Source organism: Pleomorphochaeta caudata (assembly GCF_055395745.1).
In genome coordinates, this window is record NZ_AP042458.1 from 1,211,103 (window position 1) to 2,133,848 (window position 922,746).

Genomic DNA, 922,746 nt, shown 5'->3' on the forward strand with positions numbered 1-922,746 from the left:
CAAAAATAAGTGAAACTGCTGCATTTGGTGGTGCATTACAAAGTTTAGCAACTCTAATGAAAAAGAGTGTTAAAGAAATTACAGATGAACATTCTCAATTTAATGAAGAAAGAATATTTACACCTAATTTAGATAACTATGATTTATATGAAAAAGGTTATGAGAAATATTTAAAATATGATTCTTCATTAAGTAAATTATTTAGATAGGAGATAAAAATGGACTATTTTGTCGGAAATAAAGAGTATTTTAAGAACATTGGTAAAATTAAATTTGAAGGTAAAAACAGTGATAATCCTTTAGCATTTAAATTTTATGATCCAGAAAAGAAAATCAATGGAAAAACAATGAAGGAACATCTAAGATTTGCAACAGCTTATTGGCATAGTTTTTGTGCTGATGGTTCAGATCCATTTGGTAAAGCTACAATTGATTTTCCTTTCTCAGATAATGATGAAATGCAAAATGCAAAAAATAAAGCTGATGCTGCTTTTGAATTTTTTACAAAATTAGGTACTCCTTATTATTGTTTCCATGATGCAGATATAGCACCAGAGGGAAATAATGCAAGTGAATATGTTAAAAATTACAATGAGATTGCTGATTTATTATTAGAAAGACAAAAAGCAACAGGAATAAAATTATTGTGGAATACTGCTAATGTATTTTCTAATCCTCGTTATATGAATGGTGCAATTACTAATCCAGATTTTGATATATTAACTAGAGCTGCATTACAAATTAAGACTTGTGTTGATGTTAATGTAAAACTTGGTGGTGAAAACTATGTATTCTGGGGCGGTAGAGAAGGTTATATGTATCTCTTAAATACTGATATGAAGAGAGAGAGAGAACATTTAGGTAAATTCTATAATATTGTTAGAGATTATGCTAGAAAAGCTGGATTTAATGGTACTTTTTTAATTGAACCAAAACCAATGGAACCTACTAAACATCAATATGATTATGATGCACAATCTGCAATTGCTTTTATAAATGAATTTGGTTTACAAGATGATTTTAAATGTAATATTGAAGCAAACCATGCAACCTTAGCAGGACATACTTTTGCTCATGATTTACAAGTATGCGTTGATAATAATATGTTAGGAAGTGTTGATGCTAACCAAGGTGATTATCAAAATGGATGGGATACTGATGAATTCCCAACTGATGTATATGAAACAACAAAAGCAATGATGGTTATTCTTAAAAATGGTGGACTTCATTCTGGTGGATTAAACTTTGATGCTAAAAGAAGACGTAATAGTACTGATTTAGAAGACTTATTTATTGCACATATTGGTGGAATGGATAGTTTTGCTTTAGGTCTAGAATTAGCAGATAAAATTATCAAAGATGGTAAAATTGATGAATTTGTAAAACAAAGATATTCATCCTTTGATTTAGGTAAAGGCCAAGATTTCGAAAAAGGATTATTGGATCTTAATCAACTTGCAAAACTAGGAGAAACTGCAGTATGTAAGAAAACTTCAGGTAAGCAAGAATACTTAAAGAATTTGTTTAATTCATATTTGTTCTAAAATAAATTAATACATTATATTTTAAAAGAATTGTTATAAATTATAGCAATTCTTTTTTTTATGTTTGATTAATGGTGTATAATATGTGAAAGGAGTTTTTTTATGAATAATGAATTAAAATATGTTGGAAATCTTAAACAACTCTTTAATGTAAGAGAAGTTGAATTAAAAGAAGGAAAGGCTAACAATGTTAGAATTTTAGAAGTTAACAATGGATCTGGTTTATATTTTGAAATTAATGTTGATAGAGGATTTGATATTCCAATTTTAAGATATAATGGAATTAATTTTGGTTATATGGCTCCTTGTGGTAATTCTTCACCTCAATATTTTGATGATAAAGGATTAGGTTTTCTAAAAAATTTCAATGTTGGATTTTTAACTACTTGTGGATTAAAATCTGTAGGAACTCCTAGTACTTTTGAAGGTAAAGAATATGGTCTCCATGGTAATTATTCAAATACTCCAGCAGATCATTATTATTATAAATTTGATAAAGATGAGAATGGAGCATTTGTTGAGTTAAATGCCACAGTTTATGATGCAGTAATTTTTGAAGATAAATTAAAATTAGATAGAAAAATAAAATGCTATTACAAATCTAATAAATTGGTTATAGATGATGTTGTAACTAATGAAAGTTTTAATAAAGCAATTCATAATATTTTGTATCATATGAATTTAGGTTATCCTCTATTATCTGCTGATAGTAAAATGTATTTAAATTCTGAAGAGGTTATACCTAGAACAAAAAGAGCAAAAGATATTATAGATTTATATAATATTATTGAAGAACCTCAAGAGGAATATGAAGAAGCTTGCTATTATCATAAATTAAAAAGGAATAGCAACGGTGAAGCAGTTTTTGGAGTATTTAATCCAAAATTAAATACAGGAGTTGCAATCACTATTAATTGTGAAACCTTAAATAATTTAGTTGAATGGAAATTAATGAAAACCAGAGATTATGTTTTAGGTTTAGAACCAACTAATAATTTGATTGATGGGTTAGAGGATTTAGCTTCTAAGAATTTATTAAAATATTTAGAACCTGATGAGAAAATTAAATATCATATTGAAGTACAAGCAATAAGTGAGTATACACAGTATGATGAAATCTTTAATAAATAAAATTTATATTAACCATCCAAATTGGATGGTTAAATTTTAATATCTAACAAGGTATATTATGATATAGAGGACCTCTACCATGTCCAATGTTTAAATTATATTCTATTGCTTTTGTTAAATATTCTTTTGATTTTTTAACCGCTTCATTGATTGTTAGTCCCTTTGCTAAGTTAGAAGCGATAGAGGATGATAAAGTACACCCTGTCCCGTGGGTATTTAAATTATTAATTAATGGGGCTTCAAACCATCCTTGATAATTTTCACTAATTAGAAAATCTGAGGCCATAGTATCTAAATGTCCACCTTTAATTAGAAAAGGTACTTTATATTTTTCAAATAAAATAATACCTGCCTTTTCCATATCTTCTTTTGAGTTTATTATTAATCCAGATAGAATTTTTGTTTCAAATAGATTTGGAGTTATTAGAGTTGCTATAGGGAAAAGATATTCACTCAATGTCTCAATAGCAGATTCATCAATTAGTTTTCCATTGCTAGTTGCAATCATAACTGGATCTAATACAATATTTTTTGCTTTATAGAAATCTAATTTTTCTCTAATAATTTTTATAATTTCACTATTTGATACCATTCCAATCTTTATTGCATCAGGAAATATATCGGTAAAAATAGCATCTAATTGGGCTGCTACTATATTTTTCTCTATTGATTGAATTGCATTAACCCCTAACGTATTTTGTGCTGTAATTGCAGTTATAACACTCATAGCATAAACTCCATGAGCAAACATAGTTTTAATATCTGCTTGTATACCAGCGCCTCCACTAGAGTCACTTCCAGCAATTGTTAATACTTTCTTCATTTAACTCTCCAATTGAATTAATACAAAGATCACAAATTTTCTCATAATCTTTTGATTCGTTATTATTTAAAATTCCAATAGTTTTTAAATTTAATTTTTTAGCACTTTTTAAAGAATGAATTGCATCATCAATTACTAAAGTATTTATGTATTCTAGATTATAGTTTTTTATAATTTTTTCAAAAAATAGAGTGTTTGCTTTTGAAGTATTATATTCACTTTCAGTGATTATAGAATCAAAATATGAATCTATATCATTTTTTATAAAACATTCTTTTAGTAATTCTTTTCTACTTGCACTTGCAACTAAAAGTGAATAGTTTTTTTCTTTTAACTCTTTTAATAATTCTTTTGTTCCATTAAATAATTCAACTTCGTTAATATAGTTGTATTTTAATTTATCTTGCAGAATTGAATTAATTTCATCAAAAGATTCTTTAAGTTTATATTTCTCTTTTATGTAGTAAATTCCTTCATCAAAACTCATAGTCCAAAGCATATCATGTAGGTTTTTTTCTACATTTATTTTTTTATTTAATAAGAAATTTAATACTAAATTATCCCAAACCCATAAAGAGTTAAGAATAGTTCCATCTGCATCAAAAATTATGGTTTTCTTCATAAAAGCTGGTTCTCCTTATTATTTTTTTCAAATTTTCCGCTGCTGTTTTTATATCATCTTTAGCAAAAATAGCACTTATTATAGATACTCCATTGATGTTTGTATTAGATAGGAGAGGAATATTATTTTCATTTATTCCTCCAATAGCTACAACAGGAATATCAACATTTCTTGTTATTTCTTTAAGGATTGAAATATTTAAATTTTGTGCATCATTTTTTGAAGAAGTTGGAAAAATTGCTCCAACACCTAAATAATGAGCTCTCATGTTTTTTGCTTCAATAGCTTGTTCAATGTTTTGTGCTGATATTCCCAAAATCATTGACTTTGGTATGCTTGATTCAATTAAATATTTTCTAAGATCTTGCTGTCCTAAATGAATCCCATCAGCATTACTTTCTATAGCTATAGATAAATCATCATTTACAATTAGAGGGATATTATTTCTGTAACATAGAGGCTTAATGTTACAGACTTCTTTTATGAAATCTCTTTTAGATAAATTCTTTTCCCTAACTTGGATCATAGTTGCTCCACCAGCTATAGCTTGTTCAACTATATCATAAATACTTTGGTCTTTTTTTAACCAGCTTCTATCTGTAATTGCATATAGTTCTAATTGGTTTTTATCGAATTTCATATTTTATATTCTCTTTTATTTTTTGTGTATCTATTTTATTGATGGAATCTATCAATAAAGTTCTATATGATGCATTTCCTTGATATGGTTGCATTAATTTATATGCAATCTCTCCTGCAATATTCATTTGAGATATAGCACTAAGGGTTGCACTAAAATAATTTGTATTTGATGCAACATGAGCTGCTATTAAACTAGTTAGCATACACCCAGCTCCAGTTATATTAGCCATCATTTGATTGCCATTATATAAAAGGGCACATTTTTCACTATCACAAATAACATCAATTTTACCGCTTATAGCAATTATTGCTTTTGTTTCTTTACTTAGTTTTTTTGCCATATCTATAATTGCTTCTTGGTTTTCTAATGAGATACTATCTGTTTCTTGAGCATCAACACCTCTAGTAGAGTTTTGATTTAGAGCTATGCTTTTTATTTCACTAATATTTCCCCTTATAACAGCAATTTGAGCTGTTTTAAGGAGTTTATCGATGCATTCATTTCTAAAAGATGAAGCCCCAACACCTACTGGATCTAATATAATAGGAATATTATTTTTATTTGCAGTTTTTGCTGAGATAAGCATGCTTTCAAAAGTTCTTTCGTTTGCTGTACCAATATTTAAATAAAGAGCGTTAGAAATTTTAGTTATTTGTTCGGCTTCTTTAATACTGTCCGCCATGATAGGGGATGCATTAGCAGCTAATAAGATATTTGCAACATCATTTACTGTTACGTAATTGGTTATACAATGTACTAGAGGTTTTACTTTATCTATATTATTAATTATCATTTTTTAATCCTTTTTTAAGTAGAGTGTTATAAATAATCACTAATAAAGAAGTAATTATTATTGTTGGTATTGAAATTCCTAAGAAGAAATCAGAAGTGAGAAATAATCTATATAATATAAAGCCAATTATAAAAATTATTATATTGGAGTAGTTGATTTGTTCTTTTTGAACATCTTTTTTGAATAAGAAATAATCAGTAATTTGTATTGCTGCCATTGGTACAAAAACAGAACTGATAAGATACAAGAAGGATTCTAAAGAATTTTGATTCCAAAATAATGAAATAATTAGGCCAATCAAAACACAAATTATAGAAACTTTTTTTTCATTAAAATTAAATACTGAAAAACTAACACCGCATGAAAAGGCATCTAAAAATGTAGTTGTTATTGTAGATAAAACAATTATTAATATTCCAATTATTCCCATATTAGAATTAAGCAGAATTAGTGCAAAATTACTTTCTTTGGCAAAAATAGCACAGCCTAAACCTATTATATACATCCAAGAACTTGCAAAAAAATAAGTTACTGAGCTTAAAAGAGGAATCTTTTTATTACTAGTTTTACTATTAGTATAATCACCAATTAAAGGTAGCCAAGAAAGTGGCATAGCTATAGCTAATTCTAAAGCACTAAAAAAGCTTAAGGTTGAATCGTCAGCAGATGAGCTTTGTCCTTTAAAAATGGTTTTACTTATTATTATAGATAATATAAATAATAAAGAGATAATTATAATTGGAAAAATTTTTAATTCTTTGAATTTTACTATCAACCAAAGAATGATTAATAGTGCTATAATAATAGACCAAATTCTTATTGAAATATTTGGTAGCAAGATATTTGCGGCTTGAGAGCCAGAGAATATCATAACGGCAGTCCATCCAATTAATTGGATTCCATTAAGTGAGGCAAAAAAGGCTCCTCCTGCTTTGCCAAAAGACCTAGCAGTGCTTTTCATAGTAGAAAGTTTAGTATTTGTACTTATAATTCCAACTAGATACATAAGAAGGCATCCAATAATATGCCCTAAGATAATTACAATTATTCCTGTCTTTAATCCTAAAGGAGCGAATAATGTACCTGTGAGAATTTCAGCAATTGAAATTGCTGCTCCAAACCAAATTAAAATTGCGTTTAGATAATTCATAAAGAAAACATCCTTCGAACCAATATCCTGATATTTTAGAAAGATGTCATATATGAAACTCCCTCCGCTGGTATTATCCAGATCAGGTTAAGGGTCGAAGTTGATTACTTCCTCTCAGCTTGCTTACAAGCTCCCCTGGTTCTAATTAATTATATAAAAATACTAGCATTAATTTTAAATGCTGTAAATTGCTATAGAGCTATTAAATATTATTTAATAACTCTAAAAATAAATCCACAAAGGTAATTACTTTCTGGGAAAGAAATTCTAACTGGATGATCACTTGCTGCACTAAGTGTCTCTAGGATTTGAATTTCATAATTATTATCAATAGCAGCCCAAGATAGAATAGTTCTAAAGGTTTCTAAATCAATTGCACTTGAACAAGAAAAAGAAGCAATAATACCATTGTTCTTAATTTTTTTCATTGCCATTCTATTTAAATCTTTATAAGCTCTTGAAGCATTATCCACTTGGCTTCTTTTCTTTGCAAGTTTTGGAGGATCTAGAACCATTAAATCATAATAATCTTCTTTAATTTCTCTCATTTCTTCAAAAATATTACAGACTTTAGTTTCTACTTTTTCTCTTGTGCCTTCTGCAAATTTATTGTTGTTAATATTAATATGTATATTTTTTAACAAAGATTTTAGTGCAAAATTAGAAGAATCTAATGCATCAACATGTTTAGCGCCAGCTTTTAGAGCATGTAAGGTAAATCCACCAGTATAAGAGCAACCATCTAAAATAATTTTATTATCACAATACTTTTCGATTTTTACTCTGTTATCTCTTTGGTCACAAAAGAATCCACTTTTCTGACCTGTTCCAGGAATAATTTCATAATCAATGCCTTCTTCAGTAAATTGGATTGGTTCAAATTTTGTCTTAGGAGTAAAATATCCATCTTCATTATAGAAAAAAGTTTCTTCTTTGAGTTTCTCAAGACCACAGAAATTTTTATCAGTATTTAAAATGATGAGACTAGGTTTTAACTGTTCAAAAAGTGTTTTTGCAACAATATCTTTTATGGCATAAGCAGATCTAGAGCTAATAATTACTCTGATAAATCCATTATAATAGTCTGCAACAATTCCTGGGATAAAATCGGCTTCAGAAAAGATTAGCCTATAAGCATTTGTATCTGCTTTTTTAATTAAATCTGCTCTTCTATTGATTGCTTCGATTATTTTATTTTCCCACCAAATATCATCTATTATTTCATCGATTTTCCAACTTAAAAGATGAATTGGAGTATTAGATAATTTATCATAATATCCATAACCGATAAAGCTGTTATTATAATCTACAACTTTACAAATACAAGGAGATGTTGCATCTACTTTATAAATTGCACCTGAAAAAACCCAAGGGTGATGGTTTTTAATTTGTTTTTCTTTACCCTTTTTTATACTGATCGTATTCATGTTTCAAAGAATAGAGTTTTTTTATATAATTGTCAAAACAATAGTTGATTAAATAAATGTAGTTGTTAATAATTACAATATGAAAAAACAACCAATAAGAGCAGTATTATTTGATTTGGATGGAACTTTATTATATACACTTGGCGATATTAAAGCTTCTGTGAATGTTCCATTAGTTAATAGAGGTTTAGAACCAATAACTATTGAAGAATGTAGAGAAATAGTTGGACACGGTTTAAGAAATGCAATTGAAACTAGTTTTATAAGAAGAGGCTATGAAGCTGATGAAAAAGAACTTGATCAAGCTTTAATAGAATTACAAACCTATTATAAGGCAAATCCTACAAAATATTGTAAACCTTATGATAAAATTAACGATACTTTAAAGAAAATTAATATTCCTTTTGGGATTTTCTCAAATAAAGATGATAAAATAGTAAAACAAATAGTCCCTGTTGTTTTTCCAGGAATAAAATTTGATTTTGTTTGTGGTGCAAAAGACGGCATTTTAAAACCTAATGGTTCTAGAGTTATTGAATTTAGTAACCAAGTTGGTATTGATGTAAGTCAAATGTTATATGTTGGGGACAGTGAAGTTGATTATAAGACAGCTGTAGATGCAAAATCTCAAGTTCTATTAGTAACTTGGGGTTATCGAGATAAAGAAGAATTAGTTAAATTTGAAGTTCCAACAGTAGATAGTGTTGAAGATTTATGGAGGTTTATCAATGCAAATTAATAAAGAAGAAATAATTAAAAAAGCTAAAGATTATATTAGTGCTGAAAGAAATGATGTTTTTAGAAAAGAAGTTGAAATAGCTTTAGAAAATGAAAATTTTGATGATTTGTATGACAGATTTTATACCACTTTAGCCTTTGGTACTGCTGGTATGAGAGGTGTTATCGGTGGTGGAACAAATAGAATTAATACCTTTATGGTAAAAAAAGTTTCACAAGGCCTAGCTTCTTATTTGGTTTCAGAAATAAATAAACCTTCAATAGTAATAGCTTTTGATTCAAGAAATTATAGTAGTGAATTTGCAAAAGCAGCAGCATTAGTTTTAGCAGCTAATAAAGTAAAAGTATTTCTTTATGATAGTTTAAGACCTGTTCCAATGTTATCTTTTGCACTTAGACATTTAAAAGCAAGTGCAGGAATTGTAATCACTGCTTCTCATAATCCAAGTAAATATAATGGTTATAAAGTATATTGGTCTGATGGAGGACAAGTAACACCTCCACATGATATTAAAATAGCTGAATTAGCTAATAGTGTATTACCAAATAATATTAAAGAAACTTCAGAAAAAGAAGCAAGAGATAATTCTTATTTAGTAAGTGTCGAAAAAAGTGTTGATGAAGCTTATTATGATATGGTTATTTCATCTATTAGAAGAAAAGAATTATTTAAAGAAACAAATATAACAGTAGCATATACTCCTTTACATGGTTCAGGAAATATCCCAGTAAGACATATGCTAAGTAAATTAGGTATTAATACGGTTGTTGTAAAAGAACAAGAAGAACCTGATGGAAATTTCCCAACAGTTAAACTTCCTAATCCTGAAAGTGCTCAAGCTATGGAAAAAGTAATTGAATTAGCTAAAAAAGAAAAAGCAGATATAGTTTTAGGTACTGACCCTGATGCAGATAGACTAGGTATTGCTATCCCTAAAAATAAAGAAAAGGATGAATATCAATTATTAAGTGGAAACCAAATTGCTACATTATTATGTGATTATTTATTAGAAACAAGTAAAGAACAAAATAGAAGTGGAATTCCTTTTGTTGCAAAGAGTCTAGTAACAACTGATTTAGTTAAAAAGATTACAGAAGCTAATGGTGGTATTTCAAAAGATGTATTAACTGGATTTAAATATATTGCAGAACAAATCAAAAACTTAGAAGAAGATAAAGAAAAATATTTCTTATTTGGTTGTGAAGAAAGTTATGGCTATTTAAGTGTTCCTCAAGTTAGAGATAAAGATGCAGTATCAACTAGTGTTTTAGCTGTTGAGATGATGTGCTATTTAGCAAGTAAGAATATTACTTTACAAGAAAGACTTGATTCTATATATGAAAAATATGGTTATAGTACTGAAGTAGTTTTCTCAAGAGACTATGAGGGTGCAAGTGGAAAAATTGAAATGGATAATATCATGAAATCTTTCCATCATTTAGAAGTCGGAGATATTCTAGTTGATAGAAAAATTTCTGAAATTCAAGACTTAATGAAAGACGGTAATGATTTTCCTAAATCAAATGTAGTAATTATAAAGTTTGAGTCTGGAGAGAAATTAGTTGTAAGACCTAGTGGTACAGAGCCAAAAATTAAGTATTATGTATTCTTAACTGGAGAAAGAAAAAGTTTAACTGAAAAACTTCCAAAAATCATTGAAGAGTTTAAAGCGTTTTAAATATGTAGATTTTATGATTTAACTTTAATTATTGCATCTATTACGTTATTATATAGTTGTTGGAGGTACACTGTGGTTTACTTATATTATATAAAAAGTTTGAAATCTATCCTTTTGAATCCTTTTTATAAGAATAAAAATATTGGGGATTTAAATAGTGAAGAACCTATAACAATCTTAAGTGCCAATACAATCACAAAAGATGATAACGAATATATTACTCAAGTTTGCTTTGAAGAAATAGATCAAAGTGTTAATTTATGGATTCAAGAAAAGAGATATTATTTAAGATTATTAGCTTCAACCTTTGCTTTTTTTATAATGTATTTTTTCTTATCTTTAGTTATTAGAGATCCTATTCCATTATTAGATGAATTTGTAGGTAGTGGAGCTTTTGCTATTTTTGCTTGGAATTTCTTTTCCAAAAGAGATAAAAAAAGTGCAATAGCTAGAAAAAAGAAGTTAGAGATTAAAAGACAAGTTAATAGTGCTAATAATAAAGAATTAGAAGTGCTTAGAAAAATTGAAGATTATATTTTTAATTTAAGTTCAAGAGATAATCTAGATATAGCGGATGCAATAACTTTAGTTGAAGGTGAAATAGTAAGTTTTCAAGTTGAAGAAGATGAAAAACAATACTTAGATGATATTTTAAGACTTTTAAAACTTAAACTTTTTGAAAACAATAAAATAGAAACTTATTATAAGAAATTACTTAAAGTTAATGAAACGAATATTAAAGATGAAGCATTAAGTTCTAGGTTGATTGAATTTGGAAAAACCAATAAATTTGATTTGTTGCTATTATATTTAATAATAGCGATAGAAAAAGATAGGGCAAAATAAAAGATAATGTAATTAGTTTTATTTATGGATATAGATAGATCTAATTACATTTTTTTTGCTCAAGAGGTTTGTAGATATTATATTTTAGTTTCGATAATTATTTTATTTTATCTCAGTTATAATAATAAAGAGCTTTTATATAAACCAATATTTTTTTTATTTATTCCATTTTTATTACTATCTATATTTAACGTTTTAGATATCTCATTTAATTATAAAATAATTATAATTTTAGTTTTTATGTTTTATTTACTAGTTGTATGTGTTAATTCAAACCATATCTTTAAAGCATCTTATGATATGAATTGTATTAATAGAATTGAAGGGTATGTAATAAAAGATCAAAGTAAAACTAAAAAAGATTTTTATTATTTTAAGATAAGGGCAGATAAAGCTTATTTAAAAGATAAGAGCTGTATTAGTGTAAAAGGGGATATCCCAATATTATTTAATAAAGACTACTCTTTGTTATTTCTAACTCCCGTTATTATAGATGTTGAATATTGCAAAGATATTGACCTCTTTAAAGCAAAACAAGTTCAAGTTTTAGAAAAAAATAATAACTTATTATATTTAGTTGATAAAATTATTTTTAGTATTAGAGATAATAGAGTTTATATATTAAAAAAAATTAAATCATATATTCATTGTCCTTTAGCTAGAATGTTATTACTTGGGCGTTGTGATCAACAAGGGTTCATTTATAAAGATTATGCATTAAAATTAGGCTGTGCTCATTTATTAGCACTATCAGGAATGCATTTATCCATAATAATATTATTTTTTTCTAAAATACTTACAAAATTTTTTCCAAAGAAAGTAGCAAAATATATTTCAATAATTTTTGTTGTTTATTTTATATATATTACAGGGCCAATTCCCAGTTTAATTAGAAGTTTTATAATGTTTATTCTTGGCTTTTTCTCAATAAAAGGAAATCTAAGAAGTGAATTAATCTTATTGCTTTCAGCCATTCTTCAAGCAATATTTTTCCCCTTTACTTTTATTAGTGCCGGCTCTTTATTTAGCTATGGGGCATTGAGCGCAATTTTTATTTATTCATCAATTTATAAAGTGAAAAACAAAATAATCTCTGCTATGATGACTACAGTTTTTGCGATTTTAGTTACATATCCACTATCAATTTCTTTAGGTGGTTCGTGGTGTATTCTATCAATTATTTTAGCTCCATTATTAACAATTTTTATAACCTTTGAGATGTTTTTAGCTATTGTTATTTTGATAAATTCTGTAATAGTTGATTTCTTTTATTATTATATTTTTAGAAATCCCCCTTCAGTTTTTAGAGCAATTTTAGAATTGGGTGAGAATTTAATTAAAGAGATAAATTATTATTTGCATGTAATATTAAACTACAATGAAAGAATTATAAGAGAAGCTTTTGTTATAGGAGAAAAAGTAGCTTTAAAACTACCGAGTTTTTTAATTAATGAAAAAGGTTATATTTTCTTTGTTGTGATAGTATTGACCACTACAGGAGTGTATTTGTATTCTAGAGTCAGTTTTAAATTTAGGAGCAAACAAAAACATGAGTTGGGATTTCCAATACGAAAGTAAAAGCGCAATAGTAGAACTGTTAGAAAGAAATGAATTAGCAATGAGTAAAAAATTTGGTCAGAATTTTTTATTATCAAAAGATGTTAGAGAAAGAATTGTTGGTTATATGAATCTATCAAAAGATATGAAAGTATGGGAAGTTGGACCAGGTATTGGGGCTATTACATCTTTAATATTAAAAAAAGATGTAGATTTAACAGCATTCGAAATAGATCATGGTTTTTGTAGATTATTGGTAAATGAAGCTTTTCAAGATGAGGGTAGATTCACACTTGTTGAAGGCGATGCTCTAAAAACTACTATAAAAAAATTTAAAGAAGATAAATCTACTCCAGATGTTGTATGTGGGAATTTACCATATAATGTAGGTAGTGTTTGTATTGCAAAATTACTTGAGAATAAATGTCATCCTAAAAAAATGGTTTATACTTTGCAAAAAGAAGTTGCTCAAAGGCTTTGTGCAGAAAGTGGCACTAAGTTATATTCTTCATTTTCCGTTTTAGCTCAAATTGATTATAATGTTAATATTGTTATGGATATAAATAGTCAAGCTTTTTATCCCGTTCCAAATGTAGTGAGCAGTGTTATTGTAATGGATAAAAGAAAAACTTCTTTAGTTTCTGATGAGTTAAGAGATATTTTTATTATGGTTGTAAGAGATCTTTTCTCAAAGAGAAGAAAAACTATTAAAAATAATATTGTTAGTGGACAATGTGGAAAATTGTTTGAAAAAACACAATTAATAACTGCATTAGAGAATTCTGGTATATCTCTACAGAGTAGAGCCGAAAAATTAAATATTAAGGATTTTATTAAAATTTCTGAAGAAATAAAAAAAATAAAAGAATAAAATATTAGCTTATGTCAAAAGCTTGCTATGAGTAAAATGAACTTAATTACTTGTAGATAAAAGAAATAACTTTGATTTAGTTTTTAAAAATATAATGAATAAAAAAATGTTATAAAACTATTGTCAGAATTTGTTTTATTTACTATACTATATATGCTTATTTGTTAAAGATAAAAGTAATTAGGAGAGTTAATATGCTTAAAGTTATGACTTTATTAGCATCTTTATTAATTGTAACTCCAGCCTTGCTTTTAGCAGCAGTATAATTTTTACTATAGGTATGGACTAATTAATAAAGGTAAAGGTTATGAATGCATTTCATAACGAACTTACTTAATTAAAAGGGAAAATTAATTAAAAATATTATTGGGGACGAAAACGTCCCCAATTTTTTATATCATTTTGTAAGTGATTTTTTTAGTTTAAAGTAGCAGCTTGAGCTAAAGTAATAGCACTAGTTACAACGATATCTTCAACACTACATCCTCTAGATAAGTCAGATACAGGTCTAGCAAAACCTTGTAGGATTGGACCATAAGCTTCAGCACCAGCTAAACGTTGTACAAGTTTGTAGCCAATATTACCAGCTTGTAAGTCAGGGAAAATTAATGTGTTAGCATGTCCTGCAACATTTGAACCTTTAGCTTTAAATTCACCAACTTCTTTGATTATTGCAGCATCTAATTGTAATTCACCATCAACAGCTAATTCTGGACATTTTTCTTTAACCATTTGTGTAGCTTGTTGTACTTTTTCAACTAATTCGCCTTTTGCAGAACCTTTAGTAGAATATGATAATAGAGCAACTTTTGGTTCAGCTTCTAAGAAAATTTTACATGATTCAGCAGAAGCTTCAGCAATTGATGCTAATTGTTCAGCTGTTGGATTAGGAATAGTTGCACAATCTCCAAAAATAAAAGATCCATTTGCACCTAAGTCAGTTTTATCAGTAGCCATTACAAAACAACTAGAAGCACTCTTAATACCAGGTTTACATTTAATAATTGTAAAACAAGCTTTTAATACATTACCTGTAGTATTTAATGCACCTGCTACCATAGCATCAGCATCTTTTAATCTTGTCATCATAGCACCCCATTTTAGTGGGTCAATTATTTGTTCAAAAGCTTCTTCTTTAGTCATGCCTTTATGTTTTCTAAGTTCGTAATATTCATTAGCATAAGCATCTCTTTTATCTGAAGCTTCAGGATCTAATAAAATTAAAGAAGAAAGGTCTACACCTAATTCTTTTGCTTTTGCTTCGATTTCTTCAACTTTACCTAATAGAGTAACAGAATTAGCTAATTTTTCTTCCATTACTTTTTGAGCAGCTTTTAGAGTTCTTTCTTCACATCCTTCTGGAAGTACCAAATTCTTTTGAGCATCTTTTGCTTGTGTTTTCATTTTTTGTGCAAATGTCATTATATATCTCCTAAGATTTAACAATTCATTATTTTCATACTATCATAATGAAAATCATTGATAAATTACTTTGATAAACCTTTATTGGATATTTTTCTAAAAAGTTTAGCAAATTGAAAAGTAATAGGATAAATATAAAAAATAATAATACAATTTTGTTATAAGTTTTGTTTATTGTGTAATAAATTTCCAAGCTGGAATAATATCAATTGTTATATTATTAATATTAAGAGTTTTTTCTTCATCATAAGTTATTATATTTAATTTATTACATTTTTTGAATTTATTAAATTTTAGTAAAGCGTTAATTTCTCTTTCTAAAGTTTCTTGTGCACTTATAGAATAAGCAACTTGAATTGCTTGTTTTGTTTCAGGAATATAAAAATCTATTTCAATGGTATCTTTGTAAAAAAATACGGAATTTTTATTTTTTGCGTTATTTATTAGATAAATAGCTATCAAATTTTCTAATATAGCTGGATTTTGATTTATTAAAAAAAGATTTAAAATTCCAGTGTCATAAAAATAATATTTTGGATTGGTTATTTTACTTTCAAATGAAGAATTTATATTTTTAATATCAAAAATAAGATAAGATTGTTTCATATATTCTAGATATTGAAGTATGGTTTGTTTACCTACTTTTAATCCAATACTTTTAATTAAATTTGTTAATCTTGTAATTGAAATAGGTTGTCTAACGGATTCAGCCAGCTTTTTTGTTAAAAATAATAAAGCTTCACTGTTTTTTATATTATTTCTTAAAGCAATGTCTCCTAAATAAATAGTTTGAAAGATGCTATTTAAATATTCTCTTTTTAGAGTCAGGTTGCATATTTCAGGTAATCCACCATAATAAAAATAATCATTATATAATGATAAAAATGTGCTTTTCCCATTAGTAGAATATAATTTTTCATTAGTAAATGAAAAATTGTTAGCTTTTAAATATTCTTTTAATGAATAAGGAAATATTTCTTTTATAAAAAATCTTCCTCCAAGGATTGAAGCAATTTCTTTACTAAATATTTTAGCATTTGATCCTGTAATATATATTAAATGTTTAGAATCAGCCATTCTTCTTGCAAATTTTTCCCAGCCATTAATATTTTGTATTTCGTCAAGAAATAAAATTGGTTCTATATTATTATTAAGTTCATAATGGGCTTCAAGTAATAGGTTAAAATCTGAGGAATCAAAACCAATTAATCGTTCATCTTCAAAATTAATAAAAAGTATTGATTCCCAAGAAATACCTTGCTCAATTAGTTCATATATACGCTGATATAGTAAATATGATTTACCAACTCTTCTTAAACCAACTAGTACATAAGGCATACTATTCTCAAAAAATATATTTCTTTTATTGAGTTTTACTTTTTTTATTTGTGTTTTTGTGTCAATTATTATATTTTTTAATAATTCTTTATTAATCATAATCTATATCTCCTGATTTCTTTTTTGTTAAGACAAAGAATTGTAGAATATTGAATTTAATAAAATATGTCTTATCCATAAGACAATAATAGCATAATATTGTCTTATAAACAAGCCAATATTTAAGTATAAATGTTCTGTTAATAAGACAATGTTTAGGTATAATGATTTTAAAGACATAAGTAATATTATTTTATATATAAGAAGAAACTTAAATATTATGAGTTTTTATAATTATTAACTATAAATTTAGATAATAAAAAAATATAATTGTTATTTCTTTTTTGAATTTGGCTTGAATGAAATGTTTGCCTTGATGTATCTTTGCTTTATATAAGGATGAAATTAAATTATGAAGATTGGTGTATATGGTTTAGGCCGCTTTGGTAAGTTTTGGGCTCAAGAATTTGCAAGACATAATAATGAAGTTTTAGGATATAGTAGAAATATAAAAGAAGATATTGAAGGTGTAAAACAGGTAGATGAAGATACCTTTTTAGCTTCCTGTGATGTTATTTATTTCTGCGTTGCAATCAGTGCCTTTGAGAAGGTCATCAAAAATGTAAAAGATAGATTGAAACCTGGAACTATAGTTGTAGATACTTGTTCTGTAAAAGTTTATCCATCAAAAATTATGAGAGAAAACTTGCCAAAAGATGTTTATTCAATAGCATCTCACCCAATGTTTGGTCCAGATTCAGGAAAAAACGGGGTAAAGGGTTTACCTCTTGTCATTTTTCCTATATCTTGCCCTAAAGATGTTTATAATGAAATCTTAAATGGTTTCAAATCTTGGCAGCTTGAAGTACTAGAGATGTCTCCCGATTCACATGATAGAGAAGCTGCTTGGTCGCAAGGTATTACACACTTCGTAGGAAGAGTGCTAGATGAACTTGCTCTTCAACCAACTGAACTTGCTACAACAGGGTATAGGAGGTTGATGTCTATTGTTGAACAAACCTGTAATGACCCTATTCAATTATTCCATGATTTACAGAAATATAATCCTTATGCGAAACAAATGAGAATGGGACTAAAGGGCGCTTTAGATTATGTTATGCAGGACTTAGTATCCCAGGAGGACTAGGTGAATGTTTGTGTTTACACATTGGGCTGTAGACTTAACCAATGTGAGAGTGAAGGAATAGCAGATGCTTTTGCAAAAGAAGGTTTTTCTATTGTAAAAGATAAAGACGTAGCTGAAATATATATAGTAAATACTTGTACAGTAACAAGTAAAGCTGAGCAAAAAGCCAGAAGAATGATACGTAAATTTGCTAATATAGGTATTTGTGTAGTAACAGGATGTTATGCACAATTAAATGCGAAGGAAATAAGAGAATTAGCAGAAAATATAATTGTAGTTCCATTATCAAAAAAAGCTCAATTATTAAAACTGCCTACACATATTAATGCAGCATTACAAAGTGGTATGAACTTAGAGAGTGCAATTACTACCTTTGTTGATGAAGATGCTAGTGTATTTGATTATGCAGCTGCATCATTTTCTTATCACAATAGAGCTTATTTAAAAGTTCAAGATGGTTGTGATAATAATTGTTATTTCTGTAGAGTTCATATTGCTAGAGGAAAAGCTGTTAGTCTTGATAGCGATATAGTAGTTGAAAGAGCTCTAGATTTAGAAAAACAAGGTTATAGTGAGATTATGCTTACTGGCGTTAATCTAACTATGTATGACCATAAAAATGATGGTTTAGGTGGATTATTAGAAAAACTACTTAAATCTTTAGGGCCAAATATCAGATTAAGATTATCTTCTTTAGAAGCTGATCATATTGATGAGAGACTTTTAGAGACTTTAAAAGATCCTAGATTACAACCTCATTTCCATATTCCTGTACAAAGTGCTAGTGATGTTGTTTTGAAAAGAGTTAATAGGAAATATGATAAAGCTCATTTAACTTATGTCGTTAATAGATTAAAAGAAATCAAAGATGATCCATTTATTGCCGCAGATATTATTTCTGGACTTCCAGGAGAAGGGGATGAAGAATTTAAGGAAACCTATGAATTCTTAAAAGAATATGGTTTTACTCAATTGCATGTTTTCCCATTCTCACCAAGACCAAATACTGCTCTTTATAAAGCTAAAGATAAAGTTCCTGAATATGTTAGAGATGAAAGAGCTAAAGAACTTAGAGATCTATCTAATGAATTATATAATAATTACTTAGAAAGACAATTGAATAAAGAGTGTGAAGTAGTTCTTCAAAAAAGAAAGAATGGAAAGTTCACAGGAGTTACTGGAAATTATATCGATGTAACTGTTGATGAAGCTCCAGCTTTTGCAGCTCCAGGAATGCTATTTAAAGCAAAGTTTGTTGATATTTCTAAGAAAAACCCTATAGTAAATATTATAATTTAAAAATTTATATTTTAAAAATGAATTTTAATAAAGATAAGGATATTTGATTTTATATTAAATATCCTTATTAATTTTTTATTGCTATAAATAATTATTTTTACTACATCATCAATATGAAAATTTATTTAATATATAATCCATTCTATCTTGAGAGGATTTGCAAGTATCAATTAGATATCCTTTTTGACTTGGATATTCTTTTAAACCTCTGTAATAAAAAAACTTGATTTCATCTTCAATTATAAAAGGTTTTATATTGTTTTTTAAACATTCTCTAAACATTATTAATCGACCAACTCGTCCATTCCCATCTTGAAATGGATGTATTTTTTCAAATTGATAATGGAAGTCAACTATATCCTCTAAGATTTTATTATCGATAGTAGAATATTCATCTATTAATTTTCTAATTTCAGTAGAAACTTTTTTAGGGGCTGTTGTATCTATTCCTCCAACGGTATTTTTTCTTTTTTTGTAATCGCCTACATTAAACCATTCTAAACGACTATCAGAGGTACTATTTTTAAGTATAAAGTGGAATTGTTTAATAATAGTTTCAGATAAAGGCTCAAAAATACTATCAAGTAAATAATCAAATGCTTTGAAATGATTTACAATTTCAATGATGTCATTTGTATTTTTTACTCCTTCAATTGTATTTGTTTCATAAATATATCTTGTGTCCTCTTCATTTAATTTACTTCCTTCAATTCTATTTGAATTATAAGCAAATAGAATTTGAAGTTCATGATATAGGCCATTGGGTAATTTAATTTTTTTTTCTTCTAATAGGTTTGAAAGAAAGGTTGAAACCTCTTTTTCTATTTCAACAATATCTTCAATTTTGCATCCAAGTTCATTGCAAATTAATGCAATAGTATTTAAAGAAACACTTTCATTTTTATTAAATTTAGCCATAGTTCTTGAAGAAATATTTAATTTCTTTTGTAAATATTGTTTTGTAAGATTTTTTTCTTTTAATCTTTCATTTAAATGATATATTAATTTCATATTTTACCTTTACTTATATAAATATTTTATATTAAATATTTATTTTTGTAAAGATTATGAGTTATGAAGAAAGAATTAGCTTATTTAAATAATATTATAAGTAGATCTATTATGCTAATTGTGTAAATTTAGATGATAACCATTAATAAAGTTAGAAGGGCACGTCAATAATAGTTTGTTAATTTGTTATTAGTAATTTAGTTAATAAAAACGGTGTATTAGATTCTAACTTTTTTTATTGCTTAATTTTATTCTATAAATTGTATTTTTTGTTTTTCAATGTTGATTTTTTTGATTTCTGTATTTTCTTGGACTCATTTTACAGTATTTATTAAATGCTGCTGAAAAGGTAGCCGGATTATCATAACCGACAGCAATTGCTATTTCAGAAATAGTAGTAAAGGTATTTCGAAGTAGAAATTTAGCTCTGTCCATTTTTAATTCTCTAACCTTTTCTCCAGGAGCACAATTAAATACAGTTTTACAAATACGATGTAAATGAGCTTTGGATGTATTGCTTTCACTACATAAGTCTTCAATCGACCAAGGCTCATCAATTCTAGTTGTAACAGTTTCCCATAATTTAGCTAATTTTATTCTTTTCCATTTATTGTCGATATCTTCAATCCAGTTTAAAGATCTCTCTAGCGTAATTAAAAATAATTGTTCATATAACCCAATTGCTTCAAAACTTTTTGCATCTTGATAGGCGTCTTCTTTAAAAAGTTCTAAAATGTATTGTTTTAATAAATCCCCTTTTTCAAAGGGTGAAACACTGTAATCTGAAAAGGATAGCTGTATTCTTGTGCTAGTTTCAAGTACTGTGAACCAAATCATTTCCAAAGGTGTATCGCCGTAGGCTTCTTCTTTATGACCTTGTCCTGTTGCAGTTGAAATAAATACTTCATTTTGATTTAAGAAGAATTCACTACCATCTTCCATTGTTAATTTTGCTTTGCCGGATAAGCAAAAAACAAATACATGATAACCTCTATTTGCAATCCTTTTCACATAGAAATCATTGTCTAATATACCATATCCACCTTGTGTTATTTCACAGGTTTTAAAGGGCTCTTTTTCAAGCATTAGAGTAGAAAAGTGTCTTTTATCAAATAGTTTTGGTTCATGAACAAACTCTCTTAATATTTTCATATATAGAGAATAACATGGAATTTTATATTAATAAAGGATGAGATAAATTCAAAAGTTTTTGAGCATATTTAGTATTTTATTTTTTATAAACTCTTGTATACTGCTTGCATTAATAAAATACTATGGAGTAAGAAAATGGAAGTTTATAATTACGATCATTGGCAAAAATATAAGACAATTTCTGGCATAGATGCAGATTTAGTAATATCAGCAATTCAGAAAGAAATTAGAAGAAATCACGTAGAAAATGCAACAACTTTAGCATATGAAATGTTGAAAACAAGTCGTGAATTAGAAGAATATCTATGGCAACGTTTAAGAGTTATCAGTGTAGAAGATGTTGGTTTAGCAAATCCAACAGCAGCTATGATGATTCATAGTTTAGATGCAATGAGAAACACAATTCCACAAGATGGAGATAGAGGTTTATTTGCAATTCATGCAGTTAGATATTTATGTGAATCAATGAAAGATAGAAGTAGTGATGAGCTTTATAACTGGGTTATGAAATGCTATGCAAATGGTACTATCAAACCAGAAATTCCTGAGTATGCAATTGATAAACATACAAGATTAGGTCAAGAAAGAAAAATGACTGAAAAGGAATTTTATCTAGAAGGTTCTAAAGTTAGTCCAGAATGGAAAGAAAGAAATACAACTTATAGAGAACGTATTTTAGAAATTATTGGAGAACAAGAATAAAAACTTAGTTTTAAGTTATTGTTAATATAAAAACGTATTAATGATTTTTATTGTTAATATTTTCAGGAGAGAGAAAATGAAGAAGAAGTTATTTATTTTAAGTTTAGTTTTACTAATTAGTTTACCTTTATTTGCTAATGGTAAAGCTGAAAGCAAAGATGAAGAAAATGTTGTTACTACAGTTTGTAGAGCTTCATATGCAACAGCTGATTGGTATAATCAAATGAACCTTGATTTTGAAAAAGAAACAGGAATTCATGTTGATGTATCTCCAACACCTGGTAATGATGATGACCATGTAATGAAAGTTAATTTAGATTTATTAGCTGGTGGCGATATTGATGTTATTCAATCATTAGGTCCTAAAACTTATCAAAACAGAGTTAGAGCTGGCTATTTTGTTCCTTTAAATGAATTAGTTAAAGATGCTGGAGTAGATGCAGAACAAATTTGGGGTACAAATATTCCTTATGAAACTGATGGTAATTATTATTCAGTACCATTAAAGAAAGAAGTATTCTGTGTATTATATAACAAAGATTTATTTGATGGTGCTAATGTACCTTATCCAAGTGGATCTTGGACTTGGGATGATTATCTAGCAATTGCACAAAAGATTACTGATGCAGATAAGGGTATTTATGGTTCCTTTATTTTAGCAGATAATCCTTTCCAATTCTTCCAAGCAAAACAACAAGGTGCTGCTTTATATACTGAAGATGGTATGTGTAACTTCAATAACCCACAAGTAAGAGAAGCTGTACAATTCTATTATGATTTAGGAAATAAATATAAAGTTCAACCAAGCGTATCAGAAATGCAAGCAGAAAATGTTTCTTGGAACTATTACGCTATGGAAGGCGATCATCTTGCAATGTTCCCACAAGGAAACTGGTTCACTCGTTTATTAAACAGTCAATCTGACTATCCAAGAGATTGGAAATATGGTGTTGCTCCATTACCAAGTGCTGGTGAAAATGGAAACAACAACTTAATTTCTATGGCTTATTCTAGTATTAATAAAAATGCAAAACATAAAGATGCTGCTTTAAAATATGTATTATGGGTTGGTCAAAATCAATGGAAATATGAAGGTGGTATTCCAGCTTTAGCTAGTTTAAGTGAAGAAGATAAAGCTGAGGTATTTGGTCCAGTTGCTGAAGCTTCAAATGGTCAAGTAACAATTGATGATTTATATAATAGCTTTATTGCTAATGGTATGGGAAATCAAAACTCAGATATCTTAGGTGATGTATCTAGCGAATATAATGCAATTGTAAATGAAGAATTACACAAATACTTTATGGATTTAGAAACTTTAGATAATACTTTAGAAAATATTGAAACAAGAGTTAATGAAGTAATAGAAAATGTTAAATAATTAAATTAATATAACTGTCCAAGATAATTGGACAGTTATCTTTAATTAAGTTTTGGAGACTTTATGAGGAATAAAAAAAATAATATTCGATATAAAGATAATAAAATTGCATATATGTTTATTGCTCCATTTATTATTATGTTTGTATTTTTTAAATTTTATCCGATAATATATGGATTTCTAGTTAGTTTTTTAAATAGAAATTCTGTTCAGAGATTAAATGATACAACTTTTGTAGGTTTATCTAATTATATAAAAATTTTATCTAGTAAAACTTTTTGGATTTCATTTGCTAATACTATGATTTTCTCTTTAGTATATACAGCGGCTTTAATGATATTCTCAATGTTTTTAGCAATTTTGTTTAATAAAGAATTTAAAGGCAGAGTTATTGTAAGAACGTTTTTTTACATGCCTTATGTAACAAATATAATTGCTGTAGGTATTGTTTGGAAATATTTACTAAATCCTACTAAAGGTCCTGTTAATGCCATTTTTAGGCTTTTAAATATGCCTGTAGTGCCTCAATGGTTAAACAGTCCAAATTTAGCATTGATTGTTACTGCTCTAATCGGTGTCTGGGTTGCTCTTGCTTTTAATATAATTACTTTTTTAGCTGCGTTGCAAGAAATTCCACCATACCATATTGAAGTTGCTGATTTAGAGGGAGCTACTTTTTTTCAAAAGGTAAAAGAAATAATTATTCCTCATTTAATGCCAACTTTCTTTTTATTATTGGTAATTACTATAATCAATTCATTTAGAAACTATTCAATTATTATAAGTTTAACTAATGGTGGACCTGGAGTTGCAACAAAAGTGCTTGCTTTACAGATTTATGATGATGCATTTACTTATATGAAATTTTCTCTTGCTGCTGCAGAAGGGGTAATTTTCACTGCATTTATTATTTTTATAAATGGCGTTGTTCAAAGGATAAGAAATAGATGGATAAACCAATAAAAAAAAGTGATCTAGTATTTACAGTAATTATGTGGGTTTTAGGTATATTAATGTTATATCCATTTATAATGATGATTGCCATTTCTTTTAGACCTGCGGGTTTAGCTTATAAGCCTTTGTTTTATAGCTTTACTCCAATATTAGATAATTATAAGACAGTATTTTTTCATAAGAATTTCTTTGATTGGTATGGTAATACAATTCAAACTGTTTTAATAACTATAGTTTTGAGACTAATTGTTACATTACCTGCTGCATATGCATTTAGCAGATTGAAATTTAGATTTAGTGGCTTAATAATGGCTGTTTTATTAGCAACCTTAATGATTCCTGGGGAAACAACAATGGTTCCTAGATATTTGTTCTTTAAAAATTTACATTTATTAAATTCATTATGGGTTATAATTTTACCAGAGGTTAGTGAAGTTTTCTATCTATTATTATTAACAGAGTTTTTCCAATCTGTACCAAATGATTTCTGCGAGGCTGCATATATAGATGGAGCCACTCATAAAACAATATTATTAAAATTATTTATTCCTCTATCTGGTCCTGCTATAGCTACTACAATATTATTTAGTTTTATTAATATTTGGAACAATTTCTTAGATCCTTATTTGTTTATTAATTCAATAGATACTCAATTAATAACACCTGCTTTAAAGTTATTCCAAGAACGTGGTGGTGCAGATATTCCAGTGCAATTAGCTGGAGCTTCTTTGGCTGTTATACCAATAATAATTTTATTCATTATAACGCAAAAGTATTTTGTTGAAGGAGTTTCTTCTTCAGGAATTAAAGGATAAAAAAAATAAAATTTTTATGGAGGTGTTATGAGCGATTTTATGTCGTATGACCCATGGGCACAAATTAAAACAAGAAATGGTCTCTCTGGAGATGAAGTAATTTCATTGCTACAAAAATCTATAAGAAGAGGCTTAGAATTTAATGCTTTATGTGCTGCATATGAGATGTATATTACTTCTCCCCAATTTGAGGATAAAATGTGGAGACGTTTATTAAGTATTAGTGTTGAAGATATTGGCTTTGGTGATGTACATGCTCCAGAATTGATTTATACATTAAACAATATTAGAAAAGAGTTTTTGTATAATGATGGAGATAGACCAATGTTTTTTGTTCATGCAATAAGATATTTATGTAGACAAAAAAAAGAAAGATCTAGTGATAATGTAAAGAATACAATTATAAAAGAATTTGCTCATGGAAGAGGGGTTCAAATGCAAGATTATGCTTATGATGTTCATACCCAAAAAGGTAGAGACTTAGGTAGAGATGAATTACATTTCTTAACAGAAGCAAGTGTTGTAATACCTCAACTTGAAGGTGCAGATATTAAAAAGATATATAATGATTATATTGAGTATTGTAAGAAAGAAAAGGATGATAAAACAGAGAGTGATGTTCAACCTTTTGAATATAATTCTTGGCAATATTAGGTATTATAAATTTAGTGATTATGCTGGTATTTAATTGAATTAAATGCCAGTAGTTATAATTATGTAGTCCATTCTTTATTTTGTAATACTATTCTATACCCATCAATATCTTCAAAGGTTTTTCCAACAACATCCCAATAAACATTATAGGATTTTACTTCTTTAAAGCCAGCTTCTATCATTTGTTTGCATGTATCTTCCCAAATACTTGTATTAGAGAAATAAAAAACTAATAAATTTTCTTTTGTAGGGGCACTTCCAACTATATCCCCATCTTTATGAGTAAATTCTAAATGATAATTATGTTTTTTGTGGCCTATAATAGATCCATTAAAGCCTTTATGTCCTTCAAAATGGCCCAATAATTCAAAACCTAATCCACTTATGTACATTTTAGTTATTTCTTCAAGATTGTCTGTTGCTCTTGCAACTCTAAGTTTTGTTTCTTTAGGAATCATTATATCTCCTTAATTATTTTATACCAAAGTGTAATACATCTTTTTTACATGCATCGATGCATTCTCCACATAATATACAATCAGATGTATTAATTGAATTATTTTTTACTTTTTTTGCAACATCAATACTCATGGGACATTTTTTATTGCAAAGACCACATTGAATACAATTATCAGCATTTGCTTTAATTCTTAGTTTTGGAATTTTTAAGAATTTGCCTACATGAAAACCTGCAACTAAAAATGGAGACATCCAACAAATAGTATGGCAAGCACCTCTTTTTCCAATGATTATTGTTAAGAAAAAGAAGGTAAACAAAACAAAATAGTAAATTATATATTTTACTGGAGCATCTACTGAAATAATATTTTCAGTCATATATAAAGGTTTTATTGCTTTAATTCCACCTGAGAGAATAAACATAATAATGATTATACTTAGCCAAATGAAGAATATAGAATAACGAATTATTTTTAATTTTTTGGCATTTACATTTTTATTGTTTATTTTTAATGAAACATCACTTAATGCAGCCATAGGGCAAATCCAACCACACCAAGCTCTACCAAAAAATATAGAAAAAATAAACATAAACATAAAAAGTAGAATGCTTCCAGAAATAATTCCATTCATAGCTCCATTAATAGAAATATATGGAGAGAAGAAATTTAATGTTATTGGAAATAGTAAAAAAAATATAAAGGTTATAGTTGTTCTGATTTTTTGTGTTTTACTCATTTTTTTTAATCCTTTTTTGTTTTGTTAATATACAGCTTATAATATTTATTGATTTAGAAAAAGTTATTTTTCAATTAAATGTTTAATAATAATTATTTAATTAGATTACTTAGGAATTGATTTTTTTATATGAATAGATTTTAATATATAATTTTAATTATAATAATTTTATGATATTATCTAAGTAAACTAGTATTTTTTATATTAAAAGTACTATAGGAGTAATAATAGATGTCTTTAAATCAAATTTTTGAAAGTATGAATCGTGTGATACCTAATAACCATATTGTATTGTTATATGAGGAATCAGATAATGATTTGAATACAGATGTTATTGTTGCATATATCGTATCAAGAATCCAAAAAAATGAAAAATGTATTTATATTAATGGCGATTTGGATACAGACTTAATAAAAAAGAAAATATCAAAATTCATTGATCTAAATCAGTTTATAGAAAGTAATCAGTTAAGTTTTTTAGAAAAAGAAGAAGCTTATTCCAAAGATGGAGAGTTTGAACCAAGGAAAATGCTAAATTTATTAAAAGAATTAGCAAATTCTGCTTTATCTCAAGGGTATACTGCTTTGGCGGTTACTGGAGAGTTAAGTTGGGTTTTAAATTATGATGATGAGTTTAAAAGAATAATGGATTATGAGTATTTATTGAATGAAGAATTATTTAACTCTTATCCAGTCTCTGCAATATGTAGATATAATATAAACAAGTTTTCAAATAAATTCATAAAAACAATAATAGAATTACATCCTTTAATAATTTGGAAAGGTCAATTATATGAAAATCCTTTTTATTTTAATTTAACAAATTTAAAAGATGATGATGTTGATGACTTTATTGTTAATGAGATGATAAGAAATCTCATTCGATTATCTAAGAAAAAGAATCGCTGTAGAGATGAGATTAGAATTAATGAAAAGAAATATAAAGAACTTCAGTTAAGTGTTTTAGAAAATATGGTTATAACTTTAACAAGTTTTTTAGAAATCCATGATCAATATACAAAAGATCATAGTCAAAATGTAGCTAATTATTCTAAAAAAATAGCTCAGCACTTAGGACTTGAAGATAGTAAAATATCAGAAATTTATTATGCGGGGTTAATTCACGATATTGGTAAAACAATAATTCCAAAAGAAGTGTTAAATAAAAATGTTAAGCTAACTGAGGATGAATATGATATTGTTAAAAAGCATCCTAATTATGCATATCAAATATTAGTTAAAAATAAAGATTTGAATCATATTGCAAATATAGTTTTAGAACATCATGAAAGATGGGATGGAAATGGATATCCCAATGGGAAAAAAGGAGAAGACATTTCTTTGGAAGCTAGAATTATATCTATAGCTGATGCTTATGATGCTATGGTTTCTGATAGACCATATAGAAAAGCTTTTACAAAAGAAATTGCAATAAAAGAGATATTAGATAAAGCAGGCAAGCAATTTGATCCAAAAGTTGCAGTTCTTGCTGTTGAGAAGGTGTTTAGTCGTATGTAGTGTTTATTTATGGAGTAATATATGAGAAAAACCACAGAAGTATTTTTAAGGGCAAAAAGAGAAAGAAGAGAAGTTGCTATTACTGATTCAAGTATGCCTCTTATTAGCAAAGAATTGATTGATAAATGGCAGAGAATTATTAATATAATGGCAAAAATTATTAATGTTCCAGCTGGATTAATTATGCAAATTACTGAAAAAGAAATGGTGGTTTTTTTAAAAAGCCAAAATGCTGATAATCCATATGAAGAAGGTGATAAAGGGCTTCTAGGTTCTGGGTTATATTGTGAAACAGTAATTGGGGAAGATAATGAGCTCTTAATAGATAATGCATTAGATTCAGAAATTTGGAAGGACAATTCAGATGTTAAACTAAATATGGTTTCATATTATGGGGTTCCTATTCATTGGCCTAATAAAGAATTTTTTGGAACTATATGCGTATTAGATAATAAAAAAAATACTTTTACCTTAGAATATAAGACTTTATTAAAAGAATTTAGATCCGCAATTGAAGTTGACTTAAAGAATTTAGTTAATGAAAGAAAACTTAGATATTTAGCTGAAATGGATGTTTTAACTTCTTCTTACAATAGAAACAAAACACAAGAATTTTTAATTAAAAACTTTAATAGTGCAAAAGCAACTGGCACTAAGTTTTCTATTGCTATAATGGATATCAATAGATTAAAAGAAATTAATGATAATTATGGTCATGTTTTTGGTGATAAAATAATTGAAACTTTTGCACAAGGGTTTAATTTGCATAAAAGAGAAGAAGATATTTTTGGTAGATGGGGTGGTGATGAATTTGTGCTTATTTGCCCAAATTATGATTTAAAAGAAATAAATTTAATGATTGAAAATCTATATAATAAAATAACAGGCAAGATGGAATCCATAGTTCCTAATTCAAGTTTTTGTTATGGGTGCGCAGAATTTTCAGCAACAGAAAATAATTATCAGAAATTATTAACTAGAGCTGATGATAATCTATATAATTGTAAAGAAAAAAATAAAATTTATAGATTCCCTAGAAATTAATGGTTTCAATCCAGTTTATTAACTGCACTTTTTCTTCTTTAAATTTTGCATCAAGGCTTATGCACTGGCAAGAAGATAGAATTTTATTATCCTTTTCTATTAAAGTTTTTATCTTATCTAAAGGTGTGTTATCACTTCCTTTGCAAGTATAAAAAATATAGATGTTTTTATTTTTTATAATATTTTCTAAAAAAAGAGAATAAATTTCAGGGGTCAGTTGTCCAGCCCAAATAGGAGATCCAATAATAATTGTATCGTAATCATCTAAATCAGATTTCAATGGTTTTAATTTTGGGTATCTCTTAAATATAACTTGAAACCCTCCAAAAACATATTTTAAAAAGCCTTTATATTTGATTTCTTTGTAAGGTTGAATTTTTTCAAAATCTAATTGATATTGTTCTGCAATATTTTTTGCTAATCCTTCAGTTGTGCCTTCAAGTGAATAATATAAAACTAAAGTCTTTGGCATATATGACTCCTTTTTAAAGTAGCTTTAATTCAAGTATATGGGTTTATTCATAATAAGTAAAACAGATTTAAAAAAAACTAGCCTAATTAGTTTTAATCAGACTAGTTTTAATGTGTAAACATTGAGTATTTATTTAATCAGATTAGGTAAAGCTAGACTGATTTGAGGGACATAAGTTACCAAAAGTAATGTAAAAATATTTGCTAATACAAATGGAGTAGCGGCTTTAAAAATTTTTATAATACTTAAATTAGTAATAGAGGAAGCTACATTTAAACACATTCCAACAGGAGGTGTTACTAATCCTATTGCTAATCCAGTAATTAAGATAGCTCCAAATTGAATTGGATCAACACCAATGCTTGTCATAGCAGGTAAGAATACTGGAGTTATTAGCATAAGTGCTGGACTTACATCTAAGAACATACCAATAAACAAAATAATTAAATCAACAAATAATAAAATTACCCATTTTGATAAGTGTAAACTTTCAATAAATAGAAGCATATTTTCAGGAACATGTTCTACTGCAAGAATCCAAATAAACATTTTTGAAAATGCGATAACAATCATACAACTAGCACTCATTTTTATTGTTTGCTTCAAAATAGGTATAAAAGATTCTTTCTTTAGTGTTTTTGTAACAAAAAATCCTATAATAAATGCATATAAAGCACCTAATGCTGCAGCTTCAGTTGTAGTTGTAATACCAAATACAATTGCCCCAATAATTAGTAAAGGCATTAAAAGTGCTAAGATACCTTCTTCAAAAAGTTTTCTGGTTTCTTTTGAATTTATTTTTATGTTTGTTTTTGGTACATTTCTTTTTTTTGCTAAAATAATTGTAATTACAATCATAAATAATCCAATTAAAATTCCTGGAATCATTGTTCCAACAAATAATTTACCAACCGATTCCATCGAAATTGATGCATAAATGAGCATTGGTATACTCGGCGGGATTATCATTCCCATAGTTGAAGATGCAACAGTAACTCCTGATGCAAACTCTTTGCTATACCCATTTTTTTCCATTTCAGGAATAAGAATTGCTCCAACAGATGCTGTATCTGATACAGAAGATCCAGAAATTCCGCCAAAAACCATACTTACCATAACATTTACAACAGCAAGGCCACCTCTAATTCTACCAACCAAAACCATCATTAAATTTACCATTCTAGCAGTTAGATTACCTTCATTCATTATTAATCCCATTAAAATAAATAAGGGTAGAGATAGTAAAAGAAATGAGTCCATTCCGGAAAAAACTCTTTCTGGTAGTAGGCTGATTAGACTTGGATTACAAAACATAAAATAGCAAGTTCCTGATAATCCTAATGCATATCCTATTGGCATTCCTAATATTATAAAACAAATTAATGTTATTACTAAAAGTGTCATAACTATTTTTCTCCCTTAATTAATTTAATGAAATCACAAATAATCTTAAAAATTAAAAATATAATTGAAAGAATAAATCCTATAGGAATTGAAATTTGTGCCCACATTTGTTTGATATGTAATACAGGAGTTGGGAATTGTCCTACATTACCAATCCATTCAAAGGAAAGCTTTAAAATAATTGAACATAAAAATAACATTAAAAAATTTATAATTATATTTTGAATAGTTTTCAAAGTCTTATTTTTAAATGAAAAAAAATCAACTTTGATATGTTCATCATAAAATATTAAGGCTGCTGCCCCTAAAGAAGTAATGTAAATAAATAGATATTCAAGAATTTCGTTTCCACCGTAAATGCTTGAATTAAAAAAGTATCTTAATATTACAAGAATACACATAAAAATAAAAATGAACGCTAGTAAAAAGCTTAAGATAAGTTCAATGATATTTGCTAATTTTTTAAAAAATATATTTAATTTTTGCAAGATATACCTCCTAGTAGATAAATAACCTATAGAGTTTATCTATAGGCTATTTATTATTTCTTAATGATTAGCTCTATATTCTTCTAAGCGTGAATTCAAATCATCTAAGTCAGCTTGAGTGAAATCACCTTTGTTAATAAAGTAATCATAAACAGGACCCATTTTGTCTCTGAATAATTGAAGGTTTTCATCAGAAATTACATTTGTAATTAAATTTTGTTCTAATTCTTTTGCAATTGGTTCTTCGGATGCTAACCAGTTTTCAGTGCTCCAATCCATTGCTTCTTTAGATACTTCATTAAAGATAGTTTTTAGATCATCAGGAAGTGCTTGATACCAGGTATTACTTACAAATAGACAGTCTGGACAAATGATATAGTTACCTATTGATAGGTATTTTTGTACTTCATCAAAGTTCATATCATAAGTATTTGAGAATGGGTTTTCTTGACCATCAACAACACCAGTTTTTAAAGCCATATATGTTTCTTTATATGGAACTTGTTGTGGGTTTGCAGAAAGAGCATCCATAGCTTTTAGTACAGGTTCTAGAGGTGGAACTCTCATTTTTAAACCTTTAATATCATCAGGGGTATTAATTGGACGTACATTATTAGTGAATTGTCTAAAACCACCAGCAATACCAGTTGCAGGAATATAATAACCATTCTTTTGAGCATCTTTAGCTATAGCTTCTTCAAAATCTGAGTGTAGAATATAGTTGAATTCATCAGATGAGTTGAATACGAATGGTATATTATAAATCATATATTTAGGATTAGCTTTCTCAAATTGAGATCCTCTTGCTCCTTGAACATTGTTTGTTTTTACCATATCGATTACTTCAGATTCTGAACCTAGAACACCATTAGCATAAATTTCTACTTTAATTCTTCCATTGGTTTTTTCTTCAAGTTCTTTTTTGAAAAGTTCCATAGACTGATGTCTAACACTTTGTTCTGACATTGAATGTGCAAACTTAAAAACATAGGTTTGCTCTTCAGCTGCGCCTTCTTCTTGACCTTGTGCAAAGCCAAATGCACAAATTGTTGTAAATAACAACAACATAATAATACTTTTTTTCATTTGTTACTCCTTTTGTATATAATTTTTTATATTAGTTAAATGAAAATACTATTTTTATACCTTGTTTCGCTTCAAGTTTTTTAAAGCTTTCTTCCCATTTTGAAAGTGGTACAACATCACTAATTAACGGTTTTAAATCAAGCTTTTTACTTGCTACTAAATTAATTGATCTATCCCAGGATGTATAAGCTGTTGACATATTGAATACAAGGGTTAGAACTTTTTTCATAGCTGGTAGGTAAGGAAAATTAATTGTATCTCTAATTGGAAGTCCAATTCCAACAATTGTTGCATATTTTCTTGCTACAGCTATTGCAGATGCAATTCCTCCTTGAGAACCACTAGCTTCTATTACAAAATCTGCACCTAAATCATTAGTATGTTTTTTGATTATTTCTTGAGCATCTTCTTTCATAGAGTTGATAAATAAGTCTATATAACCAGCTTTTTTAGCAAGTGGAGCTCTAATTGCTTCATCTTCATCTGTTCCTAAAAGAAATACTTTTCCAGCTCCAACGGCTTTTGCAACCATACATGCCATAAGACCAATTGGCCCAGGTCCAATTACTACAACATTATCTCCAGCGTGAATATTTCCTCTTTCTATTACATCAGTAACAACATTGGCTAAAGGTTCAATTAAAGATCCTTCTTCGAATGAAACTGAATCAGGTAATTTATGTAATAGTTTAGGTTCAGGATATCTCATATATTTTGCAAAACATCCATCTATTCCCCAACCAGGAGATCTCTTAGAATTACAATTTTGTATATTACCTGTTCTGCAGTAATAACAGGTTCCACAAGCTAAGGTATGAGGTTCTCCAACAACTCTATCTCCAATTTCCCAATTTGAGACATTTTTACCTTTTTCAACTATAACTCCTGAAAATTCGTGTCCAAGAGTTACAGGAGGCCAATATGGGAACTGATCATGATAAATATGTAGATCAGTTCCGCATATTGCTGCAGCTTTTATTTCTATCAATACTTCATTGTCTCCGATTTGAGGTTTTTCAACATCTTGTAGTTCTAAAAAACCATCACCTTTTTTGTATTTAACTAAAGCTTCCATTTTTTATTCCTATATTAATATTTATAGATATGCACTATCGTTATTTGCTAAATCGTAGCGTCTACTAGTATGTGAATGAGCTGCTAAAATCCAGAAATAAGCATTTTTGTTACTTGGTGCAGCAACTGTTGGATGATAACCATATGGTGCTAAAATCATATCACCATCTCTTACAATATGAGCATTAGTTACTTCTCCAGATTTTTCATAGCTTAGATGAATTCCAAATTTTGGAGCTGGCATATCAAAATACCAATAACCTTCTTCTAGATCTTTTTCGTGTTCATGTGGTGGCCAGCTTGACCATTTACCTTCTTCACTCCAGGTTAAACCTGTTATTAATCTTGAAGCTTCTACTTTAGGACCTAAAGTCATATAAACATCTCTTTGATAAGGTTCTTGTCCATGAACTTGTTTTGTATCTCCAATAGGTTGAGTATTATCAAATTTATGGAAGAAGAATTTTCCAAATCCATCATCAATAGCACCACCAATGTAGAAAGTACATTCACTATCAGTGCTAATTACTACTGAAGTTTTAGATGGGATATAAAATGAATCAAATTTATTCATTGAATATTCTTTATCATCAATTTTTAATTTTGCTTCACCTTCTACTAGTACAAAAGATAATTCTAGTTTGTCGTTTACTATATTCTGAGACATAGATTTCTTTAAATCTAATCTATAAGCATATAAAGCTTTTGTAAGTGTAGACTTTTCAGGACTAATTATTTCTTGTAAGCCATACATTTTCTTTGTTGAGATTTTCCAATCGCTAATTGAATTTGTCATAATTTTTACTCCTTTCTTAGCTCGATAGTGAAATATTAGCACTCAAATTTCCATATGTAAAGATATTTTTAAATAAATTTGTAAATACATTTTAACATAATTATGTAAATTGTTATTGACAAATATAAATTAATGCCAAATAATTGAGCTTGTTAATCGAAAAAAATTATGAAAAGGAGAATAAAAGATGGCAAAATTTAAAGTAATTGTTACAGATGATCGTTTCTCATCTTATGCCCCAGAAAGAGAAGCATTAGCAAAGGTTGATGCTGAATTAGTAGTTTGTGATGCAAAATCACAAGAAGAAGTACAACAAATTGTTGAAGATGCAGATGGTGTTTTATTAAATCTACACCAATTAGGAGCACCTGAAATTGCAAAAATGAAAAAATGTAAAGTTATTTCTAGATATGGTGTTGGTTATAACAATGTTGATGTTGATGCAGCAACACAAAAGGGTATCTGGGTTTCAAGAGTTCCTGATTATGGTGCAGATGAAGCTGTTTCTGACCAAGCAATGGCTTTGACTTTGGATTGTATTAGAAGAACAACATTCAAATATAATAGAATTCTTAATGGTGAATGGAACTTGATGTCTGCTTATAAAATCCATCAAGTAAAAGATTCAGTTGTTGGTATTATTGGTTTTGGTCATATTGGATCAAAATATGCAAAGAAAATTAGTGGTTTTTCTCCAAAAGAAATTTTAATTTATGATCCATATAAAGACGAAGAAGAAATTAAAGCTGCTGGTTATAAAAAAGTTTCTTTAGACTATTTAGCTGAAAATTCAGATATTATTTCTATTCATTGTCCTGAAAAAGCTGAAACAGCAAATATGATTGATAAACATTTCTTGTCTTTAGTTAAAGAAAATTTAATTCTAGTTAATACAGCTAGAGGTGGAATGGTTGACGATGATGCATTAATTGAAGCTTTAAAAGCTAAGAAATTATCTGGTGCTGGTTTAGATGTATTTAAGATGGATCCAGTTCCAAAAGATCATCCATATAGACATTTAGATAACGTTGTAATTTCAGATCATACAGGTTTTTACACTGAAGAAAGTTTAAATACTTTGAAATATAAAGCTGCAGAAAATATTGCCCAAGTATTATTAGGTAATAAGCCTGTTTATCCATTAAATGATATTAAATAAGGAGATTTTGACATGACTGTTGAACAATTAAATAAAATTGGTGTTGAATTTGAACAAATTCTTAAATTAAAGAATAAACCTGTAGGTATTACTTTATATGAAAACGTTGAAGATGTTCCTAAAGAATATCAATGGATTGAAAGAAAAAAAGTAATTTGTAATGTTATTGGTTTTTCAAGATATTATGAAATCCCTGTAGCAATTACTAAAGAAAATACTAATAAATTATGTCCAGTAGCTGATTTAGCTATGGGTATTGGTGAAGTTCCTGAAGGTTTTGCTAAAAATGTAGTAGGCGCTTTTGCTAAAGATTTAGAACAAACTTCAGTAGTATTTAATGGTATGAAGTGTTTTGAAAAAGGAAAATATAAAGCTGTTAGTGTATGTCCTTTAGATATTATTCCTAATATCCCAACTGTTATTCAAATTTGGGGTAATCCAACACAAATGTTAGAACTAGAATACGCTAATACTTGGAATCATGGTGATGGAAAAGTTGAATTAAAGACAAATGGTCATGGTGCTAGTTGTTATGAGACTTTATCAATGCCTATCGTAGAAAATAAACTTTGTTTTGCAATTGCAGATTTAGGTGATAAAAGACATGGATATGCTTCTGATTCAGATATGATCATGGGAGTCCCTCCAAAAATGATTGAAGAATTATTAGAAGGCTTAAAAGCAACTATGCATACTTTAAATCGCTTACCTGTTTTATATAATTTTGATGACATTGATTTCCCAGTTCCTGCATATTCAATTGCACACTCTCCATATGTAAAGAAAAAATAAGGACAATAACATGGAAATAAAAGATTTACTAGAAAGAGTAGGTGTTGTTCCTGTAGTAAAAGCATACTCAGTAGATAAAGCTTTAGAGTTAGCTAAACTATTACTCAAGAAGAATATTAATGTAATAGAAGTTACTTATAGAACTGATTCTGCTGGTCAAATTATTAAGGAAATTTCAGAAAAATATCCTAATATGAATATTGGTGCTGGTACAGTATTAACTTTAGATTCAGCTAAATCTGCAATTGATAATGGTGCAACATTTATTGTTGCACCAGGATTTAACCCAGAAATTGTAAAGTATTGTTTAAAAAATAATATTTTATGTATTCCTGGAGTTAGTAATCCATCTCAAATAGAACAAGCTGTTTCTCTAGGGCTATCAATTCTTAAATTTTTCCCAGCAGAATTATCTGGTGGAGTTAATATGTTAAAAGCTTTTTCTTCCGTCTATCCAGATGTTAGTTTTATGCCTACAGGCGGGGTAAAAGAAAATAATGTTAATGATTATTTAGCTCTTAATAATGTAGTTGCTTGTGGAGGAACTTGGATTGTTCCAACAAACAGTATTGAAAGTGGAGATTTTGATAAAATTGAAGAATTGCTTGATGCTTGTATAAAAAGAGTGATGGATTTATCAATTGCACATAGTGGATTATACATCGGCAATAAAGAAGTAACTGATGCATTTGGAAGAGAGTTTTCAAATATTTTTCAAATAGAAAGCAAACCAGGGAATTCTTCAATGTTTATTGCTAGTGATTTAGAATTTGTTTATAAACCAATGAAAGCTCAGAGTTTTCATATAGGTCTTCATACAGCATCAATTGCTAGAGCATTAAATTATTTAGAGCCTTATGGAGTGAAAGCTCTTGAGGATACTAAAAAATATGCTAATGGAAAATTGAAAGCAGTATATTTAGAAATTCCAAATCTTAATTATTTGATTCATTTGGTTGAATAGGAGAATTTATGAAAATTGTAACTTTTGGTGAAATAATGTTGAGATTAAAATCAATCCAAAATGAAAGATTATTTCAATCTCCATTATTAGAAGCAACCTTTGGTGGTGGCGAAGCTAATGTAGCTGTAGCTTTATCTCATTTAGGTCTTGATACAGAATTTGTCACATTATTGCCTAAAAATACTATAGGTGATTGTTGTAAAAATACATTACGATATCATAATGTTGGCACTAACTTTATTAAACAAACCTCTGATAGATTAGGCATCTATTTTATCGAAGCAGGAGCTAATCAACGCCCTTCTAAGGTAGTTTATGATAGAGCTGATTCAGCAATTAGCAAAATTGATGATGATCAATTAGATTGGGATAATATATTTAGTGATGCTGCTTGGTTTCATGTTTCAGGAATAACTCCGGCTATCTCTGAAGGAGCTGCTTTACAAGCAATTTTAGCAATGAAAAAAGCTAAAAAAAATAATGTTACCATTTCTTGTGATTTAAATTTTAGAAAAAAATTATGGAAATATGGTAAAAGTGCTCAAGATATTATGCCAATATTAGCTAGATATGCTGATGTATTAATTGGCAATGAGGAAGATTTTCAAAAATCATTAGGTTATGAAAATGATTCAAACGTTGAAGGCGGAGAATTAGATAAATCATCATATTTAAAAATGTGTGAAAAAATCTTTAATGATTATCCTAATGTTAAGAAAATAGGTATTACACTCAGAGAAAGTTTTTCTGCAAATCATAACGATTGGAGTGCATTATTAGCTACAAGAGATTCAGCTTATTTTTCAAAAAAATATAGCATTAAAGACATTGTAGATAGAGTAGGTGCAGGAGATAGTTTTTCAGCAGGTTTAATATTTGGTCTTTCTCAAAATTATTTGGTTCAGGAATCTTTGGATTATGCAGTAGCTCTTTCTTGTTTAAAACATTCGATTGTAGGCGATTTTTCATTGACAACAAAAGACGAGTTAATACAACTAGTAAACGGAAATGGTACTGGTAGAGTACAAAGGTAACTTTTGGTATTTCTGTTGCTAAATATTTATAGTTTTTCATATTGTACTCTTAGATATTTAGCAACAGTTTTCTTTAAATTATACAATTTTGTTATTTTTATAATGTTAAATAAATTAGTTGAATTAAAAAAAATAATATGTTATTTTGTTATTACAAATTAACAAAATATTATTCATGAGGTTAATAAGTGATAGATAACTTTTTTTTAAAACACAGCTTAAAAAAGAAAGTTCCAGTACCTCTCTATTATCAATTAGAAGAGATTCTCTTGGAATTTTGTAAAAAAGCTGAACCTGGAACTTTTCTTCCAACTGAAGATGAGTTAAGTAAAATTTATTCAATTAGTAGACCAACTGTTAGACAAGCATTAAAAGAATTAGAAAATAATGGAATTGTTTTAAGAGAAAAAGGTAAAGGTACTTTTGTAAAAGAGAAAAAGATTGAACAGGATATTGTCGCATCTTTCGAAGATTTTGAAGAAAAAATGGAAAGATTAAAATTCTCAGTAAAAAGAAAAGTTTTAGAATTTACTAAAGTTATTGCTGATGAGAGTTTAGTCGCAATATTTAAATGTGCAGATAATCAAGAATTCTATAAATTTAGAACCTTGAGATATGTTGATGATGAACCAATAGTAATTTCTTTAATATATATTCCTGTAAGATTTTTACCAGAGTTAGATGAAACAACTCTAGCAGAAAAATCTATTAGAGATTTATTAATTAAAGATTATGAATATGAAGTAACAAAATATGAAAAAGTTTTTGAAGTAAAAAAGATCAGTTCTTTCGAGGCTCCATTGTTAAATGTTCCTGAGAAATCCCCTGTTCAATATGTTCAAACAGTTAGTTATATTCATGATTCAATACCAATTGCTTTATCAATGGAAAGATACAGAAGTGATAAATGTTCATTCTCCTTTTCAATTGAAGCACATAAATAATTAATAAATTTAAAATCTCAAAGCTAACTATTTTGGCTTTGAGATTTTTTTATCTTTTAGTTGAATAAGAATCAACTAAAAGGATTGTTTTATATAGCCATATATTTTAAATTGCTAATGGCTTGATTTATATTAATAGCTGAATCGTATAATTCTAATACCCTGTTACAAAAACTTGAGGAAGAAAATTTAACTTTTGCAAGATTTTGAGCATTTATACTCATTTTTTTTCTATTCTCTTCATCTTCAAAATATTTACTAAATAAAGCATTCGCTTGAGCTTGGTCTTCAAAATCCCAACCATTTACAGAATTAATTAAAACATCATCTAAGCAAGAATCTTTTTTACAAAGGATTGGAACCCCGCTAGCTAAAGCTTCAATATATGTTAAGCCTTGAGTTTCACTAGAAGAACAGCTCATGAATAAATCAAAACATTTATAGTAATGATGAATTAAGGAAGGATTAATCATAGATGTAAAAATAATTTGTTTATCAATTGATTTACTTTTTTCCATTAATTCTTCTTTATATGGGCCATTACCTACAATCATTAAAGTAATATTTTCTTCAGGAATATTTTTGAAAATTTCTAATAATTCATCCAAATTCTTTTCTTTAGCTATTCTTCCTACAAAACCAATAATAAAATTACCTTCTTTTATTTTTAGAGAATTTTTTATTTGATTTATTGTATTTTCATCTTTAGGTTCAAGAAAAGCTGATAAATTTATTCCACTAGGTATAACCGATATTTCTGGAAGAACATCATAACTTTTTAATAAATTTTCAACTTTAGTTGTTGGTGCAATTACCTCATCACATTGATTTAATATATGAGCTGAAAATTTGGAGGCCATATAGTGCCCAATTTTTGCATTCGGTGAAAAGTAGTGGGTATAATCTTCATATATTGTATGATATGTATGAATTAATGGTATATTTAATTTTTTTGCAATTTTCTTTGCAATATGGAATGTTGAAAACTCACATTGAGAGTGAACTATATCAGGTTTCCAATCATATACGGCTTTAAGTTCTTTACTCATAAAAGATATATTAAGTTTAGCCCCTGGATAGATTTTGTTAAAATCTATGGATCCTAGGTATATGATATTGTCAATTGTATATGAGTGATGAGAATTAGCTAAGGTTATAATTTTAACACTATGTCCTTTTTTAGTTAATTGAGAGACAAGTGAATCAACAGAGGTTACAACTCCGTTTATAAAAGGTTTATATAGATCAGTAGTAATTAATATTTTCATATTTTTGCTCCTTGTAATTTAAACAATTATTAATATAAATCAACTAGTTAAAGTGAAATTAAACAAATAAAATAAATTGTTTAAATATAAGAATGCATAAATCATACCAACTAAGAATTAGTAGGTTATTATTATTATATTAGGAATTAAAAACATCATTTTGGTGATTTTTGCCATTAAGTTATGAAAAAATCCCAATTTTATATTATAAATCCAATAAAGATTCAATTTGCACTTCCTTAAAATTTTTTATATGAAAGGCAGTTTGCTTAAGATTATTAATTGTTTCTGTATCAGCACCTAAACTGTTTACAGCAACTATTTTATTGACATTTGCTCTGGATGCGCTAATTATACCACTTTTTGTATCTTCAAAAACTATACAATTAGAGGCATCAATATTTAATTTTTCAATTGCTTTTAAATAAATAGCAGGATTTGGTTTACTAGGGAGAGAGCCGTCACTAGATACAATTAATTCTTTTTTAAAGAAACGAGATAAAGAGAAGAATTTTTCATATTCTTCCATTAACTCTGGTGGGGCACTAGTAGCAATAGCAATTTTTAGATCTTTTTCAATTAATTTTACAAGTAACTCTTCAAGACCTGGAGCAAGAGATAGAGAATCTTTTTCTTCTTCCATTATTTTTAAATATTCAATATCTTTTTCTTTTGATAATTTATTTATGGTTTCTTGATCTAGCTTTTTACCAAAAACTTTTTCCAAAGTTTCATAGGTGGTTCTACCATTTAAACTAAAGTATTGTTCTCTAGTATATTCTTTGTTTAACCATCTCTTGATACAGTTTGACCAGGATTCATAGTTTATCTCAGTATCCCAAAATAAAGTGCCATTAAAATCAAAAATTACTGCTTTGTTGCACATCGTGATGTCCTTGTAAAAAATTTTCTTAATAATATATGATAATTTAAAATAAATCTATTTTAAAAAGCATATTGTTTATATTAATGTTTTTTATTTCTAAATTCTTTTAAAGAAATATTATATTTTTCAAAAGATTTTCTAAAGTAGAAATCAAGATTAACATCACCAATGATTATTATAGGGAAAAGGAAAACAATAAATAAATCAAAGTTTAATAGTTTATATAATTCAAATGGTGAAACAAGAAAACGTCCAATTACCAATAATGATAATCCAATAAATATATTTATTAAAATTTTAATAAAAGAGGGTATATTTGTTCTTAAATAAAACCATCTAATTATAAAATCATTTAAAAATATAATTATTGAATAATAAATAATGCCTTCTATAATCAATTTAGAATAAGAAAGGCTATTATAGGCATAATAAACAGTAATCAATGAAAGTAAAAAACTTAGAGTTAAATAAATAATAAATCTTTTATTACAGTTTTTCATTAATAAATCTCCTCTCTAAAGCCCAATTCTTTTTTTGAAGTTTTCATAATAAGTTCTTGTTACAGATAATTTATCACCGTTATCCATTTCAAGAACTAATTTTGATCCAATCCAAGGAATAATTTTATTTATTTTTAATATATTTATAATATGAGATTTATTAATTCTAAAAAAGTTCTTTAATAATAATTGCTTTTCTAACTCATATAATTTTTCTTTTACTTCTAGTTTTTTTTCTTCAGTGACGACAAAAGTTCTTTTATCGTCACTTTCAAAATATATTATATTTTCAAATTTTAGCATAGAAATATTATATTCATTATCTTTAGCAAAGATATATTTTTTTTCTGCATAGTTTTTTTCATAAAAAACGAATGCAGCTTTATCATTAATAGTAAATCCTTTTTTAGTTAATTTTTTTTCTAAGCTTTCACGGATTGATTCATTGCAAATAAGTTGAATATCCATTAACTCTCCTAATTAATAAAAACAATATCTTAATAGCTTTATTCACTGAGGAATAGTGCTGCTTTATTATCAAAAATTAAGGAGACTTCATCACCTTCATGATAAATTTTACTATTAATTTTAAAATCAATAGAAGCTTGAATTATTTGTCCTGGTTCTAACTGCAATTCATATTCTGTATGACTTCCAACAAAAATTGAAGTTATAACGGTAGCTTGAACTAATCCATCTGTTTTATCTTTAATCACTATATTCTCTGGTCTAACAACTAGTGAAGCTGTAGAACCATTGGTGAATATCTTATCAGTAATTTCAACTTTAGGCGATTCAATTTTGACATTACCAGGCAAAATTGCTTCAATTGTTTTTCCATTATCTTTTTCAACAATAGTTTTAATTATATTTGCTTGCCCGATAAAATCAGCAACAAAAGCCGTTTTAGGTCTACTATAGATTTCTAGAGGAGTTCCAATTTGTTCAATTTTACCTCTACTCATTACAACTATTCTATCTGCTACAGTTAGTGCTTCAGCTTGATCGTGAGTTACATAAAGACAAGTAATTCCTAATTTTTTTTGAAGCTTTCTTATTTCTGTTCGCATATGAATTCTTAATTTAACATCTAAATTTGATAAAGGTTCATCCATCAATAATAGGTGAGGTTCCATTACAATAACTCTAGCTAAAGCAACTCTTTGTTGTTCGCCTCCAGATAGTTCGTTGGGATATCTTCTTTCTGCATTTTTTAGTCCAACTAAATCTAGAGCATCTAGAACTTTTTTGTTAATAAGTTTTTCATCCATTTTTGTAGTTCTAAGACCATAAGCTATGTTGTTGTAAATTGTCATATGAGGGAAAAGCGCATAGTTTTGGAATACAAAGCCAATTCCTCTTTTGTTAACGGGAGTGTTAGTCATATCTTGACCTTGAATTGTAATGGTCCCTTCTGTAGGTAATTCAAAGCCTGCAACCATTCTTAAGGTTGTGGTTTTCCCACATCCTGATGGACCTAAGAAAGTTACCATTTCTCCTTGATTAACTATTATATTTGCATTATCAACTGCACGTACTGTTTCTGTGCCTTTACTAAAGACCTTAGATACATTTTCTATTTTTAAAGCAATATCGTTCATACTACTGGTTCTCCTTTGAGTTTTTCTTAAAGTGATTAGAATAAGTTTTTAACATAAAGTTCATTAGAGCATCTGCAAGAAATACAATTACAATTAATACAACTGAGAATGCACAAGCTTGTGAAAATTGTAATTCTGTCATGCTTTCTAAGATCCTAGTTGTTAATAATGTCCATCTAACAGAAACTAAAAATATTGTTGCACTAATAGCTGTCATACAGTGGATAAAGAGATATCTCATTCCAGTTAATACAGCAGGTATAATTAATGGAACAGTAATATGTGTAAAAGTCCTAGCAGAGGAAGCCCCTAAACTCATAGATGCTTCTTCTAAAGCGGGGTCAATTTGTTGTAGAGACGTCATTACTGATCTTATTCCTGTTGCATAGTATCTAAAAATATATGCTGCTACTAATATAGTCATAGTACCTGTTAAAACTATTGGTTTACTATTAAAAGCAACTATGTAGGCAATACCAACAACAGTACCAGGAAGAGCGTAGTTTAACATACTTGCTAAATCTAAGGCTCTTTTTGAAACGAAATTCTTTCTCTCAACTATATATCCAATAATTACTCCTAAAAGAGTACCTAAAATTGTGGATGTTATACCAATTTTTAAAGTATCAAAAATAGCTTTTTTACCAAAAGTGAAAACATATTTATAATTTTTCAATGTAATAGAATTATCAATGCCCCAAGTTTTAATTAGTGAGCCCCAAAGAATAATAAAGTAAAGATATAAGATGAAGGCAATTACTATAGAGCAGATTGTCCACATAACAACACTTACACTTTTAGGTAGCTTTACGAAATTAGATTGAGCTCCATTTTTTCCTGTTACTGTAACAAAGCTTTTATTTCCAACTACCATTCTTTGAAGCCAGAAAACGATAAGCGCTGGAACTAGTAATAAAAATGAAATTGAAGCTCCACCGTGTATATCGAACAACCCAGTTATTTGTAAATAAGCTTGAGTTGGAAGAACAGGGAAGGATTGTCCCCCTAGTATTAATGGTGTTGCAAAGTCAGCTAAGGAAGAACTAAATAGCAATAAAATTGAGTTTCCTATAGCTGGAATTGATAAAGGTATAGTAACGGTTTTTAATACTCTAGCTTTTGAAGCACCAAGAGACATCGCGGCATCATCTAATGATGCATTCATTGTATTTAAAACAGCAGAAATTACCATAAATGCAACAGGGAAGTAAGTAAGCGATTCACTTAACCAAGTTCCTAAAAAGCCATAGATATTTAAATTTTCAATTCCAAAGAATCTTAGTAGCATTCCATTAGGACCTAAAGCAAGTGTTAAGGAAATACTACTTGTAAATGGAGGAGAAATTAATGGCAATAAGGTAATTGCACTAATTAAAATTTTTAATACTTTTGGCACTGATGTTCTAGTGACAATTAATGCAAAAAGATATCCTAAGAAAGTTCCTGTAACACTTACTGATATAGCAAGAATTAAGGAATTGAATAAAGCTTTTATAGTATATTTATCACCAATATTTTCTTTTATTCCTGAAAAGGATAATTGACCATCAACTATAAAAGCTGATGCAAATAATTTAATAAAAGGGAATAGAATAAATATAGCTATGAATCCCCAGATTGCGACAAGGAAAAAGAATAAATAGGGATCTTTTTTAAGCATTGATGCTTTGGTTTTCTTTTCCAATATATGTTGATTTCCCAAGAAAATGCCTCCAAATAGTTTTTAAAGCCCATAGTTACCCATGGGCTTTTAAGGTAGTTTAAAAATTATTGTTGAATAACTTCGTCAACAAATCTGTTAACAAAATTTTCTCTGTTTTGACCTTTCCAAGAACTATCTGCTTGTAATAAATTTACTTTAGACATATCTAATGCAGGATCATCAACTTGTACATCTGGTCTAGTTGGGATATATGAAATTGAATTTGCAACCATGATTTCACCTAATTTCTTGGTAGATGCCCAATCAAGAAGTTTTTTTGCAGCTTCTGGGTGTTTACAATTTGCTAACATACCTGAAGCTTCAACACCATATGTAACACCTTCAATAGGATAAGAAATTTCTAAAGGATATCCTTGATGTAAAATATCTAATGCATCAACAATATAGAAGATACCAGCAGCAGCTTGTCCGTTAGCTACAGGAAGTGCTCCACCAGCTCCACTCTTTGTATAAAGTTGAATATTAGCATTTAATTTCTTTTGATATTCAAATGCTGCATCTTCACCAAATGCTTGAACTAGAGAATAAATTCTTTCTGTTGCTGTACCAGATGTTCTAGCATCAGCCATTTGAAGACCATTTTTATAGACTGGATTTAATAAATCATTCCAACTTGTTGGAGCTTTTAGATTGTTTTTTGCTAAGAAATCAGTATTTGATAAGAAGCATAAAGGAATAATTCCAATTCCTGTCCAATATCCATCTTGTGATTTAAAGTTTTCAGGGATTTTTGCAGCTTCTGATGGTACATATTTTGCAAATACTCCTTCTCTTACTCCAGCATCATATGTATCAGATGGGCCACCCCATACACAGTCAACCTGTGGGTTGTCTTTTTCAGCTATTACTCTAGAAAGAGCTTCACCTGAAGATAAACGTACAAAGTTTACTTTAATTCCTGTATCAGCTGTGAACTGTTCAAATATAATTGAAGCATATTTTTCAGGCATAATTGAGTATACATATACCTCATCATTTTCTTCATTAGCTCCTTGTGCAAAAACAGGAAGAGCTACAAACATACATGCAATAAGCATTGCGATTGTAATAATTTTTTTCATTAACATTTACTCCTTTTGTATATTGTTAAACTAAAGAGAATATAGCAGATATAAATTTGTAATATTTTATAAAAAGAGTAAGATGCATAAAAAAGATAGTAAGTTACTTTTGAAAAATATTTTGCTAAATTATTTTTAAATATAACTTATTTTTTGTTAAGTATTTATTATATGTTTAAATGATTGTTTCACTAACTATTGTAATTACTCTATGAAACGTTTCATAAAATTATTATTTATACATTCAGAATGCTACTGTGTAAAAGATACTTTAATTTTTGTCAAAACCTTCAATATTTTTGATAAGTATATATAAAAAATATAAGGATTATTTATATTATTCATATTATAAGTTGCATTTGTTAAATATTAATCATTAAAAATTAATAAATTATCAGTTTTGAGTTATTAGTTGTATCAAAATTATAGCATTTTATAGACAAAGGTGACTTGAAATATTAACTGCAACCTTTTGAGCATTTGCAAGACTTAATGCAATTGAAATAGTGAAAAGTTTAATGAAAAATCTTTTTTTCGTTTGACTTTTTGCTTTTTCTGCCTAAAAATTAAGGTACGATGTTTATTTGTCATTACCAAAGGGCGCAAAAAACCCAGATTGGCAAATAATCTGTTTTTTTGCAGTACTAAATGCAATCACTGTCATTTTGTTTACTATTTCTTGTTGGTAAACAGTGCGTGTTTGGTTATTTTTACTGTTATTTAACTAAACTTGGTCTAAGCATTACTTCATCTGGTGGGATGTAAGTAATGCTTAAATTTTTTAAAATATTTGGGCCATACATTCTTTCAAAGATTTCGTATGGAGTATTATTTCCTAACTTTCCTCTTTTGTAAGAATTGATATGACTCATCATAAGATTTGTCTTCTTTTGATCTAAGTGATTTATTGATTGATATTTTGGGATTACTCTTCTAAGTAATTCATGATTTACTTCACATGATGCTTTTTGGTAACTTGCCATAGGCTCACAAAAGAAAACTTTTGTTCTACTAATTCCATCTATGGTTTCTTCAATCTGTTTTGGTCCCGAGAATTCAGCACCCAAATCAGTCAGAATAATAGGAAATAATCTTTTAAAATATTCATGACCTAGTTTTTCATACAAATCATTAAAGATATCAATAACAGATTGTGCTGTGTTTCTCTCTCTAATAAAGGCTAACATAAAAGAACAATTAACAAAGTGAATAGTAAGTAATACTTTACCTCCTTTAGTGCTTTCAACACTATCCATTTGTACAATAGGAATATCGGGATAATTATCTACATACTCTAAGTAATCATCATAAGACCTTCCAATACGACATTTCTTTTCAATTAACCTTTTAGATTTGTTTGTGTTAACTCTCTTTTTAAATCTAACAAGACGTGGATGTTTAAAATTATCAACTTCAAATAATCCTGAATGTTGATATGAATAAAGAGTTCTTTCACAAATAGGTATTTCATATTTATGTGTTTCATAAATATGATGAAAAGATTGTCCTTTCTTCACTAGAGGTGTAATCAAATCATTAGTAAATTGGAATTCATATTCATTAATAGCAATACCAGATCTTTTATCAACTAATACTTCTTTATACTGTTTTTGTGCATAAATACTATCATAAAATCTTTTTTCTAAATCACATCTGAATTCATTTTTACATCCATTACAAACATAAGGTGGTTTATCTAATAAAGGACATTCCTCTTTTATATAATCCTTACAAATATAAATGCACTTCCCACAAGTAGAACAACTTTTACCTGGACAATTAAGATTGTCACACATGTAGACTTTATTACAAGTTTTTCTAAATTTACAGTCATTGAAATAATGGCTCCATTTAGAACCTTTTCTTTTAAGCTGCATATGAGCTCTAATTTCTCTAGAAACGGTAGAAGGTGATCTATCAATTCCTTTAGCTATTTGTTTAAATGATTTCTTATCATTTAAACCACTATAAATAAAATGTCTTTCTTTAGAACTTAAATGTTTAAAGTTGTTATTCATAATTATCCTCCTTGATTTGAATAACGAACCAAACACAAAAACCAACAAGAATAAAATATTGTAAATCCTCATAAAAATAGAAAACAAGTGTGAAACAACCGAATAATAAGAAAACCTTATTTGTATTAGTAATAGCAACTATATCTTTTGCAATATTTATTGCAACCAATTTGCCTTAGAAAAAATTAGAGGGGGTTGCATTAGATAATTCAATTAACATTTTATAGACAAATTTATATGAAAAGCAATATTAATTTACAAATGTGAATAAACATGGTACTTTTCTTATTGGGGAAGACAAAAATTTTTGTTAAATGATTATAAAATAACTTGCATGGTTCTATTTATTATTCATTTAATAAATAGGTATAATTTTAATTCAGTTAACAAATAATTTACTTCCTAATTTATAATTTTGATTAGGAGAACAATATGAATTTGAAATTTATTAGGGGAAATATAATTTCAAAATCAGCATTCAAAATTTTACTGTTAATGCTTACTTGTTTTGTTATTAATTATATAGTTTTTGCTGTAAATGATGAATTTGGTTCGTTGCAATTATTAAGTCTAATACCAATGTTAATAGGGGCATTCTTTCTTAATATTTTTGGTAGTGTTCTTATAGCAATTATTTTAAGTATGCTTTATAGTCCTTTTCTATATTTTTCTAATCTTTATACCACAAATTTTGAAATTGCTGGATGGGTAATAAGAGTTATTGGTTATTTAGTTATTGGATTTCTTTTAGGACTAAGTTTAAAAGAATTAAAAAAATATCATAAAAAATTATTAGATGATAAATTAAGATCTCAATTTTCAAATTTTTATAATTTATTAAAATTAATTCCAGACTTAGATGCCCTAAATGAAAAAAAAGAAAAATATATTTTAGTATTTTTTAATTTGGTAAATAATGATGAATTGAGAAAATATATTGAATTTGATAATCTAAGGAATTTTATTATTGATGAATTTACAAAAATTCAAAATATTTTTAATGATGCTCAAGCTTACTCTTATTCTTTTAATCAATATGTGTTTTTAATAAAAGATAAAGGTATGGATGAAAAAAAATGCTACAATTTATTATTACCTATAATAAAGGCATCATCTAAATCTTGTATAATTGGTAATTATTCAATTAATTTTTTATTAAAGGCAGGAATAGTTTCAAGTTCTATTAATTTTACTACATCAAAAGACTTAATTCAAAAAGCAAGGATTATATCTGAACAAGGAAATCCTCAAGAAGTTGGAATTTATTTATATAAACAAGATTATATTGAAGAGAGAAAATTATACTATGAGATTGCAACTTCTTTAATTGATGCTTTAATTAATAATGATTTATATATTATGTATCAACCAATTGTTGATTTAAAAAGTAGAAAAATAGACAGCGCTGAGGCTTTGTTAAGATGGGATAGAAAGGATAAATCTCCAATTGCTCCTGGATTATTTATTACTATTGCTGAAGAAACAGGATTAATACTTGAAATTACAAAGTGGTTAATAACAAATGTTATTGATAATTATTTTAATTTCAGAGCTCACTCAATTGATATAGTTCAAACTATTAATATCTCAGCTGTAGAATTAGTTGATTTTAAATTTAGTAAATGGGTCAAAAATATAATTGAAGAAAAACAGGTAAGTCCTAGTAATTTTAATATTGAAATAACAGAGAGAGTAATTTCATCAAATAGTTCTGTCTTAAAACATACTTTAGATTTACTTAAGAAAACAGGTTGTAAAATAGAGATAGATGATTTTGGTACAGGCTATAATTCTTTTAAAACTCTAGGTGAGCTTCCCACTGATATTATTAAACTTGATAAGTATTTTATTCATAGGATAAATGAGAAACAAATTCATACAATGATAAAATGTTTGATAGAATTAATTCATAAAATCGGGGGTATTGTAATAGCAGAAGGAGTAGAAACTAAGGAACAATTTAAAATCTTAGAAAATATGGGTTGTGATAAAATTCAAGGATTCTATTTTAGCAAACCTTTAGAGATTAAAGATTTTTATTCATATTATAATAATTTTGATTTTTCTAAATATGAATAAAGGCTTTTTACATATTTGTTATAACTTTTAACAGTAAAAGAAATTAATTAAAAAACTTTACAGCTTATATAATCATTGCTATAGTAAACTATTGTTAGGAGGCCTTACATGAAAAAACGCTCTTCACTTAAATATATTCGTATGGCAGTGCAAATAGTCTTCTTTTTGCTCGTTCTACTAATTGTAGTTGCTCATTCTTTTGAAGAAGCAGGGATTACAGTTCCTTTAGTAAATGGAGCATCATTACATGCCGTTTGTCCTTTTGGAGGAGTAGTTACTATTTATCAATATGTAACTAGTGGTACTTTTGTTCAAAAAATCCATGAAGCCTCATTTTATTTAATGATTATTGTATTTGCTACTGCTATAATTGCAGGTCCTGTTTTTTGTGGCTGGGTTTGTCCTTTTGGTACTTTCCAAGAATGGATAGGTAAATTAGGTAAAAAGATATTTCATAAAAAATTTAATCATATAATACCTAAAAAAATTGATTCTGTTTTACGTTATTTACGTTATTTAGTATTGATTTGGGTAGTTGTAATGACTGCTGTATCTGCAACTTTAGTATTTGCAGCATATGATCCTTATTATGCATTATTTAATTTTTGGACAGGAGAGGTGGCAATTACAGGGTTTATTACCTTAGGAGTCATAATTATTCTCTCCTTGTTTATTGAAAGACCATTCTGTAAATATGCTTGCCCTTATGGTGCTTTGTTAGGATTAACCAATTTTTTCAGAATTTTTGGTATTAGAAGAAATGATAAAACCTGTATATCTTGTAGTGCTTGTGATAAAGTTTGTCCGATGAATATTAAGATTTCAGATAAATCAAAAGTCAAAAATCATCAATGTATTTCTTGTTTAGCTTGTACTTCAGAAGTTGCTTGTCCTGTTAAAAAAACATTAGAGATGAGTACTACAAAGTTAGAAAAAAACAAGGGTTTCACTCTTAATTATAAAAAGACATCCTTATTTGTTTTGATTGTAATTTTAGGTAGCATAATTGTTTTAACCAGTTTAGGTCTTTGGAAAACTGAAAGTTCAAAAGTTCCAATTAAGATAGAAACTGGAGAATTTGCGGGAATGGCTGATCCTTCAGATATTAGAGGTTCATATACTTTTGGGGATATTGAAAATAGTTTTGATGTACCTGCAGAAATTCTTGCACAAGCATTTGCATTAGATACAAGTGAAAAAGCAGCAGGAGAATATAAAGCTAAGGATTTAGAAACTGTATATGAAGGTTTATCTGTTGATGGAGAGGTCGGCACCGATAGTGTTCGTTTATTTGTTTCATTATATTTAGGTATGCCTTATGAAACGGAAGAAACCACTTTATTGCCAAATCCTGCTTTAAGTATTCTTAGAGATAAAGGTGTATTAAGTGATGAAGAATTCCAAGTTCTTAAAGAGAGAAGTATTTCTCCAACTACTTTAGAATTAAGTGCACCAGTTGTTGATACAACAAGTTCTTCAGATAATGTTGATATGGCTATCAAAGGAAGTACAACTTTTAAAAATCTTCTAGACTGGGGAATGAGTAAAACTCAAATTGAAGAAATCTTAGGAAAATCATTTAGTAATGACAATCAAAGTGTACGAGATTTTGCAATAGAAAATGGATTAGAATTCTCTGAATATAAAACAGCAATCCAAAATGTTTTAGATACATTATAGTAATAATATTATTATCAAACTTTAGCTCTATAAAAATTTTTATAGAGCTATATTTTTTATATAGTGTTATAATTGTTATAATATATATTTAGGAGATGCATATGGCTTTTGATTATAAAAAAGAATTCAAAGAATTTTATTTACCTAAAAATAAACCTCAAATAGTAACAATTCCAAAAATGAATTATATTGCTGTTAGAGGGAAGGGTAATCCTAATGATGAAGATGGAGAATATAAAAAGGCCTTAAATGTATTATATTCTTTGGCTTACACTTTAAAGATGAGTTACAAAACTGATTATAAAATTGATGGTTTTTTTCAATATGTAGTTCCTCCTTTAGAAGGTTTTTGGTGGCAAGAAGGTATTAAAGGTGTTGATTTAAGTAATAAGGCAACTTTTAATTGGATCTCAGTAATTAGATTACCCGATTTTATTACAAAGAAAGATTTTGATTGGGCTATTGATCTTGCAACTAAAAAGAAGAAAATTGATTTTTCCAAAGCTGAGTTTTTAACTCTTGATGAAGGCTTATGTGTTCAAATTATGCATATTGGACCTTATGATATGGAACCAGAAACCATAAAAATTATGAATGATTTCATAGCAGAAAAAGGCTATCAAACAGATATAAACGATGAAAGACTTCACCATGAAATCTATCTATCTGATGTAAGAAAAGTAGATCCTTCGAAGTGGAAAACCGTAATTAGACATCCAATTAAAAAATAAATTTAAGTTTTTTATTTTTGTAGGGCATCATAAAGTTGTGAAGCTATAGCTTTAGCCATTAGTGGGGGGACAGCCTCGCCAACTTGTTGGAACTGGGAATCTTTATTTCCATAAAAGCGATAACTATCTGGAAAGGTCTGTAGCCTTGCTGCTTCTCTGACACTAATTCCTCTATCTAAGGTTGGATGAATCCACATTGATTTTCTAACATTTACAACTGTAGTTGATGGTTCATTATATTTTAGTCTTTGATAACTTGTATTTTGAGTTTTTGAATAATCTATATAAGTATTATTTTTGTACTCTTCAGAAAGAGAATGAAAGTTTTTGCCTGGTTTAATTTGTTTAAATCTTTCTAAAGCGACATCACTAGTTTTTGCAATAATATGATTATAGATTTTATTATTATCATGTAATTGGTTAAATAGTTTTTTACTTCTTGGTTTGTAATTACTATTATCTACTTCTATTCCAACATCTTTTTTAAAATTGTAGATTGGAGTAATTTTTTCTAAATCAATTATTGCATCTTTAACTGTAGTTTTTTTAGTTTCATTTTTAGGGAGTGATATTTTTTTATTAATTTCTTTTTTTATGCCCATCATAATAAATCTTAATCTTTTTTGAGGAACACCAAAATCTAGGGCTGATAGAATTCCATCATCAATTGCATATGTATCTGCAATATTGTAGTTAATATAATCAATTATTGAAAAGGCTTTTAATTTTGCACAAATATTTCCTGAATTTAAATAAAATTCATCTATACATAGTTGGTGCTTATGTAAATCTTTTGCAATATGAAGCATTTGTTGAGTCGAGATTGCAGAGATTAATGTTTCTATAAAACAATCAGAAATCTCATCGCCATTAATTAAATTCTCTAAATGTTTAATAATTTCATTTGTTTGCTTGTAAATATGAGAATCTGTACAACTAAATAGATTTAAACTGCTGATTAAATCAATAATTTTATCAGTGTTATTTTTGATAAAAACCTCTAATTTATTTTTATTATTTCTATGTCTAAATAGAGCAAGTAATGTATTATAATCTTTTATTTCCCAAGAGTTGTAACTAATGTTATTTATATTATTAATAATTGAGAAAGCAGTGTAAAAGAAATATTTTTTATCTAAAAGTAATATTGAATCTTCCGATAAAGGAATATTAATAATTTTTTTATTTTTTAAATCATGTTTGTCTAAGTAAAATTTATGAACATCAGATTTTAGCATAGTGACATTTTCCATAACAAAAGCTTCTGGTTTTACTTCACTAATTGCTCTTATGTATTCAATAATTAATTTTTTGTTTCTATTAATAAATCTATCATTTTGAAAATTTTCATTAAAAAATCCTTGATAAGGAGGATCACCAATTATTATATCAATTGGGCCATATTTTTTAATTATTTTATTATAATTAGCATTATTTACATTGCTATATACAACTGTGTCTTTGTGATTTTTCTTATATGTTGTTTGGGCTGAAATATTTTTTTCAAATGCAACTTTGATTTCAAATTTGTTTGTTTGTTCAAATCCTAAACTAAGTCCACCAGCTCCACAAAATAAATCCATTACAGAATATTTCATTTTCCCTCTTTAGTTTTAAAGCTATATAATTAAAAATATTGATATATTTTTTATAAGATAAAATTGTTTCCCTCAAATTTATCTAAAATCATTAAGCTTTAATATCCCTGTGCTTATAGTCTTTGTGTAGAAAAAATGGTCAATATTAATTAAGTGAAATTCATAAAAACCGTATTTTTAATAATTTATACTAAATCTTTTTTTGATCCTTTTTGCTTCTTTTTTTGCAATATTATTATTTTTCAATGATATTAGTAAACCCTTTTTTTATTTTAAAAAATAATAACAGGTGATTTATTTTATTATTTATTTTTACAGATTTAATCTTATGAGTATAAAAATAATTAAATTTTTTTATTTTGGATTATAAAAATAAATATTAAAATATATTTTAATATTTAAAATTTTTTCTTAGTTAATATTCTTTTTATTTAATAATTGCTTTGAATTTTTTAGTTGACGGGGAGGAAAAACCATGTTATAAAAAATTGTCAGACAATCTGACAATAGTTAAAACAAAAAGTTAAAAGGAGAAGAAGATGAAAAAAACAAGATTATTAATTGCATTAATTATTTTTTCAGTTGTAACACCTTTATTCGCACAAGGAAGTTCTGAAAAATCTGGTGCAATTGAATTTAAGGTAGTAGGGAATAACTCTTCAGCATTAGCAACAGAAGCTGTAAAAAAAATGGCTGCTGAAATAGAAGAGAAATCTAATGGAGAACTAAAACCTGTTCTCTATTTGGAAGGCCAATTGGGTGATAATGATGAAGATCTTTGTACAGGATTATCAGAAGGCAACTATGAAATGCTTTTAAATGCTGAAATGCTATTTAACTGGGCAGTTCCAGAATGGATGGAATTGTTTAATATGGCATTTATTTTTGATAGCCAACAACATTTACAAAACTTCTGGAATAGTGATGTTGGTGCAGATTTAGCTCAACAATTAGCAGATAAGTATAATGTTAAAGCTTATTTAAATACTATTGCATTACGTGGTCCACGTTACTTAACTGCAAATGTTCCTGTATATAGTGTTAGTGATATGGAAGGAATTAAATTAAGAACTCCAAATAATGCAGGTGTTATTGCTTCTTGGAGAGCAACAGGTGCTAATGTTACTCCAGTTGCTTGGGGTGAATTATATGGTGCTTTACAAAATGGTATTGTTAATGCTCAAGAAAACCCATTAGCAAACATTGACCAAGCTGGTATGTATCAAGTTCAAAAATATTTAATGCAAACTGAACATCAATATACAAACTATTTTATTTATATGGCTAATGATTGGTGGAACACTTTAAGTGATGAAAATAAACAAATTATTTCTACAGCTATTGATAATGCATTTAAATGGCATAATGAACAAGTAAACGCTGAAGATGAAGAATTCTTAAAGAAATTTGATGAAAAAGGTATGATTTTAGTTCCTAAATCAGAAATTGATATTGATTCATTCAAAAATACTATTACTCCAGTATTATTAGAAAATAATAAGGATAAATATCCTGCTGGTGCTTATGATTTAATTCAGAGTTTAAAATAATTTATTAAAGGAGATTGGGAGTTATGTTTGACAAAATTGCATTAAAATTTGCAAAAGTATCTGACTTTTTTGAAAAAATAGTAAAAAATGTATCAATAGTTGTATTGGTGGTATTAATTTGTACTGTTTTCTTTCAAGTTTCAAGTCGAATACTTACTGGAAAATCCTTTCCAGAAATTGAAGAGTTTTCAATTATTATGGCTGCTTGGCTAGGTTTCTTTACTCTTTCCTATGCAGCAAAAAAGAAAGTTCATGTTAGAATTGATGTTTTTGTTGGCAAACTTCCATCTTCAGTACAGCATGTAATTAGTATCATTATTTCATTTGTTACATTATATGCTTCAATCTATCTTGTTTGGTATGGTTGGTTATTAGCTGAGAAAAAGATACAAGTACCACTTGCTATATTACCAACTAATGCAGGTTGGTGGTATATAGCATTTCCTATTGGTTTTTTCTTCACTAGTTATTTTTTACTAGACCATATTATTCAAGAGATAAAAGAAATGAGAGACGAAAATAAAAAAAGTAAAGGAGATGTTGTATAATGTGGGTTATAATAGGCTTTTTAGTAATGATAACCATTGGTGTACCTGTAGGGTATTCAATGATTCTAGCAGCTTTCTTTTTTGTAAAATTTACCGGTGTTGTTAATTTTACTTTAATCCCATCAGCAATGGTTAGTGGTGTATCCTCATATACAATGCTTGCTGTTCCATTTTTTATGGTTGTTGGTGAATTGATGAATAGCAGTGGAATAACAAAGAGAATTTTCACTTTTGCAGATAGTTGTGTTGGTCATATTACTGGTGGATTAGGTCATGTTAATATTTTATCAAGTATGATTTTCTCAGGTATGAGTGGGGCAGCAGTAGCAGATGTTGCAGGTCTTGGAGCAATAGAAATTAAGGCTATGAAAGATCAAGGCTTTGATGCAGATTTTGCAGTTGGTGTTACATCTGCTTCGGCAATCATTGGTCCTATTATCCCCCCAAGCAGTCCTATGGTTTTATTTGGTATTGCTGCAGGTGTATCAATTGGTGGTCTATTTATGGGTGGTATCACAGTTGGTATTATCATGGGATTAGCTATGATGTGTACAGTTTATGTAATAGCTAAAAAACGTAAATACCCAAAACATGATAAATATCCTTTTTCTGTAAAAATGAAAGCTTTTGGTTCTGCACTGCCAGCATTATTAGCTCCCGTAATTTTAATTGGTGGAATTTTTTCTGGATTTTTTACACCTACAGAAGCTGCAGCTGTTGCTGTATTTTATTCCTTAGTAGTTGGTCTTTTTGTTTATAAAGATTTTAAAATTCGAAATTTAAGAAAAGTTTTGATTACTTGTGTTGAGAATTTAGGTATGGTCATGCTTTTAATGGCCTCTGGAAAATTGTTTGCATGGGTTCTAGGAATGGAAAAAATTGCAGAAACTTTCTCTTATTTAATTTTTAATTTAACAAATAACAAATTTCTTGTTATTTTATTAATGAATATAATTTTACTTTTTATGGGAACCTTTATGGAAACGAATGCTAGTATTTTTATACTAACTCCGATTTTATTGCCTATAGCTAATACAATTGGTATGCATCCTATTCAATTTGGAGTAATATTCATTTTTGCTTTGATGATTGGGTTATTAACCCCGCCTATGGCAATATGTTTATTTTTAACTTCAAAGATTGGTGGTGTAACTTTTAAACAAGCATTCCATGCTGTTAAACCGTATTATATTGGGTTGTTGGTTGTTTTGTTTTTGATAAATATGTTCCCACAAATAACTTTGTTTGTGCCTAAATTATTATTAGGGCAAGCATTTTAGTTGAGGGGTAGTAGATGAAAGTAATAAAAAAACAATCAATTGTAGATATGGCAGCAGAACAAATAAAAGAATATTTGGCAAGTGATGAGATTCAAATTGGTGATAAACTCCCAACTGAATTTGAGATGTGTAACTCTTTAAACGTAAGTAGAGCTACTTTAAGAGAAGTATATAGAAAATTACAGTCTCAAGGATATTTGGATTTAAAACCAGGAAGAGGGGCTTTTGTTAAAAATAAAGAAGCCGATCTTGTACAACAAGCAGTTAATTGGTTTAGAGATCATGATGCTCAAATGCAAAGCTATCTTGAAGTAAGATTATATTTAGATCCTTTAGCATCAAAGCTTGCAGCAAAACATAGAACTGAAAAAGATATTCTAATATTAAAACAAATCCAAGTTGAATTTGAAAAGAGTTATTTTGATAAAGATAATAAGAGAATGGCACAATTAGATGCAGATTTTCATAAAGCTATTGTTGATATTTCAAATAATGAATTGTTAATGGCCTTAATCAATATTGTTAACTATTACTTTGAACAATTAAGAATGACAAGTTTTAAACTTCAAGAACATGCATCTCATGCTTTAGAGCCTCATAGAAAAATAATTGAAGCAATTGAAGCTGGTGATGTAAAAAAAGCAGAAGAAGAAAGTGTAGAGCACATGAAAATAGCTCTACGTGACTTATGCGGAGAAAATAATACTGCTTTATTATAAGGAATAAATAAATGGAATATCTTAAACAAAAGTGTAAGGCACTGAGAATCGATGTGCTTAGGATGCTTAATGCGTCAGCAAGTGGTCATACTGGTGGATCTCTTTCTGCAATTGAAATAATGGCTGGTTTGTATTATGCAAAAATGAATATAAGTGCTGAAAATTCTAAAGATCCATTAAGAGATAGATTTGTATTAAGCAAAGGGCATGCGGCCCCAGTTTTATATGCAATTTTAGCAGATAAAGGCTTCTTTCCAAAAGAAGAATTATTAACTTTAAGAAAACTTCATAGCAGATTACAAGGCCATCCAGATTCAAAGAAATTACCAGGTATTGAAGCTGCAACAGGATCCTTAGGTCAAGGTTGTTCTATTGCTGTTGGTATGGCTATAGCTGCTAAAGCTCAAAAAAAAGATCTAAATGTTTATACCTTATTAGGTGATGGAGAAATCCAAGAAGGTATAGTCTGGGAAGCTTGTATGGCAGCAGCCTCATACAAATTAGATAATTTTACTTTAATTGTTGATAATAATGGACTTCAACTTGATGGTCCTTGTGAGAAAATTTTAAATATGGGAAATCTATGTGATAAATTTGAAGCCTTTGGATTTGAAGTTATCGAACTTGAAGACGGAAATGATATTGAAGTTGTAGTTAATGCCCTAAACACTAAACCAAAAAAAGATAAGCCAACATGTATTATTGCACATACAATAAAAGGAAAGGGTGTATCTTTTGCTGAGAATCAAGTTGGTTGGCATGGAAAAGCTCCTAATGATGAGGAGTTAGAAATTGCATTGAAAGAATTGCAGGGAGATGAAGATAATGACTAAAAAAATGATTCGTACTGGTTATGGTGAGGCCTTAGTAGAATTAGGGGCGAAAAATGATAAAGTTGTTGTTCTTGATGCTGATTTATCTCATGCAACAATGACTCATATGTTTGCAAGTAAATATCCAGAAAGATTTTTTAATATGGGTATTGCTGAAGCAAATATGGTAGATGTTTCTGCAGGCATGTCTACTATGGGAGTTATTCCTTTTTGTAGTACTTTTGCTTTATTTGGAACAGGTCGTGCTTATGAACAAATAAGAAATAGTATTGCTTATCCAAAGTTCAATGTAAAAATATGTTGTACTCATTCAGGTATAACAGTAGGTGAGGATGGCGGGAGTCATCAAGCTATTGAAGATATTGCTCTTATGAGAGTTATTCCAAATATGAATGTTGTTGTACCTTGTGATGCTAATGAAGCAAAAAGAGCAGTAATGGCAATTTCAGAAATTGATGGGCCTGTATATCTAAGATTAGCTCGTTCTCCAAGTGAAGTATTTGATTTTGATATGCCTTTTACCTTTGGTAAAGCTAATGTTTTGAAAGAAGGAAAAGATTTAGTAATTTTTGCTTGCGGTATTATGGTTAGTACTGCTTTAGAGTGTGCTAAAAAAATGGCAGATGAAGAAAATGTTTCAATTGCTGTTGTTAATATTCATACTATAAAACCTATTGATGAGGAATGTATTTTAAAATATGCAAAAAAATGCCACCGTGTAGTTACTTTAGAAGAACATAGTGTTATTGGAGGATTAGGGGATGCTGTTGCATCAACTTTAATTGGTAATGGTGATTTTGTATTTGAGAAAATAGGAGTACAAGATCAATTTGGTCAATCTGGTAGCCCTGATGAATTATTAGAAGAATATGGATTAAGTCTTTCAAGAGTGATGGAAAAGGTTAAACATATTATTAATAAATAATAAGAAGTATTTATTAAGATATAGACAAGTTATTGCATTAAAGTTTGTAATAGCTTGTTTTTTAATCTAAATAAATTATGCAATTTCTTCCTGAATCTTTGGCTTTATATAATCTTTTGTCTGATAGGTTTATTATATTTTCAATAGTAATATCGTTTTTATTGAAGAATAGTACATCTGAAATCCCTACACTGAATGTAAATTTTATTTCTTGATTTTCATAAACAAAAGTTTTTTCTCTTATAATGTTTAAAAGTTTTGTAATTAAATGAACTGTATCATTTCTAGTTTTATCATAAGAAAGAATAATAAATTCTTCTCCTCCATACCTTCCTAATAAATCATTACTACTTATATTTTCTGAAAGAATTTTAGTAAATTCTCTTAAAATAAAATCTCCAGCTACATGTCCATAATTATCATTTATGGATTTGAAAAAATCTATATCTAATATTGAAATTGAAAAAATTGAATTACTTGTTTTATATTCTTTTATAGCATCATCGATTTTTTCAAAAACATATCTTCTATTATATGTATTTGTTAATGCATCTCTAATTGATAATTCTTTAATTTGTTTTTCAATATTTCTTTTTTCAGTGACATCAATCATTACTGTTAATAGATATTGTTTATTTTGATTTGTAATATTTACACTAGAAAAAAGACCATAAAGAATATTGCCATTTTTGCACTTTACTTGTAATTCAAAATTAGTTATTTCACCAGTTTCTAATAATTGGGTCAAAGCTTGTTTGTATTTTTCTCTTTCTGGAAAAATCCCTAATTCATCTGTTGTTTTGCCAATAACTTCATCATATTCAAAGCCTAATTTAGTTATGAAAGCTTTATTAACATTGGTTAAGATTTTATCTGGTAATCTTGTTAATGCCATAAGGGATGGATTATGGTTAAAAATACTTGTGAATTTTTGAAGTGCTTCTTGTTCTGCTGAGATATCTTTTGATATTTTAAAGATACAATCTTGGTTATTCCATTTCCCAAATAATAAGTGAGTTTCTACTGGAATGATTTGGCCTGTTTTACTACACAATTCAAAGGGACAGGAATTTTTATTACCATCATACATTTGTTTTAGTAAATGTTTGGCTGCTTCTTGTTTATCTTTTGGATGAAGGCTTATGATATTTAAAGTCTTTAGTTCGTTTAATGAATATTCAAGTTTTTTTATTGCTGCATTATTAGCATGTAGAATATTACCCTTTTTATCTGCAATAAATACATAATCAGTAATGGTGTTGAAAAAGCTCTCAAAAGAAGTTTTATCTTCTTGTATTTTTATTAAGTAATAATGGTTGCTATATAAGTTTGAAATTATACCAGATATGGTTGCTAAAAGATTTAAATCTTCTTCTTCCCATTCTCTTTGTACCTTGCATTCATCAAACCCAATAAAGCCTTTAATCTTATTATCAATTATTATAGGGTAAACAATGAAAGATAAAATGCCTTGGGGCTCAAGTATATCAATTAAATCTTTTGGTAGTGTTTTTATATTTTGGGAGAAAATTCTTCCATCACTTATTAATAATTTTTTCCAAGAAGGAATCATTGAATAGGGAATGTTTTGTAAATCATCTTTTTGAGGAGTGATATCAGTATTACACCATTCATATTCATTACTTGTTTCACTATTATCAGCATTATCGATAAATATATATGTTCTTGAAACTTGAGTATACTCACCAATAATCTTAAGTATATTATTCATTTGTTGCTCAAAATTACTTGTTTTTACTTCTATTAATGCAATTTTTGATAGTAATTCTAAGTTTTTCATATAATATCCTTATTTCTTATCTAGTAATGTTTTTACAAAACAAAATTCTTTTTCTATTAAGTATTTTACTATGCAATTGCTTATCCCTCAAGGATATTAGAATATAAGATTTTTGATTTTATTAATGAATAGATATAAAAAAACATAACAAGAGACTTTCTTGTTATGTTTTGGTTAAATTATATTTTATAATTTTAGTTTGTCATTTTTTTTATTTCTCTATGGTTTGTTTTAGGTTCTTGAAGTAATACCATAGTAGATTCAGGAACATCTTCTTTTATCCAAACGGAAGATCCAATAATACAATCTTTTCCAATTGTTACATCTCCAAGAATTGTAGCATTAGAATAAATTGTAACATTATCTTCTAATGTTGGGTGACGTTTTGCTCCTTTAATAATATTACCAGATGAATCTTTTGGGAAACTTAAAGCTCCTAAAGTAACACCTTGATAAATCTTTGCATTATTCCCTATAACAGTTGTTTCTCCAATTACAACACCAGTACCGTGGTCAATAAAGAAATAGTCACCAATTTCTGCACCAGGGTGAATATCGATTCCTGTTTCTTTATGAGCCCATTCAGTTAACATTCTTGGAAGAATTGGAACTCCTGTTTTATGTAGATTATGAGCAACTCTATAAACAGTTAAAGCTTTTATATAAGGATAAGATAGAATAACCTCATGCAAATTGGTTGCTGCGGGGTCATTTTCTAATCCAGCTTCAGCATCTTGTTTTATTTTCTTTCTAATTGAAGGTAATTCTTCAAATAAATCTTTTAAAGCTGCATCTGTTTTAATTCTACTAGTTTTAGCATTTTCACATAAATCATCGCATTCATGATTATAAGATAAATATATTAAGTTAGACAAAGTCCATTTTACTGTATCAAGTTGATGAATAATTATATCTTGAAAGGATTGACCTGCTGCTCCTTCACATCTGCCAGGAAACATCAATTCTAGTAGATCATTTGCGCATTGTTCAACACAAACACTACTTGGGAGAGGTTTTAAGCCAATGAAGTTAGCACTTTGATTGGTTATACGATCAAAACTTTCTAAATAATTTTTGTAATTTGTATTCATTTATTATCTCCTAGTGCAAATATACAAAAAAAAATCTAAATAAACAATAAAACCGATGCATTGCATCGGTTAATAGTTAAATAATATTTTTAAATCTTATTCGGTTTCTTCTTCTTTGTTTATAAGTTGATGAATTCTGTCATAGAATTTTGTTGCTAAGAAAATAGAAACTAATAATTTTATTACATCGCCAACAATAAATGGAGTTAATCCTAGTGCAAATGCTTTTGACCAGTTAATACTAGTTGCGTATTTTAACCAAGGAATACCAACTAAATAAATTACTACTGTGGCTAATAATGCTGCAACAATGAAATAGGGAAGTTTTTTTTCTTTGTTTTTTCCTAAATCAGAAATAAAGCCTGCAACAATTGTGGCTAGTAACATTCCAAAAATATAACCACCTGTAGGTCCAATTAGTGCTCCAATTCCACCACCACTTGTAAAAATAGGTAATCCAATAGTTCCTAATACTAAATAAATAATAAAGGAATAAAATCCAATGCTAAGACCACCAAGTAAAGCCGCTAAAATTACAAACATTGTTTGTAATGTAATTGGTACTGGGGGTAATGGAATTCTTATAAAAGTTCCAACAATTATTAGCCCTGTAAATAAGGCTGTTATTAATGTTTTTCGAGTGTTCATGGTTTGAATATATCAAATAAAAATTCGATTGTAAACATATTTTTTAAAAAATAGTTAACAATTTTATTTAGAGTATAAATTGTTGATAAAATACAAAAATAAATATATTCTAAAAACAATTATGAGTTTAAAAAGTAAAGTATTAAATTATTTAGATATGAGTGATGATGAATTTGTTTCTGGACAACAATTAGCAGACGAATTCAATGTTAGTAGAACTGCAATTTGGAAAGCTATTTCAGAATTGAGAAAAGAAGGAGCCTTAATTGAGGCTGTAACTAACAAAGGTTATTCACTGTTAAGAGAATCAACAAAATTATCTCTTGAGAGTTTAAAAAAAGAACTCCCAAATTATGATATTCATTATCTAGAAGAGGTAGATTCAACTAATACCTATTTGAAAAGTATTGCTAAAGAAGATAGTGATAAAAAAACAGTTATTGTTGCTTCAAAGCAATTAAAAGGAAGAGGTAGAAGAGGTAGAGAATTTGTATCTCCAGATGGAGGGATTTATCTTAGTCTATTAATAAATTCAAAAGATAATAATGATAATAATTTACTAATTACTAGTATTGCTTCAGTTGCAATTTCTAGAGCTATCAAAAAAGTATGTAATGTTGATTCTCAAATAAAGTGGGTAAATGATATTTATATTGAGGATAGAAAAGTTTGTGGAATTTTAACAGAAGGTATTATTGATATGGAAGCTGGAAGAATTAGATCTATGGTTGTTGGCATTGGAATAAATTTTTCAACACCAATGGAACAATTCCCATCAGAAATAAGAGATATCGTAACAAGTATTTATAAAGATGAAGCCGCAATACCTAAAAAAGTTAATAGAAATATTTTAGTTAAAGAAGTAGTAAATGAAATTTATAAAATTTGGGAGGCTTTACCGGATAAAGACTTCTTAGATGAATATAGAGAAAAATCTAATGTTTTAGGACATAAAGTTTCAATCTATAATAAAGATAATTCTGTACAAACAGCCTATGCAAAAGCCATAAATGATAGAGCTCATTTGATTGTTGAATTAGAAAATGGGGATGAATTAGAATTAGGTACTGGAGAAGTTACATTAAGAGTAACAAAATAGATATTTTAATCTTGAATAGATATTATGATATTTGTATCATAAAGCGATTGAAAATTTTACAATAAGGAAAAATAGAATGTTACAAGAGATAAAAGAACAGTGGAAATCACTAATAGAAGAACAATTGGTAGCTTATTATAAAGAAATAAATAATGAAGAAATTACTTTAGCTCCATTAGCTATACAAGTTCCACCAAAACCAGAATTGGGAGATGTAGCTTTTCCTTTATTTGCATATGCAAAACAATTTAAAATGGCACCTGCAAAAATAGCTCAAACAATAAAAGAAAGAATTGAAAATTTATCTGATAGACCTTCTGGTGAAATGATTTTAGCTGGTCCATATTTGAATGTAAGATTAGATTTTTCTGCAATTATAAAAGGTTTAAAAGACAAAGTTGATTCAGAGAAAGAAAACTATGGTAATAGTAATCTCTTTAATAATAAAAAGGTTATGATTGAATTTAGTTGTCCAAATACTAATAAGCCACTTCATTTAGGTCATATGAGAAATGATAGTTTAGGTGAAAGTGTTTCAGCTATTTTAAAAGCAAATGGTGCTGATGTAAAAAAAGTAAACTTAATTAATAACCGTGGTGTTCATATTTGTAAGAGTATGCTTGCTTATAAAAAGTTTGGTAATGGCGAAACTCCAGAAAGTTCAAATATAAAAGGGGATCATTTAGTTGGTAAATATTATGTAAGATTTGCTCAATGGGAAAAAGAAGATCCAACTGCCGTTGATCAAGCAAAAGAAATGCTTGTTAAATGGGAAGAAGGGGATGCAGAAACTATTGCTCTTTGGGAAAAAATGAATGGTTGGACTCTTGATGGACTAGCTGAATCTTATGAAAAAACAGGAGTTAGCTTTGATAAGTACTATTATGAAAGTAACACTTATAAACTTGGTAAAGATAAAGTCTTAAAAGGTCTTGAAGATGGTGTTTTCTACAAAGCAGAAGATGGTTCAGTTTGGATAGACTTAGATGATATTAAACTTGATAAAAAAGTACTATTGAGAAAAGATGGAACTTCTCTTTACATGACTCAAGATATTGGTACTGCTATTGCAAGACATGAAGATTGGCCATTTGATTCTTTAATTTATGTTGTAGCAAGTGAGCAACAATATCACTTTAAAGTATTATTCCATATTTTAGATAAATTAGGTTATAGCTGGGCTAAAGATTTACATCACTTATCTTATGGTATGGTTAATCTACCAAACGGTAAAATGAAAAGTAGAGAAGGAACAGTTGTTGATGCTGATGATTTATTTGATAACCTAGCTGAATTAGCTAAGAAAGAAATTCAAGAAAAAGAAAGAGAAAATCTTGTAGATGGTCTTGATAAAACAGCTAACGCAATTGCTTTAGGCGCATTAAATTATTATTTATTACAAGTTGATCCAACAAAAGATATGACTTTTGATCCAGAAAAGAGTATTTCATTTAATGGTAATACTGGACCTTATTTACAATATATGGGAGCTAGAATTTCTTCTATGCTAAGAAAGTTCGATGAAGTAAAAGATGATTATAAAGATATTGAATTTGATGCTTCATTATTAAATTTAGAAGAAGAAAGAGAACTTGTTAAAATGATTGCTAACTTCCCAGAAGTTGTAAAAAAAGCAGGTGAAAACTTTAATCCTTCATTAATCTGTTCTCATTTATATGATATTTCTAAGATGTTTAGTAAATGGTATCATGATAATAAGATATTAATGGCTGATGATAAGAGTATAGTTGTTGCTAGAATTACTCTTTCAGAGATGGTATTACAAGTTATAAAGAATTCCTTTAATCTTGTTGGTATCAGTTATTTAGAATCTATGTAATTTTTAAAATATATTATTTAAACATTAAGGAAATGACTTTTAATTATTTAAGAGTCATTTCTTAGTTATAAGGGAAAAATATGAAAGTTGTTGTAAAAAGTGAAGATGTTAAACTAGATGATTTAGGCAAAGGTGTTAGCAGAAAAGTTCTCTCTCATAATTCTAATTTAATGATGGTTGAAGTTCATTTTGAAGAAGGGGCAGTAGGAGAATTACATTCTCATTATCACGAGCAATGTACTTATGTTGCTGAAGGTGAGTTTGAATTTACTATTGGAGATAAAAAAGAAATAGTAAAAAAAGGAGATTCAATTTATTTTGAATCTAATATCAAACATGGAAACATTTGCTTAAAAAAAGGTTATTTGGTTGATGTTTTTACACCAATGCGTGAAGATTTTTTAAAGAAATAGAATTAGTTTTCTTTTTTATATTCTTTAACAAATCTAGTTATAAATCTTTCCTCTTCCCAAATTAATTCACCATTATCTAAAAAAAGTTCATTTTTTAAATATTTTATAAAGGTAGAGGAAAAGCTTTCAATTGCTAAATCTAATTCATCTATATTTAATTTATTAGTTTCATTTAATACTTCTAGTACAATCTGTGTTTGAGAGATTATCATTGCATCAATAGATAAAGATATAGCTCTTGCTCTATTGTCAATAAACTTTTGCATTTCTACAATTCTATAAAAATTAAATAAAGTTCTGTTTGAGTAAATACTATGCCAATGATCAACAACATTCAGAAGAACATCTTCGGCTTCTCCTTCTAAAGAAAAATTAACTTTATTTTTTGCAGAAAGTTTTTTCCCATACAAATACATTTCATTAATTAATTCATCTTTGTTTTTAAAATGAGAAAATATAGTACTTTTGGTAATATTAATTTTCTTTGCTAAAAGGGATAAAGAGATATTATCTAATCCAATTTTAGAACCTTCATTAATAAAAGTTTTAATTAAATTTAAAGCCGTAGTATTTGTTTTCATAATTATATATTACCGACCAATCGGTAGTTAATCAACATGTAAATTCTTAATTATTAATATTTTATTTTAAAAAATACCTTGTTTTGATTTTTAATAATTGTTATAAACTAGATAGAAATTATAAAAAACAAGGATGTAGAAACATGTACGCACTCGTTGAAATTCTCGGAAAGCAGTACAAAGTTGTAGAAGGTGATACAGTTCAAGTTGATTTAGTTAACCAAGAAGCTGGATCTAAGCTAGAATACAACTCCGTTTTAGCCCTAGTTGGTGAAGACGGTGCTAAGTTTGGTACTCCTTATGTTGATGGTGCAAAAGTTGTTGCAACAGTTGTAGAAGACATTAAGGGTGATAAGATTAAAGTTTATAAGTTCCATCGTAGAAAAGGGTATCGCAGGACTCAAGGTCATCGTGAAAAATACTCATTGATTAAGATTGAACAAATCGCAAAATAAGGAGAAGAGAAATGGCACATAAGAAAGGTGGCGGCTCCTCTAAGAATGGTCGCGATTCTAATGCACAACGTTTAGGTGTTAAACGTTTTGGTGGTCAGCTTGTAACAGCTGGTGAAGTTTTAGTTCGTCAACATGGAACTAAGTTCCACCCTGGTGAAAACGTAGGTTGTGGTTCTGATTATACTCTATTTGCAAAAATTGATGGAAGAGTTAAATTTACTGAAAGAAAAAACAGAAAGTATATTACTATTGAAGCTGTAGATGGCGAAGTAGTTGTTAACGATTTCACAAACCGCAAATGTATTGCTAAGTAAATAAGAGTACAAAAACGGTAAAGGGTTTTTATGTTTGGATTTTCCGATGAAACCTATTTAGACGTTGCCTCTGGAAACGGGGGCAGCGGCTGTGTGTCTTTTAGACGTGAAAAATATGTTCAAAAAGGCGGTCCTGATGGCGGCGATGGCGGCCGTGGGGGCGATGTAGTATTTGTAGTAAAAAATAATATTAGAACATTAGCTCATTTAAAATTAAAAAGAGTTTATAAAGCTGAAAACGGAAGAAATGGTTCTTCTCAAAGATGTTTTGGTGCTGATGGTAAGGATGTTGAAATTCCTGTACCTCCTGGAACTGTAGTTAAAGATGCTCAAACTGGTGAAATTATTAAAGATTTAACTGGTGTAGATAGATGGGTATATTTAAAAGGTGGAAAGGGTGGTTTAGGTAACTGGCATTTTAGAACAGCTACAAGACAAGCTCCAAAATTTGCTCAACCAGGGGAACCTGGCGAATCACAAAGAATCGGTATTGAATTATTAGTTATTGCTGATATTGGATTTGTAGGTTATCCAAATGCTGGTAAATCATCACTATTAAATGCACTTACTAATGCTAGAAGTAAAGTTGCTGGTTATCCATTTACAACCAAAATACCACAACTAGGTATGATGCGTTATGGTGATAATGATTTAGTTCTTGCAGATATTCCAGGTATTATTGAAGGGGCCAGTGAAGGTCTCGGTATGGGATATAAGTTCTTAAGGCATATTAGTAGGACTACTGGTTTAGCTTATTTAATTGATTTATCTGATGATAGATATTTAACTGCATATGAAACTTTATACGATGAATTGAAATCTTATAGTGAAGAGTTAGTTGAAAAACCTAGTGTAATTATTGCAACTCATGTTGATGAAGCTGACGATGTAAGATTAAAAGAATTGAAAGAAAAATATAGCGATAAACAGGTAATTGGTTTATGCGTTTATTATGATATTGGTGTAGAAGAAGTAAAACAAGCTTTTATTAAAATGGTTAATGATAGCGAAAATGGTACAATCGAAGAAAGAAGTGAAGGCTCCAATGGAGGTTTTTCTACAACAGTCGATACTGAAGCTTATTATCCAGACTCTCTTGATGAGGAAGTCTAATGAAATATTCCGCTATGTTTGGAGGCAGCTTTGATCCTATTCATTTAGGACATTTGCACTTAATTCATAATGTATATCAAAAAACAAGGTACAAGAAATTAATTCTTGTGCCTTTATTTGCTAATAAATTTAAAGAAGGTTATAACACTATTGATTCTCTCGATAGAATTAATATGATAAATTTAGCTTTAGAAGATTATAAAAAAATATATCCTGAGGATAAAGATATTGAGATTATTTTAGATACCTGTGAAATTGATAGAGGTGGATATTCTTATACTTATGATACTGTAAGATATATATATGAAAATTATAATCTAACAAATAAATTAGGATTGTTAATGGGAGATGATTTAGTTCCTACATTAACAAAATGGTATAATTTTGATAAACTAAAAGAACTAGTGAAATTTATTATTTGTAATAGGAATAATGAAGAGCTAGAAATAGATAATTTAGATTATGAAATAGTGAATAATGTGATTTTTGAAGATGCCTCTTCAACAATTAGAACTTTTGTTAAAGAAAATAAAGATATTTCATCTTTAGTTTCTCCAGGAGTATATAAATATGTCAAATCTCATGAGCTGTACAGACGTTGATAAATATGTAAAAAGTAAAGTTAAACCAAAAAGATATTTGCATTGTGTTTCAGTTGCAGAAACTGCAATATATTTAAATTCAAGGTTTAATTGTGAATTAGATAATGATGATTGTTATAAATGTGGATTACTTCATGATGTAGCAAGAAACTGGGAAGCGGGAGATCTTTTACTATATACAAAAGAACATTCAATCGCTCTTGAGAAAGAAGAAGTCCATCATCCTGTTTTATTACATGCTCCAGTTGGAGCCTCTATCGTAGAAACTTTAGGTTTTGATGATTATGTAAAAGCAATAAGATGGCATACATTAGGTAGTAAAGATATGGGTCGTCTTGGTTTAATATTGTATTTAGCTGATTATCTAGAACCCAGAAGATCTTTTTTAACTGATGCTCAAAGAGTTGCATATAATAAAATGGAATCTTTAGAGATTATTTGTTTAAATGTTTTAAAACAAATGAAGCATCACTTTAAAGATAATGCATTATCATTTGCAACATCTACTAAAGGGCTTTATGATTACTTAAAGGAAGGTGGAACTTTTTGAAAAAATATCTAATTCTTTTAGTATTAATATTTGCTTTTATCTCATGTAGAGAAAATGACAATACTGATTATGTTTTATTAGCAGATGGATATATAGAGAATTATTTAATTGTATTGAATAATGATTCTTTGATATGTATTAAATACGACAATAGAGAAATAGATAGGCAAAAATTATCACAAATTTTAAATATAACTGCAAATATTGAATTTGAACTAGATGATAGTGTTAAAGAGCAGTTAATTGAAGATATAAAAAAATATGAAGAGGATGAGGCCTCATTAATTGAGGTTTTTGTTAATAATAAGAATCAAATAATAAATGATGTACAAAGTTTGTTAAATAATAATATAGATGCTGATTTATCAACTTTTTTTGATAAAATAGACAAACAAAATGTATATTATTTTGATGATATAGATACTATAAAAGATAGTGCAAGCTATTTAGCGATTTGGCTAGAACAGGTAAAAGATTTAGCCACAAGGAAGGATTTATGAAAGCTGAATTAAAAGATAAAACTGATGAAATTGTAAAATATTTAGATGATCAAAAATGTAGAGATATTAATATTATTGATGTTGAGGGCAGATGTTCTTGGGCAGATGTATTTGTAATTGCTACTGTTACTAGTGTTGGACATTTAAGAGGTGTCGCACATAATCTATGGAGTGTATTAAATGATTTAGGTCTTGAAGTAAACGATAGACATAAAACTCCAGCAGGAGATGGATGGGAACTTATTGATTGTAATTCCATAGTTATACATTTGATGAGTGAAGAGTTAAGAGATTTCTATTCTTTAGAAAAACTTTGGAAAGAATCTGAAAAATAATATTACAGCCTTTAGATTTAGTCTAAAGGTTTTTTTATATAGTTTTAATATATTGCGTAATAACTATATTTTTTGAATAAAAATATTTAAGATTTTGCAATATTATGTTTATTCGTGTATACTGAAAAAAAATTTTAGGAGAGTTTATATGAAAAAAACTTTTATTACTGTTCTAATGCTTGTTGCTTTATTAGGATTAGTAAGTTGTGCAACTTCTAAAGATGTTATTATTCAAGAATCTGTCGAGCCTACAAATACTATGTTAGACTCTTTACCTGATTGGATCTTAAATAATCCAAAATCAGCAGATATGTATTATGCCGTTGGTACAGCTAAGGCTGCAAATTTACAAACTTCAATTAAGAGAGCAGAAGCAGAAGGCAGAACTGCCATCTCCGAATGGATACAAACTAGTGTTAAAGAAGTTATTAAGACTTATGTAAATGATGCTGGTTCTGGAGATAATAGACAAAATATTGATGCTTTTGAGGCAATTTCAGTTCAAGTTTCTGAAAGTTGTTTACATGGGGTTACAAGAGAAAAATTATTCCAAGATGAAGATGGAACTGTTTATGTATTAATGGGGATTCCTCTAAGTAATGTTGAAAAAGCTTTTGAGCCTGCATCACAAGCCGTAGCAAATGTATATGAAGAAAACGAAGCTGCTGCAGCTGCAAATGATAAAATGGCAGAGGCTTTTGCTAAGCTATTAAATGGCGAAATTTAATTTATAAAAAATATTTATGAAAAGGTTATTAATAATTTTTTGCATAATAATCTTAACAACTAGTTGCGTTTCAACAGCGAATGAAGAAGTGCAACTAGTTAATAATAATTCAATTCAACATGATTTATCTTTGTTAAATTTGAGTAAATATAAAGATAATGTTTATGTTGGCGTTTCAAGTGTTTATAGTTCAAAAGAAAGAATGCTTGAAGTGGCTATAATGAATGTAGCAAAAAATATTTTAATAGATGAATATCTTGTTTTAAATAAAATAATAATAAGTGAGAATACCTCTGATTTAGGTTATACAAATTTTAAAAGTAATGAGTTATTTGCTTATCAAGATCAATATTTGCCTCAAATAATTAATTCTATAAAAATTCTAAAAATTTATTTTTCAAGTGAAGCTGGTTGTATTGTAATTGCAAAAGATACAAGAGTTAGTGGTAAGAAACGAATTTATGAAGTTGAATATGATGCTGATGGTATTCCAACGTGGGTTTATAATAGACCTGAAATTAAAGGGTATTTTGTAGGGGTCGGTTCAACTTTAGCTTATAGGTTGCTTGTTGATTCATTATATGCTGCTGATCATGAAGCAGTTTATGATATTTCTTCTCAATATGGGAATATAAAATCATATTTAAATAATTACTATGCATTAAAACAAACTGACTCTACTACTTTATCTATAGATGGAAAAGTTCATAAAGAACTTGCTATATTGGGCAATTTGAAGCATGTTGATTATTGGTATGATGAAAAGAATAATATGTTTTATAGTTTAATCATAATGAAAGATAGAGGGAGTGATTAATGAAAAAAATATTAATTATAGTATTATCGTTTTTAATGCTTATTAGTTGTGTAACAAAGTCTCCATATATAACAGAACATCCTGAGTTTACAGAAGATGGTGCCCCTTATTGGACAGTTTTAACTCCTTTAGATACTTGGAGATATTATGGTGTTGGAATGGGAAATCTATCTAATGCTATTAATAGTAAAATGAGAGCAGAAGCTCAAGCTAGAGATGAAATAGCAAGACAAGTATCAGTTTTAATTAATACAGCAGTTAAAAATTATACAAATGATGCGGGTTTTAGTAATAATACACAAGAATTATTAGCTTTTGAAAATATTTCACTTCAAGTTGTTAATACGACACTTAGAAATGTAATTATTGAAAATACATATCAAGATCCAGAAACAAAAGCTATTTGGGTATTAGCGTCTTTTGAGAAAAAATATTTAAAAGAGGCCTATAAAGCTGAAGCTGAAAATTTAAAAAGAAGTTTAGAAAAAAGGAAAATTGCTGCAATTGAAGATTTGGCTAAGAGCAAAGATATAAATGCTCAAGCAATAGAACAAATTAATTTATTAAATAATGATAATAAAACTCAACAATTAGAAGCTTTAGCTAAAGCCTATAAATTAATTCTAGATACAAAAAATAAAGAAATAGAAGATTTAGAAATACAAAGTTCAGCTGTGGATGTAAATAAAATGGTTGAAAATTTGACTAAAATATTAAAATAGATGGAGATTTATATATGAAAAGATTTAAATCAGTTTTATTAATAACTCTTGTGCTTGTTGTTTTAACATCTTGTGCTTCTTCAATGGGAGTAACAAGACTTGATGAAAGCTATAATGAAGATTTATCAGGCTATTGGAATGATACAGATATTAGATTAGTTAGTGAAACTTTAGTTAATCAATGTTTGTCATCCCCATGGATTTTAGATTATTTGATGGATAATTCAAATGTTAAGCCAACTGTTATTGTGGGAAATATTCAAAATAGATCTAGTGAACATATGGATACAACTATAATTAGTAAAAAATTTGAAATGGCATTAGTTAATTCAGGAAAAGTAAATACAGTTGCTGATTTTGAATTTAAGGATGATCTTAGAGCTGAAAAACTAGATCAACAGTATAATGCAAGTGTAGAAACAGCTGCTGAATTAGGTGAAGAAATAGGTGCTGATTTTATATTGCAAGGCAGTGTAAAATTTAATTTAGACCAAGTTTCAAATACTGCAATTAGAACATATTATGTGGATATGGAATTGATAAATATTGAAACTGCTCAAAAGGTTTGGTTAGGTCAAGAAACAGTAAAGAAGAAAGTTCAAAAGAATTATTATAGATTTTAATAATTCATATAGGGAGTAGTTGTGAAAAAAGTTGCTATATTATTGTTATTGAGTGCTATAATTATTTCGTGTTCTTCAACAAATAACAATTCAATCCCCAATTGGTTTGTCAATCAATATGATTCAACATATTCAGAAACAAATTTTATTGTGGCCGTTGGTTCTGGGACAAGTAAAGAAGAAGCTGAAGAAAATGCTAAAATCTCATTATCACAAATTTTTAATACTAGCATAAAAAATGCTTTAGTTACTTTTGATAATGATAATACATCGTCATTAAGTACTAGAGGTTATATTGATACAAGCGTTGATGATTTATTGGGTGTAAAATTAGTTAATACACAGTTAAATAATGATGGCATCTTTTTTGTAAGAATAGTTTTAGACAAAGCTTTAGCAAGTAACAAAATACGAGAGATAATAACTCCTAAAAGTAATGAGATTAATAATTTATTAGGTAACTCAAATAATAATAGCTATGTGTATTTGAAAAATTTAATTAGAGCAGAGAAAATAGCTTCTGAAAATCAAAAGTATTATGACCAATTATCTGTTTTACAAGATGCCACGGTATCTTCTCCTTTGATTGATGTTCAAAATAAGATTTATGAAGTAAAGAAAACCTTATCAATGGAATTAATTATAGATTCAGAAGATTTGAATACAAAAAGAGAATTACAAAAAGTTATTGAAACTATGCTTTTAAATAGTGGTATTTCAATAAAACCTTCAAAAGCAAAATTAAATGTTGAATATAAATATAGTTTTTCTGATGTTAAAGATAGTTTATATCAATGCAACTTTGATTTATATGTCCAATTAATTGATGATTCTAATTTAATTTTTTCAATAGATAAAGCTTCAAGAGGGATTGGGATAAGTGAAGAAACCGCTAAACAAAAGGCAATGATAAAAGCAACACAAATAATAGAAGGAGAGTTGTTTTAATGAAAAAGTTATTGCCAATAATGCTTGTTTCTTTATTATTTATTAGTTGTTCTACTTTTGTTGATATAACAGAAGCTCAAACTTCTTATTATCAAGGTGATTATGATAGAGCTTATAATTATTTAGCTTTGAATGCTAATCAAATAATGCAAAATCAAGGACAAATTGTTGGCAATTTAGATCAAGGGGTAGTCTCTCATGCTGCAAAAAATTATTTAGTTTCAAATATAAATTTATCAACTGCAGAAAAAGCTATTGAAGCTAATTTTACAAAAAGCGTTACAGCTAATATAGGCTCATATTTAATAAGTGAAAGCGTTAGGGATTACTCGAGTTCTTTTTATGAAGATATTTATACTAATATTTTCCAATCTTTAAATTATTATCATTTAAATAATATTGAGGATGCAATGGTTGAGGTTAGAAGAAGTTTAGAAAAATTGCAATTAAGAGAACAAAATTTACCTAAATTAAGGGCTGCTTTAGAATCTCAATTAGCAGACAATAACGCAAAAGATATAGATAATAAATTAAAAGCTTTTGATTCTTCATTTTATTCTTCAGCATTAAGTTATTATTTATCAAGTTTATTCTCTTTTGAATATGGAGATTATGATACTTTTAGAATATCTAGAGATAAAGGGGAGGCTACCTACAAATTATTAAATAAATATTATGAAGATGATTATTATCAAGCATTTAATACATTAAAAGATGCGGATAAAAATTCAACATTGATTAATTTTTTAGCTTTTACTGGCCTTTCCCCGATAAAGAAAACACATATAGATCGTAATGTTTTAGTTATTGATCAGTATGTTGATGATAATGGTATTTATCATCAACCTTATTACACAAATATTGTTTATTCTATCCCTGTAGTTAGAGGTACGACTGTTTCATCAATTGAAGTTATAATCAATGGAAGAAAATATAATTTGCAACCTTTTGAAAATTTGGGCCTTATCGCGTATGAAGCGTTAGAACAAACTTGTAGTTCAGAATATGTCAGAGCATATATAAGAGCAGTATCTAGAGAGATTGCAAAAGCAACAGCTGATGCTTACACTCGTAAAGAAGGGGATACTATTGTAAAAAGTTCTATGTTTAGTGATATTTTTACCATATTTTCTTATATAGCTGAAGGTAGTGGAGATTTAAGAGTATCTCATTTTTTCCCATCAATGTCTTGGATAGGTTCTTTTGAAATAGCCCCAGGTATATATGATATAGAAGTTAATTATTTAAATTCAAATGGGTATGCTATTTATAAAGAAAAATTTAAGGATTATAAAATAAGTAAAGGTAAAGCTAATTTATTAGAAGTAATAAGTGCTAAATAAAGAAAGGTGACTACCTAAAAGATAGTCACCAAAAATAATATAATGATATATATTATTAAACGTTCAATAATTCTTCGTCTGCACTAAATTCTTTGTTTTTGATGTTTCTAAAGATTTCAACAAGTTTATCTACGGTGAGTTTTTTCTTTTCATCGCCTTTTACATCGAGAATGATTTCACCTTCGTCCATCATAATTAATCTAGTACCAAATTCAATTGCAAATTTCATATTGTGAGTAATCATCATTGCAGTTAAATTCTTTTCTACAATATATCTTTGAGTTAAATCCATTACGATATCAGCATTTCTTGGATCAAGAGCAGCTGTATGTTCGTCTAATAAAATTAGTTTTGGATTACTCATAACAGTCATTAGTAAAGTTAGAGCTTGTCTTTGTCCCCCAGATAATAAGCCAACATTATCTTTGAGTCTATTTTCTAACCCAATTGGTTCTAATAATTTACTGAATACTTTGCGTTTTTCATTATTTAAGCTTATTTTCAATCCTTTCATACCTTTGGTGGAAGCTGTAATCATATTGTCTTCAATACTCATATTTGCAGCTGTTCCCATGGTTGGATCTTGGAAAATTCTTCCTATATATTTAGCTCTTCTGTATTCTGGGGTCTTTGTAATATTTTTTTCATTAAATCTAATCTCACCATTAGTTAATGGATAAGTACCACTAATTAAATTGAAAAGAGTAGATTTGCCTGAACCATTAGATCCAATAATACAAACTATTTCGCCTTCTTCTATATTTAAATCAACGCCATTAATTGCAACTTTTTCATTTACAGTTCCTGGGTAAAAAACTTTTGTTAAATTTTCTAGCTTAATCATTAGTCTTTTCTCCTTTTTTTGCAGTGCGTTGAATAGCACTCTTTTTTGCTGCTCTATTGCTAGCATTAGTTCTGCTCTTGGCAACCCATAGAGAAACAATTACTAATACACCAGTTAAGAGTTTAAAATCGTTTGGAGTAATATGAATTAAATAACCATATTTTCTTCCGAAGAACATTAGTGTTTTATAAATAATAGCACCTAAAACTGCTCTTAATGTTATTAAAGAAATTCTATTACTGCTGAATAAGAATTCACCAATCATAATAGCTGCAAGGCCTTGAACAACCATACCTTGTCCTAAGTTTGCATCTGCGAATCCTTGGTATTGAGCTAAAAGCCCACCTGATAATGCGATTAAACCATTTGATACGCCAATACCTAATAGTTTTAAATAATCTGGATTCATTCCTTGAGAAATGACCATTTGTTCATTTCCCCCTAAAGCACCAACTGCTAATCCTAAATCTGTTCTAAAAAATACATCAACTAATACTTTTACAATTAATACAACAAACAACGTGCCAATTAATACAGCAATGGATGGGTTAATTGAACCAAATCTCTCTGGGAGTAAAGTGTAGAAAGTATCAATTCTCAATAATGGTACATTAGCTTTATTTCCTAAAATTCTTAAGTTTATAGAATATAGCATGGTCATAGTTAAAATACCTGCTAATAATCCTGGAATTTTAAATTTATTATGAATTGTAGCTGTAACCATCCCAGCAAGGGTACCTGCGAGGAAGGCTAGAATTAATGCAAAAAAAATGCTACCACCATTAATGATATGCATAGTTGCAACTGCAGCCCCTGTAGCAACAGAACCATCACAAGTTAAATCTGCAAAATCTAAAACTCTAAAGGAAATAAGAATCCCAATAACCATAATGGAAAATATCAATCCATCGACAAAAATCCCTTCTATCATAAAACACCTCTATCTAAGAACAATGACAGGATGCCACACCATGGCGGGCATCCTAAGAAAAATAATAAAAGATAAATAAAAAATATTTATTCTTTGCTAGTTTTAACACCATCTTGGATGATAACTGCAGCAGAATCTAGTAATTCGTCACTGATTGTAACGCCTAGTTTCTTAGCAACATCAAGATTGAACCAAAGTTCAAAATCAGATGGATTTGTGAGGTATACTGAACCAATTTCAGATGGAGCAGTTCCATTTAAACAAGATTCAATTACCTTACCAGTTTGTATTCCTAGATTATAATAGTTAAATCCCCAAGAAACAAGACAATTTAATTCTCCTGTACTTGTTGGGTCAGCACTTAAATAAGGTTTATTTGCTTTTGTACAAACATCATCAATACTTGCAACAGCAGAAATAACAGTGTTATCAGTTGCTACATAGATAGCATCAACTCTATCAATGATTGATTGAGCAGCCATTTTAACTTCACTTGTATTTGATACAGCAGCACTAACAAATTCAATACCTAAATCTTCACATGCTTCTTTAGCCATTTCCATAAGTACAACGCCGTTTGCTTCACCACTTGCATAAACATTACCAATTGTTTTTGCACCAGTTAAATCAACTAATAATTTAATCTGAGCTGAAACAGGGTTTAAGTCAGAAACACCACAAATGTTTCCACCTTCTAATGAAGCGCTTACTGGGTCAGTTACTGCAGCGAATACAACAGGAATATCTGTAAATACGTTTGCAAGAGATTGAGCAGAAGGAGTAGCAATACCTAATACTACATCACAATTTTCACTTTTTAATTGCTGTGCTATTGAAGCAGCAGTAGAGATATCTCCGTTCGCATTTTGGAAATTATATTCAACTTCTAAGTCAGTTGTTGCTAGATAGTCTTGAACACCTTGTTCAACAGCATCTAATGCTGGGTGTGGTAATAATTTTGAAACGCCAATTTTCTTAACATTTGAATTAGTTACCTGTTCTTGACTTCCTTGAGCAAAAATACTCGAAGAAACTAAGCCTAAAATTAATAATAATGATATTATTTTGCGATTTTTCATACCTTTCTCTCCTACGATTATGAGTGCTAATATACAACATTAATCGTACTTTGTAAATTGAAATATGCAAAAAATGTAAAAATATTCAAACAATATGCAATATAACTTGAATTGCTTTTATGTAAGAGTGTTAATGAATTGTGAAGGGGAAAATAAAAAAGGCCCTAAGGCCTTTTTTTGTTTACAATTCCCAATCTTCATCTTTAGAAAAGAAATCATCTTCGAAGTTGTTGCCATCAAAATCGTCGTCGTCAACATCAACTTCTATTTCGTCTAACTCATCTTCGTAATTCTCATCATCGCCGAATAAGAAATTATCATTGATTAAGTCTTCATCGTCAGTTATATCATCTAATAATTCATCATCATCAAAGTCCCCAACTGGCGGAGCGTCTAAATCTTCGATGAATTCTTCATCATCAAAATCTAAATCATTGAAGTATCTATCCTCTTCAAGATCTAATTCATCATCGAATTCGTCGCGTTCCATACTTTTATCTCCATTATTTTATTAGTCTCTAAAATTATGATAAATTAGTAGTATAAACTCGTCAATAAATAAATGATAAATTTATTGAATGATTTTGTTGTTTTATGCATGAAATGATTGAATTTTAAAAATATTACATAAAAGTGAAAAAAAAGTTTTTTTTGTAATCTTTTTAGTATAGAATTGTATTATAAATATAGTATGTTTTTTATATAGGAGAATTTATGAAAAATTTAAAGAAAATTACTGTTACACTATTTGTTTTAATATCTACCTTAATTATGTTTAGTGCCTGTTCTACTACAGTTACTGTATCATATTTAAAACCAGCAAAATATGATTTGACTCAATATAAAAATCTAGCAATTGCATCAATGGGTGTTGAAACAGTTCCTCCTTTTTCAGGTAAAATGGTAACAGTTCGTTATGATGATTTTGAAGATGTTTTATTCTCTGGATATAGTAGAAGAATTGCAAGTAATGTTGCTGAAGATTTTACAGATAATCTTTATATTGATTTATATAAAACATCCTATTTTAATATAATTAAACCTGCTATTACTGATGTATATATTGATAGTTTAAAATTTGGAGTTAATTCTTTAGATAAACTTAGAAATTTAGGCATTCAAGCTTTATTAGTAAGTCAAATAGATGCTTTTAATTATCAAGAATATCCTATAGTTGGTGATTATAAATTAATAGTTAACCCAGCATATGCAACAGATCCAACTCAACCACAATATATAGAATCTACTGAAAGAGAAGTTACAATTATGCAACAAGCTATTGTAAGTTATAGTTATAGAGTAGTTGATATAAATACTGGTGAAATCTTAGCATCAAATTCATTTAGCCAAACAATAGATAATGAAGTAGATTATAAAGATAATTTAGTAAATCTTCCTTCAATGGAAAACTTATATAAGAGAGCTTTATTAATTGGTGAAAAACAAATCGTAAAAGATTTGTCCCCTCAATTTATTTCAACTCATATTACTTTAAAGAAAAATAAGAGTGGTAACCCATATTTTGATGCTGGTATGAATGCTGTTAATCAAGGTGCATTAAAGGTTGCATATGATAACTTTAATAAGGCTTGGGACTCTGCAGATATGTTTGAAGCTGGTTATAACTCAGCTTTATTACTCGAAGCTTTAGGAAATAGAGATGCAGCTATTGCAAGAATGAAAGAAGTATATAATTATTATAGCAATGTTGATGCCTACAACCAAATCACTAGAATGGAAAAATATAGATATAGTGATGATGTAGCTCAAAATCAAATTAATAATTAGGAATATTATGCAGAAGAATGAAATTTATGTTATAGAAAATGCTGATGCAAAAAGTGTTTTTGAAAATTTTAAAGGAGATGGAAAAATAGGAATTATTGATTTTTCAAATTCTTTAGTTGTTTTTCCAACTCCTACAATTGTTATTAAGAAATATAAATCAACAAAAGTTGATAATGCATTTTCTCAGATAAAAAGATGGGTCAGTAGTGAAGCTTTTGATCAAGTCTTTGTTATTGATGGATTGAACTACTTAGAAAAGGATTTAGTTTTTAATTGGCTTTTTGATCATAAAAGTGTTAAAGGCTTTCCCTCTTTAATAGTATCTGGAAGTGAAATAAAGCCCTTTTGGAACGAAATTGGGGCACAATTTCTTAGTTAGATAATCTTTGTTTAGTTTTCTTATTAAAAACACAATTTTAGGGCTATTAATTTTATTAATAGCCTATTTTTATACTTCTTTACTTTTATTCTTCACTTTATTGACAAATTAGGATATACTTTGTTTATGGGTTTTATAGATTTTCATACACATATACTTCCTAATATTGATGATGGAGTTTTAGATTTTGAACAAGTTGAAAAGATGCTTGAAGTTTATTCTCAAGCAGGCTTCTCAAAAATTGTGTGTACTCCTCATATCTATAATCCTTATGTAAGAACTAATATAGCTGATATTAAAGATACCTTTAATAAGGTAAATGATATAGCTTCTAACTTTAATATAGAATGTATTATTGGTTCTGAGTATTACTATTTTAATCAATCAAGAATTGTTGGGATTCCAATTGCTTCAAAATATCAATTGGTAGAATTACCAACAACTTTACCACCTAATGGTTATATTGATAAATTTAGTGCTTTGATAAAAACTGGGCTTAGAATAATATTAGCCCATGTGGAAAGATACCCATATTTAAAAGCAGGATCTGCTGATTTAGATAAACTTAGAGATATGGGTGTATATATTCAAGTTAATGCTTCTTCTTTAGCTAACAATAAAGCTATTGAATATGTTGAAGGAGAAATAGCAGATATTATTGCTACTGATAATCATGGTAATTTTAAATTGCCATTAATTTATTTAGAGCAAATTGGAAGATATCCATATCTTGTTGAAAGAATGGAAAAAATAATAATTTAATAGTTTGAGCCGAAGGGGGATTTAACATGTTATTAAACATGTCCATTGCAAATTTTAAATCTGTAAAAGATACCCAGACGATTTCGTTTGAAGCCTTAAGAGACAAAAGATTTTCTGATTCGAAAATCTTTCAAGTTAATGATACGCTTAGTTTAATAAAAAGTGCTGCTATAATTGGACCTAATGGAGCAGGAAAAAGTTCATTTGTACGTGCTTTAGAATCGTTAAAGAGTATTATTTGTGCCAGTGATGAAGTGGAGAATCCATTACAAGTACTCTCCGGTACTAGTTTTGCTTATACAAGAGAGAAGAATACACCTTGTACAATTACCATTAGGTTTTTATTGGAAAAAGGGAATTTAGATAATATTGATGAAGAACCTTCTATTATTGGTATTTATTCTTTTTCTGCTAATAATAAAAAGATTACTCATGAATCATTATATTTTGTTTTCAACAGAAGTAAAAAATTAATGTTTGAAAGAAGTGAAGTTGTTGATCCATTAGCTGATGAAGACTCACCAATTTCTTATAAATATCGCTTCGGTAAAATGTATCGAGGAGAGAAAAAGAGATTAATTAAAAAGATTGATGAGAAACATTCTTTTTTAAGTTCCGCTGCAATCAAAGGTAGTGAAACTACAACACCAGTAAAAGAATGGTTTGAAAATAATTTAAATATTTTACCTATGGGTGTTTCTGCTATTAGTGAGAAATACATTATGGATCAAATTACTGCTCATCCAGATTGGGTTCAACAATTAATAAATTTCTTATGGGCTTTAGATATTACAGATATTAAAAATATTCAAATAATGAATAATAGATTGGTTTTCTCTCATACTAATGTAATGCAGTCTTATGCTACATATTATTCTTTAGAGAGCTTATCACTAAGAAGACTTTGTTTAATTGGTATTGCTTTCTTTGAAAGCTTTATTCAACCAAAGACTATTATTATTGATGACTTTGGTATGTTATTACACCCATATGTTTTAAAACATATAATAGAAATTTTTGAAGATTGTAATAAAACAACATATTCACAATTATTAGCTGTTGATTGTAATCCCGCATTATTAATTCCAGGCTTATTAAGAAGAGACGGTGTTTATTTTGCACAAAAGAATGAAAAAAGTGAAACAGTATATTATTCCTTAGCAGATTTCAGATTCTCAAGAAGTAGAGACTTAACAAGTGAACAATATATGCATGGAGCTTTTGGTGCTCTTCCTTTATTAAGTGATTTCTATTTTATAAATAAAGAAGAAGAGGAGGAAAAATAAGCTATGAATAAGAGAAAAAGAAAAAACAATTCACCAAGAAAAACTATGTTGATAGTATGTGCAAGCGAAAAAGAAGCTTTATTTTTCTCCCAAGTAAGAAAAGATGCTAGATATTCAAATCTTAGTGTTGAATGGGCAAAAGATGTAACTGATTTAGAAAAGTTAATTTCATATACTTCTAGAAGAAAAATGCATGGTAAATTTAGTGAAGTGTGGTTAGTATTCTCATTTGAAGACTTAGATATTGATGTTAAGAGGGTAAAAGAATTTATTCCAATTGCAAAGAAAAAGAAAGTAAATCTTTGTTGGAGTAATCCTGGAATTAGTCTTTGGTATTTATTCCATTTCAGATCAGCTAATGGTTTAATTAATGATAGTTCAAGTATTGTTAATGCAATTAAAAAAGAAATCCCTGAATTTGAAGATACAGCAAAATATCTTAGAACTACTGGTTTAGACTTTTATAAAAAGATTTGTGTAAAAGATAATGATGCAAATAGAAATGCTAGATCTTACAATGAAGCGGTTGAATCTGTTTTAGGATTACCGGCTATAAATTATATTAATTTACATTTGGCTATAATTGAGAATTGTGGTAAAGCTAACTTTACGCAGAACCAAAGAACTATTGGAATGTAATTTAATTTTTAACTTATAAAACTATTTTAGAAAAACTAAGATAGTTTTATTTTTTTAAGGAACATATATGAATGAAATCTTAAAACAATGCGATGGATATAAGAGATTAAAAAGCTCAGAACCTTTATATGATTTATTAGAACCTTATTATCATATGGAAAAAAGCATGCCTGTTTTGTGTGCAACACCTTGGAAAATGGTACATGAAGTAAAAAATGATGTTGCTGTTTTGCTTTTGCATGGATATACAGGATATCCTGGGGAGATGATATTCCCTGGTCAAAAACTATATGAGGCAGGGTTTGATGTTTATTGTCCTAGATATCCTGGTCATGGTGTTGGAAAAAAAGATTTTTTAAATACTAATGGTGAAGATTGGTTAGCTACAGCAAGATCATCAATTGGATATTTAAAGAAAGAATATTCTGATGTTTATGTAGTTGGACACTCAATGGGTGGTTTAATAGCAACAATAGTAGCTAAAGAATTTGATGTTACAAAATTAGCTTTAATCGCTCCTGCTTTTGCATTAAAAGGCTTTAATAAAACAAAAGTATTACTTTTAAGATTATTTAAAGATGAAGTAGTACAACCTTGGAAAATGGATAAAGATTTTTGGGGAATTTGTGAAAGAGATGAAAAGGATGATGCATTTTTAGGAGAAAATTATTGGTCATATATAAATTTGAATATGATTTTGGAGTTAAATAAGTTAAGAGAGACAGCTCTAAATAGTTTAAATAAGATTAACTCAAAAACTATTTGTATTTTAGGAGAGTATGATTCTTCAGTAGATAATAAAAAAATTAATAAATTTTTGAAATCTAAGGTTAAAAGTCCTTTAGAAATCTTAGAGATTGAAGGGGTAACTCACCTTTGCCAATATTACAAAGTTAAAGAAAAAAGAGATTTATGTAACGATACTATTGTTAAATATTTTCTTGATTAAGTAATACAAATGGAGTATTAGTAAGTGGATTATTTATAAATTGACTATTAAGGTTAAAATATTTTTTAATATTCTCTTTATTTATTACTTCATTTGTTAAACCTTGAGTAATTATATTATTTTTTATTAATACAATTTCATCACAATATTGCAGAGATAAATTTATATCATGCAAGGTTGTGATAATTGTTAAATCTTTTGTATTTACTAAATCTTTTAATAAATTCATAATTTCAATTTGATGCAAAGGGTCTAAATTAGCTGTAGGTTCATCTAATAGTATTATTTTAGTTTCTTGAGCTAGAGCTCTAGCTATTACAACTTTTTGTAATTCTCCACCACTTAATTGAGTTAAATTCTTGTTTTTTAAATTATTAATTTTTAATAATTCAATTACATTATTTATAATTGGATTATTTTGTTTATTAAAATCAGAATATAAATATCTAGCTAAATTAATATATTCAATTACACTAATGTTTGGAATTTGTTTTGAACTTTGTTCTACATATGCAATTTCTTTTGCTAAATTATCTCTACTAAGGGTGTTTATATCTTCATTATTTATAAATATAGAATCATTTTTTACTTTAAGAAGTTTTAAAATTGTTTTTAACAAAGTTGTTTTTCCACATCCATTTGGGCCTAAAATTCCATGAAGTTTTTTTTCATTAAAACTTAGGCTAATATTTGAAAAAATTTGATTGTTTGGATATTTAAAATCTAATTTACTAATATCTATACTCATAGTGTATTTGCCTTTGTTTTTCTTAATATATATAAGAAGAATGGAGCTCCAAATAGAGAGGTAATAATCCCTATAGGAATTTCAGTATTAGCGATTGCAGTTCTCGCAATTACATCACATAAAAGGGTAAAAATTGCTCCTAGATAAAGAGATAAGGGAAGGACTGTTTTGTGTTTTATTGAAAACACTAGTTTTACTATATGTGGAATTACAAGTCCTATAAAACCAATAACTCCAGCGATACCTACACAAATGCTTGTTAATATTGTTGTTAATAATAGTATTATTACTCTTTGTTTTTTTACATCTAAGCCTATAGATAATGCTGTATCATCACTAAGTAGTAAAACATCTAGTTCTTTAGTTTTTGATAAAAGTATTACTATTAAAAGAAGCATTATTGGTAAGGTATAAAGAATTTTTTCATAAGAACTTAAGCTAAAACTTCCCATTTGCCAAAAGATAATATTTTGTAATTTATCTCTATTGAAATAAAGAAGTAATGAGTTTAAGGCAGAGAAAAAGAAATTGATTGCTAATCCAGATAAAAGAAGTATTAAAAGGGAAGATCTATTTTTCCCTGCAAGAGTAAAAATTATAAAAGCACTTAGTAGAGCAAAAATTGAAGCAAAGAAGAAAGTGCCCCAAATTCCATTAAAATATTTTAACAAATTAAAAACACTAGCAATTGTTACACCTAATGCAGCTCCTGAGGAAATTCCTAATAGATATGGTTCTGTAAGAGGGTTTTTAAATAGTGTTTGAAATATTGCCCCAGAAATTGCTAAACTCATGCCTACAATTAAAGCACTTATTGTTCTAGGTATTCTTAAATTTAATACAATAAATTTATGTGTATCTGAAACCTTATCACTTTTTGTGAGGATAGATATAATTTCATTTAATGGAATTTTTACACTACCTTTAGAAATTGATAAAAAGATTATTATAATTCCTAATACAATTAATAAAGATAGTATTATTATATTTTTATTCTTCTTTAAATTCATTTGGATATATTATTTTTGCAAGTTCTAATAAACCTTGAGCATTTCTAACGCCTTGTCGATCTAGAAGATTGTTATCTATCTCGTAAACATTATTTTCTTTAACTGCGGTTAGAGAAGAATAAGGTTTAGTGTTTATAAATTGATTTTTAGAATCATAGTATTTTGAAACTATTACAATGTCAGGGTTAGCATCAATTAATTGTTCTAAACTATAATTCCAACCTTTAACATCGTTTGCAATATTATTAGCCCCAATTAAATTAAACATTTCTCCAATAAAAGTATCTCCTCCTGCAGTAAAATCACCCCATTCTCCAAATCCTAAAGCATAATATACACTTTTGGTTTCTAAGTTTTCAGTTCTTTTTATAATTGAGTCGATAAGGGTTCTGTTTTCATTTATAATCTGTTGAGCTTGATCTTCTTTGTTAATTAATTCTCCAATTGTTCTTATTATATTAAATGAACCTTCAAAAGAGTTATCATTATAGATGGCAATTGATGGAATTCCTAAATTAGTTAGAGTTTCTAATAGTTCATTAGGGCAATGAGCTGATCCAATTACTAAATCAGGTTTTAATTCTATAATTTTTTCAATATTTGGATTTGTTATGTTTCCCACACTATCAATAGTGGAAACTTTTTCAGGATAATCACAATAATCAGTTCTGCCAACTAATTTATCAAAATCTAATGCACTAATTATTTCAGTAATATTTGGGCCTAAGGAAATAATTCTAGAGGGATTAATTGGGATTTCAACATGTCTATTATAAGAATCAATAAATTCTATACTTGTTGAAGGATTAAAATCTTCTTTAGTGCCTGCACTAAAAACAGAAGAAATTGATAGCAAAATAATTAAAAAGAGTAAAATTCTTTTTTTCATAAAAATATCTCCTCATAGGAGACTTTGGCCATAGCCTAAAGTCCAGTAGGTTATGCAAAAAATAATGGTCTGACTTTAACAGTAGCTGGTCTGTAAGGATTTTCACCTATTTCATATTTGCGTTTTTATTATAGATTAATAATCATAAGTTAATAAAGTGATAAGAGAATAATATTTATTAAATTCATATTAAAATAAAAGATATGGGATTCTATTAATAATTTATATTAACCTTTATCGATAATGTTGTTTCGATTGTTGCCATTATTATTAAATTCTAGTAATCTTACGTTAAACGTTTTTGATTAAAGGAGCTCTTAATTATATGAGTGTTAGAGTACGTTATGCACCATCTCCAACTGGTTTACAGCACATAGGTGGAGTTAGAACTGCATTATTTAATTATTTTTTTGCTAAAGCTCAAGGTGGAAAATTTCTACTTAGAGTTGAGGATACTGATAGAGAAAGATATAGTGATGAATCTTTAGATGATTTATATCAAACTTTGAAATGGTTAAACATTGAATGGGATGAAGGTCCTGTTGTTGGTGGAGAATATGGTCCATATATTCAAAGTGAACGTTTTGATCTTTATCAAAAGTATGCCAAGATGTTAGTAGAAAAAGATATGGCATATTATTGCTATTGTACTCCAGAAAGATTAGAAAAAGTTAGAGAAGAACAAAAAGCTAAAAAGAGTTCTACCCAAGGTTATGATCGTCATTGTAGCCATTTAACTAAAGAAGAAATTGCTGAATACGAAAAACAAGGAATTAAACCTGTTATTAGATTGAGAGTTCCAACTGAAGGAAAGACTACTTTTCATGATGTATTAATGGGTGATATTACTAGGAAAAATAAAGATATTTCTCCTGATCCAATTTTATTAAAGAGTGATGGTTTTCCAACATATCATTTAGCTAATGTTGTAGATGATCATTTAATGGGAATTACTCATATCATGAGAGCACAAGAATGGATTCCATCAGGCCCATTACATGTTATTTTATATAAAGCTTTTGGTTGGGAACCTCCAATTTATTGTCATTTACCAATGGTAATGGGTAAAGATGGTCAAAAACTTTCAAAAAGACATGGATCAACAAGTGTAAGGGATTTTAGAGAAAAAGGTTATTTACCTGAAGCTTTAATGAACTATGTAACTTTAGTTGGTTGGTCTTATGATGATAAGAGTGAATTCTTTACAAAGGAAGAATTAGAAAAAGTATTTGATATTAATAAAATTCATAAAGCTCCTGGTGTATTTGATTATAAAAAACTAGATTGGTTTAATGGCCAATATATTAGAAAATTAAGTGATCAAGAACTTAAAGAAAAAGTATTACCTTATTTAGTTAAAGAAAGTTTTGTTGATAAAGAAATTACTGAAGAACAAGATAAAATTCTTAATGATTTAATACCTTGTGTTAAACCTAGATTAAAAGTTTTATCAGATATTGTTGATTTATCACGCTTTTTATTTGTTGAACCTGAAATTGCTCCAAAAGAAATGTTTGTAGCAAAGAAAATGGATTTAGAATCTTCTACTGAAGCTTTAATTAAAGCATATGCAGTTTTGAAAGAAGGTTTAGATAATAATATAGATTTTGAGGAAATTGAAAATAGCATTAGTGATATAGCAAATGCAATGGAAGTAAAAGTTAATGGTGTATTTACTCCATTAAGAGTAGCATTAACCTCAAGTACTGTAAGTTTACCTATGCAAGATACTGTGAACTTATTAGGAAAAGAAGAATGTTATAAGAGAATTGAAAGAGCTATAGAAATGCTAAAGGGAGAGTTATAAGATGGCAGCAGTAACAATGGATAAAATCGTATCATTATGTAAGAGACGTGGTTTTATTTTCCAATCAAGTGAAATATATGGTGGATTAAATGGAGCTTATGATTACGGTCCATTAGGTGTTGAATTAAAAAATAACATCAGAGATTTCTGGTGGAAAGAAATGACTCAAATGCATGATAATATCGTTGGTATTGATGCTTCTATCCTTATGGCTTCAAAAGTTTGGGAAGCTAGTGGTCACGTATCAAACTTTAGTGATCCTATGGTTGACTGTAAGCAATGTAAGAGCCGTTTTAGAGCAGACCAAATAGATTTAAATGCTCCTTGTCCAGTTTGTGGCAATAAAGATAGTTTTACAGAACCAAGAAATTTCAACTTGATGTTTGAAACTCATATTGGTGCAAATAGAGATGCTTCTTCAGTAGTTTATTTAAGACCAGAAACAGCTCAAGGTATTTACGTAAACTTTAAAAATGTTGTTGCATCTTCTAGAGTTAAAGTTCCTTTTGGTATTGCTCAAATTGGTAAATCTTTTAGAAATGAAATTACTACTAAAAACTTTATTTTCCGTTCATGTGAATTTGAACAAATGGAAATGCAATTCTTTGTAAAACCAGGTGAAGATGAAAAATGGTTCCCTTATTGGAGAGAACAAAGAATGGCTTTCTACGATAAAATGGGTATTAAAAAAGATCATTTAAAATGGCATCAACATGGTAGTGATGAATTAGCTTTCTATGCTAAAGATGCATATGATATTCAATTCTTATTCCCAATGGGATGGCAAGAATTAGAAGGTGTACATAGTAGAACTGATTATGACTTAACTCAACACACAAAATTCTGTGGTAAGAAGCAAGATTATTTGGATCCAGTAACTAATGAAAGATATATTCCTTATGTAGTAGAAACTAGTGCAGGTTTAACACGTAACGTATTAATGGCATTATGTGATGCTTATGAAGAAGAAGAAATTGATGGAGATACAAGAACAGTATTACATTTCCATCCTGCAATTGCTCCTGTAGAAGTTGCTATATTACCTTTAGTTAAAAAAGATGGTATTGCAGAGATGGCTCAAGATCTTGAAAAAGAATTAAGAGCTGATTTTAAAACTTTCTATGATCAAAGTGGCGCTATTGGTAGAAGATACAGAAGAATGGATGAAATTGGAACTCCATATTGTATTACTTTAGATTATGACACTAAAGAGAATGATACAGTTACTTTAAGATTTAGAGACTCAATGGAACAAGTAAGAGTTGCAAAAAAAGATTTAGTAAAAACTATTAAAGAAGCAACAAAGAATTATAAGAGGAAATAAGATGAATAGTGCTTTACAAACATTACAAGATAGAGGGTTTATTAAAGCATGTACAGATATAGATGCTTTAAGTGATTTGATGGACAAAGAACAGGTTAAGTTCTATGTAGGTGTAGACCCAACAGGTAAAAGTGTTCATGTTGGACATATGGTACCTTTCTTTGCTATGCATCATTTACAAAATGCTGGACACCTACCAATTGCTTTAGTTGGTGGGGGTACAGGAATGATTGGAGACCCTTCTGGAAAAACTGAAATGAGAAAGATGTTAACTCCTGAACAAATCCAATCAAACTGTGAAAGCATAAAAAAACAATTAGGTACTGTTGTTGACTTTGGTGATCAAAGTAATAGTGATAAAGGCCAAGCAGTAATGTTAAATAATGCTGATTGGTTAACTAATTTGAATTATATTGATTTCTTAAGAGAAATTGGTAGACATTTTTCAGTTAATAGAATGTTAACTTTTGAATCATATAAACAAAGATTAGAAAGAGGTTTATCTTTTATTGAGTTTAACTACCAATTATTACAATCTTATGACTTTTTAACCTTATATCAAAAAGAAGGTTGTCGTCTTCAAATTGGTGGAGATGATCAATGGGGTAATATTGTAAGTGGTATTGATTTAATTAGAAAAATAGAAGGTGCAGAATGCTATGGCTTAACTTTTAACCTAATTACTAGAGCAGATGGTAAGAAAATGGGAAAAAGTGAAAAGGGTGCGGTATTCTTGGATCCTGAGCTATATTCTCCTTATGATTTCTATCAATATTGGAGAAATGTAAATGATGATGATGTAATCAAATTTATGAAATTATTTACTTTCTTAAGTCTTGATGAAATTGCAGAATATGAAAAACCTAATGTTAATATTAATGAAGCAAAAGCTAAACTTGCATATGAACAAACAAAAATTGTTCATGGACAAGAAGAGGCCGAAAAAGCAAAAACTGCTGCAAAAGCTATGTTCAGTTCAAATGCTCCAGCTTCATTATCTCAAAGAGAAGGTATGCCTAGCTTAGAAATTGAAATGGATAAATTAAAGGAAGGTATTCCTGTATTAACTCTTTTCTCATCAACATCTTTAGCTTCTTCAAATAGTGAAGCAAGACGTTTAGTAACTGGTGGTGGGGCTGTGATTAATAATGAAAAAATTACTGATCTAAAGTTCATTGTAACTGATAAGTTATTAGATGATGAAGGAGAATTAATTTTAAAAGCAGGTAAAAAACGTTTCTTTAGAATTATTGTAAAGTAAATTAAAATTAAGATTTTAATCTTAATTAGATAAAGGAAGGTAAAAATGGCAAAAAAACTTTTTACATTTTGTTTAGTTTTAGTTTTAGTTAGCTCAACAATTTTTGCTCAAGCAGAATTTGAAAAAGCTGACCAGGCAAATAAATTAAATGTTGAACTTGCTGTAATGGCAGGTCCAACTGGATTCTCTAGTGCTAAGATCACAAAAGATAACGGTAAAATTAATTCTGATGTAATAGTTAATACTAGCGTATATGCATCTCCAAATGAAGTTGTTGCAAAATTGACTAATGGAGATGTTGATGTGGCAGCATTACCTACAACATTAGCTGTAGTTTTATATAATAAAGGTGTAGATATCAAGTTAGCTGCAGTAATAGGAGAGGGGATGTTAAGTGTAGTATCTTCTTCTTCAAATTGGAGCAATACAAAGATTCAAATACCTGGAGGCCCAGCTTCTTCACCAAATCAAATTGCAAGTATGTTGATTAGTGAAAATGGACTAAAAACAGAAGATTTCGATATTGATTATAGTATCACATCTTCTGCTCAATTAGCTCAATTATTAATTGCAAATAAAGCTGAGACTGCATTATTACCTGAACCTTTTACTACAATGGTTTTATCAAAGAATCCTAACTTAAAAGTTGTTCTAGATGTACAAGATGTTTATAAAACTACAACAGGGGTTGATAATTATCCAATGACAGTTTTAGTTGTACAAAATAAATTTGCACAAGAACATCCTCAAGCATTAAAAGCAATTTTAAGAGCTTATAAAGATAGTGTTGCTTATGTTTTAGCTAATCCTAGCGAAGCTGCTAAGACTATTGAAGCTACAAATATTATGCCATCTGCAATGGCTGAACCAGCAATTCCAAATTGTAATTTGGTTTACAGCGATATGGAGAAAGCAAAAGAACAAGTATCTTCATATTTTGATTTATTATATAACTTTAATCCTAGTTCAGTAGGTGGACAAATACCTGATGAAGGATTCTATTTATAGAAAATGAATAAAAGTAAAAAAGCCTTAATTAAAACATTTGTGATAATATTTGCTATTTTATTATTTTTTGTAATTTGGCAAATAGCGTCAATGGCATTAAATTCTCAAATATTATTGCCATCAGTTCACGCTGTTTTATTGAGGCTTTTTACATTGTTTGGAGAAAAGAATTTCTTATATGATGTTTTAGCTACAGTTTATAGAGCTTGGTTAAGTTTCTTTATAATTGTGTTCTTTGCAACAATTTTTGGAACTTTGGCAGGGCGATATAAAGCTTTAGGATGGTTCTTGACTCCAATATTAACTGTTTTAAAAACGACTCCAGTAATGAGTGTTATCTTATTAGCTTTTATTTGGTTTAAAACTGGTACTGTTCCTGTTTTTTCATCTTTTCTAATGGGTTTTCCTGTGATGTTTATGGTAATGGAAGGTGCTGTAGAACATTTAGAGAAAGAAATGGATCAAATGTGTTATCTCTATGGTTTTACTAAAGCTCAAAAATTAAGATATTACATAATTCCAACTTTATCTAAATCTTTTTCATTAGGCGCAAAACAAACTCTATCAATGGTTTGGAAGGTTACAGTTGCAGCCGAAGTATTAACAATTCCAAAATTTGGTGTTGGTGCTAAAATGCAATTTGCTCAAATTCAATTAGAGACAGCTGATGTTCTAGCTTGGACATTAATTGCTATTCTTTTATCTGCCATTGGAGATTTTATCTTTCATCTAGTTGAAGATATAATTGTGTTAACATCTAGGAGAATAAAGGAGAAAAAGGCAAAATGAAAATTGTTGATTTATCCTTTTCATATTCTTCTTCATTAATATTTGATTATTTCAATTTAAATGTCGAAAGTAAATCTATTTGTTCCATTGTTGGCTCTTCTGGATGCGGAAAAACTACTTTATTAAAGTTAGTATCAGGACTAGAAACTCCTTTAAATGGTCAAATAATAAAAAGTGAAAGTGAAATTGGCTCTGTAAGTTATTTATTTCAAGAACCAAGATTATTAAAAAGCCAAACAGCTTTTAGTAATATTGATATTATTTTAAAAAATTCAATTCCTAACACTGCTGAAAGAAAGGATAGGGTATTATATTATCTTGAGAGAGTAGGTTTAATTGACGATAGAGCAAAATATCCGCATCAATTATCAGGAGGGATGAAACAGAGAGTTGCAATTGCTAGAGCCTTTGCTTATCCTTCTCATTTAATACTTATGGATGAACCAATGCAAGGTTTAGATATTAGCTCAAAATATGATGTTTTAAATTTATTTAAAGAATTATGGGATAGTGATCCAAGAACTACCTTATTTGTTACTCATGATTTAAGAGATGCTTTGATAATGGGAGATAGAGTTGTTTGTTTAGGGGATCCAAAAGGACCTAAATTATCAATTGATGTTAAAGATAAAAAGTTATTAACAGATGAAAAGATTGGTTATTATGAAAATCAAATTCTTAAAGCAATATTAGAATAAAAAAGCTCGGTTATGAAATAATCAAAACCAAGCTTTTTTTACTTTAAATTTATTCTCTTGTTATTAACGAGGGGATTTAAAATTTAATTATTATACTCTTGTTTCCCATAAACCATGTAAGTTACAGTAAGCAAAAGCAGCTACTAATTTATCTCCATCAGCTAATGCAAATGTTGCCTTAGGTGCATCAGAAGGAGTTAAATTTTTTCTTTGTCCGCCATGTTCAGTTTGGATATAAATCCAAGTGATATAATGCTCTTCTGTCATTGGATGAGCTACAGAACCAACTTCAATAGTTACATTGTTTCCATCTATTTTTACTACAGGAACGTGTTTTTCGTTGGCTGCATCAACAGTATTTGGTTCAAGTTTTGTCATTTTTTCTCCACAGCATACTACTGGGACACCTGAGTCATGTACTTTAGCAATAATGTTGCCACAATGTTTACAAATGTAAAATTCTTGTTCTTTCATTTTTTTTCTCCTTGTTTATTAATAATAACATAAATTCTAACAAAATCAATATCTATTTACTAATGATATTAATTATTAATTAACACTAAATACTAATTAAATCAAGTAGTTTTTTAAAAAAAATCTACTTTTGTGTAAAAAAGTTTGATATTTTATCTTTTTAAGGGATATTATACATATCCTTGGGCTAACATAGCTTCAGCAACTTTTAAGAATCCTGCAATATTTGCTCCATCAGTAAAATTATTATGAGTGCTATATTTATCTGCTGCATAGCTGATTTGTTTATAAATATTTTTCATAATATCTTGTAATTTTGTATCAACTTCTTCTTTGCTCCAAGGAATGTGTTCACTATTTTGACTCATTTCAAGTCCAGAAACTGCAACCCCGCCGGCATTTGCAGCTTTTCCTGGAATAAACAATATTGGGCTTTTTAGTATAAGTCTATGGGCTTCAAGTGAGGTTGGCATGTTAGCGCCTTCTGCAATTAACTTTATTCCATTTTTTATTAAGTTTTGCGCATCTAAAAGATTTATTTCATTTTGCACTGCACAAGGGAAGGCTAAATCAGCTTTAATATTCCATAATTCATTGAATTTTTCCTTGCCTGTTCTTTCAATATAAATTGAGTTTGGATATTTTTCTTTGTATTTGATTATTCTTTCTCTTTTTACATTTTTTAGAATTTTAATCCATTCAAGTTTTTCTTTAGTGATTCCTTCTTTATCAATAATTATTCCATTAGAATCACTTATTGAAATTACTTTTCCTCCTAATTGGTTTATTTTTTCAATTGTGAATTGTGCAACATTGCCGGCTCCTGATACTAAGCAGGTTTTATTATTTATAGAGTCTTTTTCTGCTTCTAATACAGCTTGAGTTAAGTAAATTAATCCATATCCTGTTGCTTCTGGTCTAATTAAGGAGCCACCAAAAGAAAGTCCTTTTCCAGTTAATACTCCAGTAACTTCAGTTTTCATTCTCTTATATTGACCAAACATATAACCGATTTCTCTACTTCCAACACCCATATCTCCTGCAGGTATGTCTGTATTCTCTCCAATATGTTTAGAAAGCTCTGTCATAAAACTTTGACAGAATCTCATTACTTCATTATCACTTTTTCTTTTTGGATTAAAATCTGACCCTCCTTTACCACCTCCTAATGGAAGTCCGGTTAAGGAGTTTTTAAAAACTTGTTCAAATGCTAAAAACTTTAAGATTGATAGATTTACTGAAGAGTGGAACCTAAGGCCTCCTTTATATGGTCCTAAGGCACTGTTTTGTTGAACTCTGTAGCCTCTATTAATTTGTAATCTTCCATTATCATCAACCCAGGGAACACGGAATATTATAATTCTTTCTGGTTCTACTAATCTTTCAAGAATTTTATGGTATGTGTATTGAGGTTCATACTCAATTACAGGATCTATGGATGTTAAAAATGCTGTTACAGCTTGATGAAATTCTTTTTGCTCAGGATCTTTTTGAAGTACATAATTTAGAATTCTTTGAGTTTCTTTGTTCATTACAAATTTCTCCTATCTTTCTATCAAATAACTAACTACCTCACATATACATTATAAAATCATTTAAATAAGGGGTAAAGGAATTTTTATAATGAGTAATTTTTAACTCTTTTAACTTATAGGAATAAAAAAAATTCTTTAACACAAATGTGAAAAAGAATTTTTTAATAAGATTAAAATTATAATTAAAATTGTTTAATATATTTTTCTTTTAATTTTAAAATATTTTCTTTGAAAGGAGGGTAGATAACCCCTTTTTCAGTAATAATAGCTGTAACATTTTGGTGAGGTGTAACATCAAATGCTGGATTATATACATCCATTTCTAATGGTGCAATTTGAGTATCTCCTACAAAAATTATTTCTTTTTTATCTCTTTCTTCGATTGGAATTTCTGCACCAGTTTCAATTGTAAAATCAATTGTTGATAAGGGAGCGGCACTATAGAACGGAACTCCATAAGCTTTACAAATAACTGATAAGCCAAAACTACCTATTTTATTACAAACATCACCATTTGTTGCAATTCTATCAGCTCCAAGGACAACTAAATCAATTTTACCATCTCTTATTAGTGTTGCAGCAGTACTGTCTGTAATAAGTTTGCTTGGGATTTTTGCTTGAGTTAATTCCCAAGCTGTTAATCTTGCTCCTTGAAGGCGAGGGCGTGTTTCATCTGCATATACAAAAATATTTTTATTAGCATAGAATGCTGATTTTATTACACCTACTGCAGTACCCCATCCAGCAGTTGCCAAAGCTCCTGCATTGCAATGAGTTAAAATATTTGCATTTTGAGGTATTACACTTAAACCGTTTTCTCCAATTGCTTTATTGGTGGTTATATCTTCTTCTTGAATTAGTATAGCTTCATCTTTAATAATATTTAGTAAGTTTTTAGTTTCTTTATTGTCTTGATAAACTTTGAGCATTCTATCAATTGCCCATTTTAAATTAATTGCAGTAGGTCTTGCATTTTCAATGAATTTACAAGCGGTAAGAAATTTTTCTTCATCAGAAATAAATTCTTTTAAAGCAAAATATACTCCATATGCTGCACTAGCACCAATTGCAGGAGCTCCTCTAACAACCATATCTCTAATTGCAAATTCAATATCTTTATAATCTTTTGCAACAAAGATTTCAAACTTTACTGGTAGTAATCTTTGATCTATTAATAAGAGTTCATCATTTTTAAATTCTAAAGTATTAAAAGCTTCTTGCATTATTTGTCCTCTTTGTTTTTAGATAATAATCTATTCCATCTAAGTTTTGTTTTTTCCATTGCTAAATCTATGTCTAATGTTAATAGTTTTCTATTTTGCATTAGCATTTCACCTTTACAGAAAACTGTATCTACATCGCTTCCTTGAGCACTATATACAACAGCAGAGAATGGATCATTAATTGGAGTTAAATGAGGCTTATTTGTATCAATTAAAATAATATCAGCATCTTTTCCAACTTCTATTGTTCCTACTTTATCATCGATTGATAAAGCTTTAGCTCCACCTAGTGTTGCCATTTTAATAATATCATAAGGAGTTGTTGCAATAGGGTTTAAAGTACTTACACAGCTAATCATTGCTGCTAAGTGCATTTCTTCCATCATGTTAAGATTATTATTTGAAGAAGCGCCATCAGTTCCTATAGCTACATTAACATTAGCATTTTTAAATTTAGCAATAGGAGCTATACCACTAGCTAATTTACAGTTGCTACTTGGGTTGTGAACAATGCTAATACCTTTATCACTACATAGTTTTATTTCATCATCACTTAGATAAACTCCATGAGCTAGTACAGATTTTATTCCTTTTAATGCATTGTTTTTCTCTAGATACATTAATGGAGTTTCCCCAAATTCTTTTAAGCAGTTATCTACTTCAGTTTTGGTTTCGCTCATATGAGTATGTAAATCTCCACCTCTTTCAAGAATCCAGTCTCTTGCAAATAGATAAGTTTCTAAAGGGGTAGTGTATATAGCATGAGGGGCTACGTTAAATTTTATTAATCCGTTTGCTTTGCTTAAATATTTATCAGCTATTTTATTGCTTGGATTAAATCTTTCTTTGTTATCTTTTAAAGAACCAAAGAGAGTCATTCCAATATTTGCTCTCATTTTTGCTTGATAAGTTGCTTCGCAAGTTTGTTCCATTATGAAATACATATCATTAAATGCTGTACAACCTGTGCTAATCATTTCTGCTAGAGCAATTTGAGAAGCCCAGTAAATATCTTCTTCTTCTAATTGTGCTTCAATTGGGAAAATTTCATTAAGCCAAGACATTAAATCAGGAGCGGTATCCTTATAGTTTCTCATGAGCCCCATAGAAGTGTGGGTATGAGCATTAATTAGAGAAGGCATACAAATCATATTTGTAGCATCAATTTCTCTATCAGCATGGAACAAAGGATTGTCGCTGATTTTTCCGTTTTCAATTTTTATATCTCCTCGATATGACTTATTTCTTTCTGTCATATCGAGAATTAATGCATTTTTAATTAATGTGTTCATAACATTAAGAATAACCGTTTAATGTTATAAAGTCGATGATTTTATTAATTTATTAACAAAAATATTATTTTTTAATCAAATTTCTTTTAATTTTTTTAGTACTAGTCATTACCATTGGTTTATCAAGAATTGTAACTTTTCCAATTTTTTTGTAGCCACTTAATTCTTTGTTAACTGTTTTAATAACTTCATCTATTTCAACATCAATTTTTTCAACTTTGTTTTTGAAATATTCTTCATTAGGATAAATAACAGCTTCAATACATTCAGCAGGTACATTTTTCTTTTCTTGATAACCTCTAACTAAAATTTGATCAATTTGTGGATGAAGTTGGAATAAATCTTCAATTTCTTCAGGATAAACATTTTTTCCACCTTCAGTTACGATAATATTTTTAGCTCTACCTTTAAGATATAAGTAATTATCTTTATCTAGATAACCTAAGTCTCCAGTTTTTAAATAACCATCTTCAGTAAATAGTTTTTTTGTATTTTCTTCATCTTTATAATAGCCTTGGCAGATATTTGGTCCTTTTACTACAATTTCACCAACACCTGTTGTATCAGCATCAATTATTTTGGCATCAACTAATCTAAAGATTTTTCCAACTGATTCAATTTTGAATTTAGAAATTGGATTTAAAGCTAAAATAGGGCTTGTTTCTGTTAAACCATAACCTTGAATAAAATCTAAACCAAGTTGTTGATATTGTTTAAATACTTTAGGAGAAAGAGGACCTGCACCACAAATTAAAATCCTATTATGAGCAAAACCAACTTTCGATAAAAGTTTTTTGTTAAAGAACCCTCTAAGAGGATTTGCTTTAAAGTACTTTTTAAAGAACCCATTTATAAACATTAAAGTATGAACAAGAGCATTAGTGAAGAAACCTTTTTTCTTAACTTCTTTCATCATACCTGCTAATATTTTATTGTATAGAAGAGGAATTCCCATAAAGACTGTAACTTTACCTCTAGTTAGGTCATTTATCATTCTTGAAACAATAATGCCATGACCAAATACACATTCACATCCAAAAGTAATTGAAACTAAAAGAACAGCAGTACAGCAGTAGCTATGATGTAAAGGTAGTAATGCATATAAAATATCAGTTTCATCTAGTTGTAAGAATTGTTCATCTTTTGCTTGGAAAACATCACTTACAATATTTTTTTGTGAGAGAACAGCACCTTTTTCATTTCCTGTTGTTCCGCTTGTAAATAATATAGCAGCAATATCATCTTCATTGCCATTTTCTGCTGGTAATATTTTTTTAGCTTTACAATTCATCATAGCTTCATAATTTTCACTTTTTCCTGTGAGAGTCATACAAAGTGCAAATGATTTTAGATATGTTTCATCATACTTATCTAAAGATTCTAAAACGTTTTTATCAGCTAAAAAGAATTTACAATCACTATAAGAAGATAATTGTTGAACTTTTTTTGTAGTGAGTTGGTTATCTAAAGGAACAACAACCCCACCTGCAAAATTGACACTTAAATAAGCAATTGCCCATTCGATACTATTTTTACCGTTTATAGCAACTTTATCACCTTTTTTAAGCCCTTTTTCTCTTAGATAAGAGCTAATGTTTAATAGATATTCATTAACTTCTTTATAAGTTAGTGAGAAACGGTTAGGTGTAAATTTTGTAAAACAAATTCTGTCTGGGAATTTATCTAATGTGATATTGAAGATTTGTGCTAAAGTTGGCCAATCTCCATTAAAAGTTTTTCCTCTATAAGGATCTAAATACTTGTCCCATGAATATTTCATATTTTTCCCTCAGTTTTAAATACTAATAATATATTGACAATTAATGTTTGTTTTGTCAATAAAAAAACTACATCTAATTGTTTGTCTACAAACAAATAATTAGATAAAATTTTATTTTTTATTTATTATAGGATCATCTAATAAATAGAATATATCAGGGTAAATAACATCAGCATATTTTTCTAAGCCCGCTAAATCATTAGCGCCCCATAACACTCCAACTTTATAACCTGCATTACTATTTCTAGCATATTTCATGTCAGTTATTGTGTCTCCAACCATAGCAACTTGAGAAGGATCTAAATCAAACATATTGCAGAAATGTATAAAAGAGTCTGGTTTAGGTTTTTGTGCTATATCATCATCTTTTGTTACAGTGTAATCAACGAATTCTTGTATTCCCATATATTTAAGAAAAATATTTGCAGATATTCTATTATCAACTGTTACAACAGCAATTTTATATCCTAATTTTTTTAATTTTTGAAAAAGAGCTCTTTGTTTAGAAAAGTCCATTGTTTTAATTTTTTCTTCAATAAAAATATTATTATATTTCATTATTTCTTTGGTACATTTTACTAATGTAGAAGGAAACATTAGGTTTGTTATGCAATATCTGATGCCTTTTTTGGTAATATTATATTTATTATGTGAAAAAATAACACCTGATGCTATTGTGTTTCCATCAGCATCAATGCCTAATAATTTAACTAGATTACGTTTTCTTTTTTCACGTCTTTTTTCATTTGTGTTTTTAAAAGCTTCATCAATTGAATCTTCAATAACTTGATGCCAAACAGAGGCATAATTAAAGAGAGTCCCATCTTTGTCAAAGATGATAGCTTTTAAATCAATATTATTATCCATACCCCCCATAATATAGTATGGTAGCAAAATAAGCTAGTATATATTAAAAATATGTAATTAGTCTTTTGTTATGTCTAAATATAGAATATATTTGATTATATGAAAAATGTATCAAATCAATTAATAAAGCTAACAGATGAATTTACAAATCAAATTGAAAAAGTAAAAGAGAATATTAATGAGGATATTTATATATATAATCCTTTAGTTTATGCCAAAGAAATGATGAATGAATATATAAGAGAATATGCTGTATCTCCTGTAGAAAATCTATTTTTGGGTATGAATCCAGGACCTTTTGGAATGGCTCAAACAGGAATCCCTTTTGGGGAGGTTAATATAGTAAAAGATTATTTAAAAATTAATAAACCTATATATTCTCCTAAAAGAGAGCATCCTAATAGAAAAGTTGAAGGCTTAGAAATTAAGAGAAGTGAAATAAGTGGACTCAGACTTTGGGGTTTAATAAAATCTCATTATAGTGAAGCTAAAGATATGAAAGGACACCTTTATATAGCTAATTACTGCCCTCTATTATTTCTATCGCCTATTAAGACTGCAAGAAATATTACTCCTGATAAATTACCAAAAGAAATAAGAGTCAGGATAGATAGTGTTTGTGATAAATATCTTTTCGATACTATTGATCTCTTACAATGTAAACGCCTTATTGGAATAGGAAAATATGCTGAAAAAAAATTAAAAAATGATAAAATACCATATTACTCAATTTTACATCCATCTCCAGCCTCTCCTCTAGCTAATAAAGGTTGGATAGAGAAAGCTGAACAACAATTGATAGAAATAGGAGCATTTAATGAAACTAAGTGAAAAATCATATGCCAAGATTAATCTACACCTAGCTATTGGTCCAAAAAGGAAAGATAATTTTCATGATATTCAATCTATTTTTGCAAAAATTGATTTATATGATATTATAGAGATAGAAGTTTTTGAAAGCGATTTGTTAGATATTGAGATTAAAGGATTAGAAGCTTGTGAAATAAAAGGGGAGGATTCTATTTCTAAAGCTATTAGACTTTGGTGTGAAAAAACTAAAATTAATTTAAAAATTAAAGTCTTTATTGATAAACAAATTCCAATACAAGCTGGTCTTGGTGGTGGGTCCAGTAATGCAGCTACAGTTCTAAAAATGCTTAATGATTGTTTTAAAGATAGAGCTTTAAAAGATAATGAATTGTTAGAAATTTCTTTAAAAGTCGGTTCTGATGTACCATTTTTCCTTTATGATACTACTTTTGCTTATGTTGAAGGACAAGGTGAGATAATTACTCCCCTTGATGCAGATTTTGATTATGGAATTTATTTGGTAAAACCAAGTGTTGGTGTTAGTACAAAAGGAGCCTTTGATAAATTAGATTCAATTGATAGAAAAAAGTTAACTACAAAAGATGAAATAATTAAGATTTTTTATGAAGGTCTTAGCTCTTGGAAAGAAAATTTTTATAATGATTTTGAATTAGTTGTTAATAGTGAAATTTTATTAGCCATGAAAAGTGAAGAGTCTTGTTTTTCACTTTTAAGTGGTTCAGGTTCGACTTGCTTTTGTGTATATAACAAATTGGATAACTGTTATCAAAAGTTTACTTTTTATAGGAAATTTAAGCATAAAAACTATACTAAGAGTTGTTTTTTCTCAAATATCTAATATAATATTGTTAATACGAAACAAAAAAAGGAGATTGATATGGAAATAACGGAGGTTAGAATTCGTACTGTTAATGGTGATAGTAAGTTAAAAGCTTACGCTACTGTAACCTTTGATAATGAGTTTGTTGTTCATAATATTAAGGTTATCGAAAGTAAGAATGGACTATTTATTGCAATGCCAGCTCGATTAACTGCAAACAATGAATACAAAGATATTGTTCATCCAATCAATAGTAAATTTAGAAATAAATTACAAGATGAAATTTTAGAAGCCTATGAAAAAGAGGCTGAAGAGGAAAAATAAAATAAAAAAATATATTTTTTTTAAAAAAGTGCTAGACAAATTCTTAAAAATGATGTAGCTTTCCTCGTGTTGTTGGGAAGTCGCCAAGTGGTTAAGGCTCTGGTTTTTGGTGCCGGCACCGGGGGTTCGAGTCCCTCCTTCCCAGCCTAATGCCTGCTATAGTTAGCAGGTTTTTTTTATTTTTAAAGGTTCTTTACTTGACCTATAACTGCTATACATATAGTATAGCGACTGACACTAAGTGTGTTTATCCCATGGTAATTGGATCAAGTCCAATGAGAGTATTAGGAGAAAAAAATGTCAAAACATGTTTTTGAAGCAACTCTTCGTACTTCCGATTTTGGAAGTGCCGGTTCTAGACGTTTATTACGCGCTGGAAAAATCCCTGCTGTTGTTTACGGAAGTAAAACAAAACCAATGCACATCGTAATTGATGCACATAAATTTACTTTAGCTTTAAACTCAATTTCAGAATCAACTCTTATCACATTAAAAGTTGATGGAAATGAACATGAAGTTCTAGTTAAATCTTTCCAAGAAAATATCATGACAGATACTGTACATCATGTAGACTTCTATGAAGTAGTTCGTGGTGAAAAGTTACGTGCATTTGTACCTCTAACAATCGAAGGTAATCCTATTGGTTGTAGAAAGAGTGGTATTTTGGATGTTGTTTTACATGAAGTTGAAGTTGAATGTCTTCCAAAAGACTTACCTTCAGATATCAAAGTTGATGTTTCTTCAATTGATTTAAATGGACACTTATCAGTAAAAGACATTGTTGTTTCTGATAAAGTTGAAATTTTAACTGATGGAAATGATACTGTTGCTACAGTTAAAGCTCTTAAGAGTGAAAAAGCTGATGACGCAGAAGAATCTGAAGAAGTAGTAGCTGAAACTACAGAGGAATAATTCTATGAAATTAGTACTTGGCCTAGGTAATCTTGGTGCTGAGTATAAAGAAACTAGACATAATTGTGGATTCAAAGTTGTAGAATTATGTGCAGCGTTTTTTCATTTAAAGATGGAAAAGCGCTGTTTTCGTTTATATGAAAGTGCTAAGTTAACTACCTTAAATGATACCTATTTATTTATCAAACCTTTAACTTATATGAACAATAGTGGAGAAATTTTACGTTATTTTAAAAAGGTAAAATCTTCTGATATTATTGTAATCTGTGATCAAATGGATTTGCCTTTATCTTTTATTAGAATTAAAAAAGGTGGAGGGGATGCTGGTCATAATGGATTAAAAAGTATAATTAAAAACTTAAAAGGCGAAAAAGACTTTACTAGAATCTATGTTGGAATTGGTAGACCAGAAAAAGGTAAAAGTGTAGTTGAGCATGTATTAGGGGTTGAAGAAAACAAAGATCAATTTTATCAAGGCATAGAAAAAGCAAATGAAGCATTGAAGGCTTTGATAAATGGAGAGTCTATTGATAAGCTAATGCAGCAATATAATGTGAAGATTAAGTAGAGAGTTATGTAATAAAGTTACATTTGTTAATATTTATGATTGACGAATGAGGTTTTTCTAGTCATATTTTTATTATTAGTATAATTTTTAGGTGGCTATATGGATCAATTCAATGAATATTTTATCAAATATCCTAATTTAATTAATAAAAAAATTGCTGTTGCATTTTCAGGTGGAAGCGATTCGTTAGCTCTATTATATCTGTTATCACAAAAAATTGATAAGAAAAATTTAATTGCCTTATATGTTAATCATGGATTAAGAGGAAGTGAAGAATTATCAATTGAAAGTGAAACTAATAAAAATAATTGTGCTTCTTTAGGTGTTAATTATAAAGAGATAATACTTGAAGAAGGTGTTATTGAAGCGGAAGAGGAAATAAGAAATAACGGTATTGAAGACGCCGCAAGGTATTTAAGATATCAAAAATTGATTGATTATTGCAAAGAAAATGGTTTTGAAGCTTTAGCTACTGCACATACTATTGATGACCAACTTGAAACAATGATTATGAGATCTTTTAATGGAGCATCTTTATTATCTTTATCATGTATTAGAGAAATTAGAGAACAAGATTCAATTATGATAATTAGGCCTTTATTAGCCTATACAAAAGATAATTTAAGATTGTTATTGAAAGTTGCAGGTTTAACTTGGAGTGAAGACTCAACTAATGCTAAAACTGATTATTTAAGGAATAGGATTAGAAAGGAGATTTCTCCTAAAATTGAATCAATATTTCCTGATGCAAAAAAAATTGTTTATAGAAATGCATTAATGTTTTCAGGTCTAGTATCTTTAGCTCAAGAGCAAATTAGTTCATTAATTGAAGATAATAAAGTTAATAGAAAAGAATATTTGCTTCAAAAAGAAATTATAAGGTATAATGTACTATCTACAATTATTAAAAAATACGAGATTCCCTCCTTTAAAAAAGTTGTTCATATTGATAATGTAATAAGGAACAAAAAAGAAGGTAGTGAAATATTTGGTAATGTTGAATTATTGATAAAAGATAATTCTTTTGTTATTAATGAGTTTGTGCAATTGCCTAAATTTAGTTATATTATTGATAACGCACAGGATCAAGAAATAAAAGTTTTTGATAAAAAGCTAATGATTTCTTCCCAAAAAAATGATAATACTAAATTATTAAGAATTGCTGATGAAGATATAAGTTACCCTTTAATTTTAAGAAACATTAGAAGTGATGATTCTTTAGTAACTGAAAGTGGGACTGTAGAAATATCAAAATTTTTATCTGGTTGGAAAATTAAAGAATCAGATAGAGATAAGGTATTAGTTTTAGAAGATAGAAATGGTATTGTTGCCCTCTTTGCAAAACATATTGATGGAAGAGATAGATTGGCAAAGAGAGTGAAAACTCCCCTTGAGGGAAAAACCGTTAGAATATATAGTATTGGTTAAAAGGATTATGTAGTGAATACAATTAATAAAATGGAACGAGCAAAAGTTGGAATTTATTTTGAAGATAATAATAACAACAATAAAGATAATAAGCCAAAAAACAGTAATGATTTTTGGAATGGTTTAAAGGGCGGAGGCTCTCCGAATAATAATGATGGCAAAGGACCATTTAAAACACCTAAGAATAAAATATCCTTTGGTATTTTTATTTTTGTATTATTAACTTTTGGAATTTTAATGTTTGATAGTATGGCAAATGCTGGTGTACAAACAGTTCCTTATACTACTTTCAAACAATATGTTGCTTCAGGACAAGTCACTACTGTTGATATTGAAGCAAATCAAAAAATAACATTTGTAACTCAATCAAATGTTAGAATGAAAACTTTGATTCCTTATGCAGATCAAAATTTGTTAGATGAGTTAGAAGGAAGTGGAATTATTGTTTCAGGTTCTGAACAACAAGTTTCATATCTTTCCTTGTTCTTAAGTCTTATTCCTTGGGTAATATTTGTTGGCTTTATGGTTATTTTATATCGTCAAGCTAATGGAATGAATTCAAAAATGATGGGTGGCTTAGGTAAAAATCTAGCAAAAGAATATAAACCAGATGAAAATAAAACAACATTTAAAGATGTTGCTGGACAATTAGAAGCTAAAAATGAATTGCTAGAAGTTGTTGATTTCTTAAAGAATCCTTCTAGATTCCATAAAATTGGTGCAAAGATTCCAAAAGGGGCTTTATTGGTTGGTCCTCCAGGAACTGGTAAAACTTTATTAGCTAAAGCTGTTGCAGGTGAAGCTGGAGTATCTTTCTTACATACTAGTGGTTCAGACTTTGTTGAAATGTTTGTTGGTATGGGTGCTTCTCGTGTTCGTGATTTATTTGAACAAGCAAGAAAAGCTGCACCATGTATTATTTTCATTGATGAATTAGATGCTGTTGGTAGAGCTCGTGGAGCTGGTCTTGGCGGTGGTCATGATGAAAGAGAACAAACTTTGAACCAAATTCTTGTTGAAATGGATGGTTTTGATTCTGTTTCCAATGTTATTGTAATGGCTGCTACAAACCGTCCTGATGTTTTAGACCAAGCATTACTTAGACCAGGTAGATTTGATAGACAAGTTGTTGTTGATTTACCAGATATTAAAGAAAGAGAAGCTATATTAGAAATACATTGTAAGAAAGTTAGACTAGAAAGTGATGTTGATTTAAATAGAATTGCTAGAGCAACTCCTGGAAGTAGTGGTGCAGATTTAGCTAATATGATAAATGAAGCTGCTTTATTTGCTGCAAGAGAAAATAAAGAAACTGTTTCAATGAACAACATTGAAGAAGCTAGAGATAAAGTTTTATTAGGTGTTGCAAAGAAGAGTAAAGTAATGAGTGCAGATGATAAGAGAGCTACTGCATATCATGAAGCAGGGCATACTTTATTACACTATTATTTAAACAATGTTGATCCATTACATAAAGTAACAATTATTCCTCATGGTAGAGCTTTAGGTTTAACAATTAGTTTACCACTAAAAGATGCATATACTTTAACAAAGAGTAAATTATTAGATAGAATTAAAATTACTATGGGTGGTTATGTAGCTGAAGAAATTGTTTATGGAGAAACCACAACTGGTACTTCAAATGATATACAACAAGCTACAAATATTGCTAAGAGAATGGTTACTGAGTTTGGTATGAGTAGTATTGGATTTATTAATCTAGGTGATGAAGATGAACCTTTATTCTTAGGTCGTGAAATTGCTCAGCACAAAAACTACAGCGAAGCAACTGCAAAAATCATTGATAGTGAAATGCTTAAAATATTGGATGATTGTTTAGATGAAACTCGTGATATCTTAACAACTCATAGAGATCAATTAGATTTATTAACTGATCGATTAGTTGAAAAAGAAACTCTAGATGATGCAGAAATAAGAGAACTTTTAGGTTTTGATCCAATAGAAAATAATTTAAGTTTAAAATAAAAAAGGATAAATATGGGACATGATTATTCTTTGACCAGAAACTTTTGTATAATTGCGCATATCGACCATGGTAAATCTACCTTGGCCGATCGCTTTATTGAGAAAGCTCAATTAAATAAATCAAGAGGACCTGCTCAAGATCAAGTTTTAGATAATATGGATATCGAAAGAGAAAGAGGCATTACTATAAAAAGCCAAGCTGTTACGATTCCTTATAAAGCAAAAAATGGTAAAACTTATAAATTAAATTTAGTTGATACCCCCGGTCACGTTGACTTTAGTTACGAAGTCTCAAGAGCTATTAGTTCTTGTGAAGGTGCTTTATTACTAGTTGATGCCTCTCAAGGTGTAGAAGCTCAGACTTTAGCTAATTTATATTTAGCTATGGAACATAATTTGGAAGTAATTCCAGTAATTAACAAAGTTGATTTACCATCTGCAGATATTCCAATGTGTCTTGAAATGATTGATAACGATTTAGGCTTAGACCCTGATTTAACAGTTCAAGTAAGCGCAAAAACTGGTTTTGGAGTAGATGAATTATTTGAAAAAATAGTTGAAATTATTCCACCACCACAAGGTGATGATGATGATCCTTTAAAAGCTGTAATTTTTGACTCTCATTATGATCCTTATAGAGGTATAATAGTTCACTGTAGAGTTTTTGATGGTTGTTTGAAAAAAGGCGATCATATTAAATTTATGCACGGCGGGGTTGATTATGATGTTGAAGAAGTTGGAGTCTTCCAATTAAACTTTATCAAAACTGGTATTTTGCATGCCGGTGATGTTGGTTATTTCATTGCTGGTGTTAAAAAAATTGGTGATATAAGAGTTGGGGATACTGTAACAAAATTTGATAATATGGCAGATGAGCCTCTAGAAGGATTTAGAGAAGTTCAACCTGTTGTATTCTCTTCAATTTATCCTGTTGATTCAAATGACTATGAAGAATTAAATGATGCAATTGAAAAACTAAAACTTAATGATGCTTCTTTAGTTTATGAAAAAGACTCTTCAGCTGCTTTGGGCTTTGGTTTTAGATGTGGGTTCTTAGGTCTCTTACATTTAGAAGTAATTCAAGAGAGAATAGAAAGAGAATTTGATTTGTCAATAGTTTTTACATCTCCTTCTGTAGAATATAAAGTACATTTGAAAAAAGAAGATGAAGTTATAGAAATTGATAATCCATTAGAATATCCTGATCAAGTATTAGTTGAATATAGTGAAGAGCCATACATTAGAGCTAATGTTATAACTCCTGCTGAATATATTGGACCTATTATGAATTTAGCTATTGAGAAACGTGGAGTTCAAACTAATATGAATTATCTCGATTCAAAAAGAGTTGAATTGCAATATGAAATGCCTTTAGCTGAAGTATTATTTGAATTCTATGATAGATTAAAATCTATTTCTCGTGGTTATGCATCTTTTGATTATGAAGTAATTGGTTATAAAAGAACTGACTTGGTTAGATTAGATATATTAGTTAATGGAGAACAAGTTGATGCTTTATCTCAATTAGTATTTAGAGGTAATGCCCAACAAAGAGGTAAGATAGTTTGCCAAAGATTAAAAGGTGAAATTCATAGACAACAATATAAAATAGCTATTCAAGCTGCTATTGGTGGACAAATTGTATCAAGAGAAACAATTTCTGCTTATAGAAAGGATGTTACTGCTAAATGTTATGGTGGAGATATTTCTAGAAAGAGAAAATTGCTTGAAAAACAAAAAGAAGGTAAAAAACGAATGAAGATGGTTGGAAGTGTTGAAATTCCACAACAAGCATTTTTGGCAGTTTTAAAAAGTGACGATACTAGTAATTAATAAAATTTTTAAAGAGTTTGTGTGTTTACATGAGCTCTTTTTTTGAGGTAAAAATGAAAGAGTTATTTGGAAAAACAAAAGGTGGAGAAGAAGTATTTAAATATACTATTGAAAATGGTAAGTATTCTTTAGAGGTATTAACCTTTGGGGCTTTAATTTATTCTTTAAAAGTTCCTTCTAAGGATAAGAAAATAGTTGATGTTGTATTAGGCTATAATAAGTTTGAAAATTATCTAGATACCAATACTTTTTATGGAATGAGTGTTGGTAGAGTTGCAAACCGTATAAAAGATGCAAAATTTACTTTAAATGGTATTGAATATAACATAGAAAAAAATGAAGGTGAAAATTCACTTCATAGTGGACCTTCTTCCTTAGCTTTTAAGAACTGGTCTTGTGAAGAAACTGTAATAAATAATAATCCTGCTTTAATTTTAAGTGTTACATCTTTTGATGGAGAGGGTGGTTTTCCTGCTAATGTAACAGTTAAGTGTTTTTATATCTTAACTAGTGATGGACAATTGATTGTTAGATATGAAGGCTTTAGTGATAAGGATACTATTTTGAATATGACTAATCATAGTTACTTTAATTTAAGTGGAGATCCTAAAACTACAATTTTAGATCATCAATTATTATTAAATTGTGATAAATATGTTGATATAGATGATAAATTAATACCAACTGGTGAATTACTATCTGTTGAAAACACTCCTTTTGATTTTAGATTGCCTCATACAATCGGAGAAAGAATAGAAAAAACTGGAAATGGCTATGATCATGCTTTGTGTTTTGCAGATTATACCGGCCAACTAACTTTAGTTGGAACATTTAAATGTGATAGAACAAATATAATGATGGATATCTTTACTACCTTGCCATCACTTCAACTATACAGTGGTAATTTTATAGGTGAAAATGAGATTAATAAAGATGGATCAAAGGGTTTGAAAAATAGTGGAATTTGTTTTGAAACTCAATTTTATCCAGATTCTCCTAATAATGAGAATTTTCCATCAATAGTGTTGAGAAAATGTGAAAAATATGATCATACGACAATTTACCAATTTGGGACCTATTAATAAATAAAAAATAAATGTGTGAGAATTTAGTTAATTTTCACACATTTTTTATAGTTTTATATCTATTTATTTCTTCTTCGTCTTTTAAAGATTGTATTGTTCTTTTTAATTACTTCTAATGAAAATTCTTCAGGGACAGGATCAATACCACCAATATAAAATCTGCTACAGCGTAATATTCTTACAACTCCCAAAATAGTGCCTTTTATAATCCCATGCTTTGATACAGCCTGTAAAAAATAGGTTGAACAAGTAGGAGAATATATACAGGAGCCACCTATATAAGGTGAAAGAATGCCTTTGTATAGATAAACTGGTATTAAATATATCTGCCTTAGAAGCTTTTTTATTTTTTTCATATCATCAATATAGACAATGAATTATTAAAAAACAAGTTACTTTGTCACATAACGGGTGAAAAAAAATATTGATAAACAAAAACTTTTTATATAATATGGTTTAAGTATTTGACTTTTATATAAGTTAATGCTAAGTTAACAACATATTTTAGAATTCTAATGGAGGAATAATCATATGGCAGGTAATGTATCAAAGAACGCACGTCGTGCAGGTGCACAAGTTCTAACAAGTCGTTGGGGTGGCGCTATCAAAATGAAGAGTGTTTTTGAAAATGGTAGACTACGTCACGTTGCTTATTGTGAAAAAACTGGTAACACAGCTAGAAAAGCAAAAGACTTAATGTAAATAAAATATTAAATTTTAGTTAAACCGAAGTTAAAACTTCGGTTTATTTTTTTATTGAATAATTTGTGTAAAAATAAATATTGATATAAAACATAAAGAAAGGTATAGTGTATATTAAGTGGTAATGTAAATTATCAAATTTTGAGGGCAATGGAGAATTTGAGGTCTAAATTGGCAAGTTTGAATTGTTTAAGTAATAAATAATCAAATTATTTCATTTTTTTTGTACCTAAAATTGAACTCATATGATATACTTCTATAGAAGAAGTATTTATTATACAAAAACCATTGAGATTTATATTAGGAGGAAAACCGTGAAACGTTTTTCAAGTAAATTAATGTCAGCATTGTTAGTAACATTGCTCATCGTTTCCGTAATAGGATGTAAGTCAGCACCAGAGCCTGTTGAACAAGTTCCAGCTGCAGCAGTTGTAAAACCTGTCGCTCCAGCTAAAGAAGAAGCTCCTGTTGTTGAAAAGGCTGAAGCTCCTGCTGAAGTTGCTGAAGTTGTTGAAGCTCCTGTAAAAGAAGAAGCTCCTAAAGCGGAAGTTAAAGAAGAACCTAAAGAAGTTACAGTTGTTGAAGAACCAAAAATGCCTGAAGTTGTTTATCCTTACGGTGTAAAGGAAATTGTAAAAGCTACAGGTCATGATGTATTCGACTTATTTATTGTACATACAAACGATGTACATGGTAGATTAGAAGCAACAGATAGCAATATCGGTTATTCAAGATTAGCTACTATGATGCAAGTTGCAAGAAGTATTACTGATAATATCTTGTTATTAGATGCTGGTGATGCAATCTCAGGTAGTAATCTTGTTAATTTATATAAAGGTGAAACTGCTGCTGTATTACTTGACATGTTAGGATATGATGCAATTGCTTTAGGTAACCATGAATTTGATTATGGTTTGGACAGAATTCTAGAAGCTTCTAAGATTGCTAAAGAATATTCAAATGTAAAAGTATTATCAGCTAACACATTAGATAAGAACGGTTATTTATTATTCCAACCTTATCAAGTATATAACTTTAATGGATTTAAAGTTGGTGTAGTTGGTTTAACAACTCCTGATACTGCAGTTACTACTAATCCAAAAAATATTCAAGGTGTAACATTTGATGATCCAATGATCATTAAAAACGCTCAAGCTGCTATCGACTTAGCTCATCAATATGTTGACTATGTAATAGTACTAGGTCACTTCGGACTTGATGAAAACGGTCCAAGTGGATATACATCAAAATTAGTTCTTGAAAATCTTGACGGAATTGATTTATGGATAGATGGTCATAGCCATGACTTACTTCCTAATGGTGAATATGTAAACGGTGCTTTATTAGTTCAAGCTGGTGAATACATGGAAAATGTTGGTGTAGTTGATGTTCTAGTTAAGAATAAGAAAGTTGTTTCTCAAAACGCATTTGTAATTAAAGCATCTGACGTTGTAGATCCAGCTAACAGCCCATTAGCAAGTGCTTATGGAATTACTTCAGTTCCTGAAGATCCACAAGTAAAAGCATATATTGATGCTAAGAAAGCTGAATTAGATGCAGTTTATAGCAACGTTGTTGCAAGTGTTCCTTCAGTATTACAAGGCGAAAGAGCTGACGTAAGAACAAGAAAGACAAACTTATCACAAATGATTTGTACAGCAATGACTGAATCATCTGACGCTGATTTCACAATCACAAACGGTGGTGGAATTAGAGCAAGTATTGATGCTGGTGATGTAACAATGGGTGAAGTAATCACAGTATTACCATTCAATAATGTTGTAACAGTATGTGAATTAACTGGTGCTCAAGTTTATGAAGCTCTAGAACACGGATATAGTGCATTACCTAATGCTGCTGGTTCTTATGCTCAAACTGACTTAAAGGTTATTTACAACAAGTATGCAGAACCTGGCAAACGTATTATCAGAGTTTATGCTAATGGCCAAGCTATTAAGAAAGACTCAACAGTTTATCATGTAGCAACTAATGATTTCATGGCTGCTGGTGGTGACGGATATACAATGTTTGACAAAGTTATATCTATGAGAGATCTTATGAGTGATGTATTAGCTAATTACTTAGCTGAAAATTACCCAGCAAAATAATTACTAATTACTTAGTAAATAATTGGCCCACTTAATGTGGGCCTTTTTATTTGTAAAAATAGTTAAATTTAATGAAATTAATTATGTGCTAAATAAAAATAATACTGGAATTTTTCTTATTTATCTCTTATAGTAATATTAATCGAATTTATTTTTTTAAAAAATTTTTTTTGATTAACAAATTATAAGTATCGTAGAATCGTTACTTACAAAAACAGTTATTAGAAACTTTGAAAAAAAGATTTTTTTTTATTTAAATTGTATTGACAGAAATGGCTCAATAAGGTAATGTACCAATCGTTCGATGAACTTAAGCGCCTGTAGCTCAGTCGGTAGAGCAGGTGGCTGTTAACCACCCTGTCGGGGGTTCAAATCCCTCCGGGCGCGCTTAATTTTGCTCCCAATTATTAGGGAGCTTTTTATTTGCTCTAGGTATGAGAGCTGAATCATACCCTAATAGAACTTATTAGAAATGCTGTTCTGAAAAATAGTTTTGTTAGAAGAAAATACTTTCTTAAAGGAATTGACTATGGCAACAAGAAGAGGCCCACGTTTTAAAGAATGTCGTAGATTAGGTGTGAATGCTTGTGGTCACCCTAAGGCTATGGATCGTGCTAACGCTCCTGCTTTTCGAAAGAAACACAAAGTATCTGATTATGGTATGCAATTAGCTGAGAAACAAAAAGTTAAAGCATATTACGGTATCTTTGAAAAGCAATTACGTAATTACTATGCAGATGCAAGTAAATCTGAACAAAGAACTGGTGACGCTTTAATTACAACACTAGAATGTCGTTTAGATAACCTTGTATATCGTATCGGATTTGGAAACTCAATCAGACTATCACGTCAATTAGTTTCTCATGGTCACATTTTAGTTAACAACAAGAAGGTTGATATTCCTTCTTACCAATGTAAAGTTGGCGATGTGATTTCATTAAAAGAAAAATCTCGTAAGAACGAACTTTTCAAGAAGAACTTCTTAGGTGCAGTAAAATTCAAATTAGCTTATTTAGATAAGAATGAAGAAGGATTTGCTGGTACATTATTAAGAGTTCCAGAAAGAGCAGAAGTTCCTGTTGAAATCAATGACCAATTGGTTGTTGAGTTCTACTCAAAATAGACTTAATTATAAAGTCGCAAAAAAAACTACTAGTCAGCATACTAGTAGTTTTTTTATTTATATAAACTTTTAAACATTCTTTTTAAAATCTTCTAAGTTTAAGAATTCAAAGAAATGGCATTTGCCACTTTTTAATAAAACAGCTGTTACGCTTTTTTTGAATATCTTATCAAATAGATTTAATTCTGGGAGATCTTTAGGCTCTCTAGTTTTATTAATTACTTCTAAAGCGTGGGATTGAGAGACCTTAAATACTTTTTCTACTTCACTTGCAGCAAAGTCTCTTTGTAATTTAACATATTTTTCTTTTTGCTTTTTTTTGGTTTTTAATTCCATTCCGAATATTGCATATTTTTTTTCAAAATCTTCAAAATAGAAGGTGTCATTAATTTTGAAAATAAAAACGCCATATTCTCTAAGTGTAGAATCAGAACAGCCATACCAAGTTGCAAATGTTTTCCAAGTAATTTCTCCACCGTATTGATTCTCTAAATTATCTAGAAATTCTTTTGTTTCTTCATCCATATTAGTGCTTAGCTTATTTCGCTATCCTCCAAATTTATTTTATAATTAATAAAACGATATGTTAATCCTTGAATAATTATGTTGATTATTGTAGCATGCAACACAGATTATTGAAAGTGAATAGTATTGAGATAAGTGTAAAAGATAGGGTAGTTGGCGATGGATTATTTGATAAAAGATTTTGGTAAGATTCTGAAAAAGAATGCTTTAATGATGAGAAGGTTATTATTACAAGAAGATACTGATTGTATGAGAGTATATGACAGGAATCTTGAGGAACTACCTTTAAGCGTTGATTTGTATGGTAAATATGCTAGAATAACAGATTATAGTGAAGATGGACTTACTTCTGAGCTAGAAGAAACTGTAATTGATACAGTTAGAAGAATGTGTTATGTCCAACAGGAGTATGTTTGTTTCCATAGACGCGAAAAAAGACACAATAAAGAGCAACATGAGCTTCAAAGCAGTAATAGTTTAGTAATCGAGGTAAAAGAGTTCTCACATCGATTTAAAGTCGATTTAATCAAAAGAATTGATACCGGTTTATTCTTGGACCATTATAAAACAAGAAAATTAGTAGAAAGTATTAGTAAAAATTTGAGTGTTTTAAATTTGTTTGCTTATACAGGTTCTTTTAGTGTATATGCAGCAAGTGGTGGGGCTACGTTAGTTGAATCTATAGATTTAAGTAAAACTTATACAGATTGGGCTAAATACAATTTAAGTATTAATGGATTTGAAGGAGATAAATATCCTTGTATTAATACAGATGCATTAGAGTATATTATCGAAGCAGTAAGAAATAAAAAACAATATGATTTAATAATATTAGATCCTCCTAGTTTTTCAAATAGCAGAAAAATGAATCAGGATTTTGATATACAAAGAGATTATGTTCGATATTTAAGATTGATAAATAATTTATTAAGTAAAGATGGAAAGGTTATTTTTTCAACAAATTTAAGTTCTTTCCATATGGATCCAGGTCGTCTAAAAGGCTATAAAGTAGAAAATATTACAAAAGATATATTAGCAGATGGTTTTTCAAAGAAAAAAGGAACTTCTAGGACTTGGTTATTAGCGAAAGAGAGCAAAGTAAAATTAACTAAAGAAGATTATGAAGGAAAAAAATACTTTGCTAAATCTAAGTCTTCAGAACAGAAGAAAAGGATAAATAAAATGGATAAAGATCCACAAAATGATTTAGAGCAAATTATTTCAAATTTAGAAAATGAATTTGAAGGCAACAATGACAATGTAAATGATGATTTAACTTTACGTTGGGATGCAACCTATGAAAATAATGCTAAAAAAAGTAATTATGATAGGAAATTTAAAGAAAAGCGCAGTTATTCTAGAAATGAAGGGGACAGAAGATACTCTAGAGAAGATAGAGATAGAAGATATTCTAGAGAAGATACAGAGAGAAAATTCAATAGAGAAGATGGAGATAGAAAATACTCCAGAGATAATAGAGAAAGAAGATACTCCAGAGATGATGGAGACAGAAAGTACTCTAGAGATGGTGGAGAAAGAAGATATTCCAGAGACGATAGAGACAGAAAGTACTCTAGAGATGGTGGAGAAAGAAGATATTCCAGAGACGATAGAGATAGAAAGTACTCTAGAGATGGTGGAGAAAGAAGATATTCCAGAGACGATAGAGACAGAAAGTACTCTAGAGATGGTGGAGAAAGAAGATATTCTAGAGAAGATGTAGATAGAAGATTCTCCAGAGATGATAGAGATAGAAAGTATTCTAGAGAAGGTGGAGATAGAAGATTCTCCAGAGACGATAGAGACAAAAAATATTCTAGAGATGGTGGAGAAAGAAGATTCTCTAGAGACGATAGAGACAAAAAGTATTCTAGAGAAGGTGGAGATAGAAAATTCTCCAGAGACGATAGAGATAGAAAGTATTCTAGAGAAGATGGAGATAGAAAATACTCCAGAGATAATAGAGAGAGAAGTTATTCTAGAGATAATAGGGATTCAAATTCTGATGCAGGTTTTACTCGTGAAAAACGCGTTAAAAGAAGTAAACCAGTTCCTTATGGCTTCGAAAAAAATAATAAAAATGAGTAAAATAAGTATATAAAATTTGCAATATTATATAACTAATATAAATTCATAAAAAATACATAATTGAACTAATACCCTTAGAAAACTAGTATAGGGGTATTTTTTTTAATATATATATAAAGTTTTTGATTAAAAATAAAATATATTATAATTTTGGTATCTAGTAATCAACTTAATATTATACTAATATTGATATAACACTTGATGATAATAGAGTGTATAAGGAGTTAATATTATGGATAAGAGTGCATCGTGCGAATTGCGACGATTGACAAATCATGTCAGAAGAAAGTTGATGACTTTCAAGGGTGATAAGAATAATAAGAGACAGACATCCTCTCATTATTACATTATTAATTACATTGCTTCAAAAGGCAATGAAGACGTTTTTCAACGTGATATTGATCAAAGATTTTCTTTAAGACGTCCTACTACTACAGAGATTTTAAAATTGATGGAACGTAATGGCTTAGTAACAAAGAAATCAGTAGAAAATGATTTAAGATTAAAGAAAGTTGTTCTAACAAAGAAAGCAAAGAATATTGGTCAGGAATTTGAAGTTTTTCTAGAGGATATGGAAGACCAAATGACAAAAGGTATTACTGATGAACAAATGGATGTTTTCTTTGAAGTCGTTGAAAAAATGAGATTAAATTTAGAAAACGAGGATTAATGAAAATTAAACCAATTATAAGGAGCTTAAAAGGGTATTATAAAGAAACTTTTTTAGCTCCTTTATTAGTTATTGCAGAAACATTGTTATTTTCTCAAATCCCTTTCACGATTGCAAAATTAATCGATGAAGGTATTAATTCAGCTAATCAACAAAATATAGTTGATTATGGCTTTAAGTTACTAATCATTACATTAATAATGGCAATATTTGGTGTTGCTGCAGGACTTTTTGCTGCTAGAGGAGCAGCAGGGTTTAGTAAAAATTTACGACGAAATTTATTTTTTTCAGTTCAGAAATATTCTTTTTCAAATTTAGATAAATTTTCTTCAAGTTCATTAATAGTACGCTTAACAACTGATGTTCAAAGGTTGCAAGGTGTATATCAAATGACAGTTCGAGGTTCTTTTAGAGCTCTAAGTAGTATTATTTTTTCAATTTACATGTCATATCTGATAAGTCCAAGATTATCAGTAACTTTTTTGTTTGCTATACCTGTTTTGGTGATTTTGCTAATTGTAATTATTAAATTAGCTTTCCCAAGATTTGATAAAGTTTTTAAAGAGATAGATGTGTTAAATAGGGTTGTAAAAGAAAATTTAGATGGTATTCGAGTTGTTAAATCTTATGTTAAGAGTGATTATGAAGTAGAAAAATTTAAAACTGAGAGTTCTAAATTAGAAAAATTATATGTAAATGCTTATAAACTTATGGTCTCTGTAATGCCAATAATGCTTTTATGTGTATTTGCAATTACTGTTGTAATAGTAGCTCTAGGTTCAGAAATGGTAATCACTTCACAATTAACAACAGGAGAACTAGTTAGCTTGGTTAGCTATGTTAGTATGTCCTTGTTTGGTCTTATCATGTTATCAGCCGCTTTTATAATGGCTATTGTTTCGGCTCCAAGTGTTAATAGAATTGTTGAAGTTTTAGAAGAAGATGTTGATATAAAAGATAAAGCTGGTAGCATTACAATTTTAGATAATGCAGATATTGAATTCAAAAATGTAAATTTTAGTTATTTAAAAAGAGATGATAAGCTTTGTTTAAAAGATGTTAATTTAAAAATTAAACAAGGGGAGAGAATTGGAATAATAGGATCCACTGGATCTTCAAAAACTTCATTAGTAAATCTGCTTCCAAGATTATATGATGTTCAATCTGGTCAAATTTTAATTGGTAATATTGATGTAAGAGATTATTCAATTGAAACATTGAGAAATGCAATTTCTTATGCTTTGCAAAAATCTGTTTTATTTTCAGGAACTATAAAAGAGAATATTTTATGGGGAAAAGATGATGCAAGTGATGAAGATATCATAAAAGCTTGTAAAATCGCTCAAATTCACGATTTTATTATGGGTTTAGATAATACTTATGATTATAAGATTGAAAGAGGTGGTGTAAACGTATCTGGCGGTCAAAGACAGCGTTTAGCCATTGCTAGAGCATTGATTAAATCTCCAAAAATTTTAATTTTAGATGATTCCACTAGTGCTGTTGATATGGCTACTGAAGCAAAAATTAATAAAGGGCTAGCAGATCATTTACCAAATACTACAAAAATTATTATTGCTCAAAGAATTAGTAGTGTTGAAGGCTGTGACAAAATAATTGTTATGGATGAAGGTAATATTGTTGGAATTGGTAAGCATGATGATTTATTAAAGAGTAATAATATATATCAAGAAGTATATTATTCACAAAAGAAGGAGGTAGAAGATGCCTCCATTTAAGGGTTCTAATAATTCTCGTGGGAAAGTTGAAAAACCGAAATATTTAAAGAAAACTATCTTTAGATTATTAAGTTATTTAAGTCCATATAAAATAAAATTAATATTTGTATTTCTATGTATAATATTAGCTTCAACTACAACTATTGCTTCCTCAATTTTTTTACGTTTTATAATTGACTATGGTATTACCCCATTAATTGGTGTAAAAAACCCTGATTATTCATATTTTTATAAAACAATCCCAATTTTCTCTGTTGTTTTACTCTTAGGTGTTTTTGCAATGTATTATTACACTAGAGCTATGGTTAAACTTTCACAAAAGATTTTAAAAACTTTGAGGGATGAGATGTTTGTTCACATGCAGAGCTTACCTTTAACCTTTTTTGATACGAATGGTCATGGAAATATTATGAGCCGTTATACTAATGATATTGATGCTATGGTTAATTTGTTATCTCAAAGTTTACCTCAATTACTTCTTGGCCTTTTACAATTTTTAGGAATTGTTTTAGCAATGCTTTTTACAAGCTGGAGACTATCTATTATTGCATTTGCTTTATTAATAGGAATGTTATTTGTTGTAAAAGTTGTGGGAAAAGCTTCTGGTAAGTTTTTTTCTAAGCAACAAGCTTCTTTAGGTGAAGAAAATGCATTTATTGAAGAAATGATTGCCGGACAAAAAGAAATTAAAGTTTATAATCATCAAGAAAGTGTTAATAAAAGATTTGAAGAATATAATAATGAATTATTTGAAAATACGGCAAAAGCTAATGGCCTTGCTAATATATTTATGCCATTGATGACTGGTATTAGTTATATTCAATATGTAGTTTTGGCTATTGTTGGAGGAGTCTTAGCCATCAGTGGGAACTATTCTATTACTTTAGGGGTTATAGTAAGTTTTTTACAACTTTCTAGAAGTTTATCTCATCCTGTTTCTTCACTAGGACAACAAATCAATTCCTTAATGTTAGCATTAGCTGGTGCGGAGAGAATATTTGATTTAATAGATGAGAAGAGTGAAAAAGATGATGGATATATTGAATTATTAAATGTAAAAAAAGACGAAAATGATAATTTGGTTGAATGTAAGGAAAATACTTGCCATTGGGCTTTTAAAGATGGTGATAACTTAACTTTATTAAAAGGAAAAGTAGAGTTAAAAAATGTTAATTTCTCTTATGTTCCAGAAAAACAAATCTTAAAGAATATAAATGTTGTTGCTCAAGCTGGTGAGAATATTGCCTTTGTTGGTTCAACCGGTGCTGGAAAGACAACAATTACAAATTTAATAAATAGGTTTTATGATATTGATAATGGGGAAATCTATTATGATGGTATTAATATAAAAAATATTAAGAAAACAGATCTCCGTAGGGCCTTAGGCTTTGTTTTACAAGATACCAATTTATTTAGTGGTACAATAAAAGAAAATATCCGATATGGGAAACTTGATGCTAGTGATGAAGAAATAGTAGCTGCTGCAAAATTAGCAAATGCTGATCATTTTATTTCTTTGCTCGAAGATGGTTATGATACTTATTTAGATGGTGAGGATAATTTGCTTTCAATTGGACAAAGACAGTTGTTGGCAATAGCAAGATGTGCAATAGCAAATCCTCCAGTTATGATTTTAGATGAAGCTACTAGTAGTATCGATACTAGAACAGAGCAAATAGTTCAGGAAGGTATGAACAAATTAATGGCTAATAGAACTGTTTTTGTTATTGCTCATAGACTCTCTACTATTAGAAATAGTGATGTAATTGTTGTTTTAGAGGGTGGCGAAATAATAGAAATGGGGAATCATAAACAGCTTATGAGTCAAAAGGGTGCCTACTATAATCTTTATACAGGTATAACAAAATTAGATTCTTAAATTAAAGAATAAATTTAATGTAAAAAGAATTATATTATTCATAATTAAATAGTTTACAAAACAATAATTGTTTATTGATACTTATGATACTTGTTTTTAGCATTTTTAGTCATTAAAATAGAGCTTTAGCCTATAATTTTCATCGTTTATTAAGTTTTTTATAAAAAAAATATTTTTTTTCAAAAGTTTTTTATGTTTGCAATTTACTTCTCTTGACATAAGTTTAATGGCGCATTAGTCTTATATATTGAAAAAAGTAAACAAAAGGACGTTAAAAAAATGAATAAAAAACTTTTATCGACATTATTTGTGTTGTCGTTTGTTGTAATGAGCTTATTTGCATATTCTGCCCCAAATGTAATTCTTAAATCGACTTTAGAGGAAACTGATTATAGCTTTAAATTACAGAAACTTAATTCAGAAATGACTGGATTTGAAGATTTCGATGATAATTATACTGAAAATATTGTTCTTAATTCTGAAGTGGGTGTAACTAATGCCTTTACAGTATCAACAGTAGCAAATGGTAATATGAAAAATGATATTACTTTTATAGCTAGTGTAACAACAGGTGAATTTAAAGATTTAACAGATTCAAATTTTGATACAGGTGTTTATCCAAGAATTGTTGAATTGTCTGAATCTGCAACAACTGAAAATTTTAAACGTGGTGATGAAGAAGTCTCTTATGAGCTTAAAACTGCTGGGGATTTTACAGCTTCTTCTAGTGGTATATTTACAACAACTTTTTCAAGAGGAATTCATTTATATGGAACTGAAATTGCTCGTTTTAAATTAGAATATAAGGATGTTAATAATAATATCGCTGCAGGAACATATACTAGTGTAACTAAAATTGATATTAGCACCAATTAAATTAATTGATTTTTAATATTTATATTAAGTAAAAAGGCTATTACAAATTTTTGTAATAGTTTTTTTATTTCTTTAATATTTAATATAAGATATTTAATTTTTAAATGGAGATGAAAAATTTATTAAAATCAATTTAAAATGTTGCGAACTTCTAATAAGAAAGTTAGAATAATTACAGTTGTGTTTGATTTTTTTCTATTTAATAATATTAAAAAATTATATTGACATTTTTTATCTAATGAAGCATAATCCTTATAGATAATCAATTTCAATAAGGAATTAATATGGTAGAAAGAAGGCAAACAATACAAAGAGGACTCGTTCTAGATGCTGTGGTGCAATTATTTAATCATCCAACTGCTCAAGAAGTATATGAATTTATACACAAGAGTCATCCTAGTGTAGGTAAAGCGACTGTTTATCGTAATTTGAATTTACTTGTTGATGAAGGCAAATTAAGAAGAATTTTTGCCATAGATGGGCCCGATCATTATGATTCTACAACTGAAGAACATCAACATATTGAATGTCGAATTTGCAAAAAAGTAGTTGATGTGGTTTTACCGTTAGATAGTAATAGTATTATTAATGTTGAGAAAGAAACAGGGTTCTCAGATATTGATAAGAGTATAATCATTACAGGCATTTGTCCTGAATGTTTAAAAAAAACTAATCATTAATTAGTGAAGGAGTGAAATTAATGGAATTTAAAGGTTCAAAAACTGAAAAAAATTTAATGGATGCATTTGCAGGTGAATCACAGGCACGCAATAAGTATACTTATTTTGCATCAAAGGCAAAAAAAGATGGTTATGTACAAATAGCTAATATCTTTGAAGAAACTGCAAATAACGAAAAAGAACATGCAAAAATTTGGTTTAAATTACTCCAAGAAAACGGAGAAATCCAAGATACAATGTCTAACTTAAAAGCTGCTGCAAGTGGTGAAAATTATGAATGGACAGATATGTATGTAAGAATGGCTGAAGAAGCTAAAGAAGAAGGTTTTGCAAAAATTTCAAAACTATTTAGCATGGTTGCAGCAATCGAAAAACATCATGAAGAAAGATATTTAAATTTATTAAAGAATATTGAAGATGGAATTGTATTCTCACGTGAAGGAGATATGATTTGGAAGTGTTCAAACTGTGGACATATTCATATTGGACCAAAGGCTCCTGGTATTTGTCCTGTATGTGCTCATCCTCAAGCATATTTCGAATTGGTAAGTAAAAATTATTAGTATTTAATTTACTATAAAAGAAGATCTCAGTCACAAAAACTGAGATCTTTTTATTTACTAACACAATAAGCACAATTGTATATTAGTTTATTGAGAATGTTACTTGAATATTGCTGATATAATTACCAGGTTGAGTTATATCTCTTCCAGTCCAAGTTAATTTAAAATCTGCTACTATATCACTTGAATAGTAAATGTTATTGCTCAATGGGATAGAGTAATAATATGAATTGGAACCTAAGGGGTTGTTATTAAATATAGTCCCAGGGATATCACTTAAATTTTCTATTCTCATTGCTTGAGAATCAATAATATAGCTATCAGCTCCTTGGGCTATGTTTCCATTTGTATCTAACAATTGAAACAGTCCTACTTCAAGGTTTATGTTTAATCCATAGTTTTGTAATTGAGAACCTGTAATTCTTATAGAAAAAGGAGTAAGTTCCCAACTCTCGCTTAATAATAAGTTATTATTGTTATTATCTTGTGAAATAACAGCTTCAGCTGCTAATGGGCTATTATTATAAAAAATTTGAGCTGTTAAATCTTCTTCTGGAGCATCAGCAACAACAGTTGTATTTTGTTCATCTGAAAGATTAAATGGTTCATTATTTTCAGGTGCCTCTGATACTACTACTTGTGCAGCAAACAGGCTAAGATTTATAAATAATAAAAAAAATAATAAATATGTTTTTCTGCTCAATTTATATTCCTCATTTAGTTTTCAACTATACTTATAGTAATATCTGCATAATATCTCCCAGCTGCAATTGTACTATATTCAGGGCTTTGTATCTGAAATGTAAATGTTGGTAGATTAAGATTTGTACTATCATAATATTCCCCAGTTAAAAAAGTTAAAATACCATTTGAAGGTGTTTTGTTTATAATAGTGGGGGATTGGGTTACAAATACTTTCTCTGTATCGTTTAATAGATAATAGTTGGTAATGGTTGCATCAATTTGATGAGAAAGTGATGTTAGAGTTGATCCAAAAAATGTTACAATAAAGTTTTGAGTAGTGAATCCTGCATTTATATTAAAAGGATTAGTAACTTCACTCACAGAAGAATGTACGCCATCTGCATCAATAAAAAACTCACCAGTTGAAATGTCTGTAGCCTCTGATATTTCTTGATAATATCTTTTAAGTGTTAATACTCCATCTACATCGGTGTTTATCATTACTTGTGGACTAGCATATAGAGGTAGGCAAAGAATTAAGCTTGCAATTATAAGTAAAAGTTTTCTAATCATGCTTCCTCCAAAAAAGATATATTCCTAATATTACTATGTGCTCACACTATATTATAGCTTACTTCTTATGTCAATAGTTGTAACTTACGAGCAAAGTACTTAAAATTTAAAAAATATTAATAAAACTAAATAGGTAACAAAAATAAAGTATTTGAGTTGAAATATTAATATAAATGCATAAATTAAAGAAAACTTGAGCAACATTCATCAAGATAGAAAAGATGAATGTTGTGACAAATATGATATCTTTTTATAAATTTTATAATTCTATATCAAGGAAAGTTTTTGGATTTTCTGAAACAAATAAATCAATTTCTTCATCAGAGAAAGGACTTTTCTCAAATATTGAATAATATTCAGAATATGATTTAACCTTGAATAAATTAACAGAAAAATCTGTTCCAAAAAGAGACCTTTTAAGAATATGATCTTTAATTTCTTTATTTTCTTCTATGTTCATGAAATTTATTAATTCTACATAGAATTGTGGGTTACAACCACTGAAAGAAAAATCTAAATATACATTCTCATATTTTTTCATCAAATCTATTATGTTGTAGAACCAAGGACTTGTAGGAATTCTTTCAGATTTAGGTTTGATCAAATTTTGAGCAAGTATTGATGCTGGAGGTAAGTTTTTGATTGAACTATATTGTTTTCCACTATGTGCGAAATCAATTTTTAAAGTTGGGTATTCTTTTAAAACTGGATCCCAAGATTGAGGGTTAGTATATTGCCAAGCTTCTTTTGATGGAATAGTCCTAAAACCCTGATCATCACAGTGTGTAATAATTGGTAAATTATTTTCAGCACAAAATTCATAAATATATAATAGCTTTTTTAATTCTTTCTTATCTTTTGGCCAAGGATTTAGTCCTAAAGGTGGATAAAATTTAATGCCATAAAATTTTTTCTTTGAATATTTGCTGTTGTTTATTTTATGTGTCTTATTTATATATGTTTGAATTAAATCTTTTATAAATTCTAGAGAATGGGCAGGTGTATTAATTCCTAATAAAGGGAAAAATTCTAATATTCCATCTGGATTGTCTAAACTATAATTTTTAAAAGAATCTAAACTATCTTCTACATATTTTAATATTTTTACTTCTTTGCTTAGTGGGTAATAAATATTATCAAGAGTTTTATGATTATTAGAAAAGTCCATTAGTAAAGGAACTAAAGCTAATTTGTCATATTCAATACCTCGAAATACTAATTTATTATTAACTATATAAGGTTTAAAATTTTTTCTATCTTCTTCTGAAAGTTTATCTTTATAATCACCTCTAAGATCATTCTCCATCATAGAGAAAGTTTCGTTTATTGGTTTATCAAAAGCTAATAATAAATTAATCAGTTTATTATTTAATACTGAATAATGTACGCCACTTCCTTCTAAAATATATGAAGTAGAGAAGAATCCACTAGTTAATAAATCAGTGATACCTGAATTTAATGAGTAAATTGCGCTAACTAAGTCTGGATGATTTAAATTCATCGCATGCATATGATCGTCAAAAAAATATTTCATATTGTGAGTATATATTAAAAAAATATAAATAAGCAAATGAAAAAATTTAAACTTAATTATTTTAAAATGTAAATGTCATAAGTATGTAATAAGTTAATATATTTGTTAGGGTTGTGAGAAAATCTAAAATAATTCTTTATACTATATAAATTTAATAATGTTATAACTAGTGAATAAGTATTACTAAAAGGTAACTAAGTCGTGTCGAAGATAAAATAATTATTATTAAAAACAAAAAGTATTGACATAAGATGTAATGTAATGTATATTTTAACTGTAATTAGTAATAGGAAAAATTAGACTGATTATTTAGGAGAAACAAACACATGAAGAAAAGATTAATATTAATAACTACTATTTTAGCTATTGTTTCAGGGGCCTTATTTGCAGCTGATCAAGAAGTAGCCAATACTGCAACAGCTTATGCACCAACAGCTTTTTCAGTTGATAACACAGGAGATTCTGCAACAGTTGTTGCTGACGCTGATAATGTAGAATTTGTATTTGCTCTTGAAGCTCAAAATGGAGCCAATTGGGTTTCAGCAGAAAGCCAAGAAGTATATGATGCAGATTGGAATGTTAGAAATGCTCAAGCTGTTTCTGTAGATTTTAGAGTTCGTGCTACTGCTGGTACTGCAGATACTGCAAATAGTGTACAAGTAACAGTAGGTGCTGGTAAATTAACTAGAGTTGGTACAGCTGGTTATGTTGTTGATAAAGCTGTTGTAATTGCAGCTCCTTCTGTAGCTGGTACAACTTATTTTACTGATTTAGTTGGAAGTGCTGTTACAGCTGCTACTGGTACAGCTACAGCTACATCCCCAATTACTTTCAATACTGTTGCTAACCATTTCTATGGATTAGCTGCTAATGCTGCAGGAGATTCTGTAAACTTTAATATTACTTATACTGGAGATGCTAATGCTCCTGCAGGTAGATATAAAAGTGCAGTAACAGTTGCTTATGCAGCAAACTAAATTCAAACACACGATTATTAAAACTCCTTCTCTAATGAAGGAGTTTATTTATGCCTAAAAAAAACTCCTAGAATTATGAGATTTGTCATTCTAGGAGTTTTGTATTGATAATAGTTTTTTTATTTTTCTATACCCATTTTCTTTTTCATTTTAGCCCATGAGTCTTTTAGAGTTACAGTTCTATTAAATATCATATGTTCTTCTGTGCTATTTTTGTTATCAACACAGAAATAACCATTTCTAATAAATTGCAAATAATCTCCAACTTTAGCTTCTTTAGCATAAGGCTCAATTTTAGCATTTTCAATTATTACTAATGATTCAGGGTTTAAATCATCTAAATAGTTTCCTGTATCTTTTCCAGGATATTCTGTTGCAAATAATTTATCATATAATCTTACTTCAGCATTTATTGCTTGATTTACTGAAACCCAATGGCTAGTACCTCTAACTTTTCTCTTGTCTGGAGTTGTTCCACCACGGCTTTCAGGATCATATGTACAATGAACTGTAGTAATTTTTCCATTTTCATCTTTTTCAAAACTTGTTGCAGTTACATAGTAAGTATACTTTAACCTAATTTCATTGCCAGGGTAGAGTCTATGGTATTTTCTTGGAGGAACTTCCATAAAGTCTTCTCTTTCAATATATACTTCTCTGCTGAAAGGAATCATATGAGTTTTTGAATTAGGATCTTCTGGATTATCAATTGCTTCAAAATATTCAACTTTATCTTCTGGATAATTATCAATTACTAATTTAATTGGATCTAAAATAGCCATAAGACGAGTTGCTCTTTTATTTAAATCTTCTCTAACACAGAATTCCATTAATGAATAATCAACTACACCTTCGGTTTTTGCAACACCAACTCTATCGATGAAATCTCTCATAGATTCAGGTGAATAACCACGGCGTCTTACACCGCTAATAGTTGGCATTCTTGGATCATCCCAACCTTCAACAATTTTTAGATTAACAAGATTTAATAATCTTCTTTTGCTCATAAGCATATAGTTGATATTTAATCTTGCAAACTCATATTGATGAGGTGTGTGTTCAATACCATCAATTTCTGTTGCCCAATCATAAGCTGGACGGTGGTCTTCAAATTCTAAAGTACAAATTGAGTGAGTAATGTTTTCAATTGCATCACTAATTGGATGAGTAAAATCATACATTGGATAAATGCACCATTTATCACCAGTTCTAGGGTGAGTTGCAAATTTAATTCTATATAGGGCAGGGTCTCTTAAGTTAATATTAGGAGATGCCATATCAATTTTTGCTCTTAGAGTATACTTTCCTTCTGGATGTTTTCCATCTCTCATTTCAAGAAATAGTTTTAAGTTTTCTTCAATACTTCTATCTCTATCAGGTGAATTTTTACCAGGTTCTGTTAAAGTACCTCTATATTCTCTCATCTCTTCTGGTGTTAAAGAATCAACATATGCTTTGCCATCTTTAATTAATTGAACTGCTATTTCAAATAACTGACCATAATAATCAGATGCATAGTATTCATACTGTCCCCAATCAAAACCTAACCATTTGATATCTTCTTTAATTGAATCAATGTATTCGATATCTTCTTTAGCAGGGTTTGTGTCATCTAATCTTAAATGACATCTTCCACCATATTTCTGAGCTAAACCAAAATTGAGACAAATTGATTTGATATGGCCAATATGTAAATAACCATTTGGCTCTGGTGGGAAACGTGTAACTATTTCATTGTTTGGTACACGATTGTTTTCTAAATCATCTTCAATGATTTTTTCTAAAAAATTTAGGGGTTTTTCTTTCTTTTCTTCCAACTCCATTTTTTTCCGTCCTTTGCCCTTTCAAAGGGGCCTTTAACTTAAGGCAATAATAGCATGATGAGGTATTTAAAGAAAAGTATCTTATAAGAAATCGTACTAAATATATTATTTTTTTATATATAGAAAGTCATTTATTTCTATAAATTCTTTATTATTGAATAAATAATCGAAAGAAATTGCATCCATAGCTGCAGGTAATGTTGCTGAGGATAAAAATTTTTCATCTATGAATAAATTAAAGCAATTAGAATTTCTTTCAATTTTTATATTAAATTTATCAGGATTTTTAATAAAATCTTTATCTATAAAAGTTTCAGTTTTATAACCATTAATAGAAGTAACAATGGAAATATTTTCATTAAAGTTTAGGCTATAAAATGTTTTATCACTTATAGAAATTATAAAAGAATAATTTTTAGCTTTTGGATTACTTGAAAATGATAGAGTAAAATTTTCATCACTAACGCAATAGAAAAAACTATTTTTCCCTTTTGCTTCAAATTTATTATAGGATAATTTTTTTATATATCCTTTATTAATCCATTTTAATTCACGTGTTGTAACTTTTTTCATACGATTTTGATTATAAGAAACAATAAATAATAGTGCAATAATAAATGCATTGTAATATAATTATATTTAATCTAAAATTAGATTAAAATTTTTTTGAGGTAATATATGGTAATAGTTATTGGTGAATATGTTATAGATTTAGTTGATAATAATGAAGGTAAATATGATATTCATATTGGAGGTTGTGGCTTAAATAGTGCTGTAGCCTGTGCTAATCAAGGTGTTTCTACAATGTTTTTATCACCTATTTCTCAAGATGCTAATGGACATAAAGTAATAGACTTCTTAATTGATAAAGAGATTTTCTTTGATCCAGATTTTTGTAACTCAAGGGCTCCTTCAACTTTAGCATTAGCTACTATAAGCGAAGATTCTAGTGCAAAGTATGATTTTTATTTAAAAAATACAGCATCAATGGTTTTATCTAGTGAACAATTATTAAATTCAATATCAAATCATTCAGATGTAAAAGCTATTCATGTGGGTTCTCTTTCAATGTTAATTAATCCAACAAGTTCTGCAATTTTTGATGTTTTATCTTTTCTTGCCCCAAAACCTGTAATTTTTGTTGATCCAAATATTAGAGCACAAGAAGTTGAAAAAATACCAAATTGGCAAAAGAAACTTTTTGATTTCTTTACATTAGCTACAATCATTAAATTAAGTGATGAAGATTTGGCTTTTATTTTTCCAAATAATGATGAGAAAGCTGCAATTTTAGAAATAAAGAAAATTAATCCAGAGGCACATATACTGTTAACAAGAGGTAAACTTGGTGCTATTTGGTATACTCCAGATAATAAAGAATTCACCCAAGACAATTACGAAGTAAAAGTTGTTGATACTATTGGATCTGGGGACACTTTCTCAGGTAGTATATTAGCTTATTTATCTATGAAGGGTGTTTTTGGTGATGATGTTGATAGCCCGAAATTTAGAATAAATGATAATGTTATAAAAGAAGCTTTAAAGTTTGCTTGTTATAGTGCTTCCTTAAATTGTGCTAAAGCGGGGTGTAATCCTCCAACCTTAGAAGAAGTAAATAGTATTTTATAATATATAGTGAGCAAAGCTAATAAACTCTATTAGATTTGCTTGCTTAATGTAATCCATTTATATAGAATTATTGACATGAAAAGCACGTCAAAGAAAAAGATTTTAAGATTTATTGTTTTTGTATTAATTTTAATTTTTATAATAGTTTTTACTGTTTTTTTATATTCCTGGTCTAAGAAATTAACTCAAGATTATAAGAGAAACGAATTAAAGAAAAATGTACAAGAAATATTAAAAGTTGAAGGCGAAAAAGGTCTATTATCTTTAGCTGATGTTAATGTAGATGAAATCTTTTATTCTGAAGATAGTGTTTCTTTAGTTTTAGATGATACTTCAAGCTGGTTATATACTAGTGAAGAAATGCAGAACATTAAAGTTTATGAGAGATGTAAAGATAGTGTTGTTCATATCTCAGGTAGTCTAAAAACAAATGATATAATTACTTATGAAAAAGCCAATAAAACAGGTAGTGGTGTTATTCTTTCTTCAAAAGGTGATATCTTAACGAACTATCATGTTATTGAAGACTTAAATAATATTGTAGTTACTTTAGCGGATGGATCTTATTATACTGCTAGCATAATTGGTAGTGATGAAGTAGATGATATTGCTTTAATTAGAATAAATGTCGATAAGAAAAAATTAGTCCCTGTTGAACTTGGAAATAGTTTTAATTTAAAAGTTGGTCAAAAAGCCTATGCTATTGGTAATCCTTTTGGTTATGATAGAACATTAACTACAGGTATTATTAGTGGATTAGATAGAGCTGTTGAAACAAGCGCAGGCTCAGTTATCATGGGTATGATACAAACTGATGCTAGTATTAACCCTGGAAACAGTGGTGGTCCTTTATTGAATTCTCATTTTCAAATGATTGGTATGAATACCTCAGTTTATACAAATAATGGTAGTTCTGGAATGAATTTTGCAATTCCAATTGATACTATTTTATCAATCATTCCTGATTTAATTAATTATGGTAGAGTAATGAGAGGCTGGATTGATATAGTGCCTGTTCAATTAACAAAACAATTAGCTGATTATGCAAAACTAAACATCTCTGAAGGTGTATTAGTAAGCCAAGTTGTTCCTAATGGAAAAGCCGCTGAGGCGGGTCTTCAAGGTGGAAATGTTAAGATTTCATATGGGGCATCTACTCTTTATCTAGGTGGAGATGTTATTACAAAAATAGAAGATCAACCAGTAGCCACTTATAATGATTTTTATAATGCTTTATTAAGAACAAGAATGGGCGACAAGGTAAAAATTACAATTATAAGAGATGGTAAAGAATTAGTTAAAACAGTTGAATTAGTGAATAGAAGTGAGAATATAGATAAGGTTATTTAATAATGAGTGAAGAAATAAAAGTCGATTTAAAATGGGGTGGGGAACTTGTAGAAAATTATCATGAACAAGCTAAAGGTGGAAAAACGCTAGCTTTACATGTAATTGCTCCTTATGAGCCCTCTGGTGATCAAGCTCAAGCTATAGACAATTTAAGTGAAGGTCTAAAAAAGGGAGAAAGAACTCAAGTATTAAAAGGTGTTACAGGTAGTGGTAAAACCTATACAATGGCAAAAATTATTGAAAAAATAAATAAACCTACTTTAGTTTTATCTCATAACAAAACTTTAGCTGCTCAATTATATAGAGAGTTTAAAACTTTCTTTCCAAATAATGCTGTTGAATACTTTGTTTCCACATATGATTATTATCAACCAGAAGCATATGTTCCAGGTAAAGATTTATATATTGAAAAAACTGCAGATATTAATGATGAAATTGATAGATTAAGATTATCTGCATCTTTTTCATTAATGGAAAGAAGAGATGTTATTGTTGTCTCTACAGTTTCTTGTATTTATGGTTTAGGTAGTCCTGTTAGTTTAAGAGATATGGTTCATAACTTTAAAGTTGGGACAATTTTTGATCATAGAAGTGAATTAGAACAATTAGTAAGAATGCAATATGAAAGAAATGATAGTGTTTTACAACGTGGTACCTTTAGAGTTAGAGGCGATGTAATTGAAATATATCCTTCATATTTAGAGAATGCTGTTCGAATTACTTTAGACTGGGATGTAATTGAAGAGATTGCGTGGTTTGATCCAATCAATAATAAGAAACAAGAGAAAGTCGATGGATTTTCTCTTTATCCTGCTAAACAGTTTGTAATGCCTCATGAAGCAGTTTTAGATGGAATTACTAGAATTGAAAATGAACTTAAAGATAGAGTTGAATATTTTAACTCTCAAGGGAAAGTAGTTGAAGCTGAGAGAATAAAGAGTCGTGTTGAATATGATATTGAGATGTTAAAAGAAATTGGGTATTGTTCTGGAATTGAAAACTATTCTAGACAATTAACAGGAAGAAAAGAAGGCGAGAGACCGGCAGTTCTTTTAGATTATTTCCCATCTGATTTTGTTACATTTATTGATGAATCACACGTTACCTTGCCTCAAGTTGGAGCTATGTATGAAGGAGATAGATCTAGAAAATTAAATTTAGTTAATTTTGGATTCAGATTACCTTCAGCTTTAGATAATAGACCTTTAAAATATGATGAATTTGATAAAATTGTTACTCAAAGGGTCTATGTATCAGCAACTCCTGGAAAACGTGAGTTAGAAGAAAATACAAATATTGTTGAACAAATAATTAGGCCTACAGGTTTATTAGATCCTGAAATTTCAGTTAGAAAGACTGAAGGTCAAATGGAAGATCTCTATAAAGAAATCAATTTAACTATTAAAAATAATAGAAGAGTTTTAGTAACAACTTTAACAAAAAGAATGTCTGAAGATTTAACTGATTATTTAAGTTCTTTAGATTTGAAAGTTAGATATTTGCATAGTGATATTGGAACTATAGAAAGAGTAGAAATTTTAAGAGACTTAAGAAAAGGTGTATTTGATGTTTTAATTGGTATTAACTTACTAAGAGAAGGTTTAGATTTACCTGAAGTATCTTTAGTCGCAATATTAGATGCAGATAAAATTGGATTTTTACGTTCTGCAACTTCTTTAATACAAACTATTGGTAGAGCTGCAAGAAATGCTGATGGTAGAGTTATTATGTATGCTGATAAAGAAAGTGATGCTATGAAAGAAGCTATATCTGAAACTAATAGAAGACGTAGTATCCAAATGGAATATAATAAAGAACATAATATTACTCCAAAAACAATTGAAAAAGCTATTGAAGATATCATTGAAAGAGAAGAAGAAGATAAGAAAAATGATATCAACGGTGAATTAAATATAAGAAGAGCTGCTCATAATCTATTGGATAATAAAGATAGGAAGAAATATATTAAAGAACTAGAAAAAGAAATGTTTAAATATGCTAGAGATTTAGAATTTGAAAAAGCTGCTTTATTAAGAGATGAAATAGAAAAAATTAAAAATAATAATTTAACTGTTTAATACTTAAAAAGTACTAAATCAAATCTTTTTCCAGTAATTTGGGGATATTGATGTTCAATCAATATATCCTCAGATTTTAATAATATATCTTGGTTTTGCTTAATATATTGATCAAGAGAATCTATACTAAGACAATGTTTTTTAGCTGCAGGAGGAAGTCCTGTTGCTAAAGTTCCTTGTATTCCGTTCTTATCTGTAAGAGAGTTTATACAATTATAAGTTAAAATGCCTTTTTCTCCATCGCACCAGCCCATTCCTTCAAGTAGAGCTTTGGTAAAATATCCGTGAAGTCTTTGCCCTGAGCAATAAGTTGGTTCATGAGCATAATTATTTTTTTCGGTTGCACAAAGAATAAAAATATTATCTTCTATTGTACTTTCTTTACTTAATAGTTTTTTATAGGCTGAATCAAAAGTAAAATTATTTTCATCAAGGGAATATGGGGAATCTTGTTTGAAATTACCAGAATAACAAGAATCAACTATTAACAATTTTTTCCCTTTTACTAATTTTAATTTTTTATAGATTTCATTAACACTTAATATTTGATCATATTTGATTATATCAAAGCGATCAAATGAATCCCCGTTTTCAGAGTCTGTAGTTCCTAATAACCAACTACCAGTAGAATCTGAATGACCTGAATAATATATTATATTTATTGAACTATCACTTGAAGAGTTTATTAATTTATCTAAGGCTTTTAATATATTAGCTTTTTTAGGATATTGATTATTATTAATTGTTTGAAAATCATAAGAAGTCCCAATTTGATAAAAATTGTTACTAGTATAATTTATTTGATTTCTTTTACAAGATTCTCGAAAAGCTTTTTCAATCTCTCTAGCATCATTAATAGTTCCATTTAAACTATTAACATCAGTATTACTATAATCTAAAGCAATTGTTATTAAATTTATATCATATGGTGTTTGTTCATAAGCTAATTCACAACTTGAAAATAATAAAAGTGTAATAAATATTAATAATAAAGTTTTTTTCATATCTTATTCCTTAATATTTATTATTTGTTAATTTATAAATTTGCTTTTAATAAAATTATTATTTATTTAATATTTGAATAATACTAAATCAAATCTGCCACCAGATACTTGAGGATATTGATAAGATAGAGAGAGCCCTTGATTGTTTTTAATATATTTTACTAATGAATCAACACTTAAGATATTATTTAATGCAGCAGGCGGAAGGCCTTTAGCTAATTTACCTTGAATTCCATCATCTTCAATCAATTCAGGAATTACATCATAAGTTAAAACACCTTTTTCTCCATCACACCAACCAATCCCTTCTAGTAGTGCTTTTGTTAAAAATCCATGATTTCTTACAAGATTTTTTGGTTGAAGATTCATTTCATATGAAGGATTATCACTATCTGTTGCACTTAAAATATATACATCTTCAGTATCATATTTGATATCTGTGCTAATAAATTTTTCATAAGCTTCAGCAAAAGAATAGTTCTTATCTAAAATAGAATAAGCACTATCTTGATATAAATTACCAGAATAACAAGAGTCACTAATTATTAAAGTTTTTCCATTAATATCCTTAATAGCATTATATATTTCTTCAACCGAAAGATATTTACTTGCAGTATTATTTGTTTCTCCAAGTACCCAACTTCCATTACTAACCACTCCATGTCCAGAATAGAAAATTATTGTTATTGTATTTTCATTAGAAAGTGATTCAAGATTGTCTAAAGCAGTTAGAATGTTTGATTTACTTGGGTAGAGAGGATCATTAATTGTAGCTGTAGCTGCAGAAGGTCCTATTTGATAATAATTGTAGCTATTAAAATCTACTTGTTGTCTTTCACTAATTTCTCTAAATGCTTTTTCAATTTCTTTTGCATCATTTATAGTTCCAGTAAGAGCATTTATAAGTGAATCGTTACTGTTTTCATAATCTAAGGCTATTGTCATTAAATTGATTGTATAAGGATTTTGAGAATAAAAAAGTTCACAGCTAGTTAAAGTTGTTAAGAAAATAGTTAATATTAATAATAAATATTTCTTCATATTCTCATTTCCTTATTTTCAATCATAAAAGTGATTGCTTGGCTTTTTATTAATATAATAAGAAATCCAATCAAAACTTGTACTAAATCCTATACCTACAGATGGAGAAAGTAAGTATTTTCTATAAACTAAATTAAATATAAAGTCTAAACTATAATTATATGTATCAGTATTCTTTAAAATATAAGATGGAATAAGAGCTACATTTGCATACATTTCTTTATTTAAACTTTCACCTAAAGCACCAATTCCAAGAGAGCTTTTTAACTTAAATTTAAATGAATCTGAAAAGTAATAGCCAAAATCTAATCCAAAAGCTACTGCTTTGAAATCTCTTAGATATTCATTATTAAATACTATTGATTGAGATACATGATAAACAGATACGTAAGGCCCAAATTGTAAATTACCAAATTTTAAAAAGATTGGTTCAAAGTCATATGTTGAAGATAGTGATGAATAAACGGGTAAATCTGTTGAATCATCTAGTGTAATTGAGGGATGATAATAAAGGCCAAAATCAAACTTAGCCCCAGCATCAAGTGCGAAAAGACTTGTTGTAGAAAAAAGTAAAATAAATATTATAAAAGTTTTTTTTATCAATTTAATGCTCCTATTATAATATTAAATACAACAATCAATAAAACTGCTTTAATTAATTAGTATATCATCCTTAAATCTCTTTAAATCCTTTAATTTTATACAAATATCAACAATCTCACTTTGAGGTTTTTCTCTTGTAAGTATTGAAAGGGTAATGTCATTATATAACAAATTTGTCTTATAAAAAATACCTCTAAACTCAAAAGACAAAATTTTTGCATTTTTCAAAATAACATGGGGTAATAATTCTGTGATGCTGAATTTATCTTTTTCAATTAAATAAGCATTTTCATATCTAAAGAAATAATAGCAGTTTTCACTAGTTTTATTATCCAATTCATTATTAATTAATGCTGCTGGAATAAAATTCCCTTCGCCAATAAATGTTGAAGCAAATTTTGTAGTAGGATTGTTATATAGCTCTTCTGCACTAGCACACATCTCTACTTTTCCATCATTCATTAATACAATAGTATCTGAAATAGATAACGCTTCACTCTGATCATGCGTTACATAAATCATAGTAATTTTTAATTTTTTTTGAATACGACGAATTTCATCTCTAAGATGATTTCTCATCTTTGCATCCAAAGCGGAGAGTGGTTCATCTAACAATAATAGTTTAGGTTCAACGGCTAATGCTCTAGCTAAGGCTATTCTTTGTCTTTCTCCACCAGATAAACTTTCGATTTTTCTATTTTCAAAACCTTCTAAATCAACTAGTTTTAAAAGTTCTTTTACTTTCTTTTTTCTAATATCTTTCTTTATTTTTTTAATCTTTAGTGGATAAGCTATATTTTTTTCAACATTTAAATGTGGATATAATGCATAATCTTGAAAGACCATAGCGATTTGTCTCTCATTTACTTTTAATTTTGAGATATCTTGATTATCGATTATTATATGACCTTCATCATTATCTAAAAGTCCAGTAATTAACTGTAAAGTAGTGCTTTTCCCACAGCCACTTGGTCCAAGTAGGGAAATTAATTGGCCTTTTTCAAGATTTAAATCTATATCTAAAAGAAACTGTTCAAATTGTTTTTTTAATTTTAATTTTATTATATTATTTTCCATATTTAACTCTAATTTTAAATATATACCTTATTATCATTTTTCATATATTCACTTGAAATAAATACTATAGCACAAACAATTATTAATATAGTACCTAATGCACAAGCCCCTCCAAAATTATAAGAACCAATTAATCTATACATTGTTACAGGAATTGTAACTATTGAAGAGGAAGATAGAATTAAGGTAGCATTTACTTCTCCCATGCTAATAGCAAAGGCAAAAATTGCTCCACTAATTAAAGAACTTTTTAATAGTGGGACTTCAATATCAATAAAAGCTCTAAATCCACTTGCTCCCAAAGTCATTGCACTATTTTTTAATGATGGTGGAAGTTTTCTAATTTCTGGTGTAATAGCTCTAATATTAAATGGTAATACTATAACTAAATGCGCTAAAATAACTAATAAAAGCCCACCAGAGCTTTTTAATCTTGCAGATATTAAATAATAGCCCAATCCAATTATTACCGACGATACGGCTAAGGGTAGCATCGCTAATAATTCTACTAAAATAGAAGATTTAAAATGATCTCTTTTACTAGCTATTGCTAAAGATAGAGCCATAGGAGTTGATAAAATTGCAACTGTTAAAGCAATTTTTAATGAATTAATTATTGAAATAAAACTTGATTTCATAATCCCTGTGGTACTACTTAATCCAAATAATTGTTTATACCATTTTAAGGTTAAAATGCTTTGGTCACTTCTAGTATTAGATGCAAGAAAAGATTTTATTATAATTGAAATAATGGGGGACAATACAAATAGAATTACAAAGATTGAATAAAGAATACTAAGAATAAGTCCTATTTTAGTAACAGGTTTCTTTTCTTTTTTATATAAGCTTTTATAAATATTTTCTTGTGTTGTTGTTTTTCTTTGGAAGATATTATAGATAATTAAAATAATTAAACAAAAGATGATTGAAATTAAAGCATAGGAAGCTGCGCTATTTAAATCCATAGAGATTCGAGCTCTTCTATATATTTCAACTTCCATTGTTGTATATTTAGGACCTCCTCCCAATACTAGAATTATTGAGAAACTAGTAAAACAGAATAAAAATACTAATAGGGAAGAAGATATTATTGATAAAATTAATCTAGGAAGAGTAATTGATATAAAAGTTTGTAACTTACTTGCTCCAAAAACATAAGAAGATAGTTCAAGTTTATAATCTAGATTTTCCCAATAAGTGGTTACTAGAACTAAAATAATTGGAAAATTGTAAAAAGCATGAGCTATAATTATTGCTTTATATGAATATAGAATCTTAAGTGGTGGATTATCTAAATTAAATATTTTCATCAATAAAACATTTAAAAATCCATTGTTACCATAAAAAGTTACAAAGCCTAAAATTACTAGAATTGCCGGAAGAACAAAAGGGATAGTGCATATTGCTAATATTAATTTTCTTCCTTTGACTTGATAATTTACTAATAGATATGCTCCTGGTAGAGCAATAATAAGTGAAAGTAAAGTAGAGAAAAAAGCTTGATTAATTGTAAATAAAAGAATCCTTAAAGTATAAGGCGTTTTAATTAAATCTAAAAATGGTGAAAAAGTGATTTTTCCATCATAGATAAATGCTTTTGATAAAGTGCTAATTAGAGGAAGTAAGAAAATCAAAAATAATAAAATAAGAGAAGGTAATGGAATGATCTTTTCATAAAGATCTCTATTATCTATGTATTTCTTTTTCATACTTTCCTCTAATATCTATATTACATTAATTATATAATAAGTAAATTAATATAAAATTTATTTGCTCATTACCTCTGTCCATTCATTTAACCAAGTATCTAGATTATCTTCAATATCATTGGCATCAAGACTTAAAGTAATTTGAGGTTTTGGAGCCCAATCAAATGCTTTTGGTAATTCAGTTGCTAAATTTGTAGGGTACATAGAGTTTGCACTAGCAATATCAAGTTGAGCATCAGTTAATAAGAAATCAACAAATTGTTTTGCTAAATCTTTTTTGTTACTGCTTTTTAAAATTCCAACACCTTCAATAGTTGCACTATGCCCTTCATCAAAAATAAGAGCTTGGTATCTTGTGGTATCTTCAAACATAACATGATAAACAGGGGAAGTAGTGTAAGAAAGTGTAATAGGAGCTTCACCTGCTGTGAACATTCCATAAGCACTAGACCAACCTTCTGTAATTGTTAATGCGTTGTCTTTCATGTTTTCCCACCAATTAAGATAATCATCACCAAAAAGTTCTCTTGTCCAAATTAAAAGACCAAGACCAACTGATGAAGTTCTAGGATCAATTAATAATACTTTATCTTTATATTTTGGATCAGTTAAATCTTCTAAAGATTTAGGTAAATCAGCTTGAGAAATCTTTTCACTATCATAAACAAAAGCAAAGTTACCATAATCAAAAGGTAATAATCTATTTTGCTTATCGAATTGTAAGAATTCAGGGATATCATTTAAAACTGGTGAATCATAAGAATCAAATAAGTCACTATTATAAGCTTTTACTGCCATGTCATCAGAAATTCCAATAATAACATCAGCTTTAGGATTATCTTTTTCTAATTCAGCCTTTGTTAACATTTCAATAGCATCCCCAGCTGAAACTAAATTTACATCAATACCTGTTTTTTCTTTAAAAGCTTCAACAACTTTTTGACCAGGTCCCCAATCTCCACAAAATGCATCATATGCATAAACTGTGATTTCATTTGATACGGCAGTATCAGAAGTTTCTTTTGCCCCAGCGGCAAAGAGAGTAGATGTTGTAGCAATTAAGGCCACAACAATTGTAAAAAACTTTTTCATATAAAAAAGCCTCCAAATTGAATTTGGCCTAAGGGTATTTAATAAAAATTTATTAAGATAAATAAAGAGGTCTCCCTACGCTGGTATTATCCAGATCAGGTAAACGGGTTTTATCTCAGGCATATAGCCACCCCAGGACATTTCTTAGAGTAATAATGAGAAATATTCTTGTCAAGTATTTATCATTAGAGTAACATTAAAGAATGAAAAACTTATATTATAGTCAAGATATTGCTAAAATTGATGCTATGGCCCAAAAAGATTATAATCAACCTGGGTTAATTTTGATGGAACAAGCTGGAGTAAAAGCTTGGGAATATATGAAACATCATATTTTAAAAGACCAATCACTAGTTTTTGTATGTGGTGGTGGAAATAATGGTGGTGATGCATTAGTTATTGCTCGTTGTGCATTAAATGCTGGCTATGAAAAAGTAAAAATAATTTATTGTTCAAATAAATTTAGTGAAAGTACAACTGTCCAAAAAAAGATTATAGATTCATATAATATTTTTTCTTTAAATATTAGTGATGATTCAGATTTAATAAAAAGTACTATTCTAAATTCAGATTATATTATAGATGGTATTACTGGTATTGGGTTAAAAAGTCAATTAAGAGATAATTTAATCAATATTGTAGATTTAATTAACCTTTCAAAGGCTAAAGTTTTTAGTGTTGATGTACCTAGTGGAATGAGTGATTTAGTTTGTGCTCCTTGTGTTAAGGCTGATTATACTTTTTCGATGGGCCCATTAAAAGCTTTATATTTCTTTCCAAAGAATGTTATTAATTGTGGTAAAATTATTGAGATAAATCCAAGCTTTCCTTTGCAAGTAATTGATTTAATAGATCCTGTTGCTACTTTAAATAGTAATTTACATATTAATGTTCCAAAGTTAGATAAAACTGCCTATAAAAAAACTAGAGGGCATTTAGCTATCTTTGGTGGAAGTAAAAAATATTCAGGAGCCTTAAGACTTGCAAGTAAAAGTGCTTTTAGTAGTAGATGTGGTTTAATAACATCTTTTTGTGATAAAGAAATTTATGAAATTGTTGCAGTAGAAAGTCCATCTATTATTGTAAATAAAATAGATGATAATATGAATTTATCATCTTATGATGCAATTTTAGCAGGACCTGGTTGGGATAAAGATAGAGAAGATTTATTAAAAGAAATTTTAAAATATAATAAACCAACAGTTATTGATGCTGATGGGATAAGAGCTTACGCTAATTTATATAAAATGGGTAAAATTAATGTACAAAATAATGATAAATTAATTTTCACACCACATCTAGGAGAATTAAAAGCTTTAGCAGATTCTGTTTTAGTTGATTATTCAATTAATAATACTATTGATTTTATAAATACCTTAAATTTATTATCTAAAAAATTAAATGCTATAATAGTTTGCAAAGCTAGCATTACTTATATAGTTCATCCAAATAAAATTCCTCTAATAGTCTATAAATTTAATCCAAGTATAGCTGTTGCAGGAAGTGGAGATGTATTAGCGGGGTCTGTAGCTGCTTTAGTTGCTTCAAAATTAAATTGTTATGATTGTGCAATAGAAGCTGTTAAAATTCATATTAATGCTGGGATAAAAGCAAGAAAAAAAGTGGGATTTTATTCTAGTGAAGAATTGATAAAATATATAGGGAAACAATTATCATGATGCAAGTTTGGTTTTTAACTATAATCTATTTAAGTTATACAGGACTTCTTTTAATTACAGGTGAATATGGGGTTAAGTTACCTATCTTGTTGAACATGAGAGAATATTTATTAAGTAAGAGATATTTATTTATTATAATAATGTTTGTAGGGTATATCTTAACTATATTTAATTGTTTTATACCAAATATCCCAGGTCCAATATTTTTGGGAGATTTATTTCCAACAATTGCATTGTTTGTATCTTCTTTGTGGTATAATATTATATTATTCAAAAGTAAAAAAACATTAAACATAAACCAAGAGAAAAGAAAATTATATAAAAAAATGGCGATTTTTATTTTTTTAGTTGCCATTTTGCATCTATTTTTTCCAACTTGGGTTTTATTGTGAGGAATAGATGGAAGAAAGAATTACAACAGCAGGTATCTGCTTTAAAGAGGATAAAGTTCTTATAGGAAAGAGAATTGATAAAGGCTCCATTGCCAATAAATGGGAATTCCCTGGTGGTAAAAACAGATGGGGAGAAAGTGTTGAGGACACTTTAAAAAGAGAATTTAAAGAAGAATTAAATGTAGATATTGAAGTAGGAGAAGAATTAGCTTCTTGTGACTTTGTAAACAAAGATACCCATTATTTTCTTAAAGCTCATCAAGTATTTTTAAAAAAAGATTTAGATGATAATGATTTAAGTGTTCACACAGAATTAAAATGGGAAACTTTAAATAATTTGGATAATTATAAATTTGCAGATAGTGATAAAAAAATTATTGAACAATTAAAAACTAAACTTAAGGAAAACTAGAATGCAACTTTGTGAAAAAATTGATGAAATAATTAAACCTGCTTCTAATAAAACTATAATTGGAATTACTGGAGGTGGTGGAAAAACATCAACTTTAATTGCCTTAGGTAAATACTATCGTTCAAAAGGTAAAAAAGTATTATTAAGTACTACTACTAAAATTCAAACTCCTAGATTATTCAATTTTGAAGTAGATCATGTATTTCTAAATGAAGGTGAGTTCTTTAATCATGAACCAAATTCTGGAGAATCTGTATTATTTGTTGAAAAACATATTATGAATACTAAAAAAGCAATATCTCCAAGAAGTGAAATCTTATCAATAATAACAAAGAAATATGATGTAGTTATTTTTGAAGCAGATGGAGCTAGATGTTTGCCTTGTAAAATTCATAGTGATAGAGATCCTGTTATTACAGAAGATATGACTTCTATTATTGCTATAGTTGGGCTTTCAAGCTATGGCGATATGGCAGCAAATGTTTGTATGGGTGAAACTTCGACTGAGATAGTTGATTGTAATTATTATCAAAAGTTAATTGATAATGAAGAAGGCTTATTAAAAGGAATAGAGAAAAAACATAAGGCTGTTTTATTGTTTAACCAATGTGATTTAGTAGATATTAAAGTTGTTGAATCAATAAAACAATTAAAATCGCCATATCCAATATTAGTAGGCTCAGTTAAAGATAATATTTTCATTTAATATTATAAAACTTGTTATTAAATAAAAGTTGCTTTAAAATATTACTTATAAGAGGTATTTATAAATATATGGTAGAAAATGAAAATAGACTAATTAAAGATATCTTTAACTTAAAAAGTTTATATATTTTCTTAATTTTTATTGAAATTGTTAATTTCAGTTATTCTTACATTGTTGATACAATTTTTTCAAGCAAAATAGTTATGGCTACATGCTTGTTAATTCTCTATATAGTTTATTGTTTAATTTCAAGAAAAAAACAAATAAAAAAAGATACCTTTATAAGTATTACTCTTGTTATATATTTTATTTATTTACTGGTTTTTGTGCCTATTCATCTCTCAGTATTATCAATTGGTTTTTATATAATCGAAATTGCATTGCTTTTAATTTTTTCAAATTTTATGTTGATTAATAAAGTTTTCTTAAATTATTTATTTGTAATTCTAATTATGGTTATTGAATTAATTGATAAACAATATGTATATGGAAGTTATGGTGATTTCCTATTTTTAATTGCTTTTTCACTTTTTGCATTATTAGGAATATTAATTAGTGATAGTATTATTTCAAGATTTACAGAGTTATTTAATCAAAAAGAAAAAAAATCAAGAGAGATTATAGCTGTTAATACCTTTTACAAAAATATCTTAGATAGTGAAGGAATTAAATTATTTTATTTTTTCCCTGATCAAGATAAAGCAATATTAATTAATAATAATTTTTCAGAAGGCACTAATAGAGAAATAGAACACTTTTTTGCATTTGTTAGAACAAAAAAAATAGTTTCAATTGATTATTTCGGAATAATACAAAATGCAATAAAGATTGTAAGAGATAGTGGATCTTGTTCAATAATTTTACCTATTGCATATAATCGTCCTACTCCTGTTTGGATGAAGTTAGTTTGTACAAAAATTTATGATGAATCTATAAATCAAGATAAAATTCTAGTTAGTGTTACAGATATTAATGAGTTAAAAACTGTAGAATTAAAGTTTAAAAATGCTTTAAAACAATGTGCTATTTCAGTTTGGGATTATGATATTGAAAATGATAGAGTTACTAGTTATACAGATTTAGTTTTAGATTATTATTTTTATGGTAAACCAATTGAAAATGCTTCTGAAATTTTTATATCTAGGAATATGATTTATTACGATGATATAAAAACTTTTTCTCAAGCTATAGAAAAAGTTAGAGCTGGAGATAATGAAGTAATATGTGAAATAAGAGTCTTTCCTACAAGAGAGAGTGCTTATACTTGGATTAAAATCAATTTTACTTGTTTCAAGAATACTTTTGGTATTCCTACAAATGCTTGGGTGTCAGTTGAAAATATAGATGATGCTAAGGCTTCAGAAAAATGGTTTGAAATAGAAAGAAAGAAAACCTTAGATAATAGAACTGGTCTAATGGCTATGGCAGAGATGAATGTTTCTAGAAATATTGTTATAAATTGTAATGTAGCTGAAGAATATAAAGAATTAAATAACAGAAAAGGACCTTCAATAAAAGATATGGTTGATTCTTTCTTGAAAGTTGGAGTTATTGTTGAAGGGAAACAATTAATATATGAAAGATTTTCTCCTGAATATTTGTTAGAAAATTATGAAATGGGTAGGAGAGTTTTAGAATTTGAATATGAAATTATTACAAATGATAATACTGTTTTATATATTTCCAATATTTTAAAACTTTTCTTGGATTTAAAAACTAAAGAAATTATTGCATTCTCCTTTATATATAATATTACACAGAGAAAAATATTAAATTTATCTATAGAAGCAATATATAATACAAAATTTGTTTATTTAGCTTATGTAAATGTATTAAATTCGCAGATGTCTATTCTCCAAACTCAACTTATTGATGTTACTAATAAGGCAAATCCTAATCGAATCTATAAATTAGAATGGGAAGCTTTTGCTGATAAATATGTTCATCCTGAAGATCGAGAATATTTATTAAGTAAAGTTGCTATTGAAAATGTTAGAAAAGAAATTAAGTATAAAAATACTTTTAGCTTTACTTATAGGATTTCTGATCATGGTAATATGGTTACATATAGAAGATGTCATTTTGTTAAAACAGAAAAAGAGAGTCCATTTATTTTAATTATGGAAGAAAATGTTACACATGAGATTTTGGCTACTATAAAAGATGAATTAGTATTGAAGGAAGCTTTAGTTCAAGCAAAACAAGCAGCTACTGCAAAAGATTATTTCTTATCTAGGATGAGCCATGAAATTAGAACTCCATTAAGTGCAATTTTAGGATTATCTGAAATCGGAATAAATAATGATAAAATTGATAATAATGATTATTTTAATAAAATAAATGAAGCTGGAACTTATTTATTAGGTCTTATGAATGATATTTTGGATATGAACAAAATTGAAATGGGTCAAGTAGAGATTAATCCAGAACCAATCGATACTGAAAAATTTTATAAAATGATTATTACTATTATAAAAACTCAAGCTTCTAATAAGAATATTAATTTTGTATTTAATCAAAAAGGCAAATATTATCGTTATCAAGTTTTAGAAAAATTAAGATTACACCAAATTCTTTTAAATGTTTTAAATAACGCTATTAAGTATACTCCTATTAATGGAGAAGTAATTTATACAGTTGAGAACATCGAAGAGGATGGTAATTTATTTAGTGTTCATACAATAGAAGATAATGGAGTAGGTATAAGCAAAGAGTTTGTTGAAAAAGTATTTCAGCCTTTTACTAGGGAGAAAAATTCATTAAGTGATACAGAAGGTGGTACTGGGCTAGGTTTAGCTATATGTGCAAATTTAGTAAAACAACTAGATGGTAAAATTTCTTTAGAGAGTGAATTAGGAAAAGGCACAAAAGTAACAATAAAATTACCTTTAACAGTTATTTCAGAGGAGCAGTATTTAGAGCAAAATAAAAATAAAAAAACTGTTCCAAAGAAAAAAATATTCGTAAATAAAAAAATATTAATTGCTGAAGATCATAAAGTTAATGCTATGATAATTCAAACTATTTTAAATAATTTAGGTATAGAAACTGTTCTTGCTGAGAATGGAAAACAAGCTGTAGAAATCTTTTCTAATTCAGTTGAAAAAGAATTTGATATGATATTGATGGATATTATGATGCCTGAATTAAATGGATTAGAAGCAACTAAACAGATTAGAGATTTGGATAGAAAAGACTCAAAATCAATAGTGATAATTGCATTAAGTGCTAATGTCTTTGAAAAAGATAAACAAAAGAGTATTGAAAAAGGTTTTAATTCTCATTTGAAAAAACCGATTGAAACAGATGTTTTATTAGAAACTTTAAATAAATATTTATAAAAAAAAAGAGGTTGCAAATTGCAACCTCACAGAATGTATAATATTTAAATGACTGTATTATCGGGAATAATGGCATTTTTTCTAATAACGATAATACCGTCCCTAATAGAATACATTTCTTTGTCTACATCTTCTCTTGGTAGATCATCAACACCAATTCTACAACCATTACCAATTCTAGCATTTTGGTCGATAATAGCTCTTTTAATAATTGTGCCTCTACCTATTCCAATATTTGGAATACCTTTTTTATTGTTTTCTTTTCTATCATCTGGAGTTTCGTAAGCCACAGCACCCATACAATAAACACTATCAAGGGAAGCGCCGCTTTCTATAATTGTTCTAACACCAATAATAGAATTAACAATATATGCATTTGTAATAATTGATCCTTCACTTGTAAGTGAATTACTTATATTACAGAAATTAACTTTTGTTGCTGGTAAATGTCTTCTATGAGTATAGATTGGCATATCTTCATCATAGAAATTAAATTCTGGAGTCATAGAAGCTAAGTTTAAGTTTGTATCAAAGAAAGCTTTTATTGTTCCAATATCTTCCCAGAATCCATCAAATAGATAAGCATTAACTTTTCTAGTTTTTATTACATCTGGAATAATTTCTTTACCAAAGTCAGTTAAATCATTATCAAGCACTTCAGTCATTGTTTTAGCGTTGAAAATGTAGATACCCATGCTTGCTAAATATTCATTAGTAGAATTTACATCTTTACCTAGTTCATTTTGCATTAATGCATTAGGTGTTTTATATTCAGATATATCTAAATCATCAGCAGGTTTTTCTAAGAATTTAGTAATTTGACCATTTTCATCTGTTCCAATAATTCCAAGACCAGTAGCTTGAGCTCTGGAAATAGGTTTTGCTGCAATAGTTAATTCAGCACCAGAAGCTTTATGCTTTTCAATCATACTATGGAAATCCATGCTATATAATTGGTCGCCAGAAAGGATTAGATAGTATTCAGCATTTGTATCTTTGAAATGGATTAAATTTTTTCTTACTGCATCTGCTGTTCCTTGATACCAAGTTTCACTATGATAGGTTTGTTCTGCTGCTAAGATTTCAACAAATCCTTGAGTGAAAGTATCAAATTTATAAGTATTGTTAATATGATTATGAAGCGAAGCAGAATTGAATTGTGTAAGTAAATATATTTGCATAATATCACTGTTGATACAATTTGAAATTGGAATATCAACAAGTCTATATTTACCGGCAAAAGGTACTGCTGGCTTAGCTCTATCTTTTGTTAGAGGATAAAGTCTTGTGCCTTTACCTCCACCTAGAATGATAGCTAGTGCTTCCTGTTTTTTCATGATAACCCCTTTGAATAGATTTTAAGATAAGACAAAGCAGATTTGTTCCAAGTAAAGTCAGAGTTCATACTTCGTTTTATCATGTCGTTTAATGTCTTTTTATCATTATAATAAATGTTTAAAGCTCTTCTTATTGTTTCTATTATATCATGGCTTTTTAGCTGAGAAAATAAAAATCCAGTACCTTCATTGGGATATTCGCCAATATCAAATATAGAATCAGCTAATCCCCCGGTCTTTCTTGCTATTGGTAAGGTGCCATATCGTAGAGAATATAATTGATTTAATCCACATGGTTCATACCTGCTTGGCATTAAAAAGAAGTCACTTGCTCCTTCAACCATGTGTGCATATTTGTTACTAAACATAATATTAACTGACAAGTTATCATATTTTTCACTTAATTCAGTTAATCTGTTTTGTATATTCTCATCTCCAGTTCCAATTATAAGTACTTGAACATCTTCGTTCTTTACAATTGTTTCTAAAGCATTTTCGCCATCTAATAGTTCATAGAAACCTTTTTGTTCTGCAAATCTAGAAATCATACTGATTAAAGGAATATTCTCATTAACTTCAAGGTTAAATAATTTTTGAACTTCTTTTTTTAATTCTTTTTTACCACTAAGATCTTGGTCATCATAATGGGTAGTAAAGAATTCATCAGTTTTTGGATTCCATTCGTCATAATCTATTCCATTGATTATACCAAATAAATCACTTTGACGTTCTTTAAGTATATGATCTAAATTACAACCAAATTCTTTAGTTTGGATTTCTTTTGCATAAGTTGGACTTACTGTAGTGATATAATCACTATATATTAATCCAGCTCTTAGCATATTAATTTTTTTATCAACAGAATTGCCTTCAAAAATCTCTTCTTCAAGTTTAATTGAAGCTTTTAATGCTTCAAGTCTTGAAAAAACTCCTTGATAAGCAAGATTATGAATTGTAAATACAGATTTGCATTTACTAAAATATTTATCTTTTGATTGTTTCAAAAGATATGGTACAAGACCTGCTGTCCAATCGTGAGCATGTAAAATATCAATTTTCAAATCAAGCTCTTTACAGAGTGGAAAAACTGATTTTGATAATAACATGTATCTTTCAAAATTATCAGCATATGGAGTGAATGAAGTATCTCCATAAATACCTTTTCGTTGGGAAAAGTATGGATGGATTAATGCATAATAGTCGACATTTTTTAAAGTTTTTTTAACTATTGAAATCTTTTCTTTCTTTGAATTTAATTCAACTTCAAATTCAGTAATTGGTTTTGAAAACTCTTTTAAATCGATAAAGCCATAAGCTGGCATTAGAATTGAAACCCTATTATCTAAGTTAGCTAGGGCAATTGATAAGGCACTTGCAACATCTGCAAGCCCTCCAGATTTTGAAAAAGGTACAGCTTCGCTTGTAATCATTAAAATATTCATATTTTATATTATACTTGCATTAATATTAAAATCAAGAAATAAAATTAAATCTAAAAGAAAAAAATATTAGTAATCTGTAAGAAATTGTTACTTGAATAACAAAAATCCTCTCTGCAAACATTTATGCAAAGAGGAGCTTTATATTTGTTATAATTTTAGTATTTATTGTGATTTAATTCATCAATATATTCTGAAGCTTGGTGTGCAGCAATTGCCCCATCACTTGCAGCAGTGATTACTTGTCTAAATGGTGTATCTCTTACATCCCCAATAGCATAGAAGCCTTTTAGAGAAGTTTCCATTGAACCATTAGTTTTAACATATCCCCAATCATCAAGTAGAGATTTGTCTAATAAATCTGTTTGAGGAAGCATGCCAGCAAAAATAAATACTGCATCAGTTTCTAAAGTTTTTGTACTGCCATCTTTTGTGCTTTCTAATTTTATTGCTTCTACTTTTTCACTTCCGATTATTTCAATAGGTTTATATTCTAGTTCTAATTTTATTTTGCTCTCTTCAACTTGTTCTACTAGATTTGCTTGAGCTCTAAATCTGTTTCTTCTATGAACAATTGTAACATCATCAGAAAGTTTACTTAAATAAATAGCATCTGTTAGTGCTGTATCACCACCACCAATTACAACTATTTTTTTGCCTCTAAAGAAAGGACCATCACAGGTTCCACAATAAGATACTCCTTTTCCAGAAAATTCTTCTTCACCAGGAATATCAAGATGTCTGTGCTCAGCTCCTGTAGCCCAAATTAAAGCTTGAGCTTCTGCTGTATCATTTTTTAATTTAACATAGAATTTATTATCTTTTTTTTCAAAAGAAACAAATTCATCATAAATAAAGTTTGCACCAAAGTTTTCAGCTTGTTTTTGCATTCTAGCAGCAACTTCAAAACCTGAAATAGGTTCAAGGCCAGGGTAGTTTTCAATCATATCAATATACATGAATTGACCACCTGTTGCTAATTTTTCTACAACATGTACTGTTCTTCCAGCTCTAGCGCCATATTGGGCAGCAGCAAGACCTGCGGCTCCGCCACCAATTATTAAAATATCTGTCTTTATCATTATTTTAAACCTCGTGAATATTTTATAGTTATATAATAACTAAAGCAAGGTTAAAAAGAAAGTTACAAAGTCACAGAACTATAAATGATATGAGTTTCTATTTAAAGAATATTAATTTGCTTCTGCTATTTTCTTATCAAGAGCAATTTCAGCATCACTTTTTCTTATATAGCTTGGTCCAAAACCAAAAGGAGCAGCTCCATTTGTTTCAAATTCTTCTTTTCCTAATACAGCTAGATGGTAGCCTAAATCATATTTTGAATTATCTACAGAAACTTCAAGATTTGGAAGTTTTTCTATAAGTCCAGCCTTAATTAGTTTATCATAGAATTTTTGTGAATCAGGACCTGTAATTAAGATATTCTTTTCATCTTTTATTAGTTCAATTGTTTCATTTTCGTCTATATCTAAATCTTTAGTTAATCTTTCAGTGTTTTTAAATAGAGAGATATAGAATCTTTTTTTTCTAGCATCAATAGCACTCATTATAGTTCCATTAAAATATGAAACTGTACTAGCTAATAATTTGTTGGTTTCAATTGCTACTAATGGAATATTACTAGCAAGACTAATTCCTTTTAATGCACTCATCGCAATTCTTAAACCAGTAAAAGAACCTGGGCCTTTAGTACAAACTAATAAATCTAAATCAGTAAGTTTTAAATTTTGATTTTTTGTTAATTCAATTATTTTTGGGACTAAATTTTCACTATGTTGTAGTCCTCCAGATAGAGCTAAAGAGGTTTTAGTAGTATCTGTTAATAAACATAAATATAAAGTTGTTGTACTTGTATCTGCAGCCAAAATGTTCATTTTTTATTCCTCGTTTATATTTGTAATGGTGATTATTCTATCTAAGTTTTCTTGGATATCTATATCAATGAAAATTGTTTCATCTGGAAGCATTTCTTCAATTTTTTCTGACCACTCAATTAAAGTAATACCATTTCCATAGAGCATTTCTTCACCACCAAGCATCTCAAATTCATCACAACCTGATATGCGATATAAATCCATATGATATAAGGGTAATGTACCATTATATTCTTGAATTATTGTAAAAGTAGGGGAGACAATTGCCTCATCAATTTTTAAGTATTTAGCAATTCCTTTTGCTATAACTGTTTTACCAGCACCTAAACTTCCTCTAAGAGAAATTACAGTGCCAGCTTTACACATTTCACCAATTTTTTTACCAATCTCAATTGTTTCTTCAGTACTATGGCTAATATATTGCATAAGATTACCTTTTTAATTATTAATTTTCAAAAGTTTCATGGTCATGCTCATGGTCATGATCGTGTTCATGTTCTTCTAGTTTTAAATCTTCTACTACTTCTTCATTGATAGGATGTTCTGAAATTTTCTCTCCAGTTGCTTCTGTATATTTTTCAATTAAATGAATAACTAAAGGATCTTTTTCATCTACAACTCTAGCTTTTTCTAGTAAGTATCTAGCTTTATCATAATTTTCATCTTCAAGATTTAATAGAGCATAGTTTGTTAATAATGTAATGCTCTCTGGCTCTAGATCTATTGCAGTATCTAAGTAGAATAAGGCTAATTCTCTTTGACCTTCTTCTAGTGCACATATTGCTAGTTCATTATAAATTTCACTATTGCATTCACCAAGTTTTAGAGCTTCTAAGAAATTAGGTTTTGCTTCTGTGAATTTACCTTGTCTTCTTAATGCCCAACCTTTGAAGAAATGTGCATTCCAAACATCAGGATTTTTCTTTATGAAATCATCAAGTAATTCAATTGCTTTATCTTCATTAGAAAGGTTTATTTGATCATAAGCCTCTAGTAATTTGGAATCATCGCTGATTTTTTCATTGATATCACTTAAGATCTTTTTTACTTGATCAATTCTTTTATCATCTTTATCTGCTTCTTTAAGATATTTTTCTAAATATTCTCTTGCAGATTCAATATTGTTTTGGAATACATGGAAATATCCAATTTCGCAAAGTAAATCAGGATTGTCTTTGAATTTTTCTAAACCTTCATTTAAAGTATCAAAAGCTTTTTGTTGGAAATAGTCATATTCAGTTGAAGAAGAATCTTTTAATTTGCTTGCTTGTGTTGAATAATGGGTTGCAAGATTAATGAAAGTAGCAGGTTGAGGAGCAAGATTGTTAACAGCAATAAATAATTCTTCACTAAAAGCGTAGTCTTGAGCTTTTTCTTTTGCGATTGCAGCTACGTTTAATTGATTTACTGCATCACTTTGTGCAGCTTGAATGAATTCTCTATAATAATCAAAGTGACTATTTTTAGTATCCCAAGCTACAATTTTTATCATTCCTGCAACTATTCTTTCTATTGTAATATCTTCAATATCTACAGAAGTTTTTCCCTCTTCAAGTTGTACTGGAATTGGGATTGCTGGGTCTAATTTAAAACCGTCAATTTGTTTTTTAAAACTTTCAGGTAAAGTGATATATACTATACCATTTAATCTTTCATTTTTATCCATTATTATTCCTCGGAAATATAAGAATGTGATGCGGATAGAGCTCGCTCTTGAACCTGAAAAGTTCAAGGGGGAAACTAGTTGAGCTATAAATTCTGTTCCCAACAAAGGAGGGAGCAATGCAAAATAGCTATTCCGCTTCCCAATGATTTAAGTTGAGCCAAGAGACTTGCGCTCTCATCCACATCACTAATTAATCAAAACTAATGCATACAAATTGTACACTATGATTGTAAAAGTTTAAAGGCTTTAATACTCTTTTACAAAAGGGAGAATAAACAAAAGTTCAATATGTTTCAAGGGGGGTAGAGCAAATAATATTTAACTCTTTTTCTAATCAAGAATTGAAAAAAAAGACGAACTAAAAGTCCGTCTTATATTTTCCTTAAAGGATTAATTTTTGTAAATCAAAAGATTGGGGAATTTGAATTAATTATTGTCCAAATCTTCTAAATCAAGAAGTTCGCTTTCTAAGGCACTACCAGTGGTATAGTCTTCTGCTGCACTTAATTCTTCATTAAGATTGTCCATTAATTCTATTTCTTCAAGTCCCTCAATATCTTCAAGGGTATCGAGAGATCTAGCAATACTTTGAGCCAATTGTTCAGAATTATCTTTATATTCATCAACATATTGTTCTAATTCTTCAACTCTACTATTAGCAAATGTATAATCCATCTTAAGCTTATTATGTTCTTCAACTAATTGCTCATGAATTTCTTTAAGATTATTAAATTCTTCTTGAACTTTTTCAATATCCAAAGTTAATTCAGAATTTTTTTCTTGAAGAGCTAATTTATCTTTATTTAGTACATCGATAAAAGCTTTAGTTTTTAAAACTTTTTCTTCGAGTTTTGACATATTGGATTTGAGTAATTTTGCGTCCATCGATACCTCCATCGATTAATTTGCTAAAACACCCTTAACTGTATCTACAAGGCTCTTGAAAGATGCTTTGTCTTCGATAGCCATGTTTGATAAAGCTTTACGATTGATAGCAATACCAGCCTTATTTAAGCCATGAATAAATTGAGAATAAGAAATTCCTTCAGCACGAACTGCAGCATTAATTCTAGCAATCCATAATTTTCTGAAATCTCTTTTCTTTTCTTTACGACCGCGGTATGCATATTGACCAGCTTTTGCAACTGCATCTTTTGCAACACGATTGTTTGTGCTTCTACGACCGTAATATCCTTTAGCTTGTTTTAGGATCTTTTTTCTTCTGTCTTTACGTTTTGTTCCATCTACTGCTCTTGGCATTTTTTCCCACCTCTCTCTTAGTTATATGGAAGCAAAACTTTTACTTTCTTTGCTTCTGATTCGCTTAGAACACCACTATGGCGTAAACTTCTTTTACGTTTTGTGGTCTTTTTAGTGAGAATATGGCGAAGTCCTTGCTTTTTATAGCGAACTTTACCACTACCTGTAACTTTGTACCGTTTAGCAGCGGATTTTCTTGTTTTCATTTTTGGCATTTTGTACCTCTTTTGCGCCTACAGGGAACAAGATCCCCCTGAAGCTGCATTTTATTTTTACGTTCAACGAACGTTTATTTCTTTTTTGGTCTTTGAGGGCTAATGATCATACTCATCATTTTGCCTTCCATCATCGGACGTCGGTCCATGTTATAATTAATTTCCATTTCTGTCAATTCGTTAAGTATCTTGTCTAAAACAACTTTTCCTAATTCTGTATGAGCTAGTTCTCTTCCTCTAAAACGAATAGAAACTTTAACTTTGTTACCATCATTTAAGAAATCAGCAATAAATTTACTTTTAGTTACCAAATCATGACGTTCAATCTTTGGTTGCATTCTAATTTCTTTCATTTTAATGATAGTTTGATTTTTCTTTGCTTCGCGTAAACGTTTCTCTTGTTCGTAGCGATATTTTCCAAAATCTAGTATTTTACATACAGGCGGCCTTGCGTTTGGGGAAACTTCTACTAAATCTAAACCAATTTCTTCAGCAAGATTTATTGCATCATATGTTTTCATTACACCCTTTTGTGTACCTTCTGCGTCAATTACAAAAACTTCCTTCGCACGGATTTGTTTATTAATCCGTAAATCCTTTATAGCCATCTAACTCCTTGTGTATTATTTTATAAAACACTTTTTTAATTTTGAAGAATTTACCAATATAAAGTTGGTATCTTTTGCTATACTAACATAGCAATTTAATTGAGTCAAAGCCATGTAAGTAGTTTTGTTATGAAAAATATTAAAAAAACCACTCCTTTTTGCATTGGAGTGGCTTAAATGTAAGTTTTTTGAACTATGCTTGGTTAGCACTACCAAGAACATTTTTGTTCTTATTCATGTACATTTCTTTTAAAGCAGCACGAGCTGGACCAAGATATTTTCTTGGGTCAAATTCGCCAGGTTTTTCATTCATAACTTTACGAATTGTTCCAGTCATTGCAAGTCTACCATCACTGTCGATGTTGATCTTACATACAGCACTCTTTGCAGCTTTTCTTAGTTGTTCTTCAGGAATACCAACGCTGTCTTTTAATGCACCACCATTTTCGTTAATCATCTTAACAAATTCTTGAGGAACAGAAGAAGAACCGTGAAGTACAATTGGGAAACCAGGAAGTTGTTTTTCGATTTCAGCTAAGATATCGAAACGTAGTGGAGGTGGAATTAAGATACCTTCTTCATTACGAGTACATTGTTCTGGTTTAAATTTGTTAGCACCGTGGCTTGTACCAATTGAAATTGCTAAAGAATCAACACCTGTTTTACTTACGAAGTCAATTACTTCTTCAGGTTGTGTATATGTTGAATGTTCTGCAACAACATCATCTTCAATACCAGCTAGAACGCCTAATTCACCTTCAACTGTTACATCAAATTTATGTGCATATTCAACAACTTTCTTAGTTAATGCAATGTTTTCTTCATATGGAAAATGAGAACCATCAATCATTACTGATGAGAATCCATTATCAATACATTCTTTACATGTTTCAAAACTATCACCATGGTCTAAGTGTAGAACAACTGGAATATCATAGCCAAGTTCATTAGCATATTCTGTTGCACCACGTGCCATGTTTCTTAGTAGATTGATGTTAGCATAATCTCTAGCACCCTTTGATACTTGTAAGATAACAGGTGATTTTGTTTCTACACAAGCTTGAATAATTGCTTGTAACTGTTCCATGTTATTGAAGTTGTAAGCTGGAATAGCGTAGCCACCCTTTACAGCTTTCTTAAACATTTCTTTTGTGTTTACTAGACCTAGGTCCTTGTAAGAAGTCATATTGTTTGCTCCTTGTTTATTTGGTTTTGTTTTCAGTACAATGTTATATTTTTGTTGCGTTTCGGTCAACAACATTGACTAACTATTGACCAATGAATTTACTCTTGATACTGTTTTTTTATGAAATTAAGAAAAAAACAGTTGTTTATTGTTCCTCTTGTCATAATAACTTTATTATATTTGATGCTTGAGTTGTTTTATATTACTAGGTCCCCTATATATTTTGTAAGTGATTCAATTTATTATCAAACAACAATTAGGTATCAAAAAAGTAAATTAAAATATAATGCCTTATTAAATAATAGACGAGTAAAATATGTAGTTGATGAATTTAATAATGGAGAGTGGGTTGATTATGATTATAAAGAAAATGCAACAATAATTTTATCTCCTTATATTTCAATGTTAATGAGTTTTGATGACAATATTAAATTTGAAAATAATACATTAATACAAATTGATGATTCTGTAAAAATAGATTATTTAAGTGGTTATGAAAAATTAGCTAAAGCATTAGAAAAAGAGAATAAAACTGTTTTTTTAATTTATAGTTTAAATTGGCCATCTAGTTCTACTAAAGCAAATGTTTTTGAAAAGGCTTTTAATAATGATAATTTAAATATTATTGAATTAAAAGGAAATGAATTAGAACAAAGAGCTTTTGATATAGTAGAAAAACTTAATAAGATGGAAAATGTTGAAGTAGTTTCAACAGGTAGTTCTTTAATTTCATATTTTAATAAAGTCGATAATAATATTATTTATAATTTTGAAGCTTATCAGGCCTTAAGTGTACCATTAAATTCTGTACATTATATTATTTATGAAGATTTAACCCCACTAGTTAAATCTGATATAAAACCAGATTTAGTATTGGAAACTAAATTACAGGACAATCAAGTAGGGTTAGTAAATTTCTTCTTACATTTGTACAGATCTCTTCTACCGAAGTTTTTCTAACTTCAGCAGCTTTTTTATAAGCTAAAGGTATTAATAGAGGGGTATTTGTTTTTCTTCTAAAAGGTTCAGGGCTTAAATAGGGAGCATCTGTTTCTAATAATAATTTATCATTAGGAATATATTTTAGAATTTCTCTTAATTCATCATTTTTTTTATAGGTAATAGTTGAAGCAAAAGAGATATAAAATCCTTTATCTAAAGCAATTTTTGCAAATTCTTTGGTTGCAGAAAAACAGTGAATAATTCCATTTTTATTAAAATTATAATTTTTTATAATATTTTGTGTTTGTTCATCAGCTTCTCTATTATGGATAAGTGTTGGTAAATTATATTCATTAGCTAATTCAATTTGCTTTATAAATAAATCTTCTTGTAATTCTGGGCTTCCATAATTCCAATAGTTATCTAAGCCAATTTCACCAATGGCTTTAATTGGGTAATTATTAATATTTTCTTTTAATATATTTATTAAACTAGAATTTTCTTCTTTTCTTGTTTTTACACCCCAAGGCCCAACTCCAGTACTAAAATATATGTTTTTATAATCTTTTAATAAATCATATCTATCTTTTATATCATCAGCTTCAATTGCTATATCTAGAATTAAGTAATTTTGCTCTTTAAGTTTTTCTAATAAGGGCTTGAAATCAACATCTTTTTTCATAATTTCACTAAGATGTGCATGTGAATCTACATATCCTAAATTATCAATTGTTGCTTCTTTTAATATTTGATTTCTTTTTTCTTTATTTATTTTTGCCATAATTTTACTCTTAAAAAGAGTATAGTAATTATTTAATAAATATAGAAGATGTAAAAATAATTCCTATTAATTATATAGGAATTATTGACTTTATTTTTTTGAGGTAGTATCTTTTATAGGAAAAGTTAGGCATGCCTAATTGGTAGGAGATCTTATGTTAAATCTTAAAAATATAAATTATGAAATTGATGGAAAATCAATTATAAAGGATGTTAATTATTCTTTTGAAAAAGGGAATATTTATTTATTAACTGGTCCTAATGGTGGTGGGAAAACTTCTTTAGGAAAGATAATTACAGGCTTATATCCAACTGATACTGGTAAAATTACCTTTAGAGGAAAAGATATAACTAATTTATCTATAAGTGAAAGAGCCCAAAGAGGAATTTCTTATGGTTTTCAAAGCCCAATATATTTTAAAGGTTTAACTGTTCGAGATATTTTAACGCTATCAAGTGGAAGCCCTGATGATAAGAATTTAAGTAGTTTATTAGCACAAGTTGGATTATGTGCTTTAGATTATTTAGATAGAGATTTAGATGATAGGTTATCAGGTGGTGAAATAAAAAGAATTGAGATTGCTAGTGTTTTAGCTAAAAAAGATACTCAGTTATTTATTTTTGATGAACCTGAGGCTGGTATTGATTTATGGAGTTTTAAAGAATTGTTAGCGATTTTTGAGAAACTTAAGAGTCAAAAGAAAACAATAATTATTGTTTCTCACCAAGAAAAGATTTTAGAATTATCAGATTATATTTTAGTAATTAATAAAGGACAAATCCAAAGAACAGGTAGAACAGAAGATATTTTACCTACATTAATTGCTAAGGATAAAGATTATAATTGTGACGGCTGTGTTAAGAAGGAAGTAATATAATGTTAGAAAAAACAATGAGTTTATTAAGAAAATTATATGGTGATATAGATTTTACAAATGCTGCAGTTAATGTAAGAGAGAACTGTTCTTCTTGCCAAAGACAAAATATTAAGAATGTTACCATTGAAGATATGGAAGATAAAAGTGGTATTAATATATATGTAAAAGCTGGGGCAAAAGGGGAGAAAGTTTATATCCCTGCTGTTATCAGTAAAAGTAATATTACTGATATAGTAAAAAATGATTTCTATATTGAAGCTGGTGCTGATGTAGTAATTCAAGCTGGTTGTGCCCTTCACACCGATGGTAAAGAAAAATCAATTCACAATGGTATTCATAGATTTTTTATTGGCGAAAATGCAAAAGTTAAATACTATGAAAAACATTTAGGTGAGGGGAGCTCAGCTCAAAAAGATATTTCACCTGTTACAGAAATCTTTTTAGATAAAGATGCTTCTTTCTATATGGATTCTATCCAATTAGATGGAGTTAATTATACAAAGAGAGAAACAAAAGCAATCGTAAAAGAGAATGCTAAATTAGATGTTAATGAGAGAATTTTAACAAAAGATAATCAAGAAGCTATAAGTTTGTTTGATGTTGAAGCTGTTGGTGATAATTCTAGTGTTAATATTGTTTCTAGATCTGTTGCAAAAGGTAATTCAAAACAAACTCTAAGAAGTAATATTACAGGAAATAGCAAATGTACTGGTCATAGTGAATGTGATGCAATATTAGAAGATAAAGGTGTTGCAATAGCAATCCCTGCTTTAATTGCAAATCATCCTGATGCAACACTTGTTCATGAAGCTGCAATTGGTAGAATTTCGAAACAACAAATAGAAAAACTGCAAACTCTTGGCTTAAATGAAGAAGATGCTGAGAAATATATTGTGAAAGGATTCCTTAAATAAATAACAAATTTATTATAAAATGTAAATTTTTGTTGTAAACAGTTTTTATTTGGCAACTTTTTGTTGCAATTTTCCTTTTTTTGCTTGTTTTGTAACAAAAAATAAATAATAATGTCTTTATCAAATTTATATGGGAGAAATATATGAAAAAAAATTTGGTAATGAAGATTATTATTGGGTTTATAGCTGGTTTGATCGTGGGGGTCATTCTATGGTTATCTAACATGAATGTAAATGGATATGTTAAAGTCGTTTCCCCTTTTGGTAACGTTTTAGTATCCATGTTAAAAATGGTTGTAGTTCCAGTAATTTTCTTATCACTTGTTTCTGGGGCAGCTTCCCTTCCTACAGGTAAGTTTGGAAAAATTGGACTAAAAGTAATTATTTGGTATTTTGCAACTTCATTGGTTGCAGCTGTTGTTGGTTCTTTATTAGCTACAATATTTAATCCAGGTAGCTCAAATATTGATGTATGGAATAGTTTAATTACTACAGGTACAGCAGTAGAAGAGGTTAGTGTTTCAACAACAGGAGCTTTAACAGAAGTATTTTTAAATATGTTTAAGAATCCTTTTGAATCTTTAGCTAATGGAAACTTCCTAGCAATTATTGTATTTGCGATTGCATTTGGTTTAGCTCTTAAGTTGAATATGGATAATCCAAAGACTTCTGAGAAATCAAAAAAGCATATTGCTTTATTCTTAGATCTAACACAAACCGCTCAAGAAGGTGTTTTCACAATTGTTGACTGGGTATTAGCTTATTCACCTTTCGGTGTATTTGCATTAACATCTTGTAACTTTGCAAACTATGGCTCAGCATTATTTGGACCATATGTATCCTTAACTGTTGGTGTTATTGTTGGAATTCTATTTATGATTTTTGTTGTATATCCTGCAATGATTTTTATATTTGTAAGAAAGAATCCTTATAAATTATTATTTAAGATTAAAGAAGCTCCATTAACAGCTTTTGTAACAAGAAGCTCTGCAGCAACTTTACCTGTATCAATTAAAGTAGCTGAAGAAGAAATAAATGTTGATTCTAGTTTATCATCCTTTGCTCTTCCTTTAGGTGCAACTATTAATATGGATGGTGTATGTGTTCACTTACCATTCTTTGCTGTATTAGCTGCTAACATGTTTGGGGTAAATTTAGGTTTTGCTGGTTTAACTGTTTTAGTTATTACTACAGTATTAGCATCAATTGGTGCTGGTGGTGTTCCTGGTGGATCTTTAATGTTATTATTTATCATTTTACAAAACATGGGATTACAACCAGGTCAAATTGCAATTATCGTTGGTCTTGCTTTAGGTATCAATCCAATATTGGATATGTTTGAAACAATGAACAATGTAACAGGTGATATAGTTTGTACTTATGCTGTTGCAGAAAATTCAGACATGATTGTAAAAAATGACTAAAAATATTTTATAACTTAAAAGTTAATATTCATCATATAGATTAAGTTTTATATGGTGAATTTTTTTTACCAAAAAAGGTTGTAATATCTAAGTTTTTAATGAAATTTTACAAAATTTTTAAATTTTATATATTATTTTTTATGGATAATTAATTTTAAAATATTTTTTCTATATTGTTTTTTGTTGTAATTATTGGTCAGAAAACGATTTAATATATATAGCTAAAAAATACTGTTTTTTTTTATGAAACTAGTTGACGCAAAAACCGTTTTTTGATAGTTTAAATACATCGCCGAAGTGGTGGAATTGGTAGACACAAGGGACTTAAAATCCCTTGTCCTTTTGGACGTACGAGTTCAAGTCTCGTCTTCGGCACTAACAAATCTCAATTATGAGGTTTGTTTTTTTTATTTAAATTTTATTTAATAATTTTTATAATTGTTAAATTTTTCTTGATACTGATATCTTTTTTAATTGTTTTTACTTTGATAGCTTTTTGGAAAAATAAAGATTGTTTATCGAATTATTTAATTTCTTAAAATATAGAATATTTATTAATCAAAAAGGCTAATTATCAAATTATTAAACATATTCAACAGACTTTTTAGTAAAAAAGCGAAGAATTAATAAAGGCGAAATTCCAAGGTAATATGTTGAAAATATTCACAAAACTATTATAACAAAAGAACAATTTGATTTAGTTTAAGAAGAATTTGAGAAAAGAGGTAATCTAAAAAATAAGAATATAAATAAAAGTGTATTTGTTAATAAAGTTATTTGTGGTTATTGTGGTGGTTTCTATACAACTAAAACTAGGCACTCAACCTCTAAGTATAAAAGAATTATCTTTCAATGCAGTAATAAATATAAGAACAAAGTAAGATGTACCACCCCTCATTTTTATGAAGAAGAGTTAAAACAAATAGCAGTTAATGCAATTAATGATTTAATTAAAGATAAAGATTCAATTATAGAAAATTGTAATCTTATTCTTAATAAAGTATTACAAACCGAAAATTTAAAAGCAAAAGAAGAATCTCTAACTAATGAAGTTAATAAATTATCAAAAGAATTAAATCAACTAATAGCTTCTAATGCTACAACAATTCAAAACCAAGTAGAATATGATAAAAAGTATAATAGTTTAAATTCTACATATTCTTCAGCTCTTAATGAATTAGAAAGCCTTCAATCCACAATACAAGATAAAAATAATAGAAAAAGTAAAATCAAGCAATTTATAAAAGCTTTGAAATATCAAGATGAAATCTTAACTGAATTTTCACCTAACCTTTTTCTATATCTAGTTGATAGAATTGAAGTTTATTCAAAAGATGGTATTAAGGTTGTTTTTACGAGTGTAGAATATAATGATAATTAATTAGTAATAGTTTAAATCTTTTTTGTTTATTTAAAAGTTAATATGCCCTTGTTTAATTTGAGAAAAATATAATTAGAGTGATTTGATATTTTCTGCAATATATTGAATTATTATTTCTTCTTGTATTATTTCAAATGTAATTTTTAGCAGTAAATTGCTTATTTTTTTATCAACAATAAATATATTCTTCCTTTAGAAATAAACTAACAAGGATTCGTTAAAATCAATATTTTTATTCTGTCTAGTAACTTCTTTTAGTATACTTTCAATTTATTCTATTTTCATGATGATATTTTCACAAGAAGTATCTAGAATAGATTTAGGATTTTGTTCAAAATTATATGTTTTTTTTGCATATGTAGAAACCATTTTTTCTAAATAACTGCTCAATGTTTTATCAGTTATATAATTATTATTTATACAAACTGGGGCTTTACCAGATAATGCTTTTAATAAGAAATAGGTCCATATGCCATGTTCCAAAGTATTACAAGAATATGATGATTGTCCTTCATGACATGAATAAAACAAGCCATAATATGGGAATTTATTTTGCAATATCTCAAATTCTTCAAAATTAATGTTTGATAAATGATTTCTACTATTTTCATCTGTCAAAGATTGTGCGCAGGAATCAATAAATATTAATGCATTTTCACATTTTGATTTTTTTAGTGGATCAAGTAAAATTTCTCTTAAAGAAATTGATGTATTTATAATATAATTAGGATTCATATCATATGTAGATAAATAATTGGTTATTCCATCATGAAAACCGTGTCCTACAAAATAGAAAATCAATCTATCGTTTTCAGTAAGCTCATAAAATAGTCCTTTTAAATCATATTCTAACATAGATTTATAAGCTTGGGTATCTGATAAAAAAGTTATATTAGTTTCTAGAACATTCATTTTTTCTATTAACATTCTTTTAAAAGCTAATGCATCTTCTGTAGCATATTTCACAGGAGAAATTGGATTTATATCTCTTGGAGCATAATTTTCAAGTGAAATAATTATTGCTAAAGTTCTATCAATTTTGTTGCTTTTATATATCATAGATTGAGAAGATGATTTTGTTAAATTTATATTTTCTCTTTCTTTTCGTATATATTTTTCATCTTCAAAGCGTATATCATTTATACTTTTTTCTATCTTTATTACATAAATTTCTTTTTTATCTAATATTTGCCAATTTAAAGTCAGTTTAGGTGTAGGATTGAGTTTTGAAATTGCTTGATTTGTTATGTTCTTTATATTAAAATCGTGATTTAAGCCTATGATTTCATTTAAAGCTCCTATTCTTTCCTTTATTCCAAAAATAATTGTTCCACCTTTATAATTAGCAAATGCAGCTATATTAATGGCTAATTTTTCAGGTATATATGGTATAGCATTAATTTCAAAAATTTCTGATTTGTTTTGTGTAAGAAATTCGTTAGTTTCTGTTTGAGAAAATACTTGGGTTATAATAGGAATCCTATTAATTTCTGTTTGTTTAAGTAGATTCCCTAATGTTATTTGACGGGGAATAGATTCTCCATCGGTGCACCACAATTCTGAATCTACATATTCAAGAACATCAAATTCAGATGTATAATATAAAATTACTTTATTATCATCTGAAGGACGTGTTACAATTAAAATTTCACTACCATCTTTTAATATTCCACCAATGATACTTTCGGTCATGTCAAAAGATTTTGAACAATCGTAATTTGGTAACTTTTTTAAATAGTCTATAATTTTTGATTTAGCTTTAGGTAACAAATCTTGAATGTGTTTTAATTTATAAAAGTCTTTATCACTAATATGAAAGAACTCCTGAGGTATTGATTTTTTTTCAATAGACTTAATAATTTCATCAAAAGTATTTGGTTTTTGTATACTTTCGTATTCTTTTTTTGTATTTAATGTAGCTGGTATAGGAATATTCTCGTTTTCGAAAAACTCAATAATTTCATCTTTTTCTGCTCTTAAGAGAAAATTTAGTTCATTATCATATCCTTTTAAATCTAATAAATTGCATATAACTTCAGGTAACTGTATTAATACACTATTGCTGTCCCAAGGTTTTGTGACAATTATTGTTTGTTCAAAGGAATGAACATTAACTTTTTTTGTAAAATTGATTTCGTCATTTTTTATTATTAATTCATCAGCTTCATAAAATTTAATATTGGAAAATTTTTCATCAATATTTATTATTTGGGGATTTAAAGATTCATCAGTAATGATATTCTGTAACCATAGCTTAAAGAAGGGTAATATTTTATTCATCTTTAAGGTTAATTCTTGACATATTTGTTTTTGCGTTTCTTCTAATGAAAATTGATCTTGATTTATTATAGTAATATTTAAGCAATTCATTAATGTTTTTATGTTTCTATTTTTTTTATTTATTGAATTAATATTAATAAATATAAATTTATCTTGGAAAATATTTTCATTATCATCACAATAGAAGAATAAGTCGCTTGTTTTTGTAAATTCATTGTTAGTATTTAGTAATGAATTGTTTTTAGCCCAATTTTCAACAATATTATTCTCATCAGTACTCCAATTGGCGCAAGTTTCTAATAGTCTAGAATATATTTCTTGTATACGAGCTTTATTTTCTTTTTTTATTTTTCCCTTTTCATTTGAATCTAATGAAATTTTATTTAATATTTCTAGATAATCCGATAAATTTAAATTTGTTTTGAAGTTAAAAAATGATTTCCAATCAGAAGATAATATAGGTCCATCAAAAATAGGTAAATAATGACTAGCAATTTTAATAATATCTTTGTCATTAATAAAAATTTTTTTTGAATTTAAACAATTTTTCAACATTGTAGGTAAACAATCATAGTTTTTAATAAACCAAGGGACATAATTTTCTACAGTATCACCTTGTACCATACCCTTCAGATTAGGTCTGCCCCAAAATGCTGTGGTAGGTTTGCTTATATTTTCGGGTGAATAATTAGAAATAAGATCCTCCCAATATTTTTTTGTAAAATGATAATTTTCTATAGTCTGAGTAATATGATTTATAGTAATCAGATTTGTATATGATGCAGCAGTGAATTCTGTAATATATGGAGTAAATTTTTTATCGTCGTTTTCTAAATAACTCTTTTCAATACCATAATTTTCTAAAGTATCCTTATCTGTTCTCTCTTGGAAGTTAATTATATTTATACCTTCTTTTACTCCTAATTCCATCAAGAATTGTTTCCATTTATTTTTATCTTCTATTTTTTCACAATAACTTTGATTTACATAGATATCTAATTCCAAGCAGCCTTCTAATTGCACTCTAGGATTGTAAAAGTTAGATAAAAAACATTTTTCAGCTGGTAATAAGCTATCATTATTTGTAAGTAATTTAATTCTTTTTAATTTGCTCATCAGAACCCTATTTAATCTATCATTTCCATATAGTGTAAATAAATCTCTGATTGCTGAAATTGCATTTGTTTTATTAATATAATTATCGATATTAGGTATGATATTTTGGTTAATATATGTTACATCAGTTTTTTCTTTAATACCAAGGTTTTCCAACCATTTTCTAGTGATTATATCAGTTCTTAACCATTCATGTAATCGGATATCTATAAAATTTAATTCACTTTCTGGATTATTCCAATTTTTATCTGATACAGTAGGAAAACAAACTGAAGGTGGATAATTTAAATGATTTTTATGATCCAATATAAATGGTAATGTTCTTAACATTTCATTTGTTACGTAATTTACTTTTTCATTATTAGCAAGACTTTTGAAGTGTTTTATTAATTTAATGTTATTTTCAATTGTGTAATTATATAAGAAACTTTCTGAATAAAGGAAATTTTTCATTTCCGCCCATTCAAATATTTTAGCACCAAGCTCTTTAAATAGATTATTAAAATGTGAACAATTTGAAAAATTGAGACAACAATCTGGGTTAATATTATCTCTTGATTTAATATATTCTTTTATTATTTTTTTACCAATAAAATCTGTAAATGATAATAAAGTATAATCAATAATTGTATTTTTTATAAATACCAGTGTATTATCTTGAGATAAAATAAAAGGTATAGTGTTTATTGCTTCATCAATACCTGCATTAAAGTTAGTGCCTAATTCATCGGTTGAAGTTTTTTTAGGTATCAAATTATAAGCTTGGCATCCGTATTCTGTTTTACATAATTCTGCAATCCACTTGAATATTTCTACTGCAATATTTTTGAATATCCATTGGTTCCATTTTGAATCGACATGTAATGATTCTCTATTAGCTGTAGTTAAAAAACTTGTGTTTACAAGAATAGGAAAGGAATATTTTATTTCATCTGTTGGTAAATATGAATATATTAATTTTTCACAATTTGATAATTTCTCAATTTTATCATTTTTTATTTTTGCAGCAAATGATATTTCAATAGATTGTGCTTCCAATAATTTTTTAGGAATATTTCGTTCATCAATTAAGGTTTCTTTTATTTCTTTTGGTAAATCAATTTGTAAAGTTTTAGTTATCCATGATGATTTGATAGTTTGATCTCTTTTTAATAAAGTAATACCAGTTGTTTCTCTATTTATAGTTATAACTTGTTTACAATCAATATCAAAAGTAATTTCATTAATATTTTTTAAAAATAGAAACATATTTAGATTTTCTGTAAGGTTTATTATTGCTTTTTTAGTTTCTTCTTTATTATTTAAGTTAATTATAGTAGCTACATTAGCTTTTGTATCATTGATATATTTATTTATTTCATTTTGCACAAAGTCTTTTGTTGTATATATGGGAATTATTTGCCAAGGATATTTAAATTTCCTGTCATTTTCTTTTTCCCAAGTTTCGATATTGTCTTTCCATGACCAGCCAAAATCATATGATGAATCAAACCGAAAAAATTCATTATTAGTGAAAATAGTAACCTGTTCTGATTGTCCAAATACTGATTTAAACCCAATTCCTTTATATCCTGTTTTTGTAATATCGTTTTTTTTAGTGCCATGGTCTACATTACATATTCCAATTAAATCACGATTTGAGAAATTTTTCCCTGAATGAGCAACAACAAGTGTATCTCTAATTATTTTTATCCATACTTTTGTATTAGAGTCATTATTTTGAGAATCATCAGCATTTTGCAGTAATTCATATATAAATCGTTTTGAATCAGTATATAAATCTGTAGATAACGTATTTAATGTATTAGCTAGATTAGTTGCTTGGCTGGGATTTTGATAAAATTTATTATCATTGTATATTTGTGATATTTGTTCTTTGAATGTCATTATGATTTCCTAATTTATTTTTTAAATAATATAAAAATTGTATAACTAAATTGATACAGTTTTTCTAAAATAATTGAGACAATAATTTATTGAATACTTTTAATTCTTGAAAAGAATTCTTTGAAATTAGTGATGCAAGCTTTTTGACATTCATATTTATCTATATTGTCAAAAAAGAATTTAGATAATAATATTTTACCAAGATTAACAGAATCAGGAAAAACTTTTTTGAAATTATCTAATTCTTTTGTTGTTATTAAATTTTCAATTTCTATTGGATTATCTTTATAAGCTGATTTATTAATATTTTCACTTTCAATATTTTTTAAATAAATGAAAGACTCATTATTTTTTAAATTTAATTTTTTCTCTAATATTTCTCCACCCGTTTCTACTCCGGCTTTATCAAAGTCAAATATTGCTATGAATTTACATCCCCATCCCATTAAAATACTGCATAGATTTCTAATATTAGAAGCTCCTGTAGAAGGAATAATGTTATATGAATTAATATCAAAATTTAATTTTTGAGCCATTGCTTTTATATAGTAATAATCACTTATACCTTCAGTGATTAGATTTACTTTAGTGAATGAAGGCCCAATAGAATTATTTAAATTCATTCCTATACATTGCAAGATTGGTGCAATCGTATCTTTGCCCTTTATTTTTGAATTATAAGAAGGTATACTATTATAAATTCTAGTAATTCCATCTTCCCTTTTATCAATTAATCTAATTGCTCCGATATTTATTATTTCATTAGTAATCATATAAGGAGAATGTGTTGTATATAGGATTTGATTATTATCAGTAATTTTGTTAAAGAATTTTATCAAATTTTGTTGTTCATTTATGTGAATTGACGTTCCCGGTTCATCTAATAAAAATACTAAATTTTCAGTTGATAAATTCATGGATTTTAGATAAATAAATGTATTTATATACCATTGTAATCCAGCACTTCTTTCAGATAATGAAGTACATTTATTTTTTTCATCCGAAACAAAAAAATTTAACATTTTATTTACAAAACTTAATTCAAGTTTTAGTTTTTCTGTTTTATAAAAATTATTAAATTCATTATTAAAGTATTCTTGAATTTTACCATTTATCTCTTTTGTTTGAGAATTTATGATTTGTCCATTATTACTCCTTAATATATTGAGAATATCAATTTTATCTTGGTTTATAATTTGTAAAAAATTTATTATTAGACTTTTTTCAGTAATATTATTACTATCTAATTCTTCATTTAATTGTTTTATTGTATATTCTGAATTTAGTTTTTTTTCTTTATTTATGAATACAAATTTAGGGATAAAAGAGGTAATAGTTTTTATTTTATTGTTTAATTCTTTTAATTTCGTGTGCTTTTCTTTAAATTGAGGCGTATTTACACTTCTTCTAAGAAAATATTTGATTTTATTATTTATTTCTGATAATTCAAAATTTTTTATTTCAATTTTCATTATATTAAGTTCTTTTAGTTGTTCTTGGTTATATTTAAAATCATTTTGATTAAATTTAGAAATTATATCGTTTAATTCATATTGCACTTCTTCTTGAAATTTTATTTGTAATGAACCGGTAATTAAACATTGATTTTTATTTATTGAAATATATGTTTCTTCTATGATTTTATGAGTATTTTGTTCTTCTAAAGTTGGTTTTAGAATGATAGAATATGATATTTGATTTTTTAAATCAGATCTATTAACTAAGTTGATATCGTCAAATAATTTGTTCATATTTTCATTTATATTTATATGTGATAATCCACAAAGGATATTGCTTTTCCCACTTTCATTTTTTCCTATAATAGGTGTTATTCTTTTATCAAAAATAATTTCATTCCCATCTGTACCTAATGATTTAAAATTGTTTATTGTAATTGATGAAACATACATGGGTTAATTTCCTTTAATTTTTCTATATGTAAATTTAATAATTCAAATGTGTAAAAATAATCATGGCAATAATATTTTTTATTAACAATTGCTTATTGCTAGCATAATAATAAAATTTTATATTAGAAATAGTGAGTTGTCTATAATAAATATTGTTATCTAATATAATCGAGGACAGTAAGTTTAAATGTCCGGCCTATTATAATAGAAAAAAATAGAAAATCAATGATTTTTTGTTAAGCGTAGATGAATTAACACCTACAGAAAAATATAAAGAAATTTATGGAGATATAACAATACTTCCTTCATATATAGCAACAAGGGAAGAATAGTTTATATTTTACTTTACACTAAAGGAAGCCAAATCTATAATCCTAATATAATTGAAGAGCAGGAATAATTAATTTTATACAACTTTAAGCCCTATAAACGTGTAATTGTATTAGATTTGTTGTACCAATGCACTAACAAATCTCAATTATGAGGTTTGTTTTTTTTTATTTAAATTTTATTTAATAATTTTTATAATTGTTAAATTTTTCTTGATACTGATATCTTTTTTAATTGTTTTTACTTTGATAGCTTTTTGGAAAAATAAAGATTGTTTATCGAATTATTTAATTTCTTAAAATATAGAATATTTATTAATCAAAAAGGCTAATTATCAAATTATTAAACATATTCAACAGACTTTTTAGTAAAAAAGCGAAGAATTAATAAAGGCGAAATTCCAAGGTAATATGTTGAAAATATTCACAAAACTATTATAACAAAAGAACAATTTGATTTAGTTTAAGAAGAATTTGAGAAAAGAGGTAATCTAAAAAATAAGAATATAAATAAAAGTGTATTTGTTAATAAAGTTATTTGTGGTTATTGTGGTGGTTTCTATACAACTAAAACTAGGCACTCAACCTCTAAGTATAAAAGAATTATCTTTCAATGCAGTAATAAATATAAGAACAAAGTAAGATGTACCACCCCTCATTTTTATGAAGAAGAGTTAAAACAAATAGCAGTTAATGCAATTAATGATTTAATTAAAGATAAAGATTCAATTATAGAAAATTGTAATCTTATTCTTAATAAAGTATTACAAACCGAAAATTTAAAAGCAAAAGAAGAATCTCTAACTAATGAAGTTAATAAATTATCAAAAGAATTAAATCAACTAATAGCTTCTAATGCTACAACAATTCAAAACCAAGTAGAATATGATAAAAAGTATAATAGTTTAAATTCTACATATTCTTCAGCTCTTAATGAATTAGAAAGCCTTCAATCCACAATACAAGATAAAAATAATAGAAAAAGTAAAATCAAGCAATTTATAAAAGCTTTGAAATATCAAGATAAAATCTTAACTGAATTTTCACCAGATGGTTTTCTATCGCTAGTTGATAGAATTGAGGTTTATTTAAAAGATAATATTAAGGTTCTCTTTTAGAATGGTAAAATAGTAATTGTTGCTTTGTTGAGTAAAAAGGAGGATAACTAATAAATTATAGAACTTTTTTAGTTTTTTACAGTATTAATATATTTGATAAGTGTCAGAAACAATAAATATTAGTTTCACTATTATTATAGTTTTTTTTCAAAACTATGTTACAATTAATTTATTAATTATTGATAAACTTATAAGGTGTACTAGTATTCTTCTATTGCGATATATAAAGAAATGGGTTTCATTGATTGTTATACACCTTGTTCTTTAATTAATATACTGTATATTAAAATTAATTTTTTTATATAAACCTTTAGGGGATAATACATGTGGAATGATATCGAAACAACTGAAGATTTGTTGAACTTTCAAGTAGTAGCTGATACTGCTGCACAGATTATTAGAGATTCAAATAATCAACCTATTTCTATTGGAGTCTCAGGTTCATGGGGAGTCGGTAAATCCTCATTATCGAAAATGATTGTTAAATCAATAAAAAGTAATGAAGATAAGCAAAAGTATGTTATTATTGAATTTGATGCATGGTTGTATCAAGGATATGATGATGCGAAATTGGCCCTTCTTCAAATAGTTTCGGATAAACTCTTTTCAGAATCCAAGAAAAATGAATCAGCTCTCTTAAAAGCAAAAGAATTTGCAAAGCGAATAAATTGGTTAAGGATAGGTAAGTTACTTGCTCCTGTGGTGGGAGGAGCTGTAACTGGAGGCAGTCTTGGAGGACCAGTTGGAGCAGTAATTGGTGCTGTTGGAGGAATAGTAGAATCTGGAGGAACTCCAACTTCTGATAATTTAAAGAATCTGAGTGATGCTTATTCAAATTTAGGCCCAGAGATATCAGGATTATTAAAAGAACAATCATCAACATCAATACCTAAGGAAATATCGGAATTAAGACAAGTATTTTCTGCTCTTTTAGAAGAGCTAGACGTAAAACTTATCATAGTCGTTGATGATTTAGATAGATGTTTACCTTATACGGCAATTTCTACTTTAGAAGCAATTAGACTTCTTTTATTTCTCCCAAACACCGCTTTTATTGTTGCAGCCGATGAGGAAATGATTAGAAATGCTGTAAAAGTTCATTTTGGTGATGAAGATATGTCTAAAGATTTGGTTACTAGTTATTTTGATAAACTCATTCAAGTTCCTATACATGTTCCAAGATTAGGAACTACAGAAATTAAGGCGTATCTTATTCTTTTACTTGCTGAAACAAAAACGCAATCAGGAGTGATTACTGAGGAATGTTTTCTAGATGCAAAAAAGAAAATTCTTAAAGCAGTAAAGTTGTCTTGGTCTAAAGAATTAACATTCGGAATTATGATGGAATCATTTGGAGATGAAGCAAGAAATATCCAAACTGAGATAGAGCTTGCCGATCAAATAGCAGGAATAATGGTGAACTCAAAACATATATTGGGCAACCCTAGGCTTATAAAAAGATTTCTTAATGATTTGATGATTAAAAGAACAATAGGAGAAGCTCAGGGATTAACTCTATCTTTTGAAGAACAAGTTAAAATGCAATTATTTGAAAGATGTGCAACAGAAAAAGCCTTTGAGTTTCTTATACAAAATATTTCGGTTGTTGATGGTAAAATTGCTTTTTTAAAAGAACTTGAAAATAACATCGCAGAAGGTGGAGAAATTACATTCCCAGATCCTTCTTGGGATGATAATTTTATTAAAGGTTGGTTGGAACTTAAACCAAATCTTGGTGATACGGATCTAAGACCTCTTGTTTATTTGAGTAGAGAGAAAAGTCTTTCGATGCAGAATTCTGATGATTTATCTCCTGAGGGTAAACAGATATTAGCAATTTTAGAGGTCAGCTCAAAATTTGATGATACTTTAATACCTCGTATACAAAAGCTTGGTGAGGCTGAGGCAAGTAGATTGTTCATTAGGATGAAAAAAAATATTAGATTAAGTCAATGGGATCAAAGAAATCTTATACAATTAATGCACATTCCAACTGCATTTCAAAGTATAAGTAACCAATTCATTTCTTTCATAGAACAGATGCCTTCAGAAAAGCGAGTTCCACCATTAATTCCTCAATTAAATCGTTTAGAATGGGCAAAACCGTTGATAGATTATTGGAAGAATGATGAAGCTACTCCAAAAAAAACAGTTAATGCAATAAAAGGATTTAGGAGGTAAAAATGGGAACATCATCTTCGAGTAAAGGACCTGGTACAGGAGTTCCTTTTGATCCTCCTTGGTTAGATCAGATACCTTCTCCTTTTATCCCTGGAGAAGATTTAGAAAGTCTACCACAAACACTAATACCTTCGAATATATCACAAAATGAAGAGGTCGCTCCTTCAGCAAGATTTCGTGGAGCAAGACGAAATCTTAATAATTATATACAATCTGGAAATAGAGAAAGTCTTAATAGGTCTCTTGGGCATTATTCAAGAAAAGGAATGGGCGGATCTGTAGCAATCGCTAATCGTATGATAACTTCAACAAGAACTGCGGCAGGTCTCTTTGGATTTCTTAATTCTGCTTCAACAGGTAATAATGTTGTTTTAAATTCTTGGATTGAAGGATTCACTTCAAAACGTGCGAGTGCAAGAGAAATAGCAGATGGAATTGTTGACCTTATAGGCCCAAAGGGGGGAAGTTTAGATGAAATATCTGCACAGAACTCTCTTGCTTTGGCTTTTGAAGATCTACTAACTGAATATCCTGAAGTTAATCTATTGAGTTTAACAGAATCAAATATTTGGGCATTATTAGGATCGTATCTTGGATATGAATTATTCAATCGAATATATTTAGATATTGGACAATGCTTTGAGAATTCAAAATTAACACCTATTGGAGTAGAATCACGTAAAGAAGAGATGCGAGCTTATATCATTTCAGATGTAACAGCAAGTCTTAATACAATAAGAAAAACTGATACTAATTACTCTAAGCAAGAAATAAATAAAGTTTTTAGCGAAGTACTCACTCGTACAATGAATATTTATGAAGGAGAATTGGAATGAAGATTGTTAGTTGTTTAGAATCGAATATTCCTCAAGAACGTTCTGATGAAGTTATTTATATTTGCCAATACTCAAATCCTAAAGCACAAGATATTGGCTATTTTGGATTAGGTTTCTGGGATAATATTCGTAAACAAGGAATTGCTCCATCTACTGCTATTTGGGATTTTGCAACTTTTGCACTTACAGTAGCATCGGTAGATAAATTAATTTCACGTAATACAAGTTCTGATGGATGGACAAGAGAGCTAGATGTTGAAATCCATCTTTGCTCTCCAGATAAGTGGTATTCACAAATAGAGGAGTTGCAAGATTTATTAAGATTTCTTACAGGAGATTTTTGGACGCTTTCATTTTGTGATGGAGGATCTTTTCCTCCTTCCCCAAAGCCAATAATGCATGAAGCTGATTGTATAAGTTTATTATCAGGAGGTATGGATAGTTTAATTGGGGCAATTGATTTAACAAGAGATGGGAAATTGCCAATTTTTGTATCTCATGTTGTAAAGGGATCCAAAAATGCTCAAGAAAAATATGCTAGTAGTTTAAGTGCCTCTGAAAGGTTATATCAATGGAGTTATAATACAAAACTTAAAGGATATGGAGAAGACTCAACTCGTGGTAGATCCATGGTTTTTTATGCATTTGCAGCAATAGCATCGGCGTCAATTAATAGGAAAAGCGCTGAGCCAATTGACTTATATGTGCCAGAGAATGGTTTTATAAGCCTTAATATAGCTCTTTCGCCTGGTAGACTTGGGAGTTTAAGTACAAAAACAACACACCCAATATATATGAGTGGTTTACAAAATTTATGGAATCATTTAGGGATTCCTCTCAATTTAAAATTTCCATATAGGTTCAAGACAAAAGGAGAAATGATGAAAGAATGTCTTGATCAAGATTTATTAATGGATTTGGTAAAAGATTCTGTAAGTTGTGCTAAATATGGTAGAAAGCATATTCATTGTGGGGTGTGTGTCCCTTGTTTAGTAAGAAGAGCGGCCTTCATGAAAGTAGATTGGAAGGATAGCACAGAATATGGAAAGAATATTAAGATCGTTAATTCTGATAATATTTCTGTTGCAGCGACATCTTATTTGCAAATGCAAGCAAAAGGAATACGTCATGTAGTAGGTAGTGCTCTTAATTTTGCTAGTGATACAGATAGGGGCAATTACGAAGGAGTTTTTTCTAGAGGGTTAACTGAAATTTATGAACTATTACATTATTATGGTCGAGTATGATTGATTTTCATTGTCATCTTGATTTATATCCCAATGTCCTTTCTTTTATTAAGGAAGTTGAAAAACGGAATAAATTTACATTAGTAGTAACAACAAGTCCTCGGGCCTGGTTAGCTACTTCACAAGTATTTTATTCAATCAATAATATTGAATGTGCTATCGGAATGCATCCAGAAATAGTGATAAAAAAGTATGCTGAAAAGAATATTTTATTAGAAAATATTCCTAGATCTAGATTTGTAGGTGAAATTGGAATTGATGGATCAGAATGTAATATTGACTCTTTACCTATTCAAATATCGTTATTTAAAGATATCGTTAGAGAGTCAGAATCTTGTGGTGGTAGAATTCTAAGCATCCATTCTCGAAAAGCTGAATTACAGGTACTAGATATCCTTGAACAGGAATGTTTTAACAGTACACCAATTTTACATTGGTTCACTGGAAATAAATCTTTATTAAGTAGAGCTATTAATATGCAATGTTTTTTTAGTTTAGGACCTGCTATGACAAAAACGATTAAAGGTAAAAGGCTTATTTCAGAAATACCAATTGAATATATTTTGCCAGAATCCGATGGGCCCTTTGCATTAATTAAAAACAAACCGGTTATGCCTTGGGAAGCAATAAATATCATTCCAGATTTATCTGAAGTTTATGGTATTTCTAAAGAACAAATACTAAAAAAGTTATTAAAGAATGCTCAAAAAATCACAAATACACTTTCCTGAATAATTACTAATATTACAAGTTATAGAATGTCATAACTCCCCTATCAACGGACTAGTAATCGGGTGATATCCCTTTAGTAGATTTTAATATTCTTTCAATAATTTTGCCTTAATAAACGCCTCTACATCTTTAGGTAATTATAATTATGGTATAAATGTATTTTTTTTATATTTTCTTTTTGGAACAAGTTTAGTTAAAACTATATTATATATTCAAATAGAGATATTAAAAATGAAAAGGTGTTTTAGCTAAAAATGATGCTTAGTTATATAATGTGTATGGATTAATCAGAAGATGATAAAAATAGATTTATATTTTGTCATCATAATAAAGTTAAAGATTATTATTATTAATTATAGAGTTTGGATAAAAAACATATTATTTTTTTAGCTTCAATAATATATCAAGAAACTCAGAAGATATATTTTCTGAAATAATATATCTTTTACATAATTAAAATAATTATTATTCAAATAAATAAGTATGATATTTTTATACACCTACTTTTTTTGATAACGTGTATAGTTAAGATATAACGTGTATTATAAAAAGTATAACAATTATATTTTATATATTAAAATTCTCTTGAGATAAGAGTAAGCGTCCATTCTGAATTATTTTTTAATGAACGCCTCTGAAGGTATATTTATCTACACGTGTTGCATCTGGTTTAGAGTTTTTAAAATTATCTTCTAAAGAATACAAGCTTTCTTTTTTTACATTTCTTGGAAGTAATTGATTACAATCTTCTTCAGTTTCCATAGTAGGTGATTTTTCTAGAATATTCCAAAGATATTTATATACATTTAGATTATTTGTTTTAGCTGTTTCTACTAAACTATAATACAGTGCTGAAGTTTCTGCTCCTTCTTGTGATACGCTAAATAGTCAGTTTTTTCTTCCCACGCAAAATGGTCTGATTGCATTTTCTGCAATGTTGTTATCTGGAGTTGCTTCAAAGCAATTTGGATATGCTATTAATGTGTCCCAATAAGTATTTAGATAATTAATTGCTTTGCCCATAGCACTCTTAGGAATGTATTTAGGTTTAATTGTTTCTATCTTGGTTTTAATCTTTTTGAAAGTTACTTCTGTTTTTTTCTTTTTTAGTGAATTAAATTCTTCTTTTGTTATTGAACCTTATTGATATTGTTTTCTTAACTTGGTTTCTAATGAATAAAGTTCATTTACAAAAGATACTAAGATTAAAGCATCTGTAGCTTTTTTATTTATCTTTAAGATTGCTTTTAATTGTCTTACAGCATGAACCCAGTAATTTAAATGATCATTTAAATCTAAATATCCTTTTAATCCATCAGTCATTATGAAGCCTTTGTACCCATTTACTGCTTCACTTAAAATTTCTTTTCTTCTATTAGCAAGAAATGAGTAAAGCACTATCTTATGATTAGATTTTGCATCTAAATTGGACACACCAACTTGCACCATCATAAAATGGGTTGCACTAGGTTTTGCATCTGCTAGTTTTATTACTTGCACTGGTGTTTTATCTTGATTTATTAAATTTGATGTTAATATGTGATATTTTAATCTATTTCTTAAAGGTTTTATTAGATAGAAGTATCTAAGTAATCAATTTAATAATGATTGTCTTGTAAATTCTAAGCATTCTCCCTTAAAGATTGATTCTTGTCTGTATAGAGGAAGTTAATCACTATACTTTCTAGTTGCAACTCTTGCAACTAATGAAGCTGCTGTAATGATAGTATCAGTATCTTTGTTATTCCACTTTGCAATAATCTACATTAACAACAGGAGTATTAGCATCTAATTCTTTTACTCTATGAGGAGTTTTTACCCTAGTATGTTCTTTTACTTCTATTAATTTTTATTCTTCTTGTGTTAAAGCAGTAGATAGTAATTCCATTTCATCAAAAAGATATACTGTTTGTTCTGTTGAAGGAATAAAAGGTTGAGTACTTTTAAGTCTAAAAAGTTCTTTTAAATCATTAATATTTGTAGTTAGTTTCTTATTTGCAGAAACTACTTGATAAATTAATTCATTTTTAGCTTATCTAAATACTCTTTTGTACACAATTTACTCATACATAAAATGTTATCAGATAAGTAATTAAATGTCAATATTTATTGCTTAAAATTATGTTAAGCATTATTGATATTTAACATAATTTACTAGGATTTAATACTTCTATTTGTATCCAAGGATTTTGTCCTTTTAACATATTCTTAATTGATCTAATAGATACCCTTTTAGCAATTTTTGCATCTTTAGACCACCAAACACTACCTGTTTCAAATCTTTTCGTCAATTCCCAGAAGCCATTATCATCCCATACTATGGATTTAATTATTGTTTACTTCCACTACAGAAAACAAATACACATTTGTCAAAAGGATTTAAATTCATTTCATCTTGAATTAGAAAGGTTAGACTTGAACTACCTTTTCTCATATCAGTCTTTCCTGGTCTAATGTAGAAATCATAATCACTAAAATCTAAAAACATTATTCCATATCCTTTAGAACTTCTAAAACTTTTATTAATTCATATTGTTCTATATTTATTGATAATTCAATTTAACAGAAAGAAGCATTAATAGTAATTATCTCATCTTTAAATGAATTTCTATGATAATTATTTGAATAATTAACAGTGTTTGTATTATTAACTTTGATTAGATTTAAATTTGAAGTATATAATTTTTCATCTTATGCATAGTTTTGAACCTAACTTCTTAGCGTAATTGGTGAAATATTATTCTTCATTGAATATTTATTTAATGATTCACCTTTTTCTGACCATTTTAAATATTCCTCTACTGTTTTAGCTTTAAATTCATTTGAATATTTTCTTCTTGTACCCATCTTATCCTCCAGAATTAGGATAGATGAGATTGCACTAGTTACATAGGTTGTTTGATTAGACGCTTACAATATTTCTTGAACTTCATGAAAAGTATATTTAGTTGAAATCAATAAATATTCATATTATTTAATATTGCTTTAGGTAAGTTGTTTGACAATATTATAATAATTATATTAAAAATCTATATTTTATAAATTTACAAACTTAATATTAATAAATCAAATCAATTTCGCGTCTTACTACCCCTGATATTCTTTTTAATAATGCTATTGATTGATCAAAATAATTTTGATCAATAATGAGTGTTTCATTTAGTTTTCCTCGTGCCAAATTCCCTGATTTACTGAGATAAACATTATTAATTTTTGAATTATTATGAATAATTATGTCCCTTGAAGCTTTTAATTCAAAATACTTATTAAGTAAATCTTTTGGAATATTAACGCCTGAGATAATTTTGAAATATTCAAAATATTTTGAAGGAGAAAGATATGAGATATGTATTATTGTTTCAGAAATTATTTGATTGATTAAACTATCAATATCTTTATATAATAATATTTTGCTAATGTTAATTTCTTTTTTTATATTTATTCCAGTTATTGATGTATTTATTTTATGGGGATATTCCCGTAAAATTTCTTCTAGAGTTATACACAAAAAATCTTCAAAATCTGATATGCATGAAGATAGTATAGCTTTAAATAAATCATATCTTATAAATCTATTATATATATTTTGGAGTTCTTTATCTGTTCTATATGCATATTTTGTTTTTTTAATTGATGGCACAAAATACTTAGAATCTTTTCCTGAGATCAGACTGCTATGATAACTTTTTTTTTCTTTTTCTAAAATTGGTATCGCTTGATTTATAAAAATATATGTATCATTCAATTTTTTTGATAGAGTTAAGTGCCTGTTATATATTTTCTTTGATAACGAACTTTGTTTTGTACTTGATGGTTTTGTCATTATTCCTCTTATATAATAAATTTATTATAGTTAGTATGCTTTTTAAATAAAAGATTCAGAATTTATAGAATAAATAGTACCACCTTTTAAGAAAAAATTCACCCACTTTTTTTATAATCGTATAGTTGTATTTATGTGTAAATTTCTTGGTACTAACAAATCTCAATTATGAAGTTTGTCTTTTTTAATTTTGCTTATTCTAATTTCCTATCTAATGTTAATTGATTAAATATTTTCTTATATAGTAGGGGTTGTAAGATTAATTGTTTCTGTTAAAGAATAAATACCTGTATTAAGATCCATTCTATATGTTTCTAAAATAAGTTCATTGTTTGTGTTAATGTCAAATTTTAAAAAAGTACTTTTAGCACCAGGATCCTGAGTTCCTCTAGAATGACCCGAATCAATCTGCCAAGTTGTATCACCTGGGCGTAAGTTACTGCTATAATTATGAGTATGTCCACAAATATAAGCTGTAACATCATATTGATTTAATAAACTCCAAAATGCATCTCTATTTTCTTCATGAGTATTAAGACTATCATCTTCATGCCTAAGTCTTCCTGACTCTTCATCAGGTAAGGGGAATGCTGGTTCATGTCCAAAGACTACAATAATATCTTTTTCTGTATTATCTAAATCTGACTCTAGCCAATTATAAGTAGCTGGGACTATATCACCATTTGAACCAATATCAGAAGTGCCATCAAAATATTCATTTAGTATAACAAAATGGACTGGCCCTTTGTCAAAAGAATACATAGTTTCTTTAGTTCCTGTCGGACCTTCGCTAATAATACTTACTCTTGATTCTATAACTTGGTAATAATTTCTTATCCACTCCATGTCAGAAGGAGTCTCTGACTCATGATTTCCGACGATAGGGAACCATCTATAATCAGCACTGATATATTTCTTTATAGTAGCTAGCACTTGCCCTGGTGGATCAATATCACCAGCTGAAAACATATAAATCCCATCATCTACTGTAGCTATAGCTTCACATGCTCCGCGAAACCAATCTAGATTATTTCCTGTATATTCTCTCATATCTGATGCGACAATAAAAGAAGTGAAATTTTCATCAGTATCATTTAATACAATGGAATCATTGAGTATTCCGTCTTCGCTTATAGGAGAATGTCCAAAGCTGCATGAAACAAATAAAAATAATAATAAAAAGGAAATCCATATAAATCTATATTTTTTAGTTTTCATAAGTGTCTTTACCTCTATCTTGTTATCTAAATTTAATATTATCATATTGTTATATAAAAAACAAAGTTATATAGGTTATCCCTGTATTATGTAAGAAGAATTAACTATTAAATATCGATTATTTGATAAATTTAGTGTGTAGAGGTAAAGAATATTAATCTGTTTGAATTGAGAGATTCCAAGACAACATAAATATTAGCTATGAAATTATTCATGTCTTTGAAATCTCTTTCTCGTAGTTTAATTTGTATCAATTAACTAAAATTTTTTATAATTGAACTTCTAATGATTGAAGATTTGAAGCTGTTCCTCCAACTTGTACTTCATCTATTTGATTATTTGATAAATCAAGATCTACAGAGATTAAAGAAGGTTTGTTCATAGCTTCTCCTTGTTCAAATATCATGTTATTAGAGTTCTTAATAATTTTGTATTTCCATAGATAACAGGCTAAAGCTCCATTGGAAGTTCCTGTAGCAGATTCTTCATCTATTTCATATAAAGGTGCAAAATTTCTACAATTAGCAGTAATTGCTTCATCATTATCATCTAAAGCAAATAGATGAAAGCCAACAATATTATGAGTTTTGCTTATCTCTTTTATTTTTTCAAAATCTGGTTTTATTGAGTTTAAAATTTCTTTATTTCTTATTGGAAGAAGAATATCTTTAAGACCAGTTGAAACAATTTGACAAGGGTAATCTGTATTTAAATCTTTGAGTTCAATACCAAGAGATTCAATAACTTCTTTAGGGTCTATGACTTCATAAAAAGTTGGTTTTTGTTGATCCATCATTATACAACCATTTTTTTCAATCTTAATTTTAAGTATTCCAGCTTTAGTTTTAAGAGTATAATTTCCTGGTTTTATTCTTTTTAAAAGAAAAAGTGCATTAAATAAACCAATGGTTGCATGTCCACATAAGTCTACTTCAGCATTAGGTGTAAAAAAGGCTACTTCAAAATCAGCTTCTTGTGAATTTGAAACAAAAGCTGTTTCACTAAATCCAATATATTTAGCAATGTTTTGCATTTCTTGGTTTGAGAGGTTTTCAGCATCAAATACAATCCCAGCAGGATTGCCACCTATTTCATTTTTTGCAAAAGCGTTTATTGTATAATAATTTAATTTCATAATATTCCTTTTTTTATATATTATTTAAATATATATATTTAAAGGCAATAAATCAAATTTGTATGGATTTTTAATTATATATTATGATTTTGAAATTCTTTTGGACTCATTCCTACTTCTTTTTTGAAAATCCTTGAAAAATGGGAAAGACTTTTAAAGCCTACCATTTCAACTATTTCACTTACGTTAAATGAGCCCTTGCTTAACAGTTTTTTAGCCAAGTTTATTCTTGTTTCTGTTATAGTGGAAGATAGGTTTTTTCCTGTTATATTTTTATATAATCTTGATAAATAAACTGGATTTAAGCCTATATAGTCAGAAATTATATTAAGTGATAATTCTTTATTTATATTTTGTTTTATATATTTATCAACTTTGATTATGACTTTATGCTGCATAGCATAATTATTCTCATCATGTGATTTGTTATAAAGCCATTGTCCAATTTCTATTAGCTTTTCAAAAGTACTTATATTCCATGAAGAGAATGCTGTAGAAAAGATGTTAAAATTAAAGTTTTTTTTAAATTCATCTAATAAATTAGTCTCAATTAAGTTATTTAATATTAAAGCGCAATAGCTATTATAAATATATAATTGAATTTCAGGTATATTTATAATTCTCATAGAATGAATTATGTCTTTTAATAGCTCAAAAAAATGATCTTTATTTTGTTGTTTCAATTGAGTGTTTAAATTTTCTAGTTTATTTTTTATGTTATCAAAGTCATTAATATCTTCATTATATATTGAGGAGTTATAAAGGGGTGAATCTGATATAACTTTTTTATTCAAAAAATTATCTTTATAAGTTAATTCATTTATTAGGTTATTGGTTTCTTTATTTAACTCTTCTATATCAAGTAGTTTTGCTTTGATAATGAAAGACAAAATAATTTTGTAGTATGAAAAGGCATAATTTTGTAAATATTCAATATAGTCGGTTATAATATCCTTAATATTACAATCTTCTATTTTAATATTCTTTTTTTGAATTAGCCAAATTCCTAATTTAGGATTTGATAGAAATATTAAATGGACACTAAAGTCCTCTTTTATTAATGATTCAAAAAAATTTGTAATCATTGTTAATAAAACTTTATATGATTCAACTCCAGAGATTGATTTTTCCTCATCAATTCTTAATCCTACAATTTGAAATGGTATATTTATATTTATTTCAATTTTTAAATCTTTGATTTTTTCTTCAACAGTTTCTTTATTAAAATTCTTATTAAATAAAATATCTATAAGGATTTTATTTCTTAAAGAGGGCAGTGCTTCATTGAAATTTTGCTGCATTAATTTGTAGTCAGAATCTTTCTTTTTATTTTCTTCAACTTTCTTGATACAACTATCAACTGCATTTAATAATAAGCTGTTTTCTTCCCCTTTTAATAGATAATAAGAAGCTCCTAGTTTTATAGCTTCTTGCGCATAACAAAAATTATCATAACCAGAGATAACAATAATTTGGTGATTTTGCCATTTTTCTTTAATTTTTTTTATTAGTTCTAAACCAGATATTTGAGGCATATTTATATCAGTTATAATGATATCTATGCTTATTTTTTGTAATAGATCTAAAGCTTCATTCGAACTATAGCAGGTATAAATATCTAGACTTGTTTTATTTCGTTTTTTTAAAAAGGCTGCTAGACCATCAGCAATAAAAGCTTCATCATCAATGATTAAAATTTTATACATTATTTTTACCTTCTTTTGGGATTTTTATTTCTACACAAAGTCCACCATATTCACTTTTGTAAAAGGATAATCCGTAATTTGGTCCAAAGAATAGTTTTAATCTTTTATTAATATTTATTAGTGCTGTGTTCTCAATGTTTAATTCTTTATTATTAACTTTTTCATTTAATTCTAAAAATAGTTTTTCATTTATATCTGAGCCATTATCTGAAACAGATATATAAATATTATTATCTATAATTTTTATTCCAATATGTAATTTTTGAGTAATTTCATTTTTTAATCCATAATTAAAAGCGTTTTCAACAATTGGCTGTATTATTAATTTGGGAACAATAACGTTATTTATACTTTCTGGTAATTGGTCCATTATTAAAGTTAAATGTTTTGCGAATCGTATTTTCTGTATTTCACAATAATTTCGTGTATGTTGATATTCTTCATACAGAGATGTTTCTTCATTTTTATTTCTTGTAATATAACGATAATATTTGCCAAGATATTCAGTAATAGAAACAATACTTTGATAATCTCCATATTCTGCCATTAAGTTAATATTGAAGAAACTGTTATATAGAAAATGAGGATTGATTTGAGATTGTAGTTGTTTTAAATTAGCTTTTTCTGTAAGCAATTGCTGTTCATATACTTCATTGATTAGTTTTTCAATATTAACGCACATTTTGTTGAAAGTGCTGTATAGATATTTAAATTCATCATTTTTATTAGTGGTTATTGGCTTTATATTTTTAAAATTTTGTTTTTCAACTTTTAAAATATATTTTATTAAATTTTGTATTGGTTTATTAATCATACGATTAAAAAACCAAGTAAAAAGAAGTACAACACTAATACCAAATACTATATAAAGAATAAAATATAATTTATAAGGATTTTGTTTTTCTTCTACATAGCTATAAGGGACTAATAAACTCAAACCAAAATTTGATACTCCAAGATTTTTATAGAAACTTAGAAATTTCTTATTTTGTGAATAAAATTCGGAATTATTCTCTAATTTAATTAAATCATCTTTAGATAAATCAAATAAATCTTTTTTATTATTAGTTAAATAAAAATTTTCATCTGAGTTCAATAGAATTAGAAAAAAGCTTTCATTATTTTGATATTTTTTTAAATTCTTTATTATTTCTGAATTGGAAAATACAAAAGTGACATAGAAATTATTTTTTTCATCATCACTGTTTAATCCATGCCTCGAGTATAATGTTTTATAAATTAATTTGTCATTTTTTATAGATATTTCATTTTCCCCAGTAGCGTAGTCACTTTTTAAATCCTGAGCACCATATATTGATGAGAATGAAATATTAATTTGAGGGATACTGACAATTATTTCTTCTACTAAAGGACTTATTTCTTTCATTGATTTTATAAAATATGAAATATTTATTTTTTTTTCATATATATCAAAACTATCCATTATTGGATGAGAATCAACAAGATAGTTTAGTTCATCATTTAATAATAATTGATATTTAATAGATTGTATTTTATAAGTTTCGGATTCCAACATATTGTAAAATGATAAAACTGAAGTATTAAAAGTGTTATTAATTTCTTGATTAATTATATCGAATCCTTTTTTGTACGTCATAATTCCTAGCATAAACAAAGGAATGAAAAGACATAAAAAAGCTAGAAAAAATTTCACTTTTATACTGTAAAATATAGAGGGTAGTCTTTTCATAAATATCTCCAATTCTGATGTATGGAATTTAGAATTTAATATAATTAATATTATCCTAAATTAAATTTTAAATAATAGTTTTTACTTTTTCCAAATTAGATTAGATTGCTAAATGAAACTAATTAATAAAAAAAAATAAAAATATATAAAATCTGTTAATTTTCAGATTTTATTGTTAATAACTATAATAATGAAAGGATAATGCTAATAGATTAAACTCATAATAACATAACTTTTTAATGTTGGAAAAATAATTTTTAAGTTTTGTGTTTTATATTAAAGAAATATGTAACATATAAAAATAATTAGTAATTAAAAATAAAATTATGGAGCACTATCCATTGGTGCTTTTTTTTAATCTATACAGGCAAAGCATAAATATAAGTTATGCAATTTATTTTTAAATTGATAATAACTTTTGCTAATTATTTTTGTCAAATAAAACTTATTATAGTAGATATTAATCAAAAAAAGTAGATAAAAATCATGTTCAAATGATATATACAAATTAAAATTATATTTGAAAGAGGTTGTTAATGGATAAATTAATTATGCAATTTTTAGGTACAGGAGCTGCTGAAGGTATTCCTAGTCCTTTTTGCAGATGTAGAGTTTGTGAAAATGCAAGAAAAGTAAAAGGAAAAGAAATACGACATAGATCTTGCTTTAGGTTATCTAATGAAGTCTTGATAGATTTTGGTCCAGATGTATTTTCACAACTTGTGAAATACAATCAAGATTTATATGATTTAAAACATCTTTTGATTACACATTTTCATGCAGACCATTTGGATGTAGGTAATTTATTTTTGAAACCAATGGTCTCTAGAAAAAATGGTGAAAAACTTAATGTATACTTAACAGAAAAACTATATGATATGTTGGATCGTGGTGATAAATTAGGATTATATAATCAAGAACATTTTATAACTGAAAAGTTTAAAGATGATTATATTTTCCATAAGGTTGATTTTTTTAAGCCATTTAAAGTAGGACAATATTTAGTAACTGCTATAAAAGGAGAACATTACGATATTACTCCTCAGAATTCTTCAAATTTTTTAATAGAACTACCTAATAATAAAAAGATATTGTATGCACTTGATACTGGATATTATTCTAATGAATCTTTTGAATATTTAAAAAATTATAAATTAGATATTTTAATAATAGAATCTACTTTTGGATCTTTAGATCGAGGGCCAACTCCTTTTTCTCATTTGGATATTAGGGGAAGCTTCAACGTATGTGATTCTCTTTTTGAGAATGGAACTATAACAAAAGATACAAAAGTTTATTTTTCTCATATCAATCAAGAACAAGAATATACACACCAAGAATTTGTAGATAAATGTAATTCAATAAAAAGAGATTATAGCGTTACCGTCGCCTATGATGGTTTAACAATATATAAATAAAAGGAGATAAAAATGAAGAAAATAATTACAATTTTGATGTTAGTAATTATGTGTTTTGGTTTTGTTTTTGCACAAGGCCAAGAAGAAAAAGTTGCAGTTGAGAAAAATCTTGATCCTGCTAGTACAGATCCATTTTTAGGATATGAGAATCCTGTAGAGATTTCATTTGCTAAAATGTTACGTCCTAATGCCCATTTTCCAAAAGGACAATCTGTAGAAGATAACACATTAATACGAATGTTAAACGAGAAACTTAATGTTGATATAAAAATAGACTGGCAAACAGTAAGAGAAGACTATAACAACAAATTATCCCTAAATATTGCATCGGGAGATTTAGCAGATGCATTTATGATTACTGATTATCTTACATTTAGAGAATTAGTGGATAATGATATGTTAGCGGACTTATCCGAGGCTTTTGAGAATTGTGCTAGTGATTATTTTAGAGAAACTCTTGCAACTTATAATGGCAAAAGTTTGGATACTTTAACAGTAGATGGAAAGCTTTATGCTCTTCCTTCAGCAAATATTGGATATGAACATAATATATTATTTTTGAGAAAAGATTGGCTTGATAAACTTGGACTTGAAGTTCCTAAAACTCTCGATGAGTTGAAATTTGTTTTAAAAGAATTTGTAGAAAAAGATCCTGGTAATAATGGTGAAGGAAACACTATTGGTCTTGCAATTCATGCTACTGATCCTCTAATGGGATATAAAAACAAATATGGAGTTGAACCAATTCTTCATAGTGTTGGAGCTTATCCAAGACAATGGATGTTAGATGATAATGGAAAAGTTTATTATGGTTCAACTACTCCAGAAATGAAAGAAGGGCTAGAAATTCTTCATGAAATGTATGAAGAAGGACTAATTGATAAACAATTTATTACTAGAATCGGAACAGGAGAAACAGATGCTATAGTAAATTCAGGATTAGCTGGTGCTTTCTATGCTCCTTGGTGGGGTTTTAATAATGAACTTTATAGACTTAATAATGACGCAGAATTAATTGCAGTTAATGCCCCTCTTGATGAAAATGGTAAATATAATCATTTGGTAGCAGCTCCTGTTGGGGATATGTTTGCTGTTTCAAAAGATTTTGAAAATCCTGAAGCACTTGTGAAAATCATTAGCCAAGAATATGAATGGTATAGAGGGTTCGATCAAGCAGGATATCAAAAGCTTTATGATGATTTATTATCAACTGGATCTGATAGAGAAGCAATTTTCCCTACAAGTAGTTTTAACCTAGAATATAATGATGTTGTTCCAAAACTTGGAAAACTTGTTAAAGAATATGTTGATACTGGTGTATTAAATAAATTACCAACAACAACTTCTTATGATATAGCCCAAGCAGAAAGTGCAAAGCGTTTTGCCGAAGGAAAAAGTGAACCAGGAACAACTGCAGAAAGTGATTTTAAAGCCTATTATAGAAGATATATAGCTTCTAACATATTAGATGCTCCTGAGAATAATCCTGTTTCTTCTGCTTATTATTATACAACTGATTCCTCACCTTTATTAAAGCCAACTTTAGATAAACTTGAGCAACAAATGGTTCTAAAAATTATCACAGGCGAAGAGCCTATCGAATATTTTGATGAATTTGTTGAACAATGGAAAAAACTTGGAGGAGATACTCTTATTTCTGAAGTACAAGCTTTGATGTAAAAAATGTTCCAGATGGCTTATGCCATCTGGAATAAATAAGGTAAATAAATAAGAGAGAGACAAATGAAAAATAAAGTACATGATAGATATTATCATTTGATGTTACTACCAGGAATGATCTTATTAATTATTTTCCATATTATACCTATGGGTGGATTAATAATGGCATTCCAAAACTTTAAGCCAATTAAAGGTATTTTTGGTTCTGAGTTTATTGGATTAAAAATGTTTAAGCATTTTTTAGCACTTCCAGATTTTAAGCAGATTTTATTTAATACATTATTTATTGCAGTTGGAAAGATACTCATAGGCATGATAATTGCGATACTATTTGCGCTATTATTAAATGAATGTAAAAATGTAAAATATAAAAGATTTATTCAAACTTCTGTATATTTACCTCACTTTTTATCTTGGGTAATTTTAGCTGTTATCTTCAGCAATTTTTTATCTTACGGGGGTAATCTAAATAGATTATTATCTATTTTCGGAGTTGAATCTAAGATGTTTTTAGTTGATAACGATTACTTTAGAACTATAGTAATTTTAACCGATGTTTGGAAAGAATTTGGCTATAATGCTATTGTATACGTAGCTGCAATGACTGCAATTAATCCAAGTTTATATGAAGCTGCTAGAATTGATGGCGCTAATAAATTTCAAGAAATTTTAAATATAACTCTTCCAGGTATTTTAGTAACTATAGTCTTAATGTTAACACTTAATATTGGGCATATTTTTGATGCTGGATTTGATCAAATCTTTAACTTATATAGTCCATTAGTATATGAAACTGGTGATATTATTGATACTTATGTATATAGAGTAGGTTTAACAAGTAGACAATATAGCTTAGGTACTGCTGTAGGTTTATTTAAATCAGTAATAAGTTTTATATTATTAACAACTTCATATAAATTAGCCGATAAATATGCTGGCTATAAACTATTCTAGGAAAAAATTATGAAGAAAAAAAAATCTGTTTTTAGCATTATTATTAATATAGTTTTATTGGTTTTTGGATTAGCTTGTTTATATCCAATTTTAAATACTCTTGCTATTTCTTTGAGTGATAGAACAAGTGCTGCATTGGGTCAAATTACAATTTTCCCAAAAAATTTTAATACAGCCGCTTATAAAACACTTTTGGAAGAAAAGCAATTCATGGTTTCGTTTTTTGTTTCGGTAAAAAGAGTACTTTTAGGAACTACTATTAATATGGTAATAACTATTTTAATGGCTTATCCTCTTTCTAAGAGTGAATCAACTTTTAAAGCAAGAAAGTATTATATTTGGATTGTTGTTTTTACAATGATGTTTAATGGTGGTTTAGTTCCAACCTTTATTCTTATAAAAAATTTAAATTTAATTGATACTATATGGGCCTTAGTACTTCCTTGTGCAGTCCCTGTATTTAATGTAATTTTATTAATGAATTTTTTTAGATCTGTTCCTAATTCTTTAGAAGAAGCTGCTTTAATAGATGGGGCATCTGTAAATAAAGTTTTATGGCAAATATATGTTCCTCTTTCAAAAGCCGCACTTGCTACAATATTATTATTTAGTATAGTTAAGCATTGGAACTCTTTTTTCGATGGAAAAATCTACATAAATTCCTTGTCAAAAATGCCTTTGCAAACATATATTCAGTCTCTGATTGTTGAAATTAGTCCAGAACAAATGATGAATATGGCGCAAGAAGAAATAGATAAATATTTGGATGTTTCTAATTTAACTTTCAACTCTGCAAAAGTAATTGTATCTATAATTCCTGTATTAGTAATATATCCATTTATTCAAAGATATTTTGTTACTGGTATTGTTTTAGGCTCGGTAAAAGAATAATTAAAAAATGTAACTGAAAAAACTGTGTGTTTATATTGATGCCGCATTTGTTTATGATATGAGATTATATAAAAAATTTCTAAGATTAGTTTTAATTAATCCTAGAAATTTTTTTATTATTTTTAAATAATTATTTATAAGACTTCTTTATATCTATATTGTAAATATTTGCTCAACATTAAGTTTTTTTAAAAAGTCACACGCTTTATAATAATCAGCTTCTCTGTTCATCGCTTCATAGCTATGAACATCAAGTCCAATTATAACCTTGGCTTTATAAGATGAAGCTATTTCCCAAAAGAAATTGTTTGGATATCCTATATATTTGTTAAAGTCTGAATTATAGAATCCATTTATATTGTATTCGAGAGGTATATTATTCTTTACACAAGCGTCAATCAATCCTTCTGCAATTTTTATTGCTACTTTGTCTATTTTAGGATATCGGAGGAAACAAAAATCTGGATGAGCAAATATATCGTATATTCCTGAATCAATTGCCTTTAAAGTACTATCTAAATACAAAGACAAATCTTTCTCAGTTTGGCAATTGCCAAATTTTTTGCCGGTTTGTTCATTTAAATAAAAATGATTCCCAAAAAGAAAATAATCGAAAGAATATTTTTCTTTAATTTCCTTCATGTAATTTAATTGATTTGGGACATACTCATATTCAAGACCTTTTTTTATAATAATTTTATCTTTGTATAATAGTTGAAATTTTTCTAATTCATTTACATAAGAGGGAAGTTCATTTTTTGACATTCTTATCACAGATTTTTCTATGTCATCATATAAAGGTCCATGATCAGAAAACCCTAAAATATTATATTGATTTTTAATTGCTATGTTTATTGTTTCTTCTATAGAATTGGTTGCATGTTTACAAAATGGAGTATGCGTATGATAGTTTGTTTTCATGGTTATATTGTATACTTTTCTTTTTTATTTATCAATTTAGATGTATTTGTTATTTAAAAAAGTTTCACTCATATATTAGAAAAATTTAATGCAATATTATATAGTTTTTTTGATTTAATAATCTGATATGAATATATAGAATAAATCAAATTGAATTGATTTATAGGATAAATAATAATATTATGAATTATATTGCTATTGGAGTTATTTATGATGAATAGATATAAAAGAGGATTTTTATCTGGCTTAGTATTTACTTCTATGTTTTTTATACTTAATTTTTTCTTTACAGAATTAAATTCATGGTATTTTTATGTAATTCTTTTCTTAATATGGTTTGGAATTGCTAGCTCTAAATGGTGGGAAGATTCTTTAATAGAACATTCTAAAAGAAAAAAGAAAGATAAAGACAAGGAATAGATTATTTATGAATAAAATAAAAGCATTAGTGTTGATTACTTTAAATGAGGATGAGAAGAAGATATTTACTCAATTTGAAGATTCAATAGATTTTACATTTAAAGATTCTGAAAAAGAGAGAATTGAAAAAGAAGATGTATTTGCTGCAGAAATTATTATTGGGCATCCCCCAAAACATTGTTTAAAAGAAGCTTCTAATCTTAAATGGATTCAAACAATTTCTTCTGGTGTTGATTTTTATCTGCAAGGTGAAATATTGCCTAAAAAAGCTATTATTTGTAACGCTAAAGGTTCTTATGGGCAAGCTCAATCAGAGTTTATGTTTGCTATGCTTTTATCATTAATGAAGAAACTACATATTTATAGAGATAATCAAAACAAAGCTTTATGGAGAGATGAAGGTTCCGTTATGGTTCTTAGAGATTCTACTGCTTTAGTTATTGGCTTAGGTGATATTGGTAGTGAATTTGCAAAAATTTTAAAAGCTTTTGGGGTTTATGTTATAGGGGTTAGGAGAGATGCTTCAAAAGAATGTCCTTTTGCTGATGAAGTTCATTCTTTTAAAGATTTAGATTCTGTAATTCCAAGAGTTGATATCATTGCTATGGTTGTTCCCTCTACTCCAGAAAGTAAAAACCTTATGAGTAAAGAAAGAATAGCTCTAATGAAAGAAAATGCAGTACTTGTTAATACAGGTAGAGGTGTTACTGTTGATAATGAAGTTCTTTGTGATGCTATAGAAAATAAAAAAATAGCAGGAGCTGCTATTGATGTATTTGATCCAGAACCTATTGATAAAAATCATAGAGCTTGGAATATAGAGAATTTAATTATTACACCACATGCTGCAGGGCAAAACTATATGGAACATAACTGGAAGAATACTTTAAAACTAATAGAAGCCAATCTTAAGTTATATATAGAAGGAAAAAAATTAATAAATATAGTAGATAGAGATATATACGAATTTTAAATTTATAAAACATAAGCTAGTGGTAGCCAATGTATAAACTTTAAAAAAATCTATTTATTTGATAATTCTTTAGCTTTAAGTATTTTTTTATGTTTATACATTTCTGTATCTACTTGTTTATAGAATTCTGTAAAATTTTCATTGCCATTATAAATTTTTGTTCCTAGAGCAAGTACAATGTTATATGGCTTGTTGATTGATTTTTTTTCAAGTTTTTTGTTTATAATTTCTTTGTCGTCTTCAAATAATTTATTATCAGTATCATAAATAATACATGCAAATTCGTCACCACTAATTCTATAACTTTTCCCTGTATCATTAATAGTTTCTTTTATTGCATTATATGATTCTACTATTGCATAATCACCTTCAATATGACCATAGGTATCATTTATTTTCTTTAAATGGTTTAAATCTAGTAAAGCTAATCTAAAAACTTTTCTTTGATCAATTAATTTTTCAACGTCTCTTTCAAATGCTGTTCTATTCCAACCTTTTGTTAGATAATCTTCATATGCAAGTTGTTTATAAATCAAAGATTTATTTCTAGCTTCCATTAAATCATGAAGAGATTTAATAGCATCAATCATAATAAGTAAGAAGAAGCCAAAAACACCAAAAGCAAGATATTTACCTAAATTTTGATAAACTCCTAATAAAAATAATCCCATTATGATTGCAGCAGAAACAAATAGTGCTATGAAAATAAGTAGGTATTGTCTAGCTTTACTATTATCTTTTTTATAGCCTTCATTTATTAAAGTATATAAGATTATGAAAGCTGCAATAGTAATTATTATTATTGAAAAAATTGTAGTTGCAAGTAATGAAAGAATTCCTGTAACTTGAAGAATCATTTCACAAATTAATAAAACTATTATTGAAGTTGCGAGATATGTAGTTAATTTTTTAAAACCTTTTAATACGATATCTCTGAAAAATAATACTATTATTAGAGGTAATACTAAGTTTAGAATATAGCTGGTGCTAGATATTAAAAATCTATTAGGAATTAATATTTGTAGTAGGGTAGATTCTGAAATTATCCATAACCCAGCAGAAATACCAAAAGCAGAAAGATATATAATGTGCTTTTTAATTCCTAGTTTTTTTGTCCAAAACATAGTGATTATTGCAAAAATACTAAAAAGGATTATGAAAAGAGAAATAATAAGATTAATAAAATTTTCTTTTATAAGATTTAATATTATTGCTTCACCTTCTCCTATCATTATTGTATTTAATAATCCAGAAAATTGGGTAGTAGGGGTGGAAAAAGTAATTTTTAAAGTTTTTCCTATTGAATCAGCTATAGGAATATTAAGTAATTGCCAGGATGAAGGATAGAATCCATTTAATTTATTAATGTTTTTTGTCATATCAAATGAATATATTTGTTGATCATCAATATAAGCATTAACATCCATCATCGAAGATCTTATTCTAAGAATAGGGTAAATAAAATCTTCTCTATTTATTGTCCTTTCAATCGAATAAACTGTTCCTGGTTTTAAATGGTAATTTTGAGGTAATTTAGTTGTAGTTTCTACTATATCATTGTAAGAAATAGTCCAGCCTTCATTAAATGAAGCTATTTTCTCTCTATTAACTCCCATCCCTGTTGAATCATCAGTAAAGGTAAAGAATAAGATAGAAAAAATATATAAAACTAATAAAGATATATTAATTATAGAAAACATATTAGTTTTTTTTGTATGCATATTCTCTCCTTAATTTATGATTATAAACAAAAATTTGAAATAAAAAAAGTTTTTACTATTTTATTACTTCTAAAATTTTTAAATTCTAGAGCACATTACCATTTATTAATTATTCTTTTGTTTTTTATTTTCTATATAGTAGAAAACGATTTAATAATATCTTATTGAATAATACCTATTCAATATAAAAAAGAAATATATTGCCATAATAATAAGATATTTAATATTTATAGGTATAATTTTTTTAATATTAGCATTAGAAAAATTAATTGTGTTGTAATAGATTTCTTTTTATTCTATTTTTCTTAATATATGCATAGCCTTTTATTATTTATTTATATTTGTAATAATAGAATTAATTAACCAAAATTTTTATAAAAATTATATTATACATGTTATAATTTTCTTAATAAGAAAAAGCTTTATTTGTTAAGATGTTATGGAGGATTATAGTGAAATTAAAGTTTGAAGAGACCCGTATGGATTTATTTACGCGTAAATATTCTGTTAAAGAGAGAATTTTTCTCTATTATATGGGTTTTTTTGCTGTTTTTTCATTTTTAACTATTATAACAAATATAATTTATGGTTTAAGTTTTTCCTTTAATTATAAATGGATGTTTATATGTGTTTTTTGTTCTTTTATGGGAATTTTAGCAATTAAAAAAATAAAAACATATTTAATTCATAGAATTGGTATTTATGTTATAACGCTTATAATTTTGCCAATAGCTTGGTTATCTAGTTCAGGGTTAATATCCCCTTCGATAATATATTCAATTGTTGTAATGTTACTTATTAACTTTATTTTAGTCGGTAAAGAGCGAATAATTTTAAATTCAATTTTAACATTAGTTAATTTAGGCTTGATTGCACTTTTCTATAATTATCCTCAAGTTTTTAAACAGATGAATGCTCAAGAGCAATTTATTGATTGGATGGTTAATATTCCTGTAGTTTTTGCGTTCATTGCTATTTTATTAATTGTTTTTGAAAGAGCTTATGAGAGAGAAAGATTTGTTAGTTTTAAAAAGACAAAAGAATTAGAAATCCTCTCAACAACTGATGCTCTTACAGGTTTAAAAAATAGAGTTAATTTAAATCATGATATTAATCTTTTAATAAATCGTTATAAAGAAGTGGGAACTATTTTTTCTGTTATAATTCTTGATATAGATCATTTTAAAACTTTTAATGATACCTATGGGCACCTTAAAGGGGATGAATGTTTAAAAACTATTAGTGGAATACTAAAAGATGCTACAAAGCAGAAAAGGTATAAAGCCTATCGTTTTGGTGGAGAAGAGTTTTTAATACTTTTATCTGATACTGATCAAAATGAAGCAGTAAAGTTTTCACAAGAATTGAAAGAAACAATTGATAATTATGCAATACCTAATATCAACTCAGATGTTAAATCTATTATTACTGTTAGTATGGGTATTTCTACAACCTCAGAAAATTATAATGTAGATATTGATACTTTATTAAAATATGCAGATAAAGCTCTTTATAAAGCTAAGACTTCTGGTCGTGATAAGATTGTATGTTTTGATAAGTAATAATGATTTAATAAAGTAGCTATTATTTTTATAAAATTATTGAAACATTTTAATAGTAATTATTTTTGATTTAAACATTTTTTTTATTAAGAATATTCCTATTAGAATAAATAAAAGTTGTAATAGTAAAGTTGAAATAATCATTCCAAATGATGCAGAAAAATATGCAAGAGTTAAGGAAAATATTATTGGCATATACATAGATAAAAAAATTGATTTTTTATTGAAGAAATATGTGGCTATAAGATATGTATATAAAATTGCATTTATTGCATAAGTGATAAGAATAGACATTGATAAAATAGAGATTTCAAATTTTAAAAATAAACTAAAAACCATTAGCAAAAGAAAAAAGGGTATACAAATTATAATTTTTGCAGCAAATAAATAGAATCTTGGAATATTTAAGTTTGAAAAAAATATATTAATATTATTATTAATATCGTTATAAGTTGAATCTAAAAAGAATTGCCCATAACATGCTGCAATACTAAAGAGCATTAATAAATTTACTATAAGTTCCCATTCTACATCCGGTGAAGCATAACCTGGAATATAAATCATTAAAGGAAGTGTTACACTCATTGTAGTTAAGAATAATGATTTTTTAGCACTAAAGAGCCATTTTAATTCTGTTTTTATAGCTAATTTTAAATAGTTGATATTCATTAATAATTAGAAAATCTGATATAGAATTTTCATTAACCTCTCTTTTTATTTTTATTGTTTTATTTAAATTAGTAATATAACAATATATTTAAAAATTATTAAGATTAATAGTGAAAGTCAAATTTAAAATTAGAAAACTTTTATTTTATAAATATATAAAACAAAGGGGTCTTTATTGCATGTTAGACCCGTTTGTTTTTTAGAAATAATTTATTGGATTATTGAAACTTAAAAAAATATATATTAAGTAAGATCTTCGGTAACAAAAAATTCAAAATGTGGATCATCTCCAGACCAGGCTATAACATAAATATCAATTGTGATATTTCCTTTTGTATAAGTGTTAATATCTCCACCTTGAACATATCCATTTGCTAGAGCTGCATCTCTAAAAGGTTGTATGTCGGTACTTTCAATTAAAGCACCACCATTTTTTGTAGTAAAAGTAGACATGAATGTTTTAGCAGAGCTATCTTCTGAGTAATAGAAAGTATCATCTGGATAATTAGTAAGATTACTACCAATAGTATCTCCAAAACAATTAAAAGCATCTTGTGCAGATTTTAAATTTGCTAATGCTTCACCAGAGTAATTATTGAACCAACTAGGATATGTAATTGATGGGGATAATTCACAACTAGTAAAGATAAAAAAGATTGAAAAAATAATGACAACTAAAGAATAAGAATAAATTTTTTTCATAGTAATACCTCCATGATAAAATTTAAAAACATAAAATAATAACAATAAGCCAACTAAGTAATTCTAACATTGAATTAGAAAAATATAAAGAATTTGTTATATTTTTAATTTGTACACATTTGTATATAATTATATATATGGTAAGTAATTAAATAAAATTTTCTTATAATTTGATTAAATCTATGATATTATTATTTATACAAATATTAAAATATTGTAAAAATAATTATAAAAATTTTGATTTGTTATTTTGGGTATTTTTTGTAAAAAATGTGTTGATTTTTTTTAATAAAGAAATGGATTTTTTTTTATACTTTTTTAATTTGACAAATTGATTTTTTTTGTAACAATAAACTGTTTTATATGTTGTCTTTTATATGCTTATATAGAATAAAAACTCTATATAAGCTCAAATTTTTACTCTATTAATTTAGGGTATGATTAATTTATTTTTTGGAGGATTATATGAAAAGAATATTAAAACTAGTATCTAGTTTTATCTGCATGGGAATAAGCATATCTTTTCTTTTAAGCTGTTCACTTTTTCCAGAGAAAGGTACAGTTTCGTTATCATTGACTGATGCACCAATCGCTGATAGCGCTGCCGTTGAAGGTGTCTATGTTACTATTACAGGCATTGCCTATAATTTAAATGATGATTGGATTATTGATGAGAATTTTGGGGAACCTAAAAAATTTAATTTGTTAGAATTAACAAATGGTGAAGTTGCTCCATTATCTACAATATCAATTGACTCAGGTCATGTTTCTCAAATTCGCTTTTTATTAGATGCCGAATTAGATGGAGCAGAAGCTCCTAAATCAAGTGGAGGAACTTCAGGTTGTTATATAGTTATTGATCCTGATGGTTCTGCTGACGGAGCTGAGGATGTAAACGATAATATTTATTCATTAAAAGTTCCAAGCAAAGAGCAAAGATTTACTGGAGCTTTCGATATTCCTCAAAATGGAACAGTAGAAATAACTGCTGACTTTGATGTTCGTAAATCAGTAACAAAAAGAGGAACTAAGGATGAATATATATTAAAACCTACTATTAGATTAATTGTTAATAATCAAGCAGGAACTATTTCAGGTAATTTTGAAGATTCAGATGATAGTTTTGATTCTTATTCTATTTTTGCTTATACGGATGGAGATTATAATATAGCAACTGAATATGATGATGTTAAAGCAGCGCTTGAAGCAAATCCTGATTCAACTGATGAAATATTCTTCTCTAATGCAATTAGTAGCGCTCAGGTTAAAGATGATGGTGATGGTTCATTTAGTTATGTTTTACCTTTCTTGGCAAGTGGTACGTATGATTTAGTTGTTGTTGGAATTGATACTGATGGTACTTATAATATAGTAGATGATGATTCTTATGTAGATCTTTCAGTTTTATCTGAAGAAACAACTACAGAAAATATTTATTTAGGATCAGATTAAAATCAAAAGATATTTTTATATTAATGTAATAAAAACTGGGAAGCTTAATATTGCTTCCCAGTTTTTATAATTATTTAATTTATTAAAATGTAAATTTTGAACCCACACAAGATAGATTACAATTATCTTTAAATTCTTGTATGAATCTTGATATTGCATAAATACCAGTACAATGCATTGGTACAATTATTTCCGGATTCATTTCTTTTAGTGCAGTTATAGTTTTTTCTGTAATATCAGATTCTATTTTTGGTGGCAAATGAAATCCACCAATTACGCCATATAATTTTTCAATTCCAGTTATTTTCTTTGTATAATTTATTGTATTAATTATTCCAGCGTGAGCGCAGCCAGATATTATGAGTAGTCCTTTATCTTTTATATTTATTGCGATAGCTTGGTCATCTAAAATATTATCAAATTCTTTAATACCTTCTCTCATTACGTAGGATTCATAATTTAGTATTTCAAAATCATTAGTTCTTGGAATTTGCCCTGTGACTAAAAATAATTCATCGTTAGAAATATATGGATTAAGAGATTCAATAATAGGATTACCATGTTCAAGAATATCATTTTTATTAGGACAATCATTTATTATAGTTTTACCATTATCTACAAAACTTCTTCCACTTAGAAATACATCCGGATGTGCTATAACATTTGCATTGTTATTTAGTTGAGAGATAACCCAAGAAAGTCCATGAGTATGATCGCTATGTGCATGACTAATTACTAAATCTTCAATTGTTTTTAAATCTAATTCTAATATATCAATATTATTTTTCAATGATATTCCATTTTCAGCAGTATCTAGAAGAATATTATGTTTTTTATTTCCATCATATATGCTTATAAAAAGGCATAAACTATGTTCTGCCATTAGGGGGACTTTTAATTCTTTTCCATTTTTAGAATCCATAGCTCTATTTACATATTTAGTATTTTCTAAAATCCAATCAGCATAATTATCCATTATTACTGTTATTTCAACTTTATCAACAGCCTTTAAACTTTTCATATTTTCCTCTTTTTTTTTATTAATGCATAATATTTAATTTTTATCGAGTATATATAGTTTTGGATTAGAAATAATTGTTAAATTAAGTCTTCTAAATATGTTTTATCAAAAATGTTTTAGAAACGTTGTTATAACAAATTTTTTACATATGTGTAAAATAGTATTTCATTTGGTACCCATTAATATAATGATGTGATAAAGTTGTAATGTTTGTGCTTATTGAGGGGGTACTTTTATGAAAAAAATAATAAAAAAATTATTTATATTTTTATTATTCAGTTCAATTTTGATAAGTTGTTCAGTTGATCCTGAAGTTTATCAAATATCTTATGAGTTAGACGGTGGTACTAATAAAGCTTCAAATCCTAGTACCTATATTAATGAGAATTTACCAATTATTCTTGAAGAACCTACTAAGGAAGATTATGAATTTGGTGGATGGTATACAGATAGTCATTTTGTAAACGCAATAACTCAAATATCTAATGAAAATATTGGAAATAAAACTCTTTATGCAAAGTGGACTATTAATGAAAATTCATATGAACTTTCAAAAAAGAGTGAGAATCTTATTACTAATACAGATAATTTTAGTTTATATGATTCTTCTGATAATAAAATAGCTGATGCAAAAATTAATTCAAAAACTGGAATTTTAACTTTAACTCCAGTTGTAGCAGATAACCAAATTGCAGATGACTATTATTTTGCAGAAGAAGATTCAACTATAAAAGCTAAGATTATCTTAAGAAGTGATAGAGCAAAAATAGTTGATGAAGATGCTGCAACTCCGATGTCTAAATCTGATTTATTAACATTAATGGATAAAAGTAGTGATGCAGAAATAAATAATATTGAAGTTTTTGGTGTAACCTCTATGTTTGATTTATTTAAAAATATAAATGGATTTAATGCTGATATTTCAAATTGGGATGTAAGTAATGTTACAGATATGTATGGTTTATTTAGAAATCAATCGGAATTTAATGCTGATATTTCAAAATGGGATGTAAGTAGTGTTAAAGATATGAGAGTTATGTTTTCTGGGGCTACATCATTTAATCAAGATATTTCTTCTTGGGATGTAAGCAGTGTTACAAATATGGGTTCTATGTTTGCGAGTTGTAACAATTTTAATGGAGATCTATCAAAATGGGATGTAAGTAGTGTAACTAATATGAATTCTATGTTCGCGTATAATAACAAGTTTAATGGCGATTTATCAAAATGGGATGTAAGCAATGTTACAACTATGAATAGAATGTTCTCTGATAACAAAGCATTTAATTGTGATTTATCATCTTGGGATGTTGGTAACGTAACTGATATGTATCAGATGTTTTTTAGAACTGAAATATTTAATTCAGATATATCAAGTTGGGACGTAAGTAAAGTAACCAATATGGGCTATATGTTCTATTATAATAAAGTTTTTAGTTCTGATTTATCAAAATGGGATGTAAGTAGTGTAACCGATATGAGTTCTATGTTTTATTCTTGTAAAAATTTTGATTGTGATTTATCAAGTTGGAATGTAAGTAATGTAACAGATATGAGTGACATGTTCTCTACTGCTGAAAAGTTTAATTCAGATCTATCAAGTTGGGATGTAAGTAGTGTAACTGATATGAGTTCTATGTTCTCTTATGCTCCTGAGTTTAATTCAGATCTATCAAGTTGGGATGTAAGTAGTGTAACCAATATGAGTTATATGTTTTCTCATGCTACTAAGTTTAATTCAGATTTATCAAGTTGGGACGTAAGTAGTGTAACTGATATGAGTGGTATGTTTAATACTTCTAATAGTTTTAATCAAGATTTACCTGCTTGGAATGTAAGTCATGTAATTAATATGAGTTATATGTTCTATGGCAATGATGCTTTTAATTCAGATATATCTTCTTGGGATGTAAGCCATGTAACCGATATGAGTTTTATGTTTAGCAATTCCTCTATCTTTAATACAGATATATCATCTTGGGATGTAAGTAGTGCAACTAATATGAGTTATATGTTTTATATGGCTTCTGAATTTATTCAAGATCTTTCAAAATGGAATGTTGAAAATGTAACCACTATGGAGAGTATGTTCTTTTATGCGACTAAGTTTAAGGCTGATTTATCAAGCTGGAATGTTGAAAATGTAACTAATTGGAATGGCATTTTTACAAGTACATCAATGACTGATGAATTAATGCCTGAAAAGTTTAGAAATAATTAAATTCTAAATATATAAAAAACTAAGAGAGTATTCATTCTTATATAAGAAGCTCTCTTAGTTTTTATTTTATAAAATAAACATAATATTTTTTATTAAGAAAGGTTGTTGCTATAGGTCTCTGATAGCATGGGCATATATAAACCAGTTTGATATTTTTGTAAGAAAATTAAAAATTTATTAAAGCTCATAGGTTGTACAAAGTAATTTCCTTGTACATTTTGTATTTTAAGATTTCTTGCATATACTAGTTGGTGTTTATTTTGAATATTTTTTGCTAGTAATTTAATCTTTAAATATTCAGTTAAATTAACAAGTAAATCATATAAATGTAATTTATTTTTTGTACTATCACTTTCTTCATCTAATAAAGAAAAATCTATTTTAATTGTATTATAATGCTGTAATAATAGTGCATGCATATCAAAATTTTCTTCATCAAAAACATCTAATGCAATTCTAAATCCAGCGGCTCTAAATTCATTGAGTTTCTCTTTATAAATATTATTGCTTAAGTTTTTATCTTTAATATCAAATTCTATTTGTTCTGGTTTTATATTTGATTCTTCTGCTAATTTTAATATATCCGGAAGGGAAGTTGATATAATTGTCATAGCACTTACATTAATAACAATAAAAAAATAATCAGGAATAACTTGTTGTTGTTTTAGATTAGAAACTGATTTAAAAGTTTGTTTGATAATTGTTTTATCAATTTTTTCCATAAGATTCATTTCATAAGCAATGTCTTTAAATCTTGAGGCTTCAATAACTCTATAAGAATCTTTGTGCCATCTTGCAAAAACTTCACAACCAATAACTTTTTTCAAGTCTAAATCAATAATAGGTTGGAAATATGGGGTGAATTCGGATAAAGTTTCTTTGCTTTCAAAAGCTTGTTTGAATTCAAAGAAATCTTGCATATTATATCTAATAATACTATCGGCAATAAGGTAGGGGAGATTGCGTTGTTTTGCAATTACTAATGTGAAATGAGCAAGTTCTATCAATTCTTCAATTGTTTTTGTTTGATAATGATATCCTGAAGTTGCAGTTCCAATAGTAGATTTTGTTAGTAATATATTTGTTGAATTATATTCAGTAATAATTTTTGATATGAAATCAGAAATTTCTTTAGTTCTATTTTCTTGATGTGCTGTTTGTTTAGGTATTTCTTGATTTTTAGAATCTGGAAATTTTTCTATTATTATAAATCTATTAGATGAAATTTTTATAACAGGGGTATTACCCATTAATGATTTTAACTTTTTCTCTAAAATTTTTGAAAATTTCTCATAATCATTTGATTGAATTAGTGGTCTATAATCACCCTTCTGAGAAATTTCAATACTAATACAAAAGTAATCAGATATTTTATTTGAAAGATTAGGGGTAATTTGCTGTAACTGCTCTTTTAAGTCCATACTCTTTTTATTTTCTTTAGCAATGTGTTTGCTAATGAAAGAAAGAGTTAATAGAAAGCATCCAATAACAGAGAAGGAAGGGGATGACGATATGAGACCAAAAATAATTAAAGATAAGTCAATTATTATTTCAATATAATAAGTCATATAATGCATTCCCCTCCCAATTGTATCAGAGTCTTTTGATACAACTCTATTCCGTTGGTTTAACGAAATAACTACCTCTGTTCTTTAATAGGAGCTTTGTACCCTCTACTATTGCTGTTAATGGATTTTTAGAAATATAAAAATCAAGACCAATTCTATTGTTTAAGAATTTATCAATTCCTGTAATAAGTGCTCCACCACCATTTATTACAATACCATTTTTAATTATGTCTGCTGAAAGTTCAGCTGGTGTGTTTTGTAAAACTTTTAAAATTGTATTTGAGATAGTTTCAAAAGGAGGGATTAGTACATCCCTTATTTCTGTTTCTGTGACAACAATTTTTTTAGGAAGTCCTGTAACCACATCTCTTCCACTTGCAGTGGTAGTTCTTTCTTCAGTAATTTCTTCATTGAGGGACCCTATTTCTACTTTAATTCTTTCAGCAGTTGTTTTACCTATTAATAAACCATGTTCATATTGCATATAATTCATGATTGCATTATCGAAATAATTTCCTGCTGTTCTAATTGATTCTGATACAACAATATCACCAAGAGAGAGAACTCCAATGTCTGTTGAACCACCACCAATATCAAGTACCATTGATCCATTACTACTGTAAACATCTAATCCTGCACCAATACCACCAGCTTTAACTTCTTCTTCAATAAAGATATCTCTAACGCCTAGTTTTTGAGCAAGACCAATTAAAGAATCTCTTTCTAATTGAGTTACTTCCGAAGGACAGCAGATAAGAACTGTTGAAGATTCAACATTTATGTTTTCAACTTTTTTAAGGGCATGTTCAATCATTTTTTTTGCAGAATCCATATCTGAAATAACGCCTTGAGTTAAAGGACTTACAATCTTAATTCCTTGATGTCCTCTACCTATCATATTTGCAGCTTGATGTCCAATTGCAATTACTTCGTGAGTATAATAATCAAATGCAATTACTGATGGTTCGTTGAAAATGATTCCATCACCTTCTAGGTATACCAGCATGTTTGCTGTTCCTAAATCTATTCCAATATTTTTAGCTTGTGGTTTTTCTTTGCCAATTTTTAACATATTCATCTGTAAACCTCCTACAACTGAAGTGGATTGATAAGATAGTCTCCTCTATTTTTTAAGAGGTACTTTGAGCCTTCTGCAACGCAGGTTAGAGGATTGGATACTACTCTAACTGGGACTTTAATTCTTTCTTTTATGAAATCTTCAACACCATAAACAAGAGCTCCACCACCAGTGATTAGAATTCCATTTTGGTAAATATCAGCTGAAAGTTCAGGAGATGTATCTTTAAGAATAGCTGTGATTAGTTTTACTATTTCGTTAAAAATTGGTTCAAGAACTAAACGGATTTCTTCATTATTTAATTCTACCCATTTAGGAACACCTCTAACCATATCACGACCAGCATATTTTGCTACTGTTTTCTTGGCTTTTGGATTTAAATCAGCTAATTCCATTTTACATCTTTCAGCTGTTAACTCACCAATTTCTACACTTCTAGTTTTTTTGATGTATTTAGTTATTTCTTCATCCATATGGTTTCCTGCCATACGAATAGATCTTGATAGAACAATATCACCAAAGGATATTACTCCAACATCAGTTGTTCCACCACCAATATCTACTACTAAAACACCTTTAGATTTGAAAATATCTACTCCAGCACCAAGTGCTCCTGATTTGATTTCTTCTTCAATAAATACATCAGGAATATTTAACTTTTTAGCTAAATCAATCATTACATCTCTTTCGATTTTTGTTACTTCTGAAGGACAGCAAATAACACTTGTTGATTGACTTAAGTCTTTTTCGGTTAGATTTTCAACTTTTTTTAGAACGTAGGAAAGGAGTTCTTTAGCTGCTCTCATATCAGAAATTACACCATTTTTAAGTGGTTTTACCACAGAAATTTTGTTGTGTACTTTTCCGAGCATTTTATGTGCATCTTGACCAGCTGCAACAATTTTGCCAGATTCCTTATCAAACGCTATAACAGAAGGTTCATTAAAAATGATTCCTTTTTTTTCTAAAAAAACCAATAAATTAGCTGTCCCAAGATCAATTCCTAGACCCAATTTTTCATTTTCTTTTTCTGTAGCCATATTTGACACTCCTTTTCTACATCTCGCCAAAGCTAAGTGTTGAATTCTTTTTTAGTAATTTCTTACATCCGTCTACTACTGCAGTCATTGGAACCTCAGATAGAGTTACTGGTACTTGAGAAATTTCATGGATGTATTCACAAATTCCACTGATTTGAGAACCACCACCAGTAATAAGAATTCCACTATCAACTAAGTCTCCTGCTAATTCAGGAGGAGTTTCTTCTAAAGTAGAAAGAAGTACTGATTTTATTGCTTCAAAGCAAGATAGTAAAACATTACGTATTTCTGCTGCTTCAATTACGGTGTGACGAGGAAGTCCAGATACGAAATCTCTACCCATAGCTTCATAGGTTAAAGGATTATTATCTTCATCTGTTGGGAGAGGACCTGTTAATGAAGCAAGTTTTATTTTTATGCTTTCTGCTGTTTGACTTCCAATTTCCAATTTATGAACAGCTTTTACATGATCTATAATTTGACGATCAATATAATCTCCAGCAACTTTAATTGATTTTGATAGTACGACATCACCAAGGGAGAGAATACCAAAATCAGTAGTTCCGCCTCCAATATCGATTACCATGTGACCTAATGGAGCAAAAATATCAATTCCAGAACCAATAGTAGCAGCTTTAATCTCTTCATCAATAAGAGTGTTTTTAATGCCTAAACTATATCCTAGTTCAAGGATTGCACTTTTCTCTGTTTCTGTGATTTCTGAAGGGATACAGATAATCATTTTGTTGATAGCTCCAACATTTGAAAGGAATATCTTATCTAGAGTAAAGAGCAAAATTTGTTTCACCATCTCAATATCTGAGATAACTCCACCTTGAAGTGGCCGAACGACCTCAACTTTATCATGAGTTTTACCCACAAGTTTTGCAGCTTCAAATCCTACAGAAACGACTTTTTGTGATGCTTTGTCTATGGCGATGATTGAGGGTTCATTAAAAAGAGTTCCCTGGCCTTCAACATAGATAAGTAGGTTGGATGTTCCGAGATCGACACCCACAGACAAGTTTTTTTCTTGATTCATACGTAGCTCCTTTTTGATACGGAAGATCACTTTGGAATTTATCAAAAGGGACAACGCACAGTAATGCCGTTAGATAAAATTATCTAAAGAGTTTATGCACATGGGTATAATAATCCCGTTAAAACAATTGCTAAACAACAGGCAAAAGTATAACTTTAGCCATCTGAATTTGCTTATACAAATCCTACCCATGTGTTAATACAAAAGATAACTTCACGGGTTTGCTGTTAGACAATTATTTCTAACAAGTTTTAAAATATACATGTAATAATCTCAATGGTACTATTGCGGACCAGCCAGCATGAAAGATCTCTCTTTTTTAGCTCTGTGACTTTGCGTATACAGATTTCCCTGTACTTGCCCTTTGAATAATACAATTATCAAAATCCTTTTTAGCATAATGTTTTTTAGCTGTCAAGATATTTTTTTATCTAGAAATTAACCCAAAAATGATTAAAAATGTTTCTAAAAAAAATTATTTTAAAATATTATTCTACTAGCAAAAAAGTATGTTTTATTAATATTTTTTGTAAAAAGTCTTGGTGTTAAATTGCTTTTTTTTGGCTTTAAATTTTGTTATGTTTTGTTTAATTTTGTCTTGAATAAATCATTTATTAAAAAAATAATTAATGAAGATAAAATATTTATGATTTAAAGTAATTTTTTGTTAAAAATTTAATTTACTTAATTGGTGTCAGATATATTCTAAAAAAATACCTTTAAATAAGTTAAAAATGTTTTACATTAATATACGTAATAACTTTTATCATAATTAATTTGCTGCTTTGACCTATGGAATATGCAAGAGAAAGTAGTGTAATAAGTAGAACCAAAATAGATGCAAAAATATTTATACAATAAAGCTGATATTTTGTTAATTTTTTTATATTTTAGTTATAATACTAATTAATTTAAAATTTGCTGAGATTATTGATTCTTTTTTATATCGAAAAAAGTTTAATATTTTACTAGAAATTTATAATAGAGAAAGAAATAAGAGTTTAAAAAGTTAGTTAAAATCTAATTAGAAATTAAGAATGATTGTGTATTAATTGTCATTAGAAAAATTATGTTTAAAATGAATTACTATTCATATTTAGATTCTTTGTAGATGAAAAAAATTGGGAGCTTTTCTTAAATATAAATATATGAATAGATTATCATAAGTTTGGTAAAAATTAAGAAATATTTCTTAAATAAAATAATTAAAAAGGGTAATGATATTTTTTTTTGACATTTACTATGTCATATGTATAAATGTTATAACTTATTATTAAAAAATTTAATAATCTGATCAGAAACTTAAGTTATAAAATAAGAATAAGCAATAAACTTTTGCCAAATTCTCTTATAATAAATTGCTTAAAATGAACATTATTTCATATGAAATTATTATCATATTAAAGCTGATAAAGAATTTTTATTAAGACAACTAATTAAATTAAAACTTATCTAATTTTTGCTATTTGTTTTATTATATTATTTTACTTATAAAATATATTAAAAAAATAGATTTTTAACAGAAAATCATATTTTTTTTCTGATTATTTTATCGAAAAAAAGATGTTTTTAAGCAAAAAAAAATTTAAAATTTAATTATTTTTATTAATTTTATATATAATTTTAATAAAAAAATTTAAATTACCATAATTTAATTTTTTCAAGTTTTAGGACAAATTTTGTAAAAATTGTCTAAAAAAATGTAAAAAGGGGAATTTAGAGTAAAACTACTCATTAATAAATAATAAGTAGTATTATTAAAAAATAGAAAATTGTTATAAGTATTTTTAATTAAAATAATAGAAATTAATCATCTTCATATAATTCATTAACTGTATCCCAAGCTTCAGCCTTTCCTTCCCGAAGTTCACAAAGTAAATTATATTGATTTAGAAGGGTTCTTAAATGTTTATCTTTGATTTGAATTGAATCATCAATGCCAATTACAGCTTTTAATTCTTCACTTTCTTCTGGTAGGTTAATGACTCTATTATATTCATTTAACATCTTTTCTTTCGTCATGTGAAAGAAATCTTTTACCTCAAGAAGAAAGGGTGGCATATATTGGCGTCTCTCTAAATCTTGAGCAGTTTTTTCTATTTTAGCTTTACTTGAATCTGATGCTAAATTATCATATTTTTCTTTTAAATCATTCATATTATAAATCCTCCTAAGTTAAGGATACTTAAGAGGATATAAAAAAGCAAGGAAAATGCTTTCTTGCTAAATAATTAGTATAGTCAAAACTGTTGTATCATTTAAGACAGCGTTTAGTTGTATATCCTTGGATCAATTTAGTATCGATTTTTATCGATTTTGGGGATTCTGGTGGATTTGTAATTAAATCAAATAAAAGGTTTGCCATCTTTTTTAGATCTTGTTTTACAGTTGTGATTGTAGGGTAATGAATTAAATCAATTACATTATCAAAGCCTACAATAGAAATATCATCAGGAATTAATAAATTTTGTACTCTTGCTTCATTAATAATTCCTAAAGCAATAATGTCATTAGCACAGATTATTGCAGTTGGAGGATCGCTTAGTGTTAGAAAATATTTAAGTGCATTTGTTCCATTTTCTAAATCCAATTTTTCACCTTTTTCATAAATGTATTCTGCTCGAAAAAGAATATTTTTATCATTTAATCCTTTTAAATAACCTTCTTTTCTGCTAATAACACTCATATAATCATTTGCACAACCAACAAAAGCAATTTTTCGATGATTTAAATTATATAGATATTCAACAACATTCTTAGCTGCTTCAACATTTTCTGAGGAAACAACAGAAAAATGTTTATTTATTTTTCTATCTAATGTTACAATAGGTAAATTAAGTTCATGTGTTTCAAAAATTGAATAATCTATACCTTCTGTTACTATAATCCCAGAGAATCTATTTGCTAAACAATATTCCAAATACTCATTTTCACGATTTTTTTCATTTTCTGTATCACAAATTAATAGGGTATATTTATTAGTTAAACAAATTTTATTTAATTCTTTTATTAATCTAGTAAAAAAAGGATTGTCAATATCATAAATAAATATTGCTATAGAATTGTAACTTTTTGAAAAAATATTTCTAATATTTTGATTTGGAATATAATTATATTCTTCTATAATTTTTTCAACTTTTTCTCTTACTTTTTGCGAAGTGGAAGGAGATTTGTTGATAACTCTAGATACTGTTGCAGTGGAAACTCCTGCTAATTTTGCAATTTCTCTAATTCCTATAGATTTATTATTTTTGTTTTCTTCCATAAAGCCTCTAGTATGTTACATGTTACATTTGTATAAATGTGTATATTTCATATTCAATTTGTATAGTAATATAGATGAAAGAAAAATACAACAAAAAAATATAAATTACTTCAAAAATATGTAACATGATACATATTTAATTAATTAGTTTAATAATTTGCTTCTAAAAAAGATAATCAATTTGTTCTTTTTTATATTTAATAATACAAAATATAATATTAGTAATAAATAAATTTTTTATTAAAAAAATAGTTAAAAACTAAAATAATTATTAATAAATTATGTAAAATATAAAAAAATCTAATAAAAATAATTATATTATTTTTTTATTGACAGATGAATTTTTATAACTTACTATAAATGTAACAAGATACATTTTAACATAGTTTGGGAGAAGCAAATGAATAATAGAACTAGTAAATTGAGACAAAACCTATTTGATGTAGAGCCAAGAGTTTGTTCTCAGAGATGTGTAATTTTTACAGAATCTATGAAAAAAACTGAAGGTTTATTTAATTCAGAAAGAAGAGCAAAAGCTTTTTATGAAGTTTTAGATAAAATGAGTTTATATATTAATGATGGTGAACTGATAATTGGAAATATGGCAAAATGGCCAAAGGCTTCTCCCATTTTTCCTGAATACTCTATTGATTGGTTAAAAAATGAATTATCTGGGACTCCTTATTTTTTGGATAAAAGACCTGGTGATAAGTTTATTTGTGAAGAAAAAGAAAAAACAGAAATATTGGAATGCATTAAATACTGGGAAGGTAAATCTTTTTATGAGACATTTAGAAAGACTCTTCCTAAAAAAATAAATGAAGCTTGGGATGCAAATGTTATAGATGATACTTGGGTTTCTGCTGCTGGTCTTGGTAATGTTGTTGTAGATTATGAATTAGTTGTAACAAAAGGGCTAAGAGATGTTATAGAAAGGACAAAAAATGCTATTGATAATTTAGATAAAAATGAAACAGATTATGAGAGAAAATTAGCATTTTTAAATTCTATATTAATAAGCAATAATGCTGTTATAAACTTTTCTAATAGATTATCAAAAGAATGTTTATTAATGGCAGAGAAATGTTCAGACACTCAAAGAAAACAAGAATTGTTTGAATTATCGGATATTTGTAAAAATGTACCTCTTAATCCTGCAAAATCATTTCATGAAGCAGTACAAGCTATTTTTATCATTTTACTTTCAATTCACTTAGAATCTAATGGACATGCATATTCTTTAGGTCGTTTTGATCAATATGTATATCCTTTATATAAAGCGGATTTAGAAAAAGGAATAATTTCTAGAGAGAAAGCTTTAGAATTAATTGAATGTTTTTATATTAAATGTAATGAATTGAATAAATTAAGAAGTTGGCCTGATACTGAATTCTTTTTAGGTTATCAAATGTTCATCAATATTGCTGTTGCTGGTCAAGATGATTATGGTAATGATGCTACAAATACTATTTCTGAATTATGTGTTGAAGCATGTGAAAATTTAAAATTGTTTACTCCTTCTGTTTCAGTAAAATGGTTTGATAAAACAAGTGATAAATTTATGTTGAAAGCTTTAGATGCTATGGTTGCTCATCAAGGGGGCCAACCAGCATTCTATAATGATTTAGCTTTCATGAGAACTTTAGATAATATGGGAATAAAAAAAGAAGACCAACACAACTGGGTTCCAACAGGTTGTATAGAAGCTTCTATTCCTGGTAAATGGGATTTCGCTGCAAAAGGTCCATGGTTAAATGTAGAAAAAATACTAGATATTTTATTGAATAATGGTACAGATCCAAAAACAGGATTTCATTTTTATGATATGAAAAAAGATATTAAAGATTTTGAAAGTTCTGAAGAAATCTTAGAAGAATATAAAAAATTGATTAAATATTTTATAGATTTACAAGTTGAAACTGAATATATCAATGATGAATTACACGTAGATATGGATATAAATGCTTTTAGATCCTCATTGATGGAAGATTGTATTGCTAGAGCTAAAGATTTAGTAGAAGGTGGTGCAATATATTCTGCTGATGGTGGACCTACTGCAGGAACTATTAGTTCTGGAGATTCTTTGGCTGCAATTGATTATGCAGTATTTAATAAGAAATTATTTAATATGGATCAATTATTATATGCATTAAAAACAAATTTTGAAGATAATTCAACTTCCCCTAGTGGTTCAGAAATACAATTAATTTTAAAAAATAAAGTTCCTAAATTTGGTAATGATGATGATCAAGCAGATAAATGGGTTGTAGCAATTGAAGACTTTATAGGAAAAACTTATAGATATGATTGTAAAGGTTATAAATATGGGAAAGGTCCTATACCTTGTTGTTTTTCTTATAGCCAAAGTCCAGTTTCTGGAAATATAGCTTTTGGGAAAAGTATTGGAGCAACACCAGATGGTAGAAAGGCTGGAGATCCAGTTAATAATGGTATTTCTCCTGCAAATGGTTCTGAAAAAGAAGGTATTACTGCTGCTTGTAATTCAATTATAAAATTACCTAGTGTTTGGTTTCAAAAAGGTGCAATATTTAATATGAGACTAGCACAATCAATAGTTAGTTCCCCAGAGAATAAAGAAAAACTAATTGCTGTTATAAAAGTATTATTTAAAAATTATGGACAACAAATTCAATTTAATATTGTAGATAATGAAGTTTTCAAAAAAGCAATGAAAAATCCAAATGATTATAGAGATTTGATGGTTAGAGTTTCTGGATATAGTGCATTATTTACTTCTTTATCAAAAGATTGTCAGTTAGATATCATTAACAGAACAGAATTGAATTGGAATAATTAAGATATTATGGAAAACCAATTAAAAGTCTTTAATATTGAAAGATTTGGTATTGCTGATGGGCCAGGAATTAGAACTGTTATTTTCTTAAAAGGCTGTTATTTAAACTGTAAATGGTGTGCAAACCCAGAATCTCAAAGCTTTAAATCAGAGGTTTTAGTTAAAAATAATATTTGTATTTCTTGTGAGAAATGTCTTAATTCTTGTCCTGTTTCAGCAATAGAATTTAAATCTGGTTTTGGATATATAACTGATAATGATAAATGTACTCAATGTGATAAATGTATAGAAATTTGTCCAGTTGGCGCAAGAGAATTAGTTGGTAAATATTATTCTGAAAGGGAATTAATTGAGCAAATATTAAAAGATAAGCAATATTATTTAAATTCAAAAGGTGGTGTTACTTTTACTGGAGGAGAACCTCTAGTAAATTCAAAAGCAATAAAAAATATAGCTCAAATTCTAAAAAAGGAAAATATAAATACTTTAGTTGAAACCTGTGGATATGTATCTACAAAAAATATTATTGAAGTAAGTAGTGTAATTGACTATATATTTTTTGATATCAAGCAAATGGATAGAGAAAAACATAAAGCATTAACTGGTCATTCAAATGATTTGATTTTAAAAAATCTTGATTGGTTATCAGAAAATTTCAAAGGAGACCTTTCTGTTAGATATCCATATATTCCTGGCTGCAACGATTCAATAGAAGATATAAATAAATTTTTTGAATATATAAAAGCTAAAAAAAATATTAAAGAAATAGTTTTTTTACCTTACCACCGATTAGGATTACCAAAATATTTGGGCTTAGGTAGGGTGTATGAAATGGGAGATTTAGAATCTTTAAAAGTTACACAACTTTCATATTTAAAAGATGTAGCTAAAAACTTTGATCTAAAAATAAAGATACAATAAAAGGAAAAATAATGAGTGACAAAAGGAGTATTGTAGCTTTCGATTGTGGAAATTCTTCATGCAGAGTAATTCTTGGTAATTATGAAAATGGGAAAATAACTACTAGAATTATAAAGCAAATCGAAAACAGAATGGTAAAATTTAATGAATATTATCATTGGGATATTTTATATCTTTATAATGAGCTTTTGGATGGTTTGAAAACTATCGTAAAAGAAGATATAAAAATTGATTCTATAGGAATTTGTACTTGGGGTGTAGATTTTGCTTTTTTTAATGAAGAAGCATCTATGATAAGTAATCCTTGTTCATATAGAAATGAGCATGGAAATGAGATTTTGAATGCATTATCTGATGAAACAAGAGAAAATCTTTTTTACTTAACTGGTATTTTGTCAGATAGAATTAATTCGGCTTATTTAATGAAATCTTTATTAAATAATTCATCGTTGATTAAAAATAATTCTAAAAAAGTTTTAATGGTACCAGATATATTGAATTTCTTTTTTACTGGAGTTCAATTAAATGAACCAAGTGAACTTTCTACAACACAGTTATTTGATGTAAGTAGTAAAGCTATAAGTAAAGAGGCTTGTGAGGTTTTAGGAATTAATCCATCTCTTTTTTGTAACATACCAAAACATGGTGAAAAAATATCTAACTTAAAAGATATTGTTAAAGAACAATTAGAGATTGATTATGATATTCCAGTGATTTGTGTTCCCTCTCATGATACCGCAGCAGCAATATTAGCAATTCCTTCTAAAACAACTAGTTTTTCATTTATTAGTGCTGGAACATGGGCATTGATTGGATCTGAAATAGAAAATCCAATAATAAATGAGGATGTAATATCCAATGGTTTTACTAATGAACTTGGTGCATTTGGAAAGATTACCTTGTTAAAAAATAGTCCAGGAATGTTTATTGTTCAAAAACTTAAAACTGAATATGAAGCAGAAACTAATAAAAAAATTGGTTGGAAAGACATAGACAAAATGATTATGGACTCAGAAGGAAAAGCAATTCCATTGTTTATTGTAACTGACTCAAGATATTTTAATCCTATTAATATGTCTAATGAAATTTGGAACTATTTTATTAAAACAAATCAAGTAAAAACAGAAAAGAATTGGGAATTAATTTTTTCTAGCTTTAATTATTCAATGGCTTGTAATTTTGCTATCAATTTAGAAAAAATCGATAAAATAAATAATAAAAAATTTGAATCTGTTTTTATGGTTGGTGGGGGAACTCAAAACAAAATTTTATGCCAGTTAACAGCTAATATATCTAAGAAAACAGTGATTACTTGTGGAAAAGAGAGTACTTCATTAGGGAATATTTTGTCTCAAATAAAATATTTTGAAAAAGAAAAAACAATTGAAGATCTAAGGAATATTATATCTAGAAGTATTGATACTACTTCTTATTATATAGATTCAAATAATAATTCAATTTTGAATTCTTATTGTGATTTGTTAAATAAAAAGGAATTTTCAAATGGCTAATAATATTTTAGAAATGAGAAATATAACTAAAGAGTTTTTTGGTAATGTAGTTTTGAAGGGTATAAATTTAGAAATCCAAAAAGGTGAAGTTCATATTTTAGCAGGAGAAAATGGGGCAGGGAAAAGTACATTAATGAAAATTCTTTCTGGTGCTTACAAATTAGATAGTGGTGAAATAATTTTAAACAATGAAAAATTGGAGCATCTTACTCCTATTTCTGCTTTAAAAAAGGGAATTAGTGTTATTTATCAAGAATTTAATTTAATACCTTATTTATCAATTTTTGAGAATATTTTTTTAGGAAAAGAATATAAAAAAGGCTTAAAAATTGATACAAAAAGAGAAATTCAAGAAGCACAAATTTTAATGAAAAAAGTTGGATTAGAAGTTAAAGCTACAACTCTTGTCCATGAATTGAGTGTTGCTCAGAAGCAGTTAGTCGAAATTGTTAAGGCTATTTCAAATGAAGTAAAAATTCTTGTATTAGATGAGCCGACTGCATCAATTACAGACAAAGAAACAAAAATGTTATTTTCAATTATCAAGGATTTGAAAAAAGAGAATATTGGTATTATTTATATTTCTCATAGAATGGATGAATTCTTTGAAATTGGTGATAGATGTACTGTAATGAGAGATGGTTCCTATATAGGAACAGTAAATATTTGTGATACAAATGAAGCAGAAATAACAAAAATGTTAGTTGGTCGTGATGTGGAATTTCAAAGACTTCATAATGAAGTAGTAGATTATTCGAAAACAGTGCTATCAGTTAGAAATTTGTTTTATAAGAAATTATTAAAAGATATTAATTTTGATTTATATAAAGGTGAAATATTAGGTTTTGCTGGTTTAGTTGGTTCAGGAAGAACTGAAATTGCTAAATGTATTATTAGTGATTATAAAAGAACTAGTGGTGAAGTATTTTTTAATGGGGAAGAAATGTCTCCTCGATTAGATAAAAATATAGCCAACGGAATTGTATATCTAAGTGAAGATAGAAAAGATGAAGGTTTGATATTAATGCATAATGTTGTAGAGAATATTAATTTACCAAATCTTAAGCAAGTTGCAAATCCATTTATTAACACATCTATGATGTCTAAAAAATCAAAACAATATGTTAAAGATCTAAATATCAAAGGCGGCTCAATAAACCAAAATGTTGTTAATCTTTCTGGTGGTAATCAACAAAAAGTTGTAATTGCAAAATGGTTATATTCTAATGCATCAATTTATATTTTTGATGAACCAACAAGAGGTATTGATGTTGGTGCTCGAGAAGAAATTTACAATATTATGTACGACTTAATAAAAAAAGGTGCATCAATAATATTAATTTCATCTGACTTAGTTGAAATTCAAAAAATGAGTGACCGTATTTTGGTAATGAAAGAAGGTCAAATTAGTACAATTATAAAAAATTCAGATTCCTTAACTCAAGAACAAATCATGGAATCAGCATTATAAAAGGAGAAATCAATGAAACTTAATTCAAATAAAAATATAAACATTTCATCTATTACGCTATATTTAGGTATATTAGTAGTCTTTGTTGTTTTTCAAATAGTATGTCAATTCTGTGGTAAGAACTTTATTACTTTAGTCAATATTTTTAATATTATTACCCAGTCTAGCATTATTTCAATTATTGCTATTGGTGCATCACTAGTAATACTAACTGGGGGTATTGATTTAAGTGTTGGCTCTATAGTCGGATTTGTTGGAATTTTTGGTGGTTTATTGATAAAAGCTGGTACTCCATTATTTTTCGCTTGTCTATTATGTATTGTAGTTGGTGGCATATTTGGTTTAGTAAATGGAGCTTTTGTAAGCTATGGTAAAGTTCCTTCTTTCATAGTTACTTTAGGTTCAATGCAAATTGCTAGAGGTCTTGCTTTACTGATAAATGGTGGGCAGCCAATTTCAAGTTTCCCAAAAGGGCTTGGTTCTTTGATGAGTACTAAAGTTTTAGGAACAATTCCAATTTCCGTTTTTTACGTCATATTCTTTTATATAGTAATGATTTTTGTTATGCAAAAAACAATTTTTGGTCGTCATATTTATTCGATAGGTGGAAATATTCAAGCTGCTAGATTATCAGGAGTTAGAGTATATCGAACAGAAATGTTGGTATATGTATTATCTGGAATTTTTGCTGCAATTGGCGGAGTTATGCTTTTAGCTAGACTAACATATGCAGATCCAAATGCTGGTGCTGGTTATGAAATGAATGCAATTGCTGCCACAGTTATTGGAGGGATTTCTCTATCAGGTGGTAAAGGAAAGATTGGAAATACATTAATTGGAGCTATTTTATTAAGCACTTTAACATGTGGTTTACAAATATTAAATGTAGCAACTTATTATCAATCAATAGTTATTGGAATGGTAATTGTTGGTGCTGTTTTCGCAGATAAACAAAAGGAAAGAAAAAGTGAATAAAATTAATTTCTTCAAAGGAGGATTATTATGAAGAAAGTTTTTATATTGGTTATGTTGATATTATCAATATCATTAGGTTCTGTTTTTGCATCTGGTACCCAGGAAACTGGCAATGATGAAAAGACAATAGGTTTTGTTGGAATGACAATGAATAATGAATATCACATTACATTAGCAAATGGAGCTATTGTTGAAGGTAAAAAACTTGGTGTTAAAGTTGAAGCTCAAGCAGGAGATCAACATTCAAGTGCTGCTCAACAATTGACAATTATAGAAAATATGATTGCAAATGGTGTTGATGGTATTTTATTAGTTCCAAGTTCTTCAGATGGATTAGAATCTGCTTTAATGCAATGTAAAGAAGCTAATATTCCAATTATTAACTTAGATACAAAATTAACACAAAAAGTAATTGATGATGTTGGAATTGATGTTCCATTTTATGGTACTAACAACTATGAAGGTGCAAAAATGGCTGGTGAATATGTTGCTGCACATTTCCCTAAAGGAACAAAAACTGCAATTTTAAAAGGAATTGAAGGTCAAACAAATGCTGCTGATAGATACAATGGTTTTGTTGATGGCGCAAAAGATACAATTAAAATTGTAGCAGAACAAACAGCAAACTGGGAAGTAGACCAAGGGTATACAGTAACTCAAAATATTATTAGTTCAAATCCTGATGTAGAATTATTCTTCTGTTCTAACGATAACATGGGTATTGGTGCATTAAGAGCTATTAATGAAGCAGGTTTGAAAGATCAAATACAAATAATTGGATTTGACGCAGTTAGTGAAGCTTTGAATTTAGTTGAAAGCGGAGAATTTTTAGCAACTGTAGCTCAATTCCCAGCAGAAATGGGTAGATTGGGTGTAGATAATATGGTCAAGATTTTTGAAGGTGGAGAAGCTGAAAAAAGTATTGATACAGGTGTAAAAGTAATTTTAAAAAATGATGTTAGTAGTTTTAAAGATTATTTAGCAGAATTTAATTAATAAGTAAGGAAAAATTATGAACTTTAAGAAAGAATTAATCGCAGCTGGATTAAAAATGTATAATTCAGGGTTAACAATTGAAACTTGGGGAAATATTAGCTTAAGAGACCCAAAAACAAATTATGTATATATGACTCCAAGTGCAATGTCATATGATTCAATTAATGAAGATGATATTATAGTTTGTAAATTAGATGGTGAAATTGTAGAAGGAAAAAGAAAACCTACAATAGAAAAAGATTTACATTTGGCTATTTTTAATAATAGACCAGAAGTTAATGCTGTAATTCATACTCATCCAATGTATTCAATGATTTATGCATGTCAAGGAAAAGATATTCGATTAATTACAGATGAAGCTGCTCAAGCATTAGGTGATGTTTGTAGATGTGCTGATTATGCACTTCCTGGTACTAAAGAACTTTCAGATAATTGTTCGAAAGCTTTAGGTAAAACCGCTAACTCTTGTTTGCTTCAGTCTCATGGAGCAGTTGGTGTCGGTTGTGATTTAGAAGCTGCATTTAGAGTTTGTAAAGTTCTTGAAGTTACAGCTGAAATAAATTATATGATTGAAGCTTCTAATGGAAGCCCTATATATATTTCGAATGAAAATATTGAAGCCATGAAAAATTCTTTGGTTCCTTTATCAGTTAATTTAAGGCATTTGATACGTTTATCATTATCATTACCACTTCTATATAGAAATCCATCAAATTCCATTTTTTGGAGCATTCTAGCTACAGTTGGTTCTCTAATAGCCATTTTATCAGCAAGTCCTTTTTGAGTAATGTCGTCACTGATGTGTATATAGTACATAGCAATCCATTGTGTTCTTGGGATACCATGAGAAGAGAGTTGTTCATCTAATGTTTTTGCAAAAACTTTTCCACTTCGACTTGTAATTAAAGCAAAACAATCATCAAGATTAAACATAATTTTACCAACCTATTTTAATATTAAACAAATTATATAATATTTATATCTTTTTTTCTATGCTTTATTTTATATAGCTATTTTTTGAAAAATTATCAATATAATTAAATACTTTATTCTCTTCAAATACTGAATCAATTAACTGTTTTTCACACTGAGAGAAATCAAATAGGGTAAGGCTATCTGTTTGAATTTTTATTTTTTTGATTTTTCCATCAATAACATTTGCTGAGACTGAAACGTTGCCAAAGGATAGCTTTTTCTCCACTGTTATACTAAATTCTGGGGCTTCACCATATATCCAATTATTTTTATTTATTTTATCAAAAAGTGGAGCAGTAAAATTATATCTATCTATATTAATTATAGGTTCAAAATCCCCAAATTCAGCTTGGAAAGACTTTATTGTTGCTTCAATAATATTATTTGTATTTATAGAGCTATTAACTTGTGATAAGTTAATAACTCTACTTCTTACAGAATCAATTCCTTTAGAATTTAGTTTTAGAAAAGAAGGTTTTAATACTTTTGATAACATATCTAAATTTACATTTACCATGATAGTTCCATGGTAGAGATAATTATCATCATTTGTATAATAGGCATGTCCAGAGAATTTTTTCCCCTCAATAAGTAAATCATTTCTTCCACTAAATTCGCAATTTATATCAAAAGAGGCTACAGCATTTTTTATTACTGATAAATATTTTTGAGTGTCTGCATTTTTTTCTTTTGTTATAAAAGTGAAATTTACATTTCCTAAATCTTGAAAAACAGCTCCGCCACCGGAAAATCTTCTAACTGGGGAGATTTTATTTTCTTTTAAATATTCAGTATCAGTTTCAGCAAAAATGTTTTGATTTCTCCCAAAAATTACAGCTGCTTTATTTTGCCATAAGAACAGACTAGTATTTTCATCTGCTTCTAGTAATAGTTGATGTTCAGCTGCAACATTATAATATGGATCATTTTCTTTTGATAAATAAATTCTATTCATTATTCGTGTAAGGTTCCTATTCCTAATCCAAATGCTGCTTCATGAATTACTTCTGAAGTAGTTGGATGGGCAAATATTGTTTCTCTAATTTCTTCATCAGTTAGTCCATTATTAATAGCTAGTGTAATAGTACTAATAAGCGATGAAGCTTCAACTCCGATAATAGAGCCACCTAAAATCTTATTTGTTTTATTATCTTTAATTAGTTTAATAAAGCCTTTGGTTTCGTTCATGGTAATTGCTTTACCATTGCTCATAAAGTTGAACTTTCCAACTTTATAATCAATATTTTTAGCTTTGCAATCATCTTCACTTAATCCAACACTTGCGATTTCAGGATTTGTAAAAATTACATTTGGAACAGCTGAATAATCCATTTCTTTAGGTTCCTTAATTATTGAAGAAACGGCTGTTATACCTTGATGAGATGCTACATGAGCTAGTTGTATAATATTGGTTACATCTCCGATTGCATAAATATGATCAATGTTTGTTTTCATGTAACTATCAACAGCTATACCTTTCTTTTTTTCATTTAGTTTAATTCCAGCATTTTCTATTTGTAATCCATCTAAATTTGGTTCTCTACCAATAGCACATAGAACTTTTTCACTAATAACTAGTTGCTCTCCATTTTCTCCATCAAAAGTTATAATAGCTTGTTTATCTGTTGAACTTTGTATTTTTTTAACTTTAGAACTTGTGAAAATATTTATTCCTCTATCTTTTGCAATAGCTTTTATTTCTTGAGAGATTTCTTTATCAATCATGGTAAGCAGTCTATCCATAAATTCTACAACATTAACTTCAACGCCTAAATTTCGATAAATAAATGCAAATTCCATTCCAATAACACCACCACCAATAATAGTTATTGATTTAGGTAATTTAGTAGAGGATAGGGCAGAGGTGCTGTTCATACAGAAAGGAAGATCCATCCCAGGGATATTAATTTTAGATATTTTTGATCCAGTTGCAATTATAATATCTTTAGCTGTTATTTCATAATTTGTTGCACCTTTGAGGGATACTTTGTTTGCTGAAATAAAACTAGCTGAACCTTTAATTACTGAGATTTGATTTTTTTGCATTAAGAAATCAATTCCTGAAACAAGCTTATCAACAACTTGTTTCTTTTGCTCAATAACTTTTGGCATATCAATATTTATTTGATTGTTTGTATTGATTCCGAAAATAGCAGAATTTTTAACACAATGGCAAACTTCAGAAGATTTTACGAGAGCTTTTGTTGGTATGCAACCAACATTTAAACAGGTCCCTCCCATATATTCTTTTTCAACTATTGTTACTTTTAAGCCTTTTTTTGCAGCATAAATTGCGGCTACGTATCCACCAGGACCTGCTCCAATTATAAGTAATTCAGTTTCTAAAAGTTTAACCTCATTATCAAATTCTTCTTCATTAGTTTTAACTTCTAAATCAGATTGATTTTCAATAGGAGTAAATTCAAACATTGGTTGTTTTGATTTTACTTCTTGACCTTCTTCACATAAAATTTTAGTAATGATTCCGCATTCTAAAGCTTTAACAGGTTTGTTTCCTTTTCCTGTTTCTACTTGTGCGAGTATATCTCCCACTTTAACTTGATCGTTAAGTTTTATGCTGATTTTACCAACTTTTCCAGGTTTGCCACCAGGGATTATTGTCATATTTATAGTCATATCTTTTCTCCAAATATGTAATGGGATTGCAATTAAAGCAATCCCATTATCTTAAGTATTGATTAGTCTTTTATAACACCTGATGAAACGAGTTTAACTCCGTTCATTAAACAATCTCCTACTGGACATCTAGATTCAATGAATTTTGCAAAAGCTTCTGATTTTTCTTGGCTTTCACTAGTTTTAAAATGCATTTGGTAACGAATTTCTTGGAACCCATTTCTTGCATCTGAAAGGCCCATAAAACCATCTGGATCTAAATCACCTTCAAGCTCAACATGGAAATCTTCAAAAGTAAAATCTTGAGATTCTGCAAATGCTGCAGCAACAATTGTTTGACATGCGCCTAAAGCACAAAGTAAAGCTTCTACTGGATTCATTCCAGCATTTGTTCCACCTAGTTCTTCTGGTTCATCTAGTAAAATTTTGAAACCTCTTGTGCTTGTTTCAACCTGTAATCCATCTGCTAATTTTTTTGCTGTAGTTTTAAAAGTAGTTAACATAAAATATATACTCCTATTTTGATTTTTTTCTAAATTAGCATACACTATAGAACAAGTCAATACTTAGCTAAGTAAGTATATGGTTAATGTTATAGAAATTATTTATTATATGCTTTTTTGAATATTATTAGTATTAATTATAGAGAAGAGGTAATATAAAGTTATAAAAAATAAAAAAATGATAATTTTTATATAAATTGTTATTTAAATAATGAGTAATTTCTACAGTAAGAAATTTAGTATGTTTTTAATAAAAAGATGATAATGTTTGTGGTTTAAATTTTTGATAATTTATCCTATTATTTTATAAATTAGATTTAATAATAAAAGGGCTAATATGAAAAAATCACTTTCGAGAGATCAGCAAATAATAAAAACAAGTTTAGTTGGTATTATTACAAATATATTTCTTTCAGCATTTAAATTGGTAATAGGATTATTATCCTCTTCAATTGCAATAATGATGGATGCAATAAACAATTTAAGTGATGCTTTATCATCAGTTATTACCATAATTGGAATGAAGTTGGCTTTGAAACCTGCAGATAATAAACATCCTTTAGGCCATGGTAGGATTGAATATCTAAGTGCTTTAATTGTCTCTTCCATAGTATTTTTTGCAGGTGCTACATCACTAGTAGAATCTATTAAGAAAATTATTAATCCTGTAACAACAAAATATACAACAATAATGTTGATTTTTATTTTTGTTGCTATAATTACTAAATTGATTTTAGGTAGATATACAAAAAATGTTGGTAAAAAAGTTAATTCAACAGCGCTTGTAGCTTCTGGCTCCGATGCTTCTTTTGATGCAATAGTCTCAGCATCAACTATAATTTCTGCATTAATTACTATTATCTGGCACATTAATATTGATGGATATATAGGAGCTGCAATCTCATTAGTTATTATTAAAGCTGGTTGGGATATGCTAAGTGAAACCTTAGATAGAATTTTAGGTTCTAGAATTGATAGCAAACTTTCCAAAGAAATTAAAGCAAAAATCAAAGAAGAAGATATAATTATAGGAGTATATGATTTAATTCTTCATAATTATGGACCTGAGACGATGATTGGTTCTGTTCATATTGAATTAGAAGAAAATGTTACTACTAAACAAATATATGAACTTACTAGAAAGCTTAGAATGAAAATGTATGAAGAATATGGGATTCTTTTAACATTTGGAGTTTATGCTACTAATAAAAATGATCCTAGAGTTATTGAAATTATGGAATCAATTAATAAATATATTTTAAATATTAATGGGATAATTCAAATGCATGCTTTCTATATTAATTTTGAAGAAAAACAGCTTTCATTTGATATTGTAGTAGATTTTAATGTAGATGATAAATTTGCTCTTAGAGATTCAATAGCAAAACATTTAAAAGAAAAATATCCAGATTATTCAATTTTTATTGCTATTGATACCTTTATAACTGATTAAAATAATAATTAATAGTCTTTAATAACTATTCCTATAGCAGTAGCTAAAGCTGCTGCTTGATAGGTATCAACAATTATACCTTTTAATTCAATCATGTTTTTCGAGAATTTAATATTATCAATTGTAGATGTAGTAAAATCTATATCTTTAAGTAATGTATTAAAGAATTCTGTTTTAGAAAAATTAACTTCTTTTATATTAAAGTTTTTTAATTTGCATGCATCAAAAAAGGATTCAAGATATGTTGTATTTTCTATCTTTAAATCATTTATATTACATTCAAAATGAGAGGCTAAATTAAAGTTTGATTCATTTATTTTCATATTAGATAATTTAGCAGATGTAAATGCACAGCCACTAAATTTACACATGTTTATATCTATTTTATCAAAATAAGCTTTATTAAAGGTGCTGCCTGAAAAATCACAACCAATAAATTTACAATTTATGAATGTAGAATTTTCAAAGTCACAAGAATTAAAAATACAATTTTCAAATATACATAATTCAAAGTTCTTATATGAAAAAAAATCATTAAAATTTTTGCATTCAATTATGTTTAATAATTCAAGATAGTTTTCGTCGTTTTCTTCTATATAGAGTTTTAAATCATCTGTTTTTGTTAATGAATTTGTATCAATATCAATTGAACCTGTTATATCTTTAATAGTTTTTTGTTTCTTTCTTTTATTTTGCATATTAATTAATCCTTATATTCATTTTACATAATTGTTTAAATTTTGAATATAAAGAGATAAAAATTAAGGATAAATTTTTTTAATAAAAAAATGCCGTACTATTTTTGTACGACATTTAATATTTTTATTATATTTAATTTCTTAAAACAGGATTAAGCTGTTTCTTTTTTTGCAAAGAATAAAGTTTTAATTGAGTTATATGAAATCAATAAACCAGTAATAAAGATAAAGATACCGAAGATTAATTGTAAACCTTGTTTTGCAAATACAAAACTATCTGTACCAATTGCTCTAATATTGCTGATATTAAGCATTGTTAATGCAGTAAATGTTACAGCCATCATGATTAACATTGGAATCCAAACATTTTTACTTGTTTTACCAGATTTCTTTAAGTAAACAGCTACTGCACTTAAAGCTAATGCTGATAACATTTGGTTAGAGCTACCGAATAATGCCCAAATATTTAAGTATCCACCCTTAGATAATGCATAACCTAGAACTAATGTTATTAGAGTTGCAAAAATTGAGTTTTGGAATAATTTTTGAACTGGGCTAATAGTTGCAGGATCTTGATCTTCATTTGTAAATAATTCTTGGAAAGAAAGTCTTGCAATACGAGCAACAGAGTCAAGAGAAGTTAGAGCGAAAGCACTAATTGCTAAGTTGATTAATGTTAAACTTAAATTGTGATCCATATGAATTATGTCTAAGAAGTTTGCAATAGCCATAGCAAAAGTTTGTTGTGCTGAAGCACCTTTTGGCATTCCACCTAAAGATCCTACACATACTAACGCAATAACAGCTAATAAAGATTCAACTAACATTGCACCATAACTAACTTTAAGCATATCTTTTTCATTTTTGATTTGTTTACTTGAAGTATTAGAACTTACTAAAGCATGGAAACCAGAAACAGCCCCACAAGCAATTGTAACAAATAAATAAGGGAACATTGTTTGTCCATTAATTGAGAAAGAAGTAACTGCTGGTAATGAGATTGTAGGTCTAGCGATTATGATACCAAAAACAGCAGCAGCAATCATGAAGATAAGTAAGAAACTATTTAAATAGTCACGAGGTTGTAATAAAGACCAAACAGGAACAACTGAAGCGACAAATATATAGATAAATACTATGTATGACCAACCATGAACATCTAAAGATGTGATAGGAGCTTTTAAACCAATAAACATAGCAATAACTAATAATGCAATTGCAATTACAGTTTGTAATACTTTGTTAGGACGTACTTTACGGCAGAAGAAACCAAAACCAACAGCAAAGAATATAAATAAACTTGATGTTGTAGCTGTGCTACCATTACTTAATGTAAGAGCTGGATTATCAGCAACTGCACCAAATGAAACAGCTACAATGTTTGCAAATGCAGCAATTACAACAATACAGAATAACCAACAGAAAAGTAAGAATAAAGCTTTACCTGTAGAACCAAGATACTTTTTAATAATATAACCTAAAGAGTGACCTTCATTTTTTACAGAGGCAACCATAGAACCAAAGTCTTGAACACCACCGAAGAAAATACCACCCATAAGGCACCATAAAAGTACAGGAACCCAGCCGTAACTAGAAGCTACAATTGGTCCGATGATTGGAGCAGCACCTGCAATAGAGGCAAATTGATGTCCAAATAATACGTTTGAATCAGTTGGAACATAGTCAACTCCGTCTTCATATTCATATGCGGGTGTTTTTTTTGATTCGTCAACACCCCATTTTTTAGCTAGTCGCTTACCGTAAAAAACATAACCGGCAATCAAAGCAACTATGCCTATTAATAAAATTATTACACCATTCATTTTATTATCTCCTTGATATGATAATCGAACAATATAATAGTGTAATTTAATATGCATTACTAGTATATATATACAAATTTTATGCAAAAAATATTCATATTATATAGATAATTTATTATTGTATAGAGAAATAATGATATAAAAAAAATAAAAAAAATTTTTAAAATAATTTAATTTTTTTTTACTTTATTAAAAAAGATTGGATAATATAATAAACTTGGTATTAAAACCTTGATAAATTAAAGATTTTTAATAAATTAAGTAATAGCTTTTATTTTTAATTGTATATTCTTACATAATTAAAGATGACTTAATATAGGACTTATTAATAATAAGTTCAATAGCAAAAATTAAGTTTTGATTTTTTAAAAATTTTGATTTAAATTATTTGTTTTTATGTTTTATTAAAACTTGGTTAATTAGATTTTAAAATATTAAAATATATTTCTATAAGAAAAGAGAAAAATAGGATAATATTAATAATAAAAGTATAATATTTTGAATTATTCATTAATGAAAAAATAGGTTAAATAAGGGTATAAAAAGTCGCTATATTACAAATATTATCATTATTATCCATTTATTTCACTAATTGCCTAATTTATAATACTACCGTTAAATGAAGTGAATTTCACTTTAAAAGGAGGAAATTATGAAAAAGGTTATATTATTGTTATTATCTTCAATAATTGTTGTTTCATCTATTTTTGCATCTGGGGCTCCAGAAGAAAAAAATGGTGATGTTACATTAAAATTTTGGTACACCTATGGAGAAGGTGAAGAAGAAATTTTACTTAATGAAGTAATTCCAATGTGGGAAGCAGAGAATCCTAATATTAAAATTGATTGTATCAGACAAGATGGTAGTCAATATCATCAAATGATTGTTACTTCTTTTGGTACTGGTAATGGACCTGATGTTGCTCGTATAGAAATTACTAAAACTGCAGCTTATGCAAATCAAGGTGGTTTAACAGCTGTAAGTGATTATCCTGAATTTGCATCTTTAAAGGATAATTTTTTAGAAGGTCCTTTATCAACAAATCTATTTAAAGGTTCATATTATGGATTACCTTTAGATACAAACTGTAAGGCTGCTGTAGTAAATACTAATATATTAAAAAATGAATTAGATTTAGACAAAGTTCCAACAACTATGGAAGAATTTTTAGATAAGGCTAAAAACAGAGACACATATTCTTTAAATGTTTCGGGCTTTGGTGATTGGGATTTATATACATATTTCTGGTTATTTGGCGGAGTTTTAACAGATGATGGCTTTACAAAGGCTAGTGGCTATATCAATAGTGCAGCAAGTGTTAATGCTATTAATACTATGATAAAACTTCATGATGAAGGTATTTTTACAATTAGAGATCTTGATGGTAGTGTTGATGCTTGGGATGGTATTGAAAGTGAATATGCTATGTTCTTTGAAGGTCCTTGGTATAACTTTAATGCAAAAGCTGATATTGGTATTGTTCCTTCCTTAATTCCAACATATGAAGGTAAAAGTGCTTCTATTGTTGGTGGTGAAAATATTGCTGTTTTCTCAACTTCAAAATATCAAGATGCTGCTTGGAAATTTGCACAATTTATGACTAGTGATAAAGTACAAAAAGCAATGTTAAAATCAGGACAACTCCCTGTTTTAAAAGATATGGTTGAATCCCCTGCAGTTTTGGAAAATCCTGTTTGGTCTGTATATATGGAACAACTTAAATCAGCAAAGGCTAGAATTCCATCTCCATATACAGGGGATATAGAAACTGCTTGGAAAAATGCTATGACTTCAATTTTTGTTGATGGAGAGGCAGTACAAGCTCAAATGGATAAATTAGCTTCAGAATTAGATACAATCCTATCTAAATAAATATATATAAGATGGTATATAGAATGAAAAACTATAGCAGAAGAGATTTAAATGGATGGAGATATGCTTATCCATTTGTATTACCAGGGTTAATACTGATAAGTGTTTTTGTTATTTTCCCTATGATATTTACACTTAGAATAGCTTTTTCAAATTATCAAATCGTACAAGGTAAAATTAGTTTTGTTGGACTTGAAAACTTTAAGACAATCTTTACTGAATCAAATAAAGAATTTTGGTATGCATATAGGAATAACTTTCTATATGCCATCGTAACAGTTCCTTTCATTGTTTTTGGAGGAATGATTTTCAGCTATCTTATAAATAATTTAAAGAAAGGTGGAAGTATATTTAAGGTGGGTTTCTATCTACCCGTTATAACTTCTTGGGTTATAGTTTCTTTAGTCTTTCAATATATGTTTAATAATTCTAGTAGAGGCCTAATTAACTATTTTTTAGTAGATGTAATGCATATATTAGATGATTATGTTCCTTGGTTACTTAGAGAATGGTCTGGTAATGCTGCTATTTGGATAATGGGTATTTGGAAAAATACAGGTTGGGCTATGTTAATTTATTTAGCAGCACTTCAATCAATTCCAAATATGCTTTATGAAGCTTCGGATTTAGATGGTGCAACTAGTTGGCAGAAATTTAGATTCATTACTATGCCTAGTTTAAAACCCACTACATTTTTTGTACTAGTTAATATGATTATTGGATCTTTTAATGTTTTCTTGCAAGTAATGTTATTAACCAGTGGTGGTCCTAATGGAAGAACAAGTGTTTTACAATACATGCTTTATGATAGAGCTTTTGGTAAATTCCAATTTGGACAAGCTTCTGCGGTTGGTCTTATAAGTTCTATTACTATTGTAATTTTAACGCTAGTTTTAAATAAAACTTTGAAATTAGATGAGGAGGAAAATTAATGAAAAAAGCTATTAATTGGATTATTTTAATTTTTTTCCTACTAATATTTTCAATTCCATTTTTATTTATGATTTCAAATTCATTTGAAACTTTTAGTTATGTTTTACCATATCCCCCTAGGATTTTCCCATCAAGTTTTAATTTGGATGGATATAAACATGTACTATCAATGCCCTTATTTACTACAGCACTTGTTAATAGTATTGTTAATACTTTCATCACTATGGTTATTGCAATATTTATTTCTACTTTATCAGCTTATGGTTTTGCAAGAATAAAATTTAAAGGTAGAGACTTAATATTTGCAGTTTATATTTTTACATTAATGCTTCCTGGCTTTTTAAATATAATACCTCAATTTATTATTTTAAAATGGCTTAGAATTCCTTTTACAGATATAAATCTTATAGGAAAAAGATCTGGATTAATTTTAATTTATGTCTCTACTTGTATATGTGGAAATACTTTTTTCTTAAGAAACTTTTTTAGAAGTATACCTAAAGATTTATCGGAATCTGTAATAATTGATGGTGGAGGGCATGGAACAATTTTCTTTAAAATTTTATTACCATTATCTACTCCTTCAATTGGAACTATGAGTGTTTTTGCATTTCAAGGATTTTGGGAAGAATATTTTAGTGCAAAAGTTTTAGTTGGAGCTAATGAAAAAATGATTACGCTTCCTTTGTTGCTACAAAGGTTGAATGGAGAACATTCAACTCGTTGGGAATGGGTTTTCTCAGCATCTATTTTAGCGTTAATTCCTGTTGTTGTTCTTTTCTTATTTGCTCAGAAAAAAATGGTTGTTGGTGGCCTATCTCAAGGCGCAGTTAAAGGTTAATTTATGAATACAAATTTAGTTTTTAGTAAGGCCAGATATTTATCTGGTGAGAAAGTTATTGTTTCGATTGATAAAAATGTTCAAAAAGAGATAATTCTTCAAAGAGAAAATATTATAATAAAAGATTATATATCTCTGTTTCAAAGGGATAATGGTAAAAGTATTATTACTTTTTCTAATCTTGAAGTTGGTAGTTATATTTTAACAATTGAAGATTATCAGGGCTCCTTTGTAATAGAAGAAAATGTTAATGATTCAGTTCTATATGGGTTCTTATCAGATTTTGAAAATTTATCTGATGGTAAGGAGATAGAGAGTTTATCAAGGCTACATATAAATACAGTTCAATTTTATGATTGGATGTATCGCCATGATGATTTAATTTCTAAAGATGAAGAATATTTTGATCCTTTAAATAGAAAGATAAATTTAAGCGTTATTAAAGATAAAGTCTCTAGATGTAAAGCCTCTGGTATGAGAGCTTTTGCATATGGTGCTATATATGCTGCAACTGATAAAATTTATAAAGCACATCCATCTTGGTGTTTATATACAATAGATAAGAAACCCCTAAAGTTTGCTAATTGGCTTTATTATATGAATATTTCACAATCTAATGGTTGGAGTGATTATATAACAAATGAATTTGTAAAGGCTGTAAAGGAAATTGGTTTTGAAGGGATTCATATGGATACTTATGGATTTCCAAAAACTGGTTGTGATTATAATGGAAATATTGTTTTTCTAGATGATGAAATACCACATCTTATGGATAAGGTTGAATCATCCCTTAAAAAAGAAAGTCTAGATACTGGTGTTATATTTAATGCTGTTAATGATTGGCCTACAGAAACTGTTTCAAGATGTAGTGATGCTGCATATATAGAAGTTTGGCCACCACATGATTCATATTATGATTTATATTTACTTATTAAAAAAGCAAAACTTTTAGGTCATGAAAATGTAGTTTTAGCTTGCTATGATGAGCCTTTTAAGGACTCAGATCAAGAAGCAGCTGAAAATGCTTGGAGACTTACTTTTGCAACAATAAATTCTTCTGGTGGAACCCAACTTATTATGGGCGAAAATAAAGCAGTACTTTCTAATAGTTATTATGCAAAATATTCTACTCTTAGAGATAGTTTTGTTCCAATAACAATTAGGTATTTTGATTTTATAGTAGCTTATAAAAATATGCTTTATAAGAATAAGGGAATGGATGTTTCATCACTGCATTCTGGTGGAATAAATGAAGATATTATTTTTAAATCAAAGGGTGTTAATTTTTCTCCTATTGGATTAGAAAATTGTGTTTGGACAATCATAAAGGAAACAAAAAATATAATTTCTTGCCAATTTATTAATTTATTAAATAATAATAGTCTTTGGAATAAAGCAAAAAATACCCCGCAATTAGTTGAAGATGTTCTTATAAAAATGCGTCTAAATCGGATAGTAAAAAATGTTTGGTTAGCAAGTCCAGATTTAGATGATATTAGACCTTTTAAACTCGATTTCACCTATGATATAATAGACGAAGGACGATTATATTCAATTAAAATTCCTAAAATAGAATTTTGGACTATGGTAGTTGTTGAAATGGAGTAAAATATGGAAATGTATTCTTTGAATACTGAAATTTTACCTACAGTTCGTATGGCTGGGCGTATTAAATATCCTACGCCGTGGAAACATTTTCAGCGTGAACTAAAAAAAGAATTTGTAGTTTATGTGATTATAAATGGTGAAATGTTTATTAGAGAAGGTAATATTAAATACCATTTAAGAGCTGGAGATTTTTTTGTATTAAAACCTGGGGTAAAGCATGTAGGGTATGCTTTAGCTACTTGTGACTATTTCTATTTTCATTTTTCTGATGAAGGGTTTTGTTTAACTGATTTAACAGAAAAAGAAATAATTCCAAAAATGTTAGAAAAGAGAAGATCTAGTAAACTTAGTTATTGTTTAGCTGAAACAACACCTACTGATGGTATTACATATTTGCCAAAAGTATTTAGGATTTCTCACCTTGATTTTAAAGAGAAAATAAGAAAAATAGTAACAATTTACCAGGATAGAGATGAACTTTATAAACAAAGAGTATCCGTTGAATTTTTAAGTTTTCTCTCTCAAGTAGCGCATGAATTTGTTTTAATAAAAGTTGATAGCGCAGAGAAAAAACATAAAGGTGAGATTTTAACTGAGCAATTACTTAATTATTTAAATGATAATTATACTAAAAAAATAAATAGTGAAGATATTGAAATTGAGATGGACTTGAATTTTGATTATTTAAATCGTGTCTTTTCTCAATTTACAGGGAATACTATTTTTAGATATCTAAACAGTTTACGAATAAAAAATTCCAAAGAATTAATTGCAACTACAAACCTTAGTTTTGGTGAAGTTGGCGAAATGGTTGGAATTTCTGACAAATATTATTTTTCTAAATTATTTCATAAAGAAACTGGTATGACAGCAACTGAATATTATAAGAGAAAGAGGAGAAGTGAATGAAAAGAAATTGGTGGGAAGAAAGAGTTATATATCAAATATATCCTAGAAGCTTCTGTGATAGTAATAATGATGGCATTGGAGATTTAAGAGGTATAATCAACAAAATAGATTATCTATCTGATTTAGGAATAGGTGCTGTTTGGTTGAATCCAATATATGATTCTCCAAATGATGATATGGGTTATGATATAAGAAATTATGAAAAAATAATGAACGAGTTTGGAACTATGGAGGATTTTGATGAATTACTAAAAACCCTTCATGAGAAAGATATTAAACTTATCATGGATCTTGTAGTCAATCATACATCCGATGAACATAAATGGTTTAAAGAATCCTCTAAAGACAAGAATAATAAATATTCAAATTACTATATTTGGAGAGATAAACCAAACAATTGGGCTTCTTTTTTTGTTCCTTCAGCATGGAGCTATTGTGAAAGTAGAAAACAATGGTACCTTCATCTATTTTCAAAAAAACAGCCTGATTTAAATTGGGAAAATGTTGAAGTGAGAGATGATGTTTATTCAATGATAAATCGTTGGCTTGATAAAGGCGTTGATGGTTTTAGAATGGATGTTATTAATCTTATTGCTAAGGCAGAAGGTCTTCCTGAAGAAGAGGGGGAAGGTTATGTATTTTCTCCTCAATATTTTGCAATGCAACCAAAGTTACATGATTATTTAAAAGAAATGAGACAGACTTGTTTTGTAGGACGAGATTGCATGTGTGTAGGTGAAACTCCTTTTACTAATGTTGAAAATGCTCCATCTCTTGTAAATGATGGTAAAGAATTAGATATGATTTTCCAATTTGATTTAGTAGATATGGATGGTTATGAAGATAAATGGCATATTAAGCCTTTTAGTATCACAGAATTTAAATCAATTCTTACAAAATGGCAAAAAACTCTTAAATGGAATAGTTTATTCCTTTCAAATCATGATCAACCTAGAAGTGTATCCCGTTTTGGTAATACAAGCACAAGTGAATATCGAATAAGAAGCGCAAAAATGTTGGGTACAGCTGTTCATTTGCTCAAAGGTACTTCTTTTATCTATCAAGGGGAAGAACTTGCTATGGCAAATGTACCTTTTAATGGAATTGAAGATTTAAGAGATATTGAGAGTATTAATTTTTATCAAAATGCCAAAGATAAAAAATGGGCTTTCGATAGTATATTAAAAAAAGGTCGTGATAATGCTAGAACCCCAATGCAATGGGATAATTCTAAATTCGCGGGGTTCTCACAAAATGAACCTTGGATAGGAGTTAATCCTGATTATGTAGAATTTAATGCACAAAAAGAAAAGCAAGATGAAGCCTCGGTTTTTAATTATTACAAAAAATTAATTAAATTAAAATCTACTAATAAAATTATTATTGAAGGCGATTTTAATCCAATAATGGAAGAGAGTGAAAACGTTTTTGCTTATGAAAGAATTTTAGGAAATGAAAAAGTTAGAATCATCTGCAATATGAGTGATAAAAAAGTAAAAATTGATGAACAAGATTTGAAAAATATTCTTTTAGATAATGTTGATAATCCAGATTCACAATATTTATTACCATATGAAGCAAGAGTTTTAAATTAAGATTTAAAAAAAATATAAACATTTATTGAAATAAAAGATCCCTTCGGGGATCTTTTGTTGTCATTAAATCTTTATTAAATTATTATTAATTTAAGGAGCCTTTTATGGAAAAAAGAAATACAAATATTCCTGCATCATATTTAGTTTTAATAAAGAATAATAAAATATTATTACTTCGTAGATTTAATACAGGATTTGAAGATGGAAATTATTCAGTTATTGCAGGCCATGTTGAAAGAGGTGAAACCTTTACTCAATGTATTATAAGAGAAGCTCATGAAGAAGCTGGAATTACTTTAAAAGAAGAAGATATAAAAGTATCTCATGTTATGCATAGAGATTCTAAAACTCTTGAAAATAATGAAAGAGTAGATGTCTTTTTTACTGCTAATAATTGGCAAGGTGAGATTGTGAATAAAGAACCTAATAAATGTAGTGATCTTTCATGGTTTGATCTTGATAATCTACCAAATAATACAATTTCTTATATTAAAAGTGCCATTTCTGCTATTAAAAATGGTGATTTCTATAGTGAAAATGGCTGGGATAAATAATCTTTTTTAAAAATTAATAAATATTTTAAACAAATTATTTTAATAATTAAACATAATTTAATGTTTTTTTATTGACATAGGTGTCAAAATAAAATACCTTTTTTATTGACACTCATGTCGATAAAAGGAAAAACATATGCCTAAGATTGTTGATTTAGAAAAAACTAGAAAAAATATAATTTTAAATGCTTTTAAAGTTTTTATTGATAAAGGCTATTATAATACAAATATTGTTGATATTGCCAATGCTTGTGATATGAGTAGAACAACACTTTATTATTATTTTAAATCTAAAGATGAGATATTTGAAAACACTATTTATTTCATAATTGAATCAATAGAAAAAGATGTTTTAAAAATAGCAAATATTGAAAATTTATCAATCCATGACAAAGTGAAAAATCTTAATGAAAAATGGGATAAAGAATTTAATAATACAAATATTATTTTGATATTAATTGAAGCTTGGTTAGCTATTAGACGAGAAGATAATCAAATGTTTAAAAATATTAAATCTAGAATAAAAAAGATGAATAATCTAATTAATAATTTAATTCTAGAAAAAGCAAAAGATCGAATTTCATATAAAAAAGAAAAAATATATATTTATAATTCTTATATTATATTGTCAATTTTACAACAAATCCCAACAAAAAATAGTGATATTAGAGATAATTTAATAGGTATTTTTGCTGAATTATAATTTTGATTGAATTTAATTATATCAGTTTATTTTATATATTTTTTTAATTTTTTATTAAGGAGATATAGAAATGAAAAATAATAAAAGTTTATTAAGTAAAAAAATCTTACAGCAAGGGTTTAATTATTTGGAAAAAGATCCAATTGATAATTTTCCAAAATTAATTAAATGGGCAGGTAAAATGCCAATGCAAGATATCACTAAAGCCCAATATAAAAAAATTGTTGATTATTGGAATGATGAAAGTAGTCCTTGGCATTCTTTTATAGAAAAAATTTTAACAGATTTAAATCCAAATATGAGAAAAAGATTGTTATTAAATTTAACAATTAATGCAGGAATTGAAGGCTTTAAAGTTTTAGATGAAAGTCGAAAAAAATACAATTGTAATATTCCCTGGGCAATATTAATGGATCCAACTTCAGCATGTAATCTAAAATGTATTGGTTGCTGGGCAGCTGAATATGAACAAAAAGATTCCATGGATTATTCTCTTCTAAGCAGTATTGTTGAACAAGGAAAAGCCTTAGGTACTTATGTCTATGTTTTATCTGGTGGGGAGCCAATGGTAAGACGAGATGATATAATAAAATTGGCAAAAGAGCATAATGATTGTGTGTTTTTAGCTTTTACTAATGGAACTTTATTTGATGAAGATTATGCAAAAAAATTACAAGAAGTTGGTAATGTTACCTTTGCAATAAGTATTGAAGGTTTTGAAGAAGAAACCGATATGAGAAGAGGAAAGGGTACCTATAAAAAAGTAATTGAAGGAATGGATATCCTAAAAAAATATGGTATAGGTTTTGGCTTCTCTACTTGTTATCATAGGAAAAATGAAGCGGTTATTTCTTCTCAAGAGTATATCGATTTCATGATAGAAAAAGGTTGTTATTTTGGTTGGTTCTTTACATATATGCCTTTAGGAAAAGATGCAGTACCTGAATTGATTGCAACAGCTGAACAAAGAAAGCATATGTATGAGAAGTTAAGAGAATATAGAAAAACAAAACCTATTTTTACAATAGACTTTTGGAATGATGGATCTTACGTTAATGGTTGCATTGCAGGAGGAAGAAGGTATCTTCATATAAATGCAAACGGTGATGTTGAACCTTGTGCTTTCATTCACTATTCCTCAGCTAATATTAAAAAAGTAAGTTTATTAGAAGCTTTAAAACAACCTTTATTTGAAGAATATAAGAAATATCAACCATTTAATGAAAATATGTTAAGACCTTGTCCTTTGTTAGACAATCCAGAGATGTTAAGAAAAATGGTTTTAAATTCCAAGGCTACTTCTACTCAACCAAAAGATAGAGAAAATGTAGTGGAATTGACTAAAAAAACTGAAGATGTAGCTAAAAAATGGGCGATTGTTGCTGATCAATTATGGGAAAATGAAAAAAAAGCTTAATAAATTTTTAGTTTTCTATAAAATGATTTCTTAAACAAGAAGCTTGTCGATTTAAATTAATCTTTATACCTTTGTTAATATATTGTTATGTTACTAATGTTAATAAAACAAATAATATTAATAAAGGTGGTTTTTATGGATATTCCTGAAATTAATTTTTCATATAAGAGAAATAAATATATTTTTAAAAATTTAGAAATTAAATCATTTTATGATTATAATATCACCGCTTTTTGTGGTCATAATGGAGTAGGGAAAACCACACTTTTAAAAATTCTTGCAGGCATTTATCCATACGACAATAAGACAAAGAAAATCCACTATGATTCAAAATGGTTTATCGGATCAAACAGATCAGGTTTGATTAATAATTTATCATTAAATGATCATTTGAATTTGTTAGTTGATTTGATTAAGGCAGATAAATCTATAATTGATTTTTTAATAGATAAATTTGAATTAAGAGAATTTTTGGACAATGCAGTTTTTGAATTATCTGATGGTCAATTTATTAAAGGAGCACTATTATTAGCGATAATTTGTTCTCCTGAAAATTTATTCTTGGATGAAGTATTTAGTTCTTTAGATTATGTTTCTCAAACTGTAGTAATTGATGAATTAATTAAATTAAAAAATACTACAAATATAGTTTTTGTTTCACATAACTTGGATATAATTTCTCAAATAGCTAAAAGAATAATAATTTTAAAAAATGGTCAAATTGAATTTGATTCTATATTTGATGATGGATTTGAAGAAATTAGTGCAAATAAATTAAAAGAAATTTATTTAGAGAGAGCTTAAATTATGATCAATAACTTTAATATTAATTTTTTTAAACTAGTACTAAAGAATGAATGTAAATGGTTCTCTAAAGCAAGAATATCTTAATTTTTTGCTTCAATTAAGTATTGTTTTAATAATGGTTTTTATTATAAAAATTTTATTTAAATCAAAAAAATTTACTTGTAAACTTCTATAGACTTTTTTTGAAGGTCATTATTCCTTGACAATATTGAGATAAGTGGATATGTTTAAATTAAAATGAACACTGTTCATTTTGGAGTGATAAAAATGAATATTAAAAACATTTCAAAAGAAAAATTGCTTTTAACCTCTCAAGATATTTTATTAAAAGAGGGGGTAAAAGGCTTATCTATTAGAAATATAGCAAAAGAGGCTAATGTATCAGTTGGTTCGATTTATAAATATTTTTCAACTAAATTAGATATATTGATAGAATTAGAATCAAATTATTGGAATGTTATTATTTCTAAAGTTAATGGTAATGAAAATCTCTCTTTTGAAGAAACTATAGAATTGGAATATAGGTTATTTTTAGAAGAAAAATCACCAATTTTTAATTTATTAAATCATGGAAAACTATTTGAAAATGATGAATTGGAAGTTGCAGTTGAGAAAATGGATTATTACAAAAATCAATTAAAAGAATTTATCTATAAAGCAATTTTAAACGATAAGAATTTAATTCATACTGATGATTTAGTAGCTGTAAAAGAAACTTCTGATTTGATTTTTAATACAATTATTTTTGATGCTACTAGAAATTCAAAAACATATAAAAGATTAATTTTATTAGTCAAAAATTATTTTAATTAAGGAGTTTTTTATGGGTGCAAAATTTGAAATTTTATTTGATGTATTATATTTGATTAGTGTTGTTACAATTGGTATCTATATTTTTGTTAAATCAACAAAAAAAGAACATAGATTATTTGGAATTATGGCTATTATTTTAGGCCTTGGTGATTCATTTCACTTGGTTCCTCGAATTTTAGCAATTTGGAATAATGACTTTTCTCAATTTACTTATTATTTAGGTTTTGGAGAAATGGTTACTTCAATTACAATGACAATTTTTTATATCATTTTGTATAATGTGTTTAAAATAAGATATAAAAAAGAAAATTATAAAAAGTTAGATTTAACTCTTTATTTATTAGCAGCAATTAGAATTGTTTTATCAATATTACCACAAAATAGATGGACTTATGCAACAAAACCTTATAGCTGGTCACTTTTTAGAAATATTCCTTTCTTAATTATGGGAATAATAATTATAGTTCTATTTATTAAAGAAACTAAAAATAATAAGAGTGATATTTATTCTAATATGCCACTTGCAATAAGTTTATCATTTTTATTTTATATAGCTGTTGTTTTGTTTGCTCCATTTTATCCAATTGTTGGTGCTCTAATGTTACCTAAAACTTTAGCTTATGTGTGGATAGTCTTATTAGGATTGAAAGATTGCAAAAAAACACTATAAAAAATGGTATAACGTTTTTTTAAAATTAGATTTTCGTATTTTATTATTATAAATAATCTCAATAATCATAAATAAAAATATTTTATTTTTTTTGTGAATTATATATACTTGCCGTATGGAAAAATCAATTATAAGTGTTGTCGGTAAAGACAAAGTAGGAATTATTGCTAGTATTTGTACTTATTTAGCTGAAAATAATGTAAACATATTGGATATCTCACAAACTATTGTTGGTGGATTATTTCAGATGATGATGATTTGTGATACAGATAAGTGTACAAAAGAATTTCATAAAGTAGCTGAAGAATTACATAGTATTGGTGATGAACTGGGAGTTCAAATTAAGCTTCAAAAAGAAGAAATTTTTGAAAAGATGCAACGCATTTAGGAGAGATCAATGATAAGTCTAAACGAAGTAGTTGATACAAATAAAATGTTTGAAAAAGACAATCTTGATGTAAGAACTATTACTATGGGGATTAGTCTTTTGAGTTGCATTGATAGTGATCTAGAAGTATTAAAAAAGAATATTTATGAAAAGATTACAACTACAGCAAAAGATTTGGTAAAAGTTGGAAAAGAAATAGAGAGTGATTATGCAATCCCTATCGTTAATAAAAGAATTTCAATTACTCCAATGGGGTTTATTGGTGCTTCAGCTTGTAAAACAAAGGAAGATTATGTTGAATTAGCTATTGTGCTTGATAAAGCCGCTAAAGATGTTGGTGTAAATTTTATTGGTGGATTTTCTGCAATACCAGCAAAAGGCATGACAAAAAGTGAAGAATTATTAATTAGGGCAATACCTCAAGCTATGGCTAAAACAGATTGCTTATGTGCTTCTGTAAATATTGGTTCTACTAAAACAGGAATTAATATGGATGCTGTTAAACTAATGGGAGAGATAGTAAAAGAAACAGCAATTGCAACAAAAGATAATGATAGTATTGGTTGTTCAAAATTAGTAGTTTTATGTAATGCCCCTGATGATAATCCGTTTATGGCGGGTGCTTTTCATGGGGTCACTGAAACTGACAATGTTATTAACATTGGTGTTAGTGGTCCTGGTGTAATTAATGAAGCTATTCAGAGTGTAAAAGGAAAAGATTTTACTGCTTTATGTGAAACCATAAAGCAAACTGCGTTTAAGGTAACTAGACTTGGACAATTAGTTGCTCAAGAAGCAAGTAGAAGATTAAATATCCCATTTGGAATTTTAGATTTATCTTTAGCTCCAACTCCAGCTATTGGGGACTCTATTGCAGAAATATTAGAAAGTATGGGTCTTGAAGAAGTAGGATGTCCTGGTACTACTGCTGCATTAGCTTTATTAAATGACCAAGTTAAAAAAGGTGGTATAATGGCTTCTTCTTCTGTTGGTGGTTTATCAGGCGCTTTTATTCCTGTAAGTGAAGATAGAAATATGATTAATGCTGCTGCAGGTGGCAATTTATGTATTGAAAAATTAGAAGCAATGACTTGTGTATGTTCAGTTGGTTTAGATATGATTGCTATTCCTGGTGATACTGAAGCAACTACTATATCTGGTATTATAGCTGATGAAGCTGCTATTGGTATGGTTAATGCTAAAACTACAGCAGTAAGGATTATTCCAGTTATTGGGAAAACTTTAGGTGATTCTGCTGAATTTGGCGGATTGCTTGGATTTGCACCTATTATGAAAGTTAATACAAAATCTTGTGCTGATTTTATTAATAGGGGCGGTAGAATTCCTGCACCAATCCATAGTTTTAAAAACTAGTATATTATTTTATATATTTAGCACTATTTAGTTTTTACTAGATAGTGTTTTTTTTATTTCGCTGGCGGCATACCAACCTGTTAATATTGCAGTTGGAATTCCAGATGGACTGTATACCCATTGTCCAGCTTGATAGATGTTTTCTATTGGTGTTTTTATTGATTTAGAAATTTTTAATAAATTATTAACTACTGGAGATTCTTTTTCATAAGTCCATCCAGTTATTGCGCCCTCTGATGTTTTCACAATTCTTTCTATACTTAAAGGTGTATAAGAAAATTGAAATAATAGATTATCTTTTAAAAAAGGATAAATCGAATTATTGAGTACTTCAATCATTTTATTTTCGACTTCGGTTTTAAAAGTTTCATACCAACCAGCATCATAAATTTTTTTTACTAAGTTATATTCAAAGAAAAAATTTATAATTAACCCAGTTTGATTTTTAGGTGCAAGATTTGTATCTCTTAAAACGGGTATAGATATTTCGTAAGTATTTAATTTAGTATATTGATCAATCCATTTTAAAATATCTTCTTTTGAATGCTTTTCAAAGTTTGTTATAAGATACTCTAATTGCGCATAATGAGTATTATTTAAACCCTTTTTAAGTGGGGTATAGAAAAAATGTTCATTTGATATTTTTGAAAAATATTTTGAATCTTTATTAACGCCTAAATAAAGTGTAAAAACAGAATCTCCACCTCTACTAGAGAAAAGTTTTGCTTTCTCATTTTTTATTTTGATTATTTCTGTTTTATTTAGATTGTCTTCTTTAATTATTGAATATAATTGTTTTAAATCTGCAGCCCAAATCAAATTATCATAATTATAGTTTATATTATTTGCAATTACTGATTGTGTTTTTGTATCAATTGAATTAATTAATGTGTTATTTAATACTTTCCCACCATTTTTTATTATTTCATCTTTTAATTTTTCACTTATTTTTCCTGTTCCGCCTTTAGGATATAAATAATCTTGATAAACATAAAAGTATCCTAAAGCAAAAAATGTTGGAGTTTTTTTAAAAAAATGTTGGCTAATCATATCTATTAATGATTGATTTGAAGTATATTTTTTTAAAAATTCATCAATAGGTTTATTCATTTTATTCATTTGAATTACTGAGAGCAAAAATTTAGGGAACCAAGGTAATAATTTATGCAATAAATATTCTTTATCTTTGGTAAAATCTTTTGTAAATATAGGGTTATCAAACCCATACATCGTTTCCATACTTTTTGTTATTTTATAGATTACTTTAAATATTTTTTCGATGTCTTGAGTATTTTGAGGAAATTTCTTAATTAATAAGCTTTTGTATTTTGCAATACTATCTGTTTCTGTAAATGATAATATATCTGATTCAATGCCTATAGATACTTTGCTTCTTAATAATTCAATATCTATTTCTAAATCTTTTAATAATGGTTTTATAATTCCAGAGTTTTCAATTGATCTTGCACCAACATCAAAGGTAAAGCCTTCATGATTAAATGAAGAAAGTAAACCTCCACAGGTATTATTCTTTTCAATTAATAATACCTTGTATCCTTCTTTTGAAAGATATGCTGCACTAGTTAACCCCGCAAGGCCTGCTCCAACAATAATAATTTGTTTTTCACTCTTCATTATTTTAATCCACTAAGTATTAATGATTTCTCCCATAAAGCTAAAGCCATTTCTGTATCTAAAGCATGAGGGGCAGGTATTTCTTTTGTAGTTAAATTAAAGAAAAATCCATTATCATTTTCTACTTCTTTAGATACTCCCAAATAGTATAATGCTTCAGCTGATAGTTTTGGTGATCTAGAAGATGGATTAACCATATTATGTTTAAAAAATTTATATAGTTTCCCATTATTTTCACCCATATTTGTTTGCACATTGCCTGGGTGCATAGCATTAATTGTTACATTTGTTCCTTCATAAAAGTTTGAGAAAGAAATCATAGATAATAATTGAGCAGTTTTTGCAGATCCATAACCTTTTAATCCAGAGTAGTGGTGTTTCTTCCAATCTAAATCATCAAGTCTAAGACCAGCAATTGCAAATCGATGACCTTCAGAATTAACAAAAAGTATTTTTGCTTTTTTTTGAGCTGAGAGTTTTTCTTTTAGCATATAATTTAGGATGAAAGAACTTAGATAATTTACTTGAAAGACGGTTTCAAGGTTATCTTTAGTAAAAGTTCTTTGTGTTAAATATACTCCAGCATTATGAATTAAAACATTAATGTCTTCACTAATATTATTTAGCTTTGTTGCTAATTGCTTAATTTGTTCTAGAGAAGTATAGTCTGCGATTAAATATTTACAAGATATATTATATTTTTTTATTAATTCATCGCATAGCGTTTTAGTTTTTATTTCATTTCGATTAATTAGTAAAAGATTAGCCCCTTTTGAAGCATATTTATTTGCAGTATGATAACCAATTCCAGAAGTAGCTCCAGAGATTACAACAAGTTTCCCTTCAAAAGAATCATTGCAAATTGCAGGCTCTCTTTTATCATTTTTCATCATTGCGCCAATATTTGACCATTTATATTCTTTTAAATATTTATTCATAGCATTACCCAAATTTCTTTTTCATAAATCGTCTATACATCTTTGCGAATCTAGGGATGTTATCAAAAATATCGCCCCATAAATCGTAATAATCTCTTTGTTCAATAATCTTTCTTTCTTCATTGATTGTTAGTCTGCTTAGCCCATAAATAGATGAACTAGGATATTTTTTGAAACTTAAAATCATTTCCCATTCAAGTACTATTAAATTTCCTTCTTCAACTGCATTATGAATTTTCATTTGAAGCTCTTTTGATCTATCGGTTAGTCTTTTAGTCATTGCTTCAAATTCTTCTTTACCATGAATTTCTTGAACTGTATCTTTGAAAAAAATGTTGTCATCATAAAAGGGCAGGATATGTGACCAATCCGGTTTTCCTTCAGTGTTATAAATTTCAGTCCATAAATGAATAAGTTGTTCTTTATCAATTATTTTGTAGTCGATAATATTACTCCTGTATTAAGTAAAAACATCAAGTCCAATAATTTATAGTATACTTATTAATATTTTAGCACACGTTAATTGAGTGTCAATTAAAATCAGAAATGAAAAAAAATATTCTAGACTGATCTAGAATATTTAATTACTAAATTTATATGTTGTTTATTACTTCTTAAAAAATGCAGCAAATGGATTATATGTATCTCCATCATCATCATCTTGTTCAGCCATATATTCTTTTAAAGTTTCTTCTTCTTCATCTGATTTAGCAGGACTTAAAGCAATTTTATGTTCATCTTCATCAATTTGATCAATAGAGACAAACATAATTTCTCCAGTTTTATAAACTTTACTAAGATTTGTTGTATTGGTTGCATTAGGTAATTTTGAAATAAATACAAGGCCATCTAGTCCTTCTTCAAGAGTTATAAATAAACCATAACTTGCTATTTTAGAAATAGTTCCTTCTATTTTATCTCCAACTTTATATTTAGAAGAGACTGTATCCCAAGGATCTTTTGTTAAAACTTTAGTGCTTATAGACATTTTCTTATGGTCTAAATCTAGACTTAGAATTTGAGCCTCAATTTCTTGTCCTACTTTTAATTCTTTTTCTATGTCTTTTACTCTAGCTCTTCTGATTTCAGAAATAGGGAGTAATGCTTGAATACCTTCAACATCTACAAAAGCTCCAAAAGATTGCAAAGAAAGAACTGTTCCTTTTACTATTAAACCAGGTTCTAATTCTTGTTTTAATTTTTCAATTTTTTTATTTTCTAAATCTTCTTGATAAGCTCTATTTGATACAATTATATTATGTTGTTCTCTATTAAATTCTTGGATTAGGAAAGTCATGTTTTTGCCAATAAAATAACTTGGTTCCTCTTTTTGTCTAAATCCCATTTGCGAAAATGGACAAAATGCTTGGCTATCTCCAATTTTTATTTGGAATCCACCTTTAATTTCAGCTTCAACACTACCTTCAATAGGAATTCCAGTTTTATAAGCTTGCTCTAAAACTGCGGTATTTGCTTTATCTCCTTTGAGTCTAGTAGTAAAATGCATTTCTCCATGATCATATGAGATAAAATAGGCACTAATGGTATCTCCTTCTTTTACACTAAGTTTACCATCTTCACCCATAAATTCTGAACTATCAATAATACCTTCACTTTTCATATTTAAATCGATAAAGATGTTATCTCCATAAATTGCAAGAATTTTTGTTTTAACTAGTTGTCCTTCTTCTAAGTTATTAATCAAAATATATACCCTCAAATTAAATTATAAATACATTGTTATGTTATTTAGTTCTTTGTTTTTTTAATATCAAGTTGAAAAAAACTAAATGATTTATTTATAGGTTTACTTTATCATAGTGTTTAAAATAAGAAAACATCAAATATAATTTTGAGTTAAAGAATTAAAATATTGCTAATATTTTATATATTAAATATTGTAATATTCTCTTTGCGCTTTTTTGTTTATTAAATCTAAATAATCTCTTAATGGTTTATTATCAATATATTTCCAAAGAGTGATGTAAGTTGGATTTACTTCAATTATTACTTCATTTTTCATTTTTGAATAATTATCAAAAGACTGTGGATAATATTCTTTATAAAGTTTTTTAAACCAAGCATTTTTATTTTCTAAGGGGTGTCCAATAGGAGTTGCTATTCCTTCAATTTGTATATTATTTATACAAAGGGCTACTTTTGGATTACTAATTATTTGTTGATATTTAATAAAATTTTTATCTGTTTGAAAATAAATTTTTTTATCGTTTATTATGCAACTTAAACTTCTTGCTGTTACTCTATTATCCTTACTTGTTGCAACTACTAAAACGGCTTTATTTCCAAGATTTTCTAAGATTTCTTTTTCAAGTTGACTGTAATTAATATCCAAAATTATTCTCCTTTTTATACCTTAGTATTTTATATAACATTATAACGAATTATAAATTTTATAGCATTATAAATTTAAATAAATAATGGGATTTTCTTATATTTTCATCTAAATTCCAGTTAAAAAAAATATTTTTTTACTTTTTTTTTAAAAAGATTTTTTTTATAAATCAATTAAAGAAAAGGTTAAAATTTTTTTTAAATTAATAATTAAATAATTCGATAAATATTTATTATATGCCTTTTAAATAATGAATTAGCATTGTTTTTTAAAAAGATATTTTACAAATGTTAATATTTTTGTTAGTTTAATAATTGTATATAAATTATTATCATATTGATACCATAAAAGCATTTAATTTAATAAAAATATATTGACTAAAAGTATTTTTCTTTTATAGTCTTAGCTCAAATACAAGTACAAAGACGTATAATATTGAATTTCAATATTTGCGTCTTTTTTTTATTTAAAGGATGAGAAAAAAATGAAAAAGAAATTAACATTAACAGCATTATTATTATGCTTGGCTAGTGCATTTGTTTTTGCAAATGGAGCTCCTGAACAAAGTCCTGCTTCACAGTTAAAAGTTTATACTGTAGCTTGTGATGCTTCATATCCTCCATTTTCAATTCAATTAGAAGAAGGGGAGTCAGCACCAGGTGTTGTTGTATCAAGCGGTAATGGAATGGGAGATTATTACGGAATTGATGTAGAACTTTTAGACGCAATTGCACAATTAGAAGGTTTTGAATATGAATTAACTCCAATGGATTTTTCAGCAATTATTCCAGCACTTGTTTCAGGAACTATTGATGCTTCTATTGCAGGTATGAATATAACAGAAGAAAGAAAAAAGACTGTAGATTTTTCTGATGGTTATTATGAATCAGGATCAGCTTTAATTGTAAATGCTGAAGATGATAGTATCAGTGATTTTTCTGATTTACAAGGAAAAACAGCTGCTTGTAAAGAAGGTACAACAGGTATGTTATGGTCACAAGATCATGCTGATGAATGGAACTTAACAGTAAAAGTTTATCCAGATTCAGCAAGTATGATGATGGCTGTAGCAAATAAACAAGCTGATTTTTTAATTGAAGACTATCCTGTAATCAGTTATCAAATTGCAATTGGTGCTCAACAAAACTTAAAAGTAGCAATTGATGCTATTGAAGCTCCACCACAAAATGGTTTTGCAGTAGTTAAAGGTAAAAATCAAGATTTATTAGCTAAATTTAATGAAGGCTTAGCAACTATTAAAGCAAACGGAACATATGACAAAATTATTAATGAATATAAATAATTAAAAATATGTTAAATGCAGAGGGGGATGCTTTTTAAAGTTCCCCTCTATTTTAATTATAAAGGAGTTATTATGTTGGAATATTTTGAAATGTTCTGGAAATATATGCCAATGCTTTTAGCGGGACTAAGATTAACTTTAGTTATTGCCTTTTTTGGTATATTTATTGCTATTGTATTAGGTATTATTTTGTGTATTTTCTCTATTAGTAATATAAAAATATTAGAAAAGATTGCAAATTTCTATGTTACGGTAGTTCGTGGAATTCCGTTAATGATTTTAGCATTATTCTTATATTTTGGTGTTATTAAAAATTCAATGGGCACAAATAGTGCTGCTGTTATTATTTTAGCAATTAATGCATCAGCTTATATGGCTGAAATATTTAGAGCAGGGGTTCAAGCTATTGATTATGGTCAAACTGAAGCGGCAAGAAGTTTAGGTCTAAGTTACTTCCAAACAATGAGAAAAATTATTCTTCCTCAAGCAATAAAAATTATGATTCCATCTCTTATGAACCAAGCAATATCAAGTCTTAAAGATACTGCTATTTTAAGTGCAATTACTGTTAATGAATTAACATTAACTGCAAAGGTTATTATTGCTAGGAATTATAAAGCATTTGAATTATATTCTTATGCTGCAATTATTTATTTGATTGTTATTGTATTCTTAACATATTTATCAAAAAGAGTTGAACACAAATTAAATTATACTCAACGCTAATAAGAGGAATTTATGGAAAAAATAATAGAATGTGAACATGTAAATAAAGTATTTGGAGATTTGGTTGTTTTAAAAGATATTTCTTTTAGTGTTGAAAAGGGTGAAACTGTTTGTTTAATTGGTCCTTCAGGGTCAGGCAAATCAACAATGCTTCGATGTTTAAATAAATTAGAAAATATTCAAAAAGGTGAAATTATAATTGATGGTGAAAATTCAAAGAATGTAAAAAATGTAAATGTTTTTCGTTCAAATATAGGAATGGTATTCCAACATTTTAATTTATTTCCAAATTATACAGTAATTGAAAATATGACACTTGCTCCTAGAACTTTAAAGAAACTTAATAAAAAAGAAGCTATCGAAAAAGCAGAAGAATTACTTAAAAGAGTAGGTTTATTTGATAAAAGGGATGTTTACCCTGCAACATTATCTGGTGGACAAAAGCAAAGAGTTGCTATTGCTAGAGCTTTAGAAATGAATCCTAAAATTTTACTTTTTGATGAACCTACTAGTGCTCTTGATCCAGAGATGGTTGGGGAAGTATTAGATGTAATGAAAAGCCTTGCAAAAGATGGGATGACAATGGTTGTAGTTACTCATGAAATGGGTTTTGCAAGAGATGTTGCAAACCGTATTTTATTTATGGATGATGGATTTATTGTTGAAGAATCCTCTCCTCTAGAAATGTTCCAAAACCCAAAAACCGAAAGATGTAAAAAATTCTTATCTAATTTTATTTAAGGAGTAAATTTATGAATTCTAATATTGTAATTACAATAGACCGTGATTTTGGTGCAGAAGGACATGAAATTGGTTTTCAATTGGCTACTCGCCTTGGAATAAAATTATATGATAAAGATATTTTAGGAAAGGCAGTTTTAAAAAAAGGTGAAGATGAAATATCTTTAATGAAAGCTGATGAGAGTGTTTCAAAGTCTAGCTATAATTCTTATTTCCCTAGTCTTGGGTTTTCTCGAAAGAGTGATCAACTTTTTGAATTAGAAAAAGGTGTTATTCGTGATGTTGCTGAATCTGAATCTTGTATTATAGTGGGACGTCTTTCAGATTATATTTTAAGAGATAAAGCAAATCTTCTTAGAGTATATATTTACGCACCTTTTGAATTTAGAGTTAAAAATATACAAAATAAATATAATTCTTCAGAAACTGACTCAAAAAAATTAGTTAGACGTAAAGATATAGTTCGTCGTGATTATCGTAATTACTATTCTAATGGGAAATATAAATTATATTCAAATAAAGACGTTTTTTTAAATCGAGAAGTATTTGGAATTGAAGGTTGTGTGGATATCTTAGAAACAGCCGCAAAAGAAAGAATTAAAAAATTGGAAAAGGAACTTTAAATGTTGAACAAAGTTGATGAATCTAGACTTATAAAATTATGTCAAGATTTGGTTAAAGAAAAAAGTTATTCAGGGGAAGAACAAAATGTAGCCCAAGTATTAAAAAAGTTTTTTGAAGAACAAAATTTTGATGAAATAACTGTTGATGCTTGTGGTAATGTAGTTGGAATAATGAATGGGAATAAAAAAGGCCCTTGTATTGTTTTTGATGGACACATTGATACTGTCCCTGTTATTGATATAAAAGATTGGAGTGTAGACCCTTTTGGTGCAAAGATAATAAATAATCGTATTTATGGTCGTGGAACATCAGATATGAAGGGCGGATTATCTGCTATGGCTTTAGCTGTATCCAATTATGCTAAAGCAACTAATAGAAATTTCCCAGGTAAAATTGTTGTTGCAGGTATTGTCCATGAGGAGCTATTTGAAGGGGTAGCTTCAAAATATATATGTGATGCTTACAATCCTGATTATGTAGTTATTGGTGAAGCTTCTGAGTTGAATTTAAAAATTGGACAGAGAGGTCGTGCAGAAATTGCAATTGAAACCTTTGGAATTCCATCCCATAGTGCACATCCTGAAAATGGTAATAATGCAGTTTATAGTATGTGCAAAATTATTGAGGCAATCAATAAATTGCCATTAGTTAGTCATCCTTTATTAAATCAAGGTATAATGGTTTTAACAGATATTAAATCTGATCCATATCCAGGAGCTAGTTGTGTACCTGCTTATTGTAAGGCAAGTTATGATAGGCGAACCATAGTTAATGAAACTAAAGAAAGTGTACTTAAACCAATTTTAGATTGTATTAGTAAGTTAGAAAAAGAGGATTCAAAAATTAAAGCAAAAGCATCTTATGTAGAAGATTATAATAAATGTTATACAAATAAAATGTTAGGTTCTCAAAAGTTTTTCCCAGCTTGGTTATATGATGAAAATGATGACTTTATTCAAGATTGTTTATCAGAACTAAAAAAAGATGGATTTAATCCGGATATAACTATTTATGATTTTTGTACAAATGGTAGTTATTATGCTGGTGAAAAAGGTGTTAAGACAATTGGACTTGGCCCTTCTAAAGAAAATTTAGCTCATACAATAGATGAATATATTGAAATAGATCAACTAGTTGGTGCAGCAAATTGTTATATGTCAATTTTAAAAGCTTTGATGAAATAATTATATAAAGAAAAATTATAAGGAATGAGATTATGAGTTATCCTATGTTGGATATAAATTTAGACATTATAAAAAAAAATGTTGAATGTGTTGATTTACTTTGTAAAAAACATGGCATTTATATAACTGGGATAACTAAAGTTTTTTCTGCAGCACCTCCTATTGTTCAGGCTTTCATTGATGGAGGGCTTAAAAGAATAGGGGATGCTCGAATAGAGAATTTAAAAATATTAAAAAACTTAATGGTGGAAAAATGGCTTATTCGTGTTCCTTCAATATCTCAAATAGAAGATGTTATTATTTATTCTGATGTGTCAATGAATTCTGAATTTTCAACAATATTGGCTTTGAATAAAGAAGCAAAAAAGCAAAATAAGACACATAAAGTAATACTAATGATTGACTTAGGTGATTTACGAGAAGGTTATATTAATAGTAAGCAATTATTAGATGTCGCAAATAAAGTTCAAAAACTATCAAATATAATATTATACGGAATTGGTACAAATTTAAGTTGTTTTTCTTTTATACAACCAACAAAAGAAAAAATGGATATATTAAAAAATATTGCTAGTGATTTACCAATTAAAGAACCCGTTGTCAGTGGTGGAAATTCTGCTACAATTAAATTAATGATTGAAGGTGGAATCCCAAACGGTATTAATAACATGAGACTTGGGGAAAGTTTACTTTTTGGTAAAGAAAGAAGTACTTATACTTTTTTAGAAGGCACCAGAAGAGATGCTTTTATATTAAATGCAGAAATAGTTGAATTAAAAGAAAAACCTTCGATTCCATGGGGGAGAGTTGGTGCTGATAGTTATGGAAATATCCCAGATATGCCTGTTGATAATGGAATTATTCAACGTGCTATATTAGCTATTGGAAAACAAGATTGCGATATTGAAACTATGAGAGCAGTAGATCCTAATATAGAAATACTTGGTGCTAGCAGTGACTATTTGATTGTATATATAAAAAATAATGAAAATAATTATAAAATTGGAAGTATTATACAATTTGAGTTAGGCTACTTTTCTTTGATGCGAGCAATCACTAGTAAATATGTTACAAAAAATTATATTTCTTAAAGTAAAGTATAAAAAAATATTTTTTGAAGAGAATAATTTATTTTTGTTCAAAAACAAACTCATAATACTTTTTATATGTTACATAAAAACAGTATTTTTACGGTATTTTTATACGGTTGACAGCTTTCTTAATTTTTATCATGATTAGTATATTACAAAAAAATAATGATTATCTAAGATTTAGTAACGGTTTGCTCATTGATATTCGTGTCTGAGACTTTATTCCGATTCATTCTCCCGGAACATTCTATCTAGGGGTTCGCTTTGCTGCGAAAGTAATCAATAAGATAATCTAGGAGTAAATATTATCAAAAAAAATATAGAAAAAACTCAGGATCAGAAGAAGCGATTCGATATTCATCCTGTCGTATTCTTCACATCGGCTGCTATAATAATTGGATTTGTAGTAATTTCAATTTTCTTTAATAAAATGATGGGCGGCCTATTTGACAATTTACTAAACAGTATATCCACAAATGCTGGTTGGTTTTTCACCCTTGCAATGACTTTAATTTTATTGTTCGTTGTTTACATTATGTTTAGTCGCTATGGGGACATAAGATTAGGAGGCGAAGATGCTGAACCTGATTTTAGTACCACTAGTTGGTTTGCTATGCTTTTCTCAGCTGGTATGGGAATTGGTTTACTTTTCTATGGCGTAGCAGAACCTATGTTCCATTTTATAAATCCACCTATGCCTGTGGAAAATCAAGTGGAGGCTGCACATCAAGCTATGGCCTTTACTTTTATGCACTGGGGACTTCATTCTTGGGCAGTATATGCTTTAATAGGACTAGCTTTAGCCTTTTTCAGTTTTAATAAAGGACAGCCTTTATCAATTCGTACAATATTCTATCCTTTATTAGGAGATAGAATTAATGGTGCATGGGGAACTTTAATTGATATTTTGGCTACAGTAGCTACTCTTTTTGGTGTTGCGACTTCATTAGGTTTTGGGGTTCAACAAATAAATGCTGGATTAAGTCATCTATTTGGTATTAATCAAAGTGTTATTGTACAAATGATTCTAATTGTAATAATTACATCTATAGCTACAGTTTCAGTTGTGAGAGGCTTAGATGCTGGGGTAAAAAAATTATCTGAGATAAATATTCGCCTAGCAATGTTGTTATTATTATTTGTGTTGATTTGTGGCCCAACAATGTTTATTTTAAACGGGTTTGCTGAAAATATTGGCTATTATATGCAAAAATTACTTGTAATTTCTACTTGGAATGAAACTTTTGAAAATACTAATTGGCAAAATAGTTGGACAGTATTCTATTGGGCTTGGTGGATAGCTTGGTCTCCTTTTGTTGGTATGTTTATTGCTAGAGTATCAAGAGGTAGAACAATTAGAGAATTTTTAATGGGAGTTCTTTGTGTACCTACTATTGTAACTTTCTTATGGATGACCGTATTTGGTAATACAGCCTTATACATTGAAATGTTTGGTGATGGTAGTTTTGCACAAGCTGTTACTGAGAATGTTCCACTTTCTCTTTTCCTATTGTTAGAAAAACTTCCTTTTAATGCTGTTACTTCAATTTTAGGAGTATTAGTAGTTGTAAGTTTCTTTGTAACTTCTTCAGATTCAGGTTCTATGGTTATTGATATAATAACAGCTGGTGGAAATCCAGATCCTCCAATCCCTCAAAGATTATTCTGGGCAATATTAGAAGGGGTGGTTGCTGCAGCTTTATTAGTAAGCGGAGGGCTTTCTGCTTTGCAATCAGCTGTTATAGCGACAGGATTACCTTTCGGTATAGTATTGCTTGTCCTTTGTTTTAGTTTGAAAAAAGGTTTAAATGAATATACTGGGGTTCAAACATTCTCTTTAAAATCCAAAAAAGGAAAACCGAAGAATTTCCAAATAGAATCAGCTGATATTCCTCCAGTAATATTTAAGAAAAAGAGAAAAAAGAAGGAGGATCCAAATGTATAAGAAATCAGGACAAAAATTTCTAGGAGCATGTTTCTTGTTAGTTAGAAAACAAGAAAATAGTGTAGTATTTTTAGGAACGGCCTTTTTAGTACATGAAAAAGGATATTTATTAACTGCAGCACATTTGATTGCTGAAGGTTTTGAAGACTTAATGGTTGCAAAACCTTTAGATCCTGAAGATTTTTCTATTCTTAGCATGGATGAAGTAGGTGCTGTAGCTGTTAATGTAGTAAAAGTTGATGTTTATAATAATGTAGCTGTTTTGAAATTAGAAAAAGAATTTCTTATTGAAACTCCAGACCATTTAATAGGTCAAGTGGATAATCTACAATTAGGTACTGGTTTAGTAAATTTAGGATTTCCATATGGCCATCAGGATATGCATAATCTAGGTATTAGAAGTAGTATTTTGAGTTCAAAAGTAAAGCTTGAAACAGGTACAAAGCTTCTGCTATTTGATTCAATGGTAAATGATGGGATGGCCGGAGGCCCTTTAGTTAATATTGAAGATGAAAGAATTGTTGGTATTGTAATAGGCCGCTTTTCTCCACTTGATGATGGTGGTGATTTTAATAGAGGTGTTAATTATCCTGAATATGATACTTCAGTTAGTTATGCTGTCTCTATTGAATATGGTACTAAAATGCTAGAAGATTTAGGACTTGAGATTAACTAATTTAAGTAAAATTATTAAAATACCTCAAATTGTTATGATTTGAGGTATTAGTTTTTTATAAAGATGATTTAAAATAATTATTAGTTAAATATTAAAAATATTTTTAGTTTTAACAATTTGAACTGTAGCATCACTAACCCCTAAATATAATGTAGTCCCTCCATCTTCTTGTATTGCTCCACCAGGGAAAATTATATCTTCTAAATCAGCAGATTTTGAAGGGCTTTTTAATAATTGGTTTCTTTCTAATATTATTTTAGGTTCTTTGATAATTTCGGTAGTATCTGGATTTAATACAAATGAAATAGGATAATAGTGTTTTGCCTTATCTGTTGAATAGCAAGCAATGTGTCCTAATAATCCAATATTACCATCTGGTAATAATTGTGCATGATTTATTCCACCCCATTGATTTTCATCAAAAATATTTAGTAAAGGAGCTTTTTCTATTACTTCAGTAGATAAGTTTTCCCAAGAAGATAATATAGTAAATCCTATTTGTCCTAATTTTGATTCTTTTGTACCTTGAGGTCTTGTAAAAAGTGCAATTTTCCCATTTTTTAATTTGCAGAATCGTATATCTTTCATTTTATTAGGTCCTGTGAAGAAATGAGAAAAAGTATTATTTTTCATAAGTTTATAACATACTGTTTTCCAATTAATTACTGTATCATCAACTGCAAAATCAACTTGGACACCACCAATTAATAGAGTATCATTATCTTCTATCCAAAATGGATCTTGTAATTCTAGAGTTTTAAAGTTTTCATCTGGCTCCCAAGTTAATGCCTGATTTGTCTCCTTAAAAAAAATTACTTTTGAATGTTCACTATCTCTTTTTTCTACTCTAGCGGGAAGGATTAATTTATTATTAATTTTAATTGGATATGATGGATTATAAACATCGTTATTATTTACTTTATCAAATTTAATCATTTTATTTTCAAATATTGGAAAATTATTTGAATTTCGATACTCTTTTAATAATTCTTCAACAGTATATTTTTTATTCATTTCTTAATTCTCTTAATTTATTAATCTCTATATCAGCTCGACAAATACTATTATCTGCAGCTCCATAGTACATTATAATTTTATTCATAGTTGGAATAGTAGCACAGGGGAATATAGTTTCAGAGAAAAATCCCGATTTCTCATAATTCATGGTTGGTTCCATTATTGGATTCTTTGTCCTAAACAATATCTTACTAGGATAATTCTTATCAAGTAATAAATATCCCATACAATATCTTTCATTTTTATCTACACCATGATAAAAAACTAGCCAACCTTCATCTATTTTTATTGGAGTGCTTCCAGCTCCAATTTTTAAAGCTTCCCAAACATTTCCCTCTTTTGACCCGCATAAATGTTTATGATTCCCCCAATGAAGTAAATCATTTGATTCTGCAATCCAAATATCAGAATTACCAAGATTGTCAAAAGGGCTAGGTCTATGAAGAAGGTAGAATTTATTATTAATCTTTTCTGGGAAAATGACTGTATCCTTATTTGTTGGAGGTAAAATCATTCCAAGTTTATTAAATTTCTTAAAGTCTTTAGTTGTTGCTAAAGATACACCAACTCCATTTTGACTTACTGAAGAATATGTAATGTAAAAAGTATTATCTATTTTCGCAATACGAGGATCTTCAATTCCCCAGTTTTCTGTTATTGGATCAATGCTAATACATGGTTTTTCATCGATTTGAAAATTATATCCATCATTTGATATTGCTAACCTTAAACTTGAGAATGAAGTTAGATTTAAAATTTTATTATTATCATCTCTTATAGATCTAGAATCTGAGAAATTTAAATTGATATCATTTTTATTATATGAAATTTCTGTTAAACCTTTATTTGTCATTATTGGTATTGAAATTATATCTTTGCTTTTAGGTTTTATTATTTCTGAAACTCTACATAATAAATATATTTTTCCTGAATATAATACCCCTCCACAGTTGAAAACCCCAACTACTTCCATATTATCTTTTGTAGGTTTTACATCTGAAATAGATATTATTGGATTTTTCGCATATCGTTGTATGTGATTATTTTGCATAAATACTCCTTAGGTTAGTTTTAATTTTTTATTATTTAAGTTGCATAGCAATGCCTTGCTTGAAATATTTTGAAAAGCATAAGAAAAGTATCATAACTGGGAAAGTCAGTATTACCGATGCTGCATATAATGGTCCAGGAAGATTTCCCATTGGTTTAAATTGAGTTGTTATTAAAACATTTAAAGTTTGCATTTGAAGTTTAGGAGCCATTAACATATCCCACATTAATTCTGACCAACGACCTAAAAAGATTGATAAGAATACTATTATAGAAATAGTTTTGCCTATTGGAAATGCAATTTGAAAAGCAGTGCGTAATTCACTTGCACCATCTATTCTTGCAGATTCAAATAGAGATTTTGGTAATGTTTTAAAATGATTATAATACATAAGTACAGCCCAAGCTGAAACAGTAAAAGGGATGATCATTCCTAAATAATTATTTACTAAAGGTCTAAGTAACATATATTGAGGAACTAATAATATAATTGCAGGGAAGAACATTTGAAATAGGATTAGATTATAAACTAACTTGCTAGCTTTAAAATGTAATTCTGTCATTGCATATGCAATCAAAAAGCCAGTAATAAGAGCAATTCCTGTTGAGACAATACTTACTACAATTGAGTTAATCATTGCACGTAGCCACATCATTTGATTACCTTCGCCTCCGTTGTTTAATAAGTATATATAACTTTCAAAAGAGAATTTATGAGGAATTATTGATGTATCAACATCAACCCATGGTGTGAATGATTGGAATAAAATATAATAGTAAGGAAACAAAAAGATAATCGTTAATAAAATTGCAATAAATAATGATTTCTTTTGACTTCTTTTTTGGCGTGTATTCATAGCTTTACCTCGTTTATTAGTTTGAGTTGTTTACGTAGTGATTTGAAATAGCAATCACAATTCTAAGAGTAATGAAAATACATATTCCTAATATGAGTGCAATCATTGCACCATAGCCTGATTTAAATTCAACAAATGATGTATTGTAAAGTAATAGTTGCCAAGACAAAGTTGATTTTGATGGTCCGCCACCAGTTAATAAATATGGTTCTGTGAAGATGCTATAAACTAATCCTGTTGACAAAATTATTACACTTTGCATTGATGAAGCTATTATTGGCATAACTATTTTCCAAAAGCATTTTTTAGAAGTTGCTCCATCTAATTCTGCAGCTTCAATTATTTCTGGAGAAATTGCTTCATATGAAGCAAAAAGGAATAGAGAATAGTATCCACAAACTTTCCAAATTATAACAAATACAATTACCCAAAATGCTACAGTAGGATTTGTAAACCATCCAACAGTTAGATTAAATGTTCCTCTTAGCCATACATTTAATGGAGAACTGTAATTGAAGAAATATCTAACAAAAACTGAAGTAGCTACTCCACTAGTTAAAAAAGGTACAAAAAAGATTACAGAGAAAATCCCTTTGAATTTTGATGGTAAGTTATGTAATACTGATGCAATACCTAAAGAAAATAAGCACACCAATGGGACAATAGTTATTAAATATTTTAACCCATTAAAAAATACTTTATGTATATTTTCATCTTTTAAAGCTTTAAGTAAATTACCAAAGCCGACCCAATTCCATTTTAGAGCCATTAAATTCCAATCTGTTAGTGATAGCCAAAAGGCCCATACTAAAGGGATAGAAAATAAGATAACCCAATATAATAGATATGGAGTAACAAAAACCCACCCTGTAGCATTTTCTTTTGAATGATAGTTCTTCTTTTTCATTAAGTCGACTTCCTTTTTAATTTTTAATTTAAATTACCAGCTTCTTTCATTCCTTCCATTGCATTTTGCACAGCTTTAGTTGCATCAATAGCATTAAAAGGATTTAATTTATTTGCAGCTAACATATAATCACACATTCCATCTTCACCAAGAGCTGTTAAAATTGCAGTCATGGAAGCATTAGCCATTGCTGGGATAGAGTAAGGAATCATATCCGCTTGAGCTTTTAAAATTGGTTTATCTGCTATATAAGATGATAAGATTTCATTTTTATTTGTGTCTCCTCTCATAGGTAACATTCCAGTAGTTTTTACCCAATCTAAATCTGTTTGGCTGTTTCTATCTTTTGAATATACCCAAGATATGAAAGCTATAGCACCTTGATGTAATTCTTCGGAGATGTTTCCTCCTTTATAAAATACTAATCCTTTAGCATCTGCAAATGTGTATGGAATATCTCCCTCTTCTTTTACGATAGGTGCACCATAAACATAGTCGCCATTTATACCATATTCTAATCCTGCAGCATCATATTTTGCAGCGTCCCAAGGGGCACTAATTTGGAATACGTATGGAGATTCTTGTTTGTCAAAAGCTCCTGTATCTTCGGCTAATTGAATAGTATTTCCAAAGTTAGCTAAAAATTCAAAAACTTGTTTTGAAATTTCTGGATCCATAACTAATTTATCACCTTCTACTAAACTTTTACCATTTGAAAAAGCGTCATATTGCATTTCAAAGTCATACCATCTATTCCACCATAACTCAGGTTTACCAAGTTCTGAACGTAAGAATAAGTGGGAAATTCCCATATCCTTCATTGTTGTATCTTTTAATTTTTCAAAATTTTGTATTAGTTTGTTTATATCAGCAACTGTTGTAGGAACCTTATCTGTAAAACCTAAGGCTCTCAAAGCTCTTGAATTCCAATGGTAACTCATAGCATTTGCATAAATAGGGATTACATATTGTTTCCCAGAAATTCCCCATCCATTCATTATTGTTTCCATATTTCTATTTGCAACTATATCTTTATAGAATTGTTCGTCCTGAATGTCATATACACGACCAGAATTTGCTAAGGTAGTAGCAAAACCTCTGTTAATGTTTGTAGAAATTGCTGGGGCTGTATTTGTAGCTAAAGCATTTTGTATTCCTGCCTCTGATGATGGTGTTTCAGGCATCATTTGAGCTTCAATTTTTACAGTTTTTCCATTAACTTGTATTCCTTCTGAATTAAATTCAGAAATAATTGAGTCCCAAAAATCGTATTGACCTTTATTTGGTGCTGTCCAAAAACTAACAGTCAAAGTGTTTTCTTTTGAATCTTTATTTTCACTAGTTCCATTTGCAAAGGCGAATGTTTCTAATGTAATAAGAGCCAATAATAAAACGAGAATTTTTTTTGTTTTCATATTTTCCTCCTAGTGTTTTAAATACTTAACAAATAGAGTATAAATTCAAAATGTAACGTTGTCAAATTATTTTTTTTAAATAAAATAACGTTACAAAAATGATTTATTATTTAATTAATTGCTTTTTTTTAATCATTTTCTTAGTTTTATTTATTTTTTGATTGGTTAAGTTAATTTAAATTATTTCTTTTAATTTGTTCATATTTATTTGAATTTTAAATAATAAAATGCTTTAAGACTTAAATACTTCAATTAATTTTTTTATATTTTAATTATAAAAAAAAGAATATTAGAGTTAATAATTAAAATTTTAAAAAAGTAACGTTACAAAACGATATTTTTATGCTATAGTGTATTAAATGAGAGGGAATTTTAGTGAAAAAAACAACAATTGAACAAATTGCAAAAAAAGTCGGCACTAGTAAAATAACAGTATCTAGAGCTTTAAAAGGCCAATCTGGAGTTGGTTCAGAGTTGCGAAAACAAATAATTCAAGTTGCTTCAGATCTTGGGTATGAAAAAAAAAGATTGAGAGTCTCGGGAGAGAAACAAATAGCTTTTATTGTACCAAAACGATTCTTTTTGTTAACTGACTCTTTTTATCATGTTATATATTATTATTTAAATACTTTATGCAATGAAAATGGTTCTAAGTTGAATTTATATATTTTAGAAAAAGATAATGAGGAAAAGGGAATCCTACCAATGGAAGATAATTTTTATGATGGGATTATTGTTGGAGGTGAAGTTTCACCAAGAATTTTAGATACTATAAAACAAGTTTCAATTCCATATGTTATTATAGACAATGATTCCTTAGACAATGATTCAGATTGTATTTATATGGATAATTTTAGAATTGGTATTGAGTTAACTGATTACTTGGTTAAGAGAGGATATAAGAAGATTGGCTTTGTTGGGTCATATTCTCAAACTTCTAATATTACTGATAGGTTTCTTGGGTATAAAAAAATATTGTATTATTATAATTTACCTATGAATGATGATTGGGTAATAGACAATTACAATATAAAAACTGATAATTATGTTATGGATATATCATTACCTGAAGACCTTCCCGATGCTTTTGTATGTCAATGTGATAGAGCTGCATATTACTTTATGCAAAGTTTAAAAAGTAAAGGAATTGATATACCTAAGCAAATTGCATTAGTTAGTATAGATAATACTGATTTAGCTGAGGCAACAGAACCAAAATTAACTAGTGTAAATATTAATAAGAACATGTTTGCTACAGAAGCTTTACGCCTTTTAAATGAAAGAATGGAAGGGCGAGAAGAAGTTACAAGAATATGTCTTAAATCCGAATTAGTAGAGCGAGATTCTGCTCCAATCAAATAGTTATAAAAATAAATTTTTTATTATTTTATCATAAAGTGCAATTTGTATTTTTCAAATTAGCACTTATTTTTTTGTGGGCTTGAAATTAATTTCTAATGAAAAGTCCTTTTTTTTATTGCATTCCTATATATCTGTGATAGAGTTAAGGAAAACATGAAATTAATTATAGTATATGAAATTAATTTCAAGAGGTTGAGATGAAAAATTTAGAAAACGTAAAATATTTATTAGAAATTTGTGAAATGTTTTATATTCAAGGAAAAAGTCAAAAGGAGATTTCTGCAATTTTGAATATATCACGACCTCAGGTTTCTAGATTTATTGCAAAAGCTAAAGAAGAGAAGTTACTTTCTATTAAATTAAATTATCCAAATATTGAGGAGAATGAATATCAAAATTTAATAAGTGAGAAGTTCAATATTCCTGAAGTTTATATTTATGATATTGGACAAAATAATAGTAGTGAAGGGATGCATCAATTAGCTGAAGCTTCGAAAGATTTGTTTAATTTATTAGTAAAAAATAATCAAACAGTTGGAATAATGGCAGGTAGAACAGTAGAAATTTTAGGTGAGAAAATTGATAGTAGCAAAAATAGAGGATTAACTTTTATTCCTCTTTGTGGCGGTTTATCTATAAACGGTGGAACTTGGCAAGCTAATAATATTTGCCAACAATTTGCTCATAAAACTAATGGTAAATTTTATTTGTTAAATGCTCCCAATTATTTTACACAAGCTGCAACTAAGGCTGCTTTATTAAGTGAAGAATCAATAAATGAAGTTATGAATATGGGCAAAAATTGTGATGTAGCATTATTAGGTATAGGTTCTGTTACAACAACATCTACAGGGATTTTAGCCAGTGGGCTATCAAAAGAAGAAATAGAAATATTAAAGAGTGAAGGTGCTATTGCTAATATTTGTTGTTCTTATATCAATAAAGATGGAAAAATCATTGATACAAGTATAGCTAATAATATATTAGGGCATTCGATTTCTGATTTGAAAAAATCAAAAAAAATTGCAATTGCTATGGGTGATGAAAAATTAGAGGCAATTAAATCTGTGTTAAAAGGTGAATATATAGATGTATTTATAACATCTTTAGATACAGCTAAAAAGATAATGAATTATGATTCAAAAGGAGAATAATTATGAAAAAAAGAAGTTTGTTATTAGTTATGATAGTAGCAATGGCATTATTACCAACTACAATATTTGCAAGTGGTAGTAGTGAAAAAGCTGATGCAAAAAAGGAAATATCAATTTGTACACCTTATTTATCATCAGTAACAACAAAACAGATGATTGAAGATATGGAAGCTAAATTAGTTGAAAATGGCTTTTCTGTATTAGTAAATGATTCTGCAAATGACAATAGTAGATTAGTTTCTGATATCGAAACAAGTGTTGTTTCCGGAGCTAGTGCTATCATTATTGTTAGTGTTGATCCTAAAATTTGTGAGTCTCAAATAATGGAAGCAGCTGATGCCGGAGTTCCTGTATTTGGTTGTGATGCTGGTTATATTGATGCTATGCAAATGAATGCTTCAAGTGATAACTATCAAATGGGTGAGATGATTTCAACATATTTATTTGATAAAATGGGTTCTAAAGGTAATATTGTACATTTAACTTATAGACCACATCCAGGTGTTGTTCAAAGAACTTATGCTATGGAAGATGTATTAAAAACTTATCCTGATATTAACTTAATTAGTGAACACCATGTTGATGTACCAAACCAAATAAATAACTCAAAAGAAATTGTTGAAAACTTATTAACAGCTTATCCAGAAAAGGGCAGCATTAATGCAATCCTTTGTGCATGGGATGAACCTGCAATTGGTGCAACTCAAGCTTTACAAGAAGCTGGAAGAGATGAAGTTTTAGTAGTTGGTGTTGATGGTAATGAACAAGCTGTTAAATTAATCAATGAAGGTACTAATTTTAAAGCAACTTTAGCCCAAAATTTCCAAGGAATGGCTGATTTAGTAGCTGATGAAGTTACAAAAGTATTAAGTGGTGAATCAGTTGAAAAGGGTGAAAAATATGTTCCTGCTTTATTAATAGAGAAGAAATAATAGAGCTTAAAAATAAATATCCAGCCCTTAGGTTGGATATTTATTAATAGAAGGAGTATCTATGATAGTTGAAACTAAAAACCTATCGAAAGTTTTTGGTAGCATGTATGCGTTAAATGATATTAACTTTTCAATCAGAGAAGGTGAAATACATGGCTTAGTCGGAGAAAATGGAGCAGGTAAATCAACCTTAATAAAAATTCTTACAGGTGTATATTCCTTAACAGAGGGAGAAATATATGTAAGTGGTAAAAAAGTTGATATTAAGAATCCTGTTGAAAGTAGAGAACTTGGAATTAATGTTATTCACCAAGATAGACATTTAATCCCATCCTTTAATGGCATTGAAAATATTTTCTTAGGCTTACCTTATGAAAAGAAAGCAAATAAAGTTTCTGTAGATTTTTCTGCTATGGAGAAAAAAATAAAATCTGTTATGGAAAAATATGGGATTGAAGTTCCATTAAATAAAATGGCAAAAGAGTTATCTCCTCCGCAGCAAACTTTAATAGAAATAACTAGGGCCATGTTGACTGATTGTAAATTATTAATTCTTGATGAACCAACAGCAGCCTTAACAGATAAAGAAACGATTATCCTATTTGATATTATCAAAAAATTAAATGAGGCAGGGACTGCAATCCTTTATATAACACATAGAATGGATGAAATCTTTGCTTTGACACAACGAATTACAGTATTTAGAAATGGGCAAATGGTTGAAACCGTTAACACAAATGAAACCAATAAAGATCAATTAATAGCAGCAATGACTGATAATATGAGTGAAAATGATTCAACTTCAAAAGAAAATCATATTAATAAGAAATTTGGAGAAGAAATTTTTAGTGTAAAGAATATTGCAACAGCAGATAAAGTTGTTAAAGATGCTTCTTTTTCTGTTAGAAAGGGTGAAATTCTTGGTATTTTTGGTCTAGGTGGTAGCGGAAGAACCGAGTTACTTGAAGGCATTTATGGTTATAAGAGAATCATAGGTGGCGAAGTAATTTATAAAGGTAAAAAATTAACTAAATTATCACCAAGAAATTCTATTGAGAATGGTATTGGCTTAATTCATGAAGATAGAAGAGGTCATTCTTTAGTAATAAATAGAAGTATAAAGAATAATGTTGTTTTACCAATTATAGATTCTTATGTAAAAAAAGGTCTTTATGATAGTAAAAAAGAAGCTAGTGATGTAGATAAGAAAATGCACGAGCTAAATATTAAGGCTGTGGGTATTAATCAAAAAGTAGCTCAATTATCAGGTGGTAACCAACAAAAAGTTGTATTTGCAAAATCTTTAATTTTTAATCCTGAAGTATTTTTATGTGACGAACCAACTCAAGCTGTCGATATTATGACGAGAGGTGAAATCCATGAATTGCTTAGACAAAAAGCTAGGGAAGGTAAGGCAGTTGTATATGTTACAAGTGACTTATTAGAAATGCTTGAAATTGCAGATAATATTTTAATTATGGCTAACGGAAGAACTCATGAGTTAATTGTTAATCATAATATTGATTCAAAAACAATCCTTCATTATTGCTATGAAGAAAGGTAAATAAAAAAATGGCAAATTTAAAAACTAACAGATTTAAAGAAGTAATGTACTCTTATGGGACAATTTTTGCTCTAGTTATAATAATTATATTATTTGGAATTTTAAATCCTAGAGCTTTTTTATCTTCAACCAACTTTTGGAATATAACACGTCAAATGGCAATTTTAGCAGTTATAGCTTTAGGTGCAACATTGATAATGTGTGTAGAGGAATTTGATTTAAGTATTGGTAATATAGCTTCCTTTAGCGGGGTTTTATCAGCACTATTGGCAATTAACGGAGTTCCATTTTTTGTAACATTAATTGTTGCAACTTTAATTAGTGGAGTTTTGGGCTTAATCAATGGATACATTGTTACAAAATTTAAGGTAATGTCTTTTATCATTACACTTGCTATGGGTAGAATGATTTATGGTCTAACTTATTGGTTAAGTGGTGGTGCTATCATATTTAATGGTATTCCATCTTCCTTTAAATTTATTGGAACAGCAAAAATTGGAAAAATCCCTTATCTTACTATTTTGATGATAATTATATCATTATTATTCTTCTATATAACAAAATATACTGCATTTGGAAGAAAATTATATGCAATTGGTGGTAATGAACAAGCAAGTAAAGTTGCTGGTGTTAAAGTTGAATTTAATAAGACTTTAGCTTTTGCGATATCTGGTTTAATGGCTGGTTTTGCAGGTGTTTTATTAGCTTCAAGAGTTGGATCTGCTTCTCCTACTGCAGGTGATGCCTATAACTTAAATGCATACGCAACAATATTTATTGGTATAACATTATTTAAAGAAGGCGTTCCAAATATTTTAGGAACACTCGTTGGTGTTGCAATATTTACAGTTCTTGCAAATGGTTTAACAATCTTACAAGTTCCAACTTTTATACAGAACATCTTAACAGGATTAATTATTATAGTCGCTGTAGTAAGTCAAAAGGTAGGCAGTAAAGATAATGGTTAAGATTTACTCAAAAAATAATGCAACATTAGCTCTTAGACAAAAACCATTTTTAATTGGATATTTATTAGCTGGATATAAAAAAGCTGAGGAACTATTAGACTTATTACCTCTTATTCCAAGAGATACTATTGATGTTTTAGAATTAGGGTTTCCTTCAAAAAATCCTTATTCTGATGGAGAAGTTATAGCCAATGCTCATAAGAGTGTTAACTATGAAGTATCTTGTTCAATCGAATATTGGAAAAAAATAAGAGAAGTATATAAAAAACCTATTTGGGTTATGGCTTATAGAGAAGATTTTATAGCTAGTGGTATTTATAAAGATTTTGCTAAAAATTCAGTTGTCGATGCTATTGTTATTCCTGATACAACAAATGAAGAAAGAATCAAACTTCAGAGGGAATTAAAACCTTACAATATAGATGTTGTTGGGTTTGTAAATCCTTCTATGGATGAAAAACAGATGGATGAAGTTTTAAGTGAATTTACTTTTATTTATGAACAATTATATGTTGGTCAAACAGGAAGTAGTCAAAGTGAGACAAATTATGATTATATGCTTAATTACACTTTGAATAAATATCCTTCTACAATTCCTTTTGCGGGGTTTGGGCTTAACAATAAGAAGAAACTTGATGTAGTATATTCAAAAGGATTTAAAGGTGCTGTAATCGGTACAGAGCTATTAAAGCGATATAATATATCAAAAGAAGAGTTAATTAATTTTTTAATTGATGTTTCTAGGAGTAAAGAATAATGAAAATAGCAACATTTGATTTTGGAACTACCGCAATTAAGTTTGTAGTTTTAAATGAAAGGTGTGATATTCTATTTAGCAAAAAGATAGATATTGATACCTATATCAAAGATGAATTTATTGAGCAGTCTCCAGAACAATGGAAATCTGTTTTTATTCAATTAATTAAGTCTTATGAGGATAGAGATCAAATATCTTCTATTATTTGTTCTGGTCAAATGCAAGATTTGATTTTTGTAGATAATGATAAAAAAGCTCTCTGTAATGCAATTTTATATAATGATCAAAGAGGGGCTAATTATTTAGATAAAGTATCTGAGGAAATTGTTAAAAAAACTACTATTAATATGAATGGGTCAATTCCTTTATTGAAAATGTTTTGGATGAAGGAAAATAGACCTGAAATATTAAACAGAACAAATAAAATATTATTCTCTCCAAAAGATTATATTACTTTATATTTATCTGATAAGGCTGTTGCAGATACTGTAACTTTATCAACCACAGGAATGATGGATATTATTAAAAAAGAATATATTTCATCTATAGAGATTGATAGAGAAATTTTACCAACTATTTTATCTTGTAAGGATATTGTAGGAACTATAAAAGAAGAAGTAGCAAAAGAGCTAGGATTAAATAAAGATTTAGTTATATTTGCCGGCTCCGGTGATGCTGGAGCAACCACATTAGCGAGTGGAATTGTTAAAGAGAATGAATTAAATATAAATCTTGGAACAAGTGGTTGGATTGCAAATATTTCTAAAAACCCTAAAAATGGTGCTTTTAATTTATGTGCTATTAATGATGGTTATTATATTAATGTAATCCCAGTTTTAAATGCTTCATCTGTCCATAAGTGGATAACTAATATGATATTTAGTGATGATTCTTTTAAATATGATAAAATGGATGAGTTATTAGAGAAAAATATAAATTTTGAAACTGATTTAATTTGTTTACCTTATTTAGTTGGCGAAAGATATCCTGTTGCTGATTCAAAAATTAGAGGAAGTTTTTTTGGCTTGAATCCAAAAACAAGTCTTGTTGATATGGTTATTAGTGCCTTGGAAGGTGTTGCTTATTCATTAAAACAAGGTATTGAAGAATTAGGGGTTGAACCAAAAGTATTATCTTTAATTGGAGGTGGGGCTTTAACAAAGGTTTGGAATCAAATCTTTGCAAATATATTTGAAGTTCCGGTAACAGTTTATAGTGATAGTGAATATTTACCAAGTATTTCTTTGATAAGTTCTGTGCTGATTGAAAATAATATTACCTCATCCTATGAGTCTTTTATAAAAGAAATGTTGTCTAAAAAAGACAAACAAATATATAACCCTCAATTAGAAAGATCTAATAATTATAGAACTAAGTTTGATAAATTTAAGAAACTTTACCCTGCATTGAGCTCGATAAATACTTGATTTATACGATATCATAATTAGATTCACAAAGACATTTCAAACCCCATTTGGGGTTTGTTTTATTTTAGTGGTGTCAATTTATTTTTTAATTCCTTGTTACTATTGACAGTAACATATGTTTCTGTTTATAGTAACAATATATTTCTATAAATAGAAACAAAAAAAGAGGGAATATGAATTACTATCCAGATTTAAAACAAGCTCTTGATTATAGCCAAGAGTATAATACAGTACCAATAACACTTAGTTTGCCTTTAGGTGAAAAAAGTCCTATGGAGATTTTAAATAGACTAGAGAAGATCAGTAAGCATTGTTTTCTATTGGAATCTTGTGAGGATAGTAAAATTTGGGGTCGTTATACATATATAGGGTTCAACCCAAGTTTAGAAATCTCTCAGAAAGGTAATTCTTTATGTATTAAATCAGCTACCACAATAGAAATTGAAGCTCAAAAGCCTCATCCATATATTAGAAGAATCCTTGAAAAGAATAAAAGTCCAAAGGTAGTTAGTCTTCCTCCTTTTACAGGTGGTCTTGTTGGCTATTTTTCCTATGATTTTATTTCCTATAGTGAACCAACGTTAAAACTTGATGCAGTTGATGAGGAAGATTTTAATGATCTTGATTTAATGTTGTTTGATAAATTAATTGCTATAGATAATTTAAAAAAAGTGATTTATTTAATAATTAATGTTAAAAGGGATAACCTTGATTTAAATTATAAAAAAGCCACTTTAGAATTAAATAGTTTAAAAAGTCTAATAGAAGAAAAAGATGAGGTAGAAAATGTTGAAGTTAAAGGACAATTACTTTCTAGTCTAACACCTCTTTTTTCTAAAGCAGAATTCTGTCAAATGGTTGAAAAAGCTAAAAATTATATTTATGAAGGTGATATCTTTCAGGTTGTTCTATCAAATAGATTGGTTGCTCCTTTTAAAGGTAGTTTAAAATCAGTTTATAGCTATTTAAGAAAAACTAATCCATCTCCTTATATGTTTTATTTTGTGAGCGAAAATATTGAATTAACAGGGGCTTCTCCTGAGACTTTAGTAAAGCTTGAAGGTTCTAAATTAAGTACATTTCCTCTTGCTGGGACTAGAAAACGTGGATTAACTCAAGAAGAGGATTTGAAGTTAGAAAAAGAATTATTAGAAGATCCAAAAGAGGTTTCAGAACATAATATGTTAGTAGACCTTAGTAGGAATGATATAGGAAAAATTAGTAAATTTGGTAGTGTTAAAGTTGAAGAGTATATGCAAATACAAAAGTTTTCACATGTTATGCATATTGGCTCTACAGTTACTGGGAAAATTAAAGATGATTTAGATAGTCTAGATGCTATAGATTCGATTTTACCTGCTGGAACACTTTCTGGTGCACCAAAGATTAGAGCCTGTGAAATTATTAATGAATTAGAAAATAATAAAAGAGGTGTTTATGGTGGTGCTATTGGGTATCTCTCCTTTAATGGTGGTTTAGATACTTGTATCGCAATTCGTCTTGCTTTTAAGAAAAATGGGAATGTATATGTAAGAAGTGGGGCAGGAATTGTTGCTGACTCTATTGCAGAAAATGAATACGTAGAATGCATTAATAAAGCAAAAGCTGTAATAAATGCTTTGGAGGATAATTAAATGATTTTATTAATAGATAATTACGATAGTTTTAGTTATAACCTTTATCAATTAATTGGACAAATAAATACAGATATTAAAACAGTTAGAAATGATCAAATAACTATTGAAGAAATTATTAAATTGAATCCAGAAGCAATAGTTTTATCTCCAGGTCCTGGAAGACCTGAGGATGCAGGAATTTGCGTTGATGTGGTGACTCAGTTAAAAGGAAAATTTCCAATTTTAGGAGTTTGTTTAGGCCATCAAGCAATTTGTACTGCATATGGAGCAATAGTTGATCATGCTCCAACTTTAATGCATGGAAAAAGTTCTCAAGCACAGCTCTTAGGTTTAGCTACATTTAAAAACATTGAAAGTCCTATAAAAGTTGGAAGATATCATAGTTTAGCAGTAGTAAGGGAAACTCTTCCAAAAGAGTTAGTTGTTACAGCTAAGGTTTTAGATACAAATGAAGTTATGGCAGTTGAAGATATTGAAAATAGAGTAGTAGGACTTCAATTTCATCCCGAATCAATTTTAAGTGAACACGGAATAGATATTATTAAAAACTTTTTATTAGGAGAAAAAAATGATTAAAGAAGCTATTATAAAACTTTCACAGAAAGAAGACTTAGATATAGAAACAGCAGAAATTGTTATGGATGAAATAATGAGTGGTAAAGCTAGTAATCTCCAAATTGGTGCTTATTTAATTGCACTATCAATGAAAGGGGAAACTATAGAAGAAATAACAGCTTCAGCCAAAATAATGAGACAGCATGCTTTAAAACTTCTAAATGATTTAGATGTATTAGAGATTGTTGGAACAGGAGGAGATCATTCCAATTCTTTTAATATTTCAACAACTTCATCTATTGTTGTTTCAGCATGTGGTGTTCCAGTAGCAAAGCATGGAAATAGAGCAGCAAGTAGTAAATGTGGTGCAGCTGATGTATTAGAAGCTTTAGGTGTAAATATTTCAATAGATGTAGAAAAAGCAAAAAAAGTATTAGAAGAAATAGGAATATGTTTTCTTTTTGCTCAAAAGTATCATTCTGCAATGCGATTTGTTGCTCCTGTGAGAAAAGAATTATCAATTAGAACAATATTTAATATTCTTGGACCTCTTTCAAATCCAGCAGGTGCAGCATATCAACTTATGGGAGTATATGATGAAGCCCTTGTTGAGCCCTTAGCACAAGTTCTACTTAATTTAGGTGTAAAAAGAGGTCTTGTAGTTTATGGACTTGAAGGCCTTGATGAAATTTCACTTGTAGGAAAAACCAAGGTATGTGAAATTCGTGATGGCTGGGTTAAAAATTATGAAATTGATCCTAGAGATTACGGTTTTGAACTATGTAAAAAAGAAGATTTAGTTGGTGGTACTCCAGATGAAAATGCTCAAATAATTAGAGATATTTTTGCAGGGGAAAAAGGCCCTAAGAGAGATACTGTTGTATTAAATAGCGCTGCTGCTTTATACATTGGAAAAGGCGATATAACACTTGATAGAGCTATTGAAGAAGTAAAAGATGCAATTGATAGTGGTAAAGCTTTAGCAAAATTGAATCAGATGATTAAAGCTACTAATGAGGTATAACTTATGATATTGGATGAGATTGCAGCTAAAACAAAAACTAGATTAAGTGTTATTAATAAAGCACAAAGAGAGGAGATGGAGAAAAAAGCTTATAAAGCTTCAATTTTTTTTGATTTTCCTTTTTATAAAGCTTTATCTAAAGCTGGTATTTCTTATATTGCAGAAGTTAAAAAAGCTTCTCCATCAAAAGGTTTAATTTGTGAAGATTTTAATCCAATAAAAATAGCTAAAGAATATGAAGAAATAGGTATTGATGCAATTTCTGTTTTAACTGAGAGAGATTATTTTTTAGGAGATCCTAGTTTTTTAAAAGCTATAAATAAAGAAGTAAATCTTCCTACTCTTAGAAAAGATTTCATTATTGATTCATACCAGATTCATGAAGCAAAAGCAGTTAATGCAAGTGCAATATTATTAATCTGTTCCCTTCTAGATGATAAGATGTTGAATGATTTTTATAAAGAAGCTACTAATTTAGGTCTTGATGTATTAGTTGAAGCTCATGATGAAATTGAAATAGAGAGAGCCTTAAAAATTGATGCAAAAATAATTGGAATAAATAATAGAGATTTGAAAACTTTTAATGTTGATTTAAATAATTCACAAAAGTTAAGAGCCTTTATTCCTAAAAACAAAATTATGGTTAGCGAAAGTGGATATTCAAAAAGAGAAGATATTTTAAGAGCAATTGATATCGGTGTTGATGCAGTATTAATAGGCGAGTCTTTTATGAGGTCTTCAAAAAAAGCTGAGCTTTTAAAAATTTTTAAAGGGTTAATTTAATGAAAACAAAATTAAAAATTTGTGGGCTAAAAAGAGAAGAAGATATTTTAATGGTAAATAAAATATTGCCTGAATATATTGGTTTCGTTTTTGCTAAAAGTAAAAGACAAATAGATTTAAAAACTGCATTAAATTTAAAATCTAATTTAGATAATAAAATAAAAAGTGTTGGTGTTTTTGTGAATGAACCAATATCTAATGTTATAAAAATTGTTGAATCGAAGGCTATTGATTTAGTTCAATTACATGGAGATGAAGATAATTTATATATAGAAAAGCTAAAAAATAGTGTCCCTATCAAAATAATTAAAGCGATTAAGGTTGATAAGGACTTTGAAAAAATCATAGACTTCCCTAAAGCTGATTTTTTACTTGTAGATAGTGGTTCAGGAAGTGGAAAAACTTTTGATTGGAATATTGAAATTAAAGTGAATAAACCATTATTTATAGCAGGTGGAATTAATATAGATAATATTGAAGAAGCATATAATTGTTTTCATCCTTTTGCTTTTGATTTAAGTAGTAGTGTTGAAATTAATGGATATAAAGATTTTCAAAAAATGAGAGAAATTAGTTTAAAACTTAATGCTCTCAATGGAGGATATAATGAGTAAAGGCTATTTTGGAACACATGGTGGACAATTTGTTCCTGAAACTCTAATGAATGCATTGCTAGAATTAGAAGAAGCTTATAATAAATATAAAGATGATGAAGAATTTAATAATGAATTAACATATCTTTTAAATGAATATGCAGGCCGTCCTTCACGACTTTATTATGCAGAGCATATGAGTGAAGACCTAGGTGGTGCAAAAATTTATTTAAAAAGGGAAGATTTAAATCACACTGGAGCCCATAAAATTAATAATGTAATAGGACAGTGTTTACTTGCAAAGAAAATGAACAAAACACGTGTCATTGCTGAAACAGGGGCAGGACAACATGGGGTCGCAACTGCTACAGTTGCTGCTTTAATGGGCTTAGAGTGTGAGATTTTTATGGGACAAGAAGATATTGTTAGACAAGCTCTTAATGTTTATAAAATGAGATTATTAGGTGCAAAAGTAAATAGTGTTACAACAGGTACTGCGACTTTAAAAGATGCTGTATCTCAGACAATGAGAGAATGGACTAATCGAATCAGTGATACACATTATGTTTTAGGTAGTGTTATGGGGCCTCATCCTTTTCCTACAATTGTAAGAGATTTCCAAGCAGTAATTTCAAAAGAAATTAAACAACAAATTTTAGAAAAAGAAGGAAAATTACCTGATGCAGTTTTAGCTTGTGTAGGTGGTGGCTCAAATGCAATTGGGGCATTCTATGATTTTATTAAAGATAAAGATGTTCGATTAATTGGTTTAGAAGCAGCTGGATTAGGAGCTGATACTGATAAAACAGCAGCGACAATTACAGTTGGAAAGCTAGGGATTTTCCATGGAATGAAAAGTTATTTTTGCCAAGATGACTATGGACAAATAACTCCAGTATATTCAATTTCTGCTGGATTAGATTATCCTGGAATTGGTCCTGAACATGCGAATCTAAAAGATATTGGTAGAGCAGAATATTATCCTATAACTGATGAAATGGCTGTTAAAGCTTTTGAATATTTATCAAAAATTGAAGGAATTATACCTGCAATAGAAAGTTCTCATGCATTAGCTTATGCAATGGAATTAGCCCCTACTATGAATAAAGATCAAATAATTGTTGTAAATCTATCCGGTAGAGGAGATAAAGATTGTGTTTCAATCGCTAAATATAGAGGAGTAGATATCAATGAATAAAATCGATAGAGTTTTTAAAAATGGGAAGGCTTTTATTCCTTTTATAACAGTTGGAGATCCAGATATTGAAACTTCAGAGAAAATTATTTATGCCCTTGATAAAGCTGGCTGTGATTTAATTGAATTAGGGATTCCTTTTTCTGATCCAACAGCTGAAGGTCCAGTAATTATGGGGGCTAGTGAAAGAGCTCTTAAAAATGGGATTTGTACTGATGATGTTTTTTCTCTTGTTGAAAGAGTTAGATGTAATACTCAAGTTCCTTTAGCTTTTATGACTTATGCGAATGTTATTTTTAGCTATGGAATTGAACGATTTGCAGAAAAAGCAGAATTAAATGGAATTGATGCAATTATTTTACCAGATATTCCTTTTGAAGAAAAAAACGAGTTTGATACAATCTTTTCAAAACATAATATTCATTTGATTTCAATGGTTGCTCCAACTTCTGAGGGCAGAGTAAAGATGATTGCAAAAGAAGCTAAGGGCTTTATTTATTGTGTTTCATCATTAGGTGTTACAGGAGAGAGAAGTACCTTTAGTAATAATATAGGAGATTTAATTAAAACAATTAAATCAGTAAGGCCAGATATTCCTTGCGCAATAGGATTTGGTATTAGTAATGCAAAACAAGCACAAGAGATGGCAAAAATATCTGATGGGGCAATTGTTGGCTCAGCAATAGTTAGAATTATAGAAAAATATGGTAAAGATTGTGTACCAAAAGTCTATGAATTTGCATCAGAATTAAAAAATAGTGTTTTAAAAAGTAATTAATTATTTAGTTATTTTTTTATTTAAGTTAACAAGCATAACTAAATTTTAGTTATGCTTGTTTTTGTCCCATAATATATTTTCTAATATTTCTATTACTTTTTCAAAATTTGTATCTGAAATTAGAGAGAAGTTTACTACAATTATATGCTCTTTTTTTTCAGAATTTTGACTATAATATTGAGATAAACAAGTTAATTTAACACCATGTTCAAATGCTTTTTCTAATATAGTTTTATCACTGATTTTTGTATCTAATTCTAAAAGAAAGTGAAGTCCTGAATCGCTATAAGTTAAAGAGCAAATATTATTAAGTTTGGATTCTTTAATTAATGAGAAGAATAAATCTTTTTTCTTTCTATAGTAGTTTTTCATTTTATTTAGATGTCTTTCAAAATATCCTTCATCAATAAATTTTGCTAAAGTATATTGTTCAAAACTAGGAACAGTACAGGAAAAAAAGCCTAATTTTTCTTTATAAATATCTATAAACTTTTTCGGAATAATCATATATGAAATTCTTATAGAAGGTGCAATTGTTTTTGAGAACGTATTTAAATAAATTACATTTTCATTATCATCAATACTCATAATTGATGGAACACTTATTCCTTTAAATCTGAATTCACTATCATAATCATCTTCAATTATTATTCGGTTTTCTTTTTCATTAGCCCATTCTAATAATGCTAATTTTCTTTTAATAGGCATTACAATACCTGTTGGAAATTGGTGAGCTGGAGAGATATGAACAGCATTAACATTTTCAAGTTTAGTAACATCAATTCCATAAGAATCTAATTTAACATATTTTATTTTAACATTATTACTATTATAAACTTTTGATATTTTTTTATAACCAGGATCTTCGAGAGCAAAAACACTCTCATATCCTAATAATTTTATAATCATAGAATATAAATATTCTGATCCAGCTCCAATAATTATTTGCTCAGGAGTAATATTTAATCCTTGAAAGGAATATAAGTGTTTTGCAATTGCTAAACGTAACTCATATATGCCAAAACTATCAGTTTTAACCAGTAACTTCTTATTTTTTTCTGATATTATTTCTCTCATTAATTTTGACCAAATTGAGAAAGGGAATAAATTAGTATCAACTTCAAGAGATTGCAAATCATAGTAATTGGGTTCTATTTTTTCTTCAATTAATTCTTTCTTAGTAGTTTTCTTTTTTATTAGGTGGAAATTCTTTTCTACAAAGGAAGATACGAAATATCCTTTTTTTTCTATTGAATAAATATATCCTTCAGCAATTAATTGAGAATAAGCATTTTCAACAGTGATTAGAGCAATTCCTAAGTGATTTGCTAATTTTCTTTTTGAAGGCAATTTTTCATTAGGTAAAATCTCACTATTTAATATATCTGCTTTTATATTCTCATATAATTGTAGATATAAAGCTTGGTCTTTATTTTTTAAATTATAAGTTAACATAATTTTTCTCCTAATAATTATTCAATCTGGTCTTATTAAAAATAATTAAATTGAATATTTTAATAATGTCAATACCTGCATATAATCATTTTCAACGGAGGCCCAAAATGACCAATAATAGATATGAATTAAATAAACAATTAGCACAAATGTTAAAGGGTGGCGTAATTATGGACGTCACAAATCCAGAACAAGCAAAAATTGCTGAGAAAGCTGGTGCTTGTGCAGTAATGGCACTTGAGAGAATTCCTGCAGATATTAGAGCTGCTGGAGGAGTTTCTAGAATGAGTGATCCAAAAATGATAAAAGAGATTCAAAGTGCAGTTTCAATTCCTGTTATGGCAAAATGTAGAATTGGACATTTTTTAGAAGCTAGAATACTTGAAGCAATTGAAATTGATTATATTGATGAATCTGAAGTTTTATCTCCAGCTGATAATATTTTTCACATAAATAAGAAGGATTTTAAAGTTCCTTTTGTATGTGGTGCTAAAAATCTTGGTGAAGCATTAAGAAGAATTAATGAAGGTGCTTCAATGATTAGAACAAAAGGGGAGCCTGGTACTGGAGATGTTATACAAGCTGTTTCCCATATGAGATCAATGAATAGTGAAATTGCAAGAATAAGTTCACTTAGAGAAGATGAATTATTTAATGCAGCCAAAGAATTAGAAGTCCCATATGATTTAATTGAATTTGTTTATAAAAATAAGAAACTTCCTGTTGTTAATTTTGCTGCCGGTGGGGTAGCAACACCAGCAGATGCTGCCTTGATGATGCAATTAGGTGCTGAAGGAGTTTTCGTTGGCTCAGGTATATTTAAATCAGGAAATCCTCAGAAAAGAGCACAAGCTATAGTTCAAGCAGTAACTAATTTTAATGATTATTCTCTTATTGCAAAATTAAGTGAAGATTTAGGTGAAGCAATGGTTGGAATCAATGAGGAAGAAATAAAATTAATTATGTCAAACAGAGGTATTTAAATTGAATATTGGTGTTTTATCGCTTCAAGGAGCATTTATTGAACATAGAAAAATGCTTGAAGATTTAGGTGTTACAACTTTTGAAATTAGACAATTAAAAGATTTAAATCAAGAATTTGATGGATTAGTTTTGCCCGGTGGGGAATCAACAGTTCAAATTAACCTTTTAAAAAACCTTGGACTTTTGGATCCCTTAAAAAATAAAATTAACAAAGGCCTGCCTGTTTTAGCAACCTGTGCTGGATTAATTCTATTAGCACAAAATGTTCAACAGGGTTATGAAAAAGCATTTAATTCTTTGCCGGTAACTGTTAAAAGAAATGCTTATGGTAGACAACTTGGAAGTTTTGTTACAACCCAAGATATTAAAGGGATTGGAAACTTTGAAATGATTTTTATAAGAGCTCCATATATCGAAAAAGTTGATGATGGTGTAGAAATTTTAGCACAAGTTGATAATAAAATTGTTGGAGTAAAATATAAGAATCAATTAGCTTTAGCTTTCCATCCAGAATTATCAAATGATAAAAGTATTCATAAATATTTTTTATCAATGATTAAATAAAACATAGAAAATATTTTAGGGTTTTCATAGACCAAATGTTTTTGAAAACCCTATATTTTTAAATTTTATTTATAGCCTTTTTCATCCCAAATTTCTCTTAGTTTAAGAAGCTTTTGACCTGCAGAGTGTAAGGTTTCTTCTTTTTTTGCATAGTGGAATCTTATTAAATTAGTAATATTTTCTTTAAAGAAACTAGAGCCAGGTACTGCTGCAACTTTTACTTCTTTTGCTAACCACATACAGAATTTAGTATCATCAGTACTATCGAATTCACTAATATCTACTAAAACAAAATAAGAGCCTTGTGGAATTGTATATTTTAATTTTGCTTTATCTAAATAGGAGATAAAAATATCTCTTTTATTTAAATAAGAAGTTTGTAAATTTTGATAATATGAATCATCCATATTTAAGCCAACAATTGCAGCTTCTTGTAATGGAGCTGCTGCACCAACTGTTAAAAAGTCATGTACCTTTTTTATTGCATTTATAGCAAATTCAGGACCATAAATATAACCAAGTCTCCAACCAGTGATTGAATAAGTTTTTGAAAGTGAACTGCAAGTAATAGTTCTATCTTTCATGTTCGGTAAGCTTGCAATTGCTATGTGTTTATATGGTGGATAAACTATGTGTTCATAAACTTCATCAGTGATAACCCAAGTATCATATTTTATTGCTAATTCTGATATATATTCTAATTCCTCATATGTAAATACTTTCCCAGTAGGGTTACTAGGATTACAGATTACTATTGCTTTTGGGTTTTGTTTAAAAGCTTGTTCTAATTCAATTTTATTAAATGAAAATTCAGGAGGATTTAGTGGTACATAAATTGGTTTTGCCCCACTTAAAATAGTATCTGCTGTATAGTTTTCATAGAATGGAGAAAAAATAATAACTTTGTCTCCTTGATTTATAACAGATAATAGAGATGCCATCATTGCTTCAGTAGAACCACAAGTTATTACAATATTTTTATTTGGTTCAAGATCTAATGGAGCAAAATGATTTAGTTTATTTGCTAATGCTTCTCTAAAGTTTTGAGCTCCCCAAGTAACTGAATATTGATGAGGGCCTTCTTTAGCTATTTCAGATAGTTTGTCTGTTATTTCTTTTGGAGGATCAAAATCAGGAAAGCCTTGTGATAGATTTATACTTCCATATTTATTAGCAATTCTCGTCATACTTCTTATAACTGATTCACTAAAGGTTTCTGTTTTTTTACTTAATTGTGGCATTTTATATTTCCTTAAATATTATTATTAAATTTTTCTACTTTTGAAATAGCATTTTCAAGTATTACTTCATTTACTTCAAAGGGTAGTAAGTGAATTGATTCACTAGGTTTTAATGTTGAAGATATAATTGTAGATAATTCTTCTTTATTGGAATAATCTAAATCGATATCGCTTAGTTTAGTGGGTAATCCAAGTTTTTTAAACTGTGATATTTGACTTTCTAATAATTTATCATCATTTAATAGTGCACTTTGAACTAGAATTCCATATGCAACCTTTGTTCCATGCAAAAACTTTTCTGTTCTTTTTATAGAAGAGATTCCATTATGAATTGCATGAGCTGCAGCAATTCTAGTGAATTTTTCACCTAGTCCACCAATAAGACCTCCTCCTGCAATAACAGCATCTATAACATTAATTAAATCATGTTCATATGCTTTATCATAAATATTTTCTATAGCTTTTATGCCTTTTCCTAATAATGTTTTATTAATATCTTTTGCAATATTAATAGCTATATGTGCTGTGTAAGGAATATCTTTGAGTCCTTTTACTAATATTTCTGATTCATATTGCTTAGCTATTGTATCTGCGATTCCTGCTTCTAAATATTCAATTGGTGCTTTAATTATGATTCTAGGTTCAATAATTACTAAATAAGTTGAATTATTAAATATTTCATAGCCTAAAGCCTTTCCTTCTTTAGAATACCAAACCGATAAAGGAGTCCAAGCTGCACAAGTTGCTGCGATAGTAGGAATTGCAACAAAAGGTTTATTTAATTTTGCTGCAGTAGCTTTTGCTATATCTAATATAGTGCCACCTCCAATACCAATTATTGCTGGAGAAGTTTTAGCTTGAGTTATAAGGTAATCAACACTTTCATGTGTACAGTGGCCTTTAATCGAGAAGCTTTTAATATTCTCATCATATAAATCAATTGGTAAAAAGTCTTTTGCTGCTTTACCAGCTTTTTCTCCATATATCCAAAGACATTGTTCTAATTCTTGTTTTGTAAAAAATTTATTAATATTGTTTATAGCATCAATATGGTTATAATAATTATTTGGACCACATTGAACTCTAATTGCTAAGTTTTCCATATTCTTCTCCTATTGACGATCAATTTTTTTAGATAATTTGTCACCTATAAACTGAATTAATTGCACTAGAATAACTAAAATTACTACAGTAATAATCATTACTCCTGTTTCATAGCGATAATAACCAAATTGAATAGCTAAATCTCCAATTCCACCGCCTCCAACAATACCTGCCATAGCTGAGTAGCCAATGAGACTAATAAAGGTAACAGTAATCGCTCTGATTATTGAAGGAAGAGCTTCAACAAATAAAACTTTTCTTATAATTAGGGATAGAGATGCACCTGTAGCAACAGAAGATTCAATTGTTTCTTTATTAATTTCGGCAAAAGAGCCTTCAATTAATCTAGCATTAAAAGCCGTTGCTGATAATGATAATGGAATGGTCGCAGCAATTGGACCAATTGTTGTGCCAGCTATCAATTTTGTTAAAGGTATAACTACAACTAATAAAATTATAAAAGGGATAGATCTTAGTATATTTACAATAGTTGATGATATTATGTTTACTGTTTTATTTTCAAATAGAAGTGGGTTGCTAGTTATATATAATAATAACCCTATAAAAATGCCTAAGATAGTTGCAACTAGTAAAGAAATACTAACCATTTCAAAGGTTTCATAAGTTGCTTTCCACAAATATTGTTGAATTATATTTATTGTTTCAGTCATTGTTCTTTCCTAATTTATTTTAATAAAATCTGAGGTGTTGTTTTTTAAGTATTCAATAGCAGCTTGAGTATTATTACCATCAATTGTGATAATTAGAATTCCAAATGGTTTATCACTTATATACTCAATTTTCCCGTGAATAATTGAAATATCCACATCAAATTTTTTTATTGTATTTGATATTATTGGCAAAAAAGCATTTTCTCCAAAATATGTTAATTTATAAAAAGGTCCTACATTGTTTTTTAAAACAGAATCTGGGATTTTAATTTCTGTTATTCTTTGAATTAATTTATTTGCTCTAGACTCTTTTTGATTTATAAAAATTGAGTATGAATCATCGACTTCAACTAATTTTCCATCTTCCATTATTACAATTCTATCAAATAAATCTTTTGCAACTTCCATTTGATGAGTTATAAATACTACTGTAATACCCATTTTTTTGTTTATAGTTTTAATGAGTTTCACAATATCTTGTGAAGTTTCTGGATCTAAGGCACTAGTAGCTTCATCACAAATTAAAACTTCAGGATTATTACTAAGAGCTCTTGCAATTGCTACTCTTTGTTTTTGTCCCCCAGAAAGTTGGGCAGGATAACTTTCTTTTTTATCACTTAGTCCAACTAATTTTAATAATTCATCTATTCTGGAATTTATTTTTGACTTATCATATTTCGCAGCTAATAAATTGAATGCAATATTATTTTTAACAGTAGATTGATTTATTAGATTAAAATGTTGATAAATCATTCCCATTTTTTCTCTAACAGATCTTAATTCTTTACCCTTAAGATTGGTTATATTTTCTCCTTTAAAATATACCTCTCCTTCAGAAGGTTTCTGAAGAAGATTTATATTTCTTGCTATGGTGCTTTTTCCGGCACCACTGGAGCCAATAATCCCTAAAATTTCTCCTTTTTTAATATTTAATGAGAAATTTGAAACAGCATTTAATTCTAAATTATCTTTATTTTTAAATTTAACACTGATATTTTTAAATGAAATAAATGAATTATTATCATATGGGATTTTATTTGAGCTTTCCATTTTTAGTTGTCTCTCCCATATTTTTCAATCCACCATTGAGGCCTATCAAAAGAGTTGAAAATACTACCTGTTTTTGTAATTGCATTATAGAAATCTTCAGATTCAATGGCTTCTTTTAAATCTTGGCCAAGTTTTGAGTTGATATCTGAAGTTCTAACTGCCATAACATTTTTATAGCCTTCATCTAATCTCTCAATTGCTAATGCTTTTGTATAATCTAATTTTGCAGCTATTGCATAATTACCTGGAACAATAGCTATTGCTACACTATCTAGACTTCTAGAAATTTGAGCACCATCTAAAGTTACAAACTTAAGGTTTTTAGGATTATCTTTGATATCTAATAATGAAGCTTTTGTTGGGTCAATATTATCTTTTAGTGTTATTATGTTGTTTAAACTTAATAGTTTTAAACTTCTTGCAAGATTAGTAACATCACTAGCTATAGCGATTTGATCTCCTTCTTTTAGTTGTGAAAGGTTAGTATATTTATTACTAAAAACACCAGCACCAGCTGTTGGAATAGCAATTACTTTGCCTAAATCTAATTTATTAGCTTTAGAAAAAGCTTCTAAATAAATGGTATGTTGCATTAGATTTGCTTCAATTTCACCATTGTTTAGAGCCATATCTGGCTGTACCCAGTCAGAAAAACTAACAACAGTAACATCATAACCTAGCTTTTCTAAATATGGTTTTATTGCTTGATTAACCATATCTCCATAAGGCCCTGGGCTAACTCCAATTCTTAATTGATTTGAATTATTATTTTGTGATTCTTTATTACCACCTGCAAAAAGATTGGATGTGCTTAATAAAAATAGACATAAAATTAGTATTTGTTTAAAGAATTTTTTCTTCATGATTTTTTCCTTCGTAAAAAAATTTGTTGATTAAAATGACAAGAAATCTGTCAAAACTTAAATGCAAAAATATAGAAATGTGGTGAAAAATAAATAAATATGTATGCGCTGACTAGCGCATCATCATCATGAAGAAGCACATAGAGAAAGAAAGAGTATTGTTAATTGTTAATGAAGTGTTTAAAGAATTATTCATAACGGCTCTTTCTCCTTGTGCGATATTTTTAATTGATACTGACTTAAAAAATTAATTATGTCAATAAAATAATAAAAAAAATTTTATTTCTTTTTATCATTAATACAAATTATGTGTAATTCTTTTTATAAAATTATAGGGTTTTAGGTGCCATAATTTAATGAAAATTGTTAAACTAAATTAAATATAATATTGATGGTAAATTGTTTTTGATTAATTGTATAAAGACATGAATTAAAAATTAATTTATAGTATTGTTATTGTTGTAAAATTTTAATTAGTAATTACTAATAAATATTATTTGTTAATATATATAATTCTATAAAGGGTTAAGAAATGATTGATATAGAAAAGGCTGAAAAAGCAGTTCATATGCTTTTGGAAGCTGTAGGTGAAGATCCAAATAGAGAAGGGCTTGTTGATACCCCTAAAAGAGTCGCTAAAATGTATGAAGAACTTTTAAAAGGGTATTCAAAAAGTGCTGAAGAACCATTAAGTAAAGTATTTAATGTTGATAATAGTGAGTTAGTTTTAGTAAAAGATATTAATTTTTATTCTCTTTGTGAGCATCATTTATTACCTTTTATGGGAAATGTTCATATTGCTTATATTCCTGAAGAAAAAGTTGTAGGTCTTAGTAAATTAGCTAGAACTGTAGAAATCTTTGCAAGAAGATTACAATTACAAGAAAAATTAACTAACCAAATAGCTGAAAGTATTTATGAAAATTTAATGCCTAAAGGGGTTTTCGTTGTAATTGAAGCAGAACATACATGTATGACTATGAGGGGAATAAAGAAAGTTGGTGCAAAAACAATTACTTATTCTTCGAAAGGTATTTTTAAAAATAATTATCAACTTCAAAAAAATATTTTGGATATGATTAAACATGAATAGATTTAATCAAATTTTGCATAATCAAATTTTCCTTGAAAATTATAATATTATAGAAAAATATGAATTAAATAGGGAATTTTGCAAGCATGATTTAACACATCTTTTAGATGTGGCAAGAATTATGTACATTATGAGTCTTGAGCAAAATTTAAAAATCAATAAAGAAATAATATATTCAACAGCCTTGCTGCATGATATTGGGAGAGCTTTAGAATATACCAAAAATATAGACCATAATATTGGTGCAAAAGAAATTGCTTTAAGTATTTTAGAAGATTGCAAGTTTGAACAAGCTGAAATAGATGAAATAATTTATGCTATAATATCTCATAATAGTGAGGATAATAATCAATTAAACCAATTATTGAGAGTAGCTGATAAGTTAAGTCGTAATTGCTTTACTTGTAAGAAATATGATGAATGTAAATGGGAAGAAAATAGAAAAAATAAAGGGGTTGAATTTTGATAATAAAAGATAAAAATTTTGATTTTAAAAATAATGTCTATATTATGGGTATTTTGAATTATACTCCTGATTCATTTTCTGATGGTGGTAGATTTAATACAATTGATAAAGCTTTATTTCAAACAGAAAAAATGATAGAAGCGGGGTTAGATATAATAGATGTTGGTGGAGAATCAACAAGACCTAATCATACAAAAATAAGTATTTCTGAGGAAATAGATAGAGTTTCTTCAATTATAGATAAAATTAAAATAAATTTTGATATTCCTATTTCTCTTGATAGTTATAAAAGTGAAGTTATCAAAGCAAATGTAAATAATATTGATATGATCAATGACATTTGGGGGTTGAAATATGATGAAAATATGGCAAAAGTTGTAGCAGATTCTGCTTTGCCTTATTGTTTAATGCACAATAGAGAAAAAAATGATTATAAAATTTTCTTTGATGATTTTATAAATGATATAAAAGCTAGTTTGAAGATTGCTAAAGAAAATGGTATTTCAGATGATAAAATAATTCTTGATGGTGGAGTAGGTTTTCAAAAGAACTATAATCAAAATCTTCAGGTTATAAATAGAACTGATAAGTTAGTTGAATTAGGCTATCCTGTTATGATTGCAACTTCAAGAAAGTCTGTTATTGGGTATGTCTTAGATAAAGATAGAACTGATGATAGATTATATGGGACTTTAGCTACAACTGTTGTTGGAATACTTAAAGGTGCTAGTATGGTAAGAGTTCATGACATTAAAGAAAATTATGAAATTATTAAAATGACAAAATCAATTATAGAGGAATCTAAATGGACAAAATAAGTTTAAAAGGCTTAGATTTCTTTGCTTATCATGGAGTATATGATGAGGAAAAGATTAAAGGCCAAAATTTTAGTGTGGATTGTGATATATATTTAGATACTTCTTGTGCTAATAAAGATTTAAATAAGACCGTCCATTATGGGAATTTTGCCGTTGATTTAGTTAATTTTTGCAAAAATAATAAATTTGAATTATTAGAAACTTTAGCACAAAAGACCTGTGAATTTTTACTTTTAAAATATAGATTAATCCAAAAAATAGACTTTACAATTCATAAACCTGAGGCTCCAATTACTACTAAATTTAGTGATGTTTCTTTAACTATAGAAAGAAGCTGGAATACTTGTTATTTAGCTTTAGGATCTAATTTAGGAGATAGAAAAGGTTATTTAGATTTAGTAAGTACTGAAATAGCAAAAAATGATTTTATTATTGAAGTTGCAAAATCTTCATATATAGAAACAGAGCCATATGGGGTTGAAGATCAACCAAAATTTTTGAATGCAGTAGTAAAAATAGATACTATTTTAACCCCTTATCAACTCCTAGAATTTTGTCAAATGTTAGAGAGAAAAGCTAAAAGAGAAAGAATTAGGCACTGGGGAGAAAGAACTTTAGATGTTGATATAATTTTTTATTCTGATTTGGTACTTTTTGATAAAAATTTAATTATTCCACATCCTGAAGTATGTTTAAGAGATTTTGTTTTAAAACCTATGTGTGAAATTGATCCTTATTTTATTCATCCAATTAAGAAAAAAAATATTAATGAGTTATTAGAAGAATTAAAAACTAGCAATTAACTTGTTTTTTTAATTAAGTTTTTTTTAAATAAACTTTATAAAGTTTGTATATTTGAGATTATAGCAATATGAAAAGTATTAATATTTGATTGTCTAATTCCTTATTAACTATTGTTTTATTTTAGAAAGTGATAATTTTTTATACACAATAATTAAATATTCATCTATAATATCTTGCTTTCAATTTGTTCCATTATTATAATATCTTCTATGATTTCAAAAGATTTTCTAATTTCAATATGTCAGTTTTTAAGCGAAATATTAGGCCCAACATCTGAAGTTTTACTTCATAATGCAAAAAATGGTGAAGTAGAATGGATTAATGATGAGGCTATTTCTCATCGTAAAATTGGTGATATAAATGCTACTTCAATTTTGCAGTTACTTAACTCAAAATGTGAAAATAATAATACAAATAGAATTGTTGGTGCTTTAAATACATCAGAATCAAATGTTTTAATCAGAACGAGCAATTTAATGATAAGAGATGATGATGGGAAATTACGCTATGTAATTTGTGTTAATCAAGATATTACAGGTTTCGTGCAGATTCAACCATTTTTGAAACATATGTTTTTAGATACAGCAAGAAAAAATGTAGATTTCAATGATAATTCTAACAATGCAGACATTGAAGAAATTATGACAAATATTATATTGGAAGAAGTTAAACACGCAGATGTTTATAAAATTGAAACTAAAGCTGCTAAAATGGCAGTTTTGGTTAGATTATATAATAGGGGAGTTTTTAAGGTAAAACAAGCTATACCAAAAGTATGTGAGGTTTTAAATATTGCTCAACCTACTCTTTATAAGTACCTTAAGCAAATTGAGGGCATGGATGAGGAAGAGTAGATACTATTATTTATAGATTTTTTTAGTCATTAATTGTGAAAACAGTTAATGATTTTTTTTTATCCATTAATATAACAAAATGATATTTTTTTATACAATTTTTTACTTAAATATTATTAAGTTTTAAAAAAATCTTTTTAATTAAAATATTTTTAAATTATATAAATCATAAAAATAGCTAAATATATATAATTTTTATGATTTAATATGAAAAAAATATAAATAATATGAAATATAGAATAATAAAAGTTTATTTTTTAAAAAAATAGAATTTTAATTTATAATATTTATTGACACATATAAGCGTATATATTATTATCCAGATAGATAAAAAATTATCAGTTAGGAGTTTTTATGAACGCTAAAGAATTTACAAATAAAGTTTTAACTGGAATGAGTATTGGTATTGTAGCCGCTCTTGTTCCAAGTGCTATCTTAGGAGAACTTAGTAAAGCACTAGGTCTTACTGCAGTAGTAACAGTTACAACAATGGCATCTAGACTTGCTGCTTTTGCAATGGGTCTTTGTATTGCTGGTCAATTTAAAATGAAACCAATCCATTCAGTTGCATTAGCAATTTCAACAATGATTGGTAGTGGTGCAATTAAATTAGTTGAAGGCTCAATGGTTTTAGCTGGTCTTGGTGATGTTATCAACGCAGGTATTACAGCAGCAATTGCAGCTTTAATTTTAATTTGGTTTGGTGATCGCTTTAAAAGTTATACAATGATTGTTGTACCAACTTTAGCAATTGCAATTAGTGGTCTTATTGGTATGTTTACACTTCCTTATGTATCAATGATTACAGGAGCTGTTGGTCACTTTATTTCTTGGTGTACAACTTTACAACCAATTTTAATGGGACTATTAATTTCAGTTAGTTTCTCAATAATTATTATCTCTCCAATTTCTACAGTTGGTATTGCTTTAGCTATTTCATTATCAGGCGTTGGCTCTGGCGCTGCTAACTTAGGTATTTGTGCTGCAGGTTTTGGTTTAGCAATTTTAGGATTTGAGAAAAATGGTTGGGGTGCATCTTTAGCATCAGTATTTGGTTCTCCAAAATTATATATGGCTAATTTCCTAAAGAATCCAAAAATGGTTTTACCAATTGTTTGTAATGCTGCTATATTAGGTGTTTTTGCTGCAATTTTAGGTATTGTAGGAACTCCAATGAGTGCTGGTTTTGGTATCAGTGGTTTAGTAGGTCCTCTTAACCATTTAGGTATTGTAGGTTATTCTGCAAAGAACTGGTTAATTGCAATTTTAATATTTGCAGTTGCTCCAGTTGTATTAGGCTTTGTATTTAAGAATGTTTTCTTTAAAATATTTAAGATTTTAAGCCCTGAAGATTATTCATTAGATGTATAAGGAGAAATAAAAATAATGTCAGAAAAAATAAAAATTACAGCTTATGCAAGTCGTTCTGATGAAAAAGCAAGTTTTGATTTATATGAAGAAAAATTAAATTTAGATATTACATATGTAAATGCTTCTTTATCTCTTGATACAGTTAGTAAGGCTGCAGGTAGTATTGGTGTTACAGTTTTAGGAAATTGTGATTGTTCAAAACCAGTATTAGAAGAATTATCAAAACTAGGTGTTAAATATTTAGCTAGTAGAAGTGCTGGATATAATAACATTGATGTTGAAGCAGCAAAAAGCTTAAATATTAAAGTAAGTAATGCTCAATATTCACCAAATTGTGTTGCTGATTTTGCAATTATGCTTGCTTTAATGATAAATAGAAAAGTATTAATGTGTTTAAAAAGAAATGTAGCACATGATTTCTCATTACCAGGTTTACAAGGTCAAGAAATGAAAAATATGACTGTTGGTGTAATTGGTACAGGAAGAATTGGTAAAGCAGTAGTTAAAAACTATAGTGGCTTTGGTTGTAAAATCCTTGGCTATGATTTATATCAAGATGAAGAAATGAAAAAGTATTTAACTTATGTTGATTTAGATACCTTAATTAGTAATTCAGATATTATTACTCTTCATACACCTTTATTTGATAGTACTTATCATATGATTAATAAAGAAAGTATTGCTAAAATGAAAAAGGGTGTAAAAATTGTTAATGCAGCAAGAGGTGAATTAATAGATACTGATGCATTAATTGAAGGTCTAAGTTCAAAACATATTGCTGGAGCTGGTTTAGATGTTCTAGAAGGAGAGCTTGGTGTATTCCACTCTGATTGTAGAATGACTGGCATGTCAAATAAGAATATTGCTATTTTAAAATCCTTAGATAATGTTGTGCTTACTAACCATCTAGCTTTTTATACAGATCAAGCAGTAGAAGATATGGTTTATTGTGGATTAAACAGTCTAGCACAATTTGTGAATACAGGTAGTGCAGATTTTGAAATCAAATAAAGTTATTTCATTTTGTTGGATTGAGAGGTACTTGTACTTTTCAATTCAACTTTTTTTATATGCTATAAAACAATTTGATGAAACTAATTAATTGTTTGATATTGGAAAAGTTTATACATAGCAATCGTTTAAAAATACATAAGAATAAACTTTAAATGATTTGAATCTTGTACAATAAAATTTTATAAATCTTTAATAAAAGCCTTCTAAATGCAAATTAGATAATACAATTTTTACTTTATAATAGTTTAAATTTGATATCAGCATATATAAAATATAACAATATTGTTGCTATATAAAATAAATTAAAAAAACCTTGTTTAATAAGATTTTTTCCTCTTATAATGAATTTAATATAATAAATTTATTATAATAAATTAGTTACCTAAGAGGAGTTCTTTATGAAGAAAAAATTAGTGTTATCTGTTTTAATTGTTGCTTTAACATTATTATCAAGTTGTTCAATGTATGATTACACAAGTGTTACTATTGAAAATGGTAGTGATACTGTTAATATTGCTGGTGTGAGTGTTTCTAATGGAGTCTCTGGAAAGATGGCTTTTTTAGATGCTTTGGATGAGGGTCAAGTTTTAACAAAAGGTCAATCTGTTACTTTACCATTATTGCCAATATTAATTGATGGTAGTGAAGCTCAATTAACTGTTGTAACTTCAGATACTGAATATCTAGATTTGTATTTCACATATGATGAAGGAGCAAAAGTAAAAATAACTTTTAACCCATCTTCCGGTTCAGTTGGAGACTATGATAGTTTTGATATTGAAAATGGGAAAGCACTTTCAATAAATTAATTATTAATAATAAAGGATCATTATGATAAGTGGTCCTTTTTTGCTAAACTAACAGAATAAAAACCTTTAAAAATTATTATTGTTTATATTTAAAATCATAAGAAAATATAAATATAAAAAGAACTGTTACTCAGTTAATATAAAATTAACTTTTGTAACAGTTCATTAGCTATTAAAAATTATTGAGATAAAATCTCTATTATATTAATTTTAAAATTATAATACGAGGGATGGAGCGGTGTAAACTCTAGATGCAAGTTCTTGATCCATCATATATAATCCTTTTCTATCTCCACCAATTAATTCTGCTTTTTTGATTAAATCAATAGCATTTGTCTCTTCTTCACCTTGTTCTTTAACAAACCAATCTAAAAATTGAGTTGTTCTGAAATCTTTAGTGTCTAAGGCAAGAGCATAAATATCATTAATTGAAGAAGTAATATATTGTTCATGTTCTAGTCCAGCTTTTAGGACTGCCAATTCATCTTTCCAAGTATTATCTGGTTTATCAATTGCTTCATAAACTATATCTTGATCATTATTTTGTAAATATTTTACAATTAGTAAAGCATGATCTCTTTCTTCTTGAGCTTGAACTTCATACCAGTGTGAAAAACCACTTAGGCCACGAGATTCACAATAATTTGCAAAGCTTAAATACAAATATGCAGAAAAGAATTCTTTATTTATTTGTTTGTTTAATAAACTAGCTACGTTTTTGTCCATTTTGTCTTCTCCTTATTAATTTCTTTTTAACTAAGATTTTATCTATCATTAGTTATTATTATACACTAAGTTTAACACTAAGTCGAAAAAAAGAAAAGTTAATCTAGGCTAATAAATTGAAATTATATTTTAATTAGTTAGATTAAAAAAATACCAAAGTAAAAAATATTATTTTACTTTGGACTATTATACTCAAATAAGAATTTTTTATCTTTTAGAAATTTTCTAAAAGATTATTTGCTTTTACTTTTGCATCATTAACTATTTTATCAATGTCAGAACCAATTATATCAACCCCATCAATTGAAACCGATTTAAAGTCATCGATTCCTAAGAAAGTCATGATGTCTTTCATATATTTTTCACAATTTTCAACTGGGCTATTAGCATATATGCCACCTCTACTATTAAAAAATATTGCTTTCTTATTTTCGAGTAGGCCAACTTGACCTTGTTCTGTATATTTGTAAGTAATACCACCAACACATATATTATCAATATATGCTTTCAAAATAGCTGGAATTCCTAAGTTCCACATAGGAGCAGCAATAATATATTTATCAGCTTCAGTGAATTGATAAGCATATTTTAACAAAGGATCTTTTTTACTATCTTCTGTTTTTCTGCTACCAATAGAAATTAGACTATCCATTCTTAGAAAATCAATATTTTCTTTGTATAAGTCGAGTGTAATAATTTCATCTTTAGGATTTTTCTTTTTATATTCTTCTAAAAAGGAATTAGCTACAATTAATGATCTTGAAGTATTATCATCCCTTAGATTAGCTTTGATGTATAAAATTTTACTCATATTTTTCCTCATGAAATTTAGATTTTAAATTTAAAATAAAATATTATCTAAATTTTATTTTTTTAATAACATATAAATAAAAATATATTTATTAAAGAAATAGTGAAGTATTTTATCTCGAATTACACATAATCTCTACAAAGTTAGTAGGAATTAAAAAACTAAAGGAAAGCGCAATTAGATGAATTTGTTATCCATAAATAAACTTTAAAGAATTATGTACATATGTGTAAATAATATTAACTATTTAAATATAAATATGTAGATAATAATAGAAAAATGAAGAATGCAGAAAAAATATTGACCCCATGATATTAGCTTCCTATAGTGATTTTTGAATTATATTCTATGGAGGAATAAATCATGAAAAAAAGTAAGTTTATGGTATTATTACTGATTATTACATTGGTAATAAGTTCATCTATTTTTGCAACTTCTTATGAAGGACTTTCAGTTTCAACAGAATATCCTTCTTTAAATTTAGACGATACTTCAATGATTATATTTGATCTATCTGTAAAGAATTATCAGATAACACCTTCCAGGGTTGATTTATCAATAGTCGACTTACCAAGTGGTTGGGAATCCCAATTTGTTGGTGGTGGCGGAAAAATCAATGCTGTCTTTTCAGATCAGGATAAACCTGTCTCAGCACAACTGTGGCTTATTCCTCCGAAGAATGTAAAAAGTGGAAAATATGATTTTTCAGTAAAAGCTTCAACTGCAGAAGGTTATTCTTATAGTCTTCCATTAACTGTTTATTTAGGTCAAAAAATCCCACAAAGACTTTCAATAAAAAGCGAATTAGATCAATTAGAAGGAAATCCAGGAACTGATTTTAGCTTTAATGTAACTATCAAAAATAATAGTGCCGCTTCAACTTTTATGGATTTAGTTTCTCAAGCACCTGATGGATTTAAAACAACATTCAAAGAACAATATGGTACAAAAGAAATTAATACTATATCAATTGATGCCGGGAAATCCTCAACAGTTAAAGTTACTGTAACTCCACCACAAGGAGTTGAAGAAGGTAATTATCCTATTTCTATTGTTGCAAAAGCTTCAACTACTAGTGCTAGTTCTGATGTAAATTTAAAAATTAAAGGACAAGATAATTTAAGTCTTTCTGGTCCGGATGGCTTATTAAGTTTCTCAGCAGTTGCCGGAAAGGAAAAAACCTTTACCCTAGAATTAAAGAATCAAGGAACTGCAGAATCTAAAGACATAAAATTAACATCATCAAGTCCATCGAATTGGAAAGTATCATTTATACCAGAAAAAGTTGATAGTTTAGCAGCTGGTCAAACAACAGAAGTAAAAATGAATGTTACTCCTGCTTCAGAAGCTATTACTGGTGATTATCAAATGAGAGCTACTGCAACTTCGAGTACTTCAGCAAAGAGTACCCCTCAATTTAGAGTTACAGTAAAAACCGCATCAACATGGGGAATTATTTCTATAATTATTATTGCAGCAGCAGTTATAATATTACTTTTAGCAACAAAGAAATTTGGAAGAAGATAGGAGATTAAATAATGAAAACTGAAAAAGTTTTACAAATTAATAATCTCACAAAAAAATATTCCAATGAATTTACTGCCGTTGATAAATTGAATCTTAATTTGAATAAAGGTGAAATTTTTGGCTTATTAGGTCCAAATGGTAGTGGAAAAACAACAACTTTGTTAATGATTTTAGGATTGATTGAACCTACAGAAGGAGAGATAGAAGTTCTTGGATTAAATCCATTAACTGATCCTTTAAAAGTTAAAAGTAGAATTGGATACTTGCCTGATAGTGTAGGGTTTTATGAAGATTTAAATGCATTTGAGAATATTGAATATACATCAAAATTATTAAATATCCCAAAAGAGACTAGAGATAAAACTATTGTAGAAACTTTAGAAAAAATGGGATTAAAAGAAAGAATGTATGAGAAAGTATCCACATATTCTCATGGTATGAAACAACGTTTAGGCTTGTGTGAGATAATAATTAAGCATCCAGAGATTGCAATTTTGGACGAGCCAACACAGGGCTTAGATCCAAAGAGTATTAAGGATTTTTTAGATATTATTAAAAAATTAAATGAAGAAGAAAAAATGACTATTTTAATTTCTTCTCATCAATTAAATGAGGTTCAATATATTTGTGATAATGTTGGATTATTCTCTAAAGGAAAATTGCTTGCAAAGGGTAGTGTAAAAAATCTTTCAAAACAAATTTATGGTGAGGATTATTTGATTGAATTAGATATTAGTTCAAGAAAAAATATATCCAATTTATTAAAGAAAAATGAAGATATAAAGAGCTTTGTTGTCAAAGATGGTATTTGGCATCTTAGTTGTACCAAAGATATTAGAAGTGATTTGGTAAATACTTTAGTAGAAAATAATATAAACATAAACAAAATCGCGACATATGAACATTCTCTAGATGAGGTTTATAACCAATATTATAAAGGAGGAGTAGATGAGTAAAAAAGAATCTTCCTTAACAGGTTTCTCGGTTGTATTTGAAAAAGAATTTTTTGATATTATGAAATCTGTAAGATTTATAGTAATGCTAATCCTCATTTTGGCAACTGCAGCAATTAGTTTATATATTTCTGCACAAACGATAAAGAATTATGTAAGTGAAGATAGTTTTTTGTTATTAACTTTTTTTACTACAAGTAAAGATAGTTTTCCATCTTTTTTAAATTTAATGTCGTTTTTAATTCCTATTTTGGGAATTGCCTTAGGTTTTGATGCTGTGAATAAGGAGTTTTCTCAAAAAACTTTGGGAAGAATTTTATCTCAACCAATTTTTAGAGATGTACTTTTATTTGCAAAAGCATTAGGTGCTCTAGGAGCATTAGCAATAATGTTATTGAGCTTGTTTTTAATTGTTATTGGCTCAGGTATGTTAATTTTTGGCGTTCCACCAACAACAGAACAAATTGGAAGGGCATTAGTTTTTTATATTATAACACTTTTATATGCTGGTATTTGGTATATTATAGCAATGTTTTTCTCAATTACTTATAAACAAGGGTCAACTTCAGCGTTTTTATCTATTGCTCTTTGGTTATTTTTAATGATTTTCTGGTCTCCAATATCAGAGTTGATTGCTTATAATGTGAGTGGAAATCAATTAACTGCATTAAATATTTATTCAATGTTGTCTAATATTTCTCCTTATATATTGTTTAATAAAGCATCGATTGCGATTTTAAGGCCAACTACAAGATCCTTAGGTCCTGTTATGTTCTATCAAATGGAAGGCGCAATTTCAGGTTCTCCATTGCCTCTTTCACAGAGTTTATTATTAATTTGGCCTCAGATAACAGAATTTGTTGCTGTGATAATCTTAATCTTTACTCTTGGATATATTAAATTCCAAAGAAAAGAAATTAGAATGTAGATAGAGTTATTATTCTCGGTACTATTTCGAGAGTAGTCATTTTTTGAAATATTTTGTTTTTTGCGGAGATAGATATGTGTTATCTCCGCAAAATTAAAATTAAATTTTATTGTTTAATTGATTTTCCCATAAATAATCTATAATCAGAATTCAAAAAATCATTTACTTCTTTACCTTGAAGTTTTTGAATTAAGATTTCACAAGCTATTCCACCCAGTTTTTTCTCATCAAATTCTAATCCAGTAATTGGTGGATTAAAACTTTCAAGCATTACACTTCGATAGAATGTTGCAACTGATATATCTTTTGGGATTGATATTCCTTTTTCATTTAATCTAGTCATAACTATTGAACAAATAAAATCGTCCATACAAATTATACAATCTGGATTAGTTTCTAAAGCTTCATCAGTCGCTTTTATTATTTGAGCTTGGTTTACAGCTTCTAAAATAATTTTACTACTTATTCTAGAGTCTTTGCCTTTTAGAGCTAGTTTGTATCCTTTTAATCTATTATTTGTAACACAAAGTTGAGTATCCCCGCCAATTAACACAAAACTTTTTAAACCTCTGCTTAAAAGAAGTTCCATTAGAGTTTTACATGCACTTACATGGTCATTATCGACGTGAGTAACTTCTTTATCAGTGGAAGATCCAACTACTACAAAAGGAGTATTTGATTCTTTTAAAAATTTTACAGGATCATCCTCTATCATTGTTCTTGTTAATATTAATCCATCAGCTTTGTGATTATCTACAATTCTTTTTAGTTGAGAAATATTATTATTACTAATCCATAAGAGTATTAAATCATAATCGTTTTCTGAAGCAATTTCACATATTCCATTTATACTCTTATGACAAAAAGGGGAGTCCCATGCTTTTAGTTCTTCTGGTAAAGCAAGACCTATATTATAGGTTTTCTTTTCAGCAAGCCCTCTAGCAATTACATTAGGTTTGTAATTATTTTCTTTAATAAATTTTAGTATTTTATCTCTAGTTTTATACCCAATTCTTCCTTTTCCAGAAATTGCTCTAGATACAGTTGTTTTGCTAACACCTAATTCATTAGCAATAGCTTCAAGGGTATAAGGTTTATCATTTTTATTATCCATATTCTTTTTGTATCATATCTTTGTTATATAGCGCAACAAAATTATTAAAGATTTTGTAAAAATGGTAAAAATTGCGCAAAAATGCGCAACAAATTGAATATATTTTGAGTTTACTAATGAGGAATTTATTATACTTTTTTAGAGTATTGATTTGCTCTATTTTTTAAGATTCATTTGAGTTTATATAGCAAGACAATAAATAAATGCAGTTAATATTGTTTAATAATTCTTTTGTAAATAATAAATTAGCTAAAATATATTTGATGTGTGTTTATTCTTTTTTTTGTTGTATTATTTTATAAAACTTTAATTTATTTAGAGACCTAATAAAAAAAACTAAATTTTATTTGACAGGTATAATTCTTAATGCTACCATTTAATTGAATAACCGGTTGTTCAAACCGATTGATTGTTAAAAAGGAGAATTACATGAAAAAATTTATTTTAACTTTAGCATGCATTACTTTTGCTGCTTCAAGTTTATTAATGGCTTCTGGTCAACAGGAAGCGAAAGCTGATGTCTCAGATAGTAATGAACTAGTTGTTTGGTTATGGGATATGGGATTTAATGGAGCTACAATGCAAAAAGCAGCTGAATTATATCAAAAGGATCACCCTGAGTTTAAATTAGATATTCAAGATCAAGGCGATTGGAATACTTTACAAACAAAATTAACAACAATTGCTTCTTCAGGAAATTTAAAAGGATTGCCAGATATATTCTTAATTCAAGATAATGCATTTCAAAAGAATTATATGAGTTTTCCAAATGTTTTTACTGATTTAAGTAATACAAATATAGATTATAGTCAATTTGCTGCAGGAAAAGCAGGTTATTCTATTGTTGATGGTAAGAATTTTGGAGTACCTTTTGATAATGGTGCTGTAATTTTTGGTTATAGAATTGATGTATTAGCAAAAGCTGGTTATACAATTGATGATTTTACAGATATTACTTGGTCAAAATGGTTAGAACAAGCTAAAGTTGTTTTAGAGAAAACAGGAAAACCTTTACTTTCAGCTCAAGCTGGATCATCTGATATCATTAACATGATGCTTCAATCAGCTGGTGTATCCTTATTTAATGCTGATGGAACTCCTAACATAGTAAATAACGATGTTTTATATAAAGTTGCTGATACATATATGAAAATGTTAGATGATGGAACTTGTGTTGAAGCAACAGATTGGTCTGGTTATACAAATTCATTCACTAGTGGTGCAGTTGCAGGTACAATGACCGGTTGTTGGATTGCTGCTACAATTCAAGGTGCAACTGATCAAGCAGGAAAATGGGAAATTACAAATATGCCTTCATTGGATGGAGTTGCTTCAGCCACAAATTATTCAAATAATGGTGGATCATCTTGGGCTGTTTCCTCAGCTTGTAAGAATGTAGATTTAGCAGCTGATTTCTTTGCTAAAACATTTGGTGGTTCAACACAATTATATGATGCTGTTGCTCAAAATGGTGTATTAGGTACTTATCTTCCTGCTGCTAGTTCTCAAGTATATAGCCAACCAAATGCATTCTTTAATAATCAACCAATCATGTCAATTATTACAGAATTTGCAGGAAAAGTTCCTGCGATTACTGGTGGTGCTTATTACTATGATGCAAGAGATGCTGTTTGTACTGCAATTACACAAATTCAAACTGGAACTTCAGCTAAGCAAGCTTTCCAGGATGCACAAGATACTGTTAATTTTATGATGGGTAACTAATTAATATAGTATAATTTATAACATTACATAGTGGAAAGTTTTAGAGCTTTTCGCTATGTGTGTTAATTTGAATCTTGGAGGGGTATTTTATTTTGAAGAATGAACAGCAGAAAACACGGCAAATTAATAATAGATTAACTATAGAAAAGAAATTATCAATTACAGGTTGGTTTTTTATACTTCCTGCAGCATTGCTGATTTTTGCAATGAGTTTCTTTCCTATGTTTAAAGCTTTGTATATGTCTTTTAGGACAGGTATTGGTGCAAATATGGAATGGGCAGGTTTTTATAATTTTATAAGAATGACTAAAGATAAAATCTTTATTCAATCTTTAAAGAACAATTTCTTTTATTTAATTATTCAAGTTCCTGTTATGTTGGTATTAGCTATTATTTTAGCTTCAATATTAAATAATCCAAATTTAAAATACAAAGGACTATTTAGAATTTTACTTTTTTTGCCTTGTGCGACACCTTTAGTTGCTTATTCAGTAATTTTTAGAAGTTTGTTTGCTATTGATGGATATTTTAATACCATTTTATTAAATTTAGGAATTTTATCTAAAGCATATAATTTTTTAGGACATCCCACTAGTGCAAGAATTGTAATAATCGTAGCTTTGATTTGGAGATGGACAGGTTATAACGTTGTTTTTTATTTAGCTGGACTGCAGAATATTGATCCATCAATTTATGAAGCTGTAAAATTAGAGGGTGCTTCAAAGATACAAACTTTTTTTAGTATTACAGCTCCTTTATTAAAACCTATGATTTTATTAACAAGCATTATGTCAATTAATGGAACTCTACAATTGTTTGATGAGTCAGTAAACTTAACTTCAGGAGGACCTGCTAATGCTTCAATAACTATGTCGCATTATATTTATAATTTATCCTTTAAATATGTACCAAATTTTGGTTATGCTGCTGCTCTTTCCTATATTATTTTAGTTTTGGTTGCTTTTTTAGCTTTTATCCAAATGAAGGTGGTGGATGTCCGTGATTAGTAAAAATAAAAAAACAAAAAATGCTCAAGCCTTAGGCGCTGGAACTTATACTTTTTTAATTATATCAGTAATACTGTCAGTTTTCCCATTATTTTGGATGTTGATAGCTGCAACAAATAAAAGTGTAGATGTAATTTCTGGGACTCTTATTCCTGGAAGTAATTTAGTAGCAAATTATCATAAATTAGTAGAAACAACAAATTTATGGCAAGCTATGTGGAATTCTTTTAAATATGCTGGAATGATGACAATCATTAGTTTAATTGTGTGTTCAATTGCAGGTTATGGATTTGAAATTTATCATGATAAACATAAGGATAGATTATTTTCTATTTTGCTTTTAGCTATGATGATTCCTTTTGCTGCGTTGATGATTCCATTATATCAAATGGTTGCTAAATTTGGATTATTAAATTCAACTGCTGGCTTTATATTGCCAACAATTTCAACTCCGTTTTTGATAATGCTATTTAGACAAAATTCAAGATCCTTTCCACATGAGATTATTGATGCTGCTAGAATTGATGGGTTAGGAGAATTTAGAATTTTTACACACATATATATTCCTACACAGAAAGCAGTATTTGCAGCAGCTGTAACTGTTGTTTTTATGAATGGTTGGAATAACTTTTTATGGCCAAAAATAATAATGCAAAGTAACGATAGTATTTCAATGCCAATGTTAATTGCTAGTTTGCAATCTGGTTATGTTACTGATTATGGCGTGCTTATGCTTTCTGTTCTATTTTGTATTTTACCAATGTTAGTCATCTTCTTTGCAATGCAAAGATATTTCACTCAAGGTATTACAGGATCAATTAAATAAGGAGATTTAATTATGACAAATAATATTAAGCCTATTAGGCTTAAATCATCTATGCTACTTCATGGTGCTGATTATAATTATGAACAATGGTTAGATTATCCAGATATTCTTGATATTGATTTTGAGTATATGAAAAAAGCTAAATGCAATGTTATGAGTATTGGAATTTTTTCTTGGTCTGTTTTAGAAATTGAGGAAGGTGTTTTTGATTTTGATTGGTTAGATACTCTTTTTGATAGACTTGAAGAAAATAATATATATGCAATATTAGGGACTCCAAGTGGCGCAAAACCAGCTTGGTTAAGTTATAAGTATCCTGAAGTTTGTAGAGTTGATATTAATGGAAATAGAGAGCCTCATGGAGAGCGACATAACCATTGCAGAACCTCTCCTATATATAGAGAAAAAGTTGCAATAATTGATGAGAAATTAGCTAAGCGATACGGAAATAGAAAAAATTTACTTTTGTGGCATGTTTCGAATGAATATAATGCTGGTGAATGCTATTGTGATCATTGTATAAATGCTTTTAGAGATTGGTTAAAGAAAAAATATGTTACTTTAGATAATTTAAATAAAGCTTGGTGGACAACTTTTTGGAGCCATAAATATACTGATTGGCAACAAATATTCCCATCAGATACCTCGATTAATGGATTATTATTAGATTGGAAAAGATTTATAAGTGATCAAACCTTAGATTTTTTTAAATCAGAAATAGAAGTACTGAGAAAGGAGACTCCTAATATCCCTATAACAACAAATTTTATGTTACCTAATGTTGATTTGAATTATTGGGATTTTGCGAAATATGTGGATATTGTTTCTTGGGATAGTTATCCTAGATGGCATTTAGGAGATAAAGAATGGATGGAAGGAGTCAAAACATCTTTCTTTCATGATATGCACAGATCCTATAAAAATGCTCCATTCATGTTAATGGAATCAACTCCAAGTGCTACAAACTGGCAAGGAATTAGTATTCCCAAAAAACCTAATATGCATTTATTATCTTCTTTGCAGGCAATAGCGCATGGATCAAATTCAGTACAATATTTTCAATGGCGCCAAAGCCGTGGAGGAGAAGAAAAATTTCATGGAGCTGTTGTAAATCATTTAGGTGATGACCAAACACAAGTTTTTAAAGATGTAGTTGAGGTAGGAGATAAGTTAAGTAATCTTTCCTCAATTGTTTCAACTAAAACAAATTCTGAAGTTGCTATAATATATGATTTAGAAAATGAGTGGGCACTATCCTTAGCTCAATTACCAAGAAGTCAAAATAAATGTTATCAAGATAGATGTATAGCAAATTATAGAGCTTTTTGGAATCTAGGAATCTCTTGTGATATTATAGACAGTAAGGCTTTAGATTTTGATAATTATAAATTACTAGTAGCTCCAATGTTATATATGTTAAAAGAGGGTGTTTCAGAAAAGTTCCATAAATTTGTTGAAAATGGAGGAACTTTGATTCTTACATATTTAACTGGATTAGTGAATTCAAGTGATTTATGTTTTATGGGAGGCTTCCCAGGTCAATTAAAAGATTTAGCTGGAGTAGTAGTTGAAGATACTGATGTAATAAGTTCTCCATTACAACAGAAAATTAAACTTAAATTTGATGATTTACAAGAAAAAGAATATGAAGTATTTCATTATGCTGATAGGTTAAGAATAGATACAGCTGAAGTGGTTGCAAAATATTCTTTAAATCATATGGCTAATACACCAGCTATTACTAGAAATAAATATAAAAAAGGAACAGTTTGGTATTTTGCAGCTCGGGCTGAAGATTCTTTTTATGATGATTTTTATAGTAATCTTTGTGATAAATTAGATATAGAAAGAAATTTAAAAGCAACACTTCCACAAGGGGTAACCTGTCAAAAAAGGAGCAACAATAAGGAAGATTACATTTTTATAATGAATTTCAACAATAATTCAATATTATTACCTATTTGTGAAAATATATATATTGATTTAGAAAGCAAAAAAAAGGTAATAAATGAAATAACACTTCCTTCCTATGGAATAAAAATTTTAAAGAGAATAAAAGATTTGTAAGTTCAAATTTTTTAAATAACTATTAGCCTAGAGTTCTTAAAAAAGTAAGAATTCTAGACTTTTTTTGTTTTTATTAAACATATTAAATTAAAATTATATTTATGTGTTTAATTTTTTTTATTATAGTTATTTTATAAATACTTTTTTAGGAGGAATAATTTGAATTTTTTAGAAATGAATATTGATGATTATGATGAAATGTATAAGTTATGGTCAAATACTGAAGGTATGGGATTGAGATCTCTTGATGATTCAAAAGAAGGTATTTCTAAATTCTTAAATAGAAATCCTAATACAAATTTTATTTGCAGAATTAATAACAAACTAGTTGGTGCTATTTTGTGCGGTAATGATGGAAGAAGAGGATATATTTATCATGCTGTTGTCCATAAAGATTTCCAAAGGAAAAATATTGGAACCTTTCTTGTCGAAAAAGTAATTGAAGCTCTAGATAGAGAAGGTATAAAAAAAGTTGCTTTAGTTGTTTATTCAAATAATTTAAATGGTAATCAATTTTGGAAATCGTTAGGTTTTATTGATAGACCAGATTTAGTTTATAGAAATCTTTCTATTGATAAAAATAACATTTAATTTTTTACTATTATTCTTACTTTAAAAATCACAAATCTCTAAATAGCGGGGTTTGTTTTTTTATTTCTTAATTTTAAAAAAATAAAGCTAACCTAAGAAAAAATACGTCAGTTTTAACTTACTTCTACAAACTTATTACATTGTTGCTTATTATACATTGTATTTAATTATTGTATAATAATTGCATATTTTAGGGGGTATATTAATATTTTTTATACTTTTTTATTATTTTTATGTTGACTTATACAAACTTCTAACATATATTATGGATGTAAGGAGCAAAAGACAATGAAGAAGAAAGTTTTATTATTAGCTTTAATTTTATTAACTACAGTTTTTTCATTAACTGCTAAGTCTGTAACAATCAGAATCGCAGCTTATGTTCCTGAGAAAATTACTTTTGAACAAACTGATAATTCTTTTGAAGTTAAAACTAATATGGATAATGTTAGATTTGATTTCTTTGATAGTGAAGGCGATGTAACAGATGCTTATGATGCCGATGTTTTATCAATAAGTGCTCTTTAGTAATTAAAATACTTTATTTGAAATTTTATCGAAGACAGACGATATATAAAAACTTGCGAACCCAATTCTGGAAGGGAAAATCAGAATTGGGTTTCTTATTTTTTTATTAATTTGTTTGGACATAATAAAGGGCAGCTTATTAAAGCTGCCACTCTCTTAATGATTTCCTATTTTTTTATATATATGTTCTAGTTAATGGAGTACATAATCTTTACGTTACTTACATAATCACCAGCAGGAAGATCTTCATCACCACTCCAGCTTAAGTTAAATTTATTTACTAATAAGTCAACGTGTTTACCAGCAGTTAGAGTTGCTACTTCTTTAGATGTATTAACACTTGGTTTAATACCTGAATCATAATCATCATCACCATTATTTAAAGTTGTTTGGAATGTAGAAGGAACTACTTCTACTAATACGCTTAAGTCGTTGTTTAAGTTACTTGTAGCTATAACAGTAAAGTCTTTAGTAGAACCGTCTTTAGTTAAAGTTAAAACACCAATTTCATAATTAGTAGTTTGATCATCAATAACATCACCGTCATAAGCTAATTCATAAGAAACAGGAGTTTCTTCAATATTTGTTTTTAATTGAACGTCTGCTGTTTTACCTGAGAAAGATACAGTTGCGAATACTGGAGCTGATACGATTAAAGCTGCTGCTAAGATAGTTAATAATTTTTTCATAATTTTGTTTTCCTTTTAATTAATTTTGTTATTTAGTTTCTTTATGGTTTTACTATATAATATCTTGTAACTTATGTCAACAATTATTATAAAAAATATTACAAAAAAATACAAAAAATATATAAATGCTTATAATACAACGAATTAAATAGCAATAAAACATGTAGTAAGTACCCAACATATGCAATAAGTTTGATTTTATATAAAAAAAATAATAAAATCGTTCCATTTTTTTTATTTTTAGTGATGAACTATCTTTTACAAATTTTATTTTTTTAATGATTGTCTAATTCTTTTTTAATGATTTTTTATAAATGAGGTTAAATATTTATAAATTTCTAATTAAGTAATTTTTTATTTTAAAAAAAATGATTATTTATAATTTATTTTGTAATTTTTAATGAAAAGTTTAATATTTTGAATTTTTAATATAATTAATATGTGATTAAGTTACATATATATTGGTTGTTAATGTTAACTAAATTGGCTCTTTTTGCTTATAGGGTATAAAAATGCAGGTCTTAAAGTTAAATCAATAAAAAAATATAGTTTTTAGTAGCAACTACTTGATTTTTTTTTTAGTATTGTTAATATATAAATAGATTTTTCATAAAAAAGCACATTTCTTTACTATTTTTTTTACAAATGTTCTTGAAAATGTTTTTTATTTGAAGTTTTATGTATTTTGTTATGTATTAGTTGACAATTAGAAAATATTTTATGAAACTTACTGTAGGAAGTTATTTTTTAATAGAAAAATTTTAATGTAGAAATATTTGCAATAAGCAAATTTTATCAAGTGAGGAAAAAAATGATAAACTTATGTGCTTTAAGACAATTGATAATGGATCTTCATCAAGTAGAAGATCATTTGAAAGTAGATGTAGGCGTTACTTTTAATGAAGCAGCAATTTTATGTGCTATTGATACAGGATATACTGAACCAGCTGCTATTGCAAAACAAATGAATCTTTCGCCTTCTCGAACTAGTAGACTGCTTACTTCAGTAGAAGCAAAAAAATTAATTAATAGAAGAAATTCAAGAAGTGACAAACGTGTAGTTCATATATCTCTTTCTCAAAGAGGTCAAAAAGTGTTAGAACAATTACACGCATGTGATGCTGAATTCCCTCCTTATATTGAAGAAGCAATATTAAAAGGAACAGAAAACATTAATGAGCAATAAAACTTATGTAGTTGTTGGTGGTGTTGCCGGAGGTGCAGGTGTTGCTGCGAGATTAAGGAGACTTGATGAAACAGCAACAATTATCATGTATGAAAAAGGACCATATGTTAGTTTTGCTAACTGTGGATTACCTTATTATGCCGGTGGCACAATAAAAGAAAGAGATAATCTTTTTGTTACACCAGTTTCTACTTTTACTAATGCATTTAATATTGATGTACGCATAGAGACTGAAGTTGTTTCTATCGATAGGGAGAAAAAAACTGTTAAAGCTGTAAATGTTCAAACAAGAAAAGAACACGAACAAGCTTATGACCATTTGATTTTAAGTCCAGGATGTGAACCTTTTGTTCCACCAATTAATGGTATGGACGATGACGCTGTTTTAAAAGTAAGAAATGTTCCTGATATCGACAAAGTTGTTGAAAAGTTACAAGGTGCAAAAAAAGCAGTAGTTGTTGGTGGTGGTTTCATTGGTATTGAAATGGCAGAAAACTTAATTGAAAGAGGTATTGATGTATCTCTTGTTGAAGCCGCTGAGCAAGTTATGTTAACCATGGATATGGATATGGTTGCTCCAGTACACGAAACATTACGTCAAAATGGTGTAAAATTATATTTATCACAAGCTCTTCAATCTGTTGATAGAGTAGGCGATAAAGTTAATGTAGTTTTACCTAATTCTACTATCGAAGATGTTGATTTTGTTATTTTATCAATTGGTGTAAGACCTTCCTCTCAATTAGCAAAAGCTGCTAATTTAGAATTAGGACCTAGAGGTCATATTATTGTTGATAAATTATGTTTTACTAGTGATAAAAATATTAGTGCTATTGGTGATGTTATTGAATATCCTTCTCCACAATTAGAAGGCAATAACGCAATTGCTCTTGCTGGTCCTGCTAATAAAATGGCAAGACTTTGTGCTGATGCTATCGTAACTGGAACTTGTAGAGAATATGTTGGTACTTATGGAAATAGTATTGCTAAAGTATTTGATTTAAGTTGTGGTAGCGTTGGACTAAATGAAAAAATGTTAGAAAGAGCTGGCATTGATTATAAAGTTGCTGTTACACATGCATCTCATCATGCTGGCTATTATCCAGGTGCATTATCATTAAGTGCAAAGATCCTTTATGATGGCAAAACTGGAAAATTATATGGTGGACAAGCTGTTGGTTATGCTTCAATTGATAAAAAGTTAGATGTTTTATCTGCTTACATTTCTAAAGGTGGAACAATTGAAGACTTAACGAATTTTGAACAAGCTTACGCTCCTCCATTTAATGGAGCAAAAGATATTTTAAATATGTTAGGCTTCATTGCTATAAATGCATATGATGGACTTGATAAAGTAATTGATTATAAAGAAGCTGAAAAGAAACTTAAAGAAGGCGCTTTATTAGTTGATGTAAGAACATTAGATGAATTTAAATTAGGTTCAATTGAAGGTTCTGTTCTAATTCCTCATACAGAAATTAGAACAAGAATGAATGAAATTCCTAAAGATAGAGAAGTAATTGTAATGTGTGGTATTGGTTTAAGAGCTCATATTGCTTATAGAATCTTAGCACAAAACGGTTACACAAAAATTTATAACCTAACAGGTGGTTATAAAACTCTTAAAGCTATTATGGATGATAGAGAAGCTAGACATAATATTCCATTAGAAAATGTATTAAATAAAACAGTATGTAATGATGTTGAAATTGATTTAACAGATGACGATATTGTAGAAATTGATGCATGTGGATTGCAATGTCCAGGTCCTATTCTACAATTGAAGAAGAGAGTAGATGATCTTGAAGTTGGTCAAGTATTAAAGATTCGTGCAACTGATCCAGGTTTCCATAAGGATGTTAATTCTTGGTGTAAGATGACAAATAATACTCTTTTAGACTTAAGTAAGAATGAAGGTGTTATTGAAGCAATTATTAAAAAAGGTGCTGCTCTTGAAAAACAAGTAGCTATGACTAAAAATGGTGCATCCTTAATTGTCTTCTCTAATGATTTTGATAAAGCTCTTGCTTCTTTTGTTCTAGCTAATGGTGCTGCAGCTTCAGGTAAAGATGTTACTATGTTCTTCACTTTCTGGGGATTATCAGTATTGAAAAAGAAACCAAATAAGAAAGTTAAAAAAGACTTTATGGGTAAAATGTTTACTGCTATGCTCCCAAGTGATATGGATCATTTAAAACTTTCTAGCATGAATTTTGCTGGAATGGGTCCAAAAATGATGAAGAGCAGAATGAAAAAGAAAAAAGTAGATCAATTAAGAAGTATGTTCAATCAAGCTAAGGCTAGTGGTGTAAGAATGGTTGCATGTCAAATGTCAATGGATATCATGGGTGTTCATGAAAGTGAACTTCTTGATGGAGTTGAAGTTGGTGGTGTAGCAACTTATATGCAAGCTGCAAGTGAATGTGACGTAAATCTATTTGTATAATTTTGTTTAACATATAACAGTCAGAAATTAGACTATCTTAATTTACTAGAAATGAATTAAGATAGTCATTTTTTATGTTAATTTTAAAATTATTGATTGGTGTATCCTATATATTTTAATAAATTCTAATTATTATATTTAATGTTTTAATTAGCTAAAAACTAGTAAATAAAAATTTTGAGTGGAATTTTATCATAAATAATGATATATTGATTTGTATTAAAACTTAAAAAAAGAAGGTTTATTGTGACACTAAAAGAATTATCTGAAAAAATTGATATTTCACCATCAACAATTTCTAGGGTGCTTAATGATAAACCAGGAATAAGTAAAAAAACTAGGGACAAAGTGTTAGAGGCTGTAAAAAGAGAAGGTTTTTCTCCTAATTATTTAGCTAAAAATCTAGCTTTCTCAAAGGCAAAATTTATTGGAATAGTTGCAAGAAAAAGATTTCAAGATCAAGATTCTTTTTTCTTTAGTCATACATTATCTCAATTTCAAGATATTTTTGTATCAAATGGTTTTATAGTTATTCCATTGTATTATAATGAAGATGAAATTGATTTTACTAATACACCTCTTTCCCCTCAAGACTTTGCAGGTTTTATTGTTAGAGGTCAATCTATCCCTTCAAAAACTATCTTTTCAATCCAAAAATATGATATTCCATTTGTGCTTTTAGAAAACAATTTAAGACAGACCCAGGTTAATAGTGTAATTTGTAATGATGAAGAATTAGAATATAAATTAACAAATTTAGTTATAGAGAAAGGGATAAAAAGAGTTTTACATATAACAGGTCCTGCTTCTTGGTATAATAATTTTGAACGTGTAAAAGGGTATGAAAAAGCAATTAAAGAACATTCTTTAAATAGTGAAATATATCATCTTGACGATACAACTTTGGAAGAGGGTAAGAATGCAATTTCTTTATTTAAACTTTCCAAAAAAGAAAGAATTGGAATTACCTTTGCAAACGATGTTATGGCAATAGGCTTTATTCATGCTTTGCGTGCTACAGAATATTCTGTACCTGATGATATTTGTATTGTTGGTTTTGATGATATACCTTGGGCTCATTTATCAAATCCTCCTTTGACTACAGCAAAATTAGCAGTTGCTCAAATGGGTCGTCTTGCAGCAAATAGATTAATCGAACTAATCAATAATAAAGAGTTGTATAATAATCCAGTTACGATTATTGTTTCTGGAGACATTATAAAACGAGAATCATGTTAAATTTTTAGAATTATTCTTTTGATTTTTTTTAAAATTGAAAGAATTTTTTTTGTAAAATATTTTGCAAAATTTATGCAACCGATTATAAAATCTAATAAATAAATTATTATTTATTTAATTTTTTTATATATATATTATTTAATTTATTTTATATAATTCTTTTTTGTATATATATTTATTAAAATTATATAACAAAATCTAATTTACGAAAAATAATGCAAAAAATTTTTATTGATTTCCTTGACAATTATAAAAATCGTTTTATCCTAGTAAAAGAGGTAAAAATTTTTATATCAAATTTATTCTTAAATTTGGTTAAACAAAAAACATATTTCGAAAATCATATTTTCGAGATAAGGAGGATAATATGAAAAGGATTATTGCAGTATTGTGTGTTACTATGTTAGTAATTTCTTCTGTAATGGCAAACGGTACCAATGAGGAAACCTCTGCGGTTAAAGAATATAAAACTTTAAATATGTATACAGCTCTTGATACTGAAGAGGCTAAGTATTATATAGAAGCATTTGAAAAAGAAACTGGTATTAAAGTTAATTTTGTTAGAATGAGTGCTGGTGAAGTAGCAATTAGAGTTGAAGCAGAAAAGAATAACCCACAAGCTTCTGTTTGGTATGGTGGATCAAGTACTGACCATATCAGTGCTGCATCAAAAGGTCTTTTAGAACCTTATCAACCAAATATTGATTTTACATTAGCTGATAATCTTCATGCCAGTGATAATGCTTGGAATGGATTTTATACTGGTGCAATAGCATTTGTTTCAAATACAAATTTTCTTAAAGAACATAATATTCAAGCTCCAACTTCTTGGCAAGATTTATTAGATCCTGTTTTCAAGGGACAAATTGAAATGGCTTATCCTTATACTTCTGGTACAGCATATACTACTTTTGGAACTATTATTGAATTAAAAGGTTTAGATGGCGCTTTAGAATATTGGAAAGAATTAGATAAAAATATCCATCAATATACTAAATCAGGTAGTGCTTGTATAGCACGTGCTGGATTAGGTGAATGTGCAGTAGGTATTGGTTTTTCACATGATATTTTATCTAAAGGTATAAAACAAGGATATCCTTTAGTAATGTCATTCCCAGAAGAAGGTACTGGTTATGAAGTAGGTGGCGTCTCTTTAATTAAGGGCGGAAAAGAAATGGAAGAAGCTAAAATCTTTGTAGATTGGTGTTTTAGTGTTTCTGCTCAAAATCTATTTAAAAATTATAACAGATTACCTGTAAATCCTAAAGCAGATGTAGTTGAAGGTTCTGTCAAATTAACAGATATAAATCTAGTTGATTATGATGCTGTAAAACTAGGCTTAGACAAAAATGATAATGTTAAGGCTTGGAGAGATACAATCGGTAAATAGTATTTCTTATAATTAATTTGCTATGCAATTCTATTATATTTTAATTTATTAAGTTTATAGGATTGCATTTTTTCTAAACAAAAAGGATTTAAATTAAGATGAACAATAAACGTTCACAAACAATAGATGATATAAAAAAAATAGCAAGAGAACCTCTTTTGTTGATTTCTATTTTAGTTATTTTTTATCTTCTAATAGTGTTTGTAATCTTCCCAATTTTTCAAGTTTTTAAAACTAGTTTTACATATGAAGGTAAATTTAGTTTTGAAAATATTAAAGAGGTTATTTTTCAACCTTACTATATAAAACCACTAATTCATAGTTTAATACTAGGTGTTCTAGTTGCAACTATTGGTACATTTTTCGGATTTGTTTTTGCTTATGCGATAACAAGAACCCCTATGAAAGGTAAAAGTATATTTAGACTAATAGCTACATTTCCAATGGTCTCACCACCTTTTGTTGTAGCGTTAGCATGTATTTTACTTTTTGGCCGTTCTGGGATTTTAAGTAATTGGCTTGGAAATATTTATGGCTTAACAGGATTAACTATTGTTGAAGTAATAGCATACACTCCTACTGCTTTTTTGGCTTTAGTTGGAATATTAAAATCAATTGATCCTGCATTAGAAGAAGCAGCAGCTGATTGTGGGGCTTCAAGAATTAGAGTTTTTTCTACAATTATTTTTCCACTTTCAACTCCTGGTTTAGTTAGTGCTTGGTTATTAGTTTTTATTCAATCATTAGCTGATTTTGGTAACCCAATGATAATTTCTGGAGATTTCTCAGTCTTATCAGTTCAAGCATATTTGCAAATAACTGGAATGTATGATTTAGCACGAGGTGCAACTTTAGCAATTATGTTATTAATTCCTACCGTATTAGCTTTCTATATTCAAAGATATTTACTTGCAAAAAAATCTTTTGTGACTGTTACAGGGAAACCTACTGCATCTACAATAAAGAATTTGGAATGGTATGTAAAACTTCCAATTTATTTTTTCTGTATTTTCTTTGCTTTTGTAGTTGTACTGTTTTATGGAATGGTTATTTGGGGATCTTTCCAAAAATTATGGGGTGTAGATTCTTCATTTACATTAAATAACTACATTCAAATGTGGGATTCAGGAAAAAGCTATATACAAGATTCCTTTGTAATAGCCCTCATTGTTACTCCAATTACAGGACTTTTAAGCATGTTTATAGCATATTTAGTTACTCGTAAACAGTTTATTGGTAAAAACTTAATGGAGTTGTCTGCCATGCTTACTTTTGCAGTTCCTGGAACTGTTGTTGGTATTGGTTATATTCTAGCATTTAATAATCCTAGTTCATTATTACCTGTTTCCTTAACAGGTTCAGCTACAATAATAATTGCTCTATTAATTTTTAGAAATTTGCCTGTTGGCATTAGAAATGGAGTAGCGGCATTAAATCAAATTGATCCATCAATTGAAGAGGCGTCAATAGATTGTGGTGCAGATAGCGGTACAACATTTAGAAAAATCACACTACCAATGATTACTCCTGCATTATTTTCAAGTTTGGCTAATAGTTTTGTTAGATCAATGACGGCAATTAGTGCAATTATATTTGTAGTTTCTGGCAAGTGGAATTTAATTACTGTAGCAATTTTAGGCTTTGTTGATAATAGCCAATATGCTCAAGCTGCAGCGATGAGTTTATTACTAGTAGCAATTGTTTTAATTGCTTTAGGCGCAATTCAGCTAGTAACTAATAAAATAGGAAAGGGAATGAACTTTTCTAATCTTGAATAATAAGGAAAAATAATGAACGAACAATATTTAAAATTATCAAATTTAACAAAAGTATTTGGTAAAACACCTAATAAATTTACTGCTGTTGATCATATAAATCTTAATGTAAAAGAAGGGGAATTAGTTACATTGTTAGGCCCATCTGGTTGTGGAAAAACCACAACATTAAGAATGATAGCAGGATTTCATACTCCTACAAGTGGCCATGTATATATTGATGAAGTAGAAATGGAAACAATCCCACCCAATAAAAGACCAACTTCAATGGTTTTTCAAAATTATGCACTATTTCCTCATATGAGTGTAAAACAAAATATTTCTTATGGATTAGAGTTGAGAAAATTATCTAAAAAAGAAATAGATGAAAAAGTAAAATCAATGATGGATACAATTGGGTTAAGTGGCTTAGAAAATCGTCAACCACGAGAACTTTCTGGAGGCCAACAGCAAAGAGTTAGTCTTGCAAGAGCAATGATTCTTGAACCAAAAGTATTGTTGTTTGACGAACCTTTATCAAATTTAGATGCTAAATTAAGAGTTTCAACTAGATTAGAGATAAGACGAATCCAACAAAAAGTTGGAATCACTTCAGTATATGTAACGCATGATCAAGAAGAAGCAATGACTATTTCTGATAGAATTGTAATTATGAATAATGGATTAATTCAACAAGTTGATAGTCCAAGTGAAATTTATAGTCATCCAAAAAATAGATTTGTTGCCGGTTTTATTGGTAAAGTTAATTTCTTAGAAGGTATTGTAGAAAATATTGAAAATGATCAATTTATAATTAAAACTCATGGAAGAATAATTAAAGCACCTTATTGGAATAAAAACATTAAAAAAGGTGAAAAAGTATTATTTGTAATTAGACCAGAATCAATAATGGTTAAAGATGTTGAAAAAGACAATAATAATATGCTTGAAGCAACTGTAATTAATGCAGTTTATTTTGGAGCACAAATTGTATATGAAATTAAATTAGATGATGGTCAAATTTTAAATGTTGAAGTTGCTGATCCACAAGATAAAGTCAGATATGTAAATGGTAGTAGAGTTTCTGTAGCTTTTAAACAAAAAAGCCTTCATGTTTTACCTTTTGAAGAGAGGGTAGAAAATGAATAGTGATTTATTGCTAATAGGTCATATTTCAAGGGATATAATGATTGATTATCTAGGAAATGAGACTAGGATTTTAGGTGGGGCAGTTATTTATGCTTCTGCAGTATATTCAGCTCTTAATTTAAATGTGAAAATTATCTCTAAACTTCCTAGAAGTGAAGAAACTCTAAAAAAAGAGTTGGGAAACAGTAAAATCAACTGGATAATTAAAGAATCTAAAGAGATGACTTCTATAAGAAATCATTATTTTACAGAGGATAAAGAAAGAAGAGAAGCTGTATTATTATCTAAAGCTGATAGATTTAATTTATATGAAATAATTGAAGAAAATTCAGAAATCTATTGTTTAGCAGGGCTTTTTGTTGGAGAAATTCCTGATTCTTTTATTGTTCCATTATCGAAGAAAGGTAAGGTTGCTTTAGATGCACAATGTATTTTGAGAAAAAGTGATGAGAATGGAAATATGTTATACACTGATTGGGAAAATAAGAAAATACTAATCCCATATTTAACCTATTTGAAAGTGGATGCGGCTGAGGCTGAAATTTTAACGGGTTTCTCTGATACTTTAAAAGCAATTAAACAGTTAGGAGATTGGGGAGTAAAGGAAGTAATGTTAACTCATAATACAAAGGTTATGATTTTAGCTGATGGTGAGTTATATTCTGCTCCTTATACAAATTCGAATAATAGTGGAAGAACAGGAAGAGGCGATACTACTTTTGCTGCTTATTTAGCCTGGAGAAAAAATCATAGTGCAAAAGAATCTGTAGAATTTGCAGCAGCCTTATGTAGTATAAAAATGGAAAAACCAGGAGTATTTTCTTCAAGTGTAGAAGATGTTTTAAAAAGGATGAGTGAAGAATAAACTTATGATTAATAAAGCTCAAATTGGTATTAAGCTCTCAGATTGTAAAACTATTGAGAGCCTTAGAAATGCTTTAAATAGAATAGAAAAAGCTGGATTTGATTTCACTGAATTTCATGTGGATTTGTTCCCATCAATTATCGGGGGGAATGTATGTTATCAATGGGTTGAGTTAGTAAAAGCTGAATTGTTATTACATAAACTAAAGTATTCTGCTCATATTGGACGGGCATTAGATTTGAGAGCCGATGATATTGATTTACATTATTCATTATTTAAAGCATCAATTGATGTGGCTTCAATATTAGGTGCAACTCCTTTAGTTGTTCATTTTGATAGTAAAAGTAATATGGTAGACAAAGAACTGCAATTTAAAAAATATTTAGAAAAAGGTGTTTTATATGCTGAGAAAAAAAATGTTTTGATTTGCTTAGAGAATATAGAAATTGAAAGAGTGAAGCCAGTATTAGATGTAGTTAAAGAGTTGAATTTAGAAAACTTAAAAATGACATTTGATACCGGGCATGCTTATTTAGCCTCAAAATATTATAATTTCAATTATCTAGAAGCGCTTGAAGCCTGTTTGCCATATATTGGACATGTACATCTAAATGATAATCTAGGTATTTTTGAAAATACTAGAATAACTAATAGACTTTATTATGATTCACTTGAAGAGGGGATGAGGCGAGAACTTGCTATGGGGGATATTCATTTACCACCTTTTTTTGGACAAGTCCCTTTTGATGATATATTTAGGTTGTTAAAGAATTATAGGGGAAAATATTTATGTGAATATTATACTAATTCTTACATACCTTTTGAAAATCAAATTTATAATAGAGTAAAAAAAGCTATTGAATCCAATTGGTGAAAACAAAAATAATTTAGATGTGAAATACCTAGTAATTTATTCTAGGTATTTTTTTATTAATAAAGCTTTAAAAAGGATTATTTAAAAAAAAGAGAAAAAAATTTTAAAAAATATAAAAAAGTGTGGTATATATAAAACAAAATAAAAGTTTAGGAGAAAAAATTGGAAATTCAATCAATAAAATTAGTTCAAAAGGTTGGGCCTCAAGAAATTGCAATGTATCCTTCAGTAATTTATGATGGTAAAAATTTAATACTTTGTGATTCAGGTTCCCCAGATCAAATAATACAAATAGAGCAGGAATTGAATAAAATTGGGTTTTCAATTGAAGATCTTACTCATGTAGTAATTACACATCAAGATCATGATCATATAGGTTCCTTAAAACAATTAAAATTAATTAATGAAAATATAATAGTTATTGCAAGTGCTATTGAAACTCCATATATTGATGGAACAAAAGAATCTTTAAGGTTAATACAAGCAAGAGAATATAATAAAAATTTGACAGGCGAAGCTTTAGCTTTTGGAATTCGGTTTGAAAAATATTTAGAAACTATTGAAACTTGTTCTGTAGATCAAGTAGTTATGGACAATGATTATATTATCCCAAAACTAAAAGTAATTAGTACAAAAGGGCATACTCCAGGACATATTTCATTGTTTTGTGAAGAAGATGATACTTTAATTAGTGGAGATGCAATTGCCTTTGAAAATGATAAGTTTGTTATTGCAAATCCGCAGTTTACTTTAGATTTAGAGGGTTGCAAAAAAAGTATAAAAAAATTAATTGATTTAAATCCGAAAAGGGTTATTTGTTATCATGGTGGTGAATGTAACAATAATATTGTGCCATTACTTAAAAAGCTTGTATAGAATAAAAAAGAGAGCCATAAAATGCTCTCTTTAATAATATTATTTTTCTTCTATTTGATTAACAACCTGTGCATCTGTTTTTAGTGGAATAACTTTTCTTATAAAAGGATGAATACCTTTGTAAGTTTTTTGGAATTCATCTTCACTTTCTTTTAAAGCAGCTTGCCAAGCAGCACCAAAGCCAGGGGAATTTAGAGTTAATCTATCAACTGCAAGTTGATAAACATGGAATCTTGCCATTTCTTTTCTTCCTGGTTTTTGTGAATATGTTGAAACAGTAATCCGTAGATTTTCATTTTCACTTTTTAAAATTTCTAATTCAGCTTTTAGTTTTTGTAAACCTTCACTTTCAATATCCATTCTATCTGTTAACATATTTTTTAATTTATTTATTTCTTTTTTATGTTCTAGTTCTTTTTTATGAGCACGTGCACTCATCGAAATTAGAACTACGATTGCAATTGCTACGCCTATACCAAGACCAATTAATAATTGTTGCATATGTCCTCCAAGTACTATAAAAGAATACTCTAATGACGTTATTTTGTCAAAAGATTAAATATAAAGTCCTCAATGTGATATTAATCATACCACTTTTTGAGGACTTTGAAATTACATATATAGATATATATTTAAATATTATTTGCTAAATCTTTTAATTACAGCTTCTTTACTGTTTTCAATTGCTTGAGGGATAGAAACTCTATTTTCAAATACAGCCATATCTTTAAAGCCTGTGCCAGTAAGAAGAACACAAACATCTACATCTTCACCAAATTCTTTCTTTAGGTGATCAGCATCTTGTTTTAGAGCTGCCCAAGCACAAGCTGCTGCAGGTTCAACAAAGATTCCAGCCTTTGATGTTAATTCTAATTGTGCATTAATAATATCTTCATCATCTACTTCTACACACCAACCTTTACTATCTCTTATATAGTTTACAGCCATTCTACCATTAGCTGGGCAAGAAACAGAGATTGAATCAGCTCTTGTTGAAGCATTTTGAATTGCATTGTAATTATTATTTTTGAAAGCTTGAGAAATTGCATTACTCTTTGTACTTTGTGAGCAAACTAGATGTGGAATTTTATCAATTAAGCCTGCTTCATATAAATCATAGAAACCTTTATAAACACCACCGATGATACAACCATCTCCAACAGGAACATAAACAACTTCAGGAACTTTTCTTCCCATTTGTTCAAATAGTTCAATTGAAACACTTTTTTTACCTTCAATAGTCATAGGGTTGTAAGCAGTGTTTCTATTAATTCCACCAAATTCATTAGTGTATGCAATACTAAGAGCAAATGCATCATCATATGTCCCTTTTACAGGAACAACAGTTGCTCCATATAATACTGATTGCATTAATTTGTTGATAGGTGCAGTTTCAGGAACAAATAAAACGATTTCTAATCCGTATGCAGCTCCAGCACAACTCATAGCAGCTCCAGCATTACCTGTGGATGCTAAAGCAATTTTGTCCATATTATAATGTAGTGCTTGCGCAGCAATTAATTGAGAAGCTCTATCTTTAAAAGAACCAGATGGAAGAGCACTGTCTAATTTACATCTTAGATTTTTTAAACCAAGTTCTTTAGCTAATCTGATAGGATTTGCAAGTGGAGTTCCACCTACTGGATAAGAATCTTTGTTTGGAACTTCAAAAGGGAAAAAGTCATACATATTAACATGTTCTTTTTCTTTTAGTTTTGCTAAATCATCTTTATTTAATTTTACAATTAAATTTCCTTTTGGGAATGTGTTTTCTTCTTGTTCTTTGGAACAATGAGGGCATTGATAAATAACTTCATCAGTTTCAAAAACTTTTTTACAATCATTACATTCGTAAGTAAATCGCATTTTATTAATCCTTTAAAATGAGGACATGCCTTATAAAGCATGCCCTCCTTATTTGTATAATTATTTCCTTTTATAGGAAGTTATGCCAATACTTCAGCATTGAATTCTTCAATTAACTCGTCAATTTTTGCTGTTAATTTAGGAATGTCAGTCCAATAGTCTTTGTCGTACCATTGACGGTTGATTTCTTCATAAGTCTTACCTTGTTGTTCAACCCATGTGTAGTATTTTAGGTTATGAATAGCTAGTCTATCGTAGTAGCCTAATTCTTTCATGTTTGCAATGTTTTGACCCATTAATGCTTTGTAGTAAATTCTTACGCTATCATCATGGTCACAAACACCTAGTTGTTCTTCTAATTCTTTAATACGAGAAGTATACATTTCACTTGAGTCTGTTAATACTGTGAATACTACATCATCTTCAGTTAATTCAAAGAATTTAGCAACTTTCATTGCACCTAATACGTTACCAACACCACTGATACCATATAAAGGTAATTTATCTAAATCTTCTTGTTTTACACCTTTAGAAGCTAAATATTTGATACCTTCTGGTTCGTTGAATAAACGATAAACGTCCATACAATCATTGTCATCAATATCAACAACAACATCAGTGTTTTTAACATTGTGAATCCAAGGAACGTGTTTATCACCAATACCTTCAATTCTGTGTCCACCGAAACCGTTTCTTAATAGAGTAGGACATTGTAGAGCTTCTGCTGCACAAACTTTAATTAGAGGGTATTTTGATTTTAAATAGTCACCAGCAGCTAAAGTACCACCTGAACCAGTTGCACTTACATAAGCTTTAACATTTTCATCTTTTACGCCTAATTGTTTTAATACTTCTTCCATTGCTCTACCAGTTACTTCATAGTGCCATAGGTAGTTTTCGAATTGGTCGAATTGGTTGAAGATAACAATATGTGAGCCTCTTTCAGCATCTAATTCGTGACATTTATCGAAGATTTCTTTAACGTTTGATTCACAACCTGGAGTAGCAATAACTTCACCAGCTACAGTTTGTAACCAATTAAATCTTTCTTGGCTCATTTCTTCAGGAAGAATAGCAATTGATTGACAACCTAATAGAGCTGAGTTATAAGCACCACCACGACAGTAGTTACCAGTTGATGGCCATACTGCTTGTTGGTCAATTGAATCAAAGTTACCTGAAACAAGAGCAGGAGCTAAACAAGAATATGTTGCACCAACTTTGTGAACGCCACAAGGGAACCATTTACCACAAAGAGCAATAATTCTAGCTTTAACCCCAGAAATTTCATGAGGAACTTCTAAGAAGTTAACACCACCGAATTCGCCGCCTTTTGCAACTGGTTGGTTGTGCCAAGTAATTCTATAAAGGTTAACAGGATCAACATCCCATAGACCTGTGTTATCTAGTTTTTTCTTAATATCGTCTGAAACTAGAGAAGGGTTAATCATTTCTTTAAATGTTGGTAGTAGGATACCTTTTTCTTTACAGCGCTTTACGTTTTTTGCCCTAATTTCAGGGTTAACGTTTAAATTAATCAACATAAATTTATTTCCTCCAAGAAATATTGTAAATTTTACTAGACATAGTATTGTAATAAATTTAAAATTTGTAAAGTAAAAAATTCAAATATTTATTTTTTTTATTACTTTTTTTCGCTTTCCCTTAAAATTTTTCAATTTATTGATGTTTTCGAAAGATTTTGATAAAACGCATACTAAACAACATTTACTAAACGAATATTAAGTAAAATTATATTTATCTAAGAAAAAAGGTCTTTTACTGAGCATATACTATAAAATAAATTAAAATCTTTTGTTTTTCACGTTTTGAGATAGAAACTAGTAGAATAACGAATTAAAATATATTAGAATTCAATTTATAATATAAATTGAGAGAAAAAATGACTTTATTGCTAGTAATAATTTATGTAACTTTTATTTCACTCGGATTACCTGATAGCTTATTAGGTTCTTCATGGCCGATTTTACACACAATTTTAAATGTCCCAACAGAATATGCTGGAATATTATCTTTTATAACTTGTATTTGTACGGTTATATCTTCTTTGTTAGCTATGTGGTTAAACAAAACTTTAGGAACAGGGAAAACTATTGCAATATCAACCTTAATGACATCTATTGCTCTTTTTGGCTATTCAATTGCACCAATTTTTTGGTTATTAATTCCTTTTTCAATTGTTTTAGGTTTAGGTGCTGGAGCAATTGATTCTGCATTAAACAATTATGTTGCTTTAAAGTATAAATCTAGTCATATGGCATTTTTACATGCCTTTTGGGGCCTTGGTGCAACATTAGGGCCTTTAATTCTAAGTATTGGTTTATCTGAGAATAATTATAAATTTGGTTATAGAACTATAGCAATAATTCAATTCTCATTAAGTATTTTGCAGTTTATTTTTATCAAAAAGTTTGATCAAGAAGAAAAAAAGAAAACAGTTACTATAGATGGAAAAGAAGTAACTAATATATTTGAAGGTACATCTAGAGAGTGGACAAAATATTTAGCAATGCTTGCATTCTTTTGTTATTGTTCAATTGAAACCTCTATGTTAATTTGGATTCCAACATATGGAGTTAACTTTTTAAAAGTAAGTACAGCTGAAGGTGCTAGAATTTCATCTCTCTTCTTTATTGGTATTACTGGCGGTAGGTTAATTTCTGGGTTTATTTCTAATAAAATTAAAAGTGTTCCTTTAATTTATATTAGTGCTATTATTTCAACTCTTTCTGCATTAATATTATTGCTTAATTTAAATAATACTTTATCAATAATTTCTGTATTATTTATTGGTCTTGGTTTTGCCCCTCTTTATCCTTCTATGATTCATAGAACACCAAGGAGATTTGGATCAGTTTTGAGTCCTAAAATTATTGGACTTCAAATGGCTAGTGCCTATTTAGGTTCCGCATTTATGCCTCCTTTTATTGGTGTTATAATGCTAAACTTAGGTTATTTATTTTTACCTGCTTTAGTATTAATATTCTCAATATTTATTATTGTACTAACCAAAATTACAGAATCCCCAAAAGTAAAGGAAATTTAAATTTAGATATTGAATTTTGATGTATATGTAATTTTCTAATTACAAAATAATTTGTTTTTAATTTTATTAATGTGAAAGCTTTGTTATAATTCAATAGATAATTAAGGTTAATTTGAAAATTAGAATTTAATAAAAAAATTGCTAAAAAATTTAGTTATTTTAAAGAAAAACACTTTAATTATGCTTGTATACAAATGTTAATTCCCCTATAGTAAAACACCATAAAGAACTATGTTGCAATTTGTTGCAAAAAAATGTTGACAACATAGAATTTCTTATTACAATAGATATGAGTTAGGGTAAAAATTCTAGCTTAACAAGGAAATATCAAGGAGTAACATATGGGAGACATTATGCGTCCGGTTCCTTTTGGGGAATTAATCAACAGAGTAATTGGTGAATATAAAAATCATGATTCAATTTTCTCACTATCTAAAGATCAATTTTTTGCAGATAAGAGAGAAAAAAAGGGTAAGGTTTTTAACCAAAGTTGTACAACTTACGTTGGTCCAGCTGCTGGTCCACATACTCAGTTAGCTCAAAACATAATAACAAGTTACCTAGCAGGTTCTCGCTTTATTGAATTAAAGACTGTTCAAATTATGGATAGATTAGAAATTGCTAAACCTTGTATCGATGCAAGAGATGAAGGCTACAATGTTGAGTGGTCTACAGAATATACTTTAGAAAAAGCTTGGGATGAATATGCTAAAGCTTGGATTGTTTGTCATTTATTAGAAGCATTATTAAATGATGGAAAAGTAACTGATCCTACTTTTATTTTTAATATGAGTGTTGGTTACAATCTTGAAGGTATTAAAACTGACAGAATGCAACAATTTATAAATTTAATGATGGATGCTCAAAAAGATGCACGTTTCAAAGAATATCTAGAAGAATTAAATGCATTATTAAAAGATGGCGATTTATTAGCAGGTACATCATTTGCTGGTTTAGAAGATAAACTTGCAGATAATCTAGTAAATCATATTTCAAATAAAATTTGTGAATCAGTAACAATTAGTACAATGCATGGATGTCCTCCAAAAGAAATTGAAGCAATTTGTACTTATATGTTAACTGAAAAGAAAATTGATACTTTTGTAAAGTTAAATCCAACATTATTAGGTTATGATGGTGTTAGAAATATCTTAGATAAATTAGGTTATGATTATTTACATTTATCAAGAGATTCTTTTGATCATGACTTACAATATAATGATGCAGTTAGCATGTTACATAGATTAGTTGACTTAGCTAAGAAAGAAGGTAGAGGTTTTGGTGTTAAATTAACAAATACTTTAGGTTCAGTTAATGACCAAGAACAACTTCCTGGTGATGAAATGTATATGAGTGGTAGAGCTCTTATGCCAATTTCTGTAAATGTTGCAGCAAAATTATCAACTGAATTTAATGGTGAATTACCAGTTTCATATTCAGGTGGTGCAAATGCATTAACAATTACTGACATTTTCGAAACAGGAATTAGACCAATTACTGTAGCAACAGATATGTTACATCCTGGTGGATACGCTAGAATGACTCAAATGGCAAATATTCTAGATAGAAGTTCTGCTTGGGATATGAAGAAAATTGATGTTGATAAATTAAATGATTTAGCTAAAAAATGTTTAGATAGTAAATATTTAGATAAAGCTTTCAGAGGCACAGATAGAGCTAATGTAAATAAAGATTTACCATTAACAGATTGTTATGTTGCTCCATGTATTGAAGCTTGTCCTATCCATCAAGACATTCCTGATTATGTAGCATTAATGGGTGAAGGTAGATATGAAGATGCACTAGCAGTAATTTATCTAAAGAATCCTCTTCCTTATATAACAGGTACTATTTGTGATCACCAATGCCAAGCTCATTGTACTAGAATGGATTATGAAGGTGCAGTTCAAATTAGAGAAGTTAAAAAACAAGCTGTTGAAAATGGATTTAAAGGCTTTAAAGAAATGTGGGCAGCTCCAAGCGAAAGATCTGATTTAAAAACTGCTATCATTGGTGCAGGTCCTGCAGGTTTATCCGCAGCTATGTTCTTAGCTCGTTCAGGTTTCCAAGTAACAGTATTTGAAAAAGAGCAAACAGCTGGTGGTGTTGTAATGAATGTAATACCAAGTTTTAGAATTCCTGAAGAAGCTATTAATAGTGATGTTGAATTTATTAAAGCTCATGGTGTTGAATTCAAATTTGGTGTATCAAAAGAAGAAACAAAAATTGATGCTTTAAAGAAAGCTGGTTTTGATTATATTTTCTTTGCTATTGGTACAGAAAAAGATAATCCTTATTCACTTGAAGGTGGAAATGATATTTTAATTGAAGCTCTTCCATTCTTACGTTCTTATAGATTAGGTAGTGATGGTGTAAAACTTGGAAAACATGTTGTTGTATTAGGTGCTGGTAGTGTTGCTATGGATGCTGCAAGAGCTGCAAAACGTGTTGAAGGTGTTGAAGATGTTACTATCGTATACAGAAGAAGTTTCAAAGAAATGCCTGCTGAAATTGAAGAATATGAACTAGCAATTGAAGATGGTGTAAAAATTAGCTTCTTAACAAATCCAAGTGGATATAAAGATGGTAAATTAACATTAGTTAAAATGGAATTAGGTGAAAAAGATGCATCCGGTCGTCGTCGCCCAGTACCTACAAATGAAACTTATGAAATTGATTGTGATAATATTATTACAGCAATTGCTTCTCACTTAGATGAAGATGATGTTAACTACTATGGTCTACCAGTAAATGAAAGAGGAAAAGTATTATACAATAAAGAAACTCTTGAATCAGAAATTGAAGATGTTTACATGATTGGTGATATGGCTAGTGGTCCATCAACAATTGTTAAATGTATTGCTTCAGCTAGAACTGCTGTAGATGCTTGTATTGATAAGGTTTTGGATTCATTAGAAGAAGATGATGATTGCGATTGCCATGATGATGATAATTGTGAATGCAGTTGTCACGACGATCATGATGATGATTGTGAATGTGGTTGTCATGATGAAGATGAAGATGTAGATATCGAAGAATTAACTGCTCAAGAAGACAAATACTTTGAAGAATTGAGAGTTAAAAAGAGCAATGTAACATTATCAATTGATAAGGATACTAAAAAATTCTTAGAAAACGAAGCAATGAGATGTAATGAATGTTCATATCTCTGTAACAAATGTGTTGAAGTTTGTCCAAACAGAGCTAATGTTGCAATTGATGTTAGAAATACTGGTGTATTTGAAGATCCTTTCCAAATTGTTCATATCGATGCATATTGTAATGAATGTGGTAACTGTGGAACCTTCTGTCCATATAACCAAGCTCCATATAAAGCTAAATTAACTTTATTCTCAAGAAGAGATGATTTTGATAATTCAACTAATCCTGGTTTCTTAGTAAATGGTGCAGAAGTATTAGTTAGACTAGATGACAAATTGTATAACTGTGAGATTAATGGAGAAGGTATGTTAGAAGGCGATGAAGGTGTAAGTGATGAAGTTGCAGCTATCATTGAAGAAATCTTCTTATCATACAGCTATTTATTAGGCGAAGTTGACGAGTAGGAATATTTTATGGATACACTATTTAAAAATGTAAGAATTATGCAAACAAAAGCTCCTTTTGAAGTTTTAGAAGGAATGGATGTTTTAGTAAAGGGCGATACTATCGCCCGCATAGGTAAAGACTTAGTAAGTGAAGGGGCAAGCATTATAAATGCAAAAGGTAAAACTTTAATGCCAGGTAATGTTTGTTCTCACCATCACTATTACAGTGGTTTATCAAGAGGAATGTTAGTTAATGCAGGTCCACAAACTGACTTAATACAAATATTAAGAGAATGGTGGTGGAGATTAGATAGAGCATTAGATGAAGAAGCCTGTTATTATTCTTCTTTAATTTGTTCTTTAGATGCTATTGCAGCTGGTACAACTAGTGTAGTTGACCACCATGCAAGTCCATCATATATCAAGGGATCTTTATCTACTATTAAAAAGGGTATGGAAGAAGTTGGCCTTAGAGGTATGACTTGTTATGAAGTAACTGACAGAAATGGTGGAATGAAAGAAGTTGAAGCTGGTGTACAAGAAAATGTAGATTTTGCAACTAGTGGTACTTCTGATATGGTTAAAGCCATGATTGGTGGACACGCTCCTTTTACAATTCCTGATGAAGGCTTGAAATTGATGAGCGAAGCTTGTAAAACAACTGGCTGTGGAATTCATTTACATGTTGCTGAAGGCGATTATGATCAAATTCATTCTCATCACAAGTATGGTAAAGATATTGTAAAAAGATTAGAAGATTTTGATTTATTAAATGATAATAGTTTATTAGTTCATGGTATTTTCTTAAATGAAAATGAAATTGAAATATTAAATAACCATAAATGTTTCTTAGCACACAATCCAAGAAGTAATATGAATAATCAAATTGGTTACAATAATAAATTACCAATGATTGATAAATTGATAATTGGTACTGATGGTTGTGGTGGAAATATGTTTGAAGAATTAAAGATTGGATTCTTCCAACATAGAGATGAAAAAGGACCATGGTGGCCAAATAGCTTTGTTAATGCACTTAACAGAGGTAACCAATTAATTGAAACTTACTTTGATGGTAAATATGGTGAAGTTAAAGAAGGTTATAAAGCTGATTTAACACTCTTAGATTATAAGAGTCCTACTCCTCTAGTAAGTGATAATGCTGCAGGCCATTTTGTTTGGGGAATGAGTTCAAACAGTGTCCATTCAGTAATGGTTAATGGTAATTTAGTATATGATAACCATGAGTTTGTTGGAATTGATGTAGATAGCATTTATAAAAAAGCTAGTGAAGTTGCAAAAAGGGTGTGGGAAAAAGTTGACACTTTAGCACCTTAATGAATATAAATTTGAATTATAAATTAGGCATATAGCCAAGGAGAAACACAAATGACAATTAATGAACAGATTTTAGCAAAAGCTGCTGAGTACTCAGATTACACAGCGAAAAACCTTTCTAAAATGATTCAAGCAAAAAGTTACAGTAGCCAAGAAGAAGACGTATGTCGTCTAATCGTAGAATTATGTAAAGAAGCAAATTTTGACGATGTAAGAATTGATGGTCTAGGCTCTGTTATTGGTAGAGTAGGTAATGGCCCTAAGAAAATTGCTTTTGATGCTCATATAGATACTGTTGAAGTTGGTAATATGAATAACTGGGATTTTGATCCATTCTCAGGTGAAATCAAAGATGGTTTAGTATTAGGTCGTGGTACTTCTGACCAAAAAGGTGGCGCTGCATCAATGATTACTGCTGGTCGTATCTTAAAAGAATTAGGATATGCTGGTGAATACACTGTTTATTTCACATTTACAGTTATGGAAGAAGACTGTGATGGTATGTGTTGGAAATACTTAATTGAAGAAGAAAACTTCAAACCTGATTTTGTTGTTTCTACAGAACCTACTTCATGTAGATTATATCGTGGTCACCGTGGTCGTATGGAAATCAGAATCATTCTAAGAGGTATCTCTTGTCATGGTAGTGCTCCAGAAAGAGGAGTTAGTGCTTCTTATAAAGCTTCACGCGCTGCATTAGCAATTGAACAATTAAACGAAGACTTACAACCAGATGATGATAATTTCTTAGGTAAAGGAACTATTACTGTTAGCCAAATGGATGTAAAAGGACCTTCACAATGTGCTGTTTCTGACTATGCTATGTTATATTGTGATAGACGTTTAACTTGGGGTGAAGATGCTGACTTAGCTATTTCACAAGTTAAAGAATATGTTTCAAAAGCTACTGGCGATAAGAAAGAAGATATCGTTGTTGAAATGCCTAATTATGAAAAAGTTGGTTGGACTAAGAAAGAATATTCACAAGAATTATATTTCCCAACCTGGAAAATTCCAGAAGATCACAAATTGGTACAATCTGGTGTTGCTGCTCATAAAGCATTATTCAATGATGCACCAGTTGTTGACAAATGGACATTCTCAACAAACTGTGTAGCTACTACAGGTCGTCATAAGATTCCTGCAATTGGTTTTGGTCCTGGTGATGAAGAACAAGCTCATGCACCTAACGAAATCACTCGTGTAAAAGACTTAGAAATTTGTTCTGCATTCTATGCAATGCTACCTTATAGTTTAGAAAATTAGTTCTACCAATGAGGATATTAACAGCCGTAGCAATAAAAGCTACGGCTGTATTTGGCTTAGGATATCATTTGTTTTTTTAAAAGATAATGATATAATTTATTTACAAAAATAGATAACAACAGACTTTATTACAAAGATTTATTGTTAGAGAGCTAGGAGTACAAAATGTCAAAAAAAATATTGTTAAAAGATATTCATTGCCTTCAAACAAGCTTTGATAAGCCTTCTCTTTCAGGAGCTGATTTATTAATTGAAGCTGGTAAAGTAAAGAAGATTTATAAAGAGGGGAATGCAAAGGTTGATTCAAATACAAGAGTTATTGATTGCTCAAATCATGTAGTAATTCCAGGTTTAATAAATACACACCATCATTTTTATCAAACTTTAACTCGAAATTTACCGGCTGTACAAAATGCAGAGTTATTTGATTGGTTAGTTTATCTTTATGATATTTGGAAACATATTGATGAAGAAGCTGTATATACTAGCAGTTGTTTAGCAATTGGTGAATTACTAAAAACTGGTTGTACAACTTCAACAGATCACCATTATTTGTATCCTAGATCATTTAAAGGCGATTTAATGGGTCTTCAATTTGAAGCAGCAGATCGTCTTGGAATGAGATTTTCTCCAACAAGAGGTTCTATGAGTCTTTCTAAAAAAGATGGTGGTTTACCACCAGATTCTGTTGTACAAACTACTGATGAAATACTTGAAGATAGTGAAAGATGTATTAAGCAATATCATCAAGAAGGTGGAGATGCAATGCATAAAATTGTTTTAGCTCCATGTTCTCCATTCTCAGTAACAAAAGATTTAATGAAAGAATCTTGTGCATTAGCTAGAAAATATGGTGCTAGAATACATACTCATTTATGTGAAACTTTTGATGAAGCTGATTTCTGTAATGAAATGTATGGCTGTAGACCTGTTGAACTAATGAAAGAATGTGATATGGTAGGTGAAGATGTTTTCTTCGCTCATGGTATACATTTTAACGATGAAGAGTTAAAATATCTACGTGATACTGGTTGTCATATTGCTCATTGTCCTTCAAGTAACATGAGACTTGGTAGTGGAATTTGTAGAGTAAAAGATATGAAGGAACTAGGTATCAATGTAGGTATTGCAGTAGATGGATCTGCTAGTAATGATAGTAGTGATATGCTCGGTGAATTAAGAAATGCGCTATTACTTCAAAGAGTTAAATATGGTGCAGCTGCAGTTACAGCTTCTGATATATTCAAAATGGGTACCTTAGGTGGTGCAAAAATGCTAGGTTTTGATCAAGTTGGAATATTAGAAGAAGGCTGGCAAGCAGATATAGCTGTTTTTGATGTTTCTACTTTACCTTATTCTGGCTCTCATAGTGATAGCACTGCATCACTATTATTCTGTGGAACAAATCATAATACTGCTTATACAATAGTAAATGGTAAAGTTGTAGTTGATGATGGACAATTAGTAGGCTATAACGAAGAAGAACTTGCAAAAAAAGGTCGAGATGTAAGCGAGAATTTGCTCAAAAGAGCGGGAGTAATTAAATAATGATTAAATATTTATTAAAAGTTAAAGATGTAAAAGAAGCTCTAATCAAGAAAAAAGAAAATCCTGATTATGCTTTTTATGCAGGCGGCACTGAGATCAATCGTTTAAATTCTACTTTAAATTATGAAGGTGCAATTAGTTTAGAAGGCTTAGGATTAAATAAAATCGAAGTTACAAAAGATGGTGTAAAAATTGGTGCTTGCGTAACTTTACAAGATTTAATTGATTCTGTAGATATTCCAGATTATTTAAAAGAGGCTGCTAAATTCTGTGCTTCAAGAACTCTAAGATGTAGTGCTACAATTGGTGGTAATTTAGCTTTTGGAAGTGATGACTCATACTTAATGCCTACTTTATTAGCAGCAAAAGCAAGATTAATTACTTCTGGAATTACATCAAAAGGTGGATTTTCTGAAGATAATTTGCCTATTAGAGAATATCATTCAAATCATGAATCTTTTTCAAATACTCTATTAGTTGCAGTAATTTTACCAAAAGAAGATAGAATTATTTTATCAAAAAGATTTGCAAAAACTTCTCATGCTCATTCAGCTGTTTGTGTAGCTTTTGGAGCAAAAAAAACTAATAACAAATTAGATGAAGTTAGAATTTTTGCAGCTATAAAAGGTACTGGTGTTCAAAGATTTAGTGACGTGGAAAATGCTATCGAAAATGAAGCATTTAGTTCAAGTGCAGATGTTGAATTCGCTATTGCTAATGATATAAAAGCGATTGATGATTTAACAGGCTCAGCTTCATATAAACGTTATATTACTTCTGTAGCAGTTGCACAAATGTATGATATAGCCAAAGGGGTTAAATAATAATGAAATTTGTAAAATGTAATATTAATGGTAAAAATGTTGATTTAAAATATACAGAAGGCATGAGTCTTAGAAAAGCTTTATTTGATGCTGGATATAATTCAGTTAGAGATAGTGATAATGCTGAAGGTTTTGCCGGTTCTGATACAGTAATAATTAATGATATTCCTGCTTTTTCTAATTTAATGTCTCCTTTACAAGTTGAAGGGAAATTTATTAGAACAGCTGAAAGTGTTGGTACTATTAGAAATATAAACTATGTTCAAAAAGCAATGATTGATGCAGGTATTGTGCAATCAGCTTACAATGCACCAACAGCAGCTTTATTATTAACTTGGTTATTAGAACATGTTGATAATCCAACAAAAGAAGAAATAAAAGATGTATTGTCTTCAATCTTTATCCGTGATGCTGGTTATGAGAACTATTATTTAGCCGTAAAACTAGCTACAGAATTAAGAGACTTTGGAGAATATAAGACAAAGATTGCTAAAGAATATAGAGAACAATTAAAATATGTAGGTAAAAACCTAGGTAAAATTGATGGTGCTGCATTAGTTACTGGTGCTAAATGTTTTACTGAAGATAAAGTAACTCCTAATGCATATGCTCTATCAGTTTTAAGATCTCCTTATGCTCATGCATATATTACAAGCATTGATACAACAAAAGCTGAAGCTTTAGAAGGTGTTGTAAAGATATATACACACCTTAATACTCCAAAAACTCACTATACTCATGCTGGACAAGGTGCTCCAGAACCTTCTCCACATGATAAGAGATTGTTTAATGAAAAAGTTAGAATGGTTGGAGATAGAGTAGCTGCAATTGTAGCTGTTGATAAAGAAACAGCTGATAAAGCTAAAGATTTAATTAAGGTAAAATATGAAGTATTAAAACCTGTTTTATCTGTTGAAGATGCTCAAGCTGAAGGTGCTCCATTAGTTCATAATAGTAAAATCTCTTTTGGTGTTGGGGCTCCAGATAATCTAGATGAATTAAATAAAGATTGTGATCCAAGAGATGGTATTGTTCATTATCCTTTCCCAATACATGGAAATATTAAGAAAAATATTGCCTCCGAAGCAAAAGGGTCTATCGGTGATGTTGATAAAGCTTTTGAAAATTCTGACTGTGTAATAGAAAGAACTTATAGAACAAACCAAATTCAATGTACTCCTTTAGAAAATTCTGTTTGTTTTGCAAGAAATGATTTAGGAAGATTAGTAATTCATGCTTCAACTCAAGTTCCATATCATGTAAGACGTGTTGTAGCTCGTCTTTGTGATATCCCTCACTCAAAAGTAAGAGTAATTAAAGAAAGAGTTGGTGGTGGTTATGGTTCAAAACAAGATGTTACTGTTGAAGATTTAGTTGGATATGCAGCTTGGGATACAGGTTTAGATATTTTCTATCAAAATACTAGAGAAGAACAATTCTTAACAACAGCTACAAGACACCCAATGAAAATTAAAGTAAAGATGGGTGCTAATAAAGATGGACAAATAACTGCAATTGATATGCTAGTTGAAGCAAATACAGGTTGTTATGGACAACACTGTTTAACTGTTCCAATGAATGCATGTTCAAAAGTATTGCCTTTATTCAAAGTAGATAATATGAGATTTGATGTTGTTACATATTATACTAATATTGCAATGGTTGGTGCATACCAAGGTTACGGTGCTCCAAAAGGAAACTATGCTGTAATGTGTACTATTGCTGAATTAGCAGATAAATTAAATCTAGATTATCTTGATGTTATTAAAAAGAATCATGTAGAAGAAGGTTACATGCTAGAAATTCTTCGCGGCTTAGGTGAAGGAAGAGAAGGTAATGTTGTTCCAGTAGGTTCTTGTGGATTATCTCAAGCAATTGATGAAGGTGCTAAGATGATCGATTGGGGTAAGAAAGAAACATGTGAAGATGAAGAATGGAAAGTTGGTAAAGGCTTTGCTATGATTCAACAAGGTTCTGGATTACCTGGTTTAGACCATTCTAATGCTTGGGCAAAATTGACAACTGATGGTTCAGTAGAGTTATTTAGTGGTGGAGCTGACTTAGGTACAGGTTTAGATACCGTAAGTGCAAAAGTTGCTTGTGAAAATTTAAAAGTGCCACTAGATAAAATATCTATTACAAGTGGAGATACAGATTCTACTACTTTTGATACAGGTGCTTATGCATCTAGTGGAACTTATTTCTCAGGAAATGCTTCTCGTTTAGCTGCAGAAGATTTAGTAAGAGCAATTATTAAGGAAGCTGCATTCCAAATGGAAGAAGAAGAAAAAGATCTTTATCTTGATTATCCTGGAAAAATTGTAAGTAAGAAAACTGGTAATGAATTAGATTATGGAACTTTATGTCATACTGCTTTATCTGGAACTGGTAATGGTCAAATAATGGGAAAAGGCTCATTTACTACAATGGTTAACTCAATTCCTTATGGTGCTCATTTTGCTCAAGTTGCAGTTAATACTAAAACAGGGGAAGTAAAGGTTCAAAAATTTTATGCATTACAAGATGCTGGAACTCCAATTAATCCTGAATTAGCTGAATGTCAAATTTATGGTGCAGCTTTAAAATCTATTGGACACTCTTTATATGAAGGCATTGAATATGATAGTGATGGTAACCCACTTAATCCAAATCTTACTGATTATTGTCCACCAATGATTAATGAAATGCCTGAAGATTTTAAAGTTAAATTAATTGATATTGATGATATAGAAGGTCCTTATGGTGCAAAATCAATTTCTGAAATTGCAACTAATGGAGCAGCTCCAGCAATAGCAATTGCAATTCATAATGCTGTTGGTGTATGGTGTAGAAGTTGGCCATTTACCCCAGAAAAGATTTTAAGAGAATTAGGTAAAATTAAATAAAAATATTGCAACAAAATGCAACAAAAAACTTTACAATGGTGAGTGTACGTGATATAGTACACTCATTCAGATAACTATAATCTAAGGAGAGTCTCTAATATGAAGAAGGATAAGGCTTTAATTAAGCAAATGATTAAGGAGCTTGGTGCTCTTGATACAAAGAACATGTACCTCAATGATTTTTTCCATACTTGGAAAGAAAGTGATGATGAAATCGAGGCAGTATTTAAGGTAGCGGAAATTCTCCGTGGCTTAAGAGAAAATAATATTTCATCAAAAGTTTTTGATAGCGGTTTAGCTATTTCTGTATTCCGTGATAATTCAACTAGAACACGTTTCTCATTTTCAAGTGCATGTAACTTGTTAGGATTAGAAGTTCAAGATTTAGATGAAAAGAAAAGCCAAATTGCTCACGGTGAAACAGTTCGTGAAACAGCAAATATGATTAGCTTTATGGCTGATGTTATTGGTATTAGAGATGACATGTATATTGGTAAAGGTCATACATATCAAAAGAATGTTGCAGCAGCAGTACAAGAAGGTTTTGAAGATGGCGTTTTAGAACAAAGACCTACTCTTGTTAACTTACAATGTGACATTGACCACCCAACACAATCAATGGCAGATATGCTACACGTAATCAATGAATTTGGTGGTGTTGAAAACTTAAAAGGCAAAAAAGTTGCTATGACTTGGGCATATAGTCCTTCTTATGGTAAACCTTTATCAGTACCTCAAGGTATCATTGGTCTATTTACAAGATTCGGTATGGATGTTGTATTAGCTCATCCAGAAGGTTATGATGTAATGCCTGAAGTAGAAGAAGTAGCTAAAGCAAATGCAGAAAAGAGTGGCGGTTCTTATAAGAAAGTTAATTCAATGGAAGAAGCTTTCAAAGATGCTGACATTGTATATCCAAAAAGCTGGGCTCCATTCCATATCATGGAAGAAAGAACTAAACTTGTTGAAGATAAGAAGTTTGATGAATTAGATGCTCTAGAACAAAAATGTCTAGAAAATAATGCTAATTTTAAAGATTGGGCTTGTACAGAAGATATGATGAAATTAACAAAAGATGGTAAAGCATTATACATGCACTGTTTACCAGCTGATATCACTGGTGTTTCTTGTGAACAAGGTGAAGTTGATGCATCAGTATTTGATAAATACATTGTTCCTCTTTATAAAGAAGCAAGTTTCAAACCATACATCATTGCAGCAATGATTTTCTTAGCAAAATTCGAAAATCCAAGTGCAAAACTAGAAGAATTATTAGATTCAGCTAAAAAAAGAATTAAGTAGTTTTTTGTAATTTATACATCGGCCAGAATATTATTTTGGCCGGTTTTTTTTTGTTAAAATATTTTCATAAATAACTTGTTTTTTAGAATACAAATAAATAGAATAGAGTAATATAATATGCTTTATGATATATTTGTAATACAAGAATTTAATATTTTTTAATAAGTATAAGAAATTTGCTAAACGTTTAAATTTTGTTTACAAATGCTATTAAACACTATAAAGTAGTAAATAAGGGTGATTGTGTTTTATTTAAAAATTTCTAATAATCGTAAATAAGGGGTTATTTTTGAACAAGCGTTTAATACTAGTTGTTGATGATAGCAATATAAATAGGACTTTATTAACTAGAATTTTATCCGATGAGTATAGAGTCCAAGGTGTTGAGAATGGTAAAAAGGCTTTGCAATTTTTAGAAGAGTATTCAGGAGAAGTCTCAGCTATTTTACTTGATTTAAACATGCCTGTATTAAATGGTTATAAATTCCTTGAATTAAGACAGGAAAAGAAAGAATTAGCTAATATCCCAATTATAGTACAAACAACTCATAGCGGGGTAGATGCCGAAATAGCATGCTTAGAAATGGGTGCTACAGATTTTTTAACAAAACCTTATAGTCCAAAAGTTATTTTACGAAGATTAAAAAACATTATTACTTTACGAGAGAACGAAAGCTTTATTACAACTATGCAGCATGATTCTTTGACTAATTTATATAATAAAGAAGGATTTTATATAAAAGCAGTCGAGGCTTTGAATAATAATACTAATATTAATTATTTAATTTTATGTATTGATATTGTGCAATTTAAAGTAATTAATCAATTTTCTGGTTATCATAATGGTGATAAGATTTTAATTTTTGTAGCAGATATTTTAAAAAAAATATTTGATGAAAAATCTATTGTTGCTCGTTTTTCAGGAGATAGGTTTCAAGCCTTAGTTCCTAGCCCTATTAGTGAAGAAGAAATTGAAAATAAAATAACAATTTTAAAAAAAGATTCTCCACAAAATATTCCATTAAGTATTCAATTTGGTATATATGAAGTAGCAGATAAATCTATTCCAATTGCTACCATGTGTGACTGGTCAAAAATGGCACTAAGTTTAATTAAAGGACAATATAAAAAATATTTTTCTAAATTTAGCCAAGATATGTATAATAATTTAAAAAAAGAGCAATTAATTGTTTCTGAAATGGATGAAGCTATTAATGATAGACAATTTATAATATATTACCAACCTAAATGGGATATGGAAACAAATTCGATAATAGGGTTTGAAGCTTTAGTAAGGTGGATCCATCCAAAATATGGTTTTATGAGTCCTGCTGATTTTATTCCTATTTTTGAAAAAAATGGTTTTATAACAAAACTTGATATGTATGTTTGGGATTCTGTTTGTAATCAAATGAGAGTTTGGCTTGATAAGGGTTATAAAGTCTATCCTGTCTCTGTTAATGTCTCTAGAAATGATTTATATAGTGAAGATTTAGTAAATAAAGTTAATGATTTACTTATTAAATATAATCTTCCAACGACTTTATTACATTTAGAAATTACTGAAACAGTATATGCTCAATCTCAATTACAATTACGACAAGTTGTTGATTCTTTATCAAAGAGTGGTTTTGTAATTGAAATGGATGATTTTGGCTCTGGTTATTCTTCTTTAAATATGCTTAATACATTATCAGTGGATATCATTAAATTAGACTTATTGTTCTTAAATAAAAAGAATTCAGATTTAAAAAATAATAAGAGTATTTTAAAACTTATAGTTAATATTGCTAAAGAAATGAATTTAGATTTGATAGCTGAAGGTGTTGAAACTCAAGAAGATGTTAAAAAGCTTTTAGAAATTGGATGTAAAAAAGCTCAAGGATATTATTATGCAAAACCTATGCCAGCTGAAGAAATAGAGAAATTATATTATTAAGACTCTTCTTTTTCTAATAATTCCATCCATCTTTCTTCTTTAATTTCAAGTTCATCTTTTTTATCTTGATATAGTTTAGTTCTTTCTTCTAAAGTCCCTAATTCAGTTTTTTCTATAGTATTGAAACTTTCTTCTAATTCACTAATCAATGATTCAAGTTTTTCAATTTCTGAGGGAATTGCCTCTAATTCTATTTTTTCTTTATATGTTAATCCTGATTTTTTCTTTGATTTTACAGGTTGAACAATTTCTTTTTCTTTTTTTTCAGTTTTTTGATTATTTAAATAAGTTGAATAATTTGTATAATTCCCAGCAAATTGTGTAATGTTATGGTCTTTAATTATAAATAAATAATCACAAGTACGATCTAAAAAAGCTCTATCATGGGATACAACTATTGATGTACCAACAAAATCTTCTATATATGATTCTAAGTTTTCAATAGTTTCGATATCTAAATCATTTGTTGGTTCGTCCAAAATTAAAAAATTAGGATTTTTTAATAGTTGAGATAACAAGTATAATCTACGCTTTTGTCCTCCAGATAAAGTAGAGATGGGCAGTCTATGTAATTTGGTTGGAAAGTTAAATAGTTCTAAAAATCTAGCAGCAGAAACTTCATTTTTTTGTGAAAGGCGAATTCTATCTGAAATATCTTCAACGTATTCTAATACAGTTTTATTGCTTACTAAATTTCTTCCATTTTGATCATAATATCCAAAAACTGTATTAACCCCAATATCTATTTTACCTGTATCTGAGTTTAAATGATTTGTTATTACATCAAGTAAAGTTGATTTTCCTGTACCATTATCACCAATAATCCCAATTCTCATATCTTTAGTGAAAGAGAAAGTAAAATTTTCAAATATTAAATTTTCACCAAAAGCTTTAGATATATTTTCTACTTCAAGAATTTTTTTACCAATATATCGATCAGAAGAATTAAATTGATTTTGTTTCTTGTCTCCAATGCTTTTTTGTTCACTTTGCATTTCGTAAATTCTATCAATTCTATTTCCATCTTTTGATGTTCTAGCTTTTGGACCACGTTGTAGCCATTCTAATTCTTTTCTAAGTACAGTAGTTAATCTATCTTGATATTTTTGTTCATCCATGAGGCGTTTAGCTTTTCTTTCAATATAAGAATTATAATTACCTGGATGAACATATATATTTGAATTATACAATTCAATTATTTTTGTGCAAACTGAATTTAAGAAATATCTATCATGTGTAACGACAATAATAGTCATCTTGCTTGATGCAAGATATTTTTGTAGCCATTCAATTGTTTTAATATCTAAATGGTTTGTAGGTTCATCTAGAAATAGTATTTGAGGTCTATTAGCCAATACTCTTGCTATAGCAACTTTCTTTTTTTGTCCACCAGATAGCTTGTCCATTTTTTTATTATTTACATCATATAAATCAAGTTCACCAAGGATAGATAGAAAATCATTTTCAATATTCCAAATATTTTCTTTTTCCATTATTGGTGTTAATTTAATAATTTGCTTTTCATTAGCAATAGGATCTTCTAATAATTTATTATATTCTTTTAATATTTGAAATTTATGTCCTGGGCTTTTAAAAAGGTAATCATGAACAGTATCATTAATATCATAATCAATATTTTGTTCTAAAAATCCTATTTCTGCATCGTTGTTTTTTGTAACTTGGCCTTCGTCTACAGAAATTCTTTTGGCAAGAGCTTTTAATAAGGTACTTTTACCTTGTCCATTATTCCCTATTAACCCAACATGTTCATTGGCTTCTAATCCAAAACTTATTTTTTCAAATAGTGGGGTATCATTTAGTGTTAGTGATAGATTCTCAACTGATAGAATATTCATAAAATAAAGAGTATATTATAGTCAAAACCTTTTCAACTAGTATAAATAAATCATTTATAAATAAAATAGATTCAAAAGATTTCAGTAGGGGAAAATTGCGTTATGATTTATGGTTTTGAGCCAATAATTTCAAAGAGGCCAAATATTATGATACTTGGATCAGCTCCAAGTGTAATTTCATTAAAAGAAAGTGAATATTATGGTAATAAAAATAATAGTTTTTGGAAGATCCTAGCTAAAATTTATAATACAAAAGAATTAGAAAATTATGAAAAAAAGAAAGCTTTTATAATAAAAAACAACATTTTTTTATGGGATGTTGTTAGAAATTGTAATAGAAAAGGTTCTTTAGATAGTGAAATTAAAGATGTTGAGCCAAATGAGATAAAAGTTATTTTAGATACAAATCCTACAATTAAAGCTGTTATGTTTAATGGTAAAAAAGCAATGCAATTATATAAAAAGCATATTAATTATTATCCTAAAACGATTGATTTCATTTCTTTACCATCTTCTAGTCCTGCATATACATTAAGTTTTGAAAATAAATTAGATATTTGGGAAAAAGCTTTTATCAAATATATGTAAAAAATCCCAAGCATATTATACACTTGGGATTATTTTATACAAAATCTATTTAAATTTATATATTAGGCCTAAATAAGCAGCTTCGCTGTATGCAAGACTATTTCTGTAGTTTAAATCACCTTCAATTGCTAATCTAACCATCCAATTAGGATGAATATTAAAATTAATACCTAAGGCTAAACCTAGTCTAAAGAACGGTGTTTCTGAAACAGTTCCTACTTTTTCATCAAGTGGAATTAAAGAACCGAGTTTGAATTGATAGAAATATGAAGTATTAGAATTTTTAGGTGTAAATTCTTGAGTGAATGTAGCTGTTGGAATCAATTCTTTATAGAATCCTGAAGAAAAATGATCAGCACCAACTCCAAGTTGAATTCCTATAGTTGTATTTGCAATAACTTCATTTTCGATAACTAAATCAGCTCTTAATCCATAATCTGATATATCAGAATCTTTTTGTAAGAATGAAAGATTAGCAATAAGTCCAATTCTATATGGTATTAACTCAGGTTCTTCTTCATCCCAAGATCCAATAATATCTTGAGTAATTGGTTCTTCTAAACCTAAATCTGCAATAGGTGTTTCTTCAATAGTTTCAGGTTCAGTAGTTTCTTCAGTAATCTCTGTTTCATTATTTGTATCATCAATTATAGGATCAGGTGTTTTTGCTAAAGGTTCTACTAAATTAATTTGTTCAATAATTTTACCTTCAGAATCTATTTTTAAGCTTTCTTCAGTTGTTTCAAAAGAAATGGAACCAGTATTTTTATCATATTCAATACCTTTTAAATCACCCTTAAGGATTGTTTCTTTTCCATCTTGCTTAATCTTAGTAGTAGTACCATCTGATTCAATTTCAGTACCGGAGTTGAAGATAAAGGTAGTACTTCCTCCAACAATATGAGTTAATTTATTACCATCTTCGTAATCAATTTTTATGATATTTGATAAAGCATCAGTGCTTTGTATATTGCTTGTACTTATAACAAAGTCTTTAAATACAGTTTCACAGCTATCAGCTTTTTGAGTTATCTCTAGATTATTTGTATTAAAGATTAGAGTATCATTATTAAACTTTAAGCTTGTATTTTCACCATAATCTATTGTATACCAATTATCTTCAGTCTTGAAATCAAATATAGTTGCATGAGTTAGTGGTTTATTTCTGTATAAAGTTTCAAAGGTTGTGAAATCTTTATCAACTAATAGAGTAATATGTATTGGGAAGTTTACAACAATGTCCCCATTAGATTTAATAATTAATGCAGCGCCATCATAGAAATGATAGGTTGTTCTGTCTTTTTCTTTTGTAGTTTCAGAAATTTTTCCAGCAGGAAGAGCTTTTTCATTTAAATAAAGCTGATCATCTTTAACTTCATAACCTAGGGTTGTATCATCAAAGACTTCTGGTTCAATTTCTTTTTGTGTATTGGTATCTTGAATTGTTTCTGCAGGCTCAGCTACAGGAGGTTCTTCAATTGCTGGAGTTTGTTCTTCTACTGTATCGGTTGGAGTTTGTTCAACTCGTTCTTTTTGATTACAAGAAATTAAAGTTGTAATTAATAATGTACATAATAATAATTGAATTAATTTGATTTTATGTTTTTTATAATTCATATAATACCTCATTGAATAATTTAATAAGCACAGTTTTTCTAGTAATATTGTACCTTATTGTTTTTGAGTTTACTAGTAAGTAATAAATAAAATAAAATTATATTTTTTCTTGCTTCAAAAATCTATTTCCTGCATATGAAATTAAAAAAGAGCCAAGAGGTGCTGTAATAATAATTCCAAGTACTGCAAAAGTTAATACTATATTTCCACAAGCAAGTCCTAAGGCTAAAGGAACTCCACCCATAGCAGCTTGAACTGTAGCTTTTGGTAATTCACTAAATAAACAGAATACTTGTTCTTTTAGTGTTAAGCCAGTTTTAGATGTAGCAATGAATGTTCCTATAGTTCTAAAGATTAATCCTATGAAAATCATAATTATCATTGAGAAGCCACCATGTGTTGCATATTCTACATTTACTAAGGCTCCAACTAAAACAAATAATAGAATCTCAGCACCAACCCATAATTTAGAGAATCTTGGGGCTAGTCTATTTGATAGAATAGGGTAGTGAGCTTTAATTATTAATCCAAGACTTATAATTGCTAATAATCCTGATAAAGGAAGAGTCCCTTTTAAGGTCTTTTCTAATGTGATAAATAAGAAGCTTATAGATAATAAGATTAATACTTTTACAGTATCTCTCATATGATATTTTTTAAAGAACCTGACTAGAATTTCACCACTAACTCCACCTAGAATAATACCACTAATCATTGAAATTGGAACATTAAGTAAAGCTGAAGCATGAACTTCGCCACCTTGTGCTAAAGCTACAAGAGCTGTAAATATTACAATACAGTAAACATCATCAGCAGAAGAACCCGCAAGCATCATTTGAGGAATTGCTTTATCTGTTCCTCTTTTCTCATCAATAAATTTAGTCATTGCTGGAACTACAACTGCTGGGGATACTGCAGCCATTACAGATCCAATAATCCCAGCTTCTAATAAAGGAATGTTCATAAGTTTTGGTGCAATTAAAAGATATCCAATAATTTCAAAACTTGCAGGCATGAAACAAAGTAAAATTGCAGGTCTTCCAACTTTTTTTAAATCGTTAATATCTAAACTTAAACCCGCTTTCATTAAAATAATAATTAGAGCAATTTCTCTTAAATCTCCAGAAATTAAGTTTATATTTGGATCTAAAATATTAAATGCATATGGTCCTAATAAAATTCCAATAAAAAGCATTCCAATGATGTAAGGTAATTTAATTTTTGAGAAAATTACTTTTGATAAAAGTCCTAAAATAATAATTAATGCGATACTAAAAAGCATAAAATACCCCTTAGGGGCAAATGATAATGATACCCCTGTTGTAAAGTTTAACAGAAGTCATCAGCAACAAGCGGTTCGGATAATATCCAGGGAGACATTCATTCCCTAATCAAATGTCATGATAGAAAATATTTATGAAAAAAACAAGACATTAATTAAAAGGATTTTATTCGATGGCTTTTAAAGCTTTATCAATTATTTTCATCAATGGATGATTTTCTTTTAGTTTTGAAGTCATAGCTTTTTTACATTTATTTAATAAATCAAGTGCGAATTCTTTTTCATGGTTAATACTTGCAAGATTAGCTAAACGTAGTAAGAAAGAAAATCTTTCTTCTTCATTTAATGATAGAGCAATTTCACTAGCCTTATTAAAAATTTCTAAATAAGCCATATAAGCTTTATGATAAATTTCATTTCTTTCATAATATTGAGCTATTGCAAGTAAAATATTAGCACTTACACTTTTTTCATCATTATTTTCAATTGAATATCTATAAGCCTTTTGTAAAAAATCAATTTCTTCTTCTTTGTTTTTATATGTTTGAGCTAAACTAGCTTTAAATAAACAATATTGAGGATATTTTGGATTTTTATCATCAAAAGAGTAGGTGTTAGCAATATTTTTTGCACTAGTAATATTTCCATTTTTTAAATAGGACATTCCAAGATTAACGATTGCTTCACTTTTTAGTTTTACATCTGGATTAGTTTGAACAATATCAAAAACTTCTTTTGCAATATCTAGAGCTTCTTCATAATCCTCTTCTTCAAAATATAAGTCATATAACTTATTTGAAGTTCTAATATAATGACAACTAGTTGGACCTGAAATGTTAAACGCATCAGATTTTGCATCTTCTAATTGAAAAATAGTTTCTTGTCTTTTTGCAAATTCTTTTAAATCAGAATTATCTTTCGCTAATATTAAATATTTCTTAAAATTTTCCACTATTATTCACCTATCCTTGTATTTAAGATAATAATTGGTGAACAATTTTTCAACAAAAAACTTTAAAAACTATAAATTAATTAATATTTAATAATTTTTTAAGATAGTTTTCATTTAACAAATGTACACTAACAAACTCTCCATTTAGAAAAACTGAGTAGTTATTAAAAACGGAGGGAACATTTTTTGCTTCTTCTAAAGTAGTAATTTTAATTAAATTTAATTTAATATTTTTATTTTTACAGAAGGCTTCTACTTCTTTTATACAATTAATGATATATGGACATTGAGGAGAATAATATATTCTTAACCCTTTTTCGTTTATAATGTTATTATTCTTTGCTGAGTAAGAAAATTGTGGAATATTGTTATTAGTAATTTTATAAGCTAATAATAAATAATCATCTATTTGATCAACAATTTCAAAATTATATTTTTTTAAAAATTTGTAATCAGATAAAAAAGGTTTTTTCTTTAATGATGAGATTATACAAATTCCATCTTTATTTTGATTTTTTGCATGTTCAATTGTTTTTTCAATTAAAGCTTTACCATAACCCTTCTTTTTATAACTTCCAGAGACCCAAAGACAATGAATATAAAAATAGTTTTTCCCAATTACTGATGCCCAAGCCTTTTCAATATTAGTATATTCAATAAAAACTTTTCCATTCACATTTAATTTGGTAAAAGTATGTCCATTTGCTAATTCATTTTTAATCCATTGTTTTTTTTCTACTACACCCACTTGATGTTTTTTATCAGAAATTGCACAACAGATATGCTCTTTATTAATATTGCCATTGTTTAATGTTATATATTGATCCATATATTCTCCTTTAGACTAATAATAAAACATCAAAGGTGACAACTATCTGTCATCTTTAAATATTTTTTATAGTTTTTTCTAGAAAATCTTTTAATTCAATTTTTAGATATTCAGGTTTGATAATTTTAACTTGTCCTAGCAGGCTTGCTAAAAAACTATATATCCATTTGTCATAGATAATTTTAGTCTTAACTGAAACTGTTTTGTCAGCATTTATTGTTATATCTTTTGTATTGAATTCATCAAAAGCTCTATAAGCACTATTTTGATTAAATAATAGTTCTATTTCAATTTGGTTATTATCAATATAGTCATTATCCAAATTCAATTTTTTATCATATACTTGGTTGTTTATTTTATTAGTAGATTTGATACTAGTTATTCTATTTAATTTGAATAATCTATAATCTTTTTTTAAATTACAAAAACTATAAATATACCAACAATTTTGACGAAAGTAGAGGCAAAGGGGTATTATAGCTCTTTGTGTTATTTCACTATTTGCACCATAATAAGAAATATTTAAGATTTCATTATTGAAAATAGCTTTTTTTATAATTTCAAATTTTAAGTCCTTATTTGAATCAGCCCATTTATTTAGATTGATATTTATCCATTGTTGAGTTTTTTCGTTAAATATTGCTTTTACTTTATTTATTAGAAATTCATCATTTATATTAAAATTTTCTAATGAATATATTATCTGCTTTTTTTCATCATTAGAGAAAAGTGCACTATTAATCTTATAATTTTTCATTAGTGAAATGCCACCATTTTTACCTTTTGTTGTAACTATAGGAAATTCAGCAAGACTTAAGGTTTCAATATCTCTATAAATTGTTCTTTTTGATACTTCAAATTTTTTAGCTAGTTCATTTGCACTAATTTTATCTTTATTTAGTAAGATAAAAACTATTTGGATTAATCTATCTATTTTCATATAACTTCCTATTATTAATAGTTAATTATAACATATTAATTTCTATTATTTTTAAATTATATGATAGAGAGTTTCTGACATTTGTTTTTTATTGAAGAGTAAAAAATATTATGGTAAACTGCTTCTATGATAAATTTCGATGATAGACTTATAGAAATATTTGCTACAAAAGCAAAAGATAATTATGTTGATACCATAAATATTGGATTAGGTTATACTGCAGTTGTATTAAAAAATGGTGCTTGTGGAGTTAGTTGTACTCTTCTTGATACTAAAAAGAGTTGCACAGTATATAATGTAAGAGAAGACTTTGAAAATAAAAGTTGCTATGATTTATTATGTTCACTTGAAAAATATAAAGATCCTGTTAGCCGAACTGTAGTCATTGCTATGATAAATGCTTTAACTCAAAGTGATGTTCTAGAAAATGATCCAGGTTCTTTATTTGAAGATTTGCAGTTAAAAAAAGGGGACTCCTTAGCTATGATAGGATATTTTAAGCCAATTGTTGAACAACTAAAGATGAAAGAAGTTTCAATAAAGGCATATGATATTGGTAAAGAAATTGGTGATGAAGATAGTTTTTATGAATTTGTTAACACTGAATCTTCAGCTTTGATTATTACGGCTACAAGTTTCATTAATAATACGTTTGCACAAATAATTCAAAAAATAGAGAATTATAGAAAGCCAGTTGCAGTTTTAGGTCCTTCTACAATAATGAATAAAAGTTTATATAAAGGGACTCCTGTAAAGATTTTAGGTGGTACTTCTGTTTCAAATGTTAATGGAGTTTTAAAAGCTATTAGAACAGGTAAGGGGACTCCAATGATTCATAAATTTTCGAGTAAAGTTTATAAAATAATTTAGATTTTATAATATATTGATATTTTATCAAAATATTATATTTTTAATTTAAAAAATTTATTCCTTTTTTTTAATTCAATTGGTAAAATTATACTAATTTATTATTTAAGGGTTGTTGTTAATATATGATTAGTAAGATATTTATTTTTCTAGGCGCTCTTGTTTTACTTGTTTGTGTTTATTTATTTTGCCGCTTTAGAAGAAATGAGAGATTAGAGTTCGGTATTGTTTCCAAAAAAATAAGTTTAATTAATAATATTTTCCATTTATTAATTGTTTTTTTCTTTGTCGGATACACAATAGTTTTGTTATCGGTTGATAAATATGGAGCAAGTGCTTCTTTTGTTGCGATTTTGTCTCAGATTTTATTTTGGGGAGCAATATTTGTTGCAGTAACAATAATGATGCTTAGAATTATGCTTGAATACATTGTTAAGGCAAAATTGAACCAAATAGACCATTTGACTTCATTAAATACAAAAATTGCTGGTAATTGTAAAATTGATGATTTCTTAGCAAATTCAAAGCATGCTATTTATTTAGCAATTTTAGATTTAGATAATTTTAAGAAATTAAATGATATTTATGGCCATTTAATTGGTGATGAAGTATTAGCCAATGTCGCAAAAGTTATAAAAGAAAATATTAGAACTGATGAAATTGCTTGTCGTTTCGGTGGTGATGAATTTGTTATTGGAATGTTCAATAGAAGCGAAGAGGATGTTATTGCTAGTCTTGAAAAAATGAAAAAAGGCGTTTTAGCTTTAGCAACTCAATATGATCAAGCAAATATGAGTGTAAGTATTGGCTTAAGCTACGGTGTTGGTAAAGGTGCCGGAGGTAGCAATACTTATAAAGAAATGATGCAAAATGCAGATAAAGCTCTATATCATGTAAAGAAAAATGGTAAAAATGCAGTCCATGTTTATTCTGAAAATGGAATGCTATAATAATTAAAAATAATTATATTAATTATATTTTTATAAAAATTTATTGTTTTTATTGGTCTTTTTAGGACTTATGAAGATGATAAATTTTTTTATTTTAACTATAAATTCAAAAAAAATGTCTCATAAAAAATAAATAAAAAAAACTTGACAGCTCAAAAAAGCTGTTTTATTGTTTATCTAACTGGTCATGACGACATGATGGCATGACGACATAATGGCACAAATAGTAAGGAGTTTGATATGGATTATTTTTCTGGAGCTAAGTATTCACAAGTTGGCAATTCAATTATTCAAAAAATAGAAGATGGAATTTACAAAACAGGGGAGGCAATACCTAGTGAAAGAGAATTAATAGAACAATTTCAAGTAAGTAGAATTACAATAAGAAAAGCTATTGATGAATTAGTAGCTAAAGGCTTTTTAACAAAAGTCCAAGGTAAAGGTACTTATGTAAAAAGTGGAATTCATAGACAGAATTTATTTTCACTAACTAGTTGTAAACATGATATAGAAAAACAAGGAATGATTCCTTCAACAAAGATTATTGATTCAAGAGTTGATGAAGCTGATGAAGAGATGGCAAGGGCATTACAATTAGAAAAAGGTGATTCTGTTTTCGTTTTAGAAAGAGTTTACTATGCTGATGGAATTCCTGTTAACTATACTGTTACTCATTTACCACTAAAACTATTCCCAGAGATAGACAAGATAGATTTTAATAATAAATCTTTGTATGAAACTCTTGAAGCTCAATATGGAGTTAAATTATTAGAAGCAACAAGATCTGTTGAAGCTTCTCTTCCTACTGCCCAAATAGCATCAATGTTAGATTTAGAACCTCATATGCCAGTTTTATTATTCAAAGCTACAACAATGGCTGAATTAAATGGGGTTGTTTGTCCTATAGAGAATTTTACTTGTAATTATCGAACAGATAGATTCAAGTTTTATATAAACCAAGTTAAATAATCCAGAAAATGGAAAAAGGAGAAGTGTGAGTATGAAAAAAAACATAATGGTTTTCTTAATAATTATGTTAGCTTTTACACCATTATTTGCTAATGGTTCAAAAGAAGAGAATGGAGGTAGTAGTGATTTAAAAATTGCTATTGTCTGTTCAAGCGCAGGACAAAATGATAATGGTTATAACCAATCAGCTGTTGAAGGTTTAGAAAAATTTGCAGCACAAAATAATGTAGAATATAAGGTTGTTGAACCAACTAATGGTGTACCAGCAGCTTTAGAAGCTTTAGCTGATGATGGCTATTCTTTAATTTTTAGCTTAGAGTATGACTTTGAAGCTTTAATTAAAGGTGTTGGTGGATCAAAAGCTATTGCAGATATGTATCCTGATACAACTTTTGTAATATTTAATGATAATCCTAATGTTGATGGTTCAGGTAATGTATTACACAAAAATGTAATTTCAGTATTATTCGATGTTCATGAAGGTTCTTTCTTAGCTGGTGTATTATCAGTTGAAGTAATTGAACACCAAAATGATTTATTTGGATCTGATTATAATTTAACCGCTGCTGATAATGGTGGTCGCGCTGTTGGTTTTATAGGTGGAACAAACAGTAATGGTATCACTGTATTCTCAAATGGTTATATAGCTGGTGTAAATTATCAAGCACAAAAATATAATCAAGTATATGATTATTATTCAAAATATGATGCTGGTTTTGGGGACCCTGCTACAGGTTCAACAGTTGCTGGAACTTTCTATAGTAAAGGTGCAAATATTGTTTATGGTTGTGCTGGTGTAGTTGGTGATGGTATTGATGCAAAGGCTAAAGAAGTTAAGAAACTTGCAATTGAAGTAGATGCTGATAAAGATAATAAACAACCAGGTTATATCTTAACAAGTGTATTAAAGAATACTGATGTTCCTGTAACAACAATCGCAACAGCTGCTTTAAATGGTACAGTTTCTTCAATGGAAAACCTACAAAGTTATAGTTTAGCTAGTGGTGCAGCTGGTATTACTGACTTAGCAGTAATTGCTTCTAAAGTTCAAAATCAAGATGTTTGGAAGAGTGTTTTAACTGCTGTAGATAGCGCAAAAGCTAAAATTTCTTCAGGAGAAATAAAAGTTACTAATGCTCAAGGTGGAGATGTTTTTGTAGCTTCTGATTATCCAAATGTAAATATTAAATAATATAAACAAAATCGTTCTACCCAAGAAATTGGGTAGAACAATAAATAATGGAATTCTTATGGATATAATAAAAACTGAAAATCTTACTAAAAAATTTGGAACTTTTACTGCAAATGATAATATTAATTTGTATGTGAAAGAGAAAGAAATAAAATGTATTGTTGGGGAAAATGGTGCAGGGAAGTCAACATTAATGAATATGTTATATGGTGTCTTAAAACCTACCTCAGGTAAAATTTTCATTAGAAATGAACAAGTGAATTTTTCTAGTCCTTCAGATGCAATGGAGCATGGGATTGGAATGGTTCATCAACATTTTAAATTAGTACCTTCTTTAACAGTTTTTGAAAATATTGTTTTGGGTACTGAGATAAATAAAAAGACAAAAAAAGGTATTAAATTACCATTAATAGATACTAGAAAAGAATTAGAAGTTGTAAAAAAATTAATTGAAGAACAAAATTTTGAGCTAGATCCATTAGCTAAAATTGAAGACTTATCTGTTGGAGCACGTCAACGAGTAGAAATCTTAAAAATGTTATATCGAAAAGTTGATATATTAATCTTAGATGAACCTACTGCTGTTTTAATTCCACAGGAAGTTGATCAATTAATTTTGACTTTAAAGAAACTCCGTGATTTAGGTAAAACAATAATTGTTATTACACATAAATTAAGAGAAGTTTTAGCTCTCAGTGATAGTGTTACAGTAATCAAGCAAGGAAAAGTAACTGGTTGTGTTAATACTAAAGATACAAATGAGAGGGAATTAGCTCAAATGATGGTTGGTCGTGATGTTGTTCTATCAATTGAAAATAATCATGAATGCGACGCTGATGCTAAAACTTTATATGAAGCAAATAATATTACCACATTAAATTGTTATGGCAAAAAATGTGTTGATAATATTAGTTTCCAATTACATGAAAATGAAATATTAGGGATTGCAGGTGTTGAAGGTAATGGTCAAAGTGAATTAGTAAAAATTCTAACAGGATTAATGGAATCATGTGAAGGTCAAATCAAATTAGATGATCAAGATGTTACTAATAAATGGCCTGATGAGTTAAGAACTTATGGTCTTGGAATAATACCTGAAGATAGATATAAAGAAGGACTTTGTAAAACCATGAGCATTGCAGAAAACTGCATTGCTGGATATCACAAGCAAAATGATGTTTGTAAAAATGGAATATTAAAAGTTTCAAGTATTAAAGATAGAAGGGATCAACTAATCAAGTCTTTTGATATTAGAGTTGGTGATATTGATGGGGAAGTTGGACAACTCTCTGGTGGTAATGCTCAAAAAATTATTTTAGCTAGAGAATTAAATCAAAACCCTAAAGTCTTATTAGCTTGTCAACCAACTCGTGGAGTTGATATTGGTTCAATAGAATTTATTCATAAGCAATTATTAAAATATAGAGATGAAGGACATGGGGTTTTACTAATTTCTAGTGAGCTTTCTGAAATTATGTCTTTATCGGACAGAATAATGGTTATGTATAAAGGAAAAATTATAGGCGAAGTTTGTGCAAAAAATGCCACAAGTGAACAATTAGGATTATTAATGGCTGGAATAGTAGAGGATGAGAGTGATGAAAAATAGGAAAGTTTATTATGATATAATGAATTCAATAATTCCAGTTTTATTAGCTTTTATTATTGGTGGGTTTATTATTGTTGCTTTAGGTGAAAATCCTTTTACAACATATTGGATTTTAATAAAGAAATCTTTATTAACGGCTAAAGGTTTTGCAAATACCTTACATTACGCAGCTCCAATGATTTTAACAGGATTAGCCATAGCTATAACTTTTAAAGCTAATATATTTAATATGGGTGTTGAAGGTTCTTTTGTTCTAGGTGGCTTTTGCGCAGGCGTATTTGCATCTTCATTTACTAATTTTGATCCTGTAACTGCAAAAATTGTTTGTTTAACAATAGGGGTAGTTTTTGGAATGCTTTTTTCATTAATTCCTGCTTTATTAAAAGCTTATTTTAAAGTTGATGAAATGGTAGTAACTCTGATGTTAAACTATGCTTTAGTAAAAATCTTAGAGTTCTTAGCAACAGGTCCTTTTAGAGATTTAAGTTCAGGTTATGTTTGTACTCCAACTGTATCTCAATCTTCTATGTTTTTAAGATTTTCAAATACTAGATTAACCATGTTTTTCTTCTTAACATTAATTGCTTTTGCAATCATATATATTGTAATGAAAAAATCAAGATTAGGTTATGAAATTACTGCTATTGGTTCTAATAGTTCATTCTCAGAAGCTTGTGGTATGAGAGTTAAAAGAAAAATAATTGTTTTGATGTTAATTTCTGGAGCTTTAGCTGGTTTCGGTGGAGCAGGATATATGCTATCAGATCAATTTAAATATACATTAAGTTTTTCTGGAACTCCTGGTATGGGTTGGGATGGTATGCTTATTTCTTTATTAGGAGGACATTCTCCATTAGGTGTTTTAGTTGCTGCAATATTTTATAGCGTTTTAAAAACAGGTAGTGACAATATTAATCTTTATACATCAGTTCCAAAAGAAATAGTTGCTGTAATTCAAAGTTTAATTATTTTATTGTTAGCAATAAAATTCATTAATGATAGAACTTCTCTTTTTCCCAAAAAAAGTAGAGAAAAAAAAATAAAAGGAGCTAATTAATGGATATCCTTTCTTTAATAACATACGATACAGTTTTTCACAGTATTCCAATTATTCTTTGTGTTATTGGTGGAGCTTTTGCTTATAAAGCAAATGTTTTAAATATAGCCTTAGAAGGATTTATGTTAAATGGTGCTTTTGTTTTCACATTTTTTGTATATAAAACAAACAACATTTTCTTAGCAACTCTTTTAGCAATAATTTCTTGTTTGTTATTAGGATTAATTTTTTCCTATATGGGTGTTACAAAAAAGGGAAATGTTATTGTAATTGGTTTAGCAATTAATATGTTTGTATCTGCATTTTCTGGCTTTGTTTTAAAAATTATGGGAACTAGTAATATTGTTTTAAACAATTACTCTGTTTCAGATATGAAAATAAACATTCCAATAATTGAGAAAATCCCTATAGTTGGAGATTTATTATCAGGCCATCCTTTTATTACTTACTTAACAATACTTTTAGTCGCTTTAATGTGGGTAATTATGTACAAAACTAAGTTTGGTATATATGTAAGAGTTGTAGGGGAGAATGAAGATGCAGCAAAAAGCTTAGGTATAAAAACTGATTTATATAAATATATTGCAATTTTAATTGGTTCATTAACTTGTGTTTTAGCTGGTATTAATCTTTCCTTTGAAAGTATGGCTTTATATACGAATAATATGACGGCCGGTAGAGGTTTTATTGCAATTGCTGCAATTTATTGTGGGCAAGGCAATCCTTTAAGTTCTGCATTATATGCAATCATATTTGGCTTAGCTAGAGCGTTATCTGTTAATTTAAGTATATATGCTGGCCCTGCAGCAGGATTATTTGATGTTATTCCATATTTAATGATGGTTGTAGTTTTAAGTGTTGTATCAGTCTTGAAACAAAAAAATAATAAATTAAGGGGATTTTAAATGAGTAAAAGTGCTTTATTAATAGTAGATATGGTAAAAGATTTTACTGATGAAAATGGATTAGTTTTTTATCCTGAAAATAGAGTTATTTTACCTAAAATCAAAGAGCTATTAGATGTAGCAAGAGAGCAAGATTTATTAATTATTTTCTTCCAACATTGTTATAGAAAAGATAAATTTGATAAGAATTTAATTTCTATGCGCCCTAATTGTATTGAAGGTAGTGGTGGAGAAGAAATTGATGAAATGTTAGATGTAGATTTCAAAAAAGATTATGTAATTAAAAAAAGACGATACAGTGGATTTTTTGGAACTGATTTGGATTTAGTTTTAAGAGAAAATAAAATTGAGAATACTATCATTGTTGGAACTAAAACTAATTGCTGTATAAGAGCAACTGCCGTTGATGCATATTATAGAGATTATAATGTTTTTGTAGTTGAGGATTGTGTTGCTACCAATGATGAGCTTGTTAACAAAGTACATCTTCAAGATATAGATAAATATATAGGAAATGTAGTGAATTTAACAGATTGTAAAAAGATGATAAAAGAGGGGTCTCTATAATGAATGATAAAAAATATTCTGTTTTAGTAACAGGATATCCTAGTATGGATCATATTATAAAAATTGCTACTCCAGCAAAGGTTGGGTTTACTTCTCTGGTAAATAATAAAGATAACACTGAAATTTATTATGGTGGTTGTTCAATAAATATTGCTTATGCTCTTTGTAAATTAGGTCTTAGTGCATTACCAACAATTAGAGTTGGAAATGATTTTGAAAAAATAGGGTTTAAGAAGTTCTTAGAGGACAATAAAGTTCCATTAACAGGTGTTAAAGAAATTGCTGAAGATATAACATCAACTACTTATTTATTAGAAGATAATAATGGAGATCATATTACTATTTTCTATCCTGGTGCCATGGATGAAAAATACTTTAGTGAAGTTGATGATAAATTATTTGATGAATCAGAATTAGGGGTTATAACTGTTGGTCCATCAAAAGATAATTTTGATTTTGCGACAAAATGTTTAGATCATAATTTACCAATAGTTTTTGGTATGAAAGGTGATGTAGTTTCTTTTACAAAACCTTTTTTATTAAAAGTTTTAAATAATAGTAAGATAATTTTTACAAATGAAAGTGAAAAAGAAACACTTGAAGAAATGTTTAATTTAAATTCTATAACAGATTTTTTTGAAACAGGTATTTGTGAAGTTATTGTAACAACTAAAGGTAAAAGTGGTAGTTCATATTTTGTATATGAAAATGGTGAAATTAAATCAGGGAGTGTAAAAGCTTATGATTTATTTGAAAAGAAAGATACTACCGGTTGTGGGGATGGCTATATTTCTGGATTTTTATATGGCTATTTAAATAATCAATCTATAGCTGATTGTTGTTTATATGGTTCTTTAGTTTCTTCATTTGTATTAAGTGAAGAAGGCTGTTGTAGTGCTTTACCTACAAAAGCACAATTGGAAGAGGAATTTAATAAAAAAAAGGGTGAATTATAATGAGTACTTTATATATGAATGCAAATGAAAAGGATATTGCTGAGATGGTAATCTTCTCAGGTGATCCTTGGAGAGTGAATGTACTAAAAAATTATTTAGATGATGTAAAACATATCGATTTTAAAAGAGAATTTAATACTTATACAGGTACTTATAAAGGACTTCCTATAACAGTAACATCTACTGGAATTGGTGCACCTTCTGCTGCAATCGCTGTAGAAGAAATGTATGAATGTGGAATGAAAGTTGCTGTAAGAATGGGAACTATAATGTCATTAATTGATGATACCTTAGGAGATTTTATGATTCCTGTAGGTGCTATAAGAAGAGAAAACACAAGTGATACTTATGTTGATAAAAGTTTTCCTGCTGTTGCAGATTTTGATTTAGTTAATGCTATGAATGAAAGTGTTAAGCAAGCTGGGAAACAATATCACAATGGAATTAGTGCAACATTAGATGGATTTTATTCTCAAATGCACGATTCTAAATTTTCATTAGAAAAAAATAAAGATATGTCAAAAATTTATGAAGAAATGAAAAGCTATGGTGTATGTGGCTTAGATATGGAAAGTTCTTTGATTTTGACATTAGGTCGATTAATGAATGTTAAAACAGCAATTGTTACTGTAGTAACAGTATTGGAAAATTTAAAAGATACTCTAAAAGGGCAATCTCGTACAGATGCTGAAGATTTGCTTTGTAAAGTTGTATTAGAAGGGTTATTAAATTATTCAAAGAAAAGAGGATAAATTTTATGGATATTAAAAATATAATTAAAAAGAGAAATAATTTTGTTATAGGCATGGTTCATTGTTTACCATTACCAGGTACTTGGCATTTTGAAAATAATTGTGAATATGTAGTAGAAAGAGCAATTGAAGATGCTATTACTTTAGAAAAAGCTGGATGTGATGCAATTATGATAGAAAATATGTGCGATGATCCACTTTCAGTTAAATTAGATACAGCACAAGCTGTAGCTTTATCTGCAATAGTAGCTAGAATTAGAGAGAAAGTAGCTCTTCCTATAGGGATTGATGCCGCATTCTGTGATTATGAAGTAGCACTAAGTATTGCAAAATTTAATAATTGTCAATTCGTAAGAATTCCTGTTTTTGTTGATAGAGTTCAATTCTTTGGTGGAGTTATTGATCCTTGTGCTAGAGAATGTGTTTTATACAGAAAAAATTTAAATGCAGAAGATATTATGATTTTAGCAGATATTCAGGTAAAGCATACAAATTTAATTACGCCAACGCCAATAGAAGCATCTGCTAAAAACGCAGTAGCTTGTGGTGCTGATGCAGTAATTGTAACTGGTAGTACTACTGGTGAATCAACTCCATTAGAAATGATAGAAAAAGTAAATAAAGTAGTTAATGTACCTGTAATTGTAGGCAGTGGTGCAAATAAAGATAATATTAAATCTCAATTTGCAATTGCAGATGGTGCAATAATTGGTAGTTCCTTAAAAGAAAAAGGTATTTTAACTAACCCAATTATATTTGAAAAAGTTGATGAGTTGATAAAAGCAATTAAGTAAATAGTATAGGAGAAAATAGATATGATGAGACCTATGAAATTGGCTGGTAGTCAATTGATGTTTGGTGAAGGTTGTTTAGAATTTTTGGCACAATTAAACGCTAAGAGAGTTAGTTTAGTTATTGGTGGCCATAGTATGGAAAGAAGTGGAATCCTTGATAAAGTAGTAGGCATTTTAGAAAACAGCGGGGTTGAAGTTTCAATTATTAGAGATGTTGAACCAGATCCTAGTTTTGCAACAGTTATTAAAGGTGCTAAGGCGATGATTGAGTTTGCTCCAGATACTATTATTGCATTAGGTGGTGGTTCTGTAATGGATGCAGCAAAAACAATGTGGGTTTATTATGAGCATCCAGAATTAAAGAAATTAGAAGATATTTTACCTCCTAATCAATTTCCAAAATTAAGAGAGAAAGCAAAATTTGTTTGTATCCCTTCTACCTCTGGCACAGCAAGTGAAGTTTCTCGCTCTGTAGTTATTTCTGATGAAAACGGTATGAAACATGGAATTGGTAATATGGAAATGATGCCTGATGTTGCAATCTGTGATCCTATTGTAACTTTAAGTATGCCATTATCTACAACAGCTGATACTGGTTTAGATGCATTAACACATGCCTTAGAAGCTTTAGCATCTAATAGAGCTAATTATGTTTCAGATATTTTAGCAACTAAATCAGCTATTGATATCATCAATACTTTGCCAAAAGTATATAAAGAAAGTGATAATCTTAAATATAGAGAAACAATGTTAAATGCATCTATGGTTGCTGGTTTAGCATTTACTAATGTATCTTTGGGAATAGTACATTCAATGGCTCATACTTTGGGTTCATATTTTCATATCCCACATGGATTAGCTAATGCAATTATACTTCCTTATATTATTGAATTTAATAGTAAAAATGTTGATGCAAAAAATAAATACGATGATTTTGTAAAACAATTAGGTAGAGATAATTCTTTAGAATCTATTGTTAAAGATTTAAATTCTAAGGTAAATATTCCTTTAGATTTTTCAAGTGTTATAAAAGATAGAGCTTCTTATGTGGAAAAACTAGATGAAATGGCTATGTGTGCTAAAAGTGATGGATGTACAAAAACAAATCCAATCATACCTACAATCGAACAATTTAAAGATTTATTTCTTTTAATGTATCCAGCGAAATAGGAGATAAAAGTGGATTTAATTTGTTACTTATCAAATGGTTACCCTTCCATTGAATCTAGTGTTGATGTTGCTAAAACATATGTTGAAGCTGGTTGTGATATTATTGAAATTGATTTTCCATCAAGAGATCCGTTTCTAGAAGGCGAATTTATTGCTAATAGAATGAAAAAAGCTTTAGAAGCTTGTGATGATTATTATAAATATATGAAAGGTATGATTAAGATTAAAAACTTATTACCTCAAACATCATTTATTTTATTAGTATATGAAAATACAATTAATGAAATTGGAGTAAAAAAGTTTATAGACTTTTGTTTAGATAATGATTTTAAAGATATTATTTTATGTGGTTTAAGCGATGATAAAATAAAAAATGAAATTATTGCTAATGGCTTGAGAGTTAGTTGTTATGTTCAAAGAATTTTAGATCCTCAAGAAATTGAGTATGCAAAAGAATCTAATGGTTTTGTTTATTTACAAGCTAAGACCCGAGATGAAAGTGAAATTAATAAAAAATATCCAACTTTAGAATCTTGTATTAATTTTTTAAGAGAAGAAGGTATTGATAGACCTATCTATTGTGGAGTTGGAATTCATACTCCAGAAGATGCTTTATATGCAAAAAAATCAAATGCTGATGCAATTTTTGTAGGTTCTGCAATTTTAAAAGTTCAAGAAGATAAAGAAAAATTAGTTTCAGTAATTAAAAGCTTTAAAACAAATTGTTAATTATTAATTGATAAATTAAATGTTCACTGTTGTTATATATGTTATTATATGTATAACAACAGTTTTTTTGTTGTTAATAATTATTAGGAAGAATTTTATGGCTGTTTGGAATCCTTGGAAAGGTTGCCACAAATATAGTGAAGGATGTATGTTTTGTTATATTCATAAGGGTGATTATAAAAGAGGCATAGATACCAATATTATAAACAAAAGTGATAAATTTGATGCCCCCATATTAAAAAATAAAGATGGGTCCTATAAATTAAAACCTAATAAATTAGTATATCTTTGTTTTTCTTCTGATTTTTTAATCCCTGAAGGAGATAAATGGAGAGATGAATGTTGGCAAATGATAAAAGAAAGAAGTGATTTAACTTTTGTTTTTTTATCTAAAAGAATTGATAGATTTTTAGAATGTATCCCTAAAGATTGGGGTGATGGTTATGATAATGTTGTTGTAGGCTGTACTATTGAAAATCAAAAGAATGCTGATTATAGACTTTCAATATTTGATAATTTACCAATAAGACATAAAAATATTATTTGCCAGCCTTTAATTGGTCCAATTGATTTGAAAGGACATTTAAATAATATTGAATTAGTAGTAGTAGGTGGTGAATCAGATTATAGAGCTAGAGTTTTAGATTATAATTGGGTTTTAGATATAAGGGAACAATGTATTGATGCTAATACAGCTTTTTCGTTTAGGCAATGTGGAACAAATTTTTTAAAAGATAATAAACTTTATAAATTAAATACTCGTCTTTTAATGAGTCAGGCAAGAAAAGCTAATATTGATTATACCCCAATATAAGAAATGCTCTCAAAATGAGAGCATTTATAGTTATATTTTTTATTATTAAAATTTTATTTTAGCCAAGGGCTACATCAAGTACCATCATTACAACAAAACCAATTGCGACAGCAATAGTTGCAAAGTCTGTATGATCACCATTTTGTGATTCAGGAACTAATTCTTCAACAACTACATAAATCATAGCTCCAGCAGCAAATGATAAGAAATATGGTAATAACCCGGAAATAAGTTGAGTCAATAAAATAGTTAATGCTCCCGCAATAGGTTCTACAATACCTGAGAGAGTTCCATAAACAAATGATTTAGCTTTTGATCCTCCATTTGCTTTTAATGGCATAGAAATAATAGCACCTTCAGGGAAGTTTTGTATTGCAATACCTATTGATAAAGCAAAAGCCCCAGATGCGGTTATTAATGAATTGTTATTTAATAATCCAGCAAAAACAACACCTACAGCCATTCCTTCTGGAATATTGTGTAGTGTAACTGCAAGTACAAGCATTGTGTTTTTCCTTAGATGAGAATGAAGTCCTTCTGGTTTATTACTAAATGCATGAAGGTGAGGTATTAATTTATCTAATAATAGTAAAAAGAATACACCCATTAAAAATCCAACTGCAGGTGGATACCATTCAACTTTGCCTTGAGCAGCTGCCATATCTAAGGCTGGTAAGAGTAGTGACCAAATAGAAGCTGCAATCATAACTCCTGATGCAAAACCTAATAAAACTTTTTCAAGTTTTAAGCTCATTTTATTTTTCATAAGAAAAACCATAGCTGCACCTAAAGTTGTGCCTACAAAAGGGATTAATAATCCAATTATTATAGTATTCATTTATTTCTCCTATATATTATAAAATACCACATTTTTTAAAATATTTGTAATCAATATGATAATAAAATTAATTTAAAAAATTAGCAATAGCTAACAAATAAATAAATTGCATATTTTATTGTTTTTTGTATATTAAAGCGATTTATCTCTATTTTATATACCTTTTTAGCGTTTTATTATAAGGTGAGATAAATATATTAAAAGAATAAAAGTTATATAAAGCTAACTTTATTGTGTGAAAAATAATTTTAACGAAGTTTTTTATTTCTTATACTTGATAATATTTATATCTAGTAAGATAATAGTAACCTATCATTTAAGAGGAAAAAAAGGTATGAAAAAAATTTCAAGATCAATTTTATTGCTTTTGTTAACAATCGCAATAGTGTTATCTAGTTGCTCTACTTTTGATTCATCAAATCAAAGTGTAGTTGAAAAGCAAGTCGTAAGTTATCAAGTATTAGATTCATCAATTGTCGCTGCAGATAAATATGGTAACTTGGAAACAGATTTAAGTGCTACAAGTTTAATGAATGCTGGATATGAATATGGCGATATCGTTGAGATAAAAGTAGGGGGGACTTCTTATCTTGCACCAATTGTTTCTACATATAGTGATGTAGATGTAGGAAATTTCTTAATTAGAATTAAAGAAGATAAAGTTTATTTTGCAATAAACTATGGTAACTGTTTGAAAAAAACTGGTGCAAGTGAAGGCACAATGATATCTATTAGTATGTCTGATAAAGGTGCTTATTTATTAGAATATGAAACAAGACATTTAACAAAATCTGAAAATAGAGATGATTATGCCTCAGATGAAATTTTTGCAAACTTTAGAACTATTAAAGCTGGAGATATAAAGAGTGGAATTGTTTATAGATCCTGTAATCCTGCATTAGGAGACGCAAGAGCTCCTTATGCTGAAACTTTAGCTCAAAAGTATGGAATTAAAACTATAATTAATTTAGCTGATAGTGAAGAAAGTTTAAATGAAAATATGGGTACCATAGTTTGGTATAAACAAATGTTTAATCAAGGTCATGTAATATTATTGGATATGGATGTTGATTATACTTCTGAAGAATTTGGAGCTAAATTAGCAAAAGGTTTAATTTTCTTAGCAGAAAATGATGGTCCTTATCTTATTCATTGTAATGAAGGAAAAGATAGAGCTGGTTTTGCAGCTGTATTATTAGAATCATTGATGAATGCTTCTTTGGATGAAATTCAAAAGGATTATATGTTAAGCTATCTAAATTACTATGGTGTAAAAGAAGGTAGTGCTCAATATAATTACATAGCTGATACTCCATACAATATGTTAAAGAGTATTTCACAAGGAATTGAAGTTAATGATAGTAACTTATCAGTAATTGCAGAAAATTATTTAATGAAGATTGGCTTAACAAAGTCTCAAATTACTATGCTTAAAGACAAATTAAATTAATTTGTTTTATTGTTATATGAAAAGATAATAGGTGTTACAATTTTGTAGCACCTATTATTTTTTGCTTTAATTTTGTTAAGTTATAATAGTTTTTTATTAAATAATTTTTAATTTTAGGCTTTTCTTAATTGTCATATTTATATATGGAATATAAAATTAATATTTAGGATAAAAAATGGAAAAGAAATATAAGATATTAAAAATTGTGATAATTGTATTTAAAATAGTTGCTTTATTAATGGCTTCTCTTTTCATTGTATTTTTTATAGGTGAATTTAATGTTGAAGAATTTAGGAATTTATCTTATTCAACTTGGATTTTATTTTTATTTATACCTATATTATATATTTTTAGTGCAATAATAACTATTTTTAAAGAAACCTTAGGTAGTATTTTAATGATTATCTCAGTACTTGGGTTTAATATTATTTCTTTTTTTGCAGAGAAAAGTATAACAGATTTTGATTTTTTTATTTTTATAATTCCTGCATTAGTAATTTTAATAGTAAAGACTTATATAAATAAGACTATGAAAAATTAGTTTTTATATTTATATTATATATATCAAATGAAATAAAGGTAAAAACACAGTCCGGTTGGTAGTCCGGGCGCAGTATTTTATTGTCAGTAACCCTCCTCCTGGTTGTCCGTCCTTTATTGTTTTTTTAGGAGGACTTTATGGTTGTTGAAGCAGATTTTACTGTTTTTTTTGAGGACCCGTTTTGGGTTGGTATTATTGAAAGAAAGTTTGATAATAAATTAGAAGTTTGTAGAATTGTTTTTTATAAAGAACCTACTGAGAAAGAGTTGCAGAATTTTATTTTACATAATTATGTAAATTTAAAATTTTCACCTTCAATAAGTATTGATTCAAAGAAAAAACAATTAAACCCTAAAAGAAAAATTAGGGATGCAAGAAAGCAAATGGATAAAGTTAAAATTGGAACTAAATCTCAAGAAGCTATTAAGAAACAATTTGAACAAAGTAAAATTGAGAAAAAAAATAAACATAAGATGTTTAGAGATTTAGAAAAAGAAAAACAGTATGAAATGATTAAGATTAAACGTAAAGAAAAACATAGAGGGCATTAATGCTCTCTATGTTTTATTTATATAAATTAAAAATATATTAAATTGTAATTAATTCATAATCACTTGTACCTAAACCAATCTTTACAGCATGTTCAATGCAAGATTTCCATTCAGTATCTGGATGTGTATTTTTAAAATGATCATCACTCATTTTTTCTTGATGACTATGTTTACAATTATCATCTAAAATACTTCCAGGAACTATTGGCATTTGATTACTTAAATCAGCACAAGCCATATCAAGAGCAACTGGATCAAATGAAGCTAACATACCAACGTCTGGAATGATAGGAATATCATTTTCACTATGACAGTCACAATTAGGTGATACATCACAAATTAATGAGATATGGAAACACGGTCTACCTTTGCATACAGCTAAGCTATATTCAGCAATTTTCCTATTTAAATCAATTGTTGTTGATTCAAAATCTGTTTCAATTGCATTTTTAGGACAGTTGCTTAAACATCTTCCACAGCCTACACATTTATCATGATCGATAAATGCTTTTCCATTTGTTATGATTGGAGCATCATGAGCACAAATTTTTTGACAAGCTTTACAACCAATACAATTGTCTTGATTAACAAAAGGTTTTCCAGCACTGTGTTGTTCCCTTTTCCCAGCTCTAGAGCCAGAGCCCATTCCTATATTTTTTAAAGCGCCACCAAAACCAGCAACTTCATGTCCTTTAAAATGGGTTAATGAAATTAAAATATCAGCATCCATAATTGCATGACCGATTTTTGCTTCTTTTACATACTCTCCATTAATTGGAACAATTGCTTCGTCGGTTCCTTTTAGACCATCAGCAATTATTACATGACATCCAGTTTGTAAAGGTGAGAATCCATTTAGATATGCAGTATCTAAATGATCTAAAGCATTCTTTCTACTACCTACGTAAAGAGTGTTACAGTCTGTTAAAAAAGCTTTTCCTCCAAGCTCTTTAACATAATCGGCAACAACTTTTGCATAATTTGGTCTTAAAAATGCTAAATTACCTAATTCACCAAAGTGAATTTTAATTGCAGCATACTTATCTGTAAAATCAATTCCTTCAAATCCTGTTTGTTTCATCAAACGGTGTAATTTTTGTAATAGATTTTCAGATGTAGTTGTTTTAAATGTTGTGTAATAAACTTTTGATTTTTCCATTTTTTCCCTCATATTTAATAGTTTAATATTTATTTTATAAAATTAATAGCTCTAAATTTAAATGTAGATTTTATTCTTTTTGATAAATCTTAATAAATCAATTATATTATATGAAAAATTAATAAATTTAATTTATTTAATTAAGAAAATTAATTTATTTAAGAAAAAATATTAAAAAAATTAATTTTGCTATTGCTTTTGTTTAATTATTTTGATATTTTGTTGGTGTGAGGTAAGAGATATGCACAGCTGGAAAAAATTATTTGAATTATGTAGAGGTAAAAGTTTTATAATTAAGAAAGTATATGTTCCTGAAGATAATATTTCTATTGAAGGAGATTTTCAACTTTCAAATTTTGCAACATTAAATGAACAAGACCAAAAATTTATTGCTGCCTTTATAAAGACACATGGCTCTATAAAACAAATGGAACAAATCTTTAATATTAGCTATCCTACAGTAAAAAATAAATTAAATGAATTATCAAAGAAATTAGATAATTATGAATATGATTTTAATATTGAGGAAAATGTAGATATCGATTCTGTTTCAAATGTTTTAGATAAAATTGCAGCTGGGGAAATTGATGTTAAACAAGCCTTAAAGGAGCTTAAATCATGATTGCAATGATAATTTGGGGGCATTTTAGTAATAAAAATGGACATGTTTATAAATTTGCATTTCCATTATTAATATTATATATATTACTTTTACCTTTTTATTGTTTAGCGTTTATTGTGTACATATTTTTCTTTCTATTTGCAGAAAAATCAAATCAAGTTTTGAGTTATTTAAAAATGTTCTTGAATCTACCAAGTATCTTTTATTCTTTAAAGGGTTTAAGTGTAGATGTAAAAAATCAAGATCAAGATATGAAAATCTATATAAGATGAGGTATTAATTATGAGTGAAGAAAGAGTAAAAATTTTAGAAATGCTTTCTCAAGGAAAATTAAGTGTTGAAGAGGCTGAACAATTATTGGAAGCCGCGCAATCAAAAAAAAGTGAATTAATTCAACAAAAACAATTAAATGAAGGAAAATTCTTATATGTTAATGTTGAACCTAAAGAAACTGAAGCTGGTAAAAAAACTGGGAAAGTTTTTGTAAAAGTCCCTTTTGCATTAATTAAAGCTGGCTTTAATATTGCAGGACTAATTCCAAAGGAAGCACAAGAACAAATCAATAATGGTTTAAAAGAACAGGGTATGAATTTTGATTTTTCAGATTTAAGTCCTGAAAATCTTAAAGATATAATGACTTTAGAACAATTAACTGTTGAAGTAGATAATGCAGATTCATTTATAAAAGTTTATTGTAAATAAATATAAAATGTTAATAAGAGAGATTTGGAAATTAGGGCCCAAATCTCTTTTTTTATATTTTATAAGTTAGCATAAGTATCGCATTTTTATTTGACCCAAGATAATCAAAAACAAAGTAATTATTTACTTCTGGATTATCACTATCTATAAAATATTTCATAAAGTCTAAAGATATATTATATTCAAAATCTATATATAATTTATTCGTAAGTTTTGTTTTTATTCCATTATTTACACCAATTCCTGCCTTATATGATAAAGTGTCAAAAAAATCTGAAGCTAAAAAATTAAAATGTAATCCGCATCCAAAATATAAATCTAAATTATCTGATACTGTATTTTTGTAATTGATTCCAGTTAAGGAATCCATATTGATAGAAAAGTTTTGATAAATACCAGAGTAATAATTTTTTATATATTCTAATGGAATTGAAAAAATATTAGTTGAAAATAGAGATACGTTTGGATTATTAAAAAACGCATCTTCTCCTTTAAATGCTAGGCTAGGGCCATGAGATGTGGGGTTATTAGTATCATCGGTTATATAATAATTATATCCAAACCCTAGTCCAATATAATGGTTATCATTGTTTGAAGAAAATATAGGTAAGCATGTGATATTTATTAATATGATTAATAATAAGATTTTTTTCATTTGTGTTTTCCTTATATTTTTTGTATCTGGGTTAAATAATATAATATTTGAGTTAATAAATCAAAAATTAATTTATATATAAATAATTCAGGCTCCATAAATTAATAGGAGCCTGAATAATGAATTAATTAATAATTAAAATTTATTTAGTTAATAAAGCGTCAATTATAACTTTACTTACTTCAAATCCATTTGTCATTCCAATTGAGAATGCACCTGAACTTGCATTTAAGCTTTCAACAACAGTTTGTCCTTGATGAGGTCTATCAAAGTTAACAGCATCACGAACTACAATTAAATTATCGCCTAAGCCAAAGTTTTTAGCTACAACACCGAAAGCATTATCTTCCATTTGTGTTACTGTATATGCACCTTCTGCATCATAAGCTTTACAAACTTCTTGAGCATGTTCAGCTGAAACTTCACCATGCCAATAATTATCACCTGTTACAGAAATTCCAGAATGAATTGAAGGTTTAACTGTTTCATCTTGGTTGTATAGAGCTCTGTAGCTAATAGCTCTGTCACTATCACTTAGTTTTACATCTTTTGTAATATCGATTGCCCAATTTACTAAATCAGGATTACATACAAAATAGCCACTATTATCATAACTATTAGATCTAATAAATCTAGAATTACCTGCATCAGCTGGGTTATCACTTTCGGCCCAAGAATTACCTAGTTCGTAATCAACTAAACTAGTAGCGATAATAACATCACCTAGAGTACCTTCATTTGGATCAATACCTGAACAACCTGAAATTACAATATATGTATTTGAAAAATCAAATTGAGGGTTACTTAAAATTGCAGTTAAAGTAGATGCTGCTTGTGCTTTTCCCATTCCAGCAACAGTACCTGCAACCCCATCACTATTTAGATATAGAGGTTCACTTAAACCATCAATATCATATGCAGTTGCATCAGTGAAATAGTTTTCATAGAAATGTTGAAATTCTCCAGCAAAATCACCTTCATTTTCTCCCACTTCAAACATTCCAAAAACTAAAACTTTTACATTCTGTTTTTCTACATAGCCTTCTGCAAATAGGGAAGCAGAAGAAATTGTTGCAATAATAGCTATAAAAAGCAACGATTTGAGTATTTTTTTCATATCATCTCTCCTTGTGCAACATATTATAGACGAGTAATTAATTAGTCAATGTAGATTTGTTGCTTTTTTTGACAACTTAATTATTTTTGTTATTTAAAATATTATTTCTAAGTGTTAATATTTATTAAATAATAGTTATTTTATAAAAAATCTTTTTAATTCCTTGACCTAGAGTATACTCTAGCTGTTATCTTTGATTTATATAGCTTTGTAAGATGAATTAATTATCTATCGAAGTGAATTATAAACTCCTTAAATAGTGAGGTTAATAATGTCTAGAAAAAGAATTTATATGATTAGTATTTTATTTAGTATTATTTCTTTGATATCTGTAAGTTGTAAGGCTAGTGGTGTAAGTGAAGAAAATATTTCAATAAATACTGATGTTACAAATGAAAAAGTTGAACAAAATGATAATAAGGAAGATACAATGAGTAAAAATAATTCAATCATAAAGTTAAAAATAGGGGATGATGTTTTAACAGCAACATTGGTAGACAATTCATCTACTGCTGCACTTAAAGATATGTTAGCTGAAGGTCCTTTAACAATTAGCATGAGAGATTATGCAAATATGGAAAAAGTTGGTAGTTTTGGAAAAACATTACCAACAAATAATCAACAAATTACAACAGGTCCTGGCGATTTGATTTTATACCAAGGTAGTGCTTTTGTAATTTATTATGCTCCTAACTCTTGGAATTTTACTAGACTTGGTAAAATTAATGATGTCACTCAGCAAGAGTTGAAGCAAATTTTAGGTAGTGGTAGTGTTGATGTAACATTATCATTAGAATAATTTTTATTACTTTATAAAATAATAACCGAATTTGATATGCACCCCTAAACTTGGACACCCAAGAAGGAGTGCATTTTTTTTAATTAAATAAAATTGGAACTCCTAAATCTATTATCGTGCCATCGATTAAATCTCTTCCTTAAGGTGTTATCTTAAAATTAATTATTTTATTGTCTTTTTTTAAAGATAGGAATTTTGAATAAGTTTTAATTAAATATTTTTTATCAACTAAATAAGTTAATTCTTTTTCAATTTCACTATTTTCCCATTCATCTTTAAACTCGTAAATAATAATGTTTTTTGATAATTTACTTGGATAGTTATAGTCTAATAAATAAATTAAATAGGTTCTTAATTCTTTTCTTTTAATTGCATTTTTCATTCTTTTCTCCTTTTTATTAATTGTAGCAAAAAGGTAATGCATGAATTCTTAACGTTTTAAATTTAAAATTTTTGATTAATAGTTTATTATTATATTAAAGTAAGGAGCAAATATGAAAAAAGTAAATGAAATAATTTTAGATATACAAAAAAATGGAATGCCACAATATGTTAAACAATCTATAGAAATATCCATTGATGGACATGTTAATCATTGTTTATATCCTATGGTTTATTTAGGTGAAATGAAAAAATATGAATTTGAGATAAGTACAGAAGCGATTGAAGAATTTTTTAATCAATTTGATTTTTCTGCCTGGACAGAAATAGATAAACATACTTCAGATAGTGCTTCATATATTTTAAAAGTTTTTTATGATGATCAAAGTGTTGTAGTAAAAAAGGGGTATATTAATTCTCAAATGCCAAAAGAATATGTCCAATTTGATGAAAAGCTTTTGGATTTAATTTATTTTATTGAAAAACCTTGGCTTTTCTCTTTATAGAGATTTGTTCAATGGTTTTAATTATATTTAAGGATTATTTATGACCTCTTTAGAAGAAGCTATTTTATTAAGAAAAAAGGGTAAATTATTAGAATCAAATAAAATGATTTTAGAATTATTAAAACAAAATCTAGATGATGCTCAATTAAATTATCAATGTGCTTGGAGTTTTGATATTATGGAAGAAGAAACTAAAGCCGTTGCTTATTATGAAAAAGCTATAGAATTAGGTCTTCCAAAACAAGATAAAAAGGAAGCTTATCTTGGACTTGGTAGTACTTATCGTTGTATAGGTGAGTATGATAAAGCAATAGAATTATTTGAAAAAGCTATTTTAGAATTTAATGATAATTCCTTAAAAGTTTTTTATGCAATGGCACTTTATAATAAACAGGAATCTGAGAAATCAATGGAAATTTTATTAAAAATTATTGCACGAACATCAAAAGATGCTTCAATTGAGACTTATAAAAAAGCAATTGAATTTTATAGTGATAAATTAGATAAAAAGTTTAATTAAATTTGCATTTTTTATATCTTGAAATTGTAAATTAATATTGATATTATCTATTTATCATTTATGCGTATAAGAAATCAGCATGAGACAGTATTTGTCTTGTGCTTTTTTTTATGCAAAAAATTAGGAGAAGTTTATGGAATTCTATTTAAAATTACCAAGAAATAAAAATGAGTTTGCTCTCTTTCTTATGATAATTTCTATCATCTCAGTTAATATTATTGCACCTTTAATTACTTGCTTTGAACTTGAATTTAGTAAAGAAATATGGGCATCAACTTATACTGTTATACCTTTTATTTGGTTTAGTGTTATTTGCGTTGTATTGTTAACTTATAAACCAGCTGAATATTTGACAAAAAAAATTGTTGATGAAAAGGATAGTTTTAATTCGTTTGTAGTAGTTAATATATTATGTTCAGTGTTTTTAATTTCAATATTTTTAACAATTGTAGGATCTTGGATTGGACAAAGACAGATTTCTAAGGAACCTTTGATTCACTTTTTTTATAAATGGCCTAGAAATTTTGCAATATCTTTTGCCGTAGAGGCTCTATTAGCACAACCAATTGCTAGATTTGTCATGAAAAAAATGCATGAAAATAGGGATAAACTTAAATAAAGTATTTCAAAGAAAAATCCTCCTATTTGAAGTGTAATAAAATGGGAGGCTGTGAAAGTTTAATTAAAATTAAAGATTATTAAAATAGATTGTTGTTTCAGTCCCAGATCTTTCTGTATAAGTAATAGAGTCGTTTGTTAGAATTACTTTAGATATATCTCTATTTGTAATTTTTACTATTGGATTCAAGGCATGCTGTATTAAGGGACTGTATTTGTATGTATTATTTTGAGGATTTTCTAAATCAAAAACAAAAAGGCCTATTCTATAAGGATCCCATCCGACTCTATTACTATTTCCAATAAGAACATAAAATTTTGAAGTATCATTGCTTAGAGCCTTAGAAATAAGAGCTTCATTACAATCCATTTTTTTTACATATTCAAGGAAAAATAATTCTTCATTTGGGATAGATAAAAGGAAGGCTGTTTCTATTTCGTTATCTTGCATACAAACTGTATCGAATGAAGTTGTCTTATATAGAGTTCCATTAGGTGTGAAATTTAATTCACAACTAGTTATTAATAATCCAATTGCTATTAAAATTATTGAAATAAGGCTTTTTTTTAATATTTTTTTTCTCATTTTTTATTACCTGTTTTATTCTTTATATTTTTGGTTGAAGAGTATCAAAAAGGATCGTTGTTTCCTTTCCAGATCTTTCTGTATAAGTTATTGAATTATTTGAAATAGTTACATCTGTAATAATTTTTGTTGTTTCTTTATACAAGGGAGTTAAAGCATGTTTTATTAAGCAACTATAGTCATAAACATTATCTTGTGGATTTATCAAATCAAAAACAAAAAGTTCAGTAGGATTTGAGATTTGTTCCCATCTTTCTTTGCCAATTAGGATATATAGTTTTGATTTGTTTTCACTAATATTAATTGAAATCAATTTTTTTTGAAGATCAAATTTGTGAATTGATTTTAAATAATATAATTTTTCACCAGCTACTGACAACAAAAAAGTTGTTTCATATTGATTATCTTGCATACAAACTGTTCCATATGGTGTTTCATAAAGATTAACATTAGGATGGAAGGTTATTTCACAACCAAAGGTAGATAATGAAAATATTATTAAGCATATTATAAATAATACTTTATTTGGTTTATTTTTTCTCATTTTTTATTACCTGTTTTTTTTATAGTTCTGGTTGAAGAGTATCAAAAAGGATTGTTGTTACTTCTCCAGATCTTTCTTTATAAGTTATTGAATTATTTAAAATACTTGCTTCTGTTATATCTTTATCGGTTACTTCAAGTAGTTTATTAAGCAAATGTCTATAAAAACAGTTGTAGTAGTAATAATTGTCTTGAGGGTTAATTAAATCAAAAACAAAAAGTCCTGTTCCATAGGGTTTATAATTTATAGTACTATTCTCAATAAGTATAAAAAGTTTTGATTTATCATCACTTATATTAATATCTATTAGTTTTTCAAGATGATTACTTTTCTGTACTGCTTTTAAGTAATATAACTCTTCTCCTGGGACTGCTAGAAAGTATATTGTTTTATATGTACTATCCTGGATGCAAACTGTTCCATATGGTGTTTCATAAAGATCAACATTAGGGTGAAAGGTTATTTCACAACCTAAGGTAGATAATGAAAATATTATTAAGCATATTATTAATAATAATTTATTTGGTTTATTTTTTTTCATTTTTTATTACCTGTTTTTTTTATAGTTCGGATTGAAGAGCATCAAAAAGGATTGTTGTTTCATTCTTAGATCTTTCTGTGTATGTAATAGAGTTATTTGTTATTTCAACATTAACAATATCTTTATCCGTAATATTAAGGATAGTCTTTAGAGCATTATCTATGCGAATATTGTAGCTGTATGTATTATTTTTTGGATCTGTTATATCAAATACGAATAGCCCTATACCATATGGGTCCCATCTAGAGTTGCTATTACCAATAAGAACATAAAATTTTGATAAATCATCACTAATATTATGTGAAATAAGAGTTTCAGATGAATCAATTTTTCTTATTGTTTCAAGTAGATATAAATCTTCATTTTGGACTGATAATAAATACCTAGTATACCAATTATTATTTTCAAGACATATTGATCCGTATGGGGTGATAAATAAAGTTTCATTAGGTTCAAATGTTATTTCACAGCCTAAGGTAGATAATGAAAATATTATTATGCATATTATAAATAATAATTTATTTGGTTTATTTTTTCTCATTTTTTATTGCCTGTTTTTTTTATAGTTCTGGTTGAAGAGTATCAAAAAGGATTGTTGTTTCTTCTCCTGATCTTTCTTTATAAGTTATTGAATTATTTAAAATACTTGCTTCTGTTATATCTTTATCGGTTACTTCAAGTAGTGTATTAAGTACATGTCTATAAAAACAGTTGTAGTAATAATAATTGTCTTGAGGGTCTATTAAATCAAAAACAAAAAGCCCTGTTCCATAAGGTTTATAATTTATAGTACTATTATCAATAAGTATAAAAAGTTTTGATTTATCATCACTTATATTAATATCTACTAGTTTTTCAAGATGATCACTTTTTTGTACAGCTCTTAAGTAGTATAATTCTTCTCCAGGCACGGCTAAAAAGTATATTGGTTTATATATGCTATCTTTCATACAAACGGTACCATAAGGCGTTTCATAAAGATTGGCATTAGGGTGAAAGGTTATTTCACAACCTAATGTAGATAATAAAAATATTATTAAGCATATTATAAGAAATACTTTATTTGGTTTATTTTTTATCATTATTTTGTACCTGTTTTATTCTTTATATTTTGGGTTGAAGAGTATCAAAAGTGATTGTTGTTTCTTCTCCTGATCTTTCTGTATAAATAATATCTTCATTCGATATTTGAACATTAATAATATCTTTATCAGTAATTTTTACTATTGGATATAACGCGTGTTTTATCAATTTACTAAATCTAAATACATGATCCTGTGGATTTTCTAAGTTAAAGGCATATAAGCAAGTTCCATATGGTCTATAACAACAATTACTGTTTGTGATTAAAAAAAAGAGTTTTGACTTATCCTCACTAATTCCTTGTAATCTTAAAATTTGTTGAGCATCTATTTTTGATACACTTGCTAGGAAATATAATTCTTCATTAGGAACATAAAGTAGAAGTCTAGTATCAAAATAATTATCTTCCATGCAAACAGTACCATAAGGGGTATAGTATAAATCTGAATTAGGATGAAATGTTATTTCACAGCTCAAGAAAAGTAATAATATTAAAGAGGTAAAAATTATATATTTTGCTTTTTTCATACTTTCGTCCTATTTTAAATAAATTTTATTCTTTTAATTAATTATATAAATTTGTACTAATAGCTTAATAAAGCGTACAAAGACATTCCTGTGCCAAATTTATTATGAATAAATTCTGAATTAATTATTCCATTAGTATTTGTAATAGCCAACCCAATTATATCTAGGTTAGCAGTACAACCAAAATCAATTTGAGTAGTTGGATTAATAGGGGCAATAAAACCTACCATCATTCCAAAACCGATATCTGTAGAGAACTTTGTAAAATAATCAGTGAATAGAAGAATTGTATTTGCATGTAATCCCACCTCTGTATAGGCCCTAATCCCAGAAATAGATGAAAAAGTTAATGATACTCCAGTTGATAAGTTATCAGACAAGGAAAAATTAATTTTTGGATAATTAATATCTGATACAAAAACATCCCAAGGGACAGTTATAAAATTCATTGTTATATAAGATAATAATATTTCATGATAATTATTAAATATTTTTTCTTTTTTAGTTACAAATGATAGACCATCTAAACAAAGCATTGGGCTGTGTTCATCAACTATATTTTGAATATAAATATCATAACCGATTCCATAACTTATAAATTGCTTTTTATCATTATTATTTAATGCAAATAATGAATTTATAAATAAAAAGGAAATGATAAAAAGTGCAAGTTTTTTCATTATCTTCTCCAAGAAAATTATTTTGCATTTAAGGAGTATATTGGTTTTAATAAAAATCATAGTAATATTATTAAAAGTTTTAATTTCTAATATGAGTAAATTTTATATAGTATTTGTATTGTTAATTACTCCTTAACTAATTAGTATAAAATTATTATTACACTAATAATTATGGAGCGCAACAATAAAGTAACATATGTTACAAAAATGGAACCTTTTCTGATAAAAATGAATGATATTAATTTTTAATTATAATGATTAATAAATATTTTAATTTTAAGAAATATAATATTTTTAGTATTATTTGTTCTAAAATTCTATTGTTGCTAGAGAATTAATTAATTTCAATTCAAAATTTATTATTACGTTATTGATATATATATCATTATTGCAAGTTTCAATGGAAAGATTTTTTTGAATAAAAAAAGACTTGATTACATTTATAGCAACTTTTAAATCTATAAATTGGGCTATTGTATTTCTAGTAATATTTGAATTTGGTATTAAATTTAGAATGAAATTTATAGTTTCTTCCTCGGCACTTATACTGTTAACAAAATAACTAAATTTCTGTAAGTTAATTGTTTTATTTTTTATACTTAGGAAATTTATTAATTCTTTTGAATAATTTTTGAATATAGTATGAATTATTTTGAAATCATATGTTTTTTCAAATTGATTAAGTTTATTGTCTATTTGTTCGAATAGTTTATTTAAAGTTTTCGTGTTATCAAAATTAGTATAGAAATTGTCATCTTCTAAAAAAGAAATAATTCTTACAATCATTATTTTATATACATATAATAATTGTTTTCGTACTTCTTCCCATTCTTCTTTTTCCTTATGTTTTTTATACCCTTCACTGAAATTTAAAGATATAAAAAAAGTTACAATAATTGTTTGTAATGTATTTATAATATTTGAGTTGCCTTCAGAAAAAGTTATACCTGATATATTATATCTAAATTGGTATAATCCAATAAAAATTACTAAGAAAAGAATATTAAATAATATTTTTTCTCCAAAAATCATATCTATTATTATGACTTTAAATATATTATTAGATTTTTTTAATTTTTTTTTTATAATCTCAACTATAATTATTATAGGTATATAAACAATAGAAAATAAATTTATTGTTGAAGATATTACATTTATTAAATTGGGATATATATTTAAATCATAATTTATATTTTTTAAAAAACTAAAAAATAGATTTAATAATAGAGCAGTGATTCCAACACTTATTGAATATCTAGAAGATTTATTAAATTCTAAAATAATATCTTTTATTTTTTTATGATATTTTATGTAAATAATAATTGCCAACAATAAAAAAAGGAATTCTAATATTTTAATCATATTTTTAATTTAAATCATTATCTGGGTTTAAACAATAAATAGTTATTATTGTTTAAAGTATTTGTATGATATTAAAAATATATTTATGTTTATTATAATTTTAATTATTAAAAAGATCTTTGTACTTAATTGATATAGTTTTATAGATTTTTGTTGAAGCAAAATCATTATGTTTAATAGAAATCTAATTACAATCCTATGGTCTAAACTATTTGCAATTGATAAAAAATCCATTAAATTTGTCTTCTTTTTCATATAGTATCAAAAAGGGTAGAGGTAAAATAAAAACCCCGCTTAATGCGAGGTTAGAAGGTTATAAATACATATTAATGATAATATTGTTATGCCCACAGTTAAGGCTTTATTTTGGTTCTCAAGACTCTTAATTGTCTTGCCAGTTTCTTTTTATAATTATTGAATAATATCGAGGGTGTCTTCAATTTCAGTAGTTGTTCTTGAGTTGTCATTTTCTGAAGATTTTTCCTGGTAAAGAATTTAGTAAGAAAAACAGTAGAAATAATGGAGATAAGTAAAGGTATATAGGTCTTAATCTTTTTTCACACATTTTTACCTCTTTAATCTAATAGTATCGTAGAAGCCCATAGATATAAAAGAGACAATAGAACCTTGAATTATTTCATACATTATAATTGCATCAAATATTAATTTTGAGCCTGTATTAGTGTTATAAAAGAAAACTAAAAGGGTTGAAAAGACAATAGCCATAAACCATATATAAAATGGAATATGAGCTGTTGATTTGATAAATGATTTATTCTTATCTTTCGCAGCCTTTTTTAGAATGATTCCAAAGCCATTAAGGATGGAATAAGAATAAGTAGAATTTGATTAATATATTTTTTCATAAAAAAATCCTCCTATTTGAAGGTTATCAAATTTGGAGGATACGAATATTAAGTAGTATGGGAGGCGTCTCTTGGACATTAATAAGTTTATAGTTTAATGTTATAAAAAGGATTAATAATGATATTCCTGAAATAAATGATATAGCAATTAATATAATATTGAATTTCGCTTTTGTTCTATATTCATCTTCTAAGGTATCATTTTTTTTTAAGTTTTCAGTTTCTGTGCCATTGATTCTTAAAAAAGCAAGAGTTGCAGTTCTTATATCAAGTATTCGTGTACTTAGGTATAAATTTCTAAAACATAATGATAAAGATATAATGAGACATATAACTGATAAAAGTAAAAGAACAGGATTACTTGAATTATTAATTACAATTAGATTAAGTATTTGAGGGTATGCTATAGCAATAACACCTGCGTTTAACCAAATTAAATAATGATCTTTTTGCTTTGATTGGTTTGCATTTATTTCAGTAAATTTCAAATATTCTAAATTAGATATCTCTTTAATATATTTAATGTGATTTTCATAATCTTTATTTTCCATTAGGGTTATCTCCTGGTTTTTGCTCAACAGGATTAGTGGTCAATCTACGTATAGGGATAAAATTTTCTTCACTTTTAGGCTCTCCCTTATCTCTTCTTATATGCTTAGGGGGAGTTGGAATTGGAGTTGGCGTTGGAGTTTTTTTCATAGTGTATCCTTTTTATTAAATTTTAATTAATTATTTAGTTCCCAAAAAGTTTTAATAAATAAAAACTGGGCTTTGTATATTTCTTTTATTCTTTTTATAATTTCATCTTTTTCTTTTATTTTTTCCCCCCCAAAGTTATATTCAGCGTTTTTATAATCTAGAAAACAATTGAATAAATAATTTATTTCCAAATTTTTTGAAAAATTATTTTGATTAAAATTTATATAAAATGATTGGAATTCCTTAGCTTTTGAAGGGCTTATATAATGATTTAAATAAGAAATGGCTGTATCATACCATAAGAAATAATCATTGATAATTGATTGATTAGTAAGATAGGGATAAAATTTTTTATCAATGAATTCAGAAACAGTTAAATCAATTAAAAGAACGCCTTTAATAATATCATAATCTGTAAAATTATCTTGTGTTCTTATAATTGTATTTTGAATTCTAAATAATAATTCAAAATAATCTAAATATTTTATACGATCATCTATTGAAAACTGGAATATATTGAATAAACATAAAGTATTTAAATTTTTATAATAATATTTAAATTCTTCCAGTCTCGGGGAATTTTTAGCATCTAAATATTCACATGAAATAAAATACCATCTATGATATATCTCAGAAACATCATCTACTAAAGTAGTTTCTTTTATTTCTTTCTGTAGATTGCTTATGATTGATAGTTTTTTGAAATTTTCATCGTTTTTTATTTTGTTTAGTTCATTTTCTAAATAATTTAGATTTTTCATTTTTTCACCATTTATTGTTTAATAATTAATATTTTATAATATTTAATATGTTTTATTATTTATCTAAGTAATATAAAAGTCAAATAATTCAATATACAATTTGAAAATTTTTTTTTGTTGAGTAGAAATTTGTTATATATAATCAATTGATATTATGTAATTGTATAAAAATATTTTTTGGTTTGCAAATAACATCTTACAAATTTCTTGTTCCACGTAAAAGCTATTTTTATATAAATAAAAAAATAGAATCAATTTTGCAATATATTTACTTCGAAATTATATCACTTTCAGAAAGTACTCTATTAAAACTTGTTAAATCAATTTTAAATTCTAAACTATTATTATATCTGTCATTGACTCTAAAAATGATATAGGTTCCTTTTTTAGTATATCAATAAATTTATTTACATCATTTTGATAAAAAGCTGCGTCATAGGTAGTTGAAACACTCCAATATTCTTCTTGAATTTTATTATTTGCATCAGTTTTATATAAAACTTTTACTTTATCATTCAATTTAATATTCTTACTGAAGTTTAGGTAAAGCTCTTTTTTATTATTAATTTTTCGAATTTTTAAAGTTACATTTCCTTTTTGGTTTTCAAGAAATTCCATAGGACTTGTAATTTTATATTTAGGAATTCCTGTTATTGAGTCAAAATCTCTAGAAATTATCCAATCATAAACATTAAAGCTTTTTCTTGATTTATCTATAAATAATCCATTAGGTAGATTCAAATTCCCATAGATATATTTTATAGAAATTGAATCTTCAATATCATATTTTTTAAGTTCTCCCTCATTAATAAAACATTTTAGACAAGCATCAATGGGAGACATGAAATCTGATTCTAATTTACCACTTGAATTTTTCTTCACATATACATTTTTATATAAAAAATTTTGTGCTTCTGGAATTTTTATTAATGATTCAATTGAATCCCTTTTCCATGTCTCGACGCAATGTTTCATATCTTTATAATGTTTAGGAACATAAAAAATATTGTTATTATAGTCAAAAGTGTAGTTTGAAAAAAAATAATCCTGAGGAGGTTATGAAAATATTCTCAAAAGGTATTGATGCTTTATTTAATTCCTCTTTAATTGTTTTTCCTGTTTTGAATAATTCATCAGCAATTATTTGAACATCAGTTTTTTCCATAATATCCATATTTTTTATTACTATATTTGGTAGTAGCGTTTTTTCACTTTTAATAGATAGTAGTATATAGTTTTTATTTAAATCTTCAATTGAAATAATTTTTTTTGTTTTAGTAGTTGGTGAAAGATTTTCTTTATTGTTGCCCTTACAACTTGTAATAGATATTGTAATAATTATTAAATATAAAATTAGCTTATATTTTTTTTGCATTGTTTGAGACTCCTTTTGAGAAAGTATTTTTTATATTAATAAGGGTGGTGATGTAACCAACCAACAACTTTTCCTAGGATTTGAGCCCTCTCAGGATCAACCACTTTAACTTCATATCTAGGGTTTTCACTTTTAATAATCAATTTTTTATCAAAGTGATCAAATTTAAGTCATATTGGTAAAACTCTACATCTACAGATATTGCCTATATTTCATCACCTTCAATTAGATTTGATACAAATACTACTAAGTCTCCATCAAATAATTGGACACCTGTCATTGAATCTCCTCTAACTTCCGCAGCAAATAATTGTTCTTTTGGGAACTTCTTACAAACCTTTTTAATATAGGGACTAAGAGATTATCATTATTATTAACGCTTATTGTAGTTATTTCTTTTTGTTCAAATTGATAATATGAATTTTGATAAAGGCCTAAAAAAGTTGGGAGCTGAGTTTGAAATTCATTAATAGTTAAGTCTATTTGAGATTGTTTGTGTTCATTTTTATTATGTGGCCTTAATTCTTTGTGTAAAATTAGATATATACATAACTGTTATTACACTAATAATTATGGAGTGCAACAATAAAGTAACATATGTTACAAAAATGGAACTTTTACAGACAAAAAGCGAAAAGAAAAACATAGAGATTAGGGCTCTATGTTTTTTTTATAAGATAAAGTAAAATGAGTTTTTCTTTTTTAAAATGTATTATTATTTTATGCGGCCAACTGGACTTGAACCAGCACAGGCTTTCGCCCACAAGCACCTCAAGCTTGCGTGTCTACCAAATTCCACCATAGCCGCAGAAAAACATATTCATGGACTGAAAGATACACCAAGATATAATTCTCGTCAAGTAGTGAAAATTATAGATTAAGCTATATTGTAGTTATATTTAGCAATAAAAATATCTATTTTTTTATTACTTTTTTTGTTTTATAAATCATTAAAATAAAAATTGAAATATTTGTTATTATCCAAAAGATAAAGTTAAGCATCATAGGGTCTATTTCAAAGATTTTTGTTATTACAAATTGTGAAAATAAGTTAAAAATTAGTGATAAAACAGCTGATAACATAAAATATTTCTTAGTAAGAACTTTTAGAAAATATTCCCATTGAGCATCAGTAAATTTTAAAAATGTTAAGTTTACTCCATTTTGACTAATGTATTTTGGTTTATATTTATAAACTTTTGGATCATAATCTTTTATTATATATCCGCTCATGATAGTCATTAATGGTAAAAAAAATATATTAAATAACAACATTAGTTTGCCTCTCTAAATTCTTTTATTATTATAGATTCGTGCAGTTTTTATTACAATATTTATTATTCCTATTTAGCAAATATTTGTTTACTTATTAATATTTAGTTTTGATTTTGAGTTTTTATCCTTGTTTTTTATTATATCTGGGTATAGCATTAAATGTTAATTTGATAAGGACGGTGTATTATGAGTTTTTATATGGATATAGATATAAATCTTAGTAGCTCAACAGCTAAAGCAAAATTATCAAGTAAAGATAATCGTTTATTAACCATCGTATTTGGTGGCTTTGGTTATAATTTAGATATGCCAATTTTTTACTATACTTTGAAATTTTTAGATACACAGAAAACCGACGTACTACAAATAAATTTAGGTTATGATCAAGATAAAAAATTCTTAAGATTAAGCGAAGATGAACAAGATGAGATTTTTATTAAGGATTTAGAGCATGTTGATAAATTTCTTGAATCTTTAGACTATGACAATTTTTTGTTTATAGGAAAATCTTTAGGTACAACTTCTTGTTATACTTTATTAAAAGATAAAACATTATATGATAAAGCTCTTGGTTGTGTTTGGATTACACCTGGTACTTATGCTTCAGATATTAATAATTTTATTTTAGAGTCAGATATTAAAAGTTTAATTATTTATGGGACTAATGATGAATATTCTAAAATGCTTGATTTAGAAAAATTAAATAAAGAAGAACGTATTAAATTGTTTGAAGTAAGTAATGCTAATCATAGTCTTGAATGTGATAATTTAGCTGATTCAATTATAAATTTAGAAAAGATTATTAAAGAAATTTCAACTTTCATTTCACCTATAATTTAATTAGATAATAGAATTTTATATATTTTTTCAGCTTAGTTGCATAGTCTCTTGATGAAGAGTAAGATACTTATATATGAAATCTTATCAAAAAATAAATGCTGAAGCATGGGATAATGAGGTCGAGAATAATAATTTTTGGACAATTCCTCTCGGTAAAGAGAAAATTAAAAAAGCAAAAGCTGGGGATTTTGAGATTTATTTAACTCCAATGAAATTCGTCAAAAAAGAGTGGGTTAGTGACTTAAAAAATAAGAAAATCCTTGCATTAGCATGTGCCGGAGGGCAACAGGCTATAGCTTTTGCAGCTGCAAATAATGATGTTACTGTATTCGATATTAGTGAAGAACAATTAAATCAAGATAGAGAAACTGCAGAAAAATTCAATTTAGAAATCAAAACTATTAAAGGTGATATGCAAGATTTATCGGTTTTTGAAGATAATAGTTTTGATTATATTTTTAATCCAACATCATCATGTTTTGTGAAAAATGTCAAACAAGTATATAAAGAATGTTTTAGAGTTCTAAAAAAGGGTGGAATATTTTTAACAAGTGTAACAAATCCAGCTCTATATTTATTCAAAGAAAAAGATGTTTTAAAGAATAAATTAAAAATTACTTATACTATTCCTTATTCTGATATTAAAAGTTTATCTGAAAAGCAATTAAAAAAAATGATAGAAAAAAAAGATACTATAGAATTTAGCCATACCTTAGAAGATTTAGTTGGAGGTTTAACTCAAGAAGGGTTTTCAATTACTGGTTTTTATACTGATTATAGTGGCAATGAATTATTAGATAGTTTTATTCATGATTGTTATTTTGGCATTAGATGTAAAAAAATTGTTTAATTATTTGCATTTTTGGAATAAAATATAGTTAAGCAATAAAAAATAAAGGAGAAATTATGAAAATTGGTATTCTAACTAGTGGTGGCGACTGTCCAGGTCTAAATGCTGTAATTAGAGGTTTTAGTAAATACGTTATTAATCAAATGAAAAATGTTACTCTTTACGGTTTTACAGATGGCTATTATGGTTTGATTCATAATGAACAAAGGATATTAAAAAAAGAAGATTTCTCTGGAATTTTAAATCTTGGTGGAACTATTTTAGGTACTAGTAGACAGCCTTATAAATTGATGACTGTTGAAGATCGAAATGGTGATTCAAAGATTGATAAAATGAAAAAAACTTATAAAAAATTGGATTTAGATTTATTAGTAACTTTAGGCGGAGCAGGCACTCATAAGACAGCTGCTTTATTATCTCAAGAAGGATTAAATGTAATTGGACTTCCTAAAACTATAGATAATGATATTTGGGGAACTGATGTAACTTTTGGCTTCCATAGTGCAGTTGATATTGCAACTGAATGTATTGATAGAATTCATACTACTGCCGCTAGTCATGGTCGAACAATGTTCATAGAATTGATGGGAAATAAAGTTGGTTGGTTAACCTTATATGCTGGTATTGCAGGTGGTGCTGATGCTATTTTATTACCTGAATTCCCTTATGATCCAGAAGAAGTTGCGGCTTTGATTGAACAAAGAAATAAAGATGGGCATGCCTTTTCTATTATAGCAATTGCTGAAGGTGCAATGACAAAAACTGAAAGTAAACTAAAGAAAGATGAAAGATTTGCTTATAGAGGTAATGAAGCAACTTCAACTAAAGCTATTGCTGCTTATATTGAGAAAAAATGTAATGTTGAAACTCGTATTGTAGTTCCAGGACATTTACAGAGAGGTGGTAATCCTAGTGCTTATGATAGATTATTATCTTCAGAAATGGGTAGTTTTGCAGGTCGTCTTGCTTTGGAAGGAAAATATGGAACTACTGTTGCAGTACGAGATAATAAAATTACTTATAATAAATTATCAGATATTGCTGGTAAGACAAAATTTATTTCAAACAATCATCAAATGGTAAATATTGCTAGAGCAATGGGTATTAGTTTAGGAGATGGTCAAAAATACAAACTTGAAGAAATTTAAGATATATTTATTTATTATTTGAAAAATAAAGAGGGTATGCTAAAAAGCATACCCTTTAATGATTAGTTTTGATTTAACCTTTAACAGCTCCAGCTGTAACCCCTTCAATAAATTGTCGAGACATTGATAAATATAACAATAATACAGGTATTGCTGATAATGTTAATACTGCAAGAACTTTTGACCAATCAGTTTGATATTGTCCAAAGAGTCTAGTTACCCCTAATAATAAGGTTTTACTTTTTTCATCATTGATAAATATAAGAGGGAACCAAAGGTCATTCCAAAATGGTACTAGATTATAAATTGCTACTGTAGATAACGCTGGTTTTATTAATGGGACAATAATTAATCTAAATATTTTAAATCTAGATGCTCCATCTATTATCGCAGCTTGAGTTAATTCTAATGGAATTTCTCTTATAAATTCAGTTAATACAAAGATTCCAATTGGAATTCCCATTGCTACATATATTGGAATCAAAGACCAAATAGTATTTAATAAATTTAAGAATTTCATTATTTCTAGAATTCTGATTGATGCAATTTTAATTGGAAGCATCATTCCAGCAATCATGAAGAAAAATAATACTCTAGCTTTTTTCTTTTTCCAAAATGCAAAAGCATAAGCAGCTATTGAAGAAAATGTTGTCATTAATAATAAGGATAAGATAACAACAACAAAGCTATTTTTAAAATATATTAAAAAATCGCTGTCTTGGAAGATTGAAGTATAGTTCTTAAAATTAAATTTGCTTGGTAGTCCAAATGGATTTATATAAATAGTTAATCTAGTTTTGAAACTATTAATTACTAAAACATAAAGAGGAAATAATACAATAAAGCACCAAATAATCATAATTACATGATAGAGTACATGTCTGTTTTGTCTTTTTAAGCTTTTTGATTTTGCCATTTTAGTCCTCCCTACTTGTATATTTTAGGGTAGGAATTACACCAATTAACAAAACAATAAAGGTTATAGTTGCAACGGCTGCACCAAGACCAGGATCAGCAATTGCTATTGGATGTTCTCCTGCAATACCTATTCTATAGAAGAAGGTTCCAAGTAAGTCAGTGGCATAATTAGGGGCTCCATTTACTGTTTCTGTAGCAAAAATAATATCAAATGCATTGAAGTTATTAACGAAAGTTAAAATTGTTATCATACCAATAACTGGTTTTATTAATGGTACTTTAATTTTTATAAAAGTTTGCCAAGCGCTAGCGCCTTCAATAGCTGCAACTTCTAAACAATCCTGTGGAATATTTTTTAGGGCAGCTACAAACATCATGGTAGGAATTCCCATCCATTGCCAACAAGAGATAAGAGAAACAGTTACTAAGGCTGTACTTCTTGATCCTAACCAAGGCTGAGCTAAAAAGCCTAATCCAATTTTTAAAAGAGCATCCCCTGACCAAACTGGATTTAATAATAATTTCCATAGATATCCAGTGACTAAAACAGCAAAAGTTGTTGGAACAAATACAATTGTTTGATAGAAATTTCTTAATTTCATTGTTCTTGTTGTTATAATTACTGCAAACAAGATTCCTAGTCCATTTTGGAAAATCATGTTTATAAAGAAGAATATAAAGGTATGAATAAAAGCATTTTTATATCTAATAGAAATAATATCATCAGTAAATAATTTTTTAAAATTTGCAAAACCAACAAATTCTCTAGTAGTTGATGTGCTTCCTGTATATAAACTTACTCTTAAGGAATCCATTAGTGGGTAAGCCATAAAGATTACATAAATAATTAATGCGGGTAAAATATATAAAATCCAATACCAGCCACTTGGTTCTATTGAAAGATGTTTATTATTTTTTATTTTCATAAGTTAGACCTATAATAGCTGCTAAGAAGTTCCTAGCAGCTATGATTCTTAATAATTAGAAATTATAAATTTAGATTTTCATAATCTTTTTGGATTTCGTTTGCTGCTTGAGTTGGAGTAATTTCTTTTTTCATTACTTTAATTACAGCTTGATCCATTGGAGTATATAATTCTAATAATACAGGCCATACGAAACGAGCATCTGTTTGTTTTCCTTCATTTAAAGCTAAGAATTCATTTGCTTGTTTTAATTCAATTTCTATAGGTGCATTAATCATTGGGAAGAATCCTGCTGGTAAATATTTAGAAGCAGTTGTAGCTCCTTCAACAGTACATAACCAACTTAAGAAAGCTTTTGCTTCTTTAGGATATTTTGTAGCAGTATTCATTGTAATTGCCATATCAGGATGGAAACAAATTGCAGTAGCATTTCCTTTTGGTGCAGGAATTGCAAAAATTCCCCAATCAAATCCTACATCACCGTAAACGCCAACAGACCAAGATCCATCAATGAACATTGCAGCTTTTGATGTAGCAAATAATGCTTGTGAATCGTTATAAGTAACTGATTCAAATCCTTTAGGACAATATTGAGCAACATCTCTCATAGCACTAAAGGCTTTAATAAATTTATCATTGTTTAATTTTAATTCACCTTGTTCATATTTTACTCTTTCTGTAGCTCCACCAATATAGTTTGGAAGTGCGCCTAAGAAGAAGGTTTCGAAAATATCCCATTCGTCAGCTAAACCATTTGCTAATGGAGTAATTCCATTATCTTGTAGTTTTTTACAAGCTGTTAAGAATTCTTCCCAAGTAGTTGGAACTTGAACGTTTGCTTTTTTGAATAAATCTTTATTGTAATATACTCCATGTGATACAGCAGCAAAAGGAACAGCAAACATCTTGCCATCAGGAGCTCTCCAAGGAGCCTTATTTGAATCTGTAAAATTGGAAAGACCTTCAATATCCGAGCAATCTTCAAAGAATCCTGCTTGATATAATTCAATTCCAGGTGCATATGATCTAGCATACATTAAATCAGGACCAGTTCCTGAATCTAATTGAAGTCTTAATGTAGCATTGTAATCAGCTGGATTTGTTGGTTTAAAATCGATTTCAACATTTGGTGCAACTTTCTTATAAGCATCAAGTAAATTATTCATTGCTTCAACATCATCAGCTCTCCATGACCCCATAGTTAAAACAACAGTATCTTGTTGTGCTTCATTACTTCCTGCTGCGAAAATATTATTAGTAAAAACTAGAAGTAAGCATAATAATAGTAAAAAAATATTTTTTTTCATTTTATTAAACACTCCTTTTGTTATAAAACTTATTGATAGTATGGTAGCTAATTATTTATTCTGTCAATGAAAAAAATAAGTTTGTAGGTTTATCCAAAGTTGCAGATTTGTTAGTTATGTTAATAATTTTAATTTATTTTTATATATTATAAGGAATTAAATAAAAATTTATATAGCTTTTTATGATTTTTATATATACATAAAATACTATTATTTTGTTTAGAAATATGAAATTCTGCTGTTTTTTATTTTTTCATTGACAGAATAATTTAATAGTTTGATAATTAATTTTATATTATATTGAGGACAATTATGGCAAATAGTCAGTATCAAAAACTAATCAACTCAACTCAGATTCTACGAGAATTGAAGACTGGACCAAAATCAAGAAACTATTTAGTTAAGGCATTGAAGGTGCAACCTTCAACAGTTACTTATACTTTAAATAGATTGAAGGATTTAAATTTAGTTGTTGATACAAAAATTGTAAGCAGTGATAATCATACTAAAGGAAGAAAGAGTACTCAAATTGTATTAAATAAGGCTGCAGGTGTTGTTTTTGGCGTTGATTTATTAGTTGATGAATTTAATGTAATTATTACCTATATTGATGGATCTTTATTTACTTCAATTAGGGAAGTTTTTGATGATGTAATAATTACAGCTCCTAAAGGAACTGAAGAAAGGTTTATACAGTGCCTTAATTATATTCTTTCAATTATTGAAGCTAAATGCATTAATACTACTATTTTAGGTGGCTGTATATCAGTTGCTGCTATTATAGATTTTACTGGTCTTAGGATAATTAAAAGTTTAACTCATGATATTATTGATGTAAGCATAAAAGATTGTATAAATAATAAACATTATCCAATCTATTTAGAAAATGATGCAAATTGTGCTGCAATAAAATATATAAATAATGATCAAGATAGTTTTCTCTATTCTTTAGTTAGAACCTACTATAATCATATATTACCTGATGGTGTTCCCGTTTTAGGTGTTGGTATGGGAATTATTATAAAAGGTGAATTATTTAGAGGTTGGGAATCAAAAGCAGGGGAGTTTGTCAATTTCGTTTACCAAGAGGGGAAACAAAACCAGCAACTTGATATAGATAACCAAGAGCTAATGCAACTAAATGATAACAAAGCTAGTTTGAAATTGTTTATTGATAACTATGTTGATAAATTATTGTTTACTAATGCTTTAATTAATCCAAGAACTATTTATTTAGGTGGTGATTCTGAAATTTGGAATGATAATATTTTAAGAAGTATTAGTGAAAGATTTCCAGAAAAAGGAATTGCTGAAATAAAAAAAACCTTTTGTTTTACTTTTCTAGAACAAACAGAAGATGATATAGCATATGGAGCAAGCAAACTAATGTTAGATTTTTTATTCCATATGCCATATTTAAATACAAATAAAGAAATATGGGAACAAAATAAGTCCCCACTCTTAAATAAACTTTAAATTAAGCTTTCAAATTCTTTTAGTAATTCTTTGAAATGATTTACAGCAGCTATTATTGGCTCTTTTTTAGACATATCAACACCTGCAAGTTTTAGTGTATCAATAGGGAATAAGGAGCCACCGCTTTTTAAGAAGCTCATATATTGATCTAAATCATTTTGATTACCATTTAATACTTTTTTGCTTAATGCAATTGCTGCAGAAATACCTGTTGCATATTTATATACATAATAAGAGGTATAGAAATGAGGGATTCTAAGTCCTTCCATATCGCTTACTTCAAGTAGTTCAACATTATCACCAAAGTATAATTCTAATAGTTTTCTATATTCACCTCTCATAACATCAACTGTTATTGGTTGGCCTTCTTCAGCTAGTTTATGCATAATATGTTCATATTCTGCAAACATAGTTTGTCTAAATAGAGTTGCAATAATATCATCAATTTGTTTGCCAATGATATATGCTTTTTCATTATCATCTTTTGCATTATCAAATAAGTATTTTGCTACTAATTGTTCATTGAAAGTTGATGCAACTTCAGCTTCGAAGATTGTATAATCATGGTTGAAGTAATTATTATTTTTTGCACTGTAATAGGAGTGCATGGAATGCCCACCTTCATGAGCCATAGTAAATATGTCTCTTAAATCATCTTCTTTATAATTTAATAAAATGTATGGGAAACTAGTGAAGGTACCACTTGAGAAGGCACCACTTCTTTTTCCTTCATTTTCATATTTATCAACCCATCTTTCACTTGTTAGTCCAGCTTTTAATTTATCTGTATATTCTTTTCCTAAAGGTTGTAAAGCCTTGATTACTAAATCTACAGCTTGATCGTAAGTATGATGAGCTTCAAAACCTTTAACTAAAGATGTATAAACATCGTAATGTTTAATTTTATCTTTGTTCATTAATTTAGCTCTAAGTCCATAATATTTATGAAGAGTATCTAAGCCGTTATGAACTTGTTCAATTAAATTATCATAAACTTTTTCATCAACATTATCGCCAAATAATCTTTTATTTCTTGTAGATGTGTAACCTCTTACTTGGGAAGAAAAAATATCTTGTTTTATTGATGTTTCATAAACATTTGCTAAAGTATATTGATGATCTTTATAAACATTATATAGTTGTAAATAAGCTTGTTTTCTAATTTCTTCATCTTCACTTTTTAAGAAAATAGTGAAGGTTGATTGAGTTAAAGGTTTCCCATTAATCTCGCCAAATTTAAAATCAACATTTGTTAAATCGCTAAAAATCTTACTTGGTTTGCTACCAACTTCCATTTGAGCAGCTAAAATCTTTTCTGATTTTTCATCTAAGATATGTTCTTTTTGTCTTTTTAGTCTAAATAGAGTAACATGCAAATCTTTAAAATCATCGTCTGCTAAATATTTATTAAAAGTATCATCATCTAAACTTAATATTTCACTATCCCAGAAAGCTAGAGCTGAAACATATTTTGTATATACTGTTGAAACAGCACTCATCATTTTTAGATTATTTACATCACTAGAATCTGAGGAAGCTTTTAATTGTGCATATTGGAATAAATTTTCTAAAGTAATATCGCTTTGTTCAAGCCAAGCAAAAGCCTTTAATAAGCTTTCTTTACTTAAGATTAATTTACCTTTTAGTGCTTCAGCTTCTGAGATTTTTGTGTTCTCAAATTCTTTTAAGGCTTTATAAAAACTATCATCGTCTTTAAATAAAGGGGTTAAATCCCAAGTATCATTTTTGTTTATTTCATTTCGTTTCATATTTTATCCTTATTCTATGTTTTCGAGTAATTTGTTCATAGCTTTTGCAGCTCTACCTCTATGGCTATAAAGGCCTTTAACAGATTTATCAATTTCAGCCATAGTCTTTTTTAGTTCAGGTAAGTAAAAAACAGGATCGTAACCAAAGCCATTAATTCCATGTTGTTCATAAGTGATTATACCTTGAACTTCTTCAGTTACAGTATAAATTCTATTAGGAGAAATATAAGCAACTAAAGTGCAAACAAAGCTAGCTTTTCTATTTTCTTTATCTTTTAAATTACTTAATAGATATTCATTTCTTTCCCCACTTTCTAAAATTCTATTAAATACATCGCTACCATATCTTGCAGTTTTTACACCAGGTTTATTATCTAGTGCTTCTACACATAAACCAGAGTCATCAGCTATAATAGGTGTTTTTAATACTTGATATAATGCTTCAGCTTTGATTAAAGCATTACCTAGAAATGTAGGTGCATTTTCATCTACATCAATCATATTTTCAGCTTTAGTTAAATTAATATTTGGCATTAAAGCTTTTAATTCTTCATATTTATGATTATTTGTTGTTGCTAAAATAAAGTTCATAAAACAAAGATACAATTAGATTAAAATCAAGACAAGTAATAATCAAATAATTTGAATTATTTTCTTGCAAAACTCAATATTCAATGTTTTACTATTTAGTGTAAGAGTTTGATAAATTGAACAAAAAGGTAAATATATTAAAAATATATTTACTATAAAATATAATTAATTTTATTTGTTTGCTAAAATATATATGTAGTTAACAACATAATAAAGGAAAAAAGATGAGAGAGAAAACACCTTTATATGATGAGCATGTTGCACTTAATGGTAAAATTGTTGAATTTGCAGATTATTTATTGCCAGTTCAATATTCTTCTATTGTTGAAGAGCATATGGCAGTAAGAGAAAATGTTGGTATTTTTGATGTTTCCCATATGGGAGAAATAATGATTGAAGGAAATAAAGCAATTGAATTTATGAATTATTTAATTTGTAATGATATTTCCAAAATTAAAAGTTCAAGAATAAAATATTCTCTATTAATCAATGAAAATGGAAACATAATTGATGATTTATTAATATATTGTATTAATGAGACAAAACTTTTATTAGTTGTTAATGCATCAAATAAAGACAAAGATTACAAATGGTTAGTTGATCATAAAATTGAAGGCGTAAAAATTACTAATTTAAGTGATTATTACGCTCAAATAGCAATTCAAGGTCCTAAATCTAAAGAGATCCTATTAAATATCATAAATGAGAGTGATTTACCAATAAAATACTATTCTTTTATTGAAAAAGCAAAAGTCTTAAATCATGAAGTTCTTATTTCAAGAACAGGTTATACAGGCGAGGATGGCTATGAAATATATTCAGATGGTACATCTATAAAAGAAATTTTTAAAAAACTTATTGAATTAGGAGTAACCCCTTGCGGTCTAGGTGCTCGTGATACTCTAAGATTAGAAGCATCAATGCCTTTATACGGGCATGAAATGAGTGAAGAAATTTCCCCATTAGATACATCTCTAGAATATTTTTGTAAGTTAGATAAACAAGACTTTATTGGAAAAAATAATATAGTTGATAAAGGCTTAACTAGAGTAGGTATAGAAAATCTAGATAAGGGTATTATCAGAGAAGATATGGAGATTTATGTCGATGGTGATTTGATTGGTAAGACTACAAGTGGTACATTACTTCCTTATCTAAAGAAATCTTGTGCAATGGCAATTATTAATAAAAAATATTCGAGTGACAATACTGTTATTGATGTTAAAATTAGAAATAGATTTGTAAAAGCAAAAATAGTTTCATTACCTTTTTATAAAAGGGCCAAATAGGAGGATTATATGGCAAAGGATATATTATTTTGTGAATCACATGAATGGGTAAAGTTTTTAAATGATTCAGAAGCCGTAGTAGGAATAAGTGAATATGCCGCTAAGGAACTTGGTGATATAGTATATTTAGATATTTATACAACTGAAGCTAAAATTAATGAAACTTTAGGGGATATTGAAAGCGTAAAAGCTGTATCAGAATTTTATTCTCCTTTTAGTGGTGATGTTGTTGAGATTAATCAAGAAGTAATTGATAATCCACAAATAATTAATGAAGCACCAGAAGAAAATTGGATTTGTAGAATAATAAATATTAATGAAAAAGTTAAATTAATGGATAAAGAAGAATATTTAGCAACAATTGGGGAATAATTATGAGTTATGTAGTTACTAGCAATCAAGAAAAACAAGAGATGCTAAAGGCTATTGGTGTTTCATCAATTAAAGAATTATTTAAAGATGTTGATGAAAAGGTTTATCTTAATGAACCCCTTAATTTGGATTCTGCACTAAGTGAATTTGAAGTTTTAGAGGATTTAGAAGATAAAGCAAATAGGAATAAAGTCTATAAAACAAGTTTTCGAGGAGCTGGTAGCTATAAACATTTAATACCAGAGGTTGTAAAACATTTAAGTAGTTTAAATGGTTTTGTTACTTCCTACACCCCTTATCAAGCTGAGATATCTCAAGGGAATTTACAATCTATATTTGAATATCAAACAGAGATTTGTGATTTATGTGATATGGATGTTACTAATGCTTCCATTTATGATGGTGCTAGTGCAACTTGTGAAGCTATTGTTATGAGTTTAATTCGTAATAAGAATGTAGTATTAGTTTCTAAAGGGGTTCATCCTAGCTATAGAGAAGCAATTAAAGCTTATGCTTTTGCAAGAGATATCAAAATTATTGAAATTGATTTAAAAGAAGGACTAACGTCTAAAGAAGAAATTTTAAAACAAAATTTCCAAGAGGTTAGTTCTTTTGTTATACAGAGTCCAAATTTTTATGGATTAATAGAAGATGTTCAATCAATTAATGAAATAGTTAAAAATAATAAATCTCAATGTATTGAAGTTGTAAATCCTATATCCTTAGGCCTTTTAAAAACACCTAGAGAAATGGGTGTTGAAATTACATGTGGTGAAGCTCAACCTTTAGGCTTAGATCAAGCTTTTGGTGGTCCTTATTTAGGATTCATTGCAACATCAACTAAATATTTAAGAAAAATGCCAGGCAGAATTGTTGGACAGACAACAGATCTTAATGATAAAACTTCTTATGTTTTAACTCTTCAAGCAAGAGAACAACATATAAGACGTGAAAAGGCTTCTTCTAGTATTTGTTCAAATCAAGCCTTAAGTGCTTTAAGATGTTCAATTTATCTAGCTGCTATGGGTAAATCTGGAATTAAAGAAATAGCTAAAAGATGTTTTAATAATGCTCATTATGCACAAGAACAAATTACAAAACTTGATGGATTTGAAAGCAAATATAAAAGTGAATTTTTCCATGAATTTGTAATAAAGAGTGATGTGAAAATTGATATTATTAATCAGAAATTAAAAGAAAATGGTATTCAAGGGCCTTTCAAACTAAGTGAAAATGAAATGCTAGTTTGTGTTACCGAAGCTATTAAGAAAAAAGATATTGATAAATTTGTAAAAATTTTAGCGGAGGTAAAAAGAGTATGTTAATTTTTGAAAAATCTATTAAAGATCATAGATGTACAATTTTACCTAATCAAGAAATAAGGGATTACAAGCTTGATTCTAAGTTTGAAAGAGATAGTGAACTTAAATTACCTGAAATAGCAGAAATTGATTTAGTAAGACATTATACAAATCTTTCAAAGAAAACCTTTGGAGTAGATAATGGTTTTTATCCTTTAGGTTCTTGTACTATGAAATATAATCCTAAAGTCAATGAAACCACTGCTGCATTAAAAGGTTTTACAGAAATTTCTCCTAATAGTGATATTGAAGATATTCAAGGTGCTTTAGAAGTAATCTATGAAAGTGATAAGGCATTTTGTGAAATAACAGGTATGAGTCAAATGGTGTTCCAACCTGGAGCTGGAGCTCATGGCGAATTTACAGGTTTGATGATGATAAAAAAGTATCATCATAGTAAAGGCGATATCAAAAGAACTAAAGTTATAGTTCCAGATAGTGCTCATGGAACAAATCCTGCAAGTGCTGCCATGAATGGTTTTGAGGTTATATCTATTGAAAGTAAAGATGGCTTAGTAGATTTAGAGCAATTAGATAAAGTACTTGATGATAGTGTTGCTGCTTTAGTTTTAACAAATCCAAATACACTTGGACTATATGATTCAGGGATTTTAGAAATAACAAAAAAAGTGCATGATTGTGGTGCTTTATGTTATTATGATGGTGCTAATTTAAATGCCATAATGGGAATTTGTAAACCGGGTGATATGGGTTTTGATTGTATCCATTTAAACTTACATAAAACTTTTTCTACTCCACATGGTGGAGGAGGTCCTGGTGTTGGAGCTTTTGGTTGTAAAGCTTTCTTAGCTGAATTTCTCCCTAATCCTGTAGTAATTAAAGAAAACAATATTTATAAATTTAAAAAAACTGAAAATAGTTTAGGAAAAGTTACAGCATTTTATGGTAATTTCTTAGTTTTAGTTCGAGCTTTAACTTATGTAAAACATTTAGGTTATCAAGGTATAAAAGAAGCAAGTGAAAATGCAGTATTAAATGCAAACTATATGAGATGTAAATTAGAGAAATATTATAATGTTGCATTTGATAAAATTTGTATGCATGAATTTGTACTTGATTTATCCAACTATAAAGAAAAATATGGCATTAAAGCTATAGATGTTTGTAAGAGACTTATTGATTTTGGTATTCATCCTCCAACAATGTATTTCCCTTTAATTGTACATGAAGCTTTGATGATAGAACCCACAGAGACAGAGAGTTTACAAACTTTAGATGCTGCAATAAATGCGTTAATTGAAATATCAAATGAAATAAAAGATAACACTCTAGACTTAACTAATGCTCCTTTCTCAACAGAGTATAGAAGATTAGATGAAGTAAAAGCTGCGAGAAATCCTATAGTAAAATATGAACATTAAGAAAATAAGATACTATGAAAGTTTAAATTATAATCCTTATATAAACTTATCTTTAGAAGAAAAGTTAATGTCATTAGTTGGTGATGATGAATTAATTTTTTATCTATGGCAAAACAAAGATACTGTTGTTATTGGTAAAAATCAGTGTGCCCAAGATCAGTGTAATTTAGAATTAATGAAAGAGAATAATATTACATTAGCTAGAAGATCTTCTGGTGGGGGCGCTGTTTATCATGATTTAGGTAATTTAAATTTTACATTTATAGCAAAAAAAAATAATTTTGATATTAATAAAAATCTTGAAGTAATAAAAAAAGCTTTAGAAGTTTTTAATATTAAAGCTTATTTTAGTGGTCGTAATGATTTATTAGTTGATGGCTTTAAGATTAGTGGACAAGCTTATTTAAATAAAAAAGACGTTTCGTTGCACCATGGAACTTTGTTGGTAAATGTTGATTTAATGCACTTAGGAAAATATTTAAAAAAAGATGATTCCAAGTTAAAAATTCATGGAGTAAAAAGTTTTCATCAAAGAGTTAATAATTTAAGTGCTTTTTCTTCAGATATTGATATAGAAAAAATTAAAGAAAGTCTAAAAGACAGCGTTGTCAAAGTATTTAATGCTGAATTAACTTATCAAGAAATTTATGACAATGAATTAATTGAAAAATATAGTAGTGATTCTTGGTTATATAAATTTACATTTGATGGCGTTCATATTAAAAAAAGATTTAACTATGGGCTTTTAGATTTGAATTTAAAAATTGTAGATAATACTATTATTAAGGTATTAATTAATAGTGATATTATGGATTTAGATATAATTGATGAAATTGAAAAAATATTAATTAATCAAGAATTTTCTAATTCTTTATTGGATAAGATTAAATTAAGTAATAGTACTATAGAAAATGATTTGAAAGAAATGTTAGAGGAAAAATTATGTACGATTTAATAATTGTTGGAGCAGGCCCTGCAGGTTATGAAGCTGCTTTATATGCAAGTAAATTGGGAAAACAAGTTTTAGTAATTGAAAAAAATAAAATTGGAGGAACTTGTTTAAACTATGGATGTATTCCAACAAAATCTTTACTCTTTCAAACAAATAAAATTAAAGAAATAAATAATTCTAAAGCTTATGGTATTTCTGTTGATAATTATACCTACAATTATGAAACAATTTTACAAAATAAAGATAAAACTGTTAATAGATTGGTTAAAGGTATAGAATTCTTATTTAAAAAAAATAATGTAAATATTGTGTTTGGAGTTGCCTCCTTAATTAATCAAAATCAAATTAAAGTAAATGATGAGATATTTGAAAGTAAAAATATTTTAATTTGTGTTGGTTCTACCGTTACAAAATTAAATATTCCTGGTTTTGAAAATAGTATTTCTAGCAAAGAATTTTTAGATTTGGATTTAAGTAAATTCAAGAATGTTGTAATAGTAGGTGGCGGGGTAATCGGTGTTGAAATTGCAACAATTTTGAATAACCTTGGAATTAAAGTTGTAATTTTGGAAGCAAAAGATCAATTAATCCCTACTTTTGAAAATGAAGTTGCTACTCGATTAAAAAAACAATTGAATAGATTAGGAATTAAAGTCTATTTGAATTCATTTGTAAATAAAATTGAAAAGAATTGTGTATATACATCAGATGATAGTTATCCATGTGATTTTGTTTTGACTAGTGTTGGTCGTAGCCCTAATACTAATGGTTTGGATCCACAAAATTTACTTATTAAAGATAGAGGCTTTATTGAAATAAATGAAAAGTTTCAAACTAATTTAGAAAATATTTATGCGGTAGGGGACTGTGTTAAAGGTATTCAATTAGCTCATTATGCTAGTGCTTGTGCAATTAATGTAGTAAAATATTTATTTGAAAATGATAAAAGATTTAACATAAATAATGTTCCTAAATGTATATATACTGAGGAAGAAATTTCTGTGGTAGGAAAAGAGCAAAGTGAAGGTGATATTGTTTTAAAAACAGATTTAATTGCGAATCCTAAAGCAGTAGTCGAGGACCATAATAAAGGTTTTATTAAATTAATCTTCACTAAAGAAGGTTTATTTAAAGGGGCAGTTCTCATGTGTAAAAAATCTAGTGATATGATAAATATTTTTGTTAATGCTTTAAATAGAGGTGCTACAATAGACGATTTCAAACACGACATTTACCCTCATCCTTCTTATAGTGAAAGTATTTTAGCTTTATTTGATTAATAAATTACTTAGGAGGCACAGTTTGCCTTTTGTAATAACTTTTTAGCTGCACTAATGGATGAGGCCACTGTGCCTTTATTTATATCTAATTCTTTTGCTAAAGTTCTTTGAGAAACATGTATATTAAGTGTTTTTCTAATTTTTTGAGCATTATTAATCATTGCTTTTTTATTCCAATTTAATGAGGTTTCAACTTGTGAATCATCAAATATTTTTGATGATAGTTTATAATTGCTAATAATATAATTTTTGTAATGTTTATTATTGAGCTGAGTATATTTATTATATCTTTTATATTTTGATTGTAATAATTCGCTACAAGATGAAAATAAGGATACAATTGTTTCAGTCTTTACTGAAAATAAATATGAAACTTCTTCAACATAATTTTCTAAAATTGCATCAGGCATAGTGAGTAAGAAAAGTAAAATATTTTTCCTTGTTGATTTTTTATTCATTTTTCCTTTGTATTTTTCTATGTGCAAAAATTTTATTTCTTTATCTTGTGATTCTATATTATTTATTACATTATGAAATAATTCTTTTAATGATTTTGAATCATCAAATTTATAGTGAGATAAATATTCAAAATATTCACTATTTTCTTCACTTACAACTTTATATTTGAATTTAGCAATTGTAATTGGATTTGTTTGTTCATCATCATATATCGTTTCTTTTTCAAAAGTATCACTATGGTTTACGATAGTCTCTAAAATTAGATTATTGAATATAAAATCATGATTTGTTTTTAATTTGTAATATTTAACAATGATTTTTATATAATTTAGATAATAAATTTTAAAACATAGATTCTTACAATTATAATTATAAATAGCATTTCTTACACTAGTTTGTGCTGAAATATAGAAATCAGAAATTTCCTCTTCTGTTAATAAATTAATATTTACAGGATACCAATATAATAATAATTTGCATTGATTAATAAGTTTTCTTGTATTAATCCCTATGAAATTTTCAGCTTCAGACTTTTTGTATAAAGCATTAAGAATGTTTGTTTTTAATAATTTTTCTATCTCTTTAATCATATATTTTAATGAATATAAATATTCATCCTCCTAATGTTTTTTATAAGGCAAATATCATGCCAAATAATAAAAAGAAATGAGGTGATTTTATTTGGAAAGGGAAGTAAATCTTAAAAACTGTAAATTAAGAGTTATTTAGGGTAAAAAAAATGCATTACTTTATAATATCAAGTAATGCAAAATCTGAATATTTTAATTAGATCTTAATTTATAAAAAATTAAATCCTATTTTTAGCAATCAAAAACTTCTTCCATTTTTTGAATAACTTTTTTACTGACTTCTTCAATAGTGCCTTCAATTGTAGCTCCAGAAGCTTTTACATGACCACCGCCACCAAAGATTTGAGCAAATTTGCTCATATCAAAACTACAATTATAATTAACCCTTAAGCCTAATTCTACTTTATTATTTTCAACTTCTTTAAAAAGAATAATTGCTTTTGTGTTTTCAACACTTAAAAGCTGTCCATAGTAGGTATCGCTTGGGCACTCACTTTCATCATTTAAGTAGGAATAGGAAATAGCAACTTGGTTGTCACAAATAAAAGATGTTCTTTCAATTAATTTAGCTAAATTCTTAGCATAAGAAATTGAACGTCCACCACTCATTTGTGCAAAAGTTAATCTAGGATCAGCACCTTTATTAATTAATTCACCAGCCATTTCAACTGCAGTTCCATTATACTGAGAAATAAACTTAAAGAATCCACTATCAGTTGCAAAACCAAAAAATAACATTTGGGCAATTTCATGAGTTATTTCAACATTTAATTCTTCAAATAGTTTTTGAATAAGTAAAGTACTAGAGATTGAGTCTGTAAAGATATAACTATATTTCCATCCAATATCTAAGGAAGATTGATGATGGTCAATGACTATAGTAGTTCTATCTTTTATTTTATCTGCTAGAGAACCAATTCTGGATAATTCTCCACAATCTACTAAAAAGATTAATGGATTATTAATTAACATCTCATCTGTAATTTCTCTAGCAAACAAAGGTTCAACAGATTTAGATTCCGCTCTTTCAAAAGGACCATCGTTGGCAATGATAACTGATTCATAGCCAATTTGCTCTAAAAGATATTTTAAAGTGATTTGGCTTGTGAAACAATCTCCATCTGGTTTTTTGTGACCAATTACAATGGCGTTTTTATTGGTTTTTATTAAATCAATAACTTCTGTTGGGTAGGGCGGAAATTTAAATCTATCCATTATGCAGTGATCTCCTTGGTTTCGGTTTCAGCAAAATTGATTAATTCCCCAGTTTCTGAATAAACTTTTGGCATTACTCCATCAGTAACACATTCTTTTGTTAAAACAACCTTCTTAGCATTTTTATATGTAGGTATGTCAAACATAATAGAAATCATTATGTTTTCAACAATACTTCTTAAACCTCTAGCTCCTGTTTTTTGATCAACAGCTTTTTGAGCTATGGCTGTTACTGCATCATCATCAAATTCTAATTCAACTTCTTCTAATTTAAAAGAAGTAATATATTGTCTAATTATAGAATTTTTTGGTTCTGAAACTATTCTAACTAAATCCTCTTGGGATAGATTATTTAAAGAAACATGTATTGGTAAACGACCAATAAATTCAGGAATTAAACCAAATTTTACTAAGTCATCTGGAAGTAATTGTTTATATAGTTTTGTCAAATCTTTTTCATCTTGAGAAAGAATTGTTGCTCCAAATCCCATTGGGTGTGAAGTAACTCTCTTTTCTATTACCTTATCCAATCCTACAAAAGCTCCACCACAAATGAAAAGAATGTTGCTTGTATCAATTCTAAGCATTTCTTGATTTGGGTGTTTTCTTCCACCTTGTGGTGGTACTGAAGCTACTGTGCCTTCAATAATTTTCAATAAAGCTTGTTGAACACCTTCACCACTAACATCTCTAGTGATTGAAACATTTTCACCTTTTTTAGCAATTTTATCAATTTCATCAATAAAAATGATACCATGTTCAGCCGCAGAAATGTTATTATTTGCATTTTGAATAAGTTTTAATAGAATATTCTCAACATCTTCACCAACATAACCCGCCTCAGTTAGAGTAGTTGCATCTGCAATTGCAAAAGGAACTTCTAATTTTTTTGCTAAAGTTCTTGCTAGAAGAGTTTTACCTGTTCCAGTAGGTCCAATCATTAAGATATTGGATTTATCTAATTCAACACCTTCTTTTTTTATTTTCCCTTGGAATTTTACTCTTTTATAGTGGTTATAAACAGCAACAGATAATACACGTTTTGCATCATCTTGGCCGATAACATATTCATCTAAATATTCTTTAAGTTCTTTAGGAGTTGGGATGGTTTCTGGAAGACCATGAGTAGTTTCTTCACTAACAGGTTCTTCTTTTAGAATGGCATTACAAGTAGCAATACATTCATCACAGATTGATACGCCAGGTCCATTAATTAATTTTTTACATTCAGAAGCTTTCTTGCCACAAAAAGAACAAGATTTACTACCTCTTGCCATATTATCTCCTCATTATCTTATCAATAAGTCCATAAGCTAATGCTTCGTTTGCATCTAAGAAGAAATCTCTTTCAACATCAGAAGCAATAGTTTCTCTATCTTTATTTGTACATTCAACTAAAATATCAATTGAAAGTTTTTTTATTCTTAACAATTCTTTTGTATGAATTGCAATATCTGTAGCTTGGCCTTCAACACCACCCCAAGGTTGGTGAATCATAACTCTTGCGGAAGGAAGAATAAATCTTTTACCTTTTTCTCCTGCAGCTAATAGTAGTGCAGCCATGCTTGCAGCTTGCCCCATACAAATGGTTTGTACATCTGGTTTAATATATTGTATTGTATCATAGATTGCTAAACCAGCGGTAACACTGCCACCTGGGCTATTTATATATATACTAATATCTTTATTAGGGTTTTCGCTTTCTAAAAATATTAATTGTGCGACAACTAAATCAGCTGTAGCATCGTTAATTTCTCCGTCTAAGAAAATAATTCTATCTTTGAGTAATCTGCTGAAGATGTCGTAAGAACGTTCACCAACACCGGATTGTTCGACAACCATTGGAATCATGGTTTGCATTTTGCTTTTGTCCATAAATTACTCCTATAAAGTGTTAAAAAGGCGGAACTGTACATAGTCCCGCCTTGATATTAAAGCAAATTTTGAATTATTCAGCAACAGGGCCATTCATTAATTCATCGTAGCTTAATTCTTTACCTTTTGTGAAAGTGTTGTTTTCAATTAAGAAATCATTAACTTTTTGAAGTTTTAATTCATCAGTAATCATTTCTTTTAGGTAATCAAGTTGTTCGGGTTTGTAAGAAGAAGTATCGCCTAAAGCTTCTTTTACTTCATCTTCACTGATTTCGAAAGTTTCAAGATCTTTAATCTTTTCTTTAATTAAGCCAACATTAATATCTTTAATAATGGAAGGGGTCCATGTTTCTTTTAGTTGGTCTAATGTTTGACCTTGCATTTCAAAAATCTTAGCGAATGTTTCCATATCCATATTATTTGATCTTGCAATATTGTTGATTTGTTGATCAGCTTGTGCATCAATCATTGATTTAGGTGGAACAATTGGGCATTTTTCAATTAAAGCATCTACAACTGCTTGATACTTTAAGTCTTTAAGTTTTTGTTCAGCTCTTTCTTGTAATTTAGCTTTTGTAGCTTTCTTTAAGTCAGCAACTGTCTTGTATTCTTCATTTACATCTTGTGCAAATTCATCATCAAGTTCTGGAACATCATTAAATTTAACTTCTTTCATATCAATTTTGATAGAAATAGTTTTGCCTGCATATTCTTCACTAGCAAAATCTTTTGCAAATTCTTTTTCAATAGTTTTGCTTTCACCAGCTTTCATGCCAATGAATTCATTGTCTAATTCAAAGAAGTTGTGAGTTTTACCAATTGTGATAACTGCGTCTTTCTTATTGAAAGCACCAGTTTCATTTCCATCTTCATCTAATTGAGCAAAATCTACAGTAACGATGTCACCTTCAGCAGCAGCATCTTCTTTACTTACAACAAATGCGTTTTGTTGTCTTAATGTTTCAATTTCAGCATTAACATCTTTTGCAACAACCTTTACACTAGGAACTTCTAGTTCAAGTCCTTTGTATTCAGGAACTTCAAATTGAGGCATTACATCATAACTAACAGTATAAGTTAAATCTGTATTAGGTTTGAATGGTGTTAAGCTTTCTTCGTTTAATAAAGTTGGAGTGCTAAATGCAAGTGGTTTATATTTGTCTTCAACTTCGTCTAAAGCAACTTTTAAATTTTCTTCTAATTCATTGAATGTAGATTCTTCACGAATCATTTCACCATATTTTCTTTCAATCAAACTAAAAGGAGCTTTACCTTTTCTAAAACCTTTCATTGTGATGTCTTTAGCATACTTTTTTAATAAAGCAGTATAAGCATCTTCAATAGATTGTGCTGTCAATGTGATGGACAACTCGACTGAGGAATTTTCTGTTTCCTTGATTTGTTTATCAGCGATCATGCTATCTTCTTCCTTTTTGGTCGCATTGACCTAAATAAAATATCAGATACAAGTCAAAGGACTTGTTAATTACTTATTATATTATAACCTATGAGATTATACACAAACAAAACTGTTTGAACTACCCCTAAAGTTAATAAAAAATAAAACAAAAGCAAGAAATAAACAACAAAAAATACTAATTTTAATAAAAATTAGCATTTTTTTTGGTATAATCTCATACTTAGTGCGTGCCTAAATATAACAAATAGTTATAATTTTGCCAACACTTATACAACTTATATTTTAAAAATTAATACTCTATTATATTGTTTTCTATAAAAAATATTTTTTATGTAATTTTATATGAGTATTAAGTTATATTTTACAAAGCTAAAGAGCCCATTGGATCCCAAGGTTTTAATATAATTGGTTCTTTTTCTAATAGTTCTAGTTGAGATTTTGATAGGTATTTTTTGTTGATCACAATTTGATATGTAAATTCATTAAACCATTTATCACTCATAACATAATAACCATTATTACCTGGAGCATCCCCCCAACTGTTTTCAACTCTCCACTTATTTGATTTACCATTTTCATCAAGATTTACTCCTGTTAAAACCATAGCGTGAGTCATTAAACTTTCACCATATTCAAGTCTTTGCCCTTTAGTTAAGTTAAATTCTGTATTGAATAAATTATTTAAATCATAGATATCTAAATCCATAATTCCTGTCTCTCTATCACTAGATTGTCCAACATCAGAGCCAAACCATACAGCTTCATTATTTTGTAATTGTTTTATAGCTAAAGCTTTTAATTCTTCAACTGGAAGATTTAGGTATTTAACAGGTCTACCACCTTGTACATTTCCTAAAAATTTAACACTAAAAGTGTTGTTAAAAGGTTTATCATCTGTTGGTGCATTTATAATACTAATATAATCATCCATGTTCATGTTTATATATTTATCATAGAATTCTTTAGGACTTATATTAGTTTCTCTTATGAATTTGTTATCTTTATTTTTAACTTCAAAGGTAAAAGTTTTTGGTGGCTCCCCAAGACTGATGCTAAGCATTCTATATATAGTATTTAACATTTCTTCTTTTTGATTTCTTAAATCTTCAATAGTAGTATTTTTCTTAGCTGCTTTTCTAATTTGATATGCAAATTCTCTTAATTTAGTAGTTAATAATTTGTCCATAACTTTTGATTGAGAAGAGCTAAAACTTTCAGGCATGACTGTTTTTGGAACAACCCCATATTTATCAATTAAGGATGCAAACATGTCCCATTGTCCGCCATCGCCTAAAGGGTCTTTTAATAAAAAGGCTACTTCTCTTGAATCAACATCTTCATCTCTGGTTTCAATTACATTTTCTAAAAAGTGATTAGTTTTTTCTAATTTATCAAAGAAGAAAGGGTAGGCTTGTGATAGTTCAAAAGTCTCAAGATTAAGGGTTTTCATAATTTCCAATCTCATAACATTTAGTGCTGCAAACATCCAGCATCTACCTGATTGTTTTTGGTTTGTTATTTTACCAGTTTTTACTTCAATTGAAAATTCATGAGTGTTTTCTATTATACTATTTATAGATTTAGCACTTTGCATTATTCCATTATTTATAACTGCATTTTTAGATACTAAATTAGTTCTATCTGCATTAAAGTTATTATTGAATTTTTCGATTAAATTTTTATCTATTGTATTTGTCATAAAATTACCTCTTAAAAACAAATACTATCACATAATTTAATATGCAAAAAGTCCCATTTTATTTTTTAAAAATAATAGTATTTTTAAGATAATTTTCTATTATAGTATTTAAAAGCTTTTTCAACATCATTAGAAATTCCTGTATGTGAAGTAATTATATATTCACATTTATTTTTAATTGCAAAGTCTTTAAGATTTAGTAAGGATTCACTATTTTGTTTATTATTAAATCCTAGTAAATCAAAGAATCTGTATCCCAAACCATTATTTAAAATTAAGCTATCTCCAATAAATAGATATTTATCATCAATAAAATAACAAGTGTGACCTAAAGTGTGCCCTGCAGTTAAGATAGGTTTGATTTTAATATCGCCAACGTAAATTGGTGAATTATCTTTAAAATATTTTATTTTATTTACTGCTTCTAGTTTATGACTTATTTTTATGAATCCTAATTTTACTCTTTCTGATTTTTTAAGAAGATGAGCTTTTTCATTTTCATGTAAATAAATCTCTATATCATTGAATGCTGGATTCTCTTCATAAAGGCACCCCGCATGGTCACTATCTATATGTGTTAAAAAAATTGAATTGATATCTTCAAGTTGTATTCCAATTTTTTTTAATTCATCATCTCTTGTTGTACTATTTTTATAGCCACTATCTATTGCTATTATTTTATTACCTTTTTTATATATAAAATAATTTGAATCACCATCTTTTATACAATATAGATTGTTAAATAGCTTTTTTGTTTCCATAGGATTAATTATGGAAAAAGTATTTTTTTTAAATTTTTTTATGATTGATATTATATCGACCATTAATCATCCTTATATTACAAATTTGTTATTTTTGTTTTATTCTGACATAATTAGTTAAAAGTGTCAAATTAAAAACATATATTTTAACAAAATTTTAATTTGTTTTATTTAGGATTTTCTTCTAATATAGTAAGTATAAAGTTTAAGGAGTAAAAATGGCAAAGTTAAAAAGAAAGCAAGTAGTTGGTATATTTCATTTAGCATTATTTATTGTTTTAGGTTTTGTTTTGTATTACACAATGAATGATATAGCTAGATTTGCATCATCAAATGAATTAATAATGAGTATTATTGTTATTCTTATCCCAGCTTGTTTAATATTTTTACACAGGCATGTCTTTTTTAAAATGAAATTAAAAAAGAAATAGAATTCTTAAAAGTTAATTAATTATTTATCCCTATTTAAATTAGATAGGGAAATTTTTCTATGTTGTATTTTTAATTTTTCACTTCTTGTTGAAATAATTGGGTTGATTAGATATCTTGTTATTACATCTATCACATGTGATAAAATATTGAGGTATTTAAATGAAATTTGAACCAAATTGTATAAATTGTATTCTTGACCAAGTCGCAAAGATTTCAAAAATGAAGAACCTTGGAGATGAAAAGTTTGTTCTTTTAAAAGATGTTTTAAAAACTTTATCTACAGAAGATTATAGTAAAACTTCTCCTGAAGTTTATGGAAATATTTGGAAACAAATTGTTGAATACTTTGATGGAGAAGATATTTATAAAGACATTAAAGCTCAATATAATGCTAAATTCTTAACTTATGTGCCTGAGATTGAAAAGGCTATAAATAAATCAGAAAATCCACTTAGAATGGCTCTAGCAACAGCAATCCAAGGAAACTTATTAGATTTAGCTATTAAAAGAAATTTTTCACTTGAAGATCTTTTAAGTGCAATTGAAAAAATTGAACATACTCCTTTTGGTATTGATGATTCAAAAGTCCTTTTAGATAAGATTAAATCTAGTAATAAAATATTATATGTTGGAGATAATTGTGGTGAAATTGTTTTTGATAGAGTTTTTATAGAGACTATTAAAAAATATTATCCTAATCTTGATATCTATTATGTTGTTAGAGGCTTTAGTGCTGTAAATGATATATTATTAGAGGATGCTCTGCAGGTAGGTATGGATAAATTTGCAACAATTATTGAAAATGGCGATACTTCATTAGGTACTGTTTTAGATCGTTGTACTGATGAATTAAATACTTTATATAATGATGTTGATTTAGTTATTGCTAAAGGTCAAGGTAACTTTGAAAGTCTAAGTGAAAAACCAAGGGAAAATCTTTTTTATTTATTGTTAACTAAATGTAAATTAATTGCTGATGCTTTTAATGTTGATACCATGTCTATAGTTTGTGCTAAAGCAAGGTTATAATAAAAAAAGGGGATAGAATTATATCTTTCCCCTAAATATAAATTATAAAAGCCTATTTATTAGAGGAGAGAGCATAGCCTTTCATAAATGAGTTATATAATAATGCAAAAATAATTAGTGGTGGTATTATGGTTACAACTGCCCCTGCCATTACTAAATTCCATTGTATAGAATCTCCTCCACTTTGAATTGCATTTAATCCGACTTGTATTACCTGAGCACTGTTGTGTTGAATGATAATCCTTGGCCAAATATATTGGTCCCAAATATAAACAAATTGAATCAGTGTTAACGCTCCAATTGTGTGAATACTCATAGGAATTAGTATTCTCAATAAGAATTGAATTGAGTTAACACCATCCATTTTAGCTGCATCACAAATAGAAATTGGAATTGATAAGAATTGTTGTCTAAATAGGAATACTCCAGTTGCAGAAGCTAAAAATGGTAAAATTATTGCTAGTTTAGTATCTCCCATTCCAAAGCCATATTTAGTGGGTGCAAATAATAATTCCATTGGATTTAATATCCATAATAAAAATGTTGAAAAACTTGATGCTGGAGCGTTGCTTACTACTTCAAATAATCCAAGTATTAATATTTCTATTGGGAACATCAAGGTGATTATAATAAAAGCAAATATAAAGTTTTTATATTTAAATTTGTAAAATACTAAAGCATTTGCTGCAAATAAAGATAAAACCACTTTTCCTAATGTTATTATAAATGCATACAATAAAGAGTTGAGCATGTAGGTGTGCATATGAAACTCTCCCCAGATTTGTTTCATATTAGAAAGAAATGAAGAGCCAATTAATAATGATGGGGTTGTAACTTCAATTAAAGATTGAGTGCTTTTTATAATTGTAAAAACCAGAGGAAAACAAACTAAAATTACAGCTATTATTAAGATTATATGAATCCAAATATTGTTTTTATTAATTTTTTTATTATACATCGTAATTTACCTTTTTCCCTAAAAATCCAAATTGAAACATTGTTATAAACATTACTATTATCATTAAGACAAAGGTTTCAGAGGCTGCAAAACCCATATTAGAAGAGCCCCCGAAACCATCTAAAAATATTTTATACATAAGTGTCGTTGTTAATCCTACGTTATCCATGTACGGAGAAGGACCCATAGGTCCACCTTTTGTTAGTACATCTACAATTGCAAAGGAATCGAATAGGCTATAAGTAATATTTGTAAACAATAAAAAGAATGTTGTGGGACTTAATAAAGGGAATAAAATGTGTATAAACTTTGAAAATCTGGATGCGCCATCAATTTCGGCAGCTTCAAGAGGATCTTTTGATATATTTTGAAAGGCTGCTATATAAAAAACTATATTATAACCAAGATTTTTCCAAACTGCAGCAAATACTGCTACAAAAAATGCAAGATAAGGGTTTGTTAACCAACCTGGTTTTACATTGAATACTGAACTTAGAAAAATATTGATTACTCCAACTTCAGGATTGAATATAAAGGAAAAAACTGTTCCAGCTACAGCAGGAGATAGAGCAAAAGGCCAAATAAGTAAAAGTCTGTAATATTTAGCTCCCTTAATTTTTTCATTGGTTAATATAGCTAAGAACATTGAGATACTAAGTCCTAGTATTACAACTAGAAAACTAAATACTATTGTTTGAATACAGGTTTGTATAAAGCCTGGTGCTAAAACACCACTAAAAAGATTTTTAAAATTTTCTAATCCTATAAATTTTCTTGTACCTAAAATAAAATTGCTTCGATAAAAGGCTAATATAAAGGTTTTAATAGCAGGATAGTATATAAATATAATTAGTACTAAAGCTGTTGGAAATAAATAAAGATAAGGGATTACCTTAGCTTTAAATATTGCATTTTTATTTTGATTCATTTTATATCCTTATATAAAACTATCAGGTAAAATATTTATTATAATACCTGATAGTTATTGTTTTTATTTAAAAGTTTGCATTGTATTCTTTGATTTTTGCGTTAGTTAATTTAACAGCTTCATCCATTGCTTTATTAACATCTTCACCATTTATGATTTTTACAAGAGCTTCTTCAATATAAGTTCTATGATCATATACTGTACCACCTAAAGCCCCAGCAGTTGCTTTATTAGGGATGGTATTTAACAATTGATCAAATGCAACAGTTTGAAGAGAATTGGTATCAAACCAGCCTTCTTTTTCTAATAGATCAACAGAAGATTTTCTTACAGGATAATAACCTGAAAGTTTGTGCCAAGAAACCATGTTTTCTGTATTTGTCATATATAAAATAAAGTCTCTAGCGCCTTCCATTTCTTCTTGAGAATGGCCCTTTGTTAACCAAATTGAACCACCACCGATTACTGTACCATTTCTTTTTGTATTATCAGCTATTGGAAGCATGCCAACATTTAAATTAAATTTACCTTTAGCTCCTTCACTTATAACATTAATATCCCCAGTTGATGTTATATGATACATAGCTTTTTCATTTGTGAAAATGTTATCAGAGCCACTCCAATCTTCAACTTTACCTGTCCAAGCAATTAGATTTTTATCTGCTAATTCTTTATAGAAATTTGCTACATTAATTCCTGCTGTTCCACCTAAGGATGCTTCAGTAGCTCTTGCATCACGACCATTGCCGTTGTTATACATATAGCCACCTTGTTCTGCTACTAATTCTTCAAAGAACCAAGCATGGATACAATCTGTATATTTTGCATTACTTACTCCAGCTTTTTGAGCTCTTTCTAATGATTCAATTACATCTGAGAATGTTTTTGGAGTCCAATCTTTATCATAACCGGCTTTTACTAACATATCAGTATTTATATATAAAACAGGTGATGAACTATTGAAAGGAATAGAATTTACTTTGCCATTTATTGTGTAATAGTTTAAAACTGGATCTATATAATCAGAGGTATCAAATGCACCAATATCGCTAATTGGCATGAAAATACCTGAATCATAAGCAGCTTGTGAACCAGCTTCTGCAACATGAACTAAAGTTGGAGCTGAACCTTGTCTATATGCTAAAAGGGAAGCTTGAAGTGTATCACGATAACTTCCTTTATTTTCTTGTGTTACATGATATTTATCTTGCATTTTATTAAATTCTTGAACTCTATCTTCTATCCATTGTCCTCTTGCATCACCAAATATATGCCAAAATGTTATTTCAATTGGTGCATTGTCTTTAACACTACTACTTGATTCACTTGCACCTTGTGCAAATATTGTTGTTAGAGAAACTGATAGCACAAATAATGCTATAATAAATTTTTTCATTTCATAAATCTCCTATTAAAAATGATTTTCTAATAAGAATTTATTATAAAGTTGTAAGCATTTTATTATTAAGATATTAAGAAAGTACTAAGTTTTGTTTAAAATGAAAGTTATTAAGAATAAAAAAATGGTTTTCTAACTTTTATACATTTTATATTATATTCATTCTCTAATGCTTTAACTGCATGCTGTTCAAAAGCCCCTAACCATCTATCATAGGAAAATACACCATAGAAAAGAGTTTTAATGTTATTTTTTTGTAATTCGTTAGCGATTAATTTTATATATTGGCCTAAATTTCCACTAAAGGGCTGTCTTAACCATAATTCTGCCAGAATTTCATATTCATTAAATGAATGTAATTTATTAAATGTTGATTGTGGTAAGGATAGAGATATTGAATGAGTTAATACATAACCGTATTCTTCAATTTCTTTATGTATTATAGGAACTGTTAAAGCAATAAAAGTACAAGAAGCTTTTTTCATTTCTTTATTTGCTATAGAAAATTTATTATCTATTCTATCTTTTATTTCATTTATAAAATGATCTAGTACTTTTTCATATTTTTCATATCCTTGTGACAATCTTAGGGTGAGAATAATTGAAAATAGTGAAATCTCATTTATTGAGATAGGAATATATTCACTATGGTTTATTATATTTTCAATTTCACATAATTTATTTGTGATTCTAGCATTATCCTTTATAGCTTTTGCAAAATCTTTTTTACAAACCTTTATACCCGTTGTTTTATAAATATTTTCATAAGCTGTTTTATATTGATTTGCTAAGTATTTTATTTGATTTTTATCATATGTTATTTCATAACTAAATTTTGAATCATGTGATAAATTTGTGATTATTGTATTCCAGTTTTTTCCAAGCATTGATAATAATTCATGAGTTTTTGGGGCTTCACTGCAGTAAGTACCATTAACCCAATATATATTAGGTTCTGGGATAATGTTTTTCATAATAATTGAAGCTTTACTTTGATTAAAGGGACAATGCTTTTGACTTATTGACATACAAACATCATAATTATTGAATTGCTTTGTATTATTAAATAATAAACCTAATACCAAGGTAGAAATGTAATCTGGAAATCCAATATAGGCTAAATTATTAGCATTTGCTATTGCATCAAAACATATAACTTGATGAGGAGTTCCCCCATAAATTTTTAGTTTGTATTTATCTAAAAGGCCTAATGTAGAAAATTCATAAAGATATATTGAAATAATTTCTTTTATGGAATTAATTGATAAATCAAAATATTGAGGTATTAAATTATTAAGTGAATTATCAAGATCTTTATCAGTTAATTCAAATTTATTACAAATATTTATAAAGCCTTCAAGCGTTTCATTTTTTAATAAATCAGCAGAAAAAAATTTAAGATAATTTATTGCTTGGTTTCTAGTTATCAATTAGAGATTCCTCACCACTTTGTTGATAATATCTAATCAAAATTAAATATAGCAGTCTTTCATCTGTTTTTTCAAAATCACATTTGGTAATTTCTTCAATTTTTTCAAGCCTTGATAAAAACGTGCTTCTGTGTATAAATAATTCTTCTGCAGATTGTTTTTGTTTCCTATCATTTGATAGGTATACTTTTAGTGTATTAACAAGTTCAGAGTTGTGTTTATTATCTTGTTGAATTAGGTTTTTTAAACCTTCAGGGCAAAGAATTGAAAAATCAAAATCATCACAAGTTTTTAAAATTAAATAGTTGATTATCAATTTTTCAAAACGATGCAAATGATTATCTTTATCAAATTGTTGCATCTTTAGTGCTATATTAGCCATATCCCAGTATGTTTTTAATTTAATAATTCCTGAAAATGATAAGCTAATTCCAATATGATAGGCATATTGTTGTAAAATATTTTCAATAGTTGCAATACTATTTTTTTTATCTTTAGGATTATTTAGTTTTATAACACCACATAAATTACATTGTTTTTTAAAGACTATACAGTTGCTGATATTTCTTTCTATTGTGTTTATTACAGGAAGAATTGTTTTATAGATAAAATCTGAGGGTCTTAATTGAAGACAAAAACAATAATAAGTATCATTTAATTCCCAATTAATTTTTTTTAGAATATTTTCTAATTTATTTTGTGGTAATTTTACTCCATCACATAATCTATCTAATAATATTTCTATATCTGATTTTTTAGTGGCATCCATTAAGTCCATTTTTTTTATTGTAATTTGAGTTAGTTCAAATAAAATGTTTAATAAATATTTATCTAAGTTTGATAAAGGCTTGTTGCTTTCATAAATTACCATGCGTCCCGAAAAGAAATTATTTATGAAAAAATTATAAAATATATAATTATATTTGATATATGAATCTTTATTGGCTACCCAGTATCCCTTATTATGAATATTAAACAGTTTATTATAATCATGGGATGCTTCTAGTTTTTCTCTAAAATCTTCAGCTAAAGTACCTTGTCTAAGCCAATTGCTTCCTGAATAAATTTTGGCATTTGTGCCATCATCAGCCATTGCAATCATTTTTATATTTGCATCCATCAAATATATAGGATTGCCAATGATATTTGAAACTCTTTTAAGTAATGGTTCAAGGGCTTCTTCTTTTAATAATGAAGTATAAAGTTCTTCTTTAATTTTGATACAATATGTAAATAAACTCAAAATGTAATTATATAATTCTTGATGATTAATATTTTCTTCAATTGCAATGAGATTATCCATTAAGTGATTGTTTTTAGGAAGACCAATGGAAATTATAATATAGTTTTTATTTTGTGAGTTATAAGGGATTACTTCTTTTTCACAGATATAAAGCTGATTTTTTTCTATTTCTATTTTTGGGGAATAAATCAGCATTTGATTTATAAAAACTTTTTTATTTTTATTGTTACTTAATAAAATTTTATATTTTTTTCTAATATGTTCTTCTATTAATTTAAAATTGAATTCCATTTGCTCCTCAAGATGATTTGTCTTCTATTACTATTTGGTTTCATACATATTATCTTAAAGATAATTGTTATATAAATAATAAGTCAAGATAACACCTAAATACATCATACAAAACGTATGAAAATTCAAAATAAATCCTACTTTTCAAATCTTTACTTTTGAAATGTCTGAAAATATAGTTTTATTAGACTTTATTCAATAAATTTTTATTTATTCCAAAAGAGCAATATTATCTTTAAAGGAGTTGTAGGTATATGAAAGAAATCATGAAAGAACTTGATGCACTTTCTCGTAGTCGTGTAAAAGCGCTTAAAAATGCTAAAAAAGCTGGAACCTGTATTGTAGAATATACAGGGAATTTTGTACCAGAAGAGGTAATTCGTGCTGCAAAAGCAGAACCTTGGATTATGTGTCGTGGTGGAGAACCAGAACCACCTGAAGCAGTATTAGATACAATGTTAAGATTTATGAATCCATTAGCAAGAACAATAGCCGGAAATATTAAATTAGATTTAGATCCAATCACTCCAATTGCTGATTTAATTGTAACTGGACAAACAGATTGTCATATTGGTCGTATTTCCGAATTACTAGAATATGAAAAATATCCAATTGCAAAAGTTGGAGTTCCAGCCGATTGGACAAAAGATATTGCTTTAGAATATTACACAAATAGTTTAAGAGCAATGGTTAAGAAAATTGAAGATTTAACAGGTAATAAAATTACTACAGAGGCTTTAAATCATGAATTTGAATTAACAAATAAAATTAATGAATTACTAAATAAAATTTCAGACTTACGTAAAAAAGATAATCCTCCAATTGGTTTCTCTGATTTTATTAAATTGAATCACTATTCATATAAAATTCAACCAGAAGTTATGATTGAAAAATTAGAACAATTATATGATGAATTAAAAGATGCTCCAGGTATTTTTGAAGAAGATGCTCCTCGTTTATTAATTGCAGGTCGTGTTGTTGCAATTGGTGACTATATTGCTCCAAATCTAGTTGAGAAAGTAGGTGGATGTATTGCCGCTGATTTTATGGATGATGGTATTAGAACATATAGACATAATGTATCAATTACAGATGATCCAATTGCAGCATATGCAAAATGCCGTATGAGAGAATGTGAACCAATTGATGTTTTCCAACCAGCTTGGAAAATCAGATATGAGTTTATGAAGAAATTAATTGAAGATTATAAAATTGATGGTGTTCTTTGGTATCAATTGAGTTTTGATGAAATCTACGATATGGAATGTACTTGTCTTGCTAAGAGTTTTAAAGAAGATAATATTCCAATGTTAAAACTAGAATCATCATATGAATATACAAGAGAATCAATGGGTCCTCTAACTACAAGAATAGAAAGTTATGTAGAACAACTTAAAGGAGCAAATTAATGGATCGTAATGTTTATAAAGCTTTATTAGAATTCTGTGAAATTCCAGCAGAAGAAGTAGAAGAGTTGCTTCCTGATTTTAAAATTGCATGTGACCTTTGTAAATTATCTGAAGCAGATGTAGCTTATGCTTTAGATGAATATATTCCTGCTAACTGGGATGTGCAATATCAAGGAGTTCGATTAATGATTGGTGCATATATGCGCGAATTAGTCGAAATTGGTAGAACAAAACGTTATAAAGAAGAAGGTGTAAAATTAATTTATGGTATTCTTCCTGCTATTGGTACTCCATATAATGTACTTAAAAAAGCAGCAAAAGATAAAGCATATATTGGTTTCCCTGATTTAATGATGGTTACAATTTTGAATGGTTTCTTCCATAAGGCTTCTTCTTTCTTTAATTCTGCAGAACAAAGTGGGTTTACTTATGGTTGTAGACACTGTCCTTTAAATAAGATGAGAGTTGCAGCTTATACAAATGGTGTTATTCCATCTCCTGATGTAATTTGGAGCTGGGGTTTTAACTGTGATGAAGGCCCAAAGACTGATGAAATGATTCAATTATTACTAAATGATGATTGGAATTACGTAATTTCTAGAATGCCTCACGACACTGCTTTTGGTTCTGAAGATGATGAAGATGCTTCCCGTGTAAAGTATGTTGGAGATATTTTAAAAGCTGATTTTGAAAAGATTTTAGAAAAAACAGGCATTGAAGTAAAAGAAGAAGATTGGGCAGCAACCTTCAAAGATAATCAACGACTAGGATTTAAGATTGGAACAATTTCTTCTATTATTTGTCAAGCAGATCCTCCAGTAATCGGTGGTGCATCACTTACAAACTTGCAACAAGTAATGACTTGTCCTTTCAATAGTGGAACACAATATATGGAAAAAGCTATTGATGTATTGACTAAAGAATTACGTAAAGTTGTTAAAGCAGGTGAAGGCATTCTTCCAAAAGGTTCTCCTAAAATCGGTTCTTATTTTGTTCCTTTCTGTATTCCATGGATTGATAGATTGTTTAGAGAAAATGGTATTTCAACAACATTTAGTGATGTTCTCTCTTTAAGCAGCAAACAATTACAACCATCTAACTATAAGAATGAAATGTGGATGTCTACAGCTGAACAATGGTTAAGAATGGGCTTGGTTCAAAACATGGGGTATGAAATTGAATCAATGATTGAAAAAGTAAATACCTTTAAACCAGATGGTATGTTAATGGGTTTCTTTGACTTTGATAGATGGCTTGGTGCTCATCATAAAATCGCTGCGCAACTTGTAGAAAAAGAAACTGGTGTAAAACATTACTATATGGAAGCTGACTTCTGGGATGATAGAGATTACAGTGAAGAAGCTCTTAGAACAAGAATTGAATCAATGAGTCAAATTATCAAAATGAGAAAAGAACAAGCTTAAATATATAGCTTTTAAATTATCTTTATAGGGGGGTGAATTATGTTTCATCCCCCATTTCGGAGAAAAAAATGACAATAAAATTTACTGATGAAGCTCTTGAAAACATAAAAGAGCGTGGTATTCAACAAGGTGATGTTGAAATTGTAATAAATGCTGCAGAAGCAAATAATGTAAAAATTATTAGTGATGAAGGTAGTAATCTTTGTAGAAGTAAAGTTGGAAATTATACTGTATATGCTGAATATAAGTTAGCTGGTGATGAAGCTGAAGTTGTTGATGCATATAGTCATAGAGTTACACTTGTTAGTTTAGAAGAAGATTAGGAGATAAAATCATGGCACAATGGAAATGTTCAAAATGTAATGAAGTAATGGAAGAAGTTGATGATATCGCTATGGTTTATGGTGATTTAGAATTGCCAGAATCAGAAGGTCTTAGATGTCCAAAATGTGGTGATGAATATTTATTATCTGAACTAGTAACTGGAGAATTAAATTCATCTGAAGATATGTTAGAGGGCAAATAATGACACCTGAACAACTGTTGAGAATTTTTGAAACAAGGAAAAATCGTTTTAAATTTCTCTCTAGTGGAATTGACATTATATCTCCCAATAAGGGGGAAAATTGGCTTGAAGTTGGATGTAATAATGGAGATGCAACAAATTATTTAACTCAGCAATATTCTCTAAATGTTAGAGGCTTAGATATTAATGAATATAATGTAAATAAATCAAAAGAAAGATATCCCTCTTTATCATTTGATTTAGGTGATGCAACAAATACTGGTTATGAAAAGCAAACTTTTGATGGTATTTTTTCTGAAGCAGCATTTTCTCCTATACCAAATAAGGCAGACCTTGTTAAAGAGTATTCTAGGATAATAAAACCTGGAGGTTATGTTCTTATAAATGATTTTGCACTAAAAGAAAAAATTAACAAAGAAGAAAGATATGAATATAGTCATATTCCTTGTTTTGCTGGAGTTGGTTTCGTAAGTGAATATATTCAATTTTTTAAAGATTTTAAGCTTATAAAAAGTGAAGAAAATTACAGTGAATTGCTTGCAATAGTTCTCCATTTAAGTAAAGAGAGTGGAGTAAAACCAATAGAAATTGGGAGTTTGTTATCTCGCTATTATAATATAGGACATGAAAAAATTTCATGTCCATTTGATGAAAGTCGAGGGATGATGGCAAAAGCAAAATTAACTTATGCGAGAATGATATTTCAAAAAATATAAATATTTTTAGAAATAAAAAATAATAATTAATTATAGAGGCAGGTAAGAATTATGATATTTGCAGGTGTAGATATTGGATCTACTACTAGTAAGTGCATACTTATAGATGAAAATAAAAAACAATTAGCTTTTAGTAAGATATATACAACTTATGACCGTAATGAAAGTGGTAACAAGGTCTTGGATATGGCTTTAGAACAGGTTGATAAAAGTAGAGCTGATATAAAATATTGTGTTGCTACTGGATATGGTAGAAAGGCTTTTGAATTTGCTCAAAAAGACCAACCGGAAATTATTGCACACGGTGTTGGTACTGAAGCTCAATATCCTGGTGTTCATACAATAATTGATATTGGTGGACAAGATAGTAAAGTTATTGAAATGGAAGATGGTATTGTTTCAAGGTTTGAAATGAATGACAAATGTGCTGCAGGTACAGGTCGCTTTTTTGAAGTTTTAACACATCGTTTACTTCAAGTAAAAATGGATGAATTAGCAGATTTAATTAGAAGAGCTGATAATCCTTGTAAAATTAGTTCTATGTGTACAATTTTTGCAGAATCAGAAATTATTTCTTATATGTCTCAAGGTTATTCAAAAGAAAATATTTGTAAAGGTGTTGCAAATTCCATTTCTTCGAGAGTTATTAGTATGGGTAGAAATGCAAGAATTTCTTATCAAGAACCAATTGTTTTTTCAGGTGGTGTTGCTAACAATCTTGCTATAGCAGAGATTTTTAGTCAAATGTTAGGTAAAAAAGTAGTTGCAATTGATAATCCTCAATCAACGGCGGCATTTGGTGCAGCAATAACAGCTTTAAAATTATATAAGAAAGAAAATAAATAAGTAGTTAAGATAAAATATTAGGGAGTCATTAATATGTATGATTTTGATGTAATTAGTATAGGCGCTGGTAGTGGTGGTTGCTCTAGTGCTATGAGAGCAAGTGATCTTGGGAAAAAGGTTGCTGTTGTAGAAATGAGAAAAAACGGTATTGGTGGAACTTGTATTAATAGAGGTTGTATACCTACAAAAGTTTTTGTTAAATCAGCTAGTGTATTAAATCAAATTAAAGAAGCTAAAAATTATGGAATAGTAAATGAAGTAGAACCTATTGCTGATATTTCAAAAATTCAAAAAATAAAAAATAAAGCTGTTAAAAACCTTCGTTTTGGCGATATTTTATTGATGAAATCAAGAGGCATTGAACAAATTACAGGTAAAGCAAAATTTATTGATGCTCATACAATTGAAGTAGTTAATTTAAAGGGTGAAGTAAAAGCATATACTAGTGAATATTTTGTTGTTGCTACAGGCTCTGAACCTGCTATGATTCCCTCTTTCAATATCAATAAAAAAACAATTATTACAAGTGATGAAGCTTTAGAACTTCAAGAACTACCAAAGACAATGACTGTTATTGGGGCAGGGGCTTTAGGTCTAGAATTTGCATATATTTATGCTTCTTTTGGAGTTAAGGTTACTTTGTGTGAAATGGCTGAACATGTTTGTCCAATTATGAAAGAGGATGTTGTTACTGACAGTGCTGAGAAATATATAACTAAAACTCTTAATATAGATTTAAAATTAGGTAATGCTATCAAAGAAATTATTGAAACTGAAGATGGAAAAACTAAATGTACATTAGGAAATGGTGATGAAATAATTTCTGATATGACTTTAGTAGCTATTGGAAGAAGTTTAAATACTAAAGATTTAGGACTTGATTCTATAGGTGTTGAATTATCAAATAGAGGTTTGGTTGTTGTAGATAAATATCAAAAAACAAATATAGATAATATTTATGCTGCTGGAGATATTACAGAAGGTCCCCAATTAAGTCATAAAGCTCAAAGACAAGGTGCTGTAGCAGCTGAAAATATTGTTGGTCAAAAATCGTTTGCAAATCTTTCAGTTATTCCTTGGTCAATGTTTATGGAACCTCCAATTTCTGCTGTTGGTATTAGTGAAAGCCAAGCTAATGAAGCAGGTGTTGAAACTATTAGTGGTCATATGAGTTTTAATGCAAATGAAAAAGCAATGTGTATTCAAGAGACAATTGGTGAAATAAAACTTGTTTTTAGAAAGGATAATCATGAAATTTTAGGTGGTCAAATTTTTGGACCTGAATCAGATATTTTAATTGGTGAAGTTGCTATTGCTCTAGAGAAAAAATTAACTGCTGATGATATTGCAAATAGTATACATGCTCATCCAACTTTAAATGAAATTATTATGGAAACTGCTAAAACAGCTTTAGGAAAGGCTTTCCACATGTAATAAAAATAGCTTAAGTTTAGCTATTTTTAGAAGAGTCGCAGCCTAAAAGATTGCGGCTTTTTTTAGGAGATAAAATGAAACTTTTTAATATAGAAACATTATGCCCAGAATGTCTTACAAAGATTGAAGGGTGGTATGAAGAGATTGATGGAAAAATCTATATTATTAAACAGTGTCCGGTTCATGGAGAATTTAAAACATTGTTTTGGAGAGATGCTGATTTATATAAAAAATTTAAAGAAACAGAAATACATGCAGAATGTAATACAACTCTTATGGAAGGGAAAAATTGTCCTTTTGATTGTGGGCTTTGTGATATTCATGAAGGAAAAACATGTACTGCTGTTATGGAAATTACATATAAATGTAATATGAACTGTCCGGTTTGTTTTGCAGATACTGAAAAAGTAAAATATGATCCTGATATAATTCAAATTAGAAAAATGTATGAAACTGTATTAAAAGGCGGTACTCCATCTATTCAATTATCTGGAGGGGAGCCTACAGTAAGAGCAGATTTGCCAGAAATTATAAAAATGGGTAAAGAAATGGGATTTCCTCATATTCAAGTAAATACTAATGGGGTAATTTTAGCAAATAATGATAATTATGCTAAAGAATTAAAAGATGCTGGTTGTGATTTAATTTATTTACAATTTGATGGATTACGTGATGAAATTTATCAATTTACTCGTGGTAAAGCTATGGTGGATATTAAAATGAAAGCAATAGATAATTGCAGAAAAGCAAATCTTGGTGTTCTTTTGGTTGTTACTGTATCTCCTAAAGCAAATTTAAAAGATATTGGAGAAATTGTAAATTTTGCTAAAGATAATCTTCCAACAGTTAGAGGTATTCATTTTCAACCTATGAGTTACTTTGGTCGTTTCCCAGGTAAATGTCCACCAGATGAAGATCGATGTAGTCTTTCTGATGTAATGCATGCTCTTGTTGAACAAACAGGAGAAATGAAATTTGAAGAATTCTCACCAAGAAAACGTTATGATTCTCATTGTGCGTTTTCAACTTTATATTATGTGGATGAAGAAAAAAAATTACATCATTTAGAAAGTGAAAACTCTCAAATAAAACCTCCTAAAAATACAGATTTTGCTGCTAATACTAATAAATTTACTAATATGAGGTGGAGACTTCCACAGGAGAATGAGAAAGGTAAAATGTTAAATTTTATGAATCATGTTAGAGAATATACAATGGCAATATCTGGTATGGGATTTCAGGATTGTTGGAATTTTGACATAAATAGAGTAAAGGGCTGTTGTGTGCATGTTATTACTTCTGATTTAAAGAAAGTTCCACTATGTGCATTTCATTTGACTAGTGTTACTGGAGAGAGAATATATAATAATGAGTAAAATTCTATATTATACTAAATCTTTATGTCCTGTATGTTTTAAAGAAATATATGCTCAAATAATTGTTGAAAATAATAAAATATACATGGTTAAAGAGTGTAGAGAACATGGATTTTTTAAAACATTAACTTGGGATGATACTGAAGAAAATTATTTCAAATGGCTTAGTTATGGAGGCTTAGAAGTTGAAAAACTCCCAAAATCAGAAATTGAAGTAGATAATATTATGAAAGGTGGATTTGAATCTATTGTTGATAATCCGTCACAACCAGTATCGGCTGCTTTAATGACTACTTCATTATGTAATGCTAAGTGTCCGGTATGTTTCACTCGCGATTCAAATAGATATCTTCCTTCTATTGAAGAATGCAAAGCTCAGCTTGAAAAATATAAAGAATTTGTAGGGGAAGGCTCTCCATTAGAATTTTGTGGAGGGGAACCTACAGTTAGAAAAGATTTATGTGAATTAGCTACTATAGCTCGTGATATGGGGTTTAATTATATTCAATTAAATACAAATGGATTTAAAATCGCTCAAAATCTTGATTATGCTATTAAATTAAAAGAGAGTGGAATTACAACAATTTATCTTGGATATGATGGAGATAATGAAGAATCATATATCACAAAATATGGAGAAAATGTTTTACCTTTAAAATATAAAGCTGTTGAAAATGCTAAAAAAGCAGGACTTGCAGTAGTACTCGTCCCTTGCCTTATCCCTGGTTCAAATGATGATAGATTAAAAGATATTATAGATTTTGCAAAAAAGAATATTCCAACAGTTAAAGGGGTATATATTCAACCTGTAAGTTATTTTGGCTCTTATCCTAAGGATTATAAGAAAATTAGATTAACAATTCCTCAAGTATTAAGAAAATTAGAAGAGCAAACAAATGGTGAAATTAAAAAAGTAGATTTTATGCCTGGAGGATGTGAACATCCTCAATGTTCTTTTAATGCATATTATATGCTTGATAAAAAAGGTGTTTTAAGAGCTTTTACTCAATTTAAACAAATAAAAAAAACTAATGTTGAAAGCGTTAGAAATAATGCTAAAAAGATTTGGTCACCATCAATGAATCATGGGCTTTCTATTGGTGGAATGGCTTTTATGGATGTATGGAATATAGATCTATTACGAGTTAAAAAGTGTACTGTTCAAATTATAACAAAAGATTATAAAACAGTATCTTTATGTGCAAAATATATAACATCTGAGGATGGAAGTATGTTTATCCCAGGAATAAATTAAAGGAAATTAAAATGGAAATAACACATTTACAAGATGGACTTATGAGATTATGTCTTGATAGAATGAAAAATGATGAGTTATGGCTATCAAAGCATTCATTACCTAAAAAAATGGATTATAATATTTTTTGTGAATATAAATTGCATCAATTGCAGCAGACAGTAAATTTAGCTTATAGTCATTCTTCCTTTTATAAAAAGAAATTTGATGAATATGGAGTATCTCCATCAATATTAAAAACATTTTCTGATATTGAAAAATTTCCTTTTACATACCCTGAAGATATAAATGGTAAAAGCTATGATTTTTTGTGTGTATCTCAAAGTCAAGTTACTAAGCCTGTTACTTTTTTTTCTGGAGGTACAACAGGAATGAAGAAAAGAATATATTTTTCAGGAAATGATGTATCCAATATTATGAAATATTTAGCTATTGGGATGAACTGTGTTGCATCAACTGATGAAGTTTGCCAAGTTATAATGCCTAATTCACAAGGTAGAGGTATTGGGTCTATTCTTGCTGGATCTTTAATGAAAAATGGGATGAAAGCTTTTGCTACAGATATTTTTGCCGATAGTGAAGAACAAATAAAGAATACTATTGAAAATAAAGTTACAGTTTGGTTTGGCGATGCAGGGACTATGTATAGAATTACTAAAGAATGTGAAAACAAATATGATTTAAAGAATTTAGGTATGAAAATTATATTTCCAACAATTGGTAATATTTCTAATACAATGAAAGCTTATTTTGAAAGAGTCTGGAATTGTAAAGTCATAACTCATTATGGACTTACTGAAATGGGTTGGGGATTAGCTGTAGATTGCTTAAGTGACACTAGTGGTTATCATTATGATGAATTAGACACTTTCACAGAATGTATTAATCCTAATAGTGATTTGAAAGTAAAAGAAGGTTCTCCTGGTGAATTAGTATTTACTTCCTTAGGTCGTGAAGCAATGCCATTAATTAGATATAGATCAAGAGATTTAGCAAGTTTAAAGCATGGTGGTTGTAAGTGTGGAAAAGACTGTGAAATTATGGGTCATATAATTAAAAGAATTGGAGGGTATAAAAGTCCTAATGGAATAGAAATTTACCCACAATTATTGGAAGATGTTTTATTTTCTTGTAATGATTTAGTAGACTATCGCTTATATTCTGATAATAAAAATTTAAAAATTGAAGTTGAATCATTATCAAATTCTTTAGATGTTTTAGAGCAATTAAAAAATAATTTAAACTCCATATCAGTAATTAAAAATTGTGGTTTAAACCTAAAATTAGTTTTAAAAGAGCATAATTCTTTAAAGCAATATGCTTTGGAAAAAAAGAGAGTTATTATAATTTAAATTTTATATTGTTTAAGAAATTTAATTTTATATTGTTATATGTATAAAAATAGTTTAGATTTTATAATTAAAAGTTTTTCTATTCTAACAAAAAAAAGATAATTTAGATTAATCGGTTTGATTTTTTTTGAAAATATATAAATATATATGCTTGAAAAAAAATATAAATTGTTGTTTTAAAATAAAATAATATTTAATTTGTTTTAAAATCTATGTTTTTATATTAGAAATATAATAAAATTTAAAAAATAGTTTTAATTAAAACTTAGTCTTGACTAATTTTTCATATAGTTTCATTCTATCAATAGCTATGGAGGCTTTTTATGAGTTATAAATTAGTTATATTAAGACATGGTGAGAGTATTTGGAATCTAGAAAACTTATTTACTGGTTGGACAGATGTAGATCTTTCAGAAAATGGCGTTGTTGAAGCAAAACAAGCTGGTAAAATTTTAAGTGAAAAAGGTTTTGAATTTGATATTTGCTATACATCATATTTAAAAAGAGCAATAAATACTTTAAATTTTGTATTGCAAGAGATGGATAGAGAATGGCTTCCTGTAATAAAAAGTTGGAAATTAAACGAAAGACATTATGGCAGTTTACAAGGTAAAAACAAAGCAGAAACTGCAAAAATTTTTGGAGAAGATCAAGTTAAAATTTGGCGTAGGTCTTTTGATATTAAACCCCCAGAATTAGCTGAGGATGATGAAAGAAATCCTGCTTTTCAAAAAATGTATAAGAATGTCTCAAAAGCTGAATTACCATTAGCTGAAAGCCTAAAAGATACAATAGCGAGAGTAATTCCTTATTTTGAAAAAGAGATAAAGCCAAAACTTGAGAGCGGACAAAACATATTAATTACTGCTCATGGAAATTCCCTAAGAGCTTTGGTTATGTATTTAGAGCATATTTCTGAAAAAGATATTTTAGAGTTAAACATTCCAACAGGAGTTCCTTTGGTTTATTATTTGAATGAAGATTTATCTGTTATCAGTAAAGAATATTTAGGTGATAAAGATTTAATTGATAAAAAAATTAATAAAGTAGCACAACAAGGATCAAATAAATAAGAATATGTTTAAACAACTTTTTTCAAATGCTAGTCTTCCTAGTGGAAAATTGGGAAGACTTTTTGTATCAATGATGAATAAAGGACATTCAAGTCTTTCAAAATGGGGTTTTTCTTTTTTTACCTTTGCAAATAATGCTGATGTAATAGATTTTGGATGTGGTGGCGGAGCAAATGTAAAAGCTTTGTTAAAAATGTGTAATGAAGGAACTGTTACAGGCTTTGATTATTCTTTAGTAAGCGTTGAAAAAACAAAAAAACTTAATCATAAAGCTATAGAAGAAAAACGATGTAATGTTATTCAAGGAGATGTTTCAAATTTACCATTTGACAAGAATACCTTCGATGGTGCAACAGCATTTGAAACTGTTTATTTTTGGCCTAATATTCAAGATACTTTTATAAATATTTTTAACATTTTAAAAGAAGATTCCAAGTTCATTATTTGTAATGAATGTTGTGATAATTCTGGTGAAAAATGGGCAAAAATAATTGATAAAATGGTTATATACAAAGAATCTGATTTAAAAAATCTTTTATCTAATGCTGGTTTTAAAAAGATAGAGACTCATATAAATAAAAAAGGGGCTATTATAGCTATTGCTTATAAATAAAGGTAAATATAAGGTTTAAATATCATCAATTAACTTTTTAGAATAAATAATTTTATCATCATTTATATCATAAAAATCTTTTATTCTTGCTTCAATTGTATAAGAATTTTTTTCATAAAAGTGTCTTGTTGGTTTGTATAGCGGTGTAGATGAAGTTTCTATATATATATGAACTCCTTCTTCTCTTCTAATTATTCTTTCTGTTTCTTTTAATATTATAGTACCAAAGCCTTTTCTTTTTAGATTTTGATTTACTACAATCCAATATAAATCAAAGCTTGTTTCAGTCCCATCAATGAATCCAAAACATGAATATCCTAAGATTTTGTCTTTATTTTCTAAAATAACAAATTGATATGTGCTATTCTCTTTATTATTTATTTTATCTTCAAATAAAGATAAAGCTATTTCTACTTCGCTTTCTTTAAAAAATCCAGATGTTTTGAGAATTTCTTCTATTTGAACTAAATCTGTTTTATGTGGTTCATAGCGAAAAGTGTAATTATTCATTTATTGCCTCATTGATAATAGTATTTATTAATTCATCGTATGTTAGACCATATTTATTTGCTGCAGCTACAAAGCCACTATCATGAGTTATACAAGGATTTATATTTATATCGATTACATAGGGGATATTACTTTTATCTACTTTAAAATCAATTCTTAAATAACCCTTTGAACCAAGTTTTTTATAGCACTTTTTGCAAATACTTTTCATTTCTTTAAATAAAGGGGAATCTTTTGTTTCATCTATAAAAACTCTTTGAGTGTTTTTATATTCATAGGATGATTCATCCCATTTAGATTTATAGTTAAGTATTTTTGGCTTTTCATTTGGGTAGTTAATAAATTCCATTTTTGCTATTGGTAGTATTACTACTTTTGAATTTATTTTCATAACAGAAATACTATATTCATCTCCTTCAATGTAATTTTCTATAAAATTTGAAGGATTATTTTTAATATAGGATTTTATCATTTTGTAATTATCAAAGAGAGTTACGGAATTATCATCAATTCCACAAGAAGCTTCTTCGTCGATTGGCTTTATAATAACTTTTTCTTCAATAAGTACTGGATTTATTATGCCTATATTGGAATAATAAAAGCTAGGTGTTTTTATATTTATTCCTTTTAGAAAATCTTTTGTTAATATTTTATTACTAGTAATAAATAGAGCAAAAGAGCTTCCTCCACTAAATTTAATCTGTTTTTGTTCGAAAATTAGTGGAGCAATATGAAGAGTATTGCCCTTATTAAAAGTTTCTACCAAATTGAATATTAAATTAGGTTTTATAATATCTATAGTTTTTAAATTCTCATATAAATTGAGATTAAAACTTGCAATAAAAACTTCATGTCCAAATTTAATTAATGAGGCTCTAACTTCATTTGCTTCTTGAAGTGTATCTTCTTCATCTTTTGTAGGTGAAGAAGATAACTCATCTATAAATATTAAGATTTTCATAAACACTTCTTTATTTTAATTGTGCTGCAATTCTTAGATTTGCTGAATCCATTATTGAATTAATTAAATCTTGATAAGATTTTCCTTTTAATTTGCATAAAATTGGTAGATCAGAATCGACAGGATTTAAACCTGCAAGTGGATTTACTTCAAGAAAATAAACATTTCCCATACTATCCATTTTTAAATCGACTCTTCCTCCATCTCTACAATCAAGAGCTCTCCAAGCACCTAATGCTACTTCTTCACATTTTTTACTATCTAAATCATCAGCTAAATTATATTTTACATAATCTAAATATTCGCTTTTACTTTTATATGAATAAATACCATTATCACTATTTTTATCAATTATGATTTCCATAGTTGCAATTGCTTTAGCACTATCACCTTGTCCGATTATTCCAACTGTAAATTCACGACCATCTAAAAATGTTTCTGCAAGGATAGGTTGGTTGTAGTTTTTTAGTTGATGGATTGCTTCTACTCTTAGTTCATTGTCATTGTTAACAACTGAATTACCACTAATCCCAATTCCAGTACCACCATATAATGGTTTTAGAAAAAGAGGGTAATTTAAATTTACGCTATTAATTTCATCTTCACTATTTATAACTTGAAATTTAGGAGTAGGTACTGATTTAGAATCAACAATTGTTTTTGCTATAGCTTTATTTAAAGAAGTTGTGAGAACTAATGAATTAGAAAAAACACAATCAATTCCATAAGCTTCCAATAAGGATGGAACTTGAGATTCTCTTGATGGTCCAAATAAACCTTCGCAAATATTAAAAACTAAATCAACACGCTTACCTAAATTGAGAAATTCGACTAAGTCAAAAACATTTCCAATTCTTATAGTATTATAGCCATATGCTTTTAAAGCATTGTCTAGAGCATTTATCGTTTCTATATTATCAAGTTCAGCTACAAGTTCTTTTTTATAACCTTTTTTTATATAATCATCTTTTAGATCATAAGTAAGTCCAATAGTCTTTTGCATATCTAAAGTCCTTTACCGTCTGGGTAAGCATATTCTTTCCCTTTATAGTTATAAAGATATAAATTATTCTCATCTCTGCCTTTAAAATAATTAGGAAGAATAGGTACTTTTCCTCCACCTTTAGGTGCATCAATTACATATTGAGGAACAGCATATCCACTAGTAAAGCCTCTTAAACTGTGTATGATTTCTTGGCCTTTAGCAACAGAAGTTCTAAAATGTTTTGAACCAACAATTGGATCGCATTGGAATAAGTAGTATGGTTTAATTCTGACTTTTAGAAGTTTGTGCATTAAACTACCCATTATATTAGGATCATCATTTACACCTTTTAATAATACAGTTTGAGAACCCATAACAACACCGCTATCAGCTATAGCATTTATTGCTTTACTAGATTCTGGTGTAATTTCATCAGGGTGAGTGCAATGAATACTTAAATATAGTGGTTTATATTTTCTAAAAATATTTAATAAAATTTCAGTAATTCTTTGAGGGAGAACCATTGGAACTTTAGTGCCAATTCTTACCATTTCAACATGATCAATTGCAAAAAGATTTTCAAGTAAATAATCAATTTCATTATCACTTAATGTTAATGGATCTCCTCCAGAAACTATTACATCTCTTATTTCTTGGTGTTCTCTTATATATTTAAAGCCAGATTCCCAATGTTGCTTAAGTGATTGAGTGTGTCCATCTACCATATGAGATCTTGTACAGTATCTACAATAACATGAGCAAAATGCTGTGGTTAAAAATAATACTCTATCAGGATATCTATGTACTATACCTTCAATAGGGGATGTTTTTTCTTCAGATAAAGGGTCTTCACTTTCTCCTAAGCTTTTAATTAATTCATTTGTTGTTGGAATCATAGTTTTTCTTAGTGCTGAATTTTGATCATCTAAATCAATTAAACTCAAGTAATAAGGAGTAATTGCAAAAGGACAGTGTGTACTTTCAACATCCATTGCTTTTTTTTCTTCATCTTTTAATGTTATAAATTTTGAAATTGATTGATATGTGGAGATACGATTAGCAATTTGCCATTTCCAATCATTCCATTGATTATCACTAACATTATTATAAAAAGTTTCTCTAAACTTTTTTGTTTTATCGCTTTCAAACATTTTTTGAGAGGATACCGCGGGATAGGTAGAATCTAAATTAGATACATTAGATTTGCTTTCCATTTTACACTGGCAAGAACTGCCTTGAAGATTATTTTTGCTATCTTTCATAACAAAGCCCTTTTTAAAAAAAGGAGAGCCTTTATAGGTAAAATACACTTACAACAAATGTTGAATTTACCTCAACTCTGAATGATTGCAATATAGTCTTGAAGAGAAAAAAAAGCAATATTTTTTAGTTCATTTTTTATAAAAAAACATATAAAAAATTTAAGCAAAAAAAATCAAAAATAGTAGAATTTTTATACATAATTATTATTGTTCTGAAGAAAATTTTTGAGCTCTAAATTAATTCATTTATTAGCTCTAAACAAATCATATACATCCTTGGAATGTGAAAAGGGCCCTTATAAAAATTCCCTTTTAAAGTTGTAGCGATTGACCCGTCTTTATGCAAATATCCAAACCATTCTCCATTTATTTCATCAACAAAATGAGTCTGAATATAATCATTTATAATGTAAAAATTATTTAAATACTTATCATCTTTGGTAAATTTGTATGAATAGAGACTTGCAATTAAGGCTTCACATTGTGGCCACCAAAATTTCATATCTTGATGATATTCAGCAATAGGTTTATTTAATGCGTCTCTGTATTGAATTATTCCTCCAAAATCTTTATCCCAACCTAGATTAAACATCCAATCGTATATTTTTAATCCAAGATTAATTAATTTTTTATCATTGAGGTCTTCTCCCATATTCATGATAAACCAAGCGGCTTCTATAGCATGCCCAGGATTTACAATCCTACCTTCAAAATGTTCTTTTTGGAAAGAGCCATCAATTGCTACTTGTTCTAATATTAATTGTAAATCCTCACGAATAAAATTATTTTCAATTTCAGCAATTAAATTATGCATATATGTTTCAAGTTCTATTTTTTTATCAGGATTTGATTTTTTTAATTCATTTAATACATTAAGTAAAATCATCGGCTCTCCAAATGATTTGGAAGCTCTTAATGATTTTGGAATTAGAATATTAGGTGTGTCTCTTAGATATTCAACAAAGTTTAATAATTCTAAAGCTTTTTGATTATATTTATCTCTCTTTGTAATTCTAGAATATGCCGCATATCCAATTATTGTAAAAGTTTCACTAAAGAAATATCTAAGTCTTTTTACTATTGGTTGTCCAGTTTTGCTTATTTTGAAAAACATTCTACCATCATTATCAAAACAATATTTTTCTATAAAATCGACTATATTATCACAAGCTTGCAAATATTGAATATTTCCATATTTTTCATATGCTGTTGCAAATATCCATAGAGCTCTTCCTTGAAACCATACTGATTTATCGGTATCTATTATAGCTCCATTTTGATCTAGGGCAGTATAGATACCTCCATTTATATAATCTAATCCATATTTTAACCAAAAATCTAATTCGCCACTTATTAATTGTTTTGTATATAGGGTTTTTATTTTTTTTAAATTATTAATCATATATTTTCTTATTATAAATTTTCCTTAAAAAAAGTGAAAATTTCATCATTTAGATTTGGTAATATTTCATGATCAAAATCATGAAATAAATTTAAATATTTTTTACATTTCATTTGATTAAAGACTGCAAACTGCGTTGAAGGAGGACAAGAAGTATCTTTTAATCCACAGGAAAAAAATACATTTGCTTTTATATTTTTTGCCATATTTTTTATATCAATATAACTTAATGCTTTAAATAATTGATCTTCTGTTTTATGATGAGGATCAAAAATTCTAAAGTAATTTGTTATTCCTTCATAAGCCTTATTATTTATTCCTAATTGCCAAAATCTTTTATAATCACTTAGATATGGATGTACTGGAGCTATACATTTTATTCCTGGAACTAATGCTGCTAGGGCTACTGTAAGAGCGCCTCCCTGACTCCATCCTGTAACTCCAATTCTGTCTTTATCAATGTATTCAAATGTAGATATAATAGTATATAGTTTATAAGCATCTAAGATTATGTTTCTATAATATAGTTTATCAATATTTCCTGATAAAGCCTCAAATATACCCTTTAGAAGAAATCCTAATTCGATATTAGATCTTCCATAAAAACTATCTTCATAGCCGCCACCTTGCCCTCTGCAATCCATTGAAAAAACACAATATCCTTCACTCGCGAAAGGAAGTAAAGAAGTCCATTCTCCACTATCACAATTTAATCCATGAAATTTAATTATGCATGGCATTTTTTCTTTATTTTTAGGTATTAGCATCTTTGTGTGAATTTTTATATTATTAATTGATGTAAAAAACATATCATAGCAATCAGCAATATTTGAAGAAAAATTAGTTTTTTTTATTCTATAATTTGTAACTATTTCATTTGCTTCTTTAATGGACTTTTGCCAATAGTTATCAAAATCATTTGGCCTATGGCTTGTTCCTAAATAATTTTTCAAGTTTTCTAAGTTCATATCAAAGGAGTTTTGCATCTTTATTTTCTCCTATTTTTATATCAACTTCAAATAATCTAGACCAAGGGAATATTATATCTTCAATTTCATAAGGTGACTTTTTATATAAATTATTTAATTCAATCATTAAGTCATTTTTTATTTTATTTCGAAGTTCCAAATCATTGTTATCTATGTGTATATATGTATTTTTAGCAATTCCCTCTAATAAATTATTATATTTTTTCCTTACAATACTTTGGTATGCATAGTCGTCAGCAATTCTGTAGAATAATAATTTTTCTTTTGATTTTTCAGATCCAAATAAAAATTGTATAATTCCAGATGATATAGCAGTGCCTATTGTATTTCCAGCAGTGTTCCAAGCAGCATAAGAAAGTAAATTGTTACTTATCTTCTTATCAAAAATTTTATTTACAAAACTTAAATCTGAACCATTTGCAAATGCAATATCACAGATTATGAAAGGTTTATTTAAATTTAAAAGATTCAAATAGTTTTTATCATTATATTCATATGGTTCCTGCTTCCATGAATCTTGCATTTCACCTTCCCGAGTGTGGACAAAAAGAATAATATCTGCTTCATTTATTTCTTTTGTGAAAATAGCATTTGATACTTGAATCTGGTGCTTTATACTTTTTTTTAATTCCATCCCTTCATATTTAGGGATTAAAGACATAGCTTCTTCTCGGTCAAAAAATATGCTTATTTTAGGTTTATTAATTATATTTTTTACAATACTTCTGCAAATTAGTGCTGAGCCAACTTCATCTGCTCCTGGATATGTTAATACTTTATTTTCTATATTTTCTTTTTTTATATTAGAGAAAATTTCTTTTTTTTCTTTAATTCCATATCCAAATTTTGATGAATCATCTTGAGGAATTACTAAGTAATCAATTAAATTATTTTTTAATAAAGGTAAGCAATTTTTTATTATATCTATATTAATTAAACGTCTTGATTCATAATCTTTAATTACATAGTTAGGAATTTTTTGATTTGCATAGTGAAGTTCCTCTAGTTCATTCTTGCTAAGAGAATATGTTTCACTTTTATTTATTAGATAGGCTCTTTTAAAAATTAACTCACCATATTCAGCATAGTAGTTTGGCTCTTCTTCACTGCTTGAGTATGCTGGAGTTCTCATAATTAAAGCAAAAATATATATATCTATATGTTTAGTTTCTTTGACTTTTTCTACTAGTTTAGCAAAATTGTTTAACCTATTTAATAATATATAGCTAGAAATTTTATGTATTCGGCTAGGAATTAATCCACCATAAATTAACATTTCTAGTGATATTACAGCAGCATCACATTTATATAAATTATTTTCTAACCATTCATATATTTTATCTATATTGGCACTTTTCTTGAAATTCCCCATATAGTTTTTTGGGATTTTTATTAATTCAATATCTTTATTGTTAATTAAATTCATATTTGGAAATTTATAATTACATGGGCGTTCATCTAATGGCATATACAAAATTTTCATAATTTTTCCTTGATTGATTTATTAATTTTTTTTATTTATGAAATAGGAATTTCATAATTTTTTTTTTAGCCTTTTACAGCAGAGGCTATACCTTCATCAATGAAGTTTTTTTGATTAAAAATAAAGAAAATCATAACTGGTATGATAGCAAGTAAAGCCCCTGAAGCTACTAAACGCCAATCATTTGTGAATGTTCCTTGTAATTTTTGAACTCCAAGTGGTACTGTATATAGTTTTTGTGAATCTAATACTAACAAAGGCCATAAGAAATCACTCCACATATTTATGAAAGTGAAAATTGCTAAAGCTGATAAAGTTGGTTTTATTATAGGGACAACTATATGTCTTAATACAGTAAAAGAAGACGCCCCATCAATGAAAGCAGATTCTTCTAATGATATAGGAACTGTTATCATTGCTTGTCTAATTAGAAATACTCCAAATGCCGTTACAGCATTAGGTAAAATAACAGCTGCAAGTGAATCTTTTAAGCCAAGATGAACTATTGTTACAAAATTTGGAATCATTGTTAACTGAATAGGAATCATCATTGTTGATAAAATTAGAAAGAAAATAGTTTCCTTTCCTTTGAATTTCATTCTTGCTAATGGATAAGCAGCACTAACTGATAGCAATATGTTTAAGACAACGCTAAATGCTACAACTATAAATGAATTTATATAATATCTAAACATTGGAATAGTTTTAAAAACCATTACAAAATTAGATAAAGTTGCTTGCTCTGGAATAAATTGGGGAGGCATACTAAATATATTTTCTCCCTGTGATTTTAGTGCAGTAGAGAGAAGCCAAACAAATGGAACTATACTTACTAAAGCAACTAAAATCATTAGTAAATATTTAAATATAATTAATGCTATTTTATTTGTTTTGTGATTTGCCATTATGCTACTCCTCTATAAGTTTTTTCACTGTTTTTCATACTTATATAGCTAAAAACAAATAATAAAATAAATAAAATTACACCAATTGAACTTGCATAACCAAATTTTAATTTATCAAATGCCGTATCATAAATTTCATATACTAATGTTCTTGTAGAATTGAAAGGCCCACCAGCTGTCATTACATATATTTCATCAAAAACCTTCATAGCTGCCATTGAAGACATAATTGCAACTACTGCAATGGTTGGTGCTAGTAATGGAACTGTTATACTTCTTAATTGTTTAAATTTTGAAGCCCCATCTATTGTAGCTGCTTCATATAATTCTTTGTTGATGCTTTGTAATCCTGCTAAATATAGAACCATATAATACCCAAGGCCTTTCCAAATAGTTACAACCATTATGCAAAATAAAGCAGTATTTGGATTTGTTAAGTATGATATTGGTTCAGATATTAGATGTAAAAGATTATATAAGACATAATTTAATAACCCCTTTTCCATATACATCCATTTCCAGATTATTCCTGCAACTACCATACTTGTAACTACAGGGAAATAATAAATTGTTCTAAAAATTGTTACCCCTTTTAGCTTTGTGTCATTTACTAGAACAGCAATTAACAATGGTAAAATTACTAATACAGGGACTACTACAATGAAATATTTTAAAGTATTTAGTAAGGCTCTATAAAAACTATCACTTTTAAATAGAGTTTTATAATTTTCAAGACCAATCCATTTTGGTGGTGATAGTAAATTGAAATCTGTAAAACTGTATTGAATTGCTCTAGCTAAAGGGTAAAATACAAATAAAATAAGAATTATCATTGTAGGTAAGAGATATAAATATGGTGTAATGTTTTTTTTCAATTTCATTAATATTGTTTCCTTAATATGATTAAAATATCTTATTCATTATGATAAATATAAATTAGATGACTATTTTATATATAGTCATCTAATTGCTATGTTATAAATTCTTATTCACTTAGAAATGAATTAGCTTTGTCTTGTGCAGCTTGTAATAGTTGACTTGCATCTCCATTTCCGGTTGCTGCTTTTGCAAAAGCTTCAATAAATGCATCACGGATTTCTGTCCAGTTTTGCATAGGTGGGAAAATCATTGTGCCTCTTGATACTTCTTTTGCACTCATAATTCTAGCTTCAGTTGCAGCAGTATTGTCAGAAACTGAGAAGAAAGCATCATTTAAAGACTCTTTTGTTGAAGGAACAATTGCTCCTGCAGCCTTAGCAAATTTAACTTGATTTGTATTGTTTGTTAAGAATTTTGAGAAAGCCAAAGCTTCATCAAGAACTTTTGAGCTCTTAGGTACAACAATATTCATAACTGCAATATTGGATTTCCCATTTTCCCCAATAATTTGTGGAGCTACACCAGTTTCATTATAAATTTCTTGTGAATTATCTTTAATCATTCTAGCATGGGAGGTTCCTCCAAAGAACATTGCTAATTCACCTGTGCTATATAGTTGGATTGCCTCACCAGTTCCTGATTTTGAAGTAATTGTTTCACTTGGGATTAATTTTTCATCTAACATTTTTTTATAATAATTTGCTGCAGCTATTACTTGTGGTGTGTTGAATTGAGCTTTTGTAAAATCTTCGTTGAATAATCTAATTCCCATTCTTTCTAATTCTTCCATGATAAATTGATCTTGGAAAAATGTCATATAGCCATAGGCACCTGTTTTATCATGAATTTGTTTAGCATATGAATATAATTCATCGAATGTAGTTGGATATGTATTAGGATCTAATCCAGCTTGTTCAAATAATGCTTTATTATAATAAACCATATTTGATGTTATATACCAAGGAAGTGCAAATACTTTTCCATTATATGTACTAGCATTCCAACAACCTTCAAAGTAATCATCTTTAACATCTGAAGCCTTTTCATTCATATCAATTAATAAATCATTTTGAGCTAATTTTTGTGAAAATGGTAAATTGAGATTTATTACATCTGGTAATGTGTTACTAGTTGCTGCTGTTAAAACTCTAGTTTCAGTATCTCCCCAAGGTACATCAATCCAATTGATTTCTACATTAGGATTTTGAGTTTCAAATTCTTCAATAACCCCGTTTAAATAATCATCAAAAGAAGGGGATAGAGACATTGTCCAAAATGTAACAGTTTTCTTTTGATTAGAAGTTGTTTCATTTGATCCTTGAGCAAACAAACCTGTAGTTACTAAAACACTTATGGCAACTACTAAAGTTAAAATCTTTTTCATAACTTTCTCCATTTTTACTAATAATAAAAGTTTATATTATAAGTTTTGTAATTTTGTTTGATGCAAACTAGTAATATTTTTATATTTGCGTCAACGTTATACCAATTATGATAATTTGTTTTTTTTATTTGTCAAAATTTATTTTAAATTTTATTTTCAGATTTATTTTATATGTAATAATTCCTTTTTATGATGTTAAATAAACTATTTTATTAAAAACTTTGACATTTAAATTATTATCATCTATTATATAAATGTTCTTGATTCATCGATGAGTCAAATCTTTATGAAAGGATAGAAAATGGAAAAACAAACAACATTAAAAGATATAGCAAAAATTGTTGGGGTAAGTCCTAGAACTGTTTCTTCAGCCTTAAGTGGAACTGGTAGAGTCTCTGAGGCTATGAGAATAAAAATTAAAAATGTCGCTAATGAATTAAATTATAAACCAAATTTACAAGCTAGAGGTTTAGTTCAACATAAATCATATTTAATTGGGACAGTATTTCCCTACTTAAATGTAAGTTTCTTTAATGAAATTATAAGTGGAATTGAAGAAAAAGCTTCAGAAAATGATTATGATATATTGCTAGGTAATGCAAATCTTCAAACAAAGAAAGATGGTAGATTTGCAATAGAGAGAATGATTAGAAGGAATGTAGATGGTCTTATTTGTTCACCAGATTATAGAGAAGTAAATCTTTTTAAAGAATTGAAAGAAAAAAACATACCTACGATTCAAGTAATGACAAATATTGATGATTTAGATTTACCCTTTATTGGTGTTGATAATATATGTGGTGGTAAGATTGCAACAAATCATTTAATTTCTTTAGGCCATGAAAAAATAGGATTTATAGGCACTAATAGGATTCATTATAGTGAAATTGATTCTAGAAATAGTGGATATTTACAAGCTTTAATAGAAAATGGAATTAAGTTAGATATAGATAGATATACAGTTAAAGCAGATCAAAGTATAAAGGGTGGATATGATGCAACTTTAGAACTACTAAAGAAAGCTCCAGATTTGACAGCTATTTTTGCTTCAACAGACTATGCTGCATTAGGAGTCATTAGAGCTTTATTGAGTAAAGGGAAAAAAATTCCTGAAGAAGTTTCAGTTATAGGGTTTGATGATTTGGATTTTGCATCTCATCAATTTGTCTATCAGCTTACTACTGTAGCACAACCTAAAAGAGAAATTGGACTTTTAGCATTTGATATGTTCTTAGATATTTTAGCTGGGAAAAAGGTTGAGAATATTATTTTAAAACCGCAATTAGTAAAAAGAACTACTACGAGTCAAAAATGTTAAGGTAGTATATGAAAAAAAATAATTATGATTTAATTATATTGGGAGCTTCAGCTTCAGGTATATCTGCTGCTATACAAGCGGCAAGGAATAAATTAAAAGTTGCAGTTATTGAAGAATCTATTTCAATAGGCGGTATGATAACTGCAGCAGGTGTTTCTGCTTTTGATGGTAATCATCTAATTGCCGGAGGAATATTTAAAGAATTTCGCGATAAATTAAGAAATTATTATAATAGAGATATTCTTGATACAGGATGGGTTTCGAATACTTTGTTTGAACCTGAAGTTGGAATTGAAATATTATATTCTATGATTGATGAAAATTATTGTGATTTATATTTGGATTGCAATCATATTCAAATTAATAAAATTGGGAATAATGAACTTTCCATTGATTCTGTATTTTTCAATCAAGCCAATCGACAATACCAATTTAAAAGTAATTATTTTATTTTAGCGGATGAATTTGGTGATGCAATTTATCATCTTAATTTACAAAATCATTATGGATTGGAAAAAGAGTTGGATGCTCCATATGAATTAAAACATCCACAAGATTTTACTTATAATGCTGTGCTTCAATTTGATAATAAGATTAAAGTTATTGATGAATATCCCCTTTGGACGAAAGAAGGGGAGTTTGCAGGAATTTTAGGGAATCCTGAGATTTCTTTAACAAAAATGTTAGAGTATGGAATGCTACCTAATAATAAGATAATGCTTAACTGGCCAATAAAAGGTAATGACTACTATGGTAATTATTTTATTGAAGATAGACAGTCTATGTTTATAAAAGCAAAAGAAAAAACTATGCGCTTATTTAAATTGATTCAATCTTCAGTAGATTTATCATGTAATCTTAGGTTATCTGATAATAGTTATCCTTTGTCAAAAGATAAACTCCCTTATATCCCATATATTAGAGAAGCTAGAAGAATTTATGGAAATGAAACTTTATCTATAGAGGATATTACAAATAATAAAATATTTAAAACTGCTATTGCTGTTGGTGATTATCCTTTAGATCATCACAGAGATTTAGATGAAGCTTATAATAAAATTGACTTTCCTAAAATTCATCCTTTTTCTGTCCCTTTTGGTTCTTTAATTCCTTTAAGAACAAAAAATATATTGGTGGTTGAAAAATCAATATCAGTTTCAGGTCTAGTAAATGGTTGCACAAGACTTCAACCTGTGGTAATGCAATTAGGGCAAGTTGCTGCTTTAGCAGTATATTTAGCAAAAAAGGAAAAAATATGTGTAAATGAAATTAACATTGAAGAATTGCAAGATTTGATATTGGATAATAATGGGTATCTTTATCCTACACATGATGTTTCACTAAAAAATCCTAAATTTAAGGATACTCAAATAGCAATAAGAGAAGGCTCTATTAAATTAGGATATTTGAATGAAGGGTGGGTTAATAAATCATATTGTATTAATGCTTAATATTTTTCTTGCTAACAAGTATGAAGCGATGTTCCCTAGCTTGAATGTATCCTTTGTTATTTATTTCTTTATCAATTTCAATAAGTTGAGTTAAGTTGTTTTTTACAGAAAAATTAGGGAATTCCCATTCAATTATTTTTGCAAAATAAACAAATGCTCCAGTATCAAAAAACTTAATTGGAGTAAATTTTTCATCAGCTTTTAATATAGAGAAATTTTTGGATTCTAATTTTGATTCAACATATTTTAGATTGTTATTATTAAATAGAGATTCAAAATTAGGATTTATTTTTTTTGATAAATCTAAATCATTTAAATTTCCAATCTGCTGTGTTATAAAAATTCCACTTTGTTTTAAAACTCTATAAATTTCATTAATATCAAAAGATTCATGTCTATTAATTATAATATCGAACAAGTTGTCTGGGTAATCAATCTTATCATCTTTTTTAATAAATTTTACAGTAATACCTAATGGTGCTAATTTATTCTTGCATAAATTATAATTTGGTAAGAAGCCTTCTGTTACATAGGTATTGTAATATGGATGATTAAGGGTTAGTAAAAATTCACCACCACCAGTTCCCATATCAAGTAGTTTATAATCAGGCATTAAATAAGATAAAACAATTTTTTTATAATCAAATGGATTTTTTTCATATTCCCATCTGTTATCTATATGAGAGAAGTCCCAACCTAGAAAGCTCTTTTTTTCTTCATTTTTCCAAAATTCAATTTTTTCTTTATATTCTATATCATTCAAAACACTGCTCCAATAATTTTTGTTGAGCTATATGAATATTATTATCAATAAAAGAATGAAAGTAAATAAAAAAAAGGTAATCACTAAAATTAGCAATTACCTTAGAGCGAAAGACGGGACTTGAACCCGCGACATCCACCTTGGCAAGGTGGAGCTCTACCACTGAGCTACTTTCGCAAAATATATAATGTAGTGCGAGAGGGGGGACTTGAACCCCCACACCTTACGGCACTAGAACCTAAATCTAGCGTGTCTGCCAATTTCACCACTCTCGCAAGAAAGTATATTTAATATGAGCTGCAAAGGGATCGAACCTTTGACCCACAGATTAAGAGTCTGTTGCTCTACCAGCTGAGCTAGCAGCCCATTACGCAAAACATTATCTATGCGCTCGGAAGGATTCGAACCTTCGACCTGCGGATTCGAAGTCCGACGCTCTATCCAGCTGAGCTACGGGCGCCCTAATGTTTTAGGGTGGATGACGGGACTTGAACCCGCAACAACCAGAACCACAATCTAGCGCTCTACCATTGAACTACATCCACCATTATAGCCATTGTAGCGTTTAAAAACTACGCGGCTCAACGAGGCATACAATGCCATATTTTAGTAGTTTTTGTCAATAAGAATAAGTAAAAATATTGAAAAAAAGTAATATAAATAAATATCTTGTTTGATATTTCAATTATAGTTAATAAATTAAAGATATTAATAAAAACCTTATTAAGGTAAATAAACTAATTATAAGGTTGTTTTTGAACAAGATTTATGTGAAGAGAAGATAAGATTTATATGGATTTTAATTTTGAAAATTTAAAAAAAGATTCACGTATAACTATGAAATTTGGGTAAGAATACTCAAAAATTTATCTTTTTGTAAATTTATGTTAAGTAAAATTAGGTATTTAAAAGTCGTTTTTTCAAAAAAAATACTTTTTTCATTGACAGAAATAAATAGATGTTCATATAATTCAGTGAATGAAATAAGTAGCAGTCAAGGAGGATTGTGTATGAAAAAAATAATGGCTTTAGTAATGATCAGCTTAATTGCAGTTACTAATATCTTTGCTTCTGGTACAAACGAAGAAAAGAGTGATGATGGAGTAATAACTTTAACAGGTTATATGCAAATTGACCCTGCAAACCCTGCATATGCTGGACATAATGCAGTAGTAGAAGCTTTTGAAGCTGCAAATCCAAATATTAAATTAGATATTGAATATGCAACAGGTGAAGCTTTCCACCAAAAGTTCCAAGCTATGGCAGCATCTAGAAAGATTCCAGATATTTTCACTTGTTATGGTGGAGCTAGAACAGCTTATATCCAAGATCCTGGTTTAGTATTAGATTTAAATGATACTGATTACTTAACAGATGAATTTAAATCACAATTTAAACCTGTTACTTTTAAGGCTCAAGGACCTAATGGTGAATTATGGATGATTCCACCAACTTTGGCTGTTTGTCACGTTGTATTTGCTAACAGAGCTATCTTAGATGAATTAGGTTTAGATTATCCTAAAACTTTTGAAGAAATGATCTCTCAAGTTCCTACAATTAGAGCTGCTGGTTATTATCCAATTTCTATGGGTAATAAAGACCAATGGGTTGTTAACTCATGGTTATTATCACTTTTAGTTGATAGAGTTGGTGGACCAGAGTGGTTCATGGATGCAGCACAAGGTAAAAATGGTGCTAAATTCACAGATCCTGAATTTGTAAAAACTCTAGAAATTATTCAAGAAATGTGTGATGAAGATTTATTCTCACCTGGTGTTAACCAAATGGGTAATGGAGAAGCAGACCAAGAATTCTATCAAGGTAAATCAGTTTACTTAATAGATGCAGGTTGGAGATCTGGTGGTATGGATTCTCAATTATCAGAAGATTTTAACAAAAACATTGAAATGCATGTATTCCCAGCTATTAGTGGTGAAGTAAGAAGTAATACTTCAACTGCTGTAACAGGTGAAGGCTTCGGTATTGCAAGTGCAATTAAAGATACAGCAAAAGCTGATGCTGCATGGAAATTTATCTCTTTCTATACAGGTCCAGAAGGTTCAAAAATCTTTGCTGAACATGGAGATATCCCAACATGTAATATTGATTATTCAACAATCGATATGGGTATTATGCAAAAGAAATATGCTCAATTCCAAGAAGATCATGAAATGGGTTATGTATTTGACTCAGTAATGAATGGTGAAGGTGTTTCTTTATTAAATGCTAACATTCAAGCAATGATGATGGGTAATGGTGATCCAAAAGAAATTGCTGCTCAATATGAAAATTGGGTTGCTCAAAACGATACTAACAGAGAATAAGTATAAAACTCTTATGTCGCTAGTATTTGCTAGCGACATAAATTACTAGGGGGAAAAATGATAAAAGATAGAAATAAGAAATTAAGCTATTTAAGTTTATTGCTTCCAGCTTTTATAATTTATATAGCAATAATTATATTCCCAGTTATTGTTAGTTTTGGTTTGTCTTTTACTAAATGGCGTCATTTCCAATTGAAAGGATTTGTTGGGATACAAAATTATATAAATATAGTTAAGGACCCAATTTTCCAAATAGCAGTAAAAAATAATATAAAAATTATGTTGATTTCTGTTTTAGGACAAATACCTTTAGGCATAATATTGGCTTATTTGCTATTTAGGAAATGGGTTCGTGGTAGTAAGTTTTTTGAAATGATGATTTTCTTACCAATAACAATTTCATCAATAGTAGTAGCTTTGTTATGGAATAGAGTATTTTCTCCAGTTGGAATTTATACCACTTTTATAAGAAGTATTACTCATAATCCTGATTATGTTGTTAAAATATTTGAAAGTGAAAAACATGCAATAGTTCCGGTTTTATTTGTTTTATTATGGCAACATACAAGTTTGTATATGGTTATTTTTATTGCAAATTTACAGAGAATTCCTAAATCAGTATTTGAGGCTGCAACAATTGATGGAGCTTCTGAAGGTATAATTATTCGTAAGATTGTTTTACCTGCTTTAGCTGGTGTTATTTATACTTGTTCAGTTTTAGCAATTTCAGGTAGTTTGAAGAGTTTTGATTTAGTATTTGCTATGACTGGTGGAGGCCCTGTTCATTATACATATGTAATGGCTTTATACCTTTATCAACAAACCTTTACCTTTAACAATTATGGCTATGGTAGTGCGGTTTCAATAATAATAGTAGTACTAAGTGTTGGTTTGATTACCTTCTGTCAAAAAATGTATGAAAAAGCAAATAGAAAATATAATTAGGGGATGATGATGAATAAAAATTTAAGAGAAAGAAAGATTTCAGTTCATACTATAGTATTCTCATATACTTTTTTAATTTTGTTTACTTTAATAACATTATTCCCAGTAATTTGGATGACATATTCTTCATTTAAGAGTATGGGAGAGATTATGATTCATCCACTTGCTTTACCAAAAGACTTTACATTAGCAAATTATAAGAAATGTATTGAATATGGTAATATGGATTTTGCTTTTTTAAATAGTATTATTTATAGTGGTGTATCTACTGTTTTAGTAGTTTTATTATCACTACAAGCAGGCTTTGCCTTAACGAAATTCCCATACAAGAGTAGAAAAGTTTACTCAGCTTTATTTACAGTTGGTTTATTAATTACTGTAAATTCAGTTATTACTCCATTATTTATAATGGAAACAAATACAGGTTTATATAATACATATTTGGGTGTAATACTTCCTTATGTTGCCTTTGGGTTACCTATGGCTGTATTAATCGCTAGTTCATATATCAGAGGAATTCCAAGTGCTTTAATTGAAGCCGCAGTTATTGATGGGGCAACTTATCAACAAATATTTTGGAAAGTAATTTTAATTGTTTCAACTCCAGTAATTGCAACAATTTCTGTATTAACTTTCTTAGGAAACTGGAACGAATTCTTAATGGTATTTACACTAACTAGTGGTGAAAATATGAGAAGTTTACCTGTAACTATAAATTCCTTTGCAGGAAGATTAAATCAAGATTATGGCTTGCAATTTGCAGCACTTGTTGTTGGAACCATTCCAATGTTTATTTTTTACTTAATAGCACATAATGCCTTGATACAGGGCTTTGGTGAAGGAGCTTTAAAAGAATGATAAAACCAAAAATTGAAATATGTTTAGAGAATATAGAGTCTATAATTGCCGCAGAAGAAGGTGGGGCTGATAGAGTTGAATTTTGTAGTGACCTTTTTGAAGGTGGCTTAACTCCAACCCTTGGAATGTTCAGAACGGCAAGAAAGCATTGTTCTATTGATATGAATGTAATGATCAGACCTAGAGGTGGTGATTTTTGCTATTCTGATTTAGAATTTGAAACAATGCTTGAAAATACAAAAATCTTTAAGGAAGAGGGTGCAAATGCAATTGTATTTGGAATTCTTAATCCTGATGGTACAATAGATAAAGAGAGAAGTGCAAAACTTATTGAAGTTGCTAGACCTTTGGAAGTAACTTTCCATAGAGCAATTGATATGAGTGTAAATGCAATAGACTCTCTTCAAACTTTAATTGATTTAAAAGTTGATAGAGTTTTAACTAGTGGTTTAGAAGCTACTGTCATGGAAGGTCTTTTAACTTTAAAAGAAATGATAGCTTATGCTAAAGATGATATTATTGTTATGCCTGGTTGTGGAATTAGTGAAAGAAATTTCTCATTTGTGAAAAAAGAGTTACAAGCAAAAGAATATCATGTATATTTACCTATGGGGCAAGCATCAAAAATGATATATCAGCCAAACCATATATATATGGGTGGTGAACTACGGCAAGCTGAGTTTGAAATTACAAATACTGATAAAGGTAGAGTAAAAACAATCAAAGGACTGAAATAATATGGCAAATGGTAAATTTCAAAAAGAGACCAACAATTTTTTAATACTTCAAAAATTGAGAGATGGATATCTTTCAAGAAGACAAATTGCAGATGAATTAGGACTGCAAGCTTCAACTGTAACTTATGCGATTGGCAGATTAATCGAATTAGGATTAGTAGAAGAAAAAGGTGAAGACAAAAGTATTAAAATGGGGAGAAGAAGAACTTTAGTAGGACTTACTTCTAATTATGGTTGTGTTTTTGGAATTGAACTTTTAGTTAATCACTTTCATGCAAATATTACTGATTTTAGCGGTAATATTGTTTATCACATTACTGAAGAATATAACGAGGCTATTATTCCTTATTCAAAAGGTAGTGTTGAGAGATTTGAATTTATTGTTGATTATGTTCTAAAAAAACTTGAAAGAAATTGTTTTAATAAAATTTTAGGTGCTTGTATTGCTATAGCAGGTATTGTTGATCAAAAAGGTGAAAAAATCTTATTTAGTTGGACTCAAGGTTTATATAATTACTACACTAGTTCTTTAGTAAAAAAATATCCTTATAATATATTTTTTGAAAATGATGCAAATTGTGCAGCTTTTAATCATGTAGGATTAGGAGATGATACATTTATATATGCTCTTGTTCAAATGTATAAAACAAATGAAATACCTGAAGGTGTTCCACCTGTAGGAGTTGGTATGGGAGTTGTAATTGATGGAAGATTACGACGTGGTTATACCTCTCATGCAGGAGAGTTTAAAAGTGTTTTATATCATGGAAAAGATTTTAATCAACAGTTATCTATATCAAATGAAGATTTAGCTAATATTGAAAATGACGATACTATTTTAAAGAACTTTTTTAAAGAAATAATTGATAACCTCAGATTTGCTCATAGCTTGTTAGATCCTCGTATTATATATATTGGTGGATATTTAACAAAATGGGAAAATTTATTAGTTGATGTAATAATTAGTAGTCAACTTGATAATGAAAGTGATTGTTTTACCATTGCTAGTTGTTATGAAGAAGATATTTGTGAAGGAGCTAGTAAATTAGTTTTAGAACAAATATTTAATTTACCAACTGTAGATTCTCGTTTGAAAGGGTGGGATGCAAATAGATCTCCTCTTTCAATAGGAGAATAAGAGAGGTTTAATATGAAAAAAAGAGTATTAGTTGGTGGTTTACATCATGAATCTGATACTTTTAACCCAATAGTTACATCAAGAGGCGATATTTGGGTAAAAAGAGGTGAAGATTTAATTAATCAAATAGGACAAGATTCTTGTTCTGGAATAATTAAAACATTATTAGATCAAGGTTATGAAGTTGTTCCAACTTTAGTAGCAAGAGCTGTCCCAAATGGTGAATGGGATAAAGAATATTATTTAGAATTGAAAAATGAATTCTTAGATAAATTAAAAGCTCAAAAAGATCTAGATGCTTTATGTCTTTCTCTTCATGGATCAATGAGAGTAAAGGGTATTGGTGCAGCTGAAGGTGATTTACTAGAAGCGATAAGAGAAATCTATCCAGATATTTTAATAGTAACTTCTTTAGATATGCATGCTACAATCACAGAAAAAATGATTAAATATTGTGATGGTTTTGTGGGATATAAATGTGCTCCACATACTGATACTTTTGAAACAGGTATTCATGCAGCAAAGATTGTTATTGAAGCTTTAGAAAAAAATATTAAACCAGTAATGAGTGCTGTTCATATTCCTTTCTTAGTAGCTGGAGAACAAAGTGAAACATCGGTTGAACCTATGAAGAGCTTAATAAATCATTTAAGAGAAGAAGAGAAAAATAATTCTGATATTTTTGCTTTATCATATCTTATGGGATTTCCATGGGCAGATACAAAGGACAATGGAGTAACTGCTTTAGTAGTTGCAAAAAACGATAAAAAATTAGCTGATAATAAAGCTATGGAATTAGCAAAAATATTTTGGCAAAGAAAGGATGACTTTTGTTTCTACAATGAAACTAGAATGCCAGAAGATGCCTTAGTAAATGCTCTAGATAGTGTTAATAATGATATTTATCCTGTAGTTATTTCAGATTCAGGGGACAATCCTACAGCGGGCTCCTCATCCGATGTTACAAATTTCTTAAAATTAATACTTAGTAATGATGAAATAACTAAATTAAATCCACCTTTAATTTATCAGTCTTTTTATGATAAAGAAGTTGTAGATTTATTTATTGAAAAAGAGATTGGAACTACTTTAGATATTAAACTAGGGGCAAAATATGATACTGTAAAAAGTTCAAGTGTAGAAGCTCCTGCCAAATTAATAAGTAAAGTAAAATCTTTCAAAGATGCTGAAAATACTAATTTATTGCTTTTAAATATAAATGGAGTTGATGTAATTGTTTCTGATAAACATATCGGTTGCTATGATCCAAATATTATTAGAGCTCTAGGTGTTGAAGTAGAAAAAAGGAAAATGATAGTTGTTAAATTAGGTTATTTGGAACCTGAGATTAGAAGTATTGCAAAAAGGTCTCTAATGGCTTTAACAACAGGTTCTTCTGATGAATTATTCAGATTGCCATATAAGGTATTACAAAGACCAATCTATCCATTAGACAAAGGATTTGAACCTAATCTGTATTATATTTAATACATTTATTATATTCTCTATTTATATAAGATCCCTTCAAAGTAGACAAAATAATTTTTGAATACTTTGGAGGATTTTTTATTTATAATATATCGTTGACAAATATATCGTAACACGATATATTGTTAAACGTAATATACAAGGTGGAAAAAATGAATAAAGAAAATCCTTTAACTGAGGCTACATTTTATATTCTTTTAGCACTTAGAAAACCAAATCATGGATATGGAATCATACAAGAAGTTGCTTCTTTAACTAATAGTAGGGTTGTTTTAGGTGCTGGAACATTATATGGGGCCATTAATTCATTAATAAAGAAAAGATGGATTAAACTTTATAGTGAAGAAACAGAATCTAGGAAAAAGAAAGAATATATTTTAACCGAAGAAGGTTATTCTATATTTTCGAATGAGGAAAATCGATTAAAAGAATTGATTAAAAATGCAAAATTAATGGAAGAGTATCATGGTTAAATTTAAATTATTATTGGATAAAGATGATGAAGTAAAATGGCTTAATGAAATGGCAAATAATGGCTATGCTTTCAAAAAATTCAGATTAGGATTTTATTTTTTTGAAGAATGTGAACCATCACAATATATTTATGATATAGACTTATTGTCAAAGGTTAGTCAATTTGGTGAGTTTAAAACTTTTATGAATGAGGCCGATGTAGAAGTATTATCTAGATGGTATAAATGGGTCTATGTTAGAAAAGTAAATGATTCAAAAGGTTTTGAATTATATAGTGATGTTGAATCAAAGATTGAGCATTATTCAAGAATCTTAAAATTATTTAGATTTGCTTTTATTTTAGAACTTATTTGTTTATTTGTTGAAATATATATTCCATATATCGAAAGAGATATGAGATTTATAAATCTAGTATTTATCGCTATAATTCTTTTCTGTGCAATTTGTATTTTTGGTGGTTATTCAAAAACTGTGGAAAAAATCAAATTCTATAAGCAACAAACTCAATAAAAATTGAATTAAAATTTATATAAAAAATTATTTGACAAGGGCAATATATCAAGTTATTCTAGTTATGTTAAGAAAAATTAACATAAGAAAAGGAGTTTTTTATGAAAAAAACATTGATTCTTGCTCTTTCTATAATTATGCTATCACTTCCTGTTTTCGCAAATGGTAGTAAGGAAGAAGCACCAGCACCTGTTGTTGAAGAAAAAGTAATGACTCATGATGAGTTAGTTGAAGCTGCTAAAGCTGAAGGTAAAGTTGTTGTTTATGCTACAACTAGTAGAATTGCAAAAGCTGCAGAAGCTTTTAGTGCAAAATATGGAATTGAAACAGAAACTTCCAATTTAAAAGATTTTGAATTAATTGAAAAAATCTCTAAAGAAGCTACTAGTGGTGCACTAGGTGCTGACTTTGTTATAGCTCAAGATGGTGGAAGAGTTATGGGTGAATTAATTAACTTAGGTTATTTATATTCATATGTTCCAGAAAGCATGAAGAGTGTTATTCCTGAACAATATCAAGATCCTCTAGTATTCTCTATTATTAATAAATTATTCATTTTTAATAATGAAGATTCAACTGAAGAACCTTTTGATAACATTTGGGCTTTAACAACTGACGAATGGAAAGGTAAATTCCAATTTAAAAATCCTTTCCAAGAAAGTGTAAATGCAAACTTCTTAACTATGGTTACAAAACCAGAAATTGCAGATCAAATTGCAAAAGCTTATAAAGATTATTTCGGTAAAGATATAGTTCTAACTACTGAAAACGCTGGTTATGAATGGATTAAAGCCTTATATGAAAATGATTTAATTGTAACAACTTCTGATACAAAAACAGCTGAAAGCGTTGGTATTAAAGGTCAACATAAAGAAGAAAATGCTGGACTATTTGTATTCTCAAAATTACGCTATGTTCAAAGTAAAAATTTAGCATTACAACCTTTATTAAATGTTGAACCTTTCTGTGGTTTCTATTATCCACTATATGCATTAATGGTTAATAATGCAAAACACCCTGCAGCTGCTAAATTATTCATTGAATTCTTATTAACAGATGAAGGCTTCTCTCCATGGAGTAGTGATATGGGAACTTATTCACCAAATCCAAGTATTGCAATTCAACCAAATGACTATCCTGTAAGTTATTGGGAAAATATTTTGATTTCTGAAGATCCTGTATGGTGCTTTGAAAACAGAGCTCAAGTAGAAGAATTCTTAAACGAATATCTTTACTAGAAATATATCTGGGGTTGTTTAACAACCCCATCAATTTGAATTATTAAAGGATAGAATATGACTTATAGAAATAGATTAAAGATGTATTTCAAGAAGCCTCATAATATTATTTTAACTTTGTTATTTATTACATTAATGTATTTAACAATAGTACCAATGATTACAATCATCATTGATACTTTTACTGTACATCAATCTGAGCTTATGAGAATTAAAGGTTCAAAAGTTGGATCTTTTACCCTTTATCATTGGAGTAAAGTATTTTTTTCATCACTAAGTAATAAAATGTTTTATCAACCATTGTTAAATACTATTATTGTTGCTTTGGGAACTTGTTTGGTTTCAATTCTTATTGGTGGCGTAGTTGCTTGGTTAATTACTAGAACTGATATGAAATTTAAAACTGTTATTTCAACATTATTTATTTTCCCATATATTATGCCATCATGGACTTTAGCTATGGCATGGTTGAATTTCTTTAAAAACCCCTTAGTCGGTGGTGCTCCTGGGTTATTTAGTGTTGTTACAGGTATTGAAACTGCTAACTGGTTTGCTTATGGACAATTTCCAATTATCATGGTACTAGGTCTTCACTATGCTCCATTTGCATATATCTTAATTGGTGGAATTTTAAGAAATATGGATGCGAACTTAGAAGAAGCTGCTCAATTAATGAAAGCAAGTAGAGCTAGAATTATGAGAAAAATTACAATACCAATTGTATTACCAGCATTGTTATCAACATTTTTGCTTGTTTTCTCTAGCGCTATGAGTGCATTTGCCGTCCCTGCTTTTTTAGGAACTCCTGTAAGATATCAAGTATTAACAACTCAAATGTATAGAACCTTGAATGGCTTGAACCCAGGATATGGTTATATCATGGCTTTAGTTATGATTGTAATTGGTGTTTTTATTTTAGCAATGAACCAAAAAATCATTGGTAGTAGAAAAACTTTTACAACAATTACAGGTAAATCTTCTAATATTGCTTTAATAAAATTAAGAAAACTTAGAACTTTAATTTCATATTTAGTATTAATTGGAACATTATTAGTTTGTATAGTTCCTTTAATTTCCTTCGCAGTTGAATCTTTCATTGTTGAACCTGGAAATTATTCTCTATCAAACTTCTCAACAATCTTCTGGATTGGTGAAGGCTCTACTGAAATTGCAAATGGAGAACCTGGTATTTTAAGAAACCCTTCAATTTTATTAGGTTTAATAAACAGTGTTAAATTATCAGTTATAGTTGCTTTAGTTTCTGGTACTATAGGAATTCTAGCAGGTTATGCAATATCTAAAGCTAGAGGCACTAAGTTAGCTCTTATTGTAAACAATTTAGCATTCTTCCCTTATTTAATGCCTAGTATGGCTTTCGGTGCAATTTATTTATCAATGTTCGCCGTTAGAAGAGGTTTTATTCCTCCATTGTATGGATCGTTTGCACTCTTAGTAATTGTTGGTTCAATTAAATATTTACCATTTGCATCTAGAGCAAGTATTGGCGCTATGCACCAATTAAGTGGTGAAATTGAAGAAGCAGGAACTATTCAAGGTATTTCTTGGTTTAAGAGAATGGTTAAAATTATCATTCCAATACAAAAAGCAAGTTTTATCTCAGGTTATTTACTACCATTTATCTCATGTATGAGAGAATTATCTTTGTTTATTTTATTAGTAACACCTGCAACAAGAATTTTAACAACATTATTGTTCCAATACAACGAAAAAGGTTGGTCACAATATGCTAATGCAATCAACTTATTAATAGTTTTCTTTGTAGTAGGTAGTAACTTATTAGTTAATAAATTAACCGGAGCTTCAATTGATAAAGGTATTGGAGGAAATTAAAATGCCAGAAATTAAATTAGTAAATATAACAAAAAGATTTGGAAAATCTATAGCTGTTGATAATTTATCAATAACAATAAAAGATGGAGAATTTGTTTCTCTATTAGGGCCTAGTGGATGTGGTAAAACAACAACACTAAGAATGATTGCAGGTTTAGAAACTCCAACAGAAGGTGAAATTTATATCGATGATAGATGTGTTTTCTCTTCCAAAGATGCAATTGATGTTTCTCCTGATAAAAGAGATGTTGGATTCTTATTCCAAAACTATGCTTTATGGCCACATATGACTGTATATAAAAATATTGCTTTTGGCCTAGAAAACATGAAATGGGATAAAAAGAAAATTGACGAAAGAGTTCAAGAATTAGTGAAAATGTTGAAAATTGAAGAATTCTTAGAACGTTATCCTTCTGAATTATCAGGTGGTCAACAACAAAGAGTTGCTATTGCAAGAACCCTTTCAACAGGACCTAAAGTATTGTTTATGGATGAACCTTTGAGTAACCTTGATGCAAAATTAAGGATGGAAATGAGAACAGAGTTGAAAAGATTACACCTAGAAACTGGGGCAACCTTTGTATATGTAACACACGACCAATTAGAAGCAATGACACTTTCAACTAAAATCTGTTTATTAAAAGAAGGTATTCTTCAACAGTATCAACCACCACTAGAAGTTTATAGAAATCCAGCAAACTACTTTGTAGCAGATTTCGTAGGTGCTCCTAATATTAATATTATGAAGTTCAAAGGAAATATGATAAATATTGATGAAGTTAAATTATCAAATCCATCAATTAATCTATTGTTTACTCCAACTTCAAAGGTTGTTTCTATTAGTGAAAACCAAGAATTGTTATTAGGTATAAGACCAGAAGACATTGTAATTGATGATAATGGAGACTTTGATGCAGAAATTTATTCGACATTACCTTCTGGTATGGAAACTATCGTTAAAATAAAAATTAAGGATATAATAATAACTTCAGTCGTATTTGGAGATGTTGACTTTAAAGTTGGTTCTAAGATAAAAATATCGTTCCCTAAAAAACGATATATACTGTTTGATAAAGAGTCAGAAATACAATTAGCTAATGGTAAATTGTCTTAAATTAATTTTTATGTTGCCCTGTATTATTATACGGGGTAAACTATTCTTAATAAATTAATTGGGGTAATTGATGAAAAAAGTACTAGTCGTAGATGATGAAAAAGCCATAGTTCAGATGTTAAGTATGAATCTTAAGAGCTTGGGCTATAATGTAATTGCTGCATATGATGGTTATGAAGCCTTAGATATATTAAACTATGAAAAGGTTGATGTCATTTTATTAGATATTATGATGCCTGATATGGATGGAATTGAAGTTTGTAATAGAATTAAATCAAATCCAGAAACTAGAGTAATTCCAATAATCATGGTTAGTGCAAAAACTCAAATTGAAGATAAAGTTTTAGGTTTGAATAATGGTGCTGATGATTATTTAATAAAACCCTTTGATATCCAAGAGTTAAGATCAAGAATTGATGCTGCTATTCGTCAGGTTGAAACAATTAGAAATCAACAAAGCAATTTAAAAAAAGGAAATATAAGCATTGATTTAAATAATTTTAGAGTTTTATGTGCATCTAATGAATTAGATTTAACAATTACTGAATTTAAAATTCTTTCTGAATTATTGAAAACAGATAAAGCCTTAAATAAAGATTTTCTTACAAATTTGATTTATGGTAATGATTTATTTCAAAACAAGAGAGTTCTTGATGTTCATATAAGGAATTTAAGGAAAAAGTTAGAATCGAATGGTTCAAATTGTAAAATAATTACTCTAAGAGGAATTGGGTATACCCTTGAAATCCAACAAGACTAAAATAACCATAATTATATTTTTGTCAGTTGTAGCTTTTGCTCTATTAATATCATTATATTATATTTCTTTTCGCACGGTCATAAATCAAATTTTGGATCGAGGTAATTCAGATACTAATAATATAATTGGTTTAATTGAAGAGAAAGACTCCATTCAAGAAGCTGTAGAATATTTTAATAATAATAGAGATTTAGAAATTATTATAGTAAATAATAATTATCAAGTACTCTCTAGTACTGCATCTACTCTTAGAACCCAATATTTTTCAAATAACATTACTTTTGCTAAATCTGAGGGAGTTGCTTACTCTTTTATAAAAAAAGACGTTGGTAGAGCTTTATCTGTAATCTATTCAAAAAGGGGAAATTTTAATGGTGAAAAAATAGTCTTAAGTATTGAGTATCTATTTATTTCATATGAAGAGTTTAAAAGACTAATATTTACTTTAATTATTTTGATTGTTTTAATTGTAATGATTGATACATATTTAATTACTTTAATTTATATAAATTCATATATTTCTGATTTAAATGAATTTGTGAAAAACAAGCATATATATAATGAGTTTTATGAAGAGAATGAGTTTAGCCTTATAAGTGATAATAGTAGCAGTGAAGTAGGTAAATTATTAAATACAATCAAAAGATTTAGAAAAAAATATGATGCAATTTTAGAAAATGATAGTTATAGATTTTCAAGAATTAACTCTTTATTAGCTAATGTCCCTTCAGGAATTTTAATTATCGATAGTGATAAAGAAATTTCTTTAATGAATGATATGGTAAATAAATTATTAAAGATTGATAAAAGACAAATAATTCATTCAAAAGAAATTAAAAACTTAAAAGATATTTATGAAATTTGGGATTATGTTAGCCAAGAGAGAAAAATAAAAGTTGAAGATATTAAAATTAGGAAACAGATTCTAGAAGTTGAAGCAATACCATTAAATGATAAATATAGTCCTTTTGAATTTATTGGTGTCTTATTTATCATAAGAGATGTAACAAAATTGAGAGAAGTCTCTGATATAAAGGATGAATTTGTATCAAATGTTTCTCATGAGATTAGAACTCCATTAACAATTATTAGTGGATTTGCTCAAGCTTTAACTAATAAGAATATTAGTGAAGAGGATAAGAAAATCTGTGTTGATTCAATAATCTCTGAAGTAAATAAAATGACTAATTTGACAAATGAATTATTGCAAATATCGAAAATTGAACAAAATGATAATAATAATAATTTTGAGTTATTTAATCCTTTTGAAATAGTAAAAGAACAAGTATCTGTATTTATAGCTAAGGATTTAAAGAAAAATTTTAAAATTCATATAGAATTGGAAAATAATGAAACTTGTTATTTAAAGACTAATTTAGTTTATTTCAGACAGATAATTAACAATTTAATAGAGAATGCAATTAAATATTCATATGATAATACGATAATAACAATTCAAGAAAAGATTGAAAATGATTTATATATTTTCTCTATAAGAGATAAAGGTATAGGGATTGATGAGAATTCATTAGGTAGAATTTTTGAGAGATTTTATAGAGTTGAAAAATCTAGAAATAGTGAAATAGCCGGAAGTGGCTTAGGCCTTTCTATTGTTAAATTATTTATTGAAGCAATAGGAGGAGAGATAAATGTTGAAAGTGAAGAGGGTGTAGGTTCGACATTTACAATAAAAATAAAGAAGGTTAATGATGAGTAAAATAAATAAAGATATATTTAAAGCCTGCGATATAAGAGGCGTTTATGATAAAGAGCTTTTTAATAAAGATTTCTATAATATAGCAAAAGCTTTTGCAAAGATATTAATCAGAGAAAATAAAAAAACTTGTTTAATAGGTTATGATTGTAGACTTTCTTCAAAAGCTTTATTTGAAGAATTGATTAAAGGTTTACTAGATTCTGGAATAAAAGTATTTTATTTTTCAGATTATATTAGTACTCCATATATTTATTTTTCAATGAATTATTTAAATGCTGATAGTGCAATTATGATAACTGCTTCCCATAATCCATATTATTATAATGGCTGTAAATTTGTTATGAAAGATAGAATATTTCATCAAGGTGATATTGTTGAATTAAATCAAATTATCGAAAATGATGATTATTTAGAAAACGAGGGAAGTGAAAAAGAATTAGTTGATCTTAAAAGGGAATATATAGAATATTTATTAAGTAAAATGAATGTTTCAAGCTTAAAAGATAAGAAGATTGTTTGGGATTGTGCTAATGGAGCTACTTCTTTTGTAATTAAAGATTTTGTTGAAAAACTTCCTTCAATAAATACTTTTATGTTTTGTGAACCAGATGGTAATTTCCCGAATCATAAACCAGATCCAAGTAAAGAAGAAAATCTAGAATTAGTTAAAGAGAAAGTTTTAGAAGAAAAAGCAGATGTTGGTATTTCTTTCGATGGAGACGGAGATAGGGTTGGTTTTGTAGATAATAAAGGCCGATATGTTGAAGGAAATCAATTATTAATTTTATTAGCCAAAGACTTTTTATTACACAATAAAAATGAAAAAGTAATGAGTGAAGTTAAAGCAAGTAAAGCTTTATATAATTCAATTAAAGAGTTTGGTGGAATTCCAATAATGTGGAAAGTAGGGCATACTAATCAAAAATCAAAGATGAAAAGTGATGATATAAAATTTGCTGGTGAAACTAGTGGACATATTTTTTATGCTGAAAACAATTATTTTGATGATGGTATGTTTGGAGCAATAAAATTATTGAATTATTTATTTTCAACAAATAAAAGTTTAGCCCAAATGATTGATGAATTACCTCCAATTATAAATTCAGGTGAAATTAGATTACAAATGAGTGAAAAAGAAAGAACTCAATTTTTAGCACTAATTGCTTCTGAGTTAAAAACAGATAATCGTCCTTTTGTCGATATTGATGGTATGAGAGTAGATTATAAAAGTGGGTTCTGGTTACTTAGAAAAAGTAATACTGAACCTCATATAACACTATATTGTGAAGCTGATAGTGAAAAAGGATATAATGATGTCGTAAATGATTTAAAACATTATATATCAAAAACACCTTATAATTTTACTCAATTATAGAGGAGAAAAAATGAAATTACAGGGATTTGGTCTTTTTGTCATTGATATGGGTAAGATGATTGCTTTTTATCGTGATGCTTTAGGTTTTGAAATTAAAGAAGAAACTGATACAGATAATGTCTACTTAGTAAAAGATGGTGTACTATTTTTATTATATGGAAGAAGAGATTTTGAAAAAATGACTAATAATAGCTTTGAATATACTAATAAATTTAATGGTCATTTTGAAATAGCCTTAGAAGTAGAGGATTACTCTCAAGTTGATAAAACCTATAATGAAGTTTTAAAAAAAGGTGCTAAAAGCGTAATGCCTCCTACCACTGAACCTTGGGGGCAAAGAACTTGTTATATAGCAGACCCTGAAGGCAATTTAATTGAAATAGGGTCTTTTAATAAACAATAAGTTGACTAATTTATTTAATTTATTTAAATATAAGTAATTATTGGTATATAATTAGTATATGCATATATAACTTAAAATTGTATATGTATTTTGTTATATAGAAAAATAATTATTTATAATATAGAGTTATAGAAACTATTCTAATAGAGGGAAAATTAGATGGAATATACAGATAGATTGAATAAAAACAAGAAAGAAATAGAAAGTATTTTGCTAGCTTTGTATGGCAAAGCTAGTTTGTTTTCTGAATTAGAAATCCTTTTAAAAAAAAGATTTGATCAAAGAAGTCCTTCTTTAAAAGAGCTTGATGAATATAGATTGGAAAATCCAACATGGTATATTGATAGTAATATGCTTGGAATTACAATGTATACAGATTTATTTGCTGGATCTTTAAAAGGAATAATAAAAAAAATTCCATATTTAAAAGAACTAGGAATAACATATTTACATTTGATGCCAATCTTAAAAATGCCAAAAGACATGAATGATGGAGGCTATGCTGTAGATAGCTTAAAAGATGTTGATTCAAAATTTGGAACTAATGAAGATTTAGCTCATTTAGCAAGTGAACTTAGAAAAGCCGGCATTAGTTTATGTTTAGATTTTGTTATGAATCATACTTCTTCTACTCATCCTTGGGCAATTAAAGCTAAAGAGGGAGATCTAGAGGCAAAACAGAAATATACTTTCTATAAAGATAGAAAAATCCCAGATTATTATGATTCAATTGTTCCAGAGGTTTTTCCATCAACCGCTCCAGGTAATTTTACTTATGTTAAAGAATTAGATGAATGGGTATTAACATCTTTTTATCCTTTCCAATGGGATTTAAACTATGCAAATTATAAGGTGCTTTTTGAAATTATAGATAGCATGCTTGTTTTAGCAAATTTAGGTAATGAAATATTTAGATTAGATGCAGTTCCATATATTTGGAAAAAACTTGGAACTAAATGTAGGAATCTTGATCAAGTACATAAAATAGTACGCCTTATTAGAATAGTTATGGAAATTGTTTGTCCTTCAATTGTTTTAAAAGGTGAAGTAGTTATGGCTCCAAATGAATTAGCTGCATATTTTGGTACCCCAGAGAAGCCTGAATGTCATTTATTATATAATGCAGCTTTAATGGCTAATTTATGGGATAGTTTAGCTTCTCAAGATATAAGACTATTAAATCATCAATTAAATAGTATTTTATCACTTCCATCTCATTGTCACTTTGTGAATTATATTCGTTGTCATGATGATATTGGATGGGCACTAGATCCTCAAGAACAATATAATATGGGCCAAGATCCAATTGAACATAAAAAGTTTGTATATAATTTTTTTAGTGGAAACTTCCCCGGTTCTTATAGTAAAGGTGAATTATATAATTATGATCCGATATCTCAAGATGCTAGAAGTTGTGGAACTACTGCAAGTTTTTGTGGAATAGAGAAAGCTTTAGAATTAAATAATTCTTCAGATTTGGATAAAGCAATACAAAGAGATTTATTAATGCATGCTATGATGTATTCTCTTGAAGGATTTCCTCTCCTTTCAAGTGGAGATGAAATAGGGCAATTAAATGATTATTCTTATAAAAAAGATCCACTAAGAGTTGAAGATCAGCGTAATGTCCATCGTTCAAAATTCAATTGGGATAAAGCTGAATTAAGATTTGATAAGAGTAGTTATCAAGGTAGAATATTTGATAATCTTAAATATTTTTTGAAATTAAAATCTTCAAATATTTGTTTTGATAAGGATGCTGTAGTTACTACTTGGGATTCTCATAATAATAAAGTTTTAATTATTAGACGAGTTAAGAATAATGAAGAATTATTATGTGTTTTTTCTTTAAGTGATACTGATGAAAGATTTTATACTGATTGCTTAATTGGTGATTATTTTGATTTATTTAGTAATAAACGCTTCACTCCAGGTTGGGGATGTACGATAAAATCTCATCAATATATTTGGGCAAAAAAAGTTAAATAATAAATTTTTTTGTTGATTTTATTTACAAAATTTAATATTTTTTTACAACTATAAATATTCGTTAATTGCAATAGATTATATGAAATTCATTAATTTTCTTTTTATAAAATTTAGTTTTTAATTAAAAAATAATTAGAGGATTTGTGAATTTCATTATTTTTAATTCTATTTTTTCTAGATAATAAAATCTTTGTTAAACAAATTATGTGAACTTTTTATTGACAAATTAAAAATAACTTGCTTAACTAAAAGTGTCATTATGTATTTTAATAATAAATGACTAGTCGTATTAACCAATCGTATTGTTTTCGAAAACAACTCGGTTTTATACAGGTGGAACAAATTTATGAAATTAATAGAAACTAAAAATGCTGTAGGTCATGTGTTATGCCAAGATTTAACACAAATTATTCGTGGTGTAACTAAAGATGCACGTTTTAGAAAGGGTCATATTGTAAAAGAAGAAGATATTCCAGTTTTACTATCAATGGGTAAAGAGCATTTATACATTTGGGAAAATGATGAAAATACCCTACATGAAAATGAAGCTGCATTAATATTAGAAAAAGCTACAAAGAATAATTATATGCTTTCCTCAGAAATTAAAGAGGGAAAGATTGAATTAAAAACAACAATCGATGGAGTCTTAGAAATAGATTTAAAAAGATTAAATGCTATTAATAGTTTAAATAATATTATTATAGCAACTATCTCAAATCATTATCCAGTTAAAAAGGATATGAAATTAGCTGGAATGAGAATTATTCCATTAATCATAGAAAAAGAAAAAATGGATCAAGTTGGAAAAATTGCAGATGAAACTAATCCAATTTTATCAATACATCCTTATTCAATAAAATCAGCAAGTATAATTGTAACAGGCAATGAAATCAAAAAAGGGATTATTAAAGATACTTTTTCTCAAGTTGTTATAAATAAACTTGAAGAATTTGGTGTAGTAATAGATTCAGTAAGTTATAGCGGAGACGATACTGATGTTATTGTAAAACAAATTCATCAAGCTAGAGATAGAAAATCACAGTTAATAATTTGCACAGGTGGAATGAGTGTTGATCCAGACGATAAAACACCTAAGGCAATTAGTGAATCTGGAGCAAAAAGAAGTGTTTATGGTTCTCCTGTTCTCCCTGGTGCTATGTTAAATATTTCTTATTTAGATGATATCCCCGTTTTAGGTTTACCTGGATGTGTTATGTATGCAAGAAGAACTGTTTTTGATTTAGTTTTACCAAGAGTTTTAGCAAACATAAAATTAAGTGCTCAGGATATTCAAAATTTAGGAAATGGTGGATTGTGCTTAAATTGTGAAGCTTGCCATTTCCCTAATTGTAGTTTTGGAAAGGGGGCTATTTAATGAATTTGACTCATATTGATAAAAACGGTCAAGCAATTATGGTTGATGTCTCACAAAAGGATAAAACTAAAAGAATAGCTCTAGCTAGTGGTTTTATTACTATGTCTAAAGAAGCATATTTGATGATAAAAACCCATTCAGCAAAGAAAGGGGATGTTTTATCAACAGCAAGAATTGCTGCAATAATGGCGACCAAACAAACTTCAAATTTAATTCCTTTATGTCATCCAATAAATATAACAAAAGCAAATGTAGAGTTCTTATTTGAAGATGAAAATAACAAAATAAATTGTGTTGTAGAAACTTCATGTGTTGGTCAAACAGGTGTTGAAATGGAAGCTTTAACTGGTTGTTCCATTGCTTTGTTAACAATATATGACATGTTAAAAGCAGTTGATAGATCAATGGTTATTTCTAATATTGAGTTATTGAAAAAAGATGGTGGTAAAAGCGGGACTTATGAGAGGACAAATGATAGATAATTTTAATAGAACAATTGATTATCTTAGAGTTTCTTTAACTGAAAATTGTAATTTTAATTGCATTTACTGTAAACCTGATCCCATCCATAAGCCCTTAGATAGAGAAGACTTAATTAGATTTATAAATATTTTTGCAAATCTAGGTATAGAAAAAATTAGATTTTCAGGAGGAGAGCCTTTAGTTAGAAAAGATATTGTTCAAATTATAAAAGAAACAAAAAAAATTAATTCTATTAAGAGTATTAGTATTACAACTAATGGTTATTTATTAGAGGAAAATCTTGTTGATTTAGTTAATGCTGGATTAACTTCTGTAAATGTTAGCATAGATGCTACTAATGAAGAATTGTTTAAAACCATTACTAATCATAAGAGGGTTGATGTAGTAATTGCTTCAATAATAAAAGCTATTGATTTAGGTCTAGAAGTAAAACTAAATGCAGTTTTATTAAAAAAATATTGGATTCAACAAGTGGATCAACTATATCAATTAGCAAAAGAAAAAGGTGTTCCTCTTCGATTTATAGAACTAATGCCTATTGGAATTGCAAAAAATATAGAAGGGGTATCCTCTGATTTAGTAATTCCCTATTTAGAGAAAAAATATAAAAAAGCAGGGCCTAGTTTTATCAAAGGAAACGGTCCTGCAAGATATTTAAACATTGATGGTGTTGATTTAGGGTTTATAGATGCGCTATCCCATAATTTTTGTTCAAGCTGTAATCGCTTAAGACTATTAAGTACCGGGGAAGTAAAATTATGCCTTTATCAAGAACCAAGTTTGGACTTGAGAAAAATAATGAAGTTTAATGATGCTGAAATTTCAGCCTTATTAAAAAAAATAATAAAAGATAAAAATGAGCATCACAACCTAAATGATAAAGCTATGGAGTTGTCGATGGCTTCAATTGGTGGTTAATAATGATAAAAGCAAAAGTTAGTGCCGTATGCATGAGTGAAAAAAAAGGTACAGTTAAAACTAATTTCAATAGTTGTGAGTTAATTGAAGGGTGGGGGGTAAAAAATGATGCCCATGGTGGGACTTGGCACAGGCAAGTTAGTTTGTTATCAAAACACGAAATTGATGAATTTAATAAAAAAGGTGCAAATGTAGAATTTGGTGCTTTTGGAGAAAATATTGTTGTTGATAATTTTGATTTAAAAACTTTACCTGTGGGAACAATTATTGAAGTTGGAGATTCAGCTGTTTTGAGGGTTACTCAAATAGGAAAAGAATGTCATACGGGCTGTGAAATTGCACTGAGAATGGGACAATGCATTATGCCAAAAAATGGAATTTTTGCTCGAGTTTTAAAAGGTGGAATTATTAAAACTGGGGATGAAATTAGAATTTTTGAAGGTCATAGAGTAGCTATCATTACTTTAAGTGATAAAGCAAGTATTGGACAAAGAGTAGATACAAGTTCTCAAGTAATTGAAAAAATTGTAAATGAAAAAGGTTATGATGTTGTTTCAAAAACTATTTTAGCTGATGAAATTTCTCCTTTAGAAAAATTATTAACAGAAATTTGTGATACTAGAAAAGCCGATTTAATTTTAACAACTGGTGGAACAGGATTTTCTCCAAGAGATACAACCCCAGAGGCAACTAAAAGTGTAATAGAAAGAGCTGCTCCAGGTATTAGTGAAGCTATAAGGTATCAAACTATGAAATATACAAATAGAGCAATGCTTTCAAGAGGTGTTTCAGGAATAAGAAAGAATACATTAATTGTTAATTTATCAGGTTCTCCTGTTGCTGTAGAAGAGCAGTTAAATTCAGTAATTGATCCATTAAAACATGGTATAGATATTCTTTGTGGTCTTGCTGAAGAATGTGCAAGACAGAAAGAATTAGAAAAAAATAAAAATTAAATTATATAGAGGAAGAAAAAAATGAAAAAAATAGTTGCATCATTGTTGTTATTATTTTGTGTAGTAGCTTTGCCTGTTTTTGGTGAAGGAACAAAAGAGAGTGCTGAGGATTATACTTTACATGTATATGCAGGTGCTGGTATGAGTAAACCTGTTAAAAGACTTGTTGCTGCTTTTGAAGCTCAAAGTGATTATGATGTAGATTTGACATTAGCTAATTTTGGTCAAATTGTAAGTCAAATTAATACTTCAGGAATTGGAGATGTGTTTATTTGTGCATCACATCAAGATTTAAATTCTATTCAAGATTCAGTTGATTCAGTAGATGATTTAGCTCAACATAAAGTTGTTTTTGCTGTTCAAAAAGGAAATCCAAAAGGAATTAATTCTATCCAAGATTTACAAAGATCAGATGTTACAGTTGTTTTAGGAAATAGTTCAACTGCCGCTGGAAAAATCGGGGATAAGATTTTAGCTGATTGTGGTTTAACAGATAAAATTAATGTTATTGCAAGACAAACTACTGCTGCTACAATTTATACAGCATTAGAAAGAGGGGAATGTGATGCAATGTTAAATTGGAAAAATAATGCTGGAGATGCTGCATTAATCTTAGATACCGATTTAACAGACAAATATACAAGAATCATATGTGCTGCTGGATTAAAAGCAAGTGAAAATGAAAGTGCAAAATCTCAATTAATTGATTTTTTAAAGAGTGAAGAGGCAATTAAAATTTGGGAAAGTGAAGGATATGAAAGATTATAATTCACATATTGAGAAGTTTGAAATATTAGCTTTAATTGTTACAATTTTAGTGTTTTCATTCTTTTTAGCAATTGTTGTTTTGATAGTAGTTGGAGGCTTTAGTTCTTTTTCAAATATATTTCTGTCAGAAGAAATTAGATTTTCAATTATGTTGAGCTTAGTAACCTCTACTATCAGTACAGCACTTGCAATTATTATAGCAATTTTTGTCTCATTTTATTTGGAGAGAGTAAATTTTATAAAGTCTCCAATTATTGCCACAATTATTGAATTACCCTTATCTCTTCCATTTTTAGTAATTGGTTTATCTCTACTTTTAATATTTTCATCTCCTTTTGGAAAAACACTAAGGAATATGGGGATTCCTGTTGTATTTTCGCCAATTGGAATTGTTATTGCACAATTAACTGTTAATTTACCTTATGCAATAAAATTAATTAGAAGTGAATTTACAAAGCTAGATGGAAGATTGGAATTTACAGCTTCTTTATTGGGAGCGAATAAGACTCAATCCTTTTTTACAATTACATTGCCACAAATTAGAGTTGCTATAATTATTGCTTTTGCTCTTTGTTGGCAAAGAGCTATTGGAGAATTTGGAGCTACATTAATGCTTGTTGGTATTACAGCTATGAAGACAGAAACTCTTCCAGGTGCTATATATTTAAATATTGCAACTGGAGATACAGATATAGCCCTAGCTGCGGCATTAGTTATGCTTTTTTTGTGTTTAATAACACTTATGATTACCACTTATTTACAAAAAAAGACAAAGTTGGAGTCAAGATATGATTAAAGTTGATAATTTTACATTAACAAAAGGGAATTTTTGTTTATCAAATATAAATTTTAATATTTGTGATGGACAAACCGTTGCAATATTAGGAGAAACAGGGTCCGGAAAAACAATGTTATTAGAATCTATAGCTGGAATTTATAAGGGGGATTCTGGTTGTGTTTATCTTAATGATAAAGATGTTAATTCAATAGCATCAAATATGCGCCATATAGGTTTTGTTTATCAGGATTATTGTTTATTTAATCATATGAGTGTTAGAGAGAATATCGGTTACGGATTAAAAGTAAAAAATATTAATAAGAAAATAATAGAAAATAGAGTTGAAGAAATTGCAAGTAAATTTAATATAATTAATATTTTAGATAAGAATCCTAGTGTAATTAGTGGAGGGGAAAAGCAAAGAACAGCACTTTGTAGAGCATTAATTGTTAATCCAAGGGTTTTATTATTAGATGAACCGTTTTCTGCAATGGATCCAAATACAAAAGATTTATTGATTAATACATTAAAAAAATTCAAAGAGCAGTATGAGGGAATAATAATATTAGTAACTCATGATTTTAATGAAGCAATAAAATTGGCAAATACAATTCATATAATGGTAAAAGGAAAATTAAAAGCAACAAAAACACCTTCGACATTATTTATACCTACTGAAGACTATGAAGTTAACAAATTTTTGCAATGTAACAAAAAGGAAGAAATAATATGACAAATAGACAAAATGAGATCTATGAAGAAATAAGAAATAAATTTATAAAAATTATTGATGAAAATAATTTAAACACTGATTTAGTTGAAATAGAAAGCCGGGGACTTAGTGCACAAGAGGCTATTGGTAATACTGAGAGAAAAGATTATCCGATATTAGTTGGAAAAGAGATAATGCTCCAAGCAAAATATAAGGGGAGTATAGGGCAAGCTTTTACTCCATCGCCTTTATCTTTTTCAGGAACTATTGAGGATGTTTTAAATTTAGATTTAAATTCTGATTTAACAAATAGAGGTATTTTTATTGCAACAATAAATGCTGTATTAAAATATTTAAACTTATCTCAATCTTCAATTCATTGTAAAGATAATGAGCCTGGTGAGTGTGCTAAAAAATATCTTGAATTTTTAAATGAAAATTATGCTAATCAAAAAGTTTTATTAGTTGGGTTGCAACCCGGAATTTTAAGTCAAATTAAAAAGCGGGGTAATATAAGAGTTCTTGATTTAAATCCAGATAATATTGGTAAGTATAAAGAATCAATATTAATTGAAGATGGAATAAAAAATTATCAAGAATGTGTAAATTGGGCAGATTTGATTTTATGTACAGGTTCTGTATTTGCAAATGGAAGTATGGATCTTTACCTAGATATAGATAAAGAAGTAGTTTTCTTTGGTACCTCTTGCTCAGGTCCTGCATATTTATTGAATTTGAAAAGGTTTTGTCCTTTGTCAAAATAAAGTTATATAGTTTTATAGTAAAGCAAAAAGTATAAACTAAAATTTAGTTTATACTTTTTGTATCTATAATATTTATTATCCTTTAATACTTCCTGTAGTAATCCCTGAAATGAAGAATTTCTGACAAGTAATAAAGATTATTAAAACAGGTAATAATGCTAAAAGAGATAAAGCAAAGACATAACCCCATTGAGTGAACTGATGTTGTCCGAAAAAGCCTGTAATTGCAATTGGTAATGTTCTCAATTTAGTTTCATTTATTACAGTATTTGCCCATGGAAATTCTTCCCAAGAGGATAGAAAATTGAAAATTGATACACTAGCTATTGCAGGACTTGCTAATGGAACTGCTATATTTTTAAATATCTGAAAAATATTAGCGCCGTCAATTTCTGATGCATCAATTATGTCATTTGGAATATTTTCCATAAATCCTTTGATCATAAAAGTTGAAAAAGGAATTACCCAAGCTGTATAAAAAGGGATTAATCCTCCAAGAGAATTTATTACATTAAAGTTAACTGCTAATTCGAATTGAGGAACAATAAGAGTTGTTCCAGGAATTACCATAGTAACAACTAATAAAGCAAAAACTGTTTTGGTAAATTTATTCTTGAATCTTCCAATAGTAAAAGCTAATCCAGTTGAAGCAATAGCTGCTATAATAACGGCAACAGATGCAACAAAAATACTGTTTAAGAAATTTCTAAAGAATTTTGATTGATTTAAAATGTACTTATAATTACCTAAAGTAATTTCATCTAAAGTTGGAAAAAATTTGGGTGGAAAATTATATAGAGCTCCGTTAGGTTTTAAAGAAGTGCTAATCATATATAACATTGGAATTAATGCAATTATAGAAAAAATTAATAGAAAAATGTATTTAATTGAGTTACTTTTTTTTGAACTAATCATTTGAACCATCCTTATTAATTACTTTGAATTGGAAAATTGCAAAAATTGCTAATGTAAAGGCCATGATAAAAGATAATGCAGCACTATAACCAAATTCACCTGTACTAAAGGCTTTATAATACATCCAAGTTAATAAAGTTTCAGTTTTATGTGCTGGTCCACCATTGGTCATTAATTTAATTGAAGTATAAACATTAAATGCTCCAATAGTTAGCATAACCCAAGCAAATAGAATTGAACTTTTTATACTAGGTAATGTTATTGAGAAAAACCTTCTTAAGGTTTTACATCCATCAATTTCAGCAGCTTCATAAAGAGACTTTGGAATTTGTTGTAAAGCTGCAAGAAATACAACCATATTCCAACCAACACCTTTCCAAATTCCTAAAAGCATAGCAATAAATAGGCCTCCAAATCGACTATCAAGCCATTTTACATTTTCACTAGTTATATGAAGAATATTAGTCAGTGTATAATTTAATAAACCTTCAGTGTTAAAAACATAACGGAAAACTAATGAGGCTATAACCCAAGATGTGATTACTGGTAAATAGTTTAAAACTCGAAAAGTAACAGAAAATTTTTTAATACTTTCAATTAAAATTGCAATTATTAATCCAATGAGCATTTGTCCTGGAACAGTAATAAATGCATATAATATCGTATTCCAAAATGAAATCCAAAAAGTTTTATCACTAAAAACAACTTTGTAGTTTGTTAGTCCTGAAAATTTTTGGTTGATCATTGAAGAAAGATCCCATTGATGAAAACTCATTAAAAATAATCTTAGAATTGGAAAAATTGTAAATAGTGAGAATATAATAAGCCCAGGAATCATTAAAGTTAGAACTTGCGCCTTATTTCTTGTTGTATTTAATTTCATTTTTATTCCTATAAATCTGTCTCTAGCTCATAAGTTTTATAAGCTAGAGACTCAATTATTATTCAGTTAATAGAGCATCAACTTTAATTGCTAAATCATCAAAAGCTTGTTTTGCAGTTTTTTCTCCTGATAAAACTTCATTCATAGCCATCATTAATTCATTATCAATTTTTGAAGCAGCAGCAACTGTTGGTCTAGCTTTTGCACTCTTAATTGCTTCTAAGAAAGGAGCAAAAGATGCATTTTTAACAGTATCGCTTTCTAGCGCAGCTTTATTTACTGGGATTTGTCCACATTGTGACATTTGTGTTTCTGCAAATTCACTTGTCATGAACTTCATAAATTTCCAAGCAGCGTCCTTATTAGCTGTGTTGAACATAGCAATATCTTCACCACCTAAAACTGAAACTGAGCCACCTTTTCCTGCAGGAATTGGAGCTGTTTCATATTCTAAATTAGGATAATTTGCATCTAATTCAGCAATTTTCCAAGGGCCTTCAAGCATCATTGCATAACGGTAAGATCCAAATCCATCAGTCATTGGGATATCTCCTGCATTAAAGCCTGTAAGAGCTCCTTCTTTGTACAAGGATGCGAATGTTTCAACAGCTTGTATTGTTTCAGGACTATTAATATATCCACTAGCTTTGGTTTGTTCATCATTTGTTAATGCCCCACCAAAACTCCAAATGAATGGACAAATATTCCATGCACTTAAACCAGGTTCATTCCAGCCCCAAATTGTTTGTCCATTAGAATTTTTTCCAGCAATAGTCTTGACCGATTTTTCCCATTCTTGCATAGTAGTAGGTACTGCTACTCCGGCGTCATCTAGCATTTTTTTATTAATGAACAAAATTTTGGAGTTTGTGTTCAGTGCTAAGCCGTAGTAGTGGTTTTTAATTTTTGCGGTACTCATAGCACTGTCTAATAATGATGATGCGACAGAATTAAAATCAGTCATTTCTTGATCGAGAGGTACAAGAATATTCATTTCTTGGAATTCAGGGAGCCAAGCAATATCACAGCGAGCGACATCTGGTAATTGTTTTGAACTTGCTGAAATTAATACTTTGTCATGTAGTTCTGCCCATTCGTGGGAAACTGCATTAACAGTGATTCCAGGATTTTCTTTTTCAAATTCTGGTATCAAAATGTCATTTAAAACAGTATTCTCAGCTGATTCTGCACTGTAGTGGTGCCAAAAATTGATTTCAACTTTTTGTGATTCACTAGAATTTTCTTTTCCACCTTGAGCAAAAACAAAGGTTGTAGTTAAAGATAATACTAATAGTAATGATATAATTTTTTTAATTTTCATTACATTCCTCCTTAATTAAAAATATATTCATAGATTTTGGACTAATTATTTTGCTGTCTTTAGATTTTGGATAACTAAATAATTGAGTGTCAAATCTATTATTCTCTAATAATTTATTGCTTAAATTAAATATGACAATTGTTGAATTTGTTTCGTCAAATCTTTTAAAAGCAAATGTGTTTTCTTCACTGAAATCTTTGATAAATTTAAAATTTCCACTTTTTAATGACGAGTATTCTTTTTTGAGTTTTATCAATTTTTTCATTAATATGTATGTTTCGTTCTTATTGTTAAAATTCATTGTTGCTCTACAATATGGATCATTTTCTCCTTCCATATTATTTTCATCACCATAATAAATTGAAGGGGAGCCAATGAATGTCATTTGAAAGCAAATCGCTAAATGGAAATTTAGTAAATTCTTATTACATTCTGTTAATAATCTAGGTACATCATGTGATGATAATAAATTGAAATTGCATAAATTAATTTCATTATGATAACAACTTAGTACATGATTAATCCTATCTTGGAATGAAATACAATTAATAGATTGTTTTGCAAATAAATCTAATGTAGCACTTCTAAATTGATAATTCATAATACAATCTAGTTGATCTGCTGCAATTACATTTTTTATTCCATCTCCCCAAACTTCACCTAATAACAAACAATTTGGATATTGTTCTTTGAACATTAATCTAAGATATTGCATTGTTGTGATGTCTAGCTCATCTGCTACATCAAAACGCCAACCATCAATATTACAATTTTTTACCCAGTAAAGCATGATATCTAATATATATTCTCTAACTTCTTTAGTACTGGTTTTTAATTTTGGCATAGGAGGATAATCTCCAACGCATTCATAATTTACTTTTGAAATTGGATTAATTTTATCTAATGGGAAAAACCAATCTGCATTTTTGTTATTTAACCTGAATTCTTTAAATTGCATAAAATCAACACCGACATGGTTAAAGACTCCATCAAGAATTACTTTTATATTTTTTTTATGGCATGATATAACTAAATCTTTTAAATCATTTTCATTACCAAAGGTTGGATCAATTTTATAATAATCAGTAGTTGCATATTTATGGTTAAAATTCGCTTTAAATATAGGATTTAAATAAATTACTTCAATTCCTAAATCAGAGAGATAGTTTAGATTTTCTTCAATTCCTTTAAGTGATCCTCCAAAATAATTTTTTCTAGTAGGGGAATCATTCCAATTTGCATAAATAGTATCTTTCTGGTTTTTGTCTTTTGCAAAACGATCTGGAAAGATTTGATAATATATTGCACCTTTTGCCCATATAGGAGGAGATAAAATTTCATTAGTATTCGTATATGGATATTCAAACCAGCCTTTATTTGGAGGATTTGTTGAAAATCCTTCACTAAAGAAATATTGTTTTTTATCCCCTTTTTGAAGAATAAAAAAGTATTGTAAATAATGTCCTCTTTCTTCAAGTTCTAATGTAATTCTATAATCATCTCTATAAAAATCACTGCAATAAAGTTCAAGTTCTTTTATTATATAGTTTTCTTTAAAATTTCTTTTCCAAAAACAAATAGAAATTTTATCTAAATCATTTCTTTTACATAATAATTTTAGATTAATTTTATTGACTGAAGTGGGGATTACAAATTCTCTAGAAGTACGATGAAAGATTGCTGATAATTCCATTATAAATTCCTCATTGAAGATTCTCTTTCAATTAGTGATACATCAATTAGAGAATGAGTTATTGCTGTTTTACCTTGAATTAATGAAAAAAGCATGTTAGCTGCCATTTCTCCTTGAGTATATGTATCTGTTACTATTGAGGTTAGGGCTGGGGATATATATTTACTTAGTGGGTAATCATCAAAAGTAATTATTCCTAAATCTTTAGGTATCTGAATATTTTGTTCTTTAGCAGCTTTTGAAAGTATTAAAGCAGTAATATTATCATTGCAAATAACAGAATCAACTTTCTTGTTTTTTAATATTTCAGTTGCGGCTTGAGTGATGCTTTCTTCAGAATTTTCTGTATTAAAAATTAATGGTTCTTGATTATTTAATGAATTTTTATAGCCAATAATTCTATTTTTAGTAAAAATCTCATTTTCACTGCCACCTAAAAAAGCAATTTGTTTATAGCCTTTGTTATATAGATGAGAAGTAGCTAAATTTGAGCCTTTAGTATTATTTATATCTACCCAAGAAATTTTATCTTTAAAATAATTGGGTTCTCCTAGAACTACAAAAGGTATTTTATTGTTTTTAAGTTTTGTAATTAAGGTTTTTGTTAATAGTAATGGAGGTAGAATGATTCCATCAACTTTTTTTTCAAAAAGTAGAGTATCAATTGAAGCTTTGTCATTTCGCTTTTTTTGATTATTAGTGATAATTAAATTGTACGAATTATCTTGTGCTATTTTTTCAATTCCAAATACACTGCTACTAAAAAAGATATTAGAATAAAAATCTTTTTCATTTGCATTTATAACAAGTCCTATTGTTTGACTACTCCCAGTTGCTAAATTTCTTGCCTGACTATTGGGATGATAATCTAGTTCTTTCATAATTGAAAAAATCTTTTCTTTTGTCTTATCACTAATTTTTTCTTTACCTGATATAACTCTTGATACAGTAGATGCGGAAACTCCTGCTTTTTTTGCTACGTCATTTAATGTTACAGCCATTATACCTCCAAATGCAACCGATTGTGTTTGTAAACTCTTATAGAATAAATAAATGAAGAAAAATTTAATCTAATATCATGCAAGCGCTTGCGTATTTTATGTTACTTTAGGAGTTGTGAGTTGTCAAGGGAAATTTTTAAAATTTATGGTGATTTAAATAAATTGAAAATATAAACTTGACAAAATATAGAAATCGTTTATTATTTACTTAAGCGTTTAAGTAGTGAGGTTTTGAATGTCTAATATTGTTTCATATTCTACAGGAAATGAATTTATATCCTTAGATAATATTAATGTAGTTAATGCATCAATTAGTAATTTTACAATTATACATATGCAATCTAAAGGACTATTAGATTTTAGGGGAGAGGAAGACTCTTTATTTAATGTAGAAATAAAAAGAAATAATGAAAAAATTAATTTTGAAAATATTAAATGGGATTTGATAAATTATTGGATTCCTAAGGCAACTGTAGAAACTGAATTTGAGAAAATAGAGATTATTATATTAACAGCATTAAAGCAAAAAGGGTTTGCTTATCATATAGATATTTTTAATAAGACTAGTTTAAATTTTGAATATGAAATTAATTTTTATGGGACATTAAAATCAGTATATCATTGTGTGAATGAAGAAAAGTATTTTAATGGTTGCTATGAAGCTTATTCTAGCAATTGGAATAATAAAGGCCCCGTTTTTTCAATTAGTAATGGGTTTCCTGTTATATCTTTAGCTCCAGTTGTTGATAAAACAATTAATTGGGACTATACAAAAGTTTTGCCACTAACTTATTCTTCTTCCTCTAAGATATTAATTGATAAAAAGTCAAATGATTCAATAACTTGTTATTGGGGAGTAGGTTATGAAGAAGTATCTTCAATTACTGCTGCAATAGAGATGAATCGTTTAGGTTTCAAATTTTTATTAGATGAAATGGTTGAGTACCTTAATAAAATTGTTAAGAGAACAAATGATGAAGCTTTTAATAATTTGTTAAATAGAAATTTGATTTATACTCTATTCTATTCAACAGGACTTACTATTGATACTGAAGAAAGGGTCATTGTTACAAGTAGATCTCCAAAGTATTATGTCTCAGCAGCTTATTGGGATAGAGATAGTTTATTATGGGCTTTCCCTGCAATTGTTCATGCTGATAAAAACGTTGCAAGAGAGATTGTTGAATATATATCAACAATCCAAAGTAAAAATATTGGTATTCACAGTAGATTTATTGATGGGACGGTATTAGAGCCAGGTTTTGAATTAGATGAACTTTGTTCTTTTGTTATTGCTTTGGATTATTATATCAGAAAAACGGGTGATAAAGAGATTTTAAGCGATTATAATGTAGTTAGATTAATTGATAAAATTTTGAAAATTCTTTTAACAAAAAAATCTGAAAAATTAGGGCTCTATGAAACCTTTTTACAACCAACAGATGATATGAGAGTTTATCCATATTTAACATATAATAATGTTTTAGTATGGAAAACTTTTAAAATATTAGAATCTTGGGATTTTAAACAAAAAAGTGATTTGTTTTTTAATGAAGCTGAGTCTATTTATGATTCAATTTATAATAATTGTATAAGAACTATTAATGGTAAAAAACAGTTTATTTGGTCAGTTGATTCTAATGGAAATTTTGATATTTATGATGAACCACCTGGAAGCTTAGTTTTATTACCAGTTTTTGATTTTATTACTAAAGATGATGAGATTTACAAAAATACTATAAAGGTTATTTTTGATGAAAATTATGAATTTTCGTTTAGTAAATCACCTTTTGGTGCAATAGGATGTCCTCATGCACCTCATCCTTGGGTTTTAAGTTTAGCAAATAATGTTAGAGTTTTTAATGATAAGGATTCTTTAGAAAAATTAAAAAGAGCAAAAATGGATAATGGTATTGCTTGTGAAAGTATAGATGAAAATACTGGCTATTGTACTACAGGGGAAGCTTTTGCTACATGTGCGGGTTATTTATCTTTCTCTTTGTTAGAGCAAATAGATAGCATTTAATTTGAGAAAACATTTTTCTTGACAAGGTTAGATATTGATTGTTAAAATTACTTAAGCGTTTAAGTTGGAGAGCAAATGGATATGGTAAAAAGAAGAATTAACATGAAAGATATTGCAAAAGAAGCTAATGTTTCAGTTGCTACAGTCTCTTATGTTATTAATAAAAGAAAAGATCAAACAATTGCTGAAGCTACAATTAAAAGGGTAGAAGATGCAGTAAAAAAATTAGGATATGTACCAAATTTAGCAGCTAAAGCTTTAGTAGAAAATAAGTCATATTTAATTGGAGTTGTAATTCCTCAAACTGAACCTGGCAAACAATTTATGTTTAACAATCCTTTTTATAGTGAATTGCTCTCAAGTATAGAATTTGTTGCTAGAGAAAGAGGTTATCATGTTTTAATTAGTGGAACAGACGTTGATCAAAGTTATTTAGAAATTGCTAAAAAGCGAAGCTTAGATGGGATAATTATTGTTGGTATACACCCAGATAATTATTACGAGAATCTAACTAGTACTGCTATACCTGTAGTTTTAATAGATAGTTATTGTAATAATTTACCTTTTAAAACTATATCTATCAGAGATAGAGAAAGCGCAAAAATTGCTACTCAATATTTGATAAACAAAGGTCATAAAAAAATAGCTTTTGCCTCAGGTGTTATAACTGATAATGGTGTTACTTATGAAAGATATTTAGGTTATAAGGATGCCTTAGAAGAAGCAGGAATCTCTGTAAATAAAGATTACATATACTCAGGTACTGTTTCTCAAGAATATGGAAAAGAATTAGGTTTAGAAATTGCAAAGAAAGATGATAGACCAACAGCTATATTTTCTACAGCTGATATCATTGCCTTTGGATTAATAAATGGATTAAAGAAAGCTAATTTAAGAATCCCAGATGATATATCTGTAATAGGTTTTGATGATACTTGGATTGCTAGAGATTGTGATCCTCTATTAACAACAATTAAGCAAGATGTATTTAAAAAGGGCGAAAAAGCAGTTGATCTGATACTAAATGGCAATAATGACGAAAATGAAAATATCGTCTTAGATATTGAATTGATTGAAAGAGAATCAGTTGCAGAATTGAAGGAGGTGTTTTAATTTTTATAATTAAAAAATCCCAGATTTGTTTTGAAAGGTTTATCTGGGATTAAGTAGTAATAAGATTACTTTACTAGTTTAAGTATAGTAAATTCGCTTTTATTTGTATATGGAAAAAACATAAAAAACAAAGAGGAAGTAATGAGAAAAAATCGTATTTTTAAAATCATGACAACATGTTTAATCGCTTCACTATTTACAGGCGCAATTTTTGCACAAGGCGCAAGTGAAGATAATGGTACTATAACACTAAAAATGGAACAATATTCAGCAACAAATAGTAATGCATCAGGCCCAGCTTTAGATGCAATGATTGCAGAATTTGAAAAACAAAATCCAACTATCAAAGTTGAATTACAAACAATTGGATATAATGATTACTTTACACAATTGCAAAGTAAAGTAGTAGGTGGAAATGCTGCTGATGTATTCGAAATAAACTTTGAAAATTTCGTATCATATGCATCACAAGATACACTTGCTCAATTAGATGGTGAACTTGGAGATACTTCAGGTTTTAATAAAACAGCTTTAGATGCTTTTGTTTATGATGGAAAGCAATATGGTATTCCAAATTCATTCTCAAACGTTCTATTATTCTATAATAAAGCTTTATTTGATGAAGCTGGAGTTGCTTATCCAACTTCTGATTGGACTTGGGATGATATGGAAAAAGCTGGTGCAAAAATCAGAGCTTTAGGTAATGATATCTATGGTTTATATAGACCTTTAACTTTCCATGAATTCTATAAAGCAGCAGCTCAAAATGGTAGTAGTTTAATGAGTGCTGATTATTCTAAGTTTACTGTAAACACTCCTGTAAATATTAAAGTTGCACAAAGAATGGCTGATTGGCAAACATCAAGTAATATCATGCCTACAGATGCTCAAATGGGTGGAATGGGTGACTGGGATTTATTTAAAAGTGGTCGTTTAGGAATGATAGTTACAGGTATTTGGGCATTTAGTGATTTTACTGCTAATTGTTCTTTCCCTTGGGATGTAGCAATTGAACCTGGTAATACACAAAAAGCAACACACTTCTTCTCAAATGCATACGTAGTTAGTGCAACTTCAAAACAAAAGAGTGCAGCAGCTAAATTAGCATCATTCTTAGCAGGATCAAAAGAAGCAGCAAAAATTAGAGTTGAAGCAGCTTGGGAATTACCTCCTGTAGAATATCCTGATGTACTACAAGCATATTTAAATGCAACACCACCAGAAAATAAACAAGCAGTATTTGATAGCTTAAATTACTTAGTAACTCCTCCAGTTGTTCAACAACAAGCTGAGATGACAGCTATTATTGGAGATTATCTATCAGAAATAGTTTATGGGAAAATGGATGCAAAATCAGCATTGGATGCTTGTCAGAAAGAGTTAGAGGAAAAGATTTCTCTATAATGAAATACAATGCCGTTTTCTTGATTTGGAAACGGCATTTTTAGGAGTCAATAATGTTATCAAACGGAAGGACAGGGTGGAAGAAAGCATTACCGTTTCTATTACCAAGTTTAATAGGCCTATTTTTGTTTTCGTTTTTACCTATTTTGATATCTCTATTAATTAGTTTAACAAATTGGACAGGGATGTCTCGAGTAAGTCTTACAAGTGGATTCTTTACATTTATAAAAAATAATTTTATTGGAATTGATAATTTTAAATCAATTTTAAGTGATAATGAGGTTTGGGAAGTAATATCACATAACTTTTATTTCATTATTTTATATCTACCATTGATGGTAATTTTATCTTTAAGCGAAGCCTTAATTATTAATTCAAGTTTAAAAGGGAATGGTGCATATAGAGTTATTTTTTATATTCCCGTATTAACTAGTTGGGTTGCTGGCTCTTTAATTTGGAAATGGTTATTAAGTCCTACTTATGGACCTATAAATAATATTTTAATGGTGTTTGGGTTAAAAGGATCTTTGTGGCTTCAAAGTGAAATTATGGCTATGCCATCAATTGCTATAGCTTCTATTTGGAAAGATTTAGGGTTTTATGCGATGATATTTTTAGGTGGTCTTAGATCAATAAATCCATCCTATTATGAAGCTGCAAATATTGATGGAGCAAGTGGTTTTCAAAGATTTAGAAAAATAACTTTACCTATGGTTTCTCCAATAACTTTTTATGTAATAATGCTCTCTTTAATTAATGCTTTCCAATTATTCCCTCAAGTAATGGTAATGACTAAAAATGGAGATGCCGGTCCTAATGGGGCAACTATGGTTATGGTTGAACGTATTTATAAGTATGCATTTAGATATGGGAAAATGGGGTATGCTGCAGCTTTCTCTTGGATTCTATTTATGATTATATTTACTTTTACATTTATTCAAAGAAAAGCAGAGAAAAGGTGGGTAAATTATGATGTCTAGAAAAGTTAAATTTATTTCATATCATGTAATAGCAATAATCTTTTCATTTTGGGCTTTATTACCTTTTTTCTGGATGTTAACAACTTCTTTAAAAGATTCAGGTGCTTTATTAGCTATCCCAATTGAGTGGATTCCAAAAAATCCTACTTTTAAATCCTTTAGTAGATTATTTACAAATGAAGGAATTCTAAGAGCAATGATTAATTCATTAATTGTTACTGCTGGTTCTATTTTAATTAGCTTAGTTTCTTCTTCAATGGCAGCTTTTGCTTTTTCAAAAATTAGATTTAAGGGTAGTGATTTATTATTTGTTTTATTCTTATCCTCTATGATGATCCCATCTCAAGTTATATTTATTCCTTTATATTTAATTATGAATGAAATACATCTTACAAATACATTATTTGCTGTAATTGTACCTTGTATATTCCAAGCTTTTGCTGTTTTCATGCTGAAACAACAAATGATGGGAATTAGTGATGCATATTTGGATGCTGCTGCAATTGATGGTGCATCATTACCTGTTACCTTTTTCCAAATCATTTTACCAATGTGTAAAACAACTCTAATAACTTTAGCAATTATTGTTGGTATGGGTGCTTGGAATGATTATCTATTACCATTAGTTTTATTAACTACTAAAGAAAATTATACATTACAGATAATTTTAAATTCTCTTAATGGGCAGTTCTCTACTGAGTATAATTTATTAATGGCTGGATCTCTGATTTCAATGCTACCTCTAGTACTTTTGTATGCTATAGCACAAAAATATTTCTCAACAGGCTTACAAATGGGAGGAATAAAAGGATAATGTTATATTTAGATAAGAAAATAATTGAAAAAGATAAATTAGAGAAGCTTAATATTTTTAAAGCCGTAGCAATTTTTGAAGATAAATTGCAAATTAGCATTGATAAAGCTGATGGCCTTTGGGGTTTTGGTGAGAGATTTGATTATTTAAATCAAAAAGGATTAGTAAGAGAAAATCATGTATATGAAAAATTTACTAATCAAGGTAATCAAACTTATTTACCAATACCATTTTTCCTTTCCAATAATTTTGGTGTTTTTATAGATACTGATTATGTGTTTGAAATAAAATCAACAATTAAAAGTGATGAAACTTTAGTAGAAATATTTATAAATACAAAAGATGTAGATATACATATTTTTATAGGTAATCCTAAAAAGCAAGTACAATCATTTTTATCTCTAAATGAAGAGGTTGTTCTTCCTCCAAAATGGTGTTTTGGTCCTTGGATGAGTGCAAATAGATGGAATTCTCAAGAATTAGTATTAGAAATGGCTAGAAAAAATAAAGAATTAGGTTTTTTTCATACTGCTCTAGTAATTGAAGCTTGGAGTGATGAGGCAACTTTTTATAAATTTAATGATAAATCTTTATGGCCAAATCCAAAAAAAATGATTGAAGAATTAAATAGCTTAGGTTTGAATTTAGTTCTTTGGCAAATTCCAGTTTTTAAAAAATTGGAAGAAGGACGTGTTAATGAAACTCATCAAAAAGATTGTGAATATGCAATTGAAAATAATTTAGTTGTTAAAAAAGCTGATGGAAGTCCTTATACAATCCCAAAAGGAAGATGGTTTGAAGGTAGTATGGTCCCCGATTTTACAAATCCTAAAACTGTTGATTGGTGGTTTAGTAAGAGAAAATATCTTTTGGATATGGGTGTAAAAGGTTTTAAAACAGATGGCGGTGAATTTATTTATGATGATGAAGCATATTTTTTTGATGGTTCAACTGGCCGAGAAATGAAAAATAAATATCCTCTTTCTTATACAAAAGCTTATTATAAGAACTTAGGAGAGGATAGAGTCCTTTTTTCAAGAGCCGGATATATTAATTCATGGCAAACTCCAGTTTATTGGGGTGGAGACCAAATGTCACAGTGGTCAGAATTAAAGCATCAAATAATTGCAGGTTTAAATGCTTCTGTTTCTGGAATATTTTATTGGGGTTTTGATATTGCAGGTTTTGCTGGGGCTATGCCTACTAAAGAATTATATTTGAGAGCTTTTTTGGTTGGCACTTTTACTCCAATTATGCAATGGCATTCAGAACCAATTGGTGGACAATTTGCAGAATTTATGAAAAGTGAAGATGCAATTAATGATCGAAGCCCATGGAATATTGCTGATTTATATAATGATGATTCAATTATTGATATAACTAGAAATTGTTGTTTGATCAGAGAAAAACTTTTACCATATTTAACTTCTGAAGCAAAATATTCTAAAGAGAATCTAGTTCCAATGATGAAACCTATGTTTTTTGAACATAATCAAGATAAAAAAGCTTGTGAGATTGATGATCAATATTATTTAGGTAGAAGTTTATTAGTTGCTCCAATTTTACAAGAATCACAAAAAACTAGAGAGATTTATTTACCAGAAGGTAAGTGGTATGATTGCCAAACAAAAGAAAAGCTTGATGGTAATACTTCAATAAACAGAAAATACTCTTTATCAGAAATAGGCTTATTTATAAACTTAGATACTGATTTTAGCCTATTAAAAGGAATTTTGATTTAATAAATAGACCCTTATTTTAAATTTTTAACTGATGCTCTTTCAACTATATTAACATTGATTTTGATCTTATTTGGGAGGGCATTAGTCTTTTCAATCCGATCAAATAAAAGTTTAATAGCCATTTCACCTTTTTCTGTGATATTTTGATTTACAGTTGTTAATTTTGGATAGCAATATTTTGAAATTGTTAAATTATCGTAACCAATTATTGATAAATTGTCTGGGACTTCTAATCCTAAGTTTCTAATTCCATCAATCATTCCGATAGCTAAAATATCAGCAGTGGTAATAGCTGCTGTAATTTCATTTATTTTACCAATTTTCTGTCCTATAGAAATTCCATCTTCTAATGAAACATTTGTATTAAATATATAGGATTCATTTAGTTTTATATTATTTTCTTTAAGTGCTTTTTCGTATCCTTTGTATCTTAAGTCAATCAATTTATTATTTCTTCTTGGCGCTACTAAAGCAATATTTTTATGACCTTTATCAATTAAGTATTTAGTTGATAAGTAGGTTCCTTTTAAATCATCAATGTTGATTACCAAGGCATTATCACAATTTTGATAAGAATCAAAGAAAACAATTTCTGTTGAGACTTTATCTAGTAAATAACTAATATCAATATCTGCTTTTGGGAATATAAAAATAGCTCCATCAACATTCCAGCTATTTAGGAAGTTTATTGCTTCATCAAGAGTTGAAATACTTCTAATCATCGCAAAATAGCCTTTTTTACGTAATTTATTTTCAAGTATTCCAACTAATTGAGCAGTATATGGATCTGAGAATAAACTATCATTGTCATAAACTAAAGGGACAATAATTGCAATAATTTTTGAAGACTGGGCACTAAGGTTCCTAGCAGAACGATTAGGTATGTAATTATTTTCTAAAATTATTTTATTTACTTTTTCAACAGTCTTTTTTGATACTTTCGCATATTTTTTATTTATAACATTTGAAACTGTCATTTGGCTTACGCCAGCTAATTCAGCTATTTTTTTTATTGTCATAGTATTCCCAAACTTTTCATTATTTTTATTATCTTAACAATTTAATATATTTGTCAATCAATAAAAGTTTAAAAGTTTTTTCTTGACGTTTACCGATAAACCAATTAAGATAAAATCTGAGGTATTTTTATGGACAATTTTGTTAAGACAGAGGGGAATTCTATTTATTTTAAAAATCAAAGAATTACATTTTTAACAGATTCTCTCGTTAGATTAGAATATTCAGAGAAAAATCGATTTGTAGATGATAAAACCCAAATGGTTATAAATAGAGATTTTGATACTGTAAATTATTCTTATAATCTATCAGGTGATTATCTTGAAATAAAAACTAAAACACTATTCATTGAAACAAGTGGTAAAGAATTTTCTGCTCTATCTCTTAAAATTACATTAAGACAATCTGAGGATTTGTATTTTAATACATATCGTTATGGTGATAAATTAGATAACTTAAAAGGGACAGCTAGAACTTTAGATGAAGCAGATGGTGAAATTCCTTTAGAAGATGGATTATTATCGAAAAGAGGTTTTTCTCTTATTGATGACTCAAATAGCATGCTTTTAATAAATGATTATTATAAACAAAGAGAGAAGGGGAATAAAGATATTTATTTCTTTGGTTATAATCATAATTATTTAACTTGTTTAAAGGACTTCTATAAATTAACTGGTAAATCCCCAATGATTCCACGTTATGCATTAGGAAATTGGTGGAGTCGTTATTATCAATATACAACACAGAGTTATTTAGAGTTATTAGATAGATTCAAAGAAGAAGATATTCCGTTTTCTGTGGCTGTAATTGATATGGATTGGCATTTAGTCGATATTGATAGAATTTATGGTAGTGGCTGGACAGGTTATACTTGGAATAAAGAATTATTTCCTAATCCTAAAGATTTTTTAGAAGAATTGCATAATAGAGCTTTAAAAGTAACATTAAATGATCATCCTGCTGATGGAGTGCGCCCTTATGAAAACAATTATGATATAATGGCAGAAAAGATGGGTGTTGAAGATGGAGAGAGTGTTTTATTTGATGCTAGTAATAAAAAATATTTAGATTCATTACAAACTATTATTTTAGAACCTTTAGAAAATGATGGTGTTGATTTTTGGTGGATAGACTGGCAACAAGGAAATACTTCAAGAATTGAAGGTTTAGATCCTCTTTGGACATTAAATTATCATAGATTCCTTTCAAATCGGAAAAATAATAATAGGCCATTAATTTTCTCTCGATATGCTGGAGTTGGTTCTCATCGTTATCCTGTTGGTTTTTCTGGTGATACTTATATAACTTGGAAAAGCTTGGCTTTTCAGCCTAAATTTACTGTTTGTGCCTCTAATATTGGATACGGTTGGTGGTCTCATGATATTGGTGGTCATATGGGTGGATATAAAGATAATGACCTTATGGCAAGATGGACTCAATTTGGTGTATTTTCACCAATTATGAGACTTCATAGTAGTAAAGAAATATTCAATGGTAAAGAACCTTGGCGATATAATGATATTACACATAAGGTAATGTCTTCTTTCTTGAAATTACGACATCAATTAATTCCTTATCTTTATACAATGAATTATCAATCTTGGAAGAACGATATCCCATTAATAAGACCAATGTATTATTATCATAGTGAAGAGGAACAAGCCTATGAAATTGAAACCCAATATTATTTTGGATCTTCAATGATTGTCTCTCCTATAGTTACAAAACAAAACAAGAAATTACAATTAGGATCAGCTTTAACATGGCTACCAGATGGTATTTATTATGACTTCTTTAGTTCTAGAAAATATTTAGGAAATAGAACTATAAAAATGTTCAGAACTTTAGAGACTCTGCCTGTTTTAATTAAAGCTGGAAGCATTATTCCTTTAACAAATGATTTTAATGCACAAAATAATCCTAAATCCTTAAATCTTAAATGTTATATGGGATTAAATGGAGAATTTGAACTTTATGAAGATGATAATATAAGTGAAGATTATAAGAATAATAGAAATGTAATTACGAGATTTGAAAATAATTTTGATAATTGTGAATTTATCATTCATAAAAGTGTTGGAGATTTATCATTAATCCCAGAAAAGAGAAATTACAAATTAGAATTCATAGGTATTGCTGATACAAATCTAATAATTACTACTAATAATAATAAAATTGATTTTGTGAAAAAATATAATAATCAAAATAAATTATTAACACTTATTATCAATGATATAAAAACTGATTTAGATATTATAATTAAATTTGAGTCTTTGAATTTAGTCGATAAAGATAAAATTGAAGATTATAAATTAATATTGGACAGAAGTGAGATAAGTATTTCTTTAAAAGATAAGATATTCCATATTTTAGAAAAAAATAAAATTGATATTATAATTTCAGATTTGATTTCATTGAATTTAAATAATGATTTATATAATGCCTTAATGGAAGTTCTTTTATCATCATAAAATACATATTTAAGTTTTTAAGCTGTTGAAAAAAATTCAACAGCTTTTTTTATAAATAAATCCTATAAGTTGATAATGAATCTACTTTATAGGATTTGATTAAATTATATAAACTTTTTTAATTAAATTTAGTTTTCAATAAAACCATTTTCTTGTTCAAAAACAAGAGAAGTTGGTACTACATACATGTTCAAAATATCTTCTTTTTTTACAGGAACACCACCAGCTTCAAGGTTTGATATAAATTCTTTAGCATCATTTTTATCTTTAATATGAGCTAAAATTATTAGTTTTTCATCAGCATGTGCATCCCCGCCACTGAAGAATCCACTAAATAAGCTAAATTCACTTTCTAAACTACGGTTTAAATTTTTTGCATCCCAAATTGATGCTTTTTGGATACCAATACTTTGAAGAGCTAATAATACATCTTCTTTATAATCTATTTTTGATAATGATATAATTAATAAATTCATGGTTACTCTCCTTATTAGTCTTTATCAGATACATGAACTTCGCCAGCTTTTTTAAGGGCATAACGTGTCAATAATGGTCCTATAATCTCAGTGATAATTGTAGTAAATAAAAGTACATTGATTACAATTGTGGCCATTGTTGCTCCAGCACTACCATATTGAGGTAATGTGAATTCTTTGTTAATTGCAAGAGCTAATGCTAATGCTACACCAACTTGTGGTAGTAAAGCAAATCCAACTAAACTTCTTACAGTTTTTGGAGCTTTACCAATATGAGCACCTAATGAAGCTCCTCCAGTTTTACCAATACTTCTTGCTGCAAAGTACCAAAGTCCTAATACACCAATTTTTTTGATTAAAGATATATCTAAATTAGCACCACCAAGTATAAAGAATGCTGTTATAAATATTGGTGATAATCCAGTTACAATATTTGCACTTTTCTTACTTAATACAGGGGATGTATTTACAATTACAGCACCGAATGCCATAGCTGCAAGTAATTCTGATACTCCTATATATTCAGCAATACCAATTAATCCTAATAATAAAGCTGTATTTAATTCTGCTTGATATATGAATCTTAGTACTACAAATACTACTACAAATGCACCTAAGCTTTCACAAGCAACAATAGAAAATATGCTTTTACCTAGGCTTTTTATTACATCAACTTTTAATTCAATACCAATTGTAAAAGCTATCATCCCAAGCGCGATTGTTGAAATTGGACTGAATTTTGTTAACATCTCTGGTGTTAAAAGTTTTACAACTGATACGCCAAGAATTACTCCTAACAAAACAAATCCAGTAACCTCTGGGATTTTAATTTTATTTACAGCCACTTTTGTTGCATATGCTGCTCCAAAAATAACTGCTAAATAAATAAAAATATTTACTTCCATTCTACTGTGCCTCTATAAATCTGAAAATTGAGATAAAACTTCTTCTGGTGTTTTAGCCAAAAGTAAAGCTTTTCTTCTTTCCGGATTTCTTACTACAAGAGTAACTTTTGAAAGTATTTGAAGGTATTTAGTTTGCTCTTGAGCAGGACCACCAATTAAAAATACTAATTTAACAGTTTGGTCGTTACCAGCTTTCCAATCAGAAGGGTTTTTTAATACAGCTGGTATAATAAAGAATTTTGAAATACCTTTTAGTTTTGCATGTGGGATAGCAACTTGCCAACCTACATCTGTACTCATTATTGATTCTCTTTCGAAGATTGCATCTTCGAATTCTTTCTTGTCTGAAATATATCCTTTTTCTTTGGCTTTTGAGACCATAGTTGATAATATTTCGTTTTTGTCATCGTTGTTTAAAAATAGCACCGAATCTTTTGAAAAATAATCTATTACTCGCATTGCTTTTCTCCAATGGCAATATTCTATGTATTTAAACTTTTTTTGTAAAGGCTATTTACATAGCTTTTATTTAGATAGAAGCAATAAATTTATAAAAATTATATAATAATTATAGAAATGAGCAAATTTGGGAAATTGTTAAAAATTTGTTTAATTTTTTATTTATAATAACATTACATAGCCTATATATAGAAATATATCTAAAAAAAATATTAAATAATTCCTATTTGTATTGTTTTTAAAAATATGTTTATTTTTAATTTAATATTAACAAATTATTTAATTGTTTAAAATCAAATTTTGATAAAAAAAGAACACTGGTAAATAACCAATGTTCTAAGAGCGAAAGACGGGACTTGAACCCGCGACATCCACCTTGGCAAGGTGGAGCTCTACCACTGAGCTACTTTCGCATAAAATTTGTCTCTCAACTCGGATAAATATGCCAAAAAAGATTGTTTTTGTCTAGGGGGTAAATCAAAAAAAATGTTATTTAATTTTTTTGTGAATATCCTTCCATTCTTTTGCACCCTTTAAATCTTTGTTGGTTGATGGTTTAATATCCTCTTTTGATAATTTTATTACTACAACTTTATGATACCAATTAATATTTTTATTACCCAGTTCTTTGGTTAAAATGTTAATTAATTCATCTTTGTTATAAGAAATATTTAAATTATCAAGAGTAGGTGCATAAGTTTTTTCTACCCATCTTTTTATATCATTAGGATTAACATATCTGAGTTCTTTTTGAGAAAGTATTGAGTAATCAATAATATATCCTTTATTTTCAAAAAGAGAATATAGATCACTAAAGTTCCATCCACAAATACCTTCTTTATTATGTTTATATATTTCTTTTTCACTTTTATATATTAAATTTTTTGCTTCAGGATTAATTATAAATTGAGATAATTTTGAGCCTTCACTAGCTATTGTTTGAGCAATAGCAATATCACCATTTTTAGCTAATTTATTTTCAATTAACTTCAAAGTCTTTTCAGTTTTTGAGAAGTTTGAGAATTGATTTCTTATTATAATATGTTCGAAAAGCAAATCTTTATCTAAATTTTTAATAAAGGGTTCAAGTTTTTCATTTTTTACAAAAGGTTTGTTTAATTCTTCTAATTCTTGGCTATAGTGGTTTATATAATCATATTGCTGTTGTTGATCAACTTGGGCGCAAATATATCCTTCTGGAGTTTTTCTATAAGCATACCAAAGTAGTAATCCATGACCAGCTCCTAAAATTAATATACGATCAGATCTTATAATATTTATTTTTTCATATAGTTTATTTTTAATTTTTTCTAATAATGCACCACGTTCACTTGTTGTTCTTTTAAGCCAATTTTCTCTATTTTTGTCATCATAAGAAAAAGTAAGATTCTCAATAAAAGCATCATCTAAACTAGCTTCTAGTTGAGCTTCTCTCTTTGATAAAACTTTTTCTTTTATGTTGTTTTCATAACCTAATTCTCCAGGATTATAAAATATTTTTCCTTGAAGAGATGTAGGTAAGTACTGCTGAGCTACAAAGTGGTCTTTGTAAGCATGAGGATATAGATAACCTTCACCGTGCCCAAAACCTTCTTTATCTCTTGATGCATCTCTTAGATGGTTTGGAACCTCTGCATCCTGTTTTTCTTTTTCTACAGTACTGAGGGCATCAAAGAAAGCCATAGTTGAGTTACTTTTATCACAGGTAGATAAATAGAGTGCTGCATGAGTTAAATGAAAACGGCCTTCAGGAAGTCCAATTCTATCGAAAGCTTGAGCATCAGATATAACAACACTAATTGCATTAGGATCTGCAAGTCCAACATCTTCAGTTGCACTTATTAACATTCTTCTGAATATAAATCTTGGATCTTCACCAGCACTAACCATTTTTGCAAGCCAATAAAGAGTTGCATCTGGATCACTACCTCTAATACTTTTAATAAAGGCAGAGATAACGTCATAATGATAATCACCTTCTTTATCATATAATACTGCTTTTTGTTGGATACTTTCTTCAGCGGCTTCTTTTGAAATATATATCTTTGTGTTTATTTCTGGTGGAAAATGGTCTACTGAAGTTTCTACTGCTAACTGAAGAGCATTTAACAAACTTCTAGCATCACCTTTTGCGACATCAATTATATGTTCTAAAGCTCCATCTTCAAATTCAATTTTGAATTGGCCATATCCTCTTTCTTTATCTTTTATAGCTTGTTGAGCAATTAGATAAAGATCTTCATCAGTTAATTTTTTTAATTGGAATATTCTAGATCTACTAACTAAAGCTGCGTTTACTTCAAAGAAAGGATTTTCGGTTGTTGCTCCAATTAATATAAAAGTTCCATTTTCAACCCAAGGTAGGAGTGCATCTTGTTGGCTTTTATTCCAACGATGAACTTCATCAATAAACAATATAGTTCTAGTTTGATAGAAATCTCTTCTATCTTTTGCTCTTTCAATTTCTTCACGTAAATCTTTTACTCCAGATAATACTGCATTAAGGGTTGTAAAATGACTTTTTGTAGTATTTGCAATTACTCTAGCTAAAGTAGTTTTACCAGTTCCAGGAGGCCCATAAAAAATTACTGATGATAATTGATCTGCTTGTATGGCTCTTCTTAATAATCTACCTTTTCCGATTATGTGATCTTGACCAATATATTCATTTAGATTTCTTGGTCTCATTCTTGCTGCTAAAGGTTGTGTGTTTTCATTATTTGTTGAAAATAGTGTTTTATCTGACATTTATCTCTCAATCAATTGTTATTGTTGTAGGATCTATTGGTGTGTTTAATAGATCTAAAGCATTTTCATTTTCTGATAATTCATTCATTAAAGTTTTAATAAATACGGTTTTCAATCTAGGCATTATATTTATAGATATTGTTGTAGGGCTTTGTCTGTTTAAGTTTTCTAATCCTAAACAATATATGTTATATTCTTTTGCCATTGTGGTATATAAAATAGCTGAAGAATTTAAATTCTTATTTAAAATATTATCAATTTCTAAATATAATTCATCTCTATAAGTATTAAGTAATATGCTAGAACTTCTTTCAGTAATTATATATTTATTATTTACATTTGGATATATCAAAGGATAGTTCAATTTTTTGCTATAATTATATAACACTTTTTGTATTTCAAATAATGAATTTACATAAGAGAGATGAACCTCTTGTGTAAATTGATTTAAATTTTTATTTAAATATGGAATTTCATTTTTCTGTAAATCAAGATATTCAAAAGCATCTCCCATTATTTCTTTTAAACTTAAATCATTAAAAGAATTAGAATCTAAATTATAAATACTTTGTATTAATATATAATCCCTAATATCAGAAACTTTTGTTTGTTGTTGAGATATTGATACAACTTCAATGCTTTTGCATGAAAATAAGGAAAAAGATATTAATAAAAATGATAGGATATAAATCAACTTTTTCATATTATGTTATTATAGCATTGAAGGGGGAAATGATAAATAAAGCAATAATATTTTTTTATTTTATATTCACATAAAAAACACAATATTTATTTCTTTGTTATATAAATAATTATTAATAATTTTTACTATTTATTATTTATTTAATATCATTACCGCCTTGACGATTTATAATTACTGAATTAAGTTTTAAACATAGATATTAAAGGAGGCCGTGATGGCAAATAATATTGATTTTATGTCTACAAGTGAAGTTAGACTTCGTGAACGCAGTATGATAAAAAACGTTTATGCTTGGATGAGTGCTGGTTTAGGATTAACTGCATTAACTGCTTATGGAGTTGCTAGCAATCAAAATATAATGGCAATGCTACTTTCAAGCAGGATTTCTTTTATTATGTTATTTGTTGTTCAAATTGGGCTAGTAATGTATTTATCTGCAAGAATACAAGATTTAAGCAAAAATGCTTCAACTATAGCTTTTCTTGCTTATGCTTTTGTAACTGGAGTAACATTTAGCACAATTTTCTACGCTTTCCAAATTCAGACGATATTTTTAGCATTTTTAACAGCTGCATTGATGTTTGTTGGTATGGCAGCATATGCACAATTTACTAATAAAGATTTATCTGGAATAGGTTATTATTCAAGAATGGCTTTATGGGGTCTTATCGTAACAATGTTGTTAAATTTCTTCTTTAGATCAACTGCTTTAGATTATTTTATCTCATTAATTGGTGTTGCAGTTTTCTTGGGATTAACAGCTTGGGATGTTCAAAAAATTAAAAGAACCAATGATCAATATCTTTCAAGTATGACAGATTTAGATTATCACAGAGCAAGTATTTTTGGTGCATTAACTTTATATTTGGACTTTATTAATTTATTCTTATTCCTCTTAAGAATCTTTGGTGGAAGAGATAATTAATTATAATACTATACTAAAAAAAGCCTTCTTATTGATTTAATTCGATTAGGAGGCTTTTTAATTTATATATGATACTTTTCCAGTTGAAAGGCCTTCTTTTAAACCTTCATAGGAGATTTCTTCAACTTCTAAAAAGCAGGATCTCCTTCCTACATGTTCTAGATAATGGGCATCTGATCCTTGTATAATTGTTTTGTTATAGGTTTCAATTATAGATTCAGGTTTAATCGCTTCTAAAGCAGAATATTCTAAATCTGGTAAGAACCCTAAGTTTGCTAAAATGCTGTTCTTCCCTTTATCTATGTGAGCTGGAATCACTAATCCATCTCTAGCTAATACCTCACTAATTACATCTTCTAGGGATATACCACAGGTAGTAAAAAGTGACTTTTCAAATGTAGAAATTATATTTCCTTCAATATCAACAATATTTTGATTACCAAAAAGTTTTGGATCATTTTTTATATCAGGTAATAAAGTTTCAATATAAAAACCAAATTCTTTGGCATCCTCTAATTCTTTAAATAAAGTTAATACATGGATATCTTCAATAGTATTTACTTCCATACCAAAAATAGGGATGATTTGACAAATTTCACAAGCTTCTTTGAATGGAGTAAGATTCCTTGAACAATTATGATCTGTTAAGGCTAATATATCTATATGCTTTTCCATTGCTTCAAAAGCGAGAAGGGAGGGTAGCATATCATCACTACCACAAGGGGATAAACAACTATGATTATGTAAATCTATCTTTATTCTCATTATTACAAATTTAAGGCTTTTGCAATTTTTACACTAGCTAGAAATTGAGTATCTTCTGTTGCAAAAATTGATATTTCATTTTCTATAGCAGCTTGAACCATATCATCAGGACAGCTTCTTCCATTGCAAACAACAATTGCAGGCATGGAAGATAGAGAACAAACAGCTATAGTATTTTTATGGGCTTGAACAGTAATTAAAATGCTGTCTTCATCAACATTCGCAATTACATCACTTAATAAATCCCCTGTATAGGCTGTTAATACTTCTTGATTTTCATTGTTCAATGTAATTGTTTTAAAACCTTCAATTTGAGCAATTTCACTTACTTTCATTTATTTTACCTCTTCTTTTTTTAGTAAATTGATTGTGCAAGTAACTATTGTACCTTTTGTGCTACTTTCAATTGAGAAATCATCACTAACATTTCTAACATTTGGAAGGCCCATACCAGCTCCGAAACCTAGGGATCTAATCCAATCGTTAGCAGTTGACCAACCAGGGGTTAAAGCTTTTTCTATTTCTTTAATACCAGGGCCTCTATCTTGAGCACATATAATTACTTTATCTGGAGTATAAGTAGCAATTAATTGACCACCATTTGAATGAACTACAATATTCATTTCCATTTCATAAGATGCAATAGCTGCTCTTCTTATTATTTGGTTTGCTACTCCAGCTTGTTTTAATTTTTTCTTTATTTGTGTACTTGCATAACCTGCATTTTCAAAATCATGTTTTATAATATTGTAGCTATGAACTTCTCCGTTAATATTATTAGGTTGAGTCATGTTCTGAGCTTGTGTTTTTTCTAGATTTTCCATTTCTCTGTTAATTTCAACAAGTAAAGTTGCTGTAATATCTCTAGAGGTAATCATACCAATAAGTTCTTTTTTCTTATTTAATACAGGGAATCTATGAAAAGAAAATTTGTCAAAATAATTTATTGCAAATGATATAGGCATATCATCTTCAAGTACTATGATATTTCTACTCATATAAGCTTTACATGGTTTTTCAATGTAGCCTTGATCTAAAGCTTGAATAATATCATCCATTGATACGAGTCCGATAAGTCTTTTTCCTTGTACAATAGGAACCCCAGTAATTTTTTCTTCTTTCATTAGATGTTGAATTTCCCTTAAAGAAGAATTCATATTTGCACAAACTAAGTTTGTATGCATAACATCTTTAACTTTTAATCTATAGATTAAGTCAAGAATTACAGTTGGGGAAGAATAAGTGTTTATAGGTATTTCTTGCATATGGGTATTATACAATATAAAGATGTGTTTGTGAAAAGAAAAATATTGATATTTTAATTTAAACTTGTGCATTAGTAAATGTTGTTTTATAATAACAAAAGTTATTTGTAGTAGGTGTATTTTTGTGGAATATAATATAATTGATAATATAGTATATGAAGATGATAATTTGTTAGTTGTAAATAAATTGTCAAATATGCCTACAGTTCCTTTGAAGAAAGGTCCTACAAGATTTACCTTATTGGATGCTATTAGTTTATATTGCCCTGCTGTAAAAAGTTTTGATGGTTATAATTCTTATGAAGGCGGGGTTCTACATAGACTAGATACACCTACAAGTGGACTAGTTTTAGTAGCAAAAAATAAAAAATCTTTTGATTTTTTGTACGAAGAACAGAAAAAGAATAATTTTGAAAAAAAATACTTGGTAAAAGCTTCTAAAAGGGGTATTTTATTGGATGGCTTTTATCAATTTCCATATAAAGATTATGAGAAGGAGAACCCTGTAATAGTAAAATCATTTTTTAGACATTATGGTAAAGGTCACAAAAGTGTACGGCCTGTTTTACCTAATTACTCTAAAAAAATTCTTGATAAAACTAACAAGAAATATTACGAAACAAGTGTTAGTTTTTTAAAAAAAGATGATGAAGGAATTTATTATTTTTTATGTTCATTAACAAATGGTTTTAGACATCAAATTCGAGCTCATTTAGCTTGGGGGGGATATCCTTTATTAGGTGATGTTTTATATGGAGGCAAAGAATCTGATGAATTTGGATTAAATTGTGTTTCAATACGATTTACTAATCCAGAAACAAAAAAGATTCAAATTGTAAACTTAAAGGATGATAATTCATGAATATATTAATTTCTCGTTGTTTGTTAGGGTTCCCTTGTAGATATAATGGTGAACCTTTTGTAAAAGAATCGTTGAATGAATTGATAAATACTTACAAGCATGTTCATAATTTTATTGCTGTATGTCCTGAAGTAGAAGCAGGATTGCAAGTACCTAGATCTCCTTGTGAGATTGTAAATAATAGAGTTATTTCTAAGCAAGGTGATGATTTGACTTGGTATTATAAAAAAGGTGCACAAATTGCTTGTAATAAAGTAAAAGCAAATAATATTAAATTTGCAATCTTTAAAAGTAATTCTCCATCCTGTGGTGTTGAGTCTATTTATGATGGTACTTTTTCTGGAGTGAAGATTGCTGGAGTTGGGATGACAACTCGTGAGTTAATTAAATTAGGTGTCTTAGTTGTAACAGAAAATGACTTAGATATAATAAATGATATGTTAAAAAATAATATGTAAAAATAACTCCTATAGCTTTGAGACTATAGGAGCTTTTTTTTCATTTAATGAGTTGCGTTAAATACGATTGTTCTATTTTTATATATTAGAATTCTTGATTCTAAGTGAGCCTGAACAGCTTTTGCTAAAGCTCTTGTTTCAGCATCACGACCAACTTCTTTTAATCCTTTAGGAGTTAATTCGTGACCAACTCTTACTACTTCTTGTTCAATTATTGGACCTTGGTCTAAATCTTTAGTAGCATAGTGAGATGTAGCGCCAATCATCTTTACACCTCTTTCATAAGCTTTTTGATAGGGGTTTGCGCCTTGGAAAGCAGGAAGGAAAGCATGGTGGATGTTAATAATTTTTCCACTCCATTCTCCTATAAAATCACCACTTAATATTTGCATATATCTTGCTAATACTACTAAGTCTATATCGAATTGTTTTAATAATTTTCTAACTTTTAATTCTTGTTCTTCTTTAGTGTCTTTTGTAACTGGTAAATAATGAAAAGGGATTCTGAAGCTATTAGCTATACTTTCTAAATTTGGATGATTAGAAATAATTATAGGGATTTCACAATGAAGTTGTCCTTGGTTTTTTCTAGCAATTAAATCATAAAGACAATGGCTAGTTTTGCTTACTAGAATAGCTACTCTAGGAGTGTAATCACTGTAATGGCAGGACCATTTAAGATTGTTTTTTTCAGCAAAAATATCAAAATCATCTTCTAATTGTTGCCTGGAAGTTTTTAAATCATTTAAATCTAGTTCCATTCTCATGAAATACATATTTTCATAACTATCTGTGTGTTGTTGACAGTGTAGAATATTAAAATCTCTATCGGTAAAAAAGTTTACACATTTTTGCATAATTCCTTTTTTGTCTTCACACTGAATCAAAAAGCTAATTTTTTTTGTTTCTTCTTTTATTAACATTATAAATCTCCAAAATCCTCGGTTTCAATTTCATTTTCATCTTTGATTTTTACTATTTTTATTTTACGTTTTGCCGCTTCTAAATTTTCTTCTAATTCTTTAGAAAGTACCATACCTTCTTCATATAATTCAATACTTTTCTCTAAAGGTGTTTCATTATTTCTAAGCTCTTGAGCAATTTCTTCCATACGTTTTAATTTTTCTTCAAAATTCATTTTTTACCTACCTTTGCTTTAATATCCCCATCTTTAAAGCTTATGTTTATAACATCATTATCCTTTAATAAGGCTTTTGAATTAATAATTTTATTATTTTCATTTTTTATTATGGCATAGCCTTTATCTAAAATTGATGTAGGACTTAGTGTCTTAATTTCAAGTTTGGCTAGATTAAATTTATTTTCATAAGTATTAATTTTATTATTCATATTTAATTCAATATCGTTAGAAGCGTTTACGCATCTGTAGTACATATTATCTACTTTAGAAATAATTATTGAATTTAAATATTCCATATCATATTTAGAGATTTTTTCTTCAAAATAACTAATCTTATTATCTAAAGAAGTTTTAATAATTAATGATAGTTCTTCAAATTTATTTTTTAAGTTATAAATTTCACTACTTGCCAATTCAGCAGCTGCTGAAGGAGTAGGGGCTCTTAAATCACTTACAAAATCACAAAGTGCAAAATCAATTTCATGTCCAACGCCTGTAATAATTGGTATATCACTTTCTAAAATAGCTCTTAATACAACCTCTTCACTAAAAGGTAATAAATCTTCAATAGATCCACCACCTCTTGTTACAATTAGTTGGTCACATAGATCAAAAGTGTTTGCAATTTCTATAGCCTTAGCGATAGTAATAGATGCAGATGCTCCTTGGACTGTACAAGGAATAACTACTACATCTAAACTTGGAGCTCTTCTTTGAAGCACTTGCAAAACATCTTGTAAAGCTGCAGTGGTAGGGCTTGTAATAACTCCAATTTTTTTTGGAAATTTGCAAATTGGCTTTTTTAATTTTTCATCAAACCATCCAGCTTCTTTATATGCTTGTTTTCTTTCTTCTAGTTTAGCTAAAATATCACCAGTTCCAACGAAATTGATTTTATCACATTTTATTGAATAAGTTCCTCTAGGTGCATAAATATCTAAGGTTCCAAAGATTTGTATTTTATCCCCTTCATTTAAGATTCTAGATACTTTCCAAGTATTTGTTTTAAACATTACAACTGAAATTGATGATTGTTCATCTTTTAAGGAAAAATACCAATGACCTGTAGATGATGGTCGAAAGTTAGAGACTTCTCCTATAATATTTAGATAAGGGAAATTATTATTTAAGGTATCTTTTATTAATGAAGTTAAGGCACTTACGCTTAACATTGGTACATTATTGTCTTCCACATATAGCTCCTAGATTATATAAATAATATAAATCATTTATGTTTTTGTCATCTAGTGTAGTGTGTTTTTTTATCTTAAAAGGAAATATGTAACCACTTGCTAACAATAAATTTGTAATTTATATAAAAAGTTTTGTCTCTTTTTTTGTAGAAAAATTAAATTGAATTTTATATATTTTTTTTATATGTTTTGATTTAAAAGGCCTTGTTAAGTTGTTTGTATAGTTATTTGTTTTAAATAAAAAAATAGAGTTGTTAAATACAACTCTATTTAAGATTATAACCTTAATTAATTTGATATTAGTCAGCTAAGATTGCACCTGTAGGGCAAGCTTCAGCACAAGCGCCACAACTGATACAAGAATCTGCATCAATTACATAGATATCGCCTTCTGAAATAGCTTCTACTGGGCATTCACCAATACAACTTCCGCATGCTACACAGTCATCAGTAATTTTATAAGCCATGATGTCACTCCTTACTTATTTGTAATTTATACAGTATTTTTAACATCTACAGGGTTAGTAGTCAAGTATATCAAAAATAATTATTTCCGTTTTTTGTCAAAAACTATGGTATATTAAATCTATATTTTTTTTTATTTATGTTTTAAAAAGGTAACAAAAAAATATAGTTTGTTAGAGAGCTTAAACAAAGCTTTCTTTAATCTATTTCTTATTAAATAATTGAGAAAAGAAAATAAAAATATTGTAAAATCTAAAAAATTAAATTATCGTTTTTTATATTAAAATGAATTAAAAGGATTCTTAAAAGAAAAATATGAAATTAGTATTAGCTGAAAAACCAAGTGTAGCAAGATCTCTTGCAAAAGTTTTGGGATGTTATAAAAAAAGTGATGGATATTTAAGTAGTGATGAGTACATTGTAACTTGGGCTTTAGGCCATTTAGTAGAATTAGCTCAACCAGCTACTTATTCAGAGAGTTATAAGAGATGGAAATTCTCAACATTACCTATATTGCCTCAAGAGTTGAAACAAGAACCAATAGAAAGAACAATAGATCAATTTAACATTGTAAAAAACTTGTTGGAAAATAAGGCTATTGATACTTTTATTATTGCAACTGATGCAGGAAGAGAAGGTGAGTTAGTAGCTAGATGGATTCTAAAATTAACCAATTTTGATAAAGAAATAAAAAGACTTTGGATAAGTAGCCAAACAGATCAAGCCATAAAAGAAGGTTTCTCTAATTTAAAAGATGGGGATAAATATTTAAATCTTTATTCAGCTGCTTATTCTAGAGCTGCTGCTGATTGGTATGTTGGACTAAATGTTACAAGAGCCTTAACCACTCATTATGATGCGAAAATGTCTGCAGGTAGAGTTCAAACTCCAACCTTATATTTAATTTGTGAAAGAGAAGAAGAAATAGAGAAATTTAGTGGAAAGTTTTATTGGACTTTAAAAGCAAACTTTAATAAATTTAATGCTTCATATTATCCTCAAAATGATTCAATCAGAATTGAAAAAGAAGAAGATTTAAAAAAATTAGAAAATGTTTTATCAAATAATAAATCTGCTAAAATTATTAATATTGAAAAAACAACCAAGGTTGAACCACCTCCATTAGCTTATGATTTAACTGAATTACAAAGAGATGCAAACTTAAGACTTTCTTTTAGTGCTAAGAAAACTTTAGATGTTTTACAGCGATTATATGAGTATCATAAGATTGTTACTTATCCAAGAACAGATAGCAGATATATAACCGATGATATTGTTGATACTTTAGAGCAAAGATTAAAGGCTATATATACTACTGAATATAGACCTTTGGCTGAAAATATAGTTAATAAAGGAATAAAAGTTACTGATAGATTTGTACAAAATGATTTAGTTAGTGATCACCATGCTATTATTCCAACTGAGCAAAAAGTAAATCTAGATAGACTAAGTGAAGATGAAAAAGCTCTTTGGCAATTAATAGTAAAAAGATTCTTTGAAGTATTAGAAGCTGATTATATATATGATTCAACTACATTAACACTAGAAATTGATTCTTATAATTTTAAGGCTAGAACTACTGAATTAAAACAATTAGGTTGGAAAGCTATAAATAGAGAAAGAGAATTAAGTGAAAATAGTGAAGTCTTTAATTCTTATAATATTGGAGATTCAATTGATTTAGTTGATTATAAGGTAAATAAATTAGCAACAGAACCCCCAAAAAGATATAATGATGCAACTTTGTTATCAGCAATGGAACATGCCGGCCGTTATGTTGATGATGCTAAACTAAAAAAGAATCTTAGTAGTGGACTTGGAACTCCAGCAACTAGAGCAGATATCATTGAAAAATTAATTAATAATAATTATATGTATCGAAGTGAGAACAATGAATTTGTTCCAACAGAAGTGGGTAGAGAAATTGTAAGGTTAGTTCCTCCTATGCTAAAAAGCCCAGCGCTTACTGGTAAATGGGAAGCTAGATTAGAAGATATCTCAAAAGGTAAGGAAGATTCAGATATATTTATAAAGGATATAAAAAATTTAACTCGAGAATTAATTAATGATATTGGCTCTTCTAATGATACTTTTTCTCCTAAATATAAAGAAAGTAAAAAGTGTCCATATTGTGGTGGAGATATGATGAAAGTAATGGATGCTTTAAATAGACCTCATTATATATGTCAAAAATTATCTTGTTCTTATGAAGAGATGGAAATTGAAAAAAGAGTTCCATTAACAAAAGAAGAACTTGAGAAAAGGCCAAAAGTAGTAGTTAAGAAAGTAAAAAAAGTAAAAGTAGTAGCAAAAGCTGATAAAGAAATTAATAAAGCGGCAAAAGTTTCTTCTTCTGCTGCTTATTTCCAAAGTCTAAAAACAAGACCTACTGCTACAATCAAGCCTAAAACAGTAGTCCCATCAATTAATTATAAAACTGAAAAAGTAATAGAAGTAGTTAGAGAAAGTAAATTGAAAAATAGAAAATTTAATCAAAATAAAAGATCAGATTTTAACTTTAAAGATAGTAAATATAAATTCTCAAATTCTGAGAGTGGTGGAAGTTTTGCTGATTTTATAAAAGCAAGTGAAAACAAATATAAGAAGAAAAAACATTAATATTATTAAAAAGGGCTATTTTATTTTTAAATAGCCTTTTTTATAATAAAATCTTTTACTTTATTTAATATTGCATCATCAATAACACTTTTATTTTTATAAGAGTTCATCAAATCTAAGCAATAGTTTTTATATTCATCAATTTTATTTATTCTAAAATAATATGCTAATATTTTGAAAAAAAGATAATATTGGTTTATTTGGTAAGTGCAGTCTAAGGTGTCTAAACAATAATTATAGAAGTACTTATTATCAAAAGCTAAAGCCATTTTAGTAACTTGTGGAAAAAATGAAGTATTAAAGGCTTTTTTATCTAATGTAAGAATAAAATTGTTTCGATTTTCTTCATCAATATTAATTCTTAAATAGTTCCATCCAATTAATACAAATCTAGCTTGAAGGGGAAGTGGGGTAACTCTTTCAATATTTTCATGATTTGTTTTTTCATTTTGTCCAATTAAAAATTCATTAATCTCAATTTCTTTTTTACTCGTTATACTTTTTATAGTATTTTCATCTTTTTCATATAAAGCATTAATAAAGAGAGAATTTTCTTCTAATATGTTTTCTACATCCCTTTTTCTTAGGTAATAGCTTTTATATAATTTATATTCAGGAGAGTAATTAAAAGATAGAAATTCTTTTGAATAATCTTCAAAAATCTTATATAGATGAAATGCTTGGTGGTTATTCATAATTTGATCCTCACAACTATTTTATAGAATAATTAAATAAATTGAAAAAAAGTTCAATATTTTAATAAAATTCTTTATTTCCTCTTTTAAACTTTTCTAAATTATGTTATAAGTTGTTTAAAGATGTTAAAATAGAAACATAATGTTATTATTTATACATATTTTTTTATTTTAATTAGATATTGTTAGAGGTTAAATATGAAAATAGCGTTAGTAGGGTTCGGAAAAATGGGCCAAATGATTCATTCTTTTGTTGAGGAAGGTGATGAAGTTGTAGCTATAATAGATTTATATAGTACTAATAATTTAGTTAGTGCAAAAGAATTATCTGTTGATAATTTAAATGGCGCAGATGTAGTTATTGATTTTTCACATCCTTCAACAATAGAAGAGAATATTAAATTTTATTTAGAAAATGAAGTTCCTTGTGTTATTGGAACAACTGGTTGGTATGATAAGGTTGATACATTTAAAGAATTAGCCAAAGATTACAAATCAAGCAGTTTAATCTATAGTGGTAACTTTTCTTTAGGGGTTGCTGTATTTAGAGAAATTGTAAAATTTGCAGCAGCTATTTTATCACAAACATCAATATATGATGTATTTTTGAATGAAATTCACCATAGAGAAAAAGCTGATTCTCCTTCAGGAACTAGTCTTTTATTAGCAGAGGCAGTTAGAGATAACTTTGAAGGTAAAGACACAATCGTAAGTGAAGAATTAAAGAGAAAAATTAAGAAAAATGAGATTCATTGTTCATCTACTCGTGGTGGTTATGTAACTGGAACTCATAGTGTTGTTTTTGATTCTCAAGTAGATAGTATTGAATTAGTTCATAGAGCTAAAAGTAGAGAGGGGTTTGCAAAAGGTGCATTGATTGCAGCCTCATGGGTAAAAGATAAATCAGGCTTTTATAATTTAGATGATTTAGTTAATACTTTGATTAAGTAGCAGGAGTGAAAAATGGATTTAAAAAGATTAAGTGGTGTTTATACAGCTATGATTACACCTTTTTCAGAAAAGGATAATCTTGATACAGAAGCTTTGAAGGCTTTAATAGACTTTCAGATTGATAATGGAATTAGTGGTTTAGTACCTTGTGGAACTACAGGAGAAAGCCCAACCTTATCTCATGATGAACATGATAGAGTTATTCAATTAACTGTTGAGTATACAAAAAATAGAGTACCTGTAATTGCTGGTACTGGAAGTAATGCAACATCAGAAGCAATTAGATTATCAAAACATGCTCAATGTGTTGGTGCAGATGCAGTATTATTAGTAAATCCTTATTATAATAAGCCTACACAAAAGGGTTTATATTTACACTTTAAGGCTATCGCAGACAGTGTAGACATTCCTTGTATTGTTTATAACATAAAAGGAAGAACTGGTGTAAATGTTGAAACTGATACATTAGTAGCTTTAGCAAATGATTGTAAGAATATCGTAGCAGTAAAAGAAGCTAGCGGTAATATTGTACAAATGGAAGAAGTTGTAAAAAGAACAGGTGATGATTTTTCTGTTTTAAGTGGTGATGATAATATGTCTTTGGATTTAATTGAAAAGGGCGGAAATGGTGTTGTTTCTGTAGCATCAAATTTATTCCCAAGACAGATGAGTGATATGGTTGATCTTGCTTTGAATGGCAAGATGGCTGAAGCTAGAGAAATTGAAAAAACTTTATCAAAATTCTTTAGAGCTTGTTTCTTAGAAACAAACCCAATTCCAATAAAAACAGCTTTAGCTAGATATAATTATTGCCTTGAAAGTTTTAGGCTTCCATTGTGCACTTTGGGCAGTGACGAAAATAGAAATCAATTATATAGTGTACTAGATGAATTGGAAAATAATCCAAGTTTTAGTTATAGTTTATCAAGGAGATAGTAATAAAATGGCGAAAATAAATAATAGCTTTAGCAAATTAGCTGCAGGATATTTATTCCCTGAAATAGCAAGGAGAACAAATGCTTTTTCAGCAGAAAATCCAAGTGCTAATATAATGAGATTAGGTATAGGTAATACAACAGAAGCCTTGCCTCAAACACTAGTTAAAGCTATGAAAAATGAATTAGATTTGCTTTCAAATAGAGAAACCTACACAGGTTATGGTGATGAGCAAGGTAATACAAAATTAAGAGAAGCTTTAGTAAAGTATTATAATAGATATGGTGTTGAATTAGAAGCTACAGAATTCTTTATTAGTGATGGAGCAAAAGCAGATGCTGCAAATATTCAACAATTATTTAGCGTTGATAGTATAGTGGCTTTCCAAGATCCAGCTTATCCTGTTTATGTAGATTCAAATGTAGTAGGTGGTAGAACTTCAGGTTACGATAAAGAAATACAAGGTTATAAAAATTTTGTTTATTTACCTTGTACTGAAGAAAACAATTTTATTCCACAAGTACCAGATTCAAAAGTTGATTTAATTTATTTATGTTCTCCAAATAATCCAACAGGAGCTGTAATGAATCATGAACAATTAAAGGCTTTTGTAGATTATGCTAATGAAAATAAGGCTGTTATAATATTTGACAGTGCTTACAGTGAATATATTAAAGATCCTGATTTACCTAGAAGTATTTATGAAGTTGAAGGAGCTAAAAGCTGTGCAATTGAAATTAATAGTTTTAGTAAAAATGCTGGCTTTACAGGTGTTAGATTAGGTTGGACTATCGTTCCAAAAGCTTTAGTTTGCCAAGATAGTGAACCTGGTGTTATTAATTCTATGTGGAATAGAAGACAATGTACTTTCTTTAATGGAGCATCAAATATTGCTCAAGCTGGTGGTTTAAGTGCTTTAAGTGGTGAAGGATTAAAAGAATGTAAAGCTTTGGTTGATTATTATTTAGAAAATGCAAGAATTATTAGAGAAGGTTTAGAAAGTATTGGTCTTGTTTGCTATGGTGGAGTTAACTCTCCTTATATATGGGCAAAAACACCTAATAATTTAACTAGCTGGGAATTCTTTGACTTTTTATTAAAAGAATGTCATGTAGTAATTACACCAGGTAGTGGATTTGGTCCTTCAGGTGAACATTTTATTAGAGTCTCTTCTTATGGACATAAAGAAAATGTTATAAAAGCAATGAATTCAATTAAGGAGAATTTTAAAAATGTCAACTAAGAATATTCCTTTAGGAGAAGAGAAATTTTCACAAGTTATAAAAGATATTCCTACTCCATTTTATATTTATGATGAAAAAGCCATAATAGAAAATGCTAAAAAGTTTTATGATTTATTTTCATGGGCTCCTAATTTTATAAATTATTTTGCTGTTAAAGCTTGTCCTAATCCAAGTATTTTAAAACGTTTATTTGAAATAGGATATGGGGCTGATTGTTCATCCCTTCCTGAATTAATTTTGTCAGAGAAATGTGGACTTGATGGTTCAAAAATTATGATGACAAGTAATGATACTCCAGCTGAAGAATTTAAATATGCATATGATATTAATGCAATTATAAATTTAGATGATATAACTCACATTGAAGCTTTAGAATCAGCTATTTCAACAGTTCCAGAGACTATTTGTTTCAGATATAACCCAGGTGGTGATAGAACAGGTAATGCAATTATTGGTAATCCTATTGAAGCTAAATATGGTGTTACTAGTGATCAAATAATTGATTGCTATAAAATAATGAAAGCAAAAGGTGTTAAACGTTTTGGTTTACATACTATGGTTGCATCAAATGAATTAGAAGCTGACTATATTGTTGAAACTGCTAGAATGATTTTTACCCTTGCAAAGAAAATTTATGATGAAGCTGGTGTAAAGTTAGATTTTGTTGATTTAGGTGGCGGGGTTGGTATTCCTTATAAATTAGATCAAGAAGCTATGGATTTACAATATGTAAGTGATCAGATAAAAGATTTATATAATTCAATAATAGTTGAAAATGGATTAGATCCTATTCAAATATCCTTTGAATTAGGTAGATATATTTTAGGTCCTTACGGTTATTTAGTAACAAAAGTTCGTCATGTTACACATAAGTATAAAGATTATGTAGGTGTTGATGCATCTATGGCTGATTTGATGAGACCTGCTTTATATGGTGCTTATCATCATATTACAGCTTTAAATAAAACTGGTGAAACTCATGTATATGATGTAACTGGTAGCTTATGTGAAAACAATGATAAATTTGCTATTGATAGAGAGCTTCCACTTTTAGAAGAAGGGGATACTTTAGTTATTCATGATGCTGGAGCTCATGGACATTCTATGGGATTTAACTATAATGCAAAATTAAGACCTGCAGAGTATTTATTAACTGAAGATAATAATGTTAAGATGATTAGACGAAGACAGACTTTGGATGATTATTTTGAAACCCTAAAATTCGAAGGTGCGGAGGTTAAATTTTGATAAAACACCAATATTCACAGAGAGTATATTTTTCCGACACAGATTGTCAAGGAATTGTATATCATGCTAGATATCTAGATTTTGCAGAACATGCTAGAACAGAAATGATTAGAGAAAGTGTTAATCAAAGTAAGTTATTAGAAGATAAAGTTTCTTTTGTGCTTAAACAAATTGAAGTTACTTATGAAATTCCTGCAAAATTGGATGATGTTTTATTTGTTCATACTACAATAGAGAGTTTAAAAACTTTTAGTGTAACCTTGAAACAAGAAATTAAAAGAAATAATGAATTAATTGCGGTTGTAAAAGCTAAAGTAGCTTGTATAGATTTTAACACAAATAAAATTTTACCAATTAAGAAATATTTTGATTAAATTTATAATAGTAAATAATGAAAAGACGGTAGCTAATGCTATCGTCTTTTTTAATTTACATAGGTCTCAATATTTTTTTGTTTGATATTTTTTATTAATATTATATAAAATAATTATTGATGCAAAAATAAAACAAGTTACAGCAATATATAAAACATTATCAAGTAGATCATTATTTATAATGTATACCAACCCTCCGATAATATATAAACTCATCGCTATAGATGATAATATTTTATCTCTAAAATCTTTTTCAAACAAAACTAACAATCCAGCAATAAGCATACAAAAACCTAAAAATAATGGTTTATTATATGAAAGGTTAATTTCATTAACATTATTGGTTTTATAAATGCTTAAAATTATGAATTGTACACAAATAAGCACAAAAAAGAAGACACTAGTTAGACCTATGACTTTTTTGATTTTTTTCATAGTCTTTCCTCTTTTCATATCAATTTTACAGTAACAATTGTGAAAAAATCAATATTTTTTTATTACAACCTATAAAATAATTAACATTTTTTTAATAATTTAATACAAAGTTAGTTAAATATATAATTTTTCGTTTTTTGAATTATTTTTTTTGTATAGTAGTAAAGTTATAAAGTTGAAAGATGGAAAATATAAAACTAACTATTGCTACATATATAAGGTTATCATAAATTTGATTACTAAATATGTATATAAAGCCTCCCAATAAATAAAGGATAGCTGAAATGAGTATCAGATATTTATTTGAATTTTTTTTATTTATCAAATTTATAACACCTGCTATAAGCATAGAAAAGCTTAATAATAGGGCATTATTAAAAGCGATTTGTTCTATATTAATATTGCCTAAGCAATAAATTGTATATTGAATTAAAATAAGTATTGCAAAAAATATACTAACAAAACTTATTATTCTATTAATTTTTTTCATTTTATTTCCATATGGTTGTGAAAATGTACTATAAATTGTGTAGAAAATCAATATTTATTTATTACATGATTTTTATTTTTATACAAAATAAATAGTAGATGTATTTATATTATAATTTTACAATAGGAATTTCATCCCATTTTGTTGTATATCTTGGAGATAGCTTGTTTCTAGCTTGTAAGTTATTTTTTTCTAATTTGTTTGTAGCTCCACTAGCTATTTTTTTTCTTCCATATGCTTTAGATATTTCATTAACAACTTTTGCAAGTTTATCTTGTTTTTTTAATAGTTCATTGTGCTGAGCACTATCAAAAAGATTTAATTGTCTATAATTAGATTGAGATAATTCGGTTGCCCAAATTCTGCAGCCTTTATATTTATCTTCCTTATAAATTTTGTTTAAAATTGCTTTTGTTGCAATAATTAAATTTGGGATATAATTTGTAGGTTCTTTTAAAAATATAGTTGAAATAGGTGATATATAATTTTCTTCAAATCTATTTGTGAAAATATTTAAACTTAAAGATTGCGCACTTAAGTTTTTTTCGATTAATTTCTCTCCAATTATAGTACAGTGACAGGCTATAGCTTCTTCTAACTCTTCAATAGATGTTCTAGGTTTTGAAAATGTAATTCCACTACAAATATATTCATTTTTTGGATTTTCTATAGTAATACAAGGGATACCTTTTAATTCTTTTACCGTTTCAAAAGTTGTTATACTAAGATTTTTTTTAATCCACAATTCATTTTTTTGAATTAGGTCATAGGCAGTATGAACATTGTGAGCTTTTAAAAATTTTGCTTTATTCCTTCCAATTCCCCAAACTTTACCAACCTCAGTTTTTAATAAGGCTTTTTCTTCCCATTCAGGTTTTAAATAAAGACAATTAGATTCAAGAGTTTTTCCTATTTTATTTGCAATTTTTGCTAAGGTTTTTGTTCTTGCAACGCCAATTGATACTTCTATTCCAATATCTTTAAGTATTGTTTTTCTGATTTCTTCTGGTGTTAAAGATTCGGGCATAATAAAAAAAGCTTCATCAATTGAGTAGGGAGAAATTTTACCAACAGTAGATTGTAAACAATTCATGACTCTATCAGATATATCTTGATACAAAGTATAATTAGAAGAGAAAACTTCTACATTGTTTTGTGTTAATAAATCTTTGTATTTAAAATAAGGCATTCCTCTTTTTATATTTAATTTTTTAGCTTCGTTAGAAAGAGATACAATACACCCATCATTATTAGAAAGAATTACAATAGGTTTGTTTCTTAAATCTGGTCTAAAAAGCTTTTCACAAGAGGCGTAGAAGGTATTACAATCGCAAAGGCCAATCATTAACGTAATGTCCTTACAACAGCAGTAATAACTCCAAATAAAGCAAAATCATCTACATTGTTAATTTCTATATCTTCATATTGATTGTTTTCTGGATGAAGAAAAATTCTATTATCTTTGATTTTTAATCTCTTTGCAGTAAATTCGCCTTGATATTCTGCAATTACTAAATCATTATTTTTAGCTTCAATGCTTTTGTCGACAACTAAAATATCTCCATCAAAAATTCCCGTTTTTTCTAGACTATTACCACTTGCTCTAAGGCAGTAAGTGGAATATTTATGTTTTAATAATAGATCGTTAAAATCTAAAGGATTTTCTCTACTATCTATTGCGGGAGATGGAAATCCACATTTAATTGGTATTTCCATTAGAATTGTTGGTGCGTCGTTTTTCATAACCTAAATATGAATATCTTTCTTGCATTTGTCAATTCAAAATTGGTAGTAGAGAAAATTAATTTTTTTTAATTACATGTAATAATTATTTTTGTACTTCCTAAAGTGCCTGAAATTCCATCTATGTAACTAAATAAATCGTATCTATGTTCACCTTTTACTGGTAGAATTGTTAATGTATTAGTAGTTTCGCCTTCAATAGGAGCTCCTTCATAATACCATTGATAATTTATTTGATCTTCAGTATATCCATCTGGAATAGTTGTAGGGCTAAAGATTAAAGTCATTTCTTGATTTTCTATTATTGTGGTTGGCGTTGAAGTTATAACTCCTTGAATAGGTAAATGTGTATTACAGGTAAAAGTAATCCCGTAATCTAAAGTTGTATCACCAATTATAAATGTATTTGAGCCTAAAGTAGTATGATTTGCTAATACCCTTAATTGTTCAGCAAATCCTGCTAGTTCAGTTGTTCCGCTAAATAGTTTTGAAGCTATTATATAACTACCGGATGGAAGTGGGGTACTAACTATTGCATGACCATTTTCATAAGTAATTGTATCGGCTATTTCATATTCTGAGAAATTGTTGTTTTCTAATTTATAATATGTGGTTATAACTCCCACTTTACTTGAATCTACTTGATCAACATTCCAATATAAATCTATATCGATTTGACCCTCGCCATTGATATAATCTAAACTAATATTTACTTTGGATTGTGAATTAAAAAGATAATAAGTGCCACTGCCCTCAACAATAGCTTCATCATTTTTATTATATCCTGTTACTGAAATATCCCATTTTCCTTTTACAAGATCGGTTAATAAAGTGGTTTGTTCAATAGTTTCTAGATTAAATGTTTTATCGTTTGGACCAATTCCATTTACAATAAACTTAAAAACTGTTAATTCATCATTACTGGGGCATATATCTCTTGATGTATTAGTTTTTGCTTTACTTGTAAGAGATAATTGTAAATCAATTAAATTAGAATTTCCTTCATCGGCACAGCCGATAAAACTTAGACAGATGATTGTAAAAACAAAAAGAGAAAAGGCATATTTTATTTTTTTCGATTCCATTTTATACTCCTAATAAAAAAGTAGAATTTTAATTCTTAATATTTAAAAAGAGAAAAATTGTGAAATTGCTTGAGTTTTTTTCTAAAAACGCTAAAATATTTTTCATGTGCTTAAAAGGTTTTTTATGGATGAGATAATAGTATTAAATAATAATATAGATAAAGATAAGCAAAAATATAAATTAAAAGCTTTATGGAACAGTGGAAAAAATATTGAAGTATATTTACAAATTTCACATGATCAAAAAAATTTAATTTTAGATTTCGATGTTTTTGAAGAAGAAATAAGGCGAGAATCAAAATTTAATAATGATAATGTATATGAAGATAGTTGTCTTGAATGTTTTCTAAAAAATGAGAATTCAGCAGAATATTTAAATTTTGAAATTAGTGCAACTTCCTTTTGTTTGGTTGGAAAGGGTAAAGATAGATTTAATAGAAAACTATTTGATACAAAAGATATAGAAGACATTTCTAGAGAAGTAAATATAATTAGTGATGAAAAAAACAACTGCCATTGGACATTAAAGATATTTATTGATTTATATAAATGGAACTTAATAAATTGTGATAAAGAGATTACTGGACAAAAAATTTCAGCCAATTTTTATAAGTGTGGAGATAAATTACAAAAGCCACATTATTTAGCTTTATTTGATATTGATTCAGAGGCTCCAAATTTTCATGTATCAAAAAGTTTTAGGAATTTAAATTTTCTTTGATTTTTTATGCTGTAAAAATTTTTCTTTAGAGTTAAAAGCTGGTTCTCCAGTAAATTCCTTTTCTCCTAGCAATTCTTTTAATGCTAAATGGGCTAAGTTTAAAGCAAAAATACCAGTTAAAGTAGGTAGAGATCCTAGTACATTTCTAACTCTACCTCTTTCAAGAATTTGTTCATTAAAATCAACATGTTCTTCCTCTTCAGGTTTTTTGTATTCGTATCTAGGTAATTCTGGAGAGAATACTACTTTTATACCTCTATCAACTCCTCTATGACGAACTCTTTTTCTAACGAGTTTTGCCAAAGGACATCCATAAGTATCAAATAAATCTCCACATTGAACTAGAGAGGGTTCTCTTCTTAGTGCAGCCCCCATAGAGCTTATTATGTTTATTTTATTAAGATAGCAATATGTTATTAGCGAGCATTTAGGATTTAAAGAATCAATTGCATCAATAACTAAATCTGCATCTTTATCTATCAAGGATTCAGCTGTTTCTTCACTAAAGAAGCCTTTAATAGCTTCTACTTTGCAATCTGGATTAATTGATAATACTCTTTCTTTTGCAACATCGACTTTTACTTTATTTAAAGTATCCCATGTTGCAATAATTTGCCTATTAATATTAGTTACACCAATTTCATCAAAATCAATAAGTTTAAAAGAGCCAACACCACATCTAGCTAAGGATTCTAAACACATACTTCCTACAGCACCCATCCCAACAATTATAACTTTCTTTTCATGAAGTAAATTTACGTTATCATCTCCGATTAATCTAGAAATTCTCAAGAATTGATCTGAATTCATTGTTTATATCCTTAAAGTGTATTGCTCCTTTATCTTCAAGTGTTGAAATAAAAGAGGTAAAATAATTATTGTAGCCTTGGTCGGTTATTTGATCCCAATCGCTTTCTACTAAAAAGCCTAAATTATCTAAATCAGTAATATTATTGAATAATTTAGTCTTAATGATTTTGGGATTGATACTAACAATAACATTATATTTTTTCAACTGTTTTGCTAATTCTAGACTTTTATTAAATCCATGATAAATAATATATTTGGGGAGTTTATTTATATTCTCTTCTAATATTTCAATTAATGCGGAATTAGCATTTACTATATGTATTGTTAATATTCTATCAAATTCATATGCAATCTTAATGGCAGAATTGAAGAATTCTAATTGTTTATCAAAATTAGAATATCTTTTATCGAGGCCAATTTCTCCAATATGGAGTTTATTATTTGAATTTAATCTTTTTTTTAAGTGGTTTTCAAAAGACATTTTATCCATAGTTAAATTATCTGCTAAAAGACCCAGACTTTTAAACTTAGCTAAATTATCCCACTCATTTATTGAAGATGTAGCATAAAAAGCATTTTCTATTGCAGGACTTTTTGTAAAATGACGATGAAAATCAAACATACTCTTATAATATCATTAGTAATAAATATGTTGCAATAACACTAAAGATAATTGAGATAATCATGTTAAATTTTAAATAACCTAATAGGAAAGCTATTAAAACCCCTACTAAAGAAGCAATCCATAATGGATTAAAATCAATTAAAGAAAAAGGAAATATCAAAGCACCTAAAGCTGCTATTGGAAGAATTTTTAATTTTTCTTTTATTTTTTCAGGTATTTTATTTATTATTGGAGAGAAATAAGGAATAAAACGAGGAAGTAGAGTAGCTACAGAGGCTATTAAAATGATTATTATCATAGGTAAATTAATATTAAACATCTTCACTCCTTAAGATAAATGATCCAATAACTGTTGCAAGTAGCATTGCTATTACAAATGACCAACCAATAGCTAGTTTAACAATTAGTATTAAAAATGAATTTATTAATGCAGAAATCAAACCAACAATTACAATTTTATATCCATGATTTCTAGTTTCATGTCCCCAAAGAGATGCAAACATTGCATATAAAGTTATAGCTAGAGCTAATTGTAATTTATGAGGAAGAGCAATTCCAATCAAATAGCCAATCATTGTGCCTAATATCCAACCACAATAGCTAGTTAATTCTAAAGAAAATAGATATGAAAAATTTAATTTTTGAGGCTTTAATATTGCTACAGAAAAAATTTCATCAGTAGTAGAGAAAGCTACAATGATTTTTTGAAGTAGTGTAATATCTTCAGGTAATTTTTGATTCAAGGATGCACCCATAAATAAGTATCTAAGGTTTATTAGTAAAATAGAAACAAATAATTCAAAAATTAATGCACCATTTGCTAATAAATTGACCATTAAAAATTGACCACTACCAGCAAAACTAGTCATACTAATTAAAGTACTGTAAATAAATGAAATGTTAATATTTCTGCAAACTAAGCCAAAAGCTATAGCTGTAGAAAGGTAGCCTAAAAAGATCGGAAATCCATCAAGAAAACCATCTTTCTTTGTTAATTTTTCATACATGAGGTACATACTATTGAGTAATAGACTTTTCATCAAGTCTTTTTATTGTTACTATTAGAATGAATTGGAGGAAATATGGCATTTTTTTTAGATAGTTTAGGATTAAGTGAGCTTTCACGCAATCAAAATGAAATAATTGATTTATTTACAAATTTAGAAAAGCAACCTGGTGAGGATTATGATTATAAAACATATAAATATGATGATGGCTTAGAGTTAGTTGCTAGAATAAAAAAAGATAGTAAAGATTATGATTTTGTAGGAGTTGATTCTCATTTTGTTAATTCAAATAAGTATGTTTGTAAACCTGTTTTAAGTTTAGGGCAAACAACTGAACTACCTGCAGTACTTTTTGCTTCTTTGGATGATAGTAGTGCTTTTATAGCAAATCTATTACACGCAGGATTAGTAAAAGGCGAGATGAATGAAAAGAGTAAAGTTAGTTTACAATTATGTGCTTATCCTTCATCATTAGAAGTATATGAAGATAGAAAGGCTTATGAAGATACTGTAAAAGACGCTATCTTAAAAGATAAGTCAGTTCTACCTTATTATTATATTAAGAGCTTAGAAAAAGATTTATCACAAGAGGAAATAGACAGATATCAAAATAATTTGTTATTTAATTTAATTGCTGCTAAAGTAATAACTACTAAGGAATATAAATTTGGTGCAAATCCTTGTTATGTATCAACAATTGATACAATTTTAGGGGATTTAGATATAATTTATAGCAAAAATATTTTGAATAAACCATTAACAGAAAACTCATACATAGTTGGAGCCTTTTATTTAAGTGCTGAGTTTTCCCTTTAAGGAAAAAAAGAATAGTTTTTATTATGGCAAATAACTTATTAACAAAAAATGCTATTGCATTTTCAATGAAAAAACTAATGGAAAAGAAAGCTATTAGTAAAATTTCAGTCTCTGATATTTGTAGAGATTGTAGTATTAATAGAAAAACTTTTTATTATCATTTCGGCGATAAATATGAATTGCTAATTTGGATATTTAAAGAAGAAGTTGTTGATTACACTTTGAAAGAAGTTGGAACCTTGCAAAATTATGATGGGGCTTTATGCTTTTTGTCTTGCATTTATAAAAATCAAAATTTTTATAAAAAAGCCTTCCAAGAAATGGGGCCTCATAGTTTGCGTGATTATTTTGGTGATGTTTTAAAACCAATTGTAGCTGATATATTGGTATCTGATGGATATGAGAGTGAACTCCCTATTGTTGCAGATTCTTTTTCAGACTTTTTAGTATCATCTTTTTTAAGATGGTTAACTAATTATCCTGTATTAGAACCAAATGATTATTTAGATCAATTGATTAGTGTTGGGTCTTTACTTTCAGTTAAATTAGCAGAATTATTTTTTGAAGCATTCAATAAAAAAGGTGATGACTAATTTTTAATAAGAGGGGTGAATTATGAGTAAGAAAAAATGTTTATTATTTGCATTATGGGTATCTGTATTAATTAATATGATATATGCAGATATTTTATCTTTGATGGATGCATCATCCCCAATTAGAAGTATTATGGCTGGTACATCTTCTGTCCCAGCCGGTGGATTATTAGTTGGTGCCATATTAATGGAATCAGCTATTGTTATGATAATTTTAAGCCTTTTTGCAGATAAGAAATTCTATAAATGGGTCAACTTAGTAATAGCTATAGTTAATATATTAGCAGTTATTTCTGGTGGCCATGGTACATATTATATTTTCTTTGCTATAATTGAAGTAATTACTTTATTAGCTATTATGGTTATTGCTTTTGTTGATTTAAAAATAAATTAATTTTTGTTTGAGATTATCTCAGTAGTATAATTAAATTTTACAAACCCATTAGTATTTTCTTTTTCAAATAATTCTTCTATTGCTTTATAGAAAGAGGAATAAGCTGAATCAGATTCTTCTGGTGTATAAGATGAAGAAAATACTCTTCCTTTGAATTGTTCAAAATTAAATATCTGATAGTTCTCAAAGGTTACTTTTTCCCACTTCTTATCAAAAAATAAATCAAATTCTTTATCAACTAAATTTTGATGATTTACTGTATTGTAATCATTAGAAAGGTCTTTTAATATTTGATCGTATTCTTTAAGAAAAGGGGTATTTGTTAATCTATTATTCCAAATTAAAAAGATATTTGATTTAGGTTTTAATATTCTATTAAATTCTAATTTGCATTTTTCAATATCAAACCAGTGGAAAGCTTGGGCTACGGTTATGGCATCTAAACTATTGTCTTTAAGGGTAGTGCTTTCAGCTGTTGCATTGATTGAAAAAAAATTATCATATTTTGATAATGTGCTTTGTGCATAATTTCTCATTTCATCATTTGGCTCAACGCAGTAAAGGCTTTTTACATTATTAATTAATAATTTACTTAAAATTCCAGTCCCTGATCCAATATCTCCAACGATGCTATTTTTATTTATTCCTTTATTAAATAAATAAGATATAGCATCTTGAGGATAACTTGGACGATATTTGACGTAATTGTCTACTCTTGAAGAAAATCTTTTTGTATTATCCATTTTTTATCCTTTTTAATGGATAATAATTGATTTTTATAAATTAATCCATCCAAAAACGTTAGCAATTGAACTCAGTAGAATTATGATTAAACAAATTGCATCTAAATATTTAATAAAGAAGTTATATAATTTTTTTCTTTTGAATTTTGAAGAATATTCAACTTCTTTAGCAATTGTATCAAGTCCAATAACTCTAACAATTAAAATCAATGTTGCAATAGCAGCAATAGGCATCATTATTGAATTTGTTAAGAAGTCGAAGAAATCTAATATTCCCATTCCTAATATTGAAATGAAATCTAAGCTACTAAATCCAAGAGCTGAAGTAGATCCTAAAACAATCATAATTATACCAATAATTATACTACTTTTTATTCTACTCCAACCAAATTGATCTTCAAAAGTTGAAGCGCTAGTTTCTGCTAAAGATATAGCACTTGTGATTGCAGCAACGAATACTAGTAAAAAGAATATAATACCAGCAATTGAACCAAAGCCCATACTTGCAAATACTTTTGGAAGTGTAATGAACATTAAAGATGGTCCTGCTTGCAATGTTGTCTCTCCTGGTGAGAAGGCAAATACTGCAGGAATAATCATAAGACCAGCTAAAATAGCAATAGCTGTATCAAAGATTTCAATTTGAGAAGTTGATTTTTCGATATCTACATCTTTATCAATATATGAACCATAAGTATATAAAATACCCATAGCAATAGATAGAGAATAGAACATTTGTCCCATAGCAGCTACAACGGTCATTAAAGAGAATTTACTAAAATCAGGGATTAAGAAATATTTAACACCTTCCATTGCACCTGGTCTTGTAATTGAATAGATTGTAACAAAGATAGCTAATATTACTAAAAGTGGCATTGTTATTTTTGATACTCTTTCAACACCTTTATTAACTCCCAGTATGATAATAAATACTACAATAACAGAAAAAACAATGAACCAAAGTTCAACACTAGCTCCATTTGTAATAAAGCTTGTAAAATATTCGTCTCTAGCTAATGGATTTGAATTAAGTTTTATATATTCAAATAGATATTTAGTAACCCAACCACCAATTACACAATAGTAAGGGGCGATTAGCATTGGAATAATGGCATTAATCCAACCACCAAATTTAAAGGAAAACCCTTTACCAAATGTTTGGAAAGCTCCAACAGGACTTTTTTTTGTCATTCTACCAATTGTAGTTTCTGATATAATAAGTGCATAACCAAATGTAATCATTAAAATTAAATAAACAAGTAAAAAGACTCCACCACCATATTTTGCGGCTAAATAGGGGAATCTCCAAATATTTCCTAATCCAACAGCTGAACCTGCAACTGATAATACATATCCCATTTTACTTGAAAAACTATTTCTCTTTTTTTCATGATGCTCTACATTATTTGCGCTAGCTTTTTCCATTATATTCCTTCTCTATAAATATATTCAAAATTTAGTTTTCATAAGGTTATCATCTGAGTATGTTTACAATCAAGTATCTATAAATACAAAATTTTATTTATTTTTTGATGTATACATAAATTATAAAAATTTCCAAAGTTAAAAACATAAAAAAGATGAAAAAAATAGCTCATACCTCTTGACCTAAAGTTAGCTCTATGGTTAGTTTTAGTACTGAGGTAAAATAATGGATAAAAAAATAATTAATCAACAAATTTTAACCGGAGAAAGAGCTCTATTTAATAAAGCAAATCTCTCTATTACAAATACAATTTTCGAAGATGGAGAATCTCCATTAAAAGAATGTCACGATATTGATGTAAAAAATAGTGTCTTTAAATGGAAATATCCTATTTGGTATAGTAACAATGTAGAAGTAAATGATTCTATTTGGTCAAAAGATGCTAGAGCTGGAGTTTGGTATACTAATTCAATTTCTGTAAAAAATAGTCTTATAGAGGCCCCAAAAAACTTTAGAAGATGTGATGGGGTTACTTTAGAAAATATTAGTCTTTCAAACGCTTCAGAAACTTTATGGAATTGCAAAAACATTGAATTAAAGAATGTTAATGTAAGAGGTGATTACTTTGCTATGAATTGTGAAAACCTTGATATTGATAATCTAGATTTAGTTGGTGGATATTCTTTTGATGGTGTAAAAAACATGACAATTAGAAATTCAAAGATCTTAACAAAAGATGCTTTCTGGAATAGTGAAAATGTAACAGTATATGATTCATTTATTTCTAGTGAATATTTAGGTTGGAATGCTAAAAACTTAACTTTAATCAATTGTACAATCGAAAGTTTACAAGGAATGTGTTATATTGATAACTTGGTACTAAAAGGATGCAAGTTAATTAAAACTGATTTAGCTTTTGAATATTCAACTGTTGATGTTGATGTTATTGGTAAAATTGATAGTGTAAAAAATCCTACATCAGGAATAATCAGAGCAGATGAATATGGTGAAATTATTCTTGAAGAGGATAAGATTGATCCATCAAAGACACAAATTATCAGTCGCTTAGATAATGAAAATGCTAAAAAAGTTATTAATTTTTAAAATTAAGTAAGGAAAAATATAGTGAAATATGACTTTGATACTATTGTTGATAGAAGAAATACAAATAGTTTAAAATGGGATGTTAAAGAAAATGAATTACCTATGTGGGTTGCTGATATGGATTTTAAAACAGCACCTTGTGTTATTGAATCTTTAAATAACAGAGTAAATCATGGAGTATTTGGTTATTCTATAGTCCCTGATTCTTGGTATGATGCTTATATTAAATGGTGGAAAGAAAGACATAATTTTGAAATTGAAAAACAATGGTTAATCTTTTCCACTGGAGTTGTTCCAGCAATTTCTAGCATTGTAAGAAAGTTAACTACTGTAGCTGAAAACGTAGTTATTCAAAGTCCTGTTTATAATATATTTTATAATTCAATAATTAATAATGGAAGAAAAGTTTTAGAAAGTCCTTTAGTTTATGATGAGGGAAAATACTCTATTGATTTTGAAGATTTGAGAGAAAAATTGAGTAACCCACAAACAACTCTTATGATTCTTTGTAATCCTCATAACCCTGTTGGAAAGATTTGGGACAAAGAGACTTTAATAAAAATCGGAAAACTTTGTAAAGAAAACAATGTAGTAGTTTTATCCGATGAAATACATTGTGATATTACTATCCCAAATAAAACTTATATTCCTTTTGCATCTGTAAATGAAGAATGTAAGCAAAATAGTGTAACTTGTATTTCTCCAACTAAAGCTTTCAATTTAGCAGGTATGCAAAGCTCTGCTGTAATGATTGCTAATAAATTTTTAAGAGATAAAGTGGAAAGAGGTTTAAATACCGATGAAGTTGCTGAACCTAATGTGTTTGCTACAACAGTTGCTACTGCAGCATTTAATGAAGGGGGCCCTTGGTTAGATGCTTTAAGAAAATATATTTCTGATAATAAAGATTTAGTAACAGATTATATAGAAAAAAATATACCTAAGATAAAAGTTATTGATGCTGAAGCAACATATCTAATGTGGCTGGATTGTAAAACTATTACAAGTGATAGTGAAAAATTAGCTGCCTTTATACGTCATGAAACAGGATTATATTTAACAGCAGGTGATCATTATGGTAAAGGTGGTGAAGGCTTTTTAAGAATGAATGTAGCTTGTTCAAAAGAGATTGTAATTGAAGCTTTGGATAAATTAGATAAAGCAATAAAATTGGTTTATGAAAAATTAGATTTAGGAGGTAATTTGTTGTGACCTATTCAATTAGTCAAGTAGCAAAGAAATTTAATCTAACAATACATACAATAAGATATTATGAAAAAGAAGGTGTATTACCTTTTATAAAAAGAACAAAAAGTGGAATTAGAGAATTTGACCAAAAAAGTCTTGATGCATTAAACATGATAGAATGCTTAAAAAAGACTGGTATGTCTTTAAAAGACATTAAAGTATTCCAAGATTGGTGTGCTGAAGGGGATTCTTCAATTGAAAAACGAAAAGAAATGTTTGAAGAAAGAAAAAAAGATATTCTAGGCCAAATTTCGGAATTACAACATGTATTAAAGTTAATTGAATTTAAGTGCTGGTATTATGGCAAGGCTTCAGAATTAGGTTCTGAAAAAGCTGTAATGGAGTTAGAGAAAGACAAAATACCAGATGAAATTAAAAAATTATATCAAGAAACTCATGATTATTAAAAACTATTAAAATCCTAAATCAAATAACCAAGTATCAACTTTGCTTTGTGCTTGGTTAATTTGTGATCTATATATTCCAATTTCTTTTTCTATATTTGCTGATTTTGGTAATAGTGGTTTTAAATCTTTAATTGTTCTTGCAACACCGCTAGTTCCATGTGTTACAAAAGGAATAACTGTTTTATTTGATAAATCATTTTCTTCAACAAATGTTGCTACAGCCATTGGAATGGTGTACCACCAAGTAGGAAAGCCTAAAAATACTATATCATAATCAGAAATATTAGGTACTTCATTTATTAATTCAGGTCTAGCTTTTCTAGCTTTTTCTACAGAAGCTCTATTTAAACATTCATCCCAATAACAAGAATATTTATCTACTACTTGGATTGAAAATAAATCTCCTCCAGTTTTATTTTGGATAATTTTAGCAATTTTAGTAATATTTCCTGGTGGAATCACACTAGCACTTGAAGTAGCATCAACTGAATCTCCTTCCATACTAAAAATATGATTAGTTTCATCTTTAATAGCCTTTGCCCTATTTATTATTTCTGTATTTTCTGCCCAAGTAAAATATGCTATAAGAATCTTGGATTTTGATTGTGCAAAAATTGGAGAAATTATATTTATTAATATTATTGCTAATACTATTTTTTTTAGTTTGTTATTCATTTATTTTTCCCTTTGTTTTCTTTTTTGTATTTAAATTTAAATAATATGTAATTGATGAAAATAAGATAATCATTGATACATAATCAAATAAAAATGATGAGAGTGATTGTTCAAAATCAAAGAATACAAATTGAACTCTTAAGAACATATATGATATTAAATTATGTTTATAAAATGCATATATTCCAAATATAGATAATATTAAAAATAAGGTTTTGAATATTATTTTTATCTTTTTGTTTAAAAAAAAGTTTGAATTTTTATTTATAACATTAATTATGGTATTTACGTGTAATCCTAAATGTAAAGCAGAAAGTATAAAACACCAGTAAGAAGATACCATATGTAGCACTCTTGCAAAATTTATACCCTTATCTATGTTTAAAAAGGAAAATACATATGAAGATAATATTATGCTACTTATTATTAATCCGATGACAGATATTAATAGTAAAATATTTAAGCTAGTAATTAGTATTTTTTTTAAAGTATTTTTAGTCTTTAAGATAGATTTATACCATCTCCAATTTAATATATTATGAATTATCCATAGAACAATCATAATAGTACCAATTATTTCATGGGTTAAATCCATGGTGAAAATATATCCCATAAGAATAATTAAGGTAATTGTCATTAAAATATCTATTGTTATTTTGTACTTTAGCCTTGATGGCATATTTAATCCTTATTGTTTTATTAAACTATTCGATTACTTCTATTTTTACTTGACCTTCTATATATTTAAGATTTTCTTTTCCTTCAATTACCTTACCTAGTTTTATAAGACCTGTGGCATAAGAAAAGTTTTTGTAAAAAATGCATAAGTTGCCCCAAGGCGCATATAAGCAGAAATCTCCAACTTTTGGTTCATATCCATTAGGGGCTCCTAAAGTTGAAAGTTTTTTTGGTAAGTAACTGATTTTTTCTGTTCTACTGTAGTCTTCAAAATCTAAACTTAATGGTAATTGTTCTAAAAAACTTTGAGTAGTTTTATTGTTATCCATATTAAAAATAATAGTATCTTGAGTCTCTAGTGTTAATTTAATTTTCATATTAGCCTTCTTTTTTATAACTTGTAATCAAAAACTAATTTATAGTTTAAATAAATTAGTTTTATCATACAGTTAATATTAATTTTTACTAGTCTTTCCAAACTTCAGTAGCCATTCTAAATACAGCCCAAGCTTTAGGCCAACCAACATAAAAAGCTAAATGAGTTAATACTTCAGCAATTTCTTCTTTAGTAATGCCATTATTTTTAGCACTTTGTAGATGGAACATAAGAGAACTATCCAAAATACCACTTGCCATTAATCCTGTTACAGTGATTAAACTTCTATCTCTTGGTGAAAGTTCTTTTTCTCTTGACCAAACTTCTCCGAATAAAACATCATCATTTAATTGAGCAAACTTTGGAGCAAAATCTCCTAAAGCATCTCTACCCGCTGTTACTTTTTTACTCATAATTAATCTCCTATTATAGTAAATTTTATTTTTTATATTTTTATATTTTATTGTGCATATAGCGCCACATTATTTTTATCCTTTGCAGGTGTGGTTCCAAAAAATCTTTTATATTCTCTACTAAATTGAGAAGGACTTTCATATCCAACTCTAATAGCTGCTACATTAGCTTTTTCGCCTTCTGTTTGTATCATTTCTTTTGCTTTATACAATCTAATGTTTTTTATATATTGAAGAGGGGATGTGCTTGTTATTGCTCTAAAAGCAGAATGGAAAGCTGTGGCACTCATTCCTGCTTCACTTGCAAGTTCTTGTATTTCAAAAGGTTTAGAATAATTTTCATGTATATTATTTATAATTCTTGAAATTTGATAAAATCCTCTATTATTTACAGCTAATTCTCGTAATATTTCACCATTTTCTCCACTAAGAATTTTAAAGATTATTTCTTTGACATATAAAGGACCTAAAACTCTTGTTTCATTTTTATTCCCTATTACATCAATTAATCTAATAGCTGCATCAATTACACTATCTGAGGTTGGTGCATCATATAAACTGTTTAGAATTGTTGAAGTCTTAGGAGGTTTTATATCCATATCAAATAATATTTCACCAATTATTTGAGGATCGATAGTAATTGTAAGACCTACCATAGGTTTATCTTTTTCAATTATAGCTTCACATTCAACAGATAGAGGAACTGTTTGTACATAGTAATGATCTCTATCGTAGAAATATGTATTGTCTCCTAGATAAATATTTTTTTTACCCTGTGCTAAAATTATTATTTGAGGATTATATAATTGAGGCCTTTTTTTGAAAGGATCATCAATCCTAAATAATTCAACACCTTTAAGAGTGCTATTTAAAACTCCTTCTTTTGGAAGTTTTGTTAAAAGTTTATCTTTCATTATATCAATTTTATTTTGCATAAATCACCTCAAATAAAAATTCTTTGTTCAATTGAATTATGCACATTTTAAATTAAAAAGAAATATAATTCACTAGAATTTTGTAGGAATAGGCAATAATTATGTTGGAATTGATATTTTTTTTAATAGCTTAATAAATTATGTTATTAACGTAATGATTTAGAAAATCAAGAATTGTTAAAATTTAGAAAATATAAAATATAATTATAGGAGAAAAAATTATGTGGGATAAAATATTTCCAAAAAGTGAAAAAGTTATCGTAAATAGAGTTTCATATCGTAATAGATACGGTATTGATGTATCTGCTGATTTATATATGCCTGTCGATATTGATATGACAAAAAAATACCCTGCTATTGTTGTTGGAACACCTTATGGTGGAGTAAAAGAACAAGGTGCTGGATTATATGCTCAAACTTTTGCAGAAAGAGGTTTTGTAGCAATCGCATTTGATGAATCATATAATGGTACTAGTGGTGGAGAACCAAGAAGAGTTTCTTCCCCTGATGTATTCTCAGAAGATTTTAGTGCTGGTGTAGACTTTTTAGGTACTCGTTCATATGTTGATAGAAACAAAATTGGTGCTATGGGTATTTGTGGTAGTAGCGGATTTGCCTTAAAGGCAGCACAAGTTGACCACCGTATTAAAGCTGTTGCTACAGCAAGTATGTATGATATGAGTCGTGTAAACAGATATGGCTGGATGGACAGCATGACTGAGGAAGAAAGAAATAAAACTTTAGATCAATTAGGTGAACAAAGATGGAAGGATTTTGAAAATGGACTTCCTGAAATCCCAGCTGGTTTCCCAAGTACACCTCAAGAAGAAATTCCAGAAGGATTAGATCCAATTACAAGTGAATTCTTTGAATTCTATGCAATGAAAAGAGGTCATCATCCAAATGCTCCAGCTGCATTTACTCTAACAAGTTCATTAGCTTTTATGAATTTCCCATTATTGAACTATATTGATTCAATATCTCCAAGACCAATTTTATTAATTGCTGGTGATATTGCACACTCACGTTACTTTAGTGAAGATGCTTATAAAGCTGCAAAAGAACCTAAAGAATTATATATTGTTCCAGGTGCAAGACATATTGACTTATATGATAGAACAGACTTGATTCCTTTTGACAAATTAGAATCATTCTTTAAAGAAAACTTAAATAAATAGGAGAGAATGATGAATTTAGATTTTACATATCAAAATCCAACTACAATCTATTTTGGTAAAGATTCTTTAAATAATTTAAAAGCCGAATTAGAAAATTATGGTGATAATATTTTAATTGCTTACGGAAGAAGTTCAATTAAAAAGATTGGTCTTTATGATAAAGTAGTAGCAATATTAAAAGAAAGTGGAAAAAATATTTTTGAATTAGATGGAATTATGGCTAATCCAACATATGATAAAGTTAAAGAAGGTGCAAATCTTGTAAAAGAAAATAATGTAGATTTAATTTTAGCTGTTGGTGGTGGTTCTGTAATTGACTGTGCTAAAGGTATTTCAGTTTCTGCATATTGCGAAGGTGATGCATGGCAAAAATACTGGTTACAATTTGCTCCAGTTGATAATAAAATAGTTCCAGTAGCATCAATTTTAACTTTAGCTGGTACTGGTTCAGAAATGAATGGTGGATCAGTAATTACAAATAATGATATGAAACTAAAGATGGGTAGAGTATTCCCTGCTAATGTTAATCCAAAATTTTCTATCTTGAATCCTGAATATACTTTCTCTTTACCACAATATCAAATGGTAAGTGGTATCTTTGATATGATGTCACACTTAATGGAAAGTTATTTTTCTGGAGAAGATGATGTTACAACTGATTACTTAATTGAAGGTTTATTACGTTCAATTATTCATAGTGCTAAAATTGCAGTAAATGATAATGAAAACTATGAAGCAAGAAGTAATCTAATGTGGAGTGCTACATTAGCAATGAACCCTATTATGGGTTTAAGTAAAACACAAGACTGGCAAGTACATATGATTGAACATCAATTAGGTGCTTATACAGATTGTGCTCATGGAATGGGATTAGCTGCAGTTTCTATCCCATATTACAAAGCAATTTACAAAAATGGTTTAGATAAATTTGTTCGTTTTGCAACACAGGTTTGGGGAATTGATGCTGAAGGTAAAACTAAAGATGAATTAGCTCTAGCAGGTATTGATGCATTAAAGGCATTTGCTGATGAATGTGGAATTATAACTAATTTGAAAAAATTAGGAACTACTGAAGATATGTTAGAACCAATTGCAAATTCAACAATCATTTTAGGAAGCTATAAAAAATTAACTAAAGAAGAAGTTCTAGAGATTTTAAAAGCTGCTTATGATGCTTAAGTAAAAATTCTATTGAATTAACAATTAGAAGAACGACAAGTACTACCTTACTAAGAAATTAGAAGGTAGTATTTTTTTTATTGTTAACACTAAACTATTTTACTAAACAAGTTTAATTATAATATTTTATAAAAAAATAATTAAAACTAATTCTTTAAATATAAAAGTTATGTTAAGGTGTTAATCAATAAAAAAATATTTATTAATTTTTTTTATAATAATTTATTATAATCAATTATTTTTAGTGTAAATTAATAATTGAGAGGAAAGGTGAGATTTTGAAAAAAAATACTTATTTATGTTATTGCTTAATAGCTTTATTAATCTCCGCATTATTTATGGGGTGTGATTTAGGGGAAGCAGGAAGTACTGATGTTTCTTTTTCAGTAATTTATAAGGGAGAGCAGTATTCAGAAAAATTTACTACTGAACCTTTTGTTCCTTATTTTGAGCTTCTAGAAGCTAAAATTGGTCTTGAAGGTATTGATATAAACATTTTAGGTGGATCAGATCAAGAAAAAATTGTAGAAAGTAATAAAATGTTTCCAGGGCCTTATTCTATAGACTTATATGATTCTAATTCAAGTAAAGAAATTGGTCATGTAAATCTTATTAATGGAACTTATGAATCTGTTGAAATGAATTTGTCGAAACAAGTGTATAATAATGCTGATTCAATATATTTAAGAGGAAGCTACCATGATGCATCAGATCATGTTACAGGAGTGTTTTTCCATTATTCTGGAACAAATCTTTTTGAAGTAAATAATACAGATGGTTTTAAGATTGATTCTAAAAATAATTCTGTAATATTAACCTTTGATATGGATTCATTTTTTAAAGATATCAATTTAGGGGATAGAGTTCTAGGTGGAACGAATCCTATTATTATTGATTTAAATAGTAATGTAGATTGGTATAGTACTATCTACAATAATATAATAAATTCTTGTCAAATAGGATTAGATGCCAATAATGATGGTATAGTTGATTCTTTAAATAAATAAATTTATTAACTACTTATTATAGAAAAATAACAGGTGTTGTTTAGTTTGTTATATCTTAGCAAATTATAATGCCTGTTTTTTTTTAAAATTTATTAGTAAATTAATACATTTTATAAAGAAAATGTGAGAAATTTTTTGTATACCCTTGACCTAAAGCTTACTCTAGGTTGTACACTATATAATATAAGATTTATAAATAATATAAATAAGGATAGGTAAATTTAATGAAATACATTGATAAAACTGAATTTGATAAAGTTAATATATTTGGAACAGGTATTCCAAATGATATGTTCGCTAAATATTTTATTGGAGATTCTTTTTTGAATTTTTTAGTAAAACCTGGTGAAACTCCAGTTTTCTTAGCTAATGTAACATTTGAACCTGGTTGTAGAAATAATTGGCATATCCATCATGCAAAATCTGGTGGTGGACAAATGTTAGTTTGTACAGCAGGGGAAGGTTGGTACCAAGAAGAAGGGAAAGATCCTATTAGTCTCTCTGAAGGTTCTTTTATTTATATCCCAACTGATGCAAAACATTGGCATGGAGCTAAAAAAGATAGTTGGTTCAGCCATATTTCTTTAGAAGTTCCAGGTGTTGAAACAAGTAATGAATGGTTAGAACCAGTAACAGATGAAGTATATAATGCACTAGCTGAAACAGCAGAAAACACTCAATTTAATGGTAGAAAAGCTTCAATGATATATGAAACTAAAGAAGAATTTGATAAAGCAAATATTTTTGGAACGGGTATCTTTAATGAAATGTATGCTCAATATTTCATTGGAAATTCATATTTAAATATGGTTACAAAACCAGGTGTTGAGCCTCTATTCCTTGCAAATGTAACTTTTGAACCTGCTTGTAGAAATAACTGGCATATTCATAAAGCAACAAGTGGCGGTGGACAAATGCTAATTTGTACAGCTGGAAAAGGTTGGTATCAAGAAGAAGGAAAAGCCGCACAAGAATTAAAAGAAGGGGATGTTGTATATATCCCAACTGATGTAAAGCATTGGCATGGTGCACAAAAAAATACTTGGTTTAGTCATATAGCTTTTGAACTTCCAGGCGAAAATACTTCAAATGAATGGTTAGAAGAAGTCACTGATGAAGATTTTGCAAGTCTTTAATAATTAAAATATTAAGCCTACTAAAATTCTAATGCTCTAGGCCTTGAGTATTGAAAAAATAAAATATATAACAAACCTTTTAGTCTCTAAAATAATTTTTAGACTTTAAGGTTTGTTATTTTTGTAGCTATTTAATAAATCCTAAAGATTGTTAAGCAAATAGGTATATTTTTTTTGATTAAATTAATCACTAACAATGCTAAAGGGGTGAGACTCTCAGTCTTTTTGTAGTTATGATTCTAAAGAAACTAATATTTAATTTAGGAGCTTTTTTTTATTTTGCAGTCTTGATTATGATATCGACACGATTTTTAAAGGCTTTAACAGTTTCAATATCTGATTTATCAATTGATCCTATTATTGAAATATTAGGCATATTTTTAAATTGTTCTTCATGATCTACTAGTATTGTGAACCAACCTCCAAACCATCCTATTTCTCCGATTTCCCATTCTTTTTTGCCTTCAGTTGGATCAAAAGGTAAATCTTCACTTACTGAACCACAAAGATCGTCTGCTGCTCTTGATACAGTAACAGAGAATGGTAGTAATTCTTTAAAAGCTTGGGCACTTTGAGTATCATTTAAAGTTCCATGAATAATTTTTCCATTCATTTCTAGTATTATAGGTGTTGTTTTTTGATTATTTTCCATAATTGTTTTCTCCTTATGAGTTTCTTGTATTTCAACTTGTTTGTTAGTATTTTCTGAGGTACAAGAAATAGCTAAAATTACAAAGAAAAGGGTAGTTATTGAGATTAAAATTATTCTTTTCATTTTTATTCCTATTTTTGTATGTATATTATTAATTAAGAGCATAAAAGATAAAGTTAACTCTAGGTCAATATGATTTTATATAAAAATTATAAGTATTAGGCTATAAAAAAATCAGTTAAACTTAATTATTGTTTAACTGATCTTTTGAGTATTATTGTTTTATTTTTAATTCATTATTTGTCTTTGTCTCATTTCGAATCTTGCAATAAATATTGCAGCAATAAAACCAACAATTAATATTACAAAGGAAGCATATTGGAAAATATAATTAATACTCGTGTTAGTTATTATTCTTCCATTAATTGCTGTTCCTACAGCTCCTCCAACAAACATATTAAATGAGGCTAGAGACATAGCAGTCCCTCTCATTTTTGGTAATTTTGCTTGTGCTGTAGATACTAGTGTTGATTGTAAGAATATAAAAGCAACGCCAAAGATGAATAAAGAAATGATTATTAAATATATATTTGTAAATGTAGAGAGTCCATATAATCCCATGAATCCTAAAATGCCAGCTACAGCTAAAAAGGCATTTTTTAATCTCTTTTTGACTTTTGGAGCAATTCTTCCTCCAATTACAGTACCAATACCAAAGAAAGATAAAATTAAACCAACTTGTAAAACACTAAAGCCTGTTAATGTTTGTAATAATTTTCCTGAATATGTAAAGCTACCAAATACAGAGAAACCTACAAAGAAAATTACTAATACTAATCTCATAAAACGATAATTTGAAAGAGGAGCTTTGTAAGCCGTAATGAAATTAAGTTTATCAACAACGCCCTTATCTTTTTCTAATATTTTTAAAATGATGAAAGCAATAATTAATTCCCCAATACCATAAATTATATAAACTAAGCGCCAAGAACCAAAATAAGAAATTATACCACCTAGTGCAGTTGCTGTTGCGCCACCTAAGAACATTAATCCCATAACTTTTGCTAGAGCTCCCTGTCTTTCTTTATCATTAAAGGATTGTCCAACTAAAGCCATTGTTACAGGGAAAATACCTGCTCCAAATGCGCCATTAAAACTTCTAAATATAACTAAACTAGTTAAATTAAAGGCAAATCCTCCCATAATACTAAAAATAGCAGTTCCAAAGGATGCAATTCTAATAATATTGATTTTCCCATATCTATCAGACAAAGGCCCAAAGATTAATGTAAATAATCCAAAAGAAAGCATATATGCAGTAACTGATATTGCTGCTTGTTGTAATTCTAATCCTAGATCTTGTGATATTTTTATTAATAATGGAGCTGCTGCATAGTTATCTCCGTTTGTTAAGAATGCAAGCATACCTAATGTTATTAACATAATATTCTTTTTATCTTTCATCTAAAGTCTCTCCTAAAATAAATGGTTAAGTATTTTAATGATGCTTTTTAACCTGTATGTTTCAAAGTTTCTTAATATTGAAACTTTATAATAAAATAGTCAAGTATTTCATTGACAAAGAGAATAGTTTTTGAAATATTTAAATATATGATAAGTGAAAAAGAATTTAAAAGAGCTGAAATACAAGCTCAAATGTTTAAGGCTTTAGCTCATCCAATGAGAGTATATATTTTAGAAAAATTAAAAGAGAAATCTTGGTGTGTTTGTGAATTGGCACAAGAGATAGGGGTGCCAAAATCTGCAGTATCAAAACATTTATCACAACTAAAAGAAGCTGGTTTGGTAAATGATTCAAGAATGGGAACAAGAGTTGAATACTCTTTAATTGCACCTTGTATATTAGAATTAACAAATTGTGCTGCAAAAACTGTTTTAGAAAACAAAAAAAAGCAGCTAGAAATATAATTTTATTTTATTAATAATTCTTTGATTTGTATCTCCATGTTATTAAATAAATTATTTATTATTTTTGAAGATATATTTTCTTCATAATAACTAGAACAGATACTTATTGTATTATTATAGGTAAAAAGAGATAACATAAAAGCTGGGGCAACAAAAGCTGGAGATATAAAATAAATATCACTTATTGTTGAAGAGCCAAACTTAATTGTATTTTTGTCAAATAGACCTAAATTAGTAATCATAGGTGTACAACTTTCAGTATTTTTTATTTCGTCCCATTCTGTAATAAATGCATCTTTTAGTTTTGAATAACCTAAATCCTTTGATAAATCACCAGCTATTGTGTTATGAATAAAATCTTTAGAATTTATTAAATTTTTAATTTCATTATCAGTGTATTTAAAATAATTCTTATAATTTTTAAATTTTGTGGATAATTTTACATTTAAAGTCGTGGCTAAGTTACAGATTGTTTGTGGTCTTTCTTTATCCAAATATTTTCTTAAATCAATCATAAATTGTAGTTCTTTATTTTGATCCTTTATTTTTAGTGTTTGAACTAAAGCTTTAAAATAAATTGCACAAAATAATGAGTTTATTGTTATTTCATTTAATTTAGAAAATTCTTTTATTTTATTAAAATCATCTTTAGAATATCTTAATAATTTAAATGTGAAGAGTTTTGAATTATTGCTTTTATTAATTGGAAAGCCCCAGGTAGGAGGAGTTTCTGCTTTTTCTGCTTCAAAATATGAATTAATATTTTCTATATTAAAAGATCTATAAAAATTATTTGTGTTACGGTTATTAGTATTTAGAGAAGATTCTTTTTTTTCATGATTTTCTATTTGTGTGTAAATTGTTGATAATTGTTTTAAAATATATTTTATACCAGATCCATCACACACAGAATGGTTTACTTTTAATATAATAGTGTTATTAATCTTATTCTCTAATAAATAAACACAGAGTGGTAACTCTTTTGTAGTATCGATTTCAATTTCAAGTATTTCTTTTATTTTTGAAGTCATATCTTCAGTCTGTAAAATAAAACAAGGCGTTTTAAAGTTTTTAAATTCATATTGCCATACTGGTGGATTAAAATTTTCATTAAATATACAGCCAAGAATAGGGTCCTCAATAATCAAGTAGTTAACTGCTTTATATAGTATTTCATAATTTATTTTATCATTAGATTGAATTACAAATTGTAATAAAGCATTAGTGTTTATTTCTTGTGAAATATGGTTAAACCAATCTTGTGGAGTAGTTTCAAAATTCATTTTTACATTCCTATTATAGATTTAAATGTTTAAAAGATTTTTCAAAAATTAAAAAGAAAAATTTTAGCTGCCTTTTTATTATAAAATTTTTTTTAAATATTTAAAATATTAATTATTAAGTAAAAAAAATTTATTTATTTAAACAAAAAAAAATATTTTCTTTCGGTAAAATGAAATAATTATGAAACAATTGAGTAATAACTCTAATATTGTTAAGTATTTGGGTGAAATTGTAATATTTATTATATTTGTATCAATTTGATAACAAAATGTTAAATTAATAACACTATTGACATAATTATAACGTTGAGTTATATTGACTTCATATTTAATTGGTATGAAGGTACACACTCTTCAACTAAATAATAAGGGAGATCAAAATGAAAAAATTATTATTATTAGCTTTGTTATTAGCTTTTAGTTTTTCATCAGTTTTTGCTAATGGCTCAAGTGAAGCTAAAGCAACTGATAATGAAAATGCAGTAAAACCTTTAAGAGTTGCTATGGAATGTGGATATGCTCCATATAACTGGACTCAAGCAGATGATTCAAATGGCGCAGTACAAATTGCTGATTCAAATGATTATGCTTATGGTTATGATGTTATGATGGCAAAAATTGTTGCTGAAGGCTTAGGTCGCCCATTAGAAATTGTTAAATTAGATTGGGATTCATTAGTACCTGCAGTTCAATCTGGAACAGTTGATTGTGTTATTGCCGGTCAATCTCCAACAGAAGCTAGAAAACAAATGGTTGATTTTACTGATCCATATTATTATGCATCAGTTGTATGTATGACACTACAAGATAGTAAATTTGCTAACGCTCAAGGAAAAAGTGATTTAAGTGGTGGATCTTGTACTAGCCAATTAGGTACTCTATGGTATGATACTTGTTTACCTCAAATTGATGGTGCAAAAATGCTTCCTGCACAAGAATCAGCTCCTGCTATGTTAGTAGCATTAAATAGTAAAAGAGTAGACTTTATTTGTACTGATATGCCAACAGCTCAAGCTGCTTTAGTAGCATATCCTAATATGAAAATCTTAAGTTTCGTTGGAACAGATGATGATTTTGAATTAAGCCAATCTGATATTGATATTAGTTGTTCAGTATCTAAAGATAATCCTGAATTAACAAAAGCTATCAATGAAATTTTAGCTACTATGGATGAAAATGATTATAATAGAATGATGGCTGAAGCAATATCTGTTCAACCATTATCAAACTAAAAAATTTATAAGGATAGGTAGAAAATATAATGAGTATTGCTGAAATGAGTTTTCTTCAACGTATGGTTTACATTTTGCAAACATACAGTGTCTCTTTATTAAAGGGAGCAGGTGTTACAATGACAATAGCCATCATTTGTACTGCTTTAGGTTGTTTAATTGGATTTGGTGTTGGTATTGTACAAACAATCGAATTAAAGAAATCTTCTAGTACTTTCAGTAGGGTCATTGTTAAATTTTTTAAAATTGTTTTATCTATCTATGTAGAGTTTTTTAGAGGAACTCCAATGATGTTACAGGCTGCATTCATATTTTATGGTGCAAGCCAATTATTTAATATTAATTTAGGCATGTGGCAAGCTGCTATAATAATTGTATCAATTAATACTGGTGCATATATGGCAGAGACAGTAAGAGGTGGAATCCTTTCTGTTGATATTGGTCAAACAGAAGGGGCAAAAGCTATTGGTATGAATCACGTTCAAACAATGACTAGTATTATCTTACCTCAAGCTCTTCGCTTAATCATGCCTCAAATTGGTAATAATTTAATTATTAATATCAAAGATACTTGTGTATTATCAATTATCGGTACTGTTGAATTATTCTTTACATTTAAGAGTATTTCAGGGGCTCTTTATACATATTTTGAAGCTGCTACTGTTACTTTAATTATATATTTCATTTTAACATTCACTTGTTCAAAAATAATGAGATATATTGAAAAGAAAATGGATGGTCCTGCAAACTTTGATTTAGCGACTACTGATACTTTAGCTTATACAAGTGGATTAAATTCTGCTCAAGTTCCATCAAGGGAGAGACTATAATGGGTGAAATATTAAATGTTAGACATTTGTCTAAAACTTTTGGTAAAAACGAAGTATTAACTGATATTGATTTCGATGTTAATACAGGGGATGTAACTACTATTATAGGAGCTTCAGGTTCTGGTAAGTCTACATTACTTAGATGTATTAACTTATTAGAAACTCCAACTTCAGGTGATGTAATATTTCATGGTCAAAAAGTAGATGATGGTGGAATGAAAGAAGAAGCTTATAGAGCAAAAGTTGGTATGGTATTCCAATCTTTTAATCTTTTTAATAATCATTCTGTTTTAAGCAATTGTATGCTTGGTCAGATTAGAGTATTAAAAAAGAGTAAAGAAGAGGCAAAAGCACAAGCTATGAAATATCTTGATAAAGTTGGAATGGCTCCTTATATTAATGCTAAACCTGCTCAATTATCAGGTGGTCAAAAGCAAAGAGTTGCTATTGCAAGAGCTCTAGCTATGGATCCAGAAATTTTATTATTTGATGAACCTACTTCTGCTTTAGATCCTGAAATGGTTGGTGAAGTATTAGAAGTAATGAAAACCTTAGCTCATGAGGGAATGACAATGCTTGTTGTAACCCATGAAATGGCTTTTGCTAGAGATATTTCTTCTCATGTTGTTTTTATGGCAGATGGAAAAATTGAAGAAGAAGGATCTTCTGATGATATTTTCTATCATCCAAAAAGTAAAAGGACCAAAGAGTTCTTAACTCGTTTTAGAGAAGATGGTAAAAAATAAAATTTAATAATATCAAATACAGGGAGCCTTGTGGCTCCTTTTTTTTATTTCTCTTTTACATTTACCTATCAGATAAAAAAGCCTATACTTCAAAACAGAGGTACAATATGGATGGTAAAATAAGAGCAAATATAAAACCTGGTTTAAAAGTTGCAATAATTCTTAAACAAGATCAAGCAAGTGGGAAATTAACTGATGGGATAGTAAAAGATATTCTTACAAATTCTCCAAAACATCCCCATGGGATAAAAGTTAGGTTAGAATCGAACTTAGTAGGAAGAGTTGCAAAAATTTATTAATAATTTATATAGTTTTTACATATTAGATGTTTTATAATTTATCCTTATAAAGGATTTAAAATATAAATAGGAGAATAAGATGAAAGTATTATTTATCGGTGGTACAGGTACTATTAGTACAGCAATTTCAAAGCAATTAATAAGTATGAAAACAGATTTGTATATTTTAAATAGAGGCTCTAGAAATGAAGAATTAGGTACTAAGGGTGTTACATATTTAACTTGTGATATAAATGACGAAAATTCGGTAAAGATGCTTATTAAAGATTTATCTTTTGATGTAATTGCTGATTTTATCGTTTTTGATAAATCTGCTTTAGAAAGAGATTATAGACTTTTTAAAGGAAAAACTAAGCAATATATTTTTATAAGTTCTGCTTCAGCTTATCAAAAACCTCCTACAGATTATAGAATCACTGAAGGAACACCTTTAGCAAATCCTTATTGGGAATATTCAAGAAAGAAAATTGAATGCGAAGATTATTTGATGAAATTATACAGAGAAGAAGGTTTCCCTGTTACAATTATTAGACCAAGTCATACATATAGTAATAGATCAATTCCTTTAGGTGTTCATGGTGATAATGGAAGTTGGCAAATAGCAAAAAGAATGTTAGAAGGTAAGAGAGTAATTATTCATGGAGATGGTACTTCTTTATGGACAATGACAAGTAATAAAGATTTTGCAAAAGCTTTTATTGGTTTATTAGGCAATATTCATTCCATTGGTCAAGCTGTTCAAATAACATCAGATGAAAGCTTAACTTGGAATCAAATTTATCAGGCAATAGCTAATGCTTTAGGTGTTGAATTAAAACCTTACCATGTCTCTTCAGCTTTTTTAGATGCGGTTGGTCCATATGATTTTTATGGTGGTCTTATAGGAGATAAAGCTAATAGTGTTATTTTTGATAATTCAAAATTAAAACAATTAGTTCCAGGCTTTACTGCTGAAATTAGATTTGATCAGGGAATAAAGGAATGTGTTGAAAATATTTTAGAACATCCAGAATTACAAAAAGAAGATTTAGAATTTGATAAGTGGTGTGATGATGTAATAGACGCATTGGAAAATGCAAAGAAAGCTATAAAAAATAATTAATATTATAAAGTTTAGGGTCCTTAAAAATAAGGACCCTTGCTTATTATAAAAAGTCTGTATTTAGAATAGATTTTAATTGCTTCGAATTAAATTAATCAAAAACCTAAAAAACTAGATTAAAATCAAAAAGAAATGAAATATTATCCTAGTATGAAAGGATTTTTGAATTATTCATGATTTTATTAATTTTCTAATTGGAATTCCATTTTTGTTATAAAATTCTCAATATTTGCACAGTTCATAACATCAACAATATCAAAAGTATAAACATTTTTTGTAAATTTTAAATTTGGATTTGCTTTCATTATTTTTTCTTGATGTTCATGTATGGTTGTATAAGGGCCTTTATGATATTCAATTAAATAATTTCCATTAGGTATTGTTAAAATAGGACCTTTTTCATCCCCTAAATCTTCACCTTTTTCTATTATAGCTCCAAACACTTTTTCACTTGGAAAATAGCAAACAACACAAGGATGGTAGTAGAGAAATTGGCTACCGTAAGCTGATTCTTCAACTCCAATCTTTAAAAAATATCTTTTTTTCCTATATAAAATTTTTGCTTCTTCTTTTTCTCTTAAGGCTAATTCATCATCAACATATTTTAATTTTCTGTGCAAGGCATTGTCTAATTCAATTATTTCTTTCCATTGTTTCATTATTTCATTAGATTTTTCTATTAGTTTTTCCCTAGCTTTTTGTGGCGTTAAATTTTTTTCTAGTGCTTTTATTTCCTCTAAACTAAATCCACATTTTTTTAAGTAAAGAATAGTTGATAGCTGTTGAACTTGTTTAAAAGAATAAGTTCTGATTCCTGTAACAGAATTTCTGTAAGAGGGTACAAGCAGGCCTACTTTATCGTAGTAATAAAGTGTTTGAATATTTATATTAAAAATATTTGCCAATTGTCCTATTGTAAGTTTTTCTAACATATAGCTATCCCTTATATTCTTATTTTTACTAATAATTTATTATTTTGCAAGTTTTTTATTCCTTAATGGATTTTCTCTTAGTTTAGCAATTGATAAATAAATTATTGAACTTAAAATTAGTAAGCACCCAATTATGCAATAAAAAGGCATTTTTTCAGCGAAAAAAATTGTACCGATTAGTACTGCTGTTAGAGGTTCAAAAGCTGTTAAGGCGCCTCCCATTGGTCCTCCAATATATTTTATTGCTTTAGCTAGAAAGAGTACTCCAATTGCTTGAGTAATACCAAGAGCAAATGCACCAATTAAAACACTAGAGGAAAGAGCTCCCCACATAATTGTAAAGGAATTAATTAATAAGCTTTTTGTAAAAATAATTATAAATAATAATATTGTTCCAAATAAAGAAATATAGAAAACAAAAGCTGTATTATCTAATTTCTCAAAAGTTTTATCATTTATCATATAAATATATAAACTAAAAACTATAGCAGAAAAAATCGCAAATATTATACCAATTGGATTTAGATTATTATTAGATGGATTAGAAACTAATAAAATTCCAAAAAAAGTTGCAATAATTGCTATAATTAATGATTTTGATAATTTATCTCTTTGTGTTAAAACAGAAATAATTGTAACTAAGCTGGGATAAATAAAATGAATAACTGTGGCTAGCCCTGAAGGAATTTTTGAATATGAGGCAAAAAGTAAAAAAATTGTTGAGTAAAATAAGCTAGAAGATAACAATAATTTTTTAAATTGTAGTTTTGTAATCTTTAATGAATTAATTTTATTTGTCATTTTTAAAATTAATAGATATATAGCAAAACATTGAATACTGCTAATTAATAGAGTAGGTAAAATTTCCATTCCTTCACTTCTTAAAAAGTAAACACAGCTAGGATGTGTTCCAAATAGGGTAGCAGCCAATATTGCTAAAATAATTCCTTTTATTTCTTTTTGTTTATTCAATTTTAAAATCTCTCCAAATTTTATAAAAAATTCCAATTAAAATTTTTATTAATATGAGCATATAGCCTATACCTAGTATAGGTACAAGATAAAAATGAAAAATTTTTTATTGCATTATATTTTTGCTAAAAAATAAAGAAAATGAATGATTATAATTATTAAAATTTATCTAATTTCTTTTGCTATAAAAAAATAAAAAAAATTTTAATTTGCTCTTGCCCCTATACTTACAATAGGTAATAGAATTCTAGACTAAGGAGAGAATATATGGATAAAAATACTAAAAAAAATCTTTTTGACTTAAAGGGTCATAAAACTAGTTACAGAACTGAAGTCATCGCTGGCTTAACAATGTTTTTAACAATGGTTTATGTATTATTCTTACAACCTATTGCGATAATTGGACCTAATGCTTCATTTGTCGATATCAATGGTGTTGAAATTACAAGCACTGCTATATTTGTATTAACCGCAGTAATTACCGGTATTTCTACAATTATTATGGGTTTGTATGCTAATTTCCCTTTTGCATTATCAACAGGGATGGGTATTAACTTCTTGTTAGGCGCAATGTTGCAATCAAATCAAATATCATTTGCAGCAATGATGACTGTTACTTTGATTTCAGGGGTTATATTTATTTTATTAACAGTATTAGGCTTAAGAAAGTATATTGTTGAATTGATTCCAAAAGATATTAAGATTGCAATTGGTGCAGCTATTGGGTTCTTTTTAGTATATTTAGGATTTTCTGATGCTGGTATTGCAAATTTTTCAACTGGAATGGCAATGGGAGATTTTACTTCACCAACAGTTTTATTAGCTCTTTTGGGTTTATTAATTATTGTCTTTTTTGAACATAAAAAGATAAAAGGTGGAATATTATATTCTGTAATTATTGTAACCTTATTAGGAATCCCTTTTGGTATAACTAATACAGCAATTTCATTCTCAGTACCAGATTTCTCATCAGTAAACAATTTATTATTCAAATTTAGTTTTTCTGAAATAATGAAACCAATGTTCTTCACATTGTTATTTGCAACTTTCTTCGGAGATTTCTTCTCAACTTTAGGTACAGTATTAGGCTTAGGTGGAAGACTTAACATGTTAGATGAAGATGGTAACTTACCAGGTATTGAAAAACCTTTCTTAGTCGATTCTTGTTTTACCGCAATCGGTGCTATGTTTGGTTGTACAGTAATTACTACATTTGTTGAATCTGCAGCAGGTGTTGAATCTGGTGGTAGAACAGGCTTTACATCAGTAGTCACTGGTATCTTATTCTTAATTGCTGTTATCTTAGCTCCAGTAGTTTCAATAATTCCAATTGCAGCTACAGCTCCTGTATTAATTTATATTGGTTATTTAATGATTTGTGACATTGTAAAGATTGATTTCTCAACATTTGAAACAGCTTTTGGACCATTTATTACTATAATATTTACAATTTTCTTTGCTGATTTCGCTGCTGGTATTGCTGGTGGTATTATTGCTCAAGTATTTATCAAGTTGATCTATGGTAAAGGAAAAGATACAAAAATTGGATTATATATTTTAGCTTTATTATTGATGCTATATTTTATTGTTTAGAGGCTATTAATGAAAAAATTGAACAAAGAAGAGAGAAAAACATTAATAGATTGTGCTATGGATAGAGTTGAAAGTGATTTAATCATTAGAAATGCAAGAATTTTTAATGTATTTACTAAAGAAATCTATCCTGGTGAAATCTATATAAAAAATGGATATATTGCATATATTGAAACAAGAGAAAACTTTTTTAATGAAGGGAAAGCTAAAGCTAATTATGATGCAAAAAATAAATTAATTGTACCAGGCTTTATTGATTCTCATATGCATATAGAAAGTAGTATGTTGACCCCTCAGAATTTTTCAACTTTAGCAATTGTTAGAGGAACTACAACAATTGTTACAGATCCACATGAGATTGGAAATGTAATGGGCATGGAAGGGGTAGATTATATGCTTGAAGCAGGTAAACACACCTATATGAACCAATTTGTTTTAGCTCCCTCTTGTGTACCTAGTGCACCTGGTTTAGAAAAATCAGGTGCCACCTTTGAAAGTGCTGAAATTGAAGAAATATTAAATAAAGAAAATGTTTTAGGCTTAGCTGAAGTAATGGATTATTTTGGAGTGATTAATAACCAAAAAAGAATGGTCGATATTATAGATGCTACAGAAAAAAAGAATGGTTTTATACAAGGTCATTTCTATGGAGAAAATCCAAGAGAACTTTCTGCATATTTATGCGGAGGCCCTCAAAGTAATCATGAATTTTTCTCTGGTGATAATGCACTTCAAGCAGTAAGAAATGGCATGATTGTAGATGCTAGAGATAGTTCTTTTGCCAAAAACATTAACTGTATTATAAACGGATTAAAAGGCGTTGATACCTTTGATAGATTAACACTATGTACCGATGATATTGAAGCCGAACAATTGATGAATGAAGGTCATTTGAATCAATGTATTAAAAGTGCAATAGATTCAGGATTATCTTTTGGAGATGCAATAAGATCTGCAACAATTATTGCTGCTAAACATTTTAAACTTAAATATTTAGGAGCTATCGCTCCAGGTTATATTGCAAACCTAAACTTTTTAATTGGAGATATAAATCAAGTTATTGTTGATGAAGTATTCTTTGAAGGAGAACTAGTCGCTAAAGATAATAAAATGACTAAAGTTTTTCCAAAATTTAGTAGTGAAGTTGAATCAAAAAATACTATTTTTATTGATAATTTTGATTATGATAATTTGAAGATAAAAGCTCCAATTGAAGAAGGGTATATAAAAACTAGAGTAATTGAATATGAAAGCTATGAAAGTTTATTCACCTTAGAAAAAATTGTAAAATTACCAGTTAAAAATGGATATTTATCGTTAGAAGGGACTCAAGAATTAAACTTTATTGCTGTTATTAACAGACACAAAGATAGTGATAATTATTTTGTTGGGGTAGTAGAAAAATTTCATCTAAAAGAAGGAGCTTTAGCAGGAACAGTAAGTCATGATTCTCATAATCTTACTGTAGTTTTTAATAATATAGCTGATGCTAAAGTCGCAATTGAAGAAATAAAGAAGTCTAAAGGTGGAATTGTATATTCAAATAAAGGACAAGTTACAAAAGTTGAACTTCCAATTGCAGGTTTAATTACTAATGAAGATCCTAAACAATTTGTTTCAAAGGTTAATACCATGAAACAAGTGCTTTTAAAGCAAGGTATAGTAAATGATAATCCTATAATGAGATTAGCTACTGCAGCACTTCCTGCAGCCCCTGTTTTAAAAATAACTGATTTGGGCTTAGTAAATGTTTTAACTCAAGAGTTTAAAGATTTGTTTATAAGTTAATGTTACTCTTTGTAGGTGATTGTTAAATTCAGAGATAATAATTTATAGAAAATTAATAAGATTTTGAGAAAAATTTACTTAATAATACATCATATTATTACAACTTTATTCGAATTGGATAAAGTTGTAATTTTAATATTTAAGTGTTTATTTCAGAGAATAATAATTCTTTAGAAATGGCTTTATCAAAGTTGTTTTTATAAATTAAATCTTTGAGAGCTTCTTTTTGTTTGTACATATTTATATCAGTTTTTTCTATTGCTTCTTTAAGATTTTCACCACTATCTTTTTTGTAATAATAAGAACCTATAGCCATTCCAAAATCACTTTTTGAAGGTACAAATTTTTTTTGAAGTTCCTTTATAAACTTATTGAATTCTTTTTCGGATAAAGTTCTAATAATTCCAACAAATTCATCACCACCAACTCTATATATATGACTATCTTGAGGAAGTGACTCTTTTAATTCTTTTGAAACTTTTTTTAATAATGCATCACCATATTTATGGCCATATTTGTCGTTAATAATTTTTAAACCATTAACATCTGCTAGTATTATTCCTAAATAATCAAAATAATTACTTTTTTCTCTTAAGAACTTTTCATAAGCATTCCTGTTTTCAACTAAAGTAATAACATCAATATATGCTAATTTTTTTAAAAGTTTTGCTTCATTGTTTTCTGAATTTTTCTCAACAATATTGCCTATACTTCTATAAATAAAAATTACAGCAGCAAAAGCCATTCCTAAATGTAGAAAAGATACGTGTTTTATACTTATTCCTAAAATAAGTAATATCTCTTCTGCAATTATAGAAATTAGAATGCTAGATAATGCAAATATACAAGAGAAGAGTGGTTTTTCACCTTTTTTATATATCTTTATTGAAATTATTCCTAATAATAGAGTGTATAGCAAAAGTAAAATTCCAATAAAAGATAAAAACTTAGTATAAGAAACATTAAAAAATGAGATAATTGTTATAGGGATATATAATGATAAAATAGTAATAGCAGAATGCTTTAATATTTTATAGTCCTTAATCTTTTTATAGTTTACAGACGTATAAAACCATAAACAGATAGGTAGAGAAACCATAGTGAAAAAACTTATTATCATTGGTAATGATGGATTAGTAATTCCGAGTAATTGTTTTGCTTTTGATTGAGTAAAAACCCAGAACCCTAAACAAATTAACAATAGAGATAAAGATTGAAGGTAAGGATTAACAAAAGATTTATTAAAGAATAAAATACTTCCCAAAAATACAAGTCCAAATGAAATTAAAACAATTCCAAAAAATATAGATTCATATTCACTTTCAAAAGCTTCTGTTATTAAAAAACCTTGAGTTCCAATCAATATTTTATTTATATTTTGTGAAAAAGGATTATCTGTAGGACAGAATATTTTTAATTTTATTTGCTTATTATCACTGTTGTTAGGAATTTTAATAAAATTATAATATCCTCCGCCATAATCGTTTACATTTTCTTGGTGAAAATTGTAGATTTCCTCTCCATCTATTTCCACTATTAGGCTAGATCCAGAAGTTCTAATTAAAAGATATGAATTATTAATTGATTTATCTGAAGGTAAAGTAGAAATCAATTCAATTTCTTTGTTTTTTATTGAGTCATCAAAAGCATAAGGAAGTGCAGAAGTAGTAATCATATTACCATCTTCATAAATATCAAAATTTAGGTTAAGCGTACTGCCTCTATCAGAGTTAAATATATTAGGTGCTTTTACATTTGCTACCATAATCATATTTATTACTAAACAAACAAAAGCCAATACAAGTAAAATAACAAATAAATAATTATTTAATTTTTTTCCTTTCTTTATCAACATAATAAGTATTCTAATCTTAGATATTGAAACTATCAAGAATAAAAAATATTTTGTATAAAAATTTTTCGTATTTCTTATTTGAAAAATTAAATGCAACCCCATCTAATATTTTTAAAATATAAATAGTTGCAGTAAATATTGCAAAAGATATAGTTGTAATTAGTATTACAAATAAAGTTTTTAGTTTTTTTATTTATTTAACACTTGTTATCTATTTTTATGAGGATTTTCAAAAAGATAATTTCTATTAATATATCTCAAACCCTATATTATAAGTACTAATTTGTCATGTTAAATAAACTTTTATTATATTAGATAAAAAAATATCTAATATTAATTGACATATGTTATTTATGTTTATATAGTAAATTTAACGATTTACATTATGAATAAAGTTTTAAAATAAAAATTATTTTATTAGGAAAACTATTCAAATAGATTTTAGGAGATTTTTATGGATAGATTAAAAGGTAAAGTTGCAATTGTAACTGGTGCTGGACAAGGTTTAGGCTTAGCCGTAGCTGAATTATTTGCTAAAGAGGGTGCTAAAGTTATTGGAACTGGCCATCATGTTGAAAAAGTAGATAAAGCATTTGCTTTATTGAAAGAAAATAATCTTGAAGTGACCGCAATGGAACAAGATGTTGCAAGTGAAGAAGATTGGAAAAAAGTAGTTGCTGCTACTGTAGAAAAATACGGAAGAATTGATATTCTTGTAAATAACGCTGCAATTATGACAATGAAAACACTAGATGAATGTAGTGTCGATAACTTTATTAATGTATTTAAAACCAATACTCTTGGAGCGTTTTTAGGAATTAAATATGTGTATAAAGAAATGGAAAAAAGTGGTTGTGGATCAATTGTAAATATTGATTCAATTGCAGGTTTAACATCAGGTTTTGCAGATGGCGGTGATATTGCCTACAGTGCATCAAAAGGTGGTACTCGTTCATTAACAAAAAATGCTGCTATATTTTTAAGTAGTAAGAAAATTAGAGTAAATTCAATTCATCCTGCAGGGATTTTAACAGATATGTTAAAAACTGTTTTTGAGAGAACTCCAGAATTATGGGAAGAAGTAAAAGTAAATTCTCCATTACCACCACATATTAGTGATCCTATGGATGTTGCTAATGGTGCACTATATTTAGCTAGTGAAGACTCAAGAACAGTAACAGGATCTGAATTAGTAATTGATTGTGGTTTTATGTCACATTAATTTTAATTAAGTATTTATTAAATTTTAGGAGCTTTTTATAGCTCCTTTATTTTGTTAAATTAGTATATTTTTCTTGCCTAATCCTACATTTTTTTTAATAAACGATAAAAAAATATCTAATAATAATTGACATGTTAAAACCCTGTTCATATAGTTGTAGTAATGATTTTTTTGGAAAAGCTTTATTGGCTATTTCTTTAAAATATTAGGAGAAGGTTATGAATAGATTAGAAGGTAAGGTAGCAATTGTAACTGGTGCTGGACAAGGCTTAGGTTTAGCAATTGCAGAATTATTTGCAAGTGAAGGTGCTAAAGTTATTGGAACTGGACACCATGTTGAAAAAGTCGAAAAAGCATTTGCTTTATTAAAAGAAAAAAATCTTGATGTTACAGCTATGCAACAAGATGTTTCAAGTGAAGAAGATTGGAAGCGTGTAATTGCTTCAACATTAGAAAAATATGGGAAGATTGATATTCTAGTAAATAATGCTGCAATTATGGCAATGAAATCTTTAGCTGATTGTAGTGTTGATGAATTCATGAATGTATTTAAAACAAATACACTTGGTGCATTCTTAGGTATTAAATATGCTTATACAGAAATGGAAAAAAATGGTAGTGGATCAATTGTTAATATTGATTCAATTGGTGGTTTAACATCAGGTGATGCTGATGGTGGTGATATTGCCTACAGTGCATCAAAAGGTGGTACACGTTCCTTAACTAAAAATGCTGCTATGTTCTTAAGTAGTAAGAAAATTAGAGTAAATTCGATTCATCCAGCAGGAATTTTAACAGATATGTTAAAAGCTGTTTTCAATAATACTCCTGCATTATGGGATAAGGTAAAAGTAAATTCTCCATTACCACCACATATTAGTGATCCAATGGATATTGCAAATGGTGCACTATATTTAGCTAGTGATGATGCAAGAACTGTTACTGGAACTGAATTAGTTATTGACTGTGGTTACATGGCTCATTAATTAATAAAAATACTTGATTATAAAAAAAGAGCCTTTAAGGGGCTCTTTTTTTACTTATAAAATATTAATTTATATGATTTGTTAAATCATGCATAATATGTGAACAAAGTAATACTTTTAATTCATCAAATTTGCGTTTTTTTAATAAGTCTATTATGTCATTATGCTGTGATATATATTTTGTTAAATCATCCATTGATGTGTCTTGTTCTAACCTTAATAATTGAACTTTTGCATCTAGGCGAGTATATAAATCAACTAGTGAATAATTGTTTGATATTTTAATCAAGGTAATATGGAATAAACTATCATTTTCAAATACTTTAGCTTTATTAGACATACTTAATGCAAACTGACATTCTGAAGCATATCTACATAAGTCTTCAAAATTTTCATTTAATGATTCTTCAGTTAAATTATCTATAGAAAATTGTTCTAAAGCTATTCTTAGTTTAGCAATATCTTGTGCTTCCTCTGGTGAGACTGAGTTAACTATAGCATGTGATCTAGGAATAATTTTTATAAGTCCATAATCAGCTAATTTCTTCAATGCATCTCTAATAGGAGTTCTTGAAACCCCATATAATTCTGCTAAATCTTCTTCTGATATTCGATCATTAGCTTTTAGTTTTCCATTTAAAATCTCATCTTTTACTTGTGAATATACTTGGTCTGCAAGACTTTGTTGTTTAATTTTAGCCATATTTTTTCCTTGTTTTCTAATTGTATACAATAAACTTAAAACTGTTTAAAGTCAATATCTAATATAATTAAAACATTTATAATAAGTATTAATTTCTTTATATATAAAGAATTAGCAAAATCTTTTTATTTTTGAATTTTTAATTTAAAAAAATAAAGTTGACAAAGAATGTGTACTGTGTTATGTATATTGTATATAGAATACAATTATTTGGGAGGCAAATATGTCTACAAAAGTAGAAACCTTATTAGAAAATCCTAATAAAAAAATGAATAGCGATGAATTAGCATTGCTTTCTGCTTTTTTTAGAAAAAATATGTGGGATGTTTTACATCAAAGAGGTACCGGACACTGGGGCGGTGCTGCTTCAAGTGCTGAATTAGTTACTTCATTATATTTTAATAGATTAAATATAGATCCAAAAAATCCTAAGGATGCAAAGAGAGATAGATTTATTTTATCAAAAGGTCATGCTTCAGTTAATTTATATACTGTTTTAGCAAATAGAGGTTACTTCCCAGTTGAAGATTTAAAAACTTTTAGAACTTTTGGTTCTTATCTTCAAGGCCATCCTTGTATGGGTAGTGTTCCAGGTGTTGATATGTCTACAGGTGCTTTAGGTCATGGACTTTCAGTTGGATTAGGAATGGCTTTAGCTTCAAATCTTTCAAATGAAAATTACTGTACTTATGTAATGACTGGAGAGGGTTGTTTAAATGAAGGCCAATCTTGGGAAGCTATTATGATGGCTGCAAAATATAAAGTAAAAAATCTTGTTTTATTAGTTGATTATAATAAAGTTCAACTTGATGGAACTATGGATGAAATTATGCCATTAGATAATTTAAAAGAAAAACTATCTTCATTTGGATGGAATGTTAATAGTGATAATTATGATGGAAATAATACTGAAGATATTCTTAGCTCCTATAAATGGCTTGATAGTGATGATATTTGGCCAAAAGCAGTTATCTATGACACTGTAAAAGGAAAAGGTGTTTCTTTTACTGAAGGTAAGAATACTTGGCATGGAAAAGTTATAGATGATGAATCTTATGCAAAGGGTATTGTTGAATTGGAAGAAGATATTTTGAAAAAAGGAGAAAAATTATGGGCCTAGCTATGAGAGAAGCTTGGGGTAAAGCCTTAGCAAAGATGGGGAAAACTCATCCAGAATTAGTTGTTTTAGATGCTGATGTATCAAGTTCAACAAAAAGTGCATTTTTTCAAAAAGAATTTCCAGATAGATTTTTCAATTGTGGTGTAGCTGAAGCAAATATGGTAGGAACAGCAGCAGGATTAGCTACCGCAGGATATAGACCAGTAGTAAATGCTTTTGCAATATTTTTAGCATTAAAAGGCACTGATCAAATTAGAAATGCTATTGCATATAATAATTTACCAGTAATTATTGCTGGTGCTTATGGGGGCCTATCAGATTCATATGATGGAGCATCTCACCAATCAATAACTGATATTGCAATTATGAGAGCAATTCCAAATTTACAAGTAATTGTTCCCTCCGATAGTAACCAAGCTGAACAAGCTTTAGAGTATGCTTTAAAACAAGATGGTCCTGTTTATGTAAGACTAAATAGAAACCCAATGCCAGATTTTGACAAGTCAGATGATTTTGATAAGGCTAAAGCTATAAAAATCTCTGAAGGAAAAGATTTGACTATTCTTTGTAATGGAATTACAACCTCATTTGCTGTTGATGCTTGTGATGAATTAAAAGCAAAAGGTTATAGTGTTGAATTAATAAATTCTCCGTTTGTAAAACCTTTGGATGAAGACACTATTCTTCAAAGTATTAAGAAAACCAAAAAGGTAATTACAGTCGAAGAACATAATATTATTGGTGGCTTTTCTAGTGCTGTAAGTGAAGCATTAGTAAAGCATAATATTCCATGTGAATTTAAAGCGATTGGTATTGAAGATACCTTTACACAAACTGGCGATTATATGGAATTACTATCTTATTATGGAATTAGTAAAGAAAATATTGTTGAACAATCAATGAAAATTTTAAAATAGGAGATATTTTTATGGATATTAAAGAAAAAGCTTATAGTTTATTAAAAGAATGGAAAGGTGATAATTACGTTTTTGGTAGAGGCGTATTAGATCAAGTTGGTGCTGAAGTAAAAAAATATGGTGAAACAACTTTAGTCGTAAGTAACTTAACTTATATGAAACCTGTTGCTGATCAAGTAATTGAATATATAAAAGAAGCTGGAGTAAAAATTGCTGGGGATACAGTAGCTCCTGATGCAAAACCTAATGCACCAAGAGAAGATGTATATAGATTAGTTACTTATATACTACAATATAAACCAGATAGCATTGTTGCAATCGGTGGTGGTTCTACAATTGATGCATGTAAGTGTGCTAGTGCTTTAGCAACTTTGGGAAAAGAAGTAACACCAGAAGTAGATCATTATTTTGGTACTAATGTTGTAACTCAAGAATTAAAGAATACTGGTAAAACCCTTATTCCTGTTATTGCTGTTGAAACTTCTGCCTCTTCCGGTGCACATTTAACAAAATATTCAAATATTACTGATCCTGTTGTTGGTCAAAAGAAATTAATAGTTGATGAATCTATTATTCCTTCTACAAGTATATTTGACTACGATGTTACTGCAACTATGCCTGTTAAAGTAACAATTGATGGTGCTTTAGATGCTATTGCACATACCTTTGAAGTATTTTGTGGTGAATCAGGAGATAAATATAATCTCAAAAAAGATTTAGCAATTACTGCTATAAGTCTTTGTTGTGAAAATGCTAAAAAACTAGTTTCAAATCCTAAGGATTTAGAAGCAAGAGAAGCAATTGGTTTAGCTACAGATTTAGGTGGTTATGCAATTATGGTGGGTGGAACCAGTGGTGCTCACTTAACAAGCTTTTCTTTAGTTGATTTAGTCGGACATGGTACTGCTTGTGGTATTATGAATCCTTATTATGCAGTTTTATATTCAAAAGCTATTCAAAGACAATTAAAAGATGTTGGTGAAGTTTTTGCTAAATATGGTTATGCCGATAAATCAATTGTTGATTTAAAAGATAGAGATTTAGCAATTGCAGTTGCAAAAGCAATGATTGAATATGGTAAAAGTATTAATGCTCCAACTTCTTTAAATGAATTGAAAGGTTTTGGAGAAAAGCATATTCAAAGAGCATTAAATGCTGCTAAAGACCCTCAATTAAAAATGAAATTACAAAATATGCCAGTTCCAATGACTGAAAAAGATGTTGATGAATTTATGGAACCAGTACTAAGAGGTGCTGCTTCAGGAAATTTAGAATTAGTTAAAGAAATGTAAAGTTAGTTTATTCTCTCCTAAAGTAATTTTAGGAGAGATCTTTGGAGGGAATATGAAATTAGCAGTAGCGATTGCTGCAGAAAATGCAAGCAGTGATGCTTTTGTAGTTTTTAGAGGCATTGAAAAATCAATTATTAAAGCAGCTGAATTGGGATATAATGGGGTTGAATTAGCCCTAAAAAATCCTAAAGAGATTTCTAAATCAAATTTAAAAAAGTTACTTTCTTCAAATAATATTGAAGTTTCTGCTATATCAAGTGGCCAAGTTTGGGCAGCTAGAAAATTATGCTTTACAGAAGAAGATAAAGATAAACGTTTAGAACTAAAAGAAACTTTTTGCCAATTTATTGATTTAGCGAGTGATTTTGGACAATTAGTAAATATTGGCAGATCTAGAGGTAGCTTAGGAAATAATAATCCAGAGCAAGCAAAACAGAGATTTTTAGATATGGCTGGAGAGTTAAGTGACTATGCACAAAAGAGAGGCGTTAAATTAATTTTAGAGCCAGTAAATCGTTATGAAATTGATTTTGTAAATAATTTAGACCAATGTGTTGAAATCGTAAAATTAGTAAATAAAGATAATTTTACAATGATGCCTGATGTTTTTCATATGAATATTGAAGATGCAAAAATTGGAGAGTCCTTAATTAAGCATTCTAAATATGTAGAATATATACATTTTGCTTCATCACAAAGAATTGCAATAGGTGAAGGGCATTTAGATTGGAATGAAATTTTTGAAGCTTTAAATACTATTGGTTATAAGGGGTGGACAACTGTTGAGATTTTACCTTATCCAACTCCTGAAATTGCAGCAAAAAAATCAGTTGAGTTCTTAATGAATAATTTTGGACAGTACTATAGCAAATAATGATTTATTTTTTAATAAGTATAATAATCTCTCTATCATCAGCAATGATAGCAAAAAAACTAAAATTTCCTGCCTATTTATTAGTAGGTGGGATTTTAGGTGTTTCAATATTTAATGTTTTAACAAATAAAGCGTATTCACCTGGTTTTAATAAATTTTTTCTACAAGTGGTTAGTGGTTCATATATTGGAACTACAATAAATAAGAAAGAGTTAAAGAATTTTAAATATATTTTATTTCCTTCAATAATAATGGTTGTGGGTATGTCTATTGTTAATATATTTATGGGTGGTTTAATTCATGTATTAACAAAAAAAGATTTATTAACTTTATTATTATCAACGATTCCAGGAGGAGTTACAGAAACAGTATTAGTTGCTCAATCGATGAATGCTGATATATCTATAGTTACTGTAATGCAGTTATTTAGATCAGTTGTTTCAATAATAATTTTCCCAATTGTTATTAACATGTTGATAAAAAATAATAAGGAAATAAAAGAGAAACCAGTAATCAAAAAAGATGAAGAAAATACATCAAATAAAAATTTAATTTTAACTTTATTTATTGGATGTATTGGTGGATTGTTTTCGTATTTGTTACCATTTGTTCCAGCAGCACAAATGGTTTTTTCCTTACTTTTTGTTTCAATTTTTAACTTGATTACAAATAAAGCTACAGTAAATATTAATTTCAAAAAAATGGCTCAAATTGCAACAGGAGTATTTGTGGGCTCAAAAATGACTTTAGAAACAATAATTTCATTAAAGACAATTTTTTTGCCCGTGTTATTAATGCTTTTAGGATATTTGATATTTCATATATTACTAGCTTTATTTATTTCTAAAATTTCAAAAATTGATAAAGCTGTTATGCTGTTTTCTTGTATACCAGCAGGAGCAAGTGACATTGCCCTAATCGCTTCATCTTTTAATTGTGATAATCCCTATATATCAATATTTCAAATTATTAGATTGATATCATGTATTTTAATATATCCATATGTTGATTTGTTTATTGCACATTTATTTGTTTAATAATTCTTCAATTGAAGAATAGGTAGAATTACAGTTATCAATAATGAATTTAGCTAATATAGAATTTAATTTTCTCTTTTTCGTTCCAAATTTATAAATATAAACATTGTCATTTGTTTGTATAAGTATTTCTGCTTTAATTAAATTCTTTTTATCCTGTTCAATAATTTTATCAATTTTTTTGATTTCTTTAAAATCAATTTGATTTATAGCTTTTTCCTCAATAAAAATTATTTTTGATAGCTGATTGCTAATTAATACTATAAAACCTTTATTATCATCTGAAACAATCAAGTTTTTATAAAGAGGTGTTATATTATTTTTTTTGATATATTTTGAGTATTTATTTTCAAGCTTTAATTGTAATTCTTGATAGTATTTATTGTTTTTGTTTTTTATTCGTCTTCCATAAAAGAAGTAATAAAAATTAATTATAGAAATAATTATTAAAATTATAAGCAATATGTATTCAAATTTCATGAGTGCAATATAGCCCATTTTGCATATTATGTAAATGAATATCATTATATATACAAAAGTATAATGTAATTGTAATAAAAATGTTAATTTCTATTTTAGTTAAATTTAAATTGAGGTATAGTCGTAATTATGACAAGTATATTATTTATAGTTCCTTATGACGAATTGTTTCCACTATTTTATAGTGAAGTTAATAAAATCAAGATTGATAATAATATATCTGTAGATTTTAAACACATTTATGGTACAGATACAGATACTCTATTATCAATTAAAGCAGATGTAATTGTTAGCAGAGGTATAACAGCTCTAGCTGCAGAAAAATACCATCCAAATAGTTTGGTAATCCCAATCCCCATGAGTCCAAATGATTTTTCGGAAGCGATATATAATGCCTGTGAAAAATCTGAAGGGAAAATTGGCTTATTAGCTGGTTCTAAAACTTTATGTAATCCAAAACATATAAGCAGAATGGTTAATAGAGAAATAGAAATGTATGTTGCCAATACTCAAGAAGAAGTAAGACAAGGTATTTATTCTTTGATGGAAAAGGGGTGTGATGTTTTTGTCGGTGGTTTAACTATGTGCAGAATTTGTGAAGATTTTGGATATCCTTATTTTCATATCACTTCTGGTGAAGATGCTATACATGGAGTTATTACTCATGCAATATCTGCAGCAAAGTCTATTGAACAGGCAAAAGTTCGAGTAGGTCTATTATCTAGCTTATTAAGTAATAATAAAGATATTATTGTAGCTGTAAATTCTAAAGGGAAGGTAATTGTTTCAAATGATAAAGCAGATGACTTTTTCAAAACAAAATTAGAAAATATGTCTTTCGAACAGATTTGTAACATTAAAGAAATTTTTAGATCTATATCTACAGGGATAAAAGCTGAATTTGTCAGAGAATATAATAATCAATTATTTTTTATTTCAGTTTCTCCTATGATAAAAAGTGAAAATAAAATAGGATTTATTATTCGCTTTCATAAAGTAGAAGACATTTTAAATGAAGAGAGCAAAGTAAGAAAAGAATTAACACGGAAAGGTTTAGTTTCAAAATATACTTTTAAAGAATTTTTAACCCAAGATAAACTAATGATTCTAACTTTAAATAAAGCTAAAAGATATAGTCTTGTTGATGGCTCTATATTATTGATTGGTGAAACCGGTACAGGTAAAGAATTAATTGCTCAATCAATTCATAATGCATCCCCTAGAAAATATAAACCTTTTGTAGCTGTTAACTGTGCTACTTTAACAGAACAATTATTAGACAGTGAATTATTCGGATATGAAAAAGGTTCTTTTACTGGTGCAAAAAAGGAAGGTAAAATTGGTTTGTTTGAATTAGCACATAAGGGAACAATTTTTTTAGATGAAATTGGTGAAATACCTATAGCCTTACAGGCAAAATTGTTAAGAGTATTACAAGAAAAGGAAATTAGAAGAATAGGTGGTGATCAAGTAATTCCTGTAGATGTTAGAGTAATTAGTGCAACTAACATAAATATCTATAATAAAGTAAAAGATGGACGTTTTAGATTAGACCTTTTTTATCGACTAAGTCTTTTTAATATAAAGACTATTCCTTTAAAAAATAGAATTGCCGATATCGAGTTAATTTTTAAAAATATGTATGAGCTTTCGTGTAAAAAATATGGGAAAACTCCATCTGAACTAAGTTCTGAAGCTATAAGATTACTAGAATCTTATCAATGGCCTGGTAATGTTAGAGAATTGAAAAATAGTGCAGAAAGATTAGCTTTATTAAATAATTCAAAAATAATAAATAAAGATGAGATAGAAATGTTTGAAATTATTGAACCTATGTTTTTACAAGAAGAAGTTGATGAAAACTATTATAAAAACTTATCTAATAAAGAATTATATAAGGAATATAAAAAGAGCAACAAAAGTAAAAGTGACTTTGCTAAATCTATTGGTTTAAGTAGATCTACTTTATGGAGAAGACTTTCTGAGTTTGAAACACCTAATGTTCAATAGTTGTTTCATGATGTTTCAATGAGACATGGTAAAAAAGTTAATTTGCTGATTAAATATATTGTATTGTGTTATTTTAAAATATATTTTCTTGTATTGTAATAAATTATTTTTATTTTAAATTTATATGCTTTTTTTGGCATATAAATTGCAATAAATAATGCGTCTATAATATAAGGAGATTGATTGTGAAATATAAACCTGTTCTAGGTGTTCTTATGGGTGATGCAGCAGGCGTTGGCTCAGAAATAATAGCAAAATTATTAGTAAAAGATTTCTTTAATGAATATTGTAAAGCAATAATCATTGGCGATGAAAGAATTTTAAATAGAGCTTTTGAACTATTAGGTGAAAAAAGTAGAGTTTTTAGTATATCTAATGTTAGTGAAGCAAATTGGGAAAATGGAATGTATCCAATTTTAGATCAAAAGAATATTGCTCCAGAAGATGCTCCTTTTGGGAATTTATCAGTAAAATCAGGCAAAGCTTGTATTGATATGCTTGAATATGCAACTGATTTATATAAGCAAAATAAAATTGAAGGATTTTGTTTTGCCCCATTAAATAAAGCCAGTTTAAAAGATGCTGGTTGTAAATTTGAAAGTGAACATCATTTATTAGCTGATTTGTTTAATCATACTGGTCCGTTTGGTGAAATTAATGTTCTTGGGAATTTGTGGACAACTCGTACTACTAGTCATATTCCAATTAGAGAAGTTAGTAATAATTTATCAATAGAAAATATTTTAAGAGCTATTAGACTTTGTGATACTTCTTTAAAAAATAGTGGTATTGAACAACCAAGATTAGCATTATGTGCTTTAAATCCACACTGTGGAGAAAATGGTAGATGTGGTGATGAAGAAATTACTGTTATTAAACCAGCTATTAATAAAGCTAATTCTATGAATATTAATGTTACAGGACCTTATCCTTCAGATATTACTTTTATAAAAGCTTTTAATGGCGACTTTGATGGTGTTATAACAATGTATCACGACCAAGGGCAAATTGCTTTAAAGCTAAAAGGCTTTGATCAAGGAATTACCATTGCTGGTGGATTACCTGCTCCAATTGCAACCTGTGCTCATGGTACTGCGTATGATATTGCTGGAAAAGGAATTGTAAAAACTAGTGCATTCGAAAATGCTGTAAAAATGGTAAGTAAAATGGCAACACATTTAAATAATAAACAATAAGGGGTATTGGATGTTGAAGGGGAAAATTGGTACAAAAACTATTTTACCATTAGGAACAGCAATTGTTGGTTTAGTTTTTGCTTTAGTAGGCTTTTTTAAATATGGATTTTGGGATGAAAATATTGGAACTCTACCAGGATTCTTTCCTGCTATAGTTGGCATTTTATTATTTGTAATAAGTATTTTAGCTTTATTGCAGTCTTTCAAAGATGAAAAAAATTCATCAAGAAAAGAAAATTGGTATCCTGTTCTTGCTGTAGTTTTAATTATTGCTGGAAATTTTATTTTTGGAATGTATATTAGCATATTTGCTTTTCTAATTTATTGGGTAAGATTCTACGAAAAAAGTAGTTGGAAAGTAACAATTATAATTACAGCAATTATGTTTGTTATTGTTGTTGGAGCTTTTGGAACTTGGTTAAATATTAACTTCCCAAAAGGCTTACTTTATAACTTGATATTTTAGAAAAGGAGAATAAAATGCAAAATTTACAATTATTATTAACAGGTTTTGTTACAGTATTCTCTGTTCAGAACGTATTAGTTACTATGTTAGGGGCTGTTTTAGGACTTTTAGTTGGTGCAATGCCTGGCATTGGTTCATTAGCCGGTGTTGCTTTGTTATTGCCTTTAACATATAAATTCAATCCAACTACAGCAATTATTATGCTTGGCGCATTATATTATTCAAATATGTATGGGGGGTCTTTCAGTGCAATATTATTAAATATTCCTGGTGATAGCCCAGCAGTAATGACTGCTATTGATGGTTATCCTATGGCTACTAAAAAGAAAAAGCCAGGACAAGCATTATATACATCAAATATTTCATCTTTTACAGGCGGCCTTATTGGTATTTGTATTTTAACATTTATGGGTCCTGCATTAGCTGAATTAGGTTTGAAATTTGGTCCAGCTGAAATGACAGCCTTATTGTTAGTTGCTATGACTAGTATTGGTTGGTTAGTTGGAAACAATCCAACAAAAGGTGTTGTTTTAACAGCTGTTGGTATATTGATAGCTACTATGGGCATGGATACTCTAACAGGATCTCCTCGTTTTGAGTTTGGATCAATGTATTTGTTAGGTGGAGTTCCATTTATTCCATTTGTTATAGGTACGGTTGGGTTTGCTCAAGTAATGAAATTAGTTGATGAAAAAGACAAGAAAAATGAAAATAGCTTTGAAGATAAATTAACTATTAAGGGATCTATGATTTCCTTACATGACTTGAGAAGGTTATTACCTGCTGCAATTAGATCTGGCTTCTTAGGTACTTTTGTTGGGGTTTTGCCAGGAGCTGGTGCAACAACTGGTGCTTTCTTAGGTTATGCTACCCAAAAAGCCTTTAAAAGTGAAGAACCACTGGGTACTGGTGCAATTGAAGGTATAGCTGCTTGTGAATCAGCAAATAACGCAGCAGCCGCAGGATCCTTTGCTCCACTCTTAGCATTAGGAATTCCTGGTTCTGGTACAGGAGCAGTTCTTCTTGGTGGATTAATGATGTGGGGGTTAAACCCAGGTCCATTACTTTTTACAAATCAACCAGAATTTTGTTGGGCTTTAATTGCATCATTATTTTTAGCAAATTTAATTACATTATTTATTGCATTAGGAATTATTCCTTTCTTAGTAAGAATATTAACAGTTCCAATTAAGTATATGATTCCAGCAATTACAATAGTTTGTATTGTAGGTTCATACAGTTCAACTAATTCTCTTTATGGTGTAGTTGTAATGTTACTCTCAGGGATTATGGGATTTTTATTTGAAAAAAATGGATATTCTACTGCCCCAATGTTGTTATCATTTGTTCTTGCCCCATTACTAGAGTCCAATATGAGAAAAGCTTTTATTATTGGTCATGGAAGTCTAAATGTTTTTGTATCTAGTCCAATTTCACTAGTACTTATAATCATTTTATTATTAATCGTTGCAACACCTATTATAAGAGGTCTTCTTACAATAGTTAAAAATAAAAAAACAAATTAAAAGGAGTTTATGATGAAGAAACTTATTTTAGCTACAGTTTTAGCTACAACAATGATTTTCTCTGTTTTTGCAAATGGAGAAGGTGAAACACAAAATGCAGATGGTCCTTTTGTTCCAGAGCAATCTATCGAATGGTATTGTACATCATCACCTGGAGGGGGTAGTGATATTTTTACAAGAACTATTGTAGATATTATTAATGAAGAAAATTTGGCTAATGGTCAGAATATTGTAATTCAATATAAAACTGATGGTGCTGGTGAAATTGGTCGTAATTTAGTATCAAATATTAAAGGTGAAAAAGCTGATTATACATTATTAACATTTAATAGTGGTGATTTAATGCCAATGGTAAAAAATACAAATAATAGATTTGAAGATTTTCAACCTATTTCACATATGGCAGTAGATAAACATTTAATTTTTATTGGTGAAAATTCAAAATATAGTTCATTCCAAGAAGTTATTGATGCATTAAAATCAGGTGAACAAATTGTTCTTGGTGGATCTAAGGGTGATGATATTGCTTGTTATGAAGCTTTAATTGAAGAATTAGGTGTAAATGAAACTCAATTATCTTTTATCACTCATGATGGTTCTGGTGCTGCTATAACAGACATGTTAGGTGGACATATTGATTTATTAATTTCTAAACCTGCTGCAGCTTCACAATATGTTGAAGCCGGAAGATTAACTCCAATTTTAGCTTTATCAACAAGTCGTTTCCCAGGAAATTTAGGTGCAGCTCCTACTTTATCAGAACTAGGTTATAATAATGTTGAATCACCAAACTGGAGATCAGTTGTAGCTCCTCAAGCAATGAGTGAAAAAGCGGTACAATTCTGGTCAGATGTATTAGAACAAGTTTCAAAATCAGATAAATGGATTAATGAATATATAAATGTTAAGAAATTAGTTCCAGATTATATGGATACAAATGAATTCCGTGAATATGGTACAACTTTCCAAGCAAATTATTTAAAAACACTTGGAAAATAATTAATGAATAATTGGGGTAGCCTTGTTACCCCAATTTATTTTAGGAGTTTTTATGAAAAGTATTGCATTAATTCATACTGTAAAACCAATTCTAAATAGTTTTTCTAAAACTTTAAAAGAAAGATGTGATGAAGAGTTAGAAATTTTTGAAATATATGATGATTATCTAGCAAGTAATCCGAATGAAATTGGTTATTTTAGTAAAGACAATAAAAAAAGATTATATAATGATATTGAAAATTGTTGTTTAGCAGGTGTTTCTATTATAGTTACGACTTGTTCAACTCTTACTCCAATAATTGAAGAATTAAGACCTTTCTTTAATGTACCAATTGTTGCAATAGATGATGAAATGGGCAAAATAGCAGTAAGTAAGGGCACGAAGATTAGAGTATTAGCTACTGCTGAGAGTACAATAGCTCCAACAGTTAGTAAATTAAATAAAGAAGCAAAAAAAATAAATAAAAAAATTGAAATTGTTTCAAGTTTCGACAATGATGCTTATGAAGCAATGAAAAGTGGCCTTTTGAAAGAACATGATGAGAAATTATTAAAGGTCATTTCAGAAATAAAAGATTTTGATGTAATTGTCTTAGCTCAAGCATCGATGGCTCATTTAGCAAAAGAATCAAAAAAATATACAAATATAGATGTTATTGGATCTATAGATACATGTCAGCAAAAAGTTTTAGATTTGATTAAAGGCTTGTAAAATATGAATGATTCAATATTAAATTATGCAAAATTTGGGATTGTACATTCTATGGCATTTCCCAGAGCAATAGAAAATGAACATTCCTATATCGATTCCATAAAAGAGATATTATATGATCCTTTTTTTTCGGTGATTGAACTTGGTCAAAATCCTTTTGATTCATTAAAGTATGTTACAAAAAATATGGTTGAAACTGCAAAATGTACTTTAACTTATAGTGCACATAGTAGACTGTTTAAGAATAATTTAAATGCAAATAGTTTAGATTCAAATATAAGAGAAGCCACTGTTAAAGAATTAAAAAAAGCAATTGATGAAGCTTATGAGTTAAACGCTGTTAATTTTCAATTTTTATCAGGTCATTGGCAAGAACAAACTAAAGATCAAGCTTTAGAAGCATTATGTGAAACAACAATAGAAATTTGTAATTATGCTAAAGAAAAAGGTGATATGCCAGTTTGTTTAGAAATTTTTGATTATGATATTGATAAATGTTCGCTGATTGGAAAAGCTGATTTAGCTGCAAAATATTGCAAAATTGTTAGAAAATACTGTGATAACTTTGGTTTAATGGTTGATTTATCACATATTCCGATGATTAGAGAATCTATTGAAGATCATTTATATCCAATCAAAGATTATATAATTCATGCTCATATGGGTAATACATCTATTAAAGATAAGGATGATATTGCATATGGGGATAATCATCCTAGATTTGGTTATCAAAATGGCGAAAATGACGTTGAGCAATTAAGAAAATATTTAAAAATTCTTCTTGATATTGGTTATTTAAATAAGCAAAGAAAAAATATTCTTAGTTTTGAAGTTAAACCCCTTGAAGGTGAAGATCCAAAACTAATTATTGCTAATTCAAAGAGAACTTTGTTTGAAGCTTGGCATTTAGTTTAAGAGAGAATAATATGAAAGTAAACTTCCCGTACGGAAAAGAATTGGTAGAATTTGATTTTGAAAATTATAATTTCAAAGGTATATTAAGTTCAAAATTACACGATTATAAAACAAGTAAAAATCAATTTAGTATAGTTGAAGAATCTATTTTAAATCCTATTGGTTCTTTGCCGCTTTGTGAATTATCAAAGAATAAAAATAAAGTAGTAATTATTGCAAGTGATCATACTAGACCTGTCCCTAGTAAAATTATTATTCCTATGATGTTGAGAGAAATCAGAAAAGGAAATAAAAATGCAGATATAACTATATTAATAGCCACTGGGTGTCATAGAGGCACACGAAAAGAAGAATTAATTGATAAATTTGGAATAGAAATTTATAACAATGAGAAGATTGTTATTCATGATTGTGATAATTCAGAATTTGTTAAAATTGGTATTTTACCTAGTGGTGGTGAATGTATTTTAAATAAATTAATTATTGATGCAGATTTATTAGTCTCTGAAGGTTTTATTGAACCACATTTTTTTGCAGGATTTTCTGGTGGCAGGAAAAGTGTCTTACCAGGCGTTGCAAATCGTAGAACTGTATTAGCAAATCACTGTAGTGAATTTATTAATGATGATAATTCTAGAACTGGTATTTTAGAAAATAATTTGATACATAAAGATATGGTTTGGGCTGCAAGAAATGCAAATTTAGCTTTTATTGTTAACGTAGTTATAAATGAAAAAAAAGAAGTAATTTATGCCGTTTCAGGTGATATGGAGCAAGCTCATCAAGCTGGTTGTAAGTTTTTAAACAGTCTTTGTAAGGTAGATGCTAATGTTTCTGATATTGTAATTACTACTAATGGGGGTTATCCATTAGATCAAAATATTTATCAAGCAGTAAAAGGTATGACTGCTGCAGAATCAACAGTAAAGCAAGATGGTGTAATAATTATGCTTGCTAAATCAAATGATGGACATGGTGGTGAAGGCTTTTATCGTCAACTAGCTGATGAACCAGATATCAAAAAAACGATGGATTTATTCATGTCTAGAAAAAGAAATGAAACTGTTTCTGACCAATGGCAAACACAAATATTCTTGCGTATTTTAATGAAAGCAAGAGTTATATATGTTTCTGAAGCTGAAAAGACATTAATTGAGCAAATGCATATGATTCCAGCATCTTCAATTGAAGAAGCTCTAATTATTGCAAAGAAAATAATTAATAAAGATAATTGTTCTATTATTGCAATCCCAGACGGAGTCTCTGTTATGGTTATATAATTATTAAAATTTTTTAATAATTTTGATAAGTTGTTTTTTAATTTATTATTATATTTTCAAAATTAATTATATGATTATATATAAAATATGATTTTATACTTATAACAAGGGTTTTATGATTACATATTTATAATAGTATTAAGCAAATAGAAATAACTTGATAATTTACCTATAAGGAGCTTCATCCTTATAGGTTTTTGTTTTTATATATCATTTTTTATAAACTTCATTTATAATTTTTATATGATAAGTCAAAACTTTCCAGATAATGAACTAAAATCTTATATAGATGAAATATGGTATGTAGATTTAGATACAAAAAATCTTAATGATATTGTAATGCCCACTGGCCAAGTTCATTTAGTTTTTAATTTAGGTGATAAATATACTATTTTTATAGATAATCAAGAAATTGAGGTCCCTGATTTTGCATTGTTTTCTCAATATAATAGAGCAATAAAAATTAAATATAAATCTCATATTAAACAAGTAGGCATAGCCTTTAAACCTTTTGCATTTTTAATGTTTTTTGGAATTGAATTTAGTTTGAATGATAAATTTATTATCGATTGTAAAAGTATAGATAATAATGAATTAATGACAAATTTAATTAAAGAAGTGTTAAATATTAAAAATTTTGAACAAAAAGAATTTGTTAAAAATATTGAAAATTTATTTATAAGAAATATTAATAAGAATGTTGAAATAAATTTTTTAGAAGATATGATTAATTATATAGAAAAAAATAATGGGGAGATTACTGTAAAAGAATTAGCTATAAAGTTTAATATTTCTATAAGTAAAGTAGAAAGAATATTTAAAAAATCTTTTAATATAACACCTAAAGCATATTTTAATATAATCAAGTTTAGAAAAAGTATGGAATTAATGGATCCCTTATCTTTTTATTATGATCAGTCTCATTTCATAAAGTTTTGCAAAAAATATACAATGAAAACTCCTGAAAACTTAATTAATGCTAATGAATTATCACTAAAATATATGTTAAAGAAATAAGATTTAATGACGATTTTTTACAATACACTTTTTTAGGTTTTATATATTTTTTAATTATTAAAAATAATGGTTTGAGGTAATGTATGGAAAAAATTAATTTATTTTATTTTTCAGGATCAGGGAACACTGAAAAAATTGCTAATCATGTAAAAAAGATTTTTGAAGAAAAAGGTTTTGAAACTTCTCTAGAAAAAATGGAGAAAATTGAAAGAGTCAATATTGATGATTGTGAATATGTAGGCTTACTATTTCCTGTAGCAATTCAATCAACATTTCCTTTAGTTTGGAATTTTGCTAAAAAATTACCAACTACACAGAATAAGAAGATATTTATGATAGATACCATGGAAGCTTTTTCAGGGGGTATTGTGGGGCCTTTAAAAAAAGTATTATCAAAAAAGGGCTATAATTGTGTTGGTGCACTAGAAATCAAGATGTCAAATAGTATGCAAACGAATATAAAAAAAGTTGATAAAGGGATATCTTTAAATCAAAAAGCTTATAAAATAGCAGAAGAATTTTGCCAGAATCTTTTGGCTGGAAAAACAAAATGGCATAGAATTATTATTTTATCAGATTTAATGAGATCTATTTCTGTTTCTAAAAATATTTGGATTAACCAAAGTAAGAAACTAACAGTTAATAATGATAAATGTATTAGTTGTGGATTATGCATCAGAAAATGTCCTAAACAAGCTTTATCTTATATCCCAAATACAAAAAAAATAACTATAGATCACACTCTTTGCGAAAGCTGTATGAGATGTGTTAATCATTGTCCTAAAAATGCTTTTTTACTAGATGGGAAGCAAGTTATACAAAATAAATAATAAAAAATATTAACCTAGATATTTTCATAATTTGTGTGCTAACATAACTTTATTAAAATAAAAGGTGAATTGTATGATTTATGAACATAAACTTTTTCTCGATAATCTTATTGAGAGTTTAAAGCTAAATGAAGATCTTTTAGGGGTTGCTGCTGCGGGGTCTTATATTACAGATGAGATGGATGAATTTTCAGATATTGATTTAGTGATTGCAGTTAATGATGAATCTTATGAAAAAGTAATGAAAGAAAGACTTAATATTGTTAATAGTTTTGGAGAATTATTGTCTGCTTTTACTGGTGAGCATGTAGGAGAGCCTAGATTAATTATTTGTTTATATAATAACCCTTTAGTTCATGTTGATTTTAAATTTGTTAAATTTAGTGATATTGCTCATAGAGTTGAAGATTTTAAAATTTTATGGGAAAAGGATAATTGTATTACTAATAAAATGAAAGAAGAAGTAGCTATTTTTCCAGTTCCTAATATACAATGGATTGAAGATAGATTTTGGGTTTGGATTCACTATGGAGCAACTAAAATCGGGCGTGGTGAACTTTTTGAAGCAATAGAATTTATTTCATTTTTAAGACAAACCGTTATTGGCCCATTAATTTTATTAAAAAAAGAGAAACAACCTAAGGGTGTTAGAAAAATTGAAATTGATGCACCAGAATTTTTAGATGAGCTAATTAATACTGTTGCCACATATAATAAAGAATCTGTTTATTATTCATTAAAAAATATTATTTTGTTATATAAGGATTTGAGAAATGACTATATTTTTGATAATTTTCAACCAAATATTAAAGCAGAAGATGTCGCGACGCGCTATTTAGAGGATATTTTTATAAATTTTATTTAATAAATTAACTATTTTTTGGGTATAAATCAAACATAAGTGATTTTATGATTGACAATTGGCAAAAGAAAATATACTGTGAAATTACATTTTAATTTGTGTTACATTTATATTTCTTACTTATCTTAAGTTGTTGTTACTTAACATTTTTTCTAGAGGTAAAAGAGTTTAACTGCACCAAATTAGTGAGATATTTACCACAGGTGCCAACCTGTAAAAGGATTATTAAAAATGGCTAAGAAAATTTATGTTGGTAACATGAGTTACAGAACAACTGAAGATGATTTACGCGCAGTATTCGAAGAATTCGGAGAAGTTTTAAGTGTAAATGTAATTTTAGATCGTGAAACAAGACGCCCAAAAGGATTTGCATTTGTTGAAATGGATCAAAGTGAAGAAGCTGATGCTGCTATCGCTGAACTAGACGGTAAAGAAGTAGGAGGTCGTATGCTACGTGTTAATGAAGCTACTGAACGTCCACCAAGAACCGACAGAAGAAATTCATATCGTAAATTTAATAATAACAATAGATAAGATATAATTGAAAATAGCCTCTTTTTTTATCAAAGTTAATCTTTGTATTAATTAAGGGGCTTATTTTTATTTTAATAGATTTATGTTTCCTGATTTAATTGCATTAATATTTTGTTTAATTTTATTAGGATTCCAATCCCACCATTTTATTTCTTCTAATTGAGCGATAGTTTTTTCATTGAAACGTTTTTTTATTTGTTTTGCTGGAACTCCTCCCACAATGGTATATGGAGGAACATCTTTTGTTACAACTGCACGTGTTCCAATTATTGCACCATCCCCAATTGTAACTCCTGATAAAATTACTGCATCATAGCCAATCCAAACATCATTTCCAATTACAATATCACCTTTATTATCCCAAGCTGTGGTTATATTTTTAACATCTAAATCCCATTCTTCAAAAAATATAGGGAAAGGGTATGTTGAAAGCGCTGATAAAGTATGATTTGCACTATTGAAAATAAACTTTGCTCCACAAGCAATTGAGCAAAATTTTCCAATAATAAGTTTATCGTTATTGATTGGATATTGATATAATACATTATTTTTTTCAAAGTCCATTGGATTATTAACAAAATCATTATATATCGTAAAATCTCCTACAATAATATTTGGGTTTTTTACAAAAGATTTTAGATAAACTGTTTCCTTATCTTTAGTACGTGGATAAATTTTTTCGGGAGAGAACTCCATATTTATTACCTCATTTTATTTTTCTTTTGTATATTATATTTCTGAGGTTTATTTTTTACAATTATCTATAAAAATAGATTTTATATATTATTTCAAATACTGTATATTTATATTGAAATATAATGAATTTAATATATTAAAAATAAAGTTTTTAATTATTTATTATTTATATTTAGCATGATAAAATTTAGAACATTATCTATAGGAGTAATAAATATAGTAAGGGATTATGACTAACATGAATAAAGATTTTATTAATTTAAATAGCGAAAATATTTCTGATGAACATTTATGTTGTATAATTAGAAGTAGAGTAATTCATCCCGGTGTAGAATCAAAAAGGGCTTGGCTTTGTGAAAGATTGAAGGAAGGCCATGTTTTTAGAAAATTAAATGAAAAAGCTACAGTTTTTATAGAATATGCACCTCTAGAGACTGCTTGGACTCCGATTGTAGGTGAAAATTATTTATATATTTATTGCTTATGGGTTTCAGGGAAATATAAAGGTCATGGTTATGGTAAGGCTTTAATGAATTATTGTATTGAAGATGCTAAGTTGAAAGGTAAGTCCGGTGTTTGTATGTTAGGATCAGTAAAACAAAAAGCTTGGTTATCTGATCAATCTTTTGCAAAAGAGTATGGCTTTAATGTGGTTGATACAACAAATAATGGCTATCAGTTATTAGCTTTATCTTTTGATGGTACTAAGCCTAAATTTACAGATAATGCTAAAAATGAAACAGTAGAAAATAAAGATTTAACAATTTTCTATGATATGCAATGTCCTTATATTTATCAAAATATTGAAAAGCTTGAACAATATTGTAAAGAAAATGATATCCCTATTTCTTTGAATAAAATTGAAACTTTAGAGCAAGCAAAAAATCTTCCCTGTGTATTTAATAATATGGCTGTTTTTTATAAAGGAATATTTAAAACCGTTAATTTAATAGATGAAAATTATTTAAAAAGGATTATGAAAAAATAATATTTATTGCTCTTAATCTATTTATGGATTAATAAAGATAATCTGTTATATCAATAAATTCCATATTACTATCGCTTTTTATAAGTTCTTTTAATATTTTACTATGATCAATTCCATAAATAATTAAAATCCTATCATTTGGTTTTGCAATTTTTTGTATGTTACTAAAAGTATAAAGATTTCTTCTATACCATTGTGTTAAATAATCAACCCCTTCAAAGTCTTTGCCTGCACCAACTTGAGCTAGAGTTATGAAAAAATCATTATTCTGAGAATCTATCTGATTAGAATCGTTGAGATATCTTAAAACTTCTAAAATAGAATTATTTTTGACTTTTTTATCAAAGGTGTTTTTTAAAGAGTTTAAGTTTTTCATTACTTTAGAATAAATAGGGTAATTATTCTTTTGTGCAGAATCAAATACTTTTTCTGGTAGTGCAACAAAATAATCTAATGCATATAATTTTTCATGATGAAAGGTTTTTGCAATGGGAAAAGAAAATTGAAAAACTTCATTTGATTCAGAGATTATATTATTTTCTTGAAGTTTATTAGTTTTTAAATATTGTTGATATAATATATTAAGTAGTTCTTCGTTTTTATAATTAACTTCAACTCCAATCTTTGTTGGTTTGAATTTTGAAATAAGGTCAATAATTTGTTCTATTTCTTTTTGTTTTTTATCGTTTAAGATATCTTCTGAATTTACATTTACTAGATGAATACCTTTCTCTGCAAAATGATATGTTCCCAAAATCATTACCTGTGCTTTTTCTTTTGGGCTTTTAATTTGATTGCTATCTAATTCTGTTTGACAAGCTGAGAAAAGTATAATCGTTGCAAAAAGAATAATTAAAGTTAACTTATTTTTCATTAATTCTCCAATTTTATATATTAAATTCTTATCCTAAGATTATTTAATTTATAACATATATAGGAATTGTTTTTCAGTGGAAAATAATAAAAATCATTTGATATTTATTTAAATTGTTGATTACAGCTTTTTAAAAAACTTTTTCCCTTTACATATTTTTTTCACCAAGGTAAACTCCAAAAATAATTAAGATAATTCCTAAGATGGTTGAAAGTGGATTATGTAATTCATTTTTTAAATAATCAATTAAAGTTGCAATGCAAATTTGTCCAGCAATCATAAGTATAGTGGCTTTTGCGGCTCCTATTTTAGGTATTATGAAATTTGATATAGTTACATAAACCGCTCCAATAACACCCCCTAGAAAAGCAAAGAAAGGGATATTTTGAAAAATAATTGTATGATTCTTCATAAAAAGAAAAATTATTCCCATTAATATAGTTCCTGTAAAGTGATTCCATACAGATGCCCCAATAGCACTTATTTCTTTACCTAGTGTTGCATTTAGTATTCTACTCAATACAACTAGAAATCCATTTGCTAATGCTAAAAAAATCATTAATATAAGCATTTTTTAAACTCCTCCATTTATTACGAGAAGGGCTCCCAATAATATTGTTACAAATTTAAGCCCATCAATTTTATTTAATTTTCTTTTATTTGATTTAAATAATCCAAAGTAATCAAAAAAAAGAGAAGTAATGGTTTGTCCTAAAATAAAAAAACTTAAACTTCCAGCAAGTCCTAATTTAGAATTAACTGCAAGGTTTGCTGTTACAACTGATAATGCACCTGCAAAACCACCAAAATAAGCCCAAAGAGGGGCTTTTTTTGATATTAGTTTATTATTCTTTGTTTTGTTGAGTCTTAGCCATAATAATAAACTCGTAAAAAGGCCAACGGTATGAACTACTAATGATGAGAAAAATGGTGTTGTATATTTGCTTAGTAATCCATTGAAAAAAATCATTATTGCTAGAAGGCCTCCAGCAATTGTTGATATTGGAGTGTAATATTTTGTTTTCATAATAGCTCCTAAATCTATTTATTAAATATATCTTAATATAAAGTATCTTGATATCAAGATATATTTAATTTATCTTAATGTCAAGATACTTTGGTAATTGTAGGACTTGACATCAAGTAAAATTGATTGGAATATATTATTTATGAAAAAAGATCACGTGGACTATATCATCTCGCAATGGGAAAATGAAATGAAAGATTTAGATGTTTCTCCTATGGCAGTAATAGGTAGAATATCTAGAGTTGCTGAACATCTTAATAAATTACTCCAAGAGAATTATTCAAAATTTTCAATAAATGGAGGAGAGTTTGATGTGCTAGCTTCACTTAGAAGGTCAGGTAAACCTTATCAACTTACACCAACTGAACTTTATAATTCTTTAATGATAACATCAGGGACTATTACAAACCGATTAGATAATTTAGAAAAGTCTGGACTTATATCTCGTTCCCCGAATCCCAAAGACAGAAGAGGTACAGTTGTATCTCTAACAAAAAAAGGACTTTCTTTTATGAATGAAGCTTATCCTGCGCATATTGCTCACGAAGAAACTCTTTTAGAATCTTTAAGTAATGATGAGAGGTTAGAGTTGATTACTTTACTTAGAAAGCTCCTTGTTTCATATGAAGAAAAAAAATAAAGTTATAGTCTTTTTAGACTTAAATAGAGTTAATAAATTTATTAATTAATAATTACAGTATGGTATATTTTGGTGGCTAATAAGGATATAAAAAATCCTATAAGATATAATTTCTTATAGGATAAAAGATTACAGTCGGGCTGGCCGGATTTGAACCGGCGACCCCAAGTCCCCCAGACTTGTACGCTAAACCCCTGCGCTACAGCCCGAATCTGATTCGAGATTATCACTATCATCTATTTTTAGTCAATTATTTTTTTACAATAATTATTTTTGTTGGTTTTTAAGCTCTTTTATTAAAACTTTTTAATATAAAAAAATGGTTTTAAAATTAATAATTTTGTGATAAAAAATTTATTTTTAATGAAAATATAATGGAAATGTGCTATTTTATATAAAGAGAAAGTGTTTTTTACTTTAGAAAAAGAAAACTATCTTTGGACATAAGTTTTTAAGAGAAAACGTGAAAAATTTAAAAAACTTATTTTTATTACTTAATAAATGTTAAGAATTGTTGTATTTTTAACCGTATATTAAGTTTTTAGTAACATATTTTTTTGTGTTTTTTATGAAAATTATGCCATATTGTTCTTTTTTTCTTGTATATTATTGTAAACTTTCGTATTATAAACCATATAGATAGTTAAAAGGGACGGGTAGTCATGAAGGAAAATTTTAAGAAAATATTATTATTGTTAAGTATATTAACAGTTTTTATATCTGCTGATATCTTTGCTTTTCAATTTTCACCACTAGAACAAACTTTTTCTCCTACAGGGGCTGGAAACACAAAAACTTACACAATCGTAAATGATAGTAATGATTCTATCGCTGTTGAGATTACTGCTCTCACTAGAAGTCAAGATGCTCAAGGTGTTGAAATAAATTCACCTGCAACACAATATTTTTCTATCGTTCCTAATAAAACTATTGTAAAACCTCAAAGTTCTCAATTAATTAGAGTTCAATATAGAGGTCCTCAAACTACTACTTCTGAATTAAGTTTTAGAATTAGAGCTGAACAAGTTCCTTATTCACAAGGTAGAAATACCGAAGACAATAGCATGTTCAATTTTTTATATGTTTATACTACAAGTGCATATGTTGAACCTTCACAAGTTGTAGAGAGAGTTGCTATTCGTAGAGTAGCACCATCATATCAAATTGTTGAAAAGACAGATGATAATGGTAATGTAACAAGAGAGCAACAAGAGACAATGGCTGTTACTCTTTCAAATTTGGGTACTGTTCATCAATTATTAATTGATGCAACATTAATCGTTCAAGATAGCAAGGGCAATACAGTTAAATTGTCTGGAGAAAAACAATTAGCTGGATTGACTGGTACTAATATTCTTGCTAGAAAAACAGTTACTCTTCAGATTCCATGGCCTAGTGAACTTTCTAGAGAAGATGGAGTTAGTTATAAGAGTAACTTTGATTATGAATAATCTCGGAGAGGATATTGAGAATCATCAAAAAAGTAGGGGCTGCTAGAGTATCACGATTAACTTTTTTGTTAGTTTTCATATTAGTAATAGTTGGTTTATTGGTAAAATCTTGTTTTGTTGACTCAGTGGATCATGTTTCTAAAAATGAAAAAATACCTACTTCAATTCAAAATACAAGAACAGTTTCAGACGGAAAGATTAATGTAAATCAAGAAAGATATTATTACGATTTGGGTCTATTACCACCTAAAGAATTACCTGATATATATCAAGTAAGTAATAGTTCAAGTATTGAGGATGCACCAAAGCAATCTGAAATTGTTGAAAACGTATATCTTGATAAAGATGATGATGTAAATCCTTTCGATAAATTAGAATTAAATATTAATTTAGATTCAACAGATGATAAACTTGATTCTATTTCTAATGAAATTCCAACAGAAATTGAAAATAAAGTTATTGATAAAGAAACACCAGAATTAGTTGAACCTATAATAGATTCAGAAACCCCTTCAGTTGATACAGAAGTTGATGAGCCTGTAACTGAAGAAAATTTTGATGACATTCAATTTGAAGATAATCAAATGGATGATTTCTCTTGGGATAGTGGTTTCGCTGATGATTTTGATTTAGCTCCACTTGAACCTATATTATTTGCTCCATATATTCAAACTCAAGAAGAATATGATTCCTTTAATGCAAACAATCCAGTAGAAACACAAGAAGAAAGTGATGATTTCTTTAGTGATTTCTATATAGCTGGAGAAAGTGATGAAGCCTTATTTGATGATGGTATATATTATCTTACATTAATTGTTAATGGCGATATTGTAGGGGATGTAGAGACTAAATTCGAAGGTTCAAATTATTCAATTGGTGTAAATAGTTTATATGATAATGTAAAAGGTTTATTAAGTGATTATGGGCTAGAAAGATTATTTAATACTGATGCTGAATATTATACAATTGATGAGTTAAATGCACTAAATGTTAAAACTGAAATTGATGTAATTGCCTTTAGTGTAACAATGGAATTTGATTTAGATGATATGCCTGTTAAATATCTTCCTGTTTCTGAAGTTAATAAAAATTCATTAATAAATAGAAATGAAAAATATGGTATTGCAGATGCAATTGAATTAAAGCCAAGTTTCTTATCATTTGTATCCGCCTTAACTCTATCAAGTTCTTACAATTATGGTTCATTAGTTTCTGATCCTATTTTAAGAAATACTTTAAACATGAATAATAATGTTTCTATTGGTAAAATTGATTTAAATTTTGCAACTAATTTCCAATATTCTGTAAGTTCAACTGCAAATGAATTCTATTATTCTGCAAGTACTTGGAAAGGTTTCTATGATATTAGGGATAAAGATTTAAGAATTACTTTTGGTAATTTAGGTTCATATTTAGGAACAAATGGAACACCCGTTGGGTTTACAATAGATAAGAACTATTCATATGGTGATGATGATCCGCTTGAGCATCAATTTACAAAGCGTTATATGATTGAATCTGATTCTACTTTATATGTTTATGTGAATGATGAAGAGCCAATTACTAGAAAGCTAAGAAAAGGTGAATATATCTTAAAGGATTTCCCTTTGCAACAAGGGGCAAACCATATAAAGGTTAGAATTGAACCAGAAGATAAAAACTATCCAATTATTCTTGATGCTTTTGATGTACCTTATGATACTCGTCTATTATCTAAAGGTGATTATACATATGGTCTTAGTGCAGCAATAAGTAAATCTCAGAGAGAAGCTACTTCAACTAATATTTTCACATTGCCTTATATTGATGGACAATGGTATGATTATGACTTTAGCGATTTTGATACAAGATTCTATTTAAATGTTGGTGTTTCAAACTACTTTACATTAAATAGTTCTTTTGCTTTTGCTTTTGATGAGATTAAAACTACCTTTGAAGGTGTTTGGGCAACTATGGCAGGTCCATTTAGTGGTAAAATGGAGCTTGACTTTACGTCTCTATATTCTCCAGATTTATATACTTCAATATCTCATGGATTTGAAACTCCAATAGGCGATATTAGTGCAACAATGTCTTTAGATTTCCCAGTATGGGAAAACTCAACTAAATTATTATATAAAGCAAGTAAGTTAAATTTATCACTTGGACATACACTAAAAGAAGATAATTTCCCTCCATTAAATACTTCAATTTCAGCAACTTTTGATAATGAAGGTTTAGAATGGAGTACTAATTTTAGTTCTAGTTATTCCCCAATTACTGGAATTACTCTAAATAGTTCATTAAATATTGGTAATAACTATTATTCAAATGCTTTAGATTTTACTTTCCAAATTGGAATAGGCCTTAACATTTTAAATAATTTAACAGCTTCTCATTCTCTATCTTCTAAGGGTACAAGTAGTATGTCATTAAATTATAAACCTTCAAATTCTGATTCAATTCAGTTCAATATCGGCGGAATTCAATACTTAACACCTACAACTCCAGTATTTAATTTGACATGGCAGCATTTAAATAATTATTTTGCTTTATTACTTAGACATAATATGGCAAATGATTTATCTGTAATGAATACTACTGCAACAATTTCTTCTGCGCTTTATTATGCTGATGGGCTTTTCGCATTAAATAGGAATGCAGCAAGTAACTTTATTATTATAAGACCAGAAGGAGAATTGGCTAATAATCCAATTTCTATAGGAACAACTAATAGTTCAAACTTAAATATTCTAAATCCATTATTTGGAAATGTAGTTTATACTTTATTATCTGCAAATGCAAAAAATAATTTAATAATGTATGGAACAAAAGATAGTTTATATAGTTCTGGAGCTTCTTTCTCTTATGCTGTAAATACATTTAGTAGATCTGGTTTCTCCAAACATCTCTCTTCTCCAAGAACTTATACTGTTAGTGGTGTATTATTACAATCTGATGGAAAACCATTTGAGCAATATTCTTCTCCTGTATATAAATTACTTGAAGATGAAAATGGTGTAGAATATTTAGAACCTGATGAACAATTATATTTATTTACAGATTTAGATGGTAGATTTATTTTATCTGATGTAAGTCCTGGTACATATTTATTTGATATGTCTGCTGGAAATAATCAATGGTATGGATTGTATTTTACTGTTCCTGAAACAGCTCAAAAAAATCAAAATGTATTATTATTACAAGATTATCAGCAAGCTCAACAAAGTGAGGATGTATCTAACGCATTTGATGTAGTGGCAGATCAAAGTGCAGATACAGTAAGTACATTTGGTGATGAATTAGCTTCTGATTATTTAGAGATTATTGAGTTGCCGTTTGATAGATATGAAAATGAACAAGTATTCTGGGATACGATATTCCCACCATTGGATGAAGAAGTAACTGATTTGGCATTTGAAGATACTGCAAGTGATTGGCAAAATACATTAGATGATACTCAAACTATGGACCAAGCAAGCTTTGAAAATGATCCTGCTTTTGCAGATACTGCTGAAAATTGGGAAGAAAATCTTGACGATAATTATATTCCAACTGTAGTTGAAAGTACTAATAGTACAAATCCAAATTACACATATGTGCCCTAAAATTGGATAGTATGTATAAAAAAATAGTGTTTTATTAGTATTTATTGGGTATAAAAGTGTTTTTAATTATAAAATATATTGACACAATTACGTGTAAAATTAATACTTAAACACTATAGGAGCACTTATTATGCAAAGTGATATTATTTCTGAGATAATTGAAGTAGAAGATAATGCTACTAAAATCGTTGAACAAGCTAGGCAGAAATCAACAAAGATTATTGCTGAAGCTGAGATGAAAGTTAAAGAAGATTTAAAAAAAGCTGTTAAAGAAAGGCGCTTGATAAATAATCAAAAGATAGAAGAGCTAAAAACAAAAAATGCTTTAGAACTTGAATCATTTGAAGACGATTTAAAATCTTCAATAAATATTGATTATGATTGCATAGATAAAATTTCTGATGATATAGCATCAAAAATTTGTAATTCAACGGTGTTTGATAAATGAAAAGAGCAGTTAATACATATGGTTTTATAAATGCCAAACTAAGAGCTAAAATTGGAAAGATTAGAGATCCTCAATTACAAGATGACTTATTAAAAGCCGGTAGTTTAGTCGAGGCCATAGGTATTTTAAAAGAACATGGTTATGACAATGCTGCTCAAGTATATGATAAGACAGGTGATTTACAGTTAGTTGAGCTTTCATTGCTTAATGAAGAAATTGAAGATTTAATGAATGTTCAAAAATTTTTAAGTGGTCCATCACAAGAAATGATAAAAAATCTTTTATCAAGAATAGAAGCAGAGAATTTAAAAAATGCAATTAGATTATGGTATTCTTCAGCAATCCATAAACGACCAATTTCCTTTAGAAGTGCATATATCGTAAAATATAAAATAGTAAATGATATAAATTACACATCAATAATTAATGCAATAACTTATGATAATATAATAGAAGCTGTTAGAGGTACTTTCTATGAAAGTATTTTAAATAAATTTTCACTAGAACAAATTGAAAGTGATGGTTTGTTTTATTTGGAATCAGCAATAGATTCAAAAATAGTTGAATTAATGTATCAAACTACAATTTCTTTATCTAAAGATGATAAGGCAATAGCTTTAAAAGTTTTTAAAATGGAAACTGATTTAAAGAATATTATTATGTTAATTAGATACGGTTGGTTCCATCAATTAACAAGTGAAAATTTATCTAAAATCTTATATCCATATTCAAAAGTTTATAAAGATGAAACAACAAAAATGTATATCAATTCTGATCCTAAAAATAGAAATGTTGAGAATTTATTGAAAGAAAAATATAATGACTTAGCTAATATAATTGTTGACGGTTCAACAGATTCTAAAGAAAGAATGATAAATCAAATTAGAAATATTGAAAGATTCTTATATAAGAAAAAAGGCCAATTGTTTGAAAATTGTTTAGGAGGTAAACCTTTTACCATTGGTACAGCTTTAGCTTATTTCTATTTAAGAGAACAACAATATAGTATTATTTGCGGAATTTTAGGAGCAAAGTATTATAAGGTTGATGCTGACGAGATAAAAGGATTAATTGTATGAGTTTATTCACAGAAAACATGCGACTATTAACTGCAGTTGTTATAGAAAATAAAAGTGATGAGGTAGTAAAATCATTATTATCTATTGGGGCTCTTGATTTTGTTCAAATAACAAATTTGCCTCCAGAACAATTAGCAAAATTAAGTAGAAAAAGACCTAATTCAGATAGATTGACTATAGAAGATACAAGAAGAAGAATTGATAATTTACTTAGACAAAGCGGAAGACCTCTTCCAAGTTCTTCTCTTTTAAAAGTTGAAGATATGGTTGCTTTAGATATTAAAAGTTATAGAAAAACTTTAGATGAATTTAGTAACTCAATTGCATCAATCAAAGAAGAACAAAAAAAATTAAATCAAAATTATGAAATTTTAAGTGAAATAAAACACTATATTGATATTGATAGAAGAGATTTTATTGAAATTAGAGTTGGTAAGATTAATTCCGATATAGATAAGTTTAAGAAAAGATTAACTGACTTTAGTGTAATTGTTTTAGAAAAAGATGGATATATCACAACTTTAAGTCTAAAAAGAGATTCTGCTAATATTTCACAAGTTGTTGATTTATTTGGTTGGGTTGAATGTGAAGATAGTGACATCCAAAAACAAAACACATTAGCAATAATGGAAGAGTTAAGTTTAAGAATTGATAGTATTTTAGAAGAAAAACAAAGTATACAAAATGATATACAAAATAAAATTCAAGAGAAAGAACCTTTATTGGTAAGTATATGGTGTAATTTAAGATTGCATGAGTTATCTAACCAAATACGTTCTTATTTCAAATATACAAGAAATACTACTTTATTCTCAGGTTGGGTTCCAGCAAAATTAGCTAATAAAGTTGAACAAGCAATTTATGAAGCTTCTGATGGTGAATGTATTGTAGATCAAAGTGATCCAAGCCAAACTGAAGTTAAAAATATTCCTGTAGAAGTTACTACGCCTAAATTCTTTAAACCTTTTGAAAAAATGGTAACCAATTATGGTATTCCTGAATATGGTACTGTAAACCCAACTTGGTTTGTAGCTGTTGCATATTTGACAATGTTTATGCTTATGTTTGCTGATCTTGGTCAAGGTTTTGTACTTTTGTTAATTGGTATATTAATGCATCTTTCATATAAGAATAATCCAATGAAGAAAGATGGCTTAATTAATAGAAGTGTTGCTGTTTTATTAATATATTTAGGGGTCGCCTCGATGGTTGGTGGTGTTCTCTTTGGATCAACATTTGGCTTTAGTGTATTTCCTCCTTTATGGTTCAATTATCACTCTGTAGTAATGGGAACTGCACAAATAGGTACTGGTGTTCAAAATGTATATGATATTTTAGGTATCACAATTATATATGGAATTATTGTTATTTTTGTTGGGCTATTTATAAACTGGATAAATCTAGTTATAAAAAAAGATTTTATAAATCTTTTCTTCTCTAGAACTGGTTTAACAGGTGCAATGATGTATAGTGTCGGATTATATATTGGTTTCTCTTATGTTAAGAGTGGTTATACATCTTTCCCAACAGATAATTGGATTTTTATATTATTAATAATTGGTGCAATTGGACTATTAGTAAAAGAACCATTGGAATACTTTAAATTAAAGAAAGAGGGTGAAAAAGTTGGATCTTTTGCCTCTATTCTACCTAATATGTTTATGATGTGGCCAATTGAGTTATTAGAGACTTTTACAGGTTATATGTCAAATACTTTATCCTTCTTGCGTGTAGCTGGTTTAGGAATTGCTCACGTAAGTTTGATGGGCGCTTTTGAAACTTTAGCTGAAGGCCCAGGAATGACTTCTGTTTTTGGTATTCTAATTTTATTATTTGGAAATGTATTAGTTATAGCACTTGAGGGATTATCAGCTGGTATACAATCCTTAAGACTTAACTACTACGAATTTTTTACGAAATTTTTTACTGGAAAAGGCATTGCTTATTCTCCAGTTAGTTTGCGCTCTAATGAGCGATAGTTATTATATAATATATATAGGAGGGTCTATAATATGACCAAAATTGCCTTCAAAAGAAAGATGAAACTTTCTGTAATTGCAACTCTATTAATGATGTTTGCATCAGCGTTTGTTTTTGCTCCTAGCATTTTTGCTGCAGGTGTTGATACTGGAGCAGCTTCACAAACAGGAATGGTTTGTTTAGCAGCTGCAATAGCCTTTGCAATGGGTGCTTTAGCTGCAGGTATTGCTATTGGTAATGTAGGTGCTGCTGCTATGGGTGCTATAAGTGAAAAACCTGAATTAGCTTCTCAAGCTTTAATTTTTATTGCTTTAGCAGAAGGTCTAGTTGTTTTTGGCTTTATCATTGCTTTAATGATATTAGGACACGCATAGGATGCGATATTTTGTTATAGGCGATGAAGATACTGTTTTAGGATTTTCATTAGTAGGGGTTTATGGCTTACAAGCTACAAACGCTATTCAAGCTCAAAATGCTTGGGATAAAGCAATTAGTGATAAAGAAAATGGAATTATAATAATTACTGAACCAGTTGCAAATTTAATTAAAACAACTGTGGATAAGTATTTGTTTTCAGAAATGTTTCCATTAGTTGTAGTTATCCCTGGTCCAGATGGTCAAAAAGAAAAAGACTTAAGGACTTTAGTAAATGAGGCAATTGGGGTAAGCCTATAAAATGGAGAGTTATTTTGGATACTGACAATAAATTGCTAAAGGGAATTAGTTCTGAGGCACAAGAGCAATCGGATAAGATTTTATCTGATGCAGAACAACGAGTTGAAAATATATTCCTTCAATCTGAACATAGAATTAAAAAAGAATTAGAAAAAGAAGATAAAGAATTTGAAAATAGAATTTTAATTGAAAATTTAAAAGTTAAATCTTCAAAAAAAGCTACTCAAAGAAAAGTTCAATTATCTATTTTAGAAAAAAAGTACACATATTTATTTTCATCAATTAAGAAAAAGATTTATAAGACCTTAGAAAGTGATGAAGGTAAGACTCTTTTAGAAAAATGGATTTTAGAGGCTGTTCTTGGCTTAGGTTTAGATGAAGCTAAAATTTCTTTTTCTCCAAAATATCCTGTATCAGATACAATGTTAAAAAATGTTGTTAAGGTTGCAAAAAAAGATTATAACCTTGATTTAAAATTGCAATTAGATACAAGACGTTTAGTTGATGCTGGGATTGTTGCGACCTCTTTAGATGGTAAAGTATCTTTTAATAATCAAGTTGATATAAGAATGAGACGATTTGATCGAGAGATCAAAAAAGCAGTTCAGGAGGGCTTATGCCCATAAGAATTATTGGACATGTTAAACGTGTAAATGGACCAGTTATCACGGTTAATGATATAACTGATGCAAAAATGCTTGAACTTGTTCGAATTGGTGAACAACAATTAGTTGGTGAAGTTGTTAAATTATTTGACAATGAAGCTGTAATACAAGTATATGAAGATGCTACAGGAATTAAACCTGGAGATAATGTTTATGGTTCAAATATGCCATTATGTGTTGAATTAGGACCAGGGATAATAGGTTCAATTTATGATGGTATACAAAGACCTTTAGAAAAATTAGAAGAAGCTAGTGGAACATTCATTGCTAGAGGGTTAACTTATGATGGTATTGATCATAAAAAACTTTGGCATTTTAAACCTCTTATAAAAGAGGGTGATGAAATTTCTGCTGGAATGATTATTGGTGAAGTCCAAGAAAGTGAAACTATTGTACATAAAATATTAGTTGAACCTACAGTTGAAAAGGGAGTAGCTTCTAGTGTTGTTGCTGAAGGCGATTATACTATTGAAGATACTCTTGTAGTTGCCACTCAAGAAAGTGGTATTGAAAAGCAAATTTGTATGTTGCAAAAATGGCCAATTAGAAATCCAAGACCTGTAAAAAACAGAAAGCCTTTTAAAGCACCTCTAGTAACAGGATTAAGAGTTATAGATACTTTATTCCCAATTGCTAAAGGAGGTACTGTAGCTATTCCTGGTGGATTTGGAACTGGTAAAACAATGACACAACACTCAATTGCTCAATGGTGTGATGCTGATATTATTGTTTATATTGGTTGTGGAGAACGTGGTAATGAAATGACTGACGTTTTAAGAGAATTCCCACAATTAATTGACCCTAAAACCAATAAAAGTTTAATGGAAAGAACAATCCTTATTGCTAATACTTCAAATATGCCAGTATCTGCTAGAGAAGCTTCAATTTATACAGGTATTACTATTGCTGAGTATTATAGGGATATGGGCTATGCTGTTGCTATTATGGCAGATAGTACTTCAAGATGGGCTGAGGCTTTAAGAGAACTTTCAGGAAGAATGGAAGAAATGCCTGCTGAAGAAGGTTTCCCTGCATATTTAGCTACAAGAATTGCTCAATTCTATGAAAGAGCTGGATTAATGGAAACATTAAGCGGTAATGAAGGTTCAGTTTCAGTAATTGGTGCTGTATCTCCTCCAGGTGGGGACTTTTCAGAACCCGTTACTATGCATACAAAAAGATTCGTTAGATGTTTCTGGGGCTTAGATAGATCCTTAGCTTCTGCAAGACACTATCCAGCTATCAGTTGGACTGAAAGTTATAGTGAATACTTAGAAGATGTTAAAGCTTGGTGGAATAATCTAAGTGATGATACTTGGCAGAAAAATAGAAAAGAGATTATGGAATTATTGCAAAAAGAAGAGAGATTACAACAAATTGTAAAATTAGTTGGTGCTGATGCTCTTCCTGATTCTCAAAATTTCATTCTAGAAGTATGTAATATATTTAAAAATGCATTCTTACAGCAAAATGCTTTTGATAAAATCGATAGATATTGCGTTGTAGAAAAACAAATTAAAATGCTTTCTTGTATTTTAACTTATTGGCATAAAGGTCTTGAAGCAATTAATAAAGGTGTCCCTTTAGTTAAATTGAAAAGATTAAAAACAGTTCAAGAAATTTCTAAGATTAAATTTTCTATTAGCAACGATGATTTATCTGAAATAGATAAATTAGAATTAAGATTAGAAAGAAGTATTGAAAAACTTGGAGGCATTTATGAAGACTAATGAAGAAACATTAGATAAAAGATTGCTTGCCGGTCGTGAATATAGAGGGGTTAGCAGAATAGATGGCCCGTTAGTATATATGAAAAATACCCATCCAATTGGCTATGGTGAATTGGTTGAGGTTGTAGCTCCAGATGGAAGTATTAGAAATGGTCAAGTATTAGATACCAGTGATGAAGTTGTTTGTGTTCAAGTTTTTGAAGGTACAACTGATTTAACACTACCTGGTACTGGTATGCATTTCTTAGGGGAACCTTTAACTTTATCAGTTAGCGAAGGTATGCTTGGAAGAGTTATGAATGGCTTAGGTAAAAGCCGAGATGGCTCTCCAATTGCTCAAGGTGAATTTGATAGGGATGTTAATGGTGCTCCAATTAACCCAACAGCTAGAGTTTATCCACAAGATTTTATTCAAACTGGTATTTCAGTAATTGATGGGATGACTACTTTAATTCAAGGTCAGAAACTTCCTATTTTTAGTGGAAACGGTATGGCTCATAACCAATTAGCAGCTCAAATTGCTAAACAAGCAAAAGTAAGAGGTGGCGATAGTGATTTCGCTATTGTTTTTGCTGCTATGGGTGTTAAATACGATGTAGCTAGATTCTTTATTGATTCTTTTGAAGAAAGTGGTGTTATTGATAATGTAGCATTATTTTTATCTTTAGCAGATGACCCTTCTATTGAAAGAACAATTACTCCAAGAACTGCATTAACTTTAGCTGAATATTTAGCCTTTGATTTAGATAAGCAAGTATTAGTTATTATGACTGATATGACAAACTATTGTGAATCTTTGAGAGAAATTTCTACTCTTAGAGGTGAAATTCCATCTAGAAAAGGATATCCTGGATACTTGTATTCTAACTTAGCTGAGTTATATGAAAGATCAGGTAAGATAAGAGGTAGTAAGGGTTCTATTACTCAATTACCTATTTTATCTATGCCTAATGATGATATTTCTCATCCTATTCCTGACTTAACTGGATATATTACAGAAGGTCAAATTGTATTTGATAGAACTCTTCATGCTAGAGATTTATATCCACCAATTAACCCATTACCATCATTATCAAGATTGATGAAAGACGGTATTGGTAAAGGTATGACTAGAGAAGATCATCCCCATTTATCTAACCAATTATTCGCATCTTATTCACATGTTCAAGATGTTAGAAACTTAGCATCAGTTATTGGTGAAGAAGAATTAACAACAATTGATAAACAATATTTAAAGTTTGGTCAATTCTTTGAAAATCATTTTGTTGCTCAAGGTTTTGATGAAGATAGAAGTATTGAAGATACTCTAAATATAGCTTGGAAAGCTTTAGGATATTTACCTGCTGAAGAGCTTCAAAGACTTAGTGAAGAAGAGATTTACGAATACTGGCAGGAGAATGAAGACGAATGAACACAAATTTAGCTCCTACAAGATCTAATTTAATGAAATTAGAAGACAATTTAAAATTTGCAACTTTAGGCTATGAGCTTTTAGATCAAAAGAGACAAATCTTAATATCTGAACTGCTAGCTTTAGTTGACCAAGCTATAGATTACCAAAGCAGAGTTGATGCTGCTTTGGCAGTAGCAAGAGAAACTTTGAGCAAAGCAATTATCGAGATGGGGCGTTTAAAGGTTGGTAATTTGTGTGGTTCAACTAATATAGATTATAATATAAAAGTATCTCAAAGGAAGGTAATGGGTGTGGCCGTTCCTGTTGTTGAGACAAGTTTTAATGATAAAGGACCTTACTTTTCACAAGAAAGTTCTAATATTATTGCAGAATTAGGTATTCAACAGTTCAGTCAAGCTTTAGAATTAATGGGTAAGTTAGCTGAATTAAAAGTTTCAATAATGAGACTTAGTAGAGAAGTTAAAAAAACTATTAGAAAAGTTAATGCCCTTGAAAAGATTTCAATTCCAGAAACACGTGATACAATAAAATATATGAAAGGTCGTATCGAAGAAATTGAAAGAGAAAGCTTTATATTATTAAAGTCAGTTAAAGATAGATTGGAAAAACAAAAAGAGTTGAAAAAAAAGAAATAATAAAACAGTTTATAGTTTTGTTAAATAGGAGGCAACTATGGCAGTACCCTTTAAACATATTTTAGCTTATATTGATGGCACAGAGGAATCTATGTCTGCAATGATGTATTCAATATTATTAGCTAAACAGAACAAAGCAAAATTAGATATTATGTATGTAGTTAATACAAGAGCTCTTTCTGATCTTGTTAAAGCAGGTATTTTTTTGGATATGGAAAGAGCAGAATATCAAGAAGATCTACAAAAAGATGCTAGTAGATATTTAAAGCATGCTACTAAATTAGCAAAGATGAAAGAAGTTGAAGTTGAATGCATAGTAGAAGAAGGCTCTGCTCATAAAGTTGTTCGAGATTATATTAAACATAATGAAATTGATTTGCTTTTAGTGGGCGGAATAAGTGGAATCCGTTCAAGAAGAGATGAGTTAAATAGTGAAACTGATAGAATTTTAAGAACAGCATCTTGCCCAGTTTTAGTTATTAGAGATGACGAGGATATTTGGTCCGAATTTGAATAATGTTATTTATTGATTTGTAAAATATTAAAAAATTAAAATAATATTTGAATTGTTGATAAAAAAATAATATTATATATCTAAGATATACGGGATGAGAATCGAAAAAGTAATCAAGGATAAGTTATGAATTTAATAGATGTTTTAGATGAAAATTTAATAAAAGTACCTTTAGTAAGTACAACTAAAGACGAAGTACTAAAAGAATTAGTTGATGTATTAGCAGAAGGGAAGTCCTTAAATGCATCAGAAAGAGACACAGTTTTAGATGCTGTAGTGAATAGAGAAGCTCTAGGTTCTACAGGTATTGGTAAAGGTATTTGTATTCCTCACGCACAAAGTGATATAATTGATAACATTTGTGTAGTAGTAGGAGTTTCTGATAAGGCTATAGATTTTGATTCTCCAGATAATCTGAAATCAAAGTTATTCTTTTTAGTTGTAGCTTCTAATGGGGTTGCTTCGACTCATGTTGAAGTATTAGCAGCTATAGCTCGAAGTTGTTCTTCAGGGGTTTTTAGAAGAATGCTTGAGCAATGTAAAACTAAAAAAGAAGTATTGCAGTTATTTTCTGAATAAGAAATGACTGCATAGTTTTGCCTAAAATATAGGAGTGATTTAGTGAAATATGTAATTAAAGATGGCGTTTGCTTTGTAAAAGTGAAGGGTGTCTTATATGATCAGGAAATGGAAAATATAGTAAAGTTTCCAAACAAAAAAAATATTGAAGTATTTGAGGTGCCGGAAGAAATAACAGGGATTGATAATTCAGCATTTAAAAAGAATAAAAGTTTAAAAAAGATTTCTTTTTCAAAAAATACTAAACAAATTGGTAAGAAAGCTTTTAAAAAGTGTAAAAAATTAAAAAATATAATAATTCCAAAAGATGTAAGTATTATTGGGAAAAGTGCTTTTGAAAAATGTGTTAAGTTAAAACGTGTTGAATTTGAGGGTTCTGTTGAAAAATTAGGCAATGCAGTATTTTCTGGTTGTAAAGCATTGAAAGATATAAAATTGCCAGAAGGTATGAAGAAAATTCCTCCATATTTATTAAGTGAATGTAGTTCTTTAGCTGAAATTGAATTGCCTGAAACTATTAAAACTATAGGAGATTCTGCTTTTGCTACTTGTGTTTCATTAAAGCAAATTAGCTTTCCTGAAAATCTTGTAGAAATAGGTGATTTAGCCTTTGAAGATTGTTCAAAACTTACTCAAATAGATTTTAATAAAAAACTTGAAAAATTGGGTAATAGATCTTTTAAAGAATGTTCTTCTTTAAAGGCAGTTGAAGTTCCAGATAATATTAAGAAAATTGGTGTTGGAGCTTTTGAAGATTGTAAGCATTTGGTAGATATTAAATTACCAAATACTTTAACAGAAATTGATGAATTAGTATTTCATGGTTGCCATGATTTAGAAAATATTGAATTACCAGCTTCATTAACTAGTATTAATAGTTTTGCTTTTTCTAGTTGCAGGAGTTTAGCTCAATTAAAATTTAGTGAAAATTTAGAAAAAATTGAAAGTTGTGCATTTATTGGTTGTGTATCTTTAGCAAGTGTTGAAATTAATGAAAAACTTCAAGAAATAGGTAACAGCGCTTTTCAGTATTGTACGAGTTTAAATGAAATAACTATTAAATCTAGAAAGATTAAATTCGGTTCTTTAGTTTTTGATAGTTGTGAAGAAATTCAAAAAGTTAATCTTTATAAAGATAGCGAAGTCGAAAAGTATTTTATCGAAAAAGGATTTGAAGATAAAATAAGCTATCTTGAATAAAATAATATTTAATCCTTATTATTTTGTATAATTATATTGACTCTATTATATTTATTTATTAGACATTCTTTAAGGAAAAGATAATGAATACATATATTAGAGGAATTTTTATTACTAGCTTTGCTGCAATTTTATTTGGGCTAAATCCTTTGTTTGTTAATTATTTACAAACTAGTAATATAAATTTGTTGTGGACTCTTTTTGTCCGTTTTATTGGAAGTTTTTTAGTATTTCTTTTTATAAATTTATTCAAAAAGAATCCCATTATCTTGAAAAATAATTTTAAAGCATATTTTAAAATATTTATATGTGCAGCATTCTTTTTGTTAACCTCTGTATTTTTAGTATATTCATATACAAAAATACCTTCAGGTTTAACTACAGTATTACATTTTAGTTATCCAATAATTATTACTTTAATGAGTATTCAAGCAAAACGTGATACCTTTAATTTCCCATTAGTGATTTCTATTATATTGTCTATTTGTGGTGTAATATTAGTTACTAATCCTTCTGAAATGGAATTTAACTTAATGGGTATAATTTCAGCGTTGTTGTCTGCAATAGTTTTTAGCATATATTTATTTATGTTAAATGATAAAGATGTTAAGAAAATTGACAATGATGTTTTTGTGTTATTTTTAAATTTATTTTCTGTAATATTATTACTTATTGCATCAATATTTATCAAAGATGATTTTATATCAATAAAGAATGTAAATATCAATTTTATTTCTTCTCTTGGGATCTTAGGGTATATATTAGCGTCAGCTTTTGGTGCCTCTCTTTTTTCTTTTGGAACAAGAATTATTGGAGGACCTATTGCAGGGACAATTGGTGCCTTTGAACCTTTAACAGCTGTTTTTGTAGGTATATTATATTTAAATGAATCGTGTTCAAAATATTATATTTTTGGTGTTTGTTTAATATTATTGTCGACTGTTATCGTTTCACTATTTACAGCTAGAGGGAAAAAAGCTCGTAATTTGTTACATAATTAACATGCATTATATAATATTTTACTTATGAATTAAATGGGTGTATCCTATATGTATACAAACATATAGGAGTATATATGGATATTACTTTTTTTGGTGCTGCTAAACATGTTACAGGAAGCTGTACTTTTATTAAGTGTAACGATATTAATGTTTTAGTTGATTGTGGCCTTCCTCAAGGTCGTGATGCTAAAGATATGGGTGAAGATTTTTTCTTTGATCCTGCTACCATTGATTACGTGTTATTGACTCATGCTCATATTGATCATAGTGGAAGAATACCTCAATTAGTAAAAGAAGGGTTCAAAGGGGAAATTTGGGCGACATCTGCTACTGCTAGATTATGCGATATAATGTTAAGTGATAGTGGACATATCCAAGAAATGGAAGCTGAATGGAAAAGTAGAAAAAATGTTCGAGCAGGTAAAAATAAGGTGGAACCTTTATATACAGTTAGAGATGCTCAAGAAAGTTTAAATTATTTCCATGATTGTAGCTATAATGAAAAAATTAAATTAAATGATAATATAAGTATTCGTTTTGTTGATGCAGGGCATTTATTGGGATCCGCATCAATTGAAGTTTGGTTAGAAGAAGATGGAAAAAAACGTAAATTAGTATTTAGTGGTGATATTGGTAACTTTGATCAACCAATAATTGAAGACCCACAATATATTGAAGATGCAGATATAGTTGTTATGGAATCTACCTATGGGGATAGAATTCATGAAAAACCTGAAGGCGCAGTAGGTTATAATATACCAACTGTTGTTAGAGCTCGTGAATTAGCAAAAACAGTCCAATCTACATTTGATAAAGGTGGGAATGTAGTAATACCTGCTTTTTCTGTTGGTAGAACACAAGAGATTCTGTATTTATTTAGATATATAATCGAGAATAAATTATTACCTGAGTATCCTAATATACCAGTTTTTGTTGATTCTCCATTATCAGTAAAGGCTACGGAAATTTTTGCATCCTCTATTCAAGGTTATTACGATGAAGAAGCAATGAAATTGGTTAAACAAGGTATTAACCCAATTATATTCCCATCTTTAACTACAATTGTTGATGTTGAGGAATCAAAAGCTTTAAATGCTAGAAAAGAATCATGTGTAATAATTTCTAGTAGTGGAATGTGTGAAGCAGGTAGAATAAAACATCATTTGAAACATAATCTATGGAGACCAGAATCTACTGTAATATTTAGTGGTTATCAAGCCGGTGGTACTCTTGGAAGATCCATATTAGATGGAGCAAGACATGTTACTATATTTGGTGAACAAATTGATGTATTATGTTCAATTGTTTCATTACATGGAATATCAGGACATGCAGATCAACAAGGTTTATTAAAATGGATTGAATCCTTTAAGACTAAACCAAAACAGATATTCATTAACCATGGAGAAGCGGATGTTGCTGATTATTTTGCTTCTGTAGTTACTAATAAATTACATATTAAAGCTTTTGCTCCTGATGCATTACAAAGTTTCTCCTTGCTCGACACTACAGCATTACCAATGCAAAGTGAATCACCATTACCAAGTACAATTAGTGCTAAACTTAGAATGGCTACTTCAGAACTTATTAAAGAAAGAGAATCTCTTGAAGCTGTAGTTGCTAGAATGATATTAGCAAGTAAAAAAGATGATATCAGTGAAAAAGATGCTATTAGATTAACTAATGCAATTGAAAGATTGCAAAGTGATTTGGAATTTTTGGCAGAGAAATGGTGTGGAGACTGTAAATAAAATTATTTGATTACCTTATATGCTATATAGTGATTTTTATAAAATGCTATATAGCATTTTTTATGTAAAAAAAAATTATATTTTAATTAGTTGCAATAAAACGAATTAAAATATTTGTGTAATAAAAAAGAATTTTTTTTAAAAAAAAGTGTTTACAAAAAATTATTCTCGTGCTATATTCTCGATTGTGTTCAGCGATAAGAGCTAAGAATTGAAAGTTACTGATACTTTTGATGGGTTTTCAAAGCTTGGTATCTATTACGGACATTTTTTTATGATTAACTTAGTTAACCATAATTGTTATTTGAAATTACGAGCGTAAGGGAAGAGAAAGAAGAAAGCAAAAATACCGCAATTTTAATTGTGAATAGAGGGCTTTCTGTCAATTCAATAAATAAGAACTAAGATGAAATAAGCTAATGTTCGTTATAAAGCGAGTGACAGGAATTAAATAATTTTGTTAATTAATATTGTGATCTTTATGATCACATTTTATATAACGGAGAGTTTGATCCTGGCTCAGAACGAACGCTGGCGGCGCGTTTTAAGCATGCAAGTCGAGCGGTAAGCTAACTTCGGTTAGCCTAGAGCGGCGGACGGGTGAGTAACACGTGGATAATCTACCCCCTTGTTGGGAATAGCCTGTGGAAACATAGGGTAATGCCGAATAATACTTTTTAATCATAAGATTAGAGAGGGAAAGGCGCTACGGCGTCGCAAGAGGATGAGTCTGCGTCCCATTAGCTAGATGGTAGGGTAAAGGCCTACCATGGCAATGATGGGTAGCCGGCCTGAGAGGGTGATCGGCCACATTGGAACTGAGACACGGTCCAGACTCCTACGGGGGGCAGCAGCTAAGAATCTTCCGCAATGGACGAAAGTCTGACGGAGCGACGCCGCGTGAACGATGAAGGCCGTGAGGTTGTAAAGTTCTTTTCGAGAGGAGGAATAATGTTTGCAGGGAATGGTAGGCAGATGACGTGAATCTCGGAATAAGCCCCGGCTAACTACGTGCCAGCAGCCGCGGTAACACGTAGGGGGCAAGCGTTGTTCGGAATTATTGGGCGTAAAGGGCGTGCAGGCGGTGTTGCAAGTCTGGCGTGAAAGATCTCGGCTTAACCGAGGGAACGCGCTGGAAACTGTAATACTAGAGTACAGGAGGGGACATTGGAATTCCAGGTGTAGGGGTGAAATCTGTAGATATCTGGAAGAACACCGGTGGCGAAGGCGAATGTCTGGCCATGTACTGACGCTGAGACGCGAAGGTGCGGGGAGCAAACAGGTTTAGATACCCTGGTAGTCCGCACAGTAAACGATGTACACTAGGTGGTGGGTAATAATATTCGCTACCGAAGCTAACGCATTAAGTGTACCGCCTGGGGAGTATGCTCGCAAGGGTGAAACTCAAAGGAATTGACGGGGGCCCGCACAAGCGGTGGAGCATGTGGTTTAATTCGATGATACGCGAGAAACCTTACCAGGGCTTGACATATATTGGACGAAACTAGAGATAGTTTTTCCCTTCGGGGTCGATATACAGGTGCTGCATGGCTGTCGTCAGCTCGTGCTGTGAAGTGTTGGGTTAAGTCCCGCAACGAGCGCAACCCCTACTGCCTGTTACCATCACGTTATGGTGGGGACTCAGGTGGGACTGCCGGTGACAAACCGGAGGAAGGTGGGGACGACGTCAAGTCATCATGGCCCTTATGTCCTGGGCTACACACGTGCTACAATGGCCGGTACAAAGCGCAGCTAAGTCGCGAGGCTAAGCGAATCGCAAAAAGCCGGTCTCAGTACGGATTGGAGTCTGCAACTCGACTCCATGAAGTTGGAATCGCTAGTAATCGCATATCAGCATGATGCGGTGAATACGTTCCCGGGCCTTGTACACACCGCCCGTCACACCATCCGAGTTGGGGGTACCCGAAGTCGCTAGTCTAACCAGTAATGGGGGACGGTTCCGAAGGTATGCTTGGCGAGGAGGGTGAAGTCGTAACAAGGTAGCCGTACCGGAAGGTGTGGCTGGATCACCTCCTTTCTAATAAGAAAGGCAAGTATCTAGGAATCTCACAGCCAGATACGAAATACTGATAGGATGTTATCCGATAGGTGAAAGACCTATCAAAAAAAAGCAAAGACCCTCTATAGGTATAAAAAAGCTTTTAGACTTCTCTTCCCGCTCATAATTATAAAAAAGACAACGGGGGCATAGCTCAGTTGGCTAGAGCATCGGCTTTGCAAGCCGAGGGTCAGGGGTTCGAGTCCCCTTGCCTCCAATAGAAAAAGATATTTGACAAACATAGCGTTAGGGATTGTAAAGATAATATGGTCAAGCGAAAAAGGGTCCACGGAGGATGCCTAGGAGCCGCCAGACGAAGAAGGACGTGGTTAGCTGCGAAAAGCTGCGAGTAGGGGCCAACACCCAATGATCCGCAGGTCTCCGAATGGGGTAACCCGACAGTCTGGATGATTGTCACTGTTATATGAATAAAATAGTATAATAGAGGTATACGCTGGGAACTGAACCATCTAAGTACCAGCAGGAGTAGAAATCAAAAATGAGATTCCCTTAGTAGCGGCGAGCGAAAGGGGAAGAGCCCAAACCAAGCGCTTTTAAGTGTTTGGGGTTGTAGGGGTGCATCTGGGAATACCCGGTTAGTAAGAAAAGTATGAGTTAGACGAAAGATTCTGGGACGATCTGTCAAAGAAGGTGAAAGCCCTGTAGTTGAAAACGAATACTCTAATTGGATGCACTACCTGAGTACGGCGGGACACGAGAAATCCTGTCGGAATCTGGGGGGACCACCCTCCAAGGCTAAATACTCGGCGGCTACCGATAGCGCATAGTACCGTGAGGGAAAGGTGAAAAGCACCCCGGGAGGGGAGTGAAAGAGAACCTGAAACCGTGGACTTACAAGCGGTCAAAGCCCAGTAATGGGTGATGGCGTGCCTTTTGTAGAATGAGCCTGCGAGTTACCGTGTGTAGCAAGGTTAAGGGATAGGAGTCCTGGAGCCGTAGGGAAACCGAGTCTGAATAGGGCGATAAGTTGCATGTGGTAGACCCGAAGCCAAGTGATCTAACCATGGCCAGGCTGAAGCTGGAGTAAAATCCAGTGGAGGGCCGAACGTAAATCCGCTGAAAAGGGTTGCGATGAGCTGTGGTTCGGAGTGAAAGGCTAAACAAACTTGGAGATAGCTGGTACTCCCCGAAATAGCTTTAGGGCTAGCGTTACGTGGACTGCCACGGAGGTAAAGCACTGGATAGATGCGGGCCCTTCACCGGGTACCAAGTTTAACCAAACTCTGAATGCCGTGGTACAATGCGTAGCAGTCAGACGGCGACTGATAAGGGCCGTCGTCAAAAGGGAAACAGCCCAGACCGTCAGCTAAGGTCCCAAAGATATACTAAGTGGGAAAGGAAGTGTGATTGCACAGACAGCCAGGAGGTTGGCTTAGAAGCAGCCATTCCTTCAAAGAGTGCGTAATAGCTCACTGGTCGAGTAGTCATGCGCCGACAATCCAACGGGGCTAAGTATATCACCGAAGCTACGGCACAGCGCTAGACGCTGTGGGTAGGGGAGCATTCTGTGTACGGATGAAGTCAAGACGGAAGTTTTGGTGGACGGGACAGAAGAGAGAATGCAGGCATGAGTAACGAAAAGAGGGGTGAGATCCCCCTCCGCCGAAAGCCTAAGGTTTCCAGGGTAAAGTCAATCTACCCAAGGGTTAGTCGGCCCCTAAGGCGAGGACGAAAGTCGTAGTCGATGGGAAGCGGGTCAATATTCCCGCACCTCTCAGTGTTTCGATGGAATGAAGCATAGGGTGAAACGCGGCAGGGCGACGGTTGTCCCTGTCAAAGCAGCGATGCGTTAAGGATAGTAGGAAAATCCATTATCCAAGAGGAGCTGTCAGCGATTACTTCTACGGGAGTAAGAAGCGCGTGTAATCGTCGTGCCAAGAAATAGTTTCTAAGGTAAGGCACTGAGGGACCGTACTACAAACCGACACAGGTAGGCGAGCTGAGAATGCGAAGGCGTACGGAAGAACTCACGTTAAGGAACTCGGCAAAATGCATACGTAACTTAGGGATAAGTATGGCTCACGTGAGTGAGTTGCAGAGAAATGGCCCATGCGACTGTTTACCAAAAACACAGGTCCATGCCAACCAGCAATGGGAAGTATATGGACTGACACCTGCCCGGTGCTGGAAGGTCAAGGGGAGTGGTTATTCATTTTTGAAGAAGCTGCGAACCTAAGCCCCAGTAAACGGCGGCCGTAACTATAACGGTCCTAAGGTAGCGAAATTCCTTGTCGGGTAAGTTCCGACCCGCACGAATGGTGTAACGATATGGGCGCTGTCTCAACGTGAGATCCGGTGAAATTGAAGTTCAGGTGAAGATGCCTGATACTTGTGGTTAGACGGAAAGACCCCGTGAACCTTTACTTCAACTTGACATTGAAAATTGGACAAGGATGTGTAGGATAGGTGGGAGACGTAGAAGCGTGGACGTCAGTTTGCGCTGAGTCGTTGGTGAAATACCACCCTTCCTTTTCCAGTTTTCTAACCCTGGCCGTGAAGCCGGTTAGGGGAGAGTGTCAGGCGGGAAGTTTGACTGGGGCGGTCGCCTCCTAAAGTGTAACGGAGGCGCGCGATGGTCACCTTAGGATGGTTGGGAATCATCTTTCAAGTGTAAAGGCACAAGGTGGCTTGACTGCGAGGCATACAAGCCGAGCAGGTACGAAAGTAGGTCTTAGTGATCTGGCGGTAGCGTGTGGAAGCGCCGTCACTTAACGGATAAAAGGTACTCCGGGGATAACAGGCTGATCTTGCCCAAGAGTTCATATCGACGGCAAGGTTTGGCACCTCGATGTCGGCTCATCGCATCCTGGGGCTGGAGCAGGTCCCAAGGGTTTGGCTGTTCGCCAATTAAAGCGGTACGCGAGCTGGGTTCAGAACGTCGTGAGACAGTTCGGTCCCTATCTGCCACAAGCGTTGGATGTTTGAGGGGTTCTGCTTTTAGTACGAGAGGACCGAAGTGGACAAACCTCTAGTGTATCAGTTATCGTGCCAACGGTAAGTGCTGAGTAGCTACGTTTGGAAGGGATAACCGCTGAAAGCATCTAAGCGGGAAACCCTCCCCGAGATGAGACATCCCATCCTCTTTAAGAGGACTGAAGGAACCAGGAAGAATACCTGGTTGATAGGTCGAGAGTGTAAGCATGGTGACATGTTCAGCTTATCGATACTAATAAGCCGTGAGGCTTGACCATATTATCGTTGCGATCCCGAAAATATCGCACTTAAGTTGGATAGATAAATATTAATTTATCTCTCTAAATTTAAGTTGGCCCGGTGGCCATAGCAGAGTGGATACACCCGTTCCCATCTCGAACACGGCAGTTAAGCGCTCTCACGCCGATGGTACTACATTTTTGTGGGAGAGTAGGTAGCTGCCGGGCCTTTTTTTTTCACCTTTTAGGTGATTTTTTTTTGTAAAAATATATAAAAAAAATGATTTAGGGCTTTAATCAAATCAAATAAACAACTATTCTAATGGTTATGAGATATCAACTAAAAAATCAAATTTATTCACTCAATGACAACTTATCAGCAAGTGCTTTAGTTGTTGGGTTTGCAAAAAAAATAACAACTAATGAATTGTTATCTAATTTAAATTTAATAAAACAGAAAGTTCCAATTTTAAATTCAAAATTAGTTAAAAGTGATGAATCTGAATATTTTTTTGATGACTCTATAAAAGGTTTTGATTATAAAATTGAAAATTGTGAAAATATAAATAAATGGATTACTACTCAATTCAATACACCTTTAGATCTTTTTAATGGTGAATTTTTACGATTAGCAATTAATAATCAAGATACATTAGTAATTTTTGCGCATCAAATCATCTCTGACTCTAGAGGTTTAGTTAATTTTGCTAAAGCTTTATTAACTTCTCCTGAGAATTATGATTTTGAATATTGTGATTATGAAGAAAAAAAATTAAATTTCATAGCTCAATTAAAAGCTAATAAATTAAAAAAAATTGTTGAAGAAGAACCAATTAAGCTTGATTTAACTAAAATTAAAGTTAAAAAGATTTCTTTAAAATCCAGCATAGTATATTCATTATGTAGCGGTCATGGAATTTCTTTACTATCTTTCTTTGTTACTGTTGCATTAAGTTTAAGTAAGGCTTTAAGAAAAGATTTAGTAATTCCTTTTTGTAAGAAAAAGAGTGAAACTGCTATGTTATCAAATGGTACTTCTTTAATTAAATTTAAGAGAGGATTAGAGCCAAGATTGTCATTTTATGATAATTGTGCTGAGGTTGATAAACTATTAAAATCTTTTTTAAAAAGACAGCCACATTTAACACGAGATGCAATATTAAATCAAATTCCTAATGATATGAAAGCAAAAGCTCTAAATAATGAGCATTATTTTAAGTTTTTATCTAGTGATATGTTATTTGATGTATTACCTACTATAGATAATGATGAGGTATTAACAACCCTTAGTTACTATCCATCAAGTTCCTTTATTGAAAATAGTTTTGGAATAAGTATAATAGATGATAAAGTAACAATTTGTACTATATTACATGATGCAAAATCACAAGATTTGTTTAATGATTATCAAAAGACAATAAATTTGATTTCTAAGAATTCTGATTTAGTAATTAAATAATATTTTAAAATATATTAAATAGTTTGTTTTACTTAGGGAGGATATAAAATACCTCCCTTTACGTTTGAGGAAGAAAATGATAAAAAACAAAGAATCAATAAGAAACATAGCTATTATAGCTCATGTAGACCATGGAAAAACGACATTGGTAGATAGCTTATTTAAGCAAACTGGTCTATTACAAAACCAAGAAAGAGTTATGGATAGTGGAGCCCTTGAAAGAGAGCGTGGTATTACAATTAGTGCAAAAAACTGTGCTATACAATATAAAAATACAAAGATTAATATTATTGATACTCCAGGTCACGCTGATTTTAGTGGTGAAGTTGAAAGAGGTCTTTCAATGGTTGATGGGGTTATATTATTAGTCGATGCTGCTGAGGGCCCTTTACCTCAAACAAGATTTGTTTTGAGTAAAGCCCTAAAACAAAAATTAAAACCAATAATTGTAATAAATAAAATAGATAGAAATGATGCTAGAAGTGCAGAAGTTTTAGATGAAGTTTATGATCTTTTATTTGACTTAAGTGATGATGAATCATTATTAGATTTACCCGTTTTCTATGCAAATGGAAGAGATGGCGTTTGTGGTAAATCTCTTGATAATATTGAAAGTAATATGTTTTGTTTATTAGATTCAATTTTAGAAAATATTGCACCACCTCAATATGATGATGAAGCTCCTTTCCAAATGTTGGTAAGTGATTTATCGTATAGTGATTTCTTAGGCCGTTTAGCAATTGGTAAAATCATAAACGGACAAGCTTCAATTAATGACCAATTAGTTTGTATTGGTGAACATGAAACAACTTCTTTAAGAGTTTCTAAATTATATTCATTTAATGGACCTTCATATGTTCAATCAAATGAAATCTCAGCAGGTGATATTGTAGTTTTAGCTGGGGTTGAAAATGTAACTATTGGTGATACAATTTGTACAAAAGAAAATCCAAAAGCATTACCAAGAATTAGTGTTGATGAACCAACAGTTTCAATGTTATTTAGTAAAAATATTAGTCCTTTAGCTGGTAAAGAAGGAAAGAATATTACTAGTGCAAAGATTTGGGATAGATTAAGCAAAGAAGCTTTAAGAAATGTATCAATTAGAGTTGAAAAAAATACTGATGATACTTTTACAGTAAAAGGCCGTGGTGAATTCCAAATGGCAATTATCATTGAAGAAATGAGACGTGAAGGCTTCGAATTATGTGTAGGAAGACCTAAAATCTTGTTTAAAAAGGATGATAAAGGTCAAACTATAGAACCAATTGAAAAATTAACTATCGACTGTCCTGAAGAGAATTCTGGGGTTGTTATGGAAAAATTATCAAAGAGAAAAGCTATTATGAGTGATATTACTTATAATGGTGATAGAGTTAGAATGACTTTTGAAATTCCTTCTAGAGGCTTAATAGGTTATAGAGATGAGTTTTTAACAGATACTCGTGGCTTTGGTATTATGAACTCTTATATAAAAGGTTATGAACCTTATAGAGGAGACTTCCCTGATAGAGTTAGTGGTTCTCTAGTAAGTGATAGAAGTGGTACCGCTGTTGCATATGCACTTTGGCAGTTAGAAGATAGAGGTAGATTATTTATTGTCCCTGGCGATAGTATTTATGAAGGTCAAGTTGTAGGGGAAAGAAATCGTGATATTGATTTATTATTAAATCCTACTAGAACTAAAAAACTTACAAATATGAGAGCAAGTGGTAAAGATGAAGCTGTTACTTTGACTCCAATAACTAAAATTAGCTTAGAGCAAGCAATACAATTTATTAAAGATGATGAATTAGTTGAAATTACTCCTGAATCTATTAGATTATGCAAGAAAATTTTAGATACTCAAAAACGAAAAATATATAATAACAGAGGTTCAATACCTGAATATTTAAAATAAACAATTAATAGCAAAAGGAGAAATCCTTTTGCTATAATTTTATATTAAGATAAACAGGAGCATGGTCACTGCCAAGAATTTTATCGTCAATTTCACTATTTACTATATTAGTTTCTAGTCTGTTTGATACTAGCCAGTAATCGATTCTCCATCCTGCATTTTTTTCTCTTGCTTTAAATCTATAGCTCCACCAGCTATATCTTTCAATGACATCAGGATATAAGTACCTAAAAGAGTCTGTAAAACCTGCATTTAATAGTTTAGTAAAACTTTCTCTTTCTTCTGGTGAAAATCCAGCATTTTTTACATTTGTTTTTGGATTTTTTAAATCTATTTCTTTGTGGGCAACATTAAAATCACCACACATAATAACAGGTTTTTCTTTATCTAAATTAGAGACATATTCTCTAAATTTATCATCCCAATCTAGTCTTGTAGTAAGTCTTCTTAGTTCATTTTGGCTATTTGGGGTATAAACTGTTAAAACATAATAATTAGGGTATTCTAATAGGATTGTTCTCCCTTCATTATCTAATTCATGTGAGATTCCATATACAACATTTAAAGGTTTTTCTTTAGTGTAAATTGCAGTTCCACTATAACCTTTTCTTTGAGCATAATTGAAATATTGATAATAGCCTTCTGGATTAAATTCATATTGTCCTTCTGATAATTTTATTTCTTGCAAACAAAAAATATCTGAATTAGATTCTTTAAAATATTCTTTAAAGCCTTTTTTGTCACATGCTCTTATTCCGTTAACATTCCATGATGTAAATTTTAATTCTTTCATAAATTATACTCCATGAGATAATCATATAATAATTAAGGGTAAAAAAAAAGCCATAAAAATATGGCTTTTTTATTAAAAAATTCTAATTTACATTAGAGGTATATTTCTCTCTTTTGATACTTTTAAAGTTTCTTCATCCCATACAGAAGCTTGAACTTCACCAATATGAGCTTTATTTAGGAGGAACATGCAAATTCTGCTTTGTCCAATACCCCCTCCAATAGTTTGAGGGAATTCATTATTTAATAAGCGTTTATGCCAATATAAATCTTTTCTTTCTGTTGCATTTTCTAATTCAAGTTGTCTTAATAAAGTTTCATTATCAACTCTTATTCCCATGCTAGAAAGTTCAAGAGAATCTTCTCTAACAGGATCCCAAACAATGATATCACCATTTAAGCCTTTATGTCCTTCAGTAGTAGGTGTTGACCAATCGTCATAGTCAGGAGCTCTACCACCATGTTTAACTCCATCAACAAGTTTGCTACCAATACCTATCATGAAAATAGCACCATATTTTTTTGCTAATTCTTTTTCTCTTTCTTCTGGTGTTAGATTAGGGAATTCTTTTTGAGCATCTTCACTATGAATGAAAATAATTTCTTCTGGTAAAATAGGGAAAGATGATTCAAAATTTTCTCTTACTAAGAATTGAGTTCTTTTAAGAGCTTCATATACTTTTGTAACAATAGTTTTTAAAAAGTCTAGATTTCTTTGACCTTCTGCCATTACTAGTTCCCAGTCCCATTGATCAACATATAGTGAATGTATAGCATCAATCATATCATCAGGTCTGATTGCATTCATATCTGTATATAAACCAGTTTTTGGTTGAAAACCGTGGTCAGCTAAAGCCATTCTTTTCCATTTTGCCAAAGAATGAACAATTTCCATTTCTTTATTATTTAAATTACCAATTTCAAACTTTACAGGTCGTTCAATACCATTTAAATCATCATTAATACCTGAGCCTTTTGCTACGAATAAAGGGCTAGTAACTCTGCTAAGCTTTAATTCGCCAGATAGCTCTCTTTCAAAAGTATCTTTAACAAATTTAATAGCTTTTTCTGTTTGCTTTTTGTTCAATACGGGTTTGTAATTATCCGGAAAAATATGTTTCATTTTTTTACTCCTTGGTTTTTGATACTTTACACTAAAAATAAAATAAAAAACAACTAATATTTTGTAAAAATACTTAAAAAACGAATATTTATTTATTTATTATGCAAAAAAACAATTAAATATTTAGTAACTTAAAAGTTATGGTTTTGTTATAATCTTTTATACAAGACTGTAATTTGGTATAAGTATTTTTTTATGTAGCTAGCTTGATATTTTTGTGTTATAGTTATCTTAAATTGTAAAAATGTGATTAGTAATATTTAAGTATTTTTGATATTTAATTTATTATTTTTTTTGAGCATAATTAAATATTTTTTATAGCTCATATTTTTATATCAAATTTATATCATAAGTGCATTGTTTTTATATTGTATTTATGGTTTTATATATACAAATCTTAAGTTTTAATATAATTATTAGAAGTCAAGGATGTTTAATTTTTTACAAATGTACTTGTTAATTGAATAAGAACTTGTATATACTGTATATATTAAGGGTTATAAAATTATGACAAAAACGATTGCGTTTCATTTACAAAAAGGTGGGGTTGGTAAAACAACAATTTCTGGTACATTAGCATGTCAATCTGCTTTATCAGGAATCCCAACATTACTAGTAGATTTAGATCCACAAGGTAATGCTTCATCTTGGTTTTTATTAAAAACACCAAAATGGGAATTATCTGATGTAGTTCAAGGAAAATGTTATCCAAGTGATGCTATTGTTCCTGTAGAACATGTTCCAAATCTTTATATTTTGCCTACTTTTGGTATTGGTGGAACCTTAAAACTTTATTCAGAAACAAAATTAGCTGATGAGCCTTTTGTAATTCAAGATTTAATCAATGAATTTAAAGGCAAGTTTCAACATGTCATATTGGATTTATCCCCTGGATTAGGAAGATTGGAACGTTCTGCATTAATAGCAAGCGACGAAGTAATAACACCCATGACTCCTGAAGCTTTTAGTTTAGATGGCTTAGAGATATTTATTGATGAATTGAATAGGTTAAAGAAAAATTTTAGAGCATCCGTTAAACATGAAAAAGTTGTCATTAATTCTTATGATGATAGAATTAGACAACATAGAGATATATATGAAGCTGCAAGTAGGGGTAATTTTAAGATTTATCAAATTCCAGTAGATCCTGTTTTTAGAAAATCTCAAGATAAAAATGTTGCTCCTCAACTGTATAAAGAAAATGGAAAAGGCTTAAAAGAAAAAACAAAACTTACTTTTGAAGAAATGGAAAATGAAATTTGGAGATAAAAATGGCATTAAAGAGAAACGATACAAATTCAAGTCATAATAGAGCTGATAAATTATTTAAGGAACCTGTCAAAAAAGATGAAAAAGAAAAGAAAAGTTTAACTACTTTTTCAATTGAACCTTCTTTTAAAAAAGATTTAGAGGCACAATTTGATGAAATGGGATTAGGTTGGGCATCAGGGATTCGATTTGCCTTAAAGTTTTTCCAAAGAAATTTTAAATTTAATAATGATGAAGCTGATGATCTATAATAATAGGTTATTAATGTGAAGTTTCTGAGAATTTAATCTCAGAAATTTTTTTGTATATTAAATATATAATATAACTTAATATTATTCCTTTTTAGGATTAATATTATTTTTATAATTTACTTTTATATATAGGATTTTTTTTTTGTTGAGTTTTTTCACCGTTTCAATTATTCTCTAGAATTGTGAGGTTTAATTTATATGGATTTGAAGTGGTGGCAAGAAGGAATCATATACCAAATATTTCTAAGAAGCTTTAAAGATAGTAATAATGATGGTGTTGGTGATTTTAATGGTTTGATTTCAAAAATTGATTATTTAAAATATTTAGGAATTGATGCTATATATATTACACCATTTTTCCCTTCTCCATATTATGATAGTGGATTTGATGTTTCAAATTATTATGATGTAGATAGTTTTGTTGGAACAAATGAAGACTTGTCAAAATTGATTGAGGAAATTCATAATGCAAATCTTAAGTTAATCATAGATATTCCAATTAATAATACCTCATCAAAACATTCTTGGTTTTTAAAAAGTTCTAAATCTAGAGATAATGAATTTAGTGATTTCTATATTTGGTCAGATGAAATTCCAAATAACTGGCTTTCAAATTTTGGAGGTAGTTCTTGGACTTATTGTGAAGAGAGAAAGCAATATTACATGCATTCATTTTCAAAAGACTTACCGGATTTAAATTGGAGATGTGAAGATCTAGTTGTTAAAATGCTAGAAGTTTTAAAATATTATCTAGATTTAGGCATTGATGGAATAAGATTAAGTTGTTCCAATTTAATTGTTAAAGATAAAGACTTAAGAGATAATCCAAAATATCCTGGAACTTTTACGAACAAATACTATAAACAAAGACATGTTTTTGATAGAAATAGACCTTATTCTCATAAAGTAATTAGACGTATTAGATCTTTATTTGATGAATATGAAGATAAATTATTAGTTGGAGATATTGTTGTAACTCCTCCTGGTGAGCCTGAATTAGTAGCATCTTATTATGGGGTTTATAAGGATGAGTTTAATTTAGTATTTGACTATTCTATTGCTAATTCAAAATTGAATCCTCGTTTATTTAAATCTTTAGCACAGCGTTGGATTGAGGCTTGTGATACTTCTTGGCCTGCATGGATTCTATCTGGTCATGACAATAAGAGATTATTAACTAGACTTAAGAAAAGCATTCCAAAAACTAGACTAGCAACTTTATTTTTGTTAACACAAAGAGGAACTCCGTTTTTATATTATGGTGAAGAATTAGGTTTAGAAGATTCCATAATTCCAAAAAATCAGCAAAAAGATTTACAGAGAAGGCAATTATTCTTTTTCCAAAACAGTAGAGATGGAGCTAGAGGGCCAATGTTGTGGGATAAGAATTTACCTAATGCTGGATTCTCAGAACATGATCCATATTTGCCCTTAGGAAATGTAAAGAAATGTGTTGTAAATCAACAACAACAAGATGTTTCTATGTTGAAATATTATAAAAGATTAATAACTCTTAGGAAGAATCATCGAGCTCTCGTAGAAGGTGATTTTACATTTATTGATTTAAATGATGATAAGATAATTGCTTATATGAGAACCTCAAGTGATGAGTCTCTTTTTATAATTTTGAATTTTTCAGCTAGGAATAAAGTAATAAAATTTAGTGATATTGCTTTACCTTTTATAGCAAAGACATCGATTTTTTCTACGAATCCATTATCAAAGAGTCCTAAGTTTACTAATAATGAAATATTGTTAAATGGATATGAAGGTGCTATATATTCAATAGATATATAGGCTTTACATAACTAAAAATATTTTATATATTTCAGATGAAACGGAGGCCTGTGCTTAGACGATGGATCTAAATGCAGCTAAGTCATCCAACCCAATTTTAAGGATTTATTTATGAACGAAATTTCAAAAAATAATCCGAATAAAAGGAAGAAGGTTGGAGATTATATCATTGATGCACTCAATGGTATGGCGCAGGGTCTTTTTGCTTCTTTAATTATCGGATTAATCATCAAACAATTTGGAACTTATTTGAATTTACCAATTTTAGTTAATTTTGGTAGTGTCGCACAATATTTAACTGGTCCAGCTATCGGTTTAGGTGTTGCTTTATTTATTGGCGCTCCAAAACTAGGTGTATTAAGTGCTGCAGTAGCAGGTGCTATTGGTGCTGGAACTTTTGTTTTTGCACCTGATGGTTCTATATTAAAATTTGCTATAGGAGAACCTTTTGGTGCTTTATTAGCAAGTTTAGTGGGTGCTGAGATTGCAAAGCTTGTTAACAATAAAACAAAAGTTAATATTATGGTAGTTCCAATTGCTACAATCATTGCTGGTGGTTTGGTTGGAGTTTTTGTATCTCCTTTTGTAAGTGCCTTGATGAAAGCTTTAGGTATGTTTATTAATACTTTAACAACATTATATCCATTGCCTATGGGAATACTTGTTGCAACTGTTGTAGGTATGGTATTAACTCTACCAATTTCTTCTGCTGCAATCTGTATCAGTTTAGGTATCTCTGGTTTAGCCGCTGGGGCTGCAACAGTTGGTTGTAGCGCACAAATGATAGGTTTTGCTGTTATATCATATAGAGAAAATAAAATGGGTGGTTTAATATCACAAGGAATTGGAACTAGTATGTTACAAGTACCTAATATAATTCATAATCCACTTATTTGGATTCCTCCAACATTGACTGCAGCAATAATTGGTCCTTTAGCAACTGTTGTATTTAAAATGCAAAATAATGCTGCTGGAGCTGGAATGGGTACCAGTGGTCTAGTAGGACAATTTAATACTATTGCAGTAATGGGTACTAGTGCAATTCCTCAAATATTATTATTGCATTTTGCTTTGCCAGCAATAATTTCTCTTTTAATTGCAAAATTTATGAGAGTAAAAGGTTGGATAAAAGATGGAGATATGAAACTAGCAGAATAGTTTTATAAACACAGGGCATTTAATTGCCCTGTGCTAATCTAGCCTTCATTTCTGCAAATGATTTACTTACATCAGATTTTGATACTAGTCTATTTTCAGCTTTATCAATTAAGTTCTCTGGAATTTCTTTGATGAATCTTGAAGGGTTGCTTTGTATAATTTGTGTCCCTCTTATTCTATTTTTTGCTGAACTAATAATTAGTTTCTTTTTTGCCCTTGTTATTGCTACATAGAATAATCTTCTTTCTTCCTCTATGTTTTTAGGATTTTCTTCTAAAGCTCTTTGACTTGGTATTATATGATCTTCAATGCCAACTAAATAAACCACATCAAATTCAAGACCTTTTGATGCGTGCATAGTCATTATATTTACACTAGAATTATTTTCATCTTGATTTTCTTTCCCCGCTAGAAGAATTCTGTTTACCCAATTTTCTATTGAGGCAGACTCATTAAAATAATTGTTTTCCCATTTTCTTAACATATCTACAAGAATTCCGATTCCCTTCATTTTGAAAATTACAGCTTTTTCAGTATTGTTTTCTTCAATTAGAAAATCTTTATAACCTATATGATTAATTAAGTTATTTAAAACTTTGTGTTTTGTTTTATCATCATTTTCTTCAAATTCTTTTGAATATTTTTCAATTAGATTATAAATGAATTGTAATGAATTTCGGGTATTATCTCTAATTTTATAGTCTTTAGAAAAAGCCATCATCGCTAAAGCCGAGTACAAAGATGTGTTAAAATTTGAAGCTACTTCTTTTATTTTTTCAATTGTAGTTCTACCAATTGATCTTCTAGGTGTATTTATTATTCTTAATAAATTTACATCATCATCAGGGTTTATAATAACTTTTAAGTAGCTTAGTATATCTTTTATTTCTTTTCTTTCTAATAAGGATTTACCACCACTTACATGGCAGTTTACTTCTCTACTCATTAATGCTGATTCAAAGGCGGGAATTAAAGAGTTTGTTCTAGTAAGAATTGCAAAGTTATTGAATTTAATATTTTCTTTTTTATGTAGTTCTATTATTTCTCTTGCTACTTGATTAGCCTCTTTTTCTCCATCTTCAGGTTTAATTAAATAAATATTAGTTCCTTGTTCACTCTCAGTCCATAAATTCTTATTTTTTCTTTCTTTATTGTTTGTAATTAATATATTTGCTGCTTCTAAGATTGTTTTACTACTTCTATAATTTCTTTCTAGCATTATTTCTTTTCTCTCTGGAAAATCATTTTCAAACATTACAATATTTTGATAATTTGCTCCTCTCCAGGAATAAATGCTTTGGTCATCATCTCCAACAACACATAGATTTCTATTTGTTTTTGCTAATTCTTTAACCAAAGTATATTGAGATATTGATGTGTCTTGGAATTCATCTACAAGTATATATTGAAATCGTTGACTAGTTTTTTCTAAAATTTCAGGAAATTTTTTAAAGATTTCTATGGGTTTTACGATTAAATCATCAAAATCTACAGCATTGTAGGTTTTTAAATATTTTTCATATTCATCTAATAATACCTTAGTATTTTCGGCTGTAGAGTTGTTAACTATTAATTGTTTTGTTTTATATTTGCTTATATAATCTTCAACATCTCTTAGATTAAAAGCATCAATTGACCAACCCAAATTAATGATTACTTGTTTAATTAATGATAATTTATCATTCGTATCATAGATTGTGAAATTATTTTTCCAGCCTAAATGTTGAATATGTTGTTTTAAAAACCCTAAACCGAAAGAGTGAAAAGTTGTTGTCGTTAAGTGTTTTAGTTCTTGATTAGTTAAATCTCTTATTCTTTGTCCCATTTCTTGGGCAGCTTTGTTTGTGAAAGTTAAAGCTAATATATTTCTTTGATCAATGCCTAAATCAAGCATATGTGCAATTCTATAAGTAAGCATACGAGTCTTTCCACTTCCAGCTCCAGCTATAATCAGAATTGGTCCATTTATAGTTGAAGCCGCAAGATATTGCTCTTTATTTAATTCATTCTTTAAGTTCATATATTCCTATTATTTTTATAAGCTATTTATTAATTTTAATTGCGTTAGCAGGACAAACCTCATGGCAACAATAGCATTTTATGCATTTTTTTTCATTGATTTTTATCCTGTTATTATCAAGTGATAACGCATTTGCCGGACAAATTTCAATACATTTTTTACATTTAATACAAGGATCTTTTAAAAATTCAGGAGGCAATCTTTTTTTAGAAAGATTTTTATTAGAAATTCTTTTATAATCTTTTATGATTAAATCATTTGCATTTAGGTTGCTGTATTCAATATTTTCAATTTTTTTTGTAGGTGTTAATTTTTTCTTTATAGCGAATTTTATTATTGGAATATCTAAAGGATTATAACCCATAATGATAGCCTGGCTAATATCTAATGCTAAAGCATCATTACTTGCTAAAAGTAGGCCGACTTTTCTTGGTGTGCCATTTCCCGGTCCAGCTCCTTCCATAGCAACTATTGCATCCATAATAGCATATTCAGTTTTACTAACACTAAATAATCCACAAATAAATTTAGCAAACCCTTTTCTACTAGGGTTATATACATGTTGTTTGCTTTTGTTAAATCCTGGAACTAGGCCAAACATGTTCTTAATAGCCCCAGTTGTGTACATTAGCTCATGAGTTTTACATTTTGAAAGAGAGATTGAAAAATCAACTTTGTCTATAATTTTTGTTAATGCAATTTTTCTATGAACATAGGGGAGATTTTTCTTAACTGTATCTTTATGGAAATTAACCCATTCAACATTTTCTTCTTCTTCACAGATTTGATAAATTCCAGATCTTTTAGCTTTAAATTTTGGTGGGTGAATAGCAGGAGAATCTCCTACATAAAGTTTTTTTGCACCTTTCTCCTTTAAAATTTTTATAAGTGCTTTTAAAACCATAGGGTGGGTAGATACACTTAATTCTGGAGGTACATCAGATAATATATTAGGTTTAATTAAGATTTTTTTACCTGAGATTTTTGGAAGAGTTGTTTCCTCCATAGCTTTTTTTAGATTGTTATAAATATTTTCAAAATCATAATTATCACATTTTACAATACTAACAGTACTCATTTTATTCTCCTTATTAAACAAAAATATAAAGGTCCTCTATTATCACTAGTATCTGGTAGAACAATTTTACCATATTCTCTATCTTCAGCTATATCACAATTAAAGTTTATTAATTCAAATCGTCCTTCCCTTTTTTTAAATAATTTCCTTATTACTTCTTCATCCTCTAGGGGTGTAATTGCACAGGTAGAATAAAGAATAATCCCACCAACTTTTACAGCTTCTAATGCTCCTGCAAGCATGGCAAACTGTTGAAAAGATAAATGTTTTGGTCTATTTAATGACCATTGATTTAAATATGAGGGATCACTTAATACGTGTCTTTCGCTTGAACAGGGAGCATCTAGTAAGATTTTATCATAAACTTCTTGTTCATATAGTCCCCATTTCGTTGAATCATGAGCAGTAATATTAATATTATTTTTATATTCAGTAGGTAAATGTTCTTCAATTACATTATGTAATCTAGCACGTCTTTTGCTAGATCTATCATTTGAAACTAAATGTCCAGTTCCTGCTAATTTAGAAGCTAGAACCAATGTTTTACCGCCTGGTGCGGCGCACATATCTAAAACATTATCATCTTTTTCTATTTCAAGTAAATTTGCACAAAAAAGTGATGCTTCATCAAGAAAATAAGGTTTAGTTAAATTATTACTATATTCAACTGTGCTTTTTTCTTTAATTAAAGCCTGTTTTAATGTTTCCCATCTAGAACCAAATAAGTTTTCATAATAATTATTAAATTCTTCTTTTGAATCTATTTTTTTATTTTTTTTAGACATGTAGTAATTATATTATAATAGAGTTAATTTTGAATAGAGAAATTTATAATATATTTCAAATATGTAGTTTGTTTGTAGTTTATGTATAGCTTTTTAATTTAGTGATAAAGTTACTTTACAATTAGATTATTGCATATATTATATGAATATGGCATATATAACAGCATTATTAGAAGGTTTATTAAGTTTTATAAGTCCTTGTGTATTACCAATGATTCCTTTGTATATAGGATATTTGGCAGGTAATATAGCGGATAAGGATAATGAAGAAAAAAGTAGGAATAAATTACTATTTAATTCAATATTCTTTATTTTAGGGTTCACAATATTATTTGCGACTTTAGGAGCTAGTGCAAGTTTCCTAGGTCAGTATTTAAGTGAACATTTAGAAACTATTAACAGGATAGGAGGAGTAATAGTAATTATTTTTGCCTTAAGTTTTTTAGGTTTAAAAATGTTACCATTTTTAGAAAACACTTATAAATTAAAATTTAAAGCAAAGTCATTAAATTACTTTTCTTCTTTAATTTTTGGAATAGTATTTGCAGTTGGCTGGTCTCCATGTACAGGACCATTTTTAGGTTCAGCCTTAATGTTAGCAGCAAATACCGATACATTATATCAAGGAATATTTACTTTAATAGCATATTCTCTTGGCTTAGGTGTACCATTTTTCTTATCAGCTTTATTATTAAAACAATTAGAAGGAGCTTTTTCATTTATCAAGAAGCATTATAAAGTTGTAACAGTTATTAGTGGTGTTTTATTATTGTTGATGGGAATTTTGATGGTTTTAGGCTATTCTCCCGCAATACTTTTTGAATAATTTGGAGAAATTAAATGGATAAAAATAAAAAAAATAGTTTGATTATAGTTTTAATCATTATAGTTGTTTTTGTAGGAGCATATTTTGGCTATGGCCAATTAAGTAAAAACTCCCCTGATACATCATATAAACCTACCCTAAATACAGAGGAAAGTGAATTAACAAATAATGTATCTACAAATTCTGTTGCAGTACAAACAGAAGTAAATGATGATGTAGTAGAAACAGTTCAAACTTCTGATGATCAAAGTATTAGTGATGATACAGCTGATACAAATAATAGTGATGCAGATAATACTGAAGCTGAAGCTTCTACTGTAATGCCAGATATCCCTTTAACTTTATTAAATGGAGAAGAGACTACTTTTTGGCAATTAGCTGAATTAGGAAAACCTGTTGTAATAAATTTATTTGCATCATGGTGTCCACCATGTCAACAAGAGATGCCTGACTTTATTGATGCTAGTGAAGAGTATAAAGATGAAGTAACATTTATCTTCTTTGATTCTTTTGATGGAGAAAGGGAAACAATGGATGCAGTAAATGCTTTTGCTCAAGAGTATTTTAATGATGATACAATTTGTGTTATAGATCCAGGGTATATTTCCTATCTCTTTAAGACAAACAGTTTGCCTACAACTATTTTATTGAATAGAAAAGGGGAGCCTGTAAATGGATATCAGGGAATGGTTCCTAAAGATACATTGATAAATGCAATTGAGCAACTATTAGCTGAATAATCTATTAGATATAAAAAATATCCCTCCTTATGATAAAGGAGGGATTTTGTTTCTTATAATAAATATATTAAAAAACCTATATAAAAAGATACACTTGCAGCTATACAGAAAATGTGCCAAATTAAATGGCCATGTGGAATCTTTTTAAATCCATAGAAAATAACTCCAAGAGTATAAAGAATACCGCCAGTTAAAATATATTTAAATAATCCTTTTGGTAAAAATGGAATTATATCATTCCAGAAAAAAACTAGAATCCAACCCATAGCAACATACAAAACAACATGTAAAGGTTTTAATTTTCCCCAAAATATTAAAGTAAATCCAATACCAAATGCAGCAATAATCCAAATCAAATAAAATAGTTTAATTGTTTGACTTGTGTTTACATATAATAAAAGCGGGGTATAAGTACCAGCAATTAAAAAATATATATTACTGTGATCCAAAATTCTACAAACCCTTTTTGTATTATTTTTAGGAAGTCCATGATAAAGTGAGCTAGCAAAATATAATAAGAAATTTGTAAATCCAAAAATTAGTAAACCCACCTTTAAATAAGTTGTTTCAACTTTATCTAAATTAAAAATTATATAAATAATTCCAACAGTAGCAAAAACAGCAGCAATTGCATGAGATATAGAATTCTCTTTTTCTGCTTCTGGGTGAACTAATACTGGTAAAGAAATATTTTTCTCTAACCAAGATGTTTTATTTTTCATTTTAGTAACCTCATTTGAATAATTTATACTTAAAAAGTTTTTTTGACAATCCTAATTTTTATGTAAAATAAAAAAAGCGGGTGTTCTTAAGGATAAAAAGAACACCCTGCGAGTGATAATTAAAAGAGAGTTAATACTCTAAATAAAATATAAAAAATTATCATATTTTTTTATGACAAGTTTTTTATTTTATTATAATATAAGTGAAAATGTAACATATGTCAATTATTGTGTAAAATTATATGACAAATTTACATATTTTAGTTAGTAAAATATCTGTTAGGTGACAAATAAAATAGAATTGGTTTTGCGGTATAAATAAAAAAGCTATTACCAAAATTTCGATAATAGCAATTTATTTAATTTTTATTTATTTATAAAATATGTTCTAAAAATGTTTTTGTTCTTTGATTTTGCGGGTTATCAAAGATTTGATTAGGAGTTCCAGTCTCAATTATTTTACCTTCATCCATAAAAACAACTTTCGTAGCAGCTGCACGAGCGAATCCCATTTCATGAGTAACTAGAAGCATGGTCATTCCACTTTTTGCTAAATCTAGCATTACATCTAAAACTTCTTTAATCATTTCAGGATCTAAAGCGCTTGTAGGTTCATCAAAAAGCATAATATCAGGATGCATGGCTAAGGATCTAGCTATAGCAACTCTTTGTTGTTGTCCACCTGATAATTGATTTGGATATGATTCAGCTTTTTCTTTTAGTCCTACTTTATCTAAAAGTTGTAATGCAATTTTTTTTGCTTCTTTTGGATCCATATTTTTTACTTTAAGTGGAGCTAAAGTAATATTATCGATAACACTTAAATGAGGAAATAGGTTAAAAGATTGGAAAACCATTCCGACTTCTTCCCTAATTTTTCTAATGTCAGTTGAACTATTTGCAACATCCACGTCATCTACAAAAATTGAACCACCAGTAGGAATTTCTAATTTATTGATACATCTAAGTAGAGTTGATTTACCACTTCCTGAAGGGCCAATGATAACAACTACTTCTCCTTCATTAACGTCTAAAGAAGCATTATCAACAGCTTTTACTGTATTTCCATTATTTGTTATAAATGTTTTTTCTAAATTTTTAATTTTAATATTAGGCATTGTCGTTCATCCTTTCTTCTAATTTACCTACTAAGCGAGATAAAATAAGTGTAATTAATAGATATATAAGAGCAACTACTAACATGGTTTCTAAAGATAGGAATGTTCTTGATATATATTCTTTTCCTCTTTTTAAAATATCACTTAATGCAATAACTGATACTAAAGAAGAGTCTTTCAACATACTGATAAATTCATTACCAACCGCTGGTAATACAATTTTTAGTGTTTGAGGTAAAATTACATATCTAAATGCTTGGTATCTAGACATACCTAAGGAAATAGCAGCTTCCATTTGTCCTTTTGGAATAGCCTGAATTCCTGCTCTTACGATTTCACCCATATAAGCACCAAAACAAATTGACAATGCAATTATTGCAGCACTAATACCATTTAAGTGGAAGAATCTTCCTAAAGCGTAGTAAATAAATATTAATTGTACTAATAAAGGAATACCCCGAATAAGTTCAACATAAACACCACTAATCATATTAATTGAATGATGTTTTGATACAGATCCTAATCCTGTTATTGTACCAATAATTACAGAACCAATTATTGCAAATATTGTACATTGGAAGGTAACTGGAGTACCTTTAATACAAACTTTAAAAATTTCCATATATGGATCAGGGAAAAATGTTATTAGTGAAAGTAATATAACTAAAGCTCCATAAAAGGTAATTCTCCAGCTATTCATAATTTTTCCGTCGTTCTTATTAGGAATTAGAACACCATCTGTCATTTGAATGGTTATCGCGTTTTTCTTTTTATCAGAGGTTTTTGTTTTTGTAGATTTATCGTTCATTGTATATTCCTTACATTAATTATGCATTAACTTGTATCTTATCCCATAAATATGCAAAAAAGTCAAGTTGAGATGTATAAATATTCAAGATTCATTTAAAAAGGTGAATAGTTTATTGTATTTTCTTATTTTTTATTTTGTGTAATAAAAGAATTATAAAAAGACCAAATAAAAAAGCTAATATATTAAATGTGGAAAAGCTTAATGGCTCTTGTGGTATATCTAAGGATGTAGGACCTAATATAATTGAATATATTGCAGCACTTATTAATCCTAGAATAAAACATATTGTTGAGGATCTGTGCTTTTTTAGAGCGTTTTTTACGATTTTAACAGTAGTAATGGCTCCAATTAAAATTCCACAACCAAATAATAAAATTGCCAAAAAGTATTCAAAGTTAAAAGATAATAATTCTTTAATTGCACTTATAATTGGAATGTATAAATTAAATATAACTAACAACGAAGATCCCGATATTCCTGGCAAAATCATTGTAGATATAGCTAAAATTCCTATAAAAACTAATTTTAATCCTAAATAAAAATTTATATTAGTTAAATCAGTTTTTGCTTCAAGATTATTACTTGCATTAGTTGAAATTAAAATTACTAAAGTAAAGCCGATTAAGAAAAAAACTAAATATTTAATAATTGATTTTGCATCAAGCTTAAATATATTTTTTTCTTCAAAGAAAATTAATGGTATTGAAGAAATAGTTAATCCAATAAGTAATGAACTCATAAAATAAATATGATTTGTAAATAGGGTAGATAGTATTATTATGCTTAATATAAAACCAATTAACCAACCAATTAATAATTGAATTAAAAAAGTTAAGGCTGTTTTTCTTTGTAGTTTATCTTTGGAAAATACATTATTTATGCTTTCAAGCAGAGTGTCATAAAATCCTAAGATGTATGCAATAGTACCTCCTGAAACACCAGGAATACTATCAGCTAAAGCCATGCAAAATCCATTTATACTATTACCTATCATATTTTATCCTATGCTTTTTTTATTAAGATTATTGTTATTTAGCTAAAATAGCAAGAATAATATAAAATATAAATTAATGAAAAAAAACAGTGTGAAATAATCACACTGTTGAATTAATTATATTTGTTTGATTATAAATTCCATTTTGCTTTTAGAGCAGCTAATTCACCATTTTCTTCTAGTTTCTTTAAGCCGTCATTTACAATCTTTAGTGTTTCTGCATCACCTTTCTTAAATGCCATTGCGATAGGTTCAACATCACTACTTGCATAACCTGAAACTTCTAATTTGTCTTTATAGTTGTCGTTTAATACAACATAATCACTAGCAACAACACTGTCTGTTACAACACAATCAATGTTTCCATTTAATAAATCTTCAACTGCTAATGAAATATTGTCATATGCTCTTATATCAACATCTAAGTCTTCGTGGTCTAATAAAACTAAGTGACCAGTTGTTCCAACTTGAACACCAACTTTTTTATTAGCTAATTGTTCTAAATTGCTTAAACCTGTTGTTCCAACAGGAACGATAATACTTTGTGTGATTTCTAAGATAGTTGAGGAGAAATCCATTTTTGGTTTTCTTTCTTCTGTTACTGAAACACCACTAGCAATGAAATCATAGGCACCGTTTGCTAAACCAGCAAAAATTCCGTCCCAAGCTACGTTAATTACTTCAAATTTGTAATCGGTTACTGTTTCTAGTTTTCCTAAAAGTTCAATTTCAAAACCAGCTAAATCTCCATTAACATCAACAAATTCTAATGGTGGCCATTCACAGTTACTTGCTACTTTTAGTACATTAGTATCTTCTTTTTGTCCATTTGCATAAATATTGAAATTAAAAATTGTTAATAATCCAATTAAAATAAATAAATTTTTTTTCATAAAATATCTCCTAAACTGTGTGATTCGTGTTTAATAAATATGATTATGCATAAATATACATGATATGTCAATATAATTTGTATATTTATTTACGAAATATTATTAATGTTTGTATATTTATTATAGAATGATGAATATTTATAAAGAAACTCCTTTAATTTTAAAAGGAGAGTTTTGAAAAAAATTGATTTTTAGTTTTTAAATAACGTATGCACTAACTATTCCAACAATTAAGCCTAATACAATTCCAGCAGATACTTGTGAAAAATTATGACCTAACATAGTTTTTAAGTTTGCCTGAGTAAATTGTCCATCTTGATGAATCTCTGTGAAGATTTTACTCCATTGATTTAATAACTCGGCTTGTTTACCGGCTTCTTTTCTAATTCCCATAGCATCATGAATGACAATTATTCCAAAAACTGCTGATATTGCAAAATAGGGAGACCCTAATCCATATAAGATTCCAATAGTAGTTGTTAAGGCTACAACTGAAGCACTATGACTAGATGGCATTCCTCCTGTTGAGAAAGCTTGTTTAAATTCAAATTTCTCACCAATAATTATAGAAATTATAGGTTTTAAGAACTGAGCAATTATGCAAGCAAAAAAAGCTGATAGAAATGGTGCATTTTTTAATAAATTACTAGCTGTATTCATGATGAAAAAATAAACTATTTTTAATAATAAAACAAGACTTTTTTTATTTACTATGATAATCTAACATAAATTTAATGATAAGAGATTTTTATATGACCCATGATAATAAGCAATTGTTGTTTTTAAGCTTAATTTCTTTTTTTGCTCAAATGATTATTTCAATGGTAAATTTAGCCTTAGTTTATTACTTAAATGATGCTTTAAATTATTCTGCATCTACTATTGCTATTACCGTTTCTAGTTTTTCTATTTCATATGTAGTGTTTTGTTTATTATTAGAAAAACCAACAAGTCATCTGTGTCCAAGACAAAATATTTATTTTGCGCTAGTAGGTATGGGAATATCTATTTTGTTATTTTTAAAATCATATTCTTATATTTTTATTCTATCTACTTTAGTGTTTTATGGTGGATTTATGGCTTTACTTTGGCCTCATATGGAAACTTGGTATTCTAGAGGTAGAGAAGGTAAACATTTAAATAAAGCAATAAGTTATTTTAATTTTTCTTGGAGTGCGGGTATTGCTTTCTCATCTATTATTTGTGGCTTATTAACTGAAATAGATGTTAAATTACCTTTAATAATAAGTGTTGTAAGTTTTATACTACTTTCTTTAATTGTATTTATATTAACTAATAAAGTTCCATATTTAAAAGCTGTAGAAAGTGAAAAGAAATATATCATAAATAATAAAAATAATGATAATAGCACTCCTTTAAGATATTTTGCATGGATAGCTGTATTTTTAGCATATTTCTTTTATGGAATGTTAAGTAATATTTTTCCTTTGTATGCAAAAAATGTACTTTTAATTAATGAAACTAGAATTGGATTTTTGTTATGGAGTAGAGGTGTTGTTAGCTGTTTAGCTTTTTATTATTTGGGTAAAATGAGCTTTTGGCATTTTAAAGGTAATTATATTATCTTAAGTCAGTTAGTTTTGGCTGTTTTATGCTTGGTTACTATATTGTGCAATGATTATTATTCATTTTTTATTATTTTTATGCTATTTGGATTAATTTTTTCTCTTATGTATTTGCAGAGTATTTTCCATGGTGTAAGTGGTGCTGTAAATAGAACAAGACGAATGATAATTCATGAGGTTTTATTAACTTGTGGATTGGTTTTTGGTTCAATTATCAGTGGATATATTTTTGAAAAGTTTGGCTTCAAATCTGTAATGAAGAATTTTGGAATTTTTATGTTTGCAATTGTATTTGTTGAATATATTGTTTTTTCGATTTCTTTAAAAAAGCCTTCAATATTAGAAAAATAAAGTATTTTTATATTAAAAGTTAAAAAAATATTATAATGAAAGAAATTATATTGGGTAGTTGCATATTATTGTTTTCTCATTATAATTTAGTTAAATAGGAGTGAATTATATGGCAAAAACATTAACCGAGAAAATTTTATTGGATCATTTGGTAGAAGGTGAATATCAAGTTGGAGATCCAATTGGAATAAAAATCGATCAAACCTTAACACAAGATGCAACAGGTACAATGGCATATTTACAATTTGAATCAATGGGCTTAGAGAGAGTGAAAAATGAATTAGCAGTAAGTTATGTTGATCATAATACAATTCAAGTTGGTTTTGAAAATGCGGATGACCATAAATATCTACAAAGTGTTGCTGCAAAAAAAGGTATAGTTTTTTCACGACCAGGAAATGGTATTTGCCACCAAGTACATTTAGAAAGATTTGGTGCACCAGGAAAAACTTTATTAGGTAGTGATTCTCATACTCCAACTGGTGGTGGTTTATCAATGATTGCTATTGGGGCAGGTGGATTAGATATTGCTGTTGCTATGGCAGGAAAACCTTTTCATATTATTACACCAAAAGTAATTGAAATTAGATTAAAAAATCAATTAAGACCTTGGGTAAGTGCTAAAGATGTTATTTTAACTGTACTTCAAAAATTTGGAGTAAAGGGTAATGTTAATACCATCTTTGAATATACAGGCGAGGGTGTTAAATCTCTTGAAGTTCCTCAAAGAGCAACAATTTGTAATATGGGCGCTGAATGTGGTGTAACAACAAGTATTTTCCCTAGTGATGAAAAGACTAAACAATTCTTAGAAGCTCAAAATAGAGGTGAATTATATAAAGAATTAAGTGCTGATGAAGGTGCTATTTATGATGGTCTTTTTGAAATAGATCTTGCCAAAGTTGAACCTTTATGTGCATGTCCTCATAGTCCAGGAAATATTAAGACTATTGAAGAAATGAAAGGTACTAAAGTTGATCAAGTATTAATTGGTTCTTGTACTAATTCAAGTTATGATGATTTAAGAAAAGTTGCTAGCATTTTAGATGGAAAGACTGTTCATCCTTCTGTAAGCTTAGGTATTGCTCCAGGAAGTAGAGAAGTTTTATTAATGCTAAGTGAAGATGGAAGTTTAGAAAAATTTGTTAAAGCCGGTGCTAGAATTTTAGAAAGTGCTTGTGGTTTCTGTATTGGGAATCATCAAAGTCCATCAAGTAATGCAATATCTTTAAGAACTTCTAATAGAAACTTTGAAGGAAGAAGTGGAACTCAAAATGCTCAATTATATTTAGTTAGCCCTGAAACCGCAGCATTAAGTGCAATTACTGGTGTATTTACTAATCCTTTAGATGATAATGGGATTGACTATCCATCTTCATTAAAAGTTGAACATTTTGTAACTGATGATTCAATGTTTATCTTCCCTAAAGAAGATACAAGTGATGTTGAAATTGTTAGAGGTCCAAATATTGGAGCACCACCAAAGAATGAAGCTCTTCCATATAAAGTAGAGGGTGAGATTACAATAAAAGTTGGAGATAAGATTACAACTGACCATATTATGCCAGCTGGGGCTAGATTGAAATATAGATCAAATATTCCAGCTTATGCAGAATTTGTTTTTGAAAATGTTGATTCAACTTTTGCAACAAGATGTAAAGAGAACAAGGCTAATGGAGTTCATAACTTTATTGTAGCTGGAGCTTCTTATGGTCAAGGATCTTCAAGAGAACACGCAGCAATTTGTCCTATGTATTTGGGAGTAAAAGTTGTCTTAGCTGTTTCAATTGAAAGAATTCACCAAAACAACCTATGTAATTTTGGTATTGTTCCTTTAACCTTTATTGATGAAGCTGATTATGAAAATATTGAACAAGGTGAAAAAATTATTATTGAAGATTTACCTGATCAAATTACTATGGCTCATTTAGAAGATAACCCTGTAATTGTTCAAATTGGAAAAAGAAATATTAAAATGAAATGTGATATTACAAAAGACCAATTAGATATGTTAATTGAGGGTGGCTTATTAAACTTATTAAAGAAATAGTAAATTTTTAAAGTCATAAAAAAAGGTAGTTAGAAATTTTCTAACTATCTTTTTTTATTTATTCTTTTGGCTTTCTAAATATGTGTTTATTTCTGATTCGTTTAATATCCCAAAACTAGATACGTAATAGTTTCTTGTCCAAAGAGTTGGAATTTTTGTTTTTAGTTGAACAAATTCATCTCTTAGTGTTTTTGAGGAAGCACCTTTTAATTGTTGAACAATAAAATGAGGGCTGTCTTCTGGATTAGCTTTAATAAAGAGATGGACACATTCAGGCATGATTTCCATTGAAACAATTATTACATCAATTTCTTTTGCCTTTTCATATATTAGTTCTTCAAGTCTTTCTTTTACATCGTTTACTAGTAATTTTCTTTTGTATTTTACACACCAAAGAATATGATAATATAAGCTTGAAGTAGTATCTTCACTAGTTTTCCATCTTTTATTTTTCATATTAAGAGAATATCATTAAAAAATAAAAATTAAAAGATAAAAATACCCCCAAAGTTTTTTAATAATTATCAATTATTTATTTTTCTTTGAAGGTGTTTTTTATAAATTTTATTTATCTTTGATCGATAGGTATAACATGTCTATGGTTTAAGCCAGTATATACTTGTCTAGGTCTTCCAATTTTTTGATAAGGATCTTTTTTCCATTCTAGGTAATGAGCAATCCAACCAGGTAGTCTTCCAAGTGCAAACATAACTGTAAACATCGAAGAAGGAATACCCATATAGTGGAAAATAATACCTGTGTAGAAGTCTACATTTGGATAAAGATTTCTTTCAACAAAGTATGGATCTTCAAGAGCCGTTGCTTCTAATTCAAGAGCAATATTTAGTAAAGGATCTTTACTAGCATCATCACCTAATACTTCTCTACATAATTTTTTAGCAATTTTTGCTCTAGGATCATATGTTTTATAAACTCTATGACCAAAACCAGATAATCTAAAGTCATCATTTTTATCTTTAGCTTTTTGTATTATTTCTTTAATACTCCAACCTTCATTATAAATCTTTTCAAGCATTTCTAATACTGCTTGGTTAGCTCCACCATGTTTTTTCCCCCATAGTGCACAGCATCCTGCAGAAACAGAAGCATATAAATTAGCAGCTGAAGAACCTACAAGTCGTACTGCACTAGTTGAACAGTTTTGTTCATGGTCTGCGTGCAAGATTAATAGTTTATTTAAAGCCGTAACTTGTTTTGGATCTGGAGTATAATTATATACAGGAGAATCAAACATCATATGCAAAAAGTTTTCACAATATGAATACTTATATGATGGATTAACAGCCTCTTGACCAACAGATTGTCTATAAGTAAATGCAGCAATTGTACGCATCTTTGATAATAAACGAGTAACTGTCAAGTCTAGGTGGTCTTCTGGATTCTCATCATTGTCTAATTCAGGATAGAATGCTGATAAAGATGCTACCATAGCTGAAAGGATACTCATTGGATGAGCTCTTTGTGGGTAGCCTCTGAAGAATAATTGCATATCAGTATGAAGCATGGAATGTTTATTTAATAATTCTTGGTATTCAAATCTTTGTTCTCTATTTGGTAATTCATCTTTTATTAATAGGTATGCTACTTCAACGAAGTCACAATTTTCAACTAAGTCTTCAATATCATAACCACGATATCTTAAAATACCTTTCTCTCCGTCAACAAAGCAGATTGAACTTTGACATGAGCCAGTGTTTGCAAAACCAGGATCATAAGTGATTATTCCTGTTTTTGCACGTAATGAAGAAATATCAATTGAAGTTACATCAACATTATCATGTAATACATCTAATTTAATTTCTTTATTTTCGATTTTTAAAATTGCACCATCTTTTTTTACTTCCATGTTAACTCCTAGTATTATTCTTATTTAATTCTCTTAATGCTAAAATAAGCGCCTGAGTTCCAAGTTTACCTTTCCCGTCTTTCTGCAATTGTTCATATAGCTGTTCAACTAGTTTTAAAGTAGGTAAATTAATGCTTAACTTTTCACATTCATCAATTGCAATTTTCATATCTTTTATAAAGTGATCAATAAAAAATCCAGGGTTATAATCTTCTTTTACTATTCTTGGGGCTAGATTATCGAGTGTCCAACAACCTGCAGCTCCACTTTTTATTGTATCAATTAAAGTGGTTAAATCTAGGTTGTTTTTTTCTGCATATAATAAAGCTTCGCAAACACCTCCCATAGTTCCTGCAATAGTAATTTGATTTGCCATTTTTGTATGACTACCAGCACCAGCTGGGCCTTCTAAAATATAACTTTTACCTAAAATTTCAAAATATTCACTCATTTTATCAAAAGTTTCTTTTTCTCCACCTACCATTATAGATAGAGTTCCGTTTTTTGCACCAACATCTCCACCAGAAACTGGAGCATCTAATGTAGATATGCCTATAGCTTTACCATAATCAAATATTTTTTTAGAAAGAGTAGGGCTTGTTGTTGTCATATCGCAAAATATTTGACCCTGTTTTGCTCCAGAAAATAATCCGTCTACACCAAAGTATACTTCTTCTACATCTTTAACGAAACCAACAATTGTAAATACTATGTCACTTTGTTTTGCTATTTCTTTGGGAGAATTACAATATGTCGCGCCTAAATCTATTAAATCTTGGGCTTTTTCTTTAGTCCTATTATAGACATTAATGGCATATCCATTTTCTATTAGTCTTTTACACATGGATTTGCCCATTACGCCTGTACCAATCCATCCAAGTTTCTGCATATAGAATTCCTCCTAGAATTTATGATATAACAAATTTATAATTAATAGTATATATTAAAAATATTTACTTTTTATTAAGTTTGAAGTTTATTTTTTGATTAAAAAACCAGATTCTTTTGAATCTGGCTCTATTTTTTTGTTTTAATATAAAGTGTGTTCTTTCTCTTTATATTTTTTAAATAGAGCTAAAGTTTTTTCCCTGTCTTGCTGTTTGATTTCGATAATGTTGTCATCATTACAATTGTTTTGGATAAAATTGTAGATGAAATCATCCCTAAAACCAATTTCCGCCGCATCAACGGGTGTACAGCCATAAATGATTTTATCGATATTTGCCCAAATTGCTGCACTCATGCACATTGGACAAGGGTAGCAAGTAGTATAAAGAACACAACCTGATAAATCATGTGTTCCAAGAGCTTTTGAAGCTTTTCTAATTGCGTTTACTTCAGCATGCGCTGTTGCATCGTGAGAATCTAATACGGAGTTGCTAGCTACATAGATATTATTATTTTTATCAATAATAGCTGCACCAAAAGGGCCACCAATTCCTTTGGACATTGTTTCATCTGCTTGTTCAATAGCCATTTCCATAATTGATTTGCACATATTATTATCTCACTTTTGTTGTTCTTTTTTATAATTATAGACTAAAAATACAACGTTATGCAACACGTTCTATTAAAAAAAAGAGATACTAACAATTAGTATCTCTCGAATAATGATTTTAGTTATCTCTTTGAGCAGAAGCCATCAGACGTATAGCATTTATGTTAATAAATCCTTTACAGTCAACAGGTTGATACCCGCCACTAATTTCCATAGATCCTAATTCTTCATTGTATAGTGATACTGGGCTTGAAATACCAGCCATGATAATATTACCCTTGTATAGTGCAACTTTTGATGTTCCAGTAACATTCTTTTGGCTTTGTTCCATAGCAGCTTCTAACATGTTAAATTCAGGAGCATGCCAATAACCATTATAGATTAATTCAGCATATTTAGGCATTAAACCATCTCTTAAATGCATAACTTCTTTATCCATTGTTATACCTTCAAGGTTATGGTGAGCTTGCCAAAGGATTGCACAACCTGGAGTTTCATAAACACCACGGCTCTTAATACCAATATAACGGTTTTCTACCATATCTACTCTTCCAATAGCATTGTCATGACCAACTTTATTTAAGTAATTAATCATTTCTAAAGGATCAGTATAAGTTTCTTTTGTAATTTCGTTTGTTACTGAAACAGGAGTACCATCTTTGAATTCAAAACTTAATAATGTTTCTTCATCTGGAGCATCCTTTAATGAAACAGATAAGCTATAAACATCCTCAGGACATCTTTTGCTTGCATCTTCTAATATTCCAGCTTCGTGTGAAATATGAATCAAGTTTTCATCTTCACTGAAAGGCTTTTTAACAGAGGCCTTAATTGGGATATCATATTTCTTTGCATAGTTAATCATATCTGAACGGCCTTCAAATTCACTTAACCATTTTGGATCTTTCCAAGGAGCAATGATTTTTACTTCAGGCATATGCATGTAATAGCCAAATTCAAAACGTACTTGGTCATTTCCTTTACCTGTTGCACCATGTGCTACATAGACAGTATTTTCTTTTTTTGCAATTTCAATATGACGTTTCGCAATGATTGGACGAGCAATAGAAGTACCTAATAAATAAGTTCCTTCATAGATTGCGTTTGCTTTCATTGCAGGAATTACATAATCAGTTACTAATTCTTTTCTTAAATCTTCAATGTAAACTTTTGAAGCACCACTAGCATAAGCTTTTTCTTCAACTGCTTTAAAATCTTCTTGTTGGCCAACGTTGGCAACATATGCAATTACTTCAAAATCTTGGTTTGTTAACCATTTTAATATAACAGATGTATCTAAACCACCACTGTATGCTAAAATAACTTTTTTCTTATCCATGACTTTCAATTCCTATTATTTTTTTTATTGAGCTCATTATGCATAAATATACATTTATATTCAACCCCTTTTGTGAATAAATATTTATTTTTTTTAAAAAAATCCTTTATATATGGTGTTTTCTCAATAAATATTCATTTTTGGTGGTATAATTACAACATGATGGTTTATTTTTATTTATAAAAAAGTCTTTATTTGTTATATGCGATAGTGATATTTTGTTTTTAGTTGTAAAATTGTTGACAATCTAAAGCTTTTGCTTAATAATGAAATTAAATGTGATATCATTTTGATATCGAATAGGTGGTATTTATGATTGAATTTAAAAATTTAAGTAAAAAATATCAAAAGGATAAACCTTTTGCTGTTGAAAATCTAAATTTAGAAGTTAAAGAAGGCGAAATCTTTGGCTTTTTAGGTCCTAATGGTGCTGGTAAAAGTACTACAATTAATATGTTAATGGGAGTTTTAACACCTTCTAGTGGGTCTATATTTATAGATAATCATGATGTTCAAAAAGAAAGTTTTTTAACAAAGCAGATGATAGGATTTGTCCCTGATGAGCCACTTTTCTATGAAAAAATGACAGGAATGCAACATCTTTCATTTATTTGTGATATTTTTGACGTTCCAAAATCTGAAAGATTAGATAGAGCTAATAGATTAATTAAACTATTTAATCTTGAAAAAGCTATTGATGATAGAATTTCTTCTTATTCTCATGGAATGAAACAAAAGTTAGGAATTATTGCAGCTTTGATTCACGAACCAAAATTATTAGTATTAGATGAACCTATGGTAGGATTAGATCCAAAAGCATCATATATATTAAAAGATTTAATGAGAAGATTTTGCGATAAGGGTGGAACTGTATTTTTCTCAACTCATGTTTTAGAAGTTGCTCAAAATTTATGTGATTCTATTGGTATTATCAATAAAGGTCAGTTAGTACTAAATTCTTCATTAAAAGAATTTAATGAAAAAGAAAATGCTTCTTTAGAGAAATTATTCTTAGAAATAACTGGTAATGAGGATTTAGAAGCTGTAGTAGATGAGGCTTTGTTATGAGATATGATGTAATATATTCATTAGTCAAACATCAAATAATTGCAGCTAAACCATTAGAACAATTTATTTCTAGTGCAAAGAAAAATAAAAACAAAGTATTAAGTACAATAATTAGAATTGTAGGATTGTTATTAATAGCTTCAAGTTTTGTTTTTTTGCTAGGTTCAAATTATTTTGGTTATATGCAAATTTCCAGTTTCCTAAATATAATGGACCAGGGAATTAGTTTTTGTGTGTTCACTGGTATTCTTTTTCTATTATTTGTGAGTACTACATATTTAGAACATGTTTATTTTAGAGGAAAAGATATTAATTTATGGCATCTTTTACCTATTTCTAAATCTGAATTTTTCTTAGCAAGATTTTTAGTAAGTTATATGTACTCCTTAATGATAACATTGGTAATTGTGTTACCACTAATAGCTGCAGTATTTTATTATGTTGGTTTTTCTTTTTTAATTTTAATAGCATCAATTGTTTTGTTATTATTATTCCCTGTTGTACCAATTTTATTGAGTAGTGTATTAGTAACTTTAAAAGTTTTAATATTTAGGGGAAGAAGTTATAAATTAGTAGATTATTTATTTAATAATGCTCCATTTATTCTTGCTATATTATATATTAGTAAAACTTCAAATGAAATGCTCCAATTAGCTATTACAAATGATATAAATAACCAATTATTAGCATATAGTAATTATATTGGGTCAATCGGGGGTCTTCCTTATTTTTCATTAATGGGGAAAATGTTCTTCTCTTCTAAAAGTTTATTACTATTTATTTTAGTTTCTGCATTGATTTTTATTGTTTCTTGCTTAATTATTGCTCCACTGTTTGAAAAATGTTTGAACTTAGTAAGGAATGCAAAAGATCAAGAAAGTTCAAAAAAACGTAAGGCAAAAAATATTAATTCAAATGAGTTAAATGGCTCTAATTTATTAGTTTCTTTAATAAAAAGAGAATATTATATATTAAGTGGAGAAAAAGGCTTTCTATCAGAAACAATAGGAGAAGCTTTAATTCCTATTATTTTAATCGCAGTTTGGAAGTTTACTGGTAGCTTAGGAGCTATTAATGAAATGATGAGCGATTTTTCTACTAGCCCATATTTTATTGCTATAGTTTTCTCAATTGTTCAATTATTTGCTGTAATGGTTTTAGTATCTTCAACTTCAGTTAGTAGAGAAGGTAAGTTGTTTAGAATTAATAAGTTATTACCTATAGACATTAAGCAAGTTGTAAAAGCAAAGGTTTGTTTTCATATTATATTTATTAGTTTAATCCAATGTTTATTCATTGTTGCTTTTGTAATATTTTTTAAGATTGAATTAATACAACTAGTTTGGATGATTCCTCTATTTTTAATCAATAGTGTTAATGTATCATTAGTAGGGTTATGGATTGATTATTCTAATCCAAAATTAGAGTGGGATGTTGCAATTTCAGCAATGAAGAGAAATATGAATGGCATGCTTGGTATGTTAGGTGGGTTAATAGTTATTGCTCCATCAATATTAATTCTATTCTTTAAATTTAACTTACTTTATTTTGGTATTGTTTGCTCATTAATAATTTTAGTAGTTTTGAAAAAACTTGTTGAAAAAACAGCTTATAAGTTAGTTATTCAAGATTAGTGTAATTGATATAAAAATAACAAATATTATACTTTTTTAGTGTTTTTTGAGTAAAAAAACACTATTTTTTTTGTTATAATTATTATTGATAAATAACTCATTTTTAAATTTATTTTTTTAGTTATAATGCAGTTTTTTAAGTGAATAACTATCTGTTTTTTTTTACTAAAAAAAAAGTATTATTTTTTCTAAAAAAAGATTCATAAAAGTCTAGCTTTTTATTAAATATAACTATATTCTCCCTAGCTAGAAAACCAAAATAAAAAGTTAACAATTTTTTTTGGCAACTAATAAAAGGGTTTTGGTGAAAAATTATTTTAAGGAAGTAACCAAATGAAAAATAATAGCTATTATATCGATAGACAAAACGCATTTGAATCAAATGCAAGGAGTTATCCTAGAAAATTCCCTTTTGCTTTAAATAAAGCTTATGGATCCTATTTAGAAGACGTGGAAGGAAATAAGTATTTAGATTTCCTTTGTGGTGCCGGAACACTTGCTTTAGGACATAATGATCCTAATATCAACAAAGCAATGATTGATTTAATCGCAAGTGAAGCTCCTCTTCATACCCTAGATTTAACTACTCCAACAAAAGACTTATTTGTTGAAACAATTATCAACAAAGTACCAAATGGATTAAGAGAGAATGCAAAAATTCAATTTTGTAGTCCATCCGGTACAGACGCCGTTGATGCAGTAATTAAATTGTTTAAAACAGCTACAGGTAGAAGAACGATTGTTGCTTTTTCAGGAGCATATCATGGAATGGGCCATGGGGCTTTAGCATTAACTGGAAATTTAAATGCTAAAGAAAAAGTTGCATCTTTAATGCCTGATGTACATTTTTTCCCTTATCCTTATTCTTATCGTTGTCCTTTTGGCTTAGGTGGTGAAAAAGGCGTAGATGCTGCAATAGCATTTTTTGAAAGAACTTTAAAAGATCCAGAGTCTGGAATCACAAAACCTGCAGCAGTTATTTTAGAACCTATTCAAGGAGAAGGTGGTGTTATTCCAGCTCCAGTTAGATTCTTAAAAGAAATTAGAAGAATTACAAAGGAATTAGATATTCCTTTAATTTTTGACGAAATTCAATGTGGTATTGGTCGTAGTGGAAAATTCTTTGCACATGAGTATGCAAATATTTCTCCAGATGCAATTTTAGTATCAAAAGCTGTTGGTGGTACCCAACCAATGAGTTTAGTCATATATGATAAAAAATATGATGGATGGAATGCTGGCTCCCATGCTGGTACTTTCAGAGGTAATCAACTTGCTATGGCAGCTGGTACTGTTCTTATGCAAACTGTTGGTACTGATGAATTCTTAAACGATGTTAGTGAAAAAGGTGCATACCTAAAAGGTAAAATCGAAGAATTAAAAGATGAAGTATCAATAATTGGAGATGTTAGAGGCAAAGGATTAATGATTGGTATAGAATTTGTTGATCCTAATGGTGAAAAAGACATGATTGGTTCTCTTCCAGCTTCAGGTGATTTATCTGCTTTAGTTCAAAAAAAATGTTTTGAAAAACATTTAATTATGGAAAAAGGTGGAAGATACGGTTCAGTAATGAGAGTATTATGTGCCTTAAATGTAAGTTATAAAGAAATTGATGAAATGTTAGAAATTTTCTCTTCTGTGGTTAAGGAGGTAAATAATGGAGTTTGATAATTTACTTTTGAATAACAATATAAAAAGTAAAAATTATTATAAAGAAGTTATTGAAAAAACTTCACAAGCTATAATTAATTCTTTTAATTCATCATTAGCTTATAAAGGTTTAACTCCAGAAGAATTGAAAAATGATATTGACCAATATAATCTTTTGCCTGAAGAGGGGGAAAGTTTTGAAGTAGTTTTAGATAGAATAACTAAAAAAATTATTCCAAACTTTTTGTATACTTCATCTAAGAATTATATGGCTCATTTACACAGTCCTGCATTAATTGAAAGTATTGCTAGTGAATTAATTATAGCAACATACAATCAATCAATGGATTCTTGGGACCAGAGCCCTGTTGCCACAGAGGTCGAAGTTCTTGTAATTGACATGTTAACTAAATTATATAATTTGAGTGAAGATAGTGATGGTGTTTTTACATCAGGCGGAAGTCAATCAAATTTTAGTGGCATCTTATGTGCAAGAGATTGGTATTGTAATACGATTTTAAAGCATGATATTAAGAAAAAGGGACTCCCAAGTAATTATAATAAATTTAGAATTTATACTTCAGAAGTTTCTCATTTTTCAGTTGAGAAATCAGCTCACATTTTAGGTTTAGGTTATGATGCAGTTAGAAAAGTACCTGTAGATGAAAACTTTAAAATGGATATCTCAGCTTTAAAATCAATGATTGAAGAAGATTTAAAAAATAATAATATTCCTATTGCTGCTGTAGCTACAATAGGAACTACCGATTTTGGTAGCATTGATGATGTAAAGAGTATTAGATCTATTTGTGATCAATATTCTATGTATCTTCATAGTGATGCAGCTTATGGTGGTGCTTTAATATTAAGTGATAATTTTAAAAATAGAATTGATGGTATTGAATTATCAAATTCTATTACTATTGATTTTCATAAAATGTTTTTACTTCCAATTAGTTGTAGTGCATTTTTAGTAAATGATAAGAGTTTATTAGATCCTTTTAAATTGCATGCTGATTATTTAAATAGAGAAGAAGATGAAATTGATGGTTATACAAATTTAGTTAATAAATCAATGCAAACCACAAGAAGATTTGATGCTCTAAAAGTTTGGATAGCTTTCCAAACTCAAGGTAGAAAAGGTTATGCTGCAATTATTGATAAGTGTGTTAATAATGCTACAAATTTATATAACAGTATAAATTTAGAAGATAATTTTGAAACATTAATTCCACCTGAATTAAGTTCTGTTGTTTTTAAGCATAAAGGTTCAGATAGACTTAATAAGAAAATTAGAAAAATTCTATTACATGAAAATGGTTTAGTAATTGGTCAAACTTCAGTTAATGGTAAAGTATATTTAAAATGTACATTATTGAATCCAACAGTTACAATTTATGAATTGAGACATCTAATTAAAAAGATGGATGAAATTGTTAAGGATGAACTTAAGAAGCTGAAAGGCTAAAAAAATGGGAGATTATTAATTTAATCTCCCAAATTTTTAGCTAAAGTTTATCAATGACATTATCTAAGATCTTTAACATTTTAATTATTTCATCTTTTTGTATTGTAAGAGGTGGAACAAATCTTACAACATCACTAGCAGCTCTAACTACTAATAATTTTTCTTTCAAACAAGCATTAATTATATCAACCGGATTACATTTAACAATTAGTCCTTGCATTAACCCTAATCCTCTAGTTGAAACTAACTTATCAGGATATTTTTCAATAAGTTTGTTTAAACCTTCAGTTAATAGTTTTCCTTTTTCGCTTACGCTGTTCATAAAATCTTCATTTGCTAGTTTTTCTAAAACAACGCTTGAAACATTTAAGGCAACTAAATTTCCACCAAAGGTTGAAGCATGATCTCCAGGAGCAAAAACATCTTCACCTTTTTCTCCAACTACCATTGCTCCACATGGAATTCCTCCACCAAGAGCTTTTGCTAAAGTTAAAACATCTGGCTTTACACCATATAATTGATGGCAGAATGGTTTTCCACATCTTCCCATACCACATTGAACTTCATCAAAGATTAAAAGCAGATTGTTTTTATCACATAGTTCTCTTAATCCACTTAAAAATTCTTGAGTAGCAGGAATTATTCCACCTTCACCTTGTAAAGGTTCTACAATAATTGCACAACATTTATCATCAATTAATTTTTCAACGCTTTCTAGATCATTAAAAGTAGCATATTCAATTCCTTCTAATAGAGGGAAGAAGTTTTTATGATATTTATCTTGTCCAGTTGCTGTAACAGCTCCATAAGTTCTTCCATGGAAAGAATGTTCCATAGATATGATTTTATATCTATTATCTTTTGAACCAAATTTTCTAGCCAATTTTAAAGCAGCTTCGTTTGCTTCAGCACCACTATTACAGTAGAAAGCTTTCTTAAGTTTTGATAATTCGATTAATTTTGATGCTGCTTTTAATTCATAAGGGTGCCAATATAAATTTGAAGTATGTAAAACACCGTTTTGAACGACTTCATTTATAGCATTACTAATATCTTCATTTTTATAACCAAAAGCATTTACAGCAATACCTGCAACAAAATCTAAGTATTTATTTCCATCTGTATCAATTAAGTAATTTCCTTCACCTTTTTCAAAAACTACAGGGAATTTAGAATAAGTATTTAGAATTACTTCTTTTGTTTTATTAATTTGATCAGTCATCATTTATTTGCCCCTTCTTAAACATCATTGTACCGCAGCCTTTTGATGTAAAAATTTCTAAAAGAATTGAGTGTGGGAGATTTCCATCTAATATGTGAATTGATTTAACACCGTTTTCAACAGCTTCAACACAACATTGAACTTTAGGAATCATACCACCATTAATTGTACCATCATTTATATATTCAATAGCTTCAGTTTTTGTTAATCTATTTATTACGCTATTATTATCATCTTTGTCTCTAAGAATTCCATTTGTATCAGTTAAGAAGATTAACTTTTGAGCTTTTAAGGCAGAAGCTATGGCGCTTGCAGCGTAGTCGGCATTTATATTGTAAGTGTTTCCATTCTTATCTGATGCAATAGGGGAGAATACTGGAATAAAATTATTCTTTAATAAAGTATTAAGTAATTCAGTATTTACTTTATCAATTTTACCAACAAATCCTAAATCAACTTCTTTAATTTCTTTTGAGACTTCAAAAGTATTTCCATCTTTACCACTGATTCCAACAGCATTTAATCCATGACTTTGTAAATCTTGAACTAACCCTTTAGAAATATTTCCAGAAAGTACCATTTCTGCAATTTTTGCAGTTTCTTTATCTGTTACTCTTAATCCATTAATGAATTCAGTTTTTTTATTCATTTTTTTTAGAGTATTTGTAATATCTAAGCCACCGCCATGAACTACAACTATATTAATCCCAAGATACTTTAATATTGAAATATCTTGTATAATTGATTTTTTTAATTCAGGGCTAGTCATTGCTGAACCACCATATTTTACAACAACAGTAGCATCAGAGAATTTTCTAATATAGGGGATTGCTTCAATAAGTATATCAGCTTTTTTGATATATTCTTCCATTTTGTTTTCCATAATATTTAACTTCTATAGTCTCCATTAATCTTTACATAATCATAACTTAAATCACAGCCCCAAGCTGTAGCATTAGCTGATCCATCTTCTAAAGTAATTACAACATCAATAGTGTTTTCAAGTAAAATTGTTTTTGCCAAATCTTCATCAAATTGTATTGGAACCCCGTTTTTTACAACACTGATTGATCCTTTCTCACTTTTGAAAATTATTGAAACATTATTAACATCAAATTCACTATCACTGTATCCCATAGCACAAAGAATTCTTCCCCAGTTTGCATCACTTCCAAAGAATGCACATTTTACTAGACTTGAATTAATAACTGATTTTGCAATGTTTTTAGCATCTTTTTGAGTTTTCGCTCCGTTTACGGATACTTCAATAAACTTACTAGCGCCTTCTCCATCTTTTACGATTGCCTTAGCTAAATAAGTATTTACATACATAAAAGCTTCTTTAAATGTTTCATAATCAGATGTATCTTTTACTATTTGCTTATTATTTGCAGCTCCATTTGCTAAAAATAATACTGTATCGTTTGTACTAGTATCCCCATCAACACTAATCATATTGTAGGTGTCTTCTATCGTATTTCCTAGTAAATTTTGTAGTGTATTTTGTTCTATATCAGCATCAGTTACAATAAAACTGAGCATTGTAGCCATATTAGGATGGATCATACCTGATCCTTTAGCCATACCAGTGATTGTAATTTCTTTTGAATCAATATTTAATTTAACACTTACAATTTTATTAATAGTATCAGTAGTTTTAATAGCTTCACTAAAGTTTATTAGTTTTTCATCTTCATAAGCTATTGTTTTAACTATGTTATTAATTCCTTTCTTATAGGTTTCCATATTAAGAGGAACTCCGATAACACCTGTTGAACAAACTAAAACATTTTCTTTTTCACAATTTAAATTACTAGCAACAGTTTGAGCTATTTCTTCATTATCATTTTCTCCTTGAAGAGATGTGCAAGCATTAGCATTTCCACTGTTAACAATTATAGCTTTTGCCTTAATTTTATTAGAAGTAATCTTTTTATCCCAAATAACTGGTGCTGCTTTAACTTTATTAGTAGTATATGTGCCTGCACAATTACATAAGGTGTCACTTACAATAAGTGATAAATCTTTTTTTATTTTCTTTAATCCACTTGCAATTCCATTAGCTTTATAGCCTTTTGGTAATGTTGGATTTTCTAAAATGTTATACATCGTATCTCCTTATAAAGGGGTAGAAGCAAATTTTTTAAGGCCAAGGTACTGATCAAATCCAAAATGTAGATTCATATTTTCAATTGCCTGTCCACTTGCTCCCTTTACTAGATTATCTATTGCTCCTAAAGCAATAATATTGTTGGTTCTTTCATCAATAGTAAAACTTATATCAATTCTATCAGTATCTTTAACATATTTTGTTTCAACACTTTTATTAGGGCCTAAATAGTTAACAAATTCACAATCCTTGTAGAATGATTTATAAGCTTCATCAATTTTTGCTGATGAAACACTATCTTTTAGTTTTGCATAGCAAGTTGCAAGAATTCCTCTATTCATTGGAATTAGATGAGGAGTAAATTGGATAACAATTTTCTCCTTTGCAAGTTTGCTTAATTCTTGTTCTATTTCAGGAGTGTGCCGATGTGTTGTAATCCCATATGCTTTTATGTTTTCATTTGCCTCGCAGTATAAAGAGTTGAAATTTAAACTCTTTCCTGCACCTGTAACACCACTTTTAGCGTCAACAATTATTGAATTAATATCTATTAATTTGTTATATACTAGTGGAGCTAAGCTAAGGATTGAACAAGTTGTATAACAACCAGGATTAGCAATAAGCTTGGTTTGCTTTACTTTATCTTTATAGATATCAGTTAAGCCATAAACTGCTTGGCTTAATATATCTGCTACTGGAGCTTCTGCTTTATACCATTTTTCATAATCTACTGGGTCTTCTATTCTAAAATCAGCACCTAAATCAATTACTACAGTATTATCTAAGATTTCTTGGCTAATAATATTCTTTGCAACTTTACTAGGTAGTGCAAGAAAAATTACATCACATTTTTTACTAACTTCTAATATATCTATATTTTCTAAAAGTAAATCTTTAAATGGTGAGAAATTTCCATAAATATCGCTTAATTTCTTACCTGCATGATTTTTAGATCCTAGGTATACAATATTAGTTTCAGGATGGATTAATAATAATTCTACTAGTTTAGCTCCAGAATAACCTGTTGCTCCAATCACTCCGACGTTAATCATTTTACGCCTCCCAATAATATTTAGCATATTTATACAATAGATATTCATTAAAATCAAGTATTATTTAATATTTATACATAAATATTTAAGAAATATTAATAATTATTTAAGAATGGCTAATAATTATTCAAAGATTTTTGTATTATTATAAAAAAAGCTTGAATACAACAAATGTATCCAAGCTTATATATCAAATAATTATTTTGTTTTTTAAATTATTTTTGTGTGTCGATTCCATATAATAAATCAAAGTAATCCATATCGGTTGTTAATACTTTATTTAAGTCAGGAATTGTTTTTTTGTATGATTCTAAGGTTCTCCAAATCTTAAAGAAAGTAGGATCAGCTTCATAAGCTTTTGCATAAATATCAGCGGCTTCAGCATCAGCAACACCCTTTATTTCTTCACTTTCTGCATATGCAGAAGAAATAATATTCTTTTGTTCGCTTTCAGTTTTACCTCTCCATTGAGCCAATTGTCCTTGACCATAAGATCTATAAGCTTCAGCGATTTGATTTCTTTCCTTAATCATTCTTTCATAAACACTTTGAGTTAAATCATCACTGTATCTAATTTGTCTTATAACAATATCTATTAATTCAATACCATAAGCATCAGTAAAGGTACTTGCCATATTGTACATCTTTGAAGAAAGTCCTTCACGTCCGATATTAATAGTTTCTTGAAGTGTTGTTGTTTTTGTTAAATTTCTTAAATTTTCTGCATCTTGTAGATTGTCTAAGTTTTGAACATTCTCTTCTACTTCCATTTCATTAATCTGGTTAGAATTTCTAACAGCTTCATTTAATGGGTTCTCTGAAATTACTGTTCTAACTGTTGAATCTAAGATATCATTTAATCTAGAAATACCATTATCTAAAGTATTTACAGTTTCATAATATTTAGCTGGGTCACTAATTTTCCATCTAGCAGTAGTATCAACCCAAATGAATTGATTTTCTTTAGTTGGAATTCTTTGTGCTTCACCATCCCAAGATAATATCTTTTCTGGATATATTAAAACATTATCAATAAATGGAACTTTAAATTTTAAGCCAGCTTCATTTTCACTATCTATTATTTTACCGAATCTAGTTACTACTGATTGTTCACCTTCATTTAGAATATAGAAAGGTCCAAGTAAAACAAATACAATTAATAGTGCAAATATTACAACTAGAGTTGTTACAAATTTTTTCATTAGTTAGTACCTCCTGTTGTATTTTGATCAACTACTGTAGCAGGTGCTGAGGTGGATGCATTTTGGATTTGTGAAATTGGTAAGAAATTTTCCAAATCTTTATCGATTAGTGTTAAGTTATTATTGCTGTTAGACATAATTTCTTCCATTGTTTCGATATAAAGACGATCGGCAGTAATTTCTTTACTGTTTTCATAAGTTTCTCTCATGCTATTAAATCTAGCAACATCACCCTTAGCATTATTAACTCTTTCTTTTGCATAACCTTCTGCAATTTGAATTTGTTGTTTTGCTTCACCTTGTGCTTTAGGAATGATTGAGTTGTATTGTTCTTTACCTTCATTTATGTATCTATTCATATCTTGAATAGCTTTGTTAACATCTTCAAAAGCATTTTGAACTGTTCCCTCAGGTGGTACAATGTTTTGTAATTTAACAGTTACAACTTTAATTCCAAGGCCATATGAATCAAATGTATTTTGCATTTGATTTTGAGCGTCAACTTCTATAGCTGTTCTTTTACTAGTCATTACAGATAGAATAGGTAAATCCCCTACTAGTTGGTTCATTACACTTTGACTTATATCTCTAATTGTTTTTTCTTTTTCTCTTACATTAAATAACCAATGTTCTGGATTGCTGATTTGATATTGAACAATCCATTCTAAGTCAATGATATTTAAGTCCCCTGTTAGCATGATTGATTCAGAAGGATAATCTGTACTAGCAATTAAAGGGCTAGTGTTGATTGTGCTTCTATAACCAAAAGTCATTGTTTGAACAACACGAGTTGGAACTTTATAAGCTTTTTCAATTCCTAGAGGAATTTTGGTTTGTAAGCCCGGGCCAACTGTTCTACTGTACTTTCCGAATCGAGTAACTACAGCCTGTTCTGTTTGGTCAACAACGAAGAAACTTGACATAGCTGAAGCTAGTACTATTACAGCAATAATCAATCCAATTATTAATTTAGGACTAATATTCAATTTCTTATTTGCTGGTTTGAAAGATTCTTGATCCATGTTTTCTCCTCAAGAGTTTTTCTCTTCATATCTTAAATGTAACTATGTTTTACTATCGAGGTCAAGCAATTTTCGAATAATACTTAGTTTTATGTTAAATATGAAATAATTGATAATAAATTTATATTAATAATTCTATATAGGTTGAAAATTTGTTATTTCGATTATATTATAGCAAAAGTATTATTGAATTTTTGTGCAAAAAAAAATATTTTATTTTTATTGCATTTTATGGGATTACCTGGAGGTTTTAATGAAGAAAAAAAGACTAGTAACTTCTGCATTACCTTATGTAAATAACATTCCTCATTTGGGAAATTTAACTCAAGTGTTATCGGCTGATGTTTTTGCTAGATTTTGTAGATCAAAAGGATATGAAACATTATATGTTTGTGGGACTGACGAGTATGGTACAGCAACTGAAACTAGAGCTTTACAACAAGGCGTAACCCCCAGAGAGCTTTGTGATCATTATCATGTTATTCATAGAGATATATATAATTGGTTTAATATTAACTTTGATTATTTTGGTAGAACTAGTACTGAAAAGCAAACAGAAATTGTTCAACATATTTTCAATAAAGTTGATGAAAACGGATTTATTAGAGAAGGGGAAATTGAACAGCTATATTGTCCAAATTGTCAAAGATTCTTGGCAGATAGATTTGTTTTAGGAACTTGTCCTCACTGCCATAGTGAGAATGCTAAAGGTGACCAATGTGATAATTGTTCAACTCTTTTAGAGCCTACTGAACTAATTGATCCACACTGTAGTGTTTGTGGTGCTACTCCAGAAGTTAGAAAAACAAAGCATTTATATATTGATTTACCAAAAGTGTTACCTATGTTGGAAGCTTGGATGAATGAAGCTTCAGTTAAAGGTTTTTGGGCAAAGAATGCAGTCCAAGTTACAAAGAGCTGGATTAGAGATGGTTTAAAAGAAAGAGCAATTACTAGAGACTTAAAATGGGGTATCCCAGTTCCTAAAAAAGGTTATGAGGATAAAGTATTTTATGTTTGGTTCGATGCTCCAATAGGATATATTTCAATTTCTGCTTATGCTGTTGAAGATTGGAAAAGATGGTGGTATAGCCCAGAAGATACTGAGTTATTCCAATTTATTGGTAAAGATAATATACCTTTCCATACTGTTATTTTCCCTTCCTCTTTATTAGCAACTGGTGAAAATTGGACTATGTTACATCATATGAGTTCCACAGAGTATTTAAACTATGAAGGTGGAAAGTTCTCTAAGAGTTTGGGTGTTGGTATTTTTGGTAACGATGTTATGGATACAGGCGTTCCTAGTGATGTATGGCGTTTCTATATGTTCTATAACAGACCTGAAAAATCAGATGTTATGTTCTCTTGGTCTGATTTCCAAGAAAAAGTAAATGGTGAATTAATTGGTAATTTATCAAACCTTGTAAATAGAACTTTAACATTTATTAATAGATTCTATGATGGAAAACTTCCTGAAGGTGAACTGGATTCTGAATTAATAGCACAAATTATAGAGAAAGAAAAAACTATTGATGGTTTATTAGAAAAAGCTGGCGAAAGAGATGCCCTAAGAAATATCTTCTTCTTATCTTCTATCGGTAATAAGGCTTTCCAAGATGGAGAACCTTGGAGAACTAGAAAAGAAGATCCAGAAAGTGCTGCTAAATTATTAAGAACCTTAGTTTATTTAATTAGAGATTTAGGAATTTTAGTAGAACCTTATATGCCTGTAACTAGTAAGAAAATTTTAAGTTTTGTAAAATGTGAAGACGCAAATTGGTCTGATTTAGGTAAATTTGAAAATATTAATGAAATAGGAAATATTGAATTATTATTCTCTAAGATAGAAGATGAACAAATTGAAGACTTTAGAAAAAGATTTAATGGAAAACAATCTGATAGAGATAATAATAAGGGAGATAATAAAGTGGAAGAAAATAAAGAAACTTTAAGCGTAGCTGAAGATTTTGCTGCACGTGTAGATTTAGTAGTAAGTAAAATTGTTGAAGTTGAAAAACATCCTGAAGGGGATAAGCTTTATATTTTAAAACTTGATACTGGCGATGAAAATGATGATAGAACAATTGTTTCTTCAATCGTTCCATATTATAGTGCTGAAGAATTATTAAATAAAAATATTGTACTTGTAAGAAATTTAAAACCAGCTAAATTTAGAGGTGTTAAATCTAGAGGTATGTTATTAGCAGCAACAGAGAAGGGTGATGAAGATCATTCAACTTGTGAAGTATTATTTGCTGATGATTTTGAAGTAGGTACTACTTTATTACCAGAAGGCACAAGTGCTCCTGAAGAAGATAGATTTTATGTAAAAGGTAGCAAATTCTTTGAAATGCCAATGTACACTGAAGACGGTGTTGTAAAAGTTGATGGAAAGGCAATTAAATCCTCTGATGGAAAAACTTTAACAGCAAAAGTATATGTTAATGGTGAAGTTGGTTAATAGGTAATTTAATTAATTATTGCAGGCAATGAATAGAAATATTTGTTGCTTGTTTTTTTTATATAATGCATATAAAAAATTATATTGACATCATATAATTTTATATATAAAGTTATTATATAAGGGAAGTAAGAATATGAATTATAAAGAATTAGATACGCCAAGTTTAATAATTGATCAAGAAACAATGTTAAAAAACATAGAATTTATGCAAACCTATGCTAATGATAATAAAGTTTTATTAAGAGCTCATACCAAAACACATAAAATGCCTGAAATTGCAAAAATCCAAGTAGAATATGGATCTAAAGGTATTGCTGTAGCAAAAGTTGGTGAAGCAGAGGTTATGGCTAAAAATGGGTTAAATGATATTTTTATTGCTAATGAAATTGTTGGAGATATTAAATTAGAGAGAATTGCAAAATTAGCTAAGGATATAAAAATCTCATTTGGTGCTGATTCAATTGAACAAGTAACAAATATTCAAAAAATTTTCTCTAAATATGATTTAATTGCAAATGTTTTAATTGAAATCGAAGTTGGAGAAAATAGAAGTGGGGTTATAGAAAAAGATGATTTTATAAAACTTTTATCTCAAATAAAAGAAAGTGAAAATATAAAATTTAAAGGTATTTTTTCCCATGATGGTAATTCTTATTCAGCAAAAACAGTAGCTGATTGCTTACAAATATCTATTAATGCACAACAAAGAACTTTAGATTTTGCTGCTATTGCAGAAAAACAAAATTTAAAATGTGAAGTAATAAGTTATGGATCAACACCAACTTTGTTTAATAAAGCCCCAATCTTAAAAGGAATTACTGAAATAAGACCTGGAACATATATATTTATGGATGCAGCTCAAGCTAATGCAATAAATGATAAAAGTCGATGTGCAGCTAAAGTACTTGCTACAGTTATAAGTAAACCAACAAAAGAGAGAGTCATTTTGGATGTTGGTGCAAAAGGGCTAACTATGCAAGAAAGAACTGCAGGCATTTGCTCAACTATAGGGAAAGGTACAATTTTGGGATTCGATAATTTATATATTGAGAAAGTCTTTGATGAACATGCAATTATTAATAATGAAGAATTTAATAATAAAGTTAAAATCGGAGATAAAGTTTTAATTATTCCTGTTCATATCTGTCCTGTTTGTAATTTGTATGAAAAAGCGTATTTGATTTCTAAAGATCAAGTTATAAAAGAAATAGATATTGCATGTAGGGCGAAATTACAATAGGGAGATGTATTATGAAAAATAATCCAATTTTTAAACCATATATATTAATGTCAAAGATGATTGTGGAAACCTTTGGAGAAGATTGTGAGGTAGTGCTTCATGATTTATCTAATCCTGAGCATTCTGTTGTACATGTTGAAAATTCTAAAATTACAAATAGAAAAGTTGGCCAAAGTTTTGATCATATTGTAAAACAGGTGATATTTTCAAAAAATTTGAAAGATGATCATGTTAGTAATTATTATTTTAAAACAGCAAATAATAAAATTATTAGATCTTCAACCTTATTAATTAGAGATATAGATAATAAGTTGATCGGAGCATTATGTATAAATATAGATACAAGTAAAGTAGTTAATGAAATTGAATATTTAAAAACTTTTCTACCTAATGTTGATGATAATGTTTTAAGTTTTATCGACAATGATTTATTTGATTATGATTTAGAGATAAATAATGATGATTTACATGTTGAGAATATGATAACTTCCTTAATTGATAACATATTATTAGATTGTGAGCCTAAAAATTTATCTAGAGAAGAAAAGATTGAAAAAATTAGCTTTATGGATTCTAAAGGAATTTTTTTAATGAAAGGTAGTATTGAACAGGTAGCTGATAAACTAGGGATTAACAAAGTTACAGTTTATAGTTATCTAGATGTAGTAAGGGGGAAAAGATAATGAAAATAGCTCAGATCCAAATGAAAGTTCAAAAAGAAAAAAAAGATTCATTAAATTTAGTTAAAAAAATTATTAAAACTCAAATTCCTAATGATGTAGATTTCATAGCACTGCCTGAAATGTTTAATTGTCCTTATTCAATGGAAAACTTTCCACTATATGCAGAAAGAGAGATGGATACGGTTTGGAGGGAATGCTCTAATATTGCAAAAGAATATAATGTTTATTTAAGTGCTGGATCAGTTGCTGAATTGGATAAAAATAATAAAGTATATAATACAGCTTATGTATTCGATAGATCTGGCAAGCAAATAGCAAAACATAGAAAAATGCATTTGTTTGATATTGATGTAAAGGGTGGACAATATTTTAAAGAGTCAGAAACTTTAAGCCCTGGAAATAAAATTACAACTTTTGAAACAGAATTTGGAACAATGGGACTTTGTATTTGTTATGATTTTAGATTCCCTGAACTTGCAAGATTAATGACTTTAAAAGGTGCAAAAGTAATTTTTGTTCCTGCTGCTTTTAATATGACAACAGGGCCATCTCATTGGCAAGTTATGTTTAGGTCTCAAGCTTTGAATAATCAAGTCTATGCAATTGGGACAGCTCCCTCTAGAGATTTAGATGCTTCATATAAGTCATGGGGCCATAGCATTGTAGTAGATCCTTGGGGAGCAATTGTATCTCAAGTTGATGAAAAAGAGCATGTAATAATTAATGATATTGATTTAAATTACGTAGATGAAGTAAGGACTCAATTACCATTATTAAAGCATAGAAGACGTGATGTTTATTCTTTGGAACAAATAAACAAATAAAGGAAAAATATGAAAAAATTAGTATTAGATTATAATAATAAAGGTCATTATTCACCTGCGATTATTTCAAATGGAATGTTGTATGTATCTGGACAGTTACCAATAGATTTTAAGAGTGGTAAAATAATTGGCTCAGATATTGATAGTCAATTTAATCAAGTTTTAAAAAATATTGATTATATTTTAGTAAAAGCTGGAATAACAAAAAATCAAATAGTTCAGACTCGTATATATATTTCAGATATTAATAATTGGGATATTATTAATGAGATTTATTCAAAATATTTACTTAATCATAAACCAGCAAGAATTGTGGTTCCTTGTTCTACTTTGCATCATAACTCTTTAGTAGAGATGGAAGTTATTGCTGAAATGGAGAATTAATTATGGATTTTGTTTGTTCAAAATGTAAAAAGCATGTTCCACTAAATACTCTTTTACCAAAATGTGAATGTGGTGGACTTTGGAAATTAGATTTTACCCCTCCAAAATTTAGTTTGGATGAAATTGATAAAAATGAATGGAGTCTATTCAGATATAGAAAATTTTTAGCACTCGAGGATGATAGCTGGAAGGATGTATCTCTTGGTGAAGGTTTAACCCCAATTGTTAAATTTGATGATGATTTATTTTTAAAAATGGATTATATGATGCCAACTTTATCTTTTAAAGATAGAGGTGCTGTAGTATTAATCTCTCATTGTAAATCAATTGGAGTTAAATCTGTTGTTCAAGATAGTAGTGGAAATGCTGGAAATAGTATTGCAGCTTATAGTGCAAAAGCAAACATTGAGTGCGAAATATTCGTACCAGAGGGAACTTCACCTAAAAAGATAGATATGATTAAAGCTCATGGCGCTAAAGTAAATATTGTAGAAGGTTCTAGAGACCACTGTGCAGATGTTTGTAGAGAAAAAGTTGAAAACGATAATGTTTATTATGCTAACCATGTTTTTAATCCATTGTTTTATGAAGGTACAAAAACATATATTTATGAAGTGTATGAACAATTAAAAAGGATTCCAGAAAATATTTTTATTCCAGTTGGTAATGGAACATTGTATTTAGGAGTTATACATGGTCTTGAACATTTATTAGAAAGCGGGGTAATTGATCATATGCCCAACATTTATGCAATACAAAGTGAATTTTGCGATCCTCTTTATGCAGCAAAGCAGAATAATCTCCATAAACCAGTAAAAGTAAATATTAAAGCTACTTTAGCTGAAGGTATAGCAATAGGAGAACCTATGAGAGGTGAAGAAATATTAGAATTAGCTTATAAATATCATATAAAATTTATTCATACTCCAGAAGATAAAATTCTTGAAGCTCGTAAAATTTTAGCAAAAAAAGGTATATACTGTGAACATACCACAGCTGCTAATTATGCAGCATATCTAGAATATTGTGATAATAATGGAAAATTAAGTGATAGCTTAATCACTATCTGTGGAGCGGGATTAAAATCTGATCATTAGAAAATATAAGAGGCTTATTGCAATAATCAATAAGCCTTTTTAATTAATTTAGAATACATCAATTGACTCAGTAAAACTTGAATCATTTTGAGTTAAATCAGTTATAAAGTTTAAATAAATTGTATCTGAAAATTTTCCAGCATTTAAATTATAAGTAGATGCATCTGAATAGGAATAGATATAAAAATCTCTAGTTTCACTATCACTAATGTTATCAACTTTTATTATATCATTGGCATCGACTGTAACTGTTCTATTAGGTCTATTGTTTCTCTTACTTAACTTAAGGGAATAAGGAATTTCTTTTATCCCTGAGCCTGGATTTGTTGATATCAGATTAAAATCATTTTTACTCGTAATTTGTAAACCAACATAATAATCATTATTTGTTGTATTTCCAGTGTTTGTCCCAGCTTGGAGAGAAACAATCCATTCTAGATTAGTTGATCCGAGATTATCAAAGAAACTGCTTTCAGTCCAACTACTAGGTTTACTAGCATTGATATTTAAGAAAGATGAAGGCTCTGGATCAAAAGCTGGTACTGTAGGAATTGTCATACTATCTGTTAAATTACTATTATAGAAAATTATTTCACTTACATTATTTTGTATATAGAATAAATAATAGTTTGTTGGCCCATCGGTATCAAGATATAGATATGCATTTGTAGGTAGAGTTTCTGAAGATTCATCAATTATATAATATAATGTTATTGTAAAACTCCAAGCAGTGTCAGAAAGATATGCTCTATGATATAGATATGTTTTTACAGGATCGTATCCATCATCTTCATATACTTGATCATTAGTACCAAGTTCAAAATAGAAAGTTTCATCATTTCTGTATCTATAATCAACTGATACTTTAGCAAGTAAATTACAAGACCAGGCTTTATAACCATCTGAATTAGGATCATAATGATTTGAAAGAGTTGCAGTGTAATTTTCTATGTTAATATGAGGGATAGCCTTATAACTTTCACTAGATGTGGTAGCATTGTACAAATCAGCAATTTTAATAGCTTTAACAGTTTTGCTAGAACCATACCCTTGATAATAGTTTATACCATCAGTATTCGTAACTATTGGAGTATAAGTAATCTCTTCAATATCAAAGTAGCCCGCTTTTGTTTCTGAACTTGGATCGTAGGCAAAACAAAAAGATACTGAAAAAATATATAATAAAAATAAAATCGAAATTGATTTAATAATTCTTGCTGTTCTCATGTCATAAGATTAATATGATTGGTATTAATTGTCAATAAATTTGTCCATATTTGTAATCTTTTTAATAAATAAATAGCTAATAATCTTGTTATATTTATTTTTTCATGTTAGATTATGAGTGAAATAAGGAAGAAGAGACGGGAATATGAAAATTAAAAGATTAATTTTATTGCTATTTATGACAACACTTGCAACTTTTATTTTTGCTAGCGAAAGAATAGAGGTGGCACCCCCTGGTGTGCCTTTAGAAATATATGGCATATGGAATCCTAATGAAGAACCGCTTTTTATACTTTCTGCTAATTCTCAAAGTATTGATTATACTCAATCAACAATCCAATATCAAACTGCTGATTACGACTTAAGTGTACCAAATCAAACTGAAAATTTTAATATTTATCTTTATAGTAATTATAATTACTGGAGTTATTATGGTTCGACAAAAAATTATACATTGAATATTTATTTTTCAAATTATTTTGTACCAGTTGATGACACATTATTTTCACAAAATAATTATCCAAGCGTTCCAATTTATTTAAATGAAACTTTATCTAATAAAACTTTCTCAGTAAGTAGTTGGCCATGGGGATCTACTACATATAATTATATTGAAGCTAATAGTAATGTTCAAAACCAAAGTTCAAGTATTACTTATGAAAATAGAACTGTTCCAGCAAAAAAATATGGATATAATATTAGAATACCTTCAGGCTTAAATTCTTTAGATCTTATTTATTTTAACTTTAGATGGAATGGCTATACCACACCAGTAAATAGATATTGGGATATGGAAGGGTATGTAAGAGTTGAGATAATTAGCAATTAGGGTTTATAATCTAAAAAATGAATGTTAAAAAGATTGGTTTAAATGAATTAAGTGTAAAAAATCCTTTTGTTAGTGAATATTGGGCAGAAATAAAAAGCCATAACAACTGGGATGCAAAAGCATTTTTGATTATAGATGATGAATTTAGTTATGAAATTATGATATTAACTAAACCCTTGTTTATGAACTTTTGTATTGCTTATATTCCTTTTTCTCCAGTTTCTCTTAATAACAATATTTTTTTGGATCAAAAAAAGTTAAAAGCTGCTTTACTTCTTATAAACAAACTAATAACTAATAAAATTGTATTTTTTAAAATTGATTTACCGTATGAATATTCTAATGAATTAGATTTCTCTAAAAGCTTTATTTTAAATAAGGAAAGTGTTCAACCTGAGTTAACTATTAGAATTAATTTAGATGATTCTATTGAAAATATAAAAGCGAAATATAAGAAAAGAGCAAAAAGAAATTTAAATAAAAATAAAGATATTATAAAAACTGTTAGTGTAGATATAAATAAAGAAAATATTGATATTTGGTATAATATTTATGTTGATACAGCAAAAAGAGATGGGTTTCAACCTAGAAGTTATGATTATGTTTATAAAATTTTAACTACTAAAAAAGATGTTAGAGTTCAATTATTATTTGCTTATTATAATGAAGAAGTTGTAGGTGGAATTATTTTAATTTCTTCTAAATCTTTAGCCGTATATTTATTAGGGGCTTCAAAAAAGATTGATAATATATCAGCTAGTTATTCAATACAAGATTTTGCAATAGATAATTTAAAAGAGCAAAATATTAAAATTTATGATTTGTATGGAATAGGGGATGAGACAAATTCTAAACATCTTAAAAGCTTGACCCTTTTCAAGACTTCTTTTGGTGGTGAAATTTTGAAAAGAGTTCCAACATTAGATTTACCTATTAATAAAGTTTTATATAAAGGTTATAAGCTTGCTGAAAAGATAAGAAATTCTATTTATCGATAATTTGTTTTGCTAATTTTTTAAATTGATTTCCTCTATCAAATTCATTAATGAATAAATCAAAACTAGCTGCTCCAGGGGAAAGCAATACAACTTTCATGCTAATTGAATCATCTTTTTCTGCTAAAGCTAGAGTGTTATCAAAAGCATTATTCATATTATGATATGGTCCATAAAATTTTATATTATTATCTTTTAAATATGGTATTAATTTATTTTGGGTAAAAGAACCATCTAATAGAGTTAATGATTTTGCTTTTCTAATAGTATTAATCATATAATCTACTTTTAGATTTTTATCTGTACCTCCACAAATTAGATGAACATTTACTTTATTAAAATGTGATATGCTAAATTCTATTGCTTCAGGTATTGTTGCAGCACTATCATTAACAAATAGTATATTATCTAAAAAACCAACCCATTCAATTCTATGAGCAACGCCTTTAAAAGTATTTAGATGCTTAAAAATATTTTCTTTTTTAATATTTAGAGCTAATAAAGCCTTATATGCAGGAATTAATTCAGGTTTTTCTAAGAATTCTTTATCAATTTTTTCATCACTGAAAATTATATTTTTCTTTTTTAAATTTGTAATTTCTTTGATAGTATTCTCAAAAGCTTTTGGACAAATTGCAATTTTAGTATTTTTATTAAAAAGTTTTAGTTTATCTTGTAGATATCTTTCCATAGAATCGTATGTGTTTTGATGATCTTCAAGAAGGTTTGTAAATATTGATATTTGTGTTTGTGGAAAATCATTTTTCATGTACAAGAAAGTATCCCTTAATTGCCATGATGAAAATTCACATATAAGAAAATCTATTGTGTTTTCTGATTTTTCTAAGTATGAAGCAATTTCAAATGCGCTAATTCCCATATTTCCAACTAATTTAGCGTTATATCCTGATTTCTTTAAAACATGGTAAATAGCATGAGAAGTAGTGGTTTTCCCCTTTGTTCCTGTTATTCCAATGATTTTAGTTTTATCTAGATTAAAATTGTCAAATAAATAAGCAAAATCTGTTGTAATATGCTTTGCATACTGTAGATATTTATTGCTTGGAAGAATTCCTGGATTTTTTATAACCAAATCAGCCCATAAAAAATCTTCAATTTGATGTTCTCCTAATCGAAATTTTGCTCCTAATTCTTTTAAAACCTTTAAAGCTTTTTCAAAAGAATTTTCATTTTTTATGTCTGATACTAAAACTTGATGGTTATGTTCTAGAAAATATTTAGCAGCTGTAAATCCACCACCGTTTACACCTAATCCAAATATTAATACCTTCATTTTTCTCTCCCCAGCTTATAGATGTATTATATACTCTTTTATAAATTATTAACAATATTGAACAATAAAAAGATACATTTAATTATAATTAATTCAAAGTTAAAAAAAACTCATATAATTTTATAGTTTTAACCTTGAAAAATAGTTATAAAATCAATATTCTAATAGAGGTTTGCTCAAAAATAGGTTGATTGACATTATCTTATATTTATTGCAAACTTATAATGAATAATTATTAAATTACTTCGGGTCACGTTGTGACAATATAACCGAAAAATCATATTTAAGGAGCTTTACAGTGCCTTGTGGAAGAAAAAGAAAAAAGCATAAGATTGCAACTCACAAGAGAAAGAAAAAACTAAGAAAGAATAGACATAAAAATAAGTAATTCTTAGGCAATTTTGCTTTTGCTGCTTAAAGCAGTACCTGGCTACTAACCGTCGGTTATTCTTCCGGCGGTTTTCTAGCGAACAGTGTCAGTTGATGTGTTTGAATGGCAAACACACGCTTTATAATATTATAAATGGATTATAAAGAAGCCTCTTTATCCACTAAATGTGGATCTAATGTCCGTAAGGAGGACGCATGAGAAATTATGAGTTCACAGTAATCTTCAAAGCAAATGAAGAAGATACTCAAGCTGGTCTTAACCAAGTTTCCAGTTTATTTGAGGAAGCTGGTGTTGAAATCACTAAGCAAGAAGACTTGGGCGTTAAATTATTCGCCTATGAAATGAAGAAACAAGACAAAGGTCACTATTATTACTATGAATTATCAGCAGACCCTTCAACTATTGTTTCTTTTGAGAAAAAGTTCTTACTAAATAACTCAATTGTTAAGTTCTTATTTGTAAAGAAAGAAAAATAAGTTTAATTAATTGAAAATGGAGATGGTATATGGCTACTGATTTAAATATTGTTGCGTTAGTTGGTAGACTAACTCGCCCTTGTGAAATGCGTTATACAAATACAGGATTTGCTATTTGTTCTTTTACTCTTGCAGTTAACAGAAGAAAGAAATCTCAAGATGGCTCTTGGAATGATAGCGTAAGCTTTTTTGACTGTTCATATTTTGGAAAAGCTGCTGAAGGGGTTAGTCAATATCTTACAAAAGGTCAACAAGTTTCAGTCCAAGGATATTTGGACCAACAAACTTGGGAAACTAATGGGCAAAAAAGAAGTAAAGTTGTAGTCATTGTAAATTCTTTGAGTTTGTTGGGAAGTAGTTCTAATAATAATAACCGACAAGCTTATGTGAATAATGGAAATCAAAATCAAGGCTATAATGGTCAAAATTCTCAAAGCTATAATAACAAAGGAAATCAACAGTTTGGAAATACTGGCAACAGTTATTCAAATAATATGAATACTAATAAAAATATGAATGATTCAGTAGATGATTTTCCAATGAATGGCGGACCAGAAGATTTTGCCGATGATATTCCATTTTAAGATCTAAGGAGAAACGAATAATGCGCGAAAAAAATGACGCTAAAGACGAAAAGAAAGACAGTAAAGCACCTAGAAAAAATACAGGTCGCCGTGGCGGTTTTAGAAAAAAGGTTTGTAGATTCTGTGCTAACGAAAGTGCACCTGATTATAAGAATCCTGATCAGTTAAAGAGATATACAACAGAAAGAGGTAAGATTCTTCCTGCACGTATTACTGGTAACTGTGCAAAACACCAAAGAGCTGTTACTGCTGAGATTAAAAAGGCTCGTATCTTAGGATACTTACCTTTCGAGAAAAAATAATAGGTATTGTATGGTTGTAATAGATCGAAGAAATAATTCAATATATTTTGCATTAGTAATGAGTGCAGTATTTTATTTTGTTGGGTTTACTTCGTTTTTATTAGTGCTACCTTTATTATTTTATTATTCTCGTAGTAGAGAGAGAGCTAAAACTTTATTAGCTTTACTATGTTTATTAGTATTTGTTCTTATAATGGAAATTTTTCCAGTAAGAAATCAGTTCGCTGATAAAAGTGTAATGGGTATGCTCTCTATTGGGTTGTTCTTACCGATAGTTCTTATAGGAAGTTCAATCGTTTGGGTCCTTTTAGATGGTTATAGATTGTTATATCGATATATAGCCAGCTCATTGGTTGTTGCCCTTGTAATGGTAATAGTAGGTTTTTGGTTCAAATCTAATTCTGAAATGGCTTTGGCTGTGGATAAAGCTATAGTTGATGCCTTGAATGCATTTTTGAATCAGGAATCACAACAAACATCTCTTTTATTAGGTGTTCCTACTCAAGAGTTGTTTTCAACTTTAAGAGTTGTTGTTTTTTCAATGTTATTGCCTTTGGGTGCTGGTATATTTGGCTTTAATGCTTTCTTTGCACTTTCTACTCCAAAGTATTTTGGGGATGAGAGTTTTGATGAAAGAGTAAAAAATTGGAAACTGCCAGAAGGTTTTATGTGGGCCTTCTTAGCAAGTTTAATATTATTGCTTTTAGGAGTATTTATTGATTATTCATTGAGTATTTCTTTAATTGTGATAAACTTATTATTATATTTGGCATTATTGTTTTCAATTCAAGCCTTAGCAATTTTCTTATATAAGAGAAGAGCTAAAGGATATCATACTAGAGCAGCTAGAGTTTTTGGACTTACATTGTTCTTGGTTATACTATTTCAAGGTTTGAACATAGTTGCTGTCGTCGGACTACCAATATTTGGTGTTACGGAGACATGGTTTACATATAGAAAGTAAGAGAGAAGGAGTTTTCAATATGAAGATTATTCTTAATCAGGATGTTATAAACCTCGGTGAAGAGGGTGATGTAGTAGTAGTAAAAGATGGTTATGCTCGTAACTATTTATTACCACAAGGATTTGCAGTAGTTTACAATAAAACTAATATGTCTATTGTAAATAGTCGTGCAAAAGCAATTGAAGCAAGAAAAGCTGAAAAAAGACAAGCTTCTGCTAGCTTAAAAGAAAAATTAGATGATTTAACTTTAAATTTAGTTGTTTCAGCTGGTGATACAGGTAAATTATTTGGTAGTGTTTCTTCTGCAACTGTTCAAGAAGCTTTATCAAAAGAAGGTATCGAAATTGAAAGAAAGAAAATTGATGTACCTTCAAACATGATCAAAATGGTTGGTAACTATACTGTTCGTGTTCACCTATATGAAAAAGACTATGCTACTGTTAAACTTGTTGTAGAAAGTGAAGCTCAAATTAAAGCTCGTGAAGCAGAAGAAAAGAAAGCTGCTGAAAAAGCTGCAAAAGAAGCTGAAAAGAAAGCTGCTGAAGAAGCTGCTGCTGCTGCAAAAGAAGTTGCTAGTGAAGAAGAAAAAGAAGCTCCTGTAACTGAATAAAGATATTAGGAGTTAATATAATATGGCATCGTTTGATAACAATACTCGTATTTTGCCCAATGATGAAGCTGCTGAAAAAGCAATTCTAGGTTCAATACTGTTAGATAATTCAATTATTAATGAATTATCTACTATACTTGAGCCAAGAGATTTCTTCAAAACAGGACATCAAGAGTTGTTCCAGACGATGCTTGATTATTTTAATGAGAATTCAAGTAGTCGAATTGATTTAATTACTTTAGTAGATAGCTTGAATAAAAAAAATAAATTAGAGATATGTGGAGGTCTTCCATATATTTCAAGCCTTACCAATGAGGCACCTTCCTCTTCTACTGCATTAATCTATGCAAACATGATAAAGAAATTATCAATGCGTAGACGTTTGATTACTGTTGCTACGGTATTAAAAGATGATGCATATGATTTAACTCAAGATATATCAACAACAATTGATAATGGTGAAAATTCTTTATCAACTTTAGCCGCTAAGGGTAATGTAGCAGGGGAATATTATAGTGCTACTAAATTATTATTAGATACAATTAATAATATTGAAAGAAGAACCAGTGAAGATGGTTTTACTGGATATAGTACAGGCTTTAATGATTTAGATAAGCGTTTGTCTGGTGGTTTTAAAGAGCAAGATTATGTAATAATTGGTGCTAGACCTTCTATAGGTAAAACAGCTTTTGCATTAACAGTTGCACTTAATATGTTGACTTTGAGTAATTACAGAGTCGGATTTTTATCATTAGAAATGAAGGCTACAGATCTGTTAGAAAGAGCTTTAACTGGTATTAGTAGGGTCGATTTCTCTCATATCAGAAATGGTTTATTAACTGAAGCTGAATTGTCACAAATCTTTGATGCTTGTGATAACCTTTCAAAAAGGAAATTCTTTATTCAAGATACTCCTAATATGCAATTAAGTGATATTCGATCTCAAGCAAGAAAAATGAAGAGAGAGGATGATATTCAAATTTTGTTTATTGACTATATTGGGTTAATTCAAAATACAGATAATACAGTTCCTCGTCATGAACAAATTGCTAACATTTCCCGTACTTTGAAACAATTAACTCGTGAATTAAATATACCAATAGTAGTTCTATCTCAGGTTGGAAGACAAACTGATGGACAACTTCCTAGATTGGCTGATTTAAGAGAATCTGGTTCAATTGAACAAGATGCTGATATTGTTATTCTATTACATAGAAATAATGCGGAAGAAACAATCATTCAAAAAACAGAAGTCTTAGTTGCTAAAAACCGTAATGGTGAAACAGGTAAGATTAATTTAGGTTTCCATAGAAATATTGTAAGATTTGAAGAATTGTCTAACGACTATAATTCAAATTAAAAAAAACACCAAAATAATAATTAATTATTTCGGTGTTATAATCTTTTTGGTCTAAATTTATTTAGCCATTTTTTTTTCGGCTAATCTTTCTTCCCAAAGTCTATCTGCAGTTGGAGCCCATTCTTTAGCATACTCAATTGTTTTGCTAACAAGATGATCTGCATTTTCTGGAGCCTCAAGGTCTGTAGATACAGCATTTGCTTCCTTTACCATATTAGGTAAATAAGATGGATTTTCAAGCATAGGACAAGGTCTAAACATATTTTTATTAAATGGTTGATGTTGTCTATATTGCATGAATAAAGGTTGCTGTAGTGCTTCTAATAAAGTATTCTCATGAATGTTTGCTGTGGAGTAGTGGATGAATACACATGGCTCTACATCTCCATTAGGATTGATGTGTAAGAAGTGTTTACCTCCTGCAATACAACCACCAACATATTCTCCATCATTTTGGAAGTCTAACATGAGAAGTAAATTATCATTATTTTCTTTTCTTTTTTTCCTAAGAGTCTTAAGCATAAATTCTCTTTGTTCTGGGGTTGGAATTAATTCTTTTCCAGTATTTTGTCCAACAGGCATAAAATGGAAATACCAAGCCCATAAACAACCTTTATCAACTAAAAGTTTTAAGAATTCATCACTAATAACTGTTTCACAGTTTTGTTTAGTCCAACAAACAGAAGTACCAAATGGAAGTCTATATTTTTTTAATAAATCCATAGCTGTCATTACTTTATCAAAACAACCATCGCCACGTCTAAAGTCGTTTTCTTCTTTGAACCCTTCAAGTGATATACCTAAGATGATATTTTTACAATTAAGCATATCTTGACAGAATTTATCGTCAACCAAAGTACCATTAGTGAAGCAATGGAAAACACAATCAGAATGTTTTAATGCAAGTTTTACAATATCATCTTTTCTTACTAAAGGTTCTCCACCAGTAAGTAAGTAAAAATGAGTTCCAAGTTCTTTACCTTGAGTTACGATTGAGTCCATATCCTCATATGAAAGATTATGTTTTGGTCCATATTCTCCTGACCAACAACCTTTACAATGCATATTACATGCACTAGTTGGATCAAATAGCATAGTCCAAGGTACATTACAATCATATTTTTCACTTGTTTCTCTAACAGTATTTAGTCCTCTATATCCACTTTCATATGCAAGATTTAACATTAAAGTTTTTATGATTTTTGGATCTACATCATTAAAAATCTTTTTTGCATATCTCATCCATTTTGAGTTTGGATCTTCTGTGAATTTAGCCATATTTTCAAAAGCATTTGTTCCTGATTTTTCTTTATCTTTATCAGTTGGTTTAAAGTATTTTTTTAATAAATTTATAATATCATTTATGCCTTGTTCTTGATTTTTTATTGCATGATTAATTGCAATATCCAATCCAGCCCCAATTGCAGTTCTAGCTGCTTTGTGTGAAATACTCATAAACACCTCCGTATTTATATATTGTATTCTCAGTATTATGATTCATAAAGGGGCAAAAACTTAAAAACGTCAAAAATTACCACACTTTTATGATATTGGGGTATAAAAATATTAAAAATTTGATAACATTTTTTCTACAATTGTCTAAAAAAATATCTAAAATCTATAAAATACATAATGGAAAATAGAATTACAACACATACTAATCCAAAAATTTGTGTTGCCCAATAATGTTTTGGTGATATCTTTTTATTTGTTATCATTTCTATTAATGCTATTAACATTTGACCACCATCAAAGGCAGGAATAGGTAATAAATTCGCTATAGTCAAAGAAATTGATACAATAGCTAATAGGTATAGAAATGCTCTTAACCCGCTTGTAATGCTGTTTTCAAAGCCTAATACTGTAATATTGCCAATCATAAGAGACGCTCTCATTGGGCCAGTGAATACTGTTCTAATATCATCAGTTTTCTTTTTAAATAAACTAAAAATGCTATTTAAGGTGTCTTTAAAAAGTCTAATAGACATTGATATACCATTTGATAGGGCGAAATATAGAGGCTCTCCTTCTATTGTTTTTGTTGGGGAGTATAAAGAGAAACTATGATTAATAGATCCATCTTTATTATATTTAGGAGTATATGTAATGTTAACAACATCATTATCTCTAAGTACTTTTAAATCTATAATATTAGAATTGATTTGATTAAAAGCCTTTAATAAATCCAAATTATTTTCAATTTTTATATCATTTACTTCTATGATTTGATCAGCTTTTTTTAAGCCAGCTTTATATTCAGGTGAAAATAATCTAACTAATGAGATTACTGGTTTTATTACATTTGTTAATCCATATCTATATGTATTATTTTCAGATAATTCTCCGTCTATCATGACATTGTATATTCTATTATCCCTTTCTATTAAAAGATCAATATTTGAGAAATTATGTTCAGATAAAAGATTTGTAAATTCTTGCCAATCCTGTATTTCAATATTATTTAATTTTAGAATTCTATCATTTTTTTGAATTCCATTAGATGCAGCTGGACTTGATGAATTGTTAAATAAGGTAGGATATTCATTAACAGGGGTAACTACAGCAGGAGTAGATAGAGTTTGATGAGATGAAAAAAATAGGGCAGTACACAAGAAAATTGTTAATAAAAAATTTGTTATTGGACCTGCTAAATAAGTTAAGAATTTTGCCAAAGGTTTTACAGAGAAAAGGGAGCCACTTTCAACATGAATAAATTTTTTTTTATTATGATCTAATGCTCTTGTTAAATCATCAGCCCCTTTCATTTTACAATATCCACCAAATAGGAAATATGAAATTCTATATTCAGTTCTTCTAAGTTTTTTCCCAATCATTTTTGGGCCAAATCCAATTGAAAAAATTTCTACATCAATTTTAAATATTCTTGCAGCAACAAAATGCCCAATTTCATGGAGTAGAACAATAATTCCTACGCCAAATATACCAACTATATATTTAAGTGCTGTTGATAAGAGTTGATCCATTTTGTTTCCTTTTGTGTTAGATTAAATATAACTTTTTGCTATCCTTCTTGCAATCTTATCAGTTTCTAGAATATCTTCAAAGCAAGTTACATTATCAGAAAAATCTTTATCTATTGTTTTTAAAACAATATCTTGAAGTTTAAGATATGAAATTTGTTTATTTAAAAATGCATATACAGCTTCTTCGTTAGCAGCATTAAATGCAATTGGGTATCCATTTTTCTTTTCTAATATATCATATGCTAATTTTAATAAAGGAAATTTCTCATAATTTGGAGCTTCAAAAGTTAATTGGAGAGAAGTGAAATCAAGAGGTTTCACTAATTCTTTATTGCTGTATCCATCTAATATTCCCTCGATGATAGGCAATGACATATTAGGATTTCCCATTTGAGCATAAACAGCACCATCATGTAATCTTATCATAGAATGAATGATGCTTTGAGGATGAACAGTAACTTCAATATCTTTTGGTTCAAAATTAAAAAGGTATGAAGCTTCAATAACTTCAAGAGCCTTATTAGCAAGGGTAGAACTATCAATGGTAATTTTAGGTCCCATTTTCCAGGTTGGATGGTTTAGTGCTTTTTCAACAGTGATATCCTTGAACTTAGATAATTCTAAATTTCTAAAAGGTCCACCACTTGCTGTTATAATCAAAGATTTTACATTTTCTCTTTGGTGGGAATCAATAAGAGCTTTTATTGCTGAGTGCTCACTGTCTACAGGTATGATTTTACAGTTATTTTTTTTTGCTAAATCAAATATAACGGCAGCGCCTGTTACTACTGATTCTTTATTAGCTAAAGCAACATCTTTTTTATTGTTTAAAGTATCTATTGTTGCTTTAAGTCCATCAAAACCTGAAATACCATTTAAAACGATATCACAAGGGGTTTCTTTTATGAGATCAAAAATATTATCAAAGTAATTAAAATTAGAGTTTTTATGAGAAGAATTTGAAAGTAATAAGTTTTTAATATTGAATTTTGTCGCTATAGCTTCTAGTTGTTCATAGTTTTTATTTGCACTAATTCCGACGACCTCTATTGGTAGTCTTTTTTCTAAAATTGCATTTAAACAGGTAGTCCCAATACTTCCTGTAGCTCCTAAAATAATAACTTTTTTCATCTTGTCCTATTTTAAAAAGATTTCTAATAATAAAAAGAATAGGGGTGCACAAACCATTAGTGAATCTAAATTATCTAAAGCGCCACCTCTGCCAGGAATTATTTTACCTGCATCTTTTACATTAGCACTTCTTTTTATTACTGATTCAATTAAATCACCTATATTAGCGGTTAATGATAGAGCTAACCCAATTATTAATATTTCAATAATATTTAAAGGAATATTTAAGATAAACCAGGTAGCACAACAAATAATAATGCTAGATAAAATACCACCAATAAAACCTACAACACTTTTATTAGGGCTAGCTTTTATAAAACCTCTTGAATTTTTTCCTAAAAGCATTCCAAAAATATATGCAAAAATATCATTTGAAAAAACAGTTAATAAGAATAAAGCATAAAATTTTGATACTTCATCAAACGCATTAACTTTTATTATAAATGATAGTAAATATCCAGGGTAGATTAAAGCAAAACTATCTAGAGCGATAGTGCTAATAGAATCAGAAAAAGGTGTTTCACTTTTAGAACCTGAGAAAATTTCAATTGTAAATGAAATAATTAACAAAAGAATTAATGTTAATTCGGTTAAATTGCTAATACCAGTGAAGGTACTTAACCATGATGCTATTGGGATTATTCCACAAAAAAAGTAGGGAAGATTTGGATTTATATTAAATTTTATTTTAATTATTTTATATATTTCTTTACTTCCTAGAAGAGTAAATACAGTTACTACAATTGCAAACGCTAAATGTTCAAATTGTGGTAATAGAAATATAACTATAAGTAAAAGAGGAATGCCTAGCAAAGTTGTAAATAAGCGTTGTTTAAGAGAAGACATTACTTAATACCTCCAAATTTTCGTGTCCTTGATTTAAAATCATTAATGATGATCTCAATCATGTCTTTGTCCCAGTCTGGAAATAGTCTATCATAAAAACCTAATTCTGCGTAGGCACTTTCCCATAATAAAAAGTTGCTTAAACGCTTTTCTCCAGCACTTCTGACAATCATATCTACTGAAGGTACCAAATCATTGAATTGTATGTTGGTTTGAATATCTTCTATAGTTATAATTTTTTTGTTTGTTTTTTCTAAAAAAGAATTAACACTTCTTACAATCTCATCATGTCCACCATAATTAATACATAGTATTACTATTAATTTATTACAGTTTTGTGTTTCAGATTCAACTTTTCTTATTGAATCTTGAGCATTAGTTGGAAGCTTTGAAATATCACCTTTAACAAGGATTCTAATACTTTCTTTTTTATAAAATCTGATTTCACCCGGTAGTTTGGAGGCCACAAGATTCATTAAGTAATTAACTTCAGCTTTGGGACGCCTCCAATTCTCGGTTGAAAATGCATATAAAGATAAAAACTTAATCTCACTATGTTTTGCCGCTAGAATAATTTTTTTTAAAGCTTTTAATCCAGCTAAATGGCCAGCAGTTCTCGGTAGGTTCCTTTGTTGGGCCCATCGTCCGTTACCATCCATTATTATGCCTAAGTGAGTCAAATTTTTAGTATCCATTATATCTCCATGATTTCTTTTTCTTTTGCTGCAGCAACATCACCAATTTTTGCAACATAAGTGTCAGTGATTTTTTGAACTTTTGTTTCACCAACTTTTAAATCATCTTCGCTTATTAAGCTTTCTTTTTCCATTTCTTTAAGTTCATCAATTGCTTCACGACGTAAGTTTCTCAAACCAACTTTATATTTTTCAGCAGTTTGTTTTGCGCTTTTTGCTAATTCTTTACGTCTATCTGCAGTTAGAGCAGGAAAAGAAATTCTAATTAATTTTCCATCATTGTTAGGAGTTAATCCTAATTCGCTTTTTAAGATTGCTTTTTCAATTGCAGGAAGGACTGTTTTATCCCAAGGTTGAATTACAACCATTCTAGCTTCAGGAACAGAAATTGAACCAACTTGTGAAAGGGGTGTTTGTGCACCGTAATATTCAACTTGAATATTATTAAATAATGCAGCATTTGCACGACCAGTTCTTAATGATTGGTATTCACTTTCTAGAGCTTGAATAGATTTTTTCATTTTGCTTTCTAATGTGTTTAATACGGTATTCATAACATCCTCCAAATATGAATAAGCTCACTAGAATAACTAGTGAGCTTTAATATTAATTGCTAATTAAGCACCAGTTGTGTACAATTGGAAACCAGTGATTTCTAATTTACAGTTTGCTTCTTTAGCTACTTGCTTCATTTTTTGTTCTACTGATAATTTATCTTCTTTAATAAAAGCTTGATCTAAGAAACAGATTTCTTTGAAATGTTTTGCTAACATACCTTTTACGATATTTGGTAGAATCTTTTCAGGTTTACCCATACCTAAAGCTTGTTTTGTAAAGATTTCTTCTAATTCTTTAATTTTGTCTGCTTCAATTGCACTTTCATCTAAGTAAGCAGGTGTATATGCTGCAACATGTAATGCACAGTCATAACAGAATTCTTTAACAGCTTCATTTTCAAATGCTGCTGCACTATCTGCTTTAAATTCTACTAGAACACCTTTTTCACCAGCGCCATGGATATATGTTGTAGCATATTCGTTTTCTGCTAAATCAATAACTAAAACAGTTTTTAGTGTCATGTTCTCTTTAATTGTTGCAATTAAATCTTTAACCATGCCATTTAATTCATCGTTGATTTCGGTATAACCTTTTTCAGCAATTACAGAACACATACTTTCACCAAGTTTTTTAAAGTCTTCGTTTTTAGCAACGAAGTCAGTTTCACAAGAGATTTCAACTAAAATAGCTTTGTCTTTTGTTACTTTTGTGAAAACACTACCATTATCTGTTGCTCTATCAGCTCTTTTTGCTACAGCAGCAAGACCCATTTCTTGTAAAATTTTAGTTGCAGCAGCGAAGTCACCTTCAGCTTTAACTAATGCTTTTTTACAATCCATCATACCTGCGCCAGTTGTATCACGTAATTTTTTTACTACAGAAGCTTTAATTTCCATTTTATTCTCCTTAATCTTGGTAAAGGGTTTTGTCATCTAATTCGATGCCAGCAACAACAGTTGAACCCTTTTCATCTTCGCTATTTTCATCTTTTTTCTCTTCAAATTTAGAAAAATCTGTTTCTTCTTCTGTTGAGAAAACAACACTTTCTGTTTCTACTTCTTTTGTTTCTTCTGTTTCTTCTTCATCTAAGCTTTCAACAATTTGAAGATTGCCTGTTTCATTGTCTGCATCGATTACAGCTCTTGAAATGATTTCAACGAATAAAGAGATAGCACGAATAGCATCGTCATTACCAGGAATAGGGTAAGTAATATCTGTAGGATCACAGTTTGTATCAACAACTGCAATTACAGGAATACCAAGTTTTTTAGCTTCAGTAATAGCGATAGCTTCTTTCTTAGTATCGATAATGAAAAGTGCACCTGGTAAGTTTTTCATATCTTTGATACCACCAAGGTTCTTTTCTAATTTACTTTTTTGTTTTGTTAATAGAGATACTTCTTTTTTTGTTAATGATTCAAAAGTACCATCACTTTCCATTTTTTCGATTCTTTTTAAAGTGGAAATTGATTTTTTGATTGTTGAGAAGTTTGTTAACATACCACCGAGCCAACGGTTATTTACGTAAGGCATGCCACAACGTTTTGCTTCAGTTTCAATTACTAATTGAGCTTGTTTTTTTGTACCTACAAATAAAATTGATTTACCATCTTTTACGATAGAACGAGCTGCTTCGTAAGCTTCAACAATACATGTTGATGTTTTTTGTAGGTCGATAATGTGAATCCCGTTTCTTTGTGAAAAAATATAACGAGCCATTTTTGGATTCCATCTTTTTGTTTGATGACCAAAATGTACGCCTGATTCTAATAGGCTTTTCATTGTTACTACGGACATAATATCCTCTCCTGTATCTGACGACTAATCAAGTTATAACGCTCTTTGCATAACAAGGTCGCCACCCTTCGTATATATCTCACCCATAAGGGCGGAAATTTCCTAATCAAAAAATGATCAAGATGTTCATATTAAAGCAGAAATCGCCTTAAGTGGCAACCCCACAGCGACATTAAAATCGCCATTTATTTCCTCAACTAAAGTTTTTCCTTTTCCTTGAATTCGATAAGAACCAGCAGCTCCTTTCCATTCATTGCAAATTAAGTAATTCATTATAGTTAAGTCGGATAAATTTTTGAATTTTACATCTACAACGTCAAATCCCGTTTCAATTTTATTACTAGATGGAATATAAAGAGCATAAGATGAGTAAATTTGATGTTTTTCATTACTCAAAGATTTAAGGGTGTTATAGGCTTCAGTTTTATTTTTTGCTTTTCCTATTAATTGGTTTTTAAAATATATCATAGTATCGGCAGCTAATATAATATTATCATTTTCTTTACCATATAAATTAAAATAAGCTTCTAATTTTTGTCTTGCCAAATCTATAACAATATCTTGAGGTAGTTTTTTATTTGATGTTTCATCAATATTTGTTGATCTTGCAATTACTTTAAATCCATTTTCTTCTAATAAACTCAATCTAGCTTTTGAATTTGATGCTAAAATAATAGTATTCATTTTTCTCCTTATTCGTTTAATAATTCTTGCAGTTCTTCTTCGTTTAATAACCACAATTCTTCGTTTTTTTCAATTTCTTGAGTTAGTTTTGTTTTTTCATCAATTACTTTATTTATTTTCTCTGCTACAGAATATACCTCTTCTTTTGTCATTTCAATTTCTAATAGCTTGATTTTATCATTTATTTGCTCAGTTTTCTCTAATAACATTTCATTAGTCTTTTTTAACTTATTTATTCTATTATTTTTTTCTCTTTGGGCTTTATAATTACTAGCCCCTTTTGATTCATTTTTTTTAATTTCATTATTTTGTTCACTTTCATCAATGAACTGTTCTTTTTCTTCAAGTTTTAATTTGAAGTAAGCATAATCACCTTCAAAGAAAGTTGGTTTTTCATCACTTAAGTATAAAATTCTAGTAGCTAAATGTTCAATAAAGAATGTATCGTGACTTACGAATACCATTGTACCATTATATTTTTTTAGTGCTTCAATTAACATTTCTTTAGCATTTATATCTAAATGGTTTGTAGGTTCATCTAGAATTAATAAATTAACGGGATGCATTAAAATTTTTAATAATGCTAAGCGGCTTCTTTCTCCTCCACTGAGTACACTTATTTTTTTAAAAACATCATCTCCGTGGAACAAAAAAGACCCTAAATAATTTCTTAAAAGTGGAAGTTGGTCTGTATTAGCAACAGTTTCTAATTCTTCAATTATAGAATTATTTGGATTCAATGTTTTTTCAGTGTCCTGAGCAAAATAACCAATTTGAACATTTGCGCCTTCTTGGATTTCTCCATTATAATCTTTATCTCTTCCACAAAGCATTCTTAATAAAGTACTTTTACCTTTACCATTTCTACCAGTTACTGCAATTCTATCATTTTTGGAAACCAAAAAACTTAAGTCATTAAAAATATTTAATTCTCCATAACTTTTAGATAGATTATTTACTTTTAATACTTCTTTTCCACTATGAGGAGCTTTAGGGAAAGTGAAGTGTAGTTTTTCTAAATGAGATGGGATTTCAACTAAATCAATCTTTTCTATTTGCTTTATTCTGCTTTGGACTTGTTTTGCTTTACTTGCTTTATATCTAAATTTTTCTATAAACTGTTCAGTTTTTTCAATTTGAGATAATTGTTTTTCTAATAGTTTTTTCTTTTGTTCAATTTCTATTTCCCTTTGAACTAAATATGAAGAATAGTTACCACTATAATGAGTTAATCTTCCATTAAATAATTCAAAAACTTCATTTATTGATTCATCTAAAAAACCTTGGTCATGGCTTACTAGCATAAGCCCACCTTTGTAGGCTTTTAAATAGTTTTTTAGCCAAATTCTAGCTTCAATATCTAAATAGTTTGTAGGTTCGTCCAATAGCATTATATCTGGGTTTTCTAAAAGAACTTTTGCTAAAGCAATTCTCATTTGCCAGCCGCCTGAGAATTGATCACAAGTCCTATTAAAATCATTTATCTCAAAGCCTAAGCCTAATAATATTTTTTCTATTGTAACTTTTCTATCAAAATAGCCACTATGTAATAGTTCTTCTTGAATTTGATGAAGTTTTAAAAGGGTAGGTTCTAAATTTTCATTTTCTTTACTATTTTCAAGTTTGTTTTCTAAGATTTTCTTAGTTTCTAATATTTCATTGAATCTATGATAACTTTTTTCTACTTCATCATATAATGTATCTTGCTCAAAAACTATATCACTTTGTGGTAAGTAAGAAATTCTTAAACCTTTTGTTTTAGTAATTTCTAAACTATCTGCTTGTATTTCACCATTAATTACTTTTAATAATGTTGATTTACCGCTTCCGTTGCCTCCAACTAAAGCACATCTTGATTTTTCATTTAATATAAAGTTAATATCAAGTAATAAATCTCTATCAGAAAAAGCTAAATTTATATGTTGAACTTGTAGAGTTCCCATGTTTTTCTCCCGGTTTTATGTTGCTAAGTAATGATATTACCGTTATTATAGAGTTTATCATATAGTCGTTTTTTATGACAACAGGAGGAAGGTCCAATTGATTTGCCTTACAACAACAGAAAGTACATTAACTAATGCTTTAAAGCAAGTTGAACGAAATAAACCATACATTGACATGGTGGAATTAAGATTAGATTTGTTAGAAGAGGCTGAATTAGCTAGTGCACAAATTTTTCCTAGATTGTGTGCTTTGCCAACTATTGCAACCTTTAGAAGAGTTAGTGATGGAGGTAAATCCCAGTTAAGTGATAAAATTCGAATGATAAAATTGAGAGAAATTGTCCTTCAAGGCGATTTTTCTTATGTAGATATTGAAGAAGATGTTAAAAAATCTGATTTAAAAATAAAAGGAGAAGAAGACGCTCCTAGATTTGATTTTGAAAATGAATTAAGAGATAAAGGTGTAAAAATTATTAGATCTTTCCATGATATGGAGAAGATTCCATCTAATTTATTTTCTTTAGTAACAAAGTTAGCAAAAAAAGGGGATATTCCAAAAGTAGCTGTTACTCCAAATACAATTGTTGATGTTGTTTCTTTATTCAGAATTAATGAAGAGCTTAAAGATGTTAAAGAAAAAATAATAATTGGAATGGGTGATTATGGTGTTTGTACAAGAATTTTATATAAAAAAATAGGATCCTTGTTAACTTTTGCAAGTGAAACTGAAATAGCCCCTGGTCAATTATCAGCTAAGTCTTTAAAACTTCTTTATAGAGCAGATCAAGTTAATAATAGAACAAATGTTTATGGTATTATTGGAAATCCTGTTTTACATACTGCCTCTCCAAAAATTCATAACCCTGGTTTTGATGCAATTCATTATAATGCAATATATGTACCATTTTTAGTTGATAAAGTTAGAGCTTTCTTTAAATTGGCAGAGTTAATTAAAATCCATGGGTTTTCTGTTACAGTTCCTCATAAGAGGGATGTTTTACCTTATTTAGGTAAAATAACAAGAGAAGTTAAACAAATTGGTGCTTGTAATACAGTTACTAGAATTCAAGGAATGTGGAAAGGCACTAATACTGATTATTATGGCTTTTTAGCACCTATTGAAAATGAAATTAGTTTAGGCAAGATAAAAAATGCTTTAATTATTGGTGCAGGTGGAGCTTCAAGAGCCGTTGTTTGGGCATTAAGAAATCATCATGTAAAAGTTACTATTGCAAATAGAACTATAAGTAAAGCAAAACTTCTCGCAAGTGAAACAATGAGTAATTACATTGAATTAGATAAAGTTAATACAATAGATGAGAAAATTGATTTAATAGTTCAAACCACTGTTGTAGGAATGAGTCCAAATGAAGATCAAGATATAATTCAGGATTTAGAATTTGATAAATCTTGTATTGTTTATGATTTAATTTATAAACCAAAATATACAAAGTTACTTAAAAGAGCTCAAGCTCAGGGTTGTAAAGTCATTAATGGTTCAGATATGTTAATTGCTCAAGGTAAGTTACAATTTGAATCCTTCACAGGCTATCATTATCCTCATTGGGTAGATATTGAACTATAAAAAAACTACCAAAGCTGTTTAATTCTTTGGTAGATTAAATTTTTTATTAAGTGAATGATTTATTATTATCCTATTGTGTTAACAAGAGTTGGTAATCCTTCAATAATAATTTTTACTTCATCACCTTTTTGCATACCACTAATTCCACCAGGAGTTCCTGTAAGAATTATATCCCCTGGTAATAATGTCATTATTGAAGATAAATAACTTACTAAGAAAGGAACATCAAAAATTAAATTTTTTGTATTGGATTCTTGCATGATTTTTCCATTAACTTGGCTTGAGATTTTTAAATTACTTGGATCTAAATCAGTATTTATTATATAACCAAAAGGGCAGAATGTATCAAAGCCTTTTGCAATAGTCCATTGTCCTGTTTTGGGTTGTAAATCTCTAGCAGTAATATCATTAGCGCAGGTATAACCTAAAATATAATCATTTACTTCTTCTTTTTTAACGTTTTTAGCAGTTTTTTTTATTACTACAGCTAATTCTGCTTCATAATCTAGTCTTTTGCAAACATCAGGTTTTATTACTGTTTCTTTGTGAGCTAAAGCACTTGTGGATGGTTTTATAAAAACAATTGGACTTTCAGGAATTGGCAGTTCAAACTCAATTGCATGATCTCTATAATTTAAACCAATACATACAGCTTTTGAAAAATCACAAGGTGTTAAGACTTTAACATTTTCAATATCTAATTGTTCATTAGTTTTGAAAAATCCTTCAAATGGAGTTCCTTCATAAATTGTAATTTTTTTTGTTTCTAAATTATAATTTCCATAAAGGATTTCATCATTATATTTAAATCTAATTATGTTCATGTTTCCTCCAAGTTAGTTAATTACATAATTCATAATTTTTGCATTGAATATTTTGCTTATTGGCAAGGTAACTGTTTCAAGAGTTGGAAGTTTTCTTGCAACTACAAAGTATTCATTTTGAGTTTCAGCTTTTACTTTTTCAACTAATAGTAATAATTCATGAGTTAAATAAGTAACTTTTAAAACTGTATTGTCTTCTTTGCTAGCCATTTTACAAACATTTACTTTTCTTCTAAATTCGAATCCACTAGCACTAATATCTGTATCTAGAACTAAAGGAGCAATTTGTGATTCATCAACAATCATAGAATTTCTTAAACGATTTTTAAGATCCATTTTTTCAGGTTTGTTTAAATCTGATAATTCAATTTGGCCTCTAAGAGGTTTTGAATTAAAAGTTTTTTTACTTACTTCATTTTTTAGTATTAATTTTTCAAATGTTGAAAGAGATTTTTCAATTGTTTCAAGTGCATCTATAATTGCTAATTGATCCTGTTGTAAATGATAATTTTTACTTATTCTCCATTGCTCATTAGTAAAAAAAGTTTCACTTTGAATTAAATCACCTTTTCTTCTTGGTACTATTAGTCCTGCTTTTTCTAACAAATTAGTCCATTGAGCTTCTTTCTCTCTGGACATTAGATAAACTCCATCAGCTAGTTTCTTTAAAATATACTCTTCCATTTCTGGATGGTGTTCAATAATTCTAGAAATTCTTTTATCAGCTTGGATTATTACTCCATCATAAACGCTTAATTGACTGTATTGTTTTTCAATTAAATCAAAATAATTTAAAGCTGAGCAATTATCTAAATTATTACAGTTTTCCATAATATATTTAATAACAGTCTCTTTTTTCATTGAACTATCTAAAGCATCTCTAAAATCTTCTTTTGAAAGTTTATATGTTGTTTGTATATCATATGAACATAAGGATGCAAATCGCCAAAGTATATCATTTCTTCCTCTATTTCCAATATATTTAACTGTTAAATCAGTATCAAAAATTAAAGGCTCTGGTTCTGATAATGTCTTTTCAAATTTATTTACTTGATAATTGGTTTCACTTTTTTGAATTATCTTTAGATCTAATAGTTTTTGTATTAGTTCATCATTATGTTCTATATCAAAACAAATTTCTTGTGTTTCTAAAATAAACTTCAAAGCTTTTTCATCAAAAGTCTTTAAATTAATCAAATAATTTAAAACTTTTTTTGTAAAGATGAAAACTTTATCATAATTATCAAATAATGGAGCTATAGCTTTTGATAAAAATAATACTGCTAAATCAAAAGATGAAAGGTCTATTAATTTCTGTAAAATTTCATATTCAATAGTATCAAAAGGTTTAAAAATCTCAAGTTCGGATAATAAATCATCTACCAATTCGGTTGTTTTAATTAACTCTTCTACAGTATAAGAGGGGAATAATAGAGAAACATAATTTCGCTTTTGATAATCAGTTAATTTAGGATTTGTTTTAACTATACTTAAATATCCTCTTAAAAATTCACCATTAATTACATTTGAATTTAATTCTGGCAAGTATTCATTATCATTATAAAGAATAGGAAGCAATGAAGCTTTTTTAATTAGATTTTCACCAAATATTGGATTCAAAATAAATTTGTTATCTATTGAGAGTATTATTAATCTTTTACTTAAATTTGAAATATGCTCAATTAATGAAACATAGCTAAAAGCTTCTATGTTTTTATTGTTATCAAAATAAGAGTAATAAACAAATTCCTTATTTTCACTTTGTACACTTTTTTCAAATGGTTTTATAAGCTTTAATATTTGTCCAGTAGACGCACCATTAGATATATATAAAACCCCTAATATTAGGCTATCTACACTATCTATTGTTGATAGCAATGCACTAGCTTTTTCATCATTTAGGAAAAAGCTAATTAAATTTTCGCTAACAATTTCCTGGTTAAAGGGCGTTGTAGTTTCTGGTAAAAAATTTCTAGCTTCATAATAAAATTTTTCATTATCCAAATTGATTAACCATCTTTTAAAAAAATCTGGATCTTTTTTCATATTACTTTACCTTATTATATTGTTTCTTCTTTATCATAAATTTCTATTGAATATTTATATCCCTGTTCTGCCAAAAATTTTTGTCTATTAAGAGCAAATTCTTCTTCATTAGAATTTTGAGTTACTAATGAATAAAAATGGCTACTAATCTTTTTAGGTCTTAGAATTCTTCCTAATCTTTGAGCTTCTTCTGCTCTTGACCCAAAAGTTCCTGAAAGTTGAATTGCAACTGAAGCATCAGGTAAATCAATTGCAAAGTTAGCAACCTTAGATACAACTAAAACTTTTAATTCACCTTTTCTAAACTTAGAGTATAATTCATCTCTTTTTTTATTAGCAGTAGATCCTGTTATTATTGGTGTATTTAACTCTTTAGCTACAACTTTTAGCTGCGATAAATATTGTCCAATGATTAAAATAAATTCACCTTCATGTTTTTTTAATAATGTATGAACTACTTCAAGTTTTCTAGGGTTTTCACTTGCAATTTTAAATTGTTCTCTTGGTTTTGCTAAGGCATAAGGGACTTCTAAATCTAAAGGAAGAGGTATCCTTATTTCGCTACAGAAAGCTTGAGCTATAAAACCTCTTTGCTCTAACTCACTCCAAGGTACATCAAATCTCTTTGGTCCAACTAAAGAAAATACTTGATCTTCTTTATGGTCTTCTCTAACTAGAGTTGCTGTTAAACCTACTCGGTGTAGACTTTGTAGTTCTGCTGTAACTTTGAAAACTGGAGCAGGTAGCATATGTACTTCATCATAAATTATTAAACCCCATTCACCTTTTGTTAGTAGTTCAAAATGAGGGAAAGGTCCAATTTTATCTGGTCTCCAAGTTAATACTTGATATGTACAAACAGTAACTTTTTTAGCACTTTTGTTCTCACCTGTATATTCCCCAATTTCATCAGCGGTTAGGGTGGTTTTATCTGCAATTTCATTCACCCATTGATGAACTGAAGCAACATTGGTTGTTATTACAAGAGTTCTTGTAGCTAGTTTTGCTAAAATATCAATACCAATTATAGTTTTACCTGATCCACAAGGAAGAACTATGGTTCCATATCCTGAACCCGCTTGAGCATTACCTACTAAAGTTTGAGCAGCCTTCTCTTGATAATCTCTTATCTCAAAAGGTTTCCCTTCTAAAGTAGTATCTCTTAATTTAACATCAATTGGGATCCCTTTTTTTAAAGGAATTTGGTCATCTACAGGGTAACCTAGTTCAATTAGTTTTACTTTAATTTCACCTCTATCTAATTTTCGAAGTGCAAAAGTATCTTTGCTAACTTTAAATAAAAATGAGTTTAATTCTCTATGATTTTCAAGAATTTTAAAGATTAAAGGGTCACTAATTTTAAGTAAATATACTTCTTCATAAGAAGATTTAACATTATTCTTTTTATCTTCTTCTGTTTTAACAGTTACATTTACAATTAAAGAATCTAAGAGGGCTTGTTCTTCTTCACTTAATTCTTGACCATCTCTCTTTTTCTTTAATAAATCTCTTTTAATTTTAGAATTCTGAGTTTTAATTCTTAAATATTCGTTTAAAGTTGCATCTATTTCATCATTTGATTTGTGTTCAGTTTCTAAAGAAGAAACAATAGCTCCTTCTCGATCATCTTCAGTTAAAACTAATTTCCCAAATCTTGATGAGATATCTTCAATAAAGAATATAACTGAATCAGTTAATGGAAATTTTGACCACTGGTTCAATTTTTCTATTACTGTTGAGCTTACAATTTTACATGATGCTGCATTCCATAATGAAATAGGAGTTAAAGCATAAGTATGTACATGTTCAGGACTTTTTATTAAGTCACAAAAAGTTGATATATCGTTTCTACAAGCCTCAAATTGAGGGTGGTGTACATCAAGCAATAATGTTCTATCACTTTGTACTATTAAAGGGGTATCTTTCAATTAAAAAGGCCTCCTACATTCGTTTTCCATTTTAAAGTCTAATGCAACAAGTGCAGCCATTGCTTCAACAACTACAACTGCTCTTGGGCATATACAAGGATCATGTCGTCCTTTAATTTCAATAATTTTTTCATTATTATTTTTATCAATTGTTTTTTGAGCAAGCGATATAGAAGGGGTTGGTTTAAAAGCTACTCTAAATATTACATCTTGAGAGTTTGTTATTCCTCCTAGGACGCCTCCATTATTATTTGATAAAAATCCATTTTTATCCATTTGGTCATTAAATTGAGAGCCTTTAAGTTTAGCACTTTCAAAACCTTGTCCAATTTCAAAACCTCTAACAGCGCCTATGCTTAACATGGCTTTAGCTAGTTGTGCTTCAAATTTATTAAAGGTTGGTTCACCAAGGCCTACAGGTAAATTTTTAATTCTACATTCAATTATTCCGCCAATACTATCTTGGTCTCTTCTTAGTTTATCTAAAAAGGTCTCAATTTCTTTTGCCTTTTCCATATCAGGAACATATAAATCATTATTAACTCTAGAATCCCAATTATATGAGGATTTCTCGTTATCAACTTTGATATTTCCAATTTGTATAGTAGCTGCTTCAACACTTATTTTATCTAATTCAAGATATTGTTTTGCAATTGCACCAGCAATTACTCTACTAGCCGTTTCTCTACCACTAGCTCTACCGCCACCTCTGTAGTCTCTAATCCCACATTTTTTATAAAGAGTATAATCAGCATGAGAGGGCCTAAATACATCTTTAATATCTCCATAATCTTTAGAGATTTGATTTGTATTTTCTATTATAATTGTTAGAGGGGTTCCTGTAACTTTTCCTTCAAACATTCCTGATAAGACTTTTAATTGGTCTTTTTCATTTCGCTTTGTTCCAAATTTATTTCCACCAGGTCTTCTTCTATTTAAATCCTGTTGTACTTTCTCTAAATTCAGTGGAAAATTAGGAGTCAATCCGTCGATGGTTACACCAATTGCTGCACCATGAGATTCTCCAAAAGTTGTTATACTTAATATTTTTCCAAAAGAGTTGTTTCCCATTATTTCTCCCAGTTGATTAATTCTTTTTTCACAATTTCAAAAATATTATCAATATTATCGTCTTTCAATTTTATTGTTAACTTTGCTTTTTCTTTATATAAAGGTCTTCTTTTATTATATAAGATGTGGAATTTATTTATTGGATCTCCTTCTAAAAAGGGAGGAAGTCCTAAGAAATTAATTCTTTTAAATAATACTTCTTCATCTAAATCTAAAAATATTAAATTGTCACATAACTCAAAAGCTTTATGGTTTTCACAAATTCCACCACCAAGAGCAATTACTTTATCTTGGGGATTTTCTTTTAATAACTTTTTTAAACAAATATATTCTTGTTCCATAAAAGCTTCTTTCCCTTCTGCCTTATATAATTCTCTTACACTAGGGTAGTTAATATTTTCTTCAATATATTTATCTAAATCATAAAATGGTAAGTTTTTATATTCAGCATATAATCGAGCATGCGTACTTTTCCCACTATGTTTTATTCCTGCAAAAAAATATGTCATTTATTATCCTTGTCGTCGTCAAATAAGTCTATCCAATCTTCATCATGTGAGTAGATTTCTGGTTTTATAAAACCATATTTTTCCTCTTCTTCTTGTACTTTTTTTAAATAATCTAATTTTCTCTTCTCTAGTTGTTGAGAATATAGAGCTCCATAGTAATTGTTTTTCATAGCTTCTTTTCTTTTATCTTTTGGTTTTCTGTTTGTCTTAATTGCTCTATAGAATAAGCAAATCATAATTAACCAAAAAACAGATATAATAAGAGCCGTAATTGAATTATTTGCTTTTGTTATAAATGGTGGAAAAGTAGAAAATAGGTTATAATCTAAACTTTCACTTTTCATTATGGCAAAGCTTTGGTAAGCTTGAGATATAACGAATATTAGGTTGATAACTAAAGGAAATAACCAAGATAGCCACTCAGGAGTAAAAATAAATCGTATTATCATCAATAATGATAAAAGGTAGATCATAAAAGTTAGTGTAGGGATGACATAATCCAAAACTAAATACCTCCTGTATGGAAATCTTAATTAGTCTATTATATCATAAAAGGAAGGGTTTGTGAATGCACATAAGGAATTTGAGAGAATACCAAAGTGAACATATTAGTGATGATGTTTTACAAAAGCGAGAGAGAGAAAAAAACAGTGATATAAGAGGACCTTATTATAGAGATACTACAGCTATAATACATTCTTCTGCCTTTAGACGACTTAAACATAAAACACAAGTATTTTTTTCTCCTGATAATGATCATATTTGTACTAGAATAGAACATGTTTTGCATGTAGCATCTATAGCTTCAACTGTTTGTAGAGGCTTGAATTTGAATCAAGAATTAGCTTGGGCTATTGGTATGGGGCACGACTTGGGACATACTCCCTTTGGTCATGTTGGAGAAGTTATATTAAATGACATAATGTTAAAAGAAGGGTTTTCCCAATTTGAGCATGAAATTCATTCATTAAGAGTTGTAGATTTCCTTTCTAACAAAGGTGAGGGCATGAATTTAACTTATGCTGTTAGAGATGGAATTGTAAGTCATTGTGGGGAATCTTTTTTAGAGTGCATAATGCCCACTTTTGAAATAAAAGATTTGAATTCTATAAAAGTTAAAAAAGATCTTTTACCAACAACTTATGAAGGAGCAATTGTAAGATTTTGTGATTCAATTGCTTATTTAGGTAGAGACTGGGAAGATGCTTGTAGATTAAATATTATTGATAAAGAAGATATGCCTAAAATTCCTAAAAAGATTTTAGGAGATTCAAATAGTAAAATTATAGATACATTAGTAAATGATTTAATTGAATCAAGTGATATTGAAGGGATTAGATTCAGTGAAAAAATATTTGAAGTAGTAAAAGAGATGAAAGATTATAATTATCAAAAAATATATAAATCTCCTATTTTAAATGGCTATAAAAAATATTTTAGCCGATTGATTAACTTAATTTATGATTATTTAACTGAGTTATTTAATACATATTATGATGACGAATTAGGATATAAAAAAGAGAAAAATATGCTAGCTATAGGATTTGGAAAGCATGTCATTGAAATGCTTCCGATATATATTGCAAAAGAAGGTAATGCTGATAGATTGATTTTTGATTATATTGCTGGTATGAGTGATAGTTTTGCCCTAGATTGTGCTAGTGAAATTCTAATTCCGGAACATTTAAATGAACAACTAGAGGCCAATATTATTAGCAAATGGTTTGATGTATAATATTTAAAAACTTATAAACCATAAAAAAATAGTATCAAAAATTTTTAATTATTTTTGATACTATTTTTTTTCTTATAACGTCTTTTCAAAACAAATTAGTGTTTCCCATATTTTTTCTTGAAAATGAAATTTTGTTTTACCTGAATATAGATATCCCATTTTAGGGTATAAAGCTGCAGCTGGAAAATTGCCTTCATAGGTATCAAGATGAATTACTTTATAACCTTTTTCTTTTGCAAAGTCTTCACTAAATTTAACCATTTTTTTTGCGTGACCTTGTCCACTTTGAGATGGGCGTATGCATAAAGTGTGTATCACCATTATTTCATTTGCCTCAAATTTTTCAATCCAATCGATATTATTATATTCTTTTGGTTGAATGTTATTGAGAATTACAGAACCATACATTAAGCCATCAGAATTTATCCCAACGAACATAGTTTTCTCTTCTATAGCTTTTTTTGCATATTCAAGTGTTGGATAAAGTCCTTTTTGCCAATTGGTATAAGAAATGTTTTCTTCTTCGTGAGTTAAAATTTCATCATAAATTTTTCCGATTTCTATAAGGTCCTCAATTGTAGCTAGCTTAATCATAGTTTTCCCTCTCCAAATTTAAATTTGAAGACTATACTACTATAAAATAATATTATTTCCAATTGGTATCTAATTTTGATTTAATTATTTTTTAACTTTTTTATTTAATCTTTCAATTTCTTGTATAAATTGTTCAATATCTTCATAAGCTCTGTAAACTGATGCAAATCTTACATATGCAACAGTGTTTACTGTAGATAGTTGTTTTAAAGTTTCTTCACCAATTTGATAAGAATGGATTTCTCTTTTAGAGCCAGCCTGGCGTCTTATATTTTGCTCAATATTTTCTAAAACCTGTTTTATAACATCCTGATCAATGTTTAACTTATCAGTACAGCTTTCAATACCTCTTTCAATTTTTTTTAAATCAAAAGCTTCTTCTCTACCATCTTTTTTAATTACGGTTATTCTTTTTTCTTCAATTTTTTCATAACTAGTAAATCTATACCCACAACTTAAGCATTCTCTTCTTCTTCTAATAGAAGTGCCATATTGGTTTGATCTAGATTCAATTACTTTATCATTATCACAAGAACAGTTTGGACATCTCATAATTCAACCTTAATATTAGTTTTTAAATAAATTATAACGTTTTTAAAAAAATGTTTCTAGTGTTATGAAATGCTTTAATTCAGTAATTAAGTTACGGAAAAGCACTAAATGTGTTATTTTGTTGTTATTTGGTTAGGCTTCTAATAGTTTCTATTTCCATTTTATATCCATCTAAATCATTTGGAGTTTCTAAAATAAAAGGAAGATTTTTTAAAATAGGGTGGGTTACTATTTTTTCAATAGCTTCAAGGCCGATATTTCCAGCACCTAATTTTGCATGTCTATCTTTATGTGAATTCAATATATTTAAGGAATCATTTAGGTGAATTACTTTTAAGTTTGAGAGGCCAAGAATTCTATCAAATTCATCGAGTACTTTATCTAAATTGTCTTTTATATCGTATCCTCCATCAAAAATATGGCAAGTATCTAATAAAATACCAACTCGATTTTTATCTGTGATATTGTCTCGAATGCTTTTAAGTTGATCAAAATTCCTTCCAACTTCAGTGCCTTTTCCTGCCATCGTTTCAAGAAGTAATTGAACTTTTGAATTTGGATTGTTATTTAATAATGTATTAATTGAACTAGAAATTTGTTCAATTGCTATATCAAAACCTTGTCCAGTATGACTACCTGGATGAAAGTTATAATAAGGACATTCAATAATGTCTAATCGTTTAATATCATCATCCATTAATCTATAAGCAAGATCTCTTAATTTCTCATCCTTAGAGCAAAGATTATAAGTATAAGGTGCGTGAGCAACAAATTTATTATTTCCTAATTCTTTCCATTTTTCTTTGAATGAATTTATATCATCATAATCTAAAGCTTTTGCTTTTGTCCCTCTAGGGTTTCTTGTAAAAAATTGAAAAGTATTTGCATCAATTTTATTTGCTTCTTTTATTATATTTTTAAAGCCTTTAGAACTACTTAAATGTGGGCCAATTATTGTTTTCATAGTTAATTTCCTTGTGCTTATTAAGAATAATTATCATTTAGTAATTTGTCAATTAAATAAAGAATATTATTTATGTAAAAAAGTAATAGTTTTCTGTGTTATTAACAATAAAAGTGTTGTAATTTGTTACATTATGTGATTATATTAACATAGCTAGGAGGACATATGGCAGAGTCAGTTAGTAGTTGTGTTAAAAATATTATAGATAAGACCCCTTTTATAAATGAAATGTTGGTAAAAGGAATTTTATCATATAGCAATTATGCATCTTCAATCAAGAAAGATGTTGAAAATAAATACGGGAAACCCGTTAAACATAGCGCTATAGTAATGGCAATTAGAAGATATGGGGACGAATTAAGAATAAGAGAGAAAAATGAAAATAAATCAAATGTTGATTATGAAATCATAATGAAAACAAAGATTTATGATTTAAATATTGTTAGAAATGATAAATTTTTAGCAAAATTAGCTCAATTATATAATGAAGTTTCAACGGAAAAAGGTGATTTTTTAAATGTTGCCTTAGGTAGCCATGAGATATCTGTTGCAATTAGTGAAAAGTATAGTGAATTATTAGAGCAATTAGCTAAGGATGAAGAAATACTTCATAAAATGGATGATTTAGTTGCTTTATCTTTAGTCTTTTCTGGTGATTTTTTACAAACTCCTGGAATTGTATATGAAGCTGTAAGAAAATTAGCTTGGGAAAAAATTAATGTAATAGAGATTGTTTCAACTAAAAATGAATTAACCTTTGTTATAAAAAGAGAAGACTCTATGAAAGCCTTTGATGAACTTCAATCTTTTTTAAGCTAACCTTATGAAAGTAATAATAATTAGTGGGGCAAGAAATTCTTCAAAAACTACTACATTAAAAAGATTACTCTCTTCTAGTGAAAATAACTTTTTGGGATATATATGCGAAAATTCTGATAATAAAAAGAAATTATATCTAAGAAATTTATTGGATAATAAAAAAATTGATATATTACAAACTGACGAAATTATAAATTCTGAGAGAATAGGGAGATATTATATAATACCTAATTCTTTTGAAGAATCTAGAAAAGTATTATTAGATCAAATTGAAAAAATTAAAGAAGAAGATTTTATTGTAGTATTAGATGAAATTGGCGCTTTAGAATTATCTGGATCTGGGTATGATGCTTTGATTAAAGATTTAATAAAAATAAATAAAGATTTAATTATTTGTGTTAGAGATACTTTTGTAGAAGATGTTTGTGAAAAATATAAATTTAATGATGTTGAAATAATTAATGTAAATAAATAATTAATAAAATACAATAAAAATCCCACGAGATAAATCTAGTGGGATTTTCTACAATTATAATGTAATTCAGATCAGGCTATTTTGCCATCTCAGTTTTTTCTTCCATAATTTCTTTTCTGCGTAATTTGCAGAGATTAGAAATTTCTGAAAGTGCTTTACGAGCACGAGCTGCAGAAACTTTTACGCCTTTTTCTGTAAATTTAGCATTTTCTGCTTGGTAATCTTCGAAAAACTTTAACAATTGTTCATGTGTAGTCATTAAGAGCCTCCATTTAATATATATGAAAATTCTATCACACAAATTTTAAAAAGCAAACAAAAATACGCAAAAAAAGCATTAAAATCACGTTTTTAAGGCTAAAAAGTGTAGTTTTTTAAAAAAAATCAAAACAAACATTTAATTTTAAGTCTAAATCATAAAATTTGATTATATTTGATCTAAAACAGCTTGTACATGATTAGCAACTTTTTTTACCTGAATTGCATTTTTGATTTTAAAATTTTCATCAATAATATATGTAGTTCTTACAATCCCATAATATTCTCTACCATAGTTTTTCTTTAATTGCCAAACTCCATATTTTTCGATTACTTCAGCATTTTCATCACTTAGAATTTCAAAATTTAATTCATACTTATCACTAAAATTACAATGTGATTTTACACTGTCTTTGCTAATGCCAAGGACTATGGCATTTTTTTCTTCAAAGGCTCCTAGATTAGCTTTAAAGTCTAAAGCTTCAAAAGTACAACCTTTTGTATTGTCTTTAGGATAAAAATAAAGAATTATTTTTTTACCTTTGTAATCACTTAATTTTATGTTTTTACCAGCTTTGTTTGGTAACTCGAAATCAATAGCATCTTTTCCAATTTCTAAATAAGCCATATTTTCCTCCTATCTCTTATATATAAAGAATATAATAGATAAAAAAAAAGACAAGTAAAAAGGCAAAAAAAAACTTCTTTCAAGTAGAAAGAAGTAAGTGGGGAGAGAAGGATTCGAACCTTCGAAGGCGGAGCCAACAGATTTACAGTCTGCCCCCTTTGACCGCTCGGGAACCTCCCCATGTGTCAAACACATGTAGGAATTTAAATCAGATTAAAAATATAGTCAACCACTTTTTAAAAAATAGTTTGTTTTTTTATTTTTTAAAGCATTTTTTATTATTTAGTACTTAATTTTATTGCTATTGTTCATTAAATAAAATAAAATGTTAATGCAAGTTAACAATTTGACTAAGGAGATTAAGCTTATGAAAATTGCATTTTTTGATACTAAAAAATATGATAAGAAATGGTTTGACCATTTCAAAAGAGAAGAAGATGAAATAGTTTATTTTGAGACAAGGTTAAATTCGAATAACTATTTTCTTGTAAAAGGTTTTGAAGTAGTAGTAGCTTTTGTAAATGATGATATCAATTCAAGAGTTATAAAAGGAATGGTGGATCTTGGTGTTAAACTTTTAGCTATGAGATCTGCTGGATATAATAATGTTGATTTAAAGAGTGCTAATGAAAGTGGATTAAAGGTAGTTAGAGTTCCTAATTACTCTCCATATGCGGTTGCTGAGCATGCTATGGCTTTGCTTTTAGCTACTGTTAGAAAAGTTCATCACAGTTATGTTAGAACAAGAGAATTTAATTTTTCTTTAAATGGATTAGTAGGCTTTGATTTATATAATAAAACAATTGGTGTTGTAGGTACTGGTAAAATAGGTAGAGTTTTTATTGATATTTGTAAAGGTTTTAATATGAATGTAATTGCCTATGATCCATATCCAAATAAAGATGTTGATGTTGAATATGTAGATTTTGAAACTCTTTGTAGAAAAGCTGATATTATTAGTTTTCATTGTCCTTTAACAAAAGATACAAAGCACATGGTAAACAAAAATACGATTGATTTGATGAAGGATGGAGTTGTAATAATAAATACCTCTCGTGGAGCGTTAGTTGACGCTCAAGCTTTATTAAATGGCATTAGAGCAAAGAAAATCGGATCTGCTGCATTAGATGTATATGAAGAAGAAGCTGGTTTGTTCTTTGAAGATCAAAGTGAAAATGTTTTAGATGATGATACTTTGATGTTATTGATTTCAATGCCAAATGTTATTGTGACAAGTCACCAGGCTTTTTTAACTGAAGAAGCTTTGCAAAATATTGCAAAAACAACTATCGATAATATTGTAAGTTATGAAAAAGGTGAAAAATTAGTAAATTTAGTTTAAAAAATATTTTATTAGCCCCTATTAATTGAGGGGCTAATTATGTTATATTCATCAAAGCACATTTTTGTGCGCTTGGACCGGATGTTTTTTCTCGGCGTAGGAGAGCGTTGCTCTTGGCTATTCTATCTAAGTGAGGTATTTTTATGAATGAACTATTATGGGTTATTATGCTCGTAATAAACTTTGGAGCAATTTTAATTGCTTATCGTATTTGGGGTAGATTAGGTTTATATCTATGGGTCCCAATTTCCGTTATTGTCGCTAATATTCAAGTTACAAAGACTGTCAATTTATTTGGCCTAGAAGCTACTTTAGGTAATATTGTTTATGCTTCAGGATTTTTAGTAACAGATATTTTAAGTGAATGTTTTTCAAAAGAAGCTAGTAAAAAAGCTATTGGGATTGGATTCTTTTCTTTAATTTCAATGACTCTTTTAATGCAACTAGCTATTATGTTTAATCCAGCGGCATCTGACTTTGTTCAAGATTCATTAGTTACAGTCTTCTCTGTAATGCCTAGAATCATGATTGCTTCTTTAATCGCATATTTTATAAGCAACCATCATGATATTATTGCCTATGAATTTTGGAAAAGAAAATTCCCTTCAACAAAAATGATTTGGTTAAGGAATAATGCATCAACTTTTGTATCACAACTAATTGACTCTATTATTTTTACTTTAATAGCGTTTTATGGTGTATTTGAAATGAATGTATTATTACAAATTATACTATCAACTTATTTGTTAAAGTGGATTGTAGCTATTCTAGATACACCATTTATTTATATCGCTAAAAAGTGGTTTGATGAAGGTAAAATCAAAGATAGTTTAAACTAATCTTCAAGTGGTAGTAAATCAAGCATGTTATCTATACATTTTTTACTACCACAATAAATAATATTTTCGGTTAGATTTCTATTAATTAATAAATCATCAGTATATGTTAATTCTTTTTTATTTGGATATACAACATTAAGTCCAAGTTTTCTTAAAACGGCATGAGATGATACTATATCCCAAACATAAGCCTTTTGGTTAACACATCCATCAATACTAGAAAAAACTACTGGAGCTAAAATTTGTATAATAGTAGATCCAAAAGTTCTAACTTTTCCATTAAAATTTTTAAAATTAAGAATTCTTTGTAATTTTGAACTCATAGTCAATTGCTTTGGAATATCTTTATTTACAAAAGAATCTATTTTTTCTCCATCAATATATAAGTCTTTTCCAGGATCAAGTCTGACTTCTAAGCTCTCTTTTCCAATTCCAAATCGAGGGGCTACGATCATGGCACCAACAGGAATTCTTTTATTATCTATAATACCTAAAGATATAGCAAAGGAAGGAAATCCTTGGGAGTAAACATCAGTACCATCAATTGGATCAAGGATAAAAGTATATGGTGCACTCTTATCAAAATCAGTTAAATTTTCTTCGCTTATGATATTACAATTTGGGAATAAATCAGTAATTGTATTTATTATTCTATTAGAAATATCTGTATCAGCTTTGGTTAATACTGATCCATCTTTTTTATAGTGGCGGGTTATATTTTTTTGCATTTCTTTAGCATAATTTGCACATTGAAGTATTTCATTGAAAAGTTTGTCTAAATTCTCTTTACATAAAGTGTTTTTATCCATTATTATTCCTTGTTTCTTGTCTTAATTAAATTAAATATGATAAGGTAAATCATCTTATGGAAAATAATAATAATATAACTGACCAAATACAACAATACTTAAAAACTAGTAAAGCCTTTAAAGAATTAAATTCTGGTAATAATAATATTCAGATTACATCATTAGAAGGTTTCGTTCTTGCTCAATTTGTTAGACGAATATATAGAACCCGTAAAAAAAGAGTTTGGGTTATTTGTTCAACTCAAGATAGTGCTAAGAATTTGTTAAAAGATTTTGCTCAGGATGTAGATAAAGAAAATAGAATAAATAATTTAGATAGATATAATAATGAAGTTCCAATCTTATATTTACCCTCTAATGGTAAAAAGATTTATAGTGAATTTGAAAGTGGTAAAAATGAATACTCTCAACTTGAAGCATTAACAAAAATAGATGATTTTAAAGAATCTATTATAATTACTCATTTAAGAGCTTTTGCTAGTGAAGTTGTTAGTCAAAATACTTTAAACTCAACTTCATTTACTATTAGACATAAAGATGTATTTGAACCTACTAATATAGCTGAAATTTTCAGTGAAGCAGGGTATGTAAGAGTTCCAAGTACTTCAATGCCTGGAGAATTTTCCTTAAGAGGGGAAGTTGTTGATATATTTCCATTTTCTTTTGAAGATCCTATAAGAATTTATGCAGATTGGGATGTAGTAGAGAAGATCGCTGTATTTGATGCCTTAACACAGGAAACAATTAAAGTTATTGATAAAGTAAGTATTCCTTTATTAAAAGAAAATGATTTAAATTTGAATTTTTCTAAAATTGATTCATATTTTAGAGCTGATGATTATTTTTGTTTTATTGGTGATGTACGATTAAATACAAGTTATAAGAGTTTGATCTCTGAAGCAAAGAGTTTATATAGAGAAGCTTACCATAGGGATAAGAGCATAAAACCATACAGTCAAATTTTATTTGATTTCCCAAAATTTTTCCAAAGTGCATTTCATAAAATGACTTTAGTAGATATTATCAATAAAGATAATGAAGCTTATAGCTTTGATGTTGAAGGTCCGCGCTCCTACTTTGGTGATTTTACTAGATTAAAAGGTGAATTAACAACTATGTTCCAATCAAATTGGAATGTATATATTTTTACTAGTAATGCAATACAAAAGCAAAGATTACAGCAAATGTTAAAGCAATTTAATAGAATTAAATATATTGATTATGAAATATCTAGAGGCTTTTCTATTCCATCAATAAAATTAATTGCTTTTTGTGAATCTGAAATCTTTGGTAGAAGAAAACAAATAATTAAAACTTTACAGCATACTAAGAGTTCTCCACTTGATTCTTTCGTAGATTTAAATGAAGGCGATTATGTTGTTCATGTAAATTATGGTATTGGGAAATTCATAAAAATTGATAGAGTTAAATCTTTTGATAGAGAAAGAGACTATATCAAAATAGCTTATGCCAATGGGGATAATATATATGTTCCAATTGAACAAGCAAACTTAGTTCAACGATATATAGGATCTTCATCCTCCTCTCCTAAGTTAGATAAAATTGGTTCAAGTGTTTGGGAAAACAAAAAAGCTAAAGCTCGTGTTAATGCTGAAAAGCTTGCTAAATATTTAATTGAATTATATGCAAAAAGAAAAGCAGCTATTGGCTTCCCTTTTGATAGGGATAATGATATGCAGTTGCAATTTGAAGCATTATTCCCTTATCAAGAAACAGTTGATCAATTAAAATGTATTGATGATATAAAAGTAGATATGGAAAGCAATAGTGTTATGGATAGACTTGTTTGTGGTGATGTAGGTTTTGGTAAAACTGAAATTGCCTTTAGAGCTGCTTTCAAAGCAGTTTTAAGTAATAAACAAGTTGCTTTTTTAGCTCCAACCACAATTCTTGCTGAACAGCACTATAATAACTTTGTAGAAAGAGTAAAAGACTTTCCAGTAAATGTTGCCTTATTATCAAGGGTTATACCAAAGAAAGAACAAAAAAAGATTTTACTTTCTTTAATTGATGGAAAAGTTGATGTTTTATTTGGAACTCATAGGATTTTGCAAAAAGATATAATCTATAAAGACCTTGGCTTGTTAGTTATAGATGAAGAACAACGTTTTGGAGTAAAAGATAAAGAGAAAATTAAAAATATTAGAACTAGTATTGATAGTTTGGCCTTATCCGCTACACCAATTCCTAGAACTTTATATATGTCTTTATTAAAAATTAGAGATATGTCTTTATTAGCCACGCCTCCAATAGCAAGGCATCCTATTGAAACTAAAATTGTTGAATATGATATTAAACTTGTTATTGAAGCAATAAAAAAAGAAATAGCTAGAGGTGGGCAAATATTCTATTTACATAATAGGATTGAATCTCTTGATGCTGTTGTAAGTATGTTAAGTGAATTGCTTCCTGATGTAATTATTGAATCTGCACATGGACAGATGGAACCAAAAGCTTTAGAAGATACCATGAGAAGATTTGTTCATGAGGGTATACAAGTTTTAGTTTCTACTACAATTATTGAAAATGGTATTGATATTCCAAATGTTAATACAATTATTATCGATAGAGCAGATATGTATGGAATTGCACAACTTTATCAATTAAGAGGTAGGGTTGGTAGATCCAATAATAAAGCTTATGCTTATCTTTTATATCCTGCAGATAAAGCATTAAGTGAAATTGCAGTAAAGAGACTTAAAACGATTGGTGAAAATACTGGCTTAGGAGCTGGATTTAAAGTCTCAATGAGAGATATGGAAATCCGTGGAGCAGGAAATTTACTTGGTAAAGAGCAAAGTGGTCAGTTAGCTTCAGTTGGACTAGATATGTATATAAGAATTCTCGATGAAGCAATTAATGAATTGAGAACGAATGATAAAGATGAATTAGAACAAGAAGTCTTCTTAGAGTTAGATTATACAGGCTTTATTCCAGATGATTATATTAAAGAGCCTTCAATTAAGTTTGAAATTTATAAGAAAATTGCTACTGTAAAAACTGAAGCAGAATTAGATATGTTAAATAGTGAATTAACCGATAGGTTTGGTGAAATGCCTGAAGAGGTAAGTAATTTAATACATATTGCTGAACTAAAAATTGTATGTAGAAAATTAAAGATAATTCATTTAACAGAAAGAAAGGGAAATGTATTAGCTAAATTCAGAGCTATTAAATATATCAATGGTGAAAAATTATTGAGATTATTACCTTATAGCAATGGGGCTGTCAGCTATGATACAAAACGTCCAGAATATATTAAATTAAAAACAGAAGCAATTTCATTAAAAGATAAGAGTTTATTTATTTTAGAAATGCTTCAAAGATTATTATAGAGGGAAAAATGAGAGAAAAAGCACAATCTATATATGATGAATATCCTGAACTAGCTATTGTTGAAAAGAAGGATTTGGATCAAACAAACAGGGAAGTTCATTCTTTTATTCTAAGAACTAATAAATTATATACATTTCAACTTGAAGCTGTTAGAAAGTATTATGAGCATTATGCAATTAGATATGAAAATAAAAACTTAGATTATAAAGCTGTATTTAATAATGATAAACCAGTTATAATTGAAATTGGTTTTGGAACTGGGGAGTCCACACAAAGGATTGCTAGAGATAGAGATAATTATAACTATATTGCAATAGAAGTTTTTTTGAATGGTTTCACTAAACTTTTATCAGTTGTAGGTGATGAACAAATTGAAAATGTTCGATTAATGAGATTTGATGCGGTAGCCGTATTAAATGATATGATTGAGGATGAATCTATTGCGGGGTTCCATATTTTCTTTCCTGATCCTTGGCAAAAGAAAAAACATAATAAAAGAAGATTAATTCAATTACCTTTTACAAATCTTTTATCAAAGAAATTAGTTAAAGGTGGATATATTTATTGTGTTACAGACTGGCAAGATTATGCAGATCAAATGTTAGATGTATTAACTAATACTGATAATATGAAAAACAGTTATGAGGGATTTGCTGATAGTCGAGATTGGAGACCTACAACTAAATATGAAAGAAGAGGTGTAAAACTAGATTATAAAATTAATGAAGTTTGGTTTGAGAAACAATAAAAATTAGATAAAAAAAGCTTTCAATTTGATATGGTAACTGTTCATTTTGAAAGCTTTTAATTATTAATTAATTTAATTTACAACAAGGACCATCTTCAGGCATTTTTGCTCCAGAAAGATAATCTTCATGTTTTAAATACCAAGAATTTGCGTATGAACACATAGGAACAACTTTCATATTCTTTTCCTTGAAGTAGTCAGCTGCAAATTGCATTATTTTTGAAGCAACTCCTTGTCCTCTTAATTGAGGATCTACAAATACTTTTTCAAAAACTACTAAGTTGTCTGGTGTATAATCTAATAGAATATAAGCTAATTCTTGATTATCCTTTGTATAATAAATTTTATTTTTTTCGATTGTAAAATCCATAAAATGTCTCCTATTTTCTTTGAAAATAAAGCTTTTTCCTAAATTTAACAAGATGTACAAATTTAATCTTTAATAATTAATAATAAAAAAGGACTATCAAAATTAATGATAGTCCAATTTTGGGTCTCCGAAAAATTTTTATTCTTCTTCTTTTGAAGCTGCTATTACATTATCAGCATTTCTTCCAGTTAATGTTTCGTAATGAGAGAATTCTACCTCATAACTACCAGTTCCAGATGTCATACTCTTTAAATCAATAGCATAATTTAACATTTCGCTTTGGGGAACTTGTGCATCAACTTCTTGTAATTGTCCAAATTCTTTTTGACCAGTAACACGTCCTCTTTTACTTGATAAATCAGAAAGGATATCTCCAAGATATTGATTATCTACAAATACTTTTACATTCATAAATGGTTCAAGTAAAGATACATTAGCTTTTTCTAAAGCTAAATCTAATGCTCCTTTTGCGGCTAATTTAAAAGCCATTTCTGAGGAGTCAACAGGGTGCTCTTTACCATCGACTAGATTGATTCTTATATCTACAAGAGGATATTTAGCTAAGAAACCTTCGCTCATTTTCTCATGTAAACCTTTTTCGATTCCTGGAATATATCCTTTAGATACAGAACCACCTTTAATTGAATTAACAAATTCATATTCTAAACCACGTTCTAGAGGTTCTATTTCAATCAATACTTTACCATATTGTCCATGTCCACCACTTTGTTTTTTGTGAGCATATTCAACAATTCCACTCTTTTTATTTATTGTTTCTCTATATGCTATTTTTGGTAATTTTGTATGAATTGCAATTTTCTGTTTTTCAGAAATTTTATCTAAAATCATTTGAAGATGAACATCACCCATTCCCATAATTACAGATTCTTTTGTTTCTTCATTAAATTTTGTTTGGAAGGTTAAATCTTCTTCGCAAATTTTATGAAGAGATTCATTCAATTTATCAGCACTCTTTTTATCATCAGTTGAGATTGCAAGTGAATAAATTGGATGAGGAAGAGCTAATGGTTTGAAAGTGAATTTTTGTTCATTTAGATTCTGCAATAAAGTACAGTTTGTTGAAGAGATATTGCTTTTTGCAATAATTCCAATATCTCCAGCAATGAGTTTATCTGTTTCTATTAGTTTTTTACCAACAGCTCGATAAACTTTACCAATCTTTTCTTTTTTCTTTAGTTCAGGATTATACATTTCCATATCTGTGGTTAATGTTCCAGATGCAACTTTTAAGAAACTTAATTTTCCACTAAATTGGTCAATTGTTGTCTTAAATACATATGCACTAGCATAACCATCTTCTGTAATTTTCATATCCTGTTGTTGTCCATCTTCATCATTGATCCATTCAATTTGATCAATAGGGGATGGGAAATTGTGTGCAATGAAGTTTAATAGAGAAATAATTCCGCTACCTTTCATCGTTGCTCCACAGAATACTGGTACAACTCTATTATCAGCTAAACCTTCTCTTAATCCACGTCTAATATCTTCAGGTCCTAATGTACCTTCGTCAAAATATTTTTCGATTAAGTCATCAGCACCTTCTGCTGCATATTCAATTAATTGTTCTCTATACGTCTCTTCATATTCTTTATATTCTTGAGGTATTTCTCCAACTGTTTCTAATTCGTTTTCTTTGAAGAAATAGGCTTTATCTTCAATTAAATTTATGATGCCTTTAAAATTCTCACCATTACCCATTGGTATAAAGGTTGGAACAAAAGTAGCATCGAAATGTTCTCTTAAATCATTAATGACATTTGTATAGCTTGCTCTATCTCTGTCCATTTTATTAATGAAGACAGCACGAGGTTTATTTCTATTATCTAAACGACGCCAAAGCTTAATAGTTTCAATTTGGGCTCCATCTCTAGCATCTACAACCATAAGAGAGGCTTCAGTTGCTCTAAAGCCACAAATTGCTTCACCGATAAATCCTGAATAACCAGGAGTATCAAGGATATTGAGGCATTTTCCATCCCAATCTAGATTTGCAAGACTGGTGTGAATGGAAATTTGTTTCTTAATTTCTTCTTCGGTAAAATCGCTAGTGGTTTTTCCACTTTCAACAGTTTCAACCTTAGAAATAACCTTCCCATAATAGAGTAGTTGCTCCATTAAAGAGGTTTTTCCGGTACCATTGTGGCCCACAATTGCGACGTTCCTTAAATCAGTACTGGTAACGCTCATAATTCCTCCTTATCGCTTTTAAAAAGCTATTTGCGTATTTCTTATATGTTAAGCCCGCAAAATCTATATGTCAAACTTTTTATTATTTTATTAGAAAAACGTATTGACATTTTAGAAGAAATTTGTCTAGAAAAAAAATTAATTATTTTACTTGCATGAAGTTAAAAAAAATACCTACTTATTGTTAGGTAGGTATTAAATTTTTTTATCAATATTTTTATTTCTGTTTATTTTTTAAAAAATCATCAATTGAATTGTTAATTGCATTTTTTAATTCAAAAGAAAATAAGTTCTCATTATTAAATTCTGATTTAAAAGTGTATTCGTTTTCAAAGAAAAATACCCAAGGGGGAGTCTCTAAAATTGAAGCAATTTTTTCAATATTTGAAAAGGAAGGAGCTTTCCTTCCATTTTCAATTTCTGTAATAAAAGAGGGTGAAAGGCCAATTTTTTCAGCTAGTTCAGCTTGAGTTAAATTTTTATCCTTTCTTTTATTTTTTAAATTTTTAGCAAAGATTTTTTTTAAATCATCTTTTTTATTTTTCATAAAAACCTCAATTATTTTAATACAAGAAAAAGTTTATTTTCCATCTTTTGGAGAATAGTGATCAAACTCCATTGAGAAATTTCCTCTGCCTTGTGTTGCTGATCTTAGAGCTGTAGAATAACCAAACATTTTTGATAATGGGGATTCTGCGCTGATATGGTCAGCATTAGTTTTTGAATCAATTTTATTTACAATTCCACCACGGCTAGTTAAGTTTCCAATTACTTCACCGATATATTGATTTGGTACAACAATTTCGACTTTCATAATTGGTTCCATAATTACAGGGTTTGCACTTTGACATACTTTGTCAAAACACATAGCTGAACAAGCTTCAAAAGCAAATTCACTAGCAGTTAATTCATTATATTGAATATCTGTAACAGTTACTGATAAATCACATACTTCGTAACCATATTTGATTCCACTTAAGAATGAATTAGTAATTCCTCTTTCAATTGCATCAAGATATTTTTTATCAATTCCTCTAGTATTTGCTGTTATTTCAAATTTATTACCACTTCTAATTGGTAAAGGTTTTACTTCAATAGAAATGCCAGCAAAGTTCTCTTTATTTGCAATAACTTTATTAAATTCTTCACTACCTTTAGCTTCAGTAGTTATGCTTTCTCTATATGAAACTTGAGGATTACCAACATGGGCTGCAATTTTCATTTCATCTTTTAATCTAGTTACTAAAACATCTAAGTGTAATTCACCCATACCACTAATTACTAATTGTCCAGTATCGCTATCATCTTTATATGTGAAAGTTGGATCTTCCATTGAAAGTTGTTCTAAAGCTTTTTTTAGTTTATCACTATCATCTTGAGAGTTTGGTTCAATTGCAATAGATATAACAGGGGTAGGGAATACCATTTTTTCAAGTAGAATTTTTTCTCCTTCGCTTGATATTGTATCTCCAGTTTGAACATCTTTGAATCCAACAATTACACCGATATCGCCTGCAGTTAATTCATTTAAGTCTTCTCTTCTATCTGCATGCATTCTTAAAATTCTTCCAATTCTAACTCTTTTTGATTTTGTAACATTATAAATATTAGAACCTTTTTTCAAAGATCCTCTATAAACTCTTACATAAGAGAGAATTCCAGCTTCTTTATCCATTTGAATTTTAAAGATAAGTGCTAAAGGTTGAGCATTTTCATCATGAAGAATTTGTACTTCATTTTCTTTTTTTGTATTAATACCATAAACTGTAGTAATATCAGCAGGATTTGGTAAATAATCAATAACCCCATCTAGTACTGGTTGTACTCCAATATTTTTTAAGGATGATCCTACAAATACTGGTAGTAATTCTCTTTTTAAACAGCCTTTTCTAATAGCCGCTTTGATTTTTTCTTCAGCAATTGGTTCTTCATTAAAAAATTGATCCATAATTTCTTCATCAAAGGATGAAGCTTTATCGATTAAATTTTCTCTCCATTCATTTACTAAATCTTCCATATCTGCTGGGATTTCATTTTCTATTATTGTTTCACCTAAATCATTTTGATCAAAAGTTAAATATTTTAAGCTTATTAAATCAATGATACCTGAAAAGTTACTTTCGCTTCCAACAGGAATAAAGAGAGGTACTGGATTAGCTTTTAATTTCTTTTGCATTTCTTCAATTGCATTGTAGAAATCAGCACCTAATCTATCCATTTTATTAACAAAAGCAATTCTTGGTACTTTATAAGTATCTGCTTGTCTCCAAACTGTTTCTGTTTGAGGTTCAACACCTCCAACTGCACAGAAAACTCCAACTGCACCATCGAGAACTCTAAGAGATCTTTCTACTTCAGCTGTAAAGTCTACGTGGCCAGGAGTATCAATAATATTAATTTGGTGATCTTTCCAAAAACAAGTAGTTGCAGCACTTACAATGGTTATACCTCTGTTTTGTTCTTGTTCCATCCAGTCCATTGTAGCATTACCGTTATCTACTTCACCAATTTTATGATTTACGCCACTATAATATAATATTCTTTCTGTTGTAGTTGTTTTACCGGCATCAATGTGAGCCATAATACCGATGTTTCTTGTTTTATCTGCTATCATATGTTTTTAAACGTGTTCGTTTTACTCCTAAATAATTTTCTTTTTCTAAAAAGATTAAACCTAAGGTAGGTTATCAAAAAAAATATTATTTTTCAATGTAATAATAAATTATATAACAAAGGTAATAAAAAATAGAGAAAAATACAAATTGGTAATTGTTTAAAAAAAGAGCTTGATAAATGTTTCTATCAAGCCCTTTTGAATCTTATTTATAATTTTATGTCCATTGAGATTTTAGATTATTAATTTCTTCAATTGCTTCTATTTCACTTTGAGTATGATAAGGCCAAACATTAAATTTAGCTATAGCATAATTTAATAGCATAACAGCTTCTTGTCTGTCACTCATTTTATTCAATGCTACTGAAGAATAATAGGGGGTATTATTACCTTTTTCATAACCTTCGTAATATGCAAATTTGTCATAAGAAGTTGATGCTTTATCCCAGCTTGAAAACATTGCTTTAAATTCTTTAGATCTTTTATTTTTATCCCAGTTTCTTTTGTATAGAGCTTCTGCTAAAGCTTTATAGTGATTTGGATATACTACATTATCTGGGATTGTATCAATGGCTTTCCTGAAATATGAAATTCCAAAATTATTATTACCAAAAGAGATAAAACCTCCAGGGACTGAAGTATATAGGGAACCAAGTACATACCAAGTTTCACTTGATTTTAAATTGTCAAAATCATTTACAATTATTTTTAAATCACCTCGCATATCACTAGCGGCAGCAAGAGATTTTAAAATACCAGTTGTTTGTCCAATTCGTCCAATATTGCTTGCTTTCCAAAGATATGCTAAAGAATTGTTATGCAATTCAATTGATTTTAATGCATAATCAAGACCTTCGTTGTAAATTTTTAATTTTTCATTATTTGATTCAGCTTTATCTCCTAAATTAACTTGAACCCTTGATAATCTCCAATATACCTCTGATTTTTCCTCATCTGTTTTAGCTAAATTTAGTTTTTCTTGTAAAATTGAAGTTGTTTGATCCATATCATCTTTTAGATATAAATCATCAGCTTTAGAAAAATCTATAGCACTAAATAGATTAACATTAATGAAAAGTAATGTTAAAAAAATAATTAAAATTTTTTTCATTCTTCCCCCCTTTAAAAATATCATAAGGTGGAATTTTTGATTTATCAAGAAAATTTACATTATACGCTTTATTTTAGACAATTTACCCTTTAATGGAGGGTTTCTTAGTTTAATATCTATTATGTTGCTTTTCTTAGTTATTGATTTATAGTGAGTAAATGTATCATAACCATGTTTTCCATGATAACAGCCCATTCCACTTTCTCCAACTCCACCAAAAGGTAAGTTTGAATTTGCTAGATGAATATTACAATCATTTATACAACCGCCACCAAAACTTATGTTTGAACTAAAATATTCCATTTGTCTTTTGTTTTTTGTAAATAAATAAGCAGCTAAAGGTTTTGGTTTATCTTTTATGAAATTAACAGCTTCATCAAAATCTTTAACTTTTATTATAGGAAGTATAGGCCCAAAAATCTCCTCTTTCATTAATGGACTTTCTAAATCAACATTAATTAAAATTGTTGGTGAAATCTTTTTTGTTGTTGGGTCTAAGTATCCGCCATAGGAGAGTGTTCCATCATCTATTAAATGAATTAATCTTTTAAAATGTTTTTCATTAATTATTTTACCATATTCATCATTATATATTGGATTATCACCATACATGTTTATAATTTCTTCTTTTAGTGAAACTAATAACTTTTTATATACTTTTTCATTACAAAGTACATAATCAGGAGCTACACAAGTTTGTCCAACATTTAAGAATTTTCCCCAAGCCAATCTGGATGCTGTTATTTTTAAATTTGCACTTGAATCTATATAAACAGGGCTTTTACCCCCTAATTCAAGAGCGACAGGAGTCAAGAATTTAGCAGCTTTTTCCATTACAATTTTTCCAACTGTAACACTACCTGTAAAGAAAATGAAATCAAATTTATATTTTAATAGTTCTTGATTCATCTCTGAACCACCTAGGAATACTTCAATATAATCTTTACTAAATATTGAATTAAGCATTTTTTTTAAGACAATTGAGGTGTTTTCACTATATCTTGAAGGTTTTATTATAGCTGAGTTACCAGCAGCTATTGCTGCAACTAAAGGCACTAAAGTTAATTGTAAAGGATAGTTCCAAGGGCTCATTATTAATACAACACCTAATGGTTCGTTTGTTATATAACTTGATGAGGGAAAATGAATTGTTGGAGTTTTTACTTTTTGAGTTTTCATTAATTTTTTTAAATTTTTTATAAAGTAATTTACTTCATGTTTTACAATAGATAATTCACTCATATATGCTTCTTCACTAGATTTCCCTAAATCTTGCTTTAGTGCATTTAATAGAGGCTTTTCCCAAGTATATAGGGCTGAACTTAATTTTTTTAATTGATTAATTCTATATGTATATGAAAGAGTATTATTTTTGCTAAAATAGTCTCTGAGATTATTAATTGTTGCTTCGATATTATTCATAGATAAATCCTTAAAAAAAATAAACTCCAAGATTAAATTATTCTTGAGAGTTTATTAACTTTGATTAATATTTTTATAATGTTAACTCTTGTTCTAAGAGTTTTTCATAAGCATAAATATCTTCGTTATATTGATATAGTGTTTTTATATTTTGTAATCCAAGATATCTTGCTGTAATTCTACAATCGTATGTAGTTTTTAATTCTTTATTAAAATGATTTAACATATTCCAAGATCTACCGTCTAAAGGTTGGTTGCTAGTAGTAACCATGGTCATTGAAATATGATAATCTTTATCATATAAGGCTTTTTCAAATAAAGCATTTTGGCTCATCTTAGGATGCTTTGGATGGAAAGTTTCTTTAGGGTAATTAACAAAATCTTTAATTACTTGATCAGGAATTGTATAATTAGCTGGTAAGAAATATGTTGCAAGTAAAATTATGTGCTTTTCACTTTGGCAATGGAGTAAAGTAGTAAAGAATTTTTGTGGGCAGACGAATCTTAGTTTATCTAATGGATAATCAGAAACAGTATCGATACAATTTGTTACAAACCAGTTTGATAGAAATACATCATAGTCTACACGTGGTTTTTCTTTATGCTTTTCAAACATTTCTTCTTCAATCATCTGATATAATTGAGTTGTTGTCATAAGTATCTCCTATACAATAATATATTAATAATATAACAAGTATGTTTAAGTTTCAATAATAAAGAATATAATTGTTCATAATTAATGATTTTTGAATCTTGAATTATTATTTACTATATAGAAGTTAACCAAATATCTTTTAAATGTGTCATTTTGTGGGGATTTAGTTACTAAAAAATAGTGTAATATGTTTGTAAAAGATAATGGTAACTTAATAAAAGATTTGTGTAGATTGTGGCAAAAGATAAATTATTTTATAGTTTTAAAAATTCCGGCACTTTTATCTTTGTAAACATTGTCTGCATCAAAAACTTTACCATTCATACAAATATATACTCCTGGAGGAAGTAGTTGAACTGCAATTTGAGCACAACCTAAATTATATATAGCATCACTATCTTTTAAAGAATAGGGAATCATTGCGCCAGTAAATACTATTGTATGATTATCCTCTTTATCTTTATTATTTTTAGCAAGTTCAGCAGTTTTAGTCATGGTATCTGTACCATGAACTACAATAACTTTTTCTTCAGGACTGTTAAACATTCTATTAACAATTTCTAGTCTTTCTTCATTGTTCATATATAAGGAATCAATTGCTAAAGGACATTCTAAAGTTATGCTACTTGTGCATCTTGAGTCTTTTAATATTTTTGGTAGCTGAGAATCAAAAAAGGTTAATTGACCATCTAATGGATTATATTGTTTATCGAAAGTTCCACCTGTTGTGATAATTCTTATATCTGAAGCCATATTTACCTCCGAAGATATAATAACAGATGTAATTGGAAAGTAAAGAAAAAAAAAGCCAGTTTATTTCTAAACTGACTACATCTCCTACGAGAGTCGAACTCGTGTTGCCGGGATGAAAACCCGGTGTCCTAACCACTAGACGAAGGAGACATTTTATTTGAGCTGCAAAGGATTTGAACCTTTGACCCACGCCTTAAAAGGGCGTTGCTCTACCAACTGAGCTAGCAGCCCAAGCAACGATTAGGAATATATCAAAAGGATAACATTGAGTCAACTACTTAAGGGAAAAAAAATAACAATTATTTTATTATTAGTATATTAAAAGATTCTTTGAAAAAAAATGAACTTTTTTTCAAATAGGGATTGAATAAATTTTCTTAGTACGGTAATGTCCCTAACGGTAACAAAAACAGCAACTAAACAAACGATGAGTTTTAAATTTTTTTTACTTTTAATTTTTCAAAAAAAATAAAAAAAACTATTGACTTATTACTTTAAAAGCTGATATGTTACTAGAGCGCCCTTAAAAAGGAGCGTTACAAATCAAGTTTAATTTGTGGACTTTTTTTGTATAAGATATTTGAAATTACGAGCGTAAGGGAAGAGAAAGAAGAAAGCAAAAATACCGCAATTTTAATTGTGAATAGAGGGCTTTCTGTCAATTCAATAAATAAGAACTAAGATGAAATAAGCTAATGTTCGTTATAAAGCGAGTGACAGGAATTAAATAATTTTGTTAATTAATATTGTGATCTTTATGATCACATTTTATATAACGGAGAGTTTGATCCTGGCTCAGAACGAACGCTGGCGGCGCGTTTTAAGCATGCAAGTCGAGCGGTAAGCTAACTTCGGTTAGCCTAGAGCGGCGGACGGGTGAGTAACACGTGGATAATCTACCCCCTTGTTGGGAATAGCCTGTGGAAACATAGGGTAATGCCGAATAATACTTTTTGATCATAAGATTAGAGAGGGAAAGGCGCTGAGGCGTCGCAAGAGGATGAGTCTGCGTCCCATTAGCTAGATGGTAGGGTAAAGGCCTACCATGGCAATGATGGGTAGCCGGCCTGAGAGGGTGATCGGCCACATTGGAACTGAGACACGGTCCAGACTCCTACGGGGGGCAGCAGCTAAGAATCTTCCGCAATGGACGAAAGTCTGACGGAGCGACGCCGCGTGAACGATGAAGGCCGTGAGGTTGTAAAGTTCTTTTCGAGAGGAGGAATAATGTTTGCAGGGAATGGTAGGCAGATGACGTGAATCTCGGAATAAGCCCCGGCTAACTACGTGCCAGCAGCCGCGGTAACACGTAGGGGGCAAGCGTTGTTCGGAATTATTGGGCGTAAAGGGCGTGCAGGCGGTGTTGCAAGTCTGGCGTGAAAGATCTCGGCTTAACCGAGGGAACGCGCTGGAAACTGTAATACTAGAGTACAGGAGGGGACATTGGAATTCCAGGTGTAGGGGTGAAATCTGTAGATATCTGGAAGAACACCGGTGGCGAAGGCGAATGTCTGGCCATGTACTGACGCTGAGACGCGAAGGTGCGGGGAGCAAACAGGTTTAGATACCCTGGTAGTCCGCACAGTAAACGATGTACACTAGGTGGTGGGTAATAATATTCGCTACCGAAGCTAACGCATTAAGTGTACCGCCTGGGGAGTATGCTCGCAAGGGTGAAACTCAAAGGAATTGACGGGGGCCCGCACAAGCGGTGGAGCATGTGGTTTAATTCGATGATACGCGAGAAACCTTACCAGGGCTTGACATATATTGGACGAAACTAGAGATAGTTTTTCCCTTCGGGGTCGATATACAGGTGCTGCATGGCTGTCGTCAGCTCGTGCTGTGAAGTGTTGGGTTAAGTCCCGCAACGAGCGCAACCCCTACTGCCTGTTACCATCACGTTATGGTGGGGACTCAGGTGGGACTGCCGGTGACAAACCGGAGGAAGGTGGGGACGACGTCAAGTCATCATGGCCCTTATGTCCTGGGCTACACACGTGCTACAATGGCCGGTACAAAGCGCAGCTAAGTCGCGAGGCTAAGCGAATCGCAAAAAGCCGGTCTCAGTACGGATTGGAGTCTGCAACTCGACTCCATGAAGTTGGAATCGCTAGTAATCGCATATCAGCATGATGCGGTGAATACGTTCCCGGGCCTTGTACACACCGCCCGTCACACCATCCGAGTTGGGGGTACCCGAAGTCGCTAGTCTAACCAGTAATGGGGGACGGTTCCGAAGGTATGCTTGGCGAGGAGGGTGAAGTCGTAACAAGGTAGCCGTACCGGAAGGTGTGGCTGGATCACCTCCTTTCTAATAAGAAAGGCAAGTATCTAGGAATCTCACAGCCAGATACGAAATACTGATAGGATGTTATCCGATAGGTGAAAGACCTATCAAAAAAAAGCAAAGACCCTCTATAGGTATAAAAAAGCTTTTAGACTTCTCTTCCCGCTCATAATTATAAAAAAGACAACGGGGGCATAGCTCAGTTGGCTAGAGCATCGGCTTTGCAAGCCGAGGGTCAGGGGTTCGAGTCCCCTTGCCTCCAATAGAAAAAGATATTTGACAAACATAGCGTTAGGGATTGTAAAGATAATATGGTCAAGCGAAAAAGGGTCCACGGAGGATGCCTAGGAGCCGCCAGACGAAGAAGGACGTGGTTAGCTGCGAAAAGCTGCGAGTAGGGGCCAACACCCAATGATCCGCAGGTCTCCGAATGGGGTAACCCGACAGTCTGGATGATTGTCACTGTTATATGAATAAAATAGTATAATAGAGGTATACGCTGGGAACTGAACCATCTAAGTACCAGCAGGAGTAGAAATCAAAAATGAGATTCCCTTAGTAGCGGCGAGCGAAAGGGGAAGAGCCCAAACCAAGCGCTTTTAAGTGTTTGGGGTTGTAGGGGTGCATCTGGGAATACCCGGTTAGTAAGAAAAGTATGAGTTAGACGAAAGATTCTGGGACGATCTGTCAAAGAAGGTGAAAGCCCTGTAGTTGAAAACGAATACTCTAATTGGATGCACTACCTGAGTACGGCGGGACACGAGAAATCCTGTCGGAATCTGGGGGGACCACCCTCCAAGGCTAAATACTCGGCGGCTACCGATAGCGCATAGTACCGTGAGGGAAAGGTGAAAAGCACCCCGGGAGGGGAGTGAAAGAGAACCTGAAACCGTGGACTTACAAGCGGTCAAAGCCCAGTAATGGGTGATGGCGTGCCTTTTGTAGAATGAGCCTGCGAGTTACCGTGTGTAGCAAGGTTAAGGGATAGGAGTCCTGGAGCCGTAGGGAAACCGAGTCTGAATAGGGCGATAAGTTGCATGTGGTAGACCCGAAGCCAAGTGATCTAACCATGGCCAGGCTGAAGCTGGAGTAAAATCCAGTGGAGGGCCGAACGTAAATCCGCTGAAAAGGGTTGCGATGAGCTGTGGTTCGGAGTGAAAGGCTAAACAAACTTGGAGATAGCTGGTACTCCCCGAAATAGCTTTAGGGCTAGCGTTACGTGGACTGCCACGGAGGTAAAGCACTGGATAGATGCGGGCCCTTCACCGGGTACCAAGTTTAACCAAACTCTGAATGCCGTGGTACAATGCGTAGCAGTCAGACGGCGACTGATAAGGGCCGTCGTCAAAAGGGAAACAGCCCAGACCGTCAGCTAAGGTCCCAAAGATATACTAAGTGGGAAAGGAAGTGTGATTGCACAGACAGCCAGGAGGTTGGCTTAGAAGCAGCCATTCCTTCAAAGAGTGCGTAATAGCTCACTGGTCGAGTAGTCATGCGCCGACAATCCAACGGGGCTAAGTATATCACCGAAGCTACGGCACAGCGCTAGACGCTGTGGGTAGGGGAGCATTCTGTGTACGGATGAAGTCAAGACGGAAGTTTTGGTGGACGGGACAGAAGAGAGAATGCAGGCATGAGTAACGAAAAGAGGGGTGAGATCCCCCTCCGCCGAAAGCCTAAGGTTTCCAGGGTAAAGTCAATCTACCCAAGGGTTAGTCGGCCCCTAAGGCGAGGACGAAAGTCGTAGTCGATGGGAAGCGGGTCAATATTCCCGCACCTCTCAGTGTTTCGATGGAATGAAGCATAGGGTGAAACGCGGCAGGGCGACGGTTGTCCCTGTCAAAGCAGCGATGCGTTAAGGATAGTAGGAAAATCCATTATCCAAGAGGAGCTGTCAGCGATTACTTCTACGGGAGTAAGAAGCGCGTGTAATCGTCGTGCCAAGAAATAGTTTCTAAGGTAAGGCACTGAGGGACCGTACTACAAACCGACACAGGTAGGCGAGCTGAGAATGCGAAGGCGTACGGAAGAACTCACGTTAAGGAACTCGGCAAAATGCATACGTAACTTAGGGATAAGTATGGCTCACGTGAGTGAGTTGCAGAGAAATGGCCCATGCGACTGTTTACCAAAAACACAGGTCCATGCCAACCAGCAATGGGAAGTATATGGACTGACACCTGCCCGGTGCTGGAAGGTCAAGGGGAGTGGTTATTCATTTTTGAAGAAGCTGCGAACCTAAGCCCCAGTAAACGGCGGCCGTAACTATAACGGTCCTAAGGTAGCGAAATTCCTTGTCGGGTAAGTTCCGACCCGCACGAATGGTGTAACGATATGGGCGCTGTCTCAACGTGAGATCCGGTGAAATTGAAGTTCAGGTGAAGATGCCTGATACTTGTGGTTAGACGGAAAGACCCCGTGAACCTTTACTTCAACTTGACATTGAAAATTGGACAAGGATGTGTAGGATAGGTGGGAGACGTAGAAGCGTGGACGTCAGTTTGCGCTGAGTCGTTGGTGAAATACCACCCTTCCTTTTCCAGTTTTCTAACCCTGGCCGTGAAGCCGGTTAGGGGAGAGTGTCAGGCGGGAAGTTTGACTGGGGCGGTCGCCTCCTAAAGTGTAACGGAGGCGCGCGATGGTCACCTTAGGATGGTTGGGAATCATCTTTCAAGTGTAAAGGCACAAGGTGGCTTGACTGCGAGGCATACAAGCCGAGCAGGTACGAAAGTAGGTCTTAGTGATCTGGCGGTAGCGTGTGGAAGCGCCGTCACTTAACGGATAAAAGGTACTCCGGGGATAACAGGCTGATCTTGCCCAAGAGTTCATATCGACGGCAAGGTTTGGCACCTCGATGTCGGCTCATCGCATCCTGGGGCTGGAGCAGGTCCCAAGGGTTTGGCTGTTCGCCAATTAAAGCGGTACGCGAGCTGGGTTCAGAACGTCGTGAGACAGTTCGGTCCCTATCTGCCACAAGCGTTGGATGTTTGAGGGGTTCTGCTTTTAGTACGAGAGGACCGAAGTGGACAAACCTCTAGTGTATCAGTTATCGTGCCAACGGTAAGTGCTGAGTAGCTACGTTTGGAAGGGATAACCGCTGAAAGCATCTAAGCGGGAAACCCTCCCCGAGATGAGACATCCCATCCTCTTTAAGAGGACTGAAGGAACCAGGAAGAATACCTGGTTGATAGGTCGAGAGTGTAAGCATGGTGACATGTTCAGCTTATCGATACTAATAAGCCGTGAGGCTTGACCATATTATCGTTGCGATCCCGAAAATATCGCACTTAAGTTGGATAGATAAATACTAATTTATCTCTCTAAATTTAAGTTGGCCCGGTGGCCATAGCAGAGTGGATACACCCGTTCCCATCTCGAACACGGCAGTTAAGCGCTCTCACGCCGATGGTACTACATTTTTGTGGGAGAGTAGGTAGCTGCCGGGCCTTTTTTTTTCACCTTTTAGGTGATTTTTTTTGCCTAAAAAACCCTTAAAGATTTCTCCTTAAGGGGTTTCTCTTATTAATGATTATTTTATTTAAGGCTTCCAGGAATTAAAACTGATGCATTAATTGCAGCATCTTTAGTTGCATTCACTATTGCTTCTTTTAAAGGAATATTTTTAGATATGCTGTATGATAGAGAGGCTAAGAAAGTATCTCCACATCCAACAGTATTTACTATTTTATCAAAATTATAAGGTTTTACTTCATAGAAACCATTATCATATACCCAAATAGGTCTACTTCCTCTAGTTATAATAGAGATAGTTTTATATTCATCATATATTTCTTTCATTTTATTTATTGTTTTTTCTTTGATAAAATCAGAATCTTCATTCTCTTTTAAATCTAAATCAAAAAATGTTTTACAAAATTCTGATAAATTAGGTTTAATTATATTAGGTTTATAAGGTAAACATTTTTTTAACTCTTCTTTACAAATATCCAAAATGACAGTTTTTTTATTATCTTTTGCTTTTTTTACAAAATCAGCATAAATATTTTTATCATATCCAGGAGCTCTAGTTCCTGTAATAATCAATAAATCAAAATAATTTAAATTTTTATTGAATATTTCAACAATTTCTTTTGCACAGTTTTCATCAACAGCATTAGCTTCTTCAACAAGTTCAGTTGTCTGGTGATTATTTGAGAGTATTGTAGTACATGTTCTCATTTTATTTGAGTTAATAGCGTACAGTAAATTAACATTATCACTGTTGCATTGACTTATCATCTCATGCATTCTATTTTTTCCAAGATGAGTTAATACTACACTAGCAAGTCCTTTTTGAGCTAAAACTCGTGCAGTATTAACACCTTTTCCTGATGTGTTAAAAATTATTTTTTTTGCTCTGTTAACTTCTCCAATATTGAAATTGTCAAATATCATTGTTCTTTGAAAAGTTGGATTGAGGCATACTATTAATATATTCATGCAGTTTAGTTTCCTATTTTATGTAAAACAAAATTAAATTTATTGTGAGAATTTTACATCAATTATTAGATTTATTGCAACAATAGTTAAATAAAATATTAATTTACATCATAAACTTCTAATGATTGATTTATTTGTTTTATAGATTTATTATAACTCTCATGAAAATGTTAAAAAATTTAAAGGCAATAATTTTGGATTTGGATGGTACTCTATTAAATCCACAATTATCAATTTCTGAAGATACAAAAAACACCCTAATTCAATTAAGAAAAAGAGGTGTTTTAATTATAATTGCATCAGGAAGAACTCCTCAAACGGCAATTCCAATGACAAAAGATTTAAATATAAATGTTCCTATGGTTTTAGCAAATGGAGCATTAATTTTTGATCCTAAAACTGAGCAAATAATTGATACTATTTCTATTAGTGAAAACACAGTATCTTATTTAATAGATTTATCAAAACAATTGTCAAAAAGTTTAAATATATATACTCCAAATAATATTTATCTTGAAGACGATAAAATTAAGCCATATATGATGGAAAGTGGAGATAGTGGAAGTAATTTATTGCCTCATAGCAAATTCAACTTATCTGAGGAAAAAGTCTTAAAGTGTGAATTTTTTGGTAAAGGTGAAGGAATAAATAAAGATCTAATTAAATTACTAAAAGAGAAAAGTATGATTTTAGAGGATGAATTATATATAACTTCTGCGCATATAAATTATTTAGAAATATTAAATAAACAAGTAAATAAATATTCTGGTATTATTAATGTTTTAAATAGGCTTGGTTTAAAAGATAGTGAAGTTTTAGCTTTTGGTGATAGTCATAATGATTTAGAAATGCTAGATAAATTACCAAATTCAGTTGCAATGGGAAATGCAGGAGATAATGTTAAAGAAGTAGCAAAATATGTAACAAAGTTGAATTCTGAGGATGGTATTGCATATTTTATTAAGAATAATACAGATTTAATTAATGATTAAGCTTATGGATAAAAAAAATCTCTTTAAATATAATTTTTAAAGAGATTTAATTGTTATTTATGTTATTTGTTTTTATAGATTTTATTTAATATTTTTTAATTGAATTTGTAAGATTTTCCATAATCTAAAAGCTTCATCTTCTGTTAGATTTAAAGAATTTTTCATAGCTTCTTCTAAAATCATAGCACGACTTGTTGTTGAAACTATTCCATCAATTCCTAAATCATATAAAGCTTCAGTTCCTTTTCCAATATCACCTGCTAATGCTATAACTGGGACACCCCATTTTTTAGCTAATTTAGCAACTCCAACTGGGACTTTGCCTCTTTTGCTTTGTCCATCAATTTTACCTTCACCTGTAATAACTAAATCAGCATTTGATACTGCTTGTTCAAAACCTATAGCAGTTAAGACTAATTCAATACCACTGGTAAGTTCTGCATTTAAAAATGCTTTTAGTGCAAATCCAAGTCCACCAGCTGCACCGCTACCTGGTTCAAGAGCTTCTTTTTCTTTATTTACTAGTTTTGAAAAGTTTTCTAAGCTTTTATCAAGGAATTCTACAGTTTCTTGATCTGCACCCTTTTGTGGTCCATAAATATAGCTTGCACCATTTATTCCACATAAAGGATTATCTACATCACAAGCTACAGAGATTTGTGAAGTTGAAAGATTTTTATCTAGGCTAGATAAATCATAATTTGTAATTTTTGCTATGTTTAATCCAATTGGTTTTATTAATTCACTATTTTCATCGTAAAATTTTGCGCCAAGAGCACTCAACATTCCAATTCCGCCGTCATTAGTAGCACTACCACCAATTCCGATTACTAGATTTTTAATTCCATTATCTAGTGCATGTTTAATTAATTCACCTGTTCCATAAGTTGTTGTATATAATGGATTTCGTTTTTCACTTGGAACAAGAGGTAAGCCACTAGCAATTGCCATTTCTATAAAAGCTGTATCTTTATTTCTTACATAACTTGCTTTGATTTTATTGAATAAAGGGTCATTTACTTCAATTTCTACTTTGTAATAGCCTTCTAAGCTATTAATTACTTCAATTAATCCTTCACCACCATCTGAAACTGGGAATTTTACTGTTTCTACTGATTCGTCAGCTTTATGAATTCCCCGTTCAATAGCTGATGCAACATCTAAAGAGGTTGCACTTCCTTTAAAAGAATCTGATGCGATTACTACTTTCATTATTTCCTCCACATGATATTAGAGTATCATGGAATTTTTAAATACATAATTGTTTTATAAACTAAATATTATGGTTTTTATTTGTTATATATGCTAATTATTATTTATTTGATAAAAGAAATCGATACATAGTTGAAATAGGAGAGTGTCTTTTATATTTCTAGGGTCTAAATTTGTATCTTCTTTAATTTTATTTAAGTGATATTGCAACGTATTAGGATGCATATTTAATTTTAATGCAGCTCTTTTTATTGACCCATTAAATTCAAAATATGTTTTTAGTATTTCTATTGGTTTTTCAATATTATCACTATTATATTTTGAAAATATTTTATTTATTATTTCAGTTTTTGTTGAAGTTGGAATATGTTCATAAATTAATTCAATTGCTAAATCTTTATAGTAAGAAAAACCACTAATATTTCTTAATCTTTGTATGTTAAGTGCATGTATAGCGTTTTTGTAATACATATTAATATTATAAAAATCTTTAATTATGCTACTAATTCCGATAAAAATTTTTACATTATCAGTTTTTAATGAATTAATTATTTTGTTTAATTGATTATTTAAATTGATTTTATCTAATTCTTCTGTAGCAATAATTAAATAATTTGATTCTTTAAAAATTAAATTTGAAGTATTGCTTGTATAAAATCTATTTATAATTTTCTTTTCAAGATCTATAGCTAATTGCTGATTTGATGCTGAAATATATAGAGCAATAACTCTTCTTTCTTTTTCAATATTTATATTTAAATCTAATCCTCTTTGGATTAACTGAAGATTATAAGGAGTATTATCTGAGGCAATCCAATCAATTAGAAAATAACTTTTAATTAATTCCTTATTTCTTTTTGCTTCATCTTTAGCTTTACCTTCAACTAAAATCTCAGTCATTTTTTTAACTATATTTCCATATGCTCTAGTTGTTTCTGAAGTTCCTGTAATTCCAACAACACCAATTATTTCATTGTTAAATTCTATTGGGAAATTTAGGCCCTGATAAGTTCCTTGTAAATCAGAATCCTTTTCTTGAACTTCTAACTCATTAAGTTTATTAGTTATTATTTTGTAGGCACCTTCATGAAAGGTATTAATCCTATTTTTATTTGAACTAGCTATTATAATACCTTTATTATTCATAATATTTATTTTAGTTTTTAGTAATTGAGATATTTCTTTTACTATTTCTTGTGCATCTGTTTTTGATAATTCCATAAAAATATATTAACATGGTTTATAATTGCAGTGAAAGTATATTTATTTTAAAATGATAAATAGCTGCTATAATGTTAAAAATATAAAATAATTAAAGAAATATTTTTAATTATCGTATATATTATATTAAGATAGAAAAAAGTAGAGGTTAATGTGGCAGATAAAATTGAGTTTTATAAACCTACCTTAAGAAGAAAAGATATGCAGTCAGTCTTGCAAGCCATGGTAGATGAAAAAATCGGGCCTGGTGCAAGAAAACAAGAATTTATAAATCTATTATGCCAAAGATTAAATAAAAAAAATGGTTTGGCACTTCGTAGTTATTACGATGCAATAATTTCTTCATTAAAAATCGCAGGTGTAAAAGAAAATTCAAATGTAGTAGTATCTATTCTTTCTCCTAAAATATATAAATTAGCAATAAATTCATTAAAAGCAAAAGCTATTTATGTGGATATTGATAGTGATACTTGTAGTTTAAGAAGTGAAGATATTTTAGAAAAAATAGAAGATAAAGATGTCGCTGCAATTTTGCTCTATGAACCTTTTTGTCAAATCCCTTATTCTGAAGATTTTAAAGCTTTAGGAATAAGTGTAATAGAAGATATTTCTCAAAGTTTTGGATCTACTTTTGATGAAGATTTTGCAGGAAGTTATGGGGATATTGTTATTTGTGCCTTTGAGCAAGAACATATTGTTTCTTGTGGTGGGGGCGCGGCAATATTATATGATAAAAAGGAATATAAAGAACTTTTAGCAAAAGAATATTCTTTAATATCTAAATATCAACAATTACCCGATTTAAATGCAGCTTTGGGGATTATTCAATTATATGATGTGGAAAAACATTTAGCTAAAAGAAATGAAATCTTTAATATGTTTAAAAATGCATTATTAAAAACTGATCATAAATTATTTGGTCAAAAAGATATTAACTTTTTTTCAAATGGTTGGTGTTTTCCTGTTATACTAGAATCAAATCCTGATCAAGTAATTGATTTTGCGAAAAAATATAATGTGACTTGTATGAAAATGTTCACAAACAGTATTGGTAATGATTATAAGAATCAATATTCATTATATCCAAAAGCAAGTGCTGCTGTATTAAGAGGTGTAGCATTTCCAATTTATCCATTTTTAAAACCAGGTGAGATAGATATTTTGGTAAAAGTAATTTCCCATTTACCTTAAGGAGTAATATTAATTATGAAAGTTAAACTAAAACATATTTTAATTGTCGCTAATTGGCAGAAACAACATATAGAAGAGACATCTAACGAAATTATTAGATATTTGAATAGCTTTGATATTAAAACAACTTTAGTGAAAACCAGCTCAAATTCAGCAGATATTAGATTTGATGGTGAAATTGATTTAGTTATTTCTCTCGGTGGGGATGGTACAGTCTTATACTGTGTTAGACATTTACAGAATTTAGGAGTACCTATTTTACCTGTTAATATGGGAACTTTTGGTTATATTACTGAAGTATCATTAAGTGAATGGAAAAAGACTTTGCACTCCTATGTGGAAGATGGAAACGATCATGTTTTACATAAACGATCTACAATAAAAGCTTCAGTAATTAGAAATGGTACAGTTGTTTTTGGTGGAACCGCTTTGAATGAAGTAGTTGTTACTTCAAATGGTTTAAGTAAAGTAATAACTTTTGATATGAGTGTAAATGAGACCTTTCTTGGAAGTTTCAGAGCTGATGGTATGATTGTTTCAACTCCAACAGGAAGTACAGGATATTCACTAGCTGCAGGGGGACCAATTGTTGATAATTCTTTATCGGCTTTAGTTTGTACTCCAGTTTGTCCTTTTACTTTATCCAATCGACCTTTAGTTGTCTCAAGTAAAAGTAGTATTTCTATTAAAATTTTAGAAGATCAGAGAACTGATGTTATGATCAATTTAGATGGACAAGTTAATGAAAAAGTTTTTGAAAATGATATTGTAAAAGTTATTCAATCAGAAACAAAAGCAATTTTATTGGTAACAAATAATAGAACTAATTATGATATTTTACGTGATAAATTGAATTGGTCGGGAGGCAGAGGAAATGCTTGAGTGTTTAGATATTCATGCTTTTAAACTTATTGAAGATATCCATATTGATTTTAAAGAAGGCTTTAGTGCTATAACAGGTGAAACTGGAGCTGGTAAATCAATTATGCTTTCTGCTTTGACTTTATTGTTGGGGGCAAAAGGAGATACAACTTCAATAAGAAATGGATTTGATAGTGCTACTGTTATTGGGCAATTTTATATTGATAAAAAAGATAGTGAATTATTGAGATTCCTTGATGAGAATAATATTAATCTTGATGATGATACTATTATTATAAAGAGAATAATAAAAACAAATGGGAGAACTTTAAGTTATTTAAATAATGAAGCTGTAAATAGGAATTTATTAAGTCAATTAGCATCATACCTAATTGATATCTCGGCTCAGCATGCTCATCAATCCATAATGAAAAAATCTAAACAATTAAATCTTCTAGATAGTTATGGGGATTTCTTTGAGCTCTTGAAAGATTATCAAACAACATATAATAAAGTTAAAGAATTAACTGATGAAAAGACTCGAATCGAACAGGTAATTTTGGCATCTAGGCAACAAGAAGATTATTTAAGATTTGCTTATGAGGAAATAAATAGCGTTGATCCAAAAGAAAATGAAGACGATGAATTAGATGATAAGATTAAAAGAATAAGTCAATTTGAACAAATTCATGACAACATTTCTTTGATTTTAGATATTTTAAGCAATTCATATGAGAGTAGTAGTACATTAAATAATATTGATAAATGTAATGAAATCTTAGATAAAGTAAAGAGGAGAGATGATTCTATAATTCCTTTATCGGCACGAATGAAAAGTTGTGCCTTAGAGCTTGATGATATATATGAGACTTTAAAAGACTATTTAGATAATATGCAATATAGTCAAATTGAATTAGATGAAATGCAAAGTCGTTTATCTCAATTACAAAAATTAAAGAAAAAATATGGACCATCCTTAGCTAATGTTATGAATTTTAAAAATGATATTGATTCTAAGATTAAAGCCTTAACGAATGGCGAAGATGATATAATATTTATTGAAAATCAACTTAAAAAAACTAAGATAGAATTAAAGCAAAAAGCTTATACTTTAAGTACCCAAAGAAAAAAAGCTGCAATAAAGCTTTCTTCTTCAATTGAAGAGAGATTAAAGAAGTTGGGAATGCAGCATGCAAGTTTTGCCGTTGATTTAGTTGAAAAAGATTTTTCTCTTGATGGTATTGACGATATAACGTTCTTAATGAGTGCTAACCCAGGTGTTCAAAAAAGAGATATTAAAGAAATTGCAAGTGGTGGTGAATTATCTAGAGTTATGTTAGCTATAAAAGCTACATTGAGTGAAAAAGATAATTTATCTACTTTAGTATTTGATGAAGTCGATGCAGGAATTGGTGGTCAGGTTGCAACCAATGTCGCTGATACTTTATTAGAGTTATCTAAAACTTCCCAAGTAATAGTTATAACTCATTTAGCCTCAATTGCAAGTAAAGCTAATTCACATTTGATGGTTAAAAAGAGTGTAAAATCTAATTTAAGTTTTACAACTATTGTTGATCTAAATAAAGATGAAAGGGTTGTTGAAATTGCAAGAATGTTATCTGGAGATATAAAGTCTGAAGTTTCATTAGAACATGCAAAAACTTTATTAAATTAGTATCACAATTATACTTTTATTTATAATTTTTAATATAATAATTATATTATAAATATATAAAATTATATAATAATTGTATATATTGTATATCTTTTATATTGTAAACATTTATTTCTATATAACTTTAATATGATAATTCTATATTTTATTTATAATTTTGATATAAAAAATAGGCACATAAGATGCCTATTTTTTTATATTATTTCTTATGCAAAATTTAATAAAGATTTCATTTCATTAAAGTTTTCTAAGTTAATATTTAACTCATCTAAATCTTTTCTTTTTGTATAAGGATAGATAACATTTTGAATTGATTTCATTTCTAAATTAAGTCTTTCATCATGAGCCATTTTTAAGAAATTAATAGTATATTCTATTATATTATTATGAAGTCCATCTTCTTTCATAACTTCAGCAATAGACTTTGCTTCGTCATTAAATATTTTCATAACAGTATTTTTCTCTTTTTTGCTACCTTGAATCATAATAAAATCAATAAGATGAGAAATACTTTGTTTTTTTGATGCCCAACTTAAAGTATTTGGAGTTATAAATAATGAACGTAAAGCTCTAATACAAGTTCCAATATTTTCAATAAATATAGTATCGTTTGGAGAGTAATGACTTCCTTTAGAAATCATAGAATAGCTATCAATATCTTTTGCAATTTGTTTAAGTTCTTCATCTCCTACAACACTAAGGGATTTTTCAATCCAATCATAGGTTGCATCAATAATTCTTTCGGTGACATCCTTATTATTTACGGTGTAGTGATTAATAGAATTAGTTACTTTGTCTTTTATTGATAGGTATAATTCAAAACCAGTATCTCCAGATTGTTCATCAATAATGCCAGTACATTTAAATTCTCTAAGTGAAATTGAATCGTAGATTTCAAATTTAATATTTTCATCTACAATTCTATATTTTGTTAAATAGAATCTACCATATTTATCATCAATTAAGGTGATTTTAGCAATCAATCTATTTAGAATAAAGAATAAAGAAGCTTCAACTTCACCAGGTAATAAATTAAGAGATTTTTGAGCAATTGTCATGCCATCACCATCGCTTTTATTATTACACTTAGCAGCTTTTAAATCTTTTAAAAATGGTGTTAATAAGTTCTTTTTCGAATATTTTTGGAATAAATTAATTGCATATAATGCATAGTTAATATTTTGAACAGGTTCAACACCAGCTAAATCATTAAAAAACCAACCACAAGAAGTAAATGAGAAATGAGAATTTTTAATTCCAACTAGTAATGAAGCTATTTCTGTTTCATAGCCTTGAGCTTGACTATGTGAAGCTACTAAATTATCAATAAATATATCCATTTTTATTGCACCACATGCAACTTTTGAATAATCCATTAATAATTGGTATGGATCTACTTCGTTATTGAAAATTTCATTAATCTTTTCTTTAAAAATTTCATTTAATCTTTCACTGTTATTAGTTATAGCGACTCTTAATGGGAATCTCCATTTTTGATTCCAAGTTGGTTCTCCACCAGTGTGACAACCACAATCTTTGTACCATCTGCTAACACCGTGGAAACAAGACCAACTAGTACCCTTATTGTCTTCACCTGGATTTAAAATTGCTCTTCTAGTTGGAGGAATTTCTTCTAAAACAGTAGCATAGTTAGTAAGTTCAAATTCATCTCTTTCATAAACTTTTTTGATTAAAGCAGCTAAGGCCATATCACCAAAAGGTTCATGGTGCCCATAAATTTCACCATCGGTAGCTGTGTGAATAAATCTAGTATTATCGTTTTTACTAATAGTGCTAATTTCATTATATAAATTATCAGCATCTCTTAAGAGATGTCCAAAACTTATTCCTTCAGCTAATTGAGGATTATAGAAAAAGGCGTTAATTTTATTACCTTTTTCACCATATATATAAAAAGGCGTGTCATATGGAGCTGGCTTACCTTTCAATTCAATTATATTATTATTTTCATCTTCAATTGCCTTACATTGCCAAGGAGAAAGAATAATGAATTTAATATTTTCTTCTACTAAAATATCAATAACTTTTTCATTAACAGCTGTTTCAGGTAACCACATGCCTTCAGGCATTCTTTTAAATCTGTATTTAAAATCTTCAATACCACCTCTTATTTGAAGTCTAGCATTTTCAAGACTATCTAGAGGAAGAATTGTATGGTTAAATCCTTGAGCAATAGCATTACCATGACCAAGTCGCTGAATACTTTTTCTATCAGCTTCAATAATTAAATCGTGAACATCTTTATGATGTTCTTCAATCCAAGAAAGAAGAGTAGGTCCAAAGTTAAAAGATATATATTCAAAATTGTTAATTAGTGAGATTATTTTTCCAGTACCATCTAGATATCTACTGCTAGTATTTGATGCATAGCATTCATGGAGAATCCTTTCATTCCAGTTGATAAAGGGAGCAGCAGAATGTTGTTTTGGTATAATTCCAGTAAATGGATTTTCTCTAGGAGGTTGATAAAAATGTCCATGGAGAATTAATTTTTTTTTGCTTGCGTTATTCATAGTGTGGAATATAACATATTAATAATTTTTTGTGTAGAAGTAAGACTAACTAATGGTTTTATTCTTTCTTCCTGTTGACCAAAACTTGAGTTTTATTTACCATAACTTAACGTTGAGTAAAAGGGGATATCTATTTATGATACTAGTCGATATTGATAATTTGTCTTATCAAGAGTTGAAATACCTTGCCAAGCAGGAAGGTGTTGAAGATTATGATGCATTAAGCAAAGAAGACTTGATTGATGAGTTAAGTGATATATTTGATATAGTTGATGGAACATTTCAATTTAACAATAGATTACAAAACACTAGTGGGCAACGTTATGTTAACTCATTAACAGATATTGTAAATGGTGAAGGTTTCCAAGACTTGCCTGGTGTTGAAGATTTGACTGAAATATATATGGAAACATCAATCCATTTTATGCTATCAGATTTAAGTTGGGGATTTGCATATTGGTCAATTTCTCCATTAACTAAGGCTAAATTATTAGAGGAAGATGAATCTTATTTACAGAATGTATTTTTAAGAGTTACCTCAACTAATAACGAGACAAATGAAACAACTTTTTATAATATAAATGTTGATAAAGATGATACATGTTGGAGTATAAATCTATCTGAGCTAGGATGTACTTACCAAGTTTCATTATGTGTTCAAAACGATGCCGGTATGATTATCGCATTAGCACAGTCAATAGCTTTAAGTGTCCCTTTTCCATATTGGGTAAAACATACTGATGAATTGGAAAATAATCCAGTATTGTTTAATTCATCTTTTTCCTCAATAATAACAAAACAAGGGGAATATAAAGATCCTTTAGTTGTAAAATCTGTAATGACAAAATTAGCTCATGGAGATGAAAATGGCAAATACTAATGTGAATTTTGTTCTTCATGCTCATATGCCTTTTGTGCGCCATCCTGAGCATGAGAGGTTCTTAGAAGAAGATTGGTTATTCGAATCAATTAATGAATCCTATTTACCTTTATTGAGAATGTTAAATAAATTAAGTACTCAGAATATTAATTACAAGTTGAGTATTTGTTTTTCTCCAACTTTAATAACAATGTTATTAGATTCTTTACTTCAAGATAGATATATTAATTATTTAAAGTTACATATTGAGCTTGGTAAAAAAGAAGTAAATAGATGTGCTCAAGAGCAGCCTGAAGCTTTAGAGATGGCAAAAACATACCTAAAGACTTTAGAATTAAATCTAAAAGAATATTTAGAAATTTATGATAGAAATATTTTAACAGGCTTTAAAGAATTAAAAGATCAAGGATATTTAGAATTATTAGCTAGTGCAGCAACAAATTCATTTTTCCCTGTTTATAGTGAATATCCTATTGCAATAAATGCTCAAGTAGAAGTTGGTATTCAAACTTTTATTGAAGCTTTTGGTTATGAACCTGATGGATTTTGGTTACCTGAATGTGGTTATTATCCAGGACTAGAAGAAATTTTAGCTAAGCATAATATTACTTATTTCCCAGCTTCTTCACAATCTGTATTATTCAGTGAAAATAGATGTGAAACTGGAGTTTATAGACCTGTTAAAACTGAAAATGAAGTTATAATATTCCCAAGAGATTATCAAACTACTTCTTTAGTTTGGTCTCATGATGGATATCCTTCATCTAATGAGTATAGAGAGTTCTATAGAGATATTGGTTATGATTTACCTTTAGATTATATTGGACCATATATTCATGAACCTGAGGTTAGAGTATTTACTGGTTTTAAATATTGGGCAATTACACAAAAAGGTCCTGATAAGAAATATTATGATAGAGAAATTGCAATGAAAGTTGCTCAGCAACATGCTTTGAATTTTGCATATAATATTGCTCAAAAAGGAAGAGCTGTAAGACCTAATTTAAATGGTAAAGATCCTTTATTTACCTTATGTTTTGATGCTGAATTATTTGGCCACTGGTGGTATGAAGGCCTTCAATGGTTAGAAACATTAATTGTTGAACAAAATAGTGAATGTGCATCTATAACATTAATTAATCCAAAAGATTTTATTAATTCAGAAGCTAAAAGCTTCCAAAAAGTTAGACCTTGTTTGTCTTCTTGGAGTGAAGGTGGCTTTGCAAAAATTTGGCTTGATGGTTCTAATAATTGGATTTACCGTCATACACATAAAGCTATTGAAAGAATTGTTGAACTAGCTGAAAGATTTCCAAATCAACAAAGCTTGAAAAAGAGATTTTTAAACCAAGCTGCTAGAGAAGTATTACTTGCTATGGCATGTGATTGGCCATATATGATTTTTAATGATACAAATTCTCATTTTGCAAAGAATCAATTGATTTCTCATTTAGCAAATTTTGATGTTGTTTACTCAAATATGTGCAAAAATGCAGTAAATACTGAATGGCTAGTAAAGAGCGAATCTAGGGATAATATATTCCCTAATTTGGATTATAATATATTCGAAATTAAAAACTGCCAAAGTTTATAAAATTTTAAATTAGATAAAAAATTGCCTAGAGTTTTTCTCTAGGTTTTTTTATTTTATTTGCATAAAACGAATTAAGTAAATAATTATCAATTTATATATATCTTAAAATACTATACAAAAAACAACTATTTTAAGCTACTAAGTATCATTAATTAAGTTTACTGTAGTTTTTTATTGTAAAAAGGTGGTAATTAGTGTAGTATTAGGGTTGAAACGTGGTAAATAATAGTATTTTAGGAGTTTTTGAATGGATACGGGCATTTTCAAAATCACTATTGATGAGAAAGGAAGATTCCTTTTCCCTAATAAATTAAGGGAAAATATTGAAAAAGGATCTTTCATACTTACCTATGGAGTTGAAACTTGCTTACAAATTATCTCATTAGAAGACTTTAATTTAATAAAAGATACTATTAATAAGAATGCAGCATCTATGTTTGATAGAAATAGCAGAAAATTACTAAGAAGATTTGTAGCTCCTGCTACTGAAATCCTTTTAGATAAAACAGGCAGGCTTAGTTTACCAAGAGCTTTACGAGAAGATGTTGGCTTAGATAGTAAGTGTGAAGGTATTTTATTGAATGCTGGACCATTTATTGAAATTTGGAGCTTATCAAATTATCAAGCAAATAATGATGATTTAGATATCGAAGAAGCTACAGCACAACTCTTTAGTAAAATGAATGAAAATTAGGAGAGATTATGGAATTTGTACATAACCCAGTAATGGCTAAAGAAGTAAAAGAGTTCTTAGTCCCTCCAACGAAAGAAAACCCTATAATGGTAGATTGTACTACAGGAGAGGGTGGACATACATTTATGATGCTAAATAGCATCGATGATTTGACAGTAATTGGATTGGATTGTGATAAGCATATCCAAGAGAAAGCAAAGTATAGGATGAGAGACTTTGGAGACCGTTTTTTACCTGTTCATACTTGGTTTGATGATTACTTTAAAGATTATAGTGGTCCAAAACTCGATTTAGTATTAATCGATTTAGGAATTAGCATTTTCCATTATGAAGAAGCTAATAGAGGATTTTCTTTCAAAAAAGATGAGAAGCTTGATATGAGGCTTAATGATGAAAGTGAGCTTACTGCACAAATGGTGGTTAATACCTACAAGGAGAATGATCTAGCCGATTTAATTTATAAATATGGCGAGGAGAGATACTCTAGAAGGATTGCTAAGGCCATTTGTGAAGCTAGGCAACTTAAAAAAATTGAGAGCTCAAATGAATTGGAGAACATAATTTTTAAATGTGTTCCTCAAAATTATAAACATGGCAGGATTCATCCTGCTACTAGAACATTTCAGGCTTTGAGAATTGAAGTAAATAATGAATTAGATAGAATTGAAAATACTATCAGAAATGCTACTAATGCCTTGAAAGTAGGTGGAAGAATGGCAGTTATTTCATTTCATTCTCTAGAAGACAGAATAGTGAAATGGACTTTTAAAGATTTAGCAAATGGATGTACGTGTGATGAAAATGCAATCAGATGTACATGTAATAATAAGCCACTTGTAAAAATATTAACAAAAAAACCTATTACAGCAAGTGACGAAGAAAATGAAATAAATCCTCCTAGCCGTAGTGCAAAGCTAAGAGTGATAGAAAGAATATAAAATTGTAAAGATTTATATAAGTAGAAAGATTAGGAGGTGCATATGCATCAAAATGAAAAAAGTAATTTAAAAATAAATGTATCTCATGCATTAACTATTTTTACAATAGCTACAACATTTACTAGTCTTTTTACACCTGTTTATTTAAAAGGTTTAAATCAAAGTGCAATTAGTGAACATTCTAAGTTGATGAAAGAAAGAGAATTGTTGGTTGAAAGAAGAAATAAAGAATTGAGTGTTATCAGTTCTTTAAAAACCCCAGAAAGTGTTTATAACATGGCACTTTCTCAAGATTTAGATTTACAGATGGTAAATGATGATTAAAGAAGGTAAATATGGCTTTTTCAACATACAAATATGGAGTGTTCAGCGTTGCTAGATTTGCTCAAGCCGATGTAATAAAGCAGACTCCAAAGAAAATACTTAATATTGTAATTGATTCAAGAAAAGCTACTGAAAATAGTTTGTTTGTTTGTCTAGATGGTCAAAATACTGATGGTCATGTTTTCATTTCTAATGCAATAGAAAATGGAGCAGTTGCTGTTTTAATTAAAAGAAGTAAGATTGATCAAGTTTTAGCTCAGACAAGAAATAAAAATGTTGGTATTTTAGTAGTTGATTCTCCTTTAATCGGATTACAAAACTTAGCAAAAAATTATATTGCACAATTTCCTAATATTAACTATACAGCAATTACAGGCTCTGTTGGTAAAAGTACTACAAAACAAGCAGTTGCTGCTTTGTTATCTACATCTGGAAGAACAGTCTATACTCCAAATAATCTAAATAGTGAAATAGGCCTTCCTTTATCTTTGTTCCAAATCGATGAAACTACTCAATACGGCGTTTTTGAAATGGGAATTGATCATAAAGGCGAAATGGATAAACACTTATCAATGTTAAAACCTGATCAAGCTTTAATTACTACTATTGATAGAGCTCATATCGAGAAAATGGGATCAATGAGAAAAATAGCTAAAGAAAAAGGTAAAATTTTCCATAGTGATTTAGATATGGCTTTTGTTTCTAAAGGTTGTAGATATAAAAAGATTTTAACAAAGAATTTAAATTATAGTCCATATGAATATTCCTATAATGATGTACATTTTATAGACCAAGGTCTATTAGGAATTGATGTAATCATTGGAGATGAAAAAGTTAGACTTCCAATCCTTGGTGAATATTTATTAGAAGATGTTGTAGGCGCTATAACCCTAGTTAGAAAAATGGGTTTATCTGATATGCAAATTGTTGAAGGCTTAAAGGCATTTGTCCCAATGAGAGGCCGTGGTTCTATAGTTGATGGAAATATTACTGTAATAGAAGATTGCTATAATGCATCCCCAATCTCTACAAATATGATTTTAAGTTACTTAAAAAAAGTAGTATGGGCAGGAAATAAAAAAGTTGTATTAGGCTCAATGAAAGAACTTGGTAAAAATTCTAAGAAAGCACATATTCAAATAGCAAAAAGCGTATATCAGAATAAATTAGAAAGTGCATTTTTATTTGGTAAAGAAATGGAAAATGCTTATTACTATTTAAAGAAAGAAAATTATAGAGGAAATTTATTCTATAGTGACGATTTTGAAGATTTATCTTTAGCTGTAGATAAGAATAAGAAAAAAGGAGACTTGTTTTTGCTCAAGGGTTCAAGAGCAATGGCAATTGAAAGGTTAATCCCTACTTTACAAGGAGTAGTATGATGAAAAATTTTATTTATGAATTTGTTTTTCCTTTTTTCACCAGTTATGGTTTAACTTATCTTATTTCTCTTTTATTAATTAATAAAGCAGCAATAATGGTTAGTAAATCAAAACCTGAATTAGAAGGATTTCATAAAAATAAAGAAACAATCCCCAATGTTGGTGGGATTGCTTTTGTTCTTGCGACTTTCCTTTCCACAGCTTTTTTTGCACAAATAAATACTAAATTATTGTACTTATTTGGAGTTATTTCTAGTTTTGGCGTTTTAGGTTTTATAGATGATTTTTATAAAAGAAGTAGTGATAATGGTGATGGCATAACCAGTAAAACTAAACTTTTCTGGCAATTTGTTATTGCAATTTTCTTTGTCCTTTATGGTACTTATCACAATTTTATTGGAAGTGGAATTCCATTTTTAATGAAGGATAATATTATAGCTAAGATATTTGAAAATTTATTTTTAATTTTCTTATTAGTCTATTTTGTTAATGCTTTTAATATAACCGATGGACTTGATGGGCTTGCCGGATCTGTAAGTCTACCACTTTGTGTTTTATTGATTTTGATTGCAATAATGGGTGAGAACAATCAAATGATTTTAGTTTTGAGTATTAGTTTATTAGCTGCATTAGTTGCTTTTTTACATTTTAATAAATTCCCTGCAAGATATTTTATGGGAGATTGTGGTTCAATGGCATTAGGAAGCACTTTGTTAATAATTGCTTTATCTTTGAAGATTTCTTTAATTTTTATTATTGCATCCCTAATGTTGAGTGTTGAATTATTTACATCATTAATTCAAATAGTTTCGATAAATATATTTAAGAAAAAAGTTTTCACTATCGCTCCAATTCACCATTTGTTTGAAAAGAAGGGAGAGAGTGAAATTGAAATTGTAAACATGTTTTCAAGATTGTCAGCATTGTTTTCGATAATAGCTTTGTTACTTTATTGTTATTTGAATATTTAGAAAAGGAGTTTTAATTATTTATTAATTAATGGCACAAATTAAAAAAGAATGGTAAAACAAAAAATGAAGAAATCTAATTTAATAAAAACGAGAGATGTTTTTCTATCTCCTTTTGTATATTTTTTAGTAATATTTTCTTTGGTTCTATATGGTTTAATGATTATGTATAGTGCTTCATATTATGAAGCATTAATTCATTCTTTGGACCATGATTATTTTTTAAAACGCCAATTTCTATTTGCAATTTTTGCCTTTGTTATAGCAATAATAATACATTTTATCAATTTTGATTTAATTGATAAATTGACATATTTATTTTTAGCTGTATCAATAATATTGATGTTAATGACTCTTTTTACTCCTTTTGGGGTAACAGTCCTTGGAGCTAGAAGATGGTTGGCTATTGGGCCTATACCAAGTTTTCAGCCCTCTGAATTGATTAAAGTTGCTACAATATTATTTATTGCTAAATACTACAATGAAGAGAATCATAAAGATATTTTTGCAATATTTGTTGTAATCTTTTGTGCAGGATTAATACTCCTTCAAAGGGATTATTCAACAACAATAGTGTATTTAGTTACTTCTTTTTCTTTGCTTTTAATATGTGGTTGTGATTTTAAAGCTATCTCATTGATAATAGTTTTTTTATTTTTACCAGCATTATTAGCTTTGTTTTCTCAAAGTTATAGGATTAAAAGAGTTCTATCTTTTTTATTTCCTTCATTAGATCCATCAGGATTAAATTATCAAATTAATAATTCGATAAGTGCAATTGCAAGTGGTGGATTGTTAGGAAAAGGTTTAGGTAATGGATATTATAAACAAGGGATTTTACCTGAAGTTCAAAATGACTTTATTTTTGCACATTTAGGTGAAGAAGCAGGCTTTATTGGGATTTTTGTTTTAATTTTATTGTTTTTATTATTTGTACATATTGGTTATAAAGTAGCAAGTGTAAATTATAAAAGCAATAACACATTTTTTAGTTATATTGCTTTTGGTATTACAACTTCCATTGTATTACAAGCAATTATAAATATGATGGTTGTTACATCATTATTACCACCAACAGGAATACCATTGCCGTTTTTTTCACAAGGAGGTACAAATTTATTTTTTACTATTGTTTTAACTTCGATTGTCCATAAGATACTTTGTGAGACTTCAAAAAGTGATACTAGTAAAACAGAGTATAAAACAGATTACGAGGAGATGTATTTTGACTAAGAAAATTAAAATATTAATAGTTTCAATAATCTCTGTTATGATGATTTGCTCCATGTTTTATTTTTTGATGAATTCACAATATATGACAATTAAGCAGATTGAAATAAATATTGATGAAGGTGATATTCCTCCAACAATAATTTCATATTTGCAAAGTTATAAAAATAAAAATATTTTTAAAGTTGATTGTACTTCAATTGAGAAAAAACTTGAGTCAAATGCTTTTATAGCTGAAGCTCGAGCAAAAGTTTCTATGTCAAAAAAGCTGGTCGTTAACTTAAATAAAACTGAGGTTAATGCTATAATCAAGACAAGTGTAAATAATGAAGTTGCATTGATATGCAATAATGAAATATATAAAATAGAAGACGAGGATAGGTCTATAATTAATAATCATTTATTAACTATAGAAATGACAGAACAAGTGTTTTATTCATTGCTTGAGAATAATGATATTGAAAAGTTTCATATGCTATCAAATAATATAGGATTATTAAATCAATATTCTTACTTGATAAGTAGTGTAAAATACGATAATAATGTTAATAATAGTTTTGGCTTTTTTGAGTTAGAATTGAATAATACAAATATGGTAATTCGATTCAGAGATAAAGTTAATGCACTCGATATAAAAGGGGCAATTGATTTTGCACAGACTTTGAGCATTAACAGAGAAAAAGTAACTATTTTAGATGTATACCATGGGGCTATTGTACAAAGAAATAGACCTCTCGGAGGGTGAGTAATTGGCTGGAGAAAAAGTGTTGATGGGTTTAGATATTGGCTCAAAGACTATTAGATGTGTAATAGGTGCTATTGGGCGAGATGAACAATTTATGGTCGACAGCATTTGTGAAAGAGCCAGTGAAGGGGTTTTACACGGTTCAATTATTAATATAGAGCAAGCAGTTAGAGCTATTAATAGTGTTGTTAATGAGGCTCAACTTTTAGCAGGAACAGAAATCTCGGATGTTGTAATAGGCATTGGCGGAGAATCAATAAAAGGTACTATAAGTCAGGGTGTTGTTGGAATTAGCGATCCTGATCAAGAAATAAAAAGAGAAGATGTTATTAGAAGTATGGAGGTTGCTAAAGCCTTTGAACTTCCATCAGATAGAGAAGTTGTTCATCTATTAGTCCAGGATTTTAAAATAGATGGTAGATCTGGAATAAAAGATCCAATCGATATGTTAGGTAGACGTTTAGAGACAAAAGTTTTGGTTGTAACAGCAAATTCTATACTTTGCCAGACGCATAGAAAATGTGTTCAACGATTAGGTTTGAATGTAAGAAGAACAACAATTGATAGTTTAGCAGATGCTGATGTTACTTTATCTTCTGAAGAAAAAGAAATGGGTACTGTTTTAATAAATATTGGAGCAGGTACTACTGACATTATTGTTTACAGTAATGGTACTCCTTTATATATTGGCGGAGTAAATTTAGGTGGAAATTCAGTAACTGATGATATAGCATTAATCTTTAGTAAACCTAAGGCTGTAGCTGAGCAATTAAAGATTGATTATGGACATGCTTTTGTTCCCTCTGTTTCTAGTGATGATTTATTTACAATTCCAAGTGTTGGTGCCTTACCAGCAATTCAAATGCCTAGAAAGGAATTAGCAAAAGTAATAGAAGCTAGAATGGCTGAAATCTTTTCTAGACTACAAAATGATTTGCTTTCTGTTCCTGATTTAGGTAACTTAGGTGGAGGAGTTGTTCTTGTTGGTGGTGGAGCTCTTTTATCTGGAGTCACAGAATTAGCAAGTGAAATTTTTAGACTACCTTGTAGAGTTGGCTTCCCTGAAGCATTAGGTGGACTTGATAGAAATTATATAAATCCTCAATACACTACTGTATTAGGATTATTAAAAAGTAATGCTAAAAAGCATATAGAATCTTCTTCAGGTAGAAGAAAGAATAGTAAGAATGATAGAGCATTTGGAAATAAATTTTTGAAATTTTTCAAATCTTTATTTTAGAAGGTAAAGGATAGAATTTATGGATATTGGAATGTTTGAAGTACAAGATATGATTTCTGGTGACCAAGCTGTTGAGACAAACATTAAAGTTGTAGGTGTTGGTGGTGCCGGAGGAAATGCTATAAATCGTATGATAGCAAGTGGTTTAAAGAAAGTAAGCTTTGTTGCTATGAATACAGATATGCAAGCTCTACAAAGATCAAATGCCCAAACAAGAATTACTTTAGGTAAGGCTTTGACTGAAGGTCTTGGTGCTGGTGGTATTCCTGAAATTGGAGAAAAAGCAGCATTAGAAAGTAAAGAAGATATAAAAAGTGAAGTTGAAGATTGTGATATGGTTTTTGTAACTGCTGGTATGGGTGGTGGTACCGGAACAGGTGCTGCTCCAATTGTTGCTGAGGTTGCAAAATCTGTTAATGCTTTGACTGTAGCTGTTGTTACAACTCCTTTTTCCTTTGAAGGAAAGAAGAAACTTGCTTTAGCACAACAAGGAATAGAAAAATTAAGAGAACAAGTTGATACTTTGATTATTATTCCTAATCAATATTTATTAAATGTTGTTGAAAATAATACACCAATTAAGCAAGCATTCTTAATGGCTGATGAAGTATTATATATGGGTGTACAAGGTGTTTCTGAATTAATCACTGAACCAGGTGAAATAAATATCGACTTTGCTGATGTAAGAACTGTTATGAAAGGCAAAGGTGATGCTTTAATGGGTATTGGTTTTGGTGAAGGAGCAAATAGAGCTATAGATGCAGCAAGACAAGCAATAAGTAATCCTTTATTAGCAAATGCTTCAATTGATGGAGCTAAAAGTGTTCTAGTAAACTTAGCTGGTTCTGATTCTCTTACAATTCAAGAATATCAAGATGTAGTTGAATTGATAACTGAAAACTGTGCTGAAGATGCTTTAATTATTGCAGGTCAATCTTTTAATCCAGATTTAGGAGATAGAGTAAAAGTAACAGTTGTAGCTACTGGTTTTGAAAAAGTAAGTGAAAATGTTGGAGAACATATCTTTACTGCTGCTCCAGATAAGGCAAAAAAAGTTGAACCAACAGTTGAAGAAGAAAGTGTTAATAAAGCTGACAATAAATCTGATATGGCTACAATAACAGTAAATAGATGGCAAGATTTACAACAAAGAATTGGCTCTCAATCAACTGGAGGAGAACCAGATGATTATAATATTCCAGCTGTTTTAAGATATCAAAAGAGAAGAGATTCAAACAAGAATGAAAGATAATTCTTTATTACTTAGAGAATATATAGATTATTTAATGTATCAAAGACGGTTGCAAAATGCGACCGTCGATGTTTATAGAGTGCAAGCAGAATATTTTTTTGATTTTTTAAAAAACAATAATTTAGAGATCAATAATTTTTCAATTGAAGATGTAGAATCGTATTTATCTCAAAGTAAGCAACAGAGGAATTTGTCTGCAAGATCACAAGCAAAAAATCTTAGTGCTTTAAAAAATTTAATGAAATTTTTGATTCAAAGAAGATATAGAGACGATAATCCCTTAGATGTTTTAGAGTCTGTAAAAATTGATAAAACTTTACCTGAAGTTATAAGTGAAGAGGAAATCAATACTTTATTAAATTCAATTGAACTAACAGATGATTTAGCTATTCGTGATTATGCATTGTTTGAATTGATTTATAGTTGTGGACTTCGAGTAAGTGAAGTTATAAATTTACAATTAAGTAATTATCAAAATGATTTTTTAATAGTTCAAGGAAAAAGAGATAAAATGAGGTATGTCCCAGTTGGAGATATTGCAAAAGAGAAACTAAACTATTATTTAAATAAGGCTAGGCCTCATTTACTAAAGAATAAAAGTCAATATATTTTCTTAGGTAGACGTGGAGATAAACTTACTCGTCAAGCGATTAATAAACGCCTAGAAAACTATTGTTTTAAAACTGGGATACATATTCATGTTCATACCCTTAGACATTGCTTTGCAACGCATTTATTAAGAGGTGGTGCTGATTTAAGAGTAGTTCAAGAGTTATTAGGTCATAGTGATATACAAACCACCCAAATTTATACTCATATTAATAGTAAAGATTTAGAAGATACTTACAATAAATTCCATAAGAATCTAGAGGAAAAAAATAATAAATAATTGTATACAATTATTATATAATATTAATATAATTTTATGATTAAAAATTATATTATAAATACTATAATAATATGATTTTTATATTATAGTATAATCAGGTTTTTTATTTGAATTATCCCCTTAATCCATGATATATTATCATAAGGTTAACTATGAATTTAGAAGAATTATTAAATAATTATTTTTTGTATTTATCAGATATAAGAAATATGAGTGAGAAAACTATTATAAGCTATAAAAAAGATATAGTTGAATTTATTAATTTTTTAAAAATAAGAGAAATAGATTTTTTTAATATGGATCAAAGTGTTTCTACCCAATTTGTTAAATATTTAAATAAACGAAATCTAGAAAAGAGTACAATCTCAAGGAAAATTAGTTCTCAAAGAGGTTTTATAAAATATTGTAGGAAACATAAATTTATAAATAATGATATTTTTTCAAATATTTCTTTAAGAAAAGGAGAAAGAAAATTACCTACTGTTTTAAGCGTAGATGAAGTTTATCAGTTATTAACAATTGAAGTAAAAGATTTTGACACATTAAGAAATAGATTGTTGTATTCACTATTATATGATACAGGTTTGAGAATTAGTGAAGCATTAAATTTAGATGTTAGAGATATTAATTTAAATAAAAATAGTTTTAGTGTTTTTGGTAAAGGCAAAAAGCAAAGAATTGTGTTTTATACTGATAGAACAAAGCAATTATTAAAAGAATATATAGATATAAAAAATGAATTACAAATTGAAAAAAATATATCAATAAAAGAGGATCGAGACAAATTATTTGTAACAAATTTGGGAAAACACTTGTCGATTTCGTCTGTTGAGAGTATTTTTGAAAAACAAAGAGTTGAATTTGGATGGCAAAAAAACTTTACGCCCCATGTTTTAAGACACAGTTATGCAACTCATCTTTTAAACAATGGAGCTTCTATTAGAATGGTTCAACAAATGCTTGGTCATTCAAGTTTGTCTACCACTCAGATTTATACTCACGTATCGCAAAAAAAAATGAGAGATGTATATTTAAAATCACATCCACATGGAAGGAAATAAAATGGGATCATTTAAAGGAACAACAATTGTTGCAGTTAGAAAAGATGGCAAAGTCGCTATTGCTGGTGACGGTCAAGTAACTCAAGGAAATACTGTACTAAAAGGTAATGCTCATAAAATTCGTCATTTGTTCGGAGGAAAAGTAGTAACTGGTTTTGCTGGTACTACAGCAGATGCTTTTACCTTATTTGAATTATTCGAAAAAAAATTAAAACAATTCAATGGAGACTTAACTAGAGCCGCTGTTGATTTAGCTAAACAATGGAGAACTGATAAATCACTTAGACAGTTAGAGGCAATGTTACTTGTAACTGATGGTGAAAAAATCTTTTTAATAAATGGTGCTGGTGATGTAGTAGAACCAGAAAATGATGTTATGGGAATTGGATCTGGAGGCAATTATGCTCTTTCAGCAGCTTTAGCTTATTTAGATTCAAACACAGATATGAGTGCAAAAGAAATTGCTATTAAAAGTGTTAAGATTGCGGCTTCTCTTTGTATTTATACAAACAACTCTATTATCGTTGAAGAACTATCAAAGTAAAAGGGATAATTAATAATGAAAAATATACCACTATTAGATGAAATGAAACCTTCTCAGATCGTTTCAGAATTAGATAAATATATAATTGGCCAAAACCAAGCAAAACGAACTATTGCTGTGGCCATAAGAAATAGAACAAGAAGAAAAAAATTACCAGATGAAATCCGTGATGAAGTATCTCCAAAAAATATGATTTTAATTGGACCTACAGGATGTGGTAAAACTGAATTAGCAAGAAGAATAAGTAAATTAAGTAATGCTCCATTTATCAAAGTTGAAGCAACTAAGTTTACAGAAGTTGGGTATGTTGGCCGTGATGTTGAATCAATGGTAAGAGACCTAATGGGTATTTCTATGCAAATGGTTACAAAAGAAATGAGTGAAGCTCATAAAGATGAAGTTGAAGAAAAAGTTGAAGAAAGATTATTAGATTTAATAATTCCAATTGGTAACTCTTCATCAACCGAAATTTCTCCAAGTTCAATTTCTGAAAGCTCAAAAACAACTAGAGATAAATTTAGGGAAATGCTTAGAGAAGGCAAACTAGAAGATAGAGAAGTTGAAATCAAGGTAAACAATAGAGCTAATGTTGGAATTGAAATGGTTGGTGCAACTTCTATGGATGATATTCAAAATGCTATGAACTCTTTAGGTTCTATTTTCCAACAACCAAGAAAAAGAACTTGTTCAATTAAAAGAGCAAGAGAGATTTTAAGAGAAGAAGAAACTCAAAAAATGGTTGACCCAGATAAGGCTAAAGATGAAGCTAAAGAAAGAGTTGAGCAAATGGGAATTATCTTTATCGATGAAATTGATAAAATAGCATCATCTGAGGGTCAAAGAAATGGTCAAGATGTATCTCGTGAAGGTGTTCAAAGAGATATTTTACCAATAGTTGAAGGTACAAAAGTTAATACTAAATGGGGAATTATTGATACTACTCATATCTTGTTTATTGCAAGTGGTGCATTCCATGTTTCAAAACCAAGTGACTTAATCCCTGAATTGCAAGGTAGATTCCCTCTAAGAGTTGAACTTGAAGAGTTAACAGCTGAAGATTTTGAAAGAATTTTAGTTGAACCTAAAAATGCTATTACAATGCAATACCATGAATTATTAAAAACTGAAGGTGTTGAGATTAAATTTGATCAAGAAGCAATTAGACGTATCAGTGAAATTGCATATGAAGTAAATACTACAAATGAAAATATTGGAGCTAGAAGACTTTATACTGTAATGGAAAAACTTTTAGAAGAATTAAGCTTTAGTGCTGATGAATGTGCTAATCAAACAATTACAATTACAAAAGCTTATGTTGATGAAAGATTATCTGATGTAGTTCAAGATCAAGATTTATCAAGATTTATTTTGTAGGAGTAGATATGGAATTTCTCACTATTGAAGCAAAAGATTATGATGATGCTATTAAAATAGCAAGGCAAAGGTATGGAAGTACTGTAAGAATTCATTCATTTAGAAATATTCCTTCTTCTTTTGTGAAGAAAAGTTGTTGTGAAATAACTTGTTATTTGATTGATCAAAAGAAAGAAGACAATAGTGAGAAAACTGAAATTGAAAAACCTGTAAGTATAGAAGCTCCAAGTGAAGTTGTAGCTAATATGCGAAAAATATTATATAACAATGATTTTTCAACTCCCTTAATAGATAAAGTTATTGGGGAGTTAGTATGGCAAGATGCAAAAGATATTACCGAGATGGAATTAAGTCTTGTTAATGGTCTAATTGATAGTGCAAAAATTGATAGAGAAAATATGCTAAATCCTCCAAAGTACTTTGTTTTACATGGTTCTTCTGCTGTAGGAAAGACAGTTTCTTTATTAAAATTATCATTATTATATTCAAGTAAAATTGAAGAATCATCTAGAAGAAAAGTTGCGATTTTATCTTTGGGTGGTTCTTCAAAATTAAATTCAATTTGTGAGTTATATGAGATTGAGGTTTTTCATGTTGGTGATCCTCAAGCTCTTAGACAATTTGCTAAAACTGATTCAGATAGATATGATTTAATATTTGTAGATGCTGGGGATATTGATAAAGATCTTAAAGCAACTATGCTTGCTGTTCTTGAAGAAGAGAATATTGGGCATTTCTTATGCATTAATGCTAGATATAAACTTAGTGAATTAAAATATACTTATGAGCAGTTAATTGGAAAATATGAAATTAGAAGTGCTGTAGTTACAATGTGTGATGAAGCTAGATCTATAGGCAATGTTTTATCCTTCTGTAATGAATTAAATATTCCATTATTATTTTTCAGTGAAGGTAAAAAAATTGAAAAAGGTATTTATCCAGCTAATAGTTCATATATAATGAGTCTGTTTCATGGGTTCTCTATTGATTTTAGATCAATGTGGGAATCTTCAAATAAAGATAACTTAATTTAATTTTAATTTATTTTGTGAAACTAAACCTTCAATAATATTTTTTATAGCAGGGGAGGCAACATTACTTCCCCAAATAGAAGTTTGACTTGGTGCTTTTGCTGCAAAATAAATAATATACTTTGGATCATCTGCATCGACTATAGCAATTGTTGATGCAAGAGATTGTCCATCTGCATAACTTTTTGTTGTTTCATTAAGCAATTGTGCTGTACCAGTCTTTGCTGCAACTTTGATTCCATCGACTCTAGTATTTATTGCAGTTCCTCCATCTTCTGTAGCTTTTACCATTGAATCTAATACAGTTTGGGCAGTACTTGCCTTAATTATTTGTTTTGAGGGGGAGTCTTCTGTTGGTATATTATTTATTTGTTTGATTAATTTAGGTTCTACTAAAAAACCATTATTAGATATAGCTGTGGCAGCACTTGTAAGATTTATGGCTGTGGTTAATAACTCTTGCCCAAAAGCGATAGTAGGTTTTGATCTTAGTGACCATAGTTCAGTATCTTGAATTCTTGAACGTGATACTCCATTTAATGGGATGTCTTTTTTACTATCAAATCCAAATTCTAATAATTTATTATAAAACTCTTCTGTATTGGTTTCTAAGGCCCACTTACTAATAGCTCCATTACAAGAATATTTTAGCATTGTGTCTTTTGTAACTTCGCCATGCGCATGAGAACAATTAATAGTAAATTCTTGATTGTTGATTTCAAAAGTATAGGAGCCATCACAATAAAATGGTTCATCAAAATCTGCTTCATCGAGATCTACTAAAGCTGCAAAGGAAAATATTTTAAAAACTGAGCCTGGTTCATAAAGTAGGGAAACAGTATTATTTTTTCTTTGTTCTGTGGAACTATTTTTGAAATTATTTAAATCATACCAAGGATAGCTAGATAGTGCTAATATTTCACCATTTTTTGCATCCATAACAATTGCAACAACACTTTCAGGTTTATATTCTCTATTAACTCGTTGTACTTCTAAATCAGTAAGATATTGTATATTCATATCTAAAGTTAGATAAACATCATCTCCATAAGAAATGGTTTCATTTAGTTTTGGGCCGGGATATAATGTGTCATTTAATGTGTTTTCGATTCCTTCTAAACCATTATTATCATAACCTACAAAACCAATTGTTTGACAAGCATGGAAACTATATGGATAATCTCGACCATATTTTTTTTCTATTTTAACAAGGGCGGTTAATTTCTTCTCTTCAATTACTTTTTTAAATTCATCTACAATATCATCATCAATTCTATCTTTAATTAATGCTTGATATTGATAATTATTTGCTATTTGAATAATTTCATTTACACTCATATCTAAATACGGTGAACATAAGCTTGCAATAGAATTAATATCATCAATTTTATCAACTCTAAGGCTGCAACTATAGTAGGGGACTTCAATTGCTAAAAGGTTAGAATTTCTATCATAGATATTGCCACGAACTATCGATTGTGCAACAATTGGATCATCATAGTTTACTCTTTTGTTTTTTCCATTTATCATTATAAAAGACACTCTAATAAGTATTAGAGCTAATAAAAGGGTAATAATTATTTCTGCAAAAATAAAAATTTTTTCTTTTTTAGTGGAATCCATGATAGAAATATAGTACAGTATGAATAAGGTAATGTCGACATGAATAGAGAAAATTTTGATATGGATGGAGCTCCTCTTTCCGATGAATTTGATGAAAATAAAAATAAAAAGAAAAAGGGAAATAAATTAGTTGTTATTCTCTTTTTTATATTATTGATATTATGCATCGTAGCAGGCTATTTTTATATCGTTGGAAATAGTGGGGATTCTAAAGGCCCAACAAATGTTGAGAAAGAGGCACCAAAAGAAACCACTACTATAGAGACAATTGAACCAGAGAGCAATAATGTTGATCCAGCTCAAAGTGGCTCAACTGATTTGACTAAAAAGATATCTGATTCAAGTATAACTCCAGTAGTTGATGACACACAGACTGATCCTTTAGCACTAGATATATCTAAAGTTCAAAGAGATAAAGCTCAAGATGGTGCTGTTCAATTTATAACTCATATTGTTAGAGATAATGAAGATTTAAATAGTATAGCAAAGTTATATGATTTAAAAATTCAAACAATAATTAGTATCAATGAAATTAAAAATGTAAGTGGAATTAAAGCTGGGGTAGAGTTACAGATTCCAGATAGAAATGGTAGATTTTATATTGTAAAATCAGGTGATATGTTATCAACTATTTCAAATGAATATTGTCCAAATTTAGGTTGGAAAACTTTACAAGAAATAAATGGATTAACTGATACAAAGCTAGATGTTGGGGATAAAATATTTATACCAGATATGAGTGATATTATTGCTAATCCAACAATTAATACTGCAACAAATAAATTTGTTTTACCAACAAATGGAACTATAATAGCTAAATATGGTCAATTCATTGAAGACAACCCATATAATGATGATATAAGCTTAAATGGTATATTATTTAAGAGTTCTTCTGATATAACAGCTTCAGCAAAAGGTGTTGTTGTAGATATACAAAATTTAAAGGGTAAAAAACTTGTAAAACTTTCTCATGAAGGTAGTTATGAAACTGTTTATGGAAACCTAGGAGCAACAACTTTGAATATTGGTGATGAAGTAAGTGAAGGGGAGATTGTTGGAACATTAGAAGAAGGGGATGATGTTTTGTATTTCGAAATATTACAAAGTGGAATCCCATTAGATCCTGAATCATTCTTTTAAAATTTGATTATTATTTTAAAGTATATTAAGCTCTCTTAAGAAAATTAAGAGAGTTTTTTATTGAATAAAAAACCCCGCTCAATTTGAACGGGGGTTTTTTAATAGTAATTGCTGTTTTATGAATTTCTTCCACAGCAGTTTTTATATTTTTTACCAGAACCACAAGGGCAAGGATCGTTTCTGCCAACTTTAGGAGTTGTTCTTCTAACTGTAACAGGAGCTTCGTTATTATTTGAATTACGATTAGCTCTTGATTGACTTGCTGCTTTATTCGCTTGATCTTGGAAAGCTGCTGCTTTTGAGTGTTTCTCAATAGTCTTAGTAGGTTTCCTTCTTTTGTAATTCTCTTTATTTTCTTTTATTTGAACTCTAATTAAAGTTTGAGCCATGAACTTGTCAATATTCATTAACATATCATTAAAGATGTCAAAACCTTCTAGTTTATATTCTACTAAAGGATTCTTTTGAGCATAAGTTCTAAGACCAACAGCTTCTCTTAATTCTTCAAGCATAGATAAATGGTCTTGCCATCTGATATCTATTTGTTTTAAGTAATGGAATCTTAAGAAATCATTAAATGGTTTTTCAGTAGCTAAAGCAATTTTTTCATTTATCTCTTCGTCAATAGTACTTATAAGATATTTTTTCCAATCATCTTTGGTTTTTAAATCTGCATTAGCAATAACATCATAGAATAATTCTCTTTTCATATCATCAACGATATATGTTACTTCTTTACCATTTTTTTGAGCAAATGCATCATCAACAATGTTTTCAACATTTTCATGAATTAAATTAATAACTAAGTGAAGAATATCAGGATTACTTAAAATCTCATCTCTCTTTTGGTATATAAAGTTTCTTTGTTCATTTAATACATCATCATATTCCAATAAGTGTTTTCTGATTTCAAAGTTTCTCTCTTCAACTTTTTTCTGAGCTCTTTCGATAGATCCTGTTAGCATTTTATGTTCTAAAGGTTCTCCATCTTTCATACCAATTTTACCTAGCATACTTTTTAGGTTGTCATTAGCAAAAAGTCTCATAAGAGTATCATCTAAAGATACAAAGAATTTTGAAGTACCAGGGTCTCCTTGACGGCCAGCTCTACCTCTTAATTGGTTATCAATACGTCTTGATTCATGTCTTTCTGTACCTAAGATATATAAACCACCAAGGTTCTTAACTTTATCATATTGTTTTAACCATTGAGGTCTAACTTTTTCAATAGCCTCGGCTAGTTCTTCTGGGGTAGCTTCCGTACCACAAACTTTTCTAGCCATATTTTCAAGACTACCACCAAGTTTAATATCAGTACCACGACCAGCCATGTTTGTAGCAACAGTAACTGCACCAACTGCACCAGCTTCTTCAATGATTAAAGCTTCTCTTGCATGGTTTTTAGCATTTAATACTTCGTGTTTAATACCAACTTTTCTTAATAGAGTAGAGATGATTTCACTCATTTCAATTGAAACTGTACCAACTAGAATAGGTTGCCCTGTTTCGTGTACTTTTTTAATTTCCGTTACAATTGCATCTAACTTGAATTTTTCATTGTAATAAATCAAATCTTGATGGTCTGCTCTAATAATTGGTTTATTTGTTGGAATAACTACAACATCTAAGTTATAGATTTTCATGAATTCTGTACTTTCTGTTTCAGCTGTACCTGTCATACCAGATAATTTGTCATACATTCTAAAGAAGTTTTGGAATGTAATAGTTGCAAGAGTTTTGTTTTGTCCAAGAACTTTAATTTTTTCTTTTGCTTCAATAGCTTGGTGTAATCCATCACTGTAACGTCTACCGTGTAGAATACGGCCAGTGAATTCATCAACAATCTGTATTTGTCCTTCTTGAACTACATAATCAACTTCTTTATTAAAGAGCTTTTCAGCTTTTACAGCTTGTGTAACATAGTGAACATATTCAAAATTTGAACCATCATATAAGCTGCCAGAGATGATATGATGTTGTTGTAATAATTCTTCAATATGGGTCATACCTTGAGAAGTAAAAGATATTGATTTTTTCTTTTCATCAATTTTAAAATCACCTTTTTCATCAAAAGGTTCAGCACTTTTATCAAATCTTGCTAATGGATCCATTTCATAATAGTCATTAGTTTTTGGATCTTTCTCACATTCAATTAATGAAGCTACAATTCTTTGTGCTCCCATAACTTGTTCTGAATCATCTTCAGCTTGGCCACTAATAATTAAAGGAGTTCTTGCTTCATCAATTAAGATTGAGTCAATTTCGTCTATAATACAGTAATGATGTTTTGGTTGAATTTTATCAGAAATTGACCATTTCATATTATCTCTTAAATAGTCAAAACCAAATTCATTATTGGTACCATAAGTAATATCTTTACTATAATTAATTCTTCTAGTTTCATTATCTAAAGAAGAAATAATAACGCCAACTGATAGTCCTAAATAACTATAAACTGGAGCCATCCAATTTGCATCACGTTCTGCTAAATAATCGTTAACAGTAACTACATGCACTCCTTTCCCTTCAAGAGCATTTAGATATGCTGCAGGTACACAGGTTAAAGTTTTACCTTCACCAGTTTTCATTTCAAGGATTTTCCCTTTATGAAGAACCGTGGCACCCATTATCTGTACATCATAGTGTCTTTGTCCAAGCACTCTATAAGCAGCTTCTCTTGCAAGTGCAAAAGCTTGAGGTAATATATCATCCAAAGTTTTTTCTTTAGACTCTATTTGACGTCTAAATTCTTCAGTTTGTTTGATGAAATCTTCTTTTTTTAATGATTTTGCCCAACTTTCTTGTTCATTAACTTTTTTTACAATAGGCATAAGAGTTTTAATATCTCGGTCTTGTTTAGACCCAAAAAGAGCTCTGAATATCGATTTTGCCATTTATTTCTCCAAATGTATTTTTTGGCTATATCCTCTATTATACAGTGAATTCAACTTAAAGGAAAGGAGTAATTTTTAAGTTAATTTAGATATAGACAAATTATACTATCTAAAAAAATAATAAGAAAAAGCAATTATGTAAATAATAATAACTTAATTATAATAAAAATTAATATTTTGGGTCAATTTGACTCTAATATTGCTAATTTTTTAACCCTATGCTATTTTAATATTATGAAAATAGCTTTTACTGGTGGCGGAACTTTGGGCCATATATACCCAGCTTTATCCATTTATGATTATATAAATAGTCAAACAGATATTTATGATTATATTTGGATAGGTAGAGTTGATAATAGAGAAAAGTCTTTAGTAGAAGAAAATGGTATCAAATTCTATTCTATTCAATGTGGAAAATTACGTAGATATTTTTCAGTTCAAAATTGTATAGACTTTTTTAAAGTCTTCTTAGGGTATATACAAGCTAAGAAAATATTAAAAAAAGAAAAACCCGATTTATTGTTTTCTAAAGGTGGATATGTTTCTGTTCCAGTAGTATATGCCGCAAAAAAACTTAATATTAAAATCATTACTCATGAATCAGATATATCATTAGGTTTAGCTACAAAGTTAAATTCAAAAGTAGCAGACTTAGTATTTAAAGGCTTTTTATTAAATGAAGAAGAAAAAAAGAATAAAAAATACCTTTATAGTGGAAACCCTCTTAGAAAAGATTTGTTATATTTTAAAGAATTAGATTTATATTGTTATGAAAAAGCAATAGAAAATGGGGAAAATTTAGAATATAAAGAGTATATTAAACCAGTTATTAATCAAATGAATTTAAAATTTGATAAGAGTAAAAAGACTATTTTAGTTGTAGGTGGTTCTTTAGGTGCATTAGAAATAAATAATTTGATTGATCAAAATTTAGATTCTTTATTAAAAAAATATAATATTTATCATCAAATGGGTGAGAAAACTTTTAGAGAAAAGGATGTTAATGGATATATCTGTACCAAGTACATTGATAAAGAATTAGGATATTTGTATAGAAAAGCTGATTTAATTATTACTCGTTGTGGAGCTAATACATTAAATGAAGAAATAGCTTTTGAGAAAAATATTTTAGGAATTCCCTTAAAAAACTCTTCTAGTAGGGGAGAACAGGTCTTAAATGCAGAATTTTATAAGGATTTAAATTTGTTGGAAGTCTATACAAATTCAATGAATTTTATAGACACCATAGAGAATTTATTCGATAATGAAGTTATAGAGAGAAGATTGGTTGCATTTAGCCATCTAAAAAGTGTAAATGCAAATGAAATTATTTATAGAAAGATAAATGAATTATTAGGAAATTAAAAGGAGTTTATTATGGATTTTACAATAAATCTTGGTTCAGCAGTATTAAATATTGTAGATATAATAATTCTAGGTATTGCATTAGTTGCAGGGATTGCTGGAGGTTTTGAAGGATTTGCTAAAAGTTTTGCATCAAAAGCTGCAGTATTAATTGGACTAATTGCAGGTTTAATGTTTAGTGAAATGGCATCAGATTTAGTTTTTTCAAGATTACAACTTCCTTTAATTCTAAATTCATTATTTAGTTATATGTTATGTTTTATCATAGGTTATATAATAACATTAGCTTTAGGGAATATGCTATCTACAGCCTTTGATGGAATTGGTTTAGGACCTATTAATTCATTATTAGGCTTTGTATGGGCAGTATTATTTACCTTAGCAATTTGTGCTTTAATTTTAATGTTATTAACATATCAACATTTGTTTGATTTATCTTCATATATAAATAATTCATTTATGTTTGAGAAAGTATTTTCTCCAATAATTCCAATTGCTGAGGATTTTATTAGTAATGTTCAATAAGCTAAAGCTAGTTCAACCAGACGTAGCAAAAGTATTAGAAAATTCAATAAAGGGGGATTCATTTAGTAATTCTTCTTTATTTTGTGGGCCTAAATATTCTGCAAAAATGACTGGTGCAATTGAAGTTGCAAAGGCATTATCTTGTTTTAATGATAATAAGGATGATGAGTGTAATTGTAGTTCGTGTAATTTGTATGATAGTTATTTAATGCAGAATTTAGTTATTATATCTAATAGAGATTTTGATAATAGAATAGATGTAGCATGTGAGAGATTTGTTAAAAATAGAAATGTTTTTACAAAGAATTTTTTGATAGAAACACTCAGAATTTTTTTATTATCTTATCATAATGCAATCTACTTAGATAAAAACTCTAAATTATTTGATGTTGCATATCAAGTAAGTGATTTAATAAATGAATTTTCCAAAAATGGTGAAAATTATAAAATAAGAGAAGCTCAAAGCTTTGTTAAAGATTTAAAGTTGAAATTAAAGCCTTTATTAGCAAAAAGCAATAAAAACTTAACTAATTTAAGTGTTGATGAAGTTAGAGCTTTACAAATTTGGTTATCAAATACGTTAGTTAATGAAAAAGTTAGAGTTGTAATAATTGAAGCAATAGAAAAAGCTAATGAAAGTGTTAAAAATAGTCTTTTAAAAATTCTTGAAGAACCAAATAAAAATGTATATTTTATATTATTATCTGAATCTCCTTCTAGAATAATGCAAACTATCTTATCAAGGGTTAGAAGATATAATTTTAGTAGGATAGAAGAGGATAAACAAAAATCTTTGTTAGAAGGTTTTAATTTAGAGGATGATAAAATAGATTCTTTAGAAAAGTTTTTCTTAAGCGCTAGTGGTTATAAAGCAAGTGATGTCGAAATAGCTTTAAATTCCTTTGTGTCTTCTTTTGTTAATAGAAGATATTTAAATAGTGAAGAATTGGCTTCATACATTAATACTTTAGAATCTTCAAAACAAGATGAGTTTATTTTAGAGCAATTAATTGATAAAATTCAAAAGGAATTTATCAACAATAGGATAGATAGTTATACGGCAAAGAAAATAGTACAAGATATTAGTACATTATATAATAATCAAAGAGTTTATAATCTTCCTAAAAAAAATATGTACGAAAATGTATATAGGAAAATGATGGAGAATATTAATGCATAATTTTGTAAAAAGAGCTTTAGAGAAAATAGAACAATTAGATATTAATCAAATTGTACAATTAATAGAAAGAGAAGATTCTTATATAACAAATTTAGAGCAAGTTTTAGATAACCTCTCTCAAGGGATTATTTTATTAAATAATAGAAAAAAAGTAGTTTATGTAAATAAAGTAGCAAAAGTATTACCCCCTATTATTAGAAAAAGTAGCTATGAAGGTGATAGTATTTTTAATATCATCCAAGATAAAAATATCTTAAAATACTTACAGGTTGAATTTAATAAGATAGGTTACAATGATGAGGATAGTGAATTTAATTATCAATGGGGAGAAGAGATTAGAACTATTGTATTAAATGTTGAAAAACTAACTGATTCAGATTTCGAATCAAGTGAAGATAATGGTTATATTTTAGTATTTGAAGATATTACTGTTAGTAGAAGAAATGAAGCAAGACTAAGAAGAAGTGAAAATCTTGCAAGTATGACCACTATGGCCGCAGGGGTTGCTCATGAAATTAAAAACCCACTTGCTGCTATGAGTATTCATCTTCAATTATTAACAAAAGCTTTTGAGAGAAAAACAACTTTAAATATGGATGATGCTTCAAGATATATTAATGTGTTATCCGAAGAAATTGAGAGACTTAATTCAATAGTTGTTGATTTCCTTTTTGCAGTTAGACCAATGGATACAAAGTTAAAATTAACTAGTGTATCAAAATCTATTAGTGAGATTTGTGATTTTGTTGAACCTGAATTGAAAGAGAATCATGTAAAACTTATTAGAGATATTAAAAGTACCCCAAAAGTAGAATTAGACACTAATTTATTTAGGCAAGCATTATTAAATATTATAAAAAATGCAATGAATGCTATTGAGAAAAAGGGCACTATTAGAGTTTGTGTTAAGTTAATGGGTGATGATGTTGTAATTACAGTAAAAGATTCAGGTAAAGGGATGAGCCAAGAAACTCAAAATAAAATATTTGAACCATATTTTACAACTAAAGCAAGCGGCACTGGTCTAGGTCTTACAGTAGTATATAAAGTTATAAAAGAACATAAAGGCGATATTAGAGTTAAAAGTGAAGTGAATAAGGGTAGTGAGTTTATAATTAACTTACCTGTTCCTCATAGTGAAAGATTAGCAATTGACGATTCTTGGGAGAACTTAAATGAGTAAAACTATATTAGTATGTGACGATGAAAAAAACATTAGAGAAGGTTTAGGTTTAGCTTTAGAATTAGAAGATTATGAAGTTTTATTAGCAGAAAGTGGACAAGTTGCTTGGAATTTAATTAATAAAAATGATGTAGATTTAGTAATTACTGATTTGAGAATGGAAGGAATGAGTGGCGAAGAGCTTTTGAGAAAGGTCGTATCCTCCTATCCAAATATCCCAGTTGTAATTTTAACAGGTCATGGAACTATAGAAACAGCTGTTGAAGCTATGAGAAATGGAGCAGTTGATTTCTTTACCAAACCTGTGGATTTAGATAGATTGTTATTACTTGTAAAAAAATCTTTAAAACAAAAAGATCTCTTAGATGAAAATATAAAAATCAAGGAAGAATTAGCAGCCTTAAAAGCTTCTCAAAATTATGGTAAGATGATAGGAAATAGTGCTAACATTAAGCGTCTTTTAGATACCATAAACCAAGTTGCTCCAACAAAAGCTTCTGTTTTAGTAACAGGAGAGAGTGGTGTTGGTAAAGAGTTAGTTGCAGATGCAATACATCAAATTTCTAACAGAAGAGAAGGACCTTTTATAAAAGTGCATTGTGCAGCTTTAAGTGAAGGGTTATTAGAAAGTGAATTATTTGGTCACGAAAAAGGAGCTTTTACGGGTGCTGTGGCAACTCAGAAAGGAAGATTTGAATTAGCACATGGTGGTACAATCTTTTTAGATGAAATAGGAGAAATTAGTCCAACAACTCAAATAAAAATCTTAAGGGTTTTACAAGAGAGACAATTTGAAAGAGTAGGCGGTGAAAAAACAATAACAGTTGATGTTAGAATTGTTGCTGCAACTAATAGAGATTTATTGAAAGAGATTGAAAATGGGACTTTTAGAGAAGATTTATATTACAGATTAAATGTTGTTCATTTAGAAGTTCCACCATTAAGAAATAGAAAAGAAGATATTCCATTATTAATTACATCTTTTTTAGAACAAATTAATAAAGAAAACAATACGAATGTAAAAGGCTTTACTAGTGAAGCTAAAAATGCAATTTATAAATATGATTGGCCAGGAAATATTAGGGAATTAAGAAACTGTGTTGAAGCAGCCATTGTTTTGAGTAAAGGTGATTTTGTAGATGTTAAAGATTTACCTCCACAAATTAGAGAAAACAATGAAGTCCCATCAATTAATATTGAAGTTGGTCAGAGTTTAGCTGAAATTGAAAAGCAAGCAATAATTTCAACTTTAAATAGTTGTAATGGTAATAAAAGTAAAACCGCAGAAGTTTTAAAAATTGGTAGAAAAACACTTCATCGTAAATTAGAAGAATATAATAAAAATATAGAAGAATAATGACAAATACTCAAATAGAAGACATTTTTGAAAACGGAGGAGCTTTATCTCAAGCCTTTGAATCTTATGAAATAAGAGATGGGCAAATTGAGATGGCAAAGCTAGTTTCAAAAGCATATCAAAATAACTCAATAGCTATACTAGAAGCAGGTACTGGAATTGGAAAAAGTTTTGCATATTTAGTTCCTGCTTTATACAATTCAATTGAAAATGGGGATGAGAGAACAGTAATATCTACTGCTACCATTAATTTACAAGATCAATTATTTAAGAAAGATATTCCAAGAATCCTAGAAATGTTAGATATGGATTGTAATGTTGCTTTGGCAGTTGGGCGGGGTAACTACCTTTGCTTAAGAAGATTTAATGATGAAATAGTTAAGGCCACTTCTTTTTTAGTTGATCCTTCTTCTAAAGAAGCAATGTTTAAAGAATGGTGTTCAAAAACTGAAACAGGATTATTAACTGAATATAACTCAACAATTCCTTTTGAATGGTCTAAAATAAATAGTGATGGAGAATTATGCCTTAATTATAAATGTCCATATTTTAAAGAATGTTTTTATCAAAAAAGTAAATTAAAACTTCTAAAAGCTAGAATTATCGTAAGTAATCATCATCTTCTATTTACAGATTCAAAAAGTAGAAAAGATAATGAATTAAGTTATGAAGAAGATAATGTATTACCAGCATTCAATCGTCTTATAATTGATGAAGCTCATAATATTGAAGATACTGCATCTGAATTTTTTTCCATGATTTACAGTAATTATTTAGTGTTAAAGAGAATTGATAATTTACTAGCTACCACTAATAAAGGACATGGAAAAAATATAATTGAAAAATTAGGTGAGTTTTCAACACAAGGTTTTGATCATCAAAAATTAGTAACTTCCTATAATGTTTTAAAAAGTTTAGTAACTTCATTAAATCAATATTTATTGCAAACTTTTGAAAAACAAGGTTATAGAAGTGTTTATGTAGTTAAATCTCAAGAAACACGATTGAAAAGTTTTATAGATGCTTCTAATGAAATAATTCAAAAAGCTCTTTCTTGTAATCAATTGATGGAAGATTTTTTAAAACAAGTTGATAATGATGAAAATGCTTTAGTTGTAAGAAAAGAAGTAGAAACCAATCACTATCGAGTTATGAATAATATAACAGTCCTTAGTATGTTTATAAAATTTGATCAATGGGAAGATGATGAGATACATTGGTTTGAAGCAGAAAGAAGAAGAGGAAAGGTTGTAGATATTTCAACTCTTATAACTCCTTTAAAAGTTGCTCCAGCACTTGTTGATAATATCTTCAAAGAAATTGATACAGTTGTTTTAACAAGCGCTACCCTAAATTTAAATGATGATTTTAAATTCTGGGGAACTCGTGTTGGTCTCCCATATACAGAGAATAGAGATTTTATAAAAGCTTCTTTTATTTCTCCTTTTGATTATGAGAATAAATTATTACTTTTAACCCCAAGGGATGCTTTACCTCCTCCAAGGTATAGTGAAGATACTTCAAAAGAAGCAATAAAAACTAAGAAAACAGAAGAAAAAGCTTATCTTGATTATATTAGTGAAATGATTTTTAGTAGTGTTAACTCTTCTAATGGTGGTGCATTGGTTTTGTTTACTTCTAGAGATATTATGAACAAAGTATATAAAAAAGTAGAGGATAAATTTAAAGAAGCCTCTCTTAATTTATTGATGCAAGGAAATTCTTCAAAACATTTACTAATAAATAAATTTAAAAATGATGATAATTCAACATTGTTTGCTTTATCTTCCTTCTGGGAAGGCGTTGATGCTCCAGGGACTACTTTAAGATTAGTTATTATAGTAAAATTGCCTTTTTCTGTTCCATCGCATCCTGTAGTAAAAGCTAGAACTATAGATTTTGAAAAAAGAGGGGAAAGTGGATTTTTTAATTTATCATTACCTTTAGCAACTATGAAATTAAAACAAGGTTTTGGAAGACTTCTTAGATCAACTGCAGATTATGGGGTAGTATTATTATTAGATAGTAGAATTAGTCAAAAATCTTATGGTAAATATATGCTAAGGGCATTGCCACCTTGTTATCACCAAGAATCGAATAGTGAAACAGTTTGTGAAAAAATTGAAAACTTTTTATATAGTGAAAGATAAAAATTAAAGCTATCTAACCAACTTGGTTAAATAGCTTTATTAATTTAATTATAATTTAAGTTTTAATTATTCTACAATTGCAAGAACATCACTCATATTAATAATTAATAATTCATCACCATCAACTTTAATTTGAGTTCCAGCATATTTGTCATGTAGGATTTTATCTCCAACTTTTACTGTAATTGCATCTTTATCATCTCCAATAGCAATAACAGAAGCAATTTGAGTTTTTTCTTGTGCAGATTGTGGAATAAAAATACCACTTGCAGTTTGAGCTTTTACTTCATCCATTTTAACTAAAATTCTGTCACCTAAAGGTTTTACTGTCATAATATAATCTCCTTGAATTGTATTTAAATACTAATGATGTAAAGTTGATTAGTCTTTACACGTAACTAAATATAACAATATAAAATGCAAGTGGCAATATAAAATTTTGAAAAAAATGATAATAAAAAAATTTGCCTTTATAGCATTTTTTAATTATATTTTATTTGAAATCGGACAAGGAGTAACAAATGAAAGATTGTAATAATTTGATAAAACAAGAATCATATACCAATTTATTTTTTGATAATCAACTTTCATTGTCAAAAACCTTCTATAAACTTGCAAATACTTTCCTAGATAAGAAGGATTTGGTCAAAGGTTTAGATTGTTTCTGTGATACTTTTTTATTGAGAAATATGGAATTAGAGTCTATTAATGATGAGTTTTTAGAATTCTTTAAAATACAGTTTATAATTTATCTTTTAGGGAAAAAAAGAATCAAAATTGCTCTTAGTGAAGGTGATATGATTTTTGATTTAATTGAAGATACTTTTAAGGAATTAAAAAAAGATATTGAAGATAGTCCTTTTATGATACATAAAGAAAATATGAGATCATTTTATAAAAATGTGGAAATAGATTTCCCTTGGATGATGTTTGAAGAGTCTGCTTTTGCCTGATTTTGAGTAAATTTGGGACAAAAGGATACTTTTATATAAACATAAAGTATCAAATGGGTCAAAATGTACCATTTTTTCATATAAAAAATAATTACGGGTCAATATGACCTGTTTTTTTTACATTTGTAGAATGATTTTCTTCCATTTTATATTAAAACCTTTGAATTTAGCCCAAAAATCAAGTTGGCATGGAAATTGCATTAGAATATACAACATGGAGGCTATATAAAATGAATAATGAAATGTATATGCTAAATAATGATGATGGTTCAAGTGAAGACTCTACAGTACTTTCAATGTATATGAAAGAATTAAATAAATTGCCTTTAATTTCTCATGAAGAAGAAGTTGAACTATTTAAGAAAATTAAAAAAGGTGACAAAAGAGCAAGAAACAAAATGATTGAATCAAACCTCCGTTTTGTTGTAAAGATTGCAAAAAAATATCAAAACCAAGGGCTACCATTAGCCGATTTAATAAATGAAGGAAATATAGGTCTAATGACTGCTTTAGATAAATTTGATGTAGAAAAAGGGTATCATTTTATTTCTTATGCAGTATGGTGGATAAGACAATCTATTATGAAAGCTATTAATGAGAAAAGTAGAGCTGTTAGATTGCCATTAAACAGATCTAATGAATTATTACAAATTCAAAAAGCTCAAAAAACTTTAGTTCACTTAAATGGTGAAGAACCAACAGTTGAGATGTTAGCTAAAGAGACAAATTTAGATGCTGAGATAGTTAAGACTTTAGTATCTGTATCAAAAGATATGGTAAGCTTAGATGCTCCAGTATTTAGAGACAATGAAACAAGTAGTATTGGGGACTACATTGAATCAGATTTTGCATCTCCTGACCAACAAGTTATGAGCGGTTTATTAAAAGAAGATATTAATGAAGCTTTAGACCAATTAAGTGAAAAAGAAAAAGATATTATTGAACATAGATTTGGTTTAAATAACAAATATCAAATGAGTCTAAAAGAAATTGGTGAAGTATATAATCTTACAAAAGAAAGAATTAGACAAATTGAAAAAAGAGCATTACAAAAGCTACAAAATACTGAAGTTCATAGAAGTTTAGAAAGCTATAGTGCTTAAAAAATATATTAGTGATTTAAGAGTAATTACTGTTAAGTAGTTACTCTTTTTTTTATGATAAATCGGTAAATTTTTATCAAAAACGCTTACTACTAAATAAACATATAGTAAAAATTACTAAACAAAAGAAATAAACAAAATAATACTTGTAAATATTAAAAATTTCACCTTGTCAAATAAAGTTTGTTCCAAAAATAAGATTGACTATAATATGATTATAGCCTAATCTTTATGGACTATGTTATTTGTATAATTTTATTTTGGAGGAAATTATGAAACCAAACAAAGAGAAATATGTATATTTCTTTGGTGATGGAAAAGCAGAAGGAACTGCCTCAATGAAAGATTTACTCGGTGGTAAAGGTGCAAACCTTGCTGAGATGACATCTATTGGATTACCTGTTCCCCCTGGTTTTACTATCAGTACTGAAGCTTGTGAATATTTTAATACTCATAATGGACAATTACCAAAACATTTAGAAGATGAAGTTTTAGTAACTTTAGAAAAACTTGAGAAAACAATGGGTGCTAAATTAGGGGATACAAAAAATCCTTTACTAGTATCAGTTAGATCAGGTGCTGCTCAATCAATGCCAGGTATGATGGATACTGTATTAAATTTAGGTTTAAATTTAGATACAGTTAACGCACTAATTGCAAAAACAGGTAATGAAAGATTTGCTTGGGACAGCTATAGAAGATTTATTCAAATGTTTGGTGATGTTGTAATGAATGTACCACATCATGAATTTGAATCAGCTCTTCAGAGTGTAAAAGACGAAACTGAAAAAGTATATGATACTGAATTAAATATTGATGATTTAAAAGAAGTAATTAATAGATACCTTGTTGTTTATAAAAGATATACTAATGAAGAATTCCCTGTCGAACCTCAAGAACAATTATTTAAAGCAATAATTGCTGTTTTCAATTCTTGGAATAATGATAGAGCTATTAAATATCGTCAAATGAATGATATTAGAGGTTTATTAGGAACAGCTGTTAATGTTCAAACTATGGTATTTGGTAATATGGGTGATACATCAGGAACTGGTGTTGCATTTACAAGAGACCCATCTACTGGTGAAAATAAATTCTATGGCGAGTATTTAATGAATGCACAAGGTGAAGACGTTGTTGCAGGTATTAGAACTCCTCAACCAATTGATACCTTACAAAAAGTAAATCCAAAAGTTTATGAACAATTAGTTGGAATTAGAGATATTCTAGAAAATCATTACCATGATATGCAAGATTTAGAGTTTACAATTCAAGAAGGTAAACTATATATGTTGCAAACCAGAAATGGTAAAAGAACAATCTTTAGCTGGTTAAGAAGCCAAGTAGAAATGGTTGAATCTGGACTAATTGATAAAGAAACAGCAGTTTCAAGAGTTCCAGCAGGTGAATTTAATAAATTATTTGCACCAGTATTAGACAATAAAGATATTTCAGAAAAACAAATTAAAGAAATTGCTAAAGGTTTAAATGCTTCTCCAGGTGGTGCATGTGGACATATTTATTTCACAGCAGATAAAGCAGTTGAAGTTGCAAATAAAGGTAAAGCTGTTATATTAGTTAGAACAGAAACCTCTCCTGAAGATATTCAAGGTATGGCTGTAGCAAAAGGTGTTGTAACAAGTAGAGGTGGTATGACCTCTCATGCAGCAGTTGTAGCTAGAGGAATGGGTTGTCCTTGTGTATCTGGTGTTAGTTCAATAGTTGTAAATGAAAAAAAGAAAACTATGAGTGTTGGCGATTTAGAATTTAATGAAGGTGATTATCTTTCAATCGATGGCTTTACAGGTGCTGTTTATGGAGCAAAAATTGCTGTAAAACCAAGTGAAATTGTTCAAGTATTAGATGGAACAATGAAAGAAGAAGATTCTCTATTATTCGAAAATTACAAGAAATTTATGGGCTATGTAAACGAAATTAAAGAGTTAGGTGTTAGAACTAATGCTGATACTCCTCAAGATGTTCACAGAGCTGTTTCTTTGGGCGCTGAAGGTATTGGATTATGTAGAACTGAACATATGTTCTTTGGTGGCAAACGTATTGAATCAATTAGAAAAATGATCTTAGCAGATAATTTAATTGAAAGAGAAAATGCATTAGCTGAATTATTACCAATGCAACGAGGTGACTTTGAAGAAATCTTTAGAGAATTAAATGGTCGTCCTGCAACAGTTAGATTATTAGACCCACCATTACATGAATTCTTGCCAAATGACCATACTTCTCGTCATGAATTAGCACTTGATTTAGGTGTTTCTGTTGAAAAAATTGCACAAAAAATTACTGAATTACATGAGTTTAACCCTATGTTAGGATTTAGAGGCTGTAGATTAGCAATTGTCTATCCTGAAATCTTAAAAATGCAAGTAAAAGCAATTATGGAAGCAGCATTAAATGTATTAGATGAAGGCATTGAAGTACATCCTGAAATTATGATTCCATTGGTAGGTAATTATAAAGAATTTAATTTCTGTAAGAAGAATGCACTTGAAGTAATTGATGAATTATTCAAAGAAAGAAATAAGACTATTGAATATAAATTAGGTACAATGATTGAAGTTCCTCGTGCTGCAATAACAGCAGATGAAATTGCTCATGAAGCTGAATTCTTTAGCTTTGGTACCAATGACTTAACTCAAATGACTTGTGGATTCTCAAGAGATGATGCAGCATCATTCTTAGGTCATTATGTAAATGATACAGATAAACAATTCTATGATTATGATCCATTTGCTACAATCGATATCGATGGTGTTGGTAAATTAGTAAAAATGGCAGCTCAACTTGGTAGATCTGTTAGACCAACAATCAAATTAGGTATCTGTGGTGAACATGGTGGAGATCCAAAAACAATTGATTTCTGTCAAAAAGTTGGCTTAAATTATGTATCTTGTTCTCCATTTAGAGTTCCAATTGCTAGATTAGCTGCAGCTCAAGCAGTAATTAATAATAAATAATTTATCTAGTATTGATTTATAAGAAATCCCAAAATCTATAAAGGTTTTGGGATTTTTTTAAATCTAAAATAAAAAGCCGGAGGAGGGAATTGAACCCTTGACCCACGCTTTACGAGAGCGTTGCTCTACCCCTGAGCTACTCCGGCAATATTGAAAAGATACAATATATGATGGACTTTTTTCAACTCTAATTTTTATTTTTTTTGTCCATTTTATTTTATTAGGATTATATTAATATAAATCTTGACCGATGCCTATAAAAAAATGTAAGCTTGCCGATATGGTAAACAAGCAAAAAAAAATATTAAAAACTGTAAAACTACCTTTGAGAAATGATACTTATGCTTTCCAAATCCAAAATGATGTGGATAAGAAACCTGTGGTCGCAGAAACTTGGGATCCTCAAGTAGCTCAATTTTTTATGGGTCTTTATCCTAGTTTAATTAATGAAGGCAATAGTATTTCAGATTTGCAACAAAGAGCTAGTTTTGAAGCGTTAACTCGAAGTACATCAATTGATTCATTTGATGATTTTTTAAGAGTTGTTTCAAAAATTAAATCAAACGATAAGTAAGGTGAAAATAGATTTATGTATGTTTTAGGTATAGAAACATCTTGTGATGAATGTAGTGCCGCCGTTGTTGAAGATGGCAAAAATGTATTAAGTAATGTGGTTGCAACTCAGATTGAATTGCATAAACCATATGAAGGTGTAGTTCCTGAATTAGCAAGTAGATTACACACAGAATGGATTGACCAAGTGGTTAATGCAGCATTAATGCAAGCAAACATAAAAAAAGAAGAACTTGACGCAGTTGCAGTCACAAATAGACCTGGGTTATTAGGCTCTTTATTAGTAGGAGTTAATTTTGCTAAAGGTTTTGCTGCAACTTTAGATATACCTTTTATTACAATCGACCATATTAGAGCACATTTATTTGCTTCTCAGATTGAAAATCCACAAGAATACCCATATTTGGGAGTTTTAGTTTCTGGTGGTCATACGGTTATTTGTAAAGTTAATAGTTATGACGATGTCGAAGTATTAGGTACTACAATTGATGATGCTATTGGTGAAGCTTTCGATAAAGTCGCTAAGCATTATGGCTTAGGTTATCCAGGTGGTGTAATAATTGATAGATTGAGTAAAACAGGTAATTCCAAAGCTTTTTTATTCCCAGGACCTTCTTTATCAAGTGATCATAAATATGATGTTTCATATTCTGGGCTTAAAACAGCAGTTATAAATCAATTAGAAAAATTTCATGATAAAAATTATGAAATTACAAATGAAAATATTGCTGCAAGTTTCCAACGAGCAGCTGTAAATATTTTAATGAAAAGAATAAAATTGGCATTAAAAGATACAGGATTAATGAGGGTATCTGCAGGTGGTGGTGTTGCTGCTAATAGCCAATTACGCGCTGAGTTAAAAGAGTTAGAAAAAGGTGGATATACAGTAACTTTCCCATCTCTAAAATTATGTACTGATAATGGTGCAATGATAGCTGGTTTAGCTTATAATTATTTAAAAGATGGATATAGAGATACTTTTGATGTAAGCGCAAGTGCACGTGTTAGTGCATTCAAAAAAAACCAATAGGGAGAGGTTATGGAGAAATTTGATTTAGACTCAGCTATTAGGAAAGTTAAGGATTTTCCTAAAGAAGGAATTCTTTTTTACGATATCACAGGAATTTTAGCAGATCCAAAAGCATATAATTATTGTATCGATTCTTTTTATGAATTGTATAAAGATATGGATATTGATAGTATTGTTTGTTTAGAAGCTCGTGGATTTCTTTTTGCAAGTCCTTTAGCAATTAAGATGAACTTACCATTAATTTTAGCTAGAAAACCAGGTAAATTACCTGGCAAAACTTATCAAAAAGAATTTGCTTTGGAATATGGCACAGATACTATCTGTATTCAACATGTAGATATAAATAAAGGTGATAAGATTTTATTAATCGATGATTTAATTGCTACAGGTGGAACTTTAGAAGCAGCAAGAGCTATTGTTGAAGATAATGGTGCTGAAGTTGCTGCAATTGGTGGTGTAATTGGATTACCATTCTTAGGTTATGAAGATATCTTTAAAGACTATAAATTAGATGTTTTATTAACTTATAATGGTGAATAGATAAAATAATAAGAGATAGAGGAAACTGAGTCCTACATTTTACTATATTGCGAGCAAATACTAATTGACAATATTTTTCTTAGTATGTATATTTTCCACTGGTGTGTTTTGGGATATAGTGTAATGGTAACACTGCAGATTCTGGTTCTGCCTTTGGGGGTTCGAGTCCCTCTATCCCAGTTGTCCGGTCCCTTCGTCTAACGGTTAGGACGAGAGATTCTCAGTCTTTAAATAGGGGTTCGATTCCCCTAGGGACTATTTTTTGAGACAACCTTGAGATAGGTTGTTTTTTTTTGATAGAATAGGAATAAATAACAATAATAAAGGAAAATAAATGATAACAGCTTCAAATATTTCATTATCATATGGAACTCAAGTATTATTCAAGGATGTTAATATAAAGTTTACACCTGGTAACTGCTACGGTATTATCGGAGCAAATGGTGCAGGTAAGTCAACTTTTTTAAAAATTTTATCAGGCGAAATCGAACAAGATACTGGTGAGATAATTATTACTCCTGGTGAACGCTTAGCAATGCTAAGACAGGATCATTATGCGTTCCAAGATTTTACAGTAATGGAAACTGTTATTAAGGGATATGATAAACTTTATCAAATAATGAAAGAAAGAGAAGAAATCTATGAAAAAGCTGACTTTACAGAAGAAGATGGCATTAGAGCTGCTGATTTAGAAAATGAATTTGCTGAAATGGGTGGTTGGGAAGCTGAAGCTGAAGTAGGTCAAATGTTAGATGGTCTTGGTATTTCTACTGATTTCCATAATAAAAAAATGTCTGAAATTGATGATACTATCAAAGTTAGAGTATTATTAGCTCAAGCATTATTTGGAACACCAGATATTTTATTACTTGACGAACCTACAAACCACTTAGATTTAGAATCAATCAATTGGTTAGAAAATTTCTTAGAAAATTTTGAAAATACTGTTATTGTTGTTAGTCACGATAGACACTTCTTAAACAGTGTATGTACACATATTGCTGATATCGATTATTCAAAAATTCAATTATATGTTGGTAACTATGATTTCTGGTATTTATCAAGCCAACTTGCTGCAAAACAAATGAAAGATGATAAAAAACGTCGTGAAGATAAGATTTCTGAATTAAAAGATTTTATTCAACGATTTAGTTCAAATGCATCTAAAGCAAAACAAGCAACAAGTAGAAAAAAATTAATTGATAAATTAACTATTGATGATATTAAACCTTCTTCAAGAAGATTTCCATATATTGCATTTAAACCAGAAAGGGAAGTTGGTAACAATATATTAGAAATTAATGGGTTAACAAAAGCTGTTGATGGTGAAAAAATTATAGATAATTTAAATTTAGTTTTAAACAATGGCGATAAAATTGCTTTTGTAGGACCTAATCACCAAGCTAAAACTTTATTATTTGAAATTATTAGTGGTAATTTAGAAGCAGATGAAGGGGAATATAGATGGGGTGTAACAACAAGCCAATCTTATTTCCCAAAAGATAATTCAAAATATTTTGCTGAGCATGTTAGTATTACTGATTGGTTAAGACAATATTCTCCAGACTTAAAAGACGATACCTATATAAGATCTTTCTTAGGTAGAATGTTATTTAGTGGAGATGAAGCTCTTAAGGATTGTACAGTACTCTCAGGTGGAGAAAAGGTAAGATGTGTATTATCTAAGATGATGTTGGAACAAGCAAACTGTTTAATATTTGATGAACCAACTTCACACTTGGACCTTGAATCAATTACAGCCTTAAATAATGGGTTGATTGATTTTAGTGGAGTTATTTTATTTAACTCTCATGACCATCAGTTTGTTAATACAATCGCAAACAGAATTATTGAGTTTACTCCAAGTGGTATAATTGATAGAATGATGCCTTTCGATGAATATTTAGTTGATGAAGGTGTTAAGCAATTAAGAGATGAGATGTATCAAAACGTTTCAAATCATAGCTTGTCTATTTAATAATAGGAGTTATTAATGTTATTTGCAGTGGATATCGGAAATACAAATATAGTAATGGCTGTTCATGATGGAGCATCATGGATTAACATCTGGCGTATTCATACTGATATCCATAAAACAACAGATGAATATTTTGTTTTGCTCGAATCTTTATTAAAAAATTGTGATCCACAAAAATATGATATTACTGATGCTGTGATTTCATCGGTAGTTCCAAATTTAAATAGAGCTTTAGAAAAAAATGTAATAAGATTATTTAATATTAATCCAATAATAATTAACCATGATTTAAAAACTGGATTAGTTAGAGAAAGCATTCCTGTTGAGTTAGGTTCTGATTTGCTTTGTAATTTGGCTCAAGCTCATAATCTTTATCCAAATAAAGCGGTTATGGTAGTAGACTTTGGTACTGCTTTAACCATGAGTTGTGTAAATAGTAAAGGCGAGGTAGAAGGTGTTGCGATAACCCCAGGTTTAATTACTGCAGTTAATGCTTTGTTTGGTAGTACAGCACAATTACCTCAAGTTCAATTAAAAGCTCCTGAAAAAGCTATGGGAAGATCCTCCGATTGTTCAATTAGATCAGGTATTATGTTTGGTTATGCTGGTTTAGTTGAATCTATGATTGATAGAACTGAAAAACAATTGGGTGTAAAACTTCATGTTATTGCTACTGGTGGACTTTCTTCAACTATCTCTTCTTTAATTCCAAGAATAGATGAAATAGAAATTAATCAGACTCTCGATGGCTTAAGATATATAGCTTCATTGAATAAGATAAATAATTAAATATTTTTTATATAACTTATATACAAAAAAAGTATACTTAATAATATTTTTAATATTAAAAAGTATACTTTTTGTATTATTTCTATATAGTAATTAAATTATAAAACTACCTTCGTTTATAACAGTTAATTCCCCAATGGAAATTCTAGTAAATACATCACCAATAGGAATAGAAAGTTTGACTAATGATTGGTTAACTTTAATATTATCTAAGTTAGTATCTTCATCAAAATTACGTAAAGAATCTTCCATTGCTCCCCCTAAAATAATTGAGGAAGTGTGTTCTAATGAGAATAGAGGATGAGTTCCTTTATTTATATATTTTGATTCAATGGATTCTTCATCATTTAGTACTATAGCAGAAACACATCTCGCATTTTCATCTGAATTAAAGAAAGCGTTGAGTGCTTCTTTTCCTTCTTCAGCATTAAAAGATACAACATATCCATCTCTGACATTGAAAGTAGCATTTCTAACTAAAGATCCAAAAAGAATAAAATCTCTTGAAGCTTCAATGTGTCCATTAAAGGAGTCTTTTTCAATATTGGTATGAATATTTTGAGATGGTAAGAAATTATAGAAACTTCTATTATTATTTAAGGTAATATAATTTGAAGCCCAATTAGCACCATCAATTATTGAAGCTTGGAATTTTGATGTTCTGTTTTTAAAAATTACAGTTTTATCTTTAATTGAATTTAATTCCTTGATTCTATAATCTAGTAAACAGGATTGATTAACCCAATATTGAATCATATTTTCATTATCAAATCTTAATAGTTTAGCAAAATAAGCTAAAACTTCATTTTCACTTAAAACACCAAATGCATGTTCAACAAATTTCTTTGAAGGGTATGCAACAATAGTCCAAGGTATAGCAATGCGTCTTTTTAAATCTATAGGTTCACTTAGAAGCCCAAATTTACTTATATCGATAACACTTTTATTCAAAGAATCAGGTTCTTCGTCGCTTAAATAAATAAATTTATCTAAATCTAGTATTCTGCACATAATTTGAGTTTTCACTTGTGGTTTTTGAATATCTAATAAATCCGGTTCAACAGGAACTGATTGTGTTACTTTTCCCTCTTCAGTTACTACAATAGTAACAGGGAGATTTGTAATCTTTGTAGCGAATTTAGCCAGGTCTAATGCAAAAGAGTAGGTAGACTCTTCTGAGTTTATAGATAAAAGGTCTCCTGAGGTCAGATTTAACTGGCTAAAACATATTAATTTTGAAAATTGTAAATCGAAATTTGTCATGAAAGATAATATAACAAAAAAAATTATAATTGTGCAGATGTAGGCCAAATATATATTGAAAAAAAAATAATAAAAAATATCGATAAAAAAATATAGAACACCCTTGCACAAAAAGAAATTGAATGTTATTGTATGACCGTGAACGAGAGTGAACGTATCGTTTATTTAAGGTAATTAGATTATTAATTGCTAATTATATTGAGTAAAATGCTATTTAATGTGATTAGTAGTATATAAAATGTAGAAATAAGAAAATTAAAATTGATTTTACTAAGATAAGTAATTTATCGTAAATCAGAGGAGACGGAATTATGGGTATTATGGGTTTTTCAATTCCAAGAGAAATTTATTATGGTGAAAATGCTTTAAGTAAGTTAGCTGAATTAAAAGGTACAAAAGCTGCTTTAGTAACTGGTGGTACATCAATGAAAAGATTTGGCTTCTTAGATAAAGCTGCTGAAATCTTAAAAGAAGGTGGAATTGAATCTATCGTTATTGATGGTGTTGAACCAAATCCTTCAGTAAAGACTGTATTACGTGGTGCAAAAGCTATGCAAGACTTTGAACCAGATTGGATTGTAGCAATTGGTGGTGGTTCTGCATTAGATGCAGCAAAAGTAATGTGGTGCTTCTATGAACATCCAGATCTAAAATTCGAAGATATTATCGAAGTTGGTTCTATGCCTGCATTAAGAAACAAAGCTCGTTTTATTGCTATCCCTTCAACAAGTGGTACAGCTAGTGAAATCACAGCTTTCTCTGTAATTACTGATCCAGAAAATCATATCAAATATCCTATCGTAGCTGGCGATATGGTTCCAGATATTGCTATCTTAGATCCAGCTCTACCAATGACAATGCCTGCTCACATTACAGCAAATACAGGTATGGACGTTATGTGTCACGCTTTAGAAGCTTTAGCATCAAATGCTGCAACAAACTTCACAGAACCTTATGCAATTAGAGCAATTGAATTAGTAAAAGAATATTTACCAATAGCATTTGCTGAACCTAAAAATTTAGATGCTAGAGAAAACATGCATGAAGCTTCAGCTTTAGCTGGTATGGCATTTACTAATGCTTCATTAGGCTTAGTTCACTCTTTAGCACACAAAATTGGTGGTGAATTCGGTGTAACACACGGATTGGCTAATGCAATTTTATTACCATATATCATTGACTTTAACAGACAATTTACTGACAGATATGATTACATTGAACAAATTCTAAAAGTTGAAGATGTAGCACAAGTAATCAGAGACTTAAATGTTAAATTAAACATTCCTACTTGTTTCAAGGATTGTACTGAAGTTGATTTCAATGAAGCAAAATTCAAAGAAGTATTAGATAGAATGAGCAAAAATGCTTTTGCTGACCCTTGTACTTTAACAAACCCTGGAACTCCTACAGTTGCTGATGTAAAAATGATTTATGAATCAGCATACTATGGTACTCCAATTAAGAAATAATTTGACGTAAGTATTATTTAGATGTATTTTAGGATGGTTAAACAAAAGTTTAATCATCCTATTTTTTTTGCTATAAATTTTAAATTAGCAATATATAAAGTGAATTGAATGTTTAGATTAATTTCTCTTCTAAGCTAAATTAGATTTGATTTACAAGCAGTTATTCTTAATTTAATAAAATTATACATTTTACTGAGATAAGTCATTATTGGCTGTTTCTATAGCTTTATGAGAAAGCTATTAAAAATAAAAAAATCACTACTAAAAAGTAGTGATTGATGTTGAGCGCCATATGGGAATCGAACCCACGTTATCAGCTTGGAAGGCTGGAGTAATACCATTATACGAATGGCGCATATTTCTCATTTGTTAATAAGTAATTTATATCGCTAATCAACGATTGAGATATTATAAAAACTTAGTGCTTAGGTCAAGTGGTTTTGTAAAAAAAAATGTAAAAGTTTAATATTATACCTTTAATTACATGTTTTTATTTTAGTTATTGAATCCAATAGCATTGACATTCATATCCAAATAAGTATTTATATAGGTAACAATAAATTTAAAATTATTAATTCGAAATTAATAATTAAGCGAGGACTAATATGGGACAGCGTGGTGAAGTTTTTTCAACAAGTATGAAAAAAAATGATAGAACATACTTTTTTAACGTAAAAGAAAATGTTTATGGCGATTTATATTTAAATATCGTAGAGAGTAAAGGCGATGCAGAATCTAATAGATATATTAGACAATCAGTTTTAGTATACCAAGAAGATATGGGAGAATTTGTAAGAGAATTCCAAAAATCTTTAGATTTTATTAAAAAATATTCTAATAACAAAAATAAAAATTAAAACAATTCAAGTTGTTGATTTTCAACTTTTTTAAACGTGAATGTTTTTCTATGAATAGGGGATAGTCCAAATTTTTCAATCATCTCTCGATGATATTTAGTTGGATATCCCATATGTTTTTTAAAGCCATATTGAGGCCATTTTTTATCGCAAAATTGCATAAAATTATCTCTACTAACTTTAGCTAAAATTGAAGCTGCCATAATTTGTGGATAAATTGAATCTCCTTTTACAATAGCTTTTGTCTCAATATTTAAACTTGGTGTTTTGTTTCCATCAACTAGGGCTAAATCAATTTTATTATTAAATTTCTTTTCAACAAGATTATATGCTTTTTCCATAGCTCTCATGCTTGCCCATAAAATATTTAATTCATCTATTTCTTTTGGTGTACACCAAGCTATAGAATAACAAGTTGAATATTTAACTATAGCTTCATAAGCAGTTTGTAATTGTTTTTTATTTAATTTTTTGGAATCATTCAATAATTCTATTGGAAAGTTTTTAGGTAAAATACAAGCACCAGCACAAACAGGTCCAGCTAAAGGGCCTCTACCGGCTTCATCTAAGCCAATTATTATTTTATTTTTTTTATTGTTTGATGGTCCTTCTATTTCTTCAAATAAAAATTCTTTCATAGACTTTCCTTATATTATTTTAAATAAATATTATCATAAGAAAATAATTTGTGAAATCATATATTTTGATATTATAATAATATTATATTTATCAATTTTACTATTGTTATTATATAATAATACATATAAATTACTACAATTATTATATAATATATTAAATATAATTATTTATGTATAATAATTGTTAATTGATATAATGAAATGTATTAAAGTATTAATTTGATAAAATATTGAAAATTGATTATTATATGTTATTATTTATTAATATTATTTGAAAATAGGTTGGTGCTATTTTGTTTTTAAAAAGTCTTGAATTAATAGGATTCAAATCATTTGCTGATAAAACTAGGATAGATTTTTCTGATGGGATTACAAGTTTACTAGGCCCAAATGGTTGTGGAAAGAGTAATATTGTTGATGCTATCAAATGGGTTTTAGGAGAACAATCTACTAAAACTTTAAGAGCCGGAAAAATGGAAGATGTAATTTTTAATGGTTCTGATAAAAGAAATCAAATGCAAATGGCTGAAGTTATATTAACCATTAATAATGAAGAGGGACATTTAAATCTTGATGTAAACGAAATAGAAATAAAGAGAAGAGTCTTTCGTTCTGGTGAAAGTGAATATTATCTAAATAAAAGTAGAGTTTTATTAAAAAACATTAAAGAAATGTTTTTTGATACTGGTGTTGGTAAAAGTGCATATTCAATATTAGAACAAGGTAAGATAGACCAAATATTATCAACAAGGCCTGAAGATAGAAGATATATTTTTGAAGAAGCTGCTGGTATTTCTCGTTATAAACAACAAGGAATTCTTGCTCAAAGAAAAATAGAAAGAACAGAAGAAAATATAGCACAAGTTGATACAATTTTAAGAGAAGTAAAAAGAACTTATGATTCAAAGAAAAACCAGGCTGCAAAATGCCTTAAATATAATGATTTAAATAAAGAGAAATTTAATCTAGAAGTTGAAGTTCAGCTTTCAACTATTAAATCATATTTAATGCTAAAAGAAGCTAAAGAAAATAGATTAAGTACTTTAGATCAAGAAATTCAAAATCAAAGTGTAGCTTTAAGTGGTTTAGATACAGTAATTAGTGATATGCAGGATGATTTAAAAAGTCAAACTTCTAAAAGAATTGAAATTCAAACAGAATTAAAGCGTCTTGAAGAACAACATAAAGGTAAAACAGATTTTATTGAATTGTTGAATAGATATTATAAAGAAGCATTAATAAGTCAGCAAACATCTTTTGATAAGGCAAAAGCTCTAGAAGAGAAATTACTAGTTAATGAAGAAGAAATAAAAGAAAAGTATAGTAAAATTGAAAAATATAAATCTGAAGCAAATGAAATTGAAGCAGATATTAATAAATTAAATAAATCATACGAAAGTGCAAAATCTTTAATAATAAAACAATCTCAAGAAATAATAGATCTTGAAAATAAAGTTGAAGATTATGAGAAAAAATATGACTCTCTCTCTCTAGAATTAAATGAAATTACTGATGCTATTGTTGTTCAGCTTGATGCTAAGTTAAGAGATAGTGGTTATAGTATTAATAAGAGAAATGAAATAAAAACAAAAATAGAAAATAAATTAAATCATATTATTTCATTAATAGAGAATCAAAGAGATTTAATAAATCAATTATCAACATTAGACAGCCAAGCTATTGCTAAGCAGGTTGAGAAAAATCAGAATAGTAATTTAAAAAATCTTTTAGAATTAAAAGATTATATAGGTGAATATGAAAATTCTATTCCAACTTTTATTGATGATTTTATCAAAGAAGATGGAGTTGTTTTTAAAAAGCATGAATTAGATAAAAGAATTTTAGAAAATAGAAATACTGTAAATATCTGTAGAAACCAAATAGGTTATCTTAGAAATGATAATCAAAAATTGAATTCTCAGTGTGATGATTATAAAGATAGCATAAATGAATTGAGAATCATGCTAGAACAAGTTAATGGAAACGTTAATGAAAATAAAGTTGCAATTGATGCAATGAAAAGATCAAATGATGAATTAAAACTTGAATATAATGATAGATTAATAGAAGCTAAAAGTGCTGCCCAAAAAGCAAGCAATCATCAAGAAAATATAAGATTAACAGAACAAGAGATGGAAGAAATTGCTCAAAATGGTATTGCTTTATCTCAGCAATTAGAAGAATTAATTGAAATTATTGAAGAAAAATCCAATCAAATTTCCATGAAACAAAATCAAAAAAATTCTTCTTTTGATACTGTTAATAAATTAAGAAGAGAAAAAGATCAATCTGAATTACAAATTCAATCAATAAAAGAAATGGTTGAACAGATTCATAATAATTTCTTTGAAACATATAGTAGAAATCTTGCAGAATTCGAAGATAAATTAAAACAAGAATTAGAAGATCCGAAGGTATTAAGAAATAAACTTGAAGAAGTTAAAAAAGATATATTAAAATTAGGTTATATTAATCAAATGGCTCAAGATGAATTTGAAGAAGCTAAAGAGCAATATGATTTTTTAACTTCCCAAATTAATGATTTAATGAAAGCTAAGGCGGATTTAGAGAATGTTGTTTCTAGAATTACTAATGAAAGCGAAGAACGTTTTCTAGCCACCTATAAACAAATATCTGATAATTTCCAATTAATGTTTAGAAGATTATTTGGTGGAGGTAGAGCTGAACTAAAATTATCTGATCCAGATAATATTTTAGAAAGTGGTATTGAAATTCTTGCTCAACCTCCTGGTAAAAAATTAACAAATCTTTCTTTACTAAGTGGTGGAGAAAGATCAATGACAGCTGTAGGTTTGCTTTTTGCAACTTATCAAGTAAAGCCAAGTCCTTTTTGTATACTTGATGAAATAGATGCAGCATTAGATGATAGAAATATTGGATTCTTTTTATCTGTTTTAGAAGAATTCTCTAAGGATAGCCAGTTTATTATTATTACCCATAATAAACACACAGTAACCGGAAGTAAAACTTTGTTAGGTGTAACACAAGTAGAAGCCGGAGTTTCAACCACTGTAAGCTATAAAATTGGGGTAGAAGAAGGATCTCCAGTAATACTTGATACTAATGATCAAGAGGTACACGTTTAGTTGATTACCTTGACATTTTGACTTTGATTAATGTATAAGTAGCAATGAAATCCAAAAAATATGAGTAAGATATGTTTGAATCAATAAGTGAAAAATTTTCTTCAATTATGAGAGATATTTCTGGAAAAGGAAAAATTTCAGAAAAAAATATTGAAGAAGCAGTAGAGCAAATAAAAATAGCATTATTAGATGCTGATGTTAATTTAAGAGTAGTAAGACGCTTTATAAATGGAACTAGAGAAGAAGCTCTAGGTGAAAAAGTTTTAAAAGCGGTTAATCCAGGACAAATGTTTACCAAAATCGTTTATGATAGAATGGTAAATTTATTAAGTGACGAAGAACATCAAGAGTTACAATTAAAAGGGCCGGATACTACAACTACTATACTTATGATGGGGCTTCAAGGTAGTGGTAAAACAACTACCAGTGCCAAACTTGCATTAAGTTTAAAGAAAAAAGGACGCCGTCCAATGCTCGTTGCATCAGACTTAGTTCGTCCTGCAGCTGTAACTCAATTACAAGTATTAGGTGAACAAGTTGATGTTCCTGTTTTTGCAATTGATGGTTGTAAAGATCCTGTTAAAGTTGCAAAAGATGCATTATCTTATGCTAAGAAAAATCAATTTGATGTTTTAATTGTTGATACATCAGGTAGAATGCACTTAGACGAAGTATTAATGCAAGAGATTCAAAATATTTCTAAAGCAATTAATCCAGATGAAACTTTATTTGTTGCTGATGCAATGACTGGTCAAAATGCAGTAACTATTGCTAAAGAATTTGAACAAAAAGTTGGAATTTCTGGTGTTGTATTATCAAAATTTGATTCAGATACTAGAGGTGGTGCTGCGCTATCCTTAAGAAGTGTAGTTGGTAAACCAATTAAATTCATTGGTAGCGGTGAAAAAATGGAAGATTTAGATCCATTTTACCCAGATAGAATTGCATCTAGAATTTTAGGCATGGGGGACGTTGTTTCTTTAGTTGAAAAAGCACAAGAAACAATTGACGAACAAGAAGCTCTAAAATTACAAGAGAAGATGAAAAAGAATACTTTTGATCTTCAAGATTATCTAAATCAACTAAATCAAATGGATAAAATGGGTTCCATGGATAAATTAATAGAAATGATTCCTGGTGCAGCTGGTCAAGTATCTGCTGATGACATTCCATTAGATGAATTAAATAGAGAAAAAGCTATAATTCTCTCAATGACTCCACAAGAAAGAGCTAACTATAGACTTATTGGTCCAACCAGAAGAAAAAGAATAGCAAAAGGTAGTGGTGTTAGTGTTGCTCAAGTAAATAGACTTATTAAAAAGTTTGAAAAAATGAAAAACACTATGAGAAAATTAACTAAAAATAAAAAATATCAAAAAATGTTACAAAAACAGATGGGATATTAGAAAAACATCAGATAAATTGCGATAAATTATGGTTTCGCCTTGATTTATTGTTGATAAAAATGTAATATCCTTAATTTGTGAACGGTTATAGGGTAATCTTGTTTTTTTGAATTAAAAAAACGAATGTTATCCTTTTGTGTGTGAATATTTATTTAAATCAAAAGTTGATTTAAATATAACTCATATAGAAGCTATAGAAATTCGAGTAGGAGGAATTATCGTGAGCGTAAGCATGAGACTAAAACGATTTGGTTCCAAGAAAAGACCTTATTATAGGATCGTAGTAATGGATTCAAGATCTGCTAACAAGAGTACAACTCTAGCAGAAGTTGGCCAATATCACCCTGTTGAAAACAAAGAAGAACAAGTTGTTCTTGATGTACCAGCAGTAAAAGATTGGCTAGTTAAAGGTGCACAACCAAGTGCAACTGTACGTGCGTTATTAAACAAACAAGGCGTACAAGTTTCTAGAACTAATCAAGAATAATAAAGAGGATTAGTTGTGGAAAAAGATCTTGTTGAATACATTGTAAAGTCACTTGTTGATTTCCCTGATGATGTAACTGTTAACGTGATTGAAGGCGAAAAGTCTACAATTTTGGAACTTAAAGTTGCAACAGAGGATATTGGTAAAGTGATCGGCAAGCAAGGCCGTATAGCAAAAGCAATTAGAACCATCCTAAGTGCTACAGCTACTAAAGGCGGTAAGCGTGCTGTTTTGGAAATTTTGGATTAATATATGGAAAAACTCGCAACGGCTATCATCCAGACATCTTATGGTCTAAAGGGTGAGGTGAAGGTCCGCCCATTCAATGATGATTGCTCTTACTTAAATAAAATAAAGCAAGGAATTATCCGCTTGAAGGATGGCCGCGAGCTAACATATGGAATTGAAGGATTTCGAAAGAGTGGTAGTCAAGTGTATATGAAAATTTCTGGAATAGATGATCCAGAATCAGCAAAAAAACTTGCTGGCGCTACACTTTTTGTTCCAAGAAGTGAGGCTGCTCCTCTTAAGAAAGGTGAATATTACATTTCTGATTTGCTAGGTTGCACACTTATGCATGAAGGAAAACCAATGGCTAAAGTAGTTAATTACTTTGATGGACCTCAATCAATTTTATTAGAAGTTGAAGATAAAGATGGCAAAACATTTTTGGTACCGTTAATGGATCAATATGTTGGTGAGGTTTCAATTAAGGAAAAGACTATTGAATTGTTGGCGCAATGGTTATTGGTATGAATATAGATGTAGTAACACTATTTCCTGAAATTGTTCAAGGTTTCTTTTCGAACTCAATCATGAAAAGAGCTGTAGAAAACGGTTTTATTACATATAACATGGTTGATTTTCGTAACTTTGCTGAAGATAAGCATTTAACTTGTGATGATTCTCCATATGGAGGAGGCGCAGGAATGGTGCTGAAACCCGAGCCGCTGTGCAAGGCCCTCGAGAGTATTAAGGCAAATGAAAAGCGGGTCATATATGCTTCTCCGTCCGGGAAAAAGCTTACTCAAGCCCTTTCACTAGAGCTTAGTAAAGAAGAAAACTTAGTTTTTATTTGCGGACATTATGAAGGTGTTGACCAACGGGTAATAGACCTGTATGTGGATGACGAGATTAGTATTGGCGATTATGTAATTTCTAGTGGAGAAATTTCTTCCTTAGTTATTATAGACTCTATTTATCGTTTGATAGATGGCGTAATTAGTAGCGAATCATTAGAAGAAGAAAGTTTTAGTGATGGACTATTAGAATATCCCCAGTACACTAGGCCAAGTGTTTTTAATGGTTTAGAAGTCCCAGAAGTTTTACTTAGTGGGAATCATAAAGCTATAAAGCAATGGCGTTTAGAGAAAAGGTTGGAAAAAACTAAAAAAAACCGACCTGAGCTTCTAGAAGAAAAATCTTTGGATTTGGAAGCTAGAAAGACTTTAGAAGAACTCAGAAACAGAGCAAAGAGGACCTAAAAATGGATTTAATTAAAGCTATTGAAGCAGAGCAGATGAAAGAAAACGCTGAAAATTTCAACGTTGGTGATACTGTAAAAGTATTTTTTAAGATTATTGAAGGCACTACAGAACGTATCCAGGTATTTGAAGGCTTGGTTATAGCAAAGAATAATAGTGGTATTAGTCGCACATTTATTGTTCGTAAAATCTCCTACGGTGTAGGTGTTGAAAGAATTTTCCCATTACATTCACCACGTGTTGAGAAGATAACAGTTGTACGTCGTGGACGTGTTAGAAGAGCTAAACTTTATTACATTAGAGATAGAGTTGGTAAAGCTGCAAAAGTTAAAGAACTTATTACACGTAAAAACAAATAGTTTTTTCTTGTTTTATCTGAAATTATATAAAAGGATGACAAATGTTTTGTCATCCTTTTTTAATTCCCCATATTTTTTTATTGCTTAAAATGCAAATATTCAGTATTTTTTTATTAGGAGATATTTATGGAACCTGTCAAACAACCTATTGGTGAAAAGCAAAATAAGAAACACAAAAGAAAAAGAGGAAAGTCTCAATCTTTGAAAGCTAAAAAGAAAAATAATTCAGGAAAAGATTTATTGCCTACTCAAGGCAAAGTCACTCCTAAAAGTTCTCTTCCAGCAGTTGATATAAAGAAAATTAAAGAACCTTTTGTAAAATGTGGTTATTGCGATAAAGTAATTAAAAATATTGCAAATGCTATTAAAGGCGATAATTGTTATTATCACTTTGATTGTGTATTAGAAAAAATTAAAGAAGATTATAAAGTAACCGATAAACAAAAAGTTAGTTATATTGGTAGAGGAAGTTTTGCTATTATAGAAAATGATGCTGAAGGCAAAATGAAATTTGTTGAAACAATACAAATTGAAAATCCTCAACAATTTGACGAGATGAAAAAATATATAGAGGAAATTAAAGAATGATAGCTATGCTTCCAGGATCTTTTGATCCACCAACATTAGGTCATATTGATATTATAGAAAGAAGTGCTAAAATGTATGATAAACTATATGTTGTTATAGCTGATAATATACATAAAACTACTTTGTTTAGTGCAAATGAGAGAAAAGAAATGCTTCAAGAAATTTTAAAAGATAATAAAAATATTGAAGTAGTAATTCATAATGGATTAGTTGTTGATTTTGCACGAAAAAACAAAATAACTATAATGATTAGAGGTGTTAGAGCTTTAGTTGATTTTGGTTATGAATTTGAATTGGCTATGACAAATAAACAGTTATATAATGACTTAGAGGTATTATTTATGCCAACTAGTCCTAATTATTTCTTGCTTAGATCTTCAGCTATTAAGGAATTGGCTTTCCATGGGGCTGAGATTGAAACTATGGTTCCTCCAATTGTAGCAAAGAAAATAAAGGAAAGATATAATGATTAAATTGGAATCATCTGATAAGGCAAAAAAACTAAGGAAACAATTTTCTGCGAAGATTGATTCTTGGAATATGACAGTTTTGGATGCTTTATCTATGCTTTCACTTTTTACTAGTGCTTTATTTGCCGTAATTAGTATTATAAATTCTAGTAAAGCTATTACAATATATTTTTCTTTAACTTTTATGGCAATTTTTATTGTATTCAAATTTGTCAAAGATTTTCAAATAGCAAAGGATAGTACTAAAACAAGTTTGTACAGTATTATTTTTTGGATACTGTTTGTTTCATATATAATTCTTTTGAATTTATTCTTTTATCAAGATTTCCCAGGCTATCTTTTTGCAATGGTTCAAATTTTGATAGGTCTTGTTTTTCAATTAACTTTTTTCACAACAATATCTTTAACTACATTTTTTACTGTAGCTTATTTACTTATTGCCTATTTTATTAAATCTGATGTGCTTGGAACACAAGAATTATTAATGGTTATTACTTCTTATGTCTTTGTATTATTAGGTTCAAATATTATTTGTGGAACTAGAGAAGTTGAATTAGAAAATTTATCAAGATTGGAGAAATTATCTACTCAAGATTCTTTGACAAAACTATTAAATAGAAGATCAACTCAATATTTAATTGATTCTCATTTAGCAGAAAATGCTAAAGGCTATCTTATAGTAATTGATGTAGATAACTTTAAGAATGTTAATGATAGGCAAGGCCATTTAATTGGAGATTTAGTTTTAAAAGACTTATCTAATAAATTATATGATTTAGCTCCTAAAAATTCTATTGTTGGTAGAATAGGGGGAGATGAGTTTGTAATATTCTTAGTAAATGATTCTAAAGCTGAAGCAGAGGATTTTGTTACAAAAGTTAGAAATGAGTTTAATGATTTAGTTAAAGATACAATTGACGAACAGATTTCTTTATCAATTGGAATTTCTCATGTAAAAGAAAAAGATACTTTTGATTCAGTTTTTGCAAGGGCAGATTTAGCTCTTTATGATGTAAAATTAGCTGGTAAAAATAGTTATGTATTTTATGCTTCAGATGAAATTGAATCAGATATTCCAACAATGTTAATTGTTGACGATACTTTTGTTGCGAGAAGACTCCTTAAAAGTTATTTTGAGAAATCGTTTAATATACTTCAAGCAGAAAATGGTCGAGATGCTTTGAAGATTTTATCACATCATCCTAGTGTATCTATTATCCTTTTAGATATGAAAATGCCTATAATGGATGGATCAAAATTCTTAGAAATTTATAAAAAAGATTCTGTTTTGATGCAAATCCCAGTTGTTGTTATATCGGCTGATCAAAGTTATGAAGCTGAAGCACTAAGTATGGGTGCAAAAGATATGATTGTTAAACCGTTTGATGTTGATATTGTTAAAATGCGTATTTCAAATGTATTAGAGAACTCTAAACAGCGAAAAAAATAATTTATTTGAATATATATCTTGACTTATGATTAATGAGCGTCCAAACTTTATACAAGGATGTAAAAATGAGAGATCAAACAATTTTTTGGATAATAATTAGTATTGTTAGTTTTATTATTGAATTATTAACGCCAACATTCTTTTTCCTTTCAATAGCTTTTGCAGGAATTTTTGCTTGGTTAGTGTCGTTGATTTCAAATTCGATAATAATTGAAATTGTTGTATTTCTAGTTTTCTTTTTTATTTTTTTCTATTTCCTTAGACCGGTGTTATATAAAAATAAAAAGGATAAATTCAATAGTGAATTATTAATTGGACAAAGTTTTTATGCTAATGCTGATATAGATGATAAGCAGGGAACAATAATAATTAATGGTTCATTATGGCAAGCTAGAAGCGAAAACTCCCAGTTTATTAACAAAGGAGAAAAAGTATCAATTGTTAGAATTGATGGTAACAAACTCATTGTTACAAAGGAAATATAATGAATGGAATTATTATTTTAATTGTCATTGTTGTAATTCTAACATTTTTCTTAGGTGTTAGAATTGTTCCAGAAGCTAAAGCTGTGATTGTTGAGAGATTAGGGAAGTATCATAGAACCTTATCTAGTGGTTTTAATTTGGTTATTCCTTTTTTAGATAAATCAAAGACAGTTCCAGAATTAAAAGCTGTAGTTGATAAAAAAAATCAAAATATACCACAAATTGTTGTTACAAATACAAAATTTATAGATTTAAGAGAACAAGTTTTGGATTATCCAAAACAGAATGTAATTACTAAAGATAATGTAACTGTTGCAATCGATGCAGTAATATATTTTCAAGTAATTGAACCAAAACGTTCAATATATGAGATTGTAAACTATCCAATTGCTATAGAAAAATTGACACAAACAACACTTAGAAATGTTATTGGTGAATTAGAATTAGATGAAACTTTAACAAGTCGTGATACAATCAATAGTAAATTACAAGTAATTTTGGATGAAGCTACTGATAAGTGGGGTATTAAAGTAAATAGGGTTGAATTGCAAGACATTATTCCTCCAGATGATATTAAAAAACAAATGGAGAAACAAATGAGTGCAGAAAGAGAAAAAAGAGCTTCAATATTATTTGCTGAAGGTGAAAAACAATCTGCAATATTAAGAGCTGAAGGGGTTAGAGAATCTCTTATAAATAAAGCTCAAGGTGAAAAGCAATCTTCAATTTTAAGAGCCCAAGGTGAAGCTAAGGCAATCGAAGCGGTTAGAGCAGCATTTGATACACAAGATAATTATTTGCAATATTTAATTGCAATGAGATATATAGATACTTTTAAAGAAATGGCAACAGGTAAGGATGCAAAATTAATTTACATGCCTTATGAAGCTAGTGGTGTTTTAAGTTCTTTAGGTGGTATTAAGGATTTATTTGTAGAAAAAGATGTTTTAAATGTAATAAAGCCTAAAAATTAATATTTACCTTTGAAAATTAATTTAATTTTCAAAAGAAAACTGTTTATTATATTTTTTGTTTGCTAAATAATTAATCTTAATATATTATTTCTTATATATAGGTGAAAAGTTGTTGACGTTTTGTTACTATTTCGTTATTCTTCTCAAAGCGTCAACAAAAAAAATCATCTAATTTAAGAGGTATAAAATGGCAACACCTAAATATAAAACTTCAAAATCTAAAGCTGCATCAAGAAAAGCTGCGAATATGAAGCTTCAAGCACCTACATTGACAGTATGTCCTACATGTAGTGCAAAGATTCTTCCTCATCGCGTTTGTCCAAAATGTGGTTTTTATCGCGGTGAAATGGTTATTGATACCAGCGATAAGTAAGAGACATAGGAGCTAATCATGGATAATAAGACTTTTGATCAAGTTAAGCAATTAATTGCTGAAAAAATGGAAGTAGAACCATCTAAAGTAACATTAGATGCTTCTTTTAGAAAAGATCTAGGAGCTGACAGTCTAGACACTTACGAATTAATTTATGCTATTGAAGAAGAAATGGGAATTACTATCCCTGACGAAAAAGCAAATGAATTCGAAACTGTTAGAGATGCTGTTGAGTATCTAGATTCTCAGCTAGACTAAGGACTGTTTTTCGATGACAGAAGCTAAAGTCGGAGTAGCTCCCTCAATTTCTCATAAGAGAAGAAGGGAGCTTTTAAATTTTATCGAAAAACTGGGAGTAAAAATTAATGATTTAAATTTATTAAATCTTGCTTTTACTCATCGTTCCTTTGCTCACGAATGCCCTGTTGTAACAGATAATAATGAACGCTTAGAATTTTTAGGTGATTCAATTTTGGGTTTAACTGTTAGTAATTGGCTATTTGTGAATCTTCCTGCAAAACATGAGGGCGATTTTTCAAGAATAAAGAGTGCTGTAGTAAGTGAAGACTCATTATTCCAAGTTGCACAAAAGCTAAAAGTCGGCGATGTTGTTTTGGTAGGGAAAGGCGAAGGCCATTCAGGTGGTCGTAAAAAGAAAGCTATCTTATCTGATTGTATGGAAGCTATTTTTGGTTGTATCTATTTGGATCAAGGTTTTGAAGTCGCAAAAGCTACAATTGAAAAATTGATGGTTCCACAAATCTTTGCTTTCTTAGATCATAAAATTGTTCGAGATTATAAAACAGCTATACAAGAATTTTGTCAAAAATCTTGGAAAAAGGTTCCTTTATATACATTAGATAGAACTGAAGGTCCAGATCATTGTAGAACATTTTATGTTAGCGTTAATTTGAATGGTAAAGTATTTGGGCCGGCTGCAGGCAAGAATAAAAAGACTGCACAACAAGCGGCCGCAAAGATTGCATATGAACAATTAATTGAGAATAAATATTAATTTAAACTTTTATAGTAATTATGTGCTATATTCAAAAGGGTATCTCTCTCATTTAATTTTGGATCATCTAAAACAGCGTTTAATAGATAATTCAAGATTTGTGAAAATAGAGGCCCTTTTTCTATGCCTAATTTAATTAAATCTTGGCCGTTTATAGCTAAATCCTTTAAGGATAATGCTTCTTGTTTTTTAATTATTGTTTCAATTCTTTGTTCTAATTCTCTAACACTTTCCCAACTAGCTTTATCAAATGTTGCTAATTGGTCGCACATTCTAAGTAAAAACAAATCGTTTATATTATCATATCCGACTCTATTAATAAATCTTTTTACTGCACCATCACTCCAAAAAGGTTGGTAATTAAACATGTGGTTTTGAACTAGATTACATATATAATCTATTTGTTGGTTTGAAGCTTTTAAGCGAGTTAAAACTTCTTTTGCTATTTTTGCTCCAATTGTTTCATGATCATAGAAAGAGTATGATTCTTGATTATATCTTGAATGTCTAGTTGGATCTAATTTTTGGGTATTTGCTTTTCCTAAATCATGGAATAGTGCAGCTAATCTTATTTCTAAAGGATACTTTAAATCCGCCGCAGCTTGAATACTTTTTAGGGTATGTGTATAAGCATCAAATTTATGATACCCACCTTGTTTGATACCTTTTAATTTAGAAAGTTCTGGTAAAATTATCTCTAAAATTGAACATTGATCTAGTAATTCTAATCCTTTAGTCGGATTTTGACCATTGATTAGTTTAAATAGTTCATCTTTGATTCTTTCTTGACTCACATTTTTAATGTTTTCTGATTTCTCTTTCATTGCTATAAGAGTATTTTCTTCAACATCAAAATTAAGTTTCGAAGCAAATCTACAAGCCCTCATTATTCTAAGTCCATCTTCTTCGAATCTTTGTTGCGGAATTCCAATAGCTTTAATAACTTTTTTCTTTAAATCATTAATGCCGTTATGGTTGTCTATAATAATTCCATTAGTTGCATCTGCAGCTAATGCATTAATTGTAAAGTCTCGTCTTTTTAAATCTTCTTCTAAGCTTCTTACAAATTCTACTTTCTCTGGTCTTCTGCCATCTTTATAATCAAACTCAGTTCTGAAGGTTGTAACTTCATAACTATTGCCATTAAACATAACTGTAACAGTTCCATGTTTAATTCCAGTAGGGATTGTAGTTCTAAAAATCGAAATAACATTTTCTGGAGTAGCATTTGTTGCAAAATCATAATCGTCGTTTTCAATGTTTAAAATATAATCTCTTACAGCTCCTCCAACTATATATAAATCATAACCATTTTCTTTAAAAATGGATGCAAATTGTTTTATTGTTTTATTTATTGGTAGATGTTTCATAGCTTTAAATTATCCTTACTTTTTATATGAGTCAAGCTCTTTAAATAAGTTCTTCAATTGGTTGTCATTATTTCAAATTTAGCATAGAATAGCATAAAATAAGTTTTCATTTCTAGGAGTTGAAATGTTTGATCCAATAGATACAAAAGTCGACTTTCCGAAAGTCGAAGAACAAGTTCTCTCATTTTGGGAAAAGGAAGATGTGTTTGCAAAATCCATCGAACAAAGACCTGAAGATAATCAGTTTGTTTTTTATGATGGCCCTCCTTTTGCAACTGGTTTACCACACTTTGGACATTTAGTTCCAGGTACAGTAAAAGATGTAATTCCAAGATACCATGCAATGAAAGGCCAAAGAGTATTAAGAACCTTTGGTTGGGATTGTCATGGATTACCTGTAGAATATGAAATGGAAAAGAGCCTTGGTATTAGTGGTCATAGCGCTATTGAAGAATATGGTGTTGCAAAATTTAACGAAGATTGTCGTTCAATTGTTTTACGCTTTACAAGTCAATGGAAAAAAACTATTACTAGAATGGGCCGTTGGGTTGATTTTGATAATGGTTATAGAACTATGGATAAAGATTATATGGAATCAATCTGGTGGGTTTTCAAAACTTTATATGATAAAGGATTAATCTATCAAGGTTATAATATCCTTCCATATAGTCCAAAATTAGCATGTCCTTTATCTAACTTCGAAGTTAATTTAGGTGGTTATAGAGATGTTGTTGACCAAGCCATTACTGTTAGATTTTTAATGGATGGTACAACAGATACATATTTCTTAGCTTGGACTACAACTCCATGGACTCTTCCTTCTAACTTAGCTTTAGCCTTAGGTCCAGATATCGATTATGTTAAAGTTAAAGATGGTGATGAATATTACATTTTAGGTAAGGATAGACTATCTCATTATTATAAAGATGAAGATTCTTATGAAATAGTTGAAGAATATAAAGGCCGTGATTTAGAAGGTTTACGTTATTCTCCATTATTCCCTTACTTTGCTGACTTAAAAGAACAAGGTGCATTTGTTACTGTTTTAGGCGATTATGTTACTACTGAAGATGGTTGTGGTATTGTTCATACTGCAAGTGGATTTGGTGAAGATGACTATAATGTTTTAAAAGGTACAGGTATTCCTGTTGTTTGTCCAATTGATGATGAATGTCAATTTACAGAAGAAGTTCCTGATTTTAAAGGAAGATTTGTAAAGGATACTGATAAAGATATTATTAGTTGGTTAAAAGAAAGAGGATTGTTAGTTAAGAGAGAAAATTACTTACACTCATATCCTTTCTGTTATAGAACAGATATGCCATTAATTTATAGAGCTATGTCTTGTTGGTTTGTAAATGTACAAAAAATCAAAGACACAATGCTAGCAAGTAATGAAAAAATCACTTGGGTTCCATCTCACCTAAAACATGGTAGATTTGGTAAATGGCTAGAAGGTGCAAGAGACTGGGCTATTTCAAGAAATAGATTCTGGGGTAATCCAATTCCAGTTTGGAAGTGTGATAATTCTGATTATATTGAAGTTATCGGTTCTGTTGCTGAATTAGAAGAAAAGAGTGGTGTAAAAGTTGATGATTTACATAAGCATTATGTTGATGATTTAACATGGCCAAGTCCAGATGGAACAGGTACTATGAGACGTATTCCTGATGTACTAGACTGTTGGTTTGAATCAGGTTCAATGCCTTATGCTCAACATCATTATCCATTTGAAAATAAAGAACATGTAGATAATAATTTCCCTGCAGATTTTATTTGTGAAGGTTTAGACCAAACAAGAGGTTGGTTCTATACATTAACAATTATTGCTTCAGGTTTATTTGAGTCTCCAGCATTCTTAAATTGTATTACTAACGGTATTGTTCTTACTAAAGAAGGTAAGAAGATGAGTAAGAGAGATAGAAACTATACTGACCCAATGGAAGTTATTGATAAGTATGGTGCTGATGCTCTACGTTTTGCTCTAATGAATAGTGCTGTAGTAAAAGCTGATGATTTGAAATTCAGTGAAGATGGTGTTAAAGATGTAATTAAGACTTTCTTACTTCCAATTTATAATGCTTACTCATTCTTTGTTACTTATGCTAATATTGATAATTATGAACCATCATCAACACCTTTTGAAAAACTAGAAAATCCACTTGATAAATGGATTATTTCTACCACACAAGGTTTAATTCAAAATGTTACAGAAGCTTTAGATTCTTATGATATTCAAAAAGCTGCTGGCATAATGGTTAGCTTTATTGATGATTTAAATAACTGGTACATCAGAAGAAGTAGAAGAAGATTCTGGAGAAGTGAAAATGATAGCGATAAGAAGATGGCTTATGATACACTTTATTATGTATTGTTAACTGTTGTAAAAGTTGCTGCACCAGTAATACCTTTCTTAACAGAATCAATTTATTTGAACTTAAGAACTGAAGATATGCCAATATCAGTACACCTTTGTGATTTCCCTGAATATAATGAAGCTCAAAGAGACTTAACATTAGAAAAACAAATGAGTCTTACAATGAAGTCAATTAACATGGGAAGAAGTTTACGTAGTGCTCATAACTTGAAAACTCGTCAACCTTTATCAAAGGTATATTTAGTTGATAGAAGCGAAGAAGATAGAGAAATCTTAAAATCAATGGTTGATATCATCTCAGAAGAATTAAATGTAAAAGAAGTCTTAATTCAAGCAGATGAATCAGAATTAGTTGATTATAGTGCTAAAGCAAACTTTAAAGTTTTAGGTAAACAATTAGGCCCTAAGATGAAAGAAGTTGCAGCCTTAATTATGAAACTTTCTTCACAAGAGATTGCTTCAATTCTTGATGGTAATACTAAGGAATTAGAATATTCTGATGGTACAATATCATTAACTGAAGCTGATATCATGGTACAAAGAAGTGAAAAAGCTAATTTGAAAGTTGTTAATGAAAATGAACTAACTATTGGTTTTGATACAGAATTAACAGCAGACTTACTTAAAGAAGGTGTAGCTAGAGATATAGTTAGAGCTATTCAAACTTTAAGAAAAGATAAAGACTTTGATGTAAGTGATCATATTTCTATTAATTATGATGGTGATTCAAATATTGATACAGTATTTGAAGAATATAAAGATTATATCTTAAATGAGACTCTTTGTGATTCATTAACTAAAGTAACATTATCAACTGATGAAATTGAAGTTGGTGATAATATAGTTAAGATCGATATTGCAAAATTATAAAAAGGTTAGGGCTTAATGAAAAAAATAAAATTTCTATTTTTATCTTTGTTTGTACTTTTAGTTTCAATTAGTTGTACAACAACTGAATTTTTAAGTCCTGAAAATCAAGTTGTACCCCTTCAAAGCTTAGCAAAAGAAGGGGATACAATTTTATTAATTGATGCAACAAAGGAAGCGAAATTAGTTGAATCTCTTTTAGGTGAAGATATTGCTTCAAGAGCAAAAGAAATTACCATTCAAATTACTCCAAAGGATGATACTTATCCAATAAGTGATTTTGATTATAATGCTGTTGTTGAAGGTGATTTTCCTTTCTTTACTACCAATTTTGCTTTAAATCTCTCAAAAGATTTAACAAAAGTTTTAGAATCTACTAAATCATATTATACAAATGATTCTTATGAGATAGGAGTTATTCATTCAAATATGGTTGGTGTATCTAGTACTTCATTTTTAGATTTAGTGGATACTGTTGATACAAAAATTGAAAATACAACTAATGCTGTAGCTTCACAAATGTATGGAGCAAATTTTGCATTATATAGTATGAAACCAAAGACGTTATTTGATTTTGGTATTGGGTTGAACCAAGCAATGATTTCTCATTTTGATTCTATTTTATTGTTAATAAATCAAGAAGATGATGATCAAATGGTTCTTGATGCTACTTTTGAAGTAGACTCTGATAAGAATGCTAGTACCTTAGATCGAATGATTAAAACAGGGTATACTGCTAATTTAAAGAAAGCAGGTGAAAAATTAGATTTTAGTGCATTGAAATTGATGTTTACTATTGATTCTAACGTAGTTAATATTGTAGATATGCCACTAAATGATGAGCAAATAAATTTATTAAAAGATACAATAAATTCAAGTAATATAGGGTTATAAAAAATGGCAAAATATGATTTTTATTGCAAAAATTGTAATGCAACTTTTACTATCGAACAATCCATAAAAGATGATTTGCCAACTGATTGTCCGAAGTGTAAGGCAAAAAATTCTTTGAGACAAAATTATAGGGCAACTCCTATTTTATTTAAATCTAAAGGATTTTATTGTACTGATACAAAGAAAACAAATAGTTAGGGAGAAAATATGGACACTTATGAAGTTGCAGTTGAGAAGAGTAAAAAAATAGAAGCTGATATACATAACAATCCTAAAAAATATAGAGTTTTAACAGGAGATAGACCTACAGGAAGATTACATTTAGGTCATTATTTTGGAACTTTACAAAATAGAGTAAGATTAGCTAAATTAGGTGTACCAACTTGTATTGTAATTGCAGATTATCAAGTATTAACTGATCATGATTCTTATCAAGAGATTTCACAAAATACAAAGCAATTGGTAATTGATTATATTTCTTCAGGTATTGAACCAGGGAAAGATGTTATAATTTTTCCACATAGTTATGTTCCTGAATTAAATCAATTAATGTTACCTTTTTTGACATTGGTAAGTAATTCAGAATTAAGTAGAAATCCTACAGTAAAAGAAGAAATTCAAGCTGCAGGTTTAAAAAGTGTTAATGCTGGTATGTATACATATCCAATTCATCAAGCTTGTGATATTTTATTCTGTAAAGGTAATGTAGTTCCTGTTGGAAAAGATCAATTACCTCATTTAGAGATGACAAGAACTATTGCAAGAAGATTTAATGATCGTTTTGCAAAAAAACATCCTGTATTTCCTGAACCTCAAGCTCTATTAAGTAAAACTCCTTCAGTTGCAGGCTTAGATGGCTTTCAAAAGATGAGTAAAAGTAGAAATAATGCTATTTTCTTATCTTCAACTGCAGATGAAACTGCTAAATTAATTAAAAAAGCAAAAACAGATTCTGAGAGATTTATTACTTATGATCCAGTTAATCGTCAAGAAGTAGCAAATCTATTATCTTTGATTTCTTTATGTACTGAAGAAGATCCAAATGATATTGCACAAAGAATTGGCGATGGTGGAGCAGGTTTATTAAAGAAAACTTTGACAGAATCAATTAACGAATATTTACGACCAATTAGAGAAAAGAGAGCTCAATTAGAAGCTGATCCACAATATATTAGAGATGTATTGTTTGATGGTGTTGATAGAGCTAGAGAATTAGCTCAACAAACTCTTGAAGAAGTTAGACAATCAATGAATATGGTTATTTAATTTTAAATATTCAAATACTTATAAGCTTGGGGAGTATATTTCTTCCCAAGTTTTTTTATCTACTGAAAAGAGTAACATTGAATACTCAATATTTTCTTTATCAATCAAGCATAAAGCTTTTGCTGCTAAATTTAATGATATATTATTATTTAATAAATAGTTTGAGTTTTCTAATAAATTGCTTGTAATTAAAGTATTTGATATATCAAAGTTATCTATTAAATATTTTACAAAATCAACTCTTATATCACTCATTGTCGGAAATTGATTAATATATATATTATATGCTTCTACAGTTTTTATAAGATTATTATTTGCTTTTAGAATTTGTATTTTTAACTGATATGCTTTTTTATTATTTAAATCATTTGTTATTATGAGATTTAAATTATCTATAGCATCTTGGTTTTGACCTAATTTATATAATATTACTGCCTTATTGTATAAAGCTTTTGAATTTGTAGGTTCAATTTTTAAGATTTCATCATACTTATCAATTGCTTGGGTTTCTTGATTAGTATTTGCAAATGAATTTGCTTGATACAGGGTTTTATCTATATAGTTTTGGGTTAATGTAGAACAAGAGACAAATGAAAAGCATAATAAAACTATTAAATACATAATAGTTTTATGGACGATTTTTTGTCTCTTGTTATTCATATATTATTTTCCTAATACAGTTTGTTCGATTTCTCTTACTTGATCTCTGTATAAGTTAGTAATGTTTGCACCATAATCTGCAATAAGTTGAATCATATTTCTTGGTTGTTCACCATCTGGTCCATTAAGTCTGTCTCCAGCATCACCTAAACCAGGTAAAATATAAGCAGCTTCGTTTAATACAGGGTCCATCCATAAAGTATGTACTTCAACATCAGGAATAGCTCTACATATTCTTACAGCACCTTTAAATGCGCTTATAACGTTGATAAATTTAATTGACTTAGGTTTGATTCCTTCATCTTTTAAATATCTAACAATAGTAACTAAAGAACCACCAGTTGCATTCATTGGATCTGCAAAAATTAAATCTTTTCCATTTAATTCATCAAGATTAAAGAAACTCTTATCTAAGTCTAAAATATAATCCATATTACTTTCTTTTTTTGTTTCATCTCTTTTGATTTTAAAAAGAGCGAAAGGTGTAATAAATTCATTAGAACTATAATCTTGGATTTCTTTACTCATAATCATGGAAGGGAGCAAAGCTCCTCTTAACATAACACACATAACTGCATTTTCAACAGTTGGGTCAATATTTGGAATCTTATGAGCTGCAAAGTTTCTTACAGGATTTGTTACAGGTGTTTTTGTAATTAAAGATCTTTTATTAGGTAAGGCTGCATCACAATATACATGAGCGAACATCATTTCATAAGCTCTTTGAATATAATATAAGAATTCTTCGTGGCTTGTATCAGGATGTCTTAATTTTGCGATTAAGCGGGAAGCTTGACCATGTTGCTCTTTTGGTGTTTCAAATGAATATACATGAATATTTGGTTCATTAGAGCAAAACTCTTTTAAATAATCACCAATTTGAGAAGCAGAAGTTACTAAGTTTGCTTGAGCTTTAGCAAGTTCTGATTCATCCGTTGATTTATCAATAATGTCACAGTTTTCTAAAGAAGTTTTATACATTTCTCTTATTTGATCAATTGCTTTTTTATCTTCTTCAAGTAGAAAACCATCTAAGTCAGTTGCGTGTAAAACGATTTTGTTCATTAACTACTCCTGAAAATTCATCATAACTTATAGAGTTGATTTTTACAACCTAAAATAAATATAAATAGGTAATCTCGATTTATTTTTATTGATAAAATATTAACTAATACGCTTTATACTTTCTATTTATATTGCTACAAATCGTTTTTTTTAATAGATTAATAATAGAGAAAAAATTATGTGAAGGAGAAAAGAGTTTATTAAACTCTTAAGTGTATTATGAATTTAGTATTTTTAGGCCCTCCAGGAGCAGGTAAGGGAACAATTGCTGCTATCGCAAAAGATGATTTTAAGATTCCTCATATTTCTACAGGTGATTTATTTAGATACAATATCAAAAATGAAACTGAATTAGGAAAAGAAGTTAAGGCAATTTTAGCAAGCGGTGCATTAGTTCCAGATAGCGTTACTATTAAAATGGTTGAAGATCGTTTTACAAATGATGATACAAAAGATGGTTTTATTTTAGATGGTTTTCCAAGAACTATCGCTCAAGCAGATGCTTTAGCTGAAATGAAAAATATCGATGCTGTTGTTAATTTTGTTTTAGATAGAGAATCAATTATCAAAAGACTTTCAGGAAGAAGAATGTGTAAGAGTACTGGTAAAATTTATCATATTCTATATAATCCTCCTAAAGTTGAAGGAATTGATGATGAAACAGGGGAACCTTTAATTCAAAGAGAAGATGATAAAGAAGAAGCAATTCTAAACCGTCTTGATGTTTATCAAGCTCAAACAGAACCTTTAATTAATTATTATAGAGAAAAAGGTTTATTGATTGATATTGATGCAAGTAAAGAACCTTCTGTTGTATTTGAACAACTAAAAAAAGCTTTAAACTAATATAAAAATTAATAGCCAGTAATTATCTGGCTATTTTTTAATTTTTATGATGTATATCTTTAATTTTGTACATTTTAGAATCAGCACTTTCAATTAATTCTTTTGCATTTTGGTTTTTAATTCTATCTTCAATAGCCCAGCTCGTTGAAGCATAGTAGTTGTCTTTAATTAAGATTTTTTCTAGATTATCTAGAATGGGTTTTGAATAATCTAAAGCCATTTCTTTAGTATAGTTTATAAAAATAACTTGGAATTCATCTCCTCCAGTTCTAGCTGCAAATACATTATCAGAATTTAGTTTAATGAGTTCATCAGAAATCTTTTTAATTAAGATATCTCCTTCGTAATGACCAAAGTTATCGTTTATATATTTCATATTATCAATATCCATACATAAAAGGGCAACAGGCATTATATTATCTCTAGTAATTTCCATGATCTTGTTGTACATAAATCCATGAGAAAATAGGCCAGAAAAACTATCTTTTGAAGCAAGTAAATTTAATTGAGTTACAATTTGTGAAAGTTGAAGATTTTCATTTTCGGTTTTAACATAACTGTCTCCAATATCTTGAAAGAGTTCCAAAACATATGTTTTATCATCAAAGATAATTGGGAAAACTCTAGCTAAAAAAAGATTTCCATCAATTTGTTCTAATTTTTTCTTTGTGGAATTCGTTACTAAAGCATTGGTAGATACACAATAGTCACAGCTTTTATTATTACCCCAAATATCATAACAGTTGCAATTGTGAATTAATTTAAGTTTGCCGTTATCATTGTAAAAAATTTCTTTTGTTATGGGATTAACAATTCTATAGTAATCAAATTCTTTAAAATCATCTATATTGAGTTCTTTGAAATCTATGCTACCATTTTCATTAATTTTAGAGTTTATCTTTATTAAATTCTTCATATCAAGATTTTAACATTCAAAATCGAAATAAACAAGGAATATATAGAACAAATTAATTATATGATTATTATACAATAATCATATAATTATTAATTAAAAACTAACTCTTTTATAATAAGTATTTAATAGTTTTAATTTGTTTTCAACATTCGTTAAATTTTCGTTAGATTTTAATTGCCAAGACCAGTTAAAAGGACCACAAGTGGAAGGAATATTCATCCTAGATTTATCATCTTTTTCTAACAAGTCTTGCATTTGTGTTATTACTATATTAGCTTTACTCGAATATATTTCTTTTATAAAAGCCCAAACAAAATTATCTTTATCTGTACATAATAATTCAAGCATAAAGTTTTGTTTATCAATTTTTAGGCTATTAAACCAACCTCTAATGGTTTGGTTATCATGAGTTCCCGGATAAGCTATGAAATTTTCTTCATAATTTGTAGGTAAATCTATATTTGAGTAGTCAAAATTATTATTATCATCCCAGGAGAATCCAAATATACCAATTTTCATGCCAGGAAATTTATTGTTCATTCTTAGTATTTCAACTTCTTTTGTCATGAACCCTAAATCTTCAGCAATAATTGGTAATTCGCCTAGTTCCTCTCTTATAGCATCAAAGAGTTCTTGTCCAGGTCCTTTTACCCATTTACCATGCTTTGCAGTGGTATGAGAACTTGGAATTTCCCAATAAGCTTCAAATCCTCTAAAATGATCTATTCTAATGATATCATAAAGCTTTAACTGTTGCTTAATACGTGCAATCCACCATTTGTAATTATTTTTTTTATGAACTTCCCAATTATATACAGGGTTCCCCCAGCGTTGACCATCGCTTGTAAAACTATCAGGAGGACAACCTGAAACATCAGTATAATTATTATTGTCATCAGTTTTAAATAAATGAATATTAGACCAAGAATCTACACTGTCTCCAGCAACAAAAATAGGCAAATCCCCAATTATTTGTATATCATTTTTATTGGCATATTTTTTTAGAGCAAACCATTGTTTAAAGAATAAGTATTGTAAAACTTTATATTGTAAGATTTCAGTTTTAAAGTCTTTTCTTACTTTTTCTAAAGCTTTTTCTTCTCTTTTTGCAATAGCCTGATCCCAAATGCTATACCATCTTGCGTCATAGTAGTGATCTACTAATGCCATAAAGATGGCATAGTCATCTAGGAAAAATGCATTTTCACTAATGAACTTTTCAAATTCATCTGTTTCTTTTTGCATTTTAATAAAGTTATTTGCGGCCTTAAATAGTAGAGGTTTTTTCAAATTCTCTACTATATTAAAGTCAATATAACCTTCATTAATGTTAGTGAATACTTTTGTGTCTTCTGTATTTAAATACCCATCATCTATTAATGAATCTATACTAAGTAGATATTCATTCCCCGCGAAAGTACTTCGTGAAGAATATGGAGAGTTGCCATATCCAGTTGGACCTAAGGGCAATAATTGCCAAAAGCCAACTTTACTACGTTTTAAAAAGTCGATAAAAGCAAAAGCCTCATCTCCAAAATCTCCGACTCCATATTTACTAGGTAAAGAAGTTATATGTAAAAGAATTCCATTGTTTCTTTTATTTAAGCTCATTTTAATCCCCTAATTAATTTTTTTAAGTGAATCTCGTTTTATAAGTCTGTGGGGTAGGATTTTATGAATAGTTGCAATTTCATTTTTATCAATTAAATCGAATAAAGTTTTTGCAGCTATTTCTCCTTTTTCTATTGATGCTTGCATAATTGTAGTTAGGTTAGGGGTTACTATTGTGGATGTTTTAATATTATCAAATCCAACAACAGAAAAATCTTGAGGAATTTTATAAGAATTTTGTTTTAAATAAGTAATACAGCCTATTGCTATAACATCACTCATACAAACGATACAAGTAGCATCTTTATTGGTTTTAACAATTTGTTTTGCTACATTCATACCAGCTTCTATGAAACACTCTTCATCATAAATATTAATATTAGGGTCAGATAAGGAAATACCATATTCATTTAAGGCTTTTTCAAAGCCTGAAAGTCTGATTTGTGTGGTACTTTCAAATCTCATACTTTTTTCATATTCACTTTCTTTAAGAGCTACTATTGCAATATTTCTATGACCATTTTCCAAAACTTCTTTCATTAAATCATAAGATGCAGCTTTGTTATCAATGTTTATTGATGGTGTATCTTCTCCAGGATGTCCATCAATGGTAACAAATGGTATGAACATTCTTTTTAAAGATTCAACAATGTCCATTTCAACATTAATACCCATTGTAATTAAGCCATCTACAGAAACTTTATAAACAGCATCGTTCATATTATCGTTAAAAGGAGGAATTAAAGTTAAAGTGTAATCTCTTTCGGTACATATATCTCCAATTCCTTGAATAACTTGTGTAATATAAGGATTACTAAAAGTCCCTTCAAATTGTTGAGGCAAAAGAAAACCTATAGTTTGTTTTCTCTTTAAGCTAAAATTTCTTCCTGCTGGATTTGGAATATAATCTAACTCTTTAGCTTTTTGCATAATTAAGTCGTAGGTTTCTTTTCCAATCCTTTCTGGATTATTAAAAGCAAAAGAAATAGTAGTTTTTGATACATTGCATGCTTTTGCAAGATCAATAATTGTTGTTCTCTTTTGTCTCATTTTTTTCCCTCAATTTGATTTATAGATAAATTATAATGAATTTATTCTAACCTTTTACAGCTCCGGCTACAACACCACTTATAATGAATTTTTGACAAATCAAATAAAAGATTATTACTGGAATCATAGCTAAAACTAGCATTGCCATCATAGCACCCATATCTACAGAACCATAGCCACCTCTTAAATATTGAATAGCTACTGGTATCGTTTTATAATCATTACCAATTGTTAAATATGGTAATAGATAGTCATTCCAAACCCACATTGTATTTAATATTGCAACAGTAATTGCTGTTGGTTTTAACATAGGTAATACAATTTGGAAAAATGTAGAAACAGGTGTTGCTCCATCTATCATAGCAGCTTCTTCTAATGCAATAGGGACACTTTTTATAAATCCCGAGAAGAGGAAAGTTGCTAATCCACATCCAAATCCAACATATAATATTATAATTCCAATTGGATTGTCTAAATGTAATATGTTTGCAGTTTTACTCATTGTAAACATTACCATTTGGAAAGGAACAATCATGCTAAACATTAATAGAGAGAATGTTATTGAAGTAAACTTTGATTTAACTCTTGTTAAATACCAAGCTAACATACTAGTTACTACTGATATAGCAATTACAGAAAAAACTGTAATAAATAGGGAATATCCAAAGGCTTTAAAAAAGTGGATTTTGTTAATCCCTGTATCATAGTTCATCCAACCAGCATACATCTCTGTCTTAAAAGGTAGGGCGAAAGGTCTATCATTTATAAAAAATTTTAATTTAAAAGAATTGTATAATACAACAAAGATTGGAGCTAAAAAGACTATAGTTAAAGCAATTAATATTATAGATATAATAATCGTAGTAGATTTTTTTCTTCCGATTGTGCTCATGCCTCAACCTCCTTCTTTCTAGTAAAATGTAATTGTGTTAGAGCAAGTATTGCTACAATGATTGTAAATACAACAGCTTTTGCTTGTCCAACACCTTCAAATCCGACTCTACCATAGAAAGTATTGAAAATATTTAAAGCAAGCATTTCTGTGGTTTTTCCAGGTCCACCATTTGTCAAAGCTAAGTTTTGGTCAAATAGTTTAAACCCATTTGTAAGAGTTAAGAATGAACAGATAGTAATTGATGGCATAATTGAAGGGATTGTTACATGGAAGAGGGTATCTCTTCTGTTAGCTCCATCAATTTCTGCAGCTTCAATTAATTCTTTTGGTATATTAATTAATCCAGCGATATAGATAATCATCATATATCCAACATTTTGCCAATTCATTAATATTACTAATCCCCAAAATCCATATTTTGGATCAGTAACTAAAGTAACTTGGTATTTTAATAAAAATCCATTTAAAATGATCTGCCATATCCAACCTAGAACGATTCCGCCAATAAGGTTTGGCATAAAGAATATAGTTCTATAAACATTTGTTCCTGGTACATTTCTAGTTAAAAGTATAGCAAGTGAGAATGCAATTATATTAATTGAAACAACACTTACGATGGTGAATTTTACAGTAAACCATAAGGCATTAGTAAATTCTCCATTAAGAAACACATATTTGTAATTTTCAAGGCCTATCCAAGTAGCATTAGTAACGTCAGTAAATTTGCAAAATGATAATATTAATCCCATTATCATAGGGATAAAAAAGGCTATAGCGAAACAAATTAAGCCAGGGAGCGCAAATAGTGCGAAATATTTTTTTAATGCTTTCTGCATACCTAATCCTTCTCTTTTTAATATATAAGCTGTCATAAAGACAGCTTATATTATATTTTCTTTAGTTGTTATGAGCAAGTTTATATTCTGATGCCCAATTGTTTTGGTAATCTTTAACTACTGTAGCCCAAGTCATTTGACCTTGTGCATATTGTAGTAAATCAGCACCAAAGTTGTTTTTGAATTCTTGTGAAGGAATTGCTGCGAAAGCCCAAGGAACGCTAGATACGCCATCTTTGTTCATCCATTTGATTACATCTTTAGCTAGAGGATCTGAAGGCATTTCAGCTTCTGTGAATGTGTTAAATGGAGTAATGAAACCTAGTTTTTCTTGTACTAATTTTTTACCTGTATCAGATGCAAATAACCAATATAGGAATTCATCAGCGTTAGCTTTTGCTGCATCAGATAAGTTATTATTAATACATAGATAGTTTTCTGTACCAACACATAAACCTTGAGATTCTTCACCATCTAAGCCCATGTATAATGGAATAAATTTAATATCATCAGGAGAAACTTTATTACCAGTTACACCTAAAATTTGACCAGCACCCCAGTTACCATTTTGTACCATAGCACATTGACCTAAAGCAAATTCAGCCATTGAATCATCTACACTCTTTGAACCAATTAATGTTGGTGCAATTGTTGAATTGTTTAAATATAGATCGAATAAAGCTTTGAAGTTTTGGTTGTATTTGAAATCTGATGTGCTTGCAGCTAAACCAGCTTCAACAATACTGTTATAACCAGACATTTCTTTGAATTCTGCCCATAGTGGAACATCAACTAAGTGAGTTTGCCATCTCCAATCGTTACCAGCACTCATGGATGTTGATGCAAATACACCTTTAATTCCTAAAGCATCTTTATTAGCTTGCATATCTTCTACAACAGCTTTTAATGTTGCAAAGTTGTTAATTTCTTCCATACTAGATACATTAACTTTCTTAGAAGCTAAGTCAAAGTATTTTTGCATAATTGCAGCATTATAAATAATACCATAACCTTCAACAGCATAAGGAATAGCAGCAGGTTGTCCATCAATTTGTAGTGCCATGGATTTGTCACCTAAAATTGAATAGAATTTAGTGTCAGTTAAAGGCATTGCATTGTCTTTATCAGCAGCTAAACCAATAGGTCCGTTTGTTTGGAAAACAGCAGGTGGATTACTTTTTGCCATTTCACTCTTTAGTGTTGAGGCATATTGTCCTGATGCAGCTGTAACAACTTTTAATTTAATACCAGTTTCTTTTTCAAAAGCAGGTGCTACTTCTTCAGTATAAATATCTGCTACTTCTGGTTTAAAGTTTAAGAAATAAACTTCATCAGTTGCTTTTGATTCTGATGTACCGTTTGCGAATAATGATGCGCCAAGTACTAATAGAGTAGTTAGTAAGACTAAACTTTTCTTCATTTGATTTTCTCCTTTTTCAAAAAATCATTAAATATTTTCAAAAATAATTCTTGAAATTTAAGTTTACTACGCTATACTAAACCGGTTTTGTAAACCGGTCAACTAAAATGTTAATAATTTTATAAAAGTTTTAGTTTGCCACTATTTTGCTATATTTATATTAAATTATGTTAAGTAGAAAACCGGTTTACAAGTAAAAATTAATTAAATTTAACTGTTTTCTTAGAAAAATGTTGATATTTTTTAATAAAGCCAGTGTAATAAAGAGGAAAAAGAAAATTTAAGGGAGAATTATGTTAGATATAAACAATTATTTTGATTTTAATATTAGTGGAAATTTTGTTTCCCCTTTATATCCTAAAAAAGGTGAAAAAATAAAAATTAATATTATTGGATTAAGTGATTTAAATTTTGTTAGATTGAATTATAAGAAGAATGGAAGTTGGGATTCTTTAATTTTAAGTATAGAAAAAAACTTAAATAATGAATTAGCTTTATATAGTGGAAATTTCATTATTGAAGAAGATACTTTATTGAATTTTACCTTTGAAAGGAATCTTGTATTTTATAATTACAGTAAAAGAGGGGTTAGTGTATTTCAACCTTGTGATAATGATAGTTTTGAAATAAAAGTAGATATCGAAGCACCACTTTGGCCTAGTAATTCAGTCTGTTACCAAATTTTTCCAGATAGATTTAGAAATGGTAATCCAGAAATTGGAGTTAAGGATAATCAGTATGAATTTGATGGTGCTTTAACTATCGAGAGAAACTTTGATCAACCTCCATTGGAATTTGAAAAAGGTAGATGTGTAGATTTTTATAATGGTGATTTGAAAGGAGTAGAAGATTCATTAAATTATTTAAAGAGTTTAGGAGTAAATTGTATATATTTGAATCCTATTGGGGTTTCTAAAACAACTCATAGATATGATTGCTGTGATTTTTTTCATGTTGATCCGAATCTTGGTGGAAATGAAGCTTTAATTTCTTTAATTGAAGCGGCACATAAAAAATCAATAAAAGTTATTGTAGATATTTCAATAAATCATACTGGTATTGAGCACCCTTGGTTTAAAACTGCATTAAATGATAAAAACTCTAAGGAAGCAGCTTATTATTATATTGATGAAAATAATAATATTACTTTCTGGCAAGGTGTAAAAACACTTCCACAACTAAATTATAATAATCAAGAGTTAAGAGATTTAATGTATAGAGATGAAAACTCTGTTATTAAAAAATTCTTAAAAGCTCCTTTTAATCAAGATGGTTGGAGATTTGATGTTGCCGATGAGGTTGGTAGAAAGGATGAGGATCAATTTAATGATGAAATTTGGAAAGAAGTTAGAAAGAGTATAAAAGCGGTTAGTCCTAATGATTATATTTTGGGAGAAAGTTGGATTGATAGTTCAGCTCATCTTCAAGGAGATCAATGGGATGCAACAATGAATTATATTGGTTGTAGTAGACCCATTAGAAGATGGATGGGAGAAGAAGATAGATTTACTTGTAACAACTGGGGACATTCTCCTAGAAAAGTAAATGAATATAGTGAAATGGATTTAACTAAAGCAATAGATGCTCAATTAGATTCAATTCCTGCACAAATGGCACAATTTCAAATGAACTTGATTGACTCCCATGATACGCCAAGACTTCATAATAATACTGAAGTGTTTGATTGGAATAATTATAAAGGTGCAATTATCCTTATGTATACCCTTCCTGGTATGCCAAGTGTTTATTATGGTGATGAAATTGGAATCGCTGGTTCAATGGGTTCTGTGGAAATGAGCAGATATCCAATGCAATGGGATAAGGATAAATGGAATAAAGATTTTTATAATTTATATAAAACTTTAGGAGCTTTTAGATCTGATTATAATGATGTTTTATATTTAAGTTCTTATAAACTTTTAAATCTAGATGATAATCTTTTTGTTTTAGCTAGATATAATTCACAAAAGGTAATATTTAGTATTTTAAATAAAAATGATAAAGAAATGGAACTTGATTTAGATATTCCATATTTAACTTTGGACAAAGTAGAAAAATCCGTATTTGATACAAAAGTTGTTGATAAAAAAGTTTATTTAAATCCAAAAGAAAATGCTTTAATTATTTTTACCAGAAAATAATATAAACAAAATATTATAATAATTGCAACTTTATTATACATTTGAGTTATTTGTAAAAAAAATGAATATTTTTTTTAGGAATAAGTTAGTGTTAAGTTGCAATTATTTTATTTTTAGGTCATTATAGGTTGTCAAAAAGCAGGAGTTATTATTATGGCATTCTTTTTTGATGAACCTTCTAGAACCTTTTCAGAATATTTATTGGTTCCAGGATTTTCAAGCGATAAATGCATCGTAAACAATGTAAAGTTAAACACACCTTTAGTGAAATATACTAAGGGTTCACAAAGTAAATTTAATTTGAATATTCCGTTAGTCAGTGCGGTTATGCAAAGTGTTAGTGGAGAAAAAATGGGAATTGCACTTGCTCGTGAAGGCGGGTGTTCTTTTATTTTTGGTTCTCAATCAATCGAAAATCAAACAGAAATGGTAAAAAAAGTTAAAGCTTTTAAAGCTGGGTTTGTTCCATCAGATTCAAATTTAAGTGAAAATGATACTTTGCAAGATATCCTTGATTTAAAAGAGAGGACTGGCCATTCAACTGTTGCAATTACAGAAGACGGTAGTCAAAATGGTAAATTATTAGGTGTCGTTACTTCTAGAGATTATAGAATATCTAGAATGAGCTTAGATACTAAGATAAAAGATTTTATGACCCCTTATAATAAATTAGTTTATGCAAAAGAAGGTGTTACTTTATCAAAAGCTAATGATATTCTTTGGGATAATAAATTAAATGCTTTACCGATTATAGATGAAGAACAAAGATTAAAATATTTTGTTTTTAGAAAAGACTATGATACACATAAAGACAATCCTAATGAATTATTAGATGCTAATAAAAGTTATATTGTTGGTGCTGGTATTAACACAAGAGACTATGCTGAAAGAGTTCCAGCATTAATTGAAGCAGGTTGTGATGTTTTATGTATTGATAGTTCTGAAGGCTTTACCCAATGGCAGAAAAACACATTAAGTTTTATTAGAGAAAAATATGGTGATGATGTAAAAGTCGGAGCTGGTAATATTGTTGATAAAGAAGGTTTTAGGTTCTTAGCAGAAGCTGGTGCTGACTTTATTAAAGTAGGTATCGGTGGTGGTTCTATTTGTATTACTAGAGAAACTAAAGGTATTGGTAGAGGACAAGCTACTGCATTGATTGAAGTAGCAAGAGCTAGAGATGAATATTTTCAAGAAACAGGTGTTTATATTCCAATTTGTTCTGATGGTGGTATCGTTCATGATTATCATATGACTTTAGCCTTAGCAATGGGCGCAGACTTTTTGATGCTAGGTAGATACTTTGCTAGATTTGATGAAAGCCCAACTCAATTAATTAATGTTAATGGTGCATATATGAAAGAATATTGGGGTGAGGGTAGTGCAAGAGCAAGAAACTGGCAACGATATGATTTAGGTGGTGAGAAAAAACTATCATTTGTTGAAGGAGTTGATTCATATGTTCCATATGCAGGAAGTCTTCATTCAAATGTTCAAAAATCTCTTCATAAAGTTAAAAGTACTATGTGTAACTGTGGTGCTTTGACTCTAGAAGAATTAAGAGAAAATGCAAAATTAACAGTAGTTTCTTCAACCTCAATTGTTGAAGGTGGTGCTCATGATGTTGTACTAAAGGAAAGAGGAAATAAAAATTAATTAAATTTTATATATATATTTATGGCCTATTGTAGTTTTTACAATAGGCCATTGTTTTAAACGCAGTTTAACTGCTCTGATAGTAATTTTAAGAATAATCCAACATCACTTACAACTCCAATTGCTTGACCTGTTCCTCTATCAGATAATTTTGTTACGACGGCAGGATTAATATCAACGCAGATTGTTTTTGTAATGGATGGGGTCATATTTCCAGTTCCGATACTATGTAACATAGTAGATAACATGATAATCATATCTGTGCCTTTTATGATATTTGCATATTGTCTTTGAGCTTCAATCATATCATTAACCGTCTCAGGTAATGGGCCATCATCTCTGATAGATCCGGCTAGGCAATAAGGAATTTTGTTAGAAATTAATTCATACATAATTCCACTTTTTAAAATACCGTTATCAATTGCTTTTTCAATAGAACCTTGTCCATATATAATGTTTATTGCTTTCATATGATGATTATGCCCATGTTCGGTTACTTGGCCATTTCTTACATCAATTCCAAGAGATGTGTTGAAGAATCTTGATTCAAGATCATGAACAGCAATAGCATTTCCTCCAAGAAAGCCGTCTACATAGCCATTTCTAATAAGAGCAGAAAGATAGTCGGCTCCTCCAGTATGAACTACAACAGGTCCTGCAACAAAAACAATTTTACCATTATTTTTTTTAATTTCTTTTATTTGATTTACTATTTTAGAGACAGAAATTTCACATTTTCTCTCCGAGGATACATCGTTTGACATAAAAGAAAAATTATCTTTTTTGTTTTCAATTTGAGGAGGGTAAATCCTTAATGAATCTCCTTCAAGTAAAATATTATCTCCTTTTTTTACATCTCTTAATTTTACACATTGGAGATTTTGATTATCATATTTTACAATTACAGCATCCATTCTTTGATTTTTTACTTCAATCCATTTATCATCAGTAAAAACTTCAGTTTTGTGATTTGTTGTAGAATAAAAATTATTTGGAGCATGTTTATCTTTATCAGCTTTTTCAAATATAGCATTTTTGGGGTTTAAAACAAAAACACCAAAAGGGGAAATCTTTTTAAGAATATTATCTAATTGTTCTTCAGACTCAGCACTTATAGAAAATTTTACAATGGAATTTTCATCTTGTTTTTTCCCGATTGAAATTTCTTTAACACTATAGTCTAAACCTTCATTTAATATTGTGTTCACTATTTTAGAAAAGAGGCCGGAATCAATTAAGTGACCTCTAGCTTGATAAATATTTGTTTTCATAAAATTATTTTACTATATAAAATGCTAATAAACAAATAAAAAAATACCCTTACCATTTGTTGATAAGGGCTATAAAAATAAAATATATTATTTATCTTTTTTTGAGAAAGAGTGGGTGATTCTATCAATAATAATTGCCATAAATACGATAGAAATACCAGCTTCAAAACCTCTTCCAACTTCAATTCTACTGATTGCTAATAAGACTTCCATACCAAGACCTTTTGCTCCAATCATAGAACCAATAACTACCATTGCTAGTGCCATCATTGTAGTTTGGTTGATTCCAACCATAATAGAAGGTTTTGCTAGGGGTAGTTGTACATCAAATAAAATTTGTTTTGGTGTAGCACCAAAAGCTTTAGCAGCTTCTAGTGCTTCAATATCTACTGTTCTAATACCTACGTTAGTTAATCTAATTACAGGTGGAACTGCATAAATAATGGTTGCAAACATTGCAGGTACCTTTCCCATGCCAAAGAACATTAATGCAGGAATAAGGTATACAAAACTTGGCATAGTTTGCATAGCATCTAATAAAGGTTTTAAAAGTCTTTCTGCTCTATCACTTCTAGCCATTTTTATACCTGTTGGTAATCCAATTAGTAAAGAGAAAACAACAGATGCTAAAACTAAATTAAGGTTCTCATGGCTAAATCCCAGTATCCAAATGCACCAATTACAAACATCATCAGCATAAAAGTTATTGCAGTACTTATTTTGCCAAGGAGTTTCCACCCCGCAAGTCCAACTAATAGGATAATTACAAACCAAGGTGTAAATAATAATAAACTTTCGAGTGCTTGTACTACATGTAATATAATTGCACCAATTACATCAAAAAAACCACCAAGGTGTAATAATAGCCAATCCATTAATGAATCAATTGCTTTTGCTAATGGTATATTAATTACTTCTGGAAATTCAATCATATTATTCACCTCCTAAGGGAGAAAGAGACTCGAAGATTTGGTCGGTTGTCACAACTCCTTTAAGTTTATTTTTTTCATCTACTACAGGAATTGGCCATGGATTCTTTGTTATTATTGAAAACATATCTTCAATTAAAGTATCTTCTTGTACAGTAGGCACTTTTTTTATTGCAGATGAAGGAATAGTTTTTAATTTTTCTTCAGCTTCTAATAATTTTTCAAGCTCTTTTTCTCTAATTACTCCAAGTAATTGTCTTGATTTATTAACAATAAATGCAGCTCTTCTTTTATTGGAATGCATTAATGTTAAGGCCGTTTTTGGGCCTTCCCAAGCATAAGTTAATAAATTAGGTTCACTCATAATATTGCCAGCCGTTAAAACCCTTGCAGGGGAAGCATCTTGAACAAATTCTTGTACATATTCATCTGCTGGACTTGTAACAATTTCTTCAGGAGATCCTACTTGTACTACTTCTCCATCTCTTAGAATTGCTATTTCATCACCAAGCTTTAATGCTTCATGTAAATCGTGAGTTACAAATATAATTGTCTTTTTTAATTTTTCTTGAAGCTCAACTAACTCATCTTGCATTTGTCTTCTAATTAATGGATCTAATCCACTAAAAGGTTCATCCATTAAAAGAATTTCAGGATCGTTTGCTAAAGCCCTTGCAAGTCCAACTCTTTGTTGCATACCACCACTTAATGAACCGGGATAATAATCTTCCCAGCCTTTTAATCCAACTGTCTCTAAGGTTTGCATCGCTTTTGCATATCTTTCACCTTTTGGTATTCCTTTAATTTTTAAACCATAGGCGGCATTGTCTAAAACAGTTAAATGGGGTAGAAGTCCATAATGTTGGAAAACCATTCCAAAGGTATCTCTTCTAAATTGTAATAATTGTTCATTATTCATTTTAGTAATATCTTGATCATTTATTATAATTGATCCTTTTGTAGGTTTAACTAAACGTATTAGCGATCTAATTAATGTAGATTTACCACTACCGGAGAGACCCATAAGTATATAGAATTCACCTTTTTTTATTTCTAGGTTAATGCTTTTTAACCCTAGAATACATCCTGTTTTTTCTTGGATTGTGTTTTTAGATTCATTCATTAATTTTTTCGTAAAAACTTTTTTTGGATCTTTTCCATACAGTTTCCACACATCCTCAATAATTACTTGAGGTTTATCTAATTCTTTATTTTCCATAATTCTCCTAGTTATTTTTTAGAGCTGCTTTAACTTTTTCTGCTACATTTGATGAAACCCATTTTGTCCAAACATCTTCCTGAGTTTCTAAGAACCAACGAGCAGTTTCTTCTGTTGACCAACCTTCATCGTCCATTTTTGCTAAGAATTTATTATTATCATCAACACTTGTAGAATATTTTTTTAAGATTTCTACAACATCAGGAGCTTTTTCTAACATAGATTTGTTAACTAAGATATTTACAAGGGCCGGATCAAATTCACTGCCTTTTAGTCTAATCATATCTAATTTTCCTAATACTGCAGTAGGAGCCCAATAATATCCAACCCAACCTTCGTGTTTTTTGTAGGATCCAACCATGCTACCTGCTAAAGCTGAACCAGAACCTGTAACACCTAAGTTATAAGTATCGCCAAGGCCATATTCATTAAAAATATCTTCTGAGATTTCTAATTGTCCCCAACCAGCTACACCACCATATACTATACCTTTTGATGAATCTTCAGGATCAGTGAATAGGTGTGCATATTTAGGTAAGTCAGAAACACTCTTTAAATCAGGAGCTGGAGCATCATCGCCTTCAACTAAGTATCTTGGAACCCACCAACCTTGTGGAGCATCAGGCATGTTTTGTCCTAAATCAACTAGATTGCCAGAATCAACACCTTTTTTGTAAATTTCATAAACATTTGAATGCCAAGATTCCATATCAACATCAACATCACCTTGAATGATTCCATTGATTATGGGCATTGTATCTCCAGGAACATAGTCAGCTTTATAGCCTTCAAGTCCATTTTCAATGATGAATCCCATAATTCTGTTATGCACTTGTACACTATCCCAGGAAACATCTCCAAATACTATAGTCTGTGTATCTGCTTCTTTTTCGCCATTTGCGAATAAAAATGTTGGAACTAATAAAATAATAATTAATAAACCAATTGCTTTTTTCATATTTATACCTCTCTCTATAATGTTAAATTTTAATTTATTATAATACTAAACAATTTATATAAAATCTGTCAACTGTATAAAATTTTTACTTAGTAATAGAAGTAAAAAAAGCTTAACATAAGCATTTAAATGCACTATCTTGATAAAAATTAGTAAAATATATAATATTTATAATACTAAATAATTTTGGCTTTTTTAAAATGTTTTTATTGAATCTAGGGAGTTTTTAATGTAAAAATAGATGAAAAAAATATAAAAAAATTAAATCTTTTATTTTTATAATAGCTATAATTATTATTTAATATTGAAATTAATTATAATAAATTATAGAAATATAAATTATAATAATATTTTTGTAGTAATAAAAAATATTAGCAATAATAATTTAAAACTAAAGATTATTTAATGCTTTAGTTTTTAAGTATAAGTAGGTGGATAGTAATGGAACATTATAGTATTGCAGAAGATGTTTTTATTTCATTAAGGAAAATAGATCGCTCTATTGATTTGCATTCAAAAAAATTAAAGAAACAGTTTGGACTTACAGGTCCCCAACTAATGGTATTAAAAGCAATCGCAAATAATTCAAATATGCAAATCTCAGCAATTGCAAAAGATATAAGTTTATCCCAAGCTACAGTAACAAGCATTTTAGATAGATTGGAATTACAAGGTTATGCAAAGAGACAACGTAATCTTTTAGATAAAAGAAAAGTTAATATTGTTTTAACTGATAAATCTAAAGAAATCTTGAAAAATGATGTTAATTTATTACAGGAAGATTTTTATACTAATTTTAATAAATTAGAAAAATGGGAACAAATGATGATTTTAACATCTTTAGAGAGGTTAGAAACTCTTTTAAATGTAAAACATATTCCAGAAGAAACCGTAGAATAGAACAATAGATTATTTAAATATATATGCTTTAACTAAAACAGTTAGAGCATTTTTTTTGTGAAAAAAAGCAAAAAAAAAGATTCTCAAAAGAGAATCTTAAGTTGAGCGGAGAGGGATTTGAACCCCCGACCAGTTGCGTGTAAGGCAACCGCTCTCCCACTGAGCTATCCGCCCGAGCACGTTATGGACAATACCACTTTGCAATTCTTATGTCAACTAGTTATAAAATTTTTTGTAAAAAAAAGAAAAATTGAAAAAAGATAAAAAAAAGATTCCCTTGAAAAAGAGAATCTTAAAGTGAGCGGAGAGGGATTTGAACCCCCGACCAGTTGCGTGTAAGGCAACCGCTCTCCCACTGAGCTATCCGCCCGAGTACGTTATGGAATATATCAAAGATGCCTTTATTTAGTCAACACAAAAAAGGAAAAAAAGTAAAAAATAATTTTAATAAAAATTATTCTCCTACTAGTGGATATATTTTTTTTTATATATACTAACAATGTGACACAATTTATATTTATTTTGAGTAAAGGGGTTAGGGATGAAGAATAGAATATTTTTAATATTGATTATGATTTCTTTGTTAATATTTTTTTCTGGATGTAAGGGTGAAAGTGAAGATACAACAGATATAGTAAGAGTAAATATAGCATCGGAACCTGATTCATTAGATCCATGGCTAAGTGCAGCCGTAGATACTAAGGCTATTTTTAACAACGTTTTTGAAGGTTTAATGAAATTTGATAGCGATGGTAGTTTATATCCTGCAATTGCACAATCCTTTGAAGTAAATGATGCTCAAGATGTATATACTTTTAAATTAAGGGATAATGTTTATTTTCATAATAATGAGCATTTGACTAGTGATGATGTTTTATATACTTATGAAAATTTAATGAATATGAGTGGAGATATTGCTAATGCTGCTGCTTATAGTGGTATAAAAAATATTGAAGCACTTGATGATTATACAGTTCAATTTACTTTAGAAGAACCTTCTAGCGCTTTTTTATCTACAACAACCATTGCTGTTTTACCAAGAGGATATGACCAACAAGCTACAAAACCAATTGGTTGTGGCCCCTATAAATTTGTAGAATATATTCCATCTCAAAAAGTAGTTTTAGAAAGATTTGATGATTATTACAATAAAGATAGATTCCCAACAATAAAAACAGCAGAAGTTTATATAATTAGTGATGAAGCATCTGTTGTTAGTGCATTAAAATCTAATCAATTAGATTTAGCTACAGTATCAAGTGATAATGCAAAACTTTTAGAAAATGATTTTAAAGTAGTAAGTTCTCCAATGAATATGGTAATTCTTTGGGCACTAAATAATGATAGAGCTCCTTTTGATAATGAAAAAGTTAGATTAGCTTTAAACTTGATGGTTAACAGAGCTGATATAATTGATGGTGTATTTGGTGGTTATGGCACTGAATTGCATACAAATTTCAGTCCAGTAATGGATTTTTATTATAATCATGATTTAGACAATTATTATAAGAGAGATTTAGCAAAAGCAAAACAATTGTTAGAAGAAGCAGGTTATGGGGATGGTTTTGAAATGGAGATTACTGTTCCATCTAATTATTATCAACATGTAAATTCATCTCAAATTCTTGCTAGTGAAGCTGAAGCATTAAATATTAAAGTTAATATAAAAAATGTTGAATGGGGAACTTGGTTAGAAGAAGTTTATACAAATAGAAATTATCAAAGTACAATAATAGGACTAGCTGGTAAAATTGATCCAAATGATATTCTCTCTAGATATGAAACTACATATAAGAGAAATTTTATTAATTATTCTAATCCACAATACGATAAAATAATTGAAGAAGCAGCTAAAACTGTTGATGAGAATAAGAGAGCACAATTGTATAAAGAAGCTCAAAAGATTTTAAGTGATACTAGTGCTTCTGTTTGGTTATGTGATCCAAATAATACCGCAGTTATGAGAAAAGATTTAGTTGGATATAAATATTATCCTGCAGGCTTGATTGATTTTGCGAGCTTGAGGTATGAGAAATAATAAAGTTTTGCTAGTAGCTATAAATAAAAAAATTATAGTATAATAAACTTAGAAAGAATATAAGGAAAATTATGCTGTATTTTATTAGAAAATTATTAAATGCTTTACTCACACTTTTTTTAGCTTCTGTTATTACTTTTTCTATATTTAATATCCTTCCAGGAGATCCAGCTCAAGTAATATTAGGAATTGATGCAAGTGAAGAGCAAATTGCACAGTTAAGAGAGACAATGGATTTGGACTCTCCAGCTGTATATAGATATTTCAATTGGTTAGGTGATATTTCAAAAGGAGATTTAGGAATTTCCTATAAATATCAAACACCTGTATCTTCTTTAATTTCTGATGCTTTAAAAGTAACTATGCAATTAGCTTTTTTTAGTTTAATTCTTACTTTAGTTATTTCAATACCATTAGGTCTATTATTAGTAACAAAAAGGGATAAAAAGAGTTTTATCCCTTTAAGTATATTGTCTCAAATTGGAATGAGTGTGCCATCCTTTTGTCTTGGTATTTTCTTAATTGCAATATTTACGGTTAATTTAAGATTATTACCATCTATTGGATATGTTTCTTTTTCTTCTAATCCTATATTAAATATTAGAAGCTTATTATTACCAAGTGTTTCAATTGCAATTGGGGCTTCATCAATTGTTGTTAGATACTTAAATACTAGTGTAAATCAGCAATTAAAAATGGATTATGTTAGAACAGCATATAGTATAGGAATAAGAGAAAAAACTGTTTTATATAGACATGTTTTAAGAAATGCTTTAATTCCAGTTGTTACTATAATTGGTCTAATAATTACAGATATTTTAGGTGGGAGTATAATAGTTGAGAATGTATTTTCACTACCAGGTATAGGAAGATTAATAACCTCAAGTATTACTAGTCGAGATTTACCTTTAATACAAGCTTTGGTATTGTATCTCTCTAGTATTGTTATTCTTGTCAATTTTTTAATTGATATGTTGTATAAGATTATCGATCCAAGAATTCGTATTAAATAGGAGCTATTGTGAAAAGATATTTTAAAAACAAAAACTTCTTATTTGGATTTATATTTTTAGCTTTTATATTGCTAATAGTTTTAATTGGATTAATTCATCTCCCATACAATATAAATGAAGTAGATATAAAGAATAAATTAGCTTCTTTTTCATTTCAACATCCTTTTGGGACAGATCATTTAGGTCGAGATATATTATCAAGAGTAATGGTCGGTTCTAGATTAAGTATTGAAATTGGATTTTATGTAGTTCTATTTGGTTTTTTAATTGGCACTCCTATTGGAGCAATTGCTGGTTATTTTGGTGGAGCAATTGATGAAATAACAAAGAAAGTTATTGATACTTTTATGGCTTTCCCTGGTGTATTAATTGCATTAATGCTAATTGCTGTATTTGGAGCAAGCACTCAAAATATAATAATTGCTTTGACAATAATGAGTATACCCAAATTTTCTAGAATGAGTAGAAGTGGTTATTATAAATATAGAAATTCACCATTTATATTAGCCACCAAAGCAAGAGGGGCTAATACTCTTAGAATTATGGTTGTTCATATCTTTAATCATATATATGGTGAATTATTAGTTACAGCCTCTTTAACTTTTGCTACAGCTGTTTTATCAGAGGCTGGACTTAGTTATTTAGGTTTAGGAATACAGCCTCCAAATCCAAGTTTGGGGAAAATGGTAAGTGAAGCTCAGTCCTATATTCTTCAAAAGCCATCCTATGTCTTGATTCCTGCCTTTTTTATAATATTATTAGTTATGGGATTTAATTTATTAGGTGATGGTATAAATAAAGTTTTGGAAGAGAAAAAAGAGCATGAATAATACAGTATTGGATATAAAAGATTTTTCATTAGCATTTAATATAAATAATAAAATTGTTAAGGCAGTTGATACTGTTAATTTAAATATAGATAAAGGTGAAAAAGTTGCATTAGTTGGAGAAAGTGGATGTGGAAAAAGCCTAACGGCTTTATCAATTCTTAGTTTACAGCCAGCTAATGCTCAAATTGTTGGTGGAGAAATTAATTATAAAAATAGTAATTTATTAAAATTAAATATTAATGAATTAAATACCATTAGAGGTAATGATATTTCTATGATCTTTCAAGAACCAATGACTGCTTTAAATCCTCTTTTAAAAATTGGTAATCAAATATCTCAAGCACTAAAAACTCATAATAAAAATGATTTAAATATTCAAGAAAAAGTAAAAAAAATGATGCAGATGGTAGGCTTAGATGACTTTGATAGAATTTATAATAGTTATCCACATCAATTATCTGGTGGAATGAGACAAAGAGTTATGATAGCAATGGCATTGATTAATAATCCATTACTATTAATAGCTGATGAACCAACTACTGCTTTGGATCTTACCATACAAAATCAAATTCTTGAGATATTAAATGATTTGAATGAGAAACTTGGAACAGCAGTTTTATTTATATCTCATGATTTATCATTGGTTAAAAAGTTTTGTGACAAAGTTTATGTAATGTATGCTTCATTAATTGTTGAGAGCGCTAGTGTAGATAATTTAATTAATAAACCTAAACATCCTTATACAAAGGCTTTACTAAAATCATTACCTTCTGTATCACAAAAAGGAAAAAGACTTCACTCTATTAAAGGAATAGTTCCAAGATTGGAAGATAGAAAAGAGAATATATGTCCTTTTGCTCCAAGATGTGAATTTGCAAAAGAAATATGTTTTAATAAAAAACCAAAATTAGAATGTATTGAGAATAGCCTAGTTCGTTGTCACTTTGCTAAGGAGTTAAACTTATGAGTTTTGTGGAAGTAAATAATGTTTCATATTCCTATAAAGATAATCAAATTTTAAAAAATCTTTCTTTTAAAATAAACAAAGGTGAAACTTTTGGCTTAGTTGGAAATAGTGGATCTGGCAAAACTACAATTGCTTTGCTACTTTTAAAATTATTAACAGGTTATGATGGTAATATATTAATTGATGATATTGATTTATCTCAAATTAAGAAGAAAAAACAATACAAGAATTTTTATAGAAATGTTCAAATAGTATTTCAAGATCCATATAGCTCTTTAGATAGCAAAAAAACAGTAGGGTACTTAATAGAAGAACCTTTAATTATTCATAACTGTAAAGATAAAGACCAAAGAGCACAAAGAGTTGATCAAATGATGGAATTAGTTGGACTAGATAAAAAATATAAAAACAGTTTCCCTCATCAGCTATCCGGTGGGTTAAGACAAAGATTAGCTATTGCAATTAGTTTAATATTAAACCCTAAATTTGTAGTGCTTGATGAGTGTGTTTCAGCTTTAGATATTAGCATCCAAGCTGGTATTTTAAATTTATTAAATGATTTAAAAGAAAAATTAAACTTAACTTTTTTGTTTATTTCTCATGATTTAAATGTTGTAGGTTATATATGTGATAGAATAGCAGTATTAAACAAAGGTGAGATTGTAGAGATTCAAGAAACAAAGAAGTTGTTTGAAAATCCTATTGATTCATATACAAAAAATTTGTTTAATAATATTTATTGATATTTTTGGGAGAGATAAATGATTAACCGAGAGATAATTTTCTTTTTTATATATTGTTTTGTAGGCTGGCTTTGTGAAGAAATATATTGTTCTGTTGCTGCAAAGAAAATCGTAAATAGAGGTTTTTTACATGGCCCATATTTACCAATCTACGGTTTTGGTGCTATGAGTGTTTTATATCTCTTAGATCCTTTTATCAATAATATAATACTACTATTTTTTGCTGGTATGATAATAACAAGTATTATTGAATATATAGGATCTTATCTCTTAGAGAAAGTTTTCCATATTAAATTGTGGGATTATAGTACTTATTTTATGAATATCAATGGTAGAGTTTGTTTATTAAATTCTACTATGTTTGGCTTATTAAGTTTATTAATGGTTTATGTTATTCATCCTTTTGTTGTAAGTTTAGTAGATCTTATTCCAGATTTAGCTCAATATTATACAGCCATTGTTATATTATTATTAATGAGTTTAGACTTTGCCTTCTCAGCTGCTAAAATGTCTACCTTTAATAAAGCCCTTGAAGAATTACGTGATAAGAGTGAAGAGTTTAAAGAAAAATTATTGGCTTTCAATAAAGATGAAATGGCAGATGACTTAATCCAATCTCTCAAAGATAAATGGGCTGAAGAGTTAGCAATTAGAAAGGCTAGACTAGCTAGAAGAAATAAGAGAATCATTTTGGCTTTCCCAAGTATGCAAAGCAGAAACAAATTTGTTAATTCTCAACTTGAAAAAGTTAGAACAGACTTTACTATTTGGTTGAATAAAGGCAAAAAACAATACGAAGAATTAAAACTAAAACGTAAAAAATATAATAAATAATAATATAGGAGGAATATTGAAATTGTTAAATATTGTATATTAATAATTAAATTATTATATTTTAATTATATAATATTTATACAAATCAGTAATAACTATGAAAGATATATTAGATCAAATACATTCTCAATTAAATAATAAAGTAAAACTAATGTGTGTTAGTAAAACACATCCATATAAAGCTATTGAAGAAGCATATAGTTTTGGAGAGAGACTTTTTGGTGAGAATAGAGTTCAAGAAGTGGATTCTAAATTTCCTTTAAAAGAAGCTAGATTAAAAGATTTAGATTTGCATTTAATCGGTCATTTACAATCAAATAAATGTAAAAAAGCAGTTGAATTATTTGACTCAATTGATAGTGTTGATTCAATAAAAATTTTAAATAAAATAAATCAATATGCTAAAGAATTTAATAAAACAATAAATGTTATGTTAGAATATAATAGTTCAAAAGATGAAAATAAAACTGGTTTTGAAACATATGAAGAAATTAAAGAAGCTGCTAAATTAGCAATTGAATATTCAAATGTTAATTTAATTGGGATTATGACAATTGGTCCTTTAAATGGTGGAGATGTAGAAATAAGAGCCGCTTTTAAAAGGGTTAGAGAAATAAAAGAGAATTTAGAAAAAGAATTAGATTATAAGATTGACGAACTTAGTATGGGTATGAGTGGTGATTATAAAATTGCAATTGAAGAAGGCTCAACCATAATAAGAATTGGAACAAAAATCTTTGGAAATCGAGATTATTCTAAATAAGGAAAATATGAGAAAAAAGATTATTGCAATACTACTTTTAATAATATTATCTACATCATTTGTTTATAGTGAAACTAATGATTTTAAGGATTATGAACCTTATAGTATTGAAGAATTTCCACAGTGGAGTTGGAAACTCAGAAGAGGTGAAAGTTTATTTTTTGGATCATTAGCTATTACATTTCCTGTATCTGTTTTAGCTTATTCAATGGTAGTAAATTCCCCTTTAGTCGAAAATAAACCAACAGATAATTTTACAAATTTCAAATATCAATTATCAATTGCTGCAGTTTTATCTTTATCAATTGCAATTGGAGATTATATTGTTGGAGAAATGGAATAAAAAATGTCAAAAAGAGATATAAGTTATAAATTAAAAGTAGAAAATCTAGATTCTAAAGTTAGAGTTGATAGTTATATTGCAAAAAATCTAGAAAACGTTTCTAGATCATTAGTAGGCGATAAAGATACTAAAATTTTTGTTGATAATAAGCTTGTAAAAAATAGTGCTAAAGTTACTAATGGACAAGAAATAGAAATACAATATAGTGAAGAATTTTTTGAAGGTATTGAAGCAGAAGATATAAATCTTAATGTTTTATATGAAGATGAAGATATTTTAGTTATAAATAAAGATCAAGGGTTAATTGTCCATCCAGGTGCAAACAATTACCATAATACTTTGGTTAATGCACTTGTTTATCGTTATGGTGATGAATTCTCTTCTTCTTTTGCCACTGATGAAGAACAAGAATTAGATGATGAAGCTATAATAAGACCTGGAATTGTTCATCGTCTTGATAAAGATACTAGTGGTACTATGGTTGTAGCTTTAAATAGAGAAAGCCAAAGAGATTTATCTAATCAATTTAAAGAAAGAGAAACAAGTAAGATTTATATAGCAATAGCCAAAGGTTATTTTGATAAAAGAAGAGGCAGAATTACTACTAACATTATTCGAGATCCAAAAGATAGAAAGAAATTCACAACCTGTGAAAGTGATAAAGGGAAAACAGCTGATACTAGTTATTTGGTATTAAGGCAATACAAAGGATATGCTCTTGTTAGATTAAACATTCATACAGGAAGGACACATCAAATAAGAGTGCATCTAAAAAGTATTAACCATCCTATCTTAGGGGATCCAATATATTCTAATAAGGATAAAACATTTAAAGATGCAACCCTAATGCTCCATGCTTTGCAGCTGGATTTAAAACATCCTAAAACAAATATAAAGATGCGTTTTAGAGCTGCAATGCCATCTCGCTTTAAAAATATTATAAAGCAATTAGAACCTTTTGTAAAAGAAAAAGGACAAAATACTAAATATTATGAGAGTGCTGTAAAATTAAGAAAAAAATAATTAGAAACGATTATTTCTCTCTTGTTTCATTTGATTTCTTAACCAAGGAGAAACAGTTTCTTCTGTTAAATCAGGGTTAAATAGAATTTCATTCTTAATTTTAGTTGGAGCACCATGACCTGGGAAAACTATTAAATTTTCATCAAAATTAAGTAGTTTTTCCCTAATTATTTTTATAAGAATAGATCTTTCAATATATCCTGGTGTTGATCCAATTCTTGTTGCCATTAAGGTATCTCCAGTAAATAGGGCATGACCAATTTTATAAACAAGAGAATCTACACTGTGACCTGGGAGATGAATTGTTTCAACTTCAATTCCACCACAATTAATTTTTGAATTACCAGCAATTTCAATTACTTTAAAATCATATACCTTTGAAGTATATGCATATATTGTTGGTTTATATAACTTTAATAAAGTTCCAACACCTCTAGTATGAGATTCATGTCTATGTGTTAATAAAATTGTGCTAATTATATAATTATTTTGTTCAATAATACTTATAAGTTCATTATCAACATGGCCTGGATCAATTAAAATTGCTTCACCACCTTGTTTTTCTCCTACTACATATGTATTACAAAAGCCGACTACGGAAAAATGTTGATATATTCTCATTTGCTTGCATCCTCATAGTTTGAATATTTGAAATTCAATCTTCTTTGTTCAGTCTCTCTAAAATCAGCTTTTTTAAGATTACAATCTTCAAAGTTTACATCTCTAAGACAAGAATTACAAAAAGTAGTGAAATATAAATCCGAACAACTAAAATCACAAACCCAAGCATCTATACCTGAAAAATTATTATGAATTAAAAGTGAATCAGAAAAATCACAATTAATAATTTTACTTCCAGAAAAAATTGAATATCTAATATCTGTTGATTTAAATTTGCAATTATCAAAAAAACAGAAGTCAAAAAAACAAGTTGTAAATTTGGATGATGAGAAATCTATATTTCTAAAAGTACACCAAGAAAAATTTGAGGAAGCAAAGTTTTTCTTTTGAGTAGATATATTTTCAAATTCTGCATGAGAAAATGTTATGTCGCGAATTAATTTTTCTTTTTGTAACAAAGAATACATTTCATGCAATAATTTTTCTTTGTTTTCTGAGTGTCTATAACAATAATCACTATCTAAAGTGACAAAAGCGTTACAATTTTCTTTTTTACAAGTTTTAAAGTTAAACATATTTTCAGATTATCAAAAAAAAATAGCTTGTCAAGTTATTTTCTTTTGTCTACCATATAAAATATGATAGGAAGAATAATACGCGGTATAAATAATATATACAATGTCGAAATAGAAGAGAAAGTCTTTGAATGTCGAATTAAAGGAAAGCTCCTTAATGATGTTAGTGGAGAATATAACCCATTAGCAGTTGGAGACTTTGTTGAGTTTGAAAAAACAAATGATTTGGAAGGCTTAATTATAAAAAGACTTCCTAGAAAAAACAGTTTTCAAAGATGGAATATGAAAGGCCAGTGTAACCAAACAGTTGTTGCAAACATGGATTTAATTGTTTGTGTGACTAGTTGTTCAAATCCACCTTTTAGACCTAGGTTTATAGACAGGGTTATTGCATGTTCACAGAATGTTGAAATTTTACTTGTTCTAAATAAATGTGACTTTGAATTAACTGAATATGAGTTAGATAGATTTAATTTGTTTGAAAGTTTAGGATATGATACAGTTTTGGTGAGTGCAAAAGAAAGAACAAATATTGATGAATTGATTAGTAAGATTGAAAATAAGCTTGTTGCCTTTGTAGGACAAAGTGGAGTAGGTAAATCTACATTAATTAACCAAATATTAGGGACTGATCAAAGAACAAATGAAATAAGCGAAAAATATGATAGGGGAAGGCATACAACTAATTATTCTCTTTTGCTAAGAAAAGATAATATAACAATTGTTGATACTCCAGGGGTTAGAGAGATAATGGTACCTCATAGAGATCCTGTAGAAATTGCTAATTCTTTTCCAGAGTTTGTAAAAAATAAAGATAAGTGTGCTTTTAGTATGTGTAGTCATACAAATGAACCGGATTGTGAAATTAAAAGAATGGTTGAAAATGATGAGATTAATTATGACAGATATGAAAGCTATTTAAGAATGATCGATTCATTAGCGTTACAAGGACCAAAATGGAAAGGTAGCTCGAATTCAACTAGTAAGGCACGTTATAAGATGCCAAAGAAAAAGAAGAAATGAAATTATCAAAAAAAACATTAAACGATTTAGGTTTTTTTCAGGTATTAGAAAAAATTGAGAAATACTTATTATTCGAAGATTCAAATAAAGCTTTATATAATAGAGACTTTCTAGATACTGAAGCACAGATAAATGAATTACAAGATAAGATTAGTGATATAAAATATTTATTAGATAATCCTGATGTTGAAAAGCCAAATTATTTTCCTTCCTTAGAAGGTGTATTTAAAATTATAAAATCTAATTATCAAAATGTTGAAGGAAGTGATTTATATAATGTTGCTATTTTTATAGATAGTGCACAAAAGCTATATAAATTTATTCATCAGCCTATTTTCTCAAATAAAGAATCTAATAATATAAATTATTTATTAGGCGAAGAAATTGATCCTTGTTTAATTAATTTCTCAAAAGAAGTTTTTTCTGCTTTAGATGAAAGTGGGAAAGTTAAAGAATCTCATCCTATAATTAGAGAATTAGTAAAAAGAGTTGAGAGAACAAAAAGAGAGAGAACTAGTTTTACTAAAGATTTTATAAAAAATAATAAAGCATTATTACAAAATGATGTTGAAACAATTAGAGAAGATAGAATAGTAATTCCTGTAAGAAATGATGCTAAATCAAAAGTCGAAGGCTTTGTGCATGGAAGTAGTTCTTCTGGTAGTACAATTTTTATAGAACCCTATAAGATTGTTGAATACAATAATTCTGTAGTTCTTGCTGAACAACAAATCCAAATAGAAATTGCTAAGATATATAACAATTTAACTAATTTGTTGAGAGAGTGTATAAAAGTTTTAGAGAATTTATCAAAGTTAGTAATTGATATTGATATTTTATATGCTTTTGCAAGGTGGGTAATTATTAATGATTGTTCAAGAGTTAGTTTGTCTAATAAAAAAGTAAAACTATTGTTTGCTCGTCATCCATTATTAGGACAAAAAGCTGTCCCAATTACTTTAGATATTGAAGAAGAGATAAAATGTGTTGTAATCTCAGGTCCTAATGCAGGTGGTAAAACAGTTACAATAAAAACAGTTGGTTTATTTGCTCTTTTAAATCAATTCATTGGTTTTATTCCTGCAACAGAAGGTTCTGTTTTACCAATTTTTGACAAAGTATATACAGATATTGGTGATGAACAAAGTATTGAACAAGAATTATCGACCTTCAGTGGTCATATGAATAGTTTATCAAAAATATTAAGAAACTGTACTGAAAATTCATTGGTTATTTTAGATGAATTAGGCTCTGCTACTGATCCAAATGAAGGTGGGGCTATAGCTCAAAGTATTGTTGATTTTTTATTAAATAAATCAAAGATTTCCTTTATAACTTCTCATTTGGCTTCTCTAAAGCATAAAGCATATATTTCTGATGAAATGTTAAATGCTTCGATGGAATTCGATGAATCATCCCATATGCCAACCTTTAGAGTTGTTTGTGGACTCCCAGGTGATTCTCATGCAATTGATACAGCTATTAGGATGAAACTTCCTCAAGTTGTAATAAAATCTGCAAAGAAATATTTAGGAGATGAACAATTTCAAATTGGGGAGATTGTAAAGCGTCTTGAAAATGAAAGATTACAAGTAGAAAAAACTTTAAATGAGCTAGAAATAAAAGAAGCTGAATTAAGGAAACAAAAACGAGATGTTGATTTATATAAATTAAAAATCAAACAGAAAGAACATCAACTAAAAAGTGAACAGTCAACAGAATTATCCCGTTTCATTAATCAAAGTAGAAAAGAGTTAGAGAATTTAGTTGGGAAATTAGTAACTGGTGAAATAACCAAAGAAAAAACAAAATCTGTAAAAGAATTTATTAATTATTTAAATATTAAAGAACAAAATATTAATTCTCAAATTGAAGTAGAAGAAGAACAGTTAAAAGAAAAAAGAGAACCTTTTGATATAAGTGAAGGAATGACTGTTTTATGTGGCGATAGTAAAAGAGAAGGTGTTGTTTTAAAAGCTGATGGTAAGAAAAAATGGATTGTACAAGTTGGCTCCTTAAAAATTACTTTTAAAGAAAAGGATTTGTATAAAGCCAAAGAAGTAGAAAAACCTAAGAAAGTTAGTATTAGTTATAATAATGAAACACCAAGGCCAAAAAATACTATCGATGTTAGAGGTAAAACTTTAGAAGAGGCATTAAATACTGTTCAAATACAACTTGAAGCTTGTTTAATTCATAATTTTAATACTTTTGCTATTATTCATGGTTATGGAGATGGAATTCTACAAAATGGGATTCATAAATTCTTAAAAACACAATCTCAAGTAAAAGATTATAGGTTTGCAAACCCTAATGATGGGGGTATGGGCAAGACTTATGTGACCTTATAAGGATTGTTTTAATTTTACATTGCAAAAATTATTTTTTAGGTGTTATAATAGGTATTCCATTATTTTTAATTATTTAGGAGGCTAATATGTCTGATTATATGAATGGAACAGGTATTCAATACCATCTTCATATCAAAAAAGGAGATGTTGGTAGATATGTTATTTTACCAGGCGATCCAAAAAGATGTGAAAAAATAGCTAAATATTTTGATGATCCAAAACTAATTGCTGATAATAGAGAATATATAACATATACAGGTTATTTGGATGGAGAAAAAGTTTCTGTTACTAGTACAGGAATTGGTGGCCCATCAGCTTCTATTGCTATGGAAGAATTACATAAATGTGGTGCTGATACTTTTATTAGAGTTGGTACTTGTGGTGGAATTGCTTTGCCAGTAATGGGCGGGGACGTTGTTGTTGCAACTGGTGCTATTAGATTTGAAGGAACAAGTAGAGAATATGCTCCAATAGAATTTCCTGCTGTTGCTAATTTTGATGTAGTTTCTGCATTGAGAGATGCAGCAAAATCTTTAGGTTTTAATCATCATACAGGAATTGTACAATGTAAGGATTCTTTTTATGGTCAACATTCTCCGGATTTAATGCCTGTAAGTTATGAATTAAATAACAAATGGGAAGCTTGGAAAAGATTAGGGGTTTTAGCTAGTGAAATGGAAAGTGCCGCATTATTTACAGTTGCTTCTTATCTAGGTGTTAGATGTGGTAGTGAATTCTTTGTTGTAGGAAATCAAGAAAGAGAAAAACTAGGAATGGAAAATCCAATTCTACATGATACTGAGAATGCTATTAGAGTAGGGGTTCAAGGTATTAGAAACTTAATAAAAATGGACAAAGAAAATAAATAATCTTATTAAAGTTATTAAATAATAAAAGGCTATTGAATACAAAAAATATTCAATAGCCTATTTTGTTAAATGAAAAAATTATTTTTTATCTTTTTTAAAGCACATAAACCAATCTAAGCAATACATATCTTCATCTTCACTTTCAACTCTTTCTTTAGCTGTTCCACAGCTACCAGCTGGAGGTACGATAAAATCATCACCTTCTCTCCAGTCTGCAGGTGTTGCACAATTTTCTTTGTCAACTTTTTGTAAAGCTTGAATAATTCTCTTTAGCTCGTCAAAATTTCTACCAGTTGAGAGTGGATAATATAAGATAGTTCTAATAATCCCATTAGGATCAATAATGAAAACAGCTCTAACAGCTTGAGTGTTTGATTGATTAGGTTGAATCATACCATATTTTTTAGCAACATCCATTTTAATGTCTTCAATTAAAGGGAATTTAACATCTAAATTTTTCATTCCTTTCCATTCAAGTTCATGAATTTTTCTAAGCCAAGCAATGTGTGAGTAAAGTGAATCTACTGATAAACCTACTAATTCTGTATTAAGCTTTTTAAAATCTTCTTCTAAATGTGCAAAAGTCATGAATTCTGTAGTACAAACAGGAGTAAAATCAGCGGGGTGAGAAAAAAGGATAACCCATTTTCCTTTGTAATCTTCAGGGAAGTTAATTTGTCCTTGAGTAGTTGTTGCTACAAAGCTAGGTGCTTTGTCTCCTAGTAATGGCATTTTGTAAAATTCGTCCATAAAAAATCTCCTTATATTTTATTTTGTATCATGTGTATAAAATAACACTAATGAGAATGAATGTCAATAGTAAATTATTATTAATTAGAATTTTAGGCCTAAAAAAACATACTATACAATTGTAGAGTATGTTTACAAATAATTGATTTATAAAATTAATAATAAGTTACATTTTTTTCATCTAATATTTTTTTTGCTTTGTCATATAAATCATCTAAAGATTCTCCATCTTCTACAAAAAGGATTGGTTCAATTGCAAATAATTCGAGACCAATTTTTGCATATTCTTGTTGAAGATTGATATTATTATAAAATCCCAAATCTAATTGAAATCTTATATTTTTACTATCTTCTATTATATTATTACTTTTGATTAATAATGATTTATCTGATTCTAAATTATATATTCTAATAATCCCTTTTGTAGGTTCAGTATTTAAATAATGTTGTAAATTTTTGCTTTTTAACATAAAACCTCTAAAATTTTAATATAAGGTAATGATATCAAAAAATAAATTTATAAGGTAGTATTTAATAAAATAAATAATTATTTTTAACTAACAAATATTAAAATGGATCCCAAGTTAAAACTGTGGCATAGCTTGAATCTGTGACATTATCAACTTTTTTTTCAACCCATATATCAGGGTTAGAAATATTAAAAATGTATTTAATAGTTGAAGCGCCAGCTTTTGTACAAGTTAATATTAATTGAGCTGAGGTTGAACCAGCAGCTGTTATTGAATATCCTAAATTTGTTAATCTATCTGTATCGAATTCTGCTGCATCATTATAAAAACCTAGATACATAGTATTAGTACTAGAATCTCCAAAATCTGATGTACCACCCCTAACAACATCAATCTTTGTTGTTGAGAATGTTACAGTTCCAAGTCCAGCTTCATAATTAATGTAAAGTGTTTTTCTTAAACTAAGTGGAACGCTAGATAAATCGATGGTTGGTCCATTGATTTCACAAGAACTTAATAGTAAAACAAAAAAGCTTAAAAGAAGGGTTATTTTAATTTTTTTCTTCATAATTTTTCTCCTGTAAATAATTTTGTATAACAAATACATTATAATTTTATGTTAGAATTTTTTTATTAACAAATGCCGCAAACGTTTTCAGATTAAAAAACATGATAAATTTGTTATAAAAATCACAAAGGTATTTATTTTTTAACAAAAAAAGATAAAATGAGAGAATAAAAATAAAATATAAAAAAATTGTATTAGGATTAGACATAAAATAAAGTTTCTAGTATATTTATAAACGTTGTATTTTGTTTTATGAAAAAAACGCTAAATTTTTAAAGGTAGGTATTATACTATGGCACAACAAATTCAGGATTTGGTTGAATCAATTCAGAAAGAAGGAATTGATAAGGCCAATAAACAAGCTGAGCAAATAATAACTGATGCTAAATCAAAAGCAGATGAAATTATAAAAAGTGCTAAGAAAGAATCAGAAAAGATTCTCTCTGATGCTGAGAAAGAAGTTGCTTTACGTGATCAAAGCGCAAAAGCTTCTCTATCTCAAGCTGCACGTGATGTTCAATTGTCCTTAAAAAAAGCTTTAACAGCACAAATTAATGCTTTATTAGAAGAAAAAGTATCAAAAGCTTTCAAAACTAAAGATTTCGTTAAATTAATTAAAGACGTAATTTCTTTAGATTTAAGCGACCCTAAGACTACAGAACTTCAGATAAGTGAAGATGATTATAAAGCTTTGGCAGAAACTTTAACAAAAGAATTGGGCGATAAAATAAAACAAGGTTTAGAAATTAAGCCAGTTAAGAGTGTTAATGTTGGTTTTAAACTAGCAGACAAAGATGGCTCAGGATATTTTGACTTTAGTGAAGAAGCTACAGCCAAATTAATGGTTCCTTTCCTTTCTCCCGCTATTGCAGAAATTGTTTTTAATTAAGGAGTGATTCGTGGCTTCTTATTATTATTTAGTTGCAACTTTACCTATGTTAAGATATGAAGACTCAGCACCATTTACATGTGATGAGTTTCTTGAACTATGTAAAAGTAATGTTAACAAAAAAGATTATACAATCATTTCAGAGGCCCTTTCAGATAATAATGCATCACATCCATTTGTAAAAAAATGGTATAAATTTAATACAAGTGTAAAAAAAGAATTATCAGAGCAAAGAAGTAAAAAATTAAATATTAATAGTGAAAAATACAAAAACACTAATGATAAAGAATTTAGAATTGTTGAAGGAGTAAGAGCTGCTTTAGCTGCTAAAAATGCTTATGAAGGGGAGCTTCTATTGATGAAGTTGTATTGGAAGTACTTAGATGAATCTAGTACTAACCATGTTTTTGATTTAGAGGGTTTATTAGCCTTTGCTATTAAGCTTAAACTTCTAGAAAGAAAATCTCGCTTTGATAAAGTAGAAGGTAATAAAGAATTTAAAAAATTATTAAACAATCTACAATCAACAATGAAAAGCAATTAATGGAGAACATGATGGATAGAATGAAAGGACGCGTCATCGGCGTCAATGGAAATATGGTAAATGTTGAATTTGATGATTCTGTTTCCAAAAACGAGGTTGGTTATATTCATGTTGGTGATACTCGTTTAAAAAGTGAAGTAATTAGAATCAATTCAAAAGTAGCAAGTTTACAAGTATTTGAATCAACTACAGATGTAGCTGTAGGTGATGAAGTAGAATTCACAAATGAAATGTTAAGTGTTGAATTAGGTCCTGGTTTATTACAACAAATTTATGATGGCCTACAAAACCCATTACCTGATTTAGCAAGCCAATGTGGATTCTTTTTACAAAGAGGTGTTTATTTAGATCCTATTCCAAATAAAGATTGGGAATTTACACCAATAGTAAAAAAAGGTGATGAAGTAAAAGCAGGAGATACATTAGGTACTGTTCCAGAAGGCTTATTTACTCACCAAATTATGGTACCATTTAACTTAACTCGTGGTGAATGGAAAGTAAAAAGTATTGTAAAAAAAGGTACATACAATGTTAGAGATAATGTTGCAACAATTGAAAACCAAGATGGAGAAACTAAAGATTTAACAATGGTTATTTCTTGGCCTGTAAAAGTACCAATTACATGTTATGATGAAAGATTAAGACCTGATGAACCATTAGTAATGAAAGTTAGAATTATTGATACTTTCTTACCAATAGCTAAAGGTGGTACATTCTGTGTTCCTGGCCCATTCGGTGCTGGTAAAACTGTTTTACAACACATGGAAAGTAGAAATGCTGATGTAGATATCGTAATTATCGCAGCTTGTGGTGAAAGAGCTGGTGAGGTTGTTGAAGTATTAAAAGAGTTCCCTGAATTGGTTGACCCTAAAACAAATAAGAGTTTAATGGAAAGAACAATCATTATTTGTAACACTTCTTCAATGCCTGTTGCTGCTCGTGAAGCATCTGTTTATACAGCTGTTACAATGGCTGAGTATTACAGACAGATGGGCTTAAATGTTTTACTACTTGCTGATAGTACCTCAAGATGGGCTCAAGCTATGAGAGAAATGAGTGGTAGACTTGAAGAAATTCCTGGTGAAGAAGCATTCCCAGCATACTTAGAAACTCGTATTGCTGAATTCTATGAAAGAGCAGGTAAAGTTAGATTAAATGATGGTAGATTAGCTTCTGTAACAATTGGTGGTACAGTATCTCCAGCAGGTGGTAACTTTGAAGAACCTGTAACTCAAGCAACTTTGAAAGTTGTTGGTGCTTTCCACGGTTTATCAAGAGAAAGATCTGATGCAAGAAAATATCCTGCAATTAACCCACTTGATTCTTGGTCAAAATACACAGGTGTAATTGATACAACTAAAGTTGATTATGCTAAGCGTATTTTATTTAGAGGTGGTGAAGTTAATCAAATGATGAAAGTTGTTGGTGAAGAAGGAACAAGTATTAGCGATTATATCATTTATCAAAAAAGTGAATTAATCGATTCTGTTTATTTACAACAAAACTCATTTGATCCTGTTGACTCAGCAGTTATCGTTGAACGTCAAGAATACTTATTTAAACTATTATTTAAAGTTCTTGCTGCAGAATTCGATTTAGCTGATAAAAAACATGTCCGCTCCTTTTTCAATGAAATGAGACAAAAATTCTTAGACTGGAATAACGTAGAGTTTAAGAGTGAAAGATTTGAACAAATTGAGGGTGAAATAAAAGCTCAATTTGATAGTAATTTTGTTAGCTTTATTCCAGAAGCTGAAAAATTAATGTAATTGGAGTGAAAGATGCAAAAAGTATATACCAAGATTGAATCCATTGTAGGTAACGTTATTAGTGTTAGAGCAAAGGGTGTAAAGAATGGAGAACTTGCTATTGTTACAACAGCAACAGGAGAAAGTTATGCAAATGTTATTAAATTACAAGGTGATTTAGTTTCTCTTCAAGTTTTCTCAGGTGCTGCAGGTATTTCAACTGGCGATAAAGTTCGTTTCTTATCACATTCAATGAAAGTTTCTTACAGTGATGATTTATTAGGAAGAATTTTTACAGGTAGTGGAGTTCCAAGAGATAAAGGACCTTCATTAGAAGAAAATATGATTGACATTGGTGGTCCATCAGTTAACCCAGCAAAACGTATTATTCCTAGAAACATGATTAGAACAGGTATTCCAATGATTGACGTATTTAACACACTTGTTGAAAGTCAAAAATTACCTATTTTCTCAGTTTCAGGTGAACCATATAACCAATTATTAGCTAGAATTGCTATGCAAGCTGAAGTTGATTTAATTATTTTAGGTGGTATGGGTTTAAAATATGATGACTATTTGTTCTTTAAAGATACACTAGAAAAAAGTGGTGCTATGAGTAGAACAATTATGTTTATTCATACAGCTAGTGACCCAACTGTTGAATGTATGTTAGTTCCAGATATGGCTTTAGCAGTAGCTGAAAAATTTGCTATTGATGGTAAAAAAGTATTAGTTTTATTAACTGATATGACAAACTTCGCAGATGCAATGAAAGAAATGGCAATTACAATGGACCAAGTTCCATCAAACAGAGGTTATCCTGGAGACTTATATTCTTCATTAGCTTCAAGATATGAAAAAGCTGTTGACTTTGAAGGCGCTGGCTCTTTAACTATTTTAGCAGTTACTACAATGCCTGGTGATGATGTTACTCACCCAGTTCCTGATAACACAGGTTATATTACTGAAGGTCAATATTATCTTAAGGGTGGAAGAATTGAGCCATTTGGTTCACTATCTCGTCTAAAACAACAAGTTAATAAAGATACAAGAGATGACCATAGAGCATTAATGGACGGTATGATTAAATTATATGCTTCATACAGAGAATCATTAGAAAAGAAATCTATGGGATTCCAAATGACAGAATGGGATGAAAAATTACTTAAATATGGTACATTATTTGAACAAAAAATGATGGATTTAAGTGTTAATATTCCTTTAGAAGAAGCTTTAGACCTAGGTTGGCAAATTTTAAGTGAATGTTTCGAACCTAATGAAACAGGATTGAAGAGTGATTTAATTGTCGCACGTTGGCCTAAGAAGGATGCTTAGGAGGTAAAATGGCAGTCAAATTGACCAAAAATGAGCAAAAAAAGCAAAAAGATCAGCTCAAACAATTTACTAGATATTTACCAACTTTGCAGTTGAAAAAACAGCAACTTCAAATGGTTATTAGAGGTATCGAAAGTAAAATAAAAGAGTTGCGTCTTGAGCAAGATAAGCTTGTTGATGGAATGCAAGATTGGATTTGTGTTTACGCAGAAAATGCAGCCTTTGATAAAGATAAGAGACTCTCTAATATTGTTAGAGTAGATAGGGTTGTTAAAGTAAAAAGTAATATTGCAGGTGTTACTATTCCTGAATTTAAAGAATTAACCTTTAAGGATATCGATTATGATTTAACTGAATATCCTCTTTGGGTTGATGATGGAATTTTAACCTTAAAAGATTATGCAAGACTTGATGCTTTAATTGGAACTTTAGAAATTCAAATTGATTTATTATCAAAAGAATTGAGAACAACATCTCAAAGAGTTAATTTGTTTGAAAAAGTTAAAATCCCTGAAGCAAAAGAGAATATTAGAAAGATTGGAATTTATCTTGGAGATCAACAAGCAGCAGCTGTTGTAAGAGGTAAAATTGCTAAAAGCAAAGTTGTGGGGGTGTCCTAAATGATAGTACCCATGAAAAAAGTAAGTATTATAGTTCAGGCTCATAAGAAAACTGAAATGTTAAGAACCCTTAGAAAATATGGATTAATGCATATCTATGCTGTTAATTCAAAAAGTAAAAAGGGTGAAGAACTTAAAAATGAACTTGATTTATTAAATACTGCTAGAATGAGTATTGAAGATTGTGTGGTTGATAGCAAAAAAATTGAACAAGAAACACTTGAAGAAAGTGATTTTGTTAAATTGCATAGCCAAATAACTTCAAAAATAGCTGAAAGAAAAGAATTAAATGAGTCTATAGTTAAAGATAAGTTGACTATTGATAGGATAAAGGGTTGGGGTAATTTCGAACCTAAAGATATTAAGAAATTAAAAGATGAAGGTATAAAACTATACTTTTACACTTTAGGTAAGAAAGAATTATCTACAATTGATAGTACTGTTAAGTTTATAGAATTAGATTCTGTAGATAAACAATGTGCTATTGCTGTAATAGATAAAGAATTAGATCCAGCATTCCCTGCAAAACTTTTTGAACTTCCTGATGAAAGTTTAATAGCTCTTGAAGAAAGAGTTAATGAAAATTCAAAAGAAGTCGAACAAATTAATAGTTATTTAGCAGAAAATTATAGGTATTTAGATTCATATAATCATTTTATCAAAAAATGTGAAATGGAAATTTACTTTGACCAAGTATCTTCAACTGCAACTGATGATGATAACTTAAGTTACATTACAGGCTATATACCACAAACAAAATTTGAAAAGTTTGAAAAGGTAGCTAAAAAGCAATGTTGGGGATATATGAGCGAAGATCCAGAAGAAGAGGATTTACCTCCTACTTTGATTAAATATCAAAAGGGTGTAGGTATCATTAAACCTTTATTCAATATTCTAGGAACAGTTCCTGGATATAATGAAGGAGATATTTCTCTTTGGTTCTTAATGTTCTTTACTTTGTTCTTTGCCATGATTATTGGTGATGCAGGGTATGGTTTAGTATTTTTATTAGGAGCTGTTTTGATGCATGCAAAAAGTAAAAAAGTTACTACAGCTAATATGCTTTTGTATGTTTTATCGATAGCGACAATGATTTGGGGGTCCTTAACCGGTACTTGGTTTGGTTCTCAAACAATCTTAATGAATACTCCATTAAAGAATTTAGTATTACCTATGATAACGAACTTCCCTGCAGATTTTGATTTAGCTTCACAAACTACTCAAAATAATATAATGCAATTCTGTTTCATTTTAGGAACAATTCAGTTAACTTTAGCTGAAGTAATAAATATTGTTCGAAAAATCTCAAAGAAAGATATTTCTTTCATTGCAGATATTGGTTGGACATTAGATATTCTTGTTTTATATTTTGTAGTTTTGAATTTGGTTATTCAAGTTCCATGTAACTATTCAATAGTATTCCCATTAATTATTGTTGGGTTTGTATTGGTTACATTATTTGGAGCACAAAAACCAGGTCAATCTTTTGCAAAAGGGATAACAGCAGGACTAGGTGCTATATTTACTAACTTCTTAGATACTATTAGTTGTTTCTCAAACCTTATGAGTTATATACGTTTGTTTGCTGTTGGCTTAGCTACATTAGCTATAGCACAAAGCTTTAACTCAATGGCTGCTCCTTTAATGGGAGGCGTAACAACTATTGTTGCAATAATTATTTTAATTATTGGACATGCTTTGAACTTAGTAATGGGACTATTATCAGTAATAGTTCATGGTGTTAGATTGAATTTATTAGAATTTTCTGGACAACTTGGAATGGAGTGGTCAGGAATTGAATACGATCCGTTTAGAGAAACGGTAAATGAAAATGTAAAATAGGTTGTATATATACAACTAAGGAGATTAAAATGAATAGTTTAGGTTTAATTGGTTTAGCTTGTGCTTTAGCTGTACCAGCAATGGGTTCTGCTTTTGGTGCAGGTATTGCTGCTCAAGCTGCTGTAGGTGGATGGAAAAAATGTTATGCAAATGGTAAACCAGCTCCATTTATTATGGTTGCTTTTGCTGGTGCTCCATTAACACAAACAATTTATGGTTTCTTGTTGATGAACTTTATCACAGCTGCATTAGCTGCTGGAGCTTCTTCAGTATTAGCTTTTGGTGTAGGTGTATTCGGTGGTATTGCTATTGGTTTATCTGCATTAATGCAAGGTAAAACAAGTGCAAATGCTTGTGATGCATTAGCTGAAACAGGAAAAGGTACAGCAAACTATTTTATTGTAATTGGTATTGTAGAAACTGTTGCATTATTTACATTGGTATTCTCATTATTATTGTTACAATAATTTTAACTATAAATTAAAATAATAAAACCTGCTAAAAATGAGGCTTTTCTCATTGATAGGCAGGTTTTAATTATTTATAAGTTATTAGCTTAATTAAAGAACATTTCAATATCATCTTTTACATTTGTGATTCCACCAATGTTAAAGTTATCTACTAATACATTAGTTACATTTTCGGATAAGAAAGCAGGTAAGGTAGGACCAAGATGAATATTTTTAACACCTAAAAATAATAAAGCTAATAAAACTATTACGGCTTTTTGTTCATACCAAGCAATATTATAAATTATTGGTAATTCATTAATGTCTGTTAATTCAAAAACTTCTTTTAATTTAAGAGCAATTAAGGCAAGTGAATAAGAATCATTGCATTGACCAGCATCTAAAACTCTTGGAATTCCTTTTATATCCCCTAAGTTTAATTTATTATATTTATATTTTGCACAGCCAGCTGTTAAAATAATTGTATCTTTTGGTAAAGCCTTAGCAAAATCAGTATAATAATTTCTTGATTTAGCTCTACCATCACAACCCGCCATAACTACAAATTTTTTAATATCACCAGATTTAACAGCACTGACAACATTATCAGCTAATTTAAATACTTGATCGTGAGCAAAACCACCAACTAATTCCCCTGTTTCTAATTCTGTAGGAGGAGCGCATTTTCTCGCCACTTCAATAATCTCACTAAAATCTTTTTGATTAGCAAATTCTCCTTTTATATGTTTAACTCCATCAAAGCCCGCAGCACCTGTTGTAAAAATTTTATCAACATAAGAGCCTTTTGGTGGGACTATACAGTTTGTAGTCATTAGAATTGGTCCATTAAAACTTTCAAATTCTTCTTTTTGTTTCCACCAAGCATTACCATAGTTACCAACTAAATTTTTATATTTTTTTAATTTAGGGTAATAATGAGCAGGAAGCATCTCTCCATGTGTATAAATATCGATACCTGTATTTTTTGTTTGCTTTAGTAATTCTTCAATATCTCCTAAATCATGACCAGAAACAAGAATACCAGGACGATTATTCACACCAAGTTTTACTTTTGAAATTTCAGGATTCCCATAAGTTGAAGTATTTGCCTTATCAAGTAAAGCCATAGCATCAACACCATATTTTCCAACTTCTAGTGTTAAATTAACTAGTTCTTCAAGATTTAAATTTGTTGATAGTAATTTTGCTAATGCAGTTTGGATAAAGATATCAATATCTTCATTTTCAAAAGAAAGTGCATTCGCATGTTTTACATATGCTGCTAACCCTTTAATACCATAAGTGATTAATTCAACTAAAGATCTAATATCTTCATTTTTTGTTGAAAGAACTCCAACTTCATTACTACTAGCTTTTTCATTAATTTCATCTATAGAGCTAATTTTAAATGTTGCTGCATCACTTAAATTATTTTTTGTATTTAATTGCTTAATTAATTCATCTCTATAATTTATAGTTTCACTTATTCTTGAATAAAAAATATTATCATCAAAATTTGCATTTGTGATTGTTGTAAATAAATTAACACTAATAAAATGGTTTATTGTTTTATCAACAGCTTTATTTTGTGAGCGTAATTTTGTAGTTATTTCACATAACCCTTTTGTAGCATAAATTAGTAAATCTTGTAATTTAGCAGTTTGAGGGGATTTTCCACATACTCCCTTATGTGTGCAACCTGTACACCCTGCAGTTTCTTGACATTGATAACAAAATATATCTAATCCCATAAAATTTCTCCTTGTAACTATATTTATAGCTGTTTGATAACATAAGAGAAAAAATGATGACGTTGCAAAAGCAACAAAGTTGTTAAATAATGCAAATTCTTACATATAAATTAGTATTATTCTTTATTTTCTGTTATAATTAACTTAGATACAGGGAATTGGTTTCGTTGAAAACTTTTTTGGAATAAATATGAATAAAAGTTTAAAACTATTAACTTTGTTCAACCAAAGAGCAAAGCTCCTATACTTAAATGGGTATACAAAATTTCAAATTCTAAATGAATTAAGAGATTTTTATGAAATCGGAAATAATGATAATTTAACTAAAATTGAAATTGATAATGCTATTTTCAATAGAGTTGATGAGCTTAATTTAGATAGAAAAATTAAACAACATTTATGTAATAATTTATTTTTAAATGATGATATTGATTTGCTATTTGCTAAAATAAATAAAAAATGTCTTAATGTAAAATTAAATAATTTTAAAGAATTTGAGATTATAGATAGTTTATTAGATAATCCAAGAATTCCTGCAGTAGAAGATATAACTTTATCTTCTTCAATTTCTATTTATGATAAGCCTTTTAATGGTAAAAAAATTACAAAAGAGAGTTACTTGGATTTAATTAATGGTATATTAGAAGATTGTAATAAACATAATAAAGAAAATATGCTTGATAATTTGTTATTATTTGAAAATGCCTTTAATTACTTAGAATATTCAATTTCTGATGTTCATGATAGAACTGAAATTTATCAAGAATTAACAATACTATTATCAAAATTAGCGGTTTTATATGATTTAGAAGATTTTGTAATTATGAAATATTTTGAATTATTTAAAACAAAATTCCTAAGAGATTTAACCTATATAAATGATAATAAATATATTTTTAAAGTAATGAGAAATCTTTATTCAAATATAAATTTTAAACATTTTATTTTATTCTTCTCATATTTTGTTGAAAATTATTCTTCAAAAATGATTAAAGAAATAATTAATGATTTTGAAAAAGATGTATTTTTAAAGAAAAATGATAAATTAATAGCTATTAATAATATTTTAATATTTAATAGTTCAGATAAAAAAGCATTTATGGAGAATGTAAATAGTAAAAAACAAATTAGTAATATTGAAAAAGATTTATCAATATTAGAATTTGCTATTAACTTTGAAGATAAAGATAGGATTAGATATTATTGGCAAAAATTAATGTATGATGAAGATTATTATCTATATAAAGATGCTTTATCAGATATAAGAGATATTGTTGATAATTTTGATCGAATCGAAGCCTTAGAAAAACATATGAAAAAAGTTAACAGAAATAACTTTGAAAAACTAATTATTGAAGTAGAACAATTAAACTATTTAAATAGAAAAGCTTATTCTTGTGCACTTACTAGAATTTGTAATGAACAACTTGATACAAAAAATTTTAATTTTTATTTTTTGTTAATTTTAATTAGTTTAGGGTTAAAGGATAAAGCTACAATTTATTTTTATCATAATATAAATTATATTGATTTAAAAAAAGAAAATACTGAAACTATATTTTGTTATGCAAATATTTTGTTTTTAATTAATTATTTTGATTTTTCAATTGCTCTATTAGTTAAATTGTTGAAAGAAAGTATTGATACTGATACTTCAATATTTTCTTATATTATATTAGAATTGAGGATAATGAAAAATTTGATAATCCCACTTGTTAATGATGACAATATAGAAAGTATTTTAAGTGAGTATGATAAAAAGGGAATTGTATGAATGATCCGATAATAGCGACAGTAAGAGATATAAAAATTGGTAAAGGTTATCCTGTATCTATACAAACGATGTATGATAGTCCTGTTCCTTCAAAAAAGGAAGATTTAGATAATTTATTAAGTAGAATGAATACCTTAGCTCTAATGGGTTGTGATATTATGCGTTTTTCATATCCAAATGATAGAGATAGAAAAGCTTTTGAATATTTAAACCAAAAATCACCTATGCCCTTAGTTGCTGATATACATTTTGATTTTAAAATGGCTTTAGCTGCATTAGAATGTGGTTTTAGCAAGATAAGAATTAATCCAGGCAATATTGGTGCAAGATGGAAAGTTGATGAAGTAGTTAGAGCTGCTAAAGATAAAGGTGCAGCAATTAGAATAGGGTTAAATTCAGGATCATTACCTAAAGGAATTGGAGACCATCCTACTATAATGGTAGACAATGCTCTAAAGTATTTGGAATGGTTTGAAGAGCTAGATTTTTATAATACTGTTGTATCTTTGAAATCAACAAATTTAGAAGAAACTAGAATTGCAAATGAAAGATTTGCAAGTAAAAGTAATTATCCACTTCATATTGGAGTTACTGAAGCAGGTTCTGTAGTTTCTTCCGTTGCAAGATCAACCTGGGTTTTAGGTAATCTATTAAAGCAAGGAATTGGTAACACTTTAAGAGTTTCAATAACAGGAGACATCGAAGATGAAGTTTTTGCTGGAGTTGAAATATTAAGAACTCTTGGATTAAGAGAAAAAGGTGTTAGAATTATTAGTTGTCCAAGATGTGGACGTAATTCTTTTGATTCAATTGGCTTTTTAAAAACTGTGGAAAAAGATTTATTAACTATAGATAAAGATATTTCTGTTGCAATTATGGGTTGTCAAGTTAATGGCCCTGGTGAAGCCAAAGAAGCCGATTTTGCAATAACAGGAATTGGTAATAAAGTTTTCTTATACAAAAAAGGTAAATTGAGTTTAGAAGTAGATGTGAATGATGCAAAGCAAGCTTTGCTAGAGGCTATAAATGGGGAATAATAAGTTAATTATTAAAGGCGCTAGTGAACATAACTTAAAATCAGTAAACTTAACATTAGAGAAAGATAAATTTATTGTAATTAGTGGTTTAAGTGGAAGTGGAAAAAGTTCATTAGCCTTTGATACTATTTTTGCAGAAGGGCAGAGAAGATATGTTGAGAGTTTATCTGCTTATGCAAGACAATTTTTAGGGCGATTAGAAAAACCAGCTGTTGATTATATTGAAGGATTATCTCCTTCAATTGCTATAGAGCAGAAATCAACAAATAATAACCCTAGATCAATTGTAGGGACTATTACAGAAATATATGATTATTATAGATTATTATGGGCAAGAGTTGGAAAGGCTTTTTGCCCGATTTGTAATAGAGAAATAACAGAAATGAGTATCGACCAAATTATTGATGCAATATATCAATATGATGAAGATACAAAATTAATTGTAAGTGCTCCTGTTGCTAGAGGCAGAAAAGGGGAATACAAAAAAGTATTTGAAGATGCTAGAAATGCAGGTTTCCAAAGAGCAAAAATCGATAATAAAATGTTTATGCTTGAGGATGTAGTACAGCTAGATAAAAATTATAAACATGATATAGATATTGTTGTAGATAGATTAATTTTAAATAAAGAATCTAGAACAAGATTATCTGATTCTCTTGAAACAGCTATTGAAATGACCAATGGTCTAGTAAAGGTTACTTTCTTAATTACTGAAGATGATAAGAGAATTGAAAAAGATGAAGTTTATTCACAAAAAAATAGTTGTCCTCATTGTGGAATTACTTTTGCAGATTTAGAGCCTAGGTTATTTTCATTTAATAACCCTTATGGAGCTTGTCCAACTTGTAAAGGTATTGGAATTGTAAGTGAATTTGATTTTGATTTGATTATACCTAATACAAATTTAAGTATAAATGAACATGCAATAAAAACTCATAATCCTCAAGCAAGTTGGAATAAATCTATGTTTGAAGCTTTAGCAAAAGAATTGAATTTTTCTTTAGATACTCCAATTAATAAATTGCCTAAAAAGATATTAGATACAATTCTATATGGGTATAAGAAAAAAATTGCTGTAAATTATGAAAGTGAATTTGGAAATCAACTTATATATAAGAAATATGAAGGTGTAATAAAAGAATTACAAAGAAGATACTATCAAACTACAAGTATGAATATGAAGAGTTGGTATGATTCTTTTAAATCTCATAAAACTTGTCCAACTTGTAAGGGAAAAAGATTAAGAGAAGATGCTTTACATGTTTTTGTTGGTGGTAAAAATATAATGGAAGTTACTTCCTATTCAATAAAAGATAGTATTGTTTTCTTTAATAGTCTTAAATTGAATGAAACAGAACAAAAGATAGCAAAAGAGATCTTAAAAGAAATAAGAAATAGATTATCTTTCTTAGATAATGTTGGTTTATCTTATCTAACGCTTGATAGAAATAGTGGAACCTTAAGTGGTGGAGAAGCTCAAAGAATTAGATTAGCAACTCAAATTGGTTCAGCCTTAACTGGGGTAATGTATGTTTTAGATGAACCTTCAATTGGGTTACATCAAAAAGATAATGAAAAATTAATTAATTCTTTAAAACAATTAAGAGATATTGGAAATACTTTAATTGTAGTTGAGCATGATGAAGCAACAATTAGAGAAGCTGATTATGTAGTAGACTTAGGCCCTGGAGCTGGAGTTCATGGTGGTGAAATTATAGCTGAAGGAACTCCTGAGGAAATTGAAAAGAATCCAAACTCTATTACAGGACAGTTCTTATCTAAAAAGCAACAAATTGAGATACCAAAAACTAGACGTAAGGGCAATGGTCAAACTATAAGAATTGAAGGTGCTAGTAAAAATAATTTATTAAGTGTTGATGTTGATATTCCTCTTGGAAAATTGAATGTAATAACCGGAGTTTCTGGTAGTGGTAAATCTACATTGTTAAATGAAATTTTAGCACCAGCTATTAGAAGAAAATTGAATGGTAAAAATTTTAATTATGATGGTTATACTAAAATAGTTGGAGTTGAGAATATTGATAAACTAATTACAATTGATCAAAGTCCAATTGGTCGAACTCCTAGATCAAATCCAGCTACTTATGTTGGTGCTTTTACTCCAATTAGAGAGTTATTTGCATCTTTACCAGAAGCAAAAGCTAGAGGCTATAAAAGTGGAAGATTTTCATTTAACGTTGCAGGTGGTAGGTGTGAAAACTGTAAAGGTGATGGAAATATTAAAATTGAAATGCATTTTTTACCTGATGTTTATGTTAAATGTGATGTTTGTCATGGTAAAAGATATAATCAAGAAACGTTATCTATAAGGTATAAAGGTAAAAATATCTATGATGTTTTAGATATGACTGTTGAAGAAGCTAAAGATTTCTTTAAACCCATTAATAAAATTAGAAGAAAATTAGAAACTCTCGATAGTGTTGGTTTAGGTTATTTAAAATTAGGTCAAAGTGCACTAACTTTAAGTGGGGGTGAAGCTCAAAGGGTTAAATTATCACTTGAGTTATCTAAAGTAAATACTGGTAAAACTTTATATATATTAGATGAACCTACAACTGGTTTGCATTTTGCTGATGTAAAATTATTGGTAAATGTTATTAATAGATTAGTAGAAAATGGAAACACTGTAATATTAATTGAACATAACTTAGATGTAATCAAAGCTGCTGATTATATTATCGATTTAGGTCCTGATGGCGGAGACGGAGGTGGTATGATAGTTGCGACTGGTACCCCAGAAGAAGTAGCTATGAATGAAAAATCCTATACAGGTCAATTTTTAAAACAAATTTTAGAATAGAATATGAAAAAAATTGTTGCTTTAGTTTTATATTTTTTAGTTTTCCTTCAAGCAATATTTGCAACTAATTTAGCACAAATAAGCTTGGAAGAGGCTAGTTATGAAGAATTAGTTATGATGTGTGAACTAAGAGGTATTACAGAACATACTTCAAGGGAACAGATGATAGCTAGTTTAAAGCAGCAATTTGAAATAGATTATCCAATAAATAATGCAGAAGATATTAATACAATTAATAGTGAAGAACAAATTAAAGATAAATTATCTTTTAATATAAATAATTCAAATTCTCTGAAAATGATAAGAGAAAATGATACTACTTTTATAATATTAGAAGGTGATATTTCTTTAAGCTTTAATGAAAGCTCTAATGATAAAAAAGAGTTAAAAGCACAAAAAATTATAATAGATGTTACAAACAATAAATTAGCTGCATTTGGTTCTGTTGAATTTATTAATAGTGAAAGTGAAAGTAATTTATTATCTCAAGCAATTGGTGGAGAAATTGTTACTTATAATTGGCAGTCAAATAAGTTTTTAGTAAGTAATGCAAATATTTCTACTCAAAGAAAAAATAGTGATAATGAAACTGTTGTATTTAGTGCAACTTCATCTTTGATGAGTCTTGATACAATTAATAATACTTTGGTATTAAATGATGGATTTATAACCACAAATCCTGATACTGCATATTCTTCTATTAGTGCAAGTAAATTTGCACTTTTAAATCATGGCGATATGTATTTGGAAAATGCAAAATTGTCTATTGGAAGAATTAATGTATTATATTTGCCATTTTTCTTTTCTCCTGGCGCAAAAATGGTAGGTAATCCAGCAATTGGGTATGAATATTCTAGAGGGGCTTTTGTAAATACTACTTTTGAAATAATAGGTAAATATCCAAAATTTGCTCAAGTAAGTACTAGTAGCTTTAATTCATTTTTAAAAAATGATAATTCTTCTGATTTATATGCCAATGGTGCTATATATAATTCTGCAGAACCTAAAAATGATTTAGATAAATGGGCAAGTGATACAAAGAGTTATTTTGCACTATTTTTAGATGCTTATGAAAATACTCCTTACTCAATAGATACAGATAAAAAAGGAAGCGTAGTTATAGGTTATGATTTTCAGTTTAATTTGATTAATAAAGCACTAACAATAGAATCAAGTGCAATAACGTCCTTTGCTAGTGATGGGCTGATTGGTGATATTACAAAGTATTCAGATTATCCAATGTTTAGGTATGATATAAGCTTTAATACTAAATTAAACTTAAAAAATGGTAATTTTAGTTTTAGTTTTCCAATTATTTCTGATCCAAAGGTTAGAAAAACTTATGGAAATAGACTATCAACTTTTACAATTGATTCACTTTGGAAATCTAATCAAAGTTTCCCAACTAATTATAGTTCAGATATTACAAAATATAGTTGGTTTCTTGATGCTAATTATTCATTAAAACCAGAAAGCCTTTATCCTTATATAACTCAAATTAATTTAAGTAGTTTAGAAGCTCAAGTAGATTATAAATGGGAAGCTGTAAATAATAATTATCTTTATAATGTAGATAAAATTACTTTCCCATCAGTCGATTTTAGCATGAATGGTACTTTGATTAATTTTAGTCAAAAGCCTAAAAAAGTAGATTTAGAAAAAACAAAGGAAGCTACATCAGAAGATAAAGATATAAATACTGATTCACAAGATTTATTAAATCTTTTATATAAATCTTCTTATAAAGAAGATAGTGTATTAAATACAAAAACTTCAGCTTTAAATGTTTTATATAATTTAGATAATGATTTTTATTATTCAGAGGATTTAAGTGATGAGGAAAAAGATTTATATAATAAAACAACTTTAAATTTTAAAACTTCAGCAAATATTGAACCTAATATAATAAAAATTGATAATAATACTAATCTAAAATATCTAATAAGAGATAATTATGATGATGAAAGTAAGTACTCTTTTAATGTGATAACCTCAAATATTATTAATTTACCTTTTATAAACTTATATTATTATTTTGACTCAATTATATATGAAAATATAAAAGAAGAAAGTAATGGAATAACTACTAATGAAATTTCACAATTCGAATTTAGTGATGATTTTATTTCTAAACATGAAATAGAATGGAAGGACACATATAATTTATTTGATGTAAAAGTAACTCCTTCATTAAAATTAGTTTTACCTCCATTAAGTTGGGCTTTTAAGCCATCATTGTTAATTAATTATAATAATTTATCAAATAAAACTATATTTACCTTTGATGTAGATTCAAATAACTTTGATTTAACTGATATTAATGATAATTTTAGTTATTCTGTTGGAAAATTTAATATGAATTTTAATTTATCCTATGATGTAGCTAATAGCTTAACCTCTACTAGATTTTTAGATTCTTTAGTATTATCTACAAACTTTGTCTACAATGATAAAGAAAATAATCAAATGCTTTCTCATTCAAGTAAATACTATGGATTATATGATGGGACTGTAGAAAATTATTTTAGCAAATTTAATTTTACTTATAAAAATTCTTTTATAAATAGCAAAATAAACTTTTTCACTGATGATAATATTTTACAATTAGATTATTTTAAAAATACAATTTCTTTTAGTGATTTTGAAAAATATTGGTGGGAAAATAGGATAGGCTTAAAATTAGATATTGATGCTACTTTTAATTATAGTTTTGTTGATAAATATTCAACATATTTTAGTTTATCTACTAATTTAAAATTTAGAATTGCAGAATTCATGTTAGTAAATCTTTCTATTAAGACTTCTAATTATGGATTTTATACATATTATGATAATAATGATAAATTCAGTTTTTCAGAAATGTTTATAGATTTGCTGAAATCCTTTGACTTTATTAATGGGGGGAGATCTGATACTCAATTTAATTTAGAAGAGATCTCTTTAGACTTTGTACATATGATGGACGACTGGGATTTGCATTGCAAATACAAGGGATCCGTTGTATTATCTAACTATAATTATCAGTGGGTACCTAGTGTATCTTTATTCTTACAATGGAAGACTCTACCTGAGTTAAACGTTGACCAAAGTTTTACTGATAATGGAGATGGATGGGAATAAATTCATATATTGGATATAGAATGGTAAGAAATATTGTTGTTGATAATTTATCAAAATTAAGAATTATTTGTGGAGTTAATGATAGAAATTTAACATATATTGAAATTTTATTAGGTATTGAAATCTTAACAAAAGGAAATTCTTTGTTTGTTGAAGATGAAGATGAAAGTAAAATAAAAATATTTGAGAATCTAATTAAGAAATTAGAAGGTTTAATTGTTAATGATAATCAAGAAATAAGTGAGAGCGAGATATTCATGGAATATCAGAGTGTAATTAACTCTCCTAATCTAGAATCAAGTGATATTGATAGTAATCTTTTTGAAGATTATAATTATATTAGTGTAAATAATAAGACAATCTTTTCAAAAACAGTAAATCAAAGCAGATTAATTAAGTCTATGCATGAGAATCAAATTTCTTTTGCTATTGGCCCTGCTGGAACTGGAAAAACTTTTTTAGCAGTAGCTTATGCATTATCACAAGTTACAAGTGGTAAAAAACAAAAAATTGTATTAACTAGACCCGTTGTAGAAGCTGGAGAAAGTTTAGGCTTTCTTCCTGGTACTTTAAATGAAAAATTAAATCCTTATATAAGGCCATTATATGACGCTATGGAGTGGATGTTACCACCTTCTATTGTTAGTAAATTAGAAACTAATAAAGTTATTGAAATTGCTCCTTTGGCTTATATGAGAGGTAGATCTCTTCATAATAGTATTATTATTTTGGATGAAGCTCAAAACACTACAATTGAACAAATGAAGATGTTTTTAACAAGAATAGGGGAAAACTCTAAATCTATTATAACAGGCGATGTAACACAAATTGATTTACCTAGAAGTAGACAAAGTGGTTTATTGCATGCAAGAAATATTTTAACAGATATTGATGGATTAGATTTTATTAATTTTACTTCTAAAGATGTCGTTAGAGCAAAAATAGTTCAAAAAATAATTGATGCATATAGTAAGGATAGTGCTAATGGATAGTAATGAGACCTTTTTTAGTAGGATTAAACCAAATAAAAATGAATTAAATGGGAAAACTATATTTTCTTTAATTGTACTCTTTGTCGGTATAATTGTTGTAATGATTGTAATGCCATATTTTGTTTCAGGTAATTTTGTTGACTCTCATGTTAATTCTTCCTCTTTACAAGAAAAACAATTAGCTCCTGAAGATTTGTATGTAAAAAGAGCTTTTGAATATGTAGATGAAAAGGCTACAGAAGAAAAAAGGACAGCTGCTCTACAAAATGTTTATCCAATATTTACATATGATATTTCAACAACTTATGAAATTATTAATAGGGTTTTAACCTTTAATAAAAATATAGATGAAAATTATTCTCAAGGATTATCTGATTTATTAATATCATTAAATCCAAGTGAAAAAAACTTATTTAACAAAACTTATCTAAATTTAACAGATAATCAAAAACAACTATTATCAACTTGGGTTTTTGAAATTTGTAAGGATGTTGTTCAAAATGGTTATTTTGATGCATCAGAGCTTGATTTAGTTAAGAATGAGAACTTTAGTAAAATTTCTATAAAAGGGCTGTTAAATGATTCTTTTAATCTTGAGAAAATAGAAGATTCTAGAGTTTATTCAGTTGATAGTTTAAATCAAAAGAGCAATATAAATTTATTGATAGATTCATATATAGAAAAAGGATCAATTTATAGTACTTTACCAGTAAATATTGTTTATTTGTCAGTTATAGGTTTATTAGAGCCAAATGTTCATTATGATTTAATATTAACACAGAATGAAAAAGAAAATACAATAAATAGTATTGAAGATGTTGTTGTTTTTGTACCATCTGGAACAAAAGTATTATCCAAAGATACTATTATAAGTGAGAAAGATTTAGAATTATTGTATCAAGTTGAAGAACATAGTGCTATGTTCTCTAATATTCAAATAATAACAAGAATATTTTTAATTATAGCAATAACTCTTTTTTCATTGTATTGGTTTTGGTCAAAGACCTCTTATACCTTTAGAAGGGTGCAATTTACTTTAGTTTATCTTTCTTCAATGTTTATATCGTTGTTAGTTTCTCTATTTATTACATATCATTTTTCTAAGAATAATCTAACAGTATTATCACCTTTATTGCCGGTGCTTTTTGGTACTTTCTTTGTAAGGAATATTACTAGTAAAAGAAAATTTGGTTTGTTATTTACAATTCAATATGCTTTATACTCTGTTTTATTCCCAGGTTCAACGTTTTTCTCTTTTTTCTATCTTAGTGCAATTGGAATAAGTTTTATTTATATAATTGTATATAACACTGATAGAATCGCTAGGATGGCAAGTATTGTTAAAGGCTGTTTAGTTGCAATAATGATGACTTTAATACTCTATGCAATCCAAGGTTATCCTTTTACTGATTTATATTTATCAATTTCATTTATTTTAATTAATATATTACTTTGTTTCCTTTTAGAGAGAATGTTTTTGCCTTTGGTTGATAATAGGTTGAATATTCCAACAATCTTTAGATTGGAAGAATTAAAGAATACTGATCAAAAATTATTAAAAAGATTAAAAATGACTGCAAAAGGTACATATAACCATAGTTTAAACTTAGCTGATTTAGCATATGAAGCTGCAAAATCAATAGGGGCAAATGCTGAATTGTGTAGAGTTGCAGCATTATATCATGATGTTGGTAAAATGGAACACCCTGAATATTTTACTGAGAACCAAGAAGACGGAGTAAATAAACATGATGAATTAACACCTTCGATGAGTGGATCTATTATTAGATCTCATGTAAAGTTAGGTGTAGATTTATGTAAAGAAATGGGACTTCCTCAAGAAATAATTGATATTATAAGTGAACACCATGGTAGTGATATAATTCAATATTTCTATAATGAAGCAAAAAAAGATAATGAAAATCCTGATTATAGGGTTGAAACAAGTGATTATAGCTATAATGGTAATCCTCCTCGTTCAAAAGAAAGTGCAATAATCATGATAGCTGATAGTGTTGAGGCAGCTTCTCGTTCTCAAAATACTAGTCCTCAAAAAGTTGGTCGTTTGATTGCATATATTGTAAGACAGAAATTTGATAGAGGGCAACTAAATGATAGTCACTTAGATTTAACTGAATTGAAAACTATTGAAAAATCTTTAGAACAATCATTAGTTGGTAAATTACATACTAGAATTAAATATCAAGATGAGATAGAAAGTTCAAATATAAGAGAATAGTAATTGACTAATAACAAAAGAATTATTAATAATTAGGAAATAAAGACAAAATAATGAATAATATAATAGATATAGAATATAACTTAGAAGAATATGAGAAAAGAATTCCTCATCAAGTAGTTGAAAAAAGAGTAAATGAAGTTTTAAAACTTTTTTCAAAGGATGATGTTGAACTTTCTATTTCTTTTGTAAGTGATGATGAAATACAAGAATTAAATAAACAGTGGCGAAATATTGATAGTCCAACAGACATATTATCTTTTGTTCAATCAGATAATGTAGATGATATGGACTTTTGGCCAACTGATAATGAAAGTAATATTTTAGGTGATATGATAATATCAATAAAAGCTATTGAAAGAAATTGTGAAAACTTTAATGTTTCATTTGATGAAGAGGTAGATAGATTGTTAATACATGGCATCTTGCACTTATTAGGTCATGATCATAAAACAAATGATAAAAATGAGCCAATGCTTGTATTACAAGAAGAAATATTATCTAAGATTAGGGAGAAATAAAGTGAGCTTTTTAAGCGACTTATTTAAAAAAAAGGATAGTACTCAAGAAGAATTAACTCAAGAGGCCGAGCGGGTTGAGCGAGAGACTATGATTAAAGGTATCGGTGAATTAGATGAAATGACAGTTAAAGAGGTAATGGTTCCTCGTATAGATGTTTCCTTTGTTAATTGTGATATATCTTTAGATGAATTTTATGATTTGATTGCTAAAGATGGCTATTCTAGATATCCTGTATTTGAAGAAAGTAATGATAATGTTATCGGTATTTTATATGCCAAAGATCTTCTTAGAAATAATATTGAAAATAATTTTAATGTAAAAAAAATCATGAGGGATGCATTCTTTGTCCCTGAAAGCAAACATTTAGACGACTTATTAAGAGAATTTAAATTAAAGAAAGTTCATATTGCTGTTGCAGTTGATGAATATGGTGGAGTTTCTGGCATTGTTTGTCTTGAAGATATCCTAGAAGTAATTGTAGGGGAGATTCAAGATGAATTTGATGAGGAAGAAGACGAAATCAGAAAAATTGATGAAACCCATTATATTGTTGATGCTAGAACCAGTATTGAAGATATAAATGAAATTTTGAAAATGAATTTAAATAATGATGATTTTGAAACAATCGGTGGCTTAGTTTTTGAAATCTTCGGTAGAATCCCGCAACGTGGTGAAAGTATAGAAATCGAAGGTAATGAATTCACTGTAGAACAGATAGAAGGTCATAAAATTATTAATATATCTATTGCAATAAATAAATAAAAAAATATTAATTAAAAAATATAAGAATTTATAGTTTTAGATATCAAAAATTTTAGTATTAATTATGTGATTTTTTGAACATTAATTGTTTTGTTATAATGAATTTATGTTCCAAGTGTGTTTTAAATTATTATTAGTTGAAAACAAATGTTGCATTGTGTTGCAATTTTGTTCAAAATTCCTATTTTTAGCATTTTTTTTTGCTAGTTCGTTGACCATTTTGTAAGGAATTAGTATTATCAAATTATAAACTAACAATAAAATCTGGAGGATTTTCCATGAAGATTGCAATTAACGGTTTTGGTAGAATTGGACGTAATGTTTTTAAGATTGCTTCCAAAAATCCAAGTATTGAAATTGTCGGAATTAACGACTTAACAGACCCAAAAACTTTAGCTCACTTACTAAAGTATGACTCAACATATGGCGTTTATGATCATGAAGTAAAAGCTGGTGAAGACTCAATTAGTGTTGACGGTAAAGCAATTCGTATTTACAAAGAACGTGATCCTAAAAATTTACCTTGGGGTGAATTAAATGTTGACGTTGTAATTGAATCAACAGGTGTATTTAGAACAGCAGAAGGTCCAAGAGGTGGTTATAAAGATCACATCACAGCTGGTGCAAAGAAAGTTATCTTAACTGTTCCTGCTAAAGACCAAATCGACCAAACAATTGTTTGCGGTGTAAATGATGATCAAATTGATTTAACTAATACTGCTTTCTCAAATGCTTCATGTACAACAAACTGTTTAGCTCCTTTAGCTAAAGTTTTAAATGATTCATTTGGTATTGAAAGAGGTTTAATGACTACTGTTCACTCTTACACAAACGACCAAGTTATGTTAGACCAACCACACCCAGACCTACGTCGTGCTAGAGCTGGTGCTGTTTCAATTATTCCTACAACAACTGGTGCTGCTAAAGCTGTAGCTGAAGTTATTCCTGAATTAAAAGGTAAATTGAACGGTTTAGCAATGCGTGTTCCTACTCCTACAGGTTCAATTGTAGACTTAGTTGTAGAACTAAAGAAAGATTGTTCTGTTGAAGAATTAAACGCTGCTGTTAAAGCTGCTGCAGAAGGCCCATTAAAAGGCATTCTAGAATACACAGAAGATCCAATCGTTTCTCATGACATTGTTGCTAACGATCATTCATCAATCTTTGATGCTTTATTAACTATGAAAATGGGTGAAAAGATGTTCAAAGTAATGAGCTGGTATGACAATGAAATGGGTTATTCAACACGTGTTGTTGATCTAGCTCTTAAAATTGCTAAATAATTAAAATTTTCCTAACAAGGAGATGGCCTGCTCTGATTTTATGCTAGGGCAGGCTTTATTTTTTAAGGAGTAAAACTATGGTATTAAATACAATCAGAGATGCAAATTTTGACAACAAGAAAGTTGTTATTCGTGTAGATTTTAATGTTCCTATTAAAGATGGTGTTGTTACCGACGATACACGTATTAAGGCAGCACTTCCTACTATTAAATATTTATTAGAACAAGGTGCTAGTCTTGTTGTTATGAGTCACAGAGGTCGTCCAAAAGGAAAGAAAGATTCTAGCTTTTCAATGGCTCCAATCGCTAAACGTTTTAGTGAATTATTAGGAAAAGAAGTAAAATTAGCTCCAGATGTAATTGGAAGTGAAGTTGAAGAATTAGTTAAATCTTTAGCTAAAGGTGAAGTATTATTATTAGAAAACTGTAGATATTACAATGAAGAAACTGATAATGATGCTGATTTCGCAAAAACATTAGCTTCTTACGGCGATGTTTATGTAAACGATGCTTTTGGTACAGCTCATAGAGCTCATGCTTCAACAGAAGGTATCTCTCATTTCTTACCTTCATATGCTGGTTTCTTAATTGAAAAAGAAGTTAAATATATGGCTCCTTTACTAAGTAACCCAGAAAAACCATTCGTAGCTATTATTGGTGGTTCTAAAGTATCAAGTAAGATTACTGTTTTAGAAAGTCTTGTAAATACTTGTGATACTATCGTTATCGGTGGTGGTATGGCTTATACTTTCTTGAAAGTTCAAGGTCAAGAAATTGGTAAAAGCTTATTAGAAGAAGATTATATTGACACTGCAAAAAGTTTCTTAACTAAAGCTGCAGAAAAAGGCGTAAAAGTTATTTTACCTGTAGACCATATTTGTGGTGCTAAATTTGATGAAAATACAAAACCTGTATTAGTTGATAGTGCAACAATTGAAGGTGACTTAATTGGTATGGATATTGGTCCAAAAACAGTTGATTTAATTGTAACTGAACTAAAAGCTGCAAAGAGTGTTGTTTGGAATGGCCCAATGGGTGTATTTGAATTTGATGCATTTAGCAAAGGTACATTAGAAGTTGCTAAAGCATTAGCAGACTGTGATGGTATTACAGTTGTTGGTGGTGGTGACAGTGTTGCTGCTATTAATAAATTCAACTTAGCAAGTAAAATTAGTCACGTTTCAACAGGTGGTGGTGCTTCTCTAGAATTCTTAGAAGGCAAAACTCTTCCTGGCATTAAAGCTTTAGAAAAATAAAAAGGAGATAAGGAAAATGAGAACCCCTTATATTGCAGGTAACTGGAAAATGAACTTAACACCTAGTGAAGGTGTAAAATTAGCAAAAGAATTAGCTGAAGCAACAAAAGGTTGTAGTGCAAAAGTTATGGTAGCTCCTAACTTTGTTACAATCCCAGGTGTTGCAGAAGTATTAAAAGATACACATATTATTGTAGCTGCTCAAAACATGAATGATAACCTAGAAGGTGCTTTTACTGGTGAAGTATCACCATTAATGCTTAAAGATTTAGGTGTAACTAATGTTATTTTAGGTCACAGTGAAAGAAGAGCAATCTATGGTGAATCTGATGAACTAATCAACAAAAAAGTTTTATTAGCTTTAGCAGAAGGTATGGATGTTGATCTTTGTATCGGTGAAACTCTTGAAGAAAGAGAAAGTGGAAAATTAGAAGAAGTATTAACTAGACAAGTTACAGAAGGCTTAAAAGGTGTTTCAAAAGAAATGATGAAACATATCACTTTAGCTTATGAACCTGTATGGGCTATTGGTACTGGAAAAACTGCTACACCTGAAGATGCAGATAGTGCACATGCATTTGTTAGAAGTATTATTGAAAAACTTTTTGATAAAACTGTTGCAGAAGATACAATTATACAGTATGGTGGTTCAGTAAAGGCAGCAAATGTTAAAGAATTAATGGCAAAAGAAAATATAGATGGAGCATTAGTTGGTGGCGCTTCATTGTCATTGGATAAATTCTTACCAATTGTTTGCTTTGACAAGTAATCTTTCGGAGTAGAAAAGTATGGGCGTTTTAAATGTTATTCTGATGGTACTATTTATCATCGTGAGTATTTTATTAGTTTTAATTGTCGCTATTCAAGATGAACAAAGTGATGGTTTAGGTGGTGTTTTTGGTTCAGCAGCTCAAAGTTCTTTTGGATCATATACTAGCCGTGTAGTAACAAAAGTTACAGCTATCCTTGCTGGTGCATTCTTGATTTTAGCACTTTGCATCGCACTGGTTAATAAAGCTCCATCTGACTCTAAGTTGTTAAATTCTGTAGATAACGTACAAGTTCAACAAACAGAAACTTGGTGGACAGATGCACCTGCTGAATAATTTGATACAAGACTAATAAAGATAACCGATCGCCACCAGTGCGATCGGTTTCTAATTAAAAGTGAGGAACAAAATATGAAAGTTTGTGTTTTATACGCTGCTAAATCAAGCAATAATACGTATATCAAGAAAATCGCTACTGCTGTTGCAAAAGGGATTGAACAACAGAATCACATAGTTGATGTAATTGATATGAAACTTGAACAAGGTAAAGTTGTTTCCTATTATGATTACCTAATTGTTGGAGCAGAAGGAACTAAAACCTTTGGTGGAAGTGTTCCAAAAGTTGTTCAAAATTTTTTAGATAAAAGCGGATCTATTTCTGGCAAAAGATGTATGGCTTTTGTTTGTAAGCCTGGTATCAGAAGTACAAAAACTTTACAAGCATTGATGAAGGTCATGGAGTCTCAAGGAATGTATTTGAAGACTAGTGATATCATAAAAAATGAACAACAAGCTATAGCAATTGGTAAAAGAATACATATAAAGTAAAAATTTAGGAGTTCCTATAAATGCAAACAAAAAGAATTTTAGTTTTATTAATTTGCGCTGTAATTAGTGCATCTAGTGTTTTTGCTGCAGTTCCATTTGGCAAACCTGCTGCAATTGTTAAATTTAATGGTCAAACAAAACCTATTTCAGAAACAGATTTAGATGCACAAGTAAATAATGTTGTTGCTACATATAAAAGCCAAGGTCAAACAATTGCTGCTTCAGCAATTAGGAAACAAGTTCTTGATTCAATGATTGATAATTTATTACTTGAATCTGGAGCTCAAAGAGATGGTGTTGTAATTAGTGATCAACAAGTACAAACTTTATTAGCACAGCAAAAATATTTAGTTGAACAACAAGCCGGTAGAACTTTAACTGAAGAAGAATTTGAAACTATAATTAATCAACAAGTAGGTTCTTTAGATGATTATAAAGATTACCTAAAATCTCAAGCATTAATTAATCAATATTTATTAATGAAAAAGGGCGATATTTTAAAAGCAGAAAATGCAATGCCTACTGAAGATGAAATTCAAAGTTACTATAGAGCTAATAAAGCTAGTTTAGTAAATCCAGAATGTGTTAATTTAGCACAAATTTTTGTTCCGTTTAAAGATAACGCAACTAATGATAAAAATGAAAAAGCTTTAGAAAGTGTAGCCGCTGATTTACAAGCAAATAAAATTACTTGGAATAATGCTGTAGCACAATATAATAAAGATACATCAAATACAAAAGCTGATGGTGATATCGGTTGGTTAACTCAAGATGATACACAAAATATTAAAACTCTTTTAGGCAATGAATATTTTGATACAGCATTTGATTTGAAAGTAGGTGGAACCTCTGATGTAATTGTTACTTCACAAGGTTACCATATACTAAAGGTTAAAGATCATGTTGATACAAAGTTATTGTCAATTGATGATCCAATTAGCCCAGCAGATAGTACAACAGTTAGAGAATATATTACTCAAATATTATCAAACCAAAAAGCTCAAAATTTAGCTCAACAAGCTTTAGTATCTTTAACAAAAGATTTGAGAAATGATGCTACTATCACATATTTAACAAAGTAATTAATTTTATTATAATATGAATCTCTAGTACATCTTACTAGAGATTTTTTATTTTTGATTATTTATGGATTGTAAGTGTTTCTAACATTTGTTACTATAAATACATTAAATATTAGATTTTTAAATATAAGGAATATTATGAAAACAAGACATAGAGCTCGTGAATTAGTATTACAATCATTGTACGAAATGGATATTAGAGGTAAATTATCAATAGATAATTTAGAAGATGATTTTTTCCCTTGTTTGACTCAAGAGGAAATTGATGAATTAGAAGACGAAGTTAAGATCTATGCTTCGTTGCTTTTACGAGGGACTCTATCAAATCTTGAAGAAATAGATGGTTATATTTCAGAATTTTCTATTAATCGACCATTAACAAATATAGATATTGTTGATCGAAATATTTTACGTTTAAGCATATATAGTTTACTTCAAAATGAAGTACATCCACATATTATTATTGATGAAGCTGTGAAATTGTCACAAGATTTCTCTTCATATGTTAATTATAAATTTATCAATGGAATTTTAGATGCATTTCAGAAGAAGTATAAGCTGGAGGAAAAATTCAATTGATTACTATTAAAAACGAAACACAAATTGAAGGTATAAGAAAAAGTTGCCATGAATTAGCAAAATTGTTAGATATTCTTGAAAGTGGATTTATCAAAGAAGGTATGAGCACTAAAGAGATTGATGATTTTTGTTATGATTACATTATTAATCTAGGTGGTAAACCAGCATTTTTAAATTATGGAGGCTTTCCTGCTTCTGCATGTATCAGTGTAAATGATGTTGTCATTCATGGTATTCCATCAAAAGATGAAATTGTTAAAAATGGTGATTTAGTATCTGTTGATTTAGGTATTAATCTTGATGGCTATTTTTCAGATAGCGCAAGAACTTTTATAGTTGGTGGAAAATCTACACCTGAAAACGAAAAACTATGCCAAGTAACTAAAGAATGTTTAGAACTTGGAATTAAAGCAGCAGCAAAGAAAAATGCTAGAATTAGTGACATTGGTAGAGCAGTATATTCTCATGCTACCAAAAATGGATTTGGTGTTGTAAAAGACTATTGTGGACATGGAGTAGGTCTTGATTTACATGAATCTCCTGAAATCCCAAACTATGTTTCTCATCTTTCTCCAAATCCAAGATTAAGAGCTGGTATGGTAATTGCTATTGAACCAATGATTAATTTAGGAACTGATAGAATTAGAGATAACTTTGAAGATGGTTGGACTGTAAGAACTGCAGATAAAAAACCTTCTGCTCATTTTGAACATACTGTTTTAATTAAAAACGATGGAATAGAAATTTTAACTAAAATATAAGAGGAAAATAAATTTATGAGTAAAGAGTTTGTTAAAACTGATGACATTAGGGATGCTGCATTAAAGTTAGTCCATAAAATGTATAAAGAAGATGGATTTGTTCCAGATATTATTTATGCTTCACTTCGTGGTGGTGCTTATATGGCTAATGTAATGAGTGAGTACTATAAGATGGTACGTTTAAAGACTAATGGTAGACCTGTCTTTTATGCAGCTGTTGTAGCACGTTCCTATGGTTATCTTAGAACTCAATCAAAGGTAATTGTTGATGGTTGGACATACTCTCCAGATTATTTAAGATCAGGAGATAAAATTTTAATCGTTGATGATATTTTTGATACTGGTAAAACAGTAAATCAATTAACAGAAGTAATTATGGGAAAGGGAATTCCAAGGGAAGATATTAAAGTTGCAGTTTTCGATTATAAAGTATTTGAAAACTCAGATAAAGAACCTCTTCCTGTTCAACCAGATTATTATTGTAGAAAACATGTTATAAGAAAACCTGAAGATGAAGTTTGGATCCATTATAACTGTCACGAATTTATTGGCTTAAGCAGTGAAGAAATTGATTCACAGTTTGAGGATGCTGAAGTAAGAGATATTTTACATGAAGTTCGTGGAGATAATGTTTAAAAAATAATAAAAATTATTTCATATAAAAAAGGATTAAATCGATTTGATTTAATCCCTTTTTTTATCTTTTCTTTTTTAAATTTAATTTGTACTAGTTGATTCATATTCAACAGAATCACAAGATGAGATTGAACTTAAATTATCATTATCAGATAACTCTGAACTATCTGTAACTGTTATTGAATAATATCCATTAGATTTTGTGGCAATTTGGAATTTATAAGGATCAGATGAATCAATTTTAAAAGCAGATACTATTGATGAAGTATTTCTAATTACATTAGCGAAACCTTCAGTTAAAGAGGTTAATCCTGTAGAAGAATCATTATCAGCATTAGCTAAATCATAAAGTAAAACATCATTAGAAGAATCAATTGCTACTAAGAAATTACTAGTATTAAAATATAAGTTTTGTGCTAAATTATCGAATGAATAATTAGTGTTATCATTTTCATAAATTGGCAAAATATTATCACCTAAAGAACTATCAGTTGAAGAAAGAGAAGCATTGCTTAAAACAAGATAGTAAGTAATGCTATCATTACTAGCAGCTGAAACGATTTTTTCTTCTTGGTCTTCTCCAATTGTAGTTAATGAAGAGCTACCATCTTTAATTAAGTAATAGTTGAATAAATATGAACTAGAGTCTGAAGGATCTTCAAAAACTGTTTGAACAATTAAATCATTATTAACTGGAACAATAGTGCTCAAACTATCAGTAGTTTCTGCAAATTTAATTGCGTTAGTTGTATTGATTGTAGTAGCAGAAGAGGTTATTTTTTGAGCATAATAGCCAGAAGTGGAATTTTCAAAAATTAAATATCCATTACTAGTTAATGAAACAATTGAACCAACTGTTGTATAATCTACTATCATCTCATTAACAGTAGGAGTAGCCACTGTTGGATCAAAATAATATAATTTTTTACCTTCTGTAGCAGCATCAGCTCCATTTACTAAGAAGTAAAGATCAGTGCCATCATAATAGAGTGCATTAGTATTTGTGTAATTATCAAGGTTAAGAATCAATTCTCTTTTAGAAGTAGCATCAGAACTTAAATAAATATCATTATCTTCAAGTGAATAGTATTTATCATTTGAAGCATTTGTAACTACACTTTTGAATATGTATTCTTCTTGGACTTCAGAGTTTACGATATCAGATAGAATTCCACTAGTTGCATCGTTATCACAAGCAACAAAAGCAAATAATATTAATAATCCAATAAATAAAAAGTTAAAATATTTTTTCATGACTAATTCCTAAATGTTAAAGATAAAGTTACAGGTGAATAAGCAATTATACCATTATCATCACTTAATTCACTTCGATAGTTAATGTTTGGTGCTGCATAGAAGCCACCAGTTAATCCAACACCCCAGTTTTCATTAAAGAAATAAGTTGTATTTACTTTTACACTTGAAATCAATGATAATAGGGTTTGACTATCTCTTGTGTTAAAGGAAAGTCCTAAGCCTGCAGCTAAGGAGAAATCCCATGTTCCATTTTGCAAAGGGGTATAAGTATATGTACCAATAATAGGAACATTTGAATATAATACATCACCTTTATCATAATTAAAATCATATCCAACTTCGATTCCCAAACTGTTTTTTGGAGAATAGAAGAAATCAAAATTAACAGATCCAAATCCTCCAACATTCAATACATCTAAGCCAGGGTATAAATTTTCTGGATGAGTACTAGCTGTTGGTGTAAAAAAATAAATAAAGTCTGGAATGCTTGGACCAATGTTAAAGGTTACTTTTTGATCACCTTGTTTATAAAATGTGTCTGATGCAAAAAGACTTGTTGATATTATTGTAATTAATGCGAGAGTGCATAATATTTTTCGTTTCATAAATACCTCAAAATTTTTCTTATTCAACAATTATATCAATTTTAGTATTATTATGTTACAAAATAAATAATTGAACGTTATGATTGTTATTTATAGTTAATCATTTTTATAGACATTAAGCAACATTAATAATATGTTCTTTTTATGTGTTAAAATATTGGTTTTTTCATGTGCTCTTTATTTTAAAAAAAATCTATTTATGTTATAAAACCAAAGAAGAGGTGTATAATGATAGTCTTAAGTGGAAAAGAAGTAGCAAACAGTAAGTTGGAAGATTTAAAAATTAAAAATCAAGAATTTATTAATAAATATGGTAGAAAGCCTACATTAGTTGTTATTTTAGTTGGGGAAGATCCTGCTAGTCAAACATATGTAGCATCTAAAAAGAAAGCATGTGAAAAGATTGGATATGCACATAGAGATTATTTATTAAAAACTGAGACAACTCAAGAAGAATTAAATTCTTTAGTAGATGAATTAAATGCTGATGAAACTGTTGATGGTATTTTAGTCCAAATGCCACTTCCAAAACATTTAGATGAACAAGAAGTAATTGAGAGAATTAGAAGTGATAAAGATGTTGATGGATTTCATCCAGAAAATGTTGGTAAATTATTAATTGGTCTTGATTGTTTTGTTAGTTGCACACCAAAGGGTGTTATGGCAATTTTAGATTATTATAATATTGAAACAAAATCTAAAAATGTAGTAATACTAGGAAGAAGTAATATAGTAGGTAAACCAATGGCTTCTTTACTCATACAAAAAGGTAGAGATGCAACAGTAACTATTGCTCATAGTAGGACAAAAAATCTAAAAGAATTAACAAAATCAGCAGATATTTTAATTGCAGCAATAGGAAAACCTTTGTTTGTAACTGAAGATATGGTAAAAGAAGACTGTGTTGTAATTGATGTAGGTATTAATAGAATAGAAGATAGTTCTAGAAAGCGTGGTTATAGAGTAGTTGGTGATGTTGATTATGAAAATGTATCAAAAAAAGTTAGTGCTATAACTCCAGTTCCAGGTGGAGTTGGACTAATGACAATTGCTATGCTAATGGAAAATACATTTGAAAGTGCAATAAAAAGAGCCGAGAAGGAAAATTAATGAGTAAATATATGAGACCAGATAAAGTTGAAACCTATTGGATTGAAACTTATGGTTGTCAAATGAATATTGCTGAAAGTAATGCAATAAAAACAATGCTTGAAGGAGTTGGCGTGGTTTCAGCTTCTGACGAAGAGCATGCCGATATTGTTATTTTAAATACCTGTTCTGTTAGAAAAAGTGCAGAAAATAGAGTATGGGGTCGTTTAGGTAATTATTCAAGGATTAAGAAAGAACATCCTATGATTTTAATTGTCGTTGGTTGTATGGCTGAAAGATTATTAGATGAATTAAAAGATGATGCTCCTTGGGTTGATTATGTACTAGGAACTAATGATAAGCAAAAAGTAGTTGAAATAGCTACTGGTGTTTCAGATATTGATAGAGATGAAAATTATACTTTTTTAAATAGTTATTATAAGGAAGGTGATTATTCAACTTTTGTTCCAATTATGAATGGATGTAATAATTTCTGTACATATTGTATTGTCCCATATGTAAGAGGTAGAGAAAGTTCTAGAAGTCTTGAATCTGTAATAGAAGAAGTTAAGTATTTAGATTCAAAAAATGTTAAAGAGATTACTTTACTTGGACAAAATGTAAATAGCTATAAATATATGGATGAAAAAGGTAATTTAATTAATTTCCCTAAATTATTAAAAGCAGTTAGTGATGTTTGTGATAATATTGAATGGATTAGATTTGAATCACCTCATCCAAAAGATTTTAGTGATGAATTAATTCAAGTAATTAAAACTGAAGAAAAAGTAGCTAAACATTTACATATCCCTTTACAAAGTGGTAACTCTAGAATATTGAAATTAATGAATAGAAGATATGATAGAGAAAAATTCTTAGATTTAATTGCAAAAATTAGAGAAGAAATTCCTCAAGTCACCTTCGCTACTGATGTTATGGTAGGTTTCCCAAGTGAAACAGAAGAAGAATGTTTAGATACATTATCTGTTATGGAAATTCTTAGATGTAATGAAGCATATATGTATTTTTGGAATCCAAGAGAAGGAACTCCAGCAACAAAGATGGAAGGACAACTTTCGGATAAAATTAAACATGAAAGACTACAAAACATTATTGATAGACAACAGGTAATCTTTGGTGAAGAAAAAAGTAAATATGCTAATGGTATTCATAAAGTATTAGTTACTAAAACAAGCAGGAACGATGAAAATCAAATGCTTGGTAGAGATGAACATAATCAAATGGTGGCTTTTGAAACACACAGTAAATTGGTACCCGGTGAAATTACAAATGTTGAATATCTTTCAGTAAATGGAAATACAATTGTTGGAAAACAAGTCTAAATATTATTAACAAAAATAAAATTTGTATTATAATAATATTTATGAATGATATAGATAAATTTATTGAATTAATAAAAAATAGTTCCCAGACTACGGTTTTAACCGGAGCTGGGATTTCTACTTTAAGTGGGATTAAAGATTTTAGATCTTCTAATGGATTTTATTCTAAAAAATTTAAGCATTTGAATGTTAAAGAAATTTTAGATTATGATTTCTTTTTTGCACATCCAGAAATTTTTTATTCTTGGGCAAAGGATAATTGGTATGATATGGAAAAGTATGAACCAAATATTGTTCATACAACACTTACCAAAATGCAAGACAAAAATTTATTGGGAGATATCTTTACTCAAAATATTGATATGTTACATTCAAAAGCTAATAGTAAAAATATTTTTGAATTGCATGGAAGTATTGAAAAACATCATTGTGTTAACTGTAATAAAAGCTATTCATATGAACAAGTGGCTAAGATTGTTAAAAACGGTGATATCCCAAGATGTTCTGCTTGTGGAGCTTTAATAAAACCTAATATAGTTTTCTATGGAGAAAATCTTGATTATACAGTATTAGATAGAGCTTATAATAGTTTTTCAAATAGTGATTTAGCTATTGTGTTAGGTTCGTCCTTAATAGTTCAACCTGCTGCATCTCTTGTTCTTTATACTATTCGAAATAATGGTAAATTAGTAATTGTTAATAAAGATAAGACCTCTTTTGATAATTATGCAACATTAAAATTTGATGATTTACTAAGTGTTTTTCAAGAATTAGATAAAAACCTATAAAATTTATTACTATATTTATGTATATATTTTATTTATGCAAATTTTGTTCACTAAATATAAAATTTGTTTTCTTTTCGGATTGAATTTTCTAACCTACAATAAGTTTATAACAAATAAATTGGAGGTTATATGAAAAAAACTTTAATTACAATGTTTGCAATTTTATTAATTGCACCAATGTTTGTTTTTGCTCAAGGTGAAAAGGAAGATGAAAATATTACTATTGAATTCTGGACACACGAAGATGCAAACAGACAAGCTCTAGAAGACAGATATATTGCTGAGTTCGAAGAAACTCATCCAAATGTAACTGTAAATGTTACTCGCCAATCATCTACAAAAATGATTGAATTAGTTCAAACAGCTTTTGCTGCTGGTGAAGGCCCAACTATTTTTAACTTATCAATTAATGATGAATATCCATTTATGGCTGCTCAATTAGTTGACCCTGTTGATTATAAGGCTGCTGGCTATGATAGTGAAAGTGCTTTAGTTGATGCTTATGTTGCTGGCATGCTAGATCCTGTTACTATTGATGGTGATGTTTATGGTCTTCCATTAGAATTAACAAACTGGTCTTTATTCATCAATAAAAATGTATTTAAAGATGCTGGTTTAGATCCTGAAAAAGATTATCCAAAAACTTGGGAAGAAATGTTAGATGTTTCTGAAAAATTAGCAATCAGAGATGGAGATATTTTAATAAGAAGAGGTTTCGACTTCAGATATCCTTATTATCTCGAATCAATGGTTCCAATGGTAGAACAACTTGGCGGATCTTTATTCAATGAAGATGGAAGTGAAGCAATTATTGGTGAAGATGCATGGGTAGCTTGGTTAACATATATGCAAAATTGGGGTCCTAATGGTCAAAACTTAGGTTCACCAACTTATAAAAATGCAAGAAAACTATTCAACACAAATAACAATGATATTGCTATGGCAATGACTGGTTTATATCAAGAAGCTAGAATTAACCATGATAACCCTGATTTCTATAACAGTGGTGAATGGATGGTTGTACCTTTCCCAACATTTGAAAATGCTGTTAAAGATGTTGCTGCTAGTTATTATGGTCATTATTACATGGTTAATGCTAATGAAAACGATGCAACTAAAGAAGCTGCATGGGAATTAATTGGTTATATGCTATCTCATGGTGAAGAATATTTAACAAACGTAAATATCATCCAACCTACAAAAGCATTAATGAATAGTGATACTTATCACAACATGCCTTATTCTGATGTATTCACAAAAGATTTCGAAAGAGGTCATGTAGTATACTTCGGTGCTAATTCTACAGAAATTCAAAACTTACTAAGAAATGCTGTAGAAAGTGTTATGCTTCAAAATGTTGATCCTGTCCAAGCTTATAGACAGTTGAAGAGTTCAGTTCAAGAATTAATTGATGAAGAATAATTAAATTAAATTGGGAGTGAGTTTATCTCACTCTCAATAAATTAATTAATTCTTAGGAGGCTTCATGTCAAAAAAAGAAAAAAAATATAGTATTGAACAAAAGCAAGCAAAGTGGGGTCTAATATTTACTCTTCCTTGTGTAATCTTTTTTGCTATATTTAGTTTTTATCCAATTATTAATGCTTTTATCACAAGTTTAACTGATGCAAAAGTATTGTCTCGAACAAGAGAATTTGTTGGTTTAAAAAATTATATTTATTTATTTACAAAAGATAATGGTGGATTTTCATTAGAAAATTCAATGAGAGCAACATTAACTTTCACAATAGGTACTTTTATTCCTATGGTTGTTGTTTCTTTAATTATAGCAGTATTGTTGATGCAACTTAGAAAAAATCGTCATAGAGGATTTTTCCAAATTGCATATTATATGCCTGCTGTTTTATCAAGTGTTGTTGCAGCAGCAATCTGGATGATTTTATTTGATCCTAGAGGTTTATTTAACCAATTTAGTAATTTCCTAATGATGACAACAGGAAAAGATTATGGCTGGTTAGTTAATCCAACAATGTTACAAACTTCAACTATGATTGTATATTTTTGGAAGTATATTGGGTACTTTGTAATATTATTTATTACAGGATTAGCTTCTATCCCTCCAACTTTATATGAAGCAGCAATTGTTGATGGTTCAACTAAATGGCATACCTTCTGGAAGATTACTTTACCATTATTAAAACCAACAGTTTTATTGGTATCAGTTATGGCAATGTTACAATGTTTAAAAACTTTTTCTACACAATATATGTTCCATCAAGGGGGTGCTGCAAGACAACCAATTGATGTAATTACTATGAATATTTATTTTACTGGAATTAGAAATGGTAGAATTGCTAGAGCAAGTGCTATGTCAATTATTTTATTTGTAATCATGTTACTTCTTACTTTACTACAATTTAAAGTTAGTAATAGTGATGATGTTGAATACTAGGGTGGGAGATAGAAAATGAATAAATTTATTGGCAAATTAAGTGTTACAGAAGTTCTTGTTTGGGTTTTCCTTTCTTTAGTATTAATATTTACGATTTTACCTATTGCATTTATGTTTGTAGCAGCTTTTATGGATTCAAAACAGATTTTGGCTATGCCATTTTCTTGGATTCCTTCAAAAGAATATTTCACAACAGCAGATAGAACTTTTTTTACAAACTTTATTAAGGCAATTTTAGGAAATAACAATAACTCAATATTTTTTAGAACTTTATTAAACTCACTAATTGTTGCTATTTCAGTATCTTTTACTACTGTATTTTTAGCATCTTTGTGTGGTTATGGTTTAGCAAAATTTAAATTTAAAGGTAACCATATAATCTTTATGGCAATTATGGCAACTATGATGATTCCATTTGAAGCTATTATGATTCCTTTATACATGGTTACTAGTAGTTTACATATGATGAACAGTTATAGAGGTTTGATAATTCCTTTCTTGGTAAGTGCCTTTGGTGTTTTCCAAATGAGACAATATTTATTAACTTTCCCAAGTGAATTTTTAGATGCATCAAGAGTTGATGGACTAGGGGAATTTAAAATCTATTCAAGGATTGTTTTACCTAACTGTACACCTGTTATTGCAACATTAGGTATATTGAGCTTCAGAAACCAATGGGATAACCTTTTATGGCCATTATTGGTAGCTCAAAAAGAAAACATGAAAACTATTCCTTTGTATATTACAAAGTTTAGTGAAGAAAAACAAACAGATGAAGGAGCAATGATGGCTTGTGCTTTATTAGCTTCAATTCCAATGTTTATGTTATTCGGCTTTTTATCTAAGTATTTCTTAGGTGGTGCCGCTGTATTTGAATCTAGAAAAGGGTAACCCTTCCTGATCTAAGATAAATCACTCTAGCTATTACAAATCCGCGAAGTTTGTAATAGCTTTTTTTTATATTAATTATTATCTCTAAATTGTGTTGGAGTTGTATTTAATAGTCTTTTAAAAATCTTTGCATAATAGCCTGGGGTAATATAACCGCATTTATATGCAATATTATTAATATTGTCTGTAGAATTTAATAATAAATCAATACTTTTATTTATTCGATAAGTATTGAGATATGTTAAGAAATTAATGCCTACTAATTCTTTAAATAATCTTGAGAGATGAGTTTCACTAACATTTAAAAAATGAGCAGCTTCTTGTAATCCTATTGGAGTATTATAATTCGTTTGGATATATTTAACCGCATTATTAATTAAATGGTTTGATATTTCATCAGTTTTTGGTATTTTTATATAAGTTTTATCATTATTATCTTGTTCAGCATCTAGCGATTCTATAATTTTACTTAGAGCTTTAACTAAATCTTTGTCATCAAGGGGTTTTAATAAATAATCATTAACCCCTAATCTGATAGCATTTTGCATTAATTTAAAATCTGAATAGCCAGATAAAATAATAGATTTAACTTGAGGAACTATTTTATTTAGCATATCTAATCCAGTTTGACCAGGTAATCTAATATCTGATATAACAATATCAGGGCATAAATCATTAATTATTTTTTGTCCTTCAATTCCATTTTCTGCTGTTCCAATTAATTCTAAATTTAAATCTTTTAGATTATTAATAATCATTGAAAGTTCTTGTAATTCAATTTTTTCATCTTCAATAATTATAATTTTATATTTCACAAATTTACTCCTAAGTTTAAGCTTCTAATGGTATTAAAATAATAGCTCTAGTACCACCTGTATTTACATCTTCAAAAGATAATGAAGCTTTATTATTATAAAATAATTGTAATCTTTTATAAACGTTAAAAACTCCGACGTGGTTTGAATTTTCAAGTTGTGATAAGTTAGCCATAACTTGTTTATTTTCAAACCCGATACCATTATCTTCAATTATAATTTTTATTTTATTATTTACTTTTTTAATAGAAATTTTTAAAAACCATAAACCAATTTTTGGTTCTAATCCATGTATTATAGCATTCTCAACTAATGGTTGTAATATTAATTTTGGAGTTTCTAAATCTAAAAGCGATTCATCTATATCATAAGATACTTCAAGTTTGTCTTTAAATCTAATTTGCTGAATAGTTAAATAGCTTTTTACTAACTCAAGACTTTTTTCTAGGGTACAATTAGCACTTTTGTTATAAATTGATGATCTAAGTAATTGTCCTAATTTAATTGAAATTGTATAGATTTCTTCTTGATTGTTTATATTTGCTAAAGATTTTATTGTATTTAATGTATTGAATAAGAAATGTGGATTTATTTGGGACTGAAGAGCTTCTCTTTCCGCTTCATAAATTCGCTTTTGGGACTCTTTAGTTTTTTGTATAAGATTTACAAGTTGTAAAACCATTTTATTAAAATTTTCATTTAAATCTTGCATTTCATAGATATTATTATCTTCTATTGTTATAGCTAAGTTTCCATCTTCAACTCTTTTCATTGCTTTAATTAATTTACCAATAGGTTTTGTAATTTCTTTTCCTAAGAAAAAAGCTAAAATAAGTGATAGAATTAATCCTACAAAGATAGAAATAGTATCCAAAATAAGAATTTCTCGAAGGTTATTATTGAAAGTTTGGTCTTTAATATAGTTAGCAATATAAAAATTAGTATTGTCTATTTTATTTAATGATAAAACATAATTATTTTTATAAAATATATTTTCACTAAATTCACCTTTGTCTCTTATATTTAACCCAGGGTAATTACTAAATGAATAATATTCGCTTGCATTATCTAGTTCAGATGCAATAAAAGTATCAGTATCAACTAATAAGGATGTTGTTAAAGTATTTTCATCGATAACTTCTTTAATGGTATTTTTATAAATATCAACAATAACATAACCTAAAGCATTATCATCTGAATCAAAAATATATCTTATAAGAGTAATTGCAACATTAGGATTCTTTTCTTCATTATTATTTAAAATAATTTTTGTGTATGTATATGGTTTTGAATCCATCAACGGAGCTGCAAAATCTAAGACTGTAGAATGGTTTCTAATATCATATTCTTCAGGAAAAGGATGGGTTGATATTCTAACAGTTCCAGTAGTATTAATAATTGAAGCCGAAGCATAATAAGTATCTCCCTTCATCGTTGAAAATAATTGATTATATGTTTCATTCATATATGCTTTATTTTCTGTTAATTCTGGATTTTCTAATAATTCTATTATTTGGGCTGTTTTGGATAACTGATAAGTTTTATGTCTATAATCTTCAATAATTTGATGAACTTTATCAGCTTGAGAATCTCCTATATTATAAACCTCGGTTTTTAATTCATTTATGATCTTCCGTTTTGCAATTGTTGATGAAACAATTGAAAAACTTATCAAAGGAATAGAGATTAAAATAAAGAAATATATAAATAAACGTGTAAATAACGAAGTTTTAATTTTTTTCATGGATATATTCTAATTGTAATATTTTTCTATTTCAATAATATTAGCTATATAAAAATTGAAAAATTAATAAAAGATAAAAATTTAATTATTTATCAAAATTTACTATACAAATGTAAATATAATATTTGTTTTTTAAATGATTAATTGTTGAATAAGCAAAAAAAATAAAAAAATATTTTATAATTTTTATGATCAAAATTTAAAATAAAAATCGACTATGAAAACGGAGCATGATTTTAGGCATTTGTCAGAAACTATTAGCAAAAAACTATAAATTAAATTAATTATGTTATTATTTTAACATTGTTAAGAAATATTTTTTTTGTTCATTAAATGTTTAAAAAGTTAATTTTTTGGTCATATCATTATGTTTTTGAAAACACAATCGAATTAAAGCTTTTAATTAGCGATTTTATTTTATACATATTTGCCTACATATTTGACATATCAAAACATACCGTTTATATTTTAGTTGCAAATTAATATTATTATTGGATGTAAGTAGGTTCTTACCTTTTTATTCCATATACATGGAGGGATTTATGATAGTAGGTAAATCTGTTAATAGAATAGATGCAAAAGCTAAGGCTAATGGTACTGCAAAATATGTAGCTGATTTAGTTGATAAAAATGCTTTAGTTGCTAGAGTGTTACACTCAAACATAGCAAATGGTAAAGTATTATCTTTTGATCTTGATGAAGCATTAAAAGTTCCAGGAGTAGTTAAAATAGTAACTTGTTTTGATGTTCCTGATAAACAATATCCAACCCCTGGTCACCCTTGGTCAACTCATAAGAATCACCAAGATATTTCTGATAGAAAATTATTAAATACTAGAGTTAGATTTTATGGTGATGATATAGCTGTTGTAATTGCAGAAGATGAAATTACTGCTAATCAAGCTTTAAGATTAATTAAAGTTAACTATGAAGAATATGAACCATTATTGACCTTTGAAGATGCTATGAAAGAGGGTGCTCGTCCAATTCATGAAGAAAAGCCAAACAATGTTGTTGTTCATAGTAATTATGAAGTTGGTAATTATGAAGAAGCTATTAAAGAAGAAGGCCTAATTAAAACAGTTGGTGTTTATGAAACTCCAATTGTAAGTCACTGTCATATTGAAAACGCAGGTTCTTATGCATATATGGAGTCAGGAAGAATCATTGTAGTATCTTCAACTCAAATCCCTCATATTGTAAGACGTGTTTGTTCTCAGGCTTTAGATATGCCTCTAGGTAAGATTAGATTAATTAAACCATATATTGGTGGTGGTTTTGGTAACAAACAAGATGCACTAACAGAACCATTAAATGCGTTTTTAACAACTCAAGTTGGTGGTAGATGTGTTAAATTATTCTACACAAGAGAAGAAACTTTTGTATGTACTAGAACAAGACATGCTATGAAATTTTATATTGAAAGTTATGTTAGAAAAGATGGTAGTTTTGCAGCAAGATCTATTAGAGCTTATTCAACCCAAGGTGGTTATGCTTCTCATGCTCATGCATTAGTTGCTAATGCAGTAAATGGCTTTAGAATGATGTATCCTGTTGGAGCTATTAAAGGTGATGCTTATACTGTTTATACAAACTTACCAACTGCAGGTGCTATGAGAGCTTATGGTATTCCTCAAATTGGTTTTGCCCTAGAATCTCATGTTGATGACATTTGTAAGAATGCTGGTTTTGATAAAATCGCATTTAGACGTAAAAATATGATGCAAGTTGGCTTTGTTGATCCAATTACTACTATTGCTTGTCATTCTTCAGGTCTTGATGAATGTATTGATAAAGGTAAAGAATATGTTAATTGGGATGAAAAAGTTAAAGAATATCAAAATCAAACAGGTGATGTTAGACGTGGTATTGGAATGGCTGTTTTCTGCTATAAAACAGGTGTATATCCAATTTCACTTGAAACAAGTGCAGTTAGAATGGTATTAAACCAAGATGGTTCAATTCAAGTACAAATGGGTGCTACTGAAATTGGACAAGGTGCTGATACAGTATTTGGTCAAATGGCAGCTGAAACTTTAGGTTTTACATTTGATAAGATTAATATGATTTCAACTCAAGATACTGATGTTACTCCATTTGATACTGGTGCTTATGCTTCTAGGCAAACTTATGTTTCTGGTATGGCAGTAAAAAAGACTGCAGAATCACTTAAAAAGAAGATTTGCGAATTTGCAGCATATATGTTAAAGAAAGATGTTGATGATTTAGATATAGAAAATAATACAATTGTACATAAAGGAACAAGAAAACAATTTTTAACAATGGAAGAAGTTGGTATGGAAGCTTGTTATTCTTTAGAAAATTCACAACATATTAGTGCAGAAGAAACTCATCACTGTACAGATAATACTTATGCTCTTGGTTGTTGTTTTGCTGAAGTTGAAGTTGATATTCCAATGTGCCAAGTAAAAGTTCTCAAAATAATTAATGTACATGATTCAGGAAAAATAATTAACCCACAAACTGCTAGAGGTCAAGTCCAAGGTGGTATGAGCATGGGCTTAGGTTATGGACTATATGAAAGATTAATAATTGATCCAAAAACAGGAAAAGTAAATAACAATAACTTGTTAGACTATAAATTAATGACTGTTTTAGATACACCTGATTTAGGATATGGATTTGTAGAACCTGAAGATCCAAGTGGACCTTATGGAAACAAAGCATTAGGAGAGCCTCCTGTTATTCCAGTAGCTCCAGCTATTAGAAATGCAGTATATAATGCAACTGGTGTAGCTGTTAATGCAATTCCACTTCATCCACAAAGATTGTTTGAAGAATTTAGTAAAGCAGGATTAATTAAATAGAGGAGACAAATTATGTATGATTTTAAAAATATATATCAACCACAAACTGTAAAAGAAGCTTTAGAATTAAAAAAAGCTCATCCAGATGCTTTAACTCTTGCAGGTGGTAGTGATATTTTAATTCAATGCCGTGAAGGAAAATTGGCAGGTAGAGATGTAATAAGTATTTATCCTCTAAATGATTTAAGAGGTATCTGCATGGAAGAAGATGGAACAATATTAATTCGTCCATTAACTAGTTTCTCTCATATTACAAATAATCCTATTATCCAAAAATATGTTCCAACCTTAGGTGAAGCAGTTGATCAAATTGGTGGTCCACAAATCAGAAATATTGGAACTATCGGTGGTAATATTTGTAATGGTGTTACTAGTGCAGACTCTGCTACAACATTAAAAGCATATGATGCTATATTAGAAATTGCTAGTGTTGACGGAATTAGAATTTTACCATATGCAGAATTTAGTTTAGGTGCAGGTAGAGTAGATTTACGTGAAGGTGAAATCTTAACTGGTATTAGAATTAAAAAAGAATCTTATGATAAGACTTTTGGTAAATATATCAAATATTCAATGCGTAGAGCTATGGATATTGCAACTTTAGGTTGTTCTGTTAATGTTAGATTAACTGATGATAAGAAAAATATTGATAGAGTAAGAATTGCTTTTGGTGTAGCTGGTCCTGTTCCACTTCGTGCATTAAGTGCAGAGGGTAAGTTAGCTGGAGCTCTTGTAAGCAAAGATATATTTGAAGAAGCAGCTCAAGCTGTAATGGAAGATGTAAATCCAAGAAATTCTTGGAGAGCTTCAAAAGATTTCAGAATTCAATTGATAAAAGAACTTACTAGAAGAGCTCTAAAATCCTCAATTGAACAAGCAGGAGGAGAATTCTAATGAAAAAGCAATTAGTTACTTGTAAGATAAACGGAAAAGTTAGAGAAAATTATGTTGATCCAAGAGCTTCATTATCTGATTTACTAAGAGGTGAAGAGCATTTGCATAGTATCAAACATGGTTGTGATGTTGGAGAATGTGGCGCTTGTACAGTTCTTGTTGATGGTGAAACTTTTAACTCTTGTATTTATATGGCAATTTGGGCAGAGGGCAAAGAAATTCAAACTCTTGAAGGATTAAGTGATATTGATGGTAATATTTCTGATATCCAACAATCTTTCATTGATGAAGGCGCTATTCAATGTGGTTTCTGTACTCCAGGTTTTATAATGAGCTCTTTACCAATTATTGAAAGTGATGAAGATTTTACTCGTGATGAGATCAGAAAGAAAATTTCTGGTAACTTCTGTCGTTGTACTGGATATGATACAATTGTTACTGCTATTGAAAAGACTCATAATAAGAGAAAAGCTGAAAGAGCTAAAAAATAATAATAATATTTAATTGCAGAGGCCTTATTAAAGGCCTCTTTTATATTGCCAATATTTAAACTATTATTTTATTATAAGGAATATATGAAACACCCTATAACTTTAATGATAAAACCTGCTTCTAGTTTCTGTAATCTAAAGTGTGATTATTGTTTCTATTTAGATGAAGAGAAAAATAGAGAAGATAAGCAGAGAAAAATTATGAATTATTCTACAATGGAAGAAATTGTAAGAAAAACTCATGAAAAATCGAATTATATAAATTATATATTTCAAGGTGGAGAACCTTCTCTTGCAAAAATTGAATGGTTTGAGAAGTTTATAGAGTTAGTTGAAAAATATAAAACCCCTAATGATGTTATATCTTATAGTTTTCAAACTAATGGCACATTAATTGATGAAAAATTTGCTAAATTCTTTTCTGAAAATAATTTTTTAGTTGGTGTTTCTTTTGATGGATTTTCTAGAATTCATGATTTTCATAGAAAAAGTATCTCTCAAGATAAAAGCTCAATTTTAGTTAAAAAAGGTTTAAAAAATCTTAAAAACTATAATGTAGAACATAATATTTTAACTGTAGTAACAAATGAAGTAGCTAACAATATAGAGAAAATATATTCAAATTTGGTAGGGGACGGATATAATTATTTGCAATTTATTGCATGTTTAGATCCGATTGAAACAGAAGATAATGTTTTTTTAAATCCTAATACATATGGTAAGTTTTTGGTCAAATTATTTGATTTGTGGTTTAAAGATTTACAATTAAATAAAAATATTTCTATAAGATTATTTAATAATTTTATTTCTATTCTACTTGGTAATGCTCCTGAGGCATGTGATATGAATGGTATTTGTTCAATTCAGTATGTATTTGAATCCAATGGGGATGTATTTCCTTGTGACTTTTATTGTCTAGATGATTATTCCCTTGGAAATATTAATAATAATAGTTATGAAGAAATTGATAGAAAAAGAGAAGAAATAAACTTTATAAAAAATCCTCCTGTTTTACATGATGATTGCAAAAATTGTGAATATTTATTTTTATGTAGAGGTGGATGCCCTAGATATAAAAATAAGGATAATAAGTTTAGATTCTGTGAAAGCTATAAGTATTTGTTTGATAATAGATTAGATCAATTTAAAGAAATAGCAAACATTATCATTAATAATTATAATTTAAGCAATTAATAATAAATTCATTTATCACCGGCGATATATATTTGTTTTTATGATTGATTATTGAATATTCTCTCTTTATTTTTAAATTTGTGATTTGCTTAGTAATAATATTACTATCAGATTTTAATGAATTACTCCAAAGAGAAGGCAAAATTGTAATTCCTAAGTTATTTTCTACTAAAGAGATTATTGCTTGAGTACTAGTGCTTTCCCAAGATATTGTCGTATTAAAATTATTTGCAATGAATGTTGCATCAACTAATTTTCTTACAGCACTATGTCTCTCTCTAAGTATAATATTTTCATTTTTTAAATCTTCCAATTTTATTATATCTTTCTTTGATAGTTTATTATCTTTTGATAAATAGAGTAGCAAATTATCATTATAGAAAGGCTTTGAAACTAGATCTTTATCTAGTATGGGTGTTTCAATTAATGCTAAGTCTAATTCGTTTTTTAATAGCATTTGAGAAAGGGTTTTAGAATCTCTAATAATTAGATTGAAATTTATATTTTTATTTGTTTCTTTAAATTTTTTAAGAATATTAGGTAGAATAAAAATTGCAATTGTTGCACTACAACCAAGAGTAATAATTTGAGTAGAATCATTGTCTTTAAAATTGATTTCTAAATTATCGACTTTATTTATTATATCTCTTGCTTGAAATAAAAATTTCTCTCCATCATTTGTTAAAACTAATTTTCTACTAATTCTATCAAACAATTTTATTCCATAATAATTTTCTATTTCTTTTATTGCAAAGCTAATAGAAGGTTGTGCAATATTTAATTGTTTTGAAGCCTCTACTGTACTTTTATAATCACAAACTGCAATAAATATTTTTAAATGTCTAATTGTCATATAATTAACCTATAATATTTTTCTTATATATATTATTAATATATTATATTTTACATATATTTATAAATAGTGTATATTAGCATTTGAAGGAAATATATGAAAAAAAAAGATTATTTTAATTTATTTAGAATTATGTTCACTTTAAGTGCTTTTACTTTTGGTGGTGGATATGTAATTGTTTCTTTAATGAAAAATGAGTTTGTAGATCGATTAAAATGGATAGATGAAGAAGAAATGTTGAATTTAGTAGCAATTGCTCAATCATCCCCAGGAGCTGTAGCTGTAAATGGTTCAATTTTAGTTGGATATAGAGTAGGGGGAATAGTAGGTGCTATTGTATCAATTTTTGGAACTATATTACCTCCATTTTTGATTTTATCAGTAATATCAGTTGGATATAATCAATTTAAAGAAAATTTATATGTAAGTGCTTTTTTAAAAGGAATGCAACCTGCGATTGCTGCAATAATACTTGCCGTTGTAATTCAATTAGCAAGAAATATAATTAAGCAAAAAGAACCTTTTTTTATATTAATTATGGTATTAGCTTTTATCGTTAATTATTTCTTAAGATTTAATATTATTCTTATTATATTAACTTGTGCCCTCTTAGGTGGCTTTTTTGCTTTATATAAACAGAAAAAGGAGGCTAAATAATGTCTTTATTAACTTTGTTTTTTTGTTTCTTACAGATTGGTGCATTTAGTTTTGGAGGCGGGTTAGCAGCACTTCCATTAATTCAACAGCAAATAGTTACAATTAATCATTGGATGACATTACAAGAATTTACAGATTTAATTTCTATTGCTCAAATGACACCAGGGCCTATTGCAGTAAATAGTGCAACCTTTGTAGGGATACATTTATTTGGAATAAAAGGTGCAATTGTGGCTACATTTGGTTGTATTTTACCATCAATAATTTTTGTATCTTTCTTAGGCTTTTTATATAATAGATATAAAAAACATTATCTTCTTGAAGGTGTTTTAGCAGGATTAAGACCTGCTGTTGTTGCAATGATTTTAACAGCAGGTATTTCCATCTTTTTATTATCAATTTTTGGTACTAGTTTAAAAAAATTTAATATATACGCATTAGTAATATTTTTAATTGCATTTTTCTTTATTTATTTTAAGAAAATTAATCCAATTATTATTTTATTATTGTCAGGTGTATTAGGTGGCGCTTTTTATATTATATTTAATATACCTTTTTAAGGTGTTTTACCAAATATTCAATAGGTGTTGAGTTAATAAGCTAACTAGAGTGATTCCAATCCAGCAGCAGAATCCTAGTAGGATTGGTTTACCACCTTTTTTTATTAGTTGAACAATATTTGTATTAAATCCAATTGCACCCATAGCCATAATAATAAAAAATTTGCTTAAACTTTTAAAAGGTGCAAATACTGAATGACTAACTCCAAAATTTAATAAAATTGTTGTTATAACAGAGGCTAAAAGGAAATATAAAATAAAAATTGGGAATATTTTTTTAATACTATATGAATTTTCTGTTTGTTCCTTTTTTGAAGTAATAGCGGCTAAGCATAAAGTAATAGGTATTATTGCTAATGTTCTTGTTAATTTAACTGTAACGGCTTTATCTAGAGTTTGTGAAGATAAATGGAACATACTATCCCAAGTTGATGCTGCTGCTGTTACAGAGGATGTATCATTAATTGCTGTACCAGCAAATATACCAAAGGCATTACCACTTGTAGTATCAAAATGTAGCAAAACTCCTAATTGAGGGAAAAATATTGCTGCTAGTACATTGAAAAAGAAGATAACTGATAATGCTGTTGCAACTTCATCATCATCTGCGTTTATTACGGTAGTTGCTGCAGCTATAGCACTTCCTCCACAAATTGAGGATCCAACTCCAACAAGAGTTGCAATTTTACTGTTTATAGTTAAAACCTTGCTAAGTAAGTATGCAATTATTAATGAGATAGAAATTGTTGATATAATAATTGGAAGAGATTGTTTTCCTGTTTGAAATACAACGTTAAGATTTAATCCAAAGCCTAATAAGATTACAGCATATTGTAATACTTTCTTTGATGTAAATTTAATTCCTGTAGTAAATTTTGCCTTATTTTTTATAATTGAATTTAAGCACATGCCTAATAATATAGCAATTATTGGTCCTCCAATTACTGGGTACATTGTTCCAATTAGGTATGAAGGTAGGGCAATTAATATTGCCAGAGCAATTCCAAGATAGTTTTCTTTAATAAAATTCATATTTTTCTCCTACAAAAGTTGAATATATCAAAAATCAGTAATAAAATAAAATAATAGTTTTTGATGTATTGATTAAAAATTTTTATGAGGTGAATATGTTAGATTATAAAATAAATACTTTTTTAACTTTATGTAAAACAATGAATTATAGGATTACTGCTGAGAGGTTGAATATGTCTCAACCTTCAGTTACTCAACATATTCATTTATTAGAGGATTATTATCAAACAAAGCTATTCATTTATGATAAAAAACAATTATATAAAACAGATGCAGCAATCTTATTGGAAAAACAATTATCAATAATTTTAAATAATGAAGAAGAATTAGAAAAGAAATTAAAACAAGCTAATTTAAAATCTATCAGAATTGGAGCTACAAAAACTATTGGTAATTATGTAATTAATGATCAAATAAAAAGATTAATTAAAAATAATTATTCAGTTACATTTATTATAGACAATACAAAAAATCTATTACAAAAAGTTGATAATAATGAGTTAGATATTGTATTAATAGAAGGTGTTTTTGATAAAACAGAATATGATTATAAACTATATAGGAAAGAGAATTTTATTGGTTTTTGTAGTTTAGAACATCCATTCGCCAATAAAAAAATTAATTTTGAAGAGTTGTTTGATCAAAATTTAATTATTAGAGAAGAAGGCTCTGGTACTAGATTTATATTTGAACAAGAACTATTAAAAAAGAATTATTCAATTAACAGTTTTAATTCAGTAAATTGTATTAGTGCATTTGAGATTATAAAAGATTTAATTAAAGACAATTTGGGGATTACTTTTGCATATAAGTCAATTATGAAAGATAGTGATGATATTGCTAGCTTTGAATTAATAAATAATAAAATAGTAAGAGAATTTAATTTTGTATGTTTGAAGTCTACAAATATTGATGAGAAAATTAATATTATATTAAATAAATAATATAGCTCACATTTGCATTATAGGGTATTCGTTGCTATTTTTTATTTAATACTATTGGCAAAAAAATATGGCAGCTTATTAAAGCTGCCACTCTCTTAATGATTTCCTATTTTTTTATATATATGTTCTAGTTAATGGAGTACATAATCTTTACGTTACTTACATAATCACCAGCAGGAAGATCTTCATCACCACTCCAGCTTAAGTTAAATTTATTTACTAATAAGTCAACGTGTTTACCAGCAGTTAGAGTTGCTACTTCTTTAGATGTATTAACACTTGGTTTAATGCCTGAATCATAATTATCATCACCATTATTTAAAGTTGTTTGGAATGTAGAAGGAACTACATCTACAAATACGCTTAAGTCGTTGTTTAGGTTACTTGTAGCAATAACAGTAAAGTCTTTAGTAGAACCGTCTTTAGTTAAAGTTAAAACACCAATTTCATAATTAGTAGTTTGATCATCAATAACATCACCGTCATAAGCTAATTCATAAGAAACAGGAGTTTCTTCAATATTTGTTTTTAATTGAACGTCTGCTGTTTTACCTGAGAAAGATATACTTGCGAATACTGGAGCTGATACGATTAAAGCTGCTGCTAAGATAGTTAATAATTTTTTCATAATTTTGTTTTCCTTTTAATTAATTTTGTTATTTAGTTTCTTTATGGTTTTACTATATAATATCTTGTAACTTATGTCAACAATTATTATAAAAAATATTACAAAAAAATACAAAAAATATATAAATGCTTATAATACAACGAATTAAATAGCAATAAAACATGTAGTAAGTACCCAACATATGCAATAAGTTTGATTTTATATAAAAAAAATAATAGAATCGTATTGTTTTTTTAGAATATAATTAAGTGATTAAAGAAATATTTACAAAAAAGTTAAAAAAAGAAGTTTTTGATAGAGATAAAAAAAGAGTTGTTACTAAGTCGATTATATAGACTTTTGCAACAACTCTTGAAAGTTATTTAATTTTATTAACCTTTAATTGCACCTGCTGTTACACTTTGAATAATTCTATCTGATAAGAATAAGTAAAGTATAAAGGTTGGTAAAAATACGATTACTACTGAAGCGAACATGCCTCCCCAGTCACCAGTGTATCTCATGGATTGAATCATATTGTATAATCCAACAGCAACTGGTCTTACTTTTGTTTTGTTAGCAAAAATTAATGACATAAAATATTCATTCCAAATTGTAATAAAGTTAAATATAGTTACTGTAATAATACCTGGTTGAACTAATGGAAACATAATTCTCCAATAAGTTCCCATAGGGGAACACCCATCTATATATGCTGCTTCTTCATATGTTGATGATAACGTTCTAAAGAATGAAAGTAAAAAGAATAGAGTAAAAGGAACATTCATTGAAATATATAAAAACATTAACATCCATCTATTGTTCGTTAATTTTAAATAACTAACAATGCTAAATAAAGGCATAATAATCATTATTGCTGGAATACCTAATGCTGATGCGAATAAGTTCTGTGACAATGCATTACCTTTAAATTTAAATCTTGATAAAACATATGCAGCAGGAGACGCAATTAGAACAATTGCAGTACAGCTAATAACGGTGTACATTAATGAATTCATGAAAAAGATAGAAACCTTTTGTGTTTGCCAAGCTTTTACATAATTTTCAAAATGAAATCCAGATTGAAAAGAAAACATATGCTCACTAAATATTTCGCTAGATGTCGAAAGGGAAGCAAAAAATACCCAACCAATTGTTATAAAGGTAAATAGTACCCAGGCTATAATAATGATATAGGAAGGGATTAATTTCATTTGATTTTTTCTATCAATACTAAGTTTTTTTGACATAGTTTTCTCCTAAAATTCCGTATCATCATTTTTAATTATTAGATTTGTCAAGCCAAATACAATTAAAACGATTACCATCATTGTTACACCAATTGCTGCTCCAGCACCACTATCGCGGACTGTAAGGGCAGTTGATGAAGCTCCGAATACCAATTCATACATATAGTTCATTGGGGCTACTGTAGCATTCGATAAATTAACTGGACTGAATAATTGTCCCCAAATAAAGAATCCAACAGTGAAAACTGTCCACATAACTAAATTAGTTCTGATACAACCTTTTAAAAAGGGTAGAGTTATTTTTGTAAATCTTTGAAAAACATTTGCGCCTTCAATTACAGCTGCTTCATGATAATCTTTTGGTATTTGATCAATTCCACTGATAAAAATTAACATATGATATCCAACCATACCAAAACAATAAGCAATCATCATAGCCCAAAAAAGTATGCCAGGACCAGTCCATAAAATTTGTGAAGCTTTTTCTAAATGTAATAATTTGAAAAAGTTATGTAATAATCCATAGTCAGAGTTATAAACATAGTTAATCCACATTGTACCCATAGCTACTGCAGATACGACATTTGGTAAATAAATAACTGATCTAAAGAATTTCATATTTTTCATTCCAGATGTAAGAGATACTGCAAAAAATAATGCAAATATCATAACTAGAATTCCGCCAAAAAACCAAATACGGCCAATATTTACCATAGATTGTATAAATAAAGGTGTATTAAAAATATTTACGTAATTTTGAATCCCATTGAATTTCCATGTAGAGATAGAATCTGTAACACCTTCTACTGCAAAGAAACTCATTATAATTGTTCTAATAGAGGGATACAAAAATACTATTAGATAACACAACAATGCTGGTGTTAAAAACAATATAATCATTGTACGATTTTTTTTCATTTTGTCCTCTAATTCTTAAAATAAATTATTAGTCCCACAATTTGTGGGACTAAATTTGACCAACTATTTATTCATATTATCATAGAATTCTTGTGGTGTAATTTGATTAAGAATTAACTTAGCAAAATTTTCTTTAATTTTAGCGTTGATTTGTGGATTATCTTCCATTCCAACTGCCCAAGGCATACGTACAGTTGTTGAATCTAATACTTGTTTTGCTTCAGCTAATTGAACAGGCCATTGGCTAGAATTAGCCATTGGTACTCCAAGAGATCCTTCAGCTAGTTTTTCATCCCATTCGCCAGTAGTTAACCAAACGATTAATTGGAAAGCTTCAGAAGAAACTTTTGAGTTCTTATTAATACCGAAACATTGTGCACCATAATTGTTTGCATTAATTCCTGTGCCTGCTGGATCAATTGCAGGGTAAGCAAAAGCACCCCAATTCATGTTAGGAGCATTACCTTTAATTTCATTAGGTAACCAAGTACCATTTAAGTACATTGCAACTTTACCAGTAGCCATTTCTTCTATTTGTCCTGCAGGATAAATATTTGAAGCTGCTTTTCTACTGATATATCCTTTCTTAGCAAAATCTGACCAAATTTGAGCAAATCTTAAAACACCAGGATTTGAGAAATCATTGTCTTTAACCATTTTCAAAGTTTCGTCTAATCCAATAATACGACTCATATTATAGCCAAAGAAAGCTGCCATATAAGCATCATCTACAGTAATTCCAGCAACACCAATGCTTTTTAGTTTAGCACAAGCTTCTTCAAATTCATCAATAGTTTTTGGAGTTGAAGTAATGCCAGCTTGATTAAATAAATCTTTGTTATACATTACTACAAATAAAGATGGTTGATAAGGAATTTCATGTAAAGAACCGCCTCCGATTTCTGTAACAAGATTTACAAGAGTTTGGTTAATTTGAGTTTTGAAAGGTTTGTTATTAGTAGTTGGATATACTTGATTAGCATAATCTTCAACATCTAAAAGATAATTTTTCCAAGTATTCCCAACTCTTTCAATGTCTTCATCAAACATATCAATAGTTTCTCCAGCATCTAAAGCAGGTTGTAATGTTTTTCTAATTTCTCTACCATTAAATACTACTTCAACTTCGATACCAGTTTCTTCAGTAAAAGCTTCAACAGCATCAGCTATTACAAGAGCCTGTGGTTCAGCTTCGTTCCACATTGACCAATAAACAACTTTCTCTGAATCATTCTTTTCTGAATTTCCGTTTGCAAAAATAGGGGATGCAAAAGCAACAATTAAAATCAATACAAAAAATGTTTTAATTTTTTTCATATAATCCCTCCTTGTGGTGATTATTCCTATTTAAAGTATTTAATCCAAAGTTAAAATTTGTATTTATACGATTCCGTAAATAATTTGGACAAAATAATAAAATAGGGGTTTTTTAAGGATTTATAAGGGATTTTACTAGTTTTTTAATAGAAGGACATATAATAAGTAATGTTCTATTGTGCAAATAATATATCTTTTAAAACATATACAGATATACAAACCTCGACTACTATAACTATAAAAACAAAAGGAATCAATAGGTTTTATAAAATGAGTGTGTATTTATCAAAATATAAGTGTAAAGCTTCATTGGTTATAGGTGAAAATCCATTACCAATATTTAGAGATAGTAAAACGAATTTTGAAGTTATTAATTCAGAAACAGTTCCAAAAGAATTTTCTAGATTATTAGGATATGAATGCGGGAAAAGAGTTTATCCGTATAAGAAACAAGATAGATATGATAGAAAATGTAATCAAGCAGAATTAAAATCTATAATTTTAGAGAATGATTTTTTAAAAGCAACTTTTTTACCAACTTTAGGGGGAAGACTTATTTCTTTATTTGATAAAGAAAAAAATAGAGAACTTTTATTTGCAAATGAAAATATTCAAATGGGGAATTTGGCTATAAGAGATGCTTGGTTTTCTGGTGGTATCGAATGGAATATAGGTCAATATGGGCATGCTTTAACCACTAGTGACGATGTTTTTGTGTCAGTGCAGAAAGATTTAGAAGGTAATGATTTTTTAAGAATATATGAATTTGAAAGAATGCATGAAATTTATTGGCATATTGATTTTCATCTTCCTAAAAATAGTAAAATTCTATATATAAAAGTAAAGATTTATAATTTAAATCAAAAAGATACTTCTCTATACTGTTGGACTAATGTTGCATTAAGAAAAACTGATTATACTAGAGTTTTTTCTAATACAAAAAATGCATTATTTTTAAATCCTTTCTTAAAAGATAATAAAAAAGGTTATGATTATATTTCATTACCATTTGTTGATAAGTTACCAAGTTTAGATATTTCCTATCCAAAAAGATTTCCTTATAGTAATGAGTATTTCTTTGCTTGTAATAAAAATGAGTTACCATATGAAGCTACAGTTGAAGAAAATGGCGATGTATTTTTAGATTTTTCTACTAATGAATTAGGTTATAGAAAAATGTTTTGTTGGGGAGAACAACAAGGCGGCAAGCATTGGGAAAGTTTTTTATCTCCTTCCTCAACTGGCGAATATTTTGAGGCTCAAGCTGGAGTTGCTCCAAGCCAATTACATGGAGAAATATTGCCAGGATTATCTAGCTTTTCTTTTACACAAGCTTTCTGTGGTATATCAGTTGATTCACAAATAGCCCAAGATGACGATTATGATTTAGCTTTTAATTACATAAAAGAACAAGTAAAAAAAGTTGCAAGAAATAATGATATCAATGAATTAAATGAGAAATTTGAATTGTATTCACAAATTAAACCAGATAAGATATTACATAAAGGATCTGGGTTTTGTTATTTTGATAAAACAATCAAAAACTTACAATTGCCAGCAGCTTTTAAATTTGATGTAGATACAATTAAAAATGAGCAAAAGATATTTTTAAGTTTATTGAATAATAATTCATTAGATTTAGATTATGAAAATATTGAATTTGATTATCCTTCAATTTCGTATCAAAAGTTATTAGAAAACAATAATACAAATTTTACTAAATACTTAAATGCTTGTATTGAATGTGAAAAATTAAATTATGATAAAGCTCTCAAAGAATTTATTGCATTAGAAAAAGTTAATTCAAATAGTTTAGTTTGCCGAAATATTGCTTTTATCTATAAAATAAAAAATGATTTAAAAATTTGCTATAAATGGTATGAAAAAGCTTTATCAAATAAAAATACAAAAAATTATTTATATATTCTTGAAGAGTATTCAAATATTTTATTAAAAAACAATGAACTTAGTAAGGCTAAAGAAATCCTATATAAAGTCGATAATAACCTTCTATCAATATCTGATAATTTATTGCTTGATTTAGCTTTTATAAGTGCAAAATTTAATGATTTAGATAATTTAGAATTCTGTTTGTTTAATAGAGAAATTGCAAATATTAGAGAAGGGGAAAATCCTTTTCCTTATTTATATTATGAATATTTAACTCTTAAATTGGCTAAAGATAGAAAAATAGAAGTTAACGATACATTAAGAGCTGAAGTAAAAGCTAAGTATAAAATTCCTTATAAATTTGATTTTACTGTACTTTTAGAGAAATAAGTTAATCTAATATAATATTTTAGGATTTTCAAAATATTCTTTGAGATAAAAAAAATAAATATTTATGTACATATTTTGTTGACCTTTTTGTTACCTGTTGTTAACTTTTATATAGAAGAATTATTAACTTCTTATTTAATATAATATTGGAGAAAAAATGTCACAGAATTTTAATTTTATTGGTTATATAGAAACTCCATATAACTCATTAGCAGAATGTCCTAAAAATATTAGTTTTAATGGACCTTTATGTAAACTTTTTATTAATGATGATTTAAAAACAGAAATTAGAGGATTAAAAATAGATCAAAAAATAATGGTTTTATATTTTTTAGGCGATAAAGAGGATTCGACTATTGAATCAAACTCAATTAAAAAATGCCCTCATTCTCATAATAAAGATTTAGGAATATTTGCTAAAAGATCACCTCATAGACCAAATCCAATTGGGGTTGCAATATTACCAATAGTTGATATTGATTTTGATAAAGGTATTATATACGTAAAAGGGTTGGATTGTTTAAATAAAACAAAATTGTTAGATATTAAACCTGCTATATATCTAGAAAATAAATAAAATTACTTTTTAGTAGCTTCTTTATAGTTTTGTTTTTGCTTGTCCTTTTTAAATAGATAAGCATTAAAAAATTTAGAAATTGATACGAAAATACCTTTCTCTTCAGCTATATAAATCGGTTGAAGTGCAAAGGTTGTATAGGTTATTTCTTTTAGAATCTTTTTTAATATATATGATGCAATCATGAAAGAAATAAATGAAGCTAAAGTAAATCCTAATCCAGTATATTCAATAGGTAAGAACTTACATATTAATGTGAATATACCATTTAATATAAAGAAACTAAAAGCAACAAATAAAGCATTTTCTTTTCTTTCAAAATATAAAAATATTAAAATTAAGAGAAAACTCATTATATTAAATAATGTGCCAATTGTAGTAATTTTAAATATATCTCTAATCATATAATTGATGCTTAAAAAGTTAAAAATTTGTGTTGATAACAATACAATTGTCACACTGATTAGGAGCTGAGTAAAGAAGGTGAAAAAAAGGTTATCACTTAAAGTTTTTTTCATTTTATTTTCTGATTTTTTTATTTCTTTTAAAGTAACTGGAGAATTAGCATTAGCAAAATATTGTTTATATGTTAAATAAAAATCGGTTTCAATTAATACTAAAAATAAAACTAAAGCAGGTATAGTTGTTAAATATGATAAAAATATAGCATTATCATAGTAGGGTGCAAATCTAAATGTATCTAAAATTGTTAATTCAAATTTACTAAACCACATTATTAAATTATCAATCCATAACCCCGCAGTATAAAATATACCAATTAAGCATAAAGAAAAGTGCTTGTTAAAATATCTTATAAAATCAAATTCATAAATTGACCCATGTTCAAAAGTTGAAAAAAAACTATAAAGGAAAAATACTAAAGTAGTAGTTAACCCTAATAAATAAGCAATTAAAAAATTAGTTGCGCTTTGATATTCATTAAAATGAATAGGGTTTTCTATTAAATAAAATAATAATCCTATAGTAACCAAGGCTCCAAATAAATATGCTTTAATTATTAACTTATAGTTTTTAATAGCACTTAAAAATATCATTAAAATCCAAATGGTAGACAATATTATAAATAAATAAGAGGAAAAAATTTTGTAATAAATTGGAATTGGTTTATTCCAATAAAAAATTGTACAAATTATTAATGATAAAAAGAAAACTATTTTATTAATTCCAATAAATGTTGGTCTAATCATTTCGTATTTCTTTTCATATAGTTGGTCAGATAAATATCTAGTTATAAGTAATTGAATAGGGGAAATTAATAATTGTGAGAATAAAAAGGTATAAACAATAGTTGCAGAAAATAAATTTCTTTCAACTGCAATTACATCTAAAATTTGCATAATCATTAATAAGGCGTTAATTGAAATAACACTTATTATCCAAGGCCCTGCTGCAATAAATGAAGAATATAAATAAGCTAAGGCCCTATTAGAAAAGGTCTCTTTTTGAAACATTTTTTTTAATGTAAAACCAATACCTGCCATAATTAACCCTTATTACACTTATTTTTTCTATTAAATAATTTAATATAAATTTTTCTATAACTATCTATCAAAACTTTATCATTATATAATCTTTTTACTCTTTTTAATCCATTTTCTCCCATTTCTTTTCTTAATTCAGGATTGTTTATAAGTTTTAATATTGCCCCAGCGGTGTCACTAGGGGAAGCTAGTTTTGTTACTATTCCACATGGCCCTTCATATTTATCTTGTTCTAATAAATCTCTGCAACTACCTACATCAGTTGAAACAAAAGGAATTTTTGCTGCCCAACCTTCTAAAATTACCAATGGCTGTCCTTCAGAAATAGATGTTAGAACTAATATATCTATCATTCCTAAATATTCTTTAATATTTACTCTTCCCGTGAAAATGATTGAATCTTCTAAATTTAATAATTTAATTAAATTTTTACATTGTTCATAATATGATTTGTCTTCTTCAGCTGGACCAATAAGGTAGAATTTAATATCTTGCCTTTTATTTTTTACTAAGCTGAAAGCTCTTATCATAGTCATAACATCTTTAATTGGTACAATTCTAAGAATTGAAGCAACATTTATTCCTTCATGTTCTACTTTCTCAATTCCTAGTTTTTCATAATTTATACCATTCGGAGTTACGACAGTTTTTCTCTTATTAACACCCAGTTTGATTTGTATTTCTCTATTTGCTTGGAATAATGATGTTACAGTACTTGCTCTTTGGTAAGCTGCATTAGAAATGGAATAAAAGAAATCAATCCAAAATTTTTTATAAATTCCAACAACCCATTTAGCTTTTAATAGTTCTTCTTCTCTTTCTCTACCATAAATACCATGTTCTGATAATACAAATGGGCTATTGTTTTTTATTGAATAAGCAGTTGCAAGTATTCCTGCATAACCCGTTGATGCTGAGTGATATATATCAGCTGTTACTACTTTTTTTTGAATTAAATATATTAAGGGCAATAACATATTTCTTATAGTCCAAAAGAAATTGTTAAAGACTTCATCAGCAAAGTTTTCTTCATAGAATTTCATAGTTTCTTCAAAGAAGAATTTGCTTTGTAAAAAATCGATACAAGTTCCCACATGTTTTTTATTAAAATATTTTACAATAAATTCCCAATCAACTTGTCTATCAATTCTAATTAGTTTTTTTAATTCTCTTTGTTCTTCATCGGATAAAATCGGGTTTTTAACATGTTTTTTATGCTTTATTTTTACATAGTCGTCTAAAAAGATAGTTTCGATTTGTATAACATTTTCAGGAATTTTATATTTAAATTCAATTTCTTCTTTTCTTGATGGCATAATTGTAACAATTTTAAATTTATATTCTGGGAAAGCTAGTATTATTTGATTTATCCAGCTAGAAACCCCTCCAGCAATATAAGGGTAGGAGCCTTCAGCAACCATACATATTGTCATATCTTTAGGCCTCCTTCTTAAAGAAATCTTTAATTTCTTTTAGTTTATTATTATTATTAAAATCATTTTCATCTAAACTATTTAAATATTTGTTAATTTGACTAAAATCTTTTTCTTCAAAGAAAATATTTAATTTATTAATTTTATAGTTATCATTTTCTCCAAATTCATCTTTAATTTTTTGGTTCATTATATTTGCATTATAAATATCTTTAATTTCAAGGTAAGTATCAACTAATTTTGTTAATGTGTTTATTGAATAAGTTCCTCTTGTTAATTTTTTATTTAAAACATCGATATATTCTTTTCTGAAAATATTAATACTATCAGATTCAATAAGAGAGGAGTCTAAATAGTCTTTATATGCCTGAGCTAATTGATCTAAAAATTTATCATTATCTGTTTCATTAAATTTATCTCTTAAATAACTAATATTATTAATGAGTTCGTTTTCGCTACTATTTAATAAAGTAGCGGAGTAGTGTTGAACCTCTTTATCATCTGATTCAAGAGCCTTTTTTAAGATGATTGCATTATTTCTTTTTAATGTGGTCTCCGAATCAATTAAAATCTCTTTTTTCTTTTCTGGATCAATATAAGGTAATAGATCTAGATAGCTCATAGTTTTTATTTCTTTAGCATAATCGACTTTTCTTGATCTTGTTTTTGTATCCGATCCTAAAAGCATTTTTTCATAATCTGATATTATTTCATTGTCACTAAAGAAATGATTTATGCTAAAAATAAATGAATATAAAATAAGGATTCCTAAAATAGGCATAAATAATATAATTGAATAAGGAATAGCATCTGTTGTAAATTTAAATGTAATATAAAGTTTCCAAGAAATTGTATAAATAATAATATGTAATATTAATATAGGTAATAGATACTCTTCATATATGAAAAGAAAAACAAATAATAAGATATCTAAAATCATTAATAATACATAAATTATATATTTCATTAAACCTCCACAGGTTTTAATTCTATAGCTTCAAGTTTGTTATCAAAATTTTTAATAATCTTTTCTTGAATGTAATAGCTGTTTTCTTGTTTTGTAGCAGGGAGAAGGAAAGTTAAAGAATTGCTTGTTATATTATAATAAGCTAAATCAACGCCTCTTAATGTGTTTTTAACTGTGTTATTTATTTCTTCAAGAGTTAGGTCTTTTACTCTATAACTAAAGAGACAATAATCCATTCCAAATTCTTTTTTTCTTCTTTGTTCAATTTCAATTCTCTTTTTGAAGTAACTAGCTTTGACTAAAGAAGTACTCTCTATATATTTATTTCCTTCTAATTCTTCAACATATGTGGCTTGTTCTAAGGCTCTATTTATCCAATCAACTATTAATTGAAATAAGGTAAAAGCATATTCTGATACGCTATCAAATTCCATATCCCTTATATTTACAATTGCTATAATTTGATTGTTTTTAATTAGGGGTGCTGACATTAAAGGTAAATCTTTATTATTTTCTTCAAATAGGGCATGCTTAATAACTCTTTTTTCTTCTTGAATTTTAATAAACCAATTGCAATTTTTTGCATCAATTGATAGTTGTCTTTCTTGAGGTTCTCCATAAGATATTTTTAGTCTTAAATACATATTTTCATAATCTACAGTATATAGAGATACACTAGTTGCTCTTAAATATTTTTTTAAAATACCAACTGTTTCAGTATATATATCTTCAATTTCAAAAGATTCTAACTTAGTTGCTATATCATATAAACTCATTATACTTTCATTTGAACTAATAATTTGTTTCTTTAATTCGCTTTGTATTTTATTTAATAAATTAACATCATTTTCTAATAAGAGATTATCATTTTTAATAATTTCAATTTCTTCATTTATTTTATCTATTTCTTTGTCATGATTATCTTTAAATGCACCAATTAAAATTGCCATCCAAAGAAAGAATAGGGGATATTTGTAGTATTTGAAATATGATAAAAATATAAGTATATCTCCATTTGTTTTTAGAAATACAGCTATATAAAATATGCTTGAAATTAATGCTGATATACAAGCTCTTCTCATTCCATATATAAGTGCTATTATAATAGTCAGAATTAGTAATGGATGTGGATTTAAGAATAAATATACTTCTTGGTTCGCTTGGCTACTATAAAATATCAAATAAACTATGATATTTATTATTAGAGTTTCAAGAATAGATATTAAAGTTTTATTGGTTATATTTTCTTCATTCTTCAAAAAATCACCTCTATTTTATTGTGCAAATTCACCATTATAATTAATTAATGAAACATTAGAGACGCCATCAATTTCTGATAGAGTTTCAATAAATTCAGTGCTTATTCCAATTAATTTAATTTCAAGAGTTAATTCAAATATTCCATGATTTACAGTTTTAGATTTCATTTTATAATTTAGTTTATTTAGTTCAGATAATACTTTTTCATTTGCTTCTAAATTATAATGAATTATTAATAGGTAAACATTGTTTGTATTTTTATATTTTAATAGGACTATTAAAACTAACCCAATTAATAAAGAACTAATAGCTGATAGAGCATATAATCTTGCTCCGGTGGTAATTCCAATTGCAATTGACCAGAACATAAATACTATATCTAAAGGCTCTTTTACAGCTGTTCTAAATCTTACGATACTTAATGCACCAACCATACCTAAGGATAATACAAGGTTTGAACTAATGGTCATTATAATCTCAGAAGTTATTAAAGCCATTAATACAAGAGATACATTAAATTTATGGCTATATACATTTCCACTATAAGTTTTTTTATAGATATAAAACATATATAGACTAACCAATAATGTTACTACTATAACACTCACTATATCTTTTATAGTAAAGTTGCCTAAAAAAGATGATTCTATAACACTATTTTTAATAATATCATTAAACCCAATTACATCGTTCATCTAAAAAAACTCCTTATTGAATAATATTTCTACACAACAAATATTTAGATACTGATAATCTAGTTAGATTATATTGTTCAAGTATTGTTTTAATATGTGTCGGTAGAAAGTTATTGTATTTAACTTCTAAGATTCGAGAATATTCTTTAGGTAAATTCTTAGTTGTGATTTTATCCGTAAATATATTCATACAAGGATTAGCTGCTGATAATTGTTTATCAAAAGTTAATCTTATTTCATTATATGGTAAAACATAAGCTTCTCTGTAATAATCTACTATTACTTTTGGCTTTAATAAATTGTTCCTAACTTCAAGGTAATAATTTCTTTTTACCAAATTATCAGAGAAAGCAAAATCTTTAACATCGCATTGAAAGAGTTTTGTATATTCTTCTTTTGTTATAGTTGTTCCAATTTTATTTGTATAATCTTGATATTTTTTCTTAACTTCTAATTTAATTCTTTTATCAGAATAATTATAAATTCTTACTCTAAACTTTTGTCTCTCTGATATTCCAGATAATTTTTCATATAATGCATTATCATAAACATCATCAAAATAAAGACTCCTAATATGGTATCCTTCGTTCTTAATTGAGTTTTGATCTAATTGCATAACTTTTGTTAGAGCATTTTTTATACTCAAATAAGTATCATATTCAATTAAAAATTTATGTTCATGTCTAAATTTCATATATGCTCCTAATTAGAGTAAAAATCTTTAACCCCATAACAATATGTTAGGGTAGCTCTATCATAATAAATATCAAAAGCATCTGATGTGTTATTATATTTATCTTTAATGAAAACTCTGTAGAAATAATGTCCTGCAGGTAAATTATCAATTATTAACTCATTATCTAATAAATTCTTTTTTTCTAATAAAATATTATCAAAATGAGGAGAGTCACTAAGTTGGAAGTCATAATAGATTTGATCTGATTGGAAATCAAAAGAATCACTCCAATTGAATTCTAAGAAATTACCAGTGCTATATGGTGTATATAAAAAGACTGGCATAGGTCTTTGAAGGCTCTTATAATATTCTTCAATATTAACATCTTTTGATTTCCTTAATTTTTCAATTTCAGTGTTTATTTCTTCATCACTTAACTTATTAATTGAAGAATCTGGATATCTAGTTAAAAACTCTAGTGAAATAGGTTTATATAAATCTACATATTTATCTATTTCTTTTTGATCAATTATTTCTGAGATTTCTTCTATCTTTTTGGTTAATTCTTCTCTATTTTCTTCATTTCTTAAGTATCTATTAATTAAAGTATTTCCCCAGAAATTAGAAACTCCTTTTTGCCAAATAGGTCTAAAATCTTCATAACCACCTAATGCTTTATCATAATCCCAAGGTATAAAATACCAAATATTGTACTGTGAAGGACTATAAAGGAAATAGTTTCTACTTTGAGTATCAACGTTATCTGTTATTATATTTAAGGCTAACCAAGTTAAGAAATTCTCTCTATCAAAATAGGTATCAATTACTTTGTTTATATTTATATTATCATTATTTACAGCATCCAGCATGCTGATTAATTTTGTATGGTTATCTGCTTCTTTTATTTCTAATATGGTTTCAAAGGCTTTTTTACTATAATCAGAATCATCTACATCCATTATAATATCTTCATATCTCTTAAATTCAAAATTTTCTATTTTATATAAAGTGCCATTAGGATCTAAATTATGATTTTCAAGGTATTTTTTATCAATGTTTTCTATTTGGGTAAATAACCCGTAATCAACAAAATCATTAGAGTAATTTTCTTCACTATAATCTTTAATAAAAAGATGTATGAATTGGGTTCTTGCACTTGTTATATCTGGAATATCTTTTATCAAATCAAAGGCTAATTTGTTTCTAATTCTTAAATCATCAAAAGGGTTCTTATTTAAATTTACAGTCACATATCCATCCCAAGGGGCTTTTGTATTTAAATTAATTTTATAAGATTTAAGTGGGGATAGTCTTGCTGATTGTCCTCTTTGTTCCATTGTAGCATTATATTGAGTTAGTCCAAATCCATAATCACTTTTACTTATTTCTCCGTTCTTGCCTTCTTGGAATATTATTTTAACCTCTGGATCTAAATTGCTTATTGGATCAGTTAAATCAGCATTAAGCTCATCAAAAGTAAAATTATATCTATCTTCATTTGCTTTAGGAGGTAAAACTGTTACATAGATTTCTTTAACATTATTATTTAATGAGTTATCATAAATTTGTGAGTTATCTGCGATTGTAGTATCAATTACATCATTTTGTTTTGAACAAGATGTAATAAGTAATAAAATTAATAATAAATTAATAATGATTTTTCTATATTTCATTTTACCTCTTTATCTAGTTTCAACGTCCCAATTTGAATATCTTTTTTCCATTTGACTAAATAGAAAATTCCATTTTAACTTTTTACTTAATTCTCTATTAATATCTTCATTAATAAATGATAGCACGAAGATGTTAGTTTTATAAAGAAAAGAATTTCTTTTTATAGATTTAAGCATTTTAATTTCAGTTTCATCATTTTCTATGTAAGGGGAGTTGAAGTTTTCCCATAATAATCCATCTACATATTTTTTACTAAAATTATTATAGGATGTGAAACTTCTATTTTGTATAATCATCAATTTAGGATATAGCTCTTTTACTTGTTTAATGAAATCTTTATATCCTGTAATTAATTGGTTATAAATTGTAGTATCATTTTTATAGTAATCAATCCAATCTAGAGTATCAAAAAAAACTCCATCCATGTTTTTATCGATTATTCTAGTTTTTAATATATCTAATAATGCATTTTTAAAATTGTCAGAAAAAAGATTTCCTAAATAATTATTTTCACTTAAGTTCATAAGTCTTTTGTTATTAGAATCTTTTAAGAAATCTTCATCTTTTAATTTTTGATTTAAAGTTAAATCCCAACTGCCTATTTCAATTAATGATAAATATCCTATTACTTTTGAATTCTTAGAATGAATAATATCTACATCTTCTTTTGTAAAAAAAGAGGCTTCAACTATATTAATATCATAGTTCCCCATATCATTAATAATTGAAGAGTTTATTTTATTGTAATAGATTCTAAAGGAATAATTTGGTCTTGAAAAATAATAACTTTTTATAATAAGTATTAGAATTAAAAAAATAACAATTATTAATATTGATACTTTATTTGTCTCTCGTGTCATTATTATCCCTTTTTAGTAAATATATCTTTATTATAACAGTATTTAATTGAAATGCAAAATAATTAATATTTAACAATATATTAATTTGAATTTGGATAAAAAAAATAACCACTCTAATAAAAGAATGGTTATTATTTGGAGGTGGGGGGATTCGAACCCCCGTCCTAACGTGCCACCCATTGACGTCTACAAGCTTAGTCAATGATTAAATGTCAATAAAACTCAGATCATTAACAAACCTTGTTTTATTCAAGCCAACTAAGTTGTCCTTTTGTATCGTCGGCAATTACAAAAGTAAGCTCTTGAGTCTTACAAGTATTACAGAGCTAAGAGCGGCACTCTATATTACTTGTACGCAAGCTACAATTAAGCAGCGAAAGCGTATTCTGCAGTTTCGAAGTATTCTTCGTCTTTTTTTGCAGTTATTGTTTGTTGCTAGTTTTAGGAGTTGGCGCTCCGCTTGCAGCCAATAGCCTGATCTACGCCAGTCGAGACCGGTACACCCCCTTAGTTTTACCTAAAGGGTACATTAATAAAATAGTAAAAAATATCAAAAAAATCAATACTTGCAAATTTAATTATTACTAAATATTTGAATTAAAAATTTGTAAATAATTAATATTTTTTTAGATTGTAAAAATTATAAATTAATAAAAATTAAGCTTTTAAATAAATATACATAAATTATAAAAAAATATGCATATTTAAAAAATAAAAATATAATTTTAAAAAATAATTTTAATTTGTTTATATATAAAGAATTATTTTATTGATAGTTAAAAAAATGTTAATGGTAAAAAATAAAAACTAAAAAATTGTAAATTGATTTGATTTTATTAGTTTGGATAAAATTCGAATAAATAAAAATATATTAAGGAGAAAATATATGAAAAAAGTTATTGCAATGTTGTTATTAGCTTTAGTTCTTGGTTCAACTGCAGTATTTGCAAATGGAACAAGTGAAAGCTCAACAAAAGAAGTTAAAAAAACAGATATGTTATTATGGTTACCTCCATTTGCATCTGGTGATTCATTAGATGAACAATTCTGGAGTGAAGCTCTTCAACCTTGGGCTGATGAAAATAACGTTAATTTATCAATTGAAATTACTCCTTGGGGTGGTTATGAAGAAAAATATTTAACAGGTTTTGCTTCAGGTGATGGCCCAGATGTTGGTTATATGTATATGCAAATGTTCTATGATTATATCCAAATGGGTGCTCTAGAAGATTTAGACAAATATTTTACTCAAGAAGAAAAAGATAACTATTATTACTGGGCACAAGGTAATATGATGGGTGGTCAATATTGTCTTCCTTTCGTTGTAGGTAATGCTCGTATTATGTATGTTAACCAAGATATTTTAGATCAAGCTGGTGTTACTAAATTACCAGAAACTTGGGATGAATTTATCGATGCATGTGTACAAATTAAAGAAAATGTTCCTGGCGTAATGCCTTTTGCTCAATCATGGGCTGATCCATCTATTGGTTTATTAGATGACAACTTCTTCCCATATTTCTGGCAAGCTGGTGGACAAATCTATAATGATGAAGGCACTAAATTAGCTCTAACAGATACAGATGCTGCTTATAAAGCTGCTAATTTCTTACATGACTTAAGATTTAAATATGATATTATTGATGAAGCTCAATTGGGTATTACAAACGTAACTGATGATTTTAGACAAGGTAATGTAGCATTTGCATGTATTGGTGCAAATAAAGCAAAAAGCTTTACTGATGCTGGTCTAAATTGGACATTTATCCCTTCATTAAAAGAAACAACTAAAGGTATTTGGGTAGCTTCTGACTCATTAATTATGAACAGTGCTAGTGAACACAAAGAATTAGCTGCTTCTTTAATTAAAGAAATTACTTCTGCTCCAATTATGACAAGATTCCATACTGAAATCTCACCATTTACACCTATTACAAAGACTGAAAAATATAATGACTATCCTGCATTCAAAGATATGTATGAAAATGATACACCTTATTTCCACACATTACCTGTAGCAAAAGCTTCAGCAACAATCTTTGATAATCTTTGTAAGAACTTACAATTAATGATGATGGGAGAAATCTCACCTGAAGAAGCAATTGATAGAACTGTTGAATATTCTACAAATGTTCTTTAATTGAATATTTTCTGATTAGGGAAGGGAGAATTTCCTTCCCTAGCATATTTTCTATTGGGGTGGTCAATGAAGAAAAAAAATGATGCTATAATGAGTTATTTGTATATATTGCCAAGTTTTATATTAATAAGTGTATTCTCCGTAATACCAATATTTATGAATATTTATTATAGTTTTACAAAATTTAATGTTATACAACCTGCACAATGGGTAGGTTTAACAAACTATTTAAGGATGTTAAAGGATCCATATATTGGTGCATCTTTAAGAAATACTCTTGTTTTTACTGTGGTTACAGTGCCTTTACAAACCATCTTTGCCTTAGTGATTGCTGCAATTTTAGCAGGGAGATTTAGAAACAAAGTTGGTGAATTTATAAAAAGTGCCATGTTTATTCCTGTAATTGCTTCAGCTGTATTAGTTGGTACCTTATGGTCTATTTTTCTAGAACCTTTTGGATTAATGAATTCTATATTGAATTTTCTACATCTACCATCAGTAAACTGGTTGGGTGGTAAAAATTCATCTCTATTATCTGTTTGTATGGCTACAGTTTGGAAAAATGTAGGCTATTTCTTAGTAATATACTATGCAGGTATTATGGATGTTCCAAAAGAATTATATGAAGCTGCTGAAGTAGATGGTGCATCTGCTTTACAACAATTTCGTCATATAACAGTACCTTCATTGTCTGCTGTTACATATTTGATTGTTACACTTGGAACAATTTGGTCTTTCCAAGTATTTGATATGGTATATACGATGACTAATGGTGGACCTGGTATGTCCACGGTTACCTTAGTCCTTACAATATATAATGCTGCATTTAAGAGCTACAATATGGGGTATGCAGCGGCTATTGCACTTGTAATGTTTGTCCTTGTGGTGATTCTTCAAGCATTGCAAAAGAAATTTTTGAGTGATAAAGGAGAGAGTAAATAATGATTAAACAACATAAAAAAACTGTTATTTATTATATTTTACTTGTATTTCTAATATTAAATGCAATAGTAGCTGTTTTCCCTTTTTTATATATGGCAATGATATCTTTAACACAAAAAGATATTCTTGATTTAAATTTTTCTAATGTTACTTATAGTTTAATTAACTATACTAGAGTTATTGATGGCTTTAATTTATTGGTAAATTTGAAAAATTCAACGATAGTTACAGTATCTTCTTGTGTATTAAATGCTATCATTTGTTCAATGGCTGCATATGTATTTGCAAAAAAAGAGTTCCCTTTTAGAGATCAAATTTTTGCAATTTACTTAGCAACTTTGATGATTCCTGGCCAAGTTAAAATGATTCCAATTTTTGTTATTATTAAGAATCTTGGATTAATGAATACTTATATTGCTTTGATTTTGCCAATCATTAATGCATTTGGTGTTTTCTTAATAAGACAATTTATGGTTGGGGTTCCTGATGATTTATTAGATGCAGCAAGAATTGATGGTTGTGGAGAAAATAGAATTTTCGTTTCAATTGTTTTACCTCTTGTAAAACCTGTATTAGTTTCATTAACTATATTTACATTTATTACTAGTTGGAATGATTTCTTATGGCCTTTAATTATTGCATCAAAACCTGCAATGAAAACATTAACACTTGCAGTTGCTGCTTTAAAGGGGTCTTATTCAACAAACTATGGTCTAGTTATGGCTGGTTCAACTTTCACATTCCTACCACCATTTATTTTATATGTATTCTTACAAAAACAATTCGTAGAAGGAATTGCATTAAGCGGTACAAAGGGTTAGGTTAAACAAATGGCTGATTATGAATTTTATTTTACTTCTTCTTTAGAAAAAGTCTTTCCAACTAAAAGAGTTAAAGAAGAAAAATCTAGTAGATTTAATATGTTTAAAAATGAAAGATTAAATTTACAATTAGTGTATTCTCTATTTGATGCTGATATTGATGCTAGAAATAGATATTTTAATGTTAACATTGAAGGTGATATTGATTTTGAATTATTTGATGTTAATTTGGTTAAATGTGAGTATTTAGCTACTGAAAATAGAGATAGATTTTATATTGATACAAATCCAGGGTTATATCCTGATTTATTAACAAATAATAAAGGATTAATAAAACCATTACCAAATCAATTTAAATCTTTATGGATAGTTTTTAAATCGAATGAAAAAACTATTAACACTAAAGTAAAAATAAAATTAGAAGAAGTCTTTTTTGAAGGTAATTCAGGTAAGAGAATTGATACTAATAAAGTATTCTTTGAAAAAGAAATTGAAATCAATGTTGTTGATTGTTCTTTACCAGAATTACCAATAAAACATACACAGTGGTTCCATAGTGATAGTATTGCAAATTATCATAAGGTTGATGTTTTTAGTGAAGAACATTGGGCTTTGTTAGAAAAATATATTGATTTTGCAGCTAATAGAGCCGATATTAATATGTTATTAACACCAGTATTTACTCCATCTTTAGATACTGATGTTGATAAAGAGAGACTTACTGTTCAACTTGTTGATGTATTTTATAAAAATAATAAATATGAGTTCAATTTTGATAAATTAAAAAGATGGTGTGATATTTGTAAAAAATGTGGAATAAAATATATTGAAGTCGCACATTTTTTCACTCAATGGGGTGCTATGGCAACTCCAAAAATTATTGTTTCTGAATTAGATGAAAACAATACTTATATAAGTAAAAAGAAATTTGGTTGGCATGTAAAAGCAAGTGATAAAGAATATAGAAAATTTTTAGAAGCTTTTATCCCAGCTTTAATTGAAAACTTAGATAATTTTGGTTATTCAAAAGATAAATTATATTTCCATATTTCAGATGAACCAAATCTAAAATCACTTGAAAGTTATTCTATTGCAAAAAATCAAGTAAAAGATTTATTAAAAGATTGTAATATTATTGATGCCTTGAGTGATTATTCTTTTTATGAGAATAAATTGGTTGAAATACCAATTCCATCTAATGATCATATTGAACCTTTTGTTAATAATGTTGAAGAGCTATGGACATATTATTGTATAGCTCAAGGAAATCTAGTTCCTAATAGATTTATAGCCTTAGAATCTTCAAGAAATAGAATTATGGGTGTCTTAATGTATTTATATAACATCAAAGGCTTCTTGCATTGGGGATATAATTATTATGAAAGTGAAAATTCTAGAGAGAGTATTAATCCATTTATTACAACTGATGGAAATTGTGCTTTCCCCTCAGGTGATCCTTTTTTAGTATATCCAGGTCCTTTATCATCTATTAGAAATGAAGTTCAAGTTGAAGGTTTTAATGATTTAAAATTACTATATTTAGTAGAAGAAAAACTAGGTCGAGATAAAACAATTGAACTAATAAAAGAAGGCCAATCTTCTTCATTTAGTTTTAAGGATTATCCTAGAAATAGTGCATATTTAATCAATTTAAGAAATAAGTTAGTTCAACTTTTTATATAAATATGATTAATTTGTTATTGATTAATGAATAAAATATAATTTATATTAACTTAGTATGAGGAAGTTTAAAAAGCACTTAGGTTTAAGTATATCAAGATACAATACATTTAAAGCAATGATGAGTGTAGGTATTTTGGTCTTTCTCATCTGTTCTATTTTATTTATTGTTTTTTTTAATAGAATTTCTAAAGAACAAAAGAACAAGTTTTTGACCTTAAATGAGTATTTAGTATCAATTGTCCAAACACAATTTCAAAATGCTTTAAATTATTCTACTACCGTAATTTTAGATCCTGCTAATCAAAAAATTATAACTGGCCAGATAGAAAATGATGATTTATATAATTATTCAATAAGGTTAAATTCTTTTACTAATACAAATCCACTTGTAGATACTTTATTTGTTTATTATCCAGAAATAGATCTAGTTGTCTGCAATAGTGGATTTTATACTCTCAAAGAATTTTATTTAGTAGAATATGGGTACCATATGAGAAATGGCTTTGAAAAATGGAGATACTATATACTAAATAATAATACTGGTTTTAGTTATGATCCTGATTTTGAAAACATTTTAAATTATACAAGAGTTTCCACTTCAAAAAATAAAGCTAATGAATCAAATTACAAACAAATTACTGTTTTTAATTTTGATTTAACAGGACTATCGATTGAAGATAATAAATCATTTATCGATGAAATTGGTTTTTATATAAATGATAATCTAATTTTAATTAAAGAAAATGATAATAATGATCATATAACGTCTTTCTTAGAAAGTGGTGAAAAATATTCTAGCGATATTGCCCCAATCAAATATTTAAATAGCTTTTTGTATGTAAATATTTTGCCTTATAGTAATGTATATTTAATTACTAGTATGGATATATCATCCTACCAAAATAGTATGATTTATTTTATTTTAGCAACAGTATTAACATTAATAGTTAGCTTTGTTTTATCATTAACATATTCACTAAGAACTAGTAAGAAGTTATTTAAACCTTTTAGAGATTTGGCATATAAATTATCCCCTAACAAATACTCAAAAGATTCACTTAAAATTATAAATGAAAAAATTGATTCTTTATTAGAAGAAGAAACTTATAAAGATGAAAGAATTAAAAAGCAATTTGATGATGTTCAAAATTTATTTTTAATTAATTTATTAAGTTTTTATATCCCAGAAAAAAAGTGCAATTTACTATTAAAAGAATATGATATTATTTTCACTTATTCATCTTTTATCGTAATAGTTTCGGAAGATGAGAGAGTTAATAAACTTTTGAAAAGCTTTAAAAATGAACTTTTTTATGATATTGAGTGCCAAACTTATTTATTAGAACATGAAAAAAATTTAGTTGGAGTTATAAACTTAGAAGAAGATATAGAAATAAAAAAATATATATCTGAAGAATTAGAAAATGTTTTAAGAATTAATTCAATCAAAGTTAATGATATACAATTAAAAATAAGTGATTTGTGTTTATCTATTGGTGATATATATTATGGCTATCAACAATGTAAATATCTTTTAAGAGATAGAAGAGGTATTCAATATTATACAGATTATACTAATTTAGTATTACAAGATTTGAAGAAAGCGTTTGAAGAAGAAAATATCTCCTTATATCATAAATGTATTGATACTGTTTTTCAAAATAACATGTACATGCCATCATATCTATTGGTTAATTTGATTAAAGAGATTAAACAATATGATGATAAGTTTGATATTGAAATAGATAAGAATATTAGAATCAGTAAAGAAGCTTTTTTATCTGTAATTAAGGGAAAAACTAAAACAAATGATTCACAAAAAACTATTGTTGATAAAGTTAATTTAATAATTGATAAATCATTTAAAGATGATAGTTTAGGACTCTATAGTATTAGTGAAGAATTAAATGTAAGTAATACTTATTTATCTACAATATATAAAGAGACTTGTGGTATTGGTATTGTTCAGCAAATAAATAAAAAGAGGATTGAATTTGCTAAACAATTGTTATTAAATACAAATAAAAGCGTAAAAGAGGTTGCCCTAGAATCTGGATTCTCAAGTGATATTTCATTTATTAGAGTATTTAAGAAAATGGAAGATTCAACTCCAGGTAAATTGAGAAAAAATAATAATAGATTTTAATGAAAAGTAGTTACTAAGATTTTTTATTATGTTATTATTCGCGAAATAATTAATTTGAGGGTTAATAAATGAAAATCGCACTTGAAGTTGTCCTTACTATGGTAATCCTATTAGGGATTGGGTTTGTAATATATCCAAGACCTTGGGCTGGAAAAAAAGCTATTGATTTATTTAGTAAGTTATTAATTAATATATGTTTGCCTGGTATGCTTTTATATAGCATGGTAAATTCTGTTTCTCATGATGAATTAATATCTTTTGGAATTTTATTACCCATAACTCTATTAATTATTATTGTATTATATTATCTAACTTATTTATTAGCTAAAATTATTAAAGTTAGAAAAGGTAGACAGTGGACTTTTGCCCTTATGGGTAGTATGTCAAATACTATTTTCTTAGGGCTTCCTGTTTGTACTATGATATTTGGAATGGAATGTGTTCCCTTAGTAATGCTTGGTTTTATTGCTGGAAGTCTTATTACTTTAACTATTGGTATTTCAGGCATAATTAAAGATGCTTCTTATCTAGGTTCAAGTGATGTTCGATTACATATTTTAGTTCAAATAAAAAATATGTTTGTTAACCCAATTATGATCTCTTTATTTATTGGATTATTATTGAACATTATGAATATTGAATATTTTCCAAGTTTAAATACAGCTTTAGGCTATGTATCTAATATGACAACTCCTTTATCTTTATTATTTATTGGTATGTATATAAGAACAATGAGTATAAAAGATTTTGCCCCAGATAAAGATACTGTAGCCGTTTTATTAGTTAGATTTATATTAGCTCCATTATTTGCATATTTTGTTTATAAAGGGTTTGTATATTTGGGTGTTTCAATTGATGACTACACAATAAATGTTTTAGTTTTACAAATTGCTTGTTGTGTTTTAACAATGACATCAATATTTGCAATTGAGTATAGGGCAGATGGAAAATTTGCAACAAAAACAGTTGCAATTAGTAACGTAATTTTTTTGTTTTTTTTACCAATATATATTATCCTATTAACATAGGAGCAGAGTTGTGACTACTTTAATAATTCATGGATCCCCAAGAGCAAATGGGTGTTCCTCTACAATAGCAAGAAATATTGCTAATAAATTTAAATCTGATGAGATTCTTGAGATAAATTTACATAAAGAAAAATTACCTTATTGTGTTGGGTGTTTGAACTGTGTAAAAAAAGGAGTAGAGTATTGTCCTCATAGTAATATAACTCTTCCTTTAAAAGAGAAAATGTTAAAAGCAGATTTAATAATTGTTGCATCTCCAGTATATATTCTTCATATGTCAGGTCAGTTAAAAACTTTCTTCGATCATTATCCAACTATGTTTTTAATACATAGACCTGAGAAGACAATGTTTAATAAACAGGTAATTGTTGTAGCTACTGCTGCAGGTCCTGTATGTAAAAAAACTTTAAAAGAAATAAAAGAAACTTTTACATTTTTTGGTGTTACAAAAACTCATAAAATAGGGGTACCGGTACAGGCTGAAAATTATGAGAGTATAAATCCTAAAATTTTAGAAGATGTTGATAAAAAGACTAATAAAATAGTAAAAAAAGTTAATAAAAATTTTAATAAAAAGAAAGTTTCATTAAAAATTAGGATATGGTTTAGAATATCTAAATTAATGCAAATTAAATTTAGTGTAAGTGAAGTTGATTATGCCTATTGGCAAAATAATAATTGGTTAAAACGCGGTAGACCTTGGAAATAATAAAATAAGTTTTTCTTTTATATAATATTTTCTGTGTTAAAATATGAATATAAGGAAAAATAATGGACCCAAATCAAACTCAAGTTAAGACTATTGAAAAACTAACATATAGTTCTGGAATATTAGGCCAAAACATGATTTATAACATGATGGCTATGTATATCTTGTTTTATTTTACAGATATATTATTGATACCGGCTTCAATTGCTAGTGTAATTATTATAATAGCAAGTTTATGGGATGCAATAAATGATCCAATTATGGGGATGATTGCAGATAACACTAGAACAAAGTGGGGAAAATTTAGACCTTATTTATTATTTGGTTCTTTTTTCATTGGAATAATAACTGTTTTGTGTTTTTCTAATATTACTTCTTCAACAAATTCAAAAATTATTTATGCTGCTATAACTTATATATTATGGGGAATGATTTTTACTTCTTGTGATATTCCAATTTGGGCATTATCTTCTGTAGTTTCAAATAAATCTGAAGATAAAGATAAACAAGTAACTTATGGTAAAATTGGAGCTACGATTGGTGTTGTAATTTCATCAGTATTGTCTGTGCCAATTTTAAAGTTATTTGGTGGAGAAAGAGCTGCTAATGCTTATTTTTATCTAGCTCTCATATTTGCTGGAATTGGTTGTGTTTTAATGTTTATTACTGGAATTTTTGCAAGAGAGAGGATTATTCCACAAAAAGAAAAAGTTCCTTTTAGAGAAAATATTAAAACCATTATATATAATAAACCTTTATTATTATTAATGATCGCTTTATTTATAGTAAATTTTATTAATAGCATAAGACAAAGTGTTCAAATTTATTTTGCTGTATATACTTGGGGTGATGCCAGTTATATGACATTAATTGGGCTCTCATTAGTTGTTGGTATGTTAATCGGTATGACGATATCTCCTTTGCTATTAAAAAAATATTCAAAAAGAAAAATTTATATTATTACTTGTATAATTGCTGCTATCGTTAGTGCTTTACCTTACTTTTTTGATTACTCAAATATAGTATTGGGTTTAATATTTATTGGCTTATCCTTCTTATTTAGTGGAATTGCAATGATAGTAACCACCAGTATGTTAATGGATACAATAGATTATGCTGAGTATAAGAATAATTTTAGATCAGAGGGTATAGTTTTTTCTATGAATACCTTTTTAACTAAATTAGGAGCAACTATCTCTAGATTAATTTTAGGTCTAAGTTTAGTTGTACTTAAATATGTTGAAAATGCACCAAGAACTCCTAAATTACAAAGTGGTTTTAGTTTTATGGTATTTATAATTCCATCGATAGCTTTTTTATTAGCAATAATTCCAATTTGTTTCTATAAACTAGAAGCAAATGAATTAGATCATATTAAATCAATATTAATTGAAAGGAGAGAGTCTTATGGAACAGAATAAAATGTTAAGCAGCCTATTTAATCCTCCAAGTTTGGATGATGCAAAATGCGTTCTTTGTGTTCAACCTCATAGTGATGATAATGAGATTGGAATGGGTGCAACAATTAAAAAGTTAGCAGATAAGGGATGTGAAATTCATTATTTGACTATCACTGATGGACGCTTAGGAACCAAGGATGTTAATCAAGATTTAAATGAATTAGTTGAAATTAGACACAATGAAGCAAAAGAGGCTGGAAAAGTTTTAGGGGTAATGAATTTTCATTTCTTTAATTATAAAGATGGAACGATTAAAAGCCCAAGAAAATTAAGTTATAAGATTGCTAAATTGATTAGAGAATTAAAAACAGATTATGTATTTGTATGTGACCCATATACTAGATATGAAGCTCATTTAGATCATATTTATGTTGGACAGGCTGTATCTCAAGCTGTTTTAAGTTGTTCTTTAGCTCATTATCCTGAGAAATCAAAAGGGGCACCTTTTGAAGTTAAGTGCATAGGTTATTATTTTACTGAGAATCCTAATACTTTTGTTAATATTGAAATGGAAATTGATTTTCAACTAGAAGCAATGAAAAAACATAAAAGTCAATTAGATGAAGAAACCTTTAATTTATATAAGGCTTATTTAATTAATAAATATTCAACTTATGGAGAAAAAGACGGTAATTTGATGGCTCAAGGTCTAAAATTATTATCTCCATTACATATTCATTGCATATCAGATGCAGTTAATATTTAAAAATTGAAAAGCGTATCACTAAGAATATTATTTCTTAGTGATACTAGTTTTATTGGTTACTTAAGCAAGTTTCTAATATTCTTTTTTCATTATATCTAGTTAGGGCAATTCCAGCTAAAATACATAGAATTGCTGCAGTAATTGCTGCAAGTCTATAGCCAATAATTCCTTTTGCTGCAAAGCCTGTAAAAATAAGCATAGCAAGAGATTGTCCTAATTTAAAGGCGAAAGTTCTAGCAGCAAAGAACATACCATTTCTATTTTTCTTGGTATTTATTTCATCTTCTTGGGCTACATCTGCAACCATAGCTTGTGGAAGAATTCCTAAAATAGCCATAGAGACTGAAGCAATTGCAACAATTAAAATACCCCAAGCAAGTCCTCCAAATCCTATAATCCCAGATAAAGCGGTAAGAATATAATCAAAAGCAAATATTATAAAAGCAGTTATTACCATTTTTTTCTTACCAATTTTTGGGACTAAAATATTAACAAGTGGATACCATAATAACGATAAAGCAGTCATTAATACAAATAGAGTAGCACTGTGACTTTCTTCAAGCTTCATTAAAGATACTACAAAAAAAGGTAATCCTGTTTGGAAAATAGTTAATGCAGTAAAATATAAAACATCACTATAAACAAAAGTTCTAAAATCTTTATTTCTAAAAGTTGTTTTTAAAGATTCCAGTGCATTTTCATTGTTTGATTCTACTTGTTTTAATTTTCTTTCATCAATGAAAAATGTAGGTATTAACATTAAAATACAAGCAATAATAGATAAGGATCCAAAAGTTATTCTCATTGCAGTTACTCTTGAAAAAGAGTTTGATAGCATATTCCAAATAACAGGAGCAATATATGCTAAAGAAGTACCAACAATAAAAGTTAAGGAGATTGCAGTACTAACAGCAATTCTACTTTTTTGATCATGTCCAATAACCGGAATAAGAGCATTGTATGGTGTGCAATATATTGTCATACATAAATAAAACCCTAAAAGCATTATCAAAAGCCAGAAAAAGTTAATTGAAGAAATTGCCTTTTTAGGAGCAAAGAATACTAAAGTTGTAACAATTGAAAAAGGAATTGCAATCTTTTTCATGAATGGAATTCTTTTTCCTTTCGGATTCTTTGATTTATCACTTAAATTTGCAATTAAGGGATCACTAAATGCATCAAAGATTCTTCCAATGAATGTTATTAAACCAATTAAAGTAATTACTTTTAATATAACATTACCCTGTTGAATAAAAACAATTTGTCCAGCTTCAATTGACTCTTGAGATGGTTGATAAAAATATACTAGCCAGTTAGAAATAATTCCGGCAAGCATTGCCCAACCCATTTGTCCTAAGGCAAAAATCCAAATAGTTGGTGACATATTAACTCCTTTTGCAATAACTAATTGTTAATTCTATTATTGTTTTTAATTTGTTTTCTGTAGTTATTAAATTATCAATTGGAATGATTAATGGGCTTACTGCACTTTTAATGCAGGTTTGAAGAAGAGAGGAGGCTACTGTAAAATAAATAGTTTTAAAATCTAATCCTTCTTTGAAAGACTTATCAATTATGCCTTTATCAAAGATTTTTTGAGCTATCTCATAAAAACTTAGAAATAAGTTGTTATATGTTTCTTCAATTTTTTTATCCATTTTGTTGTATGTAAAATAGGTGTCAAATTCGTTTAAGAATTTTAAAAAATCAATATGTTTTTCAAAGTATTTGATATAAAAATTTAATAATTCTTCAAATTCTTCAATAGCAGTTTTTTCTTTAAAAGAGATCGAATTAACTGTTCTCATAATATCGTTAATGATATTTCTTAAATAATATATTGCACATTCACTTATAAGATTATCTTTGTTTTTAAAATATCGATAAATTGAAGCAACACCAATCTTTGCAGTTGTAGCAATCTCATTAAATGTGACATTTTGTATGCCTTTAGAGCTCGTTAATTCAAAAGTCACTTTTAGCACTTTTTCAATATTTTTGTTTTTATATTTTTCCATTGTTAAATTATAACTTTCCATTGACAGCTCCTAATTGCTAATGATAGTATTACTCTCATGCTGATAGTAATACTATCATCACTATTTTGATTTGTCAAAATAAATTAAGGAATAGAGTCAATGGATATTTTTGGAAATCAAATTTCAAAGAAAGATGAAAATAAAGCAATAAAGTCATATAAAAAGAATAAAAAAAAATTTGGAGATAAAGAGGATAAAGAATATCATTTATCACTTATTTCTAATGAGATTTTGAGTAATTTATACACATATAATTTAATTTTATCCGATAAAAAATTAAAATTAGAAGTAGAAAATCCCGTCATAATAGGTAATATTCGTATGGGATTTGGTCATTATAGAATTGCTCTTGCAATGTGCAGTGCCGCAAAATATTTAAATAAAACGCCGATTTGGATGGACTTAGCTTCTTTTGGTGATTATCCAGGATCTAAATTGATAGCTCATCAAAATAATCTATATTCCTTTGGTTCTCGTTTATCTCAAAAAAATAAATTATTTAATAAATATTATTGGGAACCATTAAACAGTGTAGGATTTGCTAAATTATCTTATAATGCAAAAGATTTATATAATGCAAAGTTTATGACTCAAATTTTTAATGATTTAGATAAAGATATTCCATTTGTAGGCACTCATGCTTGGCCCGCTCAAGTAGCTAATGAAGCAAAAATGACAAAAGTTGTTAATGCAATTCCTGATAACTGGCCAATGGCATTACATTTTGCTCCAGGAGCATTACATACTGTTCAAACTCATTCAGCATATCTTGGTTATAGAACTTTAAGAAATATGGGACAATCTAATATAGTAAATCTTTGTGATAATGATATTAAAATGGTTGGACATTATATTGATCATGAATTGGTAAGTAATATCAAAAATGACTGTAATCAAAGAATTAAAAATGCAAAGCAAAAAACAAAACCAGTTGTTTTATTAACTGTTGGTGGTGCAGGTGCACAAGTTAAGTTATATAAAAACATCATTAATTATTTAAAAGATAAAGCTATAGTATTAATTAATGTTGGTGATCACAAAAATGTGTTTAATTATTTTATAAATGAATTTAAAGATATTGAAAGACATACCTCATATAATGAAGCAAAAAATTTCTTTGTAACTGATAATATGCATATTTTCTATAATGAAGATATTTTTAGTGCAGTTTATTCTACAAATATTTTAATGAGATTAAGTGATCTATCAATAACAAAACCCAGTGAACTATCTTTTTATCCTATTCCAAAATTACTACTAAAAAGAGTTGGTGGTCATGAAAAATGGGGCGCAATACATTCCAGTGAAATTGGTGATGGTACTTATGAGTGTGAAACATACGAGCAAACAATAAATATGCTAAAATTATTAATTGAAAACCCTGAGTGTTTAATTAATATGAATACTGCAATTATAAATGCAAATAAAATTGGTGTATATGATGGAGCTTATAAGGTAATAGAAGAAGCCTTTGCTAGATAATATGTTAACAGAATTTTAATACATTATATTAATTCTTAATAGGAATTTAGTTATTTACAAACATTTTCTCTGTAATTTGAAAATAGATTAAATTAGGAGAAAATAAGGTATGAAAAAAAAATTAATTCTACTTATGCTAGTGACTTTTGTAAGCCTTTCTATATTTGCAGAAGGCACAAATGAATATCAAAGTTTTGAAGTTGCAACTTCATCAAAACCAGCGAAAAATATTATTTTATTAATTGGTGATGGTATGAGTGTTGCACAAGTAGCAACAACAGATGCTTATTTAGGAGCAAAAGAACATCAATTCTTAACAACTTTAAATTTCGAAAATTTTGAACATCAAGGATTAACAACAACATATGCTGAAGATAGATTAATAACTGATTCAGCTGCTGCTGGTACAGCTTTAGCTACTGGAAGTAAAACCTATTGTGGTGCTATTTCTGTTGATTCTAATAGAAATAATTTAAAAACAATTTTAGATTATGCTCAAGATTTAGATAAATCAACAGGCATAGTTACAACAACAAGAGTAACCCATGCAACTCCAGCGGTTTTCCTTGCTAACAATGTTGATAGAGATGCAGAAAATGACATTGCAGTTGATGAAGCTTATAGCGGTGTAGATTTTTTAGCTGGTGGTGGTTATAGAAATTTTGTTGGAAAAACAAATACTAGTAATTTAAAATCTAAAAGAACTGATAATCGTGATTTAATTGAAGAAATGAAGAAGATGGGATATAAGACTTTTATAAGTGAATCTGATACTCAAGCTTTTTTAAATTATAATCCACAATTGGGTGATAAGATTGTAGGTTTATTTGGTTCTTCTCACTTAGATTATGCAATTGATAAAGCTAATCAACCAACTTTAGCACAATTAACAGATAAGGCAATTAAGACCTTAAGTAAAGATAATGATGGTTTCTTCTTAATGGTAGAAGGTGGAAGAATTGACCATGCTTGTCACGCAAATGATGCTGTTAGTGCAATAGATGATACAATCGCTTTTGAAGAAGCTGTTCAAATTGCAATTGATTATTACAATAGAGATCCAGAAAATACACTTATTATTGTAACAGGCGACCATGAAACTGGTGGATTAACATTAGGGTTTGCTGGAACTGAGTATGAAAGTGCTTATTCTCAACTACAAAATCAAAAAATCTCTTATGAAAAATATGGTAGTGATGTTTTCTCAAAATATAAAGCTTCCCATACTTTAGCAAATTGTAATCTTAATGATTTAATTGATGATTTAGATAACTATTTTGGGTTAACTAAATTAAACGCTAATGAAAAAGTAGAATTAAGTGATGCTTTAAAGAGATCAATTGCTGGTGAAGTTATAAAAGGTACACAAACTGCTGATTACTTATTGTATGGTGGTTATGAACCATTTATCATGGAAATTACTCATATTTTGAACCAAAGAGCAGGGGTTGCATTTACTTCTTATTCTCATACAGCAGTTCCAGTAGCTACTTATGCAATTGGTCCATATAGTGAAAAAGTAACTGGTATGTTCGATAACACAGATATTTTTACAATCATGTATAATGCAATGGGTATTACAAATTAAAAAAAAGATATGAGAATAAAAGATAATAATTTAAGTAAAAAATTCTCAATACTTTTGTGCATTATTACTGTAATTCTTGTATTTATTCCTAGCCGTTTTAATTCAGCACAATCACCTAAAGCCTATAAAGCTGAGGTGGTTAGTGTTGATAATTTAAATTTAGAACAATATGGAATTGCAAAAGTAGGAAATCAAAGTATTGAAGTTAAAATATTAAATGGCCCTTATAAAAATCAAATTGTTAAGGGTGTTAATCATTTAATGGGTAAAATGGAACTTGATACAGTTTATGAAAAAGATATGAAAGTTTTAATTACACCTTATGTTGTAGAAAATAATCTTAAAAGTGTTACTTTAGTAGGTGTTTATAGAATAAATATTGAAATAATGCTTATGGTTATCTTTGGAACTTTTTTATTGATTTTTGCTGGATGGACAGGCTTTAAAGCATTAATTTCATTCTGTTTTTCAGCTCTTATGATATTTAAAGTATTATTACCATTGTTTTTATTAGGTTTTAATCCAATTATGGTATCTTTAATAGTAGTAATTGTTTTATCCTTTGTAATTCTGTTTTTGATTGGAGATTTTTCTATTAAGGGAATAGCTGCTTTTTTAGGTACAGTAAGTGGTATTTTAGTAACTTGCTTATTAGCTTATATTTTTACTAGAGCCTTAAAAATTAGTGGGGCTGTAAAACCTTTTATGGAATCCTTATTATATAGTGGTTATGCAAATCTTAATATAACGGAGATCTTTATAGCTGGGATTTTTATGGCAGCAAGTGGCGCTTTAATGGATATATCGATGGATGTTGCAACAAGTATTGAAGAAGTTCATAAACATAATAAAGATTTAACTCAAACTCAATTAATTCTCTCCGGGTTAAGGGTAGGTAGAACAGTTATTGGTACAATGACAACTACTTTATTGTTAGCTTACTCTAGTAGTTATATGGGACTTTTGTTAGTTTTCTTAGCTCAAGGGACGCCGTTACTTCAAATATTAAACTTAAATTATGTAAGTTCTGAGATTTTGAACACAATAATAGGTAGTTTTGGATTAGTGCTTACTGCTCCCCTTACTGCAGTGATTTCTGGAATTTTATATGGAAAAATATGACAATTTGATAACATTTTTTAAATGTTGTTGCATTTTGTTGATTAAATTATATAATGGAACCAGACGAAAGTTTATATATATTTAAAATTTCAAGTATTAAAAATTTTTTAAGGAGAGAGAAAATGAAGAAAATTTTAATTGCATTTTTAGTTGTTTTTTCTGTAAGCTTAACTTGTGTTTTTGCTAATGGTCAAAAAGAAAGCAGTGCAAGTTCTGACGAACCTGTAGTATTAGAATGGTGGACTTGGGACCCTGATATGCAAGAAAAAAATCAGGAAATTATTGCTGCTTATGAAGCAACACATCCTAATGTTACTATTAACAATACAATTGTTAGTACTAAAGAGTATTGGACAAAGATTAGAATCTTAGCTAACCAAAATAAATTACCAGATGTATTTACTATGAGTTCTAGTACTTTAGAAGAATGGGCAGAAAATGGTTTAGTTTTAGAATTAGATGATTTCATTAATTCAGATAATACTAGAGAAGAATTCTACCCAGCTTTATTAGATGCTGTTAGAGATGTTAGTGCTACAGATCATTACTATGCACTTCCTTTTGCTTTAGTAACAACAACTTTATATTATAATAAAGATGCTTTTGATGCAGCAGGTATTGCATATCCAACAGATGATTGGACATGGGATGACTTTAGATCAGCTGCTAAAGCTTTAACAATTGATAAAGATAATGATGGCAAAATTGATCAATATGGATTCTGGTTCTATGGTCGTTATGCACAAATTGAATCTTGGGTATATGCAAATGGTGGACATTTATTAAATCGTGATACTATGAAGTTTGAACCAGATGCTGCTGCTATTGAAGCATTAAAAATGTTAACAAACTTAGTATTAGTTGATAAGAGTGCTCCATCTCAAAAAGATATGAGTTCTTATAGACAACAAGATATCTTCCCTCAAGGTATTGCAGCAATGTGGGTTGATGGTTCTTGGAATATTGATAATAACAGAAACGTTGCTGATCCTTCAATGAACTGGGGTATTGCAAAGATTCCTACAGGTCCTAGTACAACAAATCCAATAACTTATGCTTGGGCTGACTCTTATTCAATTGCTCCTAATACAAAGAATCCTCAAGAAGCTTGGGAATTCACAAAGTATGTAGCTGGTGCTGGTTTATCTCTTGATATGTATATGGCTGGTAAGATTCCTTCATACGAAGCATTAACTGAATCTGATGCTTTTGCTGATCCTAATCAAAAACCTGCTGAAATGTATATTCTTAAAGAACAAGCTGCTAGCAATATGACAACTTCTTTCACAAAAGGTTGGAGTGAATGGAGAGGTTATGGTGCTGCTGAAGCATTAGGTTTCAATGGTTTAATCGATGGTGTTATCAATGGTGAATTAAGTTTTGATGAAGCTTTAGCTAAAGGTGAACAATCAATTAATACTGTTCTAGACAGATATTATAAATAAAACTTTTTATTTTAATTAATTATATGGCTACATTTTTTGTAGCCATTTATGTAAAATAAGGGATTCACATGAAAAATAAAAAATTATTGTGGCATGGAAGATTAACCCCTTGGTTGTTTTTGTTGCCAACAATTATCGGATTAGTAGTTTTTAGAATAGTACCAATAATCTGGGCCTTTGTTTTAAGTTTTTCTAAATGGTCATTATTAGGATCTCCTAAATTTCTTGGTTTTTCCAATTATATTGAAGCTTTCCATAATGAAAATTTTATTCAAACAATTACAAATACAATTCAGTTTTCAATAATTTATGTTATTGGTTCTATTATATTTGGTTTAATTTTAGCAGTATTAATTAATGTTAAATTAAAATCTATAGCTTTTTTTAGAGCTGTAATTTATTTACCTGTAGTAACTTCAGCTGTTGCTGTTGGTATTGTATGGAACTGGATCTTAGGACCAAATGTAGGTTTATTTGCAACTATATTAGAATCATTTAATATAACTGCACCTTATTGGTTAGGAGACCCAAAATTAGCTTTATCTACTGTTGCTACAGTACAAGTTTGGAAAATGGCTGGTTATAGCATGATTTTATTCTTAGCTGGATTGCAAGGAATTTCTGCACAAACTCTTGAAGCCGCTACTGTAGATGGGGCAAGTAAAATACAACGATTTTTTAGAATAACACTTCCTATGTTATCACCAACTGTTTTCTTTGTGTTAACAGTTTCTATTATTGATTCATTTAAAAACTTTGAATTGATATATGCAATGACAAAAGGTGGCCCTCAAAATGCCACAAATACTTTAGTTTATGATGTTTATTTAAATGCGTTTGTTTATTATAGAGTTGGTTATGCTTCAGCTGTAGCATTTGTTTTATTATTGTTCGTAGGTATATTAACAATAATGAATTTCTATATTAAGAAAAACTGGGCACAGCCTTTAGAATAGGAGGGAGAATATGAATCAAAAAAGAAACGATGACTCAATGGTTGTTCTTAGAATGGTTTTAATTGTTATTGCCGCTTTGATTGCTGTTTTTCCTTTCTTATGGATGTTACAGAATTCATTTAATACAGAGCAAAATATTTTTAGCAAAGGTGTATTTAAAGTACCAGATTTACTTTTCAAATCTAATATGTTTGAAAACTATAAAATTGTAATTGGTAAATATAACTTCGGAAGATATACATGGAATTCTATCTTTGTATGTTCCTTAGCTGCATTAGGTCAAGTAATAATCTGTACTTTAGGTGGCTTTGTATTTGCAAGAATGACTTTTAGAGGTAGTAAAATTGTATTTACACTTTTATTAATTACATTAATGGTTCCTGTTCAAGTTATCATAATCCCTGAATATTATATTATGATGAAATTGAATTGGTTAGATACATTTTTACCTTTGATTGTTCCATCTTTCTTAGCAGGTGCATTTGGTACTTTTATGCTTAAAGAATATTTTGAACAAATTCCTGATGCTTTATTAGATGCTGGTATTATAGATGGTGCGAATGCTTGGAAGATGTATCTTCATATATTCTTGCCTCAATGTTCAGCTCCAGCTGCTACATTATTTATTATTGCATTTATGAATAACTGGAATGACTTATTACGACCAATGTTATATTTGACAAAAGAAAAATTATATACAGTTACTTTAGGATTAACTCAATTCCAATCACAGTATTCTGCTAAATGGAATTTATTGTTAACTGGTAGTGTATTATCAATATTACCATTAGTAATAGTATTTATTTTCTGCCAAAGATATATAATTGAAGGTTCTGTTTCTTCTGGAATTAAAGGTTAGAAATGAAAAGCGAAATAGTAAAAGTTAACTTATCGGATGGTAATATTCAAAATTACCAGCTGATAAGTGGTTTTGATTGGGATGATTTATTATTTAAATCTCCCAATTTTAATTTAAAAAGCGTTAAAGCTTTAGCACATTTATATGAAGTTAATATTATTCCTAAAAACCCTGCAATTTATGGGTTTATGGTATTTTATAATATTGATGGTTTAAAAATTGACTTAGATAGAAATACAGAAATTGGTTATATTTATGATGATCAAATTTTATTAAATTATTATTTTTATCAAACTAATAAGAATAAAAAAGTTAAACTTATTGATGAAGTTTTAAAATTTGAAGATTCCAAATTGCAGTCTTATTTTGATCAACTATTAAAATCTGGTAATGTCTATTTTGCTAAAGGTTTAGATTCTTTTATTGATTTTATCCCAGTATCAAAAGATATGGGATATTTATCAGAATTAGAGAATTATAAACTTAAAGTTAATAGCCATTTCTTTTTAATGGATAGAACTGATTTAGATTCTTTATATGGTTCTTTAGGTACCCCACATGGACTAGCTCTAGAAAATTCAAAAGTAATATTGCCTCCATTGAATCATAGAGAGTGTTTATTAGTTGATTATAATAATAAAGTTTATATTAAAAATTTAATTATTGATGATTTTATAGTTTCAATTGATAATCAAGCTTTTATAAATGATAGAAATGCAATCTTTTATTCTAGACCAAATACTAGAACAACTCCTAAGTGTGAAGGTAGCTCTATTATTATTGTAAAAAATAAAGTAGTTGCTATTAAGGATAATGGTGAAGTAGAGGTCCCAATGGCAGGATTTGTAATTCAAACAAATTATAAAGTTTGCATAAATAATACTGAAGTTGAATATTTAGGTGATTTTTCAAATTATAAACTTGGTGTACAAGTTGGCCCTGCAATGGTGGTAAATAATAACCAAGTTAAATCGCTTGTATCTCCATTTTATAAAGGAGAAGGTGTTCCTTTCCCATCTACAGTTTATCCTCTTGATTTTGATAAAGGAAGAGCTGCTAGAATTGGATTAGGACAATATAAAGGCTCTCCAATAATAATTTGGGCAGAAGGTGCTGGAAAATTAGGTTATAAAAAAGGCCTTGAAAGCTGTGGTGCCTCTCTTTTGGAATTCTCAACTTTCTGTAAATCTTATGGAATAGAAAATTTAGTTAACCTTGATGGTGGTGGATCAGCTCAAATCATTTATGAAGGTAAAAAATATTTAAAAATTGCTGATAGAAAAATTGATAAAGTTACTGAAGCAGAAAGACCAATTCCTTTTGCTTTAGTTTTGAATTAGTTCACTAAAAGAATATTTTTTTAAATATTTATATAAATTAATTATGCTAATTACAACAATAATTAGTATAGCAAACCATTTAATATTAGTAGCAAGTACACAAAGTGGAACGTTATTAATATTGTTGGTTAATAAAAATCTAACCGTAAGGTAGTTTTCACACATATCAATTAAAAATATGAATAAAATATAGAAATTAATATATTTTCTTATTTCTTTATTTAAAATTGTTTTATAATTTAAGCTGTAAAAGAATAAGCAATATGTAATTGGCCAAACAACATCAATTACTGTTGCCATTAATAGGTATGATTGGATTTCTCTATCAGTAAACAAAGAAACAATTAATAAAAATTTTTCTTTGGTTAGGAAAAATGTCATTTCAGCCAATGTAAAATTAAAATTATTTTTTATATATAGATTTATAAGTACAAAAACAAGTACAAAAGTTATAAACATATATGGAATAAGGTTTAGATTTTTAAATTTTTTCATATCATTTAATTAAGGGAATTTAAGAAATTTAAAATATCAACTAGAACGTTTGGTTCAATAGTAGTTTGAATTTGATTATATTCGCTTACTTCTCCTGTAGTGCTTTTTTGCAATAAATGATTATAGTCTTTATAAACAATTATTTTTTTATCTGATTTTAATAATTCTTTATAGATAGGAATATTTAAATCAGCATCAACTTGAGTATCATTAGCGCCTTGTAGAACTAATGTTGGGACATTAATTTTTTTAATATAATCTCTTGGATTAATCTTTAAGAATGTTGTATACCATTTTGATGATAAAGTGTTAAATGAAGCTTCTATTGATTCATTATTATTATTACCTAGCATTTTTATATATGGAACAACTACTGCTTTCTTTTGTTTAATAGATAAATCATCATTCATCAAAGCACTTGTTACTTCATCAATTTTTCCTGAAAATAAATCTAGCGTATTTTGATTAGCATTGTTAACTTCTAAAGCATGTAAAACTTGGAATTTATAAGTTTCTTCACCACTAATTGCGGGGCCACTTTCTAAAATAATTGCATCAACTTTATTTGCTAAAGCTTGAGCTACTATAGCTCCTTCACTGTGTCCCAATAATACAATTTTTAAATTTGGTAATTCAGTTTTAATATAATCAATTTGAGATGAAATATCATCTATTATATCGTATGTAGTTTGATCTGTAATATCTTCCCCATGAAATCCATAATCATCAAAACGAAGAGTGTAATATCCATTATTGGTTAAGTAATTACTAATAACTAAGAATGGTTTATGATTAAATAGCTCTTCATCTCTATCTTGTATACCACTTCCTGTAATAAATAAAATAATAGTATTTTGGGTATTTTCTATTGGAGTAGTTAAGCTACCATAATATTTTCTGTCATTAGTTTTATTTGTAATTGTTATATCTTTGGTTTCATAATTAAAAGTTTTTGGTGTTTGTGGTCTATTAATTGAATTTATTTCACTAGCATCTTTTTTGTCCAATTGAATATCAAAATCCATTCCACTTTGTTTAAATTGACCAATTATTGAATCTTTTGTAATAATTCCTTCAATTGAAAATTTGAATTGATTTGATTTTATTTTGATGTTGTTATTCTCTATATTATATGATAATTCTATATTATTAGCATTTTGAGCTGGAGATGAAAAAAGTACTAGGTTATCCTTAATCTCAACAATTATTGGTAGTTTGTTGTTATCATCGATTATCAAATCGCCAGAATAATAGCCCATATAGTCTTGATTGATTTGTAATTCTTGTTGCTTTTCCATAGTTGATCCTTGTGCAAATAAAAAGTTGTTTACTAAACATATTAACGCAAAAATAATAAATTTCTTCATGTTTTTGCTCCTTTAAAATGATTATAACACAAAAATAAATTATTTTTTATGTATTTTAATATATGTGATATTTGATAAATATTTTTTTATTTATACCAATTGACAATATTAAAAATAATTATAAATATATTAAACATATGTAGGGGAAAACTTAATTTGAACACAAAGAATTTAATTATTGAAGTAGCTAGAACTATTTTTTTAGATGAAGGTTTTAAGAAGGCAAATATTAGGGATATTGCAAATAAAGCTGAAGTATCTACTGGTGCTATATATGGTTATTTTGAAAATAAAGAAAAACTATATGAAGCTGCAATTGGACCATTACCAAAGGAATATTATCATAAATATTTAAAAGCAATAAAAAAAATCCATGATTCTGATTTCCAAGAAACTATGAATATTATTAAAAAAAATCATTTTGCTGGGATTGAACTCTTTTTAGATTATATTTATGCAGATCCAATAGCTTGGAAATTGGTTGTTAAAGGTAAGGGTACAAGTTACCATAAACATTTAGATATAATTGTGACTCATGAAATTGAGGCTTTTATTACTTATTTAGATGTATTAGAAAAATTAGGTGTTGATTTTATAAGGCCTAATGAAAACGTTATAAAAGTTTTAATTTCTAATTTAGTTAAAGATATGATTGAGATTATCAAACTAGATTTAGATAGAGATGAGGCTTTTGAATATTCAAAGCAAATTGCTGATTTCTTCTTTTTAGGTTGGGCAAAGTTATTACAGATAAAGTATTAAATAATAACATATTAGTTTATTTATTATTTTTTATGTGTTAAACTTTGAGAACATTAAAAATGGAGATGAATATGGAAAATTTACTAGAAAAATTAGATCAAGCTGCGTCTTTTATAAAAAGTAAAGCTGGGGAATCCCAAATACAAATTGCTATGGTTTTGGGAAGTGGATTAGGTGATTTAGCTGACGAAATTGAAAATCCTACTATTGTTCCTTATGCAGAAATTCCTTCTTTTCCAAAGTCCACAGTAAAGGGACATGCTGGAAGATTAGTAATTGGTACATTAGAAAGCAAAAGAGTTTTATGTATGCAAGGTAGATTCCATTATTATGAAGGTTATGGAATGGATACTGTTGTATTTCCAATTCAAGTATTTAAAAGATTAGGTATTGAAAATTTATTATTAACTAACGCCGCTGGTTGTGTTAATGAGAATTGGAAACCTGGTGATTTGATGCTTATTAAAGATCATATAAAATTGATTGCGGATAATCCTTTACGTGGGAAAAACTATGATGAACTTGGACCACGTTTCTTTGATATGTCAAATGCCTATGATAAAGACTTAAGAACTTTTGCTAAGAAAACTGCTAATGAGTTAGATATTGAATTAAAAGAAGGTGTATATCAATTATTCACAGGTCCTTCATATGAAACTCCAACTGAAGTTAAATTAGCTAGATTGTTAGGTGCTGATGCTGTTGGTATGTCTACAGTTCCTGAAGCAATTGCAGCTTCTCATATGGGTTTAAAGACTATGGGTATTAGCTGTTTAACTAATATGGCTGCTGGTATTTTAGATCAACCTTTAGATCATAAAGAAGTTTTAGAAACAAGCTTATTAGTAAAAGAGAAATTTACAAAATTAGTAAAAGCAATTGTAAAACAATGGTAGATTATAAAGAAATAATAAAAAAATTAAACCTTCAACCTTTGGATGTTGAAGGTGGATATTTTAATAAAATTATTACCTTAAAAAATGCTGATGATGTAATTGGGAGTTGTATCTATTATTTGGTTACTCCCAATTCTTTTTCTTCTTTACATAAAGTTTTAAAAGATGAGATTTGGTATTTTTTAGATGGTGATCCATTAATTCAAATAACATATGATAATGATAAAAATTTTGAATCAATAGAATTAGGTAAAGTTGTAGAAAACTATAAATCAATAAATTTAGTAAAAAAAGATGTTTGGCAAGCTACCAAATTGCTCCCTGGAGGAAAATGGGCGCTTGTTGCAACTACTGTAATACCTGGTTTTGGTGAAAATGATTTCATTTCTTATGACGATGATATTATTAATGAATTAAGTGATAAATGTGATATTAATCAGTTTGTCTATAAATGAGGATAGAAAATGAAAGCAGTAATAATTGGAGGAACAAGTAATATTGGATGTTCTATTGTTGAAGCTCTTTCAAAAGAAAATTATCAAGTCGAATTTACTTATACTTCTAATTTAGCTAAAGCAAATAAACTTGAAAAAGATTTTGGTGCAAAATCTCATAAACTTGATGTAAGAAATGAAAGTGATGTTGAATCATTATTTAATCAAATTAATAATATTGATTTATTAGTCGTTGTTTCTGGAGTTTTTTCTTTATCCTACCAAAAAGATTTAGCAATCGAAGACTTTAATAAAGTAATTGATATAAACATCAAAGGTACTTTTTTATCAATTAAACATGCTATTGAATCTATGAATAATAATAGTTCAATTATCAATATTGCGTCAATTAATGCATTTCATCCAGGTTTTGGTCAAACTGCCCATTATGATGCTTCAAAAGGGTTTATTGTTTCATATACTAAAAGTTTAGCTGCTGAATTAGGAAGTAGAAAAATTCGAGTAAATGCAATCGCTCCAGGTTTAATTGAAGCTGAATATTTATATCAAAAAGATAATCCTGTTAGAGACATGTTTATTGAAAGAGCAATATTAAAAAATACTGTAAAAGTTGAAGATATTTCTTCTACAGTATCTTTCTTAGCAAATAACAAAGCGATTGATGGTCAATGCATTGTTGTAGATTGCGGATATTTATTAGGTTAATTATCCTTACTAATCTCTTGTAAGTTAAATGGAGTTGTTTGATATACAAAGTAATTAAGCCAATTACTAAATAATAAATTAGCATGTGATCTCCAACTTACAATTGGTGTTTTAGTTGGGTCATCATTTGGAAAATAATTAATTGGTACATCAATATCTAAGCCTTTTTCTTTATCTCTTAAATATTCTGCTTTTAAAGTATCTCTATCATATTCACTATGACCAGTAATAAAAATATGTCTACCTTTATCACTTGAAATAGCATAAATCCCAGCTTCTTTTGAGTAAGCTAAAATTTTTAATTCTTTACATTTTCTAACATCTTCAACTTTTATTGTTGTATGACGACTATGTGGAGCTGGGAAAATTTCATCAAATCCTCTTAATAAAATTGGGTGTTTATAAACAACTTTATGCTTGTAAATTCCAAATAATTTCTTTTCTAAAGGATATTTTTGAATATTATAATGATAATAAAGACCTGCTTGAGCACCCCAACAAATGTGTAAAGTTGAGTGAACATGTTTTTTAGACCATTCCATTATTTCGCAAAGTTCATCCCAATAAGTTACTTCATTAAATTCAAGTTGTTCTACAGGAGCTCCAGTAATTATCATTCCATCATAATAACTATCTTTTATTTCTTCAAAAGTTTTATAAAAGGCAAGCATGTGATCACTACTAGTGTTTTTAGATTCGTGAGAACTCATTTGAATTAAATCAAGTTCTACTTGCAAAGGGGTATTACCTAATAATCTAGTCAATTGCGTTTCAGTATTAATCTTTGTAGGCATTAAGTTTATTAAAGCTATCTTTAGTGGACGAATATCTTGTGAGTAAGCACGATTTTCGTCCATAATAAAAATATTTTCGCTTTCTAAAATTGCTTTTGCTGGTAAATCATTTGGTATTCTTATTGGCATTATTCGACCTTTGCTAAAGCTTGATCAATGTCGTTTAAAATGTCTTCTATATCTTCAATTCCAACACTGAATCTAATAAAGTTAGGACTAATACCACAGTTTACTAGTTGTTCATCAGTTAATTGTCTGTGAGTAGTTGAAGCAGGATGTAAAACACTTGTTCTTGCATCTGCAACATGAACTACAATTTTTGCTAATTTTAGATTGTCCATAAATATTTGTGCATTCTTTCTACCGCCCTTAATTCCGAAAGAAACAACGCCACTGCTATAACCTTTATAAAGATATTTTTGAGCTCTTTGGTATGAACCGTCATCTTCTAAACCAGGGTAATTAACAAATTCAATTTTATCGCTTTTTGAAATATGTTTAGCAACAGCTAATGCATTTTCACTATGCTTTTTGATTCTCAAAGCTAGGGTTTCTAATCCTAGATTAAGTAAGAATGCAGTCATAGGTTGAGGAGTTGATCCTAAGTCTCTCATTAACTGTGTCCTTGCTTTAACAATATAAGCAGCATTTTTAAAACTTTCTGTGTAAATAACACCATGATAGGATTCATCTGGTTCAGTTAATTGAGGATATTTATTATCAACTGTCCAATCAAAATTACCAGAATCAACTATAGCACCACCTACAACAGTTGCATGACCGTCCATATATTTTGTAGTTGAATGAATTACAATATCAGCACCGAATTCAAAAGGTCTACAAAGAATAGGTGTTGCAAAAGTATTGTCTACTATTAGAGGAATCTTATGAGTGTGTGCTATCTTTGCATATTTTTCTATATCCAAAACATATAAAGCTGGATTTGCAATAGTTTCAGCAAAGAATAATCTAGTTCTATCATCTACTAATTCACTAATATCTTTTTCATCCATATCTAGTGTAATAAAACGAGTTTCAATCCCCATTTTTTTTAGAGTAACTGAGAAAAGGTTAGTTGTTCCACCATAGATAGTAGCTAAAGAAAGAATATTATCTCCAGCTTCGGCAATATTTAAAACTGAAATTAATGATGCTGCTTGCCCTGAGGAAGTACACATAGCGCCAACGCCACCTTCTAAATCAGCAATTTTAGCTTCAACACAAGCTACAGTTGGGTTTGATATTCTTGTATACATATGACCATCTTTTGTTAAATCAAATAATTGAGCCATTTCTTCAGAACTATCATATTTATATGTTGTGCTTTGATAAATCGGTAATTGTCTTGGTTCACCGTTTCCAGGTTCGTATCCACTTTGAATACATTTTGTGCTAATTTTATAATTTGACATAATTCCTCCAAACTAAATAGGTTAGTTTAAAATAACATACTTAATTGTCTTAAACAATATATTGATAAAAAAATCGCATAAAAAACGTATAAATATTTATTTATTGAATATTAGCACCAAGCTGAATAAATTCCATCTTGTTTAGCAACATAAACTCTTTGATCATATAAATCACTAAGAGTTTGTTCATTCAATAGTTCTTCTTTTGTTCCGACTTTATATATTTTCCCGTTTTTCATTAAAACAATTTTATTAATCTCTGGTAAAATCTGTGATAATTCATGAGTTATCATAACTATAGTTTTACCCTTATTTATTGCATTTTTTAATGCATCTCTGTAATGAGACCTTGATGGAAAATCTAATCCTGTAGCAGCTTCATCAAGTAGTAATAAATCAGGATTATGTACTAATGCTCTAGAGAGTAAAACCCTTTGTGCTTCACCAGTTGATAAAGATTTCATTGTTTTATCTTTTAAGTGAGAACAGTAATTTTCTTCTAGAGTATGATAAGTCATATCCCAATTATCTTTAGTAACATTGTGGTGAAAATCAAAGCCTATGGAAGAAAAAATGCCACTAGCTACAACATCTTGTACAGTATAGGTTGTATTACACATTTGAAATATAACTTGTGATACTACGCCAATATGTTTTCTAAGCTCTTCTTTGCTTATATTTTCTTTATTAAATCTAACAATTTTTAGATTTTCACTCCAAAGTGGATGAATTTCCATTGAACAAATATTTAATAAAGTAGATTTCCCAGCTCCATTTGGGCCTAAAATAGCAATATGTTCGCCTTTTTTAATTTTAAAGGAAACATTATCTAAAATAATTTTATTTTTTCGTCTTATGCTTGCATTTTCTATAGTAATTAAATTTTCCATAATTAAAAATAACATTTTTTCTAATAATATATAAGTTATAAGAATAAATTAATTATAATATATAAGGCAAAATATTTTTTTCTTGAGCCTTTCTAATACTTTCAATAGCAGTATCTTCTATATGTGAATAGATATCCGAAAGTTGTTCACTCGAGTGGCCAATTGTTAATCTTAATATATATTCATCGACACTTCCTCTAAGTAGTGTGTTAGCCATGTGCCTTAAAGAGTGGAAAGAAATATTTCTATTTGCAATTTCTTCTTTGCTTAAAGTTTTAGATTTGATTAAAGCTTGTTGAAATTTTGTATTAAAATAATGAGAAGATAATACTTTATCTTGTTTTTTGCTCCAAAAAACTAAGTTTCTATCATCAGTAATATTGGGATTTAATTTTGATAGTTCAATTAGCTTTTCGCAAAGTTCTTTAGGACAAGGTACTATACGACTTTTTTTACCTTTAGGAATTTTTGTTTTTGCTAAATTTGCATATGCTCTATCAATAACAATTAATCCGTTATCAATTTGATCTGTAGTTAAAGCTCTTAATTCTCCGCTTCTTATCCCAGTTATTAATGAAAGGCTGATTGCTAAATATGTTTTGATATCATTTGATGTTTTTAAGTATTCCATAAGATTTTTTGTTTCTTCATTGCTTAAAATACCTCTTGCTTTAATATTTTTTCTTATTGGCTCAACTTTTGTGATTTGTGAATAGGGTAATAAGTTTTCTTTTTTTGCATATTCAAGAGCTTGAGAAAGAGAATTCATTATTTGATTAATTGTAGTAGATCTTAAGTTTTTCTTTGTGATTAATTTTGTTTGAATATCCTCAAGGAATGCAATTGAAACTTCAGAAATACAAAAACTATTACTTATTAGTGGAATTACATGGTTTTTTATTATATTTCTACGTGTAGAAACATAATCCGGTGAAATTGAATCTTTGTCTAATAATATTTTTCTACTAAAATAAGGGCTTTTTTCAAAATCAAAAAAATTTAATAAATATTTATTTAAGTGTATTTCCTTTCTATTATTAAAAATAATATCCTCATCTAGAGCTTTTTGTGCAATTATTGTAGCTTCTTCGAGTCTAGAAACGTGTTCAAAGCCTAAATTCAATTGTCTTTTAATTTTATCAATACTTTTCTTTGTGCCACGTTTATTGGTTATAGGATCTCTATACATTACATAAAAACTCATTCTTTCTTTGTTTTTTATCCGGCATAGTGTAAATGGCGTATTGTTCATTGTGGAATCCCTTTATATTTAAATAATATTTTTCTTCTTATTGTTCAATTATATGCTCAATTATTTAAAAAGTCTATAAAAAAACAAATTATAAAAATTGTGATAACTCACGTAAATAGGTTATTTATCTAAAAATAATTATAAGTTTTAACAATTTAAGTACTTACTTATATAAAGTAAGTACTTAAAATCATACTAATATATTTTTGATTACATAAAATATGTATATTCATTAAATATTTAAAAAATATACTAAATTTTATATATTGTTATTTTGATATTTAGTAATAATAGATTTTATAAAATTTTATTTAATTATAATTATTATATGTAATTAATTATAAAATAATTAAACAGTAAAATTTATAATGTAAAAATATTTGTATTTATATTTATTTAAAAAATATTTATATACTATTTTTTATGCAAACATTATATCAAATTATTTTGATATTTAAACAGATAAAATTTTATCGAATAAATAAACTTGTTATAACAAATTTAAAAAAAATATTTTCATTTTTAATTTATTAAATTAATTAGTATTTATGTTAATTAAACTAAAAAATTCATTATTGATTGATAGCTGCTAAATTATTAATAAAAGCATTAATTTCTTTAGTGCTAGATAAGATTGTAAGATTTGGATATTCTTTATTATTAAATTTTTCTTTCATTAATATACTTTGTTGTTTATTCCATTTGATTAAAGAAATTAATTGCTTTAGAGTTTCTTTTTTTGCTGAGGATTCAATTCTTAATTTTCTTTTGATAAAGCGTAAGATAATTCTTTGATTTAATATTCTATTATTGATATTTAAATAAACAAATTTATCTGCTAAAAGAAATCCTTTTTCTGGCCAAGAAATATAGGCCCCTTCAATTATCCAGGATTCTTTGTTTAACACTTTATCATATAGATTATTTCTTAGAGTTTCCTCTCGTTTTATATTAAATGAGTTAGTCTTATTCTCCCAGAAAATATCATCTAGGTTTGTGTGTTCAATATTAGTCTTTTTTGATAATTGATTGGCCAATGTAGTTTTTCCTGATCCTGATGGGCCAATTATATATATTTTCATATATCTCTCTTTAGTTGTGTTATTTTATTTAACTCCAGGACCTGAAAGGGATGAGGTTGAATCTCCATTTTCTTGTACTTGAATTTGTGATCTTATTCTATCATGTAATAATGATACATGAGATATAATACCAATAATTTTACCAGTTTTACTTAAATTATCAATAGCTTCAAGAGCTTGGGTTAATGTCTCTTCATCTAAAGTTCCAAATCCTTCATCTAAAAATAGTGTTTCTATTGAAACTTTTTTATTTAATAAGTCACTCAAGCCTAAAGCTAGAGAGAAAGATATAATAAATGATTCTCCACCTGATAAATTACTTACAGGGCGCCTAATAGCAGCACTGTATTTATCTATTACACCTAATTCTAGGGAAGTAGCATTAATTTCATTTTGAATTCTATATAATTCATATCTAGGGAAAAGTTCAATTAGTTTTTGGTTTGTATTATGGATTAAATAATCAAGTGTTATTCCTTGAGCTATTTCTTTAAATTTCTTTCCATCAGAGCTTCCTATAGCTGTATATAAAATTTCCCATTTATTTACTTTAGTTTGTTGATTTGTAATTAAAGCTTCTTTTTCTTTAATTTTATCTCTGTTAAATTCATTAGTTTTTAGTTCTTGTTCTATTATTGTTTTTTGCTTAATTGATTCATCTCTATTATTTTGTAGCTCATTTTGTTTCTCTTTAGCAGTTTCTTCACTAATTTCAACTTTTTTAGATTCAAGATCAGCTTTTTCACTATTAATATCTTTTAATAAAGCCTTATATTCAATTGCTTTATTTTCATATGATTTAATAGATGTTTCTAAAGAAAGTTTTTCTTCATTGTCTAAATTGTAGGATAGGGCAGTTTCTATTGAATCAATATTGTTTGATTTTAACGCTGAATTTATTTCTGATTTTAAATCAGATATTTTAGATTCTGCATTATCAATATTTTCTTGTTTGTGTTTTATGTTTTCACTTATTTTAATTAACAAATCATTAATTGGGGATAATTCTGTTTCATTAATATCTATTTGTTGGTTAATATCTTTTATAATTTTATTTTGATTTTCTAATTCTTTATCACAATCTTTATCTTCAAAGAGTTTTTCCCTAGAAGCCTTAAGCTCTTTAATATAATTTTCTAAAGATGTCTTTTTTTCTTTAATAGTTGTTATTAAAGTATCTAAATCTTTTTTTGAATTAATATCTTCGCTTATTGCTTTATCTAATTCTTTAACTTCTTCTTTTAATGATTTTATTGTTTTTTTATTATCATTATATTCATTAAAAATAGCATTTAATTCTTTATAAGATTTAGAAATGATAAAATCATCTAAAGATTCATTTAAACTTGCTATTTGAGTTTCATATTCTTCGATTGATTTTTCACAATTCTTTTTAGCTATTTCATTGTTAGTCTTATTTGTTTCAGCAAATTTTAAATCAGCTTTTGCTTGAATAAGTGTTGGATTTTTTTCAGAAATAGCCTTATTTAATTCTTTAATTCTAGTTTGCTGTTTTATTAAATCATCTAATTCACTGTTTAATTTGTCAAGTATTTCTGTTATTTCATTTTTATAAGTATCTATTGGATAGATTAATTTAATTAAATCATTTGTTAGAGTTAGTTCTAATTGTTCTTGTTTATAGTTAATAGTATTAATATCAGATGTTAAATTAGATATTTTAGTTATAATTTCATCATTTTCTTTTAATAAATTATTATATATTTCTCTAGCTTTATCTAATTCTGAAGTGTTCCCTTTAGCTATCTCAGGATGTTCACTTGATCCACAAAGTGGACAAGGTTTTCCATCTTCTATTAAATGAGTAAAACTTTTTAATCCGACTATTTCTTTTTCTAGCTCAATTATATGTTGTTGAGATTTTAATTTTTCCTGACAAATTTTAGATTCTGTTTCTAATGATGCTTCTTCATTATTTTTTTCAGTTAAAATATTCTTATTTTCATAATAAATTTTATAATTTGCTAAGGCCGTATTAAGTTTGGATATTTGATCTTTTTTTTCAGTAATTAAATCAGTAATTTCTTCATATGAGAATTCATAAGTTTCTAATTCGTCATTTACTGCGGAAAATTCAATATTAAGTGCATTGTACTTTTTTTCTTGAGTTTCAAAGGTCTTGATAAATGAGAGAGTTTTAGCTTTTTCATTGGATAAGTTATCTTCAGTCTCAGTTTTTTTAGAATTAAGATTAATATATTTTTCTAAATTATCTAAACTAAGCTCCTGTTTATCTTCGTATTTTTTTAAATTATCATGTTCATTTATATAAGCTTGTGCAGAATCTAGTTTTAATTGTTTATTGTCTTTTTTGAGGGTATTTTCTTTAATTGTTTTATCTAGTTTTGTGGATTGTTCTTTATTGTTTGTAAGATTGCTTAAAGCAATTTGCAAATTTGATTGTTCACTTTTTATATCATTATCTATAATTCTAACTTGTTTAATTAAAGAAGTTAATTTATTTAAATTTATATCTTCCGTATCTTTTTTTGCTAGAAGTTCAGTTTTTTTATTTGTTAATTCTTTTTGTTTGTCTTTTGACTCTTTTTCTTGAGATATTAATTCTTTAATGGTTTTTTCATTAGATATTATATCTTTTTCAGTTTGTTCTAATTCTTTATTTAATGAAATTATATTTACAACTTTATTATAATTTTCAATTTTTGATACTTGATTAATATAGCTATCTTTTTGAACTTCTAAATCATTATTTAATTTAGATAATGATTCTTCTTTTAGTTTTAAATCATTTAATTTGTTATAGTAATTTATAATAGATTCTAGGATTTTTAACTCTTTAGTTATATTAAATATATCATTATCAAATTCTTTAATTTGTTTGTTTCGATGTTCTATTTCTTCATCACTTAATAACTCTATATCTCCAAGTTTTTGTTTTAGGTTATCAAGTATTTGTTTTTCATTTTTATGGTGTTCATATACTTTTTTGCTTATTTCACTATAAATTTGAGTTCCAGTTATCTGTTCTAATATTGAGGCTTTTTCATCTTTACTAGCTTTTAAAAATAAATCAAAACTACCTTGAGCAAGCATAACTGTTTTACTAAATTGGTTAAAATTTAGACCTATTAATTTCTCAGTTTCAGGAGCAATAGTAGATGGGCTATTATTTAATACTTTGTTTGTTGAAATTTCAGTTAATGTTGTTCTTTGTGTTTGCAGATTTCCATCAGGTAAATTTCTAGATCTATGTTGACTAAAGGTTGCAATATATTTTTTGCTTTTTACAGAAAAAGTAACTTGGGAGCTACATTCTCCACTATGCTTATTCATTAACTCATTAGTAGTTCCAGTTATTTTTCCTTGTCTTGAGGTTTCTCCATATAAAGCTAAGGTAATTGCATCAAATATTGATGATTTACCACTACCTGTTTTACCAGTAATTAAAAAGATATTTTCACGAGTTAATTCAGGATTATCAAAATCAATTTCCCATTTACCTTTAAGTGAGTTTATATTTTCAAATTTTAAATTATGTATCTTCATATTTACTTAGCCTCAGCTTCAACTTCTTCTAGTACTTGATCAAATAGTTTATAAACTTCTTCATCGTCGATATATAGTTTATCTTTACCTGTATCTTTAAATGTCATATCAAAGATTTGTTTTGGATTTAACATATCTAAGGATACTTTTTTATTCTGAGTTTCAGTAATTGTAATTTTTGTATCTAGTCTGATTGCTAGAATTTTAAAATTATTAGTTAATGTTTTTACATAATCTTCTATAATTTCATTTATTGAACTCTCTATATTTTTACTTTTATAAATTATCTCTAAATAAATTGGATCATCTTTATAATCAATTTTCATATCATTATCTAATTGGTTTAATTGATTTTTAATATCATCAATATTTTCAGCTTCAAGTTGTTCTAGATTTAAAAACTTAGGTAATAGTATTTTTTCTTTAGTAAATTCTTTATTATTAAAATCTAATTTAACAATTTGCTTTGCTGTTTTTTCTCCAAAGTTTAAAGCAATAGGGGACCCAGAATAAACAATTCTTTCATCCTTATTTACTATTTGAGGTTTATGTATATGTCCTAAAGCATAATAATCAATGTTTTTGGGGAAAGTATTAGCATTTATAGTTTTTAATTTACCAACATAAATATCTCTATGTTTCTCCCCTTCGATTTCTGTTGTACTAGTGCTTCCAGTAGCAAAAAGATGCATTAAAGAAATAGTTGGAAGATTTAAATCTAAATTATTAACTATATATTCATCTACATTTCTATAATGATTAATTAAAGCTGCTTCTAATTCTTTTTGGATATCGATAATATTGTCTGATTCTAAATCAGGTTTAATATCTTTTTCTCTTAAAAAAGGAATTGCTACAATATTACAGTATGGAATATTGTTTCTATCTTTTAAAGTAAATATTTGATCCTCTACATTAATTGAAGTAATTATATGAATATTACTCAATTCTAGAAATGGGGTAGCTAAATCCAGCATTGATGGTAAATCATGATTACCACTAATTATAACAGTATCTTTCAACGTTTTTATTTTTGATAATCTATCTAAAAAATCATAAAAGACTTTTTGTTTTGATACACTTACATAAGATGTATCGAAAATATCACCAGAAATAAGTAATAAATCTATTTCATCTTTAATAATTGTTTCAATTAAATAATTAAATAAATGCTCATGTGCAAAATTAATTCTATGCTTATGCAGATTTTTACCAATGTGCAAATCACTAGTATGTAGAACTTTCATATATATATAATAACCTCAAGATTTATTATTATACTTAATTTTATAAAAAATATTAAAAATTTTTATTAAAAATTAAACTTTTTCATTATTATATGCCGATAAAATTTGTTCTGTCATTTTTTTAGATTTTAATGCTTGTTTATCACTAATTGCCGCATTAGATCTATCTATAATTTCTATAGCTTTTTTAAAAATTTGTTCACATTGATTTTTATTATTAAGCTTATTTATTATTGGTTTACAAAACTTTTCTGTCTTATTTTGGCTATTTAGGGGAGGAATTTCATCTGTAGAGGCTATCATAGGAACTAGCATAGTAATATAAAATTTTACTTTTTTATATTTTTTATCTATAATTCCAGTATTAAATAAAGCATCTAAACGATAATAAGCTAACCCTGCCATATAATAAGTTACATATTGATGATCTTGTTCAAAAATTTTTGATCCACTTTTACCAAGTTTCTTTACCAGAGACCCAAAGTAAGTAGTAACCATATGAGGGTTTTTGTTTACCATAGAGGAAAATGACTTTATTTGATTTGGAATTGTAATAATCTTCCTTTTTATTATATTTCTATCGGTATTATATTGTTTCGATCTTCTTTCATAATATAGTTTTCCTTCACCTTCAATGGAGGAGTAATAGTATTCTAAATTTTTTTGAAAACTAGACATTGCAGATAGTTGTTCTTTTTTAATTGCTGTTTGATTATTTGTAGAAATAGTTATTTTTGCTTTAATTTCTTCATTGCTTGTTACTATTAGTCTAAAAGGGATTCCAAGGTCATCTAATTCTTCTTTATTTATATAATTGAGTATAACATTGCTTGTTTGACAACCATTAACTATTTGATAATCAGAAATTGTGAAAGAATTTCCGGCGGTCTTTATTTCATTTGCAACTATAGTTATTCCATTATTTAAAACGCTAAATAAGCTTGGGTTTTTACTCGATAACGTTTCTGAAATACTTTGATTTACTGAGTTATTTTTCCCTTGAAAATCTCTAACATTATCTTCAAATACTTCTAAAATGTTGTTGTTTTCATCTAGTAATATTTTTTTAAATTCACATAAAGGTAAAATTCCGTAATAAGATTCATTTATACCTTCTATTTCTGTTAATGTGACTTTGTTAGCAAAAATAAAATTGGCTGATAAAGGATTTTTTGTTTTTCTGTATAATTTTCCTATTTCATTAGCTCCTAGGACTTTATGTTCAATTTTTTCAAAATATTTTAAAGATTCCAATGTTTCATAAGCTGTATCGACTACTGCTTTGACATTTGCGTCATTTTTATTATATACACCAGTAGTAATATAAAATGAAATACATTTTGGATTTTCTTTAAAATCAGAGGCTTTTGATAATGCGTATTCAGATATTTCTGCGAATTTTTTTAATTCCTCATTTCTAGGCAGTTTTGGTTTTTCAGAAAAAAAATCATTTATTCCAAAATAAAAAGTATTCATTTCAGAAACATCGAAAGAAGAAGAAGTTTTAGATTGAATAAAAATATATGTTAAATCTATAGATCCATTAAGTTTTAATAATTCATTTATTTCTTCATTATCTTCAATTAGATTTCCGTTAATTATTATTGCTACGCCGTCTATTCCCGTATCTCCCCCAGACCCAATAGTAATATTATTAAAATCAAAAGTTTTGTTATAATAATTTGAAATAATCGTATAGTTACAAAATTTTTCAAAATTTTTTGATTCGTCAATTTCTTTTATTTCTTGGGTTTCAATAAAATCATTTAGTAATTGTTTAGTTATTCTATCCAAAATAAAGCATCCTTTTTTTTATAGCATTATAAAATGATATCATATAATTTGTTTACATACAAATTATTTTTTTTATATAAATTAACTTGATAATAAAAAAAATCATTTTAAAATTTTGCTATTACAAAATTTACATTTCCCCTCTATCAAGTTTTCTTTTATATCCCTCTTTGTTAGTTCAGAATCATAATGATTATGAATTAAGATATGTTTGCAGTTTGGGCAAATAGTGGGAGAAGGTCTTGAAGAGTTTCCTCCATAGACATATGGAATTCCAACTTCATTTGCAATATTTATCATTTGGGTTAGGAATTCTTCGCTTGTTGATTTTTTATCACTCATCTTATAATTTGGGAAGAATCTACTAAGATGCCATACTTGAGTGCCATATTCTTTTAAAGTAGTAGCTAAATATTTGATAGTCTCTTTTGTGTGTATACCTTCAATAAGAAGGGTAGTGACTTCTACATGGTTCCCTTTTTTTATTAAATACTTTATTCCATTTAGTACTGGTTCAATCTTTCCTTTACAGATTGTTTTGTAATATTCGCTATCTCCTTTGAGATCAATATTAAAAGCATCTATTACTGGTGATAATCTTTCTAATGACTCATTAGAAAAACTGCCATTTGTTACCATTATAGTTTTTAATCCAGCTTTTTTAGCAAGAGTAGATGTATCAATAACATAATCTTGCCAAACTATTGGTTCACTATAAGTGAAACTGAGGGATGGGGTATTATGTTTTATTGCAAGATTTACTAATTCACTAGGACTTACATATTGAGCATTATTGGTTTTTGTTGTTTGAGAGAGTTGCCAATTTTGGCAGAAATCACATCTATAATTACACCCAGCTTCTGCAACAGATAAGGTTTTTGTTCCAGGCATAAAATGATAAAGAGGCTTTTTTTCTACTGGATCAATTGCGATTGCATCAAGATAGCCATAGCTTGTGCTGATTAGTTTATTGTTTTCAACTTTTCTGATACGACAGTAACCTGTTTGTCCTTCTTTTATATCACAATGTCTATAACAAAAATCACAAATCATTAAAACACCTCAGCTTGAAAGGTTAAAAACTGAGCATCATCTCTTTTGTAAGCACTGGAATCTAAACCTGCTTTATTTGATAAAGCTGATAATAATTCTTCTTTATTCCAACCAGTTTCATCAGCAACTTGTGGAAGGAAAACAGCTTTTCTTCCTAATACAGATAATATAATGCCATCTCTAGATAATACAAACTCAGATAAATCATTTATTAATCTTGGTTCAGTAAGTACAGATATTTCAATTTCTATTGAAGGAAATTCTTCTTTTGTGAGAGGCATAAATCTATAATCTTCATAAGCTGCTTCTAATGCTAAATCTCGAATTTCTTGATAAAGGGGTTTTATACCAAAAATATAGCCAATACAACCTCTAAGGGCACCTTGTTTTTTTAATGTTACAAAAGCTCCAACTTTTTCATCATAAGCTGAAGCATCAATTTCTTCATATGGTAGCTTTAAACTCTTTGCAAGTGTATTTTTAGCTAAACTTAATAAAGTTTTTTTTGCTAGATTATCCATTATTATTTCCTCCAAGCAAGAGATAAATAAGAAACAAAATTATTATCGAATGAAGATTTTTCATAGGAATTTGATTGTCCTAGAATTCTGCCACTCATATTTTTAAGTCTTGCTATTTCGCTTACTACAAGCATAGGTGCTATTCCACAAATTGTAGCTCTATCTTCCATTACAGCTTTTATATAAGTATCTTTACCATCTCCTGAGATAAATCCATTAGCAATTTCTCTATCGTATGTTGTTACTTTTTCTAATACTTGATTATCGATTTTATCTCCAAATGGAGTATATCTAAAATTATTTCCATAGTGAGTAAAATCGCTACTTGCTATAACTGCTGTATTATCATCAATATCATTAATTATCTTTTTAGCATAATCACTTGCTATTTCAACATCGTTAAATCTATTTATATGAGCACAGCATAATTTTATATTATCTCTTTGTGCTATAAAGGGTAATATCATTTCAACTGCATGTTCTGCTATAGTTACTTGTTCATAACCAGGCTCTAATAATGAGGGGATTGTAAAGCCCTCAATATCTTTAATACTTGTTTTAAATAATTCAATATTTCCACCACCAACAACATTATTATCAAGCGCATAATAATGGGATGGGGTAATTAGTAGAATTTTATTTACATTTGGATTTAACTTATTAAAAAATAATTTAATCAATTCACTTGAGTAATATAACCCCGCATGAGGGACAACTCCAAATAAGTCTTTATTATCGTCACTTGGAATAACTTTAATAAGTTTTTCAAGTTCTTCCTTGTCGCTAGGATACCAAGATCCTTCAAATCGTAACTTTCTTATCATGCTTTTATTATATCACAAACTTAAATCTATGTTATGCTTTTATTTAAAGATAAAATAACCCCTTAAGTTATATAAAACAAAAGGGGGTTGTAATAATAATTTAATTCTATAAATCATCAATTAAAGCAGAACTTTTTGCATAAGCTGTGCTTCTAGCTTCAAAGAAGTCAGTTTTTATTAAGTTTGCATTTGAATATTGGCTGACCCATTTTAGGGATTCAGGTTCTTCATCATGGCCTTCATAGATCTTTTTAAAACCTAATTGGGTACATCTAAGGTTTCCTAGATATTGGATGTAATCAACAATCATTTGCTTATTAAGGCCAATAATATCATCACCAATTACATAATGGCCCCACTCAATTTCCATTTCGCAAGCTGTTTTTATCATATCTCTATAGGTTTCAATTAACTCGCTATTAAACATTTGAGGCTCTTCTTTTTGCATTTCTAAAAGAATTGATCTAAATAACCAAAGGTGAGTGTTTTCATCTCTGTTTATATATCTAATCTCTTGAACAGACCCTGGCATTTTATTATTTCTTTCTAAGTTATAAAAAAACATAAAACCAGAATAGAAATAAATTCCTTCTAAGATATAATTAGCTACCATAGTTTTAACCAGGCTTTGAAGATTTGGAGATTCTTGGAATTCATTATATAAATCTCCAATAAATTTATTCCTTTTTAAAAGTAATTGGTCATCTTTCCATTGATATAAGATTTCAAGTCTTTCATCAGGAGCACAGATTGTATCGAGCATGTAACCATAACTTTGTGAGTGAACCGCTTCTTGGAAGGTTTGAATTGTAAGACATAGATTTACTTCATTTGCAGTAATATAATTGCTAATATTTGGTAAATTAGCTGTTTGAACACTGTCTAAAAAGATTAAAAAACTCAATACCTTATCATAAGCTGTTTTTTCATTTTTTGATAAAAGTCTATAATCTTGAACATCTGTATTCATGTTTATTTCTTCTGGAACCCAGAAGTTATTCATTGCTTGTCTATACCAATCATTTACCCAGCTATATTTTATATTATTAAAATCATTTAGGTTTGTAGTATTTCCACCAACCATTCTTCTTTTGTCTAAAGTTATATCCCCATTTTCATTAAATAGAGGTTTTCTTGTAATTTTTATATTTTCCATATTATTATCCTTTATGAACTACAGGAAGCACATTCTTCTACTTCTAAAGATTTACTTCTTACATAATAAATTGTTTTAACTTTATTTTTATAAGCTTCTAAAAACAAGTTTAATACTCCTCTGAATGTCATATCATTGTTAATGTAAATATTAACACTCATTGCTTGGTCTACGTGTCTTTGTCTAACTCCACTAGCTTTCATACTCCAAGTTTGATCTATTAAATGAGCACCTTTATAATACCAGAAGGTATCTTTATTTAAATCTGGTGCTAGGCGAGGAATCATCATATTCTTTTTCTCTTCTAAAAAGAATTTATCCATAATTGGGTCTAATCCAGCTGTAGTACCTATTAAAATACTAGTGCTACTAGTTGGTGCAATAGCTAATAGATAAGCGTTTCTAAGTCCATTTTCATGAACTTCTTTTTTAAGATGCTGCCATCTTTCACTATTATAGTTTCTTCTTTCAAAGTATTTTCCACTATCCCATTCACTATCTTTAAAGTATTTGTATGAGCCTTTTTCTTTACTAATGTTCATACTAGCTTTAATAGCACTGTAGTTTATATTTTCAAAAACTTTATCAACATATTCTAAATGTTGTTCACTTTCCCAACTAAGTTGATGTTTTGATAGCATATGATGGTATCCACTAACACCCAATCCAATAGATCTGTATCTTTGGTTTGTGATTTTGGCATAGGGGAGAGGATACATATTTAAATCAATAACATTATCAAGTGCTCTAACAACTGTACAAACAGTTTTATCAATCTCATCAGGACTATCACAGTCAATATTACCTAGGGCAAGGGATGCTAAGTTACAAACTACAAAGTCCCCTGGTTTTGTTGTTTGAACAACAATAGTATCTCCATTTTCATCTTTAATCTCATTTTTTATAAATTCGATTTCACTCATATTTTGAGCAATTTCAGTGCACAAATTAGAACAATAAATCATACCCTTATGTTTATTTGGATTAGCTTCATTTACTATATCTCTGTTGAATGTAAATGGAACACCACTTTCAATTGCTGATTTTAATATTAGTCTTACAAGATCTTTAACAATTATAGTTCTTTTAGAAATTCTTGAATCATTAACACAGCTGAAATATTTTTCTTCCCATTCTTTTCCATAATAATCTTCAAGATGATAACCTTTTACACTATAGATTTCATGAGGACACATTAAATTCCAAGTTCCATTAATATCTTTTTCTACCATTTCCCAGAAAAGATTTGGATAACAGACAGCAGGGAAAATATCATGAGCCTTCATTCTATCATCACCATTGTTAGTTTTTAATTGTAAGAACTCAGGTAAATCTTTGTGCCAAGCATCTAGATAAACAGCAACTGCACCTTGTCTAACCCCTAGTTGATCAACAGCAACTGCAGTATCGTTTGCAAGTTTTATCCATCTAATAACACCACCAGATACACCTTTAAATTCTCTAATTGAAGAACCTACCGCTCTTACTTTTCCAAAGTATAAGCCCATTCCTCCACCAAACTTACTAACTTTAGCAAAGTTGTCTAAAGATCTATAAATTCCATCTAAAGAATCTGGAACAGTATCAATAAAACAAGAAGAAAGTTGATGGTATGGTTTTCTAGAATTACTCATAGTAGGGGTAGCCATAGTAACTTTGTGTAGACTTAGCATATCATAGAAGTTTTTAACCCAATCTAATCTATTGTCTTTTTCATTCATAGCTAAATGAAGAGCAATCCCTAAATACATCTCTTGAGGGGTTTCAATAGTTTTATGATCATAGGTTTTAATAACATATCTTTTTAAGATTAAATCTAAACCACTATAAGTAAAGAGATGATTTCTGCTTTCATCAATAAATTCTTGAGCTTTACCAATCTCATTCTTATTATAGTTTTCTAGTATATATTTGCCATAGAGCCCCATATCTGTTAAGAGGCTTATTTTTTCATATAAACTATTATATCCAAATTCAATTCTGTATTTTTCATAATTGTTACTAAATATTAGATATAGGATTCTAGCAGCTATAAATTCCCATTTTGGAGCTTCAATAGTAGTTAATTCAACACTCGCTTTTAAGAGGGCATTTAACTTATCACTATCTTTCATGTTATTTATGGTAAATGCTTTATATTTATTATATAAAAGACCTAAATTATATTGTTCTAAAGCAAATGTATCTTGAATTTCTTTTAAAGTATTATCCAAGTTATTAACATTTATATCATTTGAGATTAATTTTCTATCTTCTCTTTTCTTTGTTTGATTAGATCTATATAGTATATAGCTTTTAGCAACATTATAATATTTATGTTCCATTAATGTTTCTTCAACTATATCTTGAATCTTTTCTACTTGATCTACCTTATTTTCAATAATTTTATTTTCTACTTCTAAAGTTAAATTATCTAATACATTAGAAGTATATTTATTATCAGTTGCAATAAAGGCTTTTTCTATAGCATTAAGAATTTTATCTTTTTGATAAAACTCAATATCTCCATTGCGCTTAATTATTTCTTTAATTTTCATTTTTTCTCCTTTAAAACTAAAAGATGATAAATCAATCATATGTTAATTTTTGTAAGTTGAAAAGGGTTATATCTCTTGTTAGTGTACTCTATTAATAAAAAAGTCTTGTCCTATAAAAGGATTATAATATAAAAAAAAATTTAAATGTCATGTTTGATTTTTTAAAAATGAAAATAGTTTTTTATGAGGGAATAGGGTGAAAATTTTTTGTTAATTTGTTATATGATAAAAAATAAAATAAGTATATAAAAAGAATCCCCGGATAGTTTATATATCCGGGGGGAATATCGCCTAATAAATTATTAGGTTTAATTCATCGTTGTTTAGAATCCAAGTACTGATGCATGAGCTACAAGATAAACAGGGCCTGATAGATCAGTAATTATTCCTTGATAGATTGGAACTCCATTTAGAGTATCATCTACAATTAGGTATTGACCAGGCGCTAATGTATATTCGCCATTCTTAAGTGGTAATGGAGAGTTGCCGACAAAGATATGAACTTCTGCTAGTGAGAATTCACTACCTGGGTCCATTAAATAAGTTACTATTGCTTGTGAACCATCATAATCAAATATTAAAGTTCCAACTTTAGTACCTTTACTTAAGTCGTTTTGACCTGCTCCAGCCCAAATATCTAAGTGGTAAACACCAGGTCCATAAGGGCCATTAGTCCAACCCCATCTTACTGCATTGGAGGTATATCCAAGTTCTAAGAAGGTTGTGAATGCACTTGGATCGTAAGCGAATGCAGTTTCACTGCCATCACCAGGATTAACTACAGGATCATCTCCACCGTCATCTACTATTTCAATAGCAACAATTATTGGATTAACAACTGTACTATATGTCTTTTCTACAAATACTGAAATTTCTGGTACTAAGTTAAATTGTACTGCATAGAACCATGCGCCTTTTCCAGAATATCCAGGTTCTCCTCCACCAGCGTAAGCTGTCTCTCCAGCTAAGGAAGTTCCATCTTCTGCTCCAACTGCATCTTCAACTAATGCTGCATGGATTATGAAATAGAAATCTTCCAAATTATTTGGATCAATTGCCTCTGGTATTGGAATTGTGACAACTATAGAATCATCATAGATGTTTTCTACAGTGTATGGTGCTAAGCCTGGAGCAGGGCGTTTATCAGGTAAGCTATTTGCATCAGTGTACATATAGATATGTACTTCTTGTAAATCAGCACTCTCATTAGTATCAATTAAAATGTAGAAATTTTCATTGTCATTGCTGATATTTACAAATCCTGCTAAATTGTCTTGTCCAGCCCATAAATTAAAGTTATCTGAATACCAACCAGTTATCATTTCTGTTGTAACTACTTGGGATAGATAAACAATGGTTTCTTCAGCAATTTGAACTTGAGTTGCACCCTCTGGTCCAAATACTGATACTTCGTTATCACTATTGTCTATATATTGATATTCAACTGATTCGTCATTAACTAATACATTTGAATTAGCATCTAAAAAAATGAATGGATCAATAGGAGAAATTGAAGATGTTACTTCAGGAGAGTTCTCCAAAGTGTAATTGTCAATGGTTTGACTAACAAAGATATAATCTGCTTCTGCTAAGCTAAGTACATCACCGCCAAGTCCTAAAACTGGAGTAATGGGGGCAGCTGGGCTTTTTGCTTTGCTAACTAGATTATTTTCCATGTCAAGTTGTGACATCTCACATCCAACAAGCGATATGAGAGATATTAAAGCGGCGATAATTACTAATACGCGTCTATTTCGATGAGAATTCATACTTTTGCCTCCATACCTTTATTAAAAAATTTTCTTAAAACTATATTTATTCTGCACAAATTAATAAATATTGTTCTTTTAAGTGCTTATATTATACATCGTTCACATAAAATGAGAATATATAATTATAAATAATTAAATTATTTTATTAATTATTTAATAATATTAGTTAATGTCTGTGTAGGAATATAACCATATTATTTACATATGTATAAAAATTATAAAAATATTTTAAAAAAATATGTAAAAATTTTGAGAAAAGTTCAAAAATATACAAATGTAACTTAAGACATAAATAATAAAATATCAAAAATATATATTTGCTAGGTTATTAATTAATTTTATATTAGCAATAGTTATATCTAATATTTTCCCATAAAGATGATAAATATAATAAAACCATTATTTAAATAAAAATTATGATGATAAAAAGATAAATAATTATTTATTACATAGTTATTTAGTAATAAATTGTTGCTTAATGGAAAATTAAATTTGAATTTTTTTTAAAATTTTAGCTTAAATAAAGTCAGATTATTTGTTAACCTAATAACATCCGCGCAAGAAAGACTCTTCTTGACTGCAAGGAAATTTTTATAATTCTATATTCAAGGTTTTTCCTGAAGATATAAGATTGGTGTCTTATTCCACCAATCGGTGGAGTATATAAATGAAAAAACAATTTAATGTGTTAACTTGGTTAACATTTTTAATATTGCCAATTGTTGTAGGCTTTTTTGCACTAACTTTTGGTCGATATCCTATAAGCATTAATGATGCTTTTTCTATACTTTTTAATAAATCTATATCTGATGCTCAAGCTAGTTTGGTAATTTTAAATATTAGATTACCTAGAGTTATTCTAGCATTAAGTGTAGGTGCTGGCTTATCAGTTTCAGGTGTTGCCTTTCAAAGTTTATTTGGTAATCCTTTAGCAACTCCAGATACTTTGGGTGTTGCAAGTGGCGCTTCTCTTGGCGCTGTATTATCGATTGTTTTAGGTTTTTCTCTTCTTTCTATGCAAATAATGGCTTTTATATTCGGTCTTGCTGCTGTAGTTTTAACTTTCTTTGTTGGATCTAAAAAAGGATTTATGGATAAAACTTCAATAATTTTGTCAGGAATTATAATTGGAGCACTCTTTAATGCTTTTATATCTTTAATAAAATACACCTCTGATGCTGAAACTGAGTTGCCAGCAATTTCTTATTGGCTTATGGGTAGTTTAGCAAATGCGAATTTTAAAACTTTAACCTATGGCCTTATTCCAATAATATTAGGTGTTATTGTTCTTTTTTTAATTAGGTGGAGACTTAATATGTTATCCATTACTCAAGATGAAGCAAAGGCAACAGGAACAAATATATATTTACTTAGAGGCCTTTGTATATTCTTTGGAACAATAATTACATCCTCCGCAGTTAGTATGTGTGGTCAAGTTGGTTGGGTAGGTCTTTTAATTCCTCATATATGTAGAATGATTTGGGGAAGTAATAATTCAAAAATAATACCAGCATCCATTTCATTAGGTGCAATTTTTATGGTGGTAATCGATACAGTTGCTAGAAGTTTAAGTGCTAGTGAAATCCCTATATCTGTTTTAACTGCAATAATAGGAGCTCCTTTTTTCATAATGCTATTAAAAAGGTCAAATGGGTGGAGTGTATGATATTTGAAGTTAAAAATGGTGGATTTAATTACGAAGAAAAAAAGGTTTTTGAAAATATTAACTTTAAAATTAACAGTGGTGATCTTTTAGCAATTTTAGGTCCTAATGGGATAGGGAAAACTACTCTTATTAGATGTATGTTAGGTTTTTTGAAATGGAATGATGGTATTTCTCTTTTAAATAATAAACCTATAAATAAATATAAAACTAGAGAACTTTGGAATAATATCTCTTATGTACCCCAATCAAGAAATGTTGAAAAAAGTTCCTTAACTGGTATTGAGTTTATACTTTTAGGGTTAGCTGGTAAGATTAATTATTTTAATTCGCCATCTCAAAATGATTATAAAAGAGCAAAAGAGGTTATGGATTCTCTCTCTATTAGTCATATGGAAAATAGGAAGATGAATGAAATATCTGGTGGAGAATTACAATTATTTTTAATAGCAAGAGCCTTAATATCTAATCCTAAGTTAATAATCTTAGATGAACCTGAATCAAACTTAGATTTTAAGAATCAAATTATTGTTTTAGATGTTTTATCAAATCTTTCTAAAAATAATATAGCTATAATTTTTAATACTCACTATCCATCTCATGCACTTCAAAGAGCTAATAAATCCTTAATTTTATCAAATGGTGGTAATTCTATATTTGGAAATACTAAAGAAATAGTAACTGAAAAAAATTTAGTATGTGCCTTTAATGTTAAAACATCCATTAATTATATTGAGACTGATCATAAAGTATATGCTGATGTGCTTCCTCTCGAAGTATTAAATAAAAATCCAATAAAAGCTTTTGAAGTAGAAAAAGCTGATGAGAGTAATAAATTAGCCACAATATCAATAATTATTGAAACAAAAGAAAAATTAGCTTTAGTAAATAAAATCATCCTAGAAAAGGGTGAATATATTATTGGAAAAATGGCAATGCCTTATAAAAAGAGAAATATTGATATAGTTGTTTTAGTCCTTGACGCACCAAAAGTTGAGATTGAAACTCTTTTAGATGAAATTTCTAAGATAAATGAGGTAAGTATAAAAGTAGGGTATTCAAAGGTGTAGTTATGGATAAAGCAAAAGAATTATTAAACAAATTGTTTATAGAAAATTACTTAGATAATGATGAATTAAAATATTTATTAGACAATTATGATCAAGTTTTATTAAAAGAGGCTATGGATTTAGCAAAAATAACCTCTAATAAATATTTTGATAATAAAATTTATTATAGAGGAATAATTGAATTTTCTAATTACTGTAGAAATGATTGTTACTATTGTGGACTTAGAAAATCAAATAATGAAGTAAAAAGGTATAGATTAACTATTGATGAAATATTAAATAGTTGTGAAACCTCTTATCAAATGGGAATTAGAACCTTTGTATTACAAGGGGGTGAAGATATTGCCTTTGATAAACACATACTCACAATTATAAAACTTATAAAAGAAAAATATAAAGATTGTGCAATTACCTTATCCTTAGGAGAAAGAGATTCTTTAACTTATAAAACTTGGTATGAAGCAGGAGCTAGTAGATATTTATTAAGGCATGAGAGTGCAAATAAAAATCATTATGAAAAACTTCATCCTTTTTTTCAAAAATTTGATAATAGAATGACCTGTTTAAAAAATCTAAAAGAAATTGGATACCAATGTGGGGCAGGAATGATGATAGGATCTCCTTATCAAAATAACTTAAGCTTATTGGATGATTTAATATTTCTAAGAGATTATAAGGCTGAAATGGTTGGAATTGGGCCTTTTATTCCACACTCACAAACTCCATTTAAAGATCAAACAATTGGAGATTTTAATTTAACTCTTTATTTAATAGCCCTTACAAGACTTCTTTTACCTAATGCTTTAATTCCAGCAACTACAGCAATGGATACTATAAAAAAAGATGGTAGATTAGATGCAATTCTAGCTGGAGCTAATGTAATTATGGTGAACATAACCCCGATGAAAGAAAGGCAAAATTATAAACTCTATAACGATATGGCGGAGTTAAGAAGCAAAAAAAATCTCGATATGGAATCCTTAAATAAGAAATTAAGAACTATAGACTACGAGATAGTAGTAGATAAAGGTGATTTTAAAAAGATAGATAAAAAAGGAGAAATAAAATGATAAAAATAGCAATTTATGGAAAAGGTGGAATTGGAAAGAGTACCACAGCCTCAAACCTTTCTGTAGCCTTTAGTAATATGGGCTTTAATGTTTTACAAGTTGGCTGTGATCCCAAAGCTGATTCTACACTTTTATTAAGAGAAGATAAAAAACTGATTTCTATATTAGATCAATTAAGAGAAAAAGGTGCAGCAAATGTTTCTTTAGATGATTTAGTTATAAAGGGTTTTAATAATATTTATTTATGTGAAGCAGGAGGACCTCCTCCAGGGCTTGGTTGTGCAGGAAGAGGGATAGTTGCAGCACTTGAAGAATTAAAGAAAAAACAAGTCTTTGAAAAAAAGCAAATTGATATTGTTGTATATGATGTGCTTGGAGATGTGGTTTGTGGTGGATTTTCTATGCCAATTAGAGATGGTTTTGCAAATGATATTTTTATTGTTACAAGTGGAGAGAATATGGCTTTGCATGCAGCAAGAAATATTGCTCTTGCTGTAGATAATTTTAAAGACAGAGGTTATGCAAAATTAGGTGGTGTTATATTAAATAGACGTAATGTAAAAAATGAAGAAGAAAAAATAGCCTTATTATGTGAAGATATTGAAGCTCCTTTATGTGGTGTCTTAGATTTTAGTAAAGAAGTTCAAGCTAGTGATGAAAAAGAAAAAACTGTATCTCAGTTATATCCTAATGCTGATATTGTAAATCAATATAATAAATTAGCAGAAAATGTTTTAAAAATCTGTGAAGAAAATGAAAAGCTTCGTCTAGGAGATATCTCATGATAGATCTTCATAAAATAGACTTTTCAACAAGTAGTAATAAGATATCACAATTAGATTTTAATACCTTGTTCTATTCAGGTCTTCAATATGCTCCTCCTGCTCGTGGTGTTTGGAATATTGTACATGTAGGTTTTTTAATGCCAGAAAGTCATGAAATATTTGTTTGTGCTGAGGGTTGTATTCGAGGTGTTGTATTAACAGCTCATGAGGCTGGATTTGAATCAAGATTTTCTACTGTTGTAATTCAAGAGAGAAATGTAATTGACGGAGATATGGAATACCAAATCATTGATGGTGTTAGTGATGTTATAAATAGACTAGATAAAAAACCAAAAGCTATAGAAGTATATACTTCTTGTATTCATTATTTTACTGGGTGTGATTTAGATTTTGTTTATAAAAAATTAAGAGAAAAGTTTAAAGATATATACTTCACTGATTGTTATATGACTCCTATAACAAGAAAGAGTGGAATAACACCAGATGAAAAAATGAGAATGCAATTATATTCTTTAATTAAAAAAACAGATGAAGAAGATAACTCAATTTCTATGATAGGAAATGTATATAAATTAGATGAAACCTCAGATTTTAGACAAGTTTTAAATAAGGCTAAAATAAAATATAGAGATATTACCCTTACTAAAGATTGGAATGAATATCAAGATTTAGCTAAATCAAAGTATTTAGTATATACAAACCCCGCAGCAGAAAAAAGTTGTAAAGCTTTAGCTACAACTTTAGATAAGCAATATTTTTATTTTCCTATCAATTACACCAAATCTGAAATTAAAGAACAAAACCAAAATCTATGTAATCTCTTAGGTATTGAAGAATATGATACTAGTGAAATTGAAGCAGAAATTGAAACTTTATCAAATACAGTTAAGAGGTTATTAGAAAATTGGAAAATTGTTTTAGATTATAGTGCAACTTCTAGAGTTTTAAATCTAGCAAGATTTTTAATTGATTTGGATCTAAATGTTGAAAAAGTGTATTTAGATTCAGTAACAGCCCTAGATAAAAAAGATTTTATATACCTTAAAGAAAAAAAGTCAGATTTGATTTTATCAAGTCCAACTCACCCTTCAGCTAGATTTTTGCATAAAGAAAGAAGTGAAAAGATATTAGCTATTGGGCAAAAGTGTGCTTATTATGAGAATACTTCTAATTTTGTAAACTTAATTGAAGGTGGCTCATATTGGGGCTTTGATGGAGTTAAAAATCTATTAAGAGATATTATAGATGCTGTTAAGGTTGAAAAAGATGTTTCCTCAATTATTCAAGTAAAAGGTTGGGGGTGTGAAAAATGTTAAATGAAGCAAATCGAATAATATCTGTATATACTAGCGACACATCAGGTGTTTGTTCAGCCCTATATGAATTAGATGGTATGAGTGTTATGCATGATGCATCTGGTTGTAATAGTACATACAATACCCATGATGAACCTAGATGGTATGATATGCCAAGTAGAGTTTATTTATCTGGATTAAGTGAATATGAAGCAATACTAGGGGATGAGAGTAAATTTATAAATGATTGTGTTCAAACAGCTTTAGAGCAAAATCCAAAATTTATTGCTTTAGCTTCAACGCCCATTCCTTATATGATGAATCAAGATTTAGATGCAATTGCAAGAATAATAGGTAAAAAGACAAATATACCAACTTTTGCTGTTGAATCAAATGGAATGAATAGTTATATCTCAGGGGCTAGTAAAGCTTTATTAAAATGGGCACAGTATTTTGTAAAAAAAGAGCGAAAAACTAGAGAAAATAAAGTTAAAAAAGTAAATATAATTGGAGCAACTCCATTGGATTTTCCAAATTATGAGGTAATTCAATCAATTATTGATTCAGTAATGAATATGGGATTTGAAGTAAACAGTGTTTGGTCTATGGGACCTTTAACTAAAAATATGGAAAGTTCTAATATTGCAGATTTTAATCTAGTAATTTCTTCAGTTGGAATTGAAGTTGCTAAGTATTTATATCAAGAGTTTAATATTCCATATCTTTGTGCAATTCCTTTTGGAGAAGCACAAACAAATGCTATAAGAGAATCAATTTTATTAAATAAAGGATATAAATTAGATTTAGTTAAAAACGAAAATGATAAAAAAATTGCCATAATAGGTGAAAGTATTTATTCCTCTGCTATAAAAAATTTATTAAAATCTGGCACAATTTTTTCTCTATTACCTGATATAGCTAATGTTATGGATGATGATGATGTTTTAGAAAAAGGTGAAGAATCTTTAGAAAATCATCTAAAAGATTATCAGATTGTAATAGGGGATCCCTTATTTAAACACATTGTTCAAAAAGATACAAAATTTATAGAAATACCTCATTTTGCTTTTTCAGGCAGAATTTATAAAAATAATATTCCAAATCTTGTTGGTGAAAAAGGAGACATTTGGAAAAGGGAGTTTGATTTATGAAAAAGAAGCTATTTGTTTTTCTAATTATAGTGGCTTGTGTATTTAATAATATTTTTGCACAAGGAAATACTGAAATAAAAGATGTGGATACTAAAACTCAAATGGTAAGTATAGTTGATGATAATGGTGATAGTACTACAGTTAAAATGAATCCCCAAAGGGTTGTAATAACTGATATCTATCCATTAGCTTCAGTCTTAACGGTTTTTTTAGATAGTGCTGATACATTGGTGGGAATTCATCCAGTAAGTATGAGTGCTGCTCAAAATGGGCTATTAGGAGAATTATATCCAAATATTTTAAATGCAGATACATCTTTTATGAGTGGCTCTGATTTAAATATAGAGGAGCTAATGTTACTCAAACCAGATGTAGTTTTGTATAATGCATCAAAAAAAGCTCAAGGTGAGATGATTAGAAATGCGGGGTTAAAAGCAATTGGTATTTCAGCTGTTAAGTGGGATTATGATGTTTTAAAAACCTATAGACAATGGACAGATATTTTATCTCAATTATATCCTTCACATAAAAGTGTAAGTGAAAAAGTAGATGAATATAGTATAAAAACTAAAAATCTTATTGAAGAGAGAGTTTTCAGTATCCCTGATAGTGATAAAAAATCAGTTTTATTTTTATTTAATTATGATGATAAAAAAATTATAACATCTGGTAAGCATTTCTTTGGACAATGGTGGGCAAATGCAGTTGGTGCAAAAAATATTGCTGAAGAAATCCAATTAGATAACTCAAATGCACTAATTAATATGGAACAAGTTTATGCTTGGAATCCTGATTTAATTTTTATTACTAATTTTACACCAGCAATGCCAGAAGATTTATATAATAATTCAATTTCCAATGATGATTGGAGTAACGTAAAAGCTGTGAAAAATCATGAAGTCTATAAATTACCTTTAGGTAGTTATAGAAGTTATACACCAGGTGTTGATACCCCTATAACATTATTGTGGATGGCAAAATTAGTGTATCCAGAGTTATTTGAGGACATCAATATTACTCAAGAAACTAGAGACTATTATAAAGTATTATATAATATAGTTTTAATTGATGAGCAAATTTATACTATGTATAATTCGGTTCGTGAAGCTTCTAATGGTTATACACCAACCTATAAAAAATAGATGCTTTTTTAGATATTTAAGACGTGTATTAAAGTTAGTACACGTCTTTTTTTTAAACATTTAATATTGTGAATTTTATATTTGTAATAAGTAATATAGGTGAAAATTAAAATTGTAGAGTAATTTTTGGTGCGATAAATTATAATCAATTCTATAAATTAAAAACACCAACTCAATATATAGCAAATCATTATATAAGCCTAATTTTAATTATTCAAAATTTTATACTGTAAGAAAATAAAATAGGATTCCAAAAACCTAGCAAGTGAATAATATGATAAAAATTATGGCAAATTATTTATTATTTAGTTTTGCTAGGATTAAAGAAATTATTAATTTGTGAAATTAAAACACTATTTAATAAACGTTGATATTTATTAGTAGTTTTAATATTGTTTTTGCAATTTTTGCAAGATCTTGCGATTTCTTCTGCATGACCTTTTGCCATAATAGATACGTCGTAAAATGATTCAAACATAACATTGCTCCTTTAATTTATATTGTATGTATATATTAGATTTATTTCTAATATAAGTCAATAGTTTTTTAATTTATTTTAGATATATTTCTAATATATATTAAATATAGTAAGAATTTATAGTAAATATTATTAATTAATTCTTTATATTATATATATTTGCTATGTTAGATTTGTTTTAAATAATTTATTAGCTTTTAAAAATATATTATTTATCATGTTTTTGAAATAATTTAAAATTGTTTTAATTATATGTTTGATATAAATCTAATATATGTTGTCAATTAAAATAAACTGTGATAATATAGTTATATGAAAATAATTTATAATGAAGCAATTGATTTTATATGTGCTCTTACTCGTTTTGGTTTAAGGAAAGTAAAAAAAGATCCTGATTATCCAGAGCAAAAAGAAATAGAGCAATGGTATTTAGAATATGAGAAAAAGGTTTCTCCTTTTTTATTAAATGATATAGCATTATTAAGTGAAAGAACTATAATGATAACTTTTTATTTCTTGATTAAAATTCATAAGAATCCAGAAATACAAACAACAAATGATTTTTTAAATTATTTAGATTCTCTAAATGCTGAAGATTTAAAAAATGATATTATCTCAGATTTTTTTAGAGGTATTAAAACAGAGTTATCAGTTGAAAATATTTATAATCTTATAGTTGATGAAGGCTTACACCCTGATCATAACCATATGGAAGAAGCAGAGTTTATATATAGTGTTCTCCAAGACCCTGAAAACTTTCTTGCTAGATTAAAAATTACATATTCTCAATTTTATAATCAGATTTTTAAAGAAAGTAAAAAAACTTATGAAGATTTAATTAAGAAAAAATTAGAATGGCATAATCAAAAATTTGCTGAAGATGCAAAAAGTTATCTATATACTCTTGGATTAAAGAGCATAATAGGGGCTCTTAAAGATTTAGAATCTATTTCGTATTATTTTTCTTTCTTTGCCGATAATGATGTTTCAGCATCTTGGGATAGTAGATTAATAATTATTGGAGCAGGTACTGATTCAAGAATTATTCAACAATCAGCAAAAAGTAAATCTAATTTATTCTTCTCTTGTTTAGGGGATCCTAAACGTCTTGAAATAATGCGTTTAACATCTCAACGTACTTGGTACAGTACAGAATTAGCTAATTATTTTAACCTAAAACCAGCAACCCTTTCTTATCATATAAATAAGTTGGTTGAAGCAGATTTGTTAACAATTAGCCAAGGAGAGAATAAAAGATTTTATTATTCTCTTAACAAAGATTCTATAGAAGAATATTTAAAATTTGTTTCTCAAGATTTATTAGGTGTTTAATAGATTTTTTTGAATATTTTAAAGAGATAAAAATCGTTGCAAAGTATAATACTAAGCAACGATTTTTATTTTCTAAATCATAATGTAATTTATTAATTTACATTGATAAGTCTTTACCTTTATTAAATTTGTTAAATATAATTAATGAAACAACTGTTAATAAAGCTAATATAGTAGCAAGAGCTGCAGCAACTCCATAGTTTCCTCTTAATACTTGAGTATAAACTTCAACCGTTAAGGTTCTAGTTTTACCTGTGTATAATAGGATAGCTGATGATAATTCTGAAATCATTGTAATCCAAGATAAGATAGCACCAGATATGATACCAGCTGACATCATTGGAATTGTTATTTTCCAGAAGGTTTTTGCATTACTTGCACCTAATGATAGGGAAGCTTCTTCAACTGTCATCGGTATTTGTTGTAAAGTTGCAACTGTAGATCTAATTGTATAAGGCAAACGTCTAATAATAAGAGCAATTACCATGATTGTCATACTACCTGTTAGAATTAGTGGAGGTCTACTAAAAGCACTTGATAAAGCAATACCAACAACGATACCTGGAATAATATAAGGAACCATTGATACTGTATCAATAACAGCAGTAATTTTTGATCTTTTTCTAACTACAAGATAAGAAATAAATACAGCAATAATTAATACAAATATTAAAGCAGTCATTGGAATTATAATTGTATTTCTTATAGCAACTCCCATTTTTGAAAATGCCATACGATAACTATCAAGAGAATAACCACTTGTAAATACTGTACCATTAACTTTCTTAAATGAGGTATAAATTACATAAGCTTGAGGTGCAATTGATAATGATACTAAAACATATGAATAAATATGGATTAGTACATTTTTTACACCATGAATCTTCTTTGGTCTAATTTTATTTATACTATTCATAGTAAAAGAATGCTTTTGTGATACGTATTTTTGAATTAAGAAAATAACTAAAGTAATAATAATTGCAAGAATAGCGATACTAGCAGCAAAACCGTTGTTACCACCTAACTCAGACATATATGCATCATAAATAGTAATAGGGAATGTTCTATAACCTTCACCAATAAGCATTGGCGTACCAAAGTCACTAAAACATCTCATAAATACTAATAAAGCACCTGCTAAAACAGTAGGTAAAATCAAAGGTAATATAACTTTAAAGAATCTTTTTACACCTGAACAACCTAAATTTTCTGAAGCTTCTAGCAATGAGTTATCAACATTTGAAAAAGCTCCTGATACATATAAGAATATCAAAGGATATAATTGAAGTGATAATACTAATAATATTCCTTTAAATCCATAAATATCTGGCATATCAATTTTTAATAAGTTTTCAAAAAATTGCGTTATAACACCATTTCTTCCTAATAATAAGATCCAAGAATATGCACCAACAAATGGAGCAGACATACTAGATAAAATTATTAATATACGAAGTCCTTTAGCACCTTTAATTTTAAATCTTGCAAAAAAGAATGCTAATACTGTACCTAAAACAACTGCAACAAAAGTAATAACTATTGAAATCTTAAAAGAGTTGAATAGGGTAGAATAATAATATTTTTTTGCAAAGAATCTTTGGAAGTTTGCTAAAGTAAATTGACCTGTTCTAGAATCAATAAACGAATCTGAAAGCAAAATCAAAAGGGGTATGATTAAAAAGATTGTATATAAAGTTAATAATCCTAGAGTTGATGAAGACCATAGATTTATTTTTGATTTTTTATTTTTCATAGGCAATCACCAAATTTTCACTACCATCTTGTGTAAATACATTTACCTTATCTGTATTTATTGTAAGATAAACTTTTTTGCCAGTTTCATTAACGTTATTTATCATACTTTCTTTGATAATTTCTACAATTTGTTTGTTTGGTAATTCCATAAAGAAGTGAGTATTTAAGCCTAAGAAAATTGTATCTTTGATTATTGCAGGAATAGCATTTTCATCCTCAGTGATAATAAATTCTTCAGGTC

The 922,746-nt window shown here is 28.5% G+C and carries 852 protein-coding genes, 22 tRNA genes, 6 rRNA genes, 1 other RNA gene, 3 pseudogenes and 4 riboswitches (2 of these 888 running past the window's edge); of the genes and pseudogenes, 523 read left to right on the forward strand and 361 right to left on the reverse strand.

The features are described 5' to 3' along the window. From xylB to ACZ5RS_RS05535, 3 genes are all read left to right on the forward strand, one after another. A protein-coding gene (gene xylB / locus ACZ5RS_RS05525) for a xylulokinase (protein ID WP_464638241.1) crosses the window boundary here: on the forward strand, positions 1 to 209 show its end. Its footprint begins 1,270 nt before the window's first position; only the last 209 of its 1,479 coding nucleotides appear in the window; its start codon lies off the left edge, out of view; its stop codon occupies positions 207 to 209. Between the two features lie 9 nt (positions 210 to 218). Next, on the forward strand, positions 219 to 1,544 hold the full coding sequence (gene xylA / locus ACZ5RS_RS05530) for a xylose isomerase (RefSeq protein ID WP_464638242.1): 1,326 nt from the start codon (positions 219 to 221) through the stop codon (positions 1,542 to 1,544). A gap of 102 nt (positions 1,545 to 1,646) precedes the next feature. Beyond that, the gene (locus ACZ5RS_RS05535; RefSeq protein WP_464638244.1) at positions 1,647 to 2,675 is read left to right on the forward strand and encodes an aldose 1-epimerase family protein; all 1,029 of its coding nucleotides are present in this window, start codon (positions 1,647 to 1,649) and stop codon (positions 2,673 to 2,675) included. Between the two features lie 43 nt (positions 2,676 to 2,718). Here the strand turns inward: ACZ5RS_RS05535 and thiD are convergent, their stop codons facing one another. From thiD to ACZ5RS_RS05565, 6 genes are all read right to left on the reverse strand, one after another. Beyond that, on the reverse strand, positions 2,719 to 3,498 hold the full coding sequence (gene thiD / locus ACZ5RS_RS05540) for a bifunctional hydroxymethylpyrimidine kinase/phosphomethylpyrimidine kinase (RefSeq protein ID WP_464638246.1): 780 nt from the start codon (positions 3,496 to 3,498) through the stop codon (positions 2,719 to 2,721). Continuing rightward, a complete protein-coding gene (locus tag ACZ5RS_RS05545; protein ID WP_464638247.1) occupies positions 3,467 to 4,120 on the reverse strand; it encodes an HAD hydrolase-like protein in 654 nt (217 codons plus the stop codon). The genes thiD and ACZ5RS_RS05545 overlap by 32 nt, the downstream gene beginning before the upstream one ends. Further along, on the reverse strand, positions 4,098 to 4,760 hold the full coding sequence (thiE, locus tag ACZ5RS_RS05550) for a thiamine phosphate synthase (RefSeq protein ID WP_464638249.1): 663 nt from the start codon (positions 4,758 to 4,760) through the stop codon (positions 4,098 to 4,100). The genes ACZ5RS_RS05545 and thiE overlap by 23 nt, the downstream gene beginning before the upstream one ends. Then, positions 4,747 to 5,556 (reverse strand): hydroxyethylthiazole kinase, encoded by an 810-nt coding sequence (gene thiM / locus ACZ5RS_RS05555; protein ID WP_464638251.1) that lies wholly within the window; start codon positions 5,554 to 5,556, stop codon positions 4,747 to 4,749. The genes thiE and thiM overlap by 14 nt, the downstream gene beginning before the upstream one ends. Next, positions 5,546 to 6,706, reverse strand: a complete 1,161-nt coding sequence (gene cytX / locus ACZ5RS_RS05560) for a putative hydroxymethylpyrimidine transporter CytX (protein WP_464638253.1) — start codon at positions 6,704 to 6,706, stop codon at positions 5,546 to 5,548. Before cytX ends, thiM begins: the two co-directional genes overlap by 11 nt. A gap of 42 nt (positions 6,707 to 6,748) precedes the next feature. Beyond that, a riboswitch (TPP riboswitch) is annotated at positions 6,749 to 6,853 on the reverse strand. A 62-nt stretch (positions 6,854 to 6,915) separates the two neighbouring features. Further along, positions 6,916 to 8,133, reverse strand: coding sequence for a class I SAM-dependent rRNA methyltransferase (locus ACZ5RS_RS05565; RefSeq protein ID WP_464638255.1), 1,218 nt, complete (start codon positions 8,131 to 8,133; stop codon positions 6,916 to 6,918). A 79-nt stretch (positions 8,134 to 8,212) separates the two neighbouring features. On the opposite strand from ACZ5RS_RS05565, the gene ACZ5RS_RS05570 reads away from it, so the two are divergent. From ACZ5RS_RS05570 to rsmA, 5 genes are all read left to right on the forward strand, one after another. Beyond that, complete coding sequence (locus ACZ5RS_RS05570; RefSeq protein ID WP_464638257.1) at positions 8,213 to 8,872, forward strand: HAD family hydrolase; 660 nt, start codon at positions 8,213 to 8,215, stop codon at positions 8,870 to 8,872. After that, positions 8,862 to 10,550, forward strand: coding sequence for a phospho-sugar mutase (locus tag ACZ5RS_RS05575; protein ID WP_464638259.1), 1,689 nt, complete (start codon positions 8,862 to 8,864; stop codon positions 10,548 to 10,550). Before ACZ5RS_RS05570 ends, ACZ5RS_RS05575 begins: the two co-directional genes overlap by 11 nt. Positions 10,551 to 10,622: 72 nt before the next feature. Continuing rightward, entirely contained in the window at positions 10,623 to 11,396 is a 774-nt protein-coding gene (locus ACZ5RS_RS05580; RefSeq protein WP_464638260.1) for a hypothetical protein, read from the forward strand. A 240-nt stretch (positions 11,397 to 11,636) separates the two neighbouring features. Continuing rightward, positions 11,637 to 12,974, forward strand: a complete 1,338-nt coding sequence (locus tag ACZ5RS_RS05585) for a ComEC/Rec2 family competence protein (protein ID WP_464638261.1) — start codon at positions 11,637 to 11,639, stop codon at positions 12,972 to 12,974. Then, positions 12,946 to 13,824 carry a 16S rRNA (adenine(1518)-N(6)/adenine(1519)-N(6))-dimethyltransferase RsmA gene (gene rsmA, locus ACZ5RS_RS05590; protein WP_464638262.1) on the forward strand — a complete coding sequence of 293 codons (879 nt, stop codon included), beginning with the start codon at positions 12,946 to 12,948 and terminating at the stop codon, positions 13,822 to 13,824. The genes ACZ5RS_RS05585 and rsmA overlap by 29 nt, the downstream gene beginning before the upstream one ends. A 417-nt stretch (positions 13,825 to 14,241) precedes the next feature. On the opposite strand, the gene pta is transcribed toward rsmA, so the two are convergent. Both pta and ACZ5RS_RS05600 read right to left on the reverse strand, forming a co-directional pair. Beyond that, on the reverse strand, positions 14,242 to 15,246 hold the full coding sequence (gene pta / locus ACZ5RS_RS05595; protein ID WP_464638264.1) for a phosphate acetyltransferase: 1,005 nt from the start codon (positions 15,244 to 15,246) through the stop codon (positions 14,242 to 14,244). Between the two features lie 171 nt (positions 15,247 to 15,417). After that, entirely contained in the window at positions 15,418 to 16,683 is a 1,266-nt protein-coding gene (locus tag ACZ5RS_RS05600) for an ATP-binding protein (RefSeq protein WP_464638265.1), read from the reverse strand. Between the two features lie 352 nt (positions 16,684 to 17,035). On the opposite strand from ACZ5RS_RS05600, the gene ACZ5RS_RS05605 reads away from it, so the two are divergent. Then, positions 17,036 to 17,770: a prephenate dehydrogenase/arogenate dehydrogenase family protein gene (locus ACZ5RS_RS05605; protein ID WP_464638267.1), complete on the forward strand. Its 735-nt coding sequence runs from the start codon at positions 17,036 to 17,038 to the stop codon at positions 17,768 to 17,770. Beyond that, complete coding sequence (mtaB, locus tag ACZ5RS_RS05610) at positions 17,771 to 19,069, forward strand: tRNA (N(6)-L-threonylcarbamoyladenosine(37)-C(2))-methylthiotransferase MtaB (RefSeq protein ID WP_464638269.1); 1,299 nt, start codon at positions 17,771 to 17,773, stop codon at positions 19,067 to 19,069. A gap of 108 nt (positions 19,070 to 19,177) precedes the next feature. Here the strand turns inward: mtaB and ACZ5RS_RS05615 are convergent, their stop codons facing one another. Further along, positions 19,178 to 20,080, reverse strand: coding sequence for a Fic family protein (locus tag ACZ5RS_RS05615; RefSeq protein WP_464638270.1), 903 nt, complete (start codon positions 20,078 to 20,080; stop codon positions 19,178 to 19,180). A 276-nt stretch (positions 20,081 to 20,356) separates the two neighbouring features. Then, positions 20,357 to 21,232: an AraC family transcriptional regulator gene (locus tag ACZ5RS_RS05620; protein ID WP_464638272.1), complete on the reverse strand. Its 876-nt coding sequence runs from the start codon at positions 21,230 to 21,232 to the stop codon at positions 20,357 to 20,359. Between the two features lie 135 nt (positions 21,233 to 21,367). Here ACZ5RS_RS05620 and ACZ5RS_RS05625 point away from each other — a divergent pair, with 135 nt between their 5' ends. The 5 genes from ACZ5RS_RS05625 to ACZ5RS_RS05645 all read left to right on the forward strand — a co-directional run bounded on the left by ACZ5RS_RS05625 (position 21,368) and on the right by ACZ5RS_RS05645 (position 25,738). Then, complete coding sequence (locus ACZ5RS_RS05625) at positions 21,368 to 21,934, forward strand: AAA family ATPase (protein ID WP_464638274.1); 567 nt, start codon at positions 21,368 to 21,370, stop codon at positions 21,932 to 21,934. Positions 21,935 to 22,010: 76 nt separating this feature from the next. Then, positions 22,011 to 23,315, forward strand: coding sequence for an ABC transporter substrate-binding protein (locus ACZ5RS_RS05630; RefSeq protein ID WP_464638275.1), 1,305 nt, complete (start codon positions 22,011 to 22,013; stop codon positions 23,313 to 23,315). A 63-nt stretch (positions 23,316 to 23,378) separates the two neighbouring features. Continuing rightward, the gene (locus tag ACZ5RS_RS05635; protein ID WP_464638277.1) at positions 23,379 to 24,278 is read left to right on the forward strand and encodes a carbohydrate ABC transporter permease; all 900 of its coding nucleotides are present in this window, start codon (positions 23,379 to 23,381) and stop codon (positions 24,276 to 24,278) included. Then, positions 24,263 to 25,084 carry a carbohydrate ABC transporter permease gene (locus tag ACZ5RS_RS05640; RefSeq protein ID WP_464638279.1) on the forward strand — a complete coding sequence of 274 codons (822 nt, stop codon included), beginning with the start codon at positions 24,263 to 24,265 and terminating at the stop codon, positions 25,082 to 25,084. The genes ACZ5RS_RS05635 and ACZ5RS_RS05640 overlap by 16 nt, the downstream gene beginning before the upstream one ends. Positions 25,085 to 25,111: 27 nt before the next feature. Continuing rightward, positions 25,112 to 25,738, forward strand: coding sequence for a hypothetical protein (locus ACZ5RS_RS05645; protein WP_464638281.1), 627 nt, complete (start codon positions 25,112 to 25,114; stop codon positions 25,736 to 25,738). Positions 25,739 to 25,797: 59 nt separating this feature from the next. Here the strand turns inward: ACZ5RS_RS05645 and ACZ5RS_RS05650 are convergent, their stop codons facing one another. After that, the gene (locus ACZ5RS_RS05650) at positions 25,798 to 26,196 is read right to left on the reverse strand and encodes a VOC family protein (protein WP_464638283.1); all 399 of its coding nucleotides are present in this window, start codon (positions 26,194 to 26,196) and stop codon (positions 25,798 to 25,800) included. A gap of 13 nt (positions 26,197 to 26,209) precedes the next feature. Then, entirely contained in the window at positions 26,210 to 26,935 is a 726-nt protein-coding gene (locus ACZ5RS_RS05655) for a 4Fe-4S binding protein (protein ID WP_464638284.1), read from the reverse strand. A 231-nt stretch (positions 26,936 to 27,166) separates the two neighbouring features. Between ACZ5RS_RS05655 and ACZ5RS_RS05660 the strand changes: the two genes are divergently transcribed. Together ACZ5RS_RS05660 and ACZ5RS_RS05665 are read left to right on the forward strand one after the other, a co-directional pair. Then, a complete protein-coding gene (locus ACZ5RS_RS05660; RefSeq protein WP_464638286.1) occupies positions 27,167 to 28,453 on the forward strand; it encodes an HD domain-containing phosphohydrolase in 1,287 nt (428 codons plus the stop codon). 21 nt (positions 28,454 to 28,474) lie between these two features. Beyond that, positions 28,475 to 29,497 (forward strand): sensor domain-containing diguanylate cyclase, encoded by a 1,023-nt coding sequence (locus ACZ5RS_RS05665; protein WP_464638287.1) that lies wholly within the window; start codon positions 28,475 to 28,477, stop codon positions 29,495 to 29,497. Here ACZ5RS_RS05665 and ACZ5RS_RS05670 read toward each other — a convergent pair. The 6 genes from ACZ5RS_RS05670 to ACZ5RS_RS05695 all read right to left on the reverse strand — a co-directional run bounded on the left by ACZ5RS_RS05670 (position 29,487) and on the right by ACZ5RS_RS05695 (position 34,817). Beyond that, entirely contained in the window at positions 29,487 to 29,969 is a 483-nt protein-coding gene (locus tag ACZ5RS_RS05670; RefSeq protein ID WP_464638289.1) for a flavodoxin family protein, read from the reverse strand. The genes ACZ5RS_RS05665 and ACZ5RS_RS05670 overlap by 11 nt on opposite strands. 129 nt (positions 29,970 to 30,098) lie before the next feature. Next, complete coding sequence (locus ACZ5RS_RS05675; RefSeq protein WP_464638290.1) at positions 30,099 to 31,373, reverse strand: TRAP transporter large permease; 1,275 nt, start codon at positions 31,371 to 31,373, stop codon at positions 30,099 to 30,101. A 2-nt stretch (positions 31,374 to 31,375) separates the two neighbouring features. Then, positions 31,376 to 31,861 carry a TRAP transporter small permease gene (locus ACZ5RS_RS05680; protein ID WP_464638292.1) on the reverse strand — a complete coding sequence of 162 codons (486 nt, stop codon included), beginning with the start codon at positions 31,859 to 31,861 and terminating at the stop codon, positions 31,376 to 31,378. A 60-nt stretch (positions 31,862 to 31,921) separates the two neighbouring features. Further along, entirely contained in the window at positions 31,922 to 32,947 is a 1,026-nt protein-coding gene (locus ACZ5RS_RS05685) for a TRAP transporter substrate-binding protein (protein ID WP_464638293.1), read from the reverse strand. 31 nt (positions 32,948 to 32,978) lie between these two features. Further along, a complete protein-coding gene (locus tag ACZ5RS_RS05690; RefSeq protein ID WP_464638295.1) occupies positions 32,979 to 34,022 on the reverse strand; it encodes a zinc-dependent alcohol dehydrogenase in 1,044 nt (347 codons plus the stop codon). 21 nt (positions 34,023 to 34,043) lie between these two features. Then, the gene (locus tag ACZ5RS_RS05695) at positions 34,044 to 34,817 is read right to left on the reverse strand and encodes a 5-deoxy-glucuronate isomerase (protein ID WP_464638296.1); all 774 of its coding nucleotides are present in this window, start codon (positions 34,815 to 34,817) and stop codon (positions 34,044 to 34,046) included. Between the two features lie 187 nt (positions 34,818 to 35,004). Here ACZ5RS_RS05695 and ACZ5RS_RS05700 point away from each other — a divergent pair, with 187 nt between their 5' ends. The 5 genes from ACZ5RS_RS05700 (at position 35,005) to ACZ5RS_RS05720 (ending at position 39,710) form a co-directional block, all read left to right on the forward strand. After that, the gene (locus ACZ5RS_RS05700) at positions 35,005 to 35,976 is read left to right on the forward strand and encodes a C-terminal binding protein (RefSeq protein ID WP_464638298.1); all 972 of its coding nucleotides are present in this window, start codon (positions 35,005 to 35,007) and stop codon (positions 35,974 to 35,976) included. Positions 35,977 to 35,988: 12 nt separating this feature from the next. Then, positions 35,989 to 36,768, forward strand: a complete 780-nt coding sequence (locus tag ACZ5RS_RS05705; protein ID WP_464638300.1) for a DUF169 domain-containing protein — start codon at positions 35,989 to 35,991, stop codon at positions 36,766 to 36,768. A 10-nt stretch (positions 36,769 to 36,778) separates the two neighbouring features. Then, on the forward strand, positions 36,779 to 37,732 hold the full coding sequence (gene eda / locus ACZ5RS_RS05710) for a bifunctional 4-hydroxy-2-oxoglutarate aldolase/2-dehydro-3-deoxy-phosphogluconate aldolase (RefSeq protein ID WP_464638301.1): 954 nt from the start codon (positions 36,779 to 36,781) through the stop codon (positions 37,730 to 37,732). A gap of 8 nt (positions 37,733 to 37,740) precedes the next feature. After that, on the forward strand, positions 37,741 to 38,766 hold the full coding sequence (locus tag ACZ5RS_RS05715; RefSeq protein ID WP_464638303.1) for a PfkB family carbohydrate kinase: 1,026 nt from the start codon (positions 37,741 to 37,743) through the stop codon (positions 38,764 to 38,766). Positions 38,767 to 38,954: 188 nt separating this feature from the next. Continuing rightward, positions 38,955 to 39,710: a GntR family transcriptional regulator gene (locus tag ACZ5RS_RS05720; protein WP_464638304.1), complete on the forward strand. Its 756-nt coding sequence runs from the start codon at positions 38,955 to 38,957 to the stop codon at positions 39,708 to 39,710. 89 nt (positions 39,711 to 39,799) lie between these two features. Here ACZ5RS_RS05720 and ACZ5RS_RS05725 read toward each other — a convergent pair whose 3' ends face one another. From ACZ5RS_RS05725 to ACZ5RS_RS05760, 8 genes are all read right to left on the reverse strand, one after another. Then, a complete protein-coding gene (locus ACZ5RS_RS05725) occupies positions 39,800 to 40,978 on the reverse strand; it encodes a glycosyltransferase (protein ID WP_464638306.1) in 1,179 nt (392 codons plus the stop codon). Positions 40,979 to 41,183: 205 nt separating this feature from the next. Beyond that, positions 41,184 to 41,864, reverse strand: coding sequence for an HAD family hydrolase (locus tag ACZ5RS_RS05730; RefSeq protein ID WP_464638307.1), 681 nt, complete (start codon positions 41,862 to 41,864; stop codon positions 41,184 to 41,186). An 80-nt stretch (positions 41,865 to 41,944) separates the two neighbouring features. Continuing rightward, the gene (locus ACZ5RS_RS05735; RefSeq protein ID WP_464638309.1) at positions 41,945 to 42,364 is read right to left on the reverse strand and encodes a hypothetical protein; all 420 of its coding nucleotides are present in this window, start codon (positions 42,362 to 42,364) and stop codon (positions 41,945 to 41,947) included. 15 nt (positions 42,365 to 42,379) lie between these two features. Continuing rightward, positions 42,380 to 42,832, reverse strand: a complete 453-nt coding sequence (locus ACZ5RS_RS05740) for a LytTR family DNA-binding domain-containing protein (RefSeq protein WP_464638310.1) — start codon at positions 42,830 to 42,832, stop codon at positions 42,380 to 42,382. Between the two features lie 38 nt (positions 42,833 to 42,870). Continuing rightward, positions 42,871 to 43,965, reverse strand: coding sequence for an ABC transporter ATP-binding protein (locus tag ACZ5RS_RS05745; RefSeq protein ID WP_464638312.1), 1,095 nt, complete (start codon positions 43,963 to 43,965; stop codon positions 42,871 to 42,873). 1 nt (position 43,966) lies between these two features. Next, positions 43,967 to 45,667, reverse strand: coding sequence for an ABC transporter permease (locus tag ACZ5RS_RS05750; protein WP_464638313.1), 1,701 nt, complete (start codon positions 45,665 to 45,667; stop codon positions 43,967 to 43,969). Positions 45,668 to 45,732: 65 nt separating this feature from the next. Further along, entirely contained in the window at positions 45,733 to 46,749 is a 1,017-nt protein-coding gene (locus ACZ5RS_RS05755) for an ABC transporter substrate-binding protein (protein WP_464638315.1), read from the reverse strand. A gap of 716 nt (positions 46,750 to 47,465) precedes the next feature. Then, entirely contained in the window at positions 47,466 to 48,767 is a 1,302-nt protein-coding gene (locus tag ACZ5RS_RS05760) for a transposase (protein ID WP_464624061.1), read from the reverse strand. 432 nt (positions 48,768 to 49,199) lie between these two features. Between ACZ5RS_RS05760 and ACZ5RS_RS05765 the strand changes: the two genes are divergently transcribed. From ACZ5RS_RS05765 to ACZ5RS_RS05775, 3 genes are all read left to right on the forward strand, one after another. Next, a complete protein-coding gene (locus tag ACZ5RS_RS05765) occupies positions 49,200 to 50,846 on the forward strand; it encodes an EAL domain-containing protein (protein ID WP_464638316.1) in 1,647 nt (548 codons plus the stop codon). Between the two features lie 108 nt (positions 50,847 to 50,954). Beyond that, positions 50,955 to 52,526, forward strand: a complete 1,572-nt coding sequence (locus ACZ5RS_RS05770; protein ID WP_464638318.1) for a 4Fe-4S binding protein — start codon at positions 50,955 to 50,957, stop codon at positions 52,524 to 52,526. Positions 52,527 to 52,627: 101 nt separating this feature from the next. Continuing rightward, a complete protein-coding gene (locus ACZ5RS_RS05775; RefSeq protein ID WP_464638319.1) occupies positions 52,628 to 53,257 on the forward strand; it encodes a GyrI-like domain-containing protein in 630 nt (209 codons plus the stop codon). Positions 53,258 to 53,268: 11 nt separating this feature from the next. Here ACZ5RS_RS05775 and ACZ5RS_RS05780 read toward each other — a convergent pair whose 3' ends face one another. Then, a complete protein-coding gene (locus tag ACZ5RS_RS05780) occupies positions 53,269 to 54,855 on the reverse strand; it encodes a DNA cytosine methyltransferase (protein ID WP_464638321.1) in 1,587 nt (528 codons plus the stop codon). A 539-nt stretch (positions 54,856 to 55,394) separates the two neighbouring features. Here ACZ5RS_RS05780 and ACZ5RS_RS05785 point away from each other — a divergent pair. The 6 genes from ACZ5RS_RS05785 to ACZ5RS_RS05810 are packed head-to-tail and all read left to right on the forward strand — an operon-like array spanning position 55,395 to position 60,710. Continuing rightward, positions 55,395 to 56,405 carry a TRAP transporter substrate-binding protein gene (locus ACZ5RS_RS05785; RefSeq protein WP_464638322.1) on the forward strand — a complete coding sequence of 337 codons (1,011 nt, stop codon included), beginning with the start codon at positions 55,395 to 55,397 and terminating at the stop codon, positions 56,403 to 56,405. Positions 56,406 to 56,428: 23 nt separating this feature from the next. Further along, on the forward strand, positions 56,429 to 56,953 hold the full coding sequence (locus ACZ5RS_RS05790) for a TRAP transporter small permease (protein WP_464638324.1): 525 nt from the start codon (positions 56,429 to 56,431) through the stop codon (positions 56,951 to 56,953). Beyond that, positions 56,953 to 58,233 carry a TRAP transporter large permease gene (locus ACZ5RS_RS05795; RefSeq protein WP_464638326.1) on the forward strand — a complete coding sequence of 427 codons (1,281 nt, stop codon included), beginning with the start codon at positions 56,953 to 56,955 and terminating at the stop codon, positions 58,231 to 58,233. The genes ACZ5RS_RS05790 and ACZ5RS_RS05795 overlap by 1 nt, the downstream gene beginning before the upstream one ends. Before the next feature lie 14 nt (positions 58,234 to 58,247). After that, positions 58,248 to 58,952 (forward strand): FadR/GntR family transcriptional regulator, encoded by a 705-nt coding sequence (locus tag ACZ5RS_RS05800; protein ID WP_464638328.1) that lies wholly within the window; start codon positions 58,248 to 58,250, stop codon positions 58,950 to 58,952. An 11-nt stretch (positions 58,953 to 58,963) separates the two neighbouring features. Next, positions 58,964 to 59,785 carry a transketolase gene (locus tag ACZ5RS_RS05805; protein ID WP_464638329.1) on the forward strand — a complete coding sequence of 274 codons (822 nt, stop codon included), beginning with the start codon at positions 58,964 to 58,966 and terminating at the stop codon, positions 59,783 to 59,785. After that, the gene (locus ACZ5RS_RS05810) at positions 59,778 to 60,710 is read left to right on the forward strand and encodes a transketolase family protein (protein WP_464638331.1); all 933 of its coding nucleotides are present in this window, start codon (positions 59,778 to 59,780) and stop codon (positions 60,708 to 60,710) included. Before ACZ5RS_RS05805 ends, ACZ5RS_RS05810 begins: the two co-directional genes overlap by 8 nt. A gap of 61 nt (positions 60,711 to 60,771) precedes the next feature. Here the strand turns inward: ACZ5RS_RS05810 and ACZ5RS_RS05815 are convergent, their stop codons facing one another. The 3 genes from ACZ5RS_RS05815 to ACZ5RS_RS05825 form a co-directional block, all read right to left on the reverse strand. Beyond that, on the reverse strand, positions 60,772 to 62,511 hold the full coding sequence (locus tag ACZ5RS_RS05815; protein ID WP_464638333.1) for a diguanylate cyclase: 1,740 nt from the start codon (positions 62,509 to 62,511) through the stop codon (positions 60,772 to 60,774). Between the two features lie 194 nt (positions 62,512 to 62,705). Further along, positions 62,706 to 63,602 (reverse strand): serine O-acetyltransferase EpsC, encoded by an 897-nt coding sequence (gene epsC, locus ACZ5RS_RS05820; RefSeq protein WP_464638334.1) that lies wholly within the window; start codon positions 63,600 to 63,602, stop codon positions 62,706 to 62,708. 96 nt (positions 63,603 to 63,698) lie between these two features. Beyond that, positions 63,699 to 64,250, reverse strand: coding sequence for a biotin transporter BioY (locus tag ACZ5RS_RS05825; protein ID WP_464638336.1), 552 nt, complete (start codon positions 64,248 to 64,250; stop codon positions 63,699 to 63,701). A gap of 121 nt (positions 64,251 to 64,371) precedes the next feature. On the opposite strand from ACZ5RS_RS05825, the gene ACZ5RS_RS05830 reads away from it, so the two are divergent. From ACZ5RS_RS05830 to ACZ5RS_RS05840, 3 genes are all read left to right on the forward strand, one after another. Next, positions 64,372 to 65,349, forward strand: coding sequence for a biotin--[acetyl-CoA-carboxylase] ligase (locus ACZ5RS_RS05830; protein WP_464638337.1), 978 nt, complete (start codon positions 64,372 to 64,374; stop codon positions 65,347 to 65,349). Between the two features lie 76 nt (positions 65,350 to 65,425). Continuing rightward, a complete protein-coding gene (gene argS, locus ACZ5RS_RS05835; protein WP_464638339.1) occupies positions 65,426 to 67,189 on the forward strand; it encodes an arginine--tRNA ligase in 1,764 nt (587 codons plus the stop codon). Between the two features lie 80 nt (positions 67,190 to 67,269). Then, positions 67,270 to 67,602 carry a cupin domain-containing protein gene (locus tag ACZ5RS_RS05840; RefSeq protein WP_464638340.1) on the forward strand — a complete coding sequence of 111 codons (333 nt, stop codon included), beginning with the start codon at positions 67,270 to 67,272 and terminating at the stop codon, positions 67,600 to 67,602. A 2-nt stretch (positions 67,603 to 67,604) separates the two neighbouring features. Here ACZ5RS_RS05840 and ACZ5RS_RS05845 read toward each other — a convergent pair whose 3' ends face one another. Beyond that, a complete protein-coding gene (locus ACZ5RS_RS05845) occupies positions 67,605 to 68,183 on the reverse strand; it encodes a TetR/AcrR family transcriptional regulator (RefSeq protein ID WP_464638342.1) in 579 nt (192 codons plus the stop codon). A 143-nt stretch (positions 68,184 to 68,326) separates the two neighbouring features. Between ACZ5RS_RS05845 and rplU the strand changes: the two genes are divergently transcribed. The 13 genes from rplU to ACZ5RS_RS05910 all read left to right on the forward strand — a co-directional run bounded on the left by rplU (position 68,327) and on the right by ACZ5RS_RS05910 (position 77,232). Next, positions 68,327 to 68,638: a 50S ribosomal protein L21 gene (gene rplU / locus ACZ5RS_RS05850; RefSeq protein WP_464638343.1), complete on the forward strand. Its 312-nt coding sequence runs from the start codon at positions 68,327 to 68,329 to the stop codon at positions 68,636 to 68,638. A gap of 11 nt (positions 68,639 to 68,649) precedes the next feature. Beyond that, positions 68,650 to 68,952 carry a 50S ribosomal protein L27 gene (gene rpmA / locus ACZ5RS_RS05855; protein WP_464638349.1) on the forward strand — a complete coding sequence of 101 codons (303 nt, stop codon included), beginning with the start codon at positions 68,650 to 68,652 and terminating at the stop codon, positions 68,950 to 68,952. Positions 68,953 to 68,982: 30 nt separating this feature from the next. Beyond that, positions 68,983 to 70,065, forward strand: coding sequence for a GTPase ObgE (obgE, locus tag ACZ5RS_RS05860; protein ID WP_464638354.1), 1,083 nt, complete (start codon positions 68,983 to 68,985; stop codon positions 70,063 to 70,065). After that, on the forward strand, positions 70,065 to 70,667 hold the full coding sequence (gene nadD, locus ACZ5RS_RS05865) for a nicotinate (nicotinamide) nucleotide adenylyltransferase (RefSeq protein ID WP_464638356.1): 603 nt from the start codon (positions 70,065 to 70,067) through the stop codon (positions 70,665 to 70,667). Before obgE ends, nadD begins: the two co-directional genes overlap by 1 nt. Further along, positions 70,636 to 71,217, forward strand: coding sequence for a bis(5'-nucleosyl)-tetraphosphatase (symmetrical) YqeK (yqeK, locus tag ACZ5RS_RS05870; RefSeq protein WP_464638357.1), 582 nt, complete (start codon positions 70,636 to 70,638; stop codon positions 71,215 to 71,217). The genes nadD and yqeK overlap by 32 nt, the downstream gene beginning before the upstream one ends. Beyond that, a complete protein-coding gene (locus ACZ5RS_RS05875; RefSeq protein WP_464638359.1) occupies positions 71,214 to 71,717 on the forward strand; it encodes a hypothetical protein in 504 nt (167 codons plus the stop codon). The genes yqeK and ACZ5RS_RS05875 overlap by 4 nt, the downstream gene beginning before the upstream one ends. After that, positions 71,714 to 72,052, forward strand: coding sequence for a ribosome silencing factor (gene rsfS, locus ACZ5RS_RS05880; protein ID WP_464638360.1), 339 nt, complete (start codon positions 71,714 to 71,716; stop codon positions 72,050 to 72,052). The genes ACZ5RS_RS05875 and rsfS overlap by 4 nt, the downstream gene beginning before the upstream one ends. Before the next feature lie 148 nt (positions 72,053 to 72,200). Further along, positions 72,201 to 72,779, forward strand: coding sequence for a hypothetical protein (locus ACZ5RS_RS05885; protein WP_464638362.1), 579 nt, complete (start codon positions 72,201 to 72,203; stop codon positions 72,777 to 72,779). A 16-nt stretch (positions 72,780 to 72,795) separates the two neighbouring features. Continuing rightward, positions 72,796 to 73,596, forward strand: a complete 801-nt coding sequence (locus tag ACZ5RS_RS05890; protein ID WP_464638364.1) for a hypothetical protein — start codon at positions 72,796 to 72,798, stop codon at positions 73,594 to 73,596. Then, a complete protein-coding gene (locus tag ACZ5RS_RS05895; protein WP_464638365.1) occupies positions 73,596 to 74,318 on the forward strand; it encodes a hypothetical protein in 723 nt (240 codons plus the stop codon). Before ACZ5RS_RS05890 ends, ACZ5RS_RS05895 begins: the two co-directional genes overlap by 1 nt. Before the next feature lie 14 nt (positions 74,319 to 74,332). Further along, the gene (locus ACZ5RS_RS05900; RefSeq protein WP_464638367.1) at positions 74,333 to 74,941 is read left to right on the forward strand and encodes a penicillin-binding protein activator LpoB; all 609 of its coding nucleotides are present in this window, start codon (positions 74,333 to 74,335) and stop codon (positions 74,939 to 74,941) included. Positions 74,942 to 74,962: 21 nt separating this feature from the next. Beyond that, complete coding sequence (locus ACZ5RS_RS05905) at positions 74,963 to 75,889, forward strand: LPP20 family lipoprotein (protein ID WP_464638368.1); 927 nt, start codon at positions 74,963 to 74,965, stop codon at positions 75,887 to 75,889. Further along, a complete protein-coding gene (locus ACZ5RS_RS05910; RefSeq protein WP_464638370.1) occupies positions 75,889 to 77,232 on the forward strand; it encodes a COG3014 family protein in 1,344 nt (447 codons plus the stop codon). The genes ACZ5RS_RS05905 and ACZ5RS_RS05910 overlap by 1 nt, the downstream gene beginning before the upstream one ends. Before the next feature lie 55 nt (positions 77,233 to 77,287). On the opposite strand, the gene ACZ5RS_RS05915 is transcribed toward ACZ5RS_RS05910, so the two are convergent. The 4 genes from ACZ5RS_RS05915 to ACZ5RS_RS05930 form a co-directional block, all read right to left on the reverse strand. Then, positions 77,288 to 78,076 carry an ABC transporter ATP-binding protein gene (locus ACZ5RS_RS05915; RefSeq protein WP_464638371.1) on the reverse strand — a complete coding sequence of 263 codons (789 nt, stop codon included), beginning with the start codon at positions 78,074 to 78,076 and terminating at the stop codon, positions 77,288 to 77,290. Further along, entirely contained in the window at positions 78,069 to 79,007 is a 939-nt protein-coding gene (locus tag ACZ5RS_RS05920; protein WP_464638373.1) for an ABC transporter permease, read from the reverse strand. The genes ACZ5RS_RS05915 and ACZ5RS_RS05920 overlap by 8 nt, the downstream gene beginning before the upstream one ends. Before the next feature lie 86 nt (positions 79,008 to 79,093). Next, positions 79,094 to 80,086: an ABC transporter substrate-binding protein gene (locus ACZ5RS_RS05925; protein WP_464638374.1), complete on the reverse strand. Its 993-nt coding sequence runs from the start codon at positions 80,084 to 80,086 to the stop codon at positions 79,094 to 79,096. Between the two features lie 181 nt (positions 80,087 to 80,267). Beyond that, entirely contained in the window at positions 80,268 to 80,576 is a 309-nt protein-coding gene (locus tag ACZ5RS_RS05930; protein ID WP_464638376.1) for a hypothetical protein, read from the reverse strand. A gap of 224 nt (positions 80,577 to 80,800) precedes the next feature. On the opposite strand from ACZ5RS_RS05930, the gene ACZ5RS_RS05935 reads away from it, so the two are divergent. From ACZ5RS_RS05935 to ACZ5RS_RS05960, 6 genes are all read left to right on the forward strand, one after another. Further along, a complete protein-coding gene (locus ACZ5RS_RS05935; protein WP_464638377.1) occupies positions 80,801 to 81,874 on the forward strand; it encodes a hypothetical protein in 1,074 nt (357 codons plus the stop codon). Positions 81,875 to 81,881: 7 nt separating this feature from the next. Next, positions 81,882 to 82,253: a hypothetical protein gene (locus tag ACZ5RS_RS05940; protein ID WP_464638379.1), complete on the forward strand. Its 372-nt coding sequence runs from the start codon at positions 81,882 to 81,884 to the stop codon at positions 82,251 to 82,253. 126 nt (positions 82,254 to 82,379) lie between these two features. Beyond that, positions 82,380 to 83,015 (forward strand): CpsB/CapC family capsule biosynthesis tyrosine phosphatase, encoded by a 636-nt coding sequence (locus ACZ5RS_RS05945; protein ID WP_464638380.1) that lies wholly within the window; start codon positions 82,380 to 82,382, stop codon positions 83,013 to 83,015. Positions 83,016 to 83,041: 26 nt separating this feature from the next. Beyond that, the gene (locus ACZ5RS_RS05950) at positions 83,042 to 84,301 is read left to right on the forward strand and encodes an AAA family ATPase (RefSeq protein WP_464638382.1); all 1,260 of its coding nucleotides are present in this window, start codon (positions 83,042 to 83,044) and stop codon (positions 84,299 to 84,301) included. 3 nt (positions 84,302 to 84,304) lie between these two features. Beyond that, complete coding sequence (locus ACZ5RS_RS05955; RefSeq protein WP_464638383.1) at positions 84,305 to 84,940, forward strand: RloB domain-containing protein; 636 nt, start codon at positions 84,305 to 84,307, stop codon at positions 84,938 to 84,940. Between the two features lie 67 nt (positions 84,941 to 85,007). Beyond that, the gene (locus ACZ5RS_RS05960; protein ID WP_464638385.1) at positions 85,008 to 85,889 is read left to right on the forward strand and encodes an alpha/beta hydrolase; all 882 of its coding nucleotides are present in this window, start codon (positions 85,008 to 85,010) and stop codon (positions 85,887 to 85,889) included. Here the strand turns inward: ACZ5RS_RS05960 and ACZ5RS_RS05965 are convergent. Genes ACZ5RS_RS05965 through ACZ5RS_RS05975 form a run of 3 tightly spaced genes read right to left on the reverse strand, consistent with a single transcriptional unit; the run spans position 85,870 to position 88,536 of the window. Continuing rightward, positions 85,870 to 86,637 carry an ABC transporter ATP-binding protein gene (locus tag ACZ5RS_RS05965; protein ID WP_464638387.1) on the reverse strand — a complete coding sequence of 256 codons (768 nt, stop codon included), beginning with the start codon at positions 86,635 to 86,637 and terminating at the stop codon, positions 85,870 to 85,872. The two genes, ACZ5RS_RS05960 and ACZ5RS_RS05965, sit on opposite strands and share 20 nt — an antisense overlap. Beyond that, a complete protein-coding gene (locus ACZ5RS_RS05970; RefSeq protein WP_464638388.1) occupies positions 86,634 to 87,647 on the reverse strand; it encodes a FecCD family ABC transporter permease in 1,014 nt (337 codons plus the stop codon). The genes ACZ5RS_RS05965 and ACZ5RS_RS05970 overlap by 4 nt, the downstream gene beginning before the upstream one ends. After that, positions 87,628 to 88,536, reverse strand: coding sequence for an ABC transporter substrate-binding protein (locus ACZ5RS_RS05975; protein ID WP_464638390.1), 909 nt, complete (start codon positions 88,534 to 88,536; stop codon positions 87,628 to 87,630). The genes ACZ5RS_RS05970 and ACZ5RS_RS05975 overlap by 20 nt, the downstream gene beginning before the upstream one ends. Positions 88,537 to 88,861: 325 nt before the next feature. Between ACZ5RS_RS05975 and gltX the strand changes: the two genes are divergently transcribed. Genes gltX through ACZ5RS_RS06005 form a run of 6 tightly spaced genes read left to right on the forward strand, consistent with a single transcriptional unit; the run spans position 88,862 to position 95,423 of the window. Continuing rightward, complete coding sequence (gene gltX / locus ACZ5RS_RS05980) at positions 88,862 to 90,343, forward strand: glutamate--tRNA ligase (RefSeq protein ID WP_464638391.1); 1,482 nt, start codon at positions 88,862 to 88,864, stop codon at positions 90,341 to 90,343. A 1-nt stretch (position 90,344) separates the two neighbouring features. After that, complete coding sequence (locus ACZ5RS_RS05985) at positions 90,345 to 91,667, forward strand: glycine--tRNA ligase (RefSeq protein WP_464638393.1); 1,323 nt, start codon at positions 90,345 to 90,347, stop codon at positions 91,665 to 91,667. Between the two features lies 1 nt (position 91,668). Further along, on the forward strand, positions 91,669 to 92,928 hold the full coding sequence (tyrS, locus tag ACZ5RS_RS05990) for a tyrosine--tRNA ligase (RefSeq protein ID WP_464638395.1): 1,260 nt from the start codon (positions 91,669 to 91,671) through the stop codon (positions 92,926 to 92,928). A gap of 45 nt (positions 92,929 to 92,973) precedes the next feature. Next, complete coding sequence (locus tag ACZ5RS_RS05995) at positions 92,974 to 93,936, forward strand: ABC transporter substrate-binding protein (protein WP_464638396.1); 963 nt, start codon at positions 92,974 to 92,976, stop codon at positions 93,934 to 93,936. 3 nt (positions 93,937 to 93,939) lie between these two features. Further along, positions 93,940 to 94,725 (forward strand): ABC transporter permease, encoded by a 786-nt coding sequence (locus ACZ5RS_RS06000; RefSeq protein ID WP_464638398.1) that lies wholly within the window; start codon positions 93,940 to 93,942, stop codon positions 94,723 to 94,725. Next, entirely contained in the window at positions 94,722 to 95,423 is a 702-nt protein-coding gene (locus ACZ5RS_RS06005) for an ABC transporter ATP-binding protein (RefSeq protein WP_464638399.1), read from the forward strand. The genes ACZ5RS_RS06000 and ACZ5RS_RS06005 overlap by 4 nt, the downstream gene beginning before the upstream one ends. 90 nt (positions 95,424 to 95,513) lie before the next feature. On the opposite strand, the gene ACZ5RS_RS06010 is transcribed toward ACZ5RS_RS06005, so the two are convergent. The 6 genes from ACZ5RS_RS06010 to ACZ5RS_RS06035 form a co-directional block, all read right to left on the reverse strand. Beyond that, on the reverse strand, positions 95,514 to 95,897 hold the full coding sequence (locus ACZ5RS_RS06010) for a desulfoferrodoxin family protein (RefSeq protein ID WP_464638401.1): 384 nt from the start codon (positions 95,895 to 95,897) through the stop codon (positions 95,514 to 95,516). Between the two features lie 170 nt (positions 95,898 to 96,067). Beyond that, a complete protein-coding gene (gene gdhA / locus ACZ5RS_RS06015) occupies positions 96,068 to 97,429 on the reverse strand; it encodes an NADP-specific glutamate dehydrogenase (RefSeq protein WP_464638402.1) in 1,362 nt (453 codons plus the stop codon). A 185-nt stretch (positions 97,430 to 97,614) separates the two neighbouring features. Further along, a complete protein-coding gene (mtnA, locus tag ACZ5RS_RS06020) occupies positions 97,615 to 98,655 on the reverse strand; it encodes an S-methyl-5-thioribose-1-phosphate isomerase (protein WP_464638404.1) in 1,041 nt (346 codons plus the stop codon). Beyond that, positions 98,655 to 99,947 (reverse strand): amidohydrolase, encoded by a 1,293-nt coding sequence (locus tag ACZ5RS_RS06025; protein WP_464638406.1) that lies wholly within the window; start codon positions 99,945 to 99,947, stop codon positions 98,655 to 98,657. The genes mtnA and ACZ5RS_RS06025 overlap by 1 nt, the downstream gene beginning before the upstream one ends. Before the next feature lie 64 nt (positions 99,948 to 100,011). After that, positions 100,012 to 101,727, reverse strand: coding sequence for an AMP-binding protein (locus ACZ5RS_RS06030; protein WP_464638408.1), 1,716 nt, complete (start codon positions 101,725 to 101,727; stop codon positions 100,012 to 100,014). 111 nt (positions 101,728 to 101,838) lie between these two features. Continuing rightward, on the reverse strand, positions 101,839 to 102,594 hold the full coding sequence (locus ACZ5RS_RS06035; protein WP_464638410.1) for an HAD family hydrolase: 756 nt from the start codon (positions 102,592 to 102,594) through the stop codon (positions 101,839 to 101,841). Positions 102,595 to 102,693: 99 nt separating this feature from the next. On the opposite strand from ACZ5RS_RS06035, the gene ACZ5RS_RS06040 reads away from it, so the two are divergent. The 10 genes from ACZ5RS_RS06040 to ACZ5RS_RS06085 all read left to right on the forward strand — a co-directional run bounded on the left by ACZ5RS_RS06040 (position 102,694) and on the right by ACZ5RS_RS06085 (position 112,378). Then, positions 102,694 to 103,425, forward strand: coding sequence for a uracil-DNA glycosylase family protein (locus tag ACZ5RS_RS06040; RefSeq protein ID WP_464638412.1), 732 nt, complete (start codon positions 102,694 to 102,696; stop codon positions 103,423 to 103,425). After that, positions 103,412 to 104,263, forward strand: a complete 852-nt coding sequence (ispE, locus tag ACZ5RS_RS06045) for a 4-(cytidine 5'-diphospho)-2-C-methyl-D-erythritol kinase (RefSeq protein ID WP_464638414.1) — start codon at positions 103,412 to 103,414, stop codon at positions 104,261 to 104,263. The genes ACZ5RS_RS06040 and ispE overlap by 14 nt, the downstream gene beginning before the upstream one ends. A gap of 39 nt (positions 104,264 to 104,302) precedes the next feature. Next, positions 104,303 to 104,569 carry a septation regulator SpoVG gene (spoVG, locus tag ACZ5RS_RS06050; protein ID WP_464638416.1) on the forward strand — a complete coding sequence of 89 codons (267 nt, stop codon included), beginning with the start codon at positions 104,303 to 104,305 and terminating at the stop codon, positions 104,567 to 104,569. A gap of 73 nt (positions 104,570 to 104,642) precedes the next feature. Continuing rightward, positions 104,643 to 104,714: transfer RNA gene (locus ACZ5RS_RS06055), tRNA-Gln, on the forward strand. Between the two features lie 152 nt (positions 104,715 to 104,866). After that, positions 104,867 to 105,481, forward strand: a complete 615-nt coding sequence (locus ACZ5RS_RS06060; protein ID WP_464638417.1) for a 50S ribosomal protein L25 — start codon at positions 104,867 to 104,869, stop codon at positions 105,479 to 105,481. A gap of 4 nt (positions 105,482 to 105,485) precedes the next feature. Further along, positions 105,486 to 106,049 carry an aminoacyl-tRNA hydrolase gene (pth, locus tag ACZ5RS_RS06065; protein WP_464638419.1) on the forward strand — a complete coding sequence of 188 codons (564 nt, stop codon included), beginning with the start codon at positions 105,486 to 105,488 and terminating at the stop codon, positions 106,047 to 106,049. A 99-nt stretch (positions 106,050 to 106,148) separates the two neighbouring features. Further along, complete coding sequence (gene tilS / locus ACZ5RS_RS06070; RefSeq protein ID WP_464638421.1) at positions 106,149 to 107,477, forward strand: tRNA lysidine(34) synthetase TilS; 1,329 nt, start codon at positions 106,149 to 106,151, stop codon at positions 107,475 to 107,477. A gap of 30 nt (positions 107,478 to 107,507) precedes the next feature. After that, positions 107,508 to 109,463, forward strand: a complete 1,956-nt coding sequence (gene ftsH / locus ACZ5RS_RS06075; protein WP_464638937.1) for an ATP-dependent zinc metalloprotease FtsH — start codon at positions 107,508 to 107,510, stop codon at positions 109,461 to 109,463. A 12-nt stretch (positions 109,464 to 109,475) separates the two neighbouring features. Further along, entirely contained in the window at positions 109,476 to 111,296 is a 1,821-nt protein-coding gene (gene lepA / locus ACZ5RS_RS06080) for a translation elongation factor 4 (protein ID WP_464638422.1), read from the forward strand. 53 nt (positions 111,297 to 111,349) lie between these two features. Further along, positions 111,350 to 112,378, forward strand: a complete 1,029-nt coding sequence (locus ACZ5RS_RS06085) for an aldose epimerase family protein (protein ID WP_464638424.1) — start codon at positions 111,350 to 111,352, stop codon at positions 112,376 to 112,378. 62 nt (positions 112,379 to 112,440) lie between these two features. Here the strand turns inward: ACZ5RS_RS06085 and yidD are convergent, their stop codons facing one another. Beyond that, positions 112,441 to 112,737: a membrane protein insertion efficiency factor YidD gene (gene yidD / locus ACZ5RS_RS06090; RefSeq protein ID WP_464638426.1), complete on the reverse strand. Its 297-nt coding sequence runs from the start codon at positions 112,735 to 112,737 to the stop codon at positions 112,441 to 112,443. Between the two features lie 175 nt (positions 112,738 to 112,912). On the opposite strand from yidD, the gene ACZ5RS_RS06095 reads away from it, so the two are divergent. The 4 genes from ACZ5RS_RS06095 (at position 112,913) to rpsD (ending at position 116,314) form a co-directional block, all read left to right on the forward strand. Next, positions 112,913 to 113,083, forward strand: a complete 171-nt coding sequence (locus tag ACZ5RS_RS06095; RefSeq protein WP_464638427.1) for a hypothetical protein — start codon at positions 112,913 to 112,915, stop codon at positions 113,081 to 113,083. Between the two features lie 314 nt (positions 113,084 to 113,397). Further along, positions 113,398 to 115,191 carry a 5'-nucleotidase C-terminal domain-containing protein gene (locus tag ACZ5RS_RS06100; RefSeq protein ID WP_464638429.1) on the forward strand — a complete coding sequence of 598 codons (1,794 nt, stop codon included), beginning with the start codon at positions 113,398 to 113,400 and terminating at the stop codon, positions 115,189 to 115,191. Between the two features lie 314 nt (positions 115,192 to 115,505). Continuing rightward, positions 115,506 to 115,578: transfer RNA gene (locus ACZ5RS_RS06105), tRNA-Asn, on the forward strand. Between the two features lie 142 nt (positions 115,579 to 115,720). Next, a complete protein-coding gene (rpsD, locus tag ACZ5RS_RS06110) occupies positions 115,721 to 116,314 on the forward strand; it encodes a 30S ribosomal protein S4 (RefSeq protein ID WP_464638430.1) in 594 nt (197 codons plus the stop codon). Between the two features lie 69 nt (positions 116,315 to 116,383). Here the strand turns inward: rpsD and ACZ5RS_RS06115 are convergent, their stop codons facing one another. Continuing rightward, entirely contained in the window at positions 116,384 to 116,839 is a 456-nt protein-coding gene (locus tag ACZ5RS_RS06115) for a hypothetical protein (protein WP_464638432.1), read from the reverse strand. A 159-nt stretch (positions 116,840 to 116,998) separates the two neighbouring features. Here ACZ5RS_RS06115 and ACZ5RS_RS06120 point away from each other — a divergent pair, with 159 nt between their 5' ends. From ACZ5RS_RS06120 to rbr, 7 genes are all read left to right on the forward strand, one after another. Then, entirely contained in the window at positions 116,999 to 118,927 is a 1,929-nt protein-coding gene (locus tag ACZ5RS_RS06120; protein WP_464638434.1) for a class I SAM-dependent methyltransferase, read from the forward strand. A gap of 232 nt (positions 118,928 to 119,159) precedes the next feature. Further along, positions 119,160 to 119,597, forward strand: coding sequence for a MarR family winged helix-turn-helix transcriptional regulator (locus ACZ5RS_RS06125; RefSeq protein ID WP_464638435.1), 438 nt, complete (start codon positions 119,160 to 119,162; stop codon positions 119,595 to 119,597). Further along, positions 119,597 to 121,336, forward strand: a complete 1,740-nt coding sequence (locus tag ACZ5RS_RS06130) for an ABC transporter ATP-binding protein (protein WP_464638437.1) — start codon at positions 119,597 to 119,599, stop codon at positions 121,334 to 121,336. Before ACZ5RS_RS06125 ends, ACZ5RS_RS06130 begins: the two co-directional genes overlap by 1 nt. Further along, a complete protein-coding gene (locus tag ACZ5RS_RS06135; protein WP_464638439.1) occupies positions 121,323 to 123,215 on the forward strand; it encodes an ABC transporter ATP-binding protein in 1,893 nt (630 codons plus the stop codon). Before ACZ5RS_RS06130 ends, ACZ5RS_RS06135 begins: the two co-directional genes overlap by 14 nt. Positions 123,216 to 123,494: 279 nt before the next feature. Then, entirely contained in the window at positions 123,495 to 124,091 is a 597-nt protein-coding gene (locus ACZ5RS_RS06140) for a hypothetical protein (RefSeq protein ID WP_464638440.1), read from the forward strand. Between the two features lie 284 nt (positions 124,092 to 124,375). Next, complete coding sequence (locus ACZ5RS_RS06145; RefSeq protein WP_464638442.1) at positions 124,376 to 124,771, forward strand: Fur family transcriptional regulator; 396 nt, start codon at positions 124,376 to 124,378, stop codon at positions 124,769 to 124,771. Positions 124,772 to 124,791: 20 nt separating this feature from the next. Continuing rightward, the gene (gene rbr / locus ACZ5RS_RS06150; protein ID WP_464638444.1) at positions 124,792 to 125,334 is read left to right on the forward strand and encodes a rubrerythrin; all 543 of its coding nucleotides are present in this window, start codon (positions 124,792 to 124,794) and stop codon (positions 125,332 to 125,334) included. Positions 125,335 to 125,416: 82 nt separating this feature from the next. Here rbr and ACZ5RS_RS06155 read toward each other — a convergent pair whose 3' ends face one another. The 3 genes from ACZ5RS_RS06155 to ACZ5RS_RS06165 all read right to left on the reverse strand — a co-directional run bounded on the left by ACZ5RS_RS06155 (position 125,417) and on the right by ACZ5RS_RS06165 (position 128,125). Continuing rightward, a complete protein-coding gene (locus tag ACZ5RS_RS06155; protein WP_464638445.1) occupies positions 125,417 to 126,037 on the reverse strand; it encodes a hypothetical protein in 621 nt (206 codons plus the stop codon). Positions 126,038 to 126,051: 14 nt separating this feature from the next. Beyond that, the gene (locus ACZ5RS_RS06160) at positions 126,052 to 126,591 is read right to left on the reverse strand and encodes a hypothetical protein (RefSeq protein ID WP_464638447.1); all 540 of its coding nucleotides are present in this window, start codon (positions 126,589 to 126,591) and stop codon (positions 126,052 to 126,054) included. Positions 126,592 to 126,850: 259 nt separating this feature from the next. After that, positions 126,851 to 128,125, reverse strand: coding sequence for an amidohydrolase family protein (locus ACZ5RS_RS06165; protein WP_464638448.1), 1,275 nt, complete (start codon positions 128,123 to 128,125; stop codon positions 126,851 to 126,853). A gap of 326 nt (positions 128,126 to 128,451) precedes the next feature. Here ACZ5RS_RS06165 and ACZ5RS_RS06170 point away from each other — a divergent pair, with 326 nt between their 5' ends. After that, positions 128,452 to 129,102: a hypothetical protein gene (locus ACZ5RS_RS06170; RefSeq protein ID WP_464638450.1), complete on the forward strand. Its 651-nt coding sequence runs from the start codon at positions 128,452 to 128,454 to the stop codon at positions 129,100 to 129,102. Between the two features lie 119 nt (positions 129,103 to 129,221). On the opposite strand, the gene ACZ5RS_RS06175 is transcribed toward ACZ5RS_RS06170, so the two are convergent. Next, the gene (locus ACZ5RS_RS06175; RefSeq protein ID WP_464638451.1) at positions 129,222 to 130,925 is read right to left on the reverse strand and encodes a glutamine--tRNA ligase/YqeY domain fusion protein; all 1,704 of its coding nucleotides are present in this window, start codon (positions 130,923 to 130,925) and stop codon (positions 129,222 to 129,224) included. Positions 130,926 to 131,030: 105 nt separating this feature from the next. Then, positions 131,031 to 131,498 carry a hypothetical protein gene (locus ACZ5RS_RS06180; RefSeq protein ID WP_464638453.1) on the reverse strand — a complete coding sequence of 156 codons (468 nt, stop codon included), beginning with the start codon at positions 131,496 to 131,498 and terminating at the stop codon, positions 131,031 to 131,033. A gap of 105 nt (positions 131,499 to 131,603) precedes the next feature. Here ACZ5RS_RS06180 and ACZ5RS_RS06185 point away from each other — a divergent pair, with 105 nt between their 5' ends. The 3 genes from ACZ5RS_RS06185 to uvrB all read left to right on the forward strand — a co-directional run bounded on the left by ACZ5RS_RS06185 (position 131,604) and on the right by uvrB (position 135,982). Further along, a complete protein-coding gene (locus ACZ5RS_RS06185; protein ID WP_464638454.1) occupies positions 131,604 to 132,554 on the forward strand; it encodes a carbohydrate kinase family protein in 951 nt (316 codons plus the stop codon). A 75-nt stretch (positions 132,555 to 132,629) separates the two neighbouring features. After that, complete coding sequence (locus tag ACZ5RS_RS06190; RefSeq protein ID WP_464638456.1) at positions 132,630 to 133,904, forward strand: S1C family serine protease; 1,275 nt, start codon at positions 132,630 to 132,632, stop codon at positions 133,902 to 133,904. A gap of 2 nt (positions 133,905 to 133,906) precedes the next feature. Beyond that, positions 133,907 to 135,982, forward strand: coding sequence for an excinuclease ABC subunit UvrB (uvrB, locus tag ACZ5RS_RS06195; protein ID WP_464638458.1), 2,076 nt, complete (start codon positions 133,907 to 133,909; stop codon positions 135,980 to 135,982). Here the strand turns inward: uvrB and ACZ5RS_RS06200 are convergent. The 6 genes from ACZ5RS_RS06200 to ACZ5RS_RS06225 all read right to left on the reverse strand — a co-directional run bounded on the left by ACZ5RS_RS06200 (position 135,979) and on the right by ACZ5RS_RS06225 (position 142,508). After that, the gene (locus ACZ5RS_RS06200; RefSeq protein ID WP_464638459.1) at positions 135,979 to 136,986 is read right to left on the reverse strand and encodes a caspase family protein; all 1,008 of its coding nucleotides are present in this window, start codon (positions 136,984 to 136,986) and stop codon (positions 135,979 to 135,981) included. The genes uvrB and ACZ5RS_RS06200 overlap by 4 nt on opposite strands. A 66-nt stretch (positions 136,987 to 137,052) precedes the next feature. Next, positions 137,053 to 138,027: a caspase family protein gene (locus ACZ5RS_RS06205; RefSeq protein WP_464638461.1), complete on the reverse strand. Its 975-nt coding sequence runs from the start codon at positions 138,025 to 138,027 to the stop codon at positions 137,053 to 137,055. Between the two features lie 18 nt (positions 138,028 to 138,045). Continuing rightward, positions 138,046 to 138,630: a hypothetical protein gene (locus ACZ5RS_RS06210; protein WP_464638463.1), complete on the reverse strand. Its 585-nt coding sequence runs from the start codon at positions 138,628 to 138,630 to the stop codon at positions 138,046 to 138,048. A 48-nt stretch (positions 138,631 to 138,678) separates the two neighbouring features. Further along, positions 138,679 to 139,707, reverse strand: a complete 1,029-nt coding sequence (locus tag ACZ5RS_RS06215; RefSeq protein ID WP_464638464.1) for an ABC transporter ATP-binding protein — start codon at positions 139,705 to 139,707, stop codon at positions 138,679 to 138,681. A gap of 14 nt (positions 139,708 to 139,721) precedes the next feature. Continuing rightward, complete coding sequence (locus ACZ5RS_RS06220) at positions 139,722 to 141,416, reverse strand: ABC transporter permease (RefSeq protein WP_464638466.1); 1,695 nt, start codon at positions 141,414 to 141,416, stop codon at positions 139,722 to 139,724. 57 nt (positions 141,417 to 141,473) lie between these two features. Further along, positions 141,474 to 142,508: a thiamine ABC transporter substrate-binding protein gene (locus ACZ5RS_RS06225; protein ID WP_464638468.1), complete on the reverse strand. Its 1,035-nt coding sequence runs from the start codon at positions 142,506 to 142,508 to the stop codon at positions 141,474 to 141,476. Positions 142,509 to 142,563: 55 nt separating this feature from the next. After that, positions 142,564 to 142,653: riboswitch (TPP riboswitch) on the reverse strand. A 58-nt stretch (positions 142,654 to 142,711) separates the two neighbouring features. Between ACZ5RS_RS06225 and ACZ5RS_RS06230 the strand changes: the two genes are divergently transcribed. Then, positions 142,712 to 144,187 carry an NAD(P)H-hydrate dehydratase gene (locus ACZ5RS_RS06230; RefSeq protein ID WP_464638469.1) on the forward strand — a complete coding sequence of 492 codons (1,476 nt, stop codon included), beginning with the start codon at positions 142,712 to 142,714 and terminating at the stop codon, positions 144,185 to 144,187. A gap of 34 nt (positions 144,188 to 144,221) precedes the next feature. Here the strand turns inward: ACZ5RS_RS06230 and ACZ5RS_RS06235 are convergent, their stop codons facing one another. Beyond that, positions 144,222 to 144,461, reverse strand: a complete 240-nt coding sequence (locus ACZ5RS_RS06235; RefSeq protein ID WP_464638471.1) for a hypothetical protein — start codon at positions 144,459 to 144,461, stop codon at positions 144,222 to 144,224. A 125-nt stretch (positions 144,462 to 144,586) separates the two neighbouring features. Here ACZ5RS_RS06235 and ACZ5RS_RS06240 point away from each other — a divergent pair, with 125 nt between their 5' ends. The 3 genes from ACZ5RS_RS06240 (at position 144,587) to ACZ5RS_RS06250 (ending at position 149,038) form a co-directional block, all read left to right on the forward strand. Further along, entirely contained in the window at positions 144,587 to 144,991 is a 405-nt protein-coding gene (locus tag ACZ5RS_RS06240; protein WP_464638472.1) for a (deoxy)nucleoside triphosphate pyrophosphohydrolase, read from the forward strand. Between the two features lies 1 nt (position 144,992). Further along, a complete protein-coding gene (gene yqeC / locus ACZ5RS_RS06245) occupies positions 144,993 to 145,697 on the forward strand; it encodes a selenium cofactor biosynthesis protein YqeC (RefSeq protein WP_464638474.1) in 705 nt (234 codons plus the stop codon). A gap of 68 nt (positions 145,698 to 145,765) precedes the next feature. Then, on the forward strand, positions 145,766 to 149,038 hold the full coding sequence (locus ACZ5RS_RS06250) for an ATP-binding protein (protein ID WP_464638476.1): 3,273 nt from the start codon (positions 145,766 to 145,768) through the stop codon (positions 149,036 to 149,038). A 44-nt stretch (positions 149,039 to 149,082) separates the two neighbouring features. On the opposite strand, the gene ACZ5RS_RS06255 is transcribed toward ACZ5RS_RS06250, so the two are convergent. From ACZ5RS_RS06255 to ACZ5RS_RS06305, 11 genes are all read right to left on the reverse strand, one after another. After that, on the reverse strand, positions 149,083 to 150,375 hold the full coding sequence (locus ACZ5RS_RS06255; protein WP_464638477.1) for a glucose-1-phosphate adenylyltransferase: 1,293 nt from the start codon (positions 150,373 to 150,375) through the stop codon (positions 149,083 to 149,085). Further along, on the reverse strand, positions 150,372 to 151,817 hold the full coding sequence (locus ACZ5RS_RS06260; protein WP_464638479.1) for a glycogen synthase: 1,446 nt from the start codon (positions 151,815 to 151,817) through the stop codon (positions 150,372 to 150,374). Before ACZ5RS_RS06260 ends, ACZ5RS_RS06255 begins: the two co-directional genes overlap by 4 nt. A 155-nt stretch (positions 151,818 to 151,972) precedes the next feature. Next, positions 151,973 to 152,896, reverse strand: a complete 924-nt coding sequence (gene trxB / locus ACZ5RS_RS06265) for a thioredoxin-disulfide reductase (protein ID WP_464638480.1) — start codon at positions 152,894 to 152,896, stop codon at positions 151,973 to 151,975. Positions 152,897 to 153,007: 111 nt separating this feature from the next. Continuing rightward, a complete protein-coding gene (gene tsaB, locus ACZ5RS_RS06270; RefSeq protein ID WP_464638481.1) occupies positions 153,008 to 153,709 on the reverse strand; it encodes a tRNA (adenosine(37)-N6)-threonylcarbamoyltransferase complex dimerization subunit type 1 TsaB in 702 nt (233 codons plus the stop codon). A 3-nt stretch (positions 153,710 to 153,712) separates the two neighbouring features. Then, entirely contained in the window at positions 153,713 to 154,135 is a 423-nt protein-coding gene (gene tsaE / locus ACZ5RS_RS06275; RefSeq protein WP_464638483.1) for a tRNA (adenosine(37)-N6)-threonylcarbamoyltransferase complex ATPase subunit type 1 TsaE, read from the reverse strand. A 19-nt stretch (positions 154,136 to 154,154) separates the two neighbouring features. Beyond that, the gene (locus ACZ5RS_RS06280) at positions 154,155 to 155,375 is read right to left on the reverse strand and encodes a tetratricopeptide repeat protein (RefSeq protein ID WP_464638484.1); all 1,221 of its coding nucleotides are present in this window, start codon (positions 155,373 to 155,375) and stop codon (positions 154,155 to 154,157) included. Between the two features lie 426 nt (positions 155,376 to 155,801). Further along, complete coding sequence (locus ACZ5RS_RS06285) at positions 155,802 to 156,260, reverse strand: hypothetical protein (RefSeq protein WP_464638486.1); 459 nt, start codon at positions 156,258 to 156,260, stop codon at positions 155,802 to 155,804. A 15-nt stretch (positions 156,261 to 156,275) separates the two neighbouring features. Further along, positions 156,276 to 156,635, reverse strand: a complete 360-nt coding sequence (rplT, locus tag ACZ5RS_RS06290; RefSeq protein WP_464638487.1) for a 50S ribosomal protein L20 — start codon at positions 156,633 to 156,635, stop codon at positions 156,276 to 156,278. Positions 156,636 to 156,652: 17 nt separating this feature from the next. Beyond that, on the reverse strand, positions 156,653 to 156,850 hold the full coding sequence (gene rpmI, locus ACZ5RS_RS06295; RefSeq protein WP_464638489.1) for a 50S ribosomal protein L35: 198 nt from the start codon (positions 156,848 to 156,850) through the stop codon (positions 156,653 to 156,655). Positions 156,851 to 156,924: 74 nt separating this feature from the next. Continuing rightward, positions 156,925 to 157,458: a translation initiation factor IF-3 gene (infC, locus tag ACZ5RS_RS06300; protein ID WP_464638490.1), complete on the reverse strand. Its 534-nt coding sequence runs from the start codon at positions 157,456 to 157,458 to the stop codon at positions 156,925 to 156,927. Positions 157,459 to 157,651: 193 nt separating this feature from the next. Next, positions 157,652 to 158,644 carry a class II fructose-bisphosphate aldolase gene (locus ACZ5RS_RS06305; RefSeq protein ID WP_464638492.1) on the reverse strand — a complete coding sequence of 331 codons (993 nt, stop codon included), beginning with the start codon at positions 158,642 to 158,644 and terminating at the stop codon, positions 157,652 to 157,654. Positions 158,645 to 158,764: 120 nt separating this feature from the next. Between ACZ5RS_RS06305 and ACZ5RS_RS06310 the strand changes: the two genes are divergently transcribed. Next, positions 158,765 to 159,604 (forward strand): hypothetical protein, encoded by an 840-nt coding sequence (locus tag ACZ5RS_RS06310; protein ID WP_464638493.1) that lies wholly within the window; start codon positions 158,765 to 158,767, stop codon positions 159,602 to 159,604. On the opposite strand, the gene ACZ5RS_RS06315 is transcribed toward ACZ5RS_RS06310, so the two are convergent. Beyond that, on the reverse strand, positions 159,525 to 160,367 hold the full coding sequence (locus tag ACZ5RS_RS06315; RefSeq protein ID WP_464638495.1) for a TatD family hydrolase: 843 nt from the start codon (positions 160,365 to 160,367) through the stop codon (positions 159,525 to 159,527). The genes ACZ5RS_RS06310 and ACZ5RS_RS06315 overlap by 80 nt on opposite strands. Before the next feature lie 154 nt (positions 160,368 to 160,521). On the opposite strand from ACZ5RS_RS06315, the gene ACZ5RS_RS06320 reads away from it, so the two are divergent. The 6 genes and pseudogenes from ACZ5RS_RS06320 to ACZ5RS_RS06345 all read left to right on the forward strand — a co-directional run bounded on the left by ACZ5RS_RS06320 (position 160,522) and on the right by ACZ5RS_RS06345 (position 164,963). After that, positions 160,522 to 161,244 carry an ATP-binding cassette domain-containing protein gene (locus ACZ5RS_RS06320; RefSeq protein WP_464638496.1) on the forward strand — a complete coding sequence of 241 codons (723 nt, stop codon included), beginning with the start codon at positions 160,522 to 160,524 and terminating at the stop codon, positions 161,242 to 161,244. Next, on the forward strand, positions 161,244 to 162,158 hold the full coding sequence (locus ACZ5RS_RS06325) for a SufB/SufD family protein (protein ID WP_464638498.1): 915 nt from the start codon (positions 161,244 to 161,246) through the stop codon (positions 162,156 to 162,158). The genes ACZ5RS_RS06320 and ACZ5RS_RS06325 overlap by 1 nt, the downstream gene beginning before the upstream one ends. Positions 162,159 to 162,301: 143 nt before the next feature. Continuing rightward, positions 162,302 to 163,582 carry a dicarboxylate/amino acid:cation symporter gene (locus ACZ5RS_RS06330; protein WP_464638500.1) on the forward strand — a complete coding sequence of 427 codons (1,281 nt, stop codon included), beginning with the start codon at positions 162,302 to 162,304 and terminating at the stop codon, positions 163,580 to 163,582. A gap of 291 nt (positions 163,583 to 163,873) precedes the next feature. Beyond that, positions 163,874 to 163,957: transfer RNA gene (locus ACZ5RS_RS06335), tRNA-Leu, on the forward strand. A gap of 370 nt (positions 163,958 to 164,327) precedes the next feature. Then, positions 164,328 to 164,513: pseudogene (locus tag ACZ5RS_RS06340) on the forward strand (recombinase zinc ribbon domain-containing protein); the annotation flags it as partial. 318 nt (positions 164,514 to 164,831) lie between these two features. Next, positions 164,832 to 164,963, forward strand: coding sequence for a hypothetical protein (locus ACZ5RS_RS06345; RefSeq protein WP_464638501.1), 132 nt, complete (start codon positions 164,832 to 164,834; stop codon positions 164,961 to 164,963). Between the two features lie 270 nt (positions 164,964 to 165,233). Here ACZ5RS_RS06345 and ACZ5RS_RS06350 read toward each other — a convergent pair whose 3' ends face one another. Together ACZ5RS_RS06350 and ACZ5RS_RS06355 are read right to left on the reverse strand one after the other, a co-directional pair. Next, complete coding sequence (locus tag ACZ5RS_RS06350; protein ID WP_464638503.1) at positions 165,234 to 170,246, reverse strand: sacsin N-terminal ATP-binding-like domain-containing protein; 5,013 nt, start codon at positions 170,244 to 170,246, stop codon at positions 165,234 to 165,236. An 86-nt stretch (positions 170,247 to 170,332) separates the two neighbouring features. After that, complete coding sequence (locus tag ACZ5RS_RS06355) at positions 170,333 to 172,156, reverse strand: AAA family ATPase (protein WP_464638505.1); 1,824 nt, start codon at positions 172,154 to 172,156, stop codon at positions 170,333 to 170,335. 835 nt (positions 172,157 to 172,991) lie between these two features. On the opposite strand from ACZ5RS_RS06355, the gene ACZ5RS_RS06360 reads away from it, so the two are divergent. From ACZ5RS_RS06360 to qatD, 5 genes are all read left to right on the forward strand, one after another. Beyond that, positions 172,992 to 173,603 (forward strand): recombinase zinc ribbon domain-containing protein, encoded by a 612-nt coding sequence (locus tag ACZ5RS_RS06360; RefSeq protein ID WP_464638939.1) that lies wholly within the window; start codon positions 172,992 to 172,994, stop codon positions 173,601 to 173,603. Between the two features lie 324 nt (positions 173,604 to 173,927). Next, the gene (locus ACZ5RS_RS06365) at positions 173,928 to 175,784 is read left to right on the forward strand and encodes a KAP family P-loop NTPase fold protein (protein WP_464638506.1); all 1,857 of its coding nucleotides are present in this window, start codon (positions 173,928 to 173,930) and stop codon (positions 175,782 to 175,784) included. 2 nt (positions 175,785 to 175,786) lie between these two features. Then, entirely contained in the window at positions 175,787 to 176,620 is an 834-nt protein-coding gene (gene qatB, locus ACZ5RS_RS06370; protein WP_464638508.1) for a Qat anti-phage system associated protein QatB, read from the forward strand. Further along, on the forward strand, positions 176,617 to 177,867 hold the full coding sequence (qatC, locus tag ACZ5RS_RS06375; protein ID WP_464638510.1) for a Qat anti-phage system QueC-like protein QatC: 1,251 nt from the start codon (positions 176,617 to 176,619) through the stop codon (positions 177,865 to 177,867). The genes qatB and qatC overlap by 4 nt, the downstream gene beginning before the upstream one ends. Next, entirely contained in the window at positions 177,864 to 178,598 is a 735-nt protein-coding gene (gene qatD, locus ACZ5RS_RS06380; RefSeq protein WP_464638511.1) for a Qat anti-phage system TatD family nuclease QatD, read from the forward strand. Before qatC ends, qatD begins: the two co-directional genes overlap by 4 nt. Before the next feature lie 622 nt (positions 178,599 to 179,220). On the opposite strand, the gene ACZ5RS_RS06385 is transcribed toward qatD, so the two are convergent. From ACZ5RS_RS06385 to ACZ5RS_RS06430, 10 genes and pseudogenes are all read right to left on the reverse strand, one after another. After that, the gene (locus ACZ5RS_RS06385) at positions 179,221 to 179,448 is read right to left on the reverse strand and encodes a transposase domain-containing protein (protein WP_464638941.1); all 228 of its coding nucleotides are present in this window, start codon (positions 179,446 to 179,448) and stop codon (positions 179,221 to 179,223) included. 39 nt (positions 179,449 to 179,487) lie between these two features. Then, positions 179,488 to 180,171 (reverse strand): annotated as a pseudogene (locus ACZ5RS_RS06390) (IS66 family transposase). Positions 180,172 to 180,740: 569 nt separating this feature from the next. After that, the gene (locus ACZ5RS_RS06395) at positions 180,741 to 180,890 is read right to left on the reverse strand and encodes a hypothetical protein (protein ID WP_464638513.1); all 150 of its coding nucleotides are present in this window, start codon (positions 180,888 to 180,890) and stop codon (positions 180,741 to 180,743) included. Between the two features lie 38 nt (positions 180,891 to 180,928). After that, a complete protein-coding gene (tnpB, locus tag ACZ5RS_RS06400) occupies positions 180,929 to 181,087 on the reverse strand; it encodes an IS66 family insertion sequence element accessory protein TnpB (protein WP_464638514.1) in 159 nt (52 codons plus the stop codon). 221 nt (positions 181,088 to 181,308) lie between these two features. After that, complete coding sequence (locus tag ACZ5RS_RS06405) at positions 181,309 to 181,446, reverse strand: transposase (protein WP_464638516.1); 138 nt, start codon at positions 181,444 to 181,446, stop codon at positions 181,309 to 181,311. A gap of 211 nt (positions 181,447 to 181,657) precedes the next feature. Continuing rightward, positions 181,658 to 182,422: a hypothetical protein gene (locus ACZ5RS_RS06410; protein ID WP_464638518.1), complete on the reverse strand. Its 765-nt coding sequence runs from the start codon at positions 182,420 to 182,422 to the stop codon at positions 181,658 to 181,660. A 237-nt stretch (positions 182,423 to 182,659) separates the two neighbouring features. Next, complete coding sequence (locus tag ACZ5RS_RS06415) at positions 182,660 to 183,640, reverse strand: metallophosphoesterase family protein (protein WP_464638519.1); 981 nt, start codon at positions 183,638 to 183,640, stop codon at positions 182,660 to 182,662. Positions 183,641 to 183,908: 268 nt separating this feature from the next. Continuing rightward, complete coding sequence (locus ACZ5RS_RS06420; protein WP_464638521.1) at positions 183,909 to 184,775, reverse strand: PhzF family phenazine biosynthesis protein; 867 nt, start codon at positions 184,773 to 184,775, stop codon at positions 183,909 to 183,911. 74 nt (positions 184,776 to 184,849) lie between these two features. Then, positions 184,850 to 186,481 (reverse strand): response regulator transcription factor, encoded by a 1,632-nt coding sequence (locus ACZ5RS_RS06425; RefSeq protein ID WP_464638523.1) that lies wholly within the window; start codon positions 186,479 to 186,481, stop codon positions 184,850 to 184,852. Continuing rightward, positions 186,474 to 188,099, reverse strand: a complete 1,626-nt coding sequence (locus ACZ5RS_RS06430) for a sensor histidine kinase (protein WP_464638524.1) — start codon at positions 188,097 to 188,099, stop codon at positions 186,474 to 186,476. Before ACZ5RS_RS06430 ends, ACZ5RS_RS06425 begins: the two co-directional genes overlap by 8 nt. A gap of 629 nt (positions 188,100 to 188,728) precedes the next feature. On the opposite strand from ACZ5RS_RS06430, the gene ACZ5RS_RS06435 reads away from it, so the two are divergent. The 4 genes from ACZ5RS_RS06435 (at position 188,729) to ACZ5RS_RS06450 (ending at position 193,135) form a co-directional block, all read left to right on the forward strand. Then, the gene (locus tag ACZ5RS_RS06435; RefSeq protein WP_464638526.1) at positions 188,729 to 189,610 is read left to right on the forward strand and encodes an MBL fold metallo-hydrolase; all 882 of its coding nucleotides are present in this window, start codon (positions 188,729 to 188,731) and stop codon (positions 189,608 to 189,610) included. A 12-nt stretch (positions 189,611 to 189,622) separates the two neighbouring features. Beyond that, on the forward strand, positions 189,623 to 191,290 hold the full coding sequence (locus tag ACZ5RS_RS06440; protein WP_464638528.1) for an extracellular solute-binding protein: 1,668 nt from the start codon (positions 189,623 to 189,625) through the stop codon (positions 191,288 to 191,290). A 63-nt stretch (positions 191,291 to 191,353) separates the two neighbouring features. After that, positions 191,354 to 192,244, forward strand: a complete 891-nt coding sequence (locus ACZ5RS_RS06445) for an ABC transporter permease (RefSeq protein ID WP_464638530.1) — start codon at positions 191,354 to 191,356, stop codon at positions 192,242 to 192,244. Between the two features lie 9 nt (positions 192,245 to 192,253). Beyond that, positions 192,254 to 193,135, forward strand: a complete 882-nt coding sequence (locus tag ACZ5RS_RS06450; protein WP_464638532.1) for a carbohydrate ABC transporter permease — start codon at positions 192,254 to 192,256, stop codon at positions 193,133 to 193,135. 153 nt (positions 193,136 to 193,288) lie between these two features. Here the strand turns inward: ACZ5RS_RS06450 and ACZ5RS_RS06455 are convergent, their stop codons facing one another. Then, positions 193,289 to 194,056 (reverse strand): histidinol-phosphatase, encoded by a 768-nt coding sequence (locus ACZ5RS_RS06455; protein WP_464638534.1) that lies wholly within the window; start codon positions 194,054 to 194,056, stop codon positions 193,289 to 193,291. A 210-nt stretch (positions 194,057 to 194,266) separates the two neighbouring features. On the opposite strand from ACZ5RS_RS06455, the gene ACZ5RS_RS06460 reads away from it, so the two are divergent. Both ACZ5RS_RS06460 and ACZ5RS_RS06465 read left to right on the forward strand, forming a co-directional pair. Next, positions 194,267 to 194,476, forward strand: a complete 210-nt coding sequence (locus ACZ5RS_RS06460) for a hypothetical protein (RefSeq protein ID WP_464638536.1) — start codon at positions 194,267 to 194,269, stop codon at positions 194,474 to 194,476. 7 nt (positions 194,477 to 194,483) lie between these two features. After that, on the forward strand, positions 194,484 to 195,449 hold the full coding sequence (locus ACZ5RS_RS06465; protein ID WP_464638538.1) for a D-2-hydroxyacid dehydrogenase: 966 nt from the start codon (positions 194,484 to 194,486) through the stop codon (positions 195,447 to 195,449). Between the two features lie 50 nt (positions 195,450 to 195,499). Here the strand turns inward: ACZ5RS_RS06465 and ACZ5RS_RS06470 are convergent, their stop codons facing one another. Next, on the reverse strand, positions 195,500 to 197,170 hold the full coding sequence (locus tag ACZ5RS_RS06470) for a GGDEF domain-containing protein (RefSeq protein ID WP_464638540.1): 1,671 nt from the start codon (positions 197,168 to 197,170) through the stop codon (positions 195,500 to 195,502). 452 nt (positions 197,171 to 197,622) lie between these two features. Here ACZ5RS_RS06470 and ACZ5RS_RS06475 point away from each other — a divergent pair, with 452 nt between their 5' ends. Then, positions 197,623 to 198,732 carry a GGDEF domain-containing protein gene (locus ACZ5RS_RS06475; protein WP_464638542.1) on the forward strand — a complete coding sequence of 370 codons (1,110 nt, stop codon included), beginning with the start codon at positions 197,623 to 197,625 and terminating at the stop codon, positions 198,730 to 198,732. Positions 198,733 to 198,768: 36 nt separating this feature from the next. Here ACZ5RS_RS06475 and ACZ5RS_RS06480 read toward each other — a convergent pair whose 3' ends face one another. Then, positions 198,769 to 199,401 carry a hypothetical protein gene (locus ACZ5RS_RS06480; RefSeq protein ID WP_464638544.1) on the reverse strand — a complete coding sequence of 211 codons (633 nt, stop codon included), beginning with the start codon at positions 199,399 to 199,401 and terminating at the stop codon, positions 198,769 to 198,771. Positions 199,402 to 199,644: 243 nt separating this feature from the next. Continuing rightward, entirely contained in the window at positions 199,645 to 200,103 is a 459-nt protein-coding gene (locus ACZ5RS_RS06485) for a hypothetical protein (protein ID WP_464638546.1), read from the reverse strand. A 465-nt stretch (positions 200,104 to 200,568) separates the two neighbouring features. Here ACZ5RS_RS06485 and ACZ5RS_RS06490 point away from each other — a divergent pair, with 465 nt between their 5' ends. After that, on the forward strand, positions 200,569 to 201,555 hold the full coding sequence (locus ACZ5RS_RS06490; protein ID WP_464638548.1) for a DUF4382 domain-containing protein: 987 nt from the start codon (positions 200,569 to 200,571) through the stop codon (positions 201,553 to 201,555). An 82-nt stretch (positions 201,556 to 201,637) separates the two neighbouring features. Here ACZ5RS_RS06490 and ACZ5RS_RS06495 read toward each other — a convergent pair whose 3' ends face one another. Next, the gene (locus tag ACZ5RS_RS06495; RefSeq protein ID WP_464638550.1) at positions 201,638 to 202,576 is read right to left on the reverse strand and encodes an MBL fold metallo-hydrolase; all 939 of its coding nucleotides are present in this window, start codon (positions 202,574 to 202,576) and stop codon (positions 201,638 to 201,640) included. Positions 202,577 to 202,811: 235 nt separating this feature from the next. Here ACZ5RS_RS06495 and ACZ5RS_RS06500 point away from each other — a divergent pair, with 235 nt between their 5' ends. Beyond that, on the forward strand, positions 202,812 to 204,797 hold the full coding sequence (locus ACZ5RS_RS06500) for a BspA family leucine-rich repeat surface protein (RefSeq protein WP_464638552.1): 1,986 nt from the start codon (positions 202,812 to 202,814) through the stop codon (positions 204,795 to 204,797). 92 nt (positions 204,798 to 204,889) lie between these two features. On the opposite strand, the gene ACZ5RS_RS06505 is transcribed toward ACZ5RS_RS06500, so the two are convergent. The 6 genes from ACZ5RS_RS06505 to ACZ5RS_RS06530 all read right to left on the reverse strand — a co-directional run bounded on the left by ACZ5RS_RS06505 (position 204,890) and on the right by ACZ5RS_RS06530 (position 212,790). Continuing rightward, positions 204,890 to 206,365, reverse strand: a complete 1,476-nt coding sequence (locus ACZ5RS_RS06505; protein ID WP_464638554.1) for an EAL domain-containing protein — start codon at positions 206,363 to 206,365, stop codon at positions 204,890 to 204,892. A gap of 46 nt (positions 206,366 to 206,411) precedes the next feature. Continuing rightward, on the reverse strand, positions 206,412 to 207,443 hold the full coding sequence (gene mreB / locus ACZ5RS_RS06510) for a rod shape-determining protein MreB (protein ID WP_464638556.1): 1,032 nt from the start codon (positions 207,441 to 207,443) through the stop codon (positions 206,412 to 206,414). Between the two features lie 11 nt (positions 207,444 to 207,454). Then, positions 207,455 to 208,483, reverse strand: coding sequence for a rod shape-determining protein MreB (gene mreB, locus ACZ5RS_RS06515; RefSeq protein WP_464638558.1), 1,029 nt, complete (start codon positions 208,481 to 208,483; stop codon positions 207,455 to 207,457). A 16-nt stretch (positions 208,484 to 208,499) separates the two neighbouring features. Further along, a complete protein-coding gene (gene mreB, locus ACZ5RS_RS06520; protein WP_464638560.1) occupies positions 208,500 to 209,525 on the reverse strand; it encodes a rod shape-determining protein MreB in 1,026 nt (341 codons plus the stop codon). A 283-nt stretch (positions 209,526 to 209,808) separates the two neighbouring features. Further along, a riboswitch (cyclic di-GMP riboswitch) is annotated at positions 209,809 to 209,897 on the reverse strand. 1,434 nt (positions 209,898 to 211,331) lie between these two features. Beyond that, on the reverse strand, positions 211,332 to 211,682 hold the full coding sequence (locus ACZ5RS_RS06525; RefSeq protein ID WP_464638562.1) for a hypothetical protein: 351 nt from the start codon (positions 211,680 to 211,682) through the stop codon (positions 211,332 to 211,334). Between the two features lie 97 nt (positions 211,683 to 211,779). Further along, positions 211,780 to 212,790 (reverse strand): LacI family DNA-binding transcriptional regulator, encoded by a 1,011-nt coding sequence (locus tag ACZ5RS_RS06530; RefSeq protein WP_464638564.1) that lies wholly within the window; start codon positions 212,788 to 212,790, stop codon positions 211,780 to 211,782. A 400-nt stretch (positions 212,791 to 213,190) separates the two neighbouring features. On the opposite strand from ACZ5RS_RS06530, the gene ACZ5RS_RS06535 reads away from it, so the two are divergent. The 7 genes from ACZ5RS_RS06535 to ACZ5RS_RS06565 are packed head-to-tail and all read left to right on the forward strand — an operon-like array spanning position 213,191 to position 222,263. After that, a complete protein-coding gene (locus tag ACZ5RS_RS06535) occupies positions 213,191 to 215,608 on the forward strand; it encodes a glycyl radical protein (RefSeq protein WP_464638566.1) in 2,418 nt (805 codons plus the stop codon). Between the two features lie 6 nt (positions 215,609 to 215,614). Continuing rightward, positions 215,615 to 216,526, forward strand: a complete 912-nt coding sequence (locus tag ACZ5RS_RS06540) for a glycyl-radical enzyme activating protein (protein ID WP_464638568.1) — start codon at positions 215,615 to 215,617, stop codon at positions 216,524 to 216,526. Positions 216,527 to 216,537: 11 nt separating this feature from the next. After that, on the forward strand, positions 216,538 to 218,037 hold the full coding sequence (locus tag ACZ5RS_RS06545; RefSeq protein WP_464638570.1) for a rhamnulokinase: 1,500 nt from the start codon (positions 216,538 to 216,540) through the stop codon (positions 218,035 to 218,037). Next, complete coding sequence (locus ACZ5RS_RS06550; RefSeq protein ID WP_464638572.1) at positions 218,030 to 219,508, forward strand: sugar ABC transporter ATP-binding protein; 1,479 nt, start codon at positions 218,030 to 218,032, stop codon at positions 219,506 to 219,508. Before ACZ5RS_RS06545 ends, ACZ5RS_RS06550 begins: the two co-directional genes overlap by 8 nt. A gap of 12 nt (positions 219,509 to 219,520) precedes the next feature. After that, positions 219,521 to 220,483: an ABC transporter permease gene (locus ACZ5RS_RS06555; RefSeq protein WP_464638574.1), complete on the forward strand. Its 963-nt coding sequence runs from the start codon at positions 219,521 to 219,523 to the stop codon at positions 220,481 to 220,483. Between the two features lie 27 nt (positions 220,484 to 220,510). After that, entirely contained in the window at positions 220,511 to 221,479 is a 969-nt protein-coding gene (locus tag ACZ5RS_RS06560; RefSeq protein WP_464638576.1) for a sugar ABC transporter substrate-binding protein, read from the forward strand. Between the two features lie 16 nt (positions 221,480 to 221,495). Then, on the forward strand, positions 221,496 to 222,263 hold the full coding sequence (locus tag ACZ5RS_RS06565; protein ID WP_464638578.1) for a class II aldolase/adducin family protein: 768 nt from the start codon (positions 221,496 to 221,498) through the stop codon (positions 222,261 to 222,263). On the opposite strand, the pseudogene ACZ5RS_RS06570 reads toward ACZ5RS_RS06565, so the two are convergent. The 4 genes and pseudogenes from ACZ5RS_RS06570 to ACZ5RS_RS06585 form a co-directional block, all read right to left on the reverse strand. After that, a pseudogene (locus tag ACZ5RS_RS06570) lies at positions 222,206 to 222,412 on the reverse strand (hypothetical protein); the annotation flags it as partial. The gene ACZ5RS_RS06565 and the pseudogene ACZ5RS_RS06570 overlap by 58 nt on opposite strands. A 64-nt stretch (positions 222,413 to 222,476) precedes the next feature. After that, complete coding sequence (locus ACZ5RS_RS06575) at positions 222,477 to 223,409, reverse strand: lipoate--protein ligase (RefSeq protein WP_464638580.1); 933 nt, start codon at positions 223,407 to 223,409, stop codon at positions 222,477 to 222,479. Beyond that, positions 223,409 to 225,091 (reverse strand): dihydrolipoyl dehydrogenase, encoded by a 1,683-nt coding sequence (lpdA, locus tag ACZ5RS_RS06580; protein ID WP_464638582.1) that lies wholly within the window; start codon positions 225,089 to 225,091, stop codon positions 223,409 to 223,411. Before lpdA (ACZ5RS_RS06580) ends, ACZ5RS_RS06575 begins: the two co-directional genes overlap by 1 nt. A gap of 62 nt (positions 225,092 to 225,153) precedes the next feature. After that, the gene (locus ACZ5RS_RS06585; protein ID WP_464638584.1) at positions 225,154 to 225,594 is read right to left on the reverse strand and encodes an OsmC family protein; all 441 of its coding nucleotides are present in this window, start codon (positions 225,592 to 225,594) and stop codon (positions 225,154 to 225,156) included. Between the two features lie 337 nt (positions 225,595 to 225,931). Between ACZ5RS_RS06585 and ACZ5RS_RS06590 the strand changes: the two genes are divergently transcribed. Further along, positions 225,932 to 227,047 (forward strand): cation diffusion facilitator family transporter, encoded by a 1,116-nt coding sequence (locus tag ACZ5RS_RS06590; protein WP_464638586.1) that lies wholly within the window; start codon positions 225,932 to 225,934, stop codon positions 227,045 to 227,047. A gap of 8 nt (positions 227,048 to 227,055) precedes the next feature. Here the strand turns inward: ACZ5RS_RS06590 and ACZ5RS_RS06595 are convergent, their stop codons facing one another. Beyond that, entirely contained in the window at positions 227,056 to 227,745 is a 690-nt protein-coding gene (locus ACZ5RS_RS06595) for a pentapeptide repeat-containing protein (RefSeq protein WP_464638588.1), read from the reverse strand. Between the two features lie 152 nt (positions 227,746 to 227,897). Further along, positions 227,898 to 229,568, reverse strand: a complete 1,671-nt coding sequence (locus ACZ5RS_RS06600; RefSeq protein WP_464638590.1) for a carbon starvation CstA family protein — start codon at positions 229,566 to 229,568, stop codon at positions 227,898 to 227,900. A 652-nt stretch (positions 229,569 to 230,220) separates the two neighbouring features. Here ACZ5RS_RS06600 and ACZ5RS_RS06605 point away from each other — a divergent pair. From ACZ5RS_RS06605 to ACZ5RS_RS06670, 14 genes are all read left to right on the forward strand, one after another. Further along, the gene (locus ACZ5RS_RS06605) at positions 230,221 to 231,441 is read left to right on the forward strand and encodes an extracellular solute-binding protein (protein WP_464638592.1); all 1,221 of its coding nucleotides are present in this window, start codon (positions 230,221 to 230,223) and stop codon (positions 231,439 to 231,441) included. A gap of 23 nt (positions 231,442 to 231,464) precedes the next feature. Then, positions 231,465 to 232,373 carry a carbohydrate ABC transporter permease gene (locus ACZ5RS_RS06610; RefSeq protein WP_464638594.1) on the forward strand — a complete coding sequence of 303 codons (909 nt, stop codon included), beginning with the start codon at positions 231,465 to 231,467 and terminating at the stop codon, positions 232,371 to 232,373. Further along, complete coding sequence (locus tag ACZ5RS_RS06615) at positions 232,373 to 233,215, forward strand: carbohydrate ABC transporter permease (RefSeq protein WP_464638596.1); 843 nt, start codon at positions 232,373 to 232,375, stop codon at positions 233,213 to 233,215. Before ACZ5RS_RS06610 ends, ACZ5RS_RS06615 begins: the two co-directional genes overlap by 1 nt. Positions 233,216 to 233,218: 3 nt before the next feature. After that, a complete protein-coding gene (locus ACZ5RS_RS06620; RefSeq protein ID WP_464638598.1) occupies positions 233,219 to 234,823 on the forward strand; it encodes a glycoside hydrolase family 66 protein in 1,605 nt (534 codons plus the stop codon). Between the two features lie 3 nt (positions 234,824 to 234,826). Next, positions 234,827 to 235,732, forward strand: a complete 906-nt coding sequence (locus ACZ5RS_RS06625; protein ID WP_464638600.1) for an AraC family transcriptional regulator — start codon at positions 234,827 to 234,829, stop codon at positions 235,730 to 235,732. Next, positions 235,729 to 237,327, forward strand: coding sequence for a glycoside hydrolase family 13 protein (locus ACZ5RS_RS06630; RefSeq protein ID WP_464638602.1), 1,599 nt, complete (start codon positions 235,729 to 235,731; stop codon positions 237,325 to 237,327). The genes ACZ5RS_RS06625 and ACZ5RS_RS06630 overlap by 4 nt, the downstream gene beginning before the upstream one ends. Before the next feature lie 104 nt (positions 237,328 to 237,431). After that, complete coding sequence (locus tag ACZ5RS_RS06635) at positions 237,432 to 237,881, forward strand: NUDIX hydrolase (RefSeq protein WP_464638604.1); 450 nt, start codon at positions 237,432 to 237,434, stop codon at positions 237,879 to 237,881. Between the two features lie 136 nt (positions 237,882 to 238,017). Then, positions 238,018 to 238,584 carry a TetR/AcrR family transcriptional regulator gene (locus ACZ5RS_RS06640; protein WP_464638606.1) on the forward strand — a complete coding sequence of 189 codons (567 nt, stop codon included), beginning with the start codon at positions 238,018 to 238,020 and terminating at the stop codon, positions 238,582 to 238,584. A 70-nt stretch (positions 238,585 to 238,654) separates the two neighbouring features. Then, on the forward strand, positions 238,655 to 240,001 hold the full coding sequence (locus ACZ5RS_RS06645; RefSeq protein ID WP_464638608.1) for a radical SAM/SPASM domain-containing protein: 1,347 nt from the start codon (positions 238,655 to 238,657) through the stop codon (positions 239,999 to 240,001). 135 nt (positions 240,002 to 240,136) lie between these two features. Beyond that, complete coding sequence (locus ACZ5RS_RS06650) at positions 240,137 to 240,805, forward strand: ATP-binding cassette domain-containing protein (RefSeq protein ID WP_464638610.1); 669 nt, start codon at positions 240,137 to 240,139, stop codon at positions 240,803 to 240,805. 240 nt (positions 240,806 to 241,045) lie between these two features. Continuing rightward, complete coding sequence (locus ACZ5RS_RS06655) at positions 241,046 to 241,621, forward strand: TetR/AcrR family transcriptional regulator (protein ID WP_464638612.1); 576 nt, start codon at positions 241,046 to 241,048, stop codon at positions 241,619 to 241,621. A gap of 10 nt (positions 241,622 to 241,631) precedes the next feature. Further along, entirely contained in the window at positions 241,632 to 242,291 is a 660-nt protein-coding gene (locus ACZ5RS_RS06660; RefSeq protein ID WP_464638614.1) for a hypothetical protein, read from the forward strand. A gap of 115 nt (positions 242,292 to 242,406) precedes the next feature. Then, positions 242,407 to 242,679, forward strand: a complete 273-nt coding sequence (locus ACZ5RS_RS06665; RefSeq protein ID WP_464638616.1) for an ACT domain-containing protein — start codon at positions 242,407 to 242,409, stop codon at positions 242,677 to 242,679. Between the two features lie 9 nt (positions 242,680 to 242,688). Next, positions 242,689 to 244,053 (forward strand): DUF711 family protein, encoded by a 1,365-nt coding sequence (locus tag ACZ5RS_RS06670; protein ID WP_464638618.1) that lies wholly within the window; start codon positions 242,689 to 242,691, stop codon positions 244,051 to 244,053. A 27-nt stretch (positions 244,054 to 244,080) separates the two neighbouring features. On the opposite strand, the gene ACZ5RS_RS06675 is transcribed toward ACZ5RS_RS06670, so the two are convergent. From ACZ5RS_RS06675 to ACZ5RS_RS06695, 5 genes are all read right to left on the reverse strand, one after another. Continuing rightward, complete coding sequence (locus ACZ5RS_RS06675; protein WP_464638620.1) at positions 244,081 to 245,688, reverse strand: phytoene desaturase family protein; 1,608 nt, start codon at positions 245,686 to 245,688, stop codon at positions 244,081 to 244,083. Beyond that, positions 245,688 to 246,626 (reverse strand): SDR family NAD(P)-dependent oxidoreductase, encoded by a 939-nt coding sequence (locus ACZ5RS_RS06680; protein WP_464638622.1) that lies wholly within the window; start codon positions 246,624 to 246,626, stop codon positions 245,688 to 245,690. Before ACZ5RS_RS06680 ends, ACZ5RS_RS06675 begins: the two co-directional genes overlap by 1 nt. Before the next feature lie 4 nt (positions 246,627 to 246,630). Beyond that, on the reverse strand, positions 246,631 to 247,074 hold the full coding sequence (locus ACZ5RS_RS06685; protein WP_464638943.1) for a nuclear transport factor 2 family protein: 444 nt from the start codon (positions 247,072 to 247,074) through the stop codon (positions 246,631 to 246,633). A 159-nt stretch (positions 247,075 to 247,233) separates the two neighbouring features. Continuing rightward, positions 247,234 to 248,331: a 30S ribosomal protein S1 gene (locus tag ACZ5RS_RS06690; RefSeq protein ID WP_464638624.1), complete on the reverse strand. Its 1,098-nt coding sequence runs from the start codon at positions 248,329 to 248,331 to the stop codon at positions 247,234 to 247,236. Positions 248,332 to 248,517: 186 nt separating this feature from the next. Continuing rightward, a complete protein-coding gene (locus ACZ5RS_RS06695; protein ID WP_464638626.1) occupies positions 248,518 to 248,979 on the reverse strand; it encodes a pyridoxamine 5'-phosphate oxidase family protein in 462 nt (153 codons plus the stop codon). Positions 248,980 to 249,463: 484 nt separating this feature from the next. Between ACZ5RS_RS06695 and ACZ5RS_RS06700 the strand changes: the two genes are divergently transcribed. The 8 genes from ACZ5RS_RS06700 (at position 249,464) to ACZ5RS_RS06735 (ending at position 257,269) form a co-directional block, all read left to right on the forward strand. Then, positions 249,464 to 250,282: a transporter substrate-binding domain-containing protein gene (locus ACZ5RS_RS06700; RefSeq protein ID WP_464638628.1), complete on the forward strand. Its 819-nt coding sequence runs from the start codon at positions 249,464 to 249,466 to the stop codon at positions 250,280 to 250,282. A gap of 72 nt (positions 250,283 to 250,354) precedes the next feature. Then, the gene (locus ACZ5RS_RS06705; protein WP_464638630.1) at positions 250,355 to 251,008 is read left to right on the forward strand and encodes an amino acid ABC transporter permease; all 654 of its coding nucleotides are present in this window, start codon (positions 250,355 to 250,357) and stop codon (positions 251,006 to 251,008) included. 21 nt (positions 251,009 to 251,029) lie between these two features. After that, positions 251,030 to 251,749 carry an amino acid ABC transporter ATP-binding protein gene (locus ACZ5RS_RS06710; protein ID WP_464638945.1) on the forward strand — a complete coding sequence of 240 codons (720 nt, stop codon included), beginning with the start codon at positions 251,030 to 251,032 and terminating at the stop codon, positions 251,747 to 251,749. Positions 251,750 to 251,760: 11 nt separating this feature from the next. Then, positions 251,761 to 252,372 carry a cytidylate kinase-like family protein gene (locus ACZ5RS_RS06715; protein WP_464638632.1) on the forward strand — a complete coding sequence of 204 codons (612 nt, stop codon included), beginning with the start codon at positions 251,761 to 251,763 and terminating at the stop codon, positions 252,370 to 252,372. Then, positions 252,373 to 253,557: a YgeY family selenium metabolism-linked hydrolase gene (locus tag ACZ5RS_RS06720; RefSeq protein ID WP_464638634.1), complete on the forward strand. Its 1,185-nt coding sequence runs from the start codon at positions 252,373 to 252,375 to the stop codon at positions 253,555 to 253,557. A 44-nt stretch (positions 253,558 to 253,601) separates the two neighbouring features. Beyond that, positions 253,602 to 254,648 (forward strand): alanine/ornithine racemase family PLP-dependent enzyme, encoded by a 1,047-nt coding sequence (locus ACZ5RS_RS06725; RefSeq protein ID WP_464638636.1) that lies wholly within the window; start codon positions 253,602 to 253,604, stop codon positions 254,646 to 254,648. Positions 254,649 to 255,003: 355 nt separating this feature from the next. Next, complete coding sequence (locus ACZ5RS_RS06730; RefSeq protein ID WP_464638947.1) at positions 255,004 to 256,593, forward strand: BCCT family transporter; 1,590 nt, start codon at positions 255,004 to 255,006, stop codon at positions 256,591 to 256,593. Continuing rightward, complete coding sequence (locus tag ACZ5RS_RS06735) at positions 256,586 to 257,269, forward strand: S1 family peptidase (RefSeq protein ID WP_464638638.1); 684 nt, start codon at positions 256,586 to 256,588, stop codon at positions 257,267 to 257,269. The genes ACZ5RS_RS06730 and ACZ5RS_RS06735 overlap by 8 nt, the downstream gene beginning before the upstream one ends. Before the next feature lie 84 nt (positions 257,270 to 257,353). Here the strand turns inward: ACZ5RS_RS06735 and ACZ5RS_RS06740 are convergent, their stop codons facing one another. Genes ACZ5RS_RS06740 through ACZ5RS_RS06760 form a run of 5 tightly spaced genes read right to left on the reverse strand, consistent with a single transcriptional unit; the run spans position 257,354 to position 262,515 of the window. Continuing rightward, entirely contained in the window at positions 257,354 to 258,283 is a 930-nt protein-coding gene (locus tag ACZ5RS_RS06740) for a DUF1861 family protein (RefSeq protein ID WP_464638640.1), read from the reverse strand. After that, the gene (locus ACZ5RS_RS06745; protein WP_464638642.1) at positions 258,276 to 259,337 is read right to left on the reverse strand and encodes a glycoside hydrolase family 130 protein; all 1,062 of its coding nucleotides are present in this window, start codon (positions 259,335 to 259,337) and stop codon (positions 258,276 to 258,278) included. The genes ACZ5RS_RS06740 and ACZ5RS_RS06745 overlap by 8 nt, the downstream gene beginning before the upstream one ends. Before the next feature lie 31 nt (positions 259,338 to 259,368). Then, positions 259,369 to 260,193, reverse strand: coding sequence for a carbohydrate ABC transporter permease (locus tag ACZ5RS_RS06750; protein ID WP_464638644.1), 825 nt, complete (start codon positions 260,191 to 260,193; stop codon positions 259,369 to 259,371). A gap of 16 nt (positions 260,194 to 260,209) precedes the next feature. Then, positions 260,210 to 261,100 carry a carbohydrate ABC transporter permease gene (locus ACZ5RS_RS06755; protein ID WP_464638646.1) on the reverse strand — a complete coding sequence of 297 codons (891 nt, stop codon included), beginning with the start codon at positions 261,098 to 261,100 and terminating at the stop codon, positions 260,210 to 260,212. A gap of 23 nt (positions 261,101 to 261,123) precedes the next feature. Beyond that, a complete protein-coding gene (locus ACZ5RS_RS06760; protein WP_464638648.1) occupies positions 261,124 to 262,515 on the reverse strand; it encodes a type 2 periplasmic-binding domain-containing protein in 1,392 nt (463 codons plus the stop codon). A 375-nt stretch (positions 262,516 to 262,890) separates the two neighbouring features. On the opposite strand from ACZ5RS_RS06760, the gene ACZ5RS_RS06765 reads away from it, so the two are divergent. The 14 genes from ACZ5RS_RS06765 to trpA all read left to right on the forward strand — a co-directional run bounded on the left by ACZ5RS_RS06765 (position 262,891) and on the right by trpA (position 277,244). After that, the gene (locus ACZ5RS_RS06765) at positions 262,891 to 263,877 is read left to right on the forward strand and encodes a LacI family DNA-binding transcriptional regulator (RefSeq protein WP_464638650.1); all 987 of its coding nucleotides are present in this window, start codon (positions 262,891 to 262,893) and stop codon (positions 263,875 to 263,877) included. A 197-nt stretch (positions 263,878 to 264,074) separates the two neighbouring features. Continuing rightward, a complete protein-coding gene (locus ACZ5RS_RS06770; RefSeq protein ID WP_464638652.1) occupies positions 264,075 to 265,031 on the forward strand; it encodes a sugar-binding transcriptional regulator in 957 nt (318 codons plus the stop codon). A gap of 2 nt (positions 265,032 to 265,033) precedes the next feature. Further along, entirely contained in the window at positions 265,034 to 265,963 is a 930-nt protein-coding gene (locus tag ACZ5RS_RS06775; RefSeq protein ID WP_464638654.1) for a sugar ABC transporter substrate-binding protein, read from the forward strand. Between the two features lie 61 nt (positions 265,964 to 266,024). Next, entirely contained in the window at positions 266,025 to 267,527 is a 1,503-nt protein-coding gene (locus tag ACZ5RS_RS06780) for a sugar ABC transporter ATP-binding protein (RefSeq protein ID WP_464638656.1), read from the forward strand. Positions 267,528 to 267,535: 8 nt separating this feature from the next. After that, entirely contained in the window at positions 267,536 to 268,495 is a 960-nt protein-coding gene (locus ACZ5RS_RS06785; protein WP_464638658.1) for an ABC transporter permease, read from the forward strand. Next, entirely contained in the window at positions 268,488 to 269,252 is a 765-nt protein-coding gene (locus ACZ5RS_RS06790) for a tryptophan synthase subunit alpha (RefSeq protein WP_464638660.1), read from the forward strand. The genes ACZ5RS_RS06785 and ACZ5RS_RS06790 overlap by 8 nt, the downstream gene beginning before the upstream one ends. Continuing rightward, entirely contained in the window at positions 269,252 to 270,679 is a 1,428-nt protein-coding gene (locus tag ACZ5RS_RS06795) for a xylulokinase (RefSeq protein ID WP_464638662.1), read from the forward strand. The genes ACZ5RS_RS06790 and ACZ5RS_RS06795 overlap by 1 nt, the downstream gene beginning before the upstream one ends. Before the next feature lie 173 nt (positions 270,680 to 270,852). After that, positions 270,853 to 272,313: an anthranilate synthase component I family protein gene (locus ACZ5RS_RS06800; RefSeq protein WP_464638664.1), complete on the forward strand. Its 1,461-nt coding sequence runs from the start codon at positions 270,853 to 270,855 to the stop codon at positions 272,311 to 272,313. Then, positions 272,314 to 272,892 (forward strand): anthranilate synthase component II, encoded by a 579-nt coding sequence (locus ACZ5RS_RS06805; RefSeq protein WP_464638666.1) that lies wholly within the window; start codon positions 272,314 to 272,316, stop codon positions 272,890 to 272,892. It abuts the gene before it with no gap. Beyond that, complete coding sequence (gene trpD, locus ACZ5RS_RS06810) at positions 272,885 to 273,895, forward strand: anthranilate phosphoribosyltransferase (RefSeq protein ID WP_464638668.1); 1,011 nt, start codon at positions 272,885 to 272,887, stop codon at positions 273,893 to 273,895. Before ACZ5RS_RS06805 ends, trpD begins: the two co-directional genes overlap by 8 nt. A gap of 3 nt (positions 273,896 to 273,898) precedes the next feature. After that, the gene (gene trpC, locus ACZ5RS_RS06815; protein ID WP_464638670.1) at positions 273,899 to 274,678 is read left to right on the forward strand and encodes an indole-3-glycerol phosphate synthase TrpC; all 780 of its coding nucleotides are present in this window, start codon (positions 273,899 to 273,901) and stop codon (positions 274,676 to 274,678) included. After that, positions 274,678 to 275,292 carry a phosphoribosylanthranilate isomerase gene (locus tag ACZ5RS_RS06820; protein ID WP_464638672.1) on the forward strand — a complete coding sequence of 205 codons (615 nt, stop codon included), beginning with the start codon at positions 274,678 to 274,680 and terminating at the stop codon, positions 275,290 to 275,292. Before trpC ends, ACZ5RS_RS06820 begins: the two co-directional genes overlap by 1 nt. Then, entirely contained in the window at positions 275,285 to 276,469 is a 1,185-nt protein-coding gene (gene trpB, locus ACZ5RS_RS06825; RefSeq protein ID WP_464638674.1) for a tryptophan synthase subunit beta, read from the forward strand. Before ACZ5RS_RS06820 ends, trpB begins: the two co-directional genes overlap by 8 nt. After that, complete coding sequence (gene trpA, locus ACZ5RS_RS06830) at positions 276,462 to 277,244, forward strand: tryptophan synthase subunit alpha (RefSeq protein WP_464638676.1); 783 nt, start codon at positions 276,462 to 276,464, stop codon at positions 277,242 to 277,244. Before trpB ends, trpA begins: the two co-directional genes overlap by 8 nt. Before the next feature lie 45 nt (positions 277,245 to 277,289). On the opposite strand, the gene pdxR is transcribed toward trpA, so the two are convergent. After that, positions 277,290 to 278,699: a MocR-like pyridoxine biosynthesis transcription factor PdxR gene (gene pdxR / locus ACZ5RS_RS06835; protein WP_464638678.1), complete on the reverse strand. Its 1,410-nt coding sequence runs from the start codon at positions 278,697 to 278,699 to the stop codon at positions 277,290 to 277,292. A gap of 107 nt (positions 278,700 to 278,806) precedes the next feature. Here pdxR and pdxS point away from each other — a divergent pair, with 107 nt between their 5' ends. Both pdxS and pdxT read left to right on the forward strand, forming a co-directional pair. Then, positions 278,807 to 279,682: a pyridoxal 5'-phosphate synthase lyase subunit PdxS gene (pdxS, locus tag ACZ5RS_RS06840; RefSeq protein WP_464638680.1), complete on the forward strand. Its 876-nt coding sequence runs from the start codon at positions 278,807 to 278,809 to the stop codon at positions 279,680 to 279,682. 1 nt (position 279,683) lies between these two features. Beyond that, complete coding sequence (gene pdxT / locus ACZ5RS_RS06845; protein WP_464638682.1) at positions 279,684 to 280,247, forward strand: pyridoxal 5'-phosphate synthase glutaminase subunit PdxT; 564 nt, start codon at positions 279,684 to 279,686, stop codon at positions 280,245 to 280,247. Between the two features lie 65 nt (positions 280,248 to 280,312). On the opposite strand, the gene ACZ5RS_RS06850 is transcribed toward pdxT, so the two are convergent. The 5 genes from ACZ5RS_RS06850 to ACZ5RS_RS06870 are packed head-to-tail and all read right to left on the reverse strand — an operon-like array spanning position 280,313 to position 285,176. Beyond that, positions 280,313 to 281,488 carry a pyridoxal phosphate-dependent aminotransferase gene (locus ACZ5RS_RS06850; protein WP_464638684.1) on the reverse strand — a complete coding sequence of 392 codons (1,176 nt, stop codon included), beginning with the start codon at positions 281,486 to 281,488 and terminating at the stop codon, positions 280,313 to 280,315. 11 nt (positions 281,489 to 281,499) lie between these two features. Then, positions 281,500 to 282,591, reverse strand: coding sequence for an oxidoreductase (locus tag ACZ5RS_RS06855; protein WP_464638686.1), 1,092 nt, complete (start codon positions 282,589 to 282,591; stop codon positions 281,500 to 281,502). A 9-nt stretch (positions 282,592 to 282,600) separates the two neighbouring features. Next, the gene (locus ACZ5RS_RS06860; RefSeq protein WP_464638688.1) at positions 282,601 to 283,263 is read right to left on the reverse strand and encodes a methionine ABC transporter permease; all 663 of its coding nucleotides are present in this window, start codon (positions 283,261 to 283,263) and stop codon (positions 282,601 to 282,603) included. Positions 283,264 to 283,272: 9 nt separating this feature from the next. Next, entirely contained in the window at positions 283,273 to 284,313 is a 1,041-nt protein-coding gene (locus ACZ5RS_RS06865; protein ID WP_464638690.1) for a methionine ABC transporter ATP-binding protein, read from the reverse strand. Positions 284,314 to 284,315: 2 nt separating this feature from the next. Beyond that, positions 284,316 to 285,176, reverse strand: a complete 861-nt coding sequence (locus tag ACZ5RS_RS06870; protein WP_464638691.1) for a MetQ/NlpA family ABC transporter substrate-binding protein — start codon at positions 285,174 to 285,176, stop codon at positions 284,316 to 284,318. Between the two features lie 128 nt (positions 285,177 to 285,304). Between ACZ5RS_RS06870 and ACZ5RS_RS06875 the strand changes: the two genes are divergently transcribed. From ACZ5RS_RS06875 to ACZ5RS_RS06915, 9 genes are all read left to right on the forward strand, one after another. Continuing rightward, a complete protein-coding gene (locus tag ACZ5RS_RS06875) occupies positions 285,305 to 285,427 on the forward strand; it encodes a hypothetical protein (RefSeq protein ID WP_464638692.1) in 123 nt (40 codons plus the stop codon). A gap of 281 nt (positions 285,428 to 285,708) precedes the next feature. Next, the gene (gene folE, locus ACZ5RS_RS06880; protein WP_464638693.1) at positions 285,709 to 286,269 is read left to right on the forward strand and encodes a GTP cyclohydrolase I FolE; all 561 of its coding nucleotides are present in this window, start codon (positions 285,709 to 285,711) and stop codon (positions 286,267 to 286,269) included. Further along, positions 286,262 to 286,735, forward strand: coding sequence for an HD domain-containing protein (locus tag ACZ5RS_RS06885; protein ID WP_464638694.1), 474 nt, complete (start codon positions 286,262 to 286,264; stop codon positions 286,733 to 286,735). Before folE ends, ACZ5RS_RS06885 begins: the two co-directional genes overlap by 8 nt. Continuing rightward, complete coding sequence (gene folP / locus ACZ5RS_RS06890) at positions 286,732 to 287,553, forward strand: dihydropteroate synthase (protein WP_464638695.1); 822 nt, start codon at positions 286,732 to 286,734, stop codon at positions 287,551 to 287,553. The genes ACZ5RS_RS06885 and folP overlap by 4 nt, the downstream gene beginning before the upstream one ends. Next, positions 287,541 to 288,356 carry a 2-amino-4-hydroxy-6-hydroxymethyldihydropteridine diphosphokinase gene (gene folK / locus ACZ5RS_RS06895; RefSeq protein ID WP_464638696.1) on the forward strand — a complete coding sequence of 272 codons (816 nt, stop codon included), beginning with the start codon at positions 287,541 to 287,543 and terminating at the stop codon, positions 288,354 to 288,356. The genes folP and folK overlap by 13 nt, the downstream gene beginning before the upstream one ends. A 210-nt stretch (positions 288,357 to 288,566) precedes the next feature. Further along, complete coding sequence (locus ACZ5RS_RS06900; RefSeq protein ID WP_464638697.1) at positions 288,567 to 289,211, forward strand: PAS domain-containing protein; 645 nt, start codon at positions 288,567 to 288,569, stop codon at positions 289,209 to 289,211. A gap of 354 nt (positions 289,212 to 289,565) precedes the next feature. Continuing rightward, entirely contained in the window at positions 289,566 to 290,582 is a 1,017-nt protein-coding gene (locus ACZ5RS_RS06905) for a PTS sugar transporter subunit IIC (RefSeq protein WP_464638698.1), read from the forward strand. Between the two features lie 15 nt (positions 290,583 to 290,597). Then, on the forward strand, positions 290,598 to 291,593 hold the full coding sequence (locus ACZ5RS_RS06910; RefSeq protein ID WP_464638699.1) for a D-isomer specific 2-hydroxyacid dehydrogenase family protein: 996 nt from the start codon (positions 290,598 to 290,600) through the stop codon (positions 291,591 to 291,593). A gap of 401 nt (positions 291,594 to 291,994) precedes the next feature. Then, positions 291,995 to 292,405, forward strand: coding sequence for a hypothetical protein (locus ACZ5RS_RS06915; protein WP_464638700.1), 411 nt, complete (start codon positions 291,995 to 291,997; stop codon positions 292,403 to 292,405). 216 nt (positions 292,406 to 292,621) lie between these two features. Here ACZ5RS_RS06915 and ACZ5RS_RS06920 read toward each other — a convergent pair whose 3' ends face one another. Together ACZ5RS_RS06920 and ACZ5RS_RS06925 are read right to left on the reverse strand one after the other, a co-directional pair. Further along, the gene (locus tag ACZ5RS_RS06920) at positions 292,622 to 293,131 is read right to left on the reverse strand and encodes a ferritin (protein WP_464638701.1); all 510 of its coding nucleotides are present in this window, start codon (positions 293,129 to 293,131) and stop codon (positions 292,622 to 292,624) included. Positions 293,132 to 293,345: 214 nt separating this feature from the next. After that, a complete protein-coding gene (locus ACZ5RS_RS06925) occupies positions 293,346 to 293,942 on the reverse strand; it encodes an FMN-dependent NADH-azoreductase (RefSeq protein WP_464638702.1) in 597 nt (198 codons plus the stop codon). A 363-nt stretch (positions 293,943 to 294,305) separates the two neighbouring features. Between ACZ5RS_RS06925 and ACZ5RS_RS06930 the strand changes: the two genes are divergently transcribed. The 3 genes from ACZ5RS_RS06930 to ACZ5RS_RS06940 are packed head-to-tail and all read left to right on the forward strand — an operon-like array spanning position 294,306 to position 297,350. Beyond that, positions 294,306 to 295,469, forward strand: a complete 1,164-nt coding sequence (locus tag ACZ5RS_RS06930; RefSeq protein WP_464638703.1) for a COG1470 family protein — start codon at positions 294,306 to 294,308, stop codon at positions 295,467 to 295,469. A gap of 11 nt (positions 295,470 to 295,480) precedes the next feature. Beyond that, entirely contained in the window at positions 295,481 to 296,425 is a 945-nt protein-coding gene (locus ACZ5RS_RS06935; protein ID WP_464638704.1) for an ABC transporter ATP-binding protein, read from the forward strand. Further along, complete coding sequence (locus ACZ5RS_RS06940; RefSeq protein ID WP_464638706.1) at positions 296,418 to 297,350, forward strand: ABC transporter permease; 933 nt, start codon at positions 296,418 to 296,420, stop codon at positions 297,348 to 297,350. Before ACZ5RS_RS06935 ends, ACZ5RS_RS06940 begins: the two co-directional genes overlap by 8 nt. Positions 297,351 to 297,456: 106 nt before the next feature. On the opposite strand, the gene ACZ5RS_RS06945 is transcribed toward ACZ5RS_RS06940, so the two are convergent. After that, positions 297,457 to 298,464, reverse strand: coding sequence for a LacI family DNA-binding transcriptional regulator (locus tag ACZ5RS_RS06945; protein ID WP_464638707.1), 1,008 nt, complete (start codon positions 298,462 to 298,464; stop codon positions 297,457 to 297,459). Positions 298,465 to 298,893: 429 nt separating this feature from the next. Here ACZ5RS_RS06945 and ACZ5RS_RS06950 point away from each other — a divergent pair, with 429 nt between their 5' ends. The 6 genes from ACZ5RS_RS06950 (at position 298,894) to ACZ5RS_RS06975 (ending at position 305,208) form a co-directional block, all read left to right on the forward strand. Beyond that, positions 298,894 to 300,189 (forward strand): ABC transporter substrate-binding protein, encoded by a 1,296-nt coding sequence (locus tag ACZ5RS_RS06950; protein ID WP_464638708.1) that lies wholly within the window; start codon positions 298,894 to 298,896, stop codon positions 300,187 to 300,189. 92 nt (positions 300,190 to 300,281) lie between these two features. Continuing rightward, positions 300,282 to 301,196, forward strand: coding sequence for a carbohydrate ABC transporter permease (locus tag ACZ5RS_RS06955; RefSeq protein ID WP_464638709.1), 915 nt, complete (start codon positions 300,282 to 300,284; stop codon positions 301,194 to 301,196). Continuing rightward, positions 301,189 to 302,022 carry a carbohydrate ABC transporter permease gene (locus tag ACZ5RS_RS06960; protein ID WP_464638710.1) on the forward strand — a complete coding sequence of 278 codons (834 nt, stop codon included), beginning with the start codon at positions 301,189 to 301,191 and terminating at the stop codon, positions 302,020 to 302,022. The genes ACZ5RS_RS06955 and ACZ5RS_RS06960 overlap by 8 nt, the downstream gene beginning before the upstream one ends. Positions 302,023 to 302,034: 12 nt before the next feature. Then, positions 302,035 to 304,089 carry a beta-galactosidase gene (locus ACZ5RS_RS06965; protein ID WP_464638711.1) on the forward strand — a complete coding sequence of 685 codons (2,055 nt, stop codon included), beginning with the start codon at positions 302,035 to 302,037 and terminating at the stop codon, positions 304,087 to 304,089. A 159-nt stretch (positions 304,090 to 304,248) separates the two neighbouring features. Further along, complete coding sequence (locus tag ACZ5RS_RS06970) at positions 304,249 to 304,680, forward strand: GNAT family N-acetyltransferase (RefSeq protein WP_464638712.1); 432 nt, start codon at positions 304,249 to 304,251, stop codon at positions 304,678 to 304,680. A gap of 288 nt (positions 304,681 to 304,968) precedes the next feature. Further along, the gene (locus ACZ5RS_RS06975) at positions 304,969 to 305,208 is read left to right on the forward strand and encodes a hypothetical protein (RefSeq protein WP_464637668.1); all 240 of its coding nucleotides are present in this window, start codon (positions 304,969 to 304,971) and stop codon (positions 305,206 to 305,208) included. A gap of 188 nt (positions 305,209 to 305,396) precedes the next feature. Here the strand turns inward: ACZ5RS_RS06975 and ACZ5RS_RS06980 are convergent, their stop codons facing one another. Further along, positions 305,397 to 305,897 carry a hypothetical protein gene (locus ACZ5RS_RS06980; RefSeq protein WP_464637670.1) on the reverse strand — a complete coding sequence of 167 codons (501 nt, stop codon included), beginning with the start codon at positions 305,895 to 305,897 and terminating at the stop codon, positions 305,397 to 305,399. An 811-nt stretch (positions 305,898 to 306,708) separates the two neighbouring features. Between ACZ5RS_RS06980 and ACZ5RS_RS06985 the strand changes: the two genes are divergently transcribed. The 9 genes from ACZ5RS_RS06985 (at position 306,709) to ACZ5RS_RS07025 (ending at position 317,676) form a co-directional block, all read left to right on the forward strand. Then, positions 306,709 to 307,083 carry a transcriptional regulator, SarA/Rot family gene (locus ACZ5RS_RS06985; RefSeq protein ID WP_464638713.1) on the forward strand — a complete coding sequence of 125 codons (375 nt, stop codon included), beginning with the start codon at positions 306,709 to 306,711 and terminating at the stop codon, positions 307,081 to 307,083. Continuing rightward, the gene (locus ACZ5RS_RS06990; RefSeq protein WP_464638715.1) at positions 307,073 to 309,529 is read left to right on the forward strand and encodes a DsrE/DsrF/DrsH-like family protein; all 2,457 of its coding nucleotides are present in this window, start codon (positions 307,073 to 307,075) and stop codon (positions 309,527 to 309,529) included. Before ACZ5RS_RS06985 ends, ACZ5RS_RS06990 begins: the two co-directional genes overlap by 11 nt. 246 nt (positions 309,530 to 309,775) lie before the next feature. Continuing rightward, positions 309,776 to 310,768 (forward strand): LacI family DNA-binding transcriptional regulator, encoded by a 993-nt coding sequence (locus tag ACZ5RS_RS06995; protein WP_464638717.1) that lies wholly within the window; start codon positions 309,776 to 309,778, stop codon positions 310,766 to 310,768. 367 nt (positions 310,769 to 311,135) lie between these two features. Continuing rightward, positions 311,136 to 312,158 (forward strand): ABC transporter substrate-binding protein, encoded by a 1,023-nt coding sequence (locus ACZ5RS_RS07000; protein WP_464638719.1) that lies wholly within the window; start codon positions 311,136 to 311,138, stop codon positions 312,156 to 312,158. Positions 312,159 to 312,256: 98 nt separating this feature from the next. Then, on the forward strand, positions 312,257 to 313,936 hold the full coding sequence (locus tag ACZ5RS_RS07005; RefSeq protein ID WP_464638721.1) for an ABC transporter permease: 1,680 nt from the start codon (positions 312,257 to 312,259) through the stop codon (positions 313,934 to 313,936). A 12-nt stretch (positions 313,937 to 313,948) separates the two neighbouring features. Next, the gene (locus ACZ5RS_RS07010) at positions 313,949 to 315,061 is read left to right on the forward strand and encodes an ABC transporter ATP-binding protein (RefSeq protein ID WP_464638723.1); all 1,113 of its coding nucleotides are present in this window, start codon (positions 313,949 to 313,951) and stop codon (positions 315,059 to 315,061) included. Continuing rightward, a complete protein-coding gene (locus tag ACZ5RS_RS07015) occupies positions 315,054 to 315,926 on the forward strand; it encodes a PfkB family carbohydrate kinase (protein ID WP_464638725.1) in 873 nt (290 codons plus the stop codon). Before ACZ5RS_RS07010 ends, ACZ5RS_RS07015 begins: the two co-directional genes overlap by 8 nt. Continuing rightward, positions 315,916 to 316,800 carry a sugar phosphate isomerase/epimerase family protein gene (locus tag ACZ5RS_RS07020; RefSeq protein ID WP_464638727.1) on the forward strand — a complete coding sequence of 295 codons (885 nt, stop codon included), beginning with the start codon at positions 315,916 to 315,918 and terminating at the stop codon, positions 316,798 to 316,800. The genes ACZ5RS_RS07015 and ACZ5RS_RS07020 overlap by 11 nt, the downstream gene beginning before the upstream one ends. A gap of 162 nt (positions 316,801 to 316,962) precedes the next feature. After that, positions 316,963 to 317,676 (forward strand): MBL fold metallo-hydrolase, encoded by a 714-nt coding sequence (locus ACZ5RS_RS07025; protein WP_464638729.1) that lies wholly within the window; start codon positions 316,963 to 316,965, stop codon positions 317,674 to 317,676. A 39-nt stretch (positions 317,677 to 317,715) separates the two neighbouring features. Here ACZ5RS_RS07025 and ACZ5RS_RS07030 read toward each other — a convergent pair whose 3' ends face one another. From ACZ5RS_RS07030 to ACZ5RS_RS07040, 3 genes are all read right to left on the reverse strand, one after another. Next, the gene (locus ACZ5RS_RS07030; protein WP_464638731.1) at positions 317,716 to 318,177 is read right to left on the reverse strand and encodes a hypothetical protein; all 462 of its coding nucleotides are present in this window, start codon (positions 318,175 to 318,177) and stop codon (positions 317,716 to 317,718) included. A gap of 138 nt (positions 318,178 to 318,315) precedes the next feature. After that, entirely contained in the window at positions 318,316 to 319,542 is a 1,227-nt protein-coding gene (locus ACZ5RS_RS07035) for a threonine synthase (protein ID WP_464638733.1), read from the reverse strand. A gap of 80 nt (positions 319,543 to 319,622) precedes the next feature. Further along, entirely contained in the window at positions 319,623 to 321,086 is a 1,464-nt protein-coding gene (locus tag ACZ5RS_RS07040; RefSeq protein WP_464638735.1) for a pyridoxal-phosphate dependent enzyme, read from the reverse strand. Positions 321,087 to 321,445: 359 nt separating this feature from the next. Here ACZ5RS_RS07040 and ACZ5RS_RS07045 point away from each other — a divergent pair, with 359 nt between their 5' ends. The 9 genes from ACZ5RS_RS07045 (at position 321,446) to ACZ5RS_RS07085 (ending at position 337,259) form a co-directional block, all read left to right on the forward strand. Further along, complete coding sequence (locus ACZ5RS_RS07045; protein ID WP_464638737.1) at positions 321,446 to 322,609, forward strand: MFS transporter; 1,164 nt, start codon at positions 321,446 to 321,448, stop codon at positions 322,607 to 322,609. A gap of 341 nt (positions 322,610 to 322,950) precedes the next feature. Further along, positions 322,951 to 326,175 (forward strand): putative selenate reductase subunit YgfK, encoded by a 3,225-nt coding sequence (gene ygfK / locus ACZ5RS_RS07050; RefSeq protein ID WP_464638739.1) that lies wholly within the window; start codon positions 322,951 to 322,953, stop codon positions 326,173 to 326,175. 9 nt (positions 326,176 to 326,184) lie between these two features. Continuing rightward, positions 326,185 to 327,495, forward strand: coding sequence for a putative aminohydrolase SsnA (ssnA, locus tag ACZ5RS_RS07055; RefSeq protein WP_464638741.1), 1,311 nt, complete (start codon positions 326,185 to 326,187; stop codon positions 327,493 to 327,495). A gap of 51 nt (positions 327,496 to 327,546) precedes the next feature. After that, positions 327,547 to 328,761: a YgeY family selenium metabolism-linked hydrolase gene (locus ACZ5RS_RS07060; RefSeq protein WP_464638743.1), complete on the forward strand. Its 1,215-nt coding sequence runs from the start codon at positions 327,547 to 327,549 to the stop codon at positions 328,759 to 328,761. A gap of 165 nt (positions 328,762 to 328,926) precedes the next feature. Next, positions 328,927 to 330,309, forward strand: a complete 1,383-nt coding sequence (locus ACZ5RS_RS07065; RefSeq protein ID WP_464638745.1) for an 8-oxoguanine deaminase — start codon at positions 328,927 to 328,929, stop codon at positions 330,307 to 330,309. Beyond that, a complete protein-coding gene (locus ACZ5RS_RS07070) occupies positions 330,309 to 331,133 on the forward strand; it encodes an FAD binding domain-containing protein (protein ID WP_464638747.1) in 825 nt (274 codons plus the stop codon). The genes ACZ5RS_RS07065 and ACZ5RS_RS07070 overlap by 1 nt, the downstream gene beginning before the upstream one ends. 2 nt (positions 331,134 to 331,135) lie before the next feature. After that, a complete protein-coding gene (locus tag ACZ5RS_RS07075; protein WP_464638749.1) occupies positions 331,136 to 334,018 on the forward strand; it encodes a molybdopterin-dependent oxidoreductase Mo/Fe-S-binding subunit in 2,883 nt (960 codons plus the stop codon). A 99-nt stretch (positions 334,019 to 334,117) separates the two neighbouring features. After that, positions 334,118 to 335,320, forward strand: a complete 1,203-nt coding sequence (gene ygeW / locus ACZ5RS_RS07080) for a knotted carbamoyltransferase YgeW (RefSeq protein ID WP_464638751.1) — start codon at positions 334,118 to 334,120, stop codon at positions 335,318 to 335,320. A 289-nt stretch (positions 335,321 to 335,609) separates the two neighbouring features. Next, the gene (locus ACZ5RS_RS07085) at positions 335,610 to 337,259 is read left to right on the forward strand and encodes a two-component system response regulator (RefSeq protein ID WP_464638753.1); all 1,650 of its coding nucleotides are present in this window, start codon (positions 335,610 to 335,612) and stop codon (positions 337,257 to 337,259) included. On the opposite strand, the gene ACZ5RS_RS07090 is transcribed toward ACZ5RS_RS07085, so the two are convergent. Further along, entirely contained in the window at positions 337,256 to 339,115 is a 1,860-nt protein-coding gene (locus ACZ5RS_RS07090) for an ABC-F family ATP-binding cassette domain-containing protein (RefSeq protein WP_464638755.1), read from the reverse strand. The genes ACZ5RS_RS07085 and ACZ5RS_RS07090 overlap by 4 nt on opposite strands. A 102-nt stretch (positions 339,116 to 339,217) precedes the next feature. Between ACZ5RS_RS07090 and ACZ5RS_RS07095 the strand changes: the two genes are divergently transcribed. Then, on the forward strand, positions 339,218 to 339,703 hold the full coding sequence (locus ACZ5RS_RS07095; RefSeq protein WP_464638757.1) for a DNA-deoxyinosine glycosylase: 486 nt from the start codon (positions 339,218 to 339,220) through the stop codon (positions 339,701 to 339,703). A gap of 45 nt (positions 339,704 to 339,748) precedes the next feature. Here the strand turns inward: ACZ5RS_RS07095 and ACZ5RS_RS07100 are convergent, their stop codons facing one another. From ACZ5RS_RS07100 to ACZ5RS_RS07120, 5 genes are all read right to left on the reverse strand, one after another. Next, a complete protein-coding gene (locus ACZ5RS_RS07100; RefSeq protein ID WP_464638759.1) occupies positions 339,749 to 341,320 on the reverse strand; it encodes a hypothetical protein in 1,572 nt (523 codons plus the stop codon). Between the two features lie 97 nt (positions 341,321 to 341,417). After that, positions 341,418 to 342,602, reverse strand: coding sequence for a cation:proton antiporter (locus ACZ5RS_RS07105; RefSeq protein WP_464638761.1), 1,185 nt, complete (start codon positions 342,600 to 342,602; stop codon positions 341,418 to 341,420). A gap of 44 nt (positions 342,603 to 342,646) precedes the next feature. Beyond that, a riboswitch (Fluoride riboswitch) is annotated at positions 342,647 to 342,717 on the reverse strand. Positions 342,718 to 342,768: 51 nt separating this feature from the next. Next, positions 342,769 to 343,554, reverse strand: a complete 786-nt coding sequence (locus ACZ5RS_RS07110; RefSeq protein WP_464638763.1) for a tetratricopeptide repeat protein — start codon at positions 343,552 to 343,554, stop codon at positions 342,769 to 342,771. A 76-nt stretch (positions 343,555 to 343,630) separates the two neighbouring features. Continuing rightward, positions 343,631 to 344,383: a GNAT family N-acetyltransferase gene (locus ACZ5RS_RS07115; protein ID WP_464638765.1), complete on the reverse strand. Its 753-nt coding sequence runs from the start codon at positions 344,381 to 344,383 to the stop codon at positions 343,631 to 343,633. A gap of 55 nt (positions 344,384 to 344,438) precedes the next feature. After that, complete coding sequence (locus ACZ5RS_RS07120; protein ID WP_464638767.1) at positions 344,439 to 345,323, reverse strand: helix-turn-helix transcriptional regulator; 885 nt, start codon at positions 345,321 to 345,323, stop codon at positions 344,439 to 344,441. A gap of 126 nt (positions 345,324 to 345,449) precedes the next feature. Between ACZ5RS_RS07120 and ACZ5RS_RS07125 the strand changes: the two genes are divergently transcribed. The 14 genes from ACZ5RS_RS07125 (at position 345,450) to ACZ5RS_RS07190 (ending at position 358,654) form a co-directional block, all read left to right on the forward strand. Further along, positions 345,450 to 346,193, forward strand: coding sequence for a Rossmann-like domain-containing protein (locus tag ACZ5RS_RS07125; RefSeq protein ID WP_464638769.1), 744 nt, complete (start codon positions 345,450 to 345,452; stop codon positions 346,191 to 346,193). A gap of 122 nt (positions 346,194 to 346,315) precedes the next feature. Continuing rightward, positions 346,316 to 347,140, forward strand: coding sequence for a GGDEF domain-containing protein (locus ACZ5RS_RS07130; RefSeq protein WP_464638771.1), 825 nt, complete (start codon positions 346,316 to 346,318; stop codon positions 347,138 to 347,140). 240 nt (positions 347,141 to 347,380) lie between these two features. Then, complete coding sequence (locus ACZ5RS_RS07135) at positions 347,381 to 348,109, forward strand: GntR family transcriptional regulator (RefSeq protein ID WP_464638773.1); 729 nt, start codon at positions 347,381 to 347,383, stop codon at positions 348,107 to 348,109. Positions 348,110 to 348,140: 31 nt separating this feature from the next. Continuing rightward, positions 348,141 to 349,301 carry a BMP family lipoprotein gene (locus ACZ5RS_RS07140; RefSeq protein WP_464638775.1) on the forward strand — a complete coding sequence of 387 codons (1,161 nt, stop codon included), beginning with the start codon at positions 348,141 to 348,143 and terminating at the stop codon, positions 349,299 to 349,301. 58 nt (positions 349,302 to 349,359) lie between these two features. After that, positions 349,360 to 350,910 carry an ABC transporter ATP-binding protein gene (locus ACZ5RS_RS07145; protein WP_464638777.1) on the forward strand — a complete coding sequence of 517 codons (1,551 nt, stop codon included), beginning with the start codon at positions 349,360 to 349,362 and terminating at the stop codon, positions 350,908 to 350,910. Further along, the gene (locus tag ACZ5RS_RS07150) at positions 350,900 to 351,967 is read left to right on the forward strand and encodes an ABC transporter permease (protein ID WP_464638779.1); all 1,068 of its coding nucleotides are present in this window, start codon (positions 350,900 to 350,902) and stop codon (positions 351,965 to 351,967) included. Before ACZ5RS_RS07145 ends, ACZ5RS_RS07150 begins: the two co-directional genes overlap by 11 nt. Beyond that, complete coding sequence (locus tag ACZ5RS_RS07155; RefSeq protein WP_464638781.1) at positions 351,967 to 352,872, forward strand: ABC transporter permease; 906 nt, start codon at positions 351,967 to 351,969, stop codon at positions 352,870 to 352,872. The genes ACZ5RS_RS07150 and ACZ5RS_RS07155 overlap by 1 nt, the downstream gene beginning before the upstream one ends. Further along, on the forward strand, positions 352,873 to 353,439 hold the full coding sequence (locus ACZ5RS_RS07160) for a cysteine hydrolase family protein (protein WP_464638783.1): 567 nt from the start codon (positions 352,873 to 352,875) through the stop codon (positions 353,437 to 353,439). Continuing rightward, entirely contained in the window at positions 353,439 to 354,395 is a 957-nt protein-coding gene (locus ACZ5RS_RS07165; protein ID WP_464638785.1) for a carbohydrate kinase family protein, read from the forward strand. The genes ACZ5RS_RS07160 and ACZ5RS_RS07165 overlap by 1 nt, the downstream gene beginning before the upstream one ends. Further along, positions 354,395 to 355,147: a nucleoside phosphorylase gene (locus ACZ5RS_RS07170; RefSeq protein ID WP_464638787.1), complete on the forward strand. Its 753-nt coding sequence runs from the start codon at positions 354,395 to 354,397 to the stop codon at positions 355,145 to 355,147. The genes ACZ5RS_RS07165 and ACZ5RS_RS07170 overlap by 1 nt, the downstream gene beginning before the upstream one ends. 5 nt (positions 355,148 to 355,152) lie before the next feature. After that, the gene (locus ACZ5RS_RS07175) at positions 355,153 to 355,941 is read left to right on the forward strand and encodes a BtpA/SgcQ family protein (protein ID WP_464638789.1); all 789 of its coding nucleotides are present in this window, start codon (positions 355,153 to 355,155) and stop codon (positions 355,939 to 355,941) included. A 21-nt stretch (positions 355,942 to 355,962) separates the two neighbouring features. After that, entirely contained in the window at positions 355,963 to 357,111 is a 1,149-nt protein-coding gene (locus ACZ5RS_RS07180; protein ID WP_464638791.1) for an iron-containing alcohol dehydrogenase, read from the forward strand. A 9-nt stretch (positions 357,112 to 357,120) separates the two neighbouring features. Then, complete coding sequence (locus ACZ5RS_RS07185) at positions 357,121 to 357,840, forward strand: tryptophan synthase subunit alpha (RefSeq protein ID WP_464638793.1); 720 nt, start codon at positions 357,121 to 357,123, stop codon at positions 357,838 to 357,840. Between the two features lie 97 nt (positions 357,841 to 357,937). After that, on the forward strand, positions 357,938 to 358,654 hold the full coding sequence (locus ACZ5RS_RS07190) for a DUF5131 family protein (RefSeq protein ID WP_464638795.1): 717 nt from the start codon (positions 357,938 to 357,940) through the stop codon (positions 358,652 to 358,654). A gap of 58 nt (positions 358,655 to 358,712) precedes the next feature. Here the strand turns inward: ACZ5RS_RS07190 and ACZ5RS_RS07195 are convergent, their stop codons facing one another. Then, entirely contained in the window at positions 358,713 to 359,492 is a 780-nt protein-coding gene (locus ACZ5RS_RS07195; RefSeq protein WP_464638797.1) for a ZIP family metal transporter, read from the reverse strand. Positions 359,493 to 359,826: 334 nt separating this feature from the next. Here ACZ5RS_RS07195 and ACZ5RS_RS07200 point away from each other — a divergent pair, with 334 nt between their 5' ends. The 3 genes from ACZ5RS_RS07200 to ACZ5RS_RS07210 all read left to right on the forward strand — a co-directional run bounded on the left by ACZ5RS_RS07200 (position 359,827) and on the right by ACZ5RS_RS07210 (position 362,034). Then, complete coding sequence (locus tag ACZ5RS_RS07200) at positions 359,827 to 360,942, forward strand: tyrosine-protein phosphatase (RefSeq protein ID WP_464638799.1); 1,116 nt, start codon at positions 359,827 to 359,829, stop codon at positions 360,940 to 360,942. Between the two features lie 175 nt (positions 360,943 to 361,117). Then, positions 361,118 to 361,483, forward strand: a complete 366-nt coding sequence (locus ACZ5RS_RS07205) for a hypothetical protein (RefSeq protein ID WP_464638801.1) — start codon at positions 361,118 to 361,120, stop codon at positions 361,481 to 361,483. A gap of 137 nt (positions 361,484 to 361,620) precedes the next feature. Further along, a complete protein-coding gene (locus ACZ5RS_RS07210; protein WP_464638803.1) occupies positions 361,621 to 362,034 on the forward strand; it encodes a YjdF family protein in 414 nt (137 codons plus the stop codon). A 37-nt stretch (positions 362,035 to 362,071) separates the two neighbouring features. On the opposite strand, the gene ACZ5RS_RS07215 is transcribed toward ACZ5RS_RS07210, so the two are convergent. Further along, complete coding sequence (locus ACZ5RS_RS07215) at positions 362,072 to 363,193, reverse strand: DUF362 domain-containing protein (protein ID WP_464638805.1); 1,122 nt, start codon at positions 363,191 to 363,193, stop codon at positions 362,072 to 362,074. Between the two features lie 241 nt (positions 363,194 to 363,434). On the opposite strand from ACZ5RS_RS07215, the gene ACZ5RS_RS07220 reads away from it, so the two are divergent. The 3 genes from ACZ5RS_RS07220 to ACZ5RS_RS07230 are packed head-to-tail and all read left to right on the forward strand — an operon-like array spanning position 363,435 to position 364,517. After that, positions 363,435 to 363,815, forward strand: a complete 381-nt coding sequence (locus ACZ5RS_RS07220; RefSeq protein WP_464638807.1) for a DUF2089 domain-containing protein — start codon at positions 363,435 to 363,437, stop codon at positions 363,813 to 363,815. Continuing rightward, positions 363,812 to 364,087, forward strand: a complete 276-nt coding sequence (locus ACZ5RS_RS07225; protein WP_464638809.1) for a hypothetical protein — start codon at positions 363,812 to 363,814, stop codon at positions 364,085 to 364,087. The genes ACZ5RS_RS07220 and ACZ5RS_RS07225 overlap by 4 nt, the downstream gene beginning before the upstream one ends. 10 nt (positions 364,088 to 364,097) lie before the next feature. Continuing rightward, complete coding sequence (locus ACZ5RS_RS07230; protein ID WP_464638811.1) at positions 364,098 to 364,517, forward strand: SHOCT-like domain-containing protein; 420 nt, start codon at positions 364,098 to 364,100, stop codon at positions 364,515 to 364,517. A gap of 52 nt (positions 364,518 to 364,569) precedes the next feature. Here the strand turns inward: ACZ5RS_RS07230 and ACZ5RS_RS07235 are convergent, their stop codons facing one another. Both ACZ5RS_RS07235 and ACZ5RS_RS07240 read right to left on the reverse strand, forming a co-directional pair. Further along, positions 364,570 to 365,172: a hypothetical protein gene (locus tag ACZ5RS_RS07235; RefSeq protein ID WP_464638813.1), complete on the reverse strand. Its 603-nt coding sequence runs from the start codon at positions 365,170 to 365,172 to the stop codon at positions 364,570 to 364,572. 142 nt (positions 365,173 to 365,314) lie between these two features. Then, positions 365,315 to 366,289, reverse strand: coding sequence for a phosphorylase family protein (locus ACZ5RS_RS07240; RefSeq protein ID WP_464638815.1), 975 nt, complete (start codon positions 366,287 to 366,289; stop codon positions 365,315 to 365,317). A 271-nt stretch (positions 366,290 to 366,560) separates the two neighbouring features. On the opposite strand from ACZ5RS_RS07240, the gene ACZ5RS_RS07245 reads away from it, so the two are divergent. Beyond that, a complete protein-coding gene (locus ACZ5RS_RS07245; RefSeq protein ID WP_464638817.1) occupies positions 366,561 to 367,088 on the forward strand; it encodes a cyclophilin-like fold protein in 528 nt (175 codons plus the stop codon). Positions 367,089 to 367,227: 139 nt separating this feature from the next. Here the strand turns inward: ACZ5RS_RS07245 and ACZ5RS_RS07250 are convergent, their stop codons facing one another. Next, positions 367,228 to 367,470, reverse strand: coding sequence for a hypothetical protein (locus tag ACZ5RS_RS07250; RefSeq protein WP_464638819.1), 243 nt, complete (start codon positions 367,468 to 367,470; stop codon positions 367,228 to 367,230). A 112-nt stretch (positions 367,471 to 367,582) separates the two neighbouring features. Here ACZ5RS_RS07250 and ACZ5RS_RS07255 point away from each other — a divergent pair, with 112 nt between their 5' ends. From ACZ5RS_RS07255 to ACZ5RS_RS07265, 3 genes are all read left to right on the forward strand, one after another. Beyond that, the gene (locus ACZ5RS_RS07255; protein WP_464638821.1) at positions 367,583 to 367,975 is read left to right on the forward strand and encodes a hypothetical protein; all 393 of its coding nucleotides are present in this window, start codon (positions 367,583 to 367,585) and stop codon (positions 367,973 to 367,975) included. A 40-nt stretch (positions 367,976 to 368,015) separates the two neighbouring features. Further along, the gene (locus ACZ5RS_RS07260) at positions 368,016 to 368,495 is read left to right on the forward strand and encodes a tetratricopeptide repeat protein (RefSeq protein WP_464638823.1); all 480 of its coding nucleotides are present in this window, start codon (positions 368,016 to 368,018) and stop codon (positions 368,493 to 368,495) included. 133 nt (positions 368,496 to 368,628) lie between these two features. Next, entirely contained in the window at positions 368,629 to 369,114 is a 486-nt protein-coding gene (locus ACZ5RS_RS07265; protein ID WP_464638825.1) for a DUF2798 domain-containing protein, read from the forward strand. Positions 369,115 to 369,183: 69 nt separating this feature from the next. On the opposite strand, the gene ACZ5RS_RS07270 is transcribed toward ACZ5RS_RS07265, so the two are convergent. From ACZ5RS_RS07270 to ACZ5RS_RS07345, 16 genes are all read right to left on the reverse strand, one after another. Beyond that, positions 369,184 to 369,699 carry a hypothetical protein gene (locus ACZ5RS_RS07270; RefSeq protein WP_464638827.1) on the reverse strand — a complete coding sequence of 172 codons (516 nt, stop codon included), beginning with the start codon at positions 369,697 to 369,699 and terminating at the stop codon, positions 369,184 to 369,186. Positions 369,700 to 369,721: 22 nt separating this feature from the next. After that, positions 369,722 to 370,243 carry a hypothetical protein gene (locus tag ACZ5RS_RS07275; RefSeq protein WP_464638829.1) on the reverse strand — a complete coding sequence of 174 codons (522 nt, stop codon included), beginning with the start codon at positions 370,241 to 370,243 and terminating at the stop codon, positions 369,722 to 369,724. 19 nt (positions 370,244 to 370,262) lie between these two features. Beyond that, positions 370,263 to 370,784: a hypothetical protein gene (locus ACZ5RS_RS07280; protein WP_464638831.1), complete on the reverse strand. Its 522-nt coding sequence runs from the start codon at positions 370,782 to 370,784 to the stop codon at positions 370,263 to 370,265. A gap of 19 nt (positions 370,785 to 370,803) precedes the next feature. Next, entirely contained in the window at positions 370,804 to 371,325 is a 522-nt protein-coding gene (locus ACZ5RS_RS07285; RefSeq protein ID WP_464638833.1) for a hypothetical protein, read from the reverse strand. 19 nt (positions 371,326 to 371,344) lie between these two features. After that, entirely contained in the window at positions 371,345 to 371,866 is a 522-nt protein-coding gene (locus tag ACZ5RS_RS07290) for a hypothetical protein (RefSeq protein ID WP_464638835.1), read from the reverse strand. Positions 371,867 to 371,888: 22 nt separating this feature from the next. Next, positions 371,889 to 372,395, reverse strand: coding sequence for a hypothetical protein (locus ACZ5RS_RS07295; RefSeq protein ID WP_464638837.1), 507 nt, complete (start codon positions 372,393 to 372,395; stop codon positions 371,889 to 371,891). 56 nt (positions 372,396 to 372,451) lie between these two features. Then, positions 372,452 to 373,075 (reverse strand): hypothetical protein, encoded by a 624-nt coding sequence (locus ACZ5RS_RS07300; protein ID WP_464638839.1) that lies wholly within the window; start codon positions 373,073 to 373,075, stop codon positions 372,452 to 372,454. Positions 373,076 to 373,384: 309 nt separating this feature from the next. Beyond that, on the reverse strand, positions 373,385 to 374,437 hold the full coding sequence (locus ACZ5RS_RS07305) for a hypothetical protein (protein ID WP_464638841.1): 1,053 nt from the start codon (positions 374,435 to 374,437) through the stop codon (positions 373,385 to 373,387). Positions 374,438 to 375,329: 892 nt separating this feature from the next. Next, positions 375,330 to 375,854, reverse strand: a complete 525-nt coding sequence (locus ACZ5RS_RS07310) for a hypothetical protein (protein WP_464638843.1) — start codon at positions 375,852 to 375,854, stop codon at positions 375,330 to 375,332. After that, the gene (locus ACZ5RS_RS07315; RefSeq protein WP_464638845.1) at positions 375,844 to 376,002 is read right to left on the reverse strand and encodes a hypothetical protein; all 159 of its coding nucleotides are present in this window, start codon (positions 376,000 to 376,002) and stop codon (positions 375,844 to 375,846) included. Before ACZ5RS_RS07315 ends, ACZ5RS_RS07310 begins: the two co-directional genes overlap by 11 nt. A 26-nt stretch (positions 376,003 to 376,028) precedes the next feature. Next, positions 376,029 to 376,763 (reverse strand): hypothetical protein, encoded by a 735-nt coding sequence (locus tag ACZ5RS_RS07320; RefSeq protein WP_464638847.1) that lies wholly within the window; start codon positions 376,761 to 376,763, stop codon positions 376,029 to 376,031. Positions 376,764 to 377,096: 333 nt separating this feature from the next. Continuing rightward, a complete protein-coding gene (locus ACZ5RS_RS07325; protein ID WP_464638849.1) occupies positions 377,097 to 377,738 on the reverse strand; it encodes a hypothetical protein in 642 nt (213 codons plus the stop codon). Positions 377,739 to 377,781: 43 nt separating this feature from the next. Next, positions 377,782 to 378,138: a hypothetical protein gene (locus tag ACZ5RS_RS07330; protein WP_464638851.1), complete on the reverse strand. Its 357-nt coding sequence runs from the start codon at positions 378,136 to 378,138 to the stop codon at positions 377,782 to 377,784. Positions 378,139 to 378,343: 205 nt separating this feature from the next. Next, positions 378,344 to 378,484, reverse strand: coding sequence for a S24 family peptidase (locus tag ACZ5RS_RS07335; RefSeq protein ID WP_464638949.1), 141 nt, complete (start codon positions 378,482 to 378,484; stop codon positions 378,344 to 378,346). Positions 378,485 to 378,861: 377 nt separating this feature from the next. After that, a tRNA-Leu gene (locus ACZ5RS_RS07340) sits at positions 378,862 to 378,946 on the reverse strand. A 107-nt stretch (positions 378,947 to 379,053) separates the two neighbouring features. Next, the gene (locus ACZ5RS_RS07345) at positions 379,054 to 379,413 is read right to left on the reverse strand and encodes a hypothetical protein (RefSeq protein WP_464638853.1); all 360 of its coding nucleotides are present in this window, start codon (positions 379,411 to 379,413) and stop codon (positions 379,054 to 379,056) included. Between the two features lie 186 nt (positions 379,414 to 379,599). On the opposite strand from ACZ5RS_RS07345, the gene ACZ5RS_RS07350 reads away from it, so the two are divergent. The 3 genes from ACZ5RS_RS07350 (at position 379,600) to ACZ5RS_RS07360 (ending at position 382,251) form a co-directional block, all read left to right on the forward strand. Then, positions 379,600 to 380,253, forward strand: a complete 654-nt coding sequence (locus ACZ5RS_RS07350) for a hypothetical protein (RefSeq protein ID WP_464638855.1) — start codon at positions 379,600 to 379,602, stop codon at positions 380,251 to 380,253. Between the two features lie 73 nt (positions 380,254 to 380,326). Further along, positions 380,327 to 381,103, forward strand: coding sequence for a class I SAM-dependent methyltransferase (locus ACZ5RS_RS07355; RefSeq protein WP_464638857.1), 777 nt, complete (start codon positions 380,327 to 380,329; stop codon positions 381,101 to 381,103). 56 nt (positions 381,104 to 381,159) lie between these two features. Then, positions 381,160 to 382,251 carry a 6-phosphofructokinase gene (locus ACZ5RS_RS07360; RefSeq protein ID WP_464638859.1) on the forward strand — a complete coding sequence of 364 codons (1,092 nt, stop codon included), beginning with the start codon at positions 381,160 to 381,162 and terminating at the stop codon, positions 382,249 to 382,251. Positions 382,252 to 382,324: 73 nt separating this feature from the next. On the opposite strand, the gene ACZ5RS_RS07365 is transcribed toward ACZ5RS_RS07360, so the two are convergent. The 3 genes from ACZ5RS_RS07365 to ACZ5RS_RS07375 form a co-directional block, all read right to left on the reverse strand. Then, positions 382,325 to 383,167 carry a carbohydrate ABC transporter permease gene (locus ACZ5RS_RS07365; RefSeq protein ID WP_464638861.1) on the reverse strand — a complete coding sequence of 281 codons (843 nt, stop codon included), beginning with the start codon at positions 383,165 to 383,167 and terminating at the stop codon, positions 382,325 to 382,327. Between the two features lies 1 nt (position 383,168). Continuing rightward, complete coding sequence (locus ACZ5RS_RS07370; RefSeq protein ID WP_464638863.1) at positions 383,169 to 384,095, reverse strand: carbohydrate ABC transporter permease; 927 nt, start codon at positions 384,093 to 384,095, stop codon at positions 383,169 to 383,171. A gap of 62 nt (positions 384,096 to 384,157) precedes the next feature. After that, a complete protein-coding gene (locus tag ACZ5RS_RS07375; RefSeq protein ID WP_464638865.1) occupies positions 384,158 to 385,402 on the reverse strand; it encodes an ABC transporter substrate-binding protein in 1,245 nt (414 codons plus the stop codon). 312 nt (positions 385,403 to 385,714) lie between these two features. Here ACZ5RS_RS07375 and ACZ5RS_RS07380 point away from each other — a divergent pair, with 312 nt between their 5' ends. Beyond that, complete coding sequence (locus ACZ5RS_RS07380) at positions 385,715 to 386,878, forward strand: hypothetical protein (RefSeq protein ID WP_464638867.1); 1,164 nt, start codon at positions 385,715 to 385,717, stop codon at positions 386,876 to 386,878. Here ACZ5RS_RS07380 and pepF read toward each other — a convergent pair. After that, the gene (gene pepF, locus ACZ5RS_RS07385; RefSeq protein ID WP_464638869.1) at positions 386,875 to 388,647 is read right to left on the reverse strand and encodes an oligoendopeptidase F; all 1,773 of its coding nucleotides are present in this window, start codon (positions 388,645 to 388,647) and stop codon (positions 386,875 to 386,877) included. The two genes, ACZ5RS_RS07380 and pepF, sit on opposite strands and share 4 nt — an antisense overlap. 9 nt (positions 388,648 to 388,656) lie before the next feature. After that, positions 388,657 to 389,238 (reverse strand): RdgB/HAM1 family non-canonical purine NTP pyrophosphatase, encoded by a 582-nt coding sequence (gene rdgB, locus ACZ5RS_RS07390; RefSeq protein WP_464638871.1) that lies wholly within the window; start codon positions 389,236 to 389,238, stop codon positions 388,657 to 388,659. A gap of 224 nt (positions 389,239 to 389,462) precedes the next feature. Here rdgB and gcvT point away from each other — a divergent pair, with 224 nt between their 5' ends. From gcvT to ACZ5RS_RS07420, 6 genes are read left to right on the forward strand one after another with little or no spacing between them, the layout of a single operon-like run. After that, entirely contained in the window at positions 389,463 to 390,527 is a 1,065-nt protein-coding gene (gcvT, locus tag ACZ5RS_RS07395) for a glycine cleavage system aminomethyltransferase GcvT (RefSeq protein ID WP_464638873.1), read from the forward strand. A 9-nt stretch (positions 390,528 to 390,536) separates the two neighbouring features. Continuing rightward, positions 390,537 to 390,899, forward strand: coding sequence for a glycine cleavage system protein H (locus tag ACZ5RS_RS07400; protein WP_464638875.1), 363 nt, complete (start codon positions 390,537 to 390,539; stop codon positions 390,897 to 390,899). A gap of 2 nt (positions 390,900 to 390,901) precedes the next feature. Then, a complete protein-coding gene (gene gcvPA, locus ACZ5RS_RS07405) occupies positions 390,902 to 392,224 on the forward strand; it encodes an aminomethyl-transferring glycine dehydrogenase subunit GcvPA (protein WP_464638877.1) in 1,323 nt (440 codons plus the stop codon). Beyond that, a complete protein-coding gene (gene gcvPB, locus ACZ5RS_RS07410) occupies positions 392,218 to 393,642 on the forward strand; it encodes an aminomethyl-transferring glycine dehydrogenase subunit GcvPB (RefSeq protein WP_464638879.1) in 1,425 nt (474 codons plus the stop codon). Before gcvPA ends, gcvPB begins: the two co-directional genes overlap by 7 nt. Further along, a complete protein-coding gene (locus ACZ5RS_RS07415; protein ID WP_464638881.1) occupies positions 393,632 to 394,597 on the forward strand; it encodes a lipoate--protein ligase in 966 nt (321 codons plus the stop codon). The genes gcvPB and ACZ5RS_RS07415 overlap by 11 nt, the downstream gene beginning before the upstream one ends. Further along, the gene (locus ACZ5RS_RS07420) at positions 394,585 to 395,874 is read left to right on the forward strand and encodes a dihydrolipoyl dehydrogenase family protein (RefSeq protein ID WP_464638883.1); all 1,290 of its coding nucleotides are present in this window, start codon (positions 394,585 to 394,587) and stop codon (positions 395,872 to 395,874) included. Before ACZ5RS_RS07415 ends, ACZ5RS_RS07420 begins: the two co-directional genes overlap by 13 nt. An 8-nt stretch (positions 395,875 to 395,882) precedes the next feature. Here ACZ5RS_RS07420 and ACZ5RS_RS07425 read toward each other — a convergent pair whose 3' ends face one another. The 7 genes from ACZ5RS_RS07425 to ACZ5RS_RS07455 form a co-directional block, all read right to left on the reverse strand. Continuing rightward, positions 395,883 to 396,923 (reverse strand): hypothetical protein, encoded by a 1,041-nt coding sequence (locus tag ACZ5RS_RS07425; RefSeq protein WP_464638885.1) that lies wholly within the window; start codon positions 396,921 to 396,923, stop codon positions 395,883 to 395,885. A 231-nt stretch (positions 396,924 to 397,154) separates the two neighbouring features. Next, positions 397,155 to 398,138, reverse strand: coding sequence for a DHH family phosphoesterase (locus tag ACZ5RS_RS07430; protein ID WP_464638887.1), 984 nt, complete (start codon positions 398,136 to 398,138; stop codon positions 397,155 to 397,157). Next, the gene (clpX, locus tag ACZ5RS_RS07435) at positions 398,138 to 399,415 is read right to left on the reverse strand and encodes an ATP-dependent Clp protease ATP-binding subunit ClpX (RefSeq protein WP_464638889.1); all 1,278 of its coding nucleotides are present in this window, start codon (positions 399,413 to 399,415) and stop codon (positions 398,138 to 398,140) included. The genes ACZ5RS_RS07430 and clpX overlap by 1 nt, the downstream gene beginning before the upstream one ends. Before the next feature lies 1 nt (position 399,416). Beyond that, positions 399,417 to 399,998: an ATP-dependent Clp endopeptidase proteolytic subunit ClpP gene (gene clpP, locus ACZ5RS_RS07440; protein ID WP_464638951.1), complete on the reverse strand. Its 582-nt coding sequence runs from the start codon at positions 399,996 to 399,998 to the stop codon at positions 399,417 to 399,419. 88 nt (positions 399,999 to 400,086) lie between these two features. After that, complete coding sequence (gene tig / locus ACZ5RS_RS07445; protein WP_464638891.1) at positions 400,087 to 401,430, reverse strand: trigger factor; 1,344 nt, start codon at positions 401,428 to 401,430, stop codon at positions 400,087 to 400,089. A gap of 364 nt (positions 401,431 to 401,794) precedes the next feature. Then, complete coding sequence (locus tag ACZ5RS_RS07450) at positions 401,795 to 403,132, reverse strand: C1 family peptidase (protein WP_464638893.1); 1,338 nt, start codon at positions 403,130 to 403,132, stop codon at positions 401,795 to 401,797. 83 nt (positions 403,133 to 403,215) lie between these two features. Then, positions 403,216 to 403,956: an MBL fold metallo-hydrolase gene (locus tag ACZ5RS_RS07455; RefSeq protein WP_464638895.1), complete on the reverse strand. Its 741-nt coding sequence runs from the start codon at positions 403,954 to 403,956 to the stop codon at positions 403,216 to 403,218. Between the two features lie 155 nt (positions 403,957 to 404,111). On the opposite strand from ACZ5RS_RS07455, the gene ACZ5RS_RS07460 reads away from it, so the two are divergent. Beyond that, the gene (locus ACZ5RS_RS07460) at positions 404,112 to 404,324 is read left to right on the forward strand and encodes a hypothetical protein (protein ID WP_464638897.1); all 213 of its coding nucleotides are present in this window, start codon (positions 404,112 to 404,114) and stop codon (positions 404,322 to 404,324) included. Positions 404,325 to 404,484: 160 nt separating this feature from the next. Beyond that, positions 404,485 to 405,354 carry a damage-control phosphatase ARMT1 family protein gene (locus tag ACZ5RS_RS07465; protein WP_464638899.1) on the forward strand — a complete coding sequence of 290 codons (870 nt, stop codon included), beginning with the start codon at positions 404,485 to 404,487 and terminating at the stop codon, positions 405,352 to 405,354. A gap of 52 nt (positions 405,355 to 405,406) precedes the next feature. Here the strand turns inward: ACZ5RS_RS07465 and ACZ5RS_RS07470 are convergent, their stop codons facing one another. From ACZ5RS_RS07470 to ACZ5RS_RS07490, 5 genes are all read right to left on the reverse strand, one after another. Continuing rightward, positions 405,407 to 406,312: a carbohydrate ABC transporter permease gene (locus ACZ5RS_RS07470; RefSeq protein WP_464638901.1), complete on the reverse strand. Its 906-nt coding sequence runs from the start codon at positions 406,310 to 406,312 to the stop codon at positions 405,407 to 405,409. Further along, a complete protein-coding gene (locus tag ACZ5RS_RS07475) occupies positions 406,305 to 407,240 on the reverse strand; it encodes a carbohydrate ABC transporter permease (protein WP_464638903.1) in 936 nt (311 codons plus the stop codon). Before ACZ5RS_RS07475 ends, ACZ5RS_RS07470 begins: the two co-directional genes overlap by 8 nt. A gap of 67 nt (positions 407,241 to 407,307) precedes the next feature. Continuing rightward, the gene (locus ACZ5RS_RS07480) at positions 407,308 to 408,636 is read right to left on the reverse strand and encodes an ABC transporter substrate-binding protein (protein WP_464638905.1); all 1,329 of its coding nucleotides are present in this window, start codon (positions 408,634 to 408,636) and stop codon (positions 407,308 to 407,310) included. Positions 408,637 to 408,749: 113 nt separating this feature from the next. After that, positions 408,750 to 410,069, reverse strand: coding sequence for a 2-hydroxyacyl-CoA dehydratase (locus tag ACZ5RS_RS07485; protein WP_464638907.1), 1,320 nt, complete (start codon positions 410,067 to 410,069; stop codon positions 408,750 to 408,752). Continuing rightward, entirely contained in the window at positions 410,059 to 411,603 is a 1,545-nt protein-coding gene (locus ACZ5RS_RS07490; protein ID WP_464638909.1) for a PucR family transcriptional regulator, read from the reverse strand. Before ACZ5RS_RS07490 ends, ACZ5RS_RS07485 begins: the two co-directional genes overlap by 11 nt. 254 nt (positions 411,604 to 411,857) lie before the next feature. On the opposite strand from ACZ5RS_RS07490, the gene ACZ5RS_RS07495 reads away from it, so the two are divergent. The 12 genes from ACZ5RS_RS07495 (at position 411,858) to ACZ5RS_RS07550 (ending at position 423,627) form a co-directional block, all read left to right on the forward strand. Beyond that, on the forward strand, positions 411,858 to 413,012 hold the full coding sequence (locus tag ACZ5RS_RS07495) for a 2-hydroxyacyl-CoA dehydratase subunit D (protein ID WP_464638911.1): 1,155 nt from the start codon (positions 411,858 to 411,860) through the stop codon (positions 413,010 to 413,012). After that, positions 413,012 to 414,436 carry a 2-hydroxyacyl-CoA dehydratase gene (locus tag ACZ5RS_RS07500; protein WP_464638913.1) on the forward strand — a complete coding sequence of 475 codons (1,425 nt, stop codon included), beginning with the start codon at positions 413,012 to 413,014 and terminating at the stop codon, positions 414,434 to 414,436. The genes ACZ5RS_RS07495 and ACZ5RS_RS07500 overlap by 1 nt, the downstream gene beginning before the upstream one ends. 68 nt (positions 414,437 to 414,504) lie before the next feature. After that, the gene (locus ACZ5RS_RS07505; protein ID WP_464638915.1) at positions 414,505 to 414,759 is read left to right on the forward strand and encodes a hypothetical protein; all 255 of its coding nucleotides are present in this window, start codon (positions 414,505 to 414,507) and stop codon (positions 414,757 to 414,759) included. Positions 414,760 to 414,770: 11 nt separating this feature from the next. After that, on the forward strand, positions 414,771 to 414,962 hold the full coding sequence (locus ACZ5RS_RS07510) for a DUF7479 domain-containing protein (protein ID WP_464638917.1): 192 nt from the start codon (positions 414,771 to 414,773) through the stop codon (positions 414,960 to 414,962). Continuing rightward, positions 414,962 to 415,678: a class I SAM-dependent methyltransferase gene (locus tag ACZ5RS_RS07515; protein ID WP_464638919.1), complete on the forward strand. Its 717-nt coding sequence runs from the start codon at positions 414,962 to 414,964 to the stop codon at positions 415,676 to 415,678. The genes ACZ5RS_RS07510 and ACZ5RS_RS07515 overlap by 1 nt, the downstream gene beginning before the upstream one ends. Positions 415,679 to 415,729: 51 nt before the next feature. Beyond that, complete coding sequence (locus ACZ5RS_RS07520; protein ID WP_464638921.1) at positions 415,730 to 416,524, forward strand: acyl-CoA dehydratase activase; 795 nt, start codon at positions 415,730 to 415,732, stop codon at positions 416,522 to 416,524. A 33-nt stretch (positions 416,525 to 416,557) separates the two neighbouring features. After that, entirely contained in the window at positions 416,558 to 417,958 is a 1,401-nt protein-coding gene (lpdA, locus tag ACZ5RS_RS07525; protein ID WP_464638923.1) for a dihydrolipoyl dehydrogenase, read from the forward strand. A 74-nt stretch (positions 417,959 to 418,032) separates the two neighbouring features. Beyond that, positions 418,033 to 419,334, forward strand: a complete 1,302-nt coding sequence (gene trsS / locus ACZ5RS_RS07530) for a radical SAM (seleno)protein TrsS (protein ID WP_464634067.1) — start codon at positions 418,033 to 418,035, stop codon at positions 419,332 to 419,334. Further along, positions 419,327 to 420,589 (forward strand): radical SAM protein, encoded by a 1,263-nt coding sequence (locus tag ACZ5RS_RS07535; protein WP_464634069.1) that lies wholly within the window; start codon positions 419,327 to 419,329, stop codon positions 420,587 to 420,589. Before trsS ends, ACZ5RS_RS07535 begins: the two co-directional genes overlap by 8 nt. Positions 420,590 to 420,600: 11 nt before the next feature. Then, positions 420,601 to 421,941: a DVU_1553 family AMP-dependent CoA ligase gene (locus ACZ5RS_RS07540; RefSeq protein ID WP_464634071.1), complete on the forward strand. Its 1,341-nt coding sequence runs from the start codon at positions 420,601 to 420,603 to the stop codon at positions 421,939 to 421,941. 323 nt (positions 421,942 to 422,264) lie between these two features. Then, a complete protein-coding gene (gpmA, locus tag ACZ5RS_RS07545; RefSeq protein ID WP_464634073.1) occupies positions 422,265 to 423,014 on the forward strand; it encodes a 2,3-diphosphoglycerate-dependent phosphoglycerate mutase in 750 nt (249 codons plus the stop codon). 4 nt (positions 423,015 to 423,018) lie between these two features. Continuing rightward, the gene (locus tag ACZ5RS_RS07550) at positions 423,019 to 423,627 is read left to right on the forward strand and encodes a class I SAM-dependent methyltransferase (protein WP_464634075.1); all 609 of its coding nucleotides are present in this window, start codon (positions 423,019 to 423,021) and stop codon (positions 423,625 to 423,627) included. Between the two features lie 15 nt (positions 423,628 to 423,642). Here the strand turns inward: ACZ5RS_RS07550 and ACZ5RS_RS07555 are convergent, their stop codons facing one another. The 10 genes from ACZ5RS_RS07555 to ACZ5RS_RS07600 all read right to left on the reverse strand — a co-directional run bounded on the left by ACZ5RS_RS07555 (position 423,643) and on the right by ACZ5RS_RS07600 (position 434,387). Beyond that, a complete protein-coding gene (locus ACZ5RS_RS07555) occupies positions 423,643 to 424,137 on the reverse strand; it encodes a GNAT family N-acetyltransferase (RefSeq protein WP_464634077.1) in 495 nt (164 codons plus the stop codon). Then, positions 424,130 to 425,098 (reverse strand): ATP-grasp domain-containing protein, encoded by a 969-nt coding sequence (locus ACZ5RS_RS07560; protein WP_464634078.1) that lies wholly within the window; start codon positions 425,096 to 425,098, stop codon positions 424,130 to 424,132. Before ACZ5RS_RS07560 ends, ACZ5RS_RS07555 begins: the two co-directional genes overlap by 8 nt. A 10-nt stretch (positions 425,099 to 425,108) precedes the next feature. Then, positions 425,109 to 426,101 (reverse strand): D-alanine--D-alanine ligase family protein, encoded by a 993-nt coding sequence (locus ACZ5RS_RS07565; protein WP_464634079.1) that lies wholly within the window; start codon positions 426,099 to 426,101, stop codon positions 425,109 to 425,111. Positions 426,102 to 426,103: 2 nt separating this feature from the next. After that, on the reverse strand, positions 426,104 to 427,345 hold the full coding sequence (locus tag ACZ5RS_RS07570) for a KamA family radical SAM protein (protein WP_464634081.1): 1,242 nt from the start codon (positions 427,343 to 427,345) through the stop codon (positions 426,104 to 426,106). 232 nt (positions 427,346 to 427,577) lie between these two features. Then, positions 427,578 to 428,747 (reverse strand): AGE family epimerase/isomerase, encoded by a 1,170-nt coding sequence (locus tag ACZ5RS_RS07575; RefSeq protein WP_464634082.1) that lies wholly within the window; start codon positions 428,745 to 428,747, stop codon positions 427,578 to 427,580. An 11-nt stretch (positions 428,748 to 428,758) separates the two neighbouring features. After that, positions 428,759 to 429,733, reverse strand: a complete 975-nt coding sequence (locus ACZ5RS_RS07580; RefSeq protein ID WP_464634084.1) for an alpha/beta fold hydrolase — start codon at positions 429,731 to 429,733, stop codon at positions 428,759 to 428,761. Beyond that, complete coding sequence (locus ACZ5RS_RS07585; protein WP_464634086.1) at positions 429,717 to 431,219, reverse strand: DUF4127 family protein; 1,503 nt, start codon at positions 431,217 to 431,219, stop codon at positions 429,717 to 429,719. The genes ACZ5RS_RS07580 and ACZ5RS_RS07585 overlap by 17 nt, the downstream gene beginning before the upstream one ends. A 65-nt stretch (positions 431,220 to 431,284) precedes the next feature. After that, positions 431,285 to 432,124 (reverse strand): carbohydrate ABC transporter permease, encoded by an 840-nt coding sequence (locus ACZ5RS_RS07590; RefSeq protein ID WP_464634088.1) that lies wholly within the window; start codon positions 432,122 to 432,124, stop codon positions 431,285 to 431,287. After that, positions 432,124 to 433,005, reverse strand: a complete 882-nt coding sequence (locus ACZ5RS_RS07595) for a carbohydrate ABC transporter permease (protein WP_464634090.1) — start codon at positions 433,003 to 433,005, stop codon at positions 432,124 to 432,126. Before ACZ5RS_RS07595 ends, ACZ5RS_RS07590 begins: the two co-directional genes overlap by 1 nt. A 104-nt stretch (positions 433,006 to 433,109) precedes the next feature. Further along, the gene (locus tag ACZ5RS_RS07600; RefSeq protein WP_464634092.1) at positions 433,110 to 434,387 is read right to left on the reverse strand and encodes an ABC transporter substrate-binding protein; all 1,278 of its coding nucleotides are present in this window, start codon (positions 434,385 to 434,387) and stop codon (positions 433,110 to 433,112) included. Positions 434,388 to 434,688: 301 nt separating this feature from the next. Here ACZ5RS_RS07600 and ACZ5RS_RS07605 point away from each other — a divergent pair, with 301 nt between their 5' ends. Beyond that, complete coding sequence (locus ACZ5RS_RS07605) at positions 434,689 to 435,705, forward strand: LacI family DNA-binding transcriptional regulator (protein ID WP_464634094.1); 1,017 nt, start codon at positions 434,689 to 434,691, stop codon at positions 435,703 to 435,705. A gap of 8 nt (positions 435,706 to 435,713) precedes the next feature. Further along, positions 435,714 to 437,156 (forward strand): FAD-dependent oxidoreductase, encoded by a 1,443-nt coding sequence (locus ACZ5RS_RS07610; protein WP_464634096.1) that lies wholly within the window; start codon positions 435,714 to 435,716, stop codon positions 437,154 to 437,156. Here the strand turns inward: ACZ5RS_RS07610 and ACZ5RS_RS07615 are convergent. The 6 genes from ACZ5RS_RS07615 to ACZ5RS_RS07640 form a co-directional block, all read right to left on the reverse strand. Further along, positions 437,146 to 437,919, reverse strand: coding sequence for a class I SAM-dependent methyltransferase (locus ACZ5RS_RS07615; RefSeq protein WP_464634098.1), 774 nt, complete (start codon positions 437,917 to 437,919; stop codon positions 437,146 to 437,148). The two genes, ACZ5RS_RS07610 and ACZ5RS_RS07615, sit on opposite strands and share 11 nt — an antisense overlap. A gap of 105 nt (positions 437,920 to 438,024) precedes the next feature. Then, positions 438,025 to 438,096, reverse strand: a tRNA-Gly gene (locus ACZ5RS_RS07620). Between the two features lie 16 nt (positions 438,097 to 438,112). Next, positions 438,113 to 438,194, reverse strand: a tRNA-Leu gene (locus ACZ5RS_RS07625). An 18-nt stretch (positions 438,195 to 438,212) separates the two neighbouring features. Continuing rightward, a tRNA-Lys gene (locus ACZ5RS_RS07630) sits at positions 438,213 to 438,285 on the reverse strand. 20 nt (positions 438,286 to 438,305) lie between these two features. Further along, positions 438,306 to 438,379, reverse strand: a tRNA-Arg gene (locus tag ACZ5RS_RS07635). A gap of 13 nt (positions 438,380 to 438,392) precedes the next feature. Continuing rightward, positions 438,393 to 438,464, reverse strand: a tRNA-His gene (locus ACZ5RS_RS07640). Between the two features lie 465 nt (positions 438,465 to 438,929). Between ACZ5RS_RS07640 and ACZ5RS_RS07645 the strand changes: the two genes are divergently transcribed. The 24 genes from ACZ5RS_RS07645 (at position 438,930) to ACZ5RS_RS07760 (ending at position 463,594) form a co-directional block, all read left to right on the forward strand. After that, positions 438,930 to 440,243 carry an ABC transporter substrate-binding protein gene (locus ACZ5RS_RS07645; RefSeq protein ID WP_464634100.1) on the forward strand — a complete coding sequence of 438 codons (1,314 nt, stop codon included), beginning with the start codon at positions 438,930 to 438,932 and terminating at the stop codon, positions 440,241 to 440,243. Between the two features lie 57 nt (positions 440,244 to 440,300). Further along, positions 440,301 to 441,188: a carbohydrate ABC transporter permease gene (locus tag ACZ5RS_RS07650; RefSeq protein ID WP_464634102.1), complete on the forward strand. Its 888-nt coding sequence runs from the start codon at positions 440,301 to 440,303 to the stop codon at positions 441,186 to 441,188. 3 nt (positions 441,189 to 441,191) lie between these two features. Beyond that, positions 441,192 to 442,046 carry a carbohydrate ABC transporter permease gene (locus ACZ5RS_RS07655; protein WP_464634104.1) on the forward strand — a complete coding sequence of 285 codons (855 nt, stop codon included), beginning with the start codon at positions 441,192 to 441,194 and terminating at the stop codon, positions 442,044 to 442,046. Beyond that, complete coding sequence (locus ACZ5RS_RS07660; protein WP_464634106.1) at positions 442,043 to 442,783, forward strand: copper homeostasis protein CutC; 741 nt, start codon at positions 442,043 to 442,045, stop codon at positions 442,781 to 442,783. Before ACZ5RS_RS07655 ends, ACZ5RS_RS07660 begins: the two co-directional genes overlap by 4 nt. A 1-nt stretch (position 442,784) precedes the next feature. Further along, positions 442,785 to 443,921 carry an ROK family transcriptional regulator gene (locus ACZ5RS_RS07665; protein WP_464634108.1) on the forward strand — a complete coding sequence of 379 codons (1,137 nt, stop codon included), beginning with the start codon at positions 442,785 to 442,787 and terminating at the stop codon, positions 443,919 to 443,921. A gap of 12 nt (positions 443,922 to 443,933) precedes the next feature. Then, on the forward strand, positions 443,934 to 445,409 hold the full coding sequence (locus ACZ5RS_RS07670; RefSeq protein WP_464634110.1) for a M81 family metallopeptidase: 1,476 nt from the start codon (positions 443,934 to 443,936) through the stop codon (positions 445,407 to 445,409). 152 nt (positions 445,410 to 445,561) lie between these two features. Then, entirely contained in the window at positions 445,562 to 445,882 is a 321-nt protein-coding gene (locus ACZ5RS_RS07675) for a PadR family transcriptional regulator (protein ID WP_464634112.1), read from the forward strand. Beyond that, positions 445,875 to 446,393, forward strand: a complete 519-nt coding sequence (locus ACZ5RS_RS07680; RefSeq protein ID WP_464634114.1) for a DUF2812 domain-containing protein — start codon at positions 445,875 to 445,877, stop codon at positions 446,391 to 446,393. The genes ACZ5RS_RS07675 and ACZ5RS_RS07680 overlap by 8 nt, the downstream gene beginning before the upstream one ends. A 101-nt stretch (positions 446,394 to 446,494) precedes the next feature. Next, positions 446,495 to 447,631, forward strand: coding sequence for an ABC transporter substrate-binding protein (locus ACZ5RS_RS07685; RefSeq protein WP_464634116.1), 1,137 nt, complete (start codon positions 446,495 to 446,497; stop codon positions 447,629 to 447,631). Positions 447,632 to 447,688: 57 nt separating this feature from the next. Continuing rightward, on the forward strand, positions 447,689 to 449,482 hold the full coding sequence (locus tag ACZ5RS_RS07690) for an ABC transporter permease (protein ID WP_464634118.1): 1,794 nt from the start codon (positions 447,689 to 447,691) through the stop codon (positions 449,480 to 449,482). Between the two features lies 1 nt (position 449,483). Beyond that, complete coding sequence (locus ACZ5RS_RS07695) at positions 449,484 to 450,596, forward strand: ABC transporter ATP-binding protein (RefSeq protein ID WP_464634120.1); 1,113 nt, start codon at positions 449,484 to 449,486, stop codon at positions 450,594 to 450,596. 70 nt (positions 450,597 to 450,666) lie between these two features. Beyond that, positions 450,667 to 451,356, forward strand: coding sequence for a response regulator transcription factor (locus ACZ5RS_RS07700; RefSeq protein WP_464634122.1), 690 nt, complete (start codon positions 450,667 to 450,669; stop codon positions 451,354 to 451,356). A 91-nt stretch (positions 451,357 to 451,447) separates the two neighbouring features. Then, complete coding sequence (locus ACZ5RS_RS07705; RefSeq protein WP_464634124.1) at positions 451,448 to 453,073, forward strand: sensor histidine kinase; 1,626 nt, start codon at positions 451,448 to 451,450, stop codon at positions 453,071 to 453,073. After that, positions 453,066 to 454,448 (forward strand): phosphomannomutase/phosphoglucomutase, encoded by a 1,383-nt coding sequence (locus ACZ5RS_RS07710; RefSeq protein WP_464634126.1) that lies wholly within the window; start codon positions 453,066 to 453,068, stop codon positions 454,446 to 454,448. Before ACZ5RS_RS07705 ends, ACZ5RS_RS07710 begins: the two co-directional genes overlap by 8 nt. A 10-nt stretch (positions 454,449 to 454,458) precedes the next feature. Further along, on the forward strand, positions 454,459 to 454,851 hold the full coding sequence (locus ACZ5RS_RS07715; protein ID WP_464634128.1) for a VOC family protein: 393 nt from the start codon (positions 454,459 to 454,461) through the stop codon (positions 454,849 to 454,851). 159 nt (positions 454,852 to 455,010) lie between these two features. Beyond that, positions 455,011 to 456,840, forward strand: a complete 1,830-nt coding sequence (locus ACZ5RS_RS07720; protein ID WP_464634130.1) for an amylosucrase — start codon at positions 455,011 to 455,013, stop codon at positions 456,838 to 456,840. Positions 456,841 to 457,186: 346 nt separating this feature from the next. Further along, complete coding sequence (locus ACZ5RS_RS07725; protein WP_464634132.1) at positions 457,187 to 458,215, forward strand: molybdopterin-binding protein; 1,029 nt, start codon at positions 457,187 to 457,189, stop codon at positions 458,213 to 458,215. Next, the gene (gene moaC / locus ACZ5RS_RS07730; protein WP_464634134.1) at positions 458,215 to 458,697 is read left to right on the forward strand and encodes a cyclic pyranopterin monophosphate synthase MoaC; all 483 of its coding nucleotides are present in this window, start codon (positions 458,215 to 458,217) and stop codon (positions 458,695 to 458,697) included. The genes ACZ5RS_RS07725 and moaC overlap by 1 nt, the downstream gene beginning before the upstream one ends. After that, positions 458,687 to 459,616, forward strand: a complete 930-nt coding sequence (moaA, locus tag ACZ5RS_RS07735; protein WP_464634136.1) for a GTP 3',8-cyclase MoaA — start codon at positions 458,687 to 458,689, stop codon at positions 459,614 to 459,616. Before moaC ends, moaA begins: the two co-directional genes overlap by 11 nt. Positions 459,617 to 459,618: 2 nt before the next feature. After that, complete coding sequence (locus ACZ5RS_RS07740; protein ID WP_464634138.1) at positions 459,619 to 460,572, forward strand: molybdenum cofactor synthesis domain-containing protein; 954 nt, start codon at positions 459,619 to 459,621, stop codon at positions 460,570 to 460,572. A 21-nt stretch (positions 460,573 to 460,593) separates the two neighbouring features. Further along, positions 460,594 to 461,340: a substrate-binding domain-containing protein gene (locus tag ACZ5RS_RS07745; RefSeq protein WP_464634140.1), complete on the forward strand. Its 747-nt coding sequence runs from the start codon at positions 460,594 to 460,596 to the stop codon at positions 461,338 to 461,340. Continuing rightward, entirely contained in the window at positions 461,327 to 462,136 is an 810-nt protein-coding gene (locus ACZ5RS_RS07750; protein ID WP_464634142.1) for an ABC transporter permease, read from the forward strand. Before ACZ5RS_RS07745 ends, ACZ5RS_RS07750 begins: the two co-directional genes overlap by 14 nt. Next, positions 462,129 to 462,851, forward strand: coding sequence for an ATP-binding cassette domain-containing protein (locus ACZ5RS_RS07755; protein WP_464634144.1), 723 nt, complete (start codon positions 462,129 to 462,131; stop codon positions 462,849 to 462,851). The genes ACZ5RS_RS07750 and ACZ5RS_RS07755 overlap by 8 nt, the downstream gene beginning before the upstream one ends. Next, a complete protein-coding gene (locus ACZ5RS_RS07760) occupies positions 462,848 to 463,594 on the forward strand; it encodes a Rossmann-like domain-containing protein (RefSeq protein ID WP_464634146.1) in 747 nt (248 codons plus the stop codon). The genes ACZ5RS_RS07755 and ACZ5RS_RS07760 overlap by 4 nt, the downstream gene beginning before the upstream one ends. Before the next feature lie 75 nt (positions 463,595 to 463,669). Here ACZ5RS_RS07760 and ACZ5RS_RS07765 read toward each other — a convergent pair whose 3' ends face one another. Genes ACZ5RS_RS07765 through ACZ5RS_RS07785 form a run of 5 tightly spaced genes read right to left on the reverse strand, consistent with a single transcriptional unit; the run spans position 463,670 to position 469,407 of the window. After that, positions 463,670 to 464,509: a carbohydrate ABC transporter permease gene (locus ACZ5RS_RS07765; protein WP_464634148.1), complete on the reverse strand. Its 840-nt coding sequence runs from the start codon at positions 464,507 to 464,509 to the stop codon at positions 463,670 to 463,672. Further along, positions 464,502 to 465,392 carry a carbohydrate ABC transporter permease gene (locus ACZ5RS_RS07770; protein WP_464634150.1) on the reverse strand — a complete coding sequence of 297 codons (891 nt, stop codon included), beginning with the start codon at positions 465,390 to 465,392 and terminating at the stop codon, positions 464,502 to 464,504. Before ACZ5RS_RS07770 ends, ACZ5RS_RS07765 begins: the two co-directional genes overlap by 8 nt. Before the next feature lie 58 nt (positions 465,393 to 465,450). Then, positions 465,451 to 466,713, reverse strand: a complete 1,263-nt coding sequence (locus ACZ5RS_RS07775; RefSeq protein ID WP_464634152.1) for an extracellular solute-binding protein — start codon at positions 466,711 to 466,713, stop codon at positions 465,451 to 465,453. After that, on the reverse strand, positions 466,703 to 468,406 hold the full coding sequence (locus ACZ5RS_RS07780; protein WP_464634154.1) for a glycoside hydrolase family 13 protein: 1,704 nt from the start codon (positions 468,404 to 468,406) through the stop codon (positions 466,703 to 466,705). Before ACZ5RS_RS07780 ends, ACZ5RS_RS07775 begins: the two co-directional genes overlap by 11 nt. Further along, positions 468,406 to 469,407: a LacI family DNA-binding transcriptional regulator gene (locus ACZ5RS_RS07785; protein ID WP_464634156.1), complete on the reverse strand. Its 1,002-nt coding sequence runs from the start codon at positions 469,405 to 469,407 to the stop codon at positions 468,406 to 468,408. The genes ACZ5RS_RS07780 and ACZ5RS_RS07785 overlap by 1 nt, the downstream gene beginning before the upstream one ends. A 235-nt stretch (positions 469,408 to 469,642) precedes the next feature. On the opposite strand from ACZ5RS_RS07785, the gene ACZ5RS_RS07790 reads away from it, so the two are divergent. The 6 genes from ACZ5RS_RS07790 to ACZ5RS_RS07815 all read left to right on the forward strand — a co-directional run bounded on the left by ACZ5RS_RS07790 (position 469,643) and on the right by ACZ5RS_RS07815 (position 477,486). Next, positions 469,643 to 471,433 (forward strand): glycoside hydrolase family 125 protein, encoded by a 1,791-nt coding sequence (locus tag ACZ5RS_RS07790; protein ID WP_464634158.1) that lies wholly within the window; start codon positions 469,643 to 469,645, stop codon positions 471,431 to 471,433. Positions 471,434 to 471,508: 75 nt separating this feature from the next. Next, positions 471,509 to 472,546, forward strand: a complete 1,038-nt coding sequence (locus tag ACZ5RS_RS07795; protein ID WP_464634159.1) for a LacI family DNA-binding transcriptional regulator — start codon at positions 471,509 to 471,511, stop codon at positions 472,544 to 472,546. Between the two features lie 141 nt (positions 472,547 to 472,687). Next, a complete protein-coding gene (locus ACZ5RS_RS07800; RefSeq protein WP_464634161.1) occupies positions 472,688 to 473,950 on the forward strand; it encodes an ABC transporter substrate-binding protein in 1,263 nt (420 codons plus the stop codon). 53 nt (positions 473,951 to 474,003) lie between these two features. Beyond that, a complete protein-coding gene (locus tag ACZ5RS_RS07805; RefSeq protein ID WP_464634163.1) occupies positions 474,004 to 474,930 on the forward strand; it encodes a carbohydrate ABC transporter permease in 927 nt (308 codons plus the stop codon). Further along, positions 474,920 to 475,744 (forward strand): carbohydrate ABC transporter permease, encoded by an 825-nt coding sequence (locus ACZ5RS_RS07810; protein ID WP_464634165.1) that lies wholly within the window; start codon positions 474,920 to 474,922, stop codon positions 475,742 to 475,744. Before ACZ5RS_RS07805 ends, ACZ5RS_RS07810 begins: the two co-directional genes overlap by 11 nt. Further along, positions 475,744 to 477,486, forward strand: coding sequence for a glycoside hydrolase family 31 protein (locus ACZ5RS_RS07815; RefSeq protein WP_464634167.1), 1,743 nt, complete (start codon positions 475,744 to 475,746; stop codon positions 477,484 to 477,486). The genes ACZ5RS_RS07810 and ACZ5RS_RS07815 overlap by 1 nt, the downstream gene beginning before the upstream one ends. Positions 477,487 to 477,497: 11 nt before the next feature. Here the strand turns inward: ACZ5RS_RS07815 and ACZ5RS_RS07820 are convergent, their stop codons facing one another. Then, positions 477,498 to 478,505 (reverse strand): LacI family DNA-binding transcriptional regulator, encoded by a 1,008-nt coding sequence (locus ACZ5RS_RS07820; protein ID WP_464634169.1) that lies wholly within the window; start codon positions 478,503 to 478,505, stop codon positions 477,498 to 477,500. A 129-nt stretch (positions 478,506 to 478,634) separates the two neighbouring features. On the opposite strand from ACZ5RS_RS07820, the gene ACZ5RS_RS07825 reads away from it, so the two are divergent. Further along, positions 478,635 to 480,974, forward strand: coding sequence for a glycoside hydrolase family 31 protein (locus ACZ5RS_RS07825; RefSeq protein WP_464634171.1), 2,340 nt, complete (start codon positions 478,635 to 478,637; stop codon positions 480,972 to 480,974). A gap of 128 nt (positions 480,975 to 481,102) precedes the next feature. Here the strand turns inward: ACZ5RS_RS07825 and ACZ5RS_RS07830 are convergent, their stop codons facing one another. The 6 genes from ACZ5RS_RS07830 to ACZ5RS_RS07855 all read right to left on the reverse strand — a co-directional run bounded on the left by ACZ5RS_RS07830 (position 481,103) and on the right by ACZ5RS_RS07855 (position 486,265). Further along, on the reverse strand, positions 481,103 to 481,450 hold the full coding sequence (locus tag ACZ5RS_RS07830) for a hypothetical protein (protein ID WP_464634173.1): 348 nt from the start codon (positions 481,448 to 481,450) through the stop codon (positions 481,103 to 481,105). Positions 481,451 to 481,464: 14 nt separating this feature from the next. After that, complete coding sequence (locus ACZ5RS_RS07835) at positions 481,465 to 482,355, reverse strand: cation:proton antiporter (RefSeq protein WP_464634175.1); 891 nt, start codon at positions 482,353 to 482,355, stop codon at positions 481,465 to 481,467. Positions 482,356 to 482,367: 12 nt separating this feature from the next. Then, complete coding sequence (locus tag ACZ5RS_RS07840; protein WP_464634177.1) at positions 482,368 to 482,814, reverse strand: PTS sugar transporter subunit IIA; 447 nt, start codon at positions 482,812 to 482,814, stop codon at positions 482,368 to 482,370. A 341-nt stretch (positions 482,815 to 483,155) separates the two neighbouring features. Then, positions 483,156 to 483,227, reverse strand: a tRNA-Gly gene (locus ACZ5RS_RS07845). Between the two features lie 76 nt (positions 483,228 to 483,303). Next, positions 483,304 to 485,562 (reverse strand): AAA family ATPase, encoded by a 2,259-nt coding sequence (locus tag ACZ5RS_RS07850; RefSeq protein WP_464634179.1) that lies wholly within the window; start codon positions 485,560 to 485,562, stop codon positions 483,304 to 483,306. 7 nt (positions 485,563 to 485,569) lie between these two features. Next, complete coding sequence (locus tag ACZ5RS_RS07855; protein WP_464634181.1) at positions 485,570 to 486,265, reverse strand: hypothetical protein; 696 nt, start codon at positions 486,263 to 486,265, stop codon at positions 485,570 to 485,572. 214 nt (positions 486,266 to 486,479) lie between these two features. On the opposite strand from ACZ5RS_RS07855, the gene ACZ5RS_RS07860 reads away from it, so the two are divergent. Next, a complete protein-coding gene (locus ACZ5RS_RS07860) occupies positions 486,480 to 487,190 on the forward strand; it encodes a Bax inhibitor-1/YccA family protein (RefSeq protein WP_464634183.1) in 711 nt (236 codons plus the stop codon). A gap of 57 nt (positions 487,191 to 487,247) precedes the next feature. On the opposite strand, the gene ACZ5RS_RS07865 is transcribed toward ACZ5RS_RS07860, so the two are convergent. From ACZ5RS_RS07865 to ACZ5RS_RS07875, 3 genes are read right to left on the reverse strand one after another with little or no spacing between them, the layout of a single operon-like run. Next, on the reverse strand, positions 487,248 to 487,955 hold the full coding sequence (locus tag ACZ5RS_RS07865) for a PHP domain-containing protein (RefSeq protein WP_464634185.1): 708 nt from the start codon (positions 487,953 to 487,955) through the stop codon (positions 487,248 to 487,250). Between the two features lie 2 nt (positions 487,956 to 487,957). After that, on the reverse strand, positions 487,958 to 488,290 hold the full coding sequence (locus ACZ5RS_RS07870; RefSeq protein WP_464634187.1) for an iron-sulfur binding hydrogenase: 333 nt from the start codon (positions 488,288 to 488,290) through the stop codon (positions 487,958 to 487,960). Next, a complete protein-coding gene (locus ACZ5RS_RS07875) occupies positions 488,291 to 489,220 on the reverse strand; it encodes a CBS domain-containing protein (RefSeq protein ID WP_464634189.1) in 930 nt (309 codons plus the stop codon). It lies immediately after the preceding gene. A gap of 124 nt (positions 489,221 to 489,344) precedes the next feature. Here ACZ5RS_RS07875 and ACZ5RS_RS07880 point away from each other — a divergent pair, with 124 nt between their 5' ends. Further along, the gene (locus tag ACZ5RS_RS07880; RefSeq protein WP_464634191.1) at positions 489,345 to 490,082 is read left to right on the forward strand and encodes a pseudouridine synthase; all 738 of its coding nucleotides are present in this window, start codon (positions 489,345 to 489,347) and stop codon (positions 490,080 to 490,082) included. After that, complete coding sequence (locus tag ACZ5RS_RS07885) at positions 490,079 to 490,540, forward strand: 2-thiouracil desulfurase family protein (RefSeq protein ID WP_464634193.1); 462 nt, start codon at positions 490,079 to 490,081, stop codon at positions 490,538 to 490,540. Before ACZ5RS_RS07880 ends, ACZ5RS_RS07885 begins: the two co-directional genes overlap by 4 nt. A 44-nt stretch (positions 490,541 to 490,584) precedes the next feature. On the opposite strand, the gene purU is transcribed toward ACZ5RS_RS07885, so the two are convergent. The 4 genes from purU to ACZ5RS_RS07905 form a co-directional block, all read right to left on the reverse strand. After that, positions 490,585 to 491,463, reverse strand: coding sequence for a formyltetrahydrofolate deformylase (purU, locus tag ACZ5RS_RS07890; protein WP_464634195.1), 879 nt, complete (start codon positions 491,461 to 491,463; stop codon positions 490,585 to 490,587). Further along, positions 491,463 to 491,678 (reverse strand): exodeoxyribonuclease VII small subunit, encoded by a 216-nt coding sequence (gene xseB, locus ACZ5RS_RS07895; protein WP_464634197.1) that lies wholly within the window; start codon positions 491,676 to 491,678, stop codon positions 491,463 to 491,465. Before xseB ends, purU begins: the two co-directional genes overlap by 1 nt. Continuing rightward, on the reverse strand, positions 491,675 to 492,874 hold the full coding sequence (gene xseA / locus ACZ5RS_RS07900) for an exodeoxyribonuclease VII large subunit (RefSeq protein ID WP_464634199.1): 1,200 nt from the start codon (positions 492,872 to 492,874) through the stop codon (positions 491,675 to 491,677). Before xseA ends, xseB begins: the two co-directional genes overlap by 4 nt. Before the next feature lie 299 nt (positions 492,875 to 493,173). Further along, positions 493,174 to 493,341 (reverse strand): DUF362 domain-containing protein, encoded by a 168-nt coding sequence (locus ACZ5RS_RS07905; protein ID WP_464634201.1) that lies wholly within the window; start codon positions 493,339 to 493,341, stop codon positions 493,174 to 493,176. Positions 493,342 to 493,654: 313 nt separating this feature from the next. Here ACZ5RS_RS07905 and ACZ5RS_RS07910 point away from each other — a divergent pair, with 313 nt between their 5' ends. Continuing rightward, on the forward strand, positions 493,655 to 495,958 hold the full coding sequence (locus tag ACZ5RS_RS07910; protein WP_464634203.1) for a DNA topoisomerase 3: 2,304 nt from the start codon (positions 493,655 to 493,657) through the stop codon (positions 495,956 to 495,958). Between the two features lie 26 nt (positions 495,959 to 495,984). On the opposite strand, the gene ACZ5RS_RS07915 is transcribed toward ACZ5RS_RS07910, so the two are convergent. Beyond that, complete coding sequence (locus ACZ5RS_RS07915) at positions 495,985 to 496,653, reverse strand: hypothetical protein (RefSeq protein ID WP_464634205.1); 669 nt, start codon at positions 496,651 to 496,653, stop codon at positions 495,985 to 495,987. Positions 496,654 to 496,851: 198 nt separating this feature from the next. Here ACZ5RS_RS07915 and dapB point away from each other — a divergent pair, with 198 nt between their 5' ends. From dapB to ACZ5RS_RS07940, 5 genes are read left to right on the forward strand one after another with little or no spacing between them, the layout of a single operon-like run. Further along, on the forward strand, positions 496,852 to 497,604 hold the full coding sequence (gene dapB / locus ACZ5RS_RS07920; RefSeq protein ID WP_464634207.1) for a 4-hydroxy-tetrahydrodipicolinate reductase: 753 nt from the start codon (positions 496,852 to 496,854) through the stop codon (positions 497,602 to 497,604). 12 nt (positions 497,605 to 497,616) lie between these two features. Continuing rightward, the gene (dapA, locus tag ACZ5RS_RS07925; RefSeq protein ID WP_464634209.1) at positions 497,617 to 498,540 is read left to right on the forward strand and encodes a 4-hydroxy-tetrahydrodipicolinate synthase; all 924 of its coding nucleotides are present in this window, start codon (positions 497,617 to 497,619) and stop codon (positions 498,538 to 498,540) included. Between the two features lie 7 nt (positions 498,541 to 498,547). Beyond that, positions 498,548 to 499,783: an LL-diaminopimelate aminotransferase gene (locus ACZ5RS_RS07930; protein WP_464634211.1), complete on the forward strand. Its 1,236-nt coding sequence runs from the start codon at positions 498,548 to 498,550 to the stop codon at positions 499,781 to 499,783. Further along, on the forward strand, positions 499,773 to 501,032 hold the full coding sequence (gene lysA, locus ACZ5RS_RS07935) for a diaminopimelate decarboxylase (protein ID WP_464634213.1): 1,260 nt from the start codon (positions 499,773 to 499,775) through the stop codon (positions 501,030 to 501,032). The genes ACZ5RS_RS07930 and lysA overlap by 11 nt, the downstream gene beginning before the upstream one ends. Beyond that, positions 501,029 to 501,406 carry a YbgC/FadM family acyl-CoA thioesterase gene (locus ACZ5RS_RS07940; protein WP_464634215.1) on the forward strand — a complete coding sequence of 126 codons (378 nt, stop codon included), beginning with the start codon at positions 501,029 to 501,031 and terminating at the stop codon, positions 501,404 to 501,406. Before lysA ends, ACZ5RS_RS07940 begins: the two co-directional genes overlap by 4 nt. Before the next feature lie 66 nt (positions 501,407 to 501,472). On the opposite strand, the gene ACZ5RS_RS07945 is transcribed toward ACZ5RS_RS07940, so the two are convergent. The 5 genes from ACZ5RS_RS07945 to ACZ5RS_RS07965 form a co-directional block, all read right to left on the reverse strand. Next, positions 501,473 to 501,841 carry a hypothetical protein gene (locus ACZ5RS_RS07945; protein WP_464634217.1) on the reverse strand — a complete coding sequence of 123 codons (369 nt, stop codon included), beginning with the start codon at positions 501,839 to 501,841 and terminating at the stop codon, positions 501,473 to 501,475. Positions 501,842 to 501,983: 142 nt separating this feature from the next. Next, entirely contained in the window at positions 501,984 to 502,331 is a 348-nt protein-coding gene (locus ACZ5RS_RS07950) for a hypothetical protein (RefSeq protein WP_464634219.1), read from the reverse strand. A 109-nt stretch (positions 502,332 to 502,440) separates the two neighbouring features. After that, positions 502,441 to 503,676: a Y-family DNA polymerase gene (locus ACZ5RS_RS07955; RefSeq protein ID WP_464634221.1), complete on the reverse strand. Its 1,236-nt coding sequence runs from the start codon at positions 503,674 to 503,676 to the stop codon at positions 502,441 to 502,443. Next, a complete protein-coding gene (locus tag ACZ5RS_RS07960) occupies positions 503,676 to 504,074 on the reverse strand; it encodes a LexA family protein (RefSeq protein WP_464634223.1) in 399 nt (132 codons plus the stop codon). Before ACZ5RS_RS07960 ends, ACZ5RS_RS07955 begins: the two co-directional genes overlap by 1 nt. A gap of 68 nt (positions 504,075 to 504,142) precedes the next feature. Further along, entirely contained in the window at positions 504,143 to 505,159 is a 1,017-nt protein-coding gene (locus tag ACZ5RS_RS07965) for a hypothetical protein (RefSeq protein WP_464634225.1), read from the reverse strand. Between the two features lie 124 nt (positions 505,160 to 505,283). Here ACZ5RS_RS07965 and ACZ5RS_RS07970 point away from each other — a divergent pair, with 124 nt between their 5' ends. After that, a complete protein-coding gene (locus tag ACZ5RS_RS07970; protein ID WP_464634227.1) occupies positions 505,284 to 505,880 on the forward strand; it encodes a carbohydrate-binding family 9-like protein in 597 nt (198 codons plus the stop codon). Here the strand turns inward: ACZ5RS_RS07970 and ACZ5RS_RS07975 are convergent. From ACZ5RS_RS07975 to ACZ5RS_RS07990, 4 genes are read right to left on the reverse strand one after another with little or no spacing between them, the layout of a single operon-like run. Continuing rightward, entirely contained in the window at positions 505,866 to 506,690 is an 825-nt protein-coding gene (locus tag ACZ5RS_RS07975) for a tRNA threonylcarbamoyladenosine dehydratase (RefSeq protein ID WP_464634229.1), read from the reverse strand. The genes ACZ5RS_RS07970 and ACZ5RS_RS07975 overlap by 15 nt on opposite strands. Then, a complete protein-coding gene (locus ACZ5RS_RS07980; RefSeq protein ID WP_464634231.1) occupies positions 506,659 to 507,312 on the reverse strand; it encodes a TatD family hydrolase in 654 nt (217 codons plus the stop codon). Before ACZ5RS_RS07980 ends, ACZ5RS_RS07975 begins: the two co-directional genes overlap by 32 nt. Before the next feature lie 4 nt (positions 507,313 to 507,316). Next, positions 507,317 to 507,634: an AzlD domain-containing protein gene (locus tag ACZ5RS_RS07985; RefSeq protein ID WP_464634233.1), complete on the reverse strand. Its 318-nt coding sequence runs from the start codon at positions 507,632 to 507,634 to the stop codon at positions 507,317 to 507,319. Continuing rightward, complete coding sequence (locus ACZ5RS_RS07990) at positions 507,627 to 508,322, reverse strand: AzlC family ABC transporter permease (RefSeq protein ID WP_464634235.1); 696 nt, start codon at positions 508,320 to 508,322, stop codon at positions 507,627 to 507,629. Before ACZ5RS_RS07990 ends, ACZ5RS_RS07985 begins: the two co-directional genes overlap by 8 nt. A 75-nt stretch (positions 508,323 to 508,397) precedes the next feature. On the opposite strand from ACZ5RS_RS07990, the gene ACZ5RS_RS07995 reads away from it, so the two are divergent. The 3 genes from ACZ5RS_RS07995 to ACZ5RS_RS08005 are packed head-to-tail and all read left to right on the forward strand — an operon-like array spanning position 508,398 to position 510,125. Further along, complete coding sequence (locus ACZ5RS_RS07995; protein WP_464634237.1) at positions 508,398 to 509,138, forward strand: hypothetical protein; 741 nt, start codon at positions 508,398 to 508,400, stop codon at positions 509,136 to 509,138. A 23-nt stretch (positions 509,139 to 509,161) separates the two neighbouring features. Next, positions 509,162 to 509,731: a TetR family transcriptional regulator gene (locus tag ACZ5RS_RS08000; protein ID WP_464634238.1), complete on the forward strand. Its 570-nt coding sequence runs from the start codon at positions 509,162 to 509,164 to the stop codon at positions 509,729 to 509,731. Between the two features lie 22 nt (positions 509,732 to 509,753). After that, positions 509,754 to 510,125: a DUF6326 family protein gene (locus ACZ5RS_RS08005; protein WP_464634240.1), complete on the forward strand. Its 372-nt coding sequence runs from the start codon at positions 509,754 to 509,756 to the stop codon at positions 510,123 to 510,125. Here ACZ5RS_RS08005 and ACZ5RS_RS08010 read toward each other — a convergent pair. Beyond that, positions 510,122 to 510,868: a class I SAM-dependent methyltransferase gene (locus tag ACZ5RS_RS08010; RefSeq protein ID WP_464634242.1), complete on the reverse strand. Its 747-nt coding sequence runs from the start codon at positions 510,866 to 510,868 to the stop codon at positions 510,122 to 510,124. The genes ACZ5RS_RS08005 and ACZ5RS_RS08010 overlap by 4 nt on opposite strands. A gap of 33 nt (positions 510,869 to 510,901) precedes the next feature. Further along, a complete protein-coding gene (locus tag ACZ5RS_RS08015; RefSeq protein WP_464634244.1) occupies positions 510,902 to 512,293 on the reverse strand; it encodes a sodium-dependent transporter in 1,392 nt (463 codons plus the stop codon). A 226-nt stretch (positions 512,294 to 512,519) separates the two neighbouring features. On the opposite strand from ACZ5RS_RS08015, the gene ACZ5RS_RS08020 reads away from it, so the two are divergent. Genes ACZ5RS_RS08020 through ACZ5RS_RS08030 form a run of 3 tightly spaced genes read left to right on the forward strand, consistent with a single transcriptional unit; the run spans position 512,520 to position 515,053 of the window. After that, a complete protein-coding gene (locus ACZ5RS_RS08020) occupies positions 512,520 to 513,398 on the forward strand; it encodes a DUF3737 family protein (protein WP_464634246.1) in 879 nt (292 codons plus the stop codon). 21 nt (positions 513,399 to 513,419) lie between these two features. Further along, positions 513,420 to 514,610 carry a MalY/PatB family protein gene (locus tag ACZ5RS_RS08025; RefSeq protein ID WP_464634248.1) on the forward strand — a complete coding sequence of 397 codons (1,191 nt, stop codon included), beginning with the start codon at positions 513,420 to 513,422 and terminating at the stop codon, positions 514,608 to 514,610. After that, positions 514,607 to 515,053, forward strand: coding sequence for a MerR family transcriptional regulator (locus ACZ5RS_RS08030; RefSeq protein ID WP_464634250.1), 447 nt, complete (start codon positions 514,607 to 514,609; stop codon positions 515,051 to 515,053). The genes ACZ5RS_RS08025 and ACZ5RS_RS08030 overlap by 4 nt, the downstream gene beginning before the upstream one ends. A gap of 6 nt (positions 515,054 to 515,059) precedes the next feature. Here the strand turns inward: ACZ5RS_RS08030 and ACZ5RS_RS08035 are convergent, their stop codons facing one another. The 5 genes from ACZ5RS_RS08035 to ACZ5RS_RS08055 all read right to left on the reverse strand — a co-directional run bounded on the left by ACZ5RS_RS08035 (position 515,060) and on the right by ACZ5RS_RS08055 (position 518,130). Further along, the gene (locus tag ACZ5RS_RS08035; RefSeq protein WP_464634252.1) at positions 515,060 to 515,728 is read right to left on the reverse strand and encodes a flavodoxin; all 669 of its coding nucleotides are present in this window, start codon (positions 515,726 to 515,728) and stop codon (positions 515,060 to 515,062) included. Beyond that, positions 515,721 to 516,407 carry a DUF4405 domain-containing protein gene (locus ACZ5RS_RS08040; RefSeq protein ID WP_464634254.1) on the reverse strand — a complete coding sequence of 229 codons (687 nt, stop codon included), beginning with the start codon at positions 516,405 to 516,407 and terminating at the stop codon, positions 515,721 to 515,723. Before ACZ5RS_RS08040 ends, ACZ5RS_RS08035 begins: the two co-directional genes overlap by 8 nt. 25 nt (positions 516,408 to 516,432) lie before the next feature. Next, positions 516,433 to 516,783, reverse strand: coding sequence for a cyclophilin-like fold protein (locus tag ACZ5RS_RS08045; RefSeq protein WP_464634256.1), 351 nt, complete (start codon positions 516,781 to 516,783; stop codon positions 516,433 to 516,435). Between the two features lie 88 nt (positions 516,784 to 516,871). Continuing rightward, on the reverse strand, positions 516,872 to 517,195 hold the full coding sequence (locus tag ACZ5RS_RS08050; RefSeq protein ID WP_464634258.1) for a carboxymuconolactone decarboxylase family protein: 324 nt from the start codon (positions 517,193 to 517,195) through the stop codon (positions 516,872 to 516,874). Between the two features lie 47 nt (positions 517,196 to 517,242). Beyond that, entirely contained in the window at positions 517,243 to 518,130 is an 888-nt protein-coding gene (locus ACZ5RS_RS08055) for an AraC family transcriptional regulator (RefSeq protein ID WP_464634260.1), read from the reverse strand. A 221-nt stretch (positions 518,131 to 518,351) separates the two neighbouring features. Here ACZ5RS_RS08055 and ACZ5RS_RS08060 point away from each other — a divergent pair, with 221 nt between their 5' ends. The 4 genes from ACZ5RS_RS08060 (at position 518,352) to ACZ5RS_RS08075 (ending at position 522,630) form a co-directional block, all read left to right on the forward strand. After that, entirely contained in the window at positions 518,352 to 519,308 is a 957-nt protein-coding gene (locus ACZ5RS_RS08060) for an alpha/beta hydrolase (protein ID WP_464634262.1), read from the forward strand. 9 nt (positions 519,309 to 519,317) lie between these two features. Then, complete coding sequence (locus tag ACZ5RS_RS08065) at positions 519,318 to 520,487, forward strand: iron-containing alcohol dehydrogenase (protein ID WP_464634264.1); 1,170 nt, start codon at positions 519,318 to 519,320, stop codon at positions 520,485 to 520,487. Positions 520,488 to 520,765: 278 nt separating this feature from the next. After that, entirely contained in the window at positions 520,766 to 521,494 is a 729-nt protein-coding gene (locus ACZ5RS_RS08070; protein WP_464634266.1) for a hypothetical protein, read from the forward strand. A gap of 224 nt (positions 521,495 to 521,718) precedes the next feature. Further along, positions 521,719 to 522,630 carry a cupin domain-containing protein gene (locus tag ACZ5RS_RS08075; RefSeq protein WP_464634268.1) on the forward strand — a complete coding sequence of 304 codons (912 nt, stop codon included), beginning with the start codon at positions 521,719 to 521,721 and terminating at the stop codon, positions 522,628 to 522,630. Positions 522,631 to 522,904: 274 nt separating this feature from the next. Here the strand turns inward: ACZ5RS_RS08075 and ACZ5RS_RS08080 are convergent, their stop codons facing one another. Together ACZ5RS_RS08080 and ACZ5RS_RS08085 are read right to left on the reverse strand one after the other, a co-directional pair. Next, complete coding sequence (locus tag ACZ5RS_RS08080; protein ID WP_464634270.1) at positions 522,905 to 523,405, reverse strand: cyclophilin-like fold protein; 501 nt, start codon at positions 523,403 to 523,405, stop codon at positions 522,905 to 522,907. Positions 523,406 to 523,570: 165 nt separating this feature from the next. After that, on the reverse strand, positions 523,571 to 524,746 hold the full coding sequence (locus ACZ5RS_RS08085) for an MFS transporter (protein ID WP_464634272.1): 1,176 nt from the start codon (positions 524,744 to 524,746) through the stop codon (positions 523,571 to 523,573). Between the two features lie 147 nt (positions 524,747 to 524,893). Between ACZ5RS_RS08085 and ACZ5RS_RS08090 the strand changes: the two genes are divergently transcribed. Next, positions 524,894 to 525,211 (forward strand): ArsR/SmtB family transcription factor, encoded by a 318-nt coding sequence (locus ACZ5RS_RS08090; RefSeq protein ID WP_464634274.1) that lies wholly within the window; start codon positions 524,894 to 524,896, stop codon positions 525,209 to 525,211. Positions 525,212 to 525,213: 2 nt separating this feature from the next. On the opposite strand, the gene ACZ5RS_RS08095 is transcribed toward ACZ5RS_RS08090, so the two are convergent. After that, positions 525,214 to 526,494: a condensation domain-containing protein gene (locus ACZ5RS_RS08095; protein ID WP_464634276.1), complete on the reverse strand. Its 1,281-nt coding sequence runs from the start codon at positions 526,492 to 526,494 to the stop codon at positions 525,214 to 525,216. A 380-nt stretch (positions 526,495 to 526,874) separates the two neighbouring features. Here ACZ5RS_RS08095 and ACZ5RS_RS08100 point away from each other — a divergent pair, with 380 nt between their 5' ends. The 5 genes from ACZ5RS_RS08100 to ACZ5RS_RS08120 all read left to right on the forward strand — a co-directional run bounded on the left by ACZ5RS_RS08100 (position 526,875) and on the right by ACZ5RS_RS08120 (position 530,703). Then, complete coding sequence (locus ACZ5RS_RS08100; RefSeq protein WP_464634278.1) at positions 526,875 to 527,726, forward strand: transporter substrate-binding domain-containing protein; 852 nt, start codon at positions 526,875 to 526,877, stop codon at positions 527,724 to 527,726. A 29-nt stretch (positions 527,727 to 527,755) separates the two neighbouring features. After that, a complete protein-coding gene (locus tag ACZ5RS_RS08105) occupies positions 527,756 to 528,556 on the forward strand; it encodes an amino acid ABC transporter permease (protein WP_464634280.1) in 801 nt (266 codons plus the stop codon). Continuing rightward, positions 528,556 to 529,302, forward strand: coding sequence for an amino acid ABC transporter ATP-binding protein (locus ACZ5RS_RS08110; RefSeq protein WP_464634281.1), 747 nt, complete (start codon positions 528,556 to 528,558; stop codon positions 529,300 to 529,302). Before ACZ5RS_RS08105 ends, ACZ5RS_RS08110 begins: the two co-directional genes overlap by 1 nt. 107 nt (positions 529,303 to 529,409) lie before the next feature. Beyond that, a complete protein-coding gene (locus tag ACZ5RS_RS08115) occupies positions 529,410 to 529,601 on the forward strand; it encodes a YwbE family protein (RefSeq protein ID WP_464634283.1) in 192 nt (63 codons plus the stop codon). A gap of 79 nt (positions 529,602 to 529,680) precedes the next feature. Then, on the forward strand, positions 529,681 to 530,703 hold the full coding sequence (locus ACZ5RS_RS08120) for an NAD-dependent epimerase/dehydratase family protein (RefSeq protein ID WP_464634285.1): 1,023 nt from the start codon (positions 529,681 to 529,683) through the stop codon (positions 530,701 to 530,703). Positions 530,704 to 530,885: 182 nt separating this feature from the next. On the opposite strand, the gene ACZ5RS_RS08125 is transcribed toward ACZ5RS_RS08120, so the two are convergent. Beyond that, complete coding sequence (locus tag ACZ5RS_RS08125; RefSeq protein ID WP_464634287.1) at positions 530,886 to 531,635, reverse strand: MerR family transcriptional regulator; 750 nt, start codon at positions 531,633 to 531,635, stop codon at positions 530,886 to 530,888. Positions 531,636 to 531,674: 39 nt separating this feature from the next. Then, the gene (locus tag ACZ5RS_RS08130) at positions 531,675 to 532,607 is read right to left on the reverse strand and encodes a DMT family transporter (RefSeq protein ID WP_464634289.1); all 933 of its coding nucleotides are present in this window, start codon (positions 532,605 to 532,607) and stop codon (positions 531,675 to 531,677) included. 267 nt (positions 532,608 to 532,874) lie between these two features. Between ACZ5RS_RS08130 and ACZ5RS_RS08135 the strand changes: the two genes are divergently transcribed. Together ACZ5RS_RS08135 and ACZ5RS_RS08140 are read left to right on the forward strand one after the other, a co-directional pair. Further along, complete coding sequence (locus tag ACZ5RS_RS08135) at positions 532,875 to 534,200, forward strand: NCS2 family permease (protein ID WP_464634291.1); 1,326 nt, start codon at positions 532,875 to 532,877, stop codon at positions 534,198 to 534,200. A gap of 9 nt (positions 534,201 to 534,209) precedes the next feature. Further along, positions 534,210 to 535,988 carry an adenine deaminase gene (locus ACZ5RS_RS08140; protein WP_464634293.1) on the forward strand — a complete coding sequence of 593 codons (1,779 nt, stop codon included), beginning with the start codon at positions 534,210 to 534,212 and terminating at the stop codon, positions 535,986 to 535,988. Positions 535,989 to 536,127: 139 nt separating this feature from the next. Here ACZ5RS_RS08140 and ACZ5RS_RS08145 read toward each other — a convergent pair whose 3' ends face one another. Further along, positions 536,128 to 537,843: a GGDEF domain-containing protein gene (locus ACZ5RS_RS08145; RefSeq protein WP_464634295.1), complete on the reverse strand. Its 1,716-nt coding sequence runs from the start codon at positions 537,841 to 537,843 to the stop codon at positions 536,128 to 536,130. A 454-nt stretch (positions 537,844 to 538,297) separates the two neighbouring features. Here ACZ5RS_RS08145 and ACZ5RS_RS08150 point away from each other — a divergent pair, with 454 nt between their 5' ends. Together ACZ5RS_RS08150 and ACZ5RS_RS08155 are read left to right on the forward strand one after the other, a co-directional pair. After that, a complete protein-coding gene (locus ACZ5RS_RS08150; RefSeq protein WP_464634297.1) occupies positions 538,298 to 539,065 on the forward strand; it encodes an SDR family NAD(P)-dependent oxidoreductase in 768 nt (255 codons plus the stop codon). 218 nt (positions 539,066 to 539,283) lie between these two features. Continuing rightward, positions 539,284 to 540,051 carry an SDR family NAD(P)-dependent oxidoreductase gene (locus tag ACZ5RS_RS08155; protein ID WP_464634299.1) on the forward strand — a complete coding sequence of 256 codons (768 nt, stop codon included), beginning with the start codon at positions 539,284 to 539,286 and terminating at the stop codon, positions 540,049 to 540,051. A 64-nt stretch (positions 540,052 to 540,115) separates the two neighbouring features. On the opposite strand, the gene ACZ5RS_RS08160 is transcribed toward ACZ5RS_RS08155, so the two are convergent. Further along, positions 540,116 to 540,754, reverse strand: coding sequence for a GntR family transcriptional regulator (locus ACZ5RS_RS08160; RefSeq protein WP_464634301.1), 639 nt, complete (start codon positions 540,752 to 540,754; stop codon positions 540,116 to 540,118). A 223-nt stretch (positions 540,755 to 540,977) separates the two neighbouring features. Here ACZ5RS_RS08160 and ACZ5RS_RS08165 point away from each other — a divergent pair, with 223 nt between their 5' ends. From ACZ5RS_RS08165 to ACZ5RS_RS08185, 5 genes are read left to right on the forward strand one after another with little or no spacing between them, the layout of a single operon-like run. Further along, the gene (locus ACZ5RS_RS08165; RefSeq protein ID WP_464634302.1) at positions 540,978 to 541,874 is read left to right on the forward strand and encodes a transketolase; all 897 of its coding nucleotides are present in this window, start codon (positions 540,978 to 540,980) and stop codon (positions 541,872 to 541,874) included. Next, positions 541,865 to 542,791, forward strand: coding sequence for a transketolase family protein (locus ACZ5RS_RS08170; protein WP_464634304.1), 927 nt, complete (start codon positions 541,865 to 541,867; stop codon positions 542,789 to 542,791). The genes ACZ5RS_RS08165 and ACZ5RS_RS08170 overlap by 10 nt, the downstream gene beginning before the upstream one ends. An 11-nt stretch (positions 542,792 to 542,802) precedes the next feature. Further along, on the forward strand, positions 542,803 to 544,083 hold the full coding sequence (locus tag ACZ5RS_RS08175) for an iron-containing alcohol dehydrogenase (protein ID WP_464634306.1): 1,281 nt from the start codon (positions 542,803 to 542,805) through the stop codon (positions 544,081 to 544,083). A 52-nt stretch (positions 544,084 to 544,135) separates the two neighbouring features. Next, on the forward strand, positions 544,136 to 544,957 hold the full coding sequence (locus tag ACZ5RS_RS08180) for a TIM barrel protein (protein ID WP_464634308.1): 822 nt from the start codon (positions 544,136 to 544,138) through the stop codon (positions 544,955 to 544,957). Beyond that, entirely contained in the window at positions 544,957 to 545,994 is a 1,038-nt protein-coding gene (locus ACZ5RS_RS08185; protein WP_464634310.1) for an AbrB family transcriptional regulator, read from the forward strand. The genes ACZ5RS_RS08180 and ACZ5RS_RS08185 overlap by 1 nt, the downstream gene beginning before the upstream one ends. Here ACZ5RS_RS08185 and ACZ5RS_RS08190 read toward each other — a convergent pair. Further along, positions 545,983 to 546,474: a hypothetical protein gene (locus ACZ5RS_RS08190; RefSeq protein WP_464634312.1), complete on the reverse strand. Its 492-nt coding sequence runs from the start codon at positions 546,472 to 546,474 to the stop codon at positions 545,983 to 545,985. The two genes, ACZ5RS_RS08185 and ACZ5RS_RS08190, sit on opposite strands and share 12 nt — an antisense overlap. 129 nt (positions 546,475 to 546,603) lie before the next feature. Between ACZ5RS_RS08190 and ACZ5RS_RS08195 the strand changes: the two genes are divergently transcribed. From ACZ5RS_RS08195 to ACZ5RS_RS08250, 12 genes are all read left to right on the forward strand, one after another. Beyond that, positions 546,604 to 548,484: a sigma 54-interacting transcriptional regulator gene (locus ACZ5RS_RS08195; RefSeq protein ID WP_464634314.1), complete on the forward strand. Its 1,881-nt coding sequence runs from the start codon at positions 546,604 to 546,606 to the stop codon at positions 548,482 to 548,484. Positions 548,485 to 548,669: 185 nt separating this feature from the next. After that, positions 548,670 to 549,680 carry a PdxA family dehydrogenase gene (locus tag ACZ5RS_RS08200; RefSeq protein WP_464634316.1) on the forward strand — a complete coding sequence of 337 codons (1,011 nt, stop codon included), beginning with the start codon at positions 548,670 to 548,672 and terminating at the stop codon, positions 549,678 to 549,680. Positions 549,681 to 549,690: 10 nt separating this feature from the next. Further along, positions 549,691 to 550,146: a tripartite tricarboxylate transporter TctB family protein gene (locus ACZ5RS_RS08205; protein WP_464634318.1), complete on the forward strand. Its 456-nt coding sequence runs from the start codon at positions 549,691 to 549,693 to the stop codon at positions 550,144 to 550,146. 14 nt (positions 550,147 to 550,160) lie between these two features. Beyond that, positions 550,161 to 551,672 (forward strand): tripartite tricarboxylate transporter permease, encoded by a 1,512-nt coding sequence (locus ACZ5RS_RS08210; protein WP_464634320.1) that lies wholly within the window; start codon positions 550,161 to 550,163, stop codon positions 551,670 to 551,672. 12 nt (positions 551,673 to 551,684) lie between these two features. Then, on the forward strand, positions 551,685 to 552,671 hold the full coding sequence (locus ACZ5RS_RS08215; RefSeq protein WP_464634322.1) for a tripartite tricarboxylate transporter substrate binding protein: 987 nt from the start codon (positions 551,685 to 551,687) through the stop codon (positions 552,669 to 552,671). A 52-nt stretch (positions 552,672 to 552,723) separates the two neighbouring features. Beyond that, positions 552,724 to 553,383, forward strand: a complete 660-nt coding sequence (locus ACZ5RS_RS08220) for an aspartate/glutamate racemase family protein (protein ID WP_464634324.1) — start codon at positions 552,724 to 552,726, stop codon at positions 553,381 to 553,383. Positions 553,384 to 553,386: 3 nt separating this feature from the next. Beyond that, positions 553,387 to 554,298, forward strand: a complete 912-nt coding sequence (locus ACZ5RS_RS08225) for a TIM barrel protein (protein WP_464634326.1) — start codon at positions 553,387 to 553,389, stop codon at positions 554,296 to 554,298. Between the two features lie 11 nt (positions 554,299 to 554,309). Continuing rightward, a complete protein-coding gene (gene larA, locus ACZ5RS_RS08230) occupies positions 554,310 to 555,578 on the forward strand; it encodes a nickel-dependent lactate racemase (protein WP_464634328.1) in 1,269 nt (422 codons plus the stop codon). 243 nt (positions 555,579 to 555,821) lie between these two features. Next, a complete protein-coding gene (locus ACZ5RS_RS08235) occupies positions 555,822 to 556,595 on the forward strand; it encodes a DUF6597 domain-containing transcriptional factor (RefSeq protein ID WP_464634330.1) in 774 nt (257 codons plus the stop codon). Between the two features lie 83 nt (positions 556,596 to 556,678). Continuing rightward, on the forward strand, positions 556,679 to 557,425 hold the full coding sequence (locus ACZ5RS_RS08240; RefSeq protein WP_464634332.1) for an EFR1 family ferrodoxin: 747 nt from the start codon (positions 556,679 to 556,681) through the stop codon (positions 557,423 to 557,425). A 73-nt stretch (positions 557,426 to 557,498) separates the two neighbouring features. Then, complete coding sequence (locus ACZ5RS_RS08245) at positions 557,499 to 558,290, forward strand: nucleotidyltransferase domain-containing protein (protein ID WP_464634334.1); 792 nt, start codon at positions 557,499 to 557,501, stop codon at positions 558,288 to 558,290. Positions 558,291 to 558,518: 228 nt separating this feature from the next. Continuing rightward, positions 558,519 to 558,821: an RNA recognition motif domain-containing protein gene (locus ACZ5RS_RS08250; RefSeq protein ID WP_464634336.1), complete on the forward strand. Its 303-nt coding sequence runs from the start codon at positions 558,519 to 558,521 to the stop codon at positions 558,819 to 558,821. Positions 558,822 to 558,887: 66 nt separating this feature from the next. On the opposite strand, the gene ACZ5RS_RS08255 is transcribed toward ACZ5RS_RS08250, so the two are convergent. Then, a complete protein-coding gene (locus tag ACZ5RS_RS08255) occupies positions 558,888 to 559,517 on the reverse strand; it encodes a CatB-related O-acetyltransferase (protein ID WP_464634338.1) in 630 nt (209 codons plus the stop codon). A gap of 238 nt (positions 559,518 to 559,755) precedes the next feature. Here ACZ5RS_RS08255 and ACZ5RS_RS08260 point away from each other — a divergent pair, with 238 nt between their 5' ends. After that, a complete protein-coding gene (locus ACZ5RS_RS08260; protein ID WP_464634340.1) occupies positions 559,756 to 560,505 on the forward strand; it encodes a GNAT family N-acetyltransferase in 750 nt (249 codons plus the stop codon). 28 nt (positions 560,506 to 560,533) lie between these two features. Here the strand turns inward: ACZ5RS_RS08260 and ACZ5RS_RS08265 are convergent, their stop codons facing one another. The 3 genes from ACZ5RS_RS08265 to ACZ5RS_RS08275 all read right to left on the reverse strand — a co-directional run bounded on the left by ACZ5RS_RS08265 (position 560,534) and on the right by ACZ5RS_RS08275 (position 562,406). After that, a complete protein-coding gene (locus ACZ5RS_RS08265) occupies positions 560,534 to 561,379 on the reverse strand; it encodes a DUF5694 domain-containing protein (protein WP_464634342.1) in 846 nt (281 codons plus the stop codon). Between the two features lie 148 nt (positions 561,380 to 561,527). Then, entirely contained in the window at positions 561,528 to 561,950 is a 423-nt protein-coding gene (locus ACZ5RS_RS08270; RefSeq protein WP_464634344.1) for a DMT family transporter, read from the reverse strand. A gap of 3 nt (positions 561,951 to 561,953) precedes the next feature. Beyond that, on the reverse strand, positions 561,954 to 562,406 hold the full coding sequence (locus ACZ5RS_RS08275) for a DMT family transporter (RefSeq protein WP_464634346.1): 453 nt from the start codon (positions 562,404 to 562,406) through the stop codon (positions 561,954 to 561,956). Between the two features lie 157 nt (positions 562,407 to 562,563). On the opposite strand from ACZ5RS_RS08275, the gene ACZ5RS_RS08280 reads away from it, so the two are divergent. Further along, positions 562,564 to 563,046 (forward strand): MarR family winged helix-turn-helix transcriptional regulator, encoded by a 483-nt coding sequence (locus tag ACZ5RS_RS08280; protein WP_464634348.1) that lies wholly within the window; start codon positions 562,564 to 562,566, stop codon positions 563,044 to 563,046. Positions 563,047 to 563,181: 135 nt separating this feature from the next. On the opposite strand, the gene ACZ5RS_RS08285 is transcribed toward ACZ5RS_RS08280, so the two are convergent. Then, a tRNA-Pro gene (locus tag ACZ5RS_RS08285) sits at positions 563,182 to 563,255 on the reverse strand. Positions 563,256 to 563,708: 453 nt separating this feature from the next. On the opposite strand from ACZ5RS_RS08285, the gene ACZ5RS_RS08290 reads away from it, so the two are divergent. The 22 genes from ACZ5RS_RS08290 (at position 563,709) to typA (ending at position 590,346) form a co-directional block, all read left to right on the forward strand. Then, on the forward strand, positions 563,709 to 564,497 hold the full coding sequence (locus ACZ5RS_RS08290; RefSeq protein WP_464634350.1) for a fimbria/pilus periplasmic chaperone: 789 nt from the start codon (positions 563,709 to 563,711) through the stop codon (positions 564,495 to 564,497). A gap of 14 nt (positions 564,498 to 564,511) precedes the next feature. Further along, the gene (locus ACZ5RS_RS08295) at positions 564,512 to 568,084 is read left to right on the forward strand and encodes a hypothetical protein (RefSeq protein WP_464634352.1); all 3,573 of its coding nucleotides are present in this window, start codon (positions 564,512 to 564,514) and stop codon (positions 568,082 to 568,084) included. A 130-nt stretch (positions 568,085 to 568,214) separates the two neighbouring features. Next, positions 568,215 to 568,532 (forward strand): hypothetical protein, encoded by a 318-nt coding sequence (locus ACZ5RS_RS08300; protein ID WP_464634354.1) that lies wholly within the window; start codon positions 568,215 to 568,217, stop codon positions 568,530 to 568,532. Then, positions 568,529 to 569,611 carry a V0D/AC39 family V-type ATPase subunit gene (locus tag ACZ5RS_RS08305; RefSeq protein WP_464634356.1) on the forward strand — a complete coding sequence of 361 codons (1,083 nt, stop codon included), beginning with the start codon at positions 568,529 to 568,531 and terminating at the stop codon, positions 569,609 to 569,611. Before ACZ5RS_RS08300 ends, ACZ5RS_RS08305 begins: the two co-directional genes overlap by 4 nt. Beyond that, positions 569,608 to 571,590 carry a V-type ATP synthase subunit I gene (locus ACZ5RS_RS08310; protein WP_464634358.1) on the forward strand — a complete coding sequence of 661 codons (1,983 nt, stop codon included), beginning with the start codon at positions 569,608 to 569,610 and terminating at the stop codon, positions 571,588 to 571,590. Before ACZ5RS_RS08305 ends, ACZ5RS_RS08310 begins: the two co-directional genes overlap by 4 nt. Positions 571,591 to 571,623: 33 nt before the next feature. Further along, the gene (locus ACZ5RS_RS08315; protein ID WP_464634360.1) at positions 571,624 to 571,965 is read left to right on the forward strand and encodes an ATP synthase subunit C; all 342 of its coding nucleotides are present in this window, start codon (positions 571,624 to 571,626) and stop codon (positions 571,963 to 571,965) included. 1 nt (position 571,966) lies between these two features. Continuing rightward, positions 571,967 to 572,266: a V-type ATP synthase subunit F gene (locus ACZ5RS_RS08320; protein WP_464634362.1), complete on the forward strand. Its 300-nt coding sequence runs from the start codon at positions 571,967 to 571,969 to the stop codon at positions 572,264 to 572,266. 14 nt (positions 572,267 to 572,280) lie between these two features. Next, positions 572,281 to 572,892 carry a V-type ATP synthase subunit E family protein gene (locus ACZ5RS_RS08325; protein ID WP_464634364.1) on the forward strand — a complete coding sequence of 204 codons (612 nt, stop codon included), beginning with the start codon at positions 572,281 to 572,283 and terminating at the stop codon, positions 572,890 to 572,892. Beyond that, positions 572,883 to 574,661, forward strand: a complete 1,779-nt coding sequence (locus tag ACZ5RS_RS08330) for a V-type ATP synthase subunit A (RefSeq protein ID WP_464634366.1) — start codon at positions 572,883 to 572,885, stop codon at positions 574,659 to 574,661. The genes ACZ5RS_RS08325 and ACZ5RS_RS08330 overlap by 10 nt, the downstream gene beginning before the upstream one ends. Continuing rightward, the gene (locus ACZ5RS_RS08335; protein WP_464634368.1) at positions 574,651 to 576,072 is read left to right on the forward strand and encodes a V-type ATP synthase subunit B; all 1,422 of its coding nucleotides are present in this window, start codon (positions 574,651 to 574,653) and stop codon (positions 576,070 to 576,072) included. The genes ACZ5RS_RS08330 and ACZ5RS_RS08335 overlap by 11 nt, the downstream gene beginning before the upstream one ends. Next, complete coding sequence (locus ACZ5RS_RS08340) at positions 576,069 to 576,710, forward strand: V-type ATP synthase subunit D (RefSeq protein WP_464634370.1); 642 nt, start codon at positions 576,069 to 576,071, stop codon at positions 576,708 to 576,710. Before ACZ5RS_RS08335 ends, ACZ5RS_RS08340 begins: the two co-directional genes overlap by 4 nt. Before the next feature lie 37 nt (positions 576,711 to 576,747). Further along, the gene (locus ACZ5RS_RS08345) at positions 576,748 to 577,227 is read left to right on the forward strand and encodes a universal stress protein (protein WP_464634372.1); all 480 of its coding nucleotides are present in this window, start codon (positions 576,748 to 576,750) and stop codon (positions 577,225 to 577,227) included. A gap of 123 nt (positions 577,228 to 577,350) precedes the next feature. Then, positions 577,351 to 577,803, forward strand: coding sequence for a PTS sugar transporter subunit IIA (locus tag ACZ5RS_RS08350; RefSeq protein WP_464634374.1), 453 nt, complete (start codon positions 577,351 to 577,353; stop codon positions 577,801 to 577,803). 42 nt (positions 577,804 to 577,845) lie between these two features. Next, positions 577,846 to 579,003: a leucine-rich repeat domain-containing protein gene (locus tag ACZ5RS_RS08355; protein WP_464634376.1), complete on the forward strand. Its 1,158-nt coding sequence runs from the start codon at positions 577,846 to 577,848 to the stop codon at positions 579,001 to 579,003. Between the two features lie 83 nt (positions 579,004 to 579,086). Next, entirely contained in the window at positions 579,087 to 580,004 is a 918-nt protein-coding gene (locus tag ACZ5RS_RS08360; RefSeq protein WP_464634378.1) for a DMT family transporter, read from the forward strand. Positions 580,005 to 580,078: 74 nt separating this feature from the next. Continuing rightward, positions 580,079 to 581,755: an MBL fold metallo-hydrolase RNA specificity domain-containing protein gene (locus ACZ5RS_RS08365; protein WP_464634380.1), complete on the forward strand. Its 1,677-nt coding sequence runs from the start codon at positions 580,079 to 580,081 to the stop codon at positions 581,753 to 581,755. A gap of 496 nt (positions 581,756 to 582,251) precedes the next feature. After that, positions 582,252 to 583,793: ribosomal RNA gene (locus ACZ5RS_RS08370) — 16S ribosomal RNA — on the forward strand. A 164-nt stretch (positions 583,794 to 583,957) separates the two neighbouring features. Next, positions 583,958 to 584,031: transfer RNA gene (locus ACZ5RS_RS08375), tRNA-Ala, on the forward strand. 51 nt (positions 584,032 to 584,082) lie between these two features. Continuing rightward, positions 584,083 to 587,026: ribosomal RNA gene (locus tag ACZ5RS_RS08380) — 23S ribosomal RNA — on the forward strand. Between the two features lie 78 nt (positions 587,027 to 587,104). Continuing rightward, positions 587,105 to 587,215 (forward strand): 5S ribosomal RNA (gene rrf / locus ACZ5RS_RS08385). Together the 16S, 23S and 5S rRNA genes with 1 tRNA gene alongside form the textbook arrangement of a ribosomal RNA operon. 100 nt (positions 587,216 to 587,315) lie before the next feature. Next, positions 587,316 to 588,446, forward strand: coding sequence for a hypothetical protein (locus tag ACZ5RS_RS08390; protein ID WP_464634382.1), 1,131 nt, complete (start codon positions 587,316 to 587,318; stop codon positions 588,444 to 588,446). A gap of 76 nt (positions 588,447 to 588,522) precedes the next feature. Beyond that, the gene (gene typA / locus ACZ5RS_RS08395) at positions 588,523 to 590,346 is read left to right on the forward strand and encodes a translational GTPase TypA (RefSeq protein ID WP_464634384.1); all 1,824 of its coding nucleotides are present in this window, start codon (positions 588,523 to 588,525) and stop codon (positions 590,344 to 590,346) included. A 31-nt stretch (positions 590,347 to 590,377) separates the two neighbouring features. On the opposite strand, the gene ACZ5RS_RS08400 is transcribed toward typA, so the two are convergent. Next, the gene (locus ACZ5RS_RS08400) at positions 590,378 to 591,139 is read right to left on the reverse strand and encodes an exodeoxyribonuclease III (RefSeq protein WP_464634386.1); all 762 of its coding nucleotides are present in this window, start codon (positions 591,137 to 591,139) and stop codon (positions 590,378 to 590,380) included. Positions 591,140 to 591,226: 87 nt separating this feature from the next. Next, positions 591,227 to 592,261, reverse strand: a complete 1,035-nt coding sequence (gene asnA, locus ACZ5RS_RS08405; RefSeq protein ID WP_464634388.1) for an aspartate--ammonia ligase — start codon at positions 592,259 to 592,261, stop codon at positions 591,227 to 591,229. A 507-nt stretch (positions 592,262 to 592,768) separates the two neighbouring features. Between asnA and ACZ5RS_RS08410 the strand changes: the two genes are divergently transcribed. The 4 genes from ACZ5RS_RS08410 (at position 592,769) to ACZ5RS_RS08425 (ending at position 596,736) form a co-directional block, all read left to right on the forward strand. Then, positions 592,769 to 593,530 (forward strand): ParA family protein, encoded by a 762-nt coding sequence (locus ACZ5RS_RS08410; RefSeq protein ID WP_464634390.1) that lies wholly within the window; start codon positions 592,769 to 592,771, stop codon positions 593,528 to 593,530. 2 nt (positions 593,531 to 593,532) lie between these two features. Continuing rightward, positions 593,533 to 593,781, forward strand: coding sequence for a hypothetical protein (locus ACZ5RS_RS08415; RefSeq protein WP_464634392.1), 249 nt, complete (start codon positions 593,533 to 593,535; stop codon positions 593,779 to 593,781). 198 nt (positions 593,782 to 593,979) lie between these two features. Then, complete coding sequence (locus ACZ5RS_RS08420; RefSeq protein ID WP_464634394.1) at positions 593,980 to 595,578, forward strand: alpha-amylase family glycosyl hydrolase; 1,599 nt, start codon at positions 593,980 to 593,982, stop codon at positions 595,576 to 595,578. Between the two features lie 111 nt (positions 595,579 to 595,689). Continuing rightward, positions 595,690 to 596,736, forward strand: coding sequence for a PTS sugar transporter subunit IIC (locus ACZ5RS_RS08425; RefSeq protein ID WP_464634396.1), 1,047 nt, complete (start codon positions 595,690 to 595,692; stop codon positions 596,734 to 596,736). A 19-nt stretch (positions 596,737 to 596,755) separates the two neighbouring features. On the opposite strand, the gene ACZ5RS_RS08430 is transcribed toward ACZ5RS_RS08425, so the two are convergent. The 3 genes from ACZ5RS_RS08430 to ACZ5RS_RS08440 are packed head-to-tail and all read right to left on the reverse strand — an operon-like array spanning position 596,756 to position 600,619. Beyond that, the gene (locus tag ACZ5RS_RS08430) at positions 596,756 to 598,756 is read right to left on the reverse strand and encodes an ATP-dependent helicase (protein WP_464634398.1); all 2,001 of its coding nucleotides are present in this window, start codon (positions 598,754 to 598,756) and stop codon (positions 596,756 to 596,758) included. 22 nt (positions 598,757 to 598,778) lie between these two features. After that, positions 598,779 to 599,834, reverse strand: a complete 1,056-nt coding sequence (locus ACZ5RS_RS08435; RefSeq protein WP_464634400.1) for a DUF362 domain-containing protein — start codon at positions 599,832 to 599,834, stop codon at positions 598,779 to 598,781. Further along, on the reverse strand, positions 599,831 to 600,619 hold the full coding sequence (locus tag ACZ5RS_RS08440) for an RsmB/NOP family class I SAM-dependent RNA methyltransferase (RefSeq protein WP_464634402.1): 789 nt from the start codon (positions 600,617 to 600,619) through the stop codon (positions 599,831 to 599,833). The genes ACZ5RS_RS08435 and ACZ5RS_RS08440 overlap by 4 nt, the downstream gene beginning before the upstream one ends. A 148-nt stretch (positions 600,620 to 600,767) precedes the next feature. Here ACZ5RS_RS08440 and ACZ5RS_RS08445 point away from each other — a divergent pair, with 148 nt between their 5' ends. After that, complete coding sequence (locus ACZ5RS_RS08445; protein WP_464634404.1) at positions 600,768 to 601,445, forward strand: cytochrome c biogenesis CcdA family protein; 678 nt, start codon at positions 600,768 to 600,770, stop codon at positions 601,443 to 601,445. A gap of 14 nt (positions 601,446 to 601,459) precedes the next feature. Further along, positions 601,460 to 602,185, forward strand: a complete 726-nt coding sequence (locus ACZ5RS_RS08450; RefSeq protein WP_464634406.1) for a TlpA family protein disulfide reductase — start codon at positions 601,460 to 601,462, stop codon at positions 602,183 to 602,185. Positions 602,186 to 602,238: 53 nt separating this feature from the next. On the opposite strand, the gene trhA is transcribed toward ACZ5RS_RS08450, so the two are convergent. From trhA to ACZ5RS_RS08480, 6 genes are all read right to left on the reverse strand, one after another. Beyond that, positions 602,239 to 602,907, reverse strand: a complete 669-nt coding sequence (gene trhA / locus ACZ5RS_RS08455) for a PAQR family membrane homeostasis protein TrhA (RefSeq protein ID WP_464634408.1) — start codon at positions 602,905 to 602,907, stop codon at positions 602,239 to 602,241. 374 nt (positions 602,908 to 603,281) lie between these two features. Next, a complete protein-coding gene (locus ACZ5RS_RS08460) occupies positions 603,282 to 604,025 on the reverse strand; it encodes an amino acid ABC transporter ATP-binding protein (protein WP_464634410.1) in 744 nt (247 codons plus the stop codon). Beyond that, positions 604,018 to 604,833, reverse strand: coding sequence for an amino acid ABC transporter permease (locus ACZ5RS_RS08465; RefSeq protein ID WP_464634412.1), 816 nt, complete (start codon positions 604,831 to 604,833; stop codon positions 604,018 to 604,020). The genes ACZ5RS_RS08460 and ACZ5RS_RS08465 overlap by 8 nt, the downstream gene beginning before the upstream one ends. A gap of 112 nt (positions 604,834 to 604,945) precedes the next feature. Next, positions 604,946 to 605,830: a DUF368 domain-containing protein gene (locus ACZ5RS_RS08470; RefSeq protein WP_464634414.1), complete on the reverse strand. Its 885-nt coding sequence runs from the start codon at positions 605,828 to 605,830 to the stop codon at positions 604,946 to 604,948. Positions 605,831 to 605,961: 131 nt separating this feature from the next. Then, positions 605,962 to 606,723 carry a transporter substrate-binding domain-containing protein gene (locus tag ACZ5RS_RS08475; RefSeq protein WP_464634415.1) on the reverse strand — a complete coding sequence of 254 codons (762 nt, stop codon included), beginning with the start codon at positions 606,721 to 606,723 and terminating at the stop codon, positions 605,962 to 605,964. A 198-nt stretch (positions 606,724 to 606,921) separates the two neighbouring features. After that, on the reverse strand, positions 606,922 to 607,383 hold the full coding sequence (locus ACZ5RS_RS08480; RefSeq protein ID WP_464634417.1) for a divergent PAP2 family protein: 462 nt from the start codon (positions 607,381 to 607,383) through the stop codon (positions 606,922 to 606,924). Between the two features lie 74 nt (positions 607,384 to 607,457). Here ACZ5RS_RS08480 and ACZ5RS_RS08485 point away from each other — a divergent pair, with 74 nt between their 5' ends. Together ACZ5RS_RS08485 and ACZ5RS_RS08490 are read left to right on the forward strand one after the other, a co-directional pair. Then, on the forward strand, positions 607,458 to 608,660 hold the full coding sequence (locus tag ACZ5RS_RS08485; RefSeq protein ID WP_464634419.1) for an MFS transporter: 1,203 nt from the start codon (positions 607,458 to 607,460) through the stop codon (positions 608,658 to 608,660). A 109-nt stretch (positions 608,661 to 608,769) separates the two neighbouring features. Further along, a complete protein-coding gene (locus ACZ5RS_RS08490) occupies positions 608,770 to 610,710 on the forward strand; it encodes an aconitate hydratase (protein ID WP_464634421.1) in 1,941 nt (646 codons plus the stop codon). 54 nt (positions 610,711 to 610,764) lie between these two features. On the opposite strand, the gene tnpA is transcribed toward ACZ5RS_RS08490, so the two are convergent. The 5 genes from tnpA to ACZ5RS_RS08515 all read right to left on the reverse strand — a co-directional run bounded on the left by tnpA (position 610,765) and on the right by ACZ5RS_RS08515 (position 615,414). After that, complete coding sequence (gene tnpA / locus ACZ5RS_RS08495) at positions 610,765 to 611,166, reverse strand: IS200/IS605 family transposase (RefSeq protein ID WP_464634423.1); 402 nt, start codon at positions 611,164 to 611,166, stop codon at positions 610,765 to 610,767. A 112-nt stretch (positions 611,167 to 611,278) separates the two neighbouring features. After that, positions 611,279 to 612,577, reverse strand: a complete 1,299-nt coding sequence (locus ACZ5RS_RS08500; protein WP_464634425.1) for a citrate synthase — start codon at positions 612,575 to 612,577, stop codon at positions 611,279 to 611,281. Position 612,578: 1 nt separating this feature from the next. Further along, positions 612,579 to 613,466: an NAD(P)-dependent oxidoreductase gene (locus ACZ5RS_RS08505; RefSeq protein WP_464634427.1), complete on the reverse strand. Its 888-nt coding sequence runs from the start codon at positions 613,464 to 613,466 to the stop codon at positions 612,579 to 612,581. 141 nt (positions 613,467 to 613,607) lie between these two features. Next, entirely contained in the window at positions 613,608 to 614,075 is a 468-nt protein-coding gene (locus ACZ5RS_RS08510; RefSeq protein WP_464634429.1) for a nucleoside deaminase, read from the reverse strand. Between the two features lie 118 nt (positions 614,076 to 614,193). Continuing rightward, positions 614,194 to 615,414 (reverse strand): argininosuccinate synthase, encoded by a 1,221-nt coding sequence (locus ACZ5RS_RS08515; RefSeq protein WP_464634431.1) that lies wholly within the window; start codon positions 615,412 to 615,414, stop codon positions 614,194 to 614,196. 312 nt (positions 615,415 to 615,726) lie between these two features. Here ACZ5RS_RS08515 and ACZ5RS_RS08520 point away from each other — a divergent pair, with 312 nt between their 5' ends. The 4 genes from ACZ5RS_RS08520 to ACZ5RS_RS08535 all read left to right on the forward strand — a co-directional run bounded on the left by ACZ5RS_RS08520 (position 615,727) and on the right by ACZ5RS_RS08535 (position 621,237). Further along, complete coding sequence (locus ACZ5RS_RS08520; protein WP_464634433.1) at positions 615,727 to 616,482, forward strand: ABC transporter ATP-binding protein; 756 nt, start codon at positions 615,727 to 615,729, stop codon at positions 616,480 to 616,482. Then, positions 616,479 to 618,116, forward strand: coding sequence for a hypothetical protein (locus ACZ5RS_RS08525; RefSeq protein WP_464634435.1), 1,638 nt, complete (start codon positions 616,479 to 616,481; stop codon positions 618,114 to 618,116). The genes ACZ5RS_RS08520 and ACZ5RS_RS08525 overlap by 4 nt, the downstream gene beginning before the upstream one ends. Before the next feature lie 333 nt (positions 618,117 to 618,449). Continuing rightward, positions 618,450 to 619,787, forward strand: coding sequence for a diaminobutyrate--2-oxoglutarate transaminase family protein (locus ACZ5RS_RS08530; RefSeq protein ID WP_464634436.1), 1,338 nt, complete (start codon positions 618,450 to 618,452; stop codon positions 619,785 to 619,787). After that, positions 619,777 to 621,237: a pyridoxal phosphate-dependent decarboxylase family protein gene (locus ACZ5RS_RS08535; RefSeq protein WP_464634438.1), complete on the forward strand. Its 1,461-nt coding sequence runs from the start codon at positions 619,777 to 619,779 to the stop codon at positions 621,235 to 621,237. Before ACZ5RS_RS08530 ends, ACZ5RS_RS08535 begins: the two co-directional genes overlap by 11 nt. A 40-nt stretch (positions 621,238 to 621,277) precedes the next feature. Here the strand turns inward: ACZ5RS_RS08535 and ACZ5RS_RS08540 are convergent, their stop codons facing one another. The 6 genes from ACZ5RS_RS08540 to hflK form a co-directional block, all read right to left on the reverse strand. After that, positions 621,278 to 622,462 carry an acetylornithine/succinylornithine family transaminase gene (locus tag ACZ5RS_RS08540; RefSeq protein ID WP_464634439.1) on the reverse strand — a complete coding sequence of 395 codons (1,185 nt, stop codon included), beginning with the start codon at positions 622,460 to 622,462 and terminating at the stop codon, positions 621,278 to 621,280. After that, positions 622,452 to 623,342 (reverse strand): acetylglutamate kinase, encoded by an 891-nt coding sequence (gene argB / locus ACZ5RS_RS08545; RefSeq protein ID WP_464634441.1) that lies wholly within the window; start codon positions 623,340 to 623,342, stop codon positions 622,452 to 622,454. Before argB ends, ACZ5RS_RS08540 begins: the two co-directional genes overlap by 11 nt. 5 nt (positions 623,343 to 623,347) lie before the next feature. Then, positions 623,348 to 624,568 carry a bifunctional ornithine acetyltransferase/N-acetylglutamate synthase gene (gene argJ / locus ACZ5RS_RS08550; RefSeq protein ID WP_464634443.1) on the reverse strand — a complete coding sequence of 407 codons (1,221 nt, stop codon included), beginning with the start codon at positions 624,566 to 624,568 and terminating at the stop codon, positions 623,348 to 623,350. Positions 624,569 to 624,577: 9 nt separating this feature from the next. After that, the gene (argC, locus tag ACZ5RS_RS08555; RefSeq protein ID WP_464634445.1) at positions 624,578 to 625,621 is read right to left on the reverse strand and encodes an N-acetyl-gamma-glutamyl-phosphate reductase; all 1,044 of its coding nucleotides are present in this window, start codon (positions 625,619 to 625,621) and stop codon (positions 624,578 to 624,580) included. Positions 625,622 to 625,836: 215 nt separating this feature from the next. Further along, on the reverse strand, positions 625,837 to 626,823 hold the full coding sequence (hflC, locus tag ACZ5RS_RS08560) for a protease modulator HflC (protein WP_464634447.1): 987 nt from the start codon (positions 626,821 to 626,823) through the stop codon (positions 625,837 to 625,839). Further along, positions 626,823 to 627,845 (reverse strand): FtsH protease activity modulator HflK, encoded by a 1,023-nt coding sequence (gene hflK / locus ACZ5RS_RS08565; protein ID WP_464634449.1) that lies wholly within the window; start codon positions 627,843 to 627,845, stop codon positions 626,823 to 626,825. The genes hflC and hflK overlap by 1 nt, the downstream gene beginning before the upstream one ends. A gap of 253 nt (positions 627,846 to 628,098) precedes the next feature. On the opposite strand from hflK, the gene metG reads away from it, so the two are divergent. From metG to ACZ5RS_RS08595, 6 genes are all read left to right on the forward strand, one after another. Beyond that, positions 628,099 to 630,309 (forward strand): methionine--tRNA ligase, encoded by a 2,211-nt coding sequence (gene metG / locus ACZ5RS_RS08570; protein WP_464634451.1) that lies wholly within the window; start codon positions 628,099 to 628,101, stop codon positions 630,307 to 630,309. A gap of 136 nt (positions 630,310 to 630,445) precedes the next feature. Further along, entirely contained in the window at positions 630,446 to 631,552 is a 1,107-nt protein-coding gene (locus ACZ5RS_RS08575; RefSeq protein WP_464634453.1) for an alanine racemase, read from the forward strand. Between the two features lie 11 nt (positions 631,553 to 631,563). Further along, entirely contained in the window at positions 631,564 to 632,235 is a 672-nt protein-coding gene (locus ACZ5RS_RS08580; RefSeq protein WP_464634455.1) for a helix-turn-helix transcriptional regulator, read from the forward strand. After that, positions 632,235 to 633,059 (forward strand): carbon-nitrogen hydrolase family protein, encoded by an 825-nt coding sequence (locus tag ACZ5RS_RS08585; RefSeq protein WP_464634457.1) that lies wholly within the window; start codon positions 632,235 to 632,237, stop codon positions 633,057 to 633,059. Before ACZ5RS_RS08580 ends, ACZ5RS_RS08585 begins: the two co-directional genes overlap by 1 nt. 9 nt (positions 633,060 to 633,068) lie before the next feature. Beyond that, positions 633,069 to 633,443 (forward strand): RidA family protein, encoded by a 375-nt coding sequence (locus tag ACZ5RS_RS08590; RefSeq protein ID WP_464634459.1) that lies wholly within the window; start codon positions 633,069 to 633,071, stop codon positions 633,441 to 633,443. Positions 633,444 to 633,445: 2 nt separating this feature from the next. Continuing rightward, positions 633,446 to 634,540, forward strand: coding sequence for a threonine synthase (locus ACZ5RS_RS08595; RefSeq protein ID WP_464634461.1), 1,095 nt, complete (start codon positions 633,446 to 633,448; stop codon positions 634,538 to 634,540). Positions 634,541 to 634,588: 48 nt separating this feature from the next. Here ACZ5RS_RS08595 and ACZ5RS_RS08600 read toward each other — a convergent pair whose 3' ends face one another. After that, on the reverse strand, positions 634,589 to 635,767 hold the full coding sequence (locus ACZ5RS_RS08600) for a hypothetical protein (protein WP_464634463.1): 1,179 nt from the start codon (positions 635,765 to 635,767) through the stop codon (positions 634,589 to 634,591). A gap of 145 nt (positions 635,768 to 635,912) precedes the next feature. Between ACZ5RS_RS08600 and ACZ5RS_RS08605 the strand changes: the two genes are divergently transcribed. Further along, positions 635,913 to 636,596 (forward strand): hypothetical protein, encoded by a 684-nt coding sequence (locus ACZ5RS_RS08605; protein WP_464634465.1) that lies wholly within the window; start codon positions 635,913 to 635,915, stop codon positions 636,594 to 636,596. Between the two features lie 17 nt (positions 636,597 to 636,613). After that, positions 636,614 to 637,594 (forward strand): lipid II:glycine glycyltransferase FemX, encoded by a 981-nt coding sequence (locus tag ACZ5RS_RS08610; RefSeq protein ID WP_464634467.1) that lies wholly within the window; start codon positions 636,614 to 636,616, stop codon positions 637,592 to 637,594. On the opposite strand, the gene murD is transcribed toward ACZ5RS_RS08610, so the two are convergent. Continuing rightward, the gene (murD, locus tag ACZ5RS_RS08615) at positions 637,581 to 638,885 is read right to left on the reverse strand and encodes a UDP-N-acetylmuramoyl-L-alanine--D-glutamate ligase (protein WP_464634469.1); all 1,305 of its coding nucleotides are present in this window, start codon (positions 638,883 to 638,885) and stop codon (positions 637,581 to 637,583) included. The genes ACZ5RS_RS08610 and murD overlap by 14 nt on opposite strands. Before the next feature lie 585 nt (positions 638,886 to 639,470). On the opposite strand from murD, the gene rpsF reads away from it, so the two are divergent. From rpsF to dnaB, 6 genes are read left to right on the forward strand one after another with little or no spacing between them, the layout of a single operon-like run. Continuing rightward, positions 639,471 to 639,752 (forward strand): 30S ribosomal protein S6, encoded by a 282-nt coding sequence (rpsF, locus tag ACZ5RS_RS08620; RefSeq protein WP_464634471.1) that lies wholly within the window; start codon positions 639,471 to 639,473, stop codon positions 639,750 to 639,752. 29 nt (positions 639,753 to 639,781) lie between these two features. After that, positions 639,782 to 640,336, forward strand: a complete 555-nt coding sequence (locus ACZ5RS_RS08625; RefSeq protein WP_464634473.1) for a single-stranded DNA-binding protein — start codon at positions 639,782 to 639,784, stop codon at positions 640,334 to 640,336. A 20-nt stretch (positions 640,337 to 640,356) separates the two neighbouring features. Beyond that, complete coding sequence (rpsR, locus tag ACZ5RS_RS08630) at positions 640,357 to 640,638, forward strand: 30S ribosomal protein S18 (protein ID WP_464634474.1); 282 nt, start codon at positions 640,357 to 640,359, stop codon at positions 640,636 to 640,638. A gap of 10 nt (positions 640,639 to 640,648) precedes the next feature. Then, positions 640,649 to 641,602, forward strand: coding sequence for a hypothetical protein (locus ACZ5RS_RS08635; RefSeq protein ID WP_464634476.1), 954 nt, complete (start codon positions 640,649 to 640,651; stop codon positions 641,600 to 641,602). A 19-nt stretch (positions 641,603 to 641,621) separates the two neighbouring features. Next, positions 641,622 to 642,212, forward strand: coding sequence for a 50S ribosomal protein L9 (gene rplI / locus ACZ5RS_RS08640; RefSeq protein ID WP_464634478.1), 591 nt, complete (start codon positions 641,622 to 641,624; stop codon positions 642,210 to 642,212). 22 nt (positions 642,213 to 642,234) lie between these two features. Next, a complete protein-coding gene (dnaB, locus tag ACZ5RS_RS08645) occupies positions 642,235 to 643,572 on the forward strand; it encodes a replicative DNA helicase (RefSeq protein WP_464634480.1) in 1,338 nt (445 codons plus the stop codon). A 57-nt stretch (positions 643,573 to 643,629) separates the two neighbouring features. Here dnaB and ACZ5RS_RS08650 read toward each other — a convergent pair whose 3' ends face one another. The 10 genes from ACZ5RS_RS08650 to ACZ5RS_RS08695 all read right to left on the reverse strand — a co-directional run bounded on the left by ACZ5RS_RS08650 (position 643,630) and on the right by ACZ5RS_RS08695 (position 654,210). Further along, positions 643,630 to 645,027: a radical SAM protein gene (locus ACZ5RS_RS08650; protein WP_464634482.1), complete on the reverse strand. Its 1,398-nt coding sequence runs from the start codon at positions 645,025 to 645,027 to the stop codon at positions 643,630 to 643,632. A gap of 134 nt (positions 645,028 to 645,161) precedes the next feature. Further along, positions 645,162 to 646,556, reverse strand: coding sequence for an RIP metalloprotease RseP (gene rseP / locus ACZ5RS_RS08655; RefSeq protein ID WP_464634484.1), 1,395 nt, complete (start codon positions 646,554 to 646,556; stop codon positions 645,162 to 645,164). 21 nt (positions 646,557 to 646,577) lie between these two features. Beyond that, positions 646,578 to 647,687 (reverse strand): 1-deoxy-D-xylulose-5-phosphate reductoisomerase, encoded by a 1,110-nt coding sequence (gene dxr, locus ACZ5RS_RS08660; protein ID WP_464634486.1) that lies wholly within the window; start codon positions 647,685 to 647,687, stop codon positions 646,578 to 646,580. Between the two features lie 6 nt (positions 647,688 to 647,693). Further along, complete coding sequence (locus ACZ5RS_RS08665) at positions 647,694 to 648,533, reverse strand: phosphatidate cytidylyltransferase (protein ID WP_464634488.1); 840 nt, start codon at positions 648,531 to 648,533, stop codon at positions 647,694 to 647,696. Beyond that, positions 648,533 to 649,228, reverse strand: coding sequence for a polyprenyl diphosphate synthase (uppS, locus tag ACZ5RS_RS08670; RefSeq protein ID WP_464634490.1), 696 nt, complete (start codon positions 649,226 to 649,228; stop codon positions 648,533 to 648,535). Before uppS ends, ACZ5RS_RS08665 begins: the two co-directional genes overlap by 1 nt. After that, positions 649,228 to 649,782 carry a ribosome recycling factor gene (frr, locus tag ACZ5RS_RS08675; protein WP_464634492.1) on the reverse strand — a complete coding sequence of 185 codons (555 nt, stop codon included), beginning with the start codon at positions 649,780 to 649,782 and terminating at the stop codon, positions 649,228 to 649,230. Before frr ends, uppS begins: the two co-directional genes overlap by 1 nt. Before the next feature lie 63 nt (positions 649,783 to 649,845). Continuing rightward, positions 649,846 to 650,682 carry a translation elongation factor Ts gene (gene tsf / locus ACZ5RS_RS08680; protein ID WP_464634494.1) on the reverse strand — a complete coding sequence of 279 codons (837 nt, stop codon included), beginning with the start codon at positions 650,680 to 650,682 and terminating at the stop codon, positions 649,846 to 649,848. Positions 650,683 to 650,692: 10 nt separating this feature from the next. After that, on the reverse strand, positions 650,693 to 651,583 hold the full coding sequence (rpsB, locus tag ACZ5RS_RS08685; protein ID WP_464634496.1) for a 30S ribosomal protein S2: 891 nt from the start codon (positions 651,581 to 651,583) through the stop codon (positions 650,693 to 650,695). Positions 651,584 to 651,709: 126 nt separating this feature from the next. Then, positions 651,710 to 652,267 carry a nucleoside triphosphate pyrophosphatase gene (locus ACZ5RS_RS08690; RefSeq protein WP_464634498.1) on the reverse strand — a complete coding sequence of 186 codons (558 nt, stop codon included), beginning with the start codon at positions 652,265 to 652,267 and terminating at the stop codon, positions 651,710 to 651,712. Between the two features lie 8 nt (positions 652,268 to 652,275). After that, on the reverse strand, positions 652,276 to 654,210 hold the full coding sequence (locus ACZ5RS_RS08695; RefSeq protein WP_464634500.1) for an ABC-F family ATP-binding cassette domain-containing protein: 1,935 nt from the start codon (positions 654,208 to 654,210) through the stop codon (positions 652,276 to 652,278). Positions 654,211 to 654,307: 97 nt separating this feature from the next. On the opposite strand from ACZ5RS_RS08695, the gene aroE reads away from it, so the two are divergent. Beyond that, complete coding sequence (aroE, locus tag ACZ5RS_RS08700; RefSeq protein ID WP_464634502.1) at positions 654,308 to 655,795, forward strand: shikimate dehydrogenase; 1,488 nt, start codon at positions 654,308 to 654,310, stop codon at positions 655,793 to 655,795. Positions 655,796 to 655,860: 65 nt separating this feature from the next. Here the strand turns inward: aroE and ACZ5RS_RS08705 are convergent, their stop codons facing one another. Genes ACZ5RS_RS08705 through ACZ5RS_RS08730 form a run of 6 tightly spaced genes read right to left on the reverse strand, consistent with a single transcriptional unit; the run spans position 655,861 to position 662,676 of the window. Beyond that, positions 655,861 to 656,619 carry a fumarylacetoacetate hydrolase family protein gene (locus ACZ5RS_RS08705; RefSeq protein ID WP_464634504.1) on the reverse strand — a complete coding sequence of 253 codons (759 nt, stop codon included), beginning with the start codon at positions 656,617 to 656,619 and terminating at the stop codon, positions 655,861 to 655,863. Positions 656,620 to 656,631: 12 nt separating this feature from the next. Then, positions 656,632 to 658,665, reverse strand: a complete 2,034-nt coding sequence (locus ACZ5RS_RS08710; RefSeq protein ID WP_464634506.1) for a hypothetical protein — start codon at positions 658,663 to 658,665, stop codon at positions 656,632 to 656,634. 14 nt (positions 658,666 to 658,679) lie between these two features. Beyond that, on the reverse strand, positions 658,680 to 660,593 hold the full coding sequence (locus ACZ5RS_RS08715; RefSeq protein ID WP_464634508.1) for a DNA repair helicase XPB: 1,914 nt from the start codon (positions 660,591 to 660,593) through the stop codon (positions 658,680 to 658,682). Then, positions 660,594 to 661,664 (reverse strand): chorismate synthase, encoded by a 1,071-nt coding sequence (gene aroC / locus ACZ5RS_RS08720; RefSeq protein ID WP_464634510.1) that lies wholly within the window; start codon positions 661,662 to 661,664, stop codon positions 660,594 to 660,596. Continuing rightward, positions 661,664 to 662,173 (reverse strand): shikimate kinase, encoded by a 510-nt coding sequence (locus tag ACZ5RS_RS08725; protein ID WP_464634512.1) that lies wholly within the window; start codon positions 662,171 to 662,173, stop codon positions 661,664 to 661,666. The genes aroC and ACZ5RS_RS08725 overlap by 1 nt, the downstream gene beginning before the upstream one ends. Continuing rightward, positions 662,170 to 662,676, reverse strand: a complete 507-nt coding sequence (locus ACZ5RS_RS08730) for a hypothetical protein (RefSeq protein ID WP_464634514.1) — start codon at positions 662,674 to 662,676, stop codon at positions 662,170 to 662,172. Before ACZ5RS_RS08730 ends, ACZ5RS_RS08725 begins: the two co-directional genes overlap by 4 nt. A 65-nt stretch (positions 662,677 to 662,741) precedes the next feature. On the opposite strand from ACZ5RS_RS08730, the gene ACZ5RS_RS08735 reads away from it, so the two are divergent. Next, the gene (locus ACZ5RS_RS08735; protein ID WP_464634516.1) at positions 662,742 to 663,908 is read left to right on the forward strand and encodes a deoxyguanosinetriphosphate triphosphohydrolase family protein; all 1,167 of its coding nucleotides are present in this window, start codon (positions 662,742 to 662,744) and stop codon (positions 663,906 to 663,908) included. Positions 663,909 to 663,980: 72 nt separating this feature from the next. Here ACZ5RS_RS08735 and ACZ5RS_RS08740 read toward each other — a convergent pair whose 3' ends face one another. The 3 genes from ACZ5RS_RS08740 to ACZ5RS_RS08750 all read right to left on the reverse strand — a co-directional run bounded on the left by ACZ5RS_RS08740 (position 663,981) and on the right by ACZ5RS_RS08750 (position 666,018). Continuing rightward, positions 663,981 to 664,502, reverse strand: a complete 522-nt coding sequence (locus tag ACZ5RS_RS08740; RefSeq protein WP_464634518.1) for a GNAT family N-acetyltransferase — start codon at positions 664,500 to 664,502, stop codon at positions 663,981 to 663,983. Positions 664,503 to 664,586: 84 nt separating this feature from the next. Then, positions 664,587 to 665,054, reverse strand: a complete 468-nt coding sequence (gene nrdR / locus ACZ5RS_RS08745) for a transcriptional regulator NrdR (RefSeq protein WP_464634520.1) — start codon at positions 665,052 to 665,054, stop codon at positions 664,587 to 664,589. A gap of 124 nt (positions 665,055 to 665,178) precedes the next feature. Further along, positions 665,179 to 666,018, reverse strand: a complete 840-nt coding sequence (locus ACZ5RS_RS08750; protein ID WP_464634522.1) for a deoxyribonuclease IV — start codon at positions 666,016 to 666,018, stop codon at positions 665,179 to 665,181. 165 nt (positions 666,019 to 666,183) lie between these two features. Here ACZ5RS_RS08750 and ACZ5RS_RS08755 point away from each other — a divergent pair, with 165 nt between their 5' ends. Together ACZ5RS_RS08755 and ACZ5RS_RS08760 are read left to right on the forward strand one after the other, a co-directional pair. Next, positions 666,184 to 666,837 (forward strand): hypothetical protein, encoded by a 654-nt coding sequence (locus ACZ5RS_RS08755; RefSeq protein WP_464634524.1) that lies wholly within the window; start codon positions 666,184 to 666,186, stop codon positions 666,835 to 666,837. Between the two features lie 4 nt (positions 666,838 to 666,841). Beyond that, positions 666,842 to 667,312, forward strand: a complete 471-nt coding sequence (locus tag ACZ5RS_RS08760; protein ID WP_464634526.1) for a nucleoside-triphosphatase — start codon at positions 666,842 to 666,844, stop codon at positions 667,310 to 667,312. A 76-nt stretch (positions 667,313 to 667,388) separates the two neighbouring features. Here the strand turns inward: ACZ5RS_RS08760 and ACZ5RS_RS08765 are convergent, their stop codons facing one another. From ACZ5RS_RS08765 to ACZ5RS_RS08775, 3 genes are all read right to left on the reverse strand, one after another. After that, a complete protein-coding gene (locus ACZ5RS_RS08765; RefSeq protein ID WP_464634528.1) occupies positions 667,389 to 667,571 on the reverse strand; it encodes a hypothetical protein in 183 nt (60 codons plus the stop codon). Positions 667,572 to 667,739: 168 nt separating this feature from the next. Next, positions 667,740 to 668,198: a thioredoxin-dependent thiol peroxidase gene (gene bcp, locus ACZ5RS_RS08770; RefSeq protein ID WP_464634530.1), complete on the reverse strand. Its 459-nt coding sequence runs from the start codon at positions 668,196 to 668,198 to the stop codon at positions 667,740 to 667,742. 98 nt (positions 668,199 to 668,296) lie between these two features. Continuing rightward, positions 668,297 to 668,378: transfer RNA gene (locus ACZ5RS_RS08775), tRNA-Tyr, on the reverse strand. A 187-nt stretch (positions 668,379 to 668,565) separates the two neighbouring features. Between ACZ5RS_RS08775 and ACZ5RS_RS08780 the strand changes: the two genes are divergently transcribed. Both ACZ5RS_RS08780 and ACZ5RS_RS08785 read left to right on the forward strand, forming a co-directional pair. Then, positions 668,566 to 669,540 carry a 2-hydroxyacid dehydrogenase gene (locus ACZ5RS_RS08780; protein ID WP_464634532.1) on the forward strand — a complete coding sequence of 325 codons (975 nt, stop codon included), beginning with the start codon at positions 668,566 to 668,568 and terminating at the stop codon, positions 669,538 to 669,540. Positions 669,541 to 669,683: 143 nt separating this feature from the next. Further along, a complete protein-coding gene (locus ACZ5RS_RS08785; protein ID WP_464634534.1) occupies positions 669,684 to 670,379 on the forward strand; it encodes a queuosine precursor transporter in 696 nt (231 codons plus the stop codon). Here the strand turns inward: ACZ5RS_RS08785 and ACZ5RS_RS08790 are convergent. Further along, the gene (locus ACZ5RS_RS08790) at positions 670,376 to 671,188 is read right to left on the reverse strand and encodes an inositol monophosphatase family protein (protein ID WP_464634536.1); all 813 of its coding nucleotides are present in this window, start codon (positions 671,186 to 671,188) and stop codon (positions 670,376 to 670,378) included. The two genes, ACZ5RS_RS08785 and ACZ5RS_RS08790, sit on opposite strands and share 4 nt — an antisense overlap. Positions 671,189 to 671,244: 56 nt before the next feature. Here ACZ5RS_RS08790 and mfd point away from each other — a divergent pair, with 56 nt between their 5' ends. Beyond that, positions 671,245 to 674,544: a transcription-repair coupling factor gene (mfd, locus tag ACZ5RS_RS08795; RefSeq protein WP_464634538.1), complete on the forward strand. Its 3,300-nt coding sequence runs from the start codon at positions 671,245 to 671,247 to the stop codon at positions 674,542 to 674,544. 8 nt (positions 674,545 to 674,552) lie between these two features. Continuing rightward, entirely contained in the window at positions 674,553 to 675,293 is a 741-nt protein-coding gene (gene trmB, locus ACZ5RS_RS08800; protein WP_464634540.1) for a tRNA (guanosine(46)-N7)-methyltransferase TrmB, read from the forward strand. A gap of 67 nt (positions 675,294 to 675,360) precedes the next feature. On the opposite strand, the gene ACZ5RS_RS08805 is transcribed toward trmB, so the two are convergent. The 10 genes from ACZ5RS_RS08805 to ACZ5RS_RS08850 form a co-directional block, all read right to left on the reverse strand. After that, positions 675,361 to 675,663, reverse strand: coding sequence for a GNAT family N-acetyltransferase (locus ACZ5RS_RS08805; protein ID WP_464634542.1), 303 nt, complete (start codon positions 675,661 to 675,663; stop codon positions 675,361 to 675,363). Positions 675,664 to 675,801: 138 nt separating this feature from the next. Beyond that, the gene (gene fusA / locus ACZ5RS_RS08810; RefSeq protein ID WP_464634544.1) at positions 675,802 to 677,874 is read right to left on the reverse strand and encodes an elongation factor G; all 2,073 of its coding nucleotides are present in this window, start codon (positions 677,872 to 677,874) and stop codon (positions 675,802 to 675,804) included. Positions 677,875 to 678,091: 217 nt separating this feature from the next. After that, a complete protein-coding gene (locus ACZ5RS_RS08815) occupies positions 678,092 to 678,421 on the reverse strand; it encodes a helix-turn-helix domain-containing protein (protein WP_464634546.1) in 330 nt (109 codons plus the stop codon). A 33-nt stretch (positions 678,422 to 678,454) separates the two neighbouring features. Beyond that, positions 678,455 to 680,488, reverse strand: coding sequence for an elongation factor G (gene fusA, locus ACZ5RS_RS08820; RefSeq protein WP_464634548.1), 2,034 nt, complete (start codon positions 680,486 to 680,488; stop codon positions 678,455 to 678,457). 217 nt (positions 680,489 to 680,705) lie between these two features. Beyond that, positions 680,706 to 681,599: a hypothetical protein gene (locus ACZ5RS_RS08825; protein ID WP_464634550.1), complete on the reverse strand. Its 894-nt coding sequence runs from the start codon at positions 681,597 to 681,599 to the stop codon at positions 680,706 to 680,708. Between the two features lie 54 nt (positions 681,600 to 681,653). Next, positions 681,654 to 683,021, reverse strand: a complete 1,368-nt coding sequence (locus tag ACZ5RS_RS08830; RefSeq protein ID WP_464634552.1) for an aldehyde dehydrogenase — start codon at positions 683,019 to 683,021, stop codon at positions 681,654 to 681,656. A 73-nt stretch (positions 683,022 to 683,094) separates the two neighbouring features. Beyond that, positions 683,095 to 683,676, reverse strand: coding sequence for a hypothetical protein (locus ACZ5RS_RS08835; protein WP_464634554.1), 582 nt, complete (start codon positions 683,674 to 683,676; stop codon positions 683,095 to 683,097). A gap of 249 nt (positions 683,677 to 683,925) precedes the next feature. Beyond that, the gene (locus ACZ5RS_RS08840) at positions 683,926 to 684,429 is read right to left on the reverse strand and encodes an asparaginase domain-containing protein (protein ID WP_464634556.1); all 504 of its coding nucleotides are present in this window, start codon (positions 684,427 to 684,429) and stop codon (positions 683,926 to 683,928) included. Between the two features lie 78 nt (positions 684,430 to 684,507). Further along, positions 684,508 to 684,579: transfer RNA gene (locus ACZ5RS_RS08845), tRNA-Glu, on the reverse strand. An 8-nt stretch (positions 684,580 to 684,587) separates the two neighbouring features. After that, positions 684,588 to 684,660: transfer RNA gene (locus tag ACZ5RS_RS08850), tRNA-Lys, on the reverse strand. A 541-nt stretch (positions 684,661 to 685,201) separates the two neighbouring features. Between ACZ5RS_RS08850 and ACZ5RS_RS08855 the strand changes: the two genes are divergently transcribed. The 4 genes from ACZ5RS_RS08855 to rrf (ACZ5RS_RS08870) all read left to right on the forward strand — a co-directional run bounded on the left by ACZ5RS_RS08855 (position 685,202) and on the right by rrf (ACZ5RS_RS08870) (position 690,165). Continuing rightward, positions 685,202 to 686,743: ribosomal RNA gene (locus ACZ5RS_RS08855) — 16S ribosomal RNA — on the forward strand. Between the two features lie 164 nt (positions 686,744 to 686,907). Then, a tRNA-Ala gene (locus tag ACZ5RS_RS08860) sits at positions 686,908 to 686,981 on the forward strand. Between the two features lie 51 nt (positions 686,982 to 687,032). Next, positions 687,033 to 689,976, forward strand: a 23S ribosomal RNA gene (locus tag ACZ5RS_RS08865). 78 nt (positions 689,977 to 690,054) lie between these two features. Continuing rightward, a 5S ribosomal RNA gene (gene rrf / locus ACZ5RS_RS08870) occupies positions 690,055 to 690,165 on the forward strand. Positions 690,166 to 690,253: 88 nt separating this feature from the next. Here the strand turns inward: rrf (ACZ5RS_RS08870) and ACZ5RS_RS08875 are convergent. Next, positions 690,254 to 691,159, reverse strand: coding sequence for a PfkB family carbohydrate kinase (locus ACZ5RS_RS08875; protein WP_464634558.1), 906 nt, complete (start codon positions 691,157 to 691,159; stop codon positions 690,254 to 690,256). 161 nt (positions 691,160 to 691,320) lie between these two features. Here ACZ5RS_RS08875 and ACZ5RS_RS08880 point away from each other — a divergent pair, with 161 nt between their 5' ends. Next, entirely contained in the window at positions 691,321 to 692,151 is an 831-nt protein-coding gene (locus tag ACZ5RS_RS08880; RefSeq protein WP_464634560.1) for a Cof-type HAD-IIB family hydrolase, read from the forward strand. 81 nt (positions 692,152 to 692,232) lie between these two features. On the opposite strand, the gene ACZ5RS_RS08885 is transcribed toward ACZ5RS_RS08880, so the two are convergent. Both ACZ5RS_RS08885 and ACZ5RS_RS08890 read right to left on the reverse strand, forming a co-directional pair. Further along, entirely contained in the window at positions 692,233 to 693,363 is a 1,131-nt protein-coding gene (locus tag ACZ5RS_RS08885; protein ID WP_464634562.1) for a glycerate kinase, read from the reverse strand. Between the two features lie 93 nt (positions 693,364 to 693,456). Next, positions 693,457 to 694,584 carry a CdaR family transcriptional regulator gene (locus tag ACZ5RS_RS08890; protein ID WP_464634564.1) on the reverse strand — a complete coding sequence of 376 codons (1,128 nt, stop codon included), beginning with the start codon at positions 694,582 to 694,584 and terminating at the stop codon, positions 693,457 to 693,459. Between the two features lie 153 nt (positions 694,585 to 694,737). Between ACZ5RS_RS08890 and ACZ5RS_RS08895 the strand changes: the two genes are divergently transcribed. Genes ACZ5RS_RS08895 through recN form a run of 3 tightly spaced genes read left to right on the forward strand, consistent with a single transcriptional unit; the run spans position 694,738 to position 698,311 of the window. Then, positions 694,738 to 695,775, forward strand: a complete 1,038-nt coding sequence (locus ACZ5RS_RS08895; protein WP_464634566.1) for a DegT/DnrJ/EryC1/StrS family aminotransferase — start codon at positions 694,738 to 694,740, stop codon at positions 695,773 to 695,775. A gap of 15 nt (positions 695,776 to 695,790) precedes the next feature. Continuing rightward, positions 695,791 to 696,657: an NAD(+)/NADH kinase gene (locus ACZ5RS_RS08900; protein ID WP_464634568.1), complete on the forward strand. Its 867-nt coding sequence runs from the start codon at positions 695,791 to 695,793 to the stop codon at positions 696,655 to 696,657. Then, positions 696,650 to 698,311, forward strand: coding sequence for a DNA repair protein RecN (gene recN / locus ACZ5RS_RS08905; protein ID WP_464634570.1), 1,662 nt, complete (start codon positions 696,650 to 696,652; stop codon positions 698,309 to 698,311). The genes ACZ5RS_RS08900 and recN overlap by 8 nt, the downstream gene beginning before the upstream one ends. A gap of 206 nt (positions 698,312 to 698,517) precedes the next feature. On the opposite strand, the gene ACZ5RS_RS08910 is transcribed toward recN, so the two are convergent. After that, positions 698,518 to 700,845 (reverse strand): DUF3536 domain-containing protein, encoded by a 2,328-nt coding sequence (locus ACZ5RS_RS08910; protein ID WP_464634572.1) that lies wholly within the window; start codon positions 700,843 to 700,845, stop codon positions 698,518 to 698,520. A gap of 136 nt (positions 700,846 to 700,981) precedes the next feature. Between ACZ5RS_RS08910 and ACZ5RS_RS08915 the strand changes: the two genes are divergently transcribed. The 16 genes from ACZ5RS_RS08915 to ACZ5RS_RS08990 all read left to right on the forward strand — a co-directional run bounded on the left by ACZ5RS_RS08915 (position 700,982) and on the right by ACZ5RS_RS08990 (position 716,994). Next, the gene (locus tag ACZ5RS_RS08915; protein WP_464634574.1) at positions 700,982 to 701,725 is read left to right on the forward strand and encodes a DUF4912 domain-containing protein; all 744 of its coding nucleotides are present in this window, start codon (positions 700,982 to 700,984) and stop codon (positions 701,723 to 701,725) included. Further along, complete coding sequence (locus tag ACZ5RS_RS08920) at positions 701,712 to 703,319, forward strand: glycoside hydrolase family 57 protein (RefSeq protein ID WP_464634576.1); 1,608 nt, start codon at positions 701,712 to 701,714, stop codon at positions 703,317 to 703,319. Before ACZ5RS_RS08915 ends, ACZ5RS_RS08920 begins: the two co-directional genes overlap by 14 nt. Before the next feature lie 247 nt (positions 703,320 to 703,566). Then, positions 703,567 to 704,013: a division/cell wall cluster transcriptional repressor MraZ gene (locus ACZ5RS_RS08925; protein ID WP_464634578.1), complete on the forward strand. Its 447-nt coding sequence runs from the start codon at positions 703,567 to 703,569 to the stop codon at positions 704,011 to 704,013. Between the two features lie 8 nt (positions 704,014 to 704,021). Further along, the gene (gene rsmH, locus ACZ5RS_RS08930; RefSeq protein WP_464634580.1) at positions 704,022 to 704,951 is read left to right on the forward strand and encodes a 16S rRNA (cytosine(1402)-N(4))-methyltransferase RsmH; all 930 of its coding nucleotides are present in this window, start codon (positions 704,022 to 704,024) and stop codon (positions 704,949 to 704,951) included. Positions 704,952 to 704,993: 42 nt separating this feature from the next. Then, on the forward strand, positions 704,994 to 705,275 hold the full coding sequence (locus ACZ5RS_RS08935; RefSeq protein WP_464634582.1) for a hypothetical protein: 282 nt from the start codon (positions 704,994 to 704,996) through the stop codon (positions 705,273 to 705,275). 11 nt (positions 705,276 to 705,286) lie between these two features. Next, positions 705,287 to 706,657 (forward strand): UDP-N-acetylmuramoyl-tripeptide--D-alanyl-D-alanine ligase, encoded by a 1,371-nt coding sequence (locus ACZ5RS_RS08940; RefSeq protein WP_464634584.1) that lies wholly within the window; start codon positions 705,287 to 705,289, stop codon positions 706,655 to 706,657. Continuing rightward, positions 706,657 to 707,628 carry an MraY family glycosyltransferase gene (locus ACZ5RS_RS08945; RefSeq protein ID WP_464634586.1) on the forward strand — a complete coding sequence of 324 codons (972 nt, stop codon included), beginning with the start codon at positions 706,657 to 706,659 and terminating at the stop codon, positions 707,626 to 707,628. Before ACZ5RS_RS08940 ends, ACZ5RS_RS08945 begins: the two co-directional genes overlap by 1 nt. 63 nt (positions 707,629 to 707,691) lie before the next feature. After that, entirely contained in the window at positions 707,692 to 708,858 is a 1,167-nt protein-coding gene (locus tag ACZ5RS_RS08950; protein ID WP_464634588.1) for an FtsW/RodA/SpoVE family cell cycle protein, read from the forward strand. Further along, complete coding sequence (locus ACZ5RS_RS08955; RefSeq protein WP_464634590.1) at positions 708,851 to 709,600, forward strand: cell division protein FtsQ/DivIB; 750 nt, start codon at positions 708,851 to 708,853, stop codon at positions 709,598 to 709,600. The genes ACZ5RS_RS08950 and ACZ5RS_RS08955 overlap by 8 nt, the downstream gene beginning before the upstream one ends. A 4-nt stretch (positions 709,601 to 709,604) precedes the next feature. Next, a complete protein-coding gene (ftsA, locus tag ACZ5RS_RS08960; RefSeq protein ID WP_464634592.1) occupies positions 709,605 to 710,840 on the forward strand; it encodes a cell division protein FtsA in 1,236 nt (411 codons plus the stop codon). 19 nt (positions 710,841 to 710,859) lie between these two features. Then, on the forward strand, positions 710,860 to 712,092 hold the full coding sequence (gene ftsZ / locus ACZ5RS_RS08965) for a cell division protein FtsZ (protein WP_464634594.1): 1,233 nt from the start codon (positions 710,860 to 710,862) through the stop codon (positions 712,090 to 712,092). Next, entirely contained in the window at positions 712,082 to 712,981 is a 900-nt protein-coding gene (locus tag ACZ5RS_RS08970) for a tyrosine-type recombinase/integrase (protein ID WP_464634596.1), read from the forward strand. Before ftsZ ends, ACZ5RS_RS08970 begins: the two co-directional genes overlap by 11 nt. 152 nt (positions 712,982 to 713,133) lie before the next feature. Continuing rightward, complete coding sequence (gene xerA / locus ACZ5RS_RS08975; RefSeq protein WP_464634598.1) at positions 713,134 to 714,042, forward strand: site-specific tyrosine recombinase/integron integrase; 909 nt, start codon at positions 713,134 to 713,136, stop codon at positions 714,040 to 714,042. A gap of 1 nt (position 714,043) precedes the next feature. Further along, positions 714,044 to 714,586 carry an ATP-dependent protease subunit HslV gene (hslV, locus tag ACZ5RS_RS08980; protein ID WP_464634600.1) on the forward strand — a complete coding sequence of 181 codons (543 nt, stop codon included), beginning with the start codon at positions 714,044 to 714,046 and terminating at the stop codon, positions 714,584 to 714,586. A 15-nt stretch (positions 714,587 to 714,601) separates the two neighbouring features. Further along, positions 714,602 to 715,960, forward strand: coding sequence for an ATP-dependent protease ATPase subunit HslU (hslU, locus tag ACZ5RS_RS08985; protein WP_464634602.1), 1,359 nt, complete (start codon positions 714,602 to 714,604; stop codon positions 715,958 to 715,960). An 8-nt stretch (positions 715,961 to 715,968) separates the two neighbouring features. After that, on the forward strand, positions 715,969 to 716,994 hold the full coding sequence (locus ACZ5RS_RS08990; RefSeq protein ID WP_464634604.1) for a hypothetical protein: 1,026 nt from the start codon (positions 715,969 to 715,971) through the stop codon (positions 716,992 to 716,994). On the opposite strand, the gene ACZ5RS_RS08995 is transcribed toward ACZ5RS_RS08990, so the two are convergent. Continuing rightward, positions 716,986 to 718,614: a peptidoglycan D,D-transpeptidase FtsI family protein gene (locus ACZ5RS_RS08995; protein ID WP_464634606.1), complete on the reverse strand. Its 1,629-nt coding sequence runs from the start codon at positions 718,612 to 718,614 to the stop codon at positions 716,986 to 716,988. The genes ACZ5RS_RS08990 and ACZ5RS_RS08995 overlap by 9 nt on opposite strands. Before the next feature lie 39 nt (positions 718,615 to 718,653). On the opposite strand from ACZ5RS_RS08995, the gene ACZ5RS_RS09000 reads away from it, so the two are divergent. After that, a complete protein-coding gene (locus ACZ5RS_RS09000) occupies positions 718,654 to 719,754 on the forward strand; it encodes a LysM peptidoglycan-binding domain-containing protein (protein ID WP_464634608.1) in 1,101 nt (366 codons plus the stop codon). Between the two features lie 116 nt (positions 719,755 to 719,870). Here ACZ5RS_RS09000 and secA read toward each other — a convergent pair whose 3' ends face one another. Next, positions 719,871 to 722,648 (reverse strand): preprotein translocase subunit SecA, encoded by a 2,778-nt coding sequence (secA, locus tag ACZ5RS_RS09005; RefSeq protein WP_464634610.1) that lies wholly within the window; start codon positions 722,646 to 722,648, stop codon positions 719,871 to 719,873. A gap of 234 nt (positions 722,649 to 722,882) precedes the next feature. On the opposite strand from secA, the gene ACZ5RS_RS09010 reads away from it, so the two are divergent. The 6 genes from ACZ5RS_RS09010 to ACZ5RS_RS09035 are packed head-to-tail and all read left to right on the forward strand — an operon-like array spanning position 722,883 to position 730,408. Further along, complete coding sequence (locus ACZ5RS_RS09010; protein WP_464634612.1) at positions 722,883 to 724,013, forward strand: UDP-N-acetylglucosamine--N-acetylmuramyl-(pentapeptide) pyrophosphoryl-undecaprenol N-acetylglucosamine transferase; 1,131 nt, start codon at positions 722,883 to 722,885, stop codon at positions 724,011 to 724,013. A gap of 12 nt (positions 724,014 to 724,025) precedes the next feature. Then, positions 724,026 to 724,538 carry a CvpA family protein gene (locus tag ACZ5RS_RS09015; RefSeq protein ID WP_464634614.1) on the forward strand — a complete coding sequence of 171 codons (513 nt, stop codon included), beginning with the start codon at positions 724,026 to 724,028 and terminating at the stop codon, positions 724,536 to 724,538. Continuing rightward, positions 724,528 to 725,718: a hypothetical protein gene (locus ACZ5RS_RS09020; protein ID WP_464634616.1), complete on the forward strand. Its 1,191-nt coding sequence runs from the start codon at positions 724,528 to 724,530 to the stop codon at positions 725,716 to 725,718. The genes ACZ5RS_RS09015 and ACZ5RS_RS09020 overlap by 11 nt, the downstream gene beginning before the upstream one ends. Then, positions 725,711 to 726,901, forward strand: a complete 1,191-nt coding sequence (locus tag ACZ5RS_RS09025; RefSeq protein WP_464634618.1) for a two-component system sensor histidine kinase NtrB — start codon at positions 725,711 to 725,713, stop codon at positions 726,899 to 726,901. Before ACZ5RS_RS09020 ends, ACZ5RS_RS09025 begins: the two co-directional genes overlap by 8 nt. After that, complete coding sequence (locus tag ACZ5RS_RS09030) at positions 726,894 to 728,258, forward strand: sigma-54-dependent transcriptional regulator (protein ID WP_464634620.1); 1,365 nt, start codon at positions 726,894 to 726,896, stop codon at positions 728,256 to 728,258. The genes ACZ5RS_RS09025 and ACZ5RS_RS09030 overlap by 8 nt, the downstream gene beginning before the upstream one ends. Beyond that, a complete protein-coding gene (locus ACZ5RS_RS09035) occupies positions 728,258 to 730,408 on the forward strand; it encodes an ATP-dependent DNA helicase (RefSeq protein WP_464634622.1) in 2,151 nt (716 codons plus the stop codon). Before ACZ5RS_RS09030 ends, ACZ5RS_RS09035 begins: the two co-directional genes overlap by 1 nt. 66 nt (positions 730,409 to 730,474) lie before the next feature. Here the strand turns inward: ACZ5RS_RS09035 and ACZ5RS_RS09040 are convergent, their stop codons facing one another. Further along, the gene (locus ACZ5RS_RS09040; RefSeq protein ID WP_464634624.1) at positions 730,475 to 730,741 is read right to left on the reverse strand and encodes a co-chaperone GroES; all 267 of its coding nucleotides are present in this window, start codon (positions 730,739 to 730,741) and stop codon (positions 730,475 to 730,477) included. 188 nt (positions 730,742 to 730,929) lie between these two features. Between ACZ5RS_RS09040 and ACZ5RS_RS09045 the strand changes: the two genes are divergently transcribed. From ACZ5RS_RS09045 to ppdK, 3 genes are all read left to right on the forward strand, one after another. Further along, positions 730,930 to 731,361, forward strand: coding sequence for a hypothetical protein (locus tag ACZ5RS_RS09045; RefSeq protein WP_464634626.1), 432 nt, complete (start codon positions 730,930 to 730,932; stop codon positions 731,359 to 731,361). A gap of 230 nt (positions 731,362 to 731,591) precedes the next feature. Beyond that, positions 731,592 to 732,464, forward strand: a complete 873-nt coding sequence (locus ACZ5RS_RS09050) for a sigma-70 family RNA polymerase sigma factor (protein WP_464634628.1) — start codon at positions 731,592 to 731,594, stop codon at positions 732,462 to 732,464. Positions 732,465 to 732,736: 272 nt separating this feature from the next. Continuing rightward, positions 732,737 to 735,439 (forward strand): pyruvate, phosphate dikinase, encoded by a 2,703-nt coding sequence (gene ppdK / locus ACZ5RS_RS09055; RefSeq protein ID WP_464634630.1) that lies wholly within the window; start codon positions 732,737 to 732,739, stop codon positions 735,437 to 735,439. 74 nt (positions 735,440 to 735,513) lie between these two features. Here the strand turns inward: ppdK and ACZ5RS_RS09060 are convergent. After that, positions 735,514 to 735,585 (reverse strand) — tRNA-Thr (locus ACZ5RS_RS09060). A 134-nt stretch (positions 735,586 to 735,719) separates the two neighbouring features. Here ACZ5RS_RS09060 and ACZ5RS_RS09065 point away from each other — a divergent pair. The 7 genes from ACZ5RS_RS09065 (at position 735,720) to ACZ5RS_RS09095 (ending at position 740,349) form a co-directional block, all read left to right on the forward strand. Then, positions 735,720 to 736,013: a hypothetical protein gene (locus ACZ5RS_RS09065; RefSeq protein WP_464634632.1), complete on the forward strand. Its 294-nt coding sequence runs from the start codon at positions 735,720 to 735,722 to the stop codon at positions 736,011 to 736,013. A 15-nt stretch (positions 736,014 to 736,028) separates the two neighbouring features. After that, positions 736,029 to 737,042, forward strand: a complete 1,014-nt coding sequence (gene tsaD / locus ACZ5RS_RS09070; RefSeq protein ID WP_464634634.1) for a tRNA (adenosine(37)-N6)-threonylcarbamoyltransferase complex transferase subunit TsaD — start codon at positions 736,029 to 736,031, stop codon at positions 737,040 to 737,042. A gap of 9 nt (positions 737,043 to 737,051) precedes the next feature. Next, positions 737,052 to 737,582 (forward strand): adenine phosphoribosyltransferase, encoded by a 531-nt coding sequence (locus tag ACZ5RS_RS09075; RefSeq protein WP_464634636.1) that lies wholly within the window; start codon positions 737,052 to 737,054, stop codon positions 737,580 to 737,582. A gap of 109 nt (positions 737,583 to 737,691) precedes the next feature. Next, positions 737,692 to 737,762, forward strand: a tRNA-Gln gene (locus ACZ5RS_RS09080). A gap of 6 nt (positions 737,763 to 737,768) precedes the next feature. Beyond that, positions 737,769 to 737,840, forward strand: a tRNA-Glu gene (locus ACZ5RS_RS09085). Between the two features lie 76 nt (positions 737,841 to 737,916). Then, a complete protein-coding gene (locus ACZ5RS_RS09090; protein WP_464634638.1) occupies positions 737,917 to 739,560 on the forward strand; it encodes an ABC-F family ATP-binding cassette domain-containing protein in 1,644 nt (547 codons plus the stop codon). Between the two features lie 15 nt (positions 739,561 to 739,575). Then, complete coding sequence (locus ACZ5RS_RS09095) at positions 739,576 to 740,349, forward strand: type III pantothenate kinase (protein WP_464634639.1); 774 nt, start codon at positions 739,576 to 739,578, stop codon at positions 740,347 to 740,349. Positions 740,350 to 740,442: 93 nt separating this feature from the next. Here ACZ5RS_RS09095 and ACZ5RS_RS09100 read toward each other — a convergent pair whose 3' ends face one another. After that, entirely contained in the window at positions 740,443 to 741,612 is a 1,170-nt protein-coding gene (locus ACZ5RS_RS09100; protein ID WP_464634641.1) for an aminopeptidase, read from the reverse strand. 311 nt (positions 741,613 to 741,923) lie between these two features. Between ACZ5RS_RS09100 and ACZ5RS_RS09105 the strand changes: the two genes are divergently transcribed. Continuing rightward, on the forward strand, positions 741,924 to 743,081 hold the full coding sequence (locus tag ACZ5RS_RS09105) for an iron-containing alcohol dehydrogenase (protein WP_464634644.1): 1,158 nt from the start codon (positions 741,924 to 741,926) through the stop codon (positions 743,079 to 743,081). Between the two features lie 284 nt (positions 743,082 to 743,365). On the opposite strand, the gene ACZ5RS_RS09110 is transcribed toward ACZ5RS_RS09105, so the two are convergent. Continuing rightward, positions 743,366 to 743,436 (reverse strand) — tRNA-Gly (locus ACZ5RS_RS09110). Positions 743,437 to 743,686: 250 nt separating this feature from the next. On the opposite strand from ACZ5RS_RS09110, the gene ACZ5RS_RS09115 reads away from it, so the two are divergent. After that, positions 743,687 to 743,938, forward strand: coding sequence for a DUF3276 family protein (locus tag ACZ5RS_RS09115; protein ID WP_464634646.1), 252 nt, complete (start codon positions 743,687 to 743,689; stop codon positions 743,936 to 743,938). Here the strand turns inward: ACZ5RS_RS09115 and ACZ5RS_RS09120 are convergent. Continuing rightward, on the reverse strand, positions 743,935 to 744,576 hold the full coding sequence (locus ACZ5RS_RS09120; RefSeq protein WP_464634648.1) for a ribonuclease HII: 642 nt from the start codon (positions 744,574 to 744,576) through the stop codon (positions 743,935 to 743,937). The two genes, ACZ5RS_RS09115 and ACZ5RS_RS09120, sit on opposite strands and share 4 nt — an antisense overlap. A gap of 293 nt (positions 744,577 to 744,869) precedes the next feature. Here ACZ5RS_RS09120 and ACZ5RS_RS09125 point away from each other — a divergent pair, with 293 nt between their 5' ends. The 15 genes from ACZ5RS_RS09125 (at position 744,870) to rnc (ending at position 756,774) form a co-directional block, all read left to right on the forward strand. After that, positions 744,870 to 747,683 (forward strand): chromosome segregation SMC family protein, encoded by a 2,814-nt coding sequence (locus tag ACZ5RS_RS09125; protein ID WP_464634650.1) that lies wholly within the window; start codon positions 744,870 to 744,872, stop codon positions 747,681 to 747,683. Positions 747,684 to 747,754: 71 nt separating this feature from the next. Beyond that, a complete protein-coding gene (gene ffh, locus ACZ5RS_RS09130; RefSeq protein WP_464634652.1) occupies positions 747,755 to 749,089 on the forward strand; it encodes a signal recognition particle protein in 1,335 nt (444 codons plus the stop codon). A 232-nt stretch (positions 749,090 to 749,321) separates the two neighbouring features. Continuing rightward, complete coding sequence (gene rpsP, locus ACZ5RS_RS09135; protein WP_464638953.1) at positions 749,322 to 749,576, forward strand: 30S ribosomal protein S16; 255 nt, start codon at positions 749,322 to 749,324, stop codon at positions 749,574 to 749,576. A 15-nt stretch (positions 749,577 to 749,591) separates the two neighbouring features. After that, positions 749,592 to 749,825 carry a KH domain-containing protein gene (locus ACZ5RS_RS09140; RefSeq protein WP_464634654.1) on the forward strand — a complete coding sequence of 78 codons (234 nt, stop codon included), beginning with the start codon at positions 749,592 to 749,594 and terminating at the stop codon, positions 749,823 to 749,825. A 3-nt stretch (positions 749,826 to 749,828) separates the two neighbouring features. Then, complete coding sequence (gene rimM / locus ACZ5RS_RS09145) at positions 749,829 to 750,332, forward strand: ribosome maturation factor RimM (RefSeq protein ID WP_464634656.1); 504 nt, start codon at positions 749,829 to 749,831, stop codon at positions 750,330 to 750,332. Then, positions 750,329 to 751,060 (forward strand): tRNA (guanosine(37)-N1)-methyltransferase TrmD, encoded by a 732-nt coding sequence (gene trmD, locus ACZ5RS_RS09150; protein WP_464634658.1) that lies wholly within the window; start codon positions 750,329 to 750,331, stop codon positions 751,058 to 751,060. The genes rimM and trmD overlap by 4 nt, the downstream gene beginning before the upstream one ends. Before the next feature lie 2 nt (positions 751,061 to 751,062). Then, entirely contained in the window at positions 751,063 to 751,419 is a 357-nt protein-coding gene (rplS, locus tag ACZ5RS_RS09155) for a 50S ribosomal protein L19 (protein WP_464634660.1), read from the forward strand. Positions 751,420 to 751,545: 126 nt separating this feature from the next. Next, positions 751,546 to 752,007 carry a hypothetical protein gene (locus tag ACZ5RS_RS09160; protein WP_464634662.1) on the forward strand — a complete coding sequence of 154 codons (462 nt, stop codon included), beginning with the start codon at positions 751,546 to 751,548 and terminating at the stop codon, positions 752,005 to 752,007. Then, positions 752,004 to 752,480 carry a pantetheine-phosphate adenylyltransferase gene (gene coaD / locus ACZ5RS_RS09165; protein ID WP_464634664.1) on the forward strand — a complete coding sequence of 159 codons (477 nt, stop codon included), beginning with the start codon at positions 752,004 to 752,006 and terminating at the stop codon, positions 752,478 to 752,480. Before ACZ5RS_RS09160 ends, coaD begins: the two co-directional genes overlap by 4 nt. Next, positions 752,473 to 753,927, forward strand: coding sequence for a diguanylate cyclase domain-containing protein (locus ACZ5RS_RS09170; protein ID WP_464634666.1), 1,455 nt, complete (start codon positions 752,473 to 752,475; stop codon positions 753,925 to 753,927). The genes coaD and ACZ5RS_RS09170 overlap by 8 nt, the downstream gene beginning before the upstream one ends. 65 nt (positions 753,928 to 753,992) lie before the next feature. Then, complete coding sequence (locus ACZ5RS_RS09175; protein WP_464634668.1) at positions 753,993 to 754,412, forward strand: NfeD family protein; 420 nt, start codon at positions 753,993 to 753,995, stop codon at positions 754,410 to 754,412. Further along, positions 754,412 to 755,386: an SPFH domain-containing protein gene (locus ACZ5RS_RS09180; RefSeq protein WP_464634670.1), complete on the forward strand. Its 975-nt coding sequence runs from the start codon at positions 754,412 to 754,414 to the stop codon at positions 755,384 to 755,386. The genes ACZ5RS_RS09175 and ACZ5RS_RS09180 overlap by 1 nt, the downstream gene beginning before the upstream one ends. A gap of 187 nt (positions 755,387 to 755,573) precedes the next feature. Next, positions 755,574 to 755,759 carry a 50S ribosomal protein L32 gene (rpmF, locus tag ACZ5RS_RS09185; RefSeq protein ID WP_464634672.1) on the forward strand — a complete coding sequence of 62 codons (186 nt, stop codon included), beginning with the start codon at positions 755,574 to 755,576 and terminating at the stop codon, positions 755,757 to 755,759. Positions 755,760 to 755,777: 18 nt separating this feature from the next. Next, complete coding sequence (gene acpP / locus ACZ5RS_RS09190) at positions 755,778 to 756,017, forward strand: acyl carrier protein (RefSeq protein WP_464634674.1); 240 nt, start codon at positions 755,778 to 755,780, stop codon at positions 756,015 to 756,017. A 13-nt stretch (positions 756,018 to 756,030) separates the two neighbouring features. Then, the gene (gene rnc, locus ACZ5RS_RS09195; protein ID WP_464634676.1) at positions 756,031 to 756,774 is read left to right on the forward strand and encodes a ribonuclease III; all 744 of its coding nucleotides are present in this window, start codon (positions 756,031 to 756,033) and stop codon (positions 756,772 to 756,774) included. Here rnc and ACZ5RS_RS09200 read toward each other — a convergent pair. Continuing rightward, positions 756,771 to 758,144 (reverse strand): CCA tRNA nucleotidyltransferase, encoded by a 1,374-nt coding sequence (locus tag ACZ5RS_RS09200; protein ID WP_464634678.1) that lies wholly within the window; start codon positions 758,142 to 758,144, stop codon positions 756,771 to 756,773. The two genes, rnc and ACZ5RS_RS09200, sit on opposite strands and share 4 nt — an antisense overlap. Positions 758,145 to 758,268: 124 nt before the next feature. On the opposite strand from ACZ5RS_RS09200, the gene ileS reads away from it, so the two are divergent. Genes ileS through trpS form a run of 4 tightly spaced genes read left to right on the forward strand, consistent with a single transcriptional unit; the run spans position 758,269 to position 763,548 of the window. After that, positions 758,269 to 761,391: an isoleucine--tRNA ligase gene (ileS, locus tag ACZ5RS_RS09205; RefSeq protein WP_464634680.1), complete on the forward strand. Its 3,123-nt coding sequence runs from the start codon at positions 758,269 to 758,271 to the stop codon at positions 761,389 to 761,391. 15 nt (positions 761,392 to 761,406) lie between these two features. Further along, positions 761,407 to 762,282 carry a hypothetical protein gene (locus ACZ5RS_RS09210; protein ID WP_464634682.1) on the forward strand — a complete coding sequence of 292 codons (876 nt, stop codon included), beginning with the start codon at positions 761,407 to 761,409 and terminating at the stop codon, positions 762,280 to 762,282. Between the two features lie 3 nt (positions 762,283 to 762,285). Then, positions 762,286 to 762,480 (forward strand): FmdB family zinc ribbon protein, encoded by a 195-nt coding sequence (locus tag ACZ5RS_RS09215; RefSeq protein WP_464634684.1) that lies wholly within the window; start codon positions 762,286 to 762,288, stop codon positions 762,478 to 762,480. 9 nt (positions 762,481 to 762,489) lie between these two features. Beyond that, a complete protein-coding gene (trpS, locus tag ACZ5RS_RS09220; RefSeq protein WP_464634686.1) occupies positions 762,490 to 763,548 on the forward strand; it encodes a tryptophan--tRNA ligase in 1,059 nt (352 codons plus the stop codon). A gap of 18 nt (positions 763,549 to 763,566) precedes the next feature. On the opposite strand, the gene ACZ5RS_RS09225 is transcribed toward trpS, so the two are convergent. Next, positions 763,567 to 764,208 (reverse strand): tetratricopeptide repeat protein, encoded by a 642-nt coding sequence (locus tag ACZ5RS_RS09225; protein ID WP_464634688.1) that lies wholly within the window; start codon positions 764,206 to 764,208, stop codon positions 763,567 to 763,569. 3 nt (positions 764,209 to 764,211) lie between these two features. Continuing rightward, the gene (locus ACZ5RS_RS09230; RefSeq protein ID WP_464634690.1) at positions 764,212 to 765,273 is read right to left on the reverse strand and encodes a uracil phosphoribosyltransferase; all 1,062 of its coding nucleotides are present in this window, start codon (positions 765,271 to 765,273) and stop codon (positions 764,212 to 764,214) included. 219 nt (positions 765,274 to 765,492) lie between these two features. Between ACZ5RS_RS09230 and ACZ5RS_RS09235 the strand changes: the two genes are divergently transcribed. After that, on the forward strand, positions 765,493 to 766,119 hold the full coding sequence (locus tag ACZ5RS_RS09235) for an adenylate kinase (RefSeq protein ID WP_464634692.1): 627 nt from the start codon (positions 765,493 to 765,495) through the stop codon (positions 766,117 to 766,119). Positions 766,120 to 766,156: 37 nt separating this feature from the next. Here the strand turns inward: ACZ5RS_RS09235 and ACZ5RS_RS09240 are convergent, their stop codons facing one another. The 6 genes from ACZ5RS_RS09240 to ACZ5RS_RS09265 form a co-directional block, all read right to left on the reverse strand. Further along, positions 766,157 to 767,035, reverse strand: a complete 879-nt coding sequence (locus ACZ5RS_RS09240; protein ID WP_464634694.1) for a GGDEF domain-containing protein — start codon at positions 767,033 to 767,035, stop codon at positions 766,157 to 766,159. Positions 767,036 to 767,128: 93 nt separating this feature from the next. Continuing rightward, entirely contained in the window at positions 767,129 to 768,646 is a 1,518-nt protein-coding gene (gene malQ, locus ACZ5RS_RS09245; RefSeq protein WP_464634696.1) for a 4-alpha-glucanotransferase, read from the reverse strand. A 9-nt stretch (positions 768,647 to 768,655) separates the two neighbouring features. Beyond that, the gene (locus ACZ5RS_RS09250; RefSeq protein ID WP_464634698.1) at positions 768,656 to 769,696 is read right to left on the reverse strand and encodes a LacI family DNA-binding transcriptional regulator; all 1,041 of its coding nucleotides are present in this window, start codon (positions 769,694 to 769,696) and stop codon (positions 768,656 to 768,658) included. A 46-nt stretch (positions 769,697 to 769,742) separates the two neighbouring features. Continuing rightward, positions 769,743 to 770,588 (reverse strand): carbohydrate ABC transporter permease, encoded by an 846-nt coding sequence (locus tag ACZ5RS_RS09255; protein ID WP_464634700.1) that lies wholly within the window; start codon positions 770,586 to 770,588, stop codon positions 769,743 to 769,745. After that, positions 770,585 to 771,427 carry a carbohydrate ABC transporter permease gene (locus ACZ5RS_RS09260; RefSeq protein WP_464634701.1) on the reverse strand — a complete coding sequence of 281 codons (843 nt, stop codon included), beginning with the start codon at positions 771,425 to 771,427 and terminating at the stop codon, positions 770,585 to 770,587. The genes ACZ5RS_RS09255 and ACZ5RS_RS09260 overlap by 4 nt, the downstream gene beginning before the upstream one ends. A 61-nt stretch (positions 771,428 to 771,488) precedes the next feature. Next, positions 771,489 to 772,847: an ABC transporter substrate-binding protein gene (locus ACZ5RS_RS09265; RefSeq protein ID WP_464634702.1), complete on the reverse strand. Its 1,359-nt coding sequence runs from the start codon at positions 772,845 to 772,847 to the stop codon at positions 771,489 to 771,491. A 293-nt stretch (positions 772,848 to 773,140) separates the two neighbouring features. Between ACZ5RS_RS09265 and ACZ5RS_RS09270 the strand changes: the two genes are divergently transcribed. Together ACZ5RS_RS09270 and ACZ5RS_RS09275 are read left to right on the forward strand one after the other, a co-directional pair. Then, on the forward strand, positions 773,141 to 774,988 hold the full coding sequence (locus ACZ5RS_RS09270; protein WP_464634704.1) for a glycoside hydrolase family 13 protein: 1,848 nt from the start codon (positions 773,141 to 773,143) through the stop codon (positions 774,986 to 774,988). A 153-nt stretch (positions 774,989 to 775,141) separates the two neighbouring features. Beyond that, the gene (locus tag ACZ5RS_RS09275) at positions 775,142 to 776,644 is read left to right on the forward strand and encodes an IMP dehydrogenase (protein WP_464634706.1); all 1,503 of its coding nucleotides are present in this window, start codon (positions 775,142 to 775,144) and stop codon (positions 776,642 to 776,644) included. Positions 776,645 to 776,700: 56 nt separating this feature from the next. On the opposite strand, the gene ACZ5RS_RS09280 is transcribed toward ACZ5RS_RS09275, so the two are convergent. The 5 genes from ACZ5RS_RS09280 to ACZ5RS_RS09300 form a co-directional block, all read right to left on the reverse strand. Then, positions 776,701 to 777,915 carry an ornithine cyclodeaminase, nickel-pincer nucleotide-dependent gene (locus tag ACZ5RS_RS09280; protein WP_464634708.1) on the reverse strand — a complete coding sequence of 405 codons (1,215 nt, stop codon included), beginning with the start codon at positions 777,913 to 777,915 and terminating at the stop codon, positions 776,701 to 776,703. Positions 777,916 to 778,002: 87 nt separating this feature from the next. After that, positions 778,003 to 778,653, reverse strand: a complete 651-nt coding sequence (locus tag ACZ5RS_RS09285; RefSeq protein WP_464634710.1) for an ABC transporter permease — start codon at positions 778,651 to 778,653, stop codon at positions 778,003 to 778,005. Then, positions 778,548 to 778,847, reverse strand: a complete 300-nt coding sequence (locus ACZ5RS_RS09290; protein ID WP_464634712.1) for a hypothetical protein — start codon at positions 778,845 to 778,847, stop codon at positions 778,548 to 778,550. The genes ACZ5RS_RS09285 and ACZ5RS_RS09290 overlap by 106 nt, the downstream gene beginning before the upstream one ends. 1 nt (position 778,848) lies before the next feature. Then, the gene (locus ACZ5RS_RS09295; protein ID WP_464634714.1) at positions 778,849 to 780,063 is read right to left on the reverse strand and encodes a quaternary amine ABC transporter ATP-binding protein; all 1,215 of its coding nucleotides are present in this window, start codon (positions 780,061 to 780,063) and stop codon (positions 778,849 to 778,851) included. A gap of 7 nt (positions 780,064 to 780,070) precedes the next feature. Next, positions 780,071 to 781,021, reverse strand: coding sequence for an ABC transporter substrate-binding protein (locus ACZ5RS_RS09300; protein WP_464634716.1), 951 nt, complete (start codon positions 781,019 to 781,021; stop codon positions 780,071 to 780,073). A 441-nt stretch (positions 781,022 to 781,462) separates the two neighbouring features. Between ACZ5RS_RS09300 and ACZ5RS_RS09305 the strand changes: the two genes are divergently transcribed. Then, entirely contained in the window at positions 781,463 to 781,921 is a 459-nt protein-coding gene (locus tag ACZ5RS_RS09305) for a MarR family winged helix-turn-helix transcriptional regulator (RefSeq protein WP_464634718.1), read from the forward strand. Positions 781,922 to 782,023: 102 nt separating this feature from the next. On the opposite strand, the gene ACZ5RS_RS09310 is transcribed toward ACZ5RS_RS09305, so the two are convergent. Both ACZ5RS_RS09310 and ACZ5RS_RS09315 read right to left on the reverse strand, forming a co-directional pair. Further along, positions 782,024 to 782,095: transfer RNA gene (locus ACZ5RS_RS09310), tRNA-Val, on the reverse strand. 124 nt (positions 782,096 to 782,219) lie between these two features. Further along, positions 782,220 to 782,291: transfer RNA gene (locus ACZ5RS_RS09315), tRNA-Val, on the reverse strand. A gap of 171 nt (positions 782,292 to 782,462) precedes the next feature. On the opposite strand from ACZ5RS_RS09315, the gene ACZ5RS_RS09320 reads away from it, so the two are divergent. From ACZ5RS_RS09320 to ACZ5RS_RS09360, 9 genes are all read left to right on the forward strand, one after another. After that, positions 782,463 to 783,959 carry an ABC transporter substrate-binding protein gene (locus ACZ5RS_RS09320; RefSeq protein ID WP_464634720.1) on the forward strand — a complete coding sequence of 499 codons (1,497 nt, stop codon included), beginning with the start codon at positions 782,463 to 782,465 and terminating at the stop codon, positions 783,957 to 783,959. A gap of 71 nt (positions 783,960 to 784,030) precedes the next feature. Next, the gene (locus tag ACZ5RS_RS09325) at positions 784,031 to 784,972 is read left to right on the forward strand and encodes an ABC transporter permease (protein ID WP_464634722.1); all 942 of its coding nucleotides are present in this window, start codon (positions 784,031 to 784,033) and stop codon (positions 784,970 to 784,972) included. An 8-nt stretch (positions 784,973 to 784,980) separates the two neighbouring features. Next, on the forward strand, positions 784,981 to 785,802 hold the full coding sequence (locus tag ACZ5RS_RS09330) for an ABC transporter permease (RefSeq protein WP_464634724.1): 822 nt from the start codon (positions 784,981 to 784,983) through the stop codon (positions 785,800 to 785,802). After that, positions 785,795 to 786,769 carry an ABC transporter ATP-binding protein gene (locus tag ACZ5RS_RS09335; protein WP_464634726.1) on the forward strand — a complete coding sequence of 325 codons (975 nt, stop codon included), beginning with the start codon at positions 785,795 to 785,797 and terminating at the stop codon, positions 786,767 to 786,769. Before ACZ5RS_RS09330 ends, ACZ5RS_RS09335 begins: the two co-directional genes overlap by 8 nt. After that, complete coding sequence (locus tag ACZ5RS_RS09340; RefSeq protein WP_464634728.1) at positions 786,766 to 787,512, forward strand: ABC transporter ATP-binding protein; 747 nt, start codon at positions 786,766 to 786,768, stop codon at positions 787,510 to 787,512. The genes ACZ5RS_RS09335 and ACZ5RS_RS09340 overlap by 4 nt, the downstream gene beginning before the upstream one ends. A gap of 18 nt (positions 787,513 to 787,530) precedes the next feature. Then, on the forward strand, positions 787,531 to 788,346 hold the full coding sequence (locus ACZ5RS_RS09345; protein ID WP_464634730.1) for a putative ABC transporter permease: 816 nt from the start codon (positions 787,531 to 787,533) through the stop codon (positions 788,344 to 788,346). A 97-nt stretch (positions 788,347 to 788,443) separates the two neighbouring features. Further along, positions 788,444 to 789,109 (forward strand): YggS family pyridoxal phosphate-dependent enzyme, encoded by a 666-nt coding sequence (locus tag ACZ5RS_RS09350; RefSeq protein WP_464634732.1) that lies wholly within the window; start codon positions 788,444 to 788,446, stop codon positions 789,107 to 789,109. Positions 789,110 to 789,116: 7 nt separating this feature from the next. Next, positions 789,117 to 789,452, forward strand: a complete 336-nt coding sequence (locus ACZ5RS_RS09355) for a hypothetical protein (protein ID WP_464634734.1) — start codon at positions 789,117 to 789,119, stop codon at positions 789,450 to 789,452. Between the two features lie 3 nt (positions 789,453 to 789,455). Continuing rightward, on the forward strand, positions 789,456 to 790,475 hold the full coding sequence (locus ACZ5RS_RS09360) for an RluA family pseudouridine synthase (RefSeq protein WP_464634736.1): 1,020 nt from the start codon (positions 789,456 to 789,458) through the stop codon (positions 790,473 to 790,475). Here ACZ5RS_RS09360 and ACZ5RS_RS09365 read toward each other — a convergent pair whose 3' ends face one another. Beyond that, positions 790,476 to 791,096 (reverse strand): MBL fold metallo-hydrolase, encoded by a 621-nt coding sequence (locus tag ACZ5RS_RS09365; RefSeq protein ID WP_464634738.1) that lies wholly within the window; start codon positions 791,094 to 791,096, stop codon positions 790,476 to 790,478. It lies immediately after the preceding gene. Continuing rightward, positions 791,093 to 791,671, reverse strand: coding sequence for a pentapeptide repeat-containing protein (locus tag ACZ5RS_RS09370; RefSeq protein ID WP_464634740.1), 579 nt, complete (start codon positions 791,669 to 791,671; stop codon positions 791,093 to 791,095). The genes ACZ5RS_RS09365 and ACZ5RS_RS09370 overlap by 4 nt, the downstream gene beginning before the upstream one ends. A 63-nt stretch (positions 791,672 to 791,734) precedes the next feature. Here ACZ5RS_RS09370 and rsgA point away from each other — a divergent pair, with 63 nt between their 5' ends. The 3 genes from rsgA (at position 791,735) to udp (ending at position 795,914) form a co-directional block, all read left to right on the forward strand. After that, a complete protein-coding gene (gene rsgA / locus ACZ5RS_RS09375) occupies positions 791,735 to 792,694 on the forward strand; it encodes a ribosome small subunit-dependent GTPase A (RefSeq protein ID WP_464634742.1) in 960 nt (319 codons plus the stop codon). Further along, positions 792,691 to 795,045, forward strand: a complete 2,355-nt coding sequence (locus tag ACZ5RS_RS09380; protein WP_464634744.1) for an endonuclease MutS2 — start codon at positions 792,691 to 792,693, stop codon at positions 795,043 to 795,045. The genes rsgA and ACZ5RS_RS09380 overlap by 4 nt, the downstream gene beginning before the upstream one ends. Before the next feature lie 86 nt (positions 795,046 to 795,131). Next, entirely contained in the window at positions 795,132 to 795,914 is a 783-nt protein-coding gene (gene udp, locus ACZ5RS_RS09385; RefSeq protein WP_464634746.1) for a uridine phosphorylase, read from the forward strand. A 78-nt stretch (positions 795,915 to 795,992) separates the two neighbouring features. Here udp and ACZ5RS_RS09390 read toward each other — a convergent pair whose 3' ends face one another. The 3 genes from ACZ5RS_RS09390 to ACZ5RS_RS09400 form a co-directional block, all read right to left on the reverse strand. Then, positions 795,993 to 796,664 (reverse strand): peroxiredoxin, encoded by a 672-nt coding sequence (locus ACZ5RS_RS09390; protein WP_464634748.1) that lies wholly within the window; start codon positions 796,662 to 796,664, stop codon positions 795,993 to 795,995. Between the two features lie 155 nt (positions 796,665 to 796,819). Next, positions 796,820 to 797,134, reverse strand: coding sequence for a GIY-YIG nuclease family protein (locus ACZ5RS_RS09395; RefSeq protein ID WP_464634750.1), 315 nt, complete (start codon positions 797,132 to 797,134; stop codon positions 796,820 to 796,822). Positions 797,135 to 797,231: 97 nt separating this feature from the next. Then, positions 797,232 to 797,702, reverse strand: a complete 471-nt coding sequence (locus ACZ5RS_RS09400; protein ID WP_464634752.1) for a hypothetical protein — start codon at positions 797,700 to 797,702, stop codon at positions 797,232 to 797,234. A gap of 292 nt (positions 797,703 to 797,994) precedes the next feature. Here ACZ5RS_RS09400 and ACZ5RS_RS09405 point away from each other — a divergent pair, with 292 nt between their 5' ends. The 7 genes from ACZ5RS_RS09405 to ACZ5RS_RS09435 are packed head-to-tail and all read left to right on the forward strand — an operon-like array spanning position 797,995 to position 805,147. Beyond that, positions 797,995 to 798,591, forward strand: coding sequence for a V-type ATP synthase subunit E (locus ACZ5RS_RS09405; RefSeq protein ID WP_464634754.1), 597 nt, complete (start codon positions 797,995 to 797,997; stop codon positions 798,589 to 798,591). Between the two features lie 10 nt (positions 798,592 to 798,601). After that, a complete protein-coding gene (locus ACZ5RS_RS09410; RefSeq protein WP_464634756.1) occupies positions 798,602 to 799,135 on the forward strand; it encodes a DUF2764 family protein in 534 nt (177 codons plus the stop codon). 11 nt (positions 799,136 to 799,146) lie between these two features. Next, complete coding sequence (locus ACZ5RS_RS09415; RefSeq protein WP_464634758.1) at positions 799,147 to 800,904, forward strand: V-type ATP synthase subunit A; 1,758 nt, start codon at positions 799,147 to 799,149, stop codon at positions 800,902 to 800,904. Between the two features lie 12 nt (positions 800,905 to 800,916). Beyond that, a complete protein-coding gene (locus ACZ5RS_RS09420) occupies positions 800,917 to 802,218 on the forward strand; it encodes a V-type ATP synthase subunit B (RefSeq protein ID WP_464634760.1) in 1,302 nt (433 codons plus the stop codon). An 8-nt stretch (positions 802,219 to 802,226) separates the two neighbouring features. Further along, positions 802,227 to 802,838 (forward strand): V-type ATP synthase subunit D, encoded by a 612-nt coding sequence (locus tag ACZ5RS_RS09425; protein WP_464634762.1) that lies wholly within the window; start codon positions 802,227 to 802,229, stop codon positions 802,836 to 802,838. Further along, entirely contained in the window at positions 802,839 to 804,680 is a 1,842-nt protein-coding gene (locus ACZ5RS_RS09430; RefSeq protein ID WP_464634764.1) for a V-type ATP synthase subunit I, read from the forward strand. 29 nt (positions 804,681 to 804,709) lie between these two features. Next, positions 804,710 to 805,147, forward strand: a complete 438-nt coding sequence (locus tag ACZ5RS_RS09435; RefSeq protein WP_464634766.1) for a V-type ATP synthase subunit K — start codon at positions 804,710 to 804,712, stop codon at positions 805,145 to 805,147. Positions 805,148 to 805,236: 89 nt separating this feature from the next. Here the strand turns inward: ACZ5RS_RS09435 and hcp are convergent, their stop codons facing one another. Continuing rightward, on the reverse strand, positions 805,237 to 806,880 hold the full coding sequence (gene hcp, locus ACZ5RS_RS09440; RefSeq protein WP_464634768.1) for a hydroxylamine reductase: 1,644 nt from the start codon (positions 806,878 to 806,880) through the stop codon (positions 805,237 to 805,239). 190 nt (positions 806,881 to 807,070) lie between these two features. Here hcp and ACZ5RS_RS09445 point away from each other — a divergent pair, with 190 nt between their 5' ends. The 17 genes from ACZ5RS_RS09445 (at position 807,071) to ACZ5RS_RS09525 (ending at position 827,342) form a co-directional block, all read left to right on the forward strand. Further along, on the forward strand, positions 807,071 to 808,654 hold the full coding sequence (locus ACZ5RS_RS09445; protein ID WP_464634770.1) for a hypothetical protein: 1,584 nt from the start codon (positions 807,071 to 807,073) through the stop codon (positions 808,652 to 808,654). Further along, positions 808,651 to 809,691: a (E)-4-hydroxy-3-methylbut-2-enyl-diphosphate synthase gene (ispG, locus tag ACZ5RS_RS09450; RefSeq protein ID WP_464634772.1), complete on the forward strand. Its 1,041-nt coding sequence runs from the start codon at positions 808,651 to 808,653 to the stop codon at positions 809,689 to 809,691. The genes ACZ5RS_RS09445 and ispG overlap by 4 nt, the downstream gene beginning before the upstream one ends. Then, positions 809,681 to 812,512: an excinuclease ABC subunit UvrA gene (gene uvrA / locus ACZ5RS_RS09455; protein ID WP_464634774.1), complete on the forward strand. Its 2,832-nt coding sequence runs from the start codon at positions 809,681 to 809,683 to the stop codon at positions 812,510 to 812,512. Before ispG ends, uvrA begins: the two co-directional genes overlap by 11 nt. Before the next feature lie 3 nt (positions 812,513 to 812,515). Beyond that, positions 812,516 to 815,632, forward strand: coding sequence for a hypothetical protein (locus ACZ5RS_RS09460; RefSeq protein ID WP_464634776.1), 3,117 nt, complete (start codon positions 812,516 to 812,518; stop codon positions 815,630 to 815,632). Further along, complete coding sequence (locus ACZ5RS_RS09465; protein ID WP_464634778.1) at positions 815,623 to 816,624, forward strand: PhoH family protein; 1,002 nt, start codon at positions 815,623 to 815,625, stop codon at positions 816,622 to 816,624. Before ACZ5RS_RS09460 ends, ACZ5RS_RS09465 begins: the two co-directional genes overlap by 10 nt. Continuing rightward, the gene (locus tag ACZ5RS_RS09470) at positions 816,617 to 818,863 is read left to right on the forward strand and encodes an HD family phosphohydrolase (RefSeq protein ID WP_464634780.1); all 2,247 of its coding nucleotides are present in this window, start codon (positions 816,617 to 816,619) and stop codon (positions 818,861 to 818,863) included. Before ACZ5RS_RS09465 ends, ACZ5RS_RS09470 begins: the two co-directional genes overlap by 8 nt. Before the next feature lie 53 nt (positions 818,864 to 818,916). After that, positions 818,917 to 819,384, forward strand: coding sequence for an rRNA maturation RNase YbeY (ybeY, locus tag ACZ5RS_RS09475; protein WP_464634782.1), 468 nt, complete (start codon positions 818,917 to 818,919; stop codon positions 819,382 to 819,384). Position 819,385: 1 nt separating this feature from the next. Beyond that, positions 819,386 to 820,147, forward strand: a complete 762-nt coding sequence (locus ACZ5RS_RS09480) for a hemolysin family protein (protein WP_464634784.1) — start codon at positions 819,386 to 819,388, stop codon at positions 820,145 to 820,147. Positions 820,148 to 820,425: 278 nt separating this feature from the next. Beyond that, positions 820,426 to 821,430, forward strand: coding sequence for a type I glyceraldehyde-3-phosphate dehydrogenase (gap, locus tag ACZ5RS_RS09485; RefSeq protein ID WP_464634786.1), 1,005 nt, complete (start codon positions 820,426 to 820,428; stop codon positions 821,428 to 821,430). 77 nt (positions 821,431 to 821,507) lie between these two features. Next, positions 821,508 to 822,686 (forward strand): phosphoglycerate kinase, encoded by a 1,179-nt coding sequence (locus ACZ5RS_RS09490; protein WP_464634788.1) that lies wholly within the window; start codon positions 821,508 to 821,510, stop codon positions 822,684 to 822,686. 16 nt (positions 822,687 to 822,702) lie between these two features. Further along, the gene (tpiA, locus tag ACZ5RS_RS09495) at positions 822,703 to 823,455 is read left to right on the forward strand and encodes a triose-phosphate isomerase (protein ID WP_464634790.1); all 753 of its coding nucleotides are present in this window, start codon (positions 822,703 to 822,705) and stop codon (positions 823,453 to 823,455) included. 19 nt (positions 823,456 to 823,474) lie between these two features. Continuing rightward, the gene (gene secG, locus ACZ5RS_RS09500) at positions 823,475 to 823,792 is read left to right on the forward strand and encodes a preprotein translocase subunit SecG (protein ID WP_464634792.1); all 318 of its coding nucleotides are present in this window, start codon (positions 823,475 to 823,477) and stop codon (positions 823,790 to 823,792) included. 75 nt (positions 823,793 to 823,867) lie between these two features. Next, positions 823,868 to 824,284 (forward strand): flavodoxin family protein, encoded by a 417-nt coding sequence (locus ACZ5RS_RS09505; protein WP_464634794.1) that lies wholly within the window; start codon positions 823,868 to 823,870, stop codon positions 824,282 to 824,284. 20 nt (positions 824,285 to 824,304) lie between these two features. Next, on the forward strand, positions 824,305 to 825,366 hold the full coding sequence (locus tag ACZ5RS_RS09510; RefSeq protein ID WP_464634796.1) for a peptidyl-prolyl cis-trans isomerase: 1,062 nt from the start codon (positions 824,305 to 824,307) through the stop codon (positions 825,364 to 825,366). A 138-nt stretch (positions 825,367 to 825,504) separates the two neighbouring features. Further along, positions 825,505 to 825,945: a transcription antitermination factor NusB gene (gene nusB, locus ACZ5RS_RS09515; RefSeq protein ID WP_464634798.1), complete on the forward strand. Its 441-nt coding sequence runs from the start codon at positions 825,505 to 825,507 to the stop codon at positions 825,943 to 825,945. Beyond that, entirely contained in the window at positions 825,942 to 826,706 is a 765-nt protein-coding gene (map, locus tag ACZ5RS_RS09520; RefSeq protein WP_464634800.1) for a type I methionyl aminopeptidase, read from the forward strand. Before nusB ends, map begins: the two co-directional genes overlap by 4 nt. Before the next feature lie 15 nt (positions 826,707 to 826,721). Continuing rightward, a complete protein-coding gene (locus ACZ5RS_RS09525) occupies positions 826,722 to 827,342 on the forward strand; it encodes a phosphoribosyltransferase (RefSeq protein ID WP_464634802.1) in 621 nt (206 codons plus the stop codon). 81 nt (positions 827,343 to 827,423) lie between these two features. Here ACZ5RS_RS09525 and ACZ5RS_RS09530 read toward each other — a convergent pair whose 3' ends face one another. Next, complete coding sequence (locus ACZ5RS_RS09530; protein WP_464634806.1) at positions 827,424 to 828,596, reverse strand: hypothetical protein; 1,173 nt, start codon at positions 828,594 to 828,596, stop codon at positions 827,424 to 827,426. A 2-nt stretch (positions 828,597 to 828,598) separates the two neighbouring features. Further along, complete coding sequence (locus ACZ5RS_RS09535; RefSeq protein WP_464634808.1) at positions 828,599 to 829,204, reverse strand: hypothetical protein; 606 nt, start codon at positions 829,202 to 829,204, stop codon at positions 828,599 to 828,601. Positions 829,205 to 829,432: 228 nt separating this feature from the next. Here ACZ5RS_RS09535 and folD point away from each other — a divergent pair, with 228 nt between their 5' ends. The 6 genes from folD to ACZ5RS_RS09565 all read left to right on the forward strand — a co-directional run bounded on the left by folD (position 829,433) and on the right by ACZ5RS_RS09565 (position 835,728). Next, positions 829,433 to 830,314: a bifunctional methylenetetrahydrofolate dehydrogenase/methenyltetrahydrofolate cyclohydrolase FolD gene (folD, locus tag ACZ5RS_RS09540; RefSeq protein ID WP_464634810.1), complete on the forward strand. Its 882-nt coding sequence runs from the start codon at positions 829,433 to 829,435 to the stop codon at positions 830,312 to 830,314. Continuing rightward, entirely contained in the window at positions 830,314 to 831,636 is a 1,323-nt protein-coding gene (gene miaB / locus ACZ5RS_RS09545) for a tRNA (N6-isopentenyl adenosine(37)-C2)-methylthiotransferase MiaB (protein ID WP_464634812.1), read from the forward strand. Before folD ends, miaB begins: the two co-directional genes overlap by 1 nt. A 41-nt stretch (positions 831,637 to 831,677) precedes the next feature. Continuing rightward, positions 831,678 to 832,424: an NAD-dependent protein deacylase gene (locus tag ACZ5RS_RS09550; protein ID WP_464634814.1), complete on the forward strand. Its 747-nt coding sequence runs from the start codon at positions 831,678 to 831,680 to the stop codon at positions 832,422 to 832,424. Positions 832,425 to 832,553: 129 nt separating this feature from the next. Continuing rightward, positions 832,554 to 833,846 (forward strand): extracellular solute-binding protein, encoded by a 1,293-nt coding sequence (locus ACZ5RS_RS09555; RefSeq protein ID WP_464634816.1) that lies wholly within the window; start codon positions 832,554 to 832,556, stop codon positions 833,844 to 833,846. Between the two features lie 64 nt (positions 833,847 to 833,910). Next, complete coding sequence (locus ACZ5RS_RS09560; protein ID WP_464634818.1) at positions 833,911 to 834,837, forward strand: carbohydrate ABC transporter permease; 927 nt, start codon at positions 833,911 to 833,913, stop codon at positions 834,835 to 834,837. A 15-nt stretch (positions 834,838 to 834,852) separates the two neighbouring features. Continuing rightward, positions 834,853 to 835,728 (forward strand): carbohydrate ABC transporter permease, encoded by an 876-nt coding sequence (locus tag ACZ5RS_RS09565; RefSeq protein WP_464634820.1) that lies wholly within the window; start codon positions 834,853 to 834,855, stop codon positions 835,726 to 835,728. 71 nt (positions 835,729 to 835,799) lie between these two features. Here the strand turns inward: ACZ5RS_RS09565 and ACZ5RS_RS09570 are convergent, their stop codons facing one another. Both ACZ5RS_RS09570 and ACZ5RS_RS09575 read right to left on the reverse strand, forming a co-directional pair. Beyond that, complete coding sequence (locus ACZ5RS_RS09570) at positions 835,800 to 836,543, reverse strand: response regulator transcription factor (protein ID WP_464634822.1); 744 nt, start codon at positions 836,541 to 836,543, stop codon at positions 835,800 to 835,802. A gap of 16 nt (positions 836,544 to 836,559) precedes the next feature. Continuing rightward, positions 836,560 to 838,287 (reverse strand): cache domain-containing sensor histidine kinase, encoded by a 1,728-nt coding sequence (locus tag ACZ5RS_RS09575; RefSeq protein ID WP_464634824.1) that lies wholly within the window; start codon positions 838,285 to 838,287, stop codon positions 836,560 to 836,562. A 542-nt stretch (positions 838,288 to 838,829) separates the two neighbouring features. Between ACZ5RS_RS09575 and xdhA the strand changes: the two genes are divergently transcribed. From xdhA to ACZ5RS_RS09595, 4 genes are all read left to right on the forward strand, one after another. Then, positions 838,830 to 841,115, forward strand: a complete 2,286-nt coding sequence (xdhA, locus tag ACZ5RS_RS09580; RefSeq protein ID WP_464634826.1) for a xanthine dehydrogenase subunit XdhA — start codon at positions 838,830 to 838,832, stop codon at positions 841,113 to 841,115. 12 nt (positions 841,116 to 841,127) lie between these two features. Continuing rightward, positions 841,128 to 842,009 (forward strand): xanthine dehydrogenase subunit XdhB, encoded by an 882-nt coding sequence (gene xdhB, locus ACZ5RS_RS09585; protein WP_464634828.1) that lies wholly within the window; start codon positions 841,128 to 841,130, stop codon positions 842,007 to 842,009. Then, entirely contained in the window at positions 842,009 to 842,500 is a 492-nt protein-coding gene (gene xdhC / locus ACZ5RS_RS09590) for a xanthine dehydrogenase subunit XdhC (protein ID WP_464634830.1), read from the forward strand. Before xdhB ends, xdhC begins: the two co-directional genes overlap by 1 nt. Before the next feature lie 84 nt (positions 842,501 to 842,584). Continuing rightward, positions 842,585 to 843,694, forward strand: coding sequence for an anaerobic sulfatase maturase (locus tag ACZ5RS_RS09595; RefSeq protein ID WP_464634832.1), 1,110 nt, complete (start codon positions 842,585 to 842,587; stop codon positions 843,692 to 843,694). Here ACZ5RS_RS09595 and ACZ5RS_RS09600 read toward each other — a convergent pair. Beyond that, positions 843,669 to 844,547, reverse strand: a complete 879-nt coding sequence (locus ACZ5RS_RS09600) for a LysR family transcriptional regulator (RefSeq protein WP_464634834.1) — start codon at positions 844,545 to 844,547, stop codon at positions 843,669 to 843,671. The two genes, ACZ5RS_RS09595 and ACZ5RS_RS09600, sit on opposite strands and share 26 nt — an antisense overlap. Positions 844,548 to 844,643: 96 nt before the next feature. Here ACZ5RS_RS09600 and ACZ5RS_RS09605 point away from each other — a divergent pair, with 96 nt between their 5' ends. Together ACZ5RS_RS09605 and ACZ5RS_RS09610 are read left to right on the forward strand one after the other, a co-directional pair. Beyond that, complete coding sequence (locus ACZ5RS_RS09605; RefSeq protein WP_464634836.1) at positions 844,644 to 845,204, forward strand: chromate transporter; 561 nt, start codon at positions 844,644 to 844,646, stop codon at positions 845,202 to 845,204. Then, positions 845,204 to 845,764, forward strand: a complete 561-nt coding sequence (locus ACZ5RS_RS09610) for a chromate transporter (protein WP_464634838.1) — start codon at positions 845,204 to 845,206, stop codon at positions 845,762 to 845,764. The genes ACZ5RS_RS09605 and ACZ5RS_RS09610 overlap by 1 nt, the downstream gene beginning before the upstream one ends. 6 nt (positions 845,765 to 845,770) lie before the next feature. Here ACZ5RS_RS09610 and ACZ5RS_RS09615 read toward each other — a convergent pair whose 3' ends face one another. Beyond that, a complete protein-coding gene (locus ACZ5RS_RS09615) occupies positions 845,771 to 846,796 on the reverse strand; it encodes a YeiH family protein (RefSeq protein WP_464634840.1) in 1,026 nt (341 codons plus the stop codon). 95 nt (positions 846,797 to 846,891) lie between these two features. On the opposite strand from ACZ5RS_RS09615, the gene ACZ5RS_RS09620 reads away from it, so the two are divergent. After that, complete coding sequence (locus ACZ5RS_RS09620; RefSeq protein ID WP_464634842.1) at positions 846,892 to 847,740, forward strand: LysR family transcriptional regulator; 849 nt, start codon at positions 846,892 to 846,894, stop codon at positions 847,738 to 847,740. Between the two features lie 127 nt (positions 847,741 to 847,867). On the opposite strand, the gene ACZ5RS_RS09625 is transcribed toward ACZ5RS_RS09620, so the two are convergent. From ACZ5RS_RS09625 to ACZ5RS_RS09640, 4 genes are all read right to left on the reverse strand, one after another. Continuing rightward, complete coding sequence (locus tag ACZ5RS_RS09625; RefSeq protein WP_464634844.1) at positions 847,868 to 848,368, reverse strand: hypothetical protein; 501 nt, start codon at positions 848,366 to 848,368, stop codon at positions 847,868 to 847,870. Positions 848,369 to 848,739: 371 nt separating this feature from the next. Next, a complete protein-coding gene (locus ACZ5RS_RS09630) occupies positions 848,740 to 849,597 on the reverse strand; it encodes a carbohydrate ABC transporter permease (RefSeq protein WP_464634846.1) in 858 nt (285 codons plus the stop codon). 9 nt (positions 849,598 to 849,606) lie between these two features. Continuing rightward, positions 849,607 to 850,515, reverse strand: coding sequence for a carbohydrate ABC transporter permease (locus ACZ5RS_RS09635; RefSeq protein ID WP_464634848.1), 909 nt, complete (start codon positions 850,513 to 850,515; stop codon positions 849,607 to 849,609). Positions 850,516 to 850,578: 63 nt separating this feature from the next. Further along, positions 850,579 to 851,832: an ABC transporter substrate-binding protein gene (locus tag ACZ5RS_RS09640; protein WP_464634850.1), complete on the reverse strand. Its 1,254-nt coding sequence runs from the start codon at positions 851,830 to 851,832 to the stop codon at positions 850,579 to 850,581. Positions 851,833 to 852,102: 270 nt separating this feature from the next. Between ACZ5RS_RS09640 and ACZ5RS_RS09645 the strand changes: the two genes are divergently transcribed. Further along, entirely contained in the window at positions 852,103 to 854,112 is a 2,010-nt protein-coding gene (locus ACZ5RS_RS09645) for a DUF5107 domain-containing protein (RefSeq protein ID WP_464634851.1), read from the forward strand. A gap of 157 nt (positions 854,113 to 854,269) precedes the next feature. Next, the gene (locus tag ACZ5RS_RS09650; RefSeq protein WP_464634853.1) at positions 854,270 to 854,689 is read left to right on the forward strand and encodes a TrmO family methyltransferase domain-containing protein; all 420 of its coding nucleotides are present in this window, start codon (positions 854,270 to 854,272) and stop codon (positions 854,687 to 854,689) included. Between the two features lie 2 nt (positions 854,690 to 854,691). On the opposite strand, the gene pelG is transcribed toward ACZ5RS_RS09650, so the two are convergent. From pelG to ssrA, 9 genes are all read right to left on the reverse strand, one after another. Next, complete coding sequence (pelG, locus tag ACZ5RS_RS09655; RefSeq protein WP_464634855.1) at positions 854,692 to 856,191, reverse strand: exopolysaccharide Pel transporter PelG; 1,500 nt, start codon at positions 856,189 to 856,191, stop codon at positions 854,692 to 854,694. A 2-nt stretch (positions 856,192 to 856,193) separates the two neighbouring features. After that, on the reverse strand, positions 856,194 to 857,624 hold the full coding sequence (pelF, locus tag ACZ5RS_RS09660) for a GT4 family glycosyltransferase PelF (RefSeq protein ID WP_464634857.1): 1,431 nt from the start codon (positions 857,622 to 857,624) through the stop codon (positions 856,194 to 856,196). Between the two features lie 4 nt (positions 857,625 to 857,628). Continuing rightward, complete coding sequence (locus ACZ5RS_RS09665) at positions 857,629 to 858,591, reverse strand: hypothetical protein (protein WP_464634859.1); 963 nt, start codon at positions 858,589 to 858,591, stop codon at positions 857,629 to 857,631. Then, positions 858,591 to 859,850: a GAF domain-containing protein gene (locus tag ACZ5RS_RS09670; RefSeq protein ID WP_464634861.1), complete on the reverse strand. Its 1,260-nt coding sequence runs from the start codon at positions 859,848 to 859,850 to the stop codon at positions 858,591 to 858,593. The genes ACZ5RS_RS09665 and ACZ5RS_RS09670 overlap by 1 nt, the downstream gene beginning before the upstream one ends. Before the next feature lie 15 nt (positions 859,851 to 859,865). Then, positions 859,866 to 860,546, reverse strand: coding sequence for a DUF4956 domain-containing protein (locus tag ACZ5RS_RS09675; RefSeq protein WP_464634863.1), 681 nt, complete (start codon positions 860,544 to 860,546; stop codon positions 859,866 to 859,868). A 13-nt stretch (positions 860,547 to 860,559) separates the two neighbouring features. Further along, positions 860,560 to 861,240, reverse strand: a complete 681-nt coding sequence (locus ACZ5RS_RS09680; protein ID WP_464634865.1) for a polyphosphate polymerase domain-containing protein — start codon at positions 861,238 to 861,240, stop codon at positions 860,560 to 860,562. 8 nt (positions 861,241 to 861,248) lie between these two features. Beyond that, entirely contained in the window at positions 861,249 to 862,895 is a 1,647-nt protein-coding gene (locus ACZ5RS_RS09685) for a CotH kinase family protein (RefSeq protein WP_464634867.1), read from the reverse strand. Positions 862,896 to 862,904: 9 nt separating this feature from the next. Continuing rightward, positions 862,905 to 863,756, reverse strand: a complete 852-nt coding sequence (locus ACZ5RS_RS09690) for an endo alpha-1,4 polygalactosaminidase (protein ID WP_464634869.1) — start codon at positions 863,754 to 863,756, stop codon at positions 862,905 to 862,907. Between the two features lie 135 nt (positions 863,757 to 863,891). Beyond that, positions 863,892 to 864,263, reverse strand: a transfer-messenger RNA (tmRNA) gene (ssrA, locus tag ACZ5RS_RS09695). Between the two features lie 379 nt (positions 864,264 to 864,642). Between ssrA and ACZ5RS_RS09700 the strand changes: the two genes are divergently transcribed. The 9 genes from ACZ5RS_RS09700 (at position 864,643) to ACZ5RS_RS09740 (ending at position 875,391) form a co-directional block, all read left to right on the forward strand. Further along, complete coding sequence (locus tag ACZ5RS_RS09700; RefSeq protein ID WP_464634871.1) at positions 864,643 to 865,896, forward strand: ABC transporter substrate-binding protein; 1,254 nt, start codon at positions 864,643 to 864,645, stop codon at positions 865,894 to 865,896. Between the two features lie 66 nt (positions 865,897 to 865,962). Beyond that, positions 865,963 to 866,838, forward strand: a complete 876-nt coding sequence (locus ACZ5RS_RS09705; RefSeq protein ID WP_464634873.1) for a carbohydrate ABC transporter permease — start codon at positions 865,963 to 865,965, stop codon at positions 866,836 to 866,838. Beyond that, the gene (locus ACZ5RS_RS09710; protein ID WP_464634875.1) at positions 866,838 to 867,659 is read left to right on the forward strand and encodes a carbohydrate ABC transporter permease; all 822 of its coding nucleotides are present in this window, start codon (positions 866,838 to 866,840) and stop codon (positions 867,657 to 867,659) included. The genes ACZ5RS_RS09705 and ACZ5RS_RS09710 overlap by 1 nt, the downstream gene beginning before the upstream one ends. A gap of 9 nt (positions 867,660 to 867,668) precedes the next feature. Next, complete coding sequence (locus ACZ5RS_RS09715; RefSeq protein WP_464634877.1) at positions 867,669 to 869,342, forward strand: DUF4091 domain-containing protein; 1,674 nt, start codon at positions 867,669 to 867,671, stop codon at positions 869,340 to 869,342. Between the two features lie 55 nt (positions 869,343 to 869,397). Then, positions 869,398 to 871,488, forward strand: coding sequence for an AraC family transcriptional regulator (locus tag ACZ5RS_RS09720; RefSeq protein WP_464634879.1), 2,091 nt, complete (start codon positions 869,398 to 869,400; stop codon positions 871,486 to 871,488). 68 nt (positions 871,489 to 871,556) lie between these two features. Then, positions 871,557 to 872,516 (forward strand): AEC family transporter, encoded by a 960-nt coding sequence (locus tag ACZ5RS_RS09725; RefSeq protein ID WP_464634881.1) that lies wholly within the window; start codon positions 871,557 to 871,559, stop codon positions 872,514 to 872,516. Between the two features lie 10 nt (positions 872,517 to 872,526). Continuing rightward, entirely contained in the window at positions 872,527 to 873,225 is a 699-nt protein-coding gene (locus ACZ5RS_RS09730) for a flavodoxin family protein (RefSeq protein ID WP_464634883.1), read from the forward strand. A 62-nt stretch (positions 873,226 to 873,287) separates the two neighbouring features. After that, positions 873,288 to 874,646 (forward strand): MFS transporter, encoded by a 1,359-nt coding sequence (locus ACZ5RS_RS09735; protein ID WP_464634885.1) that lies wholly within the window; start codon positions 873,288 to 873,290, stop codon positions 874,644 to 874,646. Beyond that, complete coding sequence (locus ACZ5RS_RS09740; RefSeq protein ID WP_464634887.1) at positions 874,633 to 875,391, forward strand: PIG-L deacetylase family protein; 759 nt, start codon at positions 874,633 to 874,635, stop codon at positions 875,389 to 875,391. Before ACZ5RS_RS09735 ends, ACZ5RS_RS09740 begins: the two co-directional genes overlap by 14 nt. A 49-nt stretch (positions 875,392 to 875,440) precedes the next feature. Here ACZ5RS_RS09740 and ACZ5RS_RS09745 read toward each other — a convergent pair whose 3' ends face one another. Both ACZ5RS_RS09745 and ACZ5RS_RS09750 read right to left on the reverse strand, forming a co-directional pair. Further along, entirely contained in the window at positions 875,441 to 876,775 is a 1,335-nt protein-coding gene (locus ACZ5RS_RS09745; RefSeq protein ID WP_464634889.1) for an MFS transporter, read from the reverse strand. 1 nt (position 876,776) lies between these two features. After that, on the reverse strand, positions 876,777 to 877,430 hold the full coding sequence (locus ACZ5RS_RS09750) for a TetR/AcrR family transcriptional regulator (protein WP_464634891.1): 654 nt from the start codon (positions 877,428 to 877,430) through the stop codon (positions 876,777 to 876,779). 99 nt (positions 877,431 to 877,529) lie between these two features. Between ACZ5RS_RS09750 and ACZ5RS_RS09755 the strand changes: the two genes are divergently transcribed. From ACZ5RS_RS09755 to ACZ5RS_RS09785, 7 genes are all read left to right on the forward strand, one after another. Next, entirely contained in the window at positions 877,530 to 878,912 is a 1,383-nt protein-coding gene (locus ACZ5RS_RS09755; protein WP_464634893.1) for a DUF6937 domain-containing protein, read from the forward strand. Between the two features lie 109 nt (positions 878,913 to 879,021). After that, complete coding sequence (locus tag ACZ5RS_RS09760; RefSeq protein WP_464634895.1) at positions 879,022 to 880,500, forward strand: alkaline phosphatase; 1,479 nt, start codon at positions 879,022 to 879,024, stop codon at positions 880,498 to 880,500. Positions 880,501 to 880,509: 9 nt separating this feature from the next. Continuing rightward, complete coding sequence (locus tag ACZ5RS_RS09765; protein WP_464634897.1) at positions 880,510 to 881,622, forward strand: YibE/F family protein; 1,113 nt, start codon at positions 880,510 to 880,512, stop codon at positions 881,620 to 881,622. Between the two features lie 122 nt (positions 881,623 to 881,744). Continuing rightward, on the forward strand, positions 881,745 to 883,067 hold the full coding sequence (locus ACZ5RS_RS09770; protein ID WP_464634899.1) for an ABC transporter substrate-binding protein: 1,323 nt from the start codon (positions 881,745 to 881,747) through the stop codon (positions 883,065 to 883,067). 68 nt (positions 883,068 to 883,135) lie between these two features. Beyond that, positions 883,136 to 884,023, forward strand: coding sequence for a carbohydrate ABC transporter permease (locus tag ACZ5RS_RS09775; RefSeq protein WP_464634901.1), 888 nt, complete (start codon positions 883,136 to 883,138; stop codon positions 884,021 to 884,023). Positions 884,024 to 884,033: 10 nt separating this feature from the next. Beyond that, on the forward strand, positions 884,034 to 884,882 hold the full coding sequence (locus ACZ5RS_RS09780; RefSeq protein WP_464634903.1) for a carbohydrate ABC transporter permease: 849 nt from the start codon (positions 884,034 to 884,036) through the stop codon (positions 884,880 to 884,882). A 2-nt stretch (positions 884,883 to 884,884) separates the two neighbouring features. Beyond that, positions 884,885 to 886,222 carry a phosphodiester glycosidase family protein gene (locus ACZ5RS_RS09785; protein WP_464634905.1) on the forward strand — a complete coding sequence of 446 codons (1,338 nt, stop codon included), beginning with the start codon at positions 884,885 to 884,887 and terminating at the stop codon, positions 886,220 to 886,222. Here ACZ5RS_RS09785 and ACZ5RS_RS09790 read toward each other — a convergent pair. Together ACZ5RS_RS09790 and ACZ5RS_RS09795 are read right to left on the reverse strand one after the other, a co-directional pair. Further along, complete coding sequence (locus ACZ5RS_RS09790; RefSeq protein WP_464634907.1) at positions 886,208 to 886,717, reverse strand: hypothetical protein; 510 nt, start codon at positions 886,715 to 886,717, stop codon at positions 886,208 to 886,210. The genes ACZ5RS_RS09785 and ACZ5RS_RS09790 overlap by 15 nt on opposite strands. A 5-nt stretch (positions 886,718 to 886,722) precedes the next feature. Then, on the reverse strand, positions 886,723 to 888,084 hold the full coding sequence (locus ACZ5RS_RS09795; RefSeq protein ID WP_464634909.1) for an alpha/beta fold hydrolase: 1,362 nt from the start codon (positions 888,082 to 888,084) through the stop codon (positions 886,723 to 886,725). 156 nt (positions 888,085 to 888,240) lie between these two features. Between ACZ5RS_RS09795 and ACZ5RS_RS09800 the strand changes: the two genes are divergently transcribed. The 4 genes from ACZ5RS_RS09800 (at position 888,241) to ACZ5RS_RS09815 (ending at position 890,902) form a co-directional block, all read left to right on the forward strand. Continuing rightward, on the forward strand, positions 888,241 to 888,846 hold the full coding sequence (locus ACZ5RS_RS09800; RefSeq protein WP_464634911.1) for a TetR/AcrR family transcriptional regulator: 606 nt from the start codon (positions 888,241 to 888,243) through the stop codon (positions 888,844 to 888,846). 71 nt (positions 888,847 to 888,917) lie between these two features. After that, entirely contained in the window at positions 888,918 to 889,742 is an 825-nt protein-coding gene (locus ACZ5RS_RS09805) for a purine-nucleoside phosphorylase (RefSeq protein WP_464634913.1), read from the forward strand. Beyond that, positions 889,736 to 890,197, forward strand: a complete 462-nt coding sequence (locus ACZ5RS_RS09810) for a cupin domain-containing protein (protein WP_464634915.1) — start codon at positions 889,736 to 889,738, stop codon at positions 890,195 to 890,197. The genes ACZ5RS_RS09805 and ACZ5RS_RS09810 overlap by 7 nt, the downstream gene beginning before the upstream one ends. Before the next feature lie 9 nt (positions 890,198 to 890,206). Then, complete coding sequence (locus tag ACZ5RS_RS09815; protein WP_464634917.1) at positions 890,207 to 890,902, forward strand: SDR family NAD(P)-dependent oxidoreductase; 696 nt, start codon at positions 890,207 to 890,209, stop codon at positions 890,900 to 890,902. On the opposite strand, the gene metA is transcribed toward ACZ5RS_RS09815, so the two are convergent. From metA to ACZ5RS_RS09885, 14 genes are all read right to left on the reverse strand, one after another. Next, positions 890,899 to 891,825: a homoserine O-acetyltransferase MetA gene (gene metA, locus ACZ5RS_RS09820; RefSeq protein ID WP_464634919.1), complete on the reverse strand. Its 927-nt coding sequence runs from the start codon at positions 891,823 to 891,825 to the stop codon at positions 890,899 to 890,901. The genes ACZ5RS_RS09815 and metA overlap by 4 nt on opposite strands. Continuing rightward, complete coding sequence (locus ACZ5RS_RS09825) at positions 891,825 to 893,108, reverse strand: O-acetylhomoserine aminocarboxypropyltransferase/cysteine synthase family protein (protein WP_464634921.1); 1,284 nt, start codon at positions 893,106 to 893,108, stop codon at positions 891,825 to 891,827. The genes metA and ACZ5RS_RS09825 overlap by 1 nt, the downstream gene beginning before the upstream one ends. A 110-nt stretch (positions 893,109 to 893,218) precedes the next feature. Then, the gene (locus tag ACZ5RS_RS09830; protein WP_464634923.1) at positions 893,219 to 893,998 is read right to left on the reverse strand and encodes an ABC transporter ATP-binding protein; all 780 of its coding nucleotides are present in this window, start codon (positions 893,996 to 893,998) and stop codon (positions 893,219 to 893,221) included. A gap of 52 nt (positions 893,999 to 894,050) precedes the next feature. Beyond that, positions 894,051 to 895,250 (reverse strand): tyrosine-type recombinase/integrase, encoded by a 1,200-nt coding sequence (locus ACZ5RS_RS09835; protein ID WP_464634925.1) that lies wholly within the window; start codon positions 895,248 to 895,250, stop codon positions 894,051 to 894,053. A 572-nt stretch (positions 895,251 to 895,822) separates the two neighbouring features. Further along, entirely contained in the window at positions 895,823 to 896,332 is a 510-nt protein-coding gene (locus tag ACZ5RS_RS09840; protein ID WP_464634927.1) for an AAA family ATPase, read from the reverse strand. A 24-nt stretch (positions 896,333 to 896,356) separates the two neighbouring features. After that, entirely contained in the window at positions 896,357 to 899,860 is a 3,504-nt protein-coding gene (locus ACZ5RS_RS09845; protein WP_464634929.1) for an AAA family ATPase, read from the reverse strand. Positions 899,861 to 899,862: 2 nt separating this feature from the next. Then, positions 899,863 to 901,107 carry a metallophosphoesterase family protein gene (locus tag ACZ5RS_RS09850; RefSeq protein WP_464634931.1) on the reverse strand — a complete coding sequence of 415 codons (1,245 nt, stop codon included), beginning with the start codon at positions 901,105 to 901,107 and terminating at the stop codon, positions 899,863 to 899,865. A gap of 72 nt (positions 901,108 to 901,179) precedes the next feature. Next, positions 901,180 to 902,901: an AIPR family protein gene (locus tag ACZ5RS_RS09855; protein WP_464634933.1), complete on the reverse strand. Its 1,722-nt coding sequence runs from the start codon at positions 902,899 to 902,901 to the stop codon at positions 901,180 to 901,182. 102 nt (positions 902,902 to 903,003) lie between these two features. Then, positions 903,004 to 903,954 carry an AmmeMemoRadiSam system radical SAM enzyme gene (gene amrS, locus ACZ5RS_RS09860; RefSeq protein WP_464634934.1) on the reverse strand — a complete coding sequence of 317 codons (951 nt, stop codon included), beginning with the start codon at positions 903,952 to 903,954 and terminating at the stop codon, positions 903,004 to 903,006. Further along, entirely contained in the window at positions 903,954 to 904,475 is a 522-nt protein-coding gene (gene amrA, locus ACZ5RS_RS09865) for an AmmeMemoRadiSam system protein A (protein WP_464634936.1), read from the reverse strand. The genes amrS and amrA overlap by 1 nt, the downstream gene beginning before the upstream one ends. 2 nt (positions 904,476 to 904,477) lie before the next feature. After that, positions 904,478 to 905,299, reverse strand: coding sequence for an AmmeMemoRadiSam system protein B (gene amrB, locus ACZ5RS_RS09870; RefSeq protein ID WP_464634938.1), 822 nt, complete (start codon positions 905,297 to 905,299; stop codon positions 904,478 to 904,480). A gap of 106 nt (positions 905,300 to 905,405) precedes the next feature. After that, positions 905,406 to 906,455: a ribonucleotide-diphosphate reductase subunit beta gene (locus ACZ5RS_RS09875; protein ID WP_464634940.1), complete on the reverse strand. Its 1,050-nt coding sequence runs from the start codon at positions 906,453 to 906,455 to the stop codon at positions 905,406 to 905,408. 11 nt (positions 906,456 to 906,466) lie between these two features. Beyond that, positions 906,467 to 908,992 (reverse strand): ribonucleoside-diphosphate reductase subunit alpha, encoded by a 2,526-nt coding sequence (locus ACZ5RS_RS09880; RefSeq protein ID WP_464634942.1) that lies wholly within the window; start codon positions 908,990 to 908,992, stop codon positions 906,467 to 906,469. 323 nt (positions 908,993 to 909,315) lie between these two features. Next, on the reverse strand, positions 909,316 to 910,761 hold the full coding sequence (locus tag ACZ5RS_RS09885; protein ID WP_464634944.1) for a hypothetical protein: 1,446 nt from the start codon (positions 910,759 to 910,761) through the stop codon (positions 909,316 to 909,318). 670 nt (positions 910,762 to 911,431) lie between these two features. On the opposite strand from ACZ5RS_RS09885, the gene ACZ5RS_RS09890 reads away from it, so the two are divergent. Genes ACZ5RS_RS09890 through ACZ5RS_RS09920 form a run of 7 tightly spaced genes read left to right on the forward strand, consistent with a single transcriptional unit; the run spans position 911,432 to position 918,940 of the window. Then, complete coding sequence (locus ACZ5RS_RS09890) at positions 911,432 to 912,430, forward strand: FecCD family ABC transporter permease (RefSeq protein WP_464634946.1); 999 nt, start codon at positions 911,432 to 911,434, stop codon at positions 912,428 to 912,430. Continuing rightward, entirely contained in the window at positions 912,427 to 913,497 is a 1,071-nt protein-coding gene (locus tag ACZ5RS_RS09895) for an ATP-binding cassette domain-containing protein (protein ID WP_464634948.1), read from the forward strand. Before ACZ5RS_RS09890 ends, ACZ5RS_RS09895 begins: the two co-directional genes overlap by 4 nt. 2 nt (positions 913,498 to 913,499) lie before the next feature. Next, positions 913,500 to 914,567 (forward strand): [FeFe] hydrogenase H-cluster radical SAM maturase HydE, encoded by a 1,068-nt coding sequence (gene hydE / locus ACZ5RS_RS09900; protein ID WP_464634950.1) that lies wholly within the window; start codon positions 913,500 to 913,502, stop codon positions 914,565 to 914,567. Further along, positions 914,564 to 915,352 (forward strand): nucleotide-binding protein, encoded by a 789-nt coding sequence (locus ACZ5RS_RS09905; RefSeq protein WP_464634952.1) that lies wholly within the window; start codon positions 914,564 to 914,566, stop codon positions 915,350 to 915,352. Before hydE ends, ACZ5RS_RS09905 begins: the two co-directional genes overlap by 4 nt. Continuing rightward, positions 915,349 to 916,668: a nitrogenase component 1 gene (locus ACZ5RS_RS09910; RefSeq protein WP_464634954.1), complete on the forward strand. Its 1,320-nt coding sequence runs from the start codon at positions 915,349 to 915,351 to the stop codon at positions 916,666 to 916,668. Before ACZ5RS_RS09905 ends, ACZ5RS_RS09910 begins: the two co-directional genes overlap by 4 nt. Continuing rightward, complete coding sequence (locus ACZ5RS_RS09915; protein ID WP_464634956.1) at positions 916,662 to 917,798, forward strand: nitrogenase component 1; 1,137 nt, start codon at positions 916,662 to 916,664, stop codon at positions 917,796 to 917,798. The genes ACZ5RS_RS09910 and ACZ5RS_RS09915 overlap by 7 nt, the downstream gene beginning before the upstream one ends. Beyond that, complete coding sequence (locus ACZ5RS_RS09920) at positions 917,795 to 918,940, forward strand: ABC transporter substrate-binding protein (protein ID WP_464634958.1); 1,146 nt, start codon at positions 917,795 to 917,797, stop codon at positions 918,938 to 918,940. Before ACZ5RS_RS09915 ends, ACZ5RS_RS09920 begins: the two co-directional genes overlap by 4 nt. A gap of 301 nt (positions 918,941 to 919,241) precedes the next feature. Here the strand turns inward: ACZ5RS_RS09920 and ACZ5RS_RS09925 are convergent, their stop codons facing one another. Continuing rightward, entirely contained in the window at positions 919,242 to 919,418 is a 177-nt protein-coding gene (locus ACZ5RS_RS09925) for a hypothetical protein (protein WP_464634960.1), read from the reverse strand. A gap of 312 nt (positions 919,419 to 919,730) precedes the next feature. On the opposite strand from ACZ5RS_RS09925, the gene ACZ5RS_RS09930 reads away from it, so the two are divergent. After that, a complete protein-coding gene (locus ACZ5RS_RS09930; protein WP_464634962.1) occupies positions 919,731 to 920,750 on the forward strand; it encodes an ArsR/SmtB family transcription factor in 1,020 nt (339 codons plus the stop codon). Positions 920,751 to 920,847: 97 nt separating this feature from the next. Here the strand turns inward: ACZ5RS_RS09930 and ACZ5RS_RS09935 are convergent, their stop codons facing one another. Further along, positions 920,848 to 922,503 (reverse strand): ABC transporter permease, encoded by a 1,656-nt coding sequence (locus ACZ5RS_RS09935; protein WP_464634964.1) that lies wholly within the window; start codon positions 922,501 to 922,503, stop codon positions 920,848 to 920,850. Beyond that, a protein-coding gene (locus ACZ5RS_RS09940; RefSeq protein ID WP_464634966.1) for an ABC transporter ATP-binding protein crosses the window boundary here: on the reverse strand, positions 922,493 to 922,746 show its end. It continues 817 nt past the right edge of the window; only the last 254 of its 1,071 coding nucleotides appear in the window; the start codon falls outside the window, past its right edge; it ends in the stop codon at positions 922,493 to 922,495. Before ACZ5RS_RS09940 ends, ACZ5RS_RS09935 begins: the two co-directional genes overlap by 11 nt.

Excerpts from the sequence above, each read along its gene's own strand:
- xylA (WP_464638242.1), top strand. The coding sequence starts at position 219 with ATGGACTATTTTGTCGGAAATAAAGAGTATTTTAAGAACATTGGTAAA.
- ACZ5RS_RS05535 (WP_464638244.1), top strand. The coding sequence starts at position 1,647 with ATGAATAATGAATTAAAATATGTTGGAAATCTTAAACAACTCTTTAAT.
- thiD (WP_464638246.1), bottom strand. The coding sequence starts at position 3,498 with ATGAAGAAAGTATTAACAATTGCTGGAAGTGACTCTAGTGGAGGCGCT.
- ACZ5RS_RS05545 (WP_464638247.1), bottom strand. The coding sequence starts at position 4,120 with ATGAAGAAAACCATAATTTTTGATGCAGATGGAACTATTCTTAACTCT.
- thiE (WP_464638249.1), bottom strand. The coding sequence starts at position 4,760 with ATGAAATTCGATAAAAACCAATTAGAACTATATGCAATTACAGATAGA.
- thiM (WP_464638251.1), bottom strand. The coding sequence starts at position 5,556 with ATGATAATTAATAATATAGATAAAGTAAAACCTCTAGTACATTGTATA.
- cytX (WP_464638253.1), bottom strand. The coding sequence starts at position 6,706 with ATGAATTATCTAAACGCAATTTTAATTTGGTTTGGAGCAGCAATTTCA.
- ACZ5RS_RS05565 (WP_464638255.1), bottom strand. The coding sequence starts at position 8,133 with ATGAATACGATCAGTATAAAAAAGGGTAAAGAAAAACAAATTAAAAAC.
- ACZ5RS_RS05570 (WP_464638257.1), top strand. The coding sequence starts at position 8,213 with ATGAAAAAACAACCAATAAGAGCAGTATTATTTGATTTGGATGGAACT.
- ACZ5RS_RS05575 (WP_464638259.1), top strand. The coding sequence starts at position 8,862 with ATGCAAATTAATAAAGAAGAAATAATTAAAAAAGCTAAAGATTATATT.
- ACZ5RS_RS05585 (WP_464638261.1), top strand. The coding sequence starts at position 11,637 with ATGTTTTATTTACTAGTTGTATGTGTTAATTCAAACCATATCTTTAAA.
- rsmA (WP_464638262.1), top strand. The coding sequence starts at position 12,946 with ATGAGTTGGGATTTCCAATACGAAAGTAAAAGCGCAATAGTAGAACTG.
- pta (WP_464638264.1), bottom strand. The coding sequence starts at position 15,246 with ATGACATTTGCACAAAAAATGAAAACACAAGCAAAAGATGCTCAAAAG.
- ACZ5RS_RS05600 (WP_464638265.1), bottom strand. The coding sequence starts at position 16,683 with ATGATTAATAAAGAATTATTAAAAAATATAATAATTGACACAAAAACA.
- ACZ5RS_RS05605 (WP_464638267.1), top strand. The coding sequence starts at position 17,036 with ATGAAGATTGGTGTATATGGTTTAGGCCGCTTTGGTAAGTTTTGGGCT.
- ACZ5RS_RS05615 (WP_464638270.1), bottom strand. The coding sequence starts at position 20,080 with ATGAAATTAATATATCATTTAAATGAAAGATTAAAAGAAAAAAATCTT.
- ACZ5RS_RS05620 (WP_464638272.1), bottom strand. The coding sequence starts at position 21,232 with ATGAAAATATTAAGAGAGTTTGTTCATGAACCAAAACTATTTGATAAA.
- ACZ5RS_RS05625 (WP_464638274.1), top strand. The coding sequence starts at position 21,368 with ATGGAAGTTTATAATTACGATCATTGGCAAAAATATAAGACAATTTCT.
- ACZ5RS_RS05630 (WP_464638275.1), top strand. The coding sequence starts at position 22,011 with ATGAAGAAGAAGTTATTTATTTTAAGTTTAGTTTTACTAATTAGTTTA.
- ACZ5RS_RS05635 (WP_464638277.1), top strand. The coding sequence starts at position 23,379 with ATGAGGAATAAAAAAAATAATATTCGATATAAAGATAATAAAATTGCA.
- ACZ5RS_RS05640 (WP_464638279.1), top strand. The coding sequence starts at position 24,263 with ATGGATAAACCAATAAAAAAAAGTGATCTAGTATTTACAGTAATTATG.
- ACZ5RS_RS05645 (WP_464638281.1), top strand. The coding sequence starts at position 25,112 with ATGAGCGATTTTATGTCGTATGACCCATGGGCACAAATTAAAACAAGA.
- ACZ5RS_RS05650 (WP_464638283.1), bottom strand. The coding sequence starts at position 26,196 with ATGATTCCTAAAGAAACAAAACTTAGAGTTGCAAGAGCAACAGACAAT.
- ACZ5RS_RS05655 (WP_464638284.1), bottom strand. The coding sequence starts at position 26,935 with ATGAGTAAAACACAAAAAATCAGAACAACTATAACCTTTATATTTTTT.
- ACZ5RS_RS05660 (WP_464638286.1), top strand. The coding sequence starts at position 27,167 with ATGTCTTTAAATCAAATTTTTGAAAGTATGAATCGTGTGATACCTAAT.
- ACZ5RS_RS05665 (WP_464638287.1), top strand. The coding sequence starts at position 28,475 with ATGAGAAAAACCACAGAAGTATTTTTAAGGGCAAAAAGAGAAAGAAGA.
- ACZ5RS_RS05670 (WP_464638289.1), bottom strand. The coding sequence starts at position 29,969 with ATGCCAAAGACTTTAGTTTTATATTATTCACTTGAAGGCACAACTGAA.
- ACZ5RS_RS05675 (WP_464638290.1), bottom strand. The coding sequence starts at position 31,373 with ATGACACTTTTAGTAATAACATTAATTTGTTTTATAATATTAGGAATG.
- ACZ5RS_RS05685 (WP_464638293.1), bottom strand. The coding sequence starts at position 32,947 with ATGAAAAAAAGTATTATTATGTTGTTGTTATTTACAACAATTTGTGCA.
- ACZ5RS_RS05690 (WP_464638295.1), bottom strand. The coding sequence starts at position 34,022 with ATGGAAGCTTTAGTTAAATACAAAAAAGGTGATGGTTTTTTAGAACTA.
- ACZ5RS_RS05695 (WP_464638296.1), bottom strand. The coding sequence starts at position 34,817 with ATGACAAATTCAATTAGCGATTGGAAAATCTCAACAAAGAAAATGTAT.
- ACZ5RS_RS05700 (WP_464638298.1), top strand. The coding sequence starts at position 35,005 with ATGGCAAAATTTAAAGTAATTGTTACAGATGATCGTTTCTCATCTTAT.
- ACZ5RS_RS05705 (WP_464638300.1), top strand. The coding sequence starts at position 35,989 with ATGACTGTTGAACAATTAAATAAAATTGGTGTTGAATTTGAACAAATT.
- eda (WP_464638301.1), top strand. The coding sequence starts at position 36,779 with ATGGAAATAAAAGATTTACTAGAAAGAGTAGGTGTTGTTCCTGTAGTA.
- ACZ5RS_RS05715 (WP_464638303.1), top strand. The coding sequence starts at position 37,741 with ATGAAAATTGTAACTTTTGGTGAAATAATGTTGAGATTAAAATCAATC.
- ACZ5RS_RS05725 (WP_464638306.1), bottom strand. The coding sequence starts at position 40,978 with ATGAAAATATTAATTACTACTGATCTATATAAACCTTTTATAAACGGA.
- ACZ5RS_RS05730 (WP_464638307.1), bottom strand. The coding sequence starts at position 41,864 with ATGTGCAACAAAGCAGTAATTTTTGATTTTAATGGCACTTTATTTTGG.
- ACZ5RS_RS05735 (WP_464638309.1), bottom strand. The coding sequence starts at position 42,364 with ATGAAAAACTGTAATAAAAGATTTATTATTTATTTAACTCTAAGTTTT.
- ACZ5RS_RS05740 (WP_464638310.1), bottom strand. The coding sequence starts at position 42,832 with ATGGATATTCAACTTATTTGCAATGAATCAATCCGTGAAAGCTTAGAA.
- ACZ5RS_RS05745 (WP_464638312.1), bottom strand. The coding sequence starts at position 43,965 with ATGAACGATATTGCTTTAAAAATAGAAAATGTATCTAAGGTCTTTAGT.
- ACZ5RS_RS05755 (WP_464638315.1), bottom strand. The coding sequence starts at position 46,749 with ATGAAAAAAATTATTACAATCGCAATGCTTATTGCATGTATGTTTGTA.
- ACZ5RS_RS05760 (WP_464624061.1), bottom strand. The coding sequence starts at position 48,767 with ATGAATAACAACTTTAAACATTTAAGTTCTAAAGAAAGACATTTTATT.
- ACZ5RS_RS05765 (WP_464638316.1), top strand. The coding sequence starts at position 49,200 with ATGAATTTGAAATTTATTAGGGGAAATATAATTTCAAAATCAGCATTC.
- ACZ5RS_RS05770 (WP_464638318.1), top strand. The coding sequence starts at position 50,955 with ATGAAAAAACGCTCTTCACTTAAATATATTCGTATGGCAGTGCAAATA.
- ACZ5RS_RS05775 (WP_464638319.1), top strand. The coding sequence starts at position 52,628 with ATGGCTTTTGATTATAAAAAAGAATTCAAAGAATTTTATTTACCTAAA.
- ACZ5RS_RS05780 (WP_464638321.1), bottom strand. The coding sequence starts at position 54,855 with ATGAAATATTCTGTAATGGATTTATTTTGTGGAGCTGGTGGACTTAGT.
- ACZ5RS_RS05785 (WP_464638322.1), top strand. The coding sequence starts at position 55,395 with ATGAAAAAAACAAGATTATTAATTGCATTAATTATTTTTTCAGTTGTA.
- ACZ5RS_RS05790 (WP_464638324.1), top strand. The coding sequence starts at position 56,429 with ATGTTTGACAAAATTGCATTAAAATTTGCAAAAGTATCTGACTTTTTT.
- ACZ5RS_RS05795 (WP_464638326.1), top strand. The coding sequence starts at position 56,953 with ATGTGGGTTATAATAGGCTTTTTAGTAATGATAACCATTGGTGTACCT.
- ACZ5RS_RS05800 (WP_464638328.1), top strand. The coding sequence starts at position 58,248 with ATGAAAGTAATAAAAAAACAATCAATTGTAGATATGGCAGCAGAACAA.
- ACZ5RS_RS05805 (WP_464638329.1), top strand. The coding sequence starts at position 58,964 with ATGGAATATCTTAAACAAAAGTGTAAGGCACTGAGAATCGATGTGCTT.
- ACZ5RS_RS05810 (WP_464638331.1), top strand. The coding sequence starts at position 59,778 with ATGACTAAAAAAATGATTCGTACTGGTTATGGTGAGGCCTTAGTAGAA.
- ACZ5RS_RS05815 (WP_464638333.1), bottom strand. The coding sequence starts at position 62,511 with ATGAAAAACTTAGAATTACTATCAAAAATTGCATTAATAGAAGTAAAA.
- epsC (WP_464638334.1), bottom strand. The coding sequence starts at position 63,602 with ATGAATACAAATTACAAAAATTATTTAGAAAGTTTTGATCGTATAACC.
- ACZ5RS_RS05825 (WP_464638336.1), bottom strand. The coding sequence starts at position 64,250 with ATGAACACTCGAAAAACATTAATAACAGCCTTATTTACAGGGCTAATA.
- ACZ5RS_RS05830 (WP_464638337.1), top strand. The coding sequence starts at position 64,372 with ATGAGTTTAAAAAGTAAAGTATTAAATTATTTAGATATGAGTGATGAT.
- argS (WP_464638339.1), top strand. The coding sequence starts at position 65,426 with ATGTTACAAGAGATAAAAGAACAGTGGAAATCACTAATAGAAGAACAA.
- ACZ5RS_RS05840 (WP_464638340.1), top strand. The coding sequence starts at position 67,270 with ATGAAAGTTGTTGTAAAAAGTGAAGATGTTAAACTAGATGATTTAGGC.
- ACZ5RS_RS05845 (WP_464638342.1), bottom strand. The coding sequence starts at position 68,183 with ATGAAAACAAATACTACGGCTTTAAATTTAATTAAAACTTTTATTAAT.
- rplU (WP_464638343.1), top strand. The coding sequence starts at position 68,327 with ATGTACGCACTCGTTGAAATTCTCGGAAAGCAGTACAAAGTTGTAGAA.
- rpmA (WP_464638349.1), top strand. The coding sequence starts at position 68,650 with ATGGCACATAAGAAAGGTGGCGGCTCCTCTAAGAATGGTCGCGATTCT.
- obgE (WP_464638354.1), top strand. The coding sequence starts at position 68,983 with ATGTTTGGATTTTCCGATGAAACCTATTTAGACGTTGCCTCTGGAAAC.
- nadD (WP_464638356.1), top strand. The coding sequence starts at position 70,065 with ATGAAATATTCCGCTATGTTTGGAGGCAGCTTTGATCCTATTCATTTA.
- yqeK (WP_464638357.1), top strand. The coding sequence starts at position 70,636 with ATGTCAAATCTCATGAGCTGTACAGACGTTGATAAATATGTAAAAAGT.
- rsfS (WP_464638360.1), top strand. The coding sequence starts at position 71,714 with ATGAAAGCTGAATTAAAAGATAAAACTGATGAAATTGTAAAATATTTA.
- ACZ5RS_RS05885 (WP_464638362.1), top strand. The coding sequence starts at position 72,201 with ATGAAAAAAACTTTTATTACTGTTCTAATGCTTGTTGCTTTATTAGGA.
- ACZ5RS_RS05890 (WP_464638364.1), top strand. The coding sequence starts at position 72,796 with ATGAAAAGGTTATTAATAATTTTTTGCATAATAATCTTAACAACTAGT.
- ACZ5RS_RS05895 (WP_464638365.1), top strand. The coding sequence starts at position 73,596 with ATGAAAAAAATATTAATTATAGTATTATCGTTTTTAATGCTTATTAGT.
- ACZ5RS_RS05900 (WP_464638367.1), top strand. The coding sequence starts at position 74,333 with ATGAAAAGATTTAAATCAGTTTTATTAATAACTCTTGTGCTTGTTGTT.
- ACZ5RS_RS05910 (WP_464638370.1), top strand. The coding sequence starts at position 75,889 with ATGAAAAAGTTATTGCCAATAATGCTTGTTTCTTTATTATTTATTAGT.
- ACZ5RS_RS05915 (WP_464638371.1), bottom strand. The coding sequence starts at position 78,076 with ATGATTAAGCTAGAAAATTTAACAAAAGTTTTTTACCCAGGAACTGTA.
- ACZ5RS_RS05920 (WP_464638373.1), bottom strand. The coding sequence starts at position 79,007 with ATGATAGAAGGGATTTTTGTCGATGGATTGATATTTTCCATTATGGTT.
- ACZ5RS_RS05925 (WP_464638374.1), bottom strand. The coding sequence starts at position 80,086 with ATGAAAAATCGCAAAATAATATCATTATTATTAATTTTAGGCTTAGTT.
- ACZ5RS_RS05930 (WP_464638376.1), bottom strand. The coding sequence starts at position 80,576 with ATGGAACGCGACGAATTCGATGATGAATTAGATCTTGAAGAGGATAGA.
- ACZ5RS_RS05935 (WP_464638377.1), top strand. The coding sequence starts at position 80,801 with ATGAAAAATTTAAAGAAAATTACTGTTACACTATTTGTTTTAATATCT.
- ACZ5RS_RS05940 (WP_464638379.1), top strand. The coding sequence starts at position 81,882 with ATGCAGAAGAATGAAATTTATGTTATAGAAAATGCTGATGCAAAAAGT.
- ACZ5RS_RS05945 (WP_464638380.1), top strand. The coding sequence starts at position 82,380 with ATGGGTTTTATAGATTTTCATACACATATACTTCCTAATATTGATGAT.
- ACZ5RS_RS05950 (WP_464638382.1), top strand. The coding sequence starts at position 83,042 with ATGTTATTAAACATGTCCATTGCAAATTTTAAATCTGTAAAAGATACC.
- ACZ5RS_RS05955 (WP_464638383.1), top strand. The coding sequence starts at position 84,305 with ATGAATAAGAGAAAAAGAAAAAACAATTCACCAAGAAAAACTATGTTG.
- ACZ5RS_RS05960 (WP_464638385.1), top strand. The coding sequence starts at position 85,008 with ATGAATGAAATCTTAAAACAATGCGATGGATATAAGAGATTAAAAAGC.
- ACZ5RS_RS05965 (WP_464638387.1), bottom strand. The coding sequence starts at position 86,637 with ATGAGTATAGATATTAGTAAATTAGATTTTAAATATCCAAACAATCAA.
- ACZ5RS_RS05970 (WP_464638388.1), bottom strand. The coding sequence starts at position 87,647 with ATGAATTTAAAGAAGAATAAAAATATAATAATACTATCTTTATTAATT.
- ACZ5RS_RS05975 (WP_464638390.1), bottom strand. The coding sequence starts at position 88,536 with ATGAAAAAAAGAATTTTACTCTTTTTAATTATTTTGCTATCAATTTCT.
- gltX (WP_464638391.1), top strand. The coding sequence starts at position 88,862 with ATGAGTGTTAGAGTACGTTATGCACCATCTCCAACTGGTTTACAGCAC.
- ACZ5RS_RS05985 (WP_464638393.1), top strand. The coding sequence starts at position 90,345 with ATGGCAGCAGTAACAATGGATAAAATCGTATCATTATGTAAGAGACGT.
- tyrS (WP_464638395.1), top strand. The coding sequence starts at position 91,669 with ATGAATAGTGCTTTACAAACATTACAAGATAGAGGGTTTATTAAAGCA.
- ACZ5RS_RS05995 (WP_464638396.1), top strand. The coding sequence starts at position 92,974 with ATGGCAAAAAAACTTTTTACATTTTGTTTAGTTTTAGTTTTAGTTAGC.
- ACZ5RS_RS06000 (WP_464638398.1), top strand. The coding sequence starts at position 93,940 with ATGAATAAAAGTAAAAAAGCCTTAATTAAAACATTTGTGATAATATTT.
- ACZ5RS_RS06005 (WP_464638399.1), top strand. The coding sequence starts at position 94,722 with ATGAAAATTGTTGATTTATCCTTTTCATATTCTTCTTCATTAATATTT.
- ACZ5RS_RS06010 (WP_464638401.1), bottom strand. The coding sequence starts at position 95,897 with ATGAAAGAACAAGAATTTTACATTTGTAAACATTGTGGCAACATTATT.
- gdhA (WP_464638402.1), bottom strand. The coding sequence starts at position 97,429 with ATGAACAAAGAAACTCAAAGAATTCTAAATTATGTACTTCAAAAAGAT.
- mtnA (WP_464638404.1), bottom strand. The coding sequence starts at position 98,655 with ATGCAAGAAGCTTTTAATACTTTAGAATTTAAAAATGATGAACTCTTA.
- ACZ5RS_RS06025 (WP_464638406.1), bottom strand. The coding sequence starts at position 99,947 with ATGAACACATTAATTAAAAATGCATTAATTCTCGATATGACAGAAAGA.
- ACZ5RS_RS06030 (WP_464638408.1), bottom strand. The coding sequence starts at position 101,727 with ATGAAATATTCATGGGACAAGTATTTAGATCCTTATAGAGGAAAAACT.
- ACZ5RS_RS06035 (WP_464638410.1), bottom strand. The coding sequence starts at position 102,594 with ATGGATAATAATATTGATTTAAAAGCTATCATCTTTGACAAAGATGGG.
- ACZ5RS_RS06040 (WP_464638412.1), top strand. The coding sequence starts at position 102,694 with ATGAAAAATGTATCAAATCAATTAATAAAGCTAACAGATGAATTTACA.
- ispE (WP_464638414.1), top strand. The coding sequence starts at position 103,412 with ATGAAACTAAGTGAAAAATCATATGCCAAGATTAATCTACACCTAGCT.
- spoVG (WP_464638416.1), top strand. The coding sequence starts at position 104,303 with ATGGAAATAACGGAGGTTAGAATTCGTACTGTTAATGGTGATAGTAAG.
- ACZ5RS_RS06060 (WP_464638417.1), top strand. The coding sequence starts at position 104,867 with ATGTCAAAACATGTTTTTGAAGCAACTCTTCGTACTTCCGATTTTGGA.
- pth (WP_464638419.1), top strand. The coding sequence starts at position 105,486 with ATGAAATTAGTACTTGGCCTAGGTAATCTTGGTGCTGAGTATAAAGAA.
- tilS (WP_464638421.1), top strand. The coding sequence starts at position 106,149 with ATGGATCAATTCAATGAATATTTTATCAAATATCCTAATTTAATTAAT.
- ftsH (WP_464638937.1), top strand. The coding sequence starts at position 107,508 with ATGGAACGAGCAAAAGTTGGAATTTATTTTGAAGATAATAATAACAAC.
- lepA (WP_464638422.1), top strand. The coding sequence starts at position 109,476 with ATGGGACATGATTATTCTTTGACCAGAAACTTTTGTATAATTGCGCAT.
- ACZ5RS_RS06085 (WP_464638424.1), top strand. The coding sequence starts at position 111,350 with ATGAAAGAGTTATTTGGAAAAACAAAAGGTGGAGAAGAAGTATTTAAA.
- yidD (WP_464638426.1), bottom strand. The coding sequence starts at position 112,737 with ATGAAAAAAATAAAAAAGCTTCTAAGGCAGATATATTTAATACCAGTT.
- ACZ5RS_RS06095 (WP_464638427.1), top strand. The coding sequence starts at position 112,913 with ATGGCAGGTAATGTATCAAAGAACGCACGTCGTGCAGGTGCACAAGTT.
- rpsD (WP_464638430.1), top strand. The coding sequence starts at position 115,721 with ATGGCAACAAGAAGAGGCCCACGTTTTAAAGAATGTCGTAGATTAGGT.
- ACZ5RS_RS06115 (WP_464638432.1), bottom strand. The coding sequence starts at position 116,839 with ATGGATGAAGAAACAAAAGAATTTCTAGATAATTTAGAGAATCAATAC.
- ACZ5RS_RS06120 (WP_464638434.1), top strand. The coding sequence starts at position 116,999 with ATGGATTATTTGATAAAAGATTTTGGTAAGATTCTGAAAAAGAATGCT.
- ACZ5RS_RS06125 (WP_464638435.1), top strand. The coding sequence starts at position 119,160 with ATGGATAAGAGTGCATCGTGCGAATTGCGACGATTGACAAATCATGTC.
- ACZ5RS_RS06130 (WP_464638437.1), top strand. The coding sequence starts at position 119,597 with ATGAAAATTAAACCAATTATAAGGAGCTTAAAAGGGTATTATAAAGAA.
- ACZ5RS_RS06135 (WP_464638439.1), top strand. The coding sequence starts at position 121,323 with ATGCCTCCATTTAAGGGTTCTAATAATTCTCGTGGGAAAGTTGAAAAA.
- ACZ5RS_RS06140 (WP_464638440.1), top strand. The coding sequence starts at position 123,495 with ATGAATAAAAAACTTTTATCGACATTATTTGTGTTGTCGTTTGTTGTA.
- ACZ5RS_RS06145 (WP_464638442.1), top strand. The coding sequence starts at position 124,376 with ATGGTAGAAAGAAGGCAAACAATACAAAGAGGACTCGTTCTAGATGCT.
- rbr (WP_464638444.1), top strand. The coding sequence starts at position 124,792 with ATGGAATTTAAAGGTTCAAAAACTGAAAAAAATTTAATGGATGCATTT.
- ACZ5RS_RS06160 (WP_464638447.1), bottom strand. The coding sequence starts at position 126,591 with ATGATTAGAAAACTTTTACTTATAATTGCAAGCTTAATTCTTTGCCTA.
- ACZ5RS_RS06165 (WP_464638448.1), bottom strand. The coding sequence starts at position 128,125 with ATGAAATATTTTTTTGACGATCATATGCATGCGATGAATTTAAATCAT.
- ACZ5RS_RS06170 (WP_464638450.1), top strand. The coding sequence starts at position 128,452 with ATGAAGAAAAGATTAATATTAATAACTACTATTTTAGCTATTGTTTCA.
- ACZ5RS_RS06175 (WP_464638451.1), bottom strand. The coding sequence starts at position 130,925 with ATGGAGTTGGAAGAAAAGAAAGAAAAACCCCTAAATTTTTTAGAAAAA.
- ACZ5RS_RS06180 (WP_464638453.1), bottom strand. The coding sequence starts at position 131,498 with ATGAAAAAAGTTACAACACGTGAATTAAAATGGATTAATAAAGGATAT.
- ACZ5RS_RS06185 (WP_464638454.1), top strand. The coding sequence starts at position 131,604 with ATGGTAATAGTTATTGGTGAATATGTTATAGATTTAGTTGATAATAAT.
- ACZ5RS_RS06190 (WP_464638456.1), top strand. The coding sequence starts at position 132,630 with ATGAAAAGCACGTCAAAGAAAAAGATTTTAAGATTTATTGTTTTTGTA.
- uvrB (WP_464638458.1), top strand. The coding sequence starts at position 133,907 with ATGAGTGAAGAAATAAAAGTCGATTTAAAATGGGGTGGGGAACTTGTA.
- ACZ5RS_RS06200 (WP_464638459.1), bottom strand. The coding sequence starts at position 136,986 with ATGAAAAAAACTTTATTATTAATATTTATTACACTTTTATTATTTTCA.
- ACZ5RS_RS06205 (WP_464638461.1), bottom strand. The coding sequence starts at position 138,027 with ATGAAGAAATATTTATTATTAATATTAACTATTTTCTTAACAACTTTA.
- ACZ5RS_RS06215 (WP_464638464.1), bottom strand. The coding sequence starts at position 139,707 with ATGGAAAATAATATAATAAAATTAAAATTAAAAAAACAATTTGAACAG.
- ACZ5RS_RS06220 (WP_464638466.1), bottom strand. The coding sequence starts at position 141,416 with ATGAAAAAGAAATACATAGATAATAGAGATCTTTATGAAAAGATCATT.
- ACZ5RS_RS06225 (WP_464638468.1), bottom strand. The coding sequence starts at position 142,508 with ATGAAAAAGTTTTTTACAATTGTTGTGGCCTTAATTGCTACAACATCT.
- ACZ5RS_RS06230 (WP_464638469.1), top strand. The coding sequence starts at position 142,712 with ATGAAAAACTTATATTATAGTCAAGATATTGCTAAAATTGATGCTATG.
- ACZ5RS_RS06240 (WP_464638472.1), top strand. The coding sequence starts at position 144,587 with ATGGAAGAAAGAATTACAACAGCAGGTATCTGCTTTAAAGAGGATAAA.
- yqeC (WP_464638474.1), top strand. The coding sequence starts at position 144,993 with ATGCAACTTTGTGAAAAAATTGATGAAATAATTAAACCTGCTTCTAAT.
- ACZ5RS_RS06250 (WP_464638476.1), top strand. The coding sequence starts at position 145,766 with ATGGTAGAAAATGAAAATAGACTAATTAAAGATATCTTTAACTTAAAA.
- ACZ5RS_RS06255 (WP_464638477.1), bottom strand. The coding sequence starts at position 150,375 with ATGAAAAAACAGGAAGCACTAGCTATCATTCTAGGTGGAGGTAAAGGC.
- ACZ5RS_RS06260 (WP_464638479.1), bottom strand. The coding sequence starts at position 151,817 with ATGAATATTTTAATGATTACAAGCGAAGCTGTACCTTTTTCAAAATCT.
- trxB (WP_464638480.1), bottom strand. The coding sequence starts at position 152,896 with ATGATAAAGACAGATATTTTAATAATTGGTGGCGGAGCCGCAGGTCTT.
- tsaB (WP_464638481.1), bottom strand. The coding sequence starts at position 153,709 with ATGAACATTTTGGCTGCAGATACAAGTACAACAACTTTATATTTATGT.
- tsaE (WP_464638483.1), bottom strand. The coding sequence starts at position 154,135 with ATGCAATATATTAGCCATAGTACTGAAGAAACAATTGAGATTGGTAAA.
- ACZ5RS_RS06280 (WP_464638484.1), bottom strand. The coding sequence starts at position 155,375 with ATGGATAAAAATGAAAGATTAAATGGTATAGTATATATCACTTTACCT.
- ACZ5RS_RS06285 (WP_464638486.1), bottom strand. The coding sequence starts at position 156,260 with ATGGACGCAAAATTACTCAAATCCAATATGTCAAAACTCGAAGAAAAA.
- rplT (WP_464638487.1), bottom strand. The coding sequence starts at position 156,635 with ATGCCAAGAGCAGTAGATGGAACAAAACGTAAAGACAGAAGAAAAAAG.
- rpmI (WP_464638489.1), bottom strand. The coding sequence starts at position 156,850 with ATGCCAAAAATGAAAACAAGAAAATCCGCTGCTAAACGGTACAAAGTT.
- infC (WP_464638490.1), bottom strand. The coding sequence starts at position 157,458 with ATGGCTATAAAGGATTTACGGATTAATAAACAAATCCGTGCGAAGGAA.
- ACZ5RS_RS06305 (WP_464638492.1), bottom strand. The coding sequence starts at position 158,644 with ATGACTTCTTACAAGGACCTAGGTCTAGTAAACACAAAAGAAATGTTT.
- ACZ5RS_RS06310 (WP_464638493.1), top strand. The coding sequence starts at position 158,765 with ATGAAATTAAGAAAAAAACAGTTGTTTATTGTTCCTCTTGTCATAATA.
- ACZ5RS_RS06315 (WP_464638495.1), bottom strand. The coding sequence starts at position 160,367 with ATGGCAAAAATAAATAAAGAAAAAAGAAATCAAATATTAAAAGAAGCA.
- ACZ5RS_RS06320 (WP_464638496.1), top strand. The coding sequence starts at position 160,522 with ATGTTAAATCTTAAAAATATAAATTATGAAATTGATGGAAAATCAATT.
- ACZ5RS_RS06325 (WP_464638498.1), top strand. The coding sequence starts at position 161,244 with ATGTTAGAAAAAACAATGAGTTTATTAAGAAAATTATATGGTGATATA.
- ACZ5RS_RS06330 (WP_464638500.1), top strand. The coding sequence starts at position 162,302 with ATGAAAAAAAATTTGGTAATGAAGATTATTATTGGGTTTATAGCTGGT.
- ACZ5RS_RS06350 (WP_464638503.1), bottom strand. The coding sequence starts at position 170,246 with ATGACATTCAAAGAACAAATATCACAAATATACAATGATAATAAATTT.
- ACZ5RS_RS06355 (WP_464638505.1), bottom strand. The coding sequence starts at position 172,156 with ATGTATGTTTCATCAATTACAATAAACAATTTTAAATCATTAGGTACA.
- ACZ5RS_RS06365 (WP_464638506.1), top strand. The coding sequence starts at position 173,928 with ATGTGGAATGATATCGAAACAACTGAAGATTTGTTGAACTTTCAAGTA.
- qatB (WP_464638508.1), top strand. The coding sequence starts at position 175,787 with ATGGGAACATCATCTTCGAGTAAAGGACCTGGTACAGGAGTTCCTTTT.
- qatC (WP_464638510.1), top strand. The coding sequence starts at position 176,617 with ATGAAGATTGTTAGTTGTTTAGAATCGAATATTCCTCAAGAACGTTCT.
- qatD (WP_464638511.1), top strand. The coding sequence starts at position 177,864 with ATGATTGATTTTCATTGTCATCTTGATTTATATCCCAATGTCCTTTCT.
- tnpB (WP_464638514.1), bottom strand. The coding sequence starts at position 181,087 with ATGTTTTTAGATTTTAGTGATTATGATTTCTACATTAGACCAGGAAAG.
- ACZ5RS_RS06405 (WP_464638516.1), bottom strand. The coding sequence starts at position 181,446 with ATGGGTACAAGAAGAAAATATTCAAATGAATTTAAAGCTAAAACAGTA.
- ACZ5RS_RS06410 (WP_464638518.1), bottom strand. The coding sequence starts at position 182,422 with ATGACAAAACCATCAAGTACAAAACAAAGTTCGTTATCAAAGAAAATA.
- ACZ5RS_RS06415 (WP_464638519.1), bottom strand. The coding sequence starts at position 183,640 with ATGAAAACTAAAAAATATAGATTTATATGGATTTCCTTTTTATTATTA.
- ACZ5RS_RS06420 (WP_464638521.1), bottom strand. The coding sequence starts at position 184,775 with ATGAAATTAAATTATTATACAATAAACGCTTTTGCAAAAAATGAAATA.
- ACZ5RS_RS06425 (WP_464638523.1), bottom strand. The coding sequence starts at position 186,481 with ATGTATAAAATTTTAATCATTGATGATGAAGCTTTTATTGCTGATGGT.
- ACZ5RS_RS06430 (WP_464638524.1), bottom strand. The coding sequence starts at position 188,099 with ATGACGTACAAAAAAGGATTCGATATAATTAATCAAGAAATTAATAAC.
- ACZ5RS_RS06435 (WP_464638526.1), top strand. The coding sequence starts at position 188,729 with ATGGATAAATTAATTATGCAATTTTTAGGTACAGGAGCTGCTGAAGGT.
- ACZ5RS_RS06440 (WP_464638528.1), top strand. The coding sequence starts at position 189,623 with ATGAAGAAAATAATTACAATTTTGATGTTAGTAATTATGTGTTTTGGT.
- ACZ5RS_RS06445 (WP_464638530.1), top strand. The coding sequence starts at position 191,354 with ATGAAAAATAAAGTACATGATAGATATTATCATTTGATGTTACTACCA.
- ACZ5RS_RS06450 (WP_464638532.1), top strand. The coding sequence starts at position 192,254 with ATGAAGAAAAAAAAATCTGTTTTTAGCATTATTATTAATATAGTTTTA.
- ACZ5RS_RS06455 (WP_464638534.1), bottom strand. The coding sequence starts at position 194,056 with ATGAAAACAAACTATCATACGCATACTCCATTTTGTAAACATGCAACC.
- ACZ5RS_RS06460 (WP_464638536.1), top strand. The coding sequence starts at position 194,267 with ATGATGAATAGATATAAAAGAGGATTTTTATCTGGCTTAGTATTTACT.
- ACZ5RS_RS06465 (WP_464638538.1), top strand. The coding sequence starts at position 194,484 with ATGAATAAAATAAAAGCATTAGTGTTGATTACTTTAAATGAGGATGAG.
- ACZ5RS_RS06470 (WP_464638540.1), bottom strand. The coding sequence starts at position 197,170 with ATGCATACAAAAAAAACTAATATGTTTTCTATAATTAATATATCTTTA.
- ACZ5RS_RS06480 (WP_464638544.1), bottom strand. The coding sequence starts at position 199,401 with ATGAATATCAACTATTTAAAATTAGCTATAAAAACAGAATTAAAATGG.
- ACZ5RS_RS06485 (WP_464638546.1), bottom strand. The coding sequence starts at position 200,103 with ATGAAAAAAATTTATTCTTATTCTTTAGTTGTCATTATTTTTTCAATC.
- ACZ5RS_RS06490 (WP_464638548.1), top strand. The coding sequence starts at position 200,569 with ATGAAAAGAATATTAAAACTAGTATCTAGTTTTATCTGCATGGGAATA.
- ACZ5RS_RS06495 (WP_464638550.1), bottom strand. The coding sequence starts at position 202,576 with ATGAAAAGTTTAAAGGCTGTTGATAAAGTTGAAATAACAGTAATAATG.
- ACZ5RS_RS06500 (WP_464638552.1), top strand. The coding sequence starts at position 202,812 with ATGAAAAAAATAATAAAAAAATTATTTATATTTTTATTATTCAGTTCA.
- ACZ5RS_RS06505 (WP_464638554.1), bottom strand. The coding sequence starts at position 206,365 with ATGACTTATTATATTGAAATAATAATTGACTTATCTTTAATTATTTTT.
- mreB (WP_464638556.1), bottom strand. The coding sequence starts at position 207,443 with ATGAATATGTTAAAAATTGGCAAAGAAAAACCACAAGCTAAAAATATT.
- mreB (WP_464638558.1), bottom strand. The coding sequence starts at position 208,483 with ATGGCTACAGAAAAAGAAAATGAAAAATTGGGTCTAGGAATTGATCTT.
- mreB (WP_464638560.1), bottom strand. The coding sequence starts at position 209,525 with ATGAATCAAGAAAAAAACTTGTCTGTGGGTGTCGATCTCGGAACATCC.
- ACZ5RS_RS06525 (WP_464638562.1), bottom strand. The coding sequence starts at position 211,682 with ATGAATGATTTAAAAGAAAAATATGATAATTTAGCATCAGATTCAAGT.
- ACZ5RS_RS06530 (WP_464638564.1), bottom strand. The coding sequence starts at position 212,790 with ATGGAAGAAAACAAAAATAATAAATCTATAGGAATTAGAGAAATTGCA.
- ACZ5RS_RS06535 (WP_464638566.1), top strand. The coding sequence starts at position 213,191 with ATGAATAATAGAACTAGTAAATTGAGACAAAACCTATTTGATGTAGAG.
- ACZ5RS_RS06540 (WP_464638568.1), top strand. The coding sequence starts at position 215,615 with ATGGAAAACCAATTAAAAGTCTTTAATATTGAAAGATTTGGTATTGCT.
- ACZ5RS_RS06545 (WP_464638570.1), top strand. The coding sequence starts at position 216,538 with ATGAGTGACAAAAGGAGTATTGTAGCTTTCGATTGTGGAAATTCTTCA.
- ACZ5RS_RS06550 (WP_464638572.1), top strand. The coding sequence starts at position 218,030 with ATGGCTAATAATATTTTAGAAATGAGAAATATAACTAAAGAGTTTTTT.
- ACZ5RS_RS06555 (WP_464638574.1), top strand. The coding sequence starts at position 219,521 with ATGAAACTTAATTCAAATAAAAATATAAACATTTCATCTATTACGCTA.
- ACZ5RS_RS06560 (WP_464638576.1), top strand. The coding sequence starts at position 220,511 with ATGAAGAAAGTTTTTATATTGGTTATGTTGATATTATCAATATCATTA.
- ACZ5RS_RS06565 (WP_464638578.1), top strand. The coding sequence starts at position 221,496 with ATGAACTTTAAGAAAGAATTAATCGCAGCTGGATTAAAAATGTATAAT.
- ACZ5RS_RS06575 (WP_464638580.1), bottom strand. The coding sequence starts at position 223,409 with ATGAATAGAATTTATTTATCAAAAGAAAATGATCCATATTATAATGTT.
- lpdA (WP_464638582.1), bottom strand. The coding sequence starts at position 225,091 with ATGACTATAAATATGACAATAATCCCTGGTGGCAAACCTGGAAAAGTT.
- ACZ5RS_RS06585 (WP_464638584.1), bottom strand. The coding sequence starts at position 225,594 with ATGTTAACTACTTTTAAAACTACAGCAAAAAAATTAGCAGATGGATTA.
- ACZ5RS_RS06590 (WP_464638586.1), top strand. The coding sequence starts at position 225,932 with ATGAAAAAATCACTTTCGAGAGATCAGCAAATAATAAAAACAAGTTTA.
- ACZ5RS_RS06595 (WP_464638588.1), bottom strand. The coding sequence starts at position 227,745 with ATGCAAAATAAAAGAAAGAAACAAAAAACTATTAAAGATATAACAGGT.
- ACZ5RS_RS06600 (WP_464638590.1), bottom strand. The coding sequence starts at position 229,568 with ATGAATGGTGTAATAATTTTATTAATAGGCATAGTTGCTTTGATTGCC.
- ACZ5RS_RS06605 (WP_464638592.1), top strand. The coding sequence starts at position 230,221 with ATGAAAAAGGTTATATTATTGTTATTATCTTCAATAATTGTTGTTTCA.
- ACZ5RS_RS06610 (WP_464638594.1), top strand. The coding sequence starts at position 231,465 with ATGAAAAACTATAGCAGAAGAGATTTAAATGGATGGAGATATGCTTAT.
- ACZ5RS_RS06615 (WP_464638596.1), top strand. The coding sequence starts at position 232,373 with ATGAAAAAAGCTATTAATTGGATTATTTTAATTTTTTTCCTACTAATA.
- ACZ5RS_RS06620 (WP_464638598.1), top strand. The coding sequence starts at position 233,219 with ATGAATACAAATTTAGTTTTTAGTAAGGCCAGATATTTATCTGGTGAG.
- ACZ5RS_RS06625 (WP_464638600.1), top strand. The coding sequence starts at position 234,827 with ATGGAAATGTATTCTTTGAATACTGAAATTTTACCTACAGTTCGTATG.
- ACZ5RS_RS06630 (WP_464638602.1), top strand. The coding sequence starts at position 235,729 with ATGAAAAGAAATTGGTGGGAAGAAAGAGTTATATATCAAATATATCCT.
- ACZ5RS_RS06635 (WP_464638604.1), top strand. The coding sequence starts at position 237,432 with ATGGAAAAAAGAAATACAAATATTCCTGCATCATATTTAGTTTTAATA.
- ACZ5RS_RS06640 (WP_464638606.1), top strand. The coding sequence starts at position 238,018 with ATGCCTAAGATTGTTGATTTAGAAAAAACTAGAAAAAATATAATTTTA.
- ACZ5RS_RS06645 (WP_464638608.1), top strand. The coding sequence starts at position 238,655 with ATGAAAAATAATAAAAGTTTATTAAGTAAAAAAATCTTACAGCAAGGG.
- ACZ5RS_RS06650 (WP_464638610.1), top strand. The coding sequence starts at position 240,137 with ATGGATATTCCTGAAATTAATTTTTCATATAAGAGAAATAAATATATT.
- ACZ5RS_RS06655 (WP_464638612.1), top strand. The coding sequence starts at position 241,046 with ATGAACACTGTTCATTTTGGAGTGATAAAAATGAATATTAAAAACATT.
- ACZ5RS_RS06660 (WP_464638614.1), top strand. The coding sequence starts at position 241,632 with ATGGGTGCAAAATTTGAAATTTTATTTGATGTATTATATTTGATTAGT.
- ACZ5RS_RS06665 (WP_464638616.1), top strand. The coding sequence starts at position 242,407 with ATGGAAAAATCAATTATAAGTGTTGTCGGTAAAGACAAAGTAGGAATT.
- ACZ5RS_RS06670 (WP_464638618.1), top strand. The coding sequence starts at position 242,689 with ATGATAAGTCTAAACGAAGTAGTTGATACAAATAAAATGTTTGAAAAA.
- ACZ5RS_RS06675 (WP_464638620.1), bottom strand. The coding sequence starts at position 245,688 with ATGAAGAGTGAAAAACAAATTATTATTGTTGGAGCAGGCCTTGCGGGG.
- ACZ5RS_RS06680 (WP_464638622.1), bottom strand. The coding sequence starts at position 246,626 with ATGAATAAATATTTAAAAGAATATAAATGGTCAAATATTGGCGCAATG.
- ACZ5RS_RS06700 (WP_464638628.1), top strand. The coding sequence starts at position 249,464 with ATGAAAAAGAAATTAACATTAACAGCATTATTATTATGCTTGGCTAGT.
- ACZ5RS_RS06705 (WP_464638630.1), top strand. The coding sequence starts at position 250,355 with ATGTTGGAATATTTTGAAATGTTCTGGAAATATATGCCAATGCTTTTA.
- ACZ5RS_RS06715 (WP_464638632.1), top strand. The coding sequence starts at position 251,761 with ATGAATTCTAATATTGTAATTACAATAGACCGTGATTTTGGTGCAGAA.
- ACZ5RS_RS06720 (WP_464638634.1), top strand. The coding sequence starts at position 252,373 with ATGTTGAACAAAGTTGATGAATCTAGACTTATAAAATTATGTCAAGAT.
- ACZ5RS_RS06725 (WP_464638636.1), top strand. The coding sequence starts at position 253,602 with ATGTTGGATATAAATTTAGACATTATAAAAAAAAATGTTGAATGTGTT.
- ACZ5RS_RS06735 (WP_464638638.1), top strand. The coding sequence starts at position 256,586 with ATGTATAAGAAATCAGGACAAAAATTTCTAGGAGCATGTTTCTTGTTA.
- ACZ5RS_RS06740 (WP_464638640.1), bottom strand. The coding sequence starts at position 258,283 with ATGAATAAAAAATATACTGTTGAAGAATTATTAAAAGAGTATCGAAAT.
- ACZ5RS_RS06745 (WP_464638642.1), bottom strand. The coding sequence starts at position 259,337 with ATGCAAAATAATCACATACAACGATATGCGAAAAATCCAATAATATCT.
- ACZ5RS_RS06750 (WP_464638644.1), bottom strand. The coding sequence starts at position 260,193 with ATGAATACACGCCAAAAAAGAAGTCAAAAGAAATCATTATTTATTGCA.
- ACZ5RS_RS06755 (WP_464638646.1), bottom strand. The coding sequence starts at position 261,100 with ATGAAAAAGAAGAACTATCATTCAAAAGAAAATGCTACAGGGTGGGTT.
- ACZ5RS_RS06760 (WP_464638648.1), bottom strand. The coding sequence starts at position 262,515 with ATGAAAACAAAAAAAATTCTCGTTTTATTATTGGCTCTTATTACATTA.
- ACZ5RS_RS06770 (WP_464638652.1), top strand. The coding sequence starts at position 264,075 with ATGAAAAATTTAGAAAACGTAAAATATTTATTAGAAATTTGTGAAATG.
- ACZ5RS_RS06775 (WP_464638654.1), top strand. The coding sequence starts at position 265,034 with ATGAAAAAAAGAAGTTTGTTATTAGTTATGATAGTAGCAATGGCATTA.
- ACZ5RS_RS06780 (WP_464638656.1), top strand. The coding sequence starts at position 266,025 with ATGATAGTTGAAACTAAAAACCTATCGAAAGTTTTTGGTAGCATGTAT.
- ACZ5RS_RS06785 (WP_464638658.1), top strand. The coding sequence starts at position 267,536 with ATGGCAAATTTAAAAACTAACAGATTTAAAGAAGTAATGTACTCTTAT.
- ACZ5RS_RS06790 (WP_464638660.1), top strand. The coding sequence starts at position 268,488 with ATGGTTAAGATTTACTCAAAAAATAATGCAACATTAGCTCTTAGACAA.
- ACZ5RS_RS06795 (WP_464638662.1), top strand. The coding sequence starts at position 269,252 with ATGAAAATAGCAACATTTGATTTTGGAACTACCGCAATTAAGTTTGTA.
- ACZ5RS_RS06800 (WP_464638664.1), top strand. The coding sequence starts at position 270,853 with ATGAATTACTATCCAGATTTAAAACAAGCTCTTGATTATAGCCAAGAG.
- ACZ5RS_RS06805 (WP_464638666.1), top strand. The coding sequence starts at position 272,314 with ATGATTTTATTAATAGATAATTACGATAGTTTTAGTTATAACCTTTAT.
- trpD (WP_464638668.1), top strand. The coding sequence starts at position 272,885 with ATGATTAAAGAAGCTATTATAAAACTTTCACAGAAAGAAGACTTAGAT.
- trpC (WP_464638670.1), top strand. The coding sequence starts at position 273,899 with ATGATATTGGATGAGATTGCAGCTAAAACAAAAACTAGATTAAGTGTT.
- ACZ5RS_RS06820 (WP_464638672.1), top strand. The coding sequence starts at position 274,678 with ATGAAAACAAAATTAAAAATTTGTGGGCTAAAAAGAGAAGAAGATATT.
- trpB (WP_464638674.1), top strand. The coding sequence starts at position 275,285 with ATGAGTAAAGGCTATTTTGGAACACATGGTGGACAATTTGTTCCTGAA.
- trpA (WP_464638676.1), top strand. The coding sequence starts at position 276,462 with ATGAATAAAATCGATAGAGTTTTTAAAAATGGGAAGGCTTTTATTCCT.
- pdxR (WP_464638678.1), bottom strand. The coding sequence starts at position 278,699 with ATGTTAACTTATAATTTAAAAAATAAAGACCAAGCTTTATATCTACAA.
- pdxS (WP_464638680.1), top strand. The coding sequence starts at position 278,807 with ATGACCAATAATAGATATGAATTAAATAAACAATTAGCACAAATGTTA.
- ACZ5RS_RS06850 (WP_464638684.1), bottom strand. The coding sequence starts at position 281,488 with ATGCCACAATTAAGTAAAAAAACAGAAACCTTTAGTGAATCAGTTATA.
- ACZ5RS_RS06855 (WP_464638686.1), bottom strand. The coding sequence starts at position 282,591 with ATGGAAAACTTAGCAATTAGAGTTCAATGTGGTCCAAATAATTATTAT.
- ACZ5RS_RS06860 (WP_464638688.1), bottom strand. The coding sequence starts at position 283,263 with ATGACTGAAACAATAAATATAATTCAACAATATTTGTGGAAAGCAACT.
- ACZ5RS_RS06865 (WP_464638690.1), bottom strand. The coding sequence starts at position 284,313 with ATGGAAAGCTCAAATAAAATCCCATATGATAATAATTCATTTATTTCA.
- ACZ5RS_RS06870 (WP_464638691.1), bottom strand. The coding sequence starts at position 285,176 with ATGAAGAAAAAATTCTTTAAACAAATACTAATTTTATGTCTATTTTTA.
- ACZ5RS_RS06875 (WP_464638692.1), top strand. The coding sequence starts at position 285,305 with ATGAAGAAGCACATAGAGAAAGAAAGAGTATTGTTAATTGTTAATGAA.
- folE (WP_464638693.1), top strand. The coding sequence starts at position 285,709 with ATGATTGATATAGAAAAGGCTGAAAAAGCAGTTCATATGCTTTTGGAA.
- ACZ5RS_RS06885 (WP_464638694.1), top strand. The coding sequence starts at position 286,262 with ATGAATAGATTTAATCAAATTTTGCATAATCAAATTTTCCTTGAAAAT.
- folK (WP_464638696.1), top strand. The coding sequence starts at position 287,541 with ATGGACAAAATAAGTTTAAAAGGCTTAGATTTCTTTGCTTATCATGGA.
- ACZ5RS_RS06900 (WP_464638697.1), top strand. The coding sequence starts at position 288,567 with ATGATTTCAAAAGATTTTCTAATTTCAATATGTCAGTTTTTAAGCGAA.
- ACZ5RS_RS06905 (WP_464638698.1), top strand. The coding sequence starts at position 289,566 with ATGAACGCTAAAGAATTTACAAATAAAGTTTTAACTGGAATGAGTATT.
- ACZ5RS_RS06910 (WP_464638699.1), top strand. The coding sequence starts at position 290,598 with ATGTCAGAAAAAATAAAAATTACAGCTTATGCAAGTCGTTCTGATGAA.
- ACZ5RS_RS06915 (WP_464638700.1), top strand. The coding sequence starts at position 291,995 with ATGAAGAAAAAATTAGTGTTATCTGTTTTAATTGTTGCTTTAACATTA.
- ACZ5RS_RS06920 (WP_464638701.1), bottom strand. The coding sequence starts at position 293,131 with ATGGACAAAAACGTAGCTAGTTTATTAAACAAACAAATAAATAAAGAA.
- ACZ5RS_RS06925 (WP_464638702.1), bottom strand. The coding sequence starts at position 293,942 with ATGAGTAAAATTTTATACATCAAAGCTAATCTAAGGGATGATAATACT.
- ACZ5RS_RS06930 (WP_464638703.1), top strand. The coding sequence starts at position 294,306 with ATGAAAAAAAGTAAGTTTATGGTATTATTACTGATTATTACATTGGTA.
- ACZ5RS_RS06935 (WP_464638704.1), top strand. The coding sequence starts at position 295,481 with ATGAAAACTGAAAAAGTTTTACAAATTAATAATCTCACAAAAAAATAT.
- ACZ5RS_RS06940 (WP_464638706.1), top strand. The coding sequence starts at position 296,418 with ATGAGTAAAAAAGAATCTTCCTTAACAGGTTTCTCGGTTGTATTTGAA.
- ACZ5RS_RS06945 (WP_464638707.1), bottom strand. The coding sequence starts at position 298,464 with ATGGATAATAAAAATGATAAACCTTATACCCTTGAAGCTATTGCTAAT.
- ACZ5RS_RS06950 (WP_464638708.1), top strand. The coding sequence starts at position 298,894 with ATGAAAAAATTTATTTTAACTTTAGCATGCATTACTTTTGCTGCTTCA.
- ACZ5RS_RS06965 (WP_464638711.1), top strand. The coding sequence starts at position 302,035 with ATGACAAATAATATTAAGCCTATTAGGCTTAAATCATCTATGCTACTT.
- ACZ5RS_RS06975 (WP_464637668.1), top strand. The coding sequence starts at position 304,969 with ATGAAGAAGAAAGTTTTATTATTAGCTTTAATTTTATTAACTACAGTT.
- ACZ5RS_RS06980 (WP_464637670.1), bottom strand. The coding sequence starts at position 305,897 with ATGAAAAAATTATTAACTATCTTAGCAGCAGCTTTAATCGTATCAGCT.
- ACZ5RS_RS06985 (WP_464638713.1), top strand. The coding sequence starts at position 306,709 with ATGATAAACTTATGTGCTTTAAGACAATTGATAATGGATCTTCATCAA.
- ACZ5RS_RS06990 (WP_464638715.1), top strand. The coding sequence starts at position 307,073 with ATGAGCAATAAAACTTATGTAGTTGTTGGTGGTGTTGCCGGAGGTGCA.
- ACZ5RS_RS07000 (WP_464638719.1), top strand. The coding sequence starts at position 311,136 with ATGAAAAGGATTATTGCAGTATTGTGTGTTACTATGTTAGTAATTTCT.
- ACZ5RS_RS07005 (WP_464638721.1), top strand. The coding sequence starts at position 312,257 with ATGAACAATAAACGTTCACAAACAATAGATGATATAAAAAAAATAGCA.
- ACZ5RS_RS07010 (WP_464638723.1), top strand. The coding sequence starts at position 313,949 with ATGAACGAACAATATTTAAAATTATCAAATTTAACAAAAGTATTTGGT.
- ACZ5RS_RS07015 (WP_464638725.1), top strand. The coding sequence starts at position 315,054 with ATGAATAGTGATTTATTGCTAATAGGTCATATTTCAAGGGATATAATG.
- ACZ5RS_RS07030 (WP_464638731.1), bottom strand. The coding sequence starts at position 318,177 with ATGCAACAATTATTAATTGGTCTTGGTATAGGCGTAGCAATTGCAATC.
- ACZ5RS_RS07035 (WP_464638733.1), bottom strand. The coding sequence starts at position 319,542 with ATGCGATTTACTTACGAATGTAATGATTGTAAAAAAGTTTTTGAAACT.
- ACZ5RS_RS07040 (WP_464638735.1), bottom strand. The coding sequence starts at position 321,086 with ATGTTGATTAATTTAAACGTTAACCCTGAAATTAGGGCAAAAAACGTA.
- ACZ5RS_RS07045 (WP_464638737.1), top strand. The coding sequence starts at position 321,446 with ATGACTTTATTGCTAGTAATAATTTATGTAACTTTTATTTCACTCGGA.
- ygfK (WP_464638739.1), top strand. The coding sequence starts at position 322,951 with ATGGGAGACATTATGCGTCCGGTTCCTTTTGGGGAATTAATCAACAGA.
- ssnA (WP_464638741.1), top strand. The coding sequence starts at position 326,185 with ATGGATACACTATTTAAAAATGTAAGAATTATGCAAACAAAAGCTCCT.
- ACZ5RS_RS07060 (WP_464638743.1), top strand. The coding sequence starts at position 327,547 with ATGACAATTAATGAACAGATTTTAGCAAAAGCTGCTGAGTACTCAGAT.
- ACZ5RS_RS07065 (WP_464638745.1), top strand. The coding sequence starts at position 328,927 with ATGTCAAAAAAAATATTGTTAAAAGATATTCATTGCCTTCAAACAAGC.
- ACZ5RS_RS07070 (WP_464638747.1), top strand. The coding sequence starts at position 330,309 with ATGATTAAATATTTATTAAAAGTTAAAGATGTAAAAGAAGCTCTAATC.
- ACZ5RS_RS07075 (WP_464638749.1), top strand. The coding sequence starts at position 331,136 with ATGAAATTTGTAAAATGTAATATTAATGGTAAAAATGTTGATTTAAAA.
- ygeW (WP_464638751.1), top strand. The coding sequence starts at position 334,118 with ATGAAGAAGGATAAGGCTTTAATTAAGCAAATGATTAAGGAGCTTGGT.
- ACZ5RS_RS07090 (WP_464638755.1), bottom strand. The coding sequence starts at position 339,115 with ATGAATATTCTATCAGTTGAGAATCTATCACTAACACTAAATGATACC.
- ACZ5RS_RS07095 (WP_464638757.1), top strand. The coding sequence starts at position 339,218 with ATGATTTATGGTTTTGAGCCAATAATTTCAAAGAGGCCAAATATTATG.
- ACZ5RS_RS07100 (WP_464638759.1), bottom strand. The coding sequence starts at position 341,320 with ATGAATTATAAAAAACATAAAATCAAATTAATTCAATTATTATTATGT.
- ACZ5RS_RS07105 (WP_464638761.1), bottom strand. The coding sequence starts at position 342,602 with ATGCTTTTTAGTATCGCATTAATTATTATTTTAGGACTTTTATCAAAA.
- ACZ5RS_RS07115 (WP_464638765.1), bottom strand. The coding sequence starts at position 344,383 with ATGGATCAATATATAACATTAAACAATGGCAATATTAATAAAGAGCAT.
- ACZ5RS_RS07120 (WP_464638767.1), bottom strand. The coding sequence starts at position 345,323 with ATGAAAATAGATAGATTAATCCAAATAGTTTTTATCTTACTAAATAAA.
- ACZ5RS_RS07125 (WP_464638769.1), top strand. The coding sequence starts at position 345,450 with ATGATAAATTTCGATGATAGACTTATAGAAATATTTGCTACAAAAGCA.
- ACZ5RS_RS07130 (WP_464638771.1), top strand. The coding sequence starts at position 346,316 with ATGATTAGTAAGATATTTATTTTTCTAGGCGCTCTTGTTTTACTTGTT.
- ACZ5RS_RS07135 (WP_464638773.1), top strand. The coding sequence starts at position 347,381 with ATGGATTATTTTTCTGGAGCTAAGTATTCACAAGTTGGCAATTCAATT.
- ACZ5RS_RS07140 (WP_464638775.1), top strand. The coding sequence starts at position 348,141 with ATGAAAAAAAACATAATGGTTTTCTTAATAATTATGTTAGCTTTTACA.
- ACZ5RS_RS07145 (WP_464638777.1), top strand. The coding sequence starts at position 349,360 with ATGGATATAATAAAAACTGAAAATCTTACTAAAAAATTTGGAACTTTT.
- ACZ5RS_RS07150 (WP_464638779.1), top strand. The coding sequence starts at position 350,900 with ATGAAAAATAGGAAAGTTTATTATGATATAATGAATTCAATAATTCCA.
- ACZ5RS_RS07155 (WP_464638781.1), top strand. The coding sequence starts at position 351,967 with ATGGATATCCTTTCTTTAATAACATACGATACAGTTTTTCACAGTATT.
- ACZ5RS_RS07160 (WP_464638783.1), top strand. The coding sequence starts at position 352,873 with ATGAGTAAAAGTGCTTTATTAATAGTAGATATGGTAAAAGATTTTACT.
- ACZ5RS_RS07165 (WP_464638785.1), top strand. The coding sequence starts at position 353,439 with ATGAATGATAAAAAATATTCTGTTTTAGTAACAGGATATCCTAGTATG.
- ACZ5RS_RS07170 (WP_464638787.1), top strand. The coding sequence starts at position 354,395 with ATGAGTACTTTATATATGAATGCAAATGAAAAGGATATTGCTGAGATG.
- ACZ5RS_RS07175 (WP_464638789.1), top strand. The coding sequence starts at position 355,153 with ATGGATATTAAAAATATAATTAAAAAGAGAAATAATTTTGTTATAGGC.
- ACZ5RS_RS07180 (WP_464638791.1), top strand. The coding sequence starts at position 355,963 with ATGATGAGACCTATGAAATTGGCTGGTAGTCAATTGATGTTTGGTGAA.
- ACZ5RS_RS07190 (WP_464638795.1), top strand. The coding sequence starts at position 357,938 with ATGGCTGTTTGGAATCCTTGGAAAGGTTGCCACAAATATAGTGAAGGA.
- ACZ5RS_RS07195 (WP_464638797.1), bottom strand. The coding sequence starts at position 359,492 with ATGAATACTATAATAATTGGATTATTAATCCCTTTTGTAGGCACAACT.
- ACZ5RS_RS07200 (WP_464638799.1), top strand. The coding sequence starts at position 359,827 with ATGAAAAAAATTTCAAGATCAATTTTATTGCTTTTGTTAACAATCGCA.
- ACZ5RS_RS07205 (WP_464638801.1), top strand. The coding sequence starts at position 361,118 with ATGGAAAAGAAATATAAGATATTAAAAATTGTGATAATTGTATTTAAA.
- ACZ5RS_RS07210 (WP_464638803.1), top strand. The coding sequence starts at position 361,621 with ATGGTTGTTGAAGCAGATTTTACTGTTTTTTTTGAGGACCCGTTTTGG.
- ACZ5RS_RS07215 (WP_464638805.1), bottom strand. The coding sequence starts at position 363,193 with ATGGAAAAATCAAAAGTTTATTACACAACATTTAAAACAACTACATCT.
- ACZ5RS_RS07220 (WP_464638807.1), top strand. The coding sequence starts at position 363,435 with ATGCACAGCTGGAAAAAATTATTTGAATTATGTAGAGGTAAAAGTTTT.
- ACZ5RS_RS07225 (WP_464638809.1), top strand. The coding sequence starts at position 363,812 with ATGATTGCAATGATAATTTGGGGGCATTTTAGTAATAAAAATGGACAT.
- ACZ5RS_RS07230 (WP_464638811.1), top strand. The coding sequence starts at position 364,098 with ATGAGTGAAGAAAGAGTAAAAATTTTAGAAATGCTTTCTCAAGGAAAA.
- ACZ5RS_RS07235 (WP_464638813.1), bottom strand. The coding sequence starts at position 365,172 with ATGAAAAAAATCTTATTATTAATCATATTAATAAATATCACATGCTTA.
- ACZ5RS_RS07240 (WP_464638815.1), bottom strand. The coding sequence starts at position 366,289 with ATGAAAAAAATACTCAAATCGTTGCTTTTTATAGCTATTATTGCAACA.
- ACZ5RS_RS07245 (WP_464638817.1), top strand. The coding sequence starts at position 366,561 with ATGTCTAGAAAAAGAATTTATATGATTAGTATTTTATTTAGTATTATT.
- ACZ5RS_RS07250 (WP_464638819.1), bottom strand. The coding sequence starts at position 367,470 with ATGAAAAATGCAATTAAAAGAAAAGAATTAAGAACCTATTTAATTTAT.
- ACZ5RS_RS07255 (WP_464638821.1), top strand. The coding sequence starts at position 367,583 with ATGAAAAAAGTAAATGAAATAATTTTAGATATACAAAAAAATGGAATG.
- ACZ5RS_RS07260 (WP_464638823.1), top strand. The coding sequence starts at position 368,016 with ATGACCTCTTTAGAAGAAGCTATTTTATTAAGAAAAAAGGGTAAATTA.
- ACZ5RS_RS07265 (WP_464638825.1), top strand. The coding sequence starts at position 368,629 with ATGGAATTCTATTTAAAATTACCAAGAAATAAAAATGAGTTTGCTCTC.
- ACZ5RS_RS07270 (WP_464638827.1), bottom strand. The coding sequence starts at position 369,699 with ATGAGAAAAAAAATATTAAAAAAAAGCCTTATTTCAATAATTTTAATA.
- ACZ5RS_RS07275 (WP_464638829.1), bottom strand. The coding sequence starts at position 370,243 with ATGAGAAAAAATAAACCAAATAAAGTATTATTTATAATATGCTTAATA.
- ACZ5RS_RS07280 (WP_464638831.1), bottom strand. The coding sequence starts at position 370,784 with ATGAAAAAAAATAAACCAAATAAATTATTATTAATAATATGCTTAATA.
- ACZ5RS_RS07285 (WP_464638833.1), bottom strand. The coding sequence starts at position 371,325 with ATGAGAAAAAATAAACCAAATAAATTATTATTTATAATATGCATAATA.
- ACZ5RS_RS07290 (WP_464638835.1), bottom strand. The coding sequence starts at position 371,866 with ATGATAAAAAATAAACCAAATAAAGTATTTCTTATAATATGCTTAATA.
- ACZ5RS_RS07295 (WP_464638837.1), bottom strand. The coding sequence starts at position 372,395 with ATGAAAAAAGCAAAATATATAATTTTTACCTCTTTAATATTATTACTT.
- ACZ5RS_RS07300 (WP_464638839.1), bottom strand. The coding sequence starts at position 373,075 with ATGAAAAAACTTGCACTTTTTATCATTTCCTTTTTATTTATAAATTCA.
- ACZ5RS_RS07305 (WP_464638841.1), bottom strand. The coding sequence starts at position 374,437 with ATGATTAAAATATTAGAATTCCTTTTTTTATTGTTGGCAATTATTATT.
- ACZ5RS_RS07310 (WP_464638843.1), bottom strand. The coding sequence starts at position 375,854 with ATGGAAAATAAAGATTATGAAAATCACATTAAATATATTAAAGAGATA.
- ACZ5RS_RS07315 (WP_464638845.1), bottom strand. The coding sequence starts at position 376,002 with ATGAAAAAAACTCCAACGCCAACTCCAATTCCAACTCCCCCTAAGCAT.
- ACZ5RS_RS07320 (WP_464638847.1), bottom strand. The coding sequence starts at position 376,763 with ATGAAAAATCTAAATTATTTAGAAAATGAACTAAACAAAATAAAAAAC.
- ACZ5RS_RS07325 (WP_464638849.1), bottom strand. The coding sequence starts at position 377,738 with ATGAAACATTGCGTCGAGACATGGAAAAGGGATTCAATTGAATCATTA.
- ACZ5RS_RS07330 (WP_464638851.1), bottom strand. The coding sequence starts at position 378,138 with ATGCAAAAAAAATATAAGCTAATTTTATATTTAATAATTATTACAATA.
- ACZ5RS_RS07345 (WP_464638853.1), bottom strand. The coding sequence starts at position 379,413 with ATGTTGTTATTTAATATATTTTTTTTACCATTAATGACTATCATGAGC.
- ACZ5RS_RS07350 (WP_464638855.1), top strand. The coding sequence starts at position 379,600 with ATGAGTTTTTATATGGATATAGATATAAATCTTAGTAGCTCAACAGCT.
- ACZ5RS_RS07355 (WP_464638857.1), top strand. The coding sequence starts at position 380,327 with ATGAAATCTTATCAAAAAATAAATGCTGAAGCATGGGATAATGAGGTC.
- ACZ5RS_RS07360 (WP_464638859.1), top strand. The coding sequence starts at position 381,160 with ATGAAAATTGGTATTCTAACTAGTGGTGGCGACTGTCCAGGTCTAAAT.
- ACZ5RS_RS07365 (WP_464638861.1), bottom strand. The coding sequence starts at position 383,167 with ATGGCAAAATCAAAAAGCTTAAAAAGACAAAACAGACATGTACTCTAT.
- ACZ5RS_RS07370 (WP_464638863.1), bottom strand. The coding sequence starts at position 384,095 with ATGAAAATAAAAAATAATAAACATCTTTCAATAGAACCAAGTGGCTGG.
- ACZ5RS_RS07375 (WP_464638865.1), bottom strand. The coding sequence starts at position 385,402 with ATGAAAAAAAATATTTTTTTACTATTATTATGCTTACTTCTAGTTTTT.
- ACZ5RS_RS07380 (WP_464638867.1), top strand. The coding sequence starts at position 385,715 with ATGGCAAATAGTCAGTATCAAAAACTAATCAACTCAACTCAGATTCTA.
- pepF (WP_464638869.1), bottom strand. The coding sequence starts at position 388,647 with ATGAAACGAAATGAAATAAACAAAAATGATACTTGGGATTTAACCCCT.
- rdgB (WP_464638871.1), bottom strand. The coding sequence starts at position 389,238 with ATGAACTTTATTTTAGCAACAACAAATAATCATAAATATGAAGAATTA.
- gcvT (WP_464638873.1), top strand. The coding sequence starts at position 389,463 with ATGAGAGAGAAAACACCTTTATATGATGAGCATGTTGCACTTAATGGT.
- ACZ5RS_RS07400 (WP_464638875.1), top strand. The coding sequence starts at position 390,537 with ATGGCAAAGGATATATTATTTTGTGAATCACATGAATGGGTAAAGTTT.
- gcvPA (WP_464638877.1), top strand. The coding sequence starts at position 390,902 with ATGAGTTATGTAGTTACTAGCAATCAAGAAAAACAAGAGATGCTAAAG.
- gcvPB (WP_464638879.1), top strand. The coding sequence starts at position 392,218 with ATGTTAATTTTTGAAAAATCTATTAAAGATCATAGATGTACAATTTTA.
- ACZ5RS_RS07415 (WP_464638881.1), top strand. The coding sequence starts at position 393,632 with ATGAACATTAAGAAAATAAGATACTATGAAAGTTTAAATTATAATCCT.
- ACZ5RS_RS07420 (WP_464638883.1), top strand. The coding sequence starts at position 394,585 with ATGTACGATTTAATAATTGTTGGAGCAGGCCCTGCAGGTTATGAAGCT.
- ACZ5RS_RS07425 (WP_464638885.1), bottom strand. The coding sequence starts at position 396,923 with ATGATTAAAGAGATAGAAAAATTATTAAAAACAAACATTCTTAATGCT.
- ACZ5RS_RS07430 (WP_464638887.1), bottom strand. The coding sequence starts at position 398,138 with ATGGATAGATTTAAATTTCCGCCCTACCCAACAGAAGTTATTGATTTA.
- clpX (WP_464638889.1), bottom strand. The coding sequence starts at position 399,415 with ATGGCAAGAGGTAGTAAATCTTGTTCTTTTTGTGGCAAGAAAGCTTCT.
- clpP (WP_464638951.1), bottom strand. The coding sequence starts at position 399,998 with ATGCAAACCATGATTCCAATGGTTGTCGAACAATCCGGTGTTGGTGAA.
- tig (WP_464638891.1), bottom strand. The coding sequence starts at position 401,430 with ATGATCGCTGATAAACAAATCAAGGAAACAGAAAATTCCTCAGTCGAG.
- ACZ5RS_RS07450 (WP_464638893.1), bottom strand. The coding sequence starts at position 403,132 with ATGACAAATACAATAGATAAAAATTTAATCGAAAAATTCAATAATAAC.
- ACZ5RS_RS07455 (WP_464638895.1), bottom strand. The coding sequence starts at position 403,956 with ATGGTCGATATAATATCAATCATAAAAAAATTTAAAAAAAATACTTTT.
- ACZ5RS_RS07460 (WP_464638897.1), top strand. The coding sequence starts at position 404,112 with ATGGCAAAGTTAAAAAGAAAGCAAGTAGTTGGTATATTTCATTTAGCA.
- ACZ5RS_RS07465 (WP_464638899.1), top strand. The coding sequence starts at position 404,485 with ATGAAATTTGAACCAAATTGTATAAATTGTATTCTTGACCAAGTCGCA.
- ACZ5RS_RS07470 (WP_464638901.1), bottom strand. The coding sequence starts at position 406,312 with ATGTATAATAAAAAAATTAATAAAAACAATATTTGGATTCATATAATC.
- ACZ5RS_RS07475 (WP_464638903.1), bottom strand. The coding sequence starts at position 407,240 with ATGAATCAAAATAAAAATGCAATATTTAAAGCTAAGGTAATCCCTTAT.
- ACZ5RS_RS07480 (WP_464638905.1), bottom strand. The coding sequence starts at position 408,636 with ATGAAAAAATTTATTATAGCATTATTTGTGCTATCAGTTTCTCTAACA.
- ACZ5RS_RS07490 (WP_464638909.1), bottom strand. The coding sequence starts at position 411,603 with ATGGAATTCAATTTTAAATTAATAGAAGAACATATTAGAAAAAAATAT.
- ACZ5RS_RS07495 (WP_464638911.1), top strand. The coding sequence starts at position 411,858 with ATGAAAGAAATCATGAAAGAACTTGATGCACTTTCTCGTAGTCGTGTA.
- ACZ5RS_RS07500 (WP_464638913.1), top strand. The coding sequence starts at position 413,012 with ATGGATCGTAATGTTTATAAAGCTTTATTAGAATTCTGTGAAATTCCA.
- ACZ5RS_RS07505 (WP_464638915.1), top strand. The coding sequence starts at position 414,505 with ATGACAATAAAATTTACTGATGAAGCTCTTGAAAACATAAAAGAGCGT.
- ACZ5RS_RS07510 (WP_464638917.1), top strand. The coding sequence starts at position 414,771 with ATGGCACAATGGAAATGTTCAAAATGTAATGAAGTAATGGAAGAAGTT.
- ACZ5RS_RS07515 (WP_464638919.1), top strand. The coding sequence starts at position 414,962 with ATGACACCTGAACAACTGTTGAGAATTTTTGAAACAAGGAAAAATCGT.
- ACZ5RS_RS07520 (WP_464638921.1), top strand. The coding sequence starts at position 415,730 with ATGATATTTGCAGGTGTAGATATTGGATCTACTACTAGTAAGTGCATA.
- lpdA (WP_464638923.1), top strand. The coding sequence starts at position 416,558 with ATGTATGATTTTGATGTAATTAGTATAGGCGCTGGTAGTGGTGGTTGC.
- trsS (WP_464634067.1), top strand. The coding sequence starts at position 418,033 with ATGAAACTTTTTAATATAGAAACATTATGCCCAGAATGTCTTACAAAG.
- ACZ5RS_RS07535 (WP_464634069.1), top strand. The coding sequence starts at position 419,327 with ATGAGTAAAATTCTATATTATACTAAATCTTTATGTCCTGTATGTTTT.
- ACZ5RS_RS07540 (WP_464634071.1), top strand. The coding sequence starts at position 420,601 with ATGGAAATAACACATTTACAAGATGGACTTATGAGATTATGTCTTGAT.
- gpmA (WP_464634073.1), top strand. The coding sequence starts at position 422,265 with ATGAGTTATAAATTAGTTATATTAAGACATGGTGAGAGTATTTGGAAT.
- ACZ5RS_RS07550 (WP_464634075.1), top strand. The coding sequence starts at position 423,019 with ATGTTTAAACAACTTTTTTCAAATGCTAGTCTTCCTAGTGGAAAATTG.
- ACZ5RS_RS07555 (WP_464634077.1), bottom strand. The coding sequence starts at position 424,137 with ATGAATAATTACACTTTTCGCTATGAACCACATAAAACAGATTTAGTT.
- ACZ5RS_RS07560 (WP_464634078.1), bottom strand. The coding sequence starts at position 425,098 with ATGAAAATCTTAATATTTATAGATGAGTTATCTTCTTCACCTACAAAA.
- ACZ5RS_RS07565 (WP_464634079.1), bottom strand. The coding sequence starts at position 426,101 with ATGCAAAAGACTATTGGACTTACTTATGATCTAAAAGATGATTATATA.
- ACZ5RS_RS07570 (WP_464634081.1), bottom strand. The coding sequence starts at position 427,345 with ATGAAAGATAGCAAAAATAATCTTCAAGGCAGTTCTTGCCAGTGTAAA.
- ACZ5RS_RS07575 (WP_464634082.1), bottom strand. The coding sequence starts at position 428,747 with ATGATTAATAATTTAAAAAAAATAAAAACCCTATATACAAAACAATTA.
- ACZ5RS_RS07580 (WP_464634084.1), bottom strand. The coding sequence starts at position 429,733 with ATGCAAAACTCCTTTGATATGAACTTAGAAAACTTGAAAAATTATTTA.
- ACZ5RS_RS07585 (WP_464634086.1), bottom strand. The coding sequence starts at position 431,219 with ATGAAAATTTTGTATATGCCATTAGATGAACGCCCATGTAATTATAAA.
- ACZ5RS_RS07590 (WP_464634088.1), bottom strand. The coding sequence starts at position 432,124 with ATGGCAAATCACAAAACAAATAAAATAGCATTAATTATATTTAAATAT.
- ACZ5RS_RS07595 (WP_464634090.1), bottom strand. The coding sequence starts at position 433,005 with ATGAAATTGAAAAAAAACATTACACCATATTTATATCTCTTACCTACA.
- ACZ5RS_RS07600 (WP_464634092.1), bottom strand. The coding sequence starts at position 434,387 with ATGAAAAAGATTTTAACTTTAGTAGTTGCCATAAGTGTTTTAGTAACT.
- ACZ5RS_RS07605 (WP_464634094.1), top strand. The coding sequence starts at position 434,689 with ATGGAAAAACAAACAACATTAAAAGATATAGCAAAAATTGTTGGGGTA.
- ACZ5RS_RS07610 (WP_464634096.1), top strand. The coding sequence starts at position 435,714 with ATGAAAAAAAATAATTATGATTTAATTATATTGGGAGCTTCAGCTTCA.
- ACZ5RS_RS07645 (WP_464634100.1), top strand. The coding sequence starts at position 438,930 with ATGAAAAAAATAATGGCTTTAGTAATGATCAGCTTAATTGCAGTTACT.
- ACZ5RS_RS07650 (WP_464634102.1), top strand. The coding sequence starts at position 440,301 with ATGATAAAAGATAGAAATAAGAAATTAAGCTATTTAAGTTTATTGCTT.
- ACZ5RS_RS07655 (WP_464634104.1), top strand. The coding sequence starts at position 441,192 with ATGATGATGAATAAAAATTTAAGAGAAAGAAAGATTTCAGTTCATACT.
- ACZ5RS_RS07660 (WP_464634106.1), top strand. The coding sequence starts at position 442,043 with ATGATAAAACCAAAAATTGAAATATGTTTAGAGAATATAGAGTCTATA.
- ACZ5RS_RS07665 (WP_464634108.1), top strand. The coding sequence starts at position 442,785 with ATGGCAAATGGTAAATTTCAAAAAGAGACCAACAATTTTTTAATACTT.
- ACZ5RS_RS07670 (WP_464634110.1), top strand. The coding sequence starts at position 443,934 with ATGAAAAAAAGAGTATTAGTTGGTGGTTTACATCATGAATCTGATACT.
- ACZ5RS_RS07675 (WP_464634112.1), top strand. The coding sequence starts at position 445,562 with ATGAATAAAGAAAATCCTTTAACTGAGGCTACATTTTATATTCTTTTA.
- ACZ5RS_RS07680 (WP_464634114.1), top strand. The coding sequence starts at position 445,875 with ATGGTTAAATTTAAATTATTATTGGATAAAGATGATGAAGTAAAATGG.
- ACZ5RS_RS07685 (WP_464634116.1), top strand. The coding sequence starts at position 446,495 with ATGAAAAAAACATTGATTCTTGCTCTTTCTATAATTATGCTATCACTT.
- ACZ5RS_RS07690 (WP_464634118.1), top strand. The coding sequence starts at position 447,689 with ATGACTTATAGAAATAGATTAAAGATGTATTTCAAGAAGCCTCATAAT.
- ACZ5RS_RS07695 (WP_464634120.1), top strand. The coding sequence starts at position 449,484 with ATGCCAGAAATTAAATTAGTAAATATAACAAAAAGATTTGGAAAATCT.
- ACZ5RS_RS07700 (WP_464634122.1), top strand. The coding sequence starts at position 450,667 with ATGAAAAAAGTACTAGTCGTAGATGATGAAAAAGCCATAGTTCAGATG.
- ACZ5RS_RS07710 (WP_464634126.1), top strand. The coding sequence starts at position 453,066 with ATGAGTAAAATAAATAAAGATATATTTAAAGCCTGCGATATAAGAGGC.
- ACZ5RS_RS07715 (WP_464634128.1), top strand. The coding sequence starts at position 454,459 with ATGAAATTACAGGGATTTGGTCTTTTTGTCATTGATATGGGTAAGATG.
- ACZ5RS_RS07720 (WP_464634130.1), top strand. The coding sequence starts at position 455,011 with ATGGAATATACAGATAGATTGAATAAAAACAAGAAAGAAATAGAAAGT.
- ACZ5RS_RS07725 (WP_464634132.1), top strand. The coding sequence starts at position 457,187 with ATGAAATTAATAGAAACTAAAAATGCTGTAGGTCATGTGTTATGCCAA.
- moaC (WP_464634134.1), top strand. The coding sequence starts at position 458,215 with ATGAATTTGACTCATATTGATAAAAACGGTCAAGCAATTATGGTTGAT.
- moaA (WP_464634136.1), top strand. The coding sequence starts at position 458,687 with ATGATAGATAATTTTAATAGAACAATTGATTATCTTAGAGTTTCTTTA.
- ACZ5RS_RS07740 (WP_464634138.1), top strand. The coding sequence starts at position 459,619 with ATGATAAAAGCAAAAGTTAGTGCCGTATGCATGAGTGAAAAAAAAGGT.
- ACZ5RS_RS07745 (WP_464634140.1), top strand. The coding sequence starts at position 460,594 with ATGAAAAAAATAGTTGCATCATTGTTGTTATTATTTTGTGTAGTAGCT.
- ACZ5RS_RS07750 (WP_464634142.1), top strand. The coding sequence starts at position 461,327 with ATGAAAGATTATAATTCACATATTGAGAAGTTTGAAATATTAGCTTTA.
- ACZ5RS_RS07755 (WP_464634144.1), top strand. The coding sequence starts at position 462,129 with ATGATTAAAGTTGATAATTTTACATTAACAAAAGGGAATTTTTGTTTA.
- ACZ5RS_RS07760 (WP_464634146.1), top strand. The coding sequence starts at position 462,848 with ATGACAAATAGACAAAATGAGATCTATGAAGAAATAAGAAATAAATTT.
- ACZ5RS_RS07765 (WP_464634148.1), bottom strand. The coding sequence starts at position 464,509 with ATGATTAGTTCAAAAAAAAGTAACTCAATTAAATACATTTTTCTATTA.
- ACZ5RS_RS07770 (WP_464634150.1), bottom strand. The coding sequence starts at position 465,392 with ATGAAATTAAATACAACAAGAAATAAGGCGCAAGTTCTAACTTTAATG.
- ACZ5RS_RS07775 (WP_464634152.1), bottom strand. The coding sequence starts at position 466,713 with ATGAAAATTAAAAAAATTATATCATTACTATTAGTATTATCTTTAACT.
- ACZ5RS_RS07780 (WP_464634154.1), bottom strand. The coding sequence starts at position 468,406 with ATGGAATTATCAGCAATCTTTCATCGTACTTCTAGAGAATTTGTAATC.
- ACZ5RS_RS07785 (WP_464634156.1), bottom strand. The coding sequence starts at position 469,407 with ATGGCTGTAACATTAAATGACGTAGCAAAAAAAGCAGGAGTTTCCGCA.
- ACZ5RS_RS07790 (WP_464634158.1), top strand. The coding sequence starts at position 469,643 with ATGTCTAATATTGTTTCATATTCTACAGGAAATGAATTTATATCCTTA.
- ACZ5RS_RS07795 (WP_464634159.1), top strand. The coding sequence starts at position 471,509 with ATGGATATGGTAAAAAGAAGAATTAACATGAAAGATATTGCAAAAGAA.
- ACZ5RS_RS07800 (WP_464634161.1), top strand. The coding sequence starts at position 472,688 with ATGAGAAAAAATCGTATTTTTAAAATCATGACAACATGTTTAATCGCT.
- ACZ5RS_RS07805 (WP_464634163.1), top strand. The coding sequence starts at position 474,004 with ATGTTATCAAACGGAAGGACAGGGTGGAAGAAAGCATTACCGTTTCTA.
- ACZ5RS_RS07810 (WP_464634165.1), top strand. The coding sequence starts at position 474,920 with ATGATGTCTAGAAAAGTTAAATTTATTTCATATCATGTAATAGCAATA.
- ACZ5RS_RS07815 (WP_464634167.1), top strand. The coding sequence starts at position 475,744 with ATGTTATATTTAGATAAGAAAATAATTGAAAAAGATAAATTAGAGAAG.
- ACZ5RS_RS07820 (WP_464634169.1), bottom strand. The coding sequence starts at position 478,505 with ATGACAATAAAAAAAATAGCTGAATTAGCTGGCGTAAGCCAAATGACA.
- ACZ5RS_RS07825 (WP_464634171.1), top strand. The coding sequence starts at position 478,635 with ATGGACAATTTTGTTAAGACAGAGGGGAATTCTATTTATTTTAAAAAT.
- ACZ5RS_RS07830 (WP_464634173.1), bottom strand. The coding sequence starts at position 481,450 with ATGAATTTATTAATTATATCATTATCAAAAATAGATTATAAAGAAGAT.
- ACZ5RS_RS07835 (WP_464634175.1), bottom strand. The coding sequence starts at position 482,355 with ATGGAAGTAAATATTTTTATTTATTTAGCAGTTATTTTTGGAGCAGCA.
- ACZ5RS_RS07840 (WP_464634177.1), bottom strand. The coding sequence starts at position 482,814 with ATGCGAGTAATAGATTATTTTTCAAAAGATTCGGTGCTATTTTTAAAC.
- ACZ5RS_RS07850 (WP_464634179.1), bottom strand. The coding sequence starts at position 485,562 with ATGTCAGATAAAACACTATTTTCAACAAATAATGAAAACACACAACCT.
- ACZ5RS_RS07855 (WP_464634181.1), bottom strand. The coding sequence starts at position 486,265 with ATGAAAAAGTTGATTTATATCCTATCATTTTTATTAATATCTTTTTCC.
- ACZ5RS_RS07860 (WP_464634183.1), top strand. The coding sequence starts at position 486,480 with ATGGCAAATAATATTGATTTTATGTCTACAAGTGAAGTTAGACTTCGT.
- ACZ5RS_RS07865 (WP_464634185.1), bottom strand. The coding sequence starts at position 487,955 with ATGAGAATAAAGATAGATTTACATAATCATAGTTGTTTATCCCCTTGT.
- ACZ5RS_RS07870 (WP_464634187.1), bottom strand. The coding sequence starts at position 488,290 with ATGAAAGTAAGTGAAATTGCTCAAATTGAAGGTTTTAAAACAATTACA.
- ACZ5RS_RS07875 (WP_464634189.1), bottom strand. The coding sequence starts at position 489,220 with ATGCAAGAAATACCTATAAACACTTATTCTTCCCCAACTGTAATTCTT.
- ACZ5RS_RS07885 (WP_464634193.1), top strand. The coding sequence starts at position 490,079 with ATGAATATATTAATTTCTCGTTGTTTGTTAGGGTTCCCTTGTAGATAT.
- purU (WP_464634195.1), bottom strand. The coding sequence starts at position 491,463 with ATGTTAATAAAAGAAGAAACAAAAAAAATTAGCTTTTTGATTCAGTGT.
- xseB (WP_464634197.1), bottom strand. The coding sequence starts at position 491,678 with ATGAATTTTGAAGAAAAATTAAAACGTATGGAAGAAATTGCTCAAGAG.
- ACZ5RS_RS07905 (WP_464634201.1), bottom strand. The coding sequence starts at position 493,341 with ATGGCTTATAAAATTACTGATGACTGTGTAGCATGCGGAAGTTGTATT.
- ACZ5RS_RS07910 (WP_464634203.1), top strand. The coding sequence starts at position 493,655 with ATGAAATTAGTATTAGCTGAAAAACCAAGTGTAGCAAGATCTCTTGCA.
- ACZ5RS_RS07915 (WP_464634205.1), bottom strand. The coding sequence starts at position 496,653 with ATGAATAACCACCAAGCATTTCATCTATATAAGATTTTTGAAGATTAT.
- dapB (WP_464634207.1), top strand. The coding sequence starts at position 496,852 with ATGAAAATAGCGTTAGTAGGGTTCGGAAAAATGGGCCAAATGATTCAT.
- dapA (WP_464634209.1), top strand. The coding sequence starts at position 497,617 with ATGGATTTAAAAAGATTAAGTGGTGTTTATACAGCTATGATTACACCT.
- ACZ5RS_RS07930 (WP_464634211.1), top strand. The coding sequence starts at position 498,548 with ATGGCGAAAATAAATAATAGCTTTAGCAAATTAGCTGCAGGATATTTA.
- lysA (WP_464634213.1), top strand. The coding sequence starts at position 499,773 with ATGTCAACTAAGAATATTCCTTTAGGAGAAGAGAAATTTTCACAAGTT.
- ACZ5RS_RS07945 (WP_464634217.1), bottom strand. The coding sequence starts at position 501,841 with ATGAAAAAAATCAAAAAAGTCATAGGTCTAACTAGTGTCTTCTTTTTT.
- ACZ5RS_RS07950 (WP_464634219.1), bottom strand. The coding sequence starts at position 502,331 with ATGAAAAAAATTAATAGAATAATAAGTTTTGTTAGTATATTTTTTGCA.
- ACZ5RS_RS07955 (WP_464634221.1), bottom strand. The coding sequence starts at position 503,676 with ATGATTGGCCTTTGCGATTGTAATACCTTCTACGCCTCTTGTGAAAAG.
- ACZ5RS_RS07960 (WP_464634223.1), bottom strand. The coding sequence starts at position 504,074 with ATGAAAAACGACGCACCAACAATTCTAATGGAAATACCAATTAAATGT.
- ACZ5RS_RS07965 (WP_464634225.1), bottom strand. The coding sequence starts at position 505,159 with ATGGAATCGAAAAAAATAAAATATGCCTTTTCTCTTTTTGTTTTTACA.
- ACZ5RS_RS07970 (WP_464634227.1), top strand. The coding sequence starts at position 505,284 with ATGGATGAGATAATAGTATTAAATAATAATATAGATAAAGATAAGCAA.
- ACZ5RS_RS07975 (WP_464634229.1), bottom strand. The coding sequence starts at position 506,690 with ATGAATTCAGATCAATTCTTGAGAATTTCTAGATTAATCGGAGATGAT.
- ACZ5RS_RS07980 (WP_464634231.1), bottom strand. The coding sequence starts at position 507,312 with ATGTTTGATTTTCATCGTCATTTTACAAAAAGTCCTGCAATAGAAAAT.
- ACZ5RS_RS07985 (WP_464634233.1), bottom strand. The coding sequence starts at position 507,634 with ATGTTTAATATTAATTTACCTATGATAATAATCATTTTAATAGCCTCT.
- ACZ5RS_RS07990 (WP_464634235.1), bottom strand. The coding sequence starts at position 508,322 with ATGTATGAAAAATTAACAAAGAAAGATGGTTTTCTTGATGGATTTCCG.
- ACZ5RS_RS07995 (WP_464634237.1), top strand. The coding sequence starts at position 508,398 with ATGGCATTTTTTTTAGATAGTTTAGGATTAAGTGAGCTTTCACGCAAT.
- ACZ5RS_RS08000 (WP_464634238.1), top strand. The coding sequence starts at position 509,162 with ATGGCAAATAACTTATTAACAAAAAATGCTATTGCATTTTCAATGAAA.
- ACZ5RS_RS08005 (WP_464634240.1), top strand. The coding sequence starts at position 509,754 with ATGAGTAAGAAAAAATGTTTATTATTTGCATTATGGGTATCTGTATTA.
- ACZ5RS_RS08010 (WP_464634242.1), bottom strand. The coding sequence starts at position 510,868 with ATGGATAATACAAAAAGATTTTCTTCAAGAGTAGACAATTACGTCAAA.
- ACZ5RS_RS08015 (WP_464634244.1), bottom strand. The coding sequence starts at position 512,293 with ATGGAAAAAGCTAGCGCAAATAATGTAGAGCATCATGAAAAAAAGAGA.
- ACZ5RS_RS08020 (WP_464634246.1), top strand. The coding sequence starts at position 512,520 with ATGGATAAAAAAATAATTAATCAACAAATTTTAACCGGAGAAAGAGCT.
- ACZ5RS_RS08035 (WP_464634252.1), bottom strand. The coding sequence starts at position 515,728 with ATGAATAACAAACTAAAAAAAATAGTATTAGCAATAATATTAATAAAT.
- ACZ5RS_RS08040 (WP_464634254.1), bottom strand. The coding sequence starts at position 516,407 with ATGCCATCAAGGCTAAAGTACAAAATAACAATAGATATTTTAATGACA.
- ACZ5RS_RS08045 (WP_464634256.1), bottom strand. The coding sequence starts at position 516,783 with ATGAAAATTAAATTAACACTAGAGACTCAAGATACTATTATTTTTAAT.
- ACZ5RS_RS08050 (WP_464634258.1), bottom strand. The coding sequence starts at position 517,195 with ATGAGTAAAAAAGTAACAGCGGGTAGAGATGCTTTAGGAGATTTTGCT.
- ACZ5RS_RS08055 (WP_464634260.1), bottom strand. The coding sequence starts at position 518,130 with ATGCAAAATAAAATTGATATAATGAAAGATAAACTTTTAACAAAACTT.
- ACZ5RS_RS08060 (WP_464634262.1), top strand. The coding sequence starts at position 518,352 with ATGTGGGATAAAATATTTCCAAAAAGTGAAAAAGTTATCGTAAATAGA.
- ACZ5RS_RS08065 (WP_464634264.1), top strand. The coding sequence starts at position 519,318 with ATGAATTTAGATTTTACATATCAAAATCCAACTACAATCTATTTTGGT.
- ACZ5RS_RS08075 (WP_464634268.1), top strand. The coding sequence starts at position 521,719 with ATGAAATACATTGATAAAACTGAATTTGATAAAGTTAATATATTTGGA.
- ACZ5RS_RS08080 (WP_464634270.1), bottom strand. The coding sequence starts at position 523,405 with ATGAAAAGAATAATTTTAATCTCAATAACTACCCTTTTCTTTGTAATT.
- ACZ5RS_RS08085 (WP_464634272.1), bottom strand. The coding sequence starts at position 524,746 with ATGAAAGATAAAAAGAATATTATGTTAATAACATTAGGTATGCTTGCA.
- ACZ5RS_RS08090 (WP_464634274.1), top strand. The coding sequence starts at position 524,894 with ATGATAAGTGAAAAAGAATTTAAAAGAGCTGAAATACAAGCTCAAATG.
- ACZ5RS_RS08095 (WP_464634276.1), bottom strand. The coding sequence starts at position 526,494 with ATGAATTTTGAAACTACTCCACAAGATTGGTTTAACCATATTTCACAA.
- ACZ5RS_RS08100 (WP_464634278.1), top strand. The coding sequence starts at position 526,875 with ATGAAAAAATTATTATTATTAGCTTTGTTATTAGCTTTTAGTTTTTCA.
- ACZ5RS_RS08105 (WP_464634280.1), top strand. The coding sequence starts at position 527,756 with ATGAGTATTGCTGAAATGAGTTTTCTTCAACGTATGGTTTACATTTTG.
- ACZ5RS_RS08110 (WP_464634281.1), top strand. The coding sequence starts at position 528,556 with ATGGGTGAAATATTAAATGTTAGACATTTGTCTAAAACTTTTGGTAAA.
- ACZ5RS_RS08115 (WP_464634283.1), top strand. The coding sequence starts at position 529,410 with ATGGATGGTAAAATAAGAGCAAATATAAAACCTGGTTTAAAAGTTGCA.
- ACZ5RS_RS08120 (WP_464634285.1), top strand. The coding sequence starts at position 529,681 with ATGAAAGTATTATTTATCGGTGGTACAGGTACTATTAGTACAGCAATT.
- ACZ5RS_RS08125 (WP_464634287.1), bottom strand. The coding sequence starts at position 531,635 with ATGTTAGAAAAACTTACAATAGGACAATTGGCAAATATTTTTAATATA.
- ACZ5RS_RS08135 (WP_464634291.1), top strand. The coding sequence starts at position 532,875 with ATGGATAAAAATACTAAAAAAAATCTTTTTGACTTAAAGGGTCATAAA.
- ACZ5RS_RS08140 (WP_464634293.1), top strand. The coding sequence starts at position 534,210 with ATGAAAAAATTGAACAAAGAAGAGAGAAAAACATTAATAGATTGTGCT.
- ACZ5RS_RS08145 (WP_464634295.1), bottom strand. The coding sequence starts at position 537,843 with ATGTTGATAAAGAAAGGAAAAAAATTAAATAATTATTTATTTGTTATT.
- ACZ5RS_RS08150 (WP_464634297.1), top strand. The coding sequence starts at position 538,298 with ATGGATAGATTAAAAGGTAAAGTTGCAATTGTAACTGGTGCTGGACAA.
- ACZ5RS_RS08155 (WP_464634299.1), top strand. The coding sequence starts at position 539,284 with ATGAATAGATTAGAAGGTAAGGTAGCAATTGTAACTGGTGCTGGACAA.
- ACZ5RS_RS08160 (WP_464634301.1), bottom strand. The coding sequence starts at position 540,754 with ATGGCTAAAATTAAACAACAAAGTCTTGCAGACCAAGTATATTCACAA.
- ACZ5RS_RS08165 (WP_464634302.1), top strand. The coding sequence starts at position 540,978 with ATGTCTACAAAAGTAGAAACCTTATTAGAAAATCCTAATAAAAAAATG.
- ACZ5RS_RS08170 (WP_464634304.1), top strand. The coding sequence starts at position 541,865 with ATGGGCCTAGCTATGAGAGAAGCTTGGGGTAAAGCCTTAGCAAAGATG.
- ACZ5RS_RS08175 (WP_464634306.1), top strand. The coding sequence starts at position 542,803 with ATGGATATTAAAGAAAAAGCTTATAGTTTATTAAAAGAATGGAAAGGT.
- ACZ5RS_RS08180 (WP_464634308.1), top strand. The coding sequence starts at position 544,136 with ATGAAATTAGCAGTAGCGATTGCTGCAGAAAATGCAAGCAGTGATGCT.
- ACZ5RS_RS08185 (WP_464634310.1), top strand. The coding sequence starts at position 544,957 with ATGATTTATTTTTTAATAAGTATAATAATCTCTCTATCATCAGCAATG.
- ACZ5RS_RS08190 (WP_464634312.1), bottom strand. The coding sequence starts at position 546,474 with ATGAAATTTGAATACATATTGCTTATAATTTTAATAATTATTTCTATA.
- ACZ5RS_RS08195 (WP_464634314.1), top strand. The coding sequence starts at position 546,604 with ATGACAAGTATATTATTTATAGTTCCTTATGACGAATTGTTTCCACTA.
- ACZ5RS_RS08205 (WP_464634318.1), top strand. The coding sequence starts at position 549,691 with ATGTTGAAGGGGAAAATTGGTACAAAAACTATTTTACCATTAGGAACA.
- ACZ5RS_RS08210 (WP_464634320.1), top strand. The coding sequence starts at position 550,161 with ATGCAAAATTTACAATTATTATTAACAGGTTTTGTTACAGTATTCTCT.
- ACZ5RS_RS08215 (WP_464634322.1), top strand. The coding sequence starts at position 551,685 with ATGAAGAAACTTATTTTAGCTACAGTTTTAGCTACAACAATGATTTTC.
- ACZ5RS_RS08220 (WP_464634324.1), top strand. The coding sequence starts at position 552,724 with ATGAAAAGTATTGCATTAATTCATACTGTAAAACCAATTCTAAATAGT.
- ACZ5RS_RS08225 (WP_464634326.1), top strand. The coding sequence starts at position 553,387 with ATGAATGATTCAATATTAAATTATGCAAAATTTGGGATTGTACATTCT.
- larA (WP_464634328.1), top strand. The coding sequence starts at position 554,310 with ATGAAAGTAAACTTCCCGTACGGAAAAGAATTGGTAGAATTTGATTTT.
- ACZ5RS_RS08235 (WP_464634330.1), top strand. The coding sequence starts at position 555,822 with ATGATAAGTCAAAACTTTCCAGATAATGAACTAAAATCTTATATAGAT.
- ACZ5RS_RS08240 (WP_464634332.1), top strand. The coding sequence starts at position 556,679 with ATGGAAAAAATTAATTTATTTTATTTTTCAGGATCAGGGAACACTGAA.
- ACZ5RS_RS08245 (WP_464634334.1), top strand. The coding sequence starts at position 557,499 with ATGATTTATGAACATAAACTTTTTCTCGATAATCTTATTGAGAGTTTA.
- ACZ5RS_RS08250 (WP_464634336.1), top strand. The coding sequence starts at position 558,519 with ATGGCTAAGAAAATTTATGTTGGTAACATGAGTTACAGAACAACTGAA.
- ACZ5RS_RS08255 (WP_464634338.1), bottom strand. The coding sequence starts at position 559,517 with ATGGAGTTCTCTCCCGAAAAAATTTATCCACGTACTAAAGATAAGGAA.
- ACZ5RS_RS08260 (WP_464634340.1), top strand. The coding sequence starts at position 559,756 with ATGAATAAAGATTTTATTAATTTAAATAGCGAAAATATTTCTGATGAA.
- ACZ5RS_RS08265 (WP_464634342.1), bottom strand. The coding sequence starts at position 561,379 with ATGAAAAATAAGTTAACTTTAATTATTCTTTTTGCAACGATTATACTT.
- ACZ5RS_RS08270 (WP_464634344.1), bottom strand. The coding sequence starts at position 561,950 with ATGCTTATATTAATGATTTTTTTAGCATTAGCAAATGGATTTCTAGTT.
- ACZ5RS_RS08275 (WP_464634346.1), bottom strand. The coding sequence starts at position 562,406 with ATGAAAACAAAATATTACACTCCAATATCAACAATTGCTGGAGGCCTT.
- ACZ5RS_RS08290 (WP_464634350.1), top strand. The coding sequence starts at position 563,709 with ATGAAGGAAAATTTTAAGAAAATATTATTATTGTTAAGTATATTAACA.
- ACZ5RS_RS08300 (WP_464634354.1), top strand. The coding sequence starts at position 568,215 with ATGCAAAGTGATATTATTTCTGAGATAATTGAAGTAGAAGATAATGCT.
- ACZ5RS_RS08305 (WP_464634356.1), top strand. The coding sequence starts at position 568,529 with ATGAAAAGAGCAGTTAATACATATGGTTTTATAAATGCCAAACTAAGA.
- ACZ5RS_RS08310 (WP_464634358.1), top strand. The coding sequence starts at position 569,608 with ATGAGTTTATTCACAGAAAACATGCGACTATTAACTGCAGTTGTTATA.
- ACZ5RS_RS08315 (WP_464634360.1), top strand. The coding sequence starts at position 571,624 with ATGACCAAAATTGCCTTCAAAAGAAAGATGAAACTTTCTGTAATTGCA.
- ACZ5RS_RS08320 (WP_464634362.1), top strand. The coding sequence starts at position 571,967 with ATGCGATATTTTGTTATAGGCGATGAAGATACTGTTTTAGGATTTTCA.
- ACZ5RS_RS08330 (WP_464634366.1), top strand. The coding sequence starts at position 572,883 with ATGCCCATAAGAATTATTGGACATGTTAAACGTGTAAATGGACCAGTT.
- ACZ5RS_RS08335 (WP_464634368.1), top strand. The coding sequence starts at position 574,651 with ATGAAGACTAATGAAGAAACATTAGATAAAAGATTGCTTGCCGGTCGT.
- ACZ5RS_RS08340 (WP_464634370.1), top strand. The coding sequence starts at position 576,069 with ATGAACACAAATTTAGCTCCTACAAGATCTAATTTAATGAAATTAGAA.
- ACZ5RS_RS08345 (WP_464634372.1), top strand. The coding sequence starts at position 576,748 with ATGGCAGTACCCTTTAAACATATTTTAGCTTATATTGATGGCACAGAG.
- ACZ5RS_RS08350 (WP_464634374.1), top strand. The coding sequence starts at position 577,351 with ATGAATTTAATAGATGTTTTAGATGAAAATTTAATAAAAGTACCTTTA.
- ACZ5RS_RS08360 (WP_464634378.1), top strand. The coding sequence starts at position 579,087 with ATGAATACATATATTAGAGGAATTTTTATTACTAGCTTTGCTGCAATT.
- ACZ5RS_RS08365 (WP_464634380.1), top strand. The coding sequence starts at position 580,079 with ATGGATATTACTTTTTTTGGTGCTGCTAAACATGTTACAGGAAGCTGT.
- ACZ5RS_RS08390 (WP_464634382.1), top strand. The coding sequence starts at position 587,316 with ATGAGATATCAACTAAAAAATCAAATTTATTCACTCAATGACAACTTA.
- typA (WP_464634384.1), top strand. The coding sequence starts at position 588,523 with ATGATAAAAAACAAAGAATCAATAAGAAACATAGCTATTATAGCTCAT.
- ACZ5RS_RS08400 (WP_464634386.1), bottom strand. The coding sequence starts at position 591,139 with ATGAAAGAATTAAAATTTACATCATGGAATGTTAACGGAATAAGAGCA.
- asnA (WP_464634388.1), bottom strand. The coding sequence starts at position 592,261 with ATGAAACATATTTTTCCGGATAATTACAAACCCGTATTGAACAAAAAG.
- ACZ5RS_RS08410 (WP_464634390.1), top strand. The coding sequence starts at position 592,769 with ATGACAAAAACGATTGCGTTTCATTTACAAAAAGGTGGGGTTGGTAAA.
- ACZ5RS_RS08415 (WP_464634392.1), top strand. The coding sequence starts at position 593,533 with ATGGCATTAAAGAGAAACGATACAAATTCAAGTCATAATAGAGCTGAT.
- ACZ5RS_RS08420 (WP_464634394.1), top strand. The coding sequence starts at position 593,980 with ATGGATTTGAAGTGGTGGCAAGAAGGAATCATATACCAAATATTTCTA.
- ACZ5RS_RS08425 (WP_464634396.1), top strand. The coding sequence starts at position 595,690 with ATGAACGAAATTTCAAAAAATAATCCGAATAAAAGGAAGAAGGTTGGA.
- ACZ5RS_RS08430 (WP_464634398.1), bottom strand. The coding sequence starts at position 598,756 with ATGAACTTAAAGAATGAATTAAATAAAGAGCAATATCTTGCGGCTTCA.
- ACZ5RS_RS08435 (WP_464634400.1), bottom strand. The coding sequence starts at position 599,834 with ATGAGTACTGTTAGTATTGTAAAATGTGATAATTATGATTTTGAAAAT.
- ACZ5RS_RS08440 (WP_464634402.1), bottom strand. The coding sequence starts at position 600,619 with ATGTCTAAAAAAAATAAAAAAATAGATTCAAAAGAAGAATTTAATAAT.
- ACZ5RS_RS08445 (WP_464634404.1), top strand. The coding sequence starts at position 600,768 with ATGGCATATATAACAGCATTATTAGAAGGTTTATTAAGTTTTATAAGT.
- ACZ5RS_RS08450 (WP_464634406.1), top strand. The coding sequence starts at position 601,460 with ATGGATAAAAATAAAAAAAATAGTTTGATTATAGTTTTAATCATTATA.
- trhA (WP_464634408.1), bottom strand. The coding sequence starts at position 602,907 with ATGAAAAATAAAACATCTTGGTTAGAGAAAAATATTTCTTTACCAGTA.
- ACZ5RS_RS08460 (WP_464634410.1), bottom strand. The coding sequence starts at position 604,025 with ATGCCTAATATTAAAATTAAAAATTTAGAAAAAACATTTATAACAAAT.
- ACZ5RS_RS08465 (WP_464634412.1), bottom strand. The coding sequence starts at position 604,833 with ATGAACGATAAATCTACAAAAACAAAAACCTCTGATAAAAAGAAAAAC.
- ACZ5RS_RS08470 (WP_464634414.1), bottom strand. The coding sequence starts at position 605,830 with ATGATAGGTAATAGTATAAATGGATTTTGCATGGCTTTAGCTGATAGT.
- ACZ5RS_RS08475 (WP_464634415.1), bottom strand. The coding sequence starts at position 606,723 with ATGAAAAAAAATTTATTTATTTTAATTGGATTATTAACAATTTTTAAT.
- ACZ5RS_RS08480 (WP_464634417.1), bottom strand. The coding sequence starts at position 607,383 with ATGAATACAGCTAGTAATTTATTAAAAAATGCACCATTTCTATCAGCT.
- ACZ5RS_RS08485 (WP_464634419.1), top strand. The coding sequence starts at position 607,458 with ATGATAAGAGATTTTTATATGACCCATGATAATAAGCAATTGTTGTTT.
- ACZ5RS_RS08490 (WP_464634421.1), top strand. The coding sequence starts at position 608,770 with ATGGCAAAAACATTAACCGAGAAAATTTTATTGGATCATTTGGTAGAA.
- tnpA (WP_464634423.1), bottom strand. The coding sequence starts at position 611,166 with ATGAAAAATAAAAGATGGAAAACTAGTGAAGATACTACTTCAAGCTTA.
- ACZ5RS_RS08500 (WP_464634425.1), bottom strand. The coding sequence starts at position 612,577 with ATGGAAGTAAAAAAAGATGGTGCAATTTTAAAAATCGAAAATAAAGAA.
- ACZ5RS_RS08505 (WP_464634427.1), bottom strand. The coding sequence starts at position 613,466 with ATGCAGAAACTTGGATGGATTGGTACAGGCGTAATGGGCAAATCCATG.
- ACZ5RS_RS08510 (WP_464634429.1), bottom strand. The coding sequence starts at position 614,075 with ATGTGCAAATCAATTATGGAAATGGCTATTGAACAAGCAGATGAAACA.
- ACZ5RS_RS08515 (WP_464634431.1), bottom strand. The coding sequence starts at position 615,414 with ATGGATAAGAAAAAAGTTATTTTAGCATACAGTGGTGGTTTAGATACA.
- ACZ5RS_RS08520 (WP_464634433.1), top strand. The coding sequence starts at position 615,727 with ATGATTGAATTTAAAAATTTAAGTAAAAAATATCAAAAGGATAAACCT.
- ACZ5RS_RS08525 (WP_464634435.1), top strand. The coding sequence starts at position 616,479 with ATGAGATATGATGTAATATATTCATTAGTCAAACATCAAATAATTGCA.
- ACZ5RS_RS08530 (WP_464634436.1), top strand. The coding sequence starts at position 618,450 with ATGAAAAATAATAGCTATTATATCGATAGACAAAACGCATTTGAATCA.
- ACZ5RS_RS08535 (WP_464634438.1), top strand. The coding sequence starts at position 619,777 with ATGGAGTTTGATAATTTACTTTTGAATAACAATATAAAAAGTAAAAAT.
- ACZ5RS_RS08540 (WP_464634439.1), bottom strand. The coding sequence starts at position 622,462 with ATGATGACTGATCAAATTAATAAAACAAAAGAAGTAATTCTAAATACT.
- argB (WP_464634441.1), bottom strand. The coding sequence starts at position 623,342 with ATGGAAAACAAAATGGAAGAATATATCAAAAAAGCTGATATACTTATT.
- argJ (WP_464634443.1), bottom strand. The coding sequence starts at position 624,568 with ATGTATAACATTTTAGAAAATCCAACATTACCAAAAGGCTATAAAGCT.
- argC (WP_464634445.1), bottom strand. The coding sequence starts at position 625,621 with ATGATTAACGTCGGAGTGATTGGAGCAACAGGTTATTCTGGAGCTAAA.
- hflC (WP_464634447.1), bottom strand. The coding sequence starts at position 626,823 with ATGAAAAAATTTGTAACAACTCTAGTTGTAATATTTGCACTATTAATT.
- hflK (WP_464634449.1), bottom strand. The coding sequence starts at position 627,845 with ATGGATCAAGAATCTTTCAAACCAGCAAATAAGAAATTGAATATTAGT.
- metG (WP_464634451.1), top strand. The coding sequence starts at position 628,099 with ATGAAGAAAAAAAGACTAGTAACTTCTGCATTACCTTATGTAAATAAC.
- ACZ5RS_RS08575 (WP_464634453.1), top strand. The coding sequence starts at position 630,446 with ATGAATTATAAAGAATTAGATACGCCAAGTTTAATAATTGATCAAGAA.
- ACZ5RS_RS08580 (WP_464634455.1), top strand. The coding sequence starts at position 631,564 with ATGAAAAATAATCCAATTTTTAAACCATATATATTAATGTCAAAGATG.
- ACZ5RS_RS08585 (WP_464634457.1), top strand. The coding sequence starts at position 632,235 with ATGAAAATAGCTCAGATCCAAATGAAAGTTCAAAAAGAAAAAAAAGAT.
- ACZ5RS_RS08590 (WP_464634459.1), top strand. The coding sequence starts at position 633,069 with ATGAAAAAATTAGTATTAGATTATAATAATAAAGGTCATTATTCACCT.
- ACZ5RS_RS08595 (WP_464634461.1), top strand. The coding sequence starts at position 633,446 with ATGGATTTTGTTTGTTCAAAATGTAAAAAGCATGTTCCACTAAATACT.
- ACZ5RS_RS08600 (WP_464634463.1), bottom strand. The coding sequence starts at position 635,767 with ATGAGAACAGCAAGAATTATTAAATCAATTTCGATTTTATTTTTATTA.
- ACZ5RS_RS08605 (WP_464634465.1), top strand. The coding sequence starts at position 635,913 with ATGAAAATTAAAAGATTAATTTTATTGCTATTTATGACAACACTTGCA.
- ACZ5RS_RS08610 (WP_464634467.1), top strand. The coding sequence starts at position 636,614 with ATGAATGTTAAAAAGATTGGTTTAAATGAATTAAGTGTAAAAAATCCT.
- murD (WP_464634469.1), bottom strand. The coding sequence starts at position 638,885 with ATGAAGGTATTAATATTTGGATTAGGTGTAAACGGTGGTGGATTTACA.
- rpsF (WP_464634471.1), top strand. The coding sequence starts at position 639,471 with ATGAGAAATTATGAGTTCACAGTAATCTTCAAAGCAAATGAAGAAGAT.
- ACZ5RS_RS08625 (WP_464634473.1), top strand. The coding sequence starts at position 639,782 with ATGGCTACTGATTTAAATATTGTTGCGTTAGTTGGTAGACTAACTCGC.
- rpsR (WP_464634474.1), top strand. The coding sequence starts at position 640,357 with ATGCGCGAAAAAAATGACGCTAAAGACGAAAAGAAAGACAGTAAAGCA.
- ACZ5RS_RS08635 (WP_464634476.1), top strand. The coding sequence starts at position 640,649 with ATGGTTGTAATAGATCGAAGAAATAATTCAATATATTTTGCATTAGTA.
- rplI (WP_464634478.1), top strand. The coding sequence starts at position 641,622 with ATGAAGATTATTCTTAATCAGGATGTTATAAACCTCGGTGAAGAGGGT.
- dnaB (WP_464634480.1), top strand. The coding sequence starts at position 642,235 with ATGGCATCGTTTGATAACAATACTCGTATTTTGCCCAATGATGAAGCT.
- ACZ5RS_RS08650 (WP_464634482.1), bottom strand. The coding sequence starts at position 645,027 with ATGAGTATTTCACACAAAGCAGCTAGAACTGCAATTGGGGCTGGATTG.
- rseP (WP_464634484.1), bottom strand. The coding sequence starts at position 646,556 with ATGGATCAACTCTTATCAACAGCACTTAAATATATAGTTGGTATATTT.
- dxr (WP_464634486.1), bottom strand. The coding sequence starts at position 647,687 with ATGAAAAAAGTTATTATTTTAGGAGCTACAGGAAGTATTGGGACTACC.
- ACZ5RS_RS08665 (WP_464634488.1), bottom strand. The coding sequence starts at position 648,533 with ATGTCTTCTCTTAAACAACGCTTATTTACAACTTTGCTAGGCATTCCT.
- uppS (WP_464634490.1), bottom strand. The coding sequence starts at position 649,228 with ATGGATACTAAAAATTTGACTCACTTAGGCATAATAATGGATGGTAAC.
- frr (WP_464634492.1), bottom strand. The coding sequence starts at position 649,782 with ATGAATACCGTATTAAACACATTAGAAAGCAAAATGAAAAAATCTATT.
- tsf (WP_464634494.1), bottom strand. The coding sequence starts at position 650,682 with ATGGAAATTAAAGCTTCTGTAGTAAAAAAATTACGTGATACAACTGGC.
- rpsB (WP_464634496.1), bottom strand. The coding sequence starts at position 651,583 with ATGTCCGTAGTAACAATGAAAAGCCTATTAGAATCAGGCGTACATTTT.
- ACZ5RS_RS08690 (WP_464634498.1), bottom strand. The coding sequence starts at position 652,267 with ATGAATACTATTATTTTAGCATCAAATTCAAAAGCTAGATTGAGTTTA.
- ACZ5RS_RS08695 (WP_464634500.1), bottom strand. The coding sequence starts at position 654,210 with ATGGGAACTCTACAAGTTCAACATATAAATTTAGCTTTTTCTGATAGA.
- ACZ5RS_RS08705 (WP_464634504.1), bottom strand. The coding sequence starts at position 656,619 with ATGAACATAATTAGATTTAAATATAATGATGAAATCCTTTATGGAAAT.
- ACZ5RS_RS08710 (WP_464634506.1), bottom strand. The coding sequence starts at position 658,665 with ATGAAAAAAGATCCAGATTTTTTTAAAAGATGGTTAATCAATTTGGAT.
- aroC (WP_464634510.1), bottom strand. The coding sequence starts at position 661,664 with ATGGGAAACAACTCTTTTGGAAAAATATTAAGTATAACAACTTTTGGA.
- ACZ5RS_RS08725 (WP_464634512.1), bottom strand. The coding sequence starts at position 662,173 with ATGACATATTTTTTTGCAGGAATAAAACATAGTGGGAAAAGTACGCAT.
- ACZ5RS_RS08735 (WP_464634516.1), top strand. The coding sequence starts at position 662,742 with ATGCACATAAGGAATTTGAGAGAATACCAAAGTGAACATATTAGTGAT.
- ACZ5RS_RS08740 (WP_464634518.1), bottom strand. The coding sequence starts at position 664,502 with ATGATTAAGCTAGCTACAATTGAGGACCTTATAGAAATCGGAAAAATT.
- nrdR (WP_464634520.1), bottom strand. The coding sequence starts at position 665,054 with ATGAGATGTCCAAACTGTTCTTGTGATAATGATAAAGTAATTGAATCT.
- ACZ5RS_RS08750 (WP_464634522.1), bottom strand. The coding sequence starts at position 666,018 with ATGAAAACAATAATTGGCCCACATTTAAGTAGTTCTAAAGGCTTTAAA.
- ACZ5RS_RS08755 (WP_464634524.1), top strand. The coding sequence starts at position 666,184 with ATGGCAGAGTCAGTTAGTAGTTGTGTTAAAAATATTATAGATAAGACC.
- ACZ5RS_RS08760 (WP_464634526.1), top strand. The coding sequence starts at position 666,842 with ATGAAAGTAATAATAATTAGTGGGGCAAGAAATTCTTCAAAAACTACT.
- ACZ5RS_RS08765 (WP_464634528.1), bottom strand. The coding sequence starts at position 667,571 with ATGACTACACATGAACAATTGTTAAAGTTTTTCGAAGATTACCAAGCA.
- bcp (WP_464634530.1), bottom strand. The coding sequence starts at position 668,198 with ATGGCTTATTTAGAAATTGGAAAAGATGCTATTGATTTCGAGTTACCA.
- ACZ5RS_RS08780 (WP_464634532.1), top strand. The coding sequence starts at position 668,566 with ATGAAAATTGCATTTTTTGATACTAAAAAATATGATAAGAAATGGTTT.
- ACZ5RS_RS08785 (WP_464634534.1), top strand. The coding sequence starts at position 669,684 with ATGAATGAACTATTATGGGTTATTATGCTCGTAATAAACTTTGGAGCA.
- ACZ5RS_RS08790 (WP_464634536.1), bottom strand. The coding sequence starts at position 671,188 with ATGGATAAAAACACTTTATGTAAAGAGAATTTAGACAAACTTTTCAAT.
- mfd (WP_464634538.1), top strand. The coding sequence starts at position 671,245 with ATGGAAAATAATAATAATATAACTGACCAAATACAACAATACTTAAAA.
- trmB (WP_464634540.1), top strand. The coding sequence starts at position 674,553 with ATGAGAGAAAAAGCACAATCTATATATGATGAATATCCTGAACTAGCT.
- ACZ5RS_RS08805 (WP_464634542.1), bottom strand. The coding sequence starts at position 675,663 with ATGGATTTTACAATCGAAAAAAATAAAATTTATTATACAAAGGATAAT.
- fusA (WP_464634544.1), bottom strand. The coding sequence starts at position 677,874 with ATGAGCGTTACCAGTACTGATTTAAGGAACGTCGCAATTGTGGGCCAC.
- ACZ5RS_RS08815 (WP_464634546.1), bottom strand. The coding sequence starts at position 678,421 with ATGAAAAATAAAAAAGATGATTTAAAAAAAATCTTTGCTAAAAATTTA.
- fusA (WP_464634548.1), bottom strand. The coding sequence starts at position 680,488 with ATGATAGCAGATAAAACAAGAAACATCGGTATTATGGCTCACATTGAT.
- ACZ5RS_RS08825 (WP_464634550.1), bottom strand. The coding sequence starts at position 681,599 with ATGAAAAAAATTTTAATTATTTTTTTAACATTACTTTTCATTAATGTT.
- ACZ5RS_RS08830 (WP_464634552.1), bottom strand. The coding sequence starts at position 683,021 with ATGAATAATATCGAAGCAACAATTAATAATCTCAGAGACTATTTTAGC.
- ACZ5RS_RS08835 (WP_464634554.1), bottom strand. The coding sequence starts at position 683,676 with ATGACAACAACTCAATTATATCAGATGATTGAAGAAGAAATGTTTGAA.
- ACZ5RS_RS08840 (WP_464634556.1), bottom strand. The coding sequence starts at position 684,429 with ATGGCTTCAGATATAAGAATTATCACAACAGGTGGAACTTTCGATAAA.
- ACZ5RS_RS08875 (WP_464634558.1), bottom strand. The coding sequence starts at position 691,159 with ATGAATATATTAATAGTATGCCTCAATCCAACTTTTCAAAGAACAATG.
- ACZ5RS_RS08880 (WP_464634560.1), top strand. The coding sequence starts at position 691,321 with ATGAAAATGTTAAAAAATTTAAAGGCAATAATTTTGGATTTGGATGGT.
- ACZ5RS_RS08885 (WP_464634562.1), bottom strand. The coding sequence starts at position 693,363 with ATGAAAGTAGTAATCGCATCAGATTCTTTTAAAGGAAGTGCAACCTCT.
- ACZ5RS_RS08890 (WP_464634564.1), bottom strand. The coding sequence starts at position 694,584 with ATGGAATTATCAAAAACAGATGCACAAGAAATAGTAAAAGAAATATCT.
- ACZ5RS_RS08900 (WP_464634568.1), top strand. The coding sequence starts at position 695,791 with ATGAAAGTTAAACTAAAACATATTTTAATTGTCGCTAATTGGCAGAAA.
- recN (WP_464634570.1), top strand. The coding sequence starts at position 696,650 with ATGCTTGAGTGTTTAGATATTCATGCTTTTAAACTTATTGAAGATATC.
- ACZ5RS_RS08910 (WP_464634572.1), bottom strand. The coding sequence starts at position 700,845 with ATGAATAACGCAAGCAAAAAAAAATTAATTCTCCATGGACATTTTTAT.
- ACZ5RS_RS08915 (WP_464634574.1), top strand. The coding sequence starts at position 700,982 with ATGATACTAGTCGATATTGATAATTTGTCTTATCAAGAGTTGAAATAC.
- ACZ5RS_RS08920 (WP_464634576.1), top strand. The coding sequence starts at position 701,712 with ATGGCAAATACTAATGTGAATTTTGTTCTTCATGCTCATATGCCTTTT.
- ACZ5RS_RS08925 (WP_464634578.1), top strand. The coding sequence starts at position 703,567 with ATGGATACGGGCATTTTCAAAATCACTATTGATGAGAAAGGAAGATTC.
- rsmH (WP_464634580.1), top strand. The coding sequence starts at position 704,022 with ATGGAATTTGTACATAACCCAGTAATGGCTAAAGAAGTAAAAGAGTTC.
- ACZ5RS_RS08935 (WP_464634582.1), top strand. The coding sequence starts at position 704,994 with ATGCATCAAAATGAAAAAAGTAATTTAAAAATAAATGTATCTCATGCA.
- ACZ5RS_RS08940 (WP_464634584.1), top strand. The coding sequence starts at position 705,287 with ATGGCTTTTTCAACATACAAATATGGAGTGTTCAGCGTTGCTAGATTT.
- ACZ5RS_RS08945 (WP_464634586.1), top strand. The coding sequence starts at position 706,657 with ATGAAAAATTTTATTTATGAATTTGTTTTTCCTTTTTTCACCAGTTAT.
- ACZ5RS_RS08950 (WP_464634588.1), top strand. The coding sequence starts at position 707,692 with ATGAAGAAATCTAATTTAATAAAAACGAGAGATGTTTTTCTATCTCCT.
- ftsZ (WP_464634594.1), top strand. The coding sequence starts at position 710,860 with ATGGATATTGGAATGTTTGAAGTACAAGATATGATTTCTGGTGACCAA.
- ACZ5RS_RS08970 (WP_464634596.1), top strand. The coding sequence starts at position 712,082 with ATGAAAGATAATTCTTTATTACTTAGAGAATATATAGATTATTTAATG.
- xerA (WP_464634598.1), top strand. The coding sequence starts at position 713,134 with ATGAATTTAGAAGAATTATTAAATAATTATTTTTTGTATTTATCAGAT.
- hslV (WP_464634600.1), top strand. The coding sequence starts at position 714,044 with ATGGGATCATTTAAAGGAACAACAATTGTTGCAGTTAGAAAAGATGGC.
- hslU (WP_464634602.1), top strand. The coding sequence starts at position 714,602 with ATGAAAAATATACCACTATTAGATGAAATGAAACCTTCTCAGATCGTT.
- ACZ5RS_RS08990 (WP_464634604.1), top strand. The coding sequence starts at position 715,969 with ATGGAATTTCTCACTATTGAAGCAAAAGATTATGATGATGCTATTAAA.
- ACZ5RS_RS08995 (WP_464634606.1), bottom strand. The coding sequence starts at position 718,614 with ATGGATTCCACTAAAAAAGAAAAAATTTTTATTTTTGCAGAAATAATT.
- ACZ5RS_RS09000 (WP_464634608.1), top strand. The coding sequence starts at position 718,654 with ATGAATAGAGAAAATTTTGATATGGATGGAGCTCCTCTTTCCGATGAA.
- secA (WP_464634610.1), bottom strand. The coding sequence starts at position 722,648 with ATGGCAAAATCGATATTCAGAGCTCTTTTTGGGTCTAAACAAGACCGA.
- ACZ5RS_RS09010 (WP_464634612.1), top strand. The coding sequence starts at position 722,883 with ATGAAAATAGCTTTTACTGGTGGCGGAACTTTGGGCCATATATACCCA.
- ACZ5RS_RS09015 (WP_464634614.1), top strand. The coding sequence starts at position 724,026 with ATGGATTTTACAATAAATCTTGGTTCAGCAGTATTAAATATTGTAGAT.
- ACZ5RS_RS09020 (WP_464634616.1), top strand. The coding sequence starts at position 724,528 with ATGTTCAATAAGCTAAAGCTAGTTCAACCAGACGTAGCAAAAGTATTA.
- ACZ5RS_RS09025 (WP_464634618.1), top strand. The coding sequence starts at position 725,711 with ATGCATAATTTTGTAAAAAGAGCTTTAGAGAAAATAGAACAATTAGAT.
- ACZ5RS_RS09030 (WP_464634620.1), top strand. The coding sequence starts at position 726,894 with ATGAGTAAAACTATATTAGTATGTGACGATGAAAAAAACATTAGAGAA.
- ACZ5RS_RS09035 (WP_464634622.1), top strand. The coding sequence starts at position 728,258 with ATGACAAATACTCAAATAGAAGACATTTTTGAAAACGGAGGAGCTTTA.
- ACZ5RS_RS09040 (WP_464634624.1), bottom strand. The coding sequence starts at position 730,741 with ATGACAGTAAAACCTTTAGGTGACAGAATTTTAGTTAAAATGGATGAA.
- ACZ5RS_RS09045 (WP_464634626.1), top strand. The coding sequence starts at position 730,930 with ATGAAAGATTGTAATAATTTGATAAAACAAGAATCATATACCAATTTA.
- ACZ5RS_RS09050 (WP_464634628.1), top strand. The coding sequence starts at position 731,592 with ATGAATAATGAAATGTATATGCTAAATAATGATGATGGTTCAAGTGAA.
- ppdK (WP_464634630.1), top strand. The coding sequence starts at position 732,737 with ATGAAACCAAACAAAGAGAAATATGTATATTTCTTTGGTGATGGAAAA.
- ACZ5RS_RS09065 (WP_464634632.1), top strand. The coding sequence starts at position 735,720 with ATGGTAAACAAGCAAAAAAAAATATTAAAAACTGTAAAACTACCTTTG.
- tsaD (WP_464634634.1), top strand. The coding sequence starts at position 736,029 with ATGTATGTTTTAGGTATAGAAACATCTTGTGATGAATGTAGTGCCGCC.
- ACZ5RS_RS09075 (WP_464634636.1), top strand. The coding sequence starts at position 737,052 with ATGGAGAAATTTGATTTAGACTCAGCTATTAGGAAAGTTAAGGATTTT.
- ACZ5RS_RS09090 (WP_464634638.1), top strand. The coding sequence starts at position 737,917 with ATGATAACAGCTTCAAATATTTCATTATCATATGGAACTCAAGTATTA.
- ACZ5RS_RS09095 (WP_464634639.1), top strand. The coding sequence starts at position 739,576 with ATGTTATTTGCAGTGGATATCGGAAATACAAATATAGTAATGGCTGTT.
- ACZ5RS_RS09100 (WP_464634641.1), bottom strand. The coding sequence starts at position 741,612 with ATGACAAATTTCGATTTACAATTTTCAAAATTAATATGTTTTAGCCAG.
- ACZ5RS_RS09105 (WP_464634644.1), top strand. The coding sequence starts at position 741,924 with ATGGGTATTATGGGTTTTTCAATTCCAAGAGAAATTTATTATGGTGAA.
- ACZ5RS_RS09115 (WP_464634646.1), top strand. The coding sequence starts at position 743,687 with ATGGGACAGCGTGGTGAAGTTTTTTCAACAAGTATGAAAAAAAATGAT.
- ACZ5RS_RS09120 (WP_464634648.1), bottom strand. The coding sequence starts at position 744,576 with ATGAAAGAATTTTTATTTGAAGAAATAGAAGGACCATCAAACAATAAA.
- ffh (WP_464634652.1), top strand. The coding sequence starts at position 747,755 with ATGTTTGAATCAATAAGTGAAAAATTTTCTTCAATTATGAGAGATATT.
- rpsP (WP_464638953.1), top strand. The coding sequence starts at position 749,322 with ATGAGACTAAAACGATTTGGTTCCAAGAAAAGACCTTATTATAGGATC.
- rimM (WP_464634656.1), top strand. The coding sequence starts at position 749,829 with ATGGAAAAACTCGCAACGGCTATCATCCAGACATCTTATGGTCTAAAG.
- trmD (WP_464634658.1), top strand. The coding sequence starts at position 750,329 with ATGAATATAGATGTAGTAACACTATTTCCTGAAATTGTTCAAGGTTTC.
- rplS (WP_464634660.1), top strand. The coding sequence starts at position 751,063 with ATGGATTTAATTAAAGCTATTGAAGCAGAGCAGATGAAAGAAAACGCT.
- ACZ5RS_RS09160 (WP_464634662.1), top strand. The coding sequence starts at position 751,546 with ATGGAACCTGTCAAACAACCTATTGGTGAAAAGCAAAATAAGAAACAC.
- coaD (WP_464634664.1), top strand. The coding sequence starts at position 752,004 with ATGATAGCTATGCTTCCAGGATCTTTTGATCCACCAACATTAGGTCAT.
- ACZ5RS_RS09170 (WP_464634666.1), top strand. The coding sequence starts at position 752,473 with ATGATTAAATTGGAATCATCTGATAAGGCAAAAAAACTAAGGAAACAA.
- ACZ5RS_RS09175 (WP_464634668.1), top strand. The coding sequence starts at position 753,993 with ATGAGAGATCAAACAATTTTTTGGATAATAATTAGTATTGTTAGTTTT.
- ACZ5RS_RS09180 (WP_464634670.1), top strand. The coding sequence starts at position 754,412 with ATGAATGGAATTATTATTTTAATTGTCATTGTTGTAATTCTAACATTT.
- rpmF (WP_464634672.1), top strand. The coding sequence starts at position 755,574 with ATGGCAACACCTAAATATAAAACTTCAAAATCTAAAGCTGCATCAAGA.
- acpP (WP_464634674.1), top strand. The coding sequence starts at position 755,778 with ATGGATAATAAGACTTTTGATCAAGTTAAGCAATTAATTGCTGAAAAA.
- rnc (WP_464634676.1), top strand. The coding sequence starts at position 756,031 with ATGACAGAAGCTAAAGTCGGAGTAGCTCCCTCAATTTCTCATAAGAGA.
- ACZ5RS_RS09200 (WP_464634678.1), bottom strand. The coding sequence starts at position 758,144 with ATGAAACATCTACCAATAAATAAAACAATAAAACAATTTGCATCCATT.
- ileS (WP_464634680.1), top strand. The coding sequence starts at position 758,269 with ATGTTTGATCCAATAGATACAAAAGTCGACTTTCCGAAAGTCGAAGAA.
- ACZ5RS_RS09210 (WP_464634682.1), top strand. The coding sequence starts at position 761,407 with ATGAAAAAAATAAAATTTCTATTTTTATCTTTGTTTGTACTTTTAGTT.
- ACZ5RS_RS09215 (WP_464634684.1), top strand. The coding sequence starts at position 762,286 with ATGGCAAAATATGATTTTTATTGCAAAAATTGTAATGCAACTTTTACT.
- trpS (WP_464634686.1), top strand. The coding sequence starts at position 762,490 with ATGGACACTTATGAAGTTGCAGTTGAGAAGAGTAAAAAAATAGAAGCT.
- ACZ5RS_RS09225 (WP_464634688.1), bottom strand. The coding sequence starts at position 764,208 with ATGAATAACAAGAGACAAAAAATCGTCCATAAAACTATTATGTATTTA.
- ACZ5RS_RS09230 (WP_464634690.1), bottom strand. The coding sequence starts at position 765,273 with ATGAACAAAATCGTTTTACACGCAACTGACTTAGATGGTTTTCTACTT.
- ACZ5RS_RS09235 (WP_464634692.1), top strand. The coding sequence starts at position 765,493 with ATGAATTTAGTATTTTTAGGCCCTCCAGGAGCAGGTAAGGGAACAATT.
- ACZ5RS_RS09240 (WP_464634694.1), bottom strand. The coding sequence starts at position 767,035 with ATGAAGAATTTAATAAAGATAAACTCTAAAATTAATGAAAATGGTAGC.
- malQ (WP_464634696.1), bottom strand. The coding sequence starts at position 768,646 with ATGAGCTTAAATAAAAGAAACAATGGAATTCTTTTACATATAACTTCT.
- ACZ5RS_RS09250 (WP_464634698.1), bottom strand. The coding sequence starts at position 769,696 with ATGAGACAAAAGAGAACAACAATTATTGATCTTGCAAAAGCATGCAAT.
- ACZ5RS_RS09255 (WP_464634700.1), bottom strand. The coding sequence starts at position 770,588 with ATGAGCACAATCGGAAGAAAAAAATCTACTACGATTATTATATCTATA.
- ACZ5RS_RS09260 (WP_464634701.1), bottom strand. The coding sequence starts at position 771,427 with ATGCAGAAAGCATTAAAAAAATATTTCGCACTATTTGCGCTCCCTGGC.
- ACZ5RS_RS09265 (WP_464634702.1), bottom strand. The coding sequence starts at position 772,847 with ATGAAGAAAAGTTTAGTCTTACTAACTACTCTATTAGTACTTGGCGCA.
- ACZ5RS_RS09270 (WP_464634704.1), top strand. The coding sequence starts at position 773,141 with ATGTTAGATATAAACAATTATTTTGATTTTAATATTAGTGGAAATTTT.
- ACZ5RS_RS09275 (WP_464634706.1), top strand. The coding sequence starts at position 775,142 with ATGGCATTCTTTTTTGATGAACCTTCTAGAACCTTTTCAGAATATTTA.
- ACZ5RS_RS09280 (WP_464634708.1), bottom strand. The coding sequence starts at position 777,915 with ATGAAAACAAATATTTATCAAGCTAGAGGTCACTTAATTGATTCCGGC.
- ACZ5RS_RS09290 (WP_464634712.1), bottom strand. The coding sequence starts at position 778,847 with ATGATTGAATTTCCAGAAGTAATTAATATACCATTAGCAAAAGCAATT.
- ACZ5RS_RS09295 (WP_464634714.1), bottom strand. The coding sequence starts at position 780,063 with ATGGAAAATAAAGAATTAGATAAACCTCAAGTAATTATTGAGGATGTG.
- ACZ5RS_RS09300 (WP_464634716.1), bottom strand. The coding sequence starts at position 781,021 with ATGAAAAAAGCAATTGGTTTATTAATTATTATTTTATTAGTTCCAACA.
- ACZ5RS_RS09305 (WP_464634718.1), top strand. The coding sequence starts at position 781,463 with ATGGAACATTATAGTATTGCAGAAGATGTTTTTATTTCATTAAGGAAA.
- ACZ5RS_RS09320 (WP_464634720.1), top strand. The coding sequence starts at position 782,463 with ATGAAGAATAGAATATTTTTAATATTGATTATGATTTCTTTGTTAATA.
- ACZ5RS_RS09325 (WP_464634722.1), top strand. The coding sequence starts at position 784,031 with ATGCTGTATTTTATTAGAAAATTATTAAATGCTTTACTCACACTTTTT.
- ACZ5RS_RS09335 (WP_464634726.1), top strand. The coding sequence starts at position 785,795 with ATGAATAATACAGTATTGGATATAAAAGATTTTTCATTAGCATTTAAT.
- ACZ5RS_RS09340 (WP_464634728.1), top strand. The coding sequence starts at position 786,766 with ATGAGTTTTGTGGAAGTAAATAATGTTTCATATTCCTATAAAGATAAT.
- ACZ5RS_RS09345 (WP_464634730.1), top strand. The coding sequence starts at position 787,531 with ATGATTAACCGAGAGATAATTTTCTTTTTTATATATTGTTTTGTAGGC.
- ACZ5RS_RS09350 (WP_464634732.1), top strand. The coding sequence starts at position 788,444 with ATGAAAGATATATTAGATCAAATACATTCTCAATTAAATAATAAAGTA.
- ACZ5RS_RS09355 (WP_464634734.1), top strand. The coding sequence starts at position 789,117 with ATGAGAAAAAAGATTATTGCAATACTACTTTTAATAATATTATCTACA.
- ACZ5RS_RS09360 (WP_464634736.1), top strand. The coding sequence starts at position 789,456 with ATGTCAAAAAGAGATATAAGTTATAAATTAAAAGTAGAAAATCTAGAT.
- ACZ5RS_RS09365 (WP_464634738.1), bottom strand. The coding sequence starts at position 791,096 with ATGAGAATATATCAACATTTTTCCGTAGTCGGCTTTTGTAATACATAT.
- ACZ5RS_RS09370 (WP_464634740.1), bottom strand. The coding sequence starts at position 791,671 with ATGTTTAACTTTAAAACTTGTAAAAAAGAAAATTGTAACGCTTTTGTC.
- rsgA (WP_464634742.1), top strand. The coding sequence starts at position 791,735 with ATGATAGGAAGAATAATACGCGGTATAAATAATATATACAATGTCGAA.
- ACZ5RS_RS09380 (WP_464634744.1), top strand. The coding sequence starts at position 792,691 with ATGAAATTATCAAAAAAAACATTAAACGATTTAGGTTTTTTTCAGGTA.
- udp (WP_464634746.1), top strand. The coding sequence starts at position 795,132 with ATGTCTGATTATATGAATGGAACAGGTATTCAATACCATCTTCATATC.
- ACZ5RS_RS09390 (WP_464634748.1), bottom strand. The coding sequence starts at position 796,664 with ATGGACGAATTTTACAAAATGCCATTACTAGGAGACAAAGCACCTAGC.
- ACZ5RS_RS09395 (WP_464634750.1), bottom strand. The coding sequence starts at position 797,134 with ATGTTAAAAAGCAAAAATTTACAACATTATTTAAATACTGAACCTACA.
- ACZ5RS_RS09400 (WP_464634752.1), bottom strand. The coding sequence starts at position 797,702 with ATGAAGAAAAAAATTAAAATAACCCTTCTTTTAAGCTTTTTTGTTTTA.
- ACZ5RS_RS09405 (WP_464634754.1), top strand. The coding sequence starts at position 797,995 with ATGGCACAACAAATTCAGGATTTGGTTGAATCAATTCAGAAAGAAGGA.
- ACZ5RS_RS09415 (WP_464634758.1), top strand. The coding sequence starts at position 799,147 with ATGGATAGAATGAAAGGACGCGTCATCGGCGTCAATGGAAATATGGTA.
- ACZ5RS_RS09420 (WP_464634760.1), top strand. The coding sequence starts at position 800,917 with ATGCAAAAAGTATATACCAAGATTGAATCCATTGTAGGTAACGTTATT.
- ACZ5RS_RS09425 (WP_464634762.1), top strand. The coding sequence starts at position 802,227 with ATGGCAGTCAAATTGACCAAAAATGAGCAAAAAAAGCAAAAAGATCAG.
- ACZ5RS_RS09430 (WP_464634764.1), top strand. The coding sequence starts at position 802,839 with ATGATAGTACCCATGAAAAAAGTAAGTATTATAGTTCAGGCTCATAAG.
- ACZ5RS_RS09435 (WP_464634766.1), top strand. The coding sequence starts at position 804,710 with ATGAATAGTTTAGGTTTAATTGGTTTAGCTTGTGCTTTAGCTGTACCA.
- hcp (WP_464634768.1), bottom strand. The coding sequence starts at position 806,880 with ATGGGATTAGATATATTTTGTTATCAATGTCAAGAAACTGCAGGGTGT.
- ACZ5RS_RS09445 (WP_464634770.1), top strand. The coding sequence starts at position 807,071 with ATGAATAAAAGTTTAAAACTATTAACTTTGTTCAACCAAAGAGCAAAG.
- ispG (WP_464634772.1), top strand. The coding sequence starts at position 808,651 with ATGAATGATCCGATAATAGCGACAGTAAGAGATATAAAAATTGGTAAA.
- uvrA (WP_464634774.1), top strand. The coding sequence starts at position 809,681 with ATGGGGAATAATAAGTTAATTATTAAAGGCGCTAGTGAACATAACTTA.
- ACZ5RS_RS09460 (WP_464634776.1), top strand. The coding sequence starts at position 812,516 with ATGAAAAAAATTGTTGCTTTAGTTTTATATTTTTTAGTTTTCCTTCAA.
- ACZ5RS_RS09465 (WP_464634778.1), top strand. The coding sequence starts at position 815,623 with ATGGGAATAAATTCATATATTGGATATAGAATGGTAAGAAATATTGTT.
- ACZ5RS_RS09470 (WP_464634780.1), top strand. The coding sequence starts at position 816,617 with ATGGATAGTAATGAGACCTTTTTTAGTAGGATTAAACCAAATAAAAAT.
- ybeY (WP_464634782.1), top strand. The coding sequence starts at position 818,917 with ATGAATAATATAATAGATATAGAATATAACTTAGAAGAATATGAGAAA.
- gap (WP_464634786.1), top strand. The coding sequence starts at position 820,426 with ATGAAGATTGCAATTAACGGTTTTGGTAGAATTGGACGTAATGTTTTT.
- ACZ5RS_RS09490 (WP_464634788.1), top strand. The coding sequence starts at position 821,508 with ATGGTATTAAATACAATCAGAGATGCAAATTTTGACAACAAGAAAGTT.
- tpiA (WP_464634790.1), top strand. The coding sequence starts at position 822,703 with ATGAGAACCCCTTATATTGCAGGTAACTGGAAAATGAACTTAACACCT.
- secG (WP_464634792.1), top strand. The coding sequence starts at position 823,475 with ATGGGCGTTTTAAATGTTATTCTGATGGTACTATTTATCATCGTGAGT.
- ACZ5RS_RS09505 (WP_464634794.1), top strand. The coding sequence starts at position 823,868 with ATGAAAGTTTGTGTTTTATACGCTGCTAAATCAAGCAATAATACGTAT.
- ACZ5RS_RS09510 (WP_464634796.1), top strand. The coding sequence starts at position 824,305 with ATGCAAACAAAAAGAATTTTAGTTTTATTAATTTGCGCTGTAATTAGT.
- nusB (WP_464634798.1), top strand. The coding sequence starts at position 825,505 with ATGAAAACAAGACATAGAGCTCGTGAATTAGTATTACAATCATTGTAC.
- ACZ5RS_RS09525 (WP_464634802.1), top strand. The coding sequence starts at position 826,722 with ATGAGTAAAGAGTTTGTTAAAACTGATGACATTAGGGATGCTGCATTA.
- ACZ5RS_RS09530 (WP_464634806.1), bottom strand. The coding sequence starts at position 828,596 with ATGAAAAAATATTTTAACTTTTTATTTATTGGATTATTAATATTATTT.
- ACZ5RS_RS09535 (WP_464634808.1), bottom strand. The coding sequence starts at position 829,204 with ATGAAACGAAAAATATTATGCACTCTCGCATTAATTACAATAATATCA.
- folD (WP_464634810.1), top strand. The coding sequence starts at position 829,433 with ATGATAGTCTTAAGTGGAAAAGAAGTAGCAAACAGTAAGTTGGAAGAT.
- miaB (WP_464634812.1), top strand. The coding sequence starts at position 830,314 with ATGAGTAAATATATGAGACCAGATAAAGTTGAAACCTATTGGATTGAA.
- ACZ5RS_RS09550 (WP_464634814.1), top strand. The coding sequence starts at position 831,678 with ATGAATGATATAGATAAATTTATTGAATTAATAAAAAATAGTTCCCAG.
- ACZ5RS_RS09555 (WP_464634816.1), top strand. The coding sequence starts at position 832,554 with ATGAAAAAAACTTTAATTACAATGTTTGCAATTTTATTAATTGCACCA.
- ACZ5RS_RS09560 (WP_464634818.1), top strand. The coding sequence starts at position 833,911 with ATGTCAAAAAAAGAAAAAAAATATAGTATTGAACAAAAGCAAGCAAAG.
- ACZ5RS_RS09565 (WP_464634820.1), top strand. The coding sequence starts at position 834,853 with ATGAATAAATTTATTGGCAAATTAAGTGTTACAGAAGTTCTTGTTTGG.
- ACZ5RS_RS09575 (WP_464634824.1), bottom strand. The coding sequence starts at position 838,287 with ATGAAAAAAATTAAAACTTCGTTATTTACACGTTTATTTATATATTTC.
- xdhA (WP_464634826.1), top strand. The coding sequence starts at position 838,830 with ATGATAGTAGGTAAATCTGTTAATAGAATAGATGCAAAAGCTAAGGCT.
- xdhB (WP_464634828.1), top strand. The coding sequence starts at position 841,128 with ATGTATGATTTTAAAAATATATATCAACCACAAACTGTAAAAGAAGCT.
- xdhC (WP_464634830.1), top strand. The coding sequence starts at position 842,009 with ATGAAAAAGCAATTAGTTACTTGTAAGATAAACGGAAAAGTTAGAGAA.
- ACZ5RS_RS09595 (WP_464634832.1), top strand. The coding sequence starts at position 842,585 with ATGAAACACCCTATAACTTTAATGATAAAACCTGCTTCTAGTTTCTGT.
- ACZ5RS_RS09600 (WP_464634834.1), bottom strand. The coding sequence starts at position 844,547 with ATGACAATTAGACATTTAAAAATATTTATTGCAGTTTGTGATTATAAA.
- ACZ5RS_RS09605 (WP_464634836.1), top strand. The coding sequence starts at position 844,644 with ATGAAAAAAAAAGATTATTTTAATTTATTTAGAATTATGTTCACTTTA.
- ACZ5RS_RS09610 (WP_464634838.1), top strand. The coding sequence starts at position 845,204 with ATGTCTTTATTAACTTTGTTTTTTTGTTTCTTACAGATTGGTGCATTT.
- ACZ5RS_RS09615 (WP_464634840.1), bottom strand. The coding sequence starts at position 846,796 with ATGAATTTTATTAAAGAAAACTATCTTGGAATTGCTCTGGCAATATTA.
- ACZ5RS_RS09620 (WP_464634842.1), top strand. The coding sequence starts at position 846,892 with ATGTTAGATTATAAAATAAATACTTTTTTAACTTTATGTAAAACAATG.
- ACZ5RS_RS09625 (WP_464634844.1), bottom strand. The coding sequence starts at position 848,368 with ATGAAAAAATTATTAACTATCTTAGCAGCAGCTTTAATCGTATCAGCT.
- ACZ5RS_RS09630 (WP_464634846.1), bottom strand. The coding sequence starts at position 849,597 with ATGTCAAAAAAACTTAGTATTGATAGAAAAAATCAAATGAAATTAATC.
- ACZ5RS_RS09635 (WP_464634848.1), bottom strand. The coding sequence starts at position 850,515 with ATGAAAAAAAATCGTACAATGATTATATTGTTTTTAACACCAGCATTG.
- ACZ5RS_RS09640 (WP_464634850.1), bottom strand. The coding sequence starts at position 851,832 with ATGAAAAAAATTAAAACATTTTTTGTATTGATTTTAATTGTTGCTTTT.
- ACZ5RS_RS09645 (WP_464634851.1), top strand. The coding sequence starts at position 852,103 with ATGAGTGTGTATTTATCAAAATATAAGTGTAAAGCTTCATTGGTTATA.
- ACZ5RS_RS09650 (WP_464634853.1), top strand. The coding sequence starts at position 854,270 with ATGTCACAGAATTTTAATTTTATTGGTTATATAGAAACTCCATATAAC.
- pelG (WP_464634855.1), bottom strand. The coding sequence starts at position 856,191 with ATGGCAGGTATTGGTTTTACATTAAAAAAAATGTTTCAAAAAGAGACC.
- pelF (WP_464634857.1), bottom strand. The coding sequence starts at position 857,624 with ATGACAATATGTATGGTTGCTGAAGGCTCCTACCCTTATATTGCTGGA.
- ACZ5RS_RS09665 (WP_464634859.1), bottom strand. The coding sequence starts at position 858,591 with ATGAAATATATAATTTATGTATTATTAATGATTTTAGATATCTTATTA.
- ACZ5RS_RS09675 (WP_464634863.1), bottom strand. The coding sequence starts at position 860,546 with ATGAACGATGTAATTGGGTTTAATGATATTATTAAAAATAGTGTTATA.
- ACZ5RS_RS09680 (WP_464634865.1), bottom strand. The coding sequence starts at position 861,240 with ATGAAATTTAGACATGAACATAAATTTTTAATTGAATATGATACTTAT.
- ACZ5RS_RS09685 (WP_464634867.1), bottom strand. The coding sequence starts at position 862,895 with ATGAAATATAGAAAAATCATTATTAATTTATTATTAATTTTATTACTT.
- ACZ5RS_RS09690 (WP_464634869.1), bottom strand. The coding sequence starts at position 863,756 with ATGACACGAGAGACAAATAAAGTATCAATATTAATAATTGTTATTTTT.
- ACZ5RS_RS09700 (WP_464634871.1), top strand. The coding sequence starts at position 864,643 with ATGAAAAAAGTTATTGCAATGTTGTTATTAGCTTTAGTTCTTGGTTCA.
- ACZ5RS_RS09705 (WP_464634873.1), top strand. The coding sequence starts at position 865,963 with ATGAAGAAAAAAAATGATGCTATAATGAGTTATTTGTATATATTGCCA.
- ACZ5RS_RS09710 (WP_464634875.1), top strand. The coding sequence starts at position 866,838 with ATGATTAAACAACATAAAAAAACTGTTATTTATTATATTTTACTTGTA.
- ACZ5RS_RS09715 (WP_464634877.1), top strand. The coding sequence starts at position 867,669 with ATGGCTGATTATGAATTTTATTTTACTTCTTCTTTAGAAAAAGTCTTT.
- ACZ5RS_RS09720 (WP_464634879.1), top strand. The coding sequence starts at position 869,398 with ATGAGGAAGTTTAAAAAGCACTTAGGTTTAAGTATATCAAGATACAAT.
- ACZ5RS_RS09725 (WP_464634881.1), top strand. The coding sequence starts at position 871,557 with ATGAAAATCGCACTTGAAGTTGTCCTTACTATGGTAATCCTATTAGGG.
- ACZ5RS_RS09735 (WP_464634885.1), top strand. The coding sequence starts at position 873,288 with ATGGACCCAAATCAAACTCAAGTTAAGACTATTGAAAAACTAACATAT.
- ACZ5RS_RS09740 (WP_464634887.1), top strand. The coding sequence starts at position 874,633 with ATGGAACAGAATAAAATGTTAAGCAGCCTATTTAATCCTCCAAGTTTG.
- ACZ5RS_RS09745 (WP_464634889.1), bottom strand. The coding sequence starts at position 876,775 with ATGTCACCAACTATTTGGATTTTTGCCTTAGGACAAATGGGTTGGGCA.
- ACZ5RS_RS09750 (WP_464634891.1), bottom strand. The coding sequence starts at position 877,430 with ATGGAAAGTTATAATTTAACAATGGAAAAATATAAAAACAAAAATATT.
- ACZ5RS_RS09755 (WP_464634893.1), top strand. The coding sequence starts at position 877,530 with ATGGATATTTTTGGAAATCAAATTTCAAAGAAAGATGAAAATAAAGCA.
- ACZ5RS_RS09760 (WP_464634895.1), top strand. The coding sequence starts at position 879,022 with ATGAAAAAAAAATTAATTCTACTTATGCTAGTGACTTTTGTAAGCCTT.
- ACZ5RS_RS09765 (WP_464634897.1), top strand. The coding sequence starts at position 880,510 with ATGAGAATAAAAGATAATAATTTAAGTAAAAAATTCTCAATACTTTTG.
- ACZ5RS_RS09770 (WP_464634899.1), top strand. The coding sequence starts at position 881,745 with ATGAAGAAAATTTTAATTGCATTTTTAGTTGTTTTTTCTGTAAGCTTA.
- ACZ5RS_RS09775 (WP_464634901.1), top strand. The coding sequence starts at position 883,136 with ATGAAAAATAAAAAATTATTGTGGCATGGAAGATTAACCCCTTGGTTG.
- ACZ5RS_RS09780 (WP_464634903.1), top strand. The coding sequence starts at position 884,034 with ATGAATCAAAAAAGAAACGATGACTCAATGGTTGTTCTTAGAATGGTT.
- ACZ5RS_RS09785 (WP_464634905.1), top strand. The coding sequence starts at position 884,885 with ATGAAAAGCGAAATAGTAAAAGTTAACTTATCGGATGGTAATATTCAA.
- ACZ5RS_RS09790 (WP_464634907.1), bottom strand. The coding sequence starts at position 886,717 with ATGAAAAAATTTAAAAATCTAAACCTTATTCCATATATGTTTATAACT.
- ACZ5RS_RS09795 (WP_464634909.1), bottom strand. The coding sequence starts at position 888,084 with ATGAAGAAATTTATTATTTTTGCGTTAATATGTTTAGTAAACAACTTT.
- ACZ5RS_RS09805 (WP_464634913.1), top strand. The coding sequence starts at position 888,918 with ATGGAAAATTTACTAGAAAAATTAGATCAAGCTGCGTCTTTTATAAAA.
- ACZ5RS_RS09810 (WP_464634915.1), top strand. The coding sequence starts at position 889,736 with ATGGTAGATTATAAAGAAATAATAAAAAAATTAAACCTTCAACCTTTG.
- ACZ5RS_RS09815 (WP_464634917.1), top strand. The coding sequence starts at position 890,207 with ATGAAAGCAGTAATAATTGGAGGAACAAGTAATATTGGATGTTCTATT.
- metA (WP_464634919.1), bottom strand. The coding sequence starts at position 891,825 with ATGCCAATAAGAATACCAAATGATTTACCAGCAAAAGCAATTTTAGAA.
- ACZ5RS_RS09825 (WP_464634921.1), bottom strand. The coding sequence starts at position 893,108 with ATGTCAAATTATAAAATTAGCACAAAATGTATTCAAAGTGGATACGAA.
- ACZ5RS_RS09830 (WP_464634923.1), bottom strand. The coding sequence starts at position 893,998 with ATGGAAAATTTAATTACTATAGAAAATGCAAGCATAAGACGAAAAAAT.
- ACZ5RS_RS09835 (WP_464634925.1), bottom strand. The coding sequence starts at position 895,250 with ATGAACAATACGCCATTTACACTATGCCGGATAAAAAACAAAGAAAGA.
- ACZ5RS_RS09840 (WP_464634927.1), bottom strand. The coding sequence starts at position 896,332 with ATGAAAATATATATAATTGGCCCATCAGGATCAGGAAAAACTACATTG.
- ACZ5RS_RS09845 (WP_464634929.1), bottom strand. The coding sequence starts at position 899,860 with ATGAAGATACATAATTTAAAATTTGAAAATATAAACTCACTTAAAGGT.
- ACZ5RS_RS09850 (WP_464634931.1), bottom strand. The coding sequence starts at position 901,107 with ATGAAAGTTCTACATACTAGTGATTTGCACATTGGTAAAAATCTGCAT.
- amrS (WP_464634934.1), bottom strand. The coding sequence starts at position 903,954 with ATGATTTGTGATTTTTGTTATAGACATTGTGATATAAAAGAAGGACAA.
- amrA (WP_464634936.1), bottom strand. The coding sequence starts at position 904,475 with ATGGATAATCTAGCAAAAAAAACTTTATTAAGTTTAGCTAAAAATACA.
- amrB (WP_464634938.1), bottom strand. The coding sequence starts at position 905,299 with ATGATAAGAAAGTTACGATTTGAAGGATCTTGGTATCCTAGCGACAAG.
- ACZ5RS_RS09875 (WP_464634940.1), bottom strand. The coding sequence starts at position 906,455 with ATGGAAAATATAAAAATTACAAGAAAACCTCTATTTAATGAAAATGGG.
- ACZ5RS_RS09880 (WP_464634942.1), bottom strand. The coding sequence starts at position 908,992 with ATGAAAATTAAAGAAATAATTAAGCGCAATGGAGATATTGAGTTTTAT.
- ACZ5RS_RS09885 (WP_464634944.1), bottom strand. The coding sequence starts at position 910,761 with ATGAATTCTCATCGAAATAGACGCGTATTAGTAATTATCGCCGCTTTA.
- ACZ5RS_RS09890 (WP_464634946.1), top strand. The coding sequence starts at position 911,432 with ATGAAAAAACAATTTAATGTGTTAACTTGGTTAACATTTTTAATATTG.
- ACZ5RS_RS09895 (WP_464634948.1), top strand. The coding sequence starts at position 912,427 with ATGATATTTGAAGTTAAAAATGGTGGATTTAATTACGAAGAAAAAAAG.
- hydE (WP_464634950.1), top strand. The coding sequence starts at position 913,500 with ATGGATAAAGCAAAAGAATTATTAAACAAATTGTTTATAGAAAATTAC.
- ACZ5RS_RS09905 (WP_464634952.1), top strand. The coding sequence starts at position 914,564 with ATGATAAAAATAGCAATTTATGGAAAAGGTGGAATTGGAAAGAGTACC.
- ACZ5RS_RS09910 (WP_464634954.1), top strand. The coding sequence starts at position 915,349 with ATGATAGATCTTCATAAAATAGACTTTTCAACAAGTAGTAATAAGATA.
- ACZ5RS_RS09915 (WP_464634956.1), top strand. The coding sequence starts at position 916,662 with ATGTTAAATGAAGCAAATCGAATAATATCTGTATATACTAGCGACACA.
- ACZ5RS_RS09920 (WP_464634958.1), top strand. The coding sequence starts at position 917,795 with ATGAAAAAGAAGCTATTTGTTTTTCTAATTATAGTGGCTTGTGTATTT.
- ACZ5RS_RS09925 (WP_464634960.1), bottom strand. The coding sequence starts at position 919,418 with ATGTTTGAATCATTTTACGACGTATCTATTATGGCAAAAGGTCATGCA.
- ACZ5RS_RS09930 (WP_464634962.1), top strand. The coding sequence starts at position 919,731 with ATGAAAATAATTTATAATGAAGCAATTGATTTTATATGTGCTCTTACT.
- ACZ5RS_RS09935 (WP_464634964.1), bottom strand. The coding sequence starts at position 922,503 with ATGAAAAATAAAAAATCAAAAATAAATCTATGGTCTTCATCAACTCTA.